At 70.8% G+C, this 904,857-nt stretch carries 875 protein-coding genes, 5 tRNA genes, 3 rRNA genes, 1 other RNA gene, 3 pseudogenes and 2 riboswitches (2 of these 889 only partly in view); of the genes and pseudogenes, 598 read left to right on the top strand and 289 right to left on the bottom strand.

The window, feature by feature from the left end; genetic code table 11:
• Window positions 1-429: the 5' portion of a long-chain-fatty-acid--CoA ligase gene (locus tag NP095_RS13380; protein WP_232419196.1), read on the bottom strand. The gene continues 1,122 nt to the left of window position 1, outside the view; the window shows 429 of its 1,551 coding nt (coding positions 1-429); its start codon is at window positions 427-429; the stop codon falls past the left edge of the window.
• Between the two features lie 168 nt (window positions 430-597).
• On the opposite strand from NP095_RS13380, the gene purF reads away from it, so the two are divergent.
• The 3 genes from purF (at window position 598) to NP095_RS13365 (ending at window position 3,435) form a co-directional block, all read left to right on the top strand.
• Window positions 598-2,094, top strand: a complete 1,497-nt coding sequence (purF, locus tag NP095_RS13375) for an amidophosphoribosyltransferase (protein ID WP_232419197.1) — start codon at window positions 598-600, stop codon at window positions 2,092-2,094.
• On the top strand, window positions 2,091-3,134 hold the full coding sequence (gene purM / locus NP095_RS13370; RefSeq protein WP_256766097.1) for a phosphoribosylformylglycinamidine cyclo-ligase: 1,044 nt from the start codon (window positions 2,091-2,093) through the stop codon (window positions 3,132-3,134). The genes purF and purM overlap by 4 nt, the downstream gene beginning before the upstream one ends.
• Before the next feature lie 124 nt (window positions 3,135-3,258).
• A complete protein-coding gene (locus NP095_RS13365) occupies window positions 3,259-3,435 on the top strand; it encodes a DUF3073 domain-containing protein (RefSeq protein ID WP_146826240.1) in 177 nt (58 codons plus the stop codon).
• A 121-nt stretch (window positions 3,436-3,556) separates the two neighbouring features.
• On the opposite strand, the gene NP095_RS13360 is transcribed toward NP095_RS13365, so the two are convergent.
• Both NP095_RS13360 and NP095_RS13355 read right to left on the bottom strand, forming a co-directional pair.
• The gene (locus NP095_RS13360; protein ID WP_232419198.1) at window positions 3,557-5,608 is read right to left on the bottom strand and encodes an MMPL family transporter; all 2,052 of its coding nucleotides are present in this window, start codon (window positions 5,606-5,608) and stop codon (window positions 3,557-3,559) included.
• 62 nt (window positions 5,609-5,670) lie between these two features.
• Window positions 5,671-6,306: a TetR/AcrR family transcriptional regulator gene (locus NP095_RS13355; protein WP_232419199.1), complete on the bottom strand. Its 636-nt coding sequence runs from the start codon at window positions 6,304-6,306 to the stop codon at window positions 5,671-5,673.
• A 132-nt stretch (window positions 6,307-6,438) separates the two neighbouring features.
• Between NP095_RS13355 and NP095_RS13350 the strand changes: the two genes are divergently transcribed.
• From NP095_RS13350 to NP095_RS13335, 4 genes are read left to right on the top strand one after another with little or no spacing between them, the layout of a single operon-like run.
• Window positions 6,439-7,788, top strand: coding sequence for a flavin-containing monooxygenase (locus NP095_RS13350; RefSeq protein WP_232419200.1), 1,350 nt, complete (start codon window positions 6,439-6,441; stop codon window positions 7,786-7,788).
• Window positions 7,785-8,639 carry an SDR family NAD(P)-dependent oxidoreductase gene (locus NP095_RS13345; protein ID WP_232419201.1) on the top strand — a complete coding sequence of 285 codons (855 nt, stop codon included), beginning with the start codon at window positions 7,785-7,787 and terminating at the stop codon, window positions 8,637-8,639. The genes NP095_RS13350 and NP095_RS13345 overlap by 4 nt, the downstream gene beginning before the upstream one ends.
• Complete coding sequence (locus NP095_RS13340) at window positions 8,636-9,988, top strand: MFS transporter (RefSeq protein WP_232419202.1); 1,353 nt, start codon at window positions 8,636-8,638, stop codon at window positions 9,986-9,988. The genes NP095_RS13345 and NP095_RS13340 overlap by 4 nt, the downstream gene beginning before the upstream one ends.
• On the top strand, window positions 9,985-10,707 hold the full coding sequence (locus NP095_RS13335; protein ID WP_232419203.1) for a TSUP family transporter: 723 nt from the start codon (window positions 9,985-9,987) through the stop codon (window positions 10,705-10,707). The genes NP095_RS13340 and NP095_RS13335 overlap by 4 nt, the downstream gene beginning before the upstream one ends.
• Window positions 10,708-10,710: 3 nt before the next feature.
• On the opposite strand, the gene NP095_RS13330 is transcribed toward NP095_RS13335, so the two are convergent.
• Window positions 10,711-11,787: a Glu/Leu/Phe/Val dehydrogenase dimerization domain-containing protein gene (locus NP095_RS13330; protein WP_232419204.1), complete on the bottom strand. Its 1,077-nt coding sequence runs from the start codon at window positions 11,785-11,787 to the stop codon at window positions 10,711-10,713.
• Between the two features lie 85 nt (window positions 11,788-11,872).
• On the bottom strand, window positions 11,873-12,694 hold the full coding sequence (locus NP095_RS13325; protein ID WP_232419205.1) for an SDR family NAD(P)-dependent oxidoreductase: 822 nt from the start codon (window positions 12,692-12,694) through the stop codon (window positions 11,873-11,875).
• Between the two features lie 41 nt (window positions 12,695-12,735).
• Between NP095_RS13325 and NP095_RS13320 the strand changes: the two genes are divergently transcribed.
• Both NP095_RS13320 and NP095_RS13315 read left to right on the top strand, forming a co-directional pair.
• Entirely contained in the window at window positions 12,736-13,629 is an 894-nt protein-coding gene (locus NP095_RS13320; protein ID WP_232419206.1) for a sterol desaturase family protein, read from the top strand.
• A gap of 109 nt (window positions 13,630-13,738) precedes the next feature.
• A complete protein-coding gene (locus tag NP095_RS13315; RefSeq protein WP_232419207.1) occupies window positions 13,739-14,635 on the top strand; it encodes a hypothetical protein in 897 nt (298 codons plus the stop codon).
• A gap of 18 nt (window positions 14,636-14,653) precedes the next feature.
• Here NP095_RS13315 and NP095_RS13310 read toward each other — a convergent pair whose 3' ends face one another.
• On the bottom strand, window positions 14,654-15,394 hold the full coding sequence (locus NP095_RS13310; protein ID WP_232419208.1) for an SDR family NAD(P)-dependent oxidoreductase: 741 nt from the start codon (window positions 15,392-15,394) through the stop codon (window positions 14,654-14,656).
• A 26-nt stretch (window positions 15,395-15,420) separates the two neighbouring features.
• Here NP095_RS13310 and mshA point away from each other — a divergent pair, with 26 nt between their 5' ends.
• The 4 genes from mshA to NP095_RS13290 are packed head-to-tail and all read left to right on the top strand — an operon-like array spanning window position 15,421 to window position 18,487.
• A complete protein-coding gene (mshA, locus tag NP095_RS13305) occupies window positions 15,421-16,647 on the top strand; it encodes a D-inositol-3-phosphate glycosyltransferase (protein ID WP_232419209.1) in 1,227 nt (408 codons plus the stop codon).
• Window positions 16,644-17,129, top strand: a complete 486-nt coding sequence (locus NP095_RS13300) for a type III secretion system chaperone family protein (protein WP_232419210.1) — start codon at window positions 16,644-16,646, stop codon at window positions 17,127-17,129. The genes mshA and NP095_RS13300 overlap by 4 nt, the downstream gene beginning before the upstream one ends.
• A 31-nt stretch (window positions 17,130-17,160) precedes the next feature.
• The gene (locus NP095_RS13295) at window positions 17,161-17,733 is read left to right on the top strand and encodes a DsbA family oxidoreductase (protein ID WP_232419211.1); all 573 of its coding nucleotides are present in this window, start codon (window positions 17,161-17,163) and stop codon (window positions 17,731-17,733) included.
• A gap of 10 nt (window positions 17,734-17,743) precedes the next feature.
• The gene (locus NP095_RS13290) at window positions 17,744-18,487 is read left to right on the top strand and encodes a phosphoglyceromutase (RefSeq protein ID WP_232419212.1); all 744 of its coding nucleotides are present in this window, start codon (window positions 17,744-17,746) and stop codon (window positions 18,485-18,487) included.
• 3 nt (window positions 18,488-18,490) lie between these two features.
• On the opposite strand, the gene NP095_RS13285 is transcribed toward NP095_RS13290, so the two are convergent.
• Both NP095_RS13285 and NP095_RS13280 read right to left on the bottom strand, forming a co-directional pair.
• Window positions 18,491-19,168, bottom strand: a complete 678-nt coding sequence (locus tag NP095_RS13285; RefSeq protein WP_232419213.1) for a response regulator transcription factor — start codon at window positions 19,166-19,168, stop codon at window positions 18,491-18,493.
• On the bottom strand, window positions 19,165-20,298 hold the full coding sequence (locus tag NP095_RS13280) for a sensor histidine kinase (protein ID WP_232419214.1): 1,134 nt from the start codon (window positions 20,296-20,298) through the stop codon (window positions 19,165-19,167). Before NP095_RS13280 ends, NP095_RS13285 begins: the two co-directional genes overlap by 4 nt.
• A gap of 132 nt (window positions 20,299-20,430) precedes the next feature.
• Between NP095_RS13280 and phoU the strand changes: the two genes are divergently transcribed.
• On the top strand, window positions 20,431-21,078 hold the full coding sequence (gene phoU / locus NP095_RS13275) for a phosphate signaling complex protein PhoU (RefSeq protein ID WP_232419215.1): 648 nt from the start codon (window positions 20,431-20,433) through the stop codon (window positions 21,076-21,078).
• 63 nt (window positions 21,079-21,141) lie between these two features.
• Here phoU and NP095_RS13270 read toward each other — a convergent pair whose 3' ends face one another.
• The gene (locus tag NP095_RS13270; RefSeq protein ID WP_232419216.1) at window positions 21,142-21,699 is read right to left on the bottom strand and encodes a hypothetical protein; all 558 of its coding nucleotides are present in this window, start codon (window positions 21,697-21,699) and stop codon (window positions 21,142-21,144) included.
• Window positions 21,700-21,792: 93 nt separating this feature from the next.
• On the opposite strand from NP095_RS13270, the gene NP095_RS13265 reads away from it, so the two are divergent.
• Window positions 21,793-22,278 (top strand): CarD family transcriptional regulator, encoded by a 486-nt coding sequence (locus NP095_RS13265; protein WP_154596506.1) that lies wholly within the window; start codon window positions 21,793-21,795, stop codon window positions 22,276-22,278.
• A gap of 56 nt (window positions 22,279-22,334) precedes the next feature.
• Here the strand turns inward: NP095_RS13265 and NP095_RS13260 are convergent, their stop codons facing one another.
• Entirely contained in the window at window positions 22,335-22,931 is a 597-nt protein-coding gene (locus NP095_RS13260; protein ID WP_232419217.1) for a TetR/AcrR family transcriptional regulator, read from the bottom strand.
• A gap of 44 nt (window positions 22,932-22,975) precedes the next feature.
• On the opposite strand from NP095_RS13260, the gene NP095_RS13255 reads away from it, so the two are divergent.
• Window positions 22,976-24,166, top strand: a complete 1,191-nt coding sequence (locus NP095_RS13255; protein WP_232419218.1) for an oxygenase MpaB family protein — start codon at window positions 22,976-22,978, stop codon at window positions 24,164-24,166.
• A 116-nt stretch (window positions 24,167-24,282) separates the two neighbouring features.
• Here the strand turns inward: NP095_RS13255 and ispF are convergent, their stop codons facing one another.
• Window positions 24,283-24,753 (bottom strand): 2-C-methyl-D-erythritol 2,4-cyclodiphosphate synthase, encoded by a 471-nt coding sequence (gene ispF / locus NP095_RS13250; RefSeq protein WP_232419219.1) that lies wholly within the window; start codon window positions 24,751-24,753, stop codon window positions 24,283-24,285.
• Window positions 24,754-24,773: 20 nt separating this feature from the next.
• A complete protein-coding gene (locus tag NP095_RS13245) occupies window positions 24,774-25,922 on the bottom strand; it encodes a peptidase C39 family protein (protein WP_232419220.1) in 1,149 nt (382 codons plus the stop codon).
• A 103-nt stretch (window positions 25,923-26,025) separates the two neighbouring features.
• On the opposite strand from NP095_RS13245, the gene cysS reads away from it, so the two are divergent.
• Together cysS and rlmB are read left to right on the top strand one after the other, a co-directional pair.
• On the top strand, window positions 26,026-27,435 hold the full coding sequence (gene cysS, locus NP095_RS13240; RefSeq protein ID WP_232419221.1) for a cysteine--tRNA ligase: 1,410 nt from the start codon (window positions 26,026-26,028) through the stop codon (window positions 27,433-27,435).
• Window positions 27,435-28,379, top strand: coding sequence for a 23S rRNA (guanosine(2251)-2'-O)-methyltransferase RlmB (gene rlmB / locus NP095_RS13235; protein WP_232419222.1), 945 nt, complete (start codon window positions 27,435-27,437; stop codon window positions 28,377-28,379). The genes cysS and rlmB overlap by 1 nt, the downstream gene beginning before the upstream one ends.
• 10 nt (window positions 28,380-28,389) lie before the next feature.
• On the opposite strand, the gene NP095_RS13230 is transcribed toward rlmB, so the two are convergent.
• Window positions 28,390-29,673 (bottom strand): D-arabinono-1,4-lactone oxidase, encoded by a 1,284-nt coding sequence (locus NP095_RS13230; protein WP_232419223.1) that lies wholly within the window; start codon window positions 29,671-29,673, stop codon window positions 28,390-28,392.
• On the bottom strand, window positions 29,670-30,848 hold the full coding sequence (locus tag NP095_RS13225; RefSeq protein WP_232419224.1) for an amino acid deaminase/aldolase: 1,179 nt from the start codon (window positions 30,846-30,848) through the stop codon (window positions 29,670-29,672). Before NP095_RS13225 ends, NP095_RS13230 begins: the two co-directional genes overlap by 4 nt.
• A 24-nt stretch (window positions 30,849-30,872) precedes the next feature.
• Here NP095_RS13225 and NP095_RS13220 point away from each other — a divergent pair, with 24 nt between their 5' ends.
• Complete coding sequence (locus NP095_RS13220) at window positions 30,873-31,655, top strand: hypothetical protein (protein WP_232419225.1); 783 nt, start codon at window positions 30,873-30,875, stop codon at window positions 31,653-31,655.
• Window positions 31,656-31,691: 36 nt separating this feature from the next.
• Window positions 31,692-31,767: transfer RNA gene (locus tag NP095_RS13215), tRNA-Thr, on the top strand.
• Between the two features lie 7 nt (window positions 31,768-31,774).
• On the opposite strand, the gene NP095_RS13210 is transcribed toward NP095_RS13215, so the two are convergent.
• A complete protein-coding gene (locus NP095_RS13210; protein WP_232419226.1) occupies window positions 31,775-32,707 on the bottom strand; it encodes an MBL fold metallo-hydrolase in 933 nt (310 codons plus the stop codon).
• Between the two features lie 120 nt (window positions 32,708-32,827).
• On the opposite strand from NP095_RS13210, the gene NP095_RS13205 reads away from it, so the two are divergent.
• Genes NP095_RS13205 through purU form a run of 3 tightly spaced genes read left to right on the top strand, consistent with a single transcriptional unit; the run spans window position 32,828 to window position 34,915 of the window.
• Window positions 32,828-33,631: a class I SAM-dependent methyltransferase gene (locus NP095_RS13205; protein ID WP_232419227.1), complete on the top strand. Its 804-nt coding sequence runs from the start codon at window positions 32,828-32,830 to the stop codon at window positions 33,629-33,631.
• A gap of 32 nt (window positions 33,632-33,663) precedes the next feature.
• The gene (locus NP095_RS13200; protein WP_232419228.1) at window positions 33,664-33,999 is read left to right on the top strand and encodes a cupin domain-containing protein; all 336 of its coding nucleotides are present in this window, start codon (window positions 33,664-33,666) and stop codon (window positions 33,997-33,999) included.
• Between the two features lie 49 nt (window positions 34,000-34,048).
• The gene (gene purU / locus NP095_RS13195) at window positions 34,049-34,915 is read left to right on the top strand and encodes a formyltetrahydrofolate deformylase (protein ID WP_232419229.1); all 867 of its coding nucleotides are present in this window, start codon (window positions 34,049-34,051) and stop codon (window positions 34,913-34,915) included.
• Window positions 34,916-34,927: 12 nt separating this feature from the next.
• On the opposite strand, the gene NP095_RS13190 is transcribed toward purU, so the two are convergent.
• Genes NP095_RS13190 through NP095_RS13180 form a run of 3 tightly spaced genes read right to left on the bottom strand, consistent with a single transcriptional unit; the run spans window position 34,928 to window position 37,920 of the window.
• The gene (locus tag NP095_RS13190) at window positions 34,928-36,094 is read right to left on the bottom strand and encodes an AI-2E family transporter (RefSeq protein ID WP_232419230.1); all 1,167 of its coding nucleotides are present in this window, start codon (window positions 36,092-36,094) and stop codon (window positions 34,928-34,930) included.
• Window positions 36,095-36,103: 9 nt separating this feature from the next.
• A complete protein-coding gene (locus tag NP095_RS13185) occupies window positions 36,104-36,778 on the bottom strand; it encodes a uracil-DNA glycosylase (protein ID WP_232419231.1) in 675 nt (224 codons plus the stop codon).
• Window positions 36,775-37,920, bottom strand: coding sequence for an MFS transporter (locus NP095_RS13180; protein WP_232419232.1), 1,146 nt, complete (start codon window positions 37,918-37,920; stop codon window positions 36,775-36,777). Before NP095_RS13180 ends, NP095_RS13185 begins: the two co-directional genes overlap by 4 nt.
• 121 nt (window positions 37,921-38,041) lie before the next feature.
• On the opposite strand from NP095_RS13180, the gene NP095_RS13175 reads away from it, so the two are divergent.
• Window positions 38,042-39,238 carry an MFS transporter gene (locus NP095_RS13175; protein WP_232419233.1) on the top strand — a complete coding sequence of 399 codons (1,197 nt, stop codon included), beginning with the start codon at window positions 38,042-38,044 and terminating at the stop codon, window positions 39,236-39,238.
• Between the two features lies 1 nt (window position 39,239).
• On the opposite strand, the gene NP095_RS13170 is transcribed toward NP095_RS13175, so the two are convergent.
• The 4 genes from NP095_RS13170 to NP095_RS13155 are packed head-to-tail and all read right to left on the bottom strand — an operon-like array spanning window position 39,240 to window position 43,989.
• Window positions 39,240-39,827, bottom strand: a complete 588-nt coding sequence (locus tag NP095_RS13170; protein ID WP_232419234.1) for a GNAT family N-acetyltransferase — start codon at window positions 39,825-39,827, stop codon at window positions 39,240-39,242.
• Window positions 39,828-39,861: 34 nt separating this feature from the next.
• Window positions 39,862-41,271: a pyridoxal phosphate-dependent decarboxylase family protein gene (locus NP095_RS13165; protein ID WP_232419235.1), complete on the bottom strand. Its 1,410-nt coding sequence runs from the start codon at window positions 41,269-41,271 to the stop codon at window positions 39,862-39,864.
• The gene (locus NP095_RS13160) at window positions 41,261-42,574 is read right to left on the bottom strand and encodes an MFS transporter (protein WP_232419236.1); all 1,314 of its coding nucleotides are present in this window, start codon (window positions 42,572-42,574) and stop codon (window positions 41,261-41,263) included. The genes NP095_RS13165 and NP095_RS13160 overlap by 11 nt, the downstream gene beginning before the upstream one ends.
• Window positions 42,571-43,989, bottom strand: a complete 1,419-nt coding sequence (locus tag NP095_RS13155) for an alpha,alpha-trehalose-phosphate synthase (UDP-forming) (protein WP_232419237.1) — start codon at window positions 43,987-43,989, stop codon at window positions 42,571-42,573. The genes NP095_RS13160 and NP095_RS13155 overlap by 4 nt, the downstream gene beginning before the upstream one ends.
• 110 nt (window positions 43,990-44,099) lie before the next feature.
• On the opposite strand from NP095_RS13155, the gene NP095_RS13150 reads away from it, so the two are divergent.
• The 10 genes from NP095_RS13150 (at window position 44,100) to NP095_RS13105 (ending at window position 53,014) form a co-directional block, all read left to right on the top strand.
• Window positions 44,100-44,390: a DUF3263 domain-containing protein gene (locus tag NP095_RS13150; protein WP_232419238.1), complete on the top strand. Its 291-nt coding sequence runs from the start codon at window positions 44,100-44,102 to the stop codon at window positions 44,388-44,390.
• 1 nt (window position 44,391) lies between these two features.
• A complete protein-coding gene (locus tag NP095_RS13145) occupies window positions 44,392-44,976 on the top strand; it encodes a LytR C-terminal domain-containing protein (protein ID WP_232419239.1) in 585 nt (194 codons plus the stop codon).
• Between the two features lie 27 nt (window positions 44,977-45,003).
• The gene (otsB, locus tag NP095_RS13140) at window positions 45,004-45,777 is read left to right on the top strand and encodes a trehalose-phosphatase (RefSeq protein WP_232419240.1); all 774 of its coding nucleotides are present in this window, start codon (window positions 45,004-45,006) and stop codon (window positions 45,775-45,777) included.
• Between the two features lie 86 nt (window positions 45,778-45,863).
• A riboswitch (SAM riboswitch) is annotated at window positions 45,864-45,976 on the top strand.
• 8 nt (window positions 45,977-45,984) lie between these two features.
• Window positions 45,985-47,253 carry a threonine synthase gene (thrC, locus tag NP095_RS13135; protein ID WP_256766096.1) on the top strand — a complete coding sequence of 423 codons (1,269 nt, stop codon included), beginning with the start codon at window positions 45,985-45,987 and terminating at the stop codon, window positions 47,251-47,253.
• A 35-nt stretch (window positions 47,254-47,288) separates the two neighbouring features.
• Window positions 47,289-47,567, top strand: a complete 279-nt coding sequence (locus NP095_RS13130) for a MoaD/ThiS family protein (RefSeq protein ID WP_232419242.1) — start codon at window positions 47,289-47,291, stop codon at window positions 47,565-47,567.
• A gap of 109 nt (window positions 47,568-47,676) precedes the next feature.
• On the top strand, window positions 47,677-47,880 hold the full coding sequence (locus NP095_RS13125; RefSeq protein WP_154596526.1) for a cold-shock protein: 204 nt from the start codon (window positions 47,677-47,679) through the stop codon (window positions 47,878-47,880).
• A gap of 105 nt (window positions 47,881-47,985) precedes the next feature.
• Window positions 47,986-49,626 (top strand): chaperonin GroEL, encoded by a 1,641-nt coding sequence (gene groL, locus NP095_RS13120; protein ID WP_232419243.1) that lies wholly within the window; start codon window positions 47,986-47,988, stop codon window positions 49,624-49,626.
• Between the two features lie 356 nt (window positions 49,627-49,982).
• Window positions 49,983-50,723 carry an acyltransferase gene (locus NP095_RS13115; protein WP_232419244.1) on the top strand — a complete coding sequence of 247 codons (741 nt, stop codon included), beginning with the start codon at window positions 49,983-49,985 and terminating at the stop codon, window positions 50,721-50,723.
• Between the two features lie 399 nt (window positions 50,724-51,122).
• Entirely contained in the window at window positions 51,123-52,571 is a 1,449-nt protein-coding gene (locus NP095_RS13110; protein WP_232419245.1) for a sugar transferase, read from the top strand.
• Window positions 52,568-53,014 carry an adenylyltransferase/cytidyltransferase family protein gene (locus NP095_RS13105; RefSeq protein ID WP_232419246.1) on the top strand — a complete coding sequence of 149 codons (447 nt, stop codon included), beginning with the start codon at window positions 52,568-52,570 and terminating at the stop codon, window positions 53,012-53,014. Before NP095_RS13110 ends, NP095_RS13105 begins: the two co-directional genes overlap by 4 nt.
• A 102-nt stretch (window positions 53,015-53,116) precedes the next feature.
• Here NP095_RS13105 and cysN read toward each other — a convergent pair whose 3' ends face one another.
• Window positions 53,117-54,361 (bottom strand): sulfate adenylyltransferase subunit CysN, encoded by a 1,245-nt coding sequence (cysN, locus tag NP095_RS13100; RefSeq protein WP_232419247.1) that lies wholly within the window; start codon window positions 54,359-54,361, stop codon window positions 53,117-53,119.
• A complete protein-coding gene (cysD, locus tag NP095_RS13095; protein WP_232419248.1) occupies window positions 54,361-55,281 on the bottom strand; it encodes a sulfate adenylyltransferase subunit CysD in 921 nt (306 codons plus the stop codon). Before cysD ends, cysN begins: the two co-directional genes overlap by 1 nt.
• A 166-nt stretch (window positions 55,282-55,447) precedes the next feature.
• On the opposite strand from cysD, the gene NP095_RS13090 reads away from it, so the two are divergent.
• The 8 genes from NP095_RS13090 to NP095_RS13055 all read left to right on the top strand — a co-directional run bounded on the left by NP095_RS13090 (window position 55,448) and on the right by NP095_RS13055 (window position 62,869).
• Entirely contained in the window at window positions 55,448-56,401 is a 954-nt protein-coding gene (locus NP095_RS13090) for a sulfite exporter TauE/SafE family protein (protein ID WP_232419249.1), read from the top strand.
• Window positions 56,398-57,591: an adenylyl-sulfate kinase gene (cysC, locus tag NP095_RS13085; protein WP_232419250.1), complete on the top strand. Its 1,194-nt coding sequence runs from the start codon at window positions 56,398-56,400 to the stop codon at window positions 57,589-57,591. The genes NP095_RS13090 and cysC overlap by 4 nt, the downstream gene beginning before the upstream one ends.
• 64 nt (window positions 57,592-57,655) lie before the next feature.
• Window positions 57,656-59,239 carry an AMP-binding protein gene (locus tag NP095_RS13080; RefSeq protein ID WP_232419251.1) on the top strand — a complete coding sequence of 528 codons (1,584 nt, stop codon included), beginning with the start codon at window positions 57,656-57,658 and terminating at the stop codon, window positions 59,237-59,239.
• A 4-nt stretch (window positions 59,240-59,243) separates the two neighbouring features.
• Window positions 59,244-59,702, top strand: a complete 459-nt coding sequence (locus NP095_RS13075; RefSeq protein WP_232419252.1) for a type II toxin-antitoxin system PemK/MazF family toxin — start codon at window positions 59,244-59,246, stop codon at window positions 59,700-59,702.
• Window positions 59,699-60,685, top strand: a complete 987-nt coding sequence (locus NP095_RS13070; RefSeq protein ID WP_232419253.1) for a YihY/virulence factor BrkB family protein — start codon at window positions 59,699-59,701, stop codon at window positions 60,683-60,685. Before NP095_RS13075 ends, NP095_RS13070 begins: the two co-directional genes overlap by 4 nt.
• A gap of 86 nt (window positions 60,686-60,771) precedes the next feature.
• Window positions 60,772-61,167, top strand: coding sequence for a cold-shock protein (locus NP095_RS13065; RefSeq protein WP_232419254.1), 396 nt, complete (start codon window positions 60,772-60,774; stop codon window positions 61,165-61,167).
• A gap of 4 nt (window positions 61,168-61,171) precedes the next feature.
• Window positions 61,172-62,089: an AEC family transporter gene (locus tag NP095_RS13060; RefSeq protein ID WP_232419255.1), complete on the top strand. Its 918-nt coding sequence runs from the start codon at window positions 61,172-61,174 to the stop codon at window positions 62,087-62,089.
• Between the two features lie 57 nt (window positions 62,090-62,146).
• Complete coding sequence (locus NP095_RS13055; RefSeq protein ID WP_232419256.1) at window positions 62,147-62,869, top strand: DUF3027 domain-containing protein; 723 nt, start codon at window positions 62,147-62,149, stop codon at window positions 62,867-62,869.
• A 40-nt stretch (window positions 62,870-62,909) separates the two neighbouring features.
• Here NP095_RS13055 and NP095_RS13050 read toward each other — a convergent pair whose 3' ends face one another.
• The gene (locus NP095_RS13050; protein WP_232419257.1) at window positions 62,910-63,404 is read right to left on the bottom strand and encodes a DUF2530 domain-containing protein; all 495 of its coding nucleotides are present in this window, start codon (window positions 63,402-63,404) and stop codon (window positions 62,910-62,912) included.
• Between the two features lie 41 nt (window positions 63,405-63,445).
• Between NP095_RS13050 and NP095_RS13045 the strand changes: the two genes are divergently transcribed.
• Together NP095_RS13045 and NP095_RS13040 are read left to right on the top strand one after the other, a co-directional pair.
• The gene (locus NP095_RS13045; protein WP_232419258.1) at window positions 63,446-64,483 is read left to right on the top strand and encodes a hypothetical protein; all 1,038 of its coding nucleotides are present in this window, start codon (window positions 63,446-63,448) and stop codon (window positions 64,481-64,483) included.
• 4 nt (window positions 64,484-64,487) lie between these two features.
• Window positions 64,488-65,006 (top strand): gamma carbonic anhydrase family protein, encoded by a 519-nt coding sequence (locus NP095_RS13040; protein WP_232419259.1) that lies wholly within the window; start codon window positions 64,488-64,490, stop codon window positions 65,004-65,006.
• A 9-nt stretch (window positions 65,007-65,015) separates the two neighbouring features.
• On the opposite strand, the gene serC is transcribed toward NP095_RS13040, so the two are convergent.
• Window positions 65,016-66,128, bottom strand: a complete 1,113-nt coding sequence (gene serC, locus NP095_RS13035; RefSeq protein ID WP_232419260.1) for a phosphoserine transaminase — start codon at window positions 66,126-66,128, stop codon at window positions 65,016-65,018.
• Window positions 66,129-66,199: 71 nt separating this feature from the next.
• Between serC and NP095_RS13030 the strand changes: the two genes are divergently transcribed.
• The 5 genes and pseudogenes from NP095_RS13030 to NP095_RS13010 all read left to right on the top strand — a co-directional run bounded on the left by NP095_RS13030 (window position 66,200) and on the right by NP095_RS13010 (window position 73,328).
• Window positions 66,200-67,987, top strand: a complete 1,788-nt coding sequence (locus NP095_RS13030; RefSeq protein ID WP_232419261.1) for a methylmalonyl-CoA mutase family protein — start codon at window positions 66,200-66,202, stop codon at window positions 67,985-67,987.
• A 17-nt stretch (window positions 67,988-68,004) separates the two neighbouring features.
• A pseudogene (gene scpA / locus NP095_RS13025) lies at window positions 68,005-70,101 on the top strand (methylmalonyl-CoA mutase); the annotation flags it as partial.
• Window positions 70,102-70,133: 32 nt separating this feature from the next.
• Window positions 70,134-71,477 (top strand): hypothetical protein, encoded by a 1,344-nt coding sequence (locus NP095_RS13020; protein WP_232419266.1) that lies wholly within the window; start codon window positions 70,134-70,136, stop codon window positions 71,475-71,477.
• A 20-nt stretch (window positions 71,478-71,497) separates the two neighbouring features.
• Entirely contained in the window at window positions 71,498-72,481 is a 984-nt protein-coding gene (meaB, locus tag NP095_RS13015; RefSeq protein ID WP_232419268.1) for a methylmalonyl Co-A mutase-associated GTPase MeaB, read from the top strand.
• 52 nt (window positions 72,482-72,533) lie between these two features.
• The gene (locus NP095_RS13010) at window positions 72,534-73,328 is read left to right on the top strand and encodes a transglutaminase-like domain-containing protein (RefSeq protein ID WP_232419270.1); all 795 of its coding nucleotides are present in this window, start codon (window positions 72,534-72,536) and stop codon (window positions 73,326-73,328) included.
• Between the two features lie 149 nt (window positions 73,329-73,477).
• On the opposite strand, the gene NP095_RS13005 is transcribed toward NP095_RS13010, so the two are convergent.
• On the bottom strand, window positions 73,478-75,547 hold the full coding sequence (locus tag NP095_RS13005) for an acyltransferase family protein (protein ID WP_232419272.1): 2,070 nt from the start codon (window positions 75,545-75,547) through the stop codon (window positions 73,478-73,480).
• Between the two features lie 129 nt (window positions 75,548-75,676).
• On the opposite strand from NP095_RS13005, the gene NP095_RS13000 reads away from it, so the two are divergent.
• On the top strand, window positions 75,677-79,006 hold the full coding sequence (locus NP095_RS13000; protein ID WP_232419275.1) for a CDP-glycerol glycerophosphotransferase family protein: 3,330 nt from the start codon (window positions 75,677-75,679) through the stop codon (window positions 79,004-79,006).
• Window positions 79,007-79,069: 63 nt separating this feature from the next.
• Here NP095_RS13000 and NP095_RS12995 read toward each other — a convergent pair whose 3' ends face one another.
• Window positions 79,070-80,185: a citrate synthase 2 gene (locus NP095_RS12995; RefSeq protein WP_232419276.1), complete on the bottom strand. Its 1,116-nt coding sequence runs from the start codon at window positions 80,183-80,185 to the stop codon at window positions 79,070-79,072.
• Between the two features lie 101 nt (window positions 80,186-80,286).
• Between NP095_RS12995 and pdxH the strand changes: the two genes are divergently transcribed.
• A complete protein-coding gene (gene pdxH, locus NP095_RS12990) occupies window positions 80,287-80,925 on the top strand; it encodes a pyridoxamine 5'-phosphate oxidase (protein ID WP_232419278.1) in 639 nt (212 codons plus the stop codon).
• A gap of 47 nt (window positions 80,926-80,972) precedes the next feature.
• Window positions 80,973-82,238, top strand: a complete 1,266-nt coding sequence (locus tag NP095_RS12985; protein WP_232419279.1) for an MFS transporter — start codon at window positions 80,973-80,975, stop codon at window positions 82,236-82,238.
• A gap of 85 nt (window positions 82,239-82,323) precedes the next feature.
• On the opposite strand, the gene NP095_RS12980 is transcribed toward NP095_RS12985, so the two are convergent.
• The gene (locus NP095_RS12980; RefSeq protein WP_232419281.1) at window positions 82,324-83,043 is read right to left on the bottom strand and encodes a hypothetical protein; all 720 of its coding nucleotides are present in this window, start codon (window positions 83,041-83,043) and stop codon (window positions 82,324-82,326) included.
• Window positions 83,044-83,052: 9 nt separating this feature from the next.
• Window positions 83,053-84,399, bottom strand: a complete 1,347-nt coding sequence (locus NP095_RS12975) for a cryptochrome/photolyase family protein (RefSeq protein WP_232419283.1) — start codon at window positions 84,397-84,399, stop codon at window positions 83,053-83,055.
• A 78-nt stretch (window positions 84,400-84,477) separates the two neighbouring features.
• On the opposite strand from NP095_RS12975, the gene NP095_RS12970 reads away from it, so the two are divergent.
• The 4 genes from NP095_RS12970 to NP095_RS12955 are packed head-to-tail and all read left to right on the top strand — an operon-like array spanning window position 84,478 to window position 88,421.
• Complete coding sequence (locus NP095_RS12970; RefSeq protein WP_232419285.1) at window positions 84,478-85,164, top strand: metal-dependent transcriptional regulator; 687 nt, start codon at window positions 84,478-84,480, stop codon at window positions 85,162-85,164.
• Window positions 85,165-85,219: 55 nt separating this feature from the next.
• Window positions 85,220-85,663 carry a PGPGW domain-containing protein gene (locus NP095_RS12965; protein WP_232419287.1) on the top strand — a complete coding sequence of 148 codons (444 nt, stop codon included), beginning with the start codon at window positions 85,220-85,222 and terminating at the stop codon, window positions 85,661-85,663.
• Window positions 85,664-85,695: 32 nt separating this feature from the next.
• The gene (locus NP095_RS12960; RefSeq protein ID WP_232419288.1) at window positions 85,696-86,745 is read left to right on the top strand and encodes an LLM class flavin-dependent oxidoreductase; all 1,050 of its coding nucleotides are present in this window, start codon (window positions 85,696-85,698) and stop codon (window positions 86,743-86,745) included.
• A 29-nt stretch (window positions 86,746-86,774) separates the two neighbouring features.
• Window positions 86,775-88,421 carry a cation:proton antiporter gene (locus NP095_RS12955; RefSeq protein WP_232419299.1) on the top strand — a complete coding sequence of 549 codons (1,647 nt, stop codon included), beginning with the start codon at window positions 86,775-86,777 and terminating at the stop codon, window positions 88,419-88,421.
• A 421-nt stretch (window positions 88,422-88,842) separates the two neighbouring features.
• On the opposite strand, the gene NP095_RS12950 is transcribed toward NP095_RS12955, so the two are convergent.
• Window positions 88,843-88,915 (bottom strand) — tRNA-Arg (locus tag NP095_RS12950).
• A 122-nt stretch (window positions 88,916-89,037) separates the two neighbouring features.
• Here NP095_RS12950 and NP095_RS12945 point away from each other — a divergent pair.
• Together NP095_RS12945 and NP095_RS12940 are read left to right on the top strand one after the other, a co-directional pair.
• Window positions 89,038-89,931 carry an NAD-dependent epimerase/dehydratase family protein gene (locus tag NP095_RS12945; protein ID WP_232419301.1) on the top strand — a complete coding sequence of 298 codons (894 nt, stop codon included), beginning with the start codon at window positions 89,038-89,040 and terminating at the stop codon, window positions 89,929-89,931.
• On the top strand, window positions 89,921-90,109 hold the full coding sequence (locus tag NP095_RS12940; RefSeq protein WP_232419303.1) for a hypothetical protein: 189 nt from the start codon (window positions 89,921-89,923) through the stop codon (window positions 90,107-90,109). Before NP095_RS12945 ends, NP095_RS12940 begins: the two co-directional genes overlap by 11 nt.
• A gap of 3 nt (window positions 90,110-90,112) precedes the next feature.
• On the opposite strand, the gene mscL is transcribed toward NP095_RS12940, so the two are convergent.
• From mscL to NP095_RS12925, 3 genes are all read right to left on the bottom strand, one after another.
• On the bottom strand, window positions 90,113-90,544 hold the full coding sequence (mscL, locus tag NP095_RS12935) for a large conductance mechanosensitive channel protein MscL (protein WP_232419311.1): 432 nt from the start codon (window positions 90,542-90,544) through the stop codon (window positions 90,113-90,115).
• A gap of 47 nt (window positions 90,545-90,591) precedes the next feature.
• Window positions 90,592-91,176: an SAF domain-containing protein gene (locus NP095_RS12930; RefSeq protein ID WP_232419312.1), complete on the bottom strand. Its 585-nt coding sequence runs from the start codon at window positions 91,174-91,176 to the stop codon at window positions 90,592-90,594.
• Window positions 91,177-91,243: 67 nt separating this feature from the next.
• A complete protein-coding gene (locus NP095_RS12925; RefSeq protein ID WP_232419314.1) occupies window positions 91,244-91,510 on the bottom strand; it encodes an FmdB family zinc ribbon protein in 267 nt (88 codons plus the stop codon).
• A gap of 74 nt (window positions 91,511-91,584) precedes the next feature.
• Here NP095_RS12925 and NP095_RS12920 point away from each other — a divergent pair, with 74 nt between their 5' ends.
• From NP095_RS12920 to NP095_RS12900, 5 genes are all read left to right on the top strand, one after another.
• Window positions 91,585-92,949 carry a hemolysin family protein gene (locus tag NP095_RS12920; RefSeq protein WP_232419316.1) on the top strand — a complete coding sequence of 455 codons (1,365 nt, stop codon included), beginning with the start codon at window positions 91,585-91,587 and terminating at the stop codon, window positions 92,947-92,949.
• On the top strand, window positions 92,946-93,977 hold the full coding sequence (locus tag NP095_RS12915; RefSeq protein WP_232419318.1) for a hemolysin family protein: 1,032 nt from the start codon (window positions 92,946-92,948) through the stop codon (window positions 93,975-93,977). Before NP095_RS12920 ends, NP095_RS12915 begins: the two co-directional genes overlap by 4 nt.
• Before the next feature lie 79 nt (window positions 93,978-94,056).
• Window positions 94,057-95,643, top strand: a complete 1,587-nt coding sequence (guaA, locus tag NP095_RS12910) for a glutamine-hydrolyzing GMP synthase (RefSeq protein WP_232419324.1) — start codon at window positions 94,057-94,059, stop codon at window positions 95,641-95,643.
• 40 nt (window positions 95,644-95,683) lie between these two features.
• Window positions 95,684-96,334: a hypothetical protein gene (locus NP095_RS12905; RefSeq protein WP_232419326.1), complete on the top strand. Its 651-nt coding sequence runs from the start codon at window positions 95,684-95,686 to the stop codon at window positions 96,332-96,334.
• Window positions 96,335-96,406: 72 nt separating this feature from the next.
• Entirely contained in the window at window positions 96,407-97,396 is a 990-nt protein-coding gene (locus tag NP095_RS12900) for a malate dehydrogenase (RefSeq protein WP_232419327.1), read from the top strand.
• 69 nt (window positions 97,397-97,465) lie between these two features.
• Here the strand turns inward: NP095_RS12900 and NP095_RS12895 are convergent, their stop codons facing one another.
• The 3 genes from NP095_RS12895 to NP095_RS12885 form a co-directional block, all read right to left on the bottom strand.
• A complete protein-coding gene (locus tag NP095_RS12895; protein WP_232419329.1) occupies window positions 97,466-97,732 on the bottom strand; it encodes a DUF3017 domain-containing protein in 267 nt (88 codons plus the stop codon).
• Window positions 97,729-98,592, bottom strand: a complete 864-nt coding sequence (locus tag NP095_RS12890; RefSeq protein WP_232419331.1) for a bifunctional methylenetetrahydrofolate dehydrogenase/methenyltetrahydrofolate cyclohydrolase — start codon at window positions 98,590-98,592, stop codon at window positions 97,729-97,731. Before NP095_RS12890 ends, NP095_RS12895 begins: the two co-directional genes overlap by 4 nt.
• A 74-nt stretch (window positions 98,593-98,666) precedes the next feature.
• Window positions 98,667-99,449, bottom strand: coding sequence for a hypothetical protein (locus NP095_RS12885; RefSeq protein WP_232419333.1), 783 nt, complete (start codon window positions 99,447-99,449; stop codon window positions 98,667-98,669).
• 200 nt (window positions 99,450-99,649) lie between these two features.
• Between NP095_RS12885 and NP095_RS12880 the strand changes: the two genes are divergently transcribed.
• Window positions 99,650-100,330 carry a TetR/AcrR family transcriptional regulator gene (locus NP095_RS12880; protein WP_232419335.1) on the top strand — a complete coding sequence of 227 codons (681 nt, stop codon included), beginning with the start codon at window positions 99,650-99,652 and terminating at the stop codon, window positions 100,328-100,330.
• On the opposite strand, the gene purH is transcribed toward NP095_RS12880, so the two are convergent.
• The 3 genes from purH to NP095_RS12865 are packed head-to-tail and all read right to left on the bottom strand — an operon-like array spanning window position 100,302 to window position 103,598.
• Entirely contained in the window at window positions 100,302-101,858 is a 1,557-nt protein-coding gene (purH, locus tag NP095_RS12875) for a bifunctional phosphoribosylaminoimidazolecarboxamide formyltransferase/IMP cyclohydrolase (RefSeq protein ID WP_232419337.1), read from the bottom strand. The genes NP095_RS12880 and purH overlap by 29 nt on opposite strands.
• Window positions 101,855-102,493 (bottom strand): phosphoribosylglycinamide formyltransferase, encoded by a 639-nt coding sequence (purN, locus tag NP095_RS12870; protein WP_232419340.1) that lies wholly within the window; start codon window positions 102,491-102,493, stop codon window positions 101,855-101,857. Before purN ends, purH begins: the two co-directional genes overlap by 4 nt.
• The gene (locus tag NP095_RS12865) at window positions 102,474-103,598 is read right to left on the bottom strand and encodes a cell division protein PerM (protein WP_232419342.1); all 1,125 of its coding nucleotides are present in this window, start codon (window positions 103,596-103,598) and stop codon (window positions 102,474-102,476) included. The genes purN and NP095_RS12865 overlap by 20 nt, the downstream gene beginning before the upstream one ends.
• A gap of 73 nt (window positions 103,599-103,671) precedes the next feature.
• Here NP095_RS12865 and NP095_RS12860 point away from each other — a divergent pair, with 73 nt between their 5' ends.
• On the top strand, window positions 103,672-105,486 hold the full coding sequence (locus NP095_RS12860; RefSeq protein ID WP_232419344.1) for a SigE family RNA polymerase sigma factor: 1,815 nt from the start codon (window positions 103,672-103,674) through the stop codon (window positions 105,484-105,486).
• A gap of 100 nt (window positions 105,487-105,586) precedes the next feature.
• On the opposite strand, the gene sucD is transcribed toward NP095_RS12860, so the two are convergent.
• Both sucD and sucC read right to left on the bottom strand, forming a co-directional pair.
• Complete coding sequence (sucD, locus tag NP095_RS12855) at window positions 105,587-106,483, bottom strand: succinate--CoA ligase subunit alpha (RefSeq protein ID WP_232419346.1); 897 nt, start codon at window positions 106,481-106,483, stop codon at window positions 105,587-105,589.
• An 11-nt stretch (window positions 106,484-106,494) separates the two neighbouring features.
• On the bottom strand, window positions 106,495-107,658 hold the full coding sequence (gene sucC, locus NP095_RS12850) for an ADP-forming succinate--CoA ligase subunit beta (protein ID WP_232419348.1): 1,164 nt from the start codon (window positions 107,656-107,658) through the stop codon (window positions 106,495-106,497).
• A 409-nt stretch (window positions 107,659-108,067) separates the two neighbouring features.
• On the opposite strand from sucC, the gene NP095_RS12845 reads away from it, so the two are divergent.
• The gene (locus tag NP095_RS12845) at window positions 108,068-108,997 is read left to right on the top strand and encodes a M23 family metallopeptidase (protein WP_232419350.1); all 930 of its coding nucleotides are present in this window, start codon (window positions 108,068-108,070) and stop codon (window positions 108,995-108,997) included.
• A gap of 117 nt (window positions 108,998-109,114) precedes the next feature.
• Here the strand turns inward: NP095_RS12845 and pcrA are convergent, their stop codons facing one another.
• Window positions 109,115-111,448 (bottom strand): DNA helicase PcrA, encoded by a 2,334-nt coding sequence (gene pcrA, locus NP095_RS12840; protein ID WP_232419353.1) that lies wholly within the window; start codon window positions 111,446-111,448, stop codon window positions 109,115-109,117.
• Between the two features lie 92 nt (window positions 111,449-111,540).
• On the opposite strand from pcrA, the gene NP095_RS12835 reads away from it, so the two are divergent.
• Window positions 111,541-113,685 (top strand): DUF4185 domain-containing protein, encoded by a 2,145-nt coding sequence (locus NP095_RS12835; RefSeq protein WP_232419355.1) that lies wholly within the window; start codon window positions 111,541-111,543, stop codon window positions 113,683-113,685.
• Window positions 113,686-113,712: 27 nt separating this feature from the next.
• On the opposite strand, the gene NP095_RS12830 is transcribed toward NP095_RS12835, so the two are convergent.
• A complete protein-coding gene (locus NP095_RS12830; protein WP_232419357.1) occupies window positions 113,713-114,357 on the bottom strand; it encodes a LuxR C-terminal-related transcriptional regulator in 645 nt (214 codons plus the stop codon).
• Window positions 114,354-115,622, bottom strand: a complete 1,269-nt coding sequence (locus NP095_RS12825) for an ATP-binding protein (protein ID WP_232419359.1) — start codon at window positions 115,620-115,622, stop codon at window positions 114,354-114,356. The genes NP095_RS12830 and NP095_RS12825 overlap by 4 nt, the downstream gene beginning before the upstream one ends.
• A gap of 132 nt (window positions 115,623-115,754) precedes the next feature.
• Between NP095_RS12825 and NP095_RS12820 the strand changes: the two genes are divergently transcribed.
• The 3 genes from NP095_RS12820 to NP095_RS12810 are packed head-to-tail and all read left to right on the top strand — an operon-like array spanning window position 115,755 to window position 117,465.
• Entirely contained in the window at window positions 115,755-117,017 is a 1,263-nt protein-coding gene (locus tag NP095_RS12820; protein WP_232419361.1) for a PspC domain-containing protein, read from the top strand.
• Window positions 117,014-117,199, top strand: a complete 186-nt coding sequence (locus NP095_RS12815) for a hypothetical protein (RefSeq protein WP_232419363.1) — start codon at window positions 117,014-117,016, stop codon at window positions 117,197-117,199. Before NP095_RS12820 ends, NP095_RS12815 begins: the two co-directional genes overlap by 4 nt.
• Window positions 117,196-117,465 carry a PspC domain-containing protein gene (locus NP095_RS12810; protein WP_232419365.1) on the top strand — a complete coding sequence of 90 codons (270 nt, stop codon included), beginning with the start codon at window positions 117,196-117,198 and terminating at the stop codon, window positions 117,463-117,465. The genes NP095_RS12815 and NP095_RS12810 overlap by 4 nt, the downstream gene beginning before the upstream one ends.
• Here NP095_RS12810 and NP095_RS12805 read toward each other — a convergent pair.
• The 3 genes from NP095_RS12805 to NP095_RS12795 are packed head-to-tail and all read right to left on the bottom strand — an operon-like array spanning window position 117,383 to window position 120,562.
• Entirely contained in the window at window positions 117,383-118,450 is a 1,068-nt protein-coding gene (locus tag NP095_RS12805; RefSeq protein WP_232419371.1) for a glycerophosphodiester phosphodiesterase family protein, read from the bottom strand. The genes NP095_RS12810 and NP095_RS12805 overlap by 83 nt on opposite strands.
• Window positions 118,451-118,476: 26 nt before the next feature.
• Window positions 118,477-119,943, bottom strand: coding sequence for a gamma-glutamyltransferase (locus tag NP095_RS12800; RefSeq protein WP_232419373.1), 1,467 nt, complete (start codon window positions 119,941-119,943; stop codon window positions 118,477-118,479).
• Between the two features lie 46 nt (window positions 119,944-119,989).
• Window positions 119,990-120,562 carry a dihydrofolate reductase family protein gene (locus NP095_RS12795; RefSeq protein WP_232419377.1) on the bottom strand — a complete coding sequence of 191 codons (573 nt, stop codon included), beginning with the start codon at window positions 120,560-120,562 and terminating at the stop codon, window positions 119,990-119,992.
• Between the two features lie 116 nt (window positions 120,563-120,678).
• Between NP095_RS12795 and NP095_RS12790 the strand changes: the two genes are divergently transcribed.
• Complete coding sequence (locus NP095_RS12790) at window positions 120,679-121,863, top strand: MFS transporter (protein WP_232419379.1); 1,185 nt, start codon at window positions 120,679-120,681, stop codon at window positions 121,861-121,863.
• Between the two features lie 10 nt (window positions 121,864-121,873).
• On the opposite strand, the gene NP095_RS12785 is transcribed toward NP095_RS12790, so the two are convergent.
• The 4 genes from NP095_RS12785 to NP095_RS12770 form a co-directional block, all read right to left on the bottom strand.
• A complete protein-coding gene (locus NP095_RS12785; protein ID WP_232419381.1) occupies window positions 121,874-122,836 on the bottom strand; it encodes a sulfate/molybdate ABC transporter ATP-binding protein in 963 nt (320 codons plus the stop codon).
• Window positions 122,833-123,657: a sulfate ABC transporter permease gene (locus NP095_RS12780; protein ID WP_232419383.1), complete on the bottom strand. Its 825-nt coding sequence runs from the start codon at window positions 123,655-123,657 to the stop codon at window positions 122,833-122,835. The genes NP095_RS12785 and NP095_RS12780 overlap by 4 nt, the downstream gene beginning before the upstream one ends.
• 4 nt (window positions 123,658-123,661) lie before the next feature.
• Window positions 123,662-124,441: a sulfate ABC transporter permease subunit CysT gene (gene cysT / locus NP095_RS12775; protein WP_232419385.1), complete on the bottom strand. Its 780-nt coding sequence runs from the start codon at window positions 124,439-124,441 to the stop codon at window positions 123,662-123,664.
• A gap of 62 nt (window positions 124,442-124,503) precedes the next feature.
• Complete coding sequence (locus NP095_RS12770; protein ID WP_232419387.1) at window positions 124,504-125,541, bottom strand: sulfate ABC transporter substrate-binding protein; 1,038 nt, start codon at window positions 125,539-125,541, stop codon at window positions 124,504-124,506.
• Between the two features lie 172 nt (window positions 125,542-125,713).
• Between NP095_RS12770 and NP095_RS12765 the strand changes: the two genes are divergently transcribed.
• Window positions 125,714-127,930 (top strand): NADP-dependent isocitrate dehydrogenase, encoded by a 2,217-nt coding sequence (locus NP095_RS12765; RefSeq protein WP_232419389.1) that lies wholly within the window; start codon window positions 125,714-125,716, stop codon window positions 127,928-127,930.
• A 66-nt stretch (window positions 127,931-127,996) separates the two neighbouring features.
• On the opposite strand, the gene NP095_RS12760 is transcribed toward NP095_RS12765, so the two are convergent.
• The 4 genes from NP095_RS12760 to galK form a co-directional block, all read right to left on the bottom strand.
• A complete protein-coding gene (locus NP095_RS12760) occupies window positions 127,997-129,412 on the bottom strand; it encodes a DHA2 family efflux MFS transporter permease subunit (protein WP_232419526.1) in 1,416 nt (471 codons plus the stop codon).
• Window positions 129,413-129,495: 83 nt separating this feature from the next.
• Window positions 129,496-130,593: a GNAT family N-acetyltransferase gene (locus NP095_RS12755; RefSeq protein WP_232419391.1), complete on the bottom strand. Its 1,098-nt coding sequence runs from the start codon at window positions 130,591-130,593 to the stop codon at window positions 129,496-129,498.
• Window positions 130,590-131,429, bottom strand: a complete 840-nt coding sequence (locus NP095_RS12750; protein ID WP_404801097.1) for a prephenate dehydratase — start codon at window positions 131,427-131,429, stop codon at window positions 130,590-130,592. The genes NP095_RS12755 and NP095_RS12750 overlap by 4 nt, the downstream gene beginning before the upstream one ends.
• 84 nt (window positions 131,430-131,513) lie before the next feature.
• Window positions 131,514-132,602 carry a galactokinase gene (gene galK, locus NP095_RS12745; protein WP_232419392.1) on the bottom strand — a complete coding sequence of 363 codons (1,089 nt, stop codon included), beginning with the start codon at window positions 132,600-132,602 and terminating at the stop codon, window positions 131,514-131,516.
• 62 nt (window positions 132,603-132,664) lie between these two features.
• Here galK and trpS point away from each other — a divergent pair, with 62 nt between their 5' ends.
• Together trpS and NP095_RS12735 are read left to right on the top strand one after the other, a co-directional pair.
• Window positions 132,665-133,684 (top strand): tryptophan--tRNA ligase, encoded by a 1,020-nt coding sequence (trpS, locus tag NP095_RS12740; RefSeq protein ID WP_232419393.1) that lies wholly within the window; start codon window positions 132,665-132,667, stop codon window positions 133,682-133,684.
• Window positions 133,681-134,193, top strand: a complete 513-nt coding sequence (locus NP095_RS12735) for a 2'-5' RNA ligase family protein (protein ID WP_232419394.1) — start codon at window positions 133,681-133,683, stop codon at window positions 134,191-134,193. Before trpS ends, NP095_RS12735 begins: the two co-directional genes overlap by 4 nt.
• A 1-nt stretch (window position 134,194) precedes the next feature.
• On the opposite strand, the gene NP095_RS12730 is transcribed toward NP095_RS12735, so the two are convergent.
• Window positions 134,195-135,073, bottom strand: a complete 879-nt coding sequence (locus NP095_RS12730) for a LysR substrate-binding domain-containing protein (protein ID WP_232419395.1) — start codon at window positions 135,071-135,073, stop codon at window positions 134,195-134,197.
• Window positions 135,074-135,154: 81 nt separating this feature from the next.
• On the opposite strand from NP095_RS12730, the gene NP095_RS12725 reads away from it, so the two are divergent.
• Genes NP095_RS12725 through NP095_RS12715 form a run of 3 tightly spaced genes read left to right on the top strand, consistent with a single transcriptional unit; the run spans window position 135,155 to window position 138,568 of the window.
• Window positions 135,155-135,871, top strand: a complete 717-nt coding sequence (locus tag NP095_RS12725) for a succinate dehydrogenase cytochrome b subunit (protein WP_232419398.1) — start codon at window positions 135,155-135,157, stop codon at window positions 135,869-135,871.
• Between the two features lie 13 nt (window positions 135,872-135,884).
• Window positions 135,885-137,837 (top strand): fumarate reductase/succinate dehydrogenase flavoprotein subunit, encoded by a 1,953-nt coding sequence (locus NP095_RS12720; protein ID WP_232419401.1) that lies wholly within the window; start codon window positions 135,885-135,887, stop codon window positions 137,835-137,837.
• Window positions 137,834-138,568, top strand: a complete 735-nt coding sequence (locus NP095_RS12715; protein WP_232419404.1) for a succinate dehydrogenase/fumarate reductase iron-sulfur subunit — start codon at window positions 137,834-137,836, stop codon at window positions 138,566-138,568. The genes NP095_RS12720 and NP095_RS12715 overlap by 4 nt, the downstream gene beginning before the upstream one ends.
• Window positions 138,569-138,653: 85 nt before the next feature.
• On the opposite strand, the gene NP095_RS12710 is transcribed toward NP095_RS12715, so the two are convergent.
• Window positions 138,654-138,824, bottom strand: a complete 171-nt coding sequence (locus NP095_RS12710; RefSeq protein ID WP_232419406.1) for a hypothetical protein — start codon at window positions 138,822-138,824, stop codon at window positions 138,654-138,656.
• A 166-nt stretch (window positions 138,825-138,990) separates the two neighbouring features.
• On the opposite strand from NP095_RS12710, the gene NP095_RS12705 reads away from it, so the two are divergent.
• Both NP095_RS12705 and NP095_RS12700 read left to right on the top strand, forming a co-directional pair.
• Window positions 138,991-139,407: a MarR family transcriptional regulator gene (locus NP095_RS12705; protein ID WP_232419409.1), complete on the top strand. Its 417-nt coding sequence runs from the start codon at window positions 138,991-138,993 to the stop codon at window positions 139,405-139,407.
• Window positions 139,404-140,702: an MFS transporter gene (locus NP095_RS12700; protein ID WP_232419412.1), complete on the top strand. Its 1,299-nt coding sequence runs from the start codon at window positions 139,404-139,406 to the stop codon at window positions 140,700-140,702. The genes NP095_RS12705 and NP095_RS12700 overlap by 4 nt, the downstream gene beginning before the upstream one ends.
• On the opposite strand, the gene NP095_RS12695 is transcribed toward NP095_RS12700, so the two are convergent.
• Window positions 140,634-141,641, bottom strand: a complete 1,008-nt coding sequence (locus tag NP095_RS12695; RefSeq protein WP_232419414.1) for an EamA family transporter — start codon at window positions 141,639-141,641, stop codon at window positions 140,634-140,636. The genes NP095_RS12700 and NP095_RS12695 overlap by 69 nt on opposite strands.
• Before the next feature lie 39 nt (window positions 141,642-141,680).
• On the opposite strand from NP095_RS12695, the gene NP095_RS12690 reads away from it, so the two are divergent.
• Both NP095_RS12690 and NP095_RS12685 read left to right on the top strand, forming a co-directional pair.
• Window positions 141,681-142,211 (top strand): CGNR zinc finger domain-containing protein, encoded by a 531-nt coding sequence (locus NP095_RS12690; RefSeq protein ID WP_232419417.1) that lies wholly within the window; start codon window positions 141,681-141,683, stop codon window positions 142,209-142,211.
• Window positions 142,212-142,294: 83 nt separating this feature from the next.
• Window positions 142,295-143,461 (top strand): amidohydrolase, encoded by a 1,167-nt coding sequence (locus NP095_RS12685; RefSeq protein WP_232419420.1) that lies wholly within the window; start codon window positions 142,295-142,297, stop codon window positions 143,459-143,461.
• A 13-nt stretch (window positions 143,462-143,474) separates the two neighbouring features.
• Here the strand turns inward: NP095_RS12685 and NP095_RS12680 are convergent, their stop codons facing one another.
• On the bottom strand, window positions 143,475-143,945 hold the full coding sequence (locus tag NP095_RS12680; RefSeq protein ID WP_232419422.1) for a universal stress protein: 471 nt from the start codon (window positions 143,943-143,945) through the stop codon (window positions 143,475-143,477).
• A 155-nt stretch (window positions 143,946-144,100) separates the two neighbouring features.
• On the opposite strand from NP095_RS12680, the gene NP095_RS12675 reads away from it, so the two are divergent.
• The 9 genes from NP095_RS12675 (at window position 144,101) to NP095_RS12635 (ending at window position 153,635) form a co-directional block, all read left to right on the top strand.
• Window positions 144,101-145,150 carry a BMP family lipoprotein gene (locus tag NP095_RS12675; RefSeq protein WP_232419424.1) on the top strand — a complete coding sequence of 350 codons (1,050 nt, stop codon included), beginning with the start codon at window positions 144,101-144,103 and terminating at the stop codon, window positions 145,148-145,150.
• Window positions 145,151-145,249: 99 nt separating this feature from the next.
• Window positions 145,250-146,812, top strand: a complete 1,563-nt coding sequence (locus tag NP095_RS12670; RefSeq protein WP_232419427.1) for an ABC transporter ATP-binding protein — start codon at window positions 145,250-145,252, stop codon at window positions 146,810-146,812.
• On the top strand, window positions 146,809-147,906 hold the full coding sequence (locus NP095_RS12665; RefSeq protein ID WP_232419429.1) for an ABC transporter permease: 1,098 nt from the start codon (window positions 146,809-146,811) through the stop codon (window positions 147,904-147,906). Before NP095_RS12670 ends, NP095_RS12665 begins: the two co-directional genes overlap by 4 nt.
• Window positions 147,903-149,162 (top strand): ABC transporter permease, encoded by a 1,260-nt coding sequence (locus tag NP095_RS12660; protein WP_232419431.1) that lies wholly within the window; start codon window positions 147,903-147,905, stop codon window positions 149,160-149,162. The genes NP095_RS12665 and NP095_RS12660 overlap by 4 nt, the downstream gene beginning before the upstream one ends.
• Entirely contained in the window at window positions 149,159-149,581 is a 423-nt protein-coding gene (locus tag NP095_RS12655) for a cytidine deaminase (RefSeq protein ID WP_232419434.1), read from the top strand. Before NP095_RS12660 ends, NP095_RS12655 begins: the two co-directional genes overlap by 4 nt.
• Entirely contained in the window at window positions 149,578-150,756 is a 1,179-nt protein-coding gene (locus tag NP095_RS12650; protein ID WP_232419436.1) for a cytochrome P450, read from the top strand. Before NP095_RS12655 ends, NP095_RS12650 begins: the two co-directional genes overlap by 4 nt.
• On the top strand, window positions 150,753-152,036 hold the full coding sequence (locus NP095_RS12645; RefSeq protein WP_232419439.1) for a thymidine phosphorylase: 1,284 nt from the start codon (window positions 150,753-150,755) through the stop codon (window positions 152,034-152,036). Before NP095_RS12650 ends, NP095_RS12645 begins: the two co-directional genes overlap by 4 nt.
• 56 nt (window positions 152,037-152,092) lie before the next feature.
• On the top strand, window positions 152,093-152,548 hold the full coding sequence (locus NP095_RS12640) for a MaoC family dehydratase (protein ID WP_232419442.1): 456 nt from the start codon (window positions 152,093-152,095) through the stop codon (window positions 152,546-152,548).
• 1 nt (window position 152,549) lies between these two features.
• Window positions 152,550-153,635 carry an adenosine deaminase gene (locus NP095_RS12635; RefSeq protein ID WP_232419445.1) on the top strand — a complete coding sequence of 362 codons (1,086 nt, stop codon included), beginning with the start codon at window positions 152,550-152,552 and terminating at the stop codon, window positions 153,633-153,635.
• A gap of 81 nt (window positions 153,636-153,716) precedes the next feature.
• Here the strand turns inward: NP095_RS12635 and NP095_RS12630 are convergent, their stop codons facing one another.
• The 8 genes from NP095_RS12630 to NP095_RS12595 all read right to left on the bottom strand — a co-directional run bounded on the left by NP095_RS12630 (window position 153,717) and on the right by NP095_RS12595 (window position 163,711).
• The gene (locus NP095_RS12630) at window positions 153,717-154,289 is read right to left on the bottom strand and encodes a uridine kinase family protein (RefSeq protein ID WP_232419448.1); all 573 of its coding nucleotides are present in this window, start codon (window positions 154,287-154,289) and stop codon (window positions 153,717-153,719) included.
• Between the two features lie 43 nt (window positions 154,290-154,332).
• Window positions 154,333-155,187: an aldehyde dehydrogenase family protein gene (locus tag NP095_RS12625; RefSeq protein WP_232419450.1), complete on the bottom strand. Its 855-nt coding sequence runs from the start codon at window positions 155,185-155,187 to the stop codon at window positions 154,333-154,335.
• Complete coding sequence (locus tag NP095_RS12620; protein ID WP_232419453.1) at window positions 155,184-156,623, bottom strand: aldehyde dehydrogenase family protein; 1,440 nt, start codon at window positions 156,621-156,623, stop codon at window positions 155,184-155,186. Before NP095_RS12620 ends, NP095_RS12625 begins: the two co-directional genes overlap by 4 nt.
• 4 nt (window positions 156,624-156,627) lie before the next feature.
• On the bottom strand, window positions 156,628-157,533 hold the full coding sequence (deoC, locus tag NP095_RS12615; RefSeq protein ID WP_232419457.1) for a deoxyribose-phosphate aldolase: 906 nt from the start codon (window positions 157,531-157,533) through the stop codon (window positions 156,628-156,630).
• Window positions 157,530-159,638 carry a transketolase gene (gene tkt / locus NP095_RS12610; protein WP_232419458.1) on the bottom strand — a complete coding sequence of 703 codons (2,109 nt, stop codon included), beginning with the start codon at window positions 159,636-159,638 and terminating at the stop codon, window positions 157,530-157,532. Before tkt ends, deoC begins: the two co-directional genes overlap by 4 nt.
• Window positions 159,639-159,705: 67 nt before the next feature.
• The gene (locus NP095_RS12605) at window positions 159,706-160,857 is read right to left on the bottom strand and encodes an ROK family transcriptional regulator (RefSeq protein ID WP_232419460.1); all 1,152 of its coding nucleotides are present in this window, start codon (window positions 160,855-160,857) and stop codon (window positions 159,706-159,708) included.
• A gap of 375 nt (window positions 160,858-161,232) precedes the next feature.
• Window positions 161,233-162,849, bottom strand: a complete 1,617-nt coding sequence (locus tag NP095_RS12600; protein ID WP_232419461.1) for a phospho-sugar mutase — start codon at window positions 162,847-162,849, stop codon at window positions 161,233-161,235.
• 70 nt (window positions 162,850-162,919) lie between these two features.
• Window positions 162,920-163,711, bottom strand: a complete 792-nt coding sequence (locus tag NP095_RS12595; protein ID WP_232419464.1) for a purine-nucleoside phosphorylase — start codon at window positions 163,709-163,711, stop codon at window positions 162,920-162,922.
• A gap of 85 nt (window positions 163,712-163,796) precedes the next feature.
• Here NP095_RS12595 and NP095_RS12590 point away from each other — a divergent pair, with 85 nt between their 5' ends.
• Window positions 163,797-164,366, top strand: coding sequence for a TetR/AcrR family transcriptional regulator (locus tag NP095_RS12590; RefSeq protein WP_232419465.1), 570 nt, complete (start codon window positions 163,797-163,799; stop codon window positions 164,364-164,366).
• A gap of 12 nt (window positions 164,367-164,378) precedes the next feature.
• Here the strand turns inward: NP095_RS12590 and NP095_RS12585 are convergent, their stop codons facing one another.
• The gene (locus tag NP095_RS12585; protein ID WP_232419467.1) at window positions 164,379-165,668 is read right to left on the bottom strand and encodes an HtaA domain-containing protein; all 1,290 of its coding nucleotides are present in this window, start codon (window positions 165,666-165,668) and stop codon (window positions 164,379-164,381) included.
• 148 nt (window positions 165,669-165,816) lie between these two features.
• On the opposite strand from NP095_RS12585, the gene NP095_RS12580 reads away from it, so the two are divergent.
• The 8 genes from NP095_RS12580 (at window position 165,817) to NP095_RS12545 (ending at window position 177,463) form a co-directional block, all read left to right on the top strand.
• Window positions 165,817-168,738 carry an HtaA domain-containing protein gene (locus tag NP095_RS12580; protein WP_232419469.1) on the top strand — a complete coding sequence of 974 codons (2,922 nt, stop codon included), beginning with the start codon at window positions 165,817-165,819 and terminating at the stop codon, window positions 168,736-168,738.
• Window positions 168,735-169,832: a heme/hemin ABC transporter substrate-binding protein gene (locus NP095_RS12575; protein ID WP_232419472.1), complete on the top strand. Its 1,098-nt coding sequence runs from the start codon at window positions 168,735-168,737 to the stop codon at window positions 169,830-169,832. The genes NP095_RS12580 and NP095_RS12575 overlap by 4 nt, the downstream gene beginning before the upstream one ends.
• Window positions 169,833-169,842: 10 nt before the next feature.
• Window positions 169,843-170,880: a FecCD family ABC transporter permease gene (locus tag NP095_RS12570; protein ID WP_256766095.1), complete on the top strand. Its 1,038-nt coding sequence runs from the start codon at window positions 169,843-169,845 to the stop codon at window positions 170,878-170,880.
• On the top strand, window positions 170,877-171,671 hold the full coding sequence (locus tag NP095_RS12565; RefSeq protein WP_232419475.1) for a heme ABC transporter ATP-binding protein: 795 nt from the start codon (window positions 170,877-170,879) through the stop codon (window positions 171,669-171,671). The genes NP095_RS12570 and NP095_RS12565 overlap by 4 nt, the downstream gene beginning before the upstream one ends.
• A gap of 49 nt (window positions 171,672-171,720) precedes the next feature.
• Window positions 171,721-172,380 carry a biliverdin-producing heme oxygenase gene (locus NP095_RS12560; RefSeq protein WP_232419477.1) on the top strand — a complete coding sequence of 220 codons (660 nt, stop codon included), beginning with the start codon at window positions 171,721-171,723 and terminating at the stop codon, window positions 172,378-172,380.
• A 45-nt stretch (window positions 172,381-172,425) separates the two neighbouring features.
• Window positions 172,426-173,796, top strand: a complete 1,371-nt coding sequence (locus NP095_RS12555; RefSeq protein WP_232419480.1) for an NAD(P)H-quinone dehydrogenase — start codon at window positions 172,426-172,428, stop codon at window positions 173,794-173,796.
• A gap of 162 nt (window positions 173,797-173,958) precedes the next feature.
• Window positions 173,959-177,003 carry a SpoIID/LytB domain-containing protein gene (locus NP095_RS12550; protein WP_232419484.1) on the top strand — a complete coding sequence of 1,015 codons (3,045 nt, stop codon included), beginning with the start codon at window positions 173,959-173,961 and terminating at the stop codon, window positions 177,001-177,003.
• A gap of 25 nt (window positions 177,004-177,028) precedes the next feature.
• Window positions 177,029-177,463 (top strand): phage holin family protein, encoded by a 435-nt coding sequence (locus NP095_RS12545; protein ID WP_232419486.1) that lies wholly within the window; start codon window positions 177,029-177,031, stop codon window positions 177,461-177,463.
• A gap of 69 nt (window positions 177,464-177,532) precedes the next feature.
• Here NP095_RS12545 and NP095_RS12540 read toward each other — a convergent pair whose 3' ends face one another.
• Window positions 177,533-179,296: an acetyl/propionyl/methylcrotonyl-CoA carboxylase subunit alpha gene (locus NP095_RS12540; protein ID WP_232419489.1), complete on the bottom strand. Its 1,764-nt coding sequence runs from the start codon at window positions 179,294-179,296 to the stop codon at window positions 177,533-177,535.
• A gap of 105 nt (window positions 179,297-179,401) precedes the next feature.
• Here NP095_RS12540 and NP095_RS12535 point away from each other — a divergent pair, with 105 nt between their 5' ends.
• Entirely contained in the window at window positions 179,402-180,568 is a 1,167-nt protein-coding gene (locus tag NP095_RS12535) for an acyl-CoA dehydrogenase family protein (protein WP_232419490.1), read from the top strand.
• 15 nt (window positions 180,569-180,583) lie between these two features.
• On the opposite strand, the gene NP095_RS12530 is transcribed toward NP095_RS12535, so the two are convergent.
• Window positions 180,584-180,805: a hypothetical protein gene (locus NP095_RS12530; protein WP_232419491.1), complete on the bottom strand. Its 222-nt coding sequence runs from the start codon at window positions 180,803-180,805 to the stop codon at window positions 180,584-180,586.
• Between the two features lie 172 nt (window positions 180,806-180,977).
• Between NP095_RS12530 and NP095_RS12525 the strand changes: the two genes are divergently transcribed.
• Complete coding sequence (locus NP095_RS12525) at window positions 180,978-185,042, top strand: Ig-like domain-containing protein (RefSeq protein ID WP_232419492.1); 4,065 nt, start codon at window positions 180,978-180,980, stop codon at window positions 185,040-185,042.
• Window positions 185,043-185,105: 63 nt separating this feature from the next.
• Here NP095_RS12525 and NP095_RS12520 read toward each other — a convergent pair.
• The 6 genes and pseudogenes from NP095_RS12520 to NP095_RS12495 form a co-directional block, all read right to left on the bottom strand.
• Window positions 185,106-185,408, bottom strand: a pseudogene (locus NP095_RS12520) (Maf family protein); the annotation flags it as partial.
• A 97-nt stretch (window positions 185,409-185,505) separates the two neighbouring features.
• Window positions 185,506-187,386 carry a VWA domain-containing protein gene (locus tag NP095_RS12515; protein ID WP_232419494.1) on the bottom strand — a complete coding sequence of 627 codons (1,881 nt, stop codon included), beginning with the start codon at window positions 187,384-187,386 and terminating at the stop codon, window positions 185,506-185,508.
• Between the two features lie 48 nt (window positions 187,387-187,434).
• Window positions 187,435-188,013, bottom strand: a complete 579-nt coding sequence (locus NP095_RS12510) for a Maf family protein (RefSeq protein ID WP_232419495.1) — start codon at window positions 188,011-188,013, stop codon at window positions 187,435-187,437.
• Complete coding sequence (locus tag NP095_RS12505; RefSeq protein WP_232419496.1) at window positions 188,010-188,669, bottom strand: hypothetical protein; 660 nt, start codon at window positions 188,667-188,669, stop codon at window positions 188,010-188,012. The genes NP095_RS12510 and NP095_RS12505 overlap by 4 nt, the downstream gene beginning before the upstream one ends.
• 61 nt (window positions 188,670-188,730) lie before the next feature.
• Window positions 188,731-188,973, bottom strand: coding sequence for an acyl-CoA carboxylase subunit epsilon (locus NP095_RS12500; RefSeq protein WP_232419497.1), 243 nt, complete (start codon window positions 188,971-188,973; stop codon window positions 188,731-188,733).
• Window positions 188,973-190,577: an acyl-CoA carboxylase subunit beta gene (locus tag NP095_RS12495; RefSeq protein WP_232419499.1), complete on the bottom strand. Its 1,605-nt coding sequence runs from the start codon at window positions 190,575-190,577 to the stop codon at window positions 188,973-188,975. Before NP095_RS12495 ends, NP095_RS12500 begins: the two co-directional genes overlap by 1 nt.
• Before the next feature lie 91 nt (window positions 190,578-190,668).
• On the opposite strand from NP095_RS12495, the gene NP095_RS12490 reads away from it, so the two are divergent.
• From NP095_RS12490 to NP095_RS12460, 7 genes are read left to right on the top strand one after another with little or no spacing between them, the layout of a single operon-like run.
• Window positions 190,669-191,004, top strand: coding sequence for a hypothetical protein (locus NP095_RS12490; RefSeq protein ID WP_232419500.1), 336 nt, complete (start codon window positions 190,669-190,671; stop codon window positions 191,002-191,004).
• Window positions 191,005-191,041: 37 nt separating this feature from the next.
• A complete protein-coding gene (locus tag NP095_RS12485; protein WP_232419501.1) occupies window positions 191,042-191,824 on the top strand; it encodes a biotin--[acetyl-CoA-carboxylase] ligase in 783 nt (260 codons plus the stop codon).
• Window positions 191,825-191,860: 36 nt separating this feature from the next.
• Window positions 191,861-192,373, top strand: a complete 513-nt coding sequence (locus NP095_RS12480) for a PH domain-containing protein (protein WP_232419503.1) — start codon at window positions 191,861-191,863, stop codon at window positions 192,371-192,373.
• On the top strand, window positions 192,360-193,346 hold the full coding sequence (locus tag NP095_RS12475; protein ID WP_232419505.1) for an adenylate/guanylate cyclase domain-containing protein: 987 nt from the start codon (window positions 192,360-192,362) through the stop codon (window positions 193,344-193,346). Before NP095_RS12480 ends, NP095_RS12475 begins: the two co-directional genes overlap by 14 nt.
• A gap of 46 nt (window positions 193,347-193,392) precedes the next feature.
• A complete protein-coding gene (locus NP095_RS12470) occupies window positions 193,393-194,529 on the top strand; it encodes a 5-(carboxyamino)imidazole ribonucleotide synthase (protein WP_256766094.1) in 1,137 nt (378 codons plus the stop codon).
• A complete protein-coding gene (gene purE, locus NP095_RS12465) occupies window positions 194,526-195,014 on the top strand; it encodes a 5-(carboxyamino)imidazole ribonucleotide mutase (RefSeq protein WP_232419507.1) in 489 nt (162 codons plus the stop codon). The genes NP095_RS12470 and purE overlap by 4 nt, the downstream gene beginning before the upstream one ends.
• A 45-nt stretch (window positions 195,015-195,059) precedes the next feature.
• A complete protein-coding gene (locus NP095_RS12460) occupies window positions 195,060-195,761 on the top strand; it encodes an alpha/beta fold hydrolase (RefSeq protein ID WP_232419509.1) in 702 nt (233 codons plus the stop codon).
• A gap of 1 nt (window position 195,762) precedes the next feature.
• On the opposite strand, the gene NP095_RS12455 is transcribed toward NP095_RS12460, so the two are convergent.
• Window positions 195,763-196,389 carry a pyridoxamine 5'-phosphate oxidase family protein gene (locus tag NP095_RS12455; protein ID WP_232419511.1) on the bottom strand — a complete coding sequence of 209 codons (627 nt, stop codon included), beginning with the start codon at window positions 196,387-196,389 and terminating at the stop codon, window positions 195,763-195,765.
• A gap of 90 nt (window positions 196,390-196,479) precedes the next feature.
• Here NP095_RS12455 and NP095_RS12450 point away from each other — a divergent pair, with 90 nt between their 5' ends.
• The 6 genes from NP095_RS12450 to NP095_RS12425 all read left to right on the top strand — a co-directional run bounded on the left by NP095_RS12450 (window position 196,480) and on the right by NP095_RS12425 (window position 201,502).
• The gene (locus NP095_RS12450) at window positions 196,480-197,643 is read left to right on the top strand and encodes an acyl-CoA dehydrogenase family protein (protein ID WP_404801096.1); all 1,164 of its coding nucleotides are present in this window, start codon (window positions 196,480-196,482) and stop codon (window positions 197,641-197,643) included.
• 369 nt (window positions 197,644-198,012) lie between these two features.
• Window positions 198,013-198,762, top strand: a complete 750-nt coding sequence (locus NP095_RS12445) for a phosphatase PAP2 family protein (RefSeq protein ID WP_232419515.1) — start codon at window positions 198,013-198,015, stop codon at window positions 198,760-198,762.
• 119 nt (window positions 198,763-198,881) lie between these two features.
• Window positions 198,882-199,787, top strand: a complete 906-nt coding sequence (locus tag NP095_RS12440) for a hypothetical protein (RefSeq protein WP_232419516.1) — start codon at window positions 198,882-198,884, stop codon at window positions 199,785-199,787.
• Between the two features lie 11 nt (window positions 199,788-199,798).
• A complete protein-coding gene (locus NP095_RS12435; RefSeq protein WP_249379169.1) occupies window positions 199,799-199,954 on the top strand; it encodes a hypothetical protein in 156 nt (51 codons plus the stop codon).
• A gap of 70 nt (window positions 199,955-200,024) precedes the next feature.
• The gene (locus NP095_RS12430; RefSeq protein WP_256766093.1) at window positions 200,025-200,204 is read left to right on the top strand and encodes a hypothetical protein; all 180 of its coding nucleotides are present in this window, start codon (window positions 200,025-200,027) and stop codon (window positions 200,202-200,204) included.
• Window positions 200,205-200,311: 107 nt separating this feature from the next.
• A complete protein-coding gene (locus NP095_RS12425) occupies window positions 200,312-201,502 on the top strand; it encodes an alpha/beta fold hydrolase (protein WP_232418584.1) in 1,191 nt (396 codons plus the stop codon).
• Between the two features lie 6 nt (window positions 201,503-201,508).
• On the opposite strand, the gene NP095_RS12420 is transcribed toward NP095_RS12425, so the two are convergent.
• The gene (locus NP095_RS12420) at window positions 201,509-202,600 is read right to left on the bottom strand and encodes an LCP family protein (RefSeq protein ID WP_232418585.1); all 1,092 of its coding nucleotides are present in this window, start codon (window positions 202,598-202,600) and stop codon (window positions 201,509-201,511) included.
• A 130-nt stretch (window positions 202,601-202,730) separates the two neighbouring features.
• Here NP095_RS12420 and NP095_RS12415 point away from each other — a divergent pair, with 130 nt between their 5' ends.
• Together NP095_RS12415 and NP095_RS12410 are read left to right on the top strand one after the other, a co-directional pair.
• On the top strand, window positions 202,731-204,173 hold the full coding sequence (locus NP095_RS12415; RefSeq protein WP_232418586.1) for an LCP family protein: 1,443 nt from the start codon (window positions 202,731-202,733) through the stop codon (window positions 204,171-204,173).
• 75 nt (window positions 204,174-204,248) lie between these two features.
• Entirely contained in the window at window positions 204,249-205,691 is a 1,443-nt protein-coding gene (locus tag NP095_RS12410; RefSeq protein ID WP_232418587.1) for an LCP family protein, read from the top strand.
• 29 nt (window positions 205,692-205,720) lie between these two features.
• On the opposite strand, the gene NP095_RS12405 is transcribed toward NP095_RS12410, so the two are convergent.
• From NP095_RS12405 to NP095_RS12395, 3 genes are all read right to left on the bottom strand, one after another.
• Window positions 205,721-206,497, bottom strand: coding sequence for an ABC transporter ATP-binding protein (locus tag NP095_RS12405; protein WP_232418588.1), 777 nt, complete (start codon window positions 206,495-206,497; stop codon window positions 205,721-205,723).
• Entirely contained in the window at window positions 206,481-207,344 is an 864-nt protein-coding gene (locus NP095_RS12400; protein ID WP_232418589.1) for an ABC transporter permease, read from the bottom strand. The genes NP095_RS12405 and NP095_RS12400 overlap by 17 nt, the downstream gene beginning before the upstream one ends.
• Before the next feature lie 87 nt (window positions 207,345-207,431).
• Window positions 207,432-208,100: a TIGR03089 family protein gene (locus tag NP095_RS12395; protein ID WP_232418590.1), complete on the bottom strand. Its 669-nt coding sequence runs from the start codon at window positions 208,098-208,100 to the stop codon at window positions 207,432-207,434.
• 102 nt (window positions 208,101-208,202) lie between these two features.
• Between NP095_RS12395 and NP095_RS12390 the strand changes: the two genes are divergently transcribed.
• Genes NP095_RS12390 through NP095_RS12380 form a run of 3 tightly spaced genes read left to right on the top strand, consistent with a single transcriptional unit; the run spans window position 208,203 to window position 212,635 of the window.
• The gene (locus tag NP095_RS12390) at window positions 208,203-208,454 is read left to right on the top strand and encodes a WhiB family transcriptional regulator (RefSeq protein ID WP_146828372.1); all 252 of its coding nucleotides are present in this window, start codon (window positions 208,203-208,205) and stop codon (window positions 208,452-208,454) included.
• 54 nt (window positions 208,455-208,508) lie between these two features.
• Complete coding sequence (locus tag NP095_RS12385) at window positions 208,509-211,316, top strand: glycosyltransferase family 2 protein (RefSeq protein WP_232418591.1); 2,808 nt, start codon at window positions 208,509-208,511, stop codon at window positions 211,314-211,316.
• On the top strand, window positions 211,313-212,635 hold the full coding sequence (locus NP095_RS12380) for a DUF5719 family protein (protein ID WP_232418592.1): 1,323 nt from the start codon (window positions 211,313-211,315) through the stop codon (window positions 212,633-212,635). The genes NP095_RS12385 and NP095_RS12380 overlap by 4 nt, the downstream gene beginning before the upstream one ends.
• Window positions 212,636-212,638: 3 nt before the next feature.
• Here the strand turns inward: NP095_RS12380 and NP095_RS12375 are convergent, their stop codons facing one another.
• Window positions 212,639-213,091, bottom strand: coding sequence for a metallopeptidase family protein (locus NP095_RS12375; protein WP_232418593.1), 453 nt, complete (start codon window positions 213,089-213,091; stop codon window positions 212,639-212,641).
• A 48-nt stretch (window positions 213,092-213,139) separates the two neighbouring features.
• On the opposite strand from NP095_RS12375, the gene NP095_RS12370 reads away from it, so the two are divergent.
• The 5 genes from NP095_RS12370 to ettA all read left to right on the top strand — a co-directional run bounded on the left by NP095_RS12370 (window position 213,140) and on the right by ettA (window position 218,797).
• Window positions 213,140-213,490 (top strand): DUF3499 domain-containing protein, encoded by a 351-nt coding sequence (locus NP095_RS12370; protein WP_232418594.1) that lies wholly within the window; start codon window positions 213,140-213,142, stop codon window positions 213,488-213,490.
• Window positions 213,487-213,663: a Trm112 family protein gene (locus NP095_RS12365; RefSeq protein WP_232418595.1), complete on the top strand. Its 177-nt coding sequence runs from the start codon at window positions 213,487-213,489 to the stop codon at window positions 213,661-213,663. The genes NP095_RS12370 and NP095_RS12365 overlap by 4 nt, the downstream gene beginning before the upstream one ends.
• 67 nt (window positions 213,664-213,730) lie before the next feature.
• Window positions 213,731-215,458: a dynamin family protein gene (locus NP095_RS12360; RefSeq protein WP_232418596.1), complete on the top strand. Its 1,728-nt coding sequence runs from the start codon at window positions 213,731-213,733 to the stop codon at window positions 215,456-215,458.
• The gene (locus NP095_RS12355; protein WP_232418597.1) at window positions 215,455-217,053 is read left to right on the top strand and encodes a GTPase; all 1,599 of its coding nucleotides are present in this window, start codon (window positions 215,455-215,457) and stop codon (window positions 217,051-217,053) included. Before NP095_RS12360 ends, NP095_RS12355 begins: the two co-directional genes overlap by 4 nt.
• A 61-nt stretch (window positions 217,054-217,114) precedes the next feature.
• A complete protein-coding gene (gene ettA / locus NP095_RS12350) occupies window positions 217,115-218,797 on the top strand; it encodes an energy-dependent translational throttle protein EttA (protein ID WP_232418598.1) in 1,683 nt (560 codons plus the stop codon).
• 82 nt (window positions 218,798-218,879) lie between these two features.
• Here the strand turns inward: ettA and NP095_RS12345 are convergent, their stop codons facing one another.
• Window positions 218,880-219,368: a MarR family winged helix-turn-helix transcriptional regulator gene (locus NP095_RS12345; protein WP_232418599.1), complete on the bottom strand. Its 489-nt coding sequence runs from the start codon at window positions 219,366-219,368 to the stop codon at window positions 218,880-218,882.
• Between the two features lie 96 nt (window positions 219,369-219,464).
• On the opposite strand from NP095_RS12345, the gene NP095_RS12340 reads away from it, so the two are divergent.
• Window positions 219,465-220,001 carry a YceI family protein gene (locus NP095_RS12340; protein ID WP_232418600.1) on the top strand — a complete coding sequence of 179 codons (537 nt, stop codon included), beginning with the start codon at window positions 219,465-219,467 and terminating at the stop codon, window positions 219,999-220,001.
• Window positions 220,002-220,073: 72 nt separating this feature from the next.
• Here NP095_RS12340 and NP095_RS12335 read toward each other — a convergent pair whose 3' ends face one another.
• A complete protein-coding gene (locus NP095_RS12335) occupies window positions 220,074-220,679 on the bottom strand; it encodes a TetR/AcrR family transcriptional regulator (RefSeq protein ID WP_232418601.1) in 606 nt (201 codons plus the stop codon).
• Window positions 220,680-220,774: 95 nt separating this feature from the next.
• Here NP095_RS12335 and NP095_RS12330 point away from each other — a divergent pair, with 95 nt between their 5' ends.
• The 6 genes from NP095_RS12330 (at window position 220,775) to NP095_RS12305 (ending at window position 234,545) form a co-directional block, all read left to right on the top strand.
• The gene (locus NP095_RS12330; RefSeq protein ID WP_154596646.1) at window positions 220,775-221,920 is read left to right on the top strand and encodes an acyl-CoA dehydrogenase family protein; all 1,146 of its coding nucleotides are present in this window, start codon (window positions 220,775-220,777) and stop codon (window positions 221,918-221,920) included.
• A 40-nt stretch (window positions 221,921-221,960) separates the two neighbouring features.
• Complete coding sequence (locus NP095_RS12325) at window positions 221,961-223,178, top strand: acetyl-CoA C-acetyltransferase (protein WP_232418602.1); 1,218 nt, start codon at window positions 221,961-221,963, stop codon at window positions 223,176-223,178.
• Complete coding sequence (locus NP095_RS12320; RefSeq protein WP_232418603.1) at window positions 223,175-223,927, top strand: SDR family oxidoreductase; 753 nt, start codon at window positions 223,175-223,177, stop codon at window positions 223,925-223,927. The genes NP095_RS12325 and NP095_RS12320 overlap by 4 nt, the downstream gene beginning before the upstream one ends.
• A 273-nt stretch (window positions 223,928-224,200) precedes the next feature.
• Window positions 224,201-233,185 carry a type I polyketide synthase gene (locus tag NP095_RS12315; RefSeq protein WP_232418604.1) on the top strand — a complete coding sequence of 2,995 codons (8,985 nt, stop codon included), beginning with the start codon at window positions 224,201-224,203 and terminating at the stop codon, window positions 233,183-233,185.
• The gene (acpS, locus tag NP095_RS12310) at window positions 233,176-233,589 is read left to right on the top strand and encodes a holo-ACP synthase AcpS (protein ID WP_232418605.1); all 414 of its coding nucleotides are present in this window, start codon (window positions 233,176-233,178) and stop codon (window positions 233,587-233,589) included. The genes NP095_RS12315 and acpS overlap by 10 nt, the downstream gene beginning before the upstream one ends.
• Before the next feature lie 119 nt (window positions 233,590-233,708).
• The gene (locus NP095_RS12305; RefSeq protein ID WP_232418606.1) at window positions 233,709-234,545 is read left to right on the top strand and encodes an NAD-dependent epimerase/dehydratase family protein; all 837 of its coding nucleotides are present in this window, start codon (window positions 233,709-233,711) and stop codon (window positions 234,543-234,545) included.
• On the opposite strand, the gene NP095_RS12300 is transcribed toward NP095_RS12305, so the two are convergent.
• The 3 genes from NP095_RS12300 to fabG are packed head-to-tail and all read right to left on the bottom strand — an operon-like array spanning window position 234,512 to window position 236,950.
• Entirely contained in the window at window positions 234,512-235,135 is a 624-nt protein-coding gene (locus NP095_RS12300; protein ID WP_232418607.1) for a TetR/AcrR family transcriptional regulator, read from the bottom strand. The genes NP095_RS12305 and NP095_RS12300 overlap by 34 nt on opposite strands.
• 20 nt (window positions 235,136-235,155) lie before the next feature.
• Window positions 235,156-236,193, bottom strand: a complete 1,038-nt coding sequence (locus NP095_RS12295; protein ID WP_232418608.1) for a phosphotransferase family protein — start codon at window positions 236,191-236,193, stop codon at window positions 235,156-235,158.
• A gap of 1 nt (window position 236,194) precedes the next feature.
• Window positions 236,195-236,950: a 3-oxoacyl-ACP reductase FabG gene (gene fabG, locus NP095_RS12290; RefSeq protein ID WP_232418609.1), complete on the bottom strand. Its 756-nt coding sequence runs from the start codon at window positions 236,948-236,950 to the stop codon at window positions 236,195-236,197.
• A gap of 133 nt (window positions 236,951-237,083) precedes the next feature.
• Here fabG and NP095_RS12285 point away from each other — a divergent pair, with 133 nt between their 5' ends.
• From NP095_RS12285 to NP095_RS12275, 3 genes are read left to right on the top strand one after another with little or no spacing between them, the layout of a single operon-like run.
• A complete protein-coding gene (locus NP095_RS12285; RefSeq protein ID WP_232418610.1) occupies window positions 237,084-238,592 on the top strand; it encodes an acyl-CoA carboxylase subunit beta in 1,509 nt (502 codons plus the stop codon).
• Entirely contained in the window at window positions 238,589-238,816 is a 228-nt protein-coding gene (locus tag NP095_RS12280; protein WP_232418611.1) for a biotin/lipoyl-binding carrier protein, read from the top strand. The genes NP095_RS12285 and NP095_RS12280 overlap by 4 nt, the downstream gene beginning before the upstream one ends.
• Window positions 238,817-238,860: 44 nt before the next feature.
• Window positions 238,861-239,562, top strand: a complete 702-nt coding sequence (locus tag NP095_RS12275) for a thioesterase family protein (RefSeq protein WP_232418612.1) — start codon at window positions 238,861-238,863, stop codon at window positions 239,560-239,562.
• On the opposite strand, the gene NP095_RS12270 is transcribed toward NP095_RS12275, so the two are convergent.
• Window positions 239,563-239,967, bottom strand: a complete 405-nt coding sequence (locus NP095_RS12270) for a globin (RefSeq protein WP_232418613.1) — start codon at window positions 239,965-239,967, stop codon at window positions 239,563-239,565.
• The gene (locus NP095_RS12265) at window positions 239,964-240,866 is read right to left on the bottom strand and encodes a mechanosensitive ion channel family protein (protein WP_232418614.1); all 903 of its coding nucleotides are present in this window, start codon (window positions 240,864-240,866) and stop codon (window positions 239,964-239,966) included. Before NP095_RS12265 ends, NP095_RS12270 begins: the two co-directional genes overlap by 4 nt.
• Window positions 240,867-240,922: 56 nt before the next feature.
• On the opposite strand from NP095_RS12265, the gene NP095_RS12260 reads away from it, so the two are divergent.
• Genes NP095_RS12260 through NP095_RS12250 form a run of 3 tightly spaced genes read left to right on the top strand, consistent with a single transcriptional unit; the run spans window position 240,923 to window position 242,186 of the window.
• Window positions 240,923-241,261, top strand: a complete 339-nt coding sequence (locus NP095_RS12260) for a hypothetical protein (RefSeq protein ID WP_232418615.1) — start codon at window positions 240,923-240,925, stop codon at window positions 241,259-241,261.
• A 9-nt stretch (window positions 241,262-241,270) separates the two neighbouring features.
• Window positions 241,271-241,480 carry a hypothetical protein gene (locus tag NP095_RS12255; protein ID WP_232418616.1) on the top strand — a complete coding sequence of 70 codons (210 nt, stop codon included), beginning with the start codon at window positions 241,271-241,273 and terminating at the stop codon, window positions 241,478-241,480.
• Between the two features lie 49 nt (window positions 241,481-241,529).
• The gene (locus NP095_RS12250; RefSeq protein ID WP_232418617.1) at window positions 241,530-242,186 is read left to right on the top strand and encodes a GAP family protein; all 657 of its coding nucleotides are present in this window, start codon (window positions 241,530-241,532) and stop codon (window positions 242,184-242,186) included.
• 128 nt (window positions 242,187-242,314) lie between these two features.
• On the opposite strand, the gene NP095_RS12245 is transcribed toward NP095_RS12250, so the two are convergent.
• On the bottom strand, window positions 242,315-242,764 hold the full coding sequence (locus NP095_RS12245) for a membrane lipoprotein lipid attachment site-containing protein (protein ID WP_232418618.1): 450 nt from the start codon (window positions 242,762-242,764) through the stop codon (window positions 242,315-242,317).
• A gap of 627 nt (window positions 242,765-243,391) precedes the next feature.
• On the opposite strand from NP095_RS12245, the gene NP095_RS12240 reads away from it, so the two are divergent.
• The 9 genes from NP095_RS12240 to NP095_RS12200 all read left to right on the top strand — a co-directional run bounded on the left by NP095_RS12240 (window position 243,392) and on the right by NP095_RS12200 (window position 252,128).
• Window positions 243,392-244,603, top strand: a complete 1,212-nt coding sequence (locus NP095_RS12240; protein WP_232418619.1) for a CpaF family protein — start codon at window positions 243,392-243,394, stop codon at window positions 244,601-244,603.
• Window positions 244,591-245,445, top strand: coding sequence for a type II secretion system F family protein (locus tag NP095_RS12235; protein ID WP_232418620.1), 855 nt, complete (start codon window positions 244,591-244,593; stop codon window positions 245,443-245,445). Before NP095_RS12240 ends, NP095_RS12235 begins: the two co-directional genes overlap by 13 nt.
• A complete protein-coding gene (locus tag NP095_RS12230; RefSeq protein ID WP_232418621.1) occupies window positions 245,442-246,353 on the top strand; it encodes a type II secretion system F family protein in 912 nt (303 codons plus the stop codon). Before NP095_RS12235 ends, NP095_RS12230 begins: the two co-directional genes overlap by 4 nt.
• A 15-nt stretch (window positions 246,354-246,368) precedes the next feature.
• Window positions 246,369-246,533, top strand: a complete 165-nt coding sequence (locus NP095_RS12225; protein ID WP_187769217.1) for a hypothetical protein — start codon at window positions 246,369-246,371, stop codon at window positions 246,531-246,533.
• Window positions 246,534-246,574: 41 nt separating this feature from the next.
• Window positions 246,575-246,928, top strand: coding sequence for a TadE/TadG family type IV pilus assembly protein (locus NP095_RS12220; protein WP_232418622.1), 354 nt, complete (start codon window positions 246,575-246,577; stop codon window positions 246,926-246,928).
• Window positions 246,925-247,341 (top strand): hypothetical protein, encoded by a 417-nt coding sequence (locus NP095_RS12215; protein WP_232418623.1) that lies wholly within the window; start codon window positions 246,925-246,927, stop codon window positions 247,339-247,341. Before NP095_RS12220 ends, NP095_RS12215 begins: the two co-directional genes overlap by 4 nt.
• Window positions 247,338-247,742, top strand: a complete 405-nt coding sequence (locus NP095_RS12210) for a pilus assembly protein TadG-related protein (RefSeq protein WP_232418624.1) — start codon at window positions 247,338-247,340, stop codon at window positions 247,740-247,742. The genes NP095_RS12215 and NP095_RS12210 overlap by 4 nt, the downstream gene beginning before the upstream one ends.
• Window positions 247,743-247,872: 130 nt before the next feature.
• On the top strand, window positions 247,873-248,217 hold the full coding sequence (locus NP095_RS12205) for a histone-like nucleoid-structuring protein Lsr2 (RefSeq protein ID WP_232418625.1): 345 nt from the start codon (window positions 247,873-247,875) through the stop codon (window positions 248,215-248,217).
• Window positions 248,218-248,348: 131 nt separating this feature from the next.
• The gene (locus NP095_RS12200; RefSeq protein WP_232418626.1) at window positions 248,349-252,128 is read left to right on the top strand and encodes a rhamnan synthesis F family protein; all 3,780 of its coding nucleotides are present in this window, start codon (window positions 248,349-248,351) and stop codon (window positions 252,126-252,128) included.
• Window positions 252,129-252,149: 21 nt separating this feature from the next.
• Here NP095_RS12200 and NP095_RS12195 read toward each other — a convergent pair whose 3' ends face one another.
• Together NP095_RS12195 and NP095_RS12190 are read right to left on the bottom strand one after the other, a co-directional pair.
• Window positions 252,150-253,214 carry a DegT/DnrJ/EryC1/StrS family aminotransferase gene (locus tag NP095_RS12195; protein ID WP_232418627.1) on the bottom strand — a complete coding sequence of 355 codons (1,065 nt, stop codon included), beginning with the start codon at window positions 253,212-253,214 and terminating at the stop codon, window positions 252,150-252,152.
• Window positions 253,211-253,924, bottom strand: coding sequence for an LbetaH domain-containing protein (locus NP095_RS12190; protein WP_232418628.1), 714 nt, complete (start codon window positions 253,922-253,924; stop codon window positions 253,211-253,213). The genes NP095_RS12195 and NP095_RS12190 overlap by 4 nt, the downstream gene beginning before the upstream one ends.
• Before the next feature lie 42 nt (window positions 253,925-253,966).
• On the opposite strand from NP095_RS12190, the gene NP095_RS12185 reads away from it, so the two are divergent.
• Window positions 253,967-255,367, top strand: a complete 1,401-nt coding sequence (locus NP095_RS12185) for a glycosyltransferase (protein ID WP_232418629.1) — start codon at window positions 253,967-253,969, stop codon at window positions 255,365-255,367.
• Window positions 255,368-255,384: 17 nt separating this feature from the next.
• Here the strand turns inward: NP095_RS12185 and NP095_RS12180 are convergent, their stop codons facing one another.
• Window positions 255,385-256,401 (bottom strand): SGNH hydrolase domain-containing protein, encoded by a 1,017-nt coding sequence (locus NP095_RS12180; protein ID WP_232418630.1) that lies wholly within the window; start codon window positions 256,399-256,401, stop codon window positions 255,385-255,387.
• A 43-nt stretch (window positions 256,402-256,444) separates the two neighbouring features.
• Entirely contained in the window at window positions 256,445-257,074 is a 630-nt protein-coding gene (locus NP095_RS12175; protein WP_232418631.1) for a DUF2510 domain-containing protein, read from the bottom strand.
• Between the two features lie 153 nt (window positions 257,075-257,227).
• Here NP095_RS12175 and phoA point away from each other — a divergent pair, with 153 nt between their 5' ends.
• Entirely contained in the window at window positions 257,228-258,637 is a 1,410-nt protein-coding gene (gene phoA, locus NP095_RS12170; protein ID WP_232418632.1) for an alkaline phosphatase, read from the top strand.
• A gap of 52 nt (window positions 258,638-258,689) precedes the next feature.
• Here phoA and NP095_RS12165 read toward each other — a convergent pair whose 3' ends face one another.
• Window positions 258,690-258,932: a hypothetical protein gene (locus NP095_RS12165; RefSeq protein ID WP_232418633.1), complete on the bottom strand. Its 243-nt coding sequence runs from the start codon at window positions 258,930-258,932 to the stop codon at window positions 258,690-258,692.
• Window positions 258,933-259,087: 155 nt separating this feature from the next.
• On the opposite strand from NP095_RS12165, the gene prfB reads away from it, so the two are divergent.
• The 4 genes from prfB to NP095_RS12145 all read left to right on the top strand — a co-directional run bounded on the left by prfB (window position 259,088) and on the right by NP095_RS12145 (window position 262,378).
• Window positions 259,088-260,200: a peptide chain release factor 2 gene (prfB, locus tag NP095_RS12160; protein WP_232418634.1), complete on the top strand. Its 1,113-nt coding sequence runs from the start codon at window positions 259,088-259,090 to the stop codon at window positions 260,198-260,200.
• A 7-nt stretch (window positions 260,201-260,207) separates the two neighbouring features.
• Entirely contained in the window at window positions 260,208-260,885 is a 678-nt protein-coding gene (gene cofE, locus NP095_RS12155; RefSeq protein ID WP_232418635.1) for a coenzyme F420-0:L-glutamate ligase, read from the top strand.
• A 1-nt stretch (window position 260,886) separates the two neighbouring features.
• Entirely contained in the window at window positions 260,887-261,831 is a 945-nt protein-coding gene (cofD, locus tag NP095_RS12150) for a 2-phospho-L-lactate transferase (protein ID WP_232418636.1), read from the top strand.
• Window positions 261,832-261,970: 139 nt separating this feature from the next.
• A complete protein-coding gene (locus tag NP095_RS12145; protein ID WP_232418637.1) occupies window positions 261,971-262,378 on the top strand; it encodes a hypothetical protein in 408 nt (135 codons plus the stop codon).
• 1 nt (window position 262,379) lies between these two features.
• Here the strand turns inward: NP095_RS12145 and cofC are convergent, their stop codons facing one another.
• The 3 genes from cofC to cofG are packed head-to-tail and all read right to left on the bottom strand — an operon-like array spanning window position 262,380 to window position 266,561.
• Entirely contained in the window at window positions 262,380-262,970 is a 591-nt protein-coding gene (gene cofC, locus NP095_RS12140; protein ID WP_232418638.1) for a 2-phospho-L-lactate guanylyltransferase, read from the bottom strand.
• Window positions 262,963-264,387 (bottom strand): flavin-containing monooxygenase, encoded by a 1,425-nt coding sequence (locus NP095_RS12135; protein WP_306173259.1) that lies wholly within the window; start codon window positions 264,385-264,387, stop codon window positions 262,963-262,965. The genes cofC and NP095_RS12135 overlap by 8 nt, the downstream gene beginning before the upstream one ends.
• A complete protein-coding gene (cofG, locus tag NP095_RS12130; protein WP_232418639.1) occupies window positions 264,384-266,561 on the bottom strand; it encodes a 7,8-didemethyl-8-hydroxy-5-deazariboflavin synthase CofG in 2,178 nt (725 codons plus the stop codon). The genes NP095_RS12135 and cofG overlap by 4 nt, the downstream gene beginning before the upstream one ends.
• A gap of 235 nt (window positions 266,562-266,796) precedes the next feature.
• Between cofG and NP095_RS12125 the strand changes: the two genes are divergently transcribed.
• The 8 genes from NP095_RS12125 to ssrA all read left to right on the top strand — a co-directional run bounded on the left by NP095_RS12125 (window position 266,797) and on the right by ssrA (window position 273,382).
• A complete protein-coding gene (locus NP095_RS12125) occupies window positions 266,797-267,270 on the top strand; it encodes a copper chaperone PCu(A)C (RefSeq protein ID WP_232418640.1) in 474 nt (157 codons plus the stop codon).
• Between the two features lie 4 nt (window positions 267,271-267,274).
• Window positions 267,275-268,444 carry a Dyp-type peroxidase gene (locus NP095_RS12120; protein WP_232418641.1) on the top strand — a complete coding sequence of 390 codons (1,170 nt, stop codon included), beginning with the start codon at window positions 267,275-267,277 and terminating at the stop codon, window positions 268,442-268,444.
• Between the two features lie 55 nt (window positions 268,445-268,499).
• Window positions 268,500-269,189, top strand: coding sequence for a cell division ATP-binding protein FtsE (ftsE, locus tag NP095_RS12115; protein WP_232418642.1), 690 nt, complete (start codon window positions 268,500-268,502; stop codon window positions 269,187-269,189).
• 5 nt (window positions 269,190-269,194) lie between these two features.
• On the top strand, window positions 269,195-270,109 hold the full coding sequence (gene ftsX, locus NP095_RS12110; RefSeq protein ID WP_232418643.1) for a permease-like cell division protein FtsX: 915 nt from the start codon (window positions 269,195-269,197) through the stop codon (window positions 270,107-270,109).
• Window positions 270,110-270,229: 120 nt separating this feature from the next.
• The gene (locus NP095_RS12105) at window positions 270,230-271,561 is read left to right on the top strand and encodes a M23 family metallopeptidase (RefSeq protein ID WP_232418644.1); all 1,332 of its coding nucleotides are present in this window, start codon (window positions 270,230-270,232) and stop codon (window positions 271,559-271,561) included.
• 34 nt (window positions 271,562-271,595) lie between these two features.
• The gene (gene smpB, locus NP095_RS12100) at window positions 271,596-272,069 is read left to right on the top strand and encodes an SsrA-binding protein SmpB (RefSeq protein WP_232418645.1); all 474 of its coding nucleotides are present in this window, start codon (window positions 271,596-271,598) and stop codon (window positions 272,067-272,069) included.
• On the top strand, window positions 272,066-272,932 hold the full coding sequence (locus NP095_RS12095; protein ID WP_232418646.1) for an amidohydrolase family protein: 867 nt from the start codon (window positions 272,066-272,068) through the stop codon (window positions 272,930-272,932). Before smpB ends, NP095_RS12095 begins: the two co-directional genes overlap by 4 nt.
• A 78-nt stretch (window positions 272,933-273,010) precedes the next feature.
• Window positions 273,011-273,382: a transfer-messenger RNA gene (gene ssrA / locus NP095_RS12090) on the top strand.
• A gap of 67 nt (window positions 273,383-273,449) precedes the next feature.
• Here the strand turns inward: ssrA and NP095_RS12085 are convergent.
• Window positions 273,450-274,535, bottom strand: a complete 1,086-nt coding sequence (locus tag NP095_RS12085; protein WP_232418647.1) for an NADH:flavin oxidoreductase — start codon at window positions 274,533-274,535, stop codon at window positions 273,450-273,452.
• A 61-nt stretch (window positions 274,536-274,596) separates the two neighbouring features.
• Here NP095_RS12085 and NP095_RS12080 point away from each other — a divergent pair, with 61 nt between their 5' ends.
• On the top strand, window positions 274,597-274,998 hold the full coding sequence (locus tag NP095_RS12080) for a pyridoxamine 5'-phosphate oxidase family protein (RefSeq protein ID WP_232418648.1): 402 nt from the start codon (window positions 274,597-274,599) through the stop codon (window positions 274,996-274,998).
• Between the two features lie 42 nt (window positions 274,999-275,040).
• On the top strand, window positions 275,041-275,829 hold the full coding sequence (locus tag NP095_RS12075; RefSeq protein WP_232418649.1) for an MBL fold metallo-hydrolase: 789 nt from the start codon (window positions 275,041-275,043) through the stop codon (window positions 275,827-275,829).
• 85 nt (window positions 275,830-275,914) lie between these two features.
• Here the strand turns inward: NP095_RS12075 and NP095_RS12070 are convergent, their stop codons facing one another.
• Together NP095_RS12070 and NP095_RS12065 are read right to left on the bottom strand one after the other, a co-directional pair.
• Window positions 275,915-276,118 carry a cold-shock protein gene (locus tag NP095_RS12070; protein ID WP_146827219.1) on the bottom strand — a complete coding sequence of 68 codons (204 nt, stop codon included), beginning with the start codon at window positions 276,116-276,118 and terminating at the stop codon, window positions 275,915-275,917.
• 180 nt (window positions 276,119-276,298) lie between these two features.
• A complete protein-coding gene (locus tag NP095_RS12065) occupies window positions 276,299-277,321 on the bottom strand; it encodes an NYN domain-containing protein (RefSeq protein WP_232418650.1) in 1,023 nt (340 codons plus the stop codon).
• Between the two features lie 161 nt (window positions 277,322-277,482).
• Between NP095_RS12065 and NP095_RS12060 the strand changes: the two genes are divergently transcribed.
• The 10 genes from NP095_RS12060 to NP095_RS12015 all read left to right on the top strand — a co-directional run bounded on the left by NP095_RS12060 (window position 277,483) and on the right by NP095_RS12015 (window position 287,173).
• The gene (locus tag NP095_RS12060; protein ID WP_232418651.1) at window positions 277,483-277,647 is read left to right on the top strand and encodes a Flp family type IVb pilin; all 165 of its coding nucleotides are present in this window, start codon (window positions 277,483-277,485) and stop codon (window positions 277,645-277,647) included.
• A gap of 230 nt (window positions 277,648-277,877) precedes the next feature.
• The gene (locus tag NP095_RS12055) at window positions 277,878-278,060 is read left to right on the top strand and encodes a Flp family type IVb pilin (RefSeq protein ID WP_232418652.1); all 183 of its coding nucleotides are present in this window, start codon (window positions 277,878-277,880) and stop codon (window positions 278,058-278,060) included.
• Between the two features lie 180 nt (window positions 278,061-278,240).
• On the top strand, window positions 278,241-278,567 hold the full coding sequence (locus NP095_RS12050) for a TadE family protein (RefSeq protein WP_232418653.1): 327 nt from the start codon (window positions 278,241-278,243) through the stop codon (window positions 278,565-278,567).
• The gene (locus NP095_RS12045; protein ID WP_232418654.1) at window positions 278,558-279,745 is read left to right on the top strand and encodes a TadE/TadG family type IV pilus assembly protein; all 1,188 of its coding nucleotides are present in this window, start codon (window positions 278,558-278,560) and stop codon (window positions 279,743-279,745) included. The genes NP095_RS12050 and NP095_RS12045 overlap by 10 nt, the downstream gene beginning before the upstream one ends.
• Before the next feature lie 34 nt (window positions 279,746-279,779).
• The gene (locus NP095_RS12040; protein ID WP_232418655.1) at window positions 279,780-280,454 is read left to right on the top strand and encodes an RcpC/CpaB family pilus assembly protein; all 675 of its coding nucleotides are present in this window, start codon (window positions 279,780-279,782) and stop codon (window positions 280,452-280,454) included.
• On the top strand, window positions 280,451-281,656 hold the full coding sequence (locus tag NP095_RS12035) for an AAA family ATPase (RefSeq protein ID WP_232418656.1): 1,206 nt from the start codon (window positions 280,451-280,453) through the stop codon (window positions 281,654-281,656). Before NP095_RS12040 ends, NP095_RS12035 begins: the two co-directional genes overlap by 4 nt.
• Window positions 281,653-283,014: a CpaF family protein gene (locus tag NP095_RS12030; protein WP_232418657.1), complete on the top strand. Its 1,362-nt coding sequence runs from the start codon at window positions 281,653-281,655 to the stop codon at window positions 283,012-283,014. Before NP095_RS12035 ends, NP095_RS12030 begins: the two co-directional genes overlap by 4 nt.
• Window positions 283,011-283,946 carry a type II secretion system F family protein gene (locus tag NP095_RS12025; protein WP_232418658.1) on the top strand — a complete coding sequence of 312 codons (936 nt, stop codon included), beginning with the start codon at window positions 283,011-283,013 and terminating at the stop codon, window positions 283,944-283,946. Before NP095_RS12030 ends, NP095_RS12025 begins: the two co-directional genes overlap by 4 nt.
• Window positions 283,946-284,830, top strand: coding sequence for a type II secretion system F family protein (locus tag NP095_RS12020; RefSeq protein ID WP_232418659.1), 885 nt, complete (start codon window positions 283,946-283,948; stop codon window positions 284,828-284,830). Before NP095_RS12025 ends, NP095_RS12020 begins: the two co-directional genes overlap by 1 nt.
• A 51-nt stretch (window positions 284,831-284,881) precedes the next feature.
• The gene (locus tag NP095_RS12015) at window positions 284,882-287,173 is read left to right on the top strand and encodes a hypothetical protein (protein ID WP_232418660.1); all 2,292 of its coding nucleotides are present in this window, start codon (window positions 284,882-284,884) and stop codon (window positions 287,171-287,173) included.
• 61 nt (window positions 287,174-287,234) lie between these two features.
• Here NP095_RS12015 and NP095_RS12010 read toward each other — a convergent pair whose 3' ends face one another.
• Window positions 287,235-287,843 carry a vitamin K epoxide reductase family protein gene (locus NP095_RS12010; protein ID WP_232418661.1) on the bottom strand — a complete coding sequence of 203 codons (609 nt, stop codon included), beginning with the start codon at window positions 287,841-287,843 and terminating at the stop codon, window positions 287,235-287,237.
• 112 nt (window positions 287,844-287,955) lie between these two features.
• Here NP095_RS12010 and NP095_RS12005 point away from each other — a divergent pair, with 112 nt between their 5' ends.
• The 3 genes from NP095_RS12005 to NP095_RS11995 all read left to right on the top strand — a co-directional run bounded on the left by NP095_RS12005 (window position 287,956) and on the right by NP095_RS11995 (window position 291,618).
• Complete coding sequence (locus NP095_RS12005; RefSeq protein WP_232418662.1) at window positions 287,956-289,431, top strand: flavin-containing monooxygenase; 1,476 nt, start codon at window positions 287,956-287,958, stop codon at window positions 289,429-289,431.
• 52 nt (window positions 289,432-289,483) lie between these two features.
• Window positions 289,484-290,509, top strand: coding sequence for an NAD(P)/FAD-dependent oxidoreductase (locus NP095_RS12000; RefSeq protein WP_232418663.1), 1,026 nt, complete (start codon window positions 289,484-289,486; stop codon window positions 290,507-290,509).
• 179 nt (window positions 290,510-290,688) lie between these two features.
• Window positions 290,689-291,618 (top strand): DUF559 domain-containing protein, encoded by a 930-nt coding sequence (locus NP095_RS11995; RefSeq protein WP_232418664.1) that lies wholly within the window; start codon window positions 290,689-290,691, stop codon window positions 291,616-291,618.
• A 74-nt stretch (window positions 291,619-291,692) separates the two neighbouring features.
• On the opposite strand, the gene NP095_RS11990 is transcribed toward NP095_RS11995, so the two are convergent.
• Both NP095_RS11990 and NP095_RS11985 read right to left on the bottom strand, forming a co-directional pair.
• Window positions 291,693-292,499, bottom strand: a complete 807-nt coding sequence (locus NP095_RS11990) for a DNA-formamidopyrimidine glycosylase family protein (RefSeq protein ID WP_232418665.1) — start codon at window positions 292,497-292,499, stop codon at window positions 291,693-291,695.
• Entirely contained in the window at window positions 292,492-297,021 is a 4,530-nt protein-coding gene (locus NP095_RS11985) for an ATP-dependent helicase (RefSeq protein WP_232418666.1), read from the bottom strand. Before NP095_RS11985 ends, NP095_RS11990 begins: the two co-directional genes overlap by 8 nt.
• A 104-nt stretch (window positions 297,022-297,125) precedes the next feature.
• Between NP095_RS11985 and NP095_RS11980 the strand changes: the two genes are divergently transcribed.
• Complete coding sequence (locus tag NP095_RS11980) at window positions 297,126-298,115, top strand: DUF3048 domain-containing protein (RefSeq protein WP_232418667.1); 990 nt, start codon at window positions 297,126-297,128, stop codon at window positions 298,113-298,115.
• Between the two features lie 15 nt (window positions 298,116-298,130).
• On the opposite strand, the gene NP095_RS11975 is transcribed toward NP095_RS11980, so the two are convergent.
• The gene (locus NP095_RS11975) at window positions 298,131-298,892 is read right to left on the bottom strand and encodes a MerR family transcriptional regulator (RefSeq protein WP_232418668.1); all 762 of its coding nucleotides are present in this window, start codon (window positions 298,890-298,892) and stop codon (window positions 298,131-298,133) included.
• A 48-nt stretch (window positions 298,893-298,940) separates the two neighbouring features.
• Here NP095_RS11975 and NP095_RS11970 point away from each other — a divergent pair, with 48 nt between their 5' ends.
• The 5 genes from NP095_RS11970 to NP095_RS11950 all read left to right on the top strand — a co-directional run bounded on the left by NP095_RS11970 (window position 298,941) and on the right by NP095_RS11950 (window position 303,365).
• A complete protein-coding gene (locus NP095_RS11970) occupies window positions 298,941-299,492 on the top strand; it encodes a YqgE/AlgH family protein (protein WP_232418669.1) in 552 nt (183 codons plus the stop codon).
• A gap of 54 nt (window positions 299,493-299,546) precedes the next feature.
• On the top strand, window positions 299,547-299,822 hold the full coding sequence (locus NP095_RS11965) for a DUF3039 domain-containing protein (RefSeq protein WP_187411506.1): 276 nt from the start codon (window positions 299,547-299,549) through the stop codon (window positions 299,820-299,822).
• A complete protein-coding gene (locus NP095_RS11960; protein ID WP_232418670.1) occupies window positions 299,819-301,510 on the top strand; it encodes a DEAD/DEAH box helicase in 1,692 nt (563 codons plus the stop codon). Before NP095_RS11965 ends, NP095_RS11960 begins: the two co-directional genes overlap by 4 nt.
• 65 nt (window positions 301,511-301,575) lie before the next feature.
• A complete protein-coding gene (locus NP095_RS11955; protein ID WP_232418671.1) occupies window positions 301,576-302,541 on the top strand; it encodes an alpha/beta hydrolase in 966 nt (321 codons plus the stop codon).
• The gene (locus tag NP095_RS11950; RefSeq protein ID WP_232418672.1) at window positions 302,538-303,365 is read left to right on the top strand and encodes an oxygenase MpaB family protein; all 828 of its coding nucleotides are present in this window, start codon (window positions 302,538-302,540) and stop codon (window positions 303,363-303,365) included. Before NP095_RS11955 ends, NP095_RS11950 begins: the two co-directional genes overlap by 4 nt.
• 96 nt (window positions 303,366-303,461) lie before the next feature.
• Here the strand turns inward: NP095_RS11950 and NP095_RS11945 are convergent, their stop codons facing one another.
• On the bottom strand, window positions 303,462-304,493 hold the full coding sequence (locus tag NP095_RS11945) for an aminotransferase class V-fold PLP-dependent enzyme (protein ID WP_232418673.1): 1,032 nt from the start codon (window positions 304,491-304,493) through the stop codon (window positions 303,462-303,464).
• Window positions 304,494-304,547: 54 nt separating this feature from the next.
• Here NP095_RS11945 and NP095_RS11940 point away from each other — a divergent pair, with 54 nt between their 5' ends.
• Window positions 304,548-305,576: an LLM class flavin-dependent oxidoreductase gene (locus NP095_RS11940; RefSeq protein ID WP_232418674.1), complete on the top strand. Its 1,029-nt coding sequence runs from the start codon at window positions 304,548-304,550 to the stop codon at window positions 305,574-305,576.
• 7 nt (window positions 305,577-305,583) lie between these two features.
• On the opposite strand, the gene NP095_RS11935 is transcribed toward NP095_RS11940, so the two are convergent.
• The gene (locus tag NP095_RS11935; protein WP_232418675.1) at window positions 305,584-306,150 is read right to left on the bottom strand and encodes an isochorismatase family protein; all 567 of its coding nucleotides are present in this window, start codon (window positions 306,148-306,150) and stop codon (window positions 305,584-305,586) included.
• Between the two features lies 1 nt (window position 306,151).
• Window positions 306,152-307,444 (bottom strand): nicotinate phosphoribosyltransferase, encoded by a 1,293-nt coding sequence (locus NP095_RS11930; RefSeq protein WP_232418676.1) that lies wholly within the window; start codon window positions 307,442-307,444, stop codon window positions 306,152-306,154.
• Between the two features lie 61 nt (window positions 307,445-307,505).
• Here NP095_RS11930 and clpS point away from each other — a divergent pair, with 61 nt between their 5' ends.
• Genes clpS through NP095_RS11900 form a run of 6 tightly spaced genes read left to right on the top strand, consistent with a single transcriptional unit; the run spans window position 307,506 to window position 311,147 of the window.
• On the top strand, window positions 307,506-307,802 hold the full coding sequence (gene clpS / locus NP095_RS11925) for an ATP-dependent Clp protease adapter ClpS (protein WP_232418677.1): 297 nt from the start codon (window positions 307,506-307,508) through the stop codon (window positions 307,800-307,802).
• Window positions 307,799-308,362, top strand: coding sequence for a DUF2017 domain-containing protein (locus NP095_RS11920; protein WP_232418678.1), 564 nt, complete (start codon window positions 307,799-307,801; stop codon window positions 308,360-308,362). The genes clpS and NP095_RS11920 overlap by 4 nt, the downstream gene beginning before the upstream one ends.
• 60 nt (window positions 308,363-308,422) lie before the next feature.
• Complete coding sequence (locus NP095_RS11915) at window positions 308,423-308,902, top strand: Mov34/MPN/PAD-1 family protein (protein WP_187411502.1); 480 nt, start codon at window positions 308,423-308,425, stop codon at window positions 308,900-308,902.
• Window positions 308,902-309,180, top strand: coding sequence for a MoaD family protein (locus tag NP095_RS11910; protein WP_232418679.1), 279 nt, complete (start codon window positions 308,902-308,904; stop codon window positions 309,178-309,180). The genes NP095_RS11915 and NP095_RS11910 overlap by 1 nt, the downstream gene beginning before the upstream one ends.
• Before the next feature lie 2 nt (window positions 309,181-309,182).
• Window positions 309,183-310,130, top strand: a complete 948-nt coding sequence (locus NP095_RS11905) for a PLP-dependent cysteine synthase family protein (RefSeq protein WP_232418680.1) — start codon at window positions 309,183-309,185, stop codon at window positions 310,128-310,130.
• A 39-nt stretch (window positions 310,131-310,169) separates the two neighbouring features.
• On the top strand, window positions 310,170-311,147 hold the full coding sequence (locus tag NP095_RS11900; RefSeq protein ID WP_232418681.1) for a ribose-phosphate diphosphokinase: 978 nt from the start codon (window positions 310,170-310,172) through the stop codon (window positions 311,145-311,147).
• An 8-nt stretch (window positions 311,148-311,155) separates the two neighbouring features.
• On the opposite strand, the gene NP095_RS11895 is transcribed toward NP095_RS11900, so the two are convergent.
• The gene (locus NP095_RS11895) at window positions 311,156-311,593 is read right to left on the bottom strand and encodes a MarR family winged helix-turn-helix transcriptional regulator (protein WP_232418682.1); all 438 of its coding nucleotides are present in this window, start codon (window positions 311,591-311,593) and stop codon (window positions 311,156-311,158) included.
• A 52-nt stretch (window positions 311,594-311,645) separates the two neighbouring features.
• Here NP095_RS11895 and NP095_RS11890 point away from each other — a divergent pair, with 52 nt between their 5' ends.
• Window positions 311,646-312,062: an organic hydroperoxide resistance protein gene (locus NP095_RS11890; RefSeq protein ID WP_187769265.1), complete on the top strand. Its 417-nt coding sequence runs from the start codon at window positions 311,646-311,648 to the stop codon at window positions 312,060-312,062.
• A gap of 100 nt (window positions 312,063-312,162) precedes the next feature.
• Here NP095_RS11890 and NP095_RS11885 read toward each other — a convergent pair whose 3' ends face one another.
• Together NP095_RS11885 and NP095_RS11880 are read right to left on the bottom strand one after the other, a co-directional pair.
• Window positions 312,163-313,383, bottom strand: a complete 1,221-nt coding sequence (locus NP095_RS11885; protein ID WP_232418683.1) for an MFS transporter — start codon at window positions 313,381-313,383, stop codon at window positions 312,163-312,165.
• On the bottom strand, window positions 313,380-314,711 hold the full coding sequence (locus NP095_RS11880; RefSeq protein ID WP_232418684.1) for a GH1 family beta-glucosidase: 1,332 nt from the start codon (window positions 314,709-314,711) through the stop codon (window positions 313,380-313,382). The genes NP095_RS11885 and NP095_RS11880 overlap by 4 nt, the downstream gene beginning before the upstream one ends.
• 151 nt (window positions 314,712-314,862) lie before the next feature.
• Between NP095_RS11880 and murI the strand changes: the two genes are divergently transcribed.
• From murI to NP095_RS11850, 6 genes are all read left to right on the top strand, one after another.
• Complete coding sequence (murI, locus tag NP095_RS11875; RefSeq protein ID WP_232418685.1) at window positions 314,863-315,669, top strand: glutamate racemase; 807 nt, start codon at window positions 314,863-314,865, stop codon at window positions 315,667-315,669.
• Window positions 315,666-316,427: an MBL fold metallo-hydrolase gene (locus tag NP095_RS11870; RefSeq protein WP_232418686.1), complete on the top strand. Its 762-nt coding sequence runs from the start codon at window positions 315,666-315,668 to the stop codon at window positions 316,425-316,427. Before murI ends, NP095_RS11870 begins: the two co-directional genes overlap by 4 nt.
• A gap of 118 nt (window positions 316,428-316,545) precedes the next feature.
• Window positions 316,546-318,729, top strand: a complete 2,184-nt coding sequence (locus NP095_RS11865; protein WP_232418687.1) for a choice-of-anchor J domain-containing protein — start codon at window positions 316,546-316,548, stop codon at window positions 318,727-318,729.
• A 120-nt stretch (window positions 318,730-318,849) separates the two neighbouring features.
• Window positions 318,850-319,569: a ribonuclease PH gene (gene rph / locus NP095_RS11860; protein WP_232418688.1), complete on the top strand. Its 720-nt coding sequence runs from the start codon at window positions 318,850-318,852 to the stop codon at window positions 319,567-319,569.
• Window positions 319,566-320,180 carry an RdgB/HAM1 family non-canonical purine NTP pyrophosphatase gene (gene rdgB / locus NP095_RS11855; RefSeq protein WP_232418689.1) on the top strand — a complete coding sequence of 205 codons (615 nt, stop codon included), beginning with the start codon at window positions 319,566-319,568 and terminating at the stop codon, window positions 320,178-320,180. Before rph ends, rdgB begins: the two co-directional genes overlap by 4 nt.
• Window positions 320,181-320,228: 48 nt before the next feature.
• The gene (locus NP095_RS11850; RefSeq protein WP_232418690.1) at window positions 320,229-320,891 is read left to right on the top strand and encodes a VOC family protein; all 663 of its coding nucleotides are present in this window, start codon (window positions 320,229-320,231) and stop codon (window positions 320,889-320,891) included.
• A 4-nt stretch (window positions 320,892-320,895) separates the two neighbouring features.
• On the opposite strand, the gene NP095_RS11845 is transcribed toward NP095_RS11850, so the two are convergent.
• The 3 genes from NP095_RS11845 to NP095_RS11835 are packed head-to-tail and all read right to left on the bottom strand — an operon-like array spanning window position 320,896 to window position 323,830.
• Window positions 320,896-322,125 (bottom strand): ABC transporter permease, encoded by a 1,230-nt coding sequence (locus tag NP095_RS11845; protein WP_232418691.1) that lies wholly within the window; start codon window positions 322,123-322,125, stop codon window positions 320,896-320,898.
• The gene (locus NP095_RS11840; RefSeq protein WP_154596713.1) at window positions 322,122-322,829 is read right to left on the bottom strand and encodes an ABC transporter ATP-binding protein; all 708 of its coding nucleotides are present in this window, start codon (window positions 322,827-322,829) and stop codon (window positions 322,122-322,124) included. Before NP095_RS11840 ends, NP095_RS11845 begins: the two co-directional genes overlap by 4 nt.
• Complete coding sequence (locus NP095_RS11835) at window positions 322,829-323,830, bottom strand: efflux RND transporter periplasmic adaptor subunit (RefSeq protein ID WP_232418692.1); 1,002 nt, start codon at window positions 323,828-323,830, stop codon at window positions 322,829-322,831. The genes NP095_RS11840 and NP095_RS11835 overlap by 1 nt, the downstream gene beginning before the upstream one ends.
• Before the next feature lie 60 nt (window positions 323,831-323,890).
• On the opposite strand from NP095_RS11835, the gene dapE reads away from it, so the two are divergent.
• Window positions 323,891-324,955 carry a succinyl-diaminopimelate desuccinylase gene (dapE, locus tag NP095_RS11830; RefSeq protein WP_232418693.1) on the top strand — a complete coding sequence of 355 codons (1,065 nt, stop codon included), beginning with the start codon at window positions 323,891-323,893 and terminating at the stop codon, window positions 324,953-324,955.
• On the opposite strand, the gene NP095_RS11825 is transcribed toward dapE, so the two are convergent.
• Window positions 324,949-325,848 (bottom strand): SGNH/GDSL hydrolase family protein, encoded by a 900-nt coding sequence (locus NP095_RS11825; protein WP_232418694.1) that lies wholly within the window; start codon window positions 325,846-325,848, stop codon window positions 324,949-324,951. The genes dapE and NP095_RS11825 overlap by 7 nt on opposite strands.
• 131 nt (window positions 325,849-325,979) lie before the next feature.
• On the opposite strand from NP095_RS11825, the gene NP095_RS11820 reads away from it, so the two are divergent.
• The 3 genes from NP095_RS11820 (at window position 325,980) to NP095_RS11810 (ending at window position 327,092) form a co-directional block, all read left to right on the top strand.
• Window positions 325,980-326,492, top strand: a complete 513-nt coding sequence (locus tag NP095_RS11820) for a hypothetical protein (protein ID WP_232418695.1) — start codon at window positions 325,980-325,982, stop codon at window positions 326,490-326,492.
• A gap of 91 nt (window positions 326,493-326,583) precedes the next feature.
• Window positions 326,584-326,745: a DUF3117 domain-containing protein gene (locus tag NP095_RS11815; protein ID WP_082530405.1), complete on the top strand. Its 162-nt coding sequence runs from the start codon at window positions 326,584-326,586 to the stop codon at window positions 326,743-326,745.
• A 5-nt stretch (window positions 326,746-326,750) separates the two neighbouring features.
• A complete protein-coding gene (locus NP095_RS11810; protein ID WP_232418696.1) occupies window positions 326,751-327,092 on the top strand; it encodes a hypothetical protein in 342 nt (113 codons plus the stop codon).
• Window positions 327,093-327,101: 9 nt separating this feature from the next.
• On the opposite strand, the gene NP095_RS11805 is transcribed toward NP095_RS11810, so the two are convergent.
• Window positions 327,102-327,731 (bottom strand): O-methyltransferase, encoded by a 630-nt coding sequence (locus tag NP095_RS11805; RefSeq protein WP_232418697.1) that lies wholly within the window; start codon window positions 327,729-327,731, stop codon window positions 327,102-327,104.
• A gap of 150 nt (window positions 327,732-327,881) precedes the next feature.
• On the opposite strand from NP095_RS11805, the gene NP095_RS11800 reads away from it, so the two are divergent.
• Window positions 327,882-328,442 carry a sigma-70 family RNA polymerase sigma factor gene (locus tag NP095_RS11800; RefSeq protein WP_232418698.1) on the top strand — a complete coding sequence of 187 codons (561 nt, stop codon included), beginning with the start codon at window positions 327,882-327,884 and terminating at the stop codon, window positions 328,440-328,442.
• 86 nt (window positions 328,443-328,528) lie between these two features.
• Here NP095_RS11800 and NP095_RS11795 read toward each other — a convergent pair whose 3' ends face one another.
• The 4 genes from NP095_RS11795 to NP095_RS11780 all read right to left on the bottom strand — a co-directional run bounded on the left by NP095_RS11795 (window position 328,529) and on the right by NP095_RS11780 (window position 331,831).
• Window positions 328,529-328,840 carry a sec-independent translocase gene (locus NP095_RS11795; RefSeq protein WP_232418699.1) on the bottom strand — a complete coding sequence of 104 codons (312 nt, stop codon included), beginning with the start codon at window positions 328,838-328,840 and terminating at the stop codon, window positions 328,529-328,531.
• A gap of 10 nt (window positions 328,841-328,850) precedes the next feature.
• Complete coding sequence (locus tag NP095_RS11790; RefSeq protein ID WP_232418700.1) at window positions 328,851-330,002, bottom strand: Mrp/NBP35 family ATP-binding protein; 1,152 nt, start codon at window positions 330,000-330,002, stop codon at window positions 328,851-328,853.
• 91 nt (window positions 330,003-330,093) lie between these two features.
• Window positions 330,094-330,606: a DUF1003 domain-containing protein gene (locus NP095_RS11785; RefSeq protein WP_232418701.1), complete on the bottom strand. Its 513-nt coding sequence runs from the start codon at window positions 330,604-330,606 to the stop codon at window positions 330,094-330,096.
• Entirely contained in the window at window positions 330,599-331,831 is a 1,233-nt protein-coding gene (locus tag NP095_RS11780) for a magnesium transporter MgtE N-terminal domain-containing protein (RefSeq protein ID WP_232418702.1), read from the bottom strand. The genes NP095_RS11785 and NP095_RS11780 overlap by 8 nt, the downstream gene beginning before the upstream one ends.
• 103 nt (window positions 331,832-331,934) lie before the next feature.
• Between NP095_RS11780 and NP095_RS11775 the strand changes: the two genes are divergently transcribed.
• The 3 genes from NP095_RS11775 to NP095_RS11765 all read left to right on the top strand — a co-directional run bounded on the left by NP095_RS11775 (window position 331,935) and on the right by NP095_RS11765 (window position 334,648).
• Window positions 331,935-332,816 (top strand): DMT family transporter, encoded by an 882-nt coding sequence (locus NP095_RS11775; protein WP_232418703.1) that lies wholly within the window; start codon window positions 331,935-331,937, stop codon window positions 332,814-332,816.
• An 81-nt stretch (window positions 332,817-332,897) separates the two neighbouring features.
• Window positions 332,898-334,091 carry an acyl-CoA dehydrogenase family protein gene (locus NP095_RS11770; protein WP_232418704.1) on the top strand — a complete coding sequence of 398 codons (1,194 nt, stop codon included), beginning with the start codon at window positions 332,898-332,900 and terminating at the stop codon, window positions 334,089-334,091.
• Between the two features lie 80 nt (window positions 334,092-334,171).
• Window positions 334,172-334,648, top strand: coding sequence for a general stress protein (locus NP095_RS11765; protein WP_232418705.1), 477 nt, complete (start codon window positions 334,172-334,174; stop codon window positions 334,646-334,648).
• 10 nt (window positions 334,649-334,658) lie between these two features.
• On the opposite strand, the gene NP095_RS11760 is transcribed toward NP095_RS11765, so the two are convergent.
• A complete protein-coding gene (locus NP095_RS11760; RefSeq protein WP_232418706.1) occupies window positions 334,659-335,543 on the bottom strand; it encodes a TylF/MycF/NovP-related O-methyltransferase in 885 nt (294 codons plus the stop codon).
• 95 nt (window positions 335,544-335,638) lie between these two features.
• Here NP095_RS11760 and NP095_RS11755 point away from each other — a divergent pair, with 95 nt between their 5' ends.
• Window positions 335,639-338,230 carry a glycosyltransferase gene (locus NP095_RS11755; protein ID WP_232418707.1) on the top strand — a complete coding sequence of 864 codons (2,592 nt, stop codon included), beginning with the start codon at window positions 335,639-335,641 and terminating at the stop codon, window positions 338,228-338,230.
• Here NP095_RS11755 and NP095_RS11750 read toward each other — a convergent pair.
• Window positions 338,217-339,989, bottom strand: coding sequence for a glycosyltransferase (locus NP095_RS11750; protein ID WP_232418708.1), 1,773 nt, complete (start codon window positions 339,987-339,989; stop codon window positions 338,217-338,219). The two genes, NP095_RS11755 and NP095_RS11750, sit on opposite strands and share 14 nt — an antisense overlap.
• Window positions 339,990-340,186: 197 nt before the next feature.
• On the opposite strand from NP095_RS11750, the gene NP095_RS11745 reads away from it, so the two are divergent.
• The 9 genes from NP095_RS11745 to NP095_RS11705 all read left to right on the top strand — a co-directional run bounded on the left by NP095_RS11745 (window position 340,187) and on the right by NP095_RS11705 (window position 347,027).
• Window positions 340,187-340,975 (top strand): sulfotransferase, encoded by a 789-nt coding sequence (locus NP095_RS11745; RefSeq protein WP_232418709.1) that lies wholly within the window; start codon window positions 340,187-340,189, stop codon window positions 340,973-340,975.
• Window positions 340,976-341,094: 119 nt separating this feature from the next.
• On the top strand, window positions 341,095-342,405 hold the full coding sequence (locus NP095_RS11740; protein ID WP_232418710.1) for an endonuclease/exonuclease/phosphatase family protein: 1,311 nt from the start codon (window positions 341,095-341,097) through the stop codon (window positions 342,403-342,405).
• A gap of 46 nt (window positions 342,406-342,451) precedes the next feature.
• Window positions 342,452-343,486 (top strand): MaoC family dehydratase, encoded by a 1,035-nt coding sequence (locus NP095_RS11735; protein WP_232418711.1) that lies wholly within the window; start codon window positions 342,452-342,454, stop codon window positions 343,484-343,486.
• A gap of 4 nt (window positions 343,487-343,490) precedes the next feature.
• Entirely contained in the window at window positions 343,491-344,090 is a 600-nt protein-coding gene (locus NP095_RS11730) for a histidine phosphatase family protein (RefSeq protein ID WP_232418712.1), read from the top strand.
• A gap of 10 nt (window positions 344,091-344,100) precedes the next feature.
• The gene (locus tag NP095_RS11725; RefSeq protein ID WP_232418713.1) at window positions 344,101-344,925 is read left to right on the top strand and encodes a PHP domain-containing protein; all 825 of its coding nucleotides are present in this window, start codon (window positions 344,101-344,103) and stop codon (window positions 344,923-344,925) included.
• Window positions 344,926-345,009: 84 nt separating this feature from the next.
• Window positions 345,010-345,438, top strand: coding sequence for a hypothetical protein (locus tag NP095_RS11720; protein ID WP_232418714.1), 429 nt, complete (start codon window positions 345,010-345,012; stop codon window positions 345,436-345,438).
• Window positions 345,435-345,719: a transcriptional regulator gene (locus NP095_RS11715; RefSeq protein WP_232418715.1), complete on the top strand. Its 285-nt coding sequence runs from the start codon at window positions 345,435-345,437 to the stop codon at window positions 345,717-345,719. The genes NP095_RS11720 and NP095_RS11715 overlap by 4 nt, the downstream gene beginning before the upstream one ends.
• Before the next feature lie 262 nt (window positions 345,720-345,981).
• Window positions 345,982-346,380: a hypothetical protein gene (locus tag NP095_RS11710; protein ID WP_232418716.1), complete on the top strand. Its 399-nt coding sequence runs from the start codon at window positions 345,982-345,984 to the stop codon at window positions 346,378-346,380.
• A 5-nt stretch (window positions 346,381-346,385) separates the two neighbouring features.
• Window positions 346,386-347,027, top strand: a complete 642-nt coding sequence (locus tag NP095_RS11705) for a TetR/AcrR family transcriptional regulator (RefSeq protein ID WP_232418717.1) — start codon at window positions 346,386-346,388, stop codon at window positions 347,025-347,027.
• 15 nt (window positions 347,028-347,042) lie between these two features.
• On the opposite strand, the gene NP095_RS11700 is transcribed toward NP095_RS11705, so the two are convergent.
• Window positions 347,043-347,876, bottom strand: a complete 834-nt coding sequence (locus NP095_RS11700; RefSeq protein ID WP_232418718.1) for an alpha/beta fold hydrolase — start codon at window positions 347,874-347,876, stop codon at window positions 347,043-347,045.
• Window positions 347,877-347,883: 7 nt separating this feature from the next.
• A complete protein-coding gene (locus tag NP095_RS11695; RefSeq protein ID WP_232418719.1) occupies window positions 347,884-348,642 on the bottom strand; it encodes an SDR family NAD(P)-dependent oxidoreductase in 759 nt (252 codons plus the stop codon).
• Window positions 348,643-348,772: 130 nt separating this feature from the next.
• On the opposite strand from NP095_RS11695, the gene NP095_RS11690 reads away from it, so the two are divergent.
• Both NP095_RS11690 and NP095_RS11685 read left to right on the top strand, forming a co-directional pair.
• On the top strand, window positions 348,773-349,531 hold the full coding sequence (locus NP095_RS11690) for a ParA family protein (RefSeq protein ID WP_232418720.1): 759 nt from the start codon (window positions 348,773-348,775) through the stop codon (window positions 349,529-349,531).
• An 89-nt stretch (window positions 349,532-349,620) separates the two neighbouring features.
• Entirely contained in the window at window positions 349,621-350,286 is a 666-nt protein-coding gene (locus tag NP095_RS11685) for a L,D-transpeptidase (protein ID WP_232418721.1), read from the top strand.
• 27 nt (window positions 350,287-350,313) lie between these two features.
• Here the strand turns inward: NP095_RS11685 and NP095_RS11680 are convergent, their stop codons facing one another.
• Window positions 350,314-351,759, bottom strand: a complete 1,446-nt coding sequence (locus NP095_RS11680; RefSeq protein ID WP_232418722.1) for a DEAD/DEAH box helicase — start codon at window positions 351,757-351,759, stop codon at window positions 350,314-350,316.
• A 171-nt stretch (window positions 351,760-351,930) separates the two neighbouring features.
• On the opposite strand from NP095_RS11680, the gene NP095_RS11675 reads away from it, so the two are divergent.
• Window positions 351,931-352,629 carry a ferritin-like fold-containing protein gene (locus NP095_RS11675; RefSeq protein WP_232418723.1) on the top strand — a complete coding sequence of 233 codons (699 nt, stop codon included), beginning with the start codon at window positions 351,931-351,933 and terminating at the stop codon, window positions 352,627-352,629.
• Between the two features lie 96 nt (window positions 352,630-352,725).
• Here NP095_RS11675 and NP095_RS11670 read toward each other — a convergent pair whose 3' ends face one another.
• Both NP095_RS11670 and NP095_RS11665 read right to left on the bottom strand, forming a co-directional pair.
• On the bottom strand, window positions 352,726-352,962 hold the full coding sequence (locus tag NP095_RS11670) for a DUF3107 domain-containing protein (RefSeq protein WP_232418724.1): 237 nt from the start codon (window positions 352,960-352,962) through the stop codon (window positions 352,726-352,728).
• A complete protein-coding gene (locus tag NP095_RS11665; RefSeq protein ID WP_232418725.1) occupies window positions 352,959-353,594 on the bottom strand; it encodes a TetR/AcrR family transcriptional regulator in 636 nt (211 codons plus the stop codon). Before NP095_RS11665 ends, NP095_RS11670 begins: the two co-directional genes overlap by 4 nt.
• Window positions 353,595-353,749: 155 nt before the next feature.
• Here NP095_RS11665 and moeZ point away from each other — a divergent pair, with 155 nt between their 5' ends.
• From moeZ to NP095_RS11635, 6 genes are read left to right on the top strand one after another with little or no spacing between them, the layout of a single operon-like run.
• The gene (gene moeZ, locus NP095_RS11660) at window positions 353,750-354,949 is read left to right on the top strand and encodes an adenylyltransferase/sulfurtransferase MoeZ (protein ID WP_232418726.1); all 1,200 of its coding nucleotides are present in this window, start codon (window positions 353,750-353,752) and stop codon (window positions 354,947-354,949) included.
• 27 nt (window positions 354,950-354,976) lie between these two features.
• Window positions 354,977-355,267 carry an MGMT family protein gene (locus NP095_RS11655; RefSeq protein WP_232418727.1) on the top strand — a complete coding sequence of 97 codons (291 nt, stop codon included), beginning with the start codon at window positions 354,977-354,979 and terminating at the stop codon, window positions 355,265-355,267.
• A 43-nt stretch (window positions 355,268-355,310) separates the two neighbouring features.
• Window positions 355,311-358,499 carry an ATP-dependent helicase gene (locus tag NP095_RS11650; protein ID WP_232418728.1) on the top strand — a complete coding sequence of 1,063 codons (3,189 nt, stop codon included), beginning with the start codon at window positions 355,311-355,313 and terminating at the stop codon, window positions 358,497-358,499.
• Window positions 358,496-361,624: an ATP-dependent DNA helicase gene (locus NP095_RS11645; protein WP_232418729.1), complete on the top strand. Its 3,129-nt coding sequence runs from the start codon at window positions 358,496-358,498 to the stop codon at window positions 361,622-361,624. The genes NP095_RS11650 and NP095_RS11645 overlap by 4 nt, the downstream gene beginning before the upstream one ends.
• 3 nt (window positions 361,625-361,627) lie before the next feature.
• Window positions 361,628-362,485 carry an NAD(+) diphosphatase gene (gene nudC, locus NP095_RS11640; protein ID WP_232418730.1) on the top strand — a complete coding sequence of 286 codons (858 nt, stop codon included), beginning with the start codon at window positions 361,628-361,630 and terminating at the stop codon, window positions 362,483-362,485.
• A gap of 52 nt (window positions 362,486-362,537) precedes the next feature.
• Window positions 362,538-362,948, top strand: coding sequence for a VOC family protein (locus NP095_RS11635; protein ID WP_232418731.1), 411 nt, complete (start codon window positions 362,538-362,540; stop codon window positions 362,946-362,948).
• A gap of 16 nt (window positions 362,949-362,964) precedes the next feature.
• Here the strand turns inward: NP095_RS11635 and NP095_RS11630 are convergent, their stop codons facing one another.
• Window positions 362,965-363,405 carry a hypothetical protein gene (locus tag NP095_RS11630; protein ID WP_232418732.1) on the bottom strand — a complete coding sequence of 147 codons (441 nt, stop codon included), beginning with the start codon at window positions 363,403-363,405 and terminating at the stop codon, window positions 362,965-362,967.
• 71 nt (window positions 363,406-363,476) lie between these two features.
• Complete coding sequence (locus tag NP095_RS11625; RefSeq protein WP_232418733.1) at window positions 363,477-363,722, bottom strand: mycoredoxin; 246 nt, start codon at window positions 363,720-363,722, stop codon at window positions 363,477-363,479.
• Between the two features lie 158 nt (window positions 363,723-363,880).
• Here NP095_RS11625 and NP095_RS11620 point away from each other — a divergent pair, with 158 nt between their 5' ends.
• Complete coding sequence (locus tag NP095_RS11620) at window positions 363,881-365,872, top strand: ATP-dependent helicase (RefSeq protein ID WP_232418734.1); 1,992 nt, start codon at window positions 363,881-363,883, stop codon at window positions 365,870-365,872.
• A gap of 94 nt (window positions 365,873-365,966) precedes the next feature.
• Here NP095_RS11620 and NP095_RS11615 read toward each other — a convergent pair whose 3' ends face one another.
• The 3 genes from NP095_RS11615 to NP095_RS11605 form a co-directional block, all read right to left on the bottom strand.
• Entirely contained in the window at window positions 365,967-367,325 is a 1,359-nt protein-coding gene (locus tag NP095_RS11615) for an ABC1 kinase family protein (protein ID WP_232418735.1), read from the bottom strand.
• A 36-nt stretch (window positions 367,326-367,361) separates the two neighbouring features.
• Window positions 367,362-368,168 (bottom strand): hypothetical protein, encoded by an 807-nt coding sequence (locus NP095_RS11610; protein WP_232418736.1) that lies wholly within the window; start codon window positions 368,166-368,168, stop codon window positions 367,362-367,364.
• A gap of 98 nt (window positions 368,169-368,266) precedes the next feature.
• On the bottom strand, window positions 368,267-368,425 hold the full coding sequence (locus NP095_RS11605; protein ID WP_146827129.1) for a DUF5679 domain-containing protein: 159 nt from the start codon (window positions 368,423-368,425) through the stop codon (window positions 368,267-368,269).
• A 317-nt stretch (window positions 368,426-368,742) separates the two neighbouring features.
• Between NP095_RS11605 and NP095_RS11600 the strand changes: the two genes are divergently transcribed.
• Window positions 368,743-369,342 (top strand): M48 metallopeptidase family protein, encoded by a 600-nt coding sequence (locus NP095_RS11600; protein WP_232418737.1) that lies wholly within the window; start codon window positions 368,743-368,745, stop codon window positions 369,340-369,342.
• On the opposite strand, the gene NP095_RS11595 is transcribed toward NP095_RS11600, so the two are convergent.
• Together NP095_RS11595 and NP095_RS11590 are read right to left on the bottom strand one after the other, a co-directional pair.
• Entirely contained in the window at window positions 369,266-369,838 is a 573-nt protein-coding gene (locus NP095_RS11595) for an NUDIX hydrolase (RefSeq protein WP_232418738.1), read from the bottom strand. The two genes, NP095_RS11600 and NP095_RS11595, sit on opposite strands and share 77 nt — an antisense overlap.
• Window positions 369,835-371,151: a zinc-dependent metalloprotease gene (locus NP095_RS11590; RefSeq protein WP_232418739.1), complete on the bottom strand. Its 1,317-nt coding sequence runs from the start codon at window positions 371,149-371,151 to the stop codon at window positions 369,835-369,837. Before NP095_RS11590 ends, NP095_RS11595 begins: the two co-directional genes overlap by 4 nt.
• 101 nt (window positions 371,152-371,252) lie before the next feature.
• On the opposite strand from NP095_RS11590, the gene NP095_RS11585 reads away from it, so the two are divergent.
• From NP095_RS11585 to NP095_RS11575, 3 genes are all read left to right on the top strand, one after another.
• Entirely contained in the window at window positions 371,253-372,323 is a 1,071-nt protein-coding gene (locus tag NP095_RS11585) for a YlbL family protein (RefSeq protein ID WP_232418740.1), read from the top strand.
• Window positions 372,316-372,861, top strand: coding sequence for a PPA1309 family protein (locus NP095_RS11580; RefSeq protein ID WP_232418741.1), 546 nt, complete (start codon window positions 372,316-372,318; stop codon window positions 372,859-372,861). The genes NP095_RS11585 and NP095_RS11580 overlap by 8 nt, the downstream gene beginning before the upstream one ends.
• Before the next feature lie 93 nt (window positions 372,862-372,954).
• The gene (locus NP095_RS11575) at window positions 372,955-375,861 is read left to right on the top strand and encodes a UPF0182 family membrane protein (protein WP_256766092.1); all 2,907 of its coding nucleotides are present in this window, start codon (window positions 372,955-372,957) and stop codon (window positions 375,859-375,861) included.
• Window positions 375,862-375,872: 11 nt separating this feature from the next.
• Here NP095_RS11575 and NP095_RS11570 read toward each other — a convergent pair whose 3' ends face one another.
• The 3 genes from NP095_RS11570 to NP095_RS11560 are packed head-to-tail and all read right to left on the bottom strand — an operon-like array spanning window position 375,873 to window position 379,032.
• Window positions 375,873-376,325 carry an aminoacyl-tRNA deacylase gene (locus tag NP095_RS11570; RefSeq protein WP_232418743.1) on the bottom strand — a complete coding sequence of 151 codons (453 nt, stop codon included), beginning with the start codon at window positions 376,323-376,325 and terminating at the stop codon, window positions 375,873-375,875.
• Between the two features lie 23 nt (window positions 376,326-376,348).
• Window positions 376,349-378,070 (bottom strand): ubiquinone-dependent pyruvate dehydrogenase, encoded by a 1,722-nt coding sequence (poxB, locus tag NP095_RS11565; RefSeq protein WP_232418744.1) that lies wholly within the window; start codon window positions 378,068-378,070, stop codon window positions 376,349-376,351.
• A 59-nt stretch (window positions 378,071-378,129) separates the two neighbouring features.
• Complete coding sequence (locus NP095_RS11560) at window positions 378,130-379,032, bottom strand: LysR substrate-binding domain-containing protein (RefSeq protein WP_232418745.1); 903 nt, start codon at window positions 379,030-379,032, stop codon at window positions 378,130-378,132.
• Between the two features lie 116 nt (window positions 379,033-379,148).
• Between NP095_RS11560 and NP095_RS11555 the strand changes: the two genes are divergently transcribed.
• From NP095_RS11555 to NP095_RS11535, 5 genes are all read left to right on the top strand, one after another.
• Window positions 379,149-382,592: a bifunctional proline dehydrogenase/L-glutamate gamma-semialdehyde dehydrogenase gene (locus NP095_RS11555; RefSeq protein ID WP_232418746.1), complete on the top strand. Its 3,444-nt coding sequence runs from the start codon at window positions 379,149-379,151 to the stop codon at window positions 382,590-382,592.
• 71 nt (window positions 382,593-382,663) lie between these two features.
• A tRNA-Met gene (locus NP095_RS11550) sits at window positions 382,664-382,740 on the top strand.
• Between the two features lie 642 nt (window positions 382,741-383,382).
• Complete coding sequence (locus NP095_RS11545) at window positions 383,383-385,026, top strand: leucine-rich repeat protein (RefSeq protein ID WP_232418747.1); 1,644 nt, start codon at window positions 383,383-383,385, stop codon at window positions 385,024-385,026.
• 29 nt (window positions 385,027-385,055) lie between these two features.
• On the top strand, window positions 385,056-385,316 hold the full coding sequence (locus NP095_RS11540) for a hypothetical protein (RefSeq protein WP_232418748.1): 261 nt from the start codon (window positions 385,056-385,058) through the stop codon (window positions 385,314-385,316).
• A 79-nt stretch (window positions 385,317-385,395) separates the two neighbouring features.
• Window positions 385,396-385,887 carry a hypothetical protein gene (locus NP095_RS11535; protein WP_232418749.1) on the top strand — a complete coding sequence of 164 codons (492 nt, stop codon included), beginning with the start codon at window positions 385,396-385,398 and terminating at the stop codon, window positions 385,885-385,887.
• Window positions 385,888-385,891: 4 nt separating this feature from the next.
• Here NP095_RS11535 and ald read toward each other — a convergent pair whose 3' ends face one another.
• Entirely contained in the window at window positions 385,892-387,022 is a 1,131-nt protein-coding gene (gene ald, locus NP095_RS11530; protein WP_232418750.1) for an alanine dehydrogenase, read from the bottom strand.
• A 77-nt stretch (window positions 387,023-387,099) separates the two neighbouring features.
• Window positions 387,100-389,916, bottom strand: coding sequence for an ATP-binding protein (locus NP095_RS11525; protein WP_232418751.1), 2,817 nt, complete (start codon window positions 389,914-389,916; stop codon window positions 387,100-387,102).
• Between the two features lie 263 nt (window positions 389,917-390,179).
• On the opposite strand from NP095_RS11525, the gene NP095_RS11520 reads away from it, so the two are divergent.
• The 5 genes from NP095_RS11520 to NP095_RS11500 are packed head-to-tail and all read left to right on the top strand — an operon-like array spanning window position 390,180 to window position 392,496.
• A complete protein-coding gene (locus tag NP095_RS11520; protein ID WP_232418752.1) occupies window positions 390,180-390,410 on the top strand; it encodes an ATP-binding cassette domain-containing protein in 231 nt (76 codons plus the stop codon).
• A 5-nt stretch (window positions 390,411-390,415) separates the two neighbouring features.
• A complete protein-coding gene (locus NP095_RS11515) occupies window positions 390,416-390,640 on the top strand; it encodes a hypothetical protein (protein ID WP_256766090.1) in 225 nt (74 codons plus the stop codon).
• Window positions 390,637-391,485 carry a protein kinase domain-containing protein gene (locus NP095_RS11510; RefSeq protein WP_232418754.1) on the top strand — a complete coding sequence of 283 codons (849 nt, stop codon included), beginning with the start codon at window positions 390,637-390,639 and terminating at the stop codon, window positions 391,483-391,485. Before NP095_RS11515 ends, NP095_RS11510 begins: the two co-directional genes overlap by 4 nt.
• A 10-nt stretch (window positions 391,486-391,495) precedes the next feature.
• Window positions 391,496-392,335: an alpha/beta fold hydrolase gene (locus tag NP095_RS11505; protein WP_232418755.1), complete on the top strand. Its 840-nt coding sequence runs from the start codon at window positions 391,496-391,498 to the stop codon at window positions 392,333-392,335.
• A 32-nt stretch (window positions 392,336-392,367) separates the two neighbouring features.
• The gene (locus NP095_RS11500) at window positions 392,368-392,496 is read left to right on the top strand and encodes a hypothetical protein (protein WP_255669192.1); all 129 of its coding nucleotides are present in this window, start codon (window positions 392,368-392,370) and stop codon (window positions 392,494-392,496) included.
• Here NP095_RS11500 and NP095_RS11495 read toward each other — a convergent pair.
• Window positions 392,486-393,178 carry an NADPH-dependent F420 reductase gene (locus NP095_RS11495; RefSeq protein ID WP_232418756.1) on the bottom strand — a complete coding sequence of 231 codons (693 nt, stop codon included), beginning with the start codon at window positions 393,176-393,178 and terminating at the stop codon, window positions 392,486-392,488. The two genes, NP095_RS11500 and NP095_RS11495, sit on opposite strands and share 11 nt — an antisense overlap.
• Entirely contained in the window at window positions 393,175-394,050 is an 876-nt protein-coding gene (locus NP095_RS11490) for a helix-turn-helix domain-containing protein (protein WP_232418757.1), read from the bottom strand. Before NP095_RS11490 ends, NP095_RS11495 begins: the two co-directional genes overlap by 4 nt.
• Window positions 394,051-394,190: 140 nt before the next feature.
• Between NP095_RS11490 and NP095_RS11485 the strand changes: the two genes are divergently transcribed.
• Window positions 394,191-394,874, top strand: coding sequence for an SDR family NAD(P)-dependent oxidoreductase (locus NP095_RS11485; protein ID WP_232418758.1), 684 nt, complete (start codon window positions 394,191-394,193; stop codon window positions 394,872-394,874).
• Between the two features lie 15 nt (window positions 394,875-394,889).
• Here the strand turns inward: NP095_RS11485 and NP095_RS11480 are convergent, their stop codons facing one another.
• Complete coding sequence (locus NP095_RS11480) at window positions 394,890-396,695, bottom strand: thiamine pyrophosphate-requiring protein (RefSeq protein WP_232418759.1); 1,806 nt, start codon at window positions 396,693-396,695, stop codon at window positions 394,890-394,892.
• Window positions 396,696-396,941: 246 nt separating this feature from the next.
• Here NP095_RS11480 and NP095_RS11475 point away from each other — a divergent pair, with 246 nt between their 5' ends.
• The 9 genes from NP095_RS11475 to NP095_RS11435 all read left to right on the top strand — a co-directional run bounded on the left by NP095_RS11475 (window position 396,942) and on the right by NP095_RS11435 (window position 406,307).
• Window positions 396,942-398,003, top strand: a complete 1,062-nt coding sequence (locus tag NP095_RS11475) for an LLM class flavin-dependent oxidoreductase (RefSeq protein WP_232418760.1) — start codon at window positions 396,942-396,944, stop codon at window positions 398,001-398,003.
• A gap of 63 nt (window positions 398,004-398,066) precedes the next feature.
• Entirely contained in the window at window positions 398,067-399,119 is a 1,053-nt protein-coding gene (locus tag NP095_RS11470; protein ID WP_232418761.1) for an ABC transporter substrate-binding protein, read from the top strand.
• Window positions 399,119-399,955, top strand: a complete 837-nt coding sequence (locus tag NP095_RS11465; RefSeq protein ID WP_232418762.1) for an ABC transporter permease — start codon at window positions 399,119-399,121, stop codon at window positions 399,953-399,955. Before NP095_RS11470 ends, NP095_RS11465 begins: the two co-directional genes overlap by 1 nt.
• On the top strand, window positions 399,952-400,713 hold the full coding sequence (locus tag NP095_RS11460; RefSeq protein ID WP_232418763.1) for an ABC transporter ATP-binding protein: 762 nt from the start codon (window positions 399,952-399,954) through the stop codon (window positions 400,711-400,713). The genes NP095_RS11465 and NP095_RS11460 overlap by 4 nt, the downstream gene beginning before the upstream one ends.
• On the top strand, window positions 400,710-402,062 hold the full coding sequence (locus NP095_RS11455) for an LLM class flavin-dependent oxidoreductase (protein WP_232418764.1): 1,353 nt from the start codon (window positions 400,710-400,712) through the stop codon (window positions 402,060-402,062). The genes NP095_RS11460 and NP095_RS11455 overlap by 4 nt, the downstream gene beginning before the upstream one ends.
• On the top strand, window positions 402,059-403,105 hold the full coding sequence (locus NP095_RS11450) for an aldo/keto reductase (RefSeq protein ID WP_232418765.1): 1,047 nt from the start codon (window positions 402,059-402,061) through the stop codon (window positions 403,103-403,105). Before NP095_RS11455 ends, NP095_RS11450 begins: the two co-directional genes overlap by 4 nt.
• Before the next feature lie 10 nt (window positions 403,106-403,115).
• On the top strand, window positions 403,116-403,889 hold the full coding sequence (locus NP095_RS11445) for a sulfite exporter TauE/SafE family protein (protein ID WP_232418766.1): 774 nt from the start codon (window positions 403,116-403,118) through the stop codon (window positions 403,887-403,889).
• A 23-nt stretch (window positions 403,890-403,912) separates the two neighbouring features.
• Complete coding sequence (locus NP095_RS11440) at window positions 403,913-404,557, top strand: TetR/AcrR family transcriptional regulator (protein WP_232418767.1); 645 nt, start codon at window positions 403,913-403,915, stop codon at window positions 404,555-404,557.
• A 52-nt stretch (window positions 404,558-404,609) separates the two neighbouring features.
• Window positions 404,610-406,307, top strand: a complete 1,698-nt coding sequence (locus NP095_RS11435; RefSeq protein ID WP_232418768.1) for a phytoene desaturase family protein — start codon at window positions 404,610-404,612, stop codon at window positions 406,305-406,307.
• A gap of 10 nt (window positions 406,308-406,317) precedes the next feature.
• Here the strand turns inward: NP095_RS11435 and NP095_RS11430 are convergent, their stop codons facing one another.
• From NP095_RS11430 to NP095_RS11420, 3 genes are all read right to left on the bottom strand, one after another.
• Window positions 406,318-406,863, bottom strand: coding sequence for a TetR/AcrR family transcriptional regulator (locus NP095_RS11430; protein ID WP_232418769.1), 546 nt, complete (start codon window positions 406,861-406,863; stop codon window positions 406,318-406,320).
• Window positions 406,860-408,767 (bottom strand): MFS transporter, encoded by a 1,908-nt coding sequence (locus NP095_RS11425; RefSeq protein ID WP_232418770.1) that lies wholly within the window; start codon window positions 408,765-408,767, stop codon window positions 406,860-406,862. The genes NP095_RS11430 and NP095_RS11425 overlap by 4 nt, the downstream gene beginning before the upstream one ends.
• Before the next feature lie 149 nt (window positions 408,768-408,916).
• Window positions 408,917-410,590, bottom strand: coding sequence for an ABC1 kinase family protein (locus NP095_RS11420; protein WP_232418771.1), 1,674 nt, complete (start codon window positions 410,588-410,590; stop codon window positions 408,917-408,919).
• A gap of 241 nt (window positions 410,591-410,831) precedes the next feature.
• Between NP095_RS11420 and NP095_RS11415 the strand changes: the two genes are divergently transcribed.
• Window positions 410,832-411,119, top strand: coding sequence for a hypothetical protein (locus tag NP095_RS11415; RefSeq protein WP_232418772.1), 288 nt, complete (start codon window positions 410,832-410,834; stop codon window positions 411,117-411,119).
• A gap of 26 nt (window positions 411,120-411,145) precedes the next feature.
• Here the strand turns inward: NP095_RS11415 and NP095_RS11410 are convergent, their stop codons facing one another.
• The gene (locus tag NP095_RS11410) at window positions 411,146-411,415 is read right to left on the bottom strand and encodes a hypothetical protein (protein WP_232418773.1); all 270 of its coding nucleotides are present in this window, start codon (window positions 411,413-411,415) and stop codon (window positions 411,146-411,148) included.
• A 27-nt stretch (window positions 411,416-411,442) separates the two neighbouring features.
• Window positions 411,443-411,557, bottom strand: a riboswitch (SAM riboswitch).
• 144 nt (window positions 411,558-411,701) lie between these two features.
• Between NP095_RS11410 and NP095_RS11405 the strand changes: the two genes are divergently transcribed.
• The 4 genes from NP095_RS11405 to NP095_RS11390 all read left to right on the top strand — a co-directional run bounded on the left by NP095_RS11405 (window position 411,702) and on the right by NP095_RS11390 (window position 416,406).
• Entirely contained in the window at window positions 411,702-413,639 is a 1,938-nt protein-coding gene (locus NP095_RS11405; RefSeq protein ID WP_232418774.1) for a heavy metal translocating P-type ATPase, read from the top strand.
• Between the two features lie 41 nt (window positions 413,640-413,680).
• On the top strand, window positions 413,681-415,282 hold the full coding sequence (locus tag NP095_RS11400) for an FAD-dependent oxidoreductase (RefSeq protein WP_232418775.1): 1,602 nt from the start codon (window positions 413,681-413,683) through the stop codon (window positions 415,280-415,282).
• Window positions 415,279-415,746 carry a hypothetical protein gene (locus tag NP095_RS11395; protein WP_232418776.1) on the top strand — a complete coding sequence of 156 codons (468 nt, stop codon included), beginning with the start codon at window positions 415,279-415,281 and terminating at the stop codon, window positions 415,744-415,746. The genes NP095_RS11400 and NP095_RS11395 overlap by 4 nt, the downstream gene beginning before the upstream one ends.
• A 96-nt stretch (window positions 415,747-415,842) precedes the next feature.
• Complete coding sequence (locus NP095_RS11390; protein WP_232418777.1) at window positions 415,843-416,406, top strand: hypothetical protein; 564 nt, start codon at window positions 415,843-415,845, stop codon at window positions 416,404-416,406.
• 56 nt (window positions 416,407-416,462) lie between these two features.
• Here NP095_RS11390 and NP095_RS11385 read toward each other — a convergent pair whose 3' ends face one another.
• Window positions 416,463-417,620, bottom strand: coding sequence for an MFS transporter (locus NP095_RS11385; RefSeq protein ID WP_232418778.1), 1,158 nt, complete (start codon window positions 417,618-417,620; stop codon window positions 416,463-416,465).
• Between the two features lie 77 nt (window positions 417,621-417,697).
• Here NP095_RS11385 and NP095_RS11380 point away from each other — a divergent pair, with 77 nt between their 5' ends.
• Both NP095_RS11380 and NP095_RS11375 read left to right on the top strand, forming a co-directional pair.
• Window positions 417,698-418,276, top strand: a complete 579-nt coding sequence (locus NP095_RS11380) for a TetR/AcrR family transcriptional regulator (RefSeq protein ID WP_232418779.1) — start codon at window positions 417,698-417,700, stop codon at window positions 418,274-418,276.
• A gap of 62 nt (window positions 418,277-418,338) precedes the next feature.
• A complete protein-coding gene (locus tag NP095_RS11375) occupies window positions 418,339-418,983 on the top strand; it encodes a dihydrofolate reductase family protein (protein WP_232418780.1) in 645 nt (214 codons plus the stop codon).
• Between the two features lie 9 nt (window positions 418,984-418,992).
• On the opposite strand, the gene NP095_RS11370 is transcribed toward NP095_RS11375, so the two are convergent.
• Window positions 418,993-419,418 (bottom strand): hypothetical protein, encoded by a 426-nt coding sequence (locus NP095_RS11370; protein ID WP_232418781.1) that lies wholly within the window; start codon window positions 419,416-419,418, stop codon window positions 418,993-418,995.
• A gap of 28 nt (window positions 419,419-419,446) precedes the next feature.
• On the bottom strand, window positions 419,447-420,082 hold the full coding sequence (locus tag NP095_RS11365; RefSeq protein ID WP_232418782.1) for a class I SAM-dependent methyltransferase: 636 nt from the start codon (window positions 420,080-420,082) through the stop codon (window positions 419,447-419,449).
• A 90-nt stretch (window positions 420,083-420,172) separates the two neighbouring features.
• Between NP095_RS11365 and NP095_RS11360 the strand changes: the two genes are divergently transcribed.
• Both NP095_RS11360 and NP095_RS11355 read left to right on the top strand, forming a co-directional pair.
• The gene (locus NP095_RS11360; RefSeq protein WP_232418783.1) at window positions 420,173-420,742 is read left to right on the top strand and encodes a carboxymuconolactone decarboxylase family protein; all 570 of its coding nucleotides are present in this window, start codon (window positions 420,173-420,175) and stop codon (window positions 420,740-420,742) included.
• Complete coding sequence (locus tag NP095_RS11355; RefSeq protein WP_256766089.1) at window positions 420,739-421,605, top strand: RNA polymerase sigma-70 factor; 867 nt, start codon at window positions 420,739-420,741, stop codon at window positions 421,603-421,605. The genes NP095_RS11360 and NP095_RS11355 overlap by 4 nt, the downstream gene beginning before the upstream one ends.
• Before the next feature lie 3 nt (window positions 421,606-421,608).
• Here the strand turns inward: NP095_RS11355 and NP095_RS11350 are convergent, their stop codons facing one another.
• The 6 genes from NP095_RS11350 to NP095_RS11325 form a co-directional block, all read right to left on the bottom strand.
• On the bottom strand, window positions 421,609-421,824 hold the full coding sequence (locus tag NP095_RS11350) for a KTSC domain-containing protein (protein WP_232418784.1): 216 nt from the start codon (window positions 421,822-421,824) through the stop codon (window positions 421,609-421,611).
• Between the two features lie 75 nt (window positions 421,825-421,899).
• Window positions 421,900-422,475 (bottom strand): hypothetical protein, encoded by a 576-nt coding sequence (locus NP095_RS11345; protein ID WP_232418785.1) that lies wholly within the window; start codon window positions 422,473-422,475, stop codon window positions 421,900-421,902.
• 11 nt (window positions 422,476-422,486) lie between these two features.
• On the bottom strand, window positions 422,487-423,632 hold the full coding sequence (locus NP095_RS11340; protein WP_232418786.1) for a zinc-dependent alcohol dehydrogenase: 1,146 nt from the start codon (window positions 423,630-423,632) through the stop codon (window positions 422,487-422,489).
• The gene (locus tag NP095_RS11335) at window positions 423,629-424,378 is read right to left on the bottom strand and encodes a hemerythrin domain-containing protein (RefSeq protein WP_232418787.1); all 750 of its coding nucleotides are present in this window, start codon (window positions 424,376-424,378) and stop codon (window positions 423,629-423,631) included. The genes NP095_RS11340 and NP095_RS11335 overlap by 4 nt, the downstream gene beginning before the upstream one ends.
• Window positions 424,375-425,208 carry a cytochrome c oxidase assembly protein gene (locus NP095_RS11330; RefSeq protein ID WP_232418788.1) on the bottom strand — a complete coding sequence of 278 codons (834 nt, stop codon included), beginning with the start codon at window positions 425,206-425,208 and terminating at the stop codon, window positions 424,375-424,377. The genes NP095_RS11335 and NP095_RS11330 overlap by 4 nt, the downstream gene beginning before the upstream one ends.
• Window positions 425,205-425,684: a DUF2243 domain-containing protein gene (locus tag NP095_RS11325; RefSeq protein ID WP_232418789.1), complete on the bottom strand. Its 480-nt coding sequence runs from the start codon at window positions 425,682-425,684 to the stop codon at window positions 425,205-425,207. The genes NP095_RS11330 and NP095_RS11325 overlap by 4 nt, the downstream gene beginning before the upstream one ends.
• Window positions 425,685-425,856: 172 nt before the next feature.
• Between NP095_RS11325 and NP095_RS11320 the strand changes: the two genes are divergently transcribed.
• The 7 genes from NP095_RS11320 to NP095_RS11290 all read left to right on the top strand — a co-directional run bounded on the left by NP095_RS11320 (window position 425,857) and on the right by NP095_RS11290 (window position 433,035).
• Window positions 425,857-426,318 carry a DUF4383 domain-containing protein gene (locus tag NP095_RS11320; protein ID WP_232418790.1) on the top strand — a complete coding sequence of 154 codons (462 nt, stop codon included), beginning with the start codon at window positions 425,857-425,859 and terminating at the stop codon, window positions 426,316-426,318.
• Between the two features lie 87 nt (window positions 426,319-426,405).
• Complete coding sequence (locus NP095_RS11315; protein WP_232418791.1) at window positions 426,406-426,963, top strand: DUF488 domain-containing protein; 558 nt, start codon at window positions 426,406-426,408, stop codon at window positions 426,961-426,963.
• A 151-nt stretch (window positions 426,964-427,114) separates the two neighbouring features.
• On the top strand, window positions 427,115-428,365 hold the full coding sequence (locus NP095_RS11310) for a sensor histidine kinase (RefSeq protein WP_232418792.1): 1,251 nt from the start codon (window positions 427,115-427,117) through the stop codon (window positions 428,363-428,365).
• Entirely contained in the window at window positions 428,362-429,045 is a 684-nt protein-coding gene (locus tag NP095_RS11305; RefSeq protein WP_232418793.1) for a response regulator, read from the top strand. The genes NP095_RS11310 and NP095_RS11305 overlap by 4 nt, the downstream gene beginning before the upstream one ends.
• Before the next feature lie 127 nt (window positions 429,046-429,172).
• Window positions 429,173-429,925, top strand: a complete 753-nt coding sequence (locus NP095_RS11300) for an ABC transporter ATP-binding protein (RefSeq protein ID WP_232418794.1) — start codon at window positions 429,173-429,175, stop codon at window positions 429,923-429,925.
• Window positions 429,922-431,796 (top strand): FtsX-like permease family protein, encoded by a 1,875-nt coding sequence (locus NP095_RS11295; protein WP_232418795.1) that lies wholly within the window; start codon window positions 429,922-429,924, stop codon window positions 431,794-431,796. Before NP095_RS11300 ends, NP095_RS11295 begins: the two co-directional genes overlap by 4 nt.
• A gap of 60 nt (window positions 431,797-431,856) precedes the next feature.
• A complete protein-coding gene (locus tag NP095_RS11290) occupies window positions 431,857-433,035 on the top strand; it encodes an alcohol dehydrogenase catalytic domain-containing protein (RefSeq protein WP_232418796.1) in 1,179 nt (392 codons plus the stop codon).
• Window positions 433,036-433,083: 48 nt separating this feature from the next.
• On the opposite strand, the gene NP095_RS11285 is transcribed toward NP095_RS11290, so the two are convergent.
• The 3 genes from NP095_RS11285 to NP095_RS11275 are packed head-to-tail and all read right to left on the bottom strand — an operon-like array spanning window position 433,084 to window position 434,759.
• Window positions 433,084-434,166 (bottom strand): carboxylate-amine ligase, encoded by a 1,083-nt coding sequence (locus tag NP095_RS11285; RefSeq protein ID WP_232418797.1) that lies wholly within the window; start codon window positions 434,164-434,166, stop codon window positions 433,084-433,086.
• A 42-nt stretch (window positions 434,167-434,208) separates the two neighbouring features.
• Window positions 434,209-434,370, bottom strand: coding sequence for a hypothetical protein (locus NP095_RS11280; RefSeq protein WP_232418798.1), 162 nt, complete (start codon window positions 434,368-434,370; stop codon window positions 434,209-434,211).
• Entirely contained in the window at window positions 434,370-434,759 is a 390-nt protein-coding gene (locus NP095_RS11275) for a carboxymuconolactone decarboxylase family protein (protein ID WP_232418799.1), read from the bottom strand. The genes NP095_RS11280 and NP095_RS11275 overlap by 1 nt, the downstream gene beginning before the upstream one ends.
• A 100-nt stretch (window positions 434,760-434,859) precedes the next feature.
• Between NP095_RS11275 and NP095_RS11270 the strand changes: the two genes are divergently transcribed.
• Window positions 434,860-435,120 (top strand): metal-sensitive transcriptional regulator, encoded by a 261-nt coding sequence (locus NP095_RS11270; RefSeq protein WP_232418800.1) that lies wholly within the window; start codon window positions 434,860-434,862, stop codon window positions 435,118-435,120.
• Between the two features lie 25 nt (window positions 435,121-435,145).
• Here the strand turns inward: NP095_RS11270 and NP095_RS11265 are convergent, their stop codons facing one another.
• Complete coding sequence (locus NP095_RS11265) at window positions 435,146-435,328, bottom strand: hypothetical protein (RefSeq protein WP_232418801.1); 183 nt, start codon at window positions 435,326-435,328, stop codon at window positions 435,146-435,148.
• Window positions 435,329-435,449: 121 nt separating this feature from the next.
• On the opposite strand from NP095_RS11265, the gene NP095_RS11260 reads away from it, so the two are divergent.
• Genes NP095_RS11260 through NP095_RS11225 form a run of 8 tightly spaced genes read left to right on the top strand, consistent with a single transcriptional unit; the run spans window position 435,450 to window position 443,657 of the window.
• A complete protein-coding gene (locus NP095_RS11260) occupies window positions 435,450-437,726 on the top strand; it encodes a catalase (protein WP_304523554.1) in 2,277 nt (758 codons plus the stop codon).
• Window positions 437,727-437,737: 11 nt separating this feature from the next.
• Entirely contained in the window at window positions 437,738-438,883 is a 1,146-nt protein-coding gene (locus tag NP095_RS11255; RefSeq protein ID WP_256766088.1) for a glycosyltransferase family protein, read from the top strand.
• Entirely contained in the window at window positions 438,880-439,953 is a 1,074-nt protein-coding gene (locus tag NP095_RS11250; protein ID WP_232418805.1) for a glycosyltransferase, read from the top strand. Before NP095_RS11255 ends, NP095_RS11250 begins: the two co-directional genes overlap by 4 nt.
• Window positions 439,950-440,942, top strand: a complete 993-nt coding sequence (locus NP095_RS11245; protein ID WP_232418806.1) for a glycosyltransferase — start codon at window positions 439,950-439,952, stop codon at window positions 440,940-440,942. Before NP095_RS11250 ends, NP095_RS11245 begins: the two co-directional genes overlap by 4 nt.
• Entirely contained in the window at window positions 440,939-441,766 is an 828-nt protein-coding gene (locus NP095_RS11240) for a glycosyltransferase family 2 protein (RefSeq protein ID WP_232418807.1), read from the top strand. The genes NP095_RS11245 and NP095_RS11240 overlap by 4 nt, the downstream gene beginning before the upstream one ends.
• Before the next feature lie 28 nt (window positions 441,767-441,794).
• Window positions 441,795-442,793, top strand: a complete 999-nt coding sequence (locus NP095_RS11235; protein WP_232418808.1) for an NAD-dependent epimerase/dehydratase family protein — start codon at window positions 441,795-441,797, stop codon at window positions 442,791-442,793.
• Window positions 442,790-443,482: a hypothetical protein gene (locus NP095_RS11230; RefSeq protein WP_232418809.1), complete on the top strand. Its 693-nt coding sequence runs from the start codon at window positions 442,790-442,792 to the stop codon at window positions 443,480-443,482. The genes NP095_RS11235 and NP095_RS11230 overlap by 4 nt, the downstream gene beginning before the upstream one ends.
• Before the next feature lie 10 nt (window positions 443,483-443,492).
• Window positions 443,493-443,657: a DUF5302 domain-containing protein gene (locus tag NP095_RS11225; RefSeq protein ID WP_232418810.1), complete on the top strand. Its 165-nt coding sequence runs from the start codon at window positions 443,493-443,495 to the stop codon at window positions 443,655-443,657.
• A 65-nt stretch (window positions 443,658-443,722) separates the two neighbouring features.
• Here the strand turns inward: NP095_RS11225 and gdhA are convergent, their stop codons facing one another.
• From gdhA to NP095_RS11195, 6 genes are all read right to left on the bottom strand, one after another.
• A complete protein-coding gene (gdhA, locus tag NP095_RS11220; protein WP_232419085.1) occupies window positions 443,723-445,060 on the bottom strand; it encodes an NADP-specific glutamate dehydrogenase in 1,338 nt (445 codons plus the stop codon).
• 126 nt (window positions 445,061-445,186) lie between these two features.
• Window positions 445,187-446,140: an NAD(P)H-dependent flavin oxidoreductase gene (locus tag NP095_RS11215; protein WP_232418811.1), complete on the bottom strand. Its 954-nt coding sequence runs from the start codon at window positions 446,138-446,140 to the stop codon at window positions 445,187-445,189.
• Window positions 446,141-446,285: 145 nt separating this feature from the next.
• Window positions 446,286-446,966: a sigma-70 family RNA polymerase sigma factor gene (locus tag NP095_RS11210; RefSeq protein WP_232418812.1), complete on the bottom strand. Its 681-nt coding sequence runs from the start codon at window positions 446,964-446,966 to the stop codon at window positions 446,286-446,288.
• A gap of 111 nt (window positions 446,967-447,077) precedes the next feature.
• Window positions 447,078-447,899: a DUF72 domain-containing protein gene (locus NP095_RS11205; protein WP_232418813.1), complete on the bottom strand. Its 822-nt coding sequence runs from the start codon at window positions 447,897-447,899 to the stop codon at window positions 447,078-447,080.
• Between the two features lie 8 nt (window positions 447,900-447,907).
• Window positions 447,908-449,410 carry an FAD-dependent oxidoreductase gene (locus tag NP095_RS11200; RefSeq protein WP_232418814.1) on the bottom strand — a complete coding sequence of 501 codons (1,503 nt, stop codon included), beginning with the start codon at window positions 449,408-449,410 and terminating at the stop codon, window positions 447,908-447,910.
• Window positions 449,411-449,417: 7 nt separating this feature from the next.
• The gene (locus NP095_RS11195; RefSeq protein WP_232418815.1) at window positions 449,418-449,591 is read right to left on the bottom strand and encodes a hypothetical protein; all 174 of its coding nucleotides are present in this window, start codon (window positions 449,589-449,591) and stop codon (window positions 449,418-449,420) included.
• A 142-nt stretch (window positions 449,592-449,733) separates the two neighbouring features.
• On the opposite strand from NP095_RS11195, the gene NP095_RS11190 reads away from it, so the two are divergent.
• The 5 genes from NP095_RS11190 to NP095_RS11170 are packed head-to-tail and all read left to right on the top strand — an operon-like array spanning window position 449,734 to window position 452,634.
• Window positions 449,734-450,717, top strand: coding sequence for an iron-containing redox enzyme family protein (locus NP095_RS11190; RefSeq protein ID WP_232418816.1), 984 nt, complete (start codon window positions 449,734-449,736; stop codon window positions 450,715-450,717).
• The gene (locus NP095_RS11185; protein ID WP_232418817.1) at window positions 450,714-450,929 is read left to right on the top strand and encodes a CDGSH iron-sulfur domain-containing protein; all 216 of its coding nucleotides are present in this window, start codon (window positions 450,714-450,716) and stop codon (window positions 450,927-450,929) included. The genes NP095_RS11190 and NP095_RS11185 overlap by 4 nt, the downstream gene beginning before the upstream one ends.
• The gene (locus tag NP095_RS11180) at window positions 450,922-451,782 is read left to right on the top strand and encodes an SDR family oxidoreductase (RefSeq protein WP_232418818.1); all 861 of its coding nucleotides are present in this window, start codon (window positions 450,922-450,924) and stop codon (window positions 451,780-451,782) included. The genes NP095_RS11185 and NP095_RS11180 overlap by 8 nt, the downstream gene beginning before the upstream one ends.
• Window positions 451,782-452,444: a methyltransferase gene (locus NP095_RS11175; RefSeq protein ID WP_232418819.1), complete on the top strand. Its 663-nt coding sequence runs from the start codon at window positions 451,782-451,784 to the stop codon at window positions 452,442-452,444. Before NP095_RS11180 ends, NP095_RS11175 begins: the two co-directional genes overlap by 1 nt.
• Window positions 452,422-452,634 (top strand): hypothetical protein, encoded by a 213-nt coding sequence (locus tag NP095_RS11170; RefSeq protein WP_232418820.1) that lies wholly within the window; start codon window positions 452,422-452,424, stop codon window positions 452,632-452,634. The genes NP095_RS11175 and NP095_RS11170 overlap by 23 nt, the downstream gene beginning before the upstream one ends.
• Before the next feature lie 75 nt (window positions 452,635-452,709).
• Here NP095_RS11170 and NP095_RS11165 read toward each other — a convergent pair whose 3' ends face one another.
• On the bottom strand, window positions 452,710-453,267 hold the full coding sequence (locus NP095_RS11165; protein ID WP_232418821.1) for a cysteine hydrolase family protein: 558 nt from the start codon (window positions 453,265-453,267) through the stop codon (window positions 452,710-452,712).
• 46 nt (window positions 453,268-453,313) lie between these two features.
• On the bottom strand, window positions 453,314-454,090 hold the full coding sequence (locus tag NP095_RS11160; protein ID WP_232418822.1) for an SDR family NAD(P)-dependent oxidoreductase: 777 nt from the start codon (window positions 454,088-454,090) through the stop codon (window positions 453,314-453,316).
• Between the two features lie 66 nt (window positions 454,091-454,156).
• Here NP095_RS11160 and NP095_RS11155 point away from each other — a divergent pair, with 66 nt between their 5' ends.
• Window positions 454,157-455,293, top strand: a complete 1,137-nt coding sequence (locus tag NP095_RS11155) for an acyl-CoA dehydrogenase family protein (RefSeq protein WP_232418823.1) — start codon at window positions 454,157-454,159, stop codon at window positions 455,291-455,293.
• A gap of 3 nt (window positions 455,294-455,296) precedes the next feature.
• Here NP095_RS11155 and NP095_RS11150 read toward each other — a convergent pair whose 3' ends face one another.
• Window positions 455,297-455,983, bottom strand: a complete 687-nt coding sequence (locus NP095_RS11150) for an SDR family NAD(P)-dependent oxidoreductase (protein WP_232418824.1) — start codon at window positions 455,981-455,983, stop codon at window positions 455,297-455,299.
• A 284-nt stretch (window positions 455,984-456,267) separates the two neighbouring features.
• Between NP095_RS11150 and NP095_RS11145 the strand changes: the two genes are divergently transcribed.
• Window positions 456,268-457,872 (top strand): AMP-binding protein, encoded by a 1,605-nt coding sequence (locus tag NP095_RS11145; protein ID WP_232418825.1) that lies wholly within the window; start codon window positions 456,268-456,270, stop codon window positions 457,870-457,872.
• 191 nt (window positions 457,873-458,063) lie between these two features.
• Window positions 458,064-458,636, top strand: coding sequence for a hypothetical protein (locus NP095_RS11140; protein WP_232418826.1), 573 nt, complete (start codon window positions 458,064-458,066; stop codon window positions 458,634-458,636).
• A gap of 64 nt (window positions 458,637-458,700) precedes the next feature.
• On the opposite strand, the gene NP095_RS11135 is transcribed toward NP095_RS11140, so the two are convergent.
• The 3 genes from NP095_RS11135 to NP095_RS11125 all read right to left on the bottom strand — a co-directional run bounded on the left by NP095_RS11135 (window position 458,701) and on the right by NP095_RS11125 (window position 460,772).
• Entirely contained in the window at window positions 458,701-459,453 is a 753-nt protein-coding gene (locus NP095_RS11135; RefSeq protein ID WP_232418827.1) for an SCO1664 family protein, read from the bottom strand.
• Window positions 459,450-460,004: a DUF3090 domain-containing protein gene (locus NP095_RS11130; RefSeq protein WP_232418828.1), complete on the bottom strand. Its 555-nt coding sequence runs from the start codon at window positions 460,002-460,004 to the stop codon at window positions 459,450-459,452. Before NP095_RS11130 ends, NP095_RS11135 begins: the two co-directional genes overlap by 4 nt.
• 87 nt (window positions 460,005-460,091) lie before the next feature.
• Window positions 460,092-460,772 carry a histidine phosphatase family protein gene (locus NP095_RS11125; RefSeq protein WP_232418829.1) on the bottom strand — a complete coding sequence of 227 codons (681 nt, stop codon included), beginning with the start codon at window positions 460,770-460,772 and terminating at the stop codon, window positions 460,092-460,094.
• Window positions 460,773-460,886: 114 nt separating this feature from the next.
• Between NP095_RS11125 and NP095_RS11120 the strand changes: the two genes are divergently transcribed.
• From NP095_RS11120 to icmF, 4 genes are all read left to right on the top strand, one after another.
• The gene (locus tag NP095_RS11120) at window positions 460,887-462,044 is read left to right on the top strand and encodes an exonuclease SbcCD subunit D (RefSeq protein ID WP_232418830.1); all 1,158 of its coding nucleotides are present in this window, start codon (window positions 460,887-460,889) and stop codon (window positions 462,042-462,044) included.
• A gap of 17 nt (window positions 462,045-462,061) precedes the next feature.
• Window positions 462,062-464,929 carry an AAA family ATPase gene (locus tag NP095_RS11115; protein WP_232419086.1) on the top strand — a complete coding sequence of 956 codons (2,868 nt, stop codon included), beginning with the start codon at window positions 462,062-462,064 and terminating at the stop codon, window positions 464,927-464,929.
• Between the two features lie 2 nt (window positions 464,930-464,931).
• A complete protein-coding gene (locus NP095_RS11110) occupies window positions 464,932-465,633 on the top strand; it encodes a TetR/AcrR family transcriptional regulator (protein WP_232418831.1) in 702 nt (233 codons plus the stop codon).
• A 243-nt stretch (window positions 465,634-465,876) separates the two neighbouring features.
• Window positions 465,877-469,065, top strand: a complete 3,189-nt coding sequence (gene icmF, locus NP095_RS11105; RefSeq protein WP_232418832.1) for a fused isobutyryl-CoA mutase/GTPase IcmF — start codon at window positions 465,877-465,879, stop codon at window positions 469,063-469,065.
• 25 nt (window positions 469,066-469,090) lie between these two features.
• Here the strand turns inward: icmF and soxR are convergent, their stop codons facing one another.
• Window positions 469,091-469,528, bottom strand: a complete 438-nt coding sequence (gene soxR, locus NP095_RS11100; protein ID WP_232418833.1) for a redox-sensitive transcriptional activator SoxR — start codon at window positions 469,526-469,528, stop codon at window positions 469,091-469,093.
• Between the two features lie 36 nt (window positions 469,529-469,564).
• On the opposite strand from soxR, the gene NP095_RS11095 reads away from it, so the two are divergent.
• Together NP095_RS11095 and NP095_RS11090 are read left to right on the top strand one after the other, a co-directional pair.
• Window positions 469,565-469,705 (top strand): hypothetical protein, encoded by a 141-nt coding sequence (locus NP095_RS11095; RefSeq protein ID WP_232418834.1) that lies wholly within the window; start codon window positions 469,565-469,567, stop codon window positions 469,703-469,705.
• Window positions 469,702-471,042: an MFS transporter gene (locus NP095_RS11090; protein ID WP_232418835.1), complete on the top strand. Its 1,341-nt coding sequence runs from the start codon at window positions 469,702-469,704 to the stop codon at window positions 471,040-471,042. Before NP095_RS11095 ends, NP095_RS11090 begins: the two co-directional genes overlap by 4 nt.
• A gap of 10 nt (window positions 471,043-471,052) precedes the next feature.
• On the opposite strand, the gene NP095_RS11085 is transcribed toward NP095_RS11090, so the two are convergent.
• From NP095_RS11085 to NP095_RS11075, 3 genes are read right to left on the bottom strand one after another with little or no spacing between them, the layout of a single operon-like run.
• Window positions 471,053-472,030 carry an SRPBCC family protein gene (locus tag NP095_RS11085; protein WP_232418836.1) on the bottom strand — a complete coding sequence of 326 codons (978 nt, stop codon included), beginning with the start codon at window positions 472,028-472,030 and terminating at the stop codon, window positions 471,053-471,055.
• 11 nt (window positions 472,031-472,041) lie between these two features.
• Window positions 472,042-472,389: an ArsR/SmtB family transcription factor gene (locus NP095_RS11080; RefSeq protein WP_232418837.1), complete on the bottom strand. Its 348-nt coding sequence runs from the start codon at window positions 472,387-472,389 to the stop codon at window positions 472,042-472,044.
• A 49-nt stretch (window positions 472,390-472,438) separates the two neighbouring features.
• The gene (locus NP095_RS11075; RefSeq protein WP_232418838.1) at window positions 472,439-473,485 is read right to left on the bottom strand and encodes an ornithine cyclodeaminase; all 1,047 of its coding nucleotides are present in this window, start codon (window positions 473,483-473,485) and stop codon (window positions 472,439-472,441) included.
• Between the two features lie 164 nt (window positions 473,486-473,649).
• Here NP095_RS11075 and NP095_RS11070 point away from each other — a divergent pair, with 164 nt between their 5' ends.
• Window positions 473,650-474,318 (top strand): TetR/AcrR family transcriptional regulator, encoded by a 669-nt coding sequence (locus NP095_RS11070; protein ID WP_232418839.1) that lies wholly within the window; start codon window positions 473,650-473,652, stop codon window positions 474,316-474,318.
• 238 nt (window positions 474,319-474,556) lie between these two features.
• Here the strand turns inward: NP095_RS11070 and NP095_RS11065 are convergent, their stop codons facing one another.
• Window positions 474,557-475,759, bottom strand: coding sequence for an MFS transporter (locus tag NP095_RS11065; protein ID WP_232418840.1), 1,203 nt, complete (start codon window positions 475,757-475,759; stop codon window positions 474,557-474,559).
• A gap of 43 nt (window positions 475,760-475,802) precedes the next feature.
• Here NP095_RS11065 and NP095_RS11060 point away from each other — a divergent pair, with 43 nt between their 5' ends.
• The 15 genes from NP095_RS11060 to NP095_RS10990 all read left to right on the top strand — a co-directional run bounded on the left by NP095_RS11060 (window position 475,803) and on the right by NP095_RS10990 (window position 488,752).
• Window positions 475,803-476,435, top strand: a complete 633-nt coding sequence (locus NP095_RS11060; RefSeq protein ID WP_232418841.1) for a trimeric intracellular cation channel family protein — start codon at window positions 475,803-475,805, stop codon at window positions 476,433-476,435.
• Window positions 476,432-478,246, top strand: a complete 1,815-nt coding sequence (locus NP095_RS11055; protein ID WP_232418842.1) for an ABC transporter ATP-binding protein — start codon at window positions 476,432-476,434, stop codon at window positions 478,244-478,246. Before NP095_RS11060 ends, NP095_RS11055 begins: the two co-directional genes overlap by 4 nt.
• A gap of 175 nt (window positions 478,247-478,421) precedes the next feature.
• On the top strand, window positions 478,422-479,096 hold the full coding sequence (locus NP095_RS11050; protein ID WP_232418843.1) for an energy-coupling factor ABC transporter permease: 675 nt from the start codon (window positions 478,422-478,424) through the stop codon (window positions 479,094-479,096).
• Window positions 479,093-479,359 (top strand): PDGLE domain-containing protein, encoded by a 267-nt coding sequence (locus NP095_RS11045; RefSeq protein ID WP_232418844.1) that lies wholly within the window; start codon window positions 479,093-479,095, stop codon window positions 479,357-479,359. Before NP095_RS11050 ends, NP095_RS11045 begins: the two co-directional genes overlap by 4 nt.
• 102 nt (window positions 479,360-479,461) lie before the next feature.
• Window positions 479,462-480,700, top strand: coding sequence for an urea ABC transporter substrate-binding protein (gene urtA, locus NP095_RS11040; protein WP_232418845.1), 1,239 nt, complete (start codon window positions 479,462-479,464; stop codon window positions 480,698-480,700).
• A 73-nt stretch (window positions 480,701-480,773) separates the two neighbouring features.
• Entirely contained in the window at window positions 480,774-481,655 is an 882-nt protein-coding gene (urtB, locus tag NP095_RS11035; RefSeq protein ID WP_232418846.1) for an urea ABC transporter permease subunit UrtB, read from the top strand.
• Window positions 481,652-482,749, top strand: a complete 1,098-nt coding sequence (gene urtC / locus NP095_RS11030; protein WP_232418847.1) for an urea ABC transporter permease subunit UrtC — start codon at window positions 481,652-481,654, stop codon at window positions 482,747-482,749. Before urtB ends, urtC begins: the two co-directional genes overlap by 4 nt.
• Window positions 482,746-483,549 carry an urea ABC transporter ATP-binding protein UrtD gene (urtD, locus tag NP095_RS11025; RefSeq protein ID WP_232418848.1) on the top strand — a complete coding sequence of 268 codons (804 nt, stop codon included), beginning with the start codon at window positions 482,746-482,748 and terminating at the stop codon, window positions 483,547-483,549. The genes urtC and urtD overlap by 4 nt, the downstream gene beginning before the upstream one ends.
• Entirely contained in the window at window positions 483,546-484,241 is a 696-nt protein-coding gene (gene urtE, locus NP095_RS11020) for an urea ABC transporter ATP-binding subunit UrtE (RefSeq protein WP_232418849.1), read from the top strand. Before urtD ends, urtE begins: the two co-directional genes overlap by 4 nt.
• A 1-nt stretch (window position 484,242) precedes the next feature.
• The gene (locus NP095_RS11015) at window positions 484,243-484,545 is read left to right on the top strand and encodes an urease subunit gamma (RefSeq protein ID WP_232418850.1); all 303 of its coding nucleotides are present in this window, start codon (window positions 484,243-484,245) and stop codon (window positions 484,543-484,545) included.
• 10 nt (window positions 484,546-484,555) lie between these two features.
• Window positions 484,556-484,885: an urease subunit beta gene (gene ureB / locus NP095_RS11010; RefSeq protein WP_232418851.1), complete on the top strand. Its 330-nt coding sequence runs from the start codon at window positions 484,556-484,558 to the stop codon at window positions 484,883-484,885.
• Entirely contained in the window at window positions 484,885-486,585 is a 1,701-nt protein-coding gene (locus NP095_RS11005) for an urease subunit alpha (RefSeq protein ID WP_304523555.1), read from the top strand. The genes ureB and NP095_RS11005 overlap by 1 nt, the downstream gene beginning before the upstream one ends.
• A gap of 5 nt (window positions 486,586-486,590) precedes the next feature.
• Window positions 486,591-487,250, top strand: a complete 660-nt coding sequence (locus tag NP095_RS11000; RefSeq protein WP_232418852.1) for an urease accessory UreF family protein — start codon at window positions 486,591-486,593, stop codon at window positions 487,248-487,250.
• Entirely contained in the window at window positions 487,243-487,980 is a 738-nt protein-coding gene (gene ureG / locus NP095_RS10995; RefSeq protein ID WP_306173258.1) for an urease accessory protein UreG, read from the top strand. The genes NP095_RS11000 and ureG overlap by 8 nt, the downstream gene beginning before the upstream one ends.
• A complete protein-coding gene (locus NP095_RS10990) occupies window positions 487,958-488,752 on the top strand; it encodes an urease accessory protein UreD (RefSeq protein WP_232418853.1) in 795 nt (264 codons plus the stop codon). The genes ureG and NP095_RS10990 overlap by 23 nt, the downstream gene beginning before the upstream one ends.
• Here NP095_RS10990 and NP095_RS10985 read toward each other — a convergent pair.
• Window positions 488,689-489,774 (bottom strand): substrate-binding domain-containing protein, encoded by a 1,086-nt coding sequence (locus NP095_RS10985; RefSeq protein ID WP_232418854.1) that lies wholly within the window; start codon window positions 489,772-489,774, stop codon window positions 488,689-488,691. The genes NP095_RS10990 and NP095_RS10985 overlap by 64 nt on opposite strands.
• Before the next feature lie 159 nt (window positions 489,775-489,933).
• Between NP095_RS10985 and NP095_RS10980 the strand changes: the two genes are divergently transcribed.
• Window positions 489,934-490,305, top strand: a complete 372-nt coding sequence (locus NP095_RS10980; RefSeq protein WP_232418855.1) for a MarR family winged helix-turn-helix transcriptional regulator — start codon at window positions 489,934-489,936, stop codon at window positions 490,303-490,305.
• Between the two features lie 23 nt (window positions 490,306-490,328).
• Here the strand turns inward: NP095_RS10980 and NP095_RS10975 are convergent, their stop codons facing one another.
• Complete coding sequence (locus NP095_RS10975) at window positions 490,329-491,975, bottom strand: alpha/beta fold hydrolase (RefSeq protein WP_232418856.1); 1,647 nt, start codon at window positions 491,973-491,975, stop codon at window positions 490,329-490,331.
• 133 nt (window positions 491,976-492,108) lie between these two features.
• Between NP095_RS10975 and NP095_RS10970 the strand changes: the two genes are divergently transcribed.
• Entirely contained in the window at window positions 492,109-493,128 is a 1,020-nt protein-coding gene (locus tag NP095_RS10970) for a zinc-dependent alcohol dehydrogenase family protein (RefSeq protein WP_232418857.1), read from the top strand.
• Between the two features lie 12 nt (window positions 493,129-493,140).
• On the opposite strand, the gene NP095_RS10965 is transcribed toward NP095_RS10970, so the two are convergent.
• A complete protein-coding gene (locus NP095_RS10965) occupies window positions 493,141-494,169 on the bottom strand; it encodes a Gfo/Idh/MocA family protein (protein ID WP_232418858.1) in 1,029 nt (342 codons plus the stop codon).
• Between the two features lie 34 nt (window positions 494,170-494,203).
• On the opposite strand from NP095_RS10965, the gene NP095_RS10960 reads away from it, so the two are divergent.
• From NP095_RS10960 to NP095_RS10950, 3 genes are read left to right on the top strand one after another with little or no spacing between them, the layout of a single operon-like run.
• Window positions 494,204-495,355 carry an acyl-CoA dehydrogenase family protein gene (locus tag NP095_RS10960; protein ID WP_232418859.1) on the top strand — a complete coding sequence of 384 codons (1,152 nt, stop codon included), beginning with the start codon at window positions 494,204-494,206 and terminating at the stop codon, window positions 495,353-495,355.
• Window positions 495,352-495,843: a DUF456 domain-containing protein gene (locus NP095_RS10955; RefSeq protein WP_232418860.1), complete on the top strand. Its 492-nt coding sequence runs from the start codon at window positions 495,352-495,354 to the stop codon at window positions 495,841-495,843. Before NP095_RS10960 ends, NP095_RS10955 begins: the two co-directional genes overlap by 4 nt.
• A 38-nt stretch (window positions 495,844-495,881) precedes the next feature.
• The gene (locus tag NP095_RS10950; RefSeq protein ID WP_232418861.1) at window positions 495,882-496,586 is read left to right on the top strand and encodes a VIT1/CCC1 transporter family protein; all 705 of its coding nucleotides are present in this window, start codon (window positions 495,882-495,884) and stop codon (window positions 496,584-496,586) included.
• An 11-nt stretch (window positions 496,587-496,597) separates the two neighbouring features.
• Here NP095_RS10950 and NP095_RS10945 read toward each other — a convergent pair whose 3' ends face one another.
• The gene (locus tag NP095_RS10945) at window positions 496,598-496,780 is read right to left on the bottom strand and encodes a hypothetical protein (RefSeq protein ID WP_232418862.1); all 183 of its coding nucleotides are present in this window, start codon (window positions 496,778-496,780) and stop codon (window positions 496,598-496,600) included.
• A gap of 88 nt (window positions 496,781-496,868) precedes the next feature.
• Between NP095_RS10945 and NP095_RS10940 the strand changes: the two genes are divergently transcribed.
• Window positions 496,869-497,189 (top strand): hypothetical protein, encoded by a 321-nt coding sequence (locus NP095_RS10940; RefSeq protein ID WP_232418863.1) that lies wholly within the window; start codon window positions 496,869-496,871, stop codon window positions 497,187-497,189.
• Window positions 497,190-497,288: 99 nt separating this feature from the next.
• Complete coding sequence (locus tag NP095_RS10935; protein WP_232418864.1) at window positions 497,289-497,714, top strand: CAP domain-containing protein; 426 nt, start codon at window positions 497,289-497,291, stop codon at window positions 497,712-497,714.
• Between the two features lie 3 nt (window positions 497,715-497,717).
• Here the strand turns inward: NP095_RS10935 and cls are convergent, their stop codons facing one another.
• The 9 genes from cls to NP095_RS10890 form a co-directional block, all read right to left on the bottom strand.
• The gene (cls, locus tag NP095_RS10930; RefSeq protein WP_232418865.1) at window positions 497,718-499,184 is read right to left on the bottom strand and encodes a cardiolipin synthase; all 1,467 of its coding nucleotides are present in this window, start codon (window positions 499,182-499,184) and stop codon (window positions 497,718-497,720) included.
• 32 nt (window positions 499,185-499,216) lie between these two features.
• Window positions 499,217-499,624 carry an alternative ribosome rescue aminoacyl-tRNA hydrolase ArfB gene (gene arfB, locus NP095_RS10925; RefSeq protein WP_232418866.1) on the bottom strand — a complete coding sequence of 136 codons (408 nt, stop codon included), beginning with the start codon at window positions 499,622-499,624 and terminating at the stop codon, window positions 499,217-499,219.
• Entirely contained in the window at window positions 499,614-500,192 is a 579-nt protein-coding gene (locus NP095_RS10920; RefSeq protein WP_232418867.1) for a PadR family transcriptional regulator, read from the bottom strand. Before NP095_RS10920 ends, arfB begins: the two co-directional genes overlap by 11 nt.
• A gap of 93 nt (window positions 500,193-500,285) precedes the next feature.
• Window positions 500,286-500,714, bottom strand: coding sequence for a CBS domain-containing protein (locus NP095_RS10915; RefSeq protein ID WP_232418868.1), 429 nt, complete (start codon window positions 500,712-500,714; stop codon window positions 500,286-500,288).
• Between the two features lie 74 nt (window positions 500,715-500,788).
• Window positions 500,789-501,685, bottom strand: coding sequence for a histidinol-phosphatase (gene hisN / locus NP095_RS10910; RefSeq protein ID WP_232418869.1), 897 nt, complete (start codon window positions 501,683-501,685; stop codon window positions 500,789-500,791).
• Between the two features lie 34 nt (window positions 501,686-501,719).
• Window positions 501,720-502,697, bottom strand: coding sequence for a ribosome small subunit-dependent GTPase A (gene rsgA / locus NP095_RS10905; RefSeq protein WP_232418870.1), 978 nt, complete (start codon window positions 502,695-502,697; stop codon window positions 501,720-501,722).
• Window positions 502,694-503,953, bottom strand: coding sequence for a 3-phosphoshikimate 1-carboxyvinyltransferase (gene aroA / locus NP095_RS10900; RefSeq protein WP_232418871.1), 1,260 nt, complete (start codon window positions 503,951-503,953; stop codon window positions 502,694-502,696). Before aroA ends, rsgA begins: the two co-directional genes overlap by 4 nt.
• A complete protein-coding gene (locus NP095_RS10895) occupies window positions 503,950-504,435 on the bottom strand; it encodes a DoxX family protein (RefSeq protein ID WP_232418872.1) in 486 nt (161 codons plus the stop codon). The genes aroA and NP095_RS10895 overlap by 4 nt, the downstream gene beginning before the upstream one ends.
• A gap of 43 nt (window positions 504,436-504,478) precedes the next feature.
• Window positions 504,479-506,977 carry a sigma-70 family RNA polymerase sigma factor gene (locus NP095_RS10890; protein ID WP_232418873.1) on the bottom strand — a complete coding sequence of 833 codons (2,499 nt, stop codon included), beginning with the start codon at window positions 506,975-506,977 and terminating at the stop codon, window positions 504,479-504,481.
• A 320-nt stretch (window positions 506,978-507,297) separates the two neighbouring features.
• Here NP095_RS10890 and NP095_RS10885 point away from each other — a divergent pair, with 320 nt between their 5' ends.
• The 4 genes from NP095_RS10885 (at window position 507,298) to rsrA (ending at window position 509,702) form a co-directional block, all read left to right on the top strand.
• Window positions 507,298-507,948, top strand: a complete 651-nt coding sequence (locus NP095_RS10885; RefSeq protein ID WP_232418874.1) for a hypothetical protein — start codon at window positions 507,298-507,300, stop codon at window positions 507,946-507,948.
• An 84-nt stretch (window positions 507,949-508,032) separates the two neighbouring features.
• A complete protein-coding gene (locus NP095_RS10880) occupies window positions 508,033-508,740 on the top strand; it encodes an SOS response-associated peptidase (protein ID WP_232418875.1) in 708 nt (235 codons plus the stop codon).
• An 84-nt stretch (window positions 508,741-508,824) separates the two neighbouring features.
• On the top strand, window positions 508,825-509,439 hold the full coding sequence (locus NP095_RS10875; RefSeq protein ID WP_232418877.1) for a sigma-70 family RNA polymerase sigma factor: 615 nt from the start codon (window positions 508,825-508,827) through the stop codon (window positions 509,437-509,439).
• Window positions 509,436-509,702: a mycothiol system anti-sigma-R factor gene (gene rsrA / locus NP095_RS10870; RefSeq protein ID WP_232418879.1), complete on the top strand. Its 267-nt coding sequence runs from the start codon at window positions 509,436-509,438 to the stop codon at window positions 509,700-509,702. Before NP095_RS10875 ends, rsrA begins: the two co-directional genes overlap by 4 nt.
• 61 nt (window positions 509,703-509,763) lie before the next feature.
• On the opposite strand, the gene NP095_RS15325 is transcribed toward rsrA, so the two are convergent.
• The 3 genes from NP095_RS15325 to NP095_RS10860 are packed head-to-tail and all read right to left on the bottom strand — an operon-like array spanning window position 509,764 to window position 511,932.
• Entirely contained in the window at window positions 509,764-509,838 is a 75-nt protein-coding gene (locus NP095_RS15325) for a 50S ribosomal protein bL37 (protein ID WP_369797015.1), read from the bottom strand.
• A gap of 40 nt (window positions 509,839-509,878) precedes the next feature.
• A complete protein-coding gene (locus NP095_RS10865; protein WP_232418881.1) occupies window positions 509,879-510,241 on the bottom strand; it encodes a thioesterase family protein in 363 nt (120 codons plus the stop codon).
• A gap of 2 nt (window positions 510,242-510,243) precedes the next feature.
• Window positions 510,244-511,932: an acetolactate synthase gene (locus tag NP095_RS10860; RefSeq protein WP_232418882.1), complete on the bottom strand. Its 1,689-nt coding sequence runs from the start codon at window positions 511,930-511,932 to the stop codon at window positions 510,244-510,246.
• Between the two features lie 73 nt (window positions 511,933-512,005).
• Here NP095_RS10860 and NP095_RS10855 point away from each other — a divergent pair, with 73 nt between their 5' ends.
• A complete protein-coding gene (locus NP095_RS10855) occupies window positions 512,006-513,400 on the top strand; it encodes a sensor histidine kinase (RefSeq protein ID WP_232418884.1) in 1,395 nt (464 codons plus the stop codon).
• Between the two features lie 4 nt (window positions 513,401-513,404).
• On the opposite strand, the gene NP095_RS10850 is transcribed toward NP095_RS10855, so the two are convergent.
• A complete protein-coding gene (locus NP095_RS10850; protein ID WP_232418886.1) occupies window positions 513,405-513,656 on the bottom strand; it encodes a WhiB family transcriptional regulator in 252 nt (83 codons plus the stop codon).
• 178 nt (window positions 513,657-513,834) lie between these two features.
• Between NP095_RS10850 and NP095_RS10845 the strand changes: the two genes are divergently transcribed.
• From NP095_RS10845 to NP095_RS10835, 3 genes are all read left to right on the top strand, one after another.
• Window positions 513,835-514,230: a hypothetical protein gene (locus NP095_RS10845; protein ID WP_232418887.1), complete on the top strand. Its 396-nt coding sequence runs from the start codon at window positions 513,835-513,837 to the stop codon at window positions 514,228-514,230.
• Window positions 514,231-514,346: 116 nt separating this feature from the next.
• On the top strand, window positions 514,347-515,561 hold the full coding sequence (locus tag NP095_RS10840) for an NAD(P)-dependent malic enzyme (protein ID WP_304523556.1): 1,215 nt from the start codon (window positions 514,347-514,349) through the stop codon (window positions 515,559-515,561).
• Between the two features lie 85 nt (window positions 515,562-515,646).
• A complete protein-coding gene (locus NP095_RS10835; protein ID WP_232418888.1) occupies window positions 515,647-516,615 on the top strand; it encodes a zinc-binding dehydrogenase in 969 nt (322 codons plus the stop codon).
• 2 nt (window positions 516,616-516,617) lie between these two features.
• Here NP095_RS10835 and NP095_RS10830 read toward each other — a convergent pair whose 3' ends face one another.
• The 5 genes and pseudogenes from NP095_RS10830 to NP095_RS10810 form a co-directional block, all read right to left on the bottom strand.
• Window positions 516,618-516,854 carry a hypothetical protein gene (locus NP095_RS10830; RefSeq protein WP_232418890.1) on the bottom strand — a complete coding sequence of 79 codons (237 nt, stop codon included), beginning with the start codon at window positions 516,852-516,854 and terminating at the stop codon, window positions 516,618-516,620.
• 175 nt (window positions 516,855-517,029) lie between these two features.
• Window positions 517,030-517,089: pseudogene (locus tag NP095_RS10825) on the bottom strand (hypothetical protein); the annotation flags it as partial.
• Window positions 517,090-517,274: 185 nt separating this feature from the next.
• Window positions 517,275-517,451 carry a DUF6104 family protein gene (locus tag NP095_RS10820; RefSeq protein WP_187769443.1) on the bottom strand — a complete coding sequence of 59 codons (177 nt, stop codon included), beginning with the start codon at window positions 517,449-517,451 and terminating at the stop codon, window positions 517,275-517,277.
• A gap of 3 nt (window positions 517,452-517,454) precedes the next feature.
• The gene (locus NP095_RS10815; protein ID WP_232418892.1) at window positions 517,455-521,288 is read right to left on the bottom strand and encodes a multifunctional oxoglutarate decarboxylase/oxoglutarate dehydrogenase thiamine pyrophosphate-binding subunit/dihydrolipoyllysine-residue succinyltransferase subunit; all 3,834 of its coding nucleotides are present in this window, start codon (window positions 521,286-521,288) and stop codon (window positions 517,455-517,457) included.
• Between the two features lie 145 nt (window positions 521,289-521,433).
• A complete protein-coding gene (locus tag NP095_RS10810; RefSeq protein WP_232418894.1) occupies window positions 521,434-521,880 on the bottom strand; it encodes an OsmC family peroxiredoxin in 447 nt (148 codons plus the stop codon).
• A 108-nt stretch (window positions 521,881-521,988) separates the two neighbouring features.
• Here NP095_RS10810 and NP095_RS10805 point away from each other — a divergent pair, with 108 nt between their 5' ends.
• Both NP095_RS10805 and NP095_RS10800 read left to right on the top strand, forming a co-directional pair.
• Entirely contained in the window at window positions 521,989-522,720 is a 732-nt protein-coding gene (locus NP095_RS10805; protein ID WP_232418896.1) for an MBL fold metallo-hydrolase, read from the top strand.
• Window positions 522,720-524,846 carry a thiamine pyrophosphate-dependent enzyme gene (locus NP095_RS10800; protein ID WP_232418897.1) on the top strand — a complete coding sequence of 709 codons (2,127 nt, stop codon included), beginning with the start codon at window positions 522,720-522,722 and terminating at the stop codon, window positions 524,844-524,846. The genes NP095_RS10805 and NP095_RS10800 overlap by 1 nt, the downstream gene beginning before the upstream one ends.
• Before the next feature lie 12 nt (window positions 524,847-524,858).
• Here the strand turns inward: NP095_RS10800 and arsM are convergent, their stop codons facing one another.
• Complete coding sequence (gene arsM / locus NP095_RS10795; RefSeq protein WP_232418899.1) at window positions 524,859-525,647, bottom strand: arsenite methyltransferase; 789 nt, start codon at window positions 525,645-525,647, stop codon at window positions 524,859-524,861.
• A gap of 83 nt (window positions 525,648-525,730) precedes the next feature.
• Between arsM and NP095_RS10790 the strand changes: the two genes are divergently transcribed.
• The 4 genes from NP095_RS10790 to NP095_RS10775 are packed head-to-tail and all read left to right on the top strand — an operon-like array spanning window position 525,731 to window position 527,167.
• The gene (locus tag NP095_RS10790; protein WP_232418901.1) at window positions 525,731-526,093 is read left to right on the top strand and encodes an ArsR/SmtB family transcription factor; all 363 of its coding nucleotides are present in this window, start codon (window positions 525,731-525,733) and stop codon (window positions 526,091-526,093) included.
• 32 nt (window positions 526,094-526,125) lie between these two features.
• A complete protein-coding gene (locus NP095_RS10785; protein ID WP_232418903.1) occupies window positions 526,126-526,335 on the top strand; it encodes an RNA polymerase subunit sigma-70 in 210 nt (69 codons plus the stop codon).
• Window positions 526,335-526,862 (top strand): Clp protease N-terminal domain-containing protein, encoded by a 528-nt coding sequence (locus tag NP095_RS10780; protein WP_232418904.1) that lies wholly within the window; start codon window positions 526,335-526,337, stop codon window positions 526,860-526,862. The genes NP095_RS10785 and NP095_RS10780 overlap by 1 nt, the downstream gene beginning before the upstream one ends.
• A gap of 38 nt (window positions 526,863-526,900) precedes the next feature.
• A complete protein-coding gene (locus tag NP095_RS10775) occupies window positions 526,901-527,167 on the top strand; it encodes a hypothetical protein (protein WP_232418906.1) in 267 nt (88 codons plus the stop codon).
• Here NP095_RS10775 and NP095_RS10770 read toward each other — a convergent pair.
• Window positions 527,157-528,191 carry a GNAT family N-acetyltransferase gene (locus tag NP095_RS10770; protein WP_232418908.1) on the bottom strand — a complete coding sequence of 345 codons (1,035 nt, stop codon included), beginning with the start codon at window positions 528,189-528,191 and terminating at the stop codon, window positions 527,157-527,159. The two genes, NP095_RS10775 and NP095_RS10770, sit on opposite strands and share 11 nt — an antisense overlap.
• Window positions 528,192-528,313: 122 nt before the next feature.
• Between NP095_RS10770 and NP095_RS10765 the strand changes: the two genes are divergently transcribed.
• Both NP095_RS10765 and lysX read left to right on the top strand, forming a co-directional pair.
• Entirely contained in the window at window positions 528,314-528,976 is a 663-nt protein-coding gene (locus tag NP095_RS10765; RefSeq protein WP_232418910.1) for a DUF998 domain-containing protein, read from the top strand.
• Window positions 528,969-532,316, top strand: coding sequence for a bifunctional lysylphosphatidylglycerol synthetase/lysine--tRNA ligase LysX (gene lysX, locus NP095_RS10760; protein WP_232418911.1), 3,348 nt, complete (start codon window positions 528,969-528,971; stop codon window positions 532,314-532,316). The genes NP095_RS10765 and lysX overlap by 8 nt, the downstream gene beginning before the upstream one ends.
• A 21-nt stretch (window positions 532,317-532,337) precedes the next feature.
• Here the strand turns inward: lysX and NP095_RS10755 are convergent, their stop codons facing one another.
• Complete coding sequence (locus NP095_RS10755; protein WP_232418913.1) at window positions 532,338-533,342, bottom strand: hypothetical protein; 1,005 nt, start codon at window positions 533,340-533,342, stop codon at window positions 532,338-532,340.
• Between the two features lie 106 nt (window positions 533,343-533,448).
• Between NP095_RS10755 and NP095_RS10750 the strand changes: the two genes are divergently transcribed.
• The gene (locus NP095_RS10750) at window positions 533,449-534,012 is read left to right on the top strand and encodes a TetR/AcrR family transcriptional regulator (protein WP_232418916.1); all 564 of its coding nucleotides are present in this window, start codon (window positions 533,449-533,451) and stop codon (window positions 534,010-534,012) included.
• A gap of 24 nt (window positions 534,013-534,036) precedes the next feature.
• On the opposite strand, the gene NP095_RS10745 is transcribed toward NP095_RS10750, so the two are convergent.
• Window positions 534,037-534,108: transfer RNA gene (locus NP095_RS10745), tRNA-Arg, on the bottom strand.
• A 54-nt stretch (window positions 534,109-534,162) separates the two neighbouring features.
• On the opposite strand from NP095_RS10745, the gene NP095_RS10740 reads away from it, so the two are divergent.
• Genes NP095_RS10740 through NP095_RS10725 form a run of 4 tightly spaced genes read left to right on the top strand, consistent with a single transcriptional unit; the run spans window position 534,163 to window position 538,288 of the window.
• Entirely contained in the window at window positions 534,163-534,543 is a 381-nt protein-coding gene (locus NP095_RS10740; protein ID WP_232418918.1) for a response regulator, read from the top strand.
• 22 nt (window positions 534,544-534,565) lie between these two features.
• Window positions 534,566-536,227: an arginine--tRNA ligase gene (gene argS / locus NP095_RS10735; protein WP_232418920.1), complete on the top strand. Its 1,662-nt coding sequence runs from the start codon at window positions 534,566-534,568 to the stop codon at window positions 536,225-536,227.
• A 2-nt stretch (window positions 536,228-536,229) separates the two neighbouring features.
• Window positions 536,230-537,624 (top strand): diaminopimelate decarboxylase, encoded by a 1,395-nt coding sequence (gene lysA, locus NP095_RS10730; RefSeq protein ID WP_232418922.1) that lies wholly within the window; start codon window positions 536,230-536,232, stop codon window positions 537,622-537,624.
• 40 nt (window positions 537,625-537,664) lie between these two features.
• Window positions 537,665-538,288 (top strand): DUF1345 domain-containing protein, encoded by a 624-nt coding sequence (locus NP095_RS10725; RefSeq protein ID WP_232418924.1) that lies wholly within the window; start codon window positions 537,665-537,667, stop codon window positions 538,286-538,288.
• 6 nt (window positions 538,289-538,294) lie between these two features.
• On the opposite strand, the gene NP095_RS10720 is transcribed toward NP095_RS10725, so the two are convergent.
• The gene (locus tag NP095_RS10720) at window positions 538,295-539,881 is read right to left on the bottom strand and encodes an aspartate:alanine exchanger family transporter (RefSeq protein ID WP_232419090.1); all 1,587 of its coding nucleotides are present in this window, start codon (window positions 539,879-539,881) and stop codon (window positions 538,295-538,297) included.
• Window positions 539,882-539,988: 107 nt separating this feature from the next.
• On the opposite strand from NP095_RS10720, the gene NP095_RS10715 reads away from it, so the two are divergent.
• The 5 genes from NP095_RS10715 (at window position 539,989) to NP095_RS10695 (ending at window position 546,053) form a co-directional block, all read left to right on the top strand.
• Window positions 539,989-541,305 carry a homoserine dehydrogenase gene (locus tag NP095_RS10715; RefSeq protein WP_232419091.1) on the top strand — a complete coding sequence of 439 codons (1,317 nt, stop codon included), beginning with the start codon at window positions 539,989-539,991 and terminating at the stop codon, window positions 541,303-541,305.
• Window positions 541,305-542,369, top strand: coding sequence for a threonine synthase (thrC, locus tag NP095_RS10710; protein ID WP_232418925.1), 1,065 nt, complete (start codon window positions 541,305-541,307; stop codon window positions 542,367-542,369). The genes NP095_RS10715 and thrC (NP095_RS10710) overlap by 1 nt, the downstream gene beginning before the upstream one ends.
• Window positions 542,366-543,244 carry a homoserine kinase gene (gene thrB, locus NP095_RS10705; protein WP_232418927.1) on the top strand — a complete coding sequence of 293 codons (879 nt, stop codon included), beginning with the start codon at window positions 542,366-542,368 and terminating at the stop codon, window positions 543,242-543,244. The genes thrC (NP095_RS10710) and thrB overlap by 4 nt, the downstream gene beginning before the upstream one ends.
• A gap of 153 nt (window positions 543,245-543,397) precedes the next feature.
• Window positions 543,398-545,479, top strand: coding sequence for a transcription termination factor Rho (gene rho / locus NP095_RS10700; protein ID WP_404801095.1), 2,082 nt, complete (start codon window positions 543,398-543,400; stop codon window positions 545,477-545,479).
• A gap of 91 nt (window positions 545,480-545,570) precedes the next feature.
• Window positions 545,571-546,053, top strand: coding sequence for a glutathione peroxidase (locus NP095_RS10695; protein WP_232418930.1), 483 nt, complete (start codon window positions 545,571-545,573; stop codon window positions 546,051-546,053).
• Window positions 546,054-546,059: 6 nt separating this feature from the next.
• Here NP095_RS10695 and NP095_RS10690 read toward each other — a convergent pair whose 3' ends face one another.
• A complete protein-coding gene (locus tag NP095_RS10690) occupies window positions 546,060-546,389 on the bottom strand; it encodes a hypothetical protein (protein ID WP_232418931.1) in 330 nt (109 codons plus the stop codon).
• 153 nt (window positions 546,390-546,542) lie between these two features.
• Here NP095_RS10690 and rpmE point away from each other — a divergent pair, with 153 nt between their 5' ends.
• From rpmE to prmC, 3 genes are all read left to right on the top strand, one after another.
• On the top strand, window positions 546,543-546,749 hold the full coding sequence (gene rpmE / locus NP095_RS10685; RefSeq protein ID WP_078700513.1) for a 50S ribosomal protein L31: 207 nt from the start codon (window positions 546,543-546,545) through the stop codon (window positions 546,747-546,749).
• A gap of 83 nt (window positions 546,750-546,832) precedes the next feature.
• Complete coding sequence (gene prfA, locus NP095_RS10680; protein WP_232418932.1) at window positions 546,833-547,894, top strand: peptide chain release factor 1; 1,062 nt, start codon at window positions 546,833-546,835, stop codon at window positions 547,892-547,894.
• Entirely contained in the window at window positions 547,894-548,736 is an 843-nt protein-coding gene (prmC, locus tag NP095_RS10675) for a peptide chain release factor N(5)-glutamine methyltransferase (RefSeq protein ID WP_232418934.1), read from the top strand. The genes prfA and prmC overlap by 1 nt, the downstream gene beginning before the upstream one ends.
• 15 nt (window positions 548,737-548,751) lie before the next feature.
• On the opposite strand, the gene NP095_RS10670 is transcribed toward prmC, so the two are convergent.
• On the bottom strand, window positions 548,752-549,627 hold the full coding sequence (locus NP095_RS10670; RefSeq protein ID WP_232418936.1) for a DMT family transporter: 876 nt from the start codon (window positions 549,625-549,627) through the stop codon (window positions 548,752-548,754).
• Window positions 549,628-549,751: 124 nt separating this feature from the next.
• Here NP095_RS10670 and NP095_RS10665 point away from each other — a divergent pair, with 124 nt between their 5' ends.
• From NP095_RS10665 to NP095_RS10595, 15 genes are all read left to right on the top strand, one after another.
• Entirely contained in the window at window positions 549,752-550,405 is a 654-nt protein-coding gene (locus NP095_RS10665; protein ID WP_232418938.1) for an L-threonylcarbamoyladenylate synthase, read from the top strand.
• A complete protein-coding gene (locus NP095_RS10660) occupies window positions 550,398-551,522 on the top strand; it encodes an MraY family glycosyltransferase (RefSeq protein ID WP_232418940.1) in 1,125 nt (374 codons plus the stop codon). The genes NP095_RS10665 and NP095_RS10660 overlap by 8 nt, the downstream gene beginning before the upstream one ends.
• Entirely contained in the window at window positions 551,519-551,929 is a 411-nt protein-coding gene (locus tag NP095_RS10655) for a hypothetical protein (RefSeq protein ID WP_232418942.1), read from the top strand. Before NP095_RS10660 ends, NP095_RS10655 begins: the two co-directional genes overlap by 4 nt.
• 126 nt (window positions 551,930-552,055) lie before the next feature.
• Entirely contained in the window at window positions 552,056-552,868 is an 813-nt protein-coding gene (atpB, locus tag NP095_RS10650; protein ID WP_232418944.1) for a F0F1 ATP synthase subunit A, read from the top strand.
• A gap of 63 nt (window positions 552,869-552,931) precedes the next feature.
• Window positions 552,932-553,150: an ATP synthase subunit c family protein gene (locus NP095_RS10645; RefSeq protein WP_154597178.1), complete on the top strand. Its 219-nt coding sequence runs from the start codon at window positions 552,932-552,934 to the stop codon at window positions 553,148-553,150.
• Window positions 553,150-553,692, top strand: coding sequence for a F0F1 ATP synthase subunit B (locus NP095_RS10640; RefSeq protein WP_232418946.1), 543 nt, complete (start codon window positions 553,150-553,152; stop codon window positions 553,690-553,692). Before NP095_RS10645 ends, NP095_RS10640 begins: the two co-directional genes overlap by 1 nt.
• Window positions 553,692-554,495 (top strand): F0F1 ATP synthase subunit delta, encoded by an 804-nt coding sequence (locus NP095_RS10635; protein ID WP_232418947.1) that lies wholly within the window; start codon window positions 553,692-553,694, stop codon window positions 554,493-554,495. The genes NP095_RS10640 and NP095_RS10635 overlap by 1 nt, the downstream gene beginning before the upstream one ends.
• A gap of 39 nt (window positions 554,496-554,534) precedes the next feature.
• Window positions 554,535-556,178: a F0F1 ATP synthase subunit alpha gene (atpA, locus tag NP095_RS10630; RefSeq protein WP_232418949.1), complete on the top strand. Its 1,644-nt coding sequence runs from the start codon at window positions 554,535-554,537 to the stop codon at window positions 556,176-556,178.
• Between the two features lie 2 nt (window positions 556,179-556,180).
• Window positions 556,181-557,110, top strand: a complete 930-nt coding sequence (locus NP095_RS10625; protein WP_232418951.1) for a F0F1 ATP synthase subunit gamma — start codon at window positions 556,181-556,183, stop codon at window positions 557,108-557,110.
• Between the two features lie 10 nt (window positions 557,111-557,120).
• Complete coding sequence (gene atpD, locus NP095_RS10620; protein WP_154596953.1) at window positions 557,121-558,575, top strand: F0F1 ATP synthase subunit beta; 1,455 nt, start codon at window positions 557,121-557,123, stop codon at window positions 558,573-558,575.
• Between the two features lie 11 nt (window positions 558,576-558,586).
• Window positions 558,587-558,958, top strand: coding sequence for a F0F1 ATP synthase subunit epsilon (locus NP095_RS10615; RefSeq protein WP_232418953.1), 372 nt, complete (start codon window positions 558,587-558,589; stop codon window positions 558,956-558,958).
• Between the two features lie 23 nt (window positions 558,959-558,981).
• Window positions 558,982-559,428, top strand: coding sequence for a DUF2550 domain-containing protein (locus NP095_RS10610; RefSeq protein WP_232418954.1), 447 nt, complete (start codon window positions 558,982-558,984; stop codon window positions 559,426-559,428).
• Window positions 559,429-559,492: 64 nt separating this feature from the next.
• Window positions 559,493-559,618, top strand: coding sequence for a hypothetical protein (locus NP095_RS10605; protein ID WP_255669257.1), 126 nt, complete (start codon window positions 559,493-559,495; stop codon window positions 559,616-559,618).
• 32 nt (window positions 559,619-559,650) lie between these two features.
• Window positions 559,651-560,232, top strand: coding sequence for a cob(I)yrinic acid a,c-diamide adenosyltransferase (locus NP095_RS10600; protein ID WP_232418959.1), 582 nt, complete (start codon window positions 559,651-559,653; stop codon window positions 560,230-560,232).
• Window positions 560,233-560,301: 69 nt separating this feature from the next.
• Entirely contained in the window at window positions 560,302-562,287 is a 1,986-nt protein-coding gene (locus tag NP095_RS10595) for a protein meaA (protein ID WP_232418961.1), read from the top strand.
• 91 nt (window positions 562,288-562,378) lie between these two features.
• Here the strand turns inward: NP095_RS10595 and NP095_RS10590 are convergent, their stop codons facing one another.
• Window positions 562,379-562,573 (bottom strand): hypothetical protein, encoded by a 195-nt coding sequence (locus NP095_RS10590; protein ID WP_187411437.1) that lies wholly within the window; start codon window positions 562,571-562,573, stop codon window positions 562,379-562,381.
• 51 nt (window positions 562,574-562,624) lie between these two features.
• Between NP095_RS10590 and NP095_RS10585 the strand changes: the two genes are divergently transcribed.
• Both NP095_RS10585 and NP095_RS10580 read left to right on the top strand, forming a co-directional pair.
• Complete coding sequence (locus NP095_RS10585) at window positions 562,625-563,149, top strand: ferritin (protein WP_232418963.1); 525 nt, start codon at window positions 562,625-562,627, stop codon at window positions 563,147-563,149.
• A 3-nt stretch (window positions 563,150-563,152) separates the two neighbouring features.
• The gene (locus NP095_RS10580; protein WP_232418965.1) at window positions 563,153-564,091 is read left to right on the top strand and encodes an endonuclease/exonuclease/phosphatase family protein; all 939 of its coding nucleotides are present in this window, start codon (window positions 563,153-563,155) and stop codon (window positions 564,089-564,091) included.
• A gap of 116 nt (window positions 564,092-564,207) precedes the next feature.
• Here NP095_RS10580 and NP095_RS10575 read toward each other — a convergent pair whose 3' ends face one another.
• The 3 genes from NP095_RS10575 to NP095_RS10565 form a co-directional block, all read right to left on the bottom strand.
• The gene (locus NP095_RS10575) at window positions 564,208-564,642 is read right to left on the bottom strand and encodes a WapI family immunity protein (protein WP_232418967.1); all 435 of its coding nucleotides are present in this window, start codon (window positions 564,640-564,642) and stop codon (window positions 564,208-564,210) included.
• Between the two features lie 92 nt (window positions 564,643-564,734).
• Window positions 564,735-565,412, bottom strand: coding sequence for an endonuclease NucS (gene nucS / locus NP095_RS10570; RefSeq protein WP_232418969.1), 678 nt, complete (start codon window positions 565,410-565,412; stop codon window positions 564,735-564,737).
• The gene (locus tag NP095_RS10565) at window positions 565,409-565,777 is read right to left on the bottom strand and encodes a hypothetical protein (protein ID WP_232418971.1); all 369 of its coding nucleotides are present in this window, start codon (window positions 565,775-565,777) and stop codon (window positions 565,409-565,411) included. Before NP095_RS10565 ends, nucS begins: the two co-directional genes overlap by 4 nt.
• Before the next feature lie 96 nt (window positions 565,778-565,873).
• On the opposite strand from NP095_RS10565, the gene NP095_RS10560 reads away from it, so the two are divergent.
• The 3 genes from NP095_RS10560 to NP095_RS10550 are packed head-to-tail and all read left to right on the top strand — an operon-like array spanning window position 565,874 to window position 568,198.
• On the top strand, window positions 565,874-567,064 hold the full coding sequence (locus NP095_RS10560) for a 3-hydroxyacyl-CoA dehydrogenase family protein (RefSeq protein WP_232418974.1): 1,191 nt from the start codon (window positions 565,874-565,876) through the stop codon (window positions 567,062-567,064).
• A 50-nt stretch (window positions 567,065-567,114) separates the two neighbouring features.
• Window positions 567,115-567,390: a hypothetical protein gene (locus NP095_RS10555; protein ID WP_232418975.1), complete on the top strand. Its 276-nt coding sequence runs from the start codon at window positions 567,115-567,117 to the stop codon at window positions 567,388-567,390.
• Between the two features lie 28 nt (window positions 567,391-567,418).
• A complete protein-coding gene (locus tag NP095_RS10550) occupies window positions 567,419-568,198 on the top strand; it encodes an alpha/beta hydrolase (protein ID WP_232418977.1) in 780 nt (259 codons plus the stop codon).
• A gap of 10 nt (window positions 568,199-568,208) precedes the next feature.
• Here the strand turns inward: NP095_RS10550 and NP095_RS10545 are convergent, their stop codons facing one another.
• The 3 genes from NP095_RS10545 to mce all read right to left on the bottom strand — a co-directional run bounded on the left by NP095_RS10545 (window position 568,209) and on the right by mce (window position 571,150).
• Window positions 568,209-569,255, bottom strand: a complete 1,047-nt coding sequence (locus tag NP095_RS10545) for a DUF418 domain-containing protein (protein WP_232418979.1) — start codon at window positions 569,253-569,255, stop codon at window positions 568,209-568,211.
• A gap of 11 nt (window positions 569,256-569,266) precedes the next feature.
• On the bottom strand, window positions 569,267-570,604 hold the full coding sequence (gene ccrA / locus NP095_RS10540; RefSeq protein ID WP_232418983.1) for a crotonyl-CoA carboxylase/reductase: 1,338 nt from the start codon (window positions 570,602-570,604) through the stop codon (window positions 569,267-569,269).
• A 99-nt stretch (window positions 570,605-570,703) separates the two neighbouring features.
• A complete protein-coding gene (gene mce, locus NP095_RS10535; RefSeq protein ID WP_232418985.1) occupies window positions 570,704-571,150 on the bottom strand; it encodes a methylmalonyl-CoA epimerase in 447 nt (148 codons plus the stop codon).
• Window positions 571,151-571,216: 66 nt separating this feature from the next.
• On the opposite strand from mce, the gene NP095_RS10530 reads away from it, so the two are divergent.
• From NP095_RS10530 to NP095_RS10505, 6 genes are all read left to right on the top strand, one after another.
• Window positions 571,217-571,645, top strand: a complete 429-nt coding sequence (locus tag NP095_RS10530) for a pyridoxamine 5'-phosphate oxidase family protein (RefSeq protein ID WP_232418987.1) — start codon at window positions 571,217-571,219, stop codon at window positions 571,643-571,645.
• 82 nt (window positions 571,646-571,727) lie between these two features.
• Complete coding sequence (locus NP095_RS10525; RefSeq protein WP_232418989.1) at window positions 571,728-572,921, top strand: acetyl-CoA C-acetyltransferase; 1,194 nt, start codon at window positions 571,728-571,730, stop codon at window positions 572,919-572,921.
• Window positions 572,922-572,946: 25 nt separating this feature from the next.
• Window positions 572,947-573,900, top strand: a complete 954-nt coding sequence (gene meaB, locus NP095_RS10520) for a methylmalonyl Co-A mutase-associated GTPase MeaB (protein ID WP_232418991.1) — start codon at window positions 572,947-572,949, stop codon at window positions 573,898-573,900.
• Window positions 573,901-573,976: 76 nt separating this feature from the next.
• Window positions 573,977-574,132 (top strand): hypothetical protein, encoded by a 156-nt coding sequence (locus tag NP095_RS10515; protein WP_232418993.1) that lies wholly within the window; start codon window positions 573,977-573,979, stop codon window positions 574,130-574,132.
• Between the two features lie 10 nt (window positions 574,133-574,142).
• Entirely contained in the window at window positions 574,143-574,799 is a 657-nt protein-coding gene (locus NP095_RS10510; protein WP_232418995.1) for a PH domain-containing protein, read from the top strand.
• 22 nt (window positions 574,800-574,821) lie between these two features.
• Complete coding sequence (locus tag NP095_RS10505; protein ID WP_232418997.1) at window positions 574,822-575,730, top strand: tetratricopeptide repeat protein; 909 nt, start codon at window positions 574,822-574,824, stop codon at window positions 575,728-575,730.
• Between the two features lie 33 nt (window positions 575,731-575,763).
• On the opposite strand, the gene NP095_RS10500 is transcribed toward NP095_RS10505, so the two are convergent.
• Window positions 575,764-576,657, bottom strand: a complete 894-nt coding sequence (locus tag NP095_RS10500) for an NUDIX hydrolase (protein WP_232418999.1) — start codon at window positions 576,655-576,657, stop codon at window positions 575,764-575,766.
• Between the two features lie 39 nt (window positions 576,658-576,696).
• Between NP095_RS10500 and NP095_RS10495 the strand changes: the two genes are divergently transcribed.
• The 8 genes from NP095_RS10495 (at window position 576,697) to NP095_RS10460 (ending at window position 585,426) form a co-directional block, all read left to right on the top strand.
• Window positions 576,697-577,182, top strand: coding sequence for a GNAT family N-acetyltransferase (locus tag NP095_RS10495; protein ID WP_232419000.1), 486 nt, complete (start codon window positions 576,697-576,699; stop codon window positions 577,180-577,182).
• Window positions 577,183-577,224: 42 nt separating this feature from the next.
• Complete coding sequence (locus tag NP095_RS10490) at window positions 577,225-578,004, top strand: enoyl-CoA hydratase/isomerase family protein (RefSeq protein WP_232419002.1); 780 nt, start codon at window positions 577,225-577,227, stop codon at window positions 578,002-578,004.
• Between the two features lie 161 nt (window positions 578,005-578,165).
• Window positions 578,166-578,945, top strand: a complete 780-nt coding sequence (locus NP095_RS10485) for an electron transfer flavoprotein subunit beta/FixA family protein (protein ID WP_232419004.1) — start codon at window positions 578,166-578,168, stop codon at window positions 578,943-578,945.
• A gap of 17 nt (window positions 578,946-578,962) precedes the next feature.
• Window positions 578,963-579,910 carry an electron transfer flavoprotein subunit alpha/FixB family protein gene (locus NP095_RS10480; protein ID WP_232419005.1) on the top strand — a complete coding sequence of 316 codons (948 nt, stop codon included), beginning with the start codon at window positions 578,963-578,965 and terminating at the stop codon, window positions 579,908-579,910.
• 217 nt (window positions 579,911-580,127) lie between these two features.
• A complete protein-coding gene (locus NP095_RS10475; protein WP_232419006.1) occupies window positions 580,128-581,750 on the top strand; it encodes a peptide ABC transporter substrate-binding protein in 1,623 nt (540 codons plus the stop codon).
• Between the two features lie 76 nt (window positions 581,751-581,826).
• Window positions 581,827-582,753 (top strand): ABC transporter permease, encoded by a 927-nt coding sequence (locus NP095_RS10470; RefSeq protein WP_232419007.1) that lies wholly within the window; start codon window positions 581,827-581,829, stop codon window positions 582,751-582,753.
• Window positions 582,746-583,720, top strand: coding sequence for an ABC transporter permease (locus tag NP095_RS10465; protein ID WP_232419008.1), 975 nt, complete (start codon window positions 582,746-582,748; stop codon window positions 583,718-583,720). The genes NP095_RS10470 and NP095_RS10465 overlap by 8 nt, the downstream gene beginning before the upstream one ends.
• Window positions 583,717-585,426 carry a dipeptide ABC transporter ATP-binding protein gene (locus NP095_RS10460; RefSeq protein ID WP_232419009.1) on the top strand — a complete coding sequence of 570 codons (1,710 nt, stop codon included), beginning with the start codon at window positions 583,717-583,719 and terminating at the stop codon, window positions 585,424-585,426. Before NP095_RS10465 ends, NP095_RS10460 begins: the two co-directional genes overlap by 4 nt.
• Window positions 585,427-585,495: 69 nt before the next feature.
• Here the strand turns inward: NP095_RS10460 and NP095_RS10455 are convergent, their stop codons facing one another.
• Complete coding sequence (locus NP095_RS10455) at window positions 585,496-586,035, bottom strand: hypothetical protein (protein WP_232419010.1); 540 nt, start codon at window positions 586,033-586,035, stop codon at window positions 585,496-585,498.
• A 121-nt stretch (window positions 586,036-586,156) separates the two neighbouring features.
• Between NP095_RS10455 and NP095_RS10450 the strand changes: the two genes are divergently transcribed.
• The 8 genes from NP095_RS10450 (at window position 586,157) to NP095_RS10410 (ending at window position 597,206) form a co-directional block, all read left to right on the top strand.
• Window positions 586,157-586,843, top strand: coding sequence for a hypothetical protein (locus tag NP095_RS10450; RefSeq protein WP_232419011.1), 687 nt, complete (start codon window positions 586,157-586,159; stop codon window positions 586,841-586,843).
• Window positions 586,843-588,417 (top strand): Y-family DNA polymerase, encoded by a 1,575-nt coding sequence (locus NP095_RS15265; protein ID WP_304523557.1) that lies wholly within the window; start codon window positions 586,843-586,845, stop codon window positions 588,415-588,417. The genes NP095_RS10450 and NP095_RS15265 overlap by 1 nt, the downstream gene beginning before the upstream one ends.
• A gap of 15 nt (window positions 588,418-588,432) precedes the next feature.
• Window positions 588,433-591,807 carry an error-prone DNA polymerase gene (locus tag NP095_RS10435; RefSeq protein ID WP_232419012.1) on the top strand — a complete coding sequence of 1,125 codons (3,375 nt, stop codon included), beginning with the start codon at window positions 588,433-588,435 and terminating at the stop codon, window positions 591,805-591,807.
• A gap of 64 nt (window positions 591,808-591,871) precedes the next feature.
• Complete coding sequence (locus tag NP095_RS10430) at window positions 591,872-592,513, top strand: NUDIX hydrolase (RefSeq protein ID WP_232419014.1); 642 nt, start codon at window positions 591,872-591,874, stop codon at window positions 592,511-592,513.
• The gene (gene nadA, locus NP095_RS10425) at window positions 592,510-593,754 is read left to right on the top strand and encodes a quinolinate synthase NadA (RefSeq protein WP_232419016.1); all 1,245 of its coding nucleotides are present in this window, start codon (window positions 592,510-592,512) and stop codon (window positions 593,752-593,754) included. The genes NP095_RS10430 and nadA overlap by 4 nt, the downstream gene beginning before the upstream one ends.
• The gene (gene nadB, locus NP095_RS10420; protein WP_232419019.1) at window positions 593,754-595,271 is read left to right on the top strand and encodes an L-aspartate oxidase; all 1,518 of its coding nucleotides are present in this window, start codon (window positions 593,754-593,756) and stop codon (window positions 595,269-595,271) included. Before nadA ends, nadB begins: the two co-directional genes overlap by 1 nt.
• Window positions 595,264-596,100: a carboxylating nicotinate-nucleotide diphosphorylase gene (gene nadC, locus NP095_RS10415; protein ID WP_232419022.1), complete on the top strand. Its 837-nt coding sequence runs from the start codon at window positions 595,264-595,266 to the stop codon at window positions 596,098-596,100. The genes nadB and nadC overlap by 8 nt, the downstream gene beginning before the upstream one ends.
• Complete coding sequence (locus tag NP095_RS10410; protein WP_232419023.1) at window positions 596,097-597,206, top strand: cysteine desulfurase family protein; 1,110 nt, start codon at window positions 596,097-596,099, stop codon at window positions 597,204-597,206. Before nadC ends, NP095_RS10410 begins: the two co-directional genes overlap by 4 nt.
• A 3-nt stretch (window positions 597,207-597,209) precedes the next feature.
• On the opposite strand, the gene NP095_RS10405 is transcribed toward NP095_RS10410, so the two are convergent.
• From NP095_RS10405 to NP095_RS10395, 3 genes are read right to left on the bottom strand one after another with little or no spacing between them, the layout of a single operon-like run.
• Window positions 597,210-597,794 (bottom strand): hypothetical protein, encoded by a 585-nt coding sequence (locus tag NP095_RS10405; RefSeq protein ID WP_232419024.1) that lies wholly within the window; start codon window positions 597,792-597,794, stop codon window positions 597,210-597,212.
• Window positions 597,794-599,764 carry a DUF6571 family protein gene (locus NP095_RS10400; RefSeq protein ID WP_232419025.1) on the bottom strand — a complete coding sequence of 657 codons (1,971 nt, stop codon included), beginning with the start codon at window positions 599,762-599,764 and terminating at the stop codon, window positions 597,794-597,796. The genes NP095_RS10405 and NP095_RS10400 overlap by 1 nt, the downstream gene beginning before the upstream one ends.
• Before the next feature lie 10 nt (window positions 599,765-599,774).
• On the bottom strand, window positions 599,775-600,119 hold the full coding sequence (locus NP095_RS10395) for a hypothetical protein (protein WP_232419026.1): 345 nt from the start codon (window positions 600,117-600,119) through the stop codon (window positions 599,775-599,777).
• Between the two features lie 208 nt (window positions 600,120-600,327).
• Here NP095_RS10395 and NP095_RS10390 point away from each other — a divergent pair, with 208 nt between their 5' ends.
• The 4 genes from NP095_RS10390 to NP095_RS10375 all read left to right on the top strand — a co-directional run bounded on the left by NP095_RS10390 (window position 600,328) and on the right by NP095_RS10375 (window position 602,608).
• Window positions 600,328-600,633 (top strand): WXG100 family type VII secretion target, encoded by a 306-nt coding sequence (locus tag NP095_RS10390; protein WP_154596988.1) that lies wholly within the window; start codon window positions 600,328-600,330, stop codon window positions 600,631-600,633.
• Between the two features lie 17 nt (window positions 600,634-600,650).
• Window positions 600,651-601,232, top strand: coding sequence for a DUF6318 family protein (locus NP095_RS10385; RefSeq protein WP_232419027.1), 582 nt, complete (start codon window positions 600,651-600,653; stop codon window positions 601,230-601,232).
• Window positions 601,202-602,137 (top strand): PKD domain-containing protein, encoded by a 936-nt coding sequence (locus NP095_RS10380; protein ID WP_232419028.1) that lies wholly within the window; start codon window positions 601,202-601,204, stop codon window positions 602,135-602,137. The genes NP095_RS10385 and NP095_RS10380 overlap by 31 nt, the downstream gene beginning before the upstream one ends.
• Before the next feature lie 165 nt (window positions 602,138-602,302).
• The gene (locus NP095_RS10375) at window positions 602,303-602,608 is read left to right on the top strand and encodes a WXG100 family type VII secretion target (protein WP_154596988.1); all 306 of its coding nucleotides are present in this window, start codon (window positions 602,303-602,305) and stop codon (window positions 602,606-602,608) included.
• 59 nt (window positions 602,609-602,667) lie between these two features.
• Here NP095_RS10375 and NP095_RS10370 read toward each other — a convergent pair whose 3' ends face one another.
• A complete protein-coding gene (locus tag NP095_RS10370; RefSeq protein WP_232419029.1) occupies window positions 602,668-607,227 on the bottom strand; it encodes an FtsK/SpoIIIE domain-containing protein in 4,560 nt (1,519 codons plus the stop codon).
• Window positions 607,228-607,415: 188 nt separating this feature from the next.
• Between NP095_RS10370 and NP095_RS10365 the strand changes: the two genes are divergently transcribed.
• The 13 genes from NP095_RS10365 (at window position 607,416) to NP095_RS10305 (ending at window position 619,632) form a co-directional block, all read left to right on the top strand.
• Window positions 607,416-608,186, top strand: a complete 771-nt coding sequence (locus NP095_RS10365) for an SAF domain-containing protein (protein ID WP_232419030.1) — start codon at window positions 607,416-607,418, stop codon at window positions 608,184-608,186.
• Window positions 608,183-608,959 (top strand): P-loop NTPase family protein, encoded by a 777-nt coding sequence (locus NP095_RS10360; protein ID WP_232419031.1) that lies wholly within the window; start codon window positions 608,183-608,185, stop codon window positions 608,957-608,959. Before NP095_RS10365 ends, NP095_RS10360 begins: the two co-directional genes overlap by 4 nt.
• Window positions 608,959-610,266, top strand: coding sequence for a CpaF family protein (locus tag NP095_RS10355; RefSeq protein ID WP_232419032.1), 1,308 nt, complete (start codon window positions 608,959-608,961; stop codon window positions 610,264-610,266). Before NP095_RS10360 ends, NP095_RS10355 begins: the two co-directional genes overlap by 1 nt.
• Entirely contained in the window at window positions 610,266-611,123 is an 858-nt protein-coding gene (locus NP095_RS10350) for a type II secretion system F family protein (protein WP_232419033.1), read from the top strand. Before NP095_RS10355 ends, NP095_RS10350 begins: the two co-directional genes overlap by 1 nt.
• Window positions 611,120-612,025 (top strand): type II secretion system F family protein, encoded by a 906-nt coding sequence (locus NP095_RS10345; RefSeq protein ID WP_232419034.1) that lies wholly within the window; start codon window positions 611,120-611,122, stop codon window positions 612,023-612,025. The genes NP095_RS10350 and NP095_RS10345 overlap by 4 nt, the downstream gene beginning before the upstream one ends.
• 29 nt (window positions 612,026-612,054) lie before the next feature.
• On the top strand, window positions 612,055-612,258 hold the full coding sequence (locus tag NP095_RS10340; protein WP_232419035.1) for a Flp family type IVb pilin: 204 nt from the start codon (window positions 612,055-612,057) through the stop codon (window positions 612,256-612,258).
• A gap of 3 nt (window positions 612,259-612,261) precedes the next feature.
• Window positions 612,262-612,654: a TadE/TadG family type IV pilus assembly protein gene (locus tag NP095_RS10335; RefSeq protein ID WP_232419036.1), complete on the top strand. Its 393-nt coding sequence runs from the start codon at window positions 612,262-612,264 to the stop codon at window positions 612,652-612,654.
• A 32-nt stretch (window positions 612,655-612,686) separates the two neighbouring features.
• Window positions 612,687-613,067 carry a TadE/TadG family type IV pilus assembly protein gene (locus NP095_RS10330; protein WP_232419037.1) on the top strand — a complete coding sequence of 127 codons (381 nt, stop codon included), beginning with the start codon at window positions 612,687-612,689 and terminating at the stop codon, window positions 613,065-613,067.
• Window positions 613,068-613,075: 8 nt separating this feature from the next.
• Window positions 613,076-613,489, top strand: a complete 414-nt coding sequence (locus NP095_RS10325) for a TadE/TadG family type IV pilus assembly protein (RefSeq protein WP_232419038.1) — start codon at window positions 613,076-613,078, stop codon at window positions 613,487-613,489.
• Between the two features lie 20 nt (window positions 613,490-613,509).
• Window positions 613,510-616,152 carry a BTAD domain-containing putative transcriptional regulator gene (locus NP095_RS10320; protein WP_232419039.1) on the top strand — a complete coding sequence of 881 codons (2,643 nt, stop codon included), beginning with the start codon at window positions 613,510-613,512 and terminating at the stop codon, window positions 616,150-616,152.
• A gap of 81 nt (window positions 616,153-616,233) precedes the next feature.
• Window positions 616,234-617,442, top strand: a complete 1,209-nt coding sequence (locus tag NP095_RS10315) for a cysteine desulfurase family protein (protein WP_232419040.1) — start codon at window positions 616,234-616,236, stop codon at window positions 617,440-617,442.
• The gene (gene mnmA, locus NP095_RS10310) at window positions 617,439-618,536 is read left to right on the top strand and encodes a tRNA 2-thiouridine(34) synthase MnmA (RefSeq protein WP_232419041.1); all 1,098 of its coding nucleotides are present in this window, start codon (window positions 617,439-617,441) and stop codon (window positions 618,534-618,536) included. Before NP095_RS10315 ends, mnmA begins: the two co-directional genes overlap by 4 nt.
• A 37-nt stretch (window positions 618,537-618,573) precedes the next feature.
• Window positions 618,574-619,632 (top strand): NAD(P)-binding domain-containing protein, encoded by a 1,059-nt coding sequence (locus NP095_RS10305; protein WP_232419042.1) that lies wholly within the window; start codon window positions 618,574-618,576, stop codon window positions 619,630-619,632.
• Here the strand turns inward: NP095_RS10305 and NP095_RS10300 are convergent.
• Window positions 619,620-620,147 (bottom strand): GNAT family N-acetyltransferase, encoded by a 528-nt coding sequence (locus NP095_RS10300; protein WP_232419043.1) that lies wholly within the window; start codon window positions 620,145-620,147, stop codon window positions 619,620-619,622. The genes NP095_RS10305 and NP095_RS10300 overlap by 13 nt on opposite strands.
• Before the next feature lie 41 nt (window positions 620,148-620,188).
• On the opposite strand from NP095_RS10300, the gene NP095_RS10295 reads away from it, so the two are divergent.
• Window positions 620,189-621,121 (top strand): uroporphyrinogen decarboxylase/cobalamine-independent methonine synthase family protein, encoded by a 933-nt coding sequence (locus NP095_RS10295; protein WP_232419044.1) that lies wholly within the window; start codon window positions 620,189-620,191, stop codon window positions 621,119-621,121.
• Window positions 621,122-621,200: 79 nt separating this feature from the next.
• On the opposite strand, the gene NP095_RS10290 is transcribed toward NP095_RS10295, so the two are convergent.
• A complete protein-coding gene (locus NP095_RS10290; RefSeq protein ID WP_232419045.1) occupies window positions 621,201-622,202 on the bottom strand; it encodes a DNA topoisomerase IB in 1,002 nt (333 codons plus the stop codon).
• 63 nt (window positions 622,203-622,265) lie between these two features.
• Between NP095_RS10290 and ligA the strand changes: the two genes are divergently transcribed.
• From ligA to gatB, 5 genes are read left to right on the top strand one after another with little or no spacing between them, the layout of a single operon-like run.
• A complete protein-coding gene (gene ligA / locus NP095_RS10285) occupies window positions 622,266-624,551 on the top strand; it encodes an NAD-dependent DNA ligase LigA (RefSeq protein WP_232419046.1) in 2,286 nt (761 codons plus the stop codon).
• A gap of 23 nt (window positions 624,552-624,574) precedes the next feature.
• Window positions 624,575-625,147, top strand: a complete 573-nt coding sequence (locus tag NP095_RS10280; RefSeq protein ID WP_232419047.1) for a hypothetical protein — start codon at window positions 624,575-624,577, stop codon at window positions 625,145-625,147.
• Between the two features lie 38 nt (window positions 625,148-625,185).
• Window positions 625,186-625,488: an Asp-tRNA(Asn)/Glu-tRNA(Gln) amidotransferase subunit GatC gene (gatC, locus tag NP095_RS10275; RefSeq protein WP_146828496.1), complete on the top strand. Its 303-nt coding sequence runs from the start codon at window positions 625,186-625,188 to the stop codon at window positions 625,486-625,488.
• A complete protein-coding gene (gatA, locus tag NP095_RS10270) occupies window positions 625,485-626,990 on the top strand; it encodes an Asp-tRNA(Asn)/Glu-tRNA(Gln) amidotransferase subunit GatA (RefSeq protein ID WP_232419048.1) in 1,506 nt (501 codons plus the stop codon). Before gatC ends, gatA begins: the two co-directional genes overlap by 4 nt.
• A complete protein-coding gene (gene gatB / locus NP095_RS10265; protein WP_232419049.1) occupies window positions 626,987-628,489 on the top strand; it encodes an Asp-tRNA(Asn)/Glu-tRNA(Gln) amidotransferase subunit GatB in 1,503 nt (500 codons plus the stop codon). The genes gatA and gatB overlap by 4 nt, the downstream gene beginning before the upstream one ends.
• 6 nt (window positions 628,490-628,495) lie before the next feature.
• Here gatB and NP095_RS10260 read toward each other — a convergent pair whose 3' ends face one another.
• A complete protein-coding gene (locus NP095_RS10260) occupies window positions 628,496-629,701 on the bottom strand; it encodes an HNH endonuclease signature motif containing protein (protein ID WP_232419050.1) in 1,206 nt (401 codons plus the stop codon).
• Window positions 629,702-629,835: 134 nt separating this feature from the next.
• Here NP095_RS10260 and NP095_RS10255 point away from each other — a divergent pair, with 134 nt between their 5' ends.
• From NP095_RS10255 to NP095_RS10240, 4 genes are all read left to right on the top strand, one after another.
• Window positions 629,836-630,126: a DUF1540 domain-containing protein gene (locus tag NP095_RS10255; protein ID WP_154597017.1), complete on the top strand. Its 291-nt coding sequence runs from the start codon at window positions 629,836-629,838 to the stop codon at window positions 630,124-630,126.
• A gap of 47 nt (window positions 630,127-630,173) precedes the next feature.
• Window positions 630,174-630,656: a pyridoxamine 5'-phosphate oxidase family protein gene (locus NP095_RS10250; RefSeq protein ID WP_232419051.1), complete on the top strand. Its 483-nt coding sequence runs from the start codon at window positions 630,174-630,176 to the stop codon at window positions 630,654-630,656.
• A 32-nt stretch (window positions 630,657-630,688) separates the two neighbouring features.
• Complete coding sequence (locus NP095_RS10245; RefSeq protein WP_222865761.1) at window positions 630,689-632,149, top strand: protein adenylyltransferase SelO; 1,461 nt, start codon at window positions 630,689-630,691, stop codon at window positions 632,147-632,149.
• Between the two features lie 439 nt (window positions 632,150-632,588).
• Window positions 632,589-633,029 (top strand): hypothetical protein, encoded by a 441-nt coding sequence (locus NP095_RS10240; RefSeq protein ID WP_154597020.1) that lies wholly within the window; start codon window positions 632,589-632,591, stop codon window positions 633,027-633,029.
• A gap of 159 nt (window positions 633,030-633,188) precedes the next feature.
• On the opposite strand, the gene NP095_RS10235 is transcribed toward NP095_RS10240, so the two are convergent.
• Complete coding sequence (locus NP095_RS10235; protein WP_154597021.1) at window positions 633,189-633,548, bottom strand: hypothetical protein; 360 nt, start codon at window positions 633,546-633,548, stop codon at window positions 633,189-633,191.
• Window positions 633,549-633,701: 153 nt separating this feature from the next.
• Here NP095_RS10235 and NP095_RS10230 point away from each other — a divergent pair, with 153 nt between their 5' ends.
• From NP095_RS10230 to ilvD, 4 genes are read left to right on the top strand one after another with little or no spacing between them, the layout of a single operon-like run.
• On the top strand, window positions 633,702-634,700 hold the full coding sequence (locus tag NP095_RS10230; protein WP_154597022.1) for a patatin-like phospholipase family protein: 999 nt from the start codon (window positions 633,702-633,704) through the stop codon (window positions 634,698-634,700).
• A gap of 46 nt (window positions 634,701-634,746) precedes the next feature.
• Window positions 634,747-635,367, top strand: coding sequence for a SatD family protein (locus tag NP095_RS10225; RefSeq protein ID WP_232419053.1), 621 nt, complete (start codon window positions 634,747-634,749; stop codon window positions 635,365-635,367).
• Entirely contained in the window at window positions 635,367-636,050 is a 684-nt protein-coding gene (locus tag NP095_RS10220; protein ID WP_232419054.1) for a hypothetical protein, read from the top strand. Before NP095_RS10225 ends, NP095_RS10220 begins: the two co-directional genes overlap by 1 nt.
• Before the next feature lie 41 nt (window positions 636,051-636,091).
• Entirely contained in the window at window positions 636,092-637,786 is a 1,695-nt protein-coding gene (gene ilvD, locus NP095_RS10215) for a dihydroxy-acid dehydratase (RefSeq protein WP_232419055.1), read from the top strand.
• Between the two features lie 67 nt (window positions 637,787-637,853).
• Here ilvD and NP095_RS10210 read toward each other — a convergent pair whose 3' ends face one another.
• Entirely contained in the window at window positions 637,854-639,935 is a 2,082-nt protein-coding gene (locus NP095_RS10210) for an acyltransferase family protein (protein WP_154597026.1), read from the bottom strand.
• A 58-nt stretch (window positions 639,936-639,993) separates the two neighbouring features.
• Here NP095_RS10210 and NP095_RS10205 point away from each other — a divergent pair, with 58 nt between their 5' ends.
• From NP095_RS10205 to ilvC, 5 genes are all read left to right on the top strand, one after another.
• Entirely contained in the window at window positions 639,994-641,421 is a 1,428-nt protein-coding gene (locus tag NP095_RS10205; RefSeq protein WP_187411424.1) for an SDR family NAD(P)-dependent oxidoreductase, read from the top strand.
• Between the two features lie 4 nt (window positions 641,422-641,425).
• Window positions 641,426-641,968: a GNAT family N-acetyltransferase gene (locus NP095_RS10200; protein ID WP_154597027.1), complete on the top strand. Its 543-nt coding sequence runs from the start codon at window positions 641,426-641,428 to the stop codon at window positions 641,966-641,968.
• Window positions 641,969-642,227: 259 nt separating this feature from the next.
• Window positions 642,228-644,003: an acetolactate synthase large subunit gene (locus NP095_RS10195; protein WP_232419056.1), complete on the top strand. Its 1,776-nt coding sequence runs from the start codon at window positions 642,228-642,230 to the stop codon at window positions 644,001-644,003.
• Entirely contained in the window at window positions 644,003-644,533 is a 531-nt protein-coding gene (gene ilvN / locus NP095_RS10190; protein WP_154597029.1) for an acetolactate synthase small subunit, read from the top strand. The genes NP095_RS10195 and ilvN overlap by 1 nt, the downstream gene beginning before the upstream one ends.
• A gap of 70 nt (window positions 644,534-644,603) precedes the next feature.
• Window positions 644,604-645,629, top strand: coding sequence for a ketol-acid reductoisomerase (gene ilvC, locus NP095_RS10185; RefSeq protein ID WP_232419057.1), 1,026 nt, complete (start codon window positions 644,604-644,606; stop codon window positions 645,627-645,629).
• Window positions 645,630-645,691: 62 nt separating this feature from the next.
• Here the strand turns inward: ilvC and NP095_RS10180 are convergent, their stop codons facing one another.
• The 3 genes from NP095_RS10180 to yczR all read right to left on the bottom strand — a co-directional run bounded on the left by NP095_RS10180 (window position 645,692) and on the right by yczR (window position 649,622).
• The gene (locus NP095_RS10180; protein WP_232419058.1) at window positions 645,692-646,582 is read right to left on the bottom strand and encodes a universal stress protein; all 891 of its coding nucleotides are present in this window, start codon (window positions 646,580-646,582) and stop codon (window positions 645,692-645,694) included.
• Entirely contained in the window at window positions 646,579-648,069 is a 1,491-nt protein-coding gene (locus NP095_RS10175; RefSeq protein WP_232419059.1) for an APC family permease, read from the bottom strand. The genes NP095_RS10180 and NP095_RS10175 overlap by 4 nt, the downstream gene beginning before the upstream one ends.
• A gap of 107 nt (window positions 648,070-648,176) precedes the next feature.
• The gene (yczR, locus tag NP095_RS10170) at window positions 648,177-649,622 is read right to left on the bottom strand and encodes a MocR-like transcription factor YczR (RefSeq protein ID WP_232419060.1); all 1,446 of its coding nucleotides are present in this window, start codon (window positions 649,620-649,622) and stop codon (window positions 648,177-648,179) included.
• Between the two features lie 60 nt (window positions 649,623-649,682).
• On the opposite strand from yczR, the gene NP095_RS10165 reads away from it, so the two are divergent.
• Together NP095_RS10165 and yczE are read left to right on the top strand one after the other, a co-directional pair.
• A complete protein-coding gene (locus tag NP095_RS10165) occupies window positions 649,683-649,811 on the top strand; it encodes a hypothetical protein (RefSeq protein WP_256766087.1) in 129 nt (42 codons plus the stop codon).
• Window positions 649,808-650,407, top strand: a complete 600-nt coding sequence (gene yczE / locus NP095_RS10160; RefSeq protein WP_232419062.1) for a membrane protein YczE — start codon at window positions 649,808-649,810, stop codon at window positions 650,405-650,407. Before NP095_RS10165 ends, yczE begins: the two co-directional genes overlap by 4 nt.
• 9 nt (window positions 650,408-650,416) lie before the next feature.
• Here the strand turns inward: yczE and NP095_RS10155 are convergent, their stop codons facing one another.
• On the bottom strand, window positions 650,417-650,851 hold the full coding sequence (locus NP095_RS10155; protein ID WP_232419063.1) for an aromatic ring-opening dioxygenase LigA: 435 nt from the start codon (window positions 650,849-650,851) through the stop codon (window positions 650,417-650,419).
• Window positions 650,852-650,919: 68 nt separating this feature from the next.
• On the bottom strand, window positions 650,920-651,483 hold the full coding sequence (locus NP095_RS10150; protein WP_232419064.1) for an O-methyltransferase: 564 nt from the start codon (window positions 651,481-651,483) through the stop codon (window positions 650,920-650,922).
• A 493-nt stretch (window positions 651,484-651,976) separates the two neighbouring features.
• Here NP095_RS10150 and NP095_RS10145 point away from each other — a divergent pair, with 493 nt between their 5' ends.
• Window positions 651,977-653,035 (top strand): 3-isopropylmalate dehydrogenase, encoded by a 1,059-nt coding sequence (locus tag NP095_RS10145; protein ID WP_232419065.1) that lies wholly within the window; start codon window positions 651,977-651,979, stop codon window positions 653,033-653,035.
• A 43-nt stretch (window positions 653,036-653,078) separates the two neighbouring features.
• A complete protein-coding gene (locus tag NP095_RS10140) occupies window positions 653,079-654,173 on the top strand; it encodes a branched-chain amino acid aminotransferase (protein WP_232419066.1) in 1,095 nt (364 codons plus the stop codon).
• Between the two features lie 9 nt (window positions 654,174-654,182).
• Here NP095_RS10140 and NP095_RS10135 read toward each other — a convergent pair whose 3' ends face one another.
• Window positions 654,183-654,743, bottom strand: coding sequence for a LemA family protein (locus tag NP095_RS10135; protein ID WP_232419067.1), 561 nt, complete (start codon window positions 654,741-654,743; stop codon window positions 654,183-654,185).
• A 67-nt stretch (window positions 654,744-654,810) separates the two neighbouring features.
• Entirely contained in the window at window positions 654,811-656,610 is a 1,800-nt protein-coding gene (locus tag NP095_RS10130) for a DUF2207 domain-containing protein (protein WP_232419068.1), read from the bottom strand.
• Between the two features lie 72 nt (window positions 656,611-656,682).
• Between NP095_RS10130 and argG the strand changes: the two genes are divergently transcribed.
• From argG to argH, 8 genes are all read left to right on the top strand, one after another.
• Window positions 656,683-658,113, top strand: coding sequence for an argininosuccinate synthase (gene argG / locus NP095_RS10125; RefSeq protein WP_232419069.1), 1,431 nt, complete (start codon window positions 656,683-656,685; stop codon window positions 658,111-658,113).
• 5 nt (window positions 658,114-658,118) lie between these two features.
• Window positions 658,119-659,159 carry an N-acetyl-gamma-glutamyl-phosphate reductase gene (argC, locus tag NP095_RS10120; protein WP_232419070.1) on the top strand — a complete coding sequence of 347 codons (1,041 nt, stop codon included), beginning with the start codon at window positions 658,119-658,121 and terminating at the stop codon, window positions 659,157-659,159.
• A 76-nt stretch (window positions 659,160-659,235) separates the two neighbouring features.
• Window positions 659,236-660,387: a bifunctional glutamate N-acetyltransferase/amino-acid acetyltransferase ArgJ gene (argJ, locus tag NP095_RS10115; RefSeq protein ID WP_232419071.1), complete on the top strand. Its 1,152-nt coding sequence runs from the start codon at window positions 659,236-659,238 to the stop codon at window positions 660,385-660,387.
• A gap of 7 nt (window positions 660,388-660,394) precedes the next feature.
• Complete coding sequence (gene argB, locus NP095_RS10110) at window positions 660,395-661,357, top strand: acetylglutamate kinase (protein WP_232419072.1); 963 nt, start codon at window positions 660,395-660,397, stop codon at window positions 661,355-661,357.
• A gap of 59 nt (window positions 661,358-661,416) precedes the next feature.
• Window positions 661,417-662,577, top strand: coding sequence for an acetylornithine transaminase (locus NP095_RS10105; RefSeq protein ID WP_232419093.1), 1,161 nt, complete (start codon window positions 661,417-661,419; stop codon window positions 662,575-662,577).
• 8 nt (window positions 662,578-662,585) lie between these two features.
• A complete protein-coding gene (gene argF, locus NP095_RS10100; protein ID WP_304523559.1) occupies window positions 662,586-663,509 on the top strand; it encodes an ornithine carbamoyltransferase in 924 nt (307 codons plus the stop codon).
• A 20-nt stretch (window positions 663,510-663,529) separates the two neighbouring features.
• On the top strand, window positions 663,530-664,039 hold the full coding sequence (locus NP095_RS10095) for an arginine repressor (protein WP_232419074.1): 510 nt from the start codon (window positions 663,530-663,532) through the stop codon (window positions 664,037-664,039).
• On the top strand, window positions 664,032-665,483 hold the full coding sequence (argH, locus tag NP095_RS10090) for an argininosuccinate lyase (RefSeq protein ID WP_232419075.1): 1,452 nt from the start codon (window positions 664,032-664,034) through the stop codon (window positions 665,481-665,483). The genes NP095_RS10095 and argH overlap by 8 nt, the downstream gene beginning before the upstream one ends.
• Before the next feature lie 3 nt (window positions 665,484-665,486).
• On the opposite strand, the gene NP095_RS10085 is transcribed toward argH, so the two are convergent.
• From NP095_RS10085 to NP095_RS10075, 3 genes are all read right to left on the bottom strand, one after another.
• Window positions 665,487-666,443 carry a DUF2804 domain-containing protein gene (locus tag NP095_RS10085; protein WP_232419076.1) on the bottom strand — a complete coding sequence of 319 codons (957 nt, stop codon included), beginning with the start codon at window positions 666,441-666,443 and terminating at the stop codon, window positions 665,487-665,489.
• 36 nt (window positions 666,444-666,479) lie between these two features.
• Entirely contained in the window at window positions 666,480-667,736 is a 1,257-nt protein-coding gene (locus NP095_RS10080) for an SGNH/GDSL hydrolase family protein (protein WP_232419077.1), read from the bottom strand.
• Window positions 667,737-667,825: 89 nt separating this feature from the next.
• A complete protein-coding gene (locus tag NP095_RS10075) occupies window positions 667,826-669,022 on the bottom strand; it encodes an SGNH/GDSL hydrolase family protein (protein ID WP_232419078.1) in 1,197 nt (398 codons plus the stop codon).
• Between the two features lie 88 nt (window positions 669,023-669,110).
• Here NP095_RS10075 and NP095_RS10070 point away from each other — a divergent pair, with 88 nt between their 5' ends.
• Entirely contained in the window at window positions 669,111-669,659 is a 549-nt protein-coding gene (locus NP095_RS10070; protein ID WP_232419079.1) for a DNA-3-methyladenine glycosylase, read from the top strand.
• Here NP095_RS10070 and NP095_RS10065 read toward each other — a convergent pair.
• Together NP095_RS10065 and NP095_RS10060 are read right to left on the bottom strand one after the other, a co-directional pair.
• Window positions 669,644-669,772: a hypothetical protein gene (locus NP095_RS10065; RefSeq protein WP_255669262.1), complete on the bottom strand. Its 129-nt coding sequence runs from the start codon at window positions 669,770-669,772 to the stop codon at window positions 669,644-669,646. The genes NP095_RS10070 and NP095_RS10065 overlap by 16 nt on opposite strands.
• A complete protein-coding gene (locus NP095_RS10060) occupies window positions 669,769-670,428 on the bottom strand; it encodes a DsbA family oxidoreductase (RefSeq protein ID WP_232419080.1) in 660 nt (219 codons plus the stop codon). The genes NP095_RS10065 and NP095_RS10060 overlap by 4 nt, the downstream gene beginning before the upstream one ends.
• A gap of 62 nt (window positions 670,429-670,490) precedes the next feature.
• Between NP095_RS10060 and NP095_RS10055 the strand changes: the two genes are divergently transcribed.
• Window positions 670,491-670,871, top strand: a complete 381-nt coding sequence (locus NP095_RS10055) for a universal stress protein (protein WP_232419081.1) — start codon at window positions 670,491-670,493, stop codon at window positions 670,869-670,871.
• Here NP095_RS10055 and NP095_RS10050 read toward each other — a convergent pair.
• Window positions 670,861-672,063 (bottom strand): hypothetical protein, encoded by a 1,203-nt coding sequence (locus tag NP095_RS10050; RefSeq protein ID WP_232419082.1) that lies wholly within the window; start codon window positions 672,061-672,063, stop codon window positions 670,861-670,863. The two genes, NP095_RS10055 and NP095_RS10050, sit on opposite strands and share 11 nt — an antisense overlap.
• 50 nt (window positions 672,064-672,113) lie before the next feature.
• Between NP095_RS10050 and tyrS the strand changes: the two genes are divergently transcribed.
• The 39 genes from tyrS (at window position 672,114) to NP095_RS09855 (ending at window position 708,555) form a co-directional block, all read left to right on the top strand.
• Window positions 672,114-673,370 carry a tyrosine--tRNA ligase gene (tyrS, locus tag NP095_RS10045; protein ID WP_232419083.1) on the top strand — a complete coding sequence of 419 codons (1,257 nt, stop codon included), beginning with the start codon at window positions 672,114-672,116 and terminating at the stop codon, window positions 673,368-673,370.
• A gap of 600 nt (window positions 673,371-673,970) precedes the next feature.
• A 16S ribosomal RNA gene (locus tag NP095_RS10040) occupies window positions 673,971-675,490 on the top strand.
• A 336-nt stretch (window positions 675,491-675,826) separates the two neighbouring features.
• Window positions 675,827-678,934, top strand: a 23S ribosomal RNA gene (locus NP095_RS10035).
• Between the two features lie 96 nt (window positions 678,935-679,030).
• Window positions 679,031-679,147 (top strand): 5S ribosomal RNA (gene rrf, locus NP095_RS10030).
• Together the 16S, 23S and 5S rRNA genes form the textbook arrangement of a ribosomal RNA operon.
• Window positions 679,148-679,239: 92 nt before the next feature.
• Window positions 679,240-680,283 (top strand): tetratricopeptide repeat protein, encoded by a 1,044-nt coding sequence (locus tag NP095_RS10025; RefSeq protein ID WP_256766086.1) that lies wholly within the window; start codon window positions 679,240-679,242, stop codon window positions 680,281-680,283.
• A gap of 94 nt (window positions 680,284-680,377) precedes the next feature.
• Complete coding sequence (locus tag NP095_RS10020; RefSeq protein WP_256766085.1) at window positions 680,378-680,725, top strand: single-stranded DNA-binding protein; 348 nt, start codon at window positions 680,378-680,380, stop codon at window positions 680,723-680,725.
• Window positions 680,722-681,717, top strand: coding sequence for an HAD-IIA family hydrolase (locus NP095_RS10015; protein ID WP_256766084.1), 996 nt, complete (start codon window positions 680,722-680,724; stop codon window positions 681,715-681,717). The genes NP095_RS10020 and NP095_RS10015 overlap by 4 nt, the downstream gene beginning before the upstream one ends.
• Window positions 681,714-681,893: a hypothetical protein gene (locus tag NP095_RS10010; protein WP_256766083.1), complete on the top strand. Its 180-nt coding sequence runs from the start codon at window positions 681,714-681,716 to the stop codon at window positions 681,891-681,893. The genes NP095_RS10015 and NP095_RS10010 overlap by 4 nt, the downstream gene beginning before the upstream one ends.
• Window positions 681,894-681,897: 4 nt before the next feature.
• A complete protein-coding gene (locus tag NP095_RS10005) occupies window positions 681,898-682,734 on the top strand; it encodes a TlyA family RNA methyltransferase (protein WP_249378485.1) in 837 nt (278 codons plus the stop codon).
• Window positions 682,731-683,651: an NAD kinase gene (locus tag NP095_RS10000; protein ID WP_256766082.1), complete on the top strand. Its 921-nt coding sequence runs from the start codon at window positions 682,731-682,733 to the stop codon at window positions 683,649-683,651. The genes NP095_RS10005 and NP095_RS10000 overlap by 4 nt, the downstream gene beginning before the upstream one ends.
• Window positions 683,651-685,318 carry a DNA repair protein RecN gene (gene recN / locus NP095_RS09995; protein WP_256766081.1) on the top strand — a complete coding sequence of 556 codons (1,668 nt, stop codon included), beginning with the start codon at window positions 683,651-683,653 and terminating at the stop codon, window positions 685,316-685,318. Before NP095_RS10000 ends, recN begins: the two co-directional genes overlap by 1 nt.
• Before the next feature lie 74 nt (window positions 685,319-685,392).
• Window positions 685,393-686,559 (top strand): putative cytokinetic ring protein SteA, encoded by a 1,167-nt coding sequence (gene steA / locus NP095_RS09990; RefSeq protein ID WP_249378482.1) that lies wholly within the window; start codon window positions 685,393-685,395, stop codon window positions 686,557-686,559.
• On the top strand, window positions 686,556-687,425 hold the full coding sequence (locus NP095_RS09985) for a copper transporter (protein ID WP_256766080.1): 870 nt from the start codon (window positions 686,556-686,558) through the stop codon (window positions 687,423-687,425). Before steA ends, NP095_RS09985 begins: the two co-directional genes overlap by 4 nt.
• Window positions 687,426-687,596: 171 nt before the next feature.
• Window positions 687,597-689,258 carry a CTP synthase gene (locus tag NP095_RS09980; protein ID WP_249378480.1) on the top strand — a complete coding sequence of 554 codons (1,662 nt, stop codon included), beginning with the start codon at window positions 687,597-687,599 and terminating at the stop codon, window positions 689,256-689,258.
• Between the two features lie 12 nt (window positions 689,259-689,270).
• Entirely contained in the window at window positions 689,271-689,876 is a 606-nt protein-coding gene (locus tag NP095_RS09975) for an NUDIX domain-containing protein (RefSeq protein WP_249378479.1), read from the top strand.
• Window positions 689,873-690,802: a site-specific tyrosine recombinase XerD gene (xerD, locus tag NP095_RS09970; RefSeq protein WP_256766079.1), complete on the top strand. Its 930-nt coding sequence runs from the start codon at window positions 689,873-689,875 to the stop codon at window positions 690,800-690,802. The genes NP095_RS09975 and xerD overlap by 4 nt, the downstream gene beginning before the upstream one ends.
• 17 nt (window positions 690,803-690,819) lie before the next feature.
• Window positions 690,820-691,671 carry a ParA family protein gene (locus NP095_RS09965; RefSeq protein ID WP_249378477.1) on the top strand — a complete coding sequence of 284 codons (852 nt, stop codon included), beginning with the start codon at window positions 690,820-690,822 and terminating at the stop codon, window positions 691,669-691,671.
• A gap of 20 nt (window positions 691,672-691,691) precedes the next feature.
• The gene (locus NP095_RS09960; protein WP_404801111.1) at window positions 691,692-691,970 is read left to right on the top strand and encodes a hypothetical protein; all 279 of its coding nucleotides are present in this window, start codon (window positions 691,692-691,694) and stop codon (window positions 691,968-691,970) included.
• An 8-nt stretch (window positions 691,971-691,978) separates the two neighbouring features.
• The gene (locus NP095_RS09955; protein ID WP_404801094.1) at window positions 691,979-692,866 is read left to right on the top strand and encodes a segregation and condensation protein A; all 888 of its coding nucleotides are present in this window, start codon (window positions 691,979-691,981) and stop codon (window positions 692,864-692,866) included.
• A complete protein-coding gene (scpB, locus tag NP095_RS09950) occupies window positions 692,853-693,566 on the top strand; it encodes an SMC-Scp complex subunit ScpB (RefSeq protein ID WP_256766077.1) in 714 nt (237 codons plus the stop codon). The genes NP095_RS09955 and scpB overlap by 14 nt, the downstream gene beginning before the upstream one ends.
• Window positions 693,529-694,287 (top strand): pseudouridine synthase, encoded by a 759-nt coding sequence (locus tag NP095_RS09945; protein ID WP_404801093.1) that lies wholly within the window; start codon window positions 693,529-693,531, stop codon window positions 694,285-694,287. Before scpB ends, NP095_RS09945 begins: the two co-directional genes overlap by 38 nt.
• Window positions 694,284-695,348, top strand: a complete 1,065-nt coding sequence (locus tag NP095_RS09940) for a prephenate dehydrogenase (protein WP_249378473.1) — start codon at window positions 694,284-694,286, stop codon at window positions 695,346-695,348. The genes NP095_RS09945 and NP095_RS09940 overlap by 4 nt, the downstream gene beginning before the upstream one ends.
• Window positions 695,349-695,356: 8 nt before the next feature.
• Entirely contained in the window at window positions 695,357-696,010 is a 654-nt protein-coding gene (gene cmk / locus NP095_RS09935; RefSeq protein WP_249378472.1) for a (d)CMP kinase, read from the top strand.
• A 202-nt stretch (window positions 696,011-696,212) separates the two neighbouring features.
• Window positions 696,213-696,674 (top strand): 30S ribosomal protein S16, encoded by a 462-nt coding sequence (rpsP, locus tag NP095_RS09930; protein ID WP_249378471.1) that lies wholly within the window; start codon window positions 696,213-696,215, stop codon window positions 696,672-696,674.
• Between the two features lie 14 nt (window positions 696,675-696,688).
• Entirely contained in the window at window positions 696,689-696,928 is a 240-nt protein-coding gene (locus NP095_RS09925; RefSeq protein ID WP_249378494.1) for an RNA-binding protein, read from the top strand.
• A gap of 7 nt (window positions 696,929-696,935) precedes the next feature.
• Window positions 696,936-697,451, top strand: coding sequence for a ribosome maturation factor RimM (rimM, locus tag NP095_RS09920; RefSeq protein ID WP_256766076.1), 516 nt, complete (start codon window positions 696,936-696,938; stop codon window positions 697,449-697,451).
• Complete coding sequence (gene trmD / locus NP095_RS09915; protein WP_256766075.1) at window positions 697,451-698,158, top strand: tRNA (guanosine(37)-N1)-methyltransferase TrmD; 708 nt, start codon at window positions 697,451-697,453, stop codon at window positions 698,156-698,158. Before rimM ends, trmD begins: the two co-directional genes overlap by 1 nt.
• Before the next feature lie 56 nt (window positions 698,159-698,214).
• A complete protein-coding gene (locus NP095_RS09910; protein ID WP_256766074.1) occupies window positions 698,215-698,997 on the top strand; it encodes a hypothetical protein in 783 nt (260 codons plus the stop codon).
• A 159-nt stretch (window positions 698,998-699,156) separates the two neighbouring features.
• Entirely contained in the window at window positions 699,157-700,386 is a 1,230-nt protein-coding gene (locus tag NP095_RS09905) for an ammonium transporter (protein ID WP_256766073.1), read from the top strand.
• Between the two features lie 176 nt (window positions 700,387-700,562).
• Window positions 700,563-700,913 carry a 50S ribosomal protein L19 gene (gene rplS, locus NP095_RS09900; protein ID WP_249378466.1) on the top strand — a complete coding sequence of 117 codons (351 nt, stop codon included), beginning with the start codon at window positions 700,563-700,565 and terminating at the stop codon, window positions 700,911-700,913.
• 74 nt (window positions 700,914-700,987) lie between these two features.
• On the top strand, window positions 700,988-701,650 hold the full coding sequence (gene lepB / locus NP095_RS09895) for a signal peptidase I (RefSeq protein ID WP_256766072.1): 663 nt from the start codon (window positions 700,988-700,990) through the stop codon (window positions 701,648-701,650).
• Window positions 701,651-701,700: 50 nt separating this feature from the next.
• Window positions 701,701-702,354: a signal peptidase I gene (gene lepB / locus NP095_RS09890; protein ID WP_256766071.1), complete on the top strand. Its 654-nt coding sequence runs from the start codon at window positions 701,701-701,703 to the stop codon at window positions 702,352-702,354.
• Window positions 702,351-703,070 (top strand): ribonuclease HII, encoded by a 720-nt coding sequence (locus NP095_RS09885; RefSeq protein WP_256766070.1) that lies wholly within the window; start codon window positions 702,351-702,353, stop codon window positions 703,068-703,070. The genes lepB (NP095_RS09890) and NP095_RS09885 overlap by 4 nt, the downstream gene beginning before the upstream one ends.
• The gene (locus NP095_RS09880) at window positions 703,067-703,375 is read left to right on the top strand and encodes a DUF2469 domain-containing protein (protein WP_249378462.1); all 309 of its coding nucleotides are present in this window, start codon (window positions 703,067-703,069) and stop codon (window positions 703,373-703,375) included. Before NP095_RS09885 ends, NP095_RS09880 begins: the two co-directional genes overlap by 4 nt.
• A gap of 5 nt (window positions 703,376-703,380) precedes the next feature.
• The gene (locus tag NP095_RS09875) at window positions 703,381-704,733 is read left to right on the top strand and encodes an MFS transporter (protein ID WP_256766069.1); all 1,353 of its coding nucleotides are present in this window, start codon (window positions 703,381-703,383) and stop codon (window positions 704,731-704,733) included.
• A gap of 93 nt (window positions 704,734-704,826) precedes the next feature.
• Window positions 704,827-705,189 (top strand): YraN family protein, encoded by a 363-nt coding sequence (locus NP095_RS09870; RefSeq protein ID WP_249378460.1) that lies wholly within the window; start codon window positions 704,827-704,829, stop codon window positions 705,187-705,189.
• A complete protein-coding gene (locus NP095_RS09865; protein ID WP_256766068.1) occupies window positions 705,189-706,766 on the top strand; it encodes a YifB family Mg chelatase-like AAA ATPase in 1,578 nt (525 codons plus the stop codon). Before NP095_RS09870 ends, NP095_RS09865 begins: the two co-directional genes overlap by 1 nt.
• Window positions 706,763-707,881: a DNA-processing protein DprA gene (gene dprA, locus NP095_RS09860; RefSeq protein WP_256766067.1), complete on the top strand. Its 1,119-nt coding sequence runs from the start codon at window positions 706,763-706,765 to the stop codon at window positions 707,879-707,881. The genes NP095_RS09865 and dprA overlap by 4 nt, the downstream gene beginning before the upstream one ends.
• Window positions 707,882-707,886: 5 nt before the next feature.
• Window positions 707,887-708,555: a class I SAM-dependent methyltransferase gene (locus NP095_RS09855; RefSeq protein ID WP_249378457.1), complete on the top strand. Its 669-nt coding sequence runs from the start codon at window positions 707,887-707,889 to the stop codon at window positions 708,553-708,555.
• Between the two features lie 17 nt (window positions 708,556-708,572).
• On the opposite strand, the gene NP095_RS09850 is transcribed toward NP095_RS09855, so the two are convergent.
• From NP095_RS09850 to NP095_RS09840, 3 genes are read right to left on the bottom strand one after another with little or no spacing between them, the layout of a single operon-like run.
• Entirely contained in the window at window positions 708,573-709,079 is a 507-nt protein-coding gene (locus NP095_RS09850; protein WP_256766066.1) for a MogA/MoaB family molybdenum cofactor biosynthesis protein, read from the bottom strand.
• Window positions 709,072-709,560: a cyclic pyranopterin monophosphate synthase MoaC gene (gene moaC / locus NP095_RS09845; protein WP_249378455.1), complete on the bottom strand. Its 489-nt coding sequence runs from the start codon at window positions 709,558-709,560 to the stop codon at window positions 709,072-709,074. Before moaC ends, NP095_RS09850 begins: the two co-directional genes overlap by 8 nt.
• A complete protein-coding gene (locus tag NP095_RS09840; RefSeq protein WP_256766065.1) occupies window positions 709,557-710,780 on the bottom strand; it encodes a molybdopterin molybdotransferase MoeA in 1,224 nt (407 codons plus the stop codon). The genes moaC and NP095_RS09840 overlap by 4 nt, the downstream gene beginning before the upstream one ends.
• Before the next feature lie 45 nt (window positions 710,781-710,825).
• On the opposite strand from NP095_RS09840, the gene NP095_RS09835 reads away from it, so the two are divergent.
• The 5 genes from NP095_RS09835 to NP095_RS09815 are packed head-to-tail and all read left to right on the top strand — an operon-like array spanning window position 710,826 to window position 714,757.
• On the top strand, window positions 710,826-711,230 hold the full coding sequence (locus tag NP095_RS09835; RefSeq protein WP_249378453.1) for a TOBE domain-containing protein: 405 nt from the start codon (window positions 710,826-710,828) through the stop codon (window positions 711,228-711,230).
• A complete protein-coding gene (gene modA, locus NP095_RS09830; protein ID WP_256766064.1) occupies window positions 711,227-711,982 on the top strand; it encodes a molybdate ABC transporter substrate-binding protein in 756 nt (251 codons plus the stop codon). The genes NP095_RS09835 and modA overlap by 4 nt, the downstream gene beginning before the upstream one ends.
• Entirely contained in the window at window positions 711,979-712,761 is a 783-nt protein-coding gene (locus NP095_RS09825) for an ABC transporter permease (protein WP_256766063.1), read from the top strand. Before modA ends, NP095_RS09825 begins: the two co-directional genes overlap by 4 nt.
• Window positions 712,755-713,792, top strand: coding sequence for an ABC transporter ATP-binding protein (locus tag NP095_RS09820; RefSeq protein ID WP_256766062.1), 1,038 nt, complete (start codon window positions 712,755-712,757; stop codon window positions 713,790-713,792). Before NP095_RS09825 ends, NP095_RS09820 begins: the two co-directional genes overlap by 7 nt.
• Before the next feature lie 44 nt (window positions 713,793-713,836).
• Window positions 713,837-714,757 (top strand): tyrosine recombinase XerC, encoded by a 921-nt coding sequence (locus NP095_RS09815; protein ID WP_256766061.1) that lies wholly within the window; start codon window positions 713,837-713,839, stop codon window positions 714,755-714,757.
• A 3-nt stretch (window positions 714,758-714,760) separates the two neighbouring features.
• On the opposite strand, the gene NP095_RS09810 is transcribed toward NP095_RS09815, so the two are convergent.
• On the bottom strand, window positions 714,761-715,639 hold the full coding sequence (locus tag NP095_RS09810) for a peptidoglycan DD-metalloendopeptidase family protein (RefSeq protein ID WP_256766060.1): 879 nt from the start codon (window positions 715,637-715,639) through the stop codon (window positions 714,761-714,763).
• 314 nt (window positions 715,640-715,953) lie between these two features.
• On the opposite strand from NP095_RS09810, the gene rpsB reads away from it, so the two are divergent.
• The 9 genes from rpsB to rlmN all read left to right on the top strand — a co-directional run bounded on the left by rpsB (window position 715,954) and on the right by rlmN (window position 725,658).
• Complete coding sequence (rpsB, locus tag NP095_RS09805; protein ID WP_256766059.1) at window positions 715,954-716,910, top strand: 30S ribosomal protein S2; 957 nt, start codon at window positions 715,954-715,956, stop codon at window positions 716,908-716,910.
• 69 nt (window positions 716,911-716,979) lie between these two features.
• A complete protein-coding gene (gene tsf / locus NP095_RS09800; RefSeq protein WP_256766058.1) occupies window positions 716,980-717,795 on the top strand; it encodes a translation elongation factor Ts in 816 nt (271 codons plus the stop codon).
• Window positions 717,796-717,940: 145 nt separating this feature from the next.
• Window positions 717,941-718,645, top strand: coding sequence for a UMP kinase (gene pyrH, locus NP095_RS09795; protein ID WP_154594716.1), 705 nt, complete (start codon window positions 717,941-717,943; stop codon window positions 718,643-718,645).
• A gap of 69 nt (window positions 718,646-718,714) precedes the next feature.
• Window positions 718,715-719,236 carry a ribosome recycling factor gene (gene frr, locus NP095_RS09790; protein WP_283251675.1) on the top strand — a complete coding sequence of 174 codons (522 nt, stop codon included), beginning with the start codon at window positions 718,715-718,717 and terminating at the stop codon, window positions 719,234-719,236.
• Window positions 719,226-720,074 carry a phosphatidate cytidylyltransferase gene (locus tag NP095_RS09785; RefSeq protein ID WP_249378444.1) on the top strand — a complete coding sequence of 283 codons (849 nt, stop codon included), beginning with the start codon at window positions 719,226-719,228 and terminating at the stop codon, window positions 720,072-720,074. Before frr ends, NP095_RS09785 begins: the two co-directional genes overlap by 11 nt.
• Window positions 720,075-720,078: 4 nt before the next feature.
• Entirely contained in the window at window positions 720,079-722,553 is a 2,475-nt protein-coding gene (locus NP095_RS09780; protein WP_256766057.1) for a circularly permuted type 2 ATP-grasp protein, read from the top strand.
• Entirely contained in the window at window positions 722,550-723,425 is an 876-nt protein-coding gene (locus NP095_RS09775) for a transglutaminase family protein (protein WP_256766056.1), read from the top strand. Before NP095_RS09780 ends, NP095_RS09775 begins: the two co-directional genes overlap by 4 nt.
• Before the next feature lie 50 nt (window positions 723,426-723,475).
• Complete coding sequence (locus tag NP095_RS09770; RefSeq protein WP_256766055.1) at window positions 723,476-724,468, top strand: zinc-binding metallopeptidase family protein; 993 nt, start codon at window positions 723,476-723,478, stop codon at window positions 724,466-724,468.
• A gap of 44 nt (window positions 724,469-724,512) precedes the next feature.
• Complete coding sequence (gene rlmN / locus NP095_RS09765; protein ID WP_249378440.1) at window positions 724,513-725,658, top strand: 23S rRNA (adenine(2503)-C(2))-methyltransferase RlmN; 1,146 nt, start codon at window positions 724,513-724,515, stop codon at window positions 725,656-725,658.
• Window positions 725,659-725,774: 116 nt separating this feature from the next.
• Here the strand turns inward: rlmN and NP095_RS09760 are convergent, their stop codons facing one another.
• Together NP095_RS09760 and NP095_RS09755 are read right to left on the bottom strand one after the other, a co-directional pair.
• Window positions 725,775-726,425, bottom strand: a complete 651-nt coding sequence (locus NP095_RS09760) for a response regulator transcription factor (protein ID WP_256766054.1) — start codon at window positions 726,423-726,425, stop codon at window positions 725,775-725,777.
• On the bottom strand, window positions 726,422-727,576 hold the full coding sequence (locus NP095_RS09755) for a sensor histidine kinase (protein WP_256766144.1): 1,155 nt from the start codon (window positions 727,574-727,576) through the stop codon (window positions 726,422-726,424). Before NP095_RS09755 ends, NP095_RS09760 begins: the two co-directional genes overlap by 4 nt.
• Before the next feature lie 135 nt (window positions 727,577-727,711).
• Here NP095_RS09755 and NP095_RS09750 point away from each other — a divergent pair, with 135 nt between their 5' ends.
• From NP095_RS09750 to NP095_RS09695, 12 genes are read left to right on the top strand one after another with little or no spacing between them, the layout of a single operon-like run.
• Window positions 727,712-728,623 (top strand): ABC transporter ATP-binding protein, encoded by a 912-nt coding sequence (locus NP095_RS09750; protein WP_256766053.1) that lies wholly within the window; start codon window positions 727,712-727,714, stop codon window positions 728,621-728,623.
• A complete protein-coding gene (locus NP095_RS09745) occupies window positions 728,620-729,438 on the top strand; it encodes an ABC transporter permease (RefSeq protein ID WP_256766052.1) in 819 nt (272 codons plus the stop codon). The genes NP095_RS09750 and NP095_RS09745 overlap by 4 nt, the downstream gene beginning before the upstream one ends.
• A gap of 43 nt (window positions 729,439-729,481) precedes the next feature.
• The gene (locus NP095_RS09740; protein WP_256766051.1) at window positions 729,482-730,210 is read left to right on the top strand and encodes an enoyl-CoA hydratase; all 729 of its coding nucleotides are present in this window, start codon (window positions 729,482-729,484) and stop codon (window positions 730,208-730,210) included.
• Window positions 730,210-730,668 carry an AMP-binding protein gene (locus NP095_RS09735; protein WP_256766050.1) on the top strand — a complete coding sequence of 153 codons (459 nt, stop codon included), beginning with the start codon at window positions 730,210-730,212 and terminating at the stop codon, window positions 730,666-730,668. The genes NP095_RS09740 and NP095_RS09735 overlap by 1 nt, the downstream gene beginning before the upstream one ends.
• A gap of 53 nt (window positions 730,669-730,721) precedes the next feature.
• On the top strand, window positions 730,722-731,942 hold the full coding sequence (dxr, locus tag NP095_RS09730; protein ID WP_256766049.1) for a 1-deoxy-D-xylulose-5-phosphate reductoisomerase: 1,221 nt from the start codon (window positions 730,722-730,724) through the stop codon (window positions 731,940-731,942).
• Window positions 731,939-733,240, top strand: a complete 1,302-nt coding sequence (locus NP095_RS09725; RefSeq protein ID WP_256766048.1) for a M50 family metallopeptidase — start codon at window positions 731,939-731,941, stop codon at window positions 733,238-733,240. The genes dxr and NP095_RS09725 overlap by 4 nt, the downstream gene beginning before the upstream one ends.
• On the top strand, window positions 733,237-734,388 hold the full coding sequence (gene ispG / locus NP095_RS09720; RefSeq protein ID WP_256766047.1) for a flavodoxin-dependent (E)-4-hydroxy-3-methylbut-2-enyl-diphosphate synthase: 1,152 nt from the start codon (window positions 733,237-733,239) through the stop codon (window positions 734,386-734,388). The genes NP095_RS09725 and ispG overlap by 4 nt, the downstream gene beginning before the upstream one ends.
• A 39-nt stretch (window positions 734,389-734,427) precedes the next feature.
• Window positions 734,428-735,294, top strand: a complete 867-nt coding sequence (locus tag NP095_RS09715; protein WP_256766046.1) for a GNAT family N-acetyltransferase — start codon at window positions 734,428-734,430, stop codon at window positions 735,292-735,294.
• Window positions 735,295-735,333: 39 nt separating this feature from the next.
• Window positions 735,334-735,711: a DoxX family protein gene (locus NP095_RS09710; protein WP_249378430.1), complete on the top strand. Its 378-nt coding sequence runs from the start codon at window positions 735,334-735,336 to the stop codon at window positions 735,709-735,711.
• 50 nt (window positions 735,712-735,761) lie between these two features.
• Window positions 735,762-737,510, top strand: coding sequence for a proline--tRNA ligase (locus NP095_RS09705; RefSeq protein ID WP_249378429.1), 1,749 nt, complete (start codon window positions 735,762-735,764; stop codon window positions 737,508-737,510).
• A 58-nt stretch (window positions 737,511-737,568) separates the two neighbouring features.
• A complete protein-coding gene (locus tag NP095_RS09700; protein ID WP_256766045.1) occupies window positions 737,569-737,883 on the top strand; it encodes a hypothetical protein in 315 nt (104 codons plus the stop codon).
• A 25-nt stretch (window positions 737,884-737,908) separates the two neighbouring features.
• Window positions 737,909-739,045 (top strand): TolB-like translocation protein, encoded by a 1,137-nt coding sequence (locus NP095_RS09695; RefSeq protein ID WP_256766044.1) that lies wholly within the window; start codon window positions 737,909-737,911, stop codon window positions 739,043-739,045.
• A 125-nt stretch (window positions 739,046-739,170) separates the two neighbouring features.
• Here the strand turns inward: NP095_RS09695 and NP095_RS09690 are convergent, their stop codons facing one another.
• Window positions 739,171-739,581 carry a DUF4439 domain-containing protein gene (locus NP095_RS09690; protein WP_256766043.1) on the bottom strand — a complete coding sequence of 137 codons (411 nt, stop codon included), beginning with the start codon at window positions 739,579-739,581 and terminating at the stop codon, window positions 739,171-739,173.
• The gene (locus NP095_RS09685) at window positions 739,578-739,991 is read right to left on the bottom strand and encodes a hypothetical protein (protein WP_256766042.1); all 414 of its coding nucleotides are present in this window, start codon (window positions 739,989-739,991) and stop codon (window positions 739,578-739,580) included. The genes NP095_RS09690 and NP095_RS09685 overlap by 4 nt, the downstream gene beginning before the upstream one ends.
• Window positions 739,992-740,064: 73 nt before the next feature.
• Here NP095_RS09685 and rimP point away from each other — a divergent pair, with 73 nt between their 5' ends.
• The 7 genes from rimP to NP095_RS09650 all read left to right on the top strand — a co-directional run bounded on the left by rimP (window position 740,065) and on the right by NP095_RS09650 (window position 747,443).
• A complete protein-coding gene (rimP, locus tag NP095_RS09680) occupies window positions 740,065-740,529 on the top strand; it encodes a ribosome maturation factor RimP (protein WP_249378424.1) in 465 nt (154 codons plus the stop codon).
• Complete coding sequence (gene nusA / locus NP095_RS09675) at window positions 740,529-741,557, top strand: transcription termination factor NusA (protein ID WP_256766041.1); 1,029 nt, start codon at window positions 740,529-740,531, stop codon at window positions 741,555-741,557. Before rimP ends, nusA begins: the two co-directional genes overlap by 1 nt.
• Window positions 741,558-741,574: 17 nt before the next feature.
• Entirely contained in the window at window positions 741,575-741,847 is a 273-nt protein-coding gene (locus NP095_RS09670) for a YlxR family protein (protein WP_256766040.1), read from the top strand.
• 141 nt (window positions 741,848-741,988) lie between these two features.
• Window positions 741,989-744,859 carry a translation initiation factor IF-2 gene (gene infB / locus NP095_RS09665; protein WP_256766039.1) on the top strand — a complete coding sequence of 957 codons (2,871 nt, stop codon included), beginning with the start codon at window positions 741,989-741,991 and terminating at the stop codon, window positions 744,857-744,859.
• A 1-nt stretch (window position 744,860) separates the two neighbouring features.
• Window positions 744,861-745,301, top strand: a complete 441-nt coding sequence (gene rbfA, locus NP095_RS09660; protein ID WP_256766038.1) for a 30S ribosome-binding factor RbfA — start codon at window positions 744,861-744,863, stop codon at window positions 745,299-745,301.
• Window positions 745,291-746,181, top strand: a complete 891-nt coding sequence (gene truB, locus NP095_RS09655) for a tRNA pseudouridine(55) synthase TruB (protein ID WP_256766037.1) — start codon at window positions 745,291-745,293, stop codon at window positions 746,179-746,181. Before rbfA ends, truB begins: the two co-directional genes overlap by 11 nt.
• Window positions 746,182-746,201: 20 nt before the next feature.
• Window positions 746,202-747,443, top strand: coding sequence for a phospholipase D-like domain-containing protein (locus NP095_RS09650; RefSeq protein WP_256766036.1), 1,242 nt, complete (start codon window positions 746,202-746,204; stop codon window positions 747,441-747,443).
• 1 nt (window position 747,444) lies between these two features.
• Here NP095_RS09650 and NP095_RS09645 read toward each other — a convergent pair whose 3' ends face one another.
• Both NP095_RS09645 and NP095_RS09640 read right to left on the bottom strand, forming a co-directional pair.
• Complete coding sequence (locus tag NP095_RS09645; RefSeq protein ID WP_256766035.1) at window positions 747,445-748,038, bottom strand: winged helix-turn-helix transcriptional regulator; 594 nt, start codon at window positions 748,036-748,038, stop codon at window positions 747,445-747,447.
• A gap of 42 nt (window positions 748,039-748,080) precedes the next feature.
• A complete protein-coding gene (locus tag NP095_RS09640; RefSeq protein ID WP_249378417.1) occupies window positions 748,081-748,572 on the bottom strand; it encodes an Lrp/AsnC family transcriptional regulator in 492 nt (163 codons plus the stop codon).
• A gap of 118 nt (window positions 748,573-748,690) precedes the next feature.
• Between NP095_RS09640 and hppD the strand changes: the two genes are divergently transcribed.
• The 15 genes from hppD (at window position 748,691) to dapB (ending at window position 765,260) form a co-directional block, all read left to right on the top strand.
• Window positions 748,691-749,887: a 4-hydroxyphenylpyruvate dioxygenase gene (gene hppD, locus NP095_RS09635; RefSeq protein WP_256766034.1), complete on the top strand. Its 1,197-nt coding sequence runs from the start codon at window positions 748,691-748,693 to the stop codon at window positions 749,885-749,887.
• 17 nt (window positions 749,888-749,904) lie between these two features.
• Window positions 749,905-751,083, top strand: coding sequence for a homogentisate 1,2-dioxygenase (locus tag NP095_RS09630; RefSeq protein WP_256766033.1), 1,179 nt, complete (start codon window positions 749,905-749,907; stop codon window positions 751,081-751,083).
• Window positions 751,080-751,781, top strand: a complete 702-nt coding sequence (locus NP095_RS09625) for a hypothetical protein (RefSeq protein WP_256766032.1) — start codon at window positions 751,080-751,082, stop codon at window positions 751,779-751,781. Before NP095_RS09630 ends, NP095_RS09625 begins: the two co-directional genes overlap by 4 nt.
• Entirely contained in the window at window positions 751,778-752,926 is a 1,149-nt protein-coding gene (gene fahA, locus NP095_RS09620) for a fumarylacetoacetase (RefSeq protein WP_256766031.1), read from the top strand. Before NP095_RS09625 ends, fahA begins: the two co-directional genes overlap by 4 nt.
• Window positions 752,927-752,946: 20 nt before the next feature.
• Window positions 752,947-753,831 (top strand): phenylalanine 4-monooxygenase, encoded by an 885-nt coding sequence (locus NP095_RS09615; RefSeq protein ID WP_256766030.1) that lies wholly within the window; start codon window positions 752,947-752,949, stop codon window positions 753,829-753,831.
• Between the two features lie 33 nt (window positions 753,832-753,864).
• Window positions 753,865-754,797 (top strand): bifunctional riboflavin kinase/FAD synthetase, encoded by a 933-nt coding sequence (locus tag NP095_RS09610; RefSeq protein ID WP_256766029.1) that lies wholly within the window; start codon window positions 753,865-753,867, stop codon window positions 754,795-754,797.
• Between the two features lie 158 nt (window positions 754,798-754,955).
• Window positions 754,956-755,219 (top strand): 30S ribosomal protein S15, encoded by a 264-nt coding sequence (gene rpsO, locus NP095_RS09605; protein WP_187411971.1) that lies wholly within the window; start codon window positions 754,956-754,958, stop codon window positions 755,217-755,219.
• A gap of 245 nt (window positions 755,220-755,464) precedes the next feature.
• Complete coding sequence (locus tag NP095_RS09600; RefSeq protein WP_249378410.1) at window positions 755,465-757,684, top strand: polyribonucleotide nucleotidyltransferase; 2,220 nt, start codon at window positions 755,465-755,467, stop codon at window positions 757,682-757,684.
• A gap of 167 nt (window positions 757,685-757,851) precedes the next feature.
• On the top strand, window positions 757,852-759,138 hold the full coding sequence (locus NP095_RS09595; protein ID WP_256766028.1) for an ABC transporter substrate-binding protein: 1,287 nt from the start codon (window positions 757,852-757,854) through the stop codon (window positions 759,136-759,138).
• A gap of 93 nt (window positions 759,139-759,231) precedes the next feature.
• Complete coding sequence (locus NP095_RS09590) at window positions 759,232-760,134, top strand: carbohydrate ABC transporter permease (RefSeq protein ID WP_256766027.1); 903 nt, start codon at window positions 759,232-759,234, stop codon at window positions 760,132-760,134.
• Window position 760,135: 1 nt separating this feature from the next.
• Window positions 760,136-761,074, top strand: a complete 939-nt coding sequence (locus tag NP095_RS09585) for a carbohydrate ABC transporter permease (RefSeq protein WP_249378407.1) — start codon at window positions 760,136-760,138, stop codon at window positions 761,072-761,074.
• Window positions 761,071-762,432: a GH1 family beta-glucosidase gene (locus tag NP095_RS09580; protein ID WP_256766026.1), complete on the top strand. Its 1,362-nt coding sequence runs from the start codon at window positions 761,071-761,073 to the stop codon at window positions 762,430-762,432. Before NP095_RS09585 ends, NP095_RS09580 begins: the two co-directional genes overlap by 4 nt.
• Window positions 762,429-763,433 (top strand): LacI family DNA-binding transcriptional regulator, encoded by a 1,005-nt coding sequence (locus tag NP095_RS09575; RefSeq protein WP_256766025.1) that lies wholly within the window; start codon window positions 762,429-762,431, stop codon window positions 763,431-763,433. Before NP095_RS09580 ends, NP095_RS09575 begins: the two co-directional genes overlap by 4 nt.
• Window positions 763,430-764,503, top strand: coding sequence for an ABC transporter ATP-binding protein (locus NP095_RS09570; RefSeq protein ID WP_249378404.1), 1,074 nt, complete (start codon window positions 763,430-763,432; stop codon window positions 764,501-764,503). Before NP095_RS09575 ends, NP095_RS09570 begins: the two co-directional genes overlap by 4 nt.
• A 10-nt stretch (window positions 764,504-764,513) precedes the next feature.
• Window positions 764,514-765,260: a 4-hydroxy-tetrahydrodipicolinate reductase gene (gene dapB, locus NP095_RS09565; RefSeq protein WP_256766024.1), complete on the top strand. Its 747-nt coding sequence runs from the start codon at window positions 764,514-764,516 to the stop codon at window positions 765,258-765,260.
• 3 nt (window positions 765,261-765,263) lie between these two features.
• Here the strand turns inward: dapB and NP095_RS09560 are convergent, their stop codons facing one another.
• The 4 genes from NP095_RS09560 to NP095_RS09545 are packed head-to-tail and all read right to left on the bottom strand — an operon-like array spanning window position 765,264 to window position 767,272.
• Window positions 765,264-765,575 carry an AzlD domain-containing protein gene (locus NP095_RS09560; RefSeq protein ID WP_256766023.1) on the bottom strand — a complete coding sequence of 104 codons (312 nt, stop codon included), beginning with the start codon at window positions 765,573-765,575 and terminating at the stop codon, window positions 765,264-765,266.
• Window positions 765,568-766,260, bottom strand: a complete 693-nt coding sequence (locus NP095_RS09555; protein ID WP_256766022.1) for an AzlC family ABC transporter permease — start codon at window positions 766,258-766,260, stop codon at window positions 765,568-765,570. Before NP095_RS09555 ends, NP095_RS09560 begins: the two co-directional genes overlap by 8 nt.
• Entirely contained in the window at window positions 766,257-766,787 is a 531-nt protein-coding gene (locus NP095_RS09550; protein ID WP_249378400.1) for a GNAT family N-acetyltransferase, read from the bottom strand. The genes NP095_RS09555 and NP095_RS09550 overlap by 4 nt, the downstream gene beginning before the upstream one ends.
• Window positions 766,784-767,272, bottom strand: a complete 489-nt coding sequence (locus tag NP095_RS09545) for a hypothetical protein (RefSeq protein ID WP_249378399.1) — start codon at window positions 767,270-767,272, stop codon at window positions 766,784-766,786. Before NP095_RS09545 ends, NP095_RS09550 begins: the two co-directional genes overlap by 4 nt.
• A gap of 60 nt (window positions 767,273-767,332) precedes the next feature.
• Here NP095_RS09545 and NP095_RS09540 point away from each other — a divergent pair, with 60 nt between their 5' ends.
• From NP095_RS09540 to NP095_RS09530, 3 genes are read left to right on the top strand one after another with little or no spacing between them, the layout of a single operon-like run.
• Entirely contained in the window at window positions 767,333-768,127 is a 795-nt protein-coding gene (locus NP095_RS09540) for a thymidylate synthase (RefSeq protein WP_249378398.1), read from the top strand.
• Window positions 768,127-768,615 carry a dihydrofolate reductase gene (locus tag NP095_RS09535; protein WP_256766021.1) on the top strand — a complete coding sequence of 163 codons (489 nt, stop codon included), beginning with the start codon at window positions 768,127-768,129 and terminating at the stop codon, window positions 768,613-768,615. Before NP095_RS09540 ends, NP095_RS09535 begins: the two co-directional genes overlap by 1 nt.
• 57 nt (window positions 768,616-768,672) lie before the next feature.
• Complete coding sequence (locus NP095_RS09530; RefSeq protein ID WP_256766020.1) at window positions 768,673-769,041, top strand: VOC family protein; 369 nt, start codon at window positions 768,673-768,675, stop codon at window positions 769,039-769,041.
• A 3-nt stretch (window positions 769,042-769,044) separates the two neighbouring features.
• Here NP095_RS09530 and NP095_RS09525 read toward each other — a convergent pair whose 3' ends face one another.
• A complete protein-coding gene (locus tag NP095_RS09525) occupies window positions 769,045-769,830 on the bottom strand; it encodes a thioesterase family protein (protein WP_256766019.1) in 786 nt (261 codons plus the stop codon).
• Window positions 769,831-769,879: 49 nt separating this feature from the next.
• Here NP095_RS09525 and dapA point away from each other — a divergent pair, with 49 nt between their 5' ends.
• From dapA to NP095_RS09455, 14 genes are all read left to right on the top strand, one after another.
• Window positions 769,880-770,791, top strand: coding sequence for a 4-hydroxy-tetrahydrodipicolinate synthase (dapA, locus tag NP095_RS09520; RefSeq protein ID WP_256766018.1), 912 nt, complete (start codon window positions 769,880-769,882; stop codon window positions 770,789-770,791).
• Window positions 770,788-772,467 (top strand): ribonuclease J, encoded by a 1,680-nt coding sequence (locus NP095_RS09515; RefSeq protein WP_306173255.1) that lies wholly within the window; start codon window positions 770,788-770,790, stop codon window positions 772,465-772,467. Before dapA ends, NP095_RS09515 begins: the two co-directional genes overlap by 4 nt.
• 76 nt (window positions 772,468-772,543) lie before the next feature.
• Window positions 772,544-773,251: a sirohydrochlorin chelatase gene (locus tag NP095_RS09510; RefSeq protein WP_249378392.1), complete on the top strand. Its 708-nt coding sequence runs from the start codon at window positions 772,544-772,546 to the stop codon at window positions 773,249-773,251.
• Window positions 773,252-773,314: 63 nt separating this feature from the next.
• Window positions 773,315-775,753, top strand: a complete 2,439-nt coding sequence (locus NP095_RS09505) for an FtsK/SpoIIIE family DNA translocase (protein ID WP_249378391.1) — start codon at window positions 773,315-773,317, stop codon at window positions 775,751-775,753.
• An 83-nt stretch (window positions 775,754-775,836) separates the two neighbouring features.
• The gene (locus NP095_RS09500; RefSeq protein WP_249378390.1) at window positions 775,837-776,148 is read left to right on the top strand and encodes a CD225/dispanin family protein; all 312 of its coding nucleotides are present in this window, start codon (window positions 775,837-775,839) and stop codon (window positions 776,146-776,148) included.
• A gap of 25 nt (window positions 776,149-776,173) precedes the next feature.
• Complete coding sequence (locus NP095_RS09495) at window positions 776,174-776,590, top strand: DUF2752 domain-containing protein (RefSeq protein ID WP_256766016.1); 417 nt, start codon at window positions 776,174-776,176, stop codon at window positions 776,588-776,590.
• A 15-nt stretch (window positions 776,591-776,605) separates the two neighbouring features.
• Window positions 776,606-777,241: a CDP-alcohol phosphatidyltransferase family protein gene (locus tag NP095_RS09490; protein WP_249378388.1), complete on the top strand. Its 636-nt coding sequence runs from the start codon at window positions 776,606-776,608 to the stop codon at window positions 777,239-777,241.
• Window positions 777,238-777,771 carry a CinA family protein gene (locus tag NP095_RS09485; protein WP_249378387.1) on the top strand — a complete coding sequence of 178 codons (534 nt, stop codon included), beginning with the start codon at window positions 777,238-777,240 and terminating at the stop codon, window positions 777,769-777,771. The genes NP095_RS09490 and NP095_RS09485 overlap by 4 nt, the downstream gene beginning before the upstream one ends.
• The gene (locus tag NP095_RS09480) at window positions 777,755-778,051 is read left to right on the top strand and encodes a helix-turn-helix domain-containing protein (RefSeq protein WP_154594770.1); all 297 of its coding nucleotides are present in this window, start codon (window positions 777,755-777,757) and stop codon (window positions 778,049-778,051) included. The genes NP095_RS09485 and NP095_RS09480 overlap by 17 nt, the downstream gene beginning before the upstream one ends.
• Complete coding sequence (locus tag NP095_RS09475) at window positions 778,048-778,242, top strand: DUF3046 domain-containing protein (RefSeq protein WP_249378386.1); 195 nt, start codon at window positions 778,048-778,050, stop codon at window positions 778,240-778,242. Before NP095_RS09480 ends, NP095_RS09475 begins: the two co-directional genes overlap by 4 nt.
• 14 nt (window positions 778,243-778,256) lie before the next feature.
• On the top strand, window positions 778,257-778,805 hold the full coding sequence (locus tag NP095_RS09470) for a type 1 glutamine amidotransferase domain-containing protein (RefSeq protein WP_256766015.1): 549 nt from the start codon (window positions 778,257-778,259) through the stop codon (window positions 778,803-778,805).
• 287 nt (window positions 778,806-779,092) lie between these two features.
• Entirely contained in the window at window positions 779,093-780,202 is a 1,110-nt protein-coding gene (gene recA, locus NP095_RS09465; RefSeq protein ID WP_249378384.1) for a recombinase RecA, read from the top strand.
• Entirely contained in the window at window positions 780,202-780,720 is a 519-nt protein-coding gene (locus NP095_RS09460) for a regulatory protein RecX (protein ID WP_256766014.1), read from the top strand. Before recA ends, NP095_RS09460 begins: the two co-directional genes overlap by 1 nt.
• Window positions 780,721-780,729: 9 nt before the next feature.
• A complete protein-coding gene (locus tag NP095_RS09455) occupies window positions 780,730-781,251 on the top strand; it encodes a GNAT family N-acetyltransferase (RefSeq protein ID WP_256766013.1) in 522 nt (173 codons plus the stop codon).
• A gap of 1 nt (window position 781,252) precedes the next feature.
• Here NP095_RS09455 and NP095_RS09450 read toward each other — a convergent pair whose 3' ends face one another.
• The 5 genes from NP095_RS09450 to NP095_RS09430 are packed head-to-tail and all read right to left on the bottom strand — an operon-like array spanning window position 781,253 to window position 785,998.
• Window positions 781,253-782,752, bottom strand: coding sequence for an amidohydrolase (locus NP095_RS09450; protein ID WP_256766012.1), 1,500 nt, complete (start codon window positions 782,750-782,752; stop codon window positions 781,253-781,255).
• A gap of 42 nt (window positions 782,753-782,794) precedes the next feature.
• The gene (locus tag NP095_RS09445; protein ID WP_256766011.1) at window positions 782,795-783,631 is read right to left on the bottom strand and encodes an amino acid ABC transporter permease; all 837 of its coding nucleotides are present in this window, start codon (window positions 783,629-783,631) and stop codon (window positions 782,795-782,797) included.
• Window positions 783,628-784,284, bottom strand: coding sequence for an amino acid ABC transporter permease (locus NP095_RS09440; protein WP_256766010.1), 657 nt, complete (start codon window positions 784,282-784,284; stop codon window positions 783,628-783,630). Before NP095_RS09440 ends, NP095_RS09445 begins: the two co-directional genes overlap by 4 nt.
• Before the next feature lie 40 nt (window positions 784,285-784,324).
• Window positions 784,325-785,212, bottom strand: coding sequence for a glutamate ABC transporter substrate-binding protein (locus NP095_RS09435; protein WP_256766009.1), 888 nt, complete (start codon window positions 785,210-785,212; stop codon window positions 784,325-784,327).
• Between the two features lie 57 nt (window positions 785,213-785,269).
• Window positions 785,270-785,998 (bottom strand): amino acid ABC transporter ATP-binding protein, encoded by a 729-nt coding sequence (locus NP095_RS09430; RefSeq protein ID WP_256766143.1) that lies wholly within the window; start codon window positions 785,996-785,998, stop codon window positions 785,270-785,272.
• Between the two features lie 441 nt (window positions 785,999-786,439).
• On the opposite strand from NP095_RS09430, the gene NP095_RS09425 reads away from it, so the two are divergent.
• The 6 genes from NP095_RS09425 to pyk all read left to right on the top strand — a co-directional run bounded on the left by NP095_RS09425 (window position 786,440) and on the right by pyk (window position 798,674).
• Entirely contained in the window at window positions 786,440-788,839 is a 2,400-nt protein-coding gene (locus tag NP095_RS09425; protein WP_256766008.1) for an Ig-like domain repeat protein, read from the top strand.
• A gap of 26 nt (window positions 788,840-788,865) precedes the next feature.
• Window positions 788,866-789,474, top strand: a complete 609-nt coding sequence (locus NP095_RS09420; protein WP_256766007.1) for a DUF305 domain-containing protein — start codon at window positions 788,866-788,868, stop codon at window positions 789,472-789,474.
• 68 nt (window positions 789,475-789,542) lie between these two features.
• On the top strand, window positions 789,543-791,027 hold the full coding sequence (gene miaB, locus NP095_RS09415; protein WP_249378372.1) for a tRNA (N6-isopentenyl adenosine(37)-C2)-methylthiotransferase MiaB: 1,485 nt from the start codon (window positions 789,543-789,545) through the stop codon (window positions 791,025-791,027).
• Window positions 791,028-791,145: 118 nt separating this feature from the next.
• The gene (gltB, locus tag NP095_RS09410; RefSeq protein ID WP_256766006.1) at window positions 791,146-795,684 is read left to right on the top strand and encodes a glutamate synthase large subunit; all 4,539 of its coding nucleotides are present in this window, start codon (window positions 791,146-791,148) and stop codon (window positions 795,682-795,684) included.
• Window positions 795,677-797,143 (top strand): glutamate synthase subunit beta, encoded by a 1,467-nt coding sequence (locus NP095_RS09405; protein WP_249378370.1) that lies wholly within the window; start codon window positions 795,677-795,679, stop codon window positions 797,141-797,143. The genes gltB and NP095_RS09405 overlap by 8 nt, the downstream gene beginning before the upstream one ends.
• A 64-nt stretch (window positions 797,144-797,207) precedes the next feature.
• Window positions 797,208-798,674: a pyruvate kinase gene (gene pyk, locus NP095_RS09400; protein ID WP_256766005.1), complete on the top strand. Its 1,467-nt coding sequence runs from the start codon at window positions 797,208-797,210 to the stop codon at window positions 798,672-798,674.
• 91 nt (window positions 798,675-798,765) lie between these two features.
• On the opposite strand, the gene NP095_RS09395 is transcribed toward pyk, so the two are convergent.
• Window positions 798,766-798,848, bottom strand: a tRNA-Leu gene (locus NP095_RS09395).
• A 28-nt stretch (window positions 798,849-798,876) separates the two neighbouring features.
• On the opposite strand from NP095_RS09395, the gene NP095_RS09390 reads away from it, so the two are divergent.
• Both NP095_RS09390 and NP095_RS09385 read left to right on the top strand, forming a co-directional pair.
• On the top strand, window positions 798,877-799,485 hold the full coding sequence (locus NP095_RS09390) for an ANTAR domain-containing response regulator (RefSeq protein ID WP_256766004.1): 609 nt from the start codon (window positions 798,877-798,879) through the stop codon (window positions 799,483-799,485).
• Between the two features lie 151 nt (window positions 799,486-799,636).
• Window positions 799,637-800,896 (top strand): ABC transporter substrate-binding protein, encoded by a 1,260-nt coding sequence (locus NP095_RS09385; RefSeq protein WP_249378368.1) that lies wholly within the window; start codon window positions 799,637-799,639, stop codon window positions 800,894-800,896.
• A gap of 192 nt (window positions 800,897-801,088) precedes the next feature.
• On the opposite strand, the gene NP095_RS09380 is transcribed toward NP095_RS09385, so the two are convergent.
• From NP095_RS09380 to NP095_RS09365, 4 genes are read right to left on the bottom strand one after another with little or no spacing between them, the layout of a single operon-like run.
• The gene (locus NP095_RS09380; RefSeq protein WP_249378367.1) at window positions 801,089-801,883 is read right to left on the bottom strand and encodes an ABC transporter ATP-binding protein; all 795 of its coding nucleotides are present in this window, start codon (window positions 801,881-801,883) and stop codon (window positions 801,089-801,091) included.
• Window positions 801,880-802,791 carry an ABC transporter ATP-binding protein gene (locus NP095_RS09375; protein WP_249378366.1) on the bottom strand — a complete coding sequence of 304 codons (912 nt, stop codon included), beginning with the start codon at window positions 802,789-802,791 and terminating at the stop codon, window positions 801,880-801,882. Before NP095_RS09375 ends, NP095_RS09380 begins: the two co-directional genes overlap by 4 nt.
• Window positions 802,781-803,776 carry a branched-chain amino acid ABC transporter permease gene (locus NP095_RS09370; protein WP_249378365.1) on the bottom strand — a complete coding sequence of 332 codons (996 nt, stop codon included), beginning with the start codon at window positions 803,774-803,776 and terminating at the stop codon, window positions 802,781-802,783. Before NP095_RS09370 ends, NP095_RS09375 begins: the two co-directional genes overlap by 11 nt.
• Before the next feature lie 3 nt (window positions 803,777-803,779).
• Window positions 803,780-805,117, bottom strand: a complete 1,338-nt coding sequence (locus tag NP095_RS09365) for a branched-chain amino acid ABC transporter permease (protein WP_256766003.1) — start codon at window positions 805,115-805,117, stop codon at window positions 803,780-803,782.
• Between the two features lie 208 nt (window positions 805,118-805,325).
• Between NP095_RS09365 and NP095_RS09360 the strand changes: the two genes are divergently transcribed.
• Both NP095_RS09360 and polA read left to right on the top strand, forming a co-directional pair.
• Window positions 805,326-805,925: a GNAT family N-acetyltransferase gene (locus NP095_RS09360; protein ID WP_249378363.1), complete on the top strand. Its 600-nt coding sequence runs from the start codon at window positions 805,326-805,328 to the stop codon at window positions 805,923-805,925.
• A 31-nt stretch (window positions 805,926-805,956) separates the two neighbouring features.
• Window positions 805,957-808,617, top strand: a complete 2,661-nt coding sequence (polA, locus tag NP095_RS09355) for a DNA polymerase I (RefSeq protein WP_249378362.1) — start codon at window positions 805,957-805,959, stop codon at window positions 808,615-808,617.
• On the opposite strand, the gene NP095_RS09350 is transcribed toward polA, so the two are convergent.
• From NP095_RS09350 to NP095_RS09340, 3 genes are read right to left on the bottom strand one after another with little or no spacing between them, the layout of a single operon-like run.
• Window positions 808,558-809,823, bottom strand: a complete 1,266-nt coding sequence (locus tag NP095_RS09350) for a lipopolysaccharide biosynthesis protein (protein WP_249378361.1) — start codon at window positions 809,821-809,823, stop codon at window positions 808,558-808,560. The genes polA and NP095_RS09350 overlap by 60 nt on opposite strands.
• On the bottom strand, window positions 809,820-811,760 hold the full coding sequence (locus NP095_RS09345; protein WP_256766002.1) for an acyltransferase family protein: 1,941 nt from the start codon (window positions 811,758-811,760) through the stop codon (window positions 809,820-809,822). The genes NP095_RS09350 and NP095_RS09345 overlap by 4 nt, the downstream gene beginning before the upstream one ends.
• Window positions 811,761-811,787: 27 nt before the next feature.
• Window positions 811,788-812,246, bottom strand: coding sequence for a hypothetical protein (locus NP095_RS09340; RefSeq protein WP_249378359.1), 459 nt, complete (start codon window positions 812,244-812,246; stop codon window positions 811,788-811,790).
• 67 nt (window positions 812,247-812,313) lie between these two features.
• Here NP095_RS09340 and NP095_RS09335 point away from each other — a divergent pair, with 67 nt between their 5' ends.
• From NP095_RS09335 to NP095_RS09320, 4 genes are read left to right on the top strand one after another with little or no spacing between them, the layout of a single operon-like run.
• On the top strand, window positions 812,314-813,018 hold the full coding sequence (locus tag NP095_RS09335; protein WP_256766001.1) for a nucleotidyltransferase family protein: 705 nt from the start codon (window positions 812,314-812,316) through the stop codon (window positions 813,016-813,018).
• Window positions 813,015-814,967 (top strand): acyltransferase family protein, encoded by a 1,953-nt coding sequence (locus tag NP095_RS09330; protein ID WP_256766000.1) that lies wholly within the window; start codon window positions 813,015-813,017, stop codon window positions 814,965-814,967. Before NP095_RS09335 ends, NP095_RS09330 begins: the two co-directional genes overlap by 4 nt.
• Window positions 814,968-814,972: 5 nt before the next feature.
• Window positions 814,973-816,949, top strand: a complete 1,977-nt coding sequence (locus NP095_RS09325; protein ID WP_249378490.1) for an acyltransferase family protein — start codon at window positions 814,973-814,975, stop codon at window positions 816,947-816,949.
• A 44-nt stretch (window positions 816,950-816,993) separates the two neighbouring features.
• Window positions 816,994-817,827, top strand: coding sequence for a class I SAM-dependent methyltransferase (locus tag NP095_RS09320; RefSeq protein WP_249378356.1), 834 nt, complete (start codon window positions 816,994-816,996; stop codon window positions 817,825-817,827).
• Window positions 817,828-817,833: 6 nt separating this feature from the next.
• On the opposite strand, the gene NP095_RS09315 is transcribed toward NP095_RS09320, so the two are convergent.
• A complete protein-coding gene (locus NP095_RS09315) occupies window positions 817,834-819,021 on the bottom strand; it encodes an MATE family efflux transporter (RefSeq protein ID WP_256765999.1) in 1,188 nt (395 codons plus the stop codon).
• Between the two features lie 114 nt (window positions 819,022-819,135).
• On the opposite strand from NP095_RS09315, the gene NP095_RS09310 reads away from it, so the two are divergent.
• From NP095_RS09310 to NP095_RS09285, 6 genes are all read left to right on the top strand, one after another.
• Window positions 819,136-823,224, top strand: coding sequence for an alpha-(1->3)-arabinofuranosyltransferase domain-containing protein (locus NP095_RS09310; RefSeq protein WP_256765998.1), 4,089 nt, complete (start codon window positions 819,136-819,138; stop codon window positions 823,222-823,224).
• Window positions 823,217-824,032, top strand: coding sequence for a glycosyltransferase family 2 protein (locus tag NP095_RS09305; protein WP_256765997.1), 816 nt, complete (start codon window positions 823,217-823,219; stop codon window positions 824,030-824,032). The genes NP095_RS09310 and NP095_RS09305 overlap by 8 nt, the downstream gene beginning before the upstream one ends.
• A 10-nt stretch (window positions 824,033-824,042) precedes the next feature.
• The gene (locus NP095_RS09300; RefSeq protein ID WP_256765996.1) at window positions 824,043-825,152 is read left to right on the top strand and encodes a glycosyltransferase; all 1,110 of its coding nucleotides are present in this window, start codon (window positions 824,043-824,045) and stop codon (window positions 825,150-825,152) included.
• Complete coding sequence (locus tag NP095_RS09295) at window positions 825,149-826,882, top strand: hypothetical protein (protein ID WP_256765995.1); 1,734 nt, start codon at window positions 825,149-825,151, stop codon at window positions 826,880-826,882. The genes NP095_RS09300 and NP095_RS09295 overlap by 4 nt, the downstream gene beginning before the upstream one ends.
• An 87-nt stretch (window positions 826,883-826,969) precedes the next feature.
• Window positions 826,970-827,116 (top strand): hypothetical protein, encoded by a 147-nt coding sequence (locus NP095_RS09290; RefSeq protein WP_249378350.1) that lies wholly within the window; start codon window positions 826,970-826,972, stop codon window positions 827,114-827,116.
• 91 nt (window positions 827,117-827,207) lie between these two features.
• Window positions 827,208-831,002, top strand: coding sequence for an alpha-(1->3)-arabinofuranosyltransferase domain-containing protein (locus NP095_RS09285; RefSeq protein WP_256765994.1), 3,795 nt, complete (start codon window positions 827,208-827,210; stop codon window positions 831,000-831,002).
• On the opposite strand, the gene NP095_RS09280 is transcribed toward NP095_RS09285, so the two are convergent.
• Window positions 830,902-832,158 carry an acyltransferase family protein gene (locus tag NP095_RS09280; RefSeq protein WP_256766142.1) on the bottom strand — a complete coding sequence of 419 codons (1,257 nt, stop codon included), beginning with the start codon at window positions 832,156-832,158 and terminating at the stop codon, window positions 830,902-830,904. The genes NP095_RS09285 and NP095_RS09280 overlap by 101 nt on opposite strands.
• Before the next feature lie 21 nt (window positions 832,159-832,179).
• Between NP095_RS09280 and NP095_RS09275 the strand changes: the two genes are divergently transcribed.
• From NP095_RS09275 to NP095_RS09260, 4 genes are read left to right on the top strand one after another with little or no spacing between them, the layout of a single operon-like run.
• The gene (locus NP095_RS09275; RefSeq protein ID WP_256765993.1) at window positions 832,180-833,262 is read left to right on the top strand and encodes a GHMP family kinase ATP-binding protein; all 1,083 of its coding nucleotides are present in this window, start codon (window positions 832,180-832,182) and stop codon (window positions 833,260-833,262) included.
• On the top strand, window positions 833,259-833,897 hold the full coding sequence (locus NP095_RS09270; RefSeq protein ID WP_249378346.1) for a D-sedoheptulose-7-phosphate isomerase: 639 nt from the start codon (window positions 833,259-833,261) through the stop codon (window positions 833,895-833,897). The genes NP095_RS09275 and NP095_RS09270 overlap by 4 nt, the downstream gene beginning before the upstream one ends.
• A gap of 2 nt (window positions 833,898-833,899) precedes the next feature.
• Complete coding sequence (locus NP095_RS09265; RefSeq protein WP_256765992.1) at window positions 833,900-834,499, top strand: D-glycero-alpha-D-manno-heptose-1,7-bisphosphate 7-phosphatase; 600 nt, start codon at window positions 833,900-833,902, stop codon at window positions 834,497-834,499.
• 41 nt (window positions 834,500-834,540) lie between these two features.
• Window positions 834,541-835,536 carry a DUF3068 domain-containing protein gene (locus NP095_RS09260; RefSeq protein WP_306173254.1) on the top strand — a complete coding sequence of 332 codons (996 nt, stop codon included), beginning with the start codon at window positions 834,541-834,543 and terminating at the stop codon, window positions 835,534-835,536.
• 71 nt (window positions 835,537-835,607) lie between these two features.
• On the opposite strand, the gene NP095_RS09255 is transcribed toward NP095_RS09260, so the two are convergent.
• Complete coding sequence (locus NP095_RS09255; RefSeq protein WP_256765990.1) at window positions 835,608-836,711, bottom strand: glycosyltransferase family 4 protein; 1,104 nt, start codon at window positions 836,709-836,711, stop codon at window positions 835,608-835,610.
• 55 nt (window positions 836,712-836,766) lie between these two features.
• On the opposite strand from NP095_RS09255, the gene NP095_RS09250 reads away from it, so the two are divergent.
• The 6 genes from NP095_RS09250 (at window position 836,767) to rpsA (ending at window position 844,244) form a co-directional block, all read left to right on the top strand.
• Complete coding sequence (locus NP095_RS09250) at window positions 836,767-837,612, top strand: class I SAM-dependent methyltransferase (protein WP_256765989.1); 846 nt, start codon at window positions 836,767-836,769, stop codon at window positions 837,610-837,612.
• Entirely contained in the window at window positions 837,609-838,355 is a 747-nt protein-coding gene (locus NP095_RS09245) for a class I SAM-dependent methyltransferase (RefSeq protein WP_249378341.1), read from the top strand. The genes NP095_RS09250 and NP095_RS09245 overlap by 4 nt, the downstream gene beginning before the upstream one ends.
• A 62-nt stretch (window positions 838,356-838,417) precedes the next feature.
• A complete protein-coding gene (locus tag NP095_RS09240) occupies window positions 838,418-839,350 on the top strand; it encodes an NAD-dependent epimerase/dehydratase family protein (RefSeq protein WP_249378340.1) in 933 nt (310 codons plus the stop codon).
• A 9-nt stretch (window positions 839,351-839,359) separates the two neighbouring features.
• The gene (locus NP095_RS09235) at window positions 839,360-840,610 is read left to right on the top strand and encodes a M18 family aminopeptidase (protein ID WP_256765988.1); all 1,251 of its coding nucleotides are present in this window, start codon (window positions 839,360-839,362) and stop codon (window positions 840,608-840,610) included.
• 14 nt (window positions 840,611-840,624) lie between these two features.
• Entirely contained in the window at window positions 840,625-842,658 is a 2,034-nt protein-coding gene (locus NP095_RS09230) for a CotH kinase family protein (protein WP_256765987.1), read from the top strand.
• A 128-nt stretch (window positions 842,659-842,786) separates the two neighbouring features.
• Entirely contained in the window at window positions 842,787-844,244 is a 1,458-nt protein-coding gene (gene rpsA / locus NP095_RS09225) for a 30S ribosomal protein S1 (RefSeq protein ID WP_249378337.1), read from the top strand.
• 61 nt (window positions 844,245-844,305) lie between these two features.
• On the opposite strand, the gene NP095_RS09220 is transcribed toward rpsA, so the two are convergent.
• Window positions 844,306-844,452: a hypothetical protein gene (locus NP095_RS09220; RefSeq protein ID WP_256765986.1), complete on the bottom strand. Its 147-nt coding sequence runs from the start codon at window positions 844,450-844,452 to the stop codon at window positions 844,306-844,308.
• 82 nt (window positions 844,453-844,534) lie between these two features.
• On the opposite strand from NP095_RS09220, the gene NP095_RS09215 reads away from it, so the two are divergent.
• A complete protein-coding gene (locus tag NP095_RS09215) occupies window positions 844,535-845,491 on the top strand; it encodes a helix-turn-helix domain-containing protein (RefSeq protein ID WP_256765985.1) in 957 nt (318 codons plus the stop codon).
• Window positions 845,492-845,494: 3 nt separating this feature from the next.
• On the opposite strand, the gene NP095_RS09210 is transcribed toward NP095_RS09215, so the two are convergent.
• Window positions 845,495-846,823, bottom strand: coding sequence for a class I adenylate-forming enzyme family protein (locus NP095_RS09210; protein WP_256765984.1), 1,329 nt, complete (start codon window positions 846,821-846,823; stop codon window positions 845,495-845,497).
• A gap of 100 nt (window positions 846,824-846,923) precedes the next feature.
• Here NP095_RS09210 and NP095_RS09205 point away from each other — a divergent pair, with 100 nt between their 5' ends.
• Entirely contained in the window at window positions 846,924-847,832 is a 909-nt protein-coding gene (locus NP095_RS09205) for an SH3 domain-containing protein (protein WP_256765983.1), read from the top strand.
• 8 nt (window positions 847,833-847,840) lie between these two features.
• The gene (gene coaE, locus NP095_RS09200) at window positions 847,841-848,443 is read left to right on the top strand and encodes a dephospho-CoA kinase (RefSeq protein WP_256765982.1); all 603 of its coding nucleotides are present in this window, start codon (window positions 847,841-847,843) and stop codon (window positions 848,441-848,443) included.
• 39 nt (window positions 848,444-848,482) lie between these two features.
• Here the strand turns inward: coaE and NP095_RS09195 are convergent, their stop codons facing one another.
• From NP095_RS09195 to NP095_RS09185, 3 genes are all read right to left on the bottom strand, one after another.
• Entirely contained in the window at window positions 848,483-849,379 is an 897-nt protein-coding gene (locus NP095_RS09195) for a sigma-70 family RNA polymerase sigma factor (protein ID WP_249378489.1), read from the bottom strand.
• Between the two features lie 102 nt (window positions 849,380-849,481).
• Entirely contained in the window at window positions 849,482-851,602 is a 2,121-nt protein-coding gene (locus NP095_RS09190; protein ID WP_256765981.1) for a S9 family peptidase, read from the bottom strand.
• Entirely contained in the window at window positions 851,599-852,936 is a 1,338-nt protein-coding gene (locus NP095_RS09185; protein WP_256765980.1) for a DNA polymerase IV, read from the bottom strand. The genes NP095_RS09190 and NP095_RS09185 overlap by 4 nt, the downstream gene beginning before the upstream one ends.
• Before the next feature lie 99 nt (window positions 852,937-853,035).
• On the opposite strand from NP095_RS09185, the gene NP095_RS09180 reads away from it, so the two are divergent.
• Both NP095_RS09180 and NP095_RS09175 read left to right on the top strand, forming a co-directional pair.
• On the top strand, window positions 853,036-854,520 hold the full coding sequence (locus tag NP095_RS09180; protein WP_256765979.1) for an APC family permease: 1,485 nt from the start codon (window positions 853,036-853,038) through the stop codon (window positions 854,518-854,520).
• An 8-nt stretch (window positions 854,521-854,528) separates the two neighbouring features.
• Window positions 854,529-854,825, top strand: a complete 297-nt coding sequence (locus tag NP095_RS09175; RefSeq protein ID WP_256765978.1) for a helix-turn-helix domain-containing protein — start codon at window positions 854,529-854,531, stop codon at window positions 854,823-854,825.
• A 12-nt stretch (window positions 854,826-854,837) separates the two neighbouring features.
• Here the strand turns inward: NP095_RS09175 and lepB (NP095_RS09170) are convergent, their stop codons facing one another.
• The 5 genes from lepB (NP095_RS09170) to NP095_RS09150 all read right to left on the bottom strand — a co-directional run bounded on the left by lepB (NP095_RS09170) (window position 854,838) and on the right by NP095_RS09150 (window position 860,687).
• Window positions 854,838-855,416 (bottom strand): signal peptidase I, encoded by a 579-nt coding sequence (gene lepB, locus NP095_RS09170; protein ID WP_256765977.1) that lies wholly within the window; start codon window positions 855,414-855,416, stop codon window positions 854,838-854,840.
• Complete coding sequence (locus NP095_RS09165; protein WP_256765976.1) at window positions 855,401-856,093, bottom strand: DUF305 domain-containing protein; 693 nt, start codon at window positions 856,091-856,093, stop codon at window positions 855,401-855,403. The genes lepB (NP095_RS09170) and NP095_RS09165 overlap by 16 nt, the downstream gene beginning before the upstream one ends.
• A 98-nt stretch (window positions 856,094-856,191) precedes the next feature.
• Window positions 856,192-858,291, bottom strand: coding sequence for a copper amine oxidase (locus NP095_RS09160; protein ID WP_249378325.1), 2,100 nt, complete (start codon window positions 858,289-858,291; stop codon window positions 856,192-856,194).
• Window positions 858,292-858,308: 17 nt separating this feature from the next.
• Entirely contained in the window at window positions 858,309-859,064 is a 756-nt protein-coding gene (locus NP095_RS09155; RefSeq protein WP_249378324.1) for a hypothetical protein, read from the bottom strand.
• Window positions 859,065-859,199: 135 nt separating this feature from the next.
• Window positions 859,200-860,687 carry a hypothetical protein gene (locus NP095_RS09150; protein WP_256765975.1) on the bottom strand — a complete coding sequence of 496 codons (1,488 nt, stop codon included), beginning with the start codon at window positions 860,685-860,687 and terminating at the stop codon, window positions 859,200-859,202.
• Window positions 860,688-860,985: 298 nt separating this feature from the next.
• Here NP095_RS09150 and NP095_RS09145 point away from each other — a divergent pair, with 298 nt between their 5' ends.
• The 9 genes from NP095_RS09145 (at window position 860,986) to NP095_RS09105 (ending at window position 870,175) form a co-directional block, all read left to right on the top strand.
• Entirely contained in the window at window positions 860,986-861,531 is a 546-nt protein-coding gene (locus tag NP095_RS09145) for a hypothetical protein (RefSeq protein ID WP_249378322.1), read from the top strand.
• A 43-nt stretch (window positions 861,532-861,574) separates the two neighbouring features.
• Window positions 861,575-862,267, top strand: coding sequence for a YcnI family copper-binding membrane protein (locus tag NP095_RS09140; protein ID WP_256765974.1), 693 nt, complete (start codon window positions 861,575-861,577; stop codon window positions 862,265-862,267).
• 38 nt (window positions 862,268-862,305) lie between these two features.
• Window positions 862,306-862,950: a copper resistance CopC family protein gene (locus NP095_RS09135; protein WP_256765973.1), complete on the top strand. Its 645-nt coding sequence runs from the start codon at window positions 862,306-862,308 to the stop codon at window positions 862,948-862,950.
• A gap of 34 nt (window positions 862,951-862,984) precedes the next feature.
• Complete coding sequence (locus tag NP095_RS09130) at window positions 862,985-863,917, top strand: copper resistance D family protein (protein WP_256766141.1); 933 nt, start codon at window positions 862,985-862,987, stop codon at window positions 863,915-863,917.
• Window positions 863,914-864,498 carry a hypothetical protein gene (locus NP095_RS09125; RefSeq protein WP_249378319.1) on the top strand — a complete coding sequence of 195 codons (585 nt, stop codon included), beginning with the start codon at window positions 863,914-863,916 and terminating at the stop codon, window positions 864,496-864,498. The genes NP095_RS09130 and NP095_RS09125 overlap by 4 nt, the downstream gene beginning before the upstream one ends.
• A gap of 90 nt (window positions 864,499-864,588) precedes the next feature.
• Window positions 864,589-865,560, top strand: coding sequence for a DUF4192 domain-containing protein (locus NP095_RS09120; RefSeq protein ID WP_249378318.1), 972 nt, complete (start codon window positions 864,589-864,591; stop codon window positions 865,558-865,560).
• 19 nt (window positions 865,561-865,579) lie between these two features.
• On the top strand, window positions 865,580-867,055 hold the full coding sequence (locus NP095_RS09115; RefSeq protein ID WP_249378317.1) for a glutamate-cysteine ligase family protein: 1,476 nt from the start codon (window positions 865,580-865,582) through the stop codon (window positions 867,053-867,055).
• Window positions 867,056-867,157: 102 nt separating this feature from the next.
• Window positions 867,158-868,489: an RNA polymerase sigma factor gene (locus tag NP095_RS09110; protein ID WP_249378316.1), complete on the top strand. Its 1,332-nt coding sequence runs from the start codon at window positions 867,158-867,160 to the stop codon at window positions 868,487-868,489.
• Window positions 868,490-868,654: 165 nt separating this feature from the next.
• Window positions 868,655-870,175, top strand: coding sequence for a phospholipase D-like domain-containing protein (locus NP095_RS09105; protein ID WP_256765972.1), 1,521 nt, complete (start codon window positions 868,655-868,657; stop codon window positions 870,173-870,175).
• A 95-nt stretch (window positions 870,176-870,270) separates the two neighbouring features.
• On the opposite strand, the gene NP095_RS09100 is transcribed toward NP095_RS09105, so the two are convergent.
• The gene (locus tag NP095_RS09100; protein WP_404801092.1) at window positions 870,271-870,528 is read right to left on the bottom strand and encodes a DUF7455 domain-containing protein; all 258 of its coding nucleotides are present in this window, start codon (window positions 870,526-870,528) and stop codon (window positions 870,271-870,273) included.
• A gap of 69 nt (window positions 870,529-870,597) precedes the next feature.
• Between NP095_RS09100 and NP095_RS09095 the strand changes: the two genes are divergently transcribed.
• A complete protein-coding gene (locus NP095_RS09095; protein WP_249378313.1) occupies window positions 870,598-872,688 on the top strand; it encodes a DNA gyrase/topoisomerase IV subunit B in 2,091 nt (696 codons plus the stop codon).
• Between the two features lie 106 nt (window positions 872,689-872,794).
• Here the strand turns inward: NP095_RS09095 and NP095_RS09090 are convergent, their stop codons facing one another.
• From NP095_RS09090 to NP095_RS09075, 4 genes are read right to left on the bottom strand one after another with little or no spacing between them, the layout of a single operon-like run.
• A complete protein-coding gene (locus tag NP095_RS09090) occupies window positions 872,795-873,289 on the bottom strand; it encodes a beta-class carbonic anhydrase (RefSeq protein ID WP_249378312.1) in 495 nt (164 codons plus the stop codon).
• On the bottom strand, window positions 873,286-874,995 hold the full coding sequence (locus tag NP095_RS09085) for an MFS transporter (RefSeq protein WP_256765971.1): 1,710 nt from the start codon (window positions 874,993-874,995) through the stop codon (window positions 873,286-873,288). The genes NP095_RS09090 and NP095_RS09085 overlap by 4 nt, the downstream gene beginning before the upstream one ends.
• A gap of 10 nt (window positions 874,996-875,005) precedes the next feature.
• Window positions 875,006-875,692, bottom strand: coding sequence for an LppX_LprAFG lipoprotein (locus NP095_RS09080; protein ID WP_256765970.1), 687 nt, complete (start codon window positions 875,690-875,692; stop codon window positions 875,006-875,008).
• Between the two features lie 5 nt (window positions 875,693-875,697).
• Window positions 875,698-878,166, bottom strand: coding sequence for a DNA gyrase/topoisomerase IV subunit A (locus tag NP095_RS09075; protein ID WP_404801091.1), 2,469 nt, complete (start codon window positions 878,164-878,166; stop codon window positions 875,698-875,700).
• A gap of 103 nt (window positions 878,167-878,269) precedes the next feature.
• Between NP095_RS09075 and NP095_RS09070 the strand changes: the two genes are divergently transcribed.
• The 4 genes from NP095_RS09070 to NP095_RS09055 are packed head-to-tail and all read left to right on the top strand — an operon-like array spanning window position 878,270 to window position 883,285.
• The gene (locus NP095_RS09070) at window positions 878,270-880,957 is read left to right on the top strand and encodes a bifunctional acetate--CoA ligase family protein/GNAT family N-acetyltransferase (RefSeq protein ID WP_256765968.1); all 2,688 of its coding nucleotides are present in this window, start codon (window positions 878,270-878,272) and stop codon (window positions 880,955-880,957) included.
• A complete protein-coding gene (locus NP095_RS09065; RefSeq protein WP_249378307.1) occupies window positions 880,954-881,529 on the top strand; it encodes a DUF5998 family protein in 576 nt (191 codons plus the stop codon). The genes NP095_RS09070 and NP095_RS09065 overlap by 4 nt, the downstream gene beginning before the upstream one ends.
• Entirely contained in the window at window positions 881,526-882,617 is a 1,092-nt protein-coding gene (locus NP095_RS09060) for an alkaline phosphatase family protein (protein WP_249378306.1), read from the top strand. The genes NP095_RS09065 and NP095_RS09060 overlap by 4 nt, the downstream gene beginning before the upstream one ends.
• A 14-nt stretch (window positions 882,618-882,631) precedes the next feature.
• A complete protein-coding gene (locus NP095_RS09055; RefSeq protein ID WP_249378305.1) occupies window positions 882,632-883,285 on the top strand; it encodes a thymidine kinase in 654 nt (217 codons plus the stop codon).
• Between the two features lie 22 nt (window positions 883,286-883,307).
• Here NP095_RS09055 and sepH read toward each other — a convergent pair whose 3' ends face one another.
• On the bottom strand, window positions 883,308-884,180 hold the full coding sequence (gene sepH / locus NP095_RS09050; RefSeq protein ID WP_249378304.1) for a septation protein SepH: 873 nt from the start codon (window positions 884,178-884,180) through the stop codon (window positions 883,308-883,310).
• Between the two features lie 119 nt (window positions 884,181-884,299).
• Window positions 884,300-885,487, bottom strand: coding sequence for an MFS transporter (locus NP095_RS09045; protein WP_256765967.1), 1,188 nt, complete (start codon window positions 885,485-885,487; stop codon window positions 884,300-884,302).
• Window positions 885,488-885,543: 56 nt separating this feature from the next.
• Here NP095_RS09045 and NP095_RS09040 point away from each other — a divergent pair, with 56 nt between their 5' ends.
• The 3 genes from NP095_RS09040 (at window position 885,544) to NP095_RS09030 (ending at window position 887,835) form a co-directional block, all read left to right on the top strand.
• Window positions 885,544-886,584, top strand: a complete 1,041-nt coding sequence (locus tag NP095_RS09040; RefSeq protein ID WP_249378302.1) for a ferrochelatase — start codon at window positions 885,544-885,546, stop codon at window positions 886,582-886,584.
• Complete coding sequence (locus NP095_RS09035) at window positions 886,581-887,369, top strand: inositol monophosphatase family protein (protein ID WP_256765966.1); 789 nt, start codon at window positions 886,581-886,583, stop codon at window positions 887,367-887,369. Before NP095_RS09040 ends, NP095_RS09035 begins: the two co-directional genes overlap by 4 nt.
• 166 nt (window positions 887,370-887,535) lie before the next feature.
• Window positions 887,536-887,835 carry a DUF4193 domain-containing protein gene (locus tag NP095_RS09030; RefSeq protein ID WP_249378300.1) on the top strand — a complete coding sequence of 100 codons (300 nt, stop codon included), beginning with the start codon at window positions 887,536-887,538 and terminating at the stop codon, window positions 887,833-887,835.
• 62 nt (window positions 887,836-887,897) lie between these two features.
• Here the strand turns inward: NP095_RS09030 and NP095_RS09025 are convergent, their stop codons facing one another.
• Window positions 887,898-888,266: a DUF4235 domain-containing protein gene (locus tag NP095_RS09025; RefSeq protein WP_249378299.1), complete on the bottom strand. Its 369-nt coding sequence runs from the start codon at window positions 888,264-888,266 to the stop codon at window positions 887,898-887,900.
• A complete protein-coding gene (locus tag NP095_RS09020; RefSeq protein ID WP_256765965.1) occupies window positions 888,235-888,744 on the bottom strand; it encodes a DUF3093 domain-containing protein in 510 nt (169 codons plus the stop codon). Before NP095_RS09020 ends, NP095_RS09025 begins: the two co-directional genes overlap by 32 nt.
• Before the next feature lie 46 nt (window positions 888,745-888,790).
• Here NP095_RS09020 and dut point away from each other — a divergent pair, with 46 nt between their 5' ends.
• The 4 genes from dut to NP095_RS09000 are packed head-to-tail and all read left to right on the top strand — an operon-like array spanning window position 888,791 to window position 890,930.
• Complete coding sequence (gene dut / locus NP095_RS09015; protein ID WP_249378297.1) at window positions 888,791-889,261, top strand: dUTP diphosphatase; 471 nt, start codon at window positions 888,791-888,793, stop codon at window positions 889,259-889,261.
• Complete coding sequence (locus NP095_RS09010; protein ID WP_249378296.1) at window positions 889,261-889,893, top strand: DUF3710 domain-containing protein; 633 nt, start codon at window positions 889,261-889,263, stop codon at window positions 889,891-889,893. The genes dut and NP095_RS09010 overlap by 1 nt, the downstream gene beginning before the upstream one ends.
• Window positions 889,894-889,899: 6 nt before the next feature.
• Complete coding sequence (locus NP095_RS09005) at window positions 889,900-890,253, top strand: OB-fold nucleic acid binding domain-containing protein (protein ID WP_249378295.1); 354 nt, start codon at window positions 889,900-889,902, stop codon at window positions 890,251-890,253.
• The gene (locus tag NP095_RS09000) at window positions 890,250-890,930 is read left to right on the top strand and encodes a DUF3159 domain-containing protein (RefSeq protein WP_249378294.1); all 681 of its coding nucleotides are present in this window, start codon (window positions 890,250-890,252) and stop codon (window positions 890,928-890,930) included. The genes NP095_RS09005 and NP095_RS09000 overlap by 4 nt, the downstream gene beginning before the upstream one ends.
• A 1-nt stretch (window position 890,931) precedes the next feature.
• Here the strand turns inward: NP095_RS09000 and NP095_RS08995 are convergent, their stop codons facing one another.
• Window positions 890,932-891,597 (bottom strand): potassium channel family protein, encoded by a 666-nt coding sequence (locus tag NP095_RS08995; RefSeq protein WP_249378293.1) that lies wholly within the window; start codon window positions 891,595-891,597, stop codon window positions 890,932-890,934.
• On the bottom strand, window positions 891,597-892,262 hold the full coding sequence (locus NP095_RS08990) for a potassium channel family protein (RefSeq protein ID WP_256765964.1): 666 nt from the start codon (window positions 892,260-892,262) through the stop codon (window positions 891,597-891,599). Before NP095_RS08990 ends, NP095_RS08995 begins: the two co-directional genes overlap by 1 nt.
• Window positions 892,263-892,367: 105 nt before the next feature.
• On the opposite strand from NP095_RS08990, the gene NP095_RS08985 reads away from it, so the two are divergent.
• From NP095_RS08985 to NP095_RS08950, 8 genes are all read left to right on the top strand, one after another.
• Window positions 892,368-894,320: an APC family permease gene (locus NP095_RS08985; RefSeq protein ID WP_306173292.1), complete on the top strand. Its 1,953-nt coding sequence runs from the start codon at window positions 892,368-892,370 to the stop codon at window positions 894,318-894,320.
• Window positions 894,313-895,518 carry a class I SAM-dependent RNA methyltransferase gene (locus NP095_RS08980; protein ID WP_256765962.1) on the top strand — a complete coding sequence of 402 codons (1,206 nt, stop codon included), beginning with the start codon at window positions 894,313-894,315 and terminating at the stop codon, window positions 895,516-895,518. The genes NP095_RS08985 and NP095_RS08980 overlap by 8 nt, the downstream gene beginning before the upstream one ends.
• Before the next feature lie 22 nt (window positions 895,519-895,540).
• Entirely contained in the window at window positions 895,541-898,057 is a 2,517-nt protein-coding gene (locus NP095_RS08975) for an SCO7613 C-terminal domain-containing membrane protein (protein WP_256765961.1), read from the top strand.
• A 141-nt stretch (window positions 898,058-898,198) separates the two neighbouring features.
• The gene (gene acnA / locus NP095_RS08970; protein WP_256765960.1) at window positions 898,199-900,988 is read left to right on the top strand and encodes an aconitate hydratase AcnA; all 2,790 of its coding nucleotides are present in this window, start codon (window positions 898,199-898,201) and stop codon (window positions 900,986-900,988) included.
• A 94-nt stretch (window positions 900,989-901,082) separates the two neighbouring features.
• Window positions 901,083-901,589, top strand: coding sequence for a flavin reductase (locus NP095_RS08965; protein ID WP_256765959.1), 507 nt, complete (start codon window positions 901,083-901,085; stop codon window positions 901,587-901,589).
• A 68-nt stretch (window positions 901,590-901,657) separates the two neighbouring features.
• Window positions 901,658-903,553: a 1-deoxy-D-xylulose-5-phosphate synthase gene (gene dxs / locus NP095_RS08960; RefSeq protein WP_256765958.1), complete on the top strand. Its 1,896-nt coding sequence runs from the start codon at window positions 901,658-901,660 to the stop codon at window positions 903,551-903,553.
• Entirely contained in the window at window positions 903,550-904,446 is an 897-nt protein-coding gene (locus tag NP095_RS08955; RefSeq protein WP_249378285.1) for a proteasome assembly chaperone family protein, read from the top strand. Before dxs ends, NP095_RS08955 begins: the two co-directional genes overlap by 4 nt.
• A gap of 86 nt (window positions 904,447-904,532) precedes the next feature.
• Window positions 904,533-904,857, top strand: the start of a protein-coding gene (locus NP095_RS08950) for an acyl-CoA thioesterase (RefSeq protein WP_256765957.1). It continues 554 nt past the right edge of the window; the window shows 325 of its 879 coding nt (coding positions 1-325); it begins with the start codon at window positions 904,533-904,535; the stop codon falls past the right edge of the window.

The raw sequence follows: 904,857 nt of genomic DNA, 5'->3' as shown, positions 1-904,857 counted from the left end.
CTGCCACGCCTCGAACTCGTCGGCGTCGCCGCCCATGACGATGATCCTCTCGACCGTCGTGAGCTTGTCGCGGACGACGTCGACCTGGTCGAGCAGCTCGGCGCCGACGAAGAGCACCTTGGCGCCCGAGTCGTTGATCGTGTAGTCCAGCTCGTCGCCGGCGAGGCGCCAGTTGACGATCGCGGTGGCGGCGCCGAGCAGGCTCGCGCCGAGCACCAGCTGCAGGATCGCCGGGTTGTTCTTGTCGACCACCGCGATGTGGTCGCCCTGGCCGACACCCTCGGCCCTCAACGCGCCGGCGGTGCGGCGCACCGACTCCCAGACCTGGCCCCACGTCCACTCGCGACCCTCGTAGATCCAGCCCGTGTCGTCGGGGGCGGCCTCCGCTGCGGCGCGGGCGTGGTCGGCGATGAACGTGGCGTCGGTCATGGAAGCTCCTGAGGGGCGATGACGAGTCGGTGCGTTGTGAAGTGGCTCACACCGTAGTGCGCATCCGTCCCGAGCGGAAGAGTTCCAAGCAGCCGTGACTGTTTGTGGCCTTTCTCGCACCTTCCCGTGGTGGTCATGGCACCCACCGGTGGCCGCTAGACTGGAGCCGTGCCCCGCGGAGATGGTCTCCTGACCCACGAGCTCGACCCCGCCGATGCCGGACCCCAGGACGCCTGTGGTGTCTTCGGTGTCTGGGCCCCCGGCGAGGAAGTCGCGAAACTGACGTACTTCGGCCTCTATGCCCTGCAGCACCGCGGGCAGGAGTCGGCCGGCATCGCGGTCAGCAACGGCCGCCAGATCCTGGTCTACAAGGACATGGGACTCGTCTCCCAGGTCTTCGACGAGGCCACCCTGGAGTCCCTGCAGGGCGAGGTCGCGATCGGCCACGCGCGCTACTCCACCACCGGCGCCAGCGTCTGGCAGAACGCACAGCCGACGTTCCGCCCCACGGCGCAGGGGTCGGTCGCGCTGGGCCACAACGGCAACCTGACCAACACCCACGAGCTCGTCCAACTGCTGCGCGAGCGCACGGCGGGCGATCCGAAGTCCGCTCAGGCCGAGACCGCCACGACCGACACCTCCGTCATGGCCTCGCTGTTCGCGTCCTACCGCGACCGCTCGGTCGAGGACGCCGCGCTCGAGGTCCTGCCGAAGGTGCGCGGCGCCTTCTCGCTCGTGTTCATGGACGAGACCACGCTGTACGGCGCCCGCGACCCGCAGGGGATCCGCCCGCTGGTGCTCGGCCGGCTGGAGCGCGGCTGGGTCATCGCCAGCGAGACCGCCGCCCTCGACATCGTCGGCGCCTCCTACATCCGCGAGATCGAGCCCGGCGAGTTCGTCGCCATCGACCAGGACGGCCTGCGCAGCAGCCGGTTCGCCGAGGCCGCGCCCAAGGGCTGCATCTTCGAGTACGTCTACCTGGCGCGCCCCGACACCACCATCAGCGAGCAGCGCGTGTTCAGCGTGCGCGAGCGCATCGGCCGCAAGCTGGCGCGCACCGCACCGGTCGAGGCCGACCTGGTCATCCCGGTGCCGGAGTCGGGCACCCCGGCGGCCATCGGGTACGCCGAGGAGAGCGGCATCCCGTTCGGTCACGGCCTGGTCAAGAACTCCTACGTCGGACGCACCTTCATCCAGCCCTCCCAGACGATCCGCCAGCTCGGCATCCGGCTCAAGCTCAACCCGCTGCGCGACGTCATCGCCGGCAAGCGCCTCGTGGTCGTCGACGACTCGATCGTCCGCGGCAACACCCAGCGCGCGCTCGTGCGGATGCTGCGCGAGTTCGGCGCGGCCGAGGTCCACGTGCGGATCTCCAGCCCGCCGGTGAAGTGGCCGTGCTTCTACGGCATCGACTTCGCCTCGCGCGCCGAGCTGATCGCCACCGGCCTGAGCGTCGACGAGATCCGCCGCTCCATCGGCGCCGACAGCCTGTCCTACGTCGAGCTCGACGATCTGATCGAGGCGACCAACGTCCCGGGGGACAACCTCTGCCGGGCCTGCTTCGACGGGGTCTACCCGATCGAGCTGCCCGACGACGACCTCATCGGCAAGCACCTCCTGGAGCTGCCGGCCAACGGGACCGAGCCCTTGAAGGTGATCCAGTGACCTCGTACGCCTCCGCCGGAGTCTCGATCGAAGCGGGCGACCGCGCCGTCGAGCTCATGAAGCAGTGGGTCGCCCGCGCGACGCGTCCGGAGGTCGTGGGCGGCATCGGCGGCTTCGCCGGGCTGTTCGACGCCTCGGCGCTCAAGTCGTACACGCGGCCGCTGCTGGCCACCAGCGCCGACGGCGTCGGCACCAAGGTCGCCATCGCCCAGGCCATGGACCGGCACGACACGATCGGCTTCGACCTCGTCGGCATGCTGGTCGACGACCTCGTGGTCTGTGGCGCCGAGCCGCTGTTCCTCACCGACTACATCGCGACCGGCAAGGTCGTGCCCGAGCGCATCGCCGACATCGTCAAGGGCATCGCCGAGGCGTGTGCCGAGACGGGCACCGCGCTGCTGGGCGGCGAGACCGCCGAGCACCCCGGCCTGCTGGCCCCCGACGAGTACGACATCGCCGGCTCCACGACGGGAGTCGTCGAGGCCGACCGCCTGCTGGGCGCCGACCTCGTGCGCGAGGGCGACGTCGTCATCGCCATGGCGTCCTCCGGACTGCACTCGAACGGTTACTCGCTCGTGCGCCACGTCTTCTTCGACATCGCCGGCTGGAAGCTCGACCGTGAGGTTCCCGAGTTCGGCCGCACGCTGGGCGAGGAGCTCCTCACGCCCACGCGGCTGTACACCAAGCCGTGCCTGGCCCTGGCCGATGCCGTCGAGGTGCACGCGATGTCGCACATCACCGGGGGAGGCCTGGCGGCCAACCTCGAGCGCGTGCTGCCCGACTCGGTGTCGGTCCGGCTCGACCGCTCGTCCTGGACCCCGGCTCCGGTCTTCTCCCTGGTCGGCGAGCTGGGCGGCGTCGCCCAGGCCGATCTGGACCAGGCCCTGAACATGGGCGTCGGCATGGTCGCGATCGTGGCCCCCGACGCCGCCGACGCGGCCGTCTCCCTGCTGGCCGAGCACGGCGTCGACGCCTGGATCGCGGGCGAGGTCGGCGCCGCCGACGAGCACGGACCGGGCGGTTCGGTCACTCTCATCTGAAATATTCGCTGCAATACCGGTTCGCGAACCCGCCGAACCGGGGGCCCTGCATGCTTTCTGGGAACGTTTCGGTACGCTTGGGAGCACGACATTGTGAACCACTGAGTGCGAGGGGGTCGAGCCCATGGGCCGCGGCCGTGCGAAAGCGAAGCAGACCAAGGTCGCTCGCGATCTCAAGTACCGGACATTGGACACCGATTTCAATGATCTGGCCCGAGAGCTTCACGGAGAGTCCGGTGACCCGATCCCGGACCAGTACGTAGATCTCGCCAAGGAACTGGGAGGCCCGGCCGCCAGTTGAGCGGCTGGGCGATGTCTCCTTCCGTCGTCTGACGACGGACTCCACTGAAGCGACACCTGTAGGGCACCGTGGTGCCCGGACGGCTCCGGCGGTCGGTCTCACCGACCGCCGGAGCCTTTCGTCATCGCGAGAGCTTGCTGGGCCACCAGAACCAGCGGCCGCACAGCGCCACGATGGCCGGTGTCGCGACGCCACGCACCAGCACGGTGTCCAGCAGCACGCCGAATCCGACGATGACGCCGAGCTGCGCCAGCAGCACGAGCGGCAGCACGCCCAGGACGGCGAACACGGCGGCCAGCAGGATGCCGGCGCTCGTGATGACGCCGCCCGTGACGGCGAGCGCCTTGACGATCGAGGCCGTCGCGTCGCCCGTCACGACCATCTCCTCGCGCGCTCGCGCCGTCAGGAAGATGTTGTAGTCCACGCCCAGCGCGACCAGGAAGATGAACGCGAGCAGCGGTGTGCTGACGTCCATCGCCGACCAGCCGAGCACCCGATCGAACAGCACCCAGCCGACGCCCAGGGCGGACAGGTAGGACAGCACGGTCGTCGCGCACAGCAGGACCGCGGCCACGACCGAGCGCAGCAGCACCAGCAGCATGACCAGCACGATGGCGAGCACGATCGGGATGACGCGCCGGCGGTCGTCGGACGCCGTCTGGTTCTCGTCCAGGGCCTGCGCGTCGGTGCCACCCACGAGCGAGTCCGGATCGGCGTCGTGCACGGCCGTGCGAAGGTCTTCGATCGTGGTCAGGGCCTTCTCACTCTCGGGCTCGACCGAGAGCACGACCTGCACCTCGGCGAGGTCGTCCGTCGCGTTCGCGGGCCGGGCGCTCTCGACGCCCTCGACCTGGTTCGCCGCGGCCACGACGGACTCGACCTTGTCCGGTGAGGTGACCACCGTGGTCGGCGAGGAGATGCCGGCGGCGAAGTTGTCCTGCAGCGTCTCCTGGGCGGTGATCGACTCCGGGGTGTCGAGGAACTGCTCGCTCTGGCCCAGGCCCGTGTTGAGGCCCAGCAGGCCCGCGGCCATGGCCGTCAGCACCGCGAGGGCCGCGATCGTGGTCGGCCACGGCCTGGAGGTGACCGCCGTGCCGACGCGGAACCACCAGCCCTTCTCGGACGGGTCGGCGTCGCCCTCGCGCGGGACGAACGGCCAGAACAGCCAGCGACCCGGGATGACCATGGCCGAGGGCAGCACGAGCAGGGCGAACGCCACGGCGACCGCGATGCCGAGCGCACCGGACCAGCCGATCGCGCTGACGAACGGCGAGTCGGCGATCAGCAGCGACAGCAGCGCGAGGACCACGGTGCCCGAGCTGGACAGGATGGCCGGCGCCGCGCCGCCGACGGCGGTGCGCATGGCCTCGTGCCGCGACGAGTGGCGGCGCAGCTCCTCGCGATAGCGGGCGATCAGCAACAGGGCGTAGTTGGTGCCGGCGCCGAAGACCAGGACCGACGTGATGCCGGTGATGGAGCCGTCGATGCCCACGTCGAACGCGCCGGAGACGCCCTCGAGCGCGCGGGCGGCCACCCGGTCGCCGATGCCGATGATGGTCAGCGGCACGAGCCACAGCCACGGGCTGCGGTACGTGACGATGAGCAGGATGGCCACGACCGCGGCGGTGACGGCCAGCAGGCGCACGTCGGCACCGGCGAACACGGCACCGAGGTCGGCCTGGACGGCCGGTGCGCCCGTGGCCTGGGCCTTCACGCCGTCGGGCAGGTCCTGCTTCGCGAGGTCGCGCAGCTCCTTGACCCGGTCCTTGTTCTCGTCGGACTCCAGGCCCGTCTCGAACGGCACGGCGACGAGTGCGGCGGACTGGTCCTCGGCGGGCACCGGCGGGCTGACCTCGACGCCGAGCTCGGACGAGATGGCGCGCGAGCGTTCGGCGATCGCCGCCAGGTCACGCCCGTCGAGTCCGCCGTCCTTGGAGTAGACGACGATGGCCGGCGCCTCGTCCGCATTCGGCAGCTTCTTCAGCGCGGCCTGGGCCCGGGCCGACTCCGCGGAGTCCGGCAGGTTCGAGCCGGCCTCCGAGCCGGTGGTCGGATCGGGCGCGAACGCCATGATCAGGCCGGCGACCACGAAGCCGAGCAGCACGACCACGATCGATCGCTTGGGGCCCACGAGATGAGCCAGGGGAAAGGTGCGTTGCGCGCGGCGATTCACGCTAGAAGGTTAAACTGTCTAGCGAAATCGCGCTCAGTCCGGTCCGTGTCGTGTGACGCGGATCAGGCGACGGGCAGGGAGAGGGCGCCGTCGACGAGGTCGTGCAGGTGGCGCCGGAATCGCTCGAATGTCGGGTGATCCGTGGGCTGGGCCCGGGTACCCGTCGGGTCGACCACGCCGGCCCGGCTGAAGGCGTGGGTCGTCCACACGATCGTGTAGACGAGCAGGTCCAGGTCGGCGTCCGTCGTGACGTGGGCGCTCTCGAGCAGCGCGCGGACGCGACCGGCGACCCGCTCGACGAGCGGGCCGGTGAACTCGGTCTCGAGCTCGGACAGCATCTCGCCCTCGGCGAGCCAGCGTCGCATCCACAGCGCGGGGACGTCGGGGTGGGCCACGCAGAAGCTCAGGTACGCGTCGATGAACGCGTGCAGTCCGGCGCGCGCCGCCTCGGGCGTCGCCTCGGTGTCGGGGAGGGTGGTCAGCGCCTGCTCGACGGAGTCACGCTGGGCGATGTGCGCCTCGCGCATGACCTCGCGGTAGAGGTCGCTCTTGCCGCCCACGTGATAGGCCACCGTGGCGATGTTGAGGCCGACGGCCTCGGCGATCGCACGCGTGCTGGTGGCGTCGTACCCGCGCTCGGCGAACAGCCGCGAGGCGGCGGCCAGGATGCGGTCACGGCTCGACTGCTGCTCGCTCATGCCGTCACCCTACGCCATGACTCCATCAGTTGATGGATTCGGTTTCTCCTGGTGAGAGTTGCTTGCGCTCTTCTCCATCATGCGATTGAATGACCGGCGTCGAGACGTACGTCACACGAAGGAATCACCCCCATGCCTGCTCATGTCGCCGTTGTCGGCGCCGGCGCCGCCGGTCTGACGACCGCCAAGTCACTGCTGGACGAGGGCCTGGACGTCACCGTCCTCGAACTGGGCGACCGGCCCGGCGGCCTGTGGGTCCAGGGGAACGCCAGCGGCCTGTCGCCGGCCTACGACTCGTTGCACCTCAACACGAGCAAGGGCCGCACCGAGTTCGCGGACTTCCCGATGCCGGCCGACTGGCCCGACTACCCGTCCGCCGCGATGATCGCGGGCTACCTCGCGGACTATGCCGAGCGCTTCGGCGTCACCGAGCGGATCCGGTTCGGGACCGAGGTCGTCTCGGTCGACCGCACCGACACCGGCTGGGCCGTCGTCTCCCGCACGGGCGGCGTCGAGACCGCCGAGACCTTCGACGCGGTCGTCGTCGCGAACGGCCACAACTGGGACCCGCGCTGGCCCGAGCCGCAGTACCCCGGGACGTTCGACGGCGAGCAGATGCACGCGCACGACTACCGCAGCGCCTCGCAGTTCGCGGGTCGACGCGTCATGGTCGTCGGGATGGGCAACTCCGCGATGGACATCGCGGTCGACGCCTCGTACGTGGGCAGCGGCCCGGTGCTGCTGTCGGCGCGCCACGGCGTCCACATCGTGCCGAAGTACCTCTTCGGCCGGCCCGCCGACGCGACCGGCGCCCTGTTGTCGGCGCTGCCGTGGCGGGTTCGCCAGAAGGTCGCCGAGACGATGCTGAGGGTCGCCGTGGGCACGCCGCAGTCGTACGGCCTCCCTGCCCCTGCGGGCGGCCTGTTCCAGAATCACCCGACGATCAGCGACACGATCCTGCACCGCGTCACGCACGGCGAGGTCGTCGCGCGGCCCGGTATCGCGCGCTTCGAGGGGTCGCGCGTCCACTTCACGGACGGCACGTCCGACGAGGTCGACGTCATCGTGTGGGCGACCGGCTATCGCGTCACGATCCCGTTCCTGGGTGAGCGGTGGATCGGCGCCGACCCGGAGCGACTGCCGCTCTACCAGCGGGTGTTCCATCTCGACGATCCCGGTCTCGCGTTCGTGGGACTCATGCAGTCGACGGGCGCCGCGCTGCCCGTGGTCGAGGCACAGGGCAAGCTCGTCGCGGCGCACCTCGGCGGCCGCTACGGCCTGCCCGCGCCGGAGGAGCAGCGAGCGGTCGTGGAGTCGACGTACGCCGCCGCCTTCGCCCGATGGGGGCACAAGCGGCCCATGATGCGCATCGACTTCGACGAGTACGTCGCTGCCGTGCCGAAGGAGATCGCTGCCGGCACCGCCCGCGTCGCTCGCGGCGCCGTCACCTTCCGTCCCGTCTCCCAGGAGGTCCCCGCATGAAGCTCTCGCTCCTGACGCCCCGCCGGCCCGCCGCCGGGCGCCGCGTCCTCATCACCGGCGCGTCCGGGACGCTCGGCCGCGAGCTCGGCCGCCGTCTCGTCTCCGAGGGGGCCGTCGTGGTCGGCCTCGACATCGCCCCGGCGGGGGACGAGCCCTTCGAGGTCGTCGCGTGCGACATCACCGACGACGACTCGGCCGCATCCGGCGTCGCCCGGGCCATCGACCTGCTCGGCGGTCTCGACGTGCTGGTCAACAACGCGGGCATCGGCGGGCCGGCCCCGGCCGAGCTCGCGCCCGGCGACGAGGTCCGTCGTCAGCTCGAGATCAACCTGGTCGGCACGTGGCGGATCACGGCGGCGTGCGTGGACGCGCTCGTCGCCTCCCGCGGCCGCGTCGTCATGGTCACCTCGCGCATGGCCGTCATGCAGTTGCCGTTGGCGGCGGCCTACGGCGCCTCCAAGCGCGCGATGGTCGCCTACGCCGATGCCCTGCGACTCGAGCTGGGCACGCACGTGGGGGTCACCTGCGTCTATCCGTCCGCCGTCCGCAGCCCCATCCACGACTCCACCCGCGAGGCGGGGCTGTCCCTGGAGGGCATGAGCAGCTACGAGTCCCTCGAGGGCGTCGTCGACGCGATCCACCTCGCGGCGCTGTCGGCTCGGGCCCGCCGCGACATCACCACCACGGGCAGGGGAGCGGTGGAGTTCTTCCTGTCCCGGCACCTGCCGCAGATCACCGACGGGATCGTCCGCCGCACCCTCGCCGGCCGCGCCGCCGCCGGCGCGTTCGACGGTGCCGAGCTCGCCGCCGGCGTCGTCGCACGTCACCGGGGAACGGCGGGCGTCCGATGAGTGCCCGTGAGGACGCGCCCATCGACGAGTCGACCCGCGCGCCCGTCGGCGCCCTGTCCGCTTACGCCTCCGGCTCGTTCGGCATGGGCGTCTGGGTCACGGTGCCCGGCCTGCTGCTGCTGTACTTCCTGACCGACATCCTCGGGGTCGCCGCCGCTCTCGCCGGTCTGACCCTGCTGCTGCCGAAGATCATCGACGTCGTCATCCACCCGATGATCGGCTCGCGCTCGGACCGCCAGGCACGAGCCCTCGGACACCGGCGCCGCATGATGACCGGGGGCGTGGCCCTCGGCCTGGCGATGGTGGCGATGTTCACGGTCCCGTCCTCGCTCGAGGGCGCACCCGCCGCCGCATGGGTCGGCGGTTGGTACATCGTCGGCAACCTGCTGTTCGCGATGTTCCAGGTGCCTTACCTGACCACCCCGTCCGACCTGCGGATCGGCTACCACGAGCGCACCCGCGTCTTCATGTTCCGGATGCTGTTCCTGACGGTCGGACTGCTGGGCGCCGGCGTCGCCGCGCCCGCGCTCGTGTCCAGCGAGCAGCGCGGCGACTACACGACGATGGCCGCCGTCCTGGCCGTCGTGATGGTGGTGTCGGCCCTCGTGGCGATCCTGGGCGTGCGCCGGCTGACCGACGCGTGCGGCTTCCGGGCACCGGCCGAGTCCGCCGGGCACTCGACGATCGCGGACGTGAAGGTGGCCTGGGCCGACCGCGACTTCCGCATGCTGGTCCTGTCCTACCTGTTCACCGGCACCACGACCCACCTGTTCATGGCGGCGCTGCCGTACTTCACGCGCTACGTCTTCGACAGCGCGGGCCTGACGGCGGTTTTCATGGGCTGCTTCCTCGCTCCCGCGGTCCTGGCCGGACCGATCTGGCTGAGGCTCTCCCGCAGGATCGGGAAGCAGCGCGGTCTGCTGCTCTCCCAGCTGATCTTCGTCGTCGGTTCGCTGGCGGTGGCGCTGGGCGCGTGGCTGGACGCGGTCGCCGTGTCCGTCGTGGTCGTCGCGGTCATGGGCTTCGCGTTCGCCGGCCTGCAGCTGTTCGCCTTCTCGATGGTGCCGGACGCCGTCGCGGCCGCGGAGGAGAAGGGGGACTCCCAGGCCGGCGCGTACACGGGGGTCTGGACGGCCACCGAGGCGCTGGGAACGGCGGCCGGGCCGTACCTGTACTCGGCCGCGCTGGCCGTGGGCGGCTTCATCTCCAGCACCGCCGACGTCGAGGTGACGCAGCCCGACTCGGCGATGAACGCGCTGCTGTGGGGCTTCACCGTGCTGCCGGCCGCACTGATGGTCGTGGCGATCGTGTTCCAGCGCCGCTACCGGCTCGACCCCGCTCGCCGATGAGTGATCAGCTCCTCGCCGGACTGTCGTCCGGCGACCTCGTCCTGCTCGCCGTCCTCGTCGGAGCCTTCGCTCAGGCGACGACCGGGATGGGCTTCTCCCTCGTCGCCGCACCCGTGCTGATCGCCGTGCGCGGGCCGGCAGAGGGGGTCGCCCTGGTCGTGCTGCTGGCGGCCTGTTCGTCGGTGCTGCCGCTCCTGCGGGAGGGGCGCCACGCTCAGCGGCGCGACGCGCTGCGGCTCCTGGTTCCCACGCTCGCCGCGACACCGGTGATCGCCTGGGCGCTGGCGCCCCTCGACCACACGTGGCTCGCGGTCGCCGGCGGGATCGGCGTCGTGATCGGCGTGGCGATGCTCGCGTCCGGATGGCGGTCGGCGTGGCTACGTCGGCCGGTGGGCACCATCGCGACGGGCATCACGAGCGCCGGCCTGAACGTGGTGGGCGGAGTGGGCGGGCCACCCGTCGGTCTCTACGCCGCCAACTCGACCTGGACCCCCGCGCAGACCCGCGGCACGCTGCACACGTTCCTGATCGTGCAGAACCTCGTCACCGCCGTGGTGGTCGGCCTGGTGCTGCCGTCGTGGCAGATGCTGGCCGCGCTCGGGGTCGGCACGGTGGTCGGGCTGGTCGTCGCGCCGCGGCTGTCGGTCGGCGCGGCCCGCACGGGGATCCTGTGCGTCTCGGCGGTCGGCGGGATGGCTCTCCTGCTGAGCGCCGCCTGACGGTCAGGGGAGCCGGATCTGCCCGAGTCGTCCGATCTCGCGGATGCGCTGCTCGGCCTGTCGGTCCGCGGCCTCCGCGGTCGTGATGTCCTCGCTCGCCGCGCGCTCCAGCACGGACAGGGTCGTGTCGAAGATGCCGGTCGCCCGGGCCTTCGCCCGCTCGAACGAGAACCCGCTCGGATCCAGCTCGTCCGCCACCTGGATCACGCCGCCGGCGTTCACGCAGTAGTCGGGCGCGTAGACCATCCCCCGGTCGGAGAGCAGCTTGCCGATGCCCTCGTGGGCCAGTTGGTTGTTGGCCGCGCCGGCGACGACCTTCGCGGTCAGCGTCTCGAGGCTCTTCTCGTCGAGCGCACCGCCGAGGGCGCAGGGCGCGTAGACGTCGAGGTCGGCTGCGATGAGGGCGTCGGTCGACTCGGCGACCTCGATCGAGGGGTACTGCTGCACCAGACGCGCCACCGCCTCGGAGTCGATGTCGGTGACGACGACGCGCGCGTCCTCCTCGACCAGGTGGGCGGTCAGGTGCCGTCCGACCTTGCCCACACCCGCGACGCCGACGCGCTTGCCCGCGAGCGACGCGTCGCCCCAGGCGAACTGCGCCGCCGCCCGCATGCCCTGGTGGACGCCGAAGGCGGTCAGGACGCTGGAGTCGCCGGCCCCGCCGTGGTCGACGGTCCGGCCGGTGACGAAGTCGGACTCGCGCGCGATGACATCCATGTCGGTGGAGTAGGTGCCCACGTCGCAGGCGGTGAAGTAGCGCCCGTTGAGCGACTGGACGAAGCGGCCGTAGGCGCGCAGCAGGGCCTCGGACTTGTCGGTGCGCGGGTCGCCGATGATGACGGCCTTGCCGCCGCCGAGGTCGAGCCCGGCGAGCGCGGTCTTGTAGGCCATGCCCTGGCTGAGGTTGAGCACGTCCGCGAGGGCGTCGGTCTCGGAGGCGTAGGGGAAGAAGCGGGTGCCACCCAGGCCCGGGCCCAGTGCGGTGGAGTACAGGGCGATGATGGCCCGCAGGCCGGAGGCCTCGTCGTGACAGAACACGACCTGCTCGTGGTGGGTTCCGAAGCTGCTGGGCGCGCCCATGGATCCTTCTTCCTGGCCGGGAGGGGTGGTTCCGGACCGGTCTGAATCGGTGACGGCCGGGGGTGGTGGCCGCCTGGGGCCGATGCTACTCGGGAACGTCGCCGGCGGCGGTCCGCCGAGCCAGGCTGCGATCCATCCGGCGGAAGAACGGGGCCGTCGCGCGGGTGACGATGCCCGGGGCCAGGGCCATCGACGTCTCGCTGGCGACGCCGAATGCGCTCGTGACCCGCGAGGGGCGCGACACCACGGCGCGCTCGATCCAGCGGGCCGCCTCGTCGGGAGTCATCATCTTCATCGCTCGGTAGATCTCGGTGCCGCCGGACATCTGCGTGCGCACCATCGGGAAGTGCACCGTCGAGGTCGTGATCCCCGCGTGGCCCAGCTCGGCCGACAGCGACCGGATGTAGGACTCCAGGGCGCTCTTGCTGGCCAGGTAGGCCGAGAAGAGAGGGATCGGCACCTGGGTCGACAAGGTCGAGCTGACGACCACGTGCCCGCGGCCCTGCGCCAGCATCGAGGGCAGTACGAGGTGGATCAACCGCACGGACGCGAAGTAGTTGATCGCCATGACCCGCTCGTGGTCGTGCAGCCGGTCGAAGGACTCGACGATCGGGCGCCGGATCGAGCGGGCCGCGTTGTTCACCAGGACGTCGATGCGGCCGTGGTCACCGAGGACCTGCTCGACGGCGGCGGCAGTGGAGTCGTCGTCGGTGAGGTCGACCGGGTACGCCTCGGCGGCCCCTCCCTCGGTGCGGATGGCGGCGGCGAGGGACTCCAGCTCGTCGGCGCGCCGGGCCAGGAGGCACACCGTCGCACCGCGTGCAGCGAGGCGTCGCGCGGCGGCCGCGCCGATCCCGCTGGAGGAGCCCGTGACGACGATGACCTGTCCGGCCGGATCGATGCCCATGGCGTGTGAGCGTAGTCACATCGACGCCGTATCGTGGTCCCGTGCTCGAGGAACTCCTGGACCCGATGAAGAACCCGGTCACCTACGCGGTGCCGTTCTTCCTGCTCAGCATCGCGATCGAGGTCGCCGCCCTGCGGTGGCTCGACCACGACGACAACGTCACGGGCTACGCCTTCAAGGACGCGCGCACGTCGATCTCGATGGGCGTCGGCTCCATCGTGTTCCTGACGACCTTCAAGGTCATCACGTTCTTCGGGTTCGTGTTCGTCTTCGCCCACGCGGCGCTGTTCGAGCTGTCGACCTCGGCCGGGTGGTACTGGCCGACGCTGATCATCGCGCTGGACTTCTGTTACTACTGGCACCACCGCTTCAGTCACCGCGTGCGGATCGGCTGGGCCGGACACCAGGCCCACCACTCCAGCGAGTACATGAACTTCGGTACGGCGCTGCGGCAGAAGTGGAACCCCTGGTTCGAGTTCTTCTTCTGGCTGCCGTTGCCGTTGTTGGGCTTCGCGCCCTGGACCTTGTTCGCAGCGTTCGCGGCCAACCTGATCTACCAGTTCTTCGTGCACACCGAGATGGTCGGCAAGCTGCCGCGGCCCATCGAGTGGGTCTTCAACACGCCGTCGCACCACCGGGTGCACCACGGCTCGGATCCGGAGTACCTGGACAAGAACTACGGCGGCATCCTCATCGTCTGGGACCGCCTGTTCGGCACGTTCCAGCCCGAGCTGCACCGCCCGCGCTACGGGCTGACCCACCCCGTCGAGACCCACAACCTGCTGACGCTGCAGTACGGCGACTACCGCAAGATGGCCGCCGACGTCCGCGCGGCGGCCACGTGGCGCGAGAAGCTCGGCTACGTGCTCGGGCCTCCGGGATGGCGCCCCGACGGCTCGGTCGAGCGCGGCCGGGCCGAGGCCGGCACCAGCTGATCGTCCACGCCTCGTGATGTCTCAGATCCGTGTCGTCACGATGGGCGCGGCGGCCGTTCCCCTCGTAGGGTGTTGGAAATCGGCGACATGAACCTCGAGAGGATCCGCGATGGCCAAGGACAAGAGCGACAAGAAGCTCCACGAGAAGGTCGGTGACCTGACCAAGGAGATCCGCAAGGCCAGCAAGTCGGCCGAGAAGGAGATCGGCAAGGCTCGCAAGTCCGCCGAGAAGACCGCTGCCAAGCAGGTCGACCGGGCGATGAAGACCGCGTCGAAGCAGATCGACCGCGTGAAGTCCGACGTGGCGCAGGTCCGTGACACCACGGCCAAGCAGATCGCCGACCTGAGCGCGACCGTCGACCAGCTGCGGTCCGAGATCGCGAAGCAGGCCCGCAACGCCACCGGACGGGGCGGGGAGTCCACCTCCTCGGCGGCTGCCGCCGCTCCCGCCCCGGCGGGTGCCGCGCAGCCGATGGACCCCGCCGACTCCACCCCGTCCTCCGAGCCGCCCGTGGCCTCGGCCGCGGCCGAGAAGCTCGCGGCGGCCGATCCGGACGTCCCGGATCGAACGACCACGCCGGGCACCACGTTCACGACCGACGAGCAGCCCACCACCCGGACGACGGCACGCAAGGCGCCGGCCAAGAAGAGCTCGGCCAAGAAGGCTCCGGCCAAGTCCGCGAACGGCACCAGCTCGGCGACCACCAGGAAGGCGGCCGCGAAGAAGACGACGGCCGGCACGTCCACGGCCGCGAAGAAGTCCGCGGCCAAGAAGACCGCCGCGAAGAAGACGGCCACCAAGAAGGCGACCACGGCGAAGAAGACGACCGCGAAGAAGTCGCCCACCGCGACGCCGGGCGCCTCCGACACGAAGTCCGCAGCGACCCCCGGTCGCAAGACGGCCGCACGCAAGGCGACCACGACGCCGTCGACCACGGGCACGACCACGCCGCCGCCCGCGACTCCGCAGAGCGGTGCGAGCGCGGACACCCCCGCCGCCGACTGAGTCGAGCGGTCGCCCGGGTCACGTGGGCCGGCGGTGCACCTTCCACTGCGCGGCCTGGGCGACCGGCTTGATGACCATCAGGTCGATGTCGACGTGCGCGGGGCGCGTCGCGACCCAGCAGATGGCGTCCGCGATGTCCTGCGCCTCGAGGGGCTCGTCGACGCCGGTGTACACGGCGTCGGCGCGCTCTTGGTCGCCGCCGAACCGGGTGAGGCTGAACTCCTCGGTCTTGACCATGCCCGGGGCGATCTCGGTGATGCGCACCGGCTGACCGTTCAGCTCCAGGCGCAGCGTCTCGGTGACGGCCGCCAGGGCGTGCTTGGCGGCGGTGTAACCGCCCCCGCCCTCGTACGTGATCCGGCCGGCGGTGGAGCCCACGTTGATGATGGTGCCCCCGCCGGAGGCGATCAGGGCCGGCGCGAGCGCCTGGGTCACGGCCACGGTGCCGAGCACGTTCGTCTCGTACATCCAGCGCCAGTCCGCGAGGTCGGCCTCGGTGACGGCCGACATCCCCTTGGCGCCACCGGCGTTGTTCACCAGCAGGTCGAGCCGGTCGCCGACGACCTCGGCCAGCCGCGCGACGTCGTCTGGCGCGGTGATGTCGCAGGTCACGGCCGTGGCGCCGATCTCGTCGGCGAGACGCTCGATGCGCTCGCTGCGGCGCGCGACGGCGATGACGGTGTATCCGGCGGCGGAGAGGGCGCGGGCGGTGGCTTCGCCGATCCCGCTGCTGGCGCCGGTCACGACTGCTGTGGGCATGGGGACAGCGTGCCAGAATGGATCGCATGTCTGCTCGCGGGATCCATCGTGTCGCGATGCTCTCGGCGCACACCTCTCCGCTGGACCAGCCCGGCACGGGCGACGCCGGCGGCATGAACGTGTACGTGCTGGAGCTGTCGAGGCAACTGGCCGCCCACGGCGTCGAGGTCGAGGTCTTCACGCGCGCCACGTCGCGCCACCTGCCGCCCGTGGTCGACGCCGGCGACGGCATCCGGGTCCACCACGTGGCCGCCGGTCCGTTCGAGGGCCTGACGAAGGACGAGCTGCCCAGTCAGCTGTGCGCGTTCGTCCGCGACGTGCTGCGCGTCGAGGCGCGCCACGACCCCGGCTACTTCGACCTCGTCCACTCGCACTACTGGCTCTCCGGACAGGTCGGCACCGTGTTGCGCGAGCGCTGGGGCGTCCCGCTCGTGCACTCGATGCACACGATGGCGAAGGTCAAGAACGCCGCCCTGGCGAGCAACGACCGCCCCGAGCCGGTGGGCCGCGTCGCGGGCGAGGAGGAGATCGTCCGGTTCGCGGACCGGCTGATCGCCAACACCGCCGAGGAGCGCCGCGAGCTGATCGACCTGTACGACGCGGACCCGGCGGCGGTCGCCGTCGTGCACCCGGGCGTCGACCTGGACGTCTTCGTGCGCTCCGAGCCGGACGACGAGCCGCCCTTGATCGTCTTCGCCGGCCGCATCCAGCCGCTCAAGGCCCCCGACGTCGTCCTGCGGGCCTCCGCCCTGCTCGACGTGCCGCATCGCGTCGCGATCATCGGCGGGCCGTCCGGCAGCGGGCTGGACCGTCCCACCGAGCTGACCGACCTGGCCCGCGAGCTCGGCATCGCCGACCGGGTCGAGTTCGTCGCGCCGGTCACGCAGGCCGAGCTGGCGCAGTGGTACTCCCGGGCCGCCGTCGTGTGCGTGCCGTCGCACAACGAGTCGTTCGGGCTCGTCGCGATCGAGGCCCAGGCGTGCGGCACCCCGGTGGTCGCGGCCGCGGTCGGCGGCCTCACCACGGCGGTCGCCGACGGGGTCACGGGCACGCTCGTCGACGGCCACGACCCGGCCGACTACGCCGCGGCGATCCGGCCGTACCTGACCGACGCGGCGTTCCGCCGTGAGGCCGGCACCAAGGCCGTCCACCATGCGGAGTCCTTCGGCTGGGACGTCACCGCGGAGCGCACCCTCGACGTCTATGCCGCCGCCCTGCGGGACCACGAGGCGGCGCGGAAGGAGACCCGATGACCGACGTCCGCGAGGTGATCGTCGAAGCACTCGACGAGGCCGGGCTCGAGTACGTGCGCCACGGCGACGACGTCTTCGAGGTCGAGCTGCCGGGGGTGCGCAAGCTCAAGACCGCCTGCCGGCTGGAGGTCGGCACGCATGCGCTCGGCGTGCACGCCTTCGTCGCGCGCCATCCCGACGAGAACCACGAGGCGGTCTACCGCTGGCTGCTGGAGCGCAACCTCAAGCTCTACGGCGTCGCCTTCGCCGTGGACTCGGCCGGCGACATCTACCTCGACGGCCGGCTGCCGCTCGAGGCGATCACCGCCGACGAGATCGACCGGATCCTCGGATCGGTGCTGTCCTACGCCGACGAGTCGTTCAACCAGATCCTCGAGCTGGGCTTCGCGTCGAGCATCCGCAAGGAGTGGCGCTGGCGTGAGTCGCGGGGCGAGTCCACGCGCAATCTCGACGCCTTCCGACACCTGCGCCCGCAGGACTGACCGCTCGGTCCCGTCACGTAGCGTGGTCGCCGTGAAAGCCATCGTGTTCGCGGACGTGGTGGACGCCTGGTCCTACATCGGCGCCGTCCGGTTCGAGCGAGCCGCCGCCCTGTACACGATCCTGACCGGCGAGCCGGTCGAGATCGCCTACCGCGCCGCCGCGTTCGAGGCGTCACCCGACGCCGAGGATGTCGCCGCGGCTGCCCGCATCACCGGCATCGAACTCAACCTCGACGAGGTCGTCCCTGCCGACTCGACCGATGCCTGGCGGGTGCTCACGTGGGCCGCGGAGTCGGGGTCGGACGTGCAGCGCGAGCTGCTGCACCAGCTGTGGCGCGCGCACCTGCTCGAGGGAACCGACGTGGCCGACGGCTTCGTCCTGGCGAGCCGGGCCGCCCTGGTCGGCCTCGACCTCGAGACCACCGACGCGCTGCTGGCGAGCGACGAGTTCCGCGCCGAGGTCGACGACCAGCGCGCGACAGCAGCGGCGATCGGGGCGACCTCGTCGCCCTTCGTCGTCGTCGAGGCCCGCTACACGCTGGCGGGCGTCCATTCCCAGGATGACTACCTCCGGGCCCTGCAGTCCATCGCCACCCAGCACTAGGGTGGGCTCCATGAGCACCTTGGTCCTGCTGCGTCACGGACACAGCGAGTGGAACGCACTGAACCTCTTCACCGGATGGGTCGACGTCGACCTCAACGAGCAGGGCGTGCAGGAGGCGCTGCGCGCGCCACAGCTGCTGAGCGAGGCGGGCATCCTGCCGGACGTCTCGCACACGTCGCTGCTGCGACGGGCCATCCGCACGTCCGAGATCACCCTCAACGGCATCGACCGTCACTGGATCCCGGTCAAGCGCAGTTGGCGCCTCAACGAGCGTCACTACGGCGCCCTGCAGGGCAAGGACAAGAAGGAGACCCTCGAGGAGTTCGGCGAGGAGCAGTTCATGACCTGGCGCCGCTCGTACTCGACGCCGCCGCCGGCGCTGCCCGACGACTCGGAGTTCAGCCAGGTGGGCGATGCGCGCTACGCCGACCTGCCCAGCGAGCTGATGCCCCGCACTGAGTGCCTGGCCGACGTGCTCGACCGCATGCTGCCCTACTGGTACGACCAGATCGTGCCTGACCTGCAGGCCGGCAAGACGGTCCTGGTCACGGCGCACGGCAACTCGCTCCGCGCCTTGGTCAAGCACCTGGACGGACTGGGCGAGGACGAGGTCGTGGGTCTGAACATCCCCACCGGCATCCCGCTGGTCTACGACCTGGACGACGACATGAAGCCGACGACGCGCGGTGGACGGTACCTCGACCCCGCCGCCGCCGAGGCCGCCATCGCGGCCGTGGCCAACCAGGGTCGCTGAGCCTCAGGCGTACTTGTAGCCCAGCCCCCGGACCGTCGTCAGGACGGTCGGGTGGGCCGGGTCGTCCTCGATCTTCGCGCGCAGCCGCTTGACGTGGACGTCGAGCGTCTTCGTGTCGCCGACGTAGTCCGCACCCCACACCCGGTCGATCAGCTGACCGCGGGTCAGGACGCGGCCGGAGTTGCGCAGGAAGAACTCGAGCAGCTCGAACTCCTTGAGCGGCAGCTTGACCTCCTGGCCGTCCACCGAGACGAGGTGGCGGTCGATGTCCATGCGGACGGCGCCGACCTCGATGACGGCGTCGTCGTCGGGCTCCTCGGCGGCACCGCGGCGCAGCACTGCGCGGATCCGGGCCACCAGCTCGCGCGGGGAGTACGGCTTGGTCACGTAGTCGTCGGCGCCCAGCTCGAGGCCGACGACCTTGTCGATCTCGGTGTCCTTCGCGCTGACCATGATGATCGGCACCGACGAGCTCTGGCGGATCGTGCGGCACACCTCGGTACCCGGCAGCCCGGGCAGCATGAGGTCGAGCAGGATGATGTCCGCGCCGCCGCGCTCGAAGGCGGTCAGCGCGTCGGGGCCGGTCTCGGCGACCGCGACGTCGTAGCCCTCCTTGCGCAGGACGTACGAGAGGGCCTCGCTGTAGCTGGCCTCGTCCTCGACGATCAGGACCTTGGTCACTCGTGCTCTCCTTCATCGACGTCCCGCGCCGGCAGCACCAGCGTGAAGGACGAACCGAGGCCGGGTTCACTCCAGACCTCGACGGTACCGCCATTGCTGGCGGCGACATGCTTGACGATCGACAGGCCCAGGCCGGTCCCGCCGGTGGCGCGGGCGCGGGCCGGGTCGACCCGGTAGAAGCGCTCGAAGATCCGCTCCTGCTCCTCCGGGGCGATCCCCACCCCGTGGTCGGACACGGTGATGCGGACGTCCTCGCCGTCGCCGGTGGCGGCGACCGCCACGGCCGACCCGGCCGGGCTGTAGGTGACGGCGTTCTCGACGAGGTTGCTGACGGCGGCATGCAGCTGGGCCCGGTCGCCGCGCACGTGCAGGTCGGGCTGGACCTCCTGCGTGATCGTGATGCCCTTGGCCTCGGCGTCGGTGTGCGAGTGCTCGACGGCCTCGGCGACCAGCTCGCCGACCTTGACGATGCGGGCGTCGTCGCTGGCCACGTCGGCCTGCAGGCGGGACAGGTCGATGATCTGCTGGACGAGCCGCGTGAGCCGTTCGCTCTCGGTCTGCATCCGGGCGGAGAACCGCTCGACCGCCTCGGGGTCGTCGCGGGCCTCGCCGACGGCCTCGGCGAGCAGGCTGATCGCGCCGATGGGCGTCTTGAGCTCGTGGCTGACGTTCGCGACGAAGTCGCGGCGCAGCGTCTCGACGCGCTGCTCGGTGGTGCGGTCCTCGACCAGCGCGAGCACAAGCCCGTGAGACAACGGCGCGACCCGGGCGCGCACGTACACCGGAGGACGCCGCCGAGCGCGGATCTCGAACTCGTCCTCGCGCACCTCGCCGTAGCGGCGCACCTGGCGCACCAGCTCGAGCAGCTCGGCGCTGCGGAGGCGGTCGTCGTCCGTGACGAGGCCGAGGCCGATCGCGGCCGCCGAGGCGCGCAGGACGCGTTCGTCTCGGTCCATGACCAGGGCAGAGGAGCGCAGGACCGACAGCACGGTCACGATGTCCGGCGGGACGGCCGGGGCTGCGGTCTCGGGGACCTTCTCCTGCGAGCGCTCGGAGAGCCACCACACATAGGTGATGACGGCACCGAGCACGATGCCCAGGGCGCCGGCCAGGATCGAGGAGACCTCCACGAGGTCGATCGTAGGCCGCCCCGGGGGCCGCCCCGTCACCGAGAGCCCCCGGCAGCCAGGGTTTCCGTCGCCGTTCACCGGGCGTTCACCGCACGTCGCCGGGCATTCATCCTGCGCCCCTAGCGTCGAGGCATGCGCGACCAGTACTACGAGCAGCTCGACCAGATCGTCGACGAGCTCGTCATCATCACCGACCGGGTCCGAACCGCCGTGGCCGATGCGACCACCGCCCTGCTCGAGACCGACCTCGCCACCGCCGAGCGGGTGATCGGCGGCGAGAGCGACATCGAGGAGTCGATCGACGAGGTCGAGGAGCGCGCCCTCGTGCTGCTCGCCACCCAGCAGCCGGTCGCCACCGACCTGCGCCAGCTGGTGTCGACGCTGCGGATGGTGGCCGACCTGCAGCGTATGAGCGCCCTGGCGGTCCACATCTCCAAGATCGCGCGGCGGCGCATGCCGGCCGCGGCGGTGCCCGCACCCGTCCGGCCGCTGATCCGTGACATGGCGCGGGTGGCGCACTCGATGATCGGGTCGGCCGCCCGCATCGTCTCCGAGCGCGATCTGGACGCCGCGGCGGCGCTGGAGTTCGAGGACGACGACATGGACCGCCTGCGCCAGGAGCTGTTCCGGGTCCTGCTGGAGGGCGAGTGGGAGCACGGCGTCGACACGGCGATCGACCTGGCGCTGCTGGGGCGCTACTACGAGCGCATGGGCGACCACGCCGTGAACATGGCGCGGCGCGTCGTCTACCTCGTCACGGGGGAGTTGCCGGTCGCCTGACCGGTGGGAACGACGAACGGCCCGGGCGATCCGCCCGGGCCGTTCGTGATGTTCAGGGTCGCGTCAGGCGCCCGGCGAGGTGTCGTCCTGGCCCCCGAGGTCCTCGGGCTCGGCCGGGTCGGTCTCGTCCTCCTGCGGCGTCGCGGTGGCGCCGGGCTTGGGCCGCTTGGCGACGCTGTCATACATGCTGTCGCGGGCCACGATCGGCACGTCGATGCTGGCGTCGCCGCCGGGGGTGGCCGCGAAGCTGATGGTGACGTAGTCGCCGGCGGTGACCTCGAACAGCTTGACGACGATCTCGCCCTCGGCGCCGAGCGTGAGCAGCTGGTTCGGCTTGACCGTGATGGGGCGGGGGAGCTTCTTCGCGTCGCCCTCGATGGAGACCGCCTCGATGGTCTGCTCCTCGGTGGCGAGCAGGCCACCCGAGAACGTGGCGGTGCCGTCGCCGTTGTCGACGAGCAGGCCGTTGTAGACGTGGACCGGGCCCGTGCGCAGGTCGGAACCCTCGGAGGCTTGGTACTGCTGGTTGGTCTGGGCGCCGAAACTCGTGCCGCAGGCGGAGAGCGCGAACGGGGCGGTCAGGGCCAGGGCGACGGTGGCGATGGTGCGACGAGTGCTCACGTTGGCATGGTATCGGGGACCGTCGCAGATGAAGGCAGGCAGGGTACTCGTTCCCTTCTGTTATTCTGGTCACCTAGGAAAGGTGCTTGCTCCATGGCTTTCTCTGTCGGCGAAACCGTTGTGTATCCGAACCACGGCGCTGCGGTCATCGAAGACATCGAGGTCCGGACCATCAAGGGTGAGGACCGCGCGTACCTCGTTCTCCGGATCATCGCTCAGAACGATTTGGTCGTGCGCGTGCCGGCCGACAATGTCGACCTGGTGGGGGTGCGCGACGTGGTCGACGAAGCGGGGCTGGAGCGAGTCTTCAGCGTCCTTCGTGCCGAACACGTCGAAGAGCCCACCAACTGGTCCCGACGGTACAAGGCGAACCTGGAGAAACTGCACTCCGGCGACGTCCTGAAGGTGGCCGAGGTCGTCCGCGACCTGTGGCGCCGTGATCACGAGCGTGGCCTCTCGGCCGGCGAGAAGCGGATGCTGGCCAAGGCGCGCCAGATCCTCGTCTCCGAGCTCGCGCTCGCTGAGAACACGAACGAGGACAAGGCCGAGACCCGTCTCGACGAGGTCCTCGCCTCCTGATTCGATCTGCATGAGAGACGCCCGGCTCCGGCCGGGCGTTTCTCATGTCCGGGGTCTCACAGCCACGCGATGCCCAGGGCGACGAGGTCGTCCACGAACTCCTCGCGCGTCAGCGGCGGATCCTCGTCGAGCACGAAGCGGACGGCGAGCGACTCGACCGCCAGGACGATGAGCCACGAGGCCCGCGCCGGATCGCGCCGCCGGTCCTGGGCCGAGAGCCGCCCGCCGAGGTAGGCCCGCAACACGTCGCGCACCCGGCGCTCCAGGCCGAGCCGGTCGTCCAGGTGTCGCGCCGCCGGGAGGTCCTGCCAGACCACGCGCAGCAGCGTGGGGTCGCGCTGCAGCGCCGTCAGCAACGCCTCGGCGGTCGCCCGCGCCATCGCCTCGGGCTCGTCGTGGACGTGGTCGACCAAGGCGGCGACGACGTCCTCGGCGAGCCGGTCGACGTAGCGCGACGTGACCTCCTCGACGATCGCGGCCTTGTCCGGGAAGTACTGGTAGAGCGAGCCGGGACTGACGCCCGCGCGATCGGCCACGCGGTTGGTGGTGAGCCGTTCGTACCCGTCGGCCACGAGCACGTCGCGAGCCGCGTCGACGATCCCGTCGACCATGTCGCGAGAACGCTGCTGTCGCGGGAGTTTACGGAGGGCCATGATGCGAATTGTATGCGAGTAATTGCTCGTGTCAGGGTGATGGCATGACCCAGGTGTCCGCATATCCGTCGCGCTTCCGTTCGGCCGAGCAGCGAAGCCGTCGCCTCGGCCGCGTGCTCAAGTACGCCGGGGGTGTCTCGCAGGTCGACGACGGGCTCCTCGACCGGATCGGCCGCGCCTTCAACGAGCAGGACGAGACCGGCGCTCGGTTCGCCGCCGCCATGCGACGTCCGGTCGGTGATCCGGAGCGCGTGACGATGGAGCAGTTCACGCGGGCGCTCGAGCAGGGAGTGGGGGCCGTCGAGGCCGCCCCGCCGGCGCTGGTCGAACTCGTCGGCCCGGCCGAGCAGGACCCGCCGTGGCTCGACCGCGACCTGGTGGACGAGGGAGCGCGCGTGTACCGCCGGTTCGGGCGCAATGCGGCCGACGTGTTGTTGCAGCTCGCGTTGATCGGCGGCTACCGGTTCGGCGGCCCGCCGGACCTGTTGGTGGCGACCGGGGCGCTGACGGGCGACAGCACGCAGCGGCGGCTCGCCGAGACCCAGTCCTGGGCCGTCGCGGTGACGACGCCCGGCGGCCTGGAGCCTCACGGCGACGGCTGGCGGACGACCCTGCACGTGCGCGCCATGCACGCCCTCGTCAACCAGGCCATGGGGCCGCGGTGGGACAGCGAGCGCTGGGGCCTGCCGATCAACCAGGCGGACCAAGCCGGCACGCTCGGCCTGTTCGACGGCGCGGTGCTGATCGGCGTCAAGGCGCTGGGCGTCCCGGTCAGTCCTGCGGAGTCCGACGCGGTGATGCACCTGTGGAAGTACGTGGGGTGGCTCATGGGGGTCGGCGAGTCGTGGTTGGTCGAGACCGAACGCGAGCGCCACGCCATGAACTACCACGTGGTCCTGGCCCAGGCCGGGATCACCGAGGCGGGACCGCGGCTGTCGCAGGACATCATCTCGGTGCTCGGCACGCTGCCGCACGGCCGCTGGAAGACGGAGCGGAACCTCAGCATGCTGAGCGTGTTCCTGGGTCGCCAGAGCATGCGCGAGCTGGGTCTGCCGTGGCGCCCGCCGTGGGCGATGGCGATGCTCTGGGCCGCGAACACCGCGCGCTACCGGGTGCTCGGCCGCCTGCCCGGCGGCCGCGAGCGGCTGGACGTCGCGGGCGCAGCCGTGGCGCAGAAGATCCTGGCCGAGTACTACGACTCGGACGACCGCGCGGTCGCCGAGCTGCCTGCCTGAGGCGCCCCGCACTCCACTTTTGGAACCGGATCCACCGTTTCGGACAGATTCGACGTGGATCCAGTTCCAAAAGTTGAAAGGGGGAGGGGGTAAGGGCCGGGTCGAGCGGGACTCCGTCAGACGACGAGGGCGACGGCGATCGCGGCGATGCCCTCGCCGCGTCCGGTCAGGCCCAGGCCGTCGGTCGTGGTGCCCGAGAGCGACACCGGGGCTCCGATGGCCTCGGAGAGCACGTGCACGGCCTCGTCCCGGCGTCCCGAGAGACGCGGCTCGTTGCCGATCAGCTGGACGCTGACGTTGCCCACGACCAAGCCGGCCCCGCGCACCAGCTCGGCGGTCCCGCGCAGGAACTCCAGGCCGGAGGCGCCGGCGTAGCGCGGGTCGGCCGTGCCGAAACGGCTGCCGATGTCGCCCAGCCCCGCGGCGGTGAGCACCGCGTCGACCATCGCGTGGGCGACGCAGTCGCCGTCGGAGTGGCCCTCGAGTCCGCGGGGAGCATCGGGCCAGTGCAGGCCGGCGACCCACAGGGGACGACCGTCGACGAGTTGGTGGACGTCGGTGCCGATGCCGACCCGGGGAACGCTCACGTCAGCACCCTAGTCGCGGGTCAGAACTTCAGGCGCTTGGCAGTCGGCGCGATGACGTAGGTGACGCCTCCGCTGCCCTTGAGCCAGGCGCGCTCGAACTGGGCGCGGTCGTACACGCGGCGCACCTGCGAGTTCGTCCGTCCCGCGGGGTCGTTCACGATGACGTCTCCGGTCGCGGTGAACCCGCGCACCACCATCAGGTGGCCGGGTGTCGAGCTGATGGGCGAACCGGTGAGCTGGCCGCGACCGAACGCGACCGAGGCGATGACCGGGACGCCCTGCTTGATGTACGACTCGATCGGGCGCAGGTTCACCAGGCGGTGGACGACGGCGTCGGTGCCGAAGCGCGAGGCGTACGCGGTGTTGAACGGCCACGTGCCGGTGCCGCGGTAGGAGGAGTCGTAGCTGTAGCGAGCCGCGTGGTCGACCCACGGATCCGCGCCCTTGGCGAACGAGGTCGCCTTCTTCGACGGGCCCAGGCCCCAGTAGCGCAGCACCATCGAGGTCGAGGTCGGCGAGCACCAGGCCTCGCCGCCGCCGCCGAACTGCGGGAAGTGGCCGCGGTGGATCATCTGCGAGGACGCCGGGACCTTGAGGTCGATGGTCCTGGTCATCGACGTCTTCGAGGTCTTGGCCGTCTTGCTGACGTAGGTCGACGACACCCCGGTGACGGCGCGGACGACCGGGGACTTCACCTTCGTGGACTTGCGCCAGGCGGACACCTGGATCTGCCAGCGGGTGAACGACTTGCCGGAGCGGGCCCGGACGATGTCCGTGTCGAGCTGGGCGAGGGCGTCGGCCTGCTTGCCGTACGTCGTGCGCTTGCCGCCGGAGAGGCCGTGGCGCCACTGGGCCACCGTCTTCCACGACGAGACCTTCGAGCCGTCGGCGACGCGCACATAGACCTTGAGCCACGTGCCGTCGGGCATGCGGCTGACGTTCCAGGAGGGCAGCAGGGCGGTGCTGCGCTGCGGGGTCGTCACCCACGGCGAGCGCCAGGCCTTGCCCTTCTTGCCCGCGGGGATGACCAGCTTCGGGGTCCAGCGGGTGAGCTGCGGCTTCGGGTGGGAGGCGGCCTCGGCCGGCGCCGTGGCGAGCCCCGGCGCGATCAGGACGGACGTCAGCAGGGCCGTGAGCACTGCCGCGACGGGGAAGAGTCGGCGGATCACCGACTCAGGCTAAGTGAAATGTGTGACCAGCGGTAGGGAAGTGGTGGGACCGGCGCGAATCGACGCGGTCCGGACACGGGGCTGAGGCCGATACTCTTGATCCGTGACGCTGCACCTGTACGACTCCGCCAGCCGTGAGCTGAAGCTGCTCGACCCCGTCGTGCCCGGCAAGGTCGGCATCTACCACTGCGGGCTCACGGTGCAGGGTCCGCCGCACATCGGGCACATCCGCAAGGAGCTCGTGTTCGACGTGCTGCGTCGTTGGCTGGAGCGGTCGGGCCTCGAGGTCACGATCATCGCCAACGTCACCGACATCGACGACAAGATCCTGGCCAAGGCGCGCGAGCAGGAGAAGCCCTGGTTCGCGGTCGCCTACGAGAACGAGCGCGCCCTGCACGCCGCGTACGAGGTCCTCGGCTGCCGCCCGCCCACGTACGAGCCGCGCGCGACCGGTCACGTGCCCGAGATGATCGAGATGATCCAGACGCTCATCGAGCGCGGTCACGCCTACCCGGCCACCGACGGCTCCGGCGACGTCTACTTCGACGTGCGATCGTGGCCCGAGTACGGCGAGCTGTCGAACCAGCGCATCGACGACATGCAGGCGGCGCCCGACGCCCCGGCCGAGGGCAAGCGCGATCCGCGCGACTTCGCCCTGTGGAAGGGCCGCAAGGCCGACGAGCCCGAGTCGGCGTCCTGGCCGACCCCGTGGGGACGCGGCCGGCCCGGCTGGCACCTGGAGTGCTCGGCGATGGCCGCGAAGTACCTCGGCACCGAGTTCGACATCCACGGCGGGGGCCTGGACCTGCGCTTCCCGCACCACGAGAACGAGCTGGCCCAGTCCCGGGCCGCCGGGCAGAGGTTCGCCCGCGTCTGGATGCACAACGCGATGCTCAACCTGGGCAACTCCAAGATGAGCAAGAGCGTCGGCAACACGCTGGCGGTCAGCGAGGTCGTCAAGCGCGTCCCCGCCATCGCCCTGCGCTACTACCTGGTCGCGGCCCACTACCGCTCGATCATCGAGTTCAGCGAGCAGTCCCTGGCCGAGGCGGCCACGGCGTTCGAGCGGATCGAGGGCTTCTGCCTGCGCGCCGCCGAGCTGGTCGGCGCGGGCGAGCCGGGCGACGTCCCGGAGGCGTTCGCCGCGGCCATGGACGACGACCTCTCCGTGCCCGCCGCCCTGGCGGTGCTGCAGGCCGCCGTGGGCGAGGGCAACCGGCTGGTCGCCGACGGCCCGTCGCCGGAGCTGGCGCGGACGCTGGCGTCCGTGCGCGCGATGCTCGACGTGCTGGGACTCGACCCGTTCACCTGGGCCACGACGCAGGGCGAGTCCTCCGCGACCGCCGACGCGCTGGCCCAGCTCGTCGATGCGCTGGTGGCCGCGCGCGCCGAGGCCAAGGCCGCCAAGGACTGGAACCGCGCGGACGAACTGCGCGATCAACTCACTGCTGCGGGGATCGAACTCGAGGACACGCCCTCGGGGACCCGCTGGAACCTGAAGGGTGGCCACTGATGGCCGGCAACAGCAAGCGCAAGGGTGCGATCAAGAAGACGGGCAAGGGCAATCCCACCGCCGGTTCGGGCGGCCGTCGCCGTCAGGGACTGGAGGGCAAGGGCCCGACCCCTCGTGCCGAGGATCGTCCCTATCACAAGAAGCACAAGATGGCCCAGGCCGCCGAGAAGCGTCAGTCGGGCCGGCCGAAGCGCCGCAACGACGAGGGCCCCGAGCTGGTCGTCGGCCGCAACTCGGTCGTCGAGCTGCTGCGGGCCAACGTGCCCGTCGTGGCGCTGCAGATCGCCGAGGGCATCGACCGTGACGACCGCGTGCGCGAGATCTTCCAGCTCGCCGCCGACCGCCACGTGCCGCTGCTCGAGGTCGCCCGTGTCGAGCTCGACCGGATCACGTCCGGCGCCGTCCACCAGGGCGTCGCCGCGAAGCTCGAGGCGTATGACTACGCCGATCCGGACGAACTGCTCGACCTGGCCGCCGAGCGCGGCGAGCCGGCCCTGATCGTCCTGCTCGACGGCATCACCGATCCGCGCAACCTGGGTGCCATCGTGCGCTCGGCCGCCGGCTTCGGCGTGCACGGCGTCGTCATCCCCGAGCGCCGGGCCGCGCACATGACGGCGGCGGCGTGGAAGACCTCCGCCGGCGCCGCCGCGCGCGTGCCGGTGGCCCGCGCCACCAACCTGACGCGCCAGATCAAGGCGTACCAGGAGGCCGGCCTCATGGTGATCGGCCTGGCCGCCGACGGTGACGTCGCGCTGCCCGACATGGACCTGGCCGACGGGCCGCTGGCGGTCGTCATCGGCAGCGAGGGCAAGGGCCTCTCGCGCCTCGTGAGCGAGACCTGCGACCAGCTGGTGTCGATCCCGATGTCGTCGTCGCTGGAGTCGCTCAACGCGGGCGTCGCCGCCGGCATCACGCTCTACGCGGTCAGCCAGGTCCGCGCCTGAGCGAGCCGGATCAGCTGCCGAGCACCTGCCGCAGGTAGTCGTTGGCGAACTTGCGGCCGGGGTCGAGTCGATCGCGGACGCCGAGGAAGTCGTCGAACCGCGGGTAGACCTTGCGGAAGTGGTCGGAGCCGAGGGTGTGCATCTTGCCCCAGTGCGGCCGGCCCTCGTGCGCGATGAAGATGTCCTGCATCGCCGCGAAGTACGACGTCGGATCGGTGCGGTGGAACTGGTGCACCGCGATGTAGACGGTGTCGCGCTCGAAGCCGGTGGACATCCAGATGTCGTCGGCGGCGGTGAACCGGACCTCCACCGGGAACGACACGTACTGGTCGGTGCGGGCGTACCAGCGCTGCATCTCGGCGATCGCGTCGGCGGCGGCAGCCCGCGGCAGCGCGAACTCCGACTCGCGGAACCTCACGCGGCGCGGCGAGATGAAGACCTCGTGTGACGTGTCGGTGTACTCGCGGGCGCCGAGCACCGATCCGCTGAGCGCGTTGATCCGGGGGATCAGCGCGGGCCGGCGGCTGGCGATCCGCTGGATGCGCTCGTAGACCGTGTTCGACAGGAACTCGTCGTCGAGCGTGTGTCGCCAGCGCGACAGCGGGGCCCGCGGGGTGCCCTCGGGCACGCGGTTGTTGCGCTTGGTGAGCGCCCGGTCGGTGTGCGGGAAGAAGTAGAACTCGAAGTGGTCGTTGCCGTCGACGAGCTGGTCGAGGTCGGTCAGCACCGCGGACAACGCCATCGGCTCCTCGCGCGCGTGCAGCAGGAACGCCGGGACGCACTGCAGCGTGACCTCGGTGACGATCCCGAGGGCGCCCAGGCCGACGCGGGCGGCATCGAACATGTCGTGGCCCCGGTCGATCTCGAGCACCTCGCCCTCGGCGGTGACCAGCTGCAGCGCGGCCACCGCGCGGGCGATGCCGAACAGTCGGGCGCCGGTGCCGTGGGTGCCGGTGGACGTGGCTCCGGCGACCGACTGCGGGTCGACGTCGCCGAGGTTGGGCAGGGCGAGGCCCAGCGCGTCGAGACGCCGGTTCAGGTCGTGCAGCGAGATGCCCGCCTGGACGCGGACCAGGCCCGTGGTCGTGTCGGCGTGCAGGATCCGGCTCATCGCGTCCAGCCGCAGCAGCGCGCCGTCCGTGGCCGCGATCGGCGTGAAGGAGTGCCCTGCGCCGACCGCCTTGACCTGCGGGTGCTCGCGGACGAACGCGACGACCTCGTCGGTGGAGGCCGGTCGACCGACCACGGCGGGATGCGCCGTGACGTTGCCCGCCCAGTTGCGCCACGTGGTCATCCGAAGTTCTTCCCCTCGCCGCGGTAGGTCGGGATCATCGTGGCGTGGCCGGCCTGGTCGACCAGGGCCACGCGGTCGAACCGCTCGCACATCTCGCCGGCCTTCGCGTGCCGGAAGAGGACCCGGTCGCCGATCGTCAGGGAGCGGGCCACCTTGCCGTGCAACGGCGTCTGGACCTCGCCGGCGCCCTCGGCCGCGTACAGCTCGAGGCCCTCGGGCCACACCGGCGTGGGGACCCGGGCGTCGCCGGGCGGGCCGGAGGCGATGTACCCGCCGCCGAAGCACGTGACGGCGTCGCGCGAGGGCTTGCGCACGACCGAGAGTGCGAAGAAGGCCGCGGGGCGCGGGGTGAAGGAGCGGTAGCCGTCGAACAGCGTGGGCACGAAGAGGCCCGAGCCCGCGGCCAGCTCGGTGATCGAGGAGTCGCCGCGCCACACGTCGAGGCTGCCGGTGCCGCCCGCGTTGACGATCTGCAGGTCGGTCATGTTCGACACGGCCTTGACGATGCGGCGGCGACGCCGGCGCAGCTCGCCGGCGGAGCGCCGCTTGACGATGCGGACCGCGGCGCCGCTGTCGGGCAGGCCCGCGATCTGCGCGTCGTAGAACATCAGGCCGACGAGGTCGAAGCCCGCTCGCTCGCTGATCTGCGCGGCGATCCGCTTCGCCTCGCGGGTGGTGTGCACGGGGGAGCGGTGAGCACCCAGGTGAGCGCCGAAGACCCGCAGGGACGCGTCGACGTCGAGGCAGACCCGGATCGGCGGGTGGCCCGGCCCGGCGTAGGAGTCGATGAGGTCGAGCGCCTCCAGTGAGTCGACCATGACCGTGATCGAGGCCAGGCGGCGCTCGTCCGAGACGAGGTCGGCGTACGCCTCGCGCTCGACGCTGGGGTACGCCAGGAGGATGTCGTCGACGCCGTGGTCGGCCAGCCACACGGACTCGGCCAGGGAGTAGGTCATGACGCCGCGGAAACCGTCCAGCGTCAGTGCGTTCTTGATGATCGAGCGGACCCGGATCGACTTGGTGGCGAGGCGGATCGGCACGCCGTGCGCCCGCCGCACGAGGTCGCTCGCGTTGGCCCACAGCGCCTCCTCGTCGATCACCGCGAAGGGCGTGTCGATCAGGTTCGTGGCGCGCAGGAGGCGGGGATACGGGGGAGTCAGGGAAGGAGGGGCCACGGGGCCAGTATGCATACTGGTCGGGTGCGTCGACCGGTCCTGCTGCTCGTGTTGGTGTCCTTCGTGCTGGCCGCGTGCACGTGGGGGTCGGACGACTCCGATCGCGGTGACGCGCCTGAGCCCCAGCCGACCCCGACGACGTCGATCTCGTTCGACGACCTCGGGGTCGCGAACTGGCCCTCGCCCGACGAGGCGCGGTTCCCCGACCCGCCCGCGCGGCCGGAGTGGCTGCCGGCCGAGGAGTACGCGCGGATGGTCGCGGCCGTGCGGACCTGGGCGGTCCAGGCGGTGGCGTCCCCCGATGAGGTCGGTGCCGGACTGCCCGATGAGCTGGCCGCCATGATCGACGATGCCGGCGAGGACGACGAGGTGGCCTCGGCCCTCGCGAAGGGCAACGTGCTCGATCCCGGTCTCGAGGTGCTGGCGACGGGCCTGACCGGTGCGTGGACCCTGTCGGACGACGGTGAGTCGATGAACCTCGCCCTGCAGACTCGCGCCGCCTACGAGGTCAGGATCCCGGACGGGCCGGTGCGTGTGATCGGCGTGCTGCGGACCCAGGGCATCATCGCCGGCGCCGACTCGCCGGAGTGGGGCACGATCATGGGCTGGCAGGAGTTCGGCGCGGCGGACTGCGCCATCGCCCTGGACGGCTTCCTCACCGCCGGTGGCGACGCCGACGACCAGCAGTCCGACCTCGCCACCTTCACCAAGATCGGCAACGGCGACGAGGCGATCACGCCGGAGCTTCCCGACGACCAGCTCGTCGACGAGGACTTCAAGCGCCGGTGTGAGGCCGGACGAGTCTGAGTCTCGCTAGGATGAGCCGGGCGGCACGCCCGCCACGCCCCTGTAGCTCAGTCGGTAGAGCGCTTCTCTTGTAAAGAAGATGTCGCGGGTTCGAATCCTGTCGGGGGCTCCAGCAGGCGTCAGTCGCGCCAGGGATCTTCGCGTCGCCACAGCGTCGGCAGGTGCAACCGCACCCCGTCGCGCTCGGCCAGCTCGCGCAGGACCCGCACCGTCACGTCGAGGTCGTCACCTGCGTACGGCAGCGCCCGCAGCGGCTCGGTGAGCGGGCGGAAGAAGTCGTCCCAGTGCGTCATCACCACGCATCGCGCGCCCACGGCGGAGACCGTGTGCCGCCAGTACTGCTCGATGTAGTCCCGGCTCAGCACGCCGAGCTGGCCGACGCCGAGGTACACCACGTCGGCGCGGGTGTCGTCGAGCGCGCCGGGCACGAACCCGGCGCTGCCCTGGACGAGCGTGGACCCGGTGGCGGGGTGCTCGACCAGCAGCGACCACGCCTCGCCGCAGCGGTACGCCTTCGCGCGCGCGGGCGTGCGCAGGGGCTCGTCGATGGTTCCGGGGAACCGGTCCGGCGGGCAGTGCGCCGACGGCACCGCCGTGACCGTCCACGGGCCGTACGCCGTCGGTGTGGACGGCGTCAGGACCCGGGTCTGATCGGGGTCGAGATCCGCGCCACGGCCGACCTGCAGGGTGGAGGCGCCTCCGACGAGGAGAGCCCCCGTGCGCCGCGCGACCTCGGCGGAGTCCAGCACGTGGTCGAAGTGGCTGTGGACCGGCAGGACCGCCTCGACGCGCGGTGCCGTCGGCCCGAGCAGGCCGAGTCGCTCGAGGGCCGCGTCGATTCGCTCGGGCACGGGCGCGATCCGGCCCAGGCCCACCTTCACCAGTGACGGCCGCGAGAAGAACCCGTCGATCAGCAGGGCCGACTCGCCGTCGTCGAACGCCAGGGTCGACACCCCGGCGAAGGTCACCGAGGGCGTGCCCGGAGCCGCAGCGGGGACGTCCAAGAGACTCGCGTGGTCGGACAGGTCCGGGCGACCGAGCTTGATGCGCATGGACGCACCCTAGGGCGCGCCGGGGGCCGCCGCCGGGAGCCGTGGAATCTCGCTGTCTGGGGGGTGGGCAGTCGACGTCCGCGCGGTTAGGGTGGGCCGCACCGACCACGAGGGGGCCCCGTGCCGCAGATCGAGCACCGCGTCGAACTGGATGCGAACCTGACCAACCCGGACTTCTCCGGGATCGTCCTCACCGACGAGGAGATCGCCGCAGGGGCGCACCGCGAGTTCGTCGGGGGAGTCTGGGACTCCCACGGCCAGCGCCAGCTGGACTTCCTGATCTCACAGGGCCTGCAGCCGCACCACAAGCTGATGGACGTCGGCTGCGGCTCGTTCCGGGCCGGCCGCCACTTCATCGACTACCTCGACGCCGGGAACTACTACGGCATCGACGCCAACCACTCGGTGATGCAGGCCGGCTACGACAACGAGCTCACCGACGAGCAGCGCGCCAAGCTGCCGATCGAGAACCTGCGGGCCAACGATCGCTTCGACACCGACTTCGGCGTGAAGTTCGACTACGCGATCGCCAACTCGGTCTTCACCCACGTCTCGCTGAACCACATCCGGCTGTGCATGTATCGGCTCGACAAGGTCATGGCGCCCGGCGGCTCCTTCTACGCCACGTACTTCGTCCGCAAGAACTCCGTCCCGATCGACGCGGTCAAGCCGATCAAGCGCCGCAACAAGGGCTACTTCACCGAGAAGAACAACTACGTCTACTACCGCGAGGACCTGCGCTGGGCGGCGAAGTGGGGCGACTGGTCGTACGAGTTCATCGGCGACTGGGGCCATCCGGCGAAGCAGCAGATGGCGAGGTACACCCAGCTCACGCCCGAGCAGATCGAGCAGCAGCGGGTGGCCCGCGAGAAGGCCGCCAACCCCGGCCGCCTGCGCCGGATCGCGCGGCGCATCCTCGGCTGACGCCACCCCCACGAGCGGCTACGGTTCGAAGCATGGAGTCCACGCACCTACAGTCCCTCGGAGCCGATCTGCTCGACCAGGCACGTGCCTCGCGTGCGGGTCGCACCGCGACGGCGCTGCACCCGGGTCGCCACCATCACCTGCGCCAGACCGTGATCGCCCTGGCGGCCGACCACCGGCTCGACGAGCACGAGGCCCCGGCGGAGGCGACGCTGCAGGTGCTCACCGGGTCGGTGCGCCTCACCGCGGGCGAGGAGTCCTGGGAGGGCTCGACCGGCGACCTGTTGGTGATCCCCGACCATCGCCACGATCTGCTGGCTCTCGAGGACGCCGTCGTCCTGCTGACCACGCTCGTCGACCCGACCTGACGGGGAGGTCCGATCAGCCTGCGGCGGCGCACCTGAGACGATGCAGTCCATGAACGTCCCCGAGCCGCACAGCGACTTCATCCTGACCTTCGCCTGCCCCGACCGGGTGGGCATCGTGGCGGCGATCGCCTCGACGCTGGCGCAGGACGGCTGGACGATCACCGAGAGCCAGCAGTACGCCGACCCCGACACCCGTCGCTTCTTCATGCGGGTGCGCTTCGCCGCCGAACGCGAGGTTCTGCTGGAGCAGATGCGGGCGGTGCTCGCGCCGGTGCTCGAGCCGTTCGAGATGGACTGGGACCTGCACGACGCGACCGCCCCGCTGCGGGTCGTGGTGATGGTCTCCAAGCAGGGACACGTCCTGAACAACCTGCTGTTCCACACCCGTCAGGGCCAGCTGCCGATCGAGATCGTGGCCGTCGTGTCGAACCACCCCGACTGGCGTGACGTCGTCGAGTGGCACGGCATCGAGTTCCACCAGATCCGCGTCACGCCCGAGACCAAGCGCGAGACCGAGCAGTTCGTCCTGGACCTGATGGATCGCACGCAGGCCGAGGCCCTGATCCTGGCTCGCTACATGCAGATCCTGACCGACCAGATGTGCCGCGACGTGCACGGCCGCGCCATCAACATCCACCACTCGCTGCTGCCGAGCTTCAAGGGCGCGCGGCCCTATGAGCAGGCGCACCGGCACGGGGTCAAGGTCATCGGCGCCACGGCGCACTACGTCACGGCCGACCTCGACGAGGGCCCGATCATCGAGCAGGACTTCCGCCGCGTCGACCACCGCTCCTCGGCCGCGGAGCTGGCGGCGATGGGCCAGGACCTCGAGGCCCGTGCTCTCGTGCACGCCGTCCGGGCGCACGCCGAGCACCGCGTGCTGCTCAACGGGATGAAGACGGTCGTCTTCGACTGACCGCCGGGTCGCTCAGACCTGGCGGCCCGTCCCCGCCTCGGGATCGTCCGCCGGGTCGGCGGAGGGCGTCGTCGAGGTGAGGGCCACGGGGTCGCCGCCGGCGGTCAGCGCCGCGTCGATCCGCTCGTTGGCGTAGCGCAGGATCTCGGCGACGGTGGCGGTGACGGGCACCGCCAGGAACGCTCCGGTGATGCCGAACATCGAACCGCCCGCGGTGACGGCCATCAGGACGATCGCCGGGTGCAGGTTCATGCTCTTGCCCTGCAGCATCGGCGACAGGACGTTGCCCTCGAGCTGCTGCACGGCGACGATCACGGCCAGGATGATCAGGGCGTCCTGCGGCGAGTTCGTGACGAGGGTGACCAGCACGGCGATCGCGCCACTGGCGAAGGCACCCACGATCGGGATGAACCCGCCGATGAAGGTGATGAGCGCCAGCGGCACCCACAGCGGCTGGCCGACGATGAGCAGCGCGCCGCCGATCAGGACGGCGTCGATCAGCGAGACGAGAGCCTGGGTGCGGATGAAGCCGCCCAGGGTGTTCCATGCGCGGTAGAGCAGCTCGCGCAGGTGGCCGCCGACCCGGTGGCCGCCGAGGCGCTCCACGAAGGGCAGGAAGCGGTGGCCGTCCTTGATGAACAGGAAGGTCAGGATCAGCACCAGGACGGTGTTGACGACGACGTTCGTGGCGACGCCGATCGTGGACAGGACGCCGCTGCCGATGTCGCCGGCGCTGTTGCGCAGCCAGTCCTCGATCGAATCGAGCGCGTTGCTGATCTGGTTCGACTCCACGGGCAGGGGGCCGTTGAGGAGCCAGTCCTGCACCTCGCCGACACCCTTCGCGGCGCGGTCGGCGATCTGGGGCGCCTCGTCGATCAGCTGCGGGATGAGGATCGAGAAGAGGAATCCGAGCGCGGCCAGGAAGGCCAGCAGCACCAGTCCCGCCGCGGCGGCGGCCGGCACCCCGCGGTCGCGCAGCGCCTTGGCCGGCGGGCCGAGGACGGTGGCGAACAGGATCGCCAGGGCGACCGGGAACCAGATCACCCAGGTGTGGCCGACGGCCCAGCCGAGGACGTAGAAGGCGGCCGCGATCACGACGAGGCGGATGCCCCACCGCTGGACCACGCCGAAGCCTTGGTCGATGATGACGGCCCGGTCGCGAATGCGTGTCTCGCTCACGCCGCCACCCTAGCCGGGGAGGCGCCAATCGACCGGCTGTGCACCCTGATCGCGGAGCGCGTCGTCGGCACGGCTGAACGGGCGCGAGCCGAAGAACCCGCGCGAGGCGGACAAGGGGCTGGGGTGCGGCGACTCGATTCTGGGGACGTCGCCCAGCCGCGGCGCCAGCGCCTGGGCGTCACGCCCCCACAGGATCGCCACGAGCGGGCCGCCGCGTTCGACCAGGGCGGCGATGGCCCGATCGGTGATCGGCTCCCAGCCCTTGCCCCGATGACTCGCCGCCTCGCCCGGCCGGACGGTCAGCGCGCGGTTGAGCAGCATGACCCCCTGATCGGACCAGGCCGAGAGGTCGCCGTGGGCCGCCGGCTCGATGCCGAGGTCGGCCTGCAGCTCGGTGTAGATGTTGACCAGGCTGCGCGGCAGCGGCCGCACGTCGGGCCGGACCGAGAAGGACAGACCCATCGCGTGTCCCGGCGTGGGGTAGGGGTCCTGTCCGGTGATCAGCACCCGCACCTGCGCCAGGGGAGTGCGGAAGGCGCGGAAGATCGCGTCCGGCTCGGGCAGGTAGCTGCGCCCCGCGGCGACCTCGGCACGCAGGAACTCGCCCATGGCCGCGATCTGGTCGGCGACGGGCTCCATCGCCTCGGCCCAGTCGGGCGCCATCAGGTGGTCGAGGCTGCTCATCGGTGACTCCCGAGGGCTCGAGGGGCGAGGGCACTGGCCACGAGACACAGCGCGAGGGGGACCAGGAAGGCGGTCGTCAGCGGGACCCAGTGCGTCAGCAGGCCGATGACCGAGGGGCCGCTCAGCAGTGCGACGTAGCCCATGCCCGTGACGCGGGCGATGATCGCGGCGCCGTGACGCGGATCGACGTTGCCTGCGGCCGAGAAGAACTGGGGGACGCAGCCGGCCAGGCCGATGCCGACGACGGCCCAGCCGGCGATGGCGATCGCGGGAACGGGGGCGACGATCGCGATGGCGAGGCCGCACGCGCCCAGGAGCGAGGCCCACCGGACGAACGTCCCGGCGCCCGTCACCGCCACGATCCGGTCCACGACCAGCCGCGAGATGAACATGGTCAGGCTGAACGCGCCGTAGGCGACGGCGGCGAGGGCCTCGGAGGTGCCGAGCTCGTCGCGCAGGTGGACGGTGCTCCAGTCGTACGCCACGCCCTCGGCGAGCATGAGGGCGAAGGCCAGCGCTCCGAGCAGCACGATCTGCAGGGTCCACGGGGGGCGGCCGGGTCGGTCCTCCCGGTCGCGCACGTCGTGGTCGAGCAGGTGGGGTCGCACGGCGGCCACCAGGGCCAGGCCGATGACCGCGAAGACCAGGAAGTCCAGCGGGACGGGCCAGCCGAGCGCCAGCATCCCGCCGCCGAGGACCGACGCGGCCAGTCCGCCGGCCGAGAAGTACGCGTGGAACGACGACATGATCGGCCGGCCGAAGGCACGCTCGACGGTGACCGCCTGCGCGTTCTGGGAGACGTCGACGATGCCGTTCGCGGCGCCCAGGATGCCGAGTCCGGCCGCGAGGGTCCACACGTTCGTCGCCAGGCTGGGCAGGGTGATGGCCAGGCACATCACCAGCAGCGAGACCACCACGGCGCGGGCGCTGCCGGTCCGGTCGACGAAGAAGCCGGCCGCCTGCATCGCGATCCACGCGCAGACGCCCATCCACAGCAGCAGCGTCCCGAGCGTGGCCGCCGAGATGTCGGTGCGGTCCATGATCGCGGGGATGTGGACGATCCAGGCGCCCAGCACGAAACCGTTGGTGAACAGCAGCGCGGACGTGGCCACGCGGGCGCGGGTCAGCGTCGGTTCCACCACGGGCCGAGTCTAGGAGTCACGTCGTGCGGTGCAGGTGGGGCGGGCCCGGTAGCATGGGCTGGTTGTGTCTTCCGCGATCGCTGACTACCGCCGTCTCTGGGGCGCAGCTGGACTCTCGTTCGTGACCGTGGCGTTCCTCGGCCGCATCCCGCTGGCGATGAGCCAGATGGGCGTGCTGCTGCTGGTCGCCCAAGCGACGGGGCGCTACGGCATCGCCGGCGCCACCGCCGGCGCCCTCGCGGTCGCCAACGCCGCCGGCTCCCCGTTCTTCGGCGCGCTCGCCGACCGCATCGGGCAGCGACCGGTCGTCCTGGTCCAGTCGATCTTCGGGTCCCTCGGTCTGGTCTCGATCGTGTTCTTCGCCAACCAAGGGGTCTCCTCGGTCGTCCTCATCGTCGTGGCCGCCCTCACCGGACTGGCCATGCCGCAGGTCGGCCCGCTGGCCCGCGTGCGCTGGCGCCCCGTGCTGGCCCTGCGCGTCAACGAGGGCCGCATCCGCAAGGACGAGGTCGACCGCTTCGTCGACCTGGCGTTCTCCTACGAGGGCGCGGGTGACGAGGCCTCGTTCGTCCTCGGTCCGGCGCTGGTCGGCATCCTCGGTGTCCTCATGGGGGCCGAGGGCGCCCTGCTCGCGGCCGCGGTGCTCTTGCTGGTCTTCGGCACGTCGTTCGCCATGCACCGGACGGCCGCGCTCGTGCCGCGTGGCAGCGAGCACGCGCCGACCCACGGCGTGACGCTGTGGACCAAGGCCTTCGTGGCGCTGGCCGCCGCCGTCTTCCTCATGGGCATGCTCTTCGGCAGCATCCAGTCGGGCACGACGGTGCTGGCCACCGATCAGGGTCACCCCGACGTCGCCGGCCTGATCCACGCCGTCCTGGGCATCGGCAGCGTGATGGCGGCGTTGTCGCTGGCCGCGCTGCCCGCCAGCATCCTCTACGCGACCCGCATGCTGTGGGCGTCCGGAGCGATGGTCGTGCTGGCGCTGCCGCTGCTGTTCGTGCACACCATCCCGCAGCTGGTCGCGGTCATCGCGGTGATGGGCTTCGCCGTGGCGCCGTACTTGATCAGCTCCTTCGCGCTGGCCGGCCTCATCGTCCCGCCGGCGCGCATCGGCACCGCCATGACCTTCATGGCCGGCGCCACGGGGCTGGGCTACGCGACGGGCGCGTCGATCGCCGGTCGCGCCGCCGACGGCGCCTTCGGGGCCGGCGGCCCGACCCCCGCCTTCACCGTCACGATCTCGGCGATGGCGGCGGCCTTCCTGCTCTCCGTGGCCACGCAGAAGATCCTGCGCAACGCCAAGCTCGCCTCGGCCTGACTCAGCGCTCGAGCGCGGCCAGGAGTCGCTTCCGGACCGGCGGCCACTCCTCGTCGAGCATCGAGAACGTCACGGTGTCACGCCACGAGCCGTCGTCGCGCAGCTTGTGCTTGCGCAGGACGCCCTCGCGCTGGGCACCGAGCCGGGCGATCGCGTCCTGCGAGCGCTGGTTGCGGATGTCGGTGTGCCACACGACCCGCACGCAGCCGAACTCGTCGAAGGCGCGCGTCAGCAGCAGCAGCTTCGCCTCGGTGTTCAGCCCGCTGCGCCAGAAGCGCCGCCCGATCCAGGTGTGCCCGATCGCGACGGTCCTCAGCTCGGGGTCGACGTCGTAGAAGCAGGTCATCCCGGCGACCTCGCCCGTGCGCAGGTCGACCTGCGCCCACGGCACGAGCGCGGGATTCGCGAGGGTCCGCTCGATCCGCTGGGCGGCGACGTCCTCGTCCATCGGGTCCCAACCGCGCAGGTGCTCGAAGACGGCGTCGTCGTCGCCCGCGGCGGCGAGACCCTCCGCGTGGTCGACCGTCAGGGCCTCGAGCCGCACGAGCGCTCCGGTCAGGGTCGCGGGGGTCCTCCACGGTTCGGTCACGCGGTCACCCTAGTCATGGCGGTGTCCCGGCGGCTCAGCGCGTGAGACGGTCCAGGAAGGCGACCATGAGCGCCTCGCGCACCCGCGGGGGAGCGACGTCGACCAGCGCGTTGACCGGTCCCAGGCGGTCCGGGACGGCGACCTGACCGTCGCCGCCGGCGAGCCCGGCGAGGGCGAGGAGCCCGTCGAACGCCTCGTCGTCGGGGGTGTCGGGATCGAGGGTCGCCGCGGCCTCCGCCAGGGCGGGGTCGATCCGGACGGGCCCGGCCAGGGCCGCCTCGTCGACGGCCTCGCGCAGGGCCGTGAGGAACTCCGGCACGGAGTCCGCGGTGGCCGCCGAGATCGTGAGGTGCAGGTTCGCCGGCTCGTCGCCGAAGCGCATCTGGGGTTGGACGAACCAGCCACGGTCGAGCATGAGGTCGCTGATCGTGAAGACGTCGACGGCGTCGTCGGTGCCGACCGCGACCAGGGAGGTGTCCGGCCGCTCGACCAGGTGCAGGTGGTCGATGGCCTCGATCCCGTCGGCCAGCGCGCGCGTGCCGGCGAGGGTGTGCTCGACCAGCCCGCGGTACCCGTCGGAGCCGATCAGATTGACGACCGCCCACGCGGCGGCGAGGGGGCCGCCGGACTTGGTGGACTGCATCGTGGAGTTGAGCATCGTGTAGCCGGGCCAGTCGGCGTACGCGAAGAACTGGGGCCGGCGCAGGCCGGCGTCGGCGTGCAGCAGCAGGGACACGCCCTTGGGTGTGTACGCGTACTTGTGCAGGTCGACCGAGAGGCTCGTGACCCCGGGGACCGCGAAGTCCCACGGGGCGGCGTCCGGGGTCCAGGGCAGGATCCAGCCGCCGATGCAGGCGTCGACGTGCAGCCGCAGTCCGCGCGCGCGGGTGACCGCGGCGAGCTCCTCGATCGGGTCGATCACGCCGTGGGCGTAGGACGGTGTCGACGCCGCCACCAGGACGACGCGGTCGCCGAGGGTGTCGATGGCCTCGGTCATCGCGGGGACGTCGGCGCGGTGCTCGGCGCCGACGGGCACGGCGACGAGCTCGACACCGAAGTAGTGCGCCGCCTTGGCGAACGCCGCATGGATCGTGCTGGGCACGACCATCGCGGGTCGCTCGACCCCGGCCGCGTCACGGGCGGTCTGGACCGCCAGCAGGATCGACTCCGTCCCGCCGGAGGTGACGGTGCCGACGACCTCGTCCCCGGCGTGCAGGTGCCGGCGCGCGAACGCCACGAGGTCCGCCTCCATCGACAGCAGGCTGGGGAAGGCCGTGGGGTCCAGCCCGTTCGCCGACGCGTACATGATCAGTGCCTGACGGCCGACCTCGTCGGCAGCGGCGAGGCCCGAGTCGTACACGTAGGCCAGGGTCCGGCCGCCGTGCGTGGGCAGGTCCTGTCGGCGCCGCTCGGCCAGCTCGGCGAGGATCTGGTCAGGCGACATCGGCACTCCTGAGGCGGTCGTCGAGGCGGTATCCCCGCAGCAGCACCAGGCTCAGCACGGTCAGTGCCGCGGGGACGAGGGAGAACCCCACCGCGATCGCCAGGCGTGCGCTGTCGGGCTGGGTGACGGTCTCGTCGCCGGTCGAGGAGACGTAACCCCCCGCCGTCAGCGCCAGGGCGAGGATGCCCGGCCCGAGCGCCAGGCCCAGGGTCTCACCGGCGGTCCACACGCCCGTGAACACGCCGACCCGATTCGCGCCGCTGCGCCGCGCGTCGTCGGCGGCCACGTCGGGCAGCATCGCCATCGGGAAGACCTGGGCGCCGGCGTACCCGATGCCGACGAGGGCCGCGGCGACGTACGTGACGGCGAGCCAGCCGGCGTGGGCGCTGAGGAGAGCGAGCATGCCGGCGATCAGGAAGCCGGTGGCGACGACGTAGCCCGAGCGCTTGCCGCGGGTCGCGGCGTACCGCTCCCACAGCGGGGTGACGAGCAGGGCCGGACCGACGAACGCGACGAAGAGCAGCGTGTTCGCCGCCGCGCTGTCGAGCAGGTGGTCGGAGACGTAGGCGACGCCGGCCAGCACGGTGCCGATGGCCGCGGCCTGCAGGACGAACGTCAGCAGCACGGCGCGGAAGTCCGGGTTGGCGCCGACGAGCCGCAGCTGGTCGGTGAGCGTGCCGGTCGCGGTCTCACCGGGGTGGTCGGGGGCACCGCGGGTGCCCCACCACGAGCCCAGCACGCCGATCGCGATGACGACGCCGACGTACACGCCCATCGCGCCGTGGCCGAGCTCGTCGGCGACGATCGGCGCCGTGGCGCCCGAGACCAGGATCGCCAGCGCCAGGACGACGACGCGCCACGTCATCAGCCGCGTCCGCTCGGTGTAGTCCAGGGTCAGCTCGGCCGGCATCGCGACGTACGGCACCTGGAAGAAGGCGTAGGCGCTCGCGCAGCCGAGGAAGGCCAGCGCCACCCAGGCGGCGCCGAGGGCCTGCGGCTCGGTGGGCCCGGCGAACATGACGGCGAACAGCACGGCCAGCGTCAGGCCGGCACGCACGAGGAAGGGCCGGCGGCGTCCGCCGGGATGTCGTGAGCGGTCGCTGATCCGGCCCGCGATCGGGTTGAGCACGACGTCCCACGCCTTGGGCGCGAAGACCAGCACTCCGGCCAGGGCCGCGCCGACGCCGACCGTGTCGGTCAGGTACGGCAGGAGCAGCAGGCCCGGCACGGTGCCGAACGTGCCCGTCGCGACGCTGCCGAGGGCATAGCCGCGCCGGACCCGCGCCGGGAGCTGCGTCGTCACCCGTCCGAGGGTGCCGGGTCGCGGACCGCCGCGAGCTCATCGAGGAAGGTCTTGGCCCAGCGCTCGATGTCGTTCTCCATGACCTGCTTGCGCAGGGCGCGCATCCGCTTGCGCAGCTCGACGGGGCTGGCTCGCATCGCGTCGAGCAGGGCCTGCTTCATCCCATTGATGTCGTGCGGGTTCACCATGAAGGCCTGCTTGAGCTCACCGGCCGCACCGGCGAACTCGCTCAGGACCAGGGCGCCGCGGTCGTCCCAGCGGGTGGCGAGGTACTCCTTCGCCACGAGGTTCATGCCGTCGCGCAGCGGGGTGACGACCATGACGTCGGCGGCGCGGTACATCGCCGCCATCTCCTCGCGCGGGAACGACGCGTGCAGGTACTGGATCGGCTGCTGGCCGATGCGCCCCATGTCGCCGTTGATCCGCCCGACGAGACGGTTGATGTCGTCGCGCAGGACGCGGTACTGGTGGACCCGCTCGCGCGAGGGGGTCGCGACCTGGACGAACACGGCATCGTCGACGTCGATCACGCCGTCGCTGACGAGCTCGCCGAACGCACGCAGCCGCTGGGGCAGGCCCTTCGTGTAGTCGAGCCGGTCGATGCCGATCAGGACGTGCCGCGGGTTGCCGAGGCTGTCGCGAATCTCCTGGGCCCGGGCGATGACCTCGGGGGTGCGCGAGAGCTGCTCGAACCCGCGCGCGTCGATCGAGATGGGGTAGGCCTTGGCGATGACCTTGCGGCCGTCAGGCAGGAAGACGGTGTCCTTGACGGTGCGGTGACCCACGCGCTGGCGGACCAGCCGGGCGAAGTTCTGGGCGCCGCCGGGCATCTGGAACCCGACCAGGTCGGCGCCGAGCAGGCCCTCGAGGATCTGGCGGCGCCACGGCAGCTGCTGGAACAGCTCGGTCGGCGGGAAGGGGATGTGCAGGAAGAACCCGATCAGCAGGTCGGGTCGCAGCTCGCGCAGCATCTGGGGCACGAGCTGGAGCTGGTAGTCCTGGACCCACACGATCGCGCCGGGGGCGGCCAGCGAGGCGGCCTTCTCGGCGAAACGGCGGTTGACGGTGACGTAGGAGTCCCACCACTCGCGGTGATACTCCGGGGTGACGACGACGTCGTGGTAGAGCGGCCACAGGGTGCCGTTCGAGAAGCCCTCGTAGTACTCCTCGACCTCCTGCTCGGACAGCGGGACCGGCACGAGGCGCAGTCCGTCGTGCACGAACTCGGGCAGGTCCTCGTCGGACGCGCCGTGCCAGCCGATCCAGGCGCCGCCCTTGACCTTCATCACGGGTTCGAGGGCGGTCACGAGACCGCCGGGGGACTTGCGCCACGCCACCTCGCCGTCGGGACCGACGAGGCGGTCCACGGGGAGGCGGTTGGCGATCACGAGGAAGTCGGTCTGCTCGGGCGCCATGGGCCCACCCTAGATGAGAATGGGTCCACGCGCGTGGGAGTGACGAGCGCCCGGGCGCCGATTCGCCGACACGAATGACAAGCGTGTGATTCCGCCGGTACCATCGAGCCATGGCAGCGGTGGAGAGTCACGACCCGGTGGTCCGCGAGGGCGCATTGTCCGATCGCGACCGCGAGATGCTCGAGCTCGAGCGCCTGTGGTGGAAGTACGCCGGCGCCAAGGAGCAGGCGATCCGCGACAAGTTCGACATGACCGCCACGCGCTACTACCAGATCCTCAACGCGCTGATCGACTCCGAGGAGGCGCTCGCGCACGACCCCCTGCTCGTGAAGCGGCTCCGTCGCCTGCGCTCGCAGCGCCAGCGTCAGCGTCAGGCCCGCCGCACCGGCTCCGACCGCTGAGGTGGAGCAGCAGCCCGAGTCCGAGCGCCCCGAGGATCGCCGTGACGTCGGCCGCCCCCGGCCCACGTGGTCGCTGATCGTCCTGCCGGCGGTCTGGCTCGTCCTGGGTGCTCTCGGCGGCGTGGCCATCATCAACGTCGTCCGCAGCGACGACGCCCCCGCGGCCTCCGCCGAGGTCTCCGCGAAGGACGCGGGCGCCGAGCCCCCGGCGACCAAGAAGCCGAAGGCCGAGAAGTCCGAGCCCACCGCGAAGGCCACGAAGAAGCCCAAGCCCAAGCCGAAGCCCACGACCGAGCCGACCGTCGAGCCCACGGCCACCCGCTCGATCGGGGTCGGCGTGTACAACCAGATCGGCATCGGCGGCCTCGCCGCCCGAGTCGCCGGCCAGGCGCGGGTCGCGGGCTGGAGCGTCGCGGCGGTCTCGGACTGGCGCGGCAGCGTGCCGCAGGACACCGTCTACTACCCGGCCGGGCGACAGGCCGAGGCCGCGCTGCTGGGCCAGGACCTCGGCATCGTCCGGCTCATGCCCGCCACCGCGAACATGTCGTCGTCGTCCCTCACCGTCGTGCTGGCCAGCCCCCGCTGAGCTTTCGTGCCGCGCCATAATGGAGACATGACCGACCCGGGGCAGATGCTGCTGGCCCTCGACTTCGACGGAACCCTCGCTCCCATCGTCGAGGACCCGGAGTCGGCGTACATCCATCCGACATCGCTCGCCGCGCTGCGTCGTCTCGGTCCCGTGCTGGGTGCGATCGTGATCATCACCGGCCGTCCGGTCGACCAGGTCCGTCGCCTGGGCCGGTTCGAGGAGGGCCCCGGTCTGGAGCATCTCGTCGTCTTCGGTCAGTACGGCGCCGAGCGCTGGGACGCGGCCACGGGCCAGGTCCGCCGGCCCACCCGCCCGCAGGGGGTCTCCGACCTCGCCGAGTGCCTGCCGGCGTGGCTCGAGGAGCACGGCGCCTCGCGCATCCGCGTCGAGGACAAGGGACTGGCCATCGCGCTGCACACGCGTGGGGTGGCGCCGGGCCTGCTCGACGAGCTGCGACCCCAGATCGAGGCGCTCGCCGAAGAGGTCGGCCTGCACGTCGAGCCGGGACGCCAGGTCATGGAGCTGCGCGCGTCGGGCTCGGACAAGGGCCAGGCGCTGCGCCACGCCATCGAGCCGACCCAGCCCCACGTCGTCATGTACGCGGGCGACGACCTCGGTGACCTCCCCGCGTTCGAGGAGGGACTCGCCCTGCGTGCCGACGGCGTCGACGTCACCTTGGTGTGCTCTGCCTCGGCCGAGCAGGACGCGCTGGTGCCGCTGGCGGACGTGGTCCTCGACGGCCCCGACGCCGTCGCGACGTGGCTGAGCGAGCTGGCCGACTCCCTCGTGCCGGTCTGATCCGCAGCCGCTCCTGCCGTACCGTCCGTCCGTCTCAACATCCGGACGGAGTAGACGTATCGTGAGACGCCGTCCTACGCTGAAGCCACTCATCCCGAGGGGCAGAGGGACACGGCCCGACGAAGCCCCAGCAACCAGCCGATCACCGGCCAGGTGCTAATTCCGTCCGCGGTCGAACTTCGGCCCGGAGAGATGAATGGAGCCTTCGTGAGCCTCACGACCCCGGACCAGACCCTCACCCTGCGCGACGGCGCCTTCGGCAGGGCCACCTGTCTGACGTGTCGCGAGTGCGGAGCCACGCGCGATCTCGGCCCGCACTACGCCTGTTACGAGTGCTTCGGACCCCTCGAGATCGGCTACGACTTCGGCACGGTCACCCGCGAGCAGATCGAGGCCGGGCCGGCGAACATCTGGCGCTACAAGGCGCTGCTGCCCGTCCCGGACGACATCGAGTCCAGCCCCAACCTCGAGCCCGGCTTCACCCGCCTGCTCGAGGCCCGCAACCTCGCCGCCGAGCTCGGTCTGACGAAGCTCTGGGTCAAGGACGACAGCACCAACCCGACGAACTCCTTCAAGGACCGCGTCGTGGCCTGTGCGCTCAGTGCCGCCCGCGAGTTCGGCAGCACGGTCTTCGCCTGTCCCTCCACCGGCAACCTGGCGAACGCCGTCGCCGCGGCCGGCGCGCGGGCCGGCATCCGCACGGTCGTGTTCATCCCGAGCGACCTCGAGACGCCCAAGCAGGTCAACTCCGCGATCTTCACGGACAACCTGGTGGCGGTCGACGGCACGTACGACGACGTCAACAAGCTCGCCAGCGAGATCGCCGGCGAGGATCCGGGCTGGGCGTTCGTCAACGTGAACGTCCGGCCGTTCTACGCCGAGGGCTCCAAGACGCTCGGCTACGAGATCGCAGAGCAGCTGGGCTGGCGGCTGCCGGACCAGGTGGTCATCCCGGTCGCCTCGGGCTCGCAGCTGACCAAGGTGCACAAGGCCTTCCGCGAGCTGGTCGAACTGGGCCTGGTCGAGGACAAGCCGTGCCGCATCTTCGGCGCGCAGGCGCAGGGCTGCAATCCCGTCGCGACCGCGTACAAGGACGGCGTGGACGCGATCCGCCCGGTCAAGCCCGACACCATCGCCAAGTCCCTCGCGATCGGCAATCCCGCCGACGGCGTCTACGTGCTCGACATCGCGCGTGCCACCGACGGCGCGGTCGAGGAGGTCGACGACGAGCAGATCCGCGACGCGATCGTCCTGCTGGCGCGCACGGAGGGCATCTTCACCGAGACCGCCGGCGGCACCACGGTGGCCGTGCTGAAGAAGCTCGTCGAGACCGGACAGCTCGACCCGACGCTCGAGACCGTCGTGATCAACACCGGTCACGGACTCAAGACGCTCGACGCCGTCGCCGGATCGGTCGGCCCACGCGCCACCATCGCCCCCACCTACGACGCCTTCACCGCGGCCGGCATCGCCTGATCCGCCCGACCCACCCCTTCTCGAGGAGCATCCCCATGGCCGTTTCCGTCCGCATCCCCACCATCTTGCGCAACTACACGAACGACGAGTCCCAGGTCAGCGCCGAGGGCGAGAACCTCAGCGCCGTGATCGAGTCGCTCGAGGCGTCCTACCCCGGGATCCGGGCCCGGATCGTCGACGAGGACGGCAAGCTGCGCCGCTTCGTGAACGTGTACGTGGCGGAGGAAGATGTCCGCTTCGCCGATGGTCTGGACACCCGCACGGTCGACGGCACGCAGATCTCGATCATCCCGGCGGTCGCCGGCGGCTGTTGAGCCACGGGCAGTAGGGCCGACGACCGGATCCGATTCACACTGCGGGGCTTGCTGGCGATACGCTTGAGTGGGTCCGGCCGCGGGCCTTTCGCGCAGAACAGGTGGTCACATGGTGCATGGCACCGTCAAGTGGTTCAACTCCGACAAGGGCTACGGCTTCATCGCCGTCGACGGCCAGGACGACGTGTTCGTCCACTGGTCGAAGATCGCGATCAACGGCTTCAAGACCCTCGAGGACGGTCAGACGGTCGAGTTGGAGGTCGTGGACGGTCCCAAGGGACGCGAGGCCGAGAACGTGCAGCCTCAGCACTGACGGGCTGGATCGCCCCCGGTGCGGGGTGGCTTGAGTTGTGGTGATTAGCACTCGTATAGTGAGAGTGCTAGATCCACTTCTACCCATTGTCGGAGACACGCACCCATGGCTAAGTCCATCGCATTCAACGAAGAAGCCCGGCGCGGGCTCGAGCGCGGCATGAACCAGCTCGCCGACGCCGTGAAGGTCACCCTCGGCCCGAAGGGCCGCAACGTCGTCCTCGAGAAGAAGTGGGGAGCCCCCACGATCACGAACGACGGCGTCTCCATCGCCAAGGAGATCGAGCTCGAGGACCCGTACGAGAAGATCGGCGCCGAGCTCGTCAAGGAAGTCGCCAAGAAGACCGACGACGTCGCCGGTGACGGCACCACGACCGCCACCGTCCTGGCTCAGGCGCTCGTCCGCGAGGGCCTGCGCAACGTCGCCGCCGGTGCCAACCCGATGGGCCTGAAGAAGGGCATCGAGACCGCCGTCGAGGCCATCAGCGCCCAGCTGCTCGACATGGCCAAGGACGTCGAGACCAAGGAGCAGATCGCCTCCACCGCGTCCATCTCGGCCGCTGACCCCACGGTCGGCGAGATCATCGCCGAGGCCATGGACAAGGTCGGCAAGGAAGGCGTCATCACGGTCGAGGAGTCGAACACGTTCGGCCTCGACCTCGAGCTGACCGAGGGCATGCGGTTCGACAAGGGTCACCTGTCGGGCTACTTCGTCACCGACCCCGAGCGCATGGAGACCGTGCTCGAGGATCCGTACATCCTCATCGTCAACAGCAAGATCAGCACCGTGAAGGACATGGTCCCGGTGCTGGAGAAGGTCATGCAGACCGGCAAGCCGCTGGCGATCATCGCCGAGGACGTCGAGGGCGAGGCCCTGGCCACGCTCATCGTCAACAAGCTCAAGGGCACGTTCAAGTCGGTCGCCATCAAGGCCCCCGGCTTCGGCGACCGCCGCAAGGCCATGCTCACCGACATCGCGATCCTCACCGGTGGCGAGGTCATCAGCGAGGAAGTCGGTCTCAAGCTCGAGAACGCCGACCTGACGCTGCTGGGCACCGCCCGCAAGGTCGTCACCACCAAGGACGAGACGACCATCGTCGAGGGTGGCGGCGACGAGGCCCAGATCCAGGGTCGCGTGGCCCAGATCAAGGCCGAGATCGAGAACAGCGACTCGGACTACGACCGCGAGAAGCTCCAGGAGCGCCTCGCCAAGCTGGCCGGCGGCGTGGCCGTCATCAAGGTCGGCGCGGCCACGGAGGTCGAGCTCAAGGAGCGCAAGCACCGCATCGAGGACGCCGTCCGCAACGCCAAGGCAGCCGTCGAGGAGGGCATCGTCGCCGGTGGCGGCGTCGCGCTCGTCCAGGCCAGCAAGGCCGTGTTCGAGAAGCTCGAGCTCACCGGTGACGAGGCCACCGGCGCCAACATCGTGCGCCTGGCCGTCTCGGCCCCGCTCAAGCAGATCGCGGTCAACGCCGGCCTCGAGGGCGGCGTCGTCGCGGAGAAGGTCGCCAACCTGGAGCCCGGCCTGGGCCTCAACGCGGCCACCGGCGAGTACGTCGACATGATCGCCTCGGGCATCATCGACCCGGCCAAGGTGACGCGCTCGGCGCTGCAGAACGCCGCGTCCATCGCCGCGCTGTTCCTCACGACCGAGGCCGTCGTGGCCGACAAGCCCGAGCCGGCCGCTGCCGGTGGCGGCGCGCCGGACATGGGCGACATGGGTGGCATGGGCGGCATGGGCTTCTGATCCCACCGCTTCATCACACGGAACCCCGGCACCTCGGTGCCGGGGTTCCGTGCGTTCAGCGCAGGCTGGTCGAGCCCTGCTCGGCCTGGACCGGCGCGGTGGCGAAGGCGATGGCTGCCACCACCACGGGGATCGCGATGCCGACCGTCGCCAGCAGGGCCCAGGGGACGGCCACGGAGGGCTCGCCGTAGGTGGTCGAGCCAGCGCACGAGCGCCTCGGTGTCGAAGATGCGGCGTTCGAACTCCGAGCGCAGCTCGGCGCCGTAGTGCGGCGCCGCGGCGCGATCACGCCCGAGATGTCCTCGGCGCGCGCCCCAGTGCTCCCGGATGTGCGGGTGGCGCGGGAGGATAGGCCCGTGACGACGTGGCAGCAGCTGACCCGCACCGACGATCCCTTGACCGACGAGCACCGCGCGCGATTGGTCGCCGCGGGCGTCGAGCCGGATCGGCTGGAGGCGGTCGAGTGGCGGCGGATGGACGGGCCGCTGCCCTCCTGGTGGAACGACCTCGGCAATGCGCTCTACGCGGCCGAGGGGGCCCGCCTGCCCGATCACGTGGTCGAGGCGCTCACCACCTTCTACTTCCGCGACACCGTGATCGTGATCGGCGCCCCGATGGACCAGCTGACCTCCCTGTTGGTCGGCGGTGACGAGGCCACGGTGTTCCTCGACCAGCGCGTCATCCTCACGGCGGGTGAGGTCTACTGCGGTGCGGGCTCGTCCGTGGTCCTGCACGGGCCCCTGGTGGCCACGCGGTCGCCCGTGGTGGACGCGCGCAACGGCGGCCGGGTCGTCGCTGCCGGCGATCAGCTCTGGGCGGCGGGGGTCTACATCGCCACCGACGACATGCACCGGCTGGAGGACGCGACCACGGGGGAGCGGATCAACCCCTTCGGCGCCACCATCTCCATCGGGCACCACGTGTGGCTCTGTCGCGAGGCCGTCGTGTCCGGTCACGTCGACATCGGCGAGCACGTCTGCGTCGGACTGCGCGCGGTCGTCCGGGGTCAGAAGGTGCCGTCGCACGTCGTCATCGCGGGATCTCCGGGACGGGTGGTGCGGGAGGGGACAACGTGGTCTTTCGGAGATGAGCCGTGATCTTTCTTTTGCCCCTTGTTTGCAGGTAACCTCCGCATTCGGGGCGGATGCTCCCCGGATTTCCTGCATTGCGCCGGATTCTCGCCTGTAACCCACAGTGTCACTCTGTGTGACGTGGTCAACAAGAGTGAATTTGTGCAATGCCCGGACACACGCGCCATGAATGCCCTACTTTCAAGGGAAAGCAGGGGTGTCGCGTCACTCGGTGCCTGGTCGGTGGGGGAAGCCGGCCCGGGGGAGATCGAGTGGCGGGAGTCGAGCGGGGGAGGCCCACGGGCACGTATCGACGCCGGGTGATGACGCTCTTGGCTGGTACGCAGACACGAGACGGCACGTGAGCGCAAGGTGAGGCGGAGGGGTCCGCAGCTCGACACCGAGGGTTCGCATTGGGGAGTGGGTATGAGTTCAGCGATCGACGGGCGCGATGATGTCGTCCTACCGCTGCGACTGGTCGAGCCGATCACTGGCGACGCTGATTTCGGATCACCGTCCGTGCACCGCGAGCTCACTGCCATCCCGACCGGCCGTTCCTCTGTCGCCACCTTGATCCGCCAAGGCTTCTTCGGCCATCTCGTCGTCCTGCTCGGAACCGTCGTCGCCGGCGTCGCCGTCGGCCTCACTCCCGGGACGCTCGTCCTGGTCACCCTCGGTGTCGCCGTCTGGCTGGGGTTCGGTCTCGCCGCGCTGCCGGCCTACGAGCGGGCCGGCTCGCTGCGCCCCGCGAAGCGGCTCCTGGCCGTTCTCGCCCTGGGCGCCCTGGCCACCCTCGTCGTCTCGGACGTCATCTCCGCCGAGCTGCGGGCCACGGTCGTCGTCCTGAGCGTCACGGCCGTCCTGATCGTCGCGTCCGCGCTCGTCCACCGTGCCGTGATGCGGCGCGTCCCGACCCTGCTGGTCGGCCCCGCCGACGCGGTCAACCGCCTGTCCGCGCGCTGGGAGGACCGCGACGACCTGGTCGTGGTCGGTCGCTGCACATGGGACTCGACGCTGCCGCTGGGCAGCGCCACCGTGAACTCCGTCGTGCGCGACGTCCCCAAGCTGCTGCGCACCGTGCGCGGGGCGCGGGTCGTCATCACCGCCGATCAGGCGCTGGGCGACGCGTCCCTGCGCCATCTGGCCTGGGGCCTGCAGCGTGCCGAGGTCGAGTGCCTGGTCCTGACGGACATGAACGACTACGTCGAGTTCGTCCGTCCCACGCGCGTCGGCGACCAGCTGGCACTCGCCCTCGATCCGCCGAACAGCCACCTCGTCGGTCAGGCGACCAAGGCCTTCTTCGACCGCTCCATGGCCGTGCTGGCGGTCGTCCTGGGCGCTCCGCTCATGGCGCTCATCGCGCTGGCCATCCGGCTCGACTCCGCCGGGCCGGTCATCTACCGCCAGGAGCGCACGGGCAAGGACGGCGTGCCGTTCACGATCTTCAAGTTCCGCACGATGGTCGTCGACGCCGACCAGCGCGTCGAGGAGCTGCGCGACCTCAACGACGGCTCCGGGCCCCTGTTCAAGATGACGCAGGATCCCCGCGTCACCCGGGTCGGCCGCCTGCTGCGCCAGACGTCCCTGGACGAGCTGCCCCAGCTGTTCAACGTGCTGCTCGGCGACATGGCGCTGGTCGGTCCGCGGCCGGCTCTCGAGAGCGAGACCTCGCAGTACAGCCAGTGGGTCTGGCGTCGCCTGCACGTCAAGCCGGGCATGACCGGGTTGTGGCAGGTCAGCGGCCGCTCCACGTTGTCGTGGGACGAGTCGATCCGACTCGACCTGATGTACGTCAACAACTGGAACCTGCGGATGGACTTCTCGATCCTGCTCAAGACGATCGCCGTGGTCGTCAACCGCAAGGGCGCCTGGTGAGCGCCGTCGAGACCGTGGAGGTCGGATACGCCAGCGGCGTGTTCGACATGTTCCACATCGGTCACCTCAACCTGCTGCGCCGGTCCCGCGAGCACTGCAGCACGCTCGTGGTCGGCGTGGCCAGTGACGAGTACGTCCTGGGCCTCAAGGGCCGTGAGCCGGTCGTGCCGCTGGCCGAGCGCCTCGAGATCGTCGCGTCCCTGCGCTTCGTCGACGAGGTGATCGTCGACCGCAGCGAGGACAAGCGTGTGGCCTGGCGCGACCGTAGCTTCGACGCCATCTTCAAGGGCGACGACTGGCGCGGCTCGCCGAAGGGCGAGCGGCTCGAGCAGGCGATGCGGGACGTGGGCGCCCGCGTCGTCTACTTCCCGTACACGCTGCACACCTCCAGCACCCGGCTGCGCGGGTACATCGAGCGCAGTGAGGCCGAGACCTTCGGCTGATGGGCCGAGCGGGCTCGCTCCGCTCGCCCTCACTCCCGACTCCGCAGGGCTCCGCCGGGTCGTCCCCCTCGTCGCTGCACTCCTCGCCATGGCGAGGAGTGTTCAGTGCTCGGTGATCGTGCCGGCGCCGACCGTCCGGTTGGTCGCCTCGTCGATCAGGATGAACGCGCCACCTTGGCGGTTGCGCTGGTACGGATCGACCATGAGCGGCTGCGTCGTCCGCAGCACCACGCGACCGATCGCGTTCAGGCCCAGGCTGCCCGGCGACTGGTGACGGTGCAGCGTGTTGACGTCGAGCTCGTACTTGATGTCCTTGACCAGCGCCCGCGCCGATCGCGTCGTGTGCTTGATCGCGTACTTCGCGCCGACCTTCATCGCGTCGGTGTCCATCCAGCACACCATGGCGTCGAGGTCCTGCGTGACGGTGGGCTGGTTGTTCGGCCGCACGATCATGTCGCCACGGGAGACGTCGACCTCGTCCTCGAGGCGGACGGTCACCGACATCGGCGCGAACGCCTCGGTCAGCTCGCCCTTCGCGGTGTCGATGGCCTTGATCCGGCTCGGCAGTCCGCTGGGCAGGATGAGGACCTCGTCGCCCGGGCGCAGGACGCCGCTGATGACCTGACCGGCGAACGCGCGGTAGTCGCCCTGACCGTTCTGGGGGCGGATGACGTACTGCACCGGGAAGCGCACGTCGACCAGGTTGCGATCACTGGCGATGTAGACGTTCTCGAGGTGGTGCAGCAGCGACGGGCCGTCGTACCACGGCATCTGCGCCGAGCGGGTGACGACGTTGTCGCCGGTCAGGGCCGAGACCGGGATCGTGGTGACGTCGGTGAACTCCAGGCGGGCCGCGAAGTCGACGAACTCCTCGCTGATCTCGCGGTAGACGTCCTCGGACCAGTCGACCAGGTCCATCTTGTTGATCGCCAGCACGATGTGCGGCACCCGCAGCAGCGACACAAGCGTCGCGTGGCGCCGGCTCTGCTCCTGCAGGCCCTTGCGCGCGTCGACCAGGATGATCGCCAGATCGGCCGTCGAGGCGCCCGTGACCATGTTGCGCGTGTACTGAGTGTGCCCGGGGGTGTCCGCGATGATGAACTTGCGCTTGGGCGTGGAGAAGTAGCGGTAGGCGACGTCGATCGTGATGCCCTGCTCGCGCTCGGCCCGCAGCCCGTCGGTCAGCAGGGCCAGGTCGGTGTACTCGTCGCCGCGCTTGGCGCTCGTGGCCTCGACGGCCTCGAGCTGATCGGTGAAGATCGACTTGGAGTCGAACAGCAGCCGTCCGATGAGCGTGCTCTTGCCGTCGTCGACCGAGCCGGCCGTGGCGAATCGCAGGATGTCCATCAGAAGTAGCCCTCCTTCTTGCGATCCTCCATCGCGGCCTCACTGACCTTGTCGTCGCCGCGCGTCGCGCCGCGCTCGGTGATCCGCGTGGCCGCGACCTCGGTCACGACCTCCTCCGGCGTGGCGGCGGTCGAGGGGACCGCCGCGGTCAAGGTGGCGTCGCCGACGGTGCGGTAGCGGACCGACTCGACGAACACCTCCTCGTCGTCACGGGGCTGGCAGTGCTGGTTGATCGTGAAGTACATGCCGTCGCGCAGGAAGACCTCGCGCTCCTTGGCGTAGTAGATGTCCGGCAGCTCGATGTTCTCGCGGGCGATGTACTGCCAGATGTCCAGCTCGGTCCAGTTCGACAGCGGGAAGCAGCGGATGCTCTCGCCCGGGTGGATCCGGCCGTTGTACAGGTTCCACAGCTCGGGCCGCTGGTTCTTGGGGTCCCACTGGCCGAAGTCGTCGCGGAAGGAGAAGACGCGCTCCTTGGCGCGGGCCTTCTCCTCGTCGCGGCGGGCGCCGCCGAACAGGGCCGAGAGGCCGTGGCGCTCGGCCGTGCGGATCAGGACCGGGGTCTGGATGCGGTTGCGCGAGCCGTTGGGCTCCTCGCGGACGAACCCCTCGTCGATCGCCTCCTGCACCGACCCCACGATCAGCCGGACTCCCAGCTGGTCGACGACGTGATCGCGGAACGCGAGCACCTCGTCGAAGTTGTGGCCGGTGTCGATGTGCACGACCGGGAAGGGAATCGGCCCGGGGGCGAAGGCGCGCACCGCGAGGTTGAGCATGACGACGGAGTCCTTGCCGCCGGAGAACAGCAGTCCGGGATGCTCGTTCTCGGCGACGAGCTCACGGATGATGAAGATCGCCTCGGCCTCGAGCACGTCGAGCTGGCTCAGGCCATAGCGGCGCGTGTCGCTCGTGTCGGTCATCGACGGGTTCCTCCCCAGCGGGTCGATCGGTGCCCGCGGTGCTGCGATGGCGTGCGGATTCGGGTTCCACGCGGTCGCACCGTCGGCGCGGCTCGACACTAACATCGTGCCGAAGCCCCGCCGCACCTCGGTGACGGCGTGAGACGCTGTGACAGAATCGGCCCTCATGGACTCGTCGCTGGTGGCCGGCGCCTTCGTCGTCGGGATCGTCGTGGGTCTGACGGGCATGGGCGGCGGAGCGCTCATGACGCCGATGCTGGTCTTCTTCTTCAACGTGCCCCCGCTGACCGCCGTGTCGAGCGATCTGGTCGCCAGCGCCGTGATGAAGCCGGTGGGCGCCTCGGTGCACCTGCGGCGCGGCACGGTGAACCTCAAGCTCGTGGGCTGGCTGTGCGCCGGATCCGTCCCGGCGGCCTTCTGCGGGGTCCTGATCCTGCGGGCCTTCGGGCAGTCCGAGCAGGCCCAGGAGACGATCAAGGTCGCGCTGGGCGTCGCCATCTTGCTCAGTGCGGCGATGCTCATGGTCCGCGCCTTCCTGCGTCTGGTCGAGCGCGCGCGCACCCGTGACGGTCGCGGCGAGCCGCTGCCGCAGTCGCGGCCCGAGCGCGACGTGCGGCCCCTGCCCACGCTGCTGCTGGGCATCGTCGGCGGGCTCGTGGTGGGCATGACCTCCGTCGGCTCCGGATCGCTCGTCATCATCGGCCTGATGCTGCTCTACCCGGGCCTGAAGGCCAGTCAGCTGGTCGGCACGGACCTGGTCCAGGCGGTGCCCCTGGTCGCGGCGGCGGCCATCAGCCACGCGATCTTCGGCGACCTCGACCTCGCCATCTCGCTGCCGTTGATCATCGGCTCGGTGCCCGGCGCCTACATCGGGGCGCGACTGTCGGCCCGCCTGCCCGGCGGGTGGGTGCGACGAGCGCTGGCGTTCGTGCTGCTGGCGTCCGGCCTCAAGCTGATCGGGGTCCCCACCGACACGACGGGCCTCGTCCTGGTGCTGGTGCTCTTCGGCGCCCCGCTGGTCTGGATGGTGATCCGGCTGCGGCTGGGGTTCCCCGCGTTCGCGATGCTCGAGAATCGCCAGCGCCGAGCCGCCGCCGCGCACGGCGAGGCCGACCGGTGAGCGCGTCCGCCGTCCTGCGCGGTCCTCAGCTCGACGGGCTCGAGTTGATCCTCGGCCGGTTCCTCGCGCCGGTCGACGGGTACTGCCTGCCCGGCCGCGCCCCGGCGGGCTGGCCCATCGAGGCGCATCTGGTCGTGCCTGCCCAGGCGGCGCGCGAAGCCGTCGACCAGGGGTCATTGACCCTCACCGATCCCGACAACACGCCGCTGGCCGTCCTCGTGCTGGGCGACACGCTGCCCCGTGACGACCGGACCACGTGGGTCGCAGGCCGGGTGCGTCCGCTGAAGGCCGCCGAGCACCCGCCGGCCCGGGCCCTGCGCCTGGTCGTGCCCGTGGACCTGCGTGATCACGTCGTCGCGCTCTTCTCCGGCCGCGTCAGCGCCGCCGACGTCATGCGTGCCGTCCGCGCCGCGGACGGCCGGCCGCTCGCGTTGATCGGCGTGGCCAGCCAGGACGTCCCGGCCGCCGACGTCGCCGTGATGGACGAGCTGCGCCACTGCGCCGACGAGATCCCCGGGGCCCGTGCCTGGTACCTCGCGGCGCCGGCCGTCAGCGAGACCAGCACGGCCGAGGAGGTGCTGGCGCTCGCGCTGCGCACCTCCGGCGTCGACGACTACCTGGACTTCCGGCACCCGGGCTCCGCCGCGTCCGGCGGTGCCGTCCTGCTGTTCACCGGCCTCTCCGGCGCCGGCAAGTCCACCGTGGCGCGGGCGCTCGTCGAGGCCGTGACGGCACGGGGGCTCGCGCGCCCCGTCCTGCTCGACGGCGACGACGTGCGCCAAGAGCTGTCGGCGGGTCTGGGCTACGGCCGCGAGGACCGCGAGCGCAACCTCACTCGCATCGCCTGGGTCGCGGCACGCGTGGCCGAGGTGGGCGGACTGGCCGTGTGCGCGCCGATCGCGCCGTTCGCGTCGGCCCGCCAGGCGATGCGCGAGCGCGTCGAGCCCACGTCGCCCTTCCTGGTCATCCACGTGGCCACGCCGTTGGCCGTCGCCGAGGCTCGCGATCGCAAGGGTCTGTACGCCAAGGCGCGCGCCGGTCTCATCGCGGACTTCACCGGGATCGACTCGCCCTACGAGGTGCCCGAGGACGCTGATCTGGTCATCGACACGTCCCGCACCGGGGTCGGCGAGTGCGTCGAGTCCGTGCTGCGCATGCTGTGTGACAAGGGCCTGACCGCCGACTCGTGAAAACGGGCAGGATACTGCCCTTTTGGCTGTTAGGCTCCGGTCCATGGGTGATCTGGGTTACAAAATGAAGGTCCTTCGGCGCATGGGTGTCATCAAGGCACTGCCGCCGCACAAGTTGATCGGTGCTGCCCGTCAGCTCAAGAAGTGGGGCCCTGGTCTGCCGTCCGGCGTCAACGCCGCCGCCAAGCGCTACCCCAAGCAGGTGGCGATCGTGGACGACGCCGGCGAGATCACCTACGAGGACCTCGTCGCGCAGATCAACCAGTACACGGAGGTCCTGCGTGACCGCGGGCTCCAGCCGGGCGACTCCGTCGCCGTGCTGGCGCGCAACCACCGCTACCTGGTGATCGCGCTCATCGCGGTCGTGCAGCTCGGTGGCCGCGTCCTGTTGCTCAACACCATGTCCAGCCGCGCCCAGCTGACCGATCTGGCCGAGCGCGAGGGCGCCGAGCTGCTCATCCTCGACCAGGAGTTCCTGCCGCTCGTCGAGGACGTGCGACGCAGCCGGCTGATGCTGGCGTGGGCCGACGCGGACGCTCCCGGCGACCTGCCCTCAATCGAGTCGTCCACCGTCGGCAAGCCGTCGGGCGATCAGCCGCTGCCGGCCAAGCACGGCGAGATGATCATCTTCACGTCCGGCACGACCGGCCTGCCGAAGGGTGCGAAGCGCAAGGAGCCCGACGACCTCAAGCCCGTGCTGGCGTTCTTCGGCTCGATTCCGTACCGCAGCAACTCGGTCGTCGCGATCGGCGCGCCGCTGTTCCACTCCTGGGGCCTGATCAACCTGGGCTTCGGCCTGTCGACCTGTCCCACGTTCGTGTTCCGCCGTCGCTTCAATCCCGAGCAGACGCTGCAGGACATCGAGAAGTACAAGGTCGAGGTCCTGGTCGTCGTGCCGCTCATGCTCCAGCGCATGGTCAAGGCCGACCCGCAGGTCGTCAAGAACACCGACGTGTCGAGCCTGAAGATCACCGCGTCCAGCGGCTCGGCCCTCGCCGGCGATCTGGCCCTGCACTACATGGACATGTTCACCGACTCCATCTACAACTTCTACGGCGCGACCGAGACCAGTTGGATCACGATCGCCGACCCGAAGGACCTGCGGGCAGCTCCCGGCACCGCCGGCAGGGTCCCGTGGCGCACGACGGTCAAGATCCTCGACCACGACGGCAACGAGGTCCCCCAGGGCGACATCGGCGTCATCCACGTCGTGAACGACATGCCCTTCGGCGGGTACACCGACGGCCGCAACAAGTCCTTCCACTCCGGACTCATGGACTCGGGCGACCTCGGCTACTTCGACGAGGAGGGCCGTCTGTTCGTGGCCGGCCGCGATGACGACATGATCATCTCCGGCGGCGAGAACGTCTTCCCGCGCGAGCTCGAGGACTGCCTCGTCGAGCACCCGGAGGTGGCCGACGTGGTCGTCACCGGCATCGCCGACCCCGAGTGGGGCCAGCGCCTGGCCGCCTACGTGGTGCGCAAGGAGGGCAGCGACGTCAGCGCCGACGAGCTCGTGCAGTTCGCGAAGGACAACGTGGCCCGCTCCGCCGTGCCGCGCGGTGTCATGTTCCTCGAGAGCCTGCCGCGCAACCCCACGGGCAAGGTCATGAAGCGTCAGCTGCCCGCGTTCGAGACGACAGTCTGAGACGGTGCCCCGACGGGGCCTGGCGGGTGTCCTGCGGCGGCTGGTCGGCGCGGGACGCCTCGCCGTGCCGCCTGCCCGCGGGCTCGACACGACGTGGGCGGGCGACCATGACGGGCGCCCCGATCCGGGCGAGGTCGTCTGGACCTGGGTGCCCTACGAGGACGACCCCCGCCGCGGCAAGGACCGGCCCGTCCTGCTGATCGGCCGCCGTCCGGACGCGACACTCGTGGCCCTGCAGATGACGTCGAAGGACCACGACCGCGACGCCGCCCAGGAGGCGCGGGCCGGGCGGTTCTGGATGGACATCGGATCGGGTCCGTGGGACGCGCAGGGCCGGCCCAGCGAGGTCCGGCTCAACCGCCTCATCGAGGTGCGCGAGGACGACGTCCGCCGAGAAGGCGCCGTTCTTCCCCGCGAGGTGTACGAGCAGGTCCTGCGCGCTGCGCGACAATACCTGCCATGAGCATCGTCGCCCGGCTGGACCGCTTTCAGCGCGCCCACCCGGTCGTCGGGTTCCCGATCGCGGTCGTCTACAAGTTCTTCGACGACCAGGGTCCCTACCTGGCGGCGATCATGACGTACTACGCCTTCATCGCGATCTTCCCGCTGATGCTGATCGCCACCTCGGTCCTGGGCTTCGTGCTGCAGGGCGACCTCGAGCTGCAGCAGAAGCTGCTCGACACCGCGCTGGGCCAGTTCCCGATCGTCGGTGACCAGCTGGGGCGCCCGGAGGGTCTCACCGGCAGCACCTCGGCGATCATCGTCGGCACGCTCGCCGCGCTCTACGGCGCGCTCGGGGTCGGCCAGTCCACCCAGAACGCCGGGAACGTGGCGTGGGGCGTGCCCCGCAACAGCCGGCCGAACCCGATCATGATGCGACTGCGCAGCGTCGTGGTGCTGAGCATCGGCGGCCTCGGCATCGGCGTCATCGCGGTCGTCCAGTCGCTCGTGGACAACCCGCAGGTCGTCGGCATCGACCACCTGCCCGACCTCGGCCTGCTGGTCCGCCTCATCGGCCTGCTCGTGTCGTGGGGCATCTTCATCACGATCTTCAAGCTCGTGAGCCTGCGCCGGGCGTCGTGGCGATCGGTGCTGCCGGGCTCGCTGTTCTGCGCGCTGGGCTGGCAGCTGCTGCAGTTCGCGGGCGACGCGTACGTGCAGCGCGTCATCGTCCGGGCGTCGTCGATGAACCAGACCTTCGCGCTCGTGCTCGGCCTGCTCGCCCTGCTGTTCCTGCTGACCTCGATCATCGTGATGGGCCTGGAGATCAACGTCGTGCGCCGGCGCCGGCTCTATCCTCGCGCCCTGCTGACTCCCTTCACCGACAACGTGGTGCTCACCGAGGGCGACCGACGCGCCTACGCGCAGTACGCGCGGATGCAGCGGCACAAGGGATTCCAGACCATCTCCGTCGACTTCGACAGCGACGACGACACGGAGCCGTGACGGATCCGGGCAGCAGCGGGACCCGCTCGGGGCCCGCAGGCCACTAGACTGCAGACGTTGCACTCGGCGAACGCAAAGGAACGGTCATGCCCACCGGCAAGGTGAAGTGGTACGACCCCGAGAAGGGGTTCGGTTTCCTCAGTCGTGAGGACGGCGACGACGTCTACGTGCGCTCGGACGCGCTCCCCGACGGCGTCACCACGCTCAAGGCCGGCACGCGCGTCGAGTTCGGCATCGCCGCCGGCCGTCGTGGCGACCAGGCGCTCCAGGTGCGCGTGCTCGACCCGACCCCCTCGGTCGCCCAGGCGCAGGCCCAGGCGCGACGCAAGTCGCCCGAGGAGATGGTCGTCATCGTCGAGGACCTCGTGAATCTCCTCGACGGACTGGGCGAGGGGTACCGGCACGGCCGTCACCCCGAGGGCAAGCGCGCCCATCAGGTCGCGCAGCTGCTGCGCCGCCTCGCGGCCGACCTCGACTCTTGATCGGGTGACCGGCGCGCTCGAGGGCTTCGCGGTCATCGGCGCGCTCATCGCGGTGGGCTACGTCCTGGCCGCGACGGGGGTGCTCGACGCGGCCAGCCAGGTCGTGCTGTCCCGGCTGGTCTACTTCGTCGCCACCCCGGCGCTGCTGATCGACGTCCTGGGCTCGACCGATCTCGGCACGGTCTTCGGCCCGTGGTTCGTGGTCGCCGTCGCCGCCGTCGTGGGCACCCTCGCGGTCTACCTGCCGTGGGCCCGCTGGCGCGGCCGCTCGCGGCGCGACGCCGTGGTGGGCGGTCTGTCGTCCTCGTACGCCAACGCCGGGTACCTCGGGCTCCCGATCGCGGGCTTCGTGCTGGGCGACGCGGCGTTCGCGCTGCCCACCATGGTGCTGCAGCTGACGATCTACGCGCCGCTGGCGCTGACCTTCCTCAGCATGGAGGCCGGCGTCCGGGCCACCCCGTGGTCGTTCGTCCAGGCGGGGCTGCGCAACCCGGTCTCGGTCGCGGCCGTCATCGGCGTGCTGGTGTCCCTGGCGCACGTGGACCTGCCGCGCGTCGTGGCCGAGCCGATCTCGCTGCTCGGGGCGATGGCCATTCCCAGCGCCCTGCTGGCCTACGGCGTCGCGCTGCGCTTCGGGCCCCGGGTCGGACACGGCAACGGTCGCGAGGTCGCCTTCGTCTCCGTGCTCAAGCTCGCGTGGCAGCCGCTCGTCGCCTATGTCGTGGCCCGGTACGCGCTGGACCTCAGCGCGCACGAGACCGCCGGGGTCACCCTGATGGCGGCGCTGCCGACCGCCCAGAACGTCTTCGTGTACGCCTCACGGTTCGGGCACGCGACGGTGCTGGCCCGCGACTGCGTGGCGGTGACGACGGTGGCGTCGCTGCCCGTGCTCGTCGTCCTGGCGGCCGTGCTCGTGCCCTGACCCTCCGGCGGACCGGCCGGGTTGGTCCGGTATGGGCCCGTGAGGGACAATCGGGGCATGAGCACGGTGACCTCCCACGCCCGAGCCGCCCTCGACGAGAGCGTCGACGTCGGCACCGTCGGCGATCACCTCGGCACGACCGAGGAGGCGCCGGGCCTGCTCACCGAGCGCTTCGCGTGCCTGCTGCCCGGATACCGGGGTTGGTACTGGGCCGTCAGCCTCTGCGTGCTGGACGAGCACGCCACCGTCAACGACATCGTGCTGCTGCCCGGCGACGAGGCGATCGTCGCTCCCGCGTGGACGCCGTACCGCGAGCGCATCCGTCCCGGCGACCTCGGTCCCGGCGACGTGCTGCCGCCCGAGGAGGACGACATCCGACTGGTCCCGGCCTGGTCGGCCGGTGACGGCGACGGCGCCGGCGTGGTCGACCGTCACTTCGCCCGCGAGATCGGCCTCGGCCGCGAGTGGGTCCTCTCGCTCGAAGGACGCGAGGACGCCGCCGAGCGCTGGTACGAGGGCGACGCCGGTCCCGACACGCCGATCGCCAAGCAGGCCCCCGGCACGTGCGGCACGTGCGGGTTCCTCGTCTCCCTGGCCGGCGACCTGTCCGACCGGTTCGGCGTGTGCGCGAACAAGATGGCGAACGCCGACGGACGCGTCGTCGCGCTGACCCACGGGTGCGGTGCGCACTCGGGCGGCCGGCCCAAGCGCTCGTCGTCGGCCTCGAAGCTGCCGGACCCGGTCTACGACACGATCAGCGTGCAGGTCGAGGAGTTCTGAGCCGGTCGTGCGTGCTGCGATGGTGCGAGGCCGTGGGGCCTCAGTTCCTGCGACGCCGTCCGATGGGTCGCTCGGTCGGCTCGCTGCTCTCGGCGGGCGGCGCGACCTCGGCCTGCTGAGCGCCCGGGGCGCGGGTCTTCTCGGTCTTGGGAGTCTTCGCGGTCTTGGGGGCCTTCTCGGCCCTCGGCGTCTTCGTGACCTCGGGCGTCTTCTTCGCCTCGGGCGCCTCCGCCTGACGCTCCAGCAGCGCGTCACGCCGGCGCTTGCAGTACTCGATGCCCATGAGGCCCAGGCCCAGGCCGGCGATCGCCGTCCAGAGCCACCAGGTGCGGCCCTGGTCCTGCAGGTTGCCCCAGAACGGCAGCAGGGCGATGGCCACGATGCCCCAGCCGATCGTGCCGATGGTCATCGTGCGCACGCCGTCGACGTCCATGGGCTCGACCTCCGCCACCCGATGGGTCGTGCGGCCGAACTCCAGCTCCGTGACCTCGGGGCGTCCCAGGTCGGGGATGCGCGGTCGCTTCGTACTGGCCATGCCCCCACGATAGCCCGCAGCCGGGGAGCGAAGGTGAGCGTGTGAACCCCCGCCATCGCCGGTTGCTGATCCCCGGACTGCTGATCGCCCTGATCGCCGTGGTCGTCGTGGCATCGCTGATCGATCGCGCCGACGCCGCGGTCGCCGAGCCCGTGACGACGCTCTCGGACTCCCGGATCACCGAGTCGAGCGGGTTGGCCGTCAGCACCACCGAGGACGATCTGGCCTACACGGTCAACGACTCGGGCAACGCCGCCGAGGTGTTCGCGGTCGACCTCACGTCCGGTGCGGTCGTGGGAGTCACGACCGTCCGCGCCGAGTTCCGCGACGTCGAGGCGCTGGCGCTGCGCGACGGCACCCTGTGGATCGGGGACGTCGGCGACAACGGGCGCGAGCGCGACGACCTCGCCCTCTACGCGATCGATGAGCCCGGCCGCACCACCGCCACGGTCGACGCCCGCCGGTTCCCCGTCTCTCTCGAGGGCGGTCCCGCCGACGTCGAGGCGCTGCTGGCCCCGCCGTCGTCCGACCGGCTGCAGGTCGTCACGAAGACGCTCGCCGGTGCGGAGGTCCTGACGCTCTCCGAGGGCGATCTCGACGACACGCGAACCGCCCGGTTCCGAAAGACGGCGGAGGATCTGCCGGCGCTGGTGACCGACGGCGCCTACTCGCCGGACGGGTCGCGGGTCGCGCTGTTGTCCTACGGCACGCTGTGGTCGGTCGATCCCACTGAGTGGAGCGTCGTCGGCAGCGGCCCGCTTCCGTCGCTGGAGCAGTCCGAGACCGTGGCGTTCGTGTCCGACGGCGCCGTCCTCGTCGGCAGTGAGGGCAGCGACTCGCCCCTGTACCGGCTCACGCTTCCGACGGGGGAGGGCGCGACCGAGGGTCTGGCCACGGTGCCGACCGCCACTGCCGAGCCGTCGTCGTCCACCGTGCCGGCGACGACGGTCGCGGACGACTCGGTCGACAGCCGGACCCTCGTCCTGGGCGGGATCGGCGTCGCCGGCCTCCTGGTGCTGGTGGTGTTCCTCGTGGTCCGCCGGGGCCGTTCGGGAGGCTCGCGCCGGGCGCTACGGTGACGCCATGAAGATCGCTCTGGGAGACAGGTCACCGCAGGTCCACGAGTCGGCGTTCGTCGCCCCCACCGCCACCCTGGTGGGATCGGTCGTCCTGGAGGAGGGCGCCAGCGTCTGGTACGGCGCCGTCCTGCGTGCCGACAACGAGCCGATCACGATCGGGCCGCGCAGCAACGTGCAGGACAACTGCGTCTTCCACGTCGACCAGGGCAAGCCGCTGACCCTCGGCGAGGGCGTCTCGGTGGGCCACGGCGCGATCATCCACGGTGCCACCGTCGGCGATCACGTCCTGGTCGGCATGGGCGCGACGATCCTCAACGGGGCCGAGATCGGTGACGAGTGCCTCATCGCCGCGAACGCGCTGGTGCCGCAGGGCGCCGTCATCCCGCCGCGCTCCCTCGTGGCCGGTGTCCCCGGCAAGGTCCGCCGTGAGCTGACCGACGACGAGGTCGCCACGCTGCACATCAACGCGGCGATCTACGAGGAGCACCGCGAGCTGCACCGCACCGGCACCGTCGTCGACTGACGGAAACCGTCACTGCGCGAGCCGCTCGACCACGTGGTCGATGCAGCGCGTGAGGGCGGTGATGTCGTCGGGCTCGATGGCGGGGAACATCGCGATGCGCAGCTGGTTGCGGCCGAGGCCGCGGTAGCCGGCGACGTCGACGATGCCGTTCTCGCGCAGGGCGGCCACGACGTCGGCGGCCGCGACGCCGTCGAGGTCGATCGTGCCGACGACCAGCGAGCGGTCGGCGGGGTCGGGGACGAAGGGCGTCGCGAACGAGCTCGCGTCGGCCCACTCGTAGAGGCGTCGCGACGAGTCCGTCGTGCGGCTGACCGCCCAGTCCAGGCCCCCGTTGCCGTTCAGCCAGCGCAGCTGCTGGTCCATCAGGAAGATCGTCGCGATGGCCGGCGTGTTGTACGTCTGGTCCTTGAGCGAGTTGTCGATCGCGGTCGGCAGGTCGAGGAAGCCGGGGATGTGACGTCCCGAGGCCTTGATCCGGTGGGCGCGCTCGATCGCGGCGGGCGACATGAGCGCGATCCACAGTCCGCCGTCGGACGCGAAGCCCTTCTGGGGCGCGAAGTAATAGACGTCGGTCTGGGCCACGTCGACCGGCAGCCCGGCCGCGCCCGACGTCGCGTCGATGAGGACGAGCGCGCCGTCGTCGATCCCCTCGGGCCGGCGCACCGGCACCATGACACCGGTGGAGGTCTCGTTGTGCGCCCACGCGTAGGCGTCGACGCCGGGGGTCGCGTGCGGCTCGGGATGGGTGGAGAAGTCCGACTCGATCAGCTCGGGCGCCTCGAGGAACGGCGCCGCGGCGACCGCGCGGGCGAACTTGGTCGTGAACTCGCCGTGCACGAGGTGCTGGCTGCGGCGCTCGACCAGGCCGAACATGGCGGCGTCGAAGAACGCGTGCGAGCCGCCGACACCGAGGACGACCTCGTAGCCCTCGGGCAGGGAGAACAGGTCGCGGAGCCCCTCGCGGAGGCTGCCGACCAGCGCCTTGACCGGCGCCGCTCGGTGCGAGGTCCCCATCAGCGAGTCGCCGGAGGCGGCGAGGGCGGCCAGCGCCTCGGGGCGCACCTTGGAGGGACCGGAGCCGAAGCGTCCGTCGCCGGGCAGGAGTTCGTCGGGGATCTGCACGCCGTCATTGTCGCAGCCGCGGAAACGATGCGTTGAACCGTCCGTCGACGTGGGCGGATACCATGCCTCGCATGGCAGCAGACGACCCCGTGGTGCCCCTCGCGGAGGGCATCGAGCACGACCAGTCGCAGTGGGAGAGGGCCACGGCGGCCGTCCTGCGCAAGACGCGCCGGCTCGCCGAGGACGCCCCCGACTCCGACGTGTGGTCGGTCCTGACGACCACCACGCTCGACGGACTCAGCATCACGCCGCTGGGTACGCCCGACCTCGTGGCCGACCTGCCCGAGATCGGTCTGCCGGGCGAGGCGCCGTACACGCGCGGCTCCGGCACGGGCGACCCCGCGCTGTACGGCTGGGACATCCGCGGCTGGTTCACCGACCCCGAGACGTCCCCGGCGGACCTGTCCACCGAGCTCGAGAACGGCGCCAACTCGCTGTGGCTCACGGTGGGGGAGCGCGGCATCGCCGCCGACCGGCTCGCCGAGCTGCTGGAGCCGGTCTTCCTCGACCTGGCGCCGGTGGTGCTGGACGCCCGTGAGGACGCCGTGGCCGCGGCCGAGGCCTTCCTGGCCGTCTGCCGTGACAAGGGCACCGACCCGCACCCGCTGACCAACCTCGGCGCGACGGGCACCGACCTCGACACCGTGGTCCGCGTGGCCACGCTCGCGAAGGAGGCCGGCGTCCGCGGCGTCGTCGTCGACGCCAGCGCGCTGCACGACCAGGGAGCCTCCGAGGTCCAGGAGCTCGCCTGGTCGATGATGCTCGCCGTGACGTACCTGCGCGCCCTCGAGGCCGCGGGATTCACGACCGACGAGGCCGCCGCGCAGTTGGAGTTCCGCTACGCCGCCACCGACGAGCAGTTCCCGACGATCGCCAAGCTGCGCGCGGCTCGCGCCCTGTGGAACCGGGTCGGCGAGATCAGCGGCATCGGCGCCGAGGCCCGGGCGCAGCGCCAGCACGCCGTGACCTCGCGCCCGATGATGGCGCGGTACGACTCGTACACGAACATGCTGCGCACCACGGTCGCCGGCTTCGCCGCGGGCGTCGGCGGCGCGGACGCCGTCACCGTGCTGCCGTTCGACGAGCCGCTCGGCCTCCCGACGGCGTTCAGCCGCCGTATCGCGCGCAACACCTCGAGCCTGCTGATCCACGAGTCGCACGTCGCCAAGGTCGTCGACCCGGCCGGCGGGGCCTACGCCGTCGAGAAGTTCACCGACGACCTCGCCATGGCCGCGTGGGCTCTGTTCTCCGAGCTCGACGGCCTTGACGAGCTCGAGGGTGTGGCCGACCTGGACGCGGCCGCCGACCGGATGCGCCCGCTGGTCGAGGCGGTGCGCGACGACCGCGCGCTGCAGATCGGCCGTCGTCAGCGCCCGATCACCGGCGTCAGCGAGTTCCCGAACCCCGCCGAGACGCTGCCCGAGCGCCGGCCGTACCCGGTCGAGCCGGACGTCTTCCGCTACGCCGGTGAGTTCGAGCAGATGCGCGACGAGCCCGCCGCGCAGCCGGTCTTCCTGGCCACGATGGGCACGATCGCGGCCCACACGGCCCGGGCGACCTTCGCCATCAACCTGCTGGCCGCCGGCGGGATCGGCATCGGCGCCTCCGGCGCCACCACCGACGTCGCCGACGTGGTCGACAAGTACCGCGAGGCCGGTGCGCCGCCGGTGGTGTGCCTGGCCGGGACCGACGCCGCCTACGGCCAGTGGGGTGCCGATCTGGTCACCGCGCTGCGCGAGAACGGCGCCTCGTACGTGATCGTCGCCGGAAAGACCGACATCGGCCAGGACGCCTCGGCGGCCATGGGCCTGGACGCGCTGGCCTTCCTGCGCGCCCTGCGAGAGGAGCTGCAGAAATGAGCACCCCCCAGAGCTTCGCCGGAGAGCCGTGGCAGAGCCCCGAGGGCATCCCGGTCAAGCGGCTGTACACGCCCGATGACCTGGCCGGCCTCGACGCGCTCGACACCTACCCGGGCCTGACCCCGTTCCTGCGCGGTCCGTACCCGGCGATGTACACGACCCAGCCGTGGACGATCCGCCAGTACGCGGGCTTCTCCACCGCCGAGGAGTCCAACGCGTTCTACCGCCGCAACCTGGCCGCCGGCCAGAAGGGCCTGTCGGTCGCGTTCGACCTGGCGACCCACCGCGGCTACGACTCCGACAACCCGCGCGTCGTCGGCGACGTCGGCATGGCCGGTGTCGCGATCGACTCGATCTACGACACGCGCACGCTGTTCGAGGGCATCCCCCTGGACCAGATGAGCGTCTCGATGACGATGAACGGCGCGGTGCTGCCGGTGCTGGCGCTGTTCATCGTGGCGGCCGAGGAGCAGGGCGTGAAGCCCGAGCAGCTGACCGGGACCATCCAGAACGACATCCTCAAGGAGTTCATGGTCCGGAACACGTACATCTACCCGCCGGCGCCCTCGATGCGGATCATCTCCGACATCTTCGCGTACACGGCGGCCAAGATGCCGCGGTTCAACTCCATCTCGATCTCCGGCTATCACATCCAGGAGGCCGGGGCGACGAACGACCTCGAACTGGCCTACACGCTGGCCGACGGCGTCGAGTACATCCGCGCCGGCCTGGACGTGGGCCTGGACATCGACGCGTTCGCCCCGCGACTGAGCTTCTTCTGGGCGATCGGCATGAACTTCTTCATGGAGGTCGCCAAGCTGCGCGCCGCCCGTGCCCTGTGGGCGCGGCTGGTCAGCGACTTCGACCCGAAGAACCCCAAGTCGCTGAGCCTGCGCACGCACTCGCAGACCTCGGGCTGGAGCCTCACGGCGCAGGACGTCTACAACAACGTCGGCCGCACCGCGATCGAGGCGATGGCGGCCACGCAGGGTCACACCCAGAGCCTGCACACCAACGCCCTCGACGAGGCCATCGCGCTGCCCACCGACTTCAGCGCCCGCATCGCGCGCAACACCCAGCTGCTGCTGCAGCAGGAGTCGGGCACGACCCAGACGATCGACCCGTGGGCCGGCTCGTACTACGTCGAGAAGCTGACGCACGACCTCGCGAACCGGGCCTGGGCGCACATCCAGGAGGTCGAGGCGGCCGGCGGCATGGCCAAGGCCATCGACGAGGGCATCCCGAAGATGCGCATCGAGGAGGCCGCGGCCCGCACGCAGGCCCGGATCGACTCCGGTCAGCAGTCCGTCATCGGCGTCAACACCTACCGCGTTCCCGACGAGGAGCCCTTCGAGGTCCTCAAGGTCGACAACAAGGCCGTGCTGGTCTCGCAGATCGCCAAGCTCGAGCGCCTGCGCGCCGAGCGCAACGACGACGACGTCCGCCGTGCGCTGGACGCGCTGACGGCCTCGGCCGAGCGCGGCGCCCAGCAGTCCGGCGGCGAGGGCTCGATGGACGGCAACCTGCTGAAGCTGGCCGTCGACGCGGCCCGCGCCAAGGCCACGGTCGGCGAGATCAGCGACGCCCTCGAGAAGGTCTACGGGCGCCACCAAGCCGTCATCCGTACGATCTCGGGTGTGTACCGCACCGAAGCCGGCCAGGCGGGCAACGTCGCCGAGGTCATCGAGGCCACCGACGAGTTCGAGCGTGCCGAGGGCCGTCGCCCGCGCATCCTCGTGGCCAAGATGGGCCAGGACGGCCACGACCGCGGCCAGAAGGTCATCGTCACGGCGTTCGCCGACATGGGCTTCGACGTCGACGTGGGCCCGCTGTTCTCGACGCCGGAGGAGGTCGCCCAGCAGGCGGTCGACGCCGACGTCCACGTCGTGGGGGTCTCGTCCCTCGCGGCGGGTCACCTCACGCTGCTGCCGGCGCTGAAGGCCGCGCTCGAGGAGCAGGGTCGCCCCGACATCATGGTCGTCATCGGCGGGGTCATCCCGCCCGACGACGTCGCGACCCTCAAGCAGATGGGCGCTGCCGCGGTGTTCCTGCCCGGCACGGTCATCGCCGACTCCGCGCTCGACCTGCTGGCTCGCCTGCGCGGCGACGCCTGAGGGGTAACTGCCGGTTGCACTAGCATGCAAGCGTGGATGACCGCCTCGCGTTGATGGACCAGGGCTCGTTTCTCGGGCTGCGCGCCCTGGGCCACCAGCCGTGGACCTTCTTCACGTGGGTCTACGACCGTCCGGTCGACCTCGCGGAGCTGCAGCGCTTCAACGAGGCCCTCGCCGGCACGCTGCTGGGGCGCCTGGTTCAGCGCTCGCCGCTGCCCGGCGGCCGCCATCGCTGGGTGGCTGTCGACGCGGTGCCGCCGCTGGAGGTCGAGCAGGTCCCGCGGTCGCGTGACGACATCCACGCCTGGACCGACGAGCTGGGCGACCGCGGTGTCGACCCCGAGCACGGTCCGGGGTGGCGCATCGGCGTGCTGCCGCTGACCGACGGTGGCACGGCGGTGGCCATGGTCTCGCCGCACGCGCTCGGTGACGGCCTGTGCAAGCTGGACGCCATCGCCGACGCCGTGCAGGGGATCTCGCGGCGACCCGCCTATCCGCCGCGTGGCGCCCGGCCGCGGCGTGAGCTGCTGTGGTCGGACCTCGTGGCCTTCGTCCGCGAGCTGCCCGCGGTGATCGGGGCCGTGATCGCCGGGATTCGGGTGGCACGGGCCGAGTCCGGGCAGGCGCCCGCCCGGTCCGCGCCGCCCGCGAGCACGTCGCCGCAGCCGGTGATCGACGACGCGCCGTTCCATCCCGCCGCGGCCTGCGTGCGCGTCACGCGCGCCGACTGGGACGCGGCGGCGGCACGGCTCGGCGGCACCAGCAACACCCTCGTGTCGGCCTTCGCGGCGCGCCTGGCGCAGCGCCTCGGCCGGACCGGCGCCGACGGCCGGGTCGCCCTCGCCGTGCCCGTCAGCGTCCGGGTCGAGGGCGACACCCGCGCCAACGCGCTGGACTCGGTGACCGTCCGCGCCGACCCGGACGAACTCGACCGCGACCTGACCGGTCTGCGCGCCGCGACCAAGTCGGCGCTGCGCGCGCGGGCCGAGCGATCCCACGACATGCTCGCCGTGCTGCCGCTCGTGCCCGTCACACCGCCGGTGGTCGTGCGCCGGGCCGAGCAGCTGGCGATGGGCTCGACGTCGTCGCCCGTCGGCTGCTCCAACCACGGCAGCCTCGACCCGGCGATCATGCGCATCGACGGCGGCACTCCGGTGGACTTCTGGGTGCGCTCGGCCGAGCCCGGGCAGACAGCGGCCGAGCTGGACCGGCTCGGCGGCAAGCTCTACGTGCTGGCCGGTGGCGCGCTGGAGGCGGTGTACCTCTCGGTGATCGCGCACCCGGTGGGCGGTGGACTCGACCGCCCCGGCCTGCACGATCACGTCGCCGCGACGCTGGCCGACTTCGGGCTCACGCCCTCGTCGGTCACCCGGTGATCCCCGACTACGATGCAGGCGTGACGGACCTGACCCAGTTGATCGACGGTGTCCGCGAGGGCCGACGGGCCGCGGTGTCGCGGGCCATCACCCTCGTCGAGTCGCGCCGGACCGACCACCGCGCCGCCTCGCGCGAGCTGCTGGCCGAGCTCACGGCCGCGCCCGACTCGAAGGTCGGTGGTGCCGTGCGGGTGGGGATCTCCGGCGTTCCCGGAGTCGGCAAGTCGACTTTCATCGAGGCCCTGGGTGTCCACCTGACGGGCCGCGGACACCGAGTGGGCGTCCTGGCCGTCGATCCGTCGAGCGTCCGCACCCGCGGATCGGTGCTGGGCGACAAGACCCGCATGGTGCGCCTGTCGACCGATCCGAACGCCTACATCCGGCCGTCGCCCAGCGCCGGCAGCCTCGGCGGCGTCGCCCGGGCGACCAGTCAGGCGCTGACCGTCCTGGAGGCCGCCGGGTACGACGTCGTGCTGGTCGAGACCGTCGGCGTCGGCCAGTCCGAGATCACCGTCGCCGCCATGGTCGACACCTTCTTGTTCCTCACGCTGGCGCGCACCGGCGACCAGCTGCAGGGCATCAAGAAGGGCATCCTCGAGATCGCGGACGTCATCACCGTCAACAAGGCCGACGGCGAGCGGGCCCGCGAGGCCGAGTCCACGGCCCGTGAGCTGGCCGGCGCGCTGCGCCTGGTCTACGCCGGCACGCAGGACTGGGTGCCCCCGGTCCTGACCTGCTCCGCCCTCGAGGGGTCGGGGATCGACACCGTCTGGAGCCGCGTCCTGCGGCATCGGGAGTTCATGGGCCCGCGCGGTGTGGCGAGCAAGCGCGCCCAGCAACAGCTCGACTTCACGTGGGCGCTGGTGCGCGACGAGATCGAGCAGCGGCTGGCGACGGACGACTCCGTGGCGAAGGTCCGCGAACGGGTGCGCGACGAGGTCCTGGCGGGCCGGCTGTCCCCGGCGGCGGCCGCCGATGAGATCCTCGACGCGTTCGACCACTGAGGGCCGGTCGGCGCAGCGCGCGCTCTCGGGTCGGGCGTGCCAGCATGGACCGGTGAAGCGCACCGTCTCCGCCCATCTCGAACTGCACGCCTTCGACCGAGCCGACCTCGTGCTGTCCATCGCCGTGGCCGGCAACATCGCGACCCAGGGCGAGACTCTCACGGTCGTCCAGAACGGCGAGGAGCTGGTCGCGCGCGAGATCGCCGGGCGACACGAGACCCGCCTGCACCGGATCGACGCGCCTCCCGGACCGATCACGATCGACTACGAGGCGGTCGTCGAGGGGCGCGCCCGCCCGATCGTCACCGAGGAGCTCGACATCATCGAGTACCGCCGGCCGAGCCGCTACGCCGAGTCCGACTCGTTGTTCGCGATCTCGCGCGCCGAGTTCAAGGGCCTGTCCGGCAAGCCGCTGCTCGACGCGGTGACGTCCTGGGTGGGGACCCAGCTGTCCTACGTGACCGGCAGCAGCCAGCCCACGGACGGCGCCGTCCAGACGATGCTGAAGCGTCAGGGCGTGTGCCGGGACTTCGCCCACCTGGTGATCGCCCTGCTGCGCGCGCACGACGTGCCCGCGCGGCTGGTCTCGGTCTATGCGCCGGGGCTGCAGCCGATGGACTTCCACGCGGTCGCCGAGGCCTACGTCGAGGGCGACTGGCACGTCGTCGACGCGACGTCCCTCGCCCCGCGCGAGACGATGCTGCGCATCGCGACGGGGATGGACGCGTCCGAGACGGCCTTCCTCTCGCAGCACCACGCCGCCGTCAATCTGAACCGCATGAACGTCACCGCCGTGGCCGACTCGCTGCCCAGTGACGACGTCACCCAGCTCGTCACGCTCGGCTGACCATCGCGATGAGACGCTGAAAGAACCAGGCGAATAGTTCCAAAGGACTACCTGCATGGGCTAGTGTCGACATACGACTGCCGCGTCGTCGCATCACCTCGGGGGGGTGATCCGACGACGCGGCAGTTCTGTGTGGGGGCCCTTCGAGGTCAGGACGGTCGCGGCAGGGCGCCCATGCCGACCAGCCGGCGGTAAACGTACGGCGTCATGGTGCGCACGTAGGTGACGCTCAGGTGCGTGATGTCGCGGTAGACGTTGACCCCGCCGATGATGGCCGGGCAGGTCTCGCGATCGCAGTAGAACTCGCTCAGGTCCAACGCCTGGGCGCCGTCGATGTGCTTGCCGGTCGCGAGGAACGCGTCGAAGTGTCCCAGTGCCTTGTCGCGGTCGACGGCGCACGCGTCGGGCGTGATCTCGTCGAGCTGCGAGAGGCACTTCTGCGGGGACTTCGGCAGCCGCGGGTTGTCGCGGATCGCCACGATCCGGACGCCCTGGTCCAGGACGGGGCGCCAGACGGCCTCCATGCTCTCGACGCGCTCCTGCTGGGAGCCCGTGAGCATCTTGGCGTAGCCGGTCGTGAGGATCAGGTCCGTCTGCGGGGCCCGCTCCAGCAGCCAGGTCTGGAGGTTGTCCTTCCATTCCTGGCAGGTGCTGACGCGCAGCGGGTCCTCGTGCTCGATCTCGTCGCGGGTCCAGGCGCAGCTGCTCTTGAGCTGGGCCGACAGGGTGATGAGCTTCTGGTCGGCCATCCGCACCAGGGCGGGCAGGAACGAGCGGGCGTGGGAGTCGCCCAGCAGCGTCACGTGGGGCAGCGACGTGTCCGAGAGGTCGCCGAACGTGCAGTCGTTCAGCTCGGTGTCGTGGACGCCGGCGAAGCAGCCCGGGTAGCCCGAGGCGTAGTCCTCGGCGACGGCCTCGGGGCTGGGCACGAGCTGGTCGTCGAGCTCGGGGTTGTGGCACGGCTTCTCGGGATCGCGCGCCGCGGCGCCGAAGCACGGGGGCGCGTCCTCGACGAGCTTCTCGGCGACCCGGCCCGCGCGCTCCTCGGCGGCGACGGCGGTCTGGTGGCCGACGAGGCAGCCCGAGACCAGCACGGCGGCACCGCCGAGCGTGGCCAGACCGGTGATCGCGGGCTTGCGCAGTCCGAAGCGATGCGTGAAGCGGACCGGGTCCTCGACCCAGCGCTTGGTCGCCCAGGCGGCCGCGATCGTGAACACGAGGATCCCGACGCGGGGGCCGAAGCCGAGCTCGTGGCCCAGGACGTACGGCAGGATCACGATCGGCGGCCAGTGCCACAGGTACATCGAGTACGAGATCTCGCCGAGGGTGTGGGTGCCGCGCCAGCGCATGAGGGGCGTGGGGGAGAGGCGGCCGGTCGGCTCGCCGGCCCAGATCACCGCGAGGGTCGCGACGACGGGCAGGATCGCCGCGGTGCCGGGGAACGGAGTCGTCTCGTCGTAGTTCAGGCCGCACCAGGCGAGGGTGAGGAAGCCGGCCCACGAGAGCAGGAACGTGGGGCCGCCGCGCTTCACGGTGGCGCTGCCCATGACCAGCGCCAGCAGGGCGCCCGCCCCGAACTGCCAGGCGCGCGCGGGCGTGACGAAGTAGGCGGCCGGGGGATTGGCCTGGGTGATCCACAGCGAGTAGGCCAGGCTCGCGACGGTGGCGGTGCCCAGGACGATGCCGACCATGAGCCGGTGCGAGCGGCCCAGCCGGACGGCCAGCACGGTGGCCAGCAGGACCAGCAGCGGCCAGACCAGGTAGAACTGCTCCTCGATCGAGAGCGTCCAGTAGTGCTGCACGGCGGTCGGGTCGGCGTCCGCCGCGAGGTAGTCCACCGAGTCCGCGGCGAGGGCCCAGTTCTGGACGTACAGCGCCGACGCGATGACCTCGGTGAAGTTCTGGCGCCATGTCGCCAGCGGCATCCAGAGCCAGACGGCGAGGGCTGAGGTCGCCAGCACCAGGTACGCGGCCGGCAGCAGGCGGCGGGCCCGGCGGGCCCAGAAGCGGGCCAGGTCGATCCGGCCCGTGTCGGCCGTCTCGCGCAGCAGGTGCCCGGTGATGAGGAAGCCGGAGATCACGAAGAAGACGTCGACGCCGATGTAACCGCCGGGCAGCCGTCCGGGCCACAGGTGGTACAGCACGACGAGCAGCACGGCGCAGGCTCGCAGAGCCGCGATCTCGGCACGGAACCGGTCACGGGGCGGGCTGGCGGGCACCGCACCACGATACGGTCCCGCCCCCAATGTCGCGTCCGCGGTCCATGGCGGGCGCACGGCGCTGCCCTGGTCGACCCCACTAGACTCGGCTTTCGCGTGCCAGCGAAGTCGACGGGAACCGAGGAGAGCATGCCTGACGTGGATCGAGTGCGTCGTCGCGTCGCGGCGATGGTCCCCGAGAGCGTCAAGGAGCGCATCCGCCGCGCCCGGGGCCAGGCCCCGACGCAGCGCCCCCACGCCGAGCTCGTCGTGCGCCACGAGGACGGCCGGATCGTCTACACCGGCGAGTTCCGTGACCCGGTGCGCGTCGTCGCCCTGGTGGTCCGGCCCGCGAGCCGGCTCGGCCAGGTCTGCCTGCGGCTCGAGCAGGCGCCCGACCGACGCTTCTCCTTCTCCCTCGACCCCGCCGAGCTGTGGGAGGCGGGAGGCCGCGCCGCCGGCCGGTTCGACCTCTTCGTCGAGGTCGAGGGCATCGGCGCCCGGCGCAGCGAGCTGCGACTGGGCCGGTTCGACCGCACCGACACGTCGGCGGCGATGGACCGGATCGACCTCGTCGGCGCCTCGTCGCCGTTCGGCGAGGAGGTCCACGCGTGGTCGCACGTCACCGACCAGGGCAACGTGTCGGTCCGGTACGCATTCGAGCCGATCCGCCGCTTCGAGGTCGAGGGGCGTCGCCTCGAGGTCGGTCCGCACGGGATCAGCGCCGACTTCGACCTCAAGACGTTCTCGCGCCCGGTGCGCTCGATGCACCTCGCCCTGGTGTGGCGCTTCTCGGGCACCACGCAGGAGATCCCCGTCACGGTCGAGCCGCGCGACGCCACGGCCGCGTACGGCCTGTACGAGTACCGGGTCTCGTTCGACGTCCAGCCGGACGCGGTCGCCGACGAGGAGGGCGAGGGTGTCATCGACCCGCACCTGGTGCTCGACCTCGACGGCTTCGACCTGCCGGTGCGCGTGCCCTTCGCCGAGAAGAGCTTCGCCAGAACCCGGCTGCGCGACCTGCCCGTGCCCACCCGCGGCGGCGCCCACGTCGACCAGTGGGTGCCGTACCTGACGTTCCGCGCCAAGCGGCTGGCGTTCTGGTCCGAGCGGTTCACGGTCGCCAACCACGCCTACCTGCGCCGACTCGTGCGCTGGGCCTGGCTGCTGGCCCCGATCCGGCCGTTCTCGGGCATCTGGCTGGTCGGCGAGGTGCCGTACAAGGCCCAGGACAACGGCTTCGCGCTGTTCCGCTGGATCCGCACGAACCAGCCCCGCCGCCGCGCCTACTACGTCATCGACGCCGATTCGCCCGACCGCGCCAAGGTCGAGCCCTTCGGCAACGTGGTCACGGCCCGGTCGCGCGACCACATCCGCTACACCGTCCTCGCGTCGCGGTTCGTCGGCAGCCACCACGCCGAGTACCTGCACGCCTCACGCTCGGCCAGGCTGGCGCGGCACGCCCAGGGTCTGCGGGTCTTCCTGCAGCACGGCGTCACCGGCATGAAGAACGTGCGGCTCAACTACGGCCGCCTGCACATGCAGGAGATGCCCGCTGACCGCGCCGTCGTGAACTCCGCGGCCGAGAAGCAGATCTTCATCGAGGACCTCGACTACTTCCCGTCGCAGGTCAAGGTCACCGGCTTCGCCCGGTACGACACGCTGTTCGCCGGCGAGCCGACGGTGCAGCGGCGGCTGCTCGTGATGCCGACCTGGCGCGACTGGCTGTCCAGCCGCGAGAGCGTGCTGCAGAGCGCGTACCTCGCGCACTGGACCGAGTTCCTGGGCGACCCCCAGATCCAGCGGCTGCGCGCCGAGGGCGTCGAGATCCTCATGGTCATGCACCCGAACCTGCGGGCCGTCGTCGACGAGCTGCACCTCGAGGGCATCACGATCGCGCCCCGCGACGCCGACGTGCAGGAGCTGATCCGCACCAGCGCGGCCCTGGTCACCGACTATTCCAGCGTGGCGTGGGACGCGGCGTTCCTGCGTCGGCCGGTGTTCTTCTTCCGGTTCGACGACGCGGTCCTGACCGGCGCCCGGACGCCCTTCATCGACGCGGCGACCGAGCTGCCCGGACCGATCGCGCACCGCGCCGCCGACCTCGCCGCCGAGGTCGCCCGGTCCGCCGGCGGCGGCTTCGTGATGGACGAGCAGTACGCCCGCCGGGCCGCCAAGTACCTCGAGCTGCCTCCGAACGGCTACTGCGAGCGCAACTACGAGATGGTGCGCACCGCCGACGGCCTGTCCACGCGCCTGCTGCGGCTGCGGAACCGACGCGGGGTGCGCGACGCCTTCCTGCGGTTCCGGGCCGGCCCGCACTACTACCGCGTGATGGGCTGGATGTTCCGCTTCGGCAGCCTGCTGCCGCGCCGGGACGTCGCGGTCTTCGAGAGCGATCGCGGCAACGCCTACGGCGGCAGTCCGCGGGCCCTCTTCGAGCGCCTGCACGAGCGGGGCACTCCGCTCGAGCTCTGGTACGTCAACAACTCCACGCTGCGCGTCCCGCCGGGCGCCCACAAGGTCTTCCGCCTGACGCCGCGGTACTTCTGGACGATGTCGCGGGCCCGCTACTGGGTGTTCAACCAGAACGTGCACGACCTGTGCCAGCGGCCGCGCGGCACGTACTACCTGCAGACGTGGCACGGCACCCCGCTGAAGCGGATGCAGAACGACGTCCCGGTCATGCACGGCCGCGCGGACGACTACCACCAGAAGGCCCAGGAGCTGGTCGAGCGCTGGTCGTCGCTGGTGTCGCCGAGCGAGTACGCCACCGCGGCGTTCCGCAGCGCGTTCGGCTTCACCGGGCCGATCATCGAGTCGGGCTACCCGGGCAACGACGTGTTCCACACCGAGGTGGGCCGCCGCCGCGCCCGCGAGACCCGACTGCGTCTCGGCCTGGCCGAGGACCGCACGGTCGTGCTCTACGCGCCGACCTTCCGCGACGACGGCCGCGCCGCCGGCGCGAAGGGCGCCTGGGCACACGACATGGCCCTGGACCTGGGCCGGTTCGCCGAGAAGCTGGGCTCGAACGTGACACTGCTGGTGCGCCTGCACCCGCTGGTGAAGTTCACCTGGCCCAAGGACCTCGACGAGAGCATCGTCAACGTCTCGAAGTACCCCGACACCCAGGACCTGCTGCTGGTGGCCGACGCGCTCATCACGGACTACTCGTCGATCATGTTCGACTACGCGCAGCGGCAGCGGCCGATCATCTCCTACGTGTACGACCTCGAGCACTACCGCGACGACCTGCGCGGCTTCTACGTCGACCTCGAGGAGATCGCCCCCGGACCCGTGGTCCGCACGAGCGACGAGGTCATCGACGCCGTGGCGAACCTGACGGACCTCGAGACCCGCTACGCCGATCGGCTCGCCGCGTTCCGCGAGCGCTTCGGCAGCCTCGAGGACGGGCACGCGTCCGACCGGGTCATCGACGCCGTCTTCACCGAGGCCGAGCGCGGCACGCCGCCGGCCTGACCTCCCCGCACACGACAGCGGCCCCCGACCGAGGTCGGGGGCCGCTGTGTCGTGCTGCGGTGCTCAGGCCTTGGACGTGGCCCAGGCCGGGTTCCAGCCGTCGACCTCGTCGGCCTTGCGCGACTCGGGGCCGGTGTAGATGGCCGAGGGGCGGATCAGGCGACCGGTCTTGTACTGCTCGAGGATGTGCGCGCTCCAGCCGGCCGTGCGGGCCGACGTGAACATCGCGGTGAACATGTTCGAGGGGATCTCAGCGAAGTCCAGCACGATCGCGGCCCAGAACTCGACGTTCGTCTCGAGGACGCGGTCAGGACGACGCTCGCGCAGCTCCTTCAGAGCGGCCTGCTCGAGCGCCTCGGCGACCTCGGCGCGGGGAGCGTTGAGCTCCTTGGCCGTGCGGCGCAGCGTGCGGGCGCGGGGGTCCTCGGCGCGGTAGACGCGGTGGCCGAAGCCCATCAGGCGCTCGCCCGAGTCGAGGAGCTGCTTGACGTACGCGGTGGCGTCGCCGGTCTTCTCGACCTGCTCGATCATGTGCAGGACGCGCGAGGGGGCGCCGCCGTGCAGCGGGCCCGACATCGCGCCGACCGCACCGGACAGGGCGGCGGCCACGTCGGCGCCGGTGGAGGCGATGACGCGGGCGGTGAAGGTGGAGGCGTTCATGCCGTGCTCGGCGGCCGACACGAGGTAGGCGTCGATGGCCTTGGCGTGGTCGGGGTTGACCTCACCGCGCCAGCGGGTCAGCATCCGCTCGACGATGGTGTCGCACTTGTCGATCTCGGCCTGGGGCACCATCGGCTTGCCGAGGCCACGCGCGGCCTGGGCCACGTAGGAGAGCACCATGACGGCGGTGCGGGCGAGGTCGTCACGCACCTCTTCGGGGGTCTGGATGTCATAGAGCTGACGCAGGCCCCACACGGGAGCCATCTGCGCGATCGCGCTCTGGACGTCGGCGCGGATGTCGCCGGAGTGCACGGGGATGGGGTACGGCTCGGCCGGCGGCAGGCCGGGATCGTAGGATCCGTCGACCAGCAGGCCCCAGATCTTCTCGAACGGCACCCGGCCGACCAGGTCGTCGATGTCGACGCCGCGGTACCGGAGTGCGGATCCTTCTTTGTCGGGTTCGGCGATCTCGCTCTCGAACGCTACGACGCCTTCCAATCCGTGGTGCACTTGAGTCATGCCCCCATAGTGCCCTGCGCCTCACAGGTTCGGAGCAGGGCGGTCACCCTACCGGCCGGTAGCACGGCCCGCTGCGGCCTCGTGCTGGCTACCGTGGACCCATGGCGGACGACGAGCTGGCCCGGATGCGGACCGAGTACGCGCGCAGCGGGCTGGCCGACGAGGACGCCGGGGACGATCCGATCGCCCTCGCCCAGACGTGGCTCGCCGAGGTGGTGGCGGCCGGCGTGCACGAGCCGAACGCGATGGCGGTGGCCACCGCGACGGCGGACGCCGCGCCCTCGGTGCGGATCGTCCTGCTCAAGGGGCTGGACGTGCACGGGGCCGTCTTCTTCACCAACTACGAGTCGCGCAAGGGCCGTGAGCTGGCCGAGAACCCGCGGGCCGCAGCCGCATTGCTCTGGCATCCGCTGCAGCGCCAGGTGCGGATCGAGGGTCCCGTCGAGCGTCTCGATCCGGCCGAGTCGGACGCGTACTTCCTGGCCCGGCCGGAGGGCGCGCGGATCAGCGCCGCCTCGTCGCCCCAGTCGCAGGTGGTGACCGGCCGTGACGAGCTGGAGCGCCGCTGGGCCGAGGCTGAGGCGGCCGGAGCGGCCGAGCGGCGTCCCGACGGATGGGGTGGCTACCGGATCCTCCCCGAGGTCATCGAGTTCTGGCACGGCCGCGAGAACCGGCTGCACGACCGGATCCGGTTCACCCGGTCCGGCGACGGGTGGGAGCGGGACCGGCTCGCCCCCTGACGTGGACACGACGGGCCGTCACGCAGGGTCGCCCCTAGGCTGCTGCGGTGCGGAACGTGTTGACCGACCTGCGCCCCCTGCGCGCCTCGGCCGCCTACCGGAGGCTGTGGATCGGGCAGGCGGTCTCGGGCTTCGGCCAGCAGATGTCGGTCGTCGCGATCGCGTGGGAGGTCTGGCTGCTGACCGAGTCGTCGTTCTCGGTCGGCCTGGTCGGGCTGGCGGGCCTGCTGCCGCTGGTGATCGGCGGGCTGTACGGAGGGGCGCTCGTGGACGCCTTCGACCGGCGCACGGTGGCGCTCGCGTCGGCGATGGGGCTGTGGATCTCCTCGATCGCGCTCGTGGCCCACAGCGTCGCGGGTCTGGAGTCGGTGGGCTTCCTCTACGGCGTCGTCGCGGTGCAGGCCCTGTTCTTCGCGGTCAACAACCCGGCCCGCGCCGCGATGCTGCCGCAGCTGCTGCCGGCGCACCTGCTGCCGGCGGCCAATGCGCTGGGGATGGCCGCCACCAACCTGTCGTTCACGGTCGGCCCGCTGCTCGGCGGCGTCCTGATCGCCTGGCGCGGTGTCGAGGCGGCCTATGTCGTCGACGCGCTGCTCTACGTCGCGGCGCTCTACTCGGTCCTGCGCCTGCCCGCGCTGCCGCCGGCGACGCCGATGCCGGTGCCCGGCCTGCGATCGGTCGTCGAAGGGCTGCGCTTCCTGCGCACCGCGCCCAACATCGCGATGTCGTTCGTCGTCGACCTGTGCGCCATGGTGTTCGCGCAGCCGCGCGCCCTGTTCCCGGCGCTGGCCGCCACGGTCTACGCCACGTCACAGAGCGGTGACGCGGGCGCGTCGTCCCTCGGCCTCTTGCAGGCCTCCCCGGCGATCGGGTCGCTGGCGGCGTTCGTGGTCTCGGGCTGGGTCAGCCGGGTGCACCGGCACGGGATCGCGATCGTGGTGGCGATCGTCGTCTACGGGGCGAGCGTCGCGGCGGCGGGCTTCTCGGCGATCGGCCTGCCCGGACTGCTCTGGCTCGCGGTGACGTGCCTGGCGCTGTCCGGCGCCGCCGACATGATCAGCGCGGCCTACCGCTCGACGATCCTGCAGACGGCGGCCCCCGACCAGATGCGCGGGCGCATGCAGGGCCTGTTCATCGTCGTCGTCGCCGGCGGGCCGCGCCTGGGCGACTTCATGATCGGCTCGCTGGCCGAGCTCACCGGGGCGCCGTGGGCGATGGTCGTCGGCGGCGGGCTGTGCATCGCCGGCGTGCTGCTCTCGGTGACCCTGCGCCGTAGGTTCCTCGCCTACGACGGCCGTCATCCGACCCCCTGACCTCCCAGATTTGCTCCTGTTTCTCCCTTTCAGGAGCAGTGAAACGTCGGGAGGGGAGCAAATCTGGGGAGGGGGGAGGGACGGGTCAGCTGCCGAACGTGGCCAGGTCGATCTGGATCCAGACCTGCTCGGAGCGGCCGACGAGCTCGCCCTCGGGCGTGTAGAGCGCGGTGCCGGTGAAGAACTTGCGGCCCTCGTGGCGGGCCAGGTGCCCGACGGCGTGATAGGTCCGGCCGGCGACGGGGGAGGCGTACACCTCGGCCGTCATCGTGCCGAGCACCATCGGCTGCGCCGAGAAGTCGGCTGCCCATCCGCCGGGGCAGTCCAGGGCGGCCCATGCGATCGGCGTGCCGACCGTGCCGTCGGCGCCGGCGAACGACTCGTGCACGTGCCAGGGCGCAGCGGTCAGGTCGTCGCCCACCGGGCCGCTGAAGATCCGCAGGCCGTCCCCCTCGCCGCGCGCGGTGCCGCACGTGAAGCACTGGTCGAACGGGTGCGTCGTGAAGCCGGGGTAGGCCTTGAGCCCGGACGCGACCGTCTCGGCGTCGGCGAACGGGGGCGGCTCACGGGTGAACGCGCCGGGACCCGCGGTGCCCACGACGGCGCCGCCGTGGGTCATCAGACGGGTCTCGTCGGTGTCGTGCTCCCAGGCCAGGGGAGTCTCCAGCGGCGGGGGCATCCGCAGGCGCGACGTCGTCGGGCCCTCGTGACCCTGACCGAGCCACGCCTCGGCGACCAGACCGCTGACCCAACCGCCGTTGCCGGAGTCGGGGGGACCGTTGAACTGGCGCGCGATGGTGACCATGCGTCGACGCTATCGCCCGAGGTCGGCGTGCCGGCGCAGTGCCTCGGCGCGCTCCTGGGCGTGGTCGACCAGCGGCGGGGGATAGTCGGCCGGCGGCGCGTCGAGGGTCCAGGGCTCGTGGACGGCCGCACCCGGCACGTCGCGCAGCTCGGGAACCCAGCGCCGGACGTAGGTCCCGTCGGGGTCGAGGCGACGCCCCTGGCCGACCGGGTTGAAGACGCGGAAGTAGGGAGCGGCGTCCGTGCCGCAGCCCGCGACCCACTGCCAGCCGTGCTGGTTGCTCGCCAGGTCGGCGTCGACGAGCCGTTCGAGGAACCAGTCGGCGCCGTGCGTCCACTCCAGGTGCAGGTCCTTGACCAGGAAGCTGGCCACCGCCATCCGCAGCCGGTTGTGCATCCACCCCTCGGCGAGCAGCTGGCGCATCCCGGCGTCGATGAACGGAAAGCCGGTGCGGCCCTGCTTCCACGCCTCGAAGTCGCCCGCGGGCTCGTCGTACTGCATCTGCTCGTAGCGGCGGTCGTAGTAGCCGTGGGCCGTGTCCGGCCGCTCGTGCAGCACGTCGGCGTAGAACTCGCGGAAGGCCAGCTGCCGCTCGTAGGCACGTGCGCCGTCGGTGCCGCGCTCGGCCAGGTCGGCCAGCAGGGTGCGTGGATGCACCGTGCCCCACTTCAGGTGCACCGACATCCTCGAGGTCGTGTCGAGGTCCGGCCGGTCGCGCTCCGCCGCGTAGGCGTCGACATGGTCGTCGAGCCATCGGGTCCAGTGCTCGAGGGCGGCGGGCTCCCCGACGGGCGGGAGCGTCACGCCGGCCGGCGGATCGACCTCCGGCAGGGCGGTGCCGCCGGCGGGCCGCAGCCACGGCACGGTCGCGGGATCCACCGCCTCCGCCGGCGGTGCGGCACCGTGGCCCTGCCACGACCGGAAGAAGGGAGTGAAGACGCGATAGGCCGTGCCGTCGGACTTCCTGATCGTGCCCGGATCCACGGCGTAGCCCGAGCCCGTGCGCACGAGCGGGACGTCACCGAGAGCCTCGGCGACCGCCTGGTCGCGGCGCAGCCCGTAGGGGGTGTGGGCGGCAGTCACGTGCACGCTCGAGGTGCCGGTCTGCCGCGCCAGCCGGGGGATCTCGACCTCCGGCCGGCCCCGGACGAGGTGCAGCCCGCCGATCCGCTCGTCGAGCTCCGCGAGCAGCCGCGCCAGGTAGGCGCCGCGCACCGGCATCCTCGTCACGTCGAGGTGGTCGTCGAGGACGAACACGGGCACGACGCCGTCCGCGCCCGCGGCGACGGCCGCCTGCAACGCCAGGTGATCGCGCAACCGCAGGTCGGCGCGGAACCACATCAGCGCGACGGGCATGCGTGCATCCTCTCGCGCGGGTGAGCGGGCCGCAGGTCGGCGGACCTGGGATTGGTCCCAGCATGGAACAATGGCCGCGTGAGCGAGCTCATCGACACCACCGAGATGTACCTGAGGACCATCTTCGAGCTGGAGGAGGAGGGGATCATCCCGCTGCGCGCGCGGATCGCCGAACGACTCCACCAGAGCGGCCCGACGGTCAGCCAGACGGTGGCGCGCATGGAGCGCGACGGACTGCTGACGGTCGAGGGCGACCGTCACCTCGAGCTCTCCGAGCGGGGCCGATCGCTGGCCATCCGGGTCATGCGCAAGCACCGGCTCGCCGAGCGTCTGCTCACCGACGTCATCGGTCTGGAGATCGAGTACGTCCACGAGGAGGCGTGTCGCTGGGAGCACGTGATGTCCGAGCAGGTCGAGCGCCGGCTCATCGAGCTGCTGGGCCACCCGACCGAGTCGCCGTACGGCAACCCGATCCCCGGCCTGGGCGAGCTGGGCCAGGACGGCACCCCCATCGAGTTCCTCGACGGCGTGCAGTCGCTGCTGACCGCCGCGATCGGCGAGGAGCCGGTGCGCGTGGTCGTGCGCCGGATCGCCGAGGAGCTGCAGAAGGACACCGAGGTCATGTCGGTGCTGCGCCGCGTCGGCGCGCTGCCGGGCAACGACGTCCTGGCCTCGCGTGGCCATGACGGGCTCGTCGTCGCGCGTCAGTCCGAGACGGCCGAGATCGACGCCGAGGCCGCCGCTCACATCTTCGTCTCGCGGTGAGTCGCACCCGTCCTGGCCGGGACTGGGGCTGCGGCTCGACTGGCATGCTTGCGCCATGACGTTCGGCGCACGCGTGCGGGGCTGGTTCCAGCGCACGGGCTCCGAGGCGCTGGGCTGGACCCTGGTCGTCCTGGGCATCGTCATGCTGGTCATGCCCGGTCCCGGCCTGCTCGGGATGTTCGGTGGCATCGTCCTGCTGGCCCGCCACTACACGTGGGCCGACCGGCTCGTCGAGCCGCTCGAGGAGAAGGCCATGGAGGCCGCCAAGTACGGCGTCGCCACCATTCCGCGCATCCTGGTCAGCATCCTGGGCATCATCTGGGTCGCTGCCGTGGGACTGGTCTGGTTCCTCTCGCCCGAGATCCCCGAGTTCGAGATCCTCGGCGTCGGCTTCGGCCCCCAGCTGCCCGCCGCCGGCTGGGTCGGCGCGATCGGCATCTGGTTCTCGGACCTCATCGCGCTGGCGCTGCTGGTCTACAGCATCCGCCGCTGGCGCTGAGTCGGGCAGTGGCCCGGCACTAGGCTGGGGCGATGACCACGAGCATCGATCCCGCGGCCGTCGAGCTGGGCCTGGACACCTTCGGTGACGTCACCGTCGGCCCCGACGGAGCCCCGCTGCACCACGCGGTCGTGCTGCGGCAGGTCGTCGACCAGGCCGTGCTCGCCGACCAGGTGGGGCTCAGCTTCATCGGACTGGGCGAGCACCACCGCGACGACTTCGCGATCACCGCCCCGGACGTCGTTCTGGCGGCGATCGCCTCGCGCACCGAGCGGATCCGTCTGGGCTCGGCCGTGACGGTGCTCAGCTCCGACGACCCGATCCGGGTCTTCGAGCGCTTCTCGACCCTCGACGCGCTCTCGACCGGTCGCGCCGAGGTCATCCTCGGCCGGGGGTCGTTCACCGAGTCCTTCCCGCTGTTCGGCTTCGAGCTGGCCGACTACGAGCGCCTGTTCGCCGAGAAGCTCGACCTGTTCACGGCGCTGCTGGCCGAGGAGCCGGTGACGTGGTCGGGCACGATCCGCCCGCCGCTGACGGACCAGCGCGTCTACCCGCCCACCGAGTCGGGACGGCTCAAGGTCTGGATCGGCGTCGGCGGCACGCCGCAGTCGGTCGTGCGGGCGGCGCACTACCGCCTGCCGCTCATGCTCGCGATCATCGGCGGGCCGCCCGCGCAGTTCGTGCCGCTGGCGAACTACTACCGCGACCTGCTGGCCGCCGAGGGCGCCGATCCGCTGCCGATCGGCATGCACTCGCCGGGCCATGTGGCGCCGACCGACGAGCAGGCGCGCGACGAGCTCTTCGGCCACTTCCAGGCCCAGCGTGACCGCATCGGCCGTGAGCGCGGCTGGCCTCCCACCACCCGGATCCAGTTCGAGCGCGACGCCAGCCCCGAGGGCGCGCTCCACGTCGGCTCGCCCGAGACGGTGGCCCGCAAGATCGCCACCAACATGCAGGCGCTGGGCGTCAGCCGCTTCGACCTGAAGTACGCCAACGGCGCGATGCCGCACGAGCAGCTGATGCGCAGCATCGAGCTGTACGGCGCCGAGGTGGCGCCGCTCGTGCGCGACATGCTGGGCTGACGCTCGGCCCCGGGCCTACGCTGGCGGCCATGGAGTCGATCCAGATCGCCGTGCTCGTCGTCGTGGCGATCACGGCAGCCTCGGTCCTCGCTCCGCGGATCGGCACGGCGGCTCCGCTCGTGCTGCTGGCGCTGGGCATGATCGTCAGCCTGCTCCCGTTCACCCCGGACTTCGTGCTCGATCCCGAGCTGATCCTGGCCGGGTTGTTGCCGCCGCTGCTCTACTCCACCGCGGTCAACATGCCGACGATGGACTTCCGGCGCGACTTCCGGACGATCAGCGGATTGTCGGTCCTGCTGGTGGTCGTCAGCTCGCTGGCCCTCGGTGGCGTGTTCGTCCTGCTGATCGACGGCATCGACTACCCGATGGCCGTCGCGCTGGGCGCCATCGTCAGCCCCACCGACGCGGTGGCCACGTCGATCGCACGGCGACTCGGGGTGCCCGCGCGCGTCGTCACGGTGCTGGAGGGCGAGAGCCTGCTGAACGACGCCACCGCGCTGGTCGTGCTCCGGTCCGCCGTGGCGGCGACGGGCGCCGGCGTCAGCGTCAGCGGGGTGCTCGGCGACTTCGTGTGGGCCGTCGTCGGCGCCGTGGGGATCGGCTGGGCGGTCGGGACGCTCGTGCTGCTCCTGCGGGCGCGGCTGGCCGATCCCGCCGTCACGACGGCGATCTCCTTCACCGTGCCCTTCCTGGCGTTCCTGCCCGCAGAGCACCTCGGCGCGTCCGGGCTGGTCGCGGCCGTGACGGCCGGCCTGGTCACGGGACGGCGGCAGGCGTCGCGACTCGGGCCGCAGCAGCGACTGTCCGATCGCCAGAACTGGCGCACGATCGAGCTGCTCGTGGAGGGCGTGATCTTCCTGATCATGGGCCTGGAGGTCTCGGCCCTGATCGAGGACGTCGAGGAGACCACGGACGGCGGCGTGCTCCGGGCGGTGGGGCTCGCGGCCGCGGGTCTGGTGGTGGTCCTGGCCATCCGTGCCGTGTACACGGCCGTCATCGTGATCATGGAGCAGCGCCGTGAGCGGCGGTCGCCGCAGGTGCGCGAGGCGATCGACGAGTGGGCCTCGAAGGTCGAGAAGAGCCGGCACCCGCGCGCCGCCCAGCACCGCCGGCGGTTGCGGCGGGCCTCGGCCGACGTCGACTTCTACGAGACGTACCGCTTCGGCCGCCGCGAGGGCGTCGTGCTGATCTGGGCCGGCATGCGCGGCGTCGTCACCCTGGCCGCGGCGCAGACGTTGCCGACGGACACGGAGGGCCGCTCGCTGCTGGTGCTGGTGGCGTTCTTCGTGGCGCTGGCGTCCCTGATCGTGCAGGGCGGCACGCTCGGCATGCTCGTGCGGCTGCTCGGCCTGGCCGGCAGCGAGCCGGAGGACGCCGACGAGTGGGAGCGGCTCGACGCCCTCATGCTCGGGACGGCTCGCGACGTCATGGACGACGCGGACCTGTCGCCGCAGCTGAGGAGCCTGCGCGACCGGATCACCCAGCGGTCCGAGGACGAGCCGTACGACCGTGACGTCATCAACGACCTGCGCCTGCGCATCATCAAGCGCCAGCGGGAGGTGCTGCTGCACGAGCGCACGGACGGCACCTACAGCAGTGCCGCGCTGCGCCGGATGCTCGCCCGGCTGGACGCCGATCAGCTGAGCATCGAGGTGCGCCGGGACGAGGACTCCTGAGTCGAAACCGCATGTTCCCAGTGCTTCCGGCGTCCGCCGGTTCACCAAGCGGGCAGGGACTTGTGTTTACGGTGGGACACGTGTGAATGTTGTGACTGTTGTGGCGGAGAGCGGCCTTCTTTTCTCCCGGGTCGCTCGGAAGCCACGGGGGTGTCTGCACCCAACACCACGCCGTTCTTCCCCCAAGGCGGCGTGAAGGTGCCGCGCCGGAGGTCCCGTTCCCCATGGGCGCTCCGGCGCGGCATTCCCCGTTCTGCACGCCGTGAGACCGGGGTCCCAGGTTCCGCGACCCGGTCCGAACACCTGGTCCCCCACGGAGAATCGGCTCACCCCGGGCCCGACGGCCGAGGCGGTCCGGGCCCTGCGCGCCGCGACCCACCGGGGGAAGACCGTGCTCGTCCCCTGACACACGATGCGTGGGTGCCCCCGAGAGGATTCGAACCTCCGACCTGCGGTTTAGGAAACCGTTGCTCTATCCCCTGAGCTACGGGGGCGCACCGGTCCATCTTTCCATGAGCGGCCCGCCGGGCCTGCGTCATGGGTCGACTCGCCGGGTGTGGCGCACGCGGCAGGCGCGGCCGTCTCACGATTCGGATAACCGCCGTAGACTCGGCGGGTGCGAATCCTGCTGACGGGTGCCAATGGCGTGATGGGCCGGGCGACGATCCCGGCCCTGCATAACGCCGGGCACGAAGTCGTCGGACTCGTTCGCTCGCCCACGGCCGCCCGTCTGGTGCAGTCGACCGGAGCCACGGCCATCCAGGGCGACGTCCTCGATCGCGCCTCGGTGCTGCGGGCGATGCGCGGCTGTGACGCGGTGATCAACTTCGCCACGCGCGTCCCCGTCGGGGCGGCCGCGATGCTGCCCGGCTCGCTCAACCAGATCAACCGCATCCGCACGATCGGAGCCCGCGTGGTGGCCGACGCGGCGATCGAGTGCGGCGCCGGGCTGATGATCCAGCAGAGCCTGAGCCTCATCTACGCCGCGCGCGGCGAGGAGTGGATCGACGAGTCCGGCCCGATCGACGTGACGATGGTCAGCGAGCCGCTCACGGTCGCCGAGCACCACGCCCAGCGGGTCGAGGAGGCCGGCGGGGTCGCCGTGCGCCTGCGCTACGGCCTGATCTGCGGCGACGACCCGAACTCGCAGTTCCTCGTGCAGCGCGCCCGCAAGCGCCTCCCGATCGGTCTGGGCGATCCCGACTCCTGGATGCACGTCGTGCATCCCCTCGACATCGGCACGTCGGCGGTCGCCGCCCTGGGCGCTCCCAGTGGCGCCTACAACGTCGGTGCCGAGCCGCTCAAGCGCCGCGAGTACGTCGATTCGATCGCCCGGGTCGCGGGCCACAGCCGGGGCCGGTTCTTCCGTCGCTGGCTGTTCAGCGTCACGGCCGACAAGCTCGAGCTGCTGGCGCGCTCACAGCGCGTCACGTCGCAGCTGTTCATGGACCGCACCGGCTGGAAGCCCAGCCGGCCGACCCTGACCCCGGACTGGTTCCGTGCCGGCTGAGGAGCGCGAGGAGGCCGCCAAGCGAGCCCGCCGCGAGCGCGCGGCCCGGCTGCTGGGCGACCTGCTGCCCTCGACCACCCGCGACGAGCGCTCCGAGGGCTGGGGCGACGACCGCGGCGGCTCGACGCGTGACGACGAGCTGCGCCGGGACGTGCCCCCGCACCACGGCAAGGACTGAGCCTCAGAGCGTGGGGTCGACCCCCGGCGTCGAGCCGCGCTGGTCGGCGCGGCCGCCGAGCGCGTCGCGGATCTCGCGCAGCAGCAGGATGTCCTCGCTGGGACCCTCCGGCTCCTCCTCCTCACCCTTGGCGAGGCGCTCCATCAGCTTCTTCGAGGGCACGACGAAGATGAAGTAGACCACCGCGGCGGTGATGAGGAACGTGATGATCGCGTTGATCACGGCGGCGAAGTCGATGACCGTCGCGTCGTTGCCGTCGACCAGCTGGTAGGAGAGTCCGTCGACGTTGGTTCCACCGAACGAGTTGATGATCGGCTCGATGATCGCGCCCGTGAAGGTGCTGACCAGGGCGGTGAACGCGGTGCCGATGACGACGGCGACGGCGAGGTCGACGATGTTGCCTCGCAGCAGGAAGTCCTTGAAACCTTGAAGCATGGTCGCTCCTTCGATGGTCGGGCTGACCTCTCGACAGTAGGCCCCCGTCACCGCTCCTGACGAGCCACCACGACGGCGGCGAGCCGTGACGTGACCGAGGCACGAGCCACCTTCGTGGCCACGGCGGGCGCGGCGGCCACGCCCACGACGGCCGTCTCGCGCTCGGCGTCCGTGCGGACGGTGACCACCTCGACGCCGTCGGCGACGGGGTGCGCGTCGCCCTCGTCGCCCACCGCCAGCAGGTCGACGGCGTCCCCGGCGCGCAACAGCTCTCCGGTGGCGGCCGGAACCTCGACGGTGGCCAGGACTCGTCCGTCGCCGAGGTCACGCGGGTCGACGACGCGCCGGTCGGTGAAGATCTCGCCCGCACGCATCGCCCCCGAGAGAGCGCGTCCGGTGACGTCGCCGCCGGAGAGGACGCCGTCGGGGACGGACTGGTCGGGGATCCGGCGGACCTGCAGGTCCGCCGCCCGCACGATGGCGCCACCGCCGAGGTCTCGAGCCGCGACGACGACGGCACGGGTGTCGGGGGAGTGGGTCACCGCCGTGATCGCGGACCACGCGGCCAGGCCGGCCAGGGTCGCGGCGAGCACGCGCCGATGGGTCAGGACGAAGCGAGCGACCGATTCCATGCCGCGAGGCTAGGCACGATCAGAGCCGGCGGCGTGGTTCGTCCACAACCGGGGACGTGGAGCAGGGTCAGGCGGTGCCGGAGCCGGTCGATCCGCTCGAGGAGCTGGAGGACGAGGACGAGCTCGACGAGGAGGAGGCCGACGACGAGCCGGGGGTCGCCCGGCTGTCGTTGCGGTAGAAGCCCGAGCCCTTGAAGACCACGCCGGCGGCACCGAAGACCTTGCGCAGCTGACCGCTGCAGGCCGGGCACGTCGTCAGCGCGGCGTCGGAGAAGCTCTGCTTGACCTCGAGCTGCTCGCCACAGTCGGCGCAACGGTATTGGTACGTGGGCACGACGAGAAGGATACCGCTCGCAACCCAGCGCTAGAGTGGGACGTCCACGCTCCCTATCCGAGGACCCAGCCACTGTGACCGAATGGCTTCTGCTGTTCACGTCGTTCCTCTTGATGCTCGCGTGCGGGGTGTTCGTCGCGGCGGAGTTCTCCTTCGTGACCGTCGATCGTGCCACGATCGAGCGCGAGGCTGCCGCGGGCGACCGCGGCGCGCAAGGCACGGCGAAGGCTCTTCACAGCCTCTCGACCCAGTTGAGCGGTGCCCAGCTGGGCATCACGATCACCAACCTCGCGATCGGCTTCCTGGCCGAGCCCGCGATCGGCCGGTTGCTGCACGACCCGCTGACCTCGTTCGGCCTGTCCGGCGGCGGCCTCAATGCCGCGTCCTACGCGATCGCGCTGATCCTGAGCACCTTCGTGACGATGCTGGTCGGCGAGCTGATCCCCAAGAACCTCGCGCTGTCCCTGCCCCAGCAGACGGCCGCGTACACGCAGTTGATGCAGCGCGCCTTCACCAAGGCGATGGCGTGGCCCATCCGCGGCCTGAACAACATGGCCAACCGCACGTTGCTGTGGCTGGGTGTCGAGCCGCAGGAGGAGTTGCGCTCGGCCCGTTCGCCGCTGGAGCTGCGTTCCCTCGTCCTGCGCTCGGCCTCCGAGGGCGCCATCGACGACGAGACCGCCGATCTGGTCGCCCGCAGCATCGCCTTCGGTGACCGCACGGCCGCCGACGTGCGCACCCCGCGCGTGCGCGTCCACTTCCTCGAGGAGCGCGACACCGCGATGGACCTGATCGAGGCGGCCCGCCAGACCGGCCACTCGAAGTTCCCGGTCATCGGTCGCTCGCCCGACGACGTCGTGGGCGTCGTGCACGTCAAGCAGGCCGTCGCGGTCGACCCCGACCGGCGCCGCAGCGTCCGGCTGTCCGAGATCGCCGAGCGCGCCGCCACGGTGCCCGACACTCTCGAGCTCGATCCGCTCCTGGTGCAGCTGCGCGAGCAGAACAACCAGATGGCGATCGTCATGGACGAGTACGGCGGCACCGACGGCATCGTCACCCTCGAGGACCTGGTCGAGGAGATCGTCGGCGACATCGCCGACGAGCACGACCGCGTGTCCGACTCGAGCCGCCACCGCCGCGACGGGACCTGGTCGCTGTCGGGCCTGCTGCGCCCGGACGAGGTCTTCGAGCAGACCGGCGTCGCGCTGCCCGAGGGTGAGGACTACGAGACCATCGCCGGGCTCATGCTCGAGCGTCTGGGCCGGCTGGCGGTGCGCGACGACGTCGTGGTGCTGCAGGTCGACTCCACCCCCGAGAACGACGAGGACGACGCCGTCCCCCTGACCGTGCGCCTGCGCGTCGAGCGGCTCGATGGTCGCCGGATCGACCGCATCGCGCTGACCATCGACGACGCCGACGACGAGGAGGCCGACCGATGAGCGGCTGGCCGGCGTTGCTGCTGACCTTGGTCCTGCTGCTGCTGAACGCCCTGTTCGTGGCGGCGGAGTTCGCCCTGATCTCGGCCCGGCGCACGCAGCTCGAGCCCGAGGCCCAGGCCGGCAAGCGCAGCGCGAAGCTGGCGCTCAAGGCGATGGAGAACGTCACGCTGGCGATGGCCGCGGCGCAGCTGGGCATCACCATGTGCTCGCTGGGCCTGGGCGCGATCAGCGAGCCCGCGATCGCGCACCTGCTGGAGCCGGCCTTCGAGTACTTCGGGGTCTCGGATGCGCTCGTGCACCCGATCTCGTTCGCAATCGCGCTGACCCTCGTGGTCTTCCTGCACGTCGTCTACGGCGAGATGGTGCCCAAGAACCTCGCGCTGGCGGCGCCCGACCGGGCCGCCCTCATCCTGGGTCCGTTCATGCTGGGCGTCATCGCGGTGCTCAAGCCCCTGGTGGTGTCGCTCAACGCGATCGCCAACGGCGCGGTGCGCCTGGCCGGCATCGAGCCCAAGGACGAGGTCAACTCGACGTTCACCCACGACGAGGTCGCCGGCCTGCTGGAGGAGTCGCGCCGCGAGGGCCTGCTCGACGACGACGAGTACGGCCTCGTCACCGGTGCCCTGGACTTCCACGAGGGCACGGTGTCCCAGGTGCTGCTGCCCCGCGACAGCCTGGTGACGATCGCTCCGGGGTCGACGCCCGTCGACGTCGAGGAGGCGTGCGCCCGCACCGGCTACTCGCGGTTCCCGGTCGCCGGCGCCGACGGCGAGCTGACCGGCTACCTGCACATCAAGGACGTGCTCGAGACCGAGGACGCCTCGCGGCACCGGCCCATCGCCGACAAGTGGCTGCGGCCCCTGTCGACGGTGCGGATGTCCAGCGGTCTCTACGACGCGCTGCGCACGATGCAGGCCAAGGGCTCGCACATGGCCCGCGTGGCGGACGAGACCGGCACCGTCATCGGCGTCGTCATGCTCGAGGACGTGCTGGAGGAGCTCGTCGGCGAGATCCGCGAGCAGGTCTGACCGCATCGCGGAGGCCCTCTCCGGGGCGGCCCGACGAAGTGCCTACAGGCGGTCCGGAGGGCGGCACTAGACTCAAGGGGTGGCCGCCGAAACTCCCGAGTCCGTTGCCGAAGCCCATCACGACACCGTCATCGTCGTCGACTTCGGTGCCCAGTACGCCCAGCTGATCGCGCGACGCGTGCGTGAGGCGAAGGTCTACTCCGAGATCATGCCGCACACGGCGACGTCCGAGGAGATCCTGGCCAAGAACCCGAAGGCCGTCATCCTGTCCGGCGGACCCTCGTCGGTGTACGAGACCGGCGCCCCGCAGCTGCCGCTCGGCCTGGTCGACTCCGGCACGGCCGTCTTCGGCATCTGCTACGGATTCATGGCCATGGCTCAGGCCCTCGGCGGCGAGGTCGCTCGCACCGGTCAGCGCGAGTACGGCCGCACGGCCGTCTCGGTGCTCGAGCCCGGAACCCTGCTGGCCGACCTGCCCGAGACCCTCGTCAGCTGGATGTCCCACGGCGACGAGGTCGTCCGGGCCCCGGAGGGCTTCACCCTCAGCGCCAAGAGCGACCGCGCCACCGTCGCCGCCTTCGAGAACGTCGACCGGCGCCTGGCCGGTGTGCAGTGGCACCCCGAGGTCATGCACTCGCAGTTCGGGCAGAAGATCCTCGAGCACTTCCTGTTCGGCATCGCCGGCTGCGAGCCCACCTGGACCAGCGCCAACATCGTCGAGGAGCAGGTCGAGCTGATCCGCGAGCAGGTCGGCGACGCGCGCGTCATCTCGGCCCTGTCCGGCGGCGTCGACTCGGCCGTCTCGACCGCGCTCGTGCAGAAGGCGATCGGCGACCAGCTGACCGCCGTCTTCGTCGACCACGGCCTGCTGCGCGAGGGCGAGGCCGAGCAGGTCCGCAAGGACTACGTCGCAGCCACCGGCGTCGACCTGAAGGTCGTCGACGCCAAGGACCAGTTCCTGGGCTTCCTCGACGGGGTCACCGACCCCGAGCAGAAGCGCAAGATCATCGGCCGTGAGTTCATCCGCACGTTCGAGGCCGCCGAGCGCGAGGTGCTCGCCACCCCGGGCGCGCCGGTCAAGTTCCTGGTGCAGGGCACGCTCTACCCCGACGTCGTCGAGTCCGGCGGCGGCGAGGGCGCGGCCAACATCAAGAGCCACCACAACGTCGGCGGCCTGCCCGAGGACCTGGAGTTCTCGCTGATCGAGCCGCTGCGCACCCTGTTCAAGGACGAGGTGCGCCAGGTCGGCCGCGAGCTCGGCATCCCCGAGGCGATCGTCTCGCGCCACCCGTTCCCCGGCCCCGGCCTGGCGATCCGCATCGTCGGCGCCGTCAGCGAGGAGCGCCTGCAGATCCTGCGCCGCGCCGACGCCATCGTGCGCGAGGAGACCACCGCGGCGGGCCTCGACCACGAGATCTGGCAGTTCCCCGTCGTGCTGCTGGCCGACGTGCGCTCGGTCGGCGTCCAGGGCGATGGCCGCACCTACGGCCACCCCATCGTGCTGCGCCCCGTCTCGAGCGAGGACGCCATGACGGCCGACTGGAGCCGCCTGCCGTACGAGCTGCTCGAGCGGATCTCGACCCGCATCACCAACGAGGTCGACGAGGTCAACCGCGTCGTCCTGGACGTCACGAGCAAGCCGCCGGGCACCATCGAGTGGGAGTGAGCGTTTTCGTCCCTCGTCCGGTCGCCGTTAGGGTGGACCGATGAGTTGGCGAGGTGCGCGTCCTGTCCTGCTCGTGCTGGCTGTCGTGGCCACGCTCGGGGTGTTCGGGTGGTACATGATCTCGGGCAATGACTCCGGGGACGACCAGACCACCAGTGCGGCCCCGACCCCGGCTCCGACCGAGTCCGTCCTGACCGCCGATCCGAGCAGCGAGGCTCCGGCGCCGGAGCCCACGACCGAGCCCACCGAGACGCCCAGGGTCACGGAGTGCGAGGACGAGAACACGCGCTTCAACGCCGACGGCACCCAGGGCGACAGCCTGCTGCCGGACTGCGGCCAGACGCCCGTCACGAAGCAGCAGCAGCAGACCGACGGTCTCTCGCTGGCGTGCGGCGGCGACTACCCGGTGATCCTCTACAAGTCGACCACCACGGGCGCGAAGACCTCGATCTGCGGCCGCGACGCCGTCGGCGACCGGTTCCGTGTCGTGGTCAAGCCCCAGGGCGGCGACGCCGTCGACCTGCCGGGTGAGTACGACTGGCGACGCGACGTCTACGTCGCCGAGGCCGGCGGCACGCGGTACGAACTGCATGCCGTCGACGGTTCCCTGCACGTCACCCGTGACGGACAGACCCGCGTCCAGGACTCGAAGGACTGGATCTCGTTGGACAACGAGACCGACGATCTCTGACCGCGGTGGCGTGGGCGAATCCGTCCTGCGCTAGTTTCGACAACAGACACCCCACACAAGGAGCACATCGACGTGAGCACCTCTCCTGTCAAGGTGGCCGTCACCGGCGCCGCCGGCCAGATCGGCTACAGCCTTCTCTTCCGTCTTGCCAGCGGCTCGCTGCTCGGTCCCGACACCCCGATCCAGCTGCGGCTGCTCGAGATCACCCCGGCGCTGAAGGCGCTCGAGGGCGTCGTGATGGAGCTCGACGACTGCGCGTTCCCGACGCTGGACTCGGTCGAGATCGGTGACGACCCGAACCACATCTTCGACGGCGCGAACCTCGCCCTGCTCGTGGGCGCCCGCCCGCGCACCAAGGGCATGGAGCGCGGCGACCTGCTGGAGGCCAACGGCGCGATCTTCACCGCGCAGGGCAAGGCCCTCAACGAGGTCGCGGCCGACGACATCCGCATCGGCGTCACCGGCAACCCGGCGAACACCAACGCGCTGATCGCGATGAAGAACGCGCCGAACATCCCGGCCGAGCGCTTCACCGCCCTGACGCGCCTCGACCACAACCGGGCGATCAGCCAGCTGGCCGCCAAGACCGGCGCCAAGGTCGCGGACATCTCCAAGATGACGATCTGGGGCAACCACTCGGCCACCCAGTACCCGGACATCTTCCACGCCGAGATCGCCGGCCGGAACGCCGCCGAGGTCGTCGACGACCAGGCGTGGATCGAGAACGACTTCATCCCGACCGTCGCCAAGCGCGGCGCGGCGATCATCGAGGCCCGTGGCGCGTCCAGCGCCGCCTCGGCCGCCTCGGCCACGATCGACGCCGCCCGCGACTGGCTGCGTGGCTCCGCCGAGAACGACTGGGTCTCCATGGCCGTGGCGTCCGACGGCTCCTACGGTGTGCCCGAGGGCCTCATCAGCTCGTTCCCCGTCACCACCAAGAACGGTGACTGGGAGATCGTCCAGGGCCTCGAGATCGACGAGTTCAGCCGCGCGCGCATCGACGCCAGCGTCGCCGAGCTCGCCGAGGAGCGTGACGCCGTCACGCAGCTGGGCCTCATCTGAGCCGAGTAGCGAACACCAGCAGGGCCGCCCCGAGGGGCGGCCCTGCTGCGTTTCGTCTCGGGGGTGCCGTCAGGACGGGACGAGGACGGCCAGCACCAGCAGCGAGGCGCCCAGGAAGCCCATCCACACGACGTCGAACAGCTTGCCGCGCACGCGCAGCATCCCGGTGTGGTCGATCGGCACCACCATGCGGGCGACGGCGGACACCAGGAACGACGCGCCGATCACCATGAGGCCCGCGCGCCACGGACCGAGCACGACCATGCCCAGTCCGATCGCGACCGCGACGAGGTGCAGCAGGTAGATCCTGGAGCCGTTGCTGCGGGGGAGCTTCACCCGGCGTCCTCGGCGGCCGCCTCGCTGAAGTCGACGACGTTGCTGAGCAGCATCGCCCGCGTCATCGGCCCGACGCCACCGGGGTTGGGGGTGACCCAGCCGGCGGTCTCCCAGACGTCCGGCGCGAGGTCGCCGACGATCTTGCCGTCCTCGTCGCGGCTGACACCGACATCGAGCAGTGCCGCTCCCGGCTTGACCATGTCGCCGGTGATGATGCCCGGGACGCCCGCGGCGGCGATCACGATGTCGGCGCGCCGCACCTCGGCCGCCAGGTCGCGCGTGCCGGTGTGGCACAGCGTGACGGTGGCGTTCTCGCTGCGGCGGGTCAGCAGCAGTCCCATGGGGCGGCCGACCGTGATGCCGCGGCCGACGACCACCGCGTGCTTGCCGGCGATCTCGACGTCGTGGCGACGCAGCAGCTCGAGGATGCCGCGCGGGGTGCACGGCAGGGGAGCGGGCTTGCCCAGCACGAGCCAGCCCAGGTTCGTCGGGTGCAGGCCGTCGGCGTCCTTGGCCGGGTCGATCCGGCCGATGACGGCGTTCTCGTCGAGTCCCTTCGGCAGCGGCAGCTGCACGATGTAGAGGGTGCACGTCGGGTCGGCGTTGAGCTCGTCGACGGCCGCCTCGACCTCGGCCTGGCTCGCGTCGGCCGGCAGGTCGATGCGGATCGACTCGATGCCGATCTCGGCGCAGTCCTTGTGCTTGGCGCCGACGTACCAGCGGCTGGCCGGGTCGTCGCCGACGAGGATCGTGCCGAGGCCGGGCGTGATGCCGCGGGCGCGCAGGGCGTCGACACGTTCACGCAGCTCGGACTTGATGGTGGCGGCGACGGCCTTGCCGTCGAGGGTCTGGGCAGTCACCGGGCCAGTCTTTCACGGGCGCCGGCCACGCCGACCGCCACCTTTGCCTCCGGACACGGCGCCCGGGACCGCGGTCAGACCGTCCAGCCCTGCTTCACCGTGCACACAGGGGCCTTCCCGTTCGTGTAGTGGGTCTTCTTGTGCCACACGCGGACCTCGGCATGGCTCGTGGCCTTCTTCCCGTCCCGGGACCACCACGACGTCGTGCGGATGTACTGGCCCTTCGCCAACTTGGGGCAGGTGTTCTTCGACCCGGACAGGGCAGTCTTCATCCCCGCCAGAGCCTGCCACCCCAAGACGACGCCGCCGAGCCACTTGACTGTCTTCGCCTTCGAGAACTGAAGAGTCGCGGCCACCGCAGTCAGGACCGCCGCGTTCGCGGAAGCCTCAGCCGCGGTGACCACCTTCGTGGTGGTCTTCTTGCCCGGCGAGAGCAGTCGGTAGAAGCTCTTCTGAATCTGGCCTCGCGCCGCGGGATTCTCGATGAACACCTCATACACGCCGGCACGCGTCTTCATCGGGATGTGGGTGGTGTGCGATCCCTTCTTCCCGGAGAGGTACTTGGCGCCCGTCACGGTCCCCCCGCGACGGGTCGCCGAGGGGTACACCGAGACCTTCAACCTCAGTGCCTCGTGCAGGTTCTCCTTGTTCTTGTACTTGACCACGAAGCGCTTGTTCGTCGGGTCACCCTTGATGCTCACGATCTCGGTATGACCGACGCGGTCAGCGGCGTGAGTCGGTGCGGATGTCATCACGGTGAGCAGGCTCGCGATGAGCGCGGCACCCAGCCATCCCGCCCCATGGACTCTCAAGACGTTTCTCATCGTGCGGCCACCCCTTGCCATCGCGTCGGACATCAAGCGGAGAGTAGTGACCGCTTGGCGCGTGGTCAAACGACCTCGTCTGGTGGCTGGACCGAGGACCAGGCCGGACGGCGGTCCCGGCCGTGCCTGGAATTCGGGCCTGTTCGTCGAGGTCTGGGCGGTTACCGGGCCGGTCTTTCACGGTGGGGCCTGTCCCCCGGCGCACCGGTCCCGTGCGCCCTAGACTGCGGGGCATGACTTCGCGGGCGCAGTTGTCCCAGGAGCGCAGCCGGCAGCGTCGCGAGGCCCTGTTGAACGCTGCGATCGACCTGTTCGCCGAGGGCGGATCGCGGGCCGTGACCCATCGAGCCGTGGCCGCCGCGGCGGGTCTGCCGGCCGCGACGACCACGTACTACTTCGCGACGATCGAGGACCTGCTGCGCGAGGCGCTCAACCACCACATCGCTCAGTGGATCGCCACGATGGAGAGCCTGGCCGACATCGATGTCAGCGGGGTCATGTCGCTCATCACGGACGAGTCGGCCGTCACGTTCGCGGCCGGCATCTTCGAGGGCCGGCCTCCGACCACCGCGTCGCGTGAGCTGACGGTGATCCTGGGCGCCGCCCGCGATCCCCAGCTGCGCGACGCGGCCGTCACGGCGTTGACGACCGGGACCGACGTGCTGGTCGGCCTGCTCACCCGGGCGGGCTTCACCGACGCCCAGGGCCTCGCCGAGGACCTGGTGGCCCTGATCGCGGGGCTGGCCCTGCGCCGGTCCGCCGGTGTCCACACCGAGGCCGAGGAGGCCGTCAACGCAGTCCGTGGCGTGCGCACCCTGATCGTCGGCCACCTGCTGGGGCAGGAGGCCGGGATCGAGTTGCTCGCCGCACTGCGCGACCGCTCGCTCAGTGGAAGAAGTGACGAGTCCCCGTGACGTACATCGTGATGCCGGCGGCGGCCGCCGCGGCGACCGTCTCGGCGTCGCGCACCGAGCCGCCCGGCTGGACGATCGCCGTGACGCCCGCGTCGATCAGGATCTGAGGCCCGTCGGCGAACGGGAAGAACGCGTCGGACGCGGCCACCGAGCCGCGCGCGCGGTCCTCGCCGGCGCGCTCGACCGCGAGGCGGCACGAGTCGACGCGGTTGACCTGGCCCATGCCGATGCCGACGGATGCGCCGTCCTTGGCCAGCAAGATGGCGTTCGACTTGACCGCCTTGCAGGCGCGCCAGGCGAAGACCAGGTCGGCGAAGGTGGCCGAATCGACCGGCTCGCCGGCGGCGAGGGTCCACGTGGTGGGCTCGTCGCCCTCGGCATCCACGAGGTCGCGGCGCTGCAGCAGCACGCCGCCGCTGATCGGCCGGAACTCGACGGGCGACTCGTGCGACGGCGCCGGGCAGCGCAGGATGCGGATGTTCTTCTTGCCCTGCAGGATCTCGACGGCACCGGCCTCGTAGTCGGGCGCGACGATGACCTCGGTGAAGACCTCGGCGACCTGCTCGGCCATGGCGACGGTCACGGGACGGTTGGCCGCGATGACACCGCCGAACGCCGAGACGGGGTCGCAGGCGTGCGCCCGGGCGTGCGCTTGGGCGATGTCGGCGCCCACGGCGATGCCGCACGGGTTGGCGTGCTTGATGATCGCGACCGCGGGCTTCTCATGGGCGAAGGCGGCACGGCGCGCGGCGTCGGTGTCGACGTAGTTGTTGTAGGACATCTCCTTGCCGTGCAGCTGCTCGGCGCCGGCCAGGCCGCCCGTGCCGTCGGTGTAGAGCGCTGCGGGCTGGTGCGGGTTCTCGCCGTAGCGCAGGACGGCGGACCGGTCCCACGTCGCGCCGGCGAACGCGGGGAACGGCTCCGGGTCGGCCGGGGCGTAGGTCGAGGAGAACCAAGAGGCGACGGCGACGTCATAGGCGGCGGTGTGCGCGAACGCCTGGGCGGCGAGGCGCTTGCGCTGGTCGAAGGTGAACCCGCCCTGCGCAAGCGCCGTGGTCACCTCGCCGTAGGCCGCCGGCGACACGACGACCGCGACGCTGGGGTGGTTCTTGGCGGCGGCGCGAACCATCGACGGTCCGCCGATGTCGATCTGCTCGACGACCTCGTCGGGAGCAGCGCCCGAGGCGACGGTCTCGCGGAAGGGGTAGAGGTTGACGACCACGAGGTCGAAGGGCTCGATGTCGAGCTCCTCGAGCTGGCGCGAGTGGTCGTCGAGACGGCGGTCGGCCAGGATGCCGGCGTGCACGCGCGGGTGCAGGGTCTTGACCCGGCCGTCGAGGCACTCGGGGAAGCCGGTGAGCTCCTCGACGGGGGTCACCGGGATGCCGGCGGCCTCGATCGTCTTGGCGGTCGAGCCGGTCGACACGATCGCGACGCCCTCGGCGTGCAGGTCGGCCGCGAGCTCGGTCAGCCCGGTCTTGTCGTACACCGAGATGAGGGCGCGCTTGATGGGACGGAGGTCGGTCATGACGGTTCCTTCGGCTGGAAGCGGATGCGACGGCCCTCGATCGTCCAGGGCTCGCGGGCCAGGCGGCCGACCCACTCGACGAGCATCGCTCGCTCGTGGGTCTTGATGCGTTCGTGCAGGGACTCGGTGTCGTCGTCGTCCTCGACGGGCACGGCGACCTGGGCCACGATCGGTCCGGTGTCGACGCCGGCGTCGACCACGAACAGCGTCGCGCCCGTGACCTTGACGCCGTACTCGAGGGCGTCGCGCGGCCCGTGCATGCCGGGGAACGACGGCGACAGCGCCGGGTGGGTGTTGACGGTGCGACCGCCGAACCGGGCCAGGAAGGCCGGGCCGGTGAGCTTCATGAAGCCGGCCAGCACGACCAGGTCGGGGCGGTGGGCGGCGACCTGCTCGGCGAGCGACACGTCCCAGTCCTCGCGCGTCGGGTGATCACCGACCCGGTCGACGAACGTGGCGATGCCGGCGCGCTCGGCGCGGGCGAGGCCTTCGATGCCGTCGCGGTCGGCCCCGACCGCCACGATGCGGGCGCCGTACGCCGGGTCGGCGGAGGCGTCGATCAGGGCCTGGAGGTTGGTCCCGGAGCCCGACACGAGCACCACGAGCCGTGCGGGCTCAGGACGAGGCGCGGTCACGTGCAGAACGATAGTGGGCACCGATCGCACCCAGAGCGCCGCCCGCCGCCAGCAGCGGCACGGCGATCAGCAGGCTCTGCCAGGCCGGCGGACCGGCCGACTGCAGCGTTCCCGGCCCCAGGGCGCCGTGTGACGTCTCGATCAGCAGTCCCACGAGCGCGCCGCCCACCGCTCCGGCCAGGGCGCCGTCCAGCGCGGCTCGACCCCATCCGCGCTCGGGGACCGGGATGCCGGTGAACGCGACCAGTCCGGCGGCGACACCGGCGGCGAGCGGGACGAGGGTCAGCAGGACGACCCAGCCGCCGAACGGGCCGGGGTCGGGCAGTGCCGCCAGCGGTGGGAAGCCGGGCACGGAGCCCAGGGCGCTGCCGGTGAGGTCCACCGACGTGTCGCTGCCCAGGGTGAATCCCGGGCCCAGCAGGACCGACGCCGACCACAGGACGAGCGTGGGGAAGGCCAGCAGGCACATCAGGCCCAGCAGGAAGGGGCCACCGGGATCGAGGGTGGCCCACAGGTCGCCGGCCTGGTCGAGGTGCCGCACGAGCATGACGAGGGTGAGCACGGTGGCGCCGCCGAGCAGGCCGATCACGCCCGTGGCGGCTCCGTCGGCGACCGGGGCCCAGCGGCGGGGGAGTCCGAGCCAGGCGACGCCGGAGCGCCGTGCGGCGCCCCAGGCGGCCGGCAGGCCCACGACGACGAACGCCCCGAAGGCGGCTCGGACGAAGTTCGTGCTGTGGGCGTCGGTCATCGTCACCGCGGAGCAGATGCCGGCCAGCACTCCCGCGACGCCTCCGGCCATCGCCCCGAAGGCCACGGGGTCGACGATGGGCGTCCGCAGGGACAGGCGGGTGAGCGTGAACACCAGGACGATCACCAGGAGCGTGGCGCCCAGCGGCACGACGTCGATCCGGGTCTCGCCCGTCGTCAGGGTCGCGCCCACGGCGACGAGCCAGGCGCGGATCGACGTGCGGACCACGGCGACGGTCGAGTCGGCCGCCCCGGTCGCTAGCGTCGCCACGCCCGCGAGGAGGATGCTGAGGAGGGCCGACCCGGCAGCGGTGAGGATCGCCGGGCGCCACTGATCGGCAGCACGGGACTCAGGCACCTCACCATCCAACCGGTACTGTGGCGACGATCCTGACAGCACACGCCGGGGCGGATCGAAGGGAGGCGGACGGATGACTCGAGTCGACGAATTCGACGCTTTCTATTCGGCGACCCAGCGCGTGACACTCGTCACGACCTACGCCAAGTGCGGTGATCGCGACGTCGCGCGCGACGCCACGATCGAGGCCTACCGGCACGCGTGGGCCCAGTGGCCGCGTGTCTCCGCCGCCAACCCGGCCGCCTTCGTCCGCGCCGAGGCGTGGAAGGGGACGGCGCTGATCCGCAGCACGCACCCGCTGCGCCGCAAGCGCCCCCACGACACCGATCGCCCGCTGCTCAAGCAGCTCGACGACCTCGACCAGCCGTCCCGGCGGCTGATCAGCCTCATGACGATCTCCGACGTCGACCTCGACGAGGCGGCGCTCGAGGTGGGCGTCGACGACGAGGAGGCCCTGGAGCTGGCGTCGCGCGGGTTCAGCCGGATGGAGGAGGGCCTCGGCGCCAGCCTCGACGAGGTCGTCGAGCGGATGCGCGCGCTCGCGGTCGTCACCGCCGGCATGGACCTGCCGACCGCGCCCGAGGTGCGGCGCTCCGCGAGTCGCGGGGCTCGTCGCAACACGGTCCTGGCCGTGGTCGCTGCTCTCGTCCTCACGCTGTTCGGCGGTGCCTTCGTGGCGCAGGGCGGCGCGACGGAGCGTCAGACGGCCCTGCCCGACCGCGAGAAGATCGGCGCCGAGTCGCGCGACATCGTGCTGGACTCGCACAACATCGGCCCTGACAACCTGCTCTCGGCGAGCGAGGTGTCGAGTCTGCGCCCCGACACGGAGTGGAAGGTCGACGGCACCGACACCGATCCCGCGAACGCCACGCCCTACGCCACCTGCCCGACCTCGCGCTTCGCCGACCCCGACCCGCTCAAGGTGTTCGTGCGTGCCTTCAGCAACGAGGCCGGCGGACGCGTGGCCCAGGCTCTCGAGGTCTCGCGGTCGCAGTCGGCGTCGGAGGCCGCGTTCGACAAGCTCGTGTCCTTCTACGCGGAGTGCCAGCACCCGCGCACCCGCCTCGTCGACGCGTACCGCGTCGAGCGGCCGTTCGGCGACTTCGAGATCCTGCGCCTCCAGTCGTACCGGTCGCCGGCCCGGTTCATCACGGTGGGTCTGGCCCAGTCCGGTGCGCTCACCAGCACGCTGGTGCACGAGTCGCCGGGCACCGAGCGCAACGACGTGCGTGAGTTCGCCCGCGTGCTGAACGAGTCCATCAGCCGCGTGTGCGCCGAGTCCGGCGGCGACTGCACCGAGCGGTTCACCGTCAAGGCCACGCTTCCCCCGAAGGCGGAGAAGTACCCCGAGTTCCTCGGCGTCGTCGACCTGCCGCCGGTCAGGACCGTGGACAGCGTCTGGAGCGCCAGCGCGCCCATCGCCGTCGGCAAGCAGAACCCCACGGCGACGCTGTGCGACGACGCCTCGTACACCGGCAAGTCCGTCGTGCAGGCCCAGGCGCGCGTGTTCGCGATCCCCGAGGCCACCGCCCTGCCCGACCAGTTCGCGCTCACCCAGACCGTCGGACGCTTCACCGACGACCGGGCCGCGAAGGCGTTCTACGACCGGATCCGCAAGAAGGTCGACCGGTGTCCCGACAGCGACCTGCCGGCCAAGATCGACGAGAAGAAGAAGATCTCCGGCGAGGGCTTCAGCGGCATGTCGTGGCGCATCGGCCTGGAGATCGGCAAGAACAAGGTCGTCTACTACCGGATGGGCGTCGTCCTGCGCGGCAACGACGTCACCCAGGTTCTCTTCCCGCCTGCGGGCAAGTTCGCCATCTCCGACGCCGAGTTCCGCGCCGTGCTCAAGCGAGCCGGCGAGCGCCTCGCCTACGCCCCCGAGTGACCTGAGCGGGCTCGCCACCGTCCCGTGGTGGGCCGCTGGCCCCGACACGACGACGAAGCCCCCGCGACCGTGAGGTCGCGGGGGCTTCGTGCTGACGGGGTCAGAGGCTCTTCAGGATCTCCCGCATCAGGGCGGCGGTCTCGGACGGCGTCTTGCCGACCTTGACCCCGGCGGCCTCGAGGGCCTCCTTCTTCGCCTGGGCGGTGCCCGAGGAACCGGACACGATGGCGCCGGCGTGGCCCATCGTCTTGCCCTCGGGGGCCGTGAAGCCCGCGACGTAGCCGACGACCGGCTTGGTGACGTGCGCCTTGATGTACTCGGCCGCACGCTCCTCGGCGTCGCCGCCGATCTCGCCGATCATCACGATCGCCTTCGTGTCGGGGTCGTTCTCGAACGCCTCGAGCGCGTCGATGTGCGTCGTGCCGATGACCGGGTCGCCGCCGATGCCGATGGCGGTGGTGAAGCCGAAGTCACGCAGCTCGAACATCATCTGGTAGGTCAGGGTGCCCGACTTGGACACCAGACCGATCGGGCCCGCACCGGCGATCGTGGCCGGCGTGATGCCGGCCAGCGCCTGCCCGGGGCTGATGATGCCCGGGCAGTTCGGGCCGATGATGCGGGTCTTCTTGCCCTGGGCGTACGCCCAGAACTCGGCCGTGTCCTGGACCGGCACGCCCTCGGTGATGATCACCAGCAGGCCGATCTCGGCGTCGATGGCCTCGATGACGGCGTCCTTGGTGAACGCCGGCGGCACGAAGGCCACCGACACGTCGGCCCCGGTCTTCTCGATCGCCTCGGCGACCGAGCCGAAGACGGGGAGCTCGACGTCGTTGCCGTCGGCGTCGACGTGCTTGACCGTGGTGCCGGCCTTGCGCGCGTTGACACCGCCCACGACGTTGGTGCCGGACTTGAGCATGAGGGCGGTGTGCTTGGTGCCCTCGCCGCCCGTGATGCCCTGGACGATGACCTTGGAGTCAGAGTTGAGATAGATCGACATGTGTTCGTCCCTTACGCGTTCGCGAGCTCGGCGGCCTTGTCGGCGGCACCGTCCATGGTGTCGACGAGCGTGACCAGCGGGTGGTTCAGTTCGTTGAGAATCGCTCGGCCCTCGTCGACCTTGTTGCCGTCGAGACGCACGACGAGCGGCTTGGTGGCCTCGTCGCCGAGGATCTCGAGCGCGCCCTTGATGCCGTTGGCGACCGCGTCACAGGACGTGATGCCGCCGAAGACGTTGACGAACACGCTCTTGACCTGCTCGTCGTTCAAGATGACGTCCAGGCCGTCGGCCATGACCTGCGCCGAGGCTCCGCCGCCGATGTCCAGGAAGTTGGCGGGCTTGACGCCGCCGTGTGCCTCACCGGCGTACGCGACCACGTCGAGCGTGCTCATGACCAGGCCCGCGCCGTTGCCGATGATGCCGACCTCGCCGTCGAGCTTGACGTAGTTCAGGCCCTTGGACTTGGCCTTGACCTCGAGCGGGTCGGTGGCGTCGTTGTCGACGAACGCCTCGTGCTCGGGGTGACGGAACTCGGCGTTCTCGTCGAGCGAGACCTTGCCGTCGAGGGCCTCCAGCTTGTCGCCCTCGAGGCGCGCCAGGGGGTTGACCTCGACCAGCGTCGCGTCCTCCTCGACGAAGACCTTCCAGAGCGCCTGGATCATCTCGACGGCCTGCTCGGCCAGCTCGGCCGGGAACTTCGCGTCGGCGACGATCTCGCGGGCCTTGGCCTCGTCGACGCCGGTGCCGGCGTCGATCGGGATCTGGCGGACGGCCTCGGGGTTGGTCTTCGCGACCTCCTCGATCTCGACACCACCCTCGACGCTCGCGATGCACAGGTAGCTGCGGTTGGCGCGATCGAGCAGGAACGAGAAGTAGTACTCCTCGACCGGGGGAGTCGCCGGCGTGACCAGCACGCGGTTGACCGTGAGGCCCTTGATCTCCATGCCCAGGATGTTCGACGCGTGCTCGAAGGCCTCGTCGGGGGTCTTGGCGATCTTGACGCCGCCGGCCTTGCCGCGGCCGCCGGCCTTGACCTGTGCCTTGATGACGGTGACGCCGCCCAGCTGCTCAGCAGCGGCCTTGGCCTCTTCGGCCGTGGTGACCACGGTGCCGAGGGTGGTCGAAACGTTGTGCTTGGCGAAGAGCTCCTTCGCCTGAAATTCCATCAGATCCACGGTGACGTCCTTAATGGTGGGATTCGCTGTGGTTCAGCGGCCGCCGTGGACGCGACGCCGCCGAAGCGCTCGCGACTCTACCGGGCGCCAGGGCGCCGCTCAGGGCTGGGTTGCGTAAACGTGAGTTGTAACACCGTCCGGTCTGGTGAACATGCGGGATCGACTTTCCTCTGCTATCTGGGAGTTAACCGCCATTCACCATGGTCAAAGGTTGGAATCGCGAACCCCGAGTCCCCTAGACTCGCCGAGTCCGACTGCCTGACCCCCCGGAGGCGCAAACCGTATGACCGAACTCGATCGCTCGAAACAGAGCGGTCGGTCGACCCCTGATGCACCTGAGGCACCCGGCCGCGTTGGATCGCGCCGAGCAGTACGTCCCGTTGAGACCGACCACGACTCCACCATGGTGATGAGCGCTGTGAGCGCCGAGTCGACGTCACAGACCTACACCGTCGGCCGCCGCGCAAAGCGCCCGACGCCCGTCGCCGCGCCGCGCCCCATCGAGGCCGCCGTCGACCAGCCCGCCAAGACCCCCGCTCGCGCCGAGCGCAGCGCCCCCGCCGCCGAGGACACGATCACGTTCCCCGCTGTCGGCTCCCTCCCCTCCGGCCGGATCCCCGGCGCCCGCCGTGCGGCCCGCCGCGCCGCCGCCGTCTCCAGCCGCACCCGCCTCGTGGCCGGCGCCGCCGCCGTCGCGATCGCCGCGATCGGCTCGCTGAGCGTCACCTCGCCCGGCCTGCTCGCCGGCGCCGATGCGGCGCTGGCCAAGAACTACGTCGGCGCCAACGCGACCAACGCGGTCGACGTCTCGCGCAACTATGACCGCGAGCTCGCGGTGCAGAAGCCCCTGCAGGCCCAGCAGATCGCCATGGCGCTCGCTGAGCAGAAGGCCAAGGAAGCGCAGCAGGTCCAGGCCCGCGCCGAGGAGAAGATCCGCAACCAGTGGGTCATCCCGGTCGTCGGCTACCGCATCACGGCCCGCTTCGGCCAGGGCGGCGGTTACTGGAGCAGCGGCCGCCACACCGGCCTGGACTTCGCCGGCCCCTCCGGCTCGACGATCGTCTCGATCGCCGCCGGCACGGTGAAGTCGACCGGCTACGAGGGCGCGTACGGCAACAAGACCGTCATCACGCTCAACGACGGCACCGAGGTCTGGTACTGCCACCAGAGCTCGATCCAGGTCCAGCCCGGCCAGAAGGTCGGCCCCGGTGACGTCATCGGCGCCACGGGCTCGACCGGCAACGTCACCGGACCGCACCTGCACCTCGAGGTGCACCCCGGCGGCGGCGGACCGGCCGACCCGGCCGCGATGCTCGTCGCGCACGGCGTGAACCCCTGACGTTCGCTCGGACTCATCGGAGGCCGGATGCGCGGGCCCAGGCCCGCAGCGTCCGGCCTCCGTCGTCTGAGGGGGTGCTGAGCTCGTGTCAGCGGTGCGGGGCGGCGCCCCGCGGCCTCACAGCTTCTCGAGGGGCGCGTAGCGCAGCAGCAGCCGCTTGACCCCGGCCGAGCCGAAGTCGACGCTGGCGACGGTGTTCTGTCCCGTGCCCTCGACCGTGACCACGGTGCCCAGGCCGAAGCTGTCGTGGGTGACGCGGTCGCCGGGGGACAGGGACACGACCTCGCCGCCGGCCTTCTTCTTCGATCGCGCGGCGACGGCCGAGGACTTGAACGACGCCGACGGCGTGCGTGGGGCCCACTGCGTCGGCGCGCTGGCCTCGCGCTTCCAGTCGATCAGGGTCGGCGGGATCTCGTCGAGGAAGCGCGACGCCGGGTTGTAGGAGGGCGCGCCCCACGCGGAGCGCACGGTGGCGCGGGTGAGGTAGAGCCGCTCGCGCGCCCGGGTGATGCCGACGTAGGCGAGTCGGCGCTCCTCCTGCAGCTCGGCGGGGTCGCCGAGCGAGCGCAGGTGCGGGAACACACCGTCCTCGAGGCCGGTCAGGAACACGACGGGGAACTCCAGGCCCTTGGCGGTGTGCAGGGTCATCAGGGTGACGACGCCGTCCTTGGCGTCGGGCAGCGAGTCCGCGTCGGCCACCAGGGCGACGCGCTCGAGGAAGGCGTCGAGCGATCCCGCGGCCAGGACCACGTCGTCGTCGGTCTCCTCGTCGTCGTCGAGGGTGCCCGCGGACGCGACGAACTCGCGCGCGACGGCGACGAGCTCGGCCAGGTTCTCGACCCGGGTCTCGTCCTGGGGATCGGTGCTGTTCTCCAGAACCGTGAGGTAGCCCGACTTCGTCAGGGCCGCCTCGAGCACGGCGTCGGCCGGGGCGCCGGAGGCGGCGAGATCCATCAGCTCGGACATGGTCGTGGCGAAGCTCGAGACCGCGGTGCGCGAGCGGGTGCCCAGCTCGTCGATCTCGTCGACGCGGGTCATCGCCTCCCAGAAGCTGATGTCGTGCCGATTCGCGAAGCGCTCGAGCGCGTTCTCGGACCGGTCGCCGATGCCGCGCTTGGGCTCGTTGAGCACGCGGCGCATCGAGACGGCGTCGCGGGGGTTGGCCAGCACCCGCAGGTAGGCCAGCGCGTCCTTGACCTCCTTGCGCTCGTAGAAGCGCACGCCGCCGACGACGCGGTAGGGCAGGCCGACGCGGATGAACACCTCCTCGAAGACACGGCTCTGCGCGTTGGTGCGGTAGAACACCGCGATGTCGCGCGCGACGGCGATGCCCTCGTCGGCGAGGCGGTCGATCTCGTCGGCGACGAACTGCGCCTCGTCGCGCTCGTCGTCGGCGACGTAGCCGACCAGCAGCTCGCCGTCGCCCTCGGCCGACCAGAGCTTCTTGTCCTGGCGGCCGGGATTGCGGGCGATGACGCCGTTGGCCGCCGCGAGGATGTTCTGGGTCGAGCGGTAGTTCTGCTCGAGCAGCACGGTGGCCGCGTCGGGGAAGTCGTCCTCGAATTCGAGGATGTTGCGGATCGTGGCGCCGCGGAAGGCGTAGATCGACTGGTCGGAGTCGCCCACGACCATGAGGTCGGAGTCCTGGTCGCACAGCTCCTTGATGAGCGTGTACTGGGCGTGGTTCGTGTCCTGGTACTCGTCGACGAGCACGTGGCGGAACCGGCGGCGGTATGTGTCGCGGACGTCGGGGAACCCCTGCAGCAGGTGGACCGTGTTCATGATGATGTCGTCGAAGTCCATCGCGTTGGCCGCGCGGAGGCGACGCTGGTACTCCGCGTAGCACTGGGCGTACGTCTCGTCGGTGCCGTTGGTGGCCCGGCGACTGGCCTCCTCGTGGTCGACCAGCTCGTTCTTGTGGTTCGAGACCCAGTTCAGGACGGCACGCGGGTTGACCTTCTTGGGATCGAGGTCGAGGTCCTTGACGACGAGCGTCATGAGACGGCGCGTGTCGGCGGCGTCGTAGATGCTGAACGACGAGGTGTAGCTGAACTTGTCGGCCTCGCGCCGCAGGATCCGCACGCAGGCCGAGTGGAACGTCGAGACCCACATCATCCGGGCGCGCGCGCCGACCAGCTCGGCGACGCGCTCGCGCATTTCGGCGGCGGCCTTGTTGGTGAAGGTGATGGCCAGGATCGAGCCGGGGTGGGCCCCGCGGGCGGCGATGAGCCACGCGATGCGCCGGGTCAGCACCCGGGTCTTGCCCGAGCCGGCCCCGGCAACCACCAGCAGGGGACCGCCGGTGTGGGACACGGCGGTGCGCTGGGCGTCGTTCAGGCCCTCGAGCAGCTCGTCGGAGCGTGCGGTCCGCCGCTTCGCGGGGGTCTGCTCGGGACCGTCGGGACCCGGGCGGGTCGGGCGGGAGGAGGGCACGGGGAATGGCAGGGTCATCGCGGATACAGCCTAGTCGCGGGTCCCGACAGCGCCGCCTCGAGACGGGCGGCGCGGCGGCCGCCTCGCGGCGTCGTCGCTACGGTGGCCCCATGGACCGCGTGCGGGGGGTCGGCCTCACGGTCGCCGGTTTCGTGGTGGCGATCATGCTCACGACCCTCCTGGTCCGGATCGATCCTGCCTCGGAGCTGCCGGGCCTGACGCAGGCGGCACCGCGCGAGATCCCGGTCGCGGTCGTGGGCGGTGAGCCCCAGGCCACGACGATGCGCGACGCGCTCAACGGTCCGGTCGACCAGCCGCTCGCCGCGAGGCTGAGCCCGTCGCGGAAGGCCGCCGCGGCCAGCCTGCAGCACCGGTCGGTCAGCGGCGTCCTGCTGCTGGGCCGCGGCGACCGGCATGTCCTGTGGGTCGCCAGTGCCGCGGGAACCGCCGAGGCGGCGGAGGTGCGCGCCACCGTCGAGGAGATCCTCGCCGTCAGCGGGCAGACCGTGCGGGTCGTCGACCGGATCCCCACGAGCGCGCGCGACCCCCACGGGGTCGGTCCCTTCCGGCTCGGTATGGGGTGGGCGCTGCTCGGGGTCGCGTTCGCGGGCCTGCTGGGGCTGGTCTTCGGAGCCCGCTCGGCCGGGCCGCGTCTCGTGCTGCTGCGCTTCGCCGGCCTGGCCGGGGGAGCCGCGGTGGCCGGTGTCGGCGGCGCCTTCCTCAGCGACGTGCTGATCGACCGCTTCGACGCGCCCTTCTGGCCGCTGGCGGGCCTGGGAGCGCTCGTCGTCCTGGGCGTCGGCGCGGTCACGCTCGCGCTGATCGCGTGGTTCGGCGGGCTGGGTCTGGGGCTGGCGATCCTGGGGCTCGTGCTGGGGATCCCCGGCGCGATCGGGGCGTGGCCGCTGACGCCGATGCCCGTGGTCTGGCCGACGCTGCTGGCCTGGCTGCCGCCGGGAGCCGCGACGTGGGGCATCCGCGGCCTGGCGTACTTCGACGGCGACGGCGGCGAGCGCGTCGTGCTGATGTTCATGCTCTGGACGATGATCGGCCTGGCCGTCACCACGGTCGCAGCCACGGAGGCCGAGTCCCGCCCGAGCCTGCTGAGCGTCCATCCCTCACTGCGCCGTCGTCCCGTCGTCGCCGCTCTCGGGGCGCTGTTCCTCGCCGGCGTGCTCGTCGTGACGCCCGCGGCGCCGGCCTTCACGACGTCGGCCCCTCAGCCGTCGGTGACGGTGACCTGCACGCCCGTGACACTGCCGCGGAACGTCGAGGAGCTCAATCAGCGGATCGAGACGGTCGACGACATCGCGGGCTTCGTGGGCGGGGACGTGGGGGCCAGCACGGCGTTGGCCGACGGGCGCGAGCTCTTCGTCTTCGGTGACACGGTCCGCCGGCCCGACTACGACCGCACCACGATGGTGCGCAATTCGATGCTCGTGCTCGGCGACGGGTGTGCCGGGCTCGTCCAGCGCCGCAACCGCGGTGCGCTGATCCCCGACCGTCCCGACGGCGTCGGCTACTGGCCGATGTCGATCGCGGCGGTCGAGCTGGACGGTCACGACCTCGTCGGCGTGATGGCGCAGCGCGTCGAGCAGACCGGCGACGACGGCCTGTTCGCCTTCCGCAACCTCGGCCCGGCCGTCGCGATCTTCGACGTCGAGTCGGGGCAGGGGCCGGTGCTGCAGCGCGTCGTGGACCTCGGCAAGGACGATCCCGACCCCTCCCGCCCGACGTGGGGCGCCGCCGGCGCGATCGTCGGGGACACGGTCTACCTCTACGGCACGAGCCGGTCGTCCGAGAACGGCTTCGGCTGGGCCGTCTCGGTGGCCCGGGCCACGCTGACCGACATCACCGACCAGTCGACGTGGCGCTACTGGGACGGCAGCCGCTGGCAGCGCGACGAGGACCGTGCCGCCACGCTCATCGACCAGCAGGACGGCGTCTCACAGACCTTCTCGGTCTTCCGGGAGGGCGACTCCTGGTACGCGCTCAGCAAGCAGTCGGACTTCGTCGGCACCGACCTGGTCCTGTGGAAGGCCCCGAGCCCGACCGGCCCGTTCACGGCCCTGCCGCCCGTCGCCAAGATCCCCTCGACGAGCTCGGAGCTGCGGTACATGCCGCTGGCCCACCCGGATCTCTTCCCCGAGCCCGGGACGATGGTCGTCTCGGTCAGCCGGAACACGACCGACGGCGACGTCCAGGCCGATCCGAGCCTCTACCGGCCCGAGTTCCTGCGCATCGACCTGCCCTGATCGGCCGGAGTCTGTCCGGCGGTTCGCTCAGATCAGCCGGCGGTCGCTCGCCCAGCGGGTCAGCTCGTGGCGGCTGGAGAGCTGCAGCTTGCGCAGGACGCTCGAGACGTGGGTCTCGACGGTCTTGACCGAGATGAACAGCTCCTTGGCCACCTCCTTGTAGGCGTAGCCGCGGGCGATCAGCCGCATGACCTCGCGCTCGCGGTCGGTGAGCCGGTCGAGGTCCTCGTCGACCTGGGCGATCTCGATGGTCCCGGCGAAGGCGTCGAGCACGAACCCGGCCAGCCGCGGGCTGAAGACCGCGTCCCCGCCGGCGACCCGGTCGATCGCGTCGAGCAGCTCCTCGGCGGAGATGTTCTTCGTGACGTAGCCCCGCGCACCCGAGCGGATGACCCCGATGACGTCCTCGGCGGCGTCGCTGACCGACAGCGCCAGGAAGGTGCTGCTGGTCCCGACGCGACGCAGGATCTCGGTGCCGCCGCCCCCGGGCAGGTGGACGTCGAGCAGGACGACGTCCGGCCGCAGGGCGGCGATGGCCTCGACGGCGGAGTCGACGTCCTCGGCCTCGCCGACGACCTCCACCCGGCCGCTGCCGAGCCGCTCGAGCTCGGCCCGCACGCCGGTGCGGAACATCGCGTGGTCGTCGACCACCAGGACGGACAGGACGCTCATGAGGTCTCCTTCTCGCCCGACACGGGCATGGTCAGCGCCACCTCGGTGCCGCCGTCGGGCGTGCTGCGGACGCGGGCCGTGCCACCGTGACGCTCGGCGCGGCCGATGATCGAGTTGCGGATGCCCAGCCGGTCCTCGGCGATCGCGTCGGGATCGAAGCCCGTGCCGCGGTCGCGCACGAAGACCTCGAGCCGGGCGCCGTCGCTCCCGAGGACCCGCTCGGCGTACACGTCGACGCGGGCGGCACCGGAGTGCTTGGCTGCGTTGACGACGGCCTCTCCGGTCGCGGCCACCAGGGCGCGCACGGCGTCGTCCAGCACGGCGTCGCCGACGGTCACGACCTCCACCACGATGCGGTGGTTGGCCTCGGTCTCGCCGGCCATCTCACGCAGGGCCGCGGCGAACGTCGTGACCTCGCCCTGGCGGCCGTACAGCCAGTCGCGCAGCTCGCGCTCCTGACGCCGGGCCAAGGTGGCCACGGTGCCCGGGTCGTCGGCGTTCTTCTGCAGCAGAGCGAGCGTCTGCAGCACGGAGTCGTGCAGGTGGGCGGCGACGTCGGCGCGCTCCTGCGACCGGATGCGCTCGAGCCGCTCACGACCGAGGTCGGTCCACAGGCCGAGGATCCAGGGTCCGAGGATCAGGCCGATGCCCGCCAGCGCGATCACGAGGGCCGAGCCGAAGTCGACGGCGGCCGACCAGCCGCGGTTCACCGTGAGGACGTAGATGGCGCCCAGGCCGATGAGGGTCACGCCGACCAGGAGCCGAGCGACGTACGCCGGCCCCTCGGTCTGACGCAGCCAGGCGTTCCAGGTCGCGTCGTCGAACATCCGCCAGACGACGGCGATGCCGGTGACGACCAGGAGCAGTGGCAGCATCCAGCCCTGGAGCCAGCCGCCGGTGAGCGCCATGAGACCCAGGACCCCCAGGCCGATCGCGCCGATCGCGGCGCTCTGGACGATCTCGCGACGCGACGGACCGCGGCTGCCCGAGCGCAGGCCGCGCCGGTGCGCCGACGCCAGGCCGGGGGAGTCCTGCGGCGCCTGCAGCGGCAGGAACCACCACAGCAGCAGGTAGCCCAGGACGCCGGCGCCGTGGATGAACGTGGCGATGACGAACCCGACCCGCACCCACACGACGGGCAGGCGCAGGTGCTCCGCGAGCCCGGCGCTCACCCCGGCGACGATGCGCCGGTCGGCCGGCCGATACGCACGCCGGTAGGCGCCCGGCCCGGTGCGGCCCGGGGCGTCGTTCGCGGCGGTCGTCATGGGGTCAGCCTCACACGCGGGCGCGCACGAGCGCCATGAGGTTCGACCCCGGTGCGTTCCGAGTCGCTCTCGGGGGAGGACCAGGGGTTCACCTGATGGTGTCGGGACCGTTCCGCGCGAGAGGCTGGAGCCATGACCAGTCCCCCCTCTGCCCCGTCGATCGAGAGCCTGCGGCGCTCGGACGACGAGAAGATGATCGCGGGTGTCGCCAGCGGACTCGCGCGCACCTTCGACATCGACCCCGTCATCGTGCGGATCGCCTTCGTCGTGCTGACCGTGATCGGCTTCTCCGGCCCGCTGCTCTACCTGGCCTGCTGGCTGCTGATCCCCCGCGAGGGTGCGCAGCGCAGCGCCCTGGGCGACGCGTTCGACCTCCAGTCGGACTCGCACGTGCGGACGGTCGGCCTGATCGTCGCCGGTGTCCTGGCCGTCGCGGCGGTCCTGGGAGACCAGGCGTGGGGCGGCCCGTGGCTGTGGGCCGGCTGGATCTGGATGCTGTTCTGGATCGCCGCGCCGATCGCGGCCGTCTACTGGTTCGTCGCGGTGCGGCCCCGGCGCAGTGCGCCGGCCGCGCCCGTCGTGCCGCCCCCGCCGTACCGCCCCGAGGCCGACGCCGAGCCGCCGGCGCGACCCTTCAGCGCGCCGCCGTCCGGCGCCGCGTACCCCTCCACCCCCGCAGGAGAGAACGAGATGACCACCCCCGTCGCCACGGATGAGGCGACCGCCGTCCTGGGCGAGCCCGGACCGCCGACCAGCCCGCCACCGGGGCCGCCGACCAGCGTGGTGCCGCCGCGTCCCCCGCGCGAGAAGTGGTCACCGGCCCTGCTGCTGGTCACCCTCTCCGCGATCATCGCCGCGATGGGCGGACTGGGACTGTGGTCGGTGCTCCAGGAGCCCGTCGACGTCGCCGTCTACCCGGCGGTCGCTCTGGCGATCGTCGCCGTCGGCCTCTTCGTCGGGACCCGGATCGGACATCCCGGGGCGCTGGTCCTCGTCGGCCTGCTGATCCTGCCCGTCCTCGCGGCGGCGTCCTTCGTGCCGAACCTCAGCGCCGGTGACGTCGACCTGCGTCCGACCTCGGCCGCCGCGGTTCCCGAGGAGGTCGAGCTGGGCTTCGGGCAGGTGAGCGTCGACCTCACCGCGGTGCAGGACCTCGACGCCCTCGCCGGTCGCCGCCTCGCGATCGATCACGGCATGGGTGAGACCACCGTGGTCGTGCCCCGAGACCTCGACGTCGCCGTGGAGGCGTCGTTGACCGCGGGCGGTCAGATCGACGTCTTCGACGAGGTCCGCCAAGGTCGCAACCCCCGTCTCGACCGGCCCTCCGACGCCCCCGGGGCCCTGGTCATCGACATCAATGGAACGGCGGGCGAGATCACGGTGGTGCGACGATGAACACCCATCCGGTGCGCTGGGACGCACTCCTCTTCGGTTTCCTGTTCACCCTCGTCGTGGCCGGCTGGGCCGCGGTGACGTACGACCTCGTGAGCGTCGACGCCCTGGCGATCGCCGGTCCCGTGGCTCTCATCATCGCCGGCGTCGCCGGCATCGCACTGACTCTGAGGAGGACCTCATGACCACACCGACCCCCGCCCCCAAGCGGCTCACCCGCAGCACTACGGACAAGTGGCTCGGCGGCGTGTGCGGCGGCCTGGCCCAGTACACCGGGGTGGACGCCAACCTGATCCGCCTCATCACGGTGGTGCTGGTGGTGGTCGGCGTCGGCACGACGCTGCTGGTCTACCTCGCGGCGTGGCTGCTCATGCCCCAGGCGCAGGAGCCGAGCCCGTGGACCCCGCCGACGACAGATGGGCCGCCCGCGCCGCAACCGCCGTCTGCGTGAAGTCCGAGAACACCCCGTCGACCCCGGCGGCGTAGAAGGCCATCAGCTCGGCCGTCGCGTCGCCGGGGTCGGCCACGTTCTCGCTCGTGCGCCACTGGACCGGCAGGAAGTTGTTCTCGTTGCGCATCGTCCAGATGTGCACGAACAGCCCGACGGCGTGGGCATCGCGGACGAGATCGGTCTCGCCGAGCAGGTTCTGGTGCCGGTCGCGCGCGATGACGAGGCTCTTGTTCGGGCCGATGCCCTGGGCGTACTCGGCGATCTTCGCCAGCTCGTCGGGCGCCGTCAGCGCCCCGTAGTCGCGCGGGTCGAAGGCCGCGACGAGGTCGTACGGACCGCCTTTGCGCTCCATGAGCTGCACCCGCGGGAGCGGGGTGCGGTCGACGAGCGCCTTGAGGTTCGTCGTCTCCATCGACTGGATCACGACCTTGGCCCCGTCGTGGTTCAGCCCGCGTCGCTCCAGCACCTCGATCAGGCGGTCGTTCAGGTCCAGGTCCAGCCCGGCGAAGTACGTCGGGTGCTTGGTCTCGACGTAGACCCCGACCGGCTCGGCGCCCGGGCCACGGCGGGCGTTCTCGGCCTCGGCGATGTCGATGACCTCGTCGAGGGTGAGGATCGGCTCGGCGCCCTCCAGGGGCAGGTTCTGCGGGCGCAGCTGCGGCAGCCGTTCCCGCGTGCGCAGCGTCTTGATCTCCTCGAGGGTGAAGTCCTCGGTGAACCAGCCCGTCAGCGGCACGCCGTCGATGAACTTCGTCGTGCGCAGGTGGGCGAACTCGGGTCGCCGTGCGACGTCGGTGGTGCCGCCGATCTCGTTCTCGTGGCGCACGACGAGGACGCCGTCCTTCGTGGCCACGACGTCGGGCTCGATGTAGTCGGCCCCCTGCTCGATCCCCAGCAGGTAGGACGGCCGGGTGTGCTCGAGCCGCGACCCCGGCACACCGCGGTGCGCGATGATGACGGGCTCGGCCACGAGCGAGGGGGTCACCGACCCAGCGTAGAGCCGCCGCGTGCTCAGGCCACGATGCGGACGGCGCCGCTGCGGCGCGGGTCGGCGGCGGCGACCAGCGTGCCGTCGGCCGTGCACATGGTCCCGGAGACACCGCCGAAGTACATGGTCAGGTCGTCGGGGTCCTCGATCTTGATCTCCTCCTGCGGAGTCCCGGCGCGGTGCAGGTGCACCCGGGGGTGGTCGATCGCCTCCTGCAGGGTGAGCCCGTCCTCGACCAGCCCTGTCAGGGCCTGGACGATGGCCGTCGTGATGCGGTCGGCGCCGGGCGACCCGATGGCCAGGACGCCGCCGTCCGCGTGGCGTCCGACCGTGGGGGCCATGTTCGACAGCAGGCGCGATCCCGGCGGCAGACCGTGGAGGCCGCGCGGGTTCAGCTCCTGCTCGCCGAGGCAGTTGTTGAGCCAGATCCCGGTGCCCCGCGCGATCATGCCCGAGCCGTAGCCCGACGAGAACGTCACGGCGCACGCCGTGCCGGACGCGTCGGTCGTCGAGACGTGCGCCGTGGACCCGGACTCGAGTGCCCCCAGTCCCTCACGATCGATCAGGTCGAGGAACGCGGCGGCGTCCCGCTCCAGGTCGTCGGTGTGGTCGAAGACGCGCAGCCGCTCGCCCAGCACCCGCCGCTGGACGCGCAGCAGGTGCGCGCGGTCGTCGAGTCCGTGGCCGGCCATGAGGCGCAGCATCGCGGCCACGCAGACACCGCCGACCGCGGGCGGCGGGTTGGTGCCGAGGGTCCAGCCCTCCATGCGGGCGGTGAGCGACGGGCGGACGACGGGGGCGTACTCGGCCAGGTCCTCGGGCCCGAGGATCCCTCCGCGATCGAGCACGTCCTGGGCGATCATGCGGCCCAGGTCACCGGTGTAGAGCTCCTGCGGGCCGAACCGCGCGATCGCGCTGAGGGAGTCGGCCAGGTCGGGGACGACGAGGTCGTGGTCGATGAGGTGGCCGGCGTCGTCGTGGAGGGCGGACCGGCTCGCCTCGTCCCAGCCGAAGATCGACTCGTGGACGTACTCCAGGTAGTACCGCGAGGCCGCGCTCAGCGGGAAGCCGTCGCGGGCGATGTCGATGGCGGGTGCCAGCAGCTCGGCCCAGGGCAGCTTGCCCCACCGGCGGTGCACCTCGCCGAACGCGGCGATCGCCCCGTGGGTGGCGACGGACCCGGCGCCGATCGTGACGACGACCCCGCCGCCGTAGACGCTCTCGACGTCCCACGTGCCGTGGCCGAAGTGCTCACGCGTCGTGCGCCCCGGCATGTCCATCCAGCCGTCGATCGTGACGGGTCCCGAGCCGTCGGGCGGCTGGATCGTCAGGAACCCGCCGGCGCTGGGGGAGACCAGTCCGACCTCGTTGACCATCGCGACGAACGCGGCGGTGAGCGCGGCGTCGATCGCGTTCCCGCCCGCCCGCACGATCGCCTCCGCGGCGTCTGCGGCGGCGACGTTGGGGGCGGCGATCGCGACGCTGGTCACGGGCTCAGGCTACGGCTCCGGAGGGCTCACGGCTCGGGACCGCGCATCAGGTCTCCACGCGGTAGGTCAGGTGGGCGAACTGGCCGCGCTGCTCGACGCCGGTCAGGTGCAGCCGGTCCGCCCCGAGTCGCCGCGGCAGCAGGGGCTGTCCGGCGCCCAGCGTGACCGGGGCGACGCTGACCTGGATCTCGTCGAGGGCGTCGGCGTCGGCGAACTGACCCACGAGGTCACCACCGCCCATGACCCACACGTCGCGGTCGCCCGCGCGCTCGCGGATCGCCGCCAGCTGCTCCTCGACGGCGCCCCGGACGACGGTCAGATCGGCACCCTCGGGCGTGGGCAGGTCGCGCGAGGTGAACAGGAAGGCGGGCTTGCCCGAGATCGCCGCGGTCCACGCGCTCGGGTCCTCCAACGCTCCGGTCTCGCGCAGCAGCCACTCGTAGGTCGACGAGCCCAGCACCGTGACCCCGATCCCCTCGAGGAACGCGCCGAAGTGATCGGCGTGCTCGGGAGCGTCCGGCGTCCCGCCCTCGACGTCGAACAGCCACGTCAGGGAGTGGTCGGGGTCGGCCAGGAAGCCGTCCAGCGTCGCGGCCGTGTTGAAGACGAAGCGGGTCATGGCCGCATCCTGCGGCGCGTCGCGGCCGACCGCAAGGGCCGGCTCGTCCCGATGAGGTGACGGGGCTCGCATCGGCGTCGCGGAATGTCCGACACCCTCACGGCCTTGGAACGAAGGTGACCGCCGAGACCGAGCCGACGACCCGCCCCCGACACGTGGTCCTGGCGATCCTCGCCCTGGCGCTGGGCGGCTTCGCGATCGGCACGACGGAGTTCGTGACGATGGGCCTGCTGCCGGACGTGGCCGCCTCCATCGGCAAGGACATCCCGACCACCGGCCACATCATCTCGTCGTACGCGCTGGGCGTCGTGGTGGGCGCCCCGCTGATCGTGGCGCTGGGCGCTCGGATGCCGAAGCGCGCGCTGCTGCTGTGGCTCGTGGGCGGACTGGCCCTCGGCAACGCGCTGACGGCGCTGGCGAGCGGATACGTCCCCGTCCTGCTCGCCCGCTTCGTCGCCGGACTGCCGCACGGCGCGTACTTCGGCGTGGCCTCGCTCGTCGCCGCCTCCCTCGTCCCGCCGGGCCGTCGAGGCCGGGCGATCAGCATGGTGATGATGGGCCTCTCGGTGGCCACCGTCGTCGGCGTGCCCGCCAGCACCTGGCTGGGCCAGGCCCTGTCCTGGCGGGCCGCCTACTGGATGGTGGTGGCGATCGCCGCCGCCGCGGCCGTGCTGGTCGTGGCCTTCGTCCCGGTCATCCCGGGCGACCCGAAGGCCACCATCCGCAGCGAGCTGTTCGCCCTGCGCGAGCCGGCGGTCATCGCGGCCTTCCTGACCGGCGTGGTCGGCTTCGGCGGCGTGTTCGCGATGTACAGCTACATCGCGCCGATCGTCACCGATGTCGTCGACCTGCCCGCGGGCACGATCCCGTTCTTCCTGCTGGCCTTCGGTCTCGGCTCCGTCAGCGGCACCTGGGCGGCCGGCCGCCTCGCGGACTGGGACAACGTCCGCCAGGTCGTGGGCGGTCTGGTCGCCAGCGTGGTCGTCCTGCTGGCCTTCCACGAGCTCGTGCACTTCGCGGTGGCGGCGCTGGTGGGCGTGTATCTGGTCGGAACGCTCGGCAGCGTCATCGCGGTCGGCCTGCAGATCCGGCTGATGACCGCCGCGGGCGACGCCCAGATGCTCGGCGCCGCGCTGAACCACGCGAGCCTCAACATCGCCAACGGCCTCGGCGCCTGGCTCGGCGGCCTGGTCATCGCCGCCGGCGCCGGCTACGCCGCCCCGGCCCTCGTCGGCGCCGCGCTGGCCGGAGCCGGCCTGCTGGTGTTCCTCGCAGGCCTGCGCTGGGCGCCGGTGCGCTGAGCCGGGCGGCTCAGTACCGGCCGGCTCCCGCCGCCGGTGTCAGCCACACGTGCTGGCCCTGCTTGAGGCCCAGCGACAGGGCCTGGGCGCGGGTCACCGAGACGTGCACGGGGTCCGGGTACCGCGGATCGGTGGGCGTGACCTCGAGGCGCACCTCGAAGCCGACCCGCGTCCAGCGGGTGATCGGGCCGTCCACGACCGCCGCCGTCTCGACCGGGGACACCTCGATGTCGTGCGGCCGGATCGTGCGGTCGCCCAGTCGCGTGACCGGACCGAGGAAGCCCAGCACGAAGTCGTTGGCGGGGGTGTCGTACAGGTCGTCGGGCGAGCCCACCTGCTCGATGTGGCCCTCGTTGATGACGACGATGGAGTCGGCGACCTCGAGGGCCTCCTCCTGGTCGTGGGTGACGAACACCGTGGTCACGTGGACCTCGTCGTGCAGCCGCCGCAGCCAGTCGCGCAGCTCCTTGCGGACCTTGGCGTCCAGGGCGCCGAACGGCTCGTCGAGCAGCAGGACGCTGGGCTCGATCGCCAGCGCGCGGGCCAGGGCCATGCGCTGGCGCTGACCGCCCGAGAGCTGGGAGGGCATGCGGTCGGCGAACTGGCTCAGGTGCACGAGCTCGAGCAGCTCGTCGACCTTCGCCTTGATCTCGGCCTTGGGGCGCTTGCGGATCTCGAGTCCGAACGCGACGTTCTTGGCCACGGTGAGGTGCTTGAACGCGGCGTAGTGCTGGAACACGAAGCCGACGTTGCGCTGCTGGGCGGGCATGTGGGTCGTGTCCCGACCCTCGATGACCACCGTGCCCGCATCGGCCGTGTCGAGGCCGGCGACGATGCGCAGCAGCGTCGACTTGCCGCCACCGCTGGGTCCCAGCAGCGCCGTCAGCTGACCGCTCGGGATCTTGAGGTCGACGTCCTCGAGCGCGACGAAGTCGCCGAAGCGCTTCGTGACGCCGGTGATCTCGATGCTCATGGGTTCTCCTGGTCGGTGCTGTGGGAGGGACGGAGGATGGCGACGACGACGATGGCGGCCACCGCGATCAGGGCCAGCAGGAAGCTCGTCGCGTACGCGGCGCCCTGCTCGAAGTCCTGGTACTTCTGCTCGACGACCAGGGTGGCCGTCTGGGTCTTGCCGATGAGGTTGCCCGAGATGATCTTGACCGCGCCGAACTCGCCCAACGCGCGGGCCAGGCTCAGGACGACGCCGTAGACGACGGCCCAGCGGATCGAGGGCAGCGTGATGCGCCAGAAGGTCTGCCAGCCACCGGCGCCCAGGCTCTGGGCCGCCAGCTCCTGGTCGGTGCCGATCTCCTGCAGCACGGGCACGATCTCGCGCACGACGAGCGGCAGGCTGATGAACGCGGTCGCCAGGATCATGCCCGGCGGGGCGTAGGCCACCTGGAGCCCGGCGTCCTTCAGCGCGGGGCCGAACATGCCCTCGGTGCTGCCGTAGGCCAGCAGCAGGGCCAGGCCGACGACGACCGGCGAGACCGACAGCGGCAGGTCGACCAGGGCCGAGAGCAGCCGGCGCCCGGGGAACTCGACGCGGACCAGCAGCAGCGAGATGCCGACGCCGAACACGGTGTTGAGGACGACGGCCCACGCGGCGACGTAGACCGTCATCTGCAGGGCGATGACGACGTTCGGGTCGCTCAGCGCGGCGCGCATGTTCTCGAGGCCGCCGTCGAAGGTGTGCAGCACGACCAGACTCAGCGGCCAGATGACCAGCAGGAACAGGTAGCCGATCACCAGGGCCCGGCGCACGTAGGTGCCCGTGGTGCGGGGGGAGCTCACGCGACTAGTCACGACGCGACACCCGTCGGGAGAGGATCTCGAGGGCGGCGATCGCGGCCAGCGCCACGACCAGCATGATCACCGCGACGGACGCGGCCGCGGCCTCGTTGCCGTTCTCGATGTAGGTCAGGATGCGGACCGAGGCGACCTCGGTCTTGAGCGGCAGGTTGCCCGACAGCAGGACCAGCGAGCCGTACTCGCTGATGCCGCGGGCGAACGACAGGGCCGCGCCGGCGGTGATCGCGGGGGCCAGCGCCGGCAGGATGATGCGCCGCACCGTCGTGGCGCGGCTGGCGCCGAGCGACATGGCGGCCTGCTCGACCTCGGGGTCGAGCTCCATCAGGACGGGCTCGACGGTGCGCACCACGAACGGCAGCGTGACGAACAGCAGCGCGAGGAACACCGACCAGCGGGTGTTGGCGACGTCGATGCCGAGCGGGCTGGTGGGCCCGTAGAGGCTCAGCAGCACGAGGCCCGCGACGATCGTCGGCAGCGCGAAGGGGATGTCGATGACGACCTCGAGGGCGCGCTTGCCCCAGAAGTCGTCGCGCACCAGCACCCAGGCGATCAGGGTGCCCATGACGACGTTGAGGAGGCTGACGGCCATCGCCTCGAAGACGGTCAGGCGCAGGGCCGCCGCGGTCTGCGGGTTCTGCAGCACCGACGAGAAGGTGGACCAGCCGCCCTCGGCCGCGGTGATGACCACGAGGCACAGCGGGATCAGGACCAGCAGGCTGAACCAGACCAGGGCGACACCCAGGCCCAGGCCCGACGAGCGGGTCAACGTGCTCCTGCGAGCCCGCCGCGTGCGCGGCGGACTCGCAGGGGTGTCGAGCAGGTCGACGGTCATGACTTGCCGGACTCCGCCAGCAGCTTGGTGATGATGCCCTTGTCCTCGTCGAAGTACTCGGCGTTGATCTTCTCCCAGCCGCCGAGGTCACCCTCGATCGTGAACAGCTTCTTGGGGGTCGGGAACGGGTTCGCCGGATCATTGGCGCCCTCGACCTCGCCGACCTCGACGCCCTCGATCGAGCTCAGCGGACGGAAGCCCTTGGAGACGTACTCCTTCTGGCCCTCGGGGGTCAGCACGAACTCGAGGAACTTCTTGGCGGCGGGGTCGGCGTCCTTGGTGACGGCCGCGGGGTTCTCGATCAGCAGCGTGTCCTCGGGGACGACGTAGTCGATCTTCTCGCCCAGCTGGCGGGCCAGGATGGCCTCGTTCTCATAGGAGATCAGGACGTCGCCCGTGCCGCCCTGGAACGCGGTGGTCGCGTCGCGGCCCGAGCCGGGCAGCGCCTTGACGTTGGCGAACAGCTTGCCGAGGAACTTCTCGGCGTCGGCCTGGCTGCCGCCGGCGCCGATGACGTGCTGCCACGCGGCGAGGACGTTCCAGCGGGCCGCGCCGGAGGAGCCCGGGTTCGGGGTCACGATGCCGACGCCGGGCTTGACCAGGTCGTCCCAGCCGGTGATCTTCTTGGGGTTGCCCTCGCGGACGACCAGGACGACGACCGAGTCGGTGACGATGCCCTGGTTCGCGCCGGCGTTCCAGTCCTCGGCGACGAGGCCCTTCTCGACCAGGCGGGTGACGTCCGGGGTGACGGAGAAGTGGACGTAGTCGGCGGGCAGGCCGCCGGCCACGGCGCGGCTCTGGTCGCCCGAGGCGCCGTACGACTCCTTCCACGTGACGCCATCGCCGGCGTCGGTCGCGGCGAACGCCTTCTGCGCGGCGTTGTTGCCGGCCTTGGGCACGGCGAAGCCGACGAGGTCGAGCTCGGTGCCCTCGCCGGAGTCGTCACCGGAGGAGGGGGCGCAGCTGGCGAGCAGTGCGGCCGAGAGCAGCAGTCCGAGAGCGGTCAGGGGGCGGGGGCGGGTGAGCCGAGTCATCGGCGTTCTCCTGTCGTGTGGGGCACCGGGCGGTGCGTCGAGAAGTCACCGTAGATCGCGCAGCCGGGATTCTGGACGTTGTTCATATTGTGGACCATCTAACTCGACAATGGTGCATCCGGTAGCCACGGGCGCGGCGCGCGGTGACCGGCGGACCCGGTAGTTTGGTGCCGTGACGGACTCGACGATCATCTACACGCACACCGACGAGGCTCCCGCCCTCGCCACCTACTCCTTCCTGCCGATCATCGAGGCGTACGCCTCGAAGGCCGGCGTCAAGGTCGAGACCCGGGACATCTCGCTCGCCGGCCGCCTCATCGCGGCCGTCAGCGACCTGTTGCCCGAGAGCCAGCGAGCGGCCGACGCCCTCGCCGAGCTCGGCGACCTGGCGCAGCGCCCCGAGGCGAACATCGTGAAGCTGCCGAACGTCTCGGCCTCGGTCCCGCAGCTCAAGGCGGCCATCGACGAGCTGCGCTCGCAGGGCTACGACATGCCGGAGTACCCCGAGGACCCCCAGACCGACGAGGAGCGCGACATCCGCGCTCGCTACGACAAGGTCAAGGGCTCGGCCGTGAACCCGGTCCTGCGCGAGGGCAACTCCGACCGCCGCGCGCCGGCCTCGGTCAAGAACTACGCCAAGAACCACCCGCACCGCATGGGCGCCTGGTCGGCCGACTCGAAGACCTCGGTCGCCACGATGGGCGTCGACGACTTCCGGGCCAACGAGAAGTCCGTGGTCCTGGAGGCCGACGACGACCTGCGCGTCGAGCTGGTCGGCGACGACGGCACCACGACCGTGCTCAAGGAGTCGATCCCGGTCCTGGCCGGCGAGATCGTCGACGCGACGAGCATGAACGTCGCGGCGCTGCGCGAGTTCCTGACCGCCCAGGTCGCCCAGGCCAAGGCCGACGGCATCCTGTTCTCGGTGCACCTCAAGGCCACGATGATGAAGGTCTCCGACCCGATCATCTTCGGCCACGTGGTCCGCGCCTTCTTCCCGAAGACGTTCGCCGAGCACGGCGCCGCGCTGGCCGAGGCCGGCCTGAGCCCCAACGACGGCCTCGGCGGCATCCTGGCCGGTCTCGACGCCGTCCCGAACGGCGCCGACATCAAGGCCTCCTTCGAGGCCGAGCTGGCCGAGGGCCCGAGCCTGGCCATGGTCGACTCCGACAAGGGCATCACCAACCTGCACGTCCCCAGCGACGTCATCGTCGACGCGTCGATGCCGGCCATGATCCGCACGTCGGGTCACATGTGGGGCCCGGACGGCCAAGAGGCCGACACCCTCGCGGTCATCCCCGACAGCTCGTACGCCGGCGTCTACCAGGTCGTCATCGACGACTGCAAGGCCAACGGCGCCTTCGACCCGTCCACGATGGGCTCGGTCCCGAACGTGGGCCTCATGGCGCAGAAGGCCGAGGAGTACGGCTCGCACGACAAGACGTTCGAGATCCCCACGACCGGCACCGTCCGCGTCCTCAACTCCGCCGGCGACGTGCTGATGGAGCACGCGGTCGCGCAGGGCGACATCTGGCGCGCCTGCCAGACCAAGGACATCCCGGTCCGCGACTGGGTGAAGCTGGCCGTCAACCGCGCCCGCGCCTCGGGCGACCCGGCGGTGTTCTGGCTCGACGAGTCCCGCGCCCACGACGCCAACCTGATCGCCAAGGTCAACGAGTACCTGGGCGACCACGACACCGAGGGCCTGGACATCCGCATCATGTCGCCGGTCGAGGCCACCGCGCTCTCGGTCGAGCGCCTGCGTCAGGGTCTGGACACGATCAGCGTCACCGGCAACGTGCTGCGTGACTACAACACCGACCTGTTCCCGATCCTCGAGCTCGGCACCAGCGCCAAGATGCTGTCGGTCGTGCCGCTGATCAACGGCGGCGGCCTGTTCGAGACCGGCGCCGGCGGCTCGGCGCCCAAGCACGTGCAGCAGCTCGTCAAGGAGGACTACCTGCGCTGGGACTCCCTCGGTGAGTTCTTCGCGCTCGTCCCGAGCCTCGAGCAGTACGCCACCACGACGGGCAACGCCCAGGCGAAGGTCCTGGCCGACGCCCTCGATCGCGCGACCGCCACGTTCCTCGAGAACGACCGGTCGCCGGGCCGCAAGCTCGGCACGATCGACAACCGCGGCAGCCACTTCTACCTGGCGCTCTACTGGGCCCAGGAGCTCGCGCAGCAGAGCGACGACGCCGCGCTGGCCGAGGCGTTCGCGCCCCTCGCCGAGAAGCTGGCCGCCGACGAGCAGGCGATCGTCGACGAGCTGCTCGCGGTGCAGGGCAACCCGGTCGACCTGGGCGGCTACTACCTGCCCGACCCGGAGAAGGCCGCGAAGATCATGCGACCCAGCGCGACCTTCAACGAGGCTCTCGCCTCCTTCTGAGTCACGCCACGCACGACGGCGGCCGGAACCCTCGGGTTCCGGCCGCCGTCGTCGTTCCCGGGGCTGCTATGGCTTCGGCGCGGTCGTGGCGGGCGCGAAGAACTGCACCACCACGAGACCGACGACGAACGCCAGCGCCGGGACGATGATCGCCTCGGACATGGCGTCCGAGAAGGGCCCGGCCAGCTGCTCGGGCAGGCTGGCACCGCCGGTCCTCGCGCCGGCGACGTCGGCGGCGCCGGGCAGGTGCGCCGCGAGCCGTCCCGCGATGGCGGCGGCGATCGCGGCGGAGCCCAGGACGGCGCCGACCTGACGGGTGGTGTTGTACACGCCCGACCCGGCGCCCGCCGCCGACATCGGCAGGTTGCGCGTGGCGGTGGAGGCCAGCGGCGCCCACAGGAACGCGTTGCCGAAGCCGAGCAGCGCGTTGAGCACCAGCAGCTGCCACAGCGGGGTGTCGGGCGCGATGATCCACGCCGTGCCGAGCAGTGCGATCGCGGATGTGCCGAAGCCGATGGAGGCCAGGCGGCGCGGAGGCATCCGGTCGCTCATCCTGCCGACCATCGGCGCCATCACGGCGGTGACGACGGCCATGGGCACGAACAACAGACCGGCCTGGGTCGCGTCATAGCCCAGCACCGTCTGGGTCCAGAGCATGAACGGGAACGCCATCGCCGTCACCGAGAACGAGACGGTCGAGATGGCCACGTTCGACACCGAGAAGTTCCGGTCGCGGAACAGCGCGAGCGGCAGGAGCGGCTCGCGCCGGTTGCGGGCCTGCCAGACCAGGAACGCGGCGAGCACGAGCAGGCCGGCGGCGATCAGCAGCGGCACCGAGATCCAGCCGGTGATCGTGCCCCAGTCGTACTGCTCGCCCTCCTGGATGCCGAAGACGATGAGGAACATCGCGACGGCGCTCAGGGCGACACCGAGCCAGTCGAAGCTGTGCGTGTGGGTCTCGAGCCGCGGGACGAGCCGCCAGGCCAGCACGAAGCCGACGATGCCGACGGGGACGTTGATGAAGAAGATCCACTCCCAGCCGGCCTGGTCGACGAGCACGCCGCCCAGGACCGGGCCGACGAGGGTCGCGACGCCGGCCGTGGCGCCCCACAGAGCCATGGCGCGACCGCGGCTGTCGGCAGGGAAGGTGCGCGTGATGACCGCCATCGTCTGCGGGGTCATCATCGAGGCGCCGAGGCCCTGGAAGACGCGCGCGAGGATGAGGCCCTCGACCGAGCCGGTCAGGCCGCACCACAGCGACGAGAGCGTGAAGACCGTCAGGCCGACGAGGTAGACCCGCTTGGGGCCGAGCCGGTCGCCGAGGCGCCCGGTGATCAGCAGGGGCACGGCGTACGCGAGCAGGTAGGCGCTCGTGACCCAGATGACCGCGTTGTAGTCGGTGGCCAGGTCGTCGCGGATGGCCGGCGTCGCGACCGAGACGATCGTCGAGTCGACCAGGATCATGAAGAAGCCGATGACCATGGCCCACAGGGCGGGCCAGGGGTTCTCCGGCAGGGTTCGAGTGGGGGAGGAGGCAGAACTCACCCGGGGAATCTACGCCTGCTTCAGCGCAACCGCTCGTAGAGGTGGTGATCGGTCAGCGTGCCGTCGGCCAGCCGGGCCGTGCCGTGCTCGGTGCCGTACTGCGTGAAGCCCAGCGCGTCGGCGATCCGGCGGCTGGCGGTGTTGCCCTCCGCCGCGACGAGGCTGAGCCGCCGGCGGTCGAGACCGTCGGGATCGAAGGCGTGCTCGACGACGGCGCGGCACGCCTCGGTCATGACGCCCTTCCCCCGCGCGTCGGGGTGCGCCCAGTAGCCGAGCTCGCCCAGTCCGCCGGTGGGATCGTCGAGGGCCAGGAGCCGGATCGTGCCGAGCAGCCGGTCGTCACCGTCCGCGATCGCCCAGGTCTCGTGATGCCCGACCGCCGCTTGCCACCACGAGTCGTGGACGTACCAGTGCGCATCCGCCTCCCGGTAGGGCGACGGCAGGTTCAGGAAGTGCCCCGTGCTCGGGTCGGCGCAGGCCTCGACGATCCGGGGGACGTCGGCGGTCACGAGCGGACGGAGCGTCAGACGCTCGGTGGTGAGCGTGGACGCGAGCCACGGGGTGCGGGGGACGGGCGCGTCGCCGAACCGCAGTGACCCGGTCCAGGCGTCGAGCACCTTGCCGCGCTCGAGCAGGGCGTCGGGCTGCGTGCCGTGCAGGCGGAAGCCGAGGGTGTGGGCCACGCGCAGGCTGGCCACGTGACCGACGTGGGAGCGCCAGACGACGACCTCCTTGCCGGCCTCGACGAACGCGAAGTCGATCGCCAGCCGCGCCGCGTCCACGGCCAGCGACCGGCCGCGGGCGTCGGGATGCAGTGCGTAGCCGATGTCGGCCAGCGCGCCCTTGCCCCGGATGTCGACGTTGCCCACGTAGCGACCCTCGTACTCGATCGCCCAGCAGCGCGAGGTCTCGCTGTCCCAGCCGTGCGGGACCAGCTCCATCGCGTACTTCTCGGTCGCGCTGCGCGGGTTCGGCACGGGGACCGCGGTCCAACGGGCCATGTCGGGGTCGTTGGCCATCTCGTTCATCCGGTCCAGATCGGCCGGGGTGTGGGCGCGCAGCGTGACGACACCGTCCGTCAGGACGGGGACGTTGAGGGGCCACGCGCCGACGGTCACCGGATCCCGGCCCGGAACGGATCGGCCGGGTAGACCCCCAGGACCTTGATCTCGGTGGTGAAGAACTGCAGTTCCTCGAGCGCGCGGGCCAGGCCGGGCTCGTCGGGGTGCCCGTCGACCTCCGCCAGGAACATCGTGGCGGCGAACTCGCCGCCGACCATGTAGCTCTCGAGCTTGGTCATGTTGATGCCGTTGGTGGCGAAGCCGCCGAGCGCCTTGTAGAGCGCGGCCGGCAGGTTGCGCACGTTGAAGATGAAGCTCGTGACGACCGGGCCGTTGTCGGCGGGCGCGCGCACGTCGTCGCGCGACAGCAGCACGAAGCGCGTCGTGTTGTGGGCCTCGTCCTCGATGTCGGCGGCGAGGACCTCGAGGCCGTAGATGCCGGCAGCCAGCGGGGGAGCGATGGCCGCGGCGGTGGTGTCGCTGGCCTCGGCGATCTCGCGCGCGGCGCCGGCGGTGTCGCCCGAGATCAGCGGGGTCCAGCCGTGCTCGCGGATGATGCGGCGGCACTGGCCGAGCGCATGGACGTGGCTGTGCACGGTCTTGATCGACTCGAGCGTCGTGCCCGGGGTGCCCATCAGGGCGAACTTGATCGGCAGGAAGTGCTCGCCGACGATGTGCAGCCCGCTGGTGGGCAGGAAGTGGTGGATGTCGGCGACCCGCCCGGCCAGCGAGTTGTCGATCGGGATCATGGCCAGATCGCACTGCCCCGAGCTGACGGCCGCGAAGGCGTCCTCGAACGAGGCGCAGGGAACTGCCTCGGCGTCGGGGTGGTGGAGGTCGATGACCAGGTGGGAGTTCGAGCCGGGCTCTCCCTGGTAGGCAATCCGCGTCACCGGCTCAGCGTACGGGACTCCGAGATGTGCTCCGAATTCCACCTTTGAGTCGTCCTGAAAGGTCGGATGCGGAGCAAATCTCGGTCAGGGCAGGAGGGCGGCGGCGGGGGAGGGGCGCACCGTGAAGACCGTCGGCGCCGCCCAGCTGCGGTCGGCGAACGCGGCCTCGACCCGGGCGCGCAGCCGGTCGACCTGCTCGGGACGCATGAGCGCGATGGCGCTGCCGCCGAAGCCGCCGCCGGTCATCCGGGCGCCGAGCGCCTCGCTGGCGAGGGCGGCGTCGACCGCGACGTCCAGCTCCTCGCAGGACACGGCGAAGTCATCGCGCAGGGACTCGTGCGACGAGGTCAGCATGGCGCCGAACTGCGCCCAGTCGCGCCGGCGCAGGGCGGTGACGGCGCCGCGGACCCGCGTGGACTCGGTCAGGACGTGACGGGCGCGGGCCTTGGCGGTCTCGTCGGTCAGCGAGAGCAGGCCGTCGAGCCCGATGGACGCCAGCGCGCTGAGCTCCAATTCGCTCGCGATCGCCGCGCACTCGCGCCGCCGCTCGGCGTACTCGCCGGCGGCCAGCTCGTGGTGCACCCCGGTGTCGATGACAGCCAGCACGAGTCCGTCGTCGCCCCAGTCGGCAGGCACCGGCTCGGCGGACGGCGGATCGGCACCGAAGTCGAGGTGCACGGCGTGGCCCTCCTGCGCGAACAGGACGGCGTACTGGTCCATCAGCCCGGTGGGGACCCCGACGTAGTCGTTCTCGGCGCGCTGGGCGACGCGGGCCAGCTCCTCGCGGGGGCGTCCGGCGCCGGCCAGGTCGTCCAGCGCCAGCGCGACACCGCACGTCATCGCGGCCGACGACGACAGTCCGGCGCCGACGGGAAGAGTCGACTCGAGGACGAGGTCGGCGCCCGTCACGGGGACACCGGACTCGCGCAGCGCCCACACCACGCCGGCGGGGTAGGCGGACCAGTCCGACACGTCACCGGGGACCGTCTCGACGGGGAAGGAGGCACGCTCGCCGCGGCTCCAGACGTTGACCGTCCCGTCGGTGCGCCGACGCGCCTTGACCAGCAGCGAGCGGTCGATCGCGATCGGCAGGGCAGCCCCGCCGTTGTGGTCCAGGTGCTCGCCGATCAGGTTGACCCGGCCCGGAACCTGCCAGCGCCGCACGTCGTCCACGCCGTTCACCCTACTCACAGGCGCGGCTGGCGCTCACAGGTGCGGCTGGCACAATCGACCCCATGTCACGCCTCCCCCGAGCGTTGTCCGGCGCGCAGCCGACCGCCGATTCGTACCACCTCGGCAACTACATCGGCGCCTTCATGAACTGGGTGGCATTGCAGGACGACTTCGAGGCGTTCTACTTCATCCCGGACCTGCACGCGATCACCGTCGAGTACGACCCGGCCAAGCTGGCCGAGCGCACGTACATCGCCGCGGCGCAGATGCTCGCCGCCGGTGTCGATCCCGAGCGCAGCGCCCTGTTCGTCCAGAGCCACGTGCCCGAGCATGCCCAGCTGTCGTGGATCCTCAACGGCGTCACCGGCTTCGGCGAGGCCAGCCGCATGACGCAGTTCAAGGACAAGAGCGCCAAGGCCGGCACCGAGTTCGCCAGCGTCGGCCTCTTCACCTACCCGATCCTGATGGCCGCCGACATCCTCATCTACCAGGCCGACAAGGTCCCGGTCGGCGAGGACCAGCGCCAGCACGTCGAGCTGGCCCGCAACCTCGCCCAGCGGTTCAACCACCGCTTCGGCGAGACCTTCACGATCCCCGAGGCGTACATCGTCAAGGAGACGGCGAAGATCTACGACCTGCAGGAGCCCACGAACAAGATGAGCGGGTCGAACCCGGTGCACACCGGCGTCATCGACCTGACGGACACGCCCAAGCAGGCCGCCAAGAAGATCAAGTCGGCGGTGACCGACTCCGAGACCGAGATCCGGTTCGACCCGGCGGCCAAGCCCGGTGTCTCGAACCTGCTGACGATCTACTCGGTGCTGACCGGTCGCGCGATCGACGACATCGTCAAGGAGTACGAGGGCAAGCAGTACGGGCACCTCAAGGTCGACCTGGCCGAGATCGTGGGCGAGCTGGTCGGCGACTTCGGCACCCGCACCCGCGAGCTGCTCGACGACCGTGGCGAGCTCGATCGCATCCTCGCCGCCGGCGCGGCCCGGGCCCGTGAGGTCGCCACGCCCACCCTGGAGCTGGTCTACGACCGCTCCGGCTTCGCGAAGCCGCTGGGCGGTCATCCGTGACCGTGACCGTCGGCGTGTCGATCGCCATCCCCGAGCCCTACGGTCAGACGCTGCGCGACAAGCGGCGCTCCTACGGCGACGTGATGGCCGACCGCATCCCCAGCCACATCACGCTGGCGCCGCCGCTCGTGGTCGACGAGTCGGGCATGGACGACCTGGGTGAGGACCTGCGCGAGCTGACCGAGTTCTTCCGGCCCTTCACGGTCAGCCTGCTGGGCACCGGCACCTTCCGGCCGATCTCGCCGGTGGTGTTCGTGGCCGTCAGCCAGGGCATCGCCCAGATCGAGACCCTCGCCGAGGGCGTGCGCAAGGCGATCGGCGCGCCGGAGCCGGAGTTCCCGTTCCACCCGCACGTGACGGTGGCCCACCACGTGCCCGACGAGGCGCTGGACACCGCGCTGGAGGACCTCGTCGACTTCCGGTGCACGTTCGAGGTCGAGGCGATCCACCTCTACGTCGACGAGCCCGAGACCGGCTGGGTGCCGACGTCGGCGTTCCCGCTGGGCTGACTCAGCCCGCGAGGGACTCGACCAGCACGGCACGGAAGGCGCGAGCGGCCAGGGGAAGCGTCTCCAGCGGCCGGTGCGCGACGGCGATGGAGCGCGACAGCGGCGGGTTCTCGAGCCGTGTCCGGCGCAGCCCCGTGCGGGTGCCCATGACGATGTCGGGGACGACGGCATGGCCGAGGCCGGACTCCACGAAGCGCAGCACCGAGCCCATCTCGCCGCCCTCGACCGACAGCCGCGGGTCGAACCCCGCCGCGCGGCAGGCCCGCAGCGTGACGTCGCGCAGGTCGTAGCCCTCGCGGAACATGACCAGGGGCAGGTCCTCGAGGTCGGCGACGTCCATCTGCTCGGGCATGTCCGCGTCGGCGGGGCTGGCCAGCACCAGGCGCTCGGTGTAGACGATCGCGGTCTCGAGGTCGGGGATCTGCGACGCCAGCGGCACGATCAGCAGGGCCAGGTCGATCCGGCCCGTCGACAGCTCGGCGGTCAGGTCGCGCGACCCGGCCTCGTGGACCTCCAGATCGATCCCGGGGTGCTCGGCCCGGAATCGGCGCAGCACCGGCGCGAGCAGGCCCTCGACCATCGACGGCGTGGCGCCCATGCGCACCCGTCCGCGCTGCAACGAGGCGACCTCGTGGACCGAGCGGATCGCGTTGTCGGCCTCGATGAGGATGCGCTGGGCGTGGGGGAGCAGAGCCTCGCCGGCACTGGTCAGCTCGAGGCCCGCACGGTCCCGAACCAGCAGCCGGGTGCCCAAGGTGTTCTCGAGAGCGCGGATCTGCTTGGACAGGGTCGGTTGGGAGACCCCCAGGATGTCGGCGGCCCGAGTGAAGCTCCGCTCGTCGGCGACGGCGACGAAGTAGGCGAGGTGGCGCAGTTGCACCGACCCAGCATAGCCGTCGTCTATGAGGGTTCGGCTTACTTCGACTTAGCGTGAATCCTCGAAGGCGCTTAACCTGACGCCGTGGCCACTTCCCAGATCACGCGCGTGCCCGCACAGCGGTCGACCGTCGCGCTGAAGTTCCTGATGGCGGTGACCGGCCTCGTCATGGTCGGCTACCTGCTCCTGCACATGTACGGCAATCTCAAGGTCTTCTCGGGCCAGGAGGCGTTCGACAGCTACTCGCACCACCTGCGCGTGCTGGGCGAGCCCTACCTGCCGCGCGAGGGCGCCCTGTGGATCATCCGCGTCGTGCTGCTGGCGTCGATCGTCGGCCACGCGTACGCCGCGATCGTGCTGTGGCGTCGCAACAAGAAGGCCGCCGGCTACGTGGGCCGCAAGCGCTACCAGTCGCCCCGCGGCGCGCGCGGCGTCCAGCGCAGCTACGCGAGCTTCACCCTGCGCTGGGGCGGCATCGTGATCGTCCTCTTCCTGATCTACCACCTGCTGCACCTGACCGGGAACCAGATCCACCCCGGCGGCGCGAGCAGCAGCCCCTACCTGCGGGTCGTCAACGGCTTCGAGATCTGGTGGGTGACCCTGTCCTACACGATCGCCATGGCGGCCGTCGGCTTCCACCTGTGGCACGGCGTCTGGAGCGCTCTGACCACCCTCGGTGCCAATCACAGCGGCACCCGGCTGGGTTCGCGTCTGACGCCCCTGTCGTGGATCGTCGCGGGCATCATCACCCTCGGATTCCTGATCCCGCCCTGGGCGATTCTGCTCGGGTTCGTCGACTGACAAGGATTTAGACATGGCTTTGGACTACTTCGCTGTCGGCGACGACATCCGCGACACCGCCGCTCCCAGCGGCCCCATCGAGAAGCGCTGGGACGAGCACCGGGCGCACATGGCCCTGGTCAACCCGGCCAACCGACGCAAGCTGAGCGTCATCGTGGTCGGCACCGGCCTGGCCGGCGCCTCCGCCGCTGCCACGCTCGGCGAGGCCGGCTACCACGTCAAGACGTTCTGCTACCAGGACAGCCCGCGTCGCGCCCACTCGATCGCCGCCCAGGGTGGCATCAACGCGGCCAAGAACTACCGCAACGACGGCGACTCGATCTACCGGCTCTTCTACGACACGGTCAAGGGCGGCGATTTCCGCGCCCGCGAGTCGAACGTCTACCGCCTCGCGCAGGTGTCGGTGAACATCATCGACCAGTGCGTCGCGCAGGGCGTCCCGTTCGCCCGTGAGTACGGCGGCCTGCTGGACAACCGCTCCTTCGGCGGCGTCCAGGTCTCGCGCACGTTCTACGCTCGCGGCCAGACGGGCCAGCAGCTGCTGCTCGGCGCGTACCAGGCCCTCGAGCGCCAGATCGGCGCCGGCACGGTCGAGATGAACACGCGCCACGAGATGCTCGAGCTGATCATGGTCCCCGATGCCGACGGCACCGAGCGGGCCCGCGGCATCATCGTCCGCGACATGCTCACCGGCGAGGTCGAGACGCACCTGGCCGACGCGGTCGTGCTCGCGACCGGCGGCTACGGCAACGTCTTCTTCCTCTCGACGAACGCCATGGGCTCCAACGTCACGGCCACGTGGCGCGCGCACCGCAAGGGCGCCTACTTCGCGAACCCCTGCTACACGCAGATCCACCCCACCTGCATCCCCGTCTCGGGCGACTACCAGAGCAAGCTCACGCTGATGAGCGAGTCCCTGCGCAACGACGGCCGCATCTGGGTGCCGAAGAAGGCCGGCGACGACCGTCACCCGGCGGACATCCCCGAGGACGAGCGCGACTACTACCTCGAGCGCATCTACCCCGCGTTCGGCAACCTGGTGCCGCGTGACATCGCCTCGCGTGCCGCGAAGTACCAGTGCGACGCCGGCAAGGGCGTCGGCCCCGGCGGCCTGGGCGTCTACCTGGACTTCGCCGAGGCCATCGAGCGCCTCGGGCGTCCGGCGGTCGAGGCCAAGTACGGCAACCTGTTCGACATGTACGCCCGGATCACCGGCGAGGACCCGTACACGCGTCCGATGCGCATCTACCCCGCCGTGCACTACACGATGGGCGGCCTGTGGGTCGACTACGACCTGCAGAGCAACCTGACCGGCCTGTTCGTGGCCGGCGAGGCGAACTTCTCCGACCACGGCGCCAACCGCCTCGGCGCCTCGGCGCTGATGCAGGGTCTGGCCGACGGCTACTTCGTGCTGCCGAACACGCTCGCGAACTACCTGTCGAAGGCTCCGTACGAGAAGGTCTCCGAGGACCACCCGCGCGTCGTCGAGGCCCGTCAGGCCGTCGAGGAGCGGGTCGAGAAGCTGCTCTCGATCAACGGCACCCGCACGGTCGACTCCTTCCACAAGGAGCTCGGCCAGATCATGTGGGACCACTGCGGCATGGAGCGCACCGAGGAGGGCCTGATCAAGGCCATCCAGATGATCCGCGACCTCAAGGCCGAGTTCTGGAGCAACGTCAAGGTCACGGGTGAGGCCGAGGAGCTTAACCAGACGCTCGAGCGCGCCAACCGCGTGGCGGACTTCTTCGAGCTCGGCGAGCTCATGTGCATCGATGCGCTGAACCGCCGCGAGTCCTGCGGTGGTCACTTCCGCGGCGAGAGCCAGACCGAGGACGGCGAGGCGCTGCGTCACGACGACGAGTTCGCCTACGTCGCCGCCTGGGAGCACACCGGGAACCAGCCCATCCTGCACAAGGAGCCGCTGGAGTACGAGTACGTCGAGATGAAGGCCAGGAGCTACAAGTGAAGATCACCGTTCGGGTCTGGCGTCAGAAGAACGCCGACACCAAGGGCAAGATGGTCACCTACGGGCTGGACGACGTCAGTGAGGACATGTCCTTCCTGGAGATGCTCGACGTCCTCAACGAGCGGCTCACGCTCGAGGGCGAGGAGCCGGTGGCGTTCGACTCCGACTGCCGCGAGGGCATCTGTGGCGCGTGTGGTGTCGTGATCAACGGCATCGCGCACGGCCCCGAGGTCACCACGACGTGCCAGCTGCACATGCGCACGTTCAATGACGGCGACGTCATCGACATCGAGCCGTGGCGTGCCGGGGCCTTCCCCGTCGTCAAGGACCTCGTCGTCGACCGTGGCGCGCTCGACCGCATCATCGCGGCCGGCGGCTACATCTCCGCGCCCACGGGCTCGGCGCCCGAGGCCAACAACCTGCCCGTGCCGAAGGAGAACGCGGACCACGCGTTCGAGGCTGCCACGTGCATCGGCTGTGGCGCCTGCGTCGCCGCGTGCCCCAACGGCTCGGCGATGCTGTTCACCGCCGCCAAGATCACGCACCTGGGCCTGCTGCCGCAGGGTCAGCCCGAGCGCGAGTCGCGCGTCATCGGCATGGTGGAGCAGATGGACGCCGAGGGCTTCGGCGGCTGCACCAACATCGGTGAGTGCGCGGCGGCCTGCCCCAAGGGCATCCCGCTCGACGTGATCAGCACGCTGTACCGCGACCTGCGCAACGCGCTGGTCTGATCCACGCCCGAAATACACACGAAGGGGTCCGCCGACCGGCGGGCCCCTTCGTCGTGTCGCGGGAGGGCACGGCCCTCGTGCGCGCTCAGTAGCCGTTCGCGTTGTTGCGCAGCAGTGACGGGGTCTGCTCGCCCTGGGTCGCGCCACGGCGAGCGGTCCAGCCAGCGCCCTGCCGCGACTGCATCGCCTGGCGCTCCTCGGTGGTCAACGAGACGGGCTCGGGCTTGGTCTTCTTCCTGAACAGTCGAGCGAACATCACGCCACCTCCGGAGTCGAGAGTCCCACCCTCACATGGGAGGCGGCCGGCGCGCCAGACCCGGCTCGAGGTGGCGGGACCGGAGCCCGGACCGGTGTTCGACGTCTCGCAGGCGCCGTGAGCGCGATCTCTTTCATTAGCATGGTTAATGACCTATGCTAAAGACATGCCCACCGAATCGCAGCGTCTCGCGCAGGCGGTGGCCCGACTCAACCGACGGCTGCGCCAGGAGCGCCAGTCCGACCTGACCGCCACCCAGCTGTCCGTGCTGGGCTCCGTGCGTGTCCTCGGACCCGCCACGCCCAGTCAGATCGCCGCGCGTGAGCGCGTCTCGCAGCCCTCCGTGGCCCGGACCCTCAAGTGCCTGCTCGAGGACTCCTACGTCACCAAGAAGCCCCATCCCGACGACGGCCGACAGGTCCTCATCTCGGTCTCCGAGCTCGGCGAGAAGGTCCTCGCCGAGGAGCGTCAGCGCCGCGACCAGTGGCTCGACCGCCGCCTGGCCACGTTCACCTCCGCCGAACGCGCACGGCTGCGGGATGCCACCGATCTCCTGGTCAGGCTCGCGGAGGACGACGCGTGAGCTCCACCTTCCGCAGCCTGTCGATCCGCAACTACCGCGTCTACGCCATGGGCGCCCTGGTGTCGAACGTCGGCACCTGGATGCAGCGCGTGGCCCAGGATTGGCTGATCCTGACCCTGACCGGCAGCGGCACGGCGCTGGGGATCACCACCGGCCTGCAGCTCCTGCCCGCCCTGCTGTTCAGCCCCGTCGCAGGCGTCGTCGCCGACCGGTTCCCCAAGCAGCAGATCCTCAAGGTCACGCAGCTCGCGATGGCCCTGCCCGCCGTCGTGCTGGGTGTCCTGGCCGTCACCGGAGCCGTCGAGGCCTGGCACGTCTACGTCATCGCGTTCGTCTTCGGCGTGGGCACGGCATTCGACGCCCCGGCGCGGCAGTCGTTCGTCGCCGAGATGGTCGGGTCGGAAGACCTCTCGAACGCGGTCGGCCTGAACTCGGCGTCGTTCAACACCGCCCGGATGATCGGCCCGGCGCTGGCCGGCCTGCTCATCGCCGCACTCGGCAGCGGGGTGAAGGCGACCGGCTGGGTCATCCTCGCCAACGCCGTCAGCTACGTGGCCGTGATCGCCTCGCTCACCGCGCTCGACGCGCGGCGGCTGCATCCCTCGCCCGTCTCCGGGAGCCGGAAAGGCGCCGTGCGCGAGGGGGTGCGGTACGTCCGGTCGCGGCCCGACCTGGTGCTGCTGCTCATCTGCGTCTTCTTCGTGGGCACCTTCGGGATGAACTTCCAGATGACGTCGGCCCTCATGGCCACCGAGGTCTACGGCAAGGGTGCGAGTGAGTACGGCATCCTCGGCTCGATCCTGGCGATCGGATCCCTGGTCGGCGCGTTGCTCGCGGCCCGTCGCACCCGCCCGCGGCTGATCTTCGTCGTCGTCGCAGGGCTGGCCTTCGGCATCGCCGAGATCGTGGCCGGGATGATGCCCACGTACACGACGTTCGCGCTCATCCTGCCGCTGCTGGGACTGTCGTCGCTGACGATGGTGACGTCGGCGAACGGGCTGATCCAGCTGACGGCGGCGCCGCAGATGCGCGGCCGGGTCGCGGCGCTCTACCTCATGGTCTTCATGGGAGGCACGCCCGTGGGCGCGCCGTTGATCGGCTGGGTCGGCGAGGAGTTCGGGGCCCGGTGGACGTTGATCCTCGGCGGTGGGGCGTCGGTCGCCGGCATCCTCGTGGCCACCTTGCTCTACGCCCGGACGCACCACCTGTGGGCGCGTCGCCGCGTCTCACCGGCCGCCCGGCGGATGCTGCACCGGGAAGGGCTCGACGAGGAGGCCCTCGTCTCCGCCGAGTGAGGTCACGTCCCGCTCGCCGAGCTTGACCACGACGATCCCGGCAAGGACGAGCAACGCGCCGAGGCACTGCCACGGGCCGGGCGCCTGGTCGAGCAGGGCCCACGCGAAGCCGAGCCCGGCGGCGACCTCGGTGAGGGCGACGAACGACGCGAGCCGCCCGCCGAGGTGTCGGGCCGCGGCGATGCCGGTCACGTACGCCAGGGCGGCCGCCACGAAGCCGAGCAGCGCGACCGGCACCCACCAGGGCACCGATCCGGTGGCGAAGACGACCGGATCGGTCGTCATGGTGAAGGGAATCACGCCGACCGCGGCCAGGATCCAGAACGCGACGGCGGCCACGACCAGGCCACCCGCGGCCAGCGTGAGCGGGGGCAGTCCGCTCGAGTCGTCGGCCGACATGACGAAGTAGGTCGCGGCGCCCGTCATCGCGACGAGCGACAGCAGCACGCCCACCAGGTCGATCTGCGTGTCACCGACGACGTCGAGCAACAGCACGAGGCCGACCGCGGCGACGACGGCCCCGACGAGGGTGAAGCGACCGGGGCGCTGGCCGTGGGCGAACCACATCCACAGCACGACGGCGACCGGCGCGGTGTACTCGATCAGCAGGGCGATGCCGACGTCGAGTCGCTGCACGGCCATGAAGTAGAAGAGCTGCGCGCAGGCGACGGCCGACAGTCCGTAGAGGACGATCGTGCGGGCATGCGTGAGCAGTAACCGGGTCCGACCCCTGACGGCGAGCAGCCCGGGGACGGCCAGGACGGCCGCGGCGAGGGTGACGCGCACCGCGAACGCGGCGCCGGGGGACCACCCGGCGTCCATGAGGCCGCGGGCGAGCGTGCCCGACGTCCCGAAGGCCAGGGCGGAGGTGAGCGCCAGCAGCAGGCCGGTCGGGGTGTGCCGGGCAGCGACCGCGGTGTCAGGAGTGTCTGGCCTCATGAGTCCTGACGCTACGGCTCCTTGTCGTAAGGTGTCAACATGGCTTTCACTCCTGACGTCGCCGATGCCCTCGGTGCTGCCGCCGAGCTGGCCAACACGGCGGACGAACCGGACACCCTGCAGACCCTCGACGACCTGACGGAGTTCTTCGATCGCTGGGAGTACACCGGCGCCCGGCCGCGGAACCGGACCGACCTCGAGGCGGTGCGGGGGATCCGGGCCCGCCTGCGCGGCCTGCTGACCGCCGACCGGGACGCGGCGGTCGAGTTGGTCAACCAGGTGCTGACCGAGCAGCAGGCCGTGCCCCGGCTCGTGCGCCACGACCGCCTGGACTGGCACGTGCACGCGATCGCCGATGACCGGCCGCTGCACGAGCGGATCCTGGTCGAGACCGCGATGGCGATGATCGACCTCATCCGAGCCGACGACCTCGGCCGCATCGGCCGATGTGCCGCCAGCGACTGCGACGGCGTCGTCGTCGATCTGTCCCGCAACCGTTCCCGCAAGTTCTGCAGCACGACCTGCGGCAACCGCGAGGCGCAGGCCGCCTACCGGGCGCGGCAGGGGTGACGGTGAACCTCGTTCAGCGACGCGCCGTCCCGCATCCGAGATGGCGGCAGGTGGCACGTCGACCGGCGTAGACTCGACGGGTCATGACCCTCCAACAATCCATCGCACGCGCCATCGAGACCGCGACCCCGGACCTCATCGAACTCCGTCGCGACCTGCACGCTTTCCCCGAGTTGTCGTGGCAGGAGGAGCGCACCACCGACCTGGTCTACGCATGGATGGACAAGCTGGGGCTGAGCCCCCAGCGGTTCGAGGGCACCGGCCTCTCCGTCGACATCGGCCCCTCGGGCGGTCCGATCGTCGCGCTGCGCGCCGACCTCGACGCCCTGCCGATCCTCGACACCACGCAGGACCCCTGGCGTTCGAAGAACCCCGGCGTCGCCCACGCCTGCGGTCATGACGTGCACATCTCCGCGCTGATCGGCGCGGCCACCGCGCTGGTCGAGGCCGACCGCGCGATCGGCCTGCCGACGCGCGTGCGCCTGATCTTCCAGCCCGCCGAGGAGGTCATGCCCGGTGGCGCGCTGCGCCTGTTGTCCGACGGCGTGCTCGCCGGCGTCAGCCGGATCTTCGCGCTGCACTGCGACCCGTCGCTGGACGTGGGCCGGGTCGGCATCCGTGAGGGCGCCATCACCGGTGCGTCCGACCAGATCCACGTCGTCCTCAACGGCCGGGGCGGCCACACGTCGCGTCCGCACCTGACCGAGGACCTCACCTTCGCCCTCGGCAGCCTCATCACCCAGCTGCCCGCTGTGCTGTCGCGCCGCTTCGACCCGCGCGCCGGGGCCAGCCTCGTCTGGGGTCAGGTCAGCGCCGGCAACGCGGCCAACGTGATCCCTGCCGTCGGCGAGCTCAAGGGCACGCTGCGGATGCTCGACGCGGCCGCGTGGCACGAGGCCGAGCACCTCGTGCGGGGCATCATCGCCGACATCGTCGAGCCGTTCGGCGTGGGCGTCGACCTCACCTACACCCGGGGTGTGCCGCCGGTGGTGAACGACTTCGCCGTCACCGAGCGACTGCGTCAGGCGGTCGCCGGCGCGCTCGGGCCCGAGGGTGTCGCCAGCACGTCGCAGAGCCTCGGCGGCGAGGACTTCGCCTGGTACGTCGAGACCCTGCCCGGAACGATGGCCCGCCTCGGCACCCGCACCCCCGGCGGCCCGACGTACGACCTGCACCAGGGCAACCTGCGCGTCGACGAGCGCGCCATCGCGGTCGGCGCCCTCGTGCTGGCCAACGCCGCGATCGCCTGACGCAGCGGTCGGCTCAGGCCTCGGGCTCGGACTGGGCGGGATCGCCCTCGCCGCGCACGACGACGACCGGGCAGTAGGCGTTGCCCACGGCGTGCTCGCTGACCGAGCCGAGCAGGAGGCCCTTGAACCCGCCCAGGCCGCGCGGGCCCACGACGAGCAGGGAGGCGCCGCGGCTGGCCTCGACGACCACGGTGGCCGGCTGGCCGCGCTCGACCGTCAGGGTCACGTCGACGTCCGGGTACTCGGCGAGCAGCTCGCGCGTGGACTCCTCGAGGCTCTCGCGGACGGCGTCGGCGAAGTCCGAGGCCGGGGGGACGTAGCCGAACTCCTGGGTCTTGGGCTTCGGTGCGGTGCGCATCGTCCAGGCCCGCACGACGGTGACGGGGAGCGTGGCCCGATCGGCCAGCGCCAGAGCCCAGCGCAGAGCCTGATCGGAGAAGTCGGAGCCGTCGTGGCCGACGGCGATGGGGCCGGAGAGGGTCATGACCCGATCCTAGTGCCGCGGGGGTTTGATTACGGTTCGGTGACAGTTGTCGGTGTAAGTGCGAACTTGGTCATGGGCTGTCATTTCAACGCTTAACCTCATCTGGACATCGCTCGCGCCCTCCTTTCCGGGCGCAGCTCCTGAGGAGGAAAAAAGTGCGTCGATTGAACAAGCTGACCGCAGCGGCCGCCGTGACCGCCCTGGTCTTCGCCGGAGCCGGCTGTTCCAAGAAGAGCTCCGACGACGACAGCGCCGCTGGCGAGAACTGCGTCGAGAAGGGTGACGTCAAGGTCGGCATGGCCTTCGATGTCGGCGGTCGTGGAGACCAGTCCTTCAACGACTCCGCAGCCAAGGGTCTGGACAAGGCCGCCTGCGAGCTCGGCTTCGAGGTCAAGGACGCCGAGGCCCAGGACGGCGAGCCCGAGTCGGCTCGCGAGGAGCGCCTTCAGCAGCTCGTCGACGCCGGTTACAACCCGGTCATCGCCGTGGGCTTCGCGTACGGCCAGTCGGTCGACAAGATCTCGAAGGCGAACCCGGACGTCAACTTCGCCATCGTCGATGAGGGCGCGGTCCTCGGTGACAACATCACGAACCTCGTCTTCGCCGAGGAGCAGGGCTCGTTCCTGGTCGGCGCGGCTGCCGCGCTCAAGTCCGAGTCCGGCAACATCGGCTTCGTCGGCGGTGTCGACACCGAGCTGATCGAGAAGTTCGAGGCGGGCTACAAGGCCGGCGCCAAGGCCGTCAACCCGAAGATCAAGGTCCAGTCGGTCTACCTCTCCACGCCGCCGGACTTCAGCGGCTTCGGTGACCCGGCCAAGGGCAACACGGCCGCCACCGGCATGTACGAGAAGGGCGCGGACGTCGTCTACCACGCGGCCGGCGGCTCGGGCGGTGGCGTCTTCCAGGCGGCCACTGACGCCAAGAAGTGGGCCATCGGCGTTGACTCCGACCAGGCCAAGACCGCCGACGAGTCGGTCCGCGGCAGCATCCTGACCTCGATGATCAAGAACATCGACGTCGCGGTGTTCGACTTCCTCAAGGGCGTCGAGGCCGGCGACATCAAGACCGGCCCGCAGGTCTACGACCTCAAGGTCGACGGTGTCGGCTACTCGACGACCGGCGGTCACGTCGACGACATCGAGGACAAGCTGAACGAGTACAAGCAGCAGATCATCGACGGGACCATCAAGGTCTCGGCGAACTAATCGCGTCCTCGTAGTACTGAGGCCCGCGGCCCGGACCCTGCGCGATAGCGTGGGGCCGGGCCGCCCCTTTGGGTCCGCCGACCACCAGAAGGTGACATCGTGAGCAACACATCGACCACCGCCGGCACCATCGCGAGCAGCCCGTCGGACGTCGTCGTCCGCCTGCGCGGGGTCGGCAAGACCTTTCCCGGCGTCATCGCCAACCACGACATCGACATCGACATCCGCCGCGGGACGATCCACGCGATCGTCGGCGAGAACGGCGCCGGCAAGTCGACGCTGATGAAGATCCTCTACGGGGTCCAGAAGCCCGACTCCGGCACGATCGAGCTCGACGGCCTGCCGGTCTCCTTCGCCACGCCGTCCGACGCCATCGCGAACGGTGTCGGCATGGTGTTCCAGCACTTCATGCTGGCCGACAACCTCACGGTGCTCGAGAACGTCGTCCTGGGCGCCGAGAAGCTGCACGGCATCGGCGACCGCGCCCGCCGCGCGATCCGCGAGATCTCGGACTCCTACGGCCTGGGCGTCGATCCCGACGACCTGGTCGCCAACCTCGGCGTCGGCGCGCGCCAGCGCATCGAGATCCTCAAGGTCCTCTACCGCGGCGCCCGCATCATCATCCTGGACGAGCCCACCGCCGTGCTCGTGCCGCAGGAGGTCGACGAGCTCTTCGACAACCTGCGCGAGCTCAAGGCCGAGGGCTTGGCGGTCCTGTTCATCTCCCACAAGCTCGACGAGGTCCTCTCGGTGGCCGACGAGGTCACCGTGATCCGCCGCGGCACGACCGTCTCGACGGTGCCGGCCGGCAGCGTCACCTCCAAGCAGCTGGCCGAGCTGATGGTCGGCTCCGAGCTGCCCAGCCCCAGCACCGAGCTGTCCACCGTGACCGACGTCGAGGTGCTCGAGGTCATCGACCTGGGGCTGCCCGACCCGCGCGGCGGCCGCCCCCTGCTGGACGGCATCTCCTTCCGGATCCACCGCGGCGAGATCCTGGGCATCGCGGGCGTCGAGGGCAACGGCCAGGCCGAGCTCGTCGAGGCCATCATGGGCATGCGCCCCGACGCGACGGGCCGCATCGAGCTCGACGACGGCGACATCGCCGGCTGGTCGACGCGCCGCCGCCGCGAGGCCGGCATCGGCTACATCCCCGAGGACCGTCACCGACAGGGGCTGCTGCTGGACGCGCCCCTGTGGGAGAACCGCGTGCTCGGTCACCAGACCCGCGAGCCCAACATCGCCGGCCCGCTCATCGACCGCCGCGGCGCCCGCGCCGACACCGAGCGCATCGTCCGCGACTACGACGTCCGGACTCCGGGCATCGACACCCTCGCCCGCGCGCTGTCCGGCGGCAACCAGCAGAAGCTGATCGTCGGCCGCGAGATGAGCGGCGAGCCCAGCCTGCTGATCGCCTCGCACCCCACGCGCGGCGTCGACGTCGGCGCCCAGGCCGCGATCTGGGACCACATCAAGCGCGCCCGGCGCGAAGGTCTGGCGGTCCTGCTGATCTCGGCCGACCTGGACGAGCTGATCGGCCTGTCCGACACGATCGCGGTGCTGTTGCGCGGCCGGCTCGTGGGCACGTTCGACCCCAGCGCAGTGACGCCACAAGAACTCGGCTCGGCCATGACCGGTGCCACCGACGAGGAGGACCGCTCATGACGCAGTCGCGACTGACCCGCATCGGGTTGGCGCTGGCCGCTCCGGTGCTGGCGCTGGTGACGGCGTTCCTGATCACGAGCCTGGTGCTGATCCTGGCCGGCGACGACTGGCTCGGCGTCTGGAGCCAGATCCTCAGCTGGCCCAGCAACCGCACGATGATCAACATCATCAACTCGGCCACCGTCTACTACCTGTCGGCCGTCGCCGTGGCGATCGGGTTCCGGATGAACCTGTTCAACATCGGCGTCGACGGTCAGTACCGCATCGCCTCCTTCGCCGCGGCCTGGGTCGCCGGCGAGGCGTTCCTCCCGGGCCCGTTCAACATCGCCCTGGCCCTGTTCGCGGGCATGCTCGTGGGCGCCATGTGGGCCGGCATCGCGGGTCTGCTGCGCGTCACGCGCGGCGTCTCCGAGGTCATCTCGACGATCATGCTCAACGCGATCGCGACGGCCGTCGTGGCCTACCTGCTGCGCAAGGTCGCCGTGCGCGAGGAGGGCAGCAACGTCATCGCGACCAAGGAGCTGCCCGAGAGCAGCCGCATCCCGGGCATCCCGTTCCTGGGCGGCGAGATCTACGGCTTCGTCGTGATCGCCGTCATCGTCGGCATCGCCTACTGGGTGCTGATCAACCGCACCCGCTTCGGCTTCGACCTGCGGGCCGCCGGCCAGTCCGAGACCGCCGCCGTCGCCTCGGGCATCAACGTCAAGAAGATGATGCTCGTGACGATGCTGATCTCGGGCGCCGTGGCCGGCCTGGTCGGCCTGCCGCTGCTGTTCGGCCAGGCCTACGCCTACGGCTCGACGTTCCAGTCGGGCCTGGGCTTCGCCGGCATCGCCATCGCCCTGCTGGGCCGCAACCACCCGATCGGCATCGCGATCGGCGCGCTGCTGTTCGCCTTCCTGGACCAGCAGTCCAACCCGCTGCAGATCCTGCTCGACGTCTCGCCCGACATCGTCAAGGTCACGCAGGGTGTCATCGTGCTGACGGTCGTCATCGCCTACGAGGTCGTCCGCCGTTACGGCGTCCGGCTCGAGCAGCGTCAGGTGGCGGCCGCCCTGGACCCGGAGTACCGGCAGAAGGAGGTGTCGGCATGAGCGTCCGTCCCGACCCCATCATGACCACCCCCGCCCCCGCCAAGCGCGTCCGGCTCGGCTGGCCGTGGCTGCTGATCGGCATCGCCGGTGTGCTCGTCGTCATGTCGCTGCTGCGCCTCATCACCGGCGTCGACGACCTCGACTCCTCGGGCACGATCCGCGCGACCCTGATCGCCGCCGTCCCGATCGGCCTGGCCGGTCTGGGTGGCCTGTGGTCCGAGCGCGCCGGCGTCGTCAACATCGGCCTCGAGGGCATGATGATCCTCGGCACCTTCGGCGCCGGCTACTTCGGCTACTTCTACGGTCCGTGGCAGGGCGTCGTCGGCGCCATCGCGCTCGGCGCCGCGGGAGGCCTGCTGCACGCGGTGGCCACCGTCTACTTCGGCGTCGACCACATCGTCTCGGGCGTCTCGATCAACATCATCGCCGCGGGCGCCGTGCAGTACCTCGCGGGCATGGCCTTCAGCGGCGTGCCCGGCGGCGGCCAGACCCAGTCCCCGCCCGTCGACCGGCTGCCCAGCATCACGATCGCGGGTCTGTCCGATCCGCTGGGTGAGATCGAGCAGAAGCACTGGTTCTTCATCTCCGACGTCGCCTCGGTCCTGCGCGCCCTGGTCACCAACATGTCCGTGCTGACGCTCATCGCGATCGGCCTGTTCGTGCTGACCTGGTGGCTGCTGTGGCGGACCGGGTTCGGTCTGCGGCTGCGCTCGGTCGGTGAGTCGCCGGCGGCCGCCGAGTCGCTGGGTGTCAACGTCTACCGCTACAAGTTCATCGCCGTCATCGCCTCGGGCGGACTCGCGGGCCTGGCCGGTGGCTTCCTGGCGCTGGTCGCGGCGAACGCGTTCCGCGACGGTCAGACCGGCGGGCGCGGCTACATCGGCCTGGCCGCGATGATCTTCGGCAACTGGCGCCCCGGCGGACTCTTCGCCGGCGCGACCCTGTTCGGCTACACCGACACCCTGCGTCTGCGCGGCGGTGGCGAGACCGTCCACGCGCTGCTGCTGCTGGTCGCGGTCTTCCTGGTCATGCTGGCCCTGTGGCAGTGGCGCCAGCACGGTCGCCGCTCGGCCCTGATCGCCGCCATCCTGGGCGTCGTGGTCGCCGCGATCTACGTCGTCAGCGACGAGATCCCCAACGAACTGGCGACGATGACCCCGTACGTCACGACGCTGCTGGTGCTGGCGGTCTTCAGCCAGAACCTGAGGATGCCCGCTGCGGATGGCGCGATCTATCGAAAGGGCTCGGCGGGATGAGCGGCTTCGGCTTCACCCCGCCCCAGGCGCCCGTCGACTGGGACGCCCTGCAGAAGTACGCCACCGAGGTCATGGGACGCGCCTACGCGCCGTACTCGAAGTACAAGGTCGGCGCGGCCGGGCTCGTCGAGGACGGCCGGGTCGTGCTGGGCTGCAACGTCGAGAACGCCGCCTACGGCGTGGCCCTGTGCGCCGAGTGCGGCATGGTCTCGGCACTGCACTCGACCGGGGGAGGCCGCCTGCGCGCGGTCGTCTGCGTCGACGGCCAGGGCCGCCTGCTGATGCCGTGCGGCCGGTGCCGACAATTGCTCTGGGAGAACGGCGGCGCCGAGTGCCAGCTGTTGACCGCCTCGGGAGTCAAGACGATGGCCGAGGTGCTCCCGGACGCCTTCGACGTGACGGACTTGGACGACGCATGAACACCCTGACGACCTTCGACCCGACCGACGCGGAGTTCCTCCGCGATCCCTATCCGGCCCTGGCGGAGCTGCGCCGGGAGGGACCGCTGGTGTGGCACGAGCCGTGGTCGATGTGGCTCGCCACCGACCACGCCACGGTGGGCGCCGTGCTCAAGAACCGCGCGTTCGGGCGGTTGTGGCACGACTGGGAGCCCGTCGAGGAGATGGAGCCCTTCAACGCCCTGCACCGCAACCAGCTGATGGAGAACGAGCCGCCCGCGCACACGCGGATGCGGCGGCTGCTGGCCGGCGCGTTCGGGCGTGGCCACGTGGAGCGCATGCGCCCGCGCATCGAGGCACTGGCGGCCGAGATGGTCGCTGCGCTGCCCGACACCTTCGACGTCCTGGCCGACTACGCCGAGCCGATGCCGGTCTACGTCATCTGCGACCTGCTGGGCGTCCCGCGCGAGGACCACGAGGACCTGCGCCGCTGGAGTCAGGCCATCGTGCACATGTACGAGAAGGACATCGACGAGGTCACCAAGCGCGAGGCGATCGAGGCCAGCACGGCGTTCTCGGACTACGTGCGCGAGGTCATCGCGATGCGTCGCGCCCAGCCGGGTGAGGACCTCGTCAGCGACCTCATCGCCGAGACCGACGCGGGCAAGGGCTTCTCCGACGACGAGCTCGTCGCCACGGTCGTGCTGCTGCTGAACGCCGGCCACGAGGCCAGCGTCAACACGTTCGGCAACGGCTTCCACGCGCTGCTGACCCACCGCGACCAGCTGGCCCGCGTGACCGGCGGCGAGGTGTCCATCGACACGGCGCTCGAGGAGCTCATCCGGTTCGACGCGCCGCTGCAGCTGTTCGAGCGCACCGCGACGAAGGACGTCGAGGTGGCCGGACAGGTCGTCACCGCCGGCCAGAAGGTGGCCTGCCTCATGGGCTCGGCCAACCGTGACGCCACCGTCTTCGAGGATGCCGACACGTTCGACGTCGGTCGCGACCTCAACCCGCACGTCGGGTTCGGCCTGGGCATCCACTTCTGCCTCGGCGCCCCGCTGGCCCGCCTCGAGCTGGGCATCACGCTCAGCACGCTGCTGGACCGCTTCCCCGACCTCGCCCTGGTGGGCGAGGCCCCGCGCCGCCCCACGTGGGTGCTGCGCGGCTACGAGAGCATCAAGGTGTCCGCATGACCGAACGCTTCGCCCCCACCGAGGTCATCGTCGCCAAGCGCGACGGCCACGAGCTGACCGACGACCAGATCGACTGGGTCGTCGACGCGTACACGCGCGGCGTCGTGGCGCCCGAGCAGATGTCGGCGCTCGCCATGGCGATCGTCCTCAACGGCATGAACCGGCGCGAGATCGCGCGCTGGACCGCGGCGATGATCGCCACGGGCGAGCGGATGGACTTCTCGTCCCTCTCGCGTCCCACGGCCGACAAGCACAGCACCGGCGGCGTGGGCGACAAGATCACCCTGCCGCTGGCTCCGCTCGTCGCCGCGTGCGGCGTGGCCGTGCCGCAACTGTCGGGCCGCGGGCTCGGCCACACCGGCGGCACCCTCGACAAGCTCGAGGCCATCCCCGGTTGGCGTGCGGCGCTGTCCAACGACGAGATGATGACCCAGCTCGAGGATCTCGGCGCCGTGATCTGCGCCGCCGGCTCGGGCCTGGCCCCCGCTGACAAGAAGCTCTACGCCCTGCGCGACATCACCGGCACCGTCGAGGCGATCCCGCTGATCGCCAGCTCGATCATGAGCAAGAAGATCGCCGAGGGCACCGGTGCCCTGGTGCTGGACGTCAAGGTCGGCTCCGGAGCCTTCATGAAAAGCCAAGAACACGCTCGGGAATTGGCCGAGGTCATGGTCCAGCTCGGAACCGATGCCGGCGTCCACACCGTGGCGCTGCTGACCGACATGTCCGTGCCGCTGGGCCTGACCGCGGGCAACGCCCTCGAGGTCCGCGAGTCGGTCGAGGTGCTGGCCGGTGGCGGACCCTCCGACGTGGTCGAGCTGACGCTCGCCCTGGCCCGCGAGATGCTCGCCGGCGCCGGCGTCCACGACGTCGACCCCGCCGACGCCCTGGCCGACGGTCGCGCCATGGATGCCTGGAAGGCCATGATCCGGGCGCAGGACGGCGATCCCGACGCGGAGCTGCCGACCGCTCGCGAGACCTCGGTCGTCACGGCCGACTCCGACGGCGTGCTGACCTCGCTCGACGCGTACGCCGTGGGCGTGGCCGCCTGGCGTCTGGGCGCCGGGCGCTCGCGTCCGGGCGAGGACGTGCAGGCCGGCGCCGGTGTCGAGATCCACGCCAAGCCCGGTGACACCGTGCGTGCGGGCCAGCCGCTGCTGACGCTCCACACGGACACCCCGGAGCGCTTCGAGCGGGCTCACGAGGTGCTCGAGGGAGCCTGGTCGGTCGGCACCGCCGTCACCGACCCGACGCCGCTGGTCATCGACCGGATCGGCTGAGTGAGGCCGCCTGAGCGGTGGCCGTGTGACGTCGGCGACACGGTAGGTTCGGTGCCATGCGCATCCTGAACGACAGAGACGAGATCGCCGCTGCGGCCGGGAGCGAGCTGGGCGTCAGTCGGTGGACCGAGATCCACCAGGACCGCATCGACATGTTCGCCGACGCGACCGGCGACCGCCAGTGGATCCATGTCGACCCCGAGCGCGCGGCCGAGGGCCCGTTCGGAGCGACGATCGCCCACGGTTACCTCACGTTGTCGCTGCTGCCGTTCCTCGGCGCCTCCGTCTTCGCGTTCGCCGGCGACCGCGCCCGCGTCAACTACGGCCTCAACCGGGTGCGCTTCATGGCCCCCGTGCTGGTCAACTCCAAGGTGCGCCTGCGCGTCGAGGTGTTGGAAGTCCAGGACATCGAGAAAGGACAGCAGGTGACCTTGCAGCACACCGTCGAGATCGAGGGCAGCCCGAAGCCTGCCTGCATCGCCGAGACCGTCACCCTGCTGATGGACGCCTGACGTGAGGGCCACGACGGAGCAGATCGCCGCAGTCCCCAAGGTCGCGCTGCACGAGCACCTCGACGGTGGCGTGCGGCCCGAGACGGTCGCCGAGATCGCGCTCGAGATCGGCCACGACCTCCCGGCCGCGCCCGAGACGCTGGGCGCCTGGTTCGAGGAGGCGTCCTCGTCCGGCTCTCTGGAGCGCTACCTCGAGACGTTCCAGCACACGACCGCGGTCATGCAGCGGCCCGAGGACCTCGCTCGGGTCGCGCGCGAGGCCGTGCTCGATCTGGCGGCCGACGGCGTGGTCTACGCCGAGCTGCGCTGGGCCCCCGAGCAGCACCAGGGAGCCGGCCTCTCGATCGAGGAGACCGTCGAGGCCGTTCAGTCCGGCATCGACGAGGGCATCGCTCTGGTGCAGGCGCAGGGCGGCACGATGGTCGTGGGGCAGCTGCTCACGGCGATGCGCCACGCCACGCGGGGTCTCGAGATCGCCAAGGTCGCCGTCGAGTACCGCGATCGCGGGGTCTTCGGCTTCGACATCGCCGGCGCCGAGGACGGCTTCCCGCCGATCCTGCACCTCGAGGCCTTCGAGTACCTGCGCCGCGAGAACATGCACTTCACGATCCACGCCGGCGAGGCGTTCGGCCTGCCGTCGATCTGGCAGGCGGTGCAGCGCTGCGGCGCCGACCGGCTCGGTCACGGCGTGCGGATCGTCGACGACATCGACTTCACGGCGACGCCCTCGGCGCACCTGGGCCGGCTGGCCTCCTACATCCGCGACCGGCGCATCCCACTGGAGATGTGCCCCTCGTCGAACCTGCAGACCAGCGCGGTGCCCGGCATGACGTCGATCGCCGATCACCCGATCGGTCCGCTGGCCGAGCTGGGCTTCCGCGTCACGATCAACAGCGACAACCGCCTCATGAGCGGCACCTCGATCGGCCGCGAGATGAACCTGCTGACCGACGCGTTCGGCTACAGCCTGGGCGACCTGCGCTGGTTCACCGTCAACGCGATGAAGAGCGCCTTCCTGCCCTTCGACGAGCGCCTCACGCTCATCAACGACGTCATCAAGCCGGGGTTCGCCGCCCAGGTCGACTGACCGGATCCCTCCAGCCCCGAGATTTGCTCCCATTTCCACCTTTCAGACCCTCTGAAAGGTGAGTTTGGGAGCAAATCTGGCTTAGCGGGAGGTGAGGGCGCGGTACGCCTGCCGGGGGTGCATCGGCACGCAGCCCGCCGCGACAGCCTCGGCGATGACGCGTGGCTGGTCCTTCATGAGTCGCCAGCCTCGGCGGACCAGGGTCACCGGGGGCTTGCGCGACTCGCGCAGGTCGCGCGCCAATCGCAGGGCGAACACGAGCGGGCGTGGCCGGGTCAGGCAGATGGCCGCGTCGAGCACGCCCGCCTCGCGGCAGTCGTCGATGATCTCGGTCGCGAACAGGCCCTCGGCGATGAACCGGTCACCGGTCAGGACGACCTCGCGCGTGCCCGTGGCGCGACTGACCGAGATGTCGTAGACCGGCACCTGCGTGCGGCCCATGGTGCACAGCTCGTTGATGGCCCGCATGGCCGCCGCGCGGTCCCACGAGCCGGGGTGGTCCCAGTCGGCGATGCCGAGCGTGCTCAGCGGCAGCTCGGGGTGGTCGGCGGGATGGTAGAAGTCGTCCAGCCGCAGCACCGTCCACCCGAGCCGCTCGGAAAGGTGGGACTTCCCCGAACCGGAGGGACCGGCCAGGATCACGACGTGCGGCATGGACTCCAGCGTATCGAGGCGAACGGGCTGGTCAGACGGGTGGTCAGACGCCGATCGGGTGCCAGACGGTCTTGTGCTCCAGGAACGGCGTGATCCGCTGCAGCGACTGGGCCGTGGGGGTGCCCGGTCGCAGGACGCGCTTGAGGTTCACGGCGGCCTCGGCCTCGAGGTCACGTGCCACGTCGGCGTCGTCGACGCCGGTCAGGTCGAGCGCGTTGACGTCCAGGTGCGCGGCGAGCCACGGTCCGATCTCGGCGATGTCACCGGTGAGCATGTTGACGACGCCGCCGGGCACGTCGGACGTCGAGAGGATCTCCGACAGCGTGATGGCCGGCAGCGGGCGCTCGAACGACGAGATCACCACGGCGGTGTTGCCCGAGAGCAGCACGGGTGCCAGCACCTCGACCAGGCCGAGCAGCGACGACTGCTGCGGCGCGGCGATCACCACGACGCCCGTCGGCTCGGGGGAGGTCAGGTTGAAGAACGGCCCGTTGACCTGGTTGGCGTTGCCCGTCACCTGCGAGAGCTTGTCGGCCCAGCCGGCGTACCAGACCCAGGTGTCCACGGCGGCGTCCACGGACGCGTTCGCCTGCTTCTCGGTCACGCCCTCGGCGGCGCGGACCTCGGCGACCAGCTGGTCGCGCCGGCCCTCGAGGACCTCGGCGACGCGGTAGAGGATCTGGCCCCGGTTGTACGGGGTGCGCTTGGACCAACCGCCGAACGCCTTGCGCGCGGCCGAGACCGCGTCGCGGCCGTCCTTGCGCGAGGCCTTCGAGGCGTTGGCCAGGAAGCGGCCGTCCGAGGCGGTCACCTCGTAGGTGCGGCCGGACTCCGAGCGGGGGAACGCCCCGCCGATGAACAGCTTGTAGGTCTTGCGGACGTCGAGTCGGTCGCTCACTTGCTTCCCTCCAGGTAGGAGGCCAGCCCGTGCCGGCCGCCCTCGCGTCCGTAGCCGGACTCCTTGTACCCGCCGAACGGCGAGGCGGGGTCGAACTGGTTGAACGTGTTGGCCCAGACCACACCGGCGCGCAGCTGGTCGGCGATCGCGAGGATCCGCGAGCCCTTCTCGGTCCAGACGCCGGCCGAGAGGCCGAACGGCGTGTTGTTGGCCTTCTCGACGGCCTCGGCCGGGGTCCGGAAGGTCAGCACCGACAGCACCGGGCCGAAGATCTCCTCGCGGGCGATGCGGTGGGCCTGCGTGACGCCGGTGAAGATCGTCGGGGCGTACCAGAAGCCGCGGTCGGGAAGCTCGCACGGGGCGCTCCAGCGGGTGGCGCCCTCCTCGTCGCCGGCGGCGGCCAGGTCGCGGATGCGGCCCAGCTGCTCGGCCGAGTTGATCGCGCCCACGTCGGTGTTCTTGTCGAGCGGATCGCCCAGGCGCAGCGTGGCCATGCGGGCCTTGAGCCGCTCGAGGACCTCCTCGGCGACGCTCTCCTGCACCAGCAGGCGCGAGCCCGCGCAGCAGACGTGGCCCTGGTTGAAGAAGATGCCGCGGACGATGCCCTCGATGGCCTGGTCCATGGGCGCGTCCTCGAAGACGATGTTGGCGGCCTTGCCGCCGAGCTCGAGGGTGAGGTGCTTGTCCGTGCCGGCGACCGTGCGGGCGATCTCGCGCCCGACCGGGGTGGAGCCGGTGAAGGCCACCTTGTTCACGTCGGGGTGCGACACCAGCAGGCGGCCGGTCTCGCCGGCGCCGGTGACGATGTTGACGACACCGGCGGGCAGCTCGGCCTGACGGCACACGTCCGCGAACAGCAGTGCCGTCAGCGGGGTGGTCTCGGCGGGCTTGAGCACCACGGTGTTGCCGGCGGCCAGCGCGGGCGCGACCTTCCACGCCAGCATCAGCAGCGGGAAGTTCCACGGGATGACCTGCGCGGCGACGCCCAGCGGGCGCGGGTTCGGGCCGAGGCCCGCGTGATCGAGCTTGTCGGCCCAGCCGGCGTGGTAGAAGAACCACTGCGACACGAGGGGCACGTCGACGTCGCGCGACTCCCTGATCGGCTTGCCGTTGTCGAGCGTCTCGAGGACGGCGAACTCACGGCTGCGCTCGGCCAGGATGCGCGCGATCCGGAACAGGTACTTGGCGCGCTCGCGGCCGGGCATGGGGCCCCAGACCTTCTCGTAGGCGGTACGAGCGGCGCGGACGGCGCGGTCGACGTCGGCCTCGTCGGCCTCGGCCACCTCGGCCAGGACCTCCTCGGTCGCCGGGTTCACGGTCTTGAAGGACGTGCCTCCGCCGTCGGTGAACTCACCGTCGATGAACAGGCCGTAGCTCGCGGCGAGATCGACGATCGAGCGCGACTCCGGCGCGGGTGCGTATTCGAACTTGGGCATGGGATCAGTCCAGGGTCACGTAGTCGGGGCCGGAGTACCGGCCGGTGAGCATCTTCTGGCGTTGCATGAGCAGGTCGTTGAGCAGCGACGACGCCCCGAAGCGGAACCAGTCCGGGTCGAGCCAGTCCTCGCCGGCGATCTCGTTGACCACGACGAGGTACTTGATGGCGTCCTTGGTGGTGCGGATGCCGCCGGCGGGCTTGACGCCCACCTGGCGTCCGGTGGCGATGCGGTAGTCGCGCACGGCCTCGAGCATCAGCAGCGTCACGGGCAGGGTGGCCGCCGGCTGGATCTTGCCGGTGCTCGTCTTGATGAAGTCGGCGCCGGCGTCCATCGCCAGCCACGACGCGCGACGGACGTTGTCGTACGTCTGCAGCTCGCCGGTCTCGAGGATGACCTTGAGGTGGGCCGAGCCGCAGGCCTCCTTGACCGCCACGATCTGGTCGTGGACGGTGGCCAGGTCGCCGGACAGGAAGGCGCCCCGGTCGATGACCATGTCGATCTCGTCGGCGCCGTTCTCGACGGCGGCGGCGGTGTCGGCCAGCTTGACCTCCAGCGACGCGCGGCCCGACGGGAACGCGGTCGCGACGGCGGCGACGTGCACCTGGTCGCCGACGACCTCGCGGACGTACCCGGCCATGTCGCCGTAGACGCACACGGCGGCGGCGCGGGGGCACGACGGGTCGGTGGGATCGGGGCGCAGCGCCTTGGCGGCCAGCGCGCGCACCTTGCCGGGGGAGTCGGCGCCCTCGAGGGTCGTCAGGTCGACCATCGAGATCGCCAGGTCGATCGCCCACTGCTTCGACGTGGTCTTGATCGAGCGGCTGGCCAGCTGGGCCGCGCGGGCCTCGAGTCCGACCTTGTCCACGCCGGGCAGGCGATCCAGGCCGGCGATCAGGGTCTTGCTCATCGGGCGGTCTCCTCCTTGGGGTCCTCGCGGACGGTGGCGAGCGTACGGTGCACGGCACCGACGACCGCGTCGAGGGTGATGCCGCGCTCGGCGAGCACGAGATCACCGGCACCACTGGCACCGAATTCCTCGACGCTCACTATCTCACCGTTCGTCCCGACGTAGCGGTACCAGCCGGTGGCGGTGCCGGCCTCGACGCTGACCCGGGCGGTGATCGAGCGGGGCAGGACGGACTCGCGGTAGGCGAGGTCCTGCTCCTCGAACCACTCCAGGCACGGCGCCGAGACGACGCGCACGGCGAGGCCCTCGGCGGCGAGCGCCTCGCGAGCCTGCATCGCCAGGCCGACCTCGGAGCCGGTGGCGATGATGATCGCGTCCGCGGTGCCGTCGGTGTCGGCCAGGACGTAGGCGCCGCGGCGGGCGCCCTGGTCGGCGGGGACGGCGTCACCCACGACGGGGACACCCTGGCGGCTGAGGACGAGGGCGGTCGGACGGTCGCTGGTCAGCGCCCGCGTCCACGCGTCGACCGTCTCGACCCAGTCGGCCGGACGGACGACGTCCAAGCCCGGGATCGCGCGGTGCGCCCACAGGTGCTCGACCGGCTGGTGGGTCGGGCCGTCCTCGCCGACGGCGACCGAGTCGTGCGTCCAGACGTAGGTGACGGGCAGGCCCATGAGGGCGGCGAGCCGCACCGACGGGCGCATGTAGTCCGAGAAGACGAAGAAGGTCGCGCCGAACGGGTGCGAGTAGCCGCTGAGGGCGATGCCGTTGAGGATCGCGCCCATCGCGTGCTCGCGGATGCCGAAGTGGACCAGCGTGCCGTCGGGGCCGCCGGGCCACTCATCGCCGTCGTACTCGGTCGGGGTGAAGCTGCGCACCCCGGCGATCGCGACGTTGTTGGTCTCGGCGAGGTCGGCCGAGCCGCCCCACAGCCAGGGCAGCTCCGGAGCGATCTCGTTGAGGACGGCGCCGCTGGCGACGCGGGTGGCCTTGGCCTGCGGCGTGGCGCGCAGCGCGGCCAGCAATTCGCGGGCCTGCGGCGTCACGTCGCGCTCGCGCATGAGGTCGTGCAGCAGGGCGTGCTCGCGATCGGCCGCGCGCCACGCGTCGTACTGCTCCTGCCACTGCTCGCGTGCCCGCGCGCCGCGCTCACGCACGCGACGGGCGTGGTCGAGAGCGTCCTGCGGCATGACGAAGTGCTGCTCGGGATCGAGGCCCAGCGCGACCTTCGTGGCGGCGACCTCGGCCTCGCCCGGAGCACCGGAGTGGGCACCGGCGGTGCCGCCGACGGTCGGCATCGGGTGGCCGATGCGCGTGCGCAGCCGGACGAACACGGGACGGCCGGTGACGGCCAGTGCGGCGTCGTAGCCGGCGCGGATCGCGGCGGGGTCCTCGGCGTCGTCGATCTCGACGACCTCCCAGCCGTACGAGCGGTAGCGGCCGGCGACGTCCTCGGTGAACGCGATCGCGGTGTCGCCCTCGATCGAGATCCGGTTGTCGTCCCAGATCAGGATCAGACCGTCGAGGCCCAGCGTGCCGGCCAGGGACGAGGCCTCCTGCGAGACGCCCTCCGAGAGGCAGCCGTCGCCCGCGACGCACCAGGTGCGGTACCGGAACAGACCCTCCTCGGGGTCGGTGTCCGGCTGCAGCAGGGCGTGGGTGCGACGCGCGGCCATCGCCAGGCCCACAGCATTGCCGACGCCCTGACCGAGCGGGCCGGTGGTCGTCTCGACGCCCGGCGTGTGGCCCCACTCGGGGTGACCCGGGGTGAGGCTGCCGAGGGCGCGGGCCTTCTTGAGGTCGTCCAGCTCGAGGCCGTAGCCGCTCAGGTAGTGCTGCAGGTACAGCGAGAGGCTGGTGTGTCCGGCCGACAGGACGAACCGGTCACGGCCCGCCCAGTCGGGCTGCGCGGGGTCGTGGCGCAGGTACTCCTGGAACAGGACGTAGAGCGCGGGGGTGAGGCTGACGGCGGTGCCGGCGTGGCCGTTGCCCTTGGCCTGGACGACGTCCAGCGGCAGCACGCGAGCGTGGCGGACGGCCTCGAAGTCGAGCGGATCGGACCAGCGGTCCACGGGCGCGGGGGAGGAGAACTCGGAAGGAACCACCCGTCCACCGTAGGCGGGCGAACATCTTTTGTCTAACGCTTCACAAAAGCCCGTTGGGGCGCCTGCGTCAGGAGCCGACGAGGACCTCGACGCGCTCGGGCGAGAGGGCGGCGTCGGCGGCCATCTGGGCGGCGCCCAGCAGACCCGCATCGGCGCCCAAGGGGGAGGCGATCACCGACAGATCGGTGGTGGCCAGCGGGTGGGATCGCTCGAAGACGCGCTCGCGCACCCCGTCGACCAGCAGGTCGCCGGCCTCGGCGAGGTCGCCGCCCACGACGACCATCGCGGGGTTCAGCACGCCGACCGCCTCGACGACGACGTCGCCCAGGCGCCGGCCCGCGTCGCGCAGGCTGGAGAGTGCGTCGCGGTCGCCGCTTCGGGCCAGGGCGACGACGTCGGCGGAGGTCCGGACGTTGTGGCCGAGATCGCGCAGGTGGGCGGCGATGGCCCACGCGCCGGCCGAGGCCTCGGCGCACCCGAGCTGGCCGCACCGGCACTTCGGCCCGTCGTCGTGGGGGATGTGTCCGAGGTCGCCGGCGCCGCCCCGCGCTCCGTGCAGGACCCGGCCGCGCGAGATGATGCCGGCGCCGATGCCCATGCCGACCTTGATGACCAGCAGGTCGTCGGCGCCGTGGACGGCTTCGGAGCGCAGCGCACGGTGCACGCCCAGGGCGACCAGGTTGGCGTCCTTGTCGACCACGACCGGTGCGGTGATGTGCTCGCTGATCGGTGCGGCGACGTCGTACCCGTCCCAGCCGATCATCGTGGGCGGGCTGACCAGGCGTCCGGTGCGATGGTCGACGGGCCCCGGGACGCCGATGGCCACGCCGAGGACCGGGGGCACGTCGTCGGCCGTGAGGGCGTCGAAGGCGGCGAGCACGCGGGAGAGGACGGCGTCGGGCCCGTCGTCGATGGCGATGTCGTCGTCGAGCGCGGTCAGGACACGGCCGGCCAGGTCGGCCAGGCCGTACCGCGCGTGGCTGCTGCCGATGTCGGCCACCAGGAGGCTGCCGCGGTTCTCGGCGAGGTCGAACACACTGGCGGGCCGGCCGCCCGTGCTGCGATCCGCGGCCTCATGCCGGATGAGCCCGGCCTGGACGAGCGCCTCGAGACGGTGCGTGGCGGTGGCGCGGGAGAGTCCGGACAGCTCGACGACCTGCGCCCTCGTCAGCGGCCCGTGCCGCCGGAAGAGCGCGAGAACCTCGCCGTGTCCCGACACCCTGCCCGCCCCCTTCGTCCGTCACCGTGATCTTGGCGTCACGGTAGTACGTCACGAGGTCGGCATCCGCCGAGACCGCCCCGAAAAGGGTGTCTCCTCGAATTGACAGGCCCCCTGGGCGGACTGAGGCTTGATGGGAGTGGTGAGCAAGTCCGGCACCAAGGGTTCGTACGGGAGGGGGCGGCCATGCGCGATTCTCGTTGCGCTCACGCGGTTCTGCCCCACGGCGAGCCGACGCGGGTTCGACTCGCCCGCGCCACGGACGCCGCCGCCGGGGACTCCCTCGTCGTGAGCGCGGCATAGTCGCACTCCCTCGGCTCCTCTGCCGCATGACTCCGACGCCTCGGCGGCGGCCCGCCACTCACCGGGTCTGAATCAGACCAGACCCAGATAGGCCGACAGGTCGGCGATGATCGCGTCGACCGTGGCGGCCGCGGTCTCGCGAGCCTCCTCGAGACTGTCGCCGACCGCGGTCACGGCCTCGACGTAGCACTTCAGCTTGGGCTCGGTGCCGGACGGACGGCAGATGATGCGGCTGCCGCCGTCCAGCCCCAGTCGCACGCCGTCGGTGGGCGGCAGTCCTTGGTATCCCAGCTCGAGGTCGTCCAGCGACGTGACCGCGACGCCGGCCAGCGTCGCCGGAGGATCGGTGCGCAGCCGCTCCATCGCCGTCGCGATGATCGACAGGTCGTCGACCCGGACCGCGAGCTGGCCGGTCGCGTGCCAGCCGTGACGACGGTAGATGTCGTCCAGCAGGTCGAGGAGGGTGCGGCCCTGGGCCTTGAGCGAGGCGGCCAGCGCCATGATCAGCACGGCGGCGGACATGCCGTCCTTGTCCCGCGCGATGTGCGGAGCGACGCAGTAGCCCAGCGCCTCCTCGTAGCCGAAGACGAGCCCCTCGACCTTGCCGATCCACTTGAAGCCGGTCAGCGTCTGCTGCCACGGCTGCTGGTGCGCGGCGGCCTGGCGTCCCAGCAGGTCGGACGAGACGATCGAGCACGCGTAGGTGCCCTCGACGCCCCGGCTCAGCAGCGACTCGGCCAGCAGCGCGCCCACCTGGTCGCCGGTGAGCATCCGGTGCCCGCCCTCGGTGCGGACGCCGACGGCGCACCGATCGGCGTCCGGGTCGTTGGCGATGACGACGTCTGCGTCGACCGAGGCCGCCAGCTCGAGCGCGAGGTCCATCGCGCCAGGCTCCTCGGGGTTGGGGAAGGCGACCGTCGGGAAGGCGGGGTCGGGGCGCGCCTGTGCCTCGACGACGTGGAGGTCCGCGAACCCGGAGCGCTCGGCGACCTGTGCCATCGAGTGTCCGCCGACGCCGTGCATCGGCGTGTAGGCGACCACGAGCTCGCGAGGTCCGTCCGGGACGAGGGCCGCGACGGCGTCGAGATACGCCTCGGCCACCTCGGGTCCCAGCACCGTGTAGCCGGTGTCGCGACCCAGCTCGTCGACCCGGCCGACCGCGTCGATGCAGGCGGCGATCTGACCGTCGACGGGCGGCACGATCTGGCTCGTGTCGGCGAGGTAGACCTTGTAGCCGTTGTCGCGCGGCGGGTTGTGCGAGGCGGTGACCATGACGCCGGCCGAGGCGCCGAGGTGCCCGATCGCGAACGCCAGCACCGGCGTGGGCAGGTACTCGGGCAGCAGCAGCGCGCGCACGCCCATCGCCTGCATGATCTCGGCGGTGTCGCGGGCGAAGACGTCGGAGTTCGTGCGGGCGTCGTACCCGATCACGACGCTGGGCTCGGGCGCGGTGTCGAGCAGGTGCCGGGCCAGGCCGGCAGCGGCGCGGGCCACCGTGACGCGGTTCATCCGCATCGGACCGGCGCCCAGCTCGCCGCGCAGGCCGGCGGTGCCGAACTGCAGCCGGCCGGCGAAGCGCGCCGCGATCTCGGCGCCGTCGCCCGTGTCGATCAGGGTGGTCAGTTCGTCACGGGTCTGCGGGTCGGGATCCTGCGAGATCCAGTCCCGGGCAGCGTCGAGCGGGTCCATCCGTCCACCGTATCCGGGCGGGGGACCGGGCGACATCGCGCCGCCGACTGGGCGCGAGACGCCGTAGCCCTCAGACGCGGGGGAGCAGGTCGGCGAGGAGCGCGCCCATGCGCGTGGCGGCGGACTTGCCGGCCTCGAGCACCTCTTCGTGGTTCAGCGGAGCGTCCGAGATGCCGGCGGCGAGGTTGGTGACCAGCGAGATGCCGAGCACCTCCATGCCGGCCTCGCGGGCCGCGATCGCCTCGAGCGTGGTGGACATGCCCACGAGGTCGCCACCGAGCACGCCCGCCATCTTGACCTCGGCCGGGGTCTCGTAGTGCGGTCCGGGGAACTGGACGTAGACGCCCTCGTCGATGTCCGGCTCGACCTCGCGCACGAGGTCGCGCAGGCGCTTCGCGTACAGGTCGGTGAGGTCGACGAAGTTCGCGCCGACGATGGGCGATGTCGCGGTCAGGTTGATGTGGTCGCTGATGAGCACCGGCGTCCCGGGTGTCCAGGCCGGGTTGAGGCCGCCGCAGCCGTTCGTCAGGACCATCGTCCGGACGCCGGCGGCCGCAGCCGTGCGAACGCCGTGGACGACGGACGCGACGCCCTTGCCCTCGTAGAAGTGGGTGCGGCCCAGGAAGACCAGGGCACGCAGGTCGCCCACGCGGACGGAGCGGATCGTGCCGCCGTGTCCGGCGACGGCCGGCTTGCTGAAGCCGGGCAGCTCCTCGGTCGGGATCTCGAACTCGGGCTCGCCGAGGGCGTCGGCGGCCGGCAGCCAGCCCGACCCCATCACCAGGGCGACATCGTGGTCACCACCTCCGGTGCGGTCACGCAGGACGTCGGCGGCTTCGCGGGCGAGTTCGTAGGGGCTCACCGGCTCAGCCTATCGACCGCTGTCGGCGTGGACGCGGGCGCGCGGCCGACCGGCCGGTCGGGAGCGGCGCGGGTAGCCTACGAGCGTGCCGAAGATCATCGGAGAGTCGCTGGAGGAGCATCGCGTCGCCATGCGACGGCGGGTCTTCGACGCGTTGGTCGAGCTCCTGCAGGACCGCCCCTTCGACGCGATCACGATGGCCGATCTGGCGGCGCACGCGAAGGTCGGACGCTCGTCGCTGTACAACCACTTCAAGGACAAGGAAGCGGTCGTCGTCGCCTTCGCCACGGAGGAGACGGGTCGCTACCTCGACCAGTTGAACGAGTCGCTCGCCAACCAGACGACGCCCACCGCCCGGCTCGAGACCTACGTGCGGCATCACGTCGACACGTCGAAGGACTTCCACATCGGGCTCGGCCCGGAGCTGCGCGCCATGCTGTCGCCGGAGTCCGTGATGGCGATGCGCGAGCACGTCGTCGCGGTCGAGCAGGTGCTGCGCCAGATCCTCATCGACGGCGCGGCGCAGGGCGAGTTCGCCGTGGACGACGTCGACGCGATCGTCTCGCTGCTGCACGCGACGCTGTCGGCCAGACATGCGTCGGCCGACACCACCACGAGGTTCGTCCTCGCAGCAGTGTCGGCCGATCGCGACTGACAGGTCAGCGGGTCACTTGGTGACCTTGACCGTCCCCACCTTCACGTAGCCGCGCTTCGTGTAGTTGGCGTTGCCGAGGTAGGCGGCGCGAACCGTCCACTTGCCCTTCGCGAGCTTCGGCAGGGTGGCGGTGCGCTTGCCCTTGACCAGGTTGACCGTGACGTACTTGCTCTTCTTGCCCTTGGTCAGCTTGACGCGGACCTTGCCGGTCGGAGCCGCGCCGCCGGAGACGCCCTTGACGCTGACGACGGCCTTGCCCTTCTTCTTCGAGGTGGGCTTCTTGCTGACCTTGACCTTGGCCTTGGAGGCGGCGACCTTGGCGATCTTCACGGTGACCGTCCGGGCGGAGGCCGAGAGGTTCACGGCGTTCGGGGCGAATGTCACCGTGTAGCGCTTCGTGCCGGCGGTGAGGTTGCGCGGCAGGGCGAAGCGGACGGTCTGGCCCGCGGCGGCGTTCTGGCTGCCGAGTCCCGCCACGCTGACGCGGCCGGCGATCGGAGCGGTGACGCTGATGGCGCCGCCCTTGCCGTACCGGGTCGAGACGTTCGCGGCCGAGGCCGAGTGGGCCGCCGGGATCGACGCGGTGAAGCGGGCAGGCGCCTTGGCGTCCGAGCCGCTGGTGAAGTAGAAGTGCGCACGGGTGCCGGGGTACAGGGCCTCGAGGAAGTCCGGGTGGAAGGACTTGCCGTCGACCGGTCGATCAGCGGCGGTGATGCCCAGGGCCGTGGCCTCGGGGCTGCCGGCGGGCAGGACGCCCGCCCAGTTCGGCGTGCTGGTCAGCGTCTTCAGGCCACCGACGGTGCTCCAGGTGGAGGCGCCCGCGGAGAACTCCGTCACTGTCACGCGCTTCGGCGGGGTCGAGCCGGGGGGCGAGGAGGGGCCCTGGGCCTGGAACTGCTCGGAGGAGACCTCGGCGGTGATCTGGCCGGCGCCGTTCGCCGAGACCTCGACGGTCGGGTTGGCGACGGTGACCTCGTAGTAGCGCGTGCCGGTCATGACGAAGGCTCCGGTGACCGAGCCCTTGTAGTCGACCTCGGTGATGCCGGTGCTCGCGTCGTGGGACGTCGCGCCCGAGACGAACGAGACGGTCCCGTCGGCCGTCTCGGTCGCGCCTCCGCCGAGGGTGCGGTCCGCGAAGTGGTTGGTGAACTGGTCGGAGATCTTCCACTGGAGGGTGGAGCCACCGGCGGGGGCCGCGGCGTGGGCGGTGGTGGGCGCGAGGGCCAGGACGCCGGCGGCCAGTGCCGTGGCGGTCGTGGCGGCCAGCAGGCGTCGCCCACGGGTCAGGGTCGAGGGGGTCATGCAGTTCCTTTCGAGGAGGCCGGCGCACCCGTCGGCCGCGGTAGGTAAGGCACACCTTATACTCGCTCAAGTTAGCCTCACCTCACTGGGTCCCCGGCCGGACCCGACGGGAGAACCTGTGTCAGACCGGACTGCAGAAGCGCCTCGGATGCGATCGCTCTTCGCCGTTGTTCTCGCTGCCGCGCTGTGCTTCGTCGCGGTGCCCACGATGCGCGCGGACGCCGCCGCCGAACCGTCGACCCCGGTCACGGGGGGCACGATCTCGTGGGGCGTGAAGGAGTCGTTCCGGTCCTACCTCGGCAGCCCGTTTGCCGGTGGCGAGGTCACGCCCTCCGGTCCGGCGACCGACGACGGCACGCAGACGACGTTCCCCCAGGCCTCCGGAGCGTGGGGCTCCGGCGCGTCCTTCGAGGCGAAGGGCGCGGTGCGATTCACCGCCCATGCCGGCGTCCTCGACTTCACCCTCGCCTCCCCGCGGCTCGAGGTGGACGGCAACAAGGCGAAGCTGTTCTTCGACGTCACGGTCAAGAACGACGCTGCCAAGTCCGTCCACTTCGCCGACGTCGACCTCGCGGGTCACCAAGAGGTGCAGGGCACGACGGTCCGCATCAGCGGCGCGCCCACGACGCTGACCGCCGGGGGAGCGGGCGTCCTCGGCGCCCAGTACGAAGAGGGCCAGGCGGTCGACGGCTTCGACGCCAGCCTCCAGCTGGCCGCAGCGCCGACCCCCGAGCCCACTCCGGGAACGACCCCCGAGCCCACTCCGGAGCCGACGACCGAGCCCACCCCGGAGCCGACGACCGAGCCCACCCCGGAGCCCACCCCTGGCCCGCAGGAGCCGGTCTCGGACCGGGTCACCGGCGGCACGATCTCGTGGGGCATCAAGTCCTCGTACCGCGGCTACGTCGGCATGCTGGCCGACGGCTCGATCACGACGACCGCACCCGCGACCCTCGACGGCGGCCGGTTCGTCTTCCGGCAGCCCTCGGGCACCTGGGCGAAGAACACCGTGGACGCCGGCGCGAAGGGCGTCGTTCGCTTCCGCGGGCACTACGAGGGCGACCACTACGCCATGAACCTGACGCTCTCGTCACCGCGCATCGTGTTCACCACCGGTGGCGGCGGCAAGGTCGTCATGGACGCGATCAACAGCGAGGGCGAGACGCTCAAGGGTGTCACCGTCGCGACGCTCGACCTCAAGGGCCGCGTGACCACCGCGAAGGGCAAGGTCACGATCACCGACGCGCCCGCGACGCTGTCCGTCGCCGGCAACAAGCTCTTCGCCTACCGGGGAAGCCCCTTCTACAAGCCGGGCGACGCTCTCGATCCGGTCAGTGCGACGTTCGACGTCGAGAACGCCGTGGGCCTCGACTTCGGTTCGACGCCCACCAAGCCGTCGCGCCCGGGCGGCGCGGACCAGCCCGCGAAGCCGGACTCCAGCAAGCCCGCCAAGCCCGCGAAGCCCGGCGTCGACCGCGAGCGCGCGGCGGCCAAGCGCGGCGGCAAGGTCGGCGAGCTGAGCTGGGGCGTCAAGGCCAGCTGGAACACCTACGTCATCGGCCCGATCGCGAAGGGCACCGTGTCGGTCTCGGGCGGCGCCACCGCCGCGGGCGGCGCCTACCGCTTCGGCCAGGCCTCCACGACGGCCACGCCGCCGAACGCCACCGGCACCACGTCCTACGGCGGCGCCGTGAGCTTCTACGGTCACGACGGCACGCTCGATCGCACGGTCTCGCAGCCGTCCGTCCGCGTCACGTCCCCGATCTCGGCCGTGCTCAGCGCGAACGTCAGCGGCATGGGTCGGCTCGACATCGCCACCCTGAACCTGAGCCATGCGCGCAAGAGCACCGAGACCGGCTGGGTCCGCTACGCGGGCGCCCCGGCGACCCTCACAGCGGCCGGCACGGCGGTCTTCGCCTACAAGGGCCGTGGCTTCTACCCGCAGGGCACGGTGCTGGACCCCGTGACCTTCTCGGTCGGCACGGTCGCCGCCGCGCCCCCCGCCGGCGGCACGACGCGGGTCGCCTCCGCCAACGCCAAGGACGAGTGGACGGCGCCGCCCGCCCCGCCCGCCGCGGCGGGCCTGGTCGTCGAGCAGGACGAGATCCAGGCGGGCGACGAGGTCACGGCCTCGGGCACCGGCTTCCTGCCGAACGAGACGGGCATCCGCGTGGTGCTCTACTCGACGCCGGTCGTCCTGGCCGACAACGTCACCGCCGACGCCACCGGCCGGGCGACCTGGACCGGCACGATCCCCGCCACCGTCGAGCCCGGGAAACACACTCTGACGTTCCAGGGCTCGGTCGATCGCGGTGTCGTGATCGACGTCGCCGCGGCGGACGAGATCGTCGGCTGCAAGCTGACCGAGGGCCGGCTCGACTGGGGCTTCAAGGAGTCGTTCCGCGCCTACGTCTCGGGGGCCATCGCCAACGGCGACTGGACCACTCGCGACGGCGCCAGCTACGAGACGCCCGAGTTCACCTGGTCGAAGGGCGCCGGCGTGCTGGACGAGAAGACCCGCGCGGGCGAGCTCGGCTTCGGCGGTGCCATCGAGTTCACCGGCCACGACGGCGCGCTGGACACGGTGATCGAGAACCCGGTCGTCCGGTTCACCGACGAGAAGGCCGCGGTGCTCACGGTCGACTACACCGGCGGCACCATGGACGCGGCGGTCGCCGGCAAGAACGACAGCCGCACCCTCACGGGCGTGCCGTTCGCCGACCTCGACCTGGCGGCGGGCGACCGCACCCAGCAGGGCGACCGCGTGACCATCAGCGACATCCCGGCCACCCTCACCAGCGCCGGCAGCGCCGCGTTCTCGAACTACGAGGCCGGCACCGGGCTGGACCCGATGACCCTGAGCTTCACGGTGTCGAAGGACTGCGGCACGGCCGCGGCGACCGCCGCCGACGAGGAGCAGGCCGTCGTCCTCGATCCCGAGGAGTTCGACACCACCTCAGGTACCGCGCTGCCGCAGTGGGTCCCGTGGGTCGGGGGCGGGCTGCTCGGCGCGCTCGCCGCCATCGGCGCGACCGTCCTGATCATGCGCCGCCGGGAGGTCAAGGCATGAAGCGCCTCGTCGCGACACTCGCCTCGGTCGTCCTGACCGCCTCGCTCGCCGCATGCGGCGGAGCTGCCGATGGCAGCGACCCCGGCGAGGGCGTCAACCTGCCGCCCCTCTCCGAGCTCGAGGCGAAGCAGGCGCCCCAGGACATCACCGGGCCCAGCACGGCGATGCTGTCCGAGCGCGAGGTCGAGCCGATCGACGTCGGCGAGCAGCCGACGCTCCCCGCCACCGTGACCTCGCACGTCCGCTCCGGCGACGTGAAGGTCAAGATCACCGACACCTCGCGCATCGTCGCGTTCGACATGTCCGGCTCGATCGCCTCCACCCTCTTCGGGCTCGGTCTCGGCGACCAGCTGGTCGCCCGCGACCGGTCGACGGACTTCCCCGGCGCCGAGAACCTGCCCCTCATCACCTCCGAGGGTCACGCAGTCAACGCCGAGGCCGTCCTCGCGCAGAAGCCGACCGTCATCATCACCGACGGATCGATGGGCCCGCGCGACGTCGTCGAGCAACTGGCCGACACGGGTGTCCCCGTCGTCTTCGTCGAGCGGGAGTCGACCTTCGACGGCGCGGTCCGCCTCGCCCGCGACGTGGCCGAGGTCGTGGGCCTGCCGAAGACCGGCGCGGCCCTGGCCGAGCGCCTGCAGACCGACATCGACGACGCGCGGGCGCAGGTCGAGCGCTTCGTCCCCGAGAAGAAGTCCGAGCGCCTGCGCATGGTCTTCCTCTACCTGCGCGGCAACTCCGGCGTCTACTACCTGTTCGCCGACGACTCCGGCGTGGGCGATCTGGTCAAGTCCCTGGGCGGCGTCGACGTCGCCAAGGAGCTGGGCTGGAAGGCGATGCAGCCGCTCACCGACGAGGCGATCATCAAGGCCAAGCCCGATCTCATCCTGTTGATGACGCACGGACTGGAGTCCTCCGGCGGCATCGACGGACTGCTCGAGGAGAAGCCGGCGATCGCCCTGACGCCCGCCGGCCAGACCAAGCGCTTCGTCGACATGGCCGACGGTGACATCCTCGCGTTCGGTCCCCGGACCGCCGGTGTCGTCGAGGCCCTCGGCCGCGCGATCTACGTCCCGGAGGCGCAGAAGTGATCCGCACGTGGTGAGCACCGGTCGTCGCACGCTGGTCCTCGTCGGCTTCGCCGTCCTGCTGGTCGCCGGCACGTTCGTGTCGGCGACCGTCGGGCAGTTGCCGGTCAGCATGCGTGACGTCGCGGGCGCCCTCCTGCACGGGATCGGCATCGACACCTCGTGGCGCCCCGATGACACGATCATCGAGCAGACGCTCCTGCAGATCCGCTTCCCGCGCGTCACGATGAGCATCCTCGTCGGCGCCACGCTGGCGGTCGCCGGTGCGGTCATGCAGGCGATCTTCGGCAATCCCCTGGCCGAACCCGGTGTCGTCGGCGTGTCCGCCGGCGCCGCTCTCGGCGCGGCCGCCGCGATCGCGTTCGGCCTCACAGCGTTCGGCGGCTGGGCGGTCGCGATCATGGCCTTCGCCGGCGGCTTCGCGGCGACGGTCCTGGTCTACGCCACCGCCCGGGTCGGAGGCCGCACGGAGGTCGTGACCCTGCTGCTGACGGGCATCGCGGTCAACGCGTTCGCGGGTGCCGGCCTCGCCCTGGTCATGTTCGCGGCCGACACGGGCTCGCGTGAGCAGATCGTTTTCTGGCAGCTCGGCTCGATGAACGGCTCACGGTGGAGCGAGGTGCTGATCGTCGGCCTCATCGGCCTGCCCACGTGCCTGGTCGGCATCGCGCTGGCCCGAAAGTACGACCTGCTCTCGCTGGGCGAGCGCACGGCGGCGCACCTGGGACTGCGGGTCGAGCGACTGCGCGTCGGGTCGATCCTGCTGGTCGCCCTGCTGACCGGCGTGGCCGTCGCCTTCGCCGGGATCATCTCGTTCGTGGGTCTCGTGGTGCCGCACCTGGTGCGCATGCTGCTGGGGCCGTCGCACCGCACGCTGCTGGTGGCGAGCATGCTCGGCGGCGCCGCCCTGCTGGTGTGGGCCGACCTGCTGGCCCGCACGCTGGTCACGGGCTCGGACCTGCCGATCGGCCTGCTGACGTCCCTCATCGGCGGACCCTTCTTCTTCTACCTCGTGCGCACGACGCGCGCGAAGGCCGGGGGATGGGCATGAGCGCCGCCTACGAGGTCCGCGGCGTCACGTGCCGCCTGGGCGGCCGCGAGATCGTGCACGGCGTCGATCTGGACGTCCACCACGGCGAGGTGCTGGCTCTCGTCGGTCCGAACGGCGCCGGCAAGTCGACGCTGCTCGGCACCCTGACCGGCGACGTCGCCGTCGAGAGCGGCGAGGTCCGGCTCCAGGGCCGTCCGCTCGCGCAGTGGTCACCTGCCGACCTGGCCCGGGCGCGTGGTGTGCTGCTGCAGGCCAACCAGGTGTCGTTCCCGTTCACGGTGCGCGAGGTCGTCGAGATGGGTCGCTCCCCGTGGGTGGGTCGCACGACGGCGGAGCAGGACGACGCGGCGATCGCCGAGGCCGTCGACCGCACCGACATCGCCCATCTGCTCGATCGCCCGTTCACGGCCCTCTCGGGTGGTGAGAAGGCCCGCGCTTCGCTGGCACGCGTGCTGGCCCAGCAGACCGACGTCGTCCTGCTGGACGAGCCGACGGCCGCGCTGGACCTGCGCCACCAGGAGGAGGTCATGGTCGTCGCCCGTGACCTCGCTGCTGCGGGCCGCGCCGTGATCGTCGTGCTGCACGACCTGTCGCTGGCGGCGGCGCGCGCCGATCGGATCGCGATGCTCGCCGGTGGCCGCATGGTCAGCGTGGGCACGCCCGCCGAGGTGCTGACGCCCGAGCGCGTCGAGTCCGTCTACGGCATCGCCGTGCACGTGCTGACCGACACCCCGGACGGCCACCTGATCGTCGTCCCACATCGTGGTCTTTCGGACACAGTGTCATCTTGATCTGACAATGTGTCATATCATTGAGGCACATCCACCAGAGAGGGCGATCATGACCGTGCTGCCGACCGAAACCGGGCTGTCCGTGCTGATGCGCGAGGGGTCCCAGGCCGAGCACAAGGACGCCGAGAGTTCCAACTTCATGTCGTTCCTGCTCGACGGCAAGGTCAACGAGACCGGCTACACCGAGTACCTCGCGATGCTGCGCCCGATCTACGCCGCGCTCGAGTCGGTGGGCGCCGCGCTGGCGGACGACCCGATCGCCGGCGCCGTGATCGACCCGGCCATCCATCGCCTCGCCGCGATCGACCAGGACCTCGCGTACTGGTCCGGCGCCGCCGGTGTGCCCGCGATCCAGAGCTCCGCCGTCGACCGCTACGTCGCCCGCGTCGAGGCCTCGGCCGCCGATCCCGTGCTGTTCGTCGCGCACCACTACACGCGCTACCTGGGCGACCTGTCCGGTGGACAGGCGATCGGCCGGATCCTGGCGCGCACCTTCGACCTCCCCGAGGGCCAGGGCATCGCGTTCTACCAGTTCGACGCCGTGCCCAAGCCCAAGCCGTACAAGGACGCCTACCGCGCCGCGCTCGACGCCCTGCCGCTCACCGAGCGCGACCAGCAGCGTGTCGTCGAGGAGGTCAAGGTCGTCTTCGGTCTGAACGGTGGCCTGTTCGAGGAGCTCTCGACCCAGCTGCCGCGCTACGCCCGCTGAGAGACCCTCGCGGGAGTCCTCCGCCGGATGCGGGACAATCGAGCCATGGCTCATGTCGTGATCATCGGTGGCGGACCCGGCGGATACGAAGCGGCGCTGGTCGCCCGGCGGCTGGGGGCCGAGGTCACGCTGGTCGAGCGTGACGGGATGGGCGGCTCGACCGTCCTGACCGACTGCGTCCCCAGCAAGACGCTGATCGCGACCTCCGACCTCCTGCACGAGGTCAGCCGGTCGGCCGAGCTGGGCGTCGAGGTGCCGCGGGCGCCTCGCGCCGACCTCGCGTCGGTGAACGACCGCGTGCTGGGTCTGGCCCAGGCCCAGTCGGACGACATCGCCGAGCGCGTCGCCTCCACCGGGGTCACGATCCTGCGCGGCACCGCCCGCATCTCCGACGCACGCGAGGTCATCGCCTCGACGCCCGACGGGGAGGTCCGGCTGGCGGCCGACGGCATCCTCATCGCGACCGGCGCCCATCCGCGCGTCAGCCCCGATGCCCAGCCCGACGGCGAGCGCATCCTCACGTGGGAGCAGGTCTACGGCCTGCGCGAGCTGCCCGAGCACATGATCGTCGTCGGCTCGGGCGTCACCGGCGCCGAGTTCGCCAGCGCCTACAACGGCCTGGGGGCCGAGGTCACGCTGGTGTCCAGCCGTGACCGCGTGCTGCCCGGTGAGGACCCCGACGCGGCCACCCTGATCGAAGAGGTCTTCACCCGGCGCGGGATGAACGTCCTGGGCAAGTCCCGCATGGCGTCCACGCGGCGTGAGGGCGACCAGGTCGTCGTCACCCTCACCGACGGCCGCACGGTCACCGGGTCGCACTGCCTGCTCGCGCTGGGCTCGATCCCGAACACCGCCGACCTCGGCCTCGAGGAGGTCGGGATCGACACCGACGACGGCGGCTTCATCTCGGTCGACAAGGTCTCGCGCACCAACATCCCCGGCGTCTACGCGGCCGGCGACTGCACCGGTGTCTTCATGCTGGCCTCGGTCGCCGCCCAGCAGGGCCGCATCGCGATGGCGCACCTGCTCGGCGACGCCGTCCACCCGCTGGACCTGCGCAAGGTCTCCAGCAACATCTTCACGTCCCCCGAGATCGCCGCGGTGGGCGTCGGCCAGCGCCAGGTCGACGAGCAGGGCCTGCTCGTCGACACGGCGATGCTGCCGATCACCGCGAACCCGCGAGCCAAGATGCAGGGCGTCCACGACGGCTTCGTCAAGCTCTACGCGCGCCAGGGGATCGGCACCCTGATCGGGGGAGTGGTGGTCGGACCGCGGGCCAGCGAGCTGATCCACACCGTCTCGGTCGCCGTCTCGGCGTCGCTGACGGTCGACCACGTCGCCGACGCCTTCAGCGTCTATCCCTCGATGTCCGGCACCGTCAGCGAGGTCGCTCGCCGGCTGCACCGACAAGTCTGAACCAGTAGTTGAATTTCAGCCCGCCACCGCTGTAATCACACGCGTGTGGTTTCGCAGGTCAGACCCAAAGTGCTGGAACGCTCTCCTGATGTGTGTTGTGATGCGTGTGCTCCGTGTGTCACACGAGCACCAGCTTTACTCGCCACAGAATGGACTTCCCCCATGCATTCCTGGCCGACCCGCTGCAGCATCGGTCTGACCACGATCGCCCTCGTCGGAGCGACCCTGCTCCTGCCTGCCCCCGCGCAGGCCGCCGGAACCGACATCGTCGAGACGCGACCCACCCCGGCCCAGGCCGAGACGCCCGATGAGGCGACCACGAAGGCACCGGTCTCCGAGGAGGTCGAGGTCGAGCAGACCCCCGTCGAGACGGCCCCGAAGGAGGGCTCCGGCGGTGCGGTCGAGCGCAAGGCCGTCGACCCGTTCCGCATGGTCGGGGTGACCTGGGACGCCGAGGCGGATGCACAGGACGTCTCCGTGCGCGTTCAGGTGCGCACGAAGGGCACGTGGAGCGCGTGGCAGACGCTGGGCATCGAGGACAGCACGGAGGGCGGACGCCCCGGGACCGAGCCGCTGTGGACCGACGCCCCCGCCGACGGCATCGCCGTCGACGTGAAGGCCGGCTCCGGCACGCTCTCGGGCGTCAAGGTGACGACGATCGATCCGGGGAAGTCGGAGATCGTCACGCCGTTCAGCCCGGCGGTTTTCAGCCCGGCGGTCGAGGACACCGAGGAACTGCCGCAGGAGGGCACCGACGGCGTCCCGGACAACCAGACCGAGTCGGTCGCGGCCGACGGCACGCCCAAGGTCGTGCCGATGCCGTCGATCATCACCCGCGCGCAGTGGAAGGCCGGGGCCGGCACCAGCTGCAGCGCCCCGGTGACGCGCCCGAAGGCGCTCGGCGTCGTCATCCACCACACGGCGGGCTCCAACACCTACACGAAGGCCGAGTCGGCCGCGCTCGTGCGGAGCTACCAGTCGTACCACGTCAAGGGACACGGCTGGTGCGACATCGGCTACAACTTCCTGGTCGACCGGTTCGGCCAGATCTTCGAGGGCCGCAAGGGCGGCATGACCAAGCAGGTCCGCGCCGCGCACTCCGGCGTCGAGGCCGTCAACCAGTACGCGACCGGCGTCTCGATGATGGGTCACTTCGACCACGCGCAGCCCAGCGCGGCGATGAAGACCTCCGTGGTCAAGCTGGTCGGCTGGCGACTGAAGTTCTTCGGCGCCAAGGCCAAGGGGACCTACACCGCCGGCGGCAAGAAGTACCAGGTCATCAACGGACACCGTGACGTGAAGTCGACCGCGTGCCCCGGCAAGCACGGCTACGCCTGGATCAGCGCCGTCGGCGGCCTGCGCGACCGCGCGCACACGTACACGTCGAAGGCCGCCTCGGCTGCCGGTGCGCCCGCGGCCGCCCCCGCCCCGAAGCCGACCCCGAAGCCGACGCCCGCGCCGGTGAAGAACCTCAAGACCCCCACCGGCGTCAAGGTCAGCACGACCCCGACCACGGCGACGGTCACGTGGAACAAGGTCGCCGGGGCCACCCACTACCGCCTCGCGGTCTCGCCCACGGGCAGCTCGAAGGGCGCGAAGTTCTACAACGTCTCGACCAACCGCGCCACGATCACCGGGCTGCACGCGCGCCGGGTCCACGTCTTCCGCGTCTCGGTCTACCAGCCGTCGCCGAAGAAGCGGCTCAGCCCGTACACGGCCAAGCCGTTCCCCACGGCCCGTACGAAGGCGTTCACGGCCCCCTCGGGCGTCCGCGCCACCTCGCGTGGCCGGAAGGCGCTGAAGCTCACGTGGAAGGCTCAGGCGGGCGCTCCGGGCTACCGGGTGCAGATCATCCAGTCGGGCAAGTCGTCGGGCGCGCGCTACCTGATGACGCGCACCAACTCGATCAAGATCACGAAGCTCAAGCCGAACACCCGCTACCGGATCCGCGTGTCCGTCAGCTACCCCAACAAGGAGCGGGCCAGCGCCTACACGAAGGCTCCGTACCCGACGGCGGCCACGCGTCCGCTGACGGCGGCCGCGGCGAAGCCGAAGCCGAAGCCCGCCCCCAAGCCCGCCCCGAAGCCGGCTCCGAAGGCGTCGGCCAAGAACGCCGTGACGCCGTCGAGCGGCAAGGTCGTCTTCAAGGGCCACGGCTACGGCCACGGCATCGGCATGAGCCAGTACGGCGCCGAGGGCGGCGCCCGCGCCGGCCAGAAGTACGACGCGATCCTGCGCAAGTACTACCCGGGGACGACGCTCAGCACGAAGTCCGCCACGATCCGCGTGCAGATCTCGGCCGACACGGGCAACTCGGTGCACGTGCTGCCGAAGTCCGGCCTGAAGTTCCGCCGCCTGACCGGCAACGCCGTGACCGTGCTGCCGACCTCGGTCAGCGGCCGCGCCGTCTCGGCCTGGTCCATCGACCTGACGAAGGGCGACGCGAAGAAGAGCACGCTGTCCTACAAGTCGGGCTCGAAGTGGTACGCCCACACCACGTTCTCCGGCGATGCCCAGTTCGAGGGCCCGGCGACGATCAGCCTCGTCCTGCCGAACGGCTCCACGCGGGCCTACCGCGGCGCGCTGCGCTCGACCCGGCCCACCGCCACCACCCGCGACACCGTCAACGTGCTCAGCCTCGAGGCCTACCTGCGTGGCGTCGTGGCGCGTGAGATGCCCGCCAGCTGGAGCATGGAGGCGCTCAAGGCGCAGTCCGTCGCCGCGCGCACGTTCGGCTCGCGGTACCTCGGCTCCAAGAAGCACTTCGACATCTGCGACACGGTCTCGTGCCAGGTCTACGGCGGCTACGCCGACGAGACCAAGCGCACCAACGACGCGATCGCCGGGACGAACGGCAAGATCCTGACGTACAAGGGCGAGCCGGCGCTGACGCAGTTCTCGAGCTCGTCGGGTGGCTTCACGAACGCGGGCTCGATGCCCTACCTGAAGCCCGTCAGCGACCCGTGGGACAACTGGAGCGGCAACAAGAACCACGCCTGGAGCCAGACGGTCACCGCCGCCGCGATCCAGAAGAAGTACGCGATCGGCACCCTGAAGTCGATCACGGTCACTCGACGCAACGGGCACGGCGACCAGGGTGGCCGCGTGGTCTCGATGACCCTCAAGGGGTCCAAGGCCAGCAAGACGATCTCCGGCGTCGACGCTCGCTGGGCCTTCGGCCTGAAGTCGGACTGGTTCGGCTTCTGAGATCCGGCAGTGGGATGATCGTCCCATGCTGAGTGCCCGCCTCTGGATCACGATCGTCACCGCTGCTCTGGCCAACGCGCTCGCGCTCGGCCTGGCCGCGTGGATCCTCGACGGTTTCACGCTGACGCCCGGTTGGTGGGTCGTCGCGGTCGTGCTGTTCACCGTCCTCAGCGTCGCGCTCCGCACGGTCGCCCTCCGGGTGACCAGCTCGCGCTGGCTGCGGGTCTCGACGATCACCGGTGGACTGGCGCTCACCGCGATCGCGCTGGCGCTGACCGACGTGATCGTGCCCGACTCGGGCTTCGCCATCCACGGCTGGGGCACGTGGGTCGTCGTCACGCTCGTCGTCTGGGCGGCCGGTGTCGCCTTCGGCGAGGTCGATCACCACGCCCCCGCCTCCACGCCGGGCGTCTCGCCCGACACCCGCGCCGCCCGTGAGGGCGAGCGTCGCGCCTCCTGACCCACCAGCTCCCCGCACACGACGAAGCCCCGGCCATCAGGCCGGGGCTTCGTGCGTTGCGGGTGTGTCTCAGGCGTCCTTGATGTCAGCGATCACCGCGCCGGCGCCGATGGTCTCGCCGATGACGGCCACCAGGCCCACGACCGAGCCGGCCTTGTGGGCGTTGATGGGCTGCTCCATCTTCATCGCCTCGATGACGACGACCAGATCGCCCTCGGCGACCTCCTGGCCCTCCTCGACGGCGAGCTTGACGACGGTGCCCTGCATCGGCGACGTCAGCGAGTCGCCGCTGGCCGCGGCGCCGGCGGACTTGCCGCCCTTGCGCTTGGCCTTCTTGCCACCGCCCGCGGCGGCGGCGCTGGCGCCCAGGCCGCCGGGCAGGACGACCTCGACGCGCTTGCCGCCGACCTCGACGGTGACGCGCTCGCGCTCGCCGGCCTCATCGGAGCCGTGCTCGCCGCTGTACGGCTCGAGCTGGTTGTCGTACTCGGTCTCGATCCAGGTCGTGTAGACGTCGAACGAGCCGTTTGAGGCGTTGTACGCCGGGTCGTCGAGCACCGAGCGGTGGAACGGGATGACCGTGGGCATGCCGTCGACCTCGAACTCGGCCAGCGCGCGGCGCGAGCGCTCGATGGCCTGCTCGCGGGTGGCGCCGGTGACGATCAGCTTGGCGACGAGCGAGTCGAATGCGCCGGGGATGGTCTCACCCTCGACGTAGCCCGAGTCGACACGGATGCCCGGACCGGCCGGCGGGTCCCACTTGGTGAGGGTGCCGGGTGCGGGCAGGAAGCCGCGGCCGCCGTCCTCGGCGTTGATGCGGAACTCGATCGAGTGGCCGCGCAGTGCCGGATCGTCGTAGCCCAGCTCCTCGCCGGCGGCGATGCGGAACATCTCGCGGACGAGGTCGACACCGGCGACCTCCTCGGAGACGGGGTGCTCGACCTGCAGGCGGGTGTTGACCTCGAGGAAGCTGATCGTGCCGTCCATGCCCACGAGGAACTCGCAGGTGCCGGCGCCGACGTAGCCGGCTTCCTTCAGGATCGCCTTGCTGGAGGTGTAGAGGCTCTCGATCTGCTCGTCGGACAGGAACGGCGCGGGCGCCTCCTCGACGAGCTTCTGGTGGCGGCGCTGCAGCGAGCAGTCACGCGTCGAGACGACGACGACGTTGCCGTGCTGGTCGGCCAGGCACTGGGTCTCGACGTGGCGCGGCTTCTCGAGGAACTTCTCGACGAGGCACTCGCCACGACCGAAGGCCGCGACGGCCTCACGGACGGCCGAGTCGTAGAGCTCGGGGATCTCCTCGAGCGTGCGGGCGACCTTGAGGCCGCGACCGCCACCGCCGAACACGGCCTTGATGGCGACCGGCAGGCCGTTCTCCCGGGCGAACGCGACGATCTCGTCGGCGTCCTTGACGGCGTCCTTGAGGCCCGGGGCCAGGGGCGCGCCGGCGGCCAGGGCGATCTGCTTGGCCTTCGCCTTGTCGCCGAGGGCGTCGATGGCGGAGGGCGGGGGACCGATCCAGGTCAGCCCGGCGTCGATGACGGCCTGGGCGAATTCGGCGTTCTCGGACAGGAAGCCGTAGCCCGGGTGCACGCTGTCGGCGCCGCTGCGCTCGGCCACGGCCAGGATCTTGCCGATGTCGAGGTAGGAGTCGCCGGGGGTGGACCCCTCGAGCGAGTAGGCCTCGTCGGCCAGCCGGACGAACAGGGCGTCGCGGTCGGGCTCGGCATAGACCGCCACGCTGGCGATGCCGGCGTCCTTCGCGGCACGGATCACACGCACGGCGATCTCGCCACGGTTGGCGATCAGGACCTTCTGCAGGGGCTTGCTCACGAATACTCCTCGAGTCTGATGGCAGTCGCGAGTCTAAAGTGTGTGGTTTCGGAGTGCAGACGTGGGCTCGACCACAACGTGGTTAATGCCTGTTAACCTGCGGGCATGGACTTCGAACTGTCACGCGAGCACGAGGACTTCCGCCACGTCGTGCGCTCCTTTGCGGCCGAGCGGATCGCTCCCCACGTCGCTGACTGGGACAAGGCGCACCACTTCCCGGTGGACGTCGTCCGCGCGATGGGCGACCTCGGCCTGTTCGGTCTGACGGCTCCCGAGGAGTTCGGCGGCTCCGGCGCCGACTTCACCAGCCTGTGCATCGCCATCGAGGAGCTGGGCCGCGTCGACCAGTCGATGGGCATCACCCTCGAGGCCGGCGTCGGCCTGGGCATCAACCCCATCCAGACGTTCGGCACCGCCGAGCAGAAGGAGCGCTGGCTGCCCGACCTCGTGGCCGGGCGGGCGCTGGCCGGCTTCGGGCTGACCGAGCCCGGCGCGGGCTCCGACGCCGGCGCCACGGCGACGAAGGCGGTCCTGGACGGCGACGAGTGGGTCGTCGACGGGGCGAAGCAGTTCATCACCAACTCCGGCAGTGAGATCACCTCGCTCGTCACGGTCACCGCGCGCACGGGCACCCGTGAGGACGGACGTCCCGAGATCTCGGCGATCGTCGTGCCGTCCGGCACGCCGGGGTTCGTGGCCGAGCCCGGCTACGACAAGCTGGGCTGGCACATCAGCGACACCCACCCGCTGTCGTTCACGGGCGCTCGCGTCCCGGCGGACCACCTGCTGGGCGAGCGGGGGCGCGGTTACGCCCAGTTCCTGGCCACACTGGACGACGGCCGCGTGGCGATCTCGGCGCTGGCCCTCGGTCTCATCGAGGCCTGCCTCGAGGCGTGCGTGCAGTACGCGGGGGAGAGGCAGACGTTCGGCGGGCCGATCGGGCGCAAGCAGGGCGTGGCGTTCCAGATCGCCGACCTCAAGGTCATGGCGGACGCGACACGGGCGCTGACCTATCAGGCAGCGGCGATGAAGGACGCGGGAATCACCGGGGCCCGCTTCAAGCAGGCCGCGTCGGTGGCGAAGCTGTACAGCTCCGAAGCCGCCGTGACGGCGACGCGAACGGCGACGCAGGTGTTCGGCGGCTACGGATTCATGGAGGAGTACCCGGTGGCGCGGTTCTACCGCGACGCCAAGATCCTCGAGATCGGCGAGGGGACGAGCGAGGTCCAGCGGATGCTGATCGCCCGCTCGCTCGGTCTGCCGGTCGAGTAGGGAAGCGCTCTGGGGTCAGAGCGCCGTCATCTGGCGGCACGGCAACGGAATGTGCATCGAGCCGTTGCCGAAGTCGACCTGGACCGAGTTCTGGCCCTGGACACTCAGGACGCGACCGAGGCCGTAGGTATCGTGCGACACCCGGGCTCCTGTCTCGTAGGTCTCTGCGGCAACATCGGGCTTCTTGGGGAACGGGCTGCTTGCGAGGTGGCGTCGGGGGCGCTGTGAGGTGGTCATCGTGTTCCATTCTCCCACGCCGAGGCTCATGAGTGAACCGATCCGCGCATCCGTGAGACGTATGACGCGCGGATTCGTCGAGTTCGTGACTGTTGGGAAACGTGGGATTACGTGGATGTAACACAGGATCCCTAACGTGAGCGCGTCCCTTCCCCCTGTGCTGGAGGCATTCATGTCCCCCTTCCCCGCGAGGCGCCGCGCGGCGCTTCTGACCGCGGCACTGGCGTGTGCCCTGGTCGCGCCGACGGTCTCCGTCGGTACTGCCACGGCCGCCCCATCGGCCGTGGCCTCGTCCACCTCCACGCTCTACGACGACCTGCCCGACCCGATGGAGCGCGGCTCCTACGGCGTGCAGACCATCCAGGAGACCAAGCTGGGCCTGGTCGACCTGCAGGAGCCGAACTCGTCCGGCTCGGCCCCCACCGCGGGCAGCGCGCAGGCAGCCGAGAAGCTCGAGATCCGCGGCTCCCTGTACCGCCCGGCGAACCGCACCGAGCCCTCGCCGGTGATCGTCCTGGTCCACGGCAACCACGGCTCGTGTGACGCCGGCCAGAACTCGACGACCGCGAGCTGCACGCAGTTCAAGCGCAACGAGGCGGGCTACGCGTACCTCGGTGAGAACCTCGCCACCTGGGGCTACACCACCTTCTCGGTGTCGCAGGACCAGCTGATGATGCGCCAGGACAACAACATGGGCAAGGGCATGCACCAGCGCCGCAAGCTCATCGCGGCCACCCTCGACGCCCTGACCGCGGCCAACGAGCCCGGCGGCCTGCCGGTCGACGCGCACACCACGATCGGCACCACCCTCGCCGGCACGCTCGACCTCACGCGCATCGGCCTGATGGGCCACTCGCGCGGTGGCGACGCGGTGACCAACTTCATCGACTACAACCAGACGCGTACCGACGGCCCGCGCTACCCGCTGCGCGGCGTGATCGCGCTCGCGCCGACCGACTACGAGCGCAAGGCGCCCACCGGCGTGCCGTTCCTGTCGATCCTGCCCGGCTGCGAGGGCGACGTCACGAACCTGCAGGGCGCGCGCACCTTCGAGCGCAGCCAGTACCGCGACGGTGACGACCCGTTCCCGAAGATGCAGCAGTACGTCCTCGGCGCCAACCACAACTGGTTCAACACCGTGTGGTTCGCCGACGGACAGGACGGCGGCACCCAGGTCGATCCCGCGTGTGGCAACTCGCGACCGACCAACGGCAACAACGTGCAGCCGAACAACCACCGGCTCTCCGGCGCGGCCAGCTACGACCCGCCGTCGTACGTGCTCGACAACTCCGACACGTACAACCCGCTGGTCAACACCAAGATCTCCGGCGACCCCGAGCGCATGGGCGACCAGGAGAAGATCGGCCTGGCCACGATGTCGGCCTTCTTCCGCCGCTACGTCGGCGGTGAGGGCGCGTTCGATCCCTACATGACCGGCGAGCTGTCGAACACCGACTCCCACCGGCAGATCCCCGAGTCGGCTTGCCCGACGAGCGAGAGCGGCCGCCGCATCGGCTGCGAGGAGCGCGTCTCGACGAACTACTTCCCGCCGGCCTCCGAGCGCGTCGACGTGATCCGTCCCGAGATCGTCAACCCGCTCACCGAGAACGCCCTGGGCGGCTCGCTCAGCGGCGAGGGGTTCGTCAACCCGTACCTGAAGAACGGCGGCGCCCCCGTGCCCGAGGCCACGGCCGGTGGCTTCGACTGGTGCAACCCCGAGCCCGACGACTTTGCCCCGGCGCAGCTGGGCAAGGGCAGCCTGCCGACGGCCGAGAAGGCGTGCCCGCTGCCGGCGAAGGACGCCCTGGGCGGCCAAAGCGGCATGCGTGAGAACTCGCCGATCAACCACTCCTACGGTCGCCAGCTGGCGCTGGCGTGGGAGGGGGGCCAGTCGGCCAGGCTGACCGCCCAGATCCCGGCGAAGGACCGTGACGTGAGCGGCCTGAAGGCGCTGTCGATGAGCGCGGACGTGAACTTCTTCGACGACCGCAACCCCGGTGCCCAGCGCACCGAGAACGGTCAGCCGCTGCCGGTGACCTACGACCCCGCTGCGACCACGCAGGACTTCCTGATCGCGCTGGTCGACACGCAGGGCCGCGAGGCCACGGTGAACGCCGGTGACGAGCGGTGGGGCAACGCCCTGCACATGAGCACCGGCAACACCACGACCCGCATGCACATGGTCCTCGACCAGATCCGGGTCCCGCTCAGCGAGTTCGCCGCCAAGGGTGTCGACATCTCGTCGCTGGCGAAGGTCGAGCTGCGCTTCGGCGTCGAGGGCACCCCGGAGTCCGGGTCGATCCAGCTCGCCGACGTGCGGTTCCAGGAGGCGGTCGGCACGGCGAAGATCCTCTCCGACGGCGACGTCGCCGACGGCGCCGGCCACGGTGCCGCCAAGGGCGCCGATCCGGCCGACTACATCAAGGACATCGACATCGCGCCCGGCAAGTACGCGCTGAAGGACCAGGTCGCGCACGAGTACAACAACACGACCTGGGTGGTCGACAACGACCGGGCGCAGTGCCCGGACGCCAACTTCACGTCCATCCAGTCGGCGATCGACCACGCCGCTCCGTGGGACACCATCGTGGTCTGTGAGGGCGTCTACGAGGAGTCCTCGACGCCGATCACCGCGGCGTCCAACCCGGTCGCCAGCGGCGCGAAGAACGGCCTGACCATCACCAAGCCGCTGAAGATCAAGGGCGCGGGCGCCGACAAGGTGACCATCCGCCCGGACCAGTCGCTCGACTCGCTGGCCGGCCAGGTGCCGTACCTGCGTGACGGCGGCGGCAACGTCATCACCGTGTCGCGTCAGTCGCTCGGCTCGACCGACAGCACGGAGATGTTCGTCGACATCTCGGGCGTCACCGTGACCTCCGGGTCCACGTGGGCCGAGGCCGGCATCGCCTTCTTCGGTGCTGCGGGCCGCGTCTCCGAGAGCGTCGTGGGTCCGTTCCGGGTCGCCAAGAACGGCGACGAGCTCGCCGACGCCCCGCACGGCTGGGGCATCGTCCAGACCGGCATCGTCAAGGGCGACGGACCGGGCACGGTCGAGACGGACGTGACCGTGGCGAACAGCGTCGTCAAGGGCTACCAGTCCGGCGGCATCCTGTTCGACGGTGGCAGCGGCAAGGACGGCGCGGCGGCCAACACGCAGCGCCGCAACCTGATCCAGCGCGGCTACGTGCACGGCACGGTCGTCCAGGGCAGCTCCAGCAAGGTGTTCGCCCAGACCGGTGTCCAGTACGCCAACGGCACCGAAGGCGAGGTGAAGGACAGCCGCATCGCCGGCAACTACGACGGCAAGGTCCCGTCGAAGTCCTACGGCCTGCTGCTGACCGACGCCAAGACCGAGGTTGCGAATGCGCTCACGGTCACGTCCAACGTGTTCCAGGGCAACGGCTTCTCCGTGTACAACGCCGTCGCCGACGGCTCGGGTCCGCGCACCGGTGCGGCGGTGACCGTGCGCTCGAGCTACCTGGGCCGGAGCAACCCGGTCGCCGATGGCACGGCCGATCCGGCCGAGAACGTCGAGGCGATCTCCGGCAGCGGCTCGGTGACCGTCAGCTCGCGTGCCTCCACGCAGCCTGCGTCGGTGCCGACGAAGGTCGGCAAGGTCACCGACGAGGGTCCGAAGGCCGAGATCGTCGATCCGATCGACGGCTCGACGGTCAAGCCGGGCGAGACGGTGACGCCGCTGGTCCGTGCTCGGGACGACTTCGCGGTCCGCTCGGTCACGCTGACCGTCGACGGCGTGAAGTCCGAGCCGGCCACCTCCGCTCCGTACGCGTTCTCCTGGGTGCCCAGCGCCGACCAGGCGGGCAAGACGGTGAAGATCACCGCGACGGTGACCGACTCGTCCGGCCGGACCACGACGACGAAGGCGTTCAGCCTGAAGGTCGCCAAGGGCGGCAGCGGCGAGGCCGGCCCATCCAAGCCGAGCCCGAGCGTGCCGGCGCCGAAGGTGTCGATCACCAAGGTGGTCAGGAAGGCCAACGGCACCGCCGTGGTCTACGCCAAGGTCAACCGCGCGGGCGTGGTCAAGGTGTCGGGCACGAAGGTCAAGACCGCGACGGTCAAGGCCAAGAAGGCCGGCACCGTCAAGATCACCGTCAAGCCGAAGAAGACCCTCAAGGCCGGCAAGAAGAGCACGGTCAAGGTGAAGGTCACGTTCACGGCCACCGGCAAGGGGGTGAGCAGGAGCAAGACCGTCACGCTGGTCCGCAAGAAGGGCTGACGGACTGCTGAGACGCGATGGGGCCGGGCGCCATGCCCGGCCCCATCGGCGTTTCACGCGCCGTCAGCGCCACAGGTCGGTCCAGGCGACGCCCAGCTCGACCGTCATCTCGAGCAGCACGGGAACGCTGACGCGCACGACGTTGTGGTGGTCACCCTCGATCCGCGTGATGAACGCGGCGCCGAGGCCCTCGATCGTGAACGCGCCCGCGACGGCCAGCGGCTCGCCGCTCGCGACGTAGGCGTCGATCTCCTCATCGGTGACGTTCGCGAAGTGCACCCGGGTGGCGGCGCTGCGGACGACCTCGTCCTCACCCAGGCGCAGGCAGTGCCCGGTGTGCAGGACGCCGGCGTTACCGCGCATCGCGTACCAACGCTTCTCGCACGCTGGGGCTTACCGCTCGACCACCTCGCGCCCCGCGATGGCCCGGACACCCCGATTCCGGGGGTGTCCGGCGAGGCGATCAGCGACGGCGGCGCAGCACGAGGACGACCCCGGCGACGAGTGCCACCAGCACGACCGCGCCGCCCACGAGCCACGTCACGGGCGTGCCCGACTCGTCGGCCAGGGCGGCCGTGGACTCGTCCTCGTCGGCGGTCGTCTCGTCGTCCGCGGCGGCCGTCCTGACGGGGGAGTCGACCAGCCGGGAGTCGGCGCTCGGGGCCTCGAGCCCTTCGACCTCGGCGTAGGTCGGCGCCACGTCGCCCAGCACGTTCTCGCGCGCGAGCGTGAGCGTGTACGGCAGGTTCGCCTCGTCACCCTGCAGCTTCAGGCTGACCAGCACGTAGTGCATGCCCGCCAGCGACGCGCCCTGGCGATCCGCGCCGGGGTGGGCCCGGTTGGCGGGATGGACGGGCCAGGAGATGGCGCCGGTGCGGTACGCGATGTTCTCGCGGGCCGCGACGATCGGCACCGCGGTCCAGTCCTTCGGCCTCTGCCCGAACTGGCTGACGGTGACGTCGCGGCGCAACGGGTTGATGACGGTCACGTCGACCCCGCTGCCGGCCTTGGCAGCGTCCCGCACGTCGTCGTTCAGCGTGGCGTCGAACTGCGCCCGCAGCTGCTGGCCCCAGTCGACCGGGACGGCCAGCACCTGGGTCTCGCCGGCACTGATGTCCATCCGGTAGGTGCCCGGCTCGACCTCGGGCGCGTTCGCGATGCTCGTTCCGGGAACCGTCTCGCGGGGAGTGCCCGGCGTGGGCGCCACCCACCGCGGCTCGTCGCCGACCGTGCCCGCGGCGAGGTCCGACGTGATCGGCGGCTCCTCGTAGACCGCCAGCTCGATCGGGCGGCCTTCCAGGGTGCCGACGACCCGGTCGACCTCGAGGGCGAGCTCGTCGTCGGTGCGGCACGCGGACTCCGCGTCGAGCACCCAACTGGAGACGCCGCCGTAGTAGATGGGCGACCGGCTGGACATGTCGAGTCCGTACGTCGTGTCGGCTTTGCACTGCTGCCCGTTGAGGCGCGTCACGCGCAGGACCGCCGCGGCGCCGAGGTCGCCCGAGACACCACTGACCACGGCACCGACGTGGAACGTCGTGCCGGGCGCGGAATGCTGCAGCCGGTAGTGGGCGGTCGCGTCGGTCGCGATGGTGTCGGTGTACTGGCCCCGCTCGAGCAGCGGCGCTCCCTCGAAGGCGGGCGTGCCCCGGACGGGGGTGCCGGTGAGGTCGAACGGACGCGAGGCGCGCACCGACGAGACCCGCAGGCTGTCGGTCAGGCTCTCCGCGTCGTCGGCGTCGTAGTAGGTGCCGTTGCCCTCGTCGGCCACGCACTGCAAGGTCTTCTTCGCGCGACCTGAGACGTCGAACCCGACGACGTCGATGCGCAGGTCGATGCCGTCCTTCGCGATCTCGCGGGCGACGACGCACGGATCGGGGTCACACGTCGGCTCGCCGTCCGAGACCAGGACGATCGTGCGCTGTCCCGAGTCGCCGAGATCCTTGGCGGCCTCGCGCAGCGCGTGGCTCGTGGGGGTCCAGCCCACAGGCTCGTACTCGGCGACGGCCTTGCGCAGCGCGTCGCGGTTGTCGGTGTCGAGGTCGACGATGCGCTTCGAGTCGGTGCAGGCCGCCGGGTCGTCCTCGGCCACGTCGCTGGCGCCGTAGACCCGGAAGCCGACCCGCTGCTCGGCGGGCAGGGCGTCGATCACGGCGTTGAGTCCGTCCTTGGCGGCCCGGATTCGCGTCGTGCCCCCGCCCGTCTTCTCGGCCATGGACCCGGACGCGTCCATCACGAGCATCATCGACGTGGCGCCCTCCACCTCGTCGGCGGTGGCCGCCGGCCAGGACAGGGCCGTCATCGCCAGCGCGATCGTGCCGATCAGCGACATCACTTTGGTCACGTAGTTCTCCCCCCACACCAACAACGTCGCCGGACATCGTGCCATGAATCAGCGCCAGAGGGAGGTCCACTCCTGACCGAGGTCGCGCATCATCTCGCGCACGACGGGCACGCTGACCCCGACGACGTTGTGGTGGTCGCCCTCGATCCGGGTCACGAAGGCCGCGCCGAGGCCGTCGATGGTGAAGGCGCCGGCGACCTGCAGCGGCTCGCCGCTCGCGACGTAGGCGTCGATCTCCTCGTCGGTGACGTACGCGAAGTGCACGCGCGTGGCCGCGTGGCGGACCACCTCCTCGTCCCCGAGCCGCAGGCAGTGGCCCGTGTGCAGGACGCCGACGTTGCCGCGCATCGCGTACCAGCGACGACGGGCGACCTCGGGCTCGTACGGCTTGCCCAGGATCTCACCGTCGAACTCCAGCACCGAGTCGCAACCCAGGACGAGGGCGTCCGGGTGGTCCACGGCGACGGCGCGGCACTTCAGTCGTGCCAACTCGGTCGAGAGCTCGGCGGGGCTGTCGGCGACGACGACGTCCTCGTCGACGCCCGAGACGATCACCTCCGGGTCGACTCCGGCGCGACGCAGGGTCGACAGCCGGGCCGGCGACGCCGAGGCCAGGACGAACCTCATCGGTCCTCGTTGTCGCTGTCCGGCACGTCGCCGTACGCGGCGGGCTCGGCGGCGAGGTCAGGGTGGGACAGGACGGCGTCGACGAGACGCTGGGAGCCGCCGACGCACAGCCCGTCATCGTCGACGTCGGCGGCGATGAACCAGGCGTGGTCAGCCGGCCACGTGATCGAGGCCGGCGGCAGCGTCCGCTCGACATCGGGGGCGTAGTCGGCGGCGCCCCAGTCGCCGACGTCGCGGGCCGGTCCGCGGAAGAGCAGGTACGCGCGCTTGCCACGCAGGTCGACCCGGGGCCCGTCGGTGACCTCGGCACGGAAGGCCGGACGGTTGCGCGGTGGAGTGGGCCGGAACCACAGGTCGCGCAACCAGTTCGACCGCACGACGGAGAACACGCGGCCCTGGTCGGTCAGCTCGCCCCAGCCGTCCCACAGTCCGAAGAACACGTCCTCGGGTGTCCGGGTGTGCTGGGCGGCCAGCGCGACGACGATCGCCATGAGCTCGTCGTCGCTGCGGTAGTGCTCGGACTCGCCATCGTCGAACCGGACCGTGGCGTACGCCTCGAAACCCGGAGGGCCCTGGCCCGCGAGTGTCTGCCAGTCGGCGTCCGCCCGGACGAACCAGTCGGCGGCCGAGACGTCAGGTTCGTGGCGCAGGGTCATGCCCGAGATCGTGCCACATGGGCGGGAGGGGTGAGTTTCCCCGGAAACCGTCAGTTGGTCGTCACCAGGCGGAGGCGCGCCACTGGCCACGCCCGGAGCGGTGCACCGTGCGGTGCTGGCGCGTCGGGTGGCCCCACTGGCTGCGCGGCTGAGGCTCGTCGACCTGAGCGGCCGCGGCCGCGGCGTTGCGGGCCGCGATGACGGCGACGAGCGCCGCCAGCTCCTCCGGCGTCGGATCGCCCTTGACCACCCGGAGCAGCGGCTGCTGCTCCGGGGCGTCGGGGGTCTGCGTCTCGTCGGACATCAGAGCGGGATGTTCCCGTGCTTCTTGGGCGGCAGCGACTCGCGCTTGGTCGCCAGCAGGCGCAGGGCCTTGACGATCTCGGCGCGGGTCTGGCTGGGCTTGATGACGCCGTCGATGTAGCCGCGCTCAGCCGCGACGTACGGGTTGCACAGCGTGTCCTCGTACTCGGTCATCAGCTCGGCGCGCAGCGCCTCGGGATCGTCGGAAGCGGCGATCTCACGGCGGTACAGGATGTTGACCGCGCCGGAGGCGCCGACGACCGCGATCTGGCCGGTCGGCCACGACAGGTTGATGTCGGCGCCGAGGTGCTTGGAGCCCATGACGTCGTAGGCGCCGCCGTAGGCCTTGCGCGTGATGATCGTGACGAGCGGGACGGTGGCCTCGGCGTACGCGTAGATCAGCTTCGCGCCGCGGCGGATGATGCCGTTCCACTCCTGATCGGTGCCGGGCAGGAAGCCGGGCACGTCGACGAACGTCAGGACCGGGATGTTGAACGCGTCGCAGGTGCGGACGAAGCGGGCGGCCTTCTCGGACGCGTCGATGTCGAGGCAGCCGGCGAACTGCATCGGCTGGTTGGCCACGACGCCGACGCTCTTTCCCTCGACGCGGCCGAAGCCGATCACGAGGTTCGGCGCGAACAGCGGCTGGACCTCGAGGAACTCCTGGTCGTCCAGCACGGTCTCGATGACGGTGCGGATGTCGTAGGGCTGGTTGGCCGAGTCCGGGATGAGCGTGTCGAGCGCGAGGTCGAGATCGCTCGGCTCGAGGTCGACGACCTCGGGGAACGCCTCGGGCTCCTCCATGTTGTTCTGCGGCAGGTAGGAGATCAGCGCCTTGACGTACTCGAGCGCGTCGTCCTCGTCGGAGGCCAGGTAGTGCGAGTTGCCGCTCTTGGTGTTGTGCGTGCGACCGCCGCCGAGCTCCTCCATCGTGACGTCCTCGCCGGTGACCGTCTTGATGATGTCCGGTCCGGTGATGAACATGCCCGAGGTGCCGTCGACCATGATCGTGAAGTCGGTGACCGCGGGGGAGTAGACGTGGCCGCCGGCGCAGTTGCCCATGATCAGGCTGATCTGCGGGATGACGCCCGAGGCGTGCACGTTGCGGCGGAAGATCTCGCCGTACAGGCCGAGCGAGACGACGCCCTCCTGGATGCGGGCGCCGGCCCCCTCGTTGATGCCGATGATGGGGCAGCCGGACTTCATCGCCAGGTCCATGACCTTGGTGATCTTCTCGCCGTAGACCTCGCCGAGGCTGCCGCCGAAGATGCTGAAGTCCTGGCTGAAGACGCACACCTGACGGCCGTCGATCGTGCCGTAACCGGTGATGACGCCGTCGCCGAGCGGACGGTTCTTGTCGAGGCCGAACGCCGTGGCGCGGTGACGGGCCAGCGCGTCGAGCTCGACGAACGAGCCCTCGTCGAGCAGCTGCTCGATCCGCTCACGCGCGCTCTTGCGATCGCGGGCGTGCTGCTTCTCGGCGGCACGGTCGGCCACCTCCACGGTCGCCTCGTGGTGGCGTCGTTCGTACTCGGCCAACTTTCCGGCGGTGGTGTGGAGCTCGGGGTGCTCCTCCAGCGGGACGTCAGGCAGGGCGTCGGTCATGGCGAACACCTTAACCGGAGCGGTTTCTGGTGCCACAGCAAGGCAGGCGCAAGGTCTGTTCTCCGGGTTCTGCCGGTGCCATGATCGAAGGATGAGCCTCGATCCGACGGTCACCAACGTGGATCACTACCGCGTCATCTTCGAGAACGACCAGGTCCGGGTCCTGGACTACACCGACGCCCCCGGCGACGAGACGACGCCGCACGAGCACCCCGACAGCGTGATGTACACGCTGAGCTCCTTCAAGCGGCGCCTCATGTCCGGGGACTTCCAGATGGACGTCGACCTGGACGCCGACACCGTGCTGTGGCTGCCGGCGCAGCAGCACCACGCGAAGAACATCGGGGAGACACCGACGCACGTCATCTTCGTCGAGCTCAAGCAGGCGGGGGCAGCGCCGGCGCCGGGCGTCCTCGGCCCGCAGTAGCCGTCGTCGATCGGCGTGCCTGTGCCAAGGTGGGGCCGTGCAGCAGCCCCAGCGTGAGCCCCTCGACCGCGACCGCCTGGCCGACGTGGCTCCCGGCTTCACCGTCCACGTGACGCAGGAGACCGCGAGCACCAACGCCGACCTGGCGAGCGCCGCCCGCGATGGGGCCCCCGAGTGGAGCGTCCACACCACCGATCACCAGGCAGCCGGTCGGGGCCGCCTCGACCGCACGTTCACGATGCCGCCGCTGACCGGCATCGCGGTCTCGGTCCTGGTCCGTCCCGTCGAGGTGCCGCCGGCGCGCTGGCCGTGGCTCCCGCTCGTCACGGGCCTGGCCGTCGTGGATGCCGTGCGCGAGGTCGGTGTCGACGCCGCCCTGAAGTGGCCGAACGACGTGCTCATCGACGACCGGCGCAAGCTCTGCGGGATCCTCGTCGAGCGGGTCGAGACGTCGCAGGGCCCGGCCGCGGTCATCGGCGTCGGATTGAACGTCGCCCTGACCGCCGAGGACCTGCCGGTCGAGACCGCGACGTCGCTGTGGCTGGAGGGCGCGACGACGGTCGACCGGGCCGAGCTGCTGGGAGTGCTCCTCTCGGCACTGCGCACGCGACTCGAGCAGTGGCGCGATCCCGCCCGCCAGGACGAGCTGGCACGGGCCTACGCCGACGTGTGCTCGACGATCGGGCGGCAGGTCAGGATCCAGCGGCCGGACGGCAGCGACGTGGTGGGCGAGGCGACCGGCATCGACGAGTCCGGGCGCATCGTCGTGGACGGGATCGCCTGGTCGGCCGGCGACGTGACGCACCTGCGCCCCGTGTGACGCTGCGGCTGGTGTCCGTCGTGGGAACATGGCCGCATGCTGTCCGAGAAGTTGCTCCTCGACGACGAGACGGTCGAGGCCGAGACGCGCACCCATGTGAAGGTGCTGATCGTGCCGTTCCTCGTCGGCCTGGCCATCATGCTGATCGGCGGGTACTTCGCCGGAGCGGTCGGTGATTCGGGCGGAGGCACGCCGAGACTGCTCGGTCTCGTGGTGCTGGCCGTGCTGTTCATCTGGGGCACGCTCATTCCGTTCCTGCGTTGGCTCACGTGGACCTACACGCTCACGAACCGTCGCCTGATCGAGCAGAAGGGCATCCTGACCCGCAGCGGCCGGGTCATCCCGCTCGCCCGGATCAACGACGTCGCGTACGAGAAGGGCGTCGTCGACCGCATCCTGGGCTGCGGGACGCTGATCATCCACGACGCCAGCCAGCAGTCGGGGCTGCACCTGCACGACATCCCTCGGATCGAGGAGTTCCACCGCACGATCACGCGACTGGTCCTGGAGTCGCACGCCCCGGAGGCACGCCGCGATGAGCAGTCCTGACGATCAGCAGCTGGTCGACATCATCCTGGCCGAGCAGCTGCAGTACACGAACGCCGAGACCGCGGAGCGGGGCGGCCTCACCCCCGAGCAGGCCGCGCGACTGTGGCGCAACCTGGGCTTCCCCGACCCCGGCGACGAGACCGCCTTCGGCGACGCCGACGTCACGGCGGTCGCGATCGTCGCCAACGCGATGGAGCACCAGATCCTCGACGAGGAAACGGTCTTCCGGCTGACCCGAGCGCTCGGGCAGACGATGTCGCGGCTCGCGGACTGGCAGGTGACGATCCTGGTCGACCAGCTCGAGTCCGACATCGAGCGCGGCAAGTCCGACAGCCGCGCGGACGCGGCCCTCGAGCTGGCCCAGACCTCGGTGCCCGGCTTCGAGCGGCTGATGGTGCACGTCTGGCGGCGCCACCTGGCGGCCGCGGCGGCACGGCTCACCGCGCTGGGCGAGAACGACCAGGCGCTGCTGTCGACCGACATGACCGTCGGGTTCGCCGACATGACCCGCTTCACGGCGCTGTCGAACCGGCTGGACGACGCCTCGCTGGCGTCGGTCGTCGAGGAGTTCGAGACGCGTTGCGGCGACCTCATCACCGCTGCCGGCGCGCGCGTCATCAAGACGCTGGGCGACGCGATGCTGTTCGTGCACCCCGATCCCGTGCGGGCCACCCGGATCTCGGTCGACATCATCAACACGATCGGCGCCCGCCCCAAGCTGCCCGACGTCCGGGTCGGCCTGGCGACGGGATCGGTGCTGAGCCGGCTGGGCGACGTGTTCGGACCCCCGGTCAACCTGGCCGCGCGCCTCTCGCAGGTCGCGCGGGCCAACCGGCTGCTGGTCGACCAGGCCACCGCCGACGCGCTCGGCGACACCTTCGAGAAGCGGGTGCTGCCGCCGCGTCACATCAAGGGGTTCGGCCATCTCTCGCCGATCACGGTCTCGGAGCGGCTCCCGTTCCGGTCCCGGTGAGCGACCTCGACCGCTGGCCATCGCGATCTCGCCCTAGGCTGGCGCCGTGACGCACGAACCCCCGCAGCACGACGTGGCCGTCATCGGTGGTGGCCAGCTGGCCCGGATGATGCAGCCGCCGGCGATCGGTCTGGGCATCCGGCTGACCCTGCTCGCCGAGGGCCCGGACGTGTCCGCCGCCCAGGCGATCGCCGACCACCACATCGGCACGCACACGGATCTGGACGACCTGCGCCGCGCCGTGCAGGACGCGCCCGTGGTGACGTTCGACCACGAGCACGTCCCGCCGGAGCACCTGCGGACGCTGGTGCAGGAGGGGCACGACTGCCGCCCCGGTCCGGACGCGTTGATCCACGCCCAGGACAAGCTCGTGATGCGTCGGCGGCTGACCGATCTCGGCGTGCCGTGCCCGCGCTGGGCGCCGGTGGCCGAGCCTGCCGACGTCGAGGCCTTCGGCTTCCCGGCGATCGTCAAGACGGCGCGCGGCGGCTACGACGGCAAGGGCGTCTGGAAGGTCGAGTCCGCCGCCGACCTCGACGAGCCCTTCGGCGCCGAGGGCGCCCTGCTCGTCGAGGAGCTGGTGCCGTTCCGCCGCGAGCTGTCCGCGCAGGTCGCGCGCAGCGCCACCGGCGAGATCGTGGACTACCCCGTCGTGGAGTCCCGCCAGGTCGACGGCGTGTGCTTCGAGGTCATCGCGCCGGCTCCGAACCTCGACCCCGTGCTCGAGGCGCGTGCCCGCTCGATCGCCCGGACCATCGCCGAGGCGCTCGACGTGGTGGGGATGCTCGCCGTCGAGCTGTTCGAGACCAACGACGACCGGATCCTGGTGAACGAGCTGGCGATGCGCCCGCACAACACCGGCCACTGGTCGATCGACGGCGCCGTGACGAGCCAGTTCGAGAACCACCTGCGCGCGGTCATGGGCCTGCCGCTGGGGTCCACGACGCCGCGTCAGCCGTGGAGCGTCATGGTCAACATCCTCGGCGGTGCCGTCGAGGATCTCGCCGCCCAGCGCGAGGTCGCGCTCGCGGCGCAGCCCGACGTCAAGGTCCACCTGTACGGCAAGGCGGTCAAGCCCGGCCGCAAGGTGGGCCACGTGACCGCCGTGGGCGACGAACTCGAGGACGTGCTGCGCCGGGCCCGGCGCAGCGCGGCACTGCTGACGGACGGAGACCGGGCATGACGGCACGCGTGGGAATCGTGATGGGGTCCGACTCGGACTGGCCGACGATGGAGGCCGCCGCGACGGCCGTGGGCGAGTTCGGCATCGAGTACGAGGCCGACGTCGTCTCGGCGCACCGGATGCCCGACGAGATGCTCGAGTACGGCCGCACCGCGCACGAGCGCGGCATCGAGGTCATCATCGCCGGCGCCGGGGGAGCGGCCCACCTGCCGGGCATGCTCGCCGCCGTGACGCCGCTGCCGGTCATCGGCGTGCCCGTCCCGCTGAAGTACCTCGACGGGATGGACTCGCTGCTGTCGATCGTCCAGATGCCCGCCGGGGTGCCCGTCGCGACGGTCGCGATCGGCAACGCCCGCAACGCCGGCCTGCTGGCCGTGCGCATCCTGGCCACCGGCGATCCCGCCCTGACCTCCGCGATGGTGGACTTCCAGGCAGCCCTGGCCGACGCCGCTCGCGCGAAGGGCGCCAAGGTCCGCGGGCACTGACGTTCGCCTCTCGCTTCTGTCGTCCGGGCGGCCTACGGTGCCGGTATGGACATCGTTCTGGTTCCGGGGTTCTGGCTCGACGCCTCCTCGTGGGATGCCGTCACGCCGCAGCTCGTCGAGGCGGGTCACCGCACCCATCCGCTCACGCTCCCCGGACTCGAGTCCCGGGACGCCTCCCGCGCCGGCATCGGTCTGGCCGACCACATCGACTTCGTCACCGAGCAGGTCGACGGGCTCGACGGCGACGTCGTGCTCGTGGGGCACTCCGGGGGCGGCGCCGTGATCCACGGCGTGGCCGATCGGCGCCCCGACCGGATCGCCCGCAACGTCTACGTGGACTCGGGCCCGCCGGTCGAGGGGGAGGCCATCAACGACCAGCTCCCGGCCGACGGTGACGAGATCCCGCTGCCGCCGTGGGAGATCTTCGGCGAGGCCACTCTGGCCGACCTGGACGGCGCGCTGCGGGCCGACTTCGCGGCGCGGGCGATCCCCCAGCCGAGGGCGGTCGCGACCGACGGGATCCGGCTCTCCGACGAGCGGCGCTACGACGTTCCCGCCACCGTGATCAGCTGCGAGTTCCCCTCGCAGGTGCTGCGGGACGCGATCGAGGCCGGCGAGCCCTGGGTGGGTGAGCTGGCCCGGATCCGCGACCTGGAGTTCGTCGACCTGCCCACCGGGCACTGGCCGCAGTTCAGCAAGCCGACCGAGCTCGGCGCGGTGCTCGTCGAGGCGCTGCGCGACCGCTGACTCAGTAGAGGTTCGCGCTGTACTGCGCGCCGTAGTACGCCTCGAGCTCCTCGACGGAGTCGTCAGGGCGCTCCATGTCGTGCGCGATCTCGGCCCGCGACGGCAGCGCGTCGGGCCGCCACGTCCTGGGGTCCCACAGTTGCGAGCGCAGGAACGCCTTGGCGCAGTGGAAGAAGACCTGCTCGACCTCGACCTCGCAGACCAGGACCGGCCGCCGGCCCTTCACGACGAGGGCATCGACATATCCCGGTCCGCCGTCGTCGGTGCGCAGCAGGCGCGCCCGTCCGTTGACCCGCAGGGTGTCGCCGCGACCGGGGATGAGGAAGACGAGTCCCACGTGCGGGTTCGTCAGGATGTTCGCGTAGCCGTCGGCGCGCCGGTTGCCGGGCCGCTCGGCCAGGGCGAGTCGGCGGTCGTCGATGACGTGGACCAGTGAGCCGGCGGGGTCACCCTTGGGCGAGACGTCGCAGCTGCCGTCCGCACCCGAGGTGCCGAGCAGGCAGAGCGGGGAGTGCCGCAGCCACTCGACGTGATGCGTCGTCAGCCGGTCGCGGTCCTTGTCGAGCGCGCGCTGCAGGGGCTGGCCCAGAATCGCGCGCAGTTCCGCCTCGTCCTGGATCTGCGTCATACCCGACGGTAACCCGACCCGTGGGGAGAGAGCCCTGTCACACGGGCGTAGAATCCGGTGGTTCCACATTTTTCGATCCGGGAGTTGAGCGTGTCCGATTTCTTCGCGTTGTCCGAGGAGCACCAGGCGATCCGCGAGGCGGTGCGCGCCGTGGCCGAGGCGAAGATCGCTCCGTACGCCGCGGACGTCGACGAGCAGCCGCGCTTCCCGAGTGAGGCCAACGCGGCCCTCATCGCCGCCGACTTCCACGCTCCGCACGTCCCCGAGCAGTACGGCGGCGCGGGCGCCGACGCGCTGGCGACCGTGCTGGTCATCGAGGAGGTCGCCCGTGTGTGCGTCTCGAGCTCGCTGATCCCCGCGGTCAACAAGCTCGGCTCCCTGCCGGTCCAGATCGGCGGCAACGAGGAGATCAAGACCAAGTACCTGGGCAAGCTCGCCCGCGGCGAGGGTGGCTTCAGCTACTGCCTGTCCGAGCCCGAGGCCGGCTCCGACGCCGCCAACCAGAAGACGACTGCCAAGCGCGACGGCGACGACTGGGTCATCAACGGCACCAAGCGCTGGATCACCAACGCCGGCGAGTCCGAGTACTACACGGTCCTGACCCAGACCGATCCCGCGCTGCGCACGAAGGGCATCACGGCGTTCGTCGTCGAGAAGTCCGACGAGGGCGTCTCCTTCGGCGCGCCGGAGAAGAAGCTCGGCATCAAGGGCTCGCCCACCCGCGAGGTCTACTTCGACAACGTGCGCATCCCCGGCGACCGCATCATCGGTGAGGTCGGCGAGGGCTTCTCGATCGCCATGAAGACGCTCGACCACACCCGCGTGACGATCGCGGCGCAGGCGGTGGGCGTCGCCCAGGGCGCGCTCGACTACGCGCTGGGCTACATCCAGGAGCGCAAGCAGTTCGGCAAGCCCGTCTCGGACTTCCAGGGCCTGCAGTTCATGGTCGCCGACATGGGCATGAAGATCGAGGCCGCCCGCCAGCTGACGTACGCGGCCGCGGGCCGTTCGGAGCGTGGCGACAAGGACCTCACGTTCTTCGGCGCGGCGGCCAAGGCCTTCGCGTCCGACACGGCCATGCAGGTCACGACCGATGCCGTCCAGCTGCTCGGCGGCTACGGCTTCACCCGTGACTACCCGGTCGAGCGCATGATGCGCGACGCGAAGATCACGCAGATCTACGAGGGCACGAACCAGGTCCAGCGCATCGTCATGGCACGCCAGCTGCTCGCCGGCATCCAGTCGACCCTCTGACCCACCTGTCGCCGGTCAGCCGCGCGGCTGCCCCACCCCAAGGGGCACCCGAGCGGCGCCGGCGACGTTCCGTAGGCGTGCTGCAGCCAGTTCGCGTCGTGGGCCCGCCAGTAGGTCCAGGCGTGGGCGCCGGTGCCGGTGCAGTACCTCGGCGCGAGGCCGTCGGACCCGAACCGGGTGAACCCCATCGGTGTACCAGCCCGCGCGACCGCCCTCGGGCATCACGACGACGCCCTCGCGGGGCGAGGCGTCCACGATGGCGCCGATCTGTCCGGACCCGGGGTCGCTCCCGGCTCGGGGGGTGAGAGGCGAGGGCTGTCGAGCCGCTCGGACTTCCCAGACCCGGGTGCCCGGGTGACAATGGCGAACATGACCATCTCGCGTGGCTCCGCGGTGGTCTCTCGGGTGCGCGACGTGTGCTGGCCGTTCACCTTCGAGCTGGGATTGATCGCTCTGGTCTACCTGCTCTATCGCACGGGTCGACTCGTGACGATTAACGCCGAGCAGGCCGCCCACGCCAATGCGAAGGCGGTGCACGCCGTCGAGCGTGTGCTGCTGCTCCCGGACGAGGCCATGGTCCAGGGGCTCGTGACGTCGGTGAATCTGCTCCAGGCCGCCAACGTCTACTACGTGGCGGTGCACTTCCCCGTGACCGTGGCCTTCCTGCTGTGGGGGTTCTTCTTCCGCCCACGCATCGAGTACCGCTGGGCGCGGAACCTGATCATCTCGATGACCGCGGTCGCCGTCTGCCTGCACATCGCCTTCCCGCTGGCGCCCCCGCGGATGTTCCCCCAGTGGGGCTTCGTCGACACGATGGGCGTGTACGGCCCGGACGCCTATGACGGCGCGAGCGGCGCGGTCGCCAACCAGTTCGCGGCCATGCCCAGCCTGCACGTCGGCTGGGCCCTGCTCATCGCGCTGGTGGTGACCCGGACGGCCGGGGGGTGGATCGGACGACTGGCGATCCTGCACGCCGCCGTGACGCTTGTCGTCGTGACCGTGACGGCCAACCACTGGTACCTCGACGGCATCGTCGCGGCCGGGCTCCTCTGGCTGGCTCTCCTGGTGTTCCCGCTCCCGGGCGTGACGCGCGTGCCGTGGCTGCAGCGCGCGACCTGAGTCCCCAGTCCGGCTCCCCTCTCCCTGTGCATGAGCGCTTGACGTCGTCGCGCCGTGCCCAATATCTTGTGCGTCAGTGAAACGCCCAATGCGTTTTGCCTGACTGAATCGGGGGATTCATGCACATCGCCACCCGCACCGTCGCCGTCCTGGCGGCGACGGTCGCGCTCACCGCAACAACCCTGCCCGCCACCCACGCCGACGAGCCGGCCGTGACGGTCCGCGATCGACTGGGGCAGATCGCCCAGGTCGACGAGGCCGTCCCGATCTCGAAGTCACCGACCACGGCCGTCAGGGACGGTCGCGTCACCCTCGGCACGGCGGCCTCGTCGGCGATCGCCGTGGACCTGCCGGTGACGCGGACGAAGACGAAGAAGTCCGACGGCCGCTACATCCTGCCTGGTCGTGATGACGCCACGGTCGCCGTCGCGCCGACGGCCACGGGCACCCAGATCCTGGTCGGCATCGAGTCGGCCGAGGCACCTACGTCCTATCGGTTCGGGCTGGGAGCCACGCCGGGCGTGCGCCCCGAGCTGACTCCGGACGGCGGGGTGGACCTGATCGACGGCGACGGCATCCTCACGGCCCAGGTCGAGGCGCCGTGGGCGGTCGACGCCGAGGGACGCCGCGTGCCGACCCGGTACGAGGTACGTGAGGACGCGATCATCCAGGTCGTCGACCACCGGGCCGGCGAGTTCGACTACCCGATCGTGGCCGACCCGAAGCTGAAGTTCTGCGACCTCAAGACTGCCGTCTGTGTGAAGTTCAGCAAGAAGGAAACCAGGAAGATCCGCGACGCGATGTTCGCGTCGCTGGGTGCGGGCGTCAACACGCTCTGCAAGGCGATCCCGCGCGCGGGTGCGGCCGGGCTCCTGGTCAAGGCGGTCTGCGCAGCCGCGGTGACCGCCTACTTCTACGGGCTGCGCGGCGTGTTCAAGAAGGCGAAGAAGCAGGGCAAGTGTGTTGAACTGAAGTTCCGCGTCGTCGCGGCGGCCGTCGTAACAGGGAAGGTCGTCAAGTGCTGAAACAAGACGCGGTGAATCTGGCCATCGTGGTCGTGGCCCTGCTCGGAGCCACCGTTCTGATGACGGATCGAGCCCCCGAGGACTGGCGGTTCGCGGGCTACTTCCTCGTCGCCTACCTGCTGATCATGATGGTGCAGTGGGTGTGGAGAACTCGTCGCCACGAGTGAGTCTGCATCGAGGATGGTCCCCAGCTGCTGCGTGCGTCCACTCGAAAGGCATCCGATGAAGACTCCGACCGTGCTGAGCAGAACAGGGATCCTGGCGCACCTGGTGGTAGCCGCGGCGTTGGTTGCCTTCGTGCTGATCTTCACCGACCGTGGCGGGTTCGCCTGGTTGCTCGCGGTGAGTGTCTTCGCCGGTGGAATCGTCGGCGACCTGGCGGGTGGGGTGTTCCGGGCTCGCCAGTCGGGACGGTGATTTCGGGGAACCTCGCAGGTCCCCCCGCGGCGGGTCGGTGCCGCCTCCCCGGCACCGACCCGCCGAGGGCGCGTCCGGGCCGGGCGCGCACCCGTACGATGACGGGCGTGATCCGACGACTGGCCGCTCTCGCCTTGAGCGCCGTGATGCTCCTGTCCGCGGCCGCCTGCACCCAGGACGAGGAGTCCCCGAAGCGGACGGCCGCCCCCGTCGGTACTGCGTTCTACCGTCCGCCGTCCGACCTCAGCGACTACAGCCACGGTGACCTCATCTGGTCGCGGAAGGCGGACAGTGGCCTGGGGCTGGCCAACGCTGACGTGAGCCTCGTGCTCTACGCCCAGCAGGGCGTCGCCGGCAAGACGGTCGCCACCTCGGGCTTCGTCGCGACTCCTCAGGGAGAGGCGCCCCAGGGCGGCTGGCCCGTCGTCACCTGGGCCCACGGCACGACCGGCATGGCCGACCAGTGCGCGCCGACGCGCGGTCAGATCTCGGCGATCCCCGGCGCCAACTCGACGGTCACGCGCCTGCAGCGCTGGATCGACTCGGGCCACGTCGTCGTCGGCACCGACTACGAGGGCCTCGGGACCCCGGGGGACCACCCGTACCTCATCGGCTCGTCCCAGGGCCGGGCCGTGCTGGACATCGTCCGCGCCGCCCGCCAGCTCGACGCCGCCATCAGCAAGCGCGTCCTGGTCTCCGGGCACTCCCAAGGCGGCCACGCGGCTCTCTGGGCCAGCTCCATGGCGCCGCACTACGCCCGTGAGCTCGAGATCGTCGGCACCGTCGCGTTCGCGCCACCGTCGCACATGTCGCTGGCCGCCCAGGCCGCCCTCTCCGGCGAGGTCAACGTCCCCGCGGCGTTCGTCGCGATGATCCTGCGTGGCCTCGAGGTGGCCTACCCGGACCAGATCCCGGTCGACCGGCTCCTGAACGCCAAGGGTCGCAAGCTCTACCCGCAGGTCAGCGAGCTGTGCCTGCTCGAGCTGTTCGGCACGAGCGAGTTCGGACTGTCGCCGATGTCGAAGTTCGCCGCGAAGAATGCCGACCCCGACCTCGTGCGCGGCCAGCTCGACGCCAACGATCCGAGCTTCCCGACGATCCGTGGCCCGATCCTGATCGCCCAGGGCACCGCCGACGACATCGTGCCGCTCGTCCTGACGGACTCCCTGGCCAAGGCGTACCGCGGCCGGAACCTCGACCTGACCTACACGAAGTACCGCGGCGCCGGCCACAGCGACGTGCTGGACCGGTCGGTCAAGCAGGTCGAGGCCTTCACCGCCGACGCGTTCGCCGGCTGAGCGGGCTCAGTCGCGCATCCCGTCCTCGGTGCACAGGGTGCCGAGCTCGTCGGTCGTGCCGTTCTTGAGGTGACCGAAGTACTTCAGCGCGCGCTCGCGATCCCACTCGACCGACAGGTTGGCGATGGGGACCGTGCAACTGCGTCCGTCGCCGCCGACCGCCCGTGCCAGCTTCCACGCGAAGCGACCGAACGAGAACATCGAGACGTCGTCGCCCACGGCGAGCGACTCGGCCGCCGTCGTGGCCACGCGCGAGTAGGTGAACGGGTTGAGCACGGTGCTGGGCGAGAGCGCTGCCTTGCCGATCGCGCCGATGACCTCGCGCTGATGCTGGCCGCGGGCGATGTCGCCGGTGCCGAACGCCTTGCGCGAGCGGGAGTACCCGAGCGCCGTCTTGCCGTCGACCTCCTGGCAGCCCTTCTTGATGTTGAGCCGGGCGTCCTTGTCCTTGATGTCCTGGTCGGGGCAGATCTCGATCCCGCCGAGCGCGTCGACCACGTCCCGCAGGCCGACGAAGCCGATCTCGGTGTACCCGTCGATGCGCAGGCCCGTGGCACCCTCCATGGTCTCGACCAGCAGGGGAGGCCCGCCGTAGGCGTAGGCGGCGTTGACCTTCGTGCGCCCGTGGCCGGGAATGTTGACCAGGGAGTCGCGGGGGATCGAGGTCAGGACGGAGGGGCCGCCACCACCGTAGGTCAACAGCAGGATCGTGTCGGTGCGCCCGCGCGAGCGATCCTTCGGACGCTTGTCGGTGCCCACGATGAGCCACGTCGTGGCCTTGTCCTGCGGGCGCTCACTGTCAGGGGTGGCGTCGACCTTGGTGATCTTGGACCAGGCGACGATCGGCACGATCAGCAGGAAGGCCAACCAGAGCACGAGGATGAGCCACAGCAGGCGCCACCGGCCGCGCGGCTTGCGCGCCTCGGGGTCCTTGCGGTCCTTGGAGCGCTTCGGCCGCGAACCCTTCGATCCGGGCGGGGGCAGGTTCGGCGGCGGGACGGCCGAGCCCGACGCGGCCGGCCGGGGACGGTGACGACCGGATTCGTCCTCGTACAACCAGTCGTATCCGTCGCCGTCGCTGGGACCTGAGGGGGACATGGGGTGAACGTACCGCGTGCCCCCAGCGGACGATTCCCACGGCCGACCATCGGCGCGTCATCCCGGCGATCCGCGAGGCGCGCTCGATACTGAGAAAACCTACGGACCCTTCCCCACCGTGAGGACAGCAATGCTTCATGACCGCACGAGCTCGTTGGGCGGCGCCTACGTCGACCCGACCAGCGCCACCGCCCGGATCCAGTTCCGGCGTGCACTCACTCTCGCCGCGATGACCTTCGTGCTGCCCGGATCCGCTCAGCTGGTCCAGGGCAACAAGCGCGTCGGTCGCATCGCGATCCGGATCTGGCTGGCGCTGCTGGCCCTCGCCGCGGTCTTCGTCCTGATCTCCCTGATGGACCGGCAGTTCCTCTTCGGCCTCGCCACCAATGCCAGCCTGCTGACCCTGGGGCGCTGGCTCCTCGTCGCCCTGGCCCTCGGCTGGATCGCCCTCATCGTCGACGCGTGGCGGCTCGGTCGCCCGCGCGAGCTGGCGCGTCCGCACCTGGCCATCTCGACCGTCCTGCACGGCGCGCTCGTCGCCGGCACGGCAGCCGTCCTGTTCTTCGCCTCGCACACGATGAGCGTCATGAACGGGTTCACCGACACGGTCTTCGCCTCCAACACGGTGTCCAAGCCGCACGACGGCCGCTACAACGTGCTCCTCATGGGCACCGACTCGGGCAACGACCGCGTCGGCATGCGCCCCGACTCGATCAACGTCGCCAGCATCGACGCCGACACCGGCAAGGCCGTCATCATCGGCCTGCCCCGCAACCTCGAGAACGTGCCTTTCCCGAAGGGCTCGGTCATGCGCCAGCAGTTCCCGAACGGGTTCGACTGCGACGGCTGCTACCTCAACGCGGTCAACACGTGGGCCAACGACCACGCCGACCTGTTCACGACGAAGGAGCCCGGCATCGACGCCACGATGGGCGCCGTCGAGCAGATCACCGGACTGAAGCTGAACTACTACGCGCTGGTGAACATGAAGGGCTTCTCCAAGCTCATCGACGCCGTCGGCGGCGTCAGGATCCACGTGCGCGAGCGCACCGCCATCGGCGGCATCGGCTCGCCGATCCGCGGGTACATCGAGGCCGGCGACCAGAAGCTGTCGGGCGACAAGGCCCTCTGGTACGCCCGGTCCCGCGTCGAGAACGACGACTGGTCGCGGATGGGCCGCCAGAAGTGCGTCATGAACGCGATGGTGCGCCAGCTCAATCCGCAGAAGGTCATCATGAACATGCAGGACATCGCCACCTCCAGCTCGGCGATGCTGCACACGAGCATTCCGCGCCAGGACCTGAACGTCTTCATGGACCTGGCGCTCAAGACCAAGTCCCAGCCGATCGCCTCGGTGTCGCTGGTGCCCCCGGTCATCTACACGGGCAACCCCGACTACGACAAGGTCCGACGCCTCGTGTCGGACGCCGTCGGCTCCTCGAAGCGCAACCCCGAACTGCAGAAGGCGGCCCTGGTCACCGCGAAGCTGCCGACGATCGAGGCCCAGGCCGAGGCGAAGAAGAAGGACCCGCGCAAGGCCAACCGCAGTGCCAACCTCGACGAGTCCTGCTGACCCGCCCCGACGTCTCGGTCGCAGGAGTGACCGGGGTTTAATGGAGCCTCAATCGCAGTCGAGGGGAGTCGTGCCGTGAGCGCTCTCGGGGCACGGCCCACGCGGGTCGCCCAGAAGGGTGGACTGGGTCGCGCCCTGGTCCTGATCCTGGGAACGGTCGTCTGGCCCGGCATCGCTCAGTTCCTCGCGGGCGCGCGGCGCCTCGGCGCAGCCGCCATGGTGGCGTGGGTCGCCGTGCTCCTCGCGGCCGCCGTGACGTGGTTCCGCTTCCGACCCGACCGCATGCAGGTCATCGACTGGCTGACCGACCCCGCCGTCCTGCAGGTCGCACGCATCACCGGACTGGTCGTGTCGGTGCTGTGGATGTTGTTGTTCATCGACGCCTGGCGCCTGGCGCTCGTCCGAAGCCTCGGCTGGTGGCGGCTCGGCGTCATCTCGGTCGTGAACATCACCATCGTCGCGCTCGCGACGTCGACCACCTTCCTGGGCTGGAACACGGTCACGGCGTCCAAGGACGTCGTCGAGCAGGTCTTCAGCGAGACCGAGGTGAAGTCTCCGCTCAAGGGCCGGTACAACATCCTGCTGATCGGCGCGGACTCCGGCTCCGACCGGTTCGGTCTGCGACCCGACGCCCTCAACGTGGTCAGCATCGACGCCACGACCGGCGTGCCCGTCATGGTGTCGCTGCCGCGCAACCTGCAGAACGTCCCGTTCCCCGAGGACTCGCCGATGCGCACGGTCTACCCGTACGGGTACAACTGCGGCACGGAGTGCCTGCTCAACGCGGTGCACACGGCGGCGGCGAACCGCACCGACCTGTACCCCGGCAGCAAGGACCCGGGCCTGGACGCCACCATCGACGCCGTCGAGGGCGTCACGGGGCTCAGGATCAACTACCACGTCCTGGTGAACATGAAGGGCTTCTCGAGCCTCGTCGACGCCGTCGGCGGCGTCGAGATGGAGGTCAAGGAGCCGATCGCCAAGTTCGGCAAGGACGACGCCTGGAAGCAGGTCTACATCCAGCCGGGGAAGCGCAAGCTCAACGGCAACGACGCCCTCTGGTACGGCCGCAGCCGCGTGCAGTCCGACGACTACACGCGCATGGGCCGCCAGAAGTGCCTCATGCAGGCGATGCTCCAGCAGCTCAGCCCCGAGCAGGTCGTGCTCAACGCCGGCCAGATCGCCAAGAGCTCGGCCCAGATGCTCAGCACGAACATCCCCGCTTCCGAGCTGGGCGCCTTCGGCGACCTGGCGCTCAAGGCGAAGGATCGCAAGATCGCGACGCTGTCGGTCGTGCCGCCGGAGTACTCGACGGTGACGCCGAACTTCGAGCAGATCCGCGCCGACGTCGCGAAGCTGGTCGCCAAGAGCGAGCGTCAGCAGAAGAAGAAGCCGAAGCAGCCGTCCACGTCCGCGCCCACGACGGCCGCACCGACCACGCAGCCCACCGCGACGACCGAGCCCACCGAGTCGCCCACGGCCGCGAACAACACCGACGACCTCGCCGCCAGCTGCTGAGCAGCGGCGGGGGTCAGCGGGTCAATGGGTCAGCGGGTCTCTTCGTAGGCGGCGATGACCTCGGCGGGGTCGCCGTCCATGATCAGCTCGCCCTTCTCGATCCAGATCACGCGGTTGCAGGTGTCGCGGATCGACTGCATCGAGTGGCTCACGAGGAACACCGTGCCGGCGTTGTCGCGGATCTCGCGGATGCGCTGCTCACTGCGCTTGCGGAACTTGCGGTCGCCCACGGCGAGCGCCTCGTCGACGATGAGGATCTCGTGGTTGCGGATCGTCGCGATCGCGAACTTCAGACGCGCCGTCATGCCGGACGAGTACGTCCGCATCGGCAGGTCGATGAAGGGACGGATGCCGGCGAAGTCGACGATCTCGTCGTAGCGCTCCTCGATCTCGGCCTTGGAGAAGCCGAGGGCGAGGCCGCCCAGGATGACGTTGCGCTGGCCCGACAGGGGCTTGATGAGGGCCGCGCCGACGCCGAGCATGCTGGGACGGCTGCTGGCGTAGATGGCGCCGCGGCTGGCGGGCGTCAGGCCCGTGATGGCGCGCATCAGGGTCGACTTGCCCGAGCCGTTGGACCCGATGACGCCGATGCTGTCGTTCTCGTACGCGGTGAAGGTGATGCCCTTCAGGGCGTGCACGGACCGGGTGCGCTTGCCGCGCCGCAGCACGCCGCCGCGGTCGGCCTCGGTGGCGCGCTTGCCCGTGGCGTAGACCTTGTACTCGACGTGCAGGTCCTGCACGACCACGACCGGACGGCGTCCGTCCGGAGTGAGCCGGGACTCGGTGGGCTCAGTCGACACGGCCATAACGCTCCTCGGCAGCCCAGAAGAAGATGGTTCCGACGATGACCAGCGCGATCGACCAGACCGCGATGATCGGCCAGAACTGCATCCGCACGTCGTACAGCGGATCGGAGTCCAGCAGCAGTTCGCGCGACAGGCTCAGGAAGGCGTACATCGGCTGGTACTGGACCGCCTCGAGCAACGCCGTGGAGCCCTCGAACCGGATGTCGAAGCTGAAGAAGATGCCGGTCGTGTAGAAGAAGAACCGCGTGATGAACGGCAGCAGGTTCGCCAGGTCGGGCAGGTGCACGGTGAGGCGCGCGGTGATGAACGCGACGCCCAGGCAGAACAGGAAGTACAGGGCGAGCAGCGGCACCATCAACAGCCAGCTGAGCGTCGGCCGGTGGCCCAGGATCAGCAGGAAGACGAACAGCAGCAGGACCGTCGGCAGCAGCTGCAGGAACTTCTGCACCACGACCGAGATCGGCAGGGACATGCGTGGGAACGCCAGGCTCTGCACGAGAGCCTGGTTGGACGTGATCGACTTCGAGCCGCTGCCCATGCACGCCGAGAAGAACTCGAACATGAACACGCCGATGATCAGGAACGGCACGAAGTCCGGGACGTTCTTGGTGCTGGCCATGAGGATGCCGAACACGATGCCGAAGACGGCCGCGTTCAGGATGGGCTTGAGGACGATCCAGAGCATGCCGAGGCGTTGGCGCTGGTTCTCGGCCTCGATCCGGAACTTGGCCAGGGAGACGATGAAGTCCTTGCGCTGCGCGACTCCCCGCAGATATTCCAGCAGCGGGGGTCGGCCGCCCACCCGGGTCAGGCCGTAGGCCTGCGGGTCGTCGACCGTTGGGGTCATGCGTGGTTCCTGTCGTGAGCTGTCGCGGGCACCCAGACACAGCCGAGATGCCCCGTCGAGTCTAGGGCACCACTCATCGCGATCACCTCAACGTCCCCGCCCGTCGAGGGTGGCGCGTTCCTGCGCGGCGATGCGCTCCAGGTCCTCGGGCCTGGCGCCCGCGACGATGACGAGCGAGCCCCCGCCCGCCAGTGCCGCCGCGAGGTCGGCCGCATCGGCCGCCAGTGGCTGCGGCTCGCGCACGACACGCTCGGTCAGGCGCGGACCCGCGAGCAGCTCTGCGTGCGTCAGGGAGCGGCCGTCGAGGTCGATCGCGACGTCGTCCGGCGTCGGCGGATCGAGGTCGATGAAGACGTCCGGGCTGGCCGGCACGTGGATCGCGGTGTCGAGGAAGCCGGCCGGCTCCTGGGCGAATCGACCGCCCAGCGGTCGCAGCGACGCGGCCAGGCGGACAGGCTCGTCGGCCTCGAGCTCAGGGCCGGACAGGCCGATGTCGGCCGCGTGGTCGGTGACGATCGCGCCGACCCGCCACGCGCCGAGCAGCCAGACCGCGCGCAGCCAGTGGCTGGGCAGCCCGATGCGCACGCGCGTGCCGCGCTCGGCGTCGAGCTCGTCCACCAGCAGGTTCGCGACCTTGGCCACCCAGTTCGCCAGGGTCACGCCGCTGAGCTCGACCCGCTCGCCGGTGGAGACGTCGTAGTAGGTCACCACGGGGGCGGGGGAGGGGGTCAGAACGGTCGCGAGAGTCGTTGTCACCGGGTCGACGCTAGCGTTCGACCGAAGCGCGACACGCCGAGGATTCCCTGACATTTGCTATTCGGCTTGACGTTTGGCAGGAGGACGTCTGTAATTACAGACATGTCATTAGTCGGTTGGATCGAGGGCGACGACCCCGAGCTCATGTGGCAGGAGCGCGCGCTGTGCGCTCAAACCGACCCCGAGTCGTTCTTCCCTGAGAAGGGCGGCTCCACGCGTGAAGCCAAGCGTGTGTGCCTGAGTTGCGACGTCAAGGGTGAGTGCCTCGAGTACGCCCTCGCCCATGACGAGCGCTTCGGCATCTGGGGTGGACTGTCCGAGCGCGAGCGTCGCAAGCTCAAGAAGCGCGCCTGATCCCACGTTTCGTTGACCTCCGGCGGTTCGTCACAACCGCCTAGGGTGGCGAGCATGCACGACGACGCAGAACTGGACGCTCCGGTCGCCGCCTGGCGATCGCGGCCTCCCACCGTCCTCGCCGTGCTGGTGGCCCACCGCGGATCGCGGTGGCTGCCCCAGACACTGGCCGCCCTCGACCGCCTGGATCACCGTCCCGACCACCTCGTGCTGGTCCATGACGACAGCGACCCGGCGACGCGCGACCTGCTGGAGGCCCACGCGGGCGCCTCGCGGGTCGTCAAGGCGCCGCCGCGCAGCGGGTTCGGCGCCCAGGTGGCCGTGGCCGTCGAGTCCGAGGCCGAGGCCTACGACTGGATCTGGCTGCTGCACGACGACCAGATCTGCGATCCCGACGCGCTCTCGGCGCTGCTCGACGAGGCGACCGCGGACCCGGGCATCGGCGTGGTCGGGCCCAAGGTCCGCGAGTGGCCGTCGCTGCGCCGCCTGCTCGAGGTCGGCCTCACCGTCACGGGCACCGGCCAGCGCGAGACGATGCTGGAGTCCGGTGAGCCGGACGCCGGTCAGCACGACCGGGCCCGGGACGTCCTGGCCGTCGGTTCGGCCGGGATGCTCGTCCGACGCGATGTGTGGGAGCGCCTCGGCGGCACCGATCCGCGACTGCCGCTGTTCTTCGACGACATCGACTTCGGTTGGCGGGCGAACCGTGCCGGCTACCGGGTGCGCACCGCGCCCGCCTCGATCGTGTTCCACGCCGAGGCCACCAGCAATCGGCGGCGGGTCCGGCGCAAGGGCGTCCCCGAGAAGGCCGGCGAGCGCCGAGCCGCCGCGCTGTACACGATGCTCGCCAACAGCGACCCGCTGAAGTTCCCGCTGACCAGCATCCGGCTGTTCCTGGGCTCGCTGGTGCGGTTCGTCGGCTTCATCATCGGCAAGGACCTGCGCGCGGCGCGCGGCGAGATCGTCGCGATGGTCACCGTCTTCGCCAACCCCGGCCCGATGATCGCGGCCCGTCGCCGTCGCCGGCCCCTGGTGCGGCGCAGCAATCGCGCGCTCCGTGACCTCTTCGCGCCGTTCTGGATGCCGTACCAGCACGGGCTCGACGTCGCCGCCACCACGTTCCAGGTCGTCGTGCGCCCCGAGTCGGTGGAGTCGCTCGGCCTGCGCTCGATCGGGGTGGGGGACGAGGACGAGGAGGATCCCGTCATCGTCGACAGGCCGCCGTGGTGGCGTCGATGGCCGTGGTTGACGTGGGTGCTGGTGCTCCTCCTGGGCTCCGTCGTGGCGGCACGCTCGGTCGCCACCGGCAGCCTGTTCAGCCCGGTCCTGCCCGCCTCGCCGGACTCGATCCGGCCGTGGTGGGGACTGATCTTCGAGCGGTCGCACGCCGTGGGCCTGGGCAGCGCCGACGGCGCTCCGGCCTACGTCCTGCCGCTCGCGGTGGTGGGCCTGGTCGTGTGGTTCGCGCCGGGCATCATCGCCGGGATCCTGACCGTCCTGGCCGTCCCGTTCGCGGCCCTCACCGCGCACCGCTTCGGCCGTCTCGTCAGCGACGACCGCGCCGTCCGCATGGCGTGGGCCGCCTCCTACGGCCTGATGGTCGCGGTCACCGGAGCCGTCGCCGACGGCCGGCTGGGCACAGTCGTGGCCCTCGTCGTGGCACCGCTGTTCGCCAACGTCCTCCTGCGGCTCGTCCTCGAGCCGCAGTGGACGCGTGCCGTCCTCGTCGGCGTCTGGATCGCGCTGGTCGCCGCCTTCGCGCCGGTCGCCTGGGCGCTGGGCATGATCGCCCTGGCCGCGTGCGCTCTGCTGGTGCGTCGGGCGGCGCGGTACCTCGCGCTCAGTGCCGCGGTCGGCACGGTCCTGCTGGGGCCGTGGCTGTTCGACCGCGTCTTCTCGGACCGCATCTGGTGGGAGGCCGGCAGCCCCGTCGACGCCCCGGCCACGGCGTGGGACGTCGTGACCGGCACCGGCGGAGGCGTCGGCTCGGGCCCGTGGTGGATCGCGCTCCCGCTGCTCGTGCTGGCCGTCGCGGCACTCGTCCCGTCGGCGACCCGGCGCGCCGTGACCGCCGCCTGGATCGTCGCGCTCGTGGGACTGGCGGCGGGTCTGCTCGCGTCGATGTCGGCGTTCGTGCCCTACCCCGGAGCTCCGGAGGTGCGGGCGTGGTCCGGCCTCGGCGCCGGCGTCTGGATGGGCGGCCTGCTGACGGCCGTGCTCTTCGCGTGGCCCGTCCTGCGCACCCGCCGCTACCGGTCCTGGCGCCGCCCGGCGATCGCCCTGCTGGCGGCCTTCCCGATCCTGGCCGGCGGTTGGCTCGTGGTGCGCGGCATCGACGACCCGCTCGAGTCCGGGGACGCGCGCGTCGTTCCGGTGTTCCTGGCCGCCCGCCCGGGCACCACGGTCGTCCTGACCGGTGACTCCGAGTCGGGCATCGTCGCGGACGCCGTCGTCGGACCCGGTCCGTACCTCGGGGCCGAGGCCCTGCGCACGACCGCCGACCGCGAGAAGCTCCTGCACGACACCATCGAGTCCCTCGTGACGACCCCCACCCGCGACGACGTCGACCAGCTCGCCCGGCTCGGCGTCGACAGCCTGTATGCCCCGGACGTCGACCTGGACCTGGCGCGGCGGATCGATGCGGCCCCGGGCCTGGCGCAGAAGGGCAGTGACTCGCCGGACTCGCGCGTCTGGTCGGTCACATCCGACGTGAAGCCCGACCCGGCTCCGCGTGCGAGTGCTGCCCGCCCCTGGCTCGCGGGCGCCTGGATGCTCGCGTGGGTGGCCGCGGTCATCGCGGCGCTGCCGGTACGCCGCAACCCGACGTCTGAGCCCGCGCCGGATGACGAGGAGAACGCATGATCGGCCGCATTCCCGTTCGCCTGGTGCTCCCGTTGATCGCCCTCGCGCTCGTCGGGGCGGCGTCGTTCGTGCCCGAGCCCGACCCGCCCGTCGTGGCGGGAGGCAGCAGCCGCGTCGACGTCCGCCAGACCGTGTGGGCCTGCCAGGTCGCGCCAGGGTGGACCGTGGCCGCCGGCCAGGTCTCGCCCGGCACCGAAGCGGTCGCCCGGCCGATCCCGAAGGAGGCCGCCCCCGATCCCGTCTGGGCGCAGGCCGATCGCTGGCGCACGGCCGAGCCCGGCGGTGAGGCATTCGTCCTCGAGCAGTCCGGCGCCGGGTCGGGATCGGTCGGCTACGTCGCCGGCACGCGCTCGGGCGACGCCGTCCTCGGTTCGTGCCCGCCGGTCGTCGACGAGGCCTGGTTCGTCGGTCTCGGCGACACCGGACGCGCCGATGCCACCGTGACGCTCATCAATCTCGGCGACAACCGTGCCGTCGCCGACCTCACCTGGTGGGGCGAGAACGGGCCGATCCAGTCCCTCGACACCTCGGGGCTCGTGGTCGAGCCCGGCGAGCGGCGCGAGATCTCCGTCGACGACGTCGCCGCCGGTGAGGGCGCCGTGGCCGCACACGTCTCGCGACGGCGCGGCTCCTTGACCGCGGTGGCCCTGGATGCCGGCCGCGCGGGTGCCGACCTGGTGTCCCCGGCCGCCGGTCCCGCGAAGTCCCAGGTCCTCGCGGGCATCCCGCGCGGCGGAACGACGCGACTCGAGCTGGCCAACCCCGGCACGTCCACGGCGCACGTCAGCGTCTCGGTGCGCGGGCCCAAGGGGTCGTTCGCAGCCCAGGGACTCGAGGACGTCTCGGTCGAGCCCGAGTCCGTCCGGGTCGTGACGGTGCCCGGCTCGGTCGACCTCGACCAGGCGTCGCTGGCGATCACGTCGGACCTGCCGGTCGTGGCCTCGGCGACCGTCGAGACCGACGACGACCTCGCACGCGTCGCCCAGGCGCGCTCGATCACCGGGCCCGCCGTCGTCCCGGTCCGGATGGACGGCCGCGCGGTCCGCCTCGTGCTCACGGCCGACACGTCCGCCGAGGTCGTCGTCGAGTCGTTCTCGGCGTCGATGGAGTCGCTCGGCGAGCGCCGGGTGAAGCTCGAGGAGGGCGCCTCCACCGCCGTCGGTGCGCCGCGCGGAAAGCCGGCGTACCTCGTGGTCAGGCCCGTGGACGGCGCCGAGATCAGAGCCGGCCTGTGGCAGGTCGACGGCGAGCGGATCGCGGCCGCGACGGTCCGCGAGGCGCCCGTGTCGGTGGTCGCCCCGGGCGTCTCGGTGCGCTGAGCCTCAGTCGCGCGGGTCGAGGTCCTCGGGGTCGTGGTGCCACACCTCGCCGAGCCGGGTCAGCAGCACGGTCCAGACCGCGTCCTCGATGTCAGCGGCCGAGCGCGCCCGGCCGATGATGGGCAGCCGGTAGATCACGATCCGGTAGCCGCCGGGAGCCGGGTTCACGATGCTGCGGGGGACCGGCTCGTCCCAGCCGTACGGCAGCAGCGGAGCCTCCTCGATCGCGACCTCGACGTGGTCGGGCTCGCGGGCGAAGTGGCGGTCCAGCCGCGTGAGGACGTCCGCCACGAGCTCGTCGAAGGCCTGGCGGGGAGTCCGGTGGATGGGGGCGCCGTGCGGCGTCAGCGGGCCGGGCAGCGAGAACACGCCGCGGGGGCCGCGTCCGCGCCGGTCGCGGGCGGCGCCGGGCCGGGGGCCGTGCACGGGTATACCGGGTCCGGGTTCGCTGGCCACGCGGTGAGCCTACTGCGGCCGGCTGGGGCCGGGGGTTAACCTCGCCTCGTGGGACTGCAACGTCGATGCTCGCGCGCAGGCTGCCCGAATTCCGCGGTGGCCACCTTGACGTACGTGTACGCCGATTCGACCGCCGTGCTGGGGCCGTTGGCCACCTATGCCGAGCCGCACGCCTACGATCTGTGCTCCCGGCACGCCGAGCGACTCTCCGCGCCGCAGGGCTGGAGCGTGGTGCGACTCGCCCCCCAGTTCACCGAGCCGGAGCCGACCCACGACGACCTCGTCGCCCTGGCCGAGGCCGTGCGCGAGGCCGGCCGTCCCACCACCGAGGTCGCGACGGACGACGGTGGCCCCGTGTTGCGTCTGGTGCGCGACGACTCGGCTACGGTGGTCCCGTGAACCTCGATCCAGCCCTCGTCGAGATCCTGGTGTGCCCGCAGTGCCGCTCCGGCCTGTTCGTGGACGTCGACGCCGACGAGCTCGTGTGCAACGGCTGCGCCCTGGCGTACCCGGTCCGCCGCGACATCCCGGTGATGCTGGTCGACGAGGCGCGTCCGCTCAGCAACATCTGAAACATCGGCCCCCGGTGTTTGGTGCGTCCCGGGGTTCTGTCTGCTCTACGATGGTGAGAGATCTGAGATGACAGAGCCGACCGCCATTCCCCCGCGCGAGGCCGTGGTCGAGGACGGTTTGCTCCAGGGCCTCTCGGGCCTGGCTGCCGCTGTCGTCGCCACGCCCTTGGTGCTTGAGGTCCCCGGAGTCGAACGGGACCGCGCTTTGCAGCGCGAAGTGGCCGAACAACTCGGCGATTACGTCGTTCCCCGCCTCGAGAACATCGGCGCTCCGCTGCTGGTCGTCGTGGGCGGTTCCACCGGTGCCGGCAAGTCCACGTTGGTCAACTCGATCGTGGGCCGCCGCGTCACGGCGACGGGTGTCCTGCGCCCCACGACCCGCACGCCGGTGCTCGTCCACCACCCCGCCGACACCGAGTGGTTCCGCTCCGGCCGGATCCTGCCCGAGGTCGCGCGGACCGGCTCGAACAGCCGTCGCGCCAACACCATCCGCCAGGTCGCCTGCTCGACCCTGTGGCCCGGGGTCGCGGTGCTCGACGCCCCCGACTTCGACTCGATCGACGAGACCAACCGCGAGATGGCCGAGCAGCTGCTCGGCGCCGCCGACCTGTGGCTGTTCGTGACCTCAGCGGCTCGGTACGCCGACCAGGTCCCGTGGGACTACCTGCGCCGGGCCTCCGACCGCGACGCCTCGGTCGCCGTCGTCCTCGACCGCACCTCGGACGACGCCCTGGTCGAGGTGCGCCGTCACCTCGCCCGGATGCTCAGCGAGCACGGCCTGTCCGACGTCGCCCTGTTCTCCGTCCCCGAGTCGTCGCCCGACTCCGAGGGCGTGCTGCCCGCCGGCGACGTCTCCCAGGTCATCACCTGGCTGCGCATGCTGGCCGACGACGAGGCGCAGCGGCGCGCGATCGTCCTGCGGACGCTCCAGGGGGCGATCCTGCACGACATCGAGTCGTCCCGGCGGCTGGAGGGCGCGCTGGCCCGTCAGGTCGACGCCGCCGAGAAGCTGCGCAAGGACGTCGAGTCGGTCTATCTCGGGGCGCATCGCGACCTGATGACGGCTGCGACCGATGGCACGATGCTGCGCGGCGAGGTGCTGGCCCGCTGGCAGGACTTCGTGGGCTCGGGCGAGATCTTCCGCAAGCTCGAGCGGTCCGTCGGCTCCTGGCGCGACCGGCTGTTCAAGCGCAAGCCCGCCGGCCCCGACGAGGTCGAGGAGGCTGCGCTCTCCGGGCTGCACCTGATGATCCTCGATCGCGCCGAGCGCGCCGCCGAGGAGGTGTCGCGTGCCTGGGACGGCTCCGAGCCCGGCCGGGTGCTGCTGGACCGCCAGCGCGGACTGGACCGTGCGTCACGCGACGTCCGCGTGCGGGCCGAGCGCATCGCCCGCGAGTGGCGTGAGGCCGTGTTCGAGCTGGTGGCCGAGCAGGGCGCCGACAAGAAGAGCAAGGCGCGCGCCCTGTCGCTGGGCGTCAACGCCGCCGGTGTGAGCCTGATGGTGGTCGTCTTCGCCGGCACGGCAGGACTCACGGGCGCCGAGCTGGGCATCGCCGGCGGCACCGCCGCCGCGGGCCAGGCCGTGCTCAACGCCGTCTTCGGCGACCAGGCGGTCCGGGCCCTGGTCGAGGAGGCCGCGCGCGACCTGTCGCGCCGGCTGGAGGACCTCTTCCAGTCCGAGGCCGACCGGTACCTGGCCCTGCTGCCCGATCCGAACAAGTTGGAGACTGCCCAGTGGCAGCTCCAGGCGGCGATCGCCGCCGTCGACAAACCCCGAGGGAGGCGGAGCCGATGAGCGCACTCGATGAGCGCGTCACTGCCTTGCGCTCGGCCATCGAGGCCGCAGGCGACGTGATCGATCCCGCCGTCGCCGGTCCCGCCGAGGCCACGTTCACCCATGCCCAGGAGCGACTCGAGCTCTCGTCCCAGCACACCGTGGTGGCGCTGGTCGGATCCACCGGCTCGGGGAAGTCGTCGCTGTTCAACCGGCTCAGCGGGCTGGAGCTGGCCGAGGTCGGCTACCTGCGCCCCACCACGTCGACGCCGCTGGCCTGTGCCTGGGGCCCGGCCGGCGCGACCGAGCTGCTCGACTGGATCGGCATCGCCCGCCGCGACCAGATCGCCCGGCGCAGCATCCTCGACGCGCCCCGCGACGACGCCTTCGAGGGCCTGGTCCTGTTGGACCTTCCCGACCACGACTCGGTCGTGCACGAGAACCACGACGTCGTCGACCACGTCGCGCGCTACGCCGACCTCTTCGTCTGGGTGCTGGACCCCCAGAAGTACGCCGACGCCGCGATCCACGAGAACTACCTCGCGCCGCTGTCGACGCACAAGGACGCCTCGCTCGTCGTCCTGAACCAGGCCGACCGGTTGAGCGACACCGACCTGAAGATCGCGGTCGACGACCTCGAGCAGATCCTCGAGCGCGAGGGCTTCGGTGGCGTGCCCGTCATCGCGACCAGCGCCCTGACCGGCGCCGGGCTGCCCGAGCTGCGTGCCGAGATCGGCCGCCGCATCACCTCCAAGCGGGCGTCGCAGTCCCGCCTCGTCGCCGACGTGCGCCAGGTCGCGCGGCGGCTTGCCGAGGCCGGGGGAGTCGAGCCGGTCCCCGGACTCGATCGCCCCACCCGCGATGCCCTGGTCGAGACGTTCGTCGCTTGCGCCGGTGTGCCCCAGATCGCCGACGCCGTCGAGGACTCGATGGCCCGGCGCGCCGTCGTGGCCACCGACTGGCCCCTCATCGGCTGGGTCGGCCGGCTGCGGAACGACCCGCTGCGCGAGCTGGGCTTCGGCCGGTCCGCGCGCGACGCGGTCGCCGGGTCGATGCCGATCTCGCCGTCGGTGCAGCGCGCCCGGGCCGATCTCGCCCTGCGCGAGGCCACCGAGACGGCAACCGAGGGCATGTCCCGACCCTGGCGCGCCTCCGTGCTCGACAACGTCGTGGGCGACGGATCCCGAGCGGTCATCGACGAGCTCGACGAGGCGGTCGCCGGCGTCGACCTGGGCCTGAAGCGCCGTCCGCTCTGGTGGACCGCCGTCGGAGCCCTGCAGTGGCTGACCCTGATCGCCGTGGTCGTCGGGGGCGCCTGGTGCATCGCGTCGATCTTCGGTCTGGTGGACCCCGATCCGTGGTCCGGCGCGCCGCGGCCGCTGGGCATGAGCCTGCCCCTCCTGGCCGTCGCCCTCGGACTGGTCTTCGCCATCGTCCTGACCCTGGTGTCGCGATGGCTCGGCGGCGTGGCTGCTCGTAGAGCGGGCGCGCGGGCCGAGAAGGCGCTCACCGAAGCGATCAACCGCACCACCGAGCGGATCGTCGTGGCGCGCCTGCGCCACGAGCTCGACCGCTACGAGCGCTGGTGCAACGGCTTGGCCGCCGCCACGCGCTGAGCCGTGCCCGCGCCTGCCGGTCAGACACTGTTGCCGCGCTCTGGCTAGGCTGGTGGGCATCATGGCTGACTACGTCCTCTCTCTGCGCAACGTCCGCAAGGCCCACGGCGACAAGGTCGTCCTCGACGACGTCTCCCTCTCGTTCCTGCACGGGGCGAAGATCGGCGTCGTCGGCCCCAACGGCATGGGCAAGTCGACCTTGCTCAAGCTGATGGCCGGCCTCGACCAGCCCAACAACGGCGACATCGTCCGCGACCCCGACGCGTCCGTCGGCATGCTCCAGCAGGAGCCGCCGCTGACCGAGGGCAAGACGGTCCTCGAGAACGTCGAGGAGGCCGTCTCCGACATCAAGGGCAAGATGAAGCGCCTCGAGGAGGCGTACGCCGAGATGGGCGAGCCCGACGCCGACTACGACGCCCTCATGGCCGAGACCGGCGACCTGCAGACCTACTTGGACAACACGAACGCCTGGGACGTCGACAGCCGCCTCGAGCAGGCCATGGACGCCCTGCGCTGCCCGCCCTCGGACGCGCTGGTCGACAACCTCTCCGGTGGTGAGCGCCGCCGCGTCGCGCTGTGCAAGCTGCTGCTGCAGCAGCCCGACCTGCTGCTGCTCGACGAGCCCACCAACCACCTGGACGCCGAGAGCGTGCAGTGGCTCGAGGGCCACCTCAAGAGCTACCCCGGCGCCGTCCTGGCCGTGACCCACGACCGGTACTTCCTGGACAACGTCGCCGAGTGGATCGCCGAGGTCGACCGCGGCCAGATCCACGGCTACGAGGGCAACTACTCGACCTACCTCGAGACCAAGAAGGACCGTCTCAAGATCGAGGGCCAGAAGGACGCCAAGCGCGCCAAGATGCTCGAGCGCGAGCTCGAGTGGGTCCGCTCCAACGCCAAGGGCCGCCAGACCAAGAGCAAGTCGCGTCTGGCCCGCTACGAGGAGCTCGCCGCCGAGGCCGAGAAGGCCCGCAAGATCGACACCACCGACATCAACATCCCGGCCGGCCCGCGCCTGGGCGACGTCGTCCTCGACGCCAAGCACCTGACCAAGGGCTTCGAGGGACGCGTGCTGTGGGACGACATCAGCTTCTCGCTGCCGCGCGCCGGCATCGTGGGCGTCGTCGGCCCCAACGGCGTCGGCAAGACCACGCTGTTCCGCATGATCACCGGCAACGAGGAGCCCGACTCCGGCGAGCTCGAGGTCGGCAAGACGGTGAAGATCAGCTACGTCGACCAGAACCGCGCGAACATCGACCCGAACAAGAACGTCTGGGAGGTCGTCTCCGAGGGGCTCGACTTCATCAAGGTCGCCAACTTCGAGATGAACAGCCGCGCCTACGTGGCGTCGTTCGGCTTCAAGGGCTCGGACCAGCAGAAGAAGGCCGGCGTTCTCTCCGGCGGTGAGCGCAACCGCCTGAACCTGGCGCTGACCCTCAAGCAGGGCGGCAACATGCTGCTGCTCGATGAGCCCACCAACGACCTGGACGTCGAGACCCTGTCCTCGCTGGAGGACGCGCTGCTGGACTTCCCCGGCTGCGCCGTGGTCACCTCGCACGATCGCTGGTTCCTCGACCGCATCGCCACGCACATCCTGGCGTGGGAGGGCACCGAGGAGAACCCGGGCAACTGGTTCTGGTTCGAGGGCAACTTCGCGTCCTACGAGGCCAACAAGATCGAGCGCCTCGGCGAGGAGGCGGCCCGCCCGCACCGCGTCACGCACCGCCGCCTGACCCGCGACTGAGGTCCCGCCCTCGTCCCGAGATTTGCTCCCCTTCCGACCTTTGAGTCCCTTTCAAAGGTCGGAAGGGGAGCATTTCTCGTTCTTAGAAGCGGCGGCCGCCGATCGACTCCTGAACGGCCTCCATGACGCGCCGGACCGCGGCGAGGTCCTCGGGGGACGCCAGGTCGACGAGGTACTCGCGCACCCCGCGCACGTGGGTGTGGGCCGCGGTGGCCAGCAGCTCGAACCCCTTGTCGGTCAGCACGGCGCTGACGCCGCGGCCGTCGGTGCCGCACTGGGTGCGCACGACGATGCCGTCGCGCTCGAGCCGGCTGATCGTGTGGGTGATGCGGCTGCGTGAGTGCGACAGGGCCGCGGCCAGGTCGGCCATGCGGATCGACCGGTCGGGCGCCTCCGAGAGCCGCACGAGGATCTCGTACTCCGACATCGACAGCCCGTGCTCGCTGCGCAGGTCGCGGTCGAGCCGGTCCATCAGGACCGTCGAGCCGCCCAGGAAGGCGCGCCACGAACGCTGTTGCCCCTCGTCGAGCCACCGGGTGTCGTTGACGGAGGCGATGGGCAGATCGGTCATGGGAACTAGTTTACATGTTCAACGACTTGGTTGAAAGTTCAATCAAGGTGTAGTGTTCAACATGTTGAACGATCAACCACAGACTTCAGGAGACACATGAACGACATCACCACCGGCACCTGGCAGCTTGACCCGACGCACACCGAGATCGGCTTCACGGTGCGTCACCTGATGAGCAAGGTGCGTGGCAAGTTCGAGAAGTTCGAGGGAACGATCGTCACCGCCGAGGACGTCACCGCCTCCACCGCGACCGCCACGATCGACCTCTCGTCGATCAACACCGGCACCGCCGACCGTGACAACCACCTGCGCTCGGGCGACTTCTTCAACGTCGAGACCAGCCCGACGATGACGTTCGTCTCGACCGGCGTCGTGCGCAAGGACGACACCGAGTTCGTCGTCGCCGGCGACCTGACCATCAAGGACGTCACCAAGCCGATCGAGCTCGCGGTCGAGTTCCTCGGCGAGGGCAAGGACCCGTGGGGCGGCACCCGCGTCGGCGTCGAGGCCAAGGGCCAGATCAGCCGCAAGGCCTGGGGCATCGACTTCAACATCCCGCTCGAGGGCGACAAGGTCATGATCGGCGACAAGATCACGCTGCAGATCACCGCCGAGGCCGTCCTGCAGGCCTGACCTGCAAGCGCCCGACAGGGCCCGCGACACCCTTCCCCCGGGTGGCGCGGGCCCTTTCGTCGTCTCCGGGGGTCAGGCGGTGGCGCCGACCATCCGCACGGCGAGCTCGCCGTGCAGGGCCGCGATGTCATCGGGCGTGGTCGAGCCGCCCGGGTGGTACCAGCGCACCAGGTCGATGCTGAGCGAGAGCAGGGCCAGCGAGGTGCCCTTGGTGTCCGACACGGTCATGACGCCCGCCTCGACACCGGCCTCCAGCGCCTCGCGCATGAGCGCCTCGATGGCGCGGCGGTACTCGGCGATCTCGGCCCGGTGCTCGGGGGTGAGCGCGTCGAACTCGTACTGGACGATGCGCCCGACCCGGCTGTTGACGGCGTGCCACCGGCTGAACTCCTCGACCATCGTGCGCACCCGGACGACGGGGTCCTGCGAGCGGCGGGAGGCTCCCTCGATGATCTCGACCGCGGACTGGTGGCCGCGCCGGGAGATCTCGAACAGCAGGTCCTCCTTCGTGGCGTGGTGCACGTAGACGGCGGCCGGACTCATGCCGGCGCGCGAGGCGATGTCGCGCGTGGTCGTGCCGGCGAACCCGGAGGTGGCGAACGCCTCGACCGCTGCGGCGAGGAGCCGTTCGCGCGTCGAGGCGGAACGATCGCGGTTGTTCGCCGAGTCGGTGCTCATGGTGGACAGCATGACGCAGGAATGTCACACTAAGCAAGCGCTTAGTCATTCCGGGTGGACGCCGATGCGCCACCGATCCCCCGCGAGAGGACCGCATGGACCGCACGATCTACTCCGCCGACCACGAGGACTTCCGCGCGTCCTGCGCCGCCTTCCTCGACAAGCACGCGCGCCCCTTCTCCGAGGAGTTCGTCTCGGCGAAGGCGTTCCCGCGCGAGTTCTGGACGGCCGCCGGCGCCGAGGGCTTCCTCGGCCTCGAGATCCCCGAGGAGTTCGGCGGCGCGGGGGCGGGGGACTTCCGCTTCAACGCCGTCCTGGCCGAGGAGCTCAGCAAGATCACCGCAGCGCTCGCGTCGTGCGTCGGCATCCACACCGACATCGCGACGCCGTACATCGTCGACCTCGGCACCCAGGAGCAGAAGGAGCGCTGGCTGCCGGGCTGCGCCGATGGAACGATCCTCACCGCGATCGGCATGACCGAGCCCAGCGGCGGGTCCGACCTCGCCGCGCTGCGCACCACCGCCGTGCGTGACGGTGACCAGTGGGTCATCAACGGCTCCAAGACCTTCATCACCAACGGGTTCTCTGCCGACCTGGTCCTGACGGCCGTGCGCACGTCGCCCGAGAAGGGCGCGAAGGGCATCACGCTGTTCGCGATCGAGGCGACCGACGAGGGCTTCAGCCGCGGCCGCAAGCTCGACAAGGTCGGCCAGGAGGAGTCCGACACCGCCGAGCTGTTCTTCGAGAACGTCCGCGTCGGCGACGACCGCGTGATCGGCGAGGTCGACCGGGGCTTCATCTACATGATGGAGCGCCTGCCGCAGGAGCGGCTGTCGTGCGCGGTCTCGAACGTGGCGCACGCCAAGCAGATCCTGCTCGAGACGATCCAGTACTGCCACGACCGCAAGGCGTTCGGCCAGTCGATCGGCTCGCTGCAGCACAACAAGTTCCTGCTCGCCGAGCTCGTGACGCAGATCGAGGTCGCCGAGGCGTACGTCGACGCCGCCGTCGCGGCGCACGCGCAGCGCACCCTGACCTCCACCGACGCCGCGAAGGCCAAGTGGTGGAGCTCGCAGGTGCAGAACGAGGTGCTCGACCACTGCGTCCAGCTGCACGGCGGCTACGGATTCATGAACGAGTACCGCGTGGCCCGCGCCTGGCGCGACGCCCGCGTGACCAAGATCTGGGCCGGCTCGAACGAGATCATGAAGGAACTCATCGGCCGCGACCTGGGCTTCTGAGCGAAGCCCTCCGACACACCCCGAGGAAAGGCAAGAACCCATGCCCGAAGCAGTCATCGTCTCCACCGCCCGCTCGCCGATCGGCCGCGCGGGCAAGGGGTCGCTCAAGGACATGCGTCCGGACGACCTGTCCGTCCAGATGATCGAGGCCGCGCTGGCGAAGGTGCCGGGTCTGGATCGCAAGGACATCACCGACCTGCACCTGGGCGTGGGACAGCCCGCGGGCGAGGGCGGCCACAACCTCGCCCGCGCCGTGGCCGTGCTGGCCGGCATGGACCACCTGCCGGGCGTCACCGTCAACCGCTACTGCTCGTCGTCGCTGCAGACCACGCGCATGGCGTTCCACGCCATCAAGGCCGGCGAGGGTGACGCGTTCATCTCCGCCGGCGTCGAGACCGTCAGCCGGTTCGGCAACGGCTTCGCCGACCTCCCGGGCACCGAGAACCCGGCCTTCGCCGACGCGATCGCCCGCACCGCCAAGCGCGCCGAGGGTGGTGCCGACACGTGGACCGATCCGCGCGAGAGCGGCAGCCTGCCGGACCTGTACATCGCGATGGGCCAGACGGCCGAGAACGTCGCGCAGTACCTGGGCATGAGCCGCCGTGAGCAGGACGAGTTCGCCGTCCGCAGCCAGAACCTCGTCGAGCAGCGCATCGAGGAGGGCTTCTGGGCCAAGGACATCACCCCGGTGACGCTGCCCGACGGCACGACCGTCACGAAGGACGACGGCCCGCGCGCCGGCACCACGCTCGAGGCCGTCAGCGGTCTGAAGCCGGTCTTCCGTCCCGACGGCACCGTCACGGCCGGCAACGCCTGCCCGCTCAACGACGGCGCCGCCGCCGTGGTCATCATGAGCGACACCAGGGCCAAGGAGCTCGGTCTGACGCCGCTCGCGCGGATCGTCTCGACCGCCGTCACCGGCCTGTCGCCCGAGATCATGGGCCTCGGCCCGGTCGAGGCCATCCCGGCCGCGCTGAAGAACGCCGGCATGGGCATCGACGACATCGACCTGTACGAGATCAACGAGGCGTTCGCCGTCCAGGCGTGGGGCTCGGCCAAGCAGCTCGGCATCCCGCTGGACAAGCTGAACGTCAACGGCGGCGCCATCGCGGTGGGCCACCCGTTCGGTATGACCGGCGCGCGCATCACGTCCACGCTGATCAACTCGCTGCAGTGGCACGACAAGCAGTTCGGTGTCGAGTCCATGTGCGTCGGCGGCGGCATGGGCATGGCGATGGTCCTGGAGCGCCTCTCGTGACGGAGCGCTTCGCCGGCAAGGTCGCCATCGTCACGGGCGCGTCGCGCGGCATCGGTCTCGGTGTCGCGCAGCGCCTCGTGGCCGACGGCGCCAAGGTCGTCATCACGGCTCGCAAGACCGAGGCCCTCGAGGCCGCGGTCGCCGAGCTCGGCCCGGACAACGCCGCGTACGTGGCGGGTGCGGCCGACGACGTCGACCACCAGGACGAGACGATCGCCACGGCGCTCGAGCGCTTCGGCGGGCTGGACTTCCTGGTCAACAACACCGGCATCAACCCCACCTATGGGCCGATGATCGAGATGGACCTCACCGCGGGTCGCAAGATCTTCGAGGTCAACGTGCTCGGTGCGGTCTCGTGGGCGCAGAAGGCGTACAACGCCTCGCTGAAGGACAACGGCGGCGCGATCGTCAACATCGCCTCGGTCGCGGGCCTCAAGCCGGCGCCGGGGATCGGCATGTACGGCGCCTCGAAGTCCGCCGTCATCCACGTGACGCAGGAGCTGTCGCTGGAGCTGGCGCCGAACGTGCGCGTCAACGCGGTGGCGCCCGCGGTCGTCAAGACTCGGTTCGCCGGCGCGCTGTACGAGGGCCGTGAGGAGGAGGTCGCCTCGGCCTACCCGCTGAAGCGGCTCGGCCTGCCCGAGGACATCGCGGGCGTCGTGACGTTCCTGCTGTCCGAGGATGCGGCCTGGGTGACGGGTCAGTGCCTGGCGATCGACGGCGGTCTCACGCTGACCGGCGGCGTCTGACGCTCGATGTTCGCGACGGGCCCCGGGACGATGTCCCGGGGCCCGTTGTCGTGGCTTTTGCTGAATCCTGCGCGAAAGGCGCTTTCTGCGGCGCTCTGAGGGATAAGTTGTCCCCACAGTGTGGGTAACCATGTGTGTAACACGTGGTTACAAACTCCACCAGTCACACGGGTCCCGCCGGGCCCGATCACACCATGCCGTGTGACATAAAACATGAGGAAACCCTCGGATTAAAGATGAGGAAAGCCTCACGTTTGTGTGAGGATGGTGGGCATGACGACGCTCGACACCTCCGTGTTCCGCACTCCGGCCGCCACCGATCGCCGGTCCGACAGCCTCCTCGACGACCTGCGCGCGGGCACCGCCTGGGCCCTGGTCTTCGGTGGCCAGGGCGGTGACTGGCTCCAGCCGCTGTCCGACGTGGTGCGCGACTTCGCGCTGGAGGCCGAGGTCGCCGACCTGGTGCGCCGCAGCGACGCGATGATCGCACCGGTCGCCGCCGAGATCGCACGCGGTGGTGTCGCCTTCGATCCCGTGGCATGGGTCGACGTGCTGGCCGTCGGTGAGTCCGCCGAGGACGACGACGCGCCCGGTCTGCCGGCCGGGACCGAGCTCACCGCTCCTGCGGCCTCGGTCCCGGGCATCACGCTGGCGCAGCTGGCCGGCCTGCGCGCCCTGTCGCGGCAGGGCCTCGACATCGTCGCTTATCCGCCGGTCGCCGTCGTCGGCCACTCGCAGGGCGTCCTGGCCGCCGAGGCCCTGGCCGGCGTGCCCGAGGTGGAGGTGCTGGCGCTGGCGCGTCTCATCGGCGCCGCCGCGCAGCTGGTCGGTCGCCGTCGCGGTCTCCTGGGCCGCACGATGCTGTCCGTCTCGGGAGTCGTCCCCGAGCGGATCGCCGAGATCGTCGAGGGAACGGGCGCCGTCTGCCGCATCCGCAACGGGCGTCGCTCGGTCGTGCTGTCCGGCCCCGAGGCGGCCCTCGAGGCAGCCACCGCACGGCTCGAGCAGGTCGCGGCGCACGAGGCGGACCTGCGGGAGCGGAAGGTCACCGGCGGTGCTCCGTTCAGTCCCGTGATCGATCCGGTCGACTCCGTCCTGGCCTTCCACCACCCCGACCTCGCGGCCACGGCCGACCTCGTGGCCGACTGGGCCACCCGGATCGGCATCGACTCCGAGCACGCCCGCCGGGTCACCGAGCGAGCCATCGTCGACCCGGTCGACTGGGTGCAGGAGATCACCGCCGCGCTCGACGCGGGCGCCGACTGGATCATCGACCTGGGCCCCGGCGACGTCGCCTCGCGCCTCTCGTCGACCGAGGTCCGCTCGCGCGGCGTCGGCCTGGTCGCCGCCACCACCCGTCGCGGACATCGCGAGCTGACCATCAGCGGCGCGCGACCCGTGCTGCCCGTCGCCTGGTCGGCCCACGCGCCGCGCCTCACGACCCTGCCGGACGGATCGACCGTCGTCGAGACCGCCTTCACCCGCGCCACCGGCAAGTCGCCGATCCTGCTCGCGGGGATGACGCCGACCACCGTCGACGCCCCGATCGTCGCCGCGGCCGCCAACGCCGGATTCTGGGCCGAGCTGGCCGGCGGCGGACAGGTCACCGAGGAGATCTTCGACGCGCGCATCGCCGAGCTGGGCACCCTGCTCGACGACGGCGCGACCTTCCAGTTCAACTCGCTCTTCCTCGACCCGTACCTGTGGCGACTGCAACTGGGACAGAGCCGGCTCGTCCAGCGCGCCCGCGCGGCCGGTGCGCCCATCGACGCCGTCATCGTGACGGCCGGCATCCCCGAGCTCGAGGAGGCCGTGGCGCTCGTCGACGAACTGACCGAGGCCGGCATCGAGCACGTCGTCTTCAAGCCCGGCACCGTCCGCCAGATCCGTCAGGTCCTCGCGATCGCCAAGCAGGTGGACCGCACCGTCATCGTCCAGGTCGAGGGCGGCCGCGCCGGCGGCCACCACTCGTGGGAGGACCTCGACGACCTGATCCTGGCCACCTACGGCGAGCTGCGGTCGCAGTCGAACGTCGTGGTGTGCGTCGGCGGCGGGATCGGCACGGCCGACGGCGCCGCGGCGTGGCTGACCGGCACGTGGGCCCACCGCCACGGCTTCCCGGACATGCCCGTCGACGGCATCCTCGTCGGCACGGCGGCGATGGCGACGCTCGAGGCCACGACCGCTCCCGAGGTCAAGCAGCTGCTCGTCGAGACCCGCGGCACGGGCGCCTGGGTCGGCGCCGGCACCGCGAAGAACGGCATGGCCTCCGGCCGCAGCCAGCTCGGCGCGGACATCCACGAGATCGACAACACCGCCTCGCGCACGGGCCGGCTGCTCGACGAGGTCGCCGGTGACGCCGAGGCCGTGGCCGCACGCCGCGACGAGATCATCGAGGCGCTCGACCGCACGGCCAAGCCGTACTTCGGTGACGTCGCCACCATGACCTACGCCCAGTGGCTGCGCCGGTTCGTCGAGCTCTCGGGCACCACCGTCGACGGCTCGCCGCAGTGGCTCGACGCGTCCCTGCGCGACCGCTTCCACGCGATCCTCCAGCGCGCCGAGGCCCGCCTGGCTGACCAGGACCGCGGCGAGGTCGAGACCCTGTTCCCGAGCACGTCGGACGTCGAGGACGGCATCGACGCGCTCGACCGGCTGCTCGGGGCGTACGTCGACGCCGCGACCGTCACCCTGCACCCGGCCGACGAGGCGTTCTTCGTCGAGGTCTGCCGCCGCGCCGGCAAGCCGGTCAACTTCGTCCCCGTCGTCGACGCGGACGTGCGTCGCTGGTGGCGCTCGGACTCGCTGTGGCAGGCGCACGACCCGCGGTACTCGGCCGACGAGGTCTGCATCATCCCCGGCACGGCCAGCGTCGCCGGCATCACGCGCGCCGACGAGCCCGTGGCCGACCTGCTGCAGCGCTTCGAGGACGCGGCGGTCGACGCTCTGCTCGCCGCCGGCCGTGCGCCGCAGCGCGTGCCCGGCCGCCGTCGCGAGGACGAGTCCGCGCTCGCCGGTGGGCTGGCGCTGCTGCTCGCCGCGCCCGACGTGAGCTGGGCGGGCCGCTCGGTCCGCAACCCGGTGCACCGCCTCGGCGCCGAGTGGGTGCTGACGTCCCCGACCACGGCCGAGCAGGCCGTCACGGGGGCGCGACTCGTCACGGCGGGGGACTCCTCCGTCGACCTGACGGTCCCCCTGGGCGGGGGCCGCGAGCTGACCCTGCGCATCGACGTGCCGGTGACGACCGCGAAGGGCCACGCGCCCGTCGTCTCCACGGAGTCCGCCGTCGCCGCCATGGCGCAGATCGTGCGGGGCGCCGTCGCCGGTGAGCTCCCCGAGGTCCGTGACGGCGTCGCTCGCCTGAGCGCGGACTGGGACCCCGACCTCGCGGCGGACCACGCAGCCGTCAGCGCGGGACCGCTCGTCCTCGGTCGGCATCGCGTCCCCGACGTGCTGGTCGGCCTCGCCTGGCCCGCCGTCTTCGCCGTGATCGGTGACGCGCGCACCGCCGACGGCGCGCCCGTCGTCGAGGGGATGCTCGACCTCGTCCACCTCGACCACGCGGTCACCGCCGGTCGACTGCCCGCCGATCACGCGACGCTCGAGGTCCGCGCCTCGTTGGTCTCGGTCGAGGAGTCCACGTACGGTCGCGTCGTGACGGTCGACGTCACCGTCGGCGACGTCGCCACGATGCGCGAGCGGTTCGCGATCCGCGGCCGGATGGGCAGTGCGTCGCTGGCCGACCCGGCGCGTGCCGGGGGCGTCCTGGGCGATGCCGAGGTGAAGGACACGCCGCGTCGCTCCCGCGTCCGCGTGACCGTGCCGGCGCCGACGGACCTGATGCCGTTCGCAGCCGTGACCGGCGACCACAACCCCATCCACACCAGCACCGCCGCCGCGCGGCTGGCCGGCCTCGGCGGGCCCATCGTCCACGGCATGTGGACCTCCGCGGCGGCCCAGCACGCCGTGACCTCCGAGACCGGACGCCGCATCGCCGGGTGGACCACCCGCTTCATGGCTCCGGTGCGCCCGGGCGCCGAGGTCGAGATCCGCGCCGACCGCGTGGGTCTGACCCAGGGCCGCGAGGTCCTCGACGTCACGGTGAGGTCCGAGGGCGAGATCGTCATGGCCGCATCGGCCCTGACCGATGCGCCCCGCACCGCCTACGCCTTCCCGGGCCAGGGCATCCAGAGCCCCGGCATGGGGATGGCCGGCTACCAGCGCTGTCCCGCCGCGCGCGAGGTCTGGGACCGGGCCGACCGGCACACCCGCGAGGCGCTCGGCTTCTCGATCCTGACCGTCGTGCGCGACAACCCGACCGAGCTGACCGTCCACGGCGTCACGCACCACCACCCGGAGGGCGTGCTGTACCTGACCCAGTTCACACAGGTCGCGATGGCGGTCCTGGGCGCTGCCCAGATGGCGGAGCTGCGCGAGGGCGGCGCGTTCGTCGACGGCGCGATCCTGGCCGGCCACTCCGTCGGCGAGTACAACGCGCTCGCCGCGGTCTCGGGCGTCATCAGCCTGGAGGCCGTCGTCGAGGTCGTGTTCCAGCGCGGCTCGGTCATGCACACGCTCGTGGCCCGCGACGAGAAGGGCCGCAGCGACTACCGACTTGCGGCGATCCGTCCCTCGCAGATCGGCCTGGCCGACGACGAGGTGAAGGACTACGTGGAGGGTCTCGGCGAGGCCTCCGGCGAGTTCCTGCAGATCGTGAACTACAACATGCGCGGCTCGCAGTACGCGATCGCGGGAACCGTCCGTGGCCTGGAGGTCCTGGAGGAGGACGTCGCCGAGCGCCGCCGGCGGTTCGGTGGCAAGGCGGCCTTCATCCTGGTCCCCGGCATCGACGTGCCGTTCCACAGCCGCGTGCTGCACGGCGGCGTGCCGGACTTCCGCCACAAGCTGCAGGAGCTGCTGCCGCCCGCGATCGACCCGTCGATCCTCGAGGGCCGGTACGTCCCGAACCTCGTGCCGAGGCCGTTCAGCCTCGACGAGGACTTCATTCGCGAGGTCGAGGAGTACGTCGGCACGACCGTGCGGCGCTCCGACGACCCGGGCGTGCTGTGCCGCGACCTGCTGATCGAGCTGCTGGCGTGGCAGTTCGCCAGCCCGGTGCGCTGGATCGAGACGCAGGACCTCATGTTCACCCCCGTCGAGGAGGGTGGCCTCGGCGTCGAGCGCTTCGTCGAAGTGGGCGTCGGCTCCGCTCCGACGGTCGCGAACCTGGCCGCCGGCACGCTCAAGCTGCCCGGCTACCCGGCCGTCGAGGTGCTCAACGTCGAGCGCGACGCTGCGGCCGTCTACGGCACGGACGAGGACCCCGCCCCGGTCGAGGACGAGGCCGAGGTCGAGGGACCGAGCGACGCGCAGCAGGCCGCCGCGCCCGCGGCGCCCGCGGCCACGGGTGGCCCCGCCACCCAGACTGCCGCCGACCTGCCGTTCACGGCGGCGGACGCCACGCGCGTCCTCGTCGCCTGGTGGACGAAGCTGCGGTTGGACCAGCTCGGTGCGGCCGACTCGATCGAGTCGCTCACCGACGGCGCGTCCAGCCGGCGCAACCAGTTGCTGATCGACCTGGGCGGCGAGCTCTCGCTCGGCGCGATCGACGGGGCGGCCGAGGCCGACCTCGTGACGCTCGGCGGGCAGGTCGACGCCTTGGCGCGCACCTACAAGCCGTTCGGCCCGGTGCTGGGCGAGGCGTTCTCGGATCACCTGAAGAAGGTGCTCGGCCCGACTGGCCGCAAGCAGTCGGCCGTGGCCGAGCGGGTCACAGGTGCGTGGCAGCTGGGATCGGGCTGGGCGTCGCACGTCCTGGCCGAGCTGGCGATGGTGACCCGCGAGGGCCAGAGCGTCCGCGGTGGCGCGTTCGGCGAGGCGTCCATCGCCTCGGCCGGCGACGTCGACGCGGCGATCGACGCAGCCGTGCAGTCCGTGGCCGCGCGCCACGGGGTGACTGTCCAGATGCCGTCGGCCGGTGGTGGCGATGGAGCCACGATCGACGCCGCGGCGCTGGGTGAGTTCACCGCGGCCATCACGGGTCGCGACGGTGTGCTGGCCTCGGCCGCGCGTCTCGTGCTGGAGCACCTCGACCTGGTCGACGTGCCGGAGACGGTCGAGCCCGACGAGCAGGCGGCCACGGTCGTCGAGCGCGTCGAGGCCGAGCTCGGCTCGGACTGGATCAAGGCGACCGCTGGTGTCTTCGACGCCGAGCACGCCGTGGTCCTGGACGACCGCTGGGCCTCGGCCCGCGAGGACCTCGCACGACTGGCCCACGGGGACGACGTCGACGGCTCGTTCGTCGGCACCGGCGAGGTCGTCGCCAAGCAGGCCGAGCACTGGCTCGCCCGCACCGGTGACGAGCGGTTCGGGCGCATCGCGGCCGAGGCCCGGGACACCAGTGCCGGCGTCTTCGCCGGTGAGGTGGCGGTCGTGACCGGCGCGGCCGACGGCTCGATCGCCGGCTCCGTCGTGGGTGGGCTGCTGGCCGGCGGCGCGACCGTCGTGGCGACCACGTCGTCGCTCGCGCCGAAGAAGCTGGCGTTCTTCAAGGACCTCTACCGCCGGCACGCCCGGGGCGGAGCCGTGCTCTGGGTCGTCCCGGCGAACCTGGCGTCCTTCGCGGACGTCGACGCGCTGGTCGAGTGGATCGGGACCGAGCAGTCCCGCACTGCCGCGGGCGTCACGACGGTCTCGAAGCCGGCCCTGACCCCGACCCTGCTCGTGCCGTTCGCGGCCGGCCGGGTCATGGGCGACGCGACCGAGGCCGGCCCGCGGGCCGAGCTGGAGATGCGCATCCTGCTGTGGTCGGTCGAGCGTCTGGTCGGCGCCCTGTCGTCGTCGGTCACCGACCGGAACCTCGACGCGCGGCTGCACGTGCTGCTGCCGGGCTCGCCCAACCGCGGCATGTTCGGCGGTGACGGCGCCTACGGCGAGGCGAAGGCCGCGCTCGACGCGCTGGTCACCAAGTGGGGCTCCGAGAAGCGCTGGGCCGACAAGGTCACGCTGGCTCACGCCATCATCGGCTGGGTCCGGGGCACGGGCCTCATGGGCGGCAACGACCCGCTGGTCGAGGCCGTCGAGGCCGCCGGCGTGCGCACGTGGTCACCCGACGAGATGGCCGCCGCGCTGCTCGAGGCGTGCACCGCCGAGGCCCGCCGTGAGGCGGCCGAGGGTCCGCTCACGCTGGACCTGACGGGTGGTCTCGGTGACGCCGACCTGGACCTGCGGGCCCTGGCCGAGCAGGCCCAGCGCGAGCGTGCCGAGCAGGGTGCCGAGGACGTCTCGGACACCGCGACGATCCCGGCGCTGCCCGCACCGCCGTCGCGCCTGGATCGTGTGCAGACGCCCGACTGGGCCGAGGTCACGGCCCGTCCGGAGGACCTCGTCGTCATCGTCGGCGCCGGCGAGCTGGGCCCGTACGGCTCGGCGCGCACGCGCTTCGAGATGGAGGTCGAGGACCGCCTGTCGGCCGCCGGCGTGCTCGAGCTGGCATGGTCCACGGGCCTGCTCAGCTGGGACGCGACGAACCGCGGCTGGTTCGACACCGCCTCCGGCGAGGTCGTCGCCGAGCACGAGATCGCGGATCGTTACGAGGACGCCGTTCGCGAGCGGATCGGCGTGCGCCGGTACGCCGACGACGGCGAGATGGTCGACAACAGCGCCCCGTTGCTGGCGTCGGTCTACCTCGATCAGGACCTGACGTTCACGGTCTCGGGTGAGGCGGAGGCGCTGGCCATGCGCGACGCCGACCCGCAGCACACCGTGATCGCACAGGACGGCGAGGGCGAGTGGACGGTGACCCGCAAGGCGGGCACGCAGGTGCGGGTGCCGCGCCGGATGAAGCTGACCCGTACGGTCGGCGGCCAGATCCCGACGGGCTTCGACCCCACGGTCTGGGGCGTTCCGGCCGAGATGGTCGAGGCGGTCGACCGCGTGGCGCTGTGGAACCTCGTCTGCACGGTGGACGCGTTCCTGTCGTCCGGCTTCACGCCGGCCGAGCTGATGCGCTGGACCCATCCGACCCTCGTGGCCAACACGCAGGGCACCGGCATGGGTGGCATGTCGTCGATGCACTCGCTGTACATCGACACCCTGCTGGGCGAGGCGAAGCCGAACGACATCCTGCAGGAGGCGCTGCCGAACGTCATCGCCGCCCACGTCGTGCAGTCCTACGTCGGCAGCTACGGCGCGATGATCCACCCGGTCGCCGCCTGTGCCACCACGGCCGTGTCGGTCGAGGAGGGCGTGGACAAGATCCGCCTCAACAAGGCCGAGTTCGTCGTCGCCGGCGGCTTCGACGACCTCTCGGTCGAGGGGATCGTCGGCTTCGGTGACATGTCGGCCACGGCGGAGTCCGCGGCCATGGCGGCCAAGGGGATCGAGGACCGCTACTTCAGCCGGGCCAACGACCGCCGCTACGGCGGGTTCGTCGAGTCGCAGGGCGGCGGCACGATCCTGCTGGCGCGCGGTGATCTGGCCGCCAAGATGGGCCTGCCGGTGCTCGGCGTCGTCGCGTACGCGGCCTCGTTCGCCGACGGCGTCCACACGTCGATCCCGGCTCCGGGCCTCGGTGCCCTGGCGGCGGGTCGCGGCGGCCGCGAGTCGCAGCTGGCTCGCTCGCTCTCCGCGCTGGGCGTGGGCGCCGACGACATCGGAGTGCTGTCCAAGCACGACACGTCGACGGGCGTCAACGAGCGCAACGAGTCCGAGTTGCACGAGCGGCTGGCCGCGGCGCTGGGTCGCAGCGACGGCAACCCGCTGTTCGTCATGAGCCAGAAGGCGCTGACCGGTCACGCGAAGGGCGGCGCGGCCGCGTTCCAGCTGATCGGGCTGTGCCAGGTGCTGGAGGGTGGCGTGCTGCCGCCGAACCGCAGCCTGGACTGCGTCATGGACGACCTCGCCGAGCACGAGCACCTGGTCTGGCTGCGCGAGTCGCTGGCGACGGGGCCGCTCAAGGCGGGCCTGCTGACCAGCCTGGGCTTCGGTCACGTGGCCGGGCTGATCGCCGTGGTGCACCCGCAGGCGTTCGTGGAGACATTGCCTGCCGACGAGCGCGAGCGCTACCTCGAGGCGGCCGAGCGTCGCCGGATCGAGGGCCGCATGCGGCTCGTCGACGCGATGTACGGCGGTGACGCGCTGTACCGGCGTCCCGCGGGTCGTCGGCTGGGGGAGTCGGGCGTGCGCGAGCGTGAGGCCGCGCTGCTGCTCGACGACAGTGCCCGGCTCGGAGACGACGGGGTGTACGCGTGCCGGTGATCGGCACGGGGATCGACCTCGTGGACGTGCCCGGATTCGCCGAGGAGTTGCGGCGACCGGGCACCCGCGCCGGCAGCGCCTTCACCGCTGCCGAGCGCCGCGACGCCCGGAGCTCGCCTTCGGGCCCCGGGCGTCGCACCCCCGATCTCGAGATGGCGTCACTCGCTGCCCGGTGGGCGGCGAAGGAGGCGTTCATCAAGGCCTGGTCGGAGTCGCTGTGGGGCGAGCCCCCGGTGATGGACGAGCACGTGCACGCGTCGATCGAGATCATCCGCGACGCCTGGGGCCGCCCGCGGGTGCGTCTGCTGGGCGAGGTCGCGAAGCGCCTGCCGGACGTCGCCATCCACGTGAGCCTCAGCCACGACGGCGACTACGCCACCGCGATGGTGACCCTCTCCGCCTGACCCGAGATTTGCTCCCATTCCCACCTTTCACCGCCCCTGAGACGTCGAGATGGCAGCAAATCTTGCGCTCCCGGTGAACACGGCTTCCGCAGGTGCGGCTGCGGCGGTTGGCTGGGGCGATGGAGCTCCTCGTGCTGGGTGGGACCGCGTTCCTCGGCCGTGAGATCGCCCGGACGGCGATCGGCCGCGGGCATCGCGTCACCTGCGCCGCGCGCGGCTCGTCCGCGCCGCCGGAGGGCGCCGAGTTCGTCCCCGTCGACCGCGACCAGGACGATGGCCTGGCGCCGGTGGCCGACCGGCACTGGGACGGGGTGATCGACGTCGCGCGCCAGCCGGGGCACATGCGCCGTGCGGTGCGCGACATGGCCGCCGACCATCGCGTGTTCGTGTCGAGCGGCAACGCCTACGCCGACTTCTCGGCGATCGAGCAGTCCGAGGACGCCGCGACCCTGGCTCCGCTGGAGGCCGACGACATGACGTCCGACGACGACTACGGCGCGGCGAAGGTGGCGTGTGAGCAGGCCGTGAGGACCGCCGGGCCGTCCGCCGTGGTGCGCTCGGGACTCATCGCCGGGCCGGGGGACTGGTCGGGGCGCACCGGATACTGGCCGTGGCGGTTCGCGCACCCGGTGGGGGCCGAGGTGGTCGTGCCGGACGACCCCGACTTCCCCTGCGCCATGATCGACGTCCGCGACCTGGCCGCGTGGCTCGTCGACCTCGCCGAGGGACGCGTCGAGGGAACCTTCAACGCCACCGGCCCGACGACCGACCTGCGGTCCGTTCTCGACGTGGCCGCGCGTGTCGCCGGATCATCGGCCCAGCCGCGTCCTGGCCGCCACCTGACGCGAGATTTGCTCCCCTTCCGACCTTTCAGGGCCTCTGAAAGGTCGGAACAGGAGCAAATCTCGAGGGAGGGGAGGGCTCAGGTGGCGCCGGCCTCGGCGGCCAGCAGGTAGGACGCCAGGAGCCGCTTGAGCTCGGTGATGGCCTCGTCGTGCTCCTGCAGATCGCGGACCGAGAAGTTCAACATCGAGTAGGCCATGTGCACGAGCACCTCGGCCATGATCTTGCGCCGGTCGCGCGGCGTGCCCGGCGTCAGCGGCGCCAGCACGTGGGCGACGCGAGCGGCGAGCTCGCGTTCGGTGATCTCGGCGGTCGCCCGGGTGACCGGAGTCGACTGCACGGCGTACCAGACGGCGCTGCGGGAGGGATCGTTGATCCACAGCTGCGACATGTGGTCGACGAGTCGGTCGAGCAGGACGAGCCAGTCCAGCGTCGGCAGCTCGCTGGCCAGCTTGTCCAGCTCGGACGCGATCGCCACGGCGTTCTGGCGATCGAGCTCGCACACGATCACGTACTTGTTCGCGAAGAACTGGTACAGGGTGCCGATCGGGAGGCCGGCGCGCTGCGCGACCTCCTCGCACGTGAACGACTCGAACCCCGTCTCCAGCAGGAGGTCACGCGAGACCTGCAACAGGTGGTCGAACTTGACCTTGCTGCGTTCCTGCGTCGGCCGCTTGCGCGGCTCGAGGATCTGGGTGGTCACGGGGGTCACCCTACCCGTCGCTACTGAGAAGTAGCGTCCAATCCGTGCTGGACCAGCGGGTCGATCATCGCGCCGATGCCGTCGAAGCCCGATCCCACCGTCTGCCCGTGCGAGTGGCGCAGGTAGATGCCCTCGAGGATCACGGCCAGCTTGAAGTAGGCCAGACCCAGATGGAAGCCCAGCTCGCTGACGTCGCGACCCGACCGTGCGGCGTAGCGCTCCACGGCCTCGTCGGGCGAGAGGTAGCCGGCCGCGCGGGGCGCGTCGGTGACCTGGCCACTCGACGGTCCGGCGTCCAGCGCGAGGTTCTGGTAGGCCAGCATCACGGCGACGTCGGTCAGCGGATCGCCGAGCGTGCTCATCTCCCAGTCCAGGACCGTGGTGATGCGGTCGCCGTCCTCGGTGTCGACCAGGACGTTGTCCAGGCGGAAGTCACCGTGGACGATCGTGCCGTCGCTCGACGTCGGGACCGAGGTGGTCAGCCGCTCGGCCAGCTCGTCGATGCCGTCGATCTCGCGGGAGCGAGAGGAGTCGAGCTGCTTCTTCCAGCGGGCGACCTGACGCGTCAGGTACCCGTCGGGACGACCGAAGTCGGCCAGGCCGACGGCGCGGTAGTCGACCGCGTGCAGGTCGGCCAGGGTGTCGACGAGTCGCTCGGTGATGTCGCGCACCCGCTCGGGTCCGAGGACCTCGAGGTCGGCGGCGCGTTGGAACGCGGTGCCGGGCATGCGCTCCATGACGTAGAACGACGCGCCGATGACGGAGTCGTCGGTGCACTCGGCGATCATGCGGGGGACCGGCACGGCGGTGCCCGCGAGCGCGGCCATCACCTTGTGCTCGCGGCCCATGTCGTGGGCGGTCGCCAGCACGTGGCCCAGCGGGGGCCGGCGCACGATGACGTCACGCTCGCCGTTGGTGACGGCGTAGGTCAGGTTCGACTTGCCGCCGGTGATCAGCGTGGCGCTGAGGTCCCCGGGAAGCTCCCCGGGGACCTCAGCGTCGAGCCAGGTGCGCAGGGCCGCGAGGTCGAGGCCCTTCACTCCGTCAGAAACGGTCACGTCAGTCCTTCGGTCCGCCGGCGACGTAGATGACCTGGCCGGAGACGAAGCCCGCACCCTCGCTGCACAGGAAGGCGGCGGTGTTGGCGATGTCCTCGGGCTGGCCGACGCGCTGCACCGGGATCTCCTTGGCGGCGTACTCGATGAAGTCGTCGAACGGCACGCCGATGCGCTCGGCCGTCGCGGCGGTCATGTCGGTCTGGATGAAGCCCGGGGCGATCGCGTTGGCGGTGACGCCGTACTTGCCCAGCTCGATGGCGAGGGTCTTGGTGAAGCCCTGCAGGCCCGCCTTGGCCGCCGAGTAGTTGGCCTGGCCGCGGTTGCCCAGCGCCGACGTGCTCGAGAGGTTCACGATGCGGCCGTACTTGGCCTCGGTCATGTGCTTCTGGACGGCCTTGGTCATCAGGAACGAGCCCTTGAGGTGCACGTCCATGACCAGGTTCCAGTCGTCGAGCGTCATCTTGAACAGCAGGTTGTCGCGGATCACGCCGGCGTTGTTCACCAGCACGGTCGGGGCGCCGAGCTCGTCGGCGACCTTCGCGACGGCCGCCTCGACGGCCTCCGGGTCGGCCACGTTGGCGCCGACCGCAAGGGCCTGGCCACCGTTCGCGACGATCTCGTCGACCACGGTCTGGCAGGCGGCCTCGTCGAGGTCGAGGACGGCGACCTTGTAGCCGTCGGCGGCGAATCGCTTGGCGATGCCGGCGCCGATGCCACGGGCGGCTCCGGTGATGATGGCGGTACGGGGTTCGGACACGTGCGGTCTCCTTGAAGTGTCTAAGCGCTTGCTTAGTTCACCGTAGCGCACGACCCGGCGGGTGCGGAAGGTCACATCGAAAACACGCGAGGCGAAGGTGAGGGGTTCCTCATGTTTGCCCTATAGTTGAGGAATGCCTCATGTTTCTCACGACCGGCTGACGACGCAGACGACCGACGCGGGCTCGGCCCCGCGCGCGAGCCTGGACCAGCGTCGACGCGAGCGATTCGCCCGCGTCGAGCCCCGCGGCGCCCGCGTCCACACGGCCCGCGAACGCGCCGAGCTGCTGCTGGACGAGGGCACCTTCGTCGAGCTGGCTCCGCTGAAGGCCGCCCAGCCCGGCGCCGGCAGCGGCGTCGTCACGGGATGGGGCCTGGTCGACGGCCACCCGGTGGTCGTCGCCTGCCACGACGCCGCGATCGCCTCGGGCGCGATCGGCGCCGTGATGGCCGCCGCGATCTGCCGCGCCCAGCGGTTCGCGATCGACAGCGGCTTCCCGATCGTCTACGTCAACGACTCCGGCGGAGCCCGGGTGCCCGACGGCATCCACGCCCTGCACGGCTGCGGCGAGATCTTCGCCCTCAACGTCGAGGCCCAGGCCCGCATCCCTCAGATCTCGGTGATCCTCGGCCCGTGCGCCGGAGCCGCCGCGTACTCGCCGGCGCTGACCGACTGGACGATCATGGTCAAGGGCCACGGCCACATGTTCCTGACCGGTCCGGACATCGTTCGCGCCGCCACGGGCGAGGACGCCACGGCCGACGCCATCGGCGGCTCCGGGATGCACACCCGCACCAGCGGCGTGGCGCACCTCGAGGTCGAGACCGAGCTCGACGCGCTGCAGTCGGTGCGCCATCTGCTGTCGTACCTGCCCTCCAACTCCGATGCGCGGCTGCCCGTCGGCGACGCCGTCCCGGTCAACCCGATCTCGGCGGCCGGCCTGCCGACCGTCGTGCCCGAGAAGGCCAGCGTCGTCTTCGACATGCGTCATGTCATCGACGGCGTCCTCGACAACGGCGCCCGCCTCGAGCTCATGCCCGAGCACGCCGGCAGCGCCCTGACGGTGTTCGGCCGGATCGACGGCCGTCCCGTCGGTGTGGTCGCGAACCAGCCCGCCGTCCGCGGCGGCATCCTCGACTCGAAGACCTCGGTCAAGATCGCCCGCTTCGTCGAGTTCTGCGGCCGGTTCGGGATCCCGATCGTCACGCTGGTCGACGTCCCCGGCTTCCTGCCCGGCACGGTCGAGGAGGGGCGCGGCATCATCACGCACGGCGCGAAGGTGCTGAAGGCCTACGTCGAGGCCAAGCGCTCGATGCGCCTGACCGTCGTCGTGCGCAAGGCGTACGGCGGCGCGTACATCGCGATGGGCTCGACCTCGCTGGGCGCGGACCACGCCTGGGCCTGGTCGAACGCCGAGATCGCGGTGATGGGCCCGGGTGGAGCAGTCGGACTGCTGCATCGCAGGGCCCTGGCCGCAGCCGAGGATCCCGACGCCCTGCGCGACGAGCTGGCCGCCGAGTACCGCGAGAACGTCGCGCGTCCCTACATCGCTGCCGAGGCCGGGATCATCGAGGACGTCATCCACCCCGAGGAGACCCGCGACCGGCTGGTCGCCGCCCTGCGTCTGCTGGAGCACCGATGATCAACGCCAAGGCCGAGATCGTCGGCAACGTCTGGAAGATCCTGGCCCGTGAGGGCGACCAGGTGGGGCCCGGTGACCCGCTGGTCATCATGGAGACGATGAAGATGGAGATCCCCGTGGTGTCGCCGGCGCACGGACACGTGGCCGGAATCCTCGTCCAGGAGGGCCAGATCGTCCAGGAGGGCGACGCCGTCGTCGAGATCGACGACACCGTCGGCGCATGAGGGAGTCGGGCGTGGCGGTGGTGGACGCGTGGCAGGATGCCCGGGTGACCGAGTTCCGACACGACATCCCGATGCGCTGGGCCGACCTCGACTCGTTGAACCACGTCAACAACGTCGTCTACCTGCGGTACGCCGAGAACGCCCGCGCCGCGATGAGCGAGGTCCCGCCCGGTCCGATCGGGGCGATGCGGATCCAGTTCAAGCGGCCGCTGCTGCTGGGCAGTCAGCCCGTCGTCGTCACCAGCCGCGTCGAGGGCGACCAGGTCCTGCAGTCCATCGGCGTGGCCGGCACGGACACCGAGTTCGCCACCGTCGAGGTCGATCTCGGAAAGCACGCCGCCCCCGAGGTGCTGAACGATGCCGCTCAGGCGGGGTCGATTGCAGTGCGCCGCACCGACCTCGACGGCTCCGGGCACGTCAGCGCAGCCCAGGTCTTCGAGCTCTTCCAGGAGACGCGTGTCCCCTTCATCAACGGGGTCCTGACCAGGCTGACTCCGGGCAACTTCGTGGTCGCCAGCGTCGAGGCGCGGTACCACCAGCCGATCGAGTGGCGCCCGGCGCTCGAGACCCGCACGCGGGTCGCACGGGTCGGGAACGGGTCGTTCACGATCGAGGCGCAGCTGGGCGCGGACGGTCAGACCTTCGCCTCGTCCTCGGCCGTGCTGGTGGGCTTCGAGGCGGCGAAGCAGTCGTCGCGCAAGTTCAGCCAGGAGGAGCGGCAGTCGCTCCTCGCGGCGATGGGCTGATCAGCCCTTCGCGTTGATCATGAAGTTGGCCGCGTGCTGGGCGTACGCCCAGAACTGCGCGTCCAGCTCGGGCTCCAGCTGGGCCGCGTCCAAGCCGTCACGGAAGTGCTTGAGCCAGTGGTCGCGCGCCTGCTCGGTGACCGCGTAGTCGGCGTGCCGCATGCGCAGGCGCGGGTGGCCGCGGCGCTGCGAGTAGGTGGTGGGGCCGCCCCAGTACTGCTCGAGGAACATCGTCAGACGCTCGGCCGCGGGGCCCAGGTCCTCCTCGGGGTACATGGGCTTGAGCAGCTCGTCCTGCGCCACGCCCTGGTAGAAGACCTCGACGATCAGGGCGATGGTGGCGTGTCCGCCGATCGCCTCGTAGAACGTCTCCTTGGCCTGCGTGTCATTCTGCGGTTCGGTCATGCGGTGCCTCCCGAGGGCGGAAAAGTGGTGGAGGGGATGCGGATGCCGGCCGCGTCGAAGCGGCGCAGCACGCGGCTTCGCAGGGCACGGCCCACCTCGCCCTGGTGCAGGGGAGCGGTCTTGGCCACCGTGCGGACGACGACGCCGTCCTTGTCGAACCGCTCGACGCCCCAGACCTCGGGCTCCTCGATCATGAACGAGGACAGGGTCGAGTCGGTGTACAGGGCGTGGGCCTCCTCGCGCAGGATCTGCTGGACCTGGTCGAGGTCGGAGTCGTAGGCGACGGTCACATCGAGCACGGTGCGCGCCCACTCCTGGCTCTGGTTGCCGACGCGCAGGATCTCGCCGTTGCGCACGTACCAAGCGGTGCCGTTGACGTCGCGCAGCTTGGTGACGCGCAGGCCGACGGACTCGACCATGCCGGAGGCCTCCCCGAGGTCGACGGCGTCACCGACGCCGTACTGGTCCTCGAGGATCATGAAGATGCCCGAGAGGAAGTCCTTGACGAGGGTCTGGGCGCCGAATCCCAGCGCCACGCCGGCGACACCCGCGCCGGTCAGCAGGGGAGCGATCGGCAGTCCGAGCACCCCCAGCACCATGACGAAGGCGATGCTCCAGATGGCGCCCGAGGCGATGCTGCGCAGCAGCGACCCCATGGTCTCGGCGCGCTGGCGGCGCCGCTCGGCCGTGCCGGAGCGCAGGTCGGACAGGAACACGCCGGCCTTGGAGTTGGCGAGGATCTCGGGCACGGCGCCCTTCGCGGCGCGGCCCGTCAGCCGGTTGATGAAGCGGTGGGCCAGCCAGCGCAGCACCATCGCGATCACGATGATGAGGACGGCCTTGCCGGGCACGTCCAGCAACCAGGCGACGACGTCCTCGAGCTTCACTGACCAATCCACGCCTCAACCCTACGGGTGAGCGGTCGCGCGCCGACGCGGATGGATACGATGTGCCCATGAGCCTCGCCCGAGTGATCACCCCCGTGACCGCCGCCCTGCTCGCCGTCGTCGTCACCGCGACGCCGGCCTCGGCCGACACCGCCCCGGACACGTGGGACCAGGGCGAGACGCTCTCGTTCCTCGAGTGGGTCGCGATCTTCATCGGCGGCACGCTGGCGCTGTTCATCGTGATCGCGCTCATCGCGGCCGCGATCAACACCAAGAGCAAGCACTACGTGCCCCCGACGCCCGCCGAGGAGGCCACGAAGTCCGACCACGACATCGAGGCCACGCACCGCATGCCGCTCCCGGGCGCTGCGACCGAGACCAAGCCGGACGCCGACGCCACCAAGTAAGGTCGGCGCATGCCCGAGGACGCCCGCAACCGATTCGCGGAGGACGTCTTCGGTCACGTCGTCACCAAGGACGGCAAGGTCCTGATCTCCTGGCAGGGCAGGACCGTCACGACGGTCGCCGGCAAGGCCGCGGACAAGCTCATCGCGAAGCTCGCCGTCGCCGACCGCCGCGAGGTCCAGCACCTCCTCGCTCGCGCGACCGGACACTTCAAGCACTAGCGCCGCAGCGGCAAGCCCGGACACTGATCTGGCGATACGCTTCAGGCCCATGCTCAGTGTGCTTGCGCTCGTGATCCCGCTGTCCCTCGTGGGCGCTGTCAGTCCGGTCATGATGACGGAGCAGACGGTGCTGCTGTCCGGGCGCAACGGACGCCGCATCGCCGGGTGCTACGCCCTCGGTGTCGGTGGGACGCTGTTGGTCCTGCTGTCGGCGCTGGTGCTCTTCGGCCGGTCCATCGCCCTTCCCGAGGAGCCGAGGCTGAGCGCCTCCCTCGACGTGGGCCTGGGTGTCCTTCTCCTGCTGATCGCCGCTGTGCTGCGGTACCGGCGGCCGCGTGCCCCGAAGCCCAAGAAGTCGCGCGACCGCGGCCTGGGTCCGAGCGCGGCGCTGGGCTTCGGTGTGTTCTCCATGGCGACGAACTTCACGACGCTGGCGGTCATGGTCCCGGTGGCCAAGGAGATCGCCGCCAGCCACATCGACGTTCTCGAACGCCTGATCGTGGTCGCCATCGTGACTGTTCTGGGCGCGGTGCCGGCGTGGCTTCCCCTCGCGATGACGATGGTGGCGCCTCAGCCCACGCGGCGCCTGCTACAGGCGCTGTCCGATTTCATCGACGCGAAGGGCCGGTTGGTGACGGTGCTGATCCTGACGGCGGGCGGACTGTTCCTGGTCGGCCGCGGCATCGTTCACATGCTCGGTCTTTGAGGCGGCATCACTCGCGGGTTCACTGCAGCCAACGTGCGCCAGACGTGACGACGTCCCGGACCGTAAGGGGCTGAGGGGCGTCGGTGGAGTGGTGGTGGTCTGGGTGGGTCGGTCAGGGCCCGACGCGCTCAATCGAAGGTCGCCCGCTCCTGCCCGATGGGGGTACGGCCGGAGATCAGAGGTGCCTCACCTTTGGCGAACGAGAACTCGTCCACGATCCGCTCGCCGGTTTCATCGTCGAGGCTGAGGATGACGGTCGAACGGATCACGATTCGGTCATCGACCGTGGGGACCACGTCGACGCTGAGACCCCACCCGTCCTCGACATCGCGCGCCTTCACGAGCCAGTCGGCCTCCAGCTTGACCGCTCCCTCGCAGTCCTTGGCAGCCGCCTGTGCGATGAGTTCGGCGACGTATTCCTCGGTCAGCAGGTCGCACGCCTTCTTGTAGTCCTCGCCCACGAGGTAGCTGACGTAGTCCGCGGCGACCTCCCTCCGCACGTCCGGCGTTTCGTTCGGATTCACGGTGCATCCGGTCAGCGCGAACGCGGCGATGGCGACAACGAGGGTCTTCTTCATGGCGCCTCCTGGCATCAGTCGGGGAGCGGCCCCGGTGGTGGTCAGTCGATGTCGCAGTCCTTGCCGCCCTCGTCCAGGTCCTGCTCCACTGCGTCCTCATCGTCGAAGACTCCGTCGCTCCACTCCTCGTCGAATCCGGCTAACAGAGTTCGCTTCTCGTGGTCCGCGAGTCGATCTCTTGGAGAGCTTTCTCGGCAACGCACGCGGCCCGCTTCTCGGTGCCGCCGACCATAACGCGCTCGAGGTTCTCGGTGTCGTAACCGCCGCCGAAGCGCGAGAAGTTCAGCGTTCGAGGATGCGGCGGGAACCGGTGCGCTGCGTGCCGCGGCTGCGCGGCGGTGATGTGCGTCCCTGACGTTCGGGAACATCACGTTGGAAGAATCGTGCCGCGGCAACAGGCACTTCTTCCCGCGGGCCAGAGGTGGCGGAACGGGCAGCGCCAACGCGTCAGTAGTGGGACTGGATCGACGCCAGCCCTCGCTCATCGCGGCTCGGTTTCGTGGTGCCGGGCACGGCCTGGCGTCTCTTTCGCCCCTTCATCCACAGATTGGTTCGCAGGCCTTGTGAGCGCGTCACGCCGTTGGCCATGATGCAGGCCAAGCAGCACCGGCTTTCGGGGGGAAGCACATGGAGGTCTTGGCCGATCGGGTCCGCGCTCTGGTTCGCGAGAGGCGGATCGATCCGCGTACCGACGTCGATGCGGTGCGTCGCGCCGCCAGCGATGCGGTGGCCGAGCACGAGCAGCGCAGCCTGACCGGTGCGGTGCGCGCTCTCGATGAGCCGGACCATGTGGTGGGTCAGTTGGTGGCGGACCTGGTGGGATTCGGTCCGCTGCAGCGGTTCCTCGACGATCCTGAGATCGAGGAGCTGTGGATCAATCAACCGGAGCGGGTCTTCATCGCGCGCGACGGCCGCCACGAGCTGACGTCGGTCATGCTCACGACCGAACAGGTCCGCGAGCTCGTCGAGCGGATGCTGTCGTCCAGCGGTCGCCGGCTCGATCTGAGCCAGCCGTTCGTCGACGCGATGCTGCCCGGCGGCCACCGTCTTCACGTCGTGCTCGACGGCATCACCCGCGGGTTTACCGCAGTCAACATCCGCAAGTTCGTCGCTCGGGCGTCCGGCCTCGACGACCTGGTCACGCTCGGCACCCTCGACGAGAGGGCCGCGTCGTTCCTGAAGGCATGCGTTCTGGCCGGACTCAACATCGTCGTCAGCGGCGGAACCCAAGCCGGCAAGACCACCCTGTTGAACTGCCTCGCCGGCGCGATCCCCGGGACCCAACGACTCGTGTCGGTCGAGGAGGTCTTCGAGCTCAAGACGTCCCACCCGGACTGGGTCGCGATGCAGACCCGCCAGGCCGGCCTCGAGGGCACCGGTGAGATCACGTTGCGGATGCTGGTCAAGGAAGCACTGCGCATGCGGCCCAACCGGATCATCGTGGGTGAAGTCCGGGCCGAGGAGGCACTCGACCTCCTGCTCGCACTCAACTCCGGGCTCCCGGGCATGGCGTCGATCCACGCGAACTCCGCGAAGCAGGCACTGGTGAAGCTCTGCACGCTTCCGTTGCTGGCGGGAGAGAACGTCTCCGCGGGCTTCGTCGTGCCGACGGTCGCGACGGCGGTCGACATCGTCGTCCACACGGCGATCGACGTGTCGGGTCGCCGGGCAGTCCGCGAGATCGTCGCCACCACCGGACGCGCCGAGAACGGCATCATCGAGGCCGAGCCGATCTTCGTCCGCCGCGCCGGAAGCCTGGTGCGTGGACCGGGAACCCCGCAGCGGCGCGAGGCGTTCGAGGCGGCAGGCATCGATCCGGAGTCGCTGTGGGAACGCTGATCGGCCTGGTGTTCGGCATCGGGCTGCTGCTCGTGGTCGACAACTGGCAGCCGAGGCCGGCCCGGCCGTCGAAGGTGGCCGGTCCGAGCCGGATCGAAGCGCTGCTCGAGAGTGCGGGTCTGCCTGAGGTCGCCCCGCGGGCCATCGTCCTCGCCGCGGTGGGCGTTGGCGTGACCGCGACTGTCGTCGCCGCCGGAGTCACCGGGGTCGCCGTGGTCGGTCTGCTGGCCGGTGTCGCGGCCGCTTGGACCCCGTTCGCCCTCATCCGCTCGCGGGCGGTTCACCGCCAGCGCGAACACGCCGAGGCCTGGCCGGACGCGGTCGACCACCTCGCGTCGGCCGTCCGGGCGGGGCTCTCGCTGCCCGAAGCGCTCATCCAACTCGGTGAGCGCGGGCCCGAGCCGTTGCGCCAGCCGTTCACCCAGTTCGGTCGCGACTACGGATCCACCGGACGGTTCGCCGAGAGTCTGGATCTGCTGAAGGCGCGGCTCGCCGACCCGATCGGCGACCGCGTCGTCGAGGCCCTCCGGATCGCCCGTGAGGTGGGCGGCGGCGATCTCGGGCGGCTGCTGCGCTCCCTGTCCGGATTCCTGCGCGACGACCTGCGCACGCGCGGTGAGCTCGAGTCGCGTCAGTCATGGACGATCGGGGCCGCCCGTCTCGCCGTCGCCGCCCCGTGGTTGGTGCTGCTCATGATGAGCCTCCAGCGCGACGTGATCGCCCGGTTCGCGACGCCGTCCGGAGTCATGCTTCTCGTCACGGGCGCCCTCACGTGTCTGGCGGCATACCGGCTGATGCTGCGTCTGGGTCGACTGCCCACCGAGCAGAGGATCCTCACGTGATCGGCGCGGTGATCGCCGCCGCGTTCACGACGGGACTCCTGCTGATGGCGCAGGGTTGGCACCGCGCCCGTCGGCCGAGTCTGGCCGACCGCGTGCTGCCGTACGTGCGCGATGTCCGTCCCTCGGCGGCCGAGCCTCGCGCCGGCCGTGTCCTGGATCAGGTGGTCGGACCATCGTGGCGGCGACTCACCAGGTCGATCGGCGAGTCGCTGGGCAGCAACGCGGCGATCGCACGCCGCCTGCGCCGGTGCGGCAGCGAGGAGACGGTCGAGGACTTCCGCGTCCGTCAGGCGACCTGGGGCGCGATCGGACTCGCAGCCGCGGTCGGTGTCTCGATGGTCGCCTGGTCCATCGCGCAGCCACCCGCCATCGCGCTCTTGTTGTGGTGTGGTGCGGGACTGATCGGTGGCTGCCTCGCGTGCGACCAGTGGCTCTCGGCGCGAGTGCGGAGCCACGAGGCACGCATGCGAGCCGAGTTCCCCACCGTCGCGGACCTGCTCGCGCTGTCCGTCGCTGCCGGTGAGAGCCCGGTCTCCTCGCTCGAGCGGGTGACCCGGGTGAGCCACGGCGCCCTGTCCCGTGAGCTCGGCCGAGTCCTCGCCGAGGTCCGTGCCGGCGGCACGATCGTGGGCGCCCTCGACGATCTCGCCGCGCGCACCGGAGTGATGAGCGTGGCTCGGTTCGCCGAGGCACTCGCCGTCGCCATCGACCGGGGAACGCCCCTGATCGACGTCCTGCACGCGCAGGCCGCCGACGTCCGCGAGGCCGCCCGGCGCGAGCTGCTCGAGTCCGGCGGCCGGCGCGAGATCGCCATGATGGTTCCGGTCGTCTTCCTGATCCTGCCGATCACCATCGCCTTCGCATTCTTCCCGGGTTTGGCCGGACTCCACCTCTCCTCGGGTGGCTGACATGAAGGAGACTAGATGAGATCACGCATCGCGCGGCTGCGAACGCAGGAACGAGGCGACGTCCCGGGCTGGGTGATGATCACCCTCATGACGGCCGGTGTCGTCGCCGGACTCACGGCGATCGCGGGACCACGGCTGACGTCGATGCTGAACCAGGCCTTGATGTCCGTCGGCGGGTGACGGTGCGTCGTGCGGGACACCGGGATGAGCGAGGCGCCGCTGTGCCGGAGTTCGTGCTGGTCCTGATGGTGCTGATCCCGCTCGTCCTGGGCATCGCCCAACTCGCCCTGGTCCTGCACGTGCGCAACACGATGGTGGCCGCGGCGTCGGACGGTGCCCGTGCCGCCGCTGGGTTGGGTTCGGCACCCCCAGACGGTCAGGCCCGGGCGCGCGAGGTCATTCGCACCACCCTGGCCGACCGCTACGCCGACGACGTGGTGGCGCGGGAGACGCAGATCGACGGCGTTGCCGTCGTCGAGGTCCGGATCCGCGCAGAGGTGCCACCGCTCGGGCTGTGGGGACCCGGGGTGTCCCTCGATGCCGTCGGCCACGCCGTCCGTCAGGAGGAGCCGTGACCCGCGAGCGGGGGAGTGCCACCGTCGAGTTCACCTGGCTGACGCTGCTCCTGCTGGTGCCCCTGGTCTACGTCGTCATCGCCGTCTTCGAGACCCAGCGCACGGCGTACGCGGTGGCTGCCGCCAGCGAGGCCGGAGCGCGGGCCTTCATCCAGTCCGAGGACGCTGCGACGGCGGAATCCCGAGCCCGCGTCGCCGCCCGTCTGGTGCTGGCAGACCACGACGTGTCCGGCGCCTCGGTCTCGACACGGTGCGATCCGAGTTGCTTCGTACCCGGCTCGACCGTGGTCGTCGATGTGCGCTCCTCACAACGGTTGCCCCTCGCTCCCGACCTGTTCGGAGATCCGGTGGCGGCCTTCGATGTGTCGTCGACCCACACCGAGCCCTTCGGCCGATATCGGGCCGCACCATGACGGGGCGCGAACGTGGCAACGTCACGGTGCTGACCGTGGGCTTCCTCGCCGTCTTGGGCATGCTCGTCGTGGTGGTCGTCAACGCGTCGGCGGCGTTCCTGGAACGACGCGAGCTGATGAACCTCGCCGATCGCGTTGCCCTGCACGCCGCCGATGGGCTCGACCGCGATGCGGTCTACTCCGGAGGCATCGATGAGGCCGCCGTTCTCGATGCGGCGGACGCCCGCGCTCTCGTCGTCGGAGTCGTGCCCGCGGACGTGCGGATGACCCTGAGCACCACCGACGACCGCGTCGACGTCGAGCTGGTCCGGACCGTCACCCTGCCGCTCGTGCCGCCCGGATTCCCGAGAACCGCCACGATCCGCGCCGCCGCCTCGGGTCGGCTTCACCTGGCGCCGTGAATAGTGAGAAGAAGAGTTTCTCTTTGGCGTAAGTAAAGCCCGGGAAATCAGAATGTCGGTGGATAAGGTGAGGGACGAATAGTGATGAATAAGTCCGCTATTCAATAAGAGATTTCGAAAGGTATTCACCATGGCGCAGCGCGTAGTCACGATTCTGACCAGCGACATCTCGGGCAAGGAGATCCCCGCCGGAGAGGGCGAGACCGTCTACTTCGCGCTCGACGGCACCTCGTACGAGATCGACCTGACGGCCAAGGAGGCCGACGAGCTCCGCGACTCCCTCAAGAACTACATCGCCCTGGGACGCCGCACCTCGCCGTCGCGCCGCGTGGCCAGCAGCCCTCGCAGCGGCTCGGGTCGCACCCCCGAGGAGCTCGCCCACGTCCGCGCCTGGGCCAAGGAGAACGGCCACGAGGTCAGCGAGCGCGGGCGCATCAAGAAGGAGATCCTCGACGCGTTCGACGCCGCGAACTGATTCGCGTGTCGCGGGCCGCCTCGGCCGGTGACACCGGCTGACGGCGGATCCGCCACACTGTTCCGCGGGAGTCGGGTGGATCACATCCGGCGGGGGGCTGCAGCATCGCTCCGCGTCTGGAAAGGATCTCGATGGCGACCTCGGTGGATGAGGCGTTGACGGCCGTGCGGTCGCAGCCGCTGCTGCCCGGTCTGCGCTGGGACGGCGACGCCGGCCTGTGGCATCGCGCGGACGCGATCCCGCCAGCCCCAGCCGTCCTCGGCGGCGACCAGAGCGCAGCGATCCGAGCCGAGGAAGCCGCCTTCTCGCCCGTGGTCGCGAGCCGACTCGCAGCTCTGCCGGGTCCGATCCTCATGGTCGAGGCCGCACCGCCGCTGCTGGTCACCGCGCTGACGGCTGCACGCCACGAGGTCGTCGTCCTGATGTCCGACCCCGATCGCGCCACCCGCTCGGCCCGGTGGCACGCCGGGACCGAAACCGTCGCCGTCGCGTGGGGAACGACGTCCGACCTGGGTCGCGACGGCTCCTTCGGGACGATCGTCCTTGCGGACGCGTCCGCGATCGATGCCAGCCTGATCGCCCTCCTGGCACCGGAGGGCCGCCTGGTCCTGAGCCTGACCGGCCCGGTGCGCCACGACCTGGCCGAGCGACTGACGGATGCCGGACTGCCGCACCAGCGCTGGGACCTGACGTTCCCGCACGCAGCCGCACCGACCCTGCTGCTGTCCGAGGCCGCTCTGGACGAGAAGGTCATCGACCTCCGCTCCCTGCTGGCCGGTCACACCGACCCGGCCTCCGGCCCGACCGACGAGCTCGACCGCCTGCTCGACGCGGCTCCGGGGTTCGTGGTGGTCGCCGGACCCACTCCGGGCGACCCGGACCCGGCCCTGGCGCGATTCAGCGGGAGCGGCCGGCGGGCCCGGTTCCGCACGATCACGCGTATCGAACGGACCGACGAGGGCCTGGCCGTGCGGCGAGATCGGATGCACCCAGCGCTGCCGAACAGCTCCGGGCCCTTGATCCATCAGCCGTCCGACGAGCCGTTCCTCCCGGGCCGAAACTGGGGCACGGCCTTGGACGACATCGTCGCGGTCCCGGGGTGGACCGTGGCCGAACTGGTCCCCTGGTTCCGGCGCTGGGCCGACGAGCTGTCGCGTACGGCCGGATCGGGCGAGCACGTGGAGGGCCGGTTCCTCGACGCGATTCCGCGCAACCTGATCGTCGACGGCGATCGCGCAGCGTTCATCGACCAGGAATGGGAATGGGCCGAGCCCCTCCCGCGCCGGCACGTGGTCTTCCGGGCGCTGCTGCACTCGGTGGGCTCGCTGGTCGACCCGGTCGCCCCGGACCCCTCCGTCCCGGCGCGACTGAGCGACCTGATCGACCAGGTCGCGGCCCTCGCCGGCGAGCCCTTGAGCCCCGACGAGATGAGCCGGGCGTGGGAGTTCGAGCGACGGCTGCAGGGCCTGGTGAGCGGCACCACGCCGCCGGCGGAGCACCTGTCCCGGCAGGCGGTCGTCCACGGAGCATCGGAGCAGGGGGCCCCTGGAGCGACTCCCCACACCCTGCGGACCCTGGCCGAGATGCGTGCCCACAACGACGCCCTGCGCGCCGACATCGAGACGATGGTGACCGACCTCGACGCGGTCGTCGCCGCCCGGGAATCGCTGCGCGATGAGCTGCACGCCGAGATCGAGGTGCGCCGAGGAATCATCAGCGCGCAACGCGACGACATCACAGGGCTGGCCGCCGAGGTCGATCGCCTCGAGGCTCTGGTGATCGCCCACCGCCGCGCCCGCGCCGAGGCCGCGGCGGCCGACTACGAGCGCGAGCTGCGCGACCGTCGCAGCCGTGACCGGGAGGCCGACCTGAGCGAGCAGGTGCTGGCCTTCCACCGCAGGGCCGTCGCGGCCGAGTCCGCACGCGTGAAACAGGTCCGCCGCGCCGCCCGCGCCGAGGCGGCGTTGGCGGCCGTCCATGCGCGCCTCTCGTGGCGGTTGACCCGGCCGTTGCGCGCGATCCGCGCCCAGCAGCTGCGGATCGTCGGCTGGTGGCGCAAGCGTGGCGCGACGACCGCGTCGACGCCCGTGGGGCCGCAGCGACCCCGTCGTCGAGGCGCCGGTCGCACGGTGCCGCAACCGGTCCTGGCACGGCGCGGTGACGACGCCCTGATCGACCTCGACTTCTATCGGTCGCGCCACGGTGATCTGGCGCGCTTCGACGATGCCCGACTCCTCAAGCACTACGTCCGCCACGGACACCGTGAAGGTCGGCCCTCCCTGTCGTGGCTCCGCAGCTCACTCGTGTTGCCGCCGGCGGCGGCCGACGAGCGCGAGAAGGTCCTCGTGATCGTGCCGGAGACCGGGGCGGCCGGGCCGGCGCTCTCCCTGATCGACGAGCTGTCCCGGCACCATCACGTGGTGGCGCTGCTGCCGACCGGCGGCGAGGCGGCCCACGAGATCACGGCGGCCTCGGACACCGCCATCTGGCTGGACCACGGCCGCGCGCCGGTGGGTGCCGAGGCCCGCACGCTCGCCGCCGAGTTGCAGCGACGGTTCGAGCCGGTCTATGCCGTCGTCGGCTCCCTGGGCCATCGCGAGCTGGCCGTCTTCCTCGAGCGCGCGGGCGTTCCCGTCGTCGCGATGGTCAGCGAGCTCGACGGGACCCTCACCCCCACCGGGTCCGTGCTCGAGTTCTTCGCCACCGTCTCGAAGGTCGTCTACGAGGACGAGTCCGTGGCATCGGCCATCGCCGCGACCGTCCCGACGGCGCGCGGGCGGGCTCACACCGTCGACTTCGAGGCGTCGATCGACGTGCTCGGGCGCGGAGCCCGCCGCGTCCGTGATCGTCAGCCCGAGGAGCTGCGCACGATCCTGACGCCCGAGGGATTCGACGTGTCCCACTACACCGGGGGAGAGTCCGACCAGCGTGAGCTGTTCGCCCGCGAGTACCTGCAGCGTGTGCATGCCGGAGCGCCCTTGAACCGACCCGGGTCGGGCATCCTGGTGCGCCGCCCCCGGCCGGGATTCCATCCGTTGGCCTACGCCGAATCGGCCCCCGGCTTCCGCGATGCGGGCGGCGATCCGTTCGCCCACTTCCTGCGCGCGGGACGTCCGGCGGGACGCTGGTCGAAGCGGCTGATCACCGTGCGGGCCGACGGTCGCGACCGCCCTTCGGCGCCGTCCCGGCTCCCCAGCGTTCTGGTGCACGGGCACTTCCACTACCCCGATCTGCTGCCGGGGTTCCTCGACCTGCTCGCCGGGCTCGGTACGCCCCGACGCCTCGTGCTCACGACGAACACCACGACTGCTGCCGATCGCCTGCGCGAGATCTGCCGGGAGCACCCGGCCGGTGTCGACGCCGAGGTCCTGCTGGTGCCCAATCGGGGCCGCAACCTGTCGGCCCTGTTCAGCGGTCCCGTCGCCCAGCGCCTGGCCGACCACGACCTCGTCCTGCACGTCCACGGCAAGCGCAGCCCGCACCTGACCCCGGAGGCCGGCGACCAGTGGCGCGAGCACCTGTGGGCTCACCTCGTGGGGGAATCCGGGATCGGCGACCTGGTCGTCGAGGAGTTCGCGCGGTCCGAGCAGCTGGGCCTCGTGGGGCCGGAGGATCGCCGCCTGCCCGATTGGGACCTCAACCGCGACCACGTCGAGGCACTGGTGTCGAGACTGGGGCGGACCATGGCCCTGCCGACGCACTTCGACTTCCCGCTGGGCGCCATGTTCTGGGCCCGGACGTCGGCGCTGCGCCCGTTCGTCGACGCGCGGCTGGCGGACGCCGACTACCCGGGCGAGCCGCTGGCGGCCGACGGCACGGCCCTGCACGCCCTCGAGCGGCTCATCCCGCTGGTCATCGAGCACGACGGCTTCGAGTTCGCCAAGACGCACCTGCCGGACCACCAGCGCTGACCCCCGCCGGGTCCGCCCGGTTCAGCCGCGCAGGACGGCGGAGATGGCGTCGAGCGCTGCGTCGGGGACGCGACCGTGCAGTGGGAGGGCGACGGCGCTTCCGGCGAGCGCGACCAACGCACCGGCCTCGGCGCCGACGAGCGGGACGTCGGCATACCGCTGGCCGGGCGCGCACAGGGCGGGGAAGATGCGCCCGACGACCTGCGCAGCGGCCAGGTCGTCCAGCAGGTCCTGCTGGTCCTCGGGCGCGCACCGGACGACCTCCATGACCAGGGCTCGTGGCCGACCCGGAGCATGGGGCCGGCAGCGCGTGCTGAGCGCGAGGGCACTGTCGTACGCGTCGCGCACGCGCTGCCGGGCGCGGATCTCGTCGGGGATCCCGGGCAGCACGGCCAGGCCCAGTGCCGCCGCGTGCTCCGACATCTTGGCGTTGGTGCCCTGCTCGCGGACCCGGTCGGCGTCCAGCCCGAAGGCTCGCGCTCGGCGCAGCCGAGCGGCGACCACCGGGTCGTCGGTGCCGACGCAGCCGCCCTCGGCGGTGTGCAGCAGCTTCGTCGCGTGCAAGGAGTACGCGCTCGCGATTCCGCGTCCCACGACGGGGGCGAAGCCGTAGGCGTGGGCCGCGTCGTACACGACGGGAAGACCCGCGTCCTCGCCGATGTCATCGAGCTGGACATCGGCCGCCAGCCCGAACAGGTGGACCGGGAGGATGGCGACCGTGTGGGCGGTGATCGCCTTGCGCACCGCGTCGGGATCGAGGCACAGGGTCTCGGGATCGACCGCGGCGAACCGGGGCACGAGCCCGGCCAGCTCGATGGCCTGGACGGTGGCGGTGAAGGTGAGCGCGCTGGTGATCACCTCGCCCCCGCGAGGCAGGTCCAGGGCGAGCAGCGCGACGGTGAGCGCCGACGTCCCCGAGCTGGTCGCCGAGACGTCCGCCCAGCCGAGGTCCGCGGCGAGACGCTGCTCGAACCGCTGCACGATCGGCCCGTCGTTCGACCACCGACCCGACGCGATGATCTCGTCGACGAGCGCCGTCAGCACGGCGCGATCAGGTGGGAGCGGTTGGCCGAGGGTGACCGTCATCGCTGGTGCCGGCCGGACTCGCGTCGCCCGCCGAGCAGGTCCCGCCACCGGGACAGCGGCATCGCCCGCGGGCCCACCATCACCTCTCCCGGGGCCACATCGTGGGTCACGACCGCCCCCGGGCCGATGACGGCGCCGTCGCCGATCGTGATCGGTTGCTCGATCGTGCCGTTGTGGATGATGGCCCCGGCGCCGACGGAGACGTCGTCGCCGATCTGGACGTGGCCGAGCACGATGCTCCCGACGCCCAGGCCGACGAAGTCGCCGATCTCCACGTCATGGGCGACCACTTGCGCCCAGACGAGTCCGCCGCGGCCGATCCGCGTGGTGTGGCCCAGCCGGGTCGTGCTGACGACGACCGTCCCCTCGCCGAGCTGGGCCGCGGGGTGGGCCAGATGGTCCGCTCCGCGTGCACCCAGGATCGGGACGCCCCGGTCACGGAGCTTGTCGTGGAGGGTGCGCCGAACCGATGGGTTCAGGATCGACAGGAACACCCCGGTGTCCTCGAGTCGGCAGAGTTCCTCGAAGTCCATCACCGGGTAGTCGTCCTCCGCCCGACGTCGCGGGTCCTGGACGTCGTCGACGTATCCCACGAACTCCACGAAACCCCGGCTCTGGTGACGCAGGTCGAGTGTCACCTGGGCTCCGGTCCCACTGGCGCCGTAGCAGGCCATGCGTGCAGGGAGATCGGCCCGAGAGGCGAAGAGCATGGGCATACGATATCGATAGGAAAGGTCCAGTAGGCTGTCACGATGCTCGGCGAGACGGATGCGGTGCGCGGGCATGCTCTGGACCGGGGCAAGGACTTCTTCGATGCAGACTGGTATCGCCGCGAGTACCCCGACATCGACGACGCGGATCCGTGGGAGCACTTCGTCGCGCACGGCGATGCGGAGCGCCGCTCACCGGGCCCGGGCTTCGACGCCCAGTTCTACGCCGGTACCTACCTGGCCCTCGAGGAACACCACGCGTTGCGGCACTTCCTCACCCATGGCCGGCGCGCCGGGCACCAGCCGCGGCCGGTGCCGAGGACGGCCCACGAGAGCCGCGACGCGATGTCCGCCCTCCTGGCCGGCGTGGAGCATCCGATCCTGCTCGTCGGCAACGACGCCCAACGCGCGGGCGCGCCCCTGCTGATGTTGGAGCTGGCGCGGCATCTGCGTGGCAGGGGCTGGGCACCGGTGTTCGTCCTGCTCCGTGGCGGGCCGCTGCTGGGGCGGTTCCAGGCGCTCGGCCCGACGGTCTTGATCGCCGAGGGGCACGACGTCGCCGGCCTCGGCGCCGCGCTGGAGCCGGAGACGCCGATCGTGGCGAACACCGGGTGGGCGGCGCCGGTGCTGCAGCAGCTGCGTCCGTCCGGCCCGTCCGTGCTGCTGGTCCAGGAGATGCCCGACTACCTGCAGGAGCACGGTCTGCTCGAGCCGGTGGCCCGGGCGGCCACGATCGTCGCGGCGTTGCCGGCGGTGACCGAGCAGCTGCGCGAGCGGCTGCCGGCGGGCACCCCGGTGCACACGCTGCTGCCCGGGCTGTTGCACGCGACCGGCAGCCCGGAGGGCGTGACGCGGGTCGAGCGCCTGATCGCCGAGAGCGTGGGCGCGGACCGGTTGATCTTCCTCGGCGCCGGGTTCGCCGACGAGCGCAAGGGCTTCGATCGGTTCCTGGAGTTGGCGCATCGCATCCACGACCTCGAGTCGCGCAGTGCCTTCGTGTGGTTGGGGGATGTGGGGGAGTGGGGACGTCGCTGCGCCGACCAGGCGCGTGAGCGAGGGCTGCCGCTGCTGGTGCCCGGCTTCCGGCTGGACGCCCCGGCTTGGTACGCCAACGCCGACGTGTACCTGCTGACCTCGCGCCAGGATCCCGGACCGACGACCGTGATGGACGCCGCTCGCTGCGGGGTGCCGTTCGTCGCAGCGCCCGGAGACCTGGGACTGCAGAGTCTGGGCCGTCTCCTGGACGGCGTGGGCTGGTTTCTCGCGGACGAGGGCCAGGTTCCCGGGCGCGCCGTGGCGGTCGCCCGGTCCGAGACCCACCAGAGCCGAGCCGAGCGCGCCCGCCATATGGAGGGGCACGCCTCGTTCGACGGTTACGTCGACGACCTGCTGCAATTGCTGCGCATGAAGGGCCTGGTCGACGAGCCGTCGCGCGGCCGGTGAGGCGTCGCGCTCCGTGCTCAGCGGATCAGGCGCATCGCGCGGAACCGGGCGGTCAGCACCGGGGCCAGCGTCTTGGAGTAGGTCACCGTGATGTGGGTCGTGTCGCGGTAGACGTTGACGCCACCGACCACGGCGGGGCAGAAGCCCTTGCGGCAGAAGCGTGAGCGCAGGTCGAGCGCGGTCGCACGTCGGGTCTTCTTCGCAGTGAGCAGGAACGGGTCCCGCGCCAGACCGGTCGAGGTCGAGACCCCGCACTTCCTGGCGCCCTTGCGCGCACCGTGCTTCCTCAGGCAGCTCTGCGGGTCGCGCGTCAGCCGGGGGTTGTCGCTGACCGCGACGATCCGGACGCCGCGCTTGACGAGGGGGCGCCACGCGGCGCGCATCTTCCTCACCTGCGAGGAAGCGCCGCCGTCGATCTGGCGGATGTACCCGGTGGTCACGATGATGTCGATGCTCGACGCGCGCCTCAGCAGCCAGCGCTGCAGATTCTTGCGATACGTCTTGCAGGGGCCGATCCGGGTCTTGTCGGGGTGCTTGACGTTCGACGTCGTCCACGAGCACGACGCGCGCATCTGGGCCTCGAGCGAGAGGTGGCCCGCCTGGGCCATCGCCACGAAGGCCGGCAACAGGGCCCGGGCGTGCGAGTCGCCCACGACCACCACGTGCGGGCGTCCTCGCGCTCGCTTGCCGAACGTGCAGCCGCGGTTCATCTTCGTCTGGCGGACGTTCGATCGGTAGCACTGCTTGCCGGGGAACCTGGCGGTGTCGCGCCGTGCCGCGTGCGGCTTCGGGGTCAGCCGTCCCTTGAGGGCCCGATTGTGGCACCGCTTCCTCGCCATCGAGGCAGCGCCGTAACAGCGCGGAGCCGTTCTGGCGGCCGGGCTGGCGTCCGCTTGCGGATCAGCCGGAGCGGCCCGGTGGGGTGTCCGCTGGCTGGGGGAGTGCGTCGTCTCGGAGACCGCGACCAGGAGACCGCCGGCAGCCACTGCCGACGCGACCAGCGCGAGGCGGATGCGATGGGGCACGCGTCCCATGTGATCAGCGTCACTCCTGGGCGCCGATCGTGCAAGGGGTGACTCAGTCGTCGCCGTCGCCGTCGTCCAGCTTCCAGCGACCGCCCTCGCGGATGAACGTGTAGGTCGTGAGCGTGCTGCCGTTCATGGACTCCTCGTCGTCGAGGAAGCCGGAGTACCTCTGCTCGACGATCAGCACGCCGATCGGGCCCAGCCGCGCTCCCCACTTCGCAGACCCGGGGGCCGCCGGACGCTGCGACGCCCACTCGGCGCACGTGAACGGGCCGTCGGTCAGGTCGTCGCGGAAGCTCGCCGTCGTGGTGGCCTGCAGGGTGGCGCAGTCCTTCGTCACCTCGGCCCGCGCGTAGGCCGCGTAGGTGCGCTCGAGCGGCTCGGCGTCGCCGCCGGCGGCGCTCCACACGGCCACGGCGCTCAGCGAGCCGATCAGCGCGGCGGCCAGCAGCACGAGCGGCAGGATCCACGCCAGCTTCGAGCGCTTCACCGCGACGAGGTCCCCGGTGGGCCGCGGCGCCTGCGCCGGCTGGGCCGCCGGCTGCGGCGCCTGCTGCTGCGGCGGGGCCTGCTGCGCGAGGGGAGCGGTGTGCTGCGTCCACTGGGAGCCGTCCCACCAGCGCAGCTGGCCGTGTCCGTCGTCGTACCAACCGGGCGGCGTGATCGGCCTGGGAGCGTCCATGGGCACCATCATGCCGTTCCGCGCCCCTTCGCAGCGGCACCAGCGCCCCGGGCCGGTCGACCCCGGTGACCGACCCCGAGGATTGCCGCGCTCGACGGCCGCACGTGCGGTGCTGTTCACCGCCCCGTCACCGGCCCCCGCTGGGCTGGACCCATGAAGACACGCATCAGCATCCGCAGCATGTTCGTCCTCGGCACCGCAGGACTGCTCCTCGGGGGAGCAGTCGTGGGATCGGTCGCCACCGGCGAGCGTGACCTCACTCGTCCCGGGGGCGCCGCGCGCCTCTCGGGCGACCAGACCAAGACGGTCAAGAGGGCCATCGACGGCAGCCGCCCCGACAACGTCATCCTCATCGTCGGTGACGGCATGGGGGACTCGGAGATCACGAGCGCCCGCAACTACGTCCACGGCGCCGCCGGCCGGTTCCCCGGCATCGACGCCCTGCCCCTCACCGGTCAGTACACGACCTACTCGCTGACCAAGGACGGCAAGCCCGACTACGTCCCCGACTCCGCCGCCACCGGCACGGCGTGGGCGACAGGCACCAAGTCCTACGACGGCGCCGTCAGCGTCGACGTCGACGGCAAGCCCCGCGGCACGCTGCTGCAGCTGGCCAAGAAGGCCGGCTACAAGACAGGCAACGTCTCGACGGCAGAGCTGCAGGACGCGACGCCCGCCGTCCAGGTCGCCCACGTGACGAGCCGCAGTTGCTACGGGCCCACGGCGACCACGGCCAAGTGCCCCGCGAACGCCAAGGAGAACGGCGGCAAGGGCAGCATCACCGAGCAGCTGCTCGACACCCGGCCGGACGTCTCGCTCGGCGGCGGCGCCGCGACCTTCGCCGAGACGGCGACGGCCGGATCGTGGAAGGGCCAGACGCTGCGTCGCCAGGCCGAGAGCCGCGGCTACCGGATCGTCGACGACCTCACGTCCCTCAAGGCCGTGAAGCAGGCCGACCAGGACCGGCCGCTGCTCGGCCTCTTCGCCCCGGGCAACTTCCCGGTCCGGTGGACGGGCCCGGCCGCGACGCCCGACGGCGGCACGAAGGCGCCCGTCGCCTGCACCGAGAACCCCGCCCGCACGGACGCCCTGCCCGCACTGGCCGACCTGACGAAGAAGTCGATCGAGCTGCTCGACCGGGGCAACCGCAAGGGCTTCTTCCTCCAGGTCGAGGGAGCCAGCATCGACAAGCGCAACCACTCCTCGGACGCGTGCGGCCAGATCGGCGAGACGCTCGATCTCGACGAGGCCGTCAAGGTCGCGCTGGACTACGCCAAGAAGGACAAGCACACGACGGTCATCGTCACGGCCGACCACGCCCACACCAGCCAGATCGTGGAGGCCGGCTCGACCACGCCCGGCTCGACCGTGAACCTGCTGACGCGCGACGGCCAGCCGATGACGATCAACTACGCCACGAGCGCCTCGGCAGGCTCGCAGCAGCACACCGGGTCGCAGTTGCGGATCGCCGCGTACGGGCCGCGCGCCGCGAACGTCGTGGGCCTGACCGACCAGACGGACGTGTTCTTCACGATCCGCGACGCGCTGCGACTGGGCAGGTAGCGGGCAGAGGAACGGCGGGTCGTCTCCCTCGGGACGACCCGCCGTTGGCCTGTCAGGCGCAGATCTCGGCCAGCTCCAGGTCCCAGTTGGAGTACAGGCCGATCTCGCGCCATGGATCATCGATGCCGAACCGGGCGGCGATGCCCCGCGCGACCAGCGTCACCAGGGCGATCGAGCCGGCCACCACCAGGAGCGTCGACATCAGACTCAGCGCCGCCGTGTGGGGCACGAGCCAGAAGACGATGAAGCCCAGCTCGCTGCCCAGCGCGATGGCAGCGATGCGCTCGTTCGTCATGGGTTCTCCGTTCCGCGATTTTCGGTGGCCCGATCATGCCCGGAACTTCGCCGTCATGTGACGCAAATCACCTCACATACCGAGGGAATCTCGATTCGCCCGCCACGCGGACGGTCGACGACGCCCGTTCTGGCCTGCGGCGGTAACCTCGACGCGTGGCCACCGTCGATCTCACTGACCGGATCAAGCAACTCGACACGACGCTGACGTCGATCGAGCGGGTGCTCGACGTGCCCAAGATGGAGGCCGAGATCGCCGACCTCCAGGAAGAGGTCGGCGCACCCGACCTCTGGGACGACCAGTCCAACGCCCAGCGCGTCACCGGTCGGCTCTCCGTCCTGCAGTCCGAGCTCGAGAAGGTCCGCACCCTGCGTCAGCGCCTCGACGACGTGAGCGTGCTGCTCGAGCTCAGCGCCGAGGAGCACGACGCCGACTCCAAGGCCGAGGTCGAGACCGAGGTCGACCGCCTCGCCGCCGCGATCGACAGCCTCGAGGTCCGCACCCTGCTGTCGGGCGAGTACGACGAGCGCGAGGCGCTCATGACGATCCGCTCCGGCGCCGGTGGCGTCGACGCCGCCGACTTCGCCCTGATGCTCCAGCGCATGTACATCCGTTGGGCCGAGCGCCACAAGTACCCCGTCGAGATCTACGACACCAGCTACGCCGAGGAGGCAGGGCTGAAGTCCACGACCTTCGCGATCCGCGCCCCCTACGCCTACGGCACGCTGTCGGTCGAGGCCGGCACCCACCGCCTCGTGCGGATCAGCCCGTTCGACAACCAGGGCCGCCGCCAGACGTCGTTCGCGGCCGTCGAGGTCGTGCCGGTGCTGGAGGCCACCGACAACATCGAGATCCCCGACGAGGAGATCCGCGTCGACGTCTACCGCTCCAGCGGCCCCGGCGGACAGAGCGTCAACACCACCGACTCGGCCGTGCGCCTGACCCACATCCCCACCGGAGTGGTCGTCAGCTGCCAGAACGAGAAGAGCCAGCTGCAGAACAAGGCCAGCGCGATGGTGATCCTCAAGGCCAAGCTGCTGGCCCTGAAGAAGGCCGAGGAGCGCGCCCACCTCGACGAGCTGCGTGGTGACGTGCAGGCCTCGTGGGGCGACCAGATGCGCAACTACGTCCTGAACCCGTACCAGCTGGTCAAGGACCTGCGCACCGAGTACGAGACCGGCAACACCCAGTCGGTCCTGGACGGTGAGATCGACGAGCTGATCGAGGCCGGCATCCGCTGGCGACGGAACCAAGCCGACGCGGCCTGAGCCGTCGATGCTGACCGTCTCCGGGGTCGCCGGCCTGCCGGAGATCCGTGAGGGCGACGACCTCGCCGCCCTGATCCTGGCGCACACCAGCCTGGTCGACGGCGACATCGTCGTCATCACCTCGAAGATCGTCTCGAAGGCCGAGGGGCGCCTCGTCGCCGCGTCCGACCGTGAGGACGCGATCGCGGCCGAGACCGTCCGGGTCGTCGCCGAGCGTGGCTCGGTGCGCATCGTCGAGAACCACCTCGGCATCGTCGCGGCCGCCGCGGGCGTCGACGCCAGCAACGTGCCCGAGGGTCACGTCCTGCTGCTGCCGGTCGATCCCGACGCCTCGGCCCGCCGCCTGGCCCTGCGGCTGCGCGAGGTCGCCCACGTCGGCGTCCTGATCTCGGACACCCTGGGCCGCGCCTGGCGCCTGGGCCAGACCGACGCCGCGATCGGCGCGGCCGGGGTCCGCCTGTTCGAGCAGCCCGAGCGCGACGCCGACGGCCGGCCGCTGGCCGTCACGATGTCGTGCGTTGCCGACGAGCTGTGTGCCGCCGCCGAGCTGGTCAAGCCCAAGGACGGCCACGTGCCCGTCGCGATCGTGCGAGGCCGCGCCGATCTGGTGGGCGACCTCGACCTGCCGGGGGCGCGCAGCATCGTCCGCTCGCCCGACGAGGACCTCTTCCGGACGGGTGGCTGACATGCGAGTCACCGTGCTGGCCGGGGGAGTGGGCGGAGCGCGTTTCGTGCGTGGCCTGCGCGCCGCGCTCGAGGGCTCGGACGCCGAGATCACCGTGGTCATCAACACCGGCGACGACCTGTGGCTGTCCGGTGTTCGCCTGCAGCCCGACATCGACTCGATCCTCTACGCGCTGGCGGGCGTCAACGACACCGAGCGCGGCTGGGGTCGCGCGGGCGAGACCGAGCGCGTCAGTGCCGAGCTGCGCGAGTGGGGATCCGGCTGGCCGTGGTTCACCCTCGGCGACCTCGACCTCGGCACGCACCTCGCGCGCACCGGGTGGCTGCGCGAGGGCCTGACCTACTCGCAGATCGCCGGACGGCTCGGCTCGCGCTGGCCGATCGGCGTGCGACTGCTGCCGATGACCGACACCGAGGTCGACACGCAGGTCGTCGTCGAGGACGGTGCCCGGATGCACTTCCAGGAGTGGTGGACGCGGCACCGCGCCACCCTGCCCGCCCGCGCGTTCGAGAACCCCGGCATCGAGGCGGCCGTGCCCGCGCCGGGCGTGGTCGAGGCGATCACCGCGGCGGACGTCGTCGTGCTGGCGCCCTCGAACCCGGTCGTGTCCATCGGCCCGATCCTGACCGTCCCCGGCATCCGGGAGGCCCTCGCCGAGGCGACTCGCGTCGTGGGGATCTCGCCCATCGTCGGCGGCAAGGTCGTGCGCGGCATGGCCGACGCCTGCCTGACCGCGATCGGTGTCGAGACCTCGGCCGTCGCGGTGGCCCGCCACTACGGCCGGCGCGCCGACGGGGGAGTGCTCGACACCTGGCTCGTCGCGCAGGAGGACGCCGACCTCGCGCCCGCGCTGGCCGCCGACGGTTGGGACGTGCGTGTCGGACCACTGTGGATGTCGGACCTGGAGCATTCCGCGGCGCTCGCCCGGGCCGCAATCACGCTCTGAGCCACCACCGCGTCGCCATGCGCATCCTGGCCGCTCTGCTCCTGGCCCTGTCCCTCTTGCTGACCGGGGACGGAGTTCCAACGCGGAGGGCGCTGAGGAGCCCCGCCGTGATCACGGCCTGAGCGGCTACCGTGGCGCCATGCGCACGCTCATCGCTCTGCTCTTCGCCCTGACCCTGGTGCTGACGGGATGCTCGCAGGAGTCCTCGGAGCCGGCTGCGCAGGACACGGCGTCCCAGGAGTCCGATGGCCCCGAGGACACGCTGCCGGTGTTGGGCGTCTGGGAGTCCGAGCCGATCGAGCAGTCGGGCCGTCGACTCACCCTGACGCTGTCCGACGACAACACCTACGTGGCCACCGACGGGTGCGTCGAGCTGCCCGGCCGCTGGGACCTGGCTGGAGGGCAGGTCCGCCTGAAGCCCGATCGCGACGGTGAGGTCCAGTGCGGCGCCGTCGCCGACACTCCGGTCACCCTGCCGACCACCTTCACCGTCGAGGGTGATCGCCTGGTCCCCGACGAGGGAGACCTGGTCTTCACGAAGTCCTGATTCAGGACACGCGCCCGAGCACCGCGGAGGTGCGAGGTCCGAGCGCGCCGACGAGGTGATCCGCCCGGTCCACGTCGCGGCGCAGCGTCGACCACGAGGGCACGGGCAGCTCGAGGAAGCCCGCCGCGAGGTGGCGGCGCCAGGAGTCGGGCCCGAACGCCTCGGGCAGGTCGCCCTCGCGGGCCGTGATCAGCGTCGTGCCATGGCGCTCCTCGTCGGGCACGGCGCCCAGCCGCGTCTCGCGCGCCAGCTCGAGCGCCTGCGCGAGGTCCTCCGGCTGCAGCCCGGGCAGGTCGCCCAGCAGCACGGCACGCCGATCCCGGGGGATCGTGGCGAGACCGTCCGCGACCGCCGTGGCGATCCCGCGAGGGGCGGGCTCGACGACGACCTCGATGCCGGGCGCGTCGATCGTCGGGTCCGAGGTGACCACCACGACCCGCGCGACCTGGGCCGCCGCCTCGATGGTGTCCAGCGCGATGGCGCGTGCGAGCGCGACGCGGTCGACGCCGGGGATCTCGAGGCGCGACTTGCCGAGCTCGGCCGGCTTGACCGGGATGACGACGGTCCAGTCACGTCGTCGACGGTCACGCACCCGTGGACTCCACGACGCCGAAGGGGGCCGGGTCGAAGCAGCCGAACCGGTCGCGGAACTCCTGCGCCTTGCCGGGCCAGAGCAGCACCTGCCGCCCGGACCGCTCGTCGACGTACCAGTTGTGACAGCCGGAGGTCCACACCGTCGAGCGCTCCTGCAGCTCGTCGATGTACCGCTGCTCGGCCTCGGCCGAGACCTCGAGCGGTCCGTGCGCGGTCCACGGCAGCGCCGAGGCCACGTAGTCGGCCTGGGCCTCGATCATGAGGACCGCCGAGTTGTGGGCGAGCGTCGCGTTGGGGCCGTCGAGAACGAAGAGGTTGGGGAAGCCGTGCACGGCCGTGGAGGCGTAGGCGCGCATGCCCTGGGACCAGTACTGGTCGAGCGAGATCCCGTCGCGGCCCGTGATCAGCTCGGCGTAGGGCTGGCGGGTCGTGTGGAAGCCGGTCGCGGCGACCACGACGTCGACCTCGTGGCGCGAGCGGTCGGCCGCGATCACCGCGCCGGGCTCGTACGCGGTCAGGGCACCGGACACGTGGCGCACGTGGGGCATCCGCAGGGTCGAGTAGAAGTCGTCGCTGAACAGCACGCGCTTGCACCCGAACTCGTGATCGGGCGTCAGCGCCGCGCGCAGCACCGGGTCGGGGACCTGGGCAGCGAGGTGATCCAGGGCCCGCGCCCGGGCCTCGGCGCGTCCGTCGCCGGCGCGCTGGGCGAAGACCTCCTCGGTCTCGCGCATGAGATCGGCGCGCAGTCCGGCGAGGCGGTCGGGCTGGCGCTCGAACAGGGCGATCTCGGCCTCGGCGTAGGCGCGGTCGCCCTTGGGCAGGATGAACGGGGCGCTGCGCTGCAGCACGACGACCGACTCGGCGCGGCGCGCCAGCTCGGGCACGATCTGGACGCCCGAGGCGCCGGTGCCGACGACGGCCACCCGAGCGCCGTCCAGGTCAAGGTCGTCGTCCCAGCGTGCGGTGTGGACGACCGGGCCGTCGAAGGTGCCCGGGACCTCGGGCAGGCGCGGCTCGGTCAGCCGCCCGGCGGCCATGACCAGGACCTCGGCCTCGACCGGTCCGCGCGAGGTGGTGAGTCGCCAGCCGGAGCCGTCCCAGTCCGCCGACTCGAGCCGGGTCGAGAGCATGATCCGGTCGGCGACCGGGGCGGCGGCGTCCTGCAGGTACTCGAGGATCTCGGACCCCGGCGCGAACACGCGGCTGAAGCCCGGATGGGCGATGTCGGAGTAGCCGTAGAGGTGCGCCGGGACGTCGCAGGCGACCCCGGGATAGCGGTTGTCGTGCCACGTCCCACCGATGCCGGGACGGCGCTCGAGCACGACGAAGGACTCGTCGGCCGCGGCCAGGCGGCGTGCCATGGCCACGCCCGCGAAGCCGGCGCCGACCACCGCCACCCGGACGCGGATCACGGGGCGACGCCGTAGGTCGTGGTGCGCAGCCGCAGTTGTCGCCCGAGGGTCTTCGCGATGCGCCCGGCCGCCTCGACGGTCAGCTCCTGGCCGAACTCGACGCCGGCCTCGGGCAGCACGCGGCCGTCGTAGAGCGTGCCGCCGAGATCGTCGGCACCCGAGCGCAGCACGAGGATCGCGCCCTCGACCCCGAGCCGTGTCCACGCCGCCTGGACGTGGTTGATGCTGCCGTGCAGGATCAAGCGGGCCACGGCGTGGACGGCGCGGTGCTGATCGTCGTTGTGGTCACCGCCGGGGAAAGCCATGGGGACGAGCTCGTTGAACCCGCCGGTGTCGGTCTGGATGGCACGCAGGCGGCGCAGGTGCCGCACCCGCTGCAGTGGCGACTCGCCGTGACCGTAGAACAGCACGGAGGTCGAGTGCAGGCCCAGGCCGTGCGCGGCGCGGATCGCCTCCTCCCACTGGTCGACGGGGAGGTCGGCGGGGAAGTGCTCGGCGCGGTACGCCTCGTCCAGCACCTTGACCCCCGTGCCGGGGACGGTGTCGACGCCCGCGGCGGCCAGCGCCGCGTACTGTTCGGCGATCGTGCGACCGGTGCGGCGGGCGCCGTCGATGACGTCGGCGGGCCGGAAGGCGTGCAGGTGCAGTTCCGGCGCGGCGGCGCGGGCGGCCCGCAGCATCTGCTCGTAGACGTCGTCGGGGGTGTCCGGGTCGGCGGTGCCCTGGATGCACAGCTCGGTGGCGCCGAGGTCGACCGCGTCGGCGGCGACCTGCGCCACGAGGTCGGGGTCGGTGACCCGGTCCGAGCCGAGGTTGCGGTTCTGCACGAGCGATACGGTGGCTCCCGCGACGGACCGGCGCAGCTCGTCGGCCAGTCCCGTGAGGCGATCGAGGTCGGCTCCGGTGGCCGTCATCAGCCGCTCGTACTCGTCGTCGCTCAGGCCGGCCGGGTCCTGCTCCGCCTTCGCGAACAGGTCGCGGGGCGCGGCGCCGGTGGTCCGCGGCGCCCGCTCGTCGACGGCGGCGAGCCCGTCGGCGTCGGCGAAGGCCAGCACGGACTCGTGCAGCGCCGGGTCGATCCAGGCGTCGCGGTCGCGGATGTAGTGCGGGTGCACGGTCAGGCGCTCGCGCAGGGCGTAGCTGGCGGCCCGCGTGAGCTCGGTCAGCTGGTCGACCTGGGGCCACGGCCGCTCGGGGTTCACGTGGTCGGCGGTCAGCGGGCTGACGCCGCCCCAGTCGTCGATCCCGGCGGCGATCAGCAGGGCCAGCTCGCCCGGGTCGGAGAGGTTCGGCGGCGCCTGGATGCGGGCGTCGGGGCCCAGCACGATGCGGGTCGCGGCGACGGCGGCGATGTACGCGTCGGTCTCGGCGTCGGCGACGCCCTGCATCGCGGTGGCCGGCTTGGCGCGGAAGTTCTGGATGATGACCTCCTGCACGTGGCCGTGGCGCTCGGACACGTCGCGCAGGGCCAGGATCGAGTCGAACCGCTCCTCGAACGTCTCGCCGATGCCGATCAGCAGGCCGGTCGTGAAGGGGATCTTGAGGCGGCCGGCGTCCTCGAGCACCTGCAGGCGCAGGGCCGGGTCCTTGTCGGGCGAGCCGAAGTGGGCCTGCCCCGGCTCGGCGAACAGCCGGTGGCTCGTCGTCTCGAGCATCATGCCCATCGACGGCGCGGTCGGGCGCAGCCGCTCCAGCTCGGCCGCGGTCATGACGCCGGGGTTCAGGTGCGCCAGCAGGCCCGTCTCCTCCGTGATCCGGCGAGCCAGGTGACCGACGTAGTCCAGCGTCGAGGCGAAGCCGTGCTCGTCGAGCCACTCGCGGGCGACGTCCCAACGGTCCTCGGGGCGGTCGCCGAGCGTCAGCAGCGCCTCCTTGCAGCCCAGCGCGGCACCCTGGTGCGCGATCGCCAGCACGTGCTCCTCCGAGAGGTAGGGCGCGATGCCCTTGCGCTCGAGCTTGCCGGGGGTGTCGACGAAGACGCAGTAGTGGCACCGGTCGCGGCACAGGGTCGTGACGGGGACGAACACCTTGCGCGACCACGTGATGACTCCGGGACGGCCGGCACGGGCCAGACCCTCGTCGCGGATCCGACCGGCCTGGCGGACCAGGTCGTCGAGGTCGTCGCCGCGGGCCGAGAGCATCGAGGCAGAGACCTCGGATGCTTGCAGACTCATGTGGACTCCCCGCGCGCAGACTCGTTCACACCCTAACCGCCGAAGCCTCGCGGGAGCGCGTCACCGGGTGCGGGCGGTCGAGGGCTTGCGCCTCAGTCGGGCGTGCGGGGTCACCTCGGCGAGCCTCGCGACCCCGGCCACGGCGGCCTGAACCTCGGATCTCCCCAGCACGACTGAGGTCCGGATCACCACTCAGGCTCAGTGCCTCGACCCTCTCGCCGGTATTCTGGACGGCGTGTTTCGACGTGTTCTTCCCCTGCTGCTGGCCGCTCTCCTGACCCTCTCGGCGTGTGGTGACGGCTCCGGCGATGCGCAGGGCGAGGCCGCCGGCCTCGCCGTGGCGGACGCGTGGGTGAAGGCCACCGACATGAAGATGAGCGCGGCGTTCGCGGTGCTCAGCAACAGCGGTGACGAGGACGTCACGATCGTCGGCGTCACGACCGGCCTGACCGACCGCGCCGAGATCCACGAGACCGCCGACGGCGCCATGCGTCCGGTCGAGAGCGTCACGATCCCCGCGGGGGACTCGATCCGGCTCGAGCCCGGTGGCGACCACCTCATGCTGATGGACCTCAAGGCCCCGATCCAGCCCGGCGAGGAGGTCGAGCTGACGCTCGAGCTCGGCGATGGATCGACGTTCGACATCACGGCCACGGCCAAGGACTTCGCCGGCGGCGCCGAGGACTACGAGGGCGGCAAGGGGCACTGAGGTCATGAAGCGTCGCGCTCTCTTCGGAGGGGCTGCGGCGGTCGGTGCCGCCGCCGTCGGTGGTGCGGCGTTGGGCGCGACCGCGACCGGTGCCACCTCCGACCCCGAGCCCACGGGCACGCGCTCGGTCCCGTTCCACGGACGCCACCAGGCGGGGATCGAGATGGAGCCGCAGGCCCACCAGAGCCTGCTGGCCCTCGACCTGCGTGACGGCGTCGATGCCGCGGCGGTCCGCCGGCTCCTGATCCTGCTCACCGACGACGCCCGACGGCTCACCGCGGGCCGGGCGCCCCTGGCCGACCTCGAGCCGGAGTTGGCGGCGGTGCCCGCGCGGCTGACCGTCACCTTCGGGTTCGGTCCCGGCCTCGTCGCGGTGGTCCGCGGCGCTGCCCGGGTGCCCACGTGGCTGCGGCCGTTGCCCAAGTACCGCACCATCGACCGACTCGAGGACCGGTGGAGCGGGGGAGACCTGCTGCTGCAGGTGGCCGCCGACGACCCGACCACCATCGCGCATGCCCTGCGCCTGCTCGTCCGCGACGCACGCGCCTTCGCCACGGTCCGGTGGCGTCAGGACGGCTTCCGCCACGCCGCCGGCACCCACCGGCCGGGCACGGCGATGCGCAACCTGTTCGGACAGGTCGACGGCACCGCCAACGAGTCACCGGGCTCCGCTGAGTTCGACCGCGTCGTGTGGCGGGACGGCCCCGAGCCGTGGCTCGCCGGCGGCACCACGCTCGTCGTGCGGCGCATCGCGATGAATCTCGACACCTGGGACGAGGTCGGCCGCGAGGGGCGCGAGTTCTCGATCGGCCGGCGCCTGGCCGACGGCGCTCCCACCACGGGCGGGAGGCCGTCCGACGACGTCGATCTCGAGGCCGTCGACGAGCGCGGCTTCACCGTGGTCGGGCCCTCCGCCCACGTGCGTCGGGCCCGCGAGGGTGACGACGGCGAGCGGATCTTCCGGCGCGGCTACAACTACGACGACGCCACCGGCACCGGCCTGATCTTCTGCTCGTTCCAGGCCGACCTGGAGCGCCAGTACCTGCCGATCCAGGCGCGATTGGCCGAGCAGGACGCGCTCAACGCCTGGACGACGCCCATCGGATCAGCGGTGTTCGCGATCCCCGCGGGCATCCGCCCGGACGGCTTCGTCGGTGAGGCGCTCTTCACGTGACGCCGTCGCGTCGACGTCCGAGGAATCATCAGGTGCCCCACCTACACTCGATCGAGTGATTCGCTTCGACAAGGTCACCAAGACCTACCCCGGCCAGAAGCGTGCTGCCCTCGACCACGTCGATCTGGAGATCACCAAGGGAGAGTTCGTCTTCCTGGTCGGCTCCTCCGGCTCGGGCAAGTCGACCTTCCTGCGCCTGATCCTGCGTGAGGCCCGGCCCACGTCCGGCCACGTCTACGTCGCCGGCAAGGAGATCAACAAGCTCCCCAGCTGGAAGGTGCCCAAGCTGCGCCGCCAGCTCGGCACGGTGTTCCAGGACTTCCGCCTGCTGCCGAACAAGACGGTCTTCGAGAACGTCGCCTACGCCCTCGAGGTCATCGGCAAGCCGCGTGACGAGATCAAGCGCCTCGTCCCCGAGACGCTCGACCTGGTCGGTCTCGACGGCAAGGGACACCGCCGCCCTGACGAGCTCTCCGGCGGCGAGCAGCAGCGCGTCGCGATCGCCCGCGCCTACGTCAACCGGCCGATGATCCTCATCGCCGACGAGCCCACCGGCAACCTCGACCCCACGACCAGCGTCGGCATCATGAAGCTCCTCGATCGGATCAACCGTGAGGACACGACCGTCCTGATGGCAACCCACGACTCCTCGATCGTCGACCAGATGCGCAAGCGCGTCATCGAGCTCGACGAGGGCCGCGTGATCCGTGACGAGGCCCGCGGCATCTACGGCTACGAGAACTGAGACCCATGCGAGCGATCCTCAACGAACTGCGCGCGAGCCTGACGCGCAACACCTCCATGACGATCTCGTTGATCGTCACCATGAGCGTGTCGCTGCTGCTGGCGTCCCTGGGTCTGCTGATCCAGGCCCAGGCCGAGCGCACCGAGCAGTACTTCGGCGACCGGCTCCAGCTGCAGGTCAACCTCTGCACCAAGAACTCGCCGGCCGCCACGTGCGTCGGCGGTGTGGCCACCGACGAGCAGAAGCAGGCCGTGCAGACCGCGCTGCGCGACAACCCCGAGGTCAAGACCTTCGAGGTGCGCACCCCCGAGGAGAACTTCGCCCAGGCGCGCGAGCTGCTCGGCCAGACCGACACGGGTCGCAAGCAGCTCGAGACCCTCGGTGTCGACTCGTTCCCCGAGTCCTACTTCGTGACCCTGAAGGACCCGCAGCAGTTCGACGGCGTGGTCAGCGAGGTCTCGGGCATGGACGGCGTGGGCAACGTCAACTCGCTGCGCGACCTGCTCGGACCGCTGTTCGAGATGCTCGACAAGATGCAGTGGGCGGCGCTGGCCACGGCCGGACTGCTGATCATCGCGGCGATCCTGCAGGTCTCGAACACGATCCGCATGACGGCATTCGCCCGACGTCGCGAGATCGGCATCATGCGCCTGGTCGGCGCGTCCAGTTGGCACATCCAGGCACCCTTCGTGCTCGAGTCCCTCGTGGCCGCGATCATCTCGGCGGCCCTGGCCGCCGGCGGCATGGCGGCGTTCATGCACTTCGTCGTCTACGGCTACCTGCGTGACACGCTGGGTCGGATCACGACGTGGGTGCGCTGGGAGGACGCCTTCCTGGTCATGGGCATGACGACCGTGCTGGCCCTGCTCCTGGCCCTGGTGCCGACCTTCGTCATGACACGCAAGTACCTCGACGTCTGAGGACACGCGGGGGCGCGGCGCTGAGCTCAAACCCTCAACCTCTGCCGTAGAGTCGCTGACGTCAGTTCGCACGATTCCGTCCCCTGCGGACACTTCCCCGGATTCGAGACCATGACGAGAATGCGCAAGACCCTGCTCGCCCTGGCCCTCAGCATCGCGCTGGTGGCCGGCTTGAGCGCGCCCACGTTCAGTGACGAGAAGGACGACGTCAAGCGCGAGCAGCGCGAGAACAGGCAGAGGCTCAAGGACGCCCAGGACGAGGTCCAGGAGTCCACGAAGGCCGCTCGCGATGCCAAGCGCGAGCTCGAACGGGCCTCCGCCCGCCTGTCGGCCGCCGAGACGAAGCTGGGCCAGACGCGCGGCAGGCTCGCCGTCGCCCAGGCCGAGGACGCCCGCCTGCGCGCCGAGCTGGACAAGGCCGAGGCCGAGCTGCAGGCCGCCGAGGCGCGCCTCGAGGCCGCCGAGAAGGAGCTCAAGCAGTCGCGCGGCGCCGTCGAGTCGTTCGCCGTGGAATCGGTCATGGCCGGCGACGCGGGCCTCAAGGCCTTCGGCGACCTGCTGCGCGGTGCTGATCCGGGCCTGTTCTCCGAGCAGATGAGCGCGAAGACCTCCATCGGCGACGCGCAGGTCGCGGTCATGCAGGAGCTGGCCGCCTCCGAGGTCATGCTGGGGATCGAGCGCGACAAGGTCGAGCGGTTGCGCGACCAGGTCGCCGACCAGAAGCGACAGGCCGAGGCCGTCGTGGTCCAGATGCAGGAGCTGACCGCCCAGGCCCAGGCGCAGGCCGCCTCGGTCGCCAAGCTGGTGTCGGCACGCGCCGGCGCCAAGCGCACCGCCGACGCCACCCTGGCCGAGGACCTCAAGCTCCAGGCCGAGCTCGAGGCCGACCGCGTCCGCCTCGAGAACCAGCTGGCCGACATCGTCCGCAAGGAGCTGGCGGCCGCTGCGGCGGCCGCGGCCCGCGCCCGCAAGAAGAACAAGGGCAACGGAGGCGGCGGTGCAGGTGGTGGCTCCAGCAACAGTGGCGGAGGCGGCGGCTCCGGTACCGGTGACTCCGGCGGCGCGTTGAGTCGCCCCGTTTCCGGCCCGATCACCTCGCCGTACGGCATGCGCCGGCACCCCATCACGGGCGTCTACAAGCTGCACGACGGCACCGACTTCGGTGTCGGCTGCGGCGTCCCGATCCGCGCGGCCGCGGGTGGCCGGATCGTGTCGCAGTACTACAACGGCGGCTACGGCAACCGCGTCATCCTCAACAACGGGGTCAAGCGCGGCGTCAGCGTCATCACGACCTACAACCACCTCTCGCGCTATGCCAAGAGCACCGGCGCGAAGGTGAGCCGGGGCGACATCATCGGGTACGTCGGGTCCACCGGCTACTCGACCGGCTGCCACCTGCACTTCATGGTGCTGGTCAACGGCCGCACGACGCAGCCGATGAACTGGCTCTGACGCCTCACTGGCCCCGACCTGACAGAATGGTCGAATGGCCAAGGAGACCGGTCGCAAGATGATCGCGCAGAACAAGAAGGCGCGGCACGACTATCACATCGAGGACACCTACGAGGCCGGGCTCGTCCTGACCGGCACCGAGGTCAAGTCGTTGCGTCAGGGTCGTGCCTCGCTCGTCGACGGCTTCGGTGAGATCGACCGCGGTGAGGCGTGGCTGTTGCAGGTCCACATCCCGCAGTACGACAACGGAACGTGGACCAACCACGAGACCCGCCGGCGTCGCAAGATGCTGCTCAACCGTCACGAGATCGAGAAGATCGAACACCGCACGCAGGCCAAGGGCCTGACGATCGTGCCGCTGAGCCTGTACTTCAAGGACGGCCGGGCCAAGGTCGAGATCGCGCTCGCGCGCGGCAAGAAGGAGTACGACAAGCGTCACGCCCTCGCCGAGCGTCAGGCCTCGCGTGAGGCCGAGCGCGAGGTGGGCAGGCGCCTCAAGGGCATATGACCTGGCAGGACGCCGACCTCGCCGCGTACCTCGAGCGGCTGGGCGTGCCCGGGGTCGTCGACGTCCACGTGCACTTCATGGCGCCGCAGGTGCTGGCGAAGGTCTGGGCGTACTTCGACGCCGCCGGTCCCAAACTGGGTCGCCCCTGGCCGATCCACTACCGGACCAGCGACGAGGAGCGGGTCGAGACCCTGCGTGCTCTGGGCGTCCGGCGCTTCACGGCCCTGTCCTACGCGCACAAGCCCGGCGTGGCCCCCTTCATGAACGAGTGGCTGGCCGGCTTCGCCGAGCGGGTGCCCGACTCGGTGCGCTCGGCGACGTTCTTTCCCGAGCCCGAGGCGGCCGAGTACGTGCCCGCGGCGATCGCCGACGGGGTGCGGGTCTTCAAGGCGCACCTGCAGGTGGGGGAGTTCGCCGCCGACGACCCGCTGCTCGATCCGGTCTGGGCGGCGATCGAGGAGGCGCAGGTCCCGGTCGTGCTGCATGCCGGCTCGGGCCCCATGCCCGGCCCGCACACCGGCCCTCAGGGGGTGGCAGAGGTGCTGCGGCGCTTCCCGCGGCTGCCGCTGGTGATCGCCCACCTCGGCATGCCCGAGGTCGACGCCTTCTGCGACCTGGCCGAGCAGTACCCGAACGTCAGGCTCGACACGACCATGACGTTCGTCGACTTCTTCCCCGACCGGCCGCCGGTGGATCCGCAGCGCCTGCTGGCCCTGCAGGACCGGATCGTCTTCGGCAGCGACTTCCCGAACATCCCGTATCCGTACGCCCATCAGGTCGAGGCGCTCGACCGCCTGGGGCTGGGCGACGACTGGATGCGGGCCGTGCTGTGGGACAACGGAGCCGCCCTGCTGGGCGAGTGAACTGGCTCGGGGAATCATTTCGTCGCCACGACGTTGTACCCTGATGACGCCGGTCCGCCGGCGGTTGACAATTCCAGAGGGGCTGATCGGTTTCGACTTTGGTCGTTCGATTTCAGGAGAAGCGGGTAGAGAAGGCAACGTCAACTCTCAAACGTTCGTTGCACACCAATAAGTGCCGATTCCAATCGCACTGACTTCGCCCTCGCCGCCTGAGGCGACTCGCGAAGGGTGGGCCCGGGAATGTCCTCGTCCCGGATTGTCCACCTCATTCAGAGGACTTGCTGATCTGACCGTGTAGCGGGGTCGGATCGGGACTTTTTCCGCTGCTGAGCCTGTCGGTGACGCGTTCGTCCGAGCACCGGGGCTGAGAAAAGCGACAGACGAACTGCACCCGGAGAAGACCTGTCTCAGCGCCAGAGGACCCGGGTTCGATTCCCGGCAGCTCCACCAGCCCAGCCCTCATGGACCTCAGGGCCACCCCGTTCGCGGGGTGGCCCTGTGTCATGTCCGCTGCCGCTCAGGCGACGAAGTCGTCCCAGCCGTCGGCGAGGTAGTCGATGAACGCGGCGCCCAGGTGCTCGGCCTCGAGGCGCTCGCGGCTGAACGGCTGCGGATCGCTCACGAAGTCGGGATCGGCCGCGACCCGCTGCGGCAGGTCGTGGTGGATGATCGCGGCCGTGCCGACGGTGACGAAGTCGGCCCCGCGCTCCAGGCACCAGGTGGCGTCCTTCGCCGACAGGATCTTGCCGGCGACGCCCAGAGCCGTACCGTGCCGCGGCAGGTCCATGAAGCGGTCGATCAGGAGCCCGTCGAGCTCGGTGTTCCGGGGCGCCTTCGCCACGTCCCACAGCGACAGGTCCACGTAGTCGGCCTCGCCGGACGCCAGCAGCTGCTCGACGAGTGTCGTGGCGTCGTCGACCTGCATGCCGTAGCCCTCGGGGGAGACGCGCACGCCCACCTGGAAGTCGGGTCCGGTCGCCGCGCGGATGCCGGTGAGCACCTCGCGCAGCGCGCGACTGCGGTTCTCGAGCGATCCGCCGAACTCGTCCGTCCGGTGGTTCTTGCGGGTGTCGAGGAACTGGCACAGCACGTAGCCGTGGGCGCCGTGGATCTCGACGCCGTCGAAGCCGGTGCGCTCGGCGCGGACTGCCGCGGCGACGAAGTCGTCGATGACGCGCTTGACGTCGCTCGTCGACAGCTCCTCCACGCCCCGGTCGGGGTCCGCCCACGGGGCGACCGTCGCCATTCCCGTGACCGTCGAGTCGGCGCGCATCCCGCCGTGGTGCAGCTGCACCGACGAGACCGCGCCGGCGTCGCGGATAGCGTCGGCCAGGCGGCGCAGGCCCTCCTCGTGGCGCGTGTCGCTGATGCCCAGCTGGCCCTGCCAGGCCTGACCCTCGGGGGAGACGTACGCGGCCGCGGTCATGACCAGGCCGAACCCGCCGCGAGCACGCGCGACGAGCCACTCGTGCTCGTCCGCCGACAGGGTCCCGTCGGCGTGGCTCTGCTTGTTCGTCAGCGGAGCGAGCGTCCAGCGGTTGGGCCACGCAGGTCCGTGAGGGAGTTCGAGAGCAGTGGTCAGAGAGACGGCTGAGGTCGGCACCCCGTCACTCTACGAGCAGCCTCCAGAGGTCCGGTGGGGTGACCTTCGCCATGATGGGGCCATGACCGACATCTGGCTGCCCGAGGGCGACTTCCTGACCGATCGCCACTTGGCGACCCTGTCGACGATCGGCCCCGGTGGCCGGATCCACGTGGTCGCCGTGGGTTTCACGGTCTTCGAGGGGATCGTGCGGATCACGACGATGGACGGCAGCCAGAAGGTGCGCAACATCGAGCGCGACTCGCGGGCGACCGTGGCTCAGGTGGTTGGTCCGCAGTGGCTCAGCATCGCGGGCTCGGCGCAGGTGCTGCGTGACCGCGAGTCGATCTCGCTGGCCGAGCGGCTGTACGCCGAGCGCTACCGGCCGCCGGCCGAGAACCCGAACCGCGTCGTCATCGCCATCACGCCCGAGAAGGTCATGTCCTCACGCGGTCTGCGCGGCGAGGCCCCCGCGCACGACTGAGCGGAGTCGTCGGGTCCCTGCGCACCCGTTACCGTTCGGAGCGTGGAGGCATTGCTGCTGGGGACCGGGTCGGCCGACGGATGGCCGACGCCCTTCTGCCGGTGCGACTCCTGCGTGACGATGCTGGCCGAGGGCGTCATCCGCACCCCGACCAGCGTGCTGCTCGACGGGCGGATCTGGATCGATCCCGGCCCGGAGGCTCCGCGCCAGGCCCTGCGCGCGGGCGTCGACCTGGTCGACGTCGACACGGTGCTGATCTCCCATGCCCACAGCGATCACCTGGACCCGGCGTTCCTGCTGCACCGCAGCTGGGTCGACGACCGCCCGCTGACGGTCTACGGGCCGGCGCCGGCCATCGACCGCTGTCGTGACTGGCTGGCCCCGGACCAGACCTCGGTGCGCCTGGTGCCGGTGACGGCTGGCGACATCTTCACGGCCGCCGCGCATCGTGTCACCGTCGTGCGAGCCGCCCATGAGGCCTTGGGGGAGACCGTGCTCTACCGGATCGACAGTGACGAGCGCTCGGTGCTCTATGCCTGCGACACGGGCCCGTGGGCACCCGGTGCGATGGAGCAGATCGGCGCGAGCCGGCTGGATCTGGTGCTGCTGGAGCAGACCTTCGGCGACCGGCTCGACCTGGCGGGGGAGCGTCACCTGGGGATCGAGACCTTCGAGCAGGCGGTCGCGGACCTGCGGGGCAGCGGGGCGGTGGACGAGCGGACTCGGGTGATCGCCGTGCACCTGAGCCACTACAACGCGCCCGACGTCGAGGCGCGGCTGGCGATGTTGGGGATGGAGACCGGACGCGACGGTCAGGTCGTCACGCTCTGATGCCTGGGGCCGAAGGTGGCCGGACATGGAGAAAGCCCCCGCCGAAGCGGGGGCTTTCTCGGAGTTCTCGTGTTGTTGAGAAAACTCAGATCGCGCGGATCTTGGCGGCCTGCAGGCCCTTCTGGCCCTGCGTCACCTCGAACTCGACCTTCTGGTTGTCCTCGAGCGAACGGTAGCCGTTGCCCTGGATCTCGCTGAAGTGCGCGAACAGGTCCTCGCCGCCGTCGTCGGGCGCGATGAAGCCGAAGCCCTTTTCAGAGTTGAACCACTTCACAGTTCCGGTAGCCATGCTGTCTCCTTGGGAGGTAATGCGCACTCGTGAATCGCGTGCGACTAACTAGATGTCACGCGTCACTTCGAACCAAAGAGAAAACCGAACAGCCTCAAACGAGGCTCGACCATCAATCTGCCGAGTCATGCCATGCAACAACAAGATTGACTCTACTGCACGACACCCGAAAGCACCAAATCAGTGCCCCGGACGTAGCCGAACCTTGCGCGTCTGGTTGTCCTCATCGACCTCGACGACCGAGTTACGCGACTTGAGAAAGTCGGTGAACGTCTTGAATCCCAGCTCTTTCTCGTTGAACGAGGAGTCCATGCGCTTCATCTGGCTCTTGACGGTGCCCGAGTGGGTCCACTCCTCCTCGGGGTCCTTCTCGCCCAGCAGGCGCAGGGCGCGCAGCAGCAGCCGGGTGGCCTGACGAGCCAGGGCCTGCTCGTCGTCCTCGTCGTCCTGCGTGCCGCCGGCCGGGACGAAGATGGGCTGGAGCATGGGCTCGGTGGACACCGGGATCTCGATGGACTTCGTGGACTTCGAGGTCTCGGCCGAAGCCTCGGTCTCGGTCTCGGTCTCGGTCTTGGGGCTCCCGCTCTTGCGCGTGCCGCGGCGGGCCGACTTCTTCGGCGCGCGGGGCGAGGCCTGCTCGACCTCCTCGTCGTCGCCGTTCTGTGTCAGGCCCGGGAGGTTGTCGTACGTCAGCAGCTCGTCACAGGCCGCTGCCAGCGAGCGGCTGGTGGCGCCGGCGACGCCGACGGCCACGACGTAGCGGCCCATGCGCTTGAGCCGCTGGGCCAGCGGGATGTAGTCGGAGTCGCCCGCGGCGAGCACGACCGTGCCGACCTGGGGCATGCGGCCCATGTCCTCGAGGGCGTCGACGGCCAGCCGGATGTCGGCGCCGTTCTTCGAGCCGGAGGCGGGGAACAGCTGGACCAGATCGATCGCCCGGTCGACGAGCTGCTTCTTGTACCGCACGTTGAAGGGCATCGACCAGTCCGCGTAGGCCCGCGTCAGCGCCAGCCGGCCGAAGGAGGACGCGTAGTCGAGGATCGCGTGGACGTCGATCTCGGCCTGCCGCAGCTTGGCCTCGTCGAAGCCGGCGTCGCGGTCCTTCCAGAAGGCCTGTTTGCCGTGCACCTGGTCGTACCGCGAGATCACGATGTTGTCGAAGTCCAGGTAGACGGCGACGGCCGAGTCAGTCGGGGAGGTCATGAGTCCAGTGTGCCCGCCCTCCGTCATACCGCCGGTGGCGCGGGGTCGCGCGTTGCCGCGATTCGTACCTCGGGGGGACGAAGGTGCAGTAACTTCATCCTCATCCGCCACGCTGGTTCATGTGGAGCCCTCGGGCGGAATCGTCCTCGTAAGGAGGCGCCGTGAGACTGCAGCACTGGATCGCGTCCCGCTCGCTCGACCGGGGAGCGAGTGCCACGGAGTACGCGCTGTTGATCTCTGGCGTCGCCGTCGTCCTGGTCGGAGTCATCGCGATGTTCGGCGAGTCGCTGGCCGCCAGCTGGCGGGACCTCGGGGCGCTTCTCTAGGTCGCCTGGCCTGGTGCGGAGAGCCATCGGGCCCCGCCCGAGGGGGCTCCCATGTCGATCCCGCGCAAAAACTCATGAGTCACAGGCGTGTCGCTAGTCCCATCGGATCATTTTGTTCGCTTTAGTTGGTTCTTTTCACAAAAGGCTACCCGTGACACCCCTGTCCCATTAGTTTCGCTATTAGGGACTTCGCAGTATGCGAGTTCACCACGACACAGAGGAGAAAACCCATGCTGCAGATCATCAACTTCCTGACCGCTTTCACCGCCGACCGTGACGAGAAGGGCGCGACCGCGACCGAGTACGCGCTGATCATCGCCGGCATCGCCGTCGCGATCGTCGGCGCCATCTCCGTCTTCGGTGGCGAGCTCACCGGCTTCTGGAACGGCCTGGGCGGACAGCTCGGCCTCTGATCCACGCCGGTTCTCACGAACCGACCCGGGTGTGCCGCGTCGCGAATCGCGGCGCGGCACACCCATCCCCGGGGCAACGACGCCCCACCCCATGACGTCCTTGAGGGAGGAGACGTGATGACGCACTTCACGACTTGGACACGACGTTCGCGCCGAGGGCGCGAGCGCGGTGTTGCTGCCGTGGAGTTCGCACTCGTCGTCCCGATCCTGATGACCATCATCATCGGCATCGTCGAGTTCGGCATGGCCTTCAACTACCGGACCCAGCTGAACAACGCGACGCAGATCGCGGCACGCAACTACGCGATCGACCGTAGTTGGGATGCGGCTCGGGCCAACGTGCTGGGCCTGGCCCCCACGGCCTCGATCACCAAGTCGATTGACTGCAATGCCGCCAACAGCGGTCGTGCCGTGACCGTGACGGCCACCGTCGTCCGATCGACCTACACGGGTCTGTTCGGCGCCAGCTTCACCTACCGAGGGAAGGGCGTGGCCCAGTGCGCCTGACATCCACCACTCGCACGAGGAAGCGTCGCTTCGGCCTGCGCAAGAGCGAACGCGGCGCCACGATCGTCCTGGTGACGCTCTCGATGGTCGTGCTTCTGGGCATGGCCGCGGTCTCCATCGACTTCGCTGTCGCCTCGAGCGAGAAGGCCGAGGTGCAGAACGCCGCCGATCAGGCCGTTCTCGCGCTGGCCACCGACTGTGCGCTGAAGAAGCCCACATGTCTGCCCAGTACCGCCACGTTCTACGGACAGCAGAACGCCGGCCCCACCGCCAACGTGGAGACGCTGAAGAACGGCGTCCCCAGGAACCCCGTCTACGACGACGGCAAGGTGACCGTCCGCGTCTCGAAGAACGTCAACCACACCTTCGCGAAGGTCCTGGGGGACTCCTCCAGCACCGTCCGCTCCGAGGCGACCGCCACCTGGAACACGGTTCCGCTCGTGGGCACGAAGCTCATCCCGATGGGGCTGCCGTACTGCGACTGGCTGGCCGCCCAGCCCGGCTCGGCCACCGCGCCCGGCGCGATGCGCACCTACATCTGGGCGCGGTACAGCACGTCCGAGACCAGCTGCCCCGGCACCGGTGCGACCACCGCGACCGTCTATTCGAAGCGCGGCTCGGCCTCGGGCTACGGGTCCGTCGGACAGGCGATGTACTTCACGCGCTCGGTCTTCCCGGGCGTCAACACGAACTGCGACTTCAGCGCCAACCTGTGGGACGTCTACCGCAACATGCTGGACGACTGGTCGCTCATCACGGTCGACACCTGCATGGAGGCCAAGCTCAACGGGGTCGGCAACGGCTCCGTCGTCATGATGCCGATCTACGCCGTCGAGAAGAAGCCGATCCTCTGGACCGGGGTGACGTACACCAGCCGCCTGGTCATCTTGGGGTTCGCGCCGTTCAAGGTCGACAAGTGGGTCAACTACCCGTTCCTGTACTTCGGCGTGCAGCCCAGCTTCTCGTCGCTGAACTACACGAACAACTGCGACATGAAGTTCAACTTCGCCACCATCGGCGGCGGTTGCACCGGTGTCCGTGGACAGTTCGTCCGCTCGTCCGAAGGTGCCCTCTTCAACGGCTTCACCCAGTACGGGTCCTTCTACCACAACACCGGCTCGGGGCTGAGCGGCGACGCTCCCAACCTCGGCCTCACCAACGTCAAGCTCGTCGACTAATTCACTCCCCCCGCTATCTCGAAGGACTCGGTTCATGAACTCTCGCGTGATCGCCGCCATCGCTGCCGCCGTGCTGGCGATCGTCGGTATCAGTGCTGTCGTCGTCTATGCGGCGAAGGCCAAGAGCGATGCCTTCGAGGGTGCTGAGATGGTGCAGGTCTACCGGGTCGCGAAGGACGTCGGTGCCAATGAAGACGCGGCGAAGGTGAGCGACAGCGTGGAGCTGGTGAGTCTGCCGGCGGCGGCCATCGCCAAGGGTGCGGTCACCGATCTTGCGGACATCGAGGGTCTCAAGACGACCGTGCCACTGGTCGAGGGCGAGCAGCTGCTCGATTCGCGTTTCGCGAAGGAGGGCGCCAAGGCAGCCGCCAAGGGGAACGTGCCGAAGGGCCTGCAGGAGATCGCCCTGACGCTGGACGCCGCAGCCGGTGTCGGCGAGCTCATCGAAGAAGGCGCCAAGGTCGGCATGATCGCGACCGTCGAGAAGGGTGAAGACAAGCGAAGCCGGATGTTCGCGCAGAACGTCCCGGTGACGAACGTCAAGTCCCATGAGGACGGTTCCATGGTCGTCACGCTGGCCGTGACCACCGCCCAGGCCACGCAGGTGGCCGCCGCCGCACAGTTCGGGCAGGTCCGTCTGACCGTCCAGAACGACGAGACCAACCGTGATGGTGCGTCGGCCGTGGATGTGGGGAACGTTGTGAAATGAGCATCATCGTCGTCATCACCGAGTCCAGCCCCTTCGCGGGTAGGCTCCGGCGCGTCGCGGACCGTCAGGTCGTGGGCCTCAAGCCCACCTTCACCGAACACGCCCTGAACTCCATGCTCGGGACGATGCGTGCGATCGACCTCGTGGTCATCTGCGAGGACGTCGACGACGACCAGTCGATGGAGCTGGCCGACATCGTGCACGACCACCAGCTGAACGTGCCGGTCGTCCTGGTCAGGGAGCAGCCCGAGCCGCTCTCGACCGAGCAGCGACAGTCCGGCGTCGTCGAGTCGGTCTCGGCGCTGTCGTCCGATCTCGAGATCGAGCGACTGCTGGCCCGTCACGTCGGCTCGGCGATGCCCGGGGTCGAGGAGCAGCGGCCGCGAGTCGCCGTCCCGGCCGCCCCCGTGGCGCCGGTCAGGCGCGTCGATCCGGAGGAGCACCGCGTCGTGGTGGTGCTCTCGCCCAAGGGGGGCGTCGGCAAGACCACCATCTCGACCAACCTGGCGATCGCCCTCTCGCGGCGCACGCCGCTCGACACCGTGATCATCGACTTCGACTCCCAGTTCGGCGACGTCGCCAGCGTGCTGAACATCAACGCCCAGCACACGCTCGAGGACGCGTTCACCGAGCACTCGGTGCACCCGCCGCTGGTGGTCAAGGGCCTGCTGAACGCGTTCGACGAGAAGCTGCTGGTGCTGGCCGCCTCCGAGTCGCCGGCCGCGCTGGAGAAGATCTCGCCGGTCCAGGAGAGCGACCTGCTGCGCCAGCTGTCGGACGACTACGCCTTTGTCGTCGTCGACACCGGGTCGGGTCTGACGGACGAGACGATGGCAGCCCTCGAGGTCGCCACCGACGTGATCATGGTGACCACGATGGACGTGTCGAGCGTCAAGGCGCTGCGCCGTGCCGCCGACCTGCTCGACCGGATCGACCTGCTGCCGCGCAACCGTCACCTGGTCGTGAACATGACCGAGTCCGGAACGGGCCTGGAGATCGACGACATCGCCCAGGCGATGCAGATGCCGGTCGATGTCTCGATCGCCCGATCGGTCGACATCGCGCTGTCGGTCAACACCGGCCGGCCGCTGGCGCAGGCCAAGCGATCGGCTGAGCTCTCCAGCGCGGTCGACGCCATCGTGGCGAAGCTGCGTGGCGAGACCACGCGCCGCAAGGGTGGATTGTTCAGGAGGGACGAATGAGCATCACCGACCGGCTGCTGGCCGCCGAGAAGGTGGGCGACGCCCACGCGCGGCCCACGACCGTCCTGCAGCGCTCGGCGGTCCTCGACGACCTCAAGAAGAGATCCGTCGAGTCCCTGTTCCGACGCATCGGCTCGCGCATCAACGACGCCTCGCTGACCGACATCCAGCTGCGCGACTTCGTGCGCGCCGAGCTCGAGGTCATCCTGCAGGAGGAGCACGTCCAGCTCGGCGCCTCGGAACGCGCCCAGCTGATGCGCGAGATCGAGGACGACGCCCTCGGGCTCGGCCCGATCCAGCGGCTCCTCGATGACGACGACATCAGCGAGATCATGGTCAACCACCCCTCGCAGATCTTCGTCGAGCGCAAGGGCAAGCTGACCCTCGCGGACGAGTCCTTCAGCTCGGAGGACCAGCTGCGCCGCGTCATCGAGCGCATCGTCGGCAAGGTCGGCCGTCGCATCGACGAGTCCTCGCCGCTGGTCGACGCCCGCCTGACTGACGGCTCGCGTGTCAACGCCGTCATCCCTCCGCTCGCGGTCCGCGGCTCCTCGCTGACGATCCGTAAGTTCGCCAAGAAGGCGCTGAGCATCCAGGACCTGATCAACTACGGCTCGATGAGCCCGGAGCTGGCCGAGCTGCTGGAGCTGTGCGTGCGCGGCCGGCTCAACATCCTCGTGTCCGGCGGTACCGGCACCGGAAAGACGACGCTGCTGAACGTCCTGTCCTCGTTCATCCCCGAGGACGAGCGCATCGTGACCATCGAGGACGCGATCGAGCTCAAGCTGCAGCAGGCGCACGTCGTCCAGCTCGAGGCCCGCCCGGCCAACATCGAGGGCCGCGGCGAGGTCACGATCCGCGACCTGGTCAAGAACTCGCTGCGTATGCGTCCCGATCGCGTCGTCATCGGCGAGTGCCGTTCCGGCGAGGCGCTCGACATGCTGCAGGCCATGAACACGGGCCACGACGGCTCGATCTCGACGCTCCACGCCAACTCGCCGCGGGACTGCATCGCCCGACTGGAGACGCTGGTGCTGATGGCCGGCATGGACCTGCCGCTGCGCGCCATCCGCGAGCAGATCGGGTCCGCGGTCGACATGATCGTGCAGATCTCGCGACTGCGTGACGGCTCCCGCCGGATCACCTACGTGACCGAGCTGGTCGGCATCAAGGACGACGAGCCCGTGCTGCGCGACCTGTACCGCTTCGACTTCGGCGCCGGTTATGACGAGGACGGTCACCCCCGCGGCACCGTCAAGGCCGTCGGCGACGGCGCCCACCTGGTCGATCTGCTGGACGAGCGCGGCATCAAGGTGCCGCCCCATCTGCTCACCCTGCGCAAGGAGTCCCTCTCGTGATCTTCCTGGCGATCGGCGTCGCGTCGATCCTGATCTCGGTGGCGGCGTTCGGCTACGTCATGCTGCAGCCGGATCTGGCCAATCTGCGCTCGGAGCAGATGCGGGCCGATGCGGCCGGCGACGGTGCGCGGACCAAGACGTCGACCCCGGTCTACGACGCGATCGACCGGGCCCTCAAGACCTTCGGTCTCAAGCCGTTCACCGAGGACGAGCTCTCGCTGGCCGGCATCAAGTCCAGCGTCACCTCGGTGGTGGCCACGACGCTGCTCATCGCGTTCATCGCGTTCGCGGCGGGTCTGGCCCTGACCGGCTCCTTCTTCTTCGCCATCATCCTGCTGGCGGCGTCGCCGTTCCTGGTGAAGATGTACGTCGGCGTCAAGACCTCGCGTCGTCGCGCCAAGTTCGGGCTGCAGATGTCCGAGACGATGACGCAGTTCAGCTCGGCGCTGAAGTCGGGCATGAACGTTCCGAACGCGCTCGGCAGCGTCGCCGCCGAGATGGACGAGCCGATGGGCGAGGAACTGGCGCGCATCGTGAACGAGACCCGTCTGGGCCGCGACCTGATCGACGGCATGAAGGACACCGCCGCGCGGATGGACAGCGCCGACTTCCTCTGGGTCACCGAGGCCGTGGCCATCCAGCGCGAGTCCGGCGGCCGGTTGAGCGAGATCCTGGACCGGGTCACCGAGACGATCTCGCAGCGCAACGAGCTGCGCATGAAGGTCGAGTCCCTCGCGGCCGAGGGCAAGGCCTCCGCGGTGATCCTGATGGGCCTTCCCGTCGGCGTCGGCCTGATGTTCCTGCTGATCAACCGCCCGTACATGATGCCGCTGTTCAACACCGGCAGCGGCAAGATCCTGATGATCATCAGCCTGGTGTTCTACACGCTGGGCGGGCTGTGGCTCCGCTCGATCACGAAGGTGAAACTGTAATGCTGCTCATCGGAATCATCGCGATCTTCGGCGCCCTCGGCCTGCTGTTCAAGGCGCTCGGCATCTTCGGCAAGCAGGAGTCCGCTGCGGCCGCTCGCCTGCGTGAGCTGACGGAGTCCGAGATCGTCGTCGCGGGGTCCTCGAAGAGCCTGCACGCGAGCACCAAGCGCGGCCTGGGCTACCGGTTGACGCCCGCCGGCGTCGTCGCGAAGGCCGAGCGCAACTACATGCTCGCGGGACGCCCCGAGGGATCGAGCGTGGCCAAGATCCTCATGCAGAAGGTCATCATCGGCTCGCTCGGCATGGGCATGGGCATCATGATCTTCTCCAGCAAGGGCGGCATGCTCGGCGTCATGATGCTGTTCTTCGCCCCGTTGATGGGCTACTTCGCCCCGGACATCATCCTCAACGGCAAGGCGGTGCGGCGCCAGGAGGAGATCCAGTACGCCCTGCCCGACCTGCTGGACCAGATCACCATCTCGATCGAGTCGGGCACCAGCTTCGAGAACGCCCTGGCTCGCTCCGGGCAGAGCGGCACGGGGCCGCTCTCCGACGAGATCGTGCGCACGGTCCAGGACATCAGTCTGGGCCTGCCGCGTCGCGAGGCCTACGAGTCGCTGATGGAGCGCACGGACGTCGACGAGCTGCGCAAGTTCGTCCGCTCGATCCTGCAGGGCGAGGAGTTCGGCGTTCCGGTCTCCGACATCGTCCGCGACCAGGCGAACGAGATGCGCATCGGCCGCCGCCTGCGCGCCGAGGGCGTCGCCAACCAGATTCCCGTCAAGATGCTGCTGCCCCTCATGGGCACGATCCTGCCGGTGCTGTTCATCATCGTCATCGGTCCGGCGGTCATCGCCGCGATGGCGCAGTTCAAGGGAGCATGACCCGGCGCCGGGCTGCTCCGGCGTCGGTTTCGGATACAGAGGGGAATGTCCATGCGTAGGTTCATCAGTCCGGTCGCCGCCGGCGCCGTCGTGAGCGGGGTGCTGGCCGCTGTGGCCGTCGCGCCTGCGCACGCCGCCGCGGTCACCAATGCCGACCTGGCCACGGCACTCGACCTGCCCGCCGGCATCACGCTGACGCAGGCGGGGGATCCGCGGGGGTTCGGCGTGGAGACCCGTGTGTTCAACGACTTCCCTCGCCGTGGGGGCAACGGCTCCTACGCCGTCTTGTCCACGGGACAGGCTGCCGACCTGTTCAACATGAGCGTTCCCGGCCTGCAGCCGTCCACGAACTTCGACCCTGACAGCGACGCCCCAGACAAGGTGTCGCTGACGTTCGGCGTGGCCAGTGCCGGTGCGAACGACTGCCTCCTGGTCGACGTTGCCATGGGCACCGAGGAGCGCGTCCACACGTATGCGGAGACCGTCCCGGGGGACACGATCTCGCTCAAGCGCGACGGCGATGAGACTGAGTACGCCATGCACGCGGGCGTCCGGTACTTCAGCCAGTACGTCCAAGAGCGTCCGAACGACTCGCGCTACCTCGAGCCGAAGCCGATGAACGTCAATGCCATTAAGTACTGGCATGGCGTCAACCAGGAGTTCGAGCGTCAGCCCGACGATCAGGCGGTGCCGCTCATCCCCGACGTGACCCCCTTCAACCACTTCACTTCGGTCGAGACGTTCGAGGTGCCGATCCAGGCCGACGGGTCGGCCACTCTGTCGATCGCCGATGCGGGGAACAACTCGCTGGACTCCGTGGCGTTGGTCGATCGTGTGCGCAAGGCGAAGTGCAGCACGTCGTCGTCGGCGGCGACCGGCCTCATGCCGCTGCAGCCCGCCGTCGTCGTCGGCCACCGTGGAGTCCAGAACATCCTGACGGTCGACCTCAAGCCCGACACGCCCCAGATCGAGCGATACGACGCCGCTGATAACGGTTGGTACCCGGGTGGTGTGGAGCTGCGCTTCCGCTGGTATCGGTACTGGATCGAGTCCTCGAACTGCAACGACCCGATCATGAAGAATTGGCACCTGATCCAAGACGCCGATCGCCAGTCGTTCGCGCCGACCCTCGATGAGAAGGGTCGCTGCCTGATGGCCGTGGTGACGGGCAAGAAGGACGGCTACCGCTCGGAGACGTTCCCCAGCCCCGCCTCGGCCCAGTGGATGCCCACACTGCCGATCCAGGACGGGGTCTTCGTGAACTCGGCCGTGCCGACGATCACCAAGCCGCGGTCGGACATCCGGGTCAATGACACGCTGAGCGCGTCGACCGGCAACTTCTCGCCGCGCCCCGACTCGTACTCCTACCAGTGGTGGGCGGACAGTCAGCCGATCTCCGGTGAAACGGGCGAGACGTTCAAGGTCACCGCGGCGCAGGCGGGCAGGGTCATCCGGGTGCGTGTCACGGCACGTCGCTTGAACTTCGACCCGATGACCATCGAGAGCGCGCCCACCGTGGCGGTCACGAACCTCGACTTCACGTCCACCTCGTCCCCGCGAATCGAGGGATCCGGCGTTCAGGGCAAGCCGCTCACCGCAGTCCCCGGCACCTGGAGCCCGCTGACGGACAAGTTCGAGTACGAGTGGTTCGCTGACGGGGAGAAGATCCCCAGCCAGACCCGTAACACGTTCACCCCGTCCTCGGGCTACATCGGGTCCGACGTGCATGCCGTGGTCAAGGGCATCAAGGCCGGCTACAACCCGAAATCGTTCTCGACCCCCAAGGTCAGGATCACCGGTGCTTCGTTCACCGGCGGCCAGGTCACCGTCGCCGGAACTGTGCGGGTCGGTCAACGTCTGACGGCCGCCGCGACGGGGTGGACCCCGGTCTCCCCTGCCACGCGCCGCTACACCTGGTTGGTGGGTGGACGCGTCGCGCAGGAGGGCACCTCGACGATGTTCACGGTGCCGCCGAATGCCGTGGGCCAACGCATCGTGGTCCAGGTGCGAGGTGAGCGGACGGGCTACGCGCCGCTCACCATCTCCAGCCCTGCCACAGGCGCGGTCGCTCGGGGCGTGCTGACGACGAACACGCCCCGGGTCTACGGCACGGCTCGCCCCAAGGGCACGCTGCGCGCCTCGGTCTCGTGGCGTCCGGCTCCGGTCACCTACCGGTACCAGTGGTACGTCGGCAAGAAGAAGATCGCCCGTGCGACGAAGTCGTCGTACAAGGTGCCCAAGAAGTACCGCGGCAAGAAGATCCGCGTGCGAATCACCGCCACCAAGTCGGGCTACACCACGGTGGCCCGGTACTCCGCGTACAAGAAGATCGCCAAGAAGTAACCGCACCAACGACGAAGGGCCCGGCTGGTCTTCCAGCCGGGCCCTTCGTCGTGGCGGCTCGTCAGGCCCAGAGGGTCTCGCCGAACTCGAACCAGATCACCGCGATGACCGCGATGATCCACAGAGCCGAGATCAGGACGGTCCAGTTCTTGAGGAACCTGCTGCCGGTGAAGCGCGCTGTGACAGCGACGAACATCGGGATCATCACGGCCCACACGACCATGCACCAGGGGCAGAGCTTCCCGATCTCCCAGATCGCCTGGTACTGCAGCCAGGTCACGAACCCGATGCCGAACAGCACGCCGACCTGGAGGCCGCCCCAGATCCAGCGGGGCAGGGACACGCCGCTGGCCAGCACCACGCCGAGGGTCACCACGACGGCGAAGGCCACCGCGCCGATGAAGGTGTTCGGGAACCCGAAGACCTCCGACTGGTCGGACGACACGACGTCACTGCAGCTGACGAACGCGGAGAGATCGCAGCCCAGGTCCTTCGCGGTGCCGGCAACCTCGGCCTGCAGCAGGTCGATCTTGTCGTAGGTCAGGATCAGCGAGGACCACAGTGCGATGGCGCCGGAGACGGCCAGGAAGATCCCGAGCCCCCGGTCGGAGTGGGGGGTCTCGTCATCGACAGGCGCCGGCGAGGGCGCGTCGGAGGCAACAGCGGTCATGGGCAGATTCTAGACGGCTGAGGGTCGCGGACCCAGAGATGAGACCGGATGCGGTGACGTGGACCACAAGTCCTGTTAATGTGACACCACCAATGTCACATAGGAGCGTGCCATGCCAGATCACGTCGACGTCCTCATCGTCGGTGCCGGCCTCTCGGGGATCGGTGCCGCGTACCGCCTGCAGGAGCGCGCCCCGGGACGGAGTTACGCGGTGCTCGAGCAGCGCGATGCGATCGGCGGCACGTGGGACCTGTTCCGGTACCCCGGCGTGCGCTCGGACTCCGACATGTACACGCTCAGCTTCCCGTTCGAGCCGTGGACGCATCCCAAGGCCATCGCCGACGGCGCCGACATCCGCCAGTACCTGGAGAACACCGCGGCCAAGCACGGCATCGCCGACAAGATCCGGTTCGGCCGCCGCGTCAGCACCGCCGAGTGGTCCAGCGACACCGCCACGTGGACGGTCACGAGCACCCTCTCGGACGGGTCCAGCGAGGCCGTCACCGCGAACTTCCTCTACCTGTGCAGCGGCTACTACAGCTACGACGAGGGTTACACGCCCGACTTCCCGGGCCTGGACTCCTATGAGGGCGACCTGGTGCACCCGCAGTTCTGGCCCGAGGACCTGGACCACGCCGGCAAGAACGTCGTCGTCATCGGCTCGGGCGCCACCGCGATCACCCTGCTGCCGTCGATGGCGCAGGACGCCGCCAAGGTCACGATGCTGCAGCGCACCCCGACGTACGTGCTCAGCCAGCCCGGCAGCGACCCCGTCGCCAATCTGGCGAAGCGGTTCCTGCCCAAGCAGCTCGTGCACAACGTCGCCCGGCTGCGCTACGCGGTGATGACCGTCGGCTTCTACATGTTCTGCCGCGCGTTCCCGCGGGTCGCTCGAGCGATCCTGCTCGGCCTGACCGGCAAGTCGATGCCCGGCGTCGACCGCGCCAGCCTCAAGCCGCCGTACAACCCGTGGGACCAGCGCCTGTGCGTCGTGCCCGGCGGCGACCTCTACAAGGCGGTGCGGCAGGGCAAGGCCGACATCGTCACCGACCGCATCGCCGAGTTCACCCCGAAGGGCGTCGCGCTGCAGTCCGGCGAGCACCTCGACGCCGACATCGTCGTCACCGCGACCGGACTGAAGCTGGTCGCCCTGGGCCAGATCGACGTCACCATCGACGGCACGAAGGTCGATCCGCACGAGCTCTACACGTACAAGGGCCAGATGTTCAGCGGCGTGCCGAACCTCGCCTGGTGCGTGGGCTACACCAACGCCTCGTGGACGCTGCGTGCCGACCTGACCTGGAAGTACGTCGCGGACTACCTCAACCACCTCGATGCGAACGGCTACGCCTACGGCATCCCGGACCCGACGGCCGACTTCGGTCACGACGAGCGCCTGCTGGACCTCAACTCGGGGTACATCGCGCGAGCCGACGAGCTGCTGCCCAGGTCCGGCGCGCGGACGCCGTGGAAGGTGCGCCAGAACTGGGTCCTCGACACGTGGGACGCCAAGCACACCGACCTCGACGAGGACATGATCTGGGTCCGTACCGCCGACCTGCCGGCGGCACGCGCCGAGGTCGTCTGACGCGGGTCGCGGTTTCCGGACCGGTGGCCCCGGTGTCGGCCATGATGGGCCGATGGACGTCATCGTCATCGGAGGCGGGATCTCCGGTCTGGCCCTCGCGTACGAGCTGGCCGCGGACCGCGAGGTCCTGCTGCTCGAGGCCGAGAGGTCCCTCGGCCTGCACACGACGGGGCGCTCGGCGGCGACCTGGATCGGCTCCTACGGTCCACCGGTCGTGCGGGAGTTCACCACGGCCAGTCACGACTACCTGATCGATCCGCCGTTCGACATCGACGGCCCGGTCGCGTCGCCGATGTCCTGCCTGTGGCTGGGTGTCAACGGGCGTGACGCGGAGGTCCACCGGTTGGTGGCCGAGACGGCGGCCGAGCTCGTCGACGGGACCGAGGCCGAACGGCTGTGTCCGGTGCTGCGGCCCGGATGCATCGCCGTCGCGGCGTGGGACGAGACCGCCCTGGACCTCGACGTCATGGGACTGCACCACGCCTACACCCGTGCCTTCCGTGCCCGCGGCGGCGCCGTCGTCACGTCGGCTCGCGTCGCGTCGGCCCTGCGTGACGCGGGGGAGTGGGCCGTGACCACGACCTCGGGTGACGTGTTCCGCGCCCACGTCGTGGTGAACGCGGCGGGCGCCTGGGGCGACGTGGTGGGCGGGTTGTTCGGCGCCGAGCGGCTCCGCCTCGAGCCGCGACGCCGCACGCTCTTCCAGTCGCCGACGAGCGTCACGCTCGAGGGCGTGCCGTTCACGGCCGGGATCGACGACGGCTTCTACTTCAAGGCCGAGGGCGGTGCGGTGCTCTGCTCGCCGCAGGACGCCACCTTGCACGAGCCCGGCGACCCCAAGCCCGACGAGCTCGAGATCGCCCGCGCCATCGAGGCCGTCAACGACGTCACGACCCTCGGCCTGCGCAGCGTGCGCACCGCGTGGGCCGGCCTGCGCACCTTCGCCCCCGACGGCAACCCGGTCACCCGCTGGGACATGAAGGCCGATGGCTTCTTCTGGTACGTCGGCCAAGCCGGCTACGGCATCCAGATGGCCCCCGCCCTGGCCCAACACGCCGCGAACCTGGTTCGCACCTGACTCTGCGGTGCCCCGCCTCCGGCGGGCGAGATGTGTAGCGGCAGCCACATGAAACTGGCCGATTTCGGGGAATTTGGGTGGGCAGCGCTACGCATCTCGCGGTGTGGACGGACTGAGCGCCACTCCACAGGGCTCCTGCGGCCGGTGTCGCGGCCAGTCGAGGGCCGTCACCGTGACGTATGGCCGACATTCCGAGCTCGCTCCAAGGGCGTCCGTTCACCGTGGCGGAGGCGCGGGCCGCGGGGCTGACTGACCGCCAGCTCGGACATTCGAGGTTCCGGCGCCTCTTCCGCGGCGTCTACGTCGTCTCCGATGGCGAAGTCGATCGGGGGCAGTGGCTGGCAGCGGCATTGCTCGCCGGACCGCAGGACGCGGCCATCAGCCATCGCAGCGCGCAGGCCGTCTACGGACCCGAGTTGAGCGGCGACGACGAGCAGATCCACCTGTCGACGCGCCGCAACGCCGTCACACGCGATCGCCGGATCAGGGTGCATCGCCGCAAGCACGCGATCGGAGCAAGGGAGGTCGACGGGCTCCGCGTGACGTCGCCGCCGCGCACGTTCGTCGATTGCGCGCTGGCGTTGACGTTCGTGCAGTTGGTCGTGTTCGGTGACTGGCTGATCCAGCGGAAGCTGGCGACCTTCGACGAGCTGCTCGCGTACTGCCACGACCGGCACCTCGACGGAGTCGTCAAGGCTCGCGAGGCCATGCGCTTCCTCGTCGCAGACGCGCGATCACCGATGGAGACGGTCGTGCGCCTGATGCTCGTCCGTGCGGGGTTGCCGCATCCGGCCGTGAACTCGGTCATCCGCGACGCGGCGGGCGGCCGCGTGGCCTGCGTCGACCTCGCCTTCTGGAGGTACCGCGTGGTCGTGGAGTACGACGGGCGGTGGCACGAACGCGTTGCCGATCAGCGCCGCTGGGACCGTGATCGGCGCGAGCACCTCGAACGGCTGGGGTGGAGGGTGATCGTCCTGCACGACACCGACCTGGCGCGGCCGGCGCTGATCGTGCACCGGGTCCACGATGCCCTCGTTCGCGGCGGACTCCAAGGTCGTCGTCCGTGGCTCAGTCCCGCATGGCACGCCGAGTTCGCGGCGCGCATCTGATGGCTCGGCGGCCCACGATGTGTAGCGCTGTGCACCCGAATGCGGCGGATCCGAGCGATTCTGGGTGGATAACGCTACACATCTCGCCCGCCGGAGGCGGGTTGGCAGGTGGGGCACCAGTGGACGCGGCGTTCCTGGGTGAGGGGGCCGAGGGCGGTCTCGCGGATGATGGTGCCGCAGCGGCGGCAGGGGCGGCCGGAGCGGCTGAAGACCCAGTGCAGCTCGCCGGGGCGGAGGCTGCCGGTGAAGGAGCGCTCGATCCGGTCGCGGTTGGCGCGGATCAGCTTGACCCCGCGGTCGAGGATGCGCTCGACGTCGACCTCGCCGACCGGGGTGCGCGGGTCGACCGCCGAGAGGTAGAGGGTCTCGTTGACGAACTCGTTGCCGAAGCCGGCGACCCTGCGCTGGTCGTGCAGCGCCACGAAGACCGGCAGGTCGGGGTCGCGGCGCAGGTTGGCCAGGGCGAGGTCGCGGTCGAACGCTGGGTCGAGGACGTCGGGCCCGAGATGGCCGACGGCGGAGGCCTCGTCCGCGCGCGGCAGCACCTCGACGATACCGAGGCTGAAGCCCACGGCGACCCACTCGTCGGTGCGCAGGATCGCCCGCACCGTGTGGGCGGGGCGGCGCAGGCCCCCGCGGCGCAGGGTCGCCGGTCGGTAGAGGTGCCAGGAGCCCTCCATCTTCAGGTGCGAGTGGATGGAGTGGTCGTCGGTGCGCATCAGCAGGTGCTTGCCGACGCTGACCACCTCGCGCAGGACCTCGCCCGCCAGGTCGACGGTGGCGTAGCGAGGCACCCGGAACTCGGTCGCGGTCAGCACGCGTCCCGCCAGCGCCTCGTTCAGATGGTGGGCGGTGCGCCAGACGGTGTCGCCCTCAGGCATCGAGCCGCAGTCCCTTGAGGTGGGCCTCGAACCCCGCCGCGGCCAGGGCCTGTCCCAACGGTGTCGACGCGACGGGCTCACCGTCGGCGGTCTGGACGGTGAGCCGGCCCAGCCGCCCGCGCCGGACCGTCTGGACCAGGGACTCGGCCGCCGCCGTGAGCGCCGCGGGCTGGTCGGTGAACGTGAGCGCCGACTTGCCGCCGCGCTCGAGGTACAGGACCGCCCGCCCGTCGTGGATCACCACGAGGGATCCCGCCTTGCGCGCCGGCCGGTGGCCGTCGGCGCCGCGACCGGGCCACGGCAGGGCCGCTCCGAACGGATTGGCGGGATCGGTGGCCGCGAGCGTGACAGCGGGGGAGTCCGCCGGTTCGTCGTCGTCACGGACGAACGACCGCAGGCGATCCACGACTCCCGGCGCTGCGAACTGCGCGGCTCCCAGCGAGTCGACGAAGTAGCCCCGCAGTGCCGAGCCGTTCTGCTCCATCTCGCGCAGGACGCGATAGGTCGCCGCGAACCCGCCGGGAGTCTGCTCGGCCTGGACCGACCCGCGGGTGACGACGCCGTACCGGTTGAGCAGCGTCTCGGCGCGAGCGATGTGCTCGGCCGTGGTCTGACCGCCGAGAGGAACAGAGAACCAGCGCCCCGAGGCGATCGGCGGGACGACGGCACGCGGCGCGCGCATCCGGCCGCCGATCATCCGGGCTCGGGGCGCCTGACGGCGGGTGCGGTGCGCACCGCCTCCGGCCACGAGGCTGCGGACGGGAGCGAACGTGTCGTTGCTGACCTGGCCGCTCCAGACCAGCTCCCAGAGCGCCTCGACCAGACCTTCGCGCTCGGTGCCGACGATCCGCGAGGCCAGCTCGCTGAACAGCCACGCCCCGGAGTCGCCGAGCACCTCGAGCAGACGGCCGGCGGTCGAATCGGCGCCGGCCTCGACGAGATCGCCCGTCGGGAGTCCCGGGGTGTCGCCGGGCAGCAGCCGCACCCAGCCGTCGCGTCCGGGCAGCGTGCCGGCGCCGGTCCAGGTGACCTCGCCCGCGGTGGTCAGCTCGTCGAGCATGGCGGGGGAGTAGTCGCTGACGCGCGAGGGCAGAACCAGCGACTCCCACGCGCTGGCGGGCAGGGCGGCGCCGGCCAGCTGCTCGACGACGGTCAGCACGCCGTCGGGTCCGCGCAGCCGCGAGCCGACGTGCTGCCACGACGGCAGGAACCGGGCGAAGGCCGCCGCGTCGACCGGCTCGACCTGCTGGCGCGCCGCGGCCAGGGAGCGGTTCCGCAGCCTCCGCAGGACCTCGGAGTCGACCCACTCGGTGTCGCCCGAGGCGACCGGCAGGAACTCGCCGCGGGTGACGCGGCCGACGTCGGAGAGCCGTTGCAGGGCATCGCGCACGACGGCCGGACCGAGGGCCAACCGCGCGGCGACGGACTCGGTGGTGAACGGTCCATGGGTGCGGGCGAAGCGCGCGACCAGCTCGCCGAGGGGATCGGGACCGGGTGCGAGATGCGCCTCGGCGATCCCGAGCGGGAGTGCCGTGCCGAGTGCCTCGCGCAACCGACCGGCGTCCTCGACCGCGGCCCAGCGCAGCTGCCCGCCGACCTGCACCTCGACCACGCGGCGCGACTCCCGCAGCTCCTTCAGCCAGGCACCGGTCTCGAGTCGCGCGTCCGGGAGCGTGCGCTCGGCGACCTCGTCGGAGGTCAGGGGACCCAGCAGTCGCAGCAGGTCGGCGACGCCCTCGAGGTTCTTGGCCTGGCGCTCGGGAACGAGCCGCTGCAGCTCGGCCTCGGTCTGCTGGACCACCTCGGGATCGAGCAGCTCGCGCAGGTCGGCGCGGCCGAGCAGCTGCCCGAGCAGCTCGGGATCGAGGGTCAGCGCCGCGGCTCGCCGCTCGGCCAGCGGCAGGTCACTGTCGTAGAGGAAGGCGCCGACGTAGCCGAACAGCAGGCGCTGGGCGAACGGCGAGGCGTTGTCGGTGCCCACTTCGACCAGCGCGACCTCTCGGGAGCGCAGGCGCCGAGCCAGGGTCATCAGGGCAGGCAGGTCGTAGACGTCCTGCAGGACCTCGCGCGCCGTCTCGAGCAGGATCGGGAAGTCGGGGTACTTGCGGGTGACGTCGAGCAACATCGCCGCGCGACGACGCTGCTGCCACAGCGGGGCCCGGGCGCCCGGGTTGCGACGCGGAAGGAGCAGGGCGCGGGCGGCGCACTCGCGGAACCGCGCAGCGAACAGGGCCGATCCGCCGACCAGCTCGGTGACCTGGGACTCGAGGTCCTCGGGATCCTCGAGGTCGAACAGGTCCGCGCCGGGCGGCTCACCGGTGACGTCCGGCACCCGGGCGACGATGCCGTCGTCGGAGGCCACGACCGCCCCGTCGACGCCGAACCGCTGCTCGATCCGTCGCCCGACGACGAGGGCCCACGGAGCGTGCACGGCCCGGCCGTAGGGGGACAGCAGCACCAGCCGCCAGTCGCCGACCTCGTCGCGGAACCGCTCGACGACCAAGGTGGTGTCGGTCGGCAGCTGGCGGGTCGCCTCGACCTGGTCGGTGATGAGGGCGGCGAGGTTGGCGACGGCGTAGGCGTCGAGCCCGACCTCCTCGACCCGCGCCCGCTGCTTCGCCGGCGACAGCGCGCTGAGCTCGCGCAGGAACGCGCCCATCGCCTCGCCCAGCTCGTAGGGGCGCCCGACCGCGTCGCCGCGCCAGAACGGCAGGCGCGCGGGCAGTCCGAACGCGGGCACGACGATGACGCGGTCGGAGGTGATCTCCATGATTCGCCAGCTGGTGGCGCCCAGGGCGATCACGTCGTTGATGCGCGACTCGTAGACCATCTCCTCGTCGAGCTCGCCGACGCGCCGCCCGGCGGTGCCCTCCTCGCCGGCCAGGACGACCGAGAACATGCCGCGGTCGGGGATCGTGCCGCCGCTGGTGACGGCCAGTCGCTGGGCGCCGGGGCGACCCGTCAGCGTGCCGGCCACGCGGTCCCACACGGCGCGCGGCCGCAGCTCGGCGAACTCGTCGGAGGGATAGCGCCCGGCGACGAGGTCGAGGGTCGCCTCGTAGGCGGCGTGCGGCAGGGTCGCGAAGGGCGCCGAGCGCCGCAGGGTCTCGAACCAGGCCTCGACGTCGATCGGCTCGAGCGCGCACGCGGCGACGGTCTGCTGGGCCAGCACGTCGAGCGGGTTCGCGGGCACGGACAGGCGCTCGATCCGGCCGGCCAGCATCCGCTCGACCGTGACGGTGGTGGAGAGCAGGTCATGGCGGCCGGTGGGGAAGACCAGCCCGCGGGAGACCTCACCGACCTGGTGGCCGGCGCGGCCCACCCGCTGGAGACCCGAGGCCACCGAGGGCGGCGCGGACACCTGGATGACCAGGTCGACCGCGCCCATGTCGATGCCCAGCTCGAGGCTGGACGTGGCCACGACGCAGCGCAGCCGGCCGGACTTGAGGTCGTCCTCGATGAGGGCGCGCTGTTCCTTGCTGACCGAGCCGTGGTGGGCCCGCGCCAGCACGGGCTCGGTGCCCAGGGAGATCCCGGAGAGCCCGCCCATGTGCGCCGGCTGCCGGGTGGCGGGCTCGGGCCGTTGGCCGGTCTCGCGCTCGACCCAGACCTCGTTGAGCCGCTGAGTCAATCGCTCGGCCACGCCGCGGCTGTTGGCGAAGACGATGGTGGTGCGCGCCGCCGATATCGCGTCGACGATCGCCTCCTCGACGTGCGGCCAGATCGTGCCACCGGCGTCCTTCGGCTCGTCGAGGCCGCGGGCGGCGCTGCCCTCGCGCGGCCCCCCGTGGCGCGGCGGCATCTCGGTGAGGTCCTCGACCGGAACCCGCACCGACAGCTCGAGCCTCGACGGAGCCTCGGGGGCCACGACCTCGACGGGAGCGCGGCCGCCCAAGAATCGCGCGACCTCGTCGTGGGGACTGACGGTGGCCGACAGGCCGATCCGCTGGGCCGGCTTCTCGAGGAGGTCGTCGAGCCGCTCGAGCGAGACCGCAAGGTGGGCGCCACGCTTGGTGCCGGCCACGGCGTGGACCTCGTCGACGATGACGGTGTGGACCCCGCGCAGCATCTCGCGCGAGGCCGAGGTGAGCACGAGGAACAGCGACTCGGGCGTGGTGATCAGGACGTCGGGCGGATGCGACTGCAGCCGGCGCCGCTCGGTCGGGGGAGTGTCGCCCGTGCGAACGCCCACGGTGACGGGAGCCAGCTCCTGGCCCAGCCGCGCGGCGACCCCCGAGATTCCCACGAGGGGCGACCGCAGGTTGCGCTCGACGTCGACCGCCAGCGCCTTGAGCGGCGAGATGTAGAGCACCGACGTGCCCTCGGGCTCGACGTCGCGATCACGGTGCAGCAGTCCGTCGATCGCCGACAGGAACGCGGCGAGCGTCTTGCCCGAGCCGGTCGGTGCGACGACGAGCGTGTGCCGACCCCGCTCGATCGCCTGCCAGGCGCCCGTCTGGGCGGGAGTGGGCCCGGCGAACGACTCGTCGAACCACGTGGTGGTCGCCTCGCCGAAACCCATGGACCCATGGTGGCACCGAGGTCCGACAGGGGCCCCGCGAAAGGGAGACCGACGACACCTCCCCGCGCGCCGGATCGTGACCCCGCCTCAGGCATGCTGGGGGTATGAAGTTGCGGATGTTGTCGGTGACCTGTGCCCTCGTGCTGACCCTGGGGGCGTGTTCTGGCGGAGACGAGAAGAGCTCGCCCGACCCCAAGGAGCCGAACAAGGGTGACGCGGGCCAGATCGTCGCGGTCAACCCGCTGACCGGCGCCACGATGAACAAGACGCCGGCGAACCCGGTGTTCGTGGTCAAGGTCGACAACACCGCGGCGTCGGCGCCGCAGGAGAACATCGACCGCGCCGACATGGTCGTCGAGGAGACCGTCGAGGGTGGCGTCACCCGCCTCGCCGCGCTCTACTACTCGTCGCTGCCCGACGTGGTCGGCCACGTGCGCTCGATGCGCGCCACCGACATCGGCATCGCCAAGCCGGTCCGCGGCCAGATCGTCGCCTCCGGCGGAGCCGGCCGCACGATCTCGCGGATCAAGAAGGCCGGCATCACGATCCACTCGCAGGACGCCGGCTCGCCGGGCCTGTCGCGCGACTCCGGCTACGCGCCGTACAACGTCGTGGTCGACCTGCCGAAGCTCAACAAGTCGGCGAAGGACAAGCAGCCCGAGCGCCCCTACTTCCAGTGGGCCGACGCCGGCGCCCCCGCGCTCAAGGGCCCGCAGGTCTCGACGGCCAGCGTCGCCTTCTCGCGGACGCACACGACGAACTGGAAGTTCGACGGCAAGGTCTGGAAGCGCACCAACGGCACCAGCGACAAGGAGTTCGGCGCCAAGAACCTCGTGGTGCTGTGGGCCGACGAGAAGGATGCGGGCTACACCGATCCCGCCGGCAACCCCGTGCCCGAGACGGTCTTCGACGGCAGCGGCAAGGCCGTCGTGCTGATCGGCGGCACGCGCGTCAACGCGAAGTGGAAGAAGGCCAACAACGCCTCGACCATCGTCCTGACCACTCGCGACGGCAAGCCGCTGCAGCTGCCGCGCGGCAAGACCTGGATCGAGCTGCTGAGCAAGCGTGAGGCAGGCGCCGTCACCATCAAGTGACGGCCTGGTCGCGCGTCAGGAGGACGGCTGGTCGCCCCCGGCCAACTCCTCCAGCTTGTGGCCGATCTCGGTCTCGATGGCCTGACGCAGCACGCTGCGGAACATCGAGACGACGACCTGGCTGGCGATGGGGATCAGCCGGTCGATCTTCTCGAACACGACGGGCCACTCCTCCTGGGGCAGGCCCGCGTCGAGGAACGGCTGGACCACGTCACGCGTGACGTGGTGGACGAAGCGGTCCGAGACCTGCTCGAGGTGCTCGCGCATGTGCGGGACGATGTCGACGACGCTGTCGGGGCTGAGTCCGATCGCCACGGCGGCCGCGCCGGGCCGGACGACGCCCGGCTCGAGCATGCGGATCGTGTCCTCGTCGACCTTCTCCAGCAGGCCCAACTCGGTCATGCGGTCGAGCAGCTCGTGGTCGGGCCCCACGCCCGAGAGCGACGCCAGCTCGGCCCGCCCGATCAGCTCGGTCGGGTCCTCGTCGTCCTCGACCTCGAAGATGCTGATGAGGTCCAGGGCCACGTTCGAGGCCGTCGAGGGGGACTTCAGGATCGCGTCCTCGATCGCGGCGAGCGTGAAGCCGCGGCCCAGCAGCGTGCGGATCAGGACGAGCCGCTGCAGGTGCTTCTGGGTGTAGTAGCCGGTGCGACCCTCGAGCCGGGGCGGGTCGATCAGGCCTCGCGTGGAGTACGCGCGGACGTTGCGCACCGTCATCCCGGCCCGCTCGGCGAGTACGTCGACGGTGAACTCCTCGTCGCGCTCGGCGTCGGCCATGAGCGGCAGTCTAGATCAGGACCGGCCCGCGTCAGGCACTATGGGGGTATGGCATCGGTACGCGGCCAGTTGCTGGTCGCCACGTCGGCGATCGAGGCGGGGCCCTTCTGGCGCAGCGTCGTGTACGTCCTGGACCACGACGAGGACGGCGCGCTGGGCGTGATCGTCAACCGCCCCATGGAATCGGACGTCGACGAGGTGCTGCCCGACTGGGGCGAGGTCGCCAACGCGCCGGGCCGCCTGTTCGAGGGCGGGCCGGTCGGGATGGACTCGGCGCTGGCCGTGGGAGTCGTCACCGACGTGTCGGTCCGTCCCGTCGGATGGCGCCAGACGGCCGGTCGCGTCGGGCTGGTCGACCTCGACGGACCCCCGCCGGCCGGCGGCGAGCTGCTCGGCCTGCGGGTCTTCGCCGGGTACGCCGGGTGGTCGCCCGAGCAGCTCGAGGCCGAGATCGAGGCGGGGGCGTGGCTCGTGCTGCCCGCGCAGGACGGCGACCTGATCTCGCCGATTCCCGAGCTGCTCTGGAACGAGGTGCTCCGGCGCCAGCGCGGCGAGGTGCGGTTCTGGGCGAACCTTCCCGATGATCCCGGCCTGAACTGAGATCGTCTGCGAGGACCGGCCGAACTCGTCGGGTCCGTCGCCTAGGATGGGGGCGTGGGATTCTTCGGCCGCGGTGCCCAGACCGTTTCAGACGAGCGCACGGAACAACGCCTCGACAACGGCGATCACGAGCGCTTCAGCCACTACGTCCCGAAGGACAAGCTGACCGAGGCGATGGTCATGGGCACGCCCGTCGTCGCCCTGTGCGGCAAGGTGTGGGTCCCCAGTCGCGACCCGCAGCGCTTCCCGGTCTGCCCCGAGTGCAAGGACATCTGGGAGAACTTCAAGCCCGGCGACGACGAGGGCTCCGGGAGTGACTCCGACCAGTGAGTGCCGGCCTGCCACTGCGGGCCTGGCAGCGTGAGGCGTTCGAGCAGTACGTCCGCACGCAGCCCGCTGACTTCCTCACGGTCGCCACGCCCGGCGCGGGCAAGACCACCTTCGCTCTGACGATCGCCGCCGATCTGCTGCACCGCCGCATCGTCGAGCGCGTCGTGGTCGTCACCCCGACCGAGCACCTCAAGACCCAGTGGGCCCAGGCCGCCGCCCGCTCCGGCATCGCGCTCGAGCCCAGCCTCAACGGGGCGCTCGGCGCCCGTTTCGACGGCTACTGCGTCACCTACGCGGGCCTGGCCACCAACCCGGTCGGCCACCGCGTGCGCATCGAGCGCAGCCGCACCTTCGTGATCCTGGACGAGGTCCACCACGCCGGCGACGCCCTCAGCTGGGGCGAGGCCGTGCTGGAGGCCTGCGAGCCGGCCATCCGCCGTCTGTCGCTGACCGGCACGCCGTTCCGCTCCGACGACAACCCGATCCCGTTCGTCACGTACGCGCCGGTCGGGGACGGGTCGATCTCGAGCGTCGCCGACTATGCCTACGGGTACGGGGAGGCCCTCAAGGAGGGCGTCGTCCGGCCGGTGCTGTTCATGGCGTACTCCGGTGAGATGCAGTGGCGCACCAGCGCCGGTGACGAGGTCTCGGCCCGACTCGGCGAGCCGCTCACCCGCGACCAGACCGCCCAGGCCCTGCGCACCGCGCTCGATCCGACGGGCTCATGGGTTCCCGCCGTGCTCGAGGCCGCGCACAAGCGCCTGATCGAGGTGCGCCGCGACATCCATGACGCCGGCGGCCTCGTGATCGCCAGCGACCAGACGTCGGCACGTGCCTACGCCTCGGTGCTCAAGGAGCTGACCGGGCAGGCGCCGACCCTCGTGCTCTCCGACGAGACCGGCTCGAGCGCCCGCATCGCCGAGTTCGCGGCCGGCAACGACCCGTGGATGGTCGCGGTCCGCATGGTCAGTGAGGGCGTCGACGTCCCGCGCCTGGCCGTCGGTGTCTACGCCACCACGATCGCCACCCCGCTGTTCTTCGCGCAGGCCGTGGGCCGCTTCGTCCGTGCCCGTCGCCGCGGCGAGACCGCCTCGGTGTTCCTGCCCAGCGTCCCGGGACTGCTCAAGCTGGCCGCCGACCTCGAGGCCGAGCGCGACCACGTGATCGGCCGGCCCGTCCACGACGAGGGCGACCTGTTCGCCGCCGAGGAGGCGCTGATCGCCCGCGCCAACGCGTCCGAGGGCGCCAGCGACGAGCTGGGCAACCAGTACGCCGCGATCGGCAGTGAGGCCTCGTTCGACCGGGTGGTCTACGACGGCGACGAGTTCTCGCCGATCGACTACGAGATGGTCGCCGGCGACAGCGACGAGCTCGACTTCCTCGGCATCCCGGGCCTGCTCGAGCGCGACCAGGTGGCCGAGCTGCTGCGTGGCGCCCGCAACCGCAAGCGCGCCGAGGCGCCCGCGCGGGCCGAGGCCGATGTCGAGTACGAGCGTCGCGCCGAGCTGCGCCGCCAGCTGAACTCCCTCGTCGCGGCGTGGCACCACCGCACGGGCACGCCCCACGGCGTCACGCACAACCGACTCCGGCAGGAGTGCGGCGGACCGCCGGCCGCCCAGGCCACCACGGCCCAGCTCCAGCACCGCATCGACGTGCTGCGCGACTGGGCGCTGCGCGCCTCGGGTTGATCCGCGCCTCGGACGAAAGTACTCAGGGTGTGTCCCCGGTCACAGCCAAGCCCTAGGCTGACCGCGTGAGTGCCCCACTGCCACTGCGCACGAAGATCTTCGCCACCGTCCTGCAACGCCTCGCCACGCCCGTCGAGGAGGCCACGGACCACGCGAAGCTGCGCGCCGAGCGTGTCCGGCTGGGCCAGACCCTGCCGGGCCGCATCGTCTTCGGCGCTCCCGACCGGCGTGCTCGGGCCGAGGAGATCGAGATCCCGCTGCGGGGGCGCACCCTGCGCGCCGTGGTCCACCGGCCGACCGGAGTCGGAGGGAAGCGGCCGGTCATCGTGAACTACCACGGCGGCGGCTGGGTGCAGGGCAGGCCCGAACAGTCCGCCTGGCTCGCCTCCCGGGTGGCGGCGGGCAGCGGTGCGACGGTCGTCTCGCCGTCCTACCGGCTCTCGCCGGAGCATCCGTTTCCGGCGGCCGTCGACGACACGTGGGAGGCCCTCGGCTGGATCGCCGACCGGGCCGACGCGCTGGGACTCGACGTCGACCGGATGGCCGTCATGGGTGACAGCGCCGGCGGCAACCTGGCCGCCGTCGCGGCCCAGCGCTCGGTCAATGAGGGCGGGCCGCACCTGCGGGCGCAGGTGCTCATCTACCCGGCGGTGGAGATGTACGAGACGTTCGCCTCGGAGCTGCGGATGCCCGACGAGGCGGTCCTGACGTCGAAGAACATGAGCGCGTTCGCGCACCTGTACCTCGGCGACGCGTACGGCACGACGGACCCGCGCGCCTCGCCGCTGCGGGCCACCTCGTTCGACGGGCTGCCGCCGGCGTTCATCCTCACGGCCGACCACGACCCGTTGCTGGACAACGGCGTCCACTACCGCGAGGCATTGAGACGGGCCGGGGTGCCCGTGCGCTATCGCGAGTACGCCGGGACGGTGCACGGCTTCCTCAGCCTGCCGGGCGTCGTGCCGGGGGCGGAGCAGGCGGTCTCGGACATCATCGACTTCGTCGCCGCGCGCGTCGTGGTGCCGGCATGAGCCGTCGCGTCCGGTCGGCCGGCCTGGACCCCGAGGCCGACTACGAGGAGATCGTGCGGCTCTTCGGCCAGTACGACTTCCCGTGGGACCTCGAGCAGGCCCTGAGCTTCGCGCTCTTCCGCACGTACGCCGTGCCGTCCATCGGGCGCCTGCTGTACGACACCGGCCAGTTCACGACCGACACCCAGCGCCGTCACGACGACACCGCACTGCTGCTGGCGGAGATGGTCGAGCAGGGGCTGGAGAGCGAGCCGGGCCGGTCCGCCGTCCGGCGGATGAACCAGATGCACGGCCGCTACGACATCAGCAACGACGACCTGCGGTACGTGCTGGCGACCTTCGTCGTCATGCCGAACCGGTGGATCAACCGGTACGGCTGGCGCCGCACGACGTCCGTCGAGGACACCGCGGGCGTCGCCTACTACCTGCGCCTGGGCCGGCTGATGGGCATCCGCGACCTGCCGCGGGACCTGGCCGGGTTCGAGCGGCTGCTCGACGACTACGAGGCCGTGCACTTCGTCTTCGACCCGAAGTCGCGCGCGGTGGCCGACGCGACGCTGGCGTTGCTGACCACGTTCTACCCGCGGCCGCTGGCGCCGGTGGTGCGCCGTTTCAGTGTGGCGATCATGGACCCGCACCTGCGGACGGCGTTCGGGTACGACCACCCGCCGGCCTGGTTCGAGCGCGCGTCCCACGGCGCGCTGCGTCTGCGCGGGCGCGTCGTTCGTCTGTTCCCGGAGCGCCGGACGCCGCGCAGCGTGCGGGACTCTCGGCGGATCCGCAGCTATCCGGGCGGTTTCCTCATAGAGAACTTGGGCACCTAGGGGCTCGCCTTTTCACAGAAACTGTGCAAACGTACAACTCAGGGTTCCACATGGGAGTGATGCCCGGTCCTGCAGCCTTCCCCGCGGGACCGGGCATCACGCATTCAGGGCCTCGACGACGCGATCGAGGTCGTCCTCGGTGTTGTAGAGGGCGAAGCCGACCCGCGCCGCCCCCTGACGCACCGAGGCGCGCAGGCCGGCCTCCTGGAGCCGGATCGCCGCGTGCTCGATCGGGATCGAGACGATCGGAGACGCTCCCGGCGTCAGCCCCAGAGCGGTTCGGGCCCGGTCGGCCAGTCCGAGACAATGCGCGGTGACCGCGTCGATGTCCAGGGACGCGATCCACGTCAGGCTCGCGGCGGCGCCGACGACCGGGAACCACGCGGGGGAGATGTCGAACCGGCGGGCGTCGTCGGTCAGCCGCAGCGGCAGGCCGTAGGTCGTATCCCACGGCGCACCGCCGGCATAGCGGTTCGCGTGGTGCGGCACGATCCGGGCCAGGAGACGGTCCGAGTAGGCCGCCCACGCGATCCCGGTCGGGCTCAGCAGCCACTTGTAGGTCGAGCTCACGACGACATCGGCCCAGGCGAGGTCGAGGCTCAGCCATCCGAGCTGCTGCGTCGCGTCGAGGATCACGATCGTGTCGGACCCCTCCGTCGCCGCGCGCAGCGCCGCGAGGTCCACCCGGGCTCCGTCGGCGGACTGCACGGTGGAGACGGCGACGACGTCGTGATCGGGCGCGGCCTCGACCAGGCGATCCAGCGGCACCTCCGTGACGGTGACGTCACGCCCGTGGTGCGCCGCGAAGGGGAAGCTCACGGAGGTGAACTCGCCCTCGGGGACCAGCACGCTGGCGCCGTCGTTCAGGCAGGAGGCCACCGGTCCCAGCAGGGCCGCGACCGACGCGCCCATCGTCACCGACGCGACCGGGACCCCGGCGATGCGGGCGAAGGCCTCCCGGCCCGCCGCGATGTCGGCATCGAAGTCCGCGCCCGTGACGGTGCCCGCGGCCCAGCCGCGGTGGACCCGCTCGACGGCGTCGACGGTGACCTTCGGCGGCAGTCCGTAGGCGGGCGTGTTCAGGTAGCCCTCGGGTCCGGTGAACGTCGCTCCGAATGCTTCGCGCATCCTCCGACGCTAGCGCGCGGGAATCCTCACGCGCTCGGTGTCGTTGAGACCGGTATGAAGTTCTCGGTCCTGGATCTCGTCCCTGTTCGCACCGACCAGACGACGGGAGACGCCGTCGCCGCGGCCACCGACCTGGCCCGCACGGCCGACCGGCTCGGCTTCGAGCGGTACTGGGTCGCCGAGCATCACAACATGCCGGCCGTCGCGGCCGCGTCGCCGCCGGTCCTGATCGCGCTCCTGGCCGCCGCGACCGAGCGCATCCGGGTCGGCTCGGGTGGCGTGATGCTGCCCAACCACGCCCCGCTCGCCGTCGCCGAGCAGTTCGCCATCCTGGAGGCCGCTTTCCCCGGCCGCATCGATCTGGGCATCGGTCGCGCCCCGGGCTCGGACCCCGTCACCTCGTGGGCCCTGCGCGGCGCCGCGGGCCGTGACGACTCCGACATCGCCAAGTTCCCGCAGTACCTCGACGACGTCGCAGCCCTGATGGACGGCCGTGGCGTGCGGGTGCCGATCCCGAACCAGCAGTACATCCTCAAGGCCACGCCCGCTGCCGTCAGCGCGCCGCAGCTGTGGCTGCTCGGGTCCTCGATGTACTCGGCCCATCTGGCCGCCGCCAAGGGCCTGCCCTACGTCTTCGCACACCACTTCGCTGGCCGGGGCACGGCGGAGGCCCTGGCTGTCTACCGCTCGGAGTTCCAGCCCAGCGACATCTGTGAGCGCCCCACCACGTTCCTGACGGCGAACATCGTCGTCGCCGAGACGGCCGACGAGGCGACCGCACTGGCGCTGCCGAACCTGCAGAACATGGCCCGCCTCCAGACCGGCAAGTCCCTGCTGCCGATCGACCTGGTCGAGGACGCCGAGCAGCTCGAGCTCGATCCGGGCATGGAGTCGCTCGTGGACTCCGGACTGGCCCGCATGGTGGTCGGCGATCCCGACACCGCCCGCAAGGAGCTCGAGGCGCTGGCCGCGGAGTTCGACGTCGACGAGGTCATGCTGCACCCGGTCGCGTCGGCCCGCCGCGGCGCCGACCCGCGCACGACGCCGGGCCGCGTGCGGACGCTGGAGCTGCTCGTCGGCTGAGCCGGGGTCAGGAGGCCGTGACGGTGCTGATGCCCGCCGCGGCCCACTCCTGCTGCACCCGGTTGAGACTGTCCGGCGCCACGGCGGCGGTCAGGTCACCCAGCACGGTGACCTTGAAGCCCTCGCCCGCGGCGTCCAGGGCGGTGGCTCGCACGCAGTAGTCCGTGGCGATGCCGCACACCGCGATCTCCGTGACGTCTCGGCCGCGCAGGAAGTCGGCCAGGGCATGCCCGTCGGCGTTCCGGCCCTCGAAGCCGGAGTAGGCGGCCTCGTACTCGCCCTTGTCGAAGATCGCGGCGAACAGGTCGTCGCTCAGGGCCGGGTGCAGGTCGGCGCCGGGCGTGCCCACGACGCAGTGCGGCGGCCAGGAGTCGACGAAGTCCGGCTCGTGGCTGAAGTGGGAGCCCGGGTCGATGTGGTGGTCACGGGTCGCGATCACCAGGTCGTAGTCCTGCCGGGCGATGAGCTCGGCGACGGCGTCGGCGACCGCCGAGCCGCCCGTGACGGCCAGCGAGCCGCCCTCACAGAAGTCGTTCTGGACGTCGACGACGAGCAACGTGCGTGGACCGCTCATCTCAGCCCTCCTCGAAGATGGTCGGGATGGCGGGGTCGCCTTTCGAGAGGCGCCTCGCGGCGGCGGGCAGTTCGCCCAGGGATGCCTGCAGTCGCTCGCGGGCATCGTGCAGGGTCGCGTCGTGGACGCGCTTGCCCTGTTCGACGAGTGGGACCATCAGCTCGCGGTCGTCACCGTCGTCGCGCGGCGTGATGTCGATGCCGATGACCTCGGCCTCGGCGACGCCCTTGTGGTTCAGCCGACGCAGCGCCGTCTTGCGGCCGCCGACCGACGCCTTGTCCTTGCTCTTCTTGGCGACGCCGAGCATCGTGCCGTCGCTCGACTCGCGCGCGACGAGCTTGTAGACGAAGCCGCTGGTGGGGGAGCCCGAGCCGGTGACCAGCGAGGTGCCGACGCCGTAGCCGTCGACCGGAGCGGCGGCCAGCGCGGCGATGGCGTACTCGTCCAGATCGCTCGTCACGGTGATCTTGGTGTCGGTGTTGCCTGCGGCGTCCAGCTGGGCGCGGGTGGTGCGGGCGACGTCGCCCAGATCGCCGGAGTCCAGGCGCACGCCGCCCAGCGTCGCGCCGCCGACCTCGATCGCGGTGGCGACGCCCTGGGGCGTGTCGTACGTGTCGACCAGCAGGGTCGTCTCGGCGCCGAGCGACGCGACCTGCGAGGCGAAGGCGTCGCGCTCGGTGTCGTGGACGAGCGTGAAGGCGTGGGCGGCGGTGCCCGCGGTCGGGATCGCGTACCGGCGGCCGGCCTCGAGGTTCGAGGTGGCGGCGAAGCCGCAGATGTACGCGGCTCGCGCCGACGCGACGGCCGCCTCCTCGTGCGTGCGCCGGGTGCCCATCTCGATGCACGGGCGGTCGCCGGCGGCCAGGGTCATCCGCGCCGCGGCCGAGGCGATGGCCGAGTCGTGGTTGAGGATCGACAGGATCAGCGTCTCGAGGATGACGCCCTCGCCGAACGTCGAGTCGATCCGCAGGACCGGCGAGCCCGGGAACCACAGCTCGCCCTCGGGGTAGCCCCAGATGTCACCCGTGAAGCGGTAGTCGGCGAGCCAGTCGCAGGTCGCCTCGTCGACGACGCGCGCCGAGCGCAGGAACTCGATCTCGGCGGGATCGAAGCGGAAGTCGGCCAGCGCGTCCAGGACCCGGCCGGTGCCCGCCACCACGCCGAACCGACGTCCACCGTGGAACCGGCGCCCGAACACCTCGAACACGCTGCGCCGTTCGGCGGTGCCGTCGGCCAGCGTGGCCTGGAGCATCGTCAGCTCGTAGTGGTCGGTGAGCAGCGCGGTCGACACCATGGACTCAGCGTAGGTCCACGGTGACCTTCGTGCGCCGGACCCGGGCAGGCACAATGGTGGCGTGAGCACCCCCACCCCCGTCGAGACCGAGCAGCCGGAGGCCGACCTCGTCATCCAGCTCGAGGACCCGTGGGTGACGATCGTCTGGAACGACCCGGTGAACCTGATGTCGTACGTGGCGTTCGTCTTCCGGACCTACTTCGGCTACACCGAGGAGAAGGCGCACCAGCTGATGCTCGCCGTCCACGAGGAAGGCCGCGCCGTCGTCTCCAGCGGGCGCCGCGAGGAGCAGGAGCGCCACGTCCAGGCGATGCACGAGTACGGCCTGTGGGCGACCCTCGAGCGGAGCGACGCATGAAGCCCTTCCGCCGTCGCCGCCGCGGCACCGTCACCGCGACCTTCGAGCTCAACGAGGCCCAGCTCCTGGTGAACCTCGCCAGCCAGGTCGTCGAGCTGCTGCAGGACCGCAACGGCCCCAGCGAGTCCGAGCCCGACCCGCTGGCGCAGATGATCGGGATGACCGGGCCGGCCCTGCCTCCCGAGGATCCGGTGCTGGCCCGGCTGCTGCCCGATGCCTACCGCGACGACCCGCAGGAGTCCGCGGAGTTCCGTCGCTTCACCGAGCAGTCCCTGTCGTCGGGCAAGGTCGCCAACGCCCACGTCGTCATCGAGAGCCTCGAGGACGGCGGTCTCGACGTCGGCGCCAAGCACGTCGAGGTCGAGCTCGACGAGCCGCAGGTCATGGCCTGGCTGCGAGCGCTCACTGACATCCGGATCGCCCTGGCCGTGCGGCTGGGGATCGAGACCGAGGAGGACGCCGAGCGCCTCGCCGAGTCCGACGACGAGGCCACGCTGGCGATGGGCGACGTCTTCGACTGGCTCGGCTACGTCCAGGAGACCCTGGTCAACGTCGCCTGACCCGTCCGTCCAGCGGATGGGTCGAGGGGCCGCGGGCCCTGCTCGATAGACTGGGGCACTGTGTTGACCATCCTGCGCGAGCACGTCGAGGCGATCGTCGCCCACGCACGCCGCGACCACCCCGACGAGGCTTGTGGCGTCATCGCCGGGCCGATCGGGTCCGACCGCCCCGAGCGGCTGATTCCGATGCTCAACGCCGCGATGTCGCCCACGTTCTACGAGTTCGACTCCGGCGACCTGCTGAGGCTCTACCGCGAGATGGACGACAACGACGAGGAGCCCGTCGTCATCTACCACTCGCACACGGCCACCGAGGCCTACCCGTCGCGCACCGACGTCAACCTCGCCGGCGAGCCCGGCGCCCACTACGTGCTCGTGTCCACCCGCGACGGCGCCCACGAGGCCGGGCCGGTCGACTTCCGGTCCTACCGGATCGTCGACGGTGAGATCACCGAGGAAGAAGTTCGCGTCGTGGATCGTTACACCGAAGACAGCACGACTGCCGCCGAGGCAGCCCCCCGAACCGAAGGTGACAACTGATGGCCGTCGAGGTCCGCATCCCCACGATCCTGCGCCCCTACACCGGGGGTGAGCGCGCCGTCGACGCCGACGGCGCCACCCTGTCCGCCCTGATCGACGATCTGGAGTCGAACCACGAGGGCCTCAAGGAGCGCCTCCTCGAGGACGGCCAGCTGCGCCGCTTCGTCAACGTCTACGTCAACGACGAGGACGTCCGCTTCACCGGTGGTCTCGAGACCGCGCTCTCCGAGGGCGACACCGTCGTCATCCTGCCCGCGGTCGCGGGCGGCGCTGCCTGAGCATGCGCTACGACTCGCTCGTCGACTCGGTCGGTCACACGCCGCTGGTCGGACTGCCGAACCTGTCGCCGAGTGACGACGTGCGGCTGTGGGCCAAGCTCGAGGACCGCAACCCCACCGGCTCGATCAAGGACCGCGCGGCGCTGTCGATGATCCTGGCCGCCGAGGCCGACGGGTCGCTGACTCCCGGCTGCACGATCCTCGAGCCGACCAGCGGCAACACCGGCATCTCGCTGGCGATGGTCGCGCGTCAGCGCGGTTACCAGCTGATCTGCGTCATGCCCGAGAACACGTCGATCGAGCGGCGTCAGCTGCTGACGATGTTCGGGGCCGAGATCATCAGCTCGCCGGCCGCCGGCGGGTCCAACGAGGCGGTGCGCGTGGCCAAGGGTCTCGCGGCGGAGCACCCCGACTGGGTGATGCTCTACCAGTACGGCAACCCCGCCAACGCCGAGGCGCACTACCGCGGCACGGCGCCCGAGCTGTTCGCGGACCTGCCCGAGATCACGCACTTCGTCGGAGGGCTGGGCACCACCGGCACCCTCATGGGCGTCGGGCGGTTCTTCCGCGAGCACCGGCCCAGCGTCCGCATCATCGCCGCCGAGCCGCGCTACGGCGAGCTGGTCTACGGGCTGCGCAACATCGACGAGGGCTTCGTTCCCGAGCTGTACGACGCGTCCCTGATCGATTCACGGTTCTCGGTCGGGCCGCGTGACGCGGTGCGCCGCGTGCGCGAGCTGATCGACCGCGAGGGCGTCTTCGCCGGCATCTCGACCGGCGCGATCCTGCACGCGGCTCTGGCGCAGGCCGCCAAGGCGGTCAAGGCCGGCGAGCGCGCCGACATCGCGTTCGTCGTGGCCGATGCCGGCTGGAAGTACCTGTCGACGGGGGCGTACGAGGGCACGATCGACGAGGCGGAGGACCGCCTCGAGGGTCAGCTCTGGGCATGACCTGTTCATGGCTCGCCGCGACCCGTTAGCCTTCGATTCGTGAGTGACATCGTGGTCTTCTCGGGAAGTGCCCACCGCGCCCTCGCCGAGGAGATCTGCAGTCATCTCGGCGTGCCCCTGAGCCGTTCGGAGACGACGCGCTTCAGCAACGACTGCCTGCAGGTGCAGTTGCTGGCGAACTGTCGCCAGCGAGACGTCTACATCGTCCAGCCGCTGGTGCCCCCGACGCAGGACCACCTGATGGAGCTGCTGCTCATGGTCGACGCGGCCCGCGGGGCCTCGGCGGCCTCGGTCACGGTCGTGATCCCGCACTACGCCTACGCGCGCTCGGACAAGAAGGACGCCTCGCGCATCTCGATCGGCGGCAAGCTGGTCGCCGACCTGCTGGCCACCGCCGGCGTGAACCGCGTCGTCACGATGACGCTGCACGCGCCCCAGGTGCACGGCTTCTTCTCGGTGCCGGTCGACCACCTGACCGCCTTGGGCGAGCTCGCCGACCACTACCGGGCGCAGGACCTCTCGAACGCGATCGTCGTCTCGCCGGACTTCGGCAACGCCAAGACGGCCTCGCAGTTCGCCCGCCTGCTCGGCCTGCCCGTCGCGGCCGGCAGCAAGCAGCGCAAGGCCGATGACAAGGTCGTGATCGACACGATCGTCGGCGACGTCGCGGGCAAGCGCGCGATCGTGCTCGACGACGAGATCGCCACGGGCGGCTCGATCATCGAGCTGATGGACAAGCTCAAGGAGTTCGGCGTCACCGAGGCCTCCGTGGCCTGCACCCACGGCCTGTTCGCCGGCAAGGCGGTCGAGCGGCTGCGCTCGCACCCGGCCATCACGGAGGTCGTCACCACCGACACGGTTCCCGCGCCGGCCGACTGGCCCGAGCTCAAGGTCCGCTCGGTGGCCCCGCTGTTCGCCGAGGCGATCGCCCGCATCCACGCCGGTGAGTCCGTCTCCAGCCTCTTCGACGGCGTCGATCCGGCGCACGCCCCGCCGCAGCCCAAGCTGCCGCTCTGACCTCTGCGTCAGTGCTCCAGCTCGGCCAGCAGATGGTCGAGCAGGCTCCGCAGGGCGTCGCCGTCGGCCTGCTCCAGTCCCATGCCCTGCGCCAGCCGCAGGGGGACGTCCGCGACGCGCGGCCGCAGCGCCCAGCCCTGGTCGGTGACCGACACCAGCACTCGTCGCTCGTCGGCCTCGTCGCGCGATCGGGTGACGAGGCCCGCAGCCGCCAGGCGCTTGAGCAGGGGAGTGAGGGTTCCGGAGTCCAGGTGCAGCCGGGCGCCCAGCTCACCCACACTGAGCGGCTCATCGGCGTCCCACAGCGCCAGCAGGCACAGGTACTGCGGGTACGTCAGGCCGACCTCGGCGAGCAGCTCGGTGTACCGCCGCGTCACGGCGCGCGAGGCGGCGTAGAGGGGCAGGCAGAGCTGTCGGTCGAGTGCGAGCTGCGGGTAGTCGTCCACGTCGCCATTCTATCTGTTGCTCGATTGAATTGCGCGCAATAGTGTTGGGGACATGAAGCCTCTCTACACCGCCAGCGCCGTTGCCACCGGAGACGGCCGCAACGGCCACGTCGAGTCCGTCGACGGCATCCTGTCCACCGATGTCCGCACGCCGCAGGAGATGGGCGGACCCGGGGGTGCCACCAACCCCGAGCAGCTGTTCGCCGCCGGCTACGCCGCCTGCTTCCACTCGGCCCTGCGCCTGGTCGGCCAGAAGTCCGGCGCGGACGTCTCCGACTCCGAGGTGGTCGCCGACGTCTCGATCGGTGACAACGGCGAGGGTGGCTTCGGCCTGGCCGTCGCCCTCGAGGTGACCCTGCCGAAGGCCAGCCGCGAGGAGGCCCAGAAGCTCGTCGAGGCCGCGCACCAGGTGTGCCCGTACTCGAACGCGACCCGCGGCAACATCGAGGTCACGCTCTCCGTCGCCTGAGCCCCGGCCCTCTCTCTCTCTCTCTCCACTTTTGGAAACGGATCCACGTCGTTGAGTCGTCTTGACGTGGATCCGTTTCCAAAAGTGGGGGAGGGGGCGGTCAGCGCACGCCGCGGATCCGGACGACGGCCACCGCGCCGACCAGCCCGATGACCCCCGCCGTCACGTACAGCGTCGTGTAGCCGCCCAGCCAGAGCACGATCGGCGCGGCCAGCACGGGGGCGATCACCTGCGGCAGCGCGTTCGCGATGTTGATGACGCCCAAGTCCTTGGCGAAGCCGTCCTCGTCTGGCAGGACCTCGGTGATGATCGCCAGGTCGACCGCCAGGAACGCGCCGAACCCGATGCCCAGCACCACGGCGGCCACGAGCACTCCGGGCCAGGTCTGCCAGAACGCCAGCATCAGCGCCGCGGCGGCCATGATGACGCCCGCCCAGATCACGAAGACCTTGCGGCGCTCGACGTGGTCGGACCACCGCCCGGCCAGCACCGCCGAGATCGCGACCACCACGGAGTTGAGCGCGATGACGACGAAGACGCCGCCCTCGGGATCGTCCACGCGCACGGCGTCGGTCAGGAAGTACAGCAGGTACAGCGTCGCGATCCCGTTGCCGAGATTGACGACGAAGCGGGTCAGCCACGCCCAGGCGAAGTCGGGACTCTGGGCGGGCGAGATCCAGAACGATCGCACGAACGACCCGAGCACGAAGACCGGTCGCTCGACGATCGGCTCGTCGTGGCTCCGCGCGAGGTAGGGCACCGCGCTCAGCAGCAGGAAGACCATGCACGCCAGGTAGCCGCCGCGCGTCCCGCCGAAGGCGATCGCCAGTCCCGCACCCACCAGGATCCCGAGAGTCTGACCGAGCCCGACCAGCCCGCCGGCCCAGGCGCGCTGGGCCACGGGGACGCGATCGGGCACCGTGGCCGTGATCGCCGCCAGTGCGGCGTTGACCGAGGCCTGGACCAGGCACCAGCCCACGACGACCTGCCAGAACGCGGTCGCGCCCGCCAGGATCGTCAGGCCCACGGCGCCCACCACGGACCCCGCAGTGACCCACGGGACGCGCCGGCCGAAGCGACCCTGCGTGCGGTCGGACAGCGCTCCGAACAGGGGATTGGCCACCATCGAGATCACGGCGCCGATGCCCGTGACGACCGCCAGCGCGGTCTCCTTGTTGTCGCCGACGATCGCCTCGGTCTGCTGGGGCAGCAGGACCGCCAACGGGCCGAAGAAGGCGACGTACGTGCCGAGATTGACCAGTCCCACCGAGAGCAGCCATGGCAGCCGAACCGGTGCCAGGCGTTCGACGGGTGTGCTCACCGTCGACCCTTCTGCGCCGCGATCAGCTGCCGGTACCAGTGGAAGGAGTCCTTGGGGATCCGCTCCTGGGTGTCGTAGTCGACGTACGTCAGCCCGAAGCGCTGGGAGTAGCCCTCGGCCCACTCGAAGTTGTCCATGAACGACCAGTGGAAGTAGCCGCGCACGTCGACGCCCGCGTCCATCGCCTCGTGCAGTGCGGCCAGGTGGGCCGCCGTGTAGTCGATGCGGCGCTGGTCCCGCACGCGTCCGCCGGCGTCCGGCTCCTCGTTGAAGGCTCCGCCGTTCTCGGTGATGAGGATCGGCGGCAGCGCGTCGCCGTAGCGCTCGCGCAGGTCCACGAGCATCTGCGTGAAGCCGTCGGGGAGGATCGGCCAGCCGAAGTCGTTGTACTCCAGGCCCTCCGGGGTGACCATGTCGAACGGGACGGCAGAGCCCGGCGGTGCCGCCGCGATGTACTGCGGGTTGTACGAGTTGATGCCCAGGAAGTCGACCGGCTCGCTGATGATCGCCAGGTCTGCGTCCTCGACGACCGGGTCGACGATCCCGGCCAGCGGCCACGTCCCCGTCAGGATCGGGTCGAGGAAGGCGCGGTTGTAGACCAGGTCGAACAGCGCGGCGGCGTCGAGCGTCTCGGGGGAGTCGTCGATCGGACGCACCTGCGTGTGGTTGTTGGCCGGCCCGACGAGCGTGGCGCCTGCGGCGCGCAGGGCCTGCACCGCCTTGCCGTGGGCCAGCAGCTGGTGCCAGGCGACCTGCATCGCGTCGAACCCGAGCTCCTTGCCCGGCGCGTGGACGCCGATGCCGTGGCCCAGCAGCGTGAAGATGACGGTCTCGTTGAGCGTGAACCAGCGGGTGACGCGGTCGGCCAGCCGCTCGCCCACGACGTGGGCGTAGTTCGCGAACGCGTCGGTGATCGCGCGGTTCTCCCAGCCGCCCGCGGCTTCGAGCGCGAGCGGCGAGTCCCAGTGGAACAGCGTGGCGCTGGGCTCGATGCCGTGCTCGAGCAGGGTGTCGACGAGCCGGTCGTAGAAGTCCAGGCCGCGTGACTCGACGCCCGAGCCGTCGGGCTGGATGCGCGGCCACGCGATCGAGAAGCGGTACGCATCCACGCCCAGGTCGGCCATGAGCGCGACGTCGTCGCCGTACCGCCGGTAGTGCTCACAGGCGGCGTCGCCGGTGTCGCCACCGAGCGTGCGCCCCGGCGTGTGGCTGAACTGGTCCCAGATCGACGGCCCGCGTCCGTCGGCGTCCACGGCGCCCTCGATCTGGTAGGAGGCCGTCGAGACGCCCCAGAGGAAGTCGCCGCCGAAGTGAGGTACGTCACTCATGGGGACATCCTGCCCCAGCGCGGTTCCGGGCGCCGCGTTCTCGTGGCGCGGGGTGTCGCTGCCCACACTTCCCGCGGGGAGGGCGCCACGAGACCGGACTAACACCGGGTGGACTGCACTTTGTGGGCCCGAGGTGTCTACCCTCTGACGTGTGAGCGACGCACCCATCGGCATCTTCGACTCGGGCTTCGGAGGCCTGACCGTGGCCCGCGCGGTGCTCGACCAGCTGCCGCACGAGCCGATCCTCTACCTCGGAGACACGGCGCGGCAGCCGTACGGTCCGAAGCCGATCTCCCAGGTGCGCGAGTACGCGCTCGAGTGCCTCGACCACCTCGTCGCCCAGGGCGTCAAGGCGTTGGTCATCGCGTGCAACTCCGCCAGCGCCGCCGTCCTGCGTGACGCCCGCGAGCGCTACGACGTGCCGGTCGTCGAGGTCATCCTGCCGGCGACCCGCCGCGCCGTGAACGCCACGCGCAATGGCAGGGTCGGCGTGATCTGCACCGAGGCCACGGCCACCTCGGGCGCCTACGACGACGCCTTCGCCGCGAACCCGGGGATCGAGCTGCACACCCAGACCTGCCCCCGTTTCGTCGAGTTTGTCGAGGCCGGCGTCACCGGCGGCCCCGAGCTGCTCGCCGTCGCCGAGGACTACCTCGGTCCGTTGCAGGACGCGGGCGTCGACACCCTCGTGCTGGGCTGCACGCACTATCCGCTGCTGACGGGCGTGCTGTCGTACGTCATGGGCGATACGGTGACGCTCGTGTCGAGCGCGGAGGAGACGGCCAAGGACGTCTATCGTCTGCTGGCCTCGCACGATCTCGAGCGCGACCCGGCCCTGCCGGCGCCGATGCACCGCTTCCTCACGACCGGCCATCCGGCGGAGTTCGCCGATCTGGGCCGCCGATTCCTCGGCCCCGAGATCGAGTCGGTCGACCAGTTCGTCTCGGTAACGGTGTGAGGCTCACGATCGTCGGGTGCTCCGGCTCCTTCCCCGGACCGGACTCCGCGGCCAGCTGCTACCTGGTCGAGGCGCCGTTCGAGGGACGCACGTTCCGGATGCTCCTCGACCTCGGGTCGGGCGCGCTGGGACCGCTGCAGGACTTCATCGACCTGCGCGACATCGACGCGATCAGCCTGTCCCACCTGCATCCCGACCACTGCTTCGACATGAGCGGGCTCTACGTCGTGCGCAAGTACCACCCGGCGGGCCGCCCGCCGCGACTCCCGGTGTACGCGCCCGTGGGCACCGACTGGCAGTTGTCCAACGCCTACGGCACGACGGCTCCCAACGGCATGACGCTGCCGTTCGAGTTCCGCGATGTCGTCGACGGGTTCGAGACCACGGTCGGACCGTTCACGATGCGTGCCATGCGCACCCCGCACCCGGTCGAGGCGTACGCGATCCGGCTCGAGTGCGAGGGCCGGTCCCTCGTCTACTCCGGCGACACCGGCTTCGATCCCGCGCTGACGCGGTTCGCCGCCGGCGCGGACGTCTTCTTGTGCGAGGCGTCGTTCGTCGAGTCGGCCGACAACCCGCCGGATCTGCACCTGACGGGTGCCGAGGCCGGGCGCATCGCGACGGACGCCGGGGTGGGCCGGCTGCTGCTGACCCACATCCCGCCGTGGACCGATCGCGACGAGGTCGAGGCCGACCTGCGCACCACCTACACGGGCGACTACAGCCTCGTGCGCGCCGGCGACGTAGTGCAGTTGTAACTGCGGCCCCATTGCTCACGGCGGCCCGGAGGAGTTGTATGACTTCCGGTGCCCAGCCACCGCGCCATCAGGGTGCGGCGTGTGTGTCCGGGGGGACGGGCGCCAGAAGAGGTGGATCGTGAAGATCTCTTGGAAGCCACTCGCCCTGTCCGCGGTTCTCGCGGCATCGGCGCTCTCGGGGCCGGCGCTCGTCGGCACCACCGCCACCGCCGCGCCGCCGTCCGCCAAGGCCGCTGACCCGCGTCCGGTCGATCCCCAGTCCGACCTCAAGGACCTCACGGTCGAGGGCAAGAAGGTGCAGGCGCCGAAGGAGTACCGCGGCAACCGCACGCAGAGCCGCCGCGCCGCGCCGGGTGAGACCCCGCCGGTGGGCACGGTGCGTGAGTGGCTCGCGCTCGACGACATCCAGGGCGGGTCGTACTACAAGGAGTACACGCTACGTGGCGACGGCGACCACATCGAGGTCTGGGTCGCCAACGACATCGCGTTCCCCGCCGGCGACTGCCGTGGCGCCGAGGCCACGGTCGTGACCGACGCGCAGGTCGCGGGCCTCGTCCAGGAGTTCGACACGAACATCTACCCCAAGGAGTCCGAGGCGTTCAGCGTCGCGCCCGAGCGTGACGGGTCCAACGCCCTGATCGACGGCGACTTCACCGGCGACGGCGAGAAGATCGTGACCCTCGTCGACAACGTCCGCGACGACAACTTCTACGACTTCCCGGAGGCGCCGACGTACATCGCCGGGTTCTTCTCCTCGGCCTACAACGAGTACATGGACCGCAACGTCATGACGATCGACGCGTACGACTGGGAGCACCGCACCGGTGCCGCCCCGGTGGACGAGTCGACCGATGACCTCTGCACGAGCCGCCCGGCTCGCCCGCGCCTCTACGAGGGCACGTTCGCGCACGAGTACCAGCACCTGCTGCAGTACTACACCGACCCGAACGAGTCGACCGCCGTGAACGAGGGCCTGTCCGACTTCGCGCAGACGCTCGTCGGCTACGTGGACGGCAACGCCACGGTCGAGGATCCGGGCGGCGACAGTCACCTCTACTGCTTCCAGGGCTTCGGCACCGTGAAGACGCCGTACAACACGACCCCGCGCGACTGCGGGGGTCCCGAGAACTCCTTCAACCTCTGGGACGAGGGCAACACGTCCTCGGGCGTCCTGGCCGACTACGGCCACGCCTACCAGCTGATGCTCTACCTGTACGACAAGTACGGGCAGGACTTCATCTCCGCGCTGCACCGCGATGGTGAGGACCAGGGCATCGCCGGCATCGAGAAGCAGCTCGAGGCCGAGGGTGCCGAGTTCCGCAAGGTCTTCCACGACTTCCAGTCGATGACCCTGCTGGACAAGATCCTCGGTGACGCGAAGAAGTCGCTCGTGGTGGGCGTCGCGCGCTCGAAGGTCACGACGCCGAGCCTGCGCTCGACCGTGAACCTGGCCAACCCGGCCGCGTACGCGACTCCGGGCGCCGCGCCCAACGGCGCCGACTACGTGCCGCTGACGGTCAAGGGCAAGCCGGTCACGGGCGCGAGTCTGCGCAGCGCCACCTTCGAGGGTGCCAAGACGCTGCCGCAGCTGCCGCTGCGGTGGACGTCGGTCACCGACGACCCCGATCGCCCCGGCGACGCGGTGCTGTTCTCGGGCGACGCCAACAGCCTGGACGTCTCGGCCGTGAGGACGGTGGCCGTCCCGGCGACGAACGCGACGCTCACCTTCGACGCCAAGTACGGCGCCGAGGAGGGCTACGACTACGGCTACGTCCAGGTCTCGACCGACGGCGGCGCCACGTACACGTCGATCGCCGGCGACAAGACGGTCGACGGGCCCCAGGGTCCGGCGCTCAACGGCGCGACCGACGGCTTCGAGAAGCACACGTTCGACCTGTCGGCGTATGCCGGCCAGGAGATCCTGCTGGCGTTCCGCTACATCTCGGACGGCGGCGTGAACGAGGGCGGCCTGAAGGTCGACAACGTGGCCGTCGGCGGCACGACGATCAGTGACGGCTCCAACCTCGGTGAGTTCCGCTCGCCGACGCAGATCCGTCCGACGCCGGTCGAGAACTGGCACGTCAAGCTGGTCGGCATCCGGCCCGGCAAGGTCCCGTACGTCGCGCAGGTGTCCTCGGACGGCCGCAGCTCGATCAAGCTCGACCACTGGTCGATGCTGAAGCTGCTCCCGGCCAAGCAGATCGTGGCCGTCGTCAGCTACGACGACTCCACCGAGCTGGTCCAGCAGTACGCGCCGTACACGCTGACCGTGAACGGCCAGGTGCAGCCCGGCGGTCGCTGACGGGCCGACGGTTTCGCCGGTGACGTGGGAAATGTGTCACTTCCCGGGGGTTGCGGTCCCCGGGAAGTGAGCAGGAAACCCACGTCACCGGCGAAACCTCCACCCGGCTACGGTGGCGGGGTGACCCGAGAAGACGGCAGGACCCCCGACGAGCTGCGCCCCATCACGATCACCCGAGGGTGGCTGGACCATGCCGCCGGGTCGTGCCTGATCGAGTTCGGCAAGACGCGCGTCCTGTGCGCCGTGGCCGCCACCGAGGGCGTGCCCCGCTGGCGCAAGGGTTCGGGCCAGGGCTGGCTCACGGCCGAGTACGCGATGCTCCCGCAGGCCACGCACGACCGCTCGCAGCGCGAGTCGGTCAAGGGCAAGGTCGGTGGCCGCACCCACGAGATCAGCCGTCTCGTCGGCCGGTCGCTGCGTGCCGCGATCGACCTGTCCCAGCTCGGCGAGAACACGATCGCCATCGACTGCGACGTCCTGCAGGCCGATGGCGGCACCCGCACCGCCGCCATCACCGGCGCCTACGTCGCGCTCGTCGACGCGATCGCCCACCTCAAGGCCCAGGGTGCGGTCAAGGGCGACCCGCTGGTCGACTCGATCGCCGCCGTCAGCGTCGGCATCATCGACGGGGTGCCCATGCTCGACCTGCCGTACGTCGAGGACGTGCGCGCCGAGACGGACATGAACGTCGTCATGACCGGGTCCGGGAAGTTCATCGAGATCCAGGGCACGGCCGAGGCCGCGCCGTTCGACCGCGCCGAGCTCGACGCGCTGCTCGCGCTGGCCGAGAAGGGCTGCGCCGACCTCACCCGCCTGCAGAACGAGGCGCTGGCCTCGTGACCCGCGTCGTCCTGGCGTCCGGCAACGCCAAGAAGCTCGACGAGCTGCGGCGCATCCTCGAGCCGCTCGTCCCGGGCGTCGAGGTGCTGGGCCTGGCCGACGTGGAGCCGTACGACGAGCCCGCCGAGACCGAGCCGACCTTCGAGGGCAACGCCCTGATCAAGGCGCGCACCGCCGCGCAGGTCACGGGGCTGCCGGCGCTTGCCGACGACTCGGGCATCTGCGTCGACGCGCTCAACGGCATGCCCGGCGTGCTCTCGGCTCGCTGGTCCGGCGTCCCCAAGGACCAGGGCGGCGACGCGGCCAACAACCGGTTGCTGCTCGCGCAGTTGGCCGACGTTCCCGACGAGCGGCGCGGCGCCACGTTCCGGTGTGCCATGGCGTTCGTGCTCCCCGACGGCACCGAGGTCGTGCAGGTCGGCGAGATGCCCGGTCGGGTGCTGCACGCCGAGCAGGGCGAGGGCGGCTTCGGCTACGACCCGCTGTTCGCCGCCGACGGGTACGAGGTGTCGACGGCCGAGCTGTCCCGCGAGGACAAGGACGCCATCAGTCACCGCGGGCGGGCGCTGCGCGCGATCGCGCCCACTGTGGCCGCCGCGCTCCGCGCCTGACCCCGCGGAGGGGGTGACGTCGCGGCCGGGCCGTCCTACGGTGTGCCCATGGGACTCGTGACGTTCAAGGACCTGGTGATCGACGTCGAGGATCCGGCGGCCGCGGCCGGGCGGTGGGGCCGCTGGCTGCACCTCGACGGCGAGATCGACGATGAGGGCGCCGTCCTGCGAGGCGACGATCCGGGCCAGACGATCTGGCTCAACCCCGCGCCTCGCAAGCAGGTCAAGAACCGGGTCCACCTCGATCTCGTGGCCCGCGACCTGGAGCCGTTCGCGGACCAGATCCGGCTGACCGAGCCGGGCGAGTTCAGCTGGACCTCGTTCAGCGATCCCGAGGGTCACGAGTTCTGCGTCTTCGAGGGCGGCGAGCGACCCGACGGACTCAAGGACGTCGTCATCGACTCCGTGGACCACCGCGCGATCGGCGCGTGGTGGGCCGACGTCTTCGGCGCGACCCTCGGCTCGGACGACGAGTACTCCTGGGTCGACGACATCCCCGGGTCGCCGACGGAGTCGTTCGACTTCGTCGACGTCCCCGAGCCCAAGACGGTCAAGAACCGCGTGCACTGGGACGTCGCCCTGGCCGGCGAGGCGACGGTCGACGACCTCGTCGCTCGCGGTGCGACCGTCCTGCTGCCGCCGGGTGACGATCGCGGCTGGACCGTGATGGCCGATCCCGAGGGCAACGAGTTCTGCGTCTTCGACGCCTGAGGCCTCAGAAGCGGATTGCGTCGACGATCCGCACGCGCACCGCGACCAGCGCGGGAAGCACCCCGGCCAGCGCGCCCACGAGCAGCGAGACGCCCATGCCGAGCGCCGCGGCCGAGAGTGGGAACGGCGGCGGGTCGGCCACGCCTTCGAGCACGTACTCCGCGGTCCACGGTCCGTTGACCAGCGCGATCGCGATCATCACGCCGACGAGTCCGGCGACGAAGGTGGCGACGATGCTCTCCATCACGACCGAGAAGAAGACCCGACCCGACGTGGCGCCGAAGCTGCGCCGGATGCCGATCTCGCGGACCCGCTGCTGGATCGTGATGACCGAGACGTTCAACAGGCTCAGGGCGCCGAGCAGCAGGATCACCGAGCTGATGGCGACGACGACCCACTTCACCGAGTCCAGGTCGTCGTTGCCGCCCCACGCGAGATAGTCGTTGCGTTCGACCTGGCTCTCGAGTCCGGGCAGCTCGGCGTTGATCGACCGCCGTATCGCCTCGGTCAGCTCCTGCGATCCCTCGGTCGGGATCCAGATCTTCCAGGAGGCGTCGGTCATCGGCTGGGTCGCGCCGAACCAGTGCTCGTAGGCGTCGGCCAGCAGGTAGGCGCGGCCGAACTCCATCCAGCGATCGGACGTCGCCGTGACCCCGACGACCGTGGCGCTCACGGTCGTGGAGGCGCCGACCAGGTCGATCGTGGCCGGCAGGCGCGCCTCGGCCAGTCCCAGGTCCTTCAGCAGCCTCGGGTCGACCACGATCGCGGGTGAGAGGTTGGCCGCATCGGAGGCCACCAGCCAGCGCCCCCGGGGAGTGACGACCCGGTGCATCACGGCGTACGGCGGGTCGACCACGAGGAGGTCGACACGACTCGCGCGGTCGGCCTGGCGTGCGTCGAGCTGGGTGTTGCCGGCCATCGACGCGTGGCTGATCTGGAACTGCTCCGTTACCTTGGCGACGGCGGGCCGGACGGTGGCGGCGGCGGCACCCGACCCCGTGTCGTCCTGCGGGTTGTACGCGTAGACGCTGAGCATGGCCGGGCGGCCGTCCCGCTCGTACTGCTCCACGAGGGCCTGCTGGCCGATGTCGGCGATGGCCACGGTGCCACTCAGTGCTGCCACGGCGACACCCACGCCCACGAGTGACAGCAGCACCCGCAGCTTGTGGATGCGCAGTTCGTGCCAGGCCTCGATGACCGCGGCGGCGAACCCGGTCAGGAGCCGCCCGATCACGCGGCGGCTTCCAGTGGGTGGAGGGCGCCGTGCTCGAGCCGGTAGCGGCGGCGGGCGATCGCGGCGACGCCCGGATCGTGCGTGATGGTGATCAGCGCGGCTCCCGAGTCGCGCGAGACGTCGTCGAGCAGGGTCATGACCTGGGCGCCGGTCTCGACGTCGAGAGCGCCGGTGGGCTCGTCGGCCAGCACCACCCGCGGTGAGCGCACGAGGGCACGCGCGATGGCGACCCGCTGCTGCTCGCCGCCGGACAGGTGCTGGGGTCGGCTGTCGAGTCGCTCGGCGAGGCCGACGCGCTCGAGCATCTCGGCGGCGATGCGCCGTCGCGACCAGAACTCGCGCCCGGAGGCGTACATCAGTGGTGCGATGACGTTCTCGAGCGCGGAGAGCCCGGGCAGCAGGTTGAACTGCTGGAACACGAAGCCGATCTCGCGGCCCCGGATGTGGGCGGTGGCGCGGCCGGAGAGGCGGCGGACGTCGCGCCCGGCCCACTCCATGGTGCCGTGCGTCGGCCGATCGAGGAGGCCGAGCATGTTGAGCAGGGTCGTCTTGCCGGTGCCCGAACGGCCGACGATGCCGATGTGGTCGCCGCCGTGCACCACCAGGTCGACGCCGGACAGGATCGTGAGGTCCTCGTCGTCGGGGAGCAGGACGGTGCGCCCCACGCCGGACAGACGGACGAGCTCGACCGGCGCGTCCGTCATCAGACGCCCGCTTCCGACTCGCCGTCGTTGCCGTCCGTGGGGGAGCCCGGGACATACTGCAGGATCTGGGCGCCCTCCTTCAGGCCCTTGAGGATCTCGACGCTCTTGCCGTCGTTCACCCCGAGTCGGACGCGCCGCTCGGTCTGCTCGCCGGAGTCGTCGACCACCCAGACGGTGCCGCGCTCGAGCAGCCCGCGCACGGCGGTGACCGGCACCACCAGGGCGTCCTGCGCCGAGCCCGCGTCGATCTGCATGCTCAGCTCGAGGCCGTCGAACACGGTGACGTCCTCAGGAACGTCGCACACCACTTCGGCGGCGGAGGAGGACTCGGGCTCCTCGCCCTCCTCGGTCGGGACGCCGGCACCCTCGACGCCCTCGTCGGCGATCTGCAGGTCGGTGCAGGTGAACGGCTCGGGTCCGCCGTCGATCGTGACCTTCGCCTCGTCGGGGGCGTCCATCAGGCGGTACCGGTCGACGACGGGCACGGTGCCGCGTGCGGTGAAGGTGGAGCGCTTGATCCGGGCCGTGGCGGTGTCGCCGGTGACCTCGTCGCCGACCTTCCCGGTGAAGCCGGCCAGCCGGCCGCTGACCGGTGCCGTGACCGCGACGAACCTCACGACGGGCGCGGCCGGCTCGTCGTCCTCGTCCTCGGTGGCGACGGCGGGTTCCACGACCGTGCGCACCTCGAACAGCGGATCGCCCTTCGACACCCGGGCGCCGTTGGGGACGTGGACGTGGGTCAGCGTCCCGTCGACGGAGGTCTTCACCGGCACGGCGGGGTCGATGACGATCGTGCCATCGATCTCGAGTGAGTTCTCGAGCGTCGCGCGCTCGACCGCGATGGTGGGCGAGAGGCTGACCGCCGTGGGCGACTCGGTGCCCTCGGCGCCGGTGGCGCCGCCACCGAAGGCCAGGACGGCGAGGCTCACGGCGATGGTGGCGCCGATGAGCAGCCAGGCGATCGGCAGGACGAACCGCCGGAAGGTGCGGGTGAAGGTCACCGCCGGAAGGTACCACGCAATGCGCACTAGTGGGGAGGGATTGGGACTAGGGTTCCACCCATGGCCTCCCTCGACCTGACGGCAGACATCGTGACGTTGACCCGGGCCGTCGTGGACGTGCCGTCCGAGAGTCTCGAGGAGGCCGAGCTGGCCGACGCCGTCGAGGCGGCGCTGCGCACGTGCGACCACCTGCAGGTCGTGCGTGACGGCCACACGATCATCGCTCGCACCGAGCTGGGCCGGGACGAGCGCGTCGTGATCGCGGGCCACATCGACACGGTGCCGCTGAACGACAACCTGCCCTCGCGCCTCGAGGGCGACACCCTGTGGGGCCTGGGCACGTGCGACATGAAGGGCGGGGTCGCGATCGCGCTCAGCCTCGCCGCCGAGCTCAGCGAACCGGTCCGCGACGTCACCTGGGTCTTCTACGAGGCCGAGGAGATCGCGGCCGTCCACAACGGCCTGGGCCGGATCGCCCGTGAGCACCCCGAGTGGCTGCAGGGCGACTTCGCGATCCTCATGGAGCCGTCGAATGCCGGGGTCGAGGCGGGCTGCCAGGGCACGATGCGCGTCGAGATCCGCACCACGGGCGAGCGGGCGCACTCGGCGCGCTCATGGATGGGCCACAACGCGATCCACGACCTCGCGCCCGTCCTGGCGACGCTCGCCGGCTACTCGCCGCGGACGGTCGACATCGACGGCCTGACCTACCGCGAGGGACTCAACGCCGTCGGCGTGCGCGGGGGAGTGAGCGGCAACGTGATCCCCGACGAGGCGGTGCTGACGGTGAACTACCGCTTCGCGCCCGACCGGGACGAGGAGGCGGCGCTGGCGCATCTGCGCGAGGTCTTCTCGGGCCACGAGCTGACCGTCACGGACTCGGCGCCGGGCGCGCTGCCCGGCCTCGGCCGTCCCGCGGCTGCCGCGTTCGTCGAGGCCATCGGCGGCGAGGTCGGCCCGAAGTTCGGTTGGACCGACGTCGCGAAGTTCACCCTGCTGGGCGTCCCGGCGGTCAACTACGGCCCCGGCGACCCGCGCTACGCCCACAAGGCCGATGAGCAGGTTCCCGTCGAGCACCTGCACCGCGTGCACGACCGGTTGCGCGAGTGGCTGTCGGGTCACTGACCCTCGAGCGACTCCAGGACGAGATCGGCGATGCGCTGGTGACCCTCGGGGGTCGGGTGCGCGTCGCCCAGTGAGCAGGCGTAGGTCTCGGCGCAGACGCGCACGGCCCGCGCGGGGATCGTGCCGAACTTCGAGGTCCTGATGGTGCGGTCGGCCGGGAGGTAGGCGCCGAACGCCCGCGTCACGTCCACGAAGGTGGCGCCGTGCGCGGCGTAGGTGCGGCGCAGGGCCGGGTTCACGGCGGTGCGGAACGCCTCGACCGACGCCTGGGCGACCCGGCGCGCCTCGGCGGACTTCGGCTGTCGCACGGGCGCCCCGAGCCAGATGTCGGGATAGGTCAGCCCGACGATCGGCGCCTCGGGCCCCAGCCGCTCCCGCAGTCCCGACAGCAGGGAGTCGAGCGTCTTCGTGATGCGCGGCATCGTCTCGGCGACACAGCGGCGCCACGCCTTGTCGAAGGAGCAGGCCCGCAGGTCGTTCGCGCCCAGCACCACCGTGACGAGCTCGACGTCGTCGGCGTGCCGATCCAGGTGGTCCAGGGCCACGGCCGCCTCGGAGCCCTTCACCGGAGCGAGGGCGCCCGGCGCGCGCCGGTCCTCCTCGCACGGGTCGCCGTTGACGAAGGCGACCGTGGTGATGCCCGAGCAGCTCACGTTGACCAGTCCCAGGCCGGTCGCCTCGGCGACCTTCCAGGCGAAGCCGTCCGTCGTGTTCTCGGCCTCGCCGCCGTCGAGCGCCGGGCGGTAGCCCGCGGCGTAGGAGTCGCCGATGGCGAGGTACTGCCGTTCGGCGGTTCTGGCCTCGTCGGCGCGGGAGGTCGAGCAGGAGGTCAGCAGGGCGAGCGCGGCCAGCGATGCGGCCGCGGCGCGGACGGGGAAGGAGGCGACAGGCACCCGCACCACCGTAGTGAGGCCGACTCGAGTCGTCCTGTCGAACGCAAAGTTTCACCCACCACATGAAACTTCGGTGTGTCCGTCGGCGTGCCGTCGCCGGTCCGCACGAGGTCGCGCTTAATCTGGGCTCCATGTCCAGCCGCACACTTCCCCGCTCGCTGCGTGTGACATCCGCAGCGATCGTGCTTGCTCTGGCCGCAGTCGTCGTGATCGCCGGTGTGGCGATGCAGACGGTTCCGGCCCTCATCATGGCCGCTTGCGTGGCCCTTTCGGCCGGCATCACGTCGACCGTTCTCATGTCCGAGGAGTTGCGCGACTTCCGCCAGAAGTTCGCGCGCGACCGTGTCCGCGACGCCCGGCTCATCGCCGAGCGCGAGCGCGAGCACCTCGACGTCGACGCGTCGTTCCGTCGCGCCGTCAGCGAGCGTCTGCGCGCCAGCGAGGCCGAGATCGCCCGCCTGCGCGCCGACCTGGCCGCCGGCAGCACCCAGATCGACGAGCTCGAGGAGCGCCTCGCCACCGAGCAGGAGCTCGTCGCGATGCTCGGCGTTCGCCCCGAGATCGACCCGCGGATCGTCAGCCCGGCAGCCGAGACGGACGCCGATCGGCGTGCGGATGGCCCGAGTGAACTACGTTCGGCGTGACTCTTTCGGACCCTTGAGGTGATTACGTCGCCGTGATGCGCGATAATGAGTCCCGGCCCGAATTCTCGGGTGACGAACGAGAGGGGTACAGATGGCCGCCATGAAGCCTCGGACCGGCGACGGACCGATGGAGGTCACCAAGGAGGGGCGCTGCATCGTCATGCGGGTCCCGCTCGAGGGCGGCGGACGTCTGGTGGTCGAACTCAACAACGAAGAGGCCGCCACGCTGGGTGACCAGCTCAAGGCTGTCTGAGCCCGATGTACGGACTCTCGGTGCGCTGGTCGCTGGCCGACGCGCCTTCCGGCACCCTCGAACGACTCAGCGAGTACGTCGAGGCTGAGTCCCATGCGAAGTTCTCAGGTCTGCCGGGCCTGCACTTCAAGACCTGGCGCGCTCGCGCGGGCGAGTGGTTCGAGGGAACCTACGTCTTCGTCAGCGACGAGGCACGCGCCCAGTTCCAGGCCGACTTCGAGACGCGGGCGGCCGACGCCCCCGCCACGGCGATGACCGGGGCTGCGCCCCGGATCGAGCCGTTCGAGGTCGTCGCCGTGGCGAGCGGGCCGGACGGCTTCCGCTCAGCCGCTCGCTTCGAGGGCTGACGCCCCGCGTCAGTGCGGCTTCTGCAGCACCAGCAGGCCGTCGCCCAGCGGCAGCAGCAGCGCCGCCAGGTCCTCGTCGTTGCCCACGCGCTCGACGAGCTCGCGGATGGCGACCGTCTCGGGGTCGCGACGCGACGGGTCGGCGACCCGGTCGTGCCACAGCGCGTTGTCGAAGATCACCAGGCCGCCGGCGCGGGTGAGGCGCAGCGCCTCGTCGAGGTACTCGCCGTACTCGACCTTGTCGCCGTCGCAGAACACCAGGTCGTAGCCGCCGTCGTTGAGGCGCGGCAGCACGTCCAGCGCCGAGCCGGTGATGAGGCGGAAGCGCGTCGGCGGGATGCCGGCGGCGCGGAAGACGTCGCGGGCGAGCCGCTGGTTCTCGGCCTCGAGGTCGACGGACGTGAGCACGCCGTCCGGCAGCATGCCGCGCAGCAGCGCGAGGCCGGAGACGCCCGTGCCCGTGCCGATCTCGGCGATGTTGCGGGCGTTCGCCGCGCCGGCCAGGAAGGTCAGAGCCGCCCGGGCGCCGGGCAGGACGGGGACCACGCCGACGGTCTCGGCATGTCGGCGCGCGGTGCGCAGGTGGTCGTCCTCGGGCTGGTACTGCTCTGCGTAGGCCAGGCTGGCTTCGGTCGTCATCGTCCCCTCGCAATCGTTCGGCGGGTGGGCCCAGCCTATCGACGCCCGATGCCGCTCGACGACGGGACTCGCGGTGGCGAGGCCGACGGACTTCGCCAACCGTCAGCGCGTTCTTCGGTTGCTCTCAGGTTCGCGGTCGAGGATCGAGACATGCCCGCCGCGCACCCGACCTCGCAGGAGCAGGTCGAGATCTACGTCCAGCACGTGGCGCAGGTCCGCCGGCTGGCGACGCGACTGACGGGCAACCCGCAGGATGCCGAGGACCTGACCCAGGACGTGTTCGAGCGCGTCTTCACGTCCCTGGACCGCTACGAGGCCCAGAACCTCGCCGGGTGGATCCACCGCATCACCACGAACCTCTTCCTGGACCGTGCCCGCCGCGCGGGCCGTCAGCCCACCGCGGCGCTGACGGCGGCCCATGAGGAGCGACTCGCCGACGCGGGCTCCCTGCCGGCCGACGTCGTGCACGACGCGGGATTCGATCCGGACATCGAGGCCGCCCTGGCGACCCTGCCCAGCCACCTGCGGGTGGCCGTCGTTCTGGCCGATGTCGAGCAGCTGGCGCACGCCGAGATCGCGACGCTGCTGGGGATCAAGGTCGGCACGGTCCGCACGCGGGTCCACCGGGGACGCGCCGCACTGCGGCGGGAGTTGGCGCACCGCGAGCCGCGCTCCGGCCGGACCCGCGTGCTCGGCGCCCTCGGCGTCTGACCCACCCCGAGATTTGCTCTGATTTCGACCTTTGAGGACCGTTCAAAGGTCCAGATCGGAGCAAATCTGGGATCGGGGGAGACGGCTCAGGTGGCCTCGGGGTCGAACGGAGGGACCTCGCCGGGCCGCAGGATGCGCACGCTCGGGACCGGGGGAGGGGTCGGGTCGGACCACATGACGTCCCGGACCGCGGCGCGCGGGTCGAGATCGCGCAGATCGATGTCCTTGAACTCGTCGCCGAGCTCACGGCTCAGCTCGGACTTCGCGTTGTCTGCCATCTGGCGGACGGTGCGAATGAACTGCGCGGCCTGACGAGCCAGGCCCGGCAGCCGGTCGGGACCGAACACCAGGATCGCCACGACGAGGATCGTGCCGATCTCCATCCAGCCCAGGCCCACGGGCGCGATCCTACAGTCGGCCGGCGGGCGCGAGGCCCAGCTGCATGCCCGCGAGGCCGCGCGAGCGGCCGCTGAGCTGGTCTGCGATCTGCTGCAGCACCTTGGCGCTCTCGGCGTCGGGCTCCGAGGAGACGATCGGGGCGCCGGAGTCGCCGCTCGCGCGCATGTGCTCCTCGAGCGGGACCTGACCCAGCACCGAGATCTCGTACCCGAGGCGCGAGCTGAGGGTGGACGCCACCTGGGCGGCGCCGCCGGACCCGAAGACCTCCATCTTCTCGCCGGAGGGCAGCAGCAGCCACGACATGTTCTCGACGACGCCCACGACGCGCTGGTGCATCATCGAGGCCATCGTGCCGGCGCGCTCGGCCACCTGGGCGGCGGCCTGCTGCGGCGTGGTGACGACGATGAACTCCGCGCCGGGCAGGTGCTGGCCCATGCTGATCGCCATGTCGCCCGTGCCCGGGGGCAGATCGAGGAAGAGGGCGTCGAGATCGCCCCAGTAGACGTCGGCCAGCATCTGGACGAGCGCGCGGTCGAGCATCGGGCCGCGCCAGGCGACGACCTGGTCACGGCGCGGCTTCAGCATGCCGATGCTGATGACCTTGACCGTGACGTCGCCGATCTGGGCGGGCACCGGCATGATCATGTCCTCGACCTGCGTGGGGCGCTGGTCCCCGACGCCGAGCATGTCCGGGATCGAGTGGCCGTAGATGTCCGCGTCGAGGACGCCCACCTTGAGGCCGCGCTTGGCCATCGCGACGGCGAGGTTGACGGTGACGGACGACTTGCCGACGCCGCCCTTGCCGGAGGCGACCGCGTAGACCTTGGTGAGCGAGCCGGGCTGGGCGAAGGGGATCTCGCGCTCGGCGCGGCCGCCGCGCAGGTGCTCCTGCATGGCCTTGCGCTGCTCGTCGGTCATGACGCCCATGTCGACGCGGACCGTGTGGGCCGGCGCGACCTTGACCACGGCGGCGGTGACGTCGCGGGTCAGCGTGTCCTTGAGCGGGCAGCCGGCGACGGTCAGCAGCAGTCGCACGACGATCTCGGTCTCGCCGATCGTGATCGTGTCGACCATCCCCAGCTCGGTGATCGGGCGCTTGATCTCGGGATCGTTGACGGTCGAGAGCGCCGCGGTGATCTGTTCCTGGGTGACGTCAGCCATGAGGTGGAGTCTACGGGGGCCAGACGAACGTCCGGGCGCCGTGTCGGCAACCGGGCGACGGCCGGTCTCCGCGGGGGTCTGGCCGGGCGGATCAGTCCTGTTCGCCGGGCTCCTCGGCCCGCTCCAGATCGGCCAGGAATCCGCGCAGCTCACTGCGCAGGAAGTCGCGGGTGGCGACCTCGCCCAGGCCGATGCGCAGGCTCGCGACCTCGCGGGCCAGGAACTCCATGTCGGCGTGCGAGCGGCTGGCGGCGTCACGGTCCTGCTCGGCCGCGATGCGGTCGCGCGCCTCCTGGCGGTTCTGCGCCAGCAGGATCAGGGGTGCGGCGTACGACGCCTGCAGCGACAGGATGAGCGTGAGGAAGATGAAGGGATACTCGTCCCAGCGCCAGCGGTCGGGACCGTAGGGCACGTTCCAGGCGATCCACACCAGGATGAAGACCGTCATCCACGCGATGAAGCGCGCGGTGCCCAGGAAGCGTGCGGCGGACTCGGCGAAGCGCCCGAACCGCTCGGGGTCGGCGGCCTCGCGTCGCGCGGCGAGGTTGCGGGTCAGCCCGCGACGCAGGTCGCGGGGCTGGTCGAGGCGTTCGCGGTCAGCCATTCTCGCGCCACCCCTTCGGCAGCAGGTGGTCGAGCACGTCGTCGATCGTCACGACGCCCAGCAGGTGCTGGTTCTCGTCGACGACCGGCAGCGCGACCATGTTGTACGCGGCCAGCAGCCCGGCGACCTCGGCCAGGGAGGCGTCGGGGCGCGGCCAGTCGATGTCGTTGTCGATGACCTGGCTGACCAGGGTAGAGGGCGGCTCGCGCAGCAGGGCCTGGAAGTGGGCGCCGCCGAGGAAGCGGCCGGTCGGGGTCTCGAGCGGGGGCCGGCACACGTAGACCATGGAGGCCAGCGCCGGGCTGAGCTCGGGCTCGCGGATCAGGGCGAGCGCGTCGGCGATCGTGGCGCTCGGATCGATCACGACCGGCTCGGTGGTCATCATGCCGCCGGCGGTGCGCTCCTCGTAGGAGAGCAGTCGGCGCACGTCCTCGGCGTCCTCGGGCTCCATGAGCTCGAGCAGCTCCTCGGCCGTCTGCGCGGGCAGCTCGCCCAGCAGGTCAGCCGCGTCGTCGGGGTCCATCTCGCCGAGGACGTCGGCGCCGCGGCTCGGGTCGAGGATGCCCAGCACCTCGACCTGCAGCGCCTCGGGCATCTCCTCGATCACGTCGGCCAGGCGCTCGTCGCCGAACTCGCGGACGATCTCCATCCGCCGCTTGGGCGGCAGGTCGCGCAGGGCGTTGGCGACGTCGGCCGGCCGCATCTCGTCCATCGTGGCGAGCAGGTTGGTGGCGCCCTGGGCGGCGGTCTCGCTGGCGAGGCCGTGGACCTCGTCCCACTCCAGGACGTGGCTGGTGCCGCGCCGGCCGAAGCGCTTGTGGTGCTCGGCCACCGCGACGGTCGAGACGTACCAGTCGCGGCGCGGGTCCTGCTCGATCGCGAGGTCGTACAGGCTCGCGGGCGTGCCGTCGGCGAGCGTGACCTGGCGGTCGAACAGCTCGTGCACGGCCAACGTCTCGGTGGCGCGTTGCTGGAAGCGGCGCAGGTTCAGGACGCCCGTCGTGATGATCTGGCCCGAGTCCATCGAGGTCACCCGCGTGATCGGCAGGAACACGCGCCGACGGCCGAGGAGCTCGATCACCAGGCCCAGGACGCGCGGTCGCTGGGTGGCGCTGCGGACGGCGACGACGACGTCGCGCAACTTGCCGACCTGGTCGCCGACCGGATCGAACACGGCCTGACCGACGAGGCGGGACACGAAGATCCGGGTCGGCTGGCTGGTCACGGGTTCGAGGCTACCGGTGGTGCGTGACTCAGGGGACGGGACCGGACGCACCGGCTCGGGACGGTGGGCGCGAGACGGGCGAGGCAGGTGGGAGACTGACGCGGTGAACCTGGTCCTGGCCGCCATCGCGGTCATCGGCGTCTCCCTGTCCGGCCCGCTCATGGCCGCGACCGCCGCTCCCGTGCTGGCGATCGCCTTCTGGCGCAACGCCATGGCCACCGGCCTGCTGGCGCCGTTCGCGCTCACCCGGCACCGTGCCGCGATCACGGGGCAGAACCGCCACGGCTGGCTCCTCGCCTTCGTCGCCGGAGCCGCCCTCGCGGCCCACTTCGCCTGCTGGGTGGCCTCGCTCAAGCTGACGTCCGTGGCCGCGGCGACCGCGCTGGTGTCGATGCAGGTGCTGTTCGTGATCGCGATCGACGCGCTGCGGGGCCACCGCGCCGCGCCGGCGGTGGTCGGGGGAGCGCTGCTGGCCGTCCTGGGCGTCGTCGCGATCTCCGGCGTCGACCTGTCGATCTCGCGCGAGGCGATCCTCGGTGACGCCCTGGCCCTGGCGGGCGGACTGTTCGCCGCCGTCTACGTCATCGTCGGCTCGCGGGTGCGCGAGACGCTCTCGACCACGGCCTACACGTTCACCTGTTACGGGATCTGCTCGGCGATCCTGCTGGTCGCCTGTCTGGCTGCGGGCGTCCCGCTGGGCGGCTGGTCGGCCCGGGCCTGGATGCTGATCGTCGCCGTCATGGTGTGCGCCCAGCTGCTGGGCCACTCGGTCATCAACCACCTGCTGGCGGTGATGTCGCCGGTGGTCGTCTCGCTGATGCTGCTGCTCGAGGTGCCCGGCGCCGCCCTGCTCGCCGCGGCCTTCCTGGGCGAGGCCCTGCCGTGGGCCACGTACGCCGGGATCGTGCTCATCCTGGCCGGCCTCGCGGTGGTCACGGCGGCCAACGGACGAGCTCGACCGGCCGAGACGCTCGTCGCGGACTGAATGGTGCGTCCCCGGACGGTGCGGCCGATCGAGTCACTGTAGGCTCGCCCCGATTCCCACCGAGATTCGAGGAGCACCGTCATGGGGCGTCTTGTCAGTACCGAGGGTTTGACCGAAGAGCAGGTCGAGATCCTCAAGGTCGTGCGTCAGTTCGTCGAGAAGGAGATCATCCCGGTCGCGACGGACCTGGAGCACAAGGACGAGTACCCGACCGACATCGTCGAGGGCCTGAAGGAACTGGGCATCTTCGGCCTCATGATCCCCGAGGAGTTCGGTGGACTCGGCGAGTCGCTGCTGACCTACGCGCTGGTGGTCGAGGAGATCGCGCGCGGCTGGATGAGCGTCTCGGGCGTCATCAACACGCACTTCATCGTGGCCTACATGCTGATCCAGCACGGCACCGAGGAGCAGAAGGCCAAGTACCTGCCCAAGATGGCCACCGGCGAGGTCCGCGGCGCGTTCAGCATGAGCGAGCCCTCGCTGGGCTCGGACGTCGCGGCGATCAGCACGAAGGCCACGAAGCTCGACGACGGCTCGTACGAGATCACCGGCCAGAAGATGTGGCTGACGAACGGTGGCTCGTCGACGCTGGTCGCGGTGCTGACCAAGACCGACGAGGGCGCCGACAGCGTCTACAAGAACATGACCACCTTCCTGGTCGAGAAGGAGCCCGGCTTCGGCGAGACGGCTCAGGGCGTCACCGTCCCGGGCAAGATCGAGAAGATGGGCTACAAGGGCATCGACACGACCGAGATGATCCTGGAGAAGCACAAGATCGGTGCTGACCAGATCCTCGGCGGCACGCCCGGCAAGGGCTTCTACCAGATGATGGACGGCGTCGAGGTCGGCCGCGTCAACGTCGGCGCCCGCGCCGTCGGCATCGCGAACCGCGCCTTCGAGCTGGGCATCGCGTACGCCCAGCAGCGTGAGACGTTCGGCAAGCCGATCGCCCAGCACCAGGCCATCTTGTTCCGCCTGGCCGAGATGGCCACCAAGGTCGAGGCCGCGCACACCATGGTCGTGCGCGCCGCCCGCCTGAAGGACTCCGGCAAGCGCATGGACGTCGAGGCCGGCATGGCCAAGATGCTCGCCAGCGAGTACTGCAACGAGGTCGTCGAGGCGTCGTTCCGCATCCACGGCGGCTACGGCTACTCCAAGGAGTACGAGATCGAGCGCCTCTACCGCGAGGCCGCGTTCATGCTCATCGGCGAGGGCACGTCCGACATCCAGAAGATGATCATCGGTCGCAACCTGCTCAAGGACTACAAGCTCTGAGTCCACGCACCCGCGTCGTCGACGGCCCAGCATCCCCGTGATGCTGGGCCGTCGCCCGTTGGCGGGTCTAGGCTGAGGAAATGGCCCAGATCTTCTCGTTGGAGTACCCGCAGTCGCTCGGCGTCTATGACGACTACGCGGCCGCCCAGAAGGCGGTCGACCACCTCTCGGACCACGACTTCCCGGTCGAGAACGTCCTCATCGTCGGCACCGATCTCAAGCAGCTCGAGCGCGTGACCGGCCGGCTGACCTGGGGTCGGGTGATCCTCAGCGGTGTCGCCGGCGGCGCCTGGTTCGGCCTCCTGATCGGCCTGCTGCTGGGCATCTTCGCGGCCGAGGGGCAATGGCTCGAGGCGGTCCTGACCGGCGTGATCCTGGGCGTCGTGTGGGGCGCCATCATCGCCGCCGTCGGGTACGCGATGAGCCGCGGGCAGCGCGACTTCTCGAGCGTCAAGACCATCCTGCCGAGCAAGTACGAGCTGCTCGTCGAGCACAAGTACCTCGCGCAGGGCCAGACCCTGCTGGGCGAGATGCCCGGAGCGGCGACCACACTCTGACCGTCGTGGGTCAGTCCTCGCGGACCAGGTGCAGGCGCCCGCGCGCCTCGCGACGGAAGCCCGGGCGCGCAGCGAGGTAGTCGTCGACCGCCTCGCGGCAGCCCGACCACGCGTAGTAGTCGTCCAGGACGATCCGCCCGCCGGGTGAGATCAGCGGCGCGATCCGCTCGAGGCAGGTCATCGTGGAGTCGTACCAGTCGCCATCCAGGTGGGCCAGCGCGATCGGCTCGTCCAGATCGATCGTGTCCTGGAACAGGCCCTTCACCAGCTGGACGCTCGACGTCTCGGGCGGGACGCCCAGGCGGGTGAAGCTCTCACTCACCTCGGCGTACAGGTCGTCGCGGTAGCCGTAGTAGAGCTCGCCACCGACGCCCCGGGCCCGGCCGTCCGCGATCGTCGCGTAGCGCTCGTGGACATCGGCGCCGTCGCGATCCGACGGGGGCGGGATCTGGTCGAACACGTCGTAGACGTACATCGGGCGAGCCGGGGACTTCGCCGCCGCCATCACGATGGCCGAGCCACCCCGCGCCGTGCCGGCCTCCACGAGCGCGCCGGGGACACCGTCGGCCTCGATGTCGAGCACCGCGCGCGCCAGCGTCGACAGGTGGGGGAGCGCCAGGTAGGTCAGGTGCTCGGCGCGCACCCGGCGAACCGTGGCGGCGACGTGCTCGGGGACCCGGGAGTCGAGCAACTCGTCCTCGAGGGCGGCCACCCGGGCACGCAGCTTCTGGGTGACTCGCTGCGCGCGCTTCAGCTCGCGCGCCAGCTCGTTCCCCTCCTGCTGGTCGGACTTCGCCCGCCGGCGCAGCCTCTCGACCTCGCGCTCGGCCTCCTTCAGGCGCGAGCCCGGCGTCAGACCACGAGCGAACTCCCTCAGCGACACCATGGGCGACATCCAAACACCATCAACGCGCACACCGCCACAGCAAGTCCGCGGGCTGGTGCCCGTAGACTCCGCAGGGGTCCCGCTCGTCCAGTCCCAGGAGCCCTGTGCACCGCCTCTCGCACCTTCGTTCGGCCGTCTCCCGTCGTCTCCGGCCCTCGGGCGCATCCGCGGCCTCGGCTGGGCAGGTTCGCGACGCGCGAGCCGAGTCGCGTCGGTGGGCGCAGGCGTACGAGCAGCTGCTGGCCGCAGCGCAGGGCCGCCGTCCGGGCAAGCCTCCTCGTGAGGTGCCCGAGGACGCCGTGGCCGGAGTCGCCAAGCGGCGCGATCCTGCGCTGACCGATTGGCTCCTCGCCGGCACCGAGCCGTCCGTCGCCTACGCACGCGCTGCTCGGGAGATCGTTCTCGGGCAGGGCGCGCCCCGCGGGCAGGCCTTCGCCGACGCACTGGTCGCCCGTCTGGGAGGCGCGCCGGGGCATCTGGCCGCCGCCACCGTCGCATACCACCGCAAGCTGACCGCTCTGGCGGACCACCACTTCTCGCAGGTCACGGAGTCCGAGGCGCTGACCGCCGCGCCCCTGGAGCTGGTCGGCACGCTGTTCGCCTGCGACCCCAAGCGAGCGCAGGCCACCGTCGAGCGCTGGCTCGCCGAGGACCTCGACCTCGGGACGCAGACCTGGTTCGATGCCCTGCGCCACGTGTGGCCGACGGGCGATGCCGAGCTCACCGCGCGCCTGCACGAGCGGGTCGTCGCGACCCACGAGGCCACCGGATCCCCGGGCTGGGCGGATGCCGAGCTGCACATCACCTGGATCGATCGTTGGCGCGGCGCGACCCGCGGACGCAGCCTCCCGACGCCCACCGGCCGGGTGCCGTTCGCGGTCATCGACTACGTGCAGCCGGGCCGCACCAAGACGTCACAGAACATCGGCGACCACATCCAGACCCTCGCGAGCCTCGGTCACGTCGCCCGTCACCAGAACCTGCGCTGGCACGGCGAGGAAGGCCTTCCCGAACTGCTCGGCGACCTGCAGCAGCGCGTCCGCCCCGAGCTGCGGCTGGACACGGCCGCCGGTGACGTCGAGCTCTACCGGATGGAGCGCGACGCTTCCTCCTTCCAGGCCTTCCCCGAGGGCACCTGGCTGCTGGAGTTCGGCTGGCACATGCACGACCTGCTGGCGTCGGGCGTCTGGGACTTCCCGCTGCACCCGAACCTGCGGCCGATCTTCGTGTCGTTCCACTGCAACAAGCGCGCGCTGCTCACCGAGGAGTCACTGGAGTACCTGCGCACCTACGGCCCCATCGGCTGCCGCGACTGGACGACGGTCGACCTGCTGCTGTCGCTGGACGTTCCGGCGTTCTTCTCCGGGTGCATCACCACGAGCGTCAGCACCGTGTTCCCCGAGCTGAGCGAGCGTCCTGAGCCGGCCACCGTGTACGTCGACCACGTGCGTGGGCCGGTGCCGAAGGGCCAGCGCAACATCAAGCAGAGCCGTGCCATCGTCAAGCGCCGCTCGTTCATCGAGAACATGCGCGAGGCGATCACCCTGCTGGAGTGGTACCGGACCAACTTCACCGACGTCGTGACGATGCGCCTGCACTGCTACCTGCCGACGCGCTCACTGGGCCTCGCGGTCGACTTCCAGCCCAAGTTCAACGCCGACATCCGGTTCAACGGGCTGTACGACATCGATGACCGGGAGTTCGACGCGATCCGCGCCCGGATGATCGAGCGGCTCCAGCCGGTGCTCGCCGCGATCCTGTCCGGCGCCGGAGAGGACGACGTGTACGCGCTGTGGCGCGAGACCGTCGCCGGCGAGGTCGCCGCCGCGCGCGCCCGGCACGATGCCGTCATCGCGCTCGACGCCCCCGGCGCGAGCGCCGCCGAGCTGGTCGCGCCGCTGGCCGTCCAGGACGCGCCGGTCGGAGCGGACGCGGTCGACGTGGTGCTGGTCGCCGCCGAGCGCGACCTTGCGCGGCTGCCGACCTTCCTGACGGCCGCCGCTGCCGCGAGCTCGCGGCCGCTGCGCTTCCACGTGCTGGCCCCGCTGGCCGATCCCGGCGTGAGCGCGCCCACCGGACACGAGGTGCGATGGGTCGACACCACGTCGGTCCCGGCTGCGGAGCGCAAGGCCGTCGAGGTGCTGGTTCCCGAGCTGCTCGGCGGTGTGCGTCGCGCCGTGCTGCTGCCGATGGATGCGATCGTTCTGGGCGACCTCGCCGAGCTCGCCGGCCTCGACCTGGGAGGGCACGCCGTGGCGGCCCGCGACACGACGTTGCCGGGTGCGAGCGGGTTCCAGGTGTTCTACGACGCGGCCCGGCGGCTCGACGACGACCCGCACGGGGCCTATGACTTCTACCGCAGGGTGCACGCCCGGCACGTGTTCGACTTCGACGCGTACGACACCGCCGTGCTGGTGCTGGACCTGGAGCGGCTGCGCGCCGAGGGATTCACCGACGAGATGCTGACGCACGTGCGGGCGTTCGGGCTCACCACGCGTGAGGCGCTCCACCTCTACGCGGGTCCACATCGTGCCGCGGTGCCGCCGCAGTGGGCTCACGTTCCGACGCGCGAGCACCTCGACGAGGAGCCGAGCCTGGTGCACTGGGCCGACCGCGCCAAGCCGTGGTCGGGCACGTACGTGGCGCGCCAGGAGCTCTGGCCCACCACGGCGGCGGCGCCGGTCAGCCCTCGGTGATCGGGCCGAGGATGACGCGCTTGACCCGGCCCTCGACCTCGACCTCGAGGACGGCCTGAGTCGGCCATCCGCCGGGGATCCACTCGACCGAGGGACCCGTCAGCTCGACGACCGTGCGCCGGACCCGCGAGAAGCGCCGGCGGTGCACGGGCCCGACGGCGCGCAGCAGGACCGAGCGATTCCTCTCCCTGACCTGCACGGCCGCGCTCACGTCGGCATTGCGGCGAGCGCCCGAGACGGTGAACGACACCTCGGCACGGATCCCGTCCGCGCTGCGGGACAGTCGGTGCTCGCGCACCTTCACGGTGATCGCCGGTCCCCGGGACAGGCGCCGGGACCGGGCGGTCTCGAAGACGGCGGCCCACTGAGCCGTGATCGGACCGTCGGCGAACCGTTGCGAGGACGCGACCGCTGCACGGCGCATCGCGGCCCGCTCGTGGCTCGGCATGGTCACGACGCGCTCGATCGCCGCAGCGAGGGCGGCGACGTCGCCGGCCGGAACCAGGAACCCGGAGACTCCGTCCTCCACGATGTCGGCGGGACCGTAGGCGATGTCGTAGGCGATCGGGATGCAGCCGCGCGACATCCCTTCGGCCATCACCAGGGGGAATCCCTCGGCGCTGCTGGTCAAGGTGAAGAAGGAGGCCGTGGCGAAGCGCTCGACGGCGGCACGGTCGAAGCCCAGCAGGCGCACCTGCTCGGTGAGACCGGCTGCGGTGATCCGTGCGGTGAGCGGCTCCTCCTGCGGGCCCCGGCCGTAGATGTCGAGTGACACCGCCAGGCCCGCGTCGCGAAGGCGCGCGATGGCGGCGATCGCGTGCTGGTGGCGCTTGCGAGGGCTCAGGCTGCCGACAGCGACCCCCTCGGTGGGGACTCGGTCGTCACGAAGGAGGTCGGCCGGGTCGCCCTCGGGGAGGTTGGTGGCGTTCGGGACGATGTCCACGCGATCGCCGACCTGCAGCAGAGCATCCAGGTCGGCGTGCTGGCTGGCGGAGAGCACGACGAACCCGTCCCACTCCGTGACGGTGGTCAGCGCCCTCCAGCGGGTGCGCTCCACCCGGTCGAACGGGCGGCGTGCCCCGGGGGCCAGATGGGAGGCGTGCACCAGGTGCACGAGGTTCGCGTGGGGGTTGTGCCAGTCGGCGAAGATCGGGACGACGCGCTTGCCGTCGACGATGAAGGTGGCCTCCTCGCCGCCGACCACATGGTCGAGCCAGGCGCGGTAGAACTCGTGCACCGCGGACCAGCCGACGACGGGCCGGCCCTCGGCGTCGCACAGCACGATGGAGCGGCCATCGACCGTGCCGCGGGCGTGCGGGTCTCGTCGGTCGCTGATCGCGAGGGAGCCGTCGGGGCGCAGGAGGTCGGTCTGCAGGACGCGGCCCTCGTCGCTGAAGCGCCGGCGCACTCCCGGACGCACCTCGTGCTTGACGTCGAGCGGATCGAAGGCGCCGAGAGCCTCCTGTCGGGTGTTCGACAGGCCCGACGGGACCTCCTTGACAGTGCCCATCTCGTACCAGGCGTTGCGCACACGGACCCGCTCCGAGAGCATCCCCTGGGCGCGCAGGTGCGCCTCGATCTCGGGCTGGTCGAAGTTCCACGTGAAGGTGACCACGTCGACCGGGGTGTCGGCGAGCCAGTCGAAGGCGCTGCTGCGGCGCAGCAGCGCCGAGGTCATGCCGCCGAAGGTGTGCGGGACGTTGTGCGTGGCCGCGAACTGCCGACCGCCGGGCAACAGGATCGGGTCGTGCGTGTCCATCGCGCTCCTCGGTGTCGCAGGTCGGTGCCCGACGATATCCCGGTGCGCGGGCCGAATCGGCCCGGACACCGCTGTTTTTTCGAGGGAAAGACTCTGGCGATCGCGGAGATGCCTGGGGGCGGACCGGGCCGGGGACGGAACCTGCCGGCCGCGACCATCGTCTCGCGACGGGTGAGGCGGCCGGTACGGTGTAGGGCATGCCCCTCGCCAAGGACGTCGCCCTCAAGGTCCCTGCCGTTCGGCGCCTCAAGGAGGACCGTGACGCTCTCCAGGCCGAGGTGAGGCAGTTGCGCAGCGAGGCCGAGGACCTGCGGCGCCAGTTGCGCATCGAGCGGGACGACAAGGAGTACTCCTACGTCTTCATCGTGACGTACGGCCGCACCGGCTCGACGCTCCTGCAGGGGCTGTTGAACTCCATTCCGGGGTACCTCATCCGGGGTGAGAACGACGGCGCCCTGGAGTGGATGCACGAGAGCTACCGCCGCATGGAGAAGCGGATCGGGACGAAGCAGGGAAGCCAGCCGGTCAACCCGTGGTTCGGCCTGGACAACTACTCGCCGGACGAGGCTGCGGCCTCGGTCCGTCGCCACCTGCAGCAGGTCTTCATCAAGCCCGAGCCGGACACCCGGGTCACGGGCTTCAAGGAGATCCGCTGGTGGCGTCGCGACCTGGTCGAGACGCTCGAGTTCACGCGACAGGTGTTCCCCGGCGCGCGGTTCGTGCTGAACACGCGCAACCCCGAGGACGTCGTCAGGAGCAAGTGGTGGGCCAAGTACGACCGCGACGAGGCGCTGGCGAAGGTGGCCGACTATGACGGGCGTCTGGAGCGCGCGCACCGCGAGCTGGGCGACCTGACCTACCCGCTGCACTACGACGACTACGTCGCGGACCCCGGCGTCTTCGAGGGCCTGTTCCAGTGGCTGGGTGAGTCCTTCGACCGCGAGCAGGTCGACCGGGTCATGGCGACCCGGCACTCCGTGGGCTGACCCGTCGCCTGAACACACCGGCTCGGTGATGGGGCTGCTGTGATCGGCTGTGCGGGTGCAACCGGAGTAACTACAGTGGGACAGGTGCGACTCGGGGGAGTCGCGAGACTGGAGTTTCCATGCGTCTGCGCCCCGCCGCCGTGGCGATGGCCTCGATCCTGGCCGTCGGCCTGCTCGCGGGACCGGGCGTCACGGCGCCCGCCGGTGCCGCGGGCTCCCGCTGCGCCGCCCACGGTGAGGTCGTCCGCGAGACCTCGGCGGGCGGCCGCCTCGCCGGTCGCACGCCTCTGCTGGTCGCGTCCTACAACACCGCCGGCTACAACAGCTCCGCCCGCACGCAGGCACCGTGGGAGGCGCGGGCCGACCGCCTCGTCGGCATGATCCTGCGTTGTTCCCCGGACGTCATCGGCCTGCAGGAGGCCTCGGAGGCGTGGATGCAGCGTCGTGCCTTCGGCCAGCGCAACTACAGCCAGTACGAGCACGTCGTCGACCTGATGAACGCACGCACCGCCGGTGCGCCGTACCGGGTGACGAACGCGTATCGCGAGTTCTGCCCGACGACGGGACGCAACCCCGCCGTCTGGAACGGGACGTACAAGGGCGCGCAGGCACCGTGGCGCACGTGCACCACGGCGCCGGGCCGCAGCTCGTCGGACAACCGCACGATCTACGACTCCCGGGTCATGACCGTGGTCAGCCGGGGCTCGGCGCGGCTGTCCCGAGCGACCTCGAACGTGCGCACCGTCGACTGGACCGTCTTCCGGCTGAACGCGAACGGCAAGCTGTTCGCGTTCGCGAACACCCACTTCGACGCGAAGTACCGCGGGAAGCCCATCACCTCGTCGGCCTCGAACGCCTTCCGCCGAAAGCAGGCCGCGCAGGCGATGGCCGTCGTGCGGAAGGTGCGGGCGTACGGCGGGCGGACGCTGCCGGTCGTCGTCACCGGTGACCTGAACAGCTCGGGGCGCACGATGGCCAGGACGGGCGCCGACGTCATGACGAAGGGCGGGTTGGTCGACCTGCTGGGCACCGACCGCCGGGTGTACCGCTCCAAGAGCACGAAGTGGCGCGGGTCGTGCAGGTCCGTCGGCTCGACCAGCAGCCTGGGCGCCGTCGGCAACCCACGCGTGCCGTTGCACGTGACCCGACGGATCACGGCGTACTACAACACCTCGAACGCGATGGCGGGCAAGAAGGCGGGCACGGCCGTCAACCGCTGCATGTTCAAGGACAAGAGGTTCAAGCGGCCGCGCGGCGCCAGTGCGAAGTCGTACTACCGCCACCAAGGTGTGCGGATCGACTACATCCTCACGTCGGGCTTCCTGGGCCGTGGCTGGGAGACCGTCGTGGACGCGAACCTGCGCCGCGCGAAGTACCGGGTGACCCCTCCGTCGGACCACAACATGGTCGCCGCGACGCTCGCGTTCTGAGCATCCGCCATGATGGTGCCGCACCATCGGCGACTGTGAGGACGACATGAGCAAGACGAACCCGGGCAACTTCTTCGAGGACTTCACTCTCGGGCAGGTGATCGACCACGCGACACCGCGCACGATCACCGAGGGAGACCGGGCGGTCTACGGCTCGCTCTACCCGACCCGGTTCGCCGTGCCGTCCTCGGCCGCGTTCGCCGCGTCCGTCGGCCTCGACCCCCACCCGGTCGAGGATCTCATCGGCTTCCATGTCGCCTTCGGCAAGACCGTCCCGGACGTCTCGCTCAACGCCGTCGCGAACCTCGGGTACGCCGAGTGCCGCTTCCACCGGCCGATCGTGCCCGGCGACACGATCTCGACCTCGTCCGAGGTCATCGGGCTCAAGCAGAACTCCAACGGCAAGACCGGCGTCGTCCACGTGCGCTCGACCGCCACGAACCAGCGCGGCGAGGTCGTCATCGACTGGGCCCGCTGGGTCATGGTGCACAAGCGGAACGTCGAGGCGCCCGCGCCCGAGACCGTCGTGCCCGAGTTGGCGCCCTTCGTCGCGCCCGAGGACCTGATCCTCCCCGAGGGGCTCGACTTCACCGGTTACGACTTCTCCGCGGCCGGAGAGCCGCACCGCTTCGACGACTACGAGGTCGGCGAGAAGATCGACCACGTCGACGGCGTGACCCTGACCGAGTCGGAGCACCAGCAGGCCACGCGGCTGTGGCAGAACACCGCGAAGGTGCACTTCAACGTCGAGGCCCGTCCCGACGGCAACCGGCTGATCTACGGCGGCCACGTCATCTCGATGGCGCGTGCGCTGTCGTTCAACGGACTGGCCAACGCCCAGCTGATCGCGGCCATCAACGCCGGGGCGCACACGGCCCCGGCGTTCGCCGGCGACACGGTCTACGCCTGGAGCGAGGTGCTCGACAAGGCCGAGACCTCGGCGCCGGGCGTCGGTGCGCTGCGCCTGCGCCTGGTGGCCACGAAGGGTCGCGACGAGTCGATGACGCTCAAGGGCGAGGACGGCAAGTACGCGCCCGGCGTGCTGCTCGACCTCGACTACTGGGCACTCGTGCCACGCTGAGTCCATGGAGCAGACCGTGGGGGAGACCGAACTCTGGCTCGTGCGGCACGGTGAGACGGAGTGGAGCCGGACGTGGCGGCACACGTCGTTCACCGACCTGGAGCTGACCGAGACCGGGCGGGCGCAGGCGCGAGCGCTGCGCCCGCTGCTCTCCGGCGTCGGCTTCAACCGGGTCTGGAGCAGTCCGCGCCGGCGCGCCCTCGAGACCGCGCACCTGGCGGGGTTCGATCCCGAGATCGTCGAGGACGTCGTCGAGTGGCACTACGGCGAGTACGAGGGAGTCACGACCGAGGAGATCCGCGAGACGGTGCCGGGATGGACCGTCTGGACCCATCCCTCGCCCCTGGGGGAGTCGCCCGAGCAGGTGGCCGAGCGGCTCGACCGGGTCGTGGACCGGGCGCGGTCGCTCGGCGGTCGCACCCTGGTCTTCGCGCACGGGCACTCCCTGCGCGTCCTCGCGGCGCGCTGGCTCGGCCTCGAGGTCGCGGACGGGCGGGTGTTCCTGCTGGACACCGGCACGTACTCCGTCCTGGGCGACGACCGCGGCCAGCCGGTCGTGATCCGGTGGAACGTCCGCGAAGAGGCCGAGGAGGACAGGCCTTAGTCTTCGTAGGGTGCGTATCGACCTCCACACCCACTCCACCCGGTCCGACGGCACCGACACCCCGGCCGAGCTCGTCCGCAAGGCGAAGCTGGAGGGGCTGGACGCCGTCGCGCTGACCGACCACGACGCGACCGAGGGCTGGGCCGAGGCGCAGGAGGCCGCCGACGAGGTGGGCCTGCGACTCATCCGCGGCATCGAGATCTCGACGCAGTACGAGGGCCTGAGCGTCCACCTGCTCGGGTACGAGTTCGATCCGACGAACGAGCCGTTGGTCGAGGAGCTGCACCGCGTGCTGGGCGGGCGCAACGACCGCCTGCCGCGCCTGCTCGAGAAGCTCGCCGCGCTCGGCATGCCGCTGACCGAGCAGGAGGTGCTCGCCGTCGCCGGCGACGCCGCGGCCTGGGGCCGTCCGCACGTGGCCGACGCGATGATCGCCAAGGGATACATCAAGGATCGCGACGAGGCGTTCCGCGACTGGCTCGTCCCGGGCAAGCCCGCGTACGTCGGCCGGTACTCGGCCGACCTGTTCGAGGCCGTCCGGCTGCTGCGCGCGGCCGGGGGCAAGCCCGTCATCGCGCACGCGTGGGCCCGCGACAGCGGCGCCAAGATCACGCCCGAGCTCCTGGCCGAGCTCGCCGAGGCGGGGCTGGCCGGCATCGAGGTCGACCACCCCGACCACGACGCGCAGGCTCGCGCGGGTCTCGCGGCCATCGCGGACGATCTCGGTCTGGCCAAGACAGGCTCCAGTGACTACCACGGCACCGGCAAGGGGCCGGAGTTCCATCTCGGCGCCAACCTCACCGATCCGGCGGAGCTGGAGCGCCTGCTGGGTTGATCTGCGACTTTCCGTGACGGCTTGCCATGATGGAAAGTCACGAGGTAGACTTTCCATGTCGGAAAGTCGAGCTCAGGAGAGATCATGGACGAACGGGACGAGGCGCGCGAGGCGCTCGAGCAGATCGCGGCGACGCGCCGCACCACGGCGCACCGGGTGGCCAGCCCGAAGGGCTACTACGCACTCGCCGGCGCCGGCGTCGGGCTGGTGATCCTCGGTCTCGGCCTGGATGGGTGGGCGCGCTGGGTGCTCTACGGCACCGGGCTGTTGATCGTCTTCGGGGCGATGCAGTGGTACACCCGCCACACCGGCGCGGTGGCGTGGGCGACCCTGCGTGAGCCCGGCGCCTGGCGCGCGTGGCTCATGGCGGGGATCTCCTTCGTCTCGATGGGAGTCGCGTTCTTCGGGCCGCTGCCGGCAACCGTCGCCGCGGTGGTCACCGCCGCCTCGTGGGCGGTCCTGGGTCCGGCGTGGGACGCCGACTGGGTGCGCAGCATCGAGAAGCAGCCGTGAGCGCGGGCACCTTCGATCCGCTGATCCACGCGCCGCACCGGCTCCAGATCTGCGCGATGTTGGACACCGTCGACAAGGTCGAGTTCGCGCTGCTGCGCGACGAGTTGGGCGTCAGTGAGTCGGTGCTGAGCAAGCAGGTCAAGGCGCTGGAGGATGCCGGCTACGTCAAGGTGTCGAAGGGCGCGCGTGAGGGACGCGTGCGCTCCTGGGCCGCGTTCACCAAGGCCGGGAAGAAGGCCTACCGCGATCACGTCGCCGCGCTGCGCGCGATCGTCGGGTAGTGCTATCTTCGTTCTTGAGCGAGTGCTCAAGAACGAAGGCGGTGGCCATGAGGCCGGTGGATGTGTGGGGAGCGGGGCTGATTGCCTCCGCTGTCGCGGGAGCCGTGTCGAGGCTGCACCTGCGTGGTGCGCGACGGATCGCCCACCGACGCCTGCGACGCGTCGCCGATGTGGGGGCGGCCTCATGACGCGCCTGCAGGTCAGTCTGTGTGGGCTGGCAGCGGCAACGATCTCCGGCGGCGTGTGCGCCTTGGGTTGCCTCGTGGTCGCTTATGGCCTCGAGGTGGCGGGAGGATCCCCGTTCGAATGGCACGTCCTGGGAGCGCTGATCGTCGTCTGGGCCGTCTTCGGGCTGTGGCTCGGCATCGCCGTGGGAATCCTCGCGGGGGTCGTGCCCACGGTCCTGAGCGTGGCGCTCTGGCCCCGGCTCCGGGCCCGCGAGGGGACGCGGCGGGCGCTCGCCGTGGTCGTGGCACTGGTCACCGCCGTCGCGTGGGTCGAGTCGTTCGTTCTGGTGGGCCTCTTCGACGCTCGACCGATCGAGGCGTTCTGGTGGGCCTCGGGCGCGGCCGCCGTGTCCGGGGCGAGCATGTGGATCGTCCTGCGTCTCTCGTGGGGGGCGCACCTGCGCCGCGCCGCGCTGTACGCCCGGACATACTGAACCCCGTGCCGCCGAAGTCAGCCGAGGAGTCCAAGCGCCGCCTCGTCGAGGCGACCATCGAGGTCATGACCTCCGACGGCATCAGCGCCGTGTCGGCCCGGTCGGTGTCGCAGCGCGCCGGGCTGGCGCAGGGTCTGGTGTTCTACCACTTCGGCTCCGTGACCGACCTGGTCGCGCAGGCCTGCGTCACCGCCACGCGGGACCGCGTCGAGCTCCACCGCGAGCGCTTCGAGCAGGCACGGTCCTACGGGGACCTCGTGCAGCTGGCCCGCGACGTGCAGGAGGCGGAGCGCGGAGCCGGGCACGTCTCGGTGCTCGGCCAGGCGCTGGTGATGGCCCAGGCCGATCCGGGCATCGGGCGCGCCGCCCGGGACGCGCTGCTGCTGTGGCGCGAGCCGCTCAGCGGGGTCGCGTCGCGGCTGATCGTCAAGGGCTCGCCCTTCGAGGGCGTGCTCGACCCCGAGGCGTTCACCGACCTGCTGATGGCCGCGTTCATCGGGTTCGAGCTGACCGACCCCGTGCGCACCGAGGCCGACTCCGACCGCTCGTTCGACGCCGTCGCCGCGATGGCGCGAGCGCTCGACGGTCTGGGCCCGGTGGCGCGCCGCGCCGTCTCCGGCACGCTGCGCCGGACCCGCTCGCGCTGAGCCGCGACCAGTCCCTCAGTGGGACAGCAGGAAGCCGCGCCAGTCGTCGACGAGCTCCTCGGGCGCCTCGACGCCGGGGGAGTGGGCCGCCGACGGCAGGATCACGATCTCGGTGCCGAGACGCTCGGCCATCTCGGCCTGGACGTCGTGCGGCCACGCGTCGTCGGTCTCGCCGCGGGCGACCCAGCACGGCACCCCGGTGGCCGCGACCTCGTCGACGCGGTCCTCGGCGTCCAGCAGGTGCTCGGTCATCGCCTTGAGCGAGGCGGGGGCGTTGGCCGTGAACCGCTTCGCCAGGAAGGCCGTGATCTGGGCGGGCCGCTTGATGCCCTGTTCGCGGAGCTCGTGGATCTGCAGCAGCGGCACCTTGCCGATCGCCGTGACCAGGCGCTGCAGCGGCCGGGTGGGCGTGTCACCGAGCGCTCCCGGGCCGGTGCACAGCAGGCTGAGGGTCCTGATCCGATCGGGGTGCTCGATCGTGAGCGTCTGGGACACCAGGCCGCCGAACGAGTGCCCGAGCAGGTGGAAGCGGTCGTCCTCGAGCGTGACGTCGGCGAGCGCCAGGGCGTCCTCGGCCAGGCCCTCCAGCGAGTAGTCGTCGTCCACGTCTCCGGGGGACTCGTACTGGCCACGCTGGTCGTAGGTCACGACGTCGAAGCCCAGGTCGGCCAGCAGCGGCAGGACCGGGGTGAAGTCCTCCTTGCTGCCGGTCCAGCCGGGCACGAGCAGGATCGACCCGACGCGGTCGCCGACGGCACTGATCCGGTGCACGGCGTGCTCGCTGCGGGCGGTGACGACGCGGGTGACCTCCACGCCCTCCGGGATCTCGAGGGTCTTCGGAACGCTCACGCCAGCGTCACCGACCGCGCTTCGCGATGTTCGCCACGACGCCGGTCGGGGCATGACGGGCGATCGAGGTGAGGACCTTGTAGCGCAGCGACGGGACCGAGATGGCCCTGCCGCGCTCGAGGTCGCGCAGCGAGCCCTTGACGACCGCGGCGGCTCGGAGCCACATCCAGCGGGGGACGTTGTCGATCTCGGCGCCCATGCGCTGGTGGAACTCGGTGCGGGTGAAGCCGGGGCACAGGGCCTGCACGGTGATGCCGACGTCCGCGTAGTGCCAGTTCGCCCACTGCGAGATGTTGACCAGCCACGCCTTGTGCGCGGAGTACGCGCCGCGCGGGGTGAAGGCCGCGACGCTGGCGACGTTGATGATCCCGCCGCGTCCGCGTCCCGACATCGACTTGATGGCGGCGTCCATGAGGTGCATGGGCGCGCGCACCAGCAGGTCGAGCTGGCGGTCCTCGTCGGCGATGGCCGTGGTGCCGAACCAGCCGGCCAGGGAGGCGCCGGCGTTGTTGACCAGCAGGTCGATGGGGCGGCCAGACTCCGAGAGCCGGTCGGCGACGCGGTCCGTGCCCTCGGACGTCGCGAGGTCGGCGGTGATGACCTCGACGTCGACTCCGTGGGAGCTCGACAGGTCGGCGGCGACCTGCTCGAGACGCTGGGTGTCGCGGGCGACGATGACGAGGTTCGTTCCCCGGCGTGCCAGCTGCCGGGCGAACTCGTTGCCGATGCCGGCGGTGGCGCCGGTGATCAGGGCCGTGCGGGTCATGGAGCCAGCATGCCAGTTCGGCGGCGGTCCGCCGCTGGGGAGGGGCCCCAGGTGCGGGCGTGGCGGTGATCTCATGAGAGCCGCTCGTCGCAGGCTCCTGCGGTGGCCTCGTCGGTGGCACAATGTCGGCGTGACCACCACCCTCGCCCTGGCCAACCAGAAGGGCGGCGTCGCCAAGACCACCAGCGTCGCGTCGATCGGGGCCGCACTGGCCCAGGCGGGGCAGCGGGTGTTGCTGGTCGACCTGGACCCCCAGGGCAGCCTGACGTTCTCGCTGGGCATCGACCCCGAGGAGCTCGAGGTCAGCGTGGCCGAGGTGCTGCTGGGCAAGGCCGTCGTGCGCGACGCCCTCGTGACCTCCGAGGAGGGGCTCGACCTCCTGCCGGCGACCGTCGCTCTGGCCGAGGCCGAGGAGAACCTGGTCACCCGGACGGGGCGCGAGCAGCGCCTCAAGGTCGCTCTGGCGAAGATCGCCGACGAGTACGACTGGATCGTGCTGGACTGCCCGCCCGCCCTCGGCGTGCTGACGGTCGGCGCCCTCTCGGCGGCCGACGAGGTGCTCATCCCGCTGCAGGCCGAGACCCTGTCGCACCGCGGCGTCGGTCAGCTGCTCGACACGATCCACGACGTGCGCCGGTTCACGAACCCCGATCTGGTCATCCGCGGCGTCCTGGCCACGATGTACGACGGTCGCACCGCTCACGCGCGCAACGTGCTGGCGGCGATCAGCGAGACGTACGGCCTCGAGGTCATCGACCCGCCGATCCCCAAGACGATCCGGTTCGCCGAGGCGCCCGCGATCGGCCGCACGATCCTCAGCACGGCGCGCTCGCACAAGGGTGCCGAGGCCTACCGCGACGTCGCCCGTGTGCTGATGGCGGGACGATGACGCTGCAGGGGCCCCAGGACGGCGGATCCGCCACGCGGAGGCCGCGCGAAGTCGGCCATCGTCGCCGGGTCGCGCCTACCGTGGAGGACATGGCTTCCCCGCCCCCGACCCGTGTGCGACTCGGCCGGGTGACCGCTCTGGCCGGAGCGCTCGTGCTGACCGCCACCGTGGCCGTCGTGTCGTTCGTCCTGCCCGAGACCGACGCGGCCGCGACGCAGACCCGTACGGGCGCCGCCGTCGCCGAGGCCGTGCTGCCCACGGTGGCCGCGGTCACCGAGGCTCCGGCGCCCGCTCCCGCGCCGGTGGCCGAGACCGCCCCGAAGGAGGCGGCCCCCGTGAAGACCGATCCCGCGCCTCCGGCGAACTCCGGCACGGGCCGCCGGATCGTGTTCGACCAGTCCGACCAGCGCGTGTGGCTGATCGAGGCGGACGAGACCGTGGACCGGACGTACCTGGTCTCGGGCAGCCGGTTCGACAACCTCAAGACGGGCACGTACGCCGTGCAGTCGCGTCAGCGGCACGCCACGAGCTTCGACTACACCGGCTCGATGGAGTACTTCGTGCGCTTCGCCACCGGATTCAGCGAGCCCATCGGGTTCCACGCGATCCCGGTCTACAACAACGGCAAGCCGGAGCAGACCGTCGAGCAGCTGGGGCAGCCGCTGTCGGCCGGGTGCATCCGGCAGAAGAAGTCCGACGCCAAGTACCTGTGGGACTGGGCCCCGGACGGCACGACCGTCGTCGTCACGGCATGAGACGACGACGGTCGGCCTGAGGGTCGATCAGTCGGCTGCGGCCTGCGGCGCGCCCTCGGCGGGCTTGCCGCCACGGGTGCGACGGCGGCGGCGGCGACGGGCCTGACCCTCGCCCGAGACCTGCTCGTCGGACGCGGCCTGGGGGCGACGCTCGGTCTGCTTCTCGGTCGAGCCGGCAGCGGGGCGCGAGCCACCGTCGCGGCTGTGGTCGCGGTCATGGCCACCGCTGCGGCCGTCACGCTTCTGGCCGTCGCGGCCACCCTCGGAGCGGGGCTCCTTCGGCGCCGGCGGCTTCAGCCGTCCCTTGACGTTGCGGTCGATGCCCATGTCCTGGAACAGGTGGTCCGAGGTCGAGTAGGTCTCGATCGGCTCGTCGTAGGGCAGGTCCAGCGCCTTGTTGATGAGCTTCCAGCGCTGCAGGTCGGCCCAGTCGACGAACGTCACGGCGATGCCGGTGGCGCCGGCGCGGCCGGTGCGGCCGATCCGGTGGACGTACGTCTTGTCGTCCTCGGGGCACGTGTAGTTGATGACGTGGCTGATGTTGGCGACGTCGATGCCACGGGCGGCGACGTCGGTGGCGACCAGGATGCTGACCTTGCCCTCGCGGAAGCCGTCGAGCGCCTTCTCACGGGCCTTCTGGGCCATGTCGCCGTGCAGCGGCGAGGCCGGGAAGCCACGGTCGGCCAGGTCGTCGGCCACGCGCTGGGCCTGGCGCTTGGTGCGGGTGAAGATGACCACGCGCTCGACGTCGTCGGCCTGCAGGATGCGGGCGACGACCTCGGGCTTGTCCATGTCGTGCGCCTGCCAGACGAACTGGCTCGTCGCCGGCACGGTCTGGCCGGACTCGGCCGACTCCGCGCGGATGTTCATCGGGTGGTGCATGTGCTTGCGCGCCAGCGTGACGATCGAGGACGGCATCGTGGCGCTGAACAGCATCGTCTGGCGGGTCTCGGGCGTGCGGGCCAGGATCGACTCGACGTCGGGCAGGAAGCCCAGGTCGAGCATCTCGTCGGCCTCGTCCAGGACCAGCGACTTGACGTGGCTGATGTCCAGCGCGCCGCGGTTGACCAGGTCCAGGATGCGGCCGGGCGTGCCCACGACGATGTCGACGCCGGACTCGAGCGCCTCGAGCTGCGGCTCGTAGGGCACGCCGCCGTAGATGGTGAGGTTGCGCGTGCCGCGGTTCTTGGAGGCCGTCGCGACGTCGCCGGCGACCTGGATCGCCAGCTCACGGGTCGGGGCCACGATGAGCGCCTGCGGCTTGCCGGGGGCGGCCAGCTGGTCGAAGTCGGGGTCGTTCGGGGCGACGGTGCGCTGGATGACCGGGATGGCGAACGCCAGGGTCTTGCCGGTGCCCGTGCGGGCCTGGCCGATGAGGTCGGTGCCCATCAGGGCGACCGAGAGGGTCATCTCCTGGATGGGGAAGGCCTCGATGATGCCCTTGTCGGTGAGGGCGTCGACGATCTCGGGCATGACGCCCAGTTCAGTGAAGGTAGTCAGGGGTCTGCTCTGGTTTCTGTGTGCGATCTACTGTCAGCGGATCTCGGAAATGGCTGGGATCCTGCGAGGCAGGATCGGCGAATACCCCGCCAGTCTATCGCTCCGGGCCAGGCCACGGGGGATCGCCGCGCTACAGTCCCGGTCATGACCTCCGACCCGACGACCGGCGGCCCCCTGGACGATCCCGACTACCGAGCCGGTGTGGTCGAGCTGCTGGGCCTGCTGAGCTACGGCGAGCTCAGCGCGGTCGAGCAGCTCAACCAGGACTCCCAGGACGCGCCCGACCTGTCCACGAAGGACTCGCTGCTGACGATGGCGGCGGCCGAGTGGAGCCACTTCGTGAAGCTGCGCGATCGCCTCATCGAGATGGGGGAGGACCCCTACGAGGTGATGGAGTCGTTCCGCTCGACGTTCGCCCGCTTCCACAACCGGACCGAGCCGTCGGACTGGCTCGAGGGCCTGCTGAAGGCGTACGTCGGCGACGGGCTCGCCGCGGACTTCTACCGCGAGATAGCGGCCTTCCTCGACGCCGACACCCGCCAGCTCGTGCTCGAGACGATGAGCCAGACCGGCAACAGCGAGTTCGTCGTCGGTCAGGTGCGCGAGGCCATCGCGGCCGACCCGCGCGTCGGCGGGCGGCTCGCGCTGTGGGGCCGCCGGCTCATGGGCGAGGCGCTCAGCCAGGCCCAGATGGTCGTCGCCGAGCGCGACGTCCTGACAGCCGTCGTGGTGGGCGCCGCCGACCGTCCCGGCGGGTTCGACCTCGCCTCGATCGGACGCATGTTCGCGCGCATCACCGAGGCCCACACCGAGCGCATGTCCCGGCTCGGCCTCGACGCCTGACACGAACTCCGCCTGACACGAGAAATGCTCCTGATCTCACCTCTGCGCGGGGCGCAAAGGTGAGATCAGGAGCAGATCTCGGACGGGGGCCTGGGGTCAGGCGCTGGTCAGGCCGAAGCCGACCTTGCGGCCGCTGTCGGCGTTGAAGTACAGGTAGGCGACCTTGTCGGCCGGCACGGCCACGGTGTGGCCCTTGCTGTCGGTGACGGTGAACAGCGAGTCGTCCTTCAGCGCCTGGTTCAGCGTCGCGAGCACGGTGTCCGGCTCGGCGTTGGTCTCGACGGACAGTTCACGGGCGGCGTTCTGGACGCCGATCTTGACCTCCACGGTCACTCATCTCCTTCGTTGGTGGGCTTGGGGAACCCGCCGATCCCGCGCCACGCGAGGGTGGAGGCGAGGGTGACGGCGTCGTCGCGCGTCAGGCCGGAGGCGCCGGACAGCCAGGCGCGGGCGCCGACATGGCCCATGCCGACCAGGCCGGCGGCGAGCAGCTCGGCGGCGCCACGCGACAGGCCGGTGTCCTCGACGATGACCTCGGCGATGGCGGCGGCGGACTCGGACGTGACCCGGTCGACCAGGCCGCTGACCTCGGGATCGCTGGTCAGGTCCGACTCGAAGACGAGGCGGAACGCCTTCTCCTGGTCGGCGACGCAGTCGTACCAGAGGCGCATGGTGGCCTGGACGCGCTCGGAGTTGTCCTGCGTGGACGCGAGCGCCGAGCGCACGCCCTCGATCACGGTGTCGACCGCGCTGGAGACCAGGGCGGTGTACAGGTCGAGCTTGCCGGGGAAGTGCTGGTAGAGCACGGGCTTGGAGACACCGGCGCGCTCGGCGATCTCGTCCATCGACGCGGCGTGGTAGCCCTGCTCCACGAAGACGTCGAGCGCGACGTCCAGCAACTGGGCCCGGCGCGCGGTGCGGGGAAGACGTCCCGCGCGGGGCCGGGCCTCTGGGGTCTGGGTCACGCCCCAACCCTAGCGGGAGGTTACCGACGGGTCGCTCTCAACGCCGGGGCCGCGGGGCGCCGCACGGTCGGTGGCCGGCTGTCCATCTTGCGGACGCGGCGCCACATGCTGGGACGGGCGAGGAACAATGGAGTCCTGCTCCCGGTTGTGCACCGGTGAGCAAGCAACCGAAGGAGAAGCCCGTGGTCGCGCCCCTGGTCGAGCCCGCCGATGAACTGACTGTCGACGAGGTCCGTCGCTACAGCCGCCACCTGATCATCCCCGATGTGGGCATGACGGGTCAGAAGCGCCTGAAGAACGCGAAGGTCCTGGTCATCGGCGCCGGTGGCCTGGGCAGCCCCGCGCTGCTGTACCTGGCCGCTGCCGGTGTCGGCACGCTGGGGATCATCGACGACGACGTCGTCGACGAGTCGAACCTGCAGCGTCAGGTCATCCACGGTCAGTCCGACATCGACAAGCCGAAGGTCATCAGCGCCGCGGAGTCGGTCGCCGAGACCAACCCGTACGTCAACGTCATCACGCACAACGTGCGCCTCGACACCGACAACGTGCTCGAGATCTTCAGCCAGTACGACCTGATCCTCGACGGCACCGACAACTTCGCGACGCGCTACCTCGTCAACGACGCGGCCGTCATCTTGAACAAGCCCTACGTGTGGGGCTCGATCTACCGCTTCGAGGGCCAGGTGTCGGTGTTCTGGGCCCAGGAGGGTCCGCAGTACCGCGACCTCTACCCCGAGCCGCCGCCGCCGGGCATGGTCCCGTCGTGCGCCGAGGGTGGCGTGCTGGGCGTCCTGTGCGCCTCGATCGGCTCGATCATGGTCACCGAGGCGATCAAGCTGATCACCGGCATCGGTGACCCGCTCATCGGCCGCCTCATGGTCTACGACGCGCTCGAGATGCGGTACACGACGCTCAAGGTCCGTCGCGACCCCAACGGCGTGCTGCCCACCGAGCTGATGGGCGACTACGAGGCGTTCTGCGGCGCGATCAGCACCGAGGCCGCCGACGCGGCCGCCGATGCCACGATCTCGGTGTCGACGCTGGAGGGCTGGCTCAAGGAGCGTGAGGAGGGCCAGCGCGACTTCGTGCTGGTCGACGTGCGCGAGCCGAACGAGTACGAGATCAACAAGATCCCGGGCTCCGTGCTGATCCCCAAGGGCGAGGTCCTCGCCGGCAAGGCGTTCGACCGGCTGCCGCAGGACAAGCAGATCGTCCTGCACTGCAAGTCGGGCGTGCGCTCGGCCGAGGCGCTGGCCGTGCTCAAGGGCGCCGGCTACTCCGACGCCGTGCACGTCGGCGGCGGCGTCGTGGCGTGGGTCAACCAGATCGATCCCAGCCAGCCCACCTACTGATCGGTCCTCCCGCGGGAGGATGACCCCATGGACGAGTCGTTCACCGAGGCGGTGCTGGAGGTCGTCGAGCAGATCCCATCGGGATCCGTGGCGACCTTCGGCCTCATCGCCGAGCGGCTCGGCCGTGGGGGCGCGCGCCAGGTCGGGCGGGTCATGTCCTTGGAGGGGCACGGCGTGCCGTGGTGGCGGGTCGTCCGCGCCGACGGGACGCTGCCGCCGCACCTGATCGTCGACGCCCAGCAGCACTGGCGCGACGAGGGGACGCCGGTCCGCAACGGTCGCGTGGTGGTCGTCGAGGCCCTCGCGCCGGACTTCTGACACGTCCGGGGGATGTGTCGGTGCCGTCTGGTTCCATGGGCACGTGCCCGTCGATTTCGTCCTGAAGCGCCCCGAAGGCGTGCGTGCCGACCCGCCGCGGCTCGACGAGGCGCAGCAGTCGGTCGTCGATCACCGGGGTGGCCCGCTGCTCGTCCTGGCCGGGCCCGGCACGGGCAAGACCACGACCCTGGTCGAGGTCGTCGTCGACCGGATCGAGTCCGGCGAGCTCACCCCCGACCAGATCCTCGTGCTGACCTTCAGCCGCAAGGCCGCCGGCGAGCTGCGCGATCGGATCGGCCGCCGGCTGCCCGGCACGTCGGGCACCGTGGCGGCGATGACCTTCCACGCGTTCTGCTACGCCCTGGTGCGCGAGTTCAGCGACCCCGAGGCGTTCGCCGCCCCGCCCGAGCTGATGACCGCGCCGGCCCGCGACGCCGTGGTGGCCGACCTGCTCGGCGGCCACGACGCGTCCAGCTGGCCGGCGTCACTGCGCGAGGCGCTGGGCACCCGCGGCCTCGCGGCCGAGCTGCAGTCCTTCATGTCGGCGGCGGTCACCCGCGGTCTCGATCCCGACGACCTGCGTGCCCTCGCCGCCACCCGCGAGCGTCCCGAGTGGGCGCGGGTCGCCGACGCGATCGAGGAGTACCACCAGGTCATCGACCTGCAGAACCGCACCGACTACACCGACCTGGTCACGCGCGCCGCCGCCATCGCCAGCGACCGCGACCACCAGCGCGTGCTGCGCGACCGGTTCCGGCTGGTCGTGGTCGACGAGTACCAGGACACCGATCCGCTGCAGGTCCGGCTGCTGCACGACCTGGCCGGCGACGGCCGTGACCTCGTGGTCGTCGGCGACCACGATCAGGCGATCTACGGCTTCCGTGGGGCCGATCCCGGCGCGATCACCCGCTTCCCCGAGCAGTTCTCCACCGCTGGGCGGCCCGCGCCCACGGTCGCCCTGACCACCACGCGGCGCTTCGGTCCGCGCATCCTCGAGGCGGCGCGTGTCGCGCTGGGTCATCCGCCGATCCCGCCGGGCCTCGACGCGCGGGCGGCCGAGCGGCACCGCAACCTGCAGTCGGTCGCGCCCGAGCCCGGCCGGGTCGAGGTGGCCACCTACGCGTCGGCCACGGCCGAGGCCGAGCACATCGCCGCGACCCTGCGCCGTGCCCATCTCGACGACGGACTCGCGTGGTCCGACATGGCCGTCCTGGTGCGCACGGGGGCCGATCTCACCCGGCTGCAGCGGGTGCTGGGTCCCGCCGGTGTCCCGGTCGAGGTGGCGGGTGACGAGGTGCCGCTCGTGGCCGAGCCGGCCGTCCGCAGCCTGCTGCTCGCGCTCGAGGCCGCCGACCGCATCGCCCGCGAGGAGGCGCTCGACGCCGAGATGGCCGAGGCGCTGCTGACCGGTCCGCTGGCCGGCCTCGACGGTCCGGCCATGCGACGGCTCGGGCGGGCGTTGCGTCGCCGCGATCCCGAGACGCCGTCCAGCGACCTCGTCGCGGCCTCGCTGCACGACCCGGCCGCTCTCGGCCTGTCCACCACCGACCGCTCCACGGCCGACGCGGTCGAGGCCGCACGCAACCTCGCGGCGCTGCTGGGTCGGGCCGCTGCCATCCTGCGCCGCGGTGAGCCGCCCGAGCAGGCGCTGTGGCTGCTGTGGGACGGCACCCGCTGGCCCACCCGGCTGCGCGAGCAGTGGGGCACGGTCGAGGGCCGGGCCCACGCCGACCGCGACCTCGACGCCGTCTGCGCCCTGTTCCGTCATGCCGCCCGGGCCGAGGAGGGCGGTCGGCGCCGCGACACCGTCAACTTCGTCGCCGAGCTGCGAGCCCAGCAGATCCCGGCCGACCAGCTCGAGTCCAGCGCCGCGCGGCCCGATGCCGTCCGCCTGATGACCGCGCACCGCTCCAAGGGCCTGGAGTGGCCGCTCGTCGTCGTGGCGGGGGTCCAGGCCCAGCGATGGCCCGACCTGCGCAGCCGGGGCAGCCTGCTGCGGTCCGAGCACCTGGACGGACCCGTCGCTCCGGGTTCGCGTGGCGAGCAGTTGCGCGAGGAGCGCCGGCTGTTCTACGTCGCCTGCACGCGCGCCACCCGACGGCTCGTCGTCACGGCCGTCCAGACGCCCACCGACGACGGCGATCAGCCCTCGCGGTTCGTGTCCGAGCTGCTGACCGCGGGCTTCGGCGATGCCGAGGCCCTGCCGCTCGGCCGACCGGTCCGACCGGTGTCGCTGCGTGGGGTCGTCGCCGAGCTGCGCCGCATCGGCGAGCAGACCGACGATCCCGTCGTGCGCGACGAGACCGCCGCGATGCTGGCCGAGATCGTCCGCGCCGACCTGGCGCTCACCCGCCCGGCCGATCCCGACCGGTGGTGGGGCTTGGCCGAGACCTCGAGGTCGGAGACGCCCTGGCGGCCCGAGGACCAGCCGCTGGCACTGTCGGGGTCCGCCGTCGAGGGGATCACCGCCTGCTCGCTGCGCTGGTTCCTCGGCCGCGAGGCCCACGGCGAGTCCGCGTCCACGTCCGCGCAGGGCTTCGGCTCGATCGTGCACGCGCTGGCCGCCGACGTCGTCCAGCGCGGCGTCGAGCCCGACGAGGTCGCGATGGCCGCCCGCCTCGACGAGGTCTGGCACCGGCTCGACCACCAGGCCGCCTGGCTGGGCGAGCGCGAGCGCCAGGCCGCGCACGAGACTCTGGTGCGCTTCGCGCGCTGGCACCGCGCCAATCCGCGCACGGCGCTCGCGGCCGAGCATGCCTTCACGGCCACGGTCGTCGTCGGGGGCGAGGAGGTCCTGCTGCGCGGCTCGATGGACCGGGTCGAGATCGACTCGCAGGGTCGTGTCCACGTGGTCGACTTCAAGACCAGCCGCAACGCCCCGGCGCCGCGCAAGATCGCCGAGCATGCGCAGTTGGGCATCTACCAGGTGGCCGTCGAGCACGGCGCCGTCGAGTCCCTCGGGATCACGGATGCCCGCTCCGGCGGTGCCGAGCTCGTGCAGCTGCGCACTCCGGCGGGCGCGAAGGACCCCGACTCGCCCAAGGTCCAGCCGCAGGCAGCGCCGAGCGAGTCCGGCGACCAGCCGTTCTTCGCCCTGGACCTGCTGACCCAGTCGGCCCGCACCGTGCGCGACGAACAGCTCGTCGCCCGGCCGAACGACCACTGCGGCTTCTGCGACTTCCAGCCGCTGTGCCCCGTCTTCACCGGACCCACGATCGGAGGGCCGCAGTGACGCCGCTCGTGCGCGACACCGACCACCTGAAGACGATCCTGGGCATCCCGTTCAGCGACGAGCAGCTCGCCGCGATCACGGCCGACCCGGCGCTGCCGCAGGCGATCATCGCGGGCGCCGGCGCGGGCAAGACGGCCGTCATGGCCGCACGAGTCGTGTGGCTCGTCGGCCACCTCGGGTACGCGCCCGACCGGCTGCTCGGCCTGACCTTCACGTCCAAGGCGGCCGCCGAGCTGGCCGGCCGCGTTCGTGACTCGCTGGACAAGGTGGGTGACTTCTCCGAGTTCGGCGAGCCGACCGTGTCGACCTATCACGCGTTCGCCGGCACGCTGATCGCCGAGCACGGCCTGCGGATGGGCATCGAGCCCGACCTGCGGGTGCTGGCCGACGCCACCCGGTTCCAGATCGCGGCCCGGGTCGCGCGCGGTCACGACGGCCCACTGCGCCACGTCTCGGCCTGGCTGCCCACCGTGATCGGCGACCTGCTCGACCTCGACGGTCAGCTGTCCGAGCACCTCGTCACCACCGAGGAGTTGCGCGAGTTCGACCGCACCACGGTCGAGCGGGCGCAGTCGGTCGAGAAGCCGCTCAAGTGGCACGACGAGATCGTCGCGGCCTGCCTCAAGCGCGACGAGCTGGCCGACCTGGTCGACGAGTACCGCGCGGCCAAGGCCGAGGCCGGCGTCATGGACTTCTCCGACCAGATGGCCTGGGGCGCCCAGCTGGCAACGCTGCCCGAGGTCCAGCAGGTGCTGCGCGAGCGGTACGACGTCGTCCTGCTCGACGAGTACCAGGACACCTCGGTCGCCCAGCGCGATCTGCTGCAGTCGCTGTTCGCCGGGCGGCCGATCAGCGCCGTGGGCGACCCGGCCCAGGGCATCTACGGCTGGCGTGGCGCCGCCTCGGGCAACCTCACCGCGTTCCTCGACGACTTCCCCGGCGCCGACGGCGAGAAGGGGCGGCTGTTCAGCCTCGACGTCACCCGCCGTTGTGCGCCCGAGATCATCGACCTGGCCGGCTACGTGGCACGCGAGTACTACGGCTCGCCGGGCATCTCCGACATCGTCACGCCGCTGCGCGCCGCCCCCGAGAACCCCCGGGGCGAGGTGTCGGTCGCGCTGCACACCGGCGTCGCCGAGGAGATCGAAGCGCTCGTCGACCTCGTCGTCGACTCGGTCGAGCGCGGCGTGCCGCGGCGCGAGATCGCGGTGTTGGTCCGCACCACCAACGAGAACCCCGAGATCGTCCGCGCCCTGCGGTCACGTGGACTGCCGGTCGAGATCGTGGGCCTCACCGGCCTGCTCCAGCAGCCCGAGGTCGTCGACGTGCTCTCGGTCCTGGCGATCCTGGACGACGTCACCGCCAACCCGGCGTTGCTGCGACTCATGACCGGCGTGCGCTGGCGCATCGGCGAGCGCGATCTGGCCCTGCTGGGCCAGCGAGCCGCCGAGCTGGGCCGGATGTGGCGCGACGGCGACCAGGTCGACAGCAGCGACCCCGACGCCGTCCTGCAGGCCGCGCTCGACGAGGCGACCACCGGCGTCGACCCGACCGAGATCGTCTCGCTGGCCGAGGCCGTCGAGGACCCGGGCGACCGGCCGTACTCCGAGCACGCCAGACGTCGCTTCGCCGACCTCGCCTCGATGCTGCGTCGGCTGCGTCGTCACGCCCACGAGCCGCTGCTCGACCTCGCCCGTCGGGTCGTGACCGAGCTCGACCTCGACGTCGAGCTGCCGGTCGCGGGGGTGCCCACCGACAACCTCGCGCTGCTGATGGACGCCATCGGCGACTACGCCCAGCACGACCGGTACGCCTCGCTGCCGGGACTGCTGGCCCACCTCGACGCCGAGCGCGAGTACAACGAGGGGATGGAGCTCAGCGCTCCGTCCGACGCCGACTCGATCAAGCTGCTGACGATTCACCGTGCGAAGGGCCTGGAGTTCGAGGAGGTCTTCGTGCCGTTCGTCTCCGGCACCGTCTTCCCGTCCGGTCGCGGGCGCTCGCGATGGCCCACCGTCGCCAAGGCGCTCCCCGCCCCGCTGCGCGGCGACGTCGACTTCGTGCCGCAGATCGCCGAGTTCACCAGCCCGGCCAAGAAGGCCTTCGAGGAGGACACCCGGCGCGATGCGCTGATGGAGGAGACCCGGCTGGCCTACGTGGCGTTCACCCGCGCGAAGCGCCGCCTCCACGTCAGCGGACACCGCTGGGGCCGCACCCAGCTGCGCCCCCGCGCCGAGTCGGCCTTCCTCGTCGATGTCCGCGACTGGCTGGCGCAGCGGGGGACCGCGCCGATCACGTGGGCCGAGCCCCCGGCCGACGACGACCAGAACCCGCACCTGGTCGACCAGACCGTGCCGTGGCCTGTCGCCCTGACCTCCTTCGAGCAGCGCCGCGCACTCGCCGACGCCGTCCGCCAGCACCTCTCCGGCGAGGAGGCGCTGCCGGTCGAGGCGGATCCACGCCTGGCCGAGCTGCGCACCGACCTCGACCTGCTGCTCGAGGAGGCCCGGGCCCGAGCCGAGCACCAGGTCGTGGTGGACCTGCCCGCCTCGCTCTCGGCCACCGACGTGTTGGCGCTGGCGCAGGACGAGGAGGCATTCGTGGCCTCGCTGGCGCGGCCGATGCCCCGGCGACCCTCGGCGGCGGCACGCTTCGGCACGCGGTTCCACGCCTGGATCGAGGCCCGGTACGGCCAGCAGACCCTGCTCGACCCCGACGAGCTGCCCGGCCGCGGCGATGCCGAGGTGGCCGACGAGTCCGATCTGGACGCGCTGAAAGAGGCCTTCGAGTCCGGACCGTTCGCCGGCCGCGAGCCCGTCGCCGTCGAGACGCCGTTCACGCTGCGCCTGGGCGGTCAGCAGATCATCGGGCGGATCGACGCCGTGTTCCCGATGCGGCTCGAGGACGGCACCGAGGGCTTCGAGGTCGTCGACTGGAAGACCAACCGGGTGGCCGACGCGGACGAGCTGCAGCTCGCGCTCTACCGCCTCGCGTGGGCGGAACTGCAGGGCATCGACCCGCAGCGGGTGGTCGGGACCTTCCACTACGTCCGGCTCGGCGAGTCGCACACGTTCGCCGACCTGCCCGACCGAGAGGCCCTCGAGGCCCGACTCGGGTTACGGTGAAGCGTGGAGTTCGCGTTCGACCGGGCCCGGCACGACCGGGCGGGAAACCTGCGGCGACGCGATGAGCTGTGGAGGACCCCGGATCTGAGAGTCCTGGTTCTCGGCGGCGAGCACGTCGCCACCATCGACGGACCCGCTCTGCGGTGGGTCCCGGTCGACGAGGCGCCCGACGGCGAGTGGATCCTGCTGGGCGACCAGAACGGCCGGCGCCACGCCGCCGTGGCGGTCTCGCGGGTCCCGGCCGAGCTGGCCCCGGTCAGCATCCGCACGCTCGCGCCGCTGCTCGATCCCGACGAGCTCTCCCTGGCGATCCACGCCGTGGGCCTGGCCCGCTGGCTGCAGGCGCACACGTACTGCTCGCGCTGCGGCGAGTACCTCTACACCGAGCAGGCGGGCCACCTGCGGGTCTGTCCGTCGTGCGGCACCGAGCACTACCCGCGCACCGACCCCGCCGTCATCATGCTCGTCACCGACGACGACGATCGCGTCCTGTTGGCGCGCAACCCCACGTGGCCCGAGGGCCGGTTCTCGACCCTGGCCGGCTTCGTCGAGCCGGGCGAGACGCTCGAGGACGCGGTGCGCCGCGAGGTCGCCGAGGAGGTCGGGCTGGTCGTCGACGAGGCCACCTACCTCGCCAGCCAGCCGTGGCCCTTCCCGCAGAGCCTGATGCTGGGATTCAACGCCCGGGCCACCACGACCGACCTGGTGCTGGACGACACCGAGATCGCCGAGGCGCTCTGGCTCACCCGCGATGAGCTGGCCGCGGCGATCGAGTCCGAGGGGATCGTGCTGCCTCCGCCGAAGGTCTCGATCTCGCGGTGGCTGATCGAGCAGTGGTACGGCGGCGAGCTTCCCGGCTGACCGGCTGCGCCGAACGGTTGTCACCGTCGGCCGTTGCGAGGACCATGCGGACATGACCGCGTACCCGCAACTGCGCCAGACCGTCATCGACGCGACCGACGTACGACGCACGGCCGAGTTCTACCGCGAGCTCTTCGGGCTGCAGTACCGGCCCGGCGACGAGCCGCGGGCGGACGAGGGCCCCGCCGACTGGCTGGTCCTGCGCCACCGGGACGGCTCCGGAGCGCTCGCGTTCCAACGCGTCGATCGCCTCGAGCAGACCACGTGGCCGGACCCGGACGTGCCGATGCAGCTCCATCTGGACTGCACCGTCCCGGACCTGGACGAGCTGTGGCGCCAGCGGGCGCGGGCCGAGGCCCTCGGCGCGTCACTGCTGATGGATCAGTCGGACGACGCCGAGGAGCCGCTGTTCGTGATGGCCGACCCGGAGGGCCATCCGTTCTGTCTCTTCGTGAGCGTCTGAGGGCGGCTCGGGTACGTCAGGACGCCGGACGGGCCGGGCGGTTCGCGTCCTCGACCAGGATCAGGATGCCGGAGATCAGGTTGCAGAACAGCAGCGTGCACACCGCGAGCGCGGTGTGCTTCTCGCGGTCCTTGGCACCCTGCTGGATCCGTAGGGTCATCGGGATGAACCAGGCGGCGGCGATGATGCCGAGTCCGCACGTCCCCACGATGACCAGGCCGAGCACGACCCAGTTGACGATCGCCGCAGCCTGGTACATCCCGTTCGGGGCCGGCGGGGGCGCGTACCCGTGAGCCGTCGCGTACCCCGGAGCGGGCGGGTAGCCCTGGACCGGCGGGTATCCCGAGGTCGGAGGGTAGGGCGGTTGCGGCGGGTACGACGCGGACCCGTACGGCTGGGGTGCGCCGTCCTCGGGTGCCGGGCCGTGCGCGTCGGGGGACTGGGGAGGCTGGGTCACGAGCGCCGAGAATATCGGCGTACCGGGCCGGGCGTGGGCGAATCGTCGCGACCGACGCCCGGCCCCGGGTGTCAGAGACCGAGCTGCGCCTTGACCTGCGCGACCGACGGGTTCGTCAGGGCCGTGCCGTCGGCGAAGACCAGCGTCGGCACCGTCTGGTTGCCGCCGTTGGCCTTCTCGACGATCTGGGCGGCCTCGGGCTGCTGCTCGATGTCGACCTCGTCGAACGTGATGCCCTCGCGCTTGAGCTGCGACTTGAGGCGATGGCAGTAGCCGCACCACGGCGTGGAGTACATGACGAACGATGCGTCGGACATCGGGACCCTCTCGGTCGAACGGAAGCTTCTTCGGGGTCAACGTGCCACAGGCCACCGCCATTCCCCGCACCGGCTCGGACACCTGTGTGCGGGGCCCGATGGTGTCCGCGGGCGGGGCTACGCTGGTCGCTGCCCACCCCCGACCCGATCTGGAGACCATGTCTGACGTCGACGACCTGCTGAACGGACTCGATCCCGAGCAGCGCGAGGTCGCCACGACCCTGCGCGGTCCGCTGTGCGTCATCGCGGGTGCGGGCACCGGCAAGACCCGGGCGATCACCCACCGGATCGCCTACGGCACGGCCACGGGCGTCTACAAGCCCACCGAGGTGCTCGCGGTGACCTTCACGGTCAAGGCCGCGGGCGAGATGCGCGAGAGGCTGCGGGTGCTCGGCGCCGCCGGCGTCCAGGCGCGCACCTTCCACTCCGCGGCACTGCGCCAGGCGCGCTACTTCTGGCCGCGCGTCTACGGCACCGAGTTCCCCCAGATCCTCGAGTCCAAGTTCGCGTTCGTCGCCGAGGCCGCCCGTCAGGTGGGCGTCCGCGCCGATCAGGCGCTGCTGCGCGACCTGTCCGCCGAGGTGGAGTGGGCCAAGGTCTCGAACGTGCGCCCCGACGACTACGGCGCCGTGGCGGTCCGTCGCCAGCGGACGGTGGGCGACATCGATCCGGGTGAGGTCGGCGCGGTCCTGCGATCGTACGAGCAGGTCAAGCGCGACCGTGGCCGGATCGACATGGAGGACATCCTGCTGATCACGGCGGCGATCCTGGCCGACGACCCGGCGATCGCGGCCGAGATCCGGCGTCAGTACAAGTGGTTCGTCGTCGACGAGTTCCAGGACGTCAACCCGCTGCAGTCGACGCTGCTCGACCTGTGGCTCGGCGGGCGCGACGAGGTGTGCGTCGTCGGCGACCCGCGCCAGACCATCTACACGTTCGCCGGAGCCTCGCCCACGATCCTGGGCGACTTCACGACGCGCCGGTTCCCCGACGCGCCGCGGATCGAGCTGGTCCGCAACTACCGGTCCACCCCGCAGATCGTCGCCGCGGCCAACGAGGTCTTCTCGGGCCGTGGGCCGTCGGTGACCCTCGGCGTGCGGCTGCAGTCGCAGAACTCGCCCGGTCCGGCGGTCGACTACCGCCCGTTCGCCGACGAGCCGGCCGAGGCCGACGCGATCGCCGACCGCATCGTCGCCCTGCACCGCCAGGGCGTGTCCTACCGCGAGATGGCGGTCCTGTACCGGATCAACGCCCAGTCCGAGGTCTACGAAGAGGCGCTGGGCCGCCTGCAGATCCCCTACTCGCTGCGTGGCGGCACCGGCTTCTTCCAGCGCTCCGAGGTGCGTCAGGCGGTCACGCTGCTGCGCGGCTCGGCCCGGGCGGGCGAGGGCTCCGGCTCGCTGGCCGACGACGTCCGTGCGGTGCTCGCCGCGATGGACTACAGCGACACCCCGCCCGAGGGTCGCGGCGCTGTCCGTGACCGGTGGGAGTCGTTGCAGGCGATTCACACGATGGCCGTCGACCTGTCGCACGAGCGCCCCGACGCCGACCTCACGGCACTGGTCGCCGATCTCGACCGCCGCGCCGAGCAGGCGCACGCTCCCTCGACCGACGGGGTGACCCTGTCGACGTTCCATGCCGCGAAGGGCCTGGAGTGGGACGCGGTCTTCGTCGCGGGCGCCCAGGAGGGCACGCTGCCGTACATGGCGACGATGGACGATCCGGTCGCGATCGAGGAGGAGCGACGGCTCTTCTACGTGGGCATCACACGCGCCCGCCGGCACCTGATGGTGTCGTGGTCCGCCGCGCGCAAGGCCGGGGGACAGGCGCGGCGCAAGCCCAGCCGGTTCCTCGACCGGCTGCTGCCCGAGAAGGTCCAGGTGTCCCGCGCACCGAAGCGCAAGGTCCGCCTGCCCGAGCCCGACCTCGACTACGACGAGGCCCTCTTCGAGCGTCTGCGCGCGTGGCGCAAGGAGGTCTCGCAGGAGGAGTCCAAGCCGGCGTTCACGGTGTTCAACGACGCCACCCTCAAGGCGATCGCCGCGCTGCGCCCCAGCAGCGGCGAGCAGCTGCTCCAGGTCTCGGGCGTGGGTCAGTCCAAGCTCGAGAAGTACGGCGACGGCGTCTTGGCGATCATCGCCGACTCCTGACGTCCTCGCCCCACCCGAGATTTGCTCCCATTTCGACCTTTCACGACCTCTGAAAGGTGGGAATCAGAGCAAATCTCGGGGTGGGGGGAGTGCGTCAGGCGGGATCGAAGCCCGGTAGGGAGTCCGCGACGATCGCGCGGAAGTGCGCCGTCGAGCCGAGCTGGCACAGCACACCGATGCCGCCGGCCCAGACCCGGTGGATCAGCAGGTAGCCCGGCGGGACGTTGAGCTTGAGGGCGGTGCTCATCCCCTCCTGGCCGGGGGCGGCGAGGCGTTGGGTCTGGCGGCGCAGCCAGTCGCGGTCGAAGGTGAACGTCTCGGTGACGATCGGCTCGACGAGCGGGCTCAAGTAGCGCTCCAGCACGTCCGGGTCGAGCTTCTGTCCATCGCGGAGGAAACCCTCCTGGCGCAGGCCGTCGGCCACGGTCGCGTAGTCGCCGTCGGCGGCCGCGCGCAGCAGCGGGCCCATCGGCGCCGGCAGTCCGTCGGGCAGCCGGGCGACCGCGCCGTAGTCGACGACGCCCAGCCGGCCGTCAGGCAGGATGCGGAAGTTCCCGGGGTGCGGGTCGGCATGCAGCAGCCCGGCTCGGATGGGGCCCTCGAACAGGAACCGCACGTAGGTCTCGCCGAACAGGTCCCGCTCGTCCTGCGTGCCGTTGGCGATGACGTCGGCCAGCGACCTGTCGCCGGGCAGCCAGTCGGTCACCAGCGCCCGCTCACTGTGCTCGAGCGGCCGCGGCACGACGATCATCGGATCGTCCTCGAACGCGTCGGCGAACGTGGCCTGGGCGTCGGCCTCGAGGCCGTAGTCGAGCTCCTCGGCGACCCGCTCCTGCAACTCGCGCACGAGCGCCTTCACGTCGAGGTTGGGCATCATCGTGCCCAGCATCCGGGCGAGGCGGCCGATCTGGCGCAGGTCGGACGTGAGCGCCTCGCCGGCACCGGGGTACTGGATCTTGACGGCGACCTCGACGGGCTCCTCGTCGGGATCGGGCAGGTACCAGCTGTGGTGAACCTGGCCGATCGAGGCCGCAGCCGCGGGGGTCAGCTCGAAGTCGGGGAAGCGGTCGGCCCAGTCGGCGCCGAACTCGCGCTCCATGACGCGGGTGACGGTGCCCGGTCCCATCGGGGGAGCGGCGTCCTGGAGCTTGGTGAGCGCCTCGCGGTACGGGCCGATGATCTCCTCGGGCAGCGCGGCCTCGAAGATGCTGAGGGCCTGGCCGAACTTCATGGCGCCGCCCTTGAGCTGGCCCAGCACGCTGAAGACCTGGTCGGCCGTCCGACGCTGGACGTCGTTCATCACCGCCGACGCGGGAGCACCCACCAAGCGGCGGCCGATGCCCCAGGTCGTGCGGGCGGCGAACCCGGCCGGGAGTCCGGCGAGTCGGGCGCCGCGGCGCAGGGCACTGCCGGTGAGGGGCTTCTCCTGCTGTTCGTCCGCGTCGTCGGCCACGTCGTCAGGATAGTGGCGTCACCCGCATCCGCCCGGTCATGCGGCCAGGAGGCGGCACACGCAGGTGGTGGCGAAGGGGACGGTGCACACCTCGACCTCGGGTGCCTCCGAGCCGACGGAGACGACGTGGCCGACCGCCGGCGGCCGGAGCCCGCGGCGCAGGCAGTCGACCTGACGCATCACCTCGGCGGCCGCACGATGGAGCAGCCACAGCGGGAGCGCCTGGGGCAGCAACCGGACCCGCTCGAACTGCGGCAGCAGGGCAGCCCACGCCGGGTCGGCCGTCGTCAGCTGGGCGTCGAGGCAGCCCAGGCACGGTGTGTCTCCCGGCGCGACGAGCGGTCCGATCCGCACGCGCCGCTCGTCCAGGACCACCGGCAGGTGGACGACCCCGGCGGTCACCAGGTCCTCGAACGCCGACCGGGCGGGCTCGCCCGCGCTGACCAAGATCTCGAGGTCCGGGTCGTCGGGAGGCGACCCGAACCCGTCGACCAGCAGGCCGGCGAACGCGGAGGACGATCGGTCGTGGCGCACGGCGACGGTGGGGGAGTGCAGCGCCGGCTCGGGTGCGATGACGGCGCCGGAGGCGATCAACCGGGCGAGCGTGGCCCCCAGGTCGTCGGTGAACTCGGGGACTCGCCGCTCGACGACGGGACGGAGCCGGTCGACACTCAGCGATCCGTCGAGCAGGCGCAGCAGCCGGGCCAGGCCCGGCCGGTCACGGACGAGCACGCCGGGGCTGGTCCCGATCTGCAGGGTGCGGGCGTCGCGGCGCAGCAGCAGCGCACCGGGAAGAAGTCGGGGTCCGCACGAGTCGGCGCGGTCGAAGGACGGGTGCGGCATCGGTCCATCGTGACCGAGCCGGAAGGTGGTCGGGCCGGTGATCCACAGCCCGCCGGGGGGCGCGATGGGGGCGGCGAAACCGCCCCCATCGCGAAGTCTCAGGCCTTGCCGAGAATGCGGTTGAGCTTCGTCCCACACTCGGGGCAGACGCCCTTGGCCATGCGGGTGCCCTTCTCGCTGACCTGGACTTCACCGCTCGTCTCGCGCTTGTCCTTGCACTTCACGCAGTAGAACTCGCCCGTCCATGTCTCCGCCATAACGGCCTCCTTGCTGATGCCGCGCCGCCGATTGTGGCGCGGGTCACGCTCAGCCTAGGCGCAAAACGGGTGCAAGCAAGGCTGAAGCCCCGCCCGGCGCGCCTTCCCCTTGCGCGTCGGAGCAGGGCTTCAACACGGCTCAAGGTAGAGCCTGATCCGGCTCGAGGTCAATGGTTACCGGAGAGCTCTGTCCACTGCCTGTGGACAACGCTGGGGACAATGCTGTGGGCCACGCCGAGGGGGGTGTGGGAACAGCTGTGGAAAGTCCGGTTGCTCCAGGTCCTCGGAGCCCGCCGGGACGGCGCTGACCTGCGCCGATGCTCCACGAGCCTGTGGATGAGCGACAGGCCGCGGATGTGGCGGCGGCGCTCGACTGCTCGGGTCTGCTGTTGGCGCTCTACCGTGGTCCCATGGGCCAGATCGAGGTGCGGCGCAGCGCGCGCAGGACTCGCACCGTCTCCGCTCGCCGCGAGGGCGGCCGCACGATCGTCATGATTCCGGCCTCGATGAACGAACGCGAGGAGCGCCGGGCGGTCGCCGAGATGGTCGCCCGTCTCGACGCGCGCGACCAGCGGCGCTCGGTGGCGCGCTCCGACACGGCGCTCGAGGAGCGGGCCGCGCGGCTGGCCGCCCTGTACGTTCCCGAGGCTCCCGTGCCCGCCTCGGTGCGCTGGGTCACCAACCAGAACACCCGCTGGGGCTCGTGCACCCCGGAGGATCGCACGATCCGGCTCTCACACCGCCTGCGCGAGATGCCCGATCACGTCGTCGACGCGGTTCTCGTCCACGAGCTCGCGCACCTGGTCGTCGCGGGCCACGGCCGCGACTTCGAGGCGATCGTCAAGCGCTTCCATCGGATGGACGAGGCGATGGGCTTTCTCGAAGGCGCGACCTGGCAGCAGCGACGAGACTCCTGACGGACTCGTCCGTCGACCCGGGCAGCGCGTCCACTCGGAACCAGCGCACGTCGTCGGACTCCTCGGAGCACTGCGGCTGGGCGCCCGCGGGGGCGACCGCCACGAACTGCACGTCGAGGTGATGTCCGCCCTCGTGGCACCGCACCGGGTGCCGCGAGAGCAGCAGCGGCTCCGGATCGATGGTCAGGCCGTCGATCCCCGTCTCCTCCGTGGCCTCGCGCAGTGCCGCGGCCGCGAGGGTGGGGTCGGCCGGCTCGCAGTGGCCGCCGGTCTGCAGCCAGCGACCGAACTTCGGGTGCAGGACCAGCGCCACCTCGGTGTGCTGGGCTGAGACCACCAGTGCGCTGGCCGTCACGTGATCGGGCGCGCAGGCGCGTGCGCCCGGCTCGTCGTGCGCTGCGGCATGAGCGGCGAACAGCTCACGCAGCGCCTGCTGCTCGGCGTCGGGCGGCGACCAGCCCGCCAGCACGTGGCGGATGTCGTCGGTCAGAGTCACCGGGCGTCGTCGGGGCCGGACTCGTCACCCGACTCGTCGTCACTGGACTCGTCGGAGGACAACAACTGCTGCAGGGCGGCGTCGAAGTCGGCGTCGCTCAGCTCGCCGGTCTGCTTGTCGCAGAAGCCGAGCGGGTCGTCGAGGTCCGCGGACGTCGGCAGCAGGTCCGGGTGGCTCCACACGGTGTCGCGCGCCTCGGCGCCGCGACGATCGCGCAGCGCGGACCACAGATTGGCGGCGTCGCGCAGGCGGCGGGGGCGCAGCTCCAAGCCGACCAGCGTCGCGAAGGTCTCCTCGGCGGGTCCACCGGTGGCGCGGCGGCGGCGGAACGCCTCGGCCAGCGCGCCGGCGGCCGGCATGACGTCGGCGGTGGCCTGGGCGACGACCGAGTCGACCCAGCCCTCGACGAGCGCGAGCAGCAGCTCGAGGCGCTCCTTGGCGCGCTCCTGCTCCGGGGTGGGCCGGGGATCGAAGAGGCCGCCGGAGAGCGCCTCCTGCATCGCCTGGGGGTTGCTGGGGTCGACCGAGCGCATCTGCTCCTCGATCGCAGCCACGTCGATGCGGATGCCGCGGGCGAAGTCCTCGATGGCGCCCAGGACGGCGGCGCGCAGCCAGGTCGCGCGGGCATAGAGGCGGTGGTGGGCGCTCTCGCGGAGCATCACGTAGAGCAGGACGTCGGCCTGCGTGGCCTCGAGGCCCTCCGCGAGTGCCGTGATGTTGTGCGGCAGCAGGGCGGCGGTGTGCTCGGGACCGAGCGGCAGTCCGACCTCGGTCGAGGAGAGGACCTCGGTGGCCAGGGCGCCGATCGCCGAGCCGACCTGCTGGCCGAACATGGCGCCGCCGGCCTGGTTGAGCATCCCGACGAGGGGACCGGCCATGGCCTTCGCCTCCGGCGGGATCGCGTCCTCCATCGAGGCGACGACGTGCTGGGCCACGGGCTCGACCATGACCTGCCAGGTGTCCATCGTGTGCTCGACCCACTCCGCGCGGCTCCAGGCCACGGCCGAGGTCGCCCCCGCAGGCAGGTCGGTGACGCGATCGAGCCACATCTCGGCCAGCCGCGCGGCGTCGGCGACAGCGCCGATCTGGCCCGTGTGGGGAGTGGGGTCCTCGCCGGCGGCGGCCACGGCGTGACGGGCCACGTCGGCGGCGAGACGGTAGTTCACGGTGCCCTCGTGCGGCTCGAACATCCGCTGCATCTGGGACATCATCTGGCCGAGGTCGAACTGACCCCCGCCCATCTGTCCGAACAGGCCCTCCAGGGGCGTGCCCTTGAAGGGGTTCTGCGGGTCCTCGCGAGGTTCCTCAGCCATGGGTTCAGCCTAGGCGCTCCCGCCTGACGACACGCCCCGTGGTTTCCCCCTCTCGGGATCGTCCCGGGCGACGGTCCACGCCCGGGCCTTAGGGTGACGGTGTGGCATCCCCGATGCGTCTCAGCCGGCGCACGCTCACTCTCACCGTCGGTCTCTCGTTCCTGACGGTGCTGACCTGTCTCGTGGCGTTCCTGCCCGTCCCGTACGTGACGATGCGTCCCGGGCCGGTCTTCAACACCCTCGGCGACCTGGACGGCACCCCGATGCTGACGTTCGGCAAGGGCGTCCGCACCTACCCGACGGACGGCCGCCTGGACTTCACGACCGTGTCGGTGACGCGGGCGGAGTCCCGCATGTCGCTGAGCGGCGCGATCGAGGGGTGGCTCGACCCGAACGTGGCGGTCGTTCCCCACGACTTCGTCTACCCCGATCGCCAGACGAACGAGCAGTCCCAGGCCGAGGGCGCCGCGGAGCTGGCCAGCTCGCAGGACGCCTCACGCGCCGCGGCGCTGAAGGCGGCCGGGTTCACGGTCAAGGAGCTGCCCAAGGTGGCCCAGGTCGTCGACAAGGGCCCTGCCGAGGGCAAGCTCGAGGCCGGCGACCTCATCCTGACCGTCGACGGCCGCAAGGTCGACGACCAGGCCGCCGTGGGCGAGGCGATCAGCGCCCGCAAGCCCGGCACCGAGGTCACGATCGGCTACCGCCGGGACGGCAAGGACGGCACCGCGACGATCACCACGACCGCGATGCCGGACGACCCGAAGAAGGCTCGCGTCGGCATCTCCGTCGGCACCGGGTTCGAGTTCCCCATCGAGATCGAGAACAACATCGGCGACCGCGTGGGCGGCCCGAGCGCCGGGACGATGTTCGCCCTGGCGATCTACGACGAGCTGACCCCCGGCCCACTCACCGGCGGGCAGAACGTCGCGGGAACCGGCACGATCGATCCCGACGGCAACGTCGGCGCCATCGGCGGGGTCCGGCAGAAGATGGCCGGCGCCGCGAAGGCGGGCGCCGACGTCTTCCTCGTGCCGGCGCAGAACTGCCAGGAGGCGACGGACGGTGGGGACTTCGACATGACGCTGGTCAAGGTCGAGAAGCTGCAGGACGCGATCGACGCCGTCGGCGCGCTCGCGAAGAACCCGAAGACGAAGGTGGCGAGCTGTGAGTGATCCCCGGTTGACCGTCAGCGGCGAGGGCATGGGCGAGGACTCGCCGGTGCGCCAGGCCGCCCTCGAGGTCGAGTCCCACGTCGGCGATGGCGGCTGGGACCAGGCCCCGCGCATGTTCGCGTTGGTGCTGACCGCCGACCTCCTGGCGGCCCAGCCCGAGCTGGCCGACGACCTCGGCGACCCCGAGTCGTACACGCCGATCGAGCAGGAGCTGCCGCCCGGCCGCGAGGTCGAGGAGCTGCTGCCCGAGATCGGCTGGCCGGCCGAGGTGGGCGGCTGCGCCGTCGTCATGGAGCGGCTCACGCTGCCGGCGGCCGCCCAGGACCAGGTGCCCGAGGATCCGGCCGAGGCCATCGAGTTCGCCACCAACCATCCCGATCGCCAGGAGGTGCGGATCGTCGCGGCGGTCCTGCGTGACGGCTCCGCCCACGTGGCGGTGCGGCCGCGGACGCCCGCCGACGCGCCGCTCATCGAGGGCCCGGGCGTGATCCCCGGTCTGGTCCAGATGTTGTCCGAGACGCTCGCCGAGGACGTCTGAGCCTCGTCGCCGCTGACGCGGTCGAACCGGCGTTATCCCGCACCGCGTAGGCTGGCTTCACACCGACCCACACTGCCGTGAGCCAGGAGCACCGTGAGCGACATCTTCGGATCGACACCCCCTCGACGCGACCCCGAAACGCGTTCCGACCGAGGACGTCGGGTTCTGATCCCGACCATCGTCACGCTGGCGGTGCTGCTCGTCGTCGGGTCGCTGTTCGTCAGCCTGTGGACCGAGCGCCTCTGGTATGGCTCGGTGGACTTCCAGGGCGTCTTCACGAAGGTCCTGCTCACCCGCGCGGCGCTGTTCGTCGCGTTCGCCGTGTTCGGCGCCCTCGTGATCGGTGTGAACGTCTGGCTCGCGCACCGCAACCGCCCCAACCCGCTGGGTCTGCGCCGTGACGACCCGGCTGCCCGGTACCGCATGGCGATCACGCCGATCGCGCGCTGGGCACTGCTCGCCGTCGCGGCCTTCGTGGGTCTCTTCTCGGGCATCATCGGCAGCAGCCGCTGGAAGACCTTCCAGCTGTGGCTCAACGGCGAGTCGTTCGGCCGCAAGGACCCGCACTTCGGCAAGGACGTGGGCTTCTACGTCTTCGACATGCCGTGGCTGCAGTTCATCGTGTCGTACCTGTTTGCACTGCTGCTCATCACGGCCCTCGCAGTGGCGTTCGTGCACTACGTCTTCGGCGGGATCCGCCTGGCGTCCAAGGGCCCGAAGTTCAGCCGCGCCGCCCAGATCCAGGTGGCGGTGCTGATCGGCCTGGCGATGCTCGTGCGCGCGGCCCACTACTGGCTCGACCGCTACGCGATGGCCTACGACACCTCCGGGTTGTTCGACGGCATCACGTACACCGCGGCCAACGCCGAGATCCCGGCCAAGAACATCCTCATGGTCGTCGCGATCCTGTGCGCCCTGATGTTCTTCTCGACGATCTTCCTGGGCTCGTGGACGCTGCCCGCGCTGGGCCTGGGTCTGTGGTTCCTCACGTCGCTGCTGATCGGCGCCGCATGGCCCGCGATCATGCAGCAGTTCCAGGTCAACCCCTCCGAGCCGGACCGCGAGGGCCCGTACCTGGAGGAGAACATCAAGGGCACCCGCGAGGCCTTCGGGGTCTCCGAGGTCGGCACCAACGACTACTCCGCCAAGACCGAGCTGACCCCCAAGGAGCTGACCGCCTCGGCCGAGGCCCGCGTCAGCACCCGACTGCTCGACCCCACGCTGATCTCGCCGGCCTTCCAGCAACTGCAGCAGGTCCGCGGCTACTACACGGTCCCGACGACGCTCGACGTCGACCGCTACGCGCTGGGTGACAACCCGCAGCCGCAGGACGTCATCATCGCGGCCCGCGAGGTCGACCTCGAGGGCCTGCAGTCCACGCAGCGCACGTGGTCGAACGACCACACGGTCTACACGCACGGCTACGGCGTGATCGCCGCCTACGGCAACAAGCGCGGCTCGCAGGGCGAGCCGGTGTGGGTCGCCAAGGACATCCCGCCCACCGGCGACCTGAAGTTCGACGGCCCGCCGCGGATCTACTTCGGCGAGAGCTCGCCGGCGTACTCGATCGTGGGTCGCCCGGACGGCGCGGCGCCGATCGAGGTCGACACGCCGCGCGGCGGTGCCTCGGACGAGGAGGGGGCCGAGGACACCACGGCCAACACGTACGACGGCAAGGGCGGCGTGGAGATGGGCTCGCTGTTCCGGCAGGTGCTGTACGCCTTCAAGTTCGCCGAGCCGAAGATCGTGCTCTCGGACCGCGTCAACGAGAACTCCAAGATCATCTACGACCGTCACCCGCGCGAACGCGTCCGCAAGGTCGCCCCGTGGCTGACGCTCGACGGCGACACGTACCCGGCCGTCGTCGACGGCAAGGTCGTGTGGATCGTCGACGGCTACACGACCAGCAACTCCTACCCGTACTCGGAGTCGCGCTCGCTGGCCACGTCGACCAGCGACACCCTGACCGAGGGCGCCAGCCAGATCGCGCTGCCGACCGACCAGGTCAACTACATGCGCAACTCGGTCAAGGCCGTGGTGGACGCGTACGACGGCACCGTCAAGCTCTATGAGTGGGACACCGAGGACCCGATCCTGAAGACGTGGTCCAAGGTCTTCCCCGACGCCGTCGAGCCGAAGTCCGAGATCAGCCCCGCGCTGCTGCAGCACCTGCGCTACCCGGTGGACATGTTCAAGGTCCAGCGCGACGTGCTCAGCCGCTACCACGTGACGAACGCGCAGACGTTCTACGAGGACGGCGAGCGCTGGAAGATCCCCGAGGACCCGTCCGCGGCCGGCAGCACCAAGCAGCCGCCGTACTACCTGTCGACGAGCGGGCCCGGCGACGCGTCGCCGAAGTTCAGCCTGACCTCGGTGTACCTGCCGAACAACCGCCAGAACCTGGCGGCGTTCATGAGCGTGAACTCCGAGGCGTCCGACGTCGAGAACTACGGCAAGCTCGAGATCCTGGAGCTGCCCAGCGACACGCGCGTCGGCGGTCCCAACCAGATCGCGGCGCAGTTCGAGTCCGATGCGGGCGTCCGCGCGGCGCTGCTGCAGTACGAGCAGTCGCAGAACACGCGGATCCTGCGGGGCAACCTGCTGACGCTCCCGGTCAGTGGCGCGATGCTCTACGTCCAGCCGATCTACATCCAGCGTGTGGGCGAGGGCTCGTACCCGGTGCTGCAGCTGATCACCGCGACGTTCGGTGACGGCGTGGGCGTGGGCCAGACCCTCGACGAGGCGCTGCGCGTGGCCTTGGGACTGGAGAAGGGCAGCACGCCCGAGCCCGAGTCCGCCGGTGGTGGCGAGGCCGGCGGCGGTGCCGCCGGCGGTGCTCCGGCAGCGACCAAGACGGCCGAGCAGTACCTGGCCGATGCGTCGCGCTACTACGACCAGGCCCAGGCCGCGCTCGAGGACGGCAACCTGGCCACGTACCAGGCGCGCATCGACGACATGGCCGAGGCGCTGGCCGCGGCGCAGCGCCAGCTGGAGAAGTAGGACCTCCGCCGTCAGTCGGTGGGGGAGTCGGTGACATCGGCGACGGTGGCGCCCAGGGCGGCGATGACGTCCTGGGCCTCCACCGTCACCGAGACGCCGTGGGCGCCGCCGCCGAGCGAGATCGTCCCGGTGACGTGCTCGTCCGCGATGACGGGCCAGGCGTGGGTCGATCCGAAGGGCGTGATCGTGCCGCGCTCGTAGCCGGTCGCCGCGAACGCGTCCTCGGGAGAGGGCATCGACAGCCGCGAGACGCCCAAGGCGTGCCGCAGCTTCGGCCAGTCGATCTGGCGGTCGCCGGGGACGAGCACGAACAGGTGGTCGTCGTCCCCGCGCCGTACAACGAGCGTCTTGACGATCCGGTTGGGGTCGACGCCCCGCGCGGCGGCCGCCTCGGCGAGGGATCCGACCTGCCCGTGGTGCGTCACCGTGTAGTCGATCCCCGCCGCGTCCAGGGCGGCCGTCACGCGCTCCTCACTCATCGCGGCGGTCAGAAGACCTGGCGCAGGTTCGCGCGGGCGAGGTCGAAGATCTCGTCGCCGCGTCCGGACATCACGGTGCGCATCGCGTAGAGCGAGAACCCCTTGATCTGCGCGGCGTTGACCGACGGCGGGATCGTCACCTCCTGACGCTCGGTGATGATGTTGACCAGGGCGGGCCCGTTGTGGGCGAACGCCTCGGCGAGTGCGGGCGCGACCTCGAGGGAGCGGTCGACGCGCAGGGCACGCAGGCCCATGGCCTCGGCCACGCGCGCGAGGTCGGGGTTCTGCAGCCCGGTGCCCCAGTTCACGAAGCCGGCCGCCTTCATCTCCAGCTCGACGAAGTTGAGCGAGCTGTTGTCGAAGACCACGATCTTCACGGGCAGCTTGTTCTGGACGAGCGTGATCAACTCCCCGAGCATCATGGTCAGGCCCCCGTCGCCGGCCAGGGCGATGACCTGGCGGTGGGGGTGGGCGGCCTGGATGCCGATCGCCTGGGACACGGCATTGGCCATGGAGCCGTGGCTGAACGACCCGATCAGGCGGCGCCTGCCGTTCATGCGCAGGTAGCGCGCGGCCCACATGACGGGCGATCCGACGTCCGGTACGAACACGGCGTCCTCGTTGGCGATCTGGTCGATCGCGCGCGCCACGTACTGCGGATGCTGGTCGCGGCCCTCCTTGACCGGGCTCGCGAGGTCGTTGAGCCTCTCGCGGGTCTTCTTGTAGTGCGCGACCGACTCGTTGACGTGCGTGCGGTCGTCCTTGTGGTCGAGCAGTTCGCGCAGCGCGGGCGCGGTGTCGCGGATGTTGCCGACCAGGCCCAGGTCCAGCGGCACCCGCCGGCCGAGCTGCTCGCCGCGGATGTCGATCTGGATGATCGTCTTCTCGTGCGGGAGGAAGTCGGGGTAGGGGAAGTCCGTGCCCAGCATCAGCAGCGCGTCGCAGGCGTCGATCGCGCGATAGCCGGACGCGAAGCCCAGCAGGCCCGTCATGCCGACGTCGAAGGGGTTGTCGTACTCGAGGTGCTCCTTGCCGCGCATCGCGTGGACGATCGGGGCCCCGAGGTGGTCGGCCAGGGCGATGACCTCGTCATGGGCGCCCGCGCAGCCCGCACCGGCCAGGATGGTGACCTTGCCGGCCCGGTCGAGCAGGTCGGCCGCGCGTTGCAGATCGGCGGGCGACGGGACCACGACGGGCTCGGTCGGCCGCAGGATCGTGACGGTCTCGTCCGTGGCCTCGGTCAGGGCGACGTCGCCGGGGATCACCAGGACGGCGACCCCCTGCTTCTCGATCGCCGTCTGCATGGCGATCCGCAGCAGGCGCGGCATCTGCGAGGGACTGGAGACGTTCTCGACGAACACACTGCACTCGCGGAACAGCTCAGTCGGGTGATTCTCCTGGAAGTAGTTCGTCCCGATCTCCGACGTCGGGATGTGCGCGGCGATCGCCAGCACCGGCACGCGCGAGCGATGCGCGTCGTACAGGCCGTTGATCAGGTGCGTGTTGCCCGGGCCGCAGCTGCCGGCGCACACGGTGATCCGGCCCGTGGTCGCGGCCTCGGCGGCGGCCGCGAAGGCGGCGGCCTCCTCGTGGCGCACATGCACCCACCGGATGCCCGAGGTGCGCAGGGCGTTGGTGAAACCATTGAGGGAGTCGCCGGGGATCCCGTAGACCCGTTCCACGCCGTTGGCCTCGAGCGTGTCCACGATGTTCTTCGCGATGGTGACCATGTCTCACGGTAGGACGCGCCCAGCACGCGCACACCTTGAGTAGTGACGAGGCTCACAGGTCAGTGTCGGCCCTGTGCGACCGCACGCGACAGCGCCTGTCGCGTCGCGGCCACACCGGGGGAGTGGGCCGACGCGCGCCGTGCCGAGGTGAAGACGGTCCGGTGTGGGCGGCCGTCCAGCCGGTGCAGGGTCACCTGCGGGCGGCGGTTCTGCCACAGCAGGTCGGGCAGCAGTGCCACGGCGTGGCCGGACTCGATGAGGCTGATCTGCGCCTGGAGGTCGGCGGTCTCGTACCGGACGTCGGGCTCGAAGCCCGCGACCCGGCACGCCTGCTCGGCGAAGTGCCGCGACGCCACGCCCGGCGGCTCCATGACCCACGGGGCGTCGGCCGCCTCGGCGATCGAGGTGATGTCGCCGAACCGGTGGCCCGCCGGCGGCACCGCGAGGCGGACCTCGTCGGTCGTGAGGTCGACGGCGTCCAGCTCGGGGTGCCACGGAGTGTTGTGGCCGGGGTACTTCTCGGCGATGACCAGGTCGAACTCACGGGCCCAGGTCTCGTACAGCGCCGACTCCGGCTCGCGCTGCGTCATCGTGACGCGCAGCCTCGGGTGCTCGGTCTCGAGGATCGACAGTGTCGCGGGCATGAGCGCGAGCGCGACCGACTGGAACACCGCCAGCCGGAAGGTCCCGGTCGCCTCGTCGAGCGAGGCGGCGAGGTCTGACTCGGCGCGCTCGAGTCGCTCGAGGACAGCGGCGGTGTGCTCGACCAGGATCTCGGCCTGCGGCGTGAGCTGGACGCGGCGGCCGACCTTGCGCAGCAGCTCGACGCCGACCTCCTGCTCCAGCAGCGAGAGCTGCTGCGAGACCGACGAGGGGCTCTGGTGCAGCGCGGCGGCGACGCTGGCCAGCGTGCCGCGGATCTGCAGTTCGCGCAGGAGGCGCAGGCGGCGGACGTCGAGCATGGGAATCCTTCAGAGAATCTGATCGATACCGGTCACAAAAGATCGCTTTACCTTAACTCGGTGCGCTCTCACACTGGCCTGAAGACGCGATTTCCCACGTCCGGAAAGGCAGCACCGTGATCGACGACGTGACCCAGCCCCCCGACCCGTTCGCGCCGGATCCCTTGGCGCAGGAGTCGGTCGAGCTCGTGCGGCGCTGGCTCGCGGAGTCGGCCGAGGTGCCCGCGGACAAGGCCGGGGCACAGCTGGCCGGTCTGCTCAAGGACCCGAAGGGTCTGGACTTCACGGTCGGCTTCATCGACGGGGTCATCCGGCCGGAGGACCCGCGGATCGCCGCGCGGAACTTCGCCGTGCTGGCATCGGACGTGCCGGCCTTCCTGCCCTGGTACCTGCGCAACGCGGTGCGTCTGGGCGCCTTGGCCGGCCGCTTCGTGCCGCGCCTGGTCATCCCGATCGTGCAGCGGGCGCTGCGGTCGCTCGTGGGGCACCTGATCGTCGACGCGACCGACGCGAAGCTGGGGCGCAGCATCGCGAAGATCCGCCGCGACGACGTGCGCCTGAACATCAACCTGCTCGGCGAGGCCGTCCTGGGTGAGCGCGAGGCCGCTCGACGTCTGAAGGGCACCCACGACCTGCTGGCCCGGGCGGACGTCGACTACGTCTCGATCAAGGTCTCCGCGACGGTGCCGCCGCACTCGCCGTGGGCGTTCGACGAGGCCGTCGAGCACGTCGCCGAGAACCTCATGCCGCTGTACCGCCAGGCCGCCGAGGCGCCCTCGCCGAAGTTCATCAACCTGGACATGGAGGAGTACCACGACCTCGACCTGACGATCGCGGTCTTCACCAAGATCCTCGACACGCCGGGGCTGGAGCACCTCGAGGCGGGCATCGTCCTGCAGGCGTACCTGCCCGACTCGATGCGCGCCATGATCCACCTGCAGGAGTGGTCGGCCGCGCGCCGGGCGCGTGGGGGAGCGGGCATCAAGGTGCGCGTCGTGAAGGGCGCCAACCTGCCGATGGAGCGCGTCGACGCCGCGGTGCACGGCTGGCCGCTGGCGACGTGGTCCAGCAAGCAGGAGTCGGACACGAACTACAAGCGGGTCCTGGACTACGCGATGCACCCCGAGCGGATCGAGAACGTGCGCATCGGCGTGGCCGGCCACAACCTCTTCGACCTGGCACACGCGTGGCTGCTGGCCGGTCAGCGGGGCGTCCGTGACGGCGTCGAGATCGAGATGCTGCTGGGCATGGCCCAGAGCCAGGCCGAGGTCGTGCGCCGCGACGTCGGCGGGCTGCTGCTGTACACGCCGGTCGTGCACCCGAAGGACTTCGACGTCGCGATCGCGTACCTGATCCGGCGCCTGGAGGAGGGCGCGAGCCACGACAACTTCATGTCGGCCGTGTTCGAGTTGAACGAGAACCATGACCTGTTCGAGCGTGAGAAGAACCGCTTCCTCGCGTCGCTGGCCGCGCTCGACGACTCCGTGCCCGCGCCGAACCGGACGCAGGACCGCTCGGCGCCCGTGCAGGAGCCGCCGGCCGGCGCGCCGTTCGAGAACACGCCGGACACCGATCCGTCGCTGCCGGCCAACCGCGCGTGGGGTCGCCGGATCCTGGCGCGGGTGGCAGGCTCGGCCCTCGGCGAGGACCTCGTCAAGGAGCACACCCTGACCGATGCCGACACGCTGGAGTCGGTCGTCGCCTCGGCGGTCGTCGCGGGTGAGGCCTGGGGCCGCCGCCCCGCGGCCGAGCGCGCCGAGATCCTCGAGCGCGCCGCCCTGCGCCTGGAGGAGCGCCGTGCCGACCTGCTGGAGGTCATGGCGTCCGAGGCGGGCAAGCCCCTCGACCAGGGCGATCCGGAGGTGTCCGAGGCGATCGACTTCGCCCGCTACTACGCCCACCTCGCCCGTGGTCTCGACGACGTCGACGGCGCCACGTTCGTGCCCTCGCGCCTCACCGTCGTGACGCCGCCGTGGAACTTCCCGGTCGCCATCCCCGCGGGCTCGACGCTGGCAGCCCTCGCTGCGGGCTCCGCCGTCGTGATCAAGCCGGCGCCGCAGGCCGCGCGCTGCGGGTCGGTCATGGTCGAGGCGCTGTGGGAGGCCGGTGTCCCGCGCGAGGTGCTGCGGCTGGTCCACGTGGAGGAGTCCGACCTCGGCCGGCGGCTCGTCTCGGACCCCCGCGTCGACCGGTTGATCCTGACCGGCGCGTACGAGACGGCCGAGCTGTTCCGCAGCTTCCGTCCCGATCTGCCGCTGCTGGCCGAGACGAGTGGCAAGAACGCCATCGTCGTCACGCCCTCGGCGGACTTCGACCTGGCCGCCAAGGACATCGCGGCCTCGGGCTTCGGTCACGCGGGCCAGAAGTGCTCGGCGTCGTCGCTGGTGATCCTGGTCGGCTCCGTCGCCACGTCGAAGCGGTTCCGTGAGCAGCTGGTCGACGCCGTGACGTCTCTGACCGTGGGCTGGCCGTCGGACCCGCAGACGCAGATGGGCCCGCTGATCGAGCCGGCCTCCGGCAAGCTGCTGCGGGGACTGACGACGCTCGACGCGGGGGAGTCGTGGCTCGTGAAGCCGCGGCAGCTGGACGAGGCGGGGCAGCTCTGGTCCCCCGGCATCCGCACGGGCGTGAAGCGCGGCTCGACGACGCACCTGACCGAGTACTTCGGTCCGGTGATGGGCATCATGACCGCCGAGACGCTCGAGGAGGCGCTCGAGATCCAGAACCAGGTCGACTACGGCCTGACCGCGGGTCTTCACGCACTCGACTCGGCGGAGATCGCCGTGTGGCTCGACGGGGTCCAGGCGGGCAACCTCTACGTGAACCGCGGCACCACCGGCGCCATCGTGCGTCGGCAGCCGTTCGGCGGCTGGAAGAAGTCGGCGATCGGCGCCGGAACGAAGGCCGGCGGCCCGCACTACCTGTTCGGTCTGGGCGAGTGGGCGCCCGCGCGGTCGACCGCGGACGCCAGCATCGACCCGCGCGCCGAGCGACTGCTGCAGGCGGCGCGCGAGGCGCACGTCCCGACCGACGAGGTGGGCTTCCTCGAGCGGTCGTTCCGTAGCGACGCCGCCGCGTGGCGCGAGGAGTTCGGCACGGCGCGCGACGTCTCGGCGATCTTCGCCGAGCGCAACATCCTGCGGTACGTCCCGACCCGGGTGCACATCCGCCTGGCGGCCGACGCCACCCTGTCCGAGGGCCTGCGCGTCATCGGTGCGGGCCTGACGTCGGGGGCGCCGCTTCAGGTCTCCTCGGCGTTCGAGGTGCCCGACGCGGTCCGGGCCACCCTGCGTGCGTTCGGTGTCTCCGTGATGGTCGAGGACGATGCGACGTGGGCCGCGGTGGCGTCGTGCCTGACCGACGGGCGCGTGCGTCTGGTCGGCGGCAGTCGCTCGACGGTGGCCCAGCAGACGGGCGGCAAGCCGGACCTCGCCATCTGGGCGCACCGCCCGACCGAGGCCGGTCAGGTCGAGCTGCTGCCGTTCGTCCACGAGCAGGCGGTCAGCATCACGGCGCACCGGTTCGGCACGCCGAACCACCTCACCGACGACCTGATCTGAGGCCGTGACGAGGGGGTGGGGCACCCCGATTTGGGATCGTCCCACCCCCTCCGGTAATGTTGTCAACGCAACGCGGGGTGGAGCAGTTCGGTAGCTCGCTGGGCTCATAACCCAGAGGTCGCAGGTTCAAATCCTGCCCCCGCTACCAAGAGAAAGGCCCGGAATCCTTGAGGATTCCGGGCCTTTTGCCGTCCCCGCTGCGGCAGCGAGACCACCGTCTCGCGGGTTCGCACCTGGCGATGCGTGAGCCCGGCTGGGTCGATTCCCCAAAACCCGGCGCGTGCACGGCACGCTCGGTAACGTTGCCGCGGGCGGAGCACGGCAGCCCATGGAGCGTCACGCAGAAGCTGCCATCCGCACACGAGGGACAGCCGTCGGGGTAGTCGCCTGGCCAAGGAACTCACCCAGCGATGTGGTGGTTGCCAGGAACTTTCATGCGTGCTCGCGTCGAATGCGCGTCGCCCTGATCGAGCCGGGTCGCCACCGGCAGCAAACGTGACCCGAGGCGCGCACTTCACCCTGCCGCCCAGGCGCACCGTGAAGGTCCACCAACAGAAGCGAGTATCCGATGCCCTCGGCCCCCAGCAGCCACGTACGGTCACAGACACGGCACACCGTCTGGACTCGCATCGGAGTCGGCACGGTCACCGCGCTCGCGCTGACACTGACCAGCGCAGGGACCGCGTACGCCGCCATCGCAGCGGACTGCGTCCCGTCGAGCACCGTCACGTGTCCGGACCCCGAAGCGGTCCCGACTCCCACCGCCCCGACCGGGTCCGAGCCGGTGCCCGTGTCCGGCGACGTGGTGACAGTCGAGCCCCAGGCCCAGCGGTCCGCTCCTGTCCCGGCGGCCGACCTGCCGGCCGACACCACGCCCGTCCCCACCGAGGCCGAGCCATCCGGTCCTGCTCCTGCGGCCGACAAGCGATCGGCTCCGCGCGAGGCGTTCACGCGCGCAACGACCACGGCGGCCCGGGCAGCCATCTCGGCAGTGGACGCTGATCAGAACGACTTCAGGTGGTCCGTCGACGGGTCGACCGGGACGGCGACCATCTTCGGCTTCGCGGGCGCCCGCGCCAGCAGCATCACCATTCCGGACACCATCGTGTCCGGCGGCCAGACGTACCCCGTGACCGCCATCGCGAGGGAGGCCTTCGAAAACGCGGGCCTGACGTCGGTCGTGCTGCCCAACCAGCTCCGCACCCTCGCGTTCAACGCCTTCAAGGGCAACCGACTCACGTCGATCGACCTCCCCGAGACCGTCACGTACGTCGGCGAGTCCGCATTTTACGGCAACCTGCTCACCAGCCTGGTCCTGCCCAATTCGGTCACCGGGGTCGGATTCAACTCGTTCGGGTACAACCGGATCACCGACCTGACCCTCTCGACCGGGCTCACCAGCATCGACTCCATGGCATTCCACGCCAACCTGCTCACCTCGGTGACGTTCCCGGCCAACATCACCCACATCGGGGAGTGGTCGTTCGAAGGCAACCCGTTCCAGACCCTGAACATCCCCAGCACCGTTCAGTACATCGGGCCGGATGCTTTCTACGCTTCCACCAACCCCACGCTGATCGTCAACGTCGAAGGCACCGGCCCGATCGTCTCCCCGCGTGACAACCGCGGTTCCTTCGGCAGCGGCGGCGCCACCATCGTCCCGCAGTGCCAGTATGCGAGCCAGTTCGACGCCCTCTGGAACGGATACACCACAGCGCGTACCCGGACCGTCACGTACGACCTCGGCGGGCACGGCACCCCCATCGCGGACGCCACACCGATCTGCAACACCACCATCCACGCGCCCGCCGACCCGACGGACGGCGACTGGGCCTTCACCGGCTGGTTCGACGACGTCGACCTGACCGTCGAGCACGACTTCACCGCACCGGTCACGGAAGACACCACCGTCTACGCCGGTTGGTCCGCACTGACGGCCCCCACGCTCACCGGTCGGACCACGGCCTCCTTCGTGGCCGGCGAGAAAGGCACCTGGTCGCCCGACACCCTCGATGGCAGCCCTGCGCCGACCGTCACCGCCGACAACCTGCCCGACGGTCTGGCCATCGACCCGGACACCGGTGACATCGCCGGGACGCCGACCGTCGCCGGCACCACGCAGGTCACTCTGACCGCCAGCAATGGACACGGTCCCGACGCCACCCTCGACCTGACCCTCACCGTCGGGGCAGCGGCCGTCACAACGCCGGTCGTCACAACGCCGGAGGTCACGACGCCGGTCGTCACGACGCCGGTCGTCACGACGCCGGAGGTCGATCCGAAGGAAGCACGCCCCGCAGCGGACGTCAGCCATGGTGACGGGGTTCTGCCCAGCACCGGTATGGACGTCACCGCAAGCATGCTCGCCTTCGGCCTGTTGCTCACGGTCATGGGCCTTGCGGTCGTCCGACGCGGTCGGACCCGCAGCGACTGAACGTCCGCGCAGGCTCCGAGGTCAGCGGCATGCTGGGACCGCGCGGCGACGGCTACGCCACGTCGGGGCCGATCGATCCGGATGCCGCGGCGGTCGGTGTCGTTCGCGCCGCTGCCGACGTGGGTCTGGGCGTCGGGGTCGGCTTCACGGTCGAGACCGACGGCCGCCTGCCGGACGGCACGACGCTCAGCGAGGCGATCGACGCGGTGGACGCCTTCGCGAGCCTCGAGGTGCTCGGCGGGTGCTGCGGCACCGATGCGCGGCACGTGTCCGCGATGTGGGGCGTCTGAGCGTGTATCCGGGTGCAGCACGGGGCCCTCTTCGCTGGTGACGGGCCCATCGGTCCGCCTCGCACCCAGGAGGAACACCATGGCCACTGCATCAGACCTCATCCGGGCGCTCGCCCGCGGTCGCGTCACCCTGTCGGGCTCGGAACGCCTCGACTTCCTGGCCACGATCGACGACCGCGTCCTGGAGGTCGTCGGCGGAGGCCCCCAGGGCCTCCTCGACGCTCGCCTCGGCCGAGTCTCCCTCAACCCGCAGCCCCTCCCGCCGGCCGACGCAGGACGGCTCCTGCTCGACGCGATGGCGCGCGGCATCATCATCGTCAGCGGGCGAGGCGAAGGAGCCCAGCAGGCCTTCATGGAGGACATCGAGGACTGGTGCGGCACCGGCTGGCCGCGTCGGTGGCCGCGCCCGAAGCCCGGACCGCTCCCGGATCCGCGCCAGGAGCTCGACCCGTCCGTGCTGTTGGGCGGCGCGCTCGCCGCAGCCGAGTGGGCGGCCGCCTACCCGGAGGGCGAGATGCAGGACCTCTTCGAGAAGGCAGCCGATCAGCTGACCGAGGCTGCGCTGCGCTGACGGCTCACGCCGACGCGAGGACCGTGTCGACGTCCGTCGACGTCAGCCCGACGGCTGCCGCCACCGGGGCGTTGGTCAGCTCGCCGTCGTGGGTGTTCAGGCCCTGGGCCAGTCCGGCGTCAGCGCGCATCGCGTCGGCCCAGCCGTGCTCGGCCAGCGCGATCGCGTAGGGCAGCGTCGCGTTGGTCAGGGCGTAGGTCGAGGTGTTCGGGACGGCTCCGGGCATGTTGGCGACGCAGTAGAACGTCGAGCCGTGGACGTGGAAGGTCGGATCGGCATGAGTGGTCGGGCGTGAGTCCTCGAAGCAGCCGCCCTGGTCGATGGCGATGTCGACGAGGACCGATCCGGGCTTCATGCGCGAGACCAGCTCGTTGCTGACCAGCTTCGGGGCGGCAGCACCGGGCACGAGGACCGCACCGATGACGAGGTCGGCCTGGAGCACCTGCTGCTCGATCGCCAGCTCCGACGAGGCGAGCCCGTGCACGCGGTTGTCGTAGCGCCAGAAGCTCATCCGCAGCTTGTCCAGATCGGTGTCGAGCAAGGTCACGTCGGCGCCCATGCCCAGGGCGATGTTCGCCGCGTTCTGGCCCGAGACCCCGGCCCCGATGATGACGACCTTCGCGTTGGCGACCCCACCGACCCCGCCGAGCAGGACTCCTCGGCCGCCCTGGGCCTTCATCAGTGAGTGGGCCCCGACCTGCGGCGCGAGGCAGCCCGCCACCTCGCTCATGGGGTAGAGCAGGGGAAGTCCGCCTCGGGCGCCTGTGACCGTCTCGTAGGCCACGGCGGTGACCCGCCGTGCGAGCAGCTCCTCGGTCAACAGCCGGTCGGCAGCCAGATGCAGGTAGGTGAAGAGCGCCTGGCCCTCGCGGATGCGGTGGTACTCCTCGGGCACGGGCTCCTTGACCTTCAGCACCAGGTCGACGCCGCCATCGGTGCCCCAGGCGGACTCGGCGTCGGGCACGATGACCGCGCCGGCAGCCACGAACGCGTCGTCACTGATCGAGGAGCCGGCTCCGGCGCCGGCCTGGACGACCACCTCGTGCCCTCGGCTCGTGAGCTCGCGCACGCCCAGCGGGGTGATCGCCACTCGGTACTCGTGGCTCTTGATCTCCTGGGGAACTCCGATCCTCATGGCGGTGACCCTTCGTCGACGTACCCACACGCTACGCCCGGATCGCGGCGCGCGGGTCCCCACGGGCGCCCGCCCGGTCACTGCAGCTGGAAGTCCTTGAGCTGGCGCCGCGACGTGATGCCGAGCTTGCGGAAGATGTTGCGCAGGTGGGCCTCGATCGTGCGGGGGCTGAGGAACAGTTGGGCTCCGATCTCCCGCGAGGTCGCGCCGGTGGCCACGAGCCGCGAGATGTGGAGCTCCTGGGCAGTGAGCGCGTCGGTCGGCTGCGCGGTCCGGCTGCGGGGGTGCTCACCGGTCGCGCGCAGCTCGCGGGCGGCGCGCTCGGCGAACGCCTCCGTACCCATGGCGGACAGCTTCTCGTGCGCCGTACGGAGCTGCTCGCGAGCCTCCTCGCGGCGTCCTTCGCGGCGCAGCCACTCGCCGTACACCAGGTGAGCGCGAGCGAGGAACACGGCCATCTGAGTGCGGCCGAGCAACTCGATCGCCTCGAGATAGTGCTCCTCGGCTTCGGCGCCGGTACTGATCAGGGCTCGTCCGCAGGCGGCCAGCCCGAGCCCGAACGGGGCACCGCTCGCGCGCGTGCGCCTGCTGAGCAGGTCCGACGCGGCGCGCGCACGCTCGTGATCGCCGGACCGGGTCGCGGCTTCGATGAGCTCGGGCAGCGCCAGGCTGGTCAAGGCCATCTCTTCGGACGAGCAGGGTCCGATCGCGAAGGTGAGGGCTTCCTCGTAGTTGCCGAGGCCGTTGTGCATCGCCGCGATCGTGGCCTGGGCCTGGTCGATCGAGGTGGCCTCGCCGCGCTCCGTCGCCTCCTGGACCATCGTGGCGTACAGGTCCAGGGCCTCGCGGTGCCGACCGCTCCAGGCCGCCAGCATGAGCCGGGCGTTCGACAGCGGGGGCACCCCGATGGCCTGGGTGATCGCGCTCTCCTCCTGGGCCAGCGCGGCGGCCCGCGTGAGCTCGCCGAAGAGCACGAGTACCGACGCCACCGAGTTGAGCACGCCGGGAAGCGTGGCCAGACTGCCGGACTCGCGCGCCAGGCGAACTGCACGATCGGCCAGGTCATAGAGCGCCCGGTCGTCCCACAGCACCGCGGCGACGTGGCAGGCCAGCCACAGCCAGCGGCCGTCGACGTCGTCTCGCGAGTCGTCGCTGCGCAAGGCCTGCAAGGCTCCTTGAAGGCTGGGGACGCTCGCCTCGAATCCTTGGGTGAACCTCGTGGACAGCCCGTCCAGGAGCAGGTCGACGGCGCCCGGTGGTCCCGACTGGGCCGGCGCGTCCTCGGCGGCGGCCTTGGCTGCCTCCGGCAGGCCGCGACCTCGCGCGAGTGAACCGGCGTGGATCGCCGCGGTGAGCGCGTACAGGTAGGTCTCGCGCGACAGAGTGGGATCGAGGGGTGCCAGCGTCTCGGCGGCGTCCAGCAACATTCCCGGCACCTCGCTCCCGCGGGTGGTGTGGAACTCGATCTGGGCCCGCAGTTGTTCGGCGCGGGCATCCTGCAGGGCGTCCAGTGGTCCGGCCGACGCGAGCCTGAGCAGGTCCAGAGCGACGTCGTACGCGCCCGCCTCGTGCTTGGCGTGCGCGGCCTCCAGGGCACGCCGCGCCCGCTCGGCCTCATCCGGCGTCAGCTCGGTAGCGCGCTCGAGGAACGCCGCGGCCGCAGCCAGGCCGCCCCGGGCGCGGGCCCGCTCGGCCGAGTGCTCGAGCTCCGCTGCAGCCTTCTCGTCGACGCCCAGCACGGCCTGCGCCTGGTGCCAGGCCCGCCGGTCCGGGTCCAGACGCGGATCGGTCGCCTCGGCCAGTGCGCGGTGGGCGCGACGGCGATCCGAGGCGTGGGCGGTCCGGTACACCGCCGAGCGCACCAACGGATGGCGGAACCGGACGCGGGTGTCGATGTCCAGCAGACCTGCGGCCTCGGCGGGAGCGGACGCCTCACTGGCGATCCCCAACGCCTCGGTCGCGCGGCACAGCAGAGCGACCTCACCGGTCGGCTCGGCTGCGGCCACCAGCAGCAGCAGTTGGGTCTCGGCCGGCAGGTTGCTCGAACGGCGCCGGAAGCTGTCCTCGACACGGCTGGGGGCATCGGCCAGGTCGGGCGTCTCGTACCCACCGGCCCACCGGGTTGGCGGCGCACTCATGGGCAGCTCCAGCAGTGCCAGCGGATTGCCGCGCGCCTCGGCCACGATCCGGTCACGGACGGCCTCATCGAGCAGGGCGGGGGCAGCTGCCGTCAGCAGGGCCTGTGCATCGTGCTCGGCGAGGGGCCCGAGGCGAACTTCGGGCATCCCGGTGAAGGGGAGGGCGTCGCCCTCGGTGGAGTCGCGCACGGCGAACACCAGGACCAGCCGTTCGGCCCCCAGTCGCCGGGCCGCGAACGTCAGGACCTGGGAGGAGGCCTCGTCGAGCCACTGTGCGTCGTCGACGAGACACACCAGACCTTCCTCCTCCGCCACCTCGGCCAGGAGACTGAGGATGGCCAAGCCCACGAGGAACCGGTCCGGCGCCGGCCCGGCCCGGAGCCCGAAGACCACGCCGAGAGCGGCTCGCTGCGGGGCGGGCAGCGCATCGGCCCGGTCCATCAGCCGGGCGCACAGCTGGTGCAGGCCCGCGAAGGCGAACTGGGTCTCGGACGGCACGCCGGTCAAGGTCTCGACCCGGAACCCGGATCGGCTGGCGGTGTCTCGGGCATACTCCAGGAGAGCGGTCTTGCCGATCCCGGCCTCTCCTCGCACGACGAGTGTCCCGCTCTTCCCGGACCGTGCGCGCGCGAGCAGGCGCTCGATGGCCTCTCGTTCCGCGCGTCTGCCGAAGAGGTCCTTCAAGCTCGTCCCTCGTCCCGTAGTTCCGCCGAAGAGGTCCTTCAAGCTCGTTCCCCGTCCCGTAGCTCCGCCCATGGCGCCAGCCCTGGTGCGTACCCGAGAACAGCCCCTGGTGCGTACCCGAGAAGGTGATGGTCACCGATGTGTCCCTCACCCTGCCAGACCTTGGTCCGCTGGGTGTACGTGGTTCGGGTGTCCGGGCCAGGATCGGTGACGGACTACGGGACTCTCACCGACGCGAGACCGGCGCCTGCCGCACAAGCCTGAGGACGACGGCATCGAGACCACGGCGCCAGGGCACCCGAGGCCCTACCCCTTTTTCCATGGGAAGAGTGCACATGTGCACCAGTCCAGTCATCGATGTCGCCGACCTTTTCGTCACGTACGACGAGTTCCCCGCGGTGAAAGAGCTCTCTTTCCAGGTGCGACGTGGCGAGCTCTACGCCCTGCTCGGCACCAACGGTGCCGGCAAGACCTCGACCCTCGAGGTGATCGAGGGACACCGCCGGGCCGCTTCGGACATCGTGCGGATCCTCGGTGAGAGCCCTCGGGACAGACGGCCATGCTGACCGCGATGATGATCGGGGTCGCCGGCTGGGTCGGGCTCACCGGTACGACCGACTTCGCCGAGGTCGAACGGCTGCTGCCGGGCGGCGCCGCCACCGAGGTGGTCGTCGGCGCCTGGGACGGCGGCATGCCCCTGACCGACTCACCGCAGTTGCTGCTGCAGAGCGTGGGATGGGTCGTCGTGGCCGTCGTCCTGGCCGCCCGGTTCTTCCGCTGGGAGCCGCGCCGATGACGGTGCACCGGGTCCTCGACGGGCGCTACGAGATGGGGGACGTGATCGGCCACGGCGGCATGGCCCACGTCCACTGCGGTCGCGACATCCCCTCGGGGGACTGCGTCGCCATCAAGGTGCTCCGCCAGGAGTTGGCCGAGGATCCACTGTTCCGGTCCCGGTTTCGCCGTGAGGCACAGACCATGGCCGGGCTCGACCACCCCGCGATCGTCTCGATCATCGACACCGGGTACGACACCGGAGCCGGGGGCCCGGCGGACGGGGCCCGGGTGCCGTTCATCGTCATGGAGCTCGTCGCCGGCCGATCCCTGCGCGAGATCCTGAGGGCCGGCAGCGTGACCGTCGAGCAGGCGATCGCGTACCAGGTCGGGCTCTTCTCGGCCCTGGAGTTCAGCCATCGGGCCGGTGTCGTCCACTGCGACGTCAAGCCGGCCAACGTGATGGTCACACCCGAGGGCGCCGTGAAGCTCCTGGACTTCGGGATCGCGCGTGCCAGTGGCGAGCGGGCCGATGAGATCAGCGAGACCTTGCAGTTCCTCGGGACGCCCGGGTATCTGTCGCCTGAGCAGGTCCTCGGCGAGCCGCTCGACGCCGCGAGCGATCTCTACTCGGCGGGATGCCTGCTCCACGAGCTGCTGACGGGGCGTCCGCCCTTCGTCGGCGATCCGATCTCGGTCACGTACCAACACCTCCACGAGGAGCCGCCGGCGGCCGGCACGTCCGTCGCCGGCCTCGATGCCGTGCTCGCGAGGGCACTGGCCAAGAACCGCAGGGATCGGTTCTCGAGCGCGCGAGCGTTCCGGGAGGCCCTGCTGGCCATCGCCACAGCACGGTCGACCGAGTAAGGAGCAGCTCATGGGATTCATCACCGTCGGAACCGAGAACAGCACGCCGATCGAGTTCTACTACGAGGACCAGGGGCAGGGGCAGCCCGTCGTGCTGATCCGGGGCTACCCGTTGGACGGGCACAGCTGGGGGCGCCAGACCCGGGCGCTGCTCGAAGCGGGGTACCGCGTCATCGCGTACGACCGCCGCGGGTTCGGACCGTCGTCCAAGGCCGGGTCGGGATACGACTACGACACGCTCGCCGCCGACCTGCACGTCGTGCTGAGCGCCCTGGACCTGCGCGACGTCGTCCTCGTCGGCTTCTCGATGGGCACGGGCGAGCTGGCCCGCTACGTCTCGACGTATGGGCACGAGCGGATCGCGAAGCTGGCGTTCCTGGCCTCCTTGGAGCCCTACCCGGTCGATGCCGACGACAACCCCGGTGGCGTGCCGGGCAAGGTCTTCGACGAGATCGAGCTGGCGGCGAAGTCCGACGGCTACGCCTGGTACACGCAGTTCTTCTCCGACTTCTACTACCTCGCCGAGAGCTTCGGCAGCCGGCTCAGCCAGGAGGTCGCGACCGCCAACTGGAACATCGCCGTCTCGAGCGCCCCGGTGGGCGCGCACGCGGTCGTCTCCTCGGGGATCGAGGACTTCCGCGAGGATGTGGAGGCGGTCCGCGCGAGCGGCAAGCCCACCCTGATCCTGCACGGCACCGCGGACAACATCCTGCCCATCGACGCGACGGCGCGGCGGTTCCGCGAGCTGCTCCCGGACGCCGTCTACGTGGAGGTCGAGGACGCACCGCACGGGCTGCTGTGGACGCACGCGGACGAGGTCAACACCGCGCTGCTGTCCTTCCTCGGCTGAACGGTTCACCGGTCGCCGAGAGGAAGGGCGCGATGAGCCCTCGGGATGAGGAGCACGACTCCCCGCGACCGTGGTCCTTCCCCTCGCGGAGGCGATGGCTGTGGATCGCCCTCGACGCCGTGGTGGTCCTCGCCGCCGACCCCGGCGGCGCTAGGCGATGACCCGCTCCGCGCGCTTCAGGTTCGCGATCAACTCGTCACGGCTCTGCCCGTCGACGCTGCCTTTCCACATCGGCGTGCCGGGGGCGCTGCGCCACGACTCGCTCAGCGGGCTGTTGTCCACCGCGTCGAAGCCCAGATCGTCGTAGAAGGCGGTGACGAACTCGACCGCCTCGGGGTGGTCGCTGGAGACGACCAGGGCCTTGCGATCGGGTGCGCCCGCGGGCCAGGCCAGGCGGACGATCGCCGGCAGCCGGTCGCTCGGGACGCGGATCGGGTGACGCTCGTGGAACTGGACGTGGCTGAACGCCTTCACGATCTTCGACGCCGGCAGCTGCTCCTGGCGCAGCTCGTGGACCGTCTTCTGCCCTGAGTCGACCTCGGGGTAGTGGCCGTCGCGCCAGACCATGTAGTTGTTGTTGTCGATGACGACCTTGCCGGCCAGGTCCTCGACCGGTAGGCGGGTGCCGGGCACGTAGGGGAACGCCAGGATCGCGAAGTCGGCCGCGGCCGCCGCCTCGGAGACGGTCGCCGCCCGCGCCTTCGGGCCCAGCTCTCGGACAAGACCGGCCAGGGTCTCGGGACCCCGCGAGTTCGCGATCACGACGTCGTAACCGGCGTCCACCGACACGCGGGCGAGCGTCGCGCCGGCCTGACCGGCGCCGAGGATGCCGAAGGTGGTCACGCGCGGGACTCCCGGGTGGAGAGGTCGGGGGAGTGCGGCTGCGCCACGGCCACGGGCAGTGCCGACGATGCGAGGATCGCGAGCTTTTCCGCGTCCTGGCTGCCGGGGTCCGGATGGAACACGACCAGGTGGAGGCCGTCGGATCCGCCGATGGCGAGCCGCTCGCGGTTGAGGGTCATCTCGCCGACCTCGGGGTGGTCGAACAGCAGCGGCGTGCCCTCCTGGCCCTTGACGTCGTGGAGCGCCCAGAGCTCGCGGAACCACGGGCTGGCCAGCGACAGCTCGCCGGCGAGCTCGATGAACCGGGGGTCGTCGACGTCGGTGCCCACGGACTGGCGCAGGTTCGCGATGAAGCAGTTCGTGACCTTCTGCCACTGCGGGTACAGCGCCTGCTCGGCCGGGTCGAGGAACATGTCGCGCATCTGGTTGCCGCCCTCGGCCATCCGGGGGGAGAGCGCCGTGGCCAGCGGATTGGCGGCCAGGATGTCGAAGTAGCGGTCCTCGATGAAAGCCGGCTGGGCCAGCGACATCAGCAGCTGGTGCGCCCCGCGCGGCACGGTCTGGCGCCGCGGGCGACGTCGTCGCTGACGGGGCTTGTCGGCCGTCAGCGTCATCAGGTAGTCGAGGTGCTCGGCGTCGAGCTGGAGCACCCGGGCGATCGACTCGAGGACCTGCACGGACGGCCGGCGGTCCTTGCCGCGCTCGAGGCGCAGGTAGTAGTCGGCGCTGATACCGGCGAGCATCGCCACCTCCTCGCGGCGCAGCCCGGGCACGCGGCGGATCCCGACGTCGGGGATGCCGGCGTCCTCGGGCTTCACGAGGCCTCGGCGGGCGCGCAGGTAGTCACCCAGGTGGTTCGTCGACGGCGTCATGTCCTGATCGTAGGTCGCGCACCCGCGTGGTGAGGGGGTCCTGCCACACCCCCGGATGGGCAGGACTCTGGCTCGGCCCACCGGCCCTGCCTAGCGTCGTCAGTGGCCCGATCAGGGGCCGTCGACCGAGAGGGAATCACATGACCGTCACGTTGATCACGGGAGCCAACCGAGGCATCGGCCACGAGGCCGCCAGGCAGTTGGTGGCACTCGGCCACCAGGTCTATGTCGGTGCCCGCGACCCCGAGCGCGGCGAGCGGGCCGCGGCCGAGATCGGCGCGCGCTTCGTGCAGCTGGACGTCACGGACGACGCGTCGGTCGCGTCGGCGCTGGCGACGATCGAGTCCGAGGAGGGGCACCTCGACGTGCTCGTCCACAACGCCGGAATCCTCACCGACGAGGTCGACGGCCCGACGGCGCTGCGGGTCTTCGACACCAACGCGGTCGGCATCGTGCGGGTGACCGAGGCCGCACTGCCGCTGCTGCGCCGGTCCTCGCACGCGGTGGTCGTGACGGTGTCGAGCAGCATGGGGTCGTTCTGGGCCGTCACGAACCCCGAGCGCATGGAGTACTCCGTCCCGGCGGCGCTCTACGCCGCGTCGAAGGCGGCCGCGACGATGCTGACGCTGCAGTACGCGAAGGCCGAGCCCACGATCAAGCTCAACGCGCTCGAGCCGGGCTTCACGGACACCGAGCTGACCGCGGGCATGCCCGGCGGCCGACCTGTCGAGATCAGCGCCAAGACGGTCGTCGAGCTGGCGACCATCGGCGCCGACGGGCCGACGGGGACCCTGCAGGACGAGTCCGGCGTGCTGCCCTGGTGACTCGGGGCGCCGGGCTCAGTCCGTCTCCTGCGCGGCCTGCTGGTCGAGCAGGTCCCGGGCATGCTCGGCGTCGTCCTCCTGGTCGAGCGCGCGGTGGAAGCTCTCGAGCTTCTCCTCGCCCGCCGGGAACGGAGGCAGCAGGGGCACGTCGGGGTCGACGATCGCCTCGATGACGACGGGGCGGTCCGCCCCGAGTGCGCGATCCCACGCCGCGTCGACGTCCTCGGGGCGCTCGACCCGGATCCCGGTCAGACCCAGCAGGTCGGCGTACCCCGCGTAGGGGAAGTCCGGCAGCGACTGGCTGACGTCGTAGCGAGGATCGCCCTCGGTCTCGCGCTGCTCCCACGTCACCTCGGCCAGGTCGCGGTTGTTGAGCACGAGCACGACGAAGCGAGGATCGGCCCAGTCCTGCCAACGCGAGGCGACGGTGACCAGTTCGGCGATGCCGTTCATCTGCATGGCGCCGTCGCCGACGAGCGCGACGACCGGTCGGTCGGGGGCGTCCAGCTTGGCCGCCAGGCCGTACGGCAGGCCCGAGCCCATCGAGGCCAGCGTGGACGAGAGGTGCGCCTGGACCCCCGGGGGCAGGGTCAGGTGCCGGGCGTACCAGTAGACGACCGAACCCACGTCGACACTGACCTGCGCGTCGGAGGGCAGGCGCGGCGTGAGGGCGCGAACCACGCGCTCGGGACTGAGCGGCACGGCGTCGGTGCCCGCGCGCTCCTCGGCGATGCGATGCCAGCGCTCGACCTGCTCGACCACGTCGGTCCGCCAGGCCGTGTCCGACCTCTCCTTCAGCAGCGGCAGGAGCGCGGTGAGCGTCTCGGTGGCGTCGCCGACCAGACCCACGTCGACGGGGTAGCGGTTGCCCAGATGGCGCCCGTCGATGTCGATCTGCACCGCTCGGGCCTGGCCGGGCGCGGGATAGAACTCGGTCCAGGGGTCGTTGGTGCCGATCATGAGCAGGGTGTCGCACTGGTCCATCAGCCACCCGGAGGCGGTCGTGCCGAGGTGGCCCATGACGCCACAGCTGATCGGCAGGGTCTCGTCCCACCACGGCTTGCCCAGCAGGCTCGTGGTGACGCCCGCGCCGAGCCGCTCGGCCACCTCGCGCACCAGGTCGCCCGCGTCGCGGGCGCCCTGACCGACCAGGAGGGCGACGCGCGCACCGGCATTCAGCACATCGGCGGCCTCGGCCAGGTCGCTGTCGGCCGGGATGACGCGCGGCGGACGCCACTGCGGCGTGGTGGGCACGACGCCGTGTTCGTGCGGCGGTTCCTCGGGCGCCGGCGCGACCTGCACGTCATGGGGGAGGATCACGACACACGGCGACCTGGTCGCCAGCGCCGTCCTGAACGCTCGGTCCACGACCATGCCGGCCTGCTCCGGCGCGAGCACGGCCTGGACGTACTGTGCCGCGACGTCCTTGAACAGGGCGCTCAGGTCGATCTCCTGCTGGTACTCCGCCCCGAGCGCGGTGGTGGGCTGCTGGCCGACGATGGCGACGACGGGCTGGTGGTCGAGCTTGGCGTCGTAGAGCCCGTTGAGCAGGTGCACGGCGCCCGGGCCCTGCGTACTGATCATGACGCCCACACCGCCGGTGTACTTGGCGTGACCGACCGCCATGAGCGCGGCGTTCTCCTCGTGCCGCGCCTGGACGAACGCGGGATCGCCCCCGGCGCGGCGCAGCGCACCCATGAGGCCGTTGATGCCGTCTCCGGAGTAGCCGAAGGTGCGGTGCACGCCCCAGGCGCGCAGGCGCTCGACCACCAGGTCGGCGACCAGCCGCTCGGGCTGGCTCTGGCTCCCGTCGTCTGCCATGTGGGTCCGTCCTTCCGCTGCGTCGGTACTGGGTTCTCGTCCTGTACCCGTTGCGCGTGGTGACAAACGAGGAGGGGAGCGGGACCGTGCTGCCGAGTCCGCTCCACGACCGGTGGGAGCCGTGGCCCGCCGATACCTCATTTCCCGCCGTTCTCCGGGCGTCTTGCAGAGTGAACGCCCGACTCGGAAGGCCCTTTCTCTGATTGTGTACTAACTCGATAGACAAACGTCAGAAAGGGTTCTCGCATGGAGTTCCTGTGGTACATCCCCAATCAGGTGGACCCCGGTCACCGGCTGGACGACACCGTCGAGGACCACAACGGCCTCCGTCGTCTGACGCAGCTGGCGCGCTCCGTCGAGGAGCACGGCTGGGGCGGTGCGCTCATCGGCACCGGCTGGAAGCGCCCGGACACGTTCACCGTCGCCACCGCGCTGGCGGCGGGCACCGAGACCTTCAATCCGCTCATCGCGATCCGGCCGGGGTACTGGGAGCCGGCCCACTTCGCCTCCTCCGCGGCCACGCTCGACCAGCTGAGCGGCGGACGCGTGAAGGTCAACATCGTCTCGGGCGCCGACCACCAGGCGCAGTACGGCGACGACGAGGGCGACCAGGCCCAGCGGTACGCCCGCACCCGTGAGTTCATGCGGCTGGTCCGCCGGCTGTGGACCGAGGACGCGATCACCTTCGAGGGGGAGTACTACCGGGCCACCGAGGCGAGTCTGGAGCACAGGCCCGTCGCGCGTCCGGGTCGCCCGCACCCGCAGCTCTACTTCGGCGGCGCCTCCGAGGCCGCCCAGCGCACCGCCGCGGCCGAGGCCGACGTGCAGCTGTTCTGGGGGGAGCCGCTCGACGGTGTCGAGGCGCGGATCGACCGGCTGAGGAGCCTCAGCGCCGCGCTCGACCGTGACCTGCCGCCCTTGGAGTTCGGGCTCCGCATCACCACGCTCGTGCGCGACACGACCGAGGAGGCCTGGGCGGACGCGCAGGCTCGCGTCGCCGCCATGGCCGCCGGACGCGACGAGTGGGCGGCCGACCCCGGCCGCCGCGTCGCCGTGGGGCAGCAGCGGCTGATCGACCTCGCGCACCAGGGCGACGTGCTCGACGACTGCCTCTACACAGCACCGGCGCGCGTCGGCGGTGGCGGCGCCGGCAGCACCTGGTTGGTCGGCTCCGCCGACGAGGTGGCCAAGGCCCTGCGCCGTTACGCCGACCTCGGCGTCACGCACTTCGTGCTCAGTGACACGCCCTACGAGCGCGAGATCGCGCGCATCGGCGACTCGCTGCTGCCGCTGCTGGGGTCGGCCTGAGCCATGACCTCCCCACGCTTCCGACGTCCCACCACCACCCGTTTCGCACCTAGGAGAACTGTGATGTCACGACGAGGGCTGTCCCGCCCCCTGATCCGCGCCGCCCTGGCGGCCCCCCTCGGCCTGGTCGCGTTGTCCGGTTGCGGCAGCGACGACCCCGGCGCCACGCTGGCCCTGACCGCCGCGCTCCCGGATGCGCCCGCCGCCGACACGGTGCTGCGGGTCGGCGACCCGGCCACGCAGGTGGCGCTCGAGACCTCGGGTCTCATCGCCGAGCTCGACGTCAAGGTCGAGTGGGCCAACATCACCGGCGGCCCCAAGACCCTCGAGGCCTTCCGAGCCGACGCGATCGACATCGGCTCGGTGGCCGACATCCCGCCGCTGTTCGCTCACTGGACCGGCACCGACGTCCGGATCGTCGCCGCGCGCGAGTCGGCCGACCCGGCGAACCACCCGGTCTACGAGCTCGGTGTGGCACCGGGCGCCAAGGTCAGGACGGCGAAGGACCTCAAGGGCAAGAAGATCGCCTACAGCCCGGGCCAGGCCCAGGGCGCGCTCGTGCTCAACGTCCTGCGCGAGGCCGGCCTGAGCCAGGACGACGTCGAGTTCGTCGAGATGCAGAGCGTCGACGACGCCTTCTCGGTGGCCCTGGCAGGCAAGCAGGTCGACGTGGCTCCGCTGGGCCAGACGCTCGCGAAGACGTACCTCGCGAAGTACGAGCGGGACGGCGCCAGCACCATCGACCCGGGCGTGCGCGACGACGCCTGGACGCTCTACGCCCCCACCACGGTCCTGGAGGACGCCGACAAGGCGGCCGCGATCAAGGAGTACGTGGTGGCGTGGACCCAGGCGCAGGCCTGGATCTCCGAGCATCCGGACGAGTTCGCGAAGGCGTTCTACGTCGACCACGAGGGACTCTCGCCCGAGGACGCCGCCTACGTCGTCCAGGCGATCGGCGCCCACCGGGTCCTGGCCGATTGGGACGAGTTCATCGCCCGGCACCAGCAGACCGTCGACACGCTGGTCGAGGCCCAGGACCAGGAGCCGCTCGAGGCGGAGACCCTCTACGACCGCCGCTACGAGAAGGTCATCGCCGACGCGGTGGGGGCGTCCTGATGGCCACGCTCACCGCACCCACCCGTCCGGCCGGCACAGCGGAGGACGTCCGTCCCACGCAGCGCCGGCTCGGGCCGGGCGACCCCATCCGGTTCGGCGGCCTCATCGGCATCGTCGCGTTGCTGGCGACGTGGGCCGGCGGCTCGGCCACCGGGCTGATCGACCCGCGCAACCTCACCGAGCCGTGGACCGTGGTGGAGACGGCCGGCACGCTCATCGAGAACGGCCGGCTCCAGGACAGCCTGGTCACCTCCGGGGTCCGGGCCGCTCTCGGCCTCGGCCTGGGTGTCGCGGTCGGCACCGTGCTGGCGCTGATCTCGGGGCTGTCCCGCATCGGGGAGTCGCTCATCGACGGGCCGATCCAGGTCAAGCGCTCGATCCCGACCCTGGCGCTCATCCCGCTGCTCATCCTGTGGCTGGGCATCGGCGAGCCCTTCAAGGTCATCACCATCGCGCTGGCCGTCTTCGTGCCGGTGTACATCCACACCCACAACGGCCTGCGCACCATCGAGGGCAGGTACGCCGAGCTGGCCGAGACGCTGGGCGTCACGCGCGCGGAGTTCATCCGTCACGTCGTGCTTCCCGGCGCCATGCCCGGCTTCCTGCTGGGCATGCGCTTCGCGGTGACGTCGTCGCTGCTGGCGCTGGTGGTCGTCGAGGTCATCAACGCCACGAGCGGGATCGGCCACATGATCACGCTCGCCTCCAACTACGGGCAGACGGACATCATCGTCGTCGGCCTGGTCGTCTACGCGCTGCTCGGCGTCACCGCCGACGCGGCGGTCCGCCTCATCGAAAGGAAGGCACTCTCATGGCGCCGTACGCTCGCCAGTTGACCCCGGCCGTCCGGGTCCACGGTCTGCATCGCAGCTTCAACGAGGCCGGCGGTGTGCTCAACGGCCTCGACCTCGAGATCGCCCCGGGCGAGTTCGTGGCCCTGCTGGGTCGCAGTGGCTCGGGCAAGAGCACGCTGTTGCGGGCCCTCGCGGGCCTGGACCGCGGAGTCGCCGGCACCGGCCGGATCGAGGTGCCCGAGAAGGTCTCGGTCGTCTTCCAGGACTCGCGGCTGCTGCCGTGGAAGCGGCTCCTCGGCAACGTCACCCTCGGCCTGCGGGCCGACGACGCGGCCCGCCGCGGCTCGGAGGCGCTGGCCGAGGTCGGCCTCGCCGGCCGCGAGCGGGCGTGGCCCCACGAGCTGTCCGGCGGCGAGCAGCAGCGCGCCTCGCTGGCTCGGTCGCTGGTCCGTGACCCGCAGCTGCTGCTGGCCGACGAGCCTTTCGGCGCCCTGGACGCGCTCACCCGGATCCGGATGCACACGCTGCTGCGCAAGCTCTGCGAGGTCCACCAGCCGGCGGTGCTGCTGGTCACCCACGACGTCGACGAGGCGATCGTCCTGGCCGACCGGGTGATCGTGCTCGACGACGGCGTCGTGCGCCATGACGCGCGCATCGACATCGAGGGCCGTCGCTCGCAGGCGGACCCGGCCTTCGCGCGGTTGCGCACCCAGCTGCTCACCGAGCTCGGCGTCGAGGACGACCACGACGCGCCCGGCCGACCCGTGCGCGACCACCTCAAGGAGAGGACCGCGTCATGACTCGCCAACTCCACCTCAACCTGTTCATCTACCCCGACGGTCACCACGAGGCCGCGTGGCGTCACCCCGACAGCGACACCGATCGGATCCTGGACATCGGCTACTACCAGGAGCTCGCGCAGAAGGCCGAGGCCGCGAAGTTCGACGCGGTCTTCTTCGCCGACGGTCCCTCGCTGGCCGAGAACATCCGGTACGCCGCGCGGTTCCGGCTCGAGCCGATCACCGTGATGACCGCGATCGTGGCGGCCACCGAGCGCATCGGTGTGATCGGCACGGCGTCGACGACGTACACCGAGCCGTACAACCTGGCGCGCCAGTTCGCGGCACTCGACCACCTCAGCAAGGGTCGGGCCGGGTGGAACATCGTCACGACGGGGGCGGCCAACGCGGCGCTCAACTTCGGCCTCGACGCGCATCCGGTCCACCGCGACCGCTACGAGAGGGCCGAGGAGTACGTCGAGGTGATCACCAAGCTCTGGGACAGCTGGGAGGACGACGCGGTCGTCGCCGACCGGGCCAGCGGGCTGTTCGCCGACACCGACAAGATCCACCGCGTCGACCATGTGGGCAAGCACTTCCGCGTCGCCGGTCCGCTCAACGCGCCCCGGTCGCCGCAGGGCCGGCCGGTCTACGTGCAGGCCGGGTCGTCCGAGGACGGACGTGCCTTCGCCGCACGGTGGGCCGAGGCGATCTTCACGGCGCACCAGACGCTGGAATCGGCGCAGGAGTTCTATGCCGACATCAAGTCCCGGGCGCGGGCTGGGGGCCGCGATCCGCAGGGCCTCAAGGTGCTACCCGGGATCAGTCCGTTCATCAGCTCGACCGCGCGTGAGGCCGAGGAGCTGCATGAGCAGTTCAACGACCTGACGCAGCCGGAGTACTCGCTGGCGCAGCTGGAGCGCCTCACCGGCGTCGACCTCTCGGCGTACGACCTCGACGGGCCCTTCCCGCGCGAGGTTATCGACGCGGACGTCGAGCGCAGCGAGGGCAGCCGCTTCCAGCTCGTGCTGGACATCGTCGAGCGTGAGCAGCCGACCCTGCGCCAGCTCTGCCACCGACTGGCCGGCGCGCGGGGTCACCGTGTGGTCACGGGCACGCCCGACCAGGTCGCCGACACGATCCAGCAGTGGGCCGAGCAGGGCGCCGCCGACGGCTTCAACGTGATGCCGCCGTGGCTGCCGGGCGGCATCGACGTGTTCATCGAGGAGGTCGTGCCGATCCTGCGCGTACGCGGCCTGTTCCGCACGGAGTACGAGGGCAGCACGTTGCGCGACCACCTCGGCCTCGAACGCCCCGCCAGCCAGTACGCATCCCGGCCCGCAGCAACCCTCACGAAGGAGACAGCATGAGCTTCGACCACTACCGACCGTTCGGCCGCACGGGAGTGCGGGTCAGCCCGCTCACCCTCGGCGCGATGATGTTCGGCGCCTGGGGCAACCCGGATCACGACGAGTCGATCGCGATCATCCACCGCGCCCTCGACGCCGGGATCAACGTCATCGACACGGCCGACGTCTACGCCCGGGGCGAGTCCGAGGAGATCGTCGGCAAGGCGCTGCAGGCCCGCGCCGGCAGCCGCGATGACGTCTTCCTCGCGACCAAGTTCCACGGGTCGATGCACGACGACGACCCCAACCAGGCGGGCAACTCGCGGCGCTGGATCATCCGCGAGGTCGAGAACTCGCTGCGCCGACTGCAGACGGACCACATCGACCTCTACCAGGTTCACCGGCCGCGTCCGGAGGTCGACATCGACGAGACGCTCGGTGCCCTGACGGATCTGGTCCGGCAGGGCAAGATCCGCTACATCGGCACGTCGACGTTCCTGCCGTCGCAGGTCGTCGAGGCCCAGTGGGTCGCCGAGCGGCGTCAGCGCGAGCGCCCCGTCAGCGAGCAGCCGCCGTACTCGATCCTCGCCCGCGAGGTCGAGCGCGACATCCTGCCGACGGCGCAGAAGTACGGCCTCGGCGTGCTGCCGTGGAGCCCGCTGGCGGGAGGGTGGCTCTCGGGTCGCTACCGCCGCGGTGAGGAGCCGCAGGTCACCTCCAGTCGGTTGCGTCGCCAGCCGGCGCGGCACGATCCGAGCTCGCCGGAGAACCGGGTCAAGCTCGAGGCGGTGCACCAGTTGCAGGAGCTCGCCGACGAGGCCGGCCTGTCCCTGATCCATCTCGCCCTGGGCTTCGTGCTCTCGCACCCTGCGGTGTCGTCGGCCATCATCGGCCCCCGCACGCTCGAGCAGCTGGACTCCCAGCTCGGCGTCGAGAAGGTGCTGCTGACGCCGGATGTCCTCGACCGGATCGACGAGATCGTCCCGCCCGGCACGACGCTCAACGAGGCCGATCGCGGCTACGCGCCCCCGGCCCTGGTCGAGGCGGCACTGCGACGGCGTTGAGCGGGGATCGGTGGACTGGCAGCGCGACCTGACAGGACTCCTGGCCGGTGTCGTGCTCGCTGCGCTCACGACGCCGGTCGGGGTGTCCGGAGCGGTGTTCCTGCTGCCGTTCCAGCTCTCGGTACTGCACGTGCCGAGCCCGCGGGTCACCCCGACGAACCTGCTGTACAACGTCGTCTCGGGCCCGGGCGCGTTGGTGCGCTTCCGGCGGCGGGGGCAGTTCGACCGGCCCCTGACGTTGCAGTTGCTGTCGGGGTCGGTCCCCGGGGTGGTGCTCGGAGCGCTCGTGCGGGTGCACGTGGCGCCCGACCCCGACGTGTTCCGGCTCTTGGCAGCGGCCGTGCTGGTCCCCGTCGGTCTGTTCATCCTGAGGAGACCCGCGCCCGGGTCGATCGACCGGCGCGTCCGGGCGCGCACCGTCGTCGGGCTCGCGTTCATGGTCGGGATCGTGGGCGGGGTCTACGGGATTGGTGGCGGCTCGGTGCTCGGCCCGATCCTGGTCGGCGCCGGGATGTCGATGGCCAGGGTCGCGCCCGCGGCCCTGCTCTCGACCTGGGTGACGTCCTTGGCCGGGGTGGCCACGTACGCCGTCGTCTCCATGGAGGCGACGGGGCCGGTCTCGCCGGACTGGTCACTCGGCATCGCCACCGGTCTCGGGGGACTGGTCGGCGGCTGGGTCGGAGCCTGGCTCCAACCTCGTCTCCCCGAGCGGTTGCTGCGGACGCTGCTCGGACTGTTCGCCGTGACGCTGGGTGCGCTGTACGTGGCGCAATCGCTCGGGTGACGGCGCGCCCTAGGGTGGAGGCCGTGAGCGAGCCCGAGCAGTCCGCCGCCGCCCGCGGATTGCGCCGCAGGGAGCGCACGCGAGCCACGCTGCTCGACGCGGCCGAGCTGCTGGTCTCGCAGCGCGCGCCCGAGGAGATCCGGATCGAGGACGTCGCCGCGCAGGCGGGGGTCTCGGCGGCCTCGGTCTACGTGCACTTCGGAACCAAGGACGGGCTGTTGGCAGCCGTCACCGAACGGGTCCTGGGCGTCGCGACCGACGCCCTGCGGGCGGCGTACGCGGCCGACACGTCCCCGCTCGAACGGTTCGCCGGGGTGGGCGTGGCGTACCTGCGGCTGCTGCTGGACCACCCGGTGGTCGTGAAGTACCTGACCGCCTCGGGGGAGCGCGGTCCCACGACGCCCATCGAGACCGAGGTGGTCGAGCGGTTCGGTGAGCTCCGACGCGAGTTCGAGCAGAGCATCCGCGAGGCGGTCGACACCGGGGCGATCCGGCGTGTCGATCCCGAGCTGATGTCCTTCTTCCTGTTCGGCGCGTGGAACGGGGTCGCGGCTCTGGCGTTGCGCCGCGACGCGTTGGTACTGCCGCCCGACCGCGTCGAGACCGCCGTGATCGAGGCCGGACTCGTTCTGCTCGAGGGCCTCATCGTGGAGCCGTCGGACCCCTGAGGCGTGGTTAACTGGAGTCCGACTCCAGATCACCGTTGAAAGCGATTCACCCATGACGCAGACCGCCACGCCCTCGACCGCGACCTCCGGGGCCGGTCCCGAGACCTGGGACGCGATCGTCGTGGGTGCGGGTCCCGGCGGCCTGACCACCGCGGCGTACCTCGCGGCGAACGACCAGAGGGTGCTGGTGCTGGAGGCGAACCAGGTCGTCGGAGGCAGCACACAGGTCTTCCGTCGCGCCGGCAACAAGTTCGAGTTCGACGTCGGTACCCACTACGTGGGGGAGTGCGGTCCCGGCGGTCGGATGCAGACGGCGTTGTCCGGCCTGTCGCTGACCGAGCGCATCACGTGGCTGCGCCAGAATCCCGAGGGCCACTGCCGGATCATGGTTCCGGGCACGACGTTCCACACGCCGACGGGGTGGGACACGTACCTCGAGCGGCTGATCGCGGCGTTCCCCGGCGAGGAGAAGGGGCTGCGCCGGTGCGTGCGAATCCTGCGGATCATCTCGGCGGGGGAGGAGCCGCGGCTGAAGCCGTGGATGCTGCTGCGCTGGGGACTGCGCCCCATCACCAAGCTCATGGACGCGTGTGGGCTCAGCGCTGATGCGCAGGCAGTGATCCTCGCGGAGAACGGCGACTACACGTGGCCGCCGTACCGCACGCCCGCGGTGATGCACGGCGGCCTGCTGCACCACTACCTCCAGGCCGGCGCCTACTACCCGCGCGGCGGCGGACAGGTGATCGGTGCGCACCTGACCGACGTGATCCAGTCGTACGGCGGGACGGTCCGCACCAGGTCGCGCGTCGAGCGCATCCTCATCGAGAACGGCCGAGCCGTCGGAGTCCGCCTGCGCGGTGGCGAGGAGTTCCGCTCGGACGTCGTCGTGGCGGCCGGCGACTACAAGCTGACGTGGACCGAGCTCGTCGGTGACGAGCACCTGACGCGCAAGCTCCGCAAGCGCCTGGCGAACCTGGAGATGACGCAGCCGATGTTCGCGGTCTACGTCGCGCTCGACGTCGACCTGCGCGAGCGTGACACCCCGCCGCTGGCGTGGGTGTGGCCGAACAACGACGTCGACGGCTACTACCGCGAGGTCGAGGCGGGCCGCTGTCCCGAGCAGATGCCCGTCGGCATCAGCTGCCCGACCGCGAAGGATCCGGAGGGCACGCACTCGGCGCCTCCGGGCTACTCGACGCTCGAGCTGGTCAGCTGGGCGCCCAAGGAGCACGCGTTCTGGAACGTCGACGCCGATCCCATGGACGGCGCCGAGTACGGGCGCGACGAGGAGTACCGCCGGCTCAAGGACGAGCTCACCGAGCGGGTGCTGGACACGGCTTCGCTGATGATCCCCGACCTGCGCGAGCGGATGGTGTTCTGCGAGGCGTCCACCCCGATGACGCAGGAGCGCTTCACCCTGACGTCGGACGGCTCCTGCTACGGCATCGCGCCGCTGCTCAAGAACCTCGGCCCGTTCCGGCCGAAGGTCACGACCCACATCCCGGGCCTGTTCCTGGGCGGTGCCAGCACCGAGTTCATGTTCGGCATCAACGCCACGATCTGGGGCGGCATGAAGACGGCGGGCGTGATCCTGGGCCGCGACCTCGAGCAGGAGGTCAAGGACGGCGCGGTCTTCGTCGACGAGGCGAAGCTGACCGAGATCACCGAGGACTGGGACCCGCTGCTGGCGTCGAAGCCCGGCTCGGTCATCCGCCGTGCCGCGCGCCGGCGGCCGAGGGCCAACGCCTGACGACGGAGGGCTACGAGCCGTCGAGAAGTCGTTGGACGACCGGACCGTAGACGGCCTCGACGGCGTCGAGCTCGGCGAGCAGGACGGGCGACTCGAAGAACCGCAGGGTCGTCGCCAAGCCCATCAGGGCCGCGACGGCGAGCTCGGCACGCAGCTCCGGTCGAGGGCCGTCGAGAACCTCCGAGAGCGGCGTGACGTAGCCGTGCAGGAACTGCGTCCGCACGGACTGGGGATCGGGGGCGTTCACGCGCAGCATGATGGCCCGGCCGAGGTGCTCCAGATCTCCACGCCGCTGGCGGTCGACCAGTTCGGCGACGAGCGCCGTCCCGAGTGCGGAGACGGGAACGTCCGGCAGCTCCGGTGCGGCGATAGCCGCCGTGCGGTGGAACAGCTGCTCCTTGCTGCCGGCCACCTTCATGACGAGCGAGGGAGAGGTGCCGGCCAGCGCCGCGATCTCGCGGATCGTCACCTCGCCGAAGCCCTTGCGCGCGAAGAGGTCGCCCGCCGCGCGCCACACCGCGGCCCTCAGCTCGGCCGGATCCGTGGGAGCGGTCATGCGAGGGGAGTCCCCAACGTGAGGTCCGCGGTGCGGTTGGCCTCCCAGACCGTGACCGGCCGAGCGCCGGTCGCTCCGGTGTCGCAGATGGCGCTGAGCACGTAGCGCCCGTTCGGCGGCCGTGGCACCGCGTACCGCCCCTCGTGGTCGGTGCGGGTCGAGGTCACGACCTCGCCCGCGTGATGGGTCAGGATCACGAGCACCCCCTCGATCGGGACGCCGTCCGAGTCGGTGATCGTGCCGTCGAGGGTGAGTCGATCGCGCAGCACCAGGGGCGGCAGTCCGGCCTCCACGTCGACGGTGACGATGCGCGAGCGCGGCTGCCAGCCATCGGCGGACGTCACGATGAAGTAGTCACCGTGGCCGGGCACGGCCACCGCGACCTGCCCTTCCGAATCGGCATGGCCCCAGTCGACGGCAGCACCCTCCATGGTCAGGACGGTCACGACGGCGTTGCGCACGGGGCGGGCGTTCGCGTCGACGACCTTGCCGCGCACCACGCAGTTGGGACGGCTGGAGGTCGCCGTCCCGGAACGATCCGCCTCGGGTGCGAAGTCCTGCATCCCCAGGGTCGGGAAGAGGACGGCCGCGCCGACCAGCGCCGCAGCCGCGGCGAGCCAGAACAGCAGGCTGATGGCGCCTTCGCTCGTCGCCTCCTCGCCGGCGATCGTCACGACGGACGCGGAGGTGACCGCGGCGACGATGGCGCTGGCGCTCGTGGTGCCGATCGACCTCAACAGCACGTTGAGTCCGTTGGCCGAAGCCGTCTCGGTGACCGGCACGGCGCGCATGATCATCGTCGGCAACGCGCCGTAGACCATCGCGGTGCCCACGCCGACGGCGACCGATCCGATCACGACCTGGGCGAGGTCGTCGCTGAGGAACACGCGTGCCACATAGGTGACACCCATGAGGAGCGCGCCCGACAACGCCGTCACCTGCGGCCCGAAGCGTCGCGTCAGCCAGGCCGAGACGGGTGCCATGAGGCCGAAGGCAGCCGCGTTGGGGACCATCCACCAACCGGTCTCGAGGATCCCGAGCCCCAGCCCGTAGCCACTGGCCTCGGGCATCTGCAGCAGCTGGGTCGTGAGCAGCATGTTGGCGAACATCGCGAACCCGACGAGCACGGAGGCGGAGTTCACCAGGACGACAGAACGTCGGGAGGAGACGCGCAGGTCGACCAGGGGGCTCGGCGTCCGGAGCTCGACCGGGACCCAGATCGCGAGCAGCACGCCGCCGCCGGCGACCAGACCCAGCGTCGTCGGCGAGCTCCAGCCCCAGTGCGAGCCCTTGGAGAGCGCCAGCATGAGGGCGGTGAGGGCGGCCGACAGGAGCAGGGCTCCGCGGAAGTCGAAGCTGCCTCGGGTGCGGACGGGGGACTCGGGCAGGACCACCATGGCCGCGATGAGCAGGACGATCCCGACCGCACCGGTCGCCCAGAAGATCGCGTGCCAGTCCAGGTGCTCGGAGATGAGGCCGGACAGGGGGAGTCCCACGCCGGCGCCGATCGCGAGCGTGGCACTCATGAGCGCCACACCGAGCGGGATGCGTTCACGCGGCAGCTCGTCACGCATGATCGCGATGCCGACCGGGACGACCGCCATGCCGACGCCCTGCAGTGCCCGAGCGACGATCAGCAGCACCAGGTCCTCGCTGAAGGCACCGAGGATCGATCCGAGGACCGAGATCGCCAAGGTCAGGACCATCATCCGGCGCTTGCCGTACATGTCGGCCAGGCGCGTCACGGTCGGGGTGGCGATGGCGCCCGTCAGGAGGGTCGCGGTCACGAGCCACGAGGTGCTGTCCGCCGAGGCGCCCAGGAGTTCGGGGAGCATCGGCAGCAGCGGCAGCAGGAGCGTCTGCTGCAACGAGACGACGATGCCGCACAGCGACAGGGTCGCCACGATGAGCGCGGCGCTGCGCCTTGGGGCTTCCGGCTGCTGGGGGGCTGTGGTGGTCGCGGAGGACGTCGAGACAGTCACGGGATCCGTTCGGGGCTGGGGCGTGAACGTTTGTTCACGGCCAGTCAATCAGGTTCCCGCGCTCCGCGCGATCAGTTCGGCCGCGGGGGTCCGGCCGTGCGGTCCGTGCGGGCGACCTTGCGGTCCGTCATGACGATCCAGGCCGCCATGGCGATACCGCCGCAGACGGCGAACAGGAAGAAGAGCATCGCCAGGCCCGGGTAGCCCAGCACCGTCCAGCTCGACGGCACGCGCATCATCAGGGCGGCACCCAAGATGGTGGCCGCGATGATGATGCCGAGCGTGACGCGGTTGGCGACCCGCTGGATCACCGTGTGGAGTCGCTGCTCGTCGATCGCGTCGACCTTGACCCGGAACTCGCCGTCGGCGAGCGAGTCCATGATGCGGTTCGCGCGCTCGGGCAGGTGCTCCACGAAGTTCTTCGACTCGATGGCGGCGGCCACGATGCCGCCGGGCGACATCTTCAGGCCGGCGGCCGAGATGTTGGTCGCGTTCTCGCGGATGGCGTCGGTGGGCGAGAAGCCGGGATCCAGGTGCGAGGTGGCCTGGTCGAGGTTCAGCAGCGCCTTGCCCACCATCGACATCTCGGCCGGCGGGCGCAGCCCGTGCGCGCCGGAGACCCGGCTGAGATCGACCAGCACGGCGCCGACCGCGACGTCCGCGCCGCTGGCAATCGCCTCGGAGACCAGGTGGGCGACGTCGCTGCGGAACGGGCCGGCCTCGAACGAGTCGAGCGGATGGCCCATGGCGGCCAGGATCGACGAGGTCTCCTCGCCGTCCCCGTCGCTGATGGCCAGCAGCAGCTTGATGATGTCGTGCTGGATGCGTGGGGGGACCGAGGCCGTCATGCCGAGGTCGAGCAGGGCCAGGCGTCCGTCGGGGGTGAGCAGCAGGTTGCCCGGGTGCGGGTCGGCGTGCAGCACCCCGGCGTCGAGGATCATGTGCAGGTACGCGCTGAAGAGCTGCTCGACGATCGGGCGGGCGTCGACGTCGGTCAGTCCCAGCGGACCGATGTCGGTGACCTTGCGGCCCTCGACGAAGTCCATCGTCAGGATCTTCGAGGTCGTGTACGGCTCGACCGGCTGCGGCACGACGAGCAGGTCGTAGGGGGCGGTCAGCTCGCCGAAGGTGACCAGGTTGCGGGCCTCGCGGCGGTAGTCCAGCTCGCCGGCCAGCGAGCGGCGGAACTGGTCGAGCAGCTGGCCGAAGCCGAAGCTGCGCCCGATCTCGGTCCGGCGGTCGGCCAGGCGCGCCAGGCGACCCAGCACCTTCATGTCCTCGCGCACGAGCTCGCGGACGTGAGGTCGCTGCACCTTCACGACGACCTCGCGCCCGTTGCGCAGGACCGCGCGGTGGACCTGGCCGAGTGACGCCGCAGCGAGGGGCTTGACGTCGAAGTCGCTGAACCGCTCCTTGAGCGTGGCACCGAGCTCGGTCTCGACGACCTCGCGCACGATGTCGAAGTCGATCGGCTCGACCTCGTCCTGCAGCCGCTCCAGCGCGGTGGTGTACGACGCGGGCAGCAGGTCGAACCGCGTCGAGAGCAGCTGGCCGAGCTTGATGAAGGTCGGCCCCATCTTCTCGAGGTCGTCGGCGAAGGCCTGCGCGCGCTCGGCGTCGCCGAGCGGCGTCTCGTCGTCGATGTCGAACTCGTCGAGCTGGGTTCCGGACAGCAGGTCGGAGCGTCCGTAGCGGCGAACCAGGCGGGCCAACGCGACATAGCGGTTGTCGTGCAGATTCGTCATGGCGCAAGCATGCCGGTCCTGAGCCCCCGATGGGGTGTCCCGCGCGAACCCTGCTCGCCGGGACTCGGTGAACTCTGCCTCGCAATGGAAGGACCGACGTCACGAACCTCATCGGCAACCCTCGCAACGTCGAAGGGTCGAGCGCTGATCCCACGGCGTTTGACCTGTTGCGCCAGGCAGATGCGGGCGTACTGTCGAATGATCGGCTCGTCAATGCGACCTCTACCGATCGGAGTGCGTCATGGCCCTCTCACTGCATGTGCCTCATCTGCACGTCCCGCACGTCGGATCAGCGCAGGACCAAGCCCACCAGGAGAAGACCAAGCCGTCCAGGTTCGGCGGGATCATCCTCACCATCGCCATGCTCGTGGCCCTGGCCGCGTGGGTGACCTCGGTGATCGCGCTCATCAGTTTGGGCCCTGTCGAGTTCGGAGTGCAGCGCGCCTCCGTCGTCGGGTGGACGGCACTGGGGATCGTCTCCGCGATCAGCCTGTTCATGATGGGCGTGTGGAAGGTCCACCGGGCCTAGGCGTCCGCAGGCGCGGGTGCGGCTGATCATCCCATCCAGTCCCACTCGACCTGGAAGGTCGAGCCTCGGCCGAACCGCACGCCGACGACCTTCGGGTCGCAGCGGAGGCGGTCGTGCTCCCCCTTGCGCACGACGCCGCCCATGCGCAGCATCCGGATCAGCTCATTCCAGTGCCATCCGGAGTAGTTCTTCTCGACGAATTTCGCCGTGTAGCCCTTCCCGACGGCGATGAAGTGGGCGTGGCGAAGCAACTCGTTCAACTCGTCGCGGGTGCGGTGCTCGGTGAACTCGGCCATGGTGGCTCCTCTCTCGAGGGCACGGATGTGCCCGACTTGGTCGTCCCGGTCGGGACGGCCCTGGTCTTCTCCGGAGGGCACCGTGTCGGGCGACGCGGTTGCCGGCCACCTCTGTCCGGAGGCGTGGGTGGCTCTCTTGACCTCGGGTGGAACCTACGCAGGTGCGCCGACAGATATCCCTTCTGGAGCTGACCGGCGACCGCCGCGATGCGTGAATCGGCTGAAATGACGGCGTATTGTTGAAGGTTGGGTGTACCGATCCGCGTATGGGGGCGAGACGAGGAGCATGAGGACCTGGGAGCTGGCCAAGCTTCATCCGTGGGTGGTCGCCACCCTGGCGGCATTGGCAGGCACCCTGGCACTCGAACTCTCCGGAGCCCCTGACGCCGCCCAGTGGCTGGCCTCGGCCTTCGGCGCAGTCGTTCTCGTCAAAGTCTCGATCGGCATGGTCAAGGACCTGCTGCACGGGCACTGGGGCATCGACATCCTGGCCGTGACGGCCATCGCCTCGACCCTGCTCGTCGGGGAGTACCTCGCAGCGCTGGTCGTGTGCCTCATGCTCACCGGCGGCGAGGCACTCGAGGACTACGCGGCCGGGCGGGCGAAGCGGAGTCTGTCGGCTCTCCTGGAACGCGCGCCGCAGGTCGCCCACCTGCTGCTGCCCGACGGCACGACGCGCGACGTCGCGATGGAGAGCATCTCCGTCGGCGATCGGCTGCTGGTGCGGCCTGCCGAGGTGGTGCCCGTCGACGGCATCCTCTCCACCGACTCGGACGGGCGGGCGATCGAGGCCGGCTTCGACGAGTCGTCGCTGACCGGCGAGCCGCTTCCCGTCAGCCGGCGGACCGGCGACGAGATCCTCTCCGGCGTGCTCAACGGCCAACGCGCCGTGGTGCTGGAGGCGACGGCGACCGCCCAGGATTCGCAGTACTCGCGCATCCTCTCCCTGGTGCGGGAAGCCTCCGAGTCCCGCGCGCCGATGGTGCGTCTGGCCGACCGCTACGCCGTGCCGTTCACGATCGTCGCGTACCTGATCGGTGGCCTCGCATGGTGGCTCTCGGGCGACCCCGTCCGCTTCGCCGAGGTGCTCGTCGTCGCCACCCCGTGCCCGTTGCTGATCGCGGCGCCTGTCGCGTTCCTGGCGGGCATGTCCCGCGCCGCGAAGAACGGCGTCATCGTGAAGTCGGGCGGCACGATCGAGACCCTCGGCCGGGTCCGCACCGCCGCCTTCGACAAGACCGGCACCCTGACGTACGGGCGTCCCGAGTTGCTGGAGGTCCGGCCGGCGCGCGGAGCCGACGGGCAGCCGGTTCTCGACGAGGAGGAGCTGTTGCGGATCACCGGCTCCGCCGAGCAGTACTCGGGCCACGTGCTGGCCGAGTCCATCCGCAAGGCGGCCGAGGCACGCGGACTGCGCCTCGTCCCCGCCACCGAGGCCCGCGAGATCGCGACCCACGGGGTGACGGCGGTGCTGGAGGGCCGCGAGGTCGTCGTCGGCAAGGGCTCGTTCGTCCGCGACCACACGACCGGGTTCGAGGTCGCCGACCTCGAACCGGGGGAGTCCGCCGTCTACGTGGGCGTCGACGGTGTGTTCGCGGGCGTCCTGCTCATCTCCGACCGGCTCCGGGCCAACGCCCGGGCGACCCTCACCGAACTGGACCGCCTCGGGGTCCGCCAGCGGATGATCCTGACCGGCGACGCGATGCCCACGGCGTCCCACATCGCCGCCCAGGCCGGCGTCACCCGCGTCGAGGCCGAGCTGTTGCCCGAGGACAAGGTCCGCATCGTCCGCGATGCCGAGCCGGGCCCCGTGATGATGGTCGGCGACGGCATCAACGACGCGCCCGTCCTCGCGGTGGCCGACGTCGGTGTCGCGATGGGCGCCCGCGGCTCGACGGCCGCCTCGCAGTCCGCCGACGTGGTCATCGTCCGGGACGACATCTCCCGCGCGGCGGTCGCGGTGTCCGTCGGCCAGCGCACCCTGCGGGTCGCGAAGGAGTCGATCTGGGTCGGCATCGCGCTCTCGGTCGTGCTGATGCTCGTCGCCGCGTTCGGCGTCATCCCGGCGATCGTCGGCGCGCTGCTGCAGGAGGTCGTCGACCTGGTGGCCATCGCCAACGCGCTGCGGGCGACCCGGGCCGGGCGCGACGAGCTGCGCGACTTCGCGGCACTGCACGATCGCTCGGACGAGGCGCACGCGGAGGCGCGGGTCCCAGCCGCCTGAATGAGGCGCCGTGGTGACCGCGCTCACACTAGGTTGAGCGCGTGGAGGATCTCGGGCGCTGGGACGCCGACGTCGTGGTGGTCGGCAGTGGCTTCGGGGGAGCGGTCTCCGCGCTGCGGCTGAGGGAGGCCGGGCACTCGGTGCTGGTGCTCGAGAAGGGCCGCCGCCTCAGCGACGCCGCCCTGCTCGCCGCCCGGCGCGACCCGCGCGCCTACCTGTGGGCGCCACGCGCCGGCATGCGCGGGTTCTTCTGGCAACGGATCTTCCGCCACATGGCGATCATCGGCGGGTCCGGCGTCGGCGGTGGTTCGATCGTCTGGGCCGGCGTCCTGCTCGAGCCCGGCGACGAGTTCTACGAGGCCGTGCCGCTGACGGCGCTCGGGATCGACTGGAAGAACGAGCTCGCCCCCCACCTCGCCCGTGCCGCGCGGATGCTCGGCCGGGTCACCAACCCGCACCACGGCGAGATGGACGACCACCTCTATGCCGCGGCGAAGGCGGTCGGGGCCGAGGCGACGTTCGGGCCGGTGCCGTCGGCGATCTTCTTCGGCCGCCCCGGCGTGACCGAGCTCGACCCGTTCTTCGATGGCGAAGGCCCCGACCGGACGGGCTGCCGGCTCTGCGGCGAGTGCCTGCTCGGTTGCCCCTACGGCGCGAAGAACCAGCTGACCCTCAACTACCTCTTCCTGGCCGAGAAGCGTGGTGCGCAGGTGCGCCCCGAGACCGAGGTCGTCTCGGTGCGACCGGTCGACGGCGGGTACGAGATCGTGACGCGCCACCCGTGGGAGCGCGGTCGCGAGTCGACCGTCCGGGCCCGCCGGGTTGTCCTCGCCGCGGGCGTCCTGGGCACGGTCGAGCTGCTCCACCGCTGCCGCGAGACCGGCGCCCTGCCGCGGGTCTCGGACCAGTTGGGTCAGCACGTGCGGACGAACTCCGAGGCCCTCACCGCCGTCCTGCAACCGCGCGGCGACGACCTCTCGCGCGGGCCGACGATCTCGAGCGACTTCCACCCCGACGAGCGCACCCACACGACCCAGAACCGCTACATGGGCGGCTGGCACATGCGTGCTCAGTTGGGGCCGATGGTCGACGACGACGATCCCGGCCGTCGAGCGCGCCGCGTGGTGCTGTCGATCCTCGGGTCGCCGCTGAGACAGCTCCGCCTGATGACGGCTCACCGCTTCCTGAACCGGCTCACCGTCCTGACGACGATGCAGCGCCTGGACAGCGAGTTCGCGCTCGATCACCGCCGCTCGCCCTTGCGGCCGTGGCGCCGGGTGCTGCGGTCGCGACTGACCGGGGGAGTGCGGCCGCCCAGCAACCTGCCCGTCGCCAACGAGGTCACCCGCGCCTTCGCCGAGGCGTCCGGCGGACGGCCGTTGAACCTGCTCGGCGAGTCGGTCGGCGGCCTGTCGGTGACCGCTCACATCCTCGGTGGTGCAGTGATGGGGGCGACCGCGGCCGATGGTGTCGTGGACGCGAACCACGAGGTCCACGGCCATCCCGGCCTCTACGTCGCCGACGCCTCCGTCATCCCCGCCAATCTCGGGGTGAACCCCTCCCTGACCATCACCGCCCTGGCCGAGCGCTTCGCGTCCCGGTTCCCGGCGGCCGACGGTCCCGTCCTCTCGGAGACTCCATGAAGCAGAACGTCCTGACCCTGCGGTGCACATGGTCCTCACTGCGGACCCTCGAGGTGGACGAGGTCCTCCACTCCAGAGCGGGCGATCTGGCCGCCTCGTTCGTGACACCGCTGACCCGGGTCGCCCCGTTCGGTCTTGGCCTGATCGGACTGCGGCACTGGTACGGCAAGCGGTTCGTGCACGCGGGCGACGGTGCCTCCGGCGTGAACCTCGTGCGGCGGGGAGGCGGTTTGGTCGAGACCCTGCCCATGAGGCTGTCGCAGGGCATCTCGCTGGCCGACGGGAGGCCCGCCCTCGTGGTCGAGTACGCGGCCGACGCACCCCGGCCGTGGCGCTGGGTCCGCGACGAGCTCCGCGCCACCCCCGACGGCACCGTGGTCGGCATGACCTTCGTCGAACTTCCGGTCCTGCGGGCGGTGGGTGGAACGCCGTTCCTGCTGACTCCCGACAACAGAGTGACCTGACACACATTTTTCTTCGGATTCGTCCCATCCAGTTGGAGGACCGCACCGAATCACCCACAGGAGGTCGGAGGTCCCGGCCGCTGAAATGGGGAAATCATGAAGAAGACAATCCTTGCCCTGCTGGCACTGGTGTTGACGGCAGGCATGACCGGTCTCGTGGGGTCGCCGGCTGAGGCCGCCACGGCCAAGCGATCCAACACGAAGACCGGTTACACGCAGGTGGTCGTCGCGCCTGCCGTGAACGACCTCATCGGCAGCGCCGGCATCACGCCTGCTCCGGTGCAGGGTGCGAAGGCGGGGGCCTTCAAGGGCACGCTGGCCGCGAAGTTCCCGATCACCGGCTACAGCCTGCGAGGCATCCGGATCAAGCACAGCGGCGGCCTGAACCTGAGCGCCGGCGCATCGACGATCACGGTCTCGAACTTCAACATCGACCTCGCGCGACTGCGCGTCAGTGGCAACGTCAACGGGACCGTCGGCAACGTCGGCCGCGTGGACCTGTTCAAGGTGCGGGCTTCCGATCGCCGCGACCTCGGCCTGGTGAAGCTGACGCTGACGAAGACCGCGGCGGATGCGCTGAACGCCACGTTCGGCGTCAACGCCTTCGCGGAGAACGCGACCTTCGGCTACGCCACGCCGAAGCCGCTCTCGCGCTTCTGAGCTGACGGACTGGAGAGCGGCCCTGGCGCACCGGGGCCGCTCTTCGTCTGCCCTCCTCAGGCCCGCGGGCGGACGAGGGTGCCGGCGACCGCCACGGCGGCGGCGGTCAGGAACGCGAACTGTGCCCCGGCCTCGGCGAGGGCTCCCACCAGCAGCGACCCCCCGGCCTGGCCCAGCGCCAGGACCAAGAAGGCCAGCCCCACGCCGGCGGCCGGGTCCTCGGGATAGACCTCCGTCCCCCACAACAGCAGCACCCCCGACACGGCGATGTACGAGGCGCCGAACGCCGCAGCGGCGAACCACGCGACGCCCAGCAGGTCGGGGAAGGATCCCAGCAGCGCTGTGCCGCCGGCCATCGCGAGCATCGTCGCGAGCCACGCACCGCGCAGTCCCAGCCGCCGGATCAGGTCGCCCGCGGCGGCACCCACCACTCCGAAGCAGCCCAGGATGATCCAGGCCACGAGCGAGCGGGTCTCGCCGAGTCCGCCGTCGGTGACGAGGACCTCGCGTCCGAGGGTCCACACGGCCGCGCTCGCGAGGCCCGCGGCCGCGGCGGCCAGGATCAGTCGGCCACTGCCGACGGGCAGCAGTGGCACCGGGAGGAACGACGCATCGTCCGACGCTCCGCGAGCGGCCGGGACCGACGCCGCCGCCCACGCGGTCACCAGCGCGCAGGTCACTGCGAAGGCGACCCACGCCAGCCGCCAGTGGTCCTGGGCCAGCAGGGCGATGGGACCGGCGACGGCCACCCCGATGCCGGTGCCGGCGTTGACGACGGTCTGGGTGCGGCTGCGGTCCCGCTCGATCACCGTGCGCGCGACGGCATGGGCCAGCGGCGGCGAGGCGATACCGGTGCTGGACCCCGCGACGAGCACGCCGATGGCCAGCACGGTGACGTTCGGAGCGGCGGCGATGACGAGCGTCCCGAGGACGGCGACCGCGCCCGCTGCCACGGCCACGATGCGCGCCCCGAATCGCGGCGTCAGCAGGCTCGCGGCGACGATCGCGACGCAGTAGGACAGGAACGAGCCCGACGCGATCGCGCCGGAGGTCGTGGAGTCGAGCCCGAACTCCTCGCGGAAGACGGGGACGAACATCCCGTACGCGAACCGCGCCATCCCGTAGCAGGCGGCGATCAGGCAGACCCCGGCCGCGGTGAGCCGCCATCGCGCCGACGCGTCGAGCAGGCCGCCGGGGTCGATCGTTCGGCTCACGATGCTCCGATCTCACAGGACGGTGAACCCTCTCGACGCTAGTACACTGACCTGTGAAGTCAAGGCGAGGGGGAGCGATGAGGGAAGCCGCCGAACTGACCGTGCCCGAGCTGACGCCGGGTGCGCGGCGCATCCTGGACGTCGCCTCCGAGCTGTTCTACCGCCGCGGGATCCACGCCGTCGGGGTCGACACGATCGCGGCCGAGTCGGGCATCACGAAGCGCACGCTCTACGACCGGTTCGGGTCGAAGGACCACCTCGTCGCCGCCTACCTGCAGGCCCGCCACGCCTCGTGGTGGGCTCGCCTGCAGGAGCGCCTCGCGGCGGCGCCGCCTCCGCGCGCGCTGGCCGTGTTCGATGCCTATGTCGATGACGCGGTCGCCACTGATCGCGGCTGCGCCTTCCTCAACGCGGCGGGCGAGCTGCCGTCGGACCATTCCGCGCAGGACGTGGTCCGCGCCCACAAGCGAGCGGTACGCCGCCTCCTGGCGGACCTCGTCGCCCAAGACTGTCCCGATCTGGCCGATGCCGCCGCGGTCGCGGACGAGGTCTTCCTGCTGCTGGAGGGCGCGATCGCCCACCGCGGCATCGACGACGGCGACGCGCTCATGAGTCGGGCGCGAGAGGCGGCCGAGCGGCTGCTCGCGCCCCGCTGAGGTCTGGTCGCCGGACGCCGGAGCGGTCACACTGGGCCGCACACCGACCGGAGGAGATCACCATGCGGGTGCGCGTCGACCTGAACATCTCGCTCGATGGCTTCGCCACGACGACCGACGGGACGCCGGAGAACCCGATCGGCGAGGACTGGATGCGGCTCGTCGCGGCGTACACGGCCACGCGGACGTTCCGCGAGCGCGTCCTCGGTGACACCAGCGGCGGTGGGACGACCGGTGTCGACGAGAAGTACGCCTCGGCCTACTTCGACGAGGTCGGGGCCGAGATCATGGGCGCCGGCATGTTCGGGCTGCACACCTTCCCCGACGATCCGAGCTGGCGCGGTTGGTGGGGCGACGAGCCGCCGTTCCGGTGCCCGGTGTTCGTCCTGACGCACCAATCACGCCCCGACCTCGAGTTCGACAACGGGACGACGTTCCAGTTCATCGAGGCCACACCACAGGAGGCGCTCGAGCGGGCCGTGGCCGTCGCCGACGGCGGCGACGTGCGGGTCGGCGGCGGGCCCACGGTCGTGCGGGACTTCCTCAGGGCGGGCCTGGTCGACGACCTCCACGTGGGGATCGCGCCGCTGATCCTCGGCGACGGCATCCGGCTGTGGGACGACCTGCGTGGTCTCGAGCAGGGCTACGAGGTCACGGCCGAGACCGCGGAGAGCGGCATCGTGCACGTCGCCTTCGCCCGCTCCTGAGGAACTCCGTCAGATCTTGATGGACTTGCGCGAGGTCAGGCCGCTGATCAGCAGGCTGAGTCCCGCGCCCACGAGCCAGATGTCCTTCGCGATGGCGGTGCCGTCCTGGCTCGGCCGGAAGCTCGAGCCCTCGGCGGTCATGCCCGGGGTGTTGAGATACATCTTGACGAGGCCGCCGCCGAACGCGGTCAGCGCCGCACCGGCCATGGTGGCGGGGACGAACGGCGTGAGCAGGGCGGCACCGAGGGCGATCTCGCCGGTGCTGAGCGCCTTGCCGAATGACTGCGGGTCCATGCTCTTCACCTGCGGAACGGCGTTGGCGGCCATGCCCTGGAGTCCTTCGGCCGCCTCACGGGGCAGGTTCCGCTTGGACAGTCCGCTGTTGAGGATGAATGCGCCGGTGGCGAGTCGCAGCGGGACGTGGCTCAGCTTCATCGGAAGGCTCCTTCGAGGTGGGTTTCCCTCACGCTACGTCCAATGGCGCCGGGCCGCGCCTCAGGACGGTGACGGCGAAGTCGGAGCCCTCCTCGAACGGATCGAGGTGCCAGGTCGAGAAGCGCTGCTCGACCCGAGCGATCCCACGTTCGGCGAGGTCGGCGAGGTCCGCGTCGTACTGCTCGAACGGGTAGTCCGTCCCGGGACGCGAGCCGACGACCACGCGGCCGCCCTCGCGGGTGACGGCGCAGAGGCGCTCGAGGACCCGCAGCTCCGTCCCGGGCGCGAGGAAGACCATGACGTTCCCGGCGCACACCACGAGGTCCATCGCTGTGCCGTCGACGTCGGCGAGGGTCAGCTCGCTCAGGTCGACCACGCCGTAGGTCGGGCCCGGGTGGTCGGACTCGGCGGCGGCGATCAGCTCGGGGTCGACGTCGACCCCGTAGGCCTGATGGCCGGCGGCGTGCAGCGCCGCGGCCATGCGTCCCGCGCCGCAGCCCGCGTCGAGGATCCGCGATCCCCGCTCGGCCAGCATGTCGGCGAACCGGGCCTCGCCGAGCAGATCGGCTCCCTCGGCCTCGAGGGTGCGGAAGCGCTCGATGAACCACTGCGAGTGGCCGGGCTGGGTGTCGGTGAACCAGCGCGGCTGGGGCGAGGACGTCATGGGCCCATCCTGCGTCACGTGTCACGCAACGGGCACGGCCGGTGTCTCCATGTCGAACGACCTCGCCGGAGGTCCGACGAAGGAGACGTCATGACCAGCTCGTTCCGCATCCCCGCCGCCCCGATGACCTCGCCGGCGGCTCGTGCCGTCAAGGCCGCCAGCCGTCGGATGTACGGGCGCGTGCCCGACATCGTGCCGGTGATGTGGCACCACACCAAGCTGCTGCGCGCCGTGATGGCGTGGGAGCGGCGCGTCGGGACGTGGGACGCCCTCGACGCGCACCTCAAGTCCTTCGCGGTGATGGCGTCGGCCGCCAGCATCGGGTGCAGCTGGTGCCTGGACTTCGGCTACTACCTGGCGCACGACGAGGGCCTCGACGAGCGCAAGGTGCGCGAGGTGCCGCGCTGGCGCGACTCGGACGTGTTCACACCGCTCGAGCGCGAGGTCATGGCCTACGCCGAGGCGATGACGGCCACGCCGCCGACCGTGACGGACGAGCAGGTCGCGGGACTTCGTGAGGCATTGGGCGACCAGGCGCTGGTCGAACTGACCATGATGGTGGCCGTGGAGAACCAGCGATCACGCTTCAACTTCGCCGCAGGCCTGGCCAGTCAGGGCTTCAGCGACGTGTGCGAACTGCCGTTGGCGGACGTGCGGTGACCGACGTCCTCGCCGATTTCACGGCGCACCGCCCGCTGCTGTTCACGGTGGCGTACGAGATGCTCGGCTCCGCCGCGGATGCCGAGGACGTGGTGCAGGAGACGTGGCTGCGCTGGAGCGCGGACGACCGCGAGGACGTGCAGGAGCCGCGCGCCTACCTGGTCCGGATCGTCACCCGGCTCGCCCTCAATCGGCTGCGCACGCTGTCGCGGCAGCGCGAGTCGTACGTCGGTCCGTGGCTGCCCGAGCCGCTCGAGACGGTCCCGGACGTCGCCGACGACATCGCGCTCGCCGAGTCGGTGTCGACCGCGATGCTGCTCGTCCTCGAGACGTTGGGCAGCACCGAGCGTGCCGTCTTCGTCCTGCGCGAGGTCTTCGACGTGCCGTACGACGAGATCGCCGCGGCGGTGGACCGCACGCCCGAGAACGTCCGGCAGATCGCGCGACGGGCCCGGGCGCACGTGGCCGCGCGACGGCCTCGGTCGGAGGTCACGTCGCAGGAACGCACCGAGGTCCTCGTGCGATTCCAGCGGGCCATCGCCGAGGGCGATCTGCAGCAGCTGCTGGACGTCATCTCGCCGGACGTCGTGCTCATCAGCGACGGCGGCGGCAAGGTCAGCGCGGCGCGCCGGCCGATCTTGGGTCGCGACAAGGTACTGCGCTTCCTCGCCGGGGTGCTGCCGGCGGACATCCGGTTGGAGTCGGTCTGGATCAACGGCGAGAACGGCCTGGTGTTCCGCGAGGCGGGCGAGGTCACCGCCATCGCGACCGCGGTGGTGGAGGACGGCGTCGTCACGACCATGCACGTCGTGCGGAACCCCGACAAGCTGTCGCTGCCCGGGCCCGTCCGTCTCAGTCGCTGAGGATCAGTCGAGCCGGCGGTAGTCGTACGCCGTGGTGATGTGCTCCTGCCACGTCGTCCACGGGTGGTCGGCTTCGACCAGGCGGTCGAACACGTCGCGCGGGACGTCGAGATAGTCGTAGAGCCCACCGTTGCGGAACCGCACGCGCAGGGTGCCGCTGGCGTCGTCGTACGCGGCGGACTCCAGCGCCTCGGAGCGCCCCAGCGGCCGCAGTTCCATGCCCTCCGCCTTCCACGCAGCGGCCCTGATCGGGGAGGCGTGAGGTCACCGGGTGACTCCACGCCTCCCCACTGATCAGGAGCGGACCAGCCGGCGGACCACTCGCGTGACCGCCCAGCCGCCGAGGAGCGCCGGCAGCGCCAGCACCACCGGATCCATCGCCTGGTGCTTGTCCACCCGGCCGCGGCCCCAGCGCGAACGGAGGCCGTGGTGCGAGCGCTCGGCGCGGATGCCGGTCTCCTCGACGAAGCTGTCGGGCCGGTCGGTCGAGAACGACTGCCAGAGCGCCTGCTTCGACTCGATCCGGTCGGCCGCGAGCAGCAACAGCCAGTGCGCCGCCCGGGCCTCGCTGAACTTCGCGTAGGCGAAGCGCCGGACGGCGCCGGGGACGCCGTGCAGGGGAGCGACCGTGCCGAACACGGGAGTCAGCCGCGCGTGCTCGATCGAGCGCTCGCGAGGCGGCGACGTGTCGGGCTGCTCCTCGGGGAAGTCCCACAGGATGCCGTCGGGGACACCGTCGGCGAGCTCGCGCGGATAGGACGGGCGGTCGGCCGGGTCGAGGTCGACGCCCCACCCGGGGATCCGCTCGCGCAGCTCCTCCGGCGTCGGGATTCCGGGCCGGATGCCGCGGATGTAGGGGATCTTCGCCATCGTTCAGCTCCTCACGATGCGGGCACGAGGACGGGCTTGATGCACCCGTCGAGCTTGGCCGAGAACAGGTGGTAGCCCTCGGCGACGTGGTCGAGGGGGATGCGGTGGGTGATGATCTCGCGCGGGCTGATGTGCCCGTTGCGGATGTGCTCGAACAACCGCGGCCACTGCCGCTTGACCGGGCACTGGTTCATCCGCAGCGTCAGGCCCTTGTTCATCGCGTCGCCGAACTTCACGGCGCTGAACATCGGACCGTACGCGCCCATCACCGAGACCGTGCCGCCCTTGCGGACGGAGTCGATCGCCCAGTTGAGCGCGATGGGCGAGCCACCCTGCAGCTTGAGCTTCGCCGCGGTGACGTGCTGGATCAGGTTGCCGTCCGCCTCGGCCCCGACCGCCTCGATGACGACGTCGGCGCCGAGGTCGTCGGTGATCTTCTTCAGGTGCACGACCACGTCGTTGACCTGGCCGAAGTGCACCGTCTCGGCGTGGGCGAAGCGGCTGGCGAACTCGAGCCGGTCGCTCAGGTGGTCGACCACGATGACGCGGCCGGCACCCATCAGCCAGGCCGACTTCGCCGCGAACAGGCCCACCGGACCGGCGCCGAAGACGACCACGACGTCGCCCTGGGAGATGTCGGCCAGCTGGGCGCCGAAGTACCCCGTGGGCAGCGCGTCGGTGCACATCAGCGCGTCCTCCTCGTGCATCCACTCGGGGATCACGGTGGGTCCGACGTCGGCGAACGGGACGCGCACGTACTCGGCCTGCCCGCCGTCGTATCCGCCCGTGGTGTGCGAGTAGCCGTAGATCCCACCGACCGCCGTGGCGTTCGGGTTCACGTTGTGGCAGTTCGAGTACAGGCCCTTGGCGCAGAAGTAACAGGTCCCGCAGAAGACGTTGAACGGCACCATGACCCGGTCGCCGACCTGGAGGCTCCGAACCGACGGGCCGACCTCGTCGACGACGCCGATGAACTCGTGACCGAAGGTCGTGCCGACCCGGGTGTCCGGCATCATCCCGTGGAACAGGTGCAGGTCCGAGCCGCAGATCGCGGCACGGGTGACACGCACGATCGCGTCGTTGGGGTGCTCGATCTTCGGGTGGGGCTTCTCCTCGACGCGGACCCGATAGGGGCCTCGGTACACCATCGCCTTCATGCACGTCCTCCGTTCGTTGCCGCCATGGCCGTCGCGCCCGGTGCCCGACTGGTCGATGCTCGCTCGCCGATGCGCATGATCGGCAGGTCCTCGATCCGGCCGGCGATCCGCGCCAGGGCGGCGCTGGCGCGCTCGGCGGGGTCGCGCAGCCGCTCGGAGCGCTGGGCCACCCGATCGAGGTTGTCGCGGGCCCGGTCGGTGAGGGTCAGCGGCAGCGCCGCGAGCGCGTTGCCCGGGGGCCGCCGGGCCACGACCGGGTGCGGGCGCGTCGGCGAGATCCGGCGCACGATCTCCCACGCGAGGCCCAGGGCCTGCAGCTGCCGCTCGCTGATGCGCTCCTGCAGGCGGGGGAAGAGCTCGTCCTCCTCGTCGCGGACGTCCTCCTGCAGGACGCGGGTCAGCCGGTCGAGAAGGGGCTCGCGGCGCGGATCGTCCGCGTCGAGCTCCTCCAGCGAGGTCCACAGCTCGTTGACCTCCTGGTGCTCCTGCTCGACCTGCAGCGTCAGCTCCTCGCCGTCGGGCAGCACGCGACGCATGACCGGCCACAGCACGGACTCCTCGGCGAACGCGTGCGGGAAGACCAGCCGTGCGATCTCGCGCAGCACGCGGTCCTCGGCCGGGCCCGACGGCGCCACGGCCAGATCGTTGAGGAGCCGGTCCAGCCGGACGTGGTCCTTCTTCTGACGGGTCAGCACACTCAGCCGGCCGCCCATCTGGTCCTGGGTCTGCAGTGCGAGCGAGGTCATGTCCGCGGTGTACCCACCACGGCGGAGCCGACACCGAGGTTTTCCCGCGATCTCGATCGGCGCCTCAGCCAGGTCGCGAACAGGGCGACCGCGAGCATGACGTCGACGACGTCCCCGCCGTAGTACATCCACTGGGCCGCCGCCTGCATGTCGGCGACCGCGTAGTCGGTGCCCGGGGGCAACTCGCCGGCGCGCGCGTAGAGCAGCTTGGCGAGGTAGGCGTGAGCCGCGCCGGCAGTGATGAGGACCACGACCCGCGTCGCCATCCCAGGTCGTCGCGGGGCCGGGTCCGGGCCCGCGATCGCCCACGCGAACAGGTAGCCGGCGATGAGGAAGTGCGCGTGGACGAGGTGGTGCACGGCCGTGCTCTCGGTCGACAGGGCGTACAGCGGCGTCAGGTACAGCACGAACATGCCGCCGACGTTCAACACCGCCGCCGTCACCGGATGCGAGAGCAGGTGGAAGGCGGGCGTCCGCAGGACCGCCGTCACGACGCGCGCGGCGTCGGGCCGCAGCACCCCGAGCAACAGGGTCACGGGAGCGCCCAGCACCAGGCCGACGGGTGCCAGCATGCCGAGCAGCAGGTGCTGGACCATGTGGGCCCGCGCCGTGGGGGAGTCCGTCAGCGGCGACAGCGCCAGCGCGATGGCTACCGCGCCGGCGATCCAGCTGGCGGTGCGCCACGGGTCCCAGGCTCGGCCTCGGCGCCGTTGCCACCGCCTCGTCCCGACCAGGTAGATCCCGGCCGTGACCAGCACGACGACCAGCGGCAGCAGCCAGGCGCCCGGATCGGCGCCCGTGGCGGCGTGGTGACCGGCGTGCGTGGTCACGACGGGCGGCTCGCGGCGGGCCGGCGCCAGAGCAGCAGTGCCCCCGCGCCCAGCAGGATCACGGCGAAGACCAGCCACGTCAGGTCGTACGGGAGGAGGTCGACGCCGTAGCGGATCTCGTGCAGTCCGAGCAGCTTGTGGTTGATCGTCCCGTCCCACAGCTGGAAGGCGCCCATCCCGAGCAGCAGTCCCGCCCACGCCTGTCGGGGCACGAGCGACCCGGCCCGGCGGACGTCGATCAGGACGAAGAACCCGGCCACCATGGCCACGACCGTGGCGGCGTGCAACAGGCCGTCGGAGATCAGGCCCATCTCGGAGGTCGACTTGTCGTAGAAGTGGTGCCAGCGCAGCAGCTGGTGCAGCACGATCTCGTCGATCGACGCCACCAGGCCCAGGCCGATGAGCACCCCTCCCCACGCGGATCGGGTGTTCACAGAACGTCCACGGGTCGCGGGGTCCACTCGTTCTCCGGTCACGTGACCTCCTCGTCTGCCCCACGAGTACCCCGCGTCCGCCCTCTTACACAGGGGAGTGCCACTGAGCGGCTGCTCAGTGGAACTTGTTCAGAAAACCGCATGTTTCCAGGGGCCACGGGTACCCGCCACTTGTCCCAACGACGGAAGGAAGATCATGGCAACACCCTCATCCATGACCGCCACGAAGATGCAGACCGCCGCCACGGTGGTCGGCGCCCTGTTCCTGGTGGTGGGGATCCTGGGCTTCATCCCGGGCATCACCAGTGACTACGACACGATGAAGTTCGCCGGCCACGAGTCCGAGGCCAAGCTGCTCGGGATCTTCCAGGTGTCGATCCTGCACAACATCGTCCACCTGCTGTTCGGTGTCGCCGGACTGGCTCTGGCGCGTGCGTGGAGCACCGCTCGGGCGTACCTCATCGGCGGCGGCGTCATCTACGCGCTGCTGTGGCTCTACGGCCTGTTCATCGACAAGCACCACGACGCCAACTTCATCCCCTTGAACACGGCCGACGACTGGCTGCACTTCGTGCTGGCAGTCGCGATGATCGGACTGGGCGTGCTGCTCAGCCGTGAGGCCCGCGACCTCGGCCGCACCACGGGTCGTGACACCGGCCGCCACACCGGTCACTGATCCGGCACGCGCGAGGCGCCCGGTCCGGCGTGGAGGGACGCGGACCGTGGCGCGCTCGGCGTTGAACGACGGGCCGGTGGGAGCGCGATGAGCGCTTCCGCCGGCCCGTTGCTCACGATCGGTCACGGCACGTCCACCCGCGATGAGCTGGCCGATCGTCTGCGCGCTGCCGGAGTCCAGACGCTCGTCGACGTCCGCCGGTTCCCCGGCAGCCGGCGCAATCCCGAGGTCTCCCGCGACTCCCTCGATGTCTTCCTGCCCCTCGAGGGGATCGACTACGTCTGGCAGGAGCGATTGGGCGGCCGGCGCCGCGTCCCACCGGGCGACGAGGCTGTGGACGGGTGGTGGCGGGTCGAGGCCTTCCGGGCCTACGCCGCGCACACCCGGACGACGGAGTTCCAGGCCGCGATGTCCGAGGTCGTCGAGCTCGCCGGGAGCTCTCGCGTCGCTGTCATGTGCTCGGAGCTCGTCTGGTGGCGGTGCCACCGCCGGCTCATCTCGGACGTCGCGATGCTGGTGCACGACCTGCCCGTCGAGCACGTCATGCCCGACGGGCGCCGTCAGCCGCACGAGCCCTCGGCCGGGGCTCGCATCGCGGGGGAGGGGCTCGTCTACCCGGAGGCGGACGCGGTCGGCGAGCACTGACCTGTCGCTCGATCGACAGGGTGGCTGCGCCCGCGCCGAGGGCATCCGCAGCCTCGACGACCTGGAGTGGGCCGTGCTGGAGCAGGACGGAAAGTTCTCGTTCCTCGCCCGGGAGCGGACCGACTGAACCCGTCGATGCGACGATGTCCCGGTGACCCCCGCAGTGACGCCGCGTTCCCGTGATGCGCTCGCGGCCGGGATCACCTGGATCGTCGCGCTCGCCGGTCTCGTGGCCCTGCCTCTCGTCTCTGCCGCTGACAGCGAGGGCACGGGCGACGTCCCTGGGCCCGACGAGGCGCGCTGGTGGCTGCTGCTGGCCGGGCTGACGCTGCAGGCACTCGTGCTGCTCGGCGCCCGAACCCGCCCCGCCATCGTGCCGCTGGCAGTCGCCGCCGTGGGCCTCGCTGTGTCACTCGTCGCCGGAGAGGCGGCGCCGGGCCTGACGTCACTGGCGGTGGTGGTGGCGGTCTATCGCGCCGTCAGCGTCTCGCAGGCCGAGTCCGTCCGGTGGGCCCTCGTCGGAACGGCGGGCCTGGTCGCGGCCGCGATCATCGCGCCGGGTCTGGGCGGCTCGGCCGGGAGCATGTCGGTGATCGTCGCCGGAGTCCTGCAGGCGGCCGTCGTCGTGGCCGCACCCGCCGCCGTCGCGGTCTTCGTCGCATCACGCCGGGCGGCCGCACAGGCCCACCGCAGTGAGGCCGAGGCGATCGTCCGCGAGCAGGAGGCGCGGTGGGAGGCCGCCATCGCCCGCGAGCGCACGGGGATGGCGCGCGAGCTGCACGACATCGCCGCCCACCACCTGTCGGGGATCGCCGTGATGCTGGCCGCGGTGGACCGGCAGATCGAGACCGATCCGCAGGCGGCCCGCGCCGCCGTGCGCGAGGTTCGCGGCCAGAGCCGCGCCGTGCTGGACGACCTCCGCCGCCTGGTCGGCCTGCTGCGGGACGACGGCGCCGCCCACACGTCGGTCGAGTCGATCGAGACCCTCCCCGCCCTGGTCGAGCAGGCCGCAGCGGCACCCGGAGGTGTCGAGCTCGTCGTGCTCCACGGGCCGACCGGGCTGCCGACCGCCGCCGGGGTCGGCCCCCTGGCCCAGCTGGCCGCCTACCGGATGGTGCAGGAGTCGCTCGCGAACGCGCGGTCGCACGCGCCCGGCGCGCCGTGCCGGGTCGAGGTCGACGACCGCGCCCCCGATCAGGTCGTCGTGACCGTCGACAACGCGGCCTCGTCCGAGGTCCCGGCCGCCTCCAGCGGCGGCTTCGGCCTGCGCGGCATGCAGGAGCGGGCCGATCTCGTCGGGGCGCGGCTGGAGCACGGCCCCACGGTCGACGGCGGCTGGCGGGTGCGCCTGACGCTGCCACGCGAACCGGGTGCGGCGACGACCGAAGGGGAGCACGCATGATCCGGGTCCTCATCGCGGACGACCAGCCGCTCGTCCGGGCGGGCCTGTCGGCGCTGCTCGGCGCCGAGCCCGACATCCAGGTCGTGGGCGTCGCGTCCGACGGTCGTGAGGCTCTCGAGCTGGCGCGGTCGCTGCGTCCCGACGTGGCCTGCCTCGACATCAGGATGCCCGGCCTCGACGGCGTCAGCGTCACCCGCGAGCTGTCGGGCCCCGACGCCGACCCCGAGGTCCCGGTCGTCATCCTCACGACCTTCGACCTCGACGACTACGTCTTCGGCGCCCTCGAGGCCGGGGCCGCGGGCTTCCTGCTCAAGGACGCCGAGCCCGAGATCATCGTGCGAGCGGTCCGCCGCGTCGCCGAGGGGCACGGCACGATCGACGAGACGCTGACCGTGCGCATCATCGCCGAGTTCAACAGCCGCCGGCGGCTGCAGCCGGTGACCGCCGAGCGCGCCGACGACCTGCTGACCCCCCGCGAGCGCGAGATCCTCATGCTGCTGGCCGAGGGGATGTCGAACGAGGAGATCGCCCGCGAGCTCGTGCTCGAGGTCTCGACGGTCAAGTCGCACCTGGCGCGGATGATGCCCAAGCTCGGGGTGCGATCACGCCTGCAGGCGGTGGTCTGGGCCTACCAGAACCGCATCGTGACGATCGATCCGTCCGGCCCGCGCGAGCGCTGAGCACCGCTTGCATCGAAGGATGCAACTTCGCGAACGCCTCCCGAAGCGGCTCGATCGGACGGCCGTTCGTTCCTAGCGTGAAACATGCACGGACCACCCGGGTCCGTCCACACGCAAGGGAACCGCGATGACCACCGCGCCGCTCACCACACCATCGGACACCGCCGTGCGGTTCGTCCACGTCGACAAGACCTATCCCGACGGCGACTCGACCGTCTCGGCCCTGCAGGGCGTCTCCGTGGCGCTGACGCCGGGCTCGTTCACGGCGGTCATGGGCCCGTCGGGCTCGGGCAAGTCGACCTTCCTGCAGTGCGCCGCCGGGCTGGACACGCCCACCGGCGGTCACGTCCTCGTCGGAGGGGTCGACCTGGGGACTCTGTCGAGGGACGCGGTGACCCGGCTGCGGCGCGACCGCATCGGGTTCGTCGCCCAGGCGTACAACCTCATCGAGCACCTGACGGTCGCCGAGAACATCGACCTGCCCCTGCTGCTGGCGGGTCGCCGCCCCGACCCCGCGTGGCGGGCCGAGCTGGTGGCCTCCGTGGGACTCGAGGGGATGGAGCGGCGGCTGCCCGGCGAGCTGTCCGGGGGACAGGCGCAGCGCGTGGCCATCGCCCGGGCGCTCGTGACGCGGCCGACGATCGTCTGCGCCGACGAGCCCACCGGAGCCCTCGACTCCAGAACGGCCGAGCAGGTGCTGGACGTGCTGGTGACATCCGCGCGCGAGCTGGGTCAGACGGTGCTCCTCGTGACCCACGACCCGAAGGTCGCCGCAGTCGCCGACCAGGTCCTGTTCCTGGCCGACGGTCGGTTCACCGACCGGCTCGAGGCCCCGACCGCCGACCTGGTCGCGGCCCGCATGCTGGAGCTGGCCCGATGAGCGTCGTGTGGGCCTCGGCGCGCGCCGCGGCGCGGGTCCACCGGGCCAGCATCGCCGGCAGCTTCGCGGTGGTCGTCCTCGCGTCCGCCCTGCTCACGGCCACGGGCGCCTGGGTCGAAGCGGGGATTCGCCGCACCCAGGGAGCGGTCGAGCCCGGTGCGGGCGAGTTGCTCGCCGTCTCGACCTCCTTCGCCGGGACGACCGTCCTGATCGCCCTGTTCCTCGTGGCCGCGACATTCGGCCAGTCGTTGCGGCAACGACGCCGCCAGTTCGCTCTCCTGCGCACCGTGGGGGCGACGCCGCGCCAGGTCAGGTCGATGGTCGTGGCCGAGGTGCTGCTGGTGACCGCCGTCGCCATCCCGGTCGGTGTCGTTCCCGGCCTGCTGGCCGCACCGTGGCTGACCGGGCTGCTGATCTCCAGCGGCATCGTGCCCGCAGGGTTCGAGCTGGGTCTGTCAGGGGCCGCGCCGGTCGCGACGGTACTGATGCTCGTCCCGGCGGCGTTGGCCGCAGGGTTGATGGCGTCGCGCCAGGTGTCCGACGGAGCGGCGAGCGCCGTGCGCCAGGCCGGCGTCGAGGCACCCGGACTCGGCCGGACCCGGCGGATCGTCGCCGGTGTCCTGCTCGTCTCGGGACTGGTGGTGGCCGGCGTGCCGTTCGTGGTCTCGGGCACCCTCGCAAGCGCGATGGGCTCGACCTCCGCGCTGTTGCTCCTGGCCGCCGTGGCCGTCGCCGGATCGCGCCTGGTGCACACCGTCGCGAGCCGCGCGCTGGGGCTCATCGGTGGCCGGGCGGGCGCCGCGTCGACCCTGGCGCTGCTCAACGCGCGCGGCTTCTCGCGGCGGCTGACGACCGCGGTCGTGCCGCTGGCGCTGCTCGTTGCTCTCGGTGGGGTGCAGACCGGCTTCGCGATGACCGCCACCCAGGCGGCAGGCCGACAGTTGGGCGACGGACTCGCCGCCGACCTCGTGATCGAGCCAACCGGTCGCGGTGACGCGGCGAGGATCTCCGGAACTCCGGGCGTCGATTCCGTCGCGACCATGACGCGCGTGCCCGTGGACGTGAAGACCGACGAGGACGACTCGATCGGCTTCCTCGCCTGGGAGTCGTCGAGCGTCCTGGCGCTGGGCGGGGACACCGAGTTGGTCGACCCGGTGGTGCGTGAGGGCTCGCTGGACGATCTGGACGGTCCCGCGACGATCGCCGTCAGTCGCGACGCGATGATCGGAGGCTTCAAGGGCGTGGGCGACACGGTCGACCTGCGGATGGGCCGGGGCGACGAGGTGCAGGCGACGATCGTCGCCGTGTACGAGCGAGGCCTGGGCTTCGGTGACTTCATGATGGATCCCGCCGCGTTGCCGGCGTCGGGGGCCGAGCCGGTGACGCTGGTGTCCGTGGCCGATGGCGCCGAGGCATCGGTCAGCGATGCCCTGGCGGATCAGGGCATCACGGCCGTGGACGTCGACGAGCACGTCGCACATGCGACGGACGCGAGCGCGGACGGGCAACGTCTGTCCGACGTGCTGCTGCTCGTGCTGCTGGCGTTCAGCGCGCTGGTCGCCGCGAACACCCTGGTGATGCTCACCGCCGGTCGCGCCGCCGAGTTCCGGCTGTTGCGCCGGACGGGCGCGACCCGCACCCAACTGCTGGCGATGGTCGCGACGGAGTCGCTGGTCGTGGCGTTCACCGCGATCGTCATCGGAGTGGCGTGCGTGCTGCCGTCGCTCGTCGGCGCTGCCTACGGCTTGCTGGGCACCGTCGTGCCCGCGGTGAACTGGCCGATCAGTGTGGGCCTGGTGGGCGCGGTGATCGCCGTCAGCCTGCTGCCGATCGTGTCGGGACGGCGCCTCACGGCGGGCGCCCCCGTGTAGTCCCACCGGTGATGGGTACGTCTTTCGAAGACCGAGATTCTCGACGCAAGAGGTGGATAGATGAAGGCCGTGACCTGGCAGGGCAAGCGCGACGTGCGAGTCGAGGAGATGCCCGACCCGACGATCCAGCAGGACACCGACGCGATCATCGAGGTGACGACGACGGGCCTGTGCGGCTCGGACCTGCACCTCTACGAGGTGCTGGGACCGTTCATGACGCCGGGCGACATCCTGGGCCACGAGCCGATGGGCCGGGTCGTCGAGACCGGCTCGGGCGTGAGCAACCTGCAGGTCGGCGACCGGGTCGTCGTCCCGTTCCAGATCGCCTGCGGCTCGTGCTGGATGTGCAGCCACAACCTGCAGACGCAGTGCGAGACGACGCAGGTGCGCGACCAGGGCATGGGCGCAGCCCTGTTCGGCTTCAGCAGCCTCTACGGCGCGGTCCCGGGTGGCCAGGCCGAGCTGCTGCGCGTGCCGCACGCCGACTACGGGCCGATCAAGATCGAGTCCGATCTCGATGACGAGCACTTCGTGTACCTGTCCGACGTGCTGCCCACGGCGTACCAGTCGCTGCGGTACGCCCAGGTCAACCCGGGCGACACGCTCCTGGTGATCGGGCTGGGCCCGATCGGCGACATGGCCGTGCGGCTGGCGCTGCTCGAGGGCATCCGCGTCATCGCCGTGGATCTCGTCCCCGAGCGGTTGGCGCGTGCCGCTGCGCGCGGCGCCGAGACCTACGACGTCACCAAGGTCGACGTGGCCGACATCGTCCGTGACGCCACGGGTGGCCGTGGCGCCGACGGGGTCATCGAGGCGGTCGGCATGGAGGCCCACGGGTCGCCGGTGGCCACCGCGGCGCAGACCGCCGTGGGGTTCCTGCCCGACTTCCTGGCCCGTAAGGCCATGACGACCGTGAGCGTCGACCGGATGAGCGCCTTCAACCTGGCCGTCGACGCGGTCCGCCGCGGCGGCACGATCTCGCTGATCGGCGTCTACGCCGGCACGGTCGACCCGGTCCCGCTGCAGATCCTGTTCGACAAGCAGGTGACGCTCAAGATGGGCCAGGCGAACGTGAAGCACTGGGTCGACGACGTCAAGCCGCTCGCCGAGGACTCGTCCGACCCGCTGGGTCTGGGCGACTTCGCGACCCATCGCGTGCCGCTGGACGAGGCGCCGCACGTCTACAAGAGCTTCCAGGAGAAGACCGACAACACCGTGAAGGTGCTCTTCAAGCCCTGACCGACGCCGACGCACCGAGCCCTCTCCCGCCGTCAGGCGGGGGAGGGCTCAGTCGTGCTTCGGGTTCGTGCGGTGGATCAGGTCCGCCATGACGGCGGCGAGGTCGAGGTCCGCGCCGGCGACGGCGCGCTGGCGGACGGCTCCGTTGCCGCTGGTGAGCAGGCGATGGACGCCGTCGGTGACGCGCTCGGTCGTGCCCGTCTCGGCGAGGCCCTGGTGGGTGGCCTTGAGCAGCGACTCGAGGGCCTGCTCGGCGGCCACGAACGTCCCGGTCGTGGGATCGAGCAGGGCGCCCTCGAGGCCGTCGTGCCGGGCCCGCCAGCGGGCGGCCTTGAGCGTCTCGAGGCGCCAGCTGCCGGTGTCGAGCCCGCCGGACAGGATGGTCGCGACGAGGCCGCGCGTGACCTCGGCGACGAGCAGGGCGTCGTCGACCTCGGTGCAGACGTCGGCGACACGCACCTCGACGGTCGGGTAGCTCTCGGCCGGACGGGCGTCGAGGTAGACCATGTGCTCGTCCAGGGCCGCGCCCGAGGCGATCCATCCGTCGACCATCGCCCGGTAGGTGGCGTGGTCGCCGAACGCCTCGACCGGACCGGCGGTGGGCCAGGTGTCCCACAGGTGCCCGCGCCAGCTGGCGTGCGAGGTGTCGCGGCCGTTGAAGAAGGGGGCGTTCGCCGACAGGGCGGTGAGGATCGGCGTCCACGGGCGGAGGCTGTCGATGACGCGCACGGCGTCCTCGTCGGGAACCTGCACGTGGATGTGCATGCCACAGGTCATCCCGTTGCGCGCGATCTCGCCGTAGCGGGAGATCATCTCCTCGTAGCGCGACTTCGGGGTCGGAGCCGGCTCCGTCCCGCCGAGGACGTCGACGGGGACGGCGGCCAGGTGGAGCCCGGCAGCGCGCGCCGCCGAGACCGCGGAGGACCGCTGCGCGAGCAGGTCGTCGTGCAGCGCGTCGGGGTCCGCGTGGGCATCAGTCTGGATCTCGACCTGCTGCAGGAACAGCTCGTGGTCGAGCTCATCGCCGGGCTCGAGCCGACGATGGGCCCGCAACACCGCCTCGGAACCGGCGACCAACCGCCCCTCGTCGTCGACGACGAACAGCTCTTCTTCGATTCCGACGGTGTGCACGGGCCCAACGTACCCGCGGGTAATGAACCCAAACGCGCGGGCTCAGCGTCCCAGCAGGCGCTTCAACCAGGAGTCGTTGTCGGGGTCCTCATGGCCACCGCACCACTGGGCGGCCGGGACCGTTGCCTTCACGGAGGCCACGTGGTTGCCGCAACCGGCCCACGTGGTCTTGCCGCAGGTCTTGCACGACGTCGCTCGGCACATCAGACGGCCTGCTCACTGGCGTCGACGGCGTCCGCGAACTCGCAGAACGCCTCGTAGGCGCGGGCGCCGTGGACCGTGGCGGGGCCACCGTGCATGAGGAAGGTGACGCCGATCGCCTCAGCGGCCTCCTGGCGGGTGGCGCCGGCGCGAGCGGCCGACTGGCCGTGCGAGGCGATGCACCCGTCGCAGCCCTCGACGACACCGATGGCCAGCGCGATGAGCTCCTTGGTCTTGCGGTCCAGGTCGCCGTCGGCGAACGCCGCGCCCGACAGCTCGGCGAATCCCTTGTAGACGTCGGGGATGGCCTTGCGCAGCTGGCGGTGCTGGGGGGAGAGCTCGCGGAGCACGGCCTTGCCGTGCGGGGAGCCCGTCGTGGGGGAGTCGGTCATGGTTCTCTCGATTCGTGTGAATAACCCCCTGGGGGGATACGTGTAGTACGATAACAGAACCCCCTGGGGGGATACAAAACCGGAACGAGAGGAACGATCGATGCAACTGGAGCCCGACGAGGTCAAGGCGATCACCCTGCGACTGAAGCGAGCCAACGGACACTTGGCATCGGTGATCCGGATGCTCGAGGAGGGTGCGGAGTGCGAGGACGCCCTGACCCAGTTGGCGGCGGTCAACAAGGCGATCGGCCGCGGCGGCTACGCGCTCGTGGCGACGGGCCTGCAGAAGTGCCTCGTCGAGGGCGGGCCGGACAGCGTCGACGCCAAGAAGATGGAGAAACTCTTCCTCGCGCTGGCGTGACCCGCCCCCAGCGGGGCCTCAGCGCTCAGGCGTGGTTCTCGTCCTGGTCCGCGACGTCGGGCCGGGTCGGCTCCTGGGGTGTGTCGTGCACGTCCTCGGACGTGGTCGCGTCGGTGGCCGGGGGAGTGGGGTCCGCCGAGCTCTCGCTGACGGTGCCGGACGCCTCGTCCTGGTCCTCGTGCTCGGAATCGTGGGGGTCGTGGTTCATGTGATTCCTCCTTCTGCAGGGGAAGTACCCGATCGCGGTCGGGTGATTCGGAGGCGCGCGCATGGATCGCCGGGACGTGGGTACCTGACATGGGTCACCCAACCTGAGGAGCGACCACTTCATGGACCCCAGCAAGGCAGCAAAGAACATCAAGGACGCCGTCGAGAGCACGGCAGAGAAGGCCATGGACAAGGCCGCCGAGATGGCGACGCCCGAGCCTCCCGGCCGCCCCGGCGTGGAGCCGGCGAGTTTCGACGAGCCCACGGAGCCGCGTGAGCCGTTGCCGCCGAAGCCCGACCAGAGCAGCCCGGACATGCGCACCGCCACCGGCGCCCCCGCGGGCACGGAGGAGAACGCGCGCACCCAGCAGGGCGCGTACCTGACCACGTCGACGGGCGCGCGCGTGCGCGACAGCGACCACTCGCTCAAGGCGGGACCGCGCGGGCCGATCCTCATGCAGGACCACCACTTCCGCGAGAAGATCACGCACTTCGACCACGAGCGCATCCCCGAGCGCGTCGTCCACGCCCGCGGTTCGGGTGTCCACGGCGTTTTCGAGGGTTACGGCACCGCCGCCGACGTCACGCACGCCGGCTTCCTGCAAAAGGGCGTCACCACGCCGGTGTTCACGCGGTTCTCGACCGTGCTGGGCTCGCGAGGCTCGGCCGACACCGTGCGCGACACCCGTGGCTTCGCCACGAAGTTCTACACGCCCGAGGGCACGTTCGACCTGGTCGCGAACAACATCCCGGTCTTCTTCATCCAGGACGGCATCAAGTTCCCCGACGTGATCCACGCCGGCAAGCCGCACCCGGACCGCGAGATCCCCCAGGCCCAGAGCGCGCACGACACCTTCTGGGACTTCGTCTCACTGCACACCGAGGCTCAGCACCACACCATGTGGAACATGTCCGACCGCGGCATCCCGCGCTCGTACCGCATGATGGAGGGCTTCGGCGTCCACACCTTCCGCATGATCAACGCGGAGGGCGCGACGTCCCTGGTCAAGTTCCACTGGAAGCCGAAGCTCGGCGTGCACTCCCTGACGTGGGAGGAGGCGCAGCTGATCAACGGCATCGACCCGGACTTCCACCGTCGCGACCTGTTCGACGCGATCGAGTCGGGTGCGTTCCCCGAGTGGGAGCTGGGCATCCAGGTCTTCGAGGACAACCCGGAGCAGGAGTTCGCGGGCATCGATCTGCTCGACCCGACGAAGATCGTGCCCGAGGAGCTGGCGCCGGTGCAGCCGATCGGCCGCCTGACGCTCAACGGCAACCCGACGAACTTCTTCGCCGAGGTCGAGCAGGTCGCGTTCCACCCCGGACACCTGCCCCCGGGCATCGACGTCACGGACGACCCGCTGTTGCAGGCCCGTCTGTTCTCGTACATCGACACGCAGCTCACGCGGCTGGGCGGACCCAACTACAACCAGATTCCGATCAACCGGCCGCACGCGCCGGTCAACGACATGTTGCGCGACGGGTACCACCAGCACGCCGACCACGCGGGTGTGGCGCCGTACAAGCCGAACACGCTCGACGGCGGCTGCCCCTTCTTCGCCGGTGCCGATGACCGCGCGTTCGAGGACCTGCCCGTGCGGGTCGCGGAGTCGACCAAGGTACGCGAGAACCCGGCCACCTTCGACGATCACTTCAGCCAGGTGCGGCTGTTCTGGGCGAGCATGAGCCCGGTCGAGAAGGAGCACATCATCCGGGCGTACTCGTTCGAGCTCGGCAAGTGCTACGACAACACGATCAAGGCACGTCAGCTGCAGTGCCTGGCCAACATCGATCCGGTGCTGTGCAGCGAGGTCGCGACCTCGCTGGGCCTGCCGGCCCCGGAGCCGACGGTCCCGCTGACCGAGGAGGTGCCGAGCCCGGCGCTCTCGCAGGTCGGTGGCACGTGGCCGGCCGACGGCCGCATGGTCGGCATCGTCGTCGACGAGGACGGTGAGCTCGGCGGGGTCGAGGCGCTGAAGTCGACGATCTTCGCCGCCGGGATGGTCCCGTTGATCATCGGGCCGCACGGCGGCACGGTGGGTGGCATCGAGGTCCAGCGCACGTTCGCGACGGCTCGCTCGGTCGAGTTCGACGTCCTGCTGCTGGCCGGCCGGCCGATGCCGGCGCCCGACTCGCACGGGTCGCGTGACGACAAGGGCGGTGCCCCGAGCGGCCCCGCGCTCGACCCCCGCGTCCAGCTGCTGCTGGACGAGGTGTGGCGTCACGCGAAGGTCATCGGCGCCTGGGGTGACGGCACGGCCGCGCTCGAGGCCGCCGGTTACTCCGGCCAGTTGCCCGGAGTCGTCACCGGTGACGACGCCGCGTCCGTGTTCACGCAGGTGCAGGAGCTCATGGCCTCGCACCGCGTCTGGGATCGCTTCCCGGTCGCGGTCTCCTGAATGGAGGCTTCGTGACGAGGTCAGCCCTCGAGAGTCGGGCCACGGACGATCGTCCGTGGCCCGGCTCGGTCCCCCCGGCGGGTGGTGCGACCGTGCGGGTCGCCTCCGTCCCCTCGACGCACGTCTACGTGCGTCACCTGCGGCCCCCGTCGGGGCCGAGTCCGTTCGTGCACCTGCCCGATCCCGATCCCGACCACCCGTCGCGCAGCGCCACCACGAAGTGGTGGCCGCCCGTCATGCTGCGACCGGAGTGGGCGGCGACCGCCGACTTCGACGTGTTCCACGTGCAGTTCGGCTTCGACGCCTGCTCGCCCGAGGACCTGTCCCGACTCGTCGGCGTCCTGCGCGAGCGGGGCAAGCCGCTCGTCCTGACGGCCCACGACCTGCGCAATCCGCACCACCCCACGCGCGAGCTGCACGACGAGCAGCTCGGCGTCCTGATGACGGCGGCCGACGCGGTCATCACCCTGACCGACGGTGCCGCCGCCGAGATCGCCCGCCGGTGGGGGCGCGAGGCGCTCGTGCTGCCCCATCCGCACGTCGTCGAGCTCGACACGATGGCGCGGCTGCGCCGTGAGCGCGCGCTGTCGACGTCGAGCGAGTTCCGCGTCGGCGTCCACATCAAGAGCCTGCGTCAGAGCATGGACCCGCTGCCGGTGCTGCGCGTCCTCGACGAGACGATCCGCGACCTGCCCGGCGCGGTGCTGCAGGTGAACGGGCACCACGACGTGCTCGATCCCGACGGCGCCCGGCGCGAGCCGGTCATCGCGCAGTGGCTGGAGCAGGCCGGCGCCGACGGACGCATCGACCTGCGGGTCCACGACTTCCTGCCCGACCCCGAGCTCTGGGACTACCTGGCCAGCCTGGACCTGGCGGTCCTGCCGTATCGGTTCGGCACCCACTCGGGCTGGCTCGAGGCCTGCCGCGACCTGGGGACGACGGTGCTCGCGCCGACGTGCGGCCACTACGCCGACCAGGGGCCCGTGCTGTCCTATGGGTTCGATGAGACGCAGTTCGACGCCGATTCGCTGGCCGAGGCCGTTCGCCTCGCGTACGGGACGCGGCCGGATCACGGTGCGTCGGTGGACGAGCGACGTGACCAACGGATCGAAGTGGCTCGGGCCCACGACAGGCTGTACCGCGAGCTGCTGACATGAGCGGCCTGAGGATCTGCCTGATCGCCTCCAGCCGCTTCCCGATCCGTGAGCCGTTCGCCGGCGGGCTGGAGTCCCACACCCACGCCCTGGCCCACGAGCTGACCTCGCGGGGGCACGAGGTCACGCTCTTCGCGGCGCCCGGCTCCGACCCGACCCTGGGCACGCGGCACCTGCCCGTCCAGGCGTTCGCGCCCGGCTTCGTCGGCCGGCCCGACGTCTCGGTCACGCCGGAGACCTGGATGGCCGAGCACCACGCGTACCTGGGCCTGATGCTGGAGCTCGCCGCGTCGGGACGTCAGCGGTTCGACGTCGTCCACAACAACAGCCTGCACCACCTGCCCGTCGCGATGGCCTCGACGCTCGCCGTGCCCATGGTCACGACACTGCACACGCCGCCCGTGCCCTGGCTGGAGTCGGCGCTGCACTATGCGTCGGCGAACAGCGCGTTCGTCTCGGTCAGCCGGTTCACGGCGCTGGCCTGGGCGCATGCCGTCACGAGCACGACGATCCTCAACGGTGTCGACGTCGACCGGTGGCAGCAGGGCCCGGGCGGGGGGCCGGCCATCTGGTCGGGCCGCCTCGTCCCCGAGAAGGGACCGCACCTGGCGATCGACGCGGCTCGGCTCGCCGGGATGCCGCTCGTCCTGGCGGGTCCGAGCCTCGACCGCGCCTACTTCGATGCCGAGATCGCCCCGCGACTCGGTGACGACGTCACGTACCTGGGGCACCTCGACCACGACCACCTGCGCCTGCAGGTGGCCGCCGCCCGGGTCGCCGTCGTCACCCCGACGTGGGACGAGCCGTACGGCCTCGTCGCCGCCGAGGCACTGGCCTGCGGCACGCCCGTCGCCGCGTTCTCCCGCGGCGCCCTGCCCGAGATCGTCGACGAGACCGTCGGCGCCCTGGCGCGGCCGAACGACGTCACCGACCTCGCGCGGGTGATGGCGCACGCCGCCGGCCTCGACCGGTCGCACGTGCGTCGCGTCGCGGTCGAGCGGTGCTCGATCTCGGTCATGGTCGACGGCTACGAGCGGCTGTACGACCAGTTGGCCCCGCGAGCAGCGGCATGATCGGTTACTACGTCCATCACGTCGGAAGCGGTCATGTGCACCGTGCCACCGCGCTGGCCGCGGCGCTCGACCTTCCCGTCACGGGTCTGTCGTCCCTGCCGCGGCCCGCGTCGTGGACCGGTGACTGGGTCGAGCTCGAGCGTGACGATCTCACCGCAGAGGCGGCCGGTGACACGGCCGCGGGCTACCTGCACTGGGCCCCGTTCGGCGAGCCCGGACTGCGCAGCCGCATGGCCGCCGTGGCGTCGTGGATCGATCGGGCGGCGCCGGACCTGCTGGTCAGCGACGTCTCGGTCGAGATCGCCCTGCTGGCACGCCTGCACGGCGTGCCCGTGATCTCGGTCGTGCTTCCCGGTGACCGGTCCGATCGGGCCCACCAGCTGGGGTATGCCGCGTCGACCGAGCTGATCTCGTTCTGGCCGCCGAGTGCCGAGGGCATGGCCATCGGCGTCGGCGATCGGCTGCGGCCCCTGGGGGCGCTCTCGCGGTTCCCCGCCGCCGGGGAGATGCCGCAGCGGTCGGCGTCGACCCGGCGGGTGGTCGTGCTTCATGGTCGCGGTGGGGGAGGCCCCACCCCGGCGCAGCTGGACGAGGCGCGCCGGCAGACGCCGGGCTGGCAGTGGGAGATCCTCGGTGGATCCGACGGCCCGTGGCTCGCCGACCCGTTCCCGTCGATCCGTGACGCCGACGTCGTCCTGACCCATGCCGGCCAGAACGCGATCGCCGAGGTCGCCGCCGCCCGGCGCCCGGCCGTCGTGATCCCCTCCGCCCGCCCCCATGACGAGCAGGGCACCACGGCCGGCGTGCTGTCTTCGGGCCGGTGGCCCGCCGTGGTCGAGCGGGAGTTCCCGTCGACGGACTGGGCCGAGCGGCTCGACCGGGCGGCCGGACTGGACGGCCGGGAGTGGGCCGGCTGGTGCGACGGGCGAGCAGCCGAGCGCTTCGCGGACGTCGTTGCTCGGGTCACGCAGGAGGCCGCGGTCCGATGACCTCTGTCGCCGTCATCACCGTGGTCCGCGGCCGTCATGAGCACCTGGTCGCCCAGCACGGCTCGCTGGCAACGGGCTCGCGGTGCCCCGACGACCGGATCGTCGTCGCGATGGGTGACCCCGAGCTGCACGGCTGGGCGCCTGCGGAGGTGCCCACGCCGCGCGTCCTGCCGATCGAGGCCCATCCGGACGGCCTGCCGCTCGCGGCGGCGCGGAACCTCGGGGCGCAGGCGGCGATCGACCGGGGAGCGGACGTGCTCGTCTTCCTGGACGTCGACTGCCTCGCCTCGCCGTGGCTCGTCGCCGACTACGCCGACGCCGTCACGACGGAGCCGGGCCGTCTGTGGTGCGGGCCCGTCACCTACCTGCCGCCGGCTCCGGCGGGTGGCTACCGCCTCGACGACCTCGAGGCGTGGGATGACCCGCACCCGGCGAGGCCGGCCCCCGACCCCGGGGAACGGGTGCACGGCGGCGACCCCGACCTCTTCTGGTCGCTGTCGTTCGCGGTCCACCGCGACACGTGGACGCGCATCGGCGGGTTCTGCGAGGAGTACGTCGGCTACGGCGGCGAGGACACCGACTTCGGCCGGCGTGCCGTCACCGCCGGCGTCGAGCTCGGCTGGACCGGAGCGGCCCGTGCCTTCCACCAGCACCACGCGGTCGAGAGCCCGCCGGTGCGCCACCTCGACGACATCCTGCGCAACGGCGCCATCTTCCGTCGCCACTGGGGGTGGTGGCCGATGCAGGGTTGGCTGGACGCGTTTGCGGAGCGCGGACTCGTCGAGCGCGACGGGGACGACTGGGTCCGGTCCCGCGGCGTGTGAGGACGGACCGGACGGGTACGTCCACCGCATGAAGGTCGTCATCACCGGCGCGTCCGGGAACTTGGGATCGGCAGCCCTGCGCGAGTTGTCGGCGGACGGGGAGCACGAGGTGATCGCGCTCGCGCGGCGCCGCCCCGAGGTCGAGAACGCGGGCGCCGCCTCGGTGCGCTGGCACCCCGCGGACGTGTCGCGCGACGACCTCACCACGATCTTCACGGGAGTCGACGCCGTGGTGCACCTGGCGTGGAAGTTCCAGCCCACGCACCGGCAGGACGTCACGTGGCGGACCAACGCGGTGGGCACCCGCCGGGTGCTCGACGCGGTCGCCGAGGTGGGCGTGCCGGCGGTGGTGTGCGCGTCGTCCGTGGCGGCGTACTCACCGGTCGACCACGACACCCCGGTCGACGAGACCTGGCTGACCGACGGGGCGTCCGAGGCGACGTACTGCCGCGAGAAGGCCTACGTCGAGCGCACGCTCGACGGGTTCGAGGCCTCGCACCCGGACACCCGGGTCGTGCGGCTGCGGCCCGCCTTCGCGTTCCAGCGCTCCGCAGCCAGCGAGCAGCGCCGGATCTTCGGCGGAGCGCTGGCCCGGCCCGCGCTGCTCGACCGCCGCCGCATCCCGATCGTCCCCGTCCCCTCGGGACTGCGGCTGCAGGCCGTCCACGCGGGGGACGTGGCGCGAGCCATCGCGGCCGCCGTCGAGCGTCCCGTGTCGGGCGCGTTCAACCTGGCGGGGGAGGGCGTGCTGCGCCGGGACGAGATCGGCGACCTCATGGGCGCGAAGACCGTCGAGGTTCCACCGGGACTGGTCCAGCGAGGGCTCGACGCGGCGTGGCGGCTGCACGCCGTGCCGGTCCCCGGCAGCCTGTTCAACGCCCTGATGCACGTCCCCCTGATGTCGACCGGCCGTGCCCGGACCGAGCTGGGCTGGACGCCCCGTCACTCCGGCCGCGACGCGGTCAACGCCCTGTTGGAAGGCATGCCGCAGCGCGCCGGCAGCACGATGCCACCGCTGCACCCGTGAACGGCTTCATGGAGTCCGCGACCGGGGCCGTGGCCACGGGAACCGGCCACGTGCTCGCCGCAGCGACGCGACTCGGCTCGGCCCTGCGGTCCGCGCCGAAGCCGCTGCACCCGCGCGGATCGGTGTGGCAGGCCGAGGTCGTCCGCGTCGGAACCCTCCTGCCGACGGGCGTGCCGTGGTTGGACGAGCCGGGCCGCGATCCCGCCCTCGTGCGCGTGTCCGCGGCGATCGGCCTGCCGCACGGGTGGCCGGACCTGCAGGGTGTGGCGATCCGGCTGCCCGATCAGCAGGGGGCCGACCTGCTGCTGGGCAGCACGGGCGCGGGCCGACTCAGCCGCTTCCTGCTGCGTCCCGTCCGACCGTCCAGCCGGCACCTGACCTCGACCCTGGTGCCGTACCGCGGTCCGGCCGGACCGATCCTGCTCGCGGCCGTGCAGACGCAGCCCGAGGAGTACGTGCTGCTGCGTGCCGAGGGGACGGGCGAGTGGATCGGCTTCGCGCACCTGCGGCTGTTGCACGAGACCGACGAGGAGCCGTCGTACGACCCGATCCGCCGGCCGCTGCCCGGACTGCGGAACTACGCGTGGGTCAGTCGGGTCCGCGCCCCGGCCTACCGGGTCGCCCGGTCGAGCCGAGGGGACACCGCTTCCGTGCCGGCCGGTGCTGGGGCTACGTTGGAGACAACCTGAGGAGGCCGCAGTGACTGACGCAGAAGATGTGAAGGCCAAGTTCCGCGAGGCGCTCGACAAGAAGAAGGAGCGCCACCACGCCACGGCCGAAGGGGCCGAGCACGACGGCAGTGAGAAGTCGCACGGCTCCAGCAAGCCGATCGACCAGCCGGAGTTCCGCCGCAAGTCGGTCTGATTCCCGGAGTACGACGAACGCCCCGGATCCGCGAGGATCCGGGGCGTCGCTGTCTCGGTGAGACGTCAGATGACGCCGAGGGCGAGCATCGCGTCGGCCACCTGGGTGAACCCGGCGATGTTGGCGCCCGCGACGTAGTTGCCCGGGGCCGCGTACTCGTCGGCGGTCTCGAGGCAGCGGTGGTGGATGCCACGCATCGTCTCGGCCAGCCGGTCCTCGGTGTACTCGAACGACCAGCGGTCGCGCGAGGCGTTCTGCTGCATCTCCAGCGCGCTCGTGGCGACGCCGCCCGCGTTGGCCGCCTTGCCCGGCGCGAACACGATGCCCGCGTCGGCGAACAGGCGGATCGCCTCGGGGGTGCAGGGCATGTTCGCGCCCTCGGCGACGATCGTGCAGCCGTGGCGGGCCAGCGTCTTGGCGTCGGCCTCGTCGAGCTCGTTCTGGGTGGCGCAGGGCAACGCGATGTCGCACGGCACGTTCCAGATCGACGAGTCGTTCACGAAGCGGGCGCCGTCGCGCGCGTCGGCGTACTCGCTGATCCGAGCGCGGCGGACCTCCTTGATCTCCTTCAGCAGATCCAGGTCGATGCCCTTCTCGTCCACGACGTAGCCGCTGGAGTCCGAGCACGCCACGACGGTCGCGCCGAGCTGCTGCAGCTTCTCGATCGCGTACGTCGCGACGTTGCCCGAGCCCGAGACGACGACGCGCTTGCCGTCGAACGAGTCGCCGCGGGTGCGCAGGATCTCGCCGGCGAAGAAGACCGTGCCGTAGCCGGTCGCCTCGGTGCGCACGAGCGAACCGCCCCACGTGATGCCCTTGCCGGTCAGGACGCCGGACTCGTAGCGGTTGGTGATCCGCTTGTACTGGCCGAACAGGAAGCCGATCTCGCGACCGCCCACGCCGATGTCGCCGGCGGGGACGTCGGTGTTCTCGCCGATGTGGCGGTACAACTCGGTCATGAAGGCCTGGCAGAAGCGCATGATCTCGCCGTCGGAGCGCCCCTTGGGATCGAAGTCCGAGCCGCCCTTGCCGCCGCCGATCGGCATGCCGGTCAGGGAGTTCTTGAAGATCTGCTCGAACCCGAGGAACTTGACGATGCCCAGGTAGACGCTCGGGTGGAACCGCAGTCCGCCCTTGTACGGGCCGAGGGCGGAGTTGAACTCCACCCGGAATCCGCGACTGATCTGCACGTGACCCTGGTCGTCGACCCACGGGACCCGGAAGATGATCTGACGCTCCGGCTCACACAGGCGCCGGATGATCGCGGCGTCGGTGTAGGCGGGGTGCTTCGTCACCACCGGCCCGAGGCTCTCGAGGACCTCGTGGACGGCTTGGTGGAACTCGGTCTCGCCGGGGTTCCGGTGGAGCACTTCGTCGTAGACCTTGCCGAGCTTCTCGTGCAAACTCACCAGGCTTCATTCCTGTCTGCTTCGGTACGTCCCATTGTCACGCTCGGATTTCGTCCTTGCAGATCAAGCCTGCCTTACCGCCCCGAGACGAGGACTCCCGCCCCGGGCGGCGGCCGGGGTTCAGACCGGGACGGCGGCCAGCAGCTCCCGCCGCGCCTCCTCGTACTCGCGACGCAGCCGGGCCACCAGATCGGCGGCGGGGACGGTCGCGTCGATCACGCCCAGGCCCTGGCCGGCACCCCAGATGTCCTTCCAGGCCTTGCTGTCGTTCGTGCCGCCCGAGCCGAAGTTCATCGTCGTGGGGTCGCCCTGCGGGAGGTTGAGGGGATCGAGCCCGGCGGCCTCGATGCTGCCGCGCAGGTAGTTGCCGTGCACGCCGGTGAAGAGGCTGGAGTAGACGATGTCGTCGGCGGAGCTCTCGACGATCATCTGCTTGTAGGCGTCGACGACGTTCGCCTCGTCCGTCGCCAGGAACGCCGAGCCGACGTAGGCCAGGTCCGCACCGGCGGCCTGCGCGGCCAGCACCGAGCGGCCGTGCGCGATGGAGCCCGACAGCAGCAGGGGGCCGTCGAACCACTGGCGGATCTCCTGGATCAGGGCGAAGGGGGACAGCGTGCCCGCATGTCCGCCGGCGCCGGCCGCCACGGCGATCAGGCCGTCGGCGCCCTTCTCGATCGCCTTGCGGGCGAACCGGTCGTTGATGATGTCGTGCAGGACGATGCCGCCGTAGGAGTGGACCGCGTCGTTGATCTCCGGACGTGCTCCCAGCGAGGTGATGACGATCGGCACGCGGTGCTCGACGATCGTGGCCATGTCCTCCTCGAGCCGGGCGTTCGACCGGTGCACGATCTGGTTCACCGCGAACGGCGCGGCGTCGGTGCCCGCCAGTTCGCCCTCGATCCGGTCGAGCCACTCGCCCAGCAGCGACGCCGGCCGGGCGTTCAGCGCGGGGAAGGAGCCGACGATGCCGGCCTTGCACTGCGCGATCACCAGGTCCGGCCCCGAGGCGATGAACATCGGTGAGGCCACCACCGGGATCGACAGGCGGTTCTGCAGGACGGCGGGCAGGGACATGGTCGACCTCCGAGGGCGCGATGGGAACTTAATGCAACTCGTTGCATAGTAGAACGGTGCGGCGGTGGCGACAAGCCCGCAAACACGACGACGCCCCCTCCCTGGTGGGGGAGAGGGCACCGACGGATGAAGCGATGCGCTGCGGTCAGGCCGCGGCGAGGTCCGGATGGTGACGCACGGTGGACAGCACCTTCGAGAGCCGGCGCGACACCTGCATCTGGCTGATCCCGAGGCGATCGGCGATCGCCTGCTGGGTGAGCCCTTCGACGAACCTCCAGTGCAGGAGCTGACGCTCCTCGCGGGCCAGCTCGCGCAACGGCCCGGCGACGGACATCCACTCCACGAGGAAGTCGAGGTTGTCGTCGGTGTGGGCGAACTCGCGACGGCCGTGGCTGAGGTCGTCGACCGAGTCGGGCTGGAAGCACCCACGCGCCACGACCGCGGCCCGGAGCTCCTCGGGCACGACACCGATCCGAGCGGCCATCTGCTCGAGGTTGGCGGACGTGATCTCGGGGAGCTGCTCGCTCACGATGAGCGCCTGGACCTCCTGCACGCGGCGCGGCGGACGCACCATCCACGCACGGTCCCGGAAGTGTCGCTTCAGCTCGCCCTGGATGGTGGCGGTGGCGAACGGCGGAAAGGGCCCCTGATCGGGGTCGTAACGTCGGGCGGCCTTGACCAGGGCCAGTCGCGCGACCTGCTCGAGATCCTCGGGATCGACTCCGCGTCCCGAGAAACGGCGAGCCAAGGCGGTCGCCAGGCTGAGATGGTCCAGCACGAGGTCGTCAGGAGCCGAGAGAGGGGGGTGGTCGTACAGCGCAGTCATGGATACTCCGCATCGCTGGAGGTACCGAGTGGCTGGGGGGCTCAACCGATTTCCACTTTCACACGGGGTCGAGAGGTCGGCAACAGGAGCGAATGCCCGGCCCCAGCGCTCTCACCGCAGTCGCTGCAGAAGTCGCTCCGCGTCGTGCGGCGCATGCCCCTCGGAGTCGTTGTCGAAGTACACGTGGACGTCGAGTCCCTCGTCGTGCCGGCGTCGGCACCACGCGGCCCACTCGTCCAGGGACCGGTCCGAGTAGCGACTGGCGTACAGCCGCGTGTGTCCGTGCAGGCGCGCGTAGGCGATCGACGAGGACGGCAGGTCGAGCACCGGCCAGGGCTTCGGCGCGTCGGTCCACACGCCGGCGACGCCGAGGTCGCGCAGCACGGCGGCGTAATCGGGTGAGGTGAACGAGGGGTGTCGCACCTCGAGGGCGTGCCGGATCGGGCCGTCGACCCGGGTCTGCGTGACGGCGCGGTCCGGGCCCAGTCGGTCGTCGTGCCGCTCGGCCAGCCGGGCCGCCTCGGCCATGGTGCGCGGCAGGAGGGCGAGGAACCGGCCGAGCACGTCGGGGTCGTAGGCCGACGTGGCCGGCAGCTGCCACACGATCGGGCCGAGCCGCTCACCCAGCTCCAGCACACCGGAGGCGAAGAAGTTGGCCAGCGCGGTCTCGACGTTCACCAGCTTCAGCAGGTGCGTGACGTAGCGGCTCCCCTTGAGGGCGAAGGAGAACCCCGGCGGCGTCTGCTCGGCCCACCGCGCGAAGGTGGTCGGCCGCTGCAGGGAGTAGAAGGTGCCGTTGACCTCGACGGCGGTCAGGCGACTGGCCACGTGCTCGAGCTCGCGCCGCTGGACGAGTCCCTTCGGGTAGAAGTCGCCGCGCCAGGACGCGTAGCTCCAGCCGCTCACGCCGATCAGGTAGCGGGCGTCGGCCACCTGCGTCCTCAGCCGTTCGGCTCGTCGTCGAGGCGGGCCAACGACCGGGTGGCGGGACCGTTCAGCACCTCGCCCTCGGCCGAGAAGCGCGATCCGTGCAGCGGGCAGTCCCACGACTGCTCGACGTCGTTCCAGCGCAGGACGCCACCCAAGTGGGTGCACAGGCCCGACACGCGGCAGACGCCGGACTCCGTGCGGGACTCCGCCACGATGTGCGCCCCCTCGCGGTGCACCGCGCCCTGGCCCGGCTCGAGTGCCCGGTGTCCGGTCGTGACGGCGCGCGCCAGGCCGGTGGCCGTCTCGCGGGCGACGCCGGCGTTGATGAGCGCGCGGCCTCGCACCGAGACCAGCGGCGACGAGTGCTCGGCGACGTCGCGCATCCACGGGACGGGCGAGCCGAGGATGTCCTCGCAGATGGCGATGGCGGCCGCCGTGCCGTTGGTGAAGCCCCACTTGGCGAAGCCCGTCGCGAACCAGATCCTGCCGCCGCCGCGGGGCATCCGGCCGTAGCGCGGCAGGCCGTTGCCGGTGGTGTAGTCCTGGGCCGACCAGACGGCCGTCTCCTGGACGCCGGCGAAGTGCTCGGTGGCCCAGGTGCGGATCGCTTCGACGTGCTCGCGCTCGGAGGAGGTGCGGCCGACGCCGTGGCCGAAACCGCCGACCAGCAGGACGGACCGGCCGTCGTCGGTGAAGGCGTCGCGGATGGACACCGACGGGCTCCCGGCCGACAGCGCCATGACGCGGGGCGGGTTGCCCATCTCGTAGGCGACGACGTAGGAGCGCTGGGGCTCGAGGTCGCTGAACGCCAGGCTGCGGTCGAGGATGGGGGCGCCGGTCGCCACCACGATCGACTCGGCGGTGATCGCCCGGCCGTCGGTCAGCGTGGCCCGGGGATGGCCGACCTTGCTCACGTGCTCGACCCGCGCCCCCTCGACGAGGACGCCGCCGTTCTCGCGGAACTGCTCGGCGAGGGCCTGCAGCAGGGAGCCGGGGTCGACCTGCGCCTGATGGGGCAGGACGACCGCTCCGTGCGTCGGGAAGGGCAGGTCGAGGTCGTCCTCGGTCCACTCGACGGGCAGCCCCATCGCCTTGGCGGCGACGTACTCGGACCGAGCGGACGACACCTGCATGGGGTTCGCCGCGAACGTCACAGCGGGCCGGCGATCGATCCGCACGCCGTGCTCGTCGGCGAAGCTCGTGAGCCAGTCGTAGCCGGCGCGGTTCGACTCGACGTAGGAGCGGACGGTCTCGCGATCGTGGTCCTTCATCAGGCTCGACAGTCGCGTGCCCTGCAGCAGGCTGATCTTCGCGCTGCTGTGCCCGGTCGATCCGGCGCCGACGTAGCGGGCCTCGACCACGCAGACGCGGCGGCCGGCCCGAGCGAGCAGCAGGGCAGTCGTCAGGCCGACGACCCCCGCCCCGATGACGAGGTCCTCGCAGGCTTCGGGCAGCTCATCGCTCGGTCCTACGTCGGCGGGGACTTGCCAGACGGGGCGGTTGTCGTCGGTCATCGGCACCTCAGCTCGGGAAGACGGGATCGGTCGGGTTGTCCGGGATGTTGGGGACGCCCTGGGGCTGGCCCTCGGCGCCCGGAGCGGTGGGCTCGTCGGGGGAGATGGGCTGGTCGGGCTGGGTCGACGGGTCGTCGGGATCGGGGCCCTCGGCCGGGGATTCGGGGTGCGGCGTGCTCATGGTGATCCTCCTGTGGTGTCGGACACCCACGGCGTACCCAACTCGCGCCGCCTCATGCATCGGGAGAACATGGCGCAAGGGCCGCATGATGCGGGCCCGCCGGGGTACACCCCTGGATGCCGCCCTGAGGAGAGGACCATGGATGCGAACTGCCGTTCTGGTGGGAGCCGGGACCGCCGTGCCCAGTCTGCCGCGACCGCGCGGTGATCTGAGCGCCGCGACCGTCGCTGCGTTGTCCGGGGCGATGCCCTGGGATCGCGTCCCCCGGGTCGAGGCCTCGAGTGTCGAGGACTCCCTGCTGACGGTCTGGATCGCCCATGAGCTGCACCACCGGGGGTTCCCCGACCTGCAGGACGCGGAGTGGACGCCCGAGCTGATCGAGGTGCGGATGCGGATCGAGCGCGAGCTCGAGGCCCGTCTGCGCGAGCGCGCCGAGGGCCGGCTGCCGGCCTCGGCCGATCCCGACGTGCTGTTGGACTTCGTCCGTGAGGACGACGGTCCCTCGTTGGCCGCCTACGTCCAGCGCGACGCCACGGCCGATCAGGTCCGCGAGCTGCTCTGGTACCGATCGATCTACCACCTCAAGGAGGCCGACCCGACCGCCTGGACGATCCCGAGGCTGCCCGGCCCCTCGCGGGCCGCGCTGGCCGAGCTGCAGTACGACGAGTACGGCGCCGGCCGTCCCGAGCGTCTCCACGCCGGGCTGTTCGCCGAGGGCATGCGCGCCTGCGGCCTCGACACCCGCGAGAACGCGGCGATCGACGACGTCCCGGTCGAGGTCCTCGAGATGAACGTCGTCCTGACCATGTTCGGCCTGCAGCGCCGGCTCCGCGGTGCGTCGGTGGGCCACCTGGTCGCCTTCGAGGCCTCCAGCTCGGGTCCCTCGCGCCGCATGGCCCGGGGCCTGCGCCGGCTGGGCTTCCCCGAGCAGATGAGCGCCTACTACGACGAGCACGTCGAGGCCGATGCCGTGCACGAGCAGACGGCGGCCCGGTTCATCGCCGGGGCGCTGGTCGAGGCCGAGCCCAAGCTGGCCGAGGACGTCGCGTTCGGTGTCTTCACGTGCCTGGACCAGGAGACCCGCTTCGCCGAGGCGATGTTCCGCCGCTGGGGGGTCGAGGCATGAGCCGGGGCGTGGACCTGACGGTGTGCCCGAACGGGCCGCTGCTCATCCGTGGCGACCTGGGGGTGCGCACCCCCGACGGTGAGGTGCACCGGACCGAGCGTCCGGTCAGCGCCGTGTGCCGCTGCGGCAAGTCGGCCTCGCTGCCGTGGTGCGACGCCACGCACCAGGCGCTCAAGACCAAGATCGACGAGGAAGGAAGCGCAGATGAGTGAGGACGCAGGATTCCCCGCCCAGCAGCAGGAGCCCCCGGGTCTGACCGAGCCGATGGAGCCGCGACCCGACCATGGTGAGGAGAGCTACGTCGGCTCGGGGCGTCTCGAGGGCCGCAAGGCGCTCATCACCGGAGGCGACTCCGGCATCGGACGCGCCGTCGCGATCGCGTACGCCCGCGAGGGCGCCGACGTGGCCTTCACGTACCTGCCCGAGGAGGTCGAGGACGCCCGCGAGACGTCCCGTCTGATCGAGGAGGCCGGCCGCACGAGCCTGCCGATCGAGGCCGACCTGCGCGACAGCGCGACGTGCGACCGCGTCGTCGCCCAGGCTCATGACGGCCTCGGCGGACTCGACATCCTGGTCAACAACGCCGGGTTCCAGATGGCGCGCGACGAGGGCCTCGAGCAGATGAGCGACGAGCGCATCGAGCGCACCTACGAGACGAACGTGTTCGCCCTGTTGTGGCTGGTCCGCGCGGCCCTGCCGCACCTGGGACGCGGCTCGTGCATCATCAACAACTCGTCGATCCAGGCGTACGAGCCGTCGACGAGCCTGTTGGACTACGCCTCGACGAAGGCCGCCATCAACAACCTCACGGTGAACCTGGCCGCCGATCTGGGACCGCGTGGCATCCGCGTCAACGCGGTGGCGCCGGGACCCATCTGGACGCCGCTGCAGCCCGCCACCCAGCCCGAGGAGAAGATCGAGCAGTTCGGCTCGGACACCCCGCTGGGCCGTGCCGGGCAGCCGGCCGAGCTGGCCGGGGCGTTCGTGTTCCTGGCCAGTGAGCGCGAGGCCGGCTACGTCTCGGCCACCGTGCTGGGCGTCACCGGCGGAAAGCCCGTCTTCTGATGCTCGACGTGTCGGAGCCGCCGGCGCGATCGGCGACGTTCGGGGGCCGGGGGATCGGCTACGACGAGCGAGTCCTCACGCCCCGGCCGTGGACCGAGGGCCAGTCCCTCTGGGCCCGTGAGCTGCTCGACGAGGTGCCCGCCGGCCCGGTGCTCGAGATCTGTTCCGGCGCCGGACACATCGGGCTGCTCGCGGTCAGCGGGACCGACCGCACGCTCGTCCAGGTCGACGCCGACCTGCACGCCTGCGTCTGGGCGTCACGCAACGCCCGGTCGTGGGGCATCTCGAGCGACATCCGCCACGGCACCATGTCCGAGGCGGTCATGGTCGACGAGCGATTCGCGCTGATCCTCGCCGATCCGCCGTACCTGCCGTCCGACGACGTCACCCGGTTCCCGGAGGACCCGCTCACGGCGATCGACGGCGGCGGGGACGGACTGGACCTGGCGCGGCAGTGCCTCGACGTCATTGAGCGGCACCTCGTCCGCGACGGCGTCGCGCTGTTGCAGTTGCGCGATGTCGAGCAGGGCCGTGAACTGGAGTCGGACGCGAAGCAGCGCGGTCTCACGATCGCCGAGAACCGCCGGTTCGACGGCGGAGCGGTCCTGCTGCTGCGACGCACGACGGAAGGAAGAGCCGATGGACGCCAAGCCGAATCTTGAGAAGAAGACACCGGACGCCGAGGACCTGACCGTCGACCCCCAGCACGAGCAGGTCGGTGAGCCGGGCGGCGAGCAGCCCGACGGTGGTGCCTCGACCGTTCCCGGGGTGGGTGCCGACGGTGTGCCCGACCTGCCCGTCACGGACGACCCGGGCACCGGCGGCCCGGGTCCCGACGAGGCCGACGACTGATCGGGGGGACGCCCCGAGGACCGCAGGGTCCTCGGGGCGTCTGGACGTCCGGGGCCGCGCCTCGGCACGGCGTCATCACATCCAGTCGGAGCCGCGCTGCTCGAGTTCCTCGGGCGAGACGACCTCCTGGCGGTACTGCTCCTTGAGCCACAGCAGCGCCGCCCGGTGGGCCTTCTCGTCGGCCGACGTCACGGCGCCCTCGGCGATCCACACCAAGAAGTCGTTCGCGTAGGCCGACGCGGCCGTCATGGCGATGCAGGCCTCGGTCACGACACCGGCGATCACGAGCTCGTCGACGTCCAGCTCGTGCAGTCGCTCCAGCAGGTCGGTCCCGTGGAAGGCGTCGTCGCGGCGCTTGAGGATCGTCACGTCGGGTCGCAGGTCCAGCTCGGCCAGCAGCTCGGCGCCCTGGGTGCGCTCGAGGACGACCGGCTGGTCGTCCTCGCGCATGTTGAGCGCCCACGTCGACTTGTCCTGCGGCAGGACGGTCCGGACCTCGACGATGGGCACGTCGCTGCGCCGGGCCCAATCGGTCCATTCCTGCACCGAGCGGACGATCGCGGAGCGTTGTTCGCGCAGCGGCGGCGGGTTGAGGAAGTCTTCCTGCAGGTCGATCACGATGAGAGCACGCACGGATCCATCTTGCCGAACGCCTCCCACCCGGGCGAGCCGGATCGGGTCAGCGCGGAGGCATCCGGATGGCGCCGTCGACGCGGACCGTCTCGCCGTTCATGTACGAGTTCGTGACGCACTCCAGGACCATGCTGGCGAGCTCGTCGGGCTGCCCGAGACGCTTCGGGAAGTTCACCGACTGGCCGAGCTTGGCCTTGAACTCCTCGGCGGCCTCGCCCTCGCCGTAGATGGGCGTGTCGATGAGGCCGGGGGCGACCGTGTTGACCCGCACGCCGACGGCTGCGAGGTCGCGGGCGACGGGCAGCGTCATGCCCACCACGCCGCCCTTCGAGGAGGAGTAGGCGGCCTGGCCGATCTGGCCGTCGAACGCCGCCACGGAGGCGAGGTTGCAGATCGCGCCGCGCTCGCCGGACTCCAGCGGCTCGGTGCGGCTCATCGCGGTGGCGGCCAGTCGGATGGCGTCGAAGGTGCCGATCAGGTTGATCGCGATGACCTTCTTGTACGCGTCGAGGTCGTGGGCCGACTCGAAGCTGCCGTCGCGGCCGACGGTGCGCTGCGCCCAGCCGATGCCGGCCGAGTTCACCAGCACGCGCAGCGGCGCCAGCTCCTCGGCGGCGCCGACGGCGGTGGCGATCTGCTCGGTGTCCGTGACGTCGACGTGGATGAAGACGCCGCCCACCTCCGAGGCGAGGGCCCGTCCGGCGTCGTCGTTGAGGTCGGCGACGACGACACGGGCTCCCGCCGCGGCGAGGCGGCGGACGACTGCGGCGCCGATGCCCGAGGCGCCGCCGGTGACGATGGCTGATGCTCCACTGATGTCCATGCCCCGATCCAACCATCAGATCGGTGGTCCATGCTGGTGGGGCCGACACACCCCAGGAGGACAGCCGTGGCCGTGGAGCGTCTGATGCCCAGCGACGAGGCGAGCGACCTGATCGCCCTCACCCGCCAGATCGTCGACGACCAGCTGCGTCCGCGCGTCGACCAGGCCGAGCGCACCGCGACGTTCCCGCGTGACGTCTTCCGAACCCTCGGCCGGGCGGGCCTGCTGGGCCTGCCGTACTCCGAGGAGCTCGGCGGCGGCGGCCAGCCCTACGAGGTCTACCTGCAGGTCGTCGAGGAGATCGCGATGGCGTGGGCCGCCGTCGGTGTGGGCACCAGCGTGCACGCTCTCAGCTGCTTCGGCCTGGACCACGCCGGAACGGCCGAGCAGAAGCAGCGGTGGCTGCCCGACATGCTCGGCGGCGAGCTGCTCGGCGCCTACTGCCTGTCCGAGGCGCACGCCGGCTCCGACCCCGGTGCGATGCGGACGACGGCCCGTCGCGAGGGCGACGAGTACGTGATCCGGGGCGCCAAGGCCTGGACCACCCACGGCGGCCAGGCCGACTACTACAAGGTCATGGCGCGCGCCGAGGCCGGCATCACGTGCTTCCTCGTTCCTGCCGACGCCGAGGGCCTCACTGCCGACGTGCCCGAGGACAAGATGGGCCTGATGAGCTCGACGACGGCGACGATGCTGTTCGACGACGTGCGGGTGCCCGTCGAGCGCCGGCTGGGCGACGAGGGCCAGGGGCTCGCGATCGCGCTGGCGGGGCTCGACTCCGGTCGGCTCGGCATCGCCGCGGTGGCGACAGGCGTGGCGCAGGGGGCGCTCGACACGGCCGTCCGTTACGCCAGGGAGCGTGAGGCGTTCGGCGTGCCGATCATCGACCACCAGGGCCTCACCTTCGTGCTGGCCGACATGGCCGCCGCGGTCGAGAGTGCCCGGGCCACGTACCTGGCGGCGGCGCGGCTGCGCGACCTGGGCCGCCCGTTCTCGCGGCAGGCCTCGATCGCCAAGCTCGTCGCCACCGACAACGCCATGAAGGTCACCACCGATGCCGTCCAGGTGCTCGGTGGCGCCGGCTACACCAAGGACTTCCCGGTCGAGCGGTACATGCGCGAGACGAAGGTGATGCAGATCTTCGAGGGCACGAACCAGATCCAGCGCCTGGTCATCGGGCGCGACCTGAAGAAGCGCGGCTGAGGCTCAGGCCGCCGGCTCGCCCAGGACGGGCGCCGGTCGGCCGAGACCGTCGCGGCACAGCTCGAGAACGGCCTCGGCCGTCACCGAGCGCAGGCGTGCGCCGCAGGCGTCGTAGACCTCCGCCATCCGCGCGGTGTACCAGTCGACGAACGTCCCGCTGAGCGCGTGCGCCGTGCCCGGGCCCCAGCGGGCCGGTCCCAGATCGGCCAGCCGGGTCAACGCGGTCGCGACGCCCTCGGGGTCCGTCGGCGCGAGCCGGAAGATCCAGCGCGGCACCGATGTCAGCGGCGCCGGGGGAGCGGCGTGCCCCGACGCGTGGATGAGGGTGGTGCCGAAGCCGGCCACCGCCAGGGTGGCCGCCGTGATGTGGATCGTGCCCAGGACCCGCGACCGGACGATGGACTCGGGGCAGGCGCGTCGGGCCACCCCGGAGGGGGCGTGCACGACCGAGGCGATGGGCCCGGCCTCGCGCGCGGCCCGTAGGAGCGTCTCGACGCTGCGGCGATCCGTGACGTCCGCGACGATCGACTCCGCCGAGACGCCGCTCGAGTCCAGCTCGTCCAGGGCGCGGTGCAGGCGTTCGCCGCTGCTGTCGCTCAGGACGACGTGGTGGTCGCGGGCCAGGAGCTTGGCCATCGCCAGTCCCACACCGCCGGAGCCGCCGGTCACGACTGCCACCGAGTTCGTCACGTGCACCACTCCCGTCGCGGACGGAGATTCCGTCCAAGGCCCATCCTGCGCGCCGGGGGCCGGAAGGACGAGTCTTTCCGCGACATTCCTCGGGTATCTGAAAACCCCCGGAATCCGAGGGAGTTTGCGAACTCGCAGTGTCACTGGCGGTTACACCGAGGGGTGACAGGTGGGCCCCGTGTGGCGTGCGCCACACCGCATGTTGGACCAGGGACTCCCGGCGGCAAGTGACCCGCTGGTAACCTACGTCACACCACTCGTGGGAACACACAGGATCTGGAGAGATGATGGGCGACCTCGGATACAAGTTGAAGGTGCTGCGGCGGATCGGGCTGTTGAAGGCCCAGAACCCCGTACGGCTGGCGAAGGCCGGACGCAAGCTCGCCTCATGGGGCCCGGGTTTCCCGTCCGCCGTCGCCGCTGCGGCCGCGCGCCGTCCCGACCAGCTCGCGATCATCGACGACAAGGGCCAGCTGACCTGGCGCGAGACGAGCAACGCGATCAACCGCGTGACGCAGGCACTCAAGGACAAGGGCTTCGTCCCCGGTGACCCCATCGCCGTCCTGTGCCGCAACCACCGCCACATGGTCGTCGCCATGGTCGCGATCAGCCAGATGGGCGGCCGGATGCTGCTGCTCAACACGATGGCCAGTGGCGGCCAGCTGACCGAGCTGGTCAAGCGCGAGAACGCGAAGATGGTCATCCTCGACCAGGAGTTCCTGTCGGTCGCCACCGACCTCGACCGCGACCTGCTCGTCGTGGCGTGGGAGGACGACGACACGCACGGCCTGCCGACCCTCACCGGTCTGGCCGCCGGCAAGTCCGCCGCGGACCACGACAAGCCCGAGAAGCCGGGCGGCATCGTGATCTTCACGTCCGGCACGACCGGTCTGCCGAAGGGCGCCAAGCGCAAGGAGCCCGAGAACCTCGAGCCGCTGCTCACGTTCTTCGGCTCGATCCCCTACGAGGGCAACTCGACCGTCGTCGTGGCGGCGCCGCTGTTCCACTCCTGGGGCCTGTTGAACTTCGGCTTCGGGCTCTCGACCGTCCCGACCTACGTCCTGCGCCGGCGCTTCGTGCCCGAGCAGGTCATCCGGGACGTCGCCGAGTACAAGGCCAAGGTCCTGGTCGTGGTGCCGCTCATGATGCAGCGCCTGGTCGACGCCGACCCCGAGGTCATCAAGAACAACGACGTCTCCAGCCTGGAGATCACGGCGTCCAGCGGATCGGCGCTGGCCGGCGACCTGGCCACCCACTTCATGGACACGTTCACCGACTCGGTCTACAACTTCTACGGCGCGACCGAGACCGGCTGGGTCACGATCGCCACGCCGCAGGACCTGCGGGCCGCGCCCGGCACGGCCGGCACGGTGCCGTGGCACACGGTGGTCAAGGTGCTCGACGAGAACGGCCACGAGCTGCCCGCCGGCGAGACCGGCGTGATCTACGTGGGCAACTCGATGATGTTCGCCGGCTACACCGACGGCCGCACCAAGGACTTCCGCGACGGCCTCATGCACTCGGGCGACCTGGGCTACTTCGACGAGAACGGCCGTCTGTTCGTGGCCGGCCGCGACGACGACATGGTCATCTCCGGTGGCGAGAACGTCTTCCCGCGCGAGCTGGAGGACGCCCTCATCGAGCACCCGAAGGTCCAGGACGTCGTCGTCACCGGCATCGCCGACCCGCAGTGGGGCCAGAGCCTGGCTGCCTACGTCGTGACGCGTGAGGGCGAGACCCTGACCAAGGACGAGGTCATCGACTACGCCAAGGCCCACGTCGCCCGGTTCGCCGTGCCGCGTGCGGTGATGTTCCTCGACGAGCTGCCCCGCAACCCCACGGGCAAGGTCATGAAGCGCAACCTGCCGGCGTTCGAGACGCTGTCCTGACCGCGTCTCCCGCCGCATCCATCGCCGACGCCCGGTCCCCCGTGGGGACCGGGCGTCGGCGTGTCACGGGTGGGACGGGACTAACGGCCCGGCCAACTGGGTCCCTTCGCCTCATCCGGCGCAGGTGACCGATCACTAACGTCAGTGATGACAACGCAACGCCGCGAAGTCATCGCTCAGGAGGAAAGAACATGCGCCGCTCGGCATTCGACAAGCTCATCTCGTGGACCGGACTGGCCCTGGCTGCCCTGCTGGTCGTCGCCGGTGGATTGGCCACGTGGGCCAGCTCCTTCATCGGAGACCAGGTCGAGTCGCAGCTGGTCTCACAGAAGATCGTGATGCCCGAGGGTGAGGCGCTCAAGAGCCTGTCCGACAAGGACCGCGAGGCCCTCGAGCCCTTCGCCGGCAGCAAGCTGGACAGCGGCGACGAGGCCAAGGCCTTCGCCGACAACTACATCCTCGCCCACATGAACGCCTCCAGCGGCAACCGCACCTACGAAGAGGTCAGCGGCGAGTTCATGGCCCTCAGCGACGAGGAGAAGGCCTCCGAGGCCGGCCAGCAGGTCGCCGCGCTGCGCCAGTCGCTCTTCATGGGCAACACCCTGCGGGGCATGCTGCTGAACGCCTACGCCTTCGGCACCATGGGCACCATCGCCGGCCTGGCCGCGATCGCCTCCTTCGTCGGAGCCGCCCTCCTGGCCGTGCTCGCCCTGCTGGGCCTGCGCCACGCCAGCACCAAGGAAGCCGAGCTGGCCACCATCTGAACCAGCTCCACACCGAACGGCCGCCCGGGCTCCCCGGGCGGCCGTCGCCGTGTCCGGCCCTGTCTCAGAACGGGGGCCAGGGCACGGCGGGCATGTCCCCGGCGGGAGCCGGGAAGACGGACTCGGCCGCGAGCCGGTCGCACCGCTGGACCAGGGCATCGAGCTCGGGCTCGCCCAGCAGCCCCGCCAGGGACTCCCCGAGCGAGCCGCCGAGGGCGGCACGGACCCGCTGCACGCCGGCGGCCTCGTCCTCGGTCAGCCGCTGACCGATCCAGCCCCACAGCACGGTGCGCAGCTTGGGCTCGACGTGGAACGTCAGTCCGTGGTCGACGCCGTAGCGGTGGCCGTCGGGCATCGCCAGCACGTGTCCGCCCTTGCGGTCGGCGTTGTTGGTCAGCACGTCGAACACGGCCATGCGGCGCAGGCCCGGGGAGTCCTCGTGCACGAGCGAGACCAGCCGGTCCTCGGCGTCCAGGCCGTCGAGCACGTGGCACCAGCCCTCGGGTCGCTCCGCGGCGGGCACGAGCGTCACGGCCTCGGTGTCGGGGTCGGCGTCCTGCCAGACCTGCAGCATGCCCGGGCCGTGGGGGCCCTCGCCCCACCACGTCGGCGGGACGACGGCCCACCCCGTCGCCTCCGACACCAGGTGGGCGGCGATCTCGCGGTGGGCCAGGATCACGCCGGGGAAGTCCCACAGGGGACGCTCCCCGGCGACCGGCTTGTAGATGACGCGCGTGCCGGCGATCCGGCCGACGAAGGTGGCGTTGGACGCGGGGAGGACCCGGCCCTCGAGCTCGAGGTCGCCCTCGAGCGTCACGACAGGCCGTCGGGCAGGTCGCAGACGTGACCCTCCGGATCCATGGGGGCGAAGCACAGCGGACACGTCGGGCGTCCGGCCTCGACGACCTCGCGCGTGCGCTTGCAGAACGAGCGTGCCGCTCCCACGGGGATCCTGACGTGCAGCACCTCGGCGGGCTCGTCGGCCTCGGGCTCGAGCAGTGACTCGGGCGAGTCCGCGACCAGCGGGAACGCCTCGATCACGACCTGGGCGGTCGACGGGTCGAAGCCCAGCGAGAGGATGCCCACCCGGAACTGCTCCACGACCGGCTGGTCCAGCGGATCCCGGTCGTCCAGTGCGGGCGGCGCCTCGGCCGGGACGCTGTAGGGATTGCCGTCCTGCACCATCAGCTCGTCCAGGACCTCGTCGAGCTTCTCGGCCAGGGCAGCCGACTGCTCCTTCTCCATGAGGGCGCTGACGAGCTGCTCGCCGGTCCGCGCCTGGAGGTAGAAGGTGCGTTCGCCGGGGCGGCCCACCGTGCCGATCACGAGCCGGTCGGGCCAGTCGAATTCATGAACCCGTTGCGCCATGGGTCCATGCTAGGAGCGGATGCATCTCGCTGCAGACCACGCGGGTCCCGAGTCGTGCGGACGGTCCTCGTGCGAGGAAGGATCGGCTCAGGCGCGCCCGGCGCCGCCGCCGACCGCGGCGTCGGCCTCGGGGGCCGGACCCTTCAGCCACGCCAGGTCACCGGCCGAGGTGTTGATCGCCACGACGTCCGGCCGGCGCGTCCCGTAGTGCACGATCGAGACCGAGGCGGGGTCGACGTGCAGCCGCTGGAACAGGTCCAGGTGCATGCCCAAGGCATCGGCCAGGACAGCCTTGATGACGTCGCCGTGAGACACCGCCGCCCACACGGCGTGCGGACCGTGGGCCGCCCCGATGCGCGCGTCGTGGCCGCGGATCGCCGCGACGCCTCGGGCCTGCATCGCCGCGAGGCTCTCGCCCCCGGGGAAAACGGCTGCGGAGGGGTGCTGCTGGACCGTCTTCCACAGGTCCTCGTCCGCGAGGTCCTTGAGGGCGCGGCCCTGCCACTGGCCGTAGCCGCACTCGGTCAGCGCCTCGTCGACCACGGCCTCGAGGTCGTGGTGCTCGGTGATCGCTGCCGCCGTCTCGCGGCACCGCTCGAGGGGGCTGGTGACGACCTCGACCAGGGGCGCGTCGGCCAGTCGCCGGCCCATGCCGGCGACCTGGTCGCGGCCCGTGTCATCGAGGTGGACGTCCGGCATCCGGCCGGCCAGCGTGCCCGAGGTGTTCGCGGTGGACCGTCCGTGTCGGACGAGCAGGACGATAGCCATGCGACGACCCTAGCCAGCCGCGGTGTGACGAACGACGCATCGAGCGTCACGCTCGTCACGACCCGCGCGGCCACGTTGCTTCGAATTGTCGGTGCGGCTGATTACCGTCGAAGTGTGAAGATCCTCCACACGTCCGACTGGCACATCGGTCGCACGTTCCACCAGCACTCGACCGCCGAGGCCCTCGCCTCGGTGCTCGACGCGCTCGTCGACCTCGTCCGCGAGCACGCGGTCGACGTCGTCGTGGTGGCCGGTGACGTCTTCGACTCGTCCACTCCGTCGGCGGCCGCGGTCGAGGAGCTCGACCGAATCCTGCTCGCCCTGCAGCGCACCGGCGCGCGGGTGATCGTCACCAGCGGCAACCACGACTCGCCCGCCCGGCTGGGCGCCAAGGCCGCCTTCGCGCGCGAGTCCGGCATCCATGTCATCACCTCGCCCGAGGACCACGCCACGCCCGTCACGATCGACGACCAGCACGGGCCCGTGCACTTCTACGGCATCGCCTACCTCGAGCCGGCGCTCATCCGGCACCGGTGGCCCGACCAGAGGCTCTCCCACCAGAGGGACGCCATCGGGTTCGCCCTCGAGAACATCCGCGCCGACCTCGGTGTCCGCGGCGGCCGGTCGGTCGTGCTGGCGCACACCTTCGTGGCCGGCGCCGACGGCGAGTCCTGCGACTCCGAGCGCGGCATCACCTCCGGCGGCGTCGACCGTGTCCCGGTTCCTGTCTTCGACGGCGTCACCTACGCGGCGCTGGGCCACATCCACGGACGCAGCGTCCTGGCGGATCACGTGCGCTACAGCGGCGCGCCCCTGCACCTGTCCTTCTCCGAGCAGGACAAGCCACGCGGGGCGTGGCTCGTGACGCTCGACGCCGACGGGCTCGGCTCGGTCGACTGGCTCGACCTGCCCGTCCCGCGGCGGCTGGTCACCCTCACCGGCACGCTGGACGAGCTGCTCTCCGATCCCGACCTCGAGGTCCACGCCGAGCACTGGGTCCGCGCGATCCTCACCGACGTCTCGCGGCCCGACGACCCGATGCGCCGCCTGCAGCACCGCTTCCCGCACTGTGCCGTCCTGGACTTCCGGCCCAGCCGGGTCGACGACGCCCAGACGCCGACCGACCCCGAGCGGCTCCGGTCCCGCACCGACCAGGAGGTCATGGCCGATTTCCTCGCCTTCGTCCGCAACGGCGAGGGGCCCGACGAGGCCGAGGCGCAGCTGCTCGACGAGCTGGTCGGCCAGGTCGCCGGACGCGAGGTGGCGCAGTGAGGATCCACCAGGTGTCCATGACGGGCTTCGGCCCGTTCCGCCAGACCCAGACGGTCGATCTCGACCAGTTCGCCGATCACGGGATCTTCCTGATCACCGGCCGGACCGGTGCCGGCAAGTCCAGCATCCTCGACGCGATCGTCTACGCCCTGTACGACGCGGCGCCCCGTTACGGAACCGCCGGCGGCAAGCAGGTGCGCAGCACCCACTGCGGCCCCGAGGAGCCCAGCCGGGTCGAGCTCGTCTTCAGCGCCGGCGGTCAGACCTATCGGATCATCCGCACGCCCGAGCACCTGCGGCCGAAGGCCCGCGGCACGGGCTTCACGACCGAGAAGGCCACGGCCGAGCTGGCTCGTCGCGAGGGCGACCAGTGGGTCGGCATCGCATCCCAGCTGCGCACCGTGGGCGAGGAGCTGCACCACATCGTGCCGCTCAGCTGCGACCAGTTCCTGCAGGTCGTCCTGCTGGCGCAGGGCCAGTTCCAGCGGTTCCTGGTCGCCTCCAGCGACGAGCGGCAGCAGCTGCTGCGCACGCTGTTCCGCAGCGACCGGTTCCGTGACTACGACACCCATCTGCAGCAGCGCGCCGGCGCGCTGCGCCAGCAGCTGTCGCTGGCCGAGTCGGGGATCGCCGCCACGGTCGCCGCGCTGGCCGAGCACTCGGGGCGTGACGTACCGCAGGAGCCGGACGAGGACTGGCTCGGTGAGGTCCTCGACGCCCATGACGCCGACCTCGAGCTCGCGCGAGCCGATCTGGAACAGGCCGGCAAGGAGGTGCAGGCAGCTCACGACCTCCTGCAGCAGGCCACCGGTCTCGCCGACCGGCAGCGTCGCCTGGCCGACGCCCACGAGCAGCTCGCCCGGCTGATGGCCGAGCGGCCGGTGATCGAGGTCGAGCGGCGTCGTCGCGACCTCGCCCTGGCTGCGCAGTCGGTCGAGGTCGTGCACGGCGGCGTGCTGTCCTCGACCCAGCGGGCCGACGCCGCGGCCGTGGTGCTCGAGCGCGCCGCTGAGCGGTTCGCCGAGATCGCGCCCGGGCCGGTGCCGGCCGACCTGATCGCCCACCGTGACGAGGCCACGTCCCAGCTCGCGGTCCTGCGCGACCGGCTGGCCGACGAGCAGGAGCTCGATCGACTGCGCGACGAGGCCGAGACGCTCGGGCACCAGCTCGAGGTCGTCGCGCGCCGCGCCGAGGAGCTGGCCGAGGAGTCGCTCGCGCACGACGCGATCCTGACCGCGCCGGTCGAGGTCACGGTCGACCAGGCCCAGGGCGTGCTCGACCGTCTCCTGGAGGAGCTCGACCTGGCCGCCAAGCGCGACCTGACCCGGGCGGCACTCGCCGAGGCCGAGGTCGAGCAGCTGCGGCGCGGCAAGGCCCGCACCGCCGCCTCCACCGAGCTCGACCGGCTCCGTGAGCGCCGGCTGGCCGAGTACGCCGGAACGCTGGCGGCCGAGCTCGTCGACGGCCAGGCGTGCGCCGTGTGCGGCTCCACCGACCATCCCGAGCCGGCCGAGGCTGCCGGCGAACCCGTCACCGAGGCGATGCTCGAGAGCGCCCAGGAGGTGCTGGACCGTGCCGATCGCCAGGCCCGGGACGCCGCCGAGCAGGTCGTCGCCCTGCGCACCACCCTCGAGGGGTGGGCGCAGGTCCGCGCGGCCGCCGAGCTGACGGTGCTCGTCGCCGACGCTCGCGCGTCGTTGACCCAGGTGACGCAGGCCGAGCGCGAGCGCGAGGCGTCGCGCACGGCCAGGGAGCGCATCGACGCCGAGGTCACGACGCTCGGGGTGCGCCGGGCCAAGCTCGAGCAGCGTTCCGAGCACGTGGACCAGCGGATCGATCGGCTCAGCAGCCGGATCGAGGAGGCCCGCGCCGACGCCGGGTCGGTCGTCGAGCGGATCACGGTGCTGACCTCGCACATCGAGGCGGCGACCGCGCTCATCGACGCGCGCGCCGCGGACGCCGCCGCCCGACAGCGACTCACCGAGTGCCGCGAAGCCTTCGAGACCTCGCTGAGCCACCACGAGTTCGACGACGCGCAGGCCTTCCTGGCGGCGCGGACCGACGCCCGAACGATCGCCGAGCTGACCCGTCGCATCCAGGCTCACGACCGCGCGCTGGCCGGGGCCGAGGGGACCGTCGCCGCACCCGAGCTGCAGGACCTGCCGACCGAGCCCGTCGACGTCGACGGGCCGCGGGTGGCCCACGCCGAGGCCAAGTCGGTCTGCGAGGCGGCGTCCCGGCGCTGCGGCGCGGCCGAGAGCCGCGCCAAGACATCGCACGACCTCGCCACGGCGATCCGTGCCGCCTGGAGTCAGAACGCCCAGGCGCGGGCGGCCTTCCAGGTCCTCGATCGCCTGGCCCGGTCCCTGCACGGTGAGTCCCCGAACACGAAGCGGATGCGGCTCGAGAGCTATGTCCTGGGCATCGAGCTGGACGAGATCGTGGCCGCCGCCAATGTCCGGCTCCATGCCATGTCGTCGGGTCGGTACGCCCTCGAGCGCAGCGACGCGGTCGCCACGCGCGGGTCGAACGGCGGCCTCGAGGTCCGCGTCCGGGACCAGTACACGAGCGTGGCCCGCACGCCCGAGTCCCTGTCCGGCGGTGAGAAGTTCCTCGCCTCGCTGGCGCTGGCCCTGGGTCTGGCCGAGGTCGTGACGAGCCGCTCCGGGGGCATCACCCTCGACACGCTGTTCATTGACGAGGGATTCGGCTCCCTGGACGCCGAGACGCTGGACGTGGCCATGGAGACCCTGGACTCGTTGCGTCAGAACGGCCGCACGATCGGTCTGATCAGCCACGTCGAGACGATGAAGGAACGCATCCCCGCCCAGCTCGCGGTCGAGAAGACGGCGCAGGGCTGCAGCCGCGTCGAGGTCCGGGTCTGATCGTGGGCGGCTCCGGACGTGAGGACGAGCCGTCGCGTGACGACGGCCTGCTGAGTCTGCTGCCCGAGCGCCTGGCGCTCCCGCGCGGCCGAGCCGCGCTGCCGAAGTCCGCCGTCGAGGAGTCGCGCCGTGGCCGGATCCTGCAGGCGACGCTCGACGAGGTCGCGGCCTCGGGCTACGCCTCGACCACCGTCGCTCTGATCACCCGACGGGCCCACGTGTCCCGCACCTCCTTCTACGAGGCGTTCGCCGACAAGGAGGACGCGTTCGCGGCCGCCCACTGGAACGCCACCGACCTTTCGCTGACGCGGATCTGGAAGCCGGCCCTGCGACTGCGCCACCTGCACTTCCACGACCGGACCCGCCGGCTGGTGCGCGCCTACGTCGAGGTCCTCGAGGCCGAGCCGACCTTCGCCATCTGCTTCTTCGTCGAGATCAAGACCGCCGGCGAGCGCCTCGCGACGCAGCGCGAGGAGATGCTCGACCGGCACGTCGAGATCATGCACGAGCTGGCCAAGGTGTCCGCCGCCGACGGCTCGCTGCGGGTGCCGTCGCGCGACGTCCTGCGCGGTCTGGTCGGGGCCTTCGACGAGCTCGTCTCCCGGGCGGTCCGGCGCCAGCGCGGGCGTGACGAGCGACTGGACCTCTCCGGCGCGGTGGAGCCGTTCACCGAGCTTCTCCTGGGCGTCGTCCGCGCCGACTGAACCTCGGTACCGAGACCTTCTCGCGCCCCACGCGGCCCATGTGTACCCACGGTGTACTTTTGCGTGGACGGTGCGGCCTGAAACCCCCGATTCGGGCCCCGTCGGGTCGGCGCCCCTGCCTCCCCCCTCGGCCAGGGGCGCCGACCACTCCATCCTGCAGCCGGAGCGCCGCTCGTTCACTCCTTGGTGACGTGGCTCACTCCGGCTATATTGCTAGGACATCCTAGTAATGCTGAGGTCACCATGCACGCTCCTGCCCATCCGGTCCGCTTCGTCACGGCCTCCAGCCTGTTCGACGGCCACGACGCGAGCATCAACATCATGCGACGCATCCTGCAGAGTCAGGGTGCCGAGGTGATCCACCTGGGGCACAACCGCTCGGTGGCCGAGATCGTCGACGCCGCCGTCGAGGAGGACGTGCAGGGCGTCGCCGTCAGCTCCTACCAGGGCGGCCACGTCGAGTACTTCGAGTACCTCGTGCAGCTCCTGGCCGAGCGCGGCGCCGGACACGTCCGGGTCTTCGGCGGCGGGGGTGGGGTGATCGTCCCCGGCGAGGTCGACCGGCTGCGCAGCGCGGGCGTCACGATCTTCAGCCCGCAGGACGGCCAGCGGCTGGGTCTGGTGGGGATGGTCAACACGCTCATCGAGACGTGCGACGTCGACCTGGTCGACCACGGCCTGCCGAGCGCCGAGGCCGTGCTGGCGGGCGATCCCTCGGCCGTCGCGCGTGCCGTGACGGCGGCCGAGAGCGGGCGGCTCGGCTCCGAGCTGGAGGAGGCGGTTCGCGGAGGCGCCGCGAGCTCGGCGGCGCGGGTCCTGGGCATCACCGGCACCGGCGGCTCGGGCAAGAGCTCGCTCACCGACGAGCTGGTGCGCCGGCTGCGGATCGACCACGGCGATAAGCTGCGCGTCGCGGTGGTGGCGATCGACCCGACCCGACGCAAGGGCGGCGGCGCCCTGCTCGGTGACCGCATTCGGATGAATGCGATCGGGGGGCCGGTCTCGTTCCGCTCGCTCGCGACCCGGGGCAGTCACGAGATCCCCGACCACCTCGCGGACGTGATCGCGGTGCTCAAGGCCGCCGGCAACGACCTCGTGATCGTCGAGACGCCCGGGATCGGCCAGGGCGACGCCGGCATCCTGCCGTTCGTCGACGCCTCGCTGTACGTCATGACGCCCGAGTTCGGTGCGGCGAGCCAGCTGGAGAAGATCGACATGCTCGACTTCGCCGACGTCGTCGCGATCAACAAGTTCGAGCGGCGTGGTGCCAAGGACGCCCTGCGCGACGTCGGTCGCCAGCTGGTCCGCAACCGTGAGGCCTTCGGCAAGCAGCCGCAGGACATGCCCGTCTTCGGCACCTCGGCGGCGCACTTCGACGACGAGGGCGTCACCGCGCTCTACCAGGAGCTGCGCACGGTGCTGGGGCTCGAGCTCGGCGTCCTGCCCGCCGTGGACGTGCGCCACACCGGCGACGAGAACCACGTCGTGCCCCCGCAGCGGGTGCGGTACCTGGCCGAGATCGCCGAGACGATCCGCGACCACCACGACGAGACCGAGCGCTGGGCCGACCTCGCCGACCGGGCCCAGCACCTCGCGGCGGCCGCGGCCGAGCTGCCGGACGTCCCGGGTCTCGCGGAGGCGGCGCGCCGCGCCGAGGCCGAGCTGCCGGCTCCGGTCCGCGAGGCGCTGGAGGCCTGGCCGTCGATCGTGGAGTCGTACTCCGGCGACACGCAGGTCGTGACCGTCCGTGACCGCGAGCTGCGCTTCGACCTCGTGCGCGAGACGCTCTCGGGCAACCAGATCCGTCGCGTCAGCCTGCCTCGCTACCGCTCCCACGGTGACCTCGTCCGCTTCTGGCGGCGCGAGAACCTGCCGGGGTTCTTCCCCTTCACCGCCGGCGTCTTCACGTTCAAGCGCGACAACGAGGACCCGGCCCGGATGTTCGCCGGTGAGGGCGACCCCTTCCGCACGAACCGCCGGTTCCAGCTGCTCAGCGAGGGGCAGCCGGCGACCCGCCTGTCGACGGCGTTCGACTCGGTCACGCTCTACGGGCGCGACCCCGATCCGCGGCCGGACATCTACGGCAAGGTCGGCACGTCGGGCGTCTCGGTCGCGACGGTGGACGACATGCGGGCGCTGTACGACGGGTTCGATCTCGTCTCGCCCACGACGAGCGTCTCGATGACGATCAACGGGCCGGCGCCGACCGTCCTGGCGTTCTTCCTCAACACGGTGATCGACCAGCAGGTCGATGCCTTCCGCGAGCGCGAGGGCCGCGAGCCCGACGAGGCCGAGTACGCCGATCTGCGCACCCACGCCCTGCAGAACGTCCGCGGCACGGTGCAGGCCGACATCCTCAAGGAGGACCAGGGCCAGAACACCTGCCTGTTCTCGACCGAGTTCAGCCTGCGGATGATGGGCGACGTCCAGCAGTGGTTCATCGACCAGGGCGTCCGCAACTTCTACTCGGTGTCGATCTCGGGCTATCACATCGCCGAGGCCGGGGCGAACCCCATCAGCCAGCTGGCGTTCACGCTGGCGAACGGCTTCACCTACGTCGAGTCGTACCTGGCCCGGGGCATGGACATCGACGACTTCGCCCCGAACCTGTCGTTCTTCTTCAGCAACGGCATGGACCCGGAGTACTCGGTGCTCGGCCGGGTCGCCCGGCGGATCTGGGCGATCGCGATGAAGGAGCGGTACGGAGCCGGCGAGCGCAGCCAGAAGCTGAAGTACCACGTGCAGACGTCGGGTCGGTCCCTGCACGCGCAGGAGATGGACTTCAACGACATCCGCACGACGCTGCAGGCGCTCATCGCGATCTACGACAACGCCAACAGCCTGCACACCAACGCGTTCGACGAGGCGGTCACGACGCCCTCGCAGGAGTCCGTGCGCCGCGCCCTGGCGATCCAGCTGATCATCAACCGCGAGTGGGGCCTGGCCATGAACGAGAACCCGCTGCAGGGCTCGTTCGTCATCGACGAGCTGACCGAGCTGGTCGAGGAGGCCGTGCTGCGCGAGTTCGAGGCGATCAGCGAGCGCGGGGGAGTCCTCGGCGCGATGGAGACGGGCTACCAGCGTGGCCGGATCCAGGACGAGTCGATGCTCTACGAGCACCGCAAGCACGACGGCTCCCTGCCCATCGTCGGCGTGAACACGTTCCGCAATCCCGCGGGTGACGAGGTGGCGGTGAAGCTCGAGCTGGCGCGGGGCACGGACGAGGAGAAGCAGTCCCAGCTCCGTCGCGTGCACGAGTTCCGCCAGGCCCACCGCCGCGAGGCCGAGGCCGCGCTGGCCCGGCTCAAGCAGGCGGCCACGAGCCAGGAGAACGTGTTCGGCGTCCTGATGGACGCCGCCCGCGTGTGCACGCTGCAGCAGGTGACCGAGGCGTTCTTCGAGGTCGGGGGCCAGTACCGCCGCAACGTCTGAGCGCAGGGCTGTCTGAGCGGTGGGCTCAGGAGGGGTCGAGCAGGCGGGGGCCGGGACCCTCGGTGGCGAGGGCGTCGTCGGGGTTGCGCAGCCGGCACTTCTTGAGCGACAGGCAGCCGCAGCCGATGCAGCCGTCGAGGTCGTCGCGCAGGCGCTGGAGGCGGGCGATCCGCTCGTCGAGCGACGTCCGCCAGCGCCGGGACAACCGCGACCAGTCGGCCCTGGACGGCGCCCGGTCGACCGGCAGCGTCGAGAGCGCCTCGCGGATCTCGGCGAGCGAGATCCCGACCCGCTGCGACGTGCGGACGAAGGCGATCCGGCGCAGGACGTCGCGGGTGTACCGGCGCTGGTTGCCCGCGCTGCGGGTGGACGTGATGAGACCTTCGCGCTCGTAGAAGTGCAGCGCCGAGACGGTGACGCCGGCGCGGGCGGCGACCTGCGACGGGGTGAGGAGATCAGGCATTGACCTCAACCTTAGTTGAGGTTGTTGGCTGAGTACATGCTCCAGCCCAAGCCACCGCGCTCCCGCCGCGTCCGCCCCCTGCCGTCCACCCGTTCCAGCCTCATCGACGGTCGCATCCGGCCCGAGGAGAAGGACCGCTTCATCGCCGCCGCGGTCATCAACCTGCGGCTCCGGTGAGCAGCGCCCTGCTGACGGGCCCGCCCGGATCTCCCTGGGTCCGGCCCCATCTGCGGACGACCGTCGGCGTGTTCTCGCTCGCCTTCCTGTTCGCCTTCGAGGCCCTCGCCGTCGCGACGGTGATGCCCGAGGTGGTCCGTGACCTCGGTGGCCTCTCGCTGTACGCGCTGGCGTTCGCCGCTCCCGTGGCCGCCTCGGTCGTGGCCCTGTCGGTCGCCGGCGACTGGATCGACCGGCACGGCTCGGCGCGGGCCCTGGGCGTCGGCGTGGTCGTGTTCTGCGCCGGTGTCGTGATCGCCGGGCTCGCGTCGTCGATGGAGGTCTTCCTCGTCGGGCGGCTCGTCCACGGCCTGGGCGGGGGTGTCATGGGGGTGGCGCTCTACGTCGTGATCGCCGAGTCGTACCCCGTGGCCCTGCGCCCTCGCGTGTTCGCGATCCTCACCGCCGCATGGGTCCTGCCCGCGCTGGTGGGACCCCTGCTCGCGGGGGTCGTCGCGGACCTCCTCGGATGGCGATGGGTCTTCCTGGCCGTTCCGGCGGTGGCGCTCGGCGCGTGGTGGCTCGTGCGGTCGGCGACGGCGGAGCCGGGGGAGTCCTCGGCGGGAGTCGACCGGCGGCGGCTGGGGTGGGCCGTCCTGGCTGCCGCCGCCGTCGCGTCCCTGGCCCTCGGCGGCCAGCGTCAGTTCGACGCGTGGCTCGTGGCGGTGTGGGCGGGCGTCATCCTCGCCCTGCTGGCGGCGGGACGACTGCTGCCTCCCGGCACGTGGCGGGCCCGCCCCGGGCTGCCGGCCGTGCTCGTGGCCCGGGGCCTGCTGGGCGCGTCGTTCGCCGGCGCCGAGGTCTACCTGCCGCTGCTGTTGACGACCGAGCGGGGACTCTCGCTCTCGCGCGCCGGCCTGGTGCTGACGGCTGCGGCCGTCGCCTGGTGCCTCGGCGCGCAGGCTGCCGCTCGCGTGCCTGCGCTGAGGGACGAGCTGCTCCGGATCCGGATCGGGACCGCCGTCGTCGCGGTGGCCGTGGCGAGCACGGCGGCCGTCGGGATCTCGGGCGTCCCGCTCTTCGTCCCCGTCGTGGCGTGGACGTGTGCGGGCTTCGGTATCGGGATGGCGTTCTCGACGCTCTCGGTGGTCGCGCTCGCCACCGCCGAGGACGGCGAGGCGGGGCGGGTCTCGTCGTACCTGCAGCTCAACGACGCGCTCGTGGACGCCTTCGCGATGGCCCTCGGAGCGGTGGTGTTCGCCGGGTTCGTCGGGTCGTCGCCCGCGCTGGGGGCGAGCCTGCTGATCCTGGGCTCCGGCCTCGTCGCAGCCGCAGCGGTGCCGCTGCGGCTGCGGTGAGGGGCGTCGCTCAGGCGGGGACGAGCACGTCCCGCTCGAGCCGGGCGTAGCTGATCTCCATGCCGTCGACCATGCCGGTCGCCAGGATCTGGTCCCGCAGCTCGCGGCTGGGGTACGTGATGACCGTCGACACGAGCGTGCCGCCCTCGACCGGCGTGAGGGTCAGGTCGTTGCGGGTCCCCTCGCCCTCCATGCCGATCATCTGCTCGGTCGTCACGGAGCGGACGGGCGGCTGCGCCTCGAGCAGCTCTCCGGTGAAGCCGAACCCGTTCGACCCGTCCTCCCGCGCCCACTCGTACCGGTAGGTGTCGCCCACCTCGGTCGCGACTTCGCAGGTCGTCATGACCCACCCGTCGGGGCCCAGCATCCAGCGGCGCACGAGCGCGGGATCCTGGTGGGCCGCCCACACCTGGTCGACGGTGCCGCGAACCACGCGGGACACCCGCACGTGCGTGTCGTCGAGCAGGTCGAGCGTCGTGCCGGAGCCCACCGCGTAGGCGGACAGATCGGCCAGGACGGCGTCCATCTGGCCCATCGCGCACCGCATGCCCTCGTCCATGCCCATGCCGATGAGCTTCTCGAGGTCCTCCAGCGAGGCGAACCACGTCGTGGTGGTGACGCGGGAGCCGTCTTCGGCCTCCTCGAAGGCGAAGGTCATCCGCATGGAGGGCATCGTGTGATCGGGGACTCCCGGGTGCGTGCAGAAGCCGTCCTCGACCTCGAATCCCTTGCCCTCGTCGACCGAGCGGAACTTCCAGTACCCGGCGCTCGTGTCGCCCTGCGGACCGGTCATGACGTAGTGGGACTCGCCGCCGGCGACCATGTCGTGGCGGGTGAAGGTGGCGGGGTAGTCGACCGGGCCCCAGAACCGCTCGAGCTGGCGGGGATCGGCGTAGGCGTCCCACAGCCGGCGCACCGGCACGGGGAACTCGGCGACGACCGTCATGGTGAGGTCGTCGGTGTCCTTGGACACGGAGGTGATGGGCATCGGAGTGCCTTTCAGGAGGGGTCTTCGGCCAGGAGGGCGTCGAGTCGCTCGACGCGCGAGCGCCAGATGAGCTCGAGTTCGTCGAGCAGGCGCTGGGCCCGGGCGATCGTTTCGGGATTGCCGCGAACCAGACGTTCTCGGCCCTGCGGATGCTTGGTCACCAGACCCGCTCCCTCCAGGACTGCGACGTGCTTCTGCACGGCGGCGAACGACATGTCGTAGGACTCGGCGAGCCGCGAGACGGACGCCTCGCCGACCAGCGTGCGCCGGACGATGTCGCGTCGGGTGGCGTCGGCGAGAGCGTGGAAGATCCGGTCGACCTCGTCGTCGGTGAGCTTCGTGTCGGTATCTACAACCATTTGGTTGCACGTTAGTCTCGCGCAGGGCCGGGGTCAACCCCTGCGGAGATCAGCTCGCGGGCGAGAGGGCGACGCCCGCCTCGGCGACCAGGGCGAACAGGTCCTTGGGGTCGGCCGGGTCGGCGATCAGGTCCAGCCACGAGACCAGGTCGGTGCCGGCGACCGCGCGGTGCGCGAACGTCAGGGCGGCGAAGTCCTCGACGGCGAAGCCGACCGAGTCGAACACCGTCACGCTGGACGCGTCGCGGCGCCCGGGTGCCTCGCCACCGACCACGCGCCACAGCTCGGTCACGGGGGAGTCGGGGGCGACGGCCTGGATCTCGCCCTCGATGCGGGTCTGGGGCTCGTACTCGACGAACACGTCGGCGCGGTGCAGGATCGCCGGGTCGAGCTCGGTCTTGCCGGGGCAGTCCCCGCCGATCGCGTTGATGTGAACCCCGGGGGCCACCATGTCGTCGGTCAGGACGACGGCACGCTGCTTGTCGGCCGTGCACGTGGTGATGACGTCGGCGCCGCGGACGGCATCGGCCGCGCTCGACGCGACGTGCACCGTGAAGCCGAGCGGCTCGACGTTGCGCACGAACTTGGCCATCGCCGCCTCGTCCACATCCCAGATCCGCAGGCTCCGGATGCCCAGGGCGGCGCGGAAGCCGAGCGCCTGGAACTCCGACTGGGAGCCCGTGCCGATCATCGCCATGACGCTCGCGTCGGGGCGCGCGAGGTGTCGAGCCGCCATCGCCGAGGTCGCCGCCGTGCGCAGGGCCGTCAGCAACGTCATCTCGGCGACGAAGGTGGGGTAGCCCGAATCGACCCGGGCCAGGACGCCGAAGGCCGTGACGGTCTGCAGTCCGCGGGCGGGGTTCGAGGGGTGTCCGTTGACGTACTTGAACCCGTAGGCCTCGCCGTCGCTCGTCGGCATCAGCTCGATGACGCCGTCCCGTGAATGGGAGGCCACGCGAGGCGTCTTGTCGAAGCGGGGCCAGCGGCGGAAGTCGCTCTCGACCGCGTCGGTCAGGGCGGCGATGATCGCCTCGGCGCCGTCGCGGCGGATCCATCGGGCGGTGCCGGCGACGTCGAGGAAGGGGACGTGGGTCATGGCGCCCACGCTACGCAGCGAACCCGGTGGCAACAACGAACATTCGTTGCGGGTTCGCCGGTGGAACATTGCGTCATCGCCTCTGGAAAACAACGATTCGTTGCTCGGCTGAGGCGGGTGGGAAACCAGAGACGGGGGAGTTCGGCTACCGCTACCCTGTCTCGATGCCCGCCGAGACGTTGCGCCTGCTGCCCGAACGGGTCGGGCTGCCCCGTGGGCGGGCGGCGCTGTCGGAGACCGAGGTGGGCGAGGCCCACCGGGCTCGCATCATGCAGGCCGTCACCGACGAGGTCGCCGAGGGCGGCTACGCCCGCACGACCGTCGCGGGCATCACGGCTCGAGCCCGGATCTCGCGCACGACGTTCTACCGGTGGTTCGCCGGCAAGGAGGAGGCGTTCGCCGCGGCCCACGACGCGATCAGCGAGCAGCTCGTGCAGGTCATCCGTGACCAGGCCGCGACCATCCCGGACTCGGCGTGGGAGCAGCGCATCGCGCTCGGCGTCCGGGCCCTGGCCCTCAGCCTCGAGGCGCGTCCGACGTTCGCCCGCAGCTTCATGGTCGAGGTCCACGGCGCGGGCGAGCGGCTGGCCGAGCAACGCGACCGCGTCGTCGACCGCCACGCCCGCAGTCTGGCCCGGGTCGCCGACCTGGCCGAGGCCGCAGGCGCGCCCGTCCGAATCCCCACGGAGTGGGAGGTCGTCGGCGCGATCGGCGCGACCGAGGAGCTCTTCGCCCGCCGGATCCGGCACACCCCGCCGCGTCGCCGTCTCGTGCTGACGAACCTCGTGGACCCCGTCGTCACGATCCACACGGCGCTGCTGCGTCCGCAGTGAATCGGCCCCGCGATTCGCGCTGGAATCGCAGGCGGCAACGCGTTCTGACAATTTCCTGCGAAACCCGAGACGCTGATGTACCGCGCGTGTACTTTTGTCCTGGCGCCTCGAGCTCACACCACTCGAGACAGCCGGGAGGGAAACGCTCGGTCCCCCAGCCGAGCCGTGTCTGTCAGTGAGTCCGTGCCCCTGCCACACCCCCGATGGCGGGGGCACGGATGCTCCCGGTCCCCCCTGCTCACTGCGTGGTCAGATGCGGTCCGGCCGTGCGGGGCAGCGACAGCGCGACCGCCAGCCCCGGAACGGCCCACAGCGCCATCACCACGAGCGCGGCGACGGGGTCGCCGATGGCGATCTGCACCGTCAGGACGACGAGCACGGCGCCGAGGTTCGCCGCGAGCAGCAGCAGTCCCGTCACCGTGCCGGCCAAGGTCGGCCCGGCGTGCCGCTCGGACCAGTCCAACACGACGGGCAGGGTCCCCATCAGCAGGAATCCCAGCAGCGCCAGCGCGCCGTACACGAGCCAGACCGGTTGCGCGGCCGCCAGCGTGAGCATGACGGCGGCCAGGGCGGTCGTCGCCAGCACGGCCACAGCGCGGCGGGCGTCCCGCGCGGCGGCGAGACTGGGCAGGATCGCGGCGCCCACGACACCGCCCAGCGTCATCGTGGCGATGGCCGGACCCGCCAGTCCGGGATGGCCGAGGTCGACGAGGATCGCGTCGAGCCATGTCGCCACCCCGTTGTAGATGCCGAAGCCCAGGAACAGCAGGGCGGCCAGCTTCCACAGCAGTGGATCGGAGCGCAGCCGGCCGAGCCGGACCCGGCCCAGGACGTCGGTGGGATGCGAGGCCAGCCGCAGGCTCGCGAGCACGGCGCCCGCGGCCACCGTGGCCAGGACCGCGTGGGCGACCAGCAGGCCCCGGAATCCGCCCGCGTCCACGAGCCACGACGAGGTCAGCACCGCCACGAGGATCCCGGCGTACTGGGAGCCGGCGGCGATCGAGATCGCCAGCGTCTGCTCGCGCGGCGGGAAGTGCCGGGCGGCGATCTTCGTCAGCGCGTTGAGCACCAGGGGCTGGCCGATCGACATCACGACCTGCCCGGCGAGGATCGTCGGATAGGACGAGGGGTCGAGCGCCCGGATGATCGCGCCGGCCGCCGTGAAGAGCGCGCCGGCGGCCAGAGCTCGCTCGTACGAGCGGTCCATCCACCGCCCGGCCGGGATCGCGAGCAGCACGAATGCCGCGGCGTTCACGACGGCGAGGTCGCCCACGGCTCCCTCGGAGACACCGAGGTGCGTGGCGCTCTGCGGGGTGATGGCGGCGAAGGTCAGCCAGAGGGCCTGGGTGGTCATCACCAGCAGGCAGAAGGCCGCGAGGGCCGGCCACCGCCCCGCGAGGACTCGAGCGGTGTGGTCGTCCGGGGTGTGGGTGCGGACCATGCTGCGCACGCTACTGCTCGGAGCGCCCCCTACCGTGGAGCCTGTGAACGAGGCTCTCTTCCGCGTCGCCGAGGTGATCGGCACCGTGGCCTTCGCGGTCTCGGGCGGGTACGCGGCGGTGCGAGCGGGGATGGACTGGCTCGGAGTCGGCGTGCTCGCGGTCGTGGTCGCGGTGGGCGGTGGCACCCTGCGTGATGTCCTGCTGGGGATCCATCCGATCTGGTGGGTGCGCGAGCCCGATCTGCTGATCGTCGCCTGCGTGACGTCGGTGGTCGTCCTGGTGGTCGCCACCGTGCACCCCCAGTCGAAGCTCGACACACGGCGCACGGTCCTCTACGCCGACGCCATCGGACTGGCGGCGTTCACCGTCACGGGCACCTCGATCGCCCTCGCCCATGACGTCCAGCCGTGGATCGCCGTGATGTTCGGTGTCATCACGGGTGCCGGTGGCGGCGTGATCCGTGACGTCCTGGTGCGGCGCAAGCCCCTGGTGCTCGTCGGCGAGATCTACGCCCTGGCCTCGATCGCCGGGGGTGTGGTCTACACCGTGCTGCGCGAGACCGAGCTGCCCAGCGGGTTCGCCGCGGCGACCGCCGTCGCCCTGGTGCTGCTCATCCGGGTGGCCGCGATCCGCCGGCACTGGCGGCTGCCCCGGTTCGAGGAGCCCGAGGGATGACGGCGGGACGGGAGGCGGCGCGGGTGGAGCGCGCGCCGCTGGAGGAGCTGTGGCGCCGGTACGACCGGTATCGCCGCCGGCTGGTGCTGGCCGTGGTCCTCTCGGTCGTCAACAAGGTCGCCGACGTCGTGCCGGAGCTGCTGATCGGCGCCGCCGTGGACGTGGTCGTCCGCGGCGAGGGGTCCTTCGTCGCCGAGGTGCTCGGCGTCGAGTCGCGCTTCGCGCAGCTGGGTTGGCTGGCCGCGATCAACGCCGTGGTCTGGGTGATCGAGTCGGCCTCGCAGTACTTCGCCGCCGTCACGTGGCGTGGGCTGGCGCAGGCGGTCGAGCACGACCTGCGTGTCGAGGCCTACGACCACGCCCAGCGGCTGGACGTGCACTGGCACGAGGGACGCCCGCAGGGTGCGACCCTCGCCACCGTCAACGACGACGTCAACCAGCTGGAGCGGTTCCTCGACATCGGCGCCCCGGCGCTGCTGCAGACCGCCCTGAACATCCTGCTCGTCGGCGCCGTCTTCGCGGTGGCGTCCTGGGAGCTGCTGCTCCTGGCGTTCCTGCCCATCCCGCTGATCGTCTTCGGGTCGCTGTGGTTCCAGCGCCGGCTCGAGCCGCTCTACGTCGCCGTGCGCGAGCGCGTCGCCGAGCTCTCGAGCCTGATCGGGGCCAACCTCGGCGGCATCACGACGATCAAGGCGTTCACCGCGGAGGACCGCGAGCGTGATCGCGTCGAGGCGGCCTCGGCCGCGTACCGCGAGGCCAACGTCACCGCGATCGCGTCGTCGGCCGCCTTCGTGCCGCTGGTGCGCATGGCGATCCTCGTCGGCTTCACCTGCACGCTGCTGTTCGGCGGGTGGGCGACGCTCAACGGCGAGCTCGAGGTGGGCCTGTACTCGGTGCTGGTCTTCATGACGCAGCGCCTGCTGTGGCCGTTGACCGAGATCGCCGAGATGCTCGACCTCTACCAGCGCGGCCGTGCCTCGACCGCCCGCATCCTGGCCCTGCTGGACGAGCCGATCGACGTGCCCGCCGGGACCGTGGCGCTGCCGACTCCGGTGGCGGGCCGGCTCGAGCTGTCGGGCGTGCGCGCCGGCTATGCCGACGGCCCCGACGTGCTGCACGGCATCGACCTCGTGGTGCCGGCCGGCCAGACCCACGCGATCGTCGGTCCGACCGGTGCGGGCAAGTCGTCGCTGCTGCGTCTCATGCTGCGCTTCGACGATCCCCGGGCCGGCGAGGTGCGCCTGGACGGCCGCGACCTGCGCGAGCTGGAGTGGGAGTCGCTGCGCGGATCGATCGGCTACGTCTCGCAGGACGTCTTCCTGTTCGCCGGGACGATCGCCGAGAACATCGCCTACGGCCGGCCCGGCGCCAGCGCGGACGAGGTGCGCCGGGCCGCCCAGCAGGCCGCCGCCGACGGGTTCATCGAGACGCTGCCGCTCGGGTACGACACGTGGGTCGGCGAGCGCGGCGTGACCCTGTCCGGCGGCCAGCGCCAGCGACTCGCCCTGGCACGGGCGCTGCTGCGCGACCCCGCGGTGCTGATCCTCGACGAGGCCACCAGCGCGGTCGACAACGAGACCGAGGCCGCGATCCAGGTCTCGTTGCAGACGGCCACGCGCGACCGCACGGCGATCGTGGTGGCCCACCGGCTCTCGACCGTGCGCCACGCACACCGCATCTGGGTGCTGGACGCCGGCCGCATCGTCGAGTCCGGCACGCACGACGAGCTGGTGAGCGCGGGCGGCGCCTACGCCGCTCTCTGGAACGTCCAGACCGGCGCCCTGGTCGTCTCCGCCGACCGAGATGTGTAGCGGTCCGTACCTTTTTCGCCCTCAGAACGTGCGTAGCGCTACAGATCTCGCCCGCCGCGGCGGGATCCTTCCAGATGAAACCTTGCTGTAACGCGGAGTGACCCTCGTCGAAAACCCGCGTGCCTAGCGTCGCCGGCATCGCCCTCGCTCGGGGGTGAGTGACCCGGAGGGCGACATGCACGTACCCGACCACTTCCTCGATCCGCAGACCAGCATCGCCACGGCTGCCGTCGCCCTGACCGCCGTGGTCGTGGCGACCCGGCACGCACGGCGCGAGCTGCCGGACGACGACCGCGTGCCGATGGCCGGTCTCGTGGCGACGTTCGTGTTCGCCGCGCAGATGCTCAACTTCGCGGTCGGTGACGGGACCAGCGGACACCTGATGGGCGGGGTGCTGGCCGCCGTGCTCGTCGGTCCAGCGACGGCGGTGCTGTGCCTGACGGCGGTGCTCGCGGTCCAGGCGCTGTTCTTCGCCGACGGGGGAGTCACGGCACTGGGCACGAACGTCACGCTCATGGCGGTCGTCGGCGTCCTCGTCGGCTGGGCGGTGTTCCGCGTCGCGATGCGCCTCGCACCCCGGCGTCCCGTGGCGGTTCCGCTTGCGGCCGCGCTGGCGGCGCTGGTCTCGGTCCCGGCCACGGCGCTCGCCTTCACCGGCCTCTACGCGGTCGGCGGCACGGCAGCGGTCGATCTCGGCGCCGTGGCCGGCTCGATGCTGGGCTGGCACTCGCTGATCGGCGTGGGCGAGGCCGCGATCACGCTCGCGGCGGTCGCCGCCGTGATGTGGACGCGCCCCGACCTGGTCTTCGGCGCCCGTCCGTACGTCCGCACGCGGGCGGTGGCCCGATGAGCTCGCGTCGCTTCCTGGGCGCGGCGCTGCTGCTGAGCCTCCTGCTGGCCGGAGTGGTCAGCGCTTACGCGTCGGGGCGTCCCGACGGACTCGAGCACGTGGCCGCGACGCAGGGCTTCGCGCACACCGCCGGCACGAGCCTGACGGCCGGATCACCGCTGGCGGACTACCCGGGCGGATGGGCCGGGATCGCCGGCTGCGCGCTCGTGTTCGCGGCCGTCGTGGGTGTGACGAGGGTCACCGCTGGGTTTACACGCCGTTAATACCAGATGGAAGTAACTCGAAATCTGCCCTGCCTAGCGTCGCAACCACTCGGCGGCGCAGGGTGCGTGGCCGGGTCGACAGAGGCGAAAGGGAGTCCAGTGGTGAAAACACGCAAGCTCATCACGAGCACCGCGGCGGTCATGGCCGCAGCGCTTGTCCTGACCGGATGCGGCACCAAGTCAGACGACGGCGAGTCCGCGTCCTCGGCCGGCTGCGTCGACACCTCGGGGGACTCGGTGAAGCTCGGCTTCCTCAACTCCCTCTCGGGCACGATGGCCATCAGCGAAGTGACCGTCTCGAACTCGCTGAAGCTCGCGGCCGAGGAGATCAACGCCGACGGCGGCATCCTGGGCAAGCAGATCGAGATCGTCCAGGAGGACGGCGCCTCCGAGCCCGACATCTTCGCCGAGAAGGCCAAGAAGCTGATCCAGGACGACTGCGTCGCCGCGGTGTTCGGCGGCTGGACGTCGTCGTCGCGCAAGGCGATGCTGCCGGTCTTCGAGAGCCTGGACAACCTGCTGTTCTACCCGGTCCAGTACGAGGGCCTCGAGGCGTCGGACAACATCTTCTACACCGGCGCGACGACGAACCAGCAGATCCTGCCGGGCCTGGAGTACCTGAAGGCCGAGAAGAAGATCAAGACGCTCTTCCTGGTCGGCTCGGATTACGTCTTCCCGCGCACGGCGAACGACGAGATCAAGCAGTGGGCCGCGGCCAACGACGTCGAGGTCCTCGGCGAGGAGTACCAGCCGCTCGGCGAAGCCGAGTGGGGCCCGGCGATCGACAAGATCACCAAGGCCAAGCCCGACGCCGTGTTCAACACGATCAACGGCGACTCGAACGTCGCGTTCTTCAAGGCCTACTTCGACAAGGGCCTGTCCAAGACCCCGGTCATCTCGGTCTCGATCGCCGAGGAGGAGGTCGCCGCGATGGGCGCCGACCTGCTGGAGGGTCAGCTGACGGCCTGGAACTACTACCAGACGCTCGACACCCCCGCGAACACGACGTTCGTGGCCGCGTACAAGGCCAAGTACGGCAAGGACAAGCCGACCTCCGACCCCATGGAGGCCGCCTACACCTCGCTGTACCTCTACAAGGAGATGGTCGAGAAGGCCGAGTCGTTCAAGGTCCCCGACATCCAGGAGGCCGCCGACGGCGTCACGTTCGAGGCCCCCGAGGGACTGGTGACGATCGACGGCGACAACCACCACATCACCAAGACCGGACGCATCGGCGAGGTCCAGCCGAACGGCCTGATCGACACGGTGTGGGAGTCCGACGGACCGATCGATCCGGATCCGTTCCTCGAGGGCTACGACTGGTACAAGAAGTCGTCCTGATCCCCGCGGTGGCCGCCGCGTCCCGGGCGCGGCGGCCACCGGCCCACCCTTCGGCGCAATCTCCAGGAGCGTGATGGACGCCTTCCTCACCCCGCTGTTCACGGGGATCTCGATCGGCTCGGTGCTGCTGCTCGCGGCGCTGGGACTGACCCTCACCTTCGGCCAGATGGGCGTCATCAACATGGCGCACGGCGAGTTCATCATGGCCGGCGCCTACACCGCCTTCCTCGTGCAGGCGATCGTGCCCGACGACCTCTCCCTGCTCGTGGCCCTGCCGGTCGGCTTCGTCGTCGGCGGCCTGATGGGCCTGCTCCTGGAGGCGACCGTCATCCGCTGGATGTACCACCGGCCGCTGGACACGCTGCTGGTCACCTTCGGCGTTGGGCTGATCCTGCAGCAGCTGGCTCGCGACATCTTCGGCGCGCCGGCCAAGCAGGTCCGCTCGCCCGGCTGGCTGTCGGGCCAGGTCGACATCCTCGGCTACCAGTGGCCGGTGTCGCGGCTGTTCATCACAGCGCTGGCCCTCGTCGCGGTGGGGCTGCTCACCGCCGCGCTGACCTACTCCTCGCTCGGGCGCTCGATCCGGGCCACGGTGCAGAACCGCGACCTGGCCGAGACCCTCGGCGTCTCGACCCGCCGGGCGGACCGCACCACGTTCTTCATCGGGTCGGGCCTGGCCGGCATCGCCGGCGTCGTCCTGACCCTGGTCGGCTCGACCGGCCCGAACCTGGGCACCTCGTACATCATCGACGTCTTCCTGGTCGTCGTCGCCGGCGGCATCGGTCAGATCCGCGGCACGGTGATCGCCGCCTTCGGCCTGGGCATCGTGCAGTCGTTCCTGGTCCAGGCGACCAACGGCAGCGTCGCCAAGGCGCTGATCTTCGTCCTCATCTTCCTGTTCCTGCAGGTGCGACCCCAGGGCCTCTTCGCGGTCCGGACCAGGAGCCTGGTGTGAACCGATCCACTCTGAGCCGAGTCAGCGCGCCCGCGTGGCGCAACGCCGCCGGCATCGCGCTGATCGCCGTCCTGCTGTTCGCCGTCGCCCCGGCGGTCCTGAGCCCCTTCCGGCTCGACCTGCTCGCCAAGTACCTGTGCTGGGCGATCGTGGCCGTGGGCATCGGACTGGCATGGGGCCGCGGCGGGATGCTCGTCCTGGGCCAGGGGGTCTTCTTCGGCCTCGGCGCCTACGCGATGGCGTTCCACCTCAAGCTCGAGCAGGCCGGGCCCGGCGGCGTGCCGGACTTCATGGGCCTCTACGCCGGCGGGCAGATGCCCGGCTGGTGGGAGCCGTTCCGCAGCGGCCCGTTCACGCTCCTGGTCATCCTGGTCCTGCCGCCGCTGGTCGCCGCGATCGTCGGCTACGCGGTGCTCAAGCGCCGGGTGAAGGGCGCGTACTTCGCGATCCTGTCCCAGGCGCTCGCGGCCGCCTTCGCGATCCTGCTGATCGGCCAGATCAAGGTCACGGGCGGGTTCAACGGCCTCAACAACTTCACGACGTTCTTCGGCTACAACCTGTTCCTGCCCGAGAACCGCCTGATGCTGTTCCAGATCTGCTCGACGATCCTGGTGCTGTCGCTCGTGCTCATGGCGCTGCTCTACACGAGCCGCTTCGGCGAGCTGCTGATCGCCTCGCGCGACGCCGAGGAGCGGGTGCGCTTCCTGGGCACCGACCCGGCCAACGTCAAGCTGGTCGCCTTCGTGATCGCCGCCTTCCTGGCGGGCATCGGCGGCGCGATGTTCGTACCCGTCGTGGGCATCGTCTCACCGTCGAACGTCGATGCCGTCGCCTCGATCGGGCTCATCGCCGGAGCGGCGCTCGGCGGCCGGGCGGCGCTGTTCGGGCCGGCCGTCGGCGCGGTGGCCGTCGGCTTCGCCCAGAGCCGGCTGTCCGAGACCTTCCCGGGCGCCTGGTCCTACTTCCAGGGCGCCCTGTTCGTGTTCATCATCCTGCTGCTGCCCGGTGGACTGGCCTCCCTCACGGAGAAGATCGGCGGACTGCGCCGACGCCGGTCCCCGGCACGACCGACCCAGGTGGAGGTGGCGGCATGAGCGCCGTCGATCAACTCGTCCTGTCCGGGCTCACGGTGGACTTCGACGGGTTCAAGGCCGTCGACGGGGTCGACCTGACCATGACCCAGGGGGTGCTCAACTTCCTGATCGGTCCGAACGGGGCCGGCAAGACGACGCTCGTCGACGCGGTCACGGGGCTCGTCAACGGCACCGGCTCGGCCACCTTCCGTGGCGCGGACCTGCTGACCATGAAGTCGCACAGGATCGTGCGGCACGGCGTGGGCCGCACGTTCCAGACCGCGACGGTGTTCGAGGAGCTCTCGGTCCTGCAGAACCTCGACATCGCCGGCGGCGTGCACCGCAAGGCCTGGCGGCTGGCGCTGCCACGTCGCGGGGTGCCCGACTACGTCGCCTCGGCCCTGGACACGATCGGCCTGACGCACCTGGCCGACACCCCCGCGGGCTACCTCGCGCACGGGCAGAAGCAGTGGCTCGAGATCGGCATGCTGCTCGTGCAGGACGCCAGCGTCATGCTGCTCGACGAGCCCGTCGCGGGCATGAGCGCCGAGGAGCGGGACGCGACCGGTGACCTGCTGCGGCGGATCGGGACCGACCGCACGATCGTCGTGATCGAGCACGACATGGACTTCGTCCGCAACTACGCCGACCACGTCACCGTCATGCACGCCGGCAAGGTCCTGGCCGAGGGCACGGTCGCCGAGGTCCAGGCGGACCCGCGGGTCCAGGAGGTCTATCTCGGGCACGCCGCGGCGGTGGCCACGCCCGAGGAGCTGGCGGTCGTGGGCCTGGCCGTCGAGGACGAGGAGGAGGCATCGTGAAGCTGGAGTTCCGGGACGTCAGCGTCGGGTACGGCCGCACCACGGTCGTGCACGGCATCAGCCTCACCGTGCCGTCGGGCGGCGCCGCCAGCCTGATGGGCCACAACGGCGCCGGCAAGACCACGCTGCTGCGCGCGGCCGTGGGGCTGCTCACGCCCCGCAGCGGTCGCGTCCTGCTCGACGACGAGGACGTCACCCGACTGCGTCCGAGCCAGCGGGTGCGGCGAGGCCTCGGCTACGTGCCGCAGGGGCAGCAGTGCTTCCCGCAGATGACCACGCGCGAGAACCTGCGGCTGGTCGCGGACCGCCGGCCCCGGGGCGCCGCGCTCGTCGCGGAGGTCCTCGACACGTTCCCGGCCCTGACGGGTCTGCTCGACCGGCGGGCGGGGCTGCTCTCGGGCGGTCAGCGCCAGCAGCTGGCGATCGCGCGGACGCTCGTCACCGAGCCTCGGTTGCTCATCCTCGACGAGCCGACCGAGGGCATCCAGCCCAACGTCGTCGACGAGATCGAGCAGGTCATCGCGTCGCTGACCGAGCGCGGGGACCTCACGGTCCTGCTGGTCGAGCAGCACGTCGGGTTCGCCCTGCGCGCGACGGACACCTATCACGTGATCGAGTCGGGCCGGATCACCTCCAGCGGGGACGGTGGCGCGCATGCCATCGACTCCGTCCGCGCGGCGATGGCGGTCTGACGTGCACCTGACCCCCGGCGACACCGAGAAGCTGCTGCTGTCCGTCGCCGGCATGGTGGCTCGCGACCGCCTGGCGCGCGGCGTGCGACTCAACCACCCCGAGACGGTCGCGCTGCTGACGACGTGGGTGATCGAGAGGGCCCGCGAGGGCGTGGGCGTGCCCGAGCTCATGATCGCCGGCCGGGCCGTCCTGAGCCGCGACCAGGTCATGCCCGAGGTCGTCGACATGCTGTCCGACGTCCAGGTCGAGGCCACCTTCCCCGACGGGCGCAAGCTCGTCACCATCCATCAGCCGATCGCCTGAGGAGACGACAGTGGGTTCAGTGTCACGCGGCCCGGGGGCCGTCCGCGTCGCCGAGGGCACGCTCGAGATCAACGCCGACCGCACGCCCGAGCAGCGGCTCACGCTCGTCGTGCTCAACACGGGGGACCGCCCGGTCCAGATCGGCTCGCACATCCACCTGCCCGACGTGAACGCGGCGCTGGAGTTCGACCGCGAGGCCGCCCGCGGCTTCCGGCTCGACATCCCGGCGGGCACGTCGCGCCGGTTCGAGCCGGGGGCGTCGCGCGAGGTCGACCTCGTGACGCTCGGCGGCCGCGGTCACGTCCCCGGCATCCAGGTCCGTCGGGCGGCGGAGGACTGATGCGCCTCTCACGCTCCGAGTACGCCGCCCTGTTCGGCCCGACGGCCGGCGACCAGGTGCGACTCGGTGACACGGACCTGTGGATCGAGATCGAGCAGGACCTCACGTTCGGTGGCGAGGAGGCCGTGTTCGGCGGCGGCAAGTCGATCCGCGAGTCCATGGCCCAGTCGACCGCCACGCGAGCGCAGGGTGCGCTCGACACCGTCATCACGAACGCGATCGTGCTCGACCATGCCGGCATCGTCCGTGCCGACGTCGGCATCCGCGACGGTCGGATCGTGGCGCTGGGGCGGGCCGGCAACCCGGACATCGCCGACGGGGTCCACCCCGACCTCGTGATCGGCCCGTCGACCGACGTCATCTCGGGCGAGGGCCGGATCCTGACCGCCGGAGCGATCGACGTCCACGTGCACTTCCTCTCGCGGTCCCAGCTGGTCGAGGCGCTCTCGACGGGAATCACGACGGTCGGCGGCGGCGGCACGGGCCCGTCCGAGGGCTCGAAGGCCACGACCGTCACGCCCGGCGCGTGGCACCTGCGCACGATCCACCGCGCGCTGGACTCGCTCCCGCTCAACGTGCTGCTGATGGGCAAGGGCAACACGGTGTCCGCGCCGGCCCTGGCCGAGCAGGCGCTCGCCGGCGCCGGCAGCTACAAGGTGCACGAGGACTGGGGCGCCACGCCCGCCGCCATCGACGCCGCGCTGCGGGCCGCCGACGAGCATGGCCTGCAGGTGGCCCTGCACTCGGACTCGCTCAACGAGGCGGGCTACCTCGAGTCGACCGTCGGCGCGATCGCCGGACGCTCGATCCACGCCTTCCACGCCGAGGGGGCCGGCGGCGGCCACGCTCCCGACATCCTGACGATCGCGTCGCTCCCGCACGTCATCCCGGGCTCGACGAACCCGACCCTGCCGCACACCGTCAACACCGTCGCCGAGCACCTCGACATGCTGATGGTCTGCCACCACCTCAACCCGCGGGTGCCCGAGGACCTGGCGTTCGCCGAGTCCCGGATCCGGGCCACCACGATCGCGGCCGAGGACCTGCTGCACGATCTCGGGGCCCTGTCGATCACCTCGTCGGACGCCCAGGCGATGGGCCGGATCGGCGAGGTCGTCACGCGCACGTGGCAGGTCGCCCACGTGATGAAGGACCGCTTCGGATCGCTCGGCGGCCCGGCCGACAACGTCCGGGCCAAGCGCTACGTCGCGAAGTACACGATCAACCCGGCGATCGCGCACGGCCTCGACGACGAGATCGGGTCGGTCGAGCCCGGCAAGCTGGCCGACCTCGTGCTCTGGGACCCGCGGTTCTTCGGGTTCCGACCCGAGGTCGTGCTCAAGGCCGGCGCGCTGGTGTGGGGGTCGCTGGGTGATCCGAACGCCTCCATCCCGACACCGCAGCCGCAGCTGATGCGCCCGACGCTCGTCGACCCGGCCAGCGGGGGAGCGGACCACGCGGTCACGTTCGTCTCGCCCGCGGCGATCGATGCGGGGCTGGCCGACGACCTGGGCCTGCGTCGCCGCCTGGTCGGCCTCAAGCCCACACGCGACATCGGCAAGGCCGACATGGTCCACAACGACGCCCTGCCCGACATCCGCGTCGATCCCGAGACCTTCGCGATCCACGTCGACGGAGAGCTGGTCCGGCCCGCGCCGGCCGCGTCCCTGCCCCTGACCCAGCTCTACTCGCTGTTCTGAGCGCCATGACCTCGCCCGACCTGATGCTCATGCTGCTGGCCGACGCGCGCCTGCCCACCGCGGGGCACACGCAGTCGGCCCAGCTCGAGCCGGCCGTCGAGTCGGGCCTCGCGGCCGGGCAGGTGCCCGACTTCATCGCGCTGCGACTCGCCACCGTCACGCGGGTCGAGGCGGCCACGGCAGTCGTGACCCTGCACCACGTGCGGGCGGGCCTGCCGCTGGACGCGGTCGAGCTGGCCTGGGCCGCGCGAACGCCCAGTGCCGCCATGCGCGCGACGTCCCGGGCCATGGGCCGCGCCCTGACGCGGCTGGTCTCGCGACTGTGGCCCCAGCACCCGACCATCGCCGCGCTGCCACGCGGCACGTCGCGGGCGGTGGTGCTGGGGGCGGCGGCCGACGCGGCCGGTCTCGACGCCTGCGCACTGGCTCGTCTCGTGGGCTACGACGACGTCCAGACGGTCGCCGCCGCAGCGCTCAAGCTGCTGCCGCTCGACCCGGCCGAGGTCGCCGCGTGGGTCCTTGCCGCCCTGCCCGCGGTCGACCGGCTCGCCGCCGACGTCGCCCACCTGACCACCCCGGCCGGCATCCCGGCCGCCGGGGCACCCCGGATCGAGGCGTGGGCCCAGGCCCATGCCGCCACCACCAGGAGGTTGTTCAGTGCCTGAAGCACCCATGAGCCCGTCGTCCCGAGCCCTGCGCGTGGGGGTCTGCGGCCCGGTCGGCACCGGCAAGAGCTCGCTGATCGCCCTGGTCTGCTCACGATTGGCCGACCTGCTGAGGATCGGCGTCATCACGAACGACATCTACACCGACGAGGACGCGCGCTTCCTGCGCTCGGCCGGCGTGCTCGATCCCGAGCGGATCCGCGCCGTCGAGACCGGCGCCTGCCCGCACACCGCGATCCGCGACGACATCACGGCGAACCTGCTGGCGGTCGAGGAGCTCGAGGAGGACTTCGCCCCGTTGGACCTCGTGCTGGTCGAGTCCGGTGGCGACAACCTGACCGCCACGTTCTCGCCGGCGCTGGTGGACACCCAGATCTTCCTCATCGACGTGGCCGGCGGAGGTGACGTCGCGCGCAAGGGCGGTCCCGGCATCACCCGCGCCGACCTGCTCGTCGTCAACAAGACCGATCTGGCGCCGTACGTCGGCGTCGACGCGAAGCAGATGGTGGCGGACGCCGGCGCCGTCCGGGAGGGCCGTCCCGTGATCGCCCTGTCGCGCAGTGACGAGGAGTCCGTCGGCGCGCTGACGTCCTGGCTGCTCGAGCAGCTCGGCTCGCACCGGGCGGGGATGCTCGTCCCGGAGGACCCGGGACCGATGGCGGCCCACTTCCATGCCGACGGCACGGCGCACACCCACGGCGGCGCCGATGACGACCACGTCCACGTGTGAGACCTCGAGCCTGACCCGCGTCGAGGTGCGCCGGCCCGAGGCCGGCGGAGGGTGTGAGGTGCTGCTGGGGTGCTCGGGACCGGCAGACCGACCGCTCGTGCGACCGATGCTGCTGAGCTCGGACGAGGACGGCGCCCGGGTCTCACTCGTGCCGGAGGGCGCCCTGCTGCTGGCCGGCGACGCCGTGCGGATCGAGGTCGTCGTCGGCCCGGGCGCCCACCTCGAGCTGGTCGAGCCCGCCGGCACCGTGGCCTACGCGATGGACGGCGGGCGCGCGCGCTGGGACGTCGACATCACTCTGGACGCCGCGTCGAGCCTGGTGTGGGCCGGCGAGCCCTTCGTCGTCGCCGAGGGCGCGCGGGTCGACCGGCGGACCCGCGTGCGGCTGGGCTGGGACGCACGGCTGGCCCTGCGCGAGATGCTCGTCCTCGGGCGCCACGGAGAGCGTCCGGGAGTCCTCGCGCAGGACCTGACCGTCCTCGGGCCCCGTGACATCCCGGTGCTCCTGGAGTCGCTGCACGTCGGTCCCGGGTCCGGTCCGCTGCTCCTGGGCGCACGGGTCATGGGGACGGTCACGGTGGTGGGGGACCGGTTGCCCCCGACGACCGCGGGGACCCGGCTCGAGCTCGAAGGATGCGGCACGATGGTGCGGCACCTGGCCGACGAGGCCCACCTGGCCGTGCCCCACGAGGCGTGGGCTCAGGCGCGTCAGCTCGTGCGGGCGATCTGCTCCTCGACCCGGAACTGCATCCCGTCGGCCTTGGCGAGGTAGACGTCCTGGTCGAGCAGGTTCCCGTCCAGGCGCATCAGGCCGCGTGGACCGTCGTAGAAGGTGCCCGACTCGAACCCGGCGATCGCGTCCATGCCCACCCCGCCGCAGCGTCGGCCGAGCCGGCCGAGGAACCAGATCGCCTCGTAGCAGGACTCGCCGACGGCGTTCAGCGCCGGCGCCCACGGCCCGAATCGGCGGTGGTAGTCCGTGGCCAGCTCGTGGCTCTCGACGGTGTCGAGTCCGTCGAAGTACGCGGCGGCGGCATAGAGGCCACGGTGCGCGTCGGCGCCACCGCCGAGGAGCGTGTTCTCCTCGACCGCCGGGCTCAGCCGGGCCAGTCGGTCGTCCAGGCCCTGCCGCGCGAACTGGCGATTGAAGTGCACCGCGTCCTGGCCCATCAGCAGCATGATGACGCCGTCGGCCTGCTCGCCGCGCAGTGACTCGAGCACGCCGTCGAAGTCCCGGGTGCCCAGCGGGACGTAGGTCTCGCTGACGACCTGCGAGGCCGTGTCCCGCAGCGCGAGGCGCGCGGTCGCGCCGGTGACCCGCGGGAAGACGTAGTCGTTGCCGACGACGGCCCACCGCCGCACGCCCAGCTCCTCGCGCATCCAGTGCGCCGCCGGCAGCAGCTGGTTGATCGGTCGCTCACCCAGCATGAAGACGCCGGGAGTGTCGTCGCGGCCCTCGTGCATCGCGGCGTAGGCGTAGACGACCCGGCCGCCGATGCGGCGGGTGATCGCCTGGCGCACGGCCGAGATGTGCCAGCCCGCGACCGCCTCGACCGCGCCGGACGTGACCAGCGCGTCCACCTCGGCCGCCACGACCTCGGGCTGGCGGCCGGCGTCGACGACCACCAACTCGACCTCGCGCCCGGCGATGCCGTCATGGGCGTTCAGCTGCTCGGTCGCGAGCTCGCCGCAGGCCAGGCACGAGGGGCCGTAGATCCCCGTGGGTCCCTGCAACGGCACCACGAAGGCGACGCGCAGGCGCGACTCGGAGGTGGCGATGGCGGGGGTGACCACCCGCCCAGTCTGCGCGCCGGAGGCGACGGTCACGAGGGGGCGACGGCAATCGTCACGGGCCCGACACATGACTTCACGACGATGTAACAGCGTGTGACGCGAGGGCCGTACCGGATGGTTCCAGACGGCAGTATCGTGATCGCGAGGAGGGAGACCACGATGCTGCACCACCCCATGGGCGCGACCCTGCGGCTCAAGCACGCCGAGTCGGCGCTGCGTCGTGCCGTGCTGCCGGTGCTGTCCGAACAGGGCCTGACCTTCGAGCAGTGGCAGGTGCTCGCCGCCCTGCGGGAGCAGCCGGGACTGCGGATGACCGACCTCGCCGAGCTGGCGGTGCTGCCGGCTGCCAGCCTGACCCGGCACGTCGATCACCTCGTCGAGCACGCCCTGGTGATCCGGCGTGTCGACCCGGCCGACAAGCGGCGCGCCGTCGTGGCCCTCTCGGGCCTGGGCGAGCAGCTTGCGGCTCGCGTGCACGACATCGAGGCCGCGGTCGCCGAAGACCTCGACGTCCCCGCGTCTCGCTCCTGAGCCTTCCGAATCGACCGGTCCGGTCAGCAGGTCGTCGTGGTCGGCTTGGACGAGAACCGGTCGGCGGTCCAGTCCAGCAGCTCGTCGACGAACGGGCTCTCCTCCCGCAGCAGGTCGCCGTGGCCCCGGCCGGCGTAGGTCCGGTAGTCCAGTGACTGCCCGGCGGCGCAGCGGTCGCGCACGTAGTCGTCCTGGAGCCGCAGGGTGACGACCCGGTCGCGCTCGCCCTGGGCGATCAGCAGCGGGGAGGTGATGGCGCCCGTCGCGTCGTTCTCGCTCAGCCGGCGGGCCAGTGCCCCGTCGTACAGCGAGCCCGCGACGAAGCGGTCGGCCATCACCTGGGCCTGGGTCAGGGAGACCCGCGAGGCCTTGGAGCGCAGGCAGCGGCTCGCGATGCGGTCGATCGGCAGCTGCGCGCTGGCCCGGACGTGGTCGTCCACGTCGACGTCGTCGTACGTGGCCTCGTAGGCGGCCAGCGCATAGGCGACGAAGATCGTGCCCACGGGCCGGCGCTGCAGGTCGCGCAGGAAGGTCGTCGGGTTGCTGACGGGCGAGACGGCGGCGACGCCTGACAGGGCGACGTCGGGCGCGTAGTCGGGCTGCGTCATGGCGGTCCACAACGCGGCGTGACCGCCCTGGGAGTGGCCCCACACGACCGTGCGGCGACCCAGGTTCAGCTGGGGGATGCGCCGGGCCGCGCGCACGGCGTCCAGCACGGAGCGCGCCTCGCCCGATCCGATCAGGTAGGGCTGTACCCCGCCGGTGCCCAGTCCGGGATAGTCCGGGGCGACGACGGCCCAACCCCGATCGAGCGCCGCGTGCACGGCGGCGATGCCGCCCGCGCCCACCGTGTTGCGCTGGCGCAGGCTCGGAGCGCACCGCGACTCCAGGCCGGTCGTGCCGTGCGCCCACGCGATGACCGGCGTGCGCGACATGAGCTGGTCGTCCGGGACAGCGACGACGGCGCTGGCGATCGTGGGCTCGTCGCCGGCGCGCGTGGTGCTGTAGAGGATGCGCCACGCTCGGGCGCCGGTGGGGACGTCGGTGGTGAACGGCTCGGCGCGCAGCAGCAGTCCCGGCGAGCGTGGCGTGTCGGCCGGCGCGGTGTAGAAGCGGCCGGGCTCGGGCGACGTCGACGTGATGACGACGGTGTAGCCGCAGAGCGCCAGCGCGGTGACGAGGACGAGCGTCGCGGCGACCGGACGGGGGAGCGCGCGCGCGAGGCCGGGGAAGCCCACCAGGACGAGCCGCACTCCCAGCAGCACCCCCAGGACGAAGACCGAGATGTCGGGCCAGGCCAGCGCCAGCAGGCCCAGCAGGACGAGTCCGGTGCCCCACGCCGCGTCCCACCACGACCGGCGCCGATGGACGGCCAGGAGTCCCTCGCCGATGAGGACGACTCCCAGGGCCGTCACGAGGGCGCGGACTCCCCACACCGGGCGCACCGCGAGCACGACCGCCGCCGCCACCAGGAGAGCTCCGATCAGCCGGTCACGCGCCGACCGGGTCGTGACCAGCTCGTGGAGTCCGGCCACGGCGAGCCCGACCACGGTCACCACCAGCAGGGCGTCGACCGCGCTGAGGGGGCGGGCGATCGCGACGACGCCCGCCAAGGTCGCTGCGGCGACCAGCACGGCGGCTCCGCGGCCGGAGGCTCGGTCGGTGCGCATTGCGTCCACCGTAGTGCGGCTCCCGCCGGTCATCGGTCAGATCGGGCCGCGGGTCGCGGTCCGCGCAGTACCGGGTTTCCATGGAGGAAGCGGTCGATGCGCCCGGCGCACCGCGAACGACGGAGGAGAACCCATGCGCGCAGTCGTGATGCACGAGCCCGGCGACGTCCGGGTCGAGGACCGGCCCGACCCGCGGATCGAGGAGCCGACCGACGCGATCATCGCGGTGACCGCGGCCTGTGTGTGCGGCAGTGACCTGTGGCCGTACCGCGGCGCCGAGTCCGTCCACGACCAGGTCATGGGTCACGAGTACGTCGGTGTCGTGGAGGAGGTGGGTCCCGAGGTGAGCACGATCAAGGGTGGTGACTTCGTCGTGGGCTCGTTCTGGGCCTCGGACGGCACGTGCGAGATCTGCCGGTCCGGGTACGAGGCCTACTGCGTGCACCGCGTGCCGATGGGGGCGATCGGGACCCAGGCCCAGCGTGCGCGGATCCCGCTGGCGGACGGCACGCTCGTGGCGACCCCCGCGATGCCCGACGAGGACCTGCTGCCGTCGCTGCTGACGGCGTCGGACGTGCTGGGCACCGGATGGTTCGCGGCCGTCGCCGCGGAGGCCGGGCCGGGGAAGACCGTGGCCGTCGTGGGGGACGGCGCCGTCGGCCTGATGGGGATCCTGGCGGCGCGGCGGCTCGGGGCCGACCGGGTCATCGCCTGCAGCCGCCACGAGGACCGGCAGGCGCTGGCACGGGAGTTCGGCGCCACCGACATCGTGACCGAGCGCGGCGACGACGCGGTCGTCCGGATCAAGGAGCTGACGGACGGCCTGGGCGCGCACTCGACGATCGAGGCGGTGGGAACGCAGGAGTCCATGATGCAGGCGATCGGGGCGACGCGACCCGGTGGCCACGTCGGCTTCGTGGGCGTCTCGCACGACGTCGCGATTCCCGGCGGCCCGCTCTTCATGGCCGGCGTCCACCTCCACGGCGGGCCTGCGCCGGTGCGGCGCTTCCTGCCCGAGCTGATCGACCTCATCTGGAACCGCGAGATCGACCCGGGCCGGGTCTTCGACCTGCAGCTGCCGCTGGAGGACGCCGCCGAGGGCTACCGGGCGATGGACGAGCGCCGCGCCATCAAGGCGCTGCTCTGGCCGTGAGCCGGTGAGGACTCAGTCACCCGGCAGGTGCACGCCCAGCTGGGCCCGCACCTCGTCCATGAGACCCATGACGCGGAGGGTCTCGTCCCACGGCAGCAGGGACGACTCGCGGCGGCCGTCCGCGACGCAGCGGGCCAGCTCGACCGCCTCGTACCGTAGCCCGAGGTGACCTTCGGAGACCTCGGGCTCCCAGACCTCGAGCGTCCGGCCCGTCGGGTCCGCCAGGCGGATGGCCGTGGGCTGGTAGAACGGGCCGGCCAGCTCGAGGCGGGCCCGCGTGCCGGCGATGCCGGCGGTGGTCGGGGTGGAGGCCGACATGCAGGCCGTGAGCGCCGCGACGGTCCCCTCGGCGCCGCGCAGGGCGATGGTCTCGTGCTCGTCGACGCCGAGCGGGGTCAGGGTGCCCACGGCGCGGACGTCCTCGATCAGGGGCATGAGCATCGCGGCGAGGTGCACCGGATAGACGCCCAGGTCGAGCAGCGCGCCGCCGGCCAGCTCGGGTGCCGCCAGCCGCGCGGGTCCGTCCGGGTACAGCAGCTGACCGTGATCGGCCTCGATGAGGCGCACGTCGCCGAGCACGCCCTCCTCGACGGTCCGGCGCACCACGTCGTAGCCGGGCAGGAAGCGGGACCACATCGCCTCGACGCAGGTCACCCCCGCGGCCTCGGCGGCGGCCAGGACCTCGGCGGCCTCGTCGGTGGTGCGGGTGAACGCCTTCTCGACCAGGACGTGCTTGCCCGCCGCGATGGCGAGCAGGGCATGGTCGCGGTGCTCCGAGTGCGGGGTGGCGACGTACACGACGTCGACCTCGGGATCGGCCACGAGCTCCTCGTAGGACCCGTGCGCCCGGGCCAGGGAGAAGCGCTCGGCGAACCGGCGGGCCCGCTCGTGATCGCGCGATCCGATCGCGACGACCTGCTGCGTGGTGCCCTCCAGCAGCGCCTCGGTCATGGCGGCGGCGATGTGCCCGGCTCCGAGGATTCCCCAGCGCAGGGCGGGCGCGTCGCGGGGATCGGGCGTCCGAGCTGAGGGAAGTGCCATGCCCTGCATCGTAGGGCGATGGCAGGATCAGGGCATGGATCTGACGCTCACCGAGGACCAGCGCGGCTTTCGCGCTCTCGCCCGTGAATTCCTCGACCGCGAGGTCGTGCCCCACCGCGCCGAATGGGACCGGGTCGAGTCGGTCGACACCGCGATCATCCCCAAGCTCGGCGACATCGGCTTCATGGGCCTGACGATCCCCGAGGAGTACGGCGGCATCGGCGGCGACTACGTCACCTACGTGCTCGCGATGGAGGAGCTCGGCCGGGCCGACTCGGCGATCCGCGGCATCGTCTCGGTCTCGACGGGGCTGTTCGGCAAGTCGGTCCTGCAGTTCGGCAGCGAGGAGCAGAAGCAGCGCTGGCTGCCCGGGATCGCCTCGGGCCGGCTGCTGGGCTGCTTCGGTCTGACCGAGCCCGACAACGGCTCGGACGCCGGCAACCTGCGCACGCGCGCCGTGCGCGACGGCGACGAGTGGGTCATCGACGGCTCCAAGATCTTCATCACGAACGGCACGTGGGCCGACGTGGCGCTGGTCTTCGCCCGCACGGGAGGCCCCGGTCCCAAGGGTGTGTCCGCCTTCCTGGTCCCGACGGACACGCCCGGCTTCGAGGCGACCGAGGTGAAGGGCAAGCTCGGCCTGCGTGGTCAGGCGACCGCGGCGCTGTCCTTCAGCGGCATGCGCGTGCCGTCCGACGCCCTGCTGGGTGAGGAGGGTCAGGGCTTCCGCATCGCGATGACGTCGCTGGACAAGGGCCGCGTCGGCATCGCGGCCAGTTGCGTGGGCATCATCCAGGGCTGCCTCGAGGCGTCGATCGAGTACAGCACCGCGCGCGAGCAGTTCGGCCGGCCGATCGCGTCGTACCAGCTGGTCCAGGACATGATCGCCGAGATGTCGGTGGACGCCGACGCCGCGCGACTGCTGACGTGGCGCGCCGCCGACCTGATCGATCGCGGCGAGAAGTTCAGCATCGAGGCGTCCAAGGCGAAGCTCTACGCCTCCGAGCAGGCCGTCAAGGCGGCGAACCTCGCGATCCAGGTCTTCGGCGGCTACGGATACGTCGACGAGTACCCGGTGCAGAAGTACATGCGCGATGCGCGGGTCATGACCCTCTACGAAGGCACCAGTCAGATCCAGAAGCTCATCATCGGGCGGGCCGAGACCGGGATCAGCGCCTTCTCGTGAGCGGCGTCGCCTTCGACCTGCTCATCGCCCTGGTCATCGTCGTCGGTCTGGCCGGCGCGATCGTCCAGGTGATCCCCGGCGGCTTCGTCGTCGGCGGCGCCGTCATCGTCTGGGGTGTCGTCACGGGCGGCGCCACGGGATGGACGGTGGCGGCCCTCGCGCTCGTGCTGGCGATCGTCGGGATGGGGCTGAAGTACCTGCTGGCCGGTCGCTACCTGCAGCGGCGCGGCATCCCGAACCGCAGCCTCGTCGTGGGCGCGGTCCTGGGCGTCGTCGGCTTCTTCGTCATTCCGGTCGTCGGCCTCTTCGTCGGCTTCGTCGGGGGCACGTACCTGTCGGAGCTGCACCGGCTCGGTGACGAGCCGGCGGCGCGCCGCGCCACGGGCCACGCGCTGCGCGCCACCGGCATCGCGATCCTCGTCGAGCTCACGGGCGCCCTGCTGACTGCGGGTGCCTGGCTCGTCGCCGTGCTGGTCGTCCGCCTCTGAGTGGGCGGGGTCGCCCCGAGGCGGCCTACGCTGCCCGTATGAGCGTCGACGAGCCGCACGCGGACTTCACCTCGCAGAAGCTGAACTGGCTGCGCGCCGGGGTCCTGGGCGCGAACGACGGCATCGTGTCCGTGGCCTCCCTCGTCGTCGGCGTGGCCGGCGCCACGAGCGACACCGGGGCCATCGCGACCGCGGGCACCGCGGCGCTCGTCGGCGGCGCGGTCTCGATGGCGCTGGGGGAGTACGTCTCGGTCAGCAGCCAGCGCGACAGCGAGGAGCACATGATCGGGCTGGAGACCCGCGAGCTGCGCGATGACCCCGAGGGTGAGCTCGAGGAGCTCGTCGAGATGCTGCAGGATCGCGGCATCGAGGAGGCGACCGCTCGTCGGGCGGCGCGCGAGATGACCGCGCACGACGCGCTCGCGGCGCACCTCGAGGTCGAGCTGGGCATCGACGCCGACGACCTGGTCAGTCCGTGGCATGCCGCGTTCTCCTCCGCCGTGGCGTTCACGGTCGGCGGCCTGCTGCCGCTCGTGGCGATGCTGGCCACCGGCCAGGACGCGCGCCTCGTGGTCACGTTCGCGACGGTGCTCGTGGCGCTGGCCCTGACCGGCACCATCTCGGCCCAGATCGGCGGCGGGGTCAAGAGTCGGGCCGCCATGCGGCTCGTGGTGGGCGGCGCGCTGGCGCTGGCTCTGACCTACGTGATCGGGCGCCTGCTGGGCTCCAGCGGCATCGTGTAGCCGCTCGTCAGTCAGTCGGTCGGCTCGTCCTCGTCGAACGGGACCGATCGGTCGGCGTCCGGGACGGCAGCGCCGTCCTGGTCGTCCTCGTCGTCCCAGGCATCGCGTTGCTGGTCGGCGGCGTCGGCGGGCTCGGCCGTGGGGATGAGGTCCGGGTCGGCGGTCGTCTGGGGCTCTTCCGGGTCGATGGTCATGGTGGCCTCCTTCGCTGTGTCCGATCGTGCCTCACCCGGCAGGTTCTCGCAGGTGCGCGACCGCGCCCGGGCCTCTAGGTTCGGGCCCATGGACGACTCGTACACACCCTCGGAGCGTCGGGGCTACCGCCGGATCGCCATCGTCGGAGTCCTGCTGCTGCTGGCCCTGGGCCTGTTCCCCGCGACCGCCGCCGTCTTCGATGAGACGAACGAGGGCGCGATCCTGCCCGTCTTCGTGCTCGTCATGATCCTCGTCGGGGCACTGCTGTGGGTCTTCGTCCCGGCGATCGCCGGTGAGGGACGCCGTCTCGGACACCGGATCGCCGTCGGCGCCGCCGCGGGCCTGGCCGCGGCCGCCGTGGCCGTCATCGTCTTCTACTCACTGCTGAACGGCTACTCCGGGACGTGACCTGGTTCTCATGGGTGGTGTGTGACACATCACATGTGACTACGATGACCTCCTGACACTCGGGAGGTAGTCATGCGTCGGATTCTCGTCGCTCTAGTCATGACCACGGCACTGGCCGCGGTTCCGTCCGCGCCGGCCTCGGCGACGACGATGTCGCCCAGCACGTTCGACCAGCGGCTGCACGACCTGACCAACAGCGCGCGCCACGCGCGGGGCCTGGGCACGCTGCGCTTCGACTCGTGCCTCGACCGGTACGCCCAGCGCCAGGCCCGGCGGATGGCCGCCCAGCAGCGAATGTTCCACCAGAACCTCTCGGCGGTGCTGCGCCGGTGCAACGCGCGCGCCGTCGGCGAGAACGTGGCGCACGGGTTCAGGACGCCCCGGTCCAACATCCGCGGGTGGCTGAACTCGCCCGGTCACCGTCACAACATGCTCAGCCGCAAGTACACGCGCCTGGGCATCGGCATGGTGCGCGACGGCCGCGGGCACACGTGGACCGTGCAGCTCTTCGGCCGGCCCGCCTGAGTCTCACTGCAGGGTCGCGGTGAGGCGCATCGCGTTGTCCACGAACCGAAGATGGGCCGGACGCCGCGTCCACTCCTCGAGCGTCAGCTCGCGTGACGCCGCGCGGTAGCTGTCCTCGACCTTCCTGATCTGCTGGACGACCATCGCGTCGGGCAGCAGCAGGATCATCTCGTAGTTCAGGGCGAACGAGCGCATGTCCATGTTGCTGGTGCCCAGGACGGCGATGTCGTCGTCGATGCTCAGGTGCTTGGCGTGCAACACGAGTGGGGCCGGGTAGAGCCAGATGCGGACGCCGGCCTCGAGCAGCTCGCGGTAGTACGACGCCTGCGCGTGCCCCACCATGAACTGGTCGGCCTGCTCGCTGACGAACAGCTCGATGTCGACTCCGCGCTGCGCGGCGGTGGTGACGGCGTAGAGCAGCGTCTCGTCCGGGACGAAGTACGGGCTGGTCAGCGAGATGCGGTGGCGCGCGTTGTAGAGCAGCGAGGTGAACAGGCGCAGGTTGTTCTCCTCCTCGAAGCCCGGCCCGCTGGGGATCAGCTGGGCGGCCACGCCCACCACGTCGCGGGACGAGTGCGGCGACTGCTCGACCTCGTGGGTCGTGATGTCGAGGACCTCGCCGGTCTCGAGGGCCCAGTCGGCGCTGAACAGCGCGTCGATCGTGGCCACCACGGGGCCCTCGACCCGGCACCACAGCTCGACCCACGCGCGGCCGATCCTGCGGTTCTTCGGCTTGTCGTACGAGGGATGGGTCAGGTTCAACGAGCCGGTGAACCCGACGACGTCGTCCACGACGAGCAGTTTGCGGTGGTTGCGCAGGTCGGGCCGGCGGAAGCGACCCTTCAGGGGCAGCAGCGGCATCATCAGGTGCCACTCGATGTCGGACGCGGCCAGCCGCCGCTTGAGCGCTCGATAGCCGTTGATGCGGCGGGTTCCGAGGTGGTCGAAGAGCAGCCGGACGGTCACCCCCCGGGCCGTCGCGCGGTCGAGGGCGTCGAAGAACGGCGTCGTCATCTCGTCGAGCGCCACGATGTAGAACTCGACGTGGACCCGCTCGCGGGCCAGGTCGATCGCCGCGATCATCTCGTCGATCGACTCCTGGTAGTCCGGCAGCAGCGTGACGTGGTTGCCGGCGGTGAGCGGCATCGACGCCAGACGGCGGTTCAGGAGCACCAGCGGCGCGACGTAGTCGGGTGCGTCGGCGGGGACCGGCGCGGTGAGCCCGCGCGTCTCCTGGGCGATGACGCGATTGGCGGCGGTCAGCTCGCGGTGGCGGTGGTGCCCGATGCGCGCGCTGCCGAAGAACAGGAACGCGAGCGCGCCCACGAACGGCGCGAAGGCGATCAGGATGAGCCACGCCATCGCGGTCTGGGGCCGGCGACCCTCGGGGATGAACCCGATCGCGGCGATGTTGATCGCGAAGTGGGCGACCACGGCGACCACCGAGAGGATCGTGCCGACCTCGCTCATGGCCGCACGTTACCGCTGGCGGGACCGCTCGGTCACCACTCGCGCCGGCCGCGCTTGATCTGGCTGCGCCGCTTCTTCGCGTCGAGTCGCCGCTCGACGGACCCACGGGTGGGCCGGGTGGGCCGGCGGCTCTTCACGGGGCGCAGCGCCTCCGCGACCAGCTCCTCCAGCCGCTGCACCGCGTCCTCACGGTTGCGCAGTTGCGACCGGTGCGCCGAGGCGACGACCGACAGCTGGCCGTCGACGAGGCGTCCGCGCAACCGCGAGAGGACCCGCGCCTTCTGGTCCGCCGTGAGGACGCTGCTCTCGCCGGGGGACCAGAGGACCTCCGCGCGGGTCTCGGTGGTGTTGACGTGCTGGCCCCCGGGTCCGGACGAGCGGCTGAAGCGCCAGGTCAGCTCCGACTCGGGGAGTCGGACGACCGGCCGGTCAGGACTCATCGTCGGCGAGCAGGCCGTACAGCCGCCGGCGCGTGTCGGCCACGATCGCGGCCGCCTGGGCCTGGTGGGCGGGGGAGCCGTCGGTCATGACGTGGCGTGCCGCGGACATCAGCGACTTGAGCGCGGTGTTGAGCGCGGCGGACTCCGCGGGGATGCCCCGGCCGAGCTGCTCGGAGTCCCAGGGCTCGCCGAGCGCCTCGCGGTTCTCCTCGACGTAGGCCGCGCCGGTCTCGGTCAGGCTCGCGGTCTTGCGCCCCTCGACCCGCGTGAACTCGATCAGGCCCTCGTCCTCCAGCTGCTGCAGCACCGGGTAGATCGACCCGGGGCTGGGGGACCAGGCGCCGTCGCTGCGCGCGGCGATCTGCTGGATCAGGCTGTAGCCGTGCGCCGGTGCCTCGGCCAGCAGCAGCAGCGCAGCCGCACGCACGTCGCCGCCCTTGCGTCCGCGCCGCCCACCGCGTCCCGAGCGGCCCGGACCGAGCTCCCAGTCGAAGTCGCGCGGACCACTGCGCCGCGAGCGGTGGGGGTGGCGGGGGCGCCCGGCAGGTCGGTGCTCGGTGCGATGCATGATCGTCCCTCTCGGTTCGGCACGACGACAGCCGTCGTCGACACGTCAACGATAGGTCGACGGTCCGGCGACGGCGGCGCGGTGGGTCCGAACTCAGCCCTGCACGTAGTTCGAGAGCTGGTCGCGCTCGAACTCCAGCTGGTCCATCCGGAACTTCACGGCGTCCCCGATGCTGAGGATCCCGACGACCTCGTCGTTCTCGATCACCGGCACGTGGCGCACGCGGTGGTCGGTCATCGTGCTCATCAGCGAGCCGAAGGAGTCCTCGGGCCCACACACCTGGACGTCGGTCGTCATGATCTGCGAGACGGTCGCCGAGCGCGGGTGCTCCAGGCCGCGCAGCTTGCGCACGACGTCGCGCTCGGAGACGATCCCGCCCATCGAGCGGCCGTCGCTGCTGACCACCAGGGCGCCGACATTGTGCTCGGCGAGCATGTCCAGCAGCTCGTCCACGGTGGCGTCGGGCGAGATGGTCAGGACGGTGGCACTGCCCTTGGCAGTGAGGACGTCGCGTACACGCATGGGGCCTCCTTGGTTGCTCGGCAGTGTAACGCTGATCACTGCCGAAGAGCAGGGGCCCGTCTCGCGGGCGGGACTCAGTCGTCGCGGTTGAAGCGCAGTCGCGTGACGTTGTCGGCCACGGGCTCGTCGGAGGAGTCGCCGGACTCGTCGGCCCAGACCGAGCCGTCGTCGGGGAAGTGGCCCAGATACGCCATGACCGCGTCGTGCAGCCGTCCGTTGGTCGCGACGGCGTTGGCGCCCCAGGGTCCGGGCTCGCCGGCCAGGCTCGTGAACTGACCGCCGGCCTCGCGCACGATGATGTCGAGCGCGGCCATGTCCCACAGGTTCAGCTCGGGCTCGGCGGCGATGTCGACCGCACCCTCGGCCACGAGCATGTACGACCAGAAGTCGCCGTAGGCCCGGGTGCGCCAGCACTGGCGCAGCAGCGCGTCGAACTCGCCCTGCCGGTTGATCTGGTCCCAGCTGGGCGCCGAGGAGTACGACATCGACGCAGCGGTCAGCTCGCGCACCGCGGAGACGTGGATGGGGCGGGTCTGGCGGAACGACTTGCCCGTGTGGGCGCCGTCGCCCTTCATGGCCCACCAGCGGCGACCCAGGGCCGGCGCCGAGACGCAGCCGACGACGATCTCGCCGGCCTCCTCCAGGGCGATGAGCGTGGCCCACACCGGGACGCCACGGACGAAGTTGGAGGTGCCGTCGATCGGGTCCACGATCCAGCGCCGCTCGGAGTTCTCGGACGTCCCCTCGATCTCGCCGGACTCCTCGCCGAGCACGATGTCGCGGCCGCGCGAGGTCTTGAGGGTGCGGCGGATCGCGTCTTCGACGGCGCGGTCGGACTCGGTCACGTACGTCATGTCCGGCTTCGTCGAGACCTCGAGATCGAGGGCGCCGAAGCGGTCCATGCTGAGGTTGTCCGCGGAGTCGGCCAGGACGTGGGCCAGTCGCAGGTCGTCGAGGTACGGGTTGGCCATGGGGTCAGCCTACGGTCTGGGGTCCGCGCTCCGGTCAGTACTCGTCGGCGAGGGAGCGACTGGCCATGATCCGGCGGAACGACTGGAGCCGCGCCGGGTCGATCTCGCCGTTCGCGGCGGCCGTGTCGAGGGCGCACTCGGGCGCCTCGGCCAGGTGGGTGCACCCGCGCGGGCAGTCCCGTGCCGCGGTGTTGAGATCGGCGAAGGCGCGCAGGATCCGCTCGATGTCGACGTGCGCGAGGCCGAACGACCGGAAGCCGGGGGTGTCGACGATCCGACCGCCGAACGGCAGCGGCAGGATCATCGCCGAGGTCGAGGTGTGGCGGCCGCGGCCCGTGACCACGTTGACGTGGCTGGTCGTGCGGTGAGCGTCCGGGACCAGAGCGTTGACGAGCGTGGACTTGCCGACGCCGCTGTGCCCGATCAGCACGCTGGTGCGGTCGCGCAGCAGGTCGCGCAGGTCGTCCAGGTCGCCGTCGAGGCGCGTGGTCACGATGCGCACGTCCAGCGGCGCCAGCTGCGCCACGACGTCCTCGGCCGGGGCGAGGTCGGCCTTGGTCAGGCAGACCGCGGGGTCCATGCCGGCGTCGTACGCCGCCACCAGGCAACGGTCGATCAGGCCCGGTCGCGGGGGCGGGTCGGCCAGCGCCGTGACGATCACCAGCTGGTCGGCGTTCGCCACGACGACCCGCTCGATCGGATCGTCGTCGTCGGCGCTGCGCCGCAGCACGGTGCGCCGCTCGAGCACCTCGACGATGCGCGCGAGGCTGCCCGGGGCGCCGGAGACGTCGCCGACGATGCGGACCTCGTCGCCCACGACGACACCCTGACGGCCCAGGGGACGCGACTTCATCGCCGTGACGACGGTGCCGTCCTCGAGCAGCAGCGTGTAGCGGCCGCGGTCGACGGTGGTGACGATGGCGACCACCGCGTCGGAGTAGTCCGGCCGGTCCTTCGTGCGGGGCCGGGTGCGCCGACGGGGCCGCTCGTACTGGTCGTGCTCGTCCCTCACGACACCGCCCGCATCCAGTCGTCGGCGAAGCCCGGGTAGGTCTTGGCCGTGGTGCCGATGTTCTCGACCGTGACGTCGTCGACGCGCAGGCCGATGACCGCGCCGGCGTGCGCCATGCGGTGGTCCTCGTAGGTGGCGAAGGATCCGCCGTGCAGCGGGGCGGGCGAGATGACGAGGCCGTCCTCGCGCTCGTCCACCCGGCCGCCGAGGCGGTTGATCTCGGTGGCCAGGGCCGCGAGCCGGTCGGTCTCATGGCCGCGCAGGTGGGCGATGCCGGTCAGCGTGCTGGGCGTGTCCGCAAGCGCGGCCAGCGCCGCCACCACGGGGGTCAGCTCGCCGACGTCGTGCAGGTCGAGGTCGACGCCGCGCAGGCGGTCCGGACCCGTGAAGACGAGGTCGTCCCCGTCCCGCTCGGCCGTGCCGCCGAAGGCCACGGCGAGGTCGCGCCAGGCGTCGCCGGCCTGGTCGGTCTGCTCGGGCCAGTGGCGCACCCGCACGCGACCGGCGGTCGCGAGGGCGGCGGCGACGAAGGGGCCGGCGTTGGACAGGTCGGGCTCGATGGTGACGTCGAGCGCCTTGACGGGCCCGGGATGGACCTGCCAGCGACCGGGCGACTCGTCGACGACGACTCCGCGACGGCGCAGCTCGGTGACCGTCATGGCGACGTGCGGCAGCGAGGGCAGCGACCCGCCCTCGTGCCGCAGGTCGAGGCCCTCGCGGAACCGCGGGGCGACCAGCAGCAGGGCGGACACGAACTGGCTCGAGGCCGAGGCGTCGACGGTCAGCGATCCGCCGCGGACCTCGCCGGCGCCGTGCACGGTGAAGGGCAGGGTCGAGCGGCCGTCGTCGTCGACCTGCACGCCCAGGTCACGCAGGCTGGAGATCGTGGTGCCCATCGGACGCTCACGGGCTCGGGGGTCGCCGTCGAAGCGCACGGGTCCCGTGCCGAGCGCGGCGACCGGCGGGACGAAGCGCATCACGGTGCCGGCGAGTCCGCAGTCGACCGCGGCCGACTCGACGGGAGTGATCGGCTCGATCGTCCACTGGTCGGCGTCGCGGTCGAGTCGGGCGCCGAGGGACGCCAGGGCCGAGGCCATCAGCTCGGTGTCGCGGGCGACCAGGGGCAGCCGGACCACGCTGGGTCCGTCCGAGATCGCGGCCAGGACGAGGGCGCGGTTGGTCTGGGACTTCGATCCGGGAAGCAGGACGTCGGACTGGACCGCGCCTGCGACCCGCGGGGCACGCCAGTCGGTCATCCCCGCAAGTCGCTGATCTGGTCGACGACGGTGTCCTTCGCCGCGACGGCGCGATGGGCGGCACGCGAACCCAGCCACGGCTTGTGCGGGTCGGGGTCGAGCGTCGACAGCAGGAGTCCGCCGGTCAGCGAGATGTTCTTCATGAAGTGCGTGAACTGGTTCCGCCGGGCCACGGGGTCGGTCTCGTTCCAGAACGGGTGACCCGTGACGGTCGTGGCCGGCATCGTGGCCGCGAGGACGAGGGCGGACGTCCGCGGCAGCCGTCCGGTGGCCAGCGTCGCGCCGGCCGCGACGTGCACGACCCCGTTCAGGCGAACCAGGTTCTTGGCCGACAGGGGGACCTGGGGAGCCACCTTGCGCAGGACGTCGGTGACGGGCTGGGCCTTCGCGGCCAACGCGTCGGGCTTGCGCAACGCCATCACCCCGCCGGAGATGAACATCGTCGCCAGCATCGGACGGGCCACCGCACGCAGGAGAGTCATGGGTTCATCATGCCGCAGGACGGCCGCCGTGCCGAGGCGACGCTCAACTGCCGAAGGCGCCCGACATGCTGCGCCCGGCACTCGTGACCGTGAAGGTGCCCGCGGGGAACGGGGTCAGCGTGCCCAGTCGCAGGGAGGGGACCGTGCGGTTGGCCGAGACCTGGTGGGTGCAGGTGATCTCCGTGCTGAAGGCGGACGCACGCTCGCAGTCCCATCCCGCGGTCCAGCCGGTGACGAGCTCGATGTTCGGCAGTCCTCCGGTGAAGGCCACCCGGACGGAGACTCGCTGGCCCTCGACGGCGCCGCGGCCGACCCGGAAGTCGAGGTTCACGGAGAAGAACCCCGCCCGCGCCAGGCCCGAGACCGCGCTGTCGACGGGGCCGGGCGTCGGCTCGGTGGTCGGTTCCGTGGTCGGTTCCGTGGTCGGTTCCGTGGTCGGTTCCGTGGTCGGCTCGGTGGTGGGTTCCGTGGTCGGCTCGGTGGTGGGTTCCGTGGTCGGCTCGGTGGTGGGTTCCGTGGTCGGCTCGGTGGTCGGTTCCGTGGTCGGCTCGGTGGTCGGTTCCGTGGTCGGCTCGGTTGTCGGCTCGGTTGTCGGTTCGGTGGTCGGTTCCGTGGTCGGTTCGGTGGTCGGTTCCGTGGTCGGTTCCGTGGTCGGCTCGGTGGTCGGCTCGGTGGTCGGCTGAGTCGTGGGTTCCGTGGTTGGCGTCGGCGTCGGGATCGTCGTCGGTTCCGGCGTGGGGTCCGAAGTCGGCGACGTGGTGGGTTCGGTGGTCGGTTCCGTCGTGGGCGGCGTCGACGTGGGCTCAGACGTCGGCGGCGTCGGCGTGGGGATCGTCGTCGGTTCCGGCGTGGGGTCCGAGGTCGGCGGCGTCGGCGTGGGGATCGTCGTCGGTTCCGGCGTGGGGTCCGAGGTCGGCGGCGTCGGCGTGGGGATCGTCGTCGGTTCCGGCGTGGGGTCCGAGGTCGGCGTCGGCGTCGGCGTGGGGATCGTCGTCGGTTCCGGCGTGGGGTCCGAGGTCGGCGGCGTGGTGGGTTCGTTCGTCGGGTCGGACGTCGGCGGGGACGTCGGCTCCGCGGTGGGCTCCGTGGTCGGCTCCGGCGACGGCTCGGTCGTGGGCTCGGTGGGTCCCTGCGTGGGCTCGGTCGTGGGCTCGGTGGGTCCCTGCGTGGGCTCGGTCGTGGGCTCGGTGGGTCCCTGCGTGGGCTCGGTCGTGGGCTCGGTGGGTCCCTGGGTCGGCTCGGCGGTGGGGCTGGTCGAGGGCTCGGCCGTCGGCGGCGGCGGCTCGGCCGTCGGCGGCGGCGGCTCGTCCGTCGGCAGCGGCAGCGGCACGTCCGGGAGCGGCGGCTCCTCCGGGAAGGACTCGTCGGGCACCGGCTCGTCCGGCGGCGAGTCGTCCGCGTCGTCGGAGGTCTCGGGCGCGTCCTGCCACACGCCGGGGTCCTGGACCGGGCCGACGCCCGGGGGAGCGGGGTCGAACGGGCCCTCGCCGGGAAGAGTCGCCATGCCCGGACGGGAGGCCTGGGTGGTGGTCTCGAGGGCCGGCGGCGACTCGACGGTCAACAGGGCTGCCGCGCCGGCGATCACGACGACACTCGCCGCCGCGCCGGCCGCGATCCCCGCGGGCCCGATCGTGCCGAGGACGCCCATGACGCCCGACGTCGAGCCTCCGACGGCGCTGGCGCCTCCGCCGGCGGAGCCGCCACTCTGGCGCAGGGCGCCCGCGGCGCCGGCCAGCACGCCCGAGCCGCCCGCTGCCTGCAGGTAGCCCGAGGCCGCGGTCCCGAGGATCGCGGGAGCCAGGATCCCGGCGAGGCCGTGGTTGAAGTCCTGCAGCTCCAGGTACAGACCCATGCAGGCACGGCACTCGTCGACGTGACGCTGGACCTTGCCGGAGTCACGGCGCGACAGTCCGCCGCGGACGAAGGCGCCCAGGTTGCCGATGGCGAACTGGCAGTCGGGCGTGGTCGCGGGGACCAGGTGCTTCTGCAGGTAGGCCTGGCGCAGGCCCTCACGGGCGCGGTACGCCAGGGCCGAGACGCTGTTCGCGCTCATGCCGAGCATGGGGGCGATGTCCGCGGGCTTCTGGCCCTCGACGTCGAGGTGCCACAGCACCATCTGCCAGCGCTCGGGCAGGGACGCGAAGGCCTCGGCCGTCGTCGTGCGCTCGAAGCCCAGCTCGGCGGTGTCCACGAACTCGACGCGTCCGTCGAGCTCGAACTGGTCGTCGGTCGGACGCTCGCGGGTCACGGCACGGATGCGGTCGACGTGCAGGCGCCGGACGGCCGTCAGCAGGTAGGCGCGGAACGACTCCTGGGGGCCGCCGCCGTTCTGGATCGTGACGAGGACCTTCGTGAAGGCCTCGGCGACGAGGTCGTCCGCGTCGGGGCCGCGCATCAGCTGACGAGCCAGTCGCATGGCGGCCACCTGGTGGCGGCCGTAGAGCTCGCCGTACGCCGCCTGGTCACCGGTGCGGACGGCGCTCAACAGGTCGGCGTCACTGCGCTCATCGCCCAGGGGTGAGGTGCGTGCGTCAACCGACACGGCCTGCCCCCTCTCGCCCGGTCAAGCGGTCACCATGTGCGGCCACGGTGAACCTCGCAGACAGTCTAGGGGGCTGAACCCGCTGCTGTCCCTGCCTTCCGGTGGCTCATCGGGACCACTTCCGGTGTCGTCTCGGGCCGGGGCGACGGGCTGAACTGCCGGTTACCCGCCGATCGGCCTCCGAGCGCGGCCGTCGCGCACTCCATCAACTGGGGCAGATGTCCAAATTATCCTGCGAAAAACCGCGTCATAGGGCAACGTGATGGGCGTCTCCTCCTTGTGACACGGCGATTCCGCCCGGCATGAGAGAGGAGGCACGGATGAACCCGTTCGACGACGTGAACTATCTCGAACTCGACTCGGCAGTCCGTGCCGGCCGGGTGGACGCGGTGGACGTTGCACACGAGGTGGGAGCGAGTGCAGCGTCCCTGGGAGTTCCCCTTCACGAGGTCCTGGACCGCGTGGAGAGGTCCTTCGACGGCCTCGAGCCATCGTTCGCGATGGTCCGCGGGGTCGCCGTGGCGTGGGCCGAGACGTCTCGAGTGCTGCAACTCGAGACGTCCTGTGAGGATCCGCTGACCCAACTGTCGACCGTGGCGCACCTGCGCCACAGCCTGGACGCGCTGTATCGCGGCGCCATCCGGGACGACACGACGGTCTCGGATCGCCACGGGCTCCTCGTGGTCGAGCTGCACCGGCAGTCCGGCCATGCGCTGGAGTCGACGTTGCACGCGGTTGACGTGAGCGTCGCCCTGCGCACCGCCTTCCCCGGCGACGAGGTGATCGCCCATCTGACCCCCCGACGGTTCTGCGTCCTGGCCGACCGAGACCGGTTGGACCAGCCGACGATGAACCTCGTCTCGATCCTGTTGCGTCGCACGTTCGAGTCCCCGCCCCCGCGGGTGTGGCTCGAGTTGCTGCCTGCCGCAGCGCAGGACGTGACCTGGGTGGTCGACGCGCTCACCGGGTGAGCCGGCGGGCTCCGCCACCATCTCGGGTGTGGCGGAACCCGCCGGATCGGTCCGGTGGGCCGCGCGCGTGCCTACGATGGCCGCATGTGTGGCCGTTACGCGACCTCGCGGACCCCGGCGAACCTGGTCGACGACTTCGAGGCCGACGTCGGCGACCTGTTCACCGACACCGGACCGGACTTCAACCTCGCCCCGACGAAGCTGGCCCCGCTGGTCGTCGGCCGCACGAAGGACGACACGTTCCGGCGTGAGCTCGTCACCGCCAAGTGGGGGCTGGTCCCGTCGTGGGCGAAGGACCCCGCCATCGGCAACCGGCTGATCAACGCGCGCAGTGAGACCGTCGCGGAGAAGCCCTCGTTCCGGAAGGCCTTTGCGAAGCGGCGCGCCATCGTGCCCGCGGACGGGTTCTACGAGTGGTACCAGCCCGAGGCCGGCGCGGACGGCAAGCGCCCGCCCAAGCAGCCCTTCTTCATGAGCGCCGAGGGTGGACTGGGCCTCGCGGGGCTCTACGAGTTCTGGAAGGACCCGCAGGGACAGTGGCTGCTGACCTACACGATCCTCACGACGTCGGCCGAGGGTGAGGACGGCCGCATCCACGATCGCGCGCCCCTGATCGTCGACGGAGAGATCGCGAGCCGGTGGCTGGCGGCCGAGCCGTGGCCCGACGCTCTGGAGCACCTCGTGCCCGCCACGCCGGGCGCGCTGCGGGCCTGGCCGGTCTCGACCGCGGTCAACAACGTGCGCAACAACGGGCCCGAGCTCGTCGAGCCGCTGCCGCTGGACGGGGAATAGCCGCGCGGCTCCGACGGTTTGACCTCACAGGAGGATCGAATGCTCGCATGCCCCGTACGACCGGCCACAGTAGGCTGGGAGGCGATGACTGACGACACCGTCGTGGACCCCTCGACCGAGACACAGGAGGAGCGCCAGGCCCGATTCGAGGCCGACGCCCTTCCCTTCCTCGACCAGCTCTATTCCGCCGCGCTGCGGATGACTCGCAACCCCCAGGACGCCGAGGATCTGGTGCAGGAGGCGTACGCGAAGGCGTTCAGCGCCTTCCACCAGTTCAAGCCCGGCACGAACCTGAAGGCGTGGCTGTACCGGATCCTGACGAACACGTACATCAACCACTACCGCAAGAAGCAGCGCCAGCCGCAGCAGGTCACCGACGAGATCGAGGACTGGCAGATCGCGGCGGCCGCGGCCCACAGCTCGACCGGCATGAAGTCGGCCGAGATGGAGGCGCTCGAGCGGTTGCCCGACTCCGACGTCAAGGACGCCCTGCAGCAGCTGCCCGAGGACTTCCGCTACGCGGTGTACCTCGCCGATGTCGAGGGCTTCCCCTACAAGGAGATCGCCGAGATCATGGACACGCCGATCGGCACCGTGATGTCGCGACTGCACCGTGGCCGGCGCCAGCTGCGCGAGTTGCTCACGGATTACGCACGCGAGCGAGGTATGAAGGTTCCGACGGGAGGTGACGCCTCATGAGCTGCGACGGACCCGACTGCGACAAGGCTCTGAGGAATCTCTACAACTTCATCGACCACGAGCTCGACGGCGCCAGCTGCCACGAGATCCAGTCGCACCTGGACGACTGCTCCGACTGCCTCACCGAGTACCACCTCGAGGAGATCGTGAAGTCCCTGGTGGGACGCTCGTGCACCGAGACGGCGCCCCCGCCGCTGCGCGACAAGGTGCTCTACCGCATCCGGTCGGTGCAGGTCGAGATTCGCACCGAGACCATGCCCTGACACCTGGAGAAACGACGAAACCCCATCCGACCGGATGGGGTTTCGTTCTTCTCGGCACGATTCACGCGTTGGGGCGCTTGCCGTGGTTTGCGCCCTTCTTGCGGCGTGCCCGACGCTTGCGACCGGTCTTGCCCATGGTCTCCTCCTAATAAAGCTGACCATCAAGTCTCCCACACTCAGTCGACACCCGGCACACGGGACAGGAACCGCTGGCGATCGACCACGACGCGGCGCACCTGACCGCTGGCGACGAGGACCCCCTTCTGGTCCCGCGCGGCCACCTCGAAGATCACCATCCGGCCGTCGCGATGCGACACCGAGGCGGTCGTGGTGATGGTGGCGCCGACCGCGCTGGCGGCCAGGTGCTGCACCTCGACGCGGGTGCCGACGCTGGTCTGGGAGTCCTCGAGGTCGAGGGCGGCGCAGGTCGCCTGCTCCAGCCAGGCCAGGACGACGGGGGTGCCGAGCACCTCCAGGTCGCCGCTGCCCACCGCGCGCGCGGTGTGCTCCGGTCCGACGGTGTGCGTGACCTGGGCCACGGTCAGATGCCCATCGTGGTGCGCGGGTACAGCGCGTTGACGTCCGTCGCGATGTTGACCAGGTAGGGCACGCCCGAGGCGAAGGCGCGGTCCAGCGCGGGTCCGATCTCCTTCGGGTCGGTGACGAACTCGCCGCCGGCGCCGAGGGCCTGGGCCACCTGGTCGTACCGGGTGTTCGGTGCCAGGTCGGCCGCGACGTCGTAGCCGTAGAGCATCTGCATCGGGGGCTTCTCCAGGCCCCAGGCGGAGTTGTTGCCCACGACGATGACGACCGGCAGGTTGTGGCGGACCAGCGTGTCGATGTCGATGATCGACATGCCCGCCGCGCCGTCACCCATGAGCAGCACGATCTGGCTCGACGGCCGGGCGATGCGGGCGGCCATCGCGGCACCCAGGCCGGCGCCGAGGCAGCCGTACGGGCCCGGGTCCAGCCAGCCGCCGGGACGCTGCGGCTCGACGAACTTGCCGGCGAACGAGACGAAGTCGCCACCGTCGCCGATGACCACGGCGTCGTCGGCCAGCCGCGGCAGCAGTTCGCCGTAGATCCGCGCCGGGTGGATCGGGTCGGCCTCGGCCGTCAGCAGCGCGGAGTCGCGCTCGACGGTGGCGGCCACGATGTCCTGCAGCTCGCTCAGCCACGGCGACCAGTCGGGCTTGCCGGCGCCAGTCTGCAACCCGGCCAGCAGGCCGTCGAAGACCAGGCTGAGGTCGCCGGCGACCGAGGCGCCCAGCGCCGCGTGCGCCGAGACCTGGTCGGGGGAGTCGGCCACGTGGACCGTGACGGCCGGCGATGCGCCGTCCTTGCCACCGAAGCGACCGAAGCCGAGGCGGAAGTCCAGGGGAGTGCCGACGACCACGACGACGTCGGCGGTGCCGAGCGCCCGCGAGCGGGCGCGCGTGACGAGGTTGCCGTGGCCGCCGGGCACGATGCCCCGGCCCATGCCGTTGGCGATGGCAGGGATGCCGGTCTCCTCGACGAAGCGCAGGGCCGCCTCCTCGGCGTGGTCCGACCACACGTCGGTGCCCAGGATCACGACCGGGCGCTGGGCGCCGGAGAGCAGGCCCACGACCTTCGAGACGGCCTCGGGGTCCGGTTCCAGGCGCGTGGTGCCGGGTCCGGCGGAGGCGTGCTGCACGGGCCCGGAGTTGAAGAACTCGTCCATCGGAATGTCGACGAACGTCGGACCGCGGTGCGACGAGCCGGCCAGCGTGAACGCCTGGTCGACGACGGGCGCGATGTCGGCCAGCGTCGAGGCGGTCGTCGCGTGCTTCGTGATGGTCTCGAAGATCGGCGGGTGGTCCAGCTCCTGAAGCGTGCCGGTGCCCCAGGTCGAGGCGGCAGCACGGCCGCCGACCACGACGAGCGGTGAGCCGGAGAAGAACGCCTGGGCCACGGGGCTGACGCCGTTCGTCACGCCGGGACCGGCCGTCAGCACCGCCAGGCCGGGCGTGCGGGTCAGCTTGCCGATGGCCTCGGCCGCGAAGACGGCGGAGGGCTCGTGGCGCACGTCGATGATCGGCATCGGCTGCTCGGACTTCACCGCGGCGTCGTACATCGGGAAGATGTGGGCGCCCGAGAGCGTGAACATCGCCTCGGCGCCGTGAGCCCGCGCCACGTCGAGCGCGTGGTGGCCGCCGTGGGGACCGGTGGGCTCCGGCAGGGAGCCTTCGGGGGTGTGGTCTTCGGTCATGTGACGCAGGTTACCCGCGAGTCGGCTCCGGGGGAGCCCGAGTCCCGGAACGGGAGAGCCCTAGGCTCGGAACGTGCCCTCCTTCGAAGACATCGCCGACGCGCAGACCGCGCTGACGAGCGCGCAGATCGACCGGCTGCAGCTGCTCGTGACCGATTGGCAGATCGTCGCGGACCTGTCGTTCAGCGACCTCGTGCTCTGGGTCGACGACGCCGAGGACAAGGGCATGTGGGCGGCGGCGCAGATCCGTCCGACCACGGGCCCGACGACCCTGCTGGAGGACGTGGTCGGCACGTTCCTGCCACGCGACGTCACGGACCTCGGGGACGAGACGGCGGCCGACGGGACGGCGATCCGCCAGTCCGCCGTGCCCGTGATGTGGGCCGGCCGGCGCATCGGCGTGATCCAGAAGCGCCGCCCCGCGACCGACCAGCGGCAGGTGGGCGCCTTGGAGTCCGCCTACCGCCAGACCAGCGACGAGCTGTTCGAGATGATCCAGCGCGGCGAGTTCCCGCTGCCGGGCGTGCCGTCCGAGCTGGCCGACTCCCTGCGCGTCGGCGACGGGTTCGTGCGGACGGACGTGGACGGCCGCGTCACGTTCGCCAGCCCCAACGCGCTGTCGGCGTACCGGCGACTGGGCCACGTCGGCGACCTGCAGGGTGCGGATCTGATCGAGTTGAGCACGGCGCTGATCGGGGCGGACGCAGATCGCCCCTTCGCGGCACTCTTCGGCGCGGGCGAGACCGAGGCCGAGATCGAGAACTCGGGCGCCTCGATGCTGCTGCGGATCATGCCGCTGCGCAGCGGCGGGAGGGCGACCGGCTCACTGATCCTGCTGCGCGACGTGACCGAGCTGCGCCTGCGTGAGCGCGAGCTGGTCTCCAAGGACGCGACCATCCGCGAGATCCACCACCGGGTGAAGAACAACCTGCAGACCGTGGCCGCGCTGTTGCGCCTGCAGAGCCGGCGGATGGACATCCCGGCCGCGCGCGAGGCGCTCCAGGAGGCCGAGCGCCGGGTCGGCTCCATCGCGCTCGTCCACGAGACGCTGAGTCAGTCGTTCGACGAGTCGGTCGAGTTCGACGCGATCGCGGACACGCTGCTGCGGACGGTGCTGGACGTCGGGGGAGGAGTGGTCAAGGCCGAGCGGGTCGGCTCCTTCGGCTCGGTGTCGGCCGAGATCGCGACCCCGCTGGCGATGGCGTTGACCGAGCTCGTGCAGAACGCCGCCGAGCATGCCTTCGGTCCCGAGGGTGGCCGGGTGACGCTGGCCGTGAATCGGATCCGGGGCCGGATCAGGATGCGGGTCAGCGACGACGGCAGGGGACTGCCCGACGACTTCGACCCGACGTTGAGCCTGGGTCTGTCGATCGTGTCGACGCTGGTGCGGGGGGAGCTGAAGGGGGAGCTGGACTACGAGTCGTCGCCGACGGGCGGGACGACCGTGACCATCGCCATCGGGCTGTAGGGCCTCAGGCCGTGCGGATGCGGGCGCGGGCGTTGCGACGCTTGAGCGCGCGGCGCTCGTCCTCGCTGAGACCGCCCCAGACGCCGTGGTCCTGACCGGACTCGAGCGCCCACTGCAGGCACTGCTCTCGCACCTCGCAGCGACGACACACCATCTTGGCTTCCTCCACCTGGAGGATCGCGGGGCCCGTATTGCCGATCGGGAAGAACAGCTCGGGATCTTCGTCCAGGCAGGCCGAACGATGACGCCAATCCATACCGATGACTCCTTAGGGCCGAGATGTGGGGGGAATGAGCGCGCTGGGGCGCACCACTCCTCTAGTCTCCCAAGGTTTCATTCACATAACAACAGTTCGCCACACGCGATTCTGTCGGAAATGTCACATGTCGTGATCGTTCGAATTGCTTGCAATCTCGCCCCGCTAGCCTGAGTACGTGCGCCTTTCCACCCCGTACCCAATCGTGATCGCCGCGGCCATCGTCGGGCTCCAGTCCTGCGTCTTCATCGTGCTCGCGGTCCTGGATCTCGCAGGTTTGGTCGAGGGCCGGGTCGGGGTCGGCATCGGTATCGGCATCATGTTGCTGCTGGTGGGCGTGGGGTTGGCGGCCGCCGCGGTGGGCCTGCTGAGGAGCGCGCCGATCTCGCGCGGACCCGTGGTCGTGGCCCAGTTGATCGGTCTGGGACTGGCGTGGTCGCTGCGCCATCCGGACGCGGACACCGGCGACAACCGGGGGGTCGGAATCGCGATCGCCGTGTCGGCCCTGGTGGTGCTCGGTTGCCTCGCCACGAAGTCGGCTCGCAGGGCGCTGGGCGACGACCAGGCGCTGTGACCCGTGTGGGAGACTGAGTCGTGGGGCACACCCCGTCCTCACCCGCGGCCTCAGACCGCACACCGGCAGCCGGATCGGCGCGGTCCGCACCTGTAGTCGACGCTGCGCGAGGAACCATGTCCACCCAACTCGATCCGATCGAATCCGACCTGCTCATGACGCTGACCGACCACGACGATCCCGTCTTCGCCCTGCACCGCGGCGGCAAGATGGAAGTCGCCTCGACCGTCCCTGTGGCCAATGCCGATGACCTGTCGCTGGCCTACACGCCCGGCGTCGCGCGCGTGTGCGAGGCGATCGCCGCCGACAAGGAGATCGCCCACCAGTACACGTGGGTCGGCAACACCGTCGCCGTCATCACCGACGGCACCGCGGTGCTCGGACTGGGCGACATCGGACCCGCGGCCGCCATGCCCGTCATGGAGGGCAAGGCCATCTTGTTCAAGCAGTTCGGCGGCGTCGACGCGATCCCGATCGCCCTGGACACGACCGACACCGACGAGATCGTCGAGACGATCGTGCGCCTGGCGCCGACGTTCGGCGGCATCAACCTGGAGGACATCTCCAGCCCCCGCTGCTTCGAGATCGAGCGCCGGCTGATCGAGCGGCTCGAGATCCCCGTCTTCCACGACGACCAGCACGGCACCGCCGTCGTCGTCCTGGCCGGCCTCTACAACGCCCTGCGCCTGACCGAGCGCGAGCCCGACGAGGTCAAGGTCGTCATCTCCGGCGCCGGCGCCGCGGGCGTCGCGATCACCAAGATCCTGCGCTCGGCCGGCGTTCGCAAGATCAGCGTCGTCGACCGCACGGGCGTCATCACCCCCGAGCGCGAGGACCTCAACGAGGTCAAGCAGTGGCTGGCCGACGAGACCGGTGGCTGGGCGCGTCCCGGCTCGGTCTCGGACGCGCTGGCCGGCGCCGACGTCTTCGTGGGCGTCTCCGGCGGCACGATCCCGGAGGAGGCCGTCGCGGCCATGGCTCCGGAGGCGATCATCTTCGCGCTGGCCAACCCGAACCCCGAGGTCCACCCCGAGGTCGCCAACCGGCACGCGCGCATCGTCGCCACCGGCCGCTCGGACTTCCCGAACCAGCTCAACAACGTGCTGGTCTTCCCGGGCATCTTCCGCGGCGCGCTGGACGTCCGGGCGACCATGATCTCGGAGTCGATGAAGCTGGCCGCGGCCCGCGCGATCGCCGACCTGGTCAGCGACGACGAGCTCAGCGAGACGCACATCATCCCGTCGCCGTTCGATCCCCGGGTCTCGCAGGCCGTGGCTCGCGCGGTGACGGACACGGCGCGGCGTGACGGCCTCGCCCGTCGCCCCTACTGACGCTCGACGCCCCTCGCGGGCGGGCACGCCGTGACCCGGTTAGGGTCGCAGACGTAGTTGCTCGTCCCGACCCAGGAGATCGCCAGTGTTCGCTGTCTACGCCGCCTCGATGGACCCCAAGAACCCGATGGACGGCCTGGTCGTCGGTGAGCGACCGGACCCCGAGGTGCCGGAGGGCTGGACCACGGTGACGGTGAAGGCCGCCTCGATCAACCACCACGACGTCTGGAGCCTGCGCGGCGTCGGGCTGCGCGAGGAGTCGCTGCCGATGATCCTGGGCTGCGACGCGGCGGGCTACGACGAGGACGGCAACGAGGTCCTCGTGCACGCCGTCATCAGCTCGCCCGACTGGGTCGGCGACGAGACGCTCGACCCGCGCCGCTCGCTGCTGTCGGAGCGTTTCCAGGGCACGTTCGCCGACAAGGTCGCCGTCCCGAAGCGCAATGTCATCGCCAAGCCCGAGCGGCTCTCGTTCGCCGAGGCGGCGTGCCTGCCGACGGCGTGGCTGACCGCCTACCGGATGCTGTTCACGCAGGCCGACCTGAACCCCGGCGACGCGGTGCTCGTCCAGGGCGCGGGCGGCGGCGTCGCCACCGCCGCGATCACCCTGGCGCGCGCCGCGGGCTTCCGCGTGTTCGCCACCAGCCGCGACGAGGAGAAGCGTCAGCGGGCACTCGAGATCGGTGCGCACGAGGTCTTCGACTCCGGTGAGCGCCTGCCGGTCAAGGTCGACGCCGTCATCGAGACGGTCGGCGCGGCCACCTGGTCGCACTCCATCAAGTCGATGCGCCCCGGCGGCACGTTGGTGATCGCCGGCGCCACCTCGGGCGACGCCCCGTCGCACGCGGAGCTGACCCGGATCTTCTTCCAGCAGATGCGCGTCCACGGCTCGACGATGGGCACACGCGACGAGCTGCGCCGCCTGGCCGAGTTCATGGCCGTTACGGGCACCAAGCCCCTCATCGATGCCGAGATCCCCATGGAGCAGGCCGCCGACGGCCTGCAGCGTGTCGTCGACGGCGACGTCTTCGGCAAGATCGTCCTCACCCGCTGAGCTCAGTCGAGCAGGTGCCGCAGGAACCTGTCGGGGCGGTCGAGGAACGTGCGCCAGTGGTGCACGACCTCGAGATCCTCCCAGGCGGCCTCCGGCTCGTCCAGGCAGTAGAACCCCGCCGTGTCGAAGCGATGCTGCAGCAGCGCCACGAAGGACTCGCCGTGGCTCATCGCGTGGAAGTCGGGCTCGTGGGGATTGCCGCCGGGATGGTCCGCGAGGTAGGAGTACCAGCCGTGCATCGTCTCGGCGCGCAGGAAGAACCCCCCACCTGCCGCTGCCGACCCCGCGTTGGATCGTCAGGTGCTGCCACAGGGACGACTCGGTCTCGCGGGTCCGGTGGTGACCGAAGGCCGTGCCGCCCTCGGGTGACAGGCCGTAGGCGACGGCGATCGCCTCGACGAGCGTGGACTTGCCGGACCCGTTCTCGCCGACCAGGAACGTGACCCCGGGGCCCAGGTCGAGGCCGTCACGCACCAACTGGCGCACGGCGGGAATCGAGGCGGACCAGCCGTCAGGCTCGGTGCCGGTGACCCGCACGACGGGAGGTTGGTCGAAGTCCACGGCAGCACCGTAGCGGCCCTCACCGACGTCGCGCCCGAAGGAACGACGAAGGCCGCGCCCCTCGTGGGGCGCGGCCTTCGTGGGTGCCTCGTGTCGTCCTAGTCCTCGTCGTCGTCCAGACGAGCCAGCCAGGTGGCCAACCGCTCGACGGGAACCTCGAACTCGGGGTTCAGGTCGACGAAGATCGAGAACTGCTCGGCCAGCCAGGAGAAGGAGACCTCCTCCTCACCCCGGCGGGCCGCCAGCTCCTCGATGCCACGGTCGGTGAAGTACACGGCTCAGGCGAACGCGCGGTTCATCAGGTCCTTGAACTCGGTGATGTGCACCGAGTGCGAGCCCACCGACGGTGCGCCGGACTCCGGACGGGTGACCCGCGACATCGGCAGACCCAGCTCGTCGCGCAGGTACAGCGCGACGTGCGGCCACGGGCCCTGGTTCTCGGGCTCGTCCTGGACCCAGATGATCTGCTTCGCGTTCGGGTACTTGGCGACCTCGGCCTTGAGCTCCTCCAGCGGACGCGGGTAGAGCTGCTCGAGCCGAGCGATCGCCGTGCGGGGGCTGTCGCCCTCGCGCTTCGTGCGCTCGGTCATCAGGTCCCACGTGATCTTGCCCGAGCACAGGATGACGCGCTCGACCTTCTGCGGATCGACCTGGTCGTCACCGATCACCGGGCGGAACGTGCCCTGCGTGAAGTCCTCCGGCTGGCTGGCGGCCAGCTTGTTGCGGAGCATCGACTTCGGCGTGAAGACGATGAGCGGACGGTGCTGGGCCTGCAGGTTCTGACGACGCAGCAGGTGGAAGTACGACGCGGAGGTCGAGGGCTGCGCGATCGTCATCTCGTCGTTGGCGGCGAGCGTCAGGAAGCGCTCGATGCGGCCTGACGAGTGATCCGGCCCCTGGCCCTCGTAGCCGTGCGGCAGCAGCAGCACGACACCGGACTTCTGGCCCCACTTGGTCTCGCCCGAGCTGATGTACTCGTCGATGACCGACTGGGCGCCGTTGACGAAGTCGCCGAACTGGGCCTCCCACATGGTCAGCGCCTCGGGACGGGCCACGGAGTAGCCGTACTCGAAGCCGAGTGCCGCGTACTCGCTCAGCAGCGAGTCGTAGACGTAGAACGACGCCTGGTCCTCGCCCACGTGCTGCAGCGGGGTCCACTCGTTGCCGTTCTGGCGGTCGATGATCGTCGCGAAGCGGGTCGTGAACGTGCCGCGGCGCGAGTCCTGGCCGACGAGGCGGACGGGACGCCCGTCGAGCAGCAGCGAGCCCATCGCGATGATCTCGCCCGTGCCCCAGTCGATGGGGCCGGCCGTGATCGACGCGGCGCGACGCTGCAGCTGGGGCAGCACCTTCGGGTGGACGGTGAAGCCGTCGGGCACGTTCGTGTACGCGTCGGAGATCGCCTTGAGCGTGTCCGGCGTGACCGCGGTGACGAGGTCGTCGTCGTACGGCTTCTCCGGGTAGTCCGGCGTCCGCGTGTAGCCCGAGTCGTCTTGGGCCTGCTTGACCTTGGCCAGGTTCTGCTCGAGGAGCTTCTGGTACTCCTTGAGCGCCTCCTCGGCCTCCTCGAGCGTGATGTCGCCACGACCGACGAGAGCCTCGGTGTACAGCTTGCGCACCGACTTCTTCTTCTCGATCGTGTCGTACATCAGCGGCTGCGTGAAGCTCGGGTCGTCGCCCTCGTTGTGACCGCGGCGGCGGTAGCAGACGAGGTCGATCACGACGTCCTTGTGGAACGTGCGGCGGTACTCGTAGGCCAGCTGGGCCACGCGGATGCACGCCTCGGGGTCGTCGCCGTTGACGTGGAAGATCGGCGCCTGGATCATCCGGGCGACGTCGGTGCTGTACGTCGACGAGCGCGACGAGGACGGGCTGGTGGTGAAGCCGACCTGGTTGTTGACGATGACGTGGACCGTGCCGCCGGTGCGGTAGCCGCGCAGCTGGGACAGGTTCAGCGTCTCGGCGACGACGCCCTGGCCGGCGAACGCCGCGTCACCGTGGACGAGCACCGGCAGGACCGGGAACTCCTCGCCGCGGTTGAGCACGTCCTGCTTCGCACGGGCGATGCCCTCCAGGACCGGGTCGACGACCTCGAGGTGCGACGGGTTCGCCGCGACCGAGACCTTGACCTTGTCGCCGTGGACCGAGGTGTACTCGCCGTCGACGCCCAGGTGGTACTTGACGTCACCGGAGCCCTGGACGGTCCGCGGGTCGATGTTGCCCTCGAACTCGCGGAACACCTGCGCGGGGTCCTTGCCGGCGATGTTGACCAGCACGTTGAGGCGGCCACGGTGCGCCATGCCGATGCAGACCTCTTCGAGGCCGTCGGCGGCCGCGCCCTCGCAGATCTCGTCGAGCAACGGGATGACGGTCTCGCCGCCCTCCAGGCTGAAGCGCTTCTGGCCGACGAACTTCGTCTGCAGGAACGTCTCGAAGGCCTCGGCCTGGTTGAGCTTCTGCAGGATGCGCAGCTGCTCCTCGCGCGGCTCCTTGACGTGCGGGCGCTCGAGGCGCTCCTGGAACCAGGCGCGCTCCTCGGGCTCCTGGATGTGCATGTACTCGACGGCCATCGTGCGCACGTACGAGTCACGCAGGATGCCCAGGATCTCGCGCAGCTTCATGAAGCGCTTGCCCGAGGCCTTGCCGAACGAGCCGACCGGGAACTCGCGGTCGAGGTCCCACAGCGTGAGGCCGTGCGAGGCGATGTCGAGGTCGGGGTGCGTGCGCTGGCGGTACTCGAGCGGGTTCGTGTCGGCCATGAGGTGGCCGCGGACCCGGAAGGCGTGGATCAGCTCGAGGACGCGCGCCTGGCGGTCGACGTCGTCGTCGTGGCGGACCGAGATGTCCTTGGCCCAGCGGATGGGCTCGTAGGGGATTCGCAGCGAACGGAAGATGTCGTCGTAGAAGCCCTCGGCGCCCAGCAGCAGCTGGTGCACGCGACGCAGGAACTCGCCCGACGTGGCGCCCTGGATGACGCGGTGGTCGTACGTCGAGGTGAGCGTCATCATCTTCGAGACGGCCATCTGCGCGAGGGTGTCCTCGGACGCGCCCTGGAACTCGGCGGGGTACTCCATCGAGCCGACGCCCACGATGAGGCCCTGGCCGGACATGAGACGCGGCACCGAGTGGTTCGTGCCGATGCCGCCGGGGTTGGTCAGGCTGACGGTCGTGCCCTGGAAGTCGCTGACCTCGAGCTTGTTGTCGCGCGCCTTGCGCACGATGGTCTCGTAGCCCCGCCAGAACTGGGCGAAGTCCATCCGGTCGGCGCCCTTGATGTTGGGCACCATGAGCGAGCGCGAGCCGTCGGCCTTCTGCACGTCGACGGCCAGGCCGAAGTTGACCTGCTCGGGGTTGAGCTGGACCGGCTTGCCCTTCTCGTTGTACTCGAAGCCGGTGTTCATCGCGGGCATCGCCTTGAGCGCCTGGACGACCGCGAATCCGATCAGGTGCGTGAACGAGACCTTGCCGCCGCGGGCGCGGGCGAGGTGGTTGTTGATGACGACGCGCTGGTCGAACAGCAGCTTCACCGGCACCGAGCGGACGCTCGTGGCCGTGGGAACCGTGAGGCTGGCGTCCATGTTGGTCGCCGTGCGTGCGGCCGCGCCCTTGAGCACGACCTTCTCGACCTCGCCGGGTCCGGTGGGCTGCGCGGGAGCCTCGTCCTTGGCCGGGGCCTTCTTCGGCTGGGACTTGGCGGCCGGCTTCGGCGTGGAGGGGGCCACGGCCGGTGCGGGCGGGTTCTTGTCGTCGGCGGCGTGATCGGCCGGCGACGCGGCCGGGGTCGCCGGCTTCTCGTCCTGCTTCGACGAGGGCTCGCGTGCGGGCTCGCCGGTCTTCGTCTCGGACGACTCGTTCGCGCCCTTCTGGGCGGACGAGGAGCCGGAGCCGTTCGACGCGCTCGCGTCGTTCGACTTGACGGCGCCGTTCGACGTCGAGCCACTGGACTCGCCGTCGGAGCCGTACCCTCCCTTGCGGAAGAACTCGGCCCACTCATCGCCGACCGAGGACGGGTCTGCGGTGAACTGGTCGTACATCTCTTCGACGAGCCATTCGTTGGCTCCGAAGTCGGGGTGCGGAGCGTCGGTCGTCGACGCGGGGGAGGACTCGGCCACGGCCTGAATCGCCTCTTCCGGGAAAGTTGCTCGCGTGCTCGTGCACGGGTGGTGGACTCATCACAGGGTAACGCGCGCACATAGGCGCACGCAGTCAGGTCGCGCAACCCGTCGGTGAGCGGACGTGGACGTCCGCCCGACGGTCTCAGACCGTCTCGAGGGTGGCGTCCAAGGTCATGTCGTCGACGCCGTCGAGGGCCTTGCTGACCGGGCAGGTCTCCTTGGCCTCCTCAGCGACCTGCTTGAACTGGTCGGCATCGATCCCCTCGGCCTCCGCGCGCACGGTCAGCGCGATGCGGTTGATGCGGAAACCGCCGTCGGGATCGGGTGCCAGGGACACGTCGGCCGACGTCTCGACGGAGTGGACGGTCGCGCCGGCCTGACCCAGCAGGGCCGTCAGCTGCATGGTGAAGCAGGACGAGTGGGCCGCGGCGATGAGCTCCTCGGGGTTCGTCGCGCCGCCCCCGTCCTCGGACGAGCGCTTGGGGAACGACATCTCGAACGTTCCCAGCCCCGACGAGGTCAACTCGACCTGTCCGGAGCCGTCCTCGAATCCGCCGTCCCAGGCGGTGCGTGCGGTACGAGTGGGCATGAGGCCTCCTGCGTTGAATCGTGGTTTCTTCTCGACGCTAACCACGAATTGCGAGGTCCGCACGGCGCGTCCGTGGACAGCGCCGCGGTCGACTCCTAGGTTCGAGCCGTGGAGGTCACTGAGGTCGCCGACGGGATCTGGTTCGCTCGCACCGAGGTCGTGAACTGGGTCGTGCTGGTCGAGGGTGAGCGCGCGGCCCTGATCGACTGCGGCTACCCGGGCCAGGCCGCCCTCGTCGAGGAGTCCGTCCGGCGCGCGGGCGCGACCATGGATCAGATCGAGGCCCTCGTGCTGACCCACAACCACGTCGACCACACGGGCTCGATGCCCGCACTGGCCGCCCGAGGCGTGCGGGTCCTGGCCGGAGCCGACGAGCTGCCCATGCTCCGTGGCGAGCGCGTCGAGAGCGCCACCACGCGCGACGTGCTGGTCCGGGCCTGGCGCCCGCGGGTCCTGCGCTGGGCGCTCACCATCGTGCGGCTGGGTGGCTCGCAGCATCCGCGGATCGACCACCCCGAGGCGGTCCGCCCGGGGGAGCCGCTCGACATCGCGCGCTCGCCGGTCCCCGTGGCTCTGCCGGGTCACACCTCGGGGCACACGGCGTTCCACATCCCGACCCAGGGCGTCGTCATCACGGGCGACGCCTTGGTGACCGGTCACTCGCTCAGCCCGGTCGAGGGGCCGCAGTGCATCGACGGGTTCTTCCACCACGACACCGCACGGATGCGCGCCACCCTGCCGGAGTTGGCCCGCCTGGATGCCGACCTCGTCCTGCCCGGGCACGGGCCGGCCGCGCACCTGCCGATCGCCGTCGCGGTCGCCGAGGCGCTGGACGCCTGATGGAGACGATCGACGAGTACGTCGTCCGCACGCTCCCCGCGCTCGAGCCGCGGCCCGGGGTGGGGCCGGCGGGGGACCTGCGGACGCTGCGGGCCCTGTTCGCCGCGCAGGTGCAGAGCCGTCACCTCGACTTCGCGGCCCGCTGGCTGCAGGCCCGAGGCGCCGGCTTCTACACGATCGGCTCGGCCGGCCACGAGAGCAACGCGGCCCTGGGACTGCTGTCGGAGGTGACCGATCCCGCGCTGCTGCACTACCGCTCGGGAGGTCTGTACGCGGCGCGATCGGCGAAGGCTGGGCGCGAGGACGGGATCCGCGCCATCCTGCTGAGCCTGGTCAGCGCTCGCAGCGATCCGATGTCGGGCGGCCGGCACAAGGTGTTCGGCCATCGCGCGCTGAGCATCATCCCGCAGACGTCGACGATCGCCTCGCACCTGCCGCGCTCGGTCGGCCTCGGACTGGGGCTGGGCTTCGCGCGCGCCCTGGGGCGGCACACCGCCTGGCCGGAGGACGCGGTCGTGCTGTGCAGCTTCGGTGACGCCTCGGCGAACCACTCCACCGCCGTCGGCGCGCTGAACGCCGCGGCCTATCTCGCGCACCGAGGGCTCGAGTGCCCGGTGCTGTTCGTGTGCGAGGACAACCGGATCGGCATCAGCACGGCGTCGCCGCGTGGCTGGCCCGGGGCGATGCTGGACCGGCTGCCGGGGATCGAGTACCGGGCGGCCGACGGCCACGACCCGATCGGCCTGCTGGACCACACCCGGCAGGCGTTGGACGCGGTCCGGTCGAGTCGCCGCCCGGGCGTCCTGCACCTGAGCACGGTGCGGTTCTCGGGTCACGCGGGCTCCGATGCCGAGATCTCGTACCGCACCCGCCGCGAGATCGAGGCCGACTACGCCCAGGACCCGCTCGTCGCGACGGCGCAGGTGCTGGTCGACGTGGAAGCGCTGACCGGCGCGGAGGCGCTCGCCGCCTACGAGGCGGCGCGGGACGCGGTGATGGAGCAGGCCGAGGAGGTGCTCGCCGAGGCGCACCTGGACTCCCGCGCGGCCGTGATGGCGCCCCTGGCGCCCCTGGCCCTGGCGTCGGTGCCGAGGCGTGAGATCGACGGCCCCCGGCGCACGCTCGCCCAGGCCATCAACGCGACGCTGGCCGAGCTGCTGGAGGAGCACTCCGACACGCTCGTCTTCGGTGAGGACGTGGCGGTCAAGGGTGGCGTGTACGGAGTGACGCGGGGCCTGCGCAAGCGGTTCGGCGGGCAGCGTGTGTTCGACACGCTGTTGGACGAACAGACGGTCCTTGGCACCGCGCTCGGCACCGCGCTGGCGGGCTTCCTGCCGATGCCCGAGATCCAGTACCTCGCGTACCTGCACAACGCCGAGGACCAGCTGCGTGGCGAGGCCGCGTCGCTGGCGTTCTTCTCGGCCGGGCAGTACCGCAACGGGATGGTCGTGCGGATCGCCGGCCTGGCTTACCAGCGCGGCTTCGGCGGCCACTTCCACAACGACAACTCGGTCGCCGTGCTGCGCGACATCCCCGGGCTCGTGCTGGCCGTCCCCAGTCACCCCTCGGACGCGCCGGGCCTGCTGCGGGCCTGTCACGCGCTGGCGCGGCAGGGGAAGGTCTGCGTGTTCCTCGAGCCGATCGCGCGCTACCACTCGCGCGACCTGCACGAGGACGGCGACGGCCTGTGGACCGCCGCGCCCGAGACGGACTCCGTGATCCCGCCGGGCCAGGTCGGCGTCTACGGCGACGGCCGCGACGCCGTCCTCGTCACCTTCGGCAACGGCACCTTCCTGTCCCTGCGCGCCGCCGAGCAGTTGCGCGCCCGGGGCGTCGACGTCACGGTCGTCGACCTGCGCTGGCTGGCCCCCTTGCCGGTGGAGACGATCGTCGACGTGTGCCGAGAGTTCGACCGCGTCCTCGTGGTGGACGAGACCCGGCGCTCCGGGGGAGTGGGCGAGGGCGTCGTCACGGCGCTCGTCGAGGCCGAGTACCCCGGTCGGATCGCGCGGGTGGCCAGCGCCGACAGCTACATCCCCCTGGGGCCCGCCGCCGAGACGGTGCTGCTGACGCAGGACGAGATCGTCGAGGCGGCCCTGGTGCTGATGGAGGCGTCGCAGCGCTGACCCGCGCCCGCGTCAGGCGGGCTTGGTCGCGCGGACGATCGCGCCGTGCATGCCCGGGACCGCCTCGTGGGTGAACTCGACCTCGGCGTCCACGAAGCCCGCAGCCGTCAGGGCCTCCAGGTACTCCGAGCGCGAGAGGGCCCCGGCGATGCAGCCGACGTGCGAGCCGCGCTCGGCCCGCTCGGCGACGCTGAGGTGGTCCTCGGCGACGACGTCGGACACGCCGACGCGCCCACCGGGCGACAGCACGCGGAACATCTCGGCCATGACCAGCGCCTTGTCGACGGACAGGTTGATGACGCAGTTGGAGATCACGACGTCCACCGAGCCGTCCGGCAGCGGGACGTCCTCGATCGTGCCCTTCAGGAACTCGACGTTGCGCGCCCCGGCCCTCTCGGCGTTCGCCCGCGCCAGCTCGAGCATCTCGTCGGTCATGTCGACGCCGTAGGCGAAGCCGGTCTCGCCGACGCGCCGCGCCGAGAGCAGGACGTCGATGCCGCCGCCGGAACCGAGGTCCAGGACCCGCTCTCCGGGGTGCAGGGCCGCCACCGCGGTGGGGTTGCCACAGCCCAGGCTCGCCGCGAGCGCCTCGGCCGGCACGTCGCCCGCGGCCTGCGGATCGTAGAGACCGGCGCCGAAGCGGGCGCCGTCGATCACCGCGTCGCCGCCCGAACAGCAGTCGCCCGCGCCGGCATCGGCGAGGTCCAGGATCGACGCGTTGGTCGCGCCGCCGCCGACACTGACCGCGGCTGCCGCATAGCGCTGGCGGACCTGTTCGACGAGTTCCTCGTTGGTGCTCATGGTTCCTCCATATTGATGAATGTCGATGGATTGACCTTCCCTCATGTATCGATCGATGTCAATGTGTGTGGCAGGCTGGGCCCATGGCCACATCGCTGCCGCTCGCCGACTCCTGCTGCTCGCCCCTGACGGGCGGTGCGCTCGACGACGACGCCGCCATCGCCCTGGCGGCGAAGTTCAAGGCGCTCTCCGATCCGGCTCGCGTGCGGCTCGTGTCGATGATCGCCGCGGCCGACGGGGGAGAGGCGTGCATCTGCGACCTCACCGCGCCGCTGGGCCTCAGCCAGCCGACCGTGTCGCACCACATGAAGCTTCTTGCGGCCGCAGGGCTGGTGACGCGCGAGCAGCGCGGGCGGTGGGCGTATTACCGCGTGGTCGAGGACGAGCTCACCTCGCTGGCGGGTGCACTGCGCGTCGGTCGGGAGATTCCCGTCAACCTTCGTTGACGAATTGGCCAGTCGTCAACTACGGTTGACGCATGGCCACCGACGCACTGACGGATGCAGCAGCCGGCGACGACCCCGCGGCGGGCCTGCGGGCCGTCCGCTCGCTGCGTGAGCTCGCGGACCGGCTCGAGACGCTGCAGGTCGCTCGAGCCCGTGAGCTGGGCTGGTCGTGGCAGCAGGTCGCCGAGGCCCTCGGCGTCACCAAGCAGGCGGTCCACAAGAAGCACGGCAGGAGCAGCTGATGTTCGAGCGATTCACGAAGGAAGCACGGACGGCCGTCACGACGGCCCAGGAGGTCGCGCGGGACGCGTCCACGAGAACGATCGACACCCGGCACCTGGTGGTCGCCCTGGCGCGTGAGGCCGGACCCGCGCGCGAGGCGCTGCGTGACGCCGGGGTGGACGCGGCGGCCCTCGTCGCCTCGGCCACGACCGAGCTGCGGGCCGGCGGACTCGACGCCGATGCGCTGGCCGGCATCGGCATCGACCTCGAGGCGGTCCGGCGCGAGGCCGACCGCACCTTCGGCGCCGATGCGCTCGATCGGGCGGCGCGACGCTCCGGCGGGCACATCCCCTTCACGACGGATGCCAAGAAGTCGCTCGAGCTCGCCCTGCGCGAGGCGATCCGGCTCAAGCACCGCACGATCGACGGCCGGCACCTGCTGCTCGGCGTGCTGCGGGCGAACGGTCCCGGCGTCGCGCTGCTCGTGCGTCACGGCGTCGATCCTGACGCCGTCCGCGTGGCGGCCGAGCGTCCGCACGCCGCCTGATCCGTGCGCGCCACGCGTCGTCCGGGAAGGATGGACCGGTGACCGTGTACCTGGCGTGGACCGAGGAGCAGCCCGACGACCTGGCCGGACCGTGGCAGGAGATCCGGGCGATCGCGCCGGGGCTGTGGCTCGTGGAGAGCACCGAGACCCTCTCGGTGGTCTATCACGCGCTGAAGTGGTCGCTGCCCGACGAGGCGGCTCTCCTCGTGTCGCCGGTCGACCGCACACCGAAATCGCGCGGGATGCAGCCGGGCACCACGACGTGGCTGCGCGAGCGGACGGATCCGGCCGGGGTCAGTCGCTGAGGTCGAGGTCCTTGAACCAGGACTCGGTCACGTACTCGGTCTCCCAGCCCAGCGAGCGGTAGAGCTCGTCCGCCTTCGTCGGGGAGTCGGCGTCGACCTCCAGCGTCACCCGGTCCCGGCCGTGGCGCGCCGCGTCGGCGATCACGGTGGCCAGCAGGGACTTCGCGACCCCGCGCCCCCGGGCGGCCCGGTTGACCCCGATGTACTCGACGTAGGTGCCCTGGGTGCCGCCCTCGGGTGCCGCCTGGGACGAGCACACGACGGTGCCCGCCGGGACGTGCGCGCCCTCGTCGGTCTCGACGTAGGCCAGCCACCAGTGGTCCCAGCTGTGGCCCGGGTCCTCGCGCAGGCGCTGGACGAACTCCGAGAAGCTCTCGCGGTAGGAGTTGAAGTGGTCCTGGAACGAGGTCTCGAGCATCTGGTGCACGATCTGCAGGTCGGAGGCGACCGGCATGCCGTTCTCGTGGCGCTCGACCGGGCGGACCATGACGCCCTCGCGGGGGGTCAGCGAGGCCTCGTCCGCGGTGGCCGGCCGGGTCATGTGCAGCCAGGTCCGGCGCTTGGCGTAGCCGGCCTCCGTCAGCCAGCCGGCCTGGCGCGTGTCGTCGGCGAACGGGCTCTCGTCCAGGCGGGTCGCCTCGACACCGCGGAACCGCGCCATGGCCACGGCCGCGGACTCGGCCCACGCGTAGAACACGGCGGCGATCTCGTCGATCTCGGGGACGTCACGGTCGAAGTAGCCCCAGATCAGTGCCCGCCCGGCGGCGCGATCGTGCACGGTGATCCAGGCGCGGGGGATGTCGTCCGGACCGACGGCGACCAGCTGACGACGGGTCCATGACGCCTGTCCGGCGACCTCCGACTCGATGCCGGCCGGATCGACGTGGGCCTCGCCGGTGCCCTGCAGCTCGTCGAGCCGTCTGAGCTCCACGAGTGCGCCGATGTCGGCGTAACCGGGCACGCGGGCACGCCACGGGCTGGGCAGTTCGGGAAGGGCCAGGGTGCTGTCGTTCGTGTCGGGCATCGGAACCATTGTGGTGGAAGGAACGACGGGCGGCCCACTCGTGGGTCGATGTCACATTCGGGCGAGGACCGACGGCGCGCTCAGCCATGGCAGCGAACCGCGACGTCCTGTTAACTGACGGCATGCGCATGCGCCCCGTCGCATGTCTCGCCATCGGGACGGCGGCGGCACTGCTGTACTCCAACTTCCTGATCGACTGGGTGCTGCGCGGATTCGCCGACTCCGACCTGGTCGTGAGCTATCTCGAGACGCCGGGAGAACCCAACTCGGGCCTGCTGCGCATCACCAACGTGGTGTGCGCAGCGCTGGTCATCCTGTTACTGCCGTCGGTCCGGCGCGCGCTTCCGCCGGGATGGGCCGGCTGGGCGTTCGTGGTGGCGACGGCGCTGTTCGCGGCCGGGGCCGTGGGGGCGGCCATCGTCCCGATGCCGTGCGGGCTGGGGGAGGACTGCATCAGCGCTGCCGAACGGCGCGCGGCCGACATCCACGACGTCTTCAGCACGCTGTCCGAGACCGCGCTCTTCGTCGGCGTCGCCGCGGTGTGGTGGGACACGCGCCGGGTCGGCCCTGCCTGGGTCGCCCGCATCGCCTGGTGGCTCTTCTGGCTCGCCGGCGTGGCGTCCACCGCGGTGTTCACCTACTACGGACTCTTCACCGACCACCACGCGGTGACGGCGTACTCCCAGCGCGTTCACATCCTCGGCGTCAGTCTCTGGCTAGCATGCTTGGGAGTCGTTGCGGCCCGTTCCGCGGCGTCGATCGGGAGGGGACCCGGCGATGAGTGATCACGACGCGGAGGACGACGAGGGCCGCGTCGAGAGCCGGCCGGCCTCGCTGAACCGGTGGCCCGACCTCTTCGCCGCGGCGTGGTTCGCCTTCGCCGCCTTCGTCCTCGTCATCACGGTCGTCCCGCCGTGGTACCGCTTCTTCGCCGCGAGCGAGGACCCCGTCTCACTCCTCGTGGTTCCGGTCCTTCCGGGTTTCGTCTACGCGTCGCTGATCTACGTCGTCGCCGTGGCGTTGCGGCGCCGGCTGCGGCTGGCGCTGATCACCGTGGTGCTCTGGTGGTTCGTCGTGCCGTCGGTCGGGCGCGTCCTGGCCGTGGCGGACGGGGAGAACCTGGCCCTGAACCTCATCGGGCTGGCGGTGAGCGTCGCGGTGGTGACGCTCGCGTGGCGTGTCCGGGACGAGTTCACCGCCCGGTGGGTGCCCCGCATCGTGCTGCGCGCTGCCTTGGTCTTCGTCGGCGGCGGGGTGGTGATGCTGTTCACGTGCGCGGGCCTGGTCCGGATGTTCGGGACCGCCGCGGACTTCGGCGAGGCCGCGGGCTACGTGGAGGCGTCGATGCTGGCCGACATCGGCCGTTCGGGGGTGGACCTGACCAGCGACGGCGTGACGGCGCCGATCTGGGTGAGCCTCGTGATCGCGGTCTTCGGTGCCTCGGTCGTGCTGGGCTCCGCGCTGATCGCCTTCTGGGTCCCCGGCGAGGGCCACGGCCTCTCGGCACTCGACGAGGCCGTGGTGCGCGGAATGCTGCGCGATCACGGTCAGGAGGACTCGCTGGGCTACTTCGCGACGCGCCGCGACAAGGCCGTCGTGTGGGACACCGGCGATCCGGCGACGGCGCACGCCGGGGTGTCCTTCCGCGCGGTCGGATCGGTCTCCCTGGCCAGCGGCAACCCCGTCGGGGACCCCGAGTACTGGACCGCCGCCATCGACGCCTGGCAGGCGTGGTCGCGTCGCCAGGGCCTGTCGCTGGCGGTGATGGGCGCCGGGCGCCAGGGCGCCCTCGCCTACGCCGACGCCGGGCTGACCATGCTCGACATCGGCGACGAGGCCGTGGTCGACATGGCCGAGTTCTCGCTGAACGCTCCCGGCATGAAGGACGTCCGTCGATCGGTGCATCGGATGCAGCGGCGGGGTTACACCGCGGCCGTCGTCCGGCACTCGGCGCTCGAGCCGGAGGACTTCGCGGCGCTCGCCGAGGCGGCCGAGCACTGGCGTGGCGACGGGGGCGACGAGCGAGGGTTCTCGATGGCGCTGGGTCGGCTGGGCGATCCGCTCGACGGCGACTGCGTCCTGGTCCGGGCGACCGACGAGACCGGCCGCCTGCGCGGGTTCCTGAGCTTCGTCCCGTGGGGCCGGACCGGACTCTCCCTGGACCTCATGCGGCGCGACCCCGCCGCCGCCAACGGCCTCGTCGAGTTCCTCGTGGCCTCCCTCGCGGCGGAGGCTCCCCGGATGGGGGTCGGCCCGGTCTCGCTGAACTTCGCCATGTTCCGCGAGGCGTTCGAGCGGGGAGCGGAGGTCGGCGCCGGCCCGGTGGCCCGGGTGTGGCGCCAGGGTCTGCTGGTCGCCAGCCGGACGTGGCAGCTCGAGTCGCTCTACCGCTCGAACGCGAAGTACCTGCCCCAGTGGCAGCCCCGGTACATGGGGTACGAGTACACCTCCGACCTGCCGCGCGTCGGGATGGCCGCGGGCAGCGCGGAGGGCTTCCTGACGGTGCCGTCGATCAGCCTCCTGCGTCGCCGCGGCCGGCGCGAGGAGGGGCTCGCCTCCGGACAGGACGACTACGCGGAGCAGGTTCGCGCGCTGGTGCCACCCGAGCGCGACGTCGTGGCGGAGGCGCTGGCGCTCGACCACCTGTCCGAGCAGATGCGCGTGCGCCGACTCAAGCTCGAGCGGCTGCGCGAGGCGGGGGGCGATCCCTATCCCGTCACGGCCCCGCGCACCCACACCCTCGCCGAGGTCCGTGCCGAGGCGGGCGAGATGGCCCCGGACACCGAGAGCGGCACGGTCGTGTCCGTGGTGGGCCGCGTGATCCTCAAGCGCGACATGGGCCGGTTGGGCTTCGCGACCCTGCGCGACGGCAGCGGCGACCTGCAGGTGATGGTCGACGCGAAGCACCTCGGCGACGACGACCGCGACTTCTGGGTGCACGCGGTGGACCTGGGCGATCAGGTCGGGGTGACCGGTGAGGTCGTCACGACGCGCAAGGGCGAGCTCAGCGTCCGGGCGACGGCGGTGATGATGACCAGCAAGTCCCTGCGCCCGCTGCCGGACAAGCACCTGGGCCTGACGGACCCGGAGGCTCGGGTCCGGCGTCGCTACGTCGACCTCATCGTCCGGCCGGACGCCCGCACCGTCGCCTACCAGCGGGCGACGGTGGTGCGCACCATCCGCGACTCGCTCCATGCCCGGGGGTTCACCGAGGTCGAGACGCCGATCCTGCAGACCGTCCACGGCGGGGCGAACGCCCGTCCGTTCGAGACGCACATCAACGCCTACGACATGGATCTCTACCTGCGCATCGCGACCGAGCTGCACCTCAAGCGCCTGCTGGTCGGCGGCATGGAGCAGGTCTTCGAGGTGGGCCGTCAGTTCCGCAACGAGGGCGTGGACTTCAAGCACAACCCGGAGTTCACGTCGCTCGAGGTCTACGAGACCTACGGCGACTACGACAGCATGCGGCGGCTGACGCAAGCCTTGGTCCAGGAGGCCGCCACGGCCGTCCACGGAGCCCCCGTCGCCCGGCGGCGCGACGCCGACGGCAAGGCCGTCGAGTACGACCTGTCGGGGGACTGGCCCGTCAAGACGATGTGCGAGGCCGTCTCGGACGCCCTGGGCGAGGAGGTCACGGCAGACACCCCGATCTCCGAGCTCCTGCGCCACGCCGAGCGCGTCGGCGCCGAGCTGGGCGAGAACCCCTCGTGGGGGGCCGTGCTCGAGGGCATCTACGAGCCGATGTGCGAGAGCCGGACCACGACGCCGGTCTTCTACACCGACTTCCCGAAGGACAACGCGCCGCTCACCCGCGTCCACCGCAAGGATGCGCGACTCGCGGAGAAGTGGGACCTGGTGATCTTCGGAGCGGAGCAGGGAACCGCCTACTCGGAGCTGATCGATCCGGTGGACCAGCGCGAGCGACTGGTCGCCCAGTCGTTGCTCGCCGCGGCGGGGGACGCCGAGGCGATGCAGGTGGACGAGGACTTCCTGGCGGCCCTGGAGTACGGGATGCCGCCGACGGGCGGCATGGGCCTGGGGATCGACCGCCTCGTCATGAACCTGACCGGACTGAGCATCCGTGACACGATCCTCTTCCCCCTCGTGAGGCCCCAGCGCTGATCGCGGGACCTCACGCGGTGGTCAGTCGGCGACGACGGTGTCGCGGCGTGCGGCGCGCCGGGTTCCCACGGCGTGCAGGACGAAGCCCGCGACGATCCATCCGGTCAGCGTGAGCGCAGCGCCCAGCCCGCCCGCCCCGTCGAAGTACGCGGCCGATCGGACCAGTGCTCCGGCTGCGCCGGGCGGCAGCAGCTGGCCCAGGTCGCCCAGTCCCGACGGGAGCCAGGCGCCGGTCGTGGCGATGCCCGCGAGCGGGTTGCCCAGGAACATCATCGAGGCGGCGCCGATCGTGAAGCCCTTGGCGCCCAAGGCCTGTTGGAGGCCGGCGAGCGGGATGGCGAGCGCGGCGATCCCCAGGGCCATGGCGCCCGCGACGGGCCAGAAGGAGTCGTCGATGCTGCCGAACCAGAAGCGCAGCACGGCGGCGACGATGACGCCGCCGGCGAGGGCGAAGGTGCCGAGTCCGGCCAGCTTCCAGCGGTTGCTGGAGAAGAGGCTGCGGAACGCGACGACGGGGACGATGCCGCCGAAGACCAGCGGGAAGGCCAGGCCGCCGATGCCGATCCCGGTGGGGTCGGCCTCGGGCAGGGGGACGACGTCGGACACGGCGACGGGCAGGGCCGTGGCCTGGCCGACGGCCTGCGCCGTCGCGGTCAGCGAGCCGGAGATGGCGGTCGAGCCGGCACTCGCGACGTGGACCTCGAGCCCGTTCGGGCCGGCGACGAGGCCGCCGTGGACGGTCCGGTCCGCGATCGCGTCGTCGAGGTCCTCGGCCGAGGAGAAGGCCTCGACGGCGTACGCGCCGGGGGCCGCCTTCTCCAGCGCCGTCTCGACCTGTGTGACCGCAGCGGGGTCGCCGGCGATGCCGAGCGGCAGGTCGTGGGCTCCGCTCTTGAGTGAGGGCAGGATGAACAGCGCCAGCAGCGCGATCAGGATCGCGCCCAGCGCGGCGGTCAGGCCCGCCAGCCTGGCCAGGGGCGGGACGCTCCGGCGCGTGCGGGGCTCGGTCGTGGTGGGGGTTGTCATGCGGGGGACCTCGTCTTCCAAGCGGACGACTTTCCTCCGCTTATGCGGAAGATAATCCTCCGGTTAGGATGACAAGTCAAATCGACCCAGCAGCGAGGAGACGCCCATGAGGGCAGATGCGGCCAGGCGTCGCGAGGCGATCGTCCACGCGGCCAGGTCGCTGGTCGCGGCCCGGGGCAGTGACGTGGCGCTGGACGCGGTGGCGGAGGCCGCCGGGGTGGGGATCGGGACGCTGTACCGCAACTTCGACTCCCGAGCGGCCCTGCTCGACGAGGTCGCGCTGTCGATCCTGTCCGACGTCCGCACGGCGACGCGCGAGACCGCGGACCGCCTGGGGGAGACGTCCCAGGAGGCCTGGGACGAGTTCGTGCACCGGCTGGTCGGGCTGGAGCTCGGCGCGCTGACGGCAGCGCTGGCCGACCATGCCGGAGAGGCGCTGTCGCCCGAGGTGCAAGCGGCGCAGGACGAGGCACTGGCCGGTGTGGGCCGGCTGCTGGAGGCCGTGCAGGGCGCGGGCCTGGTGCGCCGGGACCTGACGGCGCTGGAGCTCGTGACCACGGTCGGGATGATCACGCGCCCGGTGCCGGAGTCGGTGCGCCGTGCGGCGCCGGACCTGCGGACGCGGCTGGTGTCGATCCTGTCGAGGGGCCTGCGCCCCGAGGACTCGTGATCGTGCGCTGCCCTGAATGAACGGTGCCCCCGGCAGGATTCGAACCTGCGCTCCCGCCTCCGGAGGGCGGTGCTCTATCCCCTGAGCTACGGGGGCCGTTCACGGCGTTGCCGCGGGAACCTACGGTAGCGCACCGGTAGCGTGGGGGCCGTGCCCCCCACCGTGCTGGTCGTCGACGACACGGCATCCATCCGATTCCTGATTCGCACGAACCTCGAACTGGCCGGATTCGACGTGATCGAGGCTGCGGACGGCCAGGACTGTCTCGACGTCCTGGCCGGTCTCGAGACGCTGCCCGACGTCATCACGATGGACATGATGATGCCGCGCATGGACGGCGTCACCGCCATCACCCGCGTGCGGGCGAACCCGCGCTTCGCGGGGGTGGGCCTCGTGATGGTCTCGACCCAGAGTCAGCAGATCGATCTCAACCGCGCGGCGGCCGCCGGGGTCGACGAGTACGTGACCAAGCCGTTCGACCCCGACACCCTGGTCGCGACCGTCCGCCGGGTCCTCGAATCTCGCCGCTAGCGTGCGCCGATAGGCTGTTCCGGTGACCCCCGAGCAGCTTTCCGACGCCATCGTCGCCGCCCTCACGTCCCTCGTGGACGCCGGCCGCGTGACCCTCCCCGACCCGGTTCCGAGCCAGGTCCGCGTCGAGCGACCGAAGGTCAAGGAGCACGGCGACTACGCCACCAACATCGCGATGCAGCTGGGCAAGAAGGCCGGCATGAACCCGCGCGAGTTCGCCGAGCTGCTCGCCGCCGAGCTGGCCAGCACCGAGGGCATCTCGGCCGCCGAGGTCGCCGGACCGGGCTTCCTGAACATCCGCGTCTCCGCCGGCGCACAGGGTGAGATCGCGCGGAACGTCCTGGAGGCGGGGGCCGCGTACGGCCACGGCGCGCCGACCGGCCGCTCGATCAACATGGAGTTCATCAGCGCCAACCCGACCGGCCCGCTGCACCTGGGCCACACGCGCTGGGCCGCCGTCGGCGACGCCATCGCGCGCGTCATGGCCGCTGCCGGCAACGAGGTCACCCGCGAGTTCTACATCAACGACCGCGGCAACCAGATGGACAAGTTCGGCGCCTCGCTGATGGCCCGCGCGCACGGCGAGGAGCCGCCCGAGGACGGGTACCACGGTGCTTACGTCGCCGATCTGGCCGCGCGGATCGTCGAGGCCGATCCGGGCATCACGTCGCTGCCGCGGGACGAGCAGACGATCGCGTTCCGTGAGGCCGGCTATGCGTTGCAGCTCGCCGAGCACAAGTCCGAGCTGGCGGAGTTCAACACCCACTTCGACGTGTGGTTCTCCGAGCGCTCGCTGCACGAGTCCGACGCGGTCGAGCGCAGCCTCGCGCGCCTGCGCGAGCAGGGCCGGCTGTTCGAGGCCGAGGGTGCCACGTGGATGCGCACGACGGACTTCGGCGACGACAAGGACCGGGTGCTGCTGCGCGGCAACGGCGAGCTGACCTACTTCGCCTCCGACACGGCCTACTACGTCGACAAGCGCGACCGTGGCTTCGAGACCTGCATCTACCTGCTGGGTGCCGACCACCACGGCTACGTCGGTCGCCTGAACGCGATGGCGGCCTGCGTGGGGGACACCCCCGGTGAGCAGATCGAGGTGCTGATCGGCCAGCTGGTCAAGATCCTGCAGAACGGCCAGGAGCTCAAGCTCAGCAAGCGCGCCGGCACGATCGTGTCGCTGCGCGAGCTGATCGACCTCATCGGCGTCGACCCGCTGCGGTACACCCTGATCCGGTACCCGACCGACTCGCCGCTGACGCTCGATGTCGCCGAGATGACCCGCAAGAGCAACGACAACCCGGTCTACTACGTGCAGTACGCGCACGCCCGGCTCTCCTCGATCGTGCGCAACGCTGCGGATCTGGGACTCACCGCCGACCTCGAGTCCTTCGACCCGTCGCAGCTGTCCGAGGAGCGCTCGGGTGCCCTGCTGCGGGCGCTGGCCGAGTTCCCGCGCGTCGTCGCCCGCGCTGCCGAGCTGCGCGAGCCGCACCGGGTCGCGCGGTACCTCGAGGAGACCGCCTCGACGTTCCACAAGTTCTACGACGAGTGCCGCGTCCTCCCGCAGGGGGACGAGGAGCCGACCGACACCCACCGGGCACGTCTGGTCCTGGTCGCGGCGACGCGTCAAGTCCTGGCGAACGGCCTCGACCTGCTCGGCGTCTCCGCGCCGGATCGGATGTGACGATGCGCTCCCACGAGGCAGGCGCCCTGCACGGACAGGCCGGCAGCAGGGGCCCGGAGTGGCTCCGTGAGCCGGACGACGCCAACCAGCTCGTCCCGCAGCTGTGGGCGGCCAACGTCAGCAAGGTCGACGGCGTCCTGACGGTCGCCGGCGAGTCCGCGCCCGAGCTGGCGCAGGAGTTCGGCACGCCGCTCTACGTCGTCGACGAGGACGACTTCCGGTCCCGGGCCCGCGCCTTCCGCGACGCGTTCCCGACCGCCGACGTCTACTACGCCGGCAAGGCCTTCCTCTGCGTCGCCACGGCCCGCTGGATCGCCGAGGAGGGCCTCAACCTCGACGTGTGCACCGGTGGCGAGCTGGCCGTCGCGCTGCGTGCGGGCTTCCCGACCGAGCGCATCGGCCACCATGGCAACAACAAGTCCGTCGCCGAGCTGCGCCGGTGCCTCGAGGTCGGCGTCGGCCGCATCGTCATCGACTCCTTCGAGGAGATCGAGCGACTCGACGCCCTCACCGCCGAGCTGGGTGTCCGGGCGCCGGTCATGGTGCGTGTCACCGCCGGCGTCGAGGCGCACACCCACGAGTACATCTCGACCTCGCACGAGGACCAGAAGTTCGGCTTCTCGATCTCCGATGGCGCAGCGCTCGACGCCGTGCAGCGCGTGCTGGCCACCGACGGCCTGGACTTCCTCGGGCTCCACTCGCACATCGGCTCGCAGATCTTCGTCACCGACGGCTTCGAGGTGGCCGCCCGCCGGGTCCTGCGTCTGCATGCGCAGATCGCCCGCGAGCTCGGTGTCACGGCGCCCGAGCTCGACCTCGGCGGCGGCTTCGGCATCGCCTACACGACCCAGGACGATCCCCGGGCCCCCGAGGACCTGGGCAGCGAGATCGTCAAGATCGTCACCGACGAGTGCGCCGCGCTCGGCATGGACGTGCCGCAGCTGTCGATCGAGCCCGGCCGTGCCATCGCCGGCCCGTCCACGTTCACCCTCTACGAGGTCGGCACCACCAAGGCGGTCGGCCTCGACAACGGCGGCTCGCGACTCTACGTCTCGGTCGACGGCGGGATGAGCGACAACCTCCGCCCCGCGCTCTACGGCGCCGACTACTCGTGCACGCTCGCCTCCCGCGAGTCGCACGCCCGCCCCGTGCTGGCGCGCGTCGTGGGCAAGCACTGCGAGTCCGGCGACATCGTCGTCAAGTCCGAGTTCCTGCCGTCGGACGTGGCCGCCGGCGACCTGCTGGCCGTCCCGGGGACGGGCGCCTACTGCCGCTCGCTGGCCAACAACTACAACCACGTGCCGCGCGCGGCCGTGGTGGCGGTCCGAGACGGCGAGGCGCGGTTGATCCTGCGTCGCGAGACCGAGGACGACCTGCTCGCGCTCGACGTCGAGTGAGCGCGCGGCGGGGCCGCCGGAACCGGCCTACGCTGCGAGAGTGAACCGGGGAGCCAGCCATCTGCTGTTGATGGTCGTCACCGGGGTCCCGGCCGGGATCCTGGCGGCGGTGCTCGCGGCCGGACCGGTCGCCCCCGTCATCGGCTGGGGAACGGCCTGTGCCGCGTACGTCCTGCACATCTACCTGACGACCCGGCGCCTGGACGCGACCGGCACGCGGGCGCACGCGCTGGAGACCGACCCGTCGCGACACTTCACGGAGGCCGCGATGGTGCTGGCGACGGTCGCCAGCTTCGGCGCCGTCGGCTACATGCTCGTGACCCAGGCCGACACCCACGCGGCCGAGCGGGTCCGTGCGCTGCTGGCGGTGGGCAGTGTGGCGTGCTCGTGGATCATGATCCACACGCTCTACACGCTGCGCTACGCCGGCGCCTACTACAGCGGGCCGGCGGGCGGGGTCGACTTCAACACCGAGGACCCGCCGCGCTACGGCGACTTCGCCTACATGGCCTTCACCGTGGGGATGACCTACCAGATCGCCGACACCAACCTGCAGAGCAGCCGACTGCGGTCGCTCACCCTGCGTCACGGATTGCTCTCGTACCTGTTCGGCACGGTCATCCTCGTCACCGCGATCAACCTCGGGGCGAACTTCGTCCGGTGACGGCGGCTACAGCACGACCAACAGCTGCGCGAGGATGATCTTGACGACCATGGCCGCCGGATAGACCAGCGCGTACCCGAGAGCGACCCGCGGGTCGTGGCCGGTGCGCGCGTTGGCGAACGCCAGCAGCGCCGGCTGGGTGTGGCTGCCCGCGACGATGCCCGCGAGCCGGATGCGGCCGACCTTGAAGCCCCACCGCATGACCGTGTAGATGCCGATGCCGACCGTGGTCGTCACGACGGCACCGGTCACGAGCAGGTTCAGGACCTCGCCGTCCGTGAACGCGGTGATGATCTGCGATCCGGCGCGGGTGCCCGCGTACGCCAGGAACACCAGCAGGCCGAGCTCGACCATGACCGAGGCGGCCGTGTGCGGCAGCGTGGTGGCGACGCGGCCCACCCGGCCGAGCCGGCCCATCACGAGTCCCACCAGCAGGGTGCCCGCCGCGGCGCCCACCATCACCGATCCGAACCCGGGCACCGGGACGGCGACCTGTCCCAGTCCCAGCCCGAGGGCGAAGCCTGCTCCGAGGGCCACCGGGTTGACGTCGGTCAGGCCGCGCGACGAGTCGCCGAGCTCGCGGCTGACCTCGCCGATGGTCTCCGGCGGAGCGACGACGCGCACCCGGTCGCCCAGCTGCAGCATCAGGTCCGGCGTGGCCACGAAGTCGACGTCCCCGCGCCGGACCCGGGTGATCCCCGCGTCGAAGCGGCGCCCGAGGTCGCGGTCCAGGTCACCGACCCGGCGTCCGGCCAGGCGAGGGTCGGAGATCGTGATCCGGCGGAAGTCCAGGGAGGACCGGTCCCGGGTCAGGTCGTGCGAGGAGGCGTGCCCGAGCTCTCGGCAGCATGCCTCGACCTCCTCTCGTGGTCCGACCACCGTCACGAGATCGCCCGGGCCGACGCGGGTGTCCTCGAGCACCGGTTCGGGAGGAGTGTGGGCGCCGTGGGCGACCCGGGAGAACGTCAGGCGGTCGCCGTGGCGGTGACGCAGGTCGGCGACCGAGACGCTGCTGTCGCCCTCGACCCGCACCGTCAGGTCCGTGATCTCGGCGGGGGTGTCGCGATCGCGCTCACCGCGGCTCACCGCCAACCCGGTGACGAACAACATCGCGACCACGCCGTAGAGGTAGGCCGTCGCGTATCCGACCGTCGCCTGCGGGGTGCCGCCTGCGGCGGCCAGGGCCGGGGTGTTGTTGACGGCGCCCGCGAAGGCGCCGGCGATCGCCTCCGAGTTCAGTCCCAGCGCCCGGCCCACGACCGCTCCGGCGCCGGCCGCGAGGATGAGGATCCCCGCGACGGCCAGGACCACCTGCCACGCCGATCTCAGGGTCGTGAAGAAGCTGGGCCCGGCCAGGATGCCGGTGGCGAACGCGAACAGGGCCAGGCCCATGCTGCCCAGCAGCTCGGGGACCTCCAGCGTCACGTCGTACGTGGTGCCCAGGGCCGTGAGGGCGATGGCGACGAAGAGGACGGCCACGGGTCCCAGCGAGACGCCGCCGACCCCCAGGCGTCCGGCCGCCGATCCCAGTGCGATCAGCAGTCCGAGCAGGATCAGGGGCTGGTCGCCGAGGAACTCGAGAACACCCACCATGTGACCCACCCCCCAACTCTGAAATCGATTCTGCCACCGCCCGAGCCGCCGTGTACTGGACGCGACCGCGAGCGACGCCACCCCGCCGATAGGCTGACCCGGTGACCATGCCCCCGTTCGAGGCTCCCGACGGAGCCCGCCCGATCCGCATCGCGATGCTCGGCTGCGGTGTCGTCGGCACCGAGGTCGCCCGATTCCTGGTGCGCGACGCCGAGGAGCTCGGCCGACGTGTCGGCGCTCCGGTCGAGCTGGTCGGCATCGCCGTCCGCCGGATCGACCGCACCCGCGACCTGGATCTGCCCGCCGACCTGTTCACGACCGACGCCATGGGCCTCGTGACCCGAGGCGACCTCGACGTCGTGATCGAGGTCATCGGCGGCATCGAGCCGGCCCGTGAGCTGATCCTCGCGGCGCTCGAGAGCGGTGCGTCCGTCGTCACCGCGAACAAGGCGCTGCTGGCCGAGGACGGGGACAGGCTCTACGAGGCCGCCCTCAAGGCCGAGCGCGACCTCTACTACGAGGCCGCCGTCGCCGGGGCGATCCCGATCGTCCGCCCGCTGCGCGAGTCCCTCGCCGGCGACCGGGTCGAGCGCGTCCTGGGCATCGTGAACGGCACCACGAACTTCATCCTCGACGCCATGACCTCCACGGGCGCCAGCTTCGACGAGGCACTTGACGAGGCGCAGCGTCTCGGGTTCGCCGAGGCCGACCCGACGGCCGACGTCGAGGGCTTCGACGCCGCCGCCAAGGCGGCCATCCTCGCGGGCCTGGCCTTCCACACCCGCGTGACGATCGCCGACGTCCACCGCGAGGGCATCACCGAGGTCACCGCGGCCGACGTCAGCTCCGCGGAGGAGATGGACTGCGTCGTCAAGCTGCTGGCCATCTGCGAGATCAACGCCGAGGGCACGGCCGTCTCGGCGCGCGTCCACCCGGCGATGATCCCCAAGACCCACCCGCTGGCCAGCGTGCGTGGCGCCTACAACGCCGTCTTCGTCGAGAGCGAGGCCGCCGGCCAGCTCATGTTCTACGGACCGGGCGCCGGTGGCGCGCCGACGGCCAGTGCCGTCCTCGGCGACGTCGTCACGGTCGCGCGGCACCGCGTGGAGGGCGTCTACGGCCCCGGCGAGACCGCGCACGCGCAGGTCGAGGTCCTCGACATCGGCCGGGCCCGCACGCGTTACTACGTGTCGATCGACGTCGACGACCGGCCGGGCGTGCTGTCCGCGGTCGCCCAGGCGTTCGCGGTCCACGACGTGTCGATCAGGACGGTCCGCCAGGAGGGCCGCGGCGACGACGCCCAGCTCGTCGTCGTCACCCACGAAGCCGACGACGCCGCGCTTGCGGCGACTGTGGGGCAGATCCGCGACCTGGAGATGGTCCGCGGGGTCTCGTCGGTCATGCGAGTCGAAGGAGTGTCGTGATGGCCAGCCCGTGGCGTGGAGTGATCCAGGAGTACCGGGACCGCATCCCGCTCGACCAGGGAGCGACCGTCGTGTCGCTGGGGGAGGGCGGCACCCCGCTGATCCACTCGGCGTGGCTGTCCGGCATCGTCCGCGGCGACGTGTTCGTCAAGGTCGAGGGTGACAACCCGACCGGCTCCTTCAAGGACCGTGGCATGACCACGGCGATCTCCGCGGCCGTGGCCGAGGGCGCCAAGGCCGTCGTCTGTGCGTCGACCGGCAACACCTCCGCGTCGATGACGGCCTACGCCGCCCGCGCAGGGCTGACGCCCATCGTGCTCGTGCCCCAGGGCAAGATCGCCGCCGGCAAGATGGCGCAGGCGGTCATGCACGGTGGCGACATCATCCAGGTCCGCGGCAACTTCGACGACTGCCTGAACATGTCGCGGGGCCTGGCCAAGGAGTACCCGGTCGCGCTCGTCAATTCGGTGAACCCGATGCGACTCGAGGGTCAGAAGACCGCGGCGTTCGAGATCGTCGACGTCCTGGGTCGCGCCCCCGACCTGCACGTGCTGCCGGTGGGCAACGCCGGCAACATCAGCGCGTACTGGAAGGGCTTCGTCGAGTACCACGAGTCCGGCGATGCCTCCTCGCGTCCGCAGATGTGGGGCTTCCAGGCGGCCGGCGCCGCGCCGCTCGTGCGCGGTGAGGTCGTCCCCGACCCCGAGACCATCGCCACGGCGATCCGGATCGGCAACCCCGCGTCGTGGACGCTCGCCGAGAACGCCCGCGACGAGTCCGGCGGCCGGATCGACGCGGTCACCGACGAGCAGATCCTGCAGGCCCAGCGCGACCTCGGCCGCCACGAGGGCATCTTCGTCGAGCCCGCCTCCGCGGCCGGCGTCGCCGGGCTGCTCGCCGCCGTGGCCGCCGGCGAGGTGCCGACCGGCCTCACGATCACGATCACGGTGACGGGGCACGGGCTCAAGGACATCGACACGCCGCTCTCGCAGATCGGCTCGGTCGTCGACACGGTGGTGGACGCCGACGTGCACGCGGCCGCCGAAGCGGCCGGACTCGCATGACGTTCGTCGACGGGCCGGTCACCGTCCGGGTGCCGGCCACGAGTGCGAACCTCGGGCCCGGCTTCGACTCCTTGGGCATGGCGCTGACCTGGTACGACGAGGTCACCGCCGAGGTCACCGAATCCGGTCTGACGTTCGACATCGAGGGCGAGGGCGCCGATGAGGTGCCCCGCGACGAGACCCATCTGCTGTACCGGGCCATGGCGGCCGCCTTCGACCTGCTGGCCGAGCACCCGTCCGGGCTGCACCTGACCTGTCGCAACACGATCCCGCACGGCCGCGGACTGGGCTCGTCGGCGGCCGCGATCGTCGCCGGTGTCGTGCTGGCGCGGGCGCTCGTGGATGGGGGAGAGGACCGCGTCGACGACCGCACCCTGTTCGGTCTCGCGACCGACCTCGAGGGTCATCCCGACAACGTCGCGCCGGCACTGTTCGGCGGATTCACGATCTCGTGGGTCGACGGCGCCGCGCCCGAGACCCTGCGGCTCGACGTCGACGCCGACGTCACCGTGTTCGTCCCGCCCGAGGCGGTGGCCACGTCCGTGGCGCGCGGTCTGTTGCCGGCCCAGGTGCCGCACGGTGACGCCTCGTTCAACGCCGGCCGTGCCGCCCTGCTCGTCGCCGCGCTGACCGGCGCCCCCGAGCGGCTCATCTCCGCGACGGAGGACCGCCTCCACCAGACCTACCGGGCCGAGGCCATGCCCGAGTCCTACAAGCTGCTGCGGCAACTGCGGGTCGAGGGTGTCCCGGCCGTGGTCTCCGGAGCCGGTCCGACGGTGCTGGCGTTCGCCCATGGGGTGGGCGATCGGACCCCTGACGGATGGGTGGAACGCGAACTTCGCGTGTCATCTCAGGGTGCTGCCCTCGTGCCTTGAGCCGTGCTAGTGTTGAGAGGTCGGAGTCGAGTTTCTCTCCCCGGCACCCTGCCACTTTCAAGCCCGTCGGATACGGGCGATCCTGAACGCGACGTCGGTCCAACCGACAGGCGCCGGAACCAGGAGACGTGGCCTCCCGATAAAGGACAACGTGTGACGGAATCAACCACGGTCGATCCCACTCCCGCGGATGGCGCCGACAAGGCCCCCGCGAAGGCCCCCCGCAAGTCCGGGGGTGCGCTTGGCGGAAAGGTGATCGCCGAGCTCCAGGAGATCGCCGCAGGCCTGGGCATCGAAGGCGCTGCCAAGATGCGCAAGGGCCAGCTGATCGATGCCATCAAGACCGCGCGTGGCGAGTCCAAGCCCGCCGAGGCGCCCCGCGCCACCCAGGACGCCCTCGTCGACGTCCCCGCCGCCGAGACCAAGCCGGCCCGCCGCCGGGCGACGCGCGCCCAGAAGGCCCCCAAGGCCGACCAGGCCGACCAGCCCCAGATCGAGAAGAGCGAGCCGCGCGAGAGCGATCGCGCCGAGCAGCCCGCGACCGCCGAGAAGGCGGACCGCCCCGAGCGTCAGGCCGAGCGCGGCGACAAGACCCAGGGCGACAAGGCCCAGGGCGACAAGGCCCAGGCTGAGAAGACGCAGAGCGACAAGACCCAGGGCGAGAAGGCCCAGGGCGACCGTCGTGAGAGCGACAAGGGCCAGAGCGACCGTCGTGACAACGACGACCGTCGTGACGGCGACAAGAGCCAGGGCGACCGTCGTGACAACGACCGTCGCGACCGCGACGCCGGCGACCGCGAGGGTCGACAGCAGAACCGGAACCAGGGCAACCAGAACCGGAACCAGGACCGCGAGCGCACGCAGGATCGTGAGCGCACGCAGGATCGTGAGCGCACGCAGGATCGTGAGCGCACGCAGGACCGTGAGCGCACGCAGGATCGCGACCGCCACCAGGATCGCGACCGCCACCAGGACCGCAACCAGGGCGGCCAGGGCGAGGACGGCGGTCGCCGTCGCAACCGCCGCGGACGCAACCGCGGCGCCACCGGTACCCGCGGCCTCGAGGTCGAGCCGACCTTCACCGAGGACGACGTGCTCGTCCCCGCGGCCGGCATCTTGGACATCCACGACAACTACGCGTTCGTGCGCACCACCGGCTACCTGCCGAGCGAGAACGACGTCTACGTGTCGATGTCGCTCGTGCGCAAGCTGGGCCTGCGTCGCGGCGACGCGATCACCGGTCAGGTGCGTCAGCCCCGTGAGGGTGAGCGCAAGGAGAAGTTCAACCCGATGGTCAAGGTCGAGACCGTCAACGGGTCGGACGCCGACGAGGCGAAGCGCCGCGTCGACTTCTCGAAGCTGACGCCGCTGTACCCCTCGGAGCGTCTGCGCCTCGAGGGCCAGGCCGGCGGCCTGACCGGTCGGGTCATCGACCTCGTCTCGCCGATCGGCAAGGGCCAGCGCGGCCTCATCGTCTCGCCGCCCAAGGCCGGCAAGACGATGGTCATGCAGCAGATCGCCAACGCGATCACCGAGAACAACCCCGAGTGCCACCTGATGATCGTCCTGGTGGACGAGCGTCCCGAGGAGGTCACCGACTTCCAGCGCACCGTCAAGGGCGAGGTCATCGCCTCGACCTTCGACCGCCCGGCGTCCGACCACACCACCGTGGCGGAGTTGGCGATCGAGCGGGCGAAGCGCCTGGTCGAGCTGGGCCACGACGTCGTCGTGCTGCTGGACGGCATCACGCGTCTGGGTCGCGCCTACAACCTCGCCGCCCCGGCGTCCGGCCGGATCATGTCCGGTGGCGTCGACTCCTCGGCGCTGTACCCGCCGAAGAAGTTCTTCGGCGCGGCGCGCAACATCGAGGACGGCGGCTCGCTGACCATCCTGGCCACCGCGCTCATCGAGACCGGCTCGCGCATGGACGAGGTCATCTTCGAGGAGTTCAAGGGCACCGGTAACTGGGAGCTGCGTCTGCGTCGCGAGTTCGCGGACAAGCGCATCTTCCCGGCGATCGACGTCGACGCCTCCAGCACGCGCCGCGAGGAGCTGCTGATGGCCCGCGACGAGCTGGCCATCGTGTGGAAGCTGCGTCGCCTGCTCTCGGGCCTGGACGGCCAGCAGGGCCTCGAGCTCATCCTGGGCAAGCTCAAGAAGACGCAGAACAACGTCGAGTTCCTCATGGAGATCAACAAGACGATGCCCGGCGGCGCCAGCAACGGCGACGACTGAGCTCTCAGCGACTCCATCGACCGGCCCGGTCCCCGCAAGGGAGCCGGGCCGGTCGCGTGGGGCGTGGGGGAGCGCGGGCTATTCTCGCGACATGACCACCGCCTGGGACTTCAGCGCCACGACCATCGACGGCATCGACCGGCAGCTGGCCGACTACCGGGGCAAGGTCGCCCTGGTCGTCAACACGGCCTCCCAGTGCGGCTTCACGCCCCAGTACGGGCCGTTGCAGGAGCTCTACGACACCTATGCCGACCGCGGCTTCGTGGTCCTGGGCTTCCCGTGCGACCAGTTCGGCCACCAGGAGCCCGGCGCCGAGGACGAGATCGCCACGTTCTGCGAGTCCACGTTCGGTGTCCAGTTCCCGATGTTCGCGAAGGTCGACGTCAACGGTGACGGCGCGCACCCGCTGTTCCGCTGGCTCAAGAGCGAGAAGAAGGGCATCCTCGGCGGCGCCATCAAGTGGAACTTCACGAAGTTCCTCGTCGACCCGCAGGGCAACGTGGTCAAGCGCTACGGCTCGACGACCAGCCCCAAGGACATCGCGGCCGACATCGAGGCCCTGCTGCCGAGCTGACTCCGGTCAGGCGTCGGGGTTCTTGCGCCGGCGTCCGACGCGCTTGGACTCGTCATCGGTCGAGATGATGGGCGAGCGCCGCGGGACGGGGCGCTGCTCGTTGCGCAGGGTCGAGTCGTCCTCGGAGAAGGTCCGTCGGGCGCTCGTCGCCACGACGATGCCGACGACGGTCAGGATCACCCAGACCAGCGCGGCCACGAGCCCGACGGCCGCGAGCACGGTGGCGGCCCGGTTGGTGCCGTACTCGACCGAGATGTAGGCCGCCGCACCACCCAGCACGACGAACATCACCAGACTGATGGCGATGGTCTTGAGTTTCCCGCTCCTGTCGGCCATGGCGTCATAGTAGGCGCTCACGGGTCAGGAGGGGAGTCGGGAACAGATGGGGCCCGATTTGGGTTATGGAACTAGAGACTGGCACAATCGATCCTTGGTTCCGGTTCACGGTTCGCGCCCGCGTCCGACCCGGCGACCTCACGAGAGGACATCATGAAGAAGGACATCCACCCCGCGTACGTCGAGACCCAGGTGACCTGCACCTGTGGCAACTCGTTCACGACCCGCAGCACGGCCACCGAGGGTTCCCTCCGCGCCGATGTCTGCTCGGCCTGCCACCCGTTCTACACGGGCAAGCAGAAGATTCTCGACACCGGTGGCCGCGTGGCCCGGTTCGAGAAGCGCTACGGCAAGAAGTAGGACTTCTCCGGCGCCGGTCGCTCCCTTGCAGAGCGGCCGGCGCCGTTGTCGTGTCCGGACACCCGAGCGCAGGAGTTGAGGTCATGTTCGAAGCCGTCGAGTCGCTGATCGATGAGCATGCGGAGCTGGAGGGGCAGATGGCCGATCCGGCCGTCCACTCCGATCCCCGTCGCGCCCGCGACCTGGGCCGGCGGTACGCCGAGCTGACCGCGATCATCCGCGCCTACCGCGACTGGCAGCACGCCCGCGAGGACCTCGTGGCCGCCCAGGAGCTCCACATGGACGACGAGGCGGCCGATCTCGAGCGCCGCGTGCCCGAGCTGGCCGAGCGCCTCGAGCGCATGCTGGTGCCGCGCGACCCCGCCGACGGCAAGGACGTCATCCTCGAGATCAAGGGCGGCGAGGGCGGCGACGAGTCCGCCCTGTTCGCCGCCGACCTGCTGCGCATGTACTCGCGGTTCGCCGAGCGCCGCGGCTGGAAGGTCGAGGTGCTCGACGCGACCGAGACAGCGCTGGGCGGCTACAAGTCGGTCACCGCGGCGGTCAAGGCCAAGGGCACGCCCGAGCCCGGCCAGGCGCCCTACGCCCTGCTCAAGTTCGAGGGCGGCGTCCACCGCGTCCAGCGCGTTCCCGTGACCGAGTCGCAGGGCCGGATCCACACGTCCGCCGCCGGGGTGCTGGTGCTGCCGGAGGCCGAGGACGTCGACGTCCAGATCAACGACAACGACCTGCGGATCGACGTGTTCCGGTCGTCCGGCCCCGGTGGCCAGAGCGTCAACACGACCGACTCGGCGGTGCGGATCACGCACCTGCCCACCGGGATCGTCGTCAGCTGCCAGAACGAGAAGTCGCAGCTGCAGAACAAGGAGCAGGCGATGCGCATCCTGCGGTCGCGGATGCTCGACGCGGCCCAGGCCGCGGCCGACGCCGAGGCCTCCGACGCGCGCCGCTCCCAGGTCCGCACGGTGGATCGCTCCGAGCGCGTGCGCACGTACAACTTCCCCGAGAACCGGATCTCGGACCATCGCACGGGATTCAAGTCCTACAACCTCGACCAGGTGATCGACGGAGCGCTCGACGACGTGATCGGCTCGCTCGTCGAGGCTGACCTGGCCGAGCGCCTGGCCGCGCTGGAGGACCGCTGATGAGCACCCGGCGGTTGCTGGAGGAGGCGGCGGCACGGCTCGAGGAGGGTGGCGTCGGATCGCCGCGCCACGATGCCGAGGTCCTGCTCAGCCACGTCACCGGCGTGCCGCGCGCGCTGCTCACCCTCACGGCCCGCGTGGACGACGTCCAGCGCCGGACCTACCTGGAGATGATCGACGCGCGCGCCCGGCGGGTCCCGCTGCAGCACATCACCGGGACGGCCGCGTTCCGCTACGTCGACGTCGAGGTCGGGCCGGGTGTGTTCGTGCCGCGGCCCGAGACCGAGCTGCTCGCCGGCTGGGCGATCGACGCGGCACGTGCCGTGGCGGGGGAGGGCCGCCCGCCGGTCGTCGTCGAGCTGTGCGCCGGGTCCGGAGCGATCTCGCTCTCGATGGTCCATGAGATGCCGCAGGCGCGCGTCCACGCCGTCGAGCTCGACGAGGGCGCGTTCGCGTGGGCCCTGCGCAACCTCGACGGAACGGGCGTCGACCTGCGTCGCGGGGACATGGCCGACGCCTTCCCCGAGCTCGACGGGACGGTCGACGTCGTCGTCGTGAACCCGCCGTACATCCCGCTGGACGCGTGGGAGTCCGTGGCCCCCGAGGCCCGCGACCACGATCCCCAGCTCGCGCTGTGGTCCGGTGACGACGGGTTGGACGCCATGCGGATCGTCGAGCAGGTCGCCTGGCGGCTGCTGCGCTCCGGCGGTGTCGTCGGGGCCGAGCACGCCGACGCCCAGGGCGAGAGCGCGCCCGCCGTCTTCACGGACCGCTGGGCCGAGGTTCGCGACCACCGCGACCTCGCCGACCGCCCCCGGTTCGTCACTGCTCGCCGTCCCTGAGCGGGCGGCAGGCCGTCAGTCTGCGACGACGTGGGTGCGACTGCCGGCGTCCGCGATGCGGTACAGCCCCCAGGCGATGCCGACGAGGCCGATCGCCTGGACCAGCAGAGCGCCCGGCGTCGTGGGCAGCGACTCGTCGAACAGCAGGGCGCCCAGCAGGATCGACAGCAGCACCGACGTCACGTTGAGGACCGGCATCGAGTGCGAGAGGCGCGAGAGCTGGTAGGCGCGCTGGTTCAGCGACATCGCCAGGAAGGCGCACGGCAGCAGGACCCACGGCGACCAGGTCAGGAGGAAGCCGGGGACGCCATGGTCGCTCACCGCGGTGCCGACGACCTTCATCAGGCAGGCGGTGATGCCGAAGAGCATCCCGGCCGTCATGCCCAGGACGAAGGCAGCCATCCCGCGACGCGGCAGCTGGTTGGCCAGCCGGGTGACGAGGAGGGCGATCACGACGCCCACGCCGGCGACGGACAGCATCGCGACGGTCGGAGCGTCGCTTCCCTGATGGCTGGTGTCCGCGACCGAGACGACCGCGATCAGCGACAGGACGGTGACGAGGACGCCCGCGAGCTCGTTGACCTTCGGCAGGCGGCGCTCCAGCGACGACCGGACCACGACCGCGAGGACGACCCCGAGCAGGATGATGGGCTGGACGAGCGACAGCGTGCCGAGGTTCAGGGCGACCGCGTGCAGGAACCAGGCCACCAGGCCGATCGTGCTGCCCACGAGCCACCGGGGGCTGCGCAGCAGCTGCAGCAGCACCATCAAGGGGTGCGTCACCGTGAGGTGGACGCGGCCGGCGGCGAGGTGCTGGAACGACGTCGAGAAGGCGAAGCCGAGCGCCGAGCTCAGTGCGAGCGCGGCCGCGAGGGTCGGGGAGGGGGTCATGACGTGGCGACCGCCGGGCGGTCGACCGCGGCCGCGGAGGAGTTGGGCATCTGCTCGATCCTACCGATTCGCTCCTTGGTGGCCGCACGCATGGGTGCCGTCACCGCCCCCTAACCTTGGAAGCATGAGGTTCGACTGCGCGACCGAGCTCGACGCCGGCGTCACCGCCGCCGTGGCGGCCCTGCGTGATGGTGAGCTGGTGGTCCTGCCGACGGACACCGTCTACGGGATCGCCGCCGACGCGTTCGACGCGACCGCCGTCGCCCGCCTGCTGCGTGCCAAGGGACGTGGGCGCGACATGCCGCCTCCGGTCCTGATCGCGGAGCCGGCCACCCTCGACGCGCTCGTCGCCGAGCGCCCGCCTCTCTGGCTCCAGACCATGCTGGACGACCTGTGGCCCGGTCCGCTCACCGTGGTCTTCCGCGCGCAGCCGTCGCTCACGTGGGACCTGGGGGAGACCCACGGGACCGTCGCCGTCCGCGTGCCCGACGACGACCGCACGCGTGCCGTCCTGCGCCAGGCCGGACCCAGTGCCGTCAGCAGCGCCAACCTCAGCGGACAGCCGGCGGCGACGTCGGTCGACGAGGCGGAGGCGATGCTCGGCGAGAGCGTCCGGGTCTACCTCGACGGCGGGCCCACCGCCGGCGCCACGCCCTCGACGATCCTGGACGTGACCGGACCCGTGCCGCGGGTGTTGCGTCAGGGTGCGGTCGATCTGGCCACGCTGCACACCTACAACAACACGATCGAGCCCGCCGGCGGTGGAGCCGGTGCGTGAGTACCTCGTCGTCTTCGGCGTCGCGATCGGCGTGGCGTACCTGCTGTCGTCGCTCGCGCGCCAGAGTGCCCAGCAGTTCGGCGCCGTCGCGAAGGTCCGCGACCGCGACGTGCACGCCATCCCGACGCCCTACTTCGGTGGACCCGCGATGCTCGGCGGCCTGGTCGCGGCCTATCTGACCGCCACCAACCTGCCGTTCCTGTCCGGCGGCGACGAGTCGCTGTTCGCCGACCTGCGTGCCGTCCTCGTGGGCGGTTTCGTGATCTGTCTGGTCGGCGTGATCGACGATCTCTTCGAACTCGATGCGCTCAGCAAGTTCGCGGGACAGGTGCTGGCCGGCGTCATCACCGTGGCGATGGGCCTGAACTTCGTCTACCTGCCGCTGCCCAACACCTACCTGGGGCTCGACCAGGCCCAGGCGATGATCCTGACCGTCTTCCTGATCGTGGCCACCGCCAACGCGATGAACTTCGTCGACGGGCTCGACGGGCTGGCCGCGGGCATGGCCGCCATCGGCTCGATCGCCTTCTTCGTCTACGCCTTCGTCCTCGCGGTCGAGAACGGCGAGACCCGTGCGGTCGCGGCGGCGATCCTGACCATCAGCCTGGCGGGCGCCTGCCTGGGGATCCTGCCGCACAACTTCTTCCCGGCCCGGATGTTCATCGGCGACTCGGGGTCGATGCTGCTGGGCTTCGTCCTGGCCTGCTCCTCGATCAGCCTCACGGGCCAGTTCCCGGCCACGAGCCTCTCGGAGGGGATCGGCGGCGCCGACTCGAGCCTGTTGCCGGCGGCGATACTGCCGCTCGTCCTGCCGTTCGCGATCCTGACGGTCCCGTTCCTGGACATGGGCCTGGCCGTCCTGCGCCGCACGCGGGCGGGCCGCTCGCCGTTCAGCCCCGACAAGATGCACATCCACCACCGCCTGCTCGAGATCGGCCACTCGCACCGTCGTGCCGTGCTGCTGATGTACGCGGCGGCGGCCCTCGTGGCCTTCGGCGTCGTGGCGATCGGCCTGTTCAGCGGCTGGCAGCTCTTCGTCGCCATCGCCGTGCTGACCGCGCTCGTCGCGGCGGCCATCTTCCTCCTCCCGAAGCTGGAGTCGCGACTGTGGACGTGAAGCGCAGGAGCGGGATCGTCCCGGTCGTGCTGGCCGTCGCCGCCTGGACCGTCGTGGCCGCGCTGATCGGGGGACAGGACGCAGCCGTGGCCGCGGCCGTCGCCGCAGTCATCGTCGTGGTCTTCTTCGGCTCGACCCAGGTGGTGCTGGGCCCGATCGCCCAGTACCTTCCGGGCGCGTCCTTGGCGGCGGCGTTGCTGTTCTACGGCACGAAGGTGCTGGCGCTGGGCGTCGTCGTGGTGGTGCTGCTGGACCCCGAGGGGCCCGGCCGTCACCTCGACGACGGGTGGTTCACGGCGACGCTCATCGGCGGCTCGCTGGTGGCTGTGACGTGGCTCGTGATCGCCGATCTGCGGGTTCGTCACGCGATCTACGACCTCGATGACCGAGGTCACCCGGACGCCTGATAATCTCGTACTCGCTGCGGCGGTCACGTGCCCTCGCAGCCCGCGCACCAGATGCGCACCACGACGTCGACCGAAGCGGTACCAGCGCTCGCGCTGCCGGCCGCGCCAGAATGTAAAGGGTGGTCTGTGACCAACACCGCGCTGCTCAACGCCGGGTCCCAGTTCCGCGCTTCGGGTGATGGCCCGTACATCCCCGGACCGTCGAGTTTCGAGCTTCCTGCCGTCTTCGAGGTCGCCGGGCTCGGTGTCACCAAGCCCATGCTGCTGCTGGCTCTGTCCGTCGTGCTGATCGCCGGCTTCTTCGCCGCCTCGGCCCGCCCCGCGGCCGTCGTCCCCGGACGCCTGCAGTTCGCCGGTGAGTACGTCTACGGCTTCGTCCGTGGCCTCGCCCGGGACAACATCGGGTCGGATCAGTTCAAGCCGTACATGCCGATCCTGTTCTCCTTCTTCACCTTCATCCTGGCGAACAACTACTACGGCTTGGTCCCGGTGCTGCAGTTCCCGTCGCCGGCGCGGATCGGCTTCCCGGTCGCGCTCGCGCTGTGCGCCTGGCTCCTCTACAACGGCGCCGGCATCCGCAAGCACGGCTTCTTCGGCTACCTCAAGCTCCAGACGGTGCCGTCGGGCATCAAGGGCCCGGTGCTCGCGCTGTTGATCCCGCTGGAGTTCGTCTCCAACATCCTGGTCCGCCCGCTCACGCTGGCGCTGCGACTCTTCGCCACGATGTTCGCCGGCCACCTGCTCCTGATCCTGTTCTCGATGGGCTCGCACTACCTGATCTTCGACAAGGGCGGTCTGCACATCCTGTCCGGCCTCGGCTCGGGCGTGATGTTCCTGCTCATCAGCGTGCTGGAAGTGTTGATCATGTTCCTGCAGGCCTACGTCTTCACCCTGTTGACCGCGATCTACGTGGGCGGGGCGATCGCGGACGAGCACTGAGTCCGCGAACTGACAACTTCATAGCCTCACGAGTTACCACCACCGACGCCGATGCGCGTCACAATGAAAGGACAAGCCGTGGAAGGCTCCCTCAACATGCTCGGCTACGGTCTCGCCACCGTGGGCCCCGGTATTGCCGTCGGTCTGATCTTCGCCGCGTACATCAACGGCGTCGCCCGTCAGCCCGAGGTCCAGGGTCGTCTCCAGACCATCGCCATTCTGGGCTTTGCTCTGGCTGAGGCTCTCGCGATCATCGGCATCGCGCTCGCGTTCGCCATCTGATGAAGGCCATCCTCCTGGCGGCAGCGGCGGAGGGCGAAGAGCCCAACCCGCTGATCCCGCACCTCCCCGAGATCATCTGGGGACTCATCTTCTTCGTGGCGCTCGTCGCGCTCATGACGAAGTACGTGGTGCCCAACTTCGAGAAGGCGTACGCCGCGCGTACCGCCGAGATCGAGGGCGGCATCGAGGAGGCGAAGGCGGCCCAGAACGAGGCGCAGGCAGCGCTGGAGAAGTACACGGCGCAGCTGGCCGAGGCACGGCACGAAGCCGCCGCCATCCGCGAGGAGGCGCGCGAGCAGGGTGCCCAGATCGTCGTCGAGATGCGCGAGCAGGCCCAGGCGGAGTCCCAGCGGATTCTGTCGGCTGCTCAGGCGCAGATCGCCGCCGAACGCCAGCAGGCGATCGCGCAGCTCAAGTCCGAGGTCGGCGGCATGGCCACCGAGCTCGCGGCGCGGATCGTCGGTGAGACCCTCGCCGACACCGATGCGCAGCGTCGCTCCGTTCAGCGCTTCATGGACGAGCTCGAGGGGTCGGCGAACTGATGCGTGGATCGTCTGCCAAGTCGCTCGACGCGACCCTGTCCGCGGTCTCCGCGGTGCCGGGTTCGTCGGCGGCGCAGGTCGGCGCCGATCTGTTCGGCGTCGTCGCGGCCCTCGATGGTGCCATCGCGGCACGTCGCCTCCTGAGTGATCCGTCGATCGAGACCGAGGGCAAGCGTTCGCTCGTCGCCGGGATCTTCGGCGGAAAGGTCGGCGCGGACACCCTCGCGGTGCTCGATGCGGCCGTCGCCGGTCGCTGGGCAGCGGGTCGTGACCTCACCGACGGTCTGGAGATCGCCGGTGTCGCGGCGTACACGCGGTCCGCGGATGCGGCAGGTCAGGGCGACGTGCTCGAGAACGAGCTCTTCGAGGCCGGCCAGGTCATCCACGGCGAGGCCGAGCTGCGCCAGGTCATCTCGGACCGGTCCGTTCCGGTCGAGGCCAAGACCACGCTGTTGCGCGACGTCTTCGGCGGCAAGGTCTCCAGCGCTACGCTGGCCCTGCTGACGCAGGCGGCGGTGGCACGGGCCGGCTCCTTCGAGCGGGTCCTCGACATCTTCAGCCGGCAGGTCGCGGCGCGCGAGGATCGTCTCGTTGCCGTGGCGCGTGTCGCGTACGAGCTCGATGACGCCGAGCGCGACCGGCTCACCGCGGCACTGTCGCGGCGGTACGGCCGATCGATCCAACTCAACACCGTGGTTGATCCGTCCGTCATCGGCGGCATCGCCGTCTCCGTGGGCGACGAGGTCGTCGACGCCACCATGTCCACCCGCCTCGAGGCCGCCCGCCGGCGCATCGCAGGCTGACCAGAACGCACCGTTCGCACAAGAAGGCAGGCACACAGCATGACTGAACTCTCGATTCGTCCGGAGGAGATCCGCGACGCGTTGCAGAAGTTCGTGTCGGACTACACCCCGACGCAGGGCGAGGCCGAAGAAGTCGGCGTCGTGGCGTCGGCGGCCGACGGCATCGCGCAGGTCGAGGGTCTTCCCTCGGCGATGGCCAACGAACTGCTCGAGTTCGACGACGGCACCCTGGGTCTCGCGTTGAACCTCGACGTCCGCCAGATCGGCGTCGTCATCCTCGGTGACTTCGAAGGCATCGAAGAGGGCCAGAAGGTCAAGCGCACGGGCGAGGTCCTCTCGGTCCCCGTCGGCGAGGGCTACCTCGGCCGCGTCGTCGACCCGCTGGGCAACCCGATCGACGGCCTCGGCGAGATCACGGGCCTCGAGGGTCGTCGTGCGCTCGAGCTCCAGGCGCCGAACGTCATGCAGCGCAAGAGCGTTCACGAGCCGCTGATGACCGGCCTGAAGGCGATCGACTCGCTGACCCCGGTCGGCCGTGGCCAGCGTCAGCTGATCATCGGTGACCGTCAGACCGGCAAGACCGCCATCGCGATCGACACGATCATCAACCAGAAGGAATTCTGGGAGTCGGGCGATCCGACGAAGCAGGTCCGCTGCATCTACGTGGGCATCGGCCAGAAGGGCTCGACCATCGCGTCGGTCCGTGGCGCCCTCGAGGAGGCCGGCGCGCTGGAGTACACGACCATCGTCGCGGCTCCCGCCTCGGACTCGGCCGGCTTCAAGTACCTCGCCCCGTACACCGGCTCGGCCATCGGCCAGCACTGGATGTACTCGGGCAAGCACGTTCTGATCATCTTCGACGACCTGTCGAAGCAGGCCGAGGCGTACCGCGCCGTGTCCCTGCTGCTGCGCCGTCCGCCGGGCCGCGAGGCCTACCCGGGCGACGTCTTCTACCTGCACTCGCGGCTGCTCGAGCGTTGCGCCAAGCTCAGCGACGAACTGGGTGCGGGCTCGATGACCGGTCTGCCGATCATCGAGACGAAGGCCAACGACGTCTCGGCGTACATCCCGACGAACGTCATCTCGATCACCGATGGCCAGATCTTCCTGCAGTCGGACCTGTTCAACGCCAACCAGCGTCCCGCGGTCGACGTCGGCATCTCGGTGTCGCGCGTGGGTGGCTCGGCGATGACCAAGGCGATGAAGGCCGTCACCGGCTCGCTCAAGGTCGAGTTGGCCCAGTACCGCGCCATGGAGGCGTTCGCGATGTTCGCGTCCGACCTCGATGCCGCGTCCAAGGCCCAGCTCGCCCGTGGTCAGCGCCTCATGGAGCTGTTCAAGCAGGCCCAGTACAACCCGTTCCCGATGGAGCAGCAGGTCGTCTCGATCTGGGCCGCCACGACGGGCAAGCTCGACGCGGTTCCGGTCTCGGACGTCCACCGCTTCGAGGCGGAGTTCCTGGACTACGTCAAGCGCTCGCACTCCGGTGTCCTGGACGCGATCCGCGAGAGCGGCAAGTTCGAGGACTCCAGCGCCGAGGCTCTCGACGGTGCCTACGACTCCTTCCTGGACCAGTTCCAGACGAGCGAGGGTGAGTCGATCAAGGCCGGGCACGAGGAGTTCGACGCGCTGGCCGACGAAGAGGTCGAGCAGGAGCAGATCGTCCGGCAGAAGCGAGGCTGACGATGGCTGTCTCACTCCGCGAATACCGCGCGAAGATCAGGTCGACGCAGTCGACCAAGAAGATCACGCGTGCGATGGAGTTGATCGCCGCGTCGCGGATCATCAAGGCTCAGCAGCATGCGGCCGCGGCCGGACCGTACGCGCGTGAACTCACGCGTGCGGTCTCGGCCCTGGCCACGTTCTCCAACATCGAGCACGTGCTGACCACCGAGAACCCGAACGCCGAGCGCGCCGCGATCCTCGTGATCGCCAGCGATCGCGGTCTGGCCGGTGCGTACGCGTCGAGCGTGCTCAAGGAGACCGAGCAGCTGGCCGAGCGCCTCCGTGGCGAGGGCAAGCAGGTCACGTACTTCCTCGCCGGCCGCAAGGCGGAGCAGTACTTCAACTTCCGCCAGCGCGAGTTTGAGAAGTCCTGGACGGGCTTCTCGGACAAGCCGACGTACGACGACGCTCGCGTCATCGGCGACGAGCTGATCGCCCGCGGTGCGCGGGACGAGACCGCCGAGGAGGCGGTCGATCCGGCCGAGGCCGTCGATGAGCTCTACGTGGTCTACACGCGGTTCAAGTCGATGCTGGTGCAGGAGCCGACGGCCATCCGTCTGTTCCCGCTCGAGATCGTCGAGGGCGAGGAGGCTCCGGACGAGGCCGAGGCTCTGCCGCTGTACGAGTTCGAGCCCAGCGCCGCCGAGGTCCTCGAGGCGGTCCTGCCCAAGTACCTCTACAGCCGCATCTACTCCTGCCTGCTGCAGGCGGCCGCCTCGGAGCTGGCCGCTCGTCAGAAGGCCATGAAGTCCGCGACCGACAACGCGCAGGACCTGATCGAGAAGTACACCCGACTGGCGAACCAGGCTCGCCAGGCCGGCATCACCCAAGAAATCAGCGAGATCGTGGGTGGCGCGAACGCGCTCGCCGAGGCCTCCGCGTCCGATTGAGGAAGACACCATGACTGCAACCGTCGAAGAGACCACCACCGACAAGGCCGCTGTCACCGGCCGGGTCGCCCGCGTCATCGGACCGGTGCTCGACATCGAGTTCCCGGCCGATCAGATGCCCGAGATCTACAACGCCCTGCTGGTCGACACCGAGGTCGCCGGCACCAAGGAGACGCTGACCCTCGAGGTGGCGCAGCACATCGGTGACGGCATGGTCCGCGCCATCAGCCTGCGTCCCACCGACGGCGTCGTCCGCGGCACGCCGGTCACCAACACGGGGGAGCCGATCTCGGTTCCCGTCGGCGACCAGACCCTGGGCAAGGTCTTCAACACCACCGGACAGGTCATGAACCTGGCCGAGGGTGAGACCTGGGAGGTCAAGGAGCGCTGGGGCATCCACCGCAAGGCTCCGGCCTTCGACCAGCTCGAGTCCAAGACCGAGATGTTCCAGACCGGCATCAAGGTCATCGACCTGCTGACGCCCTACGTGCTCGGCGGCAAGATCGGCCTGTTCGGTGGCGCCGGCGTCGGCAAGACCGTGCTGATCCAGGAGATGATCGCCCGCGTCGCCAAGGACCACGACGGCGTGTCGGTGTTCGCCGGTGTCGGCGAGCGCACCCGTGAGGGCAACGACCTCATCGTCGAGATGGAGGAGTCCGGCGTCCTCGACAAGGTCGCGCTGGTCTTCGGCCAGATGGACGAGCCGCCGGGAGCGCGTCTGCGCGTGGCGCTGTCCGCTCTGACGATGGCGGAGTACTTCCGCGACGTCCAGGGCCAGGACGTGCTGCTGTTCATCGACAACATCTTCCGCTTCACGCAGGCCGGCTCCGAGGTCTCGACCCTGCTGGGTCGCGTCCCCTCGGCCGTGGGCTACCAGCCCACGCTGGCCGACGAGATGGGCGTGCTGCAGGAGCGCATCACCTCGACGCGTGGTCACTCGATCACGTCGATGCAGGCGATCTACGTTCCCGCCGACGACTACACCGACCCGGCCCCGGCCACGACGTTCGCGCACCTGGACGCCACGACCGAGCTGAGCCGCGAGATCGCGTCGCTGGGCATCTACCCGGCCGTGGACCCGCTGACGTCGACGTCGCGCATCCTCGACCCCCGCTACATCGCCGCCGATCACTACGCGACGGCGAACCGGGTCAAGGGCATCCTGCAGCGCAACCAGGAGCTCCAGGACATCATCGCGATCCTCGGTGTCGACGAGCTCAGCGAAGAGGACAAGACGATCGTGTCGCGCGCACGTCGTATCCAGCGCTTCCTCTCGCAGAACACCTACGTGGCCAAGCAGTTCACGGGCATCGAGGGTTCGACCGTCCCGCTCGACGAGACGATCGACGCCTTCACCAAGATCTGTGACGGCGACTACGACCACGTGGCCGAGCAGGCGTTCTTCATGTGCGGCGGTCTGGACGACGTCGACAAGAAGTGGGCCGACATCCAGAAGAACCTCTGAGGCCCGCTGACATGACACTGCAGATCGAGCTCGTCGCCGCCGACCGCGTCGTGTGGTCGGGCGAGGCCCGTGAGGTCGTCGCGCGCACGTCCGAGGGTGACCTCGGCGTGCTCCCCGGCCACGCGCCGCTGCTGTCGCTGTTGGTGCCCGGCGTCGTCAGGATCCAGCCGGTCGATGGTGACGTCATCGAGGCCGCCGTCAGCGAGGGCTTCGTGTCCGTCGCCGCGGACCGGGTGTCCATCCTGTCCGAGGACATCTTCCTGGCCGACGAGGTCGACGAGTCGGCGGTCACGGCCGAGCTCGACGAGGCCCGTTCGTCCTCCGACGCGCTCGCCGTGCGTCGGGCCGAGGCGAAGCTGCGCCTGGTCGGCAAGGCGTCCTGATGGTGATCGCGAGGGAGTGAGTCATGCCGCTGTGGATGTGGCTGGTCGACTCCCTCGCGATCATCGTCGTGCTGGGCGTGCTCCTCGTGGGCGCGATCATCGCCAGGCGGCGGTGGATCGCCCGTAAGGGTGTCACGTTCGAATTGAGCGTCAATCGAGGCGCCGAGCATTCAGCCGCAGGCTGGATGCTCGGCGTCGCGGTCTATGGCGACGACCGCATCGACTGGTACCGCACGTTCTCCCTCTCGCCCAAGCCGCGGTATCGCTTCGTCCGCGGGCAGGTCCTGATCGAGGGGCGCCGGGATCCGGTCGGGGCCGAGGAGTACGCGTTGCACGACGGCCACATCGTCGTCCGCACCGAGAACGCCGAGGGCATCGAGCAGTTCGCCCTGAGCCCCAATTCCCTGACCGGGCTGCTGTCGTGGCTCGAGTCCTCGCCGCCGGGGCGCGGCGTCAACAACGTCCTGTGAACCAAGGGGCCGGATCTGGCCGTTTCGGTTGCCGCCGTCCCGGCGAACGGCCACACTTGGTCACATGAAGAAGATCATTGCTGCCACGCTGCTCGCCCTGACCGTCGCCGCCGGCGTCGCCGCCTCGCCCGCCCAGGCGGACGACACCTCCTCGGTGAAGATCCGCACCCTCGGTATCGACTGGATGTGACCCACGGGGCGTCCCGCCCCTAGGGTGAGCCCATGGTTCACCTGACGAAGATCTACACCCGCACCGGCGACGACGGAACGACGAATCTCGTCGATTTCTCGCGCACGTCCAAGAACGACCTGCGACTGGTGGTCTACGCGGACGTCGACGAGGCCAACAGCCAGATCGGCGTGGCCCTGGCCACGGGCGAGCTGGATGCGGATGTCACGGCGGTGTTGACCCATGTCCAGAACGATCTCTTCGATCTGGGCTCGGACGTGGGCAACCCCGTCGTCGACGAACCGAAGTACCCGCCCCTGCGCGTCGAGCCCGACTACGTCGAGCGGCTCGAGCAGTGGTGCGACCGGTTCAACGAGGACGTTCCCCCGCTCGACTCGTTCATCCTTCCCGGCGGCACGATGGCCGCCTCGCAACTGCACGTCGCGCGCACCGTGGTCCGCCGCGCCGAGCGCGCCGCCTGGGCCGCGATCGAGCAGCACGGCGACACCGTGAACGTGCTCGTGGCGAAGTACCTCAACCGCCTGAGCGACCTGCTGTTCATCCTCGGGCGCTACGCCAATCGTGAGCGTGGAGACGTGCTCTGGGTGCCCGGCGGAGACCGCACCGGGGCCTGATCTCGGGGTCCCTGTCCGGCGTGAGGTGGCCCACGCTCACGCGGGGCTACCCGGCGGTACCCTAGGCCCATGTCAGTGCAGCCTGATCGCCCGTGGGTGATGCGAACCTACGCCGGCCACAGTTCCGCCGCCGAGTCCAACGCGCTCTACCGGCGCAATCTCGCGAAGGGTCAGACCGGTCTGTCGGTCGCGTTCGACCTGCCGACCCAGACCGGGTACGACCCGGACCACGTGCTGTCGCGCGGTGAGGTCGGCAAGGTCGGTGTGCCGATCCCGCACCTCGGTGCGATGCGTCGTCTGTTCGAGGACATCCCGCTGTCGGAGATGAACACCTCGATGACGATCAACGCGACGGCGATGTGGCTGCTGGCCATGTACCAGGTCGCCGCCGAGGAGCAGGGCGTCGAGCCCGCCGCGCTGGCCGGCACGACGCAGAACGACATCATCAAGGAGTACCTCTCGCGGGGCACCTACGTGTTCCCGCCCGAGGCGTCGCTGCGGCTGACGACCGACATGATCGCCTACACGGTGTCGACGATCCCGAAGTGGAACCCGCTGAACATCTGCAGCTACCACCTGCAGGAGGCCGGCGCCACGCCCGTGCAGGAGCTCGCGTTCGCGATGAGCACCGCCATCGCGGTGCTCGACGCCGTCAAGGACTCCGGACAGGTGCCGGACGACCAGTTCGAGCAGGTCGTCGGCCGCATCTCGTTCTTCGTCAACGCCGGCGTGCGCTTCGTCGAGGAGATGTGCAAGATGCGCGCCTTCGGCCGGCTGTGGGAGGAGATCACCCGCGACCGCTACGGCGTCACCGACCCGAAGATGCGCCGCTTCCGCTACGGCGTGCAGGTCAACTCCCTCGGTCTCACCGAGGCGCAGCCCGAGAACAACGTGCAGCGCATCGTGCTGGAGATGCTGGGCGTCACGCTGAGCAAGGACGCCCGCGCCCGCGCGGTGCAGCTGCCGGCGTGGAACGAGGCGCTGGGTCTGCCGCGTCCGTGGGACCAGCAGTGGTCGCTGCGCCTGCAGCAGGTGCTGGCCTTTGAGTCGGACCTGCTCGAGTACGGCGACATCTTCGAGGGCTCGCACGTCATCGAGGCCAAGGTCGACGAGCTGGTCGAGGGCGCCAAGGCCGAGATCGATCGCGTCCAGGCGATGGGCGGCGCTGTCGCGGCCGTCGTGTCGGGCTACATGAAGCAGGAGCTCGTCACCTCGCACGCGGAGCGCCGCGCCCGGATCGAGTCCGGCGAGATGAAGGTCGTCGGCCTGAACTGCTACACCGAGACCGAGCCGTCCCCGCTGACGGCCGACCTCGACGCGGCGATCATGGTCGCCGATCCGCAGGCCGAGGCCAACGCCATCGCCGACGTGCAGCAGTGGCGCAGCGAGCGCGACCAGCAGGCCGTCGACGCGGCGCTCGAGGCGCTGCAGCAGCAGGCCAAGACCGAGCAGAACCTCATGGCCGCCACGCTGGACGCCGTGCGCGCCGGCGCGACCGTGGGGGAGTGGGCCGGGGCCCTGCGTGAGGTCTTCGGCGAGTACCGAGCGCCCACGGGCGTGTCAGGAGTCAGTGGCGTGGCCGAGGCCGGAACCGAGTTGACCGCTGTCCGCGAGAAGGTCCGCCAGACCGGCGAGGAGCTGGGCGGACGCCTGCGGTTCCTGGTCGGCAAGCCGGGCCTGGACGGGCACTCCAACGGCGCCGAGCAGGTCGCCGTGCGTGCCCGTGACGCCGGTTTCGAGGTGATCTACCAGGGCATCCGTCTGACGCCCGAGCAGATCGTCGCGGCCGCCGTCGCCGAGGACGTTCACGTCGTGGGCCTGTCGATTCTGTCCGGATCGCATATGGAGCTCGTGCCGGATGTCCAGAAGGGCCTGGCCGACGCCGGTCTGACGAACGTGCCGGTCATCGTCGGCGGGATCATCCCGGACTCCGACGGCCGCAAGCTGGAGGCTGCCGGCATCGCCGCGGTCTTCACGCCCAAGGACTTCGGCATGACCGACATCATGAGCCGCGTCGTCGACGAGATCCGCAAGGCCAACGACCTGCCCGTCTGAGGACGCAACACGGGCGAAGGCACGCCTGTCCTTCGTGGCACGGGGGCCCTCGGACCCCTAGGCTCGACCGTGATCGAAGCAGTCGAAGAGGTCAGGCCGCCAGCGGCTTGGTCTTGGTCTTGGACTTGGAGGACTTCTTGTTCTTCTTCTTGTCCCCGACCTTGACCAGCTTGCGCTTCTTGACGGTGTAGCCGTCCGGGAGCGTGCCGTCGGCCATCATGCGAATGGGGCAGCGCTTGCAGCGAGGCTTGCTGACGCAGCACTTCTTCTTCGGCGGCTTCGGCACGACAACCACGGTACAGCGCGAGGTTAGGCTGTCCTAGCCGAAGGAGTGAACATGGCTTCCGAGCAGTTCGTCAGGGCCCTGCAGGACCAGATCGGGCACGAGTTCAGTGCGCACCAGCAGTACGTGGGCATCGCGACCTACTACGACGCGCTGACGATGCCGCAGATGGCTGCGCTGTTCTACGCCCAGGCCGTCGAGGAGCGCGATCACGCGATGATGATGATCCAGTACCTGCTCGACCAGGACCAGGCGATCGTCATTCCCGCGCTCGCCGCCCCGCGGATGGACTTCGCGGACGTCGTCGAGCCGGTCCAGGTCGCCCTGGACCAGGAGAAGCGCGTCACGAGCCAGATCAACGAGCTCACGCGGGTCGCCCGGGACGACAACGACTTCGCCTCCGACCAGTTCATGCAGTGGTTCATCAAGGAGCAGGTCGAGGAGGTCGCCAAGATGAGCGACCTGCTGGCCGTGGTCACCCGTTCCAAGCACGACTACGAGCGCATCGAGGACTGGATCGCGCGCGAGGAGACCGGTGAGGGCTCCGACCCCACCGCGCCGCCGATCGCGGGCGCCTGACGCGTGAGGGTCGTCCGGCTGCTCCTGGCCGTCGTCGCGGTGGCCCTGCTGGTCCTCGCGGCGACGCCGTGGGTGGATCGGGTCGAGCCGTCCTGGCTCCCCGCCGTCCAGGCGCTCGGCAAGGTCTGGATCGCGGCCGCGGTCGTGGGGATCGTCGCGAGCCTCGTGACGCGGGCCTGGTTCGCCTGCGGCACGAACCTCGTGGCGATCGCGGTGGCCCTCGTGACCATCGTCAACGTCAGCAACCGCCCGGACTGCGATGCCGGTGACGGCCGACTGGCCGTGATGGCCCTCAACGCGCACTACGGCGACGCGGACGTCGCCCAGCTCGCCGCCGCCGTGCAGCGGCACGACATCGACGTCCTGGTCGTTCCGGAGGCCACCGAGCCGATGATCGCGAAGCTGGCGGCGACCGAACCGGGCCGGCGCTTCACCCACCGCAGCGGGCAGACCCCCGAGAGCCGCGACACCGAGGGCACCGTGATCCTCTCGCGGTATCCCGCGACCCGGGTCGACGTGCCCGCCGGCGAGGCCGAGATCTTCCAGCAGCCGGCGATGTCGGTCGACGTCGGCGGCACCCCGGTGCTCGTGCGGGGCGTCCACCCGAAGCCGCCGGTCGATGACTGGCTGCAGGACTGGCGCACGGGCCTGATGGAGCTGGGGCAGTGGCAGCGCGCCAACCGGGGCCGCCCGCTCGTCATGGCGGGGGACTTCAACGCCTCGTCCGCCCATGCGCCGTTCCGCGACGCCAAGCGCGGGATGTACGACACGGCCGGCTGGTGGCCCACGTCGACCTGGCCACTGGATCGTGCCTATCCGCCCTTCGCCGACATCGACCATGTGCTGGTGCGTGGCCTGAGCGTGAAGGGCTCGGGCACCGAGGACATCGACGGCACCGACCATCGCGCCGTCTGGGCCGACCTGCGGATCTGCAGCCGCTGAGGGTGCACGCGCCCCGCCGGCCCCCGGTGGTCGAGCGGCGGCGAGCGTAGCGAGACGTCGTGTCGAGATCACCTGAGCCGTCAGCCCATGGTCTCAAGACGCGGGCCATCGAGAACTCAGCGCTGCGGGAAGCACTCCAGCTCAGCCGCCCAAGCGGTGGCCGCCTCGTCCAGCCCGCCTCGGGAGACACGGAACCAGACGGACGTTCCAGAACCCCACCGAACGTCGTGAGTCGCAGTCGCGGCCGCGGCTTCCGCGCGGAGGCAGGCACCGACGGTCACGGTGTCGTCCGTCGCCTCCGTTACGTGGAACGACAGGTTCGGTTCGGTGAACTCGACCGAGGCATCGACCTTGGCTTCGCGCAGGAACTCCAGGAGCTCTCTGGCCTCCCAGGTCGTCAGGCATGGGTTGCGGAACGTCCACGTCTCGCCCGCGGTCGTCACCTCGCCAGCTACCACCAGCCAGTTCGCGTCCCACTCGGCGTCGGCGCCGAGCGTGGTCGCGTCGAACTCATATCCGGCGATCGACAGATCGAGGACGTCGCCGGTCATAGATGTCAGTCTCACGCTCAGGGATGCTAGTCGCGCGAACCGACAGAACCGCGATCCTTCCTTGGGATCCGGTGGCGGACCTGCCCTGCTCCTCAGAACAGGCGCAGGCTCGGGTCGTCGAGGCCGCGCAACTCGTCGTAGTCGACGATGACGCAGTCGATGCCGCGGTCCTTGGCCAGCGTGCGGGCCTGGGGCTTGATCTCCTGCGCGGCGAAGATGCCGCGCACGGGGCGCAGCTTCGGGTCGCGGTTCATCAGCTCGAGGTAGCGGGTCAGCTGCTCGACGCCGTCGATCTCACCCCGGCGCTTGATCTCGACCGCCACCGACGCGCCGGAGGCGTCGCGGCACAGCAGGTCGACCGGCCCGATGGCGGTCATGTACTCGCGGCGCACCAGCGACATGCCCTCCTCGAGGGCGGCGGTGTGCTCGGCCAGCAGTTCCTGCAGGTGCTTCTCGACGCCGTCCTTCTGCAGGCCCGGATCGACGCCGAGCTCGTGCTCGGAGTCGTGCAGGACCTCCTCGAGGCGGATCCGCAGGGTGTCGTCGGTCTTCTTGGCCGTGACGGTCCACTCGGGGACGCCGTCCTCGGAGACGCCCTCACGCAGCGTGCACGGCGGGCTCATCCAGTTGAGCGGCTTGTACGAGCCGCCGTCGGCGTGGATCAGCACCGAGCCGTCGGACTTGACCATGATGACCCGCAGGGCCAACGGCAGGTGGGCCGTCAGCCGGCCGGCGTAGTCGACCTGGCAGCGGGCGACGACGATTCTCACAGGCGCTCGAGCATCCCGAGCTTGAAGTTGATGGTCTCGCCCGAGAGCTCGCCCTCGCTCGTCTCACCGTCGTCACCCTCGAGGAAGACGATCTCATCCTCGACGCGGTACGTGCCGCGGCGGAAGTCGACGTTGCCCTCGAAGTCCTCGGTGAACGTGCCGTCCTCGGCGAAGTGCACGGTCCAGTTGGCCTCGTCCGCACGCCAGGAGCCCACGAGATTCATCCGCGGATCGTTCGACGGGACGGTCGCGCTGGGCGTCTCCGTGGTCGGAGCGGCGGGGGTGGCGGGCTCGTCGTTGGCGCATCCGGCCAGGGCCACGAGCAGGACTGTCGCGGCGGCTGTCGCAACGAGACGTGAGGACATGAGACTCCCATCAGAACATCGGTCGTGTCACGCTACCCTGTCACGAACGCTCGCCGGGAAGCAGCACCGACGAGCCAAGCCTCCAAGGAGATTCTGATGGCAGAGATCGTCGATCGCATCAACGCCGATGACGAGGGTGGACGGATCGCTCGCACCCTGCTCTTCCCGTACCTCAACCACGCGGCCACCATGTTCGGCGACGGTTATGCGACCGCTGCCGACATCGACGCGGGCATGCGTTTCGGTTGCGGCTACCCGATCGGCCCGTTGGCCCTGATCGACGCCCTCGGCGCCAAGACGGTCGTCGCCGGCCTGTCCGAGCAGTTCGCCCGCACCGGCGACCCGCTGCACCAGCCGGCTCCCGCGCTGGTCGAGGCCGCCGATCAGTCCACCGCCTTCACCGGCGAGGGCGCGGACGGCACGGCCGTCCCGCAGGTCAAGCGTCCGGTCAGCTCGGTCGGCGTCGTCGGCACGGGCACGATGGCCTCGGGCATCGCCCAGGTCTTCGCCCAGGCCGGGTACGACGTCGTCTACGTCGGCCGCTCGCAGGAGAAGCTCGACGGTGTCGTCGCCTACGTGACGAAGAACCTCGACCGCGCCGTCGCCAAGGGCAAGCTCGACGAGGCAGGCAAGGACGCGGTCCTCGCCCGCCTGACCGGAGCCACCGAGCGTGAGGCGCTGGCCGACGTCGACCTCGTCGTCGAGGCGATCGCCGAGGATCTCGACATCAAGCTCGAGCTCTTCCGCGACCTGGACCGCATCTGCAAGCCCGGCGCGATCCTGGCCACGACGACGTCCTCGCTGTCCATCCGCGCCTGCGCCGATGCCACGAGCCGTCCGGCCGACGTCATCGGCATGCACTTCTTCAACCCCGCGCCGGTCATGAAGCTGGTCGAGGTCGTCACGACCGACGCCACCGATCCCGACGTCGACGAGACGGTCCGCGCGCTGTGCCTGGCGACGGGCAAGCACCCGGTCTCGTGCGGCGACCGCGCGGGCTTCATCGTCAACGCGCTGCTGTTCCCGTACCTGAACGACGCGATCACGCTGCAGGAGTCGGGCGCGGCGTCGATGGAGCAGATCGACACGGCGATGAAGGAGACCAAGCTCCCGATGGGGCCGTTCGAGCTCCTCGACGTGGTCGGCAACGACGTCTCGCTGGCGATCCAGCAGACGCTGCACGGCGCGTTCGGTCACGAGGGCTGGAAGCCGGCTGCGTCGCTCGAGCAGGTCGTCGCCGACGGCAAGCTCGGTCGCAAGACCAAGGCTGGCTTCCACACCTACTGAGTCACCCACGCACGACAGCGCACATGGCCCCGATCGGTACGATCGGGGCCATGTCGCGTCGTAAGGCTGCTGCCGCCAGAGCCGCTCGACGCGAGCCACCCGCGCCGCGCGAGGAGCTCGTGCACCGCCGGGCCGGTGACTTCTGGCAGCGGTTCATCACCGGCACGACCTCGAGCAAGCCGTACCGGTGCCCCGGCTGCCACCAGATGATCGCCCCGGCCACCCCGCACTACGTCGTGTGGCCCGACGTGCCGAGCCTGTTGGAGACCGACGGACTCAACGAGCGCCGGCACTGGCACCAGGGCTGCTGGAAGCGCCATTCGTGACGCGGGGCCCCTCGGGCAAGATGGCCTCGTGAAGAAGATCACCGGTTCATCGGTCCTGCCCGCCCGGCGTGCGGACATCGAGCTCACGACCGCCGACGGGCTGACGCTCGTGGGCGAGCTGGCCCTCCCGGCCGAGCGGCCCCCCGTCGCCACGATGATCTGCCTGCACCCCCTGCCGACCCACGGCGGCATGATGGACAGCCACGTCTTCCGCAAGGCGGCCTACCGCCTGCCCGCGCTGGCCGACATCGCGGTGCTGCGCATCAACACCCGGGGCACCGAGAGCGTGCGCGGCCGCAGCGAGGGCGCTTTCGACCACGCGGTGGGCGAGCGCTTCGACGTCGCCGCCGCCATCGAGTACGCGGAGTTCGCCGAGCTGCCGAACGTGTGGATCGTCGGGTGGTCGTTCGGGACCGACCTGACGCTCATGTACGGCCTGGAGCCCGACGTCACCGGCGCGATCCTGCTGTCGCCGCCGCTGCGGTTCAGCGGCCCCGAGCACCTCGAGGCCTGGGCCGAGGACGGCCGCCCGCTGGTCGCCCTGGTGCCCGAGTTCGACGACTACCTGCGACCGACCGAGGCCCGCGAGCGCTTCGCCGCCGTGCCCCAGGCCGAGGTGGTCGCGGTCGAGGGAGCCAAGCACCTGTGGGTGGGCGACACCGAGCGTGTCCTGGACGAGATCGTCGCCCGCCTGAATCCCTCGGTCGAGCTGCCGCTGCCCCAGGAGTGGGACGGCCCGATGGAGCGCGCCGACTCGTCGGCCTACGCCGACCGCACGACCGCGGTCTTCCGGGACACGCCCCGCTGAGCGAGCCGCCTCAGCCGGCCTTCGGCTCGGCTGAAGCCTGGGTCCGCACGACCACCTCGTGCAGCCCTCGTTCGAGCGGGCCGCGCCGGAAGCGCGTGAACCACGCGCTGGCGACGACGAGGGCGACGACGAGGGTCGACGCGGCCAGGAGACCCGACCCGCGCTCCAGCGACGGGTCGATCCCGATCGCCACCGCGTAGGCGACGACGTGCGCGACGTAGAGCGTCAGGGTCATCCGCCCGACCGCCTCGAGGGGGTAGAGCAGCCCGCGGGCGCGCGGGGTCAGCAGCATCAGTGCGGACAGCAGGCCCACGGCGATCGCCAGGGCGGAGGCGGCCTCGATCGGGTTCTGCGACCGGTGCTCCGACATGAGCGCCTGGACGACGAGCGACTCGCCGGCGGGGCCCGTCCGCCCGAGTCGCTCGCTGAGGTCCAGCATGAGCGCATGCAGGACGGCGCCGAGGCCCAGTCCCACGACCGCCAGGACGGCCAGGTCGGACGTCCGCAGCCGGATGCGGCCGAGCCCCAGGCCGATCAGCAGGAAGCCGGTCCACTGCAGGGCGGGGTAGGGATGGCCGACGAGCAGTGCCCCGGCCGGGTCGATGAGCAGGTCGGGCAGGTCCCGCGCGGCCCACGCGGCCAGCAGCGGGCCGAGCAGGACCAGGACGGTGCCTAGCGCGATGACAGGGCCCGGGGGGACGCGCAGCAGGGGCAGCGCCAGCACGAAGAAGGCGGCGTACGAGGTCAGGATGACGGCGACCGGGGTGCCGAGCGCCGTGAGGAACGCTCCCAGCCCGGCGAGGACCGCGGCCCGCACCAGGACGGCCAGCCGGTCGTCGGCGAGGCGTCGTCCGTCGTGTGGTGTCGTCCCGCCCGTGGCGAGCGCCAGCGAGAACCCGGCGACCACGACGAACAGGACGGCCGCCCGCCCGTCGCCGACATGGCGCCATGACGCAGCGACACCCGGATCGAAGTCGATCCGGGTGTCGAGGTGGGTGATGACCATCCCGATGAGCGCGAGTCCGCGGGCGGCGTCCACACCGCGGACTCGCGTCATCGGGTGGCCGATCAGATGCCGCGGAAGCGGTTGATCTCCGTCAGGTGCTTGGCGCGCTTCTCCTCGTCGGAGACGCCCAGGCCCTCCTGCGGGGCCAGCGCGAGCACGCCGACCTTGCCCTGGTGCAGGTTGTGGTGCACGTCGAGCGCGGCCTGACCGGTCTCCTCGAGCTTGTACACCTTCGAGACGGTCGGGTGGATGAGGCCCTTGTCGATGAGTCGGTTGGCCTCGTAGGCCTCGCGGTAGTTCGCGAAGTGCGAGCTCTTGATGTTCTTCAGGTTCATCCACAGGTAGCGGTTGTCGTACTGGTGCATGTAGCCCGAGGTCGACGCGCAGGTGATGATCGTGCCGCCCTTGCGCGCGACGTAGACACTGGCGCCGAAGGTCTCGCGGCCCGGGTGCTCGAAGACGATGTCCGGGTCCTCGCCGCCGGTGAGCTCGCGGATCTTCTTGCCGAACCGCTTCCACTCCTGCGGGTCCTGGGTGTTCTCGTCCTTCCAGAACTTGTAGCCCTCGGCCGAGCGGTCGATGATGTGCTCGGCGCCGAGCGAGCGCACGATCTCGGCCTTCTCGGGGCTGGAGACGACGCACACGGGGATCGCGCCGCCGGTGAGGGCCATCTGCGTGGCGTACGAGCCCAGGCCGCCCGAGGCGCCCCAGATCAGGACGACGTCGCCCTGCTTCATGTTGGCGCCGTTCTTGCTGACCAGCTGGCGGTACGCGGTGGAGTTGACCAGGCCGGGGGAGGCGGCCTCCTCCCACGTCAGGTGGGCCGGCTTCGGCATCAGCTGGTTCGACTTGACGATGGCCAGCTCGGCGAGGCCGCCGAAGTTGGTCTCGAAGCCCCAGATGCGCTGCTGGGGGTCCATCATCGTGTCGTCGTGGCCGTCGGGGCTCTCGAGCTCGACCGAGAGGCAGTGCGCGACGACCTCCTGCCCGGCCTTCCAGGCGTTGACGCCCGGGCCCGTGCGCAGCACGACGCCCGCGAGGTCGGACCCGACGACGTGGTAGGGCAGGTCGTGGCGCTTGGAGTACTCGGAGAGCTTGCCGTAGCGCTCGAGGAAGCCGAACGTCGAGACCGGCTCGAAGATCGAGGTCCAGACGGTGTTGTAGTTGATCGCGCTGGCCATAACGGCGACGAGGGCCTCACCCGGAGCGAGCTCGGGCAGCGGCACGTCGTCGAGGTGCAGGCTCTTGCGGGGATCCTTGTCCCGGGTGGCGATCCCCTCGAACATCTTCTCCTCGTCCTTGTGGACGGTGATGCCCCGGTAGGTCTGGGGCAGTTCGAGGTTCTGGTACGTCTCGGCGGAGCGGTCGCCGGACATGATGGCGTCGAGGATGTGCTGCACAGGGGGTCCTTCGCGTCGGTGAGGCCAGATGGTCTGCGGAGAGGTTACTGGCGGGAAACATTTCCCGCATGCGGGACGCGGAGAGTCCGCGAGCCCGGATCAGTGCGAGACGGCGGGTTGCACCAGTTCGACCAGTACGCCGCCGGCGTCCTTCGGGTGAACGAAGTTGACGCGACTGTCGGACGTGCCCCGCTTGGGGGTGTCGTACAGCAGGCGCACACCGCGGTCGCGCAGGGTGGTGGAGACCGCGTCGATGTCGGTCACACGGTACGCCAACTGCTGGATGCCCGGTCCGTTGCGGTCGAGGAACTTGGCGATCGTGGACTCCGGGCTCAGCGGCGCCAGCAGCTGGATGCACGAGCCCGAGTCGCCCACGGCCAGCATGGCCTCGCGGACGCCCTGCTCCTCGTTGACCTCCTCGTGGATCGATTCGAGACCGAAGACGCGCGAGTAGAACTCGATCGCGTCGTCGAGGTCGGGGACGGCGATGCCGACATGGTCGATGGCGGTGAGCAGATGGCCCGGAACGAGACTGTCGCTGGTCATGGCGGGCAGCCTAGTACGGGTGAACGTTCCCTTCGCACTGACCGCATTCCGGGTGACAATGGACGTATGGACATCGACAGCGCGATCACCGACATGACCGGCAACGAGCCGTGGGACTTCGTCGCCGACCACACGCTGGGCCGCCTGGGCATGACGATCCTGGACCAGCCCGAGATCTTTCCGGTCAACTATGTGCTGGCTGGTCGCCAGATCGTCTTCCGCACCGCCGAGGGGACCAAGCTGATGGGCGTGCTGCTGGACCGCCACGTCGTCTTCGAGGTCGACGAGGTGAACGCCGACGGCGCGGCGAGCGTCATTCTGAAGGGGAAGGCCCGCAAGATCGAGACGCAGGCCGAGCTGGAGAAGCTCGATCTGGACGATCTGCACTCGTGGGTCCCGACCATGAAGTACAACGTCGTGGTCATCGACGTCACCGAGATCACGGGCCGCCGATTCCGCTTCGGACCCGAGCCGGAGCTCTTCCCCGTCATGTAGTGGTGATGTCCACGGCTGGTTCGGGGTGAGCGGGGCCACAGGTACAGTGACCCCAACGCACGCACTCGAAGGAGCACGTTCCATGACCACTTCCGTCATCGTCGCCGGCGCCCGGACCCCGATCGGACGCCTGCAGGGCGCCCTCAAGTCGCTGTCCGGTTCCGATCTCGGCGGCATCGCCATCAAGGGCGCCCTCGACCGGGCCGGTATCACCGGCGACCAGGTCGAGTACGTGATCATGGGCCAGGTCCTGGGAGCAGGAGCCGGCCAGGTGCCCGCGCGCCAGGCGGCCTTCAAGGGCGGCATCCCGCTCGACGTGCCCGCGATGACCATCAACAAGGTGTGCCTGTCCGGCATCAGCGCGATCGCGCTGGCCGACCAGATGATCCGCGCCGGTGAGCACGACGTCGTCGTCGCCGGCGGCCAGGAGTCGATGAGCCAGGCTCCGCACCTGCTCACCGGTTCGCGCGACGGTCACAAGTACGGCAAGGCCACGATGCTCGACCACATGGAGTACGACGGCCTGTGGGACGCGCTGACCGATCAGGCGATGGGCTCGCTCACCGAGCAGCGCAACGCCGGGACGGACACGCTGACGCGCGAGGAGCAGGACGAGTACGGTGCGCGCTCGCACCTGCTGGCCGCCGCGGCTCAGAAGAACGGGCTGTTCGACGAGGAGATCGTCTCTGTCGAGATCCCGCAGCGCAAGGGCGACCCGATCGTCGTGACCTCCGACGAGGGCGTGCGAGGCGAGACGACCGCCGAGTCGCTGGGCCGCCTGCGTCCGGCGTTCTCCAAGGAGGGCACGATCACGGCCGGAACCGCCAGCCAGATCTCCGACGGCGCCTGCGCCGTGGTGGTCATGAGCAAGGAGAAGGCCGAGGAGCTGGGCCTGACCTGGCTCGCCGAGATCGGCGCCCACGGCAACGTCTCGGGTCCCGACTCGACGCTGCAGGAGCAGCCGGCCAACGCGATCCTCAAGGCCGCGAAGAAGGACGGCATCGATCCGGCCGACATCGACCTGTTCGAGCTCAACGAGGCATTCGCCGCCGTCGGCATCGTCTCGGCGCGCAAGCTGGGCGTCGACATCGACAAGGTCAACATCAACGGCGGTGCGATCTCGCTGGGCCACCCGATCGGCATGAGCGGCGCTCGCGTGGTGCTCCACCTCGCGCTCGAGCTGCAGCGTCGTGGTGGCGGCACCGGTGCGGCCGCCCTGTGCGGTGGCGGTGGCCAGGGCGACGCCCTGATCATCCGCGTGCCCCAGCAGGCCTGATCGGCTCACCGCCGAAGCTGCGGAGTTGAACTCCAGGAACGTCGACGTCGCCGACCTGGTCTCGCGGGCGCAAGCCGGCGAGGCCAGGTCGGTCGCACGTCTGATCACGTTGGTCGAGACCGAGTCCGACCACCTGCACGAGGTCAGTGCGGCCTTGGCGCCGCTGGTCGGGAAGGCCCACGTCGTCGGCCTCACCGGCTCGCCGGGCGTCGGCAAGTCCACCACCACGTCCGCTCTCGTCACTGAGCTGCGTGCCCGGGGACGTCGGGTGGGCGTGCTCGCCGTCGATCCCACCTCTCCCTTCAGCGGGGGAGCGCTTCTCGGCGACCGCGTGCGCATGCAGGACCACGCCACCGACCCGGACGTCTACATCCGCTCGATGGCCAGCCGCGGTCACCTCGGCGGCCTCTCGTGGGCGACACCCCATGCCATCCGCGTGCTCGACGCAGCCGGCTGCGACGTCGTCCTGCTCGAGACCGTCGGCGTGGGACAGTCCGAGGTCGAGGTCGCCGGTCTGGCCGACACCACGGTCGTGCTGCTCGCGCCGGGCATGGGCGACGGCATCCAGGCGGCCAAGGCGGGCATCCTCGAGATCGGCGACGTCTTCTGCGTCAACAAGGCCGATCGCGACGGCGCCACCACCACGCGACGCGAGCTGCGCACGATGCTCTCGATGTCCGACCGGCACGACGGCTGGAAGCGGCCGATCGACCTGACCGTCGCCACGGAGGGAACCGGCGTTCCCGAGCTCGTCGACCATCTCGAGGAGCACGCGGCCCACCTGCGCGGCTCCGGGCAGCTGGCGGGACGCCGCACCAGCCGGCTGCGTCGCGAGATCCAGGCGATCGCGTTGGACCAGGTCCGGCGCCGGTTCGTCGTGGACGGGGGAGAGGAGCTCGACGCGCTGGCCGCCCGGGCCTTCGCGGGTGAGGTCGACCCCTTCTCTGCGGCACGGATGTTGCTCGCGGGATCGGAGTGACGGGCGGGGTCAAGAACCCTGATTTTTACTGTGGTGCCTGCCCGAAATGACCCTCGAGGTCCGGTAGAACTGACGCGTGGTGAAAAAGGCAGTGGTTCTGTTCGTGGTGGGCTTCGGGCTCTACTACCTGTTCAGCACGCCTGATGACGCCGCGACGGCCGTTCGGGGGGCCTTCGACGCAGCCATCAGCGCATTCGGACAGGTCGGGGTGTTCGTCTCCGGACTCGCGTAGGGAGATCGTCATGATCGACCGACCGGCGATCGTGTCCGCGCCGCCTCTGGTCGCGACGCGGTTCTGGCGACGTCTGCGTGAGCCGTTTCCCGACCCCGAGAACCATGTGGCGCTGAACAAGCGCCTCAACCCCCGCAGCGGCGAGCGCGTCCTGCAGATCGTTCCCAAGCACGTGGCCGTCTACTGGCCGCTCCCGGCGGCGATGCTCGCGTCCCTGGGCGCGCTGGTGGTGCTCCTCTTCCACTGGACCTCGGCCGCCGCCCAACTGTTCTGGCTCGTGTCCCTCGTCGTCGTGGTGATGGCGGCGGTGCGGGCGTACGTGGAGTGGCGCGACGTCTTCGTCGTGACCAACTGGCGCGTGGTGCGGCTCAGCGGCGTCCTGACCGCCCGGGTCGCGACGATGCCGATCAACCGCATCCTCGACATGACGATGACCCGGCCCCTGCTGGGACGGATCGTCGGCTACGGACACTTCGTGTTCGAGTCCGCCGCCCAGGAGCAGGGCCTGCGCGAGATCAAGTTCGTGCCGAACATCCTCGCGGTCGACCGTCAGATCAACAACGCCGTCAACAAGGAGGCCCGTCGCCGCGAGCGCCTCCTGGTCTCGCGCGACCGTCCCCTCGACCTCTCGGACGAGGAACCGACCGAGCCCATCCGCGGTCTGTGACCTTTCTTCCTAGACTGTCCCCATGAGCTTCTCCCAGCCCGGCGCGTTCGACCTGTCCTCCCTGGCCAAGCCCCGTCCGGCGGCGGGAGGGGCAACGCCCGCTCCCGCCGGCGCGGTCTACGTCATCGATGTGAACGAGGCCGACTTCCAGCAGGTCGTCGAGTCCTCGATGCAGCACCTCGTCGTGCTGAGCGTGTGGTCCCCGCGGGCCCCGCAGAGCGTCGAGTTCAACGAGGTGCTCGCCGCGGCGACGTCGCCGTACGGCGGAGCGCTGCAGCTGGCGAAGGTCGACGCCGACGCCAACCCCGGCATCGCGCAGGCGCTGCAGGTCCAGACCGTACCCTTCGTCGTCGGCCTCGTCCAGGGCCGTCCCGTCCCGCTCTTCCAGGGCACGGTCGACGCGTCCGAGGTGAAGCGCTTCTTCGACGAGCTCGTGCGGCTCGCGCAGGAGAACGGCCTGACCGGACGGGCGCAGCCCTCCGGCGGCGCCCCCGCGGCCGAGCCCGAGGAGCCCGAGGACGACCCGCGCTTTGCCGCCGCCGACGAGGCGTACGGCCGCGGTGACTTCGACGCCGCGATCGCCGAGTACGAGGCGTTGCTGGCCCAGACGCCGGGCGACGCCGAGGTCGTCGAGCGGCTCGCCGCGACGAAGCTCTACGCCCGGATCGCCGGAGCCGATCTGCAGGCGGCGCGCCAGGCGGCCGCCGACGCCCCCGACGACGTCGACGCGCAGCTGCTGGTCGCCGACCTCGACGTCACGGGCGGACACATCGAGGACGCGTTCCTGCGGCTCATCGACCTGGTGAAGCGCACGTCCGAGGACGATCGCGAGCGCGTGCGCCAGCACCTGCTCGACCTGTTCACGGTCGTGGGCCTGACCGACCCCCGGGTGGCGCAGGCGCGTCGCTCGCTCGCCGCCGCACTGTTCTGAGCGGCACTGTTCTGAGCACTCGGCGCTGAGCGATCACTCCGGCTGCCGCGGCGCCTCGCGGTAGGACGGCAGGGGAGCGTCGGCCAGCGACTCGAGCAGCTCGGTCGTGGCCAGCGTGGCCTTCTCGCGTACGGTCTCGAGGTCGCACCAGTGGACGGCCGCGATCTCGGACCGCTGCAGCACCATCTGGTCGACCAGGTCGGCGTCGACGACGCCCAGGTCGAACACGAACAGGCACGCGTCGTCCCAGCGACTCCACGGCGGCAGCCAGTTCATCGTGACGAGACCGTCGATCGTGACGGTGATGCCGAGCTCCTCCTGGAGCTCACGGACCAGGCCGGTCGCGGGACTCTCGCCGACCTCGACGACGCCGCCGGGCAGGTCCCACTCGCCCTTGTAGGTCAGCTCGCACAGCAGCACCCGGCCGTCGCGATCGCGCAGGATGCCCTGGCCGATGACGCGCTTGCGGGGGAGCCCGGCGTTGAGGATCGCGACGAAGCCGTCACGACTGAAGGCCGGCGGATCGTCGACGATCCGGGCCAGCAGCACCTGCTCGACCTCGCCGCGCGGGGCGCGGGCGATCCCTTCGCGGCGCAGTCCGGCGATCGACGCCGCGCGCAGTCCGAGCGGGTCGTCGGCGGGGACGCGGGCCTCGATGCGGGTCCACTTCAACTGCGTGAAGGCGTACTCGACACCGATCCTCAGCGCCCGGCTCGCGATCATGGCGCCGGGCCCGGTCGAGAAGTTCCAGCGCATCGACCCGAGGGTCCGGCCGGCCTTGCCGGGGCTGCGCTGCAACGCGACGGTGCCGATTCTCTCGCCGCCGTAGACCACGGCGAATCCGTGCAGGTCCTCGGCGCCCGAGGTCGGCTCGAGCACGAGGTCGTCGTCACGCAACAGGGTGGAGGCGTCCGCGGGTTCGGTCACGAGGCCGAGGCTACCGGCCGCCGTGATGGAATCGGCTCCATGACCGATCCGCGGATCCGCCCCGCCACCGCCGACGACGTGCCCGCGATGGTGCGGCTCGTGCACGACCTCGCCGCCTACGAACGCGCCCCCGACGAGTGCGTGCTGACCGAGGAGATGCTGCACGAGCGCCTCTACGGCTCGGCGCCCGCGCTGTTCGCCCACGTGGCCGAGGTGGACGGCGCCGTGGTGGGCGTGGCGATCTGGTTCCTGAACTTCTCGACGTGGGACGGGGTCCACGGGATCCACCTGGAGGACCTCTACGTCGACCCGGCGCATCGCGGGTCCGGTCTGGGGCGCGCGCTGCTGGCGCGACTGGCCGAGGTCTGCGTCGAGCGCGGGTACAGCCGGCTGCAGTGGCAGGTGCTGGACTGGAACACCCCGTCGATCGAGTTCTACCGCTCGCTCGGCGGCGTCGACCTGGCGGACTGGCGCACCTACCGTCTCGCGGGGGAGGCCCTGCAGGCGCTGGGCTCGGTGTCCTGACCCTGTCCTATGCTCGCCCCAACCCACACAGGAGGCACAGCCATGGCGGAGTTCGTCCGACTCGAGGTGACCGACGGCGTCGGCACGATCCGACTCGACCGACCCAAGATGAACGCGCTCGACGCGCAGGTCCAGACCGAGCTGCTCGAGGCGGCCCGTGAGGCCGACCGCCGCGATGACGTGGCCGCGGTCGTGGTGTGGGGCGGCGAGCGGGTGTTCGCTGCCGGCGCCGACGTCAAGGAGATGGCCGACATGGGCTATCCCGAGATGTTCCGCCACGCGCACCTGCTGCAGGAGTTCACCCGGGCCATCGCGGCGATCGGCAAGCCGACCGTCTCGGCGATCACCGGGTTCGCGCTGGGCGGCGGCCTCGAGCTGGCGCTCGCGACGGACCTGCGGTTCTGCGCCGACAACGCCAAGCTGGGCCAGCCCGAGATCCTGCTGGGCATCATCCCCGGCGCGGGCGGCACCCAGCGCCTCGCGCGGCTGATCGGCCCGGCCAAGGCCAAGGACCTCATCTACACGGGCCGCTTCGTCGCCGCCGACGAGGCGCTGGCGCTCGGTCTGGTCGACGAGGTGCTGCCGGCCGACCAGGTCCACGACCGCGCGATCGCGTGGGCCTCGCAGTTCGTCGGGGGACCGGCCATCGCGCTGCGCACCGCCAAGGACGTCATCGACAAGGGCCTCGAGGTCGACCTGCAGACCGGGCTCGAGATCGAGCGCGCCGGCTTCACCGGCCTGTTCGCCACCCAGGACCAGACCGACGGCATGGCGTCCTTCGTCGCCAACGGCCCGGGCAAGGCGACCTTCACCGGCAAGTGATCCACGCCACGCTCCACGGAGTGCGGCCCTTCGTTACCTTTCGGTAACATCGTGGCAGGAAGGGTCGCCTCACCCATGCGGTTCCGCGCGTGGCAGGGTGGTCCTGATACCTCGCGGGCGATCAACCGTCGTTCGCGCCCCGAATTCACAGGAGGGTCCTCGTGACCAAGATCGTTGTCGCTGTGAAGTACGTGCCGGACGCCACGGCGGACCGCACGTTCGACGCTGATAACACTGTCGACCGTGAGAACGTCGATGGACTGCTCTCCGAGCTCGACGAGTACGCGGTCGAGCAGGCATTGCAGGTCATCGAGGACGGTGACGGTGAGGTCACCGTGCTGACCGTCGGCCCCGCCGACGCCTCGGACGCTGTGCGCAAGGCCCTGCAGATGGGCGCCGACGCCGGTGTCCACGTCGAGGACGACGCCATCGCCGGATCCGACGCCTTCGCGACGTCGCTGATCCTGGCCAAGGCCATCGAGAAGCTCGACTACGACATGGTGTTCTTCGGCATGGGCTCCACCGACGCCGGCATGGGCGTCGTGCCGACGCTGGTCGCCGAGCGCCTGGGCCTGCCGGCCATCACGTTCGCCTCCGAGATCTCGGTCGACGGCGACACGGTCAAGATCCGCCGCGACGGCGATGCCGCCACGCACCAGATCGAGGCCACCGGCAAGCTCGTCGTCTCGGTCACCGACCAGACCGGCGAGGCTCGCTACCCCTCCTTCAAGGGCATCATGGCCGCCAAGAAGAAGCCGGTCGAAGAGTGGAGCCTGTCCGATCTGGGCATCGACGCGGCCGAGGTCGGCGGCGACAACGCCTGGACCAAGGTCGAGTCCACGACCCCGCGCCCGCCGCGCACCGCCGGTGAGATCGTCACCGACGAGGGAGACGGCGGCACCAAGCTCGTCGAGTTCCTCGCGTCCAAGAAGTTCGTCTGAGAAGGGCATAGACAGTCATGACTGAAGTTCTCGTTCTGATCGAGGCCCCCCAGGGCAAGGTCACGAAGCCCTCGCTGGAGCTCCTGACGATCGCCCGCCGCATCGGCGAGCCGTCGGCCGTCGTCTTCGGCGACGCCGACACCGCCGTTCTGGCCGAGTACGGCGCAGAGAAGATCTACACGTACTCCGACAGTGCCTTCGAGGAGTACCTCGTGGCGCCGAAGGCCGAGGCGCTCGCCGCCCTGGTCGCCGACAAGTCGCCCGCCGCCGTGCTGGTGCCCTCCACCAGTGAGGGCAAGGAGATCGCCGCCCGCGTCGCGCTCAAGTCCGAGTCGGGCCTGATCACCGACGCCGTCGACGTCGCCGTCGACGGTGGCGCGATCACGACCACCCAGATGGCGTTCGCCGGTAACTTCACGGTCGCCGCGCAGGTCACCAAGGGCGCGCCGGTCATCGCCGTCAAGCCGAACTCGGCCGCGCCCGAGGCCGTCGCCGGTGCCGGCACGGTCGAGGCCGTCTCGTTCGATGTCCCCGAGTCCGCCAAGGCGGTCAAGATCGTCTCGTCGGAGCCGCGCGTCTCCACCGGCCGTCCCGAGCTGACCGAGGCGGCCATCGTCGTCTCCGGCGGTCGTGGCACCGGTGGCGACTTCACCGAGGTCGAGGCTCTGGCCGACGCCCTCGGTGCGGCCGTCGGCGCCTCGCGCGCCGCCGTCGACTCGGGCTGGAAGCCGCACACGTTCCAGGTGGGCCAGACCGGCAAGACGGTCTCGCCGCAGCTGTACGTGGCCAACGGCATCTCGGGTGCGATCCAGCACCGCGCCGGCATGCAGACGTCCAAGACGATCGTCGCCGTCAACAAGGACGAGGAGGCGCCGATCTTCGAGCTCGTCGACTTCGGCGTCGTGGGCGACCTCAAGGCGGTCCTGCCGCAGGCCACCGAGGAGATCACCAAGCGCAAGGGCTGATCACCCTCGGCTCTGCCGGACCAGCGGCTCCGTCCCTTCGGGGGCGGGGCCGCTGTCGTCTGCCCGCCGTACGACCTATCGCACGCAACGTGAATTTGGTTGCAGTTCGGTGAATTAGCCCTCCCGGATTGGGGGACGGCTACTGCCAGGTGGTACTTATGGATGAGGCGCGTACACGCATGTCCACTGACGTACGCACATTCACAGGAGGATATTCATGCGACTTCGGCGTTCAGCCCTCGCAGGTATCGCCATCGCCGCCGTTGCCAGTGTGAGCCTGGCAGCGTGCTCGAGCGACAGCGACGACAATGGTGGCGGCTCCACCGATTCCGTGATCACGGCCTACGGCACCGAGCCGCAGAAGCTGCTGGTCACGACCAACACGAACGAGGTCGGCGGTGGCAACATCATCGACCTGCTGTACGCCGGTCTGATCTCCTATGACCCCGAGGGCGAGTCGACCAACGAGGTCGCCGAGTCGATCGAGTCCGAGGACAACAAGAACTGGACCATCAAGCTCAAGGACTGGAAGTTCACGGACGGCACGCCGGTCACGGCCGAGTCCTTCGTGAAGGCCTGGACCTACGCTGCTGATCCCAAGAACGGCCAGCTGCAGGCCTACTTCATGTACCCCTTCGCCGGCACGACCGAGGAGGGCACGCTCGTCGAGGGCGCGACCGAGCTCGAGGGCGCCAAGGCCGTCGACGACAAGACCATCCAGGTCACGCTGAAGGAAGCGGAGCCTGAGTTCCCGCTGCGCCTCGGCTACTCGGCGTACTACCCGCTGCCCGACGCCGCGTTCGACGAGAGCGGCAAGATCACCGAGGACTTCGGCGAGAAGCCGATCGGCAACGGCCCCTACGTCCTGGACACCTGGGAGCACGAGGTCGAGGCCAAGCTGACGCCGAACGACGACTACAAGGGTTCGCGTGAGGCCAAGAACGGTGGCGTGACCTTCAAGTTCTACACCGATCCCGACTCGGCCTACTCCGATCTGCAGGGTGGCAACCTCGACGTCCTCGAGGCCGTCCCGCCGAGCGCCCTGTCCGGCTTCGAGTCCGACGACTCGATCCAGGCCTTCACCGGCAACGGCGCGAACTTCGCGTCCATCACGATCCCCGAGCGTCTCGAGCACTGGAGCGGCGAGGAAGGCAAGCTGCGCCGCGCCGCCATCTCCAAGGCGATCAACCGCGAGGAGATCACCGAGAAGATCTTCGAGGGCTCGCGTGTCCCGGCCGAGGACTTCGCCACGTCGCTGTTCCCGGGCTACACCAAGGACATCCCCGGCAGCGAGGTGCTCGACTTCGACGCCGCCGAGGCCAAGAAGCTGTGGGCGCAGGCTGACGACATCTCCAAGTTCGAGGGCTCCTTCACCGTGGCGTACAACGGTGACGGCCCCGGCAACAAGGAGTGGGTCGAGGCTCTCGTGAACCAGGTCGGCAAGAACCTGGGCATCGAGGCCAAGCCGAAGGGCTACGCGACGTTCAAGGAGCTCCGTGAGCTCGTGACCAACCGCGAGATCAAGACCGCCTTCCGTACCGGTTGGCAGGCCGACTACCCGTCGATCTACAACTACCTGGGCCCGCTGTACGGCACGGGTGCCGGCTCGAACGACGGTGACTACTCCAACCCCGAGGTCGACAAGCTCCTCAAGGAGGCGCTCGGCGCCGAGGGTGACGAGCAGGCCAAGAAGTTGGCCGAGGTTCAGGAGATCCTGTTCCAGGACCTCCCGGCCATCCCGTTGTGGAACCAGCGCATCGCCGGTGCGGCTGCTGATGGCGTCGAAGGCGTCGTCTTCAGCTGGCAGGGCAAGCCCGAGTACCACCTCGTCACCAAGTAATCGACAGCGGTAAACAGCGCGGGGGGACGGCACCTGAGAGGGTGCCGTCCCACCGTGTGCCGCGAGGAGTGTGCACATGTGGTGGTATGTCGGTCGTCGACTGCTCCAAACGATCCCGGTCATCCTGGGGTCGACTTTCATCGTCTACGGACTGGTGTTCCTGTCCCCGGGTGATCCCATCGGCGCCTTGTTCGGCGAGAAGGCGGTCCCCGAGGCGGTTCGAGCCCAGATCGCTTCGCAGTACAACCTGGACGATCCGTTCCTCGTCCAGTGGCTCAAGTACCTCGGCAACGCGCTGACGGGTGACTTCGGCACGGCCTTCTCCGGCCGCCCCGTGGCCGACCTCGTCGCGACGGCCTTCCCGGTCACCTTGAAGCTCGCCCTGATGGCCCTGGTCATCGAGGCCACCCTCGGCATCGCCGCCGGGTTCTACGCCGGCATCCGCCGCGGCGGCATCTTCGACTCGACGATGCTCCTGGTCTCGCTGTTCGTCATCGCCGTCCCGATCTTCGTCTTCGGCTTCGTCATGCAGCTGATCTTCGGCGTCAAGCTCGGTTGGGCCCCCATCACCGTCGGTGGTGACGCGTCGTTCGGCCGGTTGATCCTGCCAGCGATCGTGCTGGGTCTGACATCGTTCGCCTACATCCTGCGACTGACCCGCTCCTCGGTCGTCGACAACCTCACGGCCGACCACGTCCGCACGGCCCGCGCCAAGGGCCTGTCGTCGGGCACGGTCAACCGCCGTCACGTGCTGCGCAACTCGCTCATCCCCGTGACCACCTACCTCGGCACCGATCTGGGCACGCTCATGGCGGGCGCGATCGTGACCGAGGGCATCTTCAACGTTCCCGGCATCGGTCGGCTGGCCTTCTCGGCCGTTCAGCGTGGCGAGGGTCCGACCGTCGTCGGCGTCGTCACCGTGATGGTCCTCATCTACGTGCTGATGAGCCTGCTCGTCGATCTCCTGTATGCCCTCCTCGATCCCAGGATTCGCTATGCGTGAAGTCATCCGCCCTGGCCAGGAGCGCTTCGTCGCTCCGTTGTCCCACACGCCGCTCGAGGCGACGGGCACCGTCGATGAGTCCCAGTCGCCCGAGAGCCAGTGGCTCGTCGCTTGGAAGAGCCTGCGCAGCAACTGGATCTTCTGGGTGTCCGCCGTGATCCTGCTCTGCGTGGCGGTCGTCGTCGCCGCGCCCGGCCTGTTCACCGACGTCAACCCGCTGGACAGCGACCTGGGTCGCAGCCTCGACGGGCCCTCGCCGGGCCACCCCGCCGGCTTCGACAAGCAGGGATACGACGTCTTCGCTCGGACGATCTACGGCGCCCGCGCCTCGGTGCTGGTCGGCATCCTGTGCACCCTGGTGGTGGCCGTGCTCGGCATCGTCACCGGCATGATCGCCGGCTTCTACGGTGGCGTAGTCGACGCGATCGTCTCGCGAGTCGCCGACATGTTCTTCGCCATCCCGCTCCTGCTGGGCGCGATCGTCGGTCTGTCCATGGTCGACAACCGGTTCCCCGAGCGCGGTTACTGGGGCGCGATCTTCGCGGTCGTGTTCGCCCTGGCGGCGTTCGGCTGGCCGCAGGTCACCCGTATCGCACGGGGCGCGGTGCTCGAGGTCAAGAACCTCGAGTTCATCGACGCGGCTCGCGCGATCGGCGCCTCGCCCATGCGCAACCTGGTCCGCCACGTGCTGCCCAACTCGCTGCCGCCGGTCATCGTGGTCTCGACCGTGTCGCTGGGCATCTTCATCGTCGCCGAGGCGACGCTGTCGTTCCTGGGCATCGGCCTGCCCTACGGCATCGTCTCGTGGGGCAACGACATCGCCGCCGCACAGAACCAGGTGCGTTCGGGCAACCGGCTGGGTGTCATGTACTGGCCCGCCGGTGCCCTGATGATCACGGCGCTGGGATTCATTCTGTTGGGCGACGCCGTGAGCGACGCCCTCGATCCGAAGCGGAAGAACCGATGAACTCCACTGCATTGCTCGAGATCAAGGATCTCCAGGTCGCGTTCGCGCGCGGCAAGGAGCTCGTTCCCGCCGTCCGTGGGGTCAACCTCTCGGTCTACGAGGGTCAGACGGTCGCGATCGTCGGCGAGTCCGGCTCGGGCAAGTCCACGACCGCGCACGCGATCATCGACCTGCTCCCCGGGACCGGCCAGGTCACTGGCGGCCAGATCCTGTTCGACGGCACCGACCTCACGTCGGCCGGCCGCAAGCAGATCATGGCCGTCCGCGGATCCTCGATCGGACTCGTTCCCCAGGACCCGATGTCGAACCTCAACCCGTTGTGGCGGGTGGGCTCCCAGATCAAGGAGGCCCTCGAGGCCAACGACGTGGCGTCGGGCAAGGAGGCGGACGCTCGCGTGGTCGAGCTGCTGGCCGAGGCCGGACTGCCCGACGGTGAGCGGCGCGCCCGCCAGTACCCGCACGAGTTCTCCGGTGGCATGCGCCAGCGCGCGCTCATCGCGATGGCGCTGGCGGCCCGGCCCCGGTTGCTCATCGCCGACGAGCCCACGTCCGCGCTGGACGTGACGGTGCAGAAGCAGATCCTCGATCACCTGGACATGCTCACCGAGAGCCTGGGCGTCGCCGTCCTGCTGATCACCCACGACCTGGGTCTGGCCGCCGAGCGGGCGGACCACCTGGTCGTCATGTACAAGGGTCAGGTCGTCGAGTCCGGCCCTGCGCTGGAGATCCTGCAGGACCCGCAGCACCCCTACACCAAGCGTCTGGTGTCCAAGGCGCCGTCGCTGGCGTCGCAGCGCCTGTCGTCCGAGCGTGCGCGTGTCCAGGTGCGCGAGCAGGCGATCGAGACCGCCGCCGAGACCGCCCAGGAGGTGGCCGAGAGCGGCGACGAGTTCGGCGAGGGCGGCGACGACGTGCTGGTCGTGGAGGACCTCACCAAGGTCTTCGAGCTCCGTGGCGGCAAGCCGTGGGAGAAGATCCCGTTCACGGCGGCCGACTCGGTCTCGTTCCGGCTGCGCCGGGGCACCACGACGGCGATCGTGGGCGAGTCCGGCTCGGGCAAGTCCACGGTCGCGCGCATGGTGCTGGACCTGCTGCCTCCCACGTCGGGCCGCGTGCTGTTCGACGGCGTCGACATCCGCGAGCTCAAGTCCAAGGCGCAGAAGCTGAAGTTCCGGCGTCAGATGCAGCCGGTCTTCCAGAACCCGTACGCGTCCCTGGACCCGATGTACTCGATCTACCGATCGATCGAGGAGCCGTTGCGCACGCACCACGTGGGCAACAAGGCGGAGCGCGAGGCCAAGGTGCGCGAGCTGCTCGACAAGGTGTCGCTGCCGGCGAACGTGATGTCGCGCTATCCCGGCGAGCTGTCCGGTGGTCAGCGTCAGCGCGTCGCGATCGCCCGGGCGCTCGCGCTCGACCCCGAGGTCGTGATCTGTGACGAGGCCGTCAGCGCGCTCGACGTGCTGGTCCAGGCGCAGATCCTCGAGCTGCTCAACGACCTGCAGGCCCAGCTGGGCCTGAGCTACCTGTTCATCACCCACGACCTCGCGGTGGTCCGTCAGATCGCCGATGACGTCCTGGTGATGCAGAACGGCAAGGTCGTGGAGCACTCCTCGGTGGCGGAGGTCTTCGACCGCCCCCGCGAGGAGTACACGCGCCGGCTGCTCGAGGCGATCCCGGGCGGGTCCATCGACCTGGCGCTGTGACCGTCACCGTCTGACGACACGACTGAGGGGGTGGGCCGACCGGCCCACCCCCTCAGTGCTGTGCGTGGCTCAGGCCTTGCGCTTCTGGACGTCCCAGATGAGCGAGGTCTGGGTGCTGCGCGGCATCTCGGCGGTGCCCGCCTTCACCTTGCGGTACCGGCAGTCGCCGCGGTACAGCGAGTACTTCGTCGCGGTGAACTTGCGCGTCTCCTGACGCTGGCGCAGGCGGTACTTGTACTTCCCGTTCCGCTTCACGCTGGCCGTGTACTTCCACGCCTTCTTCTTGCTCCACTTCTTCGTGAGCGAGCCGCTGACCTCGGCCTTCGCCTTGACGAAGACGGTGCCGGCCTCGGCCGAGAGCTTGGAGCTGACGGTGGCCGACGTGGCGGACGTGGCCGACTGGTTGTACGTGATCGTGAACCTGGCGTTCTTGGGACGCACCCAGTCCGAGTACAGGCCGGTGGGCTTGTAGGACTTCGAGATGTTCGTGAACTTCCACTTGGTGGAAGGCAGGTTCTGGCAGTCGGGCGCGGCGTGTGCGACCTGCGGCGCGAGAGCCGTGGCCGCTGCGGCCACGGTGGCGATGATGATGGTCTTGATACGGAACATGGTCCCCCCGATGGTGATTGTGGTGAGGGGAAGTTAGCAAAGCGCGCAGGCGCGAGCAACGCGACACGAGGGGCGGCACCCCGGTGTTGACGACATCGAACAGGTGTTCGATGATGGAGGAGTGAGTCCCTCCGTCCCTGCTGCCACTGCCGCCACACTGGTCGATGACCTGCGGGCGCAGATCGGCCGGATGCAGGGGCGTCCCTCAGTGCTGTCGATGCCGACGCACCCGGCGCTGGAGGGCCTGATCTCGCTGCAGCCCGGCGGCAGCTACTCCGTCGACTCCACCAGTCTGGCCCTGCTGCTGATGGCCGGACCCTCCAGGGACGGGGCCTGGTGCGCGATGGTCGGCACCGAGCGGGTGGGGTTCGAGGCGGCGGCCGCGGTGGGGGTCGACCTCGACCGCACGGTCTGGGTGCCCGACGCCGGCGCCGATCCGGCCTCGGTGCTGGGGGCGCTGGTCGACGCCGTCGGTGTCGTGATGGTCGACCGGGTGACCCTGCCCGAGCGCGAGGTCGTCCGCCTCCGGGCCCGGCTGCACCGCCGGCAGGGGGTCCTGATCGCGGTCGGCGACTGGCCTCGCGTCGATGCCCGGCTGCGTCTGCGCGACGCGGCCTGGACGGGTCTGCAGGACGGCCACGGACACCTCGTGGCCCGGCAGGCGACCGTCGAGGTCGAGCGCGGCGGCCGGGTCGCCGGCTCGCGTCGGCTGTGGTTCCCCGGTCGCGAGCTGCAGGTGGCGCCGGTCGGCGGATCGGCGGTCGAGCACGCCGCGCGGCGCGCGCCGATCGTGCAGGTGGCCGGCTGATGCGCACGATGGTGGCGTGGGTGCCCGACTGGCCGGCTCTCGTGCGCCAGGCCGAGCACGCCGAGGCGAACCGCGGTGGTCCGCAGGCGCCGTCCGATGCGCTCGCGGTGCTGGACCGCGGCGTGGTCCTGGCCTGCACTCCGGCGGCCCGGGCCCAGGGTGTCCGCCGGGGAATGCGACGCCGCGACGCCCAGTCACGGTGTCCCGACCTGGTGGTGTGCGATCACCGGCCCGAGGTCGATGCCCGTGCCTTCGAGCAGGTGCTGACCACGCTCGAGGAACTCAGTCCCGGAGTCGCGCCGCTGCGCCCCGGGCTGTGCGCGTTGAGCGTCCCCGAGCGGTACTACGGCGGCGAGGCGGAGGCGGCCGCCGTGATGGCCGAGCAGCTGGTCGGGCTCGGGGTGTGGGACGTGCGGTTCGGCATCGCCGACGGCGTCTTCGTCGCCGAGCTGGCGGCACGGCAGGCGCCCGCCCAGGACTGTCTCGTCGTGACCGCCGGCGGCAACGCCGACTTCCTGCGCGACCTGCCGGTCGAGGTGCTGGAGGTGCCCGCACCGGCGGATGCGTCCACCCCCGGGCTGGACCTGGTCACCGTCCTGCGCCGGCTGGGGATCCGCCGGGTCGGTGAGTTCGCGGCGCTGCCCGCGGCCGATGTGGTGGCGCGGTTCGGAGCCCACGGGGCGCTGCTGCACCGGTGGGCCCAGGGCGAGGAGGTGCGGCCGATCTCGCGGCGCACCCCGCCGCCCGAGCTCGTGGCCACCGTGGGCTTCGAGCCCTCGCTCGAGCGGTCCGAGGCCGTGGTGTTCAGCGCGCGCCAGAGCGTCGAGGACTTCGTCCGCGGACTCGACCGGGCGGGTCTGGTCTGCTCGACGTTGCGGATCGAGGTCGACGCCGAGGTCGCGGGCGAGCCGCGCACGTCCAGCCGGGTGTGGCGTCACCCGCGCTGGTTCGGCTCCGGCGACGTGCTCGATCGGCTGCGCTGGCAGCTGTCCGCCGATCCGCCCGGCGGTCCCGTGGTCACGGTGCGCTGCGTCCCGGTCGAGGTCGAGCCCCTGGGCGACCATGCCGAGAGCCTGTTCGGCGGGGGACCTGACGACCAGGTCGAGCGCTCCGTGGCGCGGGTCCAGGCTCTGGTCGGACCCGAGGGAGTGCGCACGGTCGGTGTCCAGGGCGGGCGCGCGCCGGCGGACCGCCGCCTGTCGGCGCCGTGGGGCGAGCGCCCCGTCGTGCAGCGGCCGGTCGACCGGCCGTGGCCCGGCAGTGTGCCGCCGCCGGCACCGGCCACGGTGTTCCCCGATCCGGCGCCGGCGCAGGTGGTGGGCGCCGAGGGGCTCCCGGTCAGCGTCAGCGGGCGCGGCGGGCTGTCGGGGCGGCCGGCCCGGTTCCGCGCGGCGGCCGATCTGGCGTGGCAGCCCGTGGCCGCCTGGGCCGGACCGTGGCCGGTCGACGAGCAGTGGTGGGACGAGGCCGCGGCCCGGCGCGTCGCCCGGTTCCAGGTCGTCGGCGTCGACGGCAGCGCCTGGCTCATGGTCGTCGAGAACGGCCGCTGGTGGACCGAGGCCCGCTATGACTGACGTGGGACGGCCCTGATGGGCTGGAACAACCCCGACATCTCGTGGCGAGAGCTGGAGGCCCGGCTCTCCGGTCGCTGGCGCGATCCCGTCCAGCCGCTGCCCGACGGCGGCGACGGTCCGGCGTTCTCGCGCAAGCGTCCGGCCTACGAGGTGCCCGAGCAGATCGAGACGCCGGGCGCGGTCGTGCCGTATGCCGAGCTGCACTGCCACAGCAACCACAGCTTCCTCGACGGCTCCAGCCACCCCGAGGAGCTCGTCCGCGAGGCGGTGGGGCTGGGGCTGTCGGCCCTGGCGCTGACCGATCACGACGGGTTCAGCGGCGCGGCCCGGTTCGCCGAGGCGGCACAACTGCACGGCATGCGCACGGTCTACGGGGCCGAGCTGTCCCTGGGGCTGACCGGTCCCCAGAACGGCGTCCCCGATCCCGAGGGCGACCACCTGCTGGTGCTGGCCCGTGGCGTCGAGGGCTATCACGCGCTGGCCTCGGCGATCACCGAGGCGAACCTGGCCGGCGACGAGAAGGGCCGCCCGGCCTACGACCTGGCCGACCTCGCCGAGCGCGGCCGCGACCGCTGGGTCGTGCTGACCGGATGCCGCAAGGGCTGGGTCCGGCGCGAGGGGATGTCCGGCCTGCGCCGTCTGGTCGACCTCTTCGGCCCCGAGCACGTCGTCGTCGAGCTCACCGACCACGGTGGGCCCGGCGACGGCCCCGCCAATGACGCCCTCGCCGGCTGGGCCGCCGAGCTGGGCCTGCCGACGGTCGCCACGGGCAACGTCCACGCCGCGCGTCCCGCGGACGCTCGACTGGCCCAGGCCTTCGCCGCGGTGCGGGCCCGGCGCAGCCTGGCCGAGCTCGACGGGTGGCTGGCGCCGCCGCCGTTCCTGCGCTCCGGCGCCGAGATGGCCCAGCGGTTCGCCCGGTGGCCCGGCGCGGTCGCCCGCTCGGTCGAGATCGCCGACGCGTGCGCGTTCGACCTGCGCAAGGCCTCGCCGCGCCTGCCCAAGCAGGACGTCCCGCCCGGACACACCCCGATGACCTGGCTGCGCGAGCTGGTCCGGCAGGGGGCCGATCGGCTCTACGCCGACCGCCGCGACGAGGCGCACGCCCGGCTGGAGCGCGAGCTGGCCGTCATCGAGGACAAGGACTTCGCCGGCTACTTCCTCATCGTCCACGACATCGTCGCGTTCGCCCGCAGTCGCGGCATCCTGTGCCAGGGTCGCGGCTCGGCGGCCAACTCGGCGGTCTGTTACGCCCTCGAGATCACGGCGGTCGACTCGATCAAGTACGGCCTGCCCTTCGAGCGGTTCCTCTCGGCCACGCGCGACGAGGAGCCCGACATCGACGTGGACTTCGACTCCGATCGCCGCGAGGAGGTGATCCAGTGGGTCTACGAGAAGTACGGTCGTCGTAACGCCGCGCAGGTCTGCAACGTCATCAGCTATCGGCCCAAGTCCGCGGTGCGCGACATGGCCCGGGCGCTGGGGTACTCGGCGGGCCAGCAGGACGCGTGGAGCAAGCGGATCGACTCGTGGTCGTCGGTCCGCACCGAGAACGGGACCGACGAGGGCGCCGGCGCGATCCCCGAGCCGGTCGTGCGGCTGGCCGAGCAGGCGATGAAGTCGCCGCGGCACCTGGGCATCCACTCCGGCGGCATGGTCCTGACCGAGCGCCCCGTGGGCGAGGTCGTGCCGATCGAGCGGGCCCGCATGCCCGGGCGCACCGTGCTGCAGTGGGACAAGGACGACTGCGCCTACATGGGACTGGTCAAGTTCGACCTGCTCGGGCTGGGGATGCTCGGCGCGATCCAGCACACCTTCGACATCATCGAGGAGTCGCTCGGTGAGCGATGGACGCTCGCGACGATCCCCAAGGAGGAGCAGGGCGTCTACGACATGCTCTGCCGGGCCGACTCGATCGGGGTGTTCCAGGTCGAGAGCCGGGCCCAGGTCGGCACCCTGCCGCGGCTGCGGCCCCGCCGGTTCTACGAGCTGGTCATCGAGATCGCGCTGATCCGCCCCGGCCCCATCCAGGGCGGAGCCGTGCACCCCTACATCCGTCGCAAGCTGGGGGAGGAGCCGATCACGTATCCGCATCCCACCCTCGAGCCGGTGCTGGAGCGCACGCTGGGCGTGCCGCTGTTCCAGGAGCAGCTCATGCAGATCGCGATGGTGTTGGGCGGATGCACCGGGGACGAGGCCGATCTGCTGCGCCGGGCGATGGGCTCGAAGCGGGGCCTGGAGAAGATCGACCGGCTGCGCGACCAGCTGTACCTGGGGATGGCCGAGAAGGGCATCACCGGTGAGCTGGCCGACGACATCTACGGCCGGATCCAGGCCTTCGCGAACTTCGGCTTCGCCGAGAGCCACGCCATCAGCTTCGCGCTGCTGGTGTACGCCAGCAGCTGGCTCAAGCTGCACCATCCGGGGGCGTTCCTGGCCGGGCTGCTGCGGGCGCAGCCGATGGGGTTCTACTCGCCGCAGTCGCTCGTGGCCGACTCGCGGCGCCACGGCGTCGAGGTCCGCAGTCCCGACATCGTGGTGTCGGGGGTGCATGCCGATCTCGAGCCGCTCGGTGAGGCCACCGGGCCCACCGGGCGAGCGGTGTGTGTCGCTCAGGAGCAGCCGCCGGTGGGGGAGTTCGACCCCGCCGCCGAGCCCGATCACGCCGGGCACCGCCGCGACGGGCACCACGCGGTGCGGCTGGGACTGACCTCGGTCCAGGGGATCGGGGTGGCCGATGCCGAGCGGATCGTGGCGGCGCGCGCCGAGCGACCGTTCGACGACATGGCCGACGTGGTGCGCCGCTGCGGGCTGACCCGGGCCCAGCAGGAGCAGCTGGCCACCGCGGGCGCCTTCGACGGCTTCGGGCTGACGCGCCGGCAGGCGATCTGGAACGCGGGCTACACCGACAGCCAGGACCGGCTGCCCGGCACGGCGATCGTCGCGCCGCCGCCGATGCTGCCGGGGATGAGCGACGTCGAGCTGACCCTGGCCGACCTCGAGTCCACCAGGATCTCGCCGCGCGAGCACCCGTTCGCCCACCTGCGGCCGATGCTGACGCAGCAGGGCGTGCTCGCGGTGGGCGGCCTGATCCGGCACGAGCCGAACCGGCGGATCCGGGTCGCGGGCCTCATCACCCACCGCCAGCGGCCGTACACCGCCGGGGGTGTCACCTTCCTCAACCTCGAGGACGAGACCGGGATGCTCAACGTCGTCGTGTTCGACGCGGTGTGGCAGCGCCACCGTCAGGTGGCCCGCTCCAGCGCGGCGGTGGTCATCACCGGCCGCCTCGAGCACCAGCAGGGCGCCGTCAACCTCGTCGCCGAGGTCATCGAGCGCCTCATCGACCCCGCCATCCCGCGGGGCCACCGCTCCCGCGACTTCCGCTGAGGTTAGTGTTGACATGACCATAACCACCCCTTAGTGTCCGAGTGACCCTAAGGAGGTGGGTGCGATGGAGCAGCGGATCGAGCTGGCCGTGTCCACCGTGATCTTCGCGCTGCGCCCGCACCCCGTCTCCGGTCGCGACACGCTCTGGCTCCCGCTGGTGCGGCGTATCCGCGAGCCGTTCCTGGGCCGCTGGGCCCTGCCGGGCGGCCCCCTGGAGCCGGCCGAGGACCTCGCCGCGTCGGCGCGCACCACGTTGCGCCGCACCACCGGGCTCGAGCCGTCCCACCTCGAGCAGCTCTACAGCTTCGGCGGCATCGACCGCTCGCCCGACCGGGTCGTCTCGATCGTCTACTGGGCGCTGGTCCGGCCCGACGAGGACGCCCGCGCGATCGACGGCGAGAACGTCGAGTGGTTCGTGGCCGACGAGGTCCCCGACCTGGCGTTCGACCACAACGACATCGTCGAGTACGCGCTGCGCCGGTTGCGCGCCAAGATCACCTACTCCGACATCGCGCACGCGTTCACCGGCGAGGAGTTCACGATCGCCCAGCTGCGCGAGGTCCACGAGGCGGTCCGCCAGGTCCGCCTCGATCCGGCCAACTTCCGCCGCCAGACCCTGGCGAATCCCCGCATCGTCCCCACCGGACGTCACCTCACCGGCACCAGCCACCGCCCCCCGGCTCTCTACCGACTGGAGACACCATGACCCTCTCGATCAACGACCTCATCGTCTCGGCGCCGGGCAGCTCGTGTGACGGCGAGCTGGCGAAGTCGCCGTGGGAGTTCGACGGGTTCCCCGGGTACGGGCCGGGCGCGTCCGAGGACGACCTCATCCCCGAGCCGGTCGTGCGTCCCGGCCAGCTGCCCGCGGCGTACCAGCGCATGCCCGAGGACGAGCTGCACGCCCGGATCCGCGCCGCCAAGCAGACCCTGGGCCACCGACTGGTGATCCTGGGGCACTTCTACCAGCGCGACGAGGTCGTCCAGTACGCCGACTTCGTGGGCGACTCGTTCCAGCTGGCCAACGCCGCGCTGACCCGTCCCGAGGCCGAGACGATCGTCTTCTGCGGCGTGCACTTCATGGCCGAGACGGCCGACATCCTGGCCCGTCCCGAGCAGCACGTGATCCTGCCGAACCTGGCCGCCGGCTGCTCGATGGCCGACATGGCCGACGAGGACTCGGTCGAGGCGGCGTGGGAGTACCTCACGCAGTTCTACGGCGACGACGACACGATCCCGGTCACCTACATGAACTCCTCGGCGGCGCTCAAGGCGTTCTGCGGCCGCAACGGTGGCATCGTGTGCACCTCGTCGAACGCCTCCACCGTGCTGGAGTGGGCCTTCGAGCAGGGGCGCCGGGTGCTGTTCTTCCCCGACCAGCACCTGGGGCGCAACACCGCCAAGGCGATGGGGGTGCCGCTGGAGCAGATGCCGATGATCAACCCTCGCGCCACCGACCTCGGCGTGGACGCCGGCGTGCTGCGCGACGCGCGGGTGCTGCTGTGGCCGGGGTTCTGCTCGGTGCACAAGCGCTTCACGGTGGCGCAGATCGAGCAGGCCCGCGCCCAGTACCCGGACTGCAAGGTCATCGTGCACCCCGAGAGCCCGATGCCCGTGGTGGATGCCGCGGACGCAGCCGGCTCGACGGACGCCATCCGCAAGTTCATCGCCGCCCAGCCGTCCGGCTCCGTGATCGCCGTGGGCACCGAGATCAACATGGTCAACCGGCTCGCGGCCGAGCACCCGGACAAGACGATCTTCTGCCTCGACCCGGTCGTGTGCCCGTGCTCGACGATGTACCGGATCCACCCCGGGTACCTCGCCTGGGTGCTCGACGGCTTGGTCGAGGGCGAGGTGCGCAACCAGATCGTGGTCGACGCGGACGTCGCCACGCACGCGAAGGTGGCCCTCGAGCGGATGCTCGCGGCCCTGCCCAAGGACGACTGATGGCGACCCGCGTGATCGTGGTCGGCAGCGGGGTCGCGGGCCTGACCACGGCCCTCGATCTGGCCGCGAGATCCCGGATCGAGGTGACCCTCCTGGCGAAGGCGGGCCTCGGTCAGTCCAACACCGCCGTGGCCCAAGGCGGTGTCGCGGTCGTGACCGCGCCCGCGGACTCCGCGGCGTCCCACGTCGCCGACACGGTCGCGGCCGGCGCCGGATTGTCCGACACCGCGGCGGCCGAGGTCCTGTGCGAAGCCGGACCAGCCGCGGTCGGCACGCTGATCCGCCGCGGGGTGAGGTTCGACCACACGGGCGGACGACTCGCCCTGGGCCTGGAGGCGGCCCACTCCCACGAGCGGATCGTCCACGCCGGTGGGGACGCCACCGGCGCGGCGATCTCGTCGGCCCTGGTCGCGCGGCTCGAGGGCTCGGGGATCGTCGTCCGCGAGAACACCACCGTGATCGACGTGGTGGTCGACGGCGGTCGCGCCCGTGGCGTGCGTCTGCTCGACGGCGAGGTGCTCGAGGCCGATGTGGTCGTGTTGGCCACCGGGGGAGCGGGCCAGCTGTTCCCGTTCACGACCAACCCCGCGGTCGCCACCGCCGACGGCGTCGCGATCGCCCTGCGTGCCGGCGCCGTGCTGGCCGACCTGGAGTTCCACCAGTTCCATCCCACGTCTCTCGCGACGCCGGGCAACCACCTGGTGTCCGAGGCGGTGCGCGGTGAGGGCGCCGTCCTGGTCGACGCCGACGGCCGGCGGTTCATGACCGAGGTCCATCCCGACGCCGAGCTGGCCCCGCGTGACGTCGTCGCGCGCGGGATCGCCGAGCAGATGGCGCGACAGGGCGGCGTGCCCGTGCGGCTGGACGCCACGGCGCTCGGCGCGCGGTTCCTGGCCGAGCGGTTCCCGACGATCGACGCGGTCGTCCGGACCCAGGGCCTGGACTGGTCCCGCGACCCGATCGCGGTCGCCCCGGCCGCCCACTACTTCATGGGCGGCGTCCGCACCGACCGGTGGGGACGCACCAGCGTGCCGAGCCTCTTCGCCGTCGGCGAGGTCGCGTGCACCGGGTTGCACGGTGCGAACCGGCTGGCATCGAACTCGCTGCTCGAGGGCGCGGTGTTCGGCGAGCGAGTGGCCGGCGCCGTCCTGGAGTCGCCGGCACCCGAGCCGTTCGCCTCCGGCCGATGGGCCACGCCGATCGAGCTCGCGGTCGAGCCCGGAGGCGAGGACTTCGGGCGCACCGACCTGCAGCATGTGATGTGGTCCGCCGTGGGCCTGTCGCGCGATGCGGCCGGTCTGCAGGAGGCCGCCGACGTCCTCGCCGGCTGGGCGCCGCCCGCGGCCACCGACGCGAAGGCGGCCGAGGACGCGAACCTGTGGCTGGTGGCGCGCGCCGTGGTGGCCGCCGCTCTGGCGCGCACCGAGTCGCGCGGGGCCCACTTCCGCCGTGACTTCCCGCAGACCGATCCGGGTCTGGCGGTCCACTCGACTCTCGTGGGGGTGCAGCATGCTTGAACGCCGCCAGATCCGTCGTGTCGTCGAGGCCGCCCTGGACGAGGACGCGCCCCACGGTGACCTGACCTCGGAGGTCTTCGTGCCGGTCGAGGCCGTGGCCACAGCCGACCTCGTGGCGCGCGAGCCCGGCGTCTTCGCCGGCGCCGAGGTGTTCGGGGTCGCGATGACCACGGTCGACCCGACCCTGGACGTCACGGTGCTGGTCGCCGACGGCGACTCCTTCGACGACGGAACCGTGCTGGCCACCGTGCGCGGCAACGCGCGTGCCGTCCTGCGGGGCGAGCGGATCGCCCTCAACCTGGTCCAGCGGATGTGCGGCATCGCCACGGTGACGGCGGCGTACGTCGCGGCCGCCGGCCCCGAGGTGCGGGTGGTGGACACCCGCAAGACCACGCCGGGCCTGCGCGCGCTTGAACGGCACGCGGTCCGCTGCGGCGGAGGCCACAACCACCGGTTCAGCCTGTCCGACGCCGTCATGGCCAAGGACAACCACCTGGCGCTCGTCGAGGACGTCACCGAGGCGATCCGCGCCGCCCGCGCGCGCCTGCCGCACACGACGCACCTCGAGGTCGAGGTCGATCGGCTCGACCAGATCGAGCCGGTGCTGGCCGGGGGGGTGGACACGATCATGCTCGACAACTTCAGCGTCGAGGACCTGCGCCGGGGCGTCGAGGTCGTGGCGGGCCGGGCCCTGGTCGAGGCGTCCGGGGGAGTGAACCTGGAGACCATCGCCGAGATCGCGACGACGGGCGTCGACGTGATCAGTGTCGGAGCGCTCACGCACTCGGTCCGGAACCTCGATCTGGGCCTGGACGTGCGGCTGTCGTGATCTACCTCGACCACGCGGCGACCTCGCCCGTGCGCCGCGAGGTGCTCGAGGCGATGTGGCCCTACCTGACCCGCGACTTCGGCAACCCCGCCAGTCACCACGACGTCGGAGCCGCGGCCCGTCACGGACTCGAGGATGCGCGGGCCCGCGTGGCACGGCACCTGGGCGCCCGGCCGTCCGAGGTCACCTTCTGCAGTGGCGGCACCGAGTCCGACAACACGGCGATCAAGGGCATCGCCCTGGCCGACCCGCGCGGACGCCACGTGATCGTCAGCGCCGTCGAGCATCCCGCGGTGCTGGAGTCGGCGGCATGGCTGGGCCGGCTCGGGTACGAGGTGACGATCCTGCCCGTGGACACCGACGGGATGGTCCAGCCCGACCTGCTGGCCGATGCGCTGCGCGACGACACGACCGTGGTCAGCGTGCAGTACGCCAACAACGAGGTCGGCACGATCCAGCCCATCGCCGAGCTCGCGGCGGGCGCCGCCGCGCGGGGCGTGCCCTTCCACACCGATGCCGTGCAGGCGGCGGGTTGGCTCGACCTGGACGTGCGCAGGCTCGGAGTCACGGCGTTGAGTCTCAGCGGCCACAAGCTCGGCACCCCGAAGGGCATCGGCGTCCTGTGGGTCGATCGCCGTCAACGCTTCGAGCCACTGGTGCACGGGGGAGGCCAGCAGGACGGTCGTCGGTCCGGCACCGAGGACGTGGCCGGCGCCGTCGGGCTCGCGACGGCCCTCGAGCTGGGACACGGCGACGCCACCCGCGTCGCCGAGCGGCGAGATCGGTTCGTGGCCCAGGTGCTCGAGACAGCCCCGGCGGCGCGCCTGACCGGGCACCCCACGTCCCGGCTGCCGGGCCACGCGTCGTTCGTCGTCCCCGGGCGCTCCGGTGAGTCCCTCCTCGTCGATCTGGAGGCGCGCGGGATCACCTGCTCCAGCGGCTCGGCCTGTGCGGCCGGCAGCGACGAGCCCAGTCACGTCCTGACGGCGATGGGGGTCGAGAGTCACACCGCGCAGACGGCGCTGCGCCTCACGTTCGACGAGTCGGTCGAGGACGTCGCGCTCGATCAGGCCGCGCGCGAGCTGGCTCGACTGGCGCAGGGCTGAGCGTCAGGCGTCGGAGGCTCGCTCGACCGCCGTGGGCAGCAGATCGGCGGCACTGACCGCCGGCTCACCGTCGCCGGTGTGGACGACCGTGACCGAGACTGCGAGCTGGTCGTCCACGCGGGCGTAGGCGCGTTCGGTCACTTGCGTGCCGTTCTCGTTCTCCTGTGTCGCGACGAAGCCGAGCTGGCCGTCTGTCAGCGCGTCGAGGCGCTCGAACGTGCCGTTGCGCAAGGTCGTCCCCGCGCACTCGTCGATCATCGCCGCGAGCCGCGTGAACGTGGGCTCGATCATGTCGCTGCCAGAGGCGGGACCCTGGATCGACGACTGCACGAGGCTTCCGTCGGCCAGCTGGTACTCGGCGGAGCGGAACTCCTCGGACACCGCGAGGTTCCACTCGGAGGTCATCGCCGGACAGGTCGTCGCGGTGACCCGCGGCTGGTCGCTGACCGTGACGTCCTCGACCTCGGGCAGGTCGGACCGCTGCAGCAGGCCGGCGGGCTCGTCGTCCTTCGGCTCCGTCTCGTCACCGCATGCGGCGAGGGCGAGCGTCGCCGCGAGAACGGCGGTGACCGCGAGTCGTCGCATCATCACTTCGCCGGCTGGTAGAAGCTCTCGAACGACTCCCGGTACGCGCCCTCGAGGTCGTAGTTGGTCGCGTAGTCGTTCACGCCGTTCATCGCGCTCTGCGTGTACGAGCCCATCTGCTCGGGCGGGATGTCGCCCACGCCGATGAGTCGGCCGTTCTTGAACCAGTGGTCGGGCACCTCGTCGCGCGGGATGACACCGGACTCGACCAGCGAGAGGAACGTGTCGACCTTGAGGCGGTTCGACCCGGCCTCGGCGCGCTTCTCGGCGTTGTCGGTCGCGCCTGCCTCCTCGGAGGCCCACGAGTCGCCCGCGGCATTGGTGCCCAGCTCGGTGGCCTGGCTCCAGCCGTAGTCGAGCAGCTTGCCGCCGACCTCGCCGAGCTGGTCGGCACCGGGCAGCGGGACCATCCCCGCGGCGTCGGACACCAGGTCGATGTAGGCCTGACGCTGGGCGTCGCGGTCGGCGGCGCCCTCGATCTCGACCGTGCCGACGGTGTACTCGGTGAAGCCCTGCAGGGAGGCGTTCCGCTGCAGGATGTCCCGCAGCTCCGTGCGCAGGTTCGGGTCGTCGGGGTTCGCGGCCAGCTCGGCGGCGATGTTGTTGAGCTGGGTCTTCTGGAACCCACCCACGCCCTCGGCGATGCTCTGGGTGCCGTCCTGGGTGCTCATCGCCACGCTCATCAGGGAGTCGAGGTCATCGGTGAACAGGACGGGGTAGTGGTCGAAGTCGCCGAAGTGGTCGAGCGAGAACGGGCCGGAGGTGCCGTCGCCCTCGGCGGGACCATTGCGCAGCGCGCTGTCGACGGCCGGCATGTAGAACTTGAGCAGGTCGGCGATGTGCGGCGAGGCGGCTGTGGCGTCCTCGGCGTTGAAGCCCGGGCTGTTGGCCACCTGGTCCAGGAACCGCGAGACCAGACCGGTGGTGTCCTCGGCGTGGTTCTTCAGGTTGGTGGCATCGGTGCCGATGCCCTCGACGGCGTGCGAGATGCCGCCGTATCCGTCGGCCTCCCACGAGCGGTCGTTGAAGTAGTACTTCTGGCGATCGGGGTCCTCGGTGAAGAAGGTGAGGCCGGCCTGCGGGTTCTCGCCGAAGTTGTGCATGATCGCGGCCATCGGGTCGTCGTACCAGCCACCGTCGCGGCCGGTGTCGAGCGGACCGTGGCCGTTGTGGTTGTACCACCCGGAGGCGTCGAGCATGCCGTCCTTGGACATCTGCTCGAACTCGTCGAGCGTGCGGGCGGCGCCCAGCAGGAAGTCGTCGTGGTAGTTCGTGTCCTGCATGAGGAACGTGAGGATGTTCGCGCCGTTCATGCCCGTCGGGAAGTTCTCCGCGAAGGCGCGCTGCTCCTCGTCGGTCAGCAGGGGCGCGACGCTGTAGCGCACGAGATCGCGACCGAACTGCTCGGCGGGGAATCCCGGATCGTTCGAGGCGGTGGACAGGCCGGTGCGCAGGCGCTCGGCCAGGTCGGCGTAGGCGTCGGGATCGCCGGAGCCGCCGTATCCCATCAGGGAGGAGATGTTCGCCATCGCGCCGACGGTGCCGTCGGGACCGAGTTTGAGGAACATCGACGACATGACGTCGCCGTCCTTGTTCCACGTCTCGAGCATCGCGGTGATGCGAGCGATCTCGTCGGGGTCGGTCTTGTGGTCCAGGTCGGAAACGGAGTCGGCGAGCTCCTGTCCGAGCATCTCCTTGACGCCGGACAGGGTGTCGTTGACGACGGTGTAGCTGGCACTGCCGGTGCCCTTCGTGTCCAGCAGGATCGCCAGATCGCGCCGGGTGGTCAGGTCCTCGAGGTGGTCGCGGATCCACTGCGACTTCTTGCCCACCGTGCCGTCGGCCAGCGAGGGCAGGCTGATGGGGGAGGCCGACCGCGCCGCGGCGCTCTGGGAGTCGATGGAGGAGGCGAGGTCCTCGGCGGCGGTGATGGCCGCGCCGATCATGTCGATGTCGATCTTGACGGTCGTCATGGCAGGGGCCTCAGTACATGTTCCGCATGCGCCACTGTCGGGGCCAGTTGGTGCCCCGCCAGTCGTTTTCGGGAACCTTGTCCGGCTCGGTGCCGATCCGTGCCGAGATCGTGGAGACGGCGTCGTCGAACGCCTCGTTGATGCCGGCGCACTGGTCCTTCAGCTCGGTGATCCAGGTGTCGGCCTCCTTGCAGACCCACCCGCCGTTCGCCAACGGGTTCGCGATCGCGTCGAGGGGAGACCCGTAACCGGAATGCACGTTGTCGCCGCAGGTGGCCACCGTCGTCTTCGCCGACTGCAGCGTCGAACGGAACAGGTTGGGCTCGGTCTTGTCCTCGGTCTCTTCAGGCGTCATCGATTCCCCCGGCTGATGGTGTGCTCTCGCAGAGCAGACTACAGAGAGACGAGGCATTCGTCCTGCAGACATGGTCACAACGGGCCATGTGAACATGGTCGCTTCGTGCTGCCGTCCTCGCGATCTCCGCTACTATCGTGCTTCATTACTGACAGTCCCTGTGTTCGAGTGGTTTCGGGGGGACGAACCGACGGAGGAGTCACAACTCATGGTGCAAGCTCGGATCGAAGATCTCTACGCGCTGTACAACACGTTGAACAAGTCGATGCAGGAAACCGACACGATGATCAACAACGTGGACGCGTCGCTGAACCAGGCGAACGAGGAGTGGCAGTCCACCGGCGCCAAGGAGTTCAACGAGGCCTGGGTGCAGTTCAAGCAGGCTCTGACCCAGCTGTGCCAGGCGTTCTCCAACGCCGGAACCGACGTGGCGTTCCAGCACAACAAGTTCGCCGAGGGCGCCAAGGAAGCCGATCAGCACCCCGTGCTGACGCCCCTGCAGTCGCCCCGCTGATCGGAGCCGGAGCAAGGATGCGCAGGCTTCTGACCGCCGCCGCCGTGGTGGTGCTGGGTCTCGGAACCGCCGCCTGTGGCGGTGGCGAGGACGATCCGGCTCCGCCGCGTGCGTCGGCGTCGGCGAGTGCGTCGGCCACGGCCACGACCGAGCCCAGCTGGGCGCCGGACGCCAAGCCGCAGCGGCCCGCCGATGAGAAGACCGACGCGGGCGCGCAGGCGTTCGCCGAGTTCGCCGCCGACACGGTCTTCTACATGATGGCCACCTCGGACGTGCCCGCGATGGCCTCGATCGCGGATCTCAACACCTGCGACACGTGCCGGAGTTGGGACCAGAACTACACGGACGGCAAGATCAACAAGCAGTCGATCCTCTCGGGGCCGGTGACCTACCGGCCGGCCGGGAAGCCGACCGTGAACGACGACGTGTACTACCAGGTGAAGCTCTCGATGGACGTGCCGAAGGGCAAGTCCGTCGTCGAGGAGCCGGACGGATCGAAGAAGGCCGAGACGATCAAGGCAGCCAAGAACCTGCCGTTCGTGGCCGATCTGCGGTGGAAGGACGACCAGTGGCAACTCATGCGCTATTCGCTGGGCTGAGGACGCTTCGCCAGGGCCTGTCGGCCTCGGCGCTCGCCCTCGTGATCGTGCTGGGCACGGCGGTGGCCAGCCATGCCGACCCCGACTGGACCGGTGAGAACACCGGCGGCGGCACCGACGTCGGCGGCGTGGAGGATGGCCAGAACGGCACGCCGGGCGGCACGCCGGGTGTCGGCGGCGGCACGAAGATCTCCATCCCCGGTCCGTGGACGCAGCGCATCTACGTGCCGGCCTGTGACGCCAACTCGGTCCGCGCCACCGGCCCCGGCGTGAGCGACTACGAGACCGTCGGCGACGTCCTGTGCACGCACTTCGAGGCGTCGTGCCCGGGTGACGGCACCAACCGCTGGTACGTGTACGAGCGGCCGATGGGTGCCGACAACCGCGCGACCCGTGAGAACTTCACCTCCGAGGGCACCGTGTGCCGCTCGCGTCCCGACCCGTCCGAGTCCGAGCCGCCGACCATCACGGTGGGCGACATCATGGACAAGGCACGCGCGTTGGCGCCCACGCCGACGTTCGTGATCGAGCCGGCGGCCAAGTCCTACGTGAACGTCCCGACGAACTTCGCCGCGAACGTCGAGCCGGTCACCGTGAACGTGGTGGTCCTGGGCTTCACGATCCCGGTCGACTTCGTGCCGGGCGACGTGACCTGGAGCTTCGGTGACGGGACCTCCGACACGGGACTGGGCGTCCGCAACGCATCGGTCGGCCAGGCCGACGCGGTCGAGCATGCGTACACGCGGTCGGGCGACTACAACGTCGGAGTGACGGTCGGCTACACGGCGCGCATCAACGTGCCCAACGGCGAGCCGATCGTCATGCCGACGCCGATCAGCCGCACCGCCGCGCCCCAGGCGCTGACCGTCGGCGAGATCCAGTCGGTCGTCACCGAGGTTGACTGACACCGCGCTCGCGCTTGTTCGATCCCCGCCCCCACGGGAACGGGGGGATCGTCGTCTTTTCGGCATCTCTCGGGCTGCTGCGGACAGAACTGTCCATTACGCTCATGGCCAGCATCTTGGTCCCGTGAGTTCACTCGGGGACGAACCGACGAAGGAGAGATAGCCATGGTGCAAGCTCGGATCGAAGACCTCTACGCGCTGTACAACACGTTGAACAAGTCGATGCAGGAAACCGACACGATGATCAACAACGTGGACGCGTCGCTGAACCAGGCGAACGAGGAGTGGCAGTCCACGGGCGCCAAGGAGTTCAACGAGGCGTGGGTGCAGTTCAAGCAGGCTCTGACCCAGTTGTGCCAGGCGTTCTCCAACGCCGGTACCGACGTGGCGTTCCAGCACAACAAGTTCGCCGAGGGTGCCAAGGAAGCCGATCAGCACCCCGTGCTGACGCCCCTGCAGTCGCCCCGCTGACCCTGTTTCTCGATGGAGAGGCCCCGGACCATCGGTCCGGGGCCTTCCTCGTGCGCGGCTCAGGCCTTGGGCACCTGGATCCACCGGTAGCCGGTGGGGTTGATCAGCAGACCGCGGCCGGGCGGCACGGCAGCGCCGACCGAGCGGGGCAGCCGCGCGTTCAGCACGTCGCCGTCGTTGGACGCCCGCGGCGACAGGACCAGGCCGGTGCGGCCGCGCTTGAGATCGGCCGGCAGGCCTCGGTAGACCGCGCCCAGCTCGTCGATGCCGCCGGCGATGATCATCGCGTTGGGAGTGTCGCGCATGGCGCCGTAGGTCTCTCCCAGCAGCTGGCCCAGGGGTGAGTCGGCGCCGACGACCTCGAAGTCGTCGACGACCACGAGGTGCTGGGTGCGCAGCCGCGACAGTGCCTCGCGGATCTCGTCGATGGGCTCGGAGCCGGTGAAGAGCTGCAGCCGCCGGTCGTCGAGGTCGCGCAGGGGCGAGCGCCGCGGGGCGATCACCAGGACGTCCCGACGGTGGTTCAGATGCTCGTTGACGGGGATGAGCAGGGCCGAGCTGCGGCCGGAGCGAGGCGGGCCGGCCACCAGGAAGCCGGGGCCCGTCACGAGCGGGTCGAAGCCCTCCAGGCTCAGGGTGTCGCCGCCCACACCGATCGGGATGAAGCTGGGGCTGAGCGCGGCATCCGACGGCTCGAAGCCGAGGGCCTCGTCGAGACTGACCGCCACCGGCAGCTCGTCGATGCGGTGCGGCCGCAGACCGCGCGGCAGGTCACCGTACCGCTCGGAGACCTGACGTCCCAGCTCGTGGATCGCGCGGACCTGGGCGGTGCCCTCGCCGGAGGCGTCGATCATGGCGAACTGGACCTCCTGCGGGCGCTCGCCGGCCCGGAAGCCGCGGCCCGGCGGGATGTGCGCGGGCACCTGCTTGGTGGGCAGGCCCACCACCGAGAAGTCAGAGGGGTCGCTCATCGACAGCACGATCCGGTCGTCCACCAGCAGCGAGTAGCGTCCGAGGATGCCGGAGCGGTCGGCGCCGATCACGATCCGGATGCCGGCGCCGACACCCTCCTGCAGGAGGCCGACGAGCCGTTCGAGCAGCACGCCGCCGTCGACGGACTCGAACGCCGTGGTGAAGCCCTCGAGGCGGTCGAGCAGGACGACCAGATACGGCATGCGATCCGGTCCCTCGACGGCCGCACGCTGCTCGGCGATGTCGGCGAAGCCCTGCTCGGCCAGCGCCTGCTGGCGCTTGGTCAGCTCCTGGCCGAGGTGGGCGAACAGCCGGAAGATCCGGTCCGTCTGCGTGCGGGTGACGACGGCGCCGACGTGCGGCAGCGACATGAGCGGGAGCAGGGCGTTGTTTCCGGCGTCGATGCCGAAGATGTGGACGTCGCTCGGCGCCGTCTGGCGCGCGATCGCGGCGGCGATCGTCCGCAGCGACCAGGAGCGGCCCGACCGCGACTGTCCGGCGATCACCAGGTGGCCGGCCCGCTGCAGGTCCCAGCTCGCGACCTCCTGCTGCTGCAGGTGGGGCAGGTCGCCCCGGCCGAAGACGATCGGCGGGATGTCGGCCTGCTCGCCGACGGCGGGAGCCGGCTCGACCTCGAGGTCGTCGAGCGTGAGCGTCTCGGGCAGCGGCGGCAGCCAGGGCTTGCGCATCGGCTCGAGCCCGATGAGGTCGTTGGCCTCACGGACCGCGCCGACCAGCGTCGCGAGGTCGGTCGGGATCGACACGTCCTCCTCGCCGTCCCCGGCGGTCTTCGGCGGAGCCACGAGCTCGTCGATCCCGAACCCGCGCGACCGCAGCTCGGCACGCTCGTCGCCGACCGGTCGGCCGCCGACGCGTGAGCTCTGGAAGGGGGTGAGGGACGAGTGGCCCAGTCGCGCGTAGGCACGGCCCGGGAACGACTTGGGGATCTCGGCGGCGACCTTGGACTCGATGACGTCGTCGGAGTCGTTGGCGTCGGTCACGCGCAGGGCGAGGCGCAGGTTGGTGTTCGACTTGATCTCGGCGTTGACCACGCCGGCGGGCCGCTGCGTGGCCAGGATCAGGTGGACGCCGAGCGAGCGGCCCCGCCGGGCGACGTCGACCAGTCCGGTGACGAAGTCGGGCAGCTCGGCCACGAGCGCCGCGAACTCGTCGATGATGATCAGCAGTCGGGGCATCGGCTCGTCGCCTGGCTGACGTGCGGCCAGGTAGTCCTCGATGTCCTTGGCCTGGGCGTCGGCCAGCTGGTGCTCGCGCCGGCGCAGCTCGGCGCCGAGCGACTCGAGGGCACGGGTCGTGAGGTGACCGTCGAGGTCGGTGACCATGCCGACCGTGTGGGGCAGGTGCTGGCAGTCCATGAACGCCGCGCCGCCCTTGTAGTCGATCAGGACGAAGTTGAACTCGTCGGGACGGTTCCCGACGGCCAGCGACGCGATGATCGTCTGGAGCAGCTCGGACTTGCCCGAGCCGGTGGTGCCCGCGATGAGGCCGTGCGGTCCGTCCGCGCGGACGTCGATCCGGAAGGGCCCGTCGAGTCCCTCGCCGATGACGGCCTTCGTCGTGCGGCCGCCGCCGGACCAGACCCGGACGAGGTCCTGACCGGTGGGGGAGTCGAGGCCGAGCACGTCCAGCAGGCGGCTGGCGGCGGGCAGGCTGGAGCTGAGGTCCTCGGTGCTGACGTCCCGGATGGGGGAGAGGGCCCGACCGAGGCGCTCGAGCCAGGCCAGGTCGACGATGTCGCGGCGGACGCCGTCGATGTGCCGCTCGGCGGTGGTCTCGAGGTCGAGCAGCTCGCCGTGCAGCTCGACGACGGCGCGGCACTCCTCCGGCAGCTCACGCGCCGTGCGGTCGAGGCAGATGAAGTAGACGTGCACGAACGCGCCCATCTTCAGCAGCGAGGTCATGCCCGGCGCCATGCGCAGCTCGCGGGCGCCGTCGAGCACCACGACGATCGACGGCAGCGACTCACGCTCGTCGGTGTCCAGCTCCTTGCGGCGTTCGACGATCGCCGACAGCTCCGAGATCATGCTCGCGCGGTCGTCCTCGTCGATCGCCAGCCGGGCGGCGCGGGGATGGTCCTCGCTGGTGCGTGCATGGGGCAGCCACTTGGTCCACTCCCACGCCGTGGCGTTCGTGCGGTCGGTGAAGACCCACAGTGACGCATCGGTCGGCGAGTGCAGGGAGGCCACCTGCGCGACGAGCCAGGAGGTCGTCGTGAGGCACTCGTCCTGCGGCCCGCAGATGCCCAGCACGGCCGTGGGCGCCAGCGGCACGACGACCGGGACGTCGGGCGCGGTCCAGCGCAGGGGGCCCTCGTGCTGCTCGCGGGTGGAGTCCTTGACGATGACGTCCGAGGGCAGGTCGCTCGTGCCGAGGCGCAGCTCGAGGAAGTCGGGGTCCCAGCGGCGACGCTCCCACAGGCGCGAGCGCGGTCCGGTCGCGAACAGCAGGACCGAGGCCGGGTCGGGGTAGATCGAACGGCGCTGGCCGCGCTCGGACGTCAGTGACTGGACGGCGGCCTTCTCGACGTCGGCGCGGCGACGGTGGAACTCGGCCAGCTGCTCCTGGTAGCGGACCTTCTGCTGGCGCCGGGTGCCCGTGGCGTTCAGCAGCATCATGATCGGCATCAGGATCATGAACATGAGCGAGAAGATCGAGCCGGTGCGCCAGTACATGAAGCCGCTCATCACCATGGGCGAGAGCATCATGATGACCGGGATCGGCGACTTGTCGGGCCGCTTGGGCTCGCTGGGCAGCGAGAACTCGCTGGTGCGCGCCGGCGGATGCAGGCGCGGGGGACGGTTGTAGTCCAGCTCGGGTCCGGTCGCCGAGGGCGACAGGGACGCGTCCGGGGCGCTGACGGTGCCGAGCTCGAACAGGACGTTCGCGACGCCCAGCACGGCGCCGGCGTTCCAGGTGACCGGCGCGGTGACGGGCTCGCGGTCGAGCCGCACGAGCGGCAGCGGTGCGCCGGGATCGACCTGGCGGCCCTGCTGCAGCGCGCTCAGGCCCGGGCGCTTGCGGCGCCACCGGCGGCGCTGGCGGGTGGCGACGCTCGCCGCCAGCACGATCGGCTCGTTCGGCGGCTCGCGTCGGGCCGGGACGGGCACCGTGAGCTCACGGGCCGACTCGTCGGCCGTGACCTCGACCGCGCCGTGGGCGTCGACCTCGAGCCGCGCGGCGATCTCGGGAGCGCCGGCGACCCGGATGGCGCAGTGCTCGGCCGAGCCGATGGTCCAGGTGCCGATGCCGAGGCGGTGGACGCGGCCCGCGCCCTGCCCCGAGCTGACCCGCACCTCGACCAGGCCCTGCGGCTCCTGAGCGCGGTGCCGGCTGGGGCCGCCCAGCCCCACGACCGCGCCATGGCGGATGCCCGCGGTCGCGAGCGTCGCCTCGGGGTCGAGTCGCCGCGACCCCAGGTACAGGCCGGGGCCGGTGCGGGCGCTGCCCCCCTCACGGCGTGCGTCGAGGTCGATGACGTCGGCGACGTCGGCGTGGACGGGCCGGTGGCCGAAGAGCTGCTGCAGGAGGGATTCGAGGTCCCCGACCGTGCTCGCAGCGGAATAGGCGACGATCGCGTCGCGACTTTCCCCGGACGTGGCCGCCTCCGCCGTGACGAGCAATCGCATGGGTCACAGGGTAGAGGGTGACGGGTGGTGCCGCGGTGTGACGCAATTGACTCGATCACCTGCTCTTGGACAGGACGACACCGCCTGATAGGGCTAGGCTGTGCTGGTTCGTGTGGGGGGCTACGCGAGGGAAACGCATCACGGTCACCCCCGGGAACGCACCACCAGTCTGCGAGGGAGACCACTTCATGGCGATGCGTACCACCACCGAGTCGGTGAGCGACGCGGTCCAGGACCGCCAGCGCGCCCGGACCGCAAGGGGAGTCGGAGGACGGGCCGCGCCCGGCGCCTCCCGCCCGTCGCCGCCGCGTCGCCGGCGCCCCGCCTTCGCGCTGCTCGGTGTGCTGCTGATCGTCGGCGGAGCCGCTCTGGCCGGCCTGCTGGCGTTGCGGATGGACTCGCGTGATCCCGTGCTGGTGCTGCGGTCCGACGTGCCGGCGGGCACCGAGATCACCCGCGACATCCTCGGTGAGGCCAACGTGTCGTCGGACTCCAACCTGATCGTTCCCTCGGGAGCCCTGTCGAGTGTCCTGGGCACCTACGCCAAGGTCCCGCTGAGCAAGGGCCAGCTGCTCGACACCTCGATGCTCGTGCGCACCAACCCCCTCGGTGGCGGCAAGCACGCCGAGGTCGCGGTGCCGGTGGTCGAGGGCCGGGCGCCCGACGGCCTCGACTCCGGCGACCTGGTGCGTGTCGTGCGCATCGGCGAGAGCGGCACCCCGAGCGTGCCGCTGGCGCTCGCCCTGGTCCTGCGCGCGCCGGTCGAGTCCGGTGGCGGTGGCGTGCTCGGCGGTGGCGGCGACTCCAAGGGCTCCGCCGCCACGCTGCTGGTCCCCGTCGACATCGCCGACGCGATCGTCGACGCCGCCGGCAACAACCGGATCGGCATGTCGCTGATCGACCGCGGGGTGGCGGTGACCGACTCCGACCGGCTCCGCAACCTGGCGGTGACCCGATGACGCTCATCAGCTTCGTCTCGGCCAAGGGCTCTCCGGGCGTCAGCACCGCGGTGATCGGCCTGGCCGCCCGCTGGCCCGAGCCCGTCGTCGTGGCCGACCTCGACCCGATCGGGGGCGACGTCGCCACCCGCGAGCGCGATGCGGACGACCATGCCCTCCAGGAGCATCGCGGGCTGGTCTCGCTGGGCGCCGCCGTGCGCGCCGGCGACGAGGTCTCCTTGGCCGACCACCTGCAGCAGACCCGCGACGGCGTGGACGTGCTGGTGGGCGCGTCCGGTCCGCGCCAGGCCCAGAGCCTCGGGCCCGCCTGGCCGCACCTGCAGCGCACCCTGCGCGGGTACCCCGGTGACGTCCTCGCGGACGCCGGCCGGTTCGTGCCGGGGTCCCCGGCCAGCCCCGTCGTCGAGGGATCCGACGCCGTGATCTTCCTCGTCCGGTCCGAGATCGCCGCCGTGGCTCACCTGCGCGACCGACTCGCGACGGTGCGTGAGCCCTGGAACCTGGGCCGTCCCGGTTCCATCGGGGTCGGCGTCGTCGTCGTCGGCGATCCCCGGGACAAGCGGGCCGTCGACGACATCGGCCGCCTGCTGGCCGCCTCGGAGCTCGACGTCACGATGCTCGGCACCATCGCCCACGACCCGAAGGTGGTCCTGCGCGGTCCGGCCTCGTCGTCGCGCGTCGTGCAGCGCTCGCTGTTCTCGCGCTCGATCGTCGACATCGTGCCCCGCATCCGTGCCTTCGCGGCTCCGTCGACCGTCGGACAGGAGATCTGATGGACCAGCAGCTGCTGCGCAACCTGCGCGAGGAAGTCGCCGACACGCTGGCCCGTCAGCGCCGCGAGGATGCGGCCGCCGGACTGCCGGCGATGTCCAGCGAGGACGAGCGCCAGTTCGCCCGGGCGATCATCGCGCGGGTGCTGGAGTCGTACGCACGCCAGGAGATCGCCGCCGGACGCACCCCGCTGTCGCACGCCGAGGAGGCCGAGCTGGCCGACGGCATCCACGCCGCTCTGTACGGCGTGGGCCGCCTCCAGCCGCTGCTGGACGACCCCGAGGTCGAGAACATCGACATCAACGGCTGCGACAACGTCTTCGTCGGCTACTCCAACGGCGAGGAGAAGCGCATGCCTCCCGTCGCCGACAGCGACGACGAGCTCGTCGAGCTGGTGCAGGTCCTGGGCGCCTACTCGGGCCTGACCAGCCGCCCGTTCGACACGGCCAACCCGCAGCTCGACCTGCGCCTGCCCGACGGCAGCCGCCTGTCGGCCGTCATGGGCGTCACGCAGCGTCCGTCGCTGTCGATCCGTCGCTCGCGGCTGAGCCGGGTCTCGCTCGACATGCTGGTCGAGAGCGGCACGATGACGCCCGAGCTGGCGTCGTTCCTGTCGGCCGCCGTCGCCGCGCGCAAGAACATCATGATCGCGGGAGCGACGAACGCCGGCAAGACCACACTGCTGCGCGCGCTGGCCAACGAGATCCCGCCGCACGAGCGGCTGATCACGGTCGAGCGCGCGCTGGAGCTGGGCCTGGGCGAGTTCCCCGACCTGCACCCCAACGTCGTCGCGTTCGAGGAGCGGCTCCCGAACTCCGAGGGCCAGGGCATGATCGCGATGTCCGAGCTGGTGCGCCGGTCGCTGCGCATGAACCCCAGCCGGGTCATCGTCGGTGAGGTGCTCGGTGACGAGATCGTCACGATGCTCAACGCGATGAGCCAGGGCAACGACGGCTCGCTGTCGACGATCCACGCGAACTCCTCGCTCGAGGTGTTCAACCGCATCTGCACCTACGCGATCCAGTCCAAGGAGCGCCTGCCCGCCGACGCCACGATGATGCTGATCGCCGGCGCGATCGACTTCGTGATCTTCGTCCAGCGCCGCAACGAGTACAACAGCGGCGGCGGACTCCGTCGTGTCATCACCTCCGTCCGTGAGGTCAACGGCGTGGACGGCCGCGTGCTGTCCAGCGAGGTCTTCGCCGAGGGCGAGGACGGCGTGGCGCACGCCGCTGCGGCCGTCAGCTGCATCGAGGACCTCCAGGAGCACGGCTACCGCCCGACGGCGTACGAGGGATCGGCGTACTGATGGGCGCCCAGACTCTGACCATCATGCTCCTCGGCGCCCTCATCGGCGCCGGGGTGCTGTTGGTCGTGTACGGGATGTCCGAGCAGGAGGAGGCGCCGGTGCGGGCGCCGTCGAAGTCGCTGCGCTCCCGTATCGAGGGTCGGTCCCGACGACTGCTGTACGCCGTCGTGGCGGGCCTGGCGATCCTGCTGCTGACGTCGTGGCCCGTCCTGGCCGTGGCCGTGGGCCTGCTCGTGTGGTTCGGCCCCCAGCTGTTCGGTGGCGTCGCCAGTGAGAAGCGCGCGATGTCGCGGCTCGAGGGACTCGCGGCCTGGACGGAGTCGCTGCGCGACACCATCGCCGGCGCCGTCGGCCTCGAGCAGGCGATCCCGGCCACCGCCTATGCCGCCTCGCCTTCGATCCAGCCCGCCCTGATCCGGCTGACCGACCGGTTGCGCGTGCGCACCAACCTCTCCACCGCGCTGCAGGGATTCGCGGACGACATCGACGACCCGAGTGCCGACCTCATCGTGGCGGCGCTCATCCTCAACGCCCGCCTGCGTGGTCCGGGCCTGCGCGACGTGCTCTCGTCGCTGGCTCGTTCCGCCCGAGCCGAGCTCGACATGCGTCGGCGCATCGCTGCCAGCCGGTCCAGCACGCGGCGAAGCGTCCAGATCGTCATGGCGGTCACGGTGCTGTTCGTCCTGGCGCTCTCGATCTTCAACCGCTCGTACGTCGAGCCGTACTCGTCGCCGATCGGTCAGGTCGTCCTCGTGCTCGTCATCATGCTCTTCGGTGCCGGGTTCTTCTGGATGCGCCGCCTCTCGGAGTTCCAGATGCCCGAACGGTTCCTCCTGGCGAAGCAGGAGACGCGATGACTCTCATTCTGTTGTTCGGCGCGGTCGCCGGCGCCGGCGTGTGGTTGCTGCTCAGCCGCTCGCCCGTGCTCGGCTCCACCGCGGCCTCCGAGCTGGCCCGCCTCGATGCCCAGCGTCGTCGCGGCAGTGTGCGTCCCTCGTTGCGCTCCGCGGATGACGAGGACAGCGTCTCGCAGCGGGTCGGCACCCGCCTGGCCGCCTTCCTGGCCGACCGGGGGATCGAGCTGCCCGTGACGATCCAGTCCGATCTGGCCGTCGTCGGCAAGTCCGTCGAGAGCCATCTGGGCTCCACCCTGGCCGCGGCGATCGTGGGTGCCTTCGCGCCGGCGATCGCGATGGGACCGATGATGTTCTTCGGTCTCGTCAGCCCCGTGCTTCCGGCCTGGCTGGCCATCGTGGGCGCCCTGGGCGGCGCCGTCCTGGCGCAGGTGCAGCTGCACTCCGAGGCGACCGAGCGCCGTCGGGACTTCCGGCACGTGGTCAGCGCGTTCCTCGACCTGGTGTCGATGAACCTCGCGGGTGGCCGAGGCGTGCCCGAGGCCCTCGTGGCCGCCGCCGGCGTCAGCCAGGGCTGGGGCATGGTCCGGCTGAGCGAGACGATCAACAACGCTCGGCTGCAGGGCATCACCCCGTGGAGCGCGCTGGGCCGTCTCGGTGACGAGATGAAGGTCGAGGAGTTGCGCGACCTCGCCGCCGCCCTGGCCCTGGTGGCCGAGGACGGTGCCAAGGTGCGCGACTCCCTCACGGCGCGAGCCGCCTCGATGCGCCAGCGCGAATTGGCCGACTCCGAGACTCGCGCCCAGGAGCGGTCTCAGTCGATGCTGATCGCACAACTCCTGCTGGCCGCCGGCTTCCTCGTCTTCCTGATCTTCCCGGCGCTGGCAGGCATCACCGGGCTCTGAACACACCGCACCCATCGAAGGAGAAGAACATGTTCCATCCCGCCATCGGTTTCCTGGCCACCATGCTCGGCGCCCGTATCGACCGTGCTCGCCGTGAAGAGGGCGCCTCGGCCGTCGAGTGGGTCGTCATCGCGGCCATCCTCGTCGGCATCTGTGGCGTCGTCGCGGGCATCCTCGTGGGCGCCCTCCAGGGCAAGGCCGGCGAGATCGGCAGCGAGATCGAGGGCGCCTGACTCATGCGCGCACGAGCACGGGACGAGAAGGGGGCCAGCGTCATCGAGCTGGTCCTCTACACCCCCCTGCTCATGATCGCGATGATTCTCACGATCCAGTTCTCGCTGACCTACCTCGCCAAGCAGTCGGCCAGCGCCGCAGCACGGGAGGCGGCCCGGGTCGCCCGTGTCACCGGCGACGCCGAGATGGGGCGGGCCAAGGGCGCCTCCTCGGCGGCGTCGCTGGGCAAAGGGCTGCTCATGAACCCCGAGGTCCAGGTCGCCCGGGTCGGCGACAACATGCGCGCCACCGTGTCCGGGAAGGCGAACCAGTTACTGCCGTTCTTCGACCCGCCGCGGGTCACCGAGGTCGTGCAGGGCCGGATCGAGCAGTTCCAGGAAGACGGTGCCCCGTGAGGACGCCGCGTTCACTGCGTGAGCAAGGGTCGATGTCGGTCGAGATCGTGCTCATGGTCCCGATCCTGGTGATGTTCACGCTGCTGGTCCTGGCCGGTGGGCGCTACGTCTCGGTCCGGGCCGACATCGACGCCGCTGCGCGCGACGCGGCGCGTGCGGCCTCGTTCGAACGCAGTGAGTCGGCGGCGCGTGCGGCCGCGCTGGCGGCGGCCAACGCCAGCGACGTCAACGACAGCTTCTCGTCGTGCGAGGTCGCGGGGATCGACGGCAGCTTCGAGGCCGGGGGAGTGATCACGGTGACGATCCGGTGCAGCGTGGACAACCGGGGCCTCGGCCTCGTGGGGCTCAGCGGCAGTCGTGACTTCACCTCCAGCAGCAGTGCCCCCATCGACCAGTACCGGAGGTTCGGATGAGAAGGCGCGTGTCCACCCGCCGCGAGCGCGGCGGGGCCACGATCTTCGTGTTGTCCATGTCGGTCGTGCTCATGCTGTGCGCCGGCCTCGTCGTCGACGGCGGCATGGGCATCAACGCCCGGATGCGGGTCGCGGACGACGCTGAGCAGGCGGCGCGTGCCGGTGCCAACGCCGTCAACATCGAGGCGTTGCGCAGCGGTGGCGACCTGGTCATCGATCCGGACCTGGCCCGCTCCAACGCCGAGCAGTACCTGGCCGCCCGCGGATACGACGCGGGTCAGGTCGAGGTCGAGGTGAGCGCCGACGCCAACTCCGTCGGCGTCCGCCTGAGCGACACCAGCGAAACGACGATGCTCAAGATCATCGGCATCAACCAGTACCCGGTCTCGGCGCGCGCCACGGCGACCGCGGCGACGTCCTGATCACGAGGAGACCTTCCCCCATGACCGAACCCACCACCGCTCCGGACGCCTCGCGCTTCGAGTCGCTGGCCCCGCGTCACGACGACGAGACCCCGTCCGTCGCCGGACGCATCGGATCGGCGCTCGCGCTGCTGGGGCTGCTGATCGGTCTTCCGGTCGCCCTCGTCCTGCTCGGGGGCGCGCCGCCGATCCCGACCGAGGTCCCCGGCCTGCGCGACCTGGCTCGCCAGCTCGGCCCCGAGGACCTCGTGTCCGTCCTGGTCGCGATCGTGTGGCTGCTGTGGCTGGTCTTCGTCGTGTGTGTCGTGCTCGAGATCTTCGCGGCTCGACGGGGCGGCCTCGCCCGCACCGTCCCGCTGGCCGGGCCCCTGCAGCACCTGGCCCGCGCGCTCATCGGCGGCCTGCTGGTGACCGGCCTGGTCGCGGGTCCCGCGCAGGCCACGATGGCGTCGTCGGCCGACATCGCCCCCGCGTCCACGCCCGTGGCCACGGCCACCGTCGAGTCGGCGACCCCGGCGCCCGAGGAGAAGCCCAGCCGCGCCGACCGCGTCGAGAAGCGGCTCGAGGGCGAGCTCGTCTACACCGTCAAGGCGCCCAACGAGGGCTACCACGACAACCTGTGGGACATCGCCGAGCGGCACCTGGGCGACGGCTTCCGCTACAAGGAGATCTACGAGCTCAACAAGGACAAGGTCCAGCTCGACGGCCGCAAGCTCGAGCTGGCGCGTCTGATCCAGCCGGGTTGGCAGCTGATCATGCCCGCCGACGCCGTCGGCATCTCCCGCGTCGCGGTGCAGGAGGCCCCGGCGACTGCGCCGGCGCCCGCCCCGACCGGCAGTGACACCGCGGACGCGACCAGTGCGGACGCCGAGATGTCCGTCGCCCAGAACCAGTCCGAGACCGGTGCCTGGTGGATGGGCGCGGGCCTGCTCGCCAGCGGCCTGCTGGGTGCACTCGCGGTGTCCCGTCGTCGCCGTCCCGGCGGTGAGCCGAACGAGGCCGCCCGTGAGGCCGAGGCCGACCTGCGCCTCGCGGCAGACCCCGACCGGTCCCGGGTGCTCGAATCGGTCCTGCGCCAGCTGAGCGCCTCGTGCGAGGGCGCCGGGATCGCCGTTCCGTCGGCCTACGCTGCCGTGGTCGGTCATGACGAGATCGAGCTGCACCTCGCCCCGGCGGTCCCCGAGGCCGTCGCAGGCTGGGAGGCCGTCGACGGGGGAGCGGTGTGGCGTTTCGCCGACGACCTCGCGACTCTCGACCCGCCGGCCGACGCCGACCCCGCCTACCCCTCTCTGGTCAGCCTGGGCGTCGACAGCTCCGGCCGTGACGTCCTGGTCGACCTGGCGTCCTCCGGCGGACTCATCACGATCGGCGGCGACCTCCACGTCAGCAGCGAGGTCGTGACGTCCCTGGCCCTGCAGGCTGCGGTCAGCCCGTGGTCGCGCTCGGTCCGCGTGGTGGCCACGGGCCTACCGCCCGCCGTCGAGTCGGTGGCCGAGCGGATCTCGCTCGCGCCCGACGTCGAGTCCGCGGCGAGCCAGGTCGAGGCGGCGCGTGAGCAGGACGTGCTCACCGGCCGCCAGGTCGACGACGAGGTCACGGTCCTCGCGGTCGGCACCCAGGTCCCCGGCTTCGCGATGCAGCGCCTCGCCACGCTCGCCGGCTCGCGGTCCGGGCTGGCCGCCGTCGCGATCGGCGACCACGAGGCGGCTCGCTGGCGCCTGCACGTCGACGAGCACGGCACGCTCCACGTGCCCCAGCTCGGCCTGGCGGTGACCGCCAACCGGATCGGCGCTCACCACGCCGAGGCGGTGGCCTCGCTGTTCGCCTCGGCCGGTCTCACGACCCGCGAGGGCGACGGCGACCGCATCGCGATCTCGCTGCCGCGCCGTGACGCCGACGACGCCGCGTGGCTCACCGCCACGAGCCGCGTCGGTGTCCTCGGACCTGTCCTGGTCGACGGCCCGGGCGAGCAGACCGAGCGCCGCGCGGCGGTCCTGACCGAGATCGTCGCGTTCCTGGCCCTGCATCCCGAGGGCGTCCACCCGACGGTGCTGGCCGGTGCCGTGTGGCCCTTGGGCGTCACGCCCGAGGTGCGCGACGCCAACATCGAGCGGGCCCGGGTGTGGCTCGGCACCGACCGTGAGGGTCACCACCGCCTGCGCGAGAGCCTCGACGGCCGCCTGACGCTGGGTCCGGACGTCGTGTGCGACTGGGACGCCTTCCGCCACCTGGTGATCGCCAGCCGGCGGGCGGACTTCCCCCGCGACGAGATCGATCTGCTGCGCCGGGCGCTCAAGCTCGTGCGCGGTCCGGCCTTCGAGGACGCGCCCCGTGGCCGCTACGCGTGGGTGGCCACGCTCGACCTGCCGCGCACCATCGGCGAGCTGGCCATCGACGCCGCGATGCGCCTCGCCCAGCTGATGCAGGACGGCGGCGATCCCGCCGGTGCCGCGGCGGCGGCCGGTGCGGTGCTGCGGGTGTACCCGACGCACGAGGAGGCGTGGCGCATCGTGCTGCGCTCGCGTCATGCATCCGGTGGCACGGCGGGTGTGGCGGCAGCGGTGGATCAGCTGCACGCGGCGCTCGACGGCGAGCCGATGGACCCGACGACGGCCACGCTGGTCGACGAGCTGCTGCCCGGGGCTGGGTCGCAGATCTCCTGATCAGTCGACGCAGCCGCCGGAGCCGCTCCGAGAGCCCATGGGGCGGTGCCGTCGTTCAGGCCCCCCATTACGCTGAAGAGGATGACCACGACCCCCGATCGCGTCTACCTCGACCACGCGGCCACCACCGCGATGTGGCCCGAGGCGGTCGAGGTCATGCACGCCGAGCTCCTGCGCACCGGCAACCCGTCGAGCCTGCACGAGGCCGGCCGTCGCGCCCGCCGTGTCGTAGAGGAGTCGCGCGAGCTGATCGCCGAGCGACTTGGCGCCCGACCCAGCGAGGTCGTCTTCTGCTCCGGCGGCACCGAGGCGAACAATCTCGCCATCAAGGGCCTGTACTGGTCGCGCCGGTCGGCCGACCCGCGTCGTGACCGCGTCGTCTTCAGCTCGATCGAGCACCACGCCCTGCTCGACCCGGTCACCTGGCTCGCCGCCCACGAGGGCGCCCGCATCGACGTCACGCCCGTCGACCGCCAGGGCCGGGTGCGCCTGGACTCGCTGCGCGAGTCGATCGAGGCGAACCCCGAGGACGTCACGGCGATCACCACGATGTGGGCGAACAACGAGATGGGCACGATCCAGCCGGTCTCCGAGGTCGTCGAGATCGCCCGTCGCCACGGCATCCCCGTGCACTCCGACGCCGTCCAGGCCGCGGGCTACCTGCCCCTGGACTTCGGTGCGACCGGGCTCGACGCGATGACGGTGACGGCGCACAAGCTCGGCGGCCCCGTCGGTGTCGGCGCCCTGGTGATCCGCCGCGAGACCACGGCGACACCGCTGCTGCACGGCGGCGGCCAGGAGCGCGACCTGCGCTCGGGCACGCTCGGCGCGGCAATGATCGCCGGCTTCGCGACCGCCCTGGACCTCACCGTGCAGACCCAGGCCGAGACCTCCGCCCGCATCGAGTCGTTGCGCGCCCGGCTGGTCGAGGGCATCTCCCGGTTGATCCCCGACGCGGTGGTCAACGGCGACCCCGAGCCTGGACCGCAGCACCGGCTGCCGAACATCGCCCACGTGACGTTCCCCGGCTGCGAGGGCGACGCGCTGCTCATGCTGCTGGACGCCCAGGGCGTCGAGGTCTCGACCGGATCGGCGTGCCAGGCCGGCGTGCCGCAGCCCAGCCACGTCCTGCTGGCCATGGGGTTCGACGATGCCGCGGCCCGCGGCTCCCTGCGCTTCAGCCTCGGCCACACGTCCACCGAGGCGGACGTCGACCGACTGCTCGAGGTCCTGCCCGCCGTCCACGAGCGGGCCCGGACCGCCGGACTCGTGCGGAGCCGGACCCGATGAGGCTCATCGCGGCGATGTCCGGCGGCGTCGACTCCGCCGTCGCGGCCGCGCGTGCCGTCGACGCCGGTCACGACGTCACCGGCGTCCACCTCGCACTGAGTCGCAATCCCCGCTCGTACCGCTCGGGCGCCCGGGGCTGCTGCTCGATCGAGGACGCCGGCGACGCCCGCCGCGCGGCCGACGCGATCGGCATCCCGTTCTTCGTGTGGGACATGAGCGAGGAGTTCGCCGACGAGGTCGTCGACGACTTCATCGCCGAGTACACCGCCGGCCGCACGCCCAACCCGTGCCTGCGGTGCAACGAGAAGATCAAGTTCGCCGCCGTCCTGGAGCGGGCCGTGGCGCTCGGTTTCGACGGTGTCGTCACGGGCCACTACGCCCGGCTCGTCACGTCGGACGGACCCACCGGCGAGGTCGTCGAGCTGCACCGCGCGGTCGACCACGGCAAGGACCAGTCGTACGTGCTGGGCGTCCTCACCCAGGACCAGCTGCGCCGCTCGATCTTCCCCCTCGGCGACGACCCCAAGACGCTCGTGCGCGAGGAGGCGGCCCGTCGCGGCCTCCAGGTCGCGAACAAGCCCGACAGCCACGACATCTGCTTCATCGCCGACGGCGACAACGCGGGCTGGCTCGCCGACAAGCTCGGTCCGAAGCCCGGTCCCATCGTCGACGAGTCCGGTGAGCCCGTCGGCTCGCACGACGGCGCGTACGCCTTCACGATCGGGCAGCGCAAGGGCCTGCGCCTCGGCGTGCCCGCGCCCGACGGCAAGCCGCGCTTCGTCCTGGACATCGAGCCGGTCTCGGGCACCGTCACGGTGGGTCCCCGCGAGCACCTGGCGATCGACTTCATCGAGGGCATCAAGCCGCTGTGGTGCGCCGAGCCGCCGACCGAGACGCTCGAGTGCACCGTCCAGTTGCGGGCGCACGGCGACGAGCACCGCGCCACGGTCACGGTGGACGGGGACACCGTGCGGGTCGAGCTGCTCGATCCGGCCACGGGCATCGCTCCCGGGCAGGCGTGCGTGATCTACGAGGGCACCCGCGTGGTCGGGTCGGCCACGATCGCGCGCACCAGCCGCACCGTCGCCGCCTGACGGGAATCGGGGCCGCGCCCGGGTGGTTGAGGCTGACGTGTGGGACAGCATCGTCATCGGAGCCGGTCAGGCGGGACTGTCGACGTCGTTCCACCTGAGGCGACTCGGGGTTCCGCACGTGGTGCTCGACGCCAACCCGCATCCCGGCGGCGCCTGGCAGCACCGGTGGGACGCCCTGACGATGGCCGACGTGAACGGCATCGCCGACCTGCCGAACGCGCCGCTGCCCCCGGCGGACGGACCCGAGCGGGCCAACGTGTTCGTGCCCGGCTACTTCAGTGACTACGAGCGCCATCACGACCTGCCGGTCGAGCGTCCGGTCGTGGTCCGCGCGGTGCTTGACGACGGCGGTGTCCTGCGCGTCGAGTCGAAGGACGGCCGCACGTGGCACAGCCGCACACTCGTGAACGCCACGGGAACCTGGCGTCGCCCGTTCCTGCCGCACTACCCGGGCCGTGAGTCCTTCCGGGGCGAGCAGCTGCACACGAGCGAGTTCCCGGCCCCCGAGCACTTCCGCGGCAAGCGGGTCCTGGTCGTGGGCGGGGGAATCTCCGCCGTGCAGTTCCTCGGTCTCCTGCGGCCGATCACCGACACGGTGTGGGTGACCCGTCGTGAGCCGGTCTGGCACACCGGCGAATTCGACGAGCAGGCCGGGCGCGAGGCCGTCGCCCGGGTCGAGGAGCGGGTCCGCCGAGGGCTGCCGCCGCGCAGCGTCGTCAGCGTCACCGGGCTGCTCCTGCGGCCACAGGAGCAGGAGGCCGCGCGACTGGGCGCCTATGAGCGTCGGCCGATGTTCGAGCGGATCGAGCCCGACGGTGTGCGCTGGGCGGGCGGCACCTTCGAGCCCGTTGACGCGATCATCTGGGCGACCGGCTTCCGGCCCGATGTCGAGCAGCTCGCGCCCCTGCACCTGCGCTCGCCCTGGGGCGGGATCCAGCTCGGCGACACCCTCGCGACCTCGACGACGGCGGTCGCGGACCCGCGGATCCAGTTGGTCGGGTACGGCCCCTCGGCCTCGACGATCGGCGCGAACCGGGCCGGCCGGGTCGCCGCGCGAGCCGTGGCCCGACAGCTGGAGCCGGCTCAGGCCAGCTGACGCTCCAGCACGAGGTCGTCCTCCGTGTTGCCACCGACCACGAACCGTCGCTCGCCGACGACCTCGAAGCCGTGCTTGGCGTAGAAGCGCTGGGCGCGGGCGTTCCGGCCGTTGACGCCCAGCCACACGCTGGCGGCGCCGGCCCGGCGCGCAGATTCGATGACCGCCTCCATGAGCTGCGAGGAGACGCCCGTGCCGTGGGCGGCGGGATCGGCGTAGCACTTGCTGAGCTCGGCGGTGGGACGGTGGCGCACGAGGGCGGCCAGGTGCTCGTCGTACGGCTCGCGCGAGAACGTCAGCGTGTAGCCGACCAGACCGCCGTCGTCCTCGGCCACCAGGACCTGCGCCACCGGATCGGCGAGGTACTCCTCGAAGCGCGCGACCGTGAGGTGCTCGGCGATGAAGGCGTCCATGCTCTCCTGCGGCATGTCCGGCGGGCAGGCCAGCGGGAACGTGCGGGCCGCGAGTTCGGCCAGCTCGGGCAGGTCGGCGGTCGTGGCGGGTCGGACGGTCACGCGACGATCCTCCCAGCAGCGTCGTGGGGGACAATCGAGGCATGCGTGCTACAGGGATCGGATCGATGCCGGGCGAGGAGTTCGCACCGGTCGCCCGGTACGTCGCCGACACCTTCGGAGCCGACGGGATCGTGTTCGTGCCCGAACTGCCCGGCCGCGGTGCGCCGTCGGGGATGCTCGGTCGCACGCTCGGCCTGGTGCCGCTGCCGATCGACCTCCAGCCCGCGGGCTGGCGCCTCGCTCCGGGCGAGGGCATGGACCAGCGCCGGGCCCGCTCGGCCCTGCGTCAGGACCTCGACCTCATGGAGGAGCTGCTGGCCGGACAGGACGTCCGGGTCAAGCAGCAGATCGTCGGACCGTTGAGCCTCGCCGCCACCGTCGAGCGTCCTCGCGGCGACAAGGTCGTGGCCGATCACGGCGCGCGCCGCGAGCTCTCCGAGGCCCTGGCCCAGGCCGTCGGCGACCACGTCGCCGAGCTGCGTCGCCGGTTCTCCGGCGAGCTGACCGTGCAGGTCGACGAGCCCGCGATCAGCGCGGTCCTGTCCGGATCCATCCCCACCGCCAGCGGCTTCGGCCGGCACCGCTCGATCGACGCGCCGGTCGCCGACGCGCTGCTGAAGCCGGTCGTCGAGGCTATTCGAGCCGCGGGCGCGCGACCGGTCGTGCACACCTGCGCCCCGGACGTGCCGGTCGGCCTGCTGACCGGCGTGGGGTTCGAGGCGATCGCCTTCGACGTGTCCCTCGCCAGCCCGTCCGACGACTGGTCCGAGGCGTTCGAGGCGGGCACCGACCTGTGGTTCGGCGGCGCCGACGCCCCGCGGCTCGAGGACTTCATGGGCCGGCTCGGCTTCGCGGTCGAGTCGTTCGCGGGCCGCGGTGCCGTGACTCCCGCCTGCGGCCTCGCCGGTCACACCCCGCCCGACGCCCGCCGCGCCCTCGAGACGGCTGTGTCTGCAGCCGCCTCCTTCGGCTGATTCCCGAGATTTGCTCCGATTTTCACCTTTCAGAGGTCCTGAAAGGACGGTTTGGGAGCAAATCTCGTGATGGTCGGGGTCAGTCGGCCTTGCGCAGCAGGCGCAGCGTCTCGCGCTCGATCGCGTGGCGTCGCTCCACCGGGTCGTCGGCGTTCTCGAACGACTGCCGGGCGATCACCGTGCCCGACTCGTAGAGGCTGATCAGGCGCGGATCGACGTAGGAGCTGCGGACGACGGTGGGCGTGTTCCCGAGGGCGAGGGAGACCTCGGTCATCGCCGAGCGCACGGCGCGGTCGCGTGATGCCTTCGTGTCGCCGGGCTCGTCAGACAGCGACAGCACCTCGGCAGCCAGCACGGTGCCGGCCCAGGTGCGCAGGTCCTTGGCGCTGATCTCCAGGCCCGTCTGATCGCGCAGGTACGTGTTCACGTCGGAGGAGTCGAGCGAGTACCGGGTCCGGTTCGCGAGGTACTCGAGCAGCCGGGGTCCGCCGCCTCGGCGACGGCGCATGCGGTTGATCGCGTCGACGACGGGCTCGTCCTCCAGCACGACCTGGTGCTCGACGCCCGACTTGCCGACGAAGGCGAACAGCAGGGTGTTGCCCTTGGCGCGCACGTGGCGACGCTCGAGGGTGGTCAGGCCGAAGCTGCCCTGGCGCGCGTAGACGTCGTTGCCGACGCGGAACGAGCCCGAGTCGAGCATGCGCACGGCGACCGCCGCGGCGTGCTCGCGCGAGGAGTCGTGCGCGGTGATGTGATCGGTCACGAGGGCGCGCAGCTTCGGCAGCTCGGTCGCGATCCGGCTGATCCGGTCGAACTTCTCGAGGTTGCGTCGGTGCACCCACTCCGGGTGATAGATGTACTGCGTCCGGCCCGCCTCGTCGATGCCGGTGGCCTGCAGGTGGCCGTGGGGCCACGGGCAGATCCACACGTCCTGCCAGGCCGGCGGGATGACGAGGGCTTCGACGCGCTCGCGGGCCTCGCCGGTGATGACCTGGCCGTCCTCGTCGAGGTACGTCCAGCCGCGTCCGGCCCGTCGGCGGGTCCACCCGCGAGTGCGGGTCGTCACCCGGCGCAGTCTCATGTTCCGCACCTTAGATCGGCCGGCGTCAGCGGCAAGTCGGACGCCCGCACTAGGCTCGTCGCCATGGCGGAATCGCGTGAGGAAGCAGTGCCCGAGGAAGATCCGGGGGTCGAGGCGGCCCGTGCCGAGGCCGCCGAGCTGACCGAGCAGATCGAGGGCGCACGCAACGCCTACTACGGTCAGGACACCTCGCTGGTCGACGACGCCACGTACGACGGCTGGATGCACCGCCTGGAGGAGTTGGAGCGGCTCCACCCCGAGCTGCAGGGCCAGGACTCGCCGACCATCAACGTGGGTGCGGCCACTGGGGCCTCGGCGCTGCCGCCGATCGAGCACGCCGAGCGGATGCTCAGCCTCGACAACGTCTTCTCGCCCGACGAGCTGCGCGAGTGGTGCGCCAAGACCCAGCGCGCGGCCGGCCGCCAGGTGCGCTGGCTCACCGAGGCCAAGATCGACGGCCTGGCGATCAACCTGCGCTACGAGAACGGCGTGCTCACGTCGGCCGCCACCCGCGGCGACGGTCGCGTGGGCGAGGACGTCACCGTCAACGCGGTCCGGGTCGAGGGCATCCCCGAGAAGCTCGCGGGCGAGGGCCACCCGCCCCTGGTCGAGGTGCGCGGTGAGGTCTTCATCGGCATCGAGGAGTTCGAGCGCCTCAACGCCTTCCAGGCCGAGCTGCGCGAGCGGGCCACCGCCGAGGCGATGGCCCGCGGCGTCAGCGAGGAGCGCGCCACCGCCAGTGCCGCCCGCAAGTTCCCGGCCTTCGCCAACCCCCGCAACGCGGCCAGCGGCGGTCTGCGCCAGCAGCTCGACAAGAAGTCCGGGCTCGAGCTGGAGGCCGGGCAGGAGCGCATCGCCGTGCTGGCCCTCTACGTGCACGGCATCGGCGCGTGGGAGCGTCCGCCGGTCTCGGCCCAGAGCGAGGTCTACGACCTGCTCCAGCAGTGGGGCCTGCCCACCAGTCCGAACACGCGCGTCCTCGACAGCGTCGACGACGTGCTGGCGAGGGTCGAGGAGCTCGGCGGTCAGCGCCACTCGCTCCAGCACGAGATCGACGGACTCGTGGTCAAGGTCGACGAGCTCGCCCTGCACCCCGAGCTCGGCGAGACCAGCCGCGCCCCGCGCTGGGCGATCGCCTACAAGTACCCGCCCGAGGAGGTCCAGACGACGCTGCTGGACATCGTCGTCTCGGTCGGACGCACCGGGCGTGCGACGCCGTACGCCCGGATGGAGCCGGTCCGGGTGGCCGGCAGCGTCGTGCGGCAGGCCACCTTGCACAACCAGGACGTGGTCAAGGCCAAGGGCGTGCTGATCGGCGACACCGTCGTGCTGCGCAAGGCCGGCGACGTCATCCCCGAGGTGCTCGGTCCGGTCGTCGAGCGTCGCGACGGCAGCGAGCACGCCTTCGTCATGCCCGAGAAGTGCCCCGAGTGCGGCACCCCGCTGCGCCCGATGAAGGAGGGGGACAAGGACCTGCGCTGCCCGAACGCGCGCACGTGTCCCGCCCAGGTGCGCGGCCGGGTCGAGCACGTCGGCTCGCGCGGCGCGCTCGACATCGAGGCGCTCGGCGAGGTCACGGCGGCCGCGCTCACCCAGGGCAAGGGCGCCCCGCTCGACTCCGAGGCCGGACTGTTCTCGCTCACGATCGACCAGCTCGTGCCGATCGAGGTCGAGGTGCGCGACGCCGAGACCGGCGAGCCGAAGCTCGACGACAAGACCGGCGAGCCCGTCGTCCGCACCCCGTTCCGAGTCAAGACCGGCGACCCGTCCAAGCAGGCCCAGGTGCTGCTCGACGAGCTCGAGAAGGCCAAGACCAAGGACTTCTGGCGTCAACTGGTGTCGCTCAACATCCGCCACGTCGGCCCGGTCGCCGCGCGAGCGCTGGCCCAGTACTTCGGCTCGATCGAGGCGATCCGGGCCGCGTCCCGCGAGGAGCTGGCGGCGGTCGAGGGCGTCGGCGGGATCATCGCCGACTCGGTCATCGAGTGGTTCGAGGTCGACTGGCACGTGGAGATCGTCGACCAGTGGAAGGCCGCCGGGGTCCGCTTCGCGATCCCCGACCATCCCGGCCCGGGTGCGGCGTCGACGGCCGGGGGCGTGCTCGACGGCCTCACCGTCGTGGTCACCGGCGGTCTCGAGGACTTCACCCGGGACTCCGTCAAGGAGGCGATCATCGCCGCCGGCGGCAAGGCCTCGGGCTCGGTCAGCAAGAAGACCGACTACGTCGTCGTGGGCGAGAACGCGGGCTCCAAGGCTGCCAAGGCCGAGGAGCTCGGCCTGACCATCCTCAACGAGGCGCAGTTCAAGAAACTGCTCGCCGGAGGTCCGGACGCTCTCGCCGGGGATTGATGCTGATGTGCCGGCGGCGGGCGATGAACCAGGGCCCCCGGGTCGTCGCCCTGGGCATCTCCCTTGTGCTGCTGGTGCCTCTCGCGGGGTGCTGGGGAGAGGACGACAGGACCACGCCCGTCCCCGAGCTCACCGCACCGACGAAGGGGACGGAGGACGGAGGCTGGAACCAGTCGGCCAGACCCGAGCGCCCGAAGGACGTGAAGTCCGAGCAGGGCCTGCGCGCCTACGTCGACTACGTCGTATCGGTGGGCCCGTACTCCTTCGCCAGCCGGGATCCCTCCGTGCTCGCGGATCTCGGCGACCCTGCGACGTGCGTGCCGTGCGCCCAGGCAAAGAACCTCAGCGAGTTCTACGCCCAGGAGGTCCACCTCTACGAAGACCGGCCGACTCTCCGGGTCCTGTCGCTCGACACTCTGCCGTTGGCGGACAGGTTCGTCGTGGAGACCGAGATCCACGTTCCGCCCTCGCAGCGGCTCGACCCGAGGAGCGGTGCGGCCAGGGCAGAGGAGCCGGAGAAGACCTACCCGGTCAGGTTCGAGGTCATGTGGGCCGACGGGCGCTGGGAGCTGATCAACTACGGGCCGTCGTACTGAGTGCCGGTGGTCGGACGTGGCTCACTAGGATGGGGACCATGTCGTCACCCGAGATCTCCCGCGATGACGTCGCCCATCTGGCGAGTCTTGCGCGGATCGATTTGTCCGAGTCCGAGCTCGATCGCCTGGGTGCCGAGCTGCCCGCGATCCTCGACTACGTCCAGGTCGTCCAGCAGGCCGCCGGCGACGATGTCCCTGCCATGAGCCACCCCGTGCCGGTCACCAACGTGTTCCGGCCCGACGAGGTGACACCGAGCCTGACGCCCGAAGCGGCGCTCGCCGGTGCTCCCGCCAGCGAGGAGCAGCGCTTCCTCGTGCCCAAGATCCTGGGAGAAGAATGACCGACATGCTCCGCTCCACCGCGGCCGACATCGCTGCGGCGCTCGCCGACGGCTCCGTGACCTCGGTCGAGGTCACCCAGCAGCACCTCGACCGCATCGGTGCGGTCGACGGCGAGATCCACGCCTACCTGCACGTCGACGCCGAGGGCGCCCTCGCGACGGCCGCCGACATCGACCGCCGCCGTGGCGACGGTGAGTCGCTGCACGGCCTCGCCGGTGTCCCGATCGCCGTCAAGGACGTCCTGACCACCACGGGCCTGCCCACCACGTGCGGCTCGAAGATGCTCGAGGGCTGGATCCCGCCCTACGACTCCACCGTCGTGGCGAAGCTGAAGGCCGCGGGTCTGCCGATCCTGGGCAAGACCAACATGGACGAGTTCGCGATGGGCTCGTCCACCGAGCACTCGGCGTACGGCCCCACCCGCAACCCGTGGGACACCAACCGGATCCCCGGCGGCTCCGGCGGCGGCTCGGCCGCCGCGGTGGCCGCGTTCGAGGCCCCGCTGGCGATCGGCACCGACACCGGCGGCTCGATCCGTCAGCCCGGCGCTGTCACCGGCACGGTCGGCGTCAAGCCCACCTACGGCGGCGTCTCCCGCTACGGTCTCGTGGCGATGGCCAGCAGCCTCGACCAGGCCGGCCCCGTCACCCGCACGGTCCTCGATGCGGCGCTGCTGCACGAGGTCATCGGCGGTCACGATCCCCGCGACTCCACGAGCCTGAACGTGCCGGTCCCGCCCGTCGTCGCGGCCGCCCGCCGTGCGGACGTGGCCGGACTGCGCATCGGCGTCATCAGCGAGCTCGGCGGCGAGGGCTTCCAGCCCGGCGTCCGCCAGCGCTTCGAGGAGTCGATCGAGCTGCTGGCGAAGGCCGGCGCCGAGATCGTCGAGGTCTCGTGCCCCAGCTTCGTGCACGCCCTGGCCGCGTACTACCTGGTCATGCCGAGCGAGGTCAGCAGCAACCTGGCCAAGTTCGACGCCATGCGTTACGGCCTGCGGGTCATGCCCGAGGGCATCGCCGACCCCAGCGCCGAGCAGGTCATGGCCGCGTCCCGCGACGCCGGTTTCGGCGACGAGGTCAAGCGCCGCATCATCCTGGGCACCTACGCGCTGTCCAGCGGCTACTACGACGCCTACTACGGCTCGGCCCAGAAGGTCCGCACGCTCATCGCGCGCGACTTCGAGGCCGCGTTCGAGCAGGTGGACGTGCTCGCCTCGCCGACGTCCCCGGCCGTGGCCTGGCCGCTGGGCGAGAAGCTCGACGACCCGCTGGCGATGTACGCCCAGGACATCGCGACGATCCCGGCCAACCTCGCAGGCGTCCCCGGCATCTCGCTGCCGATCGGCCTGTCCGAGGGTCTGCCGGTGGGGATGCAGTTCCTGGCCCCCGCCATGGCCGACGACCGCCTGTACAACGCCGCCGCCGCCCTCGAGCGGTTCGTCGCCGAGCGCGACGGCCGTCCGTTCGCCGCGCAGGCTCCCGAGTTGGAGGTCGCCCGATGAGCGCCACTGCCACGAAGCTCGTCCCGTTCGAGGAAGCGCTGACCCGCTACCAGCCGGTGATGGGTCTGGAGATCCACGTCGAGCTCAACACGAACACGAAGATGTTCTGCGGCTGCCCGACCGAGTTCGGCGCCGAGCCGAACACGCAGATCTGCCCGGTGTGCCTGGGCCTCCCGGGTGCGCTGCCGGTGGTCAACGCGAAGGCTGTCGAGTCCGCGATCCGCATGGGTCTGGCGCTCAACTGCGAGATCGCCGAGTGGTGCCGCTTCGCGCGGAAGAACTACTTCTACCCGGACATGCCGAAGAACTTCCAGACGTCGCAGTACGACGAGCCGATCGCGTTCGACGGCTTCATCGACGTGGACGTCGACGGCGAGACGTACCGGATCCAGATCGAGCGCGCGCACATGGAGGAGGACACCGGCAAGTCGCTGCACGTCGGCGGCAGCACGGGTCGCATCCACGGTGCCGATCACTCGCTGCTGGACTACAACCGCGCCGGCATCCCGTTGATCGAGATCGTCACCCGCACGATCGAGGTCCCCGGCGACAAGGCGCCCGCGGTCGCGCGTGCGTTCGTCAACCAGATCCGCGACCTCATGGTGGCGCTGGGCGTCTCCGACGCCCGCATGGACCAGGGCTCGATGCGTGCCGACGTGAACCTCTCGCTCAAGCCGCTCGGCTCCGACCAGCTGGGCACGCGCACCGAGACCAAGAACGTCAACTCGTTCCGCTCGGTCGAGCGGGCCGTGCGGTACGAGATCGGCCGCCACGCGGCGATCCTCGACGCCGGCGGCTCGATCCTGCAGGAGACGCGTCACTTCCACGAGTCCGACGGCACCACGTCCGCCGGCCGCCCGAAGTCCGACGCCGACGACTACCGCTACTTCCCCGAGCCGGACCTCGCGCCCGTCGCTCCGGACCCGGCCTGGGTCGAGGAGCTGCGCGGCACGCTGCCCGAGCCGCCGGCCGAGCGCCGCAAGCGCCTGCAGTCCGAGTGGGGCTTCAGCGATCTGGACATGCGCGACACGGTCGGTGCGGGCGCGCTCGACCTCGTCGTCGAAACGATCGCCGCGGGCGCGACGCCCCAGTCCGCCAAGAAGTGGTGGCTGGGCGAGCTGGCCCGCACGGCCAACGAGCAGGGCACCGATCTGCAGGCGCTGGCGATCACGCCGGCCCAGGTGGCGCAGATCCAGGGCCTCATCGACGCCAAGCGGATCAACGACAAGCTGGCCCGTCAGGTCTTCGAGGGGGTGCTGGCCGGCGAGGGCGATCCCGAGGCGGTCGTCGTCGCCCGCGGCCTCGAGGTCGTGTCCGACGACGGAGCCCTCGGCGACGCCGTCGACCGCGCCATCGCCAACGATCCCGACGCGGCGCAGAAGATCCGCGACGGCAAGCAGGCTGCGGCCGGTGCGCTGATCGGCTTCGTGATGAAGGAGATGCGCGGTCAGGCCGACGCCGGCCGGGTGCGCGAGCTCATCATCGAGAAGCTCTCCTGAGCGCGCTCAGGCGATGAGGCGGGCGGGGTCGACCATGTCGATCACCGTCACCACTGGCGGGCACGGCAGGTAGCGCTCGACATAACGCCGGGGCGGGTCGAGGTAACGGTCGTCGAGGTGACCGTGTGACTTCATGTTGTGGTGCTTGCGACACAGGCATCTGAGGTTCGCACCCGAGGTCTCGCCGCCGGAGTCGTAGTCGATCGCGTGGTCCTGATCTGTCTCGTGGACGGGTGCCCGGCACCCGGCCACGCGGCAGGTGCCGTCCCGCCAGCGGAGCGCTTGCCTAAGTGACTGTGGTGGTCGGTAGCTGAGGACCGTGGTGTCGAGCACCTGACCGATCGGGTCGAGGACGAGCCGACGCAGGACGGCGTGCTCGGACTGTGCCAGCTCGCGGACCCACTCGCTGCCGACCGGCTCGCCGTCGAGGGTGAGGCCAGGCCCGTCGGTGAGCCCGATGAGGTCGGTGGCGGCGATGCTGATGGCGATCTCGGCGCGGATGTCGGTGGCGGTGCCCTCGGAGCACGTGAGCCAGTGCGCGAGCAGGTCGGCCATCTTCTGGTCGCGGGTGCGGCGGTCCTTCTCGTCGGTCTCGGGATCGATCGAGGGGAGTGCCTTGGCGGCCTTGCGCAGGCGGTCGCCGACGGCGATGGCCACCCCCGTGGGCAGCAGCGCGTTGAGCCAGCTGGTGCCGTCGTCGTTGTGCGTGATGGACACGCGCCGGTCCTCGACCGCCTTGGCCGTCTCGGCTTTCGTCTCCTCAGGCTCGAGCCGGGCGCGCAGGCGTCGCAGCCAGGACCGGAGTTCGCTGACGGTGTGGGTGGCGGCGTACTCGGGAGCGGAGTGCTCGAGCATCGTCCACGCCGCACGGGTCTGGAGTCGCTCGGCACAGTCGGCGATCGCGGAGACGCGCGCCGCATCGAGGTCGCCCGCACGGAACGCCTCCCACACTGCTGGCGTGCGCTCGCGGAGCATCCGGCTCTCGAAGACGATCGCCCAGATCGTGCGCTCGGTGACATGCAGGGCCTGAGCCAATTCGAGCACGACCTCGCGCCGGGCGAGCTCCTTGGACAGCACGAGGTCGTCGGTGCGGTCGATCTCGGCCGTCTGTCGGTCGTGGTGACCGACGATGAGCGACCACTCCTCGAAGTCCGCGATCGCGCGTCGACGGCGCGCGGCGTCACACGCGACGGCGATGCGGTTCGGGCTCATGGGTCCAACGTAGTGGGCCCCACCGACAGAACTCCTCGACGCCGACGAACTGCCGAATTGGCCGTGTTCTGAGTCTTCCCTCAGTCAGGGGGTGCAGTCGTACCGTCGAAACAGGACCATCGCTGGAGGCGACCATGTCGATCAAAGAACTGCCACTCGTCCACGACTGCGCTGTCGCAGGGTGCTCGTACAACGCCGACCAGGAGTGTCACGCCGGGGCGATCAACATCACCGGCTCCGACGCCGGCTGCGGGACGTTCATCGACATCAGCGTCTCCGGTGGCCTGCCCACCGCGACCGCGTCGGTCGGCGCGTGCCACCGCTCGGACTGCACCCACAACGACGCGCTGGAGTGCCACGCCGACTCGATCCGCGTCGGTCCCGGCGCCGACGTGGCGGACTGCCTGACGTACCAAGTCGCCTGAGCCGTCTCCGGGAGGCGCGAGCCCGACGCGCATGTGAAGGTCGATGAATGACCACTCACGACGACCAGCTCGAGACCGTCACCAAGATCATGCGCGACGCCCGGATCGCCGTCCTGACATACGTGTCCCGTGAGGGTGCGCTCGTGTCCACGCCCATGGGCGTGCAGGACTTCGAGCACCCCGGCACGACGTGGTTCCTCACGGAGCAGAGCAGCGAGAAGGTGCAGGCACTCGAGGCGGACCCGCGGGTGAACGTGGCCTACTCCAGCGACGCGGGCTGGGTCTCGCTCAGCGGCACCGCGCACGTCGAGCAGAACCGCGGCAAAGTCGAGGACCTGTGGGACGCCTCGTCCGGCGCGTTCATGTCCGGCAGCCCCGAGGACCCCGGCAACATCGCCCTGCGCATCGACGGCACCACCGCCGAGTACTGGGAGTCCCCGGGCAAGGTCACCGCGGCCGTCCAGCTGGCGAAGGGCCTCGTCACCGACAAGCAGCCCGACCTGGGGGACAGCGGCACTGTTCAGCTTTGAGCGTGCCTCGTGACGTCCGTACGCTGGACGGGGTGACGACAACTCCCGTGACGGCACCACTCTCGAACCGCTTTGCCGCTGAGTTCCCGGAGTTGGCTGTGCCGTGGCGGGGCGAGGAGACACCGGACCCGAACGTGCTGGTGCTCAACGATCTGTTGGCCGCCGATCTCGGCCTGGACGCGGCCGCACTCCGGGCGCCCGACGGTGTCGGACTCCTCACCGGCACGTCGGTGCCGCCGGATGCCACGCCGGTCGCCCAGGCATACGCCGGTCACCAGTTCGGCGGCTACTCGCCGCGGCTGGGCGATGGCCGGGCACTGCTGATGGGCGAGCTGACCGACCGCGAGGGACGGCTCCGCGATCTTCACCTGAAGGGTTCCGGGCGTACGCCGTTCTCGCGCGGCGGCGACGGGCTGGCCGCCGTCGGGCCCATGCTGCGGGAGTACGTGATCAGTGAAGCGATGCATGCCCTCGGTGTGCCCACGACGCGCTCGCTGGCGGTCGTCGCCACCGGACGCGACGTGCGTCGCGAGACGATGCTGCCCGGAGCCGTGTTGGCGCGGGTGGCGGGCAGTCACCTCCGCGTGGGCACGTTCCAGTTCGCCGCTTCGACCGGCGACGTGGGGCTGCTGCGACGTCTCGCCGACCACGCGATCGAGCGCCATCACCCGACAGCCGCGTCTGCCGACAATCCGTACCGGGCGCTGTTCGAGGCCGTGGTCGAGGCGCAGGCCGACCTCGTGGCCCGGTGGATGCTCATCGGGTTCGTCCACGGCGTCATGAACACCGACAACATGACGATCTCCGGCGAGACGATCGATTACGGGCCGTGCGCGTTCATCGAGGCGTACGACCCCGGCGCGGTCTACAGCTCGATCGACGTCGGCGGCCGCTACGCCTACGGCAACCAGGCCGCGATCGCCCAGTGGAACCTCGCGCGGTTCGCGGAGACGCTCCTGCCCCTGATCGCGCAGGACCAGGACACCGCCGTCGAGCTCGCGATGGAGTCGCTCGGCAGGTTCGCCACGAGGTACACGGCCACGTATGCGGCGGGTCTGCAGGCGAAGCTCGGTCTTCCCGTGGGCCTGGAGGACGCAGTCGCGGTGAAGCTGGGGGAGGAGCTGCTCGATCTCCTGCACAGCAACCACGTCGACTGGACCAGCGGCTTCCGCGCGCTGGCCTCGGCAGCCCGCGGTGATGCCGAGCCCTTCCGGGGACTGTTCGTCGACTTGGCAGCGATCGACGAGTGGCTGCTGCGCTGGCAGGCGGTCGGACCCGACCCGGTCGCGATGGACCGCGCCAATCCCATCTACATCCCACGCAACCATCTGGTGGAGGAGGCGCTCGACGCCGCCACGGGCGGTGATCTCGGTCCGGTTCAGCAGCTGTTGCAGGTCATTCAGCGCCCGTTCGAGGAGCGTCCGGGGCTGGAGCGATACGCCAAACCAGCACCAGATGACTTTGGTCGCTACACCACTTACTGCGGCACCTGAGGGCTCGCGCAACTTCCGGCCCCTAATAGCGGCGGAATGACGCACAACTTGACTGGCCGGAGGGCGGCCGGATCCTGCTCTCGAGCACGGGAGAGCGGCCCACGCCGTGCCTGCCCGGGACGGCGTCATTGCACGTGGTGACCGCAGATCCGGACGTGGTGCTGGCCCGGGCGCTCGAGTTGGAGGCGAGGGTTGTGCGCGAGATCGTCGACCAGACCGACTATCAATCGCGTGACTTCACGGTGGCCGACCCTGACGGCAACCATTGGACCTTCGCAACGTTCGCGGGTTAAGCGGACCAGGCGGTTCCCTATCGACAACCTGACATCGGCGCGAGCCCGGCACGGCCCCCGAGCGCACGTGTCGCCCATCAAGCGGCGGATAGACGCGACAGCCGTGTGCGATGGCATGGCGGCCATCTTCTCCGGCACCATGAGGCATGGACTCATTCAGGCGCCGAGCCCGTCGTGAACGTGCCGAAGCCTCCGAGCGTGCGCAAGACGAGGTTCAGCGGGCCGTCCACGACATTGCGGGCCCGGTGCTGCATCGCTACGGATTCTGGTTCGGCACACAGGGTTGGAGCCCTTCAACGACCACCTCGGTCCTGTACGAGGCCGAGACCAGCGACCTCTACGAGCACGTGCCCGCGGACCTCCGACTTCCGAGCCGTTCCTACGAAGGTGTGCTCAGTGTCGAGCTCTGGATCAACGTCGACAGCAGCCTGGGAACGTGCGAACTGACCCTCAGCCACCTCCGCGACGGCCACTGGTCCCAGTTCACTCCCACCGCCGATCACTGGAACGCCGAAATCGCAGCAGCCGTCCACGACGTCATCCGCGAGTTCGACCATCTGCTACGCCAGCATCGTCCAGCTTCGTAGCCGCGTCGTCGAAATCGCGCCGGAATGCACGGCCGCTTGCGGAACGCTACGCGTTGGAATGACTCATTTCCGAGCTCGTGGGTATGAGTCCACCCATCATCTTCGCGAGTGGTCCGGGTCGGCGGTGTCGCTCGATAGGAGGGTTGAGGGCTCTGTCAATTAGGGACTGAACGTCTGCCGCTCGGTGAGATATAACATCGCGCTCATCTCGGCGAGGTTCACGGTTGGCACAACGCAAGCTGTCGTCATTCCGGCCTGGAATTGCTCGATGAGAGAGTCAGCGGGGAGCCCGGTTCCGCCATCGCCGTTGTTTCGAGCCCCGGTGAGCATGTCAGCCGCCGCGGCGAACTGTTGCGCGTCGGTCATCGCGCTGTTCCAGTCTTCGCACGTCGTCTCCGAATAAGACTTCGTCCACGTCTGGGTGTACTTGTCCGTTTCATCACTCGAGCTCCCGTCGCTCGAGGCGGTGCATCCCGCGAGCGAGATTGCACACGCAATCGTCACGAGGAGTGTGCGCATGCTCGAGTGTTTCATCAGGCGGGCGCCTAGATCGGTGGATTGAGGATCTCCTTGCGACAGATTCTGCTGCATTCTGGGCGATAGGACGCGGTCTGAATGGGGGCGAACTGCTACCCGTCAGCCATGCCCGTCCCCACGCCCTAGAGTCGAACCGTGGACAACGAGCGCACGGTCGACCTCGTCCTGGAGGGCGGGGGAGTCAAGGGCATCGCCCTGGTCGGAGCCGCTACAGCCCTCGTGGAGAACGGGTACTCGTTCGCCCGGATCGGTGGGTCGTCCGCCGGCGCGATGGTCGGCTCGATCATGGCGGCGATGCAGCACGCGAACGAGCCATTCAGCCGGGTCGACGAGATCATGCGCACGATCGACTACATGGCGTTCGTCGACCGGCGGCCCGCGGCGAAGTACCTGAAGTGGGCGCCGCGCGTGGCAGACCTGTGGGGGATGCTGTTCCACCTCGGTGCGCATCCCGGGCGGCACCTGGACCAGTGGTTGCGCGGCGTCCTGGCCGACCTGGGCGTGCGGACCTTCGGTGACCTGTACTTCGACGACCCCGGCAGCTCCCTTCCCCAGAACCAGTCGTTCCGCCTCGTCGTCACCGCCAGTGACCTGTCGCGTCAGCGCGCGATGTTCCTGCCGTGGGACCTCGAGGCGCACGACCGCGATCCGTTCGACTATCCCGTCGCCCGGGCAGTGCGCGCCTCGTCCGCGATCCCGTTCTTCTTCGAGCCGGTGAAGGTGAACTCGCAGTTCGGCAAACTGACGCTCGTCGACGGATCCCTGCTCCGCACCTATCCCATCGACGTCTTCGACCGCACCGACGGCAAGCCCAGCCGCTGGCCCACGCTCGGCGTCCGGCTCAGCTCGCCCGCGGGGGAGCGGGCGAAGGCCAAGCCGGTCACCTCGCCCGTCGCGCTGCTGGAGAACCTCATCAAGACCACCGTGGACTCGACCCAGGTCCGTCACGTGAGCGATCCGGCGTCCATTGACCGCAGCATCTTCGCCAAGCCGAAGGGTGTGCGGTTCACCGACTTCGACCTGACGCCCGAGCAGCGCACGAGCCTGTTCGAGGCGGGGCACAAGGCGGCGACGAACTGGGTGGCCAAGCACCCTGCCGGCCCGCCCGCGTCGCAGCCGCTCGAATCGCTGTGAAGGCGTCATCTTCATTTCCTCGAAGTAAAGGTATATGCTTCATTTCATGGAAATGAAGGCAGGACCTTCAGAGTGCGTCGCCCTGATCGGCGACCTGGTGGCCTCGCGCAGCGCGCCCTCGCGGCGTGCGGCCCAAGAGGCGCTGATCCAGGCGCTGGCTGCCGCGCATGAGCTCGTCCCCTCGATCCAGGCCCCCGCGCCCACCATCGGCGACGAGTTCCAGTCGACCCACGAGACCCTCGATCAAGCGCTGCTGGCGGCGTTGGTCGTGCGACTCGCGCTACCCGAGGGGATGGACGCGCGGGTCGGCATCGGGGCCGGGACCGTCGAAGTCGTCGGTCGCTCCGAGTACGGTCTCACCCAAGATGGTCCGGCCTGGTGGAACGCGCGCGACGCGATCGGCCAGGTCGAGCAGCGCGCCGGCCGACAGTCCGGACTGCGTACCTGGGTGCACGAAGGGGGAACGGTGAACGCCTATCTGATGGTCCGCGACCATGTGGTCAGCGGCTTCGACGGACGCCAGCGCCGGCTGGCGCTCGGGCTCATCCAGGGACGCACGCAGCGTCAGCTCGCTGAGAGCGAGGGCATCTCGCCCTCCGCCGTCTCCCAGTCCCTGCGCCGCAGCGGAGCCCTGGCGGTCGTCGATGGTCTCGAGCTGGTGCGCTGATGGCCCTGCTCGCCCTCGTCCTGCTGGCCATCTGCCTGGCCCAGTACCTGCGTCAGATCGGTCCCGCCTGGGTGATCGCCGTCCAGGGCGTCCTGATGATCGCGATCGTCGTGTTGACCGCCCACGGCCTCGGCTACGGCCCCGGCGCCGGTTGGCTGCCGGTCATCGTCGGCTTCTGGTGGGCCAGTGCCCGCGCCCTGCCGTCGTGGCGGCTGCCGGGGATGATCGCCTCCGGCGTCGCCGGCCTGTTGGCTGTGGTGGCCTCGCCGCTCATCGACCGTGAGACGCCCCCGTTGCTCGACTGGTTCGAGGATCTCGGCGTTCCCGGCCTGATGAACGTCGGCCTCGACGAGTTCGTGCTGGCCGTCGTCATCGCGGTGGCGCTGATCGGTCCGGCCAACGCCGTCGTGCGCGAGGTCCTCGATCGCGTCGGACGCGGCCTGCTGGGCGAGGAGCGCCGGCTCAAGGGCGGTCGCGTCATCGGCCCGCTCGAGCGCGTCATGGTGTTCGCCTTCGCCGTCGGCGGCAACTACGGGGGAGTGGCGGCGATCCTCGCGGCCAAGGGCATCCTGCGATTCCCCGAGATCTCCAAGGACGAAGGCGACGGCTCGCGAGCCGAGTACGTCCTGGTCGGCAGCTTCGTCAGCTGGTTCCTCGCGTTGGCGCTCGTGCCGCTGTTCTGACCTCGCGACGGTCCCGGGGCAGGCGGTCGTACGATTCCCCTATGGCCGAGACCCCTGACACCCCCGAGATCGACATCAAGCCGCGGAGCCGCGACGTCACCGACGGTTTGGAGAAGACCGCCGCGCGGGGCATGCTCCGCGCGGTCGGGATGGGGGACGACGACTGGGTGAAGCCTCAGATCGGCGTGGCCTCCAGCTGGAACGAGATCACCCCCTGCAACCTGTCCCTCGACCGCCTCGCGAAGGCCGTCAAGGAGGGCGTGCACGCCGGTGGCGGCTACCCGCTGGAGTTCGGCACGATCAGCGTCTCCGACGGCATCTCCATGGGCCACGAGGGCATGCACTTCTCGCTCGTCAGCCGTGAGGTCATCGCCGACTCGGTCGAGGTCGTCATGTCGGCCGAGCGCCTCGACGGCTCGGTCCTGCTGGCCGGCTGCGACAAGTCCCTGCCCGGCATGCTCATGGCTGCCGCGCGCCTCGACCTGTCCAGCGTCTTCCTCTACGCCGGCTCGACCCTGCCGGGCAGCGTCGACGGCAAGGACGTCACGATCATCGACGCCTTCGAGGCCGTCGGCGCCTGCATGAAGGGCCTCATCTCCCGCGAGCAGGTCGACAAGATCGAGCGCGCGATCTGCCCCGGTGAGGGCGCCTGTGGCGGCATGTACACCGCCAACACGATGGCCTCGGCCGCCGAGGCGCTCGGCATGAGCCTGCCCGGCTCGGCCGCGCCGCCGGCCCCCGACCGCCGCCGCGACGACTACGCCAAGAAGTCCGGCGAGGCCGTCGTCGAGCTGCTCCGCAAGGGCATCACCGCCCGCGACATCATGACGCTCGAGGCGTTCGAGAACGCCATCACCGTCGTCATGGCGCTCGGCGGCTCGACCAACGCCGTCCTGCACCTGCTGGCGATCGCTCGCGAGGCCGGCGTCCCGCTGACGCTCGACGACTTCAGCCGCGTCGGCGACAAGGTCCCGCACCTGGGCGACCTCAAGCCGTTCGGCCGCTACGTCATGAACGACGTCGACAAGGTCGGCGGCATCCCGGTGATCATGAAGGCGCTGCTCGACGCGGGCCTCATGCACGGCGACGTCATGACCGTCACCGGCAAGACGATGGCCGAGAACCTCGCGCACATCGACCTGGGCCTGGACGGCGACGTCATCCGCCCGCTCGACAAGCCGATCCACAAGACCGGCGGCCTGACGATCCTGCACGGCTCGCTGGCTCCCGAGGGTGCGGTCGTCAAGAGCGCCGGCTTCGACGAGTCCGTCTTCCGCGGCACCGCCCGCGTGTTCGACGGTGAGCGTGCCGCGATGGACGCGCTGGAGGACGGCACCGTCGTCGCCGGCGACGTCGTCGTCATCCGCTACGAGGGCCCCAAGGGCGGCCCCGGCATGCGCGAGATGCTTGCCATCACCGGCGCCATCAAGGGCGCGGGCCTCGGCAAGGATGTCCTGCTGCTCACCGACGGCCGCTTCTCCGGCGGCACCACCGGCCTGTGCGTCGGCCACGTCGCCCCCGAGGCAGTCGACGGCGGCCCGATCGCGTTCGTCCGCGACGGCGACCCGATCACGCTGGACGTGGCGAACAAGACGCTCGACGTCGAGATCGAAGAGGCCGAGCTGGAGCAGCGCAAGGTCGGCTGGGAGCCCAACCCGCCGAAGTACACCTCCGGCGTGCTGGCCAAGTACCGCAAGCTGGTCAGCTCGGCCGCGCACGGCGCCGTCACCGGCTGACCCCAGCACGAAAGAACGCCGCCCCGGTGATCCACCGGGGCGGCGTTCGTGTGTCCGGGTGCTGTGATCAGCCGGTGAGGCCGGCGCGCGCCAGCTCGCGCCACACGATCGGCGCCATCGTGCGCACGAACGTGTCGGTGAGGTGGTTCGAGTCGGCGTAGACGGTGACGCCGCCGATCACGGCGGGGCACTTCCGCTCGTCGCACAGCACGTCGCGCAGGTCCATCGCGTGCGTGCGGTCACCGGCCTTGGCCGCAGTGACGAACGGGTCCGGCTCGACCAAGGTCTTCGACCGGTCCAAAGCACAGTCGGCCTGGCGGTCCTGGGGCGTCTGCTCCAGGCATGCGTTGACCTCGTTGCGCGCCTGCAGCGGGATGTCCGAGAGCGCGACGACCGGCACGCCACGGTCCGTCGCCGCCGACCACGCCTCGAGCAGCCCGGCCGTGCGCTCGTCCTCGCTGCCGGGAACCCGGTCCGCGCGCGCCGTCGTGATGACCAGGTCGTACTGGTCGGCCTTCTCGGCCATGATCGCCGACATCTGCTGCTTGAAGTCCACGCACTCGTCGACGTACTTGATCCGCCACGGGTCCGCGGTGGTCCACACGCAGCCGCTCTGGAAGTAGCCGTCCCACGCGACCTTGCCGTCGTCGGCCCACTCGCGCAGCACCGAGCTCATCATGCGCGCGTGCGAGTCGCCCACGATCGCGACCTTGAGCGTGTCGGGGTCGGCCCAGTCGCCACCGCTGCAGGGCTTGATCGCCTCGCCGACCGGGCGCTGCGAGCACCAGCCCTCGGGCGGACGGTCACCGTTGGCCGAGCGAGGGTCGGGGATCTGCAGCCGATCCAGTTCGGGGTTGTCGCACGGCTTCTCGGGATCGTGCGAGGCGGCGCCGAAGCATGCGGGCGCCTGCTCGGCGATGGACTCGGCGATCTCCTGATCGCGCTGCAGGGCCCGATCGCTGGACTTGATCGCCATCAGCGACGGCACGATCACGGCAGCCATGGCGAGCGCCGTGAGGCCGTACGTCAGCCGCGGCCGCGCGTGCTTCAGGAACGTCGACGTCCGCACGGGGTCCTCGATGAGCCGCGTGGACAGGCCCGCCAGGACGAATGTCAGGACGAGGATCCCCACCAGGGCGAACGGGCCGTTCTCGCGGCCGCGCACGAACGGCAGCAGCACGATGAGCGGCCAGTGCCACAGGTACAGCGCGTACGAGACGTCACCCGTCCACTGCACCGAGCGGCGGCGCAGCAGCGGCATGGGGGACAGGGCCGACCCCGGCGAGCCGGCCGCGATGAGAAGCACGACCGCGGCCACGAGTGCCACGATCGGCAGCCCTGGCACGGGCGTCGCCTCGTCGAAGAGCAGGCCCGCGGCGACCATGAACGCCAACGCACCCCAGGAGACCAGCGAGCGGGCGACATCGGGCAGTCGCTTCAGCAGGCCGGGGGAGAAGGCCAGCAGCGCCCCCGCGCCGAACTCCCACGCACGCGTCGTCGCCGCGAAGTACGCCTGCGGGACGCCCTGCGCGACGAGGTACAGGCTGTGAGCCAGGCTGGCCGCCACGACGACCGCGAGCACGGCCGCGATCATCGGTCGCCGGTCGCGCCCGAACCGCACCGCGAGCCACAGGCCGAGGGTCACCAGCAGCGGCCACACCAGGTAGAACTGCTCCTCGACCGACAGGGTCCAGTAGTGCTGGACGGGCGAGGCGATGTTCTCCTGCGCGAGGTAGTCCACCGAGTCGTCGGCCAGCAGCCAGTTCTCGACGTACACGGCCGACGCGATCATCTCGCGGAAGAACTGCGACCAGTACTGCTGCGGCACCCACAGCCACGTGGCGACGCCGGAGACTGCGATGACCGACAGTGCGGCCGGCAGCAGGCGCCGCGCCCGCCGGGCCCAGAACTGCGCGAACGAGATGCGACCGTCGCGGTCGATCTCGCGCAGCAGATGGCTGGTGATCAGGAAGCCCGAGATGACGAAGAAGATGTCGACGCCCACGTAGCCGCCGGGCAGGCGACCCGGCCACAGGTGGTAGATCACGACGAGCAGGGCAGCGAGTGCGCGCAGGCCCTGGATCTCGAGTCGATGATCGCGGGAAGGGGTGACGGCGCCGGGTGGGGAAGTGGCGAGGCGCGTGGTCACTGGCCGATACTCCCATGCTGACCCACGGCGTCTCGGTTGCAGTCGTTAGAATTCCGGGGTGCCGAACTTCACCGACGACGAACTCGAGACCGCCCTCAAGGTCCTGGGTGAGGCGCAGTATCTCGGTGACGAGGATGAGGCGTACATCGCTCTGCGTCGCGCCTGTGGCAAGTTCTACAAGGACGTCAAGAAGCAGCGCCGCCGCGCCAAGCGCGACGCCGTCAACGAGGCCGACCGCGAGGTCATCGAGCTGACGGCCACCGGCTCGCCACGCCGGATCGACGACGAGACCGCCGGCATCCCGCTGGTCTCGAACGTCAAGGGCGCCACCGCGGGCGTGCTGACCGTCGCCCGTGGCTGCTACATCTGCAAGCAGAAGTACACGGTCGTCGACGCGTTCTACCACCAGCTGTGCCCCGAGTGCGCCGCCCTGGGCCACGCCAAGCGCGACGCCCGCACCGACCTGACCGGCAAGCGCGCCCTGCTGACCGGAGGCCGCGCCAAGATCGGCATGTACATCGCGCTGCGGCTGCTGCGCGACGGCGCCCACCTCACGATCACGACGCGCTTCCCGCGCGACGCCGTCCGCCGCTTCAGCGCCCAGCCCGACAGCGCCGACTGGATCGACCGGCTCAAGATCGTCGGCATCGACCTGCGCGACCCGGCCCAGGTGATCGGCCTGGCCGACGAGGTCGCCGCGGCCGGCCCGCTCGACATCCTCATCAACAACGCCGCGCAGACGGTGAAGCGCCAGCCCGGCTCCTACTCGGCGCTCGCCGAGGCCGAGTCCCAGCCGCTGCCCGAGGGCTACACGCCCGAGTTGGTCACGTTCGGCCACACGAGCGACGCCCACCCCGCCTCGCTCGTCGGCTCTGTCACCACGCACCAGGAGTTGGCCCGCGATGCCGTGACCGCCGAGGAGCTCACGTCGATCGCCCTCGAGGCGGGCTCGGCCGACCTCGCGCGCATCGACGCCGGAGGTCTGCTGCCCGACATCGTCGACACCAACAGCTGGGTCCAGCACGTGGGCCAGGTCGACGCGCTCGAGCTGCTCGAGGTCCAGCTGTGCAACAGCGTCGCGCCGTTCATCCTCGTCAGTCGGCTGCGCCCCGCGATGGCCGCGTCGCCGGCGCGACGCAAGTACGTCGTCAACGTCTCGGCCATGGAGGGCCAGTTCTCGCGCGGCTACAAGGGCCCGGGTCACCCGCACACGAACATGGCCAAGGCCGCGCTCAACATGCTCACCCGCACCAGCGCCCGCGAGATGTTCGAGACCGACGGCATCCTCATGACGGCCGTCGACACCGGCTGGATCACCGACGAGCGTCCGCACGTCACCAAGAAGCGCCTCGCCGAGGAGGGCTTCAAGGCCCCGCTCGATCTCGTCGACGGTGCCGCGCGGGTGTACGACCCGATCGTCCGGGGCGAGGCCGGCGTCGACCTGCACGGCGTCTTCCTCAAGGACTTCGAGCCCTTCCCGTGGTGAGCCGATGGATCTCGCGAGTCTGACCACCGAGCGGTTGGTGCTGACGGCGGTGTCGCAGGACGACCTCGCCGACCTGCACGCGCTGCATGCCGACCCGCGGGTCTGGCGCCACCTGCCGTCGGGCGTGCACACCAGCGCGCAGCAGACCAGTGACGAGATCACGATGTACGCCGCGGACTGGGAGCGCGACGCGCTCGGCTACTGGACCGCGCGTCGGCGCGACGGCGGCGACCTGGTGGGCATCGGGGGAGTGCGGCTGAAGCCGACCGCAACCTGGAACCTGTACTACCGGGTCTCGGCCGACCACCACGGTCAGGGCTACGCGGGCGAGCTCGTCGAGGCCGCGATGCAGGCGGCCGCCACGGTGGCTCCCGATGCCCCGGTGGTCGCCTACCTGCTGGAGCACAACGAGGCGTCGCGGCGCACCGCCGAACGGGCGGGGCTGACGCAGGTCTGGAGGGGGCCGGACCGGGACGTGCCCGGCGGCGTCCGCCTCGTCTACGCCGACCGCGACCTGCCTACGGCGACCCTCGCAGCGCTGCACTGAGGACGCTCCAGTCCACATCGTGGACTTCCGGTCTCACAACTTGACCACGTGAGGAGGTCGGAGCACACTGTTCCCATGCACTCCCTGCTTCTCGTACTTCGCTGACGCGCCGGCCCACACCGCGCGCGTCCCGCCCTCGTCGCCTCACGGCCGAGGGTTTTTTCATGCGATGAATGGACCAGGAGAGGCAGGCAATACGATGGGGAACCGAGCACCGGCTGCGATCACGGGGTGGCCGGCAGACGAGACGGGTAAGGCAATGACCGAGACGGCACCGGAGACGATGACCGGGGCGCAAAGCCTCGTCCGATCGCTGGAGAAGGCCGGAGTCGAGGTCATCTTCGGGATCCCCGGCGGCGCGATTCTGCCGGCGTACGACCCGCTGTACGACTCCTCGATCCGACACATCCTGGTTCGACACGAGCAGGGCGCGGGCCACGCCGCCCAGGGCTACGCCATGGCCACCGGCAAGGTCGGTGTCTGCATGGCGACCTCGGGCCCGGGTGCCACCAACCTGGTCACCGCGATCGCCGACGCGTACCTCGACTCGGTGCCGATGGTGGCCGTCACCGGCCAGGTCGCCAGCACCGTCATCGGCTCGGACGCCTTCCAGGAGGCCGACATCCGCGGCATCACGATGCCGATCACCAAGCACAGCTTCCTCGTCACCGACCCGGCCGAGATCCCGCGCGTCGTCGCCGAGGCCTTCCACATCGCCTCCACCGGCCGTCCCGGCCCGGTCCTGGTCGACGTCGCCAAGGACGCGCTGCAGGCGATGACCACCCACCAGTGGCCGCACGAGCTGGCGCTGCCGGGCTACCGCCCCACGACCCGTCCGCACAACAAGCAGGTGCGCGAGGCGGCCCGGCTCATCGCCGAGGCCGAGCGCCCGGTGCTGTACGTCGGCGGTGGCGTCATCAAGGCCGAGGCCGCAGCCGAGCTGAAGATCCTCGCCGAGCTCACGCAGATCCCCGTCGTCACGACGCTCATGGCGCGCGGCGCGTTCCCCGACTCGCACGAGCTGCACCTGGGCATGCCCGGCATGCACGGCTCGGTCGCGGCGGTCCTGGGCCTGCAGAAGTCCGACCTGCTGATCACCCTCGGCGCGCGCTTCGACGACCGGGTGACCGGCAACCTCGACACGTTCGCCCCCGGCGCCAAGGTCATCCACGCCGACATCGACCCGGCCGAGATCAGCAAGAACCGCGTGGCGGACGTCCCGATCGTGGGCGACGCCCGCGAGGTCATCGCCGACCTCATCCGCGCGCTGCAGAAGCAGACCGACGAGGACGAGCTGACGGGCGAGTACACCGCTTGGCGGAAGTACATCGTCGGCGTCAAGGAGAAGTTCCCGGTCGCGTACGACAAGACCGACGGCGGCCTCGCGCCCCAGACGGTCATCGAGCGCATCAACGCCGCCGCCGGTCCCGAGGCGATCTACACCTCGGGCGTCGGACAGCACCAGATGTGGGCCGCCCAGTTCGTGCAGTACGAGCGCCCGCGCCAGTGGCTCAACTCCGGTGGCGCCGGCACGATGGGCTACGGCGTGCCCGCCGCGATGGGCGCCAAGGTCGGCGCCCCCGATCGCGTCGTGTGGGCCATCGACGGCGACGGCTGCTTCCAGATGACCAACCAGGAGCTCGCCACGTGCGCGCTGGAGGGCATCCCGATCAAGGTCGCGGTCATCAACAACTCCTCGCTGGGCATGGTGCGCCAGTGGCAGACCCTGTTCTACGAGGGCCGCTACTCCAACACCGACCTGCACTCCGGTCCCGAGTCCATCGGGGCGCGCCGGATCCCCGACTTCGTCAAGCTGGCCGAGGCCTACGGCTGCGTGGGCCTGCGCTGCGAGAGCGAGGACGAGCTCGACGAGGTCATCGCCAAGGCGATGAGCATCAACGACGTGCCCGTCGTGATCGACTTCGTGGTCGAGCGCGACGCCATGGTCTGGCCGATGGTCGCGGCCGGCACGAGCAACGACGACATCAAGATCGCCCGCGATCTGGCCCCCGAATGGGATGAGGAAGACCTCTGATGCCCCAACACACTCTGAGCGTGCTGGTCGAGAACACCCCCGGCGTCCTGGCTCGCGTGTCGAGCCTGTTCATGCGCCGCGGCTTCAACATCGACTCGCTGGCCGTCGGCCAGACCGAGATCCCCGAGGTCTCGCGCATGACGATCGTCGTCAACGTCGACGAGCTGCCTCTGGAGCAGGTCACCAAGCAGCTCAACAAGCTGGTCAACGTGCTCAAGATCGTCGAGCTCGACTCCGGCGGCGCCGTCGAGCGCGAGCTCATGCTGATCAAGGTCAAGACCGACCAGCAGACCCGCGGGCAGGTCCTCGAGACGGTGCAGCTGTTCCGCGCCAAGATCGTCGACGTGGCCGTGGACTCGGTCACCGTCGAGGCCACCGGCGACTCCGGCAAGCTCACCGCGATGCTCAACGTGCTCGAGCCGTTCGGCATCCGCGAGATCGTCCAGTCCGGTCGCGTCGCGATCGGCCGCGGCTCGCGGTCGATCACCGATCGCACGCTGCGCACGGTCCCCGGCACGGCCGCCGGCTGAGCCTCTTCGCTTCCATCACGCGGGCGCACGTGCCTGCGTCCCAGACCCCTCAACCAAGGAGAACCCCATCGTGGCTGAACTGTTCTATGACGACGACGCCGACCTGTCCCTGATCCAGGGCAAGAACGTGGCCGTGATCGGCTACGGCAGCCAGGGTCACGCCCACGCGCTCAACCTGCGCGACTCGGGCGTCGACGTGCGCATCGGCCTGCTCGAAGGCAGCAAGAGCAAGGCCAAGGCCGAGGCCGAGGGCCTGCGCGTCCTGTCCGTCGCTGAGGCCGTCGAGGAGTCGGACGTCATCGTCATCCTGACGCCCGACCAGGTCCAGCGTCACGTGTACTCCGAGTTCATCGCCCCGAACCTCACCACGGGCGACGCCCTCGTGTTCGGCCACGGCTTCAACATCCGGTACGGCTACATCAAGCCCGCCGAGGGTGTCGACGTCATCATGGTCGCGCCCAAGGCCCCCGGCCACACGGTGCGTCGCGAGTTCGTCGCGGGCCGTGGCATCCCCGACATCATCGCGGTCGAGCAGGACGCCTCGGGCCACGCCTGGGACCTCGCGCTCTCGTACGCGAAGGCCATCGGCGGCACGCGCGCCGGCGTCATCAAGACGACCTTCACCGAGGAGACCGAGACCGACCTGTTCGGTGAGCAGGCCGTCCTGTGCGGTGGCGTGTCCCACCTGGTCCAGGCTGGCTTCGAGACGCTGACCGAGGCGGGCTACCAGCCCGAGATCGCCTACTTCGAGGTCCTGCACGAGCTCAAGCTCATCGTCGACCTCATGTGGGAGGGCGGCATCGCCAAGCAGCGCTGGAGCATCTCCGACACCGCCGAGTACGGCGACTACGTCTCGGGCCCGCGCGTCATCGACGACGGCGTCAAGGATCGCATGGTCGAGGTGCTGAAGGACATCCAGTCCGGCGCGTTCGCCGAGCGGTTCATCGCCGATCAGGACAACGCCGGCAAGGAGTTCCTCGAGCTGCGTGAGAAGGAGGCCGGTCACCCGATCGAGGCCACCGGCAAGACGCTGCGCTCGCACTTCTCCTGGAAGCAGTCGGACGACGACTACACCGAGGGCAGCGCGGCTCGCTGATCGGCTGAAGTCTCCGGACGCGGCGTCCCCATCGGCCCTCGGGTCGGTGTGGGGCGCCGCGTTCAGTACGTCCGGGGGCGGGGGAGCAGCACGACCGGCACGGGGCTGTGGTTGACGATGCGCGTCGCGGTCGAGCCGACGAAGACGCGCGCCACGGGGCCGTGCCGGCTCGATCCCACGGCGAGCAGGTCGCCGGCGCGCCACTGGTAGGACTCCAGTGCCAGGGACCAGCGCTCGGCCGTGGTGACCTGGTCGGTCGTCACCTCGGTGTCGGGCGCCAGCTCGCGGATCTTGTTCGCCAGCTCCTGCTGATGGTTGCGGACCAAGGTGCCCCACGCCCGCTGGACGCCCTGGTCGGCGAAGGCCGAGTACGCCGTGCGTGAGCCACTGCGCACCGCGAACGTGACGATCTCGACCTGCACCTTCAGCCACGACGCGAGGTCGGCGATGGGCTGGTGCAGCGCGACGTCGGACGCGGTCGGGTCGACGGCCACCACGAGGCGCTGGATGCCGTCGTCGTGGGAGCGGTAGCCCCGAGGGGCCAGCGCGATGGGGACGGCCGAGCTGTGTGCGAGGCGGTCGTTCGTGCTCCCGAACGCGATCCGGCCCAGGGCGCCGTGCGAGGCCGAGCCCGCGACGAGCACCCGGGCGCGACGCGCGATGCACTCGTCCAGCAGGGCCTGGGGGACCGAGGTCGCCGTCTTCGTCACGGGGACCGGCTCGATGTCGGGACCGAGGTGCTTGCGGGCGGTGGCGATCGCCTCCTCGGCCTGCTCGCGCACGTCGGCGCGCCATTCGTCGTCCACGCCCGCGAAGTCGCGCAGCGAGCCCCAGCTGTCCTGAACGACGCTGACCAGCACGAGCTCATCGCCCGTGGTGCGCGAGAGCTCGGCGGCCAGCTCCAGCGGGGCGGCGTTGCGGGTGTCCGAGCCGAATCCGACGACGATGCTCACGAGCGTTCCCCCTCCGCGACCTGGTTGAGGCGCGAGTGCTTGTAGCCGTACACGAAGTAGACCGCGAGGCCCAGGACGAGCCAGACGATGAACCGCAGCCACGTGTCGACCTTGAGGCTGGCCATGAGGCCCAGGCAGGCGGCCACGGTGACGATCGGCAGGATCGGCACCCACGGCGCCCGGAAGGGGCGGTTCATGTCGGGCTCGGTGCGGCGCAGGACGATGACCGCGATCGCCACGACGACGAAGGCGAACAGGGTGCCGATGCTGACCATCTCGGCCAGGACCGAGATCGGCACGAAGCCCGCGAGCAGGGCCACGACCACGACCGTGATGCCGGTCATCAGGACCGGGGTGCCCCACGTCGGGTGGATGCGGCGGAACGCCTCCGGCAGCAGGCCGTCGCGGGCCAGGGCGAAGCCGATGCGCCCCATCGCCACGAGGTCGACCAGGATCACGGACGTCAGGCCGGCCACGGCCGCGACGCCGATCAGGATGCCGGCCCACTCGAGGCCGACCTGATCGAAGACGTCCGCCACGGCGTCGCCCTCGGAGAGGTCGGAGTAGTGCACCATGCCGGTCAGGACCAGGCAGACGCCGACGTACAGCAGGGTGCAGATCCCGAGCGTGCCCAACAGGCCCAGCGGCATGTCGCGCTTCGGGTTCTTGGTCTCCTCGCCGAGGTTCGCGACGGCCTCGAAGCCCGAGTAGGCGAAGAACACGACGGCGGCCGCGACGAAGACGCCCGTGATGCCGAACGTGGCGGGCTCGATGCCCGAGAGGAACTGCCACAGGGGAGCGTGCAGGCCGCTGGCCTCGGAGCCACTCGCCGTGGGCGTGGACTCGGGGATGAACGGCACGAGGTTGCCGGTCTTGACGTAGAAGGCGCCGACGGCGATGACGAAGACGCAGACCAGCACCTTGATGACGACCAGCCCGTTGGTGACCCAGGCGGACTCGCGGATGCCGCGCATCGCGACCCAGCCCAACAGGATCACGATCGCGATGGCGCCGACGTTGACGACCGACCCCTCCTCGGCGAACCACTTCTCCGGCAGGTCGAAGACACCGGCGACGTAGCCTGACCAGCCTCGTGCCACGACGGCCGAGCCCAGGGCGAACTCCAGGATCAGGTCCCACGCGATGATCCAGGCGAAGATCTCGCCGATCGTCGTGTAGCTGTACGTGTAGGAGCTGCCCGCCGTCGGCACCGCCGACGCCAGTTCGGCGTAACAGAGCGCGGCCAGCAGGGCGACGGCTCCCGCGATCAGGAACGAGATCGTCACGGCCGGGCCGGCGTTCTCCTTGGCCTGCAGTCCGGTCAGCGTGAAGATGCCCGTGCCGATCACGATGCCGATGCCGAAGCCGATCAGGTCGATGGCCGACAGGTTCTTCTTGAGGCGGCCGTGTCCCTCGTCCGCGTCACCGGGAACCTCGTCGTTCTGGTGGATGACGTCGTCGACGTTCTTCTTCCTCAGGACGTCCATGCTGCTCCTCGCGCCGGGGCGCCCCGGGCGGGGCGTCGCCTGCACAGCACTCTGTGCTCTACCCATCACCCCCGCAACAGCAGTGATCGTGTGGGAGGTCACATGGGTCAGGCGATGAGGTCCACGGCGTCCGGGTCGGCGGCGCCACCGGTCTGGCCGCTGGCCACCCGGGACCATGCGCGGGCGAGTCGGACGACGGCCTCCTCGAGCAGATCGGGGCGCAGCGCGAACGGCAGTCTGAGGTGGTGCTCGCCGAGGGTGGGCAGCGTCGGGAAGAACCGCGGGCCGGGCGTCAGGGTGAGTCCCTCGTCGAGCGCCACCGCCGTCAACGCCGAGCTCATCGGCGCCGGCAGGGTGGCCCAGACCGAGAGCCCACCGTCGGGCAGGTTGACCTGCCAGTCCGGCAGTCGACGGCCGACCGCGTCGAGCAGCACGTCACGGCGCTCGCGCAGATCGGTGGTGCGCGCGCGCAGGTCGATCTCACCGTCCTCCAGCGCCGTCGCCACGATGAGCTGGTCCAGTGCGGCAGTGCCGAGGTCGCGCACCATGCGGGCCTGCACGAGACGCGGCACGAGCGTGCGGGGTGCCCGGATCCAGCCGATCCTCAAGCCGCCCCAGATCGACTTGGCGACTGATCCGACGACGATCGCGTCCGGAGCGTGCGCGCCGTAGTGCTCTGGCTGGGGGAGTCCGCTGACGTTCACGTCCCTCAAGGTCTCGTCGATGATCGTGGTGACGGATCCGCGCGCCAGCGACCGGGCGATCTCGGCACGCGCCTCGGACGGCATCGACGCACCGGTCGGGTTGTGGAAGTCGGGCACGAGCAGCGCCAGCCGGGCCGCGGGCGCCAGTCGCGCCACCTCGTCGACGGGCCAGGGGGAGTCGTGCGCGGGCAGTGGCAGCAACCGTGCCCCGGCGCGTTGGAGCATGTCGAAGGCGTGCGGATATCCGCAGCCCTCCACCAGGACGCGGTCTCCCGGCCGGACCAAGGCCGAGACCAACAGCGACAACGCGCTCTGGGCCCCGGTGGTGACGATGATCTGGTCGGGGTCGGTCGGTACGCCGTGGCGGGAGTACCGCGCGGCGATCCGCTCGCGCAGGACCGGCAGCCCGTCGGGCAGGTAGCCGTCCGTGGCCAGCACCGACGGCAGGGCGCCCATCGCGCGCTCGACCAGTGCGGAGAATCCCTCGGGTGCCTCGGAGGCGGCGGCGGTCAGCGCGATGCCGTCCGGGCGGTCCGGGCGAGCGAGCATGCTCATCGAGCCCGACACGCCGAACGGCAGCTCGACCACGGTGCCCGAACCCTGGCGCGTGCGCACCAGGCCGTCCTCGCGCAGCACCTCGTAGGCGCGCGTCGTGGTGGTGCGGCTCAGTCCGGTGGCGTCCGCGAGGCTGCGCTCGCTGGGCAGGCGGGTGCCGGTGGTGATGCGCCCGTCCATCACGGCCGTGCGGATCGCGGCGGCCAGCCGCCGGTACGCCGGGCCGGTGCCGGAGTCCCAGGACCCCACGACGGTGGCCAATCGGCGGGCGGTGAGGGGCGCTGCTCCGTCCATGTGGCCACCTTGGCAGGATTGGCCATGGAAACCAAGTCCAATCGCGCGCATGCTGGGGGAATGTTCTGGTGGATGATGCTGGCCCTCACGGTGTGGGCGATGGTGGCGACGGTGCGAGCCGTCCGGCGCGACGGCCTGCGGCGGGTGCCGACGGCGCGGATCCCTCGGCGGCCGGAGCCGCGTCGATGACGCGGCGGATGGTGCAGCTGCTGATCGGCCTGTGGCTCTACGGCGCCACGATGGCGTTCATGGTGCGGGCGGGCCTGGGCCTCGACCCGTGGGACGTGTTCCACGAGGGCGTCACGCACCACGTGCCGCTGACCTTCGGCCAGGTGGTGATCGTGGTCGGAGCGCTGCTGCTCCTGCTGTGGATCCCGCTGCGCCAGCGTCCCGGCATCGGAACGGTGGCGAACGTGCTCGTGATCGGTGTGGCCGCCGACGTCACGCTCGCGATCCTGCCGCCCGCCGACGGCGTGCTGCTCGGCGTCCTGCTCCTGCTGCTCGGTGTCGTGGGCAACGGCCTGGCCGGTGCGATGTACGTGGGCGCGGGCCTGGGCACCGGTCCGCGGGACGGGCTGTGGACGGGCGTCGTGCGCCGGACCGGGGCCAGCGTGCGGCGGGTGCGCACCGGTCTGGAGGTCCTGGTGCTGGTCAGCGGTTTCGCGCTCGGGGGAACGGTCGGCCTCGGGACGGTCCTCTACGCGCTCGGCATCGGTCCGATCGTGCAGTTCTTCCTGCCGTGGTTCGAGATCCGTCCCGCGGGGCCGGAGCCGGCCGCCGCGTGAACGGAGAGCTCAGGCGAGTTTGCGCAACGACCAGCCCAGCAGGAGCCACAGGACGCCCATGCCCATGGCGAACGCCGCGACACCGTAGGCCACGACCGAGGTGAAGAGCGAGGCGCGCAGGAACGACGCGTTCATCGCGACCTCGCGCACCGGATCGTCCTGACCCAGTTGGGCGTACGTCTTGCCGTCGGTCGCCTCCAGGGCGTGCTTCTCGATGACCTGGGCCTCGGAGTAGGCGTCGAGTGGGCCGTTGACCTGCTTGCCGCCGAACCACTTGGCGTCCTCGGCGACGGTGATGTCCTGGGCCTTGAGCTGGTCGGTGACGACGTACCAGGTGGCCGCGCCGGCGATGATCAGCACGATCCCGGCCAGGATCGAGAGCAGCCCGACGACGCGGACGCCGCCGGTGTTGCGGGTGTGATGGTCGGTGTGCGAATCGGACATGACGTGCGCCTTTCGTCGGGTGACCAGGTGAGACCGACCCTAGGCGCTATCTCGCGTCCCTGCCCAGATCAGCGGCGGGTGGCGATGATCAGACTGGCGTCGGGATCGATCAGCATCTCGACGGCGGCGAAGCGCTCGTCGGTCAGCCACTGCTCGCGGACGGTGTCCACCTGGCCGTCGACGATCGGCGGCCAGAAGGGGGAGGGGACGAAGTCGTCCAGCACCGCGATGCCTCCGGGCTCGAGCAGATCCGCCAGGAGGTCGATGCTGGCCATGACCTCGCGCACGTCGACGAACAGCAGCGAGAACGGGGCGTACTGCTCCAGGACCGTCCAGTCGCCACACGTCACCTCGACGTTCTCGGCGTCGTGGAAGATGCCCTGCACGTCCTTCGAGAGACCCGGGTCGAGCTCGGCGGTGACGATGTGGGCGCCCTTGGGGGCGCCGCTGGACAGCCAGGCCGATCCGACGCCGCAACCGGTGCCCAGCTCGGCGAGGGTGCCGGTCCGCGACGCGGCGAGGGTGGCCAGCAGTCGGCCGGTCTCGCTGCGGGTCGAGGTGATGAACCCGCGGCGCCGGGACAGGTCCAGCGCGCGGGCGACCAGTTCGGGGACTTCGGCCGGTGCGCTCATCAGACCAGTGTTCCACGTGGCCCGCGGGACGGCAGTGGCAGTCACGGTCTGAGACGCGCCGCGGAAGGGGGTTCCGGTGACCCTCGCGGCGTGTATGCTCGCGGCCATGCGGAAGCAGCTCGTACTCATCGCTTGCCGCGGCAGGACCTCCTAGGGCCACACCTGCCGCGGAGTTTCGGCGTTGGCTCGACGACTCTGCAGCAGATGTTCTGGACCAGGACCTGGTTCTCCTCCTCTGAAATCGCTGATCGACGTCACCCGTCTCAGCTCGTGGCCCCGCAGGGTCGTCGGTCCCGTCGGATCCCGCACGACAACCCCGCCACTTTCCTTCAGAGGAGCACTCATGTACGCACCGACCACCGTCATCGAATGGGGCCCGGCCCACCTGCGCGATCAGGCCGACGAATCCGACGTCGTCCCGGAGGACAACTGACGACCGTATGTCGAGACCCAAGTTTCAGCATCTGAGATCGACAGTCATAGGATGGGACGCATGACCAGCACCTACTCGCTCGCGGTCGTTGCCGGAGACGGCATCGGCCCCGAGGTCACCGACCAGGCCCTGAAGGTTCTCGACGTCGTCGCCGAGGGCGCCGGACTCACGTTCGACCGGACGGCCTACGACCTGGGGGCGCGCCGCTGGCACGCCACGGGCGAGACGCTGCCCGACACCGTGCTCGAGGAGATCCGCGGGCACGACGCGATCCTGCTGGGCGCCGTCGGCGACCCGTCGGTCCCGTCGGGCGTGCTCGAGCGCGGACTGCTGCTGCGGCTGCGGTTCGAGCTGGACCACTACGTCAACCTGCGCCCGTCGAAGCTGTTCCCCGGCGTCCCGACGCCGCTCGCCGATCCCGGCGAGATCGACTTCGTCGTCGTGCGTGAGGGCACCGAGGGCCCGTACGTGGGCAACGGCGGCGCCATCCGCGTGGGCACCCCCCACGAGGTCGCCACCGAGGTCAGCCTCAACACGGCGTTCGGTGTCGAGCGCGTCGTCCGCGACGCCTTCGCCCGCGCCCAGGCGCGCCCGCGTCGCAAGCTGACGCTCGTGCACAAGAACAACGTCCTGGTGCACGCCGGTCACCTGTGGAGCCGCACGGTCGAGGCCGTCGGCGCCGAGTTCCCCGACGTCACGGTCGACTACCTGCACGTCGACGCCGCCACGATCTTCCTGGCGACCGACCCGGCCCGGTTCGACGTCATCGTCACGGACAACCTGTTCGGGGACATCCTGACCGACCTCGCCGCCGCCATCACCGGTGGCATCGGCTTGGCCGCCAGCGGCAACGTCAACCCCGATCGCACGTCGCCGAGCATGTTCGAGCCGGTCCACGGCTCGGCTCCCGACATCGCGGGTCAGTCCAAGGCCGACCCGACCGCCGCGATCCTGTCGGCCGGTCTGCTGCTGGAGCACCTCGGTCACGCCGCCGAGGCGCAGCGCATCACCGCCGCGGTCGAGGCCGACATCGCCGCGCGCGACGGTCAGCCGCGTTCCACGCAGGAGGTGGGGGAGGCCATTGCCGAGCGCGTGGCCGCGGAGGTACCGGTCGCCTGACGACCTGACCTCCCCTCCCTGTGAAAGGACTATCGTGTCCGGCATGACCACCCCCGCGTTCAACCCCAGGATCGAAACGAATCCGAACGCGCGCAGCGCCGCCGATCGCGCCGGGATCCTCGAGGACCCCGGCTTCGGCAACTACTTCACCGACCACATGTTCCTGGCCGAGTGGACTCCGGACCGCGACTGGCACGACGCCCGCGTCGTGCCGTACGGCCCGCTGTCCCTCGACCCGGCGACCGCGGTCCTGCACTACGCGCAGGAGATCTTCGAGGGCCTCAAGGCCTACGCCCACGCCGACGGCTCGGTGTGGCTGTTCAGGCCCGAGGCCAACGCGCTGCGCATGCAGCGCTCGGCCCACCGCCTGGCTCTGCCCGAGCTGCCGGTGGACTGGTTCATCGGATCGGTCAAGGCGCTCATCGAGACCGACCGCGAGTGGGTGCCCACGGGCGAGGAGCGCAGCCTCTACCTGCGGCCGTTCATGTTCGCGTCCGAGGTCTTCCTCGGGGTGCGGCCGAGCCAGCACGTCACCTACTCGGTGATCGCCTCGCCCGCCGGCGCCTACTTCGCCGAGGGCGTCAAGCCGGTCGACATCTGGCTGTCCAGCCAGTACAGCCGGGCGGGCTTCGGTGGCACGGGCGCTGCCAAGTGCGGCGGCAACTACGCCGCGAGTCTGCTGCCGCAGCAGGAGGCCGCCGCCAACGGCTGCGCGCAGGTGGCGTTCCTGGACTCCGTCGAGAATCGGTGGATCGAAGAGCTCGGTGGCATGAACCTGTACTTCGTCCACTCCGACGGCACGCTCGTCACGCCCGAGCTCAGCGGCTCGATCCTCGAGGGCGTCACCCGTGACTCGATCCTGGCCATCGCCAAGGACCTCGGTCACGAGGTCGTCGAGCGCCGGATCGCGATCGACGACTGGCGCGACGGTGTCGCCGACGGCACGATCACCGAGGTCTTCGCCTGCGGCACCGCCGCGGTCGTCACCCCGGTGGGCAAGCTCAAGTGGGACGGTGGCGAGGTCGTGAGCGCCGAGGGCGAGTCCGGCAAGGTCACCGCCGACATCCGCTCGGCCCTGCTCGACGTCCAGTACGGACGCGCGAAGGACACCCACGGCTGGATGACGCAGGTCCTCTGACCTCCCGGGTCAGAACTGGACGGACGGGGCGGTGTCCTGGCCGTCCGGTGCGTCGTAGAACGTGCGCTCCTCGACGCCGGCCATGCCGGCGAAGAACATCCACGGGATCGTCCGCACGAGCTCGTTGAGCCGACGCACGGCGTCGTTGTAGTACTGACGAGCGAACGAGAGCTTGTCCTCGGTGTCGCGCAGGTCGGACTGCAGCTGCTGGAAGTTCGCCGAGGCCTTGAGGTCGGGGTAGGCCTCGGCCACCGCCATCACGTCGACGAGGGCCCGGTCCAGCCGTCCCTCGGCGGCGGCGCGCTGCTCGACCGAGCCGGAGCGCGCGGCCTCGGTCACGCCCGTCCGAGCCGCGGTGACCTCCTCGAAGACGCCGCGCTCGTGCTCGGCGTAGCCCTTCACGGTGTTCACCAGGTTGGGGATGAGGTCGGCCCGGCGGGTGAGCTGCACGTCGATGCCGCCCAGTGCCTCCTGGGCGCCGATGTCGGCGGTACGCAGCCGGTTGAACGCCACCACGCCGAACAGCACGAGGGCGAGGACGACGACGATCGCGACGATGATCCAGATCAAGGCAGGTACCTCCGGGGTCGTGGACTGATGGAGACTCTAGTGCGCGGCGCGCCGACGGCGGGCGGTCTCACCAGGAGCCGCCGCCACCCCCGCCGCCTCCACCCCCGCTGAAGCCGCCTCCGCCGCCTCCGCCGCCCCCGGACGACGACGACGAGGCCTGGGTGGCGGTGTACGCGCTGATCGAGCTGGAGACCGCCTTCTCGAAGCTGGTGAAGGGGTCGCCGCCGCTTGCGGCGTGCGAAGCGCCGGCATAGCCGACTCCGGTGCCGTACCAGAGCGGCACGGGCGCGGGTTGGCCCGTGGACACCTCGTACTTGCGCGCCCACCGGTGCGCGGCGTCGAAGGCGACGGCGTAGGGGATGTAGGCGGTGTACAGCTGCTCACGACCGCTGAAGTCGAAGCGGTCGCGCGCGGCGTCGGTCGTGAGGAAGCGCTCGAAGCCGCCGGCCCGCGACCAGAGCTCGCGGCCGTGCTTGGTCCGGCGCGACCCGACGCCCGGCAGGAGCACGCCCACGGAGCCGATGGCGAACGCGGCGAAGGGCATCAGGTACAGGCCGGGGACCCCCACGATCGAGCCCGCCGCGACGATGACGACGGCCACGGCGAACAGGATGCGCCAGACCCACTCTCGGCGTGCGGGGACGACCGCGCCACTGCTGATGGCCCACTCGCGGGTGACGCCGGCGATGGCGCCTTGGGTCCTCTGCAGCCGCTGGCCTGACTTGACCGATCCATTGGCCTTGAAGGTCGGTCCGTTCGGCCCGCGCAGGCCCAGGCCGGACACGACATGGCGTGCCACGGGATCGAGCGTGTCCCACGCATCACCGGCGAGGGTGCCCTTGACCGTCCAGTTGCCGTCGTTCTCGTGCAAGGTGACGTGACCCTGCTCGGCCAGGTGCATGAGGGTGGCCGTCAACGCGCGCTTCGGGACCCGCTCGTCGACCACGTAGGCAGTCTGGACGGGGCCGAGCCCCTGCGGGGGCTCGTACAACACCGGCAGGCCAGGACTGCGCTCGCGGGTCGAGCGGTCGATCAGGTAGCCGACGGCCAGCGCCACCAGTGACAACAGCACCACGATCAGGAACGGCGTGACCGACGAGCCGAGGGCGCGGTCCCAGCCGATCGACCACGGCACGTGGGCGCGGTCGGGAGCCGGCGCGTCCATCGCCGCGCGCAGGACGACGGGGGTGTTGGGCGGCAGCCCCGACGCGGTGATGCGCAGCGTCCGGGTGCCCTCACCCGCGACGGTGCACGTGCGGCCGTCGCCGATGGAGCACTCGAGCCGGTCGGCCCGGTGGGGGAGTGTGACACGCAGGTCCGCCGCGCGGATCGGCATGCTCCACCCGGCCGCCACCACCTGCCAGACGAATTCCGAGCGGTCGGCCTCGCCGCCGGTCCAGCTGGCGCTCGACCCTGCGAGACGGTCGGGGTTGGGCGCGAGCACGCCGTCGATCCTGTACTTGATCGTGTAGGTGTGCGATCCGGGCGTGAGGTAGCTGTCGGCGTCGCCGATCTGGGCGACGCGGAACCGCCGGCCCTGCTCCCAGTAGGCCGAGACGGGAACGGGCTCGCCGTCCAGCCGGATGCTGACGTCGTGCGGCCGGTAACGCACACCGGAGTCGGCGAAGTCGGCCAGGTCCCAGTAGCGGAAGATGCCGTGACGCCCGAAGGGGAAGTCGGCCGTGATCGTCTCGGTGGCGGTGAGGGTGCCGTCGTCGGCGACGTCGTAGTCGGCGCGGTACTCGGTGATCGTCACCGGGTCGGCGACGGCGCCGTCGGAGGGGTCGCTCATCGTCGCGAGAGCGGGAACCAGCAGCAGGCCGATCATCACGACCGCGGTCACGAGGCGGAGCAGGACGCGAGCCATGGCTGGGATACTAGGGGACCGTGGGACGACCCAGAGTGCAATTACTTGCAGCCCTGTGCAAGAATGTTCCACATGTCCAAGGTCCTCACCAGTCTGCCAGCCGGCGAGCGCGTCGGCATCGCCTTCTCCGGCGGTCTCGACACCTCCGTCGCCGTCGCATGGATGCGCGACAAGGGCGCCGTCCCCTGCACCTACACGGCCGATCTCGGCCAGTACGACGAGCCGGACATCTCCGGCGTTCCCGGCCGCGCCATGGAGTACGGCGCCGAGCTCGCCCGGGCGATCGACTGCAAGCGCCCCCTCGTCGACGAGGGTCTGGCGGCGCTGGCGTGCGGCGCCTTCCACATCAAGTCGGCCGGCCGCACCTACTTCAACACGACGCCGCTCGGCCGCGCCGTCACGGGCACGCTGCTCGTGCGCGCGATGCAGGAGGACGGCGTCAACATCTGGGGCGACGGCTCGACCTTCAAGGGCAACGACATCGAGCGGTTCTACCGCTACGGCCTGCTGGCCAACCCCGAGCTGCGGATCTACAAGCCCTGGCTCGACGCCGACTTCGTCCACGAGCTCGGCGGTCGCACGGAGATGAGCCAGTGGCTCACCGACCACGACCTGCCGTACCGGGACAGCCAGGAGAAGGCCTACTCGACCGACGCGAACATCTGGGGCGCGACGCACGAGGCCAAGACCCTCGAGCACCTCGACGTCTCCCTCGAGACCGTCGACCCGATCATGGGCGTGAAGTTCTGGGACCCGGCCGTCGACATCGACGCCGAGGACGTGACCGTCACGTTCGAGGAGGGCCGGCCGGTCGCGATCAACGGCGTCCGCTTCGACGACCCCGTCGCGCTGGTCCACGAGGCCAACACGATCGGCGGCCGTCACGGCCTGGGCATGTCCGACCAGATCGAGAACCGGATCATCGAGGCCAAGAGCCGGGGCATCTACGAGGCGCCGGGCATGGCCCTGCTCTGGATCGCCTACGAGCGGCTGGTCAACGCGGTCCACAACGAGGACACCATCGCGAACTACCACCAGCACGGCCGTCGACTGGGCCGGCTGATGTACGAAGGCCGGTGGCTCGACCCGCAGGCGATGATGCTGCGTGAGTCGATCCAGCGGTGGATCGCCTCGCTGGTCAGCGGCTCGGTCACGATCCGGCTGCGGCGGGGCGAGGACTACACGATCACCGACACGCAGGGGTCGAACTTCTCGTACCACCCCGACAAGCTGTCGATGGAGCGCACCGAGAACGCCGCGTTCGGCCCGGTCGACCGGATCGGCCAGCTGACGATGCGCAACCTCGACATCGCCGACTCGCGCGCCAAGCTCGAGATGTACGCCTCGCAGCCGCTCGACCAGGGTCAGGTGCTCGTCGAGAACGGCACGCTCTTCGGTGAGCTGCCCGCCGGCGGCGCGATGCGGATCGAGGCCAACCCCTCCGTCGAGGGTGACGAGGAGGCCGCGCTGGAGGCGGCCGCCATGGAGTTCGGGACGGACTGAGCGCGATGATCAGAGCTGCTGTCACGGGGGCCACCGGCTACGCCGGGGGAGAGGTGCTCAGGTTGTTGCTGCAGCACCCGCAGGTCGAGATCGGGGCGTTGACCGCCGCCTCGACCGCGGGCACGCGGTTCGGCCGGCACCAGCCGCACCTGCTGCCGCTGGCCGAGCGCATCGTCGGCGAGACCACGGCCGAGAACCTGGCCGGTCACGACGTCGTCTTCCTGGCGCTGCCCCACGGGGCGTCCGCCGAGGTCGCGGCCCAGCTGCCCGATGATGTCCTCGTCATCGACTGCGGCGCCGACCACCGGCTCGAGAGCTCGGATGCGTGGGCGCAGTACTACGGCGGCGAGCACGCCGGCACGTGGCCGTACGGACTGCCCGAGCTGATCACCGGTGAGGGACGTCAGCGCGACGCCCTCTCCGGAGTCCGCCGGGTCGCCGTCCCCGGCTGCAACGTCACCGCGGTCACGCTGGGACTGCAGCCGGCCGTCGCCGCCGGGATCGTCGAGTCGACCGACCTGGTGGCCGTGCTGGCCAACGGCTTCTCCGGCGCGGGCAAGGCGCTCAAGCCGCACCTGCTCGCGTCCGAGGGGCTCGGCTCGGCCTCGCCCTACGGCGTCGGCGGCACGCACCGGCACATCCCCGAGATCGCCCAGAACCTCACCCGGGCGGGCGCCGAGGACGTGACGATCTCGTTCACACCGACCCTGGTGCCGATGGCGCGCGGCATCCTGGCCACCGCCACCGCGCGGCTGGCCCCGGGCGTCGACGCAGACGCGGCCCGGGCCGTCTACGAGAAGACCTACGGCGACGAGCCGTTCATCGCGCTTCTGCCCGAGGGGCAGTGGCCCACCACGGCGGCCACGCTCGGCGCGAACGTCGCCCACGTGCAGATCGCGGTGGACGAGCGGGTCGGCCGCCTGGTCACCGTCACCGCCATCGACAACCTGGTCAAGGGCACGGCGGGCGGCGCGATCCAGTCGATGAACCTCGCGCTCGGCCTGCCCGAGACCACCGGACTGACCACGATCGGAGTGGCTCCATGAGCGAGCGGCAGCGAGTGAACATCCAGCACCTCATGCCGGGACCGGCCCATGGTGCTCTTTCGAAGGCGGTCACGGCATGAGCGTCACCGCCGCACAGGGGTTTCGCGCCGCGGGCGTGACCGCCGGGCTCAAGGACTCGGGCAAGCCCGACATCTCCCTGGTCGTCAACGAGGGGCCGTCGTCGGCCGCCGCCGCCGTCTTCACCTCGAACCGCTGCAAGGCACACCCCGTCATCTGGAGCGAGCAGGCGATCAAGGGCGGCAGCGCCCGGGCGATCGTCCTGAACTCCGGTGGTGCCAACTGCTACACCGGCCCCGAGGGCTTCGCCGCGACGCACCGCACGGCCGAGCGGGTCGCCGAGCACCTGGGCATCGGCGCGATCGACGTGCAGGTCTGCTCGACCGGCCTCATCGGCCGCCTCCTGGACGAGCCGAAGGTGCTCGCCGGGGTGGACGCCGCCTTCGCCGCGCTGTCGCCCGACGGCGGCCACGACGCGGCGACCGCGATCATGACGACCGACACCGTCGACAAGCAGGCCACGGGCGGCGGCGACGGCTGGGTGATCGGCGGGATGGCCAAGGGCGCCGGCATGCTCGCCCCCGCGCTGGCCACGATGCTCGTCGTCATCACGACCGACGCCGATGTCGACGCCACGACGCTGGACACCGCCCTGCGGTCGGCGACCGCGGTGTCCTTCGACCGCCTCGACTCCGACGGCTGCCAGTCCACGAACGACACGGTGCTGGTGATGGCGTCGGGTGCCTCGGGCGTCTCGCCCGATCCGGCCGAGTTCACCGAGGCGCTGACGACCGTGTGCCGCGACCTCGCGCTGCAGTTGCTGGCCGACGCCGAGGGCGCCGACCACGAGATCGCCATCACCACGATCAACGCCGCCAGCGGGGCCGACGCGCTCGAGGTGGGTCGTTCGGTCGCGCGCAGCAACCTGTTCAAGACCGCGATCTACGGCAAGGACCCGAACTGGGGCCGCATCCTGGCCTCGGTGGGCACGACGCAGGCGCAGTTCGACCCGATCGACCTGGACGTCGCCGTCAACGACGTGTGGGTGTGCCGCAACTCCGGCGTGGGCGAGTCGATCGACCTCGTCGACCTGGAGCAGCGGTCGGTCACCGTGACGATCGACCTGAAGTCCGGCGACCACAGCGCCACCATCTGGACCAACGACCTGACGCACGCCTACGTGCACGAGAACTCCGCCTACTCGACCTGAGGAAGCCATGAGCGACAACCGACTGACCGAATGGGCGCCCGAGGCATGGGCCGAGGCCACCACCAAGGCCGCCACGCTGGCGCACGCCCTGCCGTGGCTGAAGGCCTACCACGGCAAGATCGTCGTGGTGAAGTACGGCGGCAACGCCATGACCGACGAGAAGCTCAAGCGCGCCTTCGCCGAGGACATCGTCTTCCTGCGCCTGGCGGGGTTCAAGCCCGTCGTGGTGCACGGCGGCGGCCCGCAGATCAGCGCGATGCTGGAGCGTCTCCAGATCGACTCGGAGTTCCGTGGCGGCCTGCGTGTCACCACCCCCGCGGCGATGGAGGTCGTCCGGATGGTGCTGAAGGGCCAGGTCGGGCCCGAGCTGGTCGGCCTGCTCAACACCCACGGCGATCTCGCGGTCGGCCTCTCGGGTGAGGACGGCGGCCTCTTCCGCGCCCAGCGCACGATGCCCCTCGTCGACGGCGAGCCCGTCGACGTCGGGCTCGTCGGCGAGGTCGTGGGCGTGCGGCCCGAGGCCGTGATCGACCTCATCGAGGCCGGTCGCATCCCGGTCGTCTCGACCATCGCGCCCGACTCCGACGGCCAGGTCCTCAACGTCAACGCCGACACCGCGGCCTCCGCGCTGGCGGTGGCGCTGGGCGCCGAGAAGCTCCTGGTGCTGACCGACGTCGAGGGGTTGTACGCCGACTGGCCGACCAGCACCGACGTGATCGGCGAGATCAGCCCCGAGTCGCTCGAGGCGATCCTGCCCAGCCTGGCCAGCGGCATGATCCCCAAGATGACCGCGTGCCTCAAGGCGGTCCGTGGCGGCGTCAAGCGCGCGACGGTCGTCGACGGACGCGAGGAGCACGCCGTGCTGCTCGAGATCTTCACCGACGAGGGCGTCGGCACCCAGGTGCTGGACGGAGCGCAGACCAAGATCCGCACCGCCCTCTACACGACCAGCGCGAAGGAGCAGGCGTGAATCTCCCCGAAGGAGTCGTCGTCCACGGGCGCGAGCCGCGGCCCGGCGGCCCGCAGTGGATGGAGCGGTACCGCTCGTCCCTGATGAACACGTTCGGCGACCCGCTGCGGGTGCTCGTCCGCGGCGAGGGCTCGCACGTGTGGGACGCCGACGGCAACCGCTACCTCGACCTGCTCGGCGGCATCGCCGTGAACGCGCTGGGGCACGGCCACCCGGCGATCCTCGAGGCGGTCACGAACCAGCTGCAGACGCTGGGCCACATCAGCAACTTCTTCGCGTCGGCCCCGCAGATCGAGCTGGCCGAGAAGCTGCTCGACCTGCTCGACGCGGGCGAGGCCGGCGGGCGGGTGTTCTTCACGAACTCAGGCACCGAGGCCAACGAGGCCGCGTTCAAGGCCACGCGCCGGACCGGCCGCACCACGATCGTCGCCGCGGAGGGCTCCTTCCACGGCCGCACGATGGGCGCGCTGGCCCTGACGTCCAAGGCCGCGTACCGCGAGCCGTTCGAGCCACTGCCCGGCGACGTCCGGTGGGTGCCGTACGGCGACGCCGACGCGCTCGCCGCGGCCGTCGACGAGACCGTGGCCGCCGTGCTCCTCGAGCCGATCCAGGGCGAGGCCGGCGTCATCGTGCCGCCGGACGACTACCTGGCGGCGGCCCGCCGCATCACCACCGAGCACGGCGCCCTGCTGTGGCTCGACGAGGTCCAGACCGGCATCGGCCGCACCGGCGACTGGTTCGGCCACTCGCCCTCGGGCGTGCGTCCCGACCTGGTCACGCTGGCCAAGGGTCTCGGTGGCGGCATCCCCATCGGTGCGCTCGTCGCGCTCGGCGACGCCGGCTCGCTGCTCGGGCCCGGCAACCACGGCACCACGTTCGGCGGCAACCCCGTCGCGACGGCCGCCGCTCTGGCCGTGGTGTCCACGATCGAGTCCGAGGACCTGCTCACCGCCACGCGCAGCCGGGGCGACCAGCTCGCCGACGGACTGGGCCGTCATGCCCGGGTCGCGGCCGTGACGGGCCGGGGACTCCTGCGCGGCGTCGTGCTGACCGAGCCGCGGGCTGCCGACGTCCAGCAGGCGGCGCTCGACGCCGGGCTGATCGTCAACGCCCCGACCCCCGACCGGCTCCGGCTCGCGCCGCCGCTCATCCTCACCGAGGACGAGGCCGCCGACGCGGTCCGGACGCTGTCCGCCGTGATCGACGAGGTGCTGGCATGAGCACCGGCATGACGCGGCACTTCCTGCGCGACGACGACCTGACCCCGGCCGAGCAGGCCGAGGTGCTGGCGCTCGCCGCCGAGCTGAAGGCTCAGCCCTACTCGCGCAAGCCGCTGGCCGGCCCGCAGTCGGTCGTCGTGCTGTTCGACAAGTCCTCGACCCGCACCCGGGTGTCCTTCGCGGTCGGCGTCGCCGACCTCGGCGGCAACCCCGTGGTGATGGACACCGGCGTCACGCAGGTCGGTCGCGGCGAGCCGATCGCCGACACCGCCCGCGTGTTCGGCCGCATGGCCAGCGCCGTCGTGTGGCGCACCTACGCCCAGGCGGGTCTGGAGCAGATGGCGCAGTACGCCGGCGTGCCGGTCGTCAACGCCCTCTCCGACGACTTCCACCCGTGCCAGATCCTGGCCGACTGGCTCACGGTCATCGAGCACAAGGGCGAGCTCGCGGGACTGCAGGTCGCCTACGTCGGCGACGGCGCGAACAACATGGGTCATTCGTACGTCCTGGGTGGCGCGACGGCGGGCATGCACGTGCGCGTCGGCGCTCCCGAGGGCTTCCAGCCCGATCCCGCGATCGTGGCCGACGCCGAGCGGATCGCGGCCCAGACCGGTGGCTCCGTGACGATCACGACCGACCCCGTCGCTGCGGTCGCCGGCGCCGACGTCGTCATCACCGACACGTGGGTCTCGATGGGCCAGGAGGACGAGAAGGCCGAGCGGGTCGCCCTGTTCGGCGACTACTCCGTCACCGCCGACCTCATGGCCAAGGCGGATCCGGAAGCGATCGTGCTGCACTGCCTGCCGGCCTACCGCGGCCTGGAGATCGCCGCCGACGTCATCGACGGGCCCCGGTCGGTCGTGTGGGACGAGGCCGAGAACCGGGTCCACGCCCAGAAGGCGATCCTGACCTGGCTGCTGGAGCGGTCATGACGGCGTCCGGGGGGCCCGCGATGATCCCCGCGACGAAGGCGGCGCGCCAGCAGTTGATCGTCGACCTGCTGGGCACGAGCGACGTCCACTCCCAGGGCGAGCTCGTGCTGCTCCTGCGTGAGCGCGGTGTGAACGCCACGGCGTCCACCGTCTCGCGCGATCTCGACGAGCTCGACGCGGTGCGCGTCCGCCAGGGCGACGGCACGCTCGTCTACGCCGTCCCCGCCGAGGGCGGCGACCGCAGCGCTCGTGCGGCGTCCGACTCCTCGGCGGCGCAGACCCGACTGCAGCGCCTGCTGCGCGAGCTGCTGGTCTCGGCGCAGTCGTCGGCGAACCTCGTCATCCTGCGCACGCCACCGGGTGCCGCGCAGTTCCTGGCCTCCGCGATCGACCACGTGCAGATGACCGAGACGCTGGGCACGATCGCCGGCGACGACACGGTCATGCTCATCGCGCGCGACCCGTCCGGCGGCGAGGCCCTCGCCGCCCACCTCACTTCCCTCGCCCGTAAGGTGCCCACCGATGACTGACTCGCCTGATCTGACTCCCGCCGTGCCCGGCTCCGCCGACGTCGAGGCCGCCGACTCGCGGCTCTGGGGCGGACGGTTCGCCTCCGGCCCGTCGCCGGAGCTGACCGAGCTCTCGCGCTCGACCCACTTCGACTGGCGTCTCGCGCCGTACGACCTGGCCGGCTCCCGCGCCCACGCCCGGGTCCTGCACGCCGCCGGCCTGCTGTCGGACGACGACTACACCGCCATGACCGAGGGCATCGCCGCCCTCGACGGCGACGTCCGCTCCGGGGTCTTCCGGCCCGAGCCGGGGGACGAGGACGTCCACTCGGCGCTCGAACGCGGCCTGATGGAGCGCCTCGGCGCCGACCTCGGTGGTCGCCTGCGGGCCGGCCGGTCGCGCAACGACCAGGTCGCGACGCTGTTCCGGGCCTACCTGCGCGACCACGCGCGGCAGGTGGCCTCCCTCGTCCGCGAGCTCGTCGAGGCGATCGCCGGTCAGGCCGAGCGGCACCTCGGTGCGCCCATGCCCGGCCGCACCCACCTGCAGCACGCCCAGCCCGTCCTGCTGTCGCACCACCTGCTGGCGCACGCCTGGCCGCTCGTCCGCGACCTCGACCGCCTGCGCGAGTGGGACGTCCGCGTCGGCGCCGAGTCGCCCTACGGCTCGGGCGCCCTGGCGGGCTCCTCGCTGGGTCTGGACCCCGAGGCCGTCGCGGCGGATCTCGGCTTCACCGGCTCGGCCGCCAACTCGATCGACGGCACGTCCTCGCGCGACTTCGTCTCGGAGTTCGCGTTCGTCACCGCGCAGATCGGCGTCGACGTCTCCCGCCTGGCCGAGGAGATCATCATCTGGAACACGAAGGAATTCGACTTCGTGACGCTGCACGACGGGTACTCGACCGGCTCGAGCATCATGCCGCAGAAGAAGAACCCCGACATCGCCGAGCTGGCGCGGGGCAAGGCCGGCCGGCTCATCGGCAACGTGTCCGGCCTGCTCGCCACGCTCAAGGCCCTGCCGCTGGCCTACAACCGCGACCTGCAGGAGGACAAGGAGCCGGTCTTCGACTCGATCGACACGCTCGAGGTCCTGCTGCCGGCGTTCACCGGGATGGTGGCCACGCTGGAGTTCAACACCGCGCGGATGGCCGAGCTCGCCCCGCAGGGGTTCGCGCTGGCCACCGACATCGCCGAGTGGCTGGTTCGTCAGGGCGTGCCGTTCCGCGTCGCCCACGAGCTCTCCGGCGCCTGCGTGCGCGCGTGCGAGGAGCGCGGCATCGAGCTGTGGGACCTCACCGACGAGGACTTCGCGGCACTGTCGCCGCACCTGGCCGGCGCGTCCGAGCCCGGGGGAGTCCGCGAGGTCCTCACGGTCGGCGGCTCCATCGCCTCCCGCGACGGCCGTGGCGGCACGGCCCAGGCGCGCGTCACCGAACAGCTGGCGGAGCTGCGCGCCCGGCTCTGAGCCTCACCAGCGGTTCCGGGCCTCCTCGGCCCAGCCGACGAGGCCGTCGAGGCGGTAGGTGACGCCTCGGCTGCCGCGCGCCCAGCCGGACCACCGGCCGTAGGCCTGGTGCGTGCGGCTGGCGATCACGCCGAGCTGGGTCGACGCTTCGCGTCGGTGGAACGGGGTGAGGACGGCCTCGACGTCGGGACCGGTGACGGTCCAGGTGGACTCGGGGTCCTCGAGGTCGTACTCCCAGGTGAGGTCGTCGATCCAGTGGTGCAGGCGGCCGTCGACGAACAGGCCGTTCTCGGTCTGGCCGGTGCCGTCGGTCCACTTCCCGCCCAGTTGGAGTCCCAGCAGGCGTCCCGAGACGTCGCCGCTGCCCGCGCCCCAGTTCCACGTCATGCGGTGGGGCCAGATCCCGCGGCCGCGGTCGAGCACGCCCCAGCCGGCGAGGACGGCCTCGCGCTCACCGTCGACCTCGATGGTCCCGCTCACCGGGCGCGCGACCTCCTTGAGCGTGTACTGGAAGCGTCGCGGGCTCCACGGCACGACGACACCGAGCGCGTCGTCGCCGCCGACGGCCTCGAGGGCGACCTTCACGCGCTCGTGCTCGACGCTGATGCGGGTCCCGCGCCCGTGGTCGGCGAACTTCAGCGGTCCGCTCGCCGCGGTGAACGGGGGAAGGTCGTCCGGCAGCCCGGGGCGCAGGGGCCCGAGGTCGGTCGTGTCGAGGGCGACCTCATGGCGGCGCAGTCGGTCGTAGGCGTAGATCTGGGTGAGGTTCGCGTAGTCCAGATCGGCGATCGTCAGCCCCAGCACGAAGCGCCGGGTCATGACGCCCCAGTACTCCCAGCGCTTGACCCGCCCGGTGCGCGGCAGGCTCGTGCGGTGCAGGGGGCGGCGGGTCCAGCCGACGGCGTCCGGGTTCAGCCGGCGACCGATCGCGAGGTCGACGGGCTGGGCGATCTCAGACATGGCACGAAGCCTACGGTGGGGCCGCAGGGCCTCCCGTCAGCGCAAGCAGCTGGGCAGTCTGACCCTCACGGTGGTGGTGCGTTGCGCCGTGCCGTGCCTGAGGGTGACCGTCGCCCGCACGGGGCCCTTCACCTTCGCGCGGCGAAGCGCCGAGACGCGGCGGGTGGTCGTGAACGGGGCGCGACGGTCGATCGCCGACCAGCGCTTCCCGATGCGGAAGGCCGTCTGCCGGACGAGTCCCTGGCCTCCGTTCACACTCAGCCGGACCCGACGTTGCTTGCGCGGGCCGATGCAGCGGGCGCGCACCCGGACGGAGCTCGCGGCGGCGGTGAGGCGCTGAGCGGACGAGGGCGGCCGCGGGGCGACGACCGGCCGTGACGTGGTGGGGCGGGGGATCGGAGGGGCCGGGGTCTCGAGCACCGGGCGGCGGATCGCCTCGAGGGTGTGGGCGGCCATGACCGTCATGCCCAGCGCGGACGGGTGCAGCGGCGCGCCGCCGTCGTCCAGCGCGTCGAGACCTCGCATCCACTGGTCGGCGGGATCGGCGCAGGCCGAGTGCTCGTCCCAGCCCTCGATGGCACGCAGGTCGACGAAGGGGACGTCCTCCTCGGCGGCGACGCGTCCGATCATGTCGCTCAGCCGGTCCGCCAGCGCCTGCAGGTGGCCGAGGTCGGCGTCCGACGCCTGTCCGAGGCGTTCGCAGGCCTGAGCCGGGACGAAGTGGCCGTAGCCGAGGGCGAAGATCCTCGCGTGGGGCGCGCGTTGACGCACCTCCGCGATCACGCGGCGGTACGTCGGGGTCAGGGCGTCGATCGCGTCGTGGGTCGGCTGGGTCGGGAGGTCGCTGCACCCGACGGTGACGCAGGTCCAGGCGAGCCCCGGCGCGTCCAGGTCGTTGCCGCCCAGGGGTCCGAGCGTGACCAGGGTCGTCTCCGGCCCGATCGCGTTCAGCTGCGGGGGATTCAGCGTCGCGTTCGCCTGCTGGGAGGCCCACAGGTGGGTCGTCCGCGCGGCGCTGCAGCTGGCGTCGGTGAAGGACGCGACCGAAAGCTCGGTGGCCACGAGGGTCGGCAGGTTCAGCTCGCTGCGGCCGCAGCCGGCGTCGCGGGCGGGCATGATCCCCGGACCCGCGACGAAGGAGTCGCCCAGCGCCACGTAGTGCTCACCGGGCGCGGTGTGGTCCCACACGGGCGAGACGGCGTCCGTCGCCGAGGCGGCAGGCAGGGCCAGCAGCGGCGCGACGAGCGCGAGAGCAGCCGTGGCCGTGAGCCGGCGACGCGCGGAGACGCTCATGTCGCCTCCCTCGAGTCACGCGACTGTGACCCAAGGCTACCAATGTGGCGACTGTTACTGGAGGTAAATGAGCGAACTGACCGGCCGGCTCAGCGCAGGCACCACGGGCGTTTCGTCGTGGCCTTCGCGACGCGGACGACCTTCCCGCTCCGGACCATGGCCGTGGCCCGCACCGGGCCCTTCGCCCGAGCGGTCCGCAGCGACCGCGCAGAGCGCGTCACGGCGAACGGCGCCCGTTGGTCCGCGCCGACCCACTGGCGTCCCACCCGGAACCGTGCCGCCGCGATCAGCCCGTGGCCGCCGGTGGTGCGGATCGTGACCCGCGGGTTCCGGCGCGGTCCGTGGCAGACGGCGCGCACGCGCACGCTGGCGGCCGCCGAGGCCACCCTGCGCTCCGCCGCCCGCCGTGCCGTGACGATCGGGCGGACCGTCTTGAGCGTCTGGTTGGCCATCTGCACCATGCCGGCGGTCGACGGGTGCAGGGCGATGCCGTCGCCGTAGCCGTTCAGGCCCCGGACCCACTGGTCGGCGGGGTCGGCGCACGCCGTGTGCTCCCGCCAGCCCTTCACCAGCCGCATGTCCACGAAGGCGATGCGCTGCTCCTTGGCGACCTTCCCGATCGTGTCACTGAGGCGGTCGATCATTCCCTGGAGGTACTCCAGGTCCGCGGCGGTGGCGTTGCCCAGGGCGGCGCAGGTCTCGCGGGGCACGTACGTCCCGTATCCGACGGCGACGATGTCGGCGCGAGGCGCCCGGCGGCGGACCTCGCGGATCACCTGGCGATAGACGGGAACGAGGGCGTCGATGGCCGCTTGGTAGGGCTCGGGCGGCAGGGTGCTGCACCCGCGGACGATGCACGTCGTCGCCAGGCCGACCAGGCCCACGTCGTTGCCGCCCATCGTCCCGAGGGTGACGAGGGTCGTGTCGCGCGTGAGGGCGTCGAGCTGGGGTGGGTTGACGTAGTCACCCATCGTCTGCGGACTCGAGTAGTTCTTGGTCGTGGCGGCGCCGCAGCTGGCGTCGGTGAACGCCCTGAAGCCCAGGTCGGCGGCCACCAGCCGGACGAAGTTCCTGTCGCTGCGCCCGCAGGGGTCCAGCTGGCGCTCGATGCCCGGGCCCGACACGAAGGAGTCGCCCATCGCGACGTAGCGGCCCGCCGGAACAGGGGCTTTCCCGGGGCCTCGGGAGGGGTGATCCGCGGCGGTGGCCGGGGTCGAGGCCACCAGGCCGGCAGCGAGGGCGAGGGCCGCGACGGCGGCCGCAGAACGACGACGGGAAGTGGGCACGATGGCTCCTCGTGGGACGCAGGTGTGACGTGGGTCACGTTACGCTCCCGCGCGGTAGGTCACCCGGCGAGCGTGATAGTCAGGGCCCATGCCCGAGGTCACCGAACGCGCCCGCGACCTGGTCGGCCGACTGCTGCACGGCCACGGCGTCGTCGCGCGCATCACCGAGGTCGAGGCGTACGGCGGGATCGAGGACCCGGCGTCACACGCCTTCGTCCGGACGCCGCGCTCCGAGATCATGTACGGGCCGCCGTGGCGGCTCTACGTCTACCGGATCCACGGCCATCACGCCGCCAACGTCGTGACGGGTCCGACCGAGCAGGCCGCAGCCGTGCTGATCCGCGCCGGCGAGATCCTCGAAGGCATCGAGGTGGCGCGCGAGCGGCGCGGTCCGGTGGCCGACCACGCCCTGGCCCGCGGGCCGGGCAACCTCACCAAGGCGCTGGGGATCACCAGCCTGGACCTCGGCACGGATCTGCTCGATCCGGAGCCGGTGTTCCTCGGCGAGCGCGTCGACCGGCCCACGCTGGTCGCGGGGCCGCGGGTGGGCGTCCGCCGCAACGCCGATGTGCCGTGGCGGTTCTGGGCCGAGGACGATCCGACGGTGTCCGCCTACCGGCGTCACCCGCGGGCGTGATCCTCGGTCGGCTCCGACGGCTCGGAGGCCGCTGAGGGCTCCGGGATCGCGCAGACGCCGTCGACGCAGACCGGCGCCTCGTCGTTGCCGACCATCTCGAAGGGCCCGGTCATGCCGAGGCCTCCGCGACCACGCGGTCGAGCACCTCGCGGAAGGTCTCGGGAGCCTGGGCTCCGGACACGCCGAGGCGACCGTCGAAGACGAAGAACGGCACGCCGTTGATGCCGTAGGCGCGTGCCTGGGCGATGTCGGCGTCGACGTCGGCCGCGTACCGGCCCGACTCGAGGTCGCGGCGCAGCTCGTCACCGTCCAGGCCGACCTCGTTCGCCAGCTCGACGAGCTCGTCGATCCGGCCCACGTGGCGGCCCTGCTCGAAGTAGGCCGAGAGCAGGCGCTCCTTCAGCTCGCTCTGGCGGCCGTGCGCCTTCGCGAAGTGCAGCGCCTGGTGGGCCAGCAGCGTCTTGGTGTGGCGCAGGGCGTCGAAGTCGTACGACAGGCCCTCGTCGGCGGCCAGCACCGTCATCTGCTGGAGCATCTGCGCGACTTGCGCCGGGTCCATGCCCTTGTGGTGCGCGAGGAAGTCGACCTCGCTGCCCTCGAAGTCGACCGGGGTGTCCGGCGCGAGCTCGAAGCTGTGGAACTCGACCTCGACGTCCCCGTCGAAGTCGGCGACGGCACGCTCGAACCGGCGTTTCCCGATGAAGCACCAGGGGCACGCGATGTCGGACCAGATGTCGACCTTGACCGGATGGGCGGAAGAGTTGTTCACGCACGTGACAACACCGGGGAGCCACCCCGCCATTCCCGCGGCGACGGCGATAGTCTCGCTCCATGACCATCGCCGTCGCGTACCGCCCGGACGACTACGGACGCGCCGCTGTCCTGTGGGCTGCTGCCAAGGCCGAGGCGAACAAGGAGAAGCTCGTCCTGATCACGGTCAGCGAGATCGACCCGGAGTTCGACGAGCCGGAGGAGATCGACCTCTCCGAGTTCACCGAGCGCTTCGACCTCGAGGGCATCGACTACGAGGTCCGCCGGGCCGCGTCGCTGTCGGTGTCCGACGTGGTCATCGACGAGGCCGTGGCCTCGGGTGCCGATCGCCTGGTCATCGGCATCCGCAAGCGCACGCCCGTCGGCAAGATGCTCATGGGCCGCGTCACGCAGATGATCCTGCTCGACGCGCCGATGCCGGTCATCGCCGTCAAGCCCTGACGCGTCGGCGCAGCGTCGTCGCGCCGATCCCGAGGCTCGTGAGCCCGTCGATCGCCACGAGCCCGCCGACGATCCAGCGCACGACGGGCCACGGCTCGATCAGCGCCACGAGGGCGTACGCGACCGCCAACTCGGCGAGGCCGTAGAGCAGCGTCACGACGGGATGGTCCAGCAGGAAGCGCCGGAAGCCGCCGAGCGGGCCCTTCGTCAGGGCGTCCCGCGAGAACTCCTCGCGCATGTCGTCGGCGACCTCGCGGACGCCCTGCGACAGCATCTCGCGCCGGGAGAGGGGCCCGAGGACCGTGACCGGGCCGGGGGCCACCTCGTCCTCCAGCCAGGTCGCGGCCCCGACCGGCGCGCCGACGGCCTCGGCCACGTCGTGCGCGAACGAGGTCTCGCCCGTGCCGGCGGCCTGCAGCCGCTCGAGCATCGCGTCGTCGGGCCGGCGCCGGGAGCCGAACGTCACCGAGACGCCACCGAGCAGCAGGGCACGCGTGGCTGGGCCGCGCACCTGCGTCAGCTCGGCCGGAACCCCGAGGTCGACGTGGCACGTGACGACGCGGCGTCCCTGCCGCACACGGACGACGGCGCCTCGGGCGTCGCCCTCGCGACGCAGGGCCACGGCCGGGAGCTGCGATCGCGCCGCGAGGTCCACCACGGTCCCGGGATCGGTGCTGATCGTGTCGCGGATCAGCGTGAAGCCGTCGACGTGGACGACCTCGACGGTCGCCTTGCCCCGGTTCGCGATGGACTGGGCGTCCGAGTCGATGTCGGGATCGGTGCGCAGCACGTGCACGGACGTCGCGGACACCTCCGCCGAGGTCAGGTGCCACACCTCGTCGAGCAGCTCGCCGAGCTCGACGGGCAGGTCGTCGCCGTGGTGGCGGCCATCTGGTCCCACGACCCCGTCGTCGACCACGGCCACCGTGTCGAACCGGTGGGCGAGCAACCGGACGAGTCCCTGCCAGGGGAGCGTCGCGGGCAGGCCGTCGCTGCGCTGGACCAGCTCGTCCTCGGTGAGCGCCATGCGCACCGTGTGCAACCCGGGGCGGCCGAGGCGGGCGCCGTCGATGACGCCGGCGGCCACGCGGACCGAGTCCAGGTACGCGAGGACTTCGTCGGCCGCGACCGCGGAGCCGTCGGATCGACGGGCGGCGAGCTCGATCTCGTGGACCTCGGCGGGGCTGTTCACGCCCGCAGCCTAGTGAGGGCTGCGATTCCAGCGCCGATAACCTTGGCCGTGTGACGAACCATGTGATCGACGACCTGCAGGCGCGCGGACTCATCGCGCACTCGACCGACCTCGACGCTCTGCGCGCCGAGATGGATGCGGGGCCGATCACGTATTACGTCGGCTTCGACCCGACGGCCCCGAGCCTGCACGTGGGCAACCTGCTCCAGATCCTGACCGCCCGGCGCCTGCAGCTGGCCGGGCACCGGCCGCTGCTGCTCGTGGGCGGATCGACGGGCCTCATCGGCGATCCGAAGCAGTCCGGTGAGCGCGTCATGAACTCCAAGGAGACCGTCGCCGAGTGGGTCGACCGGATCCGGGCCCAGGTGTCGCGCTTCGTCGAGTTCGGGGGCGACAACGGCGCGACCGTCGTCAACAACCTGGACTGGACCCAGCCGATGTCCGTGGTCGACTTCCTGCGCGACATCGGCAAGCACTTCCCGGTCAACCGGATGCTGGCGCGCGACGTCGTGGCCAGCCGGCTCGAGTCGGGCATCAGCTACACCGAGTTCAGCTACATCCTGCTGCAGTCGATGGACTACCTCGAGCTGCATCGGCGCCACGGAGTCGTCCTGCAGACGGGCGGCAGCGACCAGTGGGGCAACCTCACCGGGGGAGTGGAGCTGATCCGCCGTGCGGACGGCGACAAGGTGCACGCCCTCGCCACGCCGCTCATCACCAAGGCCGACGGCACGAAGTTCGGCAAGACCGAGTCCGGCACGATCTGGCTCGATCCGGACCTGATGAGCCCGTACGCGTTCTACCAGTCCTGGATCCAGGCCGAGGACTCGAAGGTGGGGGAGTACCTCAAGCAGTTCACGTTCCTGCCCGTCGAGGAGGTGGACGCCCTGATGGCCGAGCACGAGCAGCGGCCGGGGGCGCGAGCCGCCCAGCGCCGGCTGGCGGCGGAGCTGACCACGCTCGTACACGGCGAGAGCGAGACGCAGGCGGCCGAGCTGGCGTCCGGGGCGCTCTTCGGCCGGGGAGAGCTCCGTGACCTGCCCGAGTCGACCTTGGCGGCCGCGCTCCGCGAGGCCGGGGCAGTCGACGTCTCCCCGGACACGACGCTGGTGGACGCCCTGATCGCATCCGGGCTCGCCGAGTCCAAGTCGGCTGCGCGTCGAGCCGTCGCGGACGGGGGAGCGTACGTGAACAACGAGCGGGCCGACGACCCCGATCAGACGTTCTCCGGCGACCAGTTGCTGCACGGCGGCTGGGTGGTCCTGCGCAAGGGCAAGCGCTCGGTGTCGGGCGTCCGCGTGGTTTGATCCCACGCTTCCGTCAACGGCGGTCGGCAGTCGGTCTTTTCTCGGACCGGAGGCTGGCCGCCGTTTGTCGTTGCTCGGCCAGTCACAGGTGCCTCAGGGGTCTCAGCGGGGTCGAAAAGTGCTGGTATTTCAGGTGTGACGCAGGACACCGGGGACCCGATTTGCCATGGCTGGAAACGTCTGTGTAATGTTCTTCTTGTTGCACCGAACGGCGCAGCGAAGCGCAGACCGAAGCGGTTAACGCCAGGCACTCGTGAGAGGGCCGGAGACTGGCCGCGGAAAACGTAGCGCACATCGTGACCGACCCGGGTTTGACCTGGTGACAACGGCGATGTAAATTAGACGAGTTGCCCTGCGGGCTTGCCGGAGACGGTTGAGCTGGTGGTGTGCGTCTGATCCTTGAGAACTCAACAGTGTGCCAAAAGTCGACGAATTATTATCAGTACCCCGGCGGCTGCGAAGGATGATCTGGTCTTAAGTGATCTGGTTGTCGCGCGGAGCCGCAGGGACAATTCCGACAACTAATGACTGTCAGCAGTCATAACTTGTCAGGAATCAAATTTTCTAGATGTTGACCATGCCTTCGGGTGTGGGAGATTTTCAACGGAGAGTTTGATCCTGGCTCAGGACGAACGCTGGCGGCGTGCTTAACACATGCAAGTCGAGCGGTAAGGCTCCTTCGGGAGTACACGAGCGGCGAACGGGTGAGTAACACGTGAGTAACCTGCCCCATTCATCGGAATAACCAGTGGAAACGCTGGCTAATGCCGAATACGACCACCGAAGGCATCTTCTGGTGGTGGAAAGCTCCGGCGGAATGGGATGGACTCGCGGCCTATCAGCTTGTTGGTGAGGTAATGGCTCACCAAGGCGACGACGGGTAGCCGGCCTGAGAGGGTGACCGGCCACACTGGGACTGAGACACGGCCCAGACTCCTACGGGAGGCAGCAGTGGGGAATATTGGACAATGGGCGAAAGCCTGATCCAGCAACGCCGCGTGAGGGATGACGGCCTTCGGGTTGTAAACCTCTTTCAGCAGGGACGAAGCGAAAGTGACGGTACCTGCAGAAGAAGGACCGGCCAACTACGTGCCAGCAGCCGCGGTAATACGTAGGGTCCGAGCGTTGTCCGGAATTATTGGGCGTAAAGGGCTCGTAGGCGGTTTGTCACGTCGGAAGTGAAAACTCAGGGCTCAACCCTGAGCGTGCTTACGATACGGGCAAACTAGAGGTATGCAGGGGAGAACGGAATTCCTGGTGTAGCGGTGGAATGCGCAGATATCAGGAGGAACACCGGTGGCGAAGGCGGTTCTCTGGGCATTACCTGACGCTGAGGAGCGAAAGCATGGGGAGCGAACAGGATTAGATACCCTGGTAGTCCATGCCGTAAACGTTGGGCGCTAGGTGTGGGGACCTTCCACGGTCTCCGTGCCGCAGCTAACGCATTAAGCGCCCCGCCTGGGGAGTACGGCCGCAAGGCTAAAACTCAAAGGAATTGACGGGGGCCCGCACAAGCGGCGGAGCATGCTGATTAATTCGATGCAACGCGAAGAACCTTACCTGGGTTTGACATATGCCGGAAAGCCGTAGAGATACGGCCCCCCTTGTGGTCGGTATACAGGTGGTGCATGGCTGTCGTCAGCTCGTGTCGTGAGATGTTGGGTTAAGTCCCGCAACGAGCGCAACCCTCGTCCTATGTTGCCAGCACGTAATGGTGGGGACTCATAGGAGACTGCCGGGGTCAACTCGGAGGAAGGTGGGGATGACGTCAAGTCTTCATGCCCCTTATGTCCAGGGCTTCAAGCATGCTACAATGGCCGGTACAATGGGCTGCGAAACCGCGAGGTGGAGCGAATCCCAAAAAGCCGGTCTCAGTTCGGATTGGGGTCTGCAACTCGACCCCATGAAGTCGGAGTCGCTAGTAATCGCAGATCAGCAACGCTGCGGTGAATACGTTCCCGGGCCTTGTACACACCGCCCGTCACGTCATGAAAGTCGGCAACACCCGAAGCCAGTGGCCCAACCGTTTACGGAGGGAGCTGTCGAAGGTGGGGCTGGCGATTGGGACGAAGTCGTAACAAGGTAGCCGTACCGGAAGGTGCGGCTGGATCACCTCCTTTCTAAGGAGCATCTGGCTCTCTTTGTAGAGTCCAGGCGGACTCGTTCGTCAGCGAATGTCTGACGCGGTCCAGCTCACTAGTGGACGTCGACTATTTGGCTTGTCGCCGGCGGAACATCGTCAGTACTGCCCTTCTGGGGCGTGGAAATTCGGTGGGACGCAGCGACAACTCAGGCACACTGTTGGGTCCTGAGGGATCAGCATCTAATGCTGGATTCCTCGGACCGTACACCCCCGCGAACCGCATGATTCTTCGGAATGATGTAGGCGTGGAAATTTGTACGGGACCGATCGTATTTTGAGAACTTCACAGTGGACGCGAGCATCTTTGTAGTAATAACAAGCTACTAAGTGCACATGGTGGATGCCTTGGCATCGAGAGCCGATGAAGGACGTTGGAGTCTGCGAAAAGCCCCGGGGAGTTGACAACCGAGCTGTGATCCGGGGGTGTCCGAATGGGGAAACCCACTCAGAGGAAAGTCTGAGTACCTGCGCCTGAACACATAGGGCGTTTGGAGGGAACGTGGGGAAGTGAAACATCTCAGTACCCACAGGAAGAGAAAACAATAGTGATTCCGGTAGTAGTGGCGAGCGAAACCGGACCTAGGCTAAACCTTGGGTGTGTGATAGCCGGCAGGCGTTGCATCCAGGGGGTTGTGGGACCGCACAGATTGTTCTGCCGAGCAGTCAAAGAGTCATAAACCATGAGTGAAGGTGAAACCGACTGGAAAGTCGTGACATAGAGGGTGAGATCCCCGTAACCGTAAGCTCATGGCTCTTGTGCGTCATCCCGAGTAACACCGAACCCCTGAAATTCGGTGTGAATCTGGCGGGACCACCCGCTAAGCCTAAATACTCCTCGATGACCGATAGCGGACTAGTACCGTGAGGGAAAGGTGAAAAGTACCCCGGGAGGGGAGTGAAATAGTACCTGAAACCGTGTGCATACAATCCGTTGGAGCTGTTCCTTAGGGAATTGTGACAGCGTGCCTTTTGAAGAATGAGCCTGCGAGTTAGCGTTGTGTAGCAAGGTTAAGGCGAGTGCCGTAGCCGTAGCGAAAGCGAGTCCGAATAGGGCGCTTGAGTTGCACGATCTAGACCCGAAGCGGAGTGATCTATCCATGGCCAGGTTGAAGCGCGGGTAAGACCGCGTGGAGGACCGAACCCACCTAGGTTAAAAACTGGGGGGATGAGCTGTGGATAGGGGTGAAAGGCCAATCAAACTCCGTGATAGCTGGTTCTCCCCGAAATGCATTTAGGTGCAGCGTCACGCGTTTCTTACCGGAGGTAGAGCACTGGATGGGCTAGGGGGCCTACAAGCTTACTGAACTCAACCAAACTCCGAATGCCGGTAAGTGAGAGCGTGGCAGTGAGACAGTGGGGGATAAGCTCCATTGTCGAGAGGGAAACAGCCCAGACCATCAGCTAAGGTCCCAAAGCGATTGCTAAGTGGAAAAGGATGTGGAGTCGCAGAGACAACCAGGAGGTTGGCTTAGAAGCAGCCATCCTTGAAAGAGTGCGTAATAGCTCACTGGTCAAGTAATTCCGCGCCGACAATTTAGCGGGGCTCAAGCAATCCACCGAAGCTATGGGATTCACACATGAGGTAGGCCTTCGTGGTCCAGCCGTGTGGATCGGTAGGGGAGCGTCGTGTCGCGAGCGAAGCGGCGGGGTAACCCAGCCGTGGATGCGACACGAGTGAGAATGCAGGCATGAGTAGCGAATGAAGAGTGAGAAACTCTTCCACCGAATGACCAAGGGTTCCAGGGTCAAGCTAATCTTCCCTGGGTAAGTCGGGACCTAAGGCGAGGCCGACAGGCGTAGTCGATGGACAACGGGTTGATATTCCCGTACCGGCATTGAATCGCCCATGCTGAATCCAGTGATGCTAAGTGCCCGAAACCGCACCTTCCGTCTCTTCGGAGACAATGGTGCGGCAGAGCGCATGACCCGATCTGGTAGTAGGCAAGCAATGGTGTGACGCAGGAAGGTAGCTCATCCGTGGCGATGGTAGTCCACGGGTAAGGTCGTAGGACGAGTGATAGGCAAATCCGTCACTCATATGTCTGAGAGCCGATGCCACCCGCTTAGCGGAGTGTGAGTGATCCTATGCTGCCGAGAAAAGCATCTAGCGAGATTCAGAGCCGCCCGTACCCCAAACCGACTCAGGTGGTCAAGTAGAGAATACTAAGGTGATCGAGAGAATCATGGTTAAGGAACTCGGCAAAATGCCCCCGTAACTTCGGGAGAAGGGGGGCCGGATGCGTTATCAGACTTGCTCTGAGAAGCGTTGAAGGCCGCAGAGACCAGGCCCAAGCGACTGTTTACTAAAAACACAGGTCCATGCTAAGTCGAAAGACGCCGTATATGGACTGACTCCTGCCCGGTGCTGGAAGGTTAAGGGGACGTGTTAGCGCAAGCGAAGCACAGAACTTAAGCCCCAGTAAACGGCGGTGGTAACTATAACCATCCTAAGGTAGCGAAATTCCTTGTCGGGTAAGTTCCGACCTGCACGAATGGAGTAACGACTTGGGCGCTGTCTCAACCATGAACTCGGCGAAATTGCACTACGAGTAAAGATGCTCGTTACGCGCGGCAGGACGGAAAGACCCCGGGACCTTTACTATAGTTTGGTATTGGTGTTTGGTTCGACTTGTGTAGGATAGGTGGGAGACTGTGAAGCTTGGACGCCAGTTCAGGTGGAGTCAACGTTGAAATACCACTCTGGTCGTACTAGATATCTAACCTAGGTCCGTTATCCGGATCAGGGACAGTGCCTGATGGGTAGTTTAACTGGGGCGGTTGCCTCCTAAAATGTAACGGAGGCGCTCAAAGGTTCCCTCAGCCTGGTTGGCAATCAGGTTTCGAGTGTAAGTGCACAAGGGAGCTTGACTGTGAGAGTGACAGCTCGAGCAGGGACGAAAGTCGGAACTAGTGATCCGGCGCTGGCATGTGGAAGCGGCGTCGCTCAACGGATAAAAGGTACCCCGGGGATAACAGGCTGATCTTCCCCAAGAGTCCATATCGACGGGATGGTTTGGCACCTCGATGTCGGCTCGTCGCATCCTGGGGCCGTAGCAGGTCCCAAGGGTTGGGCTGTTCGCCCATTAAAGCGGCACGCGAGCTGGGTTTAGAACGTCGTGAGACAGTTCGGTCCCTATCCGCCGCGCGCGTAGGAAACTTGAGAAAGGCTGCCCCTAGTACGAGAGGACCGGGGTGGACGAACCTCTGGTGTGCCAGTTGTTCTGCCAAGAGCACGGCTGGTTGGCTACGTTCGGAAGTGATAACCGCTGAAAGCATCTAAGCGGGAAGCATGTTTCAAGATGAGGTTTCCCACTGGTTAACCAGGTAAGGCCCCCAGCAGACCACTGGGTTGATAGGCCGGAAGTAGAAGTGCAGCAATGCATGGAGCTGACCGGTACTAATAGGCCGAGGGCTTGTTTCTTACAAAGTTTGACCGCGTCCACTGTGAGGTTCCCGAGATATGATCGGGAGCCAGACTCGAAAGAGTCACCAAGGCTTGTTGATATCTCTATAGAGTTTCGGCGACCATGGCGAAGGGGAAATACCCGGTAACATTCCGAACCCGGAAGTCAAGCCCTTCAGCGCCGATGGTACTGCACTGGAGACGGTGTGGGAGAGTAGGACGTCGCCGGACAATCATTAGCGCGAGGCCGCTCCCTTTGGGAGCGGCCTTGCTGCATTTGTGCCCCTATCGTGAGGGCACACCTCGCGGAAGGACCCGAGAACATGGCTGAATCACGCAACCCCGCCGGCCGAGGCCGAAACAACAACAACAACAGCGGCGGATCCCGCGGCGGCAGCAGCCGCCCCAACAACAGCGGCGGATCCCGCAGCGCCGGCTCGCGCCCCTCCAGCGGCGGCTCCAAGCCCACCGGCTCCGGCTCGCGCCCCTCCAGCGGCGGCAGCTCGCGCCCCTCCAGCGGCTCCAAGCCCACCGGCGGCCCCCGCACCCCCGGCTCCGGCGCCCGCCGCAACTCCGACCGACCCGGCGCACCCCGCTCCAGCGGCGGCCCGCGCTCAGCGAGCGGCAACCGCCCCACCACCAGCGGCCCGAACCGCGATCGGCGCGCCTTCGGCCCCGACCGCTCCGACGCGCAGAAGACCTACGACGGACCCCCGATCCCCGACGACGTGTCGGCCAAGGACCTCGACAAGTTCGCCCGCCAGGAGCTCCAGGGCCTGCCCGACAAGCTCGCCGACAAAGTCGCCCGACACCTCGTCATGGCCGGCATCCTGCTCCACGAAGACCCCGAACTCGCCCACAAACACGCCCTCGCCGCCCGCGCCCGCGCCATGCGCGTCGGCCTGGTCCGCGAAGCCACCGGCGAAACCGCCTACGCCCTGGGCAACTGGGCCGAAGCCCTCGCCGAGTTCCGCGCCGCCAAACGCATGACCGGCCGCGGCATCTACGCCCCCATGATGGCCGACGCCGAACGCGCCCTCGGACGGCCCGAAAAAGCCCTCGAATACGACACCCCCACCATCCGCGCCGCCCTCGACGAAGCCGGCAACACCGAACTCACCATCGTCATCGCCGGCGCCCGCCGCGACCTCGGCCAAACCGACGCCGCCCTCCAACTCCTCGAATCCGAACCCCTCAACACCAAAAGCCGCCACGACTGGATCACCCGCCTCCGCTACGCCTACGCCGACACCCTCGCCGCAGCCGGACGCACCGACGAAGCCATCACCTGGTTCCACCGCGTCGCCGGCACCGACGCCAACGGACTCACCGACGCCCAAGACCGCATCAACCAACTCGAAAACTAGGGCGGTCCACAGGCTCGGCGCGCGAGAAGCGCGCCGTCCACAGGGGCGTCCGGCGCCCCTGTCCCGCGTAGCGCGATGCGTCCACTGTGGAGCGATGACCGATGTTGACAACCACGTCCTGCTGCGCGGCCGCGTCGCCGACGTGGCCGAGGCGCGCACTCTGCCCAGTGGGGACGAGATCGTCTCCTTCCGCCTGATCGTCGACCGCAGTGCTGCAGCACGGCGTCGCTCGAGTCAGAGCGTCGACACCTTCGACTGCTCTGCGTGGACGGCGCGGCTGCGGGCCAAGGCCGGGCGGCTCGGACCGGGGGACCGGGTTGAGGTCAGCGGCGAGCTGCGACGGCTCTTCTCCCGCAACGGCTCAGGCGTCTCCAGCCGGGTCTACGTCGACCTCGGGTCCCTGACCCGGCTGCCTGACCCCCCGGTAGCCTCGAACGCATGACCTTGGCCGCCACCGACACCGCTCTGGTCGCGTCCCACGACGCGATCCTGCTCGACCTCGATGGCGTGGTCTATCGCGGCGGAGACGCGGTTCCGGGCGCGGTCGAGGCGTTGAAGGCCGTCGACGACGCTCGGCTGGCCTACCTGACCAACAACGCCAATCGTCCGCCCTCCGCTGTGGCCGATCATCTGCGAGACCTCGGTCTCACGGTCTCGGAGGACGACATCGTGACGTCGGCCCAGGCGATCGCCGGGGTCATGGCGCACGACCTCCCGGCGGGCGCGACCGTGCTCGCGATCGGTGGAGAAGGACTGCGCACCGCCCTGACAGAGCGCGGGCTGGTGCCGGTCGACGATCGCCACGCGCCGAACGTGGCCGCCGTGGTGCAGGGCTACACGCCGCAGCTCGGCTGGCGCGACCTGGCCGAGGCCGCGTACGCGATCCAGTCGGGTCTGCCCTGGTACGCCAGCAACACGGACCTGACCATCCCGACCGCCGAGGGCATCGCGCCGGGCAACGGCGCGCTCGTCCATGCCGTGGGGCTGGCGGTCGGGCGCGAGCCCGTGGTCGCAGGCAAGCCGTACGCCCCGCTCTTCGAGGAGACGATCGAGCGGATCGCGCCCGATTCCCCGCTCATGGTGGGGGACCGGCTCGACACCGACATCAGTGGCGCCCGCCAGGCGTCGATCCCGTCGCTGTTCGTGCTGACCGGGGTGAACTCCCTGGCAGACGTCATCAACGCGACCGAGGAGGAGCGCCCCGACTACGTGGGACGCGATCTGTCCGCCCTGCACGACGTGCATCCGCCGGTCGTCATCGACGGGGCCGGTGCCACGTGCGGGTCCGCGTCGGCCGAGATCTCCGACGGTGTGGTCCGAGTGACGAAGTCCGGCACCTCGACCGAGACGCTCCGGGCGGTGGTCGGGCTCGGCTGGGCCGCGCGCGCCGAATCAGCGATCACCGTGACCGTCGATGCGACAATCGGGGCATGATGAGCGAACCCACGCAGGCCGCTGGCGATCGCCCGGACGACCCCACGACCGACGAGGCCGTGGCACTGCTGGCTGCGCTCGACGACCTCGACGTGGCCGAGCACCCGCAGGTGTTCGAGGCCGTCCACCGGGTGCTGCGCGACCAGCTCGCGGGCACGCCCGGGGACCGAGGGTGAGTCGATGAGCCGCCGGGTGCGGCTCGACGCCGAACTGGTGCGCCGCGGGCTGGCTCGGTCGCGCGATCAGGCAGCGAGCCTCATCGGGGAGGGCCGTGTCCTCGTCGGCGGCAACGCCGCGAGCAAGCCGGCCACGCAGGTCACCACCGACCAGGCCATCGTCATCCGCGAGGGCGACGATCCCGGCTGGGCCTCGCGTGGCGCCCACAAGCTCCTCGGCGCGCTCGAGGTCTTCGAGCCCGAGGGACTGAGCGTCGAAGGGCGTCGTGCCCTCGACGCCGGCGCGTCCACCGGTGGATTCACCGACGTGCTGCTGCGCCGCGGAGTCAGCGAGGTCGTCGCGGTCGACGTCGGCTACGGCCAGCTGGTGTGGTCGTTGCAGTCCGATCCGCGCGTCCACGTCTTCGACCGCACCAACGTCCGGGCGATCGACACCGAGCTCATCGGCGGGCCGGTCGACCTCGTCGTGTCGGACCTGTCGTTCATCTCGCTGACGCTCGTGCTGCCCGCGCTGATGCGGGTGTGCCGGCCCGAGGGGGACATGGTGCTGATGGTGAAGCCCCAGTTCGAGGTCGGTCGCGAGAACCTCGGCAAGAACGGCGTGGTCCGCGACCCCGAGCTGCACGCGTCCGCGGTGCACGGCGTCACCACCGCAGCCTGGGCGGGAGGCTGGGGCACGCGTGGTCTCGCGCCCAGTCCGTTGCCCGGTCCCGCCGGAAATGTCGAGTACTTTTGTTGGCTCAGGACCGACGCGCCTGCTCCGGACGAGGCGGCCGCGCGGGCCGCTGTCGCCGCCGGTCCGCTGGCCGCGGGGAACCAGAAGGAAGGAAGCGGATCATGAGGAGCGTGCTGCTCGCGGTCCACGTCCTGCGGGACGGGGCGCCCAAGCTCGCCGCGGACTTCGCGGCGTCGTTGCAGGCCGCCGGGATCGAGGTGCGTGCGCTCACCGACGAGATCGACCACCTCGAGGCCGCGGGTGCCGTCGACCTGGTCTCCGTCGCCGCCGTGCCCGGTGCCGCGGCCGACTGCGAGCTCGCGGTGGTCTTCGGTGGTGACGGCACGATCCTGCGCGCGGCCGAGCTCTGCCGCGGCACGGGAACTCCGCTGCTGGGCGTGAACCTGGGGCACGTGGGCTTCCTGGCCGAGGCCGACGAGGAGGACCTCGCCGACGTCGCCCGCCACGTCATCGCCGGTGGACTCACCGTCGAGGAGCGACTCACGGTCGACGTCCTGGTCTTCCACAACGGCGAGATCGTCGCCACGAACTGGGCACTGAACGAGGCATCCGTCGAGAAGGCCTCGCGTGAGCGCATGCTCGAGGTCGTCGTCGAGATCGACGGCCGACCCGTCTCGCGGATGGGCTGCGACGGCGTCGTCTGCGCCACGCCGACGGGCTCCACCGCGTACAACTTCAGCGCCGGGGGACCGGTCGTCTGGCCGGAGGTGTCGGCCCTGCTGATGGTGCCGATCAGCGCCCACGCCCTGTTCGCCCGACCCATGGTCGTCTCGCCGGAGTCCACGCTCGCCGTCGAGGTCGTCGGCCACGCCGCCTCGGGGATCCTGTGGTGCGACGGTCGTCGCGCCGCTGAGCTGCCGATCGGCGCCCGGGTCGAGGTCCGTCGCGGCGTCGAGCCCGTGCGACTCGCTCGCGTCCATCCCGCCTCCTTCGCCGACCGGCTCGTGCGCAAGTTCGAGCTGCCCGTCGCCGGGTGGCGCGGATCGTCGGGCGCGGCCCGGCGGGCTGCGGGGGAGAGCTGATGTGGCGCTACCTGCGGCTCGAGTCGCTCGGTGTCATCGAGGAGGCCGAGCTCGACCTGGGTCCCGGCTTCACGGTCATCACCGGCGAGACCGGCGCCGGCAAGACCATGGTGGTGACGGCGCTCGGCCTGCTGCGCGGTGAGCGCGCCGACCTGGCCCTCGTCCGCCGCGGCGCCGAGCGGGCGCGGATCGAGGCGTCGGTCCTCGCGACGCCCGAGGTGGCCGCCCTCGTCGAGGAGGCCGGCGGTCACGTCGACGACGACGAGCTCGTGCTGGCCCGGGTCCTGACCAGTCAGGGCCGCAGCCGCGCCCTGGCCGGCGGCTCGACCGTCCCGGCCGCGCTGCTGTCGCGCCTCGCCGACTCGCTCGTCGCGGTGCACGGCCAGTCCGACCAGCAGCGCCTCGTGCGACCGCAGGAGCAGCGCGGAGCGCTCGACCGCTTCGCCGGCAGCGCGGTCGCCGACCTGATCGAGCAGTACCGCCCGGCGTACGAGCGGCTGCGTGAGCTGCAGGCGCGATTGAGCGACCTGCGCACGCACGCCGGCGAGCGTCTGCAGCGGTTGGACCTGCTGCGACACGCCCTGGACGAGATCGACGCGGTCGATCCGCAGCCGGGTGAGGACGAGGAGCTCGTCCAGCGCGAGAACCGCCTGGCCCACGCCGAGTCGCTCGCGGCCGCCGCTGTGGGAGCGTCGACCGTGTTGTCGGAGGACGAGAACTCCGCCGCCGCCGCGATCGCTGCGGCCCAGTCGGTGGTCGACCCGGTGACCGGCAACGACCCGCGCATCGAGGCCCTGGCCGAGCGGCTGAAGCGGGCCTCCATCGACCTGACCGACATCGCGTCGGAGTTCGCCGCGTACGCGGCCGACGTCGAGCTGGACCCCAGCGGCCTGGCCGCGGTCCAGGACCGTCGTGCCGCGTTGACGGCCCTGCAGCGCCGCTACGGCCCGAGCCTGGACGAGGTCATCGCGTGGGCGGAGCGCGCCCGCGCCGAGGTCCTCGAGCTGGACCTGGACGACACCGCGATCGAGCGCCTGGAGCAGGACGTCCAGACCACGCGGGAGACCGTCGTGGACCTCGCTCGACAGCTGACCGAGGCGAGGACCGCCGCAGCCGAGCAGCTGTCCGGCGAGGTCGGCGCCGAGCTGGCCGACCTGGCCCTGCCGTCGGCCCAGTTTGAGGTCCGGGTCGTGCGCGGTGAGCCCGGTCCCCACGGGGCCGACGACGTCGAGATCTGGTTCGCGGCCAACAGCGGCGCCGAGCCCCGGCCGCTGGCGCGTGCCGCCAGCGGCGGCGAGCTGTCCCGCCTCATGCTCGCGATCGAGGTCGTCCTGGCCGGTCGCGACCCGGTGCCCACCCTGGTCTTCGACGAGGTCGACGCCGGGATCGGCGGACGCACGGCGGTGGAGGTCGGCCGGCGTCTCGCGCGGCTGGCCCAGCACGCCCAGGTCATCGCCGTCACCCACCTGCCGCAGGTCGCGGCCTTCGCCGACGCCCATTTCATCGTCAGCAAGTCCGACGACGGCACGGTCACCAGCAGCAGCGTGCTCCGGCTCGACCAGTCGGGCCGAGTCGACGAGCTGGCCCGGATGCTGGCCGGCCTGGACGATTCCTCCGCGGCGCAGCAGCACGCCCGCGAGCTGCTGGACCTCGCCCGCACTCCCTGAGTGCGACCTTTTCCCCGACCCGTCGGCGTGTCGATGTTGAACTCTCATCGTTCGCCGGTTGCATGGAAGGCATCATGCCCATCTTGAAGCGCAGGAATCCTGCCGTGCCCGACGGGCCCGGCATCGTCGGACCGGCGCGGCTGTGTCGCGGACCAGCGGACCTCTCGTCCGTGCGTTCGGGGGACGTCGTGGTGCTGGACCAGGTCGACCTCGAGGCCGACACGGCCCAGTCACTCGTCGACCGGGGTGTCGCCGCGGTCCTCAACGTCTCGCCGTCATCGTCCGGCCGGTACCCCAACCTCGGGCCGCAGGTGCTGGTCGACGCCGGTGTCCTCCTGGTGGACCGGGTCGGCGAGGGCGTGTGGCAGACCCTGCGCAGCGGAGACGTCGTGCGGGTCGACGAGGGGACGGTGCTCCTGGGGGAGGACACCATCGCCACCGGCATCGAGATGACGCCGTCGCGGGTCCGCGACCAGGTGGAGTCCGCGTCCTCAGGACTGTCCCACCAGCTCGACTCGATCGTGACGAACGCGGCCGACACGCTGCGCCGCGACCGCGCGATGCTCCTGGAGGGCGCCGGCATCCCCGCCGTGGCCACCGCCATCAAGGACCGCCCCGTGGTCATCGTGGCGGATGCGCCGGACGCCGCCCGGGACCTCAAGTCGATCCGCGCCTTCATTCACGACAAGGACCCCGTGCTGATCGGCGTCGGCGCCGGTGCCGAGCACCTCATCGCCGCAGGCCTGCGCCCGCATCTGCTCGTCGGCCGTGCCGACGACATCTCCGGGCGGATGATCGAGCGATCCGCCGAGGTCGTCATCGTGTCGGCCTCCGGTCACCTCGACCGCCCCGAGCAGTTCGAGGCGCACGGCCGCCAGCCGGTCGTCTTCACCGCTGCCGGCGCGCCCGAGAACCTGGCCGTCCTGCTGGCCGATCACCACGAGGCCGCGGTCATCGTGCAGGTCGGTCGCCCGTCCCGACTCGTCGACATCGTCGACGGTGACGCCGCCGACGCGGCCGGGACGTTCATCGCGCGCCTGCGCGCCGGCTCGCGGGTCGTCGACGCGCACGCCGTCGCCTGGTTCGCTCGCCAGCGGCTGAGCTGGCTCACGCCGCTCCTGCTGCTGCTGGCGGGTGTGGTCGCGGTCGTCGTCGCCGTCGGCACCACCCCTCTCGGTCATGAGTGGCTCGCGCCCGTGACCGACCGTGTCTCCTCCTGGATCGAAGGACTCTTCTCGTGATCACTCTGCGTTACCACGTCATCTCCCTGGCCGCCGTGCTGCTGGCGCTCGCTGCCGGTATCGCGGTCGGGGCGGGGTTGCTCGACGAGAGCGACGCCGCGACCACCGCCTCGGACGCCAACCGCGCCGAGGTCAGCCCTGCCCTGGCGGGCTTCGACGCCGGCTACGCCACGTTGACGTCGCCGGGCCTGCTGCGCGACAAGCTCAAGGACCGGACCGTGCTGCTGCTGACCACGCCCGGCGCGCGCGACAACGAGGTCGACTCGCTGATCGAGAACCTCACGACTTCCGGGGCGCGGGTCACGGGCAAGGTCGAGCTGACGGCCAAGCTGCTCTCGCCCTCCAACCGCCAGTTCGCCGAGGGCGTCGCCACCCAGTCCGATCCGCAGGCGGCCACGGCGGCCAGCGCCTACGACAAGATCGGCGCGGCGATCGCCCGGGGCTACCTCGCCACCAAGGGCGACGGCGCTCTCGACGAGACGTCGCGCACCATCCGCTCGGCGTTCGTCGAGGGCGGGCTGCTCGACCCGGACCAGGATCCCGAGACCTCCGCGCAGCTGGCGCTGGTCGTGTCGGGTCCGTCGGGCGCATCGGCCGCGGGAGAGGGCACGGTCGTGTCCAGCCTCGTCACGAGCCTGGACGCCGGCAGCCAGGGCCTGGCCGTGGTCGGCCCCGTCTCGTCCGGCGAGAACGGCGTGGTCAACGCGGTTCGCGGCAGCGATGCCGCCGCGAACGTCTCGACCGTGGACGTCACCGACACCGGCACGGGACGCGTCTCCGCGATCCTCGCGCTCGTGCGCGAGGCCGCCGGTCAGTCGGGCGCCTGGGGCACGTCGCGCGCCGCGGACGGCCCGGTGCCGAACTGAACACGATCGGCGCGTTCCGCGTGCGCGGTCCGCACCGGGGGTGCTCGATGGTAGGCTGGAGTTCCGTGGAACCCAGAGTCGAATCGATCCTCACGGATGGTTCCTCAGACCACGGGTGCGGCCGCAGGCACCGCCCGGTTCCTCACTCGAATCGGAACCACGGGAGTCACGTTGGCAGTTAACACCGTCACCAAGCACGTCTTCGTCACGGGCGGTGTCGTCTCGTCGCTCGGCAAGGGCTTGACCGCGTCGAGCCTCGGCCGGCTGCTCAAGTCGCGCGGGCTGCGCGTCACGATGCAGAAGCTCGATCCGTACCTCAACGTCGATCCGGGCACCATGAACCCGTTCCAGCACGGCGAGGTCTTCGTGACCGACGACGGCGCCGAGACGGACCTCGACATCGGCCACTACGAGCGCTTCCTCGATGAGGACCTCGTCGGGCGCGCCAACGTCACGACCGGTCAGGTGTACTCCGACGTCATCGCTCGCGAGCGCCGCGGCGACTACCTGGGCGACACGGTCCAGGTCATCCCGCACATCACGAACGAGATCAAGGACCGGATGCTCTCGATGGGCGGCCCGGACGTCGACGTCGTGATCCACGAGATCGGCGGAACCGTCGGCGACATCGAGAGCCAGCCGTTCCTGGAGTCGGCGCGTCAGGTCCGCCAGGAGGTGGGCCGCAACAACGTCTTCTTCCTGCACGTCTCGCTGATTCCGTACATCGGCCCCGCGGGCGAGCTCAAGACGAAGCCCACCCAGCACTCGGTCGCCGCGCTGCGCTCCATCGGCATCCAGCCCGACGCGATCGTGTGCCGCTCGGACCGTCCCGTGCCGACCGGCGTCAAGCGCAAGATCTCGCTGATGTGCGACGTCGACGAGGACGCGGTGGTCACGGCCATCGACGCCCCGTCGATCTACGACATCCCCAAGGTGCTGCACGCCGAGGGCCTCGACGCCTACGTCGTTCGCCGCCTGGACCTGCCCTTCCGTGACGTCGACTGGACGGAGTGGGACTCGCTCCTGCGCCGGGTCCACGAGCCGTCCGAGGAGATCACGATCGCGCTGGTCGGCAAGTACATCGACCTGCCCGACGCGTACCTGTCGGTGGCCGAGGCGCTGCGGGCCGGCGGCTTCGCCAACGACGTGAAGGTTCGACTGCGCTGGGTGCCCTCCGACGAGTGTGCGACCGAGGCCGGCGCCGCCGAGCAGCTCGGCGACGTCGACGGCATCTGCGTCCCGGGCGGCTTCGGCATTCGCGGCATCGAGGGCAAGCTGGGCGCGCTCACGTACGCCCGCACCCACCAGATCCCGACGCTCGGCCTGTGCCTGGGCCTGCAGTGCATGGTGATCGAGTACGCGCGGACCGAGCTCGGCATCGAGGACGCGAGCTCCTCGGAGTTCGATCCGGCCACCGAGCACCCGGTCATCGCCACGATGGCCGAGCAGCAGGAGTTCGTGGAGGGCGCCGGCGATCTCGGCGGCACCATGCGACTGGGCCTCTACCCGGCGAGCCTGAAGCCCGGCTCGATCGTCAGCGAGCTCTACGGCTCGGACAAGGTCGAGGAGCGGCACCGCCACCGCTACGAGGTCAACAACGCGTACCGCAAGCCGCTCGAGCAGGCCGGCATGGTCTTCTCGGGCACCTCGCCCGACTCGACCCTGGTCGAGTTCGTCGAGCTGCCGCGCGAGGTGCACCCCTTCTACGTCGCCACGCAGGCCCACCCCGAGCTGCGCTCGCGTCCCACGCGCTCGCACCCGCTGTTCTCGGGCCTCATCGCCGCGTCGCTGAAGCGCAAGCTCGAGATGCGACTGCCGGTCGAGAACGTATGAGGGACGCGGCCGGTGAGTGAGTCGATGGTTCACCCGCGGCTGCCCGGTCGTCTCGCGACGTCGTTGCGCCCCGAGGAGACGCACTGGCCGGTCGCCGCGTCCGAGGTCGGGTTCCACAACGACTACCTGACGCTGACGGTCGACACGATCGTGGCGCCCGATCAGGGGCGTCACGATCGCGTCGTGGTCCGGCCCAAGGGCGCGGTGGCCGTGGCGGCGGTCGACGAGCAGCGACGCATCCTGTTGGTCGAGCAGTACCGGCACGCGCAGGGTGGCCGACTGCTCGAGATCCCGGCGGGGATCATGGACGTCGAGGGCGAGCCCGCCCAGGCGGCGGCCGCGCGTGAGCTGGCCGAGGAGACCGACCTGCTGGCCGACGCGTGGGACGAGCTGCTGACCCTGGCGCCCACGGTCGGGTACTCGACCGAGCGCATCACCGTCTTCCGGGCCACCGACCTGCGGCCCGTGCCCGACGCCGATCTGACCGTGCGCGAGGCCGAGGAGGCCGACATGGCGCAGTGGTGGGTCGATGTCGACGAGGCGGCGGCGGCCTGCCTCGACGGACGGATCATCGACGCCAAGACGATCGTCGCCATCCTGGCGGTGGCCCGGACGTGAGCGAGGCGGCGGTCGAGCGAGTCGTGGCCGAGTACCTGTCCCACCTCGGGGTGGAGCGAGGACTGGCCGAGAACACGCTCGCCTCGTACCGCCGCGACCTGCGCCGCTACGCCGCGTTCCTCGTGGACCGCGGCCTGACCGATCCCGCCGCGATCACCGAGGCGGACGTGACGGCCTTCGCAGCCGCCCTGCGCACCGGCGACGAGGAGCACCCGCCGCTGGGCACCTCGAGCGTCGCCCGCACCATCGTCGCGGTGCGCGGCTTCCACAAGTTCTGCCTGCGCGAGCAGATCGTCGGCAACGACGTCAGCTCCGCCGTCCGGCCGCCGCGACCGGCGTCCCGGCTGCCGAAGGCGCTGCCCCTCGAGGACGTCGAGGCGCTGCTGGTCGCGGCGGGGGAGCCGGGCACCGCGCTCGCGCTGCGCGACCGCGCCCTCCTGGAGGTGCTCTACGGGACGGGAGCGCGGATCTCCGAGGCCGTCGGCCTGGACGTGGACGACGTCGACCTCGACCAGTCCTCCGTCCTGCTGACGGGCAAGGGGTCGAAGCAGCGCATCGTCCCGCTGGGATCGTTCGCCCGCGACGCGCTCGAGGCCTACCTGATGAAGGCTCGCCCGCACCTGACCGCCGCCACCGGCAGCGGCCCGGCGATGTTCCTCAACGCCCGGGGCGGACGGCTCTCGCGACAGAGTGCCTGGACGGTGCTGACCAAGGCCGCACGCCGGGCGGGACTGACCGGCGACGTCTCGCCACACACCTTGCGTCACTCCTTCGCCACCCACCTGCTCGACGGCGGGGCAGACGTCCGCGTCGTGCAGGAACTGCTGGGGCACGCCTCGGTCACGACGACGCAGATCTACACCCTGGTGACGATCGACAAGTTGCGCGAGACGTACGCGGCGTCCCATCCCCGGGCGCTGGGGTGAGCGGTACAGTGACCGCTATGCCCAGCACGTCCCTCGGCCCCACCGGTCGCCCGATGCCCGACCTCCCGGAGCCCGGTCCCCGAGCGACACAGGCTCCCGCCGTCGTCATCTCGATGTGCAACCAGAAGGGTGGCGTCGGCAAGACCACGACGACCATCAATCTCGGTGCCGCACTGGCCGAGACCGGCCGCCGTGTCCTGCTCGTCGACTTCGATCCGCAGGGCTCCCTGACGGTCGGACTGGGCTACAACGCCCACGAGATCGAGCAGAGCATCTACCACGTGCTGATGGACCGTGAGCTCTCCATGAAGGAGATCATCATGGAGACGTCCGTCAAGAACCTCGACCTCGTGCCGGCCAACATCGACCTCTCGGCAGCCGAGATGCGTCTGGTCACCGAGGTGGGTCGCGAGCAGGTCCTGGCCCGCGCCCTGCGCGACGTCCGCGCCGACTACGACGTGATCCTGATCGACTGCCAGCCCTCGCTCGGCCTGCTGACCGTCAACGCCCTCACCGCGTCCGACGGCGTGCTCGTTCCGCTGGAGTGCGAGTACTTCGCCCTGCGCGGCGTCGCGCTGCTCAACGAGACGATCGAGAAGGTCCGCGACCGCACGAACTTCGACCTCAAGGTCATCGGCCTGCTCGGCACGATGTTCGACAGCCGCACCCTGCACGGCCGCGAGGTCCTGCAGACCCTCGTCGACGGCTGGGGAGACGCCGTGTTCCACACGGTCATCCGGCGCACCGTGAAGTTCTCCGACTCCACCGTCGCCGGTGAGCCGATCACCGAGTACGCCCCCACCTCGCCCGGTGCCGAGGCCTACCGTCAGCTCGCCAGGGAGGTGCTGCAGCGGTGTCCCGACGCGTGAACCTGCCCGGTGCGGACGAGCTGTTCCGGCCCACCGCACCCAGTGGCCCTCGCGACCAGGACCCGCCCGCGGTACCGGCGGCCGGCAGCGGCCGGGTCAAGCACGACGAGAAGATGACCGTCTACCTCACCAGTGACGAGCTCCTGGCGATCGAGCAGGCGCGTCTGGAGCTGCGATCCGTGCTGGGTCGCAAGGTCGACCGCGGTCGTCTGGTGCGCGCCGCGATCGCCGGCGCCCTGGCCGATCTCGACACCCGCGGGGCGGACAGCGAGCTCGCCCGTCGCCTCGGCGAGGAATGAGCTCCTCGGTGTCCGTCGCGGAGTCGGCGTCCACCGACGCCCCCGACGCCGGGTTCTCGGTGACCCTGGGCAACTTCGAGGGTCCCTTCGACCTGCTCCTGCAGCTGATCTCCAAGCACCAGCTCGACATCACCGAGGTCGCCCTGTCCGTCGTGACGTCGGACTTCATCGCGTACACGCGTGAGCTCGAGGACGACCTCGAGCAGACCACGAACTTCCTGCTGATCGCCGCCACGCTGCTGGACCTCAAGACCGCGCGGCTGCTGCCGCAGGCCGAGGTCGAGGACGAGGAGGACCTCGCCCTGCTGGAGGCGCGCGACCTGCTCTTCGCCCGGCTCATGCAGTACCGCGCCTTCAAGACGGTGGCGGGGATCTTCGCCGAGCGCTTCGAGAATCAGCAGCTGCGGCACCCGCGTGCGGTCACGCTCGAGCCGCGGTTCGCGACGTTGCTGCCCGAGGTCGAGATTCGCGCCACGGCGCAGGACCTGGCTGCGCTCGCCGCCGCGGCCCTGGTCCCCAAGCAGGTTCCGCTGGTCTCCCTGGCCCATCTCCACGCCCCGTCGGTCAGCGTGCGCGAGCAGGCTCACCTCGTGGTGGACCGGTTGCGCCGCGAACGCTCGCTGACGTTCCGGGCGATCACCCAGGACGCGCCCGATGGACAGACCAAGGTGGCGCGATTCCTGGCGCTGCTGGAGCTGTTCCGTGAGGGCATGCTCTCGTTCGAGCAGGCCGAGCCGTTGGGGGAGCTGACCGTCCGCTGGACGGGGTCGGACGACGGCGACATCGACGTGGGGGACGAGTTCGACGAGCCGGTGCCCGCAGACGAGGACACCGAGATCGCAGCGCAGGCAGTGACCGTGGATGAGACGACCGGAAGTGACGATGACCGAGACTGACGAGCAGGGGTTCACCGAGGCGAACGAGCCGGCGCAGGCCCCGGCCGCGCCCGAGCGGCCGCCCGTCGAGCTGCGCCCCGCCCTCGAGGCCGTGCTGATGATCGCCGACGAGCCGCTGGAGCACCTCGTGCTGGCGCAGGCCGTCGGGCACCCGCCCGCCGAGGTCGAGCAGGCGCTGCGCGACCTCGCCGCGGAGTACACCGAGCAGGGCCGCGGCTTCGAGCTGCGCGAGCTGGCCGGCGGATGGCGGTTCTACACCCGCGAGGAGTACGCCGACGTCGTCGCCGCGTTCGTGCTCGAGGGACAGCAGGCCAAGCTCAGTCAGGCAGCGCTGGAGACCCTGGCCGTCGTGGCCTACCGCCAGCCGATCAGCCGCTCGCGGATCTCGGCGATCCGCGGCGTGAACGTCGACGGCGTCGTTCGGACGCTCGTCACGCGTGGCCTCATCACCGAGCTCGGTCACGACGGCGAGTCCGGCGCGATCCTCTACGGCACGACCAACTATTTCCTCGAGCGCATGGGACTCAGCGGGCTGGGCGAGCTGCCGGAGCTGGCGCCCATGCTTCCCGACCTCGCCGACCTCGACAGCGAGCTCGAGCGAGTTGCTCAGGAGACCGCAGAGCGCGAGGCCGTCCCGGAGGACCCGGCGCCGGCCGACGCCGATGCGACGGCTCCGACGGAAGGCGGCGACCGTGGCTGAGCGTATCCGTCTGCAGAAGGTCCTGGCGGCCGCCGGCGTCGCCAGCCGACGCCGCTGCGAGGAGCTCATGGCGTCCGGGCGCGTCGAGGTCAACGGCGAGGTCGTGACCCAGATGGGCGCGCGCGTCGATCCGACCTCCGACGTCGTGCGCGTCGACGGCAAGCGCATCCCGCCGCCGTCGGACCATGCCTACGTGCTGCTCAACAAGCCGCGGGGCATCGTCAGCTCGATGGCCGACGAGCAGGGCCGGCCCGACCTCTCCGGACTGCTCCGCGACCGTGACGACCGGCTCTTCCACGTCGGCCGGCTCGACACCGACACCTCGGGGCTGCTGCTGCTGACGAACGACGGCGACCTGGCGCACCGCCTGGCCCACCCGTCGTTCGAGGTCACGAAGACGTACGTGGCGCTCGTCGACGGCACGGTCGCCAACTCGATCGGCCGCACACTGCGCGAGGGCGTGGAGCTCGAGGACGGCGTCACCGCCGTCGACCGGTTCGTGGTCCGTGACCGCAGCCGGGGCAAGAGCCTGGTCGAGCTCGACCTGCACAGTGGCAAGAACCGCATCGTGCGCCGGCTGCTCGACGCCGTCGGCCACCCGGTCATCGAGCTCACGCGCACTGCGTTCGGGCCGCTGCGCCTCGGCGACCTGCGGTCGGGCGCCATGCGCGACCTGTCGCGCGAAGAGCTCGGAGCGCTCTTCGATAGCGTGGAGGCATGAGTGCCGCCTTGCCCGATGCCGTCGTTCCGGGCCCGGTACTCGTCATCGGCTGCGGCCTGATCGGCACCTCCGTCGCCCTGGCGCTGCGTGAGCTCGACGTGCCGGTCCACCTGCGCGACGCCAGCGCCTCCCACGTCGAGATCGCTGCCTCCGTCGGCGCCGGTTCCCCTGATCCGGTCGACTCCCCGGCGCTCGTCGTCGTCGCGGTCCCGCCCGCCGCCGTCGTCGAGACGGCACGCGCGGCGCTGGCCGAGTTCCCGCAGGCCGTCGTCACCGACGTCGCCAGCGTGAAGGCCCCGATCTGCGCCGGCGTCACCGATCCGCGCTTCGTCGGCGGCCACCCCATGGCCGGCAAGGAGCGCTCCGGCCCGATGGCCGCCTCGGGACTGCTCTTCGAGGGACGGGCCTGGGCGATCGTGCCCACCGCGGACACCGACCCCGACGCCGTGGCCCTGGTCGAGCGCGTCGCGACGTCGGTCGGCGCGGTCGTCCGCCGGATGGACGCGGGGTCCCACGACCGCGCCGTCGCCCTCGTCTCGCACGTGCCGCACCTGGTGTCGGCGCTGACCGCCGGCCTGCTGACCGAGGCGCCCACCGACGACCTCGCCCTCGCGGGTCAGGGCCTGCGCGACGTCATCCGCATCGCGGGCAGCGACCGGGGCCTGTGGGTCGACATCATCGGCAGCAACGCCGGCCAGGTGGGCGACATCCTCGACGACCTCGCCGCTCGGCTCGACGACCTGCGGGCCGCCGTGCGAGCCGGCGACGGATCCGTCGCCGAGCACCTCGACCGCGGCCGCGACGGCGTCAGCCGCGTCCCGGGCAAGCACGGCGAGCACCCGACCGCCCTTGCGGTGGTCTTCGTGTCCATCGACGACACACCCGGTGAGCTGTCGCGCCTGTTCTCCGACATCGGCGCCGCCGGCGTCAACATCGAGGACATGCGCATCGATCACGAGCTCGGCCGCCTCGTCGGCGTCGTCGAGGTCGTGGTGCGGGCCGCCGCCGCCGACGTACTTCACACCGCACTGATCGAACGCGGCTGGGCCGCGTTCCGCTGAGGAGATCCATGACCGACGTCATCGCCATCGACGGCCCCTCCGGGTCCGGCAAGTCCAGCACCTCACGCGGGGTCGCCTCGCGGCTGGGTTACGGCTACCTGGACACGGGCGCGATGTACCGCGCCATGACGTGGGCGCTGCTCAAGCGCGGGGTGGACGTCCATGACGCCGGCGCCGTCGCCGCGGCGGCCCGCGAGGTCGTCCTGACCTCGGGCACCGACCCCGCCGGCCCGACGATCGCGGCTGACGGCGTGGATGTCTCCGGTCCGATCCGCGGGGACGAGGTCACCTCGGCGGTGAGCCCCGTCGCCACGGTTCCCGAGGTGCGCGAGCTGCTCGTGTCGCTGCAGCGCGAGACGATCGCCCGGGCGACCGGGGGCATCGTCGTCGAGGGCCGCGACATCGGCACCGTCGTCGCGCCGGACGCCCGCGTGAAGATCTATCTCGTCGCCGACCCCGTGGCGCGCGCGCAGCGCCGTGCCGCGGAGCTGGGCATCGAGGACGCCGAGGCGATGCGCGAGGCGCTGGCGCGTCGTGACGCGATCGACTCCAACCGCGCCACCTCGCCCCTGGCGCAGGCCGACGACGCCATCGTCGTGGACGGCACGGACCTCACTCTGGACCAGGTCATCGACCGCATCGTCGCCCTCGCGCAGCAGTGAGAACGGGCGCGCCGGTGGCGCCGGCCGCCCGCGCGTGAGCCGGATTGGATCACGGCTGCCGTGTCTGGCAGAATGAGTGATTGCGTCCGGAATCGGTGTGGCCCTCTCACCCGCCGACCCCGGCCCTCGATGAAGACCGGGCATGCCCCACATGCCGGGTCGCCGTCACCACAGCTCAACACACCAAGGAGACACCACACTCGTGGCAGTCAAGATTCGCCTCAAGCGGATGGGCAAGATCCGCACGCCGTTCTACCGCATCGTCGTCGCCGACAGCCGCACCAAGCGTGACGGTCGCGTCATCGAGGAGATCGGCACGTACAACCCCAAGACCGATCCGTCGACCATCAACGTCGACTCCGAGCGCGCCCAGTACTGGCTCGGCGTCGGCGCCCAGCCCACCGAGGCTGTCGCGGCGATCCTCAAGCTCACCGGTGACATCGGTGGCGAGTCGACCCTCAAGCAGCCCGAGCCCAAGGCCGACAAGGCCGAGCTCTTCAACGCTGCTCTGAAGGATCTGCACGCCGAGCCGAAGAAGTCGGCCACCACCAAGGCGAAGAAGTCCGAGGCCAAGGCCGACGACGCTCCCGCCGAGGAGGCCAAGGCCGAGGAGACCCCGGCTGAGGAGACTCCCGCCGCGGACACGAAGGCCGACGAGGCCTGATCGTGGCCGCACCCATGCAGGAGGTCGTCGAGCACCTCGTCGCCGGCATCGTCGAGAACCCCGACGAGGTCAGCGTCCGCGCCAAGCAGACGCGTCGCGGCGAGCTGTTCGAGGTTCGGGTCAACCCGAACGACCTCGGCAAGGTCATCGGTCGCCAGGGGCGTACGGCCACGGCGATCCGCACCGTCGCATCGGCCATCGCCGGTGCCGACGGAGCGCGGATCGACTTCGTGGACGTCGACCGGCGCAGCTGAACCCGAGATGAGAGTCGTCGTCGGCCGGATCGGCCGTGCCCACGGGATCCGTGGCGACGTCACCGTCGATCCCAGGACCGACGAGCCCGAACGGCGCTTCGCGCCGGGCTCGTCGGTCCTGTGTCGTGGTGGCGAGCTGACCATCACCGCCAGCCGCGAGCACTCCGGCCGGTTGCTGGTCACGTTCGCCGAGGTCCCGGACCGCACCGCGGCCGAGGGCCTGCACGGGGCGATCCTCGAGGTCGAGGTCGACCCCGACGAGATCCCCGAGGACGAGGACGCCTATTACGACCGCCAGCTCCTGGGGCTGTCGGTCGTCGTCGCGGGCGAGACGATCGGCACGGTCGTCGAGGTGCTCCACCTGCCGGCGCACGACACCCTGGTGCTCGATCTCGACGGACGCACGGTCCAGGTGCCGTTCGTCGAGGCGCTCGTGCCCGAGGTCGATCTCGAGGCCGGCACCGTGACGGTCGAGGACCGTCCCGGGCTGTTGAACCCCGAGGAAGCGGACGAGGTCCGCTAGTGCGCATCGACGCGCTCTCGATCTTCCCGGACTACTTCTCGCCGCTGGACCTGTCCCTGCCGGGCAAGGCGCGGCGCAGCGGACTGGTCGACTTCCACGCGCACGACCTGCGCGACTGGACCCACGACCGTCACCGCACGGTCGACGACACCCCGTACGGCGGGGGCGCGGGCATGGTGATGAAGCCCGAGCCCTGGGGCGAGGCCCTCGACGCCGTCTGCACCGACGATGCCGTCGTCATCGTCCCCACGCCGTCGGGCGCCCCCTTCACCCACGCCGACGCCGTGGAGCTCTCCGGCGCCGAGCACCTGGTCTTCGCGTGTGGACGGTACGAGGGCATCGACCAGCGCGTCATCGACCACGCCGCCTCGCGGTGGCAGGTCCGCGAGATCTCCCTGGGCGACTTCGTCGTCAACGGGGGAGAGGTCGCCGCGCTGGCCATCATCGAAGCGGTGGTGCGCCTCCTGCCAGGCTTCATGGGCAACCCGGAGTCGCTCGCCGAGGAGTCGCATGCCGACGGCCTGCTCGAGTACCCGGTGTACACCAAGCCCGCCCACTGGCGCGGCCGGGACGTGCCGGAGATCCTCCTCTCGGGAGATCACGGCCGCATCGCCACGTGGCGCCGCGAGCAGTCGCAACTGCGGACGCAGCAACGTCGCCCGGATTTAACACGCGACGGCCTCGCCGAGGGACACGAGAGCCTCTAGGGTCTGTCCCCATGGGGATGCTCGCGGGGGAGAGAAGCACGAGGCGACGAGCCGGGTTGGCCTTCGGGGTGGCGCTCGGCGGGCTGGTCGCGGGCGCCCTGGTGCCGTTCCAAGCAGGTGAGGCCGCCACGCCGATCTCACAGGTCGCCTCCCTGGTCGACCAGCGGCCCGTCTCGGGGACGTACAAGGTCACCTACGTCGACTACGGCAGCAACGACTCGGCCGACCTGACCAACAACGAGTGCCCTGCGCGGCGCCATTGCCCGAAGTTCTTCTACACGCTGTCCCAGGGACGGTTGAGTGTGAAGCTCAACGCCTATCGCATCAGCGAGCGAATGAAGAAATACGATTTCTATCTGCTCGACGTTGACAGTTCGGTCGACAAGAAGAAGGGCACCGGTGGTCACGGGACGGCGTCATTCAAGGTGGCCGCGAGCCAGCGAGGACTGATCGACGTCGACGACACCCGCTCGGTCTCGAAGAAGGCCACGAAGTGCACGTCTTTCCCGGTGTCGGTGGGTGCCGGGTTCTATGGCGCCAGCGCCGCCATCGGCGTGGGCTCCATTCGCTACTGTGCCAAGTCCGCGTCGTTCACGATGAAGCAGTCCGGTACGGCTGCCGCGGTCTACACGGCGACGAGCCTTCCCAAGATCAATGCCCTCACGACCGGGCGCATCGTGAAGGTGAAAGCAGGGACCAAGCCGAACTTCGCCGTCAGGGTCACCTACCCGGCGGACACGTGCCTCAAGCGCCGCACGAAGGCGCCGGCCAAGGGCCAGTGCAGCAAGTTCAAGAACGGCTCCAGATCGATGGTGTACCGGATCGGAACCTCCGGTTAGGGACCTTCGTTCCACTGAGTTAACACCGTCCCCGCTCGCGTAACACGCTCGTAACGGCTGAGGTGCCGTCGCGTAATCGCGGTTGAGCAGTATCGGTGACGCGCCACGGCAAGGGAGCCCCGGCGCTTCCCACGAGTTACCTACTGCGAAGAGGTTGATATGGAACCCGGGACGATTTGGCTGCTGATCTGTTCAGCCCTTGTTCTCTTCATGACGCCGGGCCTGGCGTTCTTCTACGGCGGCCTCGTCAAGGCGCGCAGCGTCATCTCGATGATGATGCTCAGCTTCGGCGCGATGGGCCTGGTCTTCGTCCTGTGGATCCTCTACGGATTCAACATGACGGTCGCCGCCAACGGTGGCTGGATCGACGGCTGGCTCGGCAACCCGTTCTCCGACTTCGCCCTGTCGGACCTGTCCAGCGGCGAGAACGCCGTTGGCCTGAAGGACGTCGCCTTCGGCTCGACCTTCGCCGTCATCACGACCGCGCTGATCTCCGGTGCCGTCGCCGACCGCGCCCGCTTCTTCCCCTGGATGCTCTTCGCCGGCCTGTGGGCGACGATCGTCTACTTCCCGTCGCAGGGCTGGGTGTGGGCGCTCGACGGTGACGAGGCAATCGGCTGGATCGGCAGCATGACGATCGGCGACGCCGTCCCGATCGACTGGGCCGGTGGCACGGTGGTCCACATCAGCGCCGGTGCTGCCGCGCTGGCTCTGGCCCTCGTGCTCGGCAAGCGCACTGTCGGCTTCAGCAAGGCGGACGCCGAGCCGCACAACGTCCCGCTGGTCCTCATCGGCGCTGCGGTCCTGTGGTTCGGCTGGTTCGGCTTCAACACCGGTGCCGCCGGTGGCGACGGCGCCGTGGCGTCCCTGATCTTCCTCAACACGATCGCCGCTCCCGCCGCGGGCATCCTGGGCTACATCGTCGTCGAGCACTTCAAGGACGGGAAGCCGACCGCCGTCGGCGCCGCTTCGGGCCTGGTGGCCGGCCTGGTCGCCATCACCCCGGCCTGCGCCAACCTGACGCCGTTCTGGGCGATCGTCCTGGGTCTGTTCGCCGGTGCGGTCTGCTGCTTCGCGATCGACCTCAAGTACAAGCTCGGCTACGACGACTCGCTCGACGTGGTCGGCCTGCACCTGGTCGCCGGCTTCATCGGCTGCCTGTACCTGGGTCTGTTCGCCACGGACACCGGCCTGTTCACCGGTGGCGACTTCGATCAGATGATCGCTCAGATCATCCCGGCCGTCTTCGTCGCGGTGTTCTCCTTCGCGGTGGCCTTCGGCCTCGGCAAGGCGATCGACGCCACGATCGGCTTCCGGGTCACCGAGGACGAGGAGGTCGCCGGTCTGGACAACGTCCTGCACGGCGGCGCCGCGTACAAGTTCGACTGATCAGACACCCTCACGGCGCCCCGTCCCCGATTTCCTCGGGGGCGGGGCGCTGTGGCATCATTGACTGCTGGTGCCGGTCGACTCTGCCACGAGGGAGTCTCCTCAGCGCACCACCCGCATTCTTCGAGCAACACCGACATCCGCCAGGTGACTTGTGGCACCGGCGAGGAGAGAACATGACGAACGCCATCGACCAGATCGCAGCCCAGAGCAAGCGCGACGACATCCCCGAGTTCCGTGCGGGCGACACCCTCAAGGTGCACGTCAACATCGTCGAGGGCAACCGCTCGCGTGTGCAGATGTTCCAGGGCGTCTGCATCAAGGTGCAGGGCTCGGGCATCGGCCGCACCTTCACCGTCCGCAAGGTCAGCTTCGGCGTCGGCGTCGAGCGTACGTTCCCGCTCCACTCGCCCGTGATCGAGAAGATCGAGATCTTCAGCCGCGGTGACGTGCGTCGCGCCAAGCTGTACTACCTGCGCAACCTGCGCGGCAAGGCCGCCAAGATCAAGGAGAAGCGCGAGATCTGATCTCCCGTCTCCGCGACGACCCCGCTCCCTTCCGGGAGCGGGGTCGTTCTTCTTCCCGGGGCTAGGATCTCGGCGTGACCGACGAGACCTCCCGCGCGCGGCGCATCCCGCTGTGGCTCGAGGTGCCGTTCTTCATCGTCGCCACCCTGGTCCTCGCGCTGCTCGTCAAGGCCTTCTTCTTCCAGGCCTTCGTCATCCCGTCGAGCTCGATGGTCCCGACGCTGGCCGAGCAGGACAAGATCCTCGTGCAGAAGTGGTCGTACTGGTCGGGGGAGCCGCAACGCGGTGACGTCGTCGTGTTCGCGGACCCGGGGGAGTGGCTGACCGACCTCAGCCCGCCGTCGCCGTGGCAGCGCGGGCTGCAGGCGGTCGGCCTGTCGCCGGCCGGCGGACACCTGGTCAAGCGGGTGATCGGCGTCGCGGGTGACGAGGTGCGGTGCTGCGACGCGGACGGTCGCACGCTGGTCAACGGTGAGCCGATCGACGAGCCGTACCTGGCCGATGCGCGCGCGAACGCCGAGGTCACGTTCCAGGTCACCGTCCCGCGCGGTCGGCTGTGGGTCCAGGGGGACAACCGGGGGAACTCCAAGGACTCCCGGCTGCACGTCGCCGACCCCGGTGAGGGCTTCGTGCCCACGGATCTGGTGGTCGGCCGGCTCTGGTGGCGGGTCGGGCCGTTGGACCGATTCGGGGGCGTCGGCGGCACGGAGGCGTTCGAGCGCGTGCCGCGTCCGTGACGCGGCCCCCGTTGCGCTGTTCGCTCCCGGTCAGCCGGTAGGCTCATCTGGTGCCCGAGGAGAAACGTCAACTGCCGTTGTGGCAGGAATCCCTCCTCCTGGTCGCAACGGCCCTGGTCCTGGCGCTGATCGTCAAGACGTTCTTCTTCCAGGCGTTCTACATCCCGTCGGACTCGATGGTCCCGACGATGGTCAAGGACGACAAGCTCCTGGTCGAGAAGTGGTCCTACTGGTCCGGCGGTCCCGAGCGCGGCGACATCGTCGTCTTCCGCGATCCGGGCAACTGGCTCGGCCCCGATGTCGACGCGTCGTCCAACGGCGTGCAGCGCGCCCTCGAGGTCGTCGGCCTCTTCCCGTCCGGCGGACACCTGATCAAGCGCGTCATCGGCGTGGGCGGCGACCGGATCGTCTGCTGCGACGCGCAGGGACGCACGACGGTCAACGGCGAGCCGATCGACGAGCCGTACCTGGCCGACCAGGAGATCAACGCCGACCAGACCTTCGACGTCAAGGTCCCGAAGGGCTACCTGTGGGTCCAGGGCGACAACCGCGGCAACTCCGCGGACTCGCGGGCCCACCTCGGCGAGCCCGGCGGCGGGTTCATTCCCGACGACGACGTGGTCGGCAAGGCATGGTTGAGGGTGTGGCCGCTCAATCGCTTCGGGCTGATCAAGGACTCGAACGCGTTCGACGAGGTTCCGTGAACTCGGCGCCGTCGTTGCGCGTCGAGCGCCGACTGCTGCGCGAGGGTCGCACGGCCCTGGCGTGCAGTGACGAGGTCGGCCGCGGAGCACTCTGCGGCCCCGTCACCATCGGCATGATCGTCGTGACCGAGCAGACGCGCACCGCGCCGCAGGGCGTGCGGGACAGCAAGCTGCTCACCCCGCAGGCCCGCGAGGCGCTGGTGCCGAAGATCCGCCGCTGGGCGCCGGTCCACGCCGTCGGGCACGCCAGCGCGGCCGAGATCGACGAGCACGGCATCATCGCCGCGATGCGGCTGGCCGGCCACCGTGCCCTGGCCCAGCTGAGCGTGCGTCCCGACGCGGTGCTCCTCGACGGCAACCACGACTACCTGCGCGTCCCCGACCAGTCCGCCCTCTTCGGCCCGCCGGACCTGATCGACGACCTGCCGCCGGTCATCACGATGATCAAGGCCGACATGCGGTGCGCGGCCGTCGCGGCGGCCAGCATCCTGGCCAAGACGACGCGGGACGCCATGATGGTCGAGCTGTCGGCCCAGCACCCGCAGTACGGCTGGCACGTGAACAAGGGGTACTCGGCACCCGAGCACATCGCCGCGCTGGCGCAGCACGGACCGACGGTCCACCACCGCCGCTCCTGGTCGTTGCCCGGATGCGAGCCGAGGCCCGAAGCGGTCGTTACGATGACCGACACGACGCGAGAGGCGGTGGCCGGATGAGCGCCGAGGACCTGGAGCGGTACGAGAACGAGATGGAGCTCTCGCTGTACCGCGAGTACCGCGACGTCGTCTCGATCTTCAAGTACGTGGTCGAGACCGATCGCCGGCTCTACCTGTGCAACGCCGTCGACGTGAAGGTGCGCTCGGAGTCCGGTGACGCCTACTTCGAGGTCACGATGGCCGACGCGTGGGTGTGGGACATCTACCGTCCGGCCCGCTTCGCCAAGAACGTCAAGGTGCTGACCTTCAAGGACGTCAACGTCGAGGAGTTGCAGGACTCCGACGTCAAGCTGCCTCCCGCCTGACGGTCATGTCGTCAGCAGCCACCGCGGCCCCCGATGGCGCGCGGACGTTCGCCCACGTCCTGGTCAACACCCTCGTCGCCAACGTCACGACGAGCTTCCTGTGGTTCGCCCTGACGTTCTGGGTCTACCTCGAGACCCGGTCGGTCCTGGCGACCGGCGTCGTCGGGGGCGCCTACATGCTGATGCTGGCGCTCTTCGCGATGCTCTTCGGCACGCTCGTCGACCGTCACCGCAAGCGCGCCGTGCTGGTCGGCTCGAGCCTCGTGACCATGGCGTCCTTCGCCGCTGGCGGCGCGCTCTACGCGGTGGTCGGCCCTGCAGCCATCGTCGACATGTCCGGTCCGTGGTTCTGGCTGTTCGCCGGCATCGTGCTGTTCGGCTCGGTCGTCGAGAGTATGCGCAACATCGCCCTGTCGACCTTGGTGACCCTGCTGGTCCCGCAGGACCGCAGGGACCGGGCCAACGGGCTCGTGGGCACGGTGCAGGGCATCGCCTTCATCGTCACCAGCGTCTTCAGCGGGCTGGCGATCGGCCAGCTGGGCATGGGCTGGACGCTGCTGATCGCCAACGTCCTGACCGTCGCCACCTTGGTCCACCTGCTGTTCGTGCGGATCGCGGAGGACCGTCCCGAGTTCGCGGCGGGCGCGGTGCCGACCGTCGACGTCCGGGGAGCGCTGGCGGCCATCGCCCTCGTGCCGGGCCTCTTCGCGCTCATCGTCCTGACCACCTTCAACAACCTGGTGTCGGGCGTCTTCATGGCACTCATGGACCCGTACGGACTGACCCTCTTCACGGTCGAGCAGTGGGGCCTCGTCTTCGGGGTGGCCTCGACCGGGTTCATCCTCGGTGGCCTGGTGATCGCCCGGTGGGGCCTGGGCGCCAACCCGCTGCGCACGATGCTGTGGGTGCTGGTCGCCATGGGGGTCATCAACGCGACGTTCACCCTGCGGGAGTGGCCGTGGCTGTGCATCGGCGGCATCTGGCTGTTCCTGCTGCTGGTGCCGGCCGTGGAGGCCGCCGAGCAGACGATCATCCAGCGGGTCGTGCCGTTCGGCAGCCAGGGGCGGGTCTTCGGATTCGCGCAGGCCTTCGAGGCGGCCGCTGCTCCGGTGACGTCATTCCTCGTCGCGCCGATCGCGGAGTTCTGGGTCATTCCCCACCTCGACTCCGACGCCGGAGCGCAGCAGTGGGCGTGGCTCGTGGGCCACGGCGACGCGCGGGGGATCGCGCTCATCTTCTGGTTCGCCGGTCTGGTCATGGTGTTCCTGGCGTTGGCGGCCTTCGGAACCCGGGCGTATCGGGTCCTGTCCGAGCGGTATCGCGACGGTGAGGCGGTCGCGGAGTCCTCCGACGCCTGAGGTCCGTCCACAGTCGGTCGAACGTGGGCCGGCGTGTCCACAGGCCACCCTCGGAGCCTTCTCGCGGTCGCGTCGAGCCGGAAGGCTCGCCCCATGACCTACGCGCGCAACCAAGCCCTCGGCGCCTATGGCGAACGCATCGCCGCGGACCACCTCCGGGGTCTCGGCATGGTGATCCTGGCCCGCAACTGGACCTGCCACCACGGCGAGATCGACATCGTCGCCCGCGACGGGGACACGCTCGTGGTGTGCGAGGTCAAGACGCGGACCACCACGACCCACGGCACCGCGCTCGAGGCGGTGTCCGCCCGCAAGCTGACCCAACTGCGCCGCTCGCTCTCGCGCTGGCTGGACCAGCATCAGGTCCACCCCGACGGCGTGCGCATCGACGTCGTCACCGTGTGGGTGCCACGCAGCGGGGGACCGCAGGTCGAGCGCATCGCCGGGGTGGCCTGATGGCGGCCATCGCGTCGATCGCGCTCGACGGCCTCGCGGGGCGTCCGGTCGAGGTCGAGGTGGACATCGCCTCCGGGCTCTCGGCCACGGTCGTGGTGGGGCTGGCCGACACGACGGTCAGCGAGGCCCGGAACCGGGTGCGCTCGGCCGTGGTGAACTCCGGAACGGCGTGGCCCGACACGCGCGTCACGATCAACCTCGCGCCGTCGAACCTGCCCAAGAGCGGCCCTCACTACGACCTCGCCATGGGCCTGGGCGTCTTCGTCGCCAAGTCCGTCGTGCCCGTCGAAGGACTCGCGCGCACCGTGTTCCTCGGCGAGCTGGCGCTCGACGGACGGCTGCGCGCGGTTCGCGGTGTCCTGCCGGCCACGCTCGCCGCGGCCGAGGCGGGGTTCGAGCGCGTCTTCGTCCCCGAGTCCAACCTCGCCGAGGCGCGACTCGTGCCGGGAGTGGAGGTCGTCGGGGTGCGCTCGCTGCGCCAGGTCGTCGCGATGCTGCGCGGCGAGGAGGAGCCGGACGATCCGCCGGTGCCGCCGCTGGACGAGTCGGCCGACGCCGCGTGGAGCCGGGTGATCCCCTCCGGGCGGCTCGACCTGACCGATGTCGTCGGCCAGGACGACGCCTGCCTCGCCACCGTCATCGCCGCCAGCGGCGGTCATCACCTGCTCCTGACCGGCCCGCCCGGGGTCGGCAAGACGATGCTCGCCCAGCGACTGCCCGCCCTGCTGCCCGATCTCGAGCCCGACGACTCCCTCGAGGTCAGCGCTCTGCACTCGCTCGCCGGGGTGCTGCCGTCGGACGTGCCGATGCTCATCCGGCCGCCGTTCTTGGAGCCCCACCACACCGCGAGCGCCGCCGCGGTGGTGGGCGGAGGCAGTCGCGTGGTCCGTCCCGGCGCGATGTCGCTGGCCCACCACGGGGTGCTGTTCCTCGACGAGGCCCCGGAGTTCGCCATCAACGTGCTCGAGGCGTTGCGGCAGCCACTCGAGAGCGGGCAGGTCGTGGTCTCGCGGTCGGCGCAGACGGCCGTTTTCCCCGCGCGCTTTCAGCTGGTGCTGGCCGCCAACCCGTGCCCGTGCGGGCACGCCGGGTCGGTCATGCAGCGTTGTGAGTGCTCGGCGGCCACACGCCGTCGCTACGCCGACCGCCTGTCCGGGCCGATCCGCGACCGGATCGACATCCACCGCACCCTGGTCGAGCCGTCCCGGCGCGAGCTGGTCCACGGACTCGGCGCCCGCCCGGCGATGAGCGACCTGGCGGCGCGGGTCGCCGAGGCTCGCGCCCGCCAGCGCCGTCGCCTGGCGGACACCCCGTGGCGCGTCAACGCCGCCGTCCCCGGCGTGGACCTGCGCAAGGAATGGCCGGCGCACGCCGAGGGGACCCGGCTGCTCGAGCAGCAGGTGCGCGGTCACAAGGTCACACCGCGCTCGGCCGACCGGGTCCTGCGACTCGCGTGGAGCATCGCCGACCTGTGCGGCCACGACCGACCCACGATCGACGACGTGCAGACGGCGTTGGACCTGCGCCGGGGCAGTCCGATCGGCGGGGACATCGTGCGACTCCTGGAGGCGGCATGACCAGGAGCCGGGCCCGGGCCGCGATGATGCTCTCGCTCGTGGCCGAGGCGGGCGATCCTCGGCTGGTGCTGTGGCGCGAGCGCTGCGATCCGCTCGAGCTGTGGCAGTCCGTCGTGCGCGGTGGCGCCGAGATCCCGGACCGATGGCAGGAGGGCGCAGCCGAGGCGCCGCGACAGGCCGACGAAGCCCTGCGGCGCGCCGACGCCGTCGGGGCGCGGTGGGTCGTTCCGGGATCGCCGGGGTGGCCCGTGGCGCTGGACGACCTCGACCAGCTCGAGGGCATCGGCCAGGTCACGGGGGCGCCCCTCGGATTGTGGGTCCGCGGCGGGGGTGACCTCACGGCGATCGCGTCGGCGCCGATCGCGGTCGTGGGCGCACGCGGCTGCACGACCTACGGGGCCGAGTCCGCCAGTGACATCGCCGCCGACTGTGCCGACCAGGGCCATGCCGTCGTCAGCGGGGCCGCCTTCGGGATCGACGCCTGCGCCCATCGCGGCGCCCTGCTCGGAGGTGGTCCCACCGTCGCCGTGATGGCCTGCGGGGTCGACGTCGACTACCCGCGCGCCCACGCTGCGCTGCTGCGGCGCATCGCGGAGGAGGGTCTGGTGATCAGCGAGTTCGCTCCCGGAGCGCAGCCGCAGCGGCATCGGTTCCTCGTGCGCAATCGGATCATCGCCGCCCTGAGCGTCGGAGTGGTGGTCGTCGAGGCCGCCGGGCGCAGCGGATCGCTCAACACGCTGCACTGGGCCGACCAGCTGGGACGGACGACCATGGCGGTCCCTGGACCGATCACGGCACAGGCGTCCTGCGGGACGCATCGGGCCATCCGCGAGGGCAAGGCGCTCCTTGTCACCTCGGGTCGAGACGTCGTGGCCGACACGTTCGGGCTGGTCGACGACGGCCTGCCGCACGTGGGCCCGGCCGCGCGGCGGGTCTGGGTGCGGCTCGAGGCGGAGCCGCGTCCGGCCGAGCAGATCGCCTCGGCGCTGCGGCTCAGTCCGGTCGCGGTGCACCGGGCGCTGCGTGAGCTGCACGGCCACGGCGTGGTGTCCGTCACGGAGGCCGGATGGTCACGCTCCATCGCTCTTCACGCTGCACCCGGCCGGGTAGATTGATACCCGTGAACGAATCGTCGGCGATGGATCAGGCACAGGCCGATGAGGTCTTCACCCACTGGGAGCAGAAGTACGGTTCGCGCGACGGAGTCTGGTCGGGCCACGTGAACGCCGCGCTGTCGCAGGTCGCCTCCGAGCTGACGCCGGGCACGGCCCTGGACCTCGGCGCAGGCGAGGGAGGAGACGCCCTGTGGCTGGCCGAGCGTGGGTGGGACGTCACCGGCATCGACATCTCCCCGACCGCGCTGGCCCGGGCCGAGGTCGCCGCCGAGCGCGCCGGGCTGAGCGAGCGCGTCACGTGGGTGGCCGCGGATCTCGGCACCTGGTCCTGCACGCGCCGGTTCGACCTCGTGACCGCGTCGTTCCTGCAGTCGCCGGTCCGGCTGGACCGGGCCGGGATCCTGCGCACGGCCTCCGACCGCGTGGCCGACGGCGGGCACCTGCTGGTCATCGCCCACGCCGAGGCGCCGCCGTGGGCCCACGACGACGAGCACGCGCACGAGCACGTCCACGACGTGGACTTCCCCTCGCCAGCGGACGACCTGGCGATGCTGGACCTGCCGGCCGACTCCTGGCGCACCGTGATCGCCGAGGTCCGCGACCGGCGCGCGTTCTCTCCGGACGGTGACGAGGTCGTGCTCCGCGACAGCGTCCTGCTGCTGCAGCGGACCTGAGCCACGACGGGTCGCCGTCAGGTGTGCAGAGGGCGATCCGCGGAGCGCCCGTGACCGAGCTGCTCCAGCGCGTGGTCGATGAACGTCTCGAGCACCTCGAGGCCCTCGCGCACGGCGCCGGTCGACCCGGCGAGGTTGACCAGCAAGGTCGATCCGCTGATGCCGGCCGTGCCGCGCGAGAGAGCGGCATGGGGAGTCGTCAGCAGCCCACGCGCCCGGATGGCCTCGGCGATCCCGGGCGCCGGTCGATCGATGAGCGCGGCCGTCGCCTCGGGGGCGTGGTCGTCCGGTGTGAAGCCGGTCCCGCCAGTCGTCAGCACCAGCGCACAGCCCTCGTCGACGAGACGGCGCAGCACGTGCTCGACCTCGGGTCCGTCCGGCACCACGTGCGGTCCGGTGACGTCGAAGCCGTGGGCGCGACCCCAGTCGGCGATCCGCGGTCCCGTCAGGTCCGCCCGGCGCCCGTCCGCGGCCCGCGTCGAGGAGACCACGACTCCGAGCAGGCGACGGGACGACTCAGTCATCGCGTTCCCAGTCGTGCGTGCCGCCGGACTTGGACTCGACCCGCACCGACTCGATCACGGCGGTCGCGTCGACGGCCTTGACCATGTCGAAGAGGGTCAGCGCAGCGATGCTGACGGCAGTGAGGGCCTCCATCTCGACGCCCGTCGGCGCCGTGGTGGCCACGGTCGCCTCGATGTGGACGGCATCGTCCAGCGCCCGGAAGTCGATCGTGATCGCCGAGAGCGGCAGCGGATGACACATCGGCACGAGGAACGGCGTCTGCTTGGCGGCGAGGATCCCCGCGATCCGGGCCGTGGCCAGGGCCTCGCCCTTCGGCAGGTCGCCGGCCATGATCCGGGCGACGACATCGGCGCGCGTGCGCAGCCGTCCCGAGGCCGTCGCCTGGCGCTTCGTCGTGGCCTTGCCGGACACGTCGACCATGTGTGCGCTGCCGTCGGCGCGGTAGTGCGACAGTCCCGAGTCGCCGGTTCCCTCACTCATGCGATCCTCCACCACTGCACGATATCGCCGGCATCGAGCGCGGTGACGTCCTCGGGCACGAGGACGAGCAGATCGGCGCGCGCATAGGAGACGGGCAGATGGGAGCCCGCCGCACCGACGAGACTCACGCTGCCGTCGGAGCGCAGCAGGCCACGGCGGACCTGCAGGCGGCCGGACGGCGAGGTGAGCGGCTCGGCGAGTGGACCGGTCCCGGTCGGGCGCTGGTCGATGCGTCCCGCCGCCCGGGCCAGGGGAGGCCGCAGGAACAGCTCGAACGAGACCAGCACGCTGACCGGATTGCCGGGCAGGCACACGACCGGCACCACCCGGTCGCCGTCGTCCCAGCCGGCCAGTCCCTGGGGCCCACCGGGCTGCACCGCGACATGGTCGAACCAGGCGCCCGGCCGGGGCTCCAGCACCTGGCGCACCACCTCCCGGGTCCCGGCGCTGACGCCACCCGTGGTGACGATGACGTCGGTCCGCGGGGCCAGCCGGTCCAGCAGCGCCTCGAGCTCGGCCGGGTCGTCGGGCACGACGTGTGCGGTCGCCTCCAGTCCGAGCTCGTGGGCGTGGGCCAGCAGGACGCGCGAGTTCGAGTCGGGGACCGCGCCGCTGATCAGCTCCGCCCCAGTGGCGACGATGGCCAGCCGCAGGGCGGGGGCGACCCGGACGGTCTCGACGCCCGCGACGACGAGCGCGCCGACGGCGGCGGGATGCAGGGGAGCGCCCGCCTCCAGGACGGCCTCCCCGGCCCGGACGTCCGTGCCGCGCGCGCGGACGAACGTCCCGGGCGCGACGGGCGCGGTGAACTCGACGACGGCGCCGCCGCCGACCGGACCGAACTCGCGAGCGACGGTCCGCTCGACGGGCACGACGGCGTCCGCCCCCGGGGGCACCGGCGCGCCGGTCATGATCGGCGCCACGGTGCCGAGGGCGAGGGGCGCCGGGGCGGCATCGCCCGCCACGACGTGCGCGACGGTGGGCAGGGCGACGGGCGCGTCTGCGGCTCGCGCGAGGTCGGCCGCATGCACGGCGAACCCGTCCATCTGGCTGTTGTCGAAGCCGGGGACGTCGAGCCGCGAGACGGCAGGGGCGGCGAGTCGGCCGACCAAGCCGGGAGCCACGGGCCTCTCGACGGGCCGGTCCTGCGTCCTGCGGTGCGCCGCCCGGGAGATCGCCGCGGCGACCTCGCCGACGTGCTCGTCGACCGATCTGCTCATCTCGGCTCCTGTCGATGTCGCATCTGAGCCGTTAACATCGCTTTCATGTCTCAGGTGCGGATTTCGGACGCTGCCGACTTTCTCGGTGTCAGCACCGACACCGTACGCCGACTCGTCACGGCCGGTCGTCTGCCCGCCGACAAGGACGCCTCGGGGCGCACGGTCGTCGACGGACGTGCCCTGGCCGAGTACGTCCGCGCCGAGGGCCGGTCCGTCGCCGACCCGACCACCGTCCGCAGATCCGCACGGAACCGGTTCGTGGGCATCGTCACCGACGTCGTCAGCGACCGCGTCATGTCGCAGGTCGAACTGCAGTGCGGTCCCCACCGGGTGGTCTCGCTGGTCAGCACCGAATCGGTCCGTGAGCTGGGGCTCGAGCCCGGCGTGGTGGCCGTCGCGGTGATCAAGGCCACGAATGTGACCCTCGAGACCCCCGGCGACGCGCCGTGAGGCGAGCCCTCGCCGGAACCCTCGCGGGGCTGCTGCTGGCGGGGACCGCGGCGTGCGGAATCGGGGACGGTGGGTCCGACGACCGCAGGCTCGAGGTCTTCGCCGCCGCCTCGTTGACTCCCGCCTTCACCGAGATCGCCCGTGAGTTCGAGGACCGCCACGACGGGGTCGAGGTGCGCCTGTCGTTCGGCGGCTCATCGACCCTGGCCGCCCAGATCGGCGAGGGCGCGCCGGCCGACGTCTTCGCGGCGGCCGACGAGTCCACGATGGCGCGCGTCCAGCAGGACGCCGCAGACCCGTCCCCGGTGGTGTTCGCGACGAACACGCTCGTGCTCGTCGTGCCGGTGGACGACCCGGCCGGGATCGAATCGGTGGACGACCTGTCCCGAGCCGGGGTGAAGGTCGTCCTGTGCGCCCCGCGGGTGCCCTGTGGCGCGGCCTCGCGACGGCTGCTCGCGGCCACGGGGACGCGCGCCCAACCGGTCAGCGAGGAGCAGGCGGTCTCGGACGTCATGGGCAAGGTCACCAGCGGCCAGGCCGACGCGGGCCTGGTCTACCGGACGGACGCGCTGGCGGCGGGGGATCGGGTGAGGAGCATCCAGATCCCCGGCGCCGCACGGGTCGTGAACCGCTATCCGATCACCGCGCTCGGCGGGTCCGACCGGTCTGCGCTGGCCGAGGAGTTCGTCGAGTTCGTGTCGGGTGACGAGGCGCGGACGGTGCTCACCGAGGCAGGATTCGGGACGCCGTGAAGCACCCCGACGTCCCCGTCTGGGTCCTGGTGCCGGCCGTACTCGGCCTCGCCCTGCTCGTGCTGCCCGTCACGGGGCTGGTGGTGCGGGTCGACTGGCAGGACTTCGTGTCGCTCGTGACGACCGAGGAGTCGCGGGCGGCGCTCTGGTTGAGCCTGCGCACCGCGGCGACCAGCACCGTGCTGTGCCTGGTCCTGGGGGTGCCGCTCGCGCTGGTGCTGGCCCGGTCGTCGGCGCGATGGGCGTCCGTCGTGCGGGCGCTCGTGCTGCTGCCGCTGGTGCTGCCGCCGGTCGTCGGCGGCATCGCGCTGCTGGCGACCTTCGGGCGCCGTGGCTGGCTGGGACAGCACCTGGAGGCGTTCGGCATCGAGATCGCGTTCACCACGCTGGCGGTGGTGCTGGCACAGACCTTCGTGTCGCTGCCGTTCCTGGTGGTGACGCTCGAGGGCGCCCTGCGCGCCGTCGACCCCGGTTACGCCGACGTCGCCGCGACCTTGGGAGCCGCGCCGACGCGCGTGGTGGTGCGGGTGTCCCTGCCGCTGGTCGCCCCGGGCCTGATCGCGGGCACCGTGCTGTCGTTCGCTCGCGCCCTGGGCGAGTTCGGAGCGACCGTGACCTTCGCCGGGAGCCTGCAGGGCGTCACTCGCGCCCTGCCCACCGAGATCTACCTGCAGCGCGAGGTCGATCCCGATGCCGCCATCGCGTTGTCGTTCCTGCTGGTGGCGGTGGCACTCGCGGTGATCGCACTGGTGCACCGACCGGGGCGGTCCCCGTGGTGAGGCTCGCGGCCGTCCTGAGCGATCCGGGGCGGGGTGTCGCCATGGAGGTCGAGGTGGCCGACGGCGAGACCCTGGCCGTCCTGGGCCCGAACGGAGCGGGCAAGTCGTCGCTGTTGGCGGCGATCGCCGGCCTGTGGCGGCCTGCCGAGGGTCACGTGACGGTGGGGGAGCGGGTGCTGGTCGCGGACGGCGTGTGGGTGCCCCCGCACCGTCGCTCGGTCGCGCTGCTGGGCCAGGAGGCACGGTTGTTCCCCCATCTGACGGTGCGCGAGAACGTCGCCTTCGGCCCGCGCAGTCAGGGCCGTTCGGATGCCACGAGGCTCGGCGACCAGTGGCTCGAGCAGGTGGGAGGCTCGGCGCTCGCCGAGCGACGCCCGCGGGAGCTCTCCGGCGGGCAGGCCCAGCGGGTGGCGATCGCCCGTGCCCTGGCGGTCGAGCCCGATGTCGTGCTGTTGGACGAGCCGCTGGCGGCGCTCGACGTCGAGGCGGTCCCGGAGCTGCGGCGACTGCTGCGCGTGATCCTGGCGCGGACCACGACCGTGCTGGTCACGCACGATCCGTTGGACGCGCTGTCGCTGGCCGACCGGGCGGTCGTCGTCGAGGCCGGCCGGATCGTCCACGAGGGTCCGGCGCGCGACGTGCTGCTTCACCCGCGCAGCGCGTTCGGCGCAGCGCTGGCCGGCGTGAATCTCGTCGAGGGTGTCGCCACGGGGGTGGACACGGTGCGCGCGAACGACGGCCGCGAGCTGACCGGCATCGCCGCGAGGCCGCTGTCGGCCGGAGCGGGCGCCACCGCGACCTTCGCGCCCACCGCCGTGGCACTGCACCGCGAGCAGCCGGCCGGCAGCCCGCGGAACGTCCTGCGCGGCACCGTCGGTGCGATCGAGTCCCGCGGTGCGACCTGTCGGGTCGAGATCGAGGGATGGATCGCGGACGTCACGACGGCCGCCGCGGCGGAGTTGCGACTCGAGCCCGGCGACGACCTCTGGTTGAGCATCAAGGCCACCGAGGTCCGGCTCGAACCCGTCTGACCAACCTCCCCGGATCCGCCGCGAGGCGATGGGAGAGTGGGGGCGTGGGTGACTTCTCCGAGGCGTGGGCCCGCACGCTGGCCGACTACGAGCGGCACCTGTGCGAGGAGCGCGACCTGTCGGAGCACACGATCCGCGCCTACCTGACCGACCTGGCGAGCCTGGCCGAGCACGCGACGCTCCTGCACGTGGCCGATCCGGCCGACCTCACGATCCGCACGCTGCGCAGCTGGTTGGCGAACCTGCAGACCCGCGGTCGCGCGCGCACCACGATGGCCCGGCGCTCGACGGCTGCGCGGGTCTTCACCGCCTGGCTGGAGCGCACCGGTCGCGCGACGCGTGACGCCGGGGCGCTGCTGGCCGCGCCGAAGGCCCACCGCACGCTGCCCCCGGCGCTGAACCAGGTCGACATGCGCGGCGTGGTGGAGGCGATCGTCGAGTCCATCGAGGACGACGGCCCGACCGGCCTGCGCGACCTCGCGATCATCGAGATGCTGTGGGCGACCGGAGTCCGGGTGGGCGAGCTGGTGGGCGCTGACATCGACGACCTCGATGCCTCGCGTCGGGTGCTGCGGGTGCTGGGCAAGGGCTCCAAGGAGCGCATGGTCCCGTACGGGGTGCCGGCCGCCGACGCTCTGACCGCGTGGCTGGAGCGCGGGCGGCCCGCGCTCGCCGTGGCCGGAAGCGGGCCCGCGCTCTTCCTCGGCGCCCGGGGCGGACGGATCGACGCGCGCGTCGTGCGCCGCATCGTGCACGAGCGCGTCGCGGCCGTGCCCGACGCGCCCGACGTCGGCCCGCACGGCCTGCGCCACACGGCGGCCACCCACCTGCTCGAGGGAGGAGCCGACCTGCGGTCCGTGCAGGAGCTGCTCGGACACGCCTCGATGGGGACGACGCAGATCTACACCCACGTGAGCGCCGACCGCCTGCGCGCCGCGTTCACCCAGGCGCATCCCCGCGCCTGATCCTCACCGGGACGTGCCCAGTGGGTCGACCGGCCGTCCGTCGACGAGGCGCATGAAGTGCAGGTGGCACCCGGTCGAGCTGCCGGTCGAGCCGACCCGCCCCACGACGGTGCCCCCGCCCACCTGCTCCCCGACGCGCACCGCGAGGGACGAGAGGTGCGAGTAGGAGGTGGCCGTGCCGCCCGCGTGCCGGATCTCGACCTGCAGTCCGTAGGCGCCGTTCGACGAGGAGCGGTCGACCCGCCCGGGGCCCGCGGCCGGGACGGCGGTGCCACAGGGGGCGCCGATGTCCACGCCGTCATGGAGCTTGCGGACGCCCGTCAGCGGATGGACCCGCATCCCGTAGGCGGAGGTCACCGGGCCGTCGAGCGGGAGGTCGCCGCCGACGAGGTCCGGTGGCTCGGGTGGCGCCCCGTCCGGGTCGATGAGCCGGTAGGAGCCCGACGTCGCCAGCAGGTCGGCCGGGTCGAGGTACTGCTCGCCCCGCAGGCGTCCGAGGTTCAGACAGGTGCGCCGGCACGACGGGTGGCGGCCCAGCAGCCGGCCCAGCGGCTGGCCGGCCGTCACGGCGTCACCGACGCGGACAGCGGGGGAGACCGGTTGGTAGGTGGACCGCTCGTCGCCGTGGGTCACGGTGATCGTCCAGACCCCGGCCACCCGGCCGGCGAACGTGACGCGCCCGGCGGCCACGGCGCGCACGGTCTGCCCGGTCCGGCCCGGGATGTCGATGCCGCGGTGTCCGGCTCCGTAGTCCGACGCGGGCGGATCGAAGGGCCGGTCGATCCGGTGGTCGCCGAGCGGCCACTGCCACGGCGACGCGTGCGCAGGGGCCGCAGCCGCCAGGGCGAGCAGGGGAAACACGAGCAGGAGGAGGCGGCGCATGACCCGAGCCAAGCGCGGGGGAGCGGCCGCCGGAACCCGCTCGCCGACGCCTGTGGACGCGTCGATCACGGCGGTTCGGGGTGTGGACGCCCCGCGCTTCGCCCTCCGCTGGTGCCGATTTCCTCGGGACGAGGAGGGTGCACTAGACTTGACCCATCTGCCTTCCGGGGCGGAAATTCGCGTGTCCTCCTCCCGTGACGTGAGAACCGAACGGGGCGCGGCCCGGGTCCCGATGTTCATCGGGTGGCCCGCGTGGGACACCAGGGCATCGTCGACCGGCGATGCGTCAACTTGGTTTGAAAGGAAGTACGGCCATGGCCGTCGTCACCATGCGTCAGCTGCTCGAGAGCGGCGTTCACTTCGGGCACCAGACCCGTCGTTGGAACCCCAAGATGAAGCGATTCATCATGACCGAGCGCAACGGCATCTACATCATCGATCTGCAGCAGTCGCTGTCCTACATCGACTCGGCGTACGAGTTCGTCAAGAGCACCGTCGCCCGCGGCGGCACGATCCTGTTCGTCGGCACCAAGCGCCAGGCGCAGGAGCCCGTCGAGGAGCAGGCCAAGCGCGTGGGCATGCCCTACGTCAACCAGCGCTGGCTCGGCGGCATGCTGACCAACTACCAGACGATGTCGCAGCGTCTGCAGCGCATGAAGGAGCTCGAGGAGGTCGACTTCGACGACGTCGCGGGCTCCAACCGCACGAAGAAGGAACTCCTTCAGATGCGTCGCGAGTACATCAAGCTCAACCGCACCCTGGGCGGCATCCGCGACATGGGCCGCGTGCCCAACGCCGTGTGGATCGTCGACACCAAGAAGGAGCACCTCGCGGTCGACGAGGCCAAGAAGCTGAACATCCCGATCGTCGCGATCCTCGACACCAACTGCGATCCCGATGACGTCGACTACCCGATCCCGGGCAACGACGACGCGATCCGCTCGGTCGGCCTGCTGACGCGCGTCATCGCCGACGCCGTGGCCGACGGCCTCATGTCGCGTGGTGGCGCCAAGACCGGTGAGGAGACCCCGGGCCAGGAGCTCGGCGCCGAGGAGCCGCTGGCCGACTGGGAGAAGGAGCTGCTCGCTTCGAAGGCCGCTGAGGCCCCCGCCGCCGACGCCGCCGAGGCGCCTGCTGCCGAGGCGCCTGCTGCCGAGGCCCCCGCTGCCGAGGCCCCCGCGGCTGACGCTGCCGAGGCTCCCGCTGCCGAGGCTCCTGCTGCCGAGGCCCCCGCGGCCGACGCCCCGGCCGAGACGCCCGCCGAGTCCTGAGCCGTCCCTGATCATCTGCCGGCCCGACGTGACCCGTCGGGCCGGCGTCACCAGAACAGAGGTTGAAACATGGCAATCACCGCTGCCGATGTGAAGAAGCTCCGCGACGCCACGGGCGCCGGGATGATGGACGCCAAGAAGGCCCTCACCGAGGCCGAGGGTGACTTCGACAAGGCCGTCGAGATCCTGCGGATCTCGGGTGCCGCCAAGGCCGCCAAGCGCGGCGCCGAGCGCGAGGCCTCCTCGGGCCTCGTCGCCAACTCGGGCTCGGCTCTCGTCGAGCTCAACTCCGAGACGGACTTCGTCGCCAAGAACGACCAGTTCATCGCCCTGGCCGAGCGCCTGGCTGCCGCGGCCGATGCCGCCAAGCCGGCGGACGCCGCGGAGTTCGCCAACGTGACGCTCGACGACGGCAAGACGGTCGCCGAGACGATCAGCGCCCTGGCCGCCGTCATCGGCGAGAAGCTCGAGCTCGGTCGCGTCAGCGCCCGTTCGGGCCAGGTCGCCACGTACATGCACCGTCGCGCCAGCGACCTGCCGCCGGCTGTCGGCGTGCTCGTCGAGTACGAGGGTGACAACGAGGACGCCGCTCGCGGCATCGCGATGCAGATCGCGGCGATGCGCCCGCGCTGGCTGACCCGCGAGGACGTGCCCGCCGAGACCGTCGCCAAGGAGCGCGAGATCGCCGAGGCCACGGCCAAGGAGGAGGGCAAGCCCGAGCAGGCTCTGCCCAAGATCGTCGAGGGTCGCGTCAACGGGTTCTTCAAGGAGAACGTGCTGCTGGACCAGGCGAGCGTCACCGACAACAAGAAGACGGTCAAGGCCGTCGCGGATGAGGCCGGCATCACCGTCAAGGGCTTCAGCCACATCGAGGTCGGCGCCTGAGCCGCACCTGATCGACGAGGGCCCCGTGGAGCGATCCACGGGGCCCTCGTGCATTTCCCCGGCGTCTCGGCAGTCACTCCCGCACGAGGCGCCGAAGTCGACGCTGGGTGCACCGGCGGGGACGCCATCGGATAATCTGGTGCCCATGGCTCGCCGCGTTCTTCTCAAGCTTTCCGGTGAGGTCTTCGGTGGAGGAGCGACGGGCATCGATCCCGACGTGGTCAACGACGCCGCCGAGCAGGTCGCCCAGGCGGTCCGCGAGGGCGTCCAGGTCGCGATCGTCGTCGGCGGCGGCAACTTCTTCCGCGGGGCCGAGCTCAGCCAGCGTGGCATGGAGCGCGCCCGCGCCGACTACATCGGCATGCTGGGCACCGTCATGAACGCGCTCGCGCTGCAGGACTTCATCGAGAAGCAGGGCGTCGAGACGCGCGTCCAGTCCGCGATCGCCATGGCCCAGGTCGCCGAGCCGTACATCCCGCGCCGGGCCATCCGGCACATGGAGAAGGGCCGCGTCGTGATCTTCGGCGCCGGCGCCGGCATGCCGTACTTCTCGACCGACACCGTCTCTGCCCAGCGCGCCCTGGAGATCAAGGCCGACGTCGTGCTGATGAGCAAGAACGGCGTCGACGGGGTCTACGACTCCGACCCCCGCAGCAACCCCGAGGCCCAGCGCTTCGACTCCATCACCTTCAACGAAGCCCTCCAGCGCAACCTGCAGGTGGTCGACGCGGCCGCCTTCGCGCTGTGCATGGAGAACGAACTGCCCATGATGGTGTTCAACATGAACGACGAGGGTGCGGTGACCCGTGCCCTGCGTGGTGAGATGATCGGAACACTCGTCCATGCGTGAGCGTGGACACCCGACGATGCAACGGAGCATGACGTGATCGACGAGACACTGCGCGATGCCGAGACCCGGATGAAGAAGGCGGTCGAGCACACTCGCGACGAGTTCGAGGGTATCCGGACCGGCCGCGCCCACCCGGCGATGTTCGCCCAGATCACCGCGGACTACTACGGCACGCCCACGCCGCTGCAGCAGCTGGCCAGCTTCCAGGTCCCGGAGGCGCGCACCGTGATCATCGCGCCCTACGACCTGGGCGCGAAGTCCGCCATCGAGAAGGCCATCCGCGACTCCGACCTGGGTGTGAACCCGTCCGACGACGGCAAGGTGCTGCGCGTGACGCTGCCCGAGCTGACGCAGGAGCGCCGCAAGGAGTACATCAAGCTGGCGCGCTCGAAGGCCGAGGACGGCCGCATCGCCGTGCGCGGTGTGCGTCGCAGCGCCAAGCAGGCTCTCGACAAGGCCGAGAAGGACTCCGAGATCAGCAAGGACGACGTCACCGGCGCCGAGAAGCGTCTCGACGCGCTGACGAAGAAGCACGTCGACATCATCGACGAGGCCCTGAAGTCCAAGGAAGCAGAGCTCCTTGACGTCTGACGTCCCGACACCGGATCCGGCCGCTCAGAAGAAGACCGGCCGGGCCGGACGGGACCTGCCGGCCGCCATCGCCGTCGGCGTCAGCCTCGTCGTCGTCGTGTTGTTGTCGTTGTTCCTGGTCAAGGACCTGTTCGGCATCGTCGTCATCGTGGCGCTGGTCGTCGCGGCGTTCGAGATCTCGCGGGCGTTCGCCACGGCGGGCATCCGTGTGCCGCTGCCGCCCGTGCTGGCCGGTGGCATCACGATGCTCGTCGTCGGCTACTACTTCGAGATGGACGTCGCCGCCGCGGTGATGGCGCTGACCGTCATCGCGACGATGGCCTGGCGCCTGCGCTCCGGCAGCGAGGGCTTCGTCCGCGACGCGACCGCGGGCATCTTCCTGCTGTCGTACCTGTTCCTCATGGGCACGTTCGTCCTGCGGATGCTGACCGCCGACGACGGCGCCTGGCGGGTCGTGGCGTTCATCCTGGTCACGATCGCCTCCGACATCGGCGGCTACGCGGCCGGCGTCCTCTTCGGCAAGCACCCGATGGCTCCGACCATCTCGCCGAAGAAGTCCTGGGAGGGCTTCGCCGGGTCCATGGTGGCCAGCGTCGTCGCGGGCATCCTGATCGTCGTCTACGCGCTCGAGGGACCGTGGTGGGCCGGTCTGGTGCTGGGCATCGCGGGTGTCTGCTTCGCGACCCTGGGGGACCTGTGCGAGTCGCTCATCAAGCGCGACATCGGCATCAAGGACATGGGCGACCTGCTCCCCGGCCACGGCGGACTCATGGACCGGCTCGACTCGCTCATCGCCGTCGCGCCCGTCGCGTACCTGGTGATGTACCTGCTGGTCTGAGGCCATGACCGTCCTGCGCGACTACGCCGCCTCGGTGATCCAGCCGACGCTGGGCCAGTCGGCCGCCCCCTACGACGAGGTCGCCAGTCCCGACGGCACGCTGCGTGCCGCCTGGAAGCGACTGGCGGCCGAGGCCGTCGACGTGACCCTGCCGGAGCTCACCCGGGCCGGCGACGAGATCGCTCGGCTGCTGTCGGACGAGGGCGTCGTCTACACGCCGCTGGGCGGCGAGCAGCGGTCCTGGCGACTCGATCCCGTTCCGCTGGTCATCGCGGCCGACGAGTGGGCGACGCTCGAGAAGGGCCTGGCCCAGCGCGCCGAGCTGCTCAACGCGATCCTCGTCGACCTCTACGGCCCGCAGGAGCTGCTCTCGCGCGGGACGCTGCCGCCCGCCGTCGTCTTCGGTCACAGCGGCTTCCTGCGCTCCGTCGCGCGGGCGACGGCGGGACACCAGCGTCAGCTCGTGATCACCGGCACCGACCTGGGCCGGACACCGGCGGGGGAGTGGCAGGTCCTCGCTGACCGTGCGCAGGCGCCGTCGGGAATCGGCTTCGCGATGGAGAACCGCCGCGTGCTCTCGCGCGTGCTGCCGGTCGCGTACCGCGAGGCCGGGTTGCACCGGCTGGCCCCGTTCTTCCAGGTGCTGCGCGTGTCGCTCATGCAGGCCGCGCCCTCGACGGTCGAGAACCCGCGCGTCGTCGTCCTGTCGCCCGGGCCCACGTCCGAGACGGCCTACGACCAGGCCTTCATCGCCTCGACCCTCGGCTTCCCGCTGGTCGAGGGGACGGACCTCGTGGCCCGCGACGGCGCGGTCTGGATGCGGGTGCTGGGCCGGCTGGAGCGTGTCGACGTGATCCTGCGTCGTGTGGACGCGGAGTGGAGCGACCCGCTGGAGCTGCGCGGCGAGTCCCAGCTGGGCGTCACCGGCCTGACCGAGGCGGTGCGCCGGGGGACGGTGACCGTCATCAACGGCCTCGGCTCGGGAGTCGTCGAGAACGCGGCCCTGCTGCCGTTCATGTCCGAGATGTGCGAGCAGCTGCTCGACGAGCCGTTGCGCCTGCCCGGCGTCCCGACTGTGTGGGCGGGCACTCCGGAGGGTCGCGACCAGCTGCTGGACCGGCTCGACGAGCTGGCCGTCCGGCGGATCGACCCGCCGTTCGACGTCGAGCCGCTGTCGCGCGAGCGCCTGGTCGAGGCCATCGTGGCCGAGCCGTATCGCTACGTGGGCCAGGAGCGCGTGGGCGTCTCCGTCTCGCCGACGCTCGACCAGGGGCGCCTCGAGCCCCATGCGCTGACCCTGCGCGCCTTCACGCTGCGCCACGGCTCCAGCTACCGGCCGATGATCGGCGGGCTCGCCACGGCGGCCCCGGTCGGCACGTCCGCGGATCAGATCGAGGTCAGCAAGGACGTGTGGGTGCTGAAGGGCTCGCCCGACGAGCCCGACCAGGGCCTCGCGGACGTCCTGCCGGTCACGCACGCCCGCGCGCCCGTCACCCCCGTGCCGCGCGTGCTCGACGACCTGTTCTGGCTGGGCCGCTACGCCGAGCGCGTCGAGGACCTGCTGCGCCTCGCGATCGCCACGCACGAACTGGCCGAGGACTTCCAGGGCCGCCCGCACTCCAGCGGCGGACGCACCCTGGCCGTCGTCGCCGGGGTGATGCGGTCGCTGAGCCCGTCCTCGTTCGACCCCGCCAACTTCGAGGGAGACCTCAGGTCCCTGCTGCTGGACGCCCAGCGATCGGGATCGGTCGGCCAGACGGTCATGCGGCTCAAGGAGATCGCCCAGAGCGTGCGCGACCAGGTCTCGCCGGACCTCTTCCGCGTCTTCGGCGCGATGGATCGCGCCCGGGCACTGCTCGAGACGAACCCGCACGGATGGCAGATCGGCGAGAGCGCCGGCCGGATGCTCACCGACATCCTCGCCCTGCACGGCGTGACCGGGAACATGGTCCGCGACGAGGGCTGGCACCTCATGGAGATCGGCCGCGGCATCGAGCGCAGCCTCCAGCTGTGTCGCCTCATCGGCCCGACGCTGTCGGTGCGCCGCGGCCTCGACGTCGACCGCGAGGTCCACCACGCCGTGCTGCAGATCGCCGAGAGTGCCGTCACGCATCGGCGCCGTCACCGTGGCGTCGTGCGCGCCGCGTCCGTGCTGGACCTGCTGCTCCTGGACGAGACGAACCCGCGCTCGCTGCGCTTCAACCTGCTGGCCATCGACGCATCCCTGGCCACGCTGCCCGACTCGAGCGGCTCGACCCGACCCGAGCGGCTGGTCGACGATCTCCTGGCCGAGCTGGACCGGCTCGACATCGGCGCGCTGATGGCGCTGGACGGCGAGACCCGGCCCAACTTCGTGAGGTTCGCCCAGTCGACGGCGCAGCACCTCATGCGGCTCTCGGACGCCGTCGCCGAGGTGCACTTCGCCACCGGCCCCACGCCGCGGTCCCTGGGCTTCTCGACGGGCGGGACGGACGCATGAGGTACCGCGTGTGGCACCGGACCACCTACACGTACGACGAGAACGTGTCGAACAGCTACGGCATCGCGTACGTGGTGCCGCGCAGCTCGGCGTACCAGCAGGTCGAGTCGGTCGACGTGCGGATCGAGCCCACGCCCGCCGACACGAGCCGCAGCACCGACTACTACGGCAACACCGTCACGTACTTCCAGGTGACCAGCCCGCACCGCACCCTCGTGGTCGACGCCACGAGCGAGGTCGACGTCAGCCTCCCGGTCCACAGTCCGGCCGCCCTGGCCGCACCGTGGGAGCACGCACGCCCGGCCGAACGGCCCGACGTCGATCAGGCCTGGCGAGCCGTCGACCTCAGCCTGCCGTCGACCCTCGTCGACCAGACCGAGCAGGCCCGGGACTACGCCGCGGCGTCGCTCCTCCCGGGGCGGCCCGTCGGTGAGGCGGTCACCGACCTGATGCACCGGATCCACGCAGACTTCACGTACGACAAGAACGCGACCACGGTCACCAGCCGGATCGACGACGTCTTCGCCCAGCGCGCCGGGGTGTGCCAGGACTTCGCCCATCTGACGCTGGCCTGCCTGCGCTCGCACGGGCTGGCCGTCGGGTACGTCAGTGGCTACCTGGCCACGACACCGCCTCCGGGGCGCGAGCGGATCGTCGGTGCCGACGCCTCGCACGCCTGGGCGGCCGTGTGGCTGCCGGACGGCACGTGGCTGGCGCTCGACCCCACGAACGACCAGTGGGTCAACGACCGGTACGTCACGGTGGCGTGGGGTCGGGACTACAAGGACGTGCCGCCGGTCAAGGGCATCATCTACACCGACGCGAAGTCCTCCACCCTCGACGTCCAGGTCGACGTCGCGCCGCTGGTGTGATCTACGCCCCCGGACTGGCAGACGCCGTCGGGGACCGCGAAGGTGGGGGCGTGCGTGCATTCGAGTGTCGTCATTGTGGCAATGCCCTCTACTTCGAGAACACCACGTGTGTCTCGTGCGGGTCGACCCTCGGGTTCTCCCGCGAGGAGAAGGCGATCGTCCCGGTCGACGACGACGGGCGCTACGTCGACGCCGAGGGCCGCGAGTGGTGGCTGTGCCGCAACCGCGAGCTGGCGGCGTGCACCTGGCTCACGCCGGTCCAGGGCACGCTGTGCTTCAACTGCGCGCTGACCCGTACCCGTCCGGCCGACTCGGACGCCGCGGGGATGAAGGCGTTTCCCGCGGCCGAGTCGGCGAAGCGACGCCTCATCGTCGAGCTCGACGCCCTCGAGCTGCCGATCGTCACGCGCGCCCAGGATCCCGAGGCCGGGCTGGCGTTCGACCTGCTCTCCAGCGCCAACGTGCCGGTCACGACGGGACACCAGAACGGCATCGTCACGATCGACCTGGCCGAGGGCGACAGCGTGCACCGCGAACGCCTGCGCCGTGATCTCGCCGAGCCGTACCGCACGCTGTTGGGCCACTTCCGTCACGAGACCGGCCACTACTACGAGGCGCTGCTGGTCCGCGGTGAGCGGTTGAGCCGGGCACGCGAGCTGTTCGGCGACGAGCGGCAGGACTACGGCGAGGCGCTCGACCGGCACTACGCCGCCGGGCCGCCGCCGGGCTGGCGTGACCGCTACATCAGCGCCTACGCCACGATGCATCCCTTCGAGGACTTCGCCGAGACGTTCGCGCACTTCCTGCACATCGCCGACACGATCGACACCGCCCAGTCGCTCGGCCTGACCACGGTCGACGCCAGCGCGTTCCGGTCGTTCCGCGACCTCGTCGCCGGGGTCTGGATCCCGCTGTCGGTCGCGCTCAACCAGATCAACCGCTCGATGGGCAAGGAGCCGCTGTACCCGTTCGTGATCGCGGCGCCCGTGCTCGAGAAGCTCGAGTTCGTCGCGTCCCTGTCGCCGCGGTACCACGTCGCCTGATCGCGGATTCGTCCTGAGTGGGGGCGGTCTGGGAGACTGGAGTCATGGCGAACGAGGTCGATGTGGCGGAAGTCAACCCCAAGCCGCTGCCTCTCGTGATGGCGCCGCCCCGGGGGCGTGGCAAGCCGCCTCGGCACCTGGCGGACCTCTCGGGGGACGAGCGCAAGGCCGCCGCCGAGGAGCTGGGTCTCAAGCCGTTCCGGGTCAAGCAGGTCGCGCACCACTATTTCGCGCGCTTCGAGCGCGATCCCGAGCAGATGACCGACCTGCCGGCGAAGGAGCGCGACGCGATCGTGGGCGCCCTGCTGCCGCCGCTGCTGAACCAGGTGCGCGTGCTCGAGGCCGACAAGGGCACGACCCGCAAGACGCTGTGGCGTCTGTTCGACAACGCGCTGGTCGAGTCCGTCCTGATGCGCTACCCCGACCGCGCCACGATCTGCGTCTCGAGCCAGGCCGGCTGCGGCATGGCCTGCCCCTTCTGCGCCACGGGCCAGGGCGGCCTGCAGCGCAACATGAGCACGGCCGAGATCATGGACCAGGTCGTCGACGCCGCCCACCAGATGGCCTCCGGTGCCGTCCCCGGCGGCCCCGGCCGCCTCTCGAACGTCGTGTTCATGGGCATGGGCGAGCCGATGGCCAACTACAAGGCCGTGATCGGCGCCGTCCGCCGCATGGTCGCGCCCGCCCCCGACGGCCTGGGCCTGAGTGCGCGCAACATCACGGTGTCGACCGTCGGTCTGGTCCCGCGGATGCTCCAGCTCGCGGAGGAGGGCATCCCGGTGACCCTCGCGCTGAGCCTGCACGCGCCGGACGACGAGCTGCGCAACGAGCTGGTCCCGATCAACAACCGCTCGAGCGTCGCCGAGACCGTCGCCGCGGCGTGGAACTACGCGAAGACCACGAAGCGCCGCGTCTCGATCGAGTACGCGATGATGCGCGACATCAACGACCAGGCCTGGCGTGCCGACCTGCTGGGCGACGTGCTGAACTCCTACGGCGACTGGGGCTGGGTCCACGTCAACCTGATCCCGCTGAACCCCACGCCCGGCTCGATGTGGACCGCCTCGCGCCGCGAGGACGAGCGCGAGTTCGTCCGCCGGCTCGAGGCCAAGGGCATCCCGACGACGGTCCGCGACACCCGCGGCTCCGACATCGACGGCGCCTGCGGCCAGCTCGCCGCCGCCGAGTAGTACCGGCCACATCCCGCGGAACTTTTGGAACGCGTTTCACCCTTCTCCCGGCGGGAAGGGTGAAACGCGTTCCAAAAGTCGGGCAGGGGGACGGTGCGATGCCAAAAGTCGGGCGACTACAGCCGCCCGGCCTCGTGCATGGTGATCGCGACCTGCACACGGTTGCCGGCGTCGAGCTTGGTGAAGATGCGCGAGATGTGAGCCTTGACGGTGGCGACGCTCATGAACAGCTCGGCGGCGATCTCGGCGTTGGAGCGGCCCTGACCGATGGCCTGGGCGACCTCCAGCTCACGCTCGCTGAGGGTGTCGACGAGTCGTGCCGCGCCGGTGCGCCGGGTGTCGGTCGAGTCGGCGGTGACGCGGCGGATGAGGTTCTCGGTGACGGTGGGCGAGAGCATCGGCTCACCGCCGGCGACCTTCCGGATCGCGTCGACGATCTGCGGCGGGGGAGTGTCCTTCAGCAGGAAGCCCGCGGCGCCCGCGGACAGAGCCCGGACGACGTAGTCGTCCGCGTCGAACGTGGTCAGCACCAGCACCTTGGGGGCCTCGGGGGCGGCCACGATGGCCCGGGTCGCCTCGATGCCGTCCATGACCGGCATGCGCAGGTCCATGAGGACCACGTCCACCGGCTGCTCGCGGACGGCGGCCACGGCCTCGCGCCCGTCGGCGGCCTCGGCCACGACCTCCAGCGCCGCGGCGCCCCCGAGCATGAGGCTCAGGCCCGCGCGCACGAGCGGGTCGTCGTCGGTGACGAGGACGCGAATCACGCCGCCCACGGTAGCCACACCCTCAGGACGTGCCGATCGGTGGTGGTCGAGCGGTGCAACCCGCCGCCGGCCAGCTGCGCGCGCTCCGTCAGACCGATGAGGCCCAGTCCCGACTCGGGCGGCGACGCCGTGGTCCGCTGCCCCGCCGGGATCCGGTTCGTGACCTCGATCGTGAGTCCGGTCTCGGGCCCGCCGGACATCGTCAGCTCGACCCGCGTGCGCGGGGCGTGCTTGGCCGCGTTGGTGAGCCCTTCCTGGACGACGCGGTAGGCCGTGCGGCCGATCGGCGCCGGGATGGACGCGGGGTCGACCGACACGTCCACGACGAGGTTCATCCCGGCGTCGCGGAAGCGCTGGACCAGGTCGGCGATCGCCGCCGCGGTCGGCTGCGGCGGCTCCGGCTCGGCATCGCCGGCTCCCTCGCGCAGGACGCCCAGCACCTCGCGCAGCTCGACCAACGCCAGTCTCGAGCTCTGCTCGATCGTGGCCGCCGTGGCCTTGACCTCGTCGGCGGACAGGTCGTCGCGGTACGACAGCGCGCCGGCGTGCATCGTCACGATGGAGATCCGGTGGGCGAGGACGTCGTGCATCTCGCGGGCGATCTGCGCGCGCTCGGCGATCCTGGCCTGCGCGATGCGCGCCGCCTGCTCGGACTCGGCGGTCTCGGCCCGGTCGCGCAACGTGGCCAGCAGCTCGCGCCGCGACCCCGCGTACATGCCCCAGCCGACCGTGATCGCGACGATCGTCGTGAGCAGCGCGAGGTCGACCAGGATGAAATCGCGGCTTGGTGCCGTGGGGTCGGCGAAGAGGATGAAGGCCGCGCCCGACGCGAAGCCGGCGGCGCTGACCGGGAGGATCTCGCGCCAGCGTCGCCTGGTGGACAGCGAGAAGAGGGAGATCGTCGCCGGGCCGCCCGCGCTGAGGAAGAAGCCGGCCGCGATGTTCGTGGTCAGCGCGACCGCGACGGGGAACCGCCGCCGCCAGAAGATCGCGACGAAGCTCAGGACGCCGACGGCCAGGTCCAGCCAGAACCACCAGCGCGCGCGATCCCACTGGTACTCGGCCAGGGGACCCCACGCGAGGCCCGAGATGCCCAGCACCAGGGCGATCCGCCAGGTGTGGCCCCACCGCGAGATCGGGGGCGCGGGCATCGTCACCGCCTCAGGATAGGCGGGCCGGCGCCGGGACCGCCTCGAGCGTTCGGCATCGCGACCCCCTACTTTCGGCCAGCACTTCGAGCGTGTCGGTGGCTGCCGGACGTCCGTCCGATCAGGCAGGGTGGAGTCATGATCGAAGTCAAGAATCTTTCGAAGTCGTACGGCGACTTCCGGGCCGTGGACGACGTCTCGTTCGTGTGCCAGCCCGGTCGCGTCACCGGCTTCCTCGGCCCGAACGGCGCCGGCAAGTCCACCGCGATGCGGATGATCACCGGGCTGACCCGCCCCTCGGCCGGCACCGCCACCATCGGTGGCGTCGCGTACGCCGACATCCCCAACCCCGCCAGCCAGGTCGGCGTCCTGCTCGACGCCTCCGCCCAGCACGGCGGCCGCACCGGCCGGGAGGTCCTGACGATCGGCGCGATCACGATGGGCCTGCCCAGCGAGCGCGTCGACGAGATGCTCGCCCTGGTGGGCCTCACGCCCAAGGAGTCCAAGCGTCGGGTGCGCAACTACTCGCTGGGCATGCGCCAGCGCCTGGGCATCGCCCACGCGCTGCTGGGTGACCCGCAGGTGCTCATCCTCGACGAGCCCGCCAACGGCCTCGACCCGGCGGGCATCCACTGGATGCGCCAGCTGCTGCGCGAGTACGCCAACCGCGGCGGGACCGTGATGCTGTCGTCACACCTGCTGCACGAGATCCAGATCATCGCCGACGACCTCATCGTCATCGGCCACGGCCGGATCGTCTCCAGGGGCACGAAGGACGAGCTGCTCACGACCGCGGGAACGCGCGTCGTGGCACGCGACCGCGTGGCGCTCGTCCAGGCGCTCAAGACCGCCGGCCTCGAGGCCGTCGAGGCATCCGACGCGATCACCTCCACCGCGACTCCCGAGCAGGTCGGGCTCGCCGCCGCAGCCGCCGGGGTGCCGCTCATCGAGCTGCGGCAGGCCGAGGGCGCAGGCCTCGAGGCGATGTTCCTGCAGCTCACCGCCGAGGACCAGCGCGACGTCATCTCCACCGAAGGAGCTCAGGCATGAGCACGACCACCACCATCGACCTCTCCCGCCCGGCGATCCCGTTCGGCCGCGAGGTCCGCGTCGAGCTGCGCAAGATGATCGACACCCGCGGCGGTGTCTGGCTGTTCGCCCTGACGGGGATCTTCATCCTCCTGGCGATGGGGCTCACCCTGCTGGTGTTGGGCCTCAACTCCGACAGCACCATCACCGCCGGCGGATTCGCCGAGGTCATGGCGTTGCCGGTGTCGATCCTGCTGCCGGTCTTCGCCATCTTGATCGTCAGCAGCGAGTGGAGCCAGCGCACGCACCTGACGACCTTCACGCTCCAGCCGAACCGCACGAGGGTCGTCCTGGCGAAGTTCGTGGCCGTGTCCCTGCTGGCGCTGGCGACCATGGTGATCGCGATCGCGTTCGGCGTGCTGGGCAACGTCCTCTACGGCGTCATCACGCCCAACGAGGTCGTCTGGAATGTGCCCGTCAGCGACCTGGCGTGGACCGTCTTCCAGCAGCTGCTGTTCTTCTGGATGGCGTTCGCGCTGGCCCTGCTGCTGCTCAACACCCCGGCGGCGATCGCGGTGTTCTACGTGGCCGCGCTCATCCTGCCGTTCATGGTCTACCCGGTCCTGCTGGCGCTGTTCGGCTGGGCGCGGGACCTGCTGCCGTGGATCCAGATCGACTACGCCGTGATGATGGTGCGTGAGGGGACGACGTTCCTCGGCGACCCCATCGACGTGGGTCCGATCGACTACCTGCGGATGGCCGTCACGATCGTCCTGTGGATCGTCATCCCCGGCACGCTCGGCTTCCTGCGGGTGCGGAGCACCGAGGTCAAGTGAGGCATCGCCGTCCGCGCGGTGGTCGGTCGCTAGGTTGGATCGCATGTCCGACCTGCTGACCACCGCGCGCGACGGCGACGTCGTGCTGCTGACGCTGCGGCGACCTGATCGACGCAACGCCCTGAACCTGGAGCTGTGCCAGGCGCTGCACGCGGCCGCGGCCGACGCCGTGGAGTCCGGCGCCCGGGCCATCGTGGTGACGGGGGAGGGCACCGCGTTCTGCGCGGGCGCCGACCTCGACGGCGTCTACGGCGACGCGTTCATCACGGCGCTCTACGAGATGCTCCACGGGCTGACCCGACTGCCGGTGCCCGTCATCGCGGCGGTCAACGGGCCGGCGATCGGCGCGGGCACCCAGCTCGCCATCGCGTGCGACCTGCGGGTCGTGGACGAGCGGGCGCGCTTCGCCGTCCCCACCGCGCGCAACGGCATGGCCGTGGACGCGTGGACCATCCGCACCCTCGCCGAGCTCGCCGGCAGCGGCCGGGCCCGTCGCGTCATGCTGGCGGCCGACACGATCGACCGCGACGAGGCCCTGTCCTGCGGTCTCGCCGACCGCCCTGGCACGCTCGACGACGCGATCGCCTGGGCGCACGAGATCGCCCGCCTGGCGCCGCTCACACTGGCCCACAACAAGCTCGTGCTCAACGGCACGACCGCCGACGACGAGCGGATCGCACAGAGCTTCGCCGACGTCTGGGCCAGCGAGGACGTTAAGGAAGCTGCCACCGCCCGCGCCGAGAAGCGCGAGCCGATCTTCAGGGGACACTGATGGCACGACCGCAGAGCATCGCCTTCCGGGCGCTGGACCTCCATGTGATCCAGGGCCGCGCCGACGACTCCGCCCTGGTCACTGCCGCCGGCACGCTGTCGTACGCCCAGCTGCTGCACGAGTCGGCCTCGCTGGCCGGCGGGCTGCGTGAGCTCGGGCTGCGTGCCGGAGCGTCGGTGCACCTCGACGTGCCCGACCGTCACGTCTGGGTGGTCGGTGTGCTCGCGATCGTCCGGCTCGGCGCCGAGCCCGACCCGCAGGCGTCCTTCACGATCACCGGTGATCCGGCGGTGATCAGCGCCGGCGGCGAGGAGTACGAGCTCGACCTGGTCCTGCGCGCCGGTCGCGTCGACCCGGCCGCGGCGGCGGTCCACGACGAGGGCGACTACGGCGAGCGGATGGAGCGTCAGTACGGCGACGTACTGGCGACCCTGCTGCATGGCGGCACCCTGACCTGAGCACCTTCTCGGGCCGGGTCCGCCCCTCGGACGGCGGTGCCACAATGGACTCCATGAGTTCGCGCGTGGTCGTCCTGGGATCCACCGGCTCGATCGGCACGCAGGCGCTCGACGTGGTGCGCGCCCATCCGGACCGGTTCGACGTCGTCGCGATCGCCGCCGGTGGCGCCGATCCGTCGACGCTGGCCTCCCAGGCCCTGGAGTTCGACGTCGAGGTCGTGGCGGTCGCCAATGCCACCGCCGCGCAGGACGTGCAGCTGGCCCTCTACGCGCAGGCCCAGCGCCGCGGCTGGTCCGCGGGGGAGTACCGCCTGCCCCGGCTGCTGGCTGGTCCCGACGCCGCCGTCGAGGCGGCCCGCATCCCCGCCGACACCGTGCTGAACGGCATGACCGGCGCTGTCGGCCTGCTGCCGACGCTGGCGGCGCTGGAGTCCGGCGCCACGCTGGCCCTGGCCAACAAGGAGTCGCTCATCATGGGCGGCTCGCTGGTCCTGGACGCCGCCAAGCCCGGACAGCTCGTCCCGGTCGACTCCGAGCACTCCGCCCTCGCCCAGGCCCTGCGCGGCGAGGAGATCGACGACGTGCGCCGTCTCGTCCTGACCGCCAGCGGCGGCCCGTTCCGCGGCCGCACGCGCGAGGACCTGCGCGACGTGACCCCCGAGCAGGCTGCGGCCCACCCCACCTGGGACATGGGTCCGGTCATCACGATCAACTCGGCCACCCTCGTGAACAAGGGGCTCGAGGTCATCGAGGCCCATCTGCTGTTCGGCATCGAGTACGAGCGGATCGACGTGGTGGTGCACCCCACGTCCGTCGTGCACTCGATGGTCGAGTTCGTGGACGGCTCCACGATGGCGCAGGCCTCCCCGCCCGACATGAAGCTCCCCATCGCCCTCGGCCTGTCCTGGCCCCGCCGTGTCCCCGGCGCCGTCGCCCCGTGCGACTGGACCTCGGCGACTGCCTGGGAGTTCTTCCCGCTCGACGAGGACGCGTTCCCCGCGATCCGCGTCGCCCGTCGCGCCGGCGCCTTCGGGCGCACCGCGCCGGCCGTGTTCAACGCCGCGAACGAGGTCTGCGTCGACGCCTTCGTCGCCGGTGACCTGGACTTCCTCGGGATCGTCGACACCGTCGCCGAGATCGTGGACGAGCACCTGGCCGACCCCGACTGGGGGACCGGTGACCTCACGGTCGCTCGGGTCCTCGAGGCCGACATGGTCGCCCGTGAGCGCGCCCGCGCCGTCGTCGCCGCCCGGTCCGAGGTGAGCAGCCGATGATGTACGCCTTCGGAGTCATCGTCTTCCTCGTCGGCGTCGCCCTGTCGATCGCCCTGCACGAGGTCGGGCACATGTGGCCGGCCAAGAAGTTCGGCGTCAAGGTCACCCAGTTCTTCGTCGGCTTCGGCCGCACCGTCTGGTCGTTCAAGCGCGGCGAGACCGAGTACGGCCTCAAGGCCATCCCGCTCGGCGGCTTCGTCAAGCTCGTCGGGATGCTCCCGCCCGAGCGTGAGGAGCGCGACCGTGACGGGCACCTGGTGGTGCGCTCGTCCGACACCGGCCTGTTCACCCAGATGGCCACCGACGCGCGGGCCGCCGAGTACATGGACGTCGACCCCGAGGACGAGGACCGCCTGTTCTACCGCAAGCCGTGGTGGCAGAAGGTCATCGTCATGGCCGGCGGCCCGACGGTGAACCTGCTCATCGCCACCGTCCTGTTCGCGATCTCCTTCATGGCGTTCGGCGTGCCGACCCCGACGACGACCGTCGCCCAGGTCTCCGACTGCGCCATCACCGACGCCGAGGCGGGCCGGGCCTGCACGGCCGAGGACCCGATCACGCCGGCGCGCCAAGCCGGTCTCGAGCCCGGCGACGTCCTGACGACCTTCAACGGCGAGCGGATCGACGACTGGGACGAGCTGACCTCGCTGATCCGCCGCAACGGCGACCGCGAGGCCACGATCGGCTACGAGCGCAACGGCGCGGCCACCCAGGTCACCGTCAACACCTCGGTGCTGGCGCGTGCCTCCGTCGACGACCCCGAGCGGGTCGAGAACGTGGGCTTCCTGGGCGTCTCGCCGGAGTTCGTGACCGAGCGTCAGGGACCGGTCTTCGTCGTCGACCAGATGGGCGAGATGATCGGCGCCACCGCGAAGGCGCTGGTGAACCTGCCGGTGCGCATGGTGGGCGTCGTGAAGGCCGCGCTGGGCGGCGAGCGCGAGTCCGACGGTCCCGTCAGCGTCGTGGGCGCCAGCCGAGTCGCCGGCGAGCTCGTCACGTACAACGACCCCGGCTGGGACGAGCGCGCGCAGCGCATCATCAGCCTGCTGGCGAGCCTCAACCTCTTCCTGTGGCTGTTCAACCTCATCCCGTTGCTGCCCCTCGACGGCGGGCACATCGCGGGGGCCCTGTGGGAACAGCTGCGGCGCACGTTCGCCCGCCTGCGGGGCAAGCCGGACCCGGGCTTCGTGGACGTCGCCAAGATGCTGCCGGTCGCCTATGTGGTTGGGCTCGTCCTTATAGTCATGGGTGTGGTTCTGATCTATGCGGACATCGTCAATCCGGTGAGGCTCTCATGAGCGGGGTCGACCTCGGCATGCCCGAGGCGCCGCCGCCGGTGCTGGCTCCCCGACGCCCCACGCGCAAGATCAAGGTGGGCTCGATCGACGTCGGTGGCGACGCCCCGATCTCCGTCCAGTCGATGACCACGACGCTGACCTCGGACATCAACTCCACGCTGCAGCAGATCGCCGAGCTGACCGCCGCCGGCTGTGACATCGTGCGCGTCGCGTGCCCCAGCCAGGACGACGCCGAGGCCCTGCCGGCGATCGCGCGCAAGTCGCAGATCCCGGTGATCGCCGACATCCACTTCCAGCCCAAGTACGTCTTCGCCGCGATCGACGCCGGGTGCGCCGCCGTGCGCGTCAACCCGGGCAACATCCGCAAGTTCGACGACCAGGTCGGCGCGATCGCCAAGGCGGCCAAGGACGCCGGCGTCTCGCTGCGCATCGGCGTCAACGCCGGCTCGCTCGACAAGCGCCTGCTCGAGAAGTACGGCAAGGCCACGCCCGAGGCGCTGGTCGAGTCGGCCGTCTGGGAGGCCTCGCTGTTCGAGGAGCACGACTTCCACGACTTCAAGATCTCGGTCAAGCACAACGACCCCGTCGTCATGGTCCGCGCCTACGAGATGCTCTCCGAGCGGGGCGACTGGCCACTGCACCTCGGCGTCACCGAGGCCGGGCCGGCCTTCCAGGGCACCATCAAGAGCGCCACGGCGTTCGGCGCGCTGCTCAGCAAGGGCATCGGCGACACGATCCGCGTCTCCCTCTCGGCTCCTCCGGTCGAGGAGGTCAAGGTCGGCATCCAGATCCTGCAGTCGCTGAACCTGCGTCCGCGCAAGCTCGAGATCGTCTCCTGCCCCTCCTGCGGCCGCGCCCAGGTCGACGTCTACACGCTGGCCGAGCAGGTCACGGCAGGGCTCGAGGGCATGGAGGTCCCGCTGCGCGTGGCCGTCATGGGCTGTGTCGTCAACGGCCCCGGCGAGGCGCGCGAGGCCGATCTGGGCGTCGCGTCCGGCAACGGCAAGGGACAGATCTTCGTCAAGGGCGAGGTCATCAAGACCGTGCCCGAGAGCCAGATCGTCGAGACCCTGATCGAAGAGGCGATGCGGATCGCCGAGACGATGGAGCCGGTCGAGGGCGGCGGCGCGTCGGTCTCCGTCTCCTGACGGCCGGTCATTCGACGCTTCCGCGGGTACTCTCGGGGCATGACCGAGGTCTGCGACCAGTCAGCCACGACGTCGTCCTATGTGAGGCCGTTGGGACGCGCCGACCTGGAGATCGTCCACGACGTGCTCGACCGCGAGCCGTTGATCGACATGTTCGTGCGACATCGCGTCGACTCCACCCGGCTGGACCGTCGCTGGTTCGGCGCCGAGTTGTGGGGCTACTTCGAGGACGGCGAGGCGATCTCGCTGCTGCACGTGGGCGCGAACGTCGTCCCGGCGCAGGCCACGCCCGCGGCGGTCGAGGCGTTCGGCGCGCGGTTGCTCTCCCATGGGCACAAGCCCAGCTCGCTGGTCGGTCCTGCCGCCTCGGTGCTGCCGCTGTGGGACCTGGTCAAGGGCGAGTGGGGCCCCGCGCGGTCGCCCCGGCCGTCGCAGCCGTTCATGGTGCTCAAGCACGACAGTGACGTCCCGCTGGACCCCCGGGTCAAGCCCGTGCGGCTGGACCAGGTCGACGACCTGTATCCCGCCTGCGTCGCGATGTTCACCGAGGAGGTGGGCGTCCACCCGGAGTCGGTCGGCTCACCGCACGGGTACCGCGCCCGGGTGACTCAACTGGTGTCGATGGGCTGGTCCTACGCGATCATCGAGGACGGCACGGTGCTGTTCAAGACCGAGGTCGGCGCCGCGACCGACGCCGGCTGCCAGCTGCAGGGCGTCTGGGTGCATCCGGAGCTGCGGGGGACCGGCGTCGCCGCCCCGGCGCTCGCGTCGGTCGTCCGCCAGGTGCGCCGCTCCATCGCCTCGTCGGTCACGCTCTACGTCAACGAGCACAACACGCCCGCCCGACGCGCGTACGAGCGCGTGGGCTTCCGCGAGGTCGAGACGTTCGCCTCGATCCTGCTCTGACGCCCGTTGTCCTCACCGCCCTCCCGAAAGCAGTCCGCCATGCCCCGTCGCACCGACCTGGCGCTCGTCGTCGTTCCGTTCGCCGTCTCGGGGGTCGTCCACCTCGTCCGGCCCCAGACGTTCGAGCGGATCGTGCCGAGGTTCCTGCCGCGCCATCGTGACCTGGTGCTGGCGTCCGGCGTCGCCGAGCTGGTGTGTGCGGCGGCGGTCGTCGCGCCCCGCACCCGCCGGGTCGGCGCGCTCGCGTCCGCCGGCCTGCTCGCGGCCGTGTTCCCCGCCAACGTGCAGATGGCCGTCGACGTCGTCGGCAGCCGCCGCGCCTCGCCGGCGTACAAGGCGGGGGTCCTGGCCCGCCTGCCGTTGCAGTGGCCGCTGATCCGCGCGGCACTCAACCTCGCTCGCTCCAGCGCATCCTGAACGGGTCGGGTGCCCGCCGGGTTCCCGGCTCGGACGGATAACCTCGTCGTATGCGCATGAGCCAGCTGTTCCTCCGTACCCTGCGCGACGATCCCGCTGATGCCGAGGTGCCGAGCCACAAGCTGCTCGTCCGCGCCGGCTACGTGCGTCGCGTCGCCCCCGGCATCTACTCGTGGTTGCCGCTGGGCCTGCGCGTGCTGGCCAAGGTCGAGGCGATCGTCCGTGAGGAGATGGGCGCCATCGGCGGCCAGGAGGTGCGGTTCCCCGCCCTGCTGCCGCGCGATCCCTACGAGGCGACCGATCGCTGGACCGAGTACGGCGACAACCTCTTCCGGCTGAAGGACCGTCGCGGCAACGACATGCTGCTCGGCCCGACGCACGAGGAGATGTTCACGCTGCTGGTGAAGGACCTGTACGGCTCCTACAAGGACCTGCCCGCGATCCTCTACCAGATCCAGACGAAGTACCGCGACGAGGCGCGTCCGCGCGCGGGCATCCTGCGCGGCCGCGAGTTCATCATGAAGGACTCGTACTCCTTCGACGTGACGGACGAGGGCCTGGAGGCCGCCTACCAGGCGCACCGCGCGGCCTACATCCGCGTGTTCGACCGACTCGGGTTCGAGTACGCGATCGTCCAGGCCGACTCGGGCGCCATGGGCGGCTCGGCCAGCGAGGAGTTCCTGGTCGTCTCCGAGAACGGGGAGGACACCTTCGTGCGCTCGCCCGGCGGCTACGCGGCCAATGTCGAGGCCGTCACGACCGTCGTGCCCGACCCGATCGCCTTCGACGGGCTGCCGGCGTCGCACGTCGAGGACACCCCCGACACCCCGACGATCGAGACGCTCGTCGCCCACGCCAACGAGGCGTTCCCGCGCGACGACCGGCCGTGGACCGCGGCCGACACGCTCAAGAACGTGCTCGTGATGCTGCGCCACCCCGACGGCTCCACCGAGCCGCTGGCGATCGGCCTGCCCGGCGACCGCGAGGTCGACGCCAAGCGCCTCGAGGCGCAGGTGTCCCCGGCGGAGGTCGAGGCGTTCGACGAGACCGCCTTCGCCACGTACCCGGACCTGGCCAAGGGCTACATCGGCCCCGGCGTGCTGGGCACCGAGAAGGCCACCGGCATCCGCTACCTGACCGACCCGCGGGTCGTCGACGGGACGAGCTGGATCACCGGCGCCGACCAGCCCGGCAAGCACGTCTTCGACCTGGTCGCCGGTCGCGACTTCACCTCCGACGGCACGATCGAGGCCGCCGAGGTGCGCGCCGGTGATCCGGCGCCGGACGGCTCCGGTCCGCTGGAGCTGGCGCGCGGCATGGAGATGGGCCACATCTTCCAGCTCGGCCGCAAGTACGCCGAGCGACTCGGCCTGCAGGTGCTGGACGAGAACGGCAAGCTCGTCACGGTCACGATGGGCTCGTACGGCATCGGCGTCTCCCGCGCCGTCGCCGCCGTGGTCGAGGGCTCGTACGACGAGTCCGGCATCGTCTGGCCCCGCGAGGTCGCGCCGTTCGACATCCACCTGGTCGTGGCGGGCAAGGCTCCCGAGCTGTTCGAGGGCGCCGACGCGATCGTCGCCGACCTCGAGGCCGCCGGTCTCGAGGTGCTGTACGACGACCGCCCGAAGATGTCGCCCGGCGTGAAGTTCAAGGACGCCGAGCTGATCGGCGTCCCGACGATCGTCGTGGTGGGCAAGGGTCTGGTCGACGGTGTCGTCGAGGTCAAGGACCGCGCCACCGGCGAGCGCCGTGACGTCGCCGTGGGCGACCTGGTCGCCACGCTGACCGCGCAGGGCTGACGGGTGCCGCTCCGGGGGGGCGCGGCGCGGGCGCGGTGCAGGGCTCACGATCGCGCTGGTGCTCGCGTCGACCGCCTGCTCGGGGTCCGATGATCGCGAGGCATCGGGCCCGACCCCCGACGAGGCTCTCGCGGAGCTGGAGCTGGCGGCCGGCGAGCTGCTGGGCGCCGGTGCGCCCGGGAACGAGATCACGGTGCTCCCACGACGCGAGGTCCTGTGCGGTGGGCCGGGTGGCAACGAGCGGATCAAGGTGAAGTACTCCTACGTCGCCGGAGCGGGACTGGTCGATGACCCCGAACAGACTCTCGGCGCGGCGACCGCTGCCGGCGAGGCACTGGGCCTGGAGACGGAGCTGCGCGAGCCGGCGTCGTAGTTGACAGCGTCCGGAGGATGGACCGGTGAGACGAACCGTCGCCGTCCTGTCGCTGGTCCTGGCTCTGACCGCATGCACGAGCGAGGTGCCGACGGAGCCGTCGGGCCCGACCGTGCTGTCGCTCGACGAATCCGTCCCCGTGTTGACCGTGGGCGAGGACTACGACGTCGTCACCCGGGTTCCCACGGAGCTCGACGGGCGTGCTGCCTCGCTGGCCGGGTGGACCGCGGACGGCACCGAGATCTACGTGCGCCACGCGCACCGTGCCGGTCGCGACGCGCATGACGACGACCCGTACGCCGTGGCACTGGTGGCGCGTGATCCGCGGACCGGGCGGACGACGGTGCTCTCGGACCGGGCGCGGCGGCAGGGCCCGGTGGCGCGCGACCGCATCCCCAGCAACGCACTGCAGATCGGTCCGGTCGTGGTTCGCGGTGACCTCATCGCGTGGACCGAGTCACGGGGCATCGGGCCGAGCGGTGACCTCTACGTCCGCGACATGGACGCCGGCGCCGAGCGGCGCCTCGTCCGATCGAGGGCCCTGGCCCCGGACGTGGCGCCGGTCCTGCGCGACGGGGCCGTGTACTTCGTCGGGGTCGAGGGTGACGACCTGGGTCGGGTACCCGCGCAGACGTCGGTGTACCGCGTGCCGGCGGACGGCTCCGGTGAGCCCGAGCTCGTCGCGCCGGGGGCGACGGCGGTCTTCGGCGACCTGTCCGCGATCGCGAGTACGCCCCGCCATGTGCTGAAGGTGGCGTTCGAGGATCACGTCGTGGACTGGGACCTCACGGTGGGCGCCGAGGGCGAGATCGACGGCACACGACTGCGGGCCGACTGCGGCGTCTCCGCCGGCGAGGGCGTCACGGTCGCGTGTGCCGGCGAGCCCCAGGAGCTGACCATCGACACGGGCAACCGACGCTTCGTGGTCACGGGTGCATCGGGCCGGTTCGCGTGGCTGGAGGCGAACGGGCGGTGGGTGCGGTTCACGGTCGATGACGACGGCGACCAGACGCAGTACGTGTTCGACGTCATCGGCGAGAAGCTGCTGCGGGTGCCCGCGCCCCGGAACCTGAGAGGACTGCAGACCACCTCGTACTTCCTCGCGGTCCTCGCCAGCTGGGACCCCGATCCCACCGAGCCCGTGATCGAGTTCGTGGACTGATCCGCCGTTTCCGCCTCCGGCGGAACGAGATGTGTCGCGGTATCCACCTCGAATCCCAGGATGCGAGAAATCACGGTGCACAGCGCTACACATCTCGCCCGCGGGAGCGGGACCGGGCCGTGGGATCAGTCGAGGCCTGGGAACGGCTCGGGCTCGGCGCCCCAGCGGACCTGGCCCAGCGCTGCGGTGCGCAGGCCGCGGACCGCGCGGTCGCGTGCCTTGTCCTCGGTGACGGCCACCAACCGGACGCAGGCGGCGGCGATGCGCGACTCGACGTCCTGCACCAGGGCCCGTGCGGCGGCGGCGTCCCGCGGATCGGTCACCGCGTAGGAGGGTCGCGGGCCCGCCGGGCGGCCGCCGAGCGACTCGACGACGCCACTGAGCCGATCCCGGGTGGTCCGGTGCGCCGCCAGGTCCTGGCGTGCGGTGTCGGCCAGGTCGGGGAAGCGGGCGCCCACGAGCGCCAGCACCCAGATCGCCTCGTGCTCGAGGGCCAGCCAGCGCTCGGTGAGGCGCAGCTCGGTCTCGGTGCTCATGCCAGTGTCTCCGCCTGTGCGAGGCCGGCCGACAGCGACGCCAGCACCTGGGCGAACTCGGGCGAGATCGCCGCCCGCGCATCCGTCGCCCGGTGGCGCGATGCGGTGCGCAGCGCCCCCGCCAGGTCGCCCGTGGCCGTCGCGTTCCCGGGGGTGGCGCCGAGCTGCTCGAGCTGGGCGGTCAGCAGGGTCACGACGGCGGCGTTCCCCGCGCCACGTGCGACGGCCAGCACGCGCTGCTGGTCGTCCACGACGGCCTCCATCAGGGACGTGTCCTCCGGACGGGGGAGCGGTTTGGGCTTCGCGCCCACGGCGAGCAGGGCGTCGTCGAAGGTGTCGGTGACGAAGAGGCCGGCCAGGGCGACCGCCACGCCACCGGCGGCTGCCAGGACGACGCGACGGCTGCTCACGACCGCAGACTACCGAGCGAGCACACTTCGATAAGATGGGGTGTTCACGCACCACAACTGAAGAGGACCAGAGATGACGACCCCGATCATCGACCGGATATCGAGTCTCCTCGAGCCCGTGACCGCCTCGCTGGGCCTTGACCTCGAAGAGGTCGAGCTGCTGGGCAAGGACGAGCGCCGCCGTCTGCTCGTCGCCGTCGACCGCGACGGTGGCGTCGGCATCGACCAGGTCGCCGAGGCCACGCGCGCCATCTCCGCCGTCCTCGACGAGTCCGACGTGATGGGGGAGGGCCGCTACACCCTCGAGGTCGCCTCGCGCGGTGTCGACCGCCCCCTCGTCGAGCCCCGCCACTGGCGCCGCAACGCCGGCCGCCTCGTCGCGGTCGAGCTCACCGACGGCGAGCGCTTCGAGGCCCGCATCGGCGCGAGCGACGACAACGGCGTCGACCTGGCCATCTCGGGTGACACCACCCGTTTCCCGTACGACGAGATCGTCAAGGCCGTCGTCCAGATCGAGTTGAACCGGAAGGACGTCTGATGGACATCGACATGTCCGCGCTGCGGATGCTGGAGCGCGAGAAGGGGATCAGCTTCGACCTGGTCGTCGACGCGATCGAGACCGCGCTGCTGTCCGCGTACCACAAGACCGGCGGCGCCCAGCAGCACGCGCGCGTCGAGCTGGACCGCAAGACCGGTCACGTGACCGTGTGGGCCCGTGAGCGGGTCACGCCGCCGCCCACCGAGGACGGCGAGCCGCAGCCGGCGACCTTCACCGAGGAGTTCGACGACACCCCGGAGGACTTCGGTCGCTTCGCGGCGTCCGTCGCGCGCCAGCTGATCATGCAGCGCATCCGCGACGTCGAGGACGAGCGCAAGTTCGGCGAGTTCTCCGGTCGCGTCGGCGACATCGTCTCCGGTGTGATCCAGCAGGGCCGGTCGCCCGGCGACGTGCTGATCGACCTGGGCAACATCGAGGCGATCCTGCCGGTCAACGAGCGCGTCCCCGAGGAGCGCTACGCCCACGGCGAGCGCATCAAGGCGTACGTCTACGAGGTCGAGCGCGGCATGCGCGGCCCGCGCGTGAAGGTGTCGCGCACCCACCCGAACCTGGTGAAGCTGCTGTTCGCCCTGGAGTCGCCCGAGATCGCCGACGGCACCGTCGAGATCGCCGCGATCGCGCGCGAGGCCGGCCACCGCACGAAGATCGCGGTCAAGGCCAACGCGCCGGGCGTCAACCCCAAGGGCGCCTGCATCGGCCCGATGGGCCAGCGGGTGCGCTCGGTGATGAGCGAGCTGCACGGCGAGAAGATCGACATCGTCGACTTCAGCGAGAACCCGGCGGAGTTCATCGCTTACGCGTTGTCGCCCGCCCAGGTCAAGGGCGTGACGATCGTGGACGAGACGATGCGCTCGGCACGGGTCGTCGTGCCGGACTTCCAACTTTCCCTCGCGATCGGCAAGGAGGGCCAGAACGCCCGCCTCGCAGCGAAGTTGACCGGTTGGCGGATCGACATCCGGCCCGACACCGCGCCCGTGGCCGATGGCGATTCGTCGTCCTCCCGGTAGAGCCGCTAGACTTGACGATGGTGATTCGTACGTGCGTCGGATGTCGGCAGCGTGCGGACAAGACCACTCTGGTGAGAGTCGTCGCCGACCGGGATGACACGGGATGGACCGTGGAGCCCGATCCCGGCGGATCTCGACCGGGCCGCGGAGCGCATCTGCACCCCGCGGAACGGTGCCTGAAGCTCGCCCTCGACAGGCGGGCGTTCGTCAGGGCGCTTCGTCTCGAAGGGCCCGTCAGCACGGACGCCGTCGCTGAATGGGTGCGAGTCGAAGCCGCCCGGAGAGCCTGACCACCCGTGGTACCGACCGGTGCCACTCGAAACGGAAATCGGAGCACACGCTCATGAGCACTCGATGAGTACTTCCCAATGAGCCTGTACGTCAACTACTGATCCGTGCCTCCTTCGGGGCCGGATCCCTGAAGGAGAAGAGTGGCTGTAAGAGTCCACGAGCTCGCCCGCGAGCTAGGTGTTGAGAGCAAGGTCGTCCTGTCCACCCTCAAGGAGATGGGCGAGTACGTGAAGTCCGCGTCCTCGACCGTCGAGGCGCCTGTCGTGCGCCGCCTCAAGGAGGAGCACGGCGACCGCCTGCGCGAGCAGGGCGCCAAGAAGTCCGCCAAGAAGGCCCCCGCCGCCAAGCCGGCCGAGGCCCCCCAGGCCAAGGAGACGGCGCCCGCGCCGGCTCCCGCCGAGTCCACCGCCGCCGAGGTCGCCGCACCGCCGGCCACCCCGTCGGCTCCCGCCGCGCCGAAGCCCGGCCCGGCACCCACCCCCGGTCCCGCGCCTGCGGCCCCGGCCGCCGAGGCACCCGCCCCGGCCGCCGAGGCACCCGCCCCGGCTCCCGAGGCACCGGCTGCGGCTCCCGAGGCTCCGGCCCCGGCTGCCGCCGAGTCCACCGGCGCCCGTCCGGGCCCGGCACCGACCCGTACCCCGGGCCCGCGTCCGGGTCCGGCTTCCACGCCGCGTCCGGGCCAGGCCGGTGGCCTGCCCACCGGCGGACCGCGACCCGGTCCCCGTACCCCTGCGGCGCGCCCGGGCAACAACCCGTTCTCGTCCAAGCAGGGCATGCAGCAGGACCGCGCCCCGCGTCCGCCGGCCGCACGTGAGGGTGGCGCTGGCGCCGCTCCGGCACGTCCGGGCATGCCCCGCCCGAACCCGGCCATGATGCCCAAGCAGTCGTCGGTCACCCCGGCACGTCCCGGTGGCCGTCCCGGCCCCGGCGGTCGCGCCGGTGGTCCCGGTGGTCGTCCCGGTGGCGGTGGCGGCGCAGGCCGTCCCGGCGGCGGTGGCGGCGGCGCTCGTCCCGGCGGCTTCAGTGGTCCCCCCGCGGGCGGCGGTCGTCCCGGTGGACCCGGTCGCAACCAGCGCGGCGGCACCCAGGGTGCCTTCGGTCGCGCCGGTGGCCCCGTGCGTCGTGGTCGCAAGAGCAAGCGCGCGAAGCGTCAGGAATTCGACCAGATGCAGGCGCCGTCGATCGGCGGCGTGCGCGTCCGCAAGGGCGACGGCCAGGTCGTGCGCCTGGCCCGTGGTGCCTCGCTGACGGACTTCGCCGACAAGGTCGGAGTCGACGCGGCATCGCTGGTCCAGGTCCTGTTCCACATGGGCGAGATGGTCACCGCGACCCAGTCGGTCAACGACGAGACGCTGCAGCTGCTCGGTGAGGAGCTGAACTACGACGTCCAGGTCGTCTCGCCCGAGGACGAGGACCGCGAGCTGCTCGAGTCCTTCTCGCTGGAGTTCGGCGAGGATGTCGGCGACGAGTCCGATCTCGCGGCGCGCCCGCCGGTCGTCACGGTCATGGGTCACGTCGACCACGGCAAGACGAAGCTGCTCGACGCGCTCCGCAAGGCGAACGTCGCGGCCAAGGAGGCCGGCGGCATCACGCAGTCGATCGGTGCCTACCAGGTCACCACCGAGGTCGACGGCACCGAGCGTGCGATCACCTTCATCGACACCCCCGGTCACGAGGCGTTCACCGCCATGCGTGCCCGTGGTGCCCAGGCGACCGACATCGCGATCCTCGTGGTCGCGGCCGACGACGGCGTCATGCCCCAGACGGTCGAGGCGCTCAACCACGCCAAGGCCGCCGGTGTGCCGGTCGTCGTCGCGGTCAACAAGATCGACAAGGAAGGCGCCGATCCGACCAAGGTCCGCGGCCAGCTGACCGAGTACGGTCTCGTGCCCGAGGAGTACGGCGGAGACACGATGTTCATCGACGTCTCGGCCAAGTCCGAGATCGGTCTGGACGCGCTGCTGGAGGCCATCGTGCTGACGGCGGACGCCGAGTTGGACCTGCGTGCCAACCCCGACCAGCCGGCCGAGGGCCTCGCGATCGAGGCTCACCTCGACCGCGGTCGTGGCCCCGTGGCCACGGTGCTGGTGCAGCGCGGCACGCTGCGCGTCGGCGACTCGCTCGTGGCGGGCCCGGCCTTCGGCCGTGTGCGCGCCATGCTCGACGAGTTCGGTGCCAACATCGAGGAGGCGACCCCGTCGCGTCCGGCGCTGGTGCTCGGCCTGACGGCCGTGCCCGGTGCAGGCGACAACTTCATGGTGGTCGAGGACGACCGCCTGGCCCGTCAGATCGCCGAGAAGCGTGAGGCCCGTGAGCGCAACGCTCTGCTGGCCAAGCGCTCGGGTCGCCGGACCCTCGAGGACTTCATGTCCTCGTTGGAGAAGGGCGAGACCGACGAGCTGCTGCTCATCCTCAAGGGTGACGGCGCCGGCTCGGTCGAGGCGCTCGAGGACTCGCTGGCCAACATCGAGATCGGCGACGAGGTCGCACTGCGGGTCATCGACCGCGGTGTCGGCGCGATCACCGAGACCGACGTCAACCTGGCGGCTGCGTCCAACGCGGTCATCGTCGGCTACAACGTCCGCCCGCAGGGCAAGGCGACGGAGCTGGCCGACCGCGAGGGTGTCGAGATCAAGTACTACTCGGTCATCTACCAGGCCATCGACGAGATCGAGGCGGCCCTCAAGGGCATGCTCAAGCCGATCTACGAGGAGCAGCAGCTCGGTACCGCCGAGATCCGCGACATCTTCAAGTCGTCGAAGGTCAAGGGCGGCAACATCGCGGGCTGCATGGTCACCAGCGGGTCCATCCGCCGCAATGCGAAGGTTCGCATCGTGCGCGACGGCTCGGTCGTGGCCGACAACCTCGACGTCCTGTCCCTGCGCCGTGAGAAGGACGACGCGTCCGAGGTCCGCGAGGGCTTCGAGTGCGGTGTCGTGGTCTCGTACTCCGACATCAAGGTCGGGGACGTGATCGAGGCCTTCGAGCTGGTCGAGAAGAAGCGGGACTGACATGGCAGGTCCACGTCAGGCCAAGCTCTCCGACCGCATCAAGGAGATCGTGGCGACGATGCTCGAGCGGCGGGTCAAGGACCCGCGGCTCGGCTTCGTCACCATCACCGATGTGCGGCTGACCGGTGACGGTCAGAATGCGTCGATCTTCTACACGGTCATGGGCGACGAGCGGGCTCGGGCGGACACGGCGGCGGCGCTGATCAGCGCCACCGGCCTGATCCGCAAGGAGGTCGGCAAGCAGCTCGGGGTGCGGCACACGCCGTCCCTGGAGTTCTTCCTGGACTCGGTGCCCGAGACGGCGCGCGAGATCGAGGACCTGCTGGCCAAGGCCCGCGAGTCCGACGCTCGCGTCGCCGAGCGGGCCCAGGGTGCGGCGTACGCCGGCGAGCCCGACCCGTACAAGGTGCGCGAGGACGACGAGGAGCCCGGTGACGACTGAGTCACCGGGTGGTCCGGCCAGCGGGCTGGTCGTCGTCGACAAGCCCGCTGACTGGACGTCGCACGACGTGGTCGCGCGCATCCGCCGGCTGGCCGGCACGCGCAAGGTCGGCCACGCCGGCACGCTCGACCCCATGGCCACCGGAGTTCTGGTGGTCGGGGTCAACCGTGCGACGCGACTGCTCGGGTACGTCGCAGGCTCCGACAAGGAGTACCTCGCGACGATCGCCCTGGGCGCCACGACCGTCACCGACGACGCGCAGGGGGACGAGACCGGCACCGCCGACGCCTCGTCCCTCAGTGCGGAGGCGGTGCGCGAGGCGATGCTGCCGCTGACCGGCAAGATCGAGCAGGTGCCGTCCGCGGTGTCGGCGATCAAGGTCGACGGCAAGCGGTCCTACGCCCGGGTGCGCTCGGGCGAGCAGGTCGAGCTGGCCGCCCGCGCGGTCGAGGTCTCGACCTTCGAGCTGCTCGACTTCACCCCCGGCACGAGGGCGTACGCCCAGGTCCGGGTCGAGTGCTCCAGCGGCACCTACGTGCGTGCGCTGGCGCGCGATCTCGGCGCTTCGCTGGGCGTCGGGGGACACCTGACCAGCCTGCGCCGCACCCGCGTCGGCCGGTTCGGTCTCGACCGCGCCCGCACGCTCGACGAGCTGGCGCAGTCCTTCGAGATCGTCGGTCTCGACGACGCCGCTCGCGCGACCTTCCCGGGAGCCGAGCTCTCCGAGCAGCAGGCCCAGGCCGTCCGGTTCGGTCGGGCCCTGCCGGACCTGCAGCTGCCGCCCGGAGCCCCGGTCGCGATGTTCGCGCCCGACGGCTCCTTCTTGGCGCTGTACGAGTCCGCGGGCGCCGGGGCGCGCCCGGTCGCGGTCTTCGTCTGAGACGGCCTAGGCTGAACGCCATGCCGTTCGGATCTTCGTCTTCTCGCGGGTGGGTCCGCCGTGTCCTCCTCGGCGCCCTGCTGGTGCAGGTCGGCGCCATCGTCTCGCTGATGGCGACGACCTCGATCCGCAAGCGCCTGCGCGCCAAGGGCACGCCCCCGCTGCCGCGTGTCCCCGCCGAGTACTTTCCGATCGGCGGAGGCAACGAGGTGCAGGTCTACGTCTCGGGCGAGGCGCTGTACGACGACATGCTCGCGGCGATCGCCGGCGCCCGGCGCCGGATCCTGCTGGAGACCTACATCATCAAGGCCGACGCGATGGGCCGCCGGTTCCGCGAGGCCCTGCGCGACGCGGCTGACCGCGGCGTCGAGGTGTGCGTGATCTACGACGGGTTCGCGAACCTCGTCGTGCCGCCGAGCTTCTTCCGGTTCGGCCACGGCATCAAGATGATGCGCTACCCGATCCTGCCGCGTCGCCTGAACGTGTTCAGCCCGCGCTCGTGGGGCCGCGACCACCGCAAGATCCTCGTCGTCGACGACGCCATCGGGTTCGTGGGTGGGTACAACATCGGCAGCCTGTACGCGAACGAATGGCGCGACACTCACGTGGCCGTCACGGGTCCGGCGGTGTGGGACCTCGAGAACGCGGTCATCGACTTCTGGAACGACAGCCTGTTCCGCAAGAAGATCCGGGCCCTGACCGAGGCCACGTGGGACCCGCACGTGCGGGCCCACCGCAACGTCCCGCGCCAGCTGATCTTCCCGATCCGCGGGATGTACCTCGAGGCCATCGACCGTGCCGTGTCGACGATCGAGATCACGCAGGCCTACTTCATCCCCGACCAGGACATCCTGCAGGCGCTGATCGACGCCAGCCGGCGCGGCGTGCGCGTGCGGATCCTCGTGCCGAAGGTGTCGAACCACGTCGTGGCCGACTTCATCGCCCGCAGCTACTTCGGCCCGATGCTCGAGGCCGGCATCGAGATCCTGCGCTACCGCGACCACATGGTGCACGCCAAGACCATGACGATCGACGGCGAGTGGTCGACCATCGGCACGGCCAACATCGACCGGCTGAGCCTGACCGGCAACTACGAGATCAACCTCGAGATCCTCGACGAGAAGCTCGCCGAGGGCATGGGCCGGATCTTCGAGCGCGATGCGCAGAAGGCCGAGGTGCTCGACGTCACCACCTGGCGTTCGCGTCCCACCATCGCGCGGCTCTACGAGCGTCTGCTGCGCCCGTGGCGTCCGCTGGTCTGAGTCAGCCCACGCGATAGCCCAGGCCCCGCACGGTGGTGACGACGTCGCTGCCGAGCTTCCTGCGCAGGTAGCCGACGTACACGTCGACGATGTTCGAGCGCAGCCCGGCGTCGGAGCCCCACACGTGCTCGAGCAGCTGCTCGCGCGAGAGGGTCTGGCCCCGGTGGCGCAGCAGGGTCGAGGCCAGGGCGAACTCCCGTGGCGAGAGGGTGACCTCACGCTCGCCCACGTACGCGCGCCTGCCCTGGGCGTCGAGCCGCACCTCGGCGGTGGCCACGCCGTCGCCGTCGGGGGAGTGGTCCGCCGGCGTGAAGTGCTCCCGCACGCGGGCGACCACCTCACGGGTGGTCTCGTCGTCCGAGGCCAGCAGGATGATCGGGAGTGCCGGCTGCTCGTCGCGCAGCTGATCGAGCAGTGGGGCCCCGAGCGTCCCGGTGACCGCCGGATCGAGGACGAGGAGGTCGAAGTCGCCGTTGCGCCTGGCGGTCAGCGACCGGGCGTCAGAGGCCACGCTGTCCTCGAATCCCGCGGAGCGCAGCGCGTGGACGATCGTGTCCGCGCGAGCATCCTGCGCCACCACCGCGATCGCCCTCATACCTTCGATGGTCCACCCTCGGCGGTCGCAGCTGAAGGGGTGTCAGCGGAACGCGGGTGCGCGCGGCGGAGGTTCGGTCGCTCCACGGCGCAGGATGGGCAGAACCCGCGGGGGAACCAGCTCGGACAGCACGATCACGCTGCTGGTGCGCGCCACGGACCCCGAACCGCTGATGTGCAGCAGCGTGTCCTTCAGGTCCTCATGGGACGTCGCGGCGATCTTGCAGACGATGTCGGCCTCACCACTGGTGATGAACGCCTCGAGAACGCTCGGCAGCGACATGAGCTCCTCGGTGACGGCGTCGATGGAGCCCTGGACGATCTGCAGGGTCACGAACGCCTGCACCGGGTGCCCGGCGGCGGCCAGGTCGATGTCGGGGGCGTAGCCGGTGATGACGCCGGACTCCTCCAGCTTGCGCAGCCGGGACTGGACCGTCGCGCGCGCGACGCCCAGCAGGCGTGACAGCTCGAGATCACCGACCCGAGGATGGTCGTGCATGGCCTCGATGAGCGCGACGTCCAAACGGTCCACCATGACGTGAGCCTAGCAATCTGGACAGTTGGTGCCCGGTGGTTGTGCGCGCAATGTCTAGCGTGGACAGTTCCTGAGTCCGAGGTTGCCCAGCGCCGACCTCAGGTGTGTCCTGAGTCACATGACCCTCGATCTCACGGATGCCGAGCGCCTCGCTCACCTCGACCTCGATCAACTGCGTCAGCTCGTCGGCCTGGTCGAGCACGACGCGACGACGGACCCCTTCCCGGTCACCGGCTGGGACGCGCTGGTCTGGGACGTCGGCAACGCCACCCAGTCGGCCCACTTCTTCATGTCCGCCTACGGGATGGATCTCGTGGCCTACTCCGGGCCCGAGACCGGCAACCGTGACCACAAGGCGTACGTCGTCGCGAGCGGTGCCGTGCGGTTCGTGCTCCGCGGCGGAGTCGCGCCCGACAGCCCCGTGATGGACCACCACCGCCTCCACGGCGACGGTGTCGTGGACGTCGCGCTCGAGGTCCCCGACGTGGACGCCTGCGTGCGCCAGGCGCGTGAGCAGGGCGCGACGATCCTGCAGGAGGCGCACGACGTCACCGACGAGCACGGCACGGTGCGCATGGCCGCCATCGCGGCCTACGGCGACACGCGCCACTCGCTGGTCGACCGCAGCCGGTACTCCGGCCCCTACCTGCCGGGCTTCGTGGCGCGCTCCTCGACGATGCGGCGCGACCCGGACGCCACCCCGGTCTTCCAGGCACTCGATCACGTCGTGGGCAACGTCGAGCTCGGCCGCATGGACGAGTGGGTCGACTTCTATCGCCGCGTCATGGGCTTCACCAACATGGCCGAGTTCGTCGGCGACGACATCGCCACCGAGTACAGCGCCCTGATGAGCAAGGTGGTCGCCAGCGGGAACCACCGGGTGAAGTTCCCGCTGAACGAGCCCGCGATCGCCAAGAAGAAGTCCCAGATCGACGAGTACCTGGAGTTCTACCGCGGTCCCGGGGTCCAGCACCTGGCCCTGGCGACGGCCGACATCCTGCAGACCGTCGACCGACTGCGCGACGCGGGGATCGAGTTCCTCGACACGCCGGACTCGTACTACACCGACCCGGCGCTGCGCGAGCGGATCGGCGAGGTGCGCGTGCCCATCGAGGAGCTGCAGCGCCGCGGGATCCTGGTCGACCGGGACGAGGACGGCTACCTGCTGCAGATCTTCACGAAGCCGATCGGCGACCGGCCGACGGTGTTCTTCGAGCTGATCGAGCGCCACGGCTCGCTGGGCTTCGGCAAGGGGAACTTCCAGGCGCTGTTCGAGGCGATCGAGCGCGAGCAGGCCCGGCGTGGCAACTTCTAGGCCGGGGAGGCCCTGACATGGCCCACTACCGCAGCGCGGGGCTCGTCCCGCCCAAGCGCCACACCCAGCACCGGGCGGCCGACGGGTCGCTGTACCGCGAGGAGCTGATGGGGGAGGAGGGCTTCAGCTCGGACTCGTCCCTGCTCTACCACGTGGGCGTGCCGTCGGCGATCGTCGAAGCGCGGACGTGGGACCTGCCCGACCAGGCCACGACCCCCAACGAGCCGCTGCTGCCCCGGCACCTGAGGCTGCACGACCTGTTCTCCGACGCCGGGCGCGACCTGGTCCGGGGCCGGCGACTCGTGCTGGGCAACGCCGACGTGCGGATCTCGTACGCGGTCGGCGAGCAGACGTCCCCGCTGTACCGCAACGCCACGGGTGACGAGTGCGTCTTCATCGAGGCCGGGCGGGGCACGCTCGAGACCGTCTTCGGTCCACTGCCGTTCGGGCCGGGCGACTACCTGATCGTCCCGCGCGCGACGACGCACCGGTGGGTCCCGGACGGGCCGGTGCGGGCGTACTGCATCGAGGCGAACAGCCACATCGGGCCGCCGAAGCGCTACCTGTCACGGTTCGGCCAACTGCTCGAGCACGCCCCGTACTGCGAGCGCGACCTGCGCGGGCCCGGTGAGCCGGAGGTCCGCGAGGGGACCGACGTCGAGGTCTTCGTGAAGCACCGGGGCTCGGGCCCGGGTGGGCTCTCCGGCACCGTCCACGTCGTGCCCCGGCACCCCTTCGACGTGGTGGGGTGGGACGGCTGTCTCTACCCGTACGCGTTCAACGTGGCCGACTTCGAGCCGATCACCGGGCGGGTCCACCAGCCGCCGCCGGTGCACCAGGTGTTCGAGGCGAACAACTTCGTCGTCTGCAACTTCGTGCCGCGCAAGGTGGACTACCACCCGCTCGCGATCCCGGTGCCGTACTACCACTCGAACGTCGACTCCGACGAGATCATGTTCTACGTCGACGGCGACTACGAGGCCCGCAAGGGCTCCGGCATCGGCAAGGGATCGATCTCGGTGCATCCCGGCGGCCACTCCCACGGGCCGCAACCGTCGTCGATCGAGGCGAGTCTGGGCGCGGAGTCCTTCGACGAGCTCGCGGTCATGGTCGACACCTTCCGCCCGCTCGAGCTGGGCGAGGGCGGCCGCGCGGTCGACGACGGCGTCTACCACCTCTCGTGGGGCCGCTCATGACCTCGGTCTTCGATGGGTTCTTCGACGACGCCGCCATCTTCCCGCCCGGGAACGCGCCGGTGGAGGTGGCGGTCAAGCAGCACGAGACGCGTCGGGCGGGCCCGCAGGGCGGTCTGCTCGGGCCGCTCGTGTGCGACACGGCGCGACTGCCGGCGGTGCTCGGGGCAGCCACCGAGCCGCTGCGACTGTCTCTCGTGGGTGGCGTGGACGAGACGGCCTCGGCCCTCGCATCGACGTCCGGCACGCGGGTCGAGCCGGTCGCGGTCGAGGTGCGAGGACCGGTCGCGGCGCTGCCGGACCTGCCGGTGCGGACGATCGCCGTCGAGATGGCATGGGGGTCGGGCTTCGACGTTCCGGCAGGAGCGGTCCTCAAGCTGCGCTGCGGGGGCGAGTACGTCCCGACGCCGGCCGAGCTGGGTGCGGCGATCGCGCACTGCGTCCGCCACGACCAGCCGTTCAAGCTGACGGCCGGACTGCACTCCGCCGTCGCGCACGACGGCGCCCACGGCTTCGTCAACGTGATGGCCGCGGTCGTCGCGGCGATGCACGGGGACGACCCCGAGCCGGTCCTGACGGCGGCGCCCGCCGACCTTGACCTGACGTCCCTGGCCGAGGCGAGACGGCTGTTCCGGTCGATCGGCACGTGCGACCTCGACGAGCCGCTCGCGGGCCTGCGTGAGCTGGGGCTGGTCGCATGACCGGGTTCGCCGCGGGGACGCTGCCGTACTGCAGCTTCACCAGCGCGGACCTCGACGGCCCTCGCGTGGGGGTGGGGGTGGGCGACCGCGTCCTCGACCTGACCGCCCTCGCGCCGACACTGGTCCCGGACCACGCGGCGCTGTTCGCCGACGGCACGCTCGATCGGTTCCTGGCCGCCGGCCCGCAGGTGTGGGCCACGGTTCGGGAGGTGCTGCTGGAAGCAGCGCCCGACGCGTCGCCCACCCGGCCCGCCGGCGAGGTGCGGCTGCACCTGCCCTTCGCCGTCGCGGACTACGTCGACTTCTACGCGTCGCGCCACCACGCGACGAACGTGGGCAGGATCTTCCGCCCCGACGGCGAGCCGCTCACCCCGAACTGGGACCACCTGCCGATCGGCTATCACGGCCGGGCGGGCACGGTCGTGGTCTCGGGCACCCCGGTATGCCGGCCCTCCGGTCAGCTGCGCTCGGCCGACGGGAGCATCGGCTTCGGTCCGAGTGCCAGGCTCGACATCGAGGCCGAGATCGGGTTCGTGGTCGGGGTCGGATCGGGCCTCGGAGACCAGGTGGGCGTCGACGCCTTCGAGCAGCACGTGTTCGGGATCTGCGTCGTCAACGACTGGTCGGCCCGCGACATCCAGGCGTGGGAGTACGTCCCGCTCGGCCCGTTCCTGGGCAAGTCCTTCGCCACCTCGGTGTCCCCGTGGATCGTGCCGTGGGCCGCGCTCGTCGACGCCCGGACCGATCCGCCGCCCCCACGCGTCGACCTGCAGGACTACCTGAGCCCGCCGGGCGAGGGCCTCGACCTGGAGCTGATCGTCGCGATCAACGGCACGGTCGTGTCGCGACCGCCGTTCGCGACGATGTCGTGGACGCCGGCCCAGATGCTCGCGCACCTGACCGTCAACGGGGCGTCCCTGCGCACCGGCGACCTCTTCGCGTCCGGCACGGTCAGCGGCCCTGAACCGGACCAGCGCGGCTCGTTGCTGGAGCTGTCCTGGAACGGGACCACGCCGGTGGCCCTGGCCGACGGGACCGAGCGCGGGTTCCTACAGGACGGCGACACCGTGACCATCTCTGCCGCCGCGAGGACGCGCGACGGTCGGCTGCTGCCCCTGGGCGAGGTCGAAGGACGCGTGGTCTGAGGACCGCGGGAAGGAGTGACATGTTCGAGGAAGGCCAGTACTTCGCGCCGATCACGAAGAAGGGCGACGGCAGTGTCTCGGTCGAGCTGAGCGCGGGGCACCCGGGGCTGGAGGACCCCACGTACCGCGAGCGGCGCGACCGGATCGCGACGGCCGCGGCCCGGTGGGAGCCGGGGGAGCCGCCCCCGCTCATCGACTACACCGACGCCGAGCACGAGGTGTGGCGCGTCGTCTGCGAGGACCTGCGCGGCAAGCACCGGGAGTACGCGTGCCGCGAGTACCTCGACGGCAAGGAGGCCTTCGGGCTGCCCGAGGACCACGTGCCGCAGTTGACCGAGCTGTCGACGGCGCTGGCACCCCTGACCGGGTTCGCCTACCAGCCCGCCGCGGGACTCGTCCCTCTCCGTGACTTCTACGGGGCCTTGGCGGACCACCGGTTCTGGGCGACGCAGTACGTCCGCCACCACTCGGTCCCGCTCTACACGCCCGAGCCCGACGTGCTGCACGAGGTGGTCGGCCACGGCAACACGCTGGCCGACCGCCGGTTCACGCAGCTGTACGAGGCCGCCGGCGCGGCGGTGCGTCGCGTCGAGTCCGACGAGGCGCTGCAGTTCGTCAGCAAGGTCTTCTGGTTCACGCTCGAGTTCGGCGTCGTCCACGAGCCGGACGGTCTCAAGGCGTACGGCGCGGGCATCCTGTCGAGCCCCGGCGAGATCGAGGAGTTCCGCCAGATGACCATCCGGCCGCTGGATCTGGTCGACATGGGCACGACCGACTACGACATCACGCACTACCAGGAGGTGTTGTTCGCGGCGAAGTCCTTCGGCCAGCTCCAGGACGTCGTCGGCGGCTTCTGGGACACCTGCACCGACGACTCGATCGAGGCGATGAGGCTCGCTGCCTGAGGCCGGCGTGAGGGGATGTGGCACAGTGTCGCCGTGGTGATCTGGAAGGCGGTCGACGGTGCTCCCGCCACGACCGTGCCCGGACCGAGCGCCGTGACGATCGGCAACTTCGACGGCGTGCACCTCGGCCACCAGTCCCTGCTGGCGGCCACGCGCGCGGCCGCCGGCGACGCCACGACGGTCGCGATCACCTTCGATCCGCACCCCGTCGCGATCTTCGCCCCCGAGCGTGCGCCCAAGCGCCTGACCACCCTCGAGCGACGCATCGAGCTGCTGCACCAGCACGGCGCCGACCACGTGCGCGTCCTGGACTTCACCCCCGAGATGGCGTCGTGGTCGCCCGATGAGTTCGTCCGCGCCGTCATCCTCGACCAGTGCCATGCCGAGGCCGTCGTCGTGGGGGAGGGCTTCCGGTACGGCAGCCGCGCCTCCGGGTCCATCGAGACCCTGCAGGAGTCCGGTCGTCAGAACGGGTTCACGGCCGCCGAGTCCGCCCTGGCCGGCGACGGTGTCGCCTTCTCGTCCACCAGGGCCCGCGAGGCGGTCGCCGCCGGCGAGATGGAGCGGGCCGCCGAGATCCTGGGCCGGCCGCACGAGGTCGAGGGGATCGTCGTCGAAGGCGACCGCCGCGGCCGCGAGCTCGGCTTCCCGACCGCGAACGTTCCGGTGGACGACTCCTACGCCGTGCCGCCGGACGGCGTCTACGCCGCGTGGCTCGTCCTGGCCGACGGAACGCGGCTGCCCGCCGCCACGTCGATCGGCACCAACCCGACCTTCGAGGGAGTAATCGGACGACGCGTCGAGTCGTACGTCCTGGACCGCGACGACCTCGACCTCTACGGGCGGTCCGTGCGTGTCGAGTTCGTCGCCCGGCTGCGCGAGATGGTGGCCTACGAGTCGCTCGAGGCGCTGGTCGAGCAGATGCATCGCGACGTCACGGCGGCCCGCGCCGCGCTGCGCCTCTGAGCCTGCGTGGCGATTAGGAACGTTCACCGCGGCGCTGATACCCTGAGAGTTGCCGTAGAACGGCCACGGACCCAGAGTGCCCCGGTGAACAGGCCCGGGCGCGCCGTGCAACGGACATCCCAAGGAGAAACGTGTCGAAGAAGACCGCTGCCCCCACGGTGGCAAACCTTTCGAAGCAGGAAATCATCGAGCAGTACGCCACGGGCGAGGGCGACACCGGTTCCCCGGAGGTCCAGATCGCGCTGCTGACGGGCCGTATCGCTCACCTGACCGAGCACCTGAAGGAGCACAAGCACGACCACCACAGCCGTCGTGGCCTGCTGCTCCTGGTCGGCCAGCGTCGCCGCCTGCTGAACTACCTGCAGAACAACGACATCGAGCGCTACCGCTCGCTCATCGAGCGACTGGGCCTGCGCCGCTGATGCGACGGGCGGTCATCCCCTCGGGGGTGGCCGCCCGTTCCTCACTGCACCACCCTCACAACTGAACAAGAATCACCCACGACGAGGCCGGCGATTGCTCGGTCCTCGGTAGTGGCCCTCGGAGCCCCACGGGCGGCCGCGGGCCTCGATCGAAGACCGGCCCGGCCCGGGTCCGAATGCGGACCGCGCCGGCGCAGCCGCCTCGTCCCGAAACCGCAGGGCGAAACCCTGCAGAAGGGACTTCCATGTCCGACATCACCACCGTAGAGACCGTCCTCGACAACGGCCGTTTCGGCACCCGCACGGTGCGTTTCGAGACCGGCCTGCTGGCCCAGCAGGCCGCCGGCTCCGTCGCCGCCTACCTCGACGACGACACCATGCTGCTCTCGGCCACCACGGCCGGCAAGCACCCCAAGGACCACTTCGACTTCTTCCCGCTGACGGTCGACGTCGAGGAGCGCATGTACGCCGCGGGTCGCATCCCGGGGTCGTTCTTCCGTCGTGAGGGCCGTCCCAGCGAGGACGCCATCCTCACCTGCCGCCTGATCGACCGCCCGCTGCGCCCGACCTTCAAGAAGGGTCTGCGCAACGAGGTCCAGGTCGTCATCACGGTCCTGGCGCTCAACCCCGACACCCCGTACGACGTGCTGGCGATCAACGCCGCCTCGGCGTCCACGCAGATCTCGGGCCTGCCGTTCAGCGGCCCCATCGGCGCCACCCGCGTCGCGCTCATCGACGGCCAGTGGGTCGCGTTCCCGACGCACAGCCAGCTCGAGGAGGCCGTGTTCGACATGGTCGTCGCGGGCCGGGTCGCCGGTGACGACGTCGCGATCATGATGGTCGAGGCCGAGTCCACCGAGAACACCTGGGAGCTCGTCCAGAGCGGCGTCCAGGCGCCCACCGAGGAGATCGTCGCCGGTGGCCTCGAGGCCGCCAAGGGCTTCATCCGCCAGCTGTGCGAGGCCCAGGCCGAGCTGGCCACGACGGCCGCCAAGCCCGTCCAGGACTTCCCGGTCTTCCTCGACTACGAGGACGACGCCTACGAGGCCGTCCGCGAGATCGCCTCGGCCGACCTGGCCGGCGCGCTCACGATCGTCCGCAAGGCCGACCGCGAGGAGCGCGAGTCCGAGATCAAGGCCAACGTCATCGAGCAGCTCGGTGAGCGCTTCGAGGGCCGCGAGAAGGAGCTCGGCGCCGCGCTGCGCTCGCTGACCAAGGAGCTCGTCCGCGAGCGCGTCCTGCGCGACAACGTCCGCATCGACGGCCGTGGTCTGGCCGACATCCGCGCCCTGTCCGCCGAGGTCGGCATCATTCCGCGCGTCCACGGCTCGGCGCTGTTCCAGCGTGGCGAGACCCAGATCCTGGGTGTCACGACGCTGAACATGCTCGACCTGGAGCAGAAGCTCGACACGCTCTCGCCCGAGACCACGCGTCGGTACATGCACAACTACAACTTCCCGCCGTTCTCCACCGGTGAGACCGGACGCGTGGGCTCGCCCAAGCGTCGCGAGATCGGTCACGGCGCCCTGGCCGGCCGGGCGCTGCTGCCCGTGCTGCCCTCGCGTGCGGAGTTCCCGTACGCGATCCGCCAGGTGTCCGAGGCGCTGAGCTCCAACGGCTCGACGTCGATGGGCTCGGTCTGCGCCTCGACCCTGGGCCTGCTGAACGCCGGTGTGCCGCTGCGCGCCCCGGTCGCCGGCATCGCGATGGGTCTCATCTCCGGTGTGGTCGACGGCGAGCAGAAGTTCGTCACGCTGACCGACATCCTCGGAGCCGAGGACGCCTACGGCGACATGGACTTCAAGGTCGCCGGAACGCGTGACTTCGTCACCGCCCTGCAGCTGGACACCAAGCTCAACGGCATCCCCGCCGACGTGCTGGCCGGTGCCCTGCAGCAGGCGCACGACGCCCGTCAGACGATCCTGGACGTGATGGCCGAGGCCATCAGCGAGCCCGACGAGATGAGCCCCTACGCTCCGCGGATCATCACGGTGAAGATCCCGGTCGACAAGATCGGCGAGCTCATCGGCCCGAAGGGCAAGATGATCAACCAGATCCAGGACGACACCGGCGCGAAGATCTCGATCGACGACGACGGCACCGTCTTCATCGGTGCCGAGCACGGCGACTCGGCCGAGGCCGCGCGGGCGGCGGTCAACGCGATCGCCAACCCGACGATGCCCGAGGTCGGCGAGCGCTACCTGGGCACCGTCGTCAAGACGGTCGACTTCGGCGCGTTCATCTCGCTGCTGCCGGGCAAGGACGGCCTGCTGCACATCAGCAAGCTGCGCGAGCTCAACGGTGGCCAGCGCGTCAACAACGTCGATGACGTCGTCAAGGTCGGTGACAAGATCCAGGTCGAGATCGCCGAGCTCGGCGACCGCGGCAAGCTGTCGCTGATCCCGGTCGTCGAGAAGACCGAGGACGCGGCCGTCGAGACGGCCGAGGAGTCCACCGAGGCCTGATCGATCCGCTCACGACGCAGCCCCGCACCGGTTCGGTGCGGGGCTGCGTCGTTCCCGGACGGACCGATGTGGGAGCGCTCCCAAAAATCTCTTGACGTGCGATGTGACGTGAGCCACACTCATGGGAGCGCTCCCATGTCGGGTGGGGGACTGACGGAAGGCATGACGTGAATCGCACACGACAGTTCGCCGCCACGCTCGCCACGGCGATCGCCTTGGGCGGCCTCGCCGCCTGCGGCGGGAGCGGATCGAGCGACGACGGGGACGACATCACCCTGCGGGTGAATCTCTTCGGCAAGTTCGGCTACGCCGAGGCATACAAGAAGTTCGAGGCTGACCACCCGGGCGTCACGATCGTCGAGACCGCCGAGGGCGACCTCGGCAAGTACAACACGAAGCTGACGCAGCAGATCGCCGCCGGCGGCGACGCCGGTGACGTGGTCGCCATCGAGGAGGGCCAGACCGTGGCCTTCCTGGCCGCCGCCAACAAGTTCGTCAACCTCCAGGACGAGGGTGGCAACGACGTCAAGGACCGCTGGCTCCCGTGGGTCTGGGACAAGGCCACGAGCGCCGACGGCAAGACGACGATCGGCTACGGGACGGACGTGGGCGGCCTGGCCATGTGCTACCGCCGCGACCTGTTCGAGAAGGCCGGGCTGCCGATCGACCGCGCCGAGGTGGCCAAGCTGTGGCCGACCTGGGACGCGTACATCGCCACCGGCAAGAAGTTCCAGCAGGGCACGAAGGACAAGAAGGTCGCGTTCGTCGACTCATCGACGAACACGTACAACTCCATCCTCATGCAGGAGGGGGACCACACCTACTTCGATCGTGACGACGAGCTCGTCTTCGACGACAACCCCGCGATCAAGTCGGCCTGGGACTACTCGGTCGAGATGACCGAGGCCGATCTGTCCGCCCAGCTCAAGGCCTTCAGCGACGAGTGGAACGCCGGCTTCAAGAACGGCTCCTTCGCCACGATCGCCTGCCCCGCCTGGATGACCGGCTACATCAAGGACCAGTCCGGTGAGGCAAACGCGGGCAAGTGGGACATCGCGACGGTGCCCGGAGGCGGCGGCAACTGGGGCGGCTCGTGGCTCGCCGTGCCGCAGACCAGCAAGCACCAGAAGATGGCGCTCGAGCTGATCGACTACCTCAGCGACGAGGAGGGCCAGATGCTCGCCTTCGAGGCCGAGGGTCGCCTGCCGTCCCTGCCGGCACTGTACGACCAGGCCGCGCTGAAGGACGCCAAGAACGTCTACTTCAACGACGCTCCGATCGGCCAGCTGTTCGCCGCCGGCGCCGCGGGCCTGGAGCCGGTCTACCTCGGCACCAAGAACGTTCCCGTCCGTGACGCGGTGGAGAACGCGCTGCGCAGTGTCGAGAACGGTGAGGTCCCGCCCGCGAGGGGCTGGGACGACGCGAAGGCAGCGGCCACGAAGGCCGCCCGCTGACGCACCGCTGACGCGGCCGGTGTCCGCGCGTTCCTCCAAGACGCGGACACCGGCTGCCCACGTTCGGACCCCCAGATCGGAGAGGATCTCGTCATGGCACGCACACGGCTCGCTCGCCAACAGGGCGCCGGCCTCGCGTTCGTCTCGCCGTACTTCCTCGTCTTCGCGGTGTTCGGCCTCTTCCCGCTCGTCTACACCGCCTGGGTCTCGATGCACGAGTGGACCCTGCTCGCGGGCAAGGTCGAGTTCATCGGACTGGAGAACTATCGCGAGCTGATGGTCGACAGCGCCTTCTGGCGCGCGATGGTGAACACCTTCGGCATCTTCGTGCTGGCCACCGTGCCCCAGCTGGTGGTGGCCACCGTGCTGGCCCAGATGCTGAACACGCGACTGCGCTCGCGCACCTTCTGGCGGATGGGCGTCCTGTTGCCGAACGTGGCCTCGGTCGCCGCCGTCGGCATCATCTTCGGGATGATCTTCGCCCGCGACTACGGCATCGCGAACTGGCTGCTGGGACAGATCGGTCTCGACGCCATCGACTGGCGGGCCCACCGCTGGTCCTCGTGGCTCGCGATCGCGACGATGGTCGACTGGCGATGGACCGGCTACAACGCGCTGATCCTGCTGGCCGCGCTGCAGTCGGTGCCCAAGGAGCTCTACGAGGCGGCGAAGATCGACGGCGCCTCGGCCTGGCGGCAGTTCTGGTCCATCACGGTGCCGATGCTGCGCCCCACCCTGATCTTCGTGACGATCGTCGCCACGATCGGCGGCATCCAGCTCTTCACCGAGCCGCTGCTCTTCAACCCCGGCGCGAACGCGATCTCGGGCGGCAACCGCGGGCAGTTCCAGACGGTCGCCATGTACCTGGTCCAGGAGGCCTTCACCGGGCAGCGGTTCGGCTACGCCTCCACGATCGCCTGGGTCCTCTTCCTCGTCATCGCCCTCGTGGCGGCCATCAACCTGCTGCTCCTGCGGCGCATCCGATCGGCGGACTGACATGAGCCTTCGCACCCAGACCGGTGGCGCGGCCGACCGGCGTGACGTCGTCGCGCCGCGCGCCGTCGACGAGCTCGCCGGGTCGGACCGGGGGAGCGGCCCTCGCCGCCGCTCGAAGGTCACCGGCGCCTCCCCTCTGATGTACGTCGCGCTGACGTTCGTCGTCCTGCTCTCGGCGGCGCCGCTGTACTTCATGCTGGTCATGGCCTCGCGCGCCAACAGCGACATCCTGGGCATTCCGCCGCCGCTGCTGCCCGGCGATCAGCTCGCCTCGAACATCGACCGCGTCTTCGCCAACGCCGACGTGCAGTTCGGCAGGGCGCTGCTGAACTCGCTCCTCGTGGCGGGAACCGCGACGGTCGCCGTGGTCGTCAGCTCAGCGCTGGCCGGCTTCGCCTTCGCGAAGCTGAAGTTCCGCGGCAGCAACGTGCTGCTGATCGTCGTCGTCGCGACGATGATGGTGCCGGTCCAGCTCGGGCTGATCCCGCTCTACATGCTGATGACGAAGATCGGCCTGGCCGGCGGCCTCGCCTCGGTGACCCTGCCGTTCCTGGTCAGCGGCTTCGGCGTCTTCTTCATGCGCCAGTACGCGCTGCAGGCCATCCCGGACGAGCTGATAGAGGCCGCGCGGGTCGACGGGGCGTCGACGCTGCGGATCTTCTGGTCGATCGTCTTCCCGGCGCTGCGGCCCGCGGCGGCGGTGCTCGGACTGCTGACGTTCATGGAGCGCTGGAACGACTTCCTGTGGCCGTACATCGCCCTGGACTTCAACCATCCGACGGTGCAGGTCGCGCTCTCGCGGCTGTCCGGCGGCTACTACACCGACCAGGCGCTGGTCATGGCGGGAACGCTCATGGGCACCCTGCCGCTCGTCGTGGTGTTCATCCTCTTCGGCCGCCAGATCGTGGGCGGCATCATGGAAGGCGGCCTCAAGTCATGACCGGTCTCAGCGAGCGTTTCGACCCCGGGTTCCTGTGGGGCGTGGCCACGTCGGCCTACCAGATCGAGGGGGCGACGAAGGAGGACGGACGCGGTCCGTCGATCTGGGACACCTTCGCGGCACGCCCCGGCATGACGCGTCGAGGCGAGAACGGCGAGGTCGCGGTCGATCACTACCACCGCTGGCCGGAGGACGTCTCCCTCGTCAAGGACCTCGGCCTGGACGCCTACCGGTTCTCGGTCGCGTGGCCCCGGATCCAACCGGAGGGACGCGGCCGAGTCGAGCCCCGCGGACTGGCCTTCTACGACCGACTCGTCGACGGACTGCTGGAGGCCGGCGTCGAGCCGTGGCCCACGCTGTTCCACTGGGACCTGCCGCAGGCGCTCGAGGACGCGGGCGGCTGGCCCGTGCGCGACACCGCCGAGCGGTTCGCCGACTACGCCCAGATCGTCGCCGAGGCGCTGGGCGACCGCGTGCGGCACTGGACCACGCTCAACGAGCCGTGGTGCGCCGCGTTCCTGGGCTACGGCGCGGGCATCCACGCTCCGGGCCGCACCGAGCCGGCCGCTGCGCTGGCGGCGTCCCACCACCTCAACCTGGCTCACGGCCTGGCCGTGCCCCGGCTGCGCGAGGGGCGTCCCGAGGCGCAGGTCGGCGTGACCGTGAACCTCTACGCGGTGTCCCCGGGCGACGACACGGGGCGTCACGACGACGCGGCACGTCGCATCGACGGGCTGATGAACCGCTGGTTCCTCGACCCGCTGCTGCTCGGGCGCTATCCGCAGGACGTCCTCGACGACGTCGCCGGCGTCGGCGGCACGGACGTCATCCTCGACGAGGATCTCGCGACCGTCGCGGCGCCGTTGGACTTCCTGGGCATCAACTACTACTCGCGCCATGTCGTCGCGGCCAGCCCGTGGCCCGGCGCCTCCGAGGTCGGCTTCGTGACGACCGACCGGCCCAAGACGGCCTCCGGCTGGGACATCGACCCGGGCGGACTGGCCGAGGTGCTGGACCAGGTGCGCCGTGACTATCCGCCGATCCCGATCTACATCACCGAGAACGGCGCGGCCTTCGACGACGACGTCCTCTCGGCCGAGGGAACCATCGACGACCGGGACCGGATCGACTTCATCGACGGCCACCTGCGGGCCCTGGCCGACGCGCGGGACTCCGGGATGGACATCCGGGGGTACTTCGCGTGGTCCCTGCTCGACAACTTCGAGTGGGCCGAGGGGTACGACAAGCGCTTCGGCATCGTGCACGTGGACTTCGAGACACTGGTGCGCACGCCCAAGGCCAGCGCGCTCTGGTTCGCCGAGCTCGCGCGGTCGAGCAGCACGAAGGGAAGCTCATGACGGAGATTCGCCAGCCCACGCTGGAGGAGGTGGCCCGGCTCGCCGGAGTCGGCCGCGGCACGGCGTCGCGGGTCGTCAACGGCTCGGACCACGTCTCGCCGCGCACCCGTGAGGCGGTCGAGCAGGCCGTGCGCGAGCTGGGCTACGTGCCCAACCAGGCGGCGCGCTCGCTCAAGACCCGCCGCACCGACACCGTCGCCCTCGTCATCGCCGAGGACGAGGAGCGCGTCTTCGCCGAGCCGTTCTTCGCCGGTCTGGTCCGCGGCATCTCGCGGGCCGTCGACGAGACGTCGCGCCGGCTGGTGCTGTCGATGGTCCCGGACGAGTCGCACCTGTCCCGGCTCGGCCAGTTCCTGACGCCGCAGCACGTCGACGGCGTCATGGTCGTCTCGCTGCACGACGCGCTCAGCCTGCCCCAGGGGCCCGACCTTCCCGTCGTCTACGTGGGCCGGCCGAACGACCCGCGCGCCTGCTTCGTCGACGTCGACAACCTCGGTGGCGCACGGCGGGCCGTCGACCACCTCGCCGAGCGTGGTCGTCGTCGGATCGCCTGCATCACCGGCCCGCAGGACATGGCGTCCGGCCGCGACCGCCTGGCCGGCTACCTCGAGGCCCTGGACGCCGCCGGCCTGGCGTTCGACCCTCAGCTGGTCGAGACCGGGGACTTCAGCGAGGCCAGTGGCGCGAACGGCGCCGCGGCCCTGCTCGACCGGCGTCCCGACCTCGACGCGATCTTCGCCGCGAACGACGTGATGGCCCTCGGCGCCCTGCGCGAGCTCACGCGCCGCGGCCTCGACGTCCCGCAGGACGTCGCCCTGGTCGGCTTCGACGGATCGGCGGCGGCGGCCGCGTCCACGCCCGCCCTGACCACGGTCCACCAGCCCCTGGCCGAGCTCGGCGCGACGCTCGTCGACGTGCTCGCGCGCCGGATCGAGGATCCGGACGCCGAGCCGACCTCGGTCATCTTGTCCACCGAACTGCAATGTGGGGAGTCGTCATGAGTGCTGTGGTCTTCGAGGGAGCGACCCGGGTCTACCCGGGCCAGGAGCGACCGGCGGTCGATCACATCGACCTCGAGGTCGTGGACGGGGAGTTCCTCGTCCTCGTCGGGCCGTCGGGCTGCGGCAAGTCCACGACGTTGCGGATGCTGGCCGGGCTGGAGGACGTCGACGACGGGAGCATCCACATCGGCGACCGAGACGTCACGCGGATGCCGCCGAAGGATCGGGACATCGCGATGGTGTTCCAGAACTACGCGCTCTACCCGCACATGACCGTCGGCGAGAACATGGGCTTCGCCCTGCGGATCGCGAAGGTGTCCAAGGCGGACATCAAGCAGCGCGTGGCGGAGGCAGCCGATCTGCTGGGCCTGACCGAGTTCCTCGATCGCAAGCCCAAGGCGCTCTCGGGCGGTCAGCGCCAGCGGGTCGCCATGGGGCGGGCGATCGTCCGCTCGCCACGGGTCTTCTGCATGGACGAGCCGCTGTCGAACCTCGACGCCAAGCTGCGGGTCCAGACCCGCACCCAGGTCGCGGCGCTGCAGCGGCGGTTGGGGACCACGACGGTCTACGTCACGCACGACCAGGTCGAGGCCATGACCATGGGTGACCGCGTCGCGGTGCTCAAGGACGGCGTCCTGCAGCAGGTGGCCGCGCCGCGCGAGCTCTACGACCGGCCGGTGAACCTGTTCGTCGCCGGCTTCATGGGCTCGCCGGCGATGAACCTGCTCGAGCTGCCCGTGATCGACGGCGGCGTCGCGTTCGGCACGACCGTGCTTCCGGTGCCGCGATCGGCGCTGCTCGAGGCGAGCGGCTCGACGGTGGTGGTGGGCGTGCGCCCCGAGAACCTGGAGCCGTCCGAGGAAGGGCTCCCGATCACGGTCGACGTCGTCGAGGAGCTGGGCTCGGACGCGTACCTCTACGGCCGCGCCGACGGCGTCACGACGCCGGTGGTGTCGCGCGCCGACTGGCGCCGGCCCCCGGTCAAGGGCACGTCCACGCACCTGGCCGTGATCGACCCCGACGCGGTCCACCACTTCGACCCCGTCAGCGGCGAGCGACTGGGTCGATAGCATCGGACGCATGACACGCGTGGCGGTGCTGGGTGCGAAGGGCCGGATGGGTTCGACCTCCGCGGAGGCGATCGAGGCGGCGGACGGGCTCGAGCTCGTCGCGCGGATCGACGTGGGGGACGACCTGTCCACCGCTGAGGAGGCGGGCGCCGAGGCGGCGCTGGTGTTCACCACGCCGGACGTCGCCTTCGACCAGGCTCGCTGGTGCCTCGAGCGGGGCATCCACGTCGTGATCGGCACCTCGGGCTTCGGTGACGACAAGGTCGCCCAGCTGCGCGAGATCGTCGCCGCCCACGACGGCGTCGGCGCGATCGTCGTGCCCAACTTCTCGATCGGCGCCGTGCTGATGATGCGGTTCGCCGCCGTGGCGGCGCCGTTCTTCGAGTCCGTCGAGGTCATCGAGATGCATCACCCGGACAAGGTCGACGCGCCCTCGGGCACCGCCGTCCGCACCGCCGAGGTCATCGCCGAGGCGCGGCGTGAGGCTGGCTCCGCCGAGCTGCCCGACGCCACCACGACCGACCCGGACGGCGCCCGTGGCGCGAAGGTCTCGGGCATCCCCGTGCACGCCGTGCGCGCTCGTGGGTTCATCGCCTCACAGGAGGTCGTGCTGGGCGATCCGGGCGAGATCTTCAGCATCCGGCACGACTCGTCCAGTCGGGAGTCGTTCATGCCCGGCGTCGTCGCGGCGCTGCGGTGGATCCCCGCCCACCCCGGGGTGACCGTCGGCCTCGACGAGGTCCTGGGCCTGGACTGAGGCTCAGCCGCCGAGGGCGCGGACCAGCGCCGCGGTCGCGGCCGCGGCGATGAGCATCGGCAGGAACGGCACCTTGCGCCACAGCAGGACGGCCGCGACGACCAGTCCGGCCAGCCGGGCGTCCACGACCACGCGCGACCCGTCCGTGAAGCCCTGGACGACCACCAGGGCGGCCAGCAGGCCCACCGGGATGAAGGCGGCCGCCCGGACGGTCAGCGGGTGCTCCAGCACCCGCTCCGGGACGGACAGGCCGAGCAGCTTGAGGCCGTAGCAGCCGATGGCGACCATCAGCACGCCCCACCAGAGCTCACTCATCGTCGCTCCTCGGTGTCGAGGGGACGAAGCGCAGGCCCACGAGCACCGCGACGATGCCGCCGATGATGATGGGCGCTCCGGCCGGGGTGAGCGGGACGAGTCCGAGGGCCACCGCGGCCGCCAGCAGCGCGAGCAGTCGCGACGCCGGCGAGTCCAGTCGCGGCCACAGCAGACCCAGGAAGGCGGCCGCCACGGCGGCGTCCAGGCCGATCGTGCGGGGATCGCCGATCCGCTCGCCGGCGAGCGCCCCCAGGAGGGTCGTCAGGTTCCAGATCGCGAAGATGGTCAGCCCGGTCCAGTAGAAGCCGAGCCGCGCCTGGCGCGGGTCGGCCCGCACGACCGACATCGCCGTCGACTCGTCGATCACGACGTGCGCCGTCGCCCACCGGCGCAGGCCCCTGACCTTGAGGACCGGCGCCAGGGTGATGCCGTAGAACGTGTTGCGGACGCCGAGCAGGACGGCCGTCAGGGCGCCCGTCGCGGGAGCGCCGCCCGCCGCGACGACGCCGAGGAACGCGAACTGCGACGCGCCCGTGAACGCGAGCAGCGACAGCGCGCACGCCTGCAGCACCGAGAGGCCGCTGGTGGTGGCCAGCGCCCCGAAGCTGACGCCGTACAGCCCGACTCCCACACCCACCCCGAGGGAGTCCGCGATGACGGTCCGGTCGCTGGTGGGCTCGCTCACGTCAATGCGGTGTGGAGGCGAATCTGCTTGACCGGCCCGTTCGCCCCGGCGAACTCGCGGTGGGCGCCGTCGGGCTCCCAGCCGGACTCCTTCAGCCAGGCGCGGAGCCCGTCGTCGGCGGGGGAGACCCACCACACGGCCCGCTCGAAGCTGTCGGCGCGGGCGGTGTCGACGCAGGCGTGCAGCAGGCGCGACCCGTGACCCAGGCTCCGGTGGTCGGCGTCGACGACGAACTCGCCGATCTCGGCGTCTCGGACCTGGTCGGCGTCCGGGTCGTGGCACGGGTGGACCAGCGCGAAGCCGCGCAGGGTGGCGCGCTCGAGGGCCACCAGGGTGCGCATCCGGGCATCACGCGGCGCGCTGATCAGCTGGGTCCAGCGGGCCGCCATCACCGACTCGTCGAGCGCCTCGAGCTCGGCCGGGTCCACGTCGTCGCCGTAGCTGCGCAGCCAGTGCGCGCGCTGCACCGCGGCGATCGGGGCGCCGTCGTCGGGCCAGGCCAGCCGGACGGAGACGTCGGCGCTCATCGGCCGAAGGCCTGACGCAGGCCGGAGTCGGCGCCGTGGCGCTCCAGGGCGTCGGCGAACCGATCGACGTTGCGCCGCGTGGGCCACGTCCCGAACGCCAGGGCGGCGAGCGCGGGCACGACGGCCGCGGCCATGACGAGTCCGCCGATGAGGCCGCTCACGCCGAGCACCGCGCACACGACCAGCGGGATCTCGAGGACCATGAAGGCCCGGGCGATGTGCGAGGCCAGCCGTCGCATCGCGGTCTGGTTCGGCGTGGGATCGTCGGCGGGCAGGCTCTGCGGCTCGGACCACCAGCGCGAGACCACGGCGCCGGCGACGAACACCAGCGCGAGCAGCGCCAGCGCGGCCCACCAGCGGGCTCCCGGCTCGCCGTCACGGCCGAACGCCAGGACGACAAAGACCGCGAAGACGACGGTGACCGCGAGCTGGAGGGCGACGAATCGCTTCACGTCCGTGGGGGTGGGGGCCGTGGGTTCCGTCACGCCGGTCAGTATCTCACGTCACTGCCCGTCGCCGTTCGCCCGCGTTGCTAGTCTGCGGACATGCAGGCCTACCTCGATCTCGTCCGCCGCATCCTCGACGAGGGGGTCGCCAAGGGCGACCGCACGGGCACCGGAACGCGCAGCGTCTTCGGGCACCAGATGCGGTTCGACCTGGCCGAGGGCTTCCCGGTCGTCACGACCAAGAAGGTCCACCTCAAGAGCGTCGTCGCCGAGCTGCTGTGGTTCATCGCCGGCGACACCAACACGCAGTACCTGCGCGACAACGGCGTCACGATCTGGGACGAGTGGGCCGACGACAACGGCGACCTCGGCCCCATCTACGGCTACCAGTGGCGCTCCTGGCCGACGCCCGGCGGCGAGCACATCGACCAGCTCCGCGGCGTCATCGAGGCGATCAAGGCCGACCCGAACTCCCGTCGTCACATCGTCAGCGCCTGGAACGTGGCCGACCTCGACGCGATGGCCCTGGCTCCGTGCCACGCGTTCTTCCAGTTCTACGTGGCGGACGGCAAGCTCAGCTGCCAGCTCTACCAGCGCTCCGCCGACGTGTTCCTGGGCGTGCCGTTCAACATCGCCTCCTACGCGCTGCTGACGCACATGGTCGCCCAGGTGACGGGCCTCGAGCCGGGAGAGTTCATCTGGACCGGCGGCGACTGCCACCTGTACGTCAACCACCTCGACCAGGCGCGCGAGCAGCTGACCCGCGACCCGCTCCCGCTGCCGACGCTGCGGCTCGACCCGGCGGTCACCGACATCGACGGGTTCACGCTCGACTCGATCTCGGTCGAGGACTACCGCTCCCATCCCGCCATCAAGGCGCCGATCGCCGTCTGATGGGCGTCACGATCGTGGTGGCCGTCGGCGAGAACGGGGTCATCGGCCGCGACGGCGGCATGCCCTGGCCCCGCACCGGTGACATGCGCCAGTTCAAGGAGATCACCTGGGGCCACCCCATGGTGATGGGCCGGGCCACGTACGAGGCCATCGGCCGTCCGCTGCCCGGACGCACCTCCATCGTGCTGACGCGGCGCGGCGACTGGGATCCGGGCGATCCCGCGGTGATCGTGGCGGCCGACCTCGACACGGCGCTGACGCGGGCCGCCGAGATCGACGAGCGGGTCTTCCTCGTCGGCGGCGCGACGGTCTACGACGAGGCGCTCGAGCGCGGCCTCGTCGACGAGCTGGTGGTCACCCACGTCCCCCTCAGCCCCGAGGGCGACGCCTTTTTCGGTCCGGTCGATCCCGAGGTCTGGCGCGAGACGGAGCGCGAGGCCCACGCCGGCACACCCGACTACGAGATCGCCACGTACGTGCGCCGCTGACCCTTGTCCTGCCCGGTGTCCCGGGCCGACACTGTCGGGACAGGACAGGAGTGACCCATGGCACACGGCGACATCACCCACATCGACATCCCGACCTCCGACCACCGACGGGCCCAGGACTTCTACGGCGCCCTCTTCGGCTGGAAGTTCGTGGAGCATCCCGGCTTCGAGGGCTATCCCATGTGGCAGGCCCCGAACGAGATCAGCGGCGGCGGCTTCGCGCCCCGGTCACCCGGGTTCACGCAGCCGCGCTCGTACGTCGAGGTGGACTCCATCGACGACACCCTGGCCACGGCACGCGACCGCGGCGCGCGGGTCGTGATGGAGCGTCAGTCCATCTCCGACACCAGTTGGTGGGCCGTGATCGAGGACCCCGACGGCAACGTGGTCGGGCTCTACGAGGGCGTCACCGACGTCTCGGACTGACGCTCAGAGCAGGATCGCGAGCTGGCGCGACTGGGCCACCAGTCGCCCCTGCTCGTCCCACAGCTCGCCGTCCTCCTCGTGGAAGCCGTCGGCGATGTGGCGGGTGGTGAAGCGGGACGCGACCCACGTGCCGGGCTCGGGCAGCCGGTGGAAGTGGACCGTCAGCTGCACCGTCATGGAGACGAGCCGGCCCAGCTCCAGGACCGGCGGGGGAGAGGTGTCGGTCAGCAGCGCCACGGCGGGCCAGTCGATGGCAGTCCCGCCGTCGAGTCGCTGCCACAGCTCGGCGGTGGGGTCGCCGGACGGCTTGCCGTCGGCCCAGCCGGGGGTGACGGGCATGCGGAACTCGACCCGCCCGAAGAGGCCGTCGGTGGGCAGGCCCAGGTCGCGGGGATCGGGCAGTCCGTCCGGGGAGGGCAGCTGCGGCGGCGTGCCGAGCTCCTGGGTGAGTCCGTGGTGGTCCGCGGCGAAGCTGGCGGTCATGCGGGCCAGCGGCTTGTCGCCGTGCGCGAGGTCGACCTCGACGGTCTGGACCCGGCGCCCCATCTTCACCGGCGTCACGGTCAGCGTGGCGGTGGTCCCGGGCTCGGGAGACGCGAAGTAGGTGATCGAGGCGACGACGGGACGGCCCACGTCGGTGGTGTCCATCGCGGTGCGGAGCATCGACGCCAGCACCCAACCGCCGTTCGGCTTGCCCAGGGGAGTGTTCCAGCGATCGGTCACCGCCAGGCTCAACGTGCCGTCGTCGGCGCGGGTCGCGGTGATGTCCTGTGGATAGTGGTCGGTCACCGGCTCATCCTGCCCGAAGGCCTCGCCGCGGTGACGGTAACCTCGGTACATGACGTCTCCGCTCGCCACCGAGGCCGCGCCGTTCGGCCGTCTCCTCACCGCGATGGCCACTCCGTTCACTCCTGACGGTGAGCTCGACCTCGACGCCGCCGCGGCGTTGGCGCAGCACCTGGTCGAGAGCGGCAGCGACGGCATCGTCGTCAGCGGCACCACCGGCGAGTCGCCCACCACGACCGGCGAGGAGGACGGCCGGCTGCTGGCCGCCGTGCTCGAGGCCGTCGGCGACCGCGCCACGATCGTGGCCGGCGTCGGCACGAACGACACGCGCCACACCGTCGAGCTGGCCGAGCAGGCCGTCCGCGTGGGCGCCCACGGCCTCCTGCTGGTCTCGCCGTACTACAGCAAGCCCCCGCAGGCCGGCATCCTCGCCAACATCGACGCGGTCGTGGCCGCGGCGGGTGACACGCCGATCATGCTCTATGACATCCTCGGCCGGACCGCGGTCGAGATCAGCGAGGCGACGTACGCCGAGCTGGAGTCGCGCCGGACCGTCGTCGCCGTCAAGGACGCCTCCGGCGACCTGGCGCGCGGCGCCCGCCTGCGCGCCAACTCGAGCCTGGCGCTGTACGCCGGCGACGACGCGCTGGCCCTGCCGTGGCTCGCGCTCGGCGCGGTCGGTGTCGTCAGCGTGGTCAGCCACGTCGCCGCCGGCCCCATCAAGGACCTCATCGCGGCGGTCGACGCCGGTGATCTGGTGCGTGCGCGCCAGATCGACAACGAACTTCTGCCCCTGATCGCAGCGATCATGGGCCAGACGCAGGGTGCGATCGCCGTCAAGGCGGCGCTCGTCGAACTCGGCGTCATCCCTCACGCGGGCGTGCGACTGCCGCTCACTCCCGCGACGGACGAACAAGTCCAGGTCATTCGAGCGGCACTCAAGGACGCTGATCTACTGGCATGAGCCATATGCACACCGAACTTCCGACCCCCGCACCTCTCGCGCCGGGCGCCATGCGCGTCGTCCCCTTGGGGGGACTGGGCGAGATCGGCCGCAACATGACCGTCTTCGAGTTCGACGGCAAGCTGCTGATCGTCGACTGCGGCGTGCTCTTCCCCGAGGAGCACCAGCCGGGCGTCGACCTGATCCTGCCCGACTTCGGTCCGATCCGGGACCGCCTCGACGACATCGTCGGCCTGGTCCTGACCCACGGTCACGAGGACCACATCGGCGGTGTCCCGTACCTGTTGCGCGAACGCGGGAACATCCCCGTCATCGGCTCCAAGCTGACGCTGGCGCTGCTCGCGCCGAAGCTCAAGGAGCACCGTCTGAAGGACGTGCCGATGCACGTCGTCAGCGAGAACGACGTCGAGTCCTTCGGCCCGTTCGAGTGCGAGTTCGTGGCCGTCAACCACTCCATCCCCGATGCCCTGGCCGTCGCCATCAAGACCGCCGCCGGCGTCGCCCTGCACACGGGCGACTTCAAGATGGACCAGCTGCCGCTCGACGGCCGCATCACCGACCTGCGCGCGTTCGCCCGCCTCGGTGAGGCCGGCGTCGACCTGTTCCTGACCGACTCCACCAACGCCGAGGTCCCCGGGTTCACGACGGCCGAGAAGTCGATCACCCCGGCCATCGACGCCGTCTTCGCCCGCAGCAAGAAGCGCATCATCGTGGCGTCCTTCGCGTCGCACATCCACCGCGTGCAGCAGGTGCTGGACGCCGCGGTCAAGCACAACCGCAAGGTCGCGTACGTGGGCCGGTCGATGGTCCGCAACATGCAGATCGCCCGCGAGCTGGGCTACCTCAACGTGCCCGACGGCGTCGTGGTCGACAAGATCGATGCCGCTCCGCCGGAGCAGATGGTGCTCATGTCCACCGGCTCGCAGGGCGAGCCGATGGCGGCCCTGTCGCGCATCGCGAACCGCACGCACCCGCAGGTGCACCTCGAGCCCGGTGACACCGTGCTGCTCGCGTCGTCGCTGATCCCGGGCAACGAGAACGCGATCTACCGCGTGATCGACGGCCTGACGAAGCTGGGTGCGAACGTCGTCCACAAGGGCAACGCGTTGGTGCACGTGTCCGGTCACGCCTCGGCCGGCGAGCTGCTCTACTGCTACAACATCGTCCAGCCGTCGAACGTCATGCCCGTGCACGGCGAGATCCGCCACCTGCACTCCAACGCGTCGCTGGCCCGCCAGACCGGCGTGCCGAACACGATCATCGCCGAGGACGGCTACGCGGTCGACCTGGTCGACGGCCACGCCAGCATCGTCGGCGCGTACGACGTGGGCTACGTCTACGTCGACGGGTCCTCGATCGGCGACGTCACCGACTCCGACCTCAAGGACCGCCGCACGCTGGCGGCCGAGGGCTTCATCTCGGTCATCGCCGTCATCGACTCGGCCACCGGCAAGATCGTCAGCGGGCCCGAGATCCACGCCCGCGGCCTGGCCGAGGACGACGCGGTGTTCGACGCGATCCACCCGAAGGTCGTCTCCGCTCTCGAGGAGGCGCTCGCGGACGGGGCCCGGGACACCGACGCCCTGCAGCAGGTCATGCGTCGCGTCGTCGGCTCGTTCGCGGGTCGTCGTCTGCGTCGCCGGCCGCTGATCATCCCGATCGTGCTGGAGGCCTGACCTCTCAGGTCACTCGTTACCCAACCTCGCAAGGGTTGTAACCCGGGGGAAACAGAGTCTGCCCAGTGTGGGAGGCGTGAGAACTCGGATCATCGTGTGCGGCCATGGGACGACGTCGCACACGGGGCGGTCCGCGATCGCCTCACTGGTCAACGCCGTACGTCGGCACGCCGGGGGACCCGAGGTCGTCGACGCCTTCTTCGACGTCCAACAGCCCTCGCTGGCGGATGTCGTGGCCGAGACCTCGGGGCCGCGCGTCATCGTCCCGCTCGTCCTGCACCACGACGTGGCGACGGCGCGCAGGCTCGAGGAGGTCGCCGGCGGCGACCCCCGGGTCCGCGTCGCGCCGGCGATGGGCCCGGACTGGGTGCTGGCCGAGATCGGGGTCCGACGCCTCATCGAGGCGGGCGCCCGTCCGGCCGACACGATCGTCATGGTGGCCCCGGAGGCCGACGGCCCCCGGGCGCTGGCCGACATCTCCAAGGCCGCGCGCCTGCTCAGCGCGGTGTGGGGCGGCCCGGTGCACGTGGGCGTGGTCGACGGTGTCGGCACGCCGGTCGAGGACGCGCTCGACGTCGCCCGGGCCCACAACCAGCGCGTCGTGGTGTCCATGTACGCGCTGGCCTCGGGCGAGGGCGCCTCGGCGATCGGGCTGCTGGGAGCCGACGTGGTCACCGCGCCGTTGCTGGGCGCCGGGGCGCCGGACGCGCGCCTCGTGACGCTGGCCCTCGAGCGCGCCGAGGTGCTGTCGTTCCCGGGAGAGGTGGGCTCCGCCACCCGATGACCGCCGCGCTGCGCGCGGCGTGGGACCGTGAGAACTCTCAGGTTCTGGTTTAGCCTTGGCAGCATGGCGACCCGAACGTCTTCCCCGCCGCGCAAGCGGCCGTCCGGCAGCCAGGCCCGCAAGAAGCCCGCGCCGCGCAAGCAACCTGCTCGCAAGAAGCCGGCGCCCCGGACGGGTCCTGGTCCGATCGCTGCTGCCCTGCGCGGGGTCATGCACGCCTCCACGGTCTTCTGGCTGGGACTGGCGGGCGTCGTCGGCGCCATCGCGCGCAGCATCGGGCACAGCGCCCGTGAGCTCGACGCCGAGCAGCGCCGCGACGGGGTCGGCCTCGCGCTGGTCTCGCTCGCGCTGGTGAGCGCCGCCTCGGTCTGGTGGGACATCCCCGGTGGCGTGGGCGCCGCCGTACGGCGCGTGACCACCGGCTCGGTCGGCGTCCTGGCGTGGGCCGTCCCGATCCTGCTCGCCGTGCTGGCCTGGCGGACGCTGCGCCATCCCGACCGCAACGGTCCGGCCGGTCGTCAGGCGATCGGCTGGAGCGCCATCGTCGGCGGCGTCCTGGGCCTGGTCCACCTCGCCCACGGCACGCCCCGTCCCAGCGATCCGGACATGGCCGACGCCGGGGGAGCGGTGGGCTTCCTGTTCTCCGCGATCCTGGTCGACCTGCTCAAGACCGGTTGGGTCGTCGCGCCGATCCTGGTGATCGTCGTCGTCTTCGGTGTCCTGGTCGTCACGGCGACCCCGCTGTACGCCGTCCCCACCCGCCTGCGCGCGGCGGCCGACACGATGCTCGGCCGTGACAAGAAGCCCGCCGAGCCCGAGCCCGCCGCCGAGCCCGTCAAGAAGCGCCACCCGCGCACGATGCCGGTCGTGGACGAGCCGTTCGAGAACCCGCTCGTCGACGGTCCGGACGACGACCGTCAGGTCCCGGTCAGCTTCACGCCGCCCGTCCCCGCGGTCTCCGAGCCCGAGCCGCAGCCCGAGCTCAAGCCGCTCGAGCCCTTGCCGGTCCGCGCCGAGCAGCTGGCCCTGTCCGGCGACGTCGTCTACACGCTGCCCGAGCCCAGCGCCCTCAAGGAGGGCACGCCGCCCAAGGCGCGCTCCGCGGCGTCCGACGAGGTCGTCGGCCGGCTCACCGAGGTGCTGGAGCAGTTCCAGATCGACGCGACGGTCACCGGCTACACCCGCGGTCCGACGGTCACGCGGTACGAAGTCGAGCTCGGCCCGGCCGTCAAGGTCGAGAAGGTCACCGCGCTCAGCAAGAACATCGCCTACGCCGTGGCTTCGAACGAGGTGCGGATCCTCTCGCCGATCCCGGGCAAGAGCGCGATCGGCGTCGAGATCCCCAACGTCGACAAGGAGATGGTCTCGCTCGGCGACGTGCTGCGCTCCAACAAGGCGCGCAGCGACCACCACCCGATGGTCATCGGCCTGGGCAAGGACGTCGAGGGCGGCTACGTCGTGGCGAACCTGGCGAAGATGCCGCACCTGCTGGTCGCGGGTGCGACCGGCTCCGGCAAGTCCAGCTTCGTGAACTCGATGATCTCGTCGATCCTCATGCGGTCCACGCCCGACGAGGTGCGGATGATCCTGGTCGACCCCAAGCGCGTCGAGCTGAACGCGTACGAGGGCATCCCGCACCTCATCACGCCGATCATCACCAACCCGAAGAAGGCCGCCGAGGCGCTGGCGTGGGTCGTGCGTGAGATGGACCTGCGCTACGACGACCTGGCGAACTTCGGCTTCCGGCACATCGACGACTTCAACAAGGCCGTCGCGTCCGGCAAGCTGCAGGCGCCTCCCGGCAGCGAGCGCGTGCTCACGCCCTACCCGTACCTGCTCGTGGTCGTCGACGAGCTCGCCGACCTGATGATGGTCGCCCCGCGCGACGTCGAGGACTCGATCGTCCGCATCACCCAGCTGGCGCGTGCGGCCGGCATCCACCTCGTGCTGGCGACGCAGCGACCCAGCGTGGACGTCGTCACCGGCCTGATCAAGGCCAACGTGCCCAGCCGCCTGGCCTTCGCGACCAGCTCGCTGGCCGACAGCCGCGTCATCCTCGACCAGCCCGGCGCCGAGAAGCTCGTGGGTCAGGGCGACGGCCTGTTCCTGCCGATGGGCGCGAACAAGACGATGCGCATGCAGGGGGCCTGGATCACCGAGGCCGAGATCGAGACGATCGTGAACCACTGCAAGGAGCAGTTGCAGCCGTCGTACCGCGAGGACGTCACCGTTCCGCAGCAGGCCAAGCGCGAGCTCGACGACGACATCGGCGACGACATGGACCTGGTGCTCCAAGCGGTCGAGCTCGTGGTCAACACGCAGTTCGGCTCGACCTCGATGCTGCAGCGCAAGCTGCGCGTGGGGTTCGCCAAGGCCGGCCGTCTGATGGACATCCTGGAGAGCCGCGGTGTGGTCGGACCGAGCGAGGGATCCAAGGCGCGCGACGTGCTCGTGAAGCCCGACGACCTTGCTGACGTGTTGGCCAGCATCCAGGTCGGCTGACCACTAGGCTCGGCGGACCAACCACTCATGTAAAACCACCGTGTTCGCCCTCTCGGGGTGAACGGTGACACGAAAGGGAATGCATGTCTTACAACGCTCCGCCGCCGCCCCCCACGGGACCGGTCGGACAGACGCCGCCGCCGAACAACCTCGTGTGGGCCATCCTCACGACGCTGTTCTGCTGCCTGCCGCTCGGCGTGGTGTCGATCGTCTTCGCGGCGCAGGTGAACGGCAAGTTCGCCGCCGGTGACCTCGCCGGAGCCCAGGAGTCGTCCCGCAAGGCCAAGATGTGGGCCATCTGGTCCGCCGTCGTCGGTCTCGTGTCGATCGTCCTCTACGTCATCTTCATCGTGATCGTGGCCAGCAATGGCGACTCGACCTCGACGAGCCTCTGAGCTGAGTCACGACACCGCGCGCCCCGTGGCCGCCGGGACCTCCCGGCGGCGCGGGGCGTTCGCGTTCGCGGCGGTCACCCTCACGGCGATCGCCGCCACGGCGGTCGTCGCGACCCGCTCCCCGGAGGAGTCCGGGCACTACCCGACCTGCCCGTTCCTGGCCGTCACCGGCCTGTTCTGCCCCGGCTGCGGCAGCCTGCGCGCCGTGCACGCGCTCGCCCACGGCGACCTGGCGACGGCATGGGACCGCAACCCGCTCGCCGTCCTCCTGCTGCCCACGGTGCTCGTGGCCTGGCTGGCGTGGGGCCTGCGGCTGCTCGGCCGCCGCGCATGGCATCCCAGCCGGGTGCCGGCGGGCTGGATCTGGGCGCTGCTCGTGGTGGTTCTCACGTACTGGGTCGCGCGCAATGTGCCCGGCTGGACCTGGCTCTCACCTGCCTGAGCCATACTGAACACCATGGATTCCCCGCTCCCGGCAGCCAAGCCGAGCAACTGGAACGTCCCGAACGCCCTGACGGTCATTCGCATCCTGGGCGTCCCGATCTTCGGTTGGCTGTTGCTGCACGACGGAGGCGAGTCGGTCGGGTACCGGATCGCCGCCTGGGCCGCGTTCGTGGTCCTGATGGCCACCGACAAGATCGACGGCGACATCGCCCGCAAGCACAACCTCATCACCGACTTCGGCAAGATGGCCGACCCCATCGCCGACAAGGCGCTCACGGGCATGGCCTTCGTCGGCCTGGCGATCATCTTCAGCGACCGGGCTTGGGGACCGCTGTTCTGGGTCGCCGTCATCGCGATGCTCGTGCGCGAGTGGGGCATCACCTTCATGCGGATGGTCATGGTCCGCCGCGGCTTCGTCATGCCGGCCGGCCGGGGCGGCAAGCTCAAGACCGTCCTGCAGTCCGTCGCGATCGCGGGCTACTGCCTGCCGTTCGAGCTGTGGGGCGGAATCGTCCCCACGGCCCTGCTGTGGATCACGCACGTCGTGATGGCCGCGGCGCTGGCTCTCGCGCTGGTGACCGGTGTCCAGTACGTCATCGACGCCCGGCGGCTGGCCGCGCAGGCACCGGCCGACGACCTGGCACGGTGACCGTGGCGTCCGCTGCCGACGTGGTGGCGGCCCTGCGCGCCGCGGGACAGACGGTCGCCACCGCCGAGTCGCTCACCGGCGGCCTGCTCTGCGCGACGCTCGTCGATGTCGCGGGAGCGTCGGTCGTCGTGCGTGGGGGAGTCGTCGCGTACCAACCCGATCTCAAGACCGCGCTGCTCGGCGTGGACGCCGACCTGATCGCCCGTGAGGGCACCGTCAACGCCGGCGTGGCCGAGCAGCTGGCGGTCGGGGCGCGGACGCGCATGGGCGCCACGTGGGGCCTGGGCACGACCGGTGTCGCCGGGCCCGGCCCGGCCGAGGGTCATCGTGCCGGCACCGTCCACGTCGCCGTCGCCGGGCCCGACGGCGTGGTCTCGCGCCGGCTGCAGCTGGACGGCGACCGCGACCGGGTGCGGCGATCGGCCGTCTCCGCCGTCCTGGCGGACCTGCACTATAGGCTGGGGAAGAACAACGGCTCGACGGACGTTGAGTCCGACAGGGAAGGTGGTGGCGATGACCGCGATGCGTGAACTCATCGGCGACGTGCTCCGGGCACGTCGGCTCGCCGAAGGCCTGACCCTGCGCGACGTCTCCGAGCGGGCGCGGATCAGCCTCGGGTACATCTCCGAGGTCGAGCGCGGCCAGAAGGAGGCCAGCTCCGAGCTGCTCGCCGCCCTGGCGCAGGCGCTCGACGTCCCCCTGAGCAAGGTCCTGCTCGACGTCAGCTCGCTGCTCGAGCTCGAGGAGGCCGCCGACCTGGCGACCGTGTCGTCGATCGCGCGCGAAGAGGCCCGGGCCTCCGCAGCGTGAGACACAGCGAGTTCTGGCAGCGCATGGAGGCTGCCCTCGGGTCCGCCTACGCCAGTTCCTGGGCCCGTCAGCAGGCGATCACCGCGCTCGATGGCCGCACCCCGGTCGAGGCGCTGGAAGCCGGCGTCGACCCGCAACGGGTGTGGCGTGCGGTGCACGCTGCGCTCGACCTGCCCGCACGCGAACGTTGAGTTAGCGTCGGGGGATGAGCGATCTCCCCGACCTGACTGGCAAGCGCGTCGCCATCATCGCGACCGACCACTTCGAGGAATCTGAACTCACGACCCCCCGCGACAGTCTCGAGGACGCGGGAGCGGACGTCAGGATCTTCGCACCCCACTCCGGCACCCTGCAGGCGATGCAGGGCGACACCGACAAGACCATCTCGGTCCGGGTCGACGGCACCCTGGACGAGTTCGACCAGGGCTGGGCCGATGCCTTCGTGTTCCCCGGCGGCACCGTCAACGCCGACCACCTGCGCATCGACGAGCACGCCCAGCGGATCATCACGAACGCCCTCGAGTCCGGCGCCCCGGTGGCGGCGATCTGTCACGCGCCGTGGCTGCTCGTCTCGGCCGACCTCGTGAAGGGCAGGCGCCTGACCAGCTTCCCGAGCCTGGCGGTGGACGTGAAGAACGCCGGCGGCGACTGGGTCGACGAGACCGTCGTCGTGGACGGCAACCTCATCACCAGCCGCAACCCCGACGACCTGCCGGCCTTCGTCGGCGCCATCGCCGACGCCCTCGTCGCCTGATCCGTCCGCATCCCCCGTCCCCGCACCCGAGATTTGCTCCTCATCTGACCTTTCACAGGGAGTGAAAGGACCAAATCGGAGCAAATCTCGGGACGGGGCGGGCGCGTTCGGCGTGTCGACCTTCCATCGAACATCTGTTCGGCCTAGGCTCGTTCCACAGGCCGACGGTCAGGTCGGGCGTCATCCACAGACGAGTCGACGAGGCTCACGTAATGTCAGTGGGTCCGCCTACCGTCGAAGATGGCCCGCCACCACGACCGTGACGGTCGACGAACGAAGGACGCAGCATGGCTAAGAACACCAGCACCACTGGTTCGAACCGCGACATCCCCAAGGACCGCGCCAACAAGGACAAGGCGATCGAGAACGCCCTCGCCCAGATCGACCGGTCCTACGGCAAGGGTGCCGTGATGCGTCTGGGCGACCAGGCCCGTGCACCGATCGAGATCATCCCCACGGGCGCCATCTCGCTCGACGTCGCGCTGGGCATCGGCGGTCTGCCGCGCGGCCGTGTCGTCGAGATCTACGGCCCGGAGTCCTCGGGCAAGACGACCGTCGCCCTGCACGCGGTGGCCAACGCCCAGAAGGCCGGCGGCGTCGCGGCGTTCATCGACGCCGAGCACGCGCTCGACCCTGAGTACGCCCGCAAGCTGGGTGTCGACACCGACGCCCTGCTGGTGTCGCAGCCCGACTCCGGCGAGCAGGCCCTCGAGATCGCCGACATGCTGATCCGCTCCGGCGCCCTCGACATCATCGTCATCGACTCCGTGGCGGCCCTGGTGCCCCGCGCCGAGATCGACGGCGAGATGGGCGACAGCCACGTCGGCCTGCAGGCCCGACTGATGAGCCAGGCGCTGCGCAAGATGACCGGTGCGATCAACGGCTCGGGCACGACGGCGATCTTCATCAACCAGCTGCGCGAGAAGATCGGCGTGATGTTCGGCAGCCCCGAGACCACCACGGGTGGCAAGGCGCTGAAGTTCTACGCGTCGGTGCGTCTGGACGTGCGCCGGATCGAGACGCTCAAGGACGGCACCGACATGGTCGGCAACCGCACCCGGGTCAAGGTCGTCAAGAACAAGATGGCACCGCCGTTCAAGCAGGCCGAGTTCGACATCATGTACGGCCAGGGCATCAGCCGCGAGGGCAGCCTGATCGACATGGGCGTCGAGGCGGGCTTCGTCCGCAAGGCCGGCGCCTGGTACACCTACGAGGGCGACCAGCTGGGTCAGGGCAAGGAGAACGCGCGCAACTTCCTGCGTGACAACCCCGACCTGGCCGACGAGATCGACAAGCGGATCCTGGAGCACCTCGGCATCGGGGCGAAGCTCGACGATCCCGCCGAGGCCGCAGTGGCCGACGATCCCGCGGGCGACCTCTCGGCCGCCGATTTCTGATGCTGGACCCCACCGACCCGGACGCTGATCCGCGGGCGGTCATCGTCGCCGGCCGGACGATCGCGATGGATCGTCTGGCCGCGCGCGATCGCAGTCGCGGGGAGCTGCTCGATGCGCTCGCTCGTCGGCGGTTCCCCGAGGACATCGCCGTCGGCATCGTCGACCAGCTGCAGTCCGAGGGACTGGTCGACGACGAGCGGTTCGCCCGCACCTGGGTCGAGCAACGGAGCCGGGCCAAGGGCCTCGCGCGATTGGTGCTGCGAATGGAGCTCCAGCGCAAGGGCGTCTCCGCTGAGATCATCGACGTGGTCCTCCAGGACGTCGACCCCGACACCGAGCGGCAGGCCGCGCACCAGCTGGTCCAGCGCAAGCTGCGCTCCGTGCAGGGGCTCGACCCGTCCGTCCAGGTACGGCGACTGACGGCGATGCTGGCCCGCAAGGGCTACGCCCCGCAGGTGGCCTTCGACGTGGTGCGCACCGAGCTCGATGCCGAGGCGGATCCGATCGAGTCGATCTAGCATCGACCCGTGTTCGCGTTCCGCACCGCCACGGAGGCGGACCTGCCGCTGTTCGTGCGCTGGCGGAGCCGTCCCCACGTCCTGAAGTGGTTCCCCGATCCGGTGCCCGATCTCGCCGCGGCGCAGGAGCGCTTTGGCGAGCGGGTGGCGGGTCGCGGCCCGGTGCGGATGTGGATCGCGGAGCTCGGGGGAGTGCCGATCGGATACCTCCAGAGCTTCGAGGTGGCCGCGGACGACGACCTGACGGTGCGGTGCCAGGACCCCGAGGCGGTGGCGTTCGACTACCTCATCGGCGAGGCCGAGCTGATCGACCGCGGGCTCGGCACCGAGATGATCGATCGGTTCTGCCGCGATGTGCTCGTGCCGCAGTACCCCCGGGCGCCGCGTTTCATTGCGGCACCCGATGCCCGGAATCACCGTTCGCTGCGGGTCCTGGGCAAATGCGGCTTCACGGCCGGACTGTGGATCCAGCCCGAGGGCGCACCGTGGGCCGACATCGTCTGCACGGCGAGGCGCGAACGCTTCGAGTGACTCAGCGGACGAAACCGGCCGCGGTGTGGGTGAACTGTCCGGCGCGCACCGTCGCCTCGACGCCGACCGAGCGCAGTAACGCGGCCGCGGCGGCCGAGTCCTCGGTGGGGGCGAGCGGATCCCGGTCGAGCAGGATCAGATCGCCGGGTTGCCCGACGCGCAGCGTGTCCTGGCCGTCGACGCTCGCGGCGAGGGCTTCGCGGACCGTGATCGCCTCCTCGGGGTTCCACGGCGCACGGGCGTCCGCCGAGCGGTGCACCGCCGCGGCCATGGCGGTCCACGGGTCGAGCGGCGACACGGGCGCGTCGGAGCCGAACACGACGCTGACGCCGGCGTCGAGCAGGGAGCGCAGCGCGAAGCAGTGCTTCTCCCGCCCCGGCCACAGCTGCACCGCGGCGTCGCGATCGTCGAGCAGATGCGCGGGCTGGACGCTGGCCCTGACGCCGAGCGCCGCCATGGCGACGATGTCGTCCGACGTCATCAGCTGAGCGTGCTCGATGCTGCCGGCCGCGCCGGCCGCGGCGAAGGCCGCGAGCGCCTCATGTGCGGCCGCGTCCCCGATCGCGTGCACCGCGGCCTCGAGACCGCTCGACGCGGCACGACGTAGGAGCGCGACGAGCGCGGCCCGGTCATGGTTCTGGACACCGCGATCCGATCCGCCCGCGTAGGGGTCGTGGCAGTACGCCGTGCGGGTGTTCAAGGAGCCGTCGGAGATGATCTTCAGCGGCCCGATCGTGACGACCCCGCCGGGCGTCAGCGGCGAGCCGGTCGTGAGTCCGGCGGCGATCACGGACTCGAGGTACTCGGGATAGACCGCGCGGCGCACCGTCAGCGCGTCGACGCCGCGGGCGACCCGCTCGGGCCACGTCAGCAACGGCTCGGCGAACTCGAAGTCGACGATGCCGACGACGCCGCGGGCGGCGGCCTCGTTGACGGTCTCGGCGATGCCGGAGCCCCCGTCCTGCTGCGCGGTGAGCTCGACCACCTGCGTCATGAGCGTGAACCAGGGCGCCTCGGTGACCGGCCCGTCGGTCGGCTCGGCGTGCAGGGCGGCGAGGGCGGCCGTGTTCAGCCACCCCGTGTGTGCGTCTCCGCTGGTCAGCACGACGGGGCGCACACCCGAGACGGAGTCGAGCTCGGCGACCGTCGGGACGCGGTCCCAGTCGGTGAGGCGGAAGCCGTAGCCGAACAGCCAGTCGCCGTCGGGCGTGGAGTCCAGCTCGTTCCGGACGAGGCGCAGGGCCTCGGCGGGGTCACGCGTGCCCGAGACGTCCAGGCGGCTGCGGGTCTGGGCCCACTGGGTCAGGTGGACATGCTGGTCCCACAGCCCGGGAATGGCCCAGCGCCCGTCGGCGTCGACGACGCGGTCGCCGGGATCGGCCCGGAGCTCGGGCGCGAGGTCGACGATCACGCCGTCACGGATCCGCAGCGACACCGGTTCGGACGGTGCCGCCGAGCGCACCGGCACGAGCCGGAGGTGGCGCAGCAGCAGGGAGGTCACGCAGACATTGTGGCCCCGGCGGCGGCCCGTGCCGACCGCGGGTCAGCGTGTCGCGAGGACCGGCACCTCGGTCATCGGCTCGACCCCGGTGGACCGCGATTCGGTCAGTCGGCGCTGCGCGAAGCGACCCACCTGCTCGAGGATCAGGTTGAGGATGATGTAGATCGCTCCGAGGACCAGCGCGACCTGCAGTTCGTTCTCGTACTCACGCCAGATCTGACGGCCGGCGTAGGTCAGACCGGGGGCCACGATGACGTAGCCCAGCGACGTGTCCTTCAGCGCGACGATGCACTGGCTGATGATCGACGGGGTCATGATCTTGATCGCCTGGGGCAGCTGGACGATGCGCATCACGGCGCTCTTGCGCATGCCGAGCGCGTACGCCGCCTCGACCTGGCCCTTGGGGACGGCGTTGATGCCGGCGCGGACGATCTCGGCGAGCACCGAGCCGTTGTAGAGGATCAAGCCGATCACCAGCGGGGGGAGCAGCTCGATCTGGAACTTGTAGAGCGCCCACAGGTACGTGATGAGGATGTAGAGGGGGACGGCCCGGAAGAACTCCACGACCAGCCAGCTGGGCCAGCGGACCCAAGCGTGGTCGGACAGCTTGCCGATGCCGAAGAGCATGCCGAACACGAGGGCGCCGATGATGGCGATGACGGCCGCCAGGAGCGTGTAGTACAGACCCTCGGCGATGACCTCGATGTACGCGGGGGTGACGAAGACCTCCCACTTGTCGGACGCCAGCTGACCGGTCTCGGCGAGGCGCCACAGGACCAGGGCCAGGAACGCCACGACGGCCACGATCGTCACCACCGACAGGATGCGGTGGCGGCGTCGGGCGCGGGGGCCGGGGACGTCGAACAGGACGCTGCTCATCGGGACTCCACCTTCCAGCGTCGTTCGGCCCAGCTGGCCAGTGCTGAGATCGCCGCCACGATGACGATGTACATCGCCGCGATGGTCAAGAAGGCGGCGGTGCGCGAGCTGGGGTAGTCCCGCAGCAGGCCCTGGAGCCGGAACGCGAGGTCGGCCAGGCCCAGGGCGGCGACCAATGAGGTGTTCTTGGCCAACGCGATGAACACGCTGGCGATCGGCGGAACCACGAGGCGGAACGCCTGGGGCAGGATCACCTGGGTCATGGTCATCGAGAAAGGCATGCCCACGGCTCGCGCCGCCTCGGCCTGGCCGAGCGGCACGCCGTTGATGCCCGAGCGCAGCGCCTCGCAGACGAACGCCGCGGTGTAGAGACCGGCGGCCATCGAGACGTTCCAGAAGAAGCCGAAGTCGATCCCCATCGCCGGCAGGCCGTAGTACGTGATGAACAGCAGCAGCAGCAGGGGAGTGTTGCGGAAGAGCGTGACGTAGGCCGTCCCGACGGCGCGCATCGCCGGGACCGGGCTGACCCGCGCGACGGCCACGAAGGTGCCGAGGACGAGGGCGATGAGACCGCTGGCCAGGAAGACCCGCAGCGTGACCCAGAAGCCCTTGAGGAGCAGTTCATAGCTGTCCTGCAAGAACGTGAAGTCCACGTCTCACCACCCTCGTCGTCGGTTGATCATCGGCTCAGCGTCACGCGCACTCGTCGAGCGCCGGCGGGTCGCCCGCCTCGGCGCCACCCTTGCCGAGCGTGGCGTCGAACGCCTTCTCCCACGAGCCGTCCTCGAAGGCGCTGGTCAGCGTCTCGTTGACGAACTCGCACAGCTCGGGGTGGTCCTTGCCGTAGCCGATGCCGTAGTTCTCCTCGGAGAAGGGCTCGCCCACGACCTTGAGCTTGTCGGGGTTCTCGGCCGCGTAGCCCAACAGGATCGCCGCGTCGGTGGTGACCGCGTCGACCGAGCCGTTCTCGAGCTGACGGACGCACTCGGAGTAGGTGTCGAAGCCGGCCGGCGTGGCGCCGAACTGCTCCTCGACGGTCTTGATCGAGGTGGACCCGGTGACCGAGCAGACCTTCTTGCCCTTCAGGTCGTCGGGACCGTTGATCGAGTCGTCGTCCTTCGCCACGAGCAGGCTCTGACCCGTGACGTAGTACGGGCCGGCCTGGCCGACGACCTTACGGCGGTCGTCGGTGATCGAGTAGGACGCGATGACGAAGTCGACCGTGCCGTTCTGCAGGAACGGCTCACGGTTCGCCGAGACGGCCTCGACCCATTCGATGTCGTCGGCCTTGATGCCCAGCTTCGCCGCGAGGATCTTGCCGATCTCGGGGTCGAAGCCGGAGGGTGCGTCGGCGGTGGCGGTCTTGAAGCCGATGCCGGGCTGGTCGAACTTGACGCCGATCTTGACCTTGCCGTCCTTCTGAAGCTCGGCCATGCGGCTGCCGGCCTCGAAGTCCTGCTCCTCGACCTCGACCTCGGGCGTGTCCTCGGCGTCGTCGCTGTTGCCGGCGTCGCCGCAGGCGCTCAGTGCCAGCAGTCCGGCGGCGATCACGGCCGCGAACTGTGTCCTTCGTGCTCTCATCTGTCGTCCTTCCCCTTCGGGATCATGATGTTGCGGGAATCAGGAGGGTGCGGTCAGTCAGTGCTTGAGGATCTTGCCGAGGAAGTCCTTGGCGCGATCGCTCTGGGGGTTCGTGAAGAACTCGTCGGGCGTGTTCTGCTCGACGATCCTGCCGTCGGCCATGAACACGACCCGGTCGGCGGCGGTGCGCGCGAAGCCCATCTCGTGGGTGACGACGACCATCGTCATGCCGCGGCGCGCGAGGTCGACCATGGTCTCGAGGACCTCCGAGATCATCTCCGGGTCGAGCGCCGAGGTGGGCTCGTCGAAGAGCATGACCTTCGGGTCCATGGCCAGGGCGCGGGCGATCGCGACCCGCTGCTGCTGGCCGCCCGACAGCTGAGCCGGAAGCTTGCCGGCCTGGTCGCCCACCCCGACGCGCTCGAGCAGTTCGTGTCCGCGCTGCTCGGCCTCGGCCTTGGACTTGCCCAGGACCTTGATGGGGCCGAGGGTCACGTTCTCCAGGACGGTCTTGTGGCTGAACAGGTTGAACGACTGGAAGACCATGCCCACCTCGGCGCGCAGCTTGGCGAGCGCCTTGCCCTCCTCGGGCAGCGGGACGCCGTCGATCTCGATGGTGCCCTCGTTGATCGGCTCGAGGCGGTTGATGGCGCGGCACAGTGTGGACTTGCCCGAACCGGAGGGTCCGATGACGACGACGACCTCGCCGGTGGCGACCTCGAAGTCGATGTCCTGCAGGACGTGAAGATCACCGAACCACTTCTGGACGCCGCTCATGCGGACCATTGGCGTCGTGCTTGCTCCCATGCCGACTTACCCAACCGTAGGGTCAGTGAGCGCGCAACCACATCCCCCGGCGCGTCGGGGACCGCAACCAGATCGAAACCGTGGGCGCCGGGGCGTAACGCCGCTGAATCGAGAGCGCCGGAGGTCGATCGCACTCGGTGCCCAGGCGTCGGTGGCTTCTGACCGGGAAGTGAGCGAGCGCTTTCTGCTGGGATCGCGACGTTGCTCCGACGTGGCCTCGTGGTCAGCACGAGGTGGGCGCGGCGGGGGACTGTCCACATGCTGGGCAGGCAAAAACCCGACTTTACTTTGGAAAGGCGGTGCGCGGCGGACGTTGTCCCAACGTCCGTAGCGCATCCGTAACCGGGAACTCCTACGCTCTGGGCACGTGATCCATGAGACGTGTGTCACGTCAGTTCCCTTCGTCGTGAGGACTTTCCCTTGAAAACAGTTGCCCTTCGCCGCACCTTGAGTGCGGCGGCCCTCGTCGCGTTGGGGGTCGGCCTGTTGGCCGTACCCGCCAGCGCCGACCCCAACATCCCCGAGACGCCCGAGCAGTCGCGCATCCTCGGTGACGCCAGCCGCACGGCCGAGGTCACCGCCGAGGACGAGAGCCAGGGCTCGCTCGCCCCGGGTAACATCCCGTTCCTGCCGATGGACTTCTCCTACACGCCCTTGAAGAAGGACCAGGAGGAGTCGACGGCCAAGCTGGAGCTGGTCAAGAACGTCCCCATCCAGGACGGCCAGGCGACGATGTCGAACCTGGCCTTCAAGGGTGACTACGTCTTCCAGGGCAGCTACAACGGCTTCGTCGCCTACGACATCAGCAACCCCGAGGACCCCCAGGTCGTGTCGAACACGATCTGCCCCGGCTACCAGGGTGACCTGTCGATCGCGGGCGACCTGCTGTTCTTCTCGGTCGACCAGCCCCGCAACGGCTCCGCCTGCGGCGCCGGCACGATCGCGGCCTCGAACGCCGACGCGTGGGAGGGCATCCGCATCTTCGACATCAGCGATCCCGCGGCGCCGCAGTACGTCGGCAACGTCAAGACCCGCTGTGGCTCGCACACGCACACGCTCGTCCCGAACCCGAACGACGAGGGCAGCGTCTACCTGTACAACGCCGCGTACGACGTGTCGGCCAGCGCGTTCAACTGCAAGCCGCCCCACCAGCAGCTCGAGATCATCAAGGTCGACCTGGACGATCCGGCCGGTGCCGCGATCGTCAAGGAGGTCGTGCTGTGGGACGCCGACAACCCGGCGTTCACGACCGCCGATCGCGCCGACGGCGGCGCCTCGACGTCGGCCACGAACGGCTGCCACGACCTGACGGCCTACCCGGCCAAGGGCCTGCTGGCCGCCGCCTGCATGGGTGACGGCGTGATGCTCGACATCAGCGATCCGCTGACCCCGAAGGTCACCGACCGCGTCCGTGACGAGAACTACGCGTTCTGGCACACGGCGCAGTTCAACGACGACGCGAGCAAGGTCGTCTGGCAGGACGAGCTCGGCGGCGGTTCCTCCGCCACGTGCCTGCCCGGCACCCCGCAGTACCGCGGCGCCAACGCGATCTACACGATCGAGGACGAAGACCTGTCCCTCAAGGGCTACTACAAGATCCCGCGCCGCCAGTCGACGCGCGAGAATTGCGTGGGCCACGAGGGCAACATCGTCCAGGTCGCCGACAAGGACATCATGGTCCAGGCCTGGTACCAGGGTGGTGCGTCGCTGATCGACTTCACGAGCGCCAGCAAGCCGAAGGAGATCGGCTACTTCGACCGTGGCCCGATCAGCGAGACGTCCCTCGTGACGGGTGGCTACTGGGCGGTCTACGTCCACAACGGCTACGTCTACGGCTCCGAGATCGCCCGCGGTCTCGATGTCATGAAGCTCAAGGGCGACGAGTTCGCCGATGCCCGTCGTCACCGTCAGGACGTCCGCAACCCCGCGACGCAGGAGCCCATCTCCTACCCGTGGAAGACGGCCCCGAAGGCGTCGGGCACGCTGCCCGCCGCGTCGGTATCGCCGGCCAGCGTCCCCGCCGGGGCCGCCACGGACGTCACCGTCTCGCTGCCCGCCGACACGTTCACCTCCGGTGAGTACGTCGACGTGTGGAGTGGCAGCAAGGTCGTCGCCAGCGGCCAGGCCGCCGCGAACGGCTCGGTCGAGCTGACCGTCCCGGTCGCCGCCACCGAGAAGGCGGGCACCAAGTCGCTCGTCGTCCGTGGCGACAGCAAGCTCGACGCCGCGCTGTACTCGGCGTCGGTCGAGCTGACGGCCGTCAGCACCACCACCTCGGTGAAGCTGAGCCGTACGTCGCAGGTCTTCGGCTCCACCCCGGCGACCGTCACCGCGACGGTCTCGGGCGCCGGCGCCCAGGGCACCGTGACGTTCCGTGCGGGCAGCACCGTCCTGAAGGCCGGCGTGCCGGTCAAGGGCGGCAAGGCCACGCTGACGCTGTCGAAGACCCTCGCGGTCAAGACGTACGCGATCCGTGCCGAGTTCGTGCCGTCGTCGACCGCGACGACGGGCTCGACGTCCTCGGCGGTCACCCTCAAGGTCGTCAAGGCGACCGCGAAGGTGAAGGTCTCCGCCAAGAAGGTCAAGGCCTCGGCTCGCGCCAAGGTCACGGTGACCGTCAGCGCCAAGGGCACCACGCCGACCGGCAAGGTGACCGTGAAGGTCAACGGCAAGTCCGTCAAGGGCACGCTGAAGAAGGGCAAGGTCACCGTGACCCTGCCGAAGCTCAAGGCCGGCAAGCACACGGTCAAGGTCACCTACGCGGGCAGCGCGAAGGTGGCGGGCAAGAGCACCAAGACGACGATCCGGGTCACCAAGTGACCTTGGTCCGTCGTGCCGTGGTCGCGGTGAGCGCCGTTCTGGCGCTCACCGCGGCCGCGGGCTGCTCTGCCGATGAAGAGAAGGACTCCGGCGCACCGATCATCGTGCCGGGCGAGGTGGGCGAGTCCAGCAAGACCGTCGCGCCCGAGTCGTTGAAGACGCCCAAGGACGACTACAACGACGTCGACCGCGAGTTCGTCGAGATGATGGTGCCGCACCACCAGCAGGCCGTCGAGATGTCGGCCCTGGCGGCGAAGCACGCCCGCGCCAGCGAGGTCAAGGGCTTCGCCTCGCGCATCAGCGACACGCAACGAGCCGAGATCGACGCGCTGCAGGGCTGGCTCGAGACCCGCGGCCTGCCGAAGGCGTCCACGACGCCGACCGGTGAGCACGTCACGCACATGCAGGGCATGCTCACCCCGGCGCAGATGGACGAGCTGGCCGCCGCACGGGGTCGTGCGTTCGACCGGCTCTACGTCAAGCGCATGATCGCCCACCACGAGGGCGCCATCGCGATGGCCGACGAGGCGCTCAGCAGCGGGATCGACACCGTCAACCGCGCGTTCGCCGGCGACGTCATGGCGTCGCAGAGCGCGGAGGTCACCCGCCTGCGCGACATCCTGCTGACGCTCTGACCCGGGGCGGCCGCTGACGACGGCGGCCGTCCGGGCGGGCGTCCGGGTCCACGTACCATGGAACGGTCATGACGAAGACCTATGAAGTCCGTACCTACGGCTGCCAGATGAACGTGCACGACAGCGAGCGGCTGTCGGGACTGCTCGAGACCGCGGGCTACGCGGCGGCCGAGCAGGGGCAGACGCCGGACCTCGTCGTCTTCAACACGTGCGCCGTGCGCGAGAACGCCGACAACAAGCTGTACGGCAACCTCGGCCACGTGGCGAGCATCAAGGCCAAGAACCCCGGCATGCAGGTCGCCGTGGGCGGCTGCCTGGCGCAGAAGGACAAGGACACCATCACCCGGCGCGCGCCGTGGGTGGACGTCGTCTTCGGCACCCACAACATCGGCTCGCTGCCGGTCCTGCTCGAGCGGGCACGGATCGCCGAGGAGTCCCAGGTCGAGATCCTCGAGTCGCTCGAGGTCTTCCCGTCGACGCTCCCGACCAAGCGTGACTCGGTCTTCGCCGCTTGGGTCTCGATCAGCGTCGGCTGCAACAACACCTGCACGTTCTGCATCGTCCCCGCCCTGCGCGGCAAGGAGCGCGACCGCCGGCCCGGCGACATCCTCGCCGAGATCGAGGCGCTGGTCGCCGAGGGCGTCGTCGAGGTCACCCTGCTGGGCCAGAACGTCAACAGCTACGGCGTCGAGTTCGGTGACCGCGAGGCGTTCTCCAAGCTGCTGCGCGCCTGCGGGCAGATCGAGGGCCTCGAGCGCGTGCGGTTCACCTCGCCGCACCCCGCCGCCTTCTCCGACGACGTCATCGCCGCGATGGCCGAGACGCCCAATGTCATGCCGCAGCTGCACATGCCGTTGCAGTCGGGCTCGGACCGCATCCTCAAGGCGATGCGCCGCTCCTACCGCCGCGACCGCTTCCTGGGGATCCTCGACCGCGTGCGTGCGGCGATGCCCGAGGCGTCGATCACGACCGACATCATCGTCGGCTTCCCCGGCGAGACCGAGGAGGACTTCCTCGAGACGATGGACGTCGTGCGTCAGGCACGGTTCTCCAGCGCGTTCACGTTCCAGTACTCGCAGCGCCCCGGCACGCCGGCCGCCGACCTGCCCGACCAGCTGCCGAAGGCCGTCGTGCAGGAGCGCTATGAGCGTCTCTCGGCGCTCGTGTCGGAGATCTCGTGGTCCGAGAACCAGCGACTCGAGGGCCAGGTCGTCGAGCTGCTCGTGGCCGACCAGGCCCACGCCGGTGGCCGCAAGGATGCCGAGACCCATCGGATGAGCGGGCGAGCGCGCGACAACCGGCTCGTGCACTTCGTCCCCGGTGACCACGAGGTCCGCCCCGGCGACCTCGTCGTCACGCGGGTCACGAAGGCGTCCCCGCACCACCTGGTCGCCGACGGCGAGCCGATCGAGGTGCGCCGCACCCGGGCAGGTGACGCGTGGGAGTCCCGGCAGGGCCGCACCTCGGTGACCCCCGGCTCGGTCGGCCTGGGCATGCCCTCGGTGGGCGTGCCCGCGCCGCTGCCGCCGGCCCCGGCCTGCGCGCCCGCCTGACGAGTGGGGGTGGCCCCGTCCCAGGCCTGAAACCTTGAGGTAACCTGAATCTGCTGATGAGGCCAATGTCGTCCTCGCCCAGTGTCTCTCCCCCTTGGCATCGACGACAGGTTGTTACATGGATCGTCCGCTCTTCTCCGCCGCGCCCCAGGCGCAAGGCCTCTACGACCCCGCCAACGAGCACGACAACTGCGGTGTCGCCTTCGTGGCGACGCTCACGGGCGTGCCCAGCAACGAGATCGTCCAGCACGGTCTGACCGCGCTGCGCAACCTCGACCACCGCGGCGCCGTCGGCGGCGAGCCGAACACCGGTGACGGTGCCGGCATCCTCATGCAGGTGCCCGACCGCTTCCTGCGCGGCGTCGCCCCGGTCGAGCTGCCCGAGGCCGGCCGCTACGCCGCCGGCATGGCGTTCCTGCCGCGCGACCGCGCCGACGAGGCCAAGGCCCAGGTCGAGGCGATCGCCGTCGAGGAGGGCCTGGAGGTCCTCGGCTGGCGCGAGGTTCCCGTCGTCCCGGACATCCTCGGCTCGATGGCGTATGCCGCGATGCCGGCCTTCGAGCTGCTCTTCGTCACCACGCCCGACCGTGACGTGTCCGGCATCGGCCTGGACCGCCTGACCTACGCCGTCAACAAGCGCTCGCACCACGAGGCCGGCGTGTACTTCCCGTCGCTGTCGTCGCGCACGCTCGTCTACAAGGGCATGCTCACGACCGAGCAGCTCGACGTGTTCTTCCCCGATCTGCTCGACGAGCGGATGGAGTCGGCGCTGGCGATCGTGCACAGCCGCTTCTCGACCAACACCTTCCCGAGCTGGCCGCTGGCGCACCCGTTCCGCTACGTCGCGCACAACGGCGAGATCAACACCGCCCGCGGCAACCGCAACTGGATGCGCGCCCGTGAGGCGCTGCTCGAGAGCGACCTGATCCCCGGCGACCTCTCGCGACTGTTCCCCATCTGCAGCCCCGACGGCTCCGACACCGCGTCCCTGGACGAGGTGCTCGAGCTGCTGCACCTGGGCGGCCGCTCGCTGCCGCACGCGGTGATGATGATGATCCCCGAGGCGTGGGAGAACAACGCCGAGATGGATCCGTCCCGCCGCGCCTTCTATGAGTTCCACTCCACGGTCATGGAGGCCTGGGACGGCCCCGCCGCGGTCTGCTTCACCGACGGCACCCAGATCGGCGCGGTCCTGGACCGCAACGGCCTGCGCCCGGGTCGCTACGTCATCACCGAGGACGGCCTCGTCGTGCTCGCGTCCGAGGCGGGCGTGCTCGACATCGACGCCAAGAAGATCACCCGCAAGGGCCGGGTCGAGCCGGGCAAGATGTTCCTGCTCGACCTCGAGGAGCACCGCGTCGTCGAGGACCACGAGATCAAGGCGTCGCTGGCCAACGAGCACCCGTACGAGGAGTGGCTGTACTCGGGCCTCGTCCGCTTCGAGGACCTGCCGGACCTCGAGCACATCGTCCACAACCACGCCTCCGTCGCGCGTCGCCAGCAGGTCTTCGGCTACACCGAGGAGGAGGTGCGCAAGCTGGTCGCGCCGATCGCGCGCACCGGTGCCGAGACGATCGGCTCGATGGGCACCGACACCCCGATCGCCGCGCTGTCGGACCGGCCGCGCCTGCTGTTCGACTACTTCAGCCAGCTGTTCGCCCAGGTGACGAACCCGCCGCTGGACGCCATCCGCGAGGAGGTCGTCACGTCGCTGGCCGGCACGATCGGCCCCGAGCGCAACCTGCTCGACCCCACGCCGGCGTCGTGCCGGATGCTGCAGCTGCCGTTCCCCGTGATCGACAGCGACGAGCTGGCCAAGATCCGCCACATGAACCGTGACGGCGACATGCCCGGCTTCAGCGTGCACGTCGTCCGCGGCCTGTACGACGTGCTGGGCGGGGGAGAGGCCCTGGCGCAGCGCATCGACGAGATCTGCGCCGAGGTGTCGGACGCGATCGTCAACCGCGGCGCGCGCATCATCGTGCTGTCGGACCGCCACTCCAACGTCGACCTGGCCCCGATCCCGTCGCTGCTGCTGACCGGTGCGGTCCACCACCACATGGTCCGCGAGAAGCTGCGCACGCAGGCCGGCCTGCTGGTCGAGGCCGGCGACGTGCGCGAGGTGCACCACGTCGCGCTGCTGATCGGCTTCGGCGCGACCGCGGTCAACCCGTACCTGGCGCTCGAGACCGCCGAGGACCTCGCCCGCGAGGGCGTCTACGTCGAGGGTGTCGACCCCACGAAGGCCGCGCGCAACGTCGCCTACGGCCTGGGCAAGGGCGTCCTGAAGGTCATGAGCAAGATCGGCGTCTCGACGGTCTCGTCGTACACCGGCGCGCAGATCTTCGAGTGCATCGGCCTGTCCCACGAGGTCGTCGACCGGTACTTCACGGGCACCTCCAGCAAGCTCGGCGGCGTCGGCCTGGACGTCATCGCCGAGGAGGTCCACGCGCGGCACCTGAAGGCGTACCCCACCAAGGGCATCGCCAGCCCGCGTCGCCGGCTCGAGGTCGGCGGCGAGTACCAGTGGCGCCGCTTCGGCCCGGAGCACCTGTTCGACCCGGAGACCGTCTTCCGCCTGCAGCACTCCACGCGCACGGGCCGGTACGACGTCTTCAAGCAGTACACGCAGCGGATCGACGACCAGTCGAGCCGTCTGATGACGCTGCGCGGGTTGATGAAGTTCAAGGCCGACCGCGAGCCGATCTCGATCGACGAGGTCGAGCCGGTCTCCGAGATCGTCAAGCGCTTCTCGACCGGCGCGATGTCCTACGGGTCCATCAGCCAGGAGGCCCACGAGACCCTCGCCATCGCGATGAACCGCCTCGGCGGCAAGTCGAACACCGGTGAGGGCGGCGAGGACCCCGAGCGCCTCTACGATCCCGAGCGCCGCTCGGCGATCAAGCAGGTCGCGTCCGGTCGCTTCGGCGTCACGAGCGAGTACCTGACCAACGCGGACGACATCCAGATCAAGATGGCCCAGGGCGCCAAGCCCGGTGAGGGCGGACAGCTGCCCGGCCCGAAGGTCTACCCGTGGGTGGCCAAGACGCGGCACTCGACGCCGGGTGTCGGCCTGATCAGCCCGCCGCCGCACCACGACATCTACTCGATCGAGGATCTCAAGCAGCTGATCCACGACCTGAAGAACGCGAACCCGTCGGCTCGCGTCCACGTCAAGCTCGTGTCCGAGGTCGGCGTGGGCACGGTCGCGGCCGGTGTCTCGAAGGCCAAGGCCGACGTCGTGCTGATCTCCGGCCACGACGGCGGAACCGGCGCGTCCCCCCTGACGAGCCTCAAGCACGCGGGCGGTCCGTGGGAGCTCGGCCTGGCCGAGACCCAGCAGACGCTGCTGCTCAACGGGTTGCGCGACCGGATCGTCGTGCAGGTCGACGGCCAGCTCAAGACGGGCCGCGACGTCGTCATCGCCGCGCTGCTCGGCGGCGAGGAGTTCGGCTTCGCGACCGCCCCGCTGGTCGTGTCGGGCTGCATCATGATGCGCGTCTGCCACCTCGACACCTGCCCGGTCGGCGTCGCGACGCAGAACCGGTCGCTGCGCGAGAAGTACTCGGGCAAGGCCGAGTACGTCGTGAACTTCTTCGAGTTCATCGCCCAGGAGGTGCGCGAGATCCTGGCCGAGCTGGGCTTCCGCAGCATCGACGAGGCGGTCGGTCACGCCGAGGTCCTCGACGTCCGCGAGGCCGTCGACCACTGGAAGGCCAGCTCGCTGGACCTGACCCGCGTCCTGTACGTGCCCGAGCTGCCCGAGGGCGCCTCGCTGCGCTGCACGACGAAGCAGGAGCACGGCCTGGACCGCGCCCTCGACGTCGAGTTGATCGCCCTGGCCGGCGACGCGCTGGAGAAGGCCGAGCCGGTCCGCGCGCAGCTCGAGATCCGCAACGTCAACCGCACCGTCGGCACGATGCTCGGTCACGAGGTGACCAAGCGGTACCGCGGGGAGGGACTGCCCGACGACACCATCGACATCACGTTCCTGGGGTCGGCCGGCCAGTCGTTCGGCGCCTTCGTCCCGCGCGGCATCACGCTGCGCCTCGAGGGCGACGGCAACGACTACGTCGGCAAGGGACTCTCGGGAGGGCGCATCATCGTGCGGCCGCCGCGTGAGTCGCAGTTCGCCGCCGAGGCCCAGATCGTCGCCGGCAACGTCATCGGCTTCGGCGCCACGGGCGGCGAGATCTACCTGCGCGGCAAGGTGGGCGAGCGCTTCTGCGTGCGCAACTCCGGCGCCACCGCGGTCGTCGAGGGCGTGGGCGACCACGCGCTCGAGTACATGACCGGCGGCCGCGTGGTCATCCTCGGTCCGACGGGACGCAACGTCGCCGCCGGCATGAGCGGTGGCTCGGCGTACGTGCTGGATCTGGACGCCGACGTGGTCAACCCCGAGATGGTCGAGCTGCGACCCGTCCCGGAGGCCACCGGAGTCGAGCTGGAGGCCATCGTGCGCCGCCACCTGGAGGAGACGGGCTCGGCGGTCGCCGAGCAGCTGCTCCGGGACTGGCCGGCCAGCCTCGCCCGCATCACCGAGATCATGCCGGTCAACTACCGGCGCGTTCTCGAGGCCAAGGCGTCCGCGGAGTCCGAAGGACTCTCCGAGGACGAGACGACTGCACGAATGATGGAGGTGGCCGCACGTGGCTGATCCCCGAGGTTTCATGACGACGCCCCGCAAGGTGGCCGAGCGCCGCCCCGTCGAGGAGCGGGTGAAGGACTGGAACGAGGTCTACCCCGGCGGCGCCGGGCGAGCCCTGCTGCCGATCATCTCGGAGCAGGCGGGCCGCTGCATGGACTGCGGCATCCCGTTCTGCCACCAGGGCTGCCCGCTGGGCAACCTGATCCCCGAGTGGAACGACCTGGTCTGGCGCGACGACTGGGACGATGCGATCGATCGCCTGCACGCGACGAACAACTTCCCGGAGTTCACCGGGCGGCTGTGCCCCGCGCCGTGCGAGACCGCCTGCGTCGTGGGCATCAACCGCGACCCGGTGACGATCAAGAACGTCGAGGTCGCGATCGCCGACAAGGCGTGGGAGATGCACGCCGTCAAGCCCGAGACGCCCGAGTGGCTGACCGGCAAGACGATCGCGGTCGTCGGCTCCGGCCCGGCCGGACTGGCGACGGCGCAGCAGCTCACGCGCGCCGGCCACACCGTCGCGGTCTACGAGCGTGATGACAAGGCCGGGGGACTGCTGCGCTACGGCATCCCCGAGTTCAAGATGGAGAAGTCGCACGTCGACCGTCGCATCAACCAGATGCAGCGCGAGGGCACCGTCTTCCGCACGGGCGTCGCCGTCGGCGAGGCCATCACGGGCCAGCAGCTGCGCGAGCGCTACGACGCGGTCGTCCTGGCGATCGGCTCGACCGTGCGTCGTGACCTGCCGGCGCCGGGCCGTGAGCTCGCGGGCATCCACCAGGCGATGGACTTCCTGCCGCAGGCCAACCGCGTCGCGGTCGGCGAGACGGTCGAGGACCAGATCCTCGCCACCGGCAAGGACGTCGTCATCATCGGCGGCGGCGACACCGGCGCCGACTGCCTGGGCACGTCGATCCGTCAGGGTGCCCGCTCGGTCACCAGCCTGGAGATCATGCCGCGACCGAGCGAGGAGCGGGCGGACGCCCACCCCTGGCCGACGTACCCGATGATCTACCGCGTCGCCTCCGCCCACGAGGAGGGCGGCGATCGGGTCTACGCCGTCAACACGAAGGAGTTCGTGGGCGACGACGACGGCCACGTCAGCGGCCTGCGCATCAGCGAGGTGGAGCTCATCGACGGTCGGTTCGAGGAGGTCGCCGGCACCGAGCGCGTGATCCCGGCGCAGCTCGTGCTGTTCGCGATGGGCTTCACGGGCCCGCAGCGCGAGGGTGTCGTCGAGCAGCTCGGCGTCGACCTCGACGAGCGCGGGAACATCGTGCGCGACCTGAACTACATGTCCAGTGTCGAGGGCGTCTTCGTCGCCGGTGACGCCGGTCGCGGCCAGTCGCTCATCGTGTGGGCGATCGCCGAGGGCCGTGGCGCTGCCGCGGGCGTCGACGCCTGGCTGACCGGCTCGACGACGCTGCCGACGCCCATTCCGCCCACCGCACGCCCCCTGACGGTGTGACCTGACCGAGCCGCGAGTCCCCTGTGACTCGCGGTTCGGTTCGGGGCAGGGATAGGGTGGGAAGGTGCGTAGAGCCAAGATCGTCTGCACCCTCGGTCCAGCCACCGACACCGCCGAACGCATCCTCGAGCTGGCGATCGCCGGCATGGATGTCGCTCGGCTCAACATGAGTCACGGCGAGCAGAGTGAGCAGCTCAAGCGACTCACCCGCGTCCGCCAGGCAGCGGAGGCGACCGGCAAGGCCATCGCGGTGCTGGCCGACCTGCAGGGCCCCAAGATCCGGCTCGGCCGGTTCACCGACGGACCCCATGAGCTCAACTTCGGGGACGAGTTCACCATCACCACGCGTGACGTCCAGGGCGACCGCGCGGTCTGCTCGACGACCTACTCCGGCCTGCCCGGCGACGTCCAGGCCGGCGACGAGATCCTCATCGACGACGGCAAGGTGCGTCTGCGCGCCGTCCAGGTGACCGACACCGACGTCGTGACGACCGTCGAGGTCCCCGGCGCGGTCAGCAACAACAAGGGCATCAACCTGCCCGGCGTCAACGTCAGCGTCCCCGCCATGAGCGAGAAGGACATCGACGACCTGCGCTGGGCGCTGCGTGCCGACGTCGACTTCATCGCGCTGTCGTTCGTGCGCAACGCCGCGGACGCCGACGAGGTCCGCGCGATCATGGACGAGGAGGGCATCCACCGCCCGATCATCGCCAAGATCGAGAAGCCGCAGGCGGTCGACAACCTCGACGAGATCGTCGACGCGTTCGACGGGTTCATGGTCGCCCGCGGCGACCTGGGCGTCGAGCTGCCGCTCGAGGACGTGCCGATCGTGCAGAAGCTCATCATCGAGAAGGCGCGCCGCAACGCCAAGCCGGTGATCGTGGCCACCCAGATGCTCGAGTCGATGATCTCGGCGCCGCGACCCACGCGCGCCGAGGCCAGCGACGTCGCCAACGCCGTGCTCGACGGCGCCGACGCGGTCATGCTCTCGGGCGAGACCAGCGTCGGTCGCTTCCCGATCCAGACGGTGCGGATCATGTCGCGGATCGTCGCGTCGACCGAGGACCACGGTCTGCCCCGCATGGCCTCCTTCACGTGGGAGCCCAAGACCACGACGGGCATCATCTGCCGGGCGGCCTCGCAGGTCGCCGAGTCGGTCGAGGCCGAGCTGATGATCGCCTTCACCACGACGGGCGACTCCGCCCGCCGGATGGCTCGCTACCGCTCCTCGATCCCGGTGCTGGCGTTCACGCCGGACGTGCTCGTGCGCAACCAGCTGGCGATCACGTGGGGCGTCGAGACCTTCCTGACGCCGCAGATCAGCCACACCGACCAGATCGCGCTCCAGGTCGACCGCGAGCTGCTCGGCCAGCAGCGATGCGAGCAGGGCCGCCGCGTGGTCATCGTGGCCGGTGCCCCTCCGGGAATCCCCGGCTCGACCAACGCGCTGCGCGTGCACAAGATGGGCGACGCGATCAACCGAGTCGTCGCGGCCTACGATCCCGACGAACTGCCGCCGCCGGTCAGCTGACGCTGCGGGAATCGGGGGCGCCGCCGCGTCGGAGACGGGCGCGGTGGCGGGGCAGTTGCAGGGAGAATCGGCTCCCGCGGGGAGCCATCGGTGCCGAGAGCGGGACTCGAACCCGCACGCCCTTTCGGACAATGGTTTTTGAGACCATCGCGTCTACCATTCCGCCATCTCGGCGCACCGTCGTGCCCGATAACCTTACGGTGTGACCGAATCAGTGCAGTCGACGCCCCCCACGCCGCGTGTCGTCATCGCGGAGGACGAAGCCCTCATTCGGATGGACCTCGCCGAGATGCTGGCCGAGCAGGGCTACGAGGTCGTGGGCGAGGCCGCCGACGGCCAGGCCGCCGTCGATCTCGCGCGCGAGCACCGTCCCGAGCTCGTGATGATGGACATCCAGATGCCCGGGGTGGACGGCATCACCGCCGCCTCGCAGATCGCGGCCGAGCGCATCGCGCCCGTCGTCATGCTGACGGCCTTCAGCCAGCGTGAGCTGGTCGAGCGAGCCAGCGACGCGGGGGCCATGGCCTACCTGGTCAAGCCGTTCACCGCCTCGGACCTGGTCCCGGCGATCGAGATGGCTCGGAGCCGGTACGCCGAGCTGCGGGCGCTCGAGGCCGAGGTGGGGGATCTGCATGAGCAGCTGGCCACCCGCAAGGTCGTCGAACAGGCCAAGTCGGTGCTGCAGGAGGCTCTCGGACTGACCGAGGCGCAGGCGTTCCGCTGGATTCAGAAGACGGCCATGGACGTGCGCCTCTCGATGCGTCAGGTGGCCGAGGCCGTCATGGAGAATGGGCCGTCGTTGCAGGGTTGAGGGCCCCTCTTGTGACAACGGTTACAAGTTGGCTACGAAATGTCCCAATCACGCAACATGAGAGTTTTTGAAACCTCCGCACACTAGGTTTCATGTCACATCGTGCCGGGACGAACCGACCCGTGCGCGGATTGACTAACACGGAGGATTGATGAAGCGCTCCACCACGACGCTCCGTCTGGCCGCCCTGGCCAGCGCCAGCGCACTCGTCCTCGCCGCCTGCGGCGGCGGCGACGACAGCTCTGACGACAAAGAAAAGGAAGTTGCGAAGGGCGACGGCGAGTTCGTCGTCGGCTCGCTGCTCCCGCAGACCGGCAGCCTCGCCTTCCTCGGCCCGCCGGAGTTCGCCGGCGTGGACCTCGCCGTCAAGGAGATCAACGAGGCCGGCGGTGTGCTGGGCAAGGATGCCCGCCACGTCAAGGGCGACTCGGGCGACGCGGACTCGGGCATCGCGCCCACCGAGACCGACAAGCTGATCAAGGGCGGCTCCGACGTCATCGTCGGTGCTGCCTCGTCGGGCGTCTCGATGACCGTCATCGACAAGATCCTGGCCGCCGGCGTCGTGCAGTACTCGCCGGCCAACACGTCGACCGACTTCGACAGCGGCAAGTACGGCGAGCCCGACCTGTACTTCCGCACGGCTCCGTCCGACATCCTGCAGGGCGCTGTCATGGCGAACCTGCTGGTCGAGGACGGCCGCCAGAACGTGGCGATCCTGGCCCGCCAGGACTCGTACGGCGAGACGCTGGCCCAGGAGGTCAAGAAGGGCCTCGAGGCTGCCGGCTCCAAGGTCGCCGTCACGTCGTTCTACGGCGAGAAGGCCCCCTCGTACGATGCGCAGGTCGACGACGTCGCCGCGGCCAAGCCCGACGCCGTCGTGCTGATCGCGTTCGACGAGACCAAGAAGATCGTCCCGCAGCTCGTGGGCAAGGGTGTCGGCCCGCAGGACGTCGCGACGTACTTCGTCGACGGCAACGTCGCCGACTACTCGGGCGAGTCGTTCGCTCCGCAGCTCAAGGGCGTCAAGGGCACGGTCCCCGGCGCCGAGGCGGCCGGCGACTTCAAGCAGCGCCTGCTGGACATCGACCCGAAGCTGAAGGACTACTCCTACGCGGCCGAGTCCTACGATGCGGTCGTCACGTCGGCCCTGGCTGCCATCGCGGCCAAGAACGACTCGGGCGAGGCCATCGCCTCCGAGCTGGTCGAGGTCACCAAGGGTGGCGAGAAGTGCACGACGTTCAAGCAGTGCGCTGATCTGCTGGCCGACGGCAAGGACATCGACTACGACGGTGTCTCCGGTCCGATCGAGATGGGTGAGACGGGCAGCCCGACGTCCGCCTCCATCGGCATCTACCAGTACGACGGCAAGGGCACGTACGACTCCGTCAAGTACATCGCCGGTGACATCTGAGTCGATGACTCAGCGCTGAGAAGCACGTAGGAGGGCTCGGGGCACACGCCCCGGGCCCTTCGTCGTGCCCGACCTGCAACGGGCGTCCAGGGGCAGGCACGAGCACCCATGAGCGTCCAGGGGCAGCCGTGAGCAGCCAAGACGAACGCCCCGCCTCCTGACGGAGACGGGGCGTTCGGTGGTGCGGGGGAGTCAGCCGGCCTGCTTGCCCAGGGTGCCGAGGTAGAGCTCGATGACCTTGGGATCGTTCGCCAGCTCACGGCCCGTGCCGCTGTAGGCGGTGGTGCCCTGGTCGAGGACGTAGGCGCGGTCGCAGATCTGCAGGCAGCGACTGGCGTTCTGCTCGACCATGATGATCGAGACGCCGGCCTGGTTGATCTTGCGGGTCTGGACGAAGACCTCGTCCTGCATGACGGGGGAGAGGCCCGCGGACGGCTCGTCGAGCAGCAGCACGGACGGGTCCATCATCAGGGCGCGGCCCATCGCGACCATCTGGCGCTCGCCGCCCGACAGCGATCCGGCCCGCTGCTTGGCGCGCTGGCCCAGCGTCGGGAACAGATCGGTCACGAAGGCGAAGCGGTCCTTGAACTTCGAGGGGGCCTGGTAGCAGCCCATCTCGAGGTTCTCCTCGATCGTCAGGCTCGGGAACACGTTGTTCGTCTGGGGGACGAAGCCGATGCCCCGGCTGACCAGGACGTCGGCACGCTGATTGGTGATCTCGTCACCCTTCAGCAGCACGGTGCCCGAGTGGATCTTGACCAGGCCGAACAGGGCCTTGAGCAGCGTCGACTTGCCGGCGCCGTTCGGGCCGATGATGCCGACCAGCTCGCCGGGCTGGCAGTACAGGTCGGCGCCGTTGAGGATGTTCACGCCCGGCAGGTAGCCGGCGATGAGGTTGTCGGCGCGCACGACGGCGCCGTCGGCGCCCTCGAGGTGCTTGCGACGCTCGGACTCGGGCGTCTGCGGAGTGGGGATCGCGTCGCTCATGAATCGGCCTCCTCGGCCTTGATCTCGGCCTCGACCTCGGCCTCGAGGACGGACTCGTCCATCTCGGTGAGGTCGGTGTCGTGGTGGGCGCCCAGGTAGGCGTCGATGACACGCTGGTCGGCCATGACCGCCTCGGGCGTGCCCTCGGCGACGATCTGGCCCTGGGCCATGACGATGACCCAGTCGGAGATGTCGCGCACCATGTCCATGTCGTGCTCGACGAACAGGACCGTGCGGCCCTCGTCGCGCAGCGACTTCACGTGCCCCAGCAGCGACTGCTTGAGGGCCGGGTTCACGCCGGCCATCGGCTCGTCGAGCATGATGAGCTCGGGATCGACCATGAGGGCGCGTGCCATCTCGAGCAGCTTGCGCTGACCGCCGGACAGCGATCCGGCGAAATCCTCGCGCTTGGCGTCGAGCTTGAACCGGGTGAGCAGATCGTCCGCGCGAGCGGTGATCTCGTCCTCCTGGCCACGCCAGAACGTCTTGAAGATCGACGGGAAGAACTTCTCGCCGAGCTGGCCGGTGGCCCCCAGGCGCATGTTCTCGATGACGGTGAGCTTGGACAGCACCTTGGTCAGCTGGAACGTGCGCACCATGCCCAGGCGGGCGACCTTGTAGGCCGGCACCTTGGCCAGGGGCTTGTCGTTGAAGGCCCACGAACCGCTGTCGGGGACGTCGAATCCCGTGAGCAGGTTGAACAGGGTCGTCTTGCCCGCGCCGTTGGGTCCGATGAGCGCCGTGATGACGCCACGCTGGATCTCGACGTGCTGGACGTCGACGGCCTTGAGGCCGCCGAAGGTGCGGGTGATGTCGTCGCCCACGATGATCGGGTCGGGCTTGCGCACTCCCGGATCGTTGGGCAGGGCGGCCAGTGCCTCGCGGGCACTGTTGAGGTCAACGGGCATCGAGCGCGATCTCCCTTCGGTCGCCGAAGATCCCCTGAGGTCGGTAGATCATCAGCAGCATGAGGCCGAGGCCCATGAGGATGTAGCGGATGAGGCTGGCCTGCGTGTCGGTCATGACCGAGGCCGGGATCAACGGATCGATGCCACGCGTGGCCTGGCTGAAGAACTCGCCGAGGCCACTGATGAGGAACCAGAAGATCATGGAGCCGATGACGGGGCCCAGGACGCGGGCCGCACCACCGATCAACAACGCCGTGTAGGCGAAGAAGGTCAGGTTGGTGCTGTAGTCCGACGGGACGACCGAGCCCTGCTTCAGGGCGAAGAAGATGCCGCCCAGGCCGCCGATCACGCCACCGAGCATGAGCGCCTGCATCTTGTACAGGAACACGTTCTTGCCCAGCGAGCGCACGGCGTCCTCGTCCTCACGGATCGAGCGCAGCACGCGTCCCCAGGGGCTGCGCATGAGCGCCCAGGTCAGCAGGCAGCACAGCGCCACGACGACCCAGCCGACGGTCATCGCCCACAGGTCGTTGCGACCCCAGGAGGCGAAGCCCAGGTCGATGCCCTTGGTGTAGGGGTTGAGGTCGTTCCAGGTCTGCGTGAACCCGTTGAGTCCGTTGGAGCCGCCGAAGACCTTCTTGGTCTCGACGGCGCCGAAGACCAGGCGCAGGATCTCGGCGGCCGCGATGGTGACGATCGCCAGATAGTCCGCTCGCAGTCTCAAGGTCGGTACGCCGAGCACGAGGGCGAGCAGCAGCGCGGCGACCATGCCCAGCGCGATGCCGGCCGGCAGGGGCAGGTCGAGCCGGACCATGGCCACGGCCAGGCCGTAGGCGCCGACGGCCATGAAGCCCGCCTGGCCGAAGTTCAGCAGGCCGGTGTAGCCGAAGTGGATGTTCAGGCCGATCGCGGCGAGCGCGAACACGATCGCCTGCGGGCCGAGGGCGTTGGAGAACGCCGCGTCGATGATGTTGCCGATGTCCATGGGTCAGCCGATCCTCTCCGCGCGTCCCAGGATGCCTTGCGGCCTGATGAGCAGGATGAGGATGAGCACGATGAGCGCACCGACCTCCTTGATCGAGCTGGGCACGCCGAAGAGCGGACCGACCTCGGTGATGACGCCGATGATGAGCGAGCCGATGACGGCGCCCCACACAGTGCCCAAGCCGCCCAGGACGGTCGCGGCGAACACCATGAGCAGCAGTTGGTAGCCCATCATGAAGTTGACCTGGCTGTTGAGTCCGAGCAGGACTCCGGCCAGGGCGGAGAGCGCGGCGCCCATGGTCCACACCGACGAGACGACCCCGTCGACGCGCATGCCGGACGAGGCCGACAGCGCCGGGTTGTCCGACACGGCGCGCATGGCCTTGCCCAGACGCGTGCGGGTCATGACGGTGGCGACGACGCCGATCGCGACGACCGCGATGACCATGATCGCGATCTCCTTGTCCGAGAGGTCGAACAGGCCGAAGTCACGGGCCCGCTGCGACGTGTATTCGGTGTAGGAGCGCGTGCCGGCGCCGAAGACGAACTGGTAGACGTTGCGCAGCAACAGACCCAGACCGATCGAGACGATCATCATCGCGATGATGCCGGTGCCGCGGTTGCGCAGTGGTCGCCACAGGACGCGGTCCTGACCCCAGCCGAACAGGCCACCGATCGCGATGGTCAGCAGTCCGGCCACGATCACCGGTAGTCCGGCGGCCGCATTCAGGTAGTAGGCCGTGATCGCACCGAAGGTGATCAGCTCACCGTGCGAGAAGTTGGTCAGCCCGGTCGTGCCGAAGATCAGGGACAGTCCCATCGCCGCCAGGGCGATGATCAGGCCGTACTTCAGGCCCGAGACCAGACTGTCGACGAGGCGCTCGGCGAACGGGGTGGCCTCGACGACCTTGCCGTTCAGCGGGAACGCGACGTTCTGTCCCGACGCCAGGTTGACCGTGACCTCGAGTGTCTTCTTTCCGGTGAGCTTCACCTCGGCGGGCAGGGTGGACTCGTCGATGGAGACCGAGTACTTGCCCTTCCCGGGGATGGCGATGGCCGCCACGCCCATGTCGTTGGTGACGGCCTTGCCGATCTCGGTGTCGGAGTCGTCCGACACGGTCACCGTGACGTTGGGTACCGGGGGCGGGTTGTCGCCTGCCTTGCCGCCCTTCTGGTCGAGCAGCCGTACCCGGATCGCGGCTCCCGTCACGGGAGCGTCCGAGGCCGGCGCCGAAGCACTGGGCTGGGGGGTGGGGGACGTGGTCTCGGCGGACGCGGGGTTCGCGAGAAACACGAGCCCGGCCGTCATCACCCAGAACAGCGCCGCTGTTCGCAGTCGCACACATTCTCCTGTCGGTGTCTGCGCGCCGGTCGGGCACGCCAGAGTCGATCCCGAAGAGCATAGCCATGTGAAGAGGTCCGTGGCGGGCTCTCGCCGGTCCCTTTGGTAACAGTTCGGTTTCGATTCGAAGCCGGGAAGGTCATTCCCAGGCAGCCGCGTGGGGCGTAGGCTGTCGACGTCCCCGTCCCCCGCCCGGAGGTCCACCTCGATGGCATTGCGCCACCCCGTTGAGATTCGCGATGTCGAGCTCGACGACGCCTCCTCGCTGATCAAGCTGTGGGTAGCGTGCGCCGAGGCGGTCAGCGACGAGGGGTCCGAGGCCTACACCCAGCAGACGCTGTGGCGCTGCCCCGACGAGGCCGAGGCTCGTGCCGCGATCGAGTTCAACGCCCGCGAGCACCGCCGTCGCCTGATCGTGGCTCTCGTCGGCGGAGAGCTGGTCGGAGCCGTGGCTGCCGATCTCGCCACGCTGAACCCGATCACCATGTGCAAGGTCATGATCGTCACCGACCTGCAGGTCAAGCCGAGCCATCGCCGGCGCTCCATCGCGTCGAGCCTGCTCTCGGTGGTCGCCGCGTACGCCGAAGAGCAGGACTGCGAGCTGGTGCTCGCCAACTCCGCGGCCCACGCGCGCGAGCCCAACCGCTACCTGACGAAGCTCGGCTTCAACCAGATCGCCGTGCTGCGGGCGATCCCGGTGGGCAAGCTCAACGCCCGCCTGGCGACGAAGTCCTCGGGCTCGCGCGAGACCGGGCGGCTGCTCGCCGTCCGCCGGTCGCTGCGGCGTCGTGCCGCCGTCCGAGGCTGACGCTGTCGGACCGGCCGACTAGGGTCGTGGGGTGGACCGACTCCTGCTGATCGACGGCCATTCGGTGGCCTATCGCGCCTTCTTCGCCCTCCCCGTCGAGAACTTCTCGACCTCCACGGGACAGAGCACGAACGCCGTCTTCGGCTTCACCTCGATGCTCATCAACGTCCTGCGCGACGAGGCGCCGACCCACGTGTGCGTCGCCTTCGATCTGTCACGTCAGTCGTTCCGCACCGAGGAGTACGCCGAGTACAAGGCGAACCGGTCGAAGTCGCCCGAGGAGTTCTCCGGCCAGGTCGCCCTGGTCAAGGAGGTCCTCGATGCGATGGACATCCGCCACATCGACAAGGCCGGGTACGAGGCCGACGACATCATCGCGACGCTCGCGACCCGCGCCGAGGCCGCCGGCATGGAGGTCCTGGTCTGCTCCGGCGACCGCGACGCGATCCAGCTCGTCACCGACCAGGTGACCCTGCTGTACCCGCGCAAGGGCGTCTCGGACCTGGCCCGGATGACGCCGACGGCCGTGCAGGAGAAGTACGGCGTCCTGCCCGAGTTCTACCCCGACATCGCCGCGCTCGTGGGCGAGACCAGCGACAACCTCCCGGGCGTGCCCGGGGTCGGTCCCAAGACCGCGGCCAAGTGGATCAACAGCTACGGCACCCTCGACGCGCTGGTCGGCCACGTCGACGAGGTTCCGGGCAAGGCGGGGCAGTCGCTGCGCGACCACCTCGACTCGGTCCTGCGCAATCGTCGGCTCAACGCGCTGGTGCGCGACCTCGACCTGCCGCTCGGCCCGGCCGACCTCACGCTCGACACCGCCTTCGACCGCGAGAAGGTGCACACGGTCTTCGACTCCCTGGAGTTCAGCGCCCTGCGCGACCGACTCTTCACGACGTTCCCCGGCACGGCCGACGAGGTCGAGCCCGAGGCGGGCTTCGATCTCTCCGGCCGGGTGCTCGGTCGCGACGAGGTCGGCGCCTGGCTCGACCAGCACGCCGTCGGCGACGTCGGTCTGCACGTCCAGGGCTCCTGGGGCCGCGGCGGTGGCGACGTGATCGCGCTGGCGCTGGCCAGCGAGCAGGAGGCCGCCTGGCTCGACGTGGCCGAGCTGACCCCGCAGGACGAGGCCGCGCTGGGTGCGTGGCTCGCCGATCCCGCCCGTGGCAAGGTCCTGCACGACGCCAAGGGCCCGATGCTGGCGCTGGCCGATCGCGGCTGGATGCTGCGCGGACTGGTCGCCGACACCGCCGTGTCGGCCTATCTCGTGCGTCCCGACCAGCGGTCGTACGACCTGGCCGACCTGTCGGTCCGCTACCTCAAGCGCGAGCTGCGCGACGACGCCGCCGACAGCGGCCAGCTGTCCCTCGACACCGATGACGACGCCGAGATCGCGATGCTGCGGGCGCGCGCGACGCTCGACCTGTCCGTGGCCCTGGCCACCGAGGTCGAGCAGGCCGGCGGCACGAAGCTGCTGGCCGAGGTCGAGCTGCCCCTGGTCTCGACCCTGGCCCGGATGGAGCGGGCGGGCATCGCGGTCGACGACGAGGCGCTGCTGACCCTCGAGTCGGAGTTCGCGTCGCGCGCCCAGCAGGCCGCCGATGCCGCCTACGAGTCGATCGGCGGCAAGGAGATCAACCTCGGCTCGCCCAAGCAGCTGCAGGTCGTGCTGTTCGACGAGCTGGGCATGCCCAAGACCAAGCGCACCAAGACCGGCTACACGACCGACGCCGACTCGCTGCAGCAGCTGTACACCAAGACCGGGCACCCGTTCCTCGAGCACCTGCTGGCGCACCGCGACGTCACCAAGCTGCGCCAGACCGTCGAGACCCTGCGCCGCTCGATCTCCGACGACGGCCGGATCCACACGACCTACGCGCAGACGATCGCGGCCACGGGCCGACTGAGCTCGAACGATCCGAATCTGCAGAACATCCCGATCCGCACCGCCTCGGGGCGGCGCATCCGTGAGGCATTCGTCGTCGGCGAGGGGTACGACACCCTGCTCACCGCCGACTACAGCCAGATCGAGATGCGGATCATGGCCGACCTGTCCGAGGACGCCGACCTGATCGAGGCGTTCAACTCCGGTGAGGACTTCCACACCGTGATGGCCGCCAAGGTGTTCGAGCGCGAGCCCGAGGACATCGGCACCGAGCTGCGCGCCCGGATCAAGGCGATGAACTACGGCTTGGCCTACGGACTCTCGGCCTACGGGCTCAGCCAGCAGCTGTCGATCTCGACGGGCGAGGCCCAGGGCCTGATGGACGACTACTTCCAGCGGTTCGGCGGCGTGCGCGACTACCTGCGCAGCCTGGTCGACGAGGCGCGCCAGACCGGCTTCACCGAGACGATCATGGGCCGGCGCCGGTACCTGCCCGACCTGCAGAGCGACAACCGCCAGCGCCGTGAGATGGCCGAGCGGATGGCCCTGAACGCCCCGATCCAGGGCTCGGCCGCCGACATCATCAAGGTCGCGATGCTGAACGTCGAGCGGGCCATCGACGAGGCCGGGATGTCCTCGCGGATGCTCCTGCAGGTCCACGACGAGCTCGTGCTCGAGACCGCCGACGGCGAGCTCGAGGAGCTGACGGCGCTGGTCCGCCGCGAGATGGCGGCGGCCGCCGACCTGTCAGTCCCGCTCGACGTGTCCGTCGGGGTCGGTCGCACCTGGCACGAGGCCGGGCACTGAGGCGTCGCCCGTCCTGCTCGGTCTGAGCAGCGGCCAGACCAGCAGCAGGCTCGCCACCACGGCAGCGGTCGAGGCCATCGAGATGACCAGGCCGACGATGCCGATCGTCCAGAACCAGGCGATCGAGAAGACCACGGCCGACGCGATCCACAGCAGCACGGCCACGCCGGGGGAGCGGCGGGCGAGGGCGTCGAAGACCAGCAGGTAGACGATCGCCAGGAACGTGCCGGACAGCGCGAAGAGCCATAGGTCGTCGGCGACCTCGCGGTACTGGTCGCCGCCGACGAGGATCAGTGCCAGCCGGGGCAGCACCGCGCTGCCGGCGACGACGCACAGGCCGAGGAAGGCGACCAGGGCTGCCGCTCGCAGTCGGGTGCGGTGGGTCGAGTCGCGGGCCAGGCTGGGGAAGAACACGACGCTGACGAACTGCGGCAGGAACATCGTCGACTTGGTCAGGATCAGCCCCGAGGCGTAGAGGCCGCTGTCGTGCTCGGAGAAGCCGCCGCGTGCCAGCAGGGCGTCGACGTTGCTGAAGGCGAAGTAGGCCAGCAGTGTCGAGGCCGACGCGATCGTCTCGAAGACGAGGGGCCGCCGGCTGTGGACGTCTCCGCCGCCGGTGCCCTTGAGCAGCCCCCAGCCCAGCAGGACCGGCAGCCACGCGCCGATCGCCAGGCCGAGCATCGCGTTCGTCGCGGTCGGCTCGATCGCCAGTCCGGCCACGCCGCCGAAGAGTCGGCCGAACCCGTTGCCGAGGTACAGCGCGGCCAGCTTGCCCCAGCGCCCGGTGCCCTGCGCGACGCCCAGCTGGGCGCCGGCGAGGGTCAGCGGCACGAGCATGGCGCCGCACCAGATGACGGCCCACATCGACTCGAACGAGAACGCCGGAGTCAGGATCGGGCTCGACAACGCGGTGACGAGGCCGACCAGCAGCGACACCGCCAGGGCGACCCGCGACGCGGTGTGCACGATCTGCAGCGCCTGGCCGGGGTGGACCGAGATGCGGCGGGCGATGGACGCCTGCAGCGCCAGCGCGACGACGTTGGCGATGAGGATGAGGCTCAGCAGCGCCGTGAGGGCGCCGAACTCGGCCGGCACCAGCAGCCGCGCGGCGACGAGGTTGAACCCGTATGTCGCCACGTTCATGACCATCATGGCGACGGCGACGATGGAGCCGCTCGAGACGGTGGCGCGGGTCGATCGGTTCATGGTGCCTCCCCGTGGGCGGCGTCGGCGAAGCGCAGGACCTGGGGCATCATCCAGGCCCACACCAGCGGAGCCGACTCGGTGGTGAAGTGCAGTCCGTCCTCGTAGAGGGGGTCGTCGCCCAGCATCGGGCGGTAGCCGTCGGAGCACAGGGCGCCGAACGAGTCCACGACCGGCACGTCGTTCTGGCGGGCCCAGTCGGTCACCACCGCGTTGACCTGCTTGACCCGGTCGACGTCGTTGAGCTGTTGCATCTCGACGATGTCGAAGGCGGGGATGTCGTGGCACGCCAGCGTCGACAGGGCCAGGGTGCGGGCACCGGTCGAGCGAGCCGCCACCTGGTCGAGCGCCTCGCGGACCAGCTCTTTGTGACGGTCCGTGCCGAATTCGGCGACCTCGCCGTCGTGCACGAGGTCCGAGACGAAGGTCTGCGGCACGAAGAACAGCAACACGTCGGGCTGGTTCCTCGCGACGTCATCGGGCCACTCCTCGCGCCAGTCCAGGCAGCTGCGGGTGGGCTCGGTGGGCTCGCCGTCGACGATCTTCTGCAGGGCGAACGGGTCGCAGCCCAGGTGCGTGCTGTGCGTCAGCGAGAGCTGGCGGAACTCGTGGGTCGCGACGTTCCGGTACAGGCTGAACGGGATCGAGTTGCCCAGCAGCATGGCCGAGCGCCGTGCCTCGGCGGTGTAGGGCTCGGGCGTCAGGACGATCGGGGGCTTGTCGGCGGCGCCGTGCTGGGCGCCGCGGTCACCGTCGATCGGCTCGGAGTGGGCGACGACCACCGCGCCGGCGACCACGAGCGGCGCCGCGAGGACGGTCACGACACGTGACACCCCCCGCAGCGACGTGATCATCGGGCGACGGCCGCGGATGGGCGCCTCGATGAAGCGGTAGGTGAGCCAGGCCAGCAGCACCGCGAGGCCGACCCGCACGAGGTCGAGGGCGATGCCGTCGAGCGGCGTCGACCCGGGACGCAGGAACACGATGATCGGCCAGTGCCACAGGTAGAGCGGATAGCTGATGAGCCCGATGAAGCGGGGGATCGGGCTGCCCAGGACGGCGGTGAACGTACCGGGCCGGCCTTCCGCGGCCGCCAGGATCGTGACGAGCGCCGCCAGGCACACCGCGACGAGGCCGCCGGTGAAGACCACTCCGGAGTTCGAGTCGAGCAGGAGCATCGCGGCGACGACCGCCGCCAGGGCAGCCCACGCCTGCACGTCACGCGCGGGGGAGGCCCGCCGCTCGGTGAAGGCGGACCGGCCCAGGATGAGTGCCGCGCACACACCGATCAAGAGCTCGAAGGCTCGCGTGAAGGTGCTGTAGTACAGCTCGGTGATCTCGGCGCCGTGGAGGTAGCCGTACGCCATGGCGCCGGCGGACGCGATCGCCAGCAGGGCGAACACCGCGGCCTCCCGGTAGCGGGTCCGGGCGACGATGCCCACCGCGATCAGCAGCAGCGGGAAGACGATGTAGAACTGCTCCTCGATCGACAGCGACCACGTGTGCCGCACCGGCGACGGCAGCGAGAGCTGGTCGAAGTACTGCTCGTCGCCGAGCATGAACCGCCAGTTCGACACGTAGAACAACGAGGAGACGATGTCCCAGGCGACCGCCGAGCGGCGACCCGGCACCGTCCAGATCCAGGCCGCGGCCGCCACGGCGAGCAGCACCGTCAGCAGCGACGGCAGCAGCCGGCGCATGCGGGCGCCCCAGAAGCGGACGACGCTGATGCGGCCCCACCGGTCCTGCTCGGCCATGAGCAGGTGCGTGATCAGGAAGCCCGACAGGACGAAGAACAGATCGACGCCGAGCCAGCCGCCGGGCAGCAGGCTCTCGTCCAGGTGGAACACCAGGACGCCCGCGATCGCCACCGCTCGCAGACCGTCGAGGGCGGGGCGGTAGGGCAGCCGCGTACGCGGCGGTGCGGTGGGAGGCGACATCGGAGGGACGGGCGGCTACCGCCGTCCTCAGCGACCGTCGTCGAGGAGCCGTCGGCGGGCGCCACCGTCGGCGTAGTAGTCGTCCTCGCGCAGGCGCTGGGTGTCCTCGTGGGACATGGCCCGCGCGTCCTCACCGGCGCCGATGGCGCCGGTCTCGGAGCGACTGACGGCCCGCTCGACGTGGTGACTGAAGCCGAACAGCATGGCGCCGACGCCCGCGATTCCCACGGCCGCGACGATCGCCGCGATGGAGCGGTACAGGTACTGCTGGTTGATCGGACCGCACACGCCTTCCTGGAAGTCGTCCGCGGGCGGCTGCAACGCAGAGCCGCACTCGAAGATGGCTCCGGAACTGGTCTGGATGTCCGTGATCGGCGTCAGCAGCAGGTAGATCCCGTACGCCAGGAAGGGGATGGCGGCGAGGATCGCGACCTTCGTCCCCAGGTTGGGCAGGGGTCGAGAACGCACATCGGAGTCGTCGAGCATGTGACGCATACTACTATGACCAGCGCCGTGCGTACGCGCGGGTAACCACGAGTTAAGGCAGGAATCTGTGCGACGAGCGATCGTCCTGGCGGGGGGTCTGGGGACCCGGCTGAGGCCCGCTGTCGGCGACCTGCCGAAGCCCCTGGTCGACGTCGGCGGACAGCCGCTGGTGGCCCATCAGATCCGCCGTCTCGTCGGCGCCGGCGTGCCCGACATCGTGATCGCCGCCGGCTTCGGCGCCCAGCAGGTCGAGGACGAGCTCGGCGACGGGTCGCGCTGGCAGGCGCGGCTGACCTACAGCCGCGAGCAGCAGCCGCTGGGCACCGGCGGCGCGCTCGCCCTCGCCGCCCGCACGTGCGTCGCGCCCGATGACACGGTCGCCGTCGTGAACGGCGACCTGCTGTCGGCCCACGACCTCGCCGCCCAGATCGACGCGTTCGAGCGGTCCGGCGCCGATGTCTCGATCCACGTCCGCGAGGTCGACGACGCCCGCCCGTACGGCGTGGTCTCGCTCGACGACTCCGGGACCCGGATCACCGGCTTCCGCGAGAAGCCCCGGATCGCCGCGCCGGGGCTGGTGAACGCCGGGACGTACGTGATGCGCGGCGCCGTCCTGCTGGACCTGCCCGACACGGCGCCGCTCTCACTCGAGGTCGACGTCTTCCCGGGACTGGCCGCCGGCGCGGACGTCCGTGCCCACCGCGACGACGCACCGTTCCTCGACGTCGGCACGCCCGACGCCCTCGAGCAGGCCCGTCAGGCGTGGGCATGACCGCGCCGGCGCCCACCCGCCGGCGCGTCGCGGCACTCGACGGCATCCGCGGCAGCTTCATGGTGCTGTTCATGGCCTATCACTTCGGCCTCACGGCCGTCACGGGCGCGTGGACCGGGATCAACGTGTTCTTCGTGCTCTCCGGGTTCCTGATCGCGCGCCTGCTGATCGCCGAGCGCGAGCGGTTCGGCCGGGTCGACCTGCTGGGCTTCTACCGCCGGCGCGCCCGGCGGCTGCTCCCGGCGCTGGTGGCCCTGCTGGTCGTCGTGGCCGTGTGGGCCCTGCTGTTCGCGGACGACGCGACGCGCCGGCAGCTGCGCGGAGATCTCGTCGCGACCCTCGGCTTCGTCATGAACTGGCGCCTGATCGGCGACGCCGACCAGTACTTCGCCGAGTTCGGCTCGGCCTCGATGCTGCGCCACGCGTGGACCTTGTCGGTCGAGGAGCAGTTCTACCTCGTCGTGCCGTTGCTGCTCGCGATCCTGGCCTGGTTCCACTCGCGGCGGGTCAGCGTGCTGGTGCTGGCCTCGCTGGCCCTGCTCTCGGCCTGGTGGACCGCGCAGGTCGGCGTCGCGGACGCCTCCGCGCAGGCCCACGCCTATTACGGCACCGACACGCGCGCCCAGTCCCTGCTCGTCGGCGTGATCCTGGCGTATGTCGTGGCGGGGCGGGGGCGATCTCCGCGTACCGCCCCCTCACGTCCCCTCGTGGAGTCGGTCGCCTGGCTCGCGTTCGCCGGCACCGTCGCCGCGATGCTGTTCGTGCCGCCGATGTCGCCGTTGTTCTTCGACCACGGGGGCCTGCTCGTGCAGTCCGCCGTCGTGGCCGTGCTCGTCTGGGCGTGCGTCGTCCGCTCCGACCTCTCGCTGCAGCGGCTGCTGGACTGGCGACCGTTCACCTACCTCGGTGAGCGCAGCTACGGGCTGTACCTCTATCACTGGCCGATCAAGCTCTGGATCGAGCGTGGCTGGCCCGAGATCGGTACGGCCGCCGAGATCGTGGTCGGCTGCCTGATCACGATCGCGCTGGCCGTCGTGAGCTACCGCTATCTCGAGCGCCCGGTCCTGGACCACGGACTGCGGGGCCTCGTCCCGCGGTGGGGCCGCCCGGCATGGCTGGCAGTCGGCGCACCTGCCGGAGTCGTGGTCCTGGCGCTGATGGTGGGACAGGTCCCCGCCACGGGCCAGGCGGTCGACCCCGCGAACGTGCCGACGCTCCGCGCCGACCAGGCGCCGTACGTCCCCGGCAGCGAGCCGGCGACGATCGCGGTCTTCGGCGACTCCGTCCCCGACCGGCTCGCGGAGTCGTTCCCGCAGCAGCAGTACGAGGACCTCACCGTCGTGTCACTGGCCCAGCCGGGGTGCGACCTGCTCGACTCGCGGCTCGCCTATCGCCACGTCGAGCAGACGCCCGAGTGCCGTGCCGGCAAGCGTGACTTCGCGAGCAACGTGCGCTCGGCCGGCGCCGACACGGTGCTGGTGATGGTGCCGACGTTCGCCGCGATCCCGCACGAGGACCCCGAAGGCCGTCCGGTCTGGCTCGAGTCACGCCAGTTCCGCCGCCAGATCCTCGATGCGCTCGACCGGCTCCGTGCGGGCGCCGACGAGGCCGGCGCCGTGATGCAGGTGGCGACCCTGCCCTGCCGGGACCCGCGTCAGCTCGCCACCATCCCGGGGATCTCGGGGTACGTCGCCGACCATCCCGAGGTCATCGACGCGACCGCCGAGCCCACGACCGTCAACGGGTGGGTCCGGACGTGGGCTGCCGCGCGCGACGTCCCGCTGGTGGACCTCTACGCGGCGCTCGGCTGCGGCGACGGGCCTGTCCAGAAGATCCACGACGTCACCCTCTTCACTGACGGCCTGCACTTCGACGCCGAGGCGTCGATCATGGTGTGGAGCTGGCTGGCCCCGCTCGTTCGCGACCAAGCCGAGGAGGCCGGCCGTTGAGCCGTGTGTTCTCGCTCAAGACCAGCCAGGGTTCCCGCAGTGCCACGCTCGACGGTGTGCGCGGCCTGGCCGTCGTCGTGCTGCTGCTCTACCACTTCGGCGTCGGGGCACTGCAGGGCGCGTGGGTCGGCATCAGCCTGTTCTTCGTCTTCTCCGGCTACGTGATCGTCACGATCATGTTGAAGGAGCACGCCCGCTTCGGTCGGCTCGACATCCTCGACTTCTTCCGCCGGCGCGCCCGGCGGCTGCTCCCCGCGCTGACCATCATGTTGCTCGTCATCGCCACGTGGGCCGTGGTGGCGGCCGACCACGCGACCCGCCGATCGATGCGCGGCGACATCTTCGCGACCGTCGGCTTCGTGATGAACTGGCGCCTCGTCGAGCAGGCCGACCAGTACTTCGTGGAGTGGGCCAACCCGTCGTTCCTGCGGCACGTGTGGACGCTCGCGGTCGAGGAGCAGTTCTACCTCGTCGCGCCGTTCCTCGTCCTGGCGCTGATCCGGTTCGTGCACCGCCGGGCGACACGCGTGGCGATCGTCGGGGGACTGGCGGTGGCGTCGGCGGTGTGGACCGCGGCGGTGGGCGTCGGATCGACCGAGGCGCAGGCCCACGCGTACTACGGCACCGACACCCGCGTGCAGGCGCTGCTGGCCGGCATGGCGGTCGCGTTCGCCGTGGGACCGGACCACAGCGGCAGGCGGCCCCTGCCGATGCGGCCGCGTGTCGCCGGGTTCTGGGCCTGGGCGGCCACGCTGACGTCGATCGTGTGCTTCTTCGTGGTCCCGCCGCTGTCGCCGTTCATGTTCGAGTCCGGCGGCATGCTGATGCTGGCCACGCTGACCGCGATCGGCCTGGCCGGCGCCGTCCAGTGCGGCCCCGGACTGTTCCGCCGCGTCTTCACCGTGGCGCCGCTGGTCTACCTGGGAATCCTGACGTACGGGCTGTACCTGTGGCACTGGCCGGTCAAGCTGTGGCTCGACCGCTACGCCGAGAACCTGCCCCTCGTGGGCACGCTGGTCCTGGGGTCACTCGCGACGCTCACGCTGGCGGCGCTGAGCTTCCACGTGGTCGAGATCCCGGTCATGATGGGCGGACTCGCGCGGCTGACCGGCGGGTTCGATCGCGGCCGGATCCTCGCGGTCGTCGGCACCGCGGCCGTGCTGTTCGCCGCCGTGCGGGTCGGTGACGTCCCGACCGTCGAGGAGGACATCGCCGCCGGGCGGGTGCCGGCGCTGGTCGACGGGACGCCGAAGTACGCTCCCGGCGACGAGACGGTGCGCGCCGCGCTCTACGGCGACTCGGTCGCGCACTACCTGGCCGAGGGCTTCCCCGAGCAGACGTTCTCGGACCTGACGGTCACCGATCTCGCGGTCGAGGGCTGCAGCCTGCTGCCGTGGCCGATCCACTGGACCCCGCGCAACCAGGAGCCGGTCAGCGCCGAGTGCCGTCTGGGCCGCGAGCAGCTGACGGACAACCTGCGTCAGGCTGACACCGACGTGCTCGTGCTCATGGTCGGATCGGTCCTGGGCGTCCCGCACCAGCTGGAGGACGGCCGCCTGCTGGAGGTCGACGACCCGCGGTACCGCGCGGCGGTCGAGGAGCAGCTCGACACGCTGCTGGCCGACGCCCGCGCCGCCGACGTCGGCCAGGTCCAGCTGGCGACCCTGCCGTGCCGTGCCGACTCGATCGGCGACTACCAGATCGACCCGCAGGACCAGGGCTGGTTCGACGACCGGCCCGAGATCGCCGAGACGGTCATCGATCCGCGCCGGATCAACGGCTGGCTGACAGACTGGGCCGGCCGCCACGACCTGCCGGTGCTGGACCTGTACGACGCCCTGGAGTGTGATCGCGGCTTCGCTCGGGAGCGGAACGGCATCCAGGTGTTCCGCGACCAGCTGCACTTCTCCGACGAGGCCACGCCGATGGTGTGGACCTGGTTGGCCCCTTCCATCCGGGAACGTTGGCTGTCTCGGCCATAACCCGACCACATGCCGTTAGGCTGATCGCCGCACGAAAGGCACTCATGGACACCTCTGCATTCTTCGACCGCGCCCCCACGCTCTTCCCCGGGGACCCGCAGGACACCGACCCCATCGATCCCTACTGGGACCAGGTCAAGGCCGACGTCACGGGCTTCACCTCCTCGAACGAGCTGGCGATGCTCAACCTCGCCGCGGCGATCATGCCGGCGGACGAGGCGTACCTCGAGGTGGGCACCTTCAAGGGCCGCTCGATGTGCGGCACCGTGCGCGACAACGCCGACAAGGTGTTCTACGCGATGGAGAACTTCCTGGAGTTCGGCATGGCCGGCCAGGAGGCTCGCGCGGAGCTGATGGAGAACCTCGCCAAGTACGGCCACGGCGCCGACGTGCGACTGCTCGAGGGCGACTGCTTCGACCTGATGGCGCGTCCGAACGTCATCGACCGCCCGGTCGGCGTCTACTTCTACGACGGCGAGCACACGCTGCTGGCGCACTACCTGGCCCTCGCCGTGGTCGAGCCGCTGCTGGCCGACGAGGCGCTCGTCCTGGTCGACGACGCCACGTGGCCCGTCGTGCAGCGCGCGCACCGCCTCTTCCTCGAGCGTCACCCCGGCTGGACGATCGACGCGAAGTGGGACGCGAAGTCCGACGACGACCCGCGCTGGGCCAACGGCCTGCACGCCCTGACGTTCCGCCGCACGGGCCCGACCGTGCTCAAGGGTCGCGACGAGTGGCTGCGCCGCTACCAGGTGAACGTGCAGAACCGGCTCAACCGGATCGCCTGGAAGGCCGCGGCGAAGTTCCCCGGCGTCATGAAGTTCGGCGCCCGCATCATCATGGGCCGCTCGCGCGCGATCGAGCAGAAGCAGGACTGAGGCGGGTCAGGCCCGGCCGAGGTTCCGGGACCGGGTCAGCGCCGCCGCGACGATGACGGCGGCGCCGATCGCACACACCGTGACGAGCTCGTACGGGGTGTCGTGGAACCACAGCGCGATCGCGGCGCACTGCAGCGCCAGCACGATCCAGGTGAAGCGGCCGAGCCAGGGGCTGTCCAGGCCCATCTCGGCGAACAGCGAGACCTGGACGAGCGCCCACAGGACGCCGAGGGCGACGCAGGCGATGGCCAGCGGCCCGAACTCGGCGTACTCGGCGCCGCCGGCCAGGCGGATCCAGAAGGACGGGGCGGCGGCGATGACGGCCACGCCGACCAGCCCCAGCCCCAGGATCAGGGCCAGGGAGCGGCGGAAGGCCCGGGCCGCGCCGGCCCCCTGCATACGGGGGACGAGCAGGAGGGCGACGAACTGGGTGCCCCAGCCCATGGCGCGGCCGAAGGTGGCCGCCAGCGCGTACCCGCCCGAGTCGTGGTCGTCGAGGTAGGCGCGGGCCAGGGTCACGTCGACGTTGGTCAGGGCGATGAAGGCGCCCAGCGACATCGTGGCGCGGACCAGCTCGGTGCCCAGGCGGCGGTCGTCGTCCAGGGTCAGGTCGCTGCGGCACAGGGCGGCGCCGAGGACGGCGACGACGATCGCCACGAGCAGCAGCAGGAAGAAGACCTGGGCCACCGTCAGTCCGAGCGCGGCGCCGCCGGCGCCGGCCGCCAGGCGCCCCGCCGCCGTGGCGACGTAGACGGCGGACAGGGCCGCCAGCCGGTTGCGCCCGAGCAGGATGCCCTGGAAGGCGCCGGTCAGGGTCATCGGCACGAGCGTCAGCCCCAGCCAGACGGCCGACCAGGTCGTGTCGAGTCGGAAGGCGTCGGCGAGCAGGGGAGCGGCGAGGATCGTGGCTGCGGCCAGCGCGACGCCGACCACCAGGGCCGTGCGCAGGCCCCGTGAATGCGGCGGCGTGCCCGCGACGTGACGCGCCACGATGACCTGCAGGGCGCCGGCCGGGACCGACAGGACGATGCCGTATGCCGACAGCGCCGAGAAGCCGCCGAAGTCCGCCGGACCGAGCGCGCGCGACAGGATCAGGACGAAGACGTAGCTCAGGACGTTGGCCACGGCCATCGTCACGCCGAGGGCGGCTCCCGAGCCCGGGCGAGACCGGCTGAGGCGTGACGGGAGGGGCATGGCGCCCTCAGGGTATCGGCTTCGTGACTCTCGGGTAACCGAACGTGTGACCGACGCTATATTGGACGACGCTGTGCTCGCGGCCGTCCGGCCGAACCCCCGAGGGAGTCCCCTGTGCGTCTGTTCACCCACTACCGCGTCGTGGTGGGCTCGGCGATCCTTGCCCTCGCGTTGGTCATCGGGCTGAACGGCTGGGGCACCTTCTACACGGACATCAAGCCCGAGGTCTACGTCCGTCCGTGGGAGATGCTGAGCCAGTACCTGTCGTCGTGGACGGCGTCGCCGTACCTCGGATCGCCGAACTTCAACGTGGGGCTGGCACCCGTCCTGCTCGTGCTCTCGGCGCTGCGCGGCATCGGACTCTCGCCGGAGCTGACCTTCAAGGTCTTCCACCTCGTGCTGTGGCTGGTCGCCGCCTGGGGCGCCGCGCGCCTCACGCGCGTCGTCGCCCCGCGCGTCGGCCGCTGGGGCGGCCTGCTGGCCGCGGTCCTGTTCCTGGCCAACCCCTACACGATCAGCGCCGGCGCGACCCTCGCGATCGCCCTGCCGATGGCGCTGCTGCCCTGGCAGCTGCTGTGCCTGATCCACGCCCTGCGCCGACCGACGAGCTGGGCGTGGCCCGCCCTGTTCGGCCTCACCTTCTTCGCGATGAGCGGCATGAACGTCGCCGTCGTCCCGTTGCTGCAGCTGCTGGCCGTCATCCCGGTCATCCTGGCCATCCGCGCCAGCGACGGACTGCGCTGGATCGACGCGGTCAAGGTCCTCGCGAAGTCGGCCCTGTTCGTCGTGGTGCTCTCGCTGTACTGGCTCGTCCCGGCGTTCGCCGCCCTGACGACGGGCTCGCAGATCGTCGAGGGCTCCGAGACGCTGACGGGCATCGCCAAGGTCTCGTCGCTCACCGAGGTCCTGCGTGGCCTGGGCATGTGGCCGCTCTACGGCTCCAGCTCGGCGGGACCGTGGGTGCCCGAGCACGCCGTCTATGTCGTCAGCCCGATGATCGTGATCCTCACGGCCCTGTGGCCGGCTCTCGGCCTGACCGCGCTGGCCTGGGCGCGCACCCGGGCCCGGGTCTTCATCACGACGGCCGTGTTCGGCGCCGCCATCGTGATGGTGGGTGTGTTCCCGACCGAGGACGGCCCCGCGTCGCCCTTCGGACGGCTGCTCGCCGAGGTGCTCCAGGTGCCCGCGCTGTCGGCGTTCCGCACGACGAACAAGATCGGCGCCGTCCTGGTCGTGGCGATGACGATCGGCCTGGTCCTGACCGTGATGCACCTCGTGCCCCGGGTCTGGCGCCGGGAGCCGGCCCGAGCCGTCGTCCTCGTGGTGATCGCCACCGTCTTCGCGGCCTGGTCGCTGCCCGCGCTCTCCGGTCGCCTCTACATCTCGCCGATCGACATCCCGGACTACTGGAGCCAGGCCGCCACCGCGGTCGACGAGAGCACCCAGCCCGGCTCCGTCCTCGTGCTGCCCGGCCAGGTCCGGCCGTTCTACCGGTGGACCGAGGAACGGCCCGACGACGTCATCAACGCCCTGTTCGACCGCCGGGCCGTGCTGCCCGAGACGACCCCGAACGCCTCGCCGGCGGGCGTGAACTTCCTCGCCGCGCTCGACGGCTCGGTGCAGTCGGGCACGTCCACGGGCGCGGTCGTCTCGACCATGGCGCGCTACCTCGGCGCGGGTCAGGTGCTGCTGCGCAACGATGTCGTCTGGGAGAACACCGGCGGCGCCCGCCCCTCGGAGATGAACCAGCGCATCTCCACCGATCCGGGTCTGTTCGGACGCCAGAACTTCGGCGTGCCGGGCCAGAACACCCTGTCCCCGGCGATGGAGGACCCCTTCTTCCACGGCGAGCAGCAGTTGCCGCCGGTCCAGGTCTACGACGTCAGTGGCGCCCGCGAGCCGCTGCGCGCCGTGCCCCTGGACGGACAGGTCGTCGTGGCCGGCGACGGGTTCGCCTTCCCGGCGCTGACCGACGCCGGCCTGCTCGAGACGTCTCCTCTGGTGCGGTACGCCCAGAACCTCTCGACGGACGAGTTCACGCGGACCCTCGACACCGCCGGGCGGATGGTGCTGACCGACACGAACGCGCGCCGCAGCGTCATCTCCAACCGGCTGACCGTCGGCCAGGGGCCGCTGCTGCGCGAGGACCAGGATCCCGGCGCCACCCGCACGCTCGGCACCGACCCGGCGGACCAGACGGTGCGGGTCGACTCGGTCGTGAAGGTCTCGACCTCGCGGTCCGGCGGCACGTTCTTCGACCTGCCCTTCGGCACGGGCGACTTCGCCATGGACGGCGACCTGACCACCGGCTGGCGCTTCGGTGACTTCGGCACCGCCGTGGGCCAGCGCCTCGTCGCGACGTTCGACGAGCCGGTCGAGCTCGACGAGGTGCCGATCGCGCAACTGCCCATCGGCGACGTCGAGATCGACGAGGTGACGGTGTCGGCCGGCGGACGGAGCGACACGATCACCCTGCCCGAGTCCGGGCTGGCGACGGCGCGACTCGGGGGAGTGCGGACCGACAAGCTGACGGTCTCGATCGACTCCACCCGCGGCGAGGGCTACAACTTCGTCGGCATCGCCGAGATCGGGGTCGGGCGTCAGGCGCACGTCGCCGGCCGCACCCCGCTGACCTTCTCGAAGGTGTACGAGGAGCTGGACGAGGCCAACCGCCAGCGCTTCTCGCGCACGCCGCTGGACGTCCTGCTGACCCGGGTCCAGAACACCGAGTCCACCAGCGACGACTCCGAGCGGGCCCTGAACCGGATCGTGACGCTGCCGGACCGCCGCACGTTCGAGACCAGCGCAGACGTGCGCGTCAACGGCCCGGTCGAGGTCATGTACGACCGCGTCGAGGGACGCGGCACGGACGTCGAGGCCGAGTCCAGCGGCTTCTACTTCGACAACCCGGCGAACCGCGCCTCGCGCGCCGCCGACGGTGACCCGGACACCGGGTGGGTGCCGGGCGGCACGACCCGTGGCGCCTGGTGGGAGATCCGCGGCGACGAGCGTCGCATCGACCAGGTGCGGATCGTCCAGCGGGCCGCCGACATCGAGGAGGGCCAGACGCGCCATCGCGCGACGCGGGTGTCGGTCACCGTCGACGGCGTCGAGGTGGGCGAGTCCGAGATCGGCCTGGGCGAGACGACCATCGACCTCGACGAGCCGGTCAGCGGCTCCGCCGTCCGTGTGACGATCGAGGGGATCGCCGGCGACCCGTCGGGCGTTCCGGCGACATTCACCGACATCGACACGGGCCTGGCGATGGACGCGGCGGACGACGAGGTGCACTGCCTGCCGGTTGCGCTGGCGGACGGCACCGGGCTGGACATGCGTCCGGCCACGAGCCTGCTCGCGCGCGCCGACCAACAGGGCACCCGGTGGGTCGGCTGCGAGCGGACGCGACTGGGTTCGGGCGAGCACACGTTCGACGCGAATCCGGCGTTCACCCTGGACTCCCTGCGCCTGACCGACACCCGGGCATCGCTGGAGCGGTTCGGCTCGCCGATCATCTCGGAGGTCACCCGCGACGGCGACACGCGCATGACGCTCGACGTCGAGGTGGCCGACGGCCCCTACGCCGTCGTCACCGGCCAGAGCCACAACCCCGACTGGCGGGCGACGGCCGACGGCGAGGACCTCGGCGCCCCCGTGACCCTGGACGGGTTCTCGTCCGGCTGGATCATCGAGGACGGCGCGGCCGCCACGATCGACATCCGCTACGCGCCGCAGCGCTGGTCCAACGTCGCCCTGGGCGCCAGCGGACTCGGGCTGCTCGCTGCGCTCGCGCTGGTGATCGGCGCCCTGGTGCGCCGCCGGCTGTTCGCGCTGCCCGAGGGCCCGGCCGGTCCGACCGGCCTGCGTCCGGCCTGGGCCCGCGGCCCCGCGCTGGCCGTCGCCGGTGTGGCCGGAGCGGGACTGCTGCTCGGCTGGGGCGGTCTGGCCGGCGCCGTCGCGGTCGCGCTCCTGATGTGGCTGCGTCCGGTGGACCCGCGCCGCCTCGTGTACGCGGGCGCTGCGCTGACCTTCGTCTCCGTCCTGGCGCTGCTGGTCGTCGAGTGGCGTCGCGGCAGCCTGGGTGAACTGTCGGCCGACATCATCTCGGCCAGCCTGGTGCCCCACCATCTCGCGGCCGCCGGCCTCGTGGTGACGGTCGCCGGCAGCCTGATCCTGCTCGCCCGGAGGAACGACGACGATGACTGAGCCCTTGGTGTCGGTGATCGTGCCGACCCGCAACAACCGCCGCACGATCGAGGCGTGCCTGCGCTCGGTGAAGGCCCAGGACCACCCGCACGTCGAGCTGATCGTGGTCGACAACCACAGCACCGACGGCACCGACGAGATCGCCCGCGGCCTGGCCGACGTGGTGATCAGCGGCGGCCCGGAACGCAGCGCCCAGCGCAACCGCGGGATCCGGGCCGCCGAGGGCGTGTGGATCCTGTGGCTCGACAGCGACATGTACCTGCCGCCCGACGCGGTCAGCGCTGCTGTGCGCACGGCCGCGACGACCGGCGCCACCGGCGTCGCGCTGCCCGAGCGGACCATCGGACACGGGTTCTGGACGGCGTGCCGGGCGCTGGAGCGCGAGTGCTATCTCGACGCGCCGTGGCTGCACAACCCGCGACTGCTGCGGCGGTCCGACATGGTGGCCGACGGGTTCCACGAGTCGATGTCCGGACCCGAGGACGCCGACCTGCGGTTCCGCATCCGCGAGTCCGGCGGCACGGTCGAGCTGGCTCCCGTGATCGTCGACCACGACGAGGGCCGGCTGACGCTGCGCGACATCTGGCAGAAGCGCTACTACTACGGGCTCAGCCTGCCCACCCTCGTCGACCAGCACGACGGGGCGATGGCCGACCAGGGCGCGGGCGTGCTGCGGGCCTACGCCCAGAACTGGCGCCGCCTGCTCGGCCGGCCCGGGCACGCGCTCGGCATGGCCGGCATGCGGCTGATGGAGGCGGCGGGGTACCTGTGGGGGGCGCGTGCGGGGCGCCGTCAGGTGCAGGTGTGAGGATCGTGGTGTGACGCGCGAACTCCTGTGGGTGTCCCTGCCCGACCAGCGACCGCGCCGCGAGCTCTACTACATGTCGCTCATGGGCGACACGCACGTCACGGCGCTCGCCCGCGACGAGCCGGTCGGCGATCTCACGTGGGTGCCCAGCACCTACCGACGTCCGATCAAGCGCTTCATCGAGGCCGGGGCGCTGGCCTGGGTCAATGAGCTGCGCGACCAGGACCCGGCGGAGTTCGACTGGGTCGCCTCGCTCGAGCTGTGCTCGCTCGTGACGGGTCAGGCGTCGCGCTGGCGGCGCCGCGGCACGGGCCGGAAGCCGCTCCAGGCCGTGGTCACGTGGGAGAACCTCGCGCGTCAGCCCATCTACAAGGTGCCGCCCTATCGTCAGGCGCTGGAGTCGTGCCGCGACGCCGAGCTCCTGCTCTGCATGGTCGACGCGGCGCGTGACCACCTGCTCGAGAACCGCTTCGACGACGCGGTGATCCGCGTGGTCAAGCCCGGGGTCGACACCGCGATCTTCACGCCGGCGTCCGCCCCGGTCGAGCGACCCGTCGTCGCGTTCGTCAGCCCGCTGGCGGAGAACAAGGGCATCGACCGCATTCTCGAGGCGATGGCGCTCGTGCGCCGGCAGGTTCCCGAGGCCGAGCTGGTCGTCGCCGGCCGCGGGCCGCTCGAGCCGCTCGTGCGCGCGGCGGCCGACGACCCGGCCAGCGGCGTGACGCTGGTCGGCGGCCTCGATGCCGCCGGCGTCGCCGACCTGCTGCGCGGCGCCGCGGTCTTCACGACCGCGCCGCGTCCGACCTGGAAGTGGGAGGAGCAGTTCGGGCTCGCCTACGTCGAGGCTCAGGCGTGCGGCCTGCCCGTCGTCACGACGCGCTGCGGCAGCAACCACGAGGCCCTCGCGCCGGGCAACGACCTCCTCGACGTCGAGGGAGCCGACCAGGTCGAGGCGCTGGCGGCACAGCTCGTCGCGTGGCTGACCGACCCGGCACGACGCGCGGAGCAGGGCGCCCTCAACCGCGCCTGGGTCACCGAGCACCACGACCTGCGCACCCAGTGTCGGCGGATGGGCGACGCCTTCTCCGAGATGGAGCGGCTGCACGGGGTGCGCTCGTGAAGCGGTTCACCACATCGACCGCCGTCGGCGGCCTCGTCGGCCTGGTGGCCGGCATCGTGATCCTGGGTCCGGCGCTGCTGCCGGGGCTGACGCTGAACTACGACCTCGTGTTCGTCCCCGACCTCGGGTTCGGGGAGCGCACGCTCGGGATCGACGGTGCCGTGCCGCGCGCGGTTCCGAACGACCTCGTCGTCGCGGCCCTCTCCACCGTCCTGCCGGGCTGGCTCGTGCAGAAGATCCTGCTGCTCACGGTGTTCGTCGCTGCCGGCGCCGGCGCCGGCGCGCTGCTGCCGGGCCGCCGGGCCGCCGTGGCCGGCGCACTCGTCGCCTGCTGGAACCCGTGGGTCGCCGAGCGACTGGCCATCGGGCACTGGGGCTATCTGCTGGGGTACGCGGCGTTGTTCTGGGTCATCCGCACCGCCGGTCGCGCCCGCCGCGGCGAGGGCGGCGCCGGAGCGCTCGGCATCGTGATGGCGCTCGCCGGTCTGTCGGGCTCCACCGGCGCGGTGCTGGCCGTGGTCACCGCCACCGCGGTGCTGCTCGCCGGATCGCGATGGCCGCGCGCGTGGCGTGCCTGGGGCTGGGCGATGGTCGTGTCCGTGCTGGTGGCGGCGTCGTGGTGGTTCCCGTACCTGCGGTCCGAGGCCTCGTCCGCCGCCGACTCCGCGGGGGTCGACGCGTTCGCCGCCCGGGCCGACACTCCCTGGGGGATGATCGGCTCGGTGCTGACCGGCGGCGGCATCTGGAACCAGGCCAGCTGGTTCGCAGAGCGGCAGAACCTCGTGCTGTCCGGAGTGGCGCTGCTCGGCGTGCTCGTGGCCTGCGTCGCCGCGTGGTCCGATGCCCGCGTGCGCTCGCGCCCCGAGTACCTGGGGGCGGCCGTCGCCGGGGTGCTCGGCCTGGTCGCCGCGATCCTCGCGGGTCTTCCGGGAGGCCGCGAACTCGTCTCGTTCCTCGTGCTGCAGGTCCCCGGCGGGGGACTGGTGCGCGACGGGCAGAAGTTCGCGGCGTTGTGGATGGTCGCGGTCTCGCTCGCGGTCGGGCTGTCGGTGGCGCGGCTGGGCGCCGCCGCCGCGCGACGCCACGTCGGCCGCGCGCTGACCGGCGCCATCGCCGTGGCGTGCGGGCTGGTGGCCGTGGTGACGCTGCCGGGGATCGCCCTCGGCGCGAACGGCCGGTGGGGCTCGGTCGATCTCCCGGTGGACTTCACGTTCGTGGCCGAGCGTCTCGAGGACGCCGAGCCCGGCGCCGTCGCCGTGCTGCCCTGGACGCAGTACCGGCGCTACGACTGGAACGACGACCGCGTCGTGCTGGACCCGTGGCAGCGCCTGCTCAGTCGCGACGTGCGCGTGAACGACGCGCTGCCGCTCAAGGACACCTGGGTGGCGGGGGAGGACCCCCGCGCCGCCGAGGTCACGCGCGCGCTCGGCGCCCCCGACGGCGACGTGCTTGCGGCGCTGCGCGCGGCCGGCGTGCGTCACGTCCTGTTGCAGACCGACCAGCCGGGTCCGACCCTCAACCAGTTGCAGCTGGCCGGGGCGGACCTGCGGGTGCGCACCGAGAACCTGGAGTGGTGGGACCTGGGGGACGAGGGACTCGCCGAGGTCCCCGGCGCCACGGCCGCTGACCACGCGGGACTCGTGCTGGGCGGGATGGGGCTTGTCCTCGCCGTCGCGGGTGCGGTCGTGGGGCTGGTTCGGCGTCGTCGCGCCCAGCCGACACACCGGTAGCAGCAAGCGAGATGAGTACAGGACAGGGGCCCGAAGCCCTGCTATGCTACCCAGCAGTATCGCCACGACTACGGAAAACAGGGGCACATGACTGAGAGCGCGGTTTGGACCATCGGCGGCAGTGTCGCCGGAATCATCTTGGGCAGCCTCGCGGTCCTGGGCATCGTTGCAAGCCAGACCGCGGTCAAGCAGGATCAGACGCACTCGTCCGTCATCGCGTACGACGAGTCCTGATCGAACCGGGGTGAGACACCCCACCACCGACGAACCCGGAGCGACGCAGGTTGTCGCCCAGCGGGTCAGAATCGCCGCCAGCACTTTGCTGGTGGCGATTCTTCCGTGGGTCGTCGCGCCCGGGCTGACGCAGCCCGACACCAAGCTCGATCTCACGGTCGCGCCGTGGGACTACCTGTCACGCGCCCTGTACGCGTGGAACTCGCACGCCGGCCTCGGTGAGCTGCAGAACCAGGCCTACGGCTACCTCTTCCCCCTCGGTCCCGTCATGGGCCTGTCCGACGCGGCCGGACTTCCCGACTGGGCTGCGCAGCGGCTCTGGTGGAGCCTGCTGCTGGTGGTCGGATTCCTCGGCACCCATCTGGTCGCCCGCCGCATCGTCGGGCTCGGCACCGACCTGGCCCTGGTCGCCGCGGCGCTCTACACGCTGGCGCCCCGGGTCGTCACGGTCCTCCCCGAGATCTCGGTCGAGGCCTGGCCCGGCGCCGTGGCCCCGTGGCTCGTCCTCGTGGCCTGGACGATGGTCCGGCCGTCCACGACCACCCGGGCCCTCGTCCGCGCCGCGGCCTGGACCGGCCTGCTCACGTTCGCCCTCGGCGGCGTCAACGCCACGGCCTCGGCCGTCGTACTGGGGCTGCCGCTGCTGGTGATCCTGACCGCTCCGCGGGCGGCGCGGCGAGGCCGGGCGCTCGTCGCGTGGTCGGCCGGCGTGGTCGTCGGCGCCGCGTGGTGGATCGTGCCGCTGCTGGTGCTGGGTCGGTACGGCTATCCCTTCCTGGACTTCATCGAGACGGCCCGGATCACGACGGCCGTGACGTCCGTCCCGAACATCCTGCGCGGCGCCGACCACTGGATCGCCTACATCCTGGACGCCGAGTCGCACCCCGTCTGGCAGTCGGGCTGGGTGCAGGCGCAGGGGCTGGTGGCGATCCTCAGCGGCATGGTCGTGGCGGGCGCCGGCGTGGGCGGTCTCGTGGTCCTCGGGCGCGATCGCGAGCGCAGTCATGCCGCGCGCTTCGTGGTGGCCTCCGCCCTGGTCGGCGTCGTGGCGATGACGCTCGGCCATGCCGGTGCGCTCGGCTCGCCGGTCGCCGGCCCGGTGCGCGACTTCCTCGACGGGATCGGCGCGGCCCTGCGCAACGTGCACAAGGCCGATCCGCTGGTGCGCCTGCCGCTCGCTCTCGGCGTCGGCGTCCTCGTGGCGCACGGTCTCGGTCGCGTTCGCCGGCTGCCGCGGGTCGCCACCGTGGCGGTGCTGGTCGCCGCCATCGCGTCGCCGACCGCGCTGTGGTCGGGACGCGGAGGGGACGCGAACTCCTACGCCGAGATCCCGGCGGCCTGGTCGCAGGCCGCCGACGAGATCGATGCTCTGGCGGAGCAGGACGGCGGTTCGACTCTCGTCCTGCCGGCGGCTCGCGCGGCTGAGTTCACCTGGGGCAAGACGTCGGACGAGCCGCTCGTGGCGTTGGCGGAATCGCCGATCATCGTCCGCGCGGCGGCCCCGCTGGGCCATCCAGGAGCGACCCGGCTGCTGGACCGCATCGACGAGGCCGCGGCCTCGGGCACCGCCCAGCCGGGACTGGCCCAGGTGCTGGCGCGGATGGGCGTCTCGCGGGTCGTCGTCCGGCACGGGGTCCTGCCGCTCGTCCAGGCGCTCTCGGCCGACCGGGTCGAGCAGAACCTCGCCGCCTCGCCGGGCTTCACGCAGCAGGGGCGTTTCGGCGACCTCTCGGTGTGGACGGTCGACGCCTCGTCCGGCGCCCTGGTCGAGGCCGTCGACGCCGACGCCGCGGTGCGCGTGTCCGGTGGTCCCGAGACCCTGGTCGACCTGACCGCGCTGGGTCTCCCGCAGGGGACGTGGACCACGATCGAGCCGGATGCCGCGGAGCCTGACGTCCTCACCGACTCGCTGCGGTGGCGCCAGTTCAACAGCGGTCTCCCGGCGCAGCTCGCCCACGGCCCGACGCTCGAGGCCCACGACGACGCGCCGACCGTCATCGGAGCTCGTGACCTGCCGCCGGCAGGCGATCGCTCCGCGCAGCCCGTCCGGGAGTGGGTCGGCTTGCGGGACGTCGACGCCAGCAGCAGCGCTGCGGACCCGTTCGCCGCCGCGTGGTCGGGCACCCGTTCCGGTCCGGCCGCCGCGCTCGACGGCGACGCCGGCACCGCGTGGCTCACCGACGAGGAGACGACCGGGCGTCTCACCCTGACGCTCCCGGGCCCGACCCGGCTGGGCACGGTCACGGTGCGGGCCGCGGAGACCACCCCGGCTGTCGACGCCGTCACGCTGGTCGCCCAGCGTCCGGACGGCACGTCGCGCCGGGTCCGGGTCGCGCTCGACGGGGGAATCGGCACGGCGGATCTGGGCACCGAGCGATTCGACCGCCTGGAGGTCGTCCTGCCGACCGCGCCCCGCGCGGTCGTCCGCGGCATCGCCGAGGTCAGCAGCGACGCGCACGCGTGGGGTTCGCGCATCGCCGTGCCGGGCACGGTGGACCTGGCCGACACCAGCGTGGTGCTCAGCCCGCTGGACGAGGACGCGGCCGCTCCGCGGTGGGCGATCCGCTCCGCGGGCACCGCCTCGGTCCCGGTCACGGTGACCGCGCGGGCGCGTCCCGGGTCGGCGTTGGATGCCCTGCTGGACGGCCCGGCCGGCTTCGCCTCGGACGACCGCGTGGGAAAGGACCCCGCACAGCGACCCGGAGCCTCGTTCGACCGCGACCCCTCGACATCGTGGCGCGTGCCGGCCGACCGCGACGCCGCGGAGGTCGAGGTCGAGCTGCCGGCCGGGACGACGTTCGGACGCCTCGACACGGACGGCTCCGGGCTGGCGGCCATCCGGGCGTCGGCAGGCGGCCGCGTCTCGACGCTCCCGGCCACCGGCGGGCCGATCGAGGGGGCTGGTGACCGCATCACGCTCACCTTCATCCGCGAGCCCGGCGAGGGGGAGTGGGTGGTTCCGGAGGTGGACTTCTCGGCGATCGAGCCGGCGGCGTCCCTCGAGGTGCCCTGCTCACCGATCTCGGTGGGGGACTCCGTCCTGAGATTCGGCGGCACCGTCGATCGCGCGGACGTCGCCGCCGGCGCTCCGCTGGAGCTGTCGCCGTGCGGCCCGTCCCGGGTCCGGGTCGACGCCGGTGTCGTGGACGTGCGCGCCGACTTGCCGGCCCCGTTCGAGGTCGAGCGCATCGTCCTGGGCACGTTCGGCCCGACGCCCGCGTCGGGCCGGACCGTCGAGTCGCGCGAGACGGCGCCCGGCCGCATCGTCGCCGAGGTCGGCCCGGGGGACGACGCGGTTCTGTTGACCACTCAGGGCGCCAACGACGGATGGAGGGCGACCGCCGATGGTCGTGAGCTCGACCCCGTCGTCGTCGACGGCTGGCGTCAGGGATTCCGGCTGCCCGCCGCGGTCTCGGGCGAGGTCGTCATCGACTTCGCGCCCACGAACGCGCACCGCTGGGGACTCGCGATCGGCCCGGTCGCGCTCCTGCTGCTGCTCGCCGTCCTCCTCGTCACGCGCCGCTCGCGGCTGCCGTGGGACCGGTGGCCCGCGCCCGACTCAGTGCCGGACCGCCGGATCGGCTGGGCGCTGTCCGGAGTCGTCGGACTCCTGTGCGGCGGGCCCGCGGGACTCGGTGCAGCCGTGGTGGCGTGGTGCGTGCCGCGCCGCTTCGTCGTCCCGGCCGCGATCGTGGCGATGACCGTGGGCGGAGCGGCGATGGCCGCCCTGGGTGTCGTCGAGCGCACCTCGGCCGGAGCGATCCTCGGTCAGGCGGCGGGGCTGTTCACGCTCGCGTTGCTGTGTCGCGCGCCGTTCGACCGCGGACGGCCGACAGGATCGGACGCTCGACCAGCCACCACGACGCCGACGCCAGCGCCACGCTGAACCCGACGGTCGCGTAGAGCACCCACCAGAAGCCGGCGGCGAACACCGTGGCGCCGGTGACGGCGAAGAGAACCTGGAGCACCAGGACGTGCCACAGGAAGACGCCGTAGGAGATGTCGCCGAGCCAGCGGGTGAGGCCCGCCCGGGCGATCACGCCCGCGGGCGTTCCCGCAGCCGGCTCCCTCACGGCCGCCGCCAGCAGGAACAGGGCGAACAGGGCGTACAGGCCCTCCTTCGCGACGGCCTGGCCCAGGGTGGGCACGGCGAGGTCGCGCGGGCCGGCGACGGGGGAGGAGGCGACGACGAAGGTCACGACCGCCAGCAGGACGAGCGTCGGCCGCGAGTCCCAGACGGCCGCCACGGCGGGCCGGGTGACGAGCGGGCCGATGCCCCGCCGGCGCGCCTCGGTGAGCAGGGCGACGAGCACGCCGACGCTGAACCAGGCGAGGTGGCCCAGGACGCTGGTGGCCAGGACCCCGGCTCCGCCGTCGGAGCCGGCGCGGGTCCACGCGGCGGCCGCGGCCTGGACGACCAGCCCGAGCAGGCCGACGGCGACCGTCGCGGCCAGCAGCGACCGGACGCCCCGAACTCCGCCCCGGCGCCCCAGCACGTGTGCCAGCGCCGCGCCCAGGAACGGGACCAGCACGTAGAAGGTGACCTCGGTCGTCAGGCTCCAGGTCTGGGTGAACGACTGGTAGTACTCGCCGGTGTAGCCCTGCAGCAGCAGCACCTGGGCCAGAACCTTGCCGGCGCCGCCGAGACCGCCCGCCGACGGGATCAGCACGGCCGCCGCGAGCACGCCGGCCAGCGCGAGCCAGTAGGCCGGCAGGATGCGGGCGGCCCGGTGCGCGGCGTACACGCCGGTGGACCTGCGTGGGCCCTGCGCGCCGTCGAGCCCACGCCCGATCGCGGGCCGGAGCAGCAGGAAGGCCGAGATCGCGAAGAACACCGCGACACCGGCGTCGCCGCGGGCGACGAGCCCTCCGACGAGGTCGATCCGGGAGGCCCCGGTCCAGAACCCGACGTGCGAGACCAGCACGAGTCCGGCGGCGACGGCACGCAGCCCGTCGACGAGGCGCAGGTGGCCCATGAAGCCTCCGGGTTCAGTGGGGATCGGGTAGGTTGTCGTCGCATTGCGCCCGTTCGGGTGCCGCATCACGTCTGGAGGCTAGTACGGATGGCACAGCAGTCCCACCTCGTGTCGCCCGAACCGGTCACGTCCGACGTTCGCCGGCCCGTGCTGAGGGCCCGCGCGCCGCTGCGCATCTCGTTCGCCGGCGGCGGCACGGACGTCGCGCCGTTCCCCGAGCGCGAGGGCGGCGCCGTCCTGTCGGCCACGATCTCGGCGTACTCGTACTGCACCCTGCGCCCCCGCTCGGACGGTCAGGTCACGATCAAGTCGCTCGACTACGGCTACTCGGTCGGGTTCAACGTCGAGGACGACCTGGAGCTCGACGGCCAGCTCGACCTGCCGAAGGCCACGATCGCCCGGCTGCGGCAGTACCCCGGCGCCACGGCGGCCACGGGCTTCGACCTGTTCATCCACACGAACGCCCCGCCCGGGTCCGGCCTGGGCTCGTCGAGCGCGGTCATGGTGGCCGTCATCGGCGTCGTGGCCCAGCACCTGGGCCTGGACCTCACCGAGTACGAGGTCGCCGAGCTGGCGTACCGCCTCGAGCGCGAGGACCTGCAGATCCCCGGCGGCGCCCAGGACCAGTACGCGGCGTCCTTCGGCGGCTTCAACTACATCGAGTTCACCGACCAGGTCGTCGTCAACCCGCTGCGGATCCGCGACGCGACGATCCACGAGCTCGAGCACAACATGCTGTTGGCCTACACGGGCAACACCCGGGTCAGCGACCACATCATCGACGACCAGGTCTCGCGGTACGAGCGCGGCGAGGAGGTGGCCCTGGAGGGACTGCGCGCCCAGAAGGAGCTCGCCGCCGAGATGAAGCTGGCGCTCGTCCGCGGCGAGGTCGACACCCTCGGCCGGCTGCTGGGCCAGGCCTGGGACGAGAAGCGCAAGATGTCGGACCGCATCGCGACGCCGCTCATCGACGAGGCCATCACCAAGGCTCTGTCGCTGGGCGCGCTCGGCGGCAAGGTCACCGGCGCCGGCGGTGGTGGCCACCTGGTCTTCATCTGTGAGTTCGAGCGTCGTCACGTCGTGGCCGAGGAGCTGACCCGGATGGGTCTGGGCGTCTCGGAGTTCACGTTCTCGAGGGAAGGGCTGGTCACGTGGAGGGGACAGAGTTGACGATCGAACACCCGGTGCACGCCGTGTCCGACGACGCGATCGAGCAGGTCGTCGCGCAGCGCCAGACGCTCGGCATCGAGGCGTGGGCCGCGCTCGTCGCCGCGCTCGAGGAGCCGGCGCTCGTCGCCGCCGTCGACGCGGCCGGCCGTGCCGTGGTCGACACCCTGCGCTCGGGCGGCACCATCCTGGTCGCCGGCAACGGCGGCAGCGCGGCGATCGCCAGCCACATCGCGGCCGAGTTCGTGGGCAAGTGCATCCTCGACCGCTCGCCGCTGCCGGCGGTCTGCCTCGCGGACTCGCTCACCTCGATCACGGCCGTCGGCAACGACTACGGCTTCGACGACGTGTTCGTCCGTGGCGTGCAGTCGCTCGGGCGCCCCGGCGACCTGTTGATCGCGATGTCCACCAGCGGACGCAGCGCCAGCATCCTGCGCGCCCTCGACGCGGCGCGTGAGCGGGGCCTCGCGACCGTCGCACTCACCGGCGCGGCCGGCGGCGACCTGCCGGGCCGGGCCGACCACGTGCTGCACGTCCCCTCGGACTTCACGCCGCGGATCCAGGAGGTCCACATGCTGTGGGCCCACGCGTGGTGCGAGGCCGTCGACGTCCTGTCGCAGCCCACCGCCTCCGACTGACGATGTGGACCGACGAGGCGCTGCTGGGGCTCGACGCCACGCCGATCGCGCCACCGGCGGGCCCCGTCCCGTGGGACCTCGTCCTGCTCGACCGTGACGGGACGCTCAACATCCACCGTCCCGGGTACATCTCCTCGCCGGCCGAGCTGCGGTTGCGGCCCGGCGCCGCCCGGGCCGTGGGCGCCCTGACGCGTGCGGGGATGCGGACCGTCCTGGTCACGAACCAGCGAGGTCTGGCCACCGGGCGACTGACGCGCGACCAGCTGGTGCAGGTGCACCGAGCCCTCGTGGCCCGGCTCGCCCGTGCGGGTGGGCGCCTCGACGGCATCGAGGTCTGCCCGCACGAGAGGGGGACGTGCGACTGCCGCAAGCCGCTGCCGGGCATGCTGCTGCAGGCGATGGCGCGTGCTCCCTGGGCCCGTCCGGAGCGCGTCGTCATGGTCGGTGACCAGCCCAGTGACGAGGCCGCGGCGCAGGCCGCGGGCGTCGCCTGGTTGGACGTGGGACAGGCGGGTCTGGAGCCCGCGCGGATCGCCGACGTACTCATCGGTAGGGATCCGCACCCGGCGAGAACCGTGGTGCTACGCTCTCGCGAGAGGTAACTCACAAATACGATTTTGCAAGCCCTAGTACGGAGGCAGTTGTGCGGAAGTTTTCTCGTGGCGCCGTGGCGTTCCTGACGCTCGGAGCGTTCCTGCTCACAATGGGTGTCGCGATGAAGGTATACGCGTACGACCGCCTGGCTGTGGTCCCCAATGACCAGAACACGCAGCAGATCCTCAGTGACGACAACGCGAACTTCTTCGACGCCGACAACGTGGCGCCGGGTTCGGGTCCGATCACGACCGTCGCGACCGTCATCGGCGACCCTGACCTGGCCAAGGAGGCCGCCGACGAGAACGACGGCGCCGATGTGGCCGTGTTCACGAAGGGTCAGAGCACCGACAACAACGACCAGGCCCCGCCGGTCGACTTCCTCGAGCAGACCTTCGCGGTCGATCGCTTCACCGGCGAGGCCGTGCCGTGGTCCGGCGCCTCGCAGAACGGCGAGCCGATCGAGTTCGAGGGCCTGCTGATCAAGTTCCCGTTCAACACCCAGAAGAAGAGCTACGACTACTGGGACGCGACGGTCAAGGCTCCGATGAAGATGGAGTTCGAGGGCACCGAAGAGGTCGAGGGCACCGACGGCTCGATCAACACCTACCGCTTCAGCGGCTCGATCGACGAGACCGAGTTCGGCATCCGCGAGGTTCCCCGTGGCGTCTTCGGCCTGCCGGACACCGGCTCGGTCGAGGCCACCCGCACCTACGCGAACGACCGCACCATCTGGGTCGAGCCCGAGACCGGCGTGATGGTCAAGATCGAAGAGGCCCAGAAGCAGTGGCTGAAGCTCGATGAGCCGGGCGCCAAGGACGTCGTCGCGATGGACACGATCAGCGCGTCCTCGCCCGAGACGATCCAGGCGAACATCGACGAGTACGGCTCCAAGTCCGCGTCCCTCAAGGCCGTGCGCACCTGGCTCCCGCTCGCCATGGGCGGCCTGGGCATCCTGTCGATCCTGGCCGGTCTGGCTCTCGCCTTCCGGTTCCGCAGCCGTCGCGACTCGGACGTCGACCACGACGCCTACGCGAACGCCTGACGGTCCCAGCACCGAGAAGAGCCGCCGTCCCCTTCGGGGGCGGCGGCTCTGTCGTGGGCGGGGCGCGCCCCTCAGGGGCGGGCGACCTGCTCGACCAGGTCGGTCAGCTCGTTGCCGGTGCGCTGCCAGTCGAAGCGCAGCGCGAACTCGCGGGCGGCGGCCCCGAGCTTCGCCCGCTCGTCCGTCTTGAGCAGGAGGTGGCGCAGGCCGTCGATGAACTCCTCGTCGGTGTCCACCAGTAGACCGGTGTGGCCGTCCTGCACCGACTCCTGCGTGCCGCCGGCGTAGCGGAACGCCACGGTCGGCACGGCGTGGTAGCCGGCCTCGAGGATGGTCAGGCCCCAGCCCTCCTTGATCGAGGGCATGGCCAGGACGGCGGCACGGCTGAGCAGCGCGTGCTTCTGGTCGTCGGAGACATGGCCGTGGAAGACGACGCGGTCGCTGACTCCACGCCGGCGAGCGTGCTCGACGAGCGGGTCCATCCAGTCGCCGCCGCCGATGACGTCGAGGGCGATGTCCTCGACCGCGTCACGCAACGCCGCGACGGCGTCGATCGCCAGCTCGACCCGCTTGTGGGGCACGAGGCGGCCCAGGCACGCGAGCCTGGTGCCGCGGACGGGATCGGGCTCGCCGTCGAGCACGTGCTGCGGCGCCTCGTTGCCGCTGTAGACGACCGACACCCGCGCGGGGTCGACGCCGACGGCCGCGAGCTCGCGCCGCGAGGCCTCCGAGACGGTGACGTAGCGCTGGTGTCGGTACACGAAGGGCGCGACGCGCGACTCCAGGAACCAGCCGATCGAGGAGATGGGCCGGGGGAAGAAGGTGAACCACTGCTCGCGGTGGACGTGGTGGACCACGGCCAGCACGGGGCGCGGGAAGACCAGGGGAGTCCAGAACGGCACGCCGTTCTGGACGTCGAGGACGATGTCGTAGTCGCGGCGGCGTCGCCAGACGTGCCACAGGCCGCGCGGGTACACCGTGAAGCGCCCACCGGCGCGAGCGATCGAGAATCCGTGACGCCGCGCGTGGGCGGATCCGCCCGGGAACGACGAGGTGAAAAGGACCACGTCATGACCTCGCTCGGCCATGGTCGCGGCCGTCCGCTCGGCGAACACCTCCGCGCCGCCGGCCTCGGGATGCTCCAGGTCACGCCAACTGAGGATGGCGATGCGCAATCCGCTGATAGCGTTCTCTCCTGTCCGTCCGAGGGGGGTCCAGATGTTCTGTGAGGTGTGTTCCGCACCGACGACGTCCGCGACCCTGCGCGACGGCGAGTCGGTGCTCGAGACCTGTCCGAAATGCTCTCACATCGAGCGGGATCCCAAAGCGGCTCCGGCACATCATCGCGACGTCGCGTACGGCGGCGACCCGGGTTTGGACCGGGTCCGGCTGGCCCTGACCACGCGCACGCTCGGTCGGGCGGCGCCGCTGGACCCCGGCTCGCGGGTGTTCGAGATCGGCTTCGGGGCCGGCGCCATGCTGCGCGGCTTCCTCGACCAGGGCCATCGCGTCGCGGGGTGCGACCCCGACCAGCTCCACGTGGAGGTCGATCCGCAGGTGCTGGCGCGAGCCGAGCTGCACGCCTGCGGCATCGAGGAGGTCCCGGCGTCCGCCGAGCCCGCCGACCTCGTCTACGGGATCCACGTCGTCGAGCACGTCCAGGACGTCCACGCCCTCTCGGGCGCCGCCCACCGGCTGCTCCGGCCCGGCGGCCGGGTCCTGTTCCTCACCCCGGCGGCCGACAGCGCGTCGCTGCGGGCGTTCTCGGACGCCTGGTGGCTGCTGGAGGACCCCACCCACGTGCGGTTCTTCTCCGCAGCGTCCATCACGCGGCTGCTGACCGACGCCGGCTTCGTCGACGTGCGCGTCACGCGGTCGCTCACCGACAACCTGACGATGGAGGGTGCCAGCATCGTCCGCCGGGTTCGCCCGATGGACCGTCCCGCGGGCGTGCTCGCGTCGCGCCGGGTTCGCTGGTTCGCGATGGCTCTGGCGCCGGCTGCCGCGCTGCTGCGCCTGGTCCGTCCGCGGTGGCGGCCCACGCTCGTCGTGACGGCCACCAGGGGAGCCTCGTGAACCCTGACGGACTCGCGCGCTCGGTCCGGCTGTTCCGCTCCTTCTTGGTCGAGCAGACCGACCCCGACCACTTCTACGGGACGCTCGCCCGGGACTCGGCCGACCTGGTCGAGCAGCAGATGTCGCTCGACGGCAAGCTCGTGATCGACGTCGGCGCCGGCCCCGTGCAGTTCGCGCAGGAGTTCCGGGGCCGCGGCGCCCGATACGTCGCGGTCGACCTCGACCCGGAGGTGTCCGCGCTCGCCGACGGCGGCGTGGCCGCCGACGCCGCGCTGCTGCCCTTCGCGACCGGCTCGGCCGACCTGGTCTTCTCGTCGAACCTGCTGGAGCACGTCCGGGACCCCGGGGTCGTCGCGGCCGAGCTGGTCCGCGTCGCCCGGCCCGGGGGACTGGTCTTCCTGTCGTACACGAACTGGTGGTCGCCCTGGGGCGGCCACGAGACGTCGCCGTGGCACTGGCTGGGCGGTCGACGGGCGATCGAGCGCTACACGCGTCGTGAGGGCCACCCACCCAAGAATCGCGTCGGCGAGACCTTGTTCAAGATCTCCGTCGCGTGGGGGATGCGCTGGGCCCGGCGCCGCGATGACGTGCGGATCCTCGCGGCCCGCCCGCGCTATCTGCCGCGCTGGGCCGCGCCGCTCGTGCGGGTGCCGGGGGTGCGGGAGGTGCTCTCGTGGAACCTGCTGCTGCTGTTGCGGCGGGAAGACGCCAACTCCTCCCGAACCGCCGGAACGCCGGGGTAGGGTGTGACCTGAGTCCTACTCGCCAGTAGCCGCTGGCGGACTCAGACGAAGGGATGCAACGGATGCGCGCGTTGGTGGCCGGCGGCGCCGGTTTCGTCGGATCGCACCTGGTGGAGCGACTCGTGGCGATGGGGCACGACGTGGTCGTGGTCGACGACTTCAGCACGGGTCGCCGTGAGAACCTCGCGGCCGTGGCCCACGAGGTCACGATCCTCGAGGCGAACATCACCGACGCCGCGACGATCGACGCGATCGAGGGTCCCCTCGACCAGGTCTTCAACCTCGCCTCGCCCGCCTCGCCGGTGGACTACCACCGGCTGCCGATCCACACCCTGATGACCGGCTCGCTGGGCGTCAAGAACACCCTCGACCTCGCCCATGCCCACGGCGCGCGCTACCTGCTCGCGTCGACCTCCGAGGTCTACGGCGACCCGCAGGTGCACCCGCAGCCCGAGACGTACCTGGGCCACGTCAACCCGGTCGGCCCGCGGTCGGTCTACGACGAGGCCAAGCGCTTCGGCGAGGCGATGACGGCGGCCTACCGTCGCGAGTTCGGCGTCGACACGAAGATCGTGCGCATCTTCAACACCTTCGGCCCGCGGATGCGCGTCGAGGACGGCCGCGCGATCCCCAACTTCGTGCACCAGGCCCTCATGGGTCGCGAGATCACGGTCGCCGGCGACGGCGCCCAGACCCGCTCGATCTGCTACGTCGACGACCTCGTGTCCGGACTCGTGGCGATGATGGAGTCCAGTGCCAGCGGCCCGGTCAACCTCGGGAACCCCGAGGAGATCTCGATGCTCGACCTCGCCACGTGGATCCGCGACCTGGCCGAGTCCGACTCGAAGATCGTCCACGTGCCGCGTCCGGTCGACGACCCCCAGATCCGCCGTCCCGACATCACCTTGGCCGGCGAGCTGTTCGGCTGGTCGCCGTCGACGACGGCCGAGATCGGCCTCAAGGCCACCATCGAGGACTTCCGCAACCGTCGTTAGGGTGGCGCCATGGACGCTGCGGACCGCCTGATCTCCTTCGTCGACGCGTCGCCGACGCCCTTCCACGCCTGCGCCACGGCAGCCGAGCTGCTGCGGTCGGCCGGTTTCGGCGAGGTCGACCCGCGCGATCCCTGGCCGGCCGAGGCGGGCCGTCACTTCATCGTCAGCGGCGGCACGCTCGTGGCGTGGTCGGTCGGACCCGAGGCGCCCGCCTCCGCGGGCTTCACGATCGTCGGAGCCCACACCGACAGCCCGAACCTGCGGCTGAAGCAGCACCACGACGGCTGGCGCAGCGACCAGGCCACCGTCGCCCTCGAGCCCTACGGCGGCCCGTTGCTGGAGTCGTGGCTCGACCTCGACCTGGGCATCGCGGGGCGCGTCGTCTTGCGCGACGGCTCCACCCGGCTGGTCCGGATCGACGAGCCGCTGCTGCGGGTGCCGCGGCTGGCCATCCACCTCGACCGGGACGGATCCAAGCTCGACCGCCAGCGCCACCTCGACGCGATCAGCGGACTGACGCCGCGCCCGTTCCTGGACGTGGTGGGGGAGAGGGCTGGATTCGCGGGCTCGGACGTGACCGGCTTCGACCTCATGACGTTCGACCTGCGGCCGGCGGCGCGCACCGGAGTGGCCGGCGAGCTCGTCGCCGCGCCGCGGCTCGACAACCAGGCGACCTGCTCGGCCGCCATCGACGCGCTGCTCGGCGCGGTCGAGGCGGCGGACCCGGCGGCCCGCCACGTCATGGTCCTGTTCGACCACGAGGAGGTCGGCAGCACCTCCGAGCGTGGTGCGGACTCGCCGCTGCTCTCGTCCGTGCTCGAGCGGATCGTGCTGGCGGCCGGAGGCTCGCGCGACGACGTGTTCCGGGCGGTCGCCGCCTCGGTCTGCGTCTCGGGCGACATGGCGCACGCGACGCACCCGAACCAGCCCGACAAGCACGAGCCCCTCCACCGCATCGCGCTGGGCGGCGGTCCGGTGCTGAAGGTCAACCAGAACCTGCGTTACGCCACGGACGGCGTGGGCGCCGCGCTCTTCGCCGCGGCCTGTGAGTCCGCCGGGGTTCCGCTGCAGCGCTACGTCCACCGGGCGGACCTCCCGTGCGGTTCGACGATCGGTCCCATCAGCGCCGCTCGGACCGGTATCCTGACGGTCGACGTCGGGGCCCCGCAGCTGGCGATGCACTCCGCCCGCGAGGTGATGGCGGCCGCCGACGTCGCTTCCTACGGTGCCGCCCTGCGCGCCTTCCTGATCTCGGACTGAACGGAACCACCCGCATGACACGGCTTCTGCGCGCCCTCGCCTGTGGTTGTAGTGGCCTCCTGGTGCTGATGGGGCTGCTGTCGGTCGCTCCGGCGCACGCCCGCGCCGCGGCAGCCACCGTGAGCGCGTCACGCACCGCGGTGCTGGCGGGGGAGAAGTTCACCGTCACCGTCCGCACCGGCACGAAGGTCAAGCGGCCCGTGGTGCTGCAGTACCGGACCGGCGCGAGGTGGCGCACGATCCGGACGACCACCAACTCCTCCGGTGCCGTGCGCGTGACCCGGTCCACGAAGGCCGCTCGGACCTACTTCCGGGCCCGCGTCCCTGCCGCGACGATCCGCGGCACGAAGTACCGCTCCGTCGCGACGAAGCGCATCGCCGTGAAGACAGTGAAGGAGTCCGTGACGGCGACGGTACGGATCGACGCCGGCCGGGTCCGGGTCACCGGAACGACGACGCCGGCGCGCAAGGGCCGTGCGATGAGCCTGCAACGACTCGACGGGACCACGTGGCGCACCCTGATCGCCGGTCGCGCCGGAAACGCCAAGGGGCGCGTGGACTTCGGCGACGTGGGCTCGCACGAGGCTCTCGCGGGCCGCTCGTTCCGAGTCAAGGTGGGCACGTGGAAGGGCGCGAAGGCGGTCCTGGGTCGAGCCACGACCGTCGCCGCCGTCGCCGGGGTGCCGGCGCCTCCCGGACCCCAGCCGGGCGACGAGCCGCGGGACGAGCCGGCTGACGAGCCGACGCCCGAGCCGATCCCCGAGCCGATCCCCGTCACCGAGGTCTCCGTCGAGACGGCGGGGCCACGCGGTCCGGAGGCGTGCACGCAGATCATCACCACGAAGACCACCTACGTCAACGCCTCGCTGACCCTCCGCGATCGTCGTGGCGGACGTCCGACCACTGTCAAGGCGCGCCTGCGCGTGCGGGGGAACTCGACGTCGTCGATCGAGCGCAAGCGTCCCTACAAGGTCAAGCTCGACACCCGGACCTCGCTGCTGGGCATGCCCGCGAGCAAGGACTGGGTGCTGCTGGCGAACCACTTCGACCGCTCGCTGCTGCGCAATGACGTGGCGATGCGGACGGCCCGCGTGTTCGGCGCCCCCTGGGCGCCGCGACTGGAGTCGGTGGACCTGCGCATCAACGGAGCGCTGTGCGGCGTCTACCAGTTCGGGGAAGGGATCGAGGCCGAGCCCGGCCGCGTCGAGCTGGGCCCGGACGACACTTTGTTGGAGGCGGACACGAACGACGACACCGATCCGCAGTTCCGCACCGACCGCGGACTGCGCGTGTTCCTCAAGGACGGCGACGAGCGTGATGTCCCGTCCGTGTCGTCGGCGTTCCAGGAAGTCGAGGACCTCCTGTACGACGAGAGCTTCCCGAACAACGGCTACCGCGACCGGATCGACGTCGACTCGTTCGTCACGATGTACCTGACCAATGAGCTCACCAAGAACATCGACGCGGGCTTCCGCAACAGCGTGTACCTGGTGATGCGCGCGGACGGCACGCTGGCGATGGGGCCGCCGTGGGACTACGACTTCTCCCAGGGCATGTACGAGCTGGGCTACGCGGGCGACGTCCATCTGCCGACGGGCTGGTGGATCGGCCGGCTCTTCCATCCGCAGTTCCCCGACGACGACTGGCGCGCGGCCCTGCTGCCCTCCCAGCTGTGGCGCGAGCCCGGTGGCCACTACTACAACCGGCTGCTGGCGGACCCGTGGTTCGTCGAGCAGGTCCGCGACCGCTGGCGCGAGGTGCTGCCGCAGCTGCGCGACCTGCCCGAGCACGTCGCGGCCGAGACCTCGCGCCTGCTGCCGTCGGCGCGTGCGAACTTCACGCTGACGGAGGACGGCGGGGCGGGTCAGCTGGTCTGGGCCGCGCCCGAGGAGCTCGAGGTGTGGACCTCGATGATCCGGTTCGTGAACGCCGTCGACTCTGGGGTCGAGCCCGGCGAGGGGTGGCTGGCGGAGGCGACGCACCTGCGCGACTGGCTGAGCGACCGGATCGACTGGATGGACGAGCAGTTCGGCACGTCCGGCGACTGAGCCTCGGGTTTTACCGAGTGGGGTGTGTGCCCTAGACTGAGAGATGCGCTGGGGACGGGTCTGTCCCGCTCCGGCGGCACGAATCCTGTCCACACTTCAATTCCATCCATCCATCGGAGCCCCTCTACATGACTTCTGGCCTCGCAACTCCTTCTGCGGCCCCGCAGGTTGCGGTCAACGACATCGGCAGCGAAGAAGACTTCCTCGCCGCGATCGACAAGACCATCAAGTACTTCAACGACGGCGACATCGTCGACGGCACCATCGTCAAGGTGGACCGCGACGAGGTCCTGCTCGACATCGGCTACAAGACCGAGGGCGTCATCCCCTCGCGTGAGCTGTCCATCAAGCACGACGTCGATCCGAACGAGGTCGTCCAGGTGGGCGACTCGGTCGAGGCCCTCGTCCTCCAGAAGGAGGACAAGGAAGGCCGTCTGATCCTGAGCAAGAAGCGTGCTCAGTACGAGCGCGCCTGGGGCGACATCGAGAAGATCAAGGAAGAGGACGGCGTCGTCGAGGGCACCGTCATCGAGGTCGTCAAGGGCGGCCTGATCATGGACATCGGCCTGCGTGGCTTCCTGCCCGCGTCGCTGGTCGAGATGCGCCGCGTGCGCGACCTGGACCCGTACATCGGCCAGAAGCTCGAGGCGAAGATCATCGAGCTCGACAAGAACCGCAACAACGTGGTCCTGTCGCGCCGTGCCTGGCTCGAGCAGACGCAGTCCGCCGTGCGCCAGAACTTCCTCAACGAGCTCAAGAAGGGCCAGGTCCGCAAGGGCGTCATCAGCTCGATCGTCAACTTCGGCGCCTTCGTCGATCTCGGCGGCGTCGACGGCCTGGTGCACGTCTCGGAGCTGTCCTGGAAGCACATCGACCACCCGAACGAGGTCGTTCAGGTCGGCGACGAGGTCACCGTCGAGGTGCTCGAGGTCGACCTGGAGCGCGAGCGCGTGTCGCTGTCGCTCAAGGCGACCCAGGAGGATCCGTGGCAGCACTTCGCCCGGACCCACCAGATCGGTCAGATCGTGCCCGGCAAGGTCACCAAGCTGGTCCCGTTCGGTGCGTTCGTCCGCGTCGAGGAGGGCATCGAGGGTCTGGTGCACATCTCCGAGCTCGCCGAGCGTCACGTCGAGATCCCCGAGCAGGTCGTCCAGATCGGCGACCAGGTCATGGTCAAGATCATCGACATCGACCTCGAGCGTCGTCGCATCTCGCTGTCGCTGAAGCAGGCGAACGAGACCGAGGTCGCGACCGACGACAGCTTCGATCCGACGCTGTACGGCATGGCCTCGTCCTACGACGAGCAGGGCAACTACATCTACCCGGACGGGTTCGATCCCGAGACGGGCGAATGGCAGGAGGGCTTCGAAGAGGCCCGCGCCACGTGGGAGCGTCAGTACGCCGAGGCGCACGAGCGCTGGGAAGCCCACAAGAAGCAGGTCGCCGAGGCCGAGAAGGCCAACCTGGAAGCCGGCGAGGTGGGCGAGTACACGTCCGCTCCGGCCGAGCAGGAGCAGACCGGTGGCTCGCTGGCCTCTGACGAGGCCCTGCAGGCCCTGCGTGAGAAGCTGACCGGCGGCGAGTGATTCGCTGACCGCTGACGAGGCCCCCGACCACCTGGTCGGGGGCCTCGTTGCTTGTCCGGGGTCAGGACTCCCGCGGCGCGCCGAACGCGTCGGCCGGGTGACTGCGGGGAGCGGGGCGGACGCCGAGTCCGTCGTGGGCGATGGTCAGCCACAGTTCCGCCGTCGTCAGCACGGCGACCGTGGCCAGCAGGAGGAGCCAGATGATCATGGCATCAATCCTGCGGTGCGTGATATTCTGCCACCAGTGGCGGGAATGACAGTCCCCGCCGTATTTCCGCCAAGGGGGCGTCATGACCAAGGTCGCGATGATCGTGTCCGACCACGCCGAGCCGTTCGGCATGGGCGTCCTCGCGGAGGTGTGGGGCGACCAGTACCACCCCGATGACGACACCCCGGTCTTCGACTTCGTCGCCTGCACGCCCGAGCCCGGGGTGGTGCGTGGTGCGAGCGGCTTCGACTTCGTCATCGAGCACGGGCTGGACGAGGCGGCGGACGCCGACCTCGTGGCCCTGGCGGCCAAGCGCCACTACCGCGACGAGGACCCGCGGGTCAGCGAGGTCCTGCGCGCGGCCTACGCGCGCGGCGCGACGATCATGGCGTCCTGCACGGCCACCTTCCAGCTCGGCCATGCCGACCTGCTCGACGGACGCCGGTGCACCACGCACTGGCGGTACGGGGCCGAGCTGGCCGCGGCCTTCCCCGAGGCCGAGGTCGACACCGACGTGCTCTACGTCGAGGACGGCCCGATCGTCACGGGAGCCGGCTCCGCGGCCGGGATCGACGCGAACCTGCACCTGATGCGGCAGTGGTACGGCGCGCGGGTGTCCGCCACGACGGCGCGCCGGATCGTCGTCCCGCCGCATCGCGACGGGGGACAGGCCCAGTTCGTGCGGGCGCCGATGCCCGTCGTCGAGGCCGAGACCCTCGCGCCCGTCCTGGCCTGGGCCGAGGAGCACCTCGCCGAGCCGCTGACCGTCGCCAGCCTCGCCCGGCGTGCGCACATGTCCGAGCGCACGTTCGCGCGCCGCTTCCGCGACGAGACCGGCACGACCCCGTGGCAGTGGCTGCTGGGGCGCCGGGTCGCCCTGGCCGAGGAGCTGCTCGAGACGTCGACGCTCGCGATCGAGCAGGTCGCCCAGCGGGTCGGGTTCGGCAATGCCGCGACCCTGCGCCACCACTTCGGCGCGGTCCGCGGCACCAGCCCGCAGGCGTACCGCCGGTCGTTCAGCTGCGTCGAGTCCGCCTGAGCCTCAGAGCTCGGTGCGCCGCACCTTGCCGGTGGCGGTCCGCGGCAGTGCGGCGACCCGCTCGTACTCCTTGGGTCGCTTGGGCGGAGCGAGCATGAGGGCAGCGGCGTCGCGCAGCTCGCTCTCGGTGGCGTCACCGACGTAGGCCGCGGCCACCCGCTGGCCCCAGCGCTCGTCGGGCCGCCCGAACACGGCGACCTCGACGACGCCCGGCACCTCGACCAGCGCGGCCTCGACCTCGGCCGGGTACACGTTGACGCCACCGCTGATGATCAGATCGGTGCGGCGCGAGTCGAGGTACACGTAGCCCTCGTCGTCCACCCGGCCCAGATCGCCGACCGTGAACGCCGGTCCGTGCTCGGTGTCGCGCCAGGCCTGCGCGGTCCGCTCGGGATCGTTCCAGTAGGAGAAGCGCCCCCACGGCGGCACGGCGCACCACAGCTCGTCCTCGGCGTCGACCGCGATGACGCGGCCGGGACGGGCCCGTCCGACGGTGCCCGGGTGGTCGATCCACTCCTGCGCCGAGCACGCCGTGAACTGGCCCTCGGTCGACCCGTAGAACTCCCACACGACGTCGGTCCCGAACAGGTCGTGGACGCCGCGCCGGATGGGCTCGGGGCACGGGGCGCCGGCGTGGGCGACGAGCCGGAAGCTCGAGAGGTCGGGCGCGGGCGTCTCCTGCAGGTGTGCGAGCAGGCGCTGCAGGTGGGCCGGCACGCAGAACATCGTGGTCGGCCGCACCCGCTCGACGGCCTCACAGAAGCCCTCGGGGGTGAAGGCCGGCAGGACCGCGACCGCACCGCCGGCGAGCGCCGTGCCGAGGGCGAAGCGCAGGGGAGCGGAGTGGTAGAGCGGCGAGAGCACCAGGTTCACGTCCGTCGCCGCGAAGCCCCACAGCTCGCGCTCCTCCAGGACGGCGGCCCGGGCGTCGGCGGAGTCCCAGAAGCCCGACCACACGCCCTTCGGGCGCCCTGTGGTGCCGGAGGTGAAGTGCATCGGCCGGCAGCGCGGCTCCGGGTCGAGCTCCTCGCGGTCGTCCCCGAGCAGCTCGCTGAACGCGACGAGGGAGTCCAGGGCGACGGCGGGAGCGACGTCGGCGACGATCGGTTCGCGTTCGTGGGGCGTCAGGCGGGGGTCGAGCGGCACGGGCACGCGGCCCGTGGCGACGCAGGCCCACACCGCCGCGAGCAGCTCGATGCCGTTCGGGAGGCTGACGACGACGCGGTCGCCCTCGCCGGCCCCGAGCCGCCGCAGGCCGGCCGCAGCGCGGCACGCCAGGTCCCGCAGCTCGTGGGCCGTGGTCGCCCGCAGGATGCCCTCATCGTGTGACATCGCCCATTCCTCTCGCGTGACTCGGTCGATCTCGCTGGGATCTGAGAGGTCAGTATGGTTGACTGGCCAACGGCCGTACCCCCCGACCTCATAGGTATTGATGACCCAGACTTCCAAGCCCGGACACCGGCGCAAGCCCGTCGTCCGCGACCCTTGGTACGTCCGCGCACGCAAGCACACGGTGATCGCCACCGGCATCGCCTCGCTCGGCGTCGCGGCAGTCGCCACGCTCGGCACCTCCTCGATGACCGTCGCGGATGCGACGCACGTGTCCCACACGACGACCGAGTCCGCCGACCCCGCCCGCTCCGGTGACATCGTCACCGAGGCGCTCGACGGGGCCGCGCCGGTGCGCACGAGCCGCAGCAGCGCCGAGCGCGCGCCACTTCCCTCCGCCGTCGAGGCCGAGGCCATGATCGAGGGCTCGCTGTTCGCCCAGAAGACCGTGCCGATCCGCGCCGACGCGTCCGAGGACTCGCCCGTGCTGGCCACCATCGCCAAGGGCAAGACACTCCAGGTCACCGGCGAGACCCGCGGTGGCTGGACGCAGGTCGTGCACAACGACCTGCCGCGCTGGGTCGCGACGGAGCTCGTCGACGAGGAGGAGCCGAAGCTGGCCCCCGAGGAGGGCACGCTCTCGACCGCCCCGTGCGGCATCGGCTCCGGCGTCGAGTCCGGCCTGCAGGCCGACACCGTGCGCGTCTACCGCGCCGTCTGCGCCCGCTTCCCCCAGATCACCAGCTACGGCGGCCTCGCCGGCCGTGGCGAGCACGCCACCGGCCACTCGCTCGACATCATGGTCGGAGGCCAGCTCGGCTGGGACATCGCCGCGTTCCTGCAGGCGAACCGGACCGAGCTCGGCGTCAGCTACCTGATCTACGAGCAGCGCATCTGGACCGTCCAGCGCGGCGGCGAGGGATGGCGCGGCATGAGTGATCGCGGCGGCGCGACCGCCAACCACTTCGACCACGTCCACGTGACGACGTTCGGCAACGCCGGATCCCTGTGAGCCTGCCGATGGCGCGGCGTGTGGGCCTGACCGGCGGCATCGCGTCGGGCAAGAGCACCGTCAGCGCTCGGCTGGCCGAGCTCGGCGCCGTCGTCATCGACTACGACCGGCTGGCGCGTGAGGTCGTCGAGCCGGGCAGTCCCGCCCTGGACCTGATCGCCGAGCGTTTCGGCGCTGACGTGATCGCGCCCGACGGCACTCTCGTGCGCCCGGCGCTCGGCGCGATCGTGTTCGCCGACCCGTCGGCGCTGAAGGACCTCGAGGCCATCACCCACCCGGCGATCCGCGGCCTGGCCGCCGCGCGTGAGCAGGGCGCCGGTCCCGATGCGATCGTCGTGCACGACAACCCGCTGCTGGTCGAGATGGGCGCAGCGGCCGCCTGCGACGTCGTCATCGTCGTCGACGTGCCCGAGCAGCTCCAGGTCGACCGCATGGTTCGCGACCGCCAGATGTCGGAGCAGGACGCGCGTGCCCGCATCGCCGCGCAGGCGTCCCGCGAGCAGCGGCTGGCCGTCGCCGACGTCGTCATCGAGAACACCGGCACCCTGGAACAACTGAGCGCCCGGATCGACGAGGTCTGGAAGGACCTGGTCGAGCCGAGCGCTCGCTGAGCCGGACGCCGCTGCCTAGCGCCCGGCCGGGAAGGCCGCCTAGGCGGCCAGTTCGGGATCGGCGATCTCTCGCAATCGCGCGATCGCCTGCCGCTCCACCTGACGCACGCGCTCGGCCGAGATGCCGTGGCGCTTGCCGATGTCGGCGAGCTTCTGCTGACGGCCGTCCAGCAGGCCGTAGCGAGCCTTGACGATGTCGGCCTCACGGTCGTCGAGACGATCGACGAGGGCCAACAGCTGGTCACGGGCGTCGTGGTCGAGCATCTCCAGGTCGGGACCCGGCGAGCTGTCGCGGGCGATCAGGTCGCCCAGGCTGGTGTCGCCGTCCTCGTCCACGGGGGAGTCGAGGCTGACGTGGTCACGACCCCACGCGAGCAGGTCGATGACCCGCTCGACGTCCATGTCGAGCTCGGCGGCGATCTCGGCCGGCTCCGGGTCGTAGCCCAGCTGGCGCTCGAGGTTGCGGCGAGCGCCGGAGACCTGGTTCAGCTCCTCGACGACGTGCACGGGAAGGCGCACGACGCGAGCCTGCTGCGCGACGCCGCGGGTGATGGCCTGACGGACCCACCACGTGGCGTACGTCGAGAACTTGAAGCCCTTGGCGTAGTCGAACTTCTCGACCGCACGGATCAGGCCGGTGTTGCCCTCCTGGATGAGGTCGAGCATCGGCATCTGCGCGCGGCCGTACTTGCGCGCGATGGACACGACGAGACGCAGGTTCGCCTGGACGAACTCCTGCACGGCGCGGTCGCCCTCCTCGGCGATCCACTCCAGTTCCTCGCGCGTCGCGCGCTTCGGGGCTCCGCCCTTGGCCCGGCCGACGCGGCCGGTCTCGAGCAGATGGCGGGCGAACAGCCCGGCCTCGATCGTGCGGCTCAGCTCAACCTCGCGCTCGGCGTCGAGCAGCGGGGTGCGCGCGATCTCGGACAGGTACATGCCGACGCTGTCCTTGCCCTCGAATTCACGGTCTTCCACGGTGATCCTCCTGACGGTGGCTTCACCGGGTACAACGACGAGCAGGGCCCCGGTGTTCCGTTCTCAGGAGTTTCTTTGGTTGGCTCTGGTAACGGCGGTGGCGGTGTCGATGATCCACGCCAGCTCCCAGGCCCGCTGGTGCCAGGCGGCGTAGCGTCCGCTGACGCCGCCGTGACCCGCGGACATCTCGGTGCGCAGCAGGACCGACCGCTCGGCGCCGGTGACCTCGCGCAGTCGCGCGACCCACTTCGCCGGCTCGACGTAGAGCACGCGGGTGTCGTTGAGGGACGTCCCGGCCAGGATCGACGGGTAGTGCACGTCGGCCACGTTCTCGTACGGCGTGTACTTCTTCATGTACGCGTAGACCTCGGGATCGTGCAGCGGGTCGCCCCACTCGTCCCACTCGATGACCGTCAGCGGCAGGGACGGGTCGAGGATCGTGGTCAGCGGATCGACGAAGGGCACGTCGGCGAAGATTCCCGTGAAGGCGTCGGGGGCCAGGTTGGCGACGGCGCCCATCAGCAGGCCGCCCGCGCTGCCGCCCTCGGCGACGAGGCGGTCGGGGGAGGTCCAGGACTCGTCGGCCAGATGGCGCGCGCACGCGATGAAGTCGGTGAACGTGTTCATCTTGGCCAGCTGCTTGCCCTCGTCGTACCACCGCCGGCCGAGCTCGCCGCCGCCGCGCACGTGGGCCACGGCGTAGACGAAGCCCCGGTCGAGCAGGCTCAGGCGCGAGATCGAGAAGTCGGGGTCGAGGCTGATCTCGTACGAGCCGTAGCCGTAGATCAACGCGGGGGCCGTGCCGTCGCGCGGGGTGTCGCGGCGGCAGACGATCGACAGCGGGACCATCGCGCCGTCCTCGGCGCGCACCCAGGCCCGGTGCTGCTCGTAGTCGGCGGGGTCGAAGTCGCCCAGGACGGGCGCCCGGCGGCGCAGGATCCGCTCGCCGGTGGTCGGATCGAGGTCCCAGATCGTCGCCGGCTCGACGTAGGACGTGTAGCCGATGCGCAGGTACTTGGGGTCCCATTCGGCGTTGCCGCCGAGGCCGCACGTGAACAGCTCGGTGTCGAAGTCCAGCTCGACGGGCGCGCCGATGCCGTCGGGCCCGATCTCCATCAGGGCCAGGCGGGTCGTGGCGTCGCGCCGGTACGAGAGCACGAGGTGGCGGGCGAAGGCGTCGGCCGCCTCGAGGCGCACCTCGTCCGAGCCCGGCACGAGCACCGTGGTGGCGGTCGGGTCGTCGAGGGGAGCCAGGACGAGCTCGAAGTTCACGGCGCCGTCGTTGTGCAGGATGGCCAGCTGGTCGCGGCCTCCGACGATGACGTGCTCGACCGAGTAGTCGACGCCCTCGCGGCGCGGCCACACGACACGGAACTCGCCGGTGGGGTCGGTGGCGTCGAGCAGCCGGATCTCGCTGGTGATCTTGGAGCCGACGCCGATGATCAGGAAGCGGTCGGAGCTGCTGCGGCCGAGGCCGACGAAGAAGCGCTCGTCCGGCTCCTCGAAGACCAGCACGTCGTCCTCGGACGAGCCGAGCTCGTGCCGCCAGACGCGGTGGGGGCGCCAGGCGTCGTCGACGGTGACGTAGAAGAGGTAGCGACCGTCGGCCGACCACGTGGCGCCGGGCGCGGCACCCTCGACGACGTCGGACAGGACCTCGCCGGTCGAGAGCCGGCGCACGCGGATCGTGTACCGCTCGTCACCGGTGGTGTCGACGGACCACGCCAGCAGGTCGCCGTCGTCGGACAGGCTGAACGTGCCCAGCGAGAAGAACTCATGACCCTCGGCCTCGTCGTTGGAGTCCAGCAGCACCTCCTCGCCCGGGAGGGTCTCGCCGGGCTCGACGACGGGCGGCTCCCAGTCGTCGGGACCGGCGATCGGGACGCGGCAGCGGATCGCGTACTGGCGACCCTCGACGGTGCGCGAGTAGTACCACCAGCGGTCGTGCCGGACGGGGACCGACATGTCGCTCTCGAGCGTCCGGTCCTTGATCTCGGTGAAGATCTGCTCGCGCAGGTCGGCGAGGTGCGAGGTCGTGTCCTCGGCCCAGGCGTTCTCGGCCTCGAGGTAGGCGATCGTCTCGGGGTCGTCCTTGTCGCGCAGCCACTCGTACGGGTCGATCACGGTGTCGCCGTGGTGCGTGCGCTCGTGGGGACGGCGAGGGGCGCGGGGGACGTCGGTCATTCCTCGACCGTACCGGCCACCGGCGACGGCGACTCACGATGCCCGGGTGTCAGGGCGGGGTCGTCCGCGCGCAGGGTGCGGACCGGCCCGACGGGTGTGTGACGGGTCTCGAAGCGCACCGTCACCAGGCCGAGCCCGCGGCCCCAGACCCACCCGTCGCCGTACTCGTCGTGGTGCACGTCCATGCCGGGCGACCACTCGTGCGCGCGCGGCGGGTCGGCGGGCAGGCGGGGCGCCTCCGTCACGGACTCGGGCTCGTCGTCGGACTCCTCGGCGAACAGGTCGTCCTGGACCCAGTCGGCCAGGCCGCTGACGCCCACACCGAGCAGGCGCAGGCCGCCGCCGGTGTCGGTCGCGTCGAGCAGCCGCCGGGCGGTGGCCACGATGAGCCGGGTCTGGTCGGTCGGCCCGGGCAGGGTCGTGGACCGCGTGTGCGTCGTGAAGTCGTGATAGCGGACCTTGAGGGTGACGGTCCGGCCCGACAGTCCCGCCTTGCGCAGGCGCTCGGCCGTGCGCCGGGCCAGGGCGTCGCAGATCAGGCCCAGCTCGCCGCGGTCGACGATGTCGGTCTCGAACGTGTCCTCGGTGCTGACGGACTTGTTCTCGCGGTGCGAGCTGACCGACCGGTCGTCGATGCCGCGGGACAGCCGGTGCAGCGAGGTCCCGGCGGCCTGCCCGAGCAGGTCGACCAGCTCGGTCTCGGAATGACGCCAGACGTCGCCCACGCGGGAGATCCCGACGTGGTGCAGCCGGGCGGCGGTGGCAGGCCCGACGCCGGCGATGACGGTGACCGGCATCGGCTCCAGCAGGTCGCGCTCGGCGCCCGGCGCGACGATGAACGAGCCGTCGGGCTTGTCGATCTCGGTGGCGATCTTGGCCATGAGCTTGGACGTGGCGACCCCGACGGAGGCCGTCAGGCCGCCGGTCAGCTCGGCCACGTCGCCTCGCAGCCGGTCCACCAGGTCGGGCACGGACGCGGGGTCGAAGTCCGGATCCGCGGCGAGGTCGACGAACGCCTCGTCCAGGGACAGCGGCTCGACGGCGGGGGAGAGGCGCCGCAACCGCTCCATCACGACGGCCGACGCGGCCCGGTAGGCGTCGAAGCGGCCGGACAGGAACGCGGCGTGCGGACACCGCGAGCGCGCCTCGGCCATGCTCATCGCCGAGCGGACGCCGTAGCGGCGCGCCTCGTAGGAGGCCGTCGAGACCACGCCGCGCTGGCCGATGCCGCCGACGATCACGGGCTTGCCGCGCAGGGACGGCTTGTCGCGCTGCTCGACCGACGCGAAGAAGGCGTCCAGATCCAGGTGCAGGATCGAGGTGGTCGGACGCATGGGCCCATTGTCGCCGGTCGCGCCCACGCTCATGCTGTTCGCCCGGCGACACCGCGGCGTAACAGCCACGACACGCCGCGTCCCTAGGGTGGCGACGCCATGAAGCGACCGCCCGGTGTCCCCGCGCTCGAGCAGGCCATTGCGCACCCGCCTGCCGTGCCGCAGGTGCGCGCCGAGTCCGACCTCGTGGGACTGGACCGGCGCTCGGTGCTGGCCGGAGACCTGGCTGGGCTGTCGGTGGCCGTCATCGCCCCGGCGGCGAGCGCGCTGAGCGTCCCGTTCGTCCTCATGGGCGTCGTCGGACCCGGCGCCTGGCTCAGTGCCGTACTCGGCTTCGCGCTCGCCCTGATGCTCGCCGGCGTCTTCTCGCAGTTCGCGACCCGGATCGCCGCCGCGGGATCGATGTACACGTGGGTCACCCGGTCGCTGGGGCCGTTCCCGGGCCTCCTCGTCGGCACGTCGATGCTGCTGGGCTACGGGATCCTCGTGGCGTTCGGCGTCTCCCAGACCATCCGCAGGTCGAGCGAGGCCGTCGCCTCGACCTCGGCGGGCGAGCCCGGTGTCGGGCCCTGGCCGCAGTGGTGGATCGGCGTCGTCGCCCTGGTGTTCTGCCTCCTCGTCTCCATCCGCGGCGTCCGCGTCGCGACCCGGCTGGCGTTCGTGGTCGAGTCGGCACTGGTGATGGGACTGCTGTGCCTCGTGTCCCTCGCGATCAGCCGCGAGGGCCTGCCGTCGCCGGCCATCCTGTCCCTCGAGGGGGCCGACCCGTGGCGCATCATCCTGGGCGCCACGATCGTCCTGGGGATCACGGTGGGGTTCGAGGCGTCGGCCGCGCTGGCCAGCGAGGCCGAGCGCCCGTTCTGGAGTGTCCCGCGGGCCATGACGGGAGCCGTGCTCGTCGCGGCGGCGCTCTACGTCGTCAGCTTCCTGGCCGCCAGCACCCTGGTCCCTGCTCCCGGTCATGCACGCGGACCGGCGCAGCGCTGGTTCCCCGACACGGTGGACGCCCACGTCGCGGACGTGGTCCTCAGCTCGCTGCTGGCCGTCTCGTTCCTGGCGCTGACGCTGGGCGCCTGGAACGCCCTCGCGCGGGTCGTCTTCTCCTTCGCCCGCGAGGGCATCCTGCCGGCGGCGCTGGGCCGCACGCATCCGCGGTGGGCCTCTCCGGTCGGTGCGCTGCTCGCGATCGCCCCGTTCGCGATCGCCCCGGCCACCGTCACGTTGCTCGCCGGCCGGGAGGTGGGGCCGCTCTCGACGGCACTGCTGCAGTCCGCGGTGTTCGTCCTGTTCATCGCCTACGCCCTCGTCGCCCTGTCGCTGCCGGTGTTCCTGAGCCGCCTCGACGAGCTGACCCCCGGCCCGGTGGCCCTCGCCGTCGCGGCCGTCCTGCTGACCCTCGCGCTGGCCGTCGTCGACACCGTGCGGGACGTCCGCGACGGCGATCCCTCGGGGCTGGCGCTGGCGGGAGGCACCCTCGTCTTCGGCGGGCTGTGGTTCTGCTGGCTGAGGGCGCACCGTCGCCGGGCCCTGCGTCGCATGGGCATCCATGACGAGACCATCCGCACGGACCTGTTGGGCGCATGAGCACCGGCATGACCGATCCGTCGACCAAGGTCCCGCCCACGCCCTTCCGCGGCCGCGAGCCCGGAGCGGTGGACAACGCCTTCTCGATCCTGGAGGAGGTGGCGCGGTCGGGCGCGGGGGTGTCGGCGCGCGAGATCGCCGAGAACCTGCAGATGCCGCGTGCGACGGCGTACCGGATCCTCAAGCACCTCGTCCAGCAGGAGTACCTCGTCCGCAGCCCGGACCTGTCCGGCTTCGCGCTGGGCCAGCGCGTGCGCGACCTCGCCGGGGCGATGGGCCCGGCGAGTCCCGATCCGGAGGACTGAGCCCGGCTGGTCTCAGGGCCAGCCGAACAGGACCCGGGCCCGGATCGCCGAGAGCGGCAGGAACCCCGAGGCGCCGGTGCGCGCGTGCATGGCGCGCGAGTCGAACGAGCGGCGGCGGTTGTCGCCCAGCACCCAGGCGTGGCCGGCCGGGACGGTGACGTCGTAGGTCGTGTTCAGCAGGTCGCCGGGCGGCTCCGCCAGGTACGGCTCCTCGAGGAGGCTGCCGTTGCGCATCAGCAGCCCGCCCGGTGCACAGCAGGTGATGCGGTCGCCCGGGAGGCCGATCAGGCGCTTGACCATCGCGTCGCCGCCACCGGCGTCGGCGGCCTGTCCGGCGCGCTCGCGCTCGGCGGCGCGCCACGATGGCGGGACGTCGAACACCACGACGTCGCCGGGGCCGACCGAGCCCACGCCGATCCTCGTGGTCAGCACCGAGCTGCCGGTCGCATGGGTCGGCGCCATCGACGGCGACGTGACCGTCGCGTGCCCGACGACGCCGGTCGCGAGCGACCCGGCGACGATCGCGGCGGCCGCGGCGCCGGCCCACCAGCCCGCGTGCCGGGGACGGCTCAGGCTCAGCCGCGGGGGCACGTCGCGGGACCCTTCGGGCCGCACCGCTCGTCGAGGAGGTTCTTCATGTAGGCGATCTCGGTGGTCTGCTCGCCGATGATGTGGGTGGCGGTGCTGCGGACGAAGGCGTTGGTCTGCTCGGGCAGGTAGTCCTGCGACATCGCGATGGCGCCCTCGTGGTGCTCGATCATCGCGACGAGGAACGCCACCTCCGCCTCGGGGCGGTCGAGCGTCGCGATCTCGTCGACGCGCGCCTGCTTCAGCATGCCGGGCATCGTCCCCGTGTCGTGGTCGTGCTCCTGGCTCGCGGCGCCGGCCGAGTCCTGCCAGGCCTGGAGCCACGCCCGCATGGTCGTGATCTCGTTCTTCTGGTCCTGGATGATGAACCGCGCCGCGGAGCCGATCCGGGCGTCCACGCCGCGGTGGCTGCGCACGTTCTCGGACAGCTCGACCGCCTGGCGGTGGTGCATGATCATGTCCCGCGCGAAGGTCACGTCGGCCGCGCTCGGCGGCTCGGCCTTCTGCAGGCGGGGGAAGGTCTTCACGGTGCCCCACGGTCGCTCGACCGTCCCGCGCTGCGCGGCGGTGTCGGCGGCCTTCGTGCCGCCGAGCGCCACCTGCTGGGGCTGGGCGCCGCAGGCGGCCAGGGCCAGGGCGGCCAGGGCCAGGGCGGCCGGGCGGAGGACGTTCGTGCGCATGGGGCTCCCTCGGGGTGATGCGGTTCCACGCTGGGCGTGGGGTGGGGGACCGGGGCGCCGCCGGCGGGCGACGCCCCGGTCCGTGGATCAGCGCAAGGTCACTTCTTGACCTTGTACTTCACCGTCGTGCTGGCGGCCTTCACCGTGCTGCTGCCCGCGTAGGACACCTTCACCGTGTAGGTCTTCACCTTCTTCGGGGCCGTCCACGTCAGGTACGCCTTGCCGCCCTTGAGCGTCAGCGTGCGGACCTTGCCGTTGACCGTCACCTTGACCTTGCCCGAGACGGGCTTGCCACCGACGGTCACCGAGACGGCGACCTTGTTCTTCTTGCCCGGCTTCACCGTCGTCTTCGACAGCTTCACCGCGAGCTTCGACGCCTTCTTGACGACCGGAGCGGTCGTCGGGCGGGTCGTCGGAGCCGTGGTGGGCGCCGTGGTCGGGGCGGTGGTCGGCGCCGTCGTCGGGGCCGTGCTCGGCTCCTCGGACGGAACCGGCGGCGGGGTGCCCCACACGACCGGGGCCGATTCGGCCACGTTCGAGGGGAAGCCCGCTGCCGAGGCGTTGACCTTGACCGTGATCGACGCGTTCATGTCGGCCTCGGACAGGGTGTAGTCCTGACCGGTCGACACGGCCTCGCCGTTGCGGAACCAGGTGTACGCGTACGTCAGACGCTGAGCGGCGCTGCGCCACGTGCCCGCGCTGGCCGTCAGGGTCTTGCCGACCGCCGGCACGACCGCGGCGGTGCCGTCGGCCTTGTCGCTGATCTTCGGCGCGACCGTGTTCTCCGGCGTGCACGGCTTGGTCACCGCGTTCACCGAGGAGAACGGGCCGTTGATGCACTTGCGCGCATCCTTGACGGTCGGCTTCTGGGCGAAGAAGTCACGCGGCACCAGCTGGAACTTCTGCCAGTGGATCGGCATCGGCGACTGGTCCTCGTCCTTGTCCGTGTGGTGGAACCCGACGTTGACCCACGCGACCGGATCGGTCAGCTCGTGCGTGTCGTTCTTGACGTAGTCCAGGATGCTCTGGTTCGGGCAGCCCGCATTGAGGTTGTCCGAGCCGTACTCCTCGCACGCGCGGTAGTTCGTGAACGTCACCGACGGCGACCAGTCCGGCATCAGCAGGTTCGCCGTGTTGTTGTTCACGATCTCGTAGGAGCGGGCGTGCCCGTCCTTGTTCTTGCTGTTCGGGTTCAGGACGCGCCACCAGCTGAGCTGGTCGTGGTCCTCGTTCTCGACCGACGTGAACGCCGAGCTCTTGACGGTGCCCGTGCCCTCGACGATCGGGGCGCGCACACCGTTGCCGGGGCTGCTGAAGTCCCACTGCTCGACGGTCTGCTTCTCGCCCTTGTCGATGCCGAAGTCGACCTTGTACATGGCGTTGTGCCAGTGCGAGCCCGCGTAGGACTGGATCTCCTTGGTCGTGGTCTCACCGCCGGCCGTGGACGTCACGGTCGACTTGCCCGACAGCGGCCAGCCGGTCTTCGGGTTGTTGCCGAAGAACTGGTTCGCGCTGTCGGAGGCCCAGCCCGGGGCGATGTCGCCCGTGGCGCCGAGGCCGACCTCGATCTGGCCGTGGTCGTCGAACACGACCCGCTGCTGGTACTCGTACCAGCTGATCTTGGAGATCGACGAGACCGCGAGGGCCGTTCCCTGGTCGGCGTACAGCGTGCCGCCGCCGATCTGGGTCTCCTGCGCGTGGGTCATGAGGCCCGTCGGGTCCTCCTGCACGCAGATGCCCGGGATGGTCCGCTCGACCAGCTGGCCGCTGTACGTGAAGGACTGCTCCACGTCGAGGGCCTCGCCCGTGCACACCTCGGGACCCTGCGACTGCAGGTACTGCTTGCCGAACCCGTAGGAGGTGATGTCGTTGTACTGGACGTGACCGGTGTCGTAGGGCACGTTCAGCTGGGCGATGTTCAGCTGGTCCAGGACCCGCTTGTACCCGGCGTACTCGTACTCGCCGGTGGCCGGCTTGAACTCGATCTGCTCGAGGATGAGGCCCTTGATCGGGTGGATGCGCGCGCACATCCGCCAGCTGGAGCCGTTCTCGAGCTTCTTGGTGACGAGGCTGTCGGCACACGCCAGCGGCGTGTCCTCGGCGGCGCTCGCCGTCGAGGGCTGGGCCGAGATCAGCCCCGCCGTCATCAGTGCGGTCGCGCCGGCGGCGACGATCCGCGTCAGTGTCTTCTTGCGCATCGGACTTCTCTCCCTGCTCACTGGGTGCGGACGATCTTCTGGGTGGACAGGTTCACGACGAAGTCGAAGGTGTTGAGGTACACCCCGGATGCAGTCGAGACCATGAGCTGGGCGCAACGGTCCTCACCGCACTCCTTGCCCTTGCTCGTGGTCTTGTTGAAGACCCAGGCGCCGGCGACGTAGTCGACCTGGTCGGGATCGATGAGCGGGACGCCCATGTTCTCCTCGAACTCGGACTTGAAGGCCAGGTCGGCGTCGGACTCGACCGCGATCTTCATCGCCAGGTCCGCCTCGGTGGACGAGGTCGGCGGCTGGGCCCGGTCCGACTTCTTCGAGTCGATGACCTTGCCGGCGGCCAGATCGACGATCTGGTCGTAGGCCACGTCGTGCGTGTAGTCGTACAGGGCCACGACGGCCTTGCGGCCGCTGAAGTCCTCACCGACGTCAGGCAGATCCGCATAGAGGAACTCCGGGCCGGGCTTGCCACGGACGTCGGTGGCGTCGGAGGGGACGCTGGCGTCGGTGGAGGCCAGGTGAATGGCATAGCCGGTCTCGTCGGCCGAGAGCGCGGCGCGGCTCTGGCCGAGGGTGGGCTTCTTGGTGGGCAGTTCGCCGTCGCCGACGACGCTGAACTTCGTGCTGGTGCCGGAGTCGGTGCCGCTGACGTCCTGCTGGGCCATGACGTAGGTCGTGGCGGCAGCAGTCAGTCCGAGGGCGAGGGCAGCGACGGCGACTCTGCGTGTCCTCCAGGGCACGCGCTGTGACGCATTCACATGGTCTCCTTGTGGGGCTGGAAGTGATCGGCGCCGGAGGGACCGGAGCCGTCGGGACCGGGTGGTGCCGGTCCCTCGGTCCGCCGGCGAGGGACGGCGGGCCGAGGTCTGGGTGGGCGGCGAGCCGCCGGGGAGTCAGCGCACGGTGGCCTTCTTCGAGGTCGTCGCGCCGGCGGTCGAGGCGTCGCCGGCGTACACGACGCGGACGGTCGCCCGGCCCTTGCGCAGGCCGGTGACGGTGACGGTGCGCGTGCCCTTCTTCAAGGTCGTGCGCTTGACCTTGGTCTTGCCGCCGACCTTGACCGTGATGGTCACGCGGCCGGTCCGGGCGCCCGCGGAGGTGACCTTGGCGGTGACCTTCAGGCGACCCTTGGCCGTCGACTTCGCGGTGGCCTTGACCTTGGCGGTGGCCTTGGCGACGGTGCGGACGGCGCTCGTGGCGCTGCTCGTCCCGCCGGTGCTGGTCGCGGTCACGACCACGGCGATCCGGGTTCCGGCGTCGGCGGCCGTGAGCCGGTAGGTGCGTGCGGTCGCACGGGGGATGGTCTTGCCGTTGCGGGTCCAGCGGTACGTGTGGCGGGCCGAGGTGCTCCAGGAGCCCGTGCTCGCCGTGACGGTGCTGCCGACGCGCGGCGTGCCCGAGACGGTGGGCTTCACCGTGTTGACCGGCGCGCTGAGCACCGGGGCCGGCGTGGTGATGGGCCCGAACACCTCGGACTCGGCGATGGCCGACGTCCAGCCGGCCTTGGCCGCGACGGCGCGCACGCGCAGTCCGGAGCCGATGTCGTCGACCGTGGTGCGGTAGCTCGAGCCGCTGCCGACGACGACGTCCCCGCGCAGCCACTGCAGCGTGACGGAGGCGTCCGCGGGCGACCACGTGCCGGTGGTGGCCGTCAGCACGGAGCCCGCGACGACCGACCCGGTGATCGAGGGCTTCACGGAGTTCGCGACGACCGGGACGGCGGGGGTCCCGCCGGTGACCGGGGCGGTGGGGGTGCTCGTGGCCGATTCCTGGGCACCCTGGACGGTGGCGATGACGCGGACCGAGATCGCCTGGCCCGAGTCGACGTCACGCAGGCGGTAGGTGGACGCCGTCGCTCCATCGATCGGGGTGCCGTTGCGCAGCCACTGGTAGCCGAAGTCCACGCCGATCGTGGGGAACCAGGTGCCGCGGGCGGCCGAGAGCGTCGAGCCCACCGTGGGCGTGCCGGTGATCGTCGGCCGGACGAGGTTCTCGCTGATCTGGGTCAGGTAGGCGTCGGCGACGTAGGTCTGACCGGCCGCGAGCGAGATGGGGGTGGCGTGGTCCTGGTCGGGCTGGTTGTCGTACCACTCCTGGACCGCCTCGTTCTGGTTCTCGAACCAGATGACGTACGAGCCGGGCTCGATGCCACGGAACTCGTACGCTCCGGCGGAGGAGTCGGTCACGGTGGCCTTCACGAACTCGCCGCTCGTCTTGTAGAGCGAGACGTCGAGGCTGGGGGCGATCACATGGCCGGTCTCGAGGACGGTGCCCTTGATCACGCCGGTGGCCTCCGCGTGCGCGGCCGCGGCGGGCAGGGCCAGCGTGGTCGCGGCCACTGCTGCGGCCGTGAGGTGGGACAGGACTCGGGTGACAGTCATCGGGGAAGTTCCTTTGGCGGGGGAGTCGATTCGCGGCTCAATCTGGACGCGGCGCGTTTCGGGTGGTGTTCTCCGCGGGAACCGGATGGTTACGAGAACGGCTCGGGTGTGAAGGTGTCGCGACGGTGAATGAGACACCGAATGAGAATCTGCTGTGATTGCAGTCACGGCGCCGCGACGGACGACGCACGTCGCTCGCAGCGGGTCGGCCGCCGGGCCACCGGGGGCCGGTGACGACCGTGTAAACATCTGGTCACCGCTGCCGGAGTCGGGGTGCGCAGGTCGTACGCTGACGTCCGTGTCAGCCCCCGGAGCTCCGTTCGCGCGCCTCGTGCGCGCCGCAGCGGTGAGCCTGTGGGCGACTCTCATGGCCGTCGCCGCCCACGTGATGGGCAGCGGTGAGGCCCCGTCCGTCGTCGCGCTCGTCCCGGTCGTCGCGGCCGGTTCGGCGCTGGCCTGGTGGGCTGCCGCCCGCCGGATCGGCTTCGGGTGGGCACTCGTCCTGCTCGCCCTTCCACAGCTCGGGGTCCACCTGGTGTCCGGTTACGTGCACGGTCACCAGGTCGTGCCGGCGACGCCGGCGATGCTCGCCGCGCACCTCGCGGGCCTCGTGGTGGTGGCCGTCGGCATCGATGCCGCCGAGCGGCTCTGGTGGTCGTGGTGGGCGCGGGTCTCGTTCGTCCTGCGTCCCGTGCGGCTGTCCCGCCGGCCGGTGTCGGCTCCCGTCCCTCGCCGTGGCGCCGAGCCGGTGCTGCGGACCGATCTTCTCGACCACGCCCTGGTGCGGCGCGGCCCTCCCTTCTCCCGGGTCGACCTCGCCCCGGTCGCCGGCGCCTGCCGGTGATCCAGTCCCGCCCGTCCGGGCGGTCCCGAACCAGGAGAAGAACATGTCCTTCGCTCATCACGCTGCCCGCACGGCGGCGCTCACCCTCGGCTCCTCGGCCCTCGTCGTCGCCGCGGCGGGTGCCGCCTCGGCCCACGTCTCGGTCACCCCGTCGTCGACGGCCGCCGGGTCGTACGCGGTCCTGACCTTCTCGGTCGGCCACGGGTGCGGCACCTCGCCGACGACCCGACTCGCCGTCCAGCTGCCCGAGCAGGTGCTGTCCGTCACCCCCACGGTGAACCCGAACTGGACCGTCGAGAAGACGATGGAGAAGCTCGAGTCGCCCGCCTCCGACGGCCACGGCAGCGAGCAGACCGAGCGGGTCGCCGAGGTCGTCTACACGGCGCGGACGCCGCTGGCCGACGGCCTGCGCGACACCATCGCGCTGCAGCTGCCGCTGCCCGAGAAGGAGGGCGAGAAGCTCGTCTTCCCGGTCATCCAGACCTGCGAGGAGGGTGAGACCGCGTGGACCCAGACCTACGAGGAGGGTCAGGACGAGCCCGAGTCGCCGGCTCCCTTCGTCGTGACGACCGCGGCCGAGGGCGACGGCCACGGTCACGGCGACGCGAAGGCGCAGGACGAGCCCGCTGAGGCGGGCACCGGCTCCGACGCCCTGGGCTGGACCGGCGTCGCGCTCGGCGCCCTCGGACTGGTCGCCGGCGGTGTCGCACTCGGACGGACGCGGAACCGCGGGTGAACCACCCCGCTCCGGCCCGGAGGGCACGGCTCACCGCCGTGCTCTCCGGGCTCCTCCTGCTCGTCGTGATGTGGCCCGCTGCGGCGTTCGGCCACGCCTCGCCGATCGGGAGCACCCCCGCCGACGGTCAGGTCCTGACCACGCCGCCGAGTCAGCTGACGGTGACGTTCACCGAGCCGGTCACGCTGGGCGGCACGGGCAACGCGGTCCTGGACGCGACGGGGAAGCCGACCGAGGCGGAGTTCTCCGTCAGTGACCGAGTCCTGACGATCCGGCCCGCGCAGCCCCTGCCGCGGGGTACCCACGTCGTGACGTGGCGCGTCGTGTCGGCGGACTCCCACCCCGTGACGGGTGGCTTCACGTTCGCGGTGGGGCAGGCCACCCCCGGAGCGATCGGGGTCCCGGACTCGCAGGCCGAGCGCGAGCTCTCCGTGGTGCGCACGACGGTCGAGGCGCTGCGGTACGCGGGCGTCCTCGGCCTGGCCGGGATCGTGGTGTTCTTCCTGTTCATCGCCCCCACGCCGGTGCGCCGGCAGCCGCTGGTCGAGCGCCGCACCCGTGCGGCGACCCCAGGTGTTCGCCGGGCTCGCCGCGGTCTCGACGCTCCTGCTCGCGCCCCTGACCTCCTCCTGGGAGTCCGGCCGGACCCTCGCCTCGGCGTGGGGTCCCGAGGCGTGGCGTGACGGGCTCACGTCCTCGGCGGGCCTGGCCGTGCTGATGGTGGCTCTCGGTGTCGCCCTCGCGCTCGTGGGCCGGCGGCGTCGGCCGGTCATCGCGGCAGCGGGCGTGGCGCTGGCCGTCGCCTCGCTGCTGCCGGTGGGCCACACCCGCAGCTACGGGCCGTCCTGGCTCGTGCTGGCTGCCGATCTGGTCCATGTGAGCGCCGCAGCCGTGTGGTGGGGCGGGCTCGTGGGCCTGGCCGTCGTCCTGGCCGCGGGCTCCGCTCTGCGGGTCGGCGACCGCGTCACGACGATCGCGCGGTTCTCGGCCGTCGCCGGCCTCGTGCTGGTGGCGCTCGTCGCAGCCGGGATCGTCCTCTACTGGCGGGTGGCCGACTCGTTGCCCGCGCTGTGGCAGACCGGCTACGGCCGAGCCGTGCTGGTGAAGGCGCTCTTGCTGCTGCCGGTCGTCGCGGTGGCCGCGTGGAACCGCTTCGTCCTGGTCCGTCGCCTGGCCGGCCGCGAGGCCGGGGACGCGACCACCGTCCTGCGCCGCACCGTGACCTTCGAGGTGCTGGTCGTCGCCGGCGTGCTGATGGCCACGGGCGTGCTCGTGGGCCAGACGCCGCCCGCGCGTGCCGACACGATCGTCACGGACGTGTCGACGGTGCAGCGCCTCGAGCTCGACCTCGACGACTCCCACCGGGTGACCGTCGTGGTCACCCCGGCCCGGCGCGGGACCAACGCGATCCAGGTCTCGCTGACGGACTCGGACGGCGCCGTGGTGGACGTCGCGGATGCGCCCCGTCTTCAACTGGCCCTGGCGGAGGCCGAGGTGGGCCCCCTCAACCGGACGCTGACGAAGACCCGGGCCGGGCACTGGCAGACCACCGCCGACCTCCCGCTCGCCGGGGCGTGGCGGGTGTCGGTCGCGGTGCGGATCGATCGATACACGGAGCCCGTCGTCTCGGGAGAGGTGGAGATCCCATGAGCTCTCGCACGGTGCGCCGGCTCGCGAGCGTGCTCGTCGCCCTGCCGCTCGTGCTGTTCGCGGGCGCGTCTCCCGCGACGGCCGACGCGACGGTCGACGCCGTCGTGCCCCAGGGGGACGGGACCGTCGTCCTGGTCGTCGCGGTCGAGGACGGGTGCGGCGAGGCCCCGACGACCGGGCTGACACTGCAGGTCCCGGAGAGCTCGGCGGTGATCAGCGCGACCGCGCCCGACGGCTGGGACGGCGTCCTGGACGGTCGGCGCGTCGACTTCACCGGCCCGGGGCTGCCGCCGCGGCAGGTGGCCGAGTTCCTCCTCACGTCGCGGATCGGCGCGGCGGCGGGGGAGCGGGTCACGCTCGTGGCCGAGCAGCGATGCGGTGACGGTATGTCCGGTTCCCGGTCCACCCCGGACTTCACGGCCTCCGCCGAGACGGTCGACCCGGCGATGACGGTGACGGTGCCGCAGGACGTCCCGGCCGGGGCGGACGGACGCGATGTCGTGGTCGCGGTGGTGGGCTTCACGCTGCTGGTGGCCGCCACCGCGTGGTGGGGAGCTCGCCGGCGCCGTCGCGTCGGCTGACGGTCCACAACGCGGGAGCCGGGTCGGGCCTCGTCCACAGTGGGCCGCCGGTGGCTTCTGCCCGGGTCCCGCGAGGGCGAGGCTCGGGGCATGACCGACGACGACATGTTCCGGGTCGACTCCTTCGACGACCTCATGAACGCCCTGCCCACGCTGTTCGGCTTCGTGCCCCGCGAGTGCGTGATCGGCCTGGCGGTGTCCGGGCCGACGTGCCGGTTCGGGTTCCGCCTGCGCCACGACCTGCCGCTGCCCGGCGACGAGGAGGCCCTCGCGGCCGGGCTCGCCGAGCACCTCGTGCGCCACGGACGGGAGGGATTCTTCCTGTTCGCCCTGTCCGACAACGTCGAGCGGGCGCGTCTCATGGTCACGGCCCTGCGTGACGCACTGCCCCCGGGTCGCGCGTGGCTGGTGCTGTGGGCCGACGACCGCCGGGTCTGGTCCGCGACGCCGGGCCACCCCGCCGAGGGGGAGCCCTACGCCCTCGACCGTCACCACGAGGCGATCGTCCGCGCCGTCGCCCAGGGTCAGGTGATCCTGGCCGACCGGTCCGCGCTCGCGGACGAGGTGGCGCCGCCGGCCGAGCAGGACGAGGAACGACTCGATCGTGCCCACGACGCCGCGTTGGAGCGCTTCCTCGAACGCGCCACGACGACCGCCCCGGCGAGCTTCCTCGCGTCCGAGCGCGAGCGGGTCGCCCGGCTCGTCGAACGAGGCCTCGACGGGGCGGACCTCGGGGAGGCGGATCTGGTCGAGCTCGCGGTCCTGACGTCGTCGATGAACGTGCGGGACGCCGTGTGGGTGGGGATCGGCCGGGCCAACGCGCGCGGGATGCACCGGCTCTGGGCGGCGGTCTCGCGTGTGGCGTCACCGGACTTCGCGCCGGCGCCGTTGTGCCTCGCGGGATTCGCCGCCTGGCAGATGGGCGACGGCGCGCGCGCCCTCGTCGCGCTGGACCGCGCACTGCGTCTGGAGCCTCGATATCGCATGGGTCTGCTGCTCCAGGACGTGCTCGAGGCGGGCGTCCATCCTGACCGGTGGGCTCAGGCTGATGTGACGGCCTGATCCGTCCTAGGGTGTCTCCATGGGACAAGACGTCGAAGCCCGCGAGTTCACCGGTGAGGACCGCGCACGCTACCGCGCGAAGGTGCGCCGGAACCTCGATGTGCTGGCCGCGATGCTGGGGCAACAGGACTTCTCGGTGCCCGATCCCCACGTCGGGATCGAGATCGAGTTCAACCTGATCGACGAGCTCGGCGACCCCGCCCTGCGCAACTCCGAGACGCTCGACGTGATCGCGACCGAGGACTTCCAGACCGAGCTCGGGCAGTTCAACGTCGAGATCAACGTCCCGCCCTCCCCGGTGGCGGGCGGCGGACTGGCCTCGATGGCCGACCGGATGCGCGACGACCTCAACACCGCCCAGGACAAGGCGCGCGGCATCGGCACCGAGATGCTGATGATCGGCATCCTGCCCAGCCTGGACTCGCAGCACCTCACGCGTGAGGCGATCTCGACCAATCCGCGCTACCACCTGTTGTCCGACCAGATCCTGACCGCGCGCGGCGAGGACATCCACATCGTCATCAACGGCGTCCAGCGCCTGCGCACGACGATCGACACGATCATCGCCGAGGCCGCGTGCACCAGCACGCAACTGCACCTGCAGGTCGAGCCCGACGAGTTCGCCCCGACCTGGAACGCGGCCCAGGCGATCGCCGGCGTGCAGATCGCCGTGGGCGCCAACTCGCCGTTCTTCCTGGGCAAGCGGCTGTGGCACGAGACGCGCATCGCCCTGTTCGAGCAGGCGACCGACACCCGCACCGCCGAGCTGAAGGTCCAGGGCGTCCGCCCCCGGGTGTGGTTCGGCGAGCGCTGGATCACCTCGGTGTTCGACCTGTTCGAGGAGAACTCGCGGTACTTCCCGGCGTTGCTGCCGATCGTCGAGGACGAGGACCCCGTGGCCGAGATCGAGGCGGGCCGGATCCCGGCGCTGCCCGAGCTGCGGCTGCACAACGGCACGATCTGGCGCTGGAACCGGCCGATCTACGACGTGGTCGACGGCAAGCCGCACCTGCGGGTCGAGAACCGGCTGCTGCCGGCCGGCCCCACCGTCAAGGACACGGTCGCGAATGCCGCGCTGTTCTACGGTCTCGTGACGGCGCTGACCGAGCAGGAGAGGCCGGTCTGGAGCCAGCTGCCCTTCAAGGCCGCCGAGCAGGGGTTCCACGATGCGGCCGTCGCCGGGATCGAGGCAGAGGCGTTCTGGCCCGGCATCGGGACCGTGCCGGTGCGCCAGCTGGTCCTGGAACACCTCCTGCCCCTGGCCCACGTGGGGCTCGAGAAGCGCGGGGTCGACGGGGCCGTGATCGATGAGTTCCTGCAGATCATCGAGCGCCGCTGCGTCACCGGGCGCAACGGCTCGACGTGGATGATCGAGCAGTTCGACCGGCTGCACGCGCGCGGATCCGATGTCTCGGACTCGATGCGCGCGCTGACCCGGCGTTACGCCGAGCACATGAGCGAGGGCGAGCCGGTGCACTCCTGGCCCGTCCACTGAACCGATTCGAGGACGTGTGGGGGGCCGTGGCACACTGGTGCCAGAGGTTGACCGCAGGCCTCATTGTCATGCCCGAAACGACGTTGTGAGGTTGATGTCCCGGTGACTCGTGCCGCCCAGACCGCAAAGGCAGCGACCGCGAAGAAGGCGCCCGCGAAGGCGGCCAAGAAGACCCCCGGCGCCGCAGGCGACGACGACGCGGGCTCCGTGGTGAAGAAGGCGGCGGCCAAGAAGGCCCCCGCGAAGAAGGCCCCGGCCAAGAAGGCGCCCGCCAAGAGGGCCGCTGCAAAGAAGATCTCCGAGGAGGTCGTGCTCGGCGACGCGATCGACCTGGCCGACGTGCTGGAGAAGCCCGCCCCGGCGGTGGACGCCGACGGCAAGAAGGTGCTCCCCGACATCGCCGACGAGGTGTTCGAGAAGGACCTCGCGTCCGACCCGACGATCAAGGCCGACGAGGAAGCCAGCTTCACGCTCTCCAGCGCCGACGACACCGACGAGCCCGCGGTCCAGGTGACCGTCGCCGGCGCGACGGCCGACCCGGTCAAGGACTACCTGAAGCTGATCGGCAAGGTCGCGCTGCTGACCGCCGCCGAGGAGGTCGAGCTGGCCAAGCGCATCGAGGCGGGCCTGTTCGCCGAGGAGAAGCTGGCCAAGTCCAAGCGCGTCAACGACAAGCTCCGCGAGGAGCTCGAGTGGATCATCGTCGACGGCCGCCGCGCCAAGAACCACCTGCTCGAGGCCAACCTGCGACTCGTCGTCTCGCTGGCCAAGCGCTACACCGGCCGCGGCATGCTGTTCCTGGACCTGATCCAGGAGGGCAACCTCGGTCTGATCCGCGCCGTCGAGAAGTTCGACTACACCAAGGGCTTCAAGTTCTCGACGTACGCCACGTGGTGGATCCGTCAGGCCATCACGCGCGCCATGGCCGACCAGGCCCGCACCATCCGCATCCCGGTGCACATGGTCGAGGTCATCAACAAGCTGGCTCGTGTCCAGCGTCAGATGCTGCAGGACCTCGGTCGCGAGCCCACCCCCGAGGAACTGGCCATCGAGCTGGACATGACGCCCGAGAAGGTCGTCGAGGTCCAGAAGTACGGTCGCGAGCCGATCAGCCTCCACACCCCCTTGGGTGAGGACGGCGACAGCGAGTTCGGCGACCTGATCGAGGACTCCGAGGCGATCGTCCCGGCCGACGCCGTGTCGTTCACCCTGCTGCAGGAGCAGCTGCACGCGGTCCTGGACACGCTCAGCGAGCGCGAGTCCGGTGTCGTGTCGATGCGCTTCGGCCTGACCGACGGTCAGCCCAAGACGCTCGACGAGATCGGCAAGGTCTACGGCGTCACGCGCGAGCGCATCCGCCAGATCGAGTCCAAGACGATGAGCAAGCTGCGTCACCCGTCGCGCTCGCAGGTGCTGCGCGACTACCTCGACTGAGTCGAGTCGGATCCACCGAGCCGGCCCGCGACCTCACGGTCGCGGGCCGACTCGCGTCCGGGACCGGGCACCGCCGCACCGGCCGACGCCGCGGTGCCCGGGAGCCCCGCGAGCATGGGTTAGTCTGGGGCGACCGTCTCGTTGTCTTCTCGGGGGAGTTCCTCAGTGTCCGTCAGTCACCGGCTTCGACTCGCGGGTGTCGCCGCTGTCGGCGCACTCGTCCTGCCGCTCGTGGCCGCCAGCTCGACCTTCGGCGTCGACGAGCCCGCGGCCGCGGGCCAGGCCAGCTCCACCGAGCCCCAGGCCGAGGCCGTCCAGCCGCAGGCCGCCGCGCCCGCAGCCGTGGCCGCTGCCGCCACCCCCGACAAGCGCCCCTACGGCGCCGGCTACCCGGTCGAGGTCGAGGCGAACTTCTCGCGTCCCTACTTCGACAAGGGCGGCTCGAACCGCGACTACTCGCTGCTGAACGACCTCGAGCGACTCATTCGCGGGTCCTACCAGACGCCCGCCGGCAAGATGAAGTCCAAGAGCCAGCGGCGGGCCACCTCGGTCTTCGCCGCGAACTCGCGCATGGAGGACTCGGTCCGGGTCGGTCGCGAGCTGGTCAAGGCCGCCAAGGCCGGCGTGAACGTGCGCTTCATCCATCCGAACGCGCACCAGTCGCCGGCGTCGAACAAGCTGAAGAAGCAGCTCAACAAGACGAAGTACGGCAAGTTCAAGACCTGCTCCAACGGCAAGTCCATGGCCTGCCTCTCGCGCGTCAACGGCGCGCTCATGCACTCCAAGATCGTCATGGTCAGCGACACCTACACGCGCAGCGGCAAGCGCGCGCGGGGCGTCGTGTGGACCGGCTCGACCAACTTCGGCGGCCGCAGCGCCGAGCGCACGTACAACAACGGCACGACCGTCTACAACGACAAGAAGCTCTGGTACCAGATGCGTGCGGTCTGGAACGACATGTGGGCCAAGCGCCGCATCGGCAAGGACTACGGGCGCTACATCGCCAAGCGCAACAGCCGCTACGGCTACAGCACCGCGACGCGTGACGGCTACACGAGCGCCTTCGCGCGCCGTGGCGTCCTGTACTCGAACCTGTCCAACTACGCGATCCACGTGTCCCCGCTGCGCGCTACGCCGACGAACGGTCGCGACCCGATCCTGAACGTGCTGAACCGGATCGTCCCGGACGAGCAGTGCCGCATCCGGGTGATGGAGAACCGCTTCAAGTACCGCCGCATCGCGCTGGCGTACAAGCTCGCCGCCCTGAACAACGGTGGCTGCCGCGTCTCGGTCGTCGGGTTCAAGGACGACAACAAGAAGAACTACCTCGAGCACTGCCGTCAGCTGCTGCGCGTGTGCAAGCCGATCCTGGACGTGCTCAAGACGTCGCGCACCGAGGTCGACGCCGCGTACGCCCAGATCCACGACAAGACGATCCTCATCGACGCGAAGCTGAAGCCGAACAAGCTGAACCCCGAGGAGCGCCTGCCCAACGGCCGCAGCTGGCCCAAGTCCGGCTCGCGGGTCAAGGTGACGGTCGCGGGATCGGCCAACCTGACCGGCTCGAACCTGGTCGCCAGCGACGAGATCACGACGATCACGTCCGACCCGGACGTCTACGACGCCTACGTCGAGCACTGGCGCTCGGTCACGCAGACGAAGGCCTACGGCTCCTTCAAGTACTGAGCCAACGAGAACGGCTCGCGGTACGCGCCCCGAGAGGGGATGCGCGCCGCGAGCCTTTCTCGTTGCTCGGGTCTTCGGGCCGGGCCCGACGGGACTCAGACCGACAGGCGGTCGCTCTCGTCCCGGTAGGTCACGGCGATCTCACGCAGCCGCTCCTCGTGCTGGCGGGCGTGGTGGGCGCAGAACATCAGGTCGGTGCCGGCGGAGAGCTCGACGCGGACAAAGGCCTGCGCACCGCAACGGTCGCAGCGATCGGCGGAGGTGAGGGCGGGGAACTCGGCTGTGGCGTTCACGGTGTCCTCGTTTCGTCGGGGGGGAAGGTAGGTCGAACTACACCATGAATACTCTCTCATCGAGCCAAATCCGCGCGGCCACGCGGTCGCCGCGTGTCACGTCCGATCCGATGGGTCCGGGTCGATACGGTGGCAGGTGGGGAACCTGATCAGGAGGAACAGGACATTTCGACTTACGACGCACGCAATCTGCTCGTCCTCGAGGGACTCGAAGCGGTGCGCAAGCGGCCCGGCATGTACATCGGCTCGACCGACACGCGTGGGCTCATGCACTGCCTGTGGGAGATCATCGACAACTCCGTCGACGAGGCGCTCGGCGGCCACGGCTCGCACATCGGCGTCATCCTGTACGCCGACGGATCCGTCGAGGTCCGTGACGACGGCCGTGGCGTCCCGGTCGACATCGAGCCCAAGACCGGCCTGACCGGCGTCGAGGTCGTCTACACCAAGCTGCACGCCGGCGGAAAGTTCGGCGGCGGGTCCTACAACGCCACCGGCGGCCTGCACGGCGTCGGCGCCTCGGTCGTCAACGCGCTGTCCGAGCGACTCGACGTCGAGGTCGACAAGGGCGGCGCCACATGGGCCATGTCGTTCCGACGCGGCACGCCCGGCGTCTTCGCCGGTGACGGCGCCGACGCGGACTTCACCCCCGACAACACGTTGCGCAAGATCGGCAAGGTCGCCAAGTCGCGCACCGGTACCCGCGTGCGCTACTGGGCCGACCCCCAGATCTTCATCAAGGGCGCGAAGTTCTCCTATGAGGATCTCGTGGGCCGCGCCCGCCAGACCTCCTTCCTCGTTCCGGGGCTGCGCATCGTCATCCGCGACGAGCGGGGCGAGGAGCCGCGCGAGGAAGAGTTCTTCCACGAGGGCGGCATCTCGGAGTTCTGCGACTTCCTGGCACCCGACGCGCCGGTGTGCGACGTCCTGCGCATCCAGGGCGAGGACACCTTCGTCGAGACCGTCCCGGTGCTCGACACCAAGGGTCACATGACCCCGCAGGACGTCGAGCGGACCCTGGGCGTCGACATCGCCCTGCGGTGGGGCACGGACTACGACACGGTGATGAAGTCGTTCGTCAACATCATCGCCACGCCCAAGGGCGGCACGCACGTCTCCGGGTTCGAGCGCGGCATCACCAAGACCTTCAACGAGGTGCTCCGCAACACCCGGCTGCTCAAGAACGGCGATCCGGACGTCTCGAAGGAGGACGTGCTCGAGGGCATCACCGCCGTCGTCACCGTCAACCTCGCCGAGCCGCAGTTCGAGGGGCAGACGAAGGAGGTGCTGGGCACCCCGGCGGTCACCCGCATTGTCAACAAGATCGTCACGCGCGAGCTCAGCGCCTTCCTCACGACCACCAAGACGGCCCAGAAGGCCAAGGCCCGCCAGGTCATGGAGAAGGTCGTCGGCGCGTCTCGCACGCGGCTGGCGGCTCGTCAGCAGCGCGACGCCCAGCGCCGCAAGAACGCGCTCGAGTCCAGCGCGCTGCCGGCGAAGCTCGCCGACTGCCGCAGCACGGACATCGAGCGCTCCGAGCTGTTCATCGTGGAGGGCGACTCGGCCCTCGGTACCGCGAAGTCGGCGCGCGACGCCGAGTTCCAGGCGCTGCTGCCGATCCGGGGCAAGATCCTCAACGTCCAGAAGGCCAGCATCGGCGACATGCTCAAGAACGCCGAGTGCTCGTCGATCATCCAGGTCGTCGGCGCGGGCTCGGGACGGACATTCGACCTCGACGCCGCCCGCTACGGACGCATCATCTTCATGGCCGACGCCGACTCCGACGGCGCCCACATCCGCTGCCTGCTGGCGACGCTGTTCTTCCGGTACATGCGCCCCATGGTCGAGGCCGGTCGCGTCTACACCGCCGTGCCGCCGCTGCACCGCATCGAGCTCGTCTCGCCCAAGAAGGGGCAGGACAAGTACATCTACACGTACTCCGACGCCGAGCTGCAGCGCACGCTGGCCCAGCTGAAGAAGCGCAACGTCCGTTGGAAGGACGCGCCGCAGCGCTACAAGGGCCTGGGCGAGATGGATGCCGACCAGCTGGCCGAGACCACGATGGACCCGCGCCACCGCACGCTGCGACGCCTCACCGTCGACGACGCCGAGGCATCGGCCGAGGTCTTCGAGCTGCTCATGGGCAACGAGGTGCCGCCGCGCAAGGAGTTCATCATCCAGGGCGCCTACGAGATCGACAGCGAGCTGATCGACGCCTGACCGGCTAGGTCCGCCGCGACACGACAGAGCCCCCGTACGTCGGACGTACGGGGGCTCTGTCGTGCGGTCAGGGTCGAACGTCCACGACGCGTCGCGGACGGCCCGATCAGTCGACGGGCGTCATCAGGCCCGTGTCGACGTCGTAGATGAAGCCGCCGACCTCGACCGAGTCGGGCACGAGCGGGTGGCTGCGCACCCGGTTGACGTCGGCGCGGACCGTGGACTCCTGGTCCTCGATGACGCCGATCGTCATCCAGGAGGCGTCGGTGCCGCTCTTCTCGCCGATCTTGGCCTTGACGTCGGCCTCCGTGGAGGAGGCCATCGCGCAGCGGGTGTGCTCCATGACGACCACGCGCTCGACCTTGAGCAACGAGACGCCCAGGACGATCGCCACGAGGACCTGGTCGGTGACGCGGCCGCCGGGGTTGCGCAGGATCTTGGCGTCGCCGGGCTTGAGCCCGATCACCGCCAGGGGATCGATGCGCGAGTCCATGCAGGTCACCATGAGGACGCCGGCCTGGGCGATGCCGTCGAAGCCTCCCTCATGGGTCTGGGCGTAGCGCCGGTTTGCCTCGAGAAGATCGTCGAAAGTGCTGGTCATGAGGAAAAAATATCGCGACGACGCAGCAACAGCAGGGCGAGGGCCGCGGCGATGAAGGCGGCGACGGCCGCGCCGGTGAAGACCGCCTGCAATTGCGCGATCCCGGCGTCGCGCATCGCGCTGGTGTAGGCCCCGCACGCGGTCGACTCACCGTCGCACAGGCTCTCGACCGAGGGGATCTTCGCGACCGCGCCGCGGAAGGCGCGCAGCCCGATGGTGGTCAGTGCCGAGATGCCGATCAGCATCCCGACCATGCGAGCGACGACGAGCAGAGCGCTGGCCAGTCCGTGCACCTCGGCAGCCGTGTGCTCGAGCAGTGCGGCGTTCACCGGCGCGAGCGCCAGGCCGAAGCCGAAGCCACACGCGGCCAGCACGACGGTGGACGAGAAGGACTCCAGCGACTGCGCGTCCCACGAGCCCATCACCAGGAAGCAGGCGCCCGACAGGGTGAGGGCGGCGGCGGTCAGGGGACCGGCGGGCACGTGGCGCAACAGCCACCCGCCCAGCACGGCGCCGACGGGCAGGGCGACCAGGAACCGCACGAGCACCAATGCGGCTTCGAGCTGATCGTCCGGGGCGATCGTGAGGCGGGCGAAGAACGGGATGTCGACCAGGGCGGCGATCAGGGCGGCGCCGACGAAGAACGAGACGGCGATCGACCCCCACGCGGGCGTCGCCGTGAGGGAGCCGCGCGGGATCAGCGGGTTCGCGGCGCGCCGGCCGCGCCACACGAACGCGGCCAGGGCGAGTGCGGCGATCGGCAGCAGCACGACGGCGTCGTCGGCCAGCACGGCCTGCTCGGGCTCGGCACTCGCGAAGGTCACGATGACGGCGCCGAGCGCCACCGTCAGTGCCGCGGCGCCCCACAGGTCGGTCTCGCGCGCGATCTCGCCCCAGCCACGCCAGGCGAGCAGCGGGCGGGCCGCGGTGGCCTGACGCACGACGAAGGCGACCAGGAACGCGTAGCCGGCGAGCGCCAGGGGAGTGAGCCAGCGCGAGTCGCCGGTGACCGGCAGGAACGCCAGGCCGCTGGTCACGCCGGTGGTGAGCGACTCCGGTTCCATCATCACCAGCAGCAGACAGGCCGACGCGATCCCGACCAGGATCAGCCCCCAGAGGTCGAACCCCCGGCGCGTGCGCTCCGCCGGCCGGTGACGCAGCATCGCCGCGGCGATGGCCAGCCCGACGGCGGCGTTGAGCCAGAAGATGTCGTGCCACGTGCCGAAGGCGAGGATCGCGGCGCCCCAGAGCGGGCCGACGACGCTGCCCAGCTCCTGGACGGCGCCGATGATGCCCAGCGGCATCCCGCGGCGCTCGGCCGGCCAGGTGTCGGCGATCAGGGCCAGCGTGGGCGGGATCAGCCCGCCACCGCCGATGCCCTGGATCAATCGGCCCAGCACGATGGTGGGAAGGTCGTACCCGGCGGCCGTGATGACCGATCCGATGGCGAAGACCACGAGGCAGCCGGTCAGCACCGGGACGCGTCCGCGCAGGTCCGAGACCCGTCCGATCAGCGGGAGCACGGCGACGTACCCCAGCAGGAAGCCCGAGATGATGGGCGCGGCGCGCTGCAGCTCGGCGACCGTGAGGCCGGCGGCCGTCATCATGTCCGGCAGGGCCAGCACGACGACGTACGTGTCGGCGGCGGCGAAGCCGATCGCCACCGCCGCGAGCGCCAGCAACCCGCGCGACGCGAGCTCCTTCATCGGCACGGGATCAGGGGGCGGTGATGTCGGCGGGCTCGTCGCGCGGCTGCAGCTCCACGGTGTAGGTGACGTCCTCGTCCCCGTAGAACGGGCCGGTGATCTTGGCGTCGTGCAGCTCGTCGTCGTCGGTGAGTCGGTAGACGACGTCGAAGCTCTCGTTCTGGTCGGCCGTCGGGATCAGGGCGGCGATCCGGTCGCCGGGGATGTCGCCCTCGATCTCGGTCAGCACGGTGTCGCCGTCGCGGGACTTGTCGCCGGTCTCGACGTCGGTGGTGACCTTCAGCAGGCCCGCCAGGCCGGAATCGGCGTCGGAGCCGAGCAGGTCGGCGGGGTCGGGCGCGCCCAGGCTCTTCGGATCGAGCGGCGCCCACACCGGCGAGAAGCCGGTCTTGGCGTAGACCTTGTCGTCGACCGCGATGACCTCGGCGGCGATCGTGGCGCCGCCGGCCACGATCTTGACGTTGCCGCTGAAGGCGGGGGAGTGGTCGCCCACGCCCTTCGCGGACAGCAGTCCGCGCACGCCGTCGGGCAGCGACGACGTGGCCAGCGAGATGTCCAGGGACTCCGCTTCGGTGAGGGCCTGCGCGGCCGTGTCGAGGCGCTCGGCGGCGTCGCCGGAGTCGGCGTCGTCACCGGTGCAAGCGGTCAGCAGCAGGGTGCTGCTCAGCAGCGTGGCGGTCAGCAGTCGAGAGAACACGCTGGTCAGTCTGACACGTTTCTGGCACCCGGCAGGTCCGACGCGGATGCCGAGACACCGGCGATCGGCTGGCCCACCGGAGTGCCGGAGGCGTCGCGCTTCTCGACCACCTCGGGCAGGTCGACGGGGGAGCCGCTCGCGGCCGCCGCGACCGGCATTCCGTCGCCGACCCACGCGAAGACCAGCGCGTCCTCACCGCGGACCAGGCGCTGGCAGCGGACACCGCCGGTGCCTCGTCCCTTGCCCGGGTAGACCGACAGGGGAGTCACCTTGACCGAGCCGGCCTGGGTGCCCGGCAGGGCCGATGAGCTGCCCGCGACGGTGACCACGTGGGCGGTCTCGATGTCCGAGACGGCGCCGAAGGCCACGACGTGGGCGCCCGTGCCGAGCTTGATGCCCGCGACGCCACCGCCACTGCGACCCTGCGGTCGCACGACGGAGGCCGGGAAGTGCAGCAGCTGTGCCTCGGACGTGACGAACGCGAGCTCCTCGTCGCCCGTGGCCAGCGGAACGGCGCCGACGACGCGGTCGCCGTCCTCGAGGCGGATGAGCTCCCAGGAGTCCCGGTTCGTCAGGTGGTCGGGCTTGACCCGCTTGACGACTCCGTCACGGGTGCCCATGGCCAGGCCCGGGACGTCCTCGTCGAAGTTCATCAGCGTGAGCGGGTCGCCGTCGAGGTTCAGCAGCTCGCCCAGCGGGACCCCACCCTGCAGCCGCGGCGAGTCCGCGGTCGGGGGCAGGTTCGGCAGGTCGATGACGTCGAGGCGGTGAACGGTGCCGGCCGAGGTGACGACGCCGACCTGGCCGCGCGCGGTGGCGCGGACGGCGGCCACGACGGTGTCGTGCTTGGCGCGCCGGCCGTGGGTGCCGAGCGGCTCGGCGTCGGACGTGCGGGCCACCAGGCCGGTCGAGGAGAGCAGGACCCAGCACGGGTCGTCGGGCACCTCGAGCGAGCCGCCGGCGGCCGCGAGCGCGGGGACACCGGCCGACTCCAGCAGGACGGTGCGTCGCGGCGTGCCGAACTGCTGGGCCATCTGGGACAGCTCGTCGCCGACGTGACCCCGCAGCACCTGCTCGTCGGCCAGGATCGCGTCCAGCTCCTCGATGGTGCGGCGCAGCTCGTCGGCCTCCTTCTCCAGTTCGAGGCGCGAGAAGCGGGTCAGGCGGCCCAGCTGGAGGTCGAGGATGTAGTCGGCCTGCAGCTCGGACAGGTCGAACACGGACATGAGCCGCCCGCGCGCCTCGCCGCGGTTGTCGGACCCGCGGATCAGCTGGATGACCTCGTCGATGTCGAGGATGGCGATCATCAGTCCGTCGACCAGGTGCAGGCGGTCGGCCGCCCTGCCGCGACGGTAGGTGGTGCGGCGCCGGACGACGTCGATGCGGTGCTCGAGGTAGACCGTCAGCATCTCGCGCAGGCCGAGGGTCCGCGGCTGGCCGTCGACGAGCGCGACGTTGTTGATGCCGAACGAGGACTCCAGTGGCGTCTGGCGGTAGAGCTGGGCCAGGAGCGCCTCGGGGACGATGCCGTTCTTGATCTCGATGACCAGGCGCAGGCCGTGCTTGCGGTCGGTGAGGTTCTTCAGGTCCGAGATGCCCTGGATCTTCTTGGCCTGGACCAGCTTCTTGATCGACTCGATGATCTTCTCGGGGCCGACGTTGTAGGGCAGCTCGGTGACGATGATGCCCTTCTTGCGCGGCGTCACGTTCTCGACCCGCGTGGTGGCCCGCATCTTGAAGGAGCCGTTGCCCGTCGCGTAGGCGTCGCGGATGCCGTCGAGGCCGACGATCTTGCCGCCCGTGGGCAGGTCGGGCCCAGGCACGAACCGCATGAGGGCGTCGAGATCGGCGTCCGGGTGGTCGATCAGGTGGCGCAGCGCCTGGACGACCTCGATGAGGTTGTGCGGGGCGATGTTGGTGGCCATGCCGACCGCGATGCCCGAGGCGCCGTTGACCAGGAGGTGGGGGATCGCCGCCGGGAGCACCGTGGGCTCCTGCAGCCGGCCGTCGTAGTTGGGCTTGAAATCGACGGTGTCCTCGTCGAGCGAGGCCGTCATCGCCTCGGCGGAGCGGTCCATGCGGATCTCGGTGTAACGCATGGCGGCCGGCGGATCGTCGGGCGAGCCGAAGTTGCCGTGCCCGTCCAGCAGCGGCAGGCGCAGCGCCCACGGCTGGACGAGGCGGACCAGCGCGTCGTAGATCGCGCTGTCGCCGTGCGGGTGCAGCTTGCCCATGACCTCGCCGACGGGGCGGGCGCTCTTGACGTGGGGACGGTCGTGGCGCAGGCCCATCTCGTCCATCGTGTAGAGGATGCGCCGCTGCACGGGCTTGAGTCCGTCACGCGCGTCGGGCAGGGCTCGGGCGTAGATCACCGAGTAGGCGTACTCGAGGAAGCTGGAGCGCATCTCGTCGCCGACGTCGGTGTCGAGGATGTGCTCCTCGAAGTCCGCGGTCTCGGTAGTGGATCCAGTCACGGGGGCCATTCTCCCGCGCCGCGTCGCAGGGTCGCCACCGACCCGCCGCCTGCGCGGTAGGTTTGTGCTCGTGAGTGGCACCGAACCAGTGGAGACGGCCGTCGTGCCCCATCCCGTCCCCGCGTGGGAGGCCGATGTCCTGCTCAAGGACGGCCGCGTCGCGCAGATCCGCCCGATCGTGCCGGAGGATGCTCCCCGGTTCGTGGCCTTCTACGACCGGGTCTCGGCCGAGTCGAAGTACTTCCGGTTCTTCGCGCCGTATCCGCGTCTCTCGGATCGCGACATCGCGCGTTTCACCACCGTCGACCACCACCAGCGGGTCGCCTTCGTGGTGACCCAGCACGACGACATCATCGCCGTCGGCCGGTACGACGCGGTCTCTGAGGACGAGGCCGAGGTCGCCTTCCTCGTCGAGGACGCCCACCAGGGCCGCGGCATCGGTCAGCTGCTGCTCGAGCACCTGGCGCAGGCCGGTCGCGAGCGCGGCTTCACCGAGTTCACCGCCGAGGTGCTGCCCGAGAACGTCCGGATGCTCCAGGTCTTCCGCGAGATGGGCTACACGATCAGCGGCACCCTCGAGGACGGCGTCCAGCGCCTCACCTTCGAGATCAACCCGACCGACTCGGCGCTGGGCGTCATGCGCTCGCGCGAGCAGCGCGCCGAGGCGGCGTCCATCGCCCGCATCTTCGGAGCGCGCAGCGTCGCGGTCGTCGGCGCCAGCCGCCGCCAGGGATCGATCGGCCAGGCGATGGTGCGCAACCTCGTGCTGGGCGACTACGGCGGCACGGTCTACGCCGTCAACTCCCAGGCCGAGGCCGTCTCGGGCCTGACCGCCTACCCGACCGTCCGGGACATCCCCGGCGAGGTCGAGATCGCGATCGTCGCGGTGCCGGCCGAGCACGTCAACGACGTCGTCCTGGACTGCGCCGCCAAGGGCGTGCACGGACTCGTCGTGATCTCGGCGGGCTTCGCCGAGGAGGGCCCCGAGGGCCGCGCGCGCCAGCAGGAGCTGCTGCACCTGTGCCGCACCCACGGCCTGCGCCTGATCGGGCCGAACTGCCTCGGCATCATCAACACCGCCGCCGACGTGCAGCTCAACGCCTCGCTGTCGGCCACCATGCCGCCGCCCGGACGCGCGGGGTTCTTCTGCCAGTCCGGCGCCCTCGGCTCGGCGATCCTCGAGACCGTCGCCGCCCGCGGCCTGGGCCTGTCGACGTTCGTCTCCGCGGGCAACCGTGCCGACGTGTCCGGCAACGACCTGCTGCAGTACTGGCACCAGGACGACAGCACCGACGTGGTGCTGCTGTACCTGGAGTCCATCGGCAACCCGCGCAAGTTCTCGCGGCTCGCGCGGCGGGTCTCGGAGGTCAAGCCGGTCGTGGCCGTGAAGTCGGGCCGCTCCACCCAGGGTGTTCCCGTCGGACACGCCGTGCGCCGCAGCTCGGCGCCGCAGCAGGCCGTCGACGCGATGTTCCGCCAGGCCGGCGTGATCCAGGTCGACAACCTCGACGAGATGTTCGACGTCGCCCAGCTGCTGGCCCACCAGCCGCTGCCGCGCGGCAACCGCATCGCCGTCGTCGGCAACTCCGACGCCGTGGCGCTGATCGTCACCGATGCCGCGAAGTCCCAGGGCCTGCAGGTCGCGCCCCCGATCCCGCTGGGCGCCAACGCCGGTGCCGAGGAGTTCGAGGTCGCGATCGAGGCGGCCCTGGCCCGACCGGACGTCGACGCCCTGGTCGCGGTCTACACGCCGCCGATCACCACCGACAGCGACGCGGTCGCCAACGTCCTGGCCGCGATCGGCGAGCAGTCCGACAAGCCGATCGTCTCGACCTTCCTGGCCAGCAAGGGCATCCCGGTGCTGCTGCGCGTCCCCGACCTCGAGGGCGGCTCCGCCGGACGCGGCTCCGTGCCCTCCTACGCGGCCCCCGAGGCGGCCGTCAAGGCGCTCGCCCGCGCGGTCAACTACGCCGAGTGGGCGGCTCGCGACCACGGCGAGTACCACGTCGCCGCCGAGCACCGCTCCGGCGATGCGAAGGCGCTCATCCGCGACGTGCTCACGATCGCCCCGCGCGGCGCCGTGCTCTCGACGGAGCAGGTGCACTACCTGCTGTCCTGCTACGGGATCGACCTGTGGACCTGGACCAACGTCCACAGCAAGGAGGAGGCGATCGCGGCCGGCGAGCAGCTGGGCTGGGACGTCGTCCTGAAGGCCGGCAGCGAGCACCTGCGCGCCCGGCCCGACCTCGCGCACGTCTGGCGGGGGATCCACGACGCCGACGACATGGCGATCGCGTGGGACGAGATGACCACGTGGAGCGGCATGCGTGCCGACACGACCTTCTTCGTCCAGCGCTCGGCGCCCGACGGCGTGCAGGTGGCCTTCCGGGCCACCGAGGACCGTCTCTTCGGCCCGCTCGTCTCGTTCGGCATCGCCGGCGCCCCCAGCGAGCTGCTGGAGGACCGCAGCTACGGCATCCCGCCGCTGACCGATGTCGACGCGCGCTCGATGATCAGCGGGATCCGGGCCGCGCCGCTGCTGTTCGGCTACCAGGGCAGCGAGCAGGTCGACGTGGGTGCGCTCGAGGACATCGTCCTGCGCCTGGCGGCACTCAAGGACGACCTGCCCGAGGTCGTCTCCCTCGATCTGGAGCCGGTGCTGGTCAACCCCGACGGCTACACCGCCCTGAGCGCTCGCGCGAAGGTCATCCCGTCGTCCGACAGCCGCGGCGACTGGTTCGTCCGGCGGCTGAGCCAGCCCGATGCCGCGGCGGATACGCTGGGTCGGTGACCCAGACCAAGGACCGGACGAAGGACCTGTACGAGTCCATCTCGCGCAGCGGTTACTACCCCGAGATCATCTCCGGCGCCCTCGAGGACGCCCTGGCCGGTGAGCCGGTGGAGTCCTTCGTCGTGCACCACGAGCCCACCTTCGACCGCGAGGAGATCCGCCGGCACATGTCGGTGCTGGTCCTCACGCCGTCCCGTCTGCTGCTCACCCACACCGACGAGCACCCCGGCGACACCCTGCTGCCCAAGCCGTACACCTCGACCTCGGTCGAGGCCGTCCCGCTGTCGCGCGTGGCCGGTGTCGTCGTCACCCGGATGGTCTCGACGCAGACCCAGCAGCTCGAGGAGGCCCTGCTGACGGTCTCGTGGGGCGCGGTCTCGCGCGTCGAGCTCGAGCCGGCACGCTGTGACGACCCCGAGTGCGACGCCGACCACGGGTACGCCGGAACGCTGACCGGCGACGACTTCTCGTTGCGGCTCAGCGCCGCGGCCGAGGGTGGCGCCGCCGTCGTGGGCCTGCTCGAGTTCGCCCGGACCCTGACGGCCGCGACGACCGTCACCGCCGCCCGATGACCGCTGCCCGCGCCGGGATCCACGAGATCATGACGTCGGTCGGCGCTGCCCTGGGCGTCGCCGGCTTCACCGACGTCCTGGGCCTGCCGAAGGCCGACCGCTACGTGGTCATGGTCGTCGACGGACTGGGCCTGGACCTGCTGCGTGAGCACGCCGAGCTCGCTCCGTTCCTGTCCTCGCTGACGAACGTCGAGGGCGTGCTGGCGGGGATCCCGTCCACCACGTCGGTCAGCCTGACGTCCCTCGGCACGGGCCTGCTGCCCGGCCGGCACGGGATGGCCGGCTACACGTGCCGCATCCCCGGCACGCAGCGATTCCTCAACACCCTGAAGTGGGACGACCGCGTCGACCCCGAGCAGTGGCAGCCCCACCCCACGGTCCTGCAGCGGCTGGCCGACGCGGGCGTCGCGGCCACCGTCGTCAACGACTCCAGGTTCGAGCGCAGCGGCCTGACCCTGGTCAGCCAGCGCGGGGTGCCGTTCGTCGGCGTCGACCGCTCCTGGGACCGCCTGACGGCGATCGCCGAGGCGGTCGAGCAGGGTGACCGCTCGGTCGTCTACGCGTACGAGTCGGCGGTCGACCACACCGGGCACGGGCACGGCGTCGACTCACCCGAGTGGCGCAAGGCGCTCGCCGAGGTGGACCGCGACATCGCCGACCTGCGGGCGGCCCTGCCCGCCGACACCGTCCTGATCGTGACCGCCGACCACGGCATGGTCGACGTCCCGATGGACGGGCGGTTCGACCTGGTCGACCATCCCGAGCTGCGCGACGACGTCGTGCTGGTGGCCGGCGAGGCGCGCTTCCGCCACGTGCACACCCGCTCGGGCGCCGAGGAGACCGTCGCGGCGCGCTGGCGCGAGGCGCTCGGCGACCGCGTCGAGGTCCGCCTGCGCGACGAAGCGCAGGAGTGGTTCGGTCCGCTCGACCCCGCGGTGCGCGGGCGATTCGGCGACGTCGTCGTCGCGGCCCTCGACGACTTCGCCGTGTTCGCGTCGGACGCCTTCGCCGTGGAGCTGCTGCTGCGCGGATTCCATGGCTCGATCACCGGCCGTGAACGTCGTATCCCCGTCCTCGTGGCGAGCTGAGGAGAGCCGAGAACGTGGCAGAACTGGTCTTCTACTCCGGCACGATGGACTCGGGCAAGAGCACCTTGGCCCTGCAGCTGGACCACAACCACCGTGCCCGCGGACGGGTGGGACGCATCTACTCGTCGCACGACCGTGCCGGCGAGGCGGTCCTGTCCAGCCGGCTGGGGCTCGCGACCCCGGCGATCGAGGTGACCGGGGAACTCGACTTCTGGGCCGACGTCGTGGGCGAGCTGACCGGGGGAGGGCGGGTCGACTACCTGGTGTGCGACGAGGCGCAGTTCTACACCAGTGAGCAGGTCGACCAGCTGGCCAAGGTCGCCGACGAGCTGTCGATCGACGTCTTCTGCTTCGGCATCCTCACCGACTTCCGCACGCGGCTCTTCCCGGGCTCGCTGCGACTGGTCGAGCTGGCCGACCGGGTGCTGACCCTGCAGGTCGAGGCGCTGTGCTGGTGCGGCTCCCGCGCCACCCACAACGCCCGCACCGCCGACGGCGAGATGGTGACCGAGGGCGAGGTCATCGTGGTCGGTGACGTCGAGGACCCCGACCGTCCCACGCCGCAGATCGGCTACGAGGTGCTGTGCCGGCGCCACCACCGCAAGCGGATGACCGCTGCGCGGGCGCAGGCCGGGGCGCTGTCGCCCGACGTGCTGCCGTTCGACTGAGGCCGCGGGGGCGGCGTCGCCGTTACTCCGGCGAGCCGCCGAACATGATCTCGTCCCAGCTGGGGACGGACCGGCGCGAGTGCTTCTTGCGGGGCTTGGGGGTGTCGGGGACGGCGATGCGCTCCTCGAGCGCCTGGTCCTCGACGTCCTCGACCGGCTCCTCGACGGGCTCGTCGAAGACGGCCTGCTCGAGGGCCCGGCGATCGCGGGCCTCCTTGATCGAGCGCACGAGGGGAGCATGGTCGAGCTCGTCGGCGACGCCGTAGGCCTCGGGGGTCTCGGTGACCAGGTCGGCCAGCGCCATGTCGTGCTGCTCCTGGGTGGCGAGGTCGCCCACCAGGTCGCGGGCGGCGTCGTCGTCGGCGACGACGTAACGGCTCTTGGGGTCGTAGAGGAAGTTCGCGGAGCTGCCCTCGAGGTCGACGCTGACGGTCCAGCGGCCGTCCTCACGGCGCCAGGCGTCCCACTCGGCGTCCTCGGGCGTGATGCCACGCTGCACCAGGGCAGCATCGGCCAGCTCGGCCAGGGCGACCGCGGGGCCGCCGACGTGCTTGCGGCGGACGGTTGTGGCGCGCGCCGACTGGGCCATCCACTCGCGCTCGGCGATGACCGGCACGGCGAAGCCGTGGACGCGCTCGACCGTGATGCCGGCCTGCTCGGCGACCTCCTCGACCGATTCGCCGCGACGGATGCGGGTCTGGATCTCGCGGGGGTTGAGCGAACTCTCCATCGGAATCTCCATCTGTCCGGAACGACTCGAACCCGCGGGGGCTCGATCGACCAGTGAGGTGAGCCGGCGATCGATGCTGAGCCGGAAACGTTCTCCGGTGGTCGCGTCCCGGGCGACGAGGAATCGCCCGTCGTCGCTGAGCCCCACGGTTGCGAGTTCCCGCATGTTCGAGCCTCCCCGTGTCGCTTCTGCCACCGACTTCGATGCTAATGACGGCAGCACCTGATCGAGGGGAGACTCGCCGTGTCCGGTCTCGGTTTCGACCGACGAGCCACCCGTAGCCGTCAGTGCGTCAGCGTACCGGGCGTCACCGCGGGGGCTCGGTAGAGGAGCGCGACGGTGGCCGTCAGCAGGGCCGCCGCGACGGGCAGGGTGAAGCCGACCGAGGCCGACCAGCGATCCACCATCAGGCCCGCGACGGCGGCACCGAGAGCGGTCCCGGTCGACATTCCGGTCGTGGTCCAGGTGAGGGCCTCGGTGAGCCGCGAGTTCGGCACCGTCAGCTCGACCAGGTGGACCGCCGTGATGAGCGTGGGGGAGAGGGCGAACCCGGCCAGCAGGAAGCCGATGGCCAGGAGCGCGATGGTGGGCGCGAAGGGCAGGGGAGCCAGGAACACGACGAGGGCCACGGTGGTCAGGCGCAGCCGGCGCACGGGGTCGGCGGGAGGCGCCAGGGCCCCGATGGCCAGCCCGGCGGCGAGGCTGCCCGCCGACCAGATCGCCAGCACGACACCGGCGGCCCCGGGCTGACCCTGCTCCTCGGTGAACGCGACCACCAGGACCTCGGTGGCGCCGAACAGGACGCCCAGCCCGAAGGCCGCGACGACGAGCGGGCCGAGGAGTCCCCAGGGCAGCGGCTCGCGCGGCACGCTGGTGTCCGAGCGGTGCGACGGCTGGGTGCCGCGCTGGAGGGCCAGGCCCCACGCGCCGACGATGGCGGCGGCGCCGGCGACCGCCAGCCCCGACCAGTCGAGGGCGCTCAGCGTCAGGACGGTCACGAGCACGGGTCCGACGACGAAGACCGCCTCGTCGAGGACCGCCTCGAGGGCGAAGGCGGTCTGCAGCCGCCTGCGGTCGTTCAGCACATGGCTCCACCGGGCCCGGACGAGGTTGCCGGTCTGCGGTGCGCCGATGCCGGCGATCATGGCGCCGGCGGACGCTCCCCAGAGCGTCTGGTCGACCGTCAGCAGCACCACGGTGACGCCGGTGGCGAAGATCGCGCCGGCCGCGAACAGGACAGGCGACTGGCCCAGCCGATCGGCCCAGCGGCCCTGCACCGGCGCGAACACCGCCGAGGTGATCACGTAGACGGCCATGACCAGCCCGGCCGGGCCGTACTCGCCCGTGCGCGACGAGATCAGCATCACGATGCCCAGGCCCGTCATCGACAGGGGCAGCCGACCCAGGGCGCCGGCGGCGGTGAAGGCCGGGGCGCCGGGCGTCGCGAGGATCGAGCGGTAGGCGGAGAGCATGGCGGGACCAATCTAGGACCCGGTCGCGACAACCACCGCCGTGGGAGACTGACGGCATGGACGCACGGCCGTACGACGCCCTCCTGCTGGTCTCCTTCGGAGGCCCCGAGAAGCCCGAGGACGTGGTGCCGTTCCTCGAGAACGTGACGCGCGGACGGGGGATCCCGAAGGAGCGCCTGGTCGAGGTGGGCGAGCACTACTTCGGCTTCGGCGGCAAGTCGCCGATCAACGGGATCAACCGCGAGCTGCTGGCCGCGCTTCGGGCCGACTTCGCCGAGCAGGGCGTGGAACTGCCGATCTACTGGGGCAACCGCAACTGGGACCCGTACCTGGCCGACGCCTTCGAGCAGATGGTGGCCGACGGCGTCGAGCGCGTCGCGTGCTTCATGACCAGCGCCTACTCGTCGTATTCCAGCTGTCGTCAGTACCGCGAGGACCTCTTCGAGGTCTCGCACGACCTGCCGATCCGGGTCGACCGGCTGCGCCACCACTTCAACCACCCCGTCTTCGTCGAGCTGTTCACCGAGTACGCCCGTGACGCCCTCGCCCAGGTGGGCCCCGACGCCCACGTCGTGTTCGTGACGCACTCGGTGCCCGAGCAGATGAACGAGGCCAGTGGGGGCCCGGGGTGCGGGCTCTACGAGCGCCAGCACCTGTCCGTGGCCCGGATGGTGTCCGAGGCGCTCGGCGTGACGGAGTGGTCGCTGGCCTACTGCTCGCGATCGGGACCGCCGAGCCAGCCGTGGCTCGAGCCCGACATCAACGACCATCTCGAGGAGCTGGCCGGGAAGGGCGTGACGAGTGTGGTGCTCGTCCCCATCGGCTTCGTGGCCGACCACATGGAGGTCGTCTACGACCTCGACACCGAGGCGAAGGCCACCGCCGAGGAGCTGGGTCTGCGGTTCGCCCGCGCGGCCAGCCCGAACGCCGACCCCCGGTACGCCGCGATGATCCGCGACCTGCTGCTCGAGCGCGCCGCCGCCGAGCGGGGCGAGTCGCCCGAGCGCCCCGCGGTGGGCGAGTTCGGCCCGAAGGCCGACACCTGCGCCGCTGACTGCTGCCTCAACCCGCGGTCGCAGCGCCCGGTGCTCGCGTGAGCGAGCTGCTCGACCTGGCGCGCAGCGTCGCCGCCGACGCGGCGGAGCACGTGCGCGCGCTGCGACCCCGGGGCCGGGTCGGGGTGGCCGGAACGAAGTCGAGCCCGACGGACCTGGTCACGGCGATCGACCGCTCGTGCGAAGAGCTCATCCGTGCCCGGATCCTCACCGCCCGCCCCGACGACGCCTTCGTGGGCGAGGAGGGTCAGGACGTCGCGGGCACGTCCGGAGTCGAGTGGATCGTCGACCCGATCGACGGCACCGTGAACTTCGTCTACGGCATCCCGCGGTACGCCGTATCCATCGCGGCCCGGCGCGACGGCGTCGACGAGATCGGCGTCGTCGTGAACATCGCCACCGGCGAGGCCTACGAGGCCACCGCCGGTGGAGGAGCCTGGCGCGTGGACGGACACGAGCGGACGCGCCTGACCGGACCTCCCGCGGCGCCCGTGGACCAGATGCTGGTCGCGACCGGGTTCAACTACGTGCCCAGCGTGCGCGAGCACCAGGCGGCCGCGGTCGGCCGGATGCTGCCGCACGTGCGCGACATCCGCCGCATCGGCGCGGCGGCGCTCGACCTCACCGACCTTGCCGAGGGCCGGCTCGACGCGTACGTCGAGCAGGGGCTCAAGCCGTGGGACCACGCGGCGGGCGCCCTGATCGCCCGTGAGGCCGGACTCGTGGTCACGGGCCCCGGAGGGGTCCCGGACGAGCGACTCGTGGTCGCCGCGCCCGCCGCCTCCGTCGAGGAGTTCCTGGCGCTGGTCGAGCGTTGTCGATTCTGATCCCATATCACGCCTCGACTCGCGCGTTCGCCATGGGAGTGGAAACGTCAGCGACGTCAAGGGGGTTCATGTCTTCCGGCTGCAGGCGGTTTTGACCCATGTGGTTGAATCTGCGCGTTCCACAAGAACACCACCCCAGTTCCACGAGAACCAGCATGGAGAGTTGATGGCAACCGATTACGATGCGCCGCGCAAGACAGACGAAGAGCAGTCCGAGGACAGCATCGAGGAACTGAAGGCGCGTCGCCACGAGAAGAACTCGGGCAAGGTCGACGAGGACGAGGTCGAGGCGGCCGAGTCCTTCGAGCTGCCCGGCGCCGACCTCTCGCACGAGGAGCTGGCCGTCAAGGTCGTGCCGAAGCAGTCCGATGAGTTCACCTGCATGTCCTGCTTCCTGGTTCACCATCGCAGCCAGATGGCGAGCGAGAAGAACGGCATGCCGATCTGCAAGGACTGCGCCGACTGACGTCTGCAGCCACCTGACGTCCGGTCCCAGCCGCTCTGCGGGGGACCGGGCGTCGTTGTCTTTCAGCGGTCCGTGGCGTCCTTGAGGGACTTCATGCCCGGCGGCAGACCGCCGGTGGATCGCACCCAGTAGTTGGCGGCGCTGCGCCGCACCAGGGTGCGCACGACCTGCACGGTCGCCCCGCCCACGGCCGCCCACGCGACGGCCTCCGTGGTGCTGAGCTCGGGGTTGCGGGTGTTGCGCGGGGGCTTGCGCCCGGTGGCGGCTCGCCAGGCGAGGTTCGAGACCCGGGGCGCCAGCGACGCCGCGAGGAGGCCGGAGCCGGCGTCCAGGGCTCGCCAGGCGCCACGGCCGCGGTTCTTGGAGATCTTCGCCTCGGCGACCGAGGTCGTGGCGGCGTCAGCCTTCTTCTTCGCGCGCTTCCTGGCCATCGCTGGTCCTTTCATCGGGGGCAGGACCAGTGTGACCCACGACGCGCTCCACCGTGGCGGGACGTCGGGTCGACACGAGCCAGTAGGGCGTCGGATCGGCCGGGTCGGCGACCTCGACGCGGACGCCGCGATCGATCCAGGGACGCGTCAGCAGGAAGGCGCGGTCGGTGCCGGCGCGATCGAGCGCGGCACGCCACGCGGTGGGGTCGAGTGCCTCGACCCTGCCCAGGTGGGGACCGTCGAGGCTCGCGTCGCCGGCGCGGAACCGGCCCGGCTCGGCGACGACGCGCAGGGCGCCCCAGCGCCACAGCCCCGCGCCCAGGACGACGAGCGTCGCCAGCCCGGCGGTCGCGGCGATGGCCGGGCTGGTCGCGACCAGCAGCAGCCACGCCACGATGACGGCGGCCAGGGCGACGATGCCCCACCAGAGGCCGGATGCGACGAGTCGTTCGGAGTGACGCGGGGGGTTCGTTTCCACGACTCCACTGTGCCCGATGGGGGTGCACGCCAGTATCGTCGCCACCGTGACCGAGGTGCAGATCCGACGGCTCGACGCCGACGTCCCCCTTCCCGCGTACGCCCACCCCGCCGATGCCGGGGCCGACCTGGTCGCGAACGTCGACCTCACACTGGAGCCGGGCGAGCGAGCGCTCGTCCCGACCGGTGTGGCGATCGCCCTGCCCGAGGGGTTCGCGGGGTTCATCCACCCGCGGTCGGGACTGGCCCTGCGCCACGGTCTCTCCGTCGTCAACACGCCGGGCACCATCGATGCGGGTTACCGTGGCGAGGTCAAGGTGCTGCTGATCAACCACGATCTGCGCGAGCCCGTGCAGATTCGCCGCGGCGACCGGATCGCGCAGCTGGTGGTCCAACGGGTCGAGCGGGTCCGGTTCGTCGAGGTCGACACACTGTCCGACTCCGTGCGGGGTGCAGGCGGGTACGGTTCCTCGGGTGGTCACGCCTCCATCGAGGCGACAACGGAAGGAAGTCTGTGATGTTTGGTCGCAAGAAGTCCGGGGCGACCGACTCCGGGTCGGCCTCCGCGCCGGTCGAGCGCGTCGAGGTCACCGGTCCGCGGGCCGACGGGCCGTTCGACATCGTCGAGCGCCCGCTCGAGAACCCTGACGAGTACGTCGACCTCGGCGCCCTGCTGATCAAGATGCGCGGCGACATCGAGGTCCAGCTGCCCACCGAGGACGACGTCGTCACGGCCGTCCTGGTCACCTCGGGCGGCTCGGCCGTCGAGCTGCGCCCCTTCGCGGGCGCGCGCAGCGGTGGCACGTGGGACGGCGTCCGCGCCGAGCTGCGCGACGAGGTCGACAAGCGCGGCGGCAGCTTCGAGGAGGTCGAGGGACCGTTCGGCACCGAGGTGCTGGCCCAGTTCCCCGCCAAGGACACCGAGGGCAACGACGCGATCCAGCCGGCCCGCTTCATCGGCATCGAGGGTCCTCGCTGGGTCGTGCGCGCCACGATCCTGGGCGCGGCCGGCCTCGAGTCCACGGACGAGGGCGTCTTCATGGAGATCCTGCGCGACCTGCGGGTCCGTCGCGGCGAAGAGCCCCGCATCCTGCGCGAGTCGCTGCCGCTGCAGCTGCCGCCGGACGCCCAGCGGATCCCCGAGGAGTAGACGGCCATGGCAGGCGTGGTGTCGCGGTGGCTCGATCGCTTCTCGCTCGAGCACCAGGACGACGCCGAGCTCCGCGTCCGGACCATCGCCGCGGGCTGCTCGGCGATCCAGGACGCGCCGACGCGTGAGCGCGCCGACGTGCACGGCGTGCTCCACGACGTCACGCTGCGCCCGGTCGACGACGCCACGGCCCTCGAGGCCACCCTGTACGACGGCACGGGCACGGTCACGCTGATCTGGCTGGGCCGGCGTCGCATCGAGGGCATCGCCGCCGGTCGTTCCCTGACCGCCAGCGGGCGGATCGGTCACCGAGGACAGGAGCGAGTCATGTACAACCCCGCGTATCGGCTGGACCCGTGACCGATCCCGCGGAGCGACCTGACGTCAGCGCCGCGACCGTCGAACAGGTCGTGCGCCAGCGCCTGGCCGAGGCGTTCGGGGGAGCGCGCGGCATCATCGAGGCCGCCGTCCCGACCATCGCGTTCACGGTCTGTTACCTCACCACCCGCGAGCTGACGCTCAGCCTCATCATCGCCTCGAGCCTCACCGCCGTGCTGCTGATCGCGCGGATCGTCCAGCGGTCAAACCCCCAGTTCGTCATCAACGCCCTCGTGGGCATCGGCATCGCCGCGCTGTTCGCCTCCCGCACGGGAGAGGCCCGCGACGTGTTCCTGCCCGGCATCATCTACAACGCCGGGTACGCCGTCGTCCTGATCGCCACCGTCGTGATCGGCTGGCCGGCGATCGGCGTCATGATCGGCGCGCTGGTCGGCGACCTGAGCCGCTGGCGCCGCGATCCGGGGATGCGGCGGCTGTGCAACCGCCTGACCCTGATCTTCGCGCTGCCGTGCATCCTGCGGGTCGTCGTGCAGTACCCGCTCTACGCCGCCGACCAGATCGGCTGGCTGGGCACGTCGAAGATCGTCATGGGCTGGCCGTTGCAGATCGCGACCCTGGCCGCGATGGTCTGGCTGCTGAGTCGCAACAGCACGCCGGTCACCGACCTGGGTGACGTCGACGAGCCGGAGCAGGCCTGAGTCAGTCCTTCGGCGGTGCCAGCAGGGCCGACAGCGCGGCCTCGGCGTCGGGCGAGGTGACGAACAGCAGCTCGTCCCCGGCCTCGACGGTGCGGTCGTCCTCGGGCGGCAGCGACTCCTGGTTGCGCAGGATCGCGACGGGCGTGGCCCCCTCGGGCCACGCGATGTCGCCCAGGCGCCGGCCCACGTGCGCCGACTCGTCCGGGACCGTCAGCTCGACCAGGTTGATGTTGCTCTGGCGGAACGTGAACAGGCGCACGAGATCGCCCACGGCGACCGCCTCCTCGACCAGCGCGGCCATGATGCGCGGCGTCGAGACCGCCACGTCCACGCCCCAGGACTCGCCGTAGAGCCACTCGTTGCTGGGGTTGCTGACACGGGCGACGGTGCGCGGAACCGTGAACTCGGTCTTGGCCAGCAGCGAGGTGACGAGGTTGGCCTTGTCGTCGCCGGTGGCCGCGATCACGACGTCGCACGTCTGCAACTGGGCCTCCTCCAGCGTGGACATCTCGCAGGCGTCGGCCAGCAGCCACTGGGCGCCGGGCACGAGATCGCTGCGGATGGCGCTCGCGGACTTGTCGATGAGCAGCACGGTGTGGCCGTGGTCGAGCAGCTCCTGGGCCACGGAGCGGCCGACGGCCCCCGCTCCGGCGATCGCGACGCGCATCAGTGGTCCTCCTGGGGTCCCGCGGCCAGCGACTCGAGAGCTTCGTCGGCCCGGGCGGCCACCAGGAACATGCTCAGGTAGTCGCCCTCCTGGATGACGGTGTCGGCGGTGATCTGCTCGCCGCGGCCCAGCCGGGTGATGAACCCGACCCGCACCCCGGTCTCGGCCTCGAGCGCAGCCACGGTGCGGCCCACCCACGCGAACGGGGCGTAGGCGTTGTCGAGTCGCAGCTGGCCCGACGGATCGCGCCAGGCCGGCTCGGAGCCGGCCGGCAGCAGCCGGCGCAGGACCTGGTCGGCGGCCCACGGCACCGTGGCGACCGTGGGGATGCCGAGGCGTTCGTAGACCTCGGCGCGCCGGGGGTCGTAGATCCGGGCGACGACGTTCTCGACGGTGAACATCTCGCGGGCCACGCGGGCGGCGATGATGTTGGAGTTGTCGCCGCTGGACACGGCCGCGAAGGCGTCGGCGGTCTCGATCCCGGCGTTGACCAGGACGCCCCGGTCGAAGCCCATGCCGGCCACGGTGAGGCCCGCGAAGGCCGGTCCGAGACGTCGGAAGGCATCGGGGTTGGAGTCGATCACGGCGGTCGAATGTCCCCGGGACTCCAGGCTGCGGGCCAGCGACGATCCGACGCGTCCGCACCCCATGATCACGATGTGCACACCGGCGACGCTACACCGATCCAGAACCGGTCTAGCATCGGTTCCGTGGGATTGACCGGCGCGCTCAAGCGCGCGCTCATCGGACAGAAGCTGCGCACCTCCCAGATGGGCGAGACCCTGCTGCCCAAGCGGGTCGCGCTGCCCGTCTTCGCCAGCGATGCGCTGTCGTCCGTGGCGTACGCGCCGGACGAGATCTTCCTGACGCTGTCGATGGGCGGACTGTCGGCGTACGCGTTCAACTGGCAGATCGGGATCGCGGTCGTGGTCGTGATGCTGACGGTCGTGGCGTCCTATCGCCAGAACGTGCACGCCTACCCCAGCGGCGGCGGCGACTACGAGGTCGCCACCGTGAACCTGGGCCGCAACGCCGGGCTCACGGTCGCGAGCGCGCTGATGGTCGACTACGTCCTGACGGTCGCGGTGTCGATCTCCTCGGGCGTGCAGAACGCCGCGGCGGCGCTGCCCTTCCTCAAGGGGCACGAGGCGGCGGCCGCGGTCGGGCTGGTCGTCCTGCTGACCGCGGTGAACCTGCGCGGAGCGAAGGAGTCCGGCCGGGCCTTCGCGATTCCCACGTACCTGTTCATGGCCTCGATCGCGTTGATGGCGATCTGGGGTTACACGCAGTACGCGATGGGCACGCTCCCGCAGGTCGAGAGCGCGAAGTACGACATCGCCGCCGAGGACCCGTTCGCCGGAGCGATCTCCGGCGTGGCGATGGCCTACCTGCTCGCCCGGGCCTTCTCCTCGGGCTGCGCGGCCCTGACCGGTGTCGAGGCGATCAGCAACGGCGTGCCGGCGTTCCGCAAGCCCAAGAGCCGCAACGCGGCGACGACGCTGCTGCTGCTCGGCACGATCTCGATCGTGATGCTGATGAGCATCATCGTGCTGGCCGACCTGATGGACCTGCGCTACGTCGAGGACCCGGCGCACCAGCTGCTGCTGGACGGCCGGCCCGTCGGCGAGGGCTACGTCCAGGAGACGGTCATCGGCCAGCTCGCCGCGGCGCTGTTCCAGGGCGTGCCCCCGCTGTTCTACTTCGTCATCGCGTGCACCGGCGTCATCCTCGTGCTGGCCGCGAACACCGCCTTCAACGGCTTTCCCGTCCTCGCGTCGATCCTCGCGCGCGACGGGTTCCTGCCGCGTCAGCTGCACACGCGCGGTGACCGGCTGGCGTTCAGCAACGGCATCGTGACCCTCGCGGCGGCGGCCGGGGTGCTGATCGTGGCGTTCGACGCGGAGGTCACGAAGCTGATCCAGCTGTACATCGTCGGCGTCTTCGTGTCGTTCACCCTGAGCCAGCTGGGGATGATCCGGCACTGGACCCGGCTGCTCGCCGAGGAGACCGACGCGGCGGCACGCGGCCGGATGCACCGGTCGCGCGGAGTGAACGCGTTCGGCCTCGCGATGACCGCCACGGTGCTCGTGATCGTCCTGGTCACGAAGTTCCTCGCCGGCGCGTGGATCGCGATCCTGGCGATGGTGGCGGTGTTCCTCGTCATGCGCGGGATCTCGCGTCACTACGACCGCGTGGCCCTCGAGCTCGCCGTCGACGAGAACGACGTCGCGCTGCCCGCCCGGGTGCACGGCATCGTGCTGGTCAGCAAGCTGCACAAGCCGACGATGCGGGCGATCGCCTACGCCCGGCTCGGCCGCCCCAGCTCGCTGGAGGCCGTCTCGGTCAACCTCGACCCGGACGACAGCGCCGAGCTCGCGCGCCGGTGGGACGAGTTGAGGGTGCCGATACCGTTGAAGGTGCTCGACTCGCCGTACCGCGAGGTCGTGCGGCCGATCGTCAGGTACGTCAAGACCAAGCGCACGCAGAATCCGCGCGACATCGTGACGATCTACATCCCGGAGTACGTCGTCGGCCGGTGGTGGGAGCAGCTCCTGCACAACCAGACGGCGCTGCGGCTCAAGGCCCGGCTGCTGTTCCTGCCGGGGGTGCTGGTCGTCAGCGTGCCGTACCAGCTGGCCTCGGCGAAGCGAGTGAAGAAGGACCATGCACGGCCGACCCCCGGTGACGTGCGTCGTGGAATCGGAGGGCGGAGCGGTGGCTGAGACGGATCCCGTGGTCGAGGTCGGACCGGTGGCGCACGGCGGCCACTGCGTGGCGCGCCTCGACGGCCAGGTCGTGTTCGTGCGCCATGCGCTGCCCGGCGAGGTCGTCCAGATCCACGTGACCGAGCGCTCGCGCAAGTTCCTGCGCGCCGACGCCATCCGCGTGCTGGAGCCGTCGCCGGACCGGGTCGAGCGTCCTTGCCCGCTGTCCGGACCGGGGCTGTGCGGCGGCTGCGACTTCCAGCACGTCTCGGCCGAGGGCCAGCTGACGCTCCTCACCGATGTGGTGCGCGAGCAGCTGCAGCGGCTCGCCGGCCTGAAGTGGTCAGGGCGGGTCGAGGCTGTGGGCCCGCTGCTGGACTGGCGCACCCGCGTGGTGTGGTCGGTCGCCGAGAACGGCATGGCCGGGCTGCGCCGCCATCGCAGTCACGACGTGCTGCCGATCCCGTCGTGCCCGATCGCGCACCCCGACCTGCCCGACGTCACCGAGCAGACCTGGGACGAGCCGCGGGTCGAGGCCATCGTGTCGTCCACGGGCCAGCGCCTGCTGGCGACCGACGCGACCATCGGCGACCGGCTCGAGGCCGAGGTCGACGGTGTCGTCGCCTCGGACGGCACGGTCCGCGCCGGCACCGGGACCCTCGTCGAGCGCGTCCACGGCCGGGACTTCCGCGTCAGCGGCTCGGGCTTCTGGCAGGTCCACCCGGACGCGGCCACGACCCTGGTCGACGCCGTCACGGCCGCCGCGGACGTCCGCCCCGGCGATCGCGTCCTCGACCTGTACGCCGGGGCCGGACTGTTCTCGGCGTTCCTGGCGCCCGCGTGCGCTCCCGGCGAGCTGGTCAGCGTCGAGGGGAACCGGCGCGCGTCGGCCGATGCCCGCGAGAACCTCGCCGACCTGTCGAACGCCTCGACGGTGCACGCGCCGGTCGAGCGGGCCCTGGCTCGGGGCACGCTGGGCGCACGCGCCGACGTCGTCGTCCTCGATCCGCCGCGCACGGGAGCGAAGGATGCCGTGGCGGCCATCGCCGCGCTGGAGCCCCGGCGCATCGTCTACGTCGCCTGCGATCCCGCCGCCCTGGCCCGCGACCTGGCGACCTTCGCGAAGCTCGGCTATCGGCTCGACTCGCTGCGCGGGTTCGCGCTGTTCCCGATGACGCACCACGTCGAGTGCGTCGCGTCGCTTGCGCGCGACTGACGGGTCCGGTTGAGTCACCCCCGTGAAGTACGCCGATCCCCACGCGTGTCCGGCCTGCCGGGGCGCGATCTCGGGGGGAATCTCCTGTCCGCACTGTGCCTTCGACCTGACCTCGCGCGAGGCCCAGCAGCTCTGGGGGCTGTTCGTCCAGGCGGACGGCCTGGTGGAGCACGGGCGTGCGCTCCAGTCGCGCGCGCCGCGCCCCGATCCTGAGCCGCGACCGGCGGTTGCGGCCGCCGCGACCAACGCGACCTCCGCGGCCCCCGCGAATCCCGTGGCCCCCGGCGCGTACCGGCCCGCCGTGCCGACCGCCGCGCAGCACTCGTGGTCGACCGGCTCGATCCTGCTCGGCCTCGGCGCGGTCTGCCTGGTCGTCGCCGGCATCATCTTCACGACCGTCGCGTGGGGCGTCCTCGGGATCCTCGGCCGCGCCCTGATCCTGCTCGTCGTGACGGCCATCGCGGGCGCCTGCGCCTGGTGGGCGACCCGACGTCGCCTGTTCGGGACGGCCGAGTCGCTCTGGTCGGTCTTCCTCGGACTGATCACCGTCGACGTCCTCGCCGCGGTCGGCCAGGGACTGTTCGGCCTGGAGTGGGGTGACTTCGCGGTGGTCTCGCTGGTGTGGACCGCCGGCGTCGTGGGCACCGCCGTGGCGCTCGTGCGGTGGGCCCGTGCGGAGTTCGGCCACGAGCTGGTCATGCCGCAGATCGCGGCCGGTCTGGCCCCGTGGGTCAGCGCCCCCGCGCTGATGGACCGGCTGATCGACCTGGGGGACCAGGACACGTGGTTCTGGAGCGCGGTGGCCGCGCTCGCCGTTCCGCTCGTCGTCACCGTGCTCGGTGTCCGCCTGCGGATGCCCTGGGCCACGTGGGGTGCCGGCTTCCTCACCCTGTGCCTCGGGGTCTTCGCAGTGGTGTTGGCGGTCATCCACGCCCAGTCCGGCAGCCCGGTGCTGACCTTCGGTGAGGCGTTGCCGACCTTCACGCTGATCGTCGCTGCGCTCGTCGGTGGCGTGCTCGTGCTCGCCCTGCGGCCGTGGCTCGTGGGCGCGGCGACCGTCGGACTGCTGTTCCTGGTCGGGGTCGCGGCGTCCGGTTGGGCCTGGCGTGCCGACGTGCCCGGCAGCATCGCGGTCGTCGCCGTGGTCGTGGCCGTTCTGGCCGTTGCCGTCGTGCGTCCCGACGCGTGGTCGCTCGGCGTGCGCTGGGGCACGCTCGTCACGGGGTCCGCGCTGCTGCTGTGGGCCGGTGCGGTCGCGCTGATGAACCTCGAGCGGATCGACGTCGCGGACCGCTATCTGACGCCCGCCGACGTCTGGGCGCGCCCCGTCGACATCTCCGTGCGCGAGGACTGGAAGGTCCTGGCGGTCGTCGCGGCCCTCCTGGTCGTCTGGTGGGCGATGGGCCGCTGGCCGGCGCCGCGGTTCGTCCCCGACGAGCTGCGGCTGCCCGTGGCGCTCGTCGCCGGGGGAGCGGGCATCGTCACGGCGGTCGCCTCGTCGTCGCTCCCGTTCCTGGTGCACGCGATCGCGCTCGTGGTCGTGGGCGCGGCTCTCGCCTTCGGTCTGCGGCGCGCCCCCGCCTGGTTCGCGGTCGTCCCGCCCGTCGTGGTCGCGATGGCCGCGGTGGTCGTCCCCGGTGACTCCTCGGTCACCGCGTGGACGTGGGGACTGGTCGCCGCAGGGTTCGGCCTGTGCGCCCTGGCCGGCTTCGACGACCCGGTCGAGACGAGACGAGGAACGTCCGCCGTCTCCCTCGGGCTCGCCACCGCCGCCGTGATCGCGACGATCGGCCTCGTCCTGAACCTCTCCGACACCGACCCCGGCTGGTGGAGCACGATCATCGCGGGCTGCGCGGCCGCGGCGCTGCTGCTGGCCCTCGCCCTGGACGAGCTGCCCTGGCACCGCATCGCCGTGGAGGTCGTCGCGGCGTTCGCGCTGGTCGTCGCCGTCGTCTCGGCGGACGGCCTCGCCACGGTCGCCCTGCTGTTCACGATCGGCGCCGTCGCCGCCGCCGTGGTCGGCCTGCTGGACGACGACCGCACGTACCTGCGATGGGTCGCGGCCGGTCTCGTGGGCGGGGCGTGGGTGACCCGGCTGGCCGCCAGCGAGGTCGGCACGGTCGAGGCGTACACGGCCCCGTTCGCGGTCGCGGTCCTCGCGGCCGGCGTGTGGCGTCTGCGTGAGGACTCCGGCAGCCGGACCTGGTCCGTGCTGGTCCCGGGCCTGACCCTGGCGCTGCTGCCGTCGCTGCCGCAGGCCCTCGCGGACCCGACGAGCGTGCGGGCCGGACTGCTCGCGCTCGTGGCGGCGGGCTTCCTCGCCGCCGGCGTCATGCTGCGGTGGGGCGCGCCCGTCGTGGCGGGCTCCGCGGTGGTCCTCGTGCTGGTCCTGGCCAACGTCGGGCCCACGGCACTGGCCCTGCAGCGATGGATCCTCATCGCGATCGCGGGACTGGTCCTGCTCGTCGTGGGCACGACCTGGGAGAAGCGCGTCGCCGAGGGTCGGGCGCTCGTCGCACGGCTGGCCGCGCTCCGGTGAGGCTCGCCTGAGCGGCGCCGCCCGGAATCGGTTGATATCGTGTATCTTGACATCAAGATAAATGGTGCGTCTTAGGTCATCCTGATCCGGCACGAGATGCCGCGCGAAGGCAGGATGGGAACACCAGTGAAGGAGAAGCCCATGAGCGTCGACACATTCCAGGCGAAGGATTCCCTGGCGGTCGGAGACACGTCCTACGACTACTACCGACTGGATGCGGTTCAGGGCGAGGGACTCGACGTCGCCTCCCTGCCGTTCAGTCTCAAGATCCTGCTCGAGGCGCTGCTGCGCACCGAGGACGGCGCCGACATCACGGCGGACGACATCAAGGCCCTGGCCTCCTGGGACCCGAAGGCGGACCCGAGCAAGGAGATCCAGTTCACGCCCGCCCGCGTGATCATGCAGGACTTCACCGGCGTCCCCTGTGTCGTCGATCTCGCCACGATGCGTGAGGCGATGGCCGACCTGGGCGGCGACCCCTCCAAGATCAACCCCCTCGCGCCCGCCGAGATGGTCATCGACCACTCCGTGATCGCCGACGTCTTCGGCACGCCCGAGGCGTTCGAGCGCAACGTCGAGATCGAGTACGAGCGCAACGGCGAGCGCTACAAGTTCCTGCGCTGGGGCCAGGGCGCCTTCAGCGACTTCCGCGTCGTCCCCCCGGGCACCGGCATCGTGCACCAGGTCAACATCGAGAAGCTCGCGCGCACCGTCTTCACCCGTGACGGCGTCGCGTACCCCGACTCCTGCGTCGGCACCGACTCGCACACCACCATGGTCAACGGCCTGGGCGTCGTGGGCTGGGGCGTCGGCGGCATCGAGGCCGAGGCCGCGATGCTCGGCCAGCCGATCAGCATGCTGATCCCGCGCGTCGTCGGCTTCAAGCTGTCCGGCGAGCTGCCGCAGGGCGCCACCGCGACCGACTTGGTCCTCACGATCACCGAGATGCTGCGCGAGCACGGCGTCGTCGGCAAGTTCGTCGAGTTCTACGGCTCGGGCGTCGGCGCCGTCCCGCTGGCCAACCGCGCCACGATCGGCAACATGAGCCCCGAGTACGGCTCGACGATCGCCGTCTTCCCGATCGACGCCGAGACCACGAAGTACCTCGAGCTCACCGGCCGCAGCGCCGAGGAGATCGCCCTCGTCGAGGCCTACGCCAAGGCCCAGGGCCTGTGGCACGACCCCGAGCACGAGGCCCGCTACAGCGAGTACCTCGAGCTGGACCTCGGTGACGTCGTCCCGTCGATCGCCGGCCCGAAGCGTCCGCAGGACCGCATCGCGCTGACCGAGAGCAAGACCGCGTTCCGGTCCTCGCTGCGCGACTACGTCGACCACGACGAGCAGCAGCTCAACGGCTACGACGAGGCGGTCGAGGACTCCTTCCCGGCGTCCGACCCGCCCAAGACGTCGACCTTCGCGAACGGCGGCGAGGGCCCCAGCGAGCACGCCACGGGTGCGCCCGGCGAGCGGGTTCGCAACCCCCAGACCGTCACGCTCGAGGACGGCACGACCTTCGAGGTCGACCACGGCGCCGTGACGATCGCGGCGATCACGTCGTGCACCAACACGTCGAACCCGTCGGTCATGATCGGCGCCGGCCTGCTGGCGAAGAAGGCCGTCGAGAAGGGCCTGCAGCGCAAGCCGTGGGTCAAGACCACGCTGGCCCCCGGTTCGAAGGTCGTCACCGACTACTACGAGAAGTCGGGTCTGAACGTCTACCTCGACAAGCTCGGCTTCAACCTCGTCGGCTACGGCTGCACGACCTGCATCGGCAACTCGGGCCCGCTGATCCCCGAGGTCAGCGCCGCCGTGAACGAGGGTGACCTGGCCGTCACCGCCGTGCTCTCGGGCAACCGCAACTTCGAGGGCCGCATCAACCCCGACATCAAGATGAACTACCTCGCGTCCCCGCCGCTGGTCATCGCGTACGCGCTGGCCGGGTCGATGGACGTCGACCTGTTCAACGATCCGCTGGGCCAGGACGCCGACGGCAACGACGTCTACATGAAGGACATCTGGCCGACGCCGAGCGAGGTCGAGGACGTCATCGCGTCGTCGATCGACTCCGACACCTTCAGCCGTGAGTACGCCGACGTCTTCGCCGGTGACGAGCGCTGGCAGAACCTGCCGACGCCCGAGGGCGACACGTTCGCCTGGGACGAGGACTCCACGTACGTCCGCAAGGCGCCGTACTTCGAGGGCATGGGCCTCGAGCCCGACCCGGTCACCGACATCGCGGGCGCGCGCGTCCTGCTGAAGCTGGGCGACTCGGTCACGACCGACCACATCAGCCCCGCCGGCGCGATCAAGAAGGACAGCCCGGCCGGCAAGTACCTCATGGAGAAGGGCGTGCAGCCGCGCGACTTCAACTCCCTGGGCTCGCGCCGCGGCAACCACGAGGTGATGATCCGCGGCACGTTCGCGAACATCCGCCTGCGCAACCAGATCGCGCCCGGGACCGAGGGTGGCTTCACCCGCGACTTCTCGGCCGACGGCGAGGTCACCACGGTCTTCGAGGCCTCCGAGAACTACCAGGCCGCCGGCACCCCGCTGGTCGTCCTGGCGGGCAAGGAGTACGGCTCGGGCTCGTCGCGTGACTGGGCCGCCAAGGGCACCGCGCTACTGGGCGTCAAGGTCGTCATCGCCGAGTCGTACGAGCGGATCCACCGCTCGAACCTCATCGGCATGGGCGTCCTGCCCCTGCAGTTCCCCGAGGGCCAGAACGCCGAGTCGCTGGGCCTGACCGGCGAGGAGACCTTCACGGTCACCGGCGTCACGGAGCTCAACGAGGGCCGCACGCCGCGCACCGTCAAGGTCAAGGCCGACGACGTCGAGTTCGACGCCGTCGTCCGGATCGACACCCCCGGTGAGGCGAACTACTACCGCAACGGCGGCATCATGCCGTACGTGCTGCGCTCGCTGCTGGACTGAGTGTGAGCCGAAGGCGCGTCCCCGTCACCGGATCGGTGGAGGGGGCGCGCCTTTCGCGTGCCCGCTGGACGACGTTCGATGATGGGATGGGTTCGTGACGATCCACTCTGAGCACCCCTTCGTGCCGCCGGACCGCGACAAGGACGCCTTCCGGCGCCTGCGCGGGCGGTTGCCCGCGCCGGTCACGGTCGTGACGACCGGGGCCGGACGTGCCCGGGCCGGGCTGACCGTGTCGGCGATCGTGCTGGTCGACGGCGAACCCGCCCGCTTCGAGGCGTTCGTCGACCCGGACGCGACGTTGGGGGAGTCGGTCGAGGTCGGCTCCCGCGTGGCGGTCAGTGTCCTGCGGCCCGGCGACGACTACCTGGCCGAGGTGTTCGCCGGCCTCGCCCCGGCCCCCGGCGGCATGTTCACCGTGGGGGAGTGGGTGCAGTCCCCGTGGGGCCCGAGGCTGGACGGCCGGTCGTGGTGGGGCGCCACCGTGGACGCCGTGACCGAGGTCGGCTGGTCGCTGCGCGTCACCGGGGTGGTCGAGGAGGTCGACGTGGAGTCCGCGACGGGCGTCGCCCATGCCCGTGGACGCTTCCACGATCTCGGGTGACCCGGCCGCCGGACCGGGCGAGGGCCGGTCGACGGGTCACGCTGGTGGCGCGTCGTTACGATGGAGCAATGGCTTCTGTCCTCAGTTCCGTGTCCGGTCCCGCAGACCTGCGACGACTGGATGATCAGGCGCTGACGCAACTCGCCGCCGAGGTCCGTGAACTGCTGATCGAGTCGGTGGCCGCCAACGGTGGTCACCTCGGGCCGAATCTCGGCGTGGTGGAGTTGACGATCGCGCTGCACCGGGTCTTCGATTCGCCGAACGACAAGATCGTCTGGGACACCGGCCACCAGTCGTACGTCCACAAGATGCTGACCGGTCGCGCCGACCAGTTCGCCCAGGGGCGTTTGCGCAAGGAGGGCGGCCTCTCGGGCTACCCGTCGCACGCGGAGTCCCCGCACGACTGGGTCGAGAACTCGCACGCGTCGACCTCGCTGTCGTACGCCGACGGCCTGGCCCGCGCGAACGCGGTGCAGGGCAAGGACGACCACGTCGTCGCGGTCATCGGCGACGGCGCCCTGACCGGCGGCATGGCGTGGGAGGCCATCAACAACATCTGCGCCGACAACTCGCGCCGGGTGGTCATCGTCGTCAACGACAACGGTCGCTCCTACACGCCGACCGTCGGCGGCCTCGCGAACCGGCTCACCCAGATCCGCACCAACCCGCGGTACGAGCCCGCCCTCAGCGCCGTCCGTGAGCGCATGACGACCGGCCCCAAGGTCGCCGGCGTCGCCTACGAGGCGCTGCACGCCATCAAGAAGGGCTTCAAGGACGTCCTCGCGCCCCAGGGCATGTTCGAGGACCTCGGGATCAAGTACCTCGGTCCCATCGACGGACACGACCGCCGGGCGCTGGAGCAGGCGCTCACCGCGGCTCGTCACTTCGGCGGCCCCGTGCTGGTGCACGCGATCACGACCAAGGGCCACGGCTACGACATCGCCGTCGCCAACGAGAACGACCAGATGCACCAGTCGCACCCGTTCGACCGGCTGACCGGCGAGGCCGTGAGCATCGCGCCCGCGGGCTGGACATCCGTGTTCCGCGACGAGATCGTCCGCATCGCCGACGACCGGCCCGACATCGTGGGCATCACGGCGGCCATGCTCTATCCCACCGGCCTGGACGCGTTCGCGGACAAGTTCCCCGACCGGGTGCTCGACGTCGGCATCGCCGAGCAGCACGCGGTCACCAGCGCCGCCGGCATGGCCATGGGCGGACTCCACCCGGTGGTCGCCGTCTACGCCACGTTCCTGAACCGGGCGTTCGACCAGGTGCTGATGGACGTCGCCCTGCACCGCCAGGGCGTCACCTTCGTGCTCGACCGCGCGGGCGTCACGGGTGACGACGGCGCGAGCCACAACGGCATGTGGGACATGTCCCTCATGCAGATCGTCCCCGGACTGCACCTCGCCGCTCCGCGTGACGGCAGCCGCCTGCGCGAGCTGCTGCGTGAGGCCGTCGAGATCGACGACGCCCCCAGCGTGGTCCGGTTCGCCAAGGGCGCCGTTCCGGCCGACCTGGACGCGATCGACCGGATCGGCACGATGGACGTGCTGCACCGCGGTGACGATCCCGAGGTCCTCGTGGTGGGCGTGGGAACGATGGCCGCGATGGCCGTCGACGTCGCCCGCCTGCTGGAGGACGCCGGTGTCGCGTCGACCGTCGTCGACCCGCGCTGGATCAAGCCGCTCGACCCGGCCCTGCTGGACCTCGCCGCCGAGCACCGCCTCGTCGTGACGATCGAGGACAACGGCCGCCAGGGCGGCGTCGGCTCCACGATCCTCAACGAGATCAGCGACCGGGGCCTGGTCGTGCCCGTGCGGATCCATGCCGTGGCGCAGGAGTTCCTCGACCACGCGAAGCGCGATGTCATCCTCGACCGGCTCGGCCTGACGCCCGATGCGATCGCGTCCGACGCCCTCGACCGGTTGAAGGAATGTCCCGAGGGTGACCGGCGTTGACTCCGAAGTGGTTTTCACGACGACGTTCCGATGAGTACGAGCGCGACCCGATCCCGCTGATCGTCGCTCTCGACGGCTTCCTCAGCGCGGGGTCCTCCTCCGTGCTGGCGGCCGAGCAGCTGCGCACGCCCGATGGTGAGGTCGTGCACGAGTTCGATCTGGACTCCTTCTACGACTACCGGGCCCGCCGGCCCCCGATCACGTTCCGACGCGACCACTACGTGGACTACGTCGAGCCGGTCCTGCAGATCACCCGTCACGTCGACCGCTCCGGCAAGCCGTACCTGCTGCTGGCCGGTCCCGAGCCCGACTTCGGCTGGGAGTCGTTCGTCGCCGAGACGATCGACGTCATCACCGAGCTCGGCGTCCCGCTGACGGTCGCCCTGGGTGGCATCCCGATGGGGGTCCCGCACACCCGGCCGCCGCTGCTGACGATGCACGGCACGCGCCCCGAGCTGGTCGATCGCCAGAACTTCTGGAACGCCGAGGTGACGGTGCCGTCCTCGGCGCAGTCGCTGCTGGAGTACCGGATGCGCGAGCACAAGCTCGACGCGATCGGCTACGTGGTGCACGTCCCGCACTACCTGACGCAGGTCGAGTACCCCACGGCCGCGCTCGCGCTGCTGGAGGCGGTCGCCCTGCGACTCGACCTGGATCTTGACCTTGAGGACCTGCGGGCCCGTCAGCCCGACTCGATCCACGAGATCGAGCAGCAGATCTCCGACCAGGACGGCGAGCAGGTGCTGGCCGGGCTCGAGGAGCAGTACGACATCTTCAGCCGCGGTGCGGCCGAGTCGCTGCTGGCCGACGATGCCAGCCTCCCGACGGGCGACGAGCTCGCCAGTCAGCTGGAGCAGTTCCTTGCGCGCCAGCGCAAGGACGATCAGGGCTGAGGACCGCCGGCCGATGGGACCGAGATCACCGTCGGTGGGGGTCGTCGGGGCCGGTGGGACGGTTCGGGTTCGATAGGATCGCGGTCGTGCCTGCCTCCGTGAATGAACTCGTCGATCTGCTGGATGTCGAACAGCTCGAGGTGAACCTCTTCCGGGGCGGTCAGCCGGAGAACTCCCGGCTCAAGCGCGTCTTCGGCGGGCAAGTGGCCGGCCAGGCGGTCAGCGCGGCCCAGCGCACGGTGACGGACGGCAAGCAGCTGCACTCGCTGCACGTCTACTTCATCCTCGGCGGCGACCCGAGCATCCCGATCATCTACGACGTCGAGAGCGTGCGCGACGGCCGGTCGTTCGCGACCCGGCGGGTCTCGGCACGCCAGCACGGCGAGGTCATCTTCTACATGACCGCCTCGT

This window comes from Aeromicrobium duanguangcaii (assembly GCF_024508295.1).
In the GTDB taxonomy this organism is placed as follows: domain Bacteria; phylum Actinomycetota; class Actinomycetes; order Propionibacteriales; family Nocardioidaceae; genus Aeromicrobium; species Aeromicrobium duanguangcaii.
This window is presented reverse-complemented; position numbering and strand designations above follow the sequence as displayed.

Excerpts from the sequence above, each read along its gene's own strand:
- NP095_RS13070 (WP_232419253.1), top strand. The coding sequence starts at position 59,699 with ATGAGCATCGTCGCCCGGCTGGACCGCTTTCAGCGCGCCCACCCGGTC.
- dxr (WP_256766049.1), top strand. The coding sequence starts at position 730,722 with ATGAGTTCGCGCGTGGTCGTCCTGGGATCCACCGGCTCGATCGGCACG.
- NP095_RS10365 (WP_232419030.1), top strand. The coding sequence starts at position 607,416 with ATGGCGATGCGTACCACCACCGAGTCGGTGAGCGACGCGGTCCAGGAC.
- NP095_RS09120 (WP_249378318.1), top strand. The coding sequence starts at position 864,589 with ATGACCGACGACGACATGTTCCGGGTCGACTCCTTCGACGACCTCATG.
- NP095_RS13335 (WP_232419203.1), top strand. The coding sequence starts at position 9,985 with ATGAGTGATCAGCTCCTCGCCGGACTGTCGTCCGGCGACCTCGTCCTG.
- NP095_RS11485 (WP_232418758.1), top strand. The coding sequence starts at position 394,191 with ATGACCGTCACGTTGATCACGGGAGCCAACCGAGGCATCGGCCACGAG.
- NP095_RS09940 (WP_249378473.1), top strand. The coding sequence starts at position 694,284 with ATGAGTGCCGCCTTGCCCGATGCCGTCGTTCCGGGCCCGGTACTCGTC.
- NP095_RS10255 (WP_154597017.1), top strand. The coding sequence starts at position 629,836 with ATGTCGATCAAAGAACTGCCACTCGTCCACGACTGCGCTGTCGCAGGG.
- NP095_RS15265 (WP_304523557.1), top strand. The coding sequence starts at position 586,843 with ATGCGCACGATGGTGGCGTGGGTGCCCGACTGGCCGGCTCTCGTGCGC.
- NP095_RS12000 (WP_232418663.1), top strand. The coding sequence starts at position 289,484 with ATGGACGTCATCGTCATCGGAGGCGGGATCTCCGGTCTGGCCCTCGCG.
- NP095_RS10290 (WP_232419045.1), bottom strand. The coding sequence starts at position 622,202 with ATGAGACTGCGCCGGGTGACGACCCGCACTCGCGGGTGGACCCGCCGA.
- NP095_RS10965 (WP_232418858.1), bottom strand. The coding sequence starts at position 494,169 with ATGGCACTTCCCTCAGCTCGGACGCCCGATCCCCGCGACGCGCCCGCC.
- NP095_RS09600 (WP_249378410.1), top strand. The coding sequence starts at position 755,465 with ATGTCCGACATCACCACCGTAGAGACCGTCCTCGACAACGGCCGTTTC.
- NP095_RS11335 (WP_232418787.1), bottom strand. The coding sequence starts at position 424,378 with ATGACCTCGCTCGCACTGCAGACCCAGGACCAGATGGGCGGCCGGCTG.
- NP095_RS12500 (WP_232419497.1), bottom strand. The coding sequence starts at position 188,973 with ATGTCCGACGAGACGCAGACCCCCGACGCCCCGGAGCAGCAGCCGCTG.
- NP095_RS11820 (WP_232418695.1), top strand. The coding sequence starts at position 325,980 with ATGTCCAGCCGCACACTTCCCCGCTCGCTGCGTGTGACATCCGCAGCG.
- NP095_RS12525 (WP_232419492.1), top strand. The coding sequence starts at position 180,978 with ATGTCCCCCTTCCCCGCGAGGCGCCGCGCGGCGCTTCTGACCGCGGCA.
- NP095_RS10070 (WP_232419079.1), top strand. The coding sequence starts at position 669,111 with ATGCCCGAGGTCACCGAACGCGCCCGCGACCTGGTCGGCCGACTGCTG.
- NP095_RS10235 (WP_154597021.1), bottom strand. The coding sequence starts at position 633,548 with ATGCGCACACTCCTCGTGACGATTGCGTGTGCAATCTCGCTCGCGGGA.
- mnmA (WP_232419041.1), top strand. The coding sequence starts at position 617,439 with ATGAGGCTCATCGCGGCGATGTCCGGCGGCGTCGACTCCGCCGTCGCG.
- NP095_RS09115 (WP_249378317.1), top strand. The coding sequence starts at position 865,580 with ATGGGACAAGACGTCGAAGCCCGCGAGTTCACCGGTGAGGACCGCGCA.
- NP095_RS10790 (WP_232418901.1), top strand. The coding sequence starts at position 525,731 with ATGGCCACATCGCTGCCGCTCGCCGACTCCTGCTGCTCGCCCCTGACG.
- NP095_RS12860 (WP_232419344.1), top strand. The coding sequence starts at position 103,672 with ATGACTCGAGTCGACGAATTCGACGCTTTCTATTCGGCGACCCAGCGC.
- purU (WP_232419229.1), top strand. The coding sequence starts at position 34,049 with ATGAACGTCCCCGAGCCGCACAGCGACTTCATCCTGACCTTCGCCTGC.
- NP095_RS11910 (WP_232418679.1), top strand. The coding sequence starts at position 308,902 with ATGGCCGTCGAGGTCCGCATCCCCACGATCCTGCGCCCCTACACCGGG.
- NP095_RS12640 (WP_232419442.1), top strand. The coding sequence starts at position 152,093 with ATGCGCATCCTGAACGACAGAGACGAGATCGCCGCTGCGGCCGGGAGC.
- NP095_RS11985 (WP_232418666.1), bottom strand. The coding sequence starts at position 297,021 with ATGGGTTTCGGCGAGGCGACCACCACGTGGTTCGACGAGTCGTTCGCC.
- NP095_RS12255 (WP_232418616.1), top strand. The coding sequence starts at position 241,271 with ATGCCCGAGGACGCCCGCAACCGATTCGCGGAGGACGTCTTCGGTCAC.
- NP095_RS09010 (WP_249378296.1), top strand. The coding sequence starts at position 889,261 with ATGTTTGGTCGCAAGAAGTCCGGGGCGACCGACTCCGGGTCGGCCTCC.
- atpD (WP_154596953.1), top strand. The coding sequence starts at position 557,121 with ATGACTGCAACCGTCGAAGAGACCACCACCGACAAGGCCGCTGTCACC.
- NP095_RS10625 (WP_232418951.1), top strand. The coding sequence starts at position 556,181 with ATGGCTGTCTCACTCCGCGAATACCGCGCGAAGATCAGGTCGACGCAG.
- NP095_RS11740 (WP_232418710.1), top strand. The coding sequence starts at position 341,095 with ATGCGTCTGCGCCCCGCCGCCGTGGCGATGGCCTCGATCCTGGCCGTC.
- NP095_RS10460 (WP_232419009.1), top strand. The coding sequence starts at position 583,717 with ATGAACTCCACTGCATTGCTCGAGATCAAGGATCTCCAGGTCGCGTTC.
- NP095_RS11790 (WP_232418700.1), bottom strand. The coding sequence starts at position 330,002 with ATGGCTGACGTCACCCAGGAACAGATCACCGCGGCGCTCTCGACCGTC.
- moaC (WP_249378455.1), bottom strand. The coding sequence starts at position 709,560 with ATGAGTGAGGGAACCGGCGACTCGGGACTGTCGCACTACCGCGCCGAC.
- NP095_RS12415 (WP_232418586.1), top strand. The coding sequence starts at position 202,731 with ATGCTTCATGACCGCACGAGCTCGTTGGGCGGCGCCTACGTCGACCCG.
- NP095_RS11170 (WP_232418820.1), top strand. The coding sequence starts at position 452,422 with ATGGACGCCAAGCCGAATCTTGAGAAGAAGACACCGGACGCCGAGGAC.
- yczR (WP_232419060.1), bottom strand. The coding sequence starts at position 649,622 with ATGGACGGAGCAGCGCCCCTCACCGCCCGCCGATTGGCCACCGTCGTG.
- NP095_RS09330 (WP_256766000.1), top strand. The coding sequence starts at position 813,015 with ATGACCGCGCCGGCGCCCACCCGCCGGCGCGTCGCGGCACTCGACGGC.
- NP095_RS12285 (WP_232418610.1), top strand. The coding sequence starts at position 237,084 with ATGCCTCATGTTTCTCACGACCGGCTGACGACGCAGACGACCGACGCG.
- NP095_RS09375 (WP_249378366.1), bottom strand. The coding sequence starts at position 802,791 with ATGCCCGTTGACCTCAACAGTGCCCGCGAGGCACTGGCCGCCCTGCCC.
- NP095_RS11920 (WP_232418678.1), top strand. The coding sequence starts at position 307,799 with ATGAAGCCCTTCCGCCGTCGCCGCCGCGGCACCGTCACCGCGACCTTC.
- nadA (WP_232419016.1), top strand. The coding sequence starts at position 592,510 with ATGACCCTCTCGATCAACGACCTCATCGTCTCGGCGCCGGGCAGCTCG.
- NP095_RS12020 (WP_232418659.1), top strand. The coding sequence starts at position 283,946 with ATGCTGCTCATCGGAATCATCGCGATCTTCGGCGCCCTCGGCCTGCTG.
- NP095_RS12325 (WP_232418602.1), top strand. The coding sequence starts at position 221,961 with ATGCCCGAAGCAGTCATCGTCTCCACCGCCCGCTCGCCGATCGGCCGC.
- NP095_RS10360 (WP_232419031.1), top strand. The coding sequence starts at position 608,183 with ATGACGCTCATCAGCTTCGTCTCGGCCAAGGGCTCTCCGGGCGTCAGC.
- NP095_RS10980 (WP_232418855.1), top strand. The coding sequence starts at position 489,934 with ATGCTGCACCACCCCATGGGCGCGACCCTGCGGCTCAAGCACGCCGAG.
- NP095_RS10455 (WP_232419010.1), bottom strand. The coding sequence starts at position 586,035 with ATGTTCCGTATCAAGACCATCATCATCGCCACCGTGGCCGCAGCGGCC.
- NP095_RS11475 (WP_232418760.1), top strand. The coding sequence starts at position 396,942 with ATGGAGTTCCTGTGGTACATCCCCAATCAGGTGGACCCCGGTCACCGG.
- NP095_RS09575 (WP_256766025.1), top strand. The coding sequence starts at position 762,429 with ATGACGGAGATTCGCCAGCCCACGCTGGAGGAGGTGGCCCGGCTCGCC.
- NP095_RS10605 (WP_255669257.1), top strand. The coding sequence starts at position 559,493 with ATGAAGAAGATCATTGCTGCCACGCTGCTCGCCCTGACCGTCGCCGCC.
- NP095_RS11840 (WP_154596713.1), bottom strand. The coding sequence starts at position 322,829 with ATGACGGACGCGCCGGTCGAGCTCGTCCGTCTGTCCGGCGTGGGGCGC.
- NP095_RS12660 (WP_232419431.1), top strand. The coding sequence starts at position 147,903 with ATGAGCGTCCGTCCCGACCCCATCATGACCACCCCCGCCCCCGCCAAG.
- icmF (WP_232418832.1), top strand. The coding sequence starts at position 465,877 with ATGCACGCTCCTGCCCATCCGGTCCGCTTCGTCACGGCCTCCAGCCTG.
- NP095_RS09755 (WP_256766144.1), bottom strand. The coding sequence starts at position 727,576 with ATGCCCGCGCCCCCGATCTCGCGGTGGGGCCACACCTGGCGGATCGCC.
- NP095_RS10970 (WP_232418857.1), top strand. The coding sequence starts at position 492,109 with ATGCGCGCAGTCGTGATGCACGAGCCCGGCGACGTCCGGGTCGAGGAC.
- NP095_RS11455 (WP_232418764.1), top strand. The coding sequence starts at position 400,710 with ATGACTCGCCAACTCCACCTCAACCTGTTCATCTACCCCGACGGTCAC.
- NP095_RS09850 (WP_256766066.1), bottom strand. The coding sequence starts at position 709,079 with ATGACTGAGTCGTCCCGTCGCCTGCTCGGAGTCGTGGTCTCCTCGACG.
- NP095_RS09650 (WP_256766036.1), top strand. The coding sequence starts at position 746,202 with ATGCCGTTCGGATCTTCGTCTTCTCGCGGGTGGGTCCGCCGTGTCCTC.
- NP095_RS11605 (WP_146827129.1), bottom strand. The coding sequence starts at position 368,425 with ATGGCGGAGACATGGACGGGCGAGTTCTACTGCGTGAAGTGCAAGGAC.
- NP095_RS12795 (WP_232419377.1), bottom strand. The coding sequence starts at position 120,562 with ATGACCCGCTTCGTCTTCAACACGGCCGCGACGCTGGACGGCTTCCTG.
- NP095_RS12165 (WP_232418633.1), bottom strand. The coding sequence starts at position 258,932 with ATGACGAACGAGCGCATCGCTGCCATCGCGCTGGGCAGCGAGCTGGGC.
- rpmE (WP_078700513.1), top strand. The coding sequence starts at position 546,543 with ATGAAGAAGGACATCCACCCCGCGTACGTCGAGACCCAGGTGACCTGC.
- NP095_RS12600 (WP_232419461.1), bottom strand. The coding sequence starts at position 162,849 with ATGGACCCGCTCGACGCTGCCCGGGACTGGATCTCGCAGGATCCCGAC.
- NP095_RS11805 (WP_232418697.1), bottom strand. The coding sequence starts at position 327,731 with ATGACGACCGAAGCCAGCCTGGCCTACGCAGAGCAGTACCAGCCCGAG.
- NP095_RS09125 (WP_249378319.1), top strand. The coding sequence starts at position 863,914 with ATGAGCTCTCGCACGGTGCGCCGGCTCGCGAGCGTGCTCGTCGCCCTG.
- NP095_RS11075 (WP_232418838.1), bottom strand. The coding sequence starts at position 473,485 with ATGACCCACGTCCCCTTCCTCGACGTCGCCGGCACCGCCCGATGGATC.
- NP095_RS11065 (WP_232418840.1), bottom strand. The coding sequence starts at position 475,759 with ATGGTCCGCACCCACACCCCGGACGACCACACCGCTCGAGTCCTCGCG.
- NP095_RS09715 (WP_256766046.1), top strand. The coding sequence starts at position 734,428 with ATGACCGAGGTCTGCGACCAGTCAGCCACGACGTCGTCCTATGTGAGG.
- NP095_RS11505 (WP_232418755.1), top strand. The coding sequence starts at position 391,496 with ATGGGATTCATCACCGTCGGAACCGAGAACAGCACGCCGATCGAGTTC.
- NP095_RS11500 (WP_255669192.1), top strand. The coding sequence starts at position 392,368 with ATGAGCCCTCGGGATGAGGAGCACGACTCCCCGCGACCGTGGTCCTTC.
- NP095_RS10810 (WP_232418894.1), bottom strand. The coding sequence starts at position 521,880 with ATGCCCACTCGTACCGCACGCACCGCCTGGGACGGCGGATTCGAGGAC.
- NP095_RS11235 (WP_232418808.1), top strand. The coding sequence starts at position 441,795 with ATGAAGGTCGTCATCACCGGCGCGTCCGGGAACTTGGGATCGGCAGCC.
- NP095_RS13265 (WP_154596506.1), top strand. The coding sequence starts at position 21,793 with ATGGCTTTCTCTGTCGGCGAAACCGTTGTGTATCCGAACCACGGCGCT.
- NP095_RS10715 (WP_232419091.1), top strand. The coding sequence starts at position 539,989 with ATGCCCCCGTTCGAGGCTCCCGACGGAGCCCGCCCGATCCGCATCGCG.
- NP095_RS10670 (WP_232418936.1), bottom strand. The coding sequence starts at position 549,627 with ATGACCCCCTCCCCGACCCTCGCGGCCGCGCTCGCACTGAGCTCGGCG.
- NP095_RS12845 (WP_232419350.1), top strand. The coding sequence starts at position 108,068 with ATGAGCGCTGTGAGCGCCGAGTCGACGTCACAGACCTACACCGTCGGC.
- NP095_RS11280 (WP_232418798.1), bottom strand. The coding sequence starts at position 434,370 with ATGTGCCGAGCGACGTCGTGCAAGACCTGCGGCAAGACCACGTGGGCC.
- NP095_RS09870 (WP_249378460.1), top strand. The coding sequence starts at position 704,827 with ATGACCTACGCGCGCAACCAAGCCCTCGGCGCCTATGGCGAACGCATC.
- NP095_RS09490 (WP_249378388.1), top strand. The coding sequence starts at position 776,606 with ATGGATTCCCCGCTCCCGGCAGCCAAGCCGAGCAACTGGAACGTCCCG.
- NP095_RS12195 (WP_232418627.1), bottom strand. The coding sequence starts at position 253,214 with ATGACGGTCACCCTCGGCCAACCGCTCCCACCTGATCGCGCCGTGCTG.
- NP095_RS12665 (WP_232419429.1), top strand. The coding sequence starts at position 146,809 with ATGACGCAGTCGCGACTGACCCGCATCGGGTTGGCGCTGGCCGCTCCG.
- NP095_RS11600 (WP_232418737.1), top strand. The coding sequence starts at position 368,743 with ATGCTCCACGAGCCTGTGGATGAGCGACAGGCCGCGGATGTGGCGGCG.
- NP095_RS12385 (WP_232418591.1), top strand. The coding sequence starts at position 208,509 with ATGCACGACGACGCAGAACTGGACGCTCCGGTCGCCGCCTGGCGATCG.
- NP095_RS11420 (WP_232418771.1), bottom strand. The coding sequence starts at position 410,590 with ATGACGAATCTGCACGACAACCGCTATGTCGCGTTGGCCCGCCTGGTT.
- NP095_RS12650 (WP_232419436.1), top strand. The coding sequence starts at position 149,578 with ATGAACACCCTGACGACCTTCGACCCGACCGACGCGGAGTTCCTCCGC.
- NP095_RS13155 (WP_232419237.1), bottom strand. The coding sequence starts at position 43,989 with ATGGCGCCCGAGCAGACCGACTTCCTCGTGATCGCCAACCGCCTCCCC.
- cofD (WP_232418636.1), top strand. The coding sequence starts at position 260,887 with ATGCGAGTCACCGTGCTGGCCGGGGGAGTGGGCGGAGCGCGTTTCGTG.
- NP095_RS09220 (WP_256765986.1), bottom strand. The coding sequence starts at position 844,452 with ATGATCATCTGGCTCCTCCTGCTGGCCACGGTCGCCGTGCTGACGACG.
- NP095_RS11320 (WP_232418790.1), top strand. The coding sequence starts at position 425,857 with ATGACCGCCACGAAGATGCAGACCGCCGCCACGGTGGTCGGCGCCCTG.
- NP095_RS13365 (WP_146826240.1), top strand. The coding sequence starts at position 3,259 with ATGGGCCGCGGCCGTGCGAAAGCGAAGCAGACCAAGGTCGCTCGCGAT.
- NP095_RS10395 (WP_232419026.1), bottom strand. The coding sequence starts at position 600,119 with ATGACGCCTGAAGAGACCGAGGACAAGACCGAGCCCAACCTGTTCCGT.
- NP095_RS11195 (WP_232418815.1), bottom strand. The coding sequence starts at position 449,591 with ATGAGCACGCCGCACCCCGAATCCCCGGCCGAGGGCCCCGATCCCGAC.
- NP095_RS10350 (WP_232419033.1), top strand. The coding sequence starts at position 610,266 with ATGGGCGCCCAGACTCTGACCATCATGCTCCTCGGCGCCCTCATCGGC.
- NP095_RS13255 (WP_232419218.1), top strand. The coding sequence starts at position 22,976 with ATGACCCAGGTGTCCGCATATCCGTCGCGCTTCCGTTCGGCCGAGCAG.
- NP095_RS09460 (WP_256766014.1), top strand. The coding sequence starts at position 780,202 with ATGCTGGACCCCACCGACCCGGACGCTGATCCGCGGGCGGTCATCGTC.
- NP095_RS09320 (WP_249378356.1), top strand. The coding sequence starts at position 816,994 with ATGGACACCTCTGCATTCTTCGACCGCGCCCCCACGCTCTTCCCCGGG.
- rplS (WP_249378466.1), top strand. The coding sequence starts at position 700,563 with ATGACGAACGCCATCGACCAGATCGCAGCCCAGAGCAAGCGCGACGAC.
- otsB (WP_232419240.1), top strand. The coding sequence starts at position 45,004 with ATGACCGACCCGGGGCAGATGCTGCTGGCCCTCGACTTCGACGGAACC.
- NP095_RS11520 (WP_232418752.1), top strand. The coding sequence starts at position 390,180 with ATGTGCACCAGTCCAGTCATCGATGTCGCCGACCTTTTCGTCACGTAC.
- NP095_RS09745 (WP_256766052.1), top strand. The coding sequence starts at position 728,620 with ATGAGCACGACCACCACCATCGACCTCTCCCGCCCGGCGATCCCGTTC.
- NP095_RS10615 (WP_232418953.1), top strand. The coding sequence starts at position 558,587 with ATGACACTGCAGATCGAGCTCGTCGCCGCCGACCGCGTCGTGTGGTCG.
- cofE (WP_232418635.1), top strand. The coding sequence starts at position 260,208 with ATGCTGACCGTCTCCGGGGTCGCCGGCCTGCCGGAGATCCGTGAGGGC.
- phoU (WP_232419215.1), top strand. The coding sequence starts at position 20,431 with ATGCGCGACCAGTACTACGAGCAGCTCGACCAGATCGTCGACGAGCTC.
- NP095_RS09045 (WP_256765967.1), bottom strand. The coding sequence starts at position 885,487 with ATGCTCTCCGCCTACCGCTCGATCCTCGCGACGCCCGGCGCCCCGGCC.
- NP095_RS12455 (WP_232419511.1), bottom strand. The coding sequence starts at position 196,389 with ATGACGCAGATCCAGGACGAGGCGGAACTGCGCGCGATTCTGGGCCAG.
- NP095_RS12390 (WP_146828372.1), top strand. The coding sequence starts at position 208,203 with ATGTCATTAGTCGGTTGGATCGAGGGCGACGACCCCGAGCTCATGTGG.
- NP095_RS11360 (WP_232418783.1), top strand. The coding sequence starts at position 420,173 with ATGACCAGCTCGTTCCGCATCCCCGCCGCCCCGATGACCTCGCCGGCG.
- NP095_RS12330 (WP_154596646.1), top strand. The coding sequence starts at position 220,775 with ATGGACCGCACGATCTACTCCGCCGACCACGAGGACTTCCGCGCGTCC.
- NP095_RS09500 (WP_249378390.1), top strand. The coding sequence starts at position 775,837 with ATGTCTTACAACGCTCCGCCGCCGCCCCCCACGGGACCGGTCGGACAG.
- NP095_RS10830 (WP_232418890.1), bottom strand. The coding sequence starts at position 516,854 with ATGCACGGCTGGTACTCCTACCTCGCGGACCATCCCGGCGGCAATCCC.
- rlmB (WP_232419222.1), top strand. The coding sequence starts at position 27,435 with ATGGCCGGCAACAGCAAGCGCAAGGGTGCGATCAAGAAGACGGGCAAG.
- NP095_RS09865 (WP_256766068.1), top strand. The coding sequence starts at position 705,189 with ATGGCGGCCATCGCGTCGATCGCGCTCGACGGCCTCGCGGGGCGTCCG.
- NP095_RS13040 (WP_232419259.1), top strand. The coding sequence starts at position 64,488 with ATGAAGATCGCTCTGGGAGACAGGTCACCGCAGGTCCACGAGTCGGCG.
- NP095_RS12065 (WP_232418650.1), bottom strand. The coding sequence starts at position 277,321 with ATGACCTCCCCGACTGACTCGGCCGTCGCCGTCTACCTGGACTTCGAC.
- NP095_RS12335 (WP_232418601.1), bottom strand. The coding sequence starts at position 220,679 with ATGAGCACCGACTCGGCGAACAACCGCGATCGTTCCGCCTCGACGCGC.
- NP095_RS13055 (WP_232419256.1), top strand. The coding sequence starts at position 62,147 with ATGAGCACGGTGACCTCCCACGCCCGAGCCGCCCTCGACGAGAGCGTC.
- NP095_RS09630 (WP_256766033.1), top strand. The coding sequence starts at position 749,905 with ATGGCCCACTACCGCAGCGCGGGGCTCGTCCCGCCCAAGCGCCACACC.
- NP095_RS13090 (WP_232419249.1), top strand. The coding sequence starts at position 55,448 with ATGGACTCGTCGCTGGTGGCCGGCGCCTTCGTCGTCGGGATCGTCGTG.
- lysA (WP_232418922.1), top strand. The coding sequence starts at position 536,230 with ATGCGCTCCCACGAGGCAGGCGCCCTGCACGGACAGGCCGGCAGCAGG.
- NP095_RS12345 (WP_232418599.1), bottom strand. The coding sequence starts at position 219,368 with ATGACCGATCTGCCCATCGCCTCCGTCAACGACACCCGGTGGCTCGAC.
- sucD (WP_232419346.1), bottom strand. The coding sequence starts at position 106,483 with ATGTCGATCTATCTCAACTCTGACTCCAAGGTCATCGTCCAGGGCATC.
- mscL (WP_232419311.1), bottom strand. The coding sequence starts at position 90,544 with ATGCTTCAAGGTTTCAAGGACTTCCTGCTGCGAGGCAACATCGTCGAC.
- NP095_RS11950 (WP_232418672.1), top strand. The coding sequence starts at position 302,538 with ATGAGCCGTCGCGTCCGGTCGGCCGGCCTGGACCCCGAGGCCGACTAC.
- NP095_RS13150 (WP_232419238.1), top strand. The coding sequence starts at position 44,100 with ATGGCAGCGGTGGAGAGTCACGACCCGGTGGTCCGCGAGGGCGCATTG.
- NP095_RS12245 (WP_232418618.1), bottom strand. The coding sequence starts at position 242,764 with ATGAAGAAGACCCTCGTTGTCGCCATCGCCGCGTTCGCGCTGACCGGA.
- acnA (WP_256765960.1), top strand. The coding sequence starts at position 898,199 with ATGAGCGTCGACACATTCCAGGCGAAGGATTCCCTGGCGGTCGGAGAC.
- NP095_RS09880 (WP_249378462.1), top strand. The coding sequence starts at position 703,067 with ATGAGCGCCGAGGACCTGGAGCGGTACGAGAACGAGATGGAGCTCTCG.
- NP095_RS12555 (WP_232419480.1), top strand. The coding sequence starts at position 172,426 with ATGGCTCATGTCGTGATCATCGGTGGCGGACCCGGCGGATACGAAGCG.
- NP095_RS12785 (WP_232419381.1), bottom strand. The coding sequence starts at position 122,836 with ATGAGCATCGAGATCACCGGCGTCACGAAGCGCTTCGGCGACTTCGTC.
- NP095_RS10280 (WP_232419047.1), top strand. The coding sequence starts at position 624,575 with ATGAACCAGGGCCCCCGGGTCGTCGCCCTGGGCATCTCCCTTGTGCTG.
- NP095_RS11050 (WP_232418843.1), top strand. The coding sequence starts at position 478,422 with ATGCACGTACCCGACCACTTCCTCGATCCGCAGACCAGCATCGCCACG.
- NP095_RS10295 (WP_232419044.1), top strand. The coding sequence starts at position 620,189 with ATGCGTGCTACAGGGATCGGATCGATGCCGGGCGAGGAGTTCGCACCG.
- NP095_RS12760 (WP_232419526.1), bottom strand. The coding sequence starts at position 129,412 with ATGGTCATCGGCTTCTTCATGATCCTGGTCGACTCGACGATCGTCTCG.
- NP095_RS10405 (WP_232419024.1), bottom strand. The coding sequence starts at position 597,794 with ATGATGCGACGACTCGCGGTCACCGCCGTTCTCGCGGCGACGCTCGCC.
- NP095_RS09185 (WP_256765980.1), bottom strand. The coding sequence starts at position 852,936 with ATGCGTCCGACCACCTCGATCCTGCACCTGGATCTGGACGCCTTCTTC.
- NP095_RS11655 (WP_232418727.1), top strand. The coding sequence starts at position 354,977 with ATGGACGAGTCGTTCACCGAGGCGGTGCTGGAGGTCGTCGAGCAGATC.
- NP095_RS12180 (WP_232418630.1), bottom strand. The coding sequence starts at position 256,401 with ATGGGACGCGTGCCCCATCGCATCCGCCTCGCGCTGGTCGCGTCGGCA.
- NP095_RS11905 (WP_232418680.1), top strand. The coding sequence starts at position 309,183 with ATGCGCTACGACTCGCTCGTCGACTCGGTCGGTCACACGCCGCTGGTC.
- NP095_RS09965 (WP_249378477.1), top strand. The coding sequence starts at position 690,820 with ATGCCCAGCACGTCCCTCGGCCCCACCGGTCGCCCGATGCCCGACCTC.
- NP095_RS12005 (WP_232418662.1), top strand. The coding sequence starts at position 287,956 with ATGCCAGATCACGTCGACGTCCTCATCGTCGGTGCCGGCCTCTCGGGG.
- NP095_RS09040 (WP_249378302.1), top strand. The coding sequence starts at position 885,544 with ATGGACGCACGGCCGTACGACGCCCTCCTGCTGGTCTCCTTCGGAGGC.
- NP095_RS10595 (WP_232418961.1), top strand. The coding sequence starts at position 560,302 with ATGTCAGTGCAGCCTGATCGCCCGTGGGTGATGCGAACCTACGCCGGC.
- NP095_RS12630 (WP_232419448.1), bottom strand. The coding sequence starts at position 154,289 with ATGCCGCACGTCGTGATCCTGGCCGGTCCCTCCGGTTCGGGGAAGTCC.
- NP095_RS12205 (WP_232418625.1), top strand. The coding sequence starts at position 247,873 with ATGGCGCAGCGCGTAGTCACGATTCTGACCAGCGACATCTCGGGCAAG.
- NP095_RS10975 (WP_232418856.1), bottom strand. The coding sequence starts at position 491,975 with ATGCGCACCGACCGAGCCTCCGGCCGCGGAGCCGCCGTGCTGGTCGCC.
- NP095_RS10130 (WP_232419068.1), bottom strand. The coding sequence starts at position 656,610 with ATGGCTCGCGTCCTGCTCCGCCTCGTGACCGCGGTCGTGATGATCGGC.
- NP095_RS09060 (WP_249378306.1), top strand. The coding sequence starts at position 881,526 with ATGACCGCTGCCCGCGCCGGGATCCACGAGATCATGACGTCGGTCGGC.
- NP095_RS11785 (WP_232418701.1), bottom strand. The coding sequence starts at position 330,606 with ATGGCTGACCGCGAACGCCTCGACCAGCCCCGCGACCTGCGTCGCGGG.
- dapB (WP_256766024.1), top strand. The coding sequence starts at position 764,514 with ATGACACGCGTGGCGGTGCTGGGTGCGAAGGGCCGGATGGGTTCGACC.
- NP095_RS09265 (WP_256765992.1), top strand. The coding sequence starts at position 833,900 with ATGTGGACCGACGAGGCGCTGCTGGGGCTCGACGCCACGCCGATCGCG.
- NP095_RS10220 (WP_232419054.1), top strand. The coding sequence starts at position 635,367 with ATGGCCCTGCTCGCCCTCGTCCTGCTGGCCATCTGCCTGGCCCAGTAC.
- trpS (WP_232419393.1), top strand. The coding sequence starts at position 132,665 with ATGTCACGCCTCCCCCGAGCGTTGTCCGGCGCGCAGCCGACCGCCGAT.
- dxs (WP_256765958.1), top strand. The coding sequence starts at position 901,658 with ATGGCTTCTGTCCTCAGTTCCGTGTCCGGTCCCGCAGACCTGCGACGA.
- NP095_RS09480 (WP_154594770.1), top strand. The coding sequence starts at position 777,755 with ATGACCGCGATGCGTGAACTCATCGGCGACGTGCTCCGGGCACGTCGG.
- NP095_RS13340 (WP_232419202.1), top strand. The coding sequence starts at position 8,636 with ATGAGTGCCCGTGAGGACGCGCCCATCGACGAGTCGACCCGCGCGCCC.
- phoA (WP_232418632.1), top strand. The coding sequence starts at position 257,228 with ATGAAGACACGCATCAGCATCCGCAGCATGTTCGTCCTCGGCACCGCA.
- NP095_RS10105 (WP_232419093.1), top strand. The coding sequence starts at position 661,417 with ATGGAGCGGTACCGCTCGTCCCTGATGAACACGTTCGGCGACCCGCTG.
- NP095_RS10645 (WP_154597178.1), top strand. The coding sequence starts at position 552,932 with ATGAAAGGACAAGCCGTGGAAGGCTCCCTCAACATGCTCGGCTACGGT.
- NP095_RS09150 (WP_256765975.1), bottom strand. The coding sequence starts at position 860,687 with ATGACTGTCACCCGAGTCCTGTCCCACCTCACGGCCGCAGCAGTGGCC.
- NP095_RS13210 (WP_232419226.1), bottom strand. The coding sequence starts at position 32,707 with ATGCGCATCAAGCTCGGTCGCCCGGACCTGTCCGACCACGCGAGTCTC.
- NP095_RS09085 (WP_256765971.1), bottom strand. The coding sequence starts at position 874,995 with ATGAAGGAGCTCGCGTCGCGCGGGTTGCTGGCGCTCGCGGCGGTGGCG.
- NP095_RS11270 (WP_232418800.1), top strand. The coding sequence starts at position 434,860 with ATGCAACTGGAGCCCGACGAGGTCAAGGCGATCACCCTGCGACTGAAG.
- NP095_RS10800 (WP_232418897.1), top strand. The coding sequence starts at position 522,720 with ATGGAGACGATCGACGAGTACGTCGTCCGCACGCTCCCCGCGCTCGAG.
- purE (WP_232419507.1), top strand. The coding sequence starts at position 194,526 with ATGACGGCACGCGTGGGAATCGTGATGGGGTCCGACTCGGACTGGCCG.
- NP095_RS09835 (WP_249378453.1), top strand. The coding sequence starts at position 710,826 with ATGTCTCAGGTGCGGATTTCGGACGCTGCCGACTTTCTCGGTGTCAGC.
- soxR (WP_232418833.1), bottom strand. The coding sequence starts at position 469,528 with ATGCCTGATCTCCTCACCCCGTCGCAGGTCGCCGCCCGCGCCGGCGTC.
- argG (WP_232419069.1), top strand. The coding sequence starts at position 656,683 with ATGTCCAAGGTCCTCACCAGTCTGCCAGCCGGCGAGCGCGTCGGCATC.
- rpsA (WP_249378337.1), top strand. The coding sequence starts at position 842,787 with ATGACTTCTGGCCTCGCAACTCCTTCTGCGGCCCCGCAGGTTGCGGTC.
- NP095_RS10960 (WP_232418859.1), top strand. The coding sequence starts at position 494,204 with ATGGATCTGACGCTCACCGAGGACCAGCGCGGCTTTCGCGCTCTCGCC.
- NP095_RS09435 (WP_256766009.1), bottom strand. The coding sequence starts at position 785,212 with ATGAGAGCACGAAGGACACAGTTCGCGGCCGTGATCGCCGCCGGACTG.
- NP095_RS09905 (WP_256766073.1), top strand. The coding sequence starts at position 699,157 with ATGGAACCCGGGACGATTTGGCTGCTGATCTGTTCAGCCCTTGTTCTC.
- NP095_RS12710 (WP_232419406.1), bottom strand. The coding sequence starts at position 138,824 with ATGTTCGCTCGACTGTTCAGGAAGAAGACCAAGCCCGAGCCCGTCTCG.
- hppD (WP_256766034.1), top strand. The coding sequence starts at position 748,691 with ATGACCCTCGATCTCACGGATGCCGAGCGCCTCGCTCACCTCGACCTC.
- NP095_RS12315 (WP_232418604.1), top strand. The coding sequence starts at position 224,201 with ATGACGACGCTCGACACCTCCGTGTTCCGCACTCCGGCCGCCACCGAT.
- NP095_RS13325 (WP_232419205.1), bottom strand. The coding sequence starts at position 12,694 with ATGGGCATCGATCCGGCCGGACAGGTCATCGTCGTCACGGGCTCCTCC.
- NP095_RS13125 (WP_154596526.1), top strand. The coding sequence starts at position 47,677 with ATGGTGCATGGCACCGTCAAGTGGTTCAACTCCGACAAGGGCTACGGC.
- NP095_RS11880 (WP_232418684.1), bottom strand. The coding sequence starts at position 314,711 with ATGAGTGACGTACCTCACTTCGGCGGCGACTTCCTCTGGGGCGTCTCG.
- NP095_RS09205 (WP_256765983.1), top strand. The coding sequence starts at position 846,924 with ATGACCCAGACTTCCAAGCCCGGACACCGGCGCAAGCCCGTCGTCCGC.
- ispG (WP_256766047.1), top strand. The coding sequence starts at position 733,237 with ATGAGCGGGGTCGACCTCGGCATGCCCGAGGCGCCGCCGCCGGTGCTG.
- prfA (WP_232418932.1), top strand. The coding sequence starts at position 546,833 with ATGTTCGAAGCCGTCGAGTCGCTGATCGATGAGCATGCGGAGCTGGAG.
- NP095_RS09580 (WP_256766026.1), top strand. The coding sequence starts at position 761,071 with ATGACCGGTCTCAGCGAGCGTTTCGACCCCGGGTTCCTGTGGGGCGTG.
- NP095_RS11300 (WP_232418794.1), top strand. The coding sequence starts at position 429,173 with ATGACCACCGCGCCGCTCACCACACCATCGGACACCGCCGTGCGGTTC.
- NP095_RS12495 (WP_232419499.1), bottom strand. The coding sequence starts at position 190,577 with ATGACCGACGCCCTGCCTGACGTCCCGCTGGAGGAGCACCCCGAGCTC.
- NP095_RS09645 (WP_256766035.1), bottom strand. The coding sequence starts at position 748,038 with ATGAGGGCGATCGCGGTGGTGGCGCAGGATGCTCGCGCGGACACGATC.
- NP095_RS11800 (WP_232418698.1), top strand. The coding sequence starts at position 327,882 with ATGCCCGCCGCGCACCCGACCTCGCAGGAGCAGGTCGAGATCTACGTC.
- NP095_RS13345 (WP_232419201.1), top strand. The coding sequence starts at position 7,785 with ATGAAGCTCTCGCTCCTGACGCCCCGCCGGCCCGCCGCCGGGCGCCGC.
- NP095_RS10140 (WP_232419066.1), top strand. The coding sequence starts at position 653,079 with ATGACCACCCCCGCGTTCAACCCCAGGATCGAAACGAATCCGAACGCG.
- NP095_RS10145 (WP_232419065.1), top strand. The coding sequence starts at position 651,977 with ATGACCAGCACCTACTCGCTCGCGGTCGTTGCCGGAGACGGCATCGGC.
- NP095_RS09100 (WP_404801092.1), bottom strand. The coding sequence starts at position 870,528 with ATGAGAGAGTATTCATGGTGTAGTTCGACCTACCTTCCCCCCCGACGA.
- NP095_RS12550 (WP_232419484.1), top strand. The coding sequence starts at position 173,959 with ATGCATTCCTGGCCGACCCGCTGCAGCATCGGTCTGACCACGATCGCC.
- NP095_RS10065 (WP_255669262.1), bottom strand. The coding sequence starts at position 669,772 with ATGACCGGGCCCTTCGAGATGGTCGGCAACGACGAGGCGCCGGTCTGC.
- NP095_RS12905 (WP_232419326.1), top strand. The coding sequence starts at position 95,684 with ATGAGTTGGCGAGGTGCGCGTCCTGTCCTGCTCGTGCTGGCTGTCGTG.
- NP095_RS10765 (WP_232418910.1), top strand. The coding sequence starts at position 528,314 with ATGCGCATGCGCCCCGTCGCATGTCTCGCCATCGGGACGGCGGCGGCA.
- NP095_RS09470 (WP_256766015.1), top strand. The coding sequence starts at position 778,257 with ATGAGCGATCTCCCCGACCTGACTGGCAAGCGCGTCGCCATCATCGCG.
- NP095_RS10585 (WP_232418963.1), top strand. The coding sequence starts at position 562,625 with ATGGCTTCCGAGCAGTTCGTCAGGGCCCTGCAGGACCAGATCGGGCAC.
- NP095_RS10530 (WP_232418987.1), top strand. The coding sequence starts at position 571,217 with ATGGACATCGACAGCGCGATCACCGACATGACCGGCAACGAGCCGTGG.
- NP095_RS09240 (WP_249378340.1), top strand. The coding sequence starts at position 838,418 with ATGCGCGCGTTGGTGGCCGGCGGCGCCGGTTTCGTCGGATCGCACCTG.
- NP095_RS11215 (WP_232418811.1), bottom strand. The coding sequence starts at position 446,140 with ATGTCCCTGCCCGCCGTCCTGCAGAACCGCCTGTCGATCCCGGTGGTG.
- NP095_RS11200 (WP_232418814.1), bottom strand. The coding sequence starts at position 449,410 with ATGACCGACGACAACCGCCCCGTCTGGCAAGTCCCCGCCGACGTAGGA.
- NP095_RS09540 (WP_249378398.1), top strand. The coding sequence starts at position 767,333 with ATGCAGGCCTACCTCGATCTCGTCCGCCGCATCCTCGACGAGGGGGTC.
- NP095_RS12955 (WP_232419299.1), top strand. The coding sequence starts at position 86,775 with ATGGAGTCGATCCAGATCGCCGTGCTCGTCGTCGTGGCGATCACGGCA.
- NP095_RS11815 (WP_082530405.1), top strand. The coding sequence starts at position 326,584 with ATGGCCGCCATGAAGCCTCGGACCGGCGACGGACCGATGGAGGTCACC.
- NP095_RS11730 (WP_232418712.1), top strand. The coding sequence starts at position 343,491 with ATGGAGCAGACCGTGGGGGAGACCGAACTCTGGCTCGTGCGGCACGGT.
- NP095_RS09670 (WP_256766040.1), top strand. The coding sequence starts at position 741,575 with ATGGTGATTCGTACGTGCGTCGGATGTCGGCAGCGTGCGGACAAGACC.
- NP095_RS09305 (WP_256765997.1), top strand. The coding sequence starts at position 823,217 with ATGACTGAGCCCTTGGTGTCGGTGATCGTGCCGACCCGCAACAACCGC.
- NP095_RS10475 (WP_232419006.1), top strand. The coding sequence starts at position 580,128 with ATGCGACTTCGGCGTTCAGCCCTCGCAGGTATCGCCATCGCCGCCGTT.
- NP095_RS09585 (WP_249378407.1), top strand. The coding sequence starts at position 760,136 with ATGAGCCTTCGCACCCAGACCGGTGGCGCGGCCGACCGGCGTGACGTC.
- nadC (WP_232419022.1), top strand. The coding sequence starts at position 595,264 with ATGCTTGAACGCCGCCAGATCCGTCGTGTCGTCGAGGCCGCCCTGGAC.
- NP095_RS09130 (WP_256766141.1), top strand. The coding sequence starts at position 862,985 with ATGGTGGCTCTCGGTGTCGCCCTCGCGCTCGTGGGCCGGCGGCGTCGG.
- NP095_RS10860 (WP_232418882.1), bottom strand. The coding sequence starts at position 511,932 with ATGACCGAAGACCACACCCCCGAAGGCTCCCTGCCGGAGCCCACCGGT.
- NP095_RS10770 (WP_232418908.1), bottom strand. The coding sequence starts at position 528,191 with ATGCCCGACACGAACGACAGCACCCTGGCCCTTCCCGAACTGCCCAGC.
- NP095_RS12340 (WP_232418600.1), top strand. The coding sequence starts at position 219,465 with ATGAACGACATCACCACCGGCACCTGGCAGCTTGACCCGACGCACACC.
- NP095_RS12835 (WP_232419355.1), top strand. The coding sequence starts at position 111,541 with ATGGACCGCGTGCGGGGGGTCGGCCTCACGGTCGCCGGTTTCGTGGTG.
- NP095_RS11525 (WP_232418751.1), bottom strand. The coding sequence starts at position 389,916 with ATGGGCGGAGCTACGGGACGGGGAACGAGCTTGAAGGACCTCTTCGGC.
- deoC (WP_232419457.1), bottom strand. The coding sequence starts at position 157,533 with ATGAGCAAGACCCTGATCGCCGGCCTGGATCGCCTGCCCGGCGTGGAC.
- NP095_RS10915 (WP_232418868.1), bottom strand. The coding sequence starts at position 500,714 with ATGCGTGTACGCGACGTCCTCACTGCCAAGGGCAGTGCCACCGTCCTG.
- NP095_RS09810 (WP_256766060.1), bottom strand. The coding sequence starts at position 715,639 with ATGCGCCGCCTCCTCCTGCTCGTGTTTCCCCTGCTCGCCCTGGCGGCT.
- NP095_RS09505 (WP_249378391.1), top strand. The coding sequence starts at position 773,315 with ATGGCGACCCGAACGTCTTCCCCGCCGCGCAAGCGGCCGTCCGGCAGC.
- recN (WP_256766081.1), top strand. The coding sequence starts at position 683,651 with ATGTGGCGCTACCTGCGGCTCGAGTCGCTCGGTGTCATCGAGGAGGCC.
- NP095_RS10640 (WP_232418946.1), top strand. The coding sequence starts at position 553,150 with ATGAAGGCCATCCTCCTGGCGGCAGCGGCGGAGGGCGAAGAGCCCAAC.
- gatA (WP_232419048.1), top strand. The coding sequence starts at position 625,485 with ATGACCGACATGCTCCGCTCCACCGCGGCCGACATCGCTGCGGCGCTC.
- gltB (WP_256766006.1), top strand. The coding sequence starts at position 791,146 with ATGGATCGTCCGCTCTTCTCCGCCGCGCCCCAGGCGCAAGGCCTCTAC.
- pyrH (WP_154594716.1), top strand. The coding sequence starts at position 717,941 with ATGGCTCGCCGCGTTCTTCTCAAGCTTTCCGGTGAGGTCTTCGGTGGA.
- NP095_RS11350 (WP_232418784.1), bottom strand. The coding sequence starts at position 421,824 with ATGGAACTGCGGCCGCTGGGGCGCTCCGAGGCGCTGGAGTCCGCCGCG.
- NP095_RS11620 (WP_232418734.1), top strand. The coding sequence starts at position 363,881 with ATGTCTGACGTCGACGACCTGCTGAACGGACTCGATCCCGAGCAGCGC.
- NP095_RS09360 (WP_249378363.1), top strand. The coding sequence starts at position 805,326 with ATGGCATTGCGCCACCCCGTTGAGATTCGCGATGTCGAGCTCGACGAC.
- NP095_RS12930 (WP_232419312.1), bottom strand. The coding sequence starts at position 91,176 with ATGGAATCGGTCGCTCGCTTCGTCCTGACCCATCGGCGCGTGCTCGCC.
- NP095_RS12120 (WP_232418641.1), top strand. The coding sequence starts at position 267,275 with ATGAAGCGTCGCGCTCTCTTCGGAGGGGCTGCGGCGGTCGGTGCCGCC.
- NP095_RS10340 (WP_232419035.1), top strand. The coding sequence starts at position 612,055 with ATGTTCCATCCCGCCATCGGTTTCCTGGCCACCATGCTCGGCGCCCGT.
- frr (WP_283251675.1), top strand. The coding sequence starts at position 718,715 with ATGAAGAAGGCGGTCGAGCACACTCGCGACGAGTTCGAGGGTATCCGG.
- NP095_RS12225 (WP_187769217.1), top strand. The coding sequence starts at position 246,369 with ATGAGATCACGCATCGCGCGGCTGCGAACGCAGGAACGAGGCGACGTC.
- NP095_RS12240 (WP_232418619.1), top strand. The coding sequence starts at position 243,392 with ATGGAGGTCTTGGCCGATCGGGTCCGCGCTCTGGTTCGCGAGAGGCGG.
- NP095_RS11625 (WP_232418733.1), bottom strand. The coding sequence starts at position 363,722 with ATGTCCGACGCATCGTTCGTCATGTACTCCACGCCGTGGTGCGGCTAC.
- NP095_RS10315 (WP_232419040.1), top strand. The coding sequence starts at position 616,234 with ATGACCACGACCCCCGATCGCGTCTACCTCGACCACGCGGCCACCACC.
- NP095_RS10600 (WP_232418959.1), top strand. The coding sequence starts at position 559,651 with ATGGTTCACCTGACGAAGATCTACACCCGCACCGGCGACGACGGAACG.
- NP095_RS12680 (WP_232419422.1), bottom strand. The coding sequence starts at position 143,945 with ATGACCCTCTCCGGCCCCATCGCCGTCGGCCACGACGGCTCCGACTTC.
- NP095_RS09570 (WP_249378404.1), top strand. The coding sequence starts at position 763,430 with ATGAGTGCTGTGGTCTTCGAGGGAGCGACCCGGGTCTACCCGGGCCAG.
- pdxH (WP_232419278.1), top strand. The coding sequence starts at position 80,287 with ATGGCGGACGACGAGCTGGCCCGGATGCGGACCGAGTACGCGCGCAGC.
- NP095_RS12015 (WP_232418660.1), top strand. The coding sequence starts at position 284,882 with ATGCGTAGGTTCATCAGTCCGGTCGCCGCCGGCGCCGTCGTGAGCGGG.
- NP095_RS09725 (WP_256766048.1), top strand. The coding sequence starts at position 731,939 with ATGATGTACGCCTTCGGAGTCATCGTCTTCCTCGTCGGCGTCGCCCTG.
- NP095_RS10195 (WP_232419056.1), top strand. The coding sequence starts at position 642,228 with ATGACCGAGACGGCACCGGAGACGATGACCGGGGCGCAAAGCCTCGTC.
- NP095_RS11295 (WP_232418795.1), top strand. The coding sequence starts at position 429,922 with ATGAGCGTCGTGTGGGCCTCGGCGCGCGCCGCGGCGCGGGTCCACCGG.
- NP095_RS10225 (WP_232419053.1), top strand. The coding sequence starts at position 634,747 with ATGGAAATGAAGGCAGGACCTTCAGAGTGCGTCGCCCTGATCGGCGAC.
- NP095_RS12440 (WP_232419516.1), top strand. The coding sequence starts at position 198,882 with ATGCACATCGCCACCCGCACCGTCGCCGTCCTGGCGGCGACGGTCGCG.
- NP095_RS12030 (WP_232418657.1), top strand. The coding sequence starts at position 281,653 with ATGAGCATCACCGACCGGCTGCTGGCCGCCGAGAAGGTGGGCGACGCC.
- NP095_RS11190 (WP_232418816.1), top strand. The coding sequence starts at position 449,734 with ATGCGAACTGCCGTTCTGGTGGGAGCCGGGACCGCCGTGCCCAGTCTG.
- NP095_RS13130 (WP_232419242.1), top strand. The coding sequence starts at position 47,289 with ATGGCCGTTTCCGTCCGCATCCCCACCATCTTGCGCAACTACACGAAC.
- NP095_RS11345 (WP_232418785.1), bottom strand. The coding sequence starts at position 422,475 with ATGGCGAAGATCCCCTACATCCGCGGCATCCGGCCCGGAATCCCGACG.
- NP095_RS11450 (WP_232418765.1), top strand. The coding sequence starts at position 402,059 with ATGAGCTTCGACCACTACCGACCGTTCGGCCGCACGGGAGTGCGGGTC.
- NP095_RS11720 (WP_232418714.1), top strand. The coding sequence starts at position 345,010 with ATGGACGAACGGGACGAGGCGCGCGAGGCGCTCGAGCAGATCGCGGCG.
- NP095_RS12400 (WP_232418589.1), bottom strand. The coding sequence starts at position 207,344 with ATGACCCCAACGGTCGACGACCCGCAGGCCTACGGCCTGACCCGGGTG.
- NP095_RS10175 (WP_232419059.1), bottom strand. The coding sequence starts at position 648,069 with ATGGACGTCCTGAGGAAGAAGAACGTCGACGACGTCATCCACCAGAAC.
- NP095_RS11275 (WP_232418799.1), bottom strand. The coding sequence starts at position 434,759 with ATGACCGACTCCCCCACGACGGGCTCCCCGCACGGCAAGGCCGTGCTC.
- thrB (WP_232418927.1), top strand. The coding sequence starts at position 542,366 with ATGACGTTCGTCGACGGGCCGGTCACCGTCCGGGTGCCGGCCACGAGT.
- NP095_RS12655 (WP_232419434.1), top strand. The coding sequence starts at position 149,159 with ATGAGCGGCTTCGGCTTCACCCCGCCCCAGGCGCCCGTCGACTGGGAC.
- NP095_RS09530 (WP_256766020.1), top strand. The coding sequence starts at position 768,673 with ATGGCACACGGCGACATCACCCACATCGACATCCCGACCTCCGACCAC.
- NP095_RS09640 (WP_249378417.1), bottom strand. The coding sequence starts at position 748,572 with ATGGTGGACCGTTTGGACGTCGCGCTCATCGAGGCCATGCACGACCAT.
- NP095_RS09710 (WP_249378430.1), top strand. The coding sequence starts at position 735,334 with ATGCCCCGTCGCACCGACCTGGCGCTCGTCGTCGTTCCGTTCGCCGTC.
- NP095_RS12770 (WP_232419387.1), bottom strand. The coding sequence starts at position 125,541 with ATGACTCGGCTCACCCGCCCCCGCCCCCTGACCGCTCTCGGACTGCTG.
- NP095_RS12145 (WP_232418637.1), top strand. The coding sequence starts at position 261,971 with ATGCGCACGCTCATCGCTCTGCTCTTCGCCCTGACCCTGGTGCTGACG.
- NP095_RS11390 (WP_232418777.1), top strand. The coding sequence starts at position 415,843 with ATGAAGAAGACAATCCTTGCCCTGCTGGCACTGGTGTTGACGGCAGGC.
- NP095_RS09025 (WP_249378299.1), bottom strand. The coding sequence starts at position 888,266 with ATGGCCAGGAAGCGCGCGAAGAAGAAGGCTGACGCCGCCACGACCTCG.
- NP095_RS11975 (WP_232418668.1), bottom strand. The coding sequence starts at position 298,892 with ATGGCCGACGCCGAGCGCGACGAGGAGTTCACCGTCGACGTACTCGCC.
- NP095_RS09290 (WP_249378350.1), top strand. The coding sequence starts at position 826,970 with ATGACTGAGAGCGCGGTTTGGACCATCGGCGGCAGTGTCGCCGGAATC.
- rimP (WP_249378424.1), top strand. The coding sequence starts at position 740,065 with ATGACGACCCCGATCATCGACCGGATATCGAGTCTCCTCGAGCCCGTG.
- NP095_RS11945 (WP_232418673.1), bottom strand. The coding sequence starts at position 304,493 with ATGCGCGAAGCATTCGGAGCGACGTTCACCGGACCCGAGGGCTACCTG.
- NP095_RS09160 (WP_249378325.1), bottom strand. The coding sequence starts at position 858,291 with ATGCGCAAGAAGACACTGACGCGGATCGTCGCCGCCGGCGCGACCGCA.
- NP095_RS12885 (WP_232419333.1), bottom strand. The coding sequence starts at position 99,449 with ATGTCCGACGCGATGGCAAGGGGTGGCCGCACGATGAGAAACGTCTTG.
- NP095_RS11265 (WP_232418801.1), bottom strand. The coding sequence starts at position 435,328 with ATGAACCACGACCCCCACGATTCCGAGCACGAGGACCAGGACGAGGCG.
- NP095_RS11750 (WP_232418708.1), bottom strand. The coding sequence starts at position 339,989 with ATGGACACGCACGACCCGATCCTGTTGCCCGGCGGTCGGCAGTTCGCG.
- NP095_RS10665 (WP_232418938.1), top strand. The coding sequence starts at position 549,752 with ATGAGGTTCGACTGCGCGACCGAGCTCGACGCCGGCGTCACCGCCGCC.
- argB (WP_232419072.1), top strand. The coding sequence starts at position 660,395 with ATGAGCGACAACCGACTGACCGAATGGGCGCCCGAGGCATGGGCCGAG.
- NP095_RS10165 (WP_256766087.1), top strand. The coding sequence starts at position 649,683 with ATGTTCTGGTGGATGATGCTGGCCCTCACGGTGTGGGCGATGGTGGCG.
- scpB (WP_256766077.1), top strand. The coding sequence starts at position 692,853 with ATGACCGAGACTGACGAGCAGGGGTTCACCGAGGCGAACGAGCCGGCG.
- ilvD (WP_232419055.1), top strand. The coding sequence starts at position 636,092 with ATGGCCGAGACCCCTGACACCCCCGAGATCGACATCAAGCCGCGGAGC.
- NP095_RS11380 (WP_232418779.1), top strand. The coding sequence starts at position 417,698 with ATGAGGGAAGCCGCCGAACTGACCGTGCCCGAGCTGACGCCGGGTGCG.
- NP095_RS09775 (WP_256766056.1), top strand. The coding sequence starts at position 722,550 with ATGAGGTACCGCGTGTGGCACCGGACCACCTACACGTACGACGAGAAC.
- NP095_RS12070 (WP_146827219.1), bottom strand. The coding sequence starts at position 276,118 with ATGGCTACCGGAACTGTGAAGTGGTTCAACTCTGAAAAGGGCTTCGGC.
- NP095_RS11290 (WP_232418796.1), top strand. The coding sequence starts at position 431,857 with ATGAAGGCCGTGACCTGGCAGGGCAAGCGCGACGTGCGAGTCGAGGAG.
- NP095_RS11115 (WP_232419086.1), top strand. The coding sequence starts at position 462,062 with ATGACGGGCTTCGGCCCGTTCCGCCAGACCCAGACGGTCGATCTCGAC.
- NP095_RS12505 (WP_232419496.1), bottom strand. The coding sequence starts at position 188,669 with ATGACCCTGCGCCACGAACCTGACGTCTCGGCCGCCGACTGGTTCGTC.
- NP095_RS10260 (WP_232419050.1), bottom strand. The coding sequence starts at position 629,701 with ATGAGCCCGAACCGCATCGCCGTCGCGTGTGACGCCGCGCGCCGTCGA.
- NP095_RS09615 (WP_256766030.1), top strand. The coding sequence starts at position 752,947 with ATGTTCGAGGAAGGCCAGTACTTCGCGCCGATCACGAAGAAGGGCGAC.
- NP095_RS12565 (WP_232419475.1), top strand. The coding sequence starts at position 170,877 with ATGAGCGCCGCCTACGAGGTCCGCGGCGTCACGTGCCGCCTGGGCGGC.
- NP095_RS13290 (WP_232419212.1), top strand. The coding sequence starts at position 17,744 with ATGAGCACCTTGGTCCTGCTGCGTCACGGACACAGCGAGTGGAACGCA.
- NP095_RS11180 (WP_232418818.1), top strand. The coding sequence starts at position 450,922 with ATGAGTGAGGACGCAGGATTCCCCGCCCAGCAGCAGGAGCCCCCGGGT.
- NP095_RS11250 (WP_232418805.1), top strand. The coding sequence starts at position 438,880 with ATGAGCGGCCTGAGGATCTGCCTGATCGCCTCCAGCCGCTTCCCGATC.
- NP095_RS12535 (WP_232419490.1), top strand. The coding sequence starts at position 179,402 with ATGGACTTCGAACTGTCACGCGAGCACGAGGACTTCCGCCACGTCGTG.
- NP095_RS12040 (WP_232418655.1), top strand. The coding sequence starts at position 279,780 with ATGAACTCTCGCGTGATCGCCGCCATCGCTGCCGCCGTGCTGGCGATC.
- NP095_RS11535 (WP_232418749.1), top strand. The coding sequence starts at position 385,396 with ATGGCCACTGCATCAGACCTCATCCGGGCGCTCGCCCGCGGTCGCGTC.
- NP095_RS09230 (WP_256765987.1), top strand. The coding sequence starts at position 840,625 with ATGACACGGCTTCTGCGCGCCCTCGCCTGTGGTTGTAGTGGCCTCCTG.
- NP095_RS12490 (WP_232419500.1), top strand. The coding sequence starts at position 190,669 with ATGAGCCTCGATCCGACGGTCACCAACGTGGATCACTACCGCGTCATC.
- NP095_RS09210 (WP_256765984.1), bottom strand. The coding sequence starts at position 846,823 with ATGTCACACGATGAGGGCATCCTGCGGGCGACCACGGCCCACGAGCTG.
- NP095_RS09560 (WP_256766023.1), bottom strand. The coding sequence starts at position 765,575 with ATGAGTGAGCTCTGGTGGGGCGTGCTGATGGTCGCCATCGGCTGCTAC.
- purH (WP_232419337.1), bottom strand. The coding sequence starts at position 101,858 with ATGACCGACCTCCGTCCCATCAAGCGCGCCCTCATCTCGGTGTACGAC.
- NP095_RS08985 (WP_306173292.1), top strand. The coding sequence starts at position 892,368 with ATGGGCGAGACCCTGCTGCCCAAGCGGGTCGCGCTGCCCGTCTTCGCC.
- NP095_RS09780 (WP_256766057.1), top strand. The coding sequence starts at position 720,079 with ATGACCGTCCTGCGCGACTACGCCGCCTCGGTGATCCAGCCGACGCTG.
- NP095_RS10430 (WP_232419014.1), top strand. The coding sequence starts at position 591,872 with ATGGAGCAGCGGATCGAGCTGGCCGTGTCCACCGTGATCTTCGCGCTG.
- NP095_RS11375 (WP_232418780.1), top strand. The coding sequence starts at position 418,339 with ATGCGGGTGCGCGTCGACCTGAACATCTCGCTCGATGGCTTCGCCACG.
- NP095_RS09590 (WP_256766027.1), top strand. The coding sequence starts at position 759,232 with ATGGCACGCACACGGCTCGCTCGCCAACAGGGCGCCGGCCTCGCGTTC.
- NP095_RS12810 (WP_232419365.1), top strand. The coding sequence starts at position 117,196 with ATGACCACACCGACCCCCGCCCCCAAGCGGCTCACCCGCAGCACTACG.
- ettA (WP_232418598.1), top strand. The coding sequence starts at position 217,115 with ATGGCTGACTACGTCCTCTCTCTGCGCAACGTCCGCAAGGCCCACGGC.
- NP095_RS10385 (WP_232419027.1), top strand. The coding sequence starts at position 600,651 with ATGCGCAGGCTTCTGACCGCCGCCGCCGTGGTGGTGCTGGGTCTCGGA.
- NP095_RS10250 (WP_232419051.1), top strand. The coding sequence starts at position 630,174 with ATGACCACTCACGACGACCAGCTCGAGACCGTCACCAAGATCATGCGC.
- NP095_RS12035 (WP_232418656.1), top strand. The coding sequence starts at position 280,451 with ATGAGCATCATCGTCGTCATCACCGAGTCCAGCCCCTTCGCGGGTAGG.
- NP095_RS11410 (WP_232418773.1), bottom strand. The coding sequence starts at position 411,415 with ATGGCCGAGTTCACCGAGCACCGCACCCGCGACGAGTTGAACGAGTTG.
- NP095_RS09280 (WP_256766142.1), bottom strand. The coding sequence starts at position 832,158 with ATGCGGCACCCGAACGGGCGCAATGCGACGACAACCTACCCGATCCCC.
- NP095_RS13300 (WP_232419210.1), top strand. The coding sequence starts at position 16,644 with ATGACCGACGTCCGCGAGGTGATCGTCGAAGCACTCGACGAGGCCGGG.
- NP095_RS12580 (WP_232419469.1), top strand. The coding sequence starts at position 165,817 with ATGCGATCGCTCTTCGCCGTTGTTCTCGCTGCCGCGCTGTGCTTCGTC.
- NP095_RS10345 (WP_232419034.1), top strand. The coding sequence starts at position 611,120 with ATGACTCTCATTCTGTTGTTCGGCGCGGTCGCCGGCGCCGGCGTGTGG.
- NP095_RS11675 (WP_232418723.1), top strand. The coding sequence starts at position 351,931 with ATGACCTCCGACCCGACGACCGGCGGCCCCCTGGACGATCCCGACTAC.
- NP095_RS13355 (WP_232419199.1), bottom strand. The coding sequence starts at position 6,306 with ATGAGCGAGCAGCAGTCGAGCCGTGACCGCATCCTGGCCGCCGCCTCG.
- NP095_RS10950 (WP_232418861.1), top strand. The coding sequence starts at position 495,882 with ATGAGCGTCGACGAGCCGCACGCGGACTTCACCTCGCAGAAGCTGAAC.
- NP095_RS13050 (WP_232419257.1), bottom strand. The coding sequence starts at position 63,404 with ATGGCCAGTACGAAGCGACCGCGCATCCCCGACCTGGGACGCCCCGAG.
- NP095_RS12695 (WP_232419414.1), bottom strand. The coding sequence starts at position 141,641 with ATGAGGCCAGACACTCCTGACACCGCGGTCGCTGCCCGGCACACCCCG.
- NP095_RS10990 (WP_232418853.1), top strand. The coding sequence starts at position 487,958 with ATGACGACCACGTCCACGTGTGAGACCTCGAGCCTGACCCGCGTCGAG.
- NP095_RS11175 (WP_232418819.1), top strand. The coding sequence starts at position 451,782 with ATGCTCGACGTGTCGGAGCCGCCGGCGCGATCGGCGACGTTCGGGGGC.
- NP095_RS11435 (WP_232418768.1), top strand. The coding sequence starts at position 404,610 with ATGACGCAGACCGCCACGCCCTCGACCGCGACCTCCGGGGCCGGTCCC.
- NP095_RS12200 (WP_232418626.1), top strand. The coding sequence starts at position 248,349 with ATGGCGACCTCGGTGGATGAGGCGTTGACGGCCGTGCGGTCGCAGCCG.
- NP095_RS12575 (WP_232419472.1), top strand. The coding sequence starts at position 168,735 with ATGAAGCGCCTCGTCGCGACACTCGCCTCGGTCGTCCTGACCGCCTCG.
- NP095_RS11560 (WP_232418745.1), bottom strand. The coding sequence starts at position 379,032 with ATGCTCGACGTCCGCCGCCTGCGCCTCCTGCGCGAACTGCAGATCCGC.
- NP095_RS10375 (WP_154596988.1), top strand. The coding sequence starts at position 602,303 with ATGGTGCAAGCTCGGATCGAAGACCTCTACGCGCTGTACAACACGTTG.
- rlmN (WP_249378440.1), top strand. The coding sequence starts at position 724,513 with ATGGCGAACGAGGTCGATGTGGCGGAAGTCAACCCCAAGCCGCTGCCT.
- NP095_RS13065 (WP_232419254.1), top strand. The coding sequence starts at position 60,772 with ATGCCCACCGGCAAGGTGAAGTGGTACGACCCCGAGAAGGGGTTCGGT.
- cysD (WP_232419248.1), bottom strand. The coding sequence starts at position 55,281 with ATGACCGACACGAGCGACACGCGCCGCTATGGCCTGAGCCAGCTCGAC.
- NP095_RS09705 (WP_249378429.1), top strand. The coding sequence starts at position 735,762 with ATGCGCATGAGCCAGCTGTTCCTCCGTACCCTGCGCGACGATCCCGCT.
- NP095_RS09625 (WP_256766032.1), top strand. The coding sequence starts at position 751,080 with ATGACCTCGGTCTTCGATGGGTTCTTCGACGACGCCGCCATCTTCCCG.
- poxB (WP_232418744.1), bottom strand. The coding sequence starts at position 378,070 with ATGGTCACCATCGCGAAGAACATCGTGGACACGCTCGAGGCCAACGGC.
- NP095_RS12830 (WP_232419357.1), bottom strand. The coding sequence starts at position 114,357 with ATGAGCGTCCTGTCCGTCCTGGTGGTCGACGACCACGCGATGTTCCGC.
- NP095_RS11405 (WP_232418774.1), top strand. The coding sequence starts at position 411,702 with ATGAGGACCTGGGAGCTGGCCAAGCTTCATCCGTGGGTGGTCGCCACC.
- NP095_RS12820 (WP_232419361.1), top strand. The coding sequence starts at position 115,755 with ATGACCAGTCCCCCCTCTGCCCCGTCGATCGAGAGCCTGCGGCGCTCG.
- NP095_RS11980 (WP_232418667.1), top strand. The coding sequence starts at position 297,126 with ATGAAGTTGCGGATGTTGTCGGTGACCTGTGCCCTCGTGCTGACCCTG.
- NP095_RS09140 (WP_256765974.1), top strand. The coding sequence starts at position 861,575 with ATGTCCTTCGCTCATCACGCTGCCCGCACGGCGGCGCTCACCCTCGGC.
- NP095_RS11735 (WP_232418711.1), top strand. The coding sequence starts at position 342,452 with ATGAGCAAGACGAACCCGGGCAACTTCTTCGAGGACTTCACTCTCGGG.
- NP095_RS10510 (WP_232418995.1), top strand. The coding sequence starts at position 574,143 with ATGATCGACCGACCGGCGATCGTGTCCGCGCCGCCTCTGGTCGCGACG.
- NP095_RS10470 (WP_232419007.1), top strand. The coding sequence starts at position 581,827 with ATGTGGTGGTATGTCGGTCGTCGACTGCTCCAAACGATCCCGGTCATC.
- NP095_RS10850 (WP_232418886.1), bottom strand. The coding sequence starts at position 513,656 with ATGGATTGGCGTCATCGTTCGGCCTGCCTGGACGAAGATCCCGAGCTG.
- NP095_RS12825 (WP_232419359.1), bottom strand. The coding sequence starts at position 115,622 with ATGACGACCGCCGCGAACGACGCCCCGGGCCGCACCGGGCCGGGCGCC.
- hisN (WP_232418869.1), bottom strand. The coding sequence starts at position 501,685 with ATGGCCAACCCGTACCTCGACGACCTGCGACTGGCCCACGTCCTGGCC.
- prmC (WP_232418934.1), top strand. The coding sequence starts at position 547,894 with ATGAGCACCCGGCGGTTGCTGGAGGAGGCGGCGGCACGGCTCGAGGAG.
- NP095_RS11540 (WP_232418748.1), top strand. The coding sequence starts at position 385,056 with ATGCTGGGACCGCGCGGCGACGGCTACGCCACGTCGGGGCCGATCGAT.
- NP095_RS10940 (WP_232418863.1), top strand. The coding sequence starts at position 496,869 with ATGGACGACTCGTACACACCCTCGGAGCGTCGGGGCTACCGCCGGATC.
- ligA (WP_232419046.1), top strand. The coding sequence starts at position 622,266 with ATGGCGGAATCGCGTGAGGAAGCAGTGCCCGAGGAAGATCCGGGGGTC.
- cls (WP_232418865.1), bottom strand. The coding sequence starts at position 499,184 with ATGAGCGAGGTCGGCACGATCCTCTCGGTGGTCGCCGTGGTCGCCCAC.
- NP095_RS11260 (WP_304523554.1), top strand. The coding sequence starts at position 435,450 with ATGGACCCCAGCAAGGCAGCAAAGAACATCAAGGACGCCGTCGAGAGC.
- NP095_RS12355 (WP_232418597.1), top strand. The coding sequence starts at position 215,455 with ATGAGCGCACTCGATGAGCGCGTCACTGCCTTGCGCTCGGCCATCGAG.
- NP095_RS08995 (WP_249378293.1), bottom strand. The coding sequence starts at position 891,597 with ATGCGCGTCGCGATCGCCGGAGCGGGGGCCGTCGGCCGCTCCGTGGCC.
- NP095_RS11140 (WP_232418826.1), top strand. The coding sequence starts at position 458,064 with ATGCGCCGCTCGGCATTCGACAAGCTCATCTCGTGGACCGGACTGGCC.
- NP095_RS09535 (WP_256766021.1), top strand. The coding sequence starts at position 768,127 with ATGGGCGTCACGATCGTGGTGGCCGTCGGCGAGAACGGGGTCATCGGC.
- NP095_RS09840 (WP_256766065.1), bottom strand. The coding sequence starts at position 710,780 with ATGAGCAGATCGGTCGACGAGCACGTCGGCGAGGTCGCCGCGGCGATC.
- NP095_RS12980 (WP_232419281.1), bottom strand. The coding sequence starts at position 83,043 with ATGGTCACCATCGCGCGCCAGTTCAACGGTCCCCCCGACTCCGGCAAC.
- NP095_RS13260 (WP_232419217.1), bottom strand. The coding sequence starts at position 22,931 with ATGGCCCTCCGTAAACTCCCGCGACAGCAGCGTTCTCGCGACATGGTC.
- NP095_RS11480 (WP_232418759.1), bottom strand. The coding sequence starts at position 396,695 with ATGGCAGACGACGGGAGCCAGAGCCAGCCCGAGCGGCTGGTCGCCGAC.
- NP095_RS12420 (WP_232418585.1), bottom strand. The coding sequence starts at position 202,600 with ATGTCCCCCTCAGGTCCCAGCGACGGCGACGGATACGACTGGTTGTAC.
- NP095_RS12480 (WP_232419503.1), top strand. The coding sequence starts at position 191,861 with ATGCTGTCCGAGAAGTTGCTCCTCGACGACGAGACGGTCGAGGCCGAG.
- aroA (WP_232418871.1), bottom strand. The coding sequence starts at position 503,953 with ATGACCGACTGGCGTGCCCCGCGGGTCGCAGGCGCGGTCCAGTCCGAC.
- NP095_RS13230 (WP_232419223.1), bottom strand. The coding sequence starts at position 29,673 with ATGACCACGTGGCGCAACTGGGCGGGCAACGTCACGGCGCATCCCGCC.
- NP095_RS10555 (WP_232418975.1), top strand. The coding sequence starts at position 567,115 with ATGTCGCGTCGTAAGGCTGCTGCCGCCAGAGCCGCTCGACGCGAGCCA.
- NP095_RS09215 (WP_256765985.1), top strand. The coding sequence starts at position 844,535 with ATGACCAAGGTCGCGATGATCGTGTCCGACCACGCCGAGCCGTTCGGC.
- NP095_RS10335 (WP_232419036.1), top strand. The coding sequence starts at position 612,262 with ATGCGCGCACGAGCACGGGACGAGAAGGGGGCCAGCGTCATCGAGCTG.
- NP095_RS09030 (WP_249378300.1), top strand. The coding sequence starts at position 887,536 with ATGGCAACCGATTACGATGCGCCGCGCAAGACAGACGAAGAGCAGTCC.
- NP095_RS10505 (WP_232418997.1), top strand. The coding sequence starts at position 574,822 with ATGAGCTTCTCCCAGCCCGGCGCGTTCGACCTGTCCTCCCTGGCCAAG.
- NP095_RS10690 (WP_232418931.1), bottom strand. The coding sequence starts at position 546,389 with ATGGCCGACAGGAGCGGGAAACTCAAGACCATCGCCATCAGTCTGGTG.
- NP095_RS10200 (WP_154597027.1), top strand. The coding sequence starts at position 641,426 with ATGGATCTCGCGAGTCTGACCACCGAGCGGTTGGTGCTGACGGCGGTG.
- rpsB (WP_256766059.1), top strand. The coding sequence starts at position 715,954 with ATGGCCGTCGTCACCATGCGTCAGCTGCTCGAGAGCGGCGTTCACTTC.
- NP095_RS09385 (WP_249378368.1), top strand. The coding sequence starts at position 799,637 with ATGAAGCGCTCCACCACGACGCTCCGTCTGGCCGCCCTGGCCAGCGCC.
- miaB (WP_249378372.1), top strand. The coding sequence starts at position 789,543 with ATGACGAAGACCTATGAAGTCCGTACCTACGGCTGCCAGATGAACGTG.
- gatC (WP_146828496.1), top strand. The coding sequence starts at position 625,186 with ATGTCGTCACCCGAGATCTCCCGCGATGACGTCGCCCATCTGGCGAGT.
- NP095_RS10885 (WP_232418874.1), top strand. The coding sequence starts at position 507,298 with ATGAACCCGTTCGACGACGTGAACTATCTCGAACTCGACTCGGCAGTC.
- NP095_RS10565 (WP_232418971.1), bottom strand. The coding sequence starts at position 565,777 with ATGTCCTCACGTCTCGTTGCGACAGCCGCCGCGACAGTCCTGCTCGTG.
- NP095_RS13000 (WP_232419275.1), top strand. The coding sequence starts at position 75,677 with ATGCCTGACGTGGATCGAGTGCGTCGTCGCGTCGCGGCGATGGTCCCC.
- NP095_RS11760 (WP_232418706.1), bottom strand. The coding sequence starts at position 335,543 with ATGTCGCCCATGGTGTCGCTGAGGGAGTTCGCTCGTGGTCTGACGCCG.
- NP095_RS11145 (WP_232418825.1), top strand. The coding sequence starts at position 456,268 with ATGATGGGCGACCTCGGATACAAGTTGAAGGTGCTGCGGCGGATCGGG.
- NP095_RS12080 (WP_232418648.1), top strand. The coding sequence starts at position 274,597 with ATGACCGACATCTGGCTGCCCGAGGGCGACTTCCTGACCGATCGCCAC.
- NP095_RS11070 (WP_232418839.1), top strand. The coding sequence starts at position 473,650 with ATGCCCGCCGAGACGTTGCGCCTGCTGCCCGAACGGGTCGGGCTGCCC.
- nusA (WP_256766041.1), top strand. The coding sequence starts at position 740,529 with ATGGACATCGACATGTCCGCGCTGCGGATGCTGGAGCGCGAGAAGGGG.
- NP095_RS12690 (WP_232419417.1), top strand. The coding sequence starts at position 141,681 with ATGGCTTTCACTCCTGACGTCGCCGATGCCCTCGGTGCTGCCGCCGAG.
- NP095_RS09735 (WP_256766050.1), top strand. The coding sequence starts at position 730,210 with ATGGCACGACCGCAGAGCATCGCCTTCCGGGCGCTGGACCTCCATGTG.
- NP095_RS13330 (WP_232419204.1), bottom strand. The coding sequence starts at position 11,787 with ATGGGCGCGCCCAGCAGCTTCGGAACCCACCACGAGCAGGTCGTGTTC.
- NP095_RS11365 (WP_232418782.1), bottom strand. The coding sequence starts at position 420,082 with ATGACGTCCTCGCCCCAGCCGCGCTGGTTCACCGACACCCAGCCCGGC.
- NP095_RS13185 (WP_232419231.1), bottom strand. The coding sequence starts at position 36,778 with ATGAGCAGCCTCGACCACCTGATGGCGCCCGACTGGGCCGAGGCGATG.
- gatB (WP_232419049.1), top strand. The coding sequence starts at position 626,987 with ATGAGCGCCACTGCCACGAAGCTCGTCCCGTTCGAGGAAGCGCTGACC.
- NP095_RS09740 (WP_256766051.1), top strand. The coding sequence starts at position 729,482 with ATGTCCGACCTGCTGACCACCGCGCGCGACGGCGACGTCGTGCTGCTG.
- NP095_RS09550 (WP_249378400.1), bottom strand. The coding sequence starts at position 766,787 with ATGAGCGCCGACGTCTCCGTCCGGCTGGCCTGGCCCGACGACGGCGCC.
- sepH (WP_249378304.1), bottom strand. The coding sequence starts at position 884,180 with ATGCGGGAACTCGCAACCGTGGGGCTCAGCGACGACGGGCGATTCCTC.
- NP095_RS10025 (WP_256766086.1), top strand. The coding sequence starts at position 679,240 with ATGGCTGAATCACGCAACCCCGCCGGCCGAGGCCGAAACAACAACAAC.
- NP095_RS10755 (WP_232418913.1), bottom strand. The coding sequence starts at position 533,342 with ATGACAACCCCCACCACGACCGAGCCCCGCACGCGCCGGAGCGTCCCG.
- NP095_RS11470 (WP_232418761.1), top strand. The coding sequence starts at position 398,067 with ATGTCACGACGAGGGCTGTCCCGCCCCCTGATCCGCGCCGCCCTGGCG.
- NP095_RS11935 (WP_232418675.1), bottom strand. The coding sequence starts at position 306,150 with ATGAGCGGTCCACGCACGTTGCTCGTCGTCGACGTCCAGAACGACTTC.
- NP095_RS11990 (WP_232418665.1), bottom strand. The coding sequence starts at position 292,499 with ATGCCTGAGGGCGACACCGTCTGGCGCACCGCCCACCATCTGAACGAG.
- NP095_RS12815 (WP_232419363.1), top strand. The coding sequence starts at position 117,014 with ATGAACACCCATCCGGTGCGCTGGGACGCACTCCTCTTCGGTTTCCTG.
- ilvN (WP_154597029.1), top strand. The coding sequence starts at position 644,003 with ATGCCCCAACACACTCTGAGCGTGCTGGTCGAGAACACCCCCGGCGTC.
- NP095_RS12250 (WP_232418617.1), top strand. The coding sequence starts at position 241,530 with ATGCTCAGTGTGCTTGCGCTCGTGATCCCGCTGTCCCTCGTGGGCGCT.
- NP095_RS11995 (WP_232418664.1), top strand. The coding sequence starts at position 290,689 with ATGGCCGACATTCCGAGCTCGCTCCAAGGGCGTCCGTTCACCGTGGCG.
- NP095_RS12010 (WP_232418661.1), bottom strand. The coding sequence starts at position 287,843 with ATGACCGCTGTTGCCTCCGACGCGCCCTCGCCGGCGCCTGTCGATGAC.
- NP095_RS12095 (WP_232418646.1), top strand. The coding sequence starts at position 272,066 with ATGACCTGGCAGGACGCCGACCTCGCCGCGTACCTCGAGCGGCTGGGC.
- argH (WP_232419075.1), top strand. The coding sequence starts at position 664,032 with ATGACTGACTCGCCTGATCTGACTCCCGCCGTGCCCGGCTCCGCCGAC.
- NP095_RS13110 (WP_232419245.1), top strand. The coding sequence starts at position 51,123 with ATGAGTTCAGCGATCGACGGGCGCGATGATGTCGTCCTACCGCTGCGA.
- NP095_RS10085 (WP_232419076.1), bottom strand. The coding sequence starts at position 666,443 with ATGTCTGAGATCGCCCAGCCCGTCGACCTCGCGATCGGTCGCCGGCTG.
- NP095_RS09945 (WP_404801093.1), top strand. The coding sequence starts at position 693,529 with ATGCGACGGCTCCGACGGAAGGCGGCGACCGTGGCTGAGCGTATCCGT.
- NP095_RS12620 (WP_232419453.1), bottom strand. The coding sequence starts at position 156,623 with ATGCCCAAGTTCGAATACGCACCCGCGCCGGAGTCGCGCTCGATCGTC.
- NP095_RS10240 (WP_154597020.1), top strand. The coding sequence starts at position 632,589 with ATGGACTCATTCAGGCGCCGAGCCCGTCGTGAACGTGCCGAAGCCTCC.
- NP095_RS11745 (WP_232418709.1), top strand. The coding sequence starts at position 340,187 with ATGCCCCTCGCCAAGGACGTCGCCCTCAAGGTCCCTGCCGTTCGGCGC.
- ald (WP_232418750.1), bottom strand. The coding sequence starts at position 387,022 with ATGAGGATCGGAGTTCCCCAGGAGATCAAGAGCCACGAGTACCGAGTG.
- NP095_RS10750 (WP_232418916.1), top strand. The coding sequence starts at position 533,449 with ATGAGGGCAGATGCGGCCAGGCGTCGCGAGGCGATCGTCCACGCGGCC.
- NP095_RS11490 (WP_232418757.1), bottom strand. The coding sequence starts at position 394,050 with ATGACGCCGTCGACGAACCACCTGGGTGACTACCTGCGCGCCCGCCGA.
- NP095_RS10525 (WP_232418989.1), top strand. The coding sequence starts at position 571,728 with ATGACCACTTCCGTCATCGTCGCCGGCGCCCGGACCCCGATCGGACGC.
- NP095_RS10055 (WP_232419081.1), top strand. The coding sequence starts at position 670,491 with ATGACCATCGCCGTCGCGTACCGCCCGGACGACTACGGACGCGCCGCT.
- NP095_RS10610 (WP_232418954.1), top strand. The coding sequence starts at position 558,982 with ATGCCGCTGTGGATGTGGCTGGTCGACTCCCTCGCGATCATCGTCGTG.
- NP095_RS11465 (WP_232418762.1), top strand. The coding sequence starts at position 399,119 with ATGGCCACGCTCACCGCACCCACCCGTCCGGCCGGCACAGCGGAGGAC.
- NP095_RS10010 (WP_256766083.1), top strand. The coding sequence starts at position 681,714 with ATGATGAGCGAACCCACGCAGGCCGCTGGCGATCGCCCGGACGACCCC.
- NP095_RS11370 (WP_232418781.1), bottom strand. The coding sequence starts at position 419,418 with ATGAAGCTGAGCCACGTCCCGCTGCGACTCGCCACCGGCGCATTCATC.
- NP095_RS11185 (WP_232418817.1), top strand. The coding sequence starts at position 450,714 with ATGAGCCGGGGCGTGGACCTGACGGTGTGCCCGAACGGGCCGCTGCTC.
- NP095_RS11415 (WP_232418772.1), top strand. The coding sequence starts at position 410,832 with ATGGCCCTCTCACTGCATGTGCCTCATCTGCACGTCCCGCACGTCGGA.
- NP095_RS11940 (WP_232418674.1), top strand. The coding sequence starts at position 304,548 with ATGAAGTTCTCGGTCCTGGATCTCGTCCCTGTTCGCACCGACCAGACG.
- NP095_RS11430 (WP_232418769.1), bottom strand. The coding sequence starts at position 406,863 with ATGACCGCTCCCACGGATCCGGCCGAGCTGAGGGCCGCGGTGTGGCGC.
- NP095_RS11240 (WP_232418807.1), top strand. The coding sequence starts at position 440,939 with ATGACCTCTGTCGCCGTCATCACCGTGGTCCGCGGCCGTCATGAGCAC.
- NP095_RS10020 (WP_256766085.1), top strand. The coding sequence starts at position 680,378 with ATGACCGATGTTGACAACCACGTCCTGCTGCGCGGCCGCGTCGCCGAC.
- NP095_RS13315 (WP_232419207.1), top strand. The coding sequence starts at position 13,739 with ATGGCCAAGGACAAGAGCGACAAGAAGCTCCACGAGAAGGTCGGTGAC.
- NP095_RS10150 (WP_232419064.1), bottom strand. The coding sequence starts at position 651,483 with ATGAGCGCACCGGCCGAAGTCCCCGAACTGGTCGCCCGCGCGCTGGAC.
- NP095_RS13350 (WP_232419200.1), top strand. The coding sequence starts at position 6,439 with ATGCCTGCTCATGTCGCCGTTGTCGGCGCCGGCGCCGCCGGTCTGACG.
- NP095_RS12380 (WP_232418592.1), top strand. The coding sequence starts at position 211,313 with ATGATCGGCCGCATTCCCGTTCGCCTGGTGCTCCCGTTGATCGCCCTC.
- cysN (WP_232419247.1), bottom strand. The coding sequence starts at position 54,361 with ATGGACATCCTGCGATTCGCCACGGCCGGCTCGGTCGACGACGGCAAG.
- NP095_RS12185 (WP_232418629.1), top strand. The coding sequence starts at position 253,967 with ATGCTCGGCGAGACGGATGCGGTGCGCGGGCATGCTCTGGACCGGGGC.
- NP095_RS11160 (WP_232418822.1), bottom strand. The coding sequence starts at position 454,090 with ATGGACATCAGTGGAGCATCAGCCATCGTCACCGGCGGCGCCTCGGGC.
- NP095_RS09005 (WP_249378295.1), top strand. The coding sequence starts at position 889,900 with ATGGCAGGCGTGGTGTCGCGGTGGCTCGATCGCTTCTCGCTCGAGCAC.
- NP095_RS11770 (WP_232418704.1), top strand. The coding sequence starts at position 332,898 with ATGGGGCGTCTTGTCAGTACCGAGGGTTTGACCGAAGAGCAGGTCGAG.
- NP095_RS10635 (WP_232418947.1), top strand. The coding sequence starts at position 553,692 with ATGCGTGGATCGTCTGCCAAGTCGCTCGACGCGACCCTGTCCGCGGTC.
- NP095_RS10370 (WP_232419029.1), bottom strand. The coding sequence starts at position 607,227 with ATGCGATTGCTCGTCACGGCGGAGGCGGCCACGTCCGGGGAAAGTCGC.
- argJ (WP_232419071.1), top strand. The coding sequence starts at position 659,236 with ATGAGCGTCACCGCCGCACAGGGGTTTCGCGCCGCGGGCGTGACCGCC.
- smpB (WP_232418645.1), top strand. The coding sequence starts at position 271,596 with ATGGCCAAGGAGACCGGTCGCAAGATGATCGCGCAGAACAAGAAGGCG.
- NP095_RS10545 (WP_232418979.1), bottom strand. The coding sequence starts at position 569,255 with ATGACGCGAGTCCGCGGTGTGGACGCCGCCCGCGGACTCGCGCTCATC.
- NP095_RS12960 (WP_232419288.1), top strand. The coding sequence starts at position 85,696 with ATGACCACGAGCATCGATCCCGCGGCCGTCGAGCTGGGCCTGGACACC.
- NP095_RS11970 (WP_232418669.1), top strand. The coding sequence starts at position 298,941 with ATGGCATCGGTACGCGGCCAGTTGCTGGTCGCCACGTCGGCGATCGAG.
- NP095_RS09350 (WP_249378361.1), bottom strand. The coding sequence starts at position 809,823 with ATGAACCGATCGACCCGCGCCACCGTCTCGAGCGGCTCCATCGTCGCC.
- rimM (WP_256766076.1), top strand. The coding sequence starts at position 696,936 with ATGAGAGTCGTCGTCGGCCGGATCGGCCGTGCCCACGGGATCCGTGGC.
- NP095_RS10155 (WP_232419063.1), bottom strand. The coding sequence starts at position 650,851 with ATGTCCGATTCGCACACCGACCATCACACCCGCAACACCGGCGGCGTC.
- NP095_RS12405 (WP_232418588.1), bottom strand. The coding sequence starts at position 206,497 with ATGGCCGTGTCGACTGAGCCCACCGAGTCCCGGCTCACTCCGGACGGA.
- NP095_RS13080 (WP_232419251.1), top strand. The coding sequence starts at position 57,656 with ATGAAGGTCCTTCGGCGCATGGGTGTCATCAAGGCACTGCCGCCGCAC.
- yczE (WP_232419062.1), top strand. The coding sequence starts at position 649,808 with ATGACGCGGCGGATGGTGCAGCTGCTGATCGGCCTGTGGCTCTACGGC.
- NP095_RS09190 (WP_256765981.1), bottom strand. The coding sequence starts at position 851,602 with ATGACCGACGTCCCCCGCGCCCCTCGCCGTCCCCACGAGCGCACGCAC.
- NP095_RS12720 (WP_232419401.1), top strand. The coding sequence starts at position 135,885 with ATGGCTTTGGACTACTTCGCTGTCGGCGACGACATCCGCGACACCGCC.
- NP095_RS11685 (WP_232418721.1), top strand. The coding sequence starts at position 349,621 with ATGGCTTCCCCGCCCCCGACCCGTGTGCGACTCGGCCGGGTGACCGCT.
- NP095_RS10490 (WP_232419002.1), top strand. The coding sequence starts at position 577,225 with ATGGCGGAGTTCGTCCGACTCGAGGTGACCGACGGCGTCGGCACGATC.
- NP095_RS10720 (WP_232419090.1), bottom strand. The coding sequence starts at position 539,881 with ATGGTGGGTGTTCTCGAGTTCCTCGGCGACCAGCCCCTGATCCTGCTC.
- NP095_RS11340 (WP_232418786.1), bottom strand. The coding sequence starts at position 423,632 with ATGAAGGCGATGGTGTACCGAGGCCCCTATCGGGTCCGCGTCGAGGAG.
- NP095_RS12995 (WP_232419276.1), bottom strand. The coding sequence starts at position 80,185 with ATGACTCAAGTGCACCACGGATTGGAAGGCGTCGTAGCGTTCGAGAGC.
- NP095_RS10390 (WP_154596988.1), top strand. The coding sequence starts at position 600,328 with ATGGTGCAAGCTCGGATCGAAGATCTCTACGCGCTGTACAACACGTTG.
- NP095_RS10480 (WP_232419005.1), top strand. The coding sequence starts at position 578,963 with ATGACTGAAGTTCTCGTTCTGATCGAGGCCCCCCAGGGCAAGGTCACG.
- NP095_RS11005 (WP_304523555.1), top strand. The coding sequence starts at position 484,885 with ATGCGCCTCTCACGCTCCGAGTACGCCGCCCTGTTCGGCCCGACGGCC.
- NP095_RS09165 (WP_256765976.1), bottom strand. The coding sequence starts at position 856,093 with ATGCGCACGAACGTCCTCCGCCCGGCCGCCCTGGCCCTGGCCGCCCTG.
- NP095_RS12270 (WP_232418613.1), bottom strand. The coding sequence starts at position 239,967 with ATGACCGAACCGCAGAATGACACGCAGGCCAAGGAGACGTTCTACGAG.
- dprA (WP_256766067.1), top strand. The coding sequence starts at position 706,763 with ATGACCAGGAGCCGGGCCCGGGCCGCGATGATGCTCTCGCTCGTGGCC.
- NP095_RS11680 (WP_232418722.1), bottom strand. The coding sequence starts at position 351,759 with ATGCCCGAGATCGTCGACGCCCTCACCGACAAGGGCATCATCGAGGCC.
- NP095_RS11000 (WP_232418852.1), top strand. The coding sequence starts at position 486,591 with ATGACCTCGCCCGACCTGATGCTCATGCTGCTGGCCGACGCGCGCCTG.
- NP095_RS12175 (WP_232418631.1), bottom strand. The coding sequence starts at position 257,074 with ATGGACGCTCCCAGGCCGATCACGCCGCCCGGTTGGTACGACGACGGA.
- NP095_RS10880 (WP_232418875.1), top strand. The coding sequence starts at position 508,033 with ATGTGTGGCCGTTACGCGACCTCGCGGACCCCGGCGAACCTGGTCGAC.
- NP095_RS09195 (WP_249378489.1), bottom strand. The coding sequence starts at position 849,379 with ATGTACCTGTCCGAGATCGCGCGCACCCCGCTGCTCGACGCCGAGCGC.
- NP095_RS10330 (WP_232419037.1), top strand. The coding sequence starts at position 612,687 with ATGTCGGTCGAGATCGTGCTCATGGTCCCGATCCTGGTGATGTTCACG.
- lysX (WP_232418911.1), top strand. The coding sequence starts at position 528,969 with ATGAGTGATCACGACGCGGAGGACGACGAGGGCCGCGTCGAGAGCCGG.
- NP095_RS10945 (WP_232418862.1), bottom strand. The coding sequence starts at position 496,780 with ATGACCATCGACCCGGAAGAGCCCCAGACGACCGCCGACCCGGACCTC.
- tsf (WP_256766058.1), top strand. The coding sequence starts at position 716,980 with ATGGCAATCACCGCTGCCGATGTGAAGAAGCTCCGCGACGCCACGGGC.
- NP095_RS10005 (WP_249378485.1), top strand. The coding sequence starts at position 681,898 with ATGAGCCGCCGGGTGCGGCTCGACGCCGAACTGGTGCGCCGCGGGCTG.
- steA (WP_249378482.1), top strand. The coding sequence starts at position 685,393 with ATGCCCATCTTGAAGCGCAGGAATCCTGCCGTGCCCGACGGGCCCGGC.
- NP095_RS10920 (WP_232418867.1), bottom strand. The coding sequence starts at position 500,192 with ATGCATCGCACCGAGCACCGACCTGCCGGGCGCCCCCGCCACCCCCAC.
- NP095_RS09925 (WP_249378494.1), top strand. The coding sequence starts at position 696,689 with ATGCAGGAGGTCGTCGAGCACCTCGTCGCCGGCATCGTCGAGAACCCC.
- rbfA (WP_256766038.1), top strand. The coding sequence starts at position 744,861 with ATGGCAGGTCCACGTCAGGCCAAGCTCTCCGACCGCATCAAGGAGATC.
- NP095_RS11045 (WP_232418844.1), top strand. The coding sequence starts at position 479,093 with ATGAGCTCGCGTCGCTTCCTGGGCGCGGCGCTGCTGCTGAGCCTCCTG.
- NP095_RS11765 (WP_232418705.1), top strand. The coding sequence starts at position 334,172 with ATGGCCCAGATCTTCTCGTTGGAGTACCCGCAGTCGCTCGGCGTCTAT.
- mce (WP_232418985.1), bottom strand. The coding sequence starts at position 571,150 with ATGACCAGCGACAGTCTCGTTCCGGGCCATCTGCTCACCGCCATCGAC.
- cmk (WP_249378472.1), top strand. The coding sequence starts at position 695,357 with ATGACCGACGTCATCGCCATCGACGGCCCCTCCGGGTCCGGCAAGTCC.
- NP095_RS10935 (WP_232418864.1), top strand. The coding sequence starts at position 497,289 with ATGACCACGGCACTGGCCGCGGTTCCGTCCGCGCCGGCCTCGGCGACG.
- NP095_RS10840 (WP_304523556.1), top strand. The coding sequence starts at position 514,347 with ATGTCCACCCAACTCGATCCGATCGAATCCGACCTGCTCATGACGCTG.
- NP095_RS11930 (WP_232418676.1), bottom strand. The coding sequence starts at position 307,444 with ATGGTGTCGACCGCGCTGCTCACCGACCACTACGAGCTGACGATGCTC.
- NP095_RS12880 (WP_232419335.1), top strand. The coding sequence starts at position 99,650 with ATGACTTCGCGGGCGCAGTTGTCCCAGGAGCGCAGCCGGCAGCGTCGC.
- argC (WP_232419070.1), top strand. The coding sequence starts at position 658,119 with ATGATCAGAGCTGCTGTCACGGGGGCCACCGGCTACGCCGGGGGAGAG.
- NP095_RS10080 (WP_232419077.1), bottom strand. The coding sequence starts at position 667,736 with ATGAGCGTCTCCGCGCGTCGCCGGCTCACGGCCACGGCTGCTCTCGCG.
- NP095_RS10355 (WP_232419032.1), top strand. The coding sequence starts at position 608,959 with ATGGACCAGCAGCTGCTGCGCAACCTGCGCGAGGAAGTCGCCGACACG.
- NP095_RS10015 (WP_256766084.1), top strand. The coding sequence starts at position 680,722 with ATGACCTTGGCCGCCACCGACACCGCTCTGGTCGCGTCCCACGACGCG.
- arfB (WP_232418866.1), bottom strand. The coding sequence starts at position 499,624 with ATGAGTCCTGACCGGCCGGTCGTCCGACTCCCCGAGTCGGAGCTGACC.
- NP095_RS09175 (WP_256765978.1), top strand. The coding sequence starts at position 854,529 with ATGACCGATCCGTCGACCAAGGTCCCGCCCACGCCCTTCCGCGGCCGC.
- NP095_RS09235 (WP_256765988.1), top strand. The coding sequence starts at position 839,360 with ATGGACGCTGCGGACCGCCTGATCTCCTTCGTCGACGCGTCGCCGACG.
- pcrA (WP_232419353.1), bottom strand. The coding sequence starts at position 111,448 with ATGACCCTGCCATTCCCCGTGCCCTCCTCCCGCCCGACCCGCCCGGGT.
- NP095_RS10575 (WP_232418967.1), bottom strand. The coding sequence starts at position 564,642 with ATGACCGGCGACGTCCTCGATCTGTCGATCGCCGGATATGAGTTCGAC.
- NP095_RS11055 (WP_232418842.1), top strand. The coding sequence starts at position 476,432 with ATGACGGCGGGACGGGAGGCGGCGCGGGTGGAGCGCGCGCCGCTGGAG.
- NP095_RS10895 (WP_232418872.1), bottom strand. The coding sequence starts at position 504,435 with ATGACTCTCCTGCGTGCGGTGGCCCGTCCGATGCTGGCGACGATGTTC.
- NP095_RS11130 (WP_232418828.1), bottom strand. The coding sequence starts at position 460,004 with ATGGCGCAACGGGTTCATGAATTCGACTGGCCCGACCGGCTCGTGATC.
- NP095_RS10320 (WP_232419039.1), top strand. The coding sequence starts at position 613,510 with ATGACCGAACCCACCACCGCTCCGGACGCCTCGCGCTTCGAGTCGCTG.
- NP095_RS10695 (WP_232418930.1), top strand. The coding sequence starts at position 545,571 with ATGACCACCGCCTGGGACTTCAGCGCCACGACCATCGACGGCATCGAC.
- recA (WP_249378384.1), top strand. The coding sequence starts at position 779,093 with ATGGCTAAGAACACCAGCACCACTGGTTCGAACCGCGACATCCCCAAG.
- nadB (WP_232419019.1), top strand. The coding sequence starts at position 593,754 with ATGGCGACCCGCGTGATCGTGGTCGGCAGCGGGGTCGCGGGCCTGACC.
- NP095_RS09275 (WP_256765993.1), top strand. The coding sequence starts at position 832,180 with ATGGCACAGCAGTCCCACCTCGTGTCGCCCGAACCGGTCACGTCCGAC.
- NP095_RS09430 (WP_256766143.1), bottom strand. The coding sequence starts at position 785,998 with ATGGTCCGCATGAGCGGCGTCCAGAAGTGGTTCGGTGATCTTCACGTC.
- NP095_RS09345 (WP_256766002.1), bottom strand. The coding sequence starts at position 811,760 with ATGTCGCCTCCCACCGCACCGCCGCGTACGCGGCTGCCCTACCGCCCC.
- NP095_RS10495 (WP_232419000.1), top strand. The coding sequence starts at position 576,697 with ATGACCGATCCGCGGATCCGCCCCGCCACCGCCGACGACGTGCCCGCG.
- urtB (WP_232418846.1), top strand. The coding sequence starts at position 480,774 with ATGGACGCCTTCCTCACCCCGCTGTTCACGGGGATCTCGATCGGCTCG.
- NP095_RS11510 (WP_232418754.1), top strand. The coding sequence starts at position 390,637 with ATGACGGTGCACCGGGTCCTCGACGGGCGCTACGAGATGGGGGACGTG.
- NP095_RS11395 (WP_232418776.1), top strand. The coding sequence starts at position 415,279 with ATGAAGCAGAACGTCCTGACCCTGCGGTGCACATGGTCCTCACTGCGG.
- NP095_RS11315 (WP_232418791.1), top strand. The coding sequence starts at position 426,406 with ATGAGCGCTTCCGCCGGCCCGTTGCTCACGATCGGTCACGGCACGTCC.
- dapE (WP_232418693.1), top strand. The coding sequence starts at position 323,891 with ATGGCCTCCCTCGACCTGACGGCAGACATCGTGACGTTGACCCGGGCC.
- NP095_RS12705 (WP_232419409.1), top strand. The coding sequence starts at position 138,991 with ATGCCCACCGAATCGCAGCGTCTCGCGCAGGCGGTGGCCCGACTCAAC.
- NP095_RS10780 (WP_232418904.1), top strand. The coding sequence starts at position 526,335 with ATGTTCGAGCGATTCACGAAGGAAGCACGGACGGCCGTCACGACGGCC.
- atpA (WP_232418949.1), top strand. The coding sequence starts at position 554,535 with ATGACTGAACTCTCGATTCGTCCGGAGGAGATCCGCGACGCGTTGCAG.
- NP095_RS09090 (WP_249378312.1), bottom strand. The coding sequence starts at position 873,289 with ATGACCAGCACTTTCGACGATCTTCTCGAGGCAAACCGGCGCTACGCC.
- NP095_RS12260 (WP_232418615.1), top strand. The coding sequence starts at position 240,923 with ATGAGCCTCGCCCGAGTGATCACCCCCGTGACCGCCGCCCTGCTCGCC.
- NP095_RS12190 (WP_232418628.1), bottom strand. The coding sequence starts at position 253,924 with ATGCTCTTCGCCTCTCGGGCCGATCTCCCTGCACGCATGGCCTGCTAC.
- NP095_RS10400 (WP_232419025.1), bottom strand. The coding sequence starts at position 599,764 with ATGACGACCGTCAAGATCGACATCGACATGATCGGCGCGGCCATCACC.
- NP095_RS12280 (WP_232418611.1), top strand. The coding sequence starts at position 238,589 with ATGATCAACGCCAAGGCCGAGATCGTCGGCAACGTCTGGAAGATCCTG.
- NP095_RS10435 (WP_232419012.1), top strand. The coding sequence starts at position 588,433 with ATGGGCTGGAACAACCCCGACATCTCGTGGCGAGAGCTGGAGGCCCGG.
- thrC (WP_232418925.1), top strand. The coding sequence starts at position 541,305 with ATGGCCAGCCCGTGGCGTGGAGTGATCCAGGAGTACCGGGACCGCATC.
- NP095_RS11305 (WP_232418793.1), top strand. The coding sequence starts at position 428,362 with ATGATCCGGGTCCTCATCGCGGACGACCAGCCGCTCGTCCGGGCGGGC.
- NP095_RS12475 (WP_232419505.1), top strand. The coding sequence starts at position 192,360 with ATGAGCAGTCCTGACGATCAGCAGCTGGTCGACATCATCCTGGCCGAG.
- urtD (WP_232418848.1), top strand. The coding sequence starts at position 482,746 with ATGAGCGCCGTCGATCAACTCGTCCTGTCCGGGCTCACGGTGGACTTC.
- NP095_RS09380 (WP_249378367.1), bottom strand. The coding sequence starts at position 801,883 with ATGAGCGACGCGATCCCCACTCCGCAGACGCCCGAGTCCGAGCGTCGC.
- NP095_RS12915 (WP_232419318.1), top strand. The coding sequence starts at position 92,946 with ATGAGCGGCTGGCCGGCGTTGCTGCTGACCTTGGTCCTGCTGCTGCTG.
- NP095_RS11210 (WP_232418812.1), bottom strand. The coding sequence starts at position 446,966 with ATGACTGCGCTGTACGACCACCCCCCTCTCTCGGCTCCTGACGACCTC.
- NP095_RS12305 (WP_232418606.1), top strand. The coding sequence starts at position 233,709 with ATGGAGCTCCTCGTGCTGGGTGGGACCGCGTTCCTCGGCCGTGAGATC.
- NP095_RS09180 (WP_256765979.1), top strand. The coding sequence starts at position 853,036 with ATGAAGCGACCGCCCGGTGTCCCCGCGCTCGAGCAGGCCATTGCGCAC.
- NP095_RS12545 (WP_232419486.1), top strand. The coding sequence starts at position 177,029 with ATGCTGAGTGCCCGCCTCTGGATCACGATCGTCACCGCTGCTCTGGCC.
- NP095_RS11610 (WP_232418736.1), bottom strand. The coding sequence starts at position 368,168 with ATGCCGCACCCGTCCTTCGACCGCGCCGACTCGTGCGGACCCCGACTT.
- NP095_RS12360 (WP_232418596.1), top strand. The coding sequence starts at position 213,731 with ATGACAGAGCCGACCGCCATTCCCCCGCGCGAGGCCGTGGTCGAGGAC.
- groL (WP_232419243.1), top strand. The coding sequence starts at position 47,986 with ATGGCTAAGTCCATCGCATTCAACGAAGAAGCCCGGCGCGGGCTCGAG.
- NP095_RS12560 (WP_232419477.1), top strand. The coding sequence starts at position 171,721 with ATGACCGTGCTGCCGACCGAAACCGGGCTGTCCGTGCTGATGCGCGAG.
- NP095_RS11515 (WP_256766090.1), top strand. The coding sequence starts at position 390,416 with ATGATGATCGGGGTCGCCGGCTGGGTCGGGCTCACCGGTACGACCGAC.
- NP095_RS12645 (WP_232419439.1), top strand. The coding sequence starts at position 150,753 with ATGACCGAACGCTTCGCCCCCACCGAGGTCATCGTCGCCAAGCGCGAC.
- NP095_RS11695 (WP_232418719.1), bottom strand. The coding sequence starts at position 348,642 with ATGACCCGCACGGCCCTGATCACCGGCGCCACCGCCGGCATCGGCAAC.
- NP095_RS10875 (WP_232418877.1), top strand. The coding sequence starts at position 508,825 with ATGACTGACGACACCGTCGTGGACCCCTCGACCGAGACACAGGAGGAG.
- NP095_RS09315 (WP_256765999.1), bottom strand. The coding sequence starts at position 819,021 with ATGCCCCTCCCGTCACGCCTCAGCCGGTCTCGCCCGGGCTCGGGAGCC.
- NP095_RS12975 (WP_232419283.1), bottom strand. The coding sequence starts at position 84,399 with ATGCCCGTCGCGCTGATGTGGTTCCGCGCCGACCTGCGGTTGCGCGAT.
- rsrA (WP_232418879.1), top strand. The coding sequence starts at position 509,436 with ATGAGCTGCGACGGACCCGACTGCGACAAGGCTCTGAGGAATCTCTAC.
- NP095_RS11850 (WP_232418690.1), top strand. The coding sequence starts at position 320,229 with ATGGGACTCGTGACGTTCAAGGACCTGGTGATCGACGTCGAGGATCCG.
- NP095_RS10465 (WP_232419008.1), top strand. The coding sequence starts at position 582,746 with ATGCGTGAAGTCATCCGCCCTGGCCAGGAGCGCTTCGTCGCTCCGTTG.
- NP095_RS13200 (WP_232419228.1), top strand. The coding sequence starts at position 33,664 with ATGGAGTCCACGCACCTACAGTCCCTCGGAGCCGATCTGCTCGACCAG.
- NP095_RS13030 (WP_232419261.1), top strand. The coding sequence starts at position 66,200 with ATGGCAGCAGACGACCCCGTGGTGCCCCTCGCGGAGGGCATCGAGCAC.
- NP095_RS11095 (WP_232418834.1), top strand. The coding sequence starts at position 469,565 with ATGCTCCAGCCCAAGCCACCGCGCTCCCGCCGCGTCCGCCCCCTGCCG.
- NP095_RS11590 (WP_232418739.1), bottom strand. The coding sequence starts at position 371,151 with ATGGCTGAGGAACCTCGCGAGGACCCGCAGAACCCCTTCAAGGGCACG.
- NP095_RS09690 (WP_256766043.1), bottom strand. The coding sequence starts at position 739,581 with ATGAGCACCGAGACCGAGCTGCGCCTCACCGAGCGCTGGCTGGCCCTC.
- NP095_RS12445 (WP_232419515.1), top strand. The coding sequence starts at position 198,013 with ATGACCATCTCGCGTGGCTCCGCGGTGGTCTCTCGGGTGCGCGACGTG.
- NP095_RS12055 (WP_232418652.1), top strand. The coding sequence starts at position 277,878 with ATGCTGCAGATCATCAACTTCCTGACCGCTTTCACCGCCGACCGTGAC.
- coaE (WP_256765982.1), top strand. The coding sequence starts at position 847,841 with ATGGCGCGGCGTGTGGGCCTGACCGGCGGCATCGCGTCGGGCAAGAGC.
- NP095_RS10785 (WP_232418903.1), top strand. The coding sequence starts at position 526,126 with ATGGCCACCGACGCACTGACGGATGCAGCAGCCGGCGACGACCCCGCG.
- NP095_RS09370 (WP_249378365.1), bottom strand. The coding sequence starts at position 803,776 with ATGGACATCGGCAACATCATCGACGCGGCGTTCTCCAACGCCCTCGGC.
- arsM (WP_232418899.1), bottom strand. The coding sequence starts at position 525,647 with ATGAGCACCAACGAGGAACTCGTCGAACAGGTCCGCCAGCGCTATGCG.
- NP095_RS11890 (WP_187769265.1), top strand. The coding sequence starts at position 311,646 with ATGAAGCCTCTCTACACCGCCAGCGCCGTTGCCACCGGAGACGGCCGC.
- NP095_RS12965 (WP_232419287.1), top strand. The coding sequence starts at position 85,220 with ATGACGTTCGGCGCACGCGTGCGGGGCTGGTTCCAGCGCACGGGCTCC.
- NP095_RS11635 (WP_232418731.1), top strand. The coding sequence starts at position 362,538 with ATGACCGCGTACCCGCAACTGCGCCAGACCGTCATCGACGCGACCGAC.
- NP095_RS11245 (WP_232418806.1), top strand. The coding sequence starts at position 439,950 with ATGATCGGTTACTACGTCCATCACGTCGGAAGCGGTCATGTGCACCGT.
- NP095_RS12460 (WP_232419509.1), top strand. The coding sequence starts at position 195,060 with ATGGACATCGTTCTGGTTCCGGGGTTCTGGCTCGACGCCTCCTCGTGG.
- mshA (WP_232419209.1), top strand. The coding sequence starts at position 15,421 with ATGTCTGCTCGCGGGATCCATCGTGTCGCGATGCTCTCGGCGCACACC.
- NP095_RS09750 (WP_256766053.1), top strand. The coding sequence starts at position 727,712 with ATGATCGAAGTCAAGAATCTTTCGAAGTCGTACGGCGACTTCCGGGCC.
- NP095_RS12510 (WP_232419495.1), bottom strand. The coding sequence starts at position 188,013 with ATGAGGTTCGTCCTGGCCTCGGCGTCGCCGGCCCGGCTGTCGACCCTG.
- argF (WP_304523559.1), top strand. The coding sequence starts at position 662,586 with ATGACGCGGCACTTCCTGCGCGACGACGACCTGACCCCGGCCGAGCAG.
- NP095_RS11085 (WP_232418836.1), bottom strand. The coding sequence starts at position 472,030 with ATGCCCATCACCTCCGTGTCCAAGGACACCGACGACCTCACCATGACG.
- cofG (WP_232418639.1), bottom strand. The coding sequence starts at position 266,561 with ATGAGTCTGCAAGCATCCGAGGTCTCTGCCTCGATGCTCTCGGCCCGC.
- NP095_RS13310 (WP_232419208.1), bottom strand. The coding sequence starts at position 15,394 with ATGCCCACAGCAGTCGTGACCGGCGCCAGCAGCGGGATCGGCGAAGCC.
- NP095_RS10000 (WP_256766082.1), top strand. The coding sequence starts at position 682,731 with ATGAGGAGCGTGCTGCTCGCGGTCCACGTCCTGCGGGACGGGGCGCCC.
- NP095_RS12585 (WP_232419467.1), bottom strand. The coding sequence starts at position 165,668 with ATGACCCCCTCGACCCTGACCCGTGGGCGACGCCTGCTGGCCGCCACG.
- NP095_RS13165 (WP_232419235.1), bottom strand. The coding sequence starts at position 41,271 with ATGTCGCCTGACCAGATCCTCGCCGAGCTGGCCGAGCGGCGCCGACAG.
- NP095_RS12685 (WP_232419420.1), top strand. The coding sequence starts at position 142,295 with ATGACCCTCCAACAATCCATCGCACGCGCCATCGAGACCGCGACCCCG.
- NP095_RS09875 (WP_256766069.1), top strand. The coding sequence starts at position 703,381 with ATGTCGTCAGCAGCCACCGCGGCCCCCGATGGCGCGCGGACGTTCGCC.
- NP095_RS10095 (WP_232419074.1), top strand. The coding sequence starts at position 663,530 with ATGATCCCCGCGACGAAGGCGGCGCGCCAGCAGTTGATCGTCGACCTG.
- NP095_RS09340 (WP_249378359.1), bottom strand. The coding sequence starts at position 812,246 with ATGCTCGACGACTCCGATGTGCGTTCTCGACCCCTGCCCAACCTGGGG.
- dapA (WP_256766018.1), top strand. The coding sequence starts at position 769,880 with ATGACGTCTCCGCTCGCCACCGAGGCCGCGCCGTTCGGCCGTCTCCTC.
- fahA (WP_256766031.1), top strand. The coding sequence starts at position 751,778 with ATGACCGGGTTCGCCGCGGGGACGCTGCCGTACTGCAGCTTCACCAGC.
- NP095_RS09445 (WP_256766011.1), bottom strand. The coding sequence starts at position 783,631 with ATGAGCAGCGTCCTGTTCGACGTCCCCGGCCCCCGCGCCCGACGCCGC.
- NP095_RS11810 (WP_232418696.1), top strand. The coding sequence starts at position 326,751 with ATGTACGGACTCTCGGTGCGCTGGTCGCTGGCCGACGCGCCTTCCGGC.
- NP095_RS10560 (WP_232418974.1), top strand. The coding sequence starts at position 565,874 with ATGGCAGAGATCGTCGATCGCATCAACGCCGATGACGAGGGTGGACGG.
- NP095_RS12210 (WP_232418624.1), top strand. The coding sequence starts at position 247,338 with ATGACGGGGCGCGAACGTGGCAACGTCACGGTGCTGACCGTGGGCTTC.
- NP095_RS09515 (WP_306173255.1), top strand. The coding sequence starts at position 770,788 with ATGAGCCATATGCACACCGAACTTCCGACCCCCGCACCTCTCGCGCCG.
- NP095_RS11080 (WP_232418837.1), bottom strand. The coding sequence starts at position 472,389 with ATGGTTGTAGATACCGACACGAAGCTCACCGACGACGAGGTCGACCGG.
- NP095_RS12530 (WP_232419491.1), bottom strand. The coding sequence starts at position 180,805 with ATGACCACCTCACAGCGCCCCCGACGCCACCTCGCAAGCAGCCCGTTC.
- NP095_RS11125 (WP_232418829.1), bottom strand. The coding sequence starts at position 460,772 with ATGGCTATCGTCCTGCTCGTCCGACACGGACGGTCCACCGCGAACACC.
- NP095_RS12105 (WP_232418644.1), top strand. The coding sequence starts at position 270,230 with ATGCGCAAGACCCTGCTCGCCCTGGCCCTCAGCATCGCGCTGGTGGCC.
- ftsX (WP_232418643.1), top strand. The coding sequence starts at position 269,195 with ATGCGAGCGATCCTCAACGAACTGCGCGCGAGCCTGACGCGCAACACC.